The organism is Pseudomonas sp. Tul2A7 (assembly GCF_054790505.1).
This window is the reverse complement of record NZ_CP186499.1, coordinates 456,252-1,260,000: the sequence shown is the minus strand read 5'-3', so window position 1 is coordinate 1,260,000 and position 803,749 is coordinate 456,252. Positions and strand designations below refer to the sequence as shown.

Below are 803,749 nucleotides of genomic sequence, written 5' to 3'. Positions count from 1 at the left end.
GAAATCGAGTAGGACGGAGCACGAGAAACTTTGTCTGAATATGGGGGGACCATCCTCCAAGGCTAAATACTACTGACTGACCGATAGTGAACTAGTACCGTGAGGGAAAGGCGAAAAGAACCCCGGAGAGGGGAGTGAAATAGATCCTGAAACCGTATGCGTACAAGCAGTGGGAGCAGACTTTGTTCTGTGACTGCGTACCTTTTGTATAATGGGTCAGCGACTTATTTTCAGTGGCGAGCTTAACCGAATAGGGGAGGCGTAGCGAAAGCGAGTCTTAATAGGGCGTCTAGTCGCTGGGAATAGACCCGAAACCGGGCGATCTATCCATGGGCAGGTTGAAGGTTGGGTAACACTAACTGGAGGACCGAACCGACTACCGTTGAAAAGTTAGCGGATGACCTGTGGATCGGAGTGAAAGGCTAATCAAGCTCGGAGATAGCTGGTTCTCCTCGAAAGCTATTTAGGTAGCGCCTCATGTATCACTGTAGGGGGTAGAGCACTGTTTCGGCTAGGGGGTCATCCCGACTTACCAAACCGATGCAAACTCCGAATACCTACAAGTGCCGAGCATGGGAGACACACGGCGGGTGCTAACGTCCGTCGTGAAAAGGGAAACAACCCAGACCGTCAGCTAAGGTCCCAAAGTTATGGTTAAGTGGGAAACGATGTGGGAAGGCTTAGACAGCTAGGAGGTTGGCTTAGAAGCAGCCACCCTTTAAAGAAAGCGTAATAGCTCACTAGTCGAGTCGGCCTGCGCGGAAGATGTAACGGGGCTCAAACCATACACCGAAGCTACGGGTATCACCTTCGGGTGATGCGGTAGAGGAGCGTTCTGTAAGCCTGTGAAGGTGAGTTGAGAAGCTTGCTGGAGGTATCAGAAGTGCGAATGCTGACATGAGTAACGACAATGGGTGTGAAAAACACCCACGCCGAAAGACCAAGGTTTCCTGCGCAACGTTAATCGACGCAGGGTTAGTCGGTCCCTAAGGCGAGGCTGAAAAGCGTAGTCGATGGAAAACAGGTTAATATTCCTGTACTTCTGGTTATTGCGATGGAGGGACGGAGAAGGCTAGGCCAGCTTGGCGTTGGTTGTCCAAGTTTAAGGTGGTAGGCTGAGATCTTAGGTAAATCCGGGATCTTAAGGCCGAGAGCTGATGACGAGTTACCCTTTGGGTGACGAAGTGGTTGATGCCATGCTTCCAAGAAAAGCTTCTAAGCTTCAGGTAACCAGGAACCGTACCCCAAACCGACACAGGTGGTTGGGTAGAGAATACCAAGGCGCTTGAGAGAACTCGGGTGAAGGAACTAGGCAAAATGGCACCGTAACTTCGGGAGAAGGTGCGCCGGTGAGGGTGAAGGACTTGCTCCGTAAGCTCATGCCGGTCGAAGATACCAGGCCGCTGCGACTGTTTATTAAAAACACAGCACTCTGCAAACACGAAAGTGGACGTATAGGGTGTGACGCCTGCCCGGTGCCGGAAGGTTAATTGATGGGGTTAGCTAACGCGAAGCTCTTGATCGAAGCCCCGGTAAACGGCGGCCGTAACTATAACGGTCCTAAGGTAGCGAAATTCCTTGTCGGGTAAGTTCCGACCTGCACGAATGGCGTAACGATGGCGGCGCTGTCTCCACCCGAGACTCAGTGAAATTGAAATCGCTGTGAAGATGCAGTGTATCCGCGGCTAGACGGAAAGACCCCGTGAACCTTTACTATAGCTTTGCACTGGACTTTGAATTTGCTTGTGTAGGATAGGTGGGAGGCTTTGAAGCGTGGACGCCAGTTCGCGTGGAGCCATCCTTGAAATACCACCCTGGCAACTTTGAGGTTCTAACTCAGGTCCGTTATCCGGATCGAGGACAGTGTATGGTGGGTAGTTTGACTGGGGCGGTCTCCTCCTAAAGAGTAACGGAGGAGTACGAAGGTGCGCTCAGACCGGTCGGAAATCGGTCGTAGAGTATAAAGGCAAAAGCGCGCTTGACTGCGAGACAGACACGTCGAGCAGGTACGAAAGTAGGTCTTAGTGATCCGGTGGTTCTGTATGGAAGGGCCATCGCTCAACGGATAAAAGGTACTCCGGGGATAACAGGCTGATACCGCCCAAGAGTTCATATCGACGGCGGTGTTTGGCACCTCGATGTCGGCTCATCACATCCTGGGGCTGAAGCCGGTCCCAAGGGTATGGCTGTTCGCCATTTAAAGTGGTACGCGAGCTGGGTTTAGAACGTCGTGAGACAGTTCGGTCCCTATCTGCCGTGGACGTTTGAGATTTGAGAGGGGCTGCTCCTAGTACGAGAGGACCGGAGTGGACGAACCTCTGGTGTTCCGGTTGTCACGCCAGTGGCATTGCCGGGTAGCTATGTTCGGGAAAGATAACCGCTGAAAGCATCTAAGCGGGAAACTTGCCTCAAGATGAGATCTCACTGGAACCTTGAGTTCCCTGAAGGGCCGTCGAAGACTACGACGTTGATAGGTTGGGTGTGTAAGCGCTGTGAGGCGTTGAGCTAACCAATACTAATTGCCCGTGAGGCTTGACCATATAACACCCAAGCAATTTGCGAACTCGAGAGAGACCAGATTGCGGTGTGTGAAGACGAAACGAACCGAAAGTTCGACTGCACTTAAAAAAGCAGCACAAAACACCGAAAGCTGTCACATACCCAATTTGCTGAAGCGAGGCCATATGGCCACGACTCAGTACCCGAATTTCTTGACGACCATAGAGCGTTGGAACCACCTGATCCCATCCCGAACTCAGCAGTGAAACGATGCATCGCCGATGGTAGTGTGGGGTTTCCCCATGTGAGAGTAGGTCATCGTCAAGATTAAATTCCGAAACCCCAATTGCGAAAGCAGTTGGGGTTTTGTTTTGCCCGCAGGAAAGTTCTTACAGCATTCGCAGGCGCCGTCCGGCTGTCACAACCTGCCGACAATGCTAAGGTTCTGCCCTGGCTTTCGTACTTTCCAAGGAATCCTTTATGCCGGACGCTCAGTCCCTCAACGCTGCATTCATGGTGGTCCAGAGCAACAGCCTGGACGAACTGCGCAGCCTTGTGATCAGCATCATGCGGCGTTATCCGCTGGCTCCCCTGGAAAACGAAATAGCTCTGGTGCAGAGCAATGGCATTGCCCAATGGCTCAAATTGGCCTTGGCCGAAGATCCTGAGGAAGACGACCTTGGCGGTTGCGGTATTGCCGCAGCGATTGATGTGCAACTGCCGGGCAGTTTCATGTGGCAGTTGTACCGCATGGTACTGGGGCGAGATGAAATCCCTCCCAAATCCCTGCTCGATAAAGCCCCGCTGACCTGGCGCCTTATGCGTCTGCTACCTCAGGTCATTGATCGCCCGCATTTCGAGCCGTTGCAACGCTTCCTTACCCATGACACCGACCTGCGCAAGCGCTACCAATTGTCCGAGCGCTTGGCGGATCTATTCGACCAGTATCAGGTGTACCGGGCCGACTGGCTTGAAGACTGGGCCGAAGGTCGGCATCAGTTGCGCAATGTCAGAGGTGAAGTAAAACCATTGCCCCCGACCAGTTGCTGGCAGGCGGAACTGTGGCGTGCGCTGCTGGATGACGTTGGCGAACAGGGGATGGCACAGAGTCGTGCCGGCGTTCACCAACGGTTCATCGAACGCATCAACAATCTTGCCGAAGCTCCTGCGGGATTGCCTTCGCGAGTGATCGTTTTCGGTATTTCTTCGCTGCCAGCCCAGGTGCTTGAAGCACTGGCCGGGCTTGCGCGTTTCAGTCAGGTCCTGCTGTGTGTTCACAACCCGTGCCGCCACCACTGGGCCGATATTGTCGCCGACAAGGATTTGCTGCGGCACCAATACAAGCGGCAATCGCGCAAGACAGGAATGCCCACAGTGCTGGACCCTGATGCACTGCATCAACACGCTCATCCACTGTTGGCTGCATGGGGTAAACAAGGTCGGGACTACATCAACCTGCTCGACAGTTATGACGATCCCAATAGCTATCGGGCGGCTTTCCGCGACGGCCGCATAGACCTGTTCAGCGAAACTCAACCACACAATCTGCTCAATCAACTCCAGGACGACATTCTCGAGTTGCGCCCACTCAATGAGACTCGCGAACACTGGCCTGTAGTCGATCTGGTACAAGACGAGTCGATCCGTTTCCACATTGCCCACAGCGCTCAGCGTGAAGTCGAAATACTGCATGACCAGCTTCTGGCGCGGTTCAGTGCCAACCCGGATTTGCGTCCTCGCGATGTGATCGTAATGGTGCCTGACATCGATAGCTACGCCCCGCATATCCGCGCGGTGTTTGGTCAGCTTGACCGGCAGGACGAGCGGTTCATCCCCTTCACATTGGCGGATCAAGGGCAACGTGGTCGTGATCCACTGCTGATCGCAGTCGAACACCTGCTTAAGCTTCCCGACAGCCGTTTTCCGGTCAGTGAAATCCTCGACTTGCTTGACGTTCCTGCACTTCGCGCTCGTTTCGGTGTGGAAGAACGCGACCTGCCAACACTGCACCACTGGATCGAGGGTGCCGGCGTGCGTTGGGGCATGAATGCCGAGCAGCGAGCGGGTCTGGGTTTACCTGACGAGCTTGAGCAGAACAGCTGGCATTTCGGTCTGCGTCGCATGCTTCTGGGTTACGCCGTCGGCAGTGCCAATGCATGCGAAGGGATTGAACCCTACGATGAGATCGGCGGACTCGACGCCGCACTGATCGGGCCGTTGGTGGCTCTGCTCGATGCGCTGGAACTGGCCCACCAGCAGCTCACCCAACCCGCTCAACCCAAGGAGTGGGGGTATCGATTGCAAGCGCTGATGCAACTGTTCTTCAAAGCCAGCAACGAGCATGACGACTACTTGTTGACCCAACTCGAAGAGCTACGTGAGACCTGGCTGGAAACGTGCGATGCAGTAGGCTTGGCGGATGAGCTACCACTGACTGTGGTTCGTGAAGCCTGGCTCGCGGGTCTGGATCAGGGGCGCTTGTCTCAGCGCTTTCTGGCCGGCGCCGTGAATTTTTGTACGCTGATGCCCATGCGCGCCATTCCATTCAAACTGGTCTGCCTGCTGGGAATGAACGACGGCGATTATCCCCGCGCGCAGCCGCCGCTGGATTTCGACCTCATGGGTAGCGACTACCGCCCGGGAGATCGTTCCCGGCGCGAAGACGACCGCTATCTTTTGCTTGAAGCGCTTTTGTCTGCGCGCAACCAGCTGTACATCAGTTGGGTTGGTCGCAGCATCCGTGATAACAGTGAGCGACCGGCTTCAGTGTTGATCGGCCAATTGCGGGATCACCTCGCAAGTGGCTGGCGATTGCTCGACGAAAACCGCGATCTGTTGAGTGACATGACGCAAGAGCATCCGCTGCAACCATTCAGTGCGCGCTATTTTCATGAAGGCGATCACCTGTTCAGCTATGCCAGTGAATGGCAGGTTCTGCATCAACAGCATGAGCCTCAAAACGAAACTCAGTTACTCAGCCCTTATGTACAAGAAGAGCCGCTGAGCCTGGCTTTGTTGCAGGACTTTTTACGCAACCCGGTTCGGCACTTTTTCACCCAGCGCCTCAAGGTTTATTTCGAGGCCGCCGAAGCGCCGCTGGCCGACGAAGAACCCTTCGTGCTGGATGCATTACAGCGTTACACGCTCAGCGACAGCTTGCTCGAAGCCGCTCTCAGGCAACCCGACAATATCGATCAAGCACTGACAGCCCAGGCCCGGCGTCTGCAAAACAGTGGTCTGTTGCCTATGGCCGGGTTTGGCGAGTGCCTGCAACGTGAGCTGATCGAACCCTTGCCTGACTTGCTACAGCGTTATCGACAACTGCTGGCACTCTGGCCTACCCCTTTGAGCAGTGCGATGCCGGTCAACCTTGAATTGCAGGGCTTGCGTCTTGAAGGCTGGCTCGCGGGTTTGCACCAGCGCGCTGACGCAGGCCTGTTGTCGATCACGACCATTCCCAACAGCATCGGCTCAATCAAAAGCCGCAAATGGCATCGGCTGACCAAACCTTGGGTTAATCATTTAGTGGCCTGCGCCAGCGGACTTTCGCTGACGACAGCATTGGTCGCCAGCGACGATACATTGCTGCTTGAACCCATGGAGCCAGCACGAGCGATACGTTTCCTTGGTGACTTGCTCCTCGCTTGGCAGGCAGGCATGCGACAGCCACTGCCGATCGCGGTAAAAACCGCTTTTGCGTGGCTTTCCCAAACCGATCCGCTGAAGGCCGAAGCGGCAGCGCGTAAAGCCTATGAAGGTGACGGCCAGACCAGCGAAGGGGAGCGCCGTGAGAGCCCCGCGTTGTCCCGGCAATACGCCGACTTCGATGCATTGCTTGCAGATGAAACATTCTCCGGTTGGTGCGACGCGTTGTATCGCCCTCTGCTTGAAGCACCATGGCGTTCACTGTCCACTGAAGGGGCTCGCGCATGAGCACAAAGACACCCCTCGCACTGGCCTTTCCGCTACAGGGCAGTCAGTTGATCGAAGCCAGTGCCGGTACCGGCAAAACATTCACCATCTCAGCTTTGTATCTGCGACTTATTCTTGGGCACGGTGGCGAGTCGAGCGGCTTTGGTCGTGAATTGCTGCCACCACAGATTCTCGTCGTGACCTTCACCGATGCCGCGACCAAGGAACTGCGTGAGCGCATACGCATGCGTCTGGCTGAGGCAGCTCGATTCTTTCGTGACGAAACACCTGCCCCTGACGGACTGATTGCTGAACTGCGCGATCAATTCGAACCACAGCAGTGGCCCGGTTGTGCCAACCGCCTCGATGTCGCTGCGCAATGGATGGACGAGGCCGCTGTTTCGACCATCCACAGTTGGTGTCAGCGCATGCTCCGTGAACATGCGTTCGACAGCGGCAGCTTGTTCACCCAAACACTGGAAACCGATCACAGCGACTTGCTCGGAGAAGTGTTGCGCGATTACTGGCGGCTGTTCTGTTACCCGATGCAGGGCGATGCCTTGAGTTGGGTTCGCAGCAACTGGGGTGGGCCAGCAGCGTTGTTGCCTCGCGTGCGCGGTCTGTTCGCCAGTGAGCGCGACAGTGACGAGGGAAAGGCTCCGGCAGAGTTGATCGAGGAGTGCCTGCAAGAGCGCCGTGCGGCATTGATCGAACTGAAAATGCCCTGGCGCCAATGGGCAGACGAATTGCTCGTCATTTGCCAGCAAGGCGTTGCGAGCAAATCAGTCGACGGACGCAAGATGCAGGCACGTTACTTCGAACCGTGGTTCGAAAAGCTCAAGGCATGGGCTGAAGACGAGTCTCTGGAGCAACTGGATATCGGCACCGGTTTCACCCGACTGACCCCCGACGGCATGGCCGAAGCGTGGAAAGGTCAGGCCCCGAGCCACCCGGGTCTGGATGCCATGCCGAAACTCAAGTCGAGCCTCGATGCACTGCCCACTCCTGATGCCGCTGTGCTGCAACATGCCGCCAAATGGGTAGGCGCACGCTTTGAAGAAGAGAAGCGGCGTCGCGCCGAGATGGGCTTCGACGACATGTTGTTGCGCCTTGATGCAGCTTTGCAATCCGACGGTGGCGAACGTCTTGCGACGTTGATTCGCGAGCAGTTCCCGGTCGCGCTGATCGATGAGTTCCAGGACACCGACCCGGTGCAGTACCGAATCTTCGAGAGCATCTATCGCATCGAAGACAACAGCCCCGAGACCGGCCTGTTTCTGATCGGTGATCCTAAGCAGGCGATCTACGCCTTCCGCGGTGCAGACATCTACACCTACCTGCGCGCACGTCAGGCTACCACTGGCCGACTGCATACACTGGGCACCAACTTCCGTTCCAGCCATGGCATGGTCAACGCGGTCAATCATGTATTCGCACGTGCCGAGTCCCGAGAGCAGGGACGCGGCGCGTTTTTGTTCCGCGAGAAAAACGGCGACAACCCGGTACCGTTCCTGCCCGTGGAATCTCAGGGCCGCAACGAACGGCTGCAGGTTGCCGGGCAAGATGTCGCGGCGCTGAATATCTGGCATTTGCCTGCCGACCAGCCACTGTCCGGCGTGGTCTATCGCCAGCAATTGGCAGCCGCGTGCGCCAGCGAAATCACCGCGCTGCTCAATAGCGGGCAAAGCGCTGACGCGGGGTTCGTGCAGGATGGCAAAGACTTCAGAGGTCTGAGGCCGTCCGACATTGCGATTCTCGTGCGCGACGGCAAAGAAGCCCAGGCCGTACGCAGTGAACTCGCCGCCCGCGGCGTGCGCAGTGTTTATCTGTCGGACAAGGATTCGGTTTTCGCGGCGCAAGAGGCTCACGACCTGTTGTCCTGGCTCAAGGCCTGTGCCGAACCGGATGTCGAACGTTCCCTGAAAGCCGCGCTGGCCTGTATCACCCTGAACCTGCCATTGGCAGAGCTGGAACGTCTGAACCAGGACGAACTGGTGTGGGAAACCCGGGTCATGCAGTTCCGTGGCTATCGCGAGCTATGGCGCAAACAAGGTGTATTGCCGATGTTGCGCCGCCTGCTGCACGACTTCCACCTGCCGCAAACCCTGATGAGACGCACAGATGGTGAGCGTGTACTGACCAACCTTTTGCACCTGTCGGAATTGATGCAACAAGCGGCTGCGGAGCTGGACGGCGAACAAGCGCTGATTCGTCATCTGGCCGAGTTGCTGGCAGTGTCCGGCCAGGCTGGCGAAGAGCAGATTCTACGTCTGGAAAGCGACGAGCAACTGGTCAAAGTCGTGACCATCCACAAGTCCAAAGGTCTGGAATATCCATTGGTGTTCTTGCCGTTCATTTGTTCGGCGAAACCCGTGGATGGCAGTCGATTGCCACTGCATTATCACGACGTCGAGGGCAAGGCTCAGATTAGCCTCAAGCCGACTGCCGAGCTGATCGCGCAAGCGGACGATGAGCGCCTGGCTGAAGACCTGCGCTTGCTCTACGTGGCACTGACGCGCGCGCAGCACGCCTGCTGGTTGGGCGTGACGGATCTCAAACGCGGCAATAACAACAGCTCGGTGCTGCACCTTTCGGCGCTGGGTTATCTGCTTGGTGGCGGCGCATCGCTGGGCGAGTCCAGCGAACTGAAACGCTGGCTGCAAGATCTGCAACAGGACTGTCCGGCCATTCACATCGATGAAATGCCACAACCTACCGACGAGCATTACCAGCCGCCACGCAATGACGCCGTGCTGAGTGCGACGCTGTTGCCCAAGCGCAAGGCCAGTGAAAACTGGTGGATCGCCTCCTACAGCGCATTGCGCATCAGCGACGTATTGAGTGTCGGCAGCGATGAAGCGCCGGACAGCCCGCAAGCGCAAAAACTATTCGATGATGAGCGCCTCGATCCCGACGCCCCGCGAGAAATCATTGCCGGTGGCGCCGATATCCATCGCTTTCCTCGTGGCCCCAATCCAGGAACGTTTCTTCACGGTTTGCTGGAATGGGCCGGTGATGACGGCTTTGCCGTTACCCGCGAGGCGCTGGAAGATGCGATTGCCCGACGCTGTAACCTGCGTGGCTGGGAAGGCTGGATCACCACCCTGAGCGACTGGCTGCAGCACCTGCTCAAATCGCCACTGCCGATTGCTGGCGGGCAACTACCGGTTGTTCTTGAGCAACTGAAGCAATATCGGGTCGAGATGGAGTTCTGGTTCGCCAGCCATAAAGTCGATGTCCTCAAACTCGACGAACTGGTGCGTCAGCACACTCACAGGGGCGTGGCCCGTGTGGCGGCAGAACCGGTGCAACTCAACGGCATGTTCAAAGGCTTCATCGACCTGACCTTTGAACACAATGGCCGTTACTACGTGGCCGATTACAAGTCCAACTGGCTCGGCGTGGATGATCTGGCCTATACCGAGCAGGCCATGGAGCAGTCGATCCTCGACAACCGTTATGACCTGCAATACGTGTTGTACCTGCTGGCGTTGCATCGCCAGCTCAAGGCCCGGCTGCCTGATTATGACTACGACCGGCATGTCGGCGGGGCGTTGTATCTGTTTCTGCGCGGTACTCGCGCCGATAGTCGCGGTGTCTATTTTGTACGTCCGCCCCGTGAGCTGATCGAGCGTCTCGACCGGATGTTCCAAGGCAAACCCGAACCCAAGACCGAGCCCGCCTGGGAACAGGGAGTCCTGCTATGAGCCGCACCTTTGCCGATCTGCTCCCTACGCCGCTGGCTGCTGACAGTCTGTCGAGGTTATCGCCCCTGACCAGCGCCGACGACCTGTTGATATTGCTGACCCGGTGGGTCGAGCGCGGCTGGTTGCGTGCGCTGGACAAAGCGTTTGTCGGGTTCCTGCACGAACTTGAACGCAACACGGATCCGCTGGTGTTGCTTGCTGCTGCCCTGACCAGTCATCAACTTGGCCACGGTCATGTCTGTCTCGATCTGTATGAAACCCTGAAAGCGCCCGACTTCGCTCTTTCGCTGCCCCCCGAAGGGGACGTGCAAGGTGGTGTCTTGTTGCTACCTTCGCAATTGCTCGAGGCGCTCGACGGTGCTCACTGGTGCAAGGTTCTAGCGGGCAGCTCTCTGATCGCACTGGCGGCGGATAGCAGCGATTCAGCACAACAACGCCCGTTGGTGTTGGCGGGCAAACGCCTGTATCTGCGACGCTACTGGGCCTACGAGCGGCGCATCGATACGGCATTGCGTCAGCGTCTGCAGCAAGTCGAGCCGACGCCGGACGATCTGCCGCAGCGCTTGAACGAGCTGTTCGGATCAGCGAAAACGGGTGAGGTGATCGACTGGCAGAAACTCGCCTGCGCCCTCGCAACTCGTGGCGCTTTCAGCATCGTCACCGGTGGTCCGGGCACCGGCAAAACCACCACCGTGGTGCGTTTGCTGGCCCTGCTTCAAGCGCCTGCGGTTGCCACCGGTCATCCGCTGCGAATTCGTCTGGCGGCACCGACGGGCAAGGCCGCGGCGCGGCTGACCGAGTCCATCAGCCAGCAAGTGCAATCGTTGGAAGTCAGCGAAGCGGTGCGGGCGAAAATCCCTTGCGACGTCACCACCGTGCATCGCCTGCTGGGCAGCCGTCCCGGCACCCGCCACTTCCGTCACCACGCCGGCAATCGCTTGCCGCTGGATGTGCTGGTGGTCGACGAAGCCTCGATGATCGACCTGGAAATGATGGCCAACCTGCTGGATGCCTTGCCCACCCATGCTCGACTGGTATTGCTCGGTGACAAGGATCAATTGGCCTCTGTGGAGGCCGGCGCGGTGCTCGGGGATTTGTGCCGAGACGCCGAAGGTGGCTGGTACAACCCGCAGACCCGACGGTGGCTGGAGTCGGTCAGCGGTGAGTCGCTGCAGGACAGTGGCTTGCATGAAGACGTCGATGGCACCCACCCGCTGGCCCAGCAAGTGGTGATGTTGCGCCACTCCCGGCGCTTCGGCGAGGGCAGTGGGATTGGTCAGCTCGCGCGTCGGGTCAACCAACAGTTGCCGGATGAAGCGCGCCAGTTGCTCACGGCCGGGCACTATGACGATGTGTATTCGCTGCCGCTCAAGGGCGAGCACGATCACACGCTGGAGCGACTGTTGCTGGAGGGGCATGGCGACGGCCCACAAGGCTATCGCCATTATCTGAGCGTGCTGCGTGATCAGCGTCCACCCTCGGGCCGGCCACTCGAACATCCGGACTGGGTCATTTGGGCCCGTGAAGTCTTGCAGGCGTTCGACACCTTCCAGTTGCTGTGCGCCGTGCGCAAAGGGCCGTGGGGTGTCGAAGGTTTGAATCAACGCATCACCGCCGCGCTGCTCAAAGCACGTCTGATCGAAAACGATCAGCAATGGTACGAAGGCCGCCCGGTATTGATGACTCGCAACGACTACGGTCTGGGTTTGATGAACGGCGACATCGGCATCGCCCTCAAGCTGCCCGAGCGCGAAGGCCCTGACGCCGGCAAACCCGTGTTGCGCGTGGCGTTCCCGCGCAACGACGGTCAGGGCGGCGTGCGCTTCGTATTGCCCAGCCGCCTCAATGACGTCGAAACCGTCTATGCGATGACGGTGCACAAGTCCCAGGGCTCGGAGTTTGCCCACACGGCGCTGATTCTGCCGGATGCCTTGAACCCGGTACTGACCAAAGAACTGATCTACACCGGCATTACCCGGGCTAAACATTGGTTCACCTTGATCGAATCCCGCTCCGGCGTGTTTGAAGAAGCGGTGCAGCGCAGGGTCAAACGCCTGAGCGGGCTGATGCTGGAACTGGAGGAGGGCGCCGCGCCTCGGGGGTGAAACTCCAGACGATTGGCGGCGTTTACTGACCAACCGGTCAGAGGTCGCTGTCTCGCTGGTGTTTCACTGCTGTGCTATCGTTGCGGCATCATTTCGCTACGATAAGAGAATCCTTGCATGAAGGTGTCTGTCTGGGCGACAGGGCGCGTAGTTGTCTGCAAGCACGCGTTGCTTGTTGCTCTGCTCTGGTTGTTGACGGGTGCGGCTTTCGCGCAACCACAAGCGCCGACAGGCATGGCCGAACAGCGGGCCAAATCTGTCACGCAGGTCGTTCTTGGCATTCTCAGCTACGCGCGCTGGCCGGTTGAGCCTGCGCAATTGCGCCTGTGCATCGTCGGCCCGACCGAATACACCGACGACCTGGTCAAAGGCACCACTCAAGCCACCGGCCGGCCGGTCGCCGTACGTCGCCTGCTGGCCGATAACCCGGCGATCGTCAGCGAATGCGATGCGGTGTACATCGGCAAACTCACGCCCGATGAACGCACTCGCTTGTTCGCTTCGCTGATTGGCCATCCAGTACTGAGCATCAGTGAAGGTGGCGATCAATGCACGGTCGGTAGCCTGTTCTGTCTGCGCGTTGGCGATGAGCAAGTGTCCTTCGAGGTCAATCTCGACTCCGTTGCCCGCAGCGGCGTGCGCATTCACCCCAGCGTGCTGCAATTGTCGCGTCGCAAACCGGCGGCGCCATGAACCTGTTCAGATCGAATAGCCGCCCAACGCTGGGTTCGGTCATCGGCCGAGGGCATTTGATTGTCGCGCTGGTGGGCGTGGCGATGGCCAGCGTTTCGCTGACGTTTCTCGGCGTACTGGCATTACGGGTGTACGCCGATCACAACCTGCACTTGATCGCCCGATCGATCAGCTACACCGTGGAAGCCGCAGTGGTGTTCAACGACAAGACCGCCGCCAACGAATCGCTGGCGCTGATTGCTTCCTCCGAAGAGGTCGCTGACGCCCAGGTGCTGGACAGCCAGGGGCAACTGCTCGCGCATTGGCAACGCCCGGAAAACGGTTTGTTCTCTGAGCTGGAAATGCAGATCACCCGCGCCATCCTGGAAAAACCCATCAGCCTGCCGATCGAGCATCAGGACCGTGAAATCGGTCGTGTGCTGCTCACCGGCCATGGTGGCAGCCTGATGCGCTTTCTGCTCAGCGGTCTGGCTGGGATCATTCTCTGTACCGCGATCAGCGCCTGGGTGGCGCTCTACCTGGCGCGCCGGCAGTTACGCGCGATCACCGGTCCTCTGCGCAGTCTGGCCAATGTGGCCCACGCCGCCCGTAGCGAACGCGCACTGGACCGCCGCGTGCCGCCAGCGCAGATTGCCGAACTCGACAACCTCGGCAATGACTTCAACGCCTTGCTCGACGAACTGGAGTCGTGGCAAACCCACCTGCAAAACGAAAACGAAACCCTCGCTCACCAGGCCAGCCACGACAGCCTGACCGGTCTGCCGAACCGAGCGTTTTTCGAAGGGCGCTTGATCCGCGCGTTGCGCAATGCCAGCAAACACGATGAGCGCGTGGCGGTGTTGTTTCTCGACAGTGACCGTTTCAAAGGCATCAACGACAACTTCGGCCACGCTGCGGGTGATGCGGTGCTGGTGGCGGTGGCCAACCGCGTTCGTGCGCAATTGCGCGAAGAGGATCTGGTGGCGCGGCTGGGCGGTGACGAGTTCGCTGTTCTGCTCACGCCGCTGCACAAGGTCGAAGATGCCGAGCGCATTGCCGACAAGATCCTCGCCAGCATGGACATGCCCATCGCGCTGCCGGGCGACACCAGTGTCGTGACCTCGCTCAGTATCGGCATTGCGGTTTTTCCCGATCATGGTGTCACGCCGGGGGCCTTGCTCGATGCCGCCGATGCGGCGATGTATCAAGCCAAGCGTCTGTCGCGCGGCGCCCAATTCACGGCCGGGGCGGAGCACCTGGTCGATTCCGTTCAAACCAGGAGCTGACTCTCGTGTTCACACTGTCCATTCGATCTTTTTACGCGGTGCTGTTGATGGCCGTACTGGCCCTGACCGGTTGCCAGACCGCCCCGCAAAAAGGCCTGAGCCCGGCGCAGGTCGCCGTTCTCAAACAACAGGGTTTTGAATTGACCGACGAGGGCTGGGAATTTGGCCTGTCCGGCAAAGTGCTGTTTGGCAGCGACGTCGAAAGCCTGAACCAGCCAAGCACCGAGATCGTCGAACGCATCGGCAAGGCCCTGCTGGGTGTCGGTATCGAGCGCGTGCGGGTCGATGGCCACACCGACGCCTCGGGCAAGGAAACCTACAACCAGCAACTGTCCCTGCGCCGTGCGAAAAGTGTCGCCAACGTGCTGGGCACAGTCGGCATGAAACAAGAGAACATTCAGTTGCAGGGCCTGGGTAGCAAAGAGCCGGTGGCGTCCAACGATACGGCAGCCGGTCGCACCGAAAACCGCCGGGTTTCGATTGTGGTCAGCGCCGACTAGTCGGCGAACTGCATGTCGCGGGTCTGCCCCATTAGCAGACCCTGATTACGCTCCGTCACCTCCCGAATGTAATCCCACAACAAAGTGATCCGCTTCAACTTCCTCAGATCCTCCCGGCAGTACATCCAGAATTGCCGGGTAATATCGATTTCCTCCGGCAACACGGGCAACAGGCGCGGATCCTGCGCGGCGAGGAAGCACGGCAGTATCGCCAGTGAGCGCCCTTGCTGCGCCGCGACGAATTGCGCGATCACGCTGGTGCTGCGCAAGTTGGCGCTGGCGCCCGGCAATACGTTCGCCAGGTACAGCAGCTCCGAGCTGAACGCCAGATCATCCACATAACTGATGAATTGATGCTTGCCCAAGTCTGCCGGGCGGCGGATCGGCGGGTGCTTGTCCAGATAGTCCTGGGTCGCGTAGAGCTGCAAGCGGTAGTCGCAGAGTTTGCAGCAGACGTACGGCCCGTGCTCCGGCCGTTCCAGGGCGATGACGATATCGGCCTCGCGCTTGGACAGGCTGATGAAGTGCGGCAGCGGCAGGATGTCCACCGAGATCGCCGGGTAGGCGTCGACGAAATGGCTTAGCTGCGGGGTGATGAAAAAACTGCCGAAACCTTCGGTGCAGCCCATGCGCACGTGCCCGGAGAGTGCCACACCGGAACCTGAAACTTGCTCGCAGGCCATGTGCAATGTGCTTTCAATCGACTCGGCATAACCGAGCAAGCGCTGACCTTCGCTGGTCAGCACGAAACCGCTGGTGCGCGACTTTTCAAACAACAGCGTGCCGAGCGCCGCTTCCAGCGAACTGATCCGTCGCGATACGGTGGTGTAGTCGACAGCCAGCCGTTTGGCGGCGGTGCTGGCCTTGCGGGTGCGGGCGACTTCGAGGAAAAACTTGAGGTCGTCCCAGTTCAGCGAGCCTAGAGAGGTGATGTTTTTTTGCATGATGGACGGGCTTATATGTGCGTTCTTATTAGAAGTTTGCACATCTATACTCCAAAAACAGTCCGACAACCAATTCGTGACACACGCCTCATCTCAAGGCGAACCTTTCGCCTTGGCTCCTACGATAAAAACAAGTTTCGGAGACCAGCATGAACGCATCGCTTACGCCCAACGACACCACGCTGCAGAAGGTCAAACTGCTGATCTACGGCGAATGGGTCGAGTCGCAGTCCACCGAATGGCACGACATCGTCAACCCGGCCACCCAGCAAGTGCTGGCCAAAGTCCCGTTCGCTACCGCCGCTGAAGTAGATGCTGCCGTCAGCGCCGCCCAGCGTGCCTTCCAGACCTGGAAACTGACCCCGATCGGCGCGCGCATGCGCATCATGCTCAAGCTGCAAGCGCTGATCCGCGAACACTCCAAACGCATTGCCGTGGTGCTCAGCGCCGAGCAGGGCAAAACCATTGCCGACGCCGAGGGCGATATTTTCCGTGGCCTGGAAGTGGTCGAGCACGCTTGCTCCATCGGCAGCCTGCAAATGGGCGAGTTCGCCGAAAACGTCGCCGGCGGCGTCGATACCTACACCCTGCGTCAGCCAATCGGCGTGTGCGCCGGCATCACGCCGTTCAACTTCCCGGCGATGATTCCGCTGTGGATGTTCCCGATGGCCATCGCTTGCGGTAACACCTTCGTCTTGAAGCCTTCGGAACAGGATCCGCTGTCGACCATGCTGTTGGTGGAACTGGCGATCGAGGCCGGCGTTCCGGCGGGCGTGTTGAACGTGGTTCACGGCGGTAAAGACGTGGTTGATGGCCTGTGCACGCACAAGGACATCAAAGCGGTGTCCTTCGTCGGTTCGACCGCCGTCGGCACTCACGTTTACGACCTGGCCGGCAAACACGGCAAGCGCGTGCAATCGATGATGGGCGCGAAGAACCACGCCGTGGTGCTGGCCGATGCCAATCGCGAACAAGCGCTGAATGCGCTGGTCGGCGCCGGTTTCGGTGCGGCCGGGCAACGTTGCATGGCCACTTCGGTGGTGGTGTTGGTCGGTGCGGCGAAACAATGGCTGCCGGATCTGAAAGCGCTGGCGCAGAAACTCACCGTCAACGCCGGTAACGAGCCAGGCACTGATGTCGGCCCAGTGATCTCGAAGAAAGCCAAGGCACGAATTCTCGAGCTGATCGAAAGCGGCATCAAGGAAGGCGCCAAGCTCGAACTGGACGGTCGCGACATCAAGGTGCCGGGTTACGAGCAGGGCAACTTTGTCGGCCCGACCCTGTTCTCGGGCGTGACCACCGACATGCAGATCTACACCCAGGAAATCTTCGGCCCGGTGCTGGTGGTGCTGGAAGTCGACACCCTCGATCAGGCGATTGCGCTGGTCAACGCCAACCCGTTCGGCAATGGCACCGGCCTGTTCACCCAGAGCGGTGCGGCGGCGCGTAAATTCCAGACTGAAATCGATGTCGGCCAGGTCGGCATCAATATCCCGATTCCAGTGCCGGTGCCGTTCTTCAGCTTCACTGGTTCGCGCGGTTCGAAACTCGGCGACCTCGGCCCGTACGGCAAGCAAGTGGTGCAGTTCTACACGCAGACCAAAACGGTCACGGCGCGCTGGTTCGATGACGATAGCGTCAACGACGGCGTGAACACCACCATCAACCTGCGCTGAGGAATCGATCATGAAAATCGCATTTATCGGTCTGGGCAACATGGGCGCGCCGATGGCGCGCAACCTGATCAAGGCAGGCCACTCGCTGAATCTGGTCGATCTGAATAAAACCGTGCTGGCGGAACTGGAGCAACTGGGCGGCAGCATTCGCGCTTCGGCCCGTGAAGCCGCCGAAGACGCCGAACTGGTAATCACCATGCTGCCGGCGGCTGTGCATGTGCGCAGTGTCTGGCTCGGTGAGGACGGTGTGCTGGCTGGCATTCGCCAAGGTGTGCCAGCGGTGGATTGCAGCACCATCGATCCGCAGACGGCCCGCGATGTAGCGGCCGCTGCGGCGAAACAAGGCGTGGCCATGGCCGATGCGCCGGTGTCCGGTGGCACCGGTGGCGCGACGGCGGGGACGCTGACCTTCATGGTCGGCGCCACCCCGCGACTGTTCGCCACCCTGCAACCGGTGCTGGCGCAGATGGGCCGCAACATCGTGCATTGCGGCGAAGTCGGCACCGGGCAGATCGCCAAGATCTGCAACAACCTGCTGCTGGCGATCTCGATGGTCGGCGTCAGTGAAGCGATGGCGCTGGGTGATGCGCTGGGTATCGACACGACTGTGCTGGCCGGGATCATCAACAGCTCGACCGGGCGTTGCTGGAGTTCGGAGATGTACAACCCGTGGCCGGGCATCGTCGAAACGGCACCGGCCTCGCGTGGTTATACCGGTGGGTTCGGTGCGGAACTGATGCTCAAGGATCTGGGGCTGGCAACGGAAGCGGCGCGTCAGGCTCATCAACCGGTAGTGCTCGGCGCGGTGGCGCAGCAGTTGTATCAGGCGATGAGTCAGCGTGGGGATGGCGGGAAGGATTTCTCGGCGATCATCAACAGCTATCGTAAGCCTGCAATAGAAGGGCAGCGCTGAACAAACTGTGGGAGCGAGCCTGCTCGCGATGACGGCGGTCGCTTCAACAAGGAAGTGACTGACTGTCCGCTTTCGCGAGCAGGCTCGCTCCCACAGGGGATTTGCGTATATCAGACATTGTTTGCCGGGAAATCACGTCGGGTGATCTCCCGGCTTTTTTGCATCAGGCAAACACGAAATATTTGCGCACGGTCTCGACCACTTCCCACGTGCCCTTCATGCCCGGCTCAATCACGAAGATATCGCCAGCACGCAGATGAATCGGCGCCATGCCGTCTGGGGTAATCACGCAGTAGCCTTCCTGGAAATGGCAGTACTCCCACTTCACATAATCGACGCGCCACTTGCCCGGCGTGCAGATCCACGTGCCCATGATCTTGCTGCCGTCTTCGCTGGTGTAGGCGTTGAGGTTGACGGTGTGCGGGTCGCCTTCGAGTTTTTCCCATTTGCAGGCATCAAGTACCGGCAGCGGATGGGTGTCGCGTAGAACGGTGATAGGGGCGGTCATGTGTCGGCTCCAGACAAGGCGATCAAACGGAAGCTGCACCCTATAGCGCCGTGCCTGGGCCCAGATGTCTGTGCTCGACATGCAGATATCCATAAACGCTGCCAGGTTTTACGGATCGGGGAGTAAACCTTCCAGCAAAATCAATTAACGGCAGTATTGATCTAAAACAAAGGTTATGAAGTTATAACTATTTTACTTGTCTGGTTTTTACTTTTAGTACGTCTGTTCCGTTGCGTCCTTAGTTGCTTTCGATAGTCGGCCTGCCTGATACCGCGGGCGCCCCACCTTACCCCGTCTTTGTTAAGTAAATAAGTCGTTCACCGCACCAAGGAGGTGCGGTGTCCGTGGGGGGTTTGCAGACTTTTTTCGACTAGTAAAAAAACCTTGAATAGTTCGTTGACTCTCCCCTTAAGGGCAGAGTTTAGATTCCCGCCGCGTGAGAAGTTGCTGTGGGAAAAGTTACTTTTCATAAGTCGAATTCATGAAGTAGTCACGACATATAGGGAGATAGAAATGAACAATCCATTGGACTTGGAACATGTCGTTGCCAGCACTCGCGAAATCCTCGCACAGCTGTTGGTGATGGATGCGAATGACATCGAAGAAAACAGCAGCATTGTCGAAGACCTCGGTGCCGATTCGCTGGACATCGTCGACCTGAGCTTCCAGCTGGGCCGCCAATATGGCTGCACACTGCCGAAAACCAGCGTGCTCGACCATGCGGTGGCGGTTTGCGGTGATGCCAGCGAGTTTCTCGCCAACGGTCGCATTACTGAAAGCGGCAAAAGCCTGCTTGAGCAAAGCCTGAGCGCCTACACCCCGGATCAACTGAAGGCGGGCATGCAACCGGCTCAGGTGTTCGCCGCGACTACGGTGCGTAACTGGGCCAACCAGTGCCGCAATCTCTTCAACTATCTGCCGGCAACCTGCCCGGATTGCAACGCCCACCAAGCGATTCTGAACGAGCGCCAACAAGTGGTCTGCGGCGCGTGCAGTGCGCGTCTGGTGCCGGCGGATGGCGATGAAGTGTCGCGTCAATTGGTTGAGCAGTTTGTCGCCACTCACGCCAAAGAAGCGGTGTAGGAGTTCTCATGCGGGCACGAGAAGTCTATGTGAGCGGGTTCGGTCTGGTGGCGCCCATGGCGCTGGACGCTGCCACGTTGTTCGAGCGGATTTGCCGGAAGCAATCCTGTGTCCGCGAACATCCCCGGTTCAAGGCGCTGGGATTCAGCAACAGCGCTGCCGGGTTTATTGATGACGCGCAGTGGCAGCAGATCGGTGCCGGTTTCGGCGGCAATGCGGCGCTGCACCCGCGACAAAGTGTGCTGGCCGAGTACGTTGCCCGGCAGGCGCTGGAGCACGCCGGCCTGACGCCGGCAGACTTTGCCCACAGTCGCAGCGGTCTGTTTCTGGGGGCCAACAAGTACTGTGCCGACAGCCACGATCTGCAGCGGCTCAGCCGTTGCATGGATAAGGCCGGCCGCGTCGACCTCGACCGTCTGCTGGACAGTCCGGCACCTTCCAGCGCGACCTTCACCCGGCGGGTCGATCAACAGACGCAACACCTGGCCGATCGGCTCGGCATTCGCGATCACATCTCGACCCATTCCGATGCCTGTGCCGCCGGCACCATGGCCATCGGCAGTGCTTACCGGGCCATCGAGCGCGGAGAGATCGATCTGGCTATTTGCGGCGCCGTCGAACTGATGGCCAACGAACTGCCTTATTACATGTTCAACAGCCTCGGCGCGCTCTGTCAGGCCGACTTGCCGGCGAGCGAACAAAGCCGCCCGTTCATGCCTGACCGTAGCGGTTTTGTCCTCAGCGAAGGCTCGGCGATGGTCATTCTCGAATCCGCTGAACACGCGCAGCGGCGCAAGGCTGCGCCATTGGGCCGGGTGTTGGGTTACGCGAATGTCTGCGAGGCGCAGAAAATGACCTCCAGCAGCCGCGATGGCAGTAAATATGAGGAATGCATGGAAGCAGCAATCGAAGACGCCGGGCTGCTGCGCAGCGCCGTGCAACACGTCAACACCCACGGCACCTCCACACAGGCCAATGACAGTTGTGAAGCGTTGGCGCTGCAGCGGTTGTTTGGCGGCTGCCAGGACTTCATGACATTCACCGCCAACAAGTCCGCCATCGGTCATTCGCTGGCAGGCAGTGGCGCGATCGAAGCAGTGCTGTCGCTGATAAGCCTGCGTGACGGTGTGCTGTTGCCCACCCTGAATTACGACGCCGAGCGTGCCGAATACCCTTCGCTGAAGTTCTTGAGCGAGCCGGTGCGCCAGTCGATCAACGTGGTGATGTCCAACTCGTTCGGCTTTGGCGGCATCAACAGCTCGCTGGTTCTGGGGAGGGCATGACATGAACCGAGCCATCTATCTCAATGCCGCTGCGGTGCTGAATGTGGCGGGCAGTGAATGTGCTGACTTGCTCGGCACACCCTGTGCGGCGCAACCGCTGGCCTTTGACGCACAGCGTCAGGCGTTTGCATTACCGGCGCCGCGACTGGCCAGTGACCTGTTTGATCGCAAGATCCAGCGCAGCGTCGAACCGCAGGGCTTGCGCCTGTTGCACTGCGCCGCACGGCTGGCGCCAGCACTGGCGGCGCTGCAATTGCCGGCGTCACGCATTGCCCTGACAGCGGCCATTCCCGAAGTCGATGCGCCGAGTCCTTGCTGGGATGCGGTGCAGGCGATCATCGAACAGCCGCAAAAACAACTGGCGCAGTTATTGGCCAACACACCGCCTCTGCATGCGCTGACCCTGCTCAACAGCAGCGTCATGGCCTATGTGGCTGAAGCGCTCAATTGCCATGGGCCGATGGGCGGATTTTGTTCCCAGGACAACGCCGGGCTGGATGCGCTGATCGAAGCCTGCCAGCAGATCGGCGAGCGGCATGCCGACGCCGCGTTGGTGGTCAGCAGCAGTCCGAACCTGACCCCGGCCCTGTACCTGCGCGAGCCTGATCAGGCGAGCGAACCGATTTTCGGTGAGGGCGCCGCCGCGCTATTGCTGGCGTCGACACCTGCGCCGGGCGCGGCACACGCCGTGCGCATTGCCGGATTTGCCCGTGGTTACAGCAACGATCCGCAACGCTCTGTGGCGGTGGGTCGGCGCGTGATCGACCAGGTCCTGAGTGTCGAAAAACTGCGGGTCGGCGACGTCGAGCATATCGTCGGCAATTGCGCTGACGGGCAAGTGATGAAGTTGCTCGAAGCTTTCCCGCGCGAGATTCGCAGCACCCGCGCCATGACCGGTGAACTGGGCGCCAGCGGCTTGCTGACAGAAGTCGCACTGACACTGCACCTGAGCTGTGAAGTCGCGGCGACGCCGGGCTACACGTTGCTTGTCAGCCACACTCGCGCCGGTCACTGGGGCGCATTGTTGTTGGCCAGTGAAACCATGGAGAAGCACGCATGAGTGCGACACGGATTGTGATCACCGGCATGGGCGCCGTCACCGGTTTCGGTTTCGAATGGCAGACCCTCTGGGAAAAAATGCTCGGCGCCGAACATTGCGTGCGGCCATGGCAGCCGGACGACGTGCAAGAGGCGTCGTTCGCGGTGCGCTACGCGGCACCGGTCGATATGCGCCTGTTGCCGGAAAAACTGCAAAGCCATCCGGCCTGGACGATGCCGCTGGAAAAGCGCAGCCGCTTTGGCTGGGTGGCTGCCACGCAGGCCGTCGGTGACAGCGGCTTGCAGCCAGAACAGTTGCGGGACGCGGCGGTGCTGTGTGCCTCGGGCGCACCGCAGCACATGCTCGCCGACATGCTGCTGAGCGAAGCGCCGAATGGCGGTACCCCGAGCTGGTCATACCTGATGTCGCGGGCCGGGCAAGTGAATGCCGATGGCTCGCTACGCCAGAGCAACGACCGTCTGGCGCGGGTAATCGCCGACGACCTGGGCTGTGAAGGGCCGGTGATCAACATCAGCAGTGCCTGTGCCGGTGCTTCGCAAGCCATTGGCAATGCCTTTCAGATGATTCGTCGCGGAGAAGTCAGCGTTGCGCTGGCGGGTGGCGCCGACTCGGTGCTCAACCTCGACACCATGGCGGCGTTGTATCTGTTGGGTGCCGCTTCGGGCGAGCAACGCTGGGGCGCGGATCTGTGCCGTCCGTTCGATCGTGACCGCAGCGGTCTGATTGCCGGCGAGGGCGGTGGTTTCGTTGTGCTGGAAAGCCTCGAACATGCCTTGGCCCGTGGCGCCACGCCGTATGCCGAGGTGTTGGGTTTCGGCAGCAGTCTGGACGCCTACAAAGTCACCGCACCGCAACCCGAAGGACGTGGCGCGGCACTGGCGATGCAGGCTGCGCTCGACGACGCCGGTTTGCGCGCGCAGCAGATCGATCTGATCAATGCCCACGGCACCTCGACACCGCTCAACGACGTTGCCGAAACCCTGGCGATCAAAAGCGTGTTCGCCGAGCACAAGCATTATCGAACCCTGGCCGTCAGCGCCAACAAATCACAGTTCGGTCACCTGATCGCCGCGGCTGGCGCACCGGAATGCATCGTCACCGCGTTGGCCTGCCTCAACGATCTGGTCACGCCAACGGTGAACCTGCATGACGCCGACGAACAGTGCGATCTGGATTACTGCGCCGGGCAAGCCGTCAGCCGCCGAGTGGATTACGCGCTGAGTAATTCCTTCGGTTTCGGTGGCCTCAATACCTCGCTGGCCCTTGGCAAATATCGGGAGCACGGACAATGACTGACACCACTGTACCTGTCGCGATCGCCGGCAGCGGCTGTGTGTTGCCCACCGGCTGGGGCGTTGAGGGTTTCTGGTCGGCGGCCCGCGAAGGGCGTAGCGCGATCTCGCCCCTGAACTCGTCGTTGTTCCACAGCGAGCGGGTCACTGCATTCGGGCACATCGCTGATCGAGATCATCAACGTAGCCGTCAGGACGTTGCGCAAAACCTCCAGCGTTACTGTCCGCCGGCGGTGATCTGGGGTGTCAGTGCGGTCCGCCAGGCGTTGGCCGAGGCCGGGCTTGAACCGGGCCGCGACAACGTGCGGTTTGGTCTCTATTGCTGCCAGGGCGGTTACACCCATCCGTCGCTCGCGTCTTACGGCGAACTGCTGCACGAATGTCAGACCGAGACCGGTGCCGACATGCAGCGTCTGGCTAAACGCGTGTTGCAGGAGCGCGCACTCGATCCGTTCCTGGTGCTCAAGAGCCTGAGCAACGGTTTGCTCGGCGTCGTCAGTCTGGCCTTGAAGCTTGAGTGCGAATGCAACGCCTACATGCAAGGCGTGGCCGGCAATCTGGCGGCGCTGCGCGAAGCCTGCGCGGCGTTGCAGAGCGGTCGGATCGATGCAGCCATTGTGGTTGGCGCCGGCAGTGAACTGGATCCGCTGGCGCTTGCCGCACTGGCCGAGGCGGGGGTGATCAGCACCGACGGTTCGCCAAGCCTGCGTGCCTTTGATCGCCAAGGCAGTGGCGGCATTGCCGGCGAAGGTGCGGCGGCGCTGGTACTGCGCCGCGCCGATGACCTGCCGGCAGGGCCGCAAACCTGCCTGACAGCACTGTTCGCACATCCGCGTCTGGACTCGCTGAACCTGCCGGACAAACAGGTGGATCTGCTGATCAGCAGCGCCACTGGCGATCCGCACAAGGATGCCGATCTGGCCCGCACGCTGGCGCGAACCGGCGCCGCGCACATCACCAGCAGCACGCCGTTGACCGGCATGCTCAGTGGTGCACCGAGCCTGGTTGACCTGATCTTTGCCCGGCAGGTCTTGCAGGCGCAAAGCATCCCGCCGGTCAGTGGCCTGGAGCAACCGCTGGATGCGCATCTGCCGTTTGTGATCGGTGGGCCGCGCGATGCCGTGCTCCACGATTGCCTGGTCATCAACCGCGACGACAACGGTTTCAGCGCCGGTTACCAACTCGAATTTCACGCGGCCGACTGACCCTCGGCACGCAACGAAACGCAGCTGATTTTTTTACTCAAGGGATAGAACTGTCATGGATTACCGCGATTACGTACGGCCGAAATTCGTTGAATTGATGCAGGCCCTGGGCCTCGAATGCCAGTTCCACAGAGCGCTGGGCAGCAAACTGTTTTACCGCGACCGCCAGGGCGACGAAGTGACCGTCACCGACTTCCTCGGTGGTTACGGCGCTGCGTTGTATGGCCACAACGATCCGCAATTTGTCGATCAACTCGTCGATCTGCTGCGTGCCGATGTACCGTTCAACGCGCAGATGTCGGTGCGCGGTGCGGCGGGGCAGTTGGGGCGTGAACTCAGTGAAGCGTTCAACCGTGAGCTGAACAACAGCGAACGCTACATTTCGACCTTCTCCAACAGTGGCGCCGAGTCGGTGGAGATCGCCGTCAAACACGCCGAATACCGTCGTCAGAAAAACCTGCAGAAGCAATTCGACGAGCGTGATTTCGCCCTCGCCAATCTGGTCGCCAGCGACAAGGCTTACGTCGAACTGGACATCGACGATCTCGATTTACCCGCCGGTCTGCTGCCGCAGAATCTGTCCTGCGTCACCGTGCGCCAAGTGGCCGAAGCGGTGCGTCAGCACAACCTGGCGCAGCTGCATGTCGAGCCGGTATTCCTCGCTGTGCGCGGCAGCTTCCACGGCAAACTGGTCAACACCGTTCAGTTGACCTATGGCAAGCAGTACCGCAAGCCGTTCGCCCGTTTCGGTCTCAACGTCGAGTTCATCGACCCGCAACAGCCACAGCAATTGCAGGAGCTGCCAGCCCGTCACGTACGTCACTGGCTGAGCCTGGAATGGAACGGCGAAACCCTGCAAGTGCGCCGCGAAGCATTCAGCGCGATCACGGCGGTATTGCTGGAGCCGATTCAGGGCGAGGGCGGGATCAACGAGTTCGCCAATGAGTTCTATCTGGGCCTGCGGCGTCTGTGCAACGAGCAGCAGTGCCCGCTGATCATCGATGAAGTGCAATCGGGTTTCGGCCGCACCGGCACTTTGCTCGGTGCCAGTCATTTCAACTTGCAGGGGGATTACTACTGCCTGTCGAAAGCACTGGGCGGTGGCTTGATGAAGATTGCCGCGACGGTGATTCGCGCCAGCCACTACGAAAACGATTTCAGCTACATCCACAGTTCGACCTTTGCCGAAGATGATGCGTCCTGCCATATCGCCCTGTCGGCCTTGCGCCGTCTGTTCGAGAACGACAGCGCGATGCTCAAGGACGTAAACAAGAAGGGCGAGTACCTCAAGGCTTCGCTGCTGGAACTCAAAACGGCCTACCCGGACGTGATCGCTGACGTGCGTGGTCGTGGCTTGCTGCTGGGCTTCGAACTGCACGACCTGACCGGCACCAGCTCACTGGTTCAGGCGTCGGCGCAGTACAACGATGCGCTGGGCTACATCATTGCCGGCTACCTGCTGCAATTCGAATCCCTGCGCGTGGCGCCGTCGGGCAGCAACGCCAATGTGATCCGTCTGGAACCGCCGGTGTGCATCACCTTCGAAGAGATCGACGGCTTGATCGGCTCCCTGCAGAAAGTCTGCGACATGCTGCGCCGCCGCGATGCTTTCCCGCTGGCCGCCGGTGTGTGCGCCGACAGCATCGCTGACGTGCCGGCGCGCGAGGTCAGCTTCAAGGAGAGCGAAACCCGCCCAAAGTCTGACGAGAACGTGCGCGTGGTGGCGCGCGTGGCGTTCATCAACCATCTGATTGATTCGGACATGCTCAGCGACGTCGATCCGTCACTGTCGACCCTGAGCGCTGAGCAGAAACGCGAGTTCATCAAGCGCATGGCGCCCGAGCGCCGAGCCGCGCCGATCGGCCCGGTGCAGATTCGCTCGAAACTCGGCACTGCCGTGGAATTCACCCTGTACCCGCTGTGCATGGATTCCGATGCCATGGCGGCGTACATCGCCAGCGGCGATCTGCAAACCATCCGCGAAGAAGTCGGCAATCGCATCAAGGATGCCCGTGCCGATGGTTACAGCGTCGCCGGGCTGGGCATGTACACCTCGATCGTCACCAACAACTGCCAGGCCTTGCAGATTCCTGACATGGCGCTGACCTCCGGTAACGCTCTGACCATCGGCATGGGTCTGGAAGCCATCGAACAGGGCTGCAAGCAGCAAGGCCTGGAACTGAGCGAGCAGACCGCTGCGGTGGTCGGTGCGGCGGGCAACATCGCCTCGACCTACGCCTCGCTGCTGTCGACCAGTGTCGAGCACCTGATCCTCATCGGCAGCGGCCGCGACGGTTCCCTGCGTCGTCTGGAAAAAACCGCGCAACTGATTTACGCCGAAGCCGCCCGCGCGATTCTCAAGGGTGTCGCCGAGCACGACCGTCTTGCCCGTCGCTTGCAGCAAATCGACGGTATTGATGGGCTGTTGCAGGCCCATGGCAGCAGTGCCGATCTGGGGCTGCGCGTGGCGAAACTGGTTGAAGAACGCTTGGGCGCAAACGCTTTCATCACCGTCAGCAACGATCTTGATGTGCTGAAACAAGCGCGCATCGTGCTCTGCGCGGCGAACGCACCGCAGCCGTTTCTCTTTGCCGAGCACTTCGCCGAAAACAGCGTGATCTGCGACATCGCCGTTCCGCTGAACGTTGACCAGAACCTCGCCAGCCAACGCTCCGACGTGCTCTACATGCACGGCGGCATTGTGCAGACGCCGCTGGGCGATGGCCTGGTGAAAAACGTACGGGCCTATCTCAAGCAAGGTCAGTTGTACGCGTGCATGGCCGAATCGGTGCTGATGGGCCTGTCCGGTATGAAACAGCACTACTCCTACGGCGACATCAGCCGCGAGCAAGTGCAGCAGATTCGCGCACTGGCGGCGACTCACGGCTTCAGCCTCGCCCAGTTCAAAACCGACAACTCGCTCTAAGGAACGGTCATGCCGAATAAAGTAGCAGTGGTGACCGGTGGCAGTCGTGGCATCGGTCGGGCGATTGTCCAGGCCCTGGCCGGGGCGGGTTATCAGATTGCGTTCAGTTACGTGCGCGATGAAGTCGCGGCAATGACCTTGCGCGATGAGGTTCAGGCGTCGGGCATCGATTGCCTGGCGTTGCAGTGCGATGTCAGCAGCGGCGACAGCATCAAGGTGTTTTTCGAGCGGGTCGATCAGCATTTTCAGCGTATCGATCTGTTGGTTAACAACGCCGGCATCACTCGCGATGGTTTGCTGGCGACGATGTCGGCGCGCGACCTGATCGACGTGATCCAGACCAACCTGATCGGCACGATGCTCTGCTGTCAGCAGGTGGTGCCGGGCATGTTGCGTCAGCGCAGCGGTTGCATCGTCAACATCAGTTCGGTGGCGGCGCAGAAGCCCGGCAAAGGCCAAAGCAACTATGCCGCTGCCAAGGGCGGGGTCGAATCCTTGACCCGTGCCTTGGCGGTGGAGCTGGCGCCGCGCAACATTCGCGTCAACGCGGTTGCCCCGGGCATCGTCAAGACCGAGATGAGTACCGCGCTGATCGGCAGTCAGGAAGAAGAAATCCAGTCGCGTCTGCTGATCAAACGCTACGCCGAACCTGAAGAAATTGCCGAAGCGGTGCTGTACTTCGCCGATCGCGGTTTGTACCTGACCGGGGAGGTCCTGTCGGTCAACGGCGGGTTGAAGATGCCATGAGCCGGACCATTCTGATTACCGGAGCGGCGAAAGGCATCGGCCGCGCGGTTGCCGAGAACTTTGCCGCCGACGCCGACAATCGTCTGATCCTGCTGGATCTCGATCTGGCCGAACTGCAACGCTGGGTCGACGAGCAACAGGAGCAGATCAAGGCGCGGGTCGAAACCCATGCGGCGAACATTGCCGACCTGCCGGCCATGCAGGCGTTGTTCAAGAAACTCGGCTCGCAAGTCGAGTACGTCGACGTGCTGGTCAACAGCGCCGGCATCTGCAACGAGAACGAACCGGAAGATCTGCACAACTGGCACAAGGTGATTTCGGTCAACCTCAACGGCACGTTCTACGTGACCTCGTTGTGTCTGGCGCTGATGCCTGACCGTGGGCGGATCATCAACATGTCGTCGATCCTCGGTCGTGCCGGCAAGGTGCGCAACACTGCGTACTGCGCCTCCAAGCACGGCATCGTCGGCATGACCAAGGCGCTGGCGCTGGATCTCGCTTCGCGGCAAATCACCGTCAATGCGATTCTGCCGGCGTGGATCGATACGCCGATGTTGCAGGGTGAACTGGCGACGCAAGCGGCGATTGCCGGGCTCACCCAGGAACAGATCGTGCGCAACGCGAAGAAGAAACTGCCGATGCGCCGTTTCATCCAGAGCGAAGAAGTGGCGGCGATGGTGCGTTACCTGGCCAGCCCCGAGGCTGGCGGGGTGACCGCGCAGAGTCTGGTGATCGATGGCGGTGTCGGGTTGGGAATGTAGCGATGCCTCGATTTCACAACAGTCATATCGCTTGTGCGGTGTGGGCGTGCATGGCTGCGCCCGGCGCGATGGCCGAATTTACCGTCGCTGATCTCAAGCCCGATTACGCCGACGGTGAAGTCGGCGTGGCCACGGCTTTGCGCCTGCACGGCGACGACCAGATCACGCAAAAAGCCGTGTATTTCAAGGCCAACCTAGAAGACAACTGGGAGGGCGGTTACTACAAGGCCAAGGGCCGCGTGCGTTACGACGCGCGCTATGACGGCAACAATCCGTACAGCGAACGGGCGCGGGACAAGTACCGTTTCGACGCCGATTGGCGGCACCTCTACGTCGGCCATTCGCTGGGTGACGGCGAAGTGACGGTGGGCTGGCAGCAAGTGGTCTGGGGCCGCGCGGATGAATTGCGCGTGCTCGATCAGATCAACCCGCTGGACTATCGCGATGGCCTGACGCCGCTGCTCGAAGACAGCCGCATCGCCGTGCCCATGGTGCGCTTTGCACAACCGGTGGGCGAGTGGGAACTGGAGGCGCTGTGGATCACCGACTTCGTGAAAAACCGGGCGCCGGTTGAGGGCAGTGAATTTGCCGCGCCACTGTTTGCTACGCCGGACCCGCAGTATTTCCTGCTCGATTCCAAACCCGGCTATGACGGCGACAAGGGCTATTCCTATGGCCTGAGCGCCAACGGCCGGATTGGCGCGGTGGACACCAGTTTTGTTGCCTTGAGCGCCCGTCAGCAAGACCCGGTGTACGCCGTCGAAGGCCTCGCCGATGACGGTCGTACGCGACTGGAACGGCAGTTTCCCCGTTACACCATGGGCGGTGCCGGGCTGGCGATCGACGCCGGGCACAGCATCGTGGTGCGCAGCGAGGTCGCGTATTTCGACAACTGGCGCGTGACCAATCCGACCCGCGCCTACGGTGCCGACAGCACGCCGATGGTCAAGTCGCTGCTGGGCGTCGACTACCTGCTGCGCGACTGGCTGATCTCGGCGCAATGGCAGGAACAAGTGCTGCTCGACTGGCAGGACGGCATGTTGCAGGACAAGCGCGAACCGCTGTTCACCCTGTCGGCCGAAGGCACCCATTGGCAGGACCGCCTCAAGAGTCGCTTGGTGGTCGCTGGCTCACCGCCGTTTCAGGACGACGCCTTGCTGCAAGGCATCTTCACCTACAAACCGGTCGACTACATCAAGCTCGGCCTGGAAGTGGATGTGTTCTTCGGCAAGCCCGAAAAGACTTTCGGCGAGTACAGCAAGCGCGATCAAGTGCGGCTGTCGGCCGGTTATCTGTTCTGACCCATCACGCCTGCCGCTCTCGCGCGCAGGTGCATTCATCCAACGAAAAGGAAGTTGTCATGTTGCCGTTTTTGAAAAGTCTGACCACCGCCGCACTGATCCTCGGTAGCGCTTGCGCCAGTGCCGCCGAGGCTGGCAATGCTGATGAGATCATCCGTCAGGTACGCGATCGCAATGACGGGAACAGCTTCATGTCCCAGGTTTCGCTGATCCTGCATGACAAGAAAGGCAATACCCGGGTTCGCGAGTTCACTTACCTGCAAAAGGATTACCCGGACAGCGACAAGTTCAGCATGTACTTTTCCGCGCCGACTGACGTGCGTGACGTGGCCTTCCACATCGAAAACCCGCACGAAACCCTCGGCCTGGAAGACAGCCAGTGGATGTACCTGCCGGTCAGCCGTCAGACCCGCCGCATCTCCACCACCGACAAGCGCGGCTCGTTCATGGGCAGTGAGTACTCGTATGCCGATCTGGACAAGATCCGCGTCAAGGACTACTCGCAGAAACTCGTCGGCGAAGAACAGATCAAGGGCCGCGACTGCTACGTGATCGAGCGCGAACCAGCCTCCCCCGAGGTGCTGGCCAAGACCGGTTACAACAAACTGAAGGTGTGGATCGACAAGCAGAATTTCCTGGTCATGCGTCAGGATTTCTTCGACGTCAAAGGTGTGCTGATCAAGCAGATGCGCACGCAGAAAGTCGCAACTATCGACTCGATCGACAGCATCGTGCTCAGTGAAACCGAGCATTTTATCGACGGCACGCGTTCGGAAATGCGCTTCAACCAGTTGCAGTACAACGTTTCTCTGGAAGACCGCCTCTTCACCCAGACCGCCATCAAACGCGGGCTGAAAACCGGTGACCTGCCGGACTTTGCCGTGTCTGCCCGCTAAGCGCCGACCCCGACCACCTGGAACCGCATGATCATGGAAAGATATCTGAATTTCGTCGAGCGCTATGCGCGGGCGATTGTTTTCCTGCTGGTGGCGATTACGGCGTATTTCACTTATACGCTGGGCGCGCTGGTGTCCGACACCAACCCTTACCTGCTCAAGGAAAGCCACCCGGCGCGCAAGACCATCATCGATTTGCAAGGTGAGTTTACCGGCACGTTCGACTCGGTGATGGTGGCGCTGAACAACCCGCAAACGGTATTCAACAAATCGACGCTCAACGCGCTGTTTTCGATGTCGCAGTCGGTGCGCAAAATGATCCTGGCCAACGATGCCGACAAGGAGCAGTTGGCGCAGATCGTCGCCCGGCATTCAGACGACAGCCGTGCGCAGTTGTTGACCCGGGACATTCTCGACGGTGGTTTTTCGCAGAACGATTACGCCAACGCCAAGGCATTGCGTGATCATGCCCAGAGTCAGAACTGGGATTCCCATGATCAGCTGTTCCTGTCCTTTCTCGCCGAGCGGATCAACCCGATCCGCGAAATGGCCTCGATGGGCGACCTGGAAAACATCGTCCTGACCGACGACGGTGAGCTGTTGATCCACAAAACCCTGAATGCCTATGACATGGACCCGGCGCTGGTCGAGTCGCAGATCATGGGCAACGAATTGATGGTCGACGGGGTGGTGTCCAAAGACAAGAAAGTCGCGATGCTGGTGGCCGAGCTCGGCACCAAGCAGGACGACGCTCAGGCGCAATTGCGCGCCTATCAGATCGTGCGCGGCATCGTCGCGCAATATCAGGCCGAGCACCCGGAGTACAAGGACGAAATCTTCATTGCCGGCATGCCGATCTTCATCGCCGCGCAGCAGGAAATCATCGATCACGACCTGGCCGTGCTGTTCCCGATCGTGTTTTTGCTGATTACCTTGCTACTGATTTTCTTCTTCCGTAAACCGCTGGGCGTGCTGCTGCCGCTGTTCAATATTCTGTTCTGCACCATCTGGACCTTGGGCCTGATGGCGCTATTGCGAGTGCCGTTCGACCTGTTGACCAGTGTGCTGCCGGTGTTCCTGTTCACCATCTGCTGCTCGGATGCGATCCATGTGATGGCTGAATATTACGAGCAGAAAAACGCCGGCAAGAGCAATCGCGAGGCCAACCGCGAAACCCAGCGCTTGATGGTGGTGCCGGTGGTGTTGACGACCGTGACGACCATCGCCACGTTCATGATTTCCACCACCAACAACATTGTCAGCATCCGTAATTTCGGCGTGTTCATGTCGATCGGTCTGACCGCGGCGCTGATTATTTCGTTGTTGCTGATTCCGGCGTGGATTTCCATCTGGGGCAAGGATCAGCCGCAGCAGGCCAAGGCTGTGGTGCACCAGGAGTCGATCATCTCGCGCTATCTGGTCGCGTTCTGTGCCTGGATGATCCGCTTTCGCAAACCGATCCTGATGGTCATGCTGCCGCTGCTGGCGCTGGCCACCGTGTTCACCTTCCGCGTCGATATCGAAGACTCCGGCATCGCCTACTTCAAGCCGGAAAGCCACATTCGCGTGTCCGATCAGTTCATCAACCACGCCAAAGTAGCTGGCACGGCCCCGGGCTGGATCGCCATCGACAGCAAGGAGCCGCGCGGCGTGCTGACCACCGAAGTGGTGCAGTTCATCGACAAGCTCGACCACTTCATCAAGCAGCAACCGAACGTCAGTTACGGCTACTCACTGGCCACCTACGTCAAGCGTATGAACCTGGTGCTCAACGACATGAACCCGGAGTATCTGCGGGTGCCGAATGCCGTGGAGAAAGTAACGTCGGTCAATGATGACGGGCAGGTCGAGCGTTTTGAAGTGCCGGGCAATTCGCTGATCGAGCAGCACGTGATGCTGTTCGAAAACGGTGGCGGTTCCGACCTGAACAACGTGCTCAACGCCGATTTCTCCAAGGCCTTGACCCTGTACACCATGACCTCGTCGGTCGCCAGCGACTATCAGGGCATGCTCGACCGCCTTGATGCCTGGCTGCTGGTGAACAAACCGGCCAACCTGGAAGTGACCCACGCGGGCACGCCGTTGATCTGGACCGGGGTGTTGCAGGAAATCACTCAGGGCCAGGTGCTGAGTTTTTCCCTGGCCTTGCTGGTCGTTACGCTGATGATGATGTACTGGCTCAAATCGGTGCGCCTCGGGGTGCTCGGCATGTTGACCTTGCTGACCACCTCGGTGACGGTCTACGGCTTCATGTTCCTGTTCGGTATCGAGCTGAACATCGGCACGACGCTGGTGACGTTCCTGGTGGTCGGGGTGGTGGATTACGCGGTGCACCTGCTGTCGCGGATCAAGTTGCTGGTGCAGCAGGGCATTGAGATCGACGCGGCCATTTTGCAGGCGATGCACAGCGTCGGTCGTTCGACGGTGATCAACGTGGTGATCTTCTCCGTGGGCTTCATGGCGCTGCTGTTTTCCGACTTCAAGCCGATTGTCGATCTCGGTGCACTGGTGGCGATGGCGCTGTTTTCCAGCGGGGTCATGACCATTGTCCTGGTGACGCTGGTGTCACCGTGGTTCTTTGCTGCGATAGCGCCGGTGCATGCGCCGGTTCAAGCGCTGCGCACAGAAGGGGAGCCGGTGCCGGGCTGATTCGCCAACGCGCGGGCGCGCCTGCCCTGAGACGGCAGGCGAGCCTGGTCATGCGGCGTAATAGGGTTTTCAGTTCAGGGTAGTGCCCGGGTTTTTTTCGCCATAACGGGCGATGCGTTCGAACTGACATTCCTGGCGGGCGTCGTTGAGGTTGTGTTCAAACGCCTCGAGGCCATCATGCAATTGCTGCAAATCGCCGATCTGGGTTACCAGTTCGGCTTTTTTTTCGGCGATGGCTCGTTGCGCCATGTCCCACGGGAATTCGTCGCCACGGTAGTTGTTGAGGATCACCTGCAGCTCTTTGAGCTTGAAGCCCAGTTGCTGGGCGCACTTGATGAACGTCAACACTTCGACACTTTGCTGGCTGTAGATGCGGTATTTGCCTTCACGCTTGGGTTCGGGCAACAGGCCGATTTCTTCGTAGTGGCGAATGCTTTTGACTGTGGTGCCCGACAGCTGGGCGGCTTTGCCGATATACATAAGGTCCGTCTCGATGATCAAACATAGCTAGCGCGATCAGGCGTCATGCCGGATCGGCGGCGATTATATGTCCAATACCATCAGAAAATTGCAACTGCGCGTAAATGACGTGCACAGGCGACGGACGGGCGCGTGAAGGGAACCCGAAGAGGCACTGACGGCGGCGGGTGCGCCGTCAGTTGAGGCGGCTGGAAAACCTTAAACGGCGGCGGTCAAGCGCGCCTTTTCCAGCCAGGCATCGCGCTGGTTTGGTTTGGAGCCAAGGATCGGCCCGAAGGTCAGCGTCTTCAGTGGCTTGATGCCGCAGAACTCCAGCGTGGTCTTGCGCATCTGATTCAACCCGGGCATGCCATAGATCCATTTGTAGTACCAGTACGGCGTGTCCATGGTCACCAGCAAATGCGCGGTGCGGCCCTTGAGCAGCTTGTCGGGGAAGGCTTTGCCTTCGCGATATTTGAAGGCGAAACCCGGCAGGAAAATCCGGTCGACAAAGCCTTTCAACAGCGCCGGAATCCCGCCCCACCAGATCGGATAGACGAATGTCAGGTGTTCGGCCCAGGTGATATCGGCCTGGGCTTGCAGCAGATCGGGCTCCAGTGGCTGCACCTTGTTGTAGCCTTCGTGCAGGACCGGGTCGAACTCCAGCGCATCCAGACGCAACAGCCGCACCTCATGCCCGGCGTCCTTGGCGGCCTGAACGTAAGTCTCACTCAATGCCCCGCAAAAGCTGTCGGTGGAGGGGTGACCCAGAATCACGAGCATTCGTTTGCTCATTGTGTGTACTCCTGAAATGAAGCTCACAGGATAGAGTCTGCCCCTAGCGGTAGAGTCAAGGCACCAGCGCATCAAACAAGGCCCGGGCGTAACCGGGCAGGTGGTCGAAGTCCCGCGCGCACAATTGCAGAGTGCGATGGGCCCAGACTTCGTCCAGCGGCCGGCACGTTATCGAGTGCACCGCCGCCCAGCGCTCGATGGCTACCTTGGGCACGATGGCCAGCCCCGCACCTCGCGCCACCATGCGCATGACGGCCTCGAAGCCATCGGCACGGATCCGGATCGACATGCGCTGGCCGATGTGCAGCGCTTGTTCCTCCAGGTGAATCGCCAGCGCGCTGTGGCTGCCAAGCGCTACATAGTCGTGCGCCAGGGTTTCACCAAACGTCAGCGACGCCTGACTCGCCAAAACATGCTCGGGGGGCAGGATCAGCACCAATGGATCATCGCGAAAGGGTCGGGTTTGCAGACCGTGGGTGTCGACCGCATCGGAGACGATCCCGAGGTCCGCCGCGCCCTGACGCAAGGCGTGGGTGATGCGCGCGCTGGGCAGTTCCTGCAAGTCGATGTCGAGATTGGGATGATCACGCAGGAAGTCCGCGAGTACTTCCGGCAGGTATTCGGTGATCGCCGTGGTGTTGCACAGCAGCCTTACCTGACCTTTGACGCCTTGGGCATAGTCGGCCAGATCCTGCTGCAGGCGTTCGGCTTGTTGCAGGAGGATGCGCGCGTGCTGGGCCAGCGCCTTTCCGGCGGCCGTCGGGGTGACGCCACGGCGGCCGCGCTCGAGAAAATCAACGCCAAGCGAGGCTTCCATGGCGCGGATTCTGGCGCTGGCGGCGGCCAGGGATAAATGGCTGCGGGCGGCGCCGGCGGTGATGTTGCCGGTGTCGAGGATGTGCAGGTAGAGGCGCAGGTCGGTGAGGTCGAAGTGCATGGTTGGCAGCCTCTGGTTTTTGTGATGTCTGGGCGGGCCCTTTCGCGAGCAGGCTCGCTCCCACAGGGGATTTGGTACGACACCCATCCAATGTGGGAGCGAGCCTGCTCGCGAATGGGCCAGAAGCCTCAATGGAAAAATCAGCCTCTTGCTAAAAGAGAGGCAGCCTCAGTATATGGCAGATTTTCAGCCAACTCCGACTGGCGCACAGTAGCGCCATGAACACACTCACAGATTTCTACCAGCACCTCGGCCTGGCCCTGTCCCTGCTGGTCATCATGACCTTCATCCTCGCCGGCCTGATCAAAGGCGTGATCGGCCTCGGCCTGCCCACCGTCGCCATGGGCTTGCTCGGTCTGGCTATGGCGCCGTCGCAGGCAGCCGCGTTGCTGATCATCCCGGCAACCCTGACCAATGTCTGGCAACTCGCCTTTGGTGGTCACCTCAAAGGACTGATCAAGCGCCTGTGGCCAATGCTGCTGATGATCTTCCTCGGCACCGCTATCGGCACGTTGTCGATCGGCATGGCGGGCGGGCATTGGGTGGTGCGCGGGTTGGGCGCGGCGCTGTTGCTTTATGCGTTGAGCGGTTTGTTTCTGCCAACGCTGAGCGTCAATTCGCGCCATGAAGGCTGGCTGGGTCCGGCGTGCGGTTTGATCACCGGGGTCATCACCTCGGCCACCGGCGTCTTCGTGATTCCAGCGGTGCCGTACCTGCAAGCGCTGGGCTTGAATCGCGATCAACTGGTGCAGGCGCTGGGCCTGTCTTTCACCGTTTCGACGTTGGCGCTGGCCGCTGGATTGCTTTGGCGTGGCGCCCTCGGTGGCGGCGAACTCAGCGCTTCGCTGCTGGCGCTGATCCCGGCCATTCTCGGCATGTTGCTTGGCCAATGGCTACGCGAACGCATCAGCGCCGTGCTGTTCAAGCGGGTGTTCTTTATTGGTATGGGCGCGCTTGGCGCCCATTTGTTGATCAGCGGTTAGCCGAGGCTTCGCTGAGCATTTCGATCTGGCGGATATCGAAATCGCGCTCCAGATAGTCCATGCGCTGTTCAAAGAATGCCGTCATGTGCGGCAAGTTCGAATGCACATCCAGATGCGCTTGCGACGCCCAGATCTCGTAGAAGATGAACAGTGTCGGATCTTCCTTGTCGCGCAGCATGTGGTACTCGATGCAGCCCGGCTCTGCGCGGCTCGGCTCTACGTAAGCACGAAACAACGCCTCAAAGGCCTCGGCTTTTTCCGGGCGGGTCTTGGCGTGCAGGATAAAACCCTGGCGTTCACTCATCGCAGCAACTCCTCAAATTCTGATGGCTGCAAATGCTATGGCAACAATCGGTATTCGATTCGTGCTTTTTGATCAAATGTATTTTGCGCAAAACCGGCTTATTTCGCGCGAGGCGGATCGTTAACCTGCCGCCATTCCAGTTTCTCTTCTCCATCCAGCCCACTGGCTGCGCCGAGGCTTTCTCATGAAAAAAGTGCTGTTGCTCAATGGCGGTAAAAAATTCGCCCACTCCGACGGTCGCTACAACACCACCCTGCACGAAGCCGCACTGAGCGTGCTTGATCGTGGCGGTGTCGATGTGAAAACCACCTTCATCGACGAAGGCTACGACGTTGCTGAAGAGGTGGCGAAATTTCTCTGGGCCGACGTGATCATTTATCAGATGCCGGGCTGGTGGATGGGCGCGCCATGGACGGTGAAAAAGTACCTCGACGAAGTCTTCACCGAAGGCCACGGCAGCCTCTACGCCAGCGATGGCCGCAGTCGTTCCGATGCTTCGCAGAAGTACGGCAGCGGTGGCCTGATTCAGGGTAAGCAATACATGCTGTCGCTGACCTGGAATGCGCCGCAGCAAGCCTTCGATGACCCGACTGATTTCTTTGAAGCCAAAGGCGTCGACGCGGTGTACTTCCCGTTTCACAAGGCCAATGAGTTTCTCGGCATGACCGGTTTGCCGACGTTCCTCTGTGTCGACGTGATGAAGCGGCCGAACATTGAAAACGACGTGGCGCGCTATGAGCAGCATCTGACCGAGGTGTTTGGTCTCAAGGCCTGAATGGTTTCGGGCTACTATCGGTGGTAACAGCAAAAGATCGCAGCCTTCGGCAGCTCCTACAGGAACCCATTTCCATGTAGGAGCTGCCGAAGGCTGCGATCTTGGCGATCTCAAAGAGGACACCCGTGAAAGCCAGATCCGATGAGTTGCAGATTTTCGTCTGCGTGATCGAATGCGGTTCGATTTCCGCCGCCGCCGAACAGGTCGGGCAAACGCCTTCGGCGGTCAGCCGCACGTTGTCGAAGCTGGAAGCCAAGCTCGACACCACGCTGATCAACCGCACCACGCGGCGCATGGACCTGACCGAGGAGGGCAAGTATTTCTTCGAGCAGGCCAAGCTGATTCTCGATCAGATGGAGCAACTCGAAGAGCGTCTGTCTTCACGCCAGCAAACCCCATCCGGGCGCTTGCGGATCAACGCCGCGTCACCGTTCATGCTCCACGCGGTGGTCCCGTACATCGACGAATTCCGCCGCCTCTATCCGGACATCCAGCTCGAACTCAACAGCAATGACCTGATCATTGACCTGCTGGAACAAAGCACCGACGTCGCCATCCGTATCGGCACCCTCGCTGACTCGACGCTGCATGCGCGCTCGCTCGGTTGCAGCCCGCTGTTGATCGTCGCAAGCCCCGCCTATCTGGAAAAACACGGTGCGCCGCTGCAAGTCGCCGATCTGAGCGAACACACCTTGCTCGGCTTCACCCAGAACGAAGGCCTCAACCAATGGCCGCTGCGCTACGTGCACGGCGACCGCTGGCCAATCACCCCGGCGATCAGCGCGTCCAGCGGCGAGACCGTGCGCCATCTGGCGCTGGAAGGGCAGGGCATCGCCTGCCTGTCGCACTTCATGACCATCGACGACATCCGTGCCGGGCGCCTGAAAGTCCTGCTCGGTGAATTCAACAGCGGTTATCGCCAGCCGATCAACGCCGTGTACTACCGTAACTCGCAACTGGCGCTGCGCATTCAGTGTTTCCTCGACTTTATCCAGAGCAAACTCGCGGCTTACGCCAGCGCCGATTTCAAGGGCTGATTCGTGACCTCTGCGCAAGAGTGAATTGGGCGGCGGCGGGTTTTTTCCCCCGGCTCACGGGCCGATACTCGTCCCATCACTTACTCACGCAGGGAATTACTCCATGAACGTATTCGTCACCGGCGCTGCCGGATTTATCGGCGGCTCGATCGCTACCGGTCTGGTTCAGGCCGGTCATAAAGTCACCGGTCTGGTGCGCAGCGCCGAACAGGCTGAAGAACTGAAAGCGCTCGGCATCACCGCGGTCATCGGCACCCTCGATGACAAAGCCCTGCTCGCCGAACAGGCCCGCGCTGCCGATGCGGTGATCAACGCCGCCAGCAGCGACCATCGCGGTGCAGTTGAAGCGTTGCTTGATGCCTTGCGCGGTTCCAACAAAGTATTCCTGCACACCAGCGGTTCGAGCATCGTCGGCGATGCCTCGGGTGGAAAATCCAGCGATGTCATCTACTACGAAGACAACCTGCCAGAGCCGACCGTCGACAAAGCCGCCCGCGTGGCCATCGACAACCTGATCCTCGCCGCGGCGCAGGACGGCGTGAATTCGGCAGTGATCTGCAACACGCTGATCTATGGCCACAGCCTGGGCGTCACTCGCGACAGCGTGCAATTGCCGCGACTGCTCAAGCAGGCACGCAAAAGCGGCGTGGTGCGCCACGTCGGTACCGGCCAGAACATCTGGTCCAACGTGCACATCGAAGACGTCGTCGCCCTCTACCTGCTGGCGCTGACCAAAAACGTCCCGGGCACGTTCTACTTCGTCGAAAGCGGTGAAGCGTCGTTCATCGACATGACCACCGCCATGGCCGAAGCGCTGAACCTGGGCCAACCACAAGACTGGCCACTGCAAGACGCCGAAGCCGAGTGGGGCTACGAAATGGCCAACTACGGCCTCGGCTCCAACAGCCGAGTGCGCGGCAAACACGCCCGCGAACTGCTGGGCTGGGTGCCGAAGCGCACGTCGGTGGTTGAATGGATTCGTAACGAAATGGTGTGAGTCGTCAACCAGCTCCCACAGGTTTTGCGCTTTTCTGTCTGGAGGAATGCGATCAAAACTGTAGGAGTGAGCCTGCTCGCGATAGCGGTCATTCAGCCAATGAAGATATTGACTGTTACGGCGCAATCGCGAGCAGGCTCACTCCTACAGGGGGCTGTGTTGGCTGTAAAAGCATGTAAATCCCACCCCGCGATTTTCATTAATCACGACAAGACATACCCATCAGCGACACGCCTTGCCTCTCCACGAAAATTACTTTCATGCGGTTTGAAATCTCGATCTCGAAATGATTTATGAGTTTCACAACCCATTCGAACGTGACCCTTTCGAGGAGTACCGCATGACGCCTTCCTTCGGCTATTGGCTGCTGGTCTATGCCGCCGTCGCCATCATCGCGCTGATCGTGTTGATCGCCCGTTACCGGCTCAATCCGTTCATCGTCATCACCCTGATTTCCATTGGTCTTGCGCTGGTCGCGGGGATGCCGCCGTCGGGTGTGGTGGGGGCGTATGAGGCCGGGGTGGGCAAGACGCTGGGTCATATTGCGCTGGTGGTGGCGCTGGGGACGATGCTTGGCAAGATGATGGCCGAGTCCGGTGGCGCCGAGCAGATGGCGCGCACGCTGATCGATAAATTCGGCGAGAAGAACGCGCACTGGGCGATGGTTTGCATCGCCTTTCTGGTCGGTTTGCCGCTGTTCTTCGAAGTCGGTTTCGTCTTGCTGGTGCCGATTGCCTTTACCGTGGCGCGCCGCGTCGGCGTGTCGATTCTGATGGTCGGTTTGCCGATGGTTGCCGGCCTGTCGGTGGTGCATGCGCTGGTGCCGCCGCACCCGGCGGCGATGCTCGCGGTGCAGGCTTATCAGGCGTCGGTCGGGCAGACCTTGCTGTATGCGATTGCCATCGGCATTCCGACCGCGATCATTGCCGGGCCGTTGTACGCCAAATTCATCGTGCCGCGCATTCAATTGCCGGCGGATAACCCGCTGGAAAAGCAATTCCTCGACCGCGAACCGCGCGACAAACTACCGGGTTTCGGCATCACCATGGCGACCATTCTGTTGCCCGTGGTGTTGATGCTGATTGGTGGTTGGGCCAATCTGATTTCCACGCCGGGCAGCGGTTTCAATCAGTTTCTGTTGTTCATCGGCAACTCGGTGATCGCGCTGCTGCTGGCGACCTTGTTGAGTTTCTGGACGCTCGGCATCGCCCAGGGTTTCAACCGCGAATCGATTCTGAAATTCACCAACGAATGTCTGGCACCTACCGCCAGTATCACCTTGCTGGTCGGTGCTGGCGGTGGCTTGAACCGCATTCTGGTCGACGCGGGCGTCACCGATCAGATCGTCGGCCTCGCTCATGAGTTTCACCTGTCGCCGCTGATCATGGGCTGGCTGTTCGCGGCGTTGATGCGCGTCGCCACCGGTTCCGCGACCGTGGCCATGACCACCGCGTCCGGCGTGGTTGCGCCGGTGGCTATTGGTCTGGGTTATCCACACCCTGAGCTGTTGGTGCTGGCGACCGGCGCGGGCTCGGTTATCTTTTCCCACGTCAACGACGGCGGCTTCTGGTTGATCAAGGAATACTTCAACATGACGGTCGCGCAGACGTTCAAGACCTGGACCGTGCTCGAGACGCTGATCTCGCTGGTTGCATTCGGTTTGACCGTCGGCCTTTCTTACCTGCTGTAACTGGAGCTCGCCGCCCATGGACATCCTCTACCAGATCCGCGCCCGCCAGGATTCCTTCAGCGCCGGCGAAGGTCGCATCGCCCGGCTGATGCTCGACGACGTCGGTTTTGCCGCCAGCGCCAGCCTCGAAGACCTCGCCCAACGCGCTGAAGTCAGCACCGCCACGCTGTCGCGTTTCGCTCGCACCGTCGGCTGTCGCGACCTGCGTGATCTGCGCCTGCAACTGGCTCAGGCCAGTGGCGTTGGCAGCCGTTTTCTCGACCCGGCGGGCACGCCTGAGCAGTCGGCGTTTTACGGGCAGATCGTCGGCGACATCGAAACCACCCTGCGCCAGCATCTGGCCGGATTTGACGAGTCACGCTTTGCCGACGCGGTGAAAATGCTCGGCCAGGCACGGATGATTCACGCCTTCGGCATGGGCGGTTGCTCGACGCTGTGCAGCGATGAATTGCAGGTTCGCCTGGTGCGCCTCGGCTACCCGATTGCCGTGTGCCATGACGCGGTGATGATGCGCGTCACCGCCGCCAGCCTGAACGCCGAACAAGTGCTCATCATCTGTTCGCTAACTGGCATCACCCCGGAATTGCTCGAGACTGTCGAGCTGGCGCGCAACTACGGCGCGCGCATTCTGGCGATCACCCGTGCCGATTCGCCGCTGGCCGAACTGGCCGACATCGTCCTGCCGCTGCAAGGCGCAGAAACCTCGTTCATCTACAAACCGACGGCGGCGCGCTACGGCATGTTGCTCGCCATCGACGTGCTGGCGACCGAGCTGGCGCTGGCCAATCCTGAAGACAATCAAGAACGTCTGCGGCGGATCAAACTGGCCCTCGACGAATACCGTGGCGGCGACGATCACCTGCCGCTGGGAGACTGACATGCTGTACGACACGCTGATTCGCAACGCCCTGATCATCGACGGCAGCAACGTGCCCGGCTACAAGGCCGACGTGGCGATTCGTGAGGGCCGCATCGAGCGTATCGGTGACTTGCACGATGCCACCGCCAGCGAGGAAATCGACGCCGCTGGCCGCGTGCTGGCGCCGGGTTTCATCGATGTGCACACCCACGACGACACCGTGGTTATCCGGCAGCCAGAGATGTTGCCCAAACTCAGTCAAGGCGTGACCACGGTGATTGTCGGCAACTGCGGGATCAGCGCTTCGCCCGTGACATTGAAGGGCAATCCGCCGGATCCGATGAACCTGCTTGGCACCGCGGCGGCGTTTGTTTATCCACGCTTCAGTGATTACCGCGCGGCGGTTGAAGCGGCCAATATCACGTTGAACGTTGCCGCGTTGGTCGGCCATACGGCGCTGCGCAGCAATCATCTGGAGGACCTGTTCCGCACCGCCACGCCAGATGAAATCGCCGCGATGCGTGAGCAGTTGCGCGAAAGCCTTGAGGCCGGTGCATTGGGTTTATCCACAGGTCTGGCGTATGCCAGCGCGTTCAACGCCTCCACCGATGAGGTGATGCAACTGACTGAAGAACTGACGGCGTTCGGCGCGGTGTACACCACGCATTTACGCAGCGAATTCGCGCCGGTTCTGGAAGCGATGGATGAAGCGTTCAGCATCGGTCGACACTCGCGTTCACCGGTGATTATTTCCCACCTCAAATGTGCCGGCGTCGGTAATTGGGGGCGCAGTCCGCAATTGCTCGCGTCGTTGGAGGAAGCAGCGAAAACCCAGCACGTAGGGTGCGACTGCTATCCCTATGCAGCGAGTTCTTCAACGCTGGATTTGAAGCAAGTCACCGACGCCCACCGCATCACCATCACCTGGTCGACGCCACACCCGGAAGTCAGCGGCCGCGACCTGATCGACATCGCCGCCGAATGGGATCTGCCGCTGCTTGATGCCGCGAAACGCCTGCAACCGGCCGGCGCGGTGTACTACGGCATGGATGAGGCCGATGTACGAAGAATCCTCGCCCATCCGTTGTCGATGGTCGGGTCTGACGGACTGCCGGAAGACCCGTTCCCGCATCCACGCCTGTGGGGCGCTTTCCCACGGGTTCTCGGACATTTCAGTCGTGACGTCGGCCTGTTTCCGCTGCACACCGCCGTGCACAAGATGACCGGGTTGTCGGCGGCGCGATTTGGTTTGAAGGAAAGGGGCGAGATTCGTGAAGGGTATTGGGCGGATCTGGTGTTGTTCGATCCGGCGACCGTGCGTGATGTGGCGGACTTCAATGATCCGCAACGGGCTGCGCATGGGATTGATGGGGTTTGGATCAACGGTGTTTTGAGCTATCGCGACGGACAGGCGAGTGGTCGCAGGGAAGGGCGGTTTCTCGCGCGACAGGGTGATCTGCGCGATAACTTTCACTGAGGTTTCGCGGACTGCGTCACGGTGGTGGCACATTGCAATTAAAGAAAGCCATCAACAAGCCGAATTGCTGACATCCACCCCGTCTACACTGTGGGGCCAATCAGTCAGGGAGCACCCCATGAGCTTCGGCAAAACCACCCCGATCCTGCGGATCTTCGATGAAGCCAAAGCTGTCGAGTTCTACGTCGATTTTCTGGGTTTCAAGATCGACTGGCAGCATCGCTTCGAGGCGAATTTTCCGTTGTATCTGCAGGTGTCGCGCGGTGAATGTGTGCTGCATTTGTCCGAGCATCATGGCGATGCGTGCCCGGGTTCGGCGCTGCGTATCGAGACCGATGAGCTGGAGACGTTTCAGCAGCAGTTGGTGGCCAAGGATTACAAGTTTTCGCACCCGGGTATTCAGGCGATGCCGTGGGGGAGTCAGGACATGACGATCGTTGATCCGTTTGGTAATCGGTTGGTGTTTACCAACGCGATTTGTCTCTGAGCTGAAAAGCCCCTCACCCTAACCCTCTCCCAGAGGGAGAGGGGACTGACCGAGGTGTCTGGCGCTATACACCGACCTGCAAGACCGAGTCGATTATGGATTCACCGCAGCACTTTCAGGTCGGTGTATTTAGCGAACATCTTACGGTATGCCCTTCACCCTCACCCTAGCCCTCTCCCGGAGGGAGAGGGGACCGATCCGGGGTTGCTTGAGAGATACACCGACCTGAACCTGCTTGGTCGAATCCATAATCGACTCGGTCACTCAGGTCGATGTCTAGCGCCAGACACCTCGGTCGGCCCCCTCTCCCTTCGGGAGAGGGCTGGGGTGAGGGGAAATGGCACACCGCAAAAAGAAGCCCGCCACCTAACCATCACAGTTGGGGTCGCGGGCTTTTTCGTTAGTCGGTCGGCACTAATCTGTCCAACACGCGATTGACGGCCATTTCCGCCACCATCACCACTTGCGCGATGCCCTGCAGGGTCTTGCGGTGCGAACCTTCGAGCACGGCGGCGAAGTCGTTGAGCATCACCGAGGCAGAACCCAGCGTTTCGCAGGCGTCGACCAGCAAGGGCTCGGTCGCGGATGCCGGGTTGGCCATGTAGAGGCGGTTGGGTTGGTAAGGCGTGGCCATGATCTGCGCGGTGGGTGGGGCGAGATAGTGGTCTAGAGCTCGCTCGGCGGCTTCGTGGAATTTCTTTGAATCGGCGGATTCGTAGGGGGAGGCCGGGTCGGTGACCGGCGGGTTTGGCGTTATCTTGAACATAGCTGTGTTCCCTTTGTTGAGCGACCACCCTTTGGCTACTAAACGAAAGGGTGGCAGCTGTACGCAGGTTAGTAGACCGGGGAACTCAGCTAAGCCGGCGCGCCGAAGCGCCCTGCGTACAGCCACCGTCAAGCTCAGGTACGCGAGTACCTGTGATGAATGTACGACCAGCAGAATTACCGCCGGGCTACTAAACCCGATCACTGGGAATCAGTGACGCAATCAAGTTACGCAGCATGCTCAGGGCGCACAAGCCGGCGGATTCTGGCGCAGGCGTAGGCAGTGGCGCAAGGATTTGTGGGCTGTTTCGCGTAACGCTGAGTGTCTTTAAACACCTGTGGTGCGGGATGTTTATTGCGCTCAAGTATCGAAGATTTACCTGTAGGAATTGGGTGCGGCAACTGGCGCATTCGCGAGCAGGCTCGCTCCCACAGTTGATCTGCGTTGTTCACAAAGTTGATGTTCACCGCCGACCCAATGTGGGAGCGAGCCTGCTCGCGAAGAGGCCGGAACATTCACCCCCGATGCATCTGCCGAAACTCCCCCGGCGGCATCCCTCGCCGACTCTTGAACGTGCGATGAAACGACCTCGGTTCGGTAAACCCCAGATACTGCGCAATGTCCTGAATCGGCAGCGTGCTGTTGAGCAAATAATGCTCAGCCAACTCTTGGCGCAGATCATCGAGAATCTGCTGATACGACGTCCCCGCCTGATGCAACTGCCGCTGCAACGTGCGCACTGAAACGGCGAGCTGCTCGGCGACCTGCTCTTTGCGCGGCAAGCCCTCCTTGAGCAACTGCCGCAGAATGTTCTTCACCTGCTGTTCCAGCGACGCATCCTCCAGCGTCGCCATCAATCCCAACGCATGTTCTTCCAGCGTGCGCAGCAATTGCGCATCGGCCTGACGCAACGGCAACTGCAAATACGCCAGCGGCACGATCAACGCCGAATACGGCTGATCAAACAACACCGGGCAACCGAAAAACGCTTCGTACTGCGCCGGTGTAGCCTCGGTCGGGCATGAATGTTCGAGCCAGACCCCGGCCGGCGACATCTGCGTATCAGCGATCCAGCGCGCGTAGTGCAGCCACGAACCGAGCACATTCTCCACCAGATGCCGACGAATCCGTGGACGCTGATAACGGCAGGTCCAGATCAGATGCACGTGGCCGTCCAGCACCTCGGCGCGACTGACACCCATGTCCCCCACCAATTTCTCGAACGGCATGATCCGGCTCATCGCATCGCCCAGCGTCGCGCAGTTCATGGTGATGTAACCGAGCACACTCCACGAATTGGGCAGGACAAAATTCGCCGCATTGAGCCCGAACAACGGATCGCCCGAGTGTTCGCAGAAATACTCCAGCAAGCGTTCATGTGCCTCACCGGGCAAACGCAGGGTGTTGTCGCTCAACTGTTGCGCCTGCAAACCCGCCGCCGCCAACGCCGGTTCAATCGCCATGCCCAGTTGTTCGGCATGGCGCAGGTATTTGAGCAGCGGCGGAACCGAGGTGAAGCCAAGCGATTGCATGATCCCATTCCTTTGATCAATGGCGGCGGAGGCGGACGAATAGCCTGAAAGGTAATTTGAAACCCCGACTAAAGTAAATGGCTGACGCTTGCGCGACGTTTGACTCAATTGGCTACACGAACTGGCCGGATGCGACCGTGACACTTTGCGGCCGCTGGCTAGTATGGGGGCCTGAAATATCACTGATCTGACGGTTAGAAGGACACACGCATGCGACGCTGGAACGGCTGGGGAGATGCAACCACGGTGGTCGAACTGCCGGCCCAGGGCGCGGAGTTTCTTCATGAGCGACTGGGCGAGGGGCGCGCGCTGCCCGATGCGACACTGGAATCCGCATTAGCCCGCGTGCCAGCCTCGCGATTGCCTGCACGCGCGTTGTACAGCGTCGATGCCCATGACCGCTTGTTGCATGCTCGAGGCCAGAGCCTGCCGGATTGGCTGGCGTTGCGCGAAGGTGCTTTGGGCAATTACCCCGATGCGGTGGCGTTTCCCGAGACTGCTGAGCACATTCGCCAATTGCTGGCGCTCGCCCATGAACAGGATTTGTGCCTGATCCCCTATGGCGGCGGCACGTCGGTGGCTGGGCACATCAATCCGCCGGAGTCGGTGCGGCCGGTGGTGACGGTGTCGCTGGCGCGGATGAATCGCCTGATCGATCTCGACGAACAGAGCCTGCTGGCGACGTTCGGCCCCGGTGCGAGTGGACCGCAGGTGGAAAGTCAGCTGCGGGCGCGGGGCTACACGCTGGGGCACTTTCCGCAGTCGTGGGAGCTGTCGACGTTGGGCGGTTGGGTCGCCAGCCGGTCCAGCGGTCAGCAATCGTTGCGCTATGGCCGGATCGAGCAATTGTTTGCGGGCGGAACCTTGGAAACCTTTGCCGGGCCTTTGGAAATTCCAACCTTCCCGGCCTCTGCCGCCGGGCCTGATCTGCGCGAGGTGGTGCTCGGTTGCGAGGGCCGTTTCGGGATCATTTCCGAGGTCAAGGTGCGGGTCAGCGCGCTGCCTGCCGATGAACGTTTTTACGGTGTGTTTCTCCCCGACTGGCCGCAGGCACTCAGCGCCATTCGCCAATTGGCCCAGGCACGCGTACCGCTGTCGATGCTGCGCCTGTCCAACGCCATGGAAACCGAAACGCAACTGGCGCTGGCCGGTCATCCACAGCAAATCGCCTGGCTGGAAAAGTATCTGAAGCTAAGGGGGGCAGCAGAGGGCAAGTGCCTGCTGACCTTCGGCGTCACCGGCAATCGCCGACAAAACGCATTGTCGCTAAAACAGGCGCGCCAACATCTGAAAGCATTCGGCGGCGTGTTCACCGGCACCCTGCTCGGCAAGAAGTGGGCGCAGAACCGCTTCCGTTTCCCCTACCTGCGCGAGAACCTGTGGAACGCCGGTTACGTGGTCGACACCCTCGAAACCGCTACCGACTGGAGCAACGTCGACAACCTGCTCAACCTCATCGAAAACAGCCTGCGCGATGCCCTGGCCGCCGAAGGCGAACGCGTGCATGTGTTCACCCACCTGTCCCACGTCTACGGCGAAGGCTCGAGCATCTACACCACCTACGTGTTTCGCCCGGCGGCGGATTACCCCGCGACGCTGGCACGCTGGAAAGCGCTCAAACACGCGGCCAGCCGGACCATCGTCGACAACCACGGCACCATCAGTCACCAGCACGGCGTCGGCAAGGATCACGCGCCGTATCTGTTGCGTGAGAAGGGCGCACTGGCGATGGACACCTTGCAGGCGCTGAGCAAACACTTCGATCCGGCCGGGCGCCTCAACCCCGGCACGCTGCTGCCGGAGTGACGGCCATGAGTCAGGATTGGAACGCCGCATGGCGCCAGCAGATTCTGCCGGCGCTGGCCGAGGAAACCTGGGATCTGATCGTCATTGGCGGCGGCATCAGCGGCGCCGGAATCCTGCGCGAAGCTGCGCGTCGAGGCTGGCGCTGCCTGTTGCTTGAGCAACGTGATTTCGCTTGGGGCACCTCAAGCCGCTCTTCGAAAATGGTTCACGGCGGTTTGCGTTACATCGCCAAAGGGCAATGGCGCCTGACCCGTGATTCGGTGCGCGAACGTCAGCGCTTGCTCGACGAAGCGCCGGGGTTGGTCGAACCGATGAGTTTCATGATGCCGCACTATCGCGGCGGCTTTCCCGGACCTCGGGTGTTGGGTGGTTTGCTGAGCGTTTATGACGCCTTGGCCGGGCGTCGCAGCCATCGTTTTCATGATGCGCAACAGCTTCGATATCTGGCGCCGGGGGTGAAGGAAATCGACTTGCTCGGCGGCACCAGTTTTGTCGATGCGCTGACCGATGATGCGCGGCTGGTGATGCGTGTGTTGAGCGAGGCACGGGCTGATGGCGCTGTCGTGGTTAACGGCGTGCGCGTTGAACATCTGTTGCGTGAAAACGGGCGAGTGTGTGGCGTTCAGGTCGAGGATTGCGAGGTCGGCTCGTCATTGCAGTTGCGCTGTGGCGTACTTGCTGTGGCCACTGGCGCGTGGGCTGAGCGCTTGCGCCCGACTGAGGCACCACGGCAATTGCGGCCGTTGCGTGGCAGTCATTTATTGCTGCCGGGTTGGCGTTTGCCGGTGGCGCAGGCGTTTACGTTTTTGCATGAACGCGACCGGCGTCCGGTGTTCGTTTTCCCGTGGGAGGGCGCGACGGTGGTGGGCACCACGGACCTCGATCATCGCGAGGATCTGGATCAGAGCGCGAGCATCAGCGCAGAAGAACTCGACTATCTGCTGGCGGCTTGCACACAACAGTTTCCCGGTGCAGAAGTGACGGCGAATGATGTGCTGTCGACCTGGTCCGGCGTGCGTCCGGTGGTGGGCAGCGCAGGTGCGCATCACGACAAACCGTCGAATGAAACCCGCGAGCATGTGCTGTGGCAGGAACCCGGTTGCGTGACTTTGGCCGGCGGCAAACTGACGACGTTTCGCCCGCAAGCCATCGAAGTGCTCAAGGCCTGCGCGGACATGCTTGAACGTCCCTTCGTCGATGACGCCGCGCCGGTGTTTGCCGCCGTACCTGCGCTGCCAGTTGCAGAATTGAGCAACCAGCAATGGCGACGACTGGCCGGAAGGCATGGCCGAAACCTGCCGAGGCTGGCGCAATTGATCAAAGAAGTCGGCCACGACACGGTTGGCATCACGGACACGTTGTGGGCGGAACTGGCCTTCGCCTGCGAAGCGGAAATGGTCTTGCACCTCGACGATCTGCTGCTGCGCCGCACGCGTCTCGGCCTGTTGCTGCCTCACGGTGGCGAAGACTATTTCACCGCCATCCGCCAACTCTGCCAGCCACGACTGGCCTGGAGCGACGAACACTGGCAGCAGGAAGAACAGCGTTATCAGGCGTTGTGGCAACGCCATCACGGTTTGCCGGATGCCACGCCTTGATGCCCCTTGAAGAGAGCTCCATGGATAACCACCCGAACAAGCGTTACCTGCTGGCCATCGACAACGGCACCCAGAGCGTACGCGCGCTGCTCTTCGATCTGCAGGGCAATCTGCTCGGCAAAGGCAAGGTTGAATTGCAGGCCTATTACTCGACGCAACCGGGCTGGGCCGAGCAGGATCCGGAGTATTACTGGGCGAAACTCGGCGAGGCATGTCAGCAGGTCTGGGCGCAGACTGGCATTGATCGCTCGCAGATTGCCGGCGTTTCCCTGACCACGCAGCGCGGCACGGTGATCAATGTCGATGCCGAGGGTAAACCGTTGCGCCCGGCAATTCTGTGGCTCGATCAACGGCAGAGCGAGGTCGAGGGCGGGATCAAAGGACCGTGGGGCTGGTTGCTCAAACTGGTCGGCGCGCAGGGTACGGTGGATTATTTTCGTGCGCAGGCTGAGGCTAACTGGATAGCAAAACACCAACCTGACGTGTGGGCGGCGACCGACAAGTTTTTGCTGCTGTCGGGGTTTCTCACCCATCGACTGTGCGGACGTTTTGTCGACTCGGTGGGTTGCTGCGTCGGCTATCTGCCGTTCGACTTCAAACGCCTGAAATGGGCCGCGCCGAGTGACTGGAAATGGCAGGCGCTGGCGGTGCGTCCCGAGCAATTGCCGAGCCTGCACAAACCCGGTGAAACCCTCGGCTACATCACCGCTGAAGCCGCTCGCCACACCGGTATTCCCGAGGGCTTGCCGCTGATTGCTGCCGGTGCCGACAAGGCTTGCGAAGTAGTCGGTGCCGGTGTGGTCGATGCGAGCACGGTGTGCCTGTCTTACGGCACCACGGCGACGATCACCAGCACCCGATCGCGCTATCTGGAAATCGTCCCGTTGATTCCGCCGTACCCGTCAGCGGTGCCCGATCAGTTCAACTGCGAGGTGATGATTTATCGCGGTTACTGGATGGTCAGCTGGTTCAAAAACGAGTTCGGTCTGCGCGAGATGCAGCAGGCCAAAGAGCAGGGCATCGAGCCGGAGCAACTGTTCGACGCGCTGGTCGATGCCGTTCCACCGGGATCGATGGGTTTGATGCTGCAACCGTACTGGTCGCCGGGGATTCGCGAGCCGGGTGTCGAGGCGAAAGGCGCGATGATCGGCTTCGGTGATGTGCATACCCGTGCGCATATTTACCGGGCAATTCTGGAAGGGCTGGCGTATGCCTTGCGCCAGGGCATGGAGAATATCGAGCGGCGTTCGAAGGTCTCGATCAAGCGGTTGCGCGTGGCGGGTGGCGGCTCGCAAAGTGATGCGGCGATGCAGCTGACAGCGAACATTTTCGGCCTGCCGGCGGAGCGTCCGCATGTGTATGAAGCGTCGGGTCTGGGCGCGGCGATTTGTTGTGCGGTGGGGTTGGGGCTGCATGCGGATTTCCCCACGGCCATCGCTTCAATGACCAGAGTAGGGGCTGTCTTCACCCCACAACCCGATGCGCAAAAAATCTACGAGCAACTGTATAAAGACGTTTACCTGCGCATGTACCGCCAGCTTAAACCGCTGTATCAAAACATCCGCAAAATCACCGGTTACCCCGCCTGAAAAAACACTGTAGATCCCTGTGGGAGCGAGCCTGCTCGCGAAAGCGGAGTGTCAGTCACCAATGATTTCACTGACCCACCGCATTCGCGAGCAGGCTCGCTCCCACAGGGGGACGGTGGTGTTTTTGATATCGGGTAATTGGCGCCATCGGAGACTTTTTCTGGTGAGATCGGACAGTGTCAGCGGCGGGGTCGGTTGTTAGGCTCATCCCCCACTGCACCGCCAATAAGAACGACAAGCAATGAAGCTGACTTTCCTCCTGTTGCTGCTTTGTGCAACGGCCCCGAGCGCCTGGGGCTGGTCGAACCATACGGTGGGCAGCTATCTGGCGTTGCAGGATCTGCCGGCGTTGCGCGATGCGCCAGCGGTTGAAGTCGAGCCGCTGGAGCAGTTTCTCAGCGAGCAATATCCGGCCGTGCTGGCGCTGTTGGAGCAACAGGAAACCTTCGCCCGTGAGCACTTTGCTCAATACCCGCCACGCCCCGAAAACCTGAAGTTGCCGGTCGTGCCAAGTGACAATCTGCGTCACGACTTCCTCACGGCGCTGCGCATCAATCCCGAGATTCATCTGGCGATGGTCATCCAGCCCTTGCCGGGTAAAGACCTGCCTGAGCGTGAGCACTTGCAGGCCAATCAGGTCATGGTCGAGCAAACCCTTTCTCCGTGGAATCGCCAACGTTTCATCGTGGTCACCGATCACGAAAAAGTCGCACCGCTGGCCGTGCTCGCCAGTGCCGCCGACGAACCGGATTACGGCCACGACATCAACCTGTTCAGCGACAATCCCGGTGACGTCGGCGCGGTCTACGGCTTCGGCGCGCAACCGTTCGGTGATGCGCGTTTCCAGTACAGCTCGCAGGCGCCGTTCCACATGGGCTTCTTCCACGAAAGCCCCGTGGTGTACGCCGCTGCCGGTTTCCTCGAGCGCAGTTGGCCGGACTGGCGCGCGTATCAATACATGGGGCTGGCGCGATTGGCGTTTGCCAGCGGTCATCCGTATTGGGGTTATCGCTTTCTTGGCTGGGGCCTGCACCACATTCAGGACCTGACCCAGCCGTATCACGCCAAGCCGTTGCCCGGCGTCGACCTTGCCAGTCTTCTGTTACTGGAAGGCAAGGCCATCGCCGGTTTTGCTGAGGACAAACAGGCCTCCATCGAGCGCGTCGCCACCCGGCACATGGAAGTGGAGAAGTACCAGTCGACCTGGCTGCGCCGCGTGCTGCGCGCCGGTCAGCCGCACCCGATGCTTGCTGCCTACGTCGATGTGGCTCAGGACAAAGGCTACCCGCCGTACTCGGTCGATTATCTGCGCGAAGTGGTCAGCGCCGAGTCGGTCAACGATTCCGCAGCGTTCGACGAGGCCATCGGCCAGTGGCTGGAAACGGCGCCGGTCAGCAGTGATTTCAGCAGCGGTAATCAGCTGCATCGAGAAGATTTCGACCATCCGGCACTCAACCAGCAACTGTTCAAGTTACTGGGGCATTTCGGCTCGCACAGCCGAATCTACGTCAGCGCGGGATTGGCGCCCTAGCCATCGCGGCAGGACAACAAAACAATAAAAACAGGGAAGGAGGAACACATGATCAACACTCGATTGCGCCTGACGGGCGCGGCGCTCCCCGGGGTCGGCCTGGCCGGGTTGCTGCAGTTGTGCGCAGTCGATGCGGCGCACGCGGTGGAATTCAGCTTCTTGGACAAACAGGTCACCGGTTCCCTCGACACGACCTTGTCTTACGGTCGTTTGTGGCGGGTGCAGGGCCGCGACAAGACTAACGATGACGTCAACACCAACGACGGCAATCGCAACTTCGACACCGGGCTGGTTTCCGAGGTGTACAAGATCACCTCCGAGCTTGAAGCCAACTATCAGAATTACGGTTTGTTTGTGCGCGGCACCGCGTTCTACGACACGCAACTGATGGACAAGCGCAACGACTACGACGAGAACAACAGCCCGTCGCAACCGAGCCAGAGCTACCCGCAGGACGATCATTTCACCAGTCAGACTCGCGACATCGCCGGCAGTCGCATCGAGATGCTCGACGCCTATGTGCATGGCAGTTGGGACGTTGCGCAGATGCCGGTGACGGCGCGCGTCGGTCGGCAGGTGTTCAACTGGGGCGAGGGGATTTTCTATCGCGGCGGGATCAACACCACCAACCCGGTGGACGCCGCCAAGTACCGCTTGCCCGGCGCCGAAGTGAAGGAAGTGCTGGTGCCGGTCGAGGCGCTGAGCTTCAACATCGGCCTCACCGATTCGCTGACCATGGAGAGTTTCTACCAGACCAACTGGAAGGAAACCCGTATCGACCCGGTCGGCACGTTTTATTCGCAAACCGACCTGTTCGCCGACGGCGGCAACACCGGGTACAACAACTTCAGCGGCACGGCGCTCGACACACCGGTGCCGGGGTTTGGCAACGTCATCGGTTTATACAGCGCGCTGGGCAACAACCCGTTGCTGAGTTCGGCCCTGCAAAGCACCGGGTTGTACGCCAACGGCGTGACCCCGGCCTACGGCAACACGCTGAAAGTGGCGAGCATCGGCAAGGACTACAACGCGCGCAACGATGGCCAGTTCGGCTTTGCCTTTCGCTACATCGCTGAGCAGCTCAACAGCACCGAGTTCGGGTTGTACATGGTCAATTACCACGCCAAGGAACCGACCATCGCGGCGGATCTCGGCGGCTACAACGGCATCGACATGGATGCGCTGACCAATCTGCTGACGGGCGTTGCCGGCAGTCAGGCCGGGGCGTTGGCCAATGGTCTGGCCACGGCGGATGTGATGGGCAATATCCAGGCGCATCGGCGTTACGCCGAAGACATCCGCATGTACGGTTTCAGCTTCAACACCACATTGGGCGAGGCGTCGGTGTTTGGTGAAATTGCTTATCGGCCGAATCTGCCGATCGGCGTTGCGGCGACCAACGATTTGATTGGCGACCTGGCCAACGGCGCGGCGGCGGCAGTGACGGGCAAGTCGATCAACGTCGGCGGGCAGATGGTCACCCTCGACAGCCAGATCAATAACGCCGAGCGCGTCGAAGCGTTCAACACCTCGCTGGGGACCATCTACAACTTCGGCCCCACGGCTTCGTTCGACTCGCTGTTCGGCATCTTCGAACTGGCCTCGGAACACCTGCGCGGCAGCAGTCTGCAATACACCGGGTATGACGGCAGCCGTCGCTACTACGCCGGCACCGGTAACTATTCCTATGTGTCGGGCGGTGATCGCGATGATCAGGTCAATCGCAATTCCTACAGCTACACGGCGATGCTCAACGGCACCTGGAACGATGTGTATGCCGGGGTCAACGTCTCGCCGTACATCGTCTACAAGGACGATTTCGAGGGCAACAGCTATCAGGCCGGCAACGCCATCGAAGGGCGCAAGGCCTACACGCTGGGGATCAAGGCCAACTACCAGAACAAGCTCGAAGCCGAACTGCAATACACCGAGTTCTACGGCGGCGGGCAGAACAACGGCATCCGCGACCGCGATAACGTCGGGTTCAACCTCAAGTATTTCCTTTAAAGGCTACACACAGCCCCTGTGGGAGCGAGCCTGCTCGCGAAGAGGCCGGCACATTCAACATTGATGTCGACTGATCCACCGCATTCGCGAGCAGGCTCGCTCCCACAGGTTTTTGTATTTTGGAGAAGATCATGGTTCACACTTCGGGATTGACCAAAGCTTCGCTAGGGTTTGTTTTAGGCCTTGCCGCTAGCAGCGTTTTCGCCGCCATCACCCCGCAACAAGCCGAACAACTGAAAACCACCCTGACCCCCATGGGCGCCGAGCGTGCGGGTAACGCCGCCGGCACCATCCCCGCGTGGACGGGCGGCATCACCCAAGCCCCGGCCGGCTACAAACCCGGCCAACACCATCCCGATCCTTACGCGACGGACACACCGCTGTTCACCATCACCAAAGCCAATCTCGACCAGTACAAAGCCCACCTCAGCCCCGGCCAGATCGCCCTGTTCAACAGCTACCCCGACACCTTCCAGATGCCGATCTACCCATCCCGGCGATCTGGCTCGGCACCGCAGTGGCTGTACGACAACACCCTGAAAAACGCCACCTCGGCCAAATTGCTCGAAGGCGGCAGCGGTTTCTCCGATGCCTACGGCGGCGTGCCGTTCCCGGTACCCAAGGATGGCGTCGAAGTGCTGTGGAACCACATCACCCGCTACCGCGGCATCTACGTCGTGCGCCGCGCCTCCGAAGCGCCAGTCCAGCGCAACGGCAGCTTCGCGCTGGTGACCTCGCAGCAGGAAGCCCTGTTCAACTACTACCGCCCGAACGGCCAGTTCGCCGACCTGAAGAACATCCTGTTCTACTACCTCGCCTTCGTGAAAAGCCCGGCACGCCTGGCCGGTGGCGCCGCCCTCGTGCACGAAACCCTCGATCAGCTCAAAGACGCACGTCAAGCCTGGATCTACGACGCCGGCCAACGCCGCGTGCGTCGCGCACCGAACCTCGCCTACGACACGCCGATCGCATCCTCCGATGGCCTGCGCACCGCCGACGACACCGACCTGTTCAACGGCTCACCGGACCGCTACGAGTGGAAGCTCAAGGGCAAACAGGAAATCTATATCCCCTACAACAACTACAAAGTCGCCAGCCCCGACGTGAAATACGCGCAATTGCTCACCCCCGGCCACCTCAATCCGCAATACACTCGCTATGAACTGCACCGGGTCTGGGTGGTGGAAGGCAACCTGAAACCGGGCTCGCGGCATATCTATTCCAAGCGTGTGCTGTTTCTCGATGAGGACAGCTGGGGCGCCGCGCTGGTCGATCAGTACGATGGGCGAGGGGAGTTGTGGCGGGTGTCGATGGCTTACCTGAAAAACTTTTATGACCTGCCGACGACGTGGAGTGCGCTGGATGTTTTCCACGATTTGCAGGCGCGGCGTTACTACGTGCAGAACCTTGATAACGAAGAAGTGGAGACGGTCGATTTCGCGCAGGCGGTGCCGGAGGATGCGTACTTTATGCCGTCGGCGTTGCGGCAGCGTGGGACGCGGTAAGTGATTACGCTGGCTGTTCTTGGGCGGATGGATGTTAGTCTCGATCAATGATTTTTGTTTGATAGCAGGAGGCATCATGGCCAGCATCACAATTCGAAATATTGATGGTCCGCTCATGGATCAGTTACGGATTAACGCGGCCCAGAACGGAAATTCCATCGAGGAAGAAGCTCGCATGATTCTGGGGCGAGCATTGATTAGAAGGGATAGCGCTGGAGGCTTGGGTAGCCGGATTCGCCAGCGCTTTTCCTCGGTCGGAGGGATCGACCTTGGTTTGCCTTCACGGCAGGAAAAAGCCAAGGTTATGGATTTTCCAGATTGCTGATGCTCGAAATGCGCACGCGCTGAAGAATACCTTTATGTAGGAGCTGCCGAAGGCTGCGATCTTTTGATCTGGCTTCTGATTTGTTCAAAAGCGAAGATCAAAAGATCGCAGCCTGCGGCAGCTCCTACATTAGGCGGAGTTTTTTCCGGGACATCGGGGTGATGGGGCGGACGCAATCGCGAGCAGGCGAAGGCCTACAGGGGATTGGCGTCGTTCACATAATCTGTGATCAACACCATTTCTTGTAGGCCTTCGCCTGCTCGCGATGCGGTTGTAGCTTCAGCGCTGAATCAGGATCAAACGCGGAAGTGGCTGACCATCTGCTGCAACTGACCACCCAAGCGCGCCAGTTCAACACTCGACGCTGCCGTCTCATCACTCGCCGCAGCGGTCTGTTCAGACACATCGCGCACGTTGATGATGCTGCGGCTGATCTCTTCCGCCACGGCGCTCTGCTGTTCTGCAGCGGCGGCGATCTGCTGGTTCATCGACTGGATGTTCGACACCGTGCGGGTGATGTTTTCCAGTGACGCGCCAGCCTTGCGCGTCAGGGCGACGCTGCTGTCGGTTAGCGCGCGGCTGTTGCTCATCACCGCGGAGACTTGCTGGGTGCCGTTCTGCAGACCGGCGACCAGGCCTTCGATTTCTTCGGTGGATTTCTGTGTGCGCTGAGCCAGGCCACGAACCTCGTCGGCGACCACGGCAAAACCACGACCGGCTTCACCGGCACGCGCGGCTTCAATTGCGGCGTTGAGCGCCAGCAGGTTGGTCTGTTCGGCCACAGCCTTGATTACGTCCATGACGCTGCCGATCTTGTCGCTTTCCTGTTGCAGCACGCTCATGGCTTCGGTGGAACGCACCACTTCGCTGGCCAGACGTTCGATCTGCGCGATGGCTTCGTTGACCACTTTGTCGCCTTCACGGGCTTCACCGTCAGCGGCGGCAGCGGCTTGCGACGCTTCTTCGGCATTGCGTGCAACTTCCTGCACGGTGGCGGTCATCTCGTGCATCGCGGTGGCGACCTGATCGGTCTCGACCTTTTGGCTGTTCACGCCGGCGCTGGTCTGCTCGGTCACGGCCGACAGTTCTTCGGCGGCGCTGGCGATCTGGGTGACGCCATCGCGGATGCCGCTGATCAAGTCACGCAGGGTCACGCCCATGCGGGCGATGCCTTGTTGCAGCACGCCGAGTTCGTCGCGGCGGGTGACGGTGACATTCTGGGTCAGGTCGCCGCTGGCGATGCGCTCGACCACGGCCAGGGTTTCTTGCAGCGGACGGGTGATCTGACGGGTGATGATCACCGCAGCAATCACGCCAACCAGCAGGGCGAGCAGGGTGCTGATCAACTGGAAGGTACGCGCCTGGGCACTTTCCGCGTCACGGCGATCGAGCTGGATCTGATACAGCTGCTCGCTCAGGGCGACGATGGTGGTGCCCTGGTCGGTCATTTCCTTACGCGCCTGCACGGCATCGGTGTTGGCGTTCTTGTACGCCATCAACGCGCCGCGATAGCTGGTCAACGCGGATTCCAATTGGCGCAAGGCATCCTGCTGAGTCGCAGCAAATTGCGCATTCAATGACTTGAGGCTGGCGATGGCCGCGTCGATCTGGCCGACGGCTTTCTGCTCGGTTTCGGCGTTGGTGGTGGCGGTGTAACCGCGAACTTCGTAGCGCGCGAGGATGAACGCTTCCTTGGCGGCGGTGATCGCCTGGAACTGTTCGAAGCGCTGTTCGCTCATGTCCATCTGCTGCACGCGTTTGCTGATCGATTCGATCTGGTTGTACGCGGTCTCGGCACTCACGCTCATGCTGTCGCGGGCGCTATTGCCGGTGCGATAGGCGTTGCGCATTTTGTTCAGCGACGTCTGGTATTCAGCGATAGTCGCGGCCTGCTCCTTGAGCAGTTTGACGTTTTCCGGGCTCTTGAAGCTGTTGATCAGCTTCTGCTGTTGTGCGGCGAAGCTTTCGAGGGTGGTCTGCACATTCTGTGCGGCGGTTTCATCGCCATTGGTCAGCATGTATTGCAGGCGCACCACGCGCAGTTTGGTCAGACCGGCATTGAGCTGGGTGATGTCGCTCATCCAGTTGCTGCGGTCGATCAGGCCACCGAGGCTGGTCCAGCCCGTCAGGGCCAGCACGCAGGTCAGGGCCAGTACCAGGCCGAAGCCCAGGCCCAGTTTCATGTTCACGCTGATGTTGCCGAACCAGCTATTCATCAAAAATCCTCCAGAAACGTTGGGTTTCTTGTCGTCAGTTAGGCTGGAAGATTGTTGTTTTTTTGAGCCAGCAAGGGTGTTAGCAGGTTTGTATCGGCCGCATTTCCCAGAGCTGAAAGGATTTTGTCCTACGGAATTTGTAACATCGGATCCCAAGACTTTTTTCACATGGGTTTCACTGGCTGCCCACGCGCGCCTCTGTACCTTCGCCGCATCGAATGAACCCGTGATGCACAATGGCGAGGCGGTTTTTGTGGAATTGAGACTGAGTCTGTTCGGCGTCAAACGCTCGATCGATCTGAGTTTTTTGGCGCGTTTTCGCAACACTTGGGTGGTGTTGGCGGCATCGGTATTGGTGATCCCGCTGACGCTGTGGTTGCTGGCACCGGCAGCGGTGCCGGACCTGGCCCACGGCAATGTGGCGGGTGCGCAAGCGCTGGCAGCCGGTTGGGCCAAGGGCGAAGTGATCGTGCTGGTGCGTCATGTTGAGCGCTGTGATCACTCAAAAGCTGCGTGCCTGAGTGGCAATGACGGCATCACCGATCGCTCACGCAGTGTCGCGGTGGCGGTCGGTGCAAGGTTCGAGCAACTGGGCCTGAACAACGCCGACATCTACAACAGCCCGTCGATGCGCACGGTGCAGACCGCCGGTTACATGTTCAACCATGCCGCCAGCGGCGACGACTGGTTGATCAACTGCCGGGGCCGCATGTTGCAGGACGCGTTGGCCCACAAGGTGCCCGGTCGCAACTTGGTACTGGTGACCCACAGCGAGTGCATGGCGCAAATCGAGAAAGATCTCAAAGTACCGACTTCGGACGTGGGTTACGGCTCGTCATTATTTGTTTCCGCTGCCAGCCCGGCGGCTCCCAAGATGCTCGGCTTTATTGAAGCCTCCGACTGGCGCACGGTGAATACCCGATGAAATCACGCTTCTACTTTTATAACTTCGGCATTCCGCTCGCCTGCGCGGTGCTGGTGTTCCTGATGTTCGACATGACCAAGATCGACATCGCCTTCAGCAACCTGCTGTTCGATCCGCTGACGCAGACCTTCCCGATCGACAAAATCCACTTCTTTGAAAAGCTCACCCACAAATGGGCGCGGATCATTCCCAACTGGACGGCGGAAATCGCGTTGATCGGCGCACTGCTGTCGCTGGTCTGGCCGTTGGTCAATCCACACAAGCGTCCGCGACTCGGTGCAATGCTGGAGCGCAGCAAAGTCGCGCCAGTGCTGCGATTTGCCGCTGAGCACCGTAGGGATTTTCTGTTTGTGGTGGTCGCGTTTGCGGTCTGCACCGGGGTGATTCATTTCCTCAAATCCCACACCAGCGTTTACTGCCCGATCGAGACCACGCTGTACGGCGGCAAAATGGCCCACATTGAGTGGTACAGCAATTTTCAGCTGTTCCACGAAGCCGGTAGTGGGCGGTGCTGGCCGGGTGGCCATGCGTCGGGTGGCTTCACCATGCTGGCGCTGTATTTCGTGGCGCGGCGCTATCAATGGCGCTTTTCCAGTGCCATTTTGTGGGGCTCGCTGCTGTTGGGGTTCGTTTATGGCACTACTCGCGTCCTGCAAGGCTGGCACTACATGTCCCACACGTTCTGGGCCGGAATCTTCGTCTGGCTGGCGTGTTTACTGACGGCGTTGGCCTTCTACGGACGCGCGCGGCTGGATGTGCCGGTGCTGAGCAAGCGCACGCAGAAAGCTTTCATTGCGCAGTCTGAGGTCTCTCTCTGAACCCGTCCGGATGAAATGAAAAAAACCGCCAATCATCGGCGGTTTTTTTATGCGGCTGCGCAGGCCTCAATAGCCGACGAAGTAATACGCCTGTCGTCCGACCATCATGGTCTTGAGTACTTTCAGTGGGGCGGCGGGTTCGCTGTCGCCGGCCATCACCACGACATGGGATGGCGAGGCCGTGAGGAAATCTCGCAACTGCGCCTCGGTATCCAGTCCTTTGAGTACTTGCTGGGTGTAGAAGACCGTGGCGCCACCGACCCGCTCGTTGGCCTGAAACAGTGCGACTTGATGCCCGGCTGTTTGCAGTGTCTGAATTTCTGCGCTCAATGGCAGGAACGATAGCTTTTTGTCGGCGTGGGGCAGGGCCCATTGCGCGGCCGCGAGGTAACTGCCGATCACCAGCGTGAGCACACCCATTGCCAATGTCTGACGGTGACGGGCGATTCGGCCTACGAATCCATTGCCTGATTCGTACTGCTTCAAGCGCTCGAACAGCACGCCCGCATACTCCGCTGCGATCACCGCTGCGGCGGGCGTCATCGACATCAGGTACACCGTGCGCTTGCTCGACGCCAACGTCAGCATCACGAACTGCGCAACGATCCACAGGCTGAAAAACAGCAAGTAACGGTTGGCCTTCAGTTGTTTGCAAAAATGCCATAGCCCCAGGTACACCAGAATGTTCCACGGTAGGAAGGCTTCCGGCAGTTTGGCGAGGTAGTAGTAGAACGGCTCATAGTGCCCGGCTTCGACGAACGAACCGCTGAAACGCCCGACGCTGTTGGTCAGCAGCACCTCTTTGACCGCTTGTGCGCCGCCGTGCTGGAAGAGGATGACGAGCCAGATCAGCAGCGGAATCAAACCGACCAGAGTCAGTAAACCGGGTCGCAACCAGTCGGCGATTTTCAGGCGCTTGTCCATCAGGTTGTCCGCCAGCAGATAGGCAAAAATCACCACCCCCGGCATGGCCAGGCCCAGCACACCTTTGCTCAAGGTAGCGATGGCGATCCCGACGACAAACAACAGTGAGTTGCCCGCGATCGACGCCCGTTGCGCCTGGAAAAAGGCCAGCAGTGCCGTGGTCACGCCGAGGGCGAGCAATGCATCTTCACCGACGCCGCGCACATTGCTCCAGTAACTGGCCATGGTCGCGAGCAGAATGCCCGCCGTCCAGGCAATCATTTTCGGCCGTTCAAAGCGCCGCAACATGCCGTACAGCAGCATCACGCTGAGCAACCCGGCAACCGCTGACGCCAGTCGCACGGCCCACGGTGAAACGCCGAACACACGCATGGCGCCAGCATCCAGCCACAGGCTCAGCGGTGGTTTTTCCAGAAACGGTTCGCCGAACAGGCGCGGCGTCACCCAGTCGTTATCAAGGTGCATCTCCATGGCGATTCCGGCGACACGGGCCTCGGTGGAGCCTTGCAATTGATGACCGCCCAACGCGAAGAAAAACAGCAGGGCGGCAAGCAGAAACAGCGAAGTGGCGGCACGCGACATGGCTTTCAGGCAACCGGAAGGGGCGGGAGCCTGAGCATACGTCGGCAATCCTGAACAAATTGTGAAGCTAGGCCAGTTGGCGCGACCAACGCTTCTCCGGCGTTTCGAACAGCGGATTGACCAGCGCCGTCAGCACATGATCCTGCCAGCGCCCGGCAATGTTCAGATACGCCTTAGCGTAACCCTCGCGCTCGAAGCCCAATCGCTCAAGCAAGCGCGCACTGCGCTCGTTGCCGGGAATGTAGTTGGCCATGATCCGATGCAGATTCTGGGTATCGAACATGTAACCGATGCCAGCCTCCAGCGCCTCCTGCATCAAGCCCTGACCCTGTTGGGCTTCGTCGATGTGATAACCCAGATAACACGCCTGAAAGGCACCACGAATAATGCCGCTGAAGTTGCACGCGCCGATCATCTGCTGGCCGTCCGGGGTCAGCAGCGCGAAATGCATGGCCAGCCCGGCCTCGAATGCGCTGGCCTGTATTTCAAGGCGTCGGCGAATCTGCTCGGTGGAAAAATATTCGGTGGTGCGGATCGGTGACCATGGCGCGAGGTGGCGCTGGTTGCGTCGGTAGAACTCGCTTTCGAGCTCGGCCTGCTCTGGAGCGAGTATTGCGAGCGTCAGGCGTTGGCAGGGCAGGGTCAACAGCGGCATCGGGCGCTCCGGGGTTTGGGGGATCTTCCGGCAGAGTCGCGCAATCATCGGGGTTACGGCAAGTCGTGGCGACGCAGGGGCTTTGTTTCAGGCAAAAAAAAGCCCGCAGGAGCGCGGGCGAACCGTAGTTTCTTGAATGAGCGAACGGACTGTACAAGGGTTGGCCGCGCAGCTGCAGTGAAGAAAAATTCATCTCGATGGGCGGCTCCAATGCAGTCCGATACGCAACCGAACGCCGGGGTTTCGCCCGTCAATGGCGGGTTTCAGGCCCGCTAGTGTTCTGCGGTTTCTGCGGATCCAGATTGTCCCGTGCCCGACAAATCAAGATCTCGGCCAGTGCGCTCAATTGCTTCATCGCCACCGCCACATGGCGTTTCGAACCGTCGAACTCATCGGCAAAGGTTGCGCTGATGGCCGCGAGGGAATCGAGGATCTCGCTGGCGTGGGTGAGCAGGGTCAGGGTGTCGACATCGTCGCGCACCCTGATGAGCTGATTGAGCGGGACGCTACGGCGCCGTTTGTGCGCTTCGCTGTGTGCGCTGGTATTCGATTGCGGTTGGGTGCTGGACGTTGGCGCATCGGACGGTGCCGAGCCAACCAGCGAAAGTTGTGGGGTCTTTTTCATGACGTAGCTCCGTGGAGTGAACATTCACTGCAGTTGCGGCTGCCAAACCGTCCGTTGGATGGCAGTGGTCGTGGAGGGTAACGCCACGGGGAACTGTCCACTAGTTCATCAAAGTCGACGCGTGTTGCAGGAATTTTCCTAGGACGTTCGGTGTGGGAAGGAGGGCTTGGCGATAAAGCGCCTTCGGGATTTATCCGCTGGCTAGAGTCCGGTGACGGAGCTCAATATTCCGCCACCTTTTTTTCGCGCAAAACCCACCCGGCTTCGCCCGCCACCAAGGTGTATTGAACCTGGCGCATCTTCCCCGTACGGCCTGCGCTTGCGTCAGTGCTGTCGTACACCGGGAAGCGCTGCACCAGCGCGTTTTCCACCACTGCAAACGAATCCTCGCCCTGATAGCCCTCGGCGATTTTCGGATTGTCGCTGACCGGCGGCAGGTAGATTTCGCTCAGGGATTTCTTGTTGTTGGCGGAATAGGCGATCACGTCGCCCGGCATGCCGCGTCCGGAAATGCGGGTGAAAACGTAGATTTCGGGCGAACCGTCGTTGTTCAGGTCTCCAATCTCGGCGCGGACGATTTCGCCCTTGAGCGGCCGGGTGATCGCGCTGTTATCGATTTCCAGGCCCTTGGGTTCAATGCGCAAAACGGATTGGCCATCGACTTGTTCACGGCTGACGTGAAAACGGATGCCCTGCAATTCCAGTGTCTGCTCGAACGGTTTTGTCTCAGCCACCGCATCGGCGCCGGCGAGCCTCAGAGACAACGCATAGTTGGCGACTTCATTGCGCCGTGCCGCATTGCGCATGAGGTACACCTGAACGGTGTACTCCCCATCGGAAGGCAGTGAGCCGGAAAAATGATTGCCCATGATCGAGCCGTTGAACAGCGCGTAATCCGCGCCCTTGGCGGTGATGTTGAAGTAGGCGGAGGGGTTGGACGGTTTGAAATCGACGGTGAGCATCTGGCCGGCCCTGGCGTTGAATCGGTACTCCGCCGTTTGGTCACCCTTGATCGACTGTTTGCGCTCGACACTGTCCGCACTGGTTGTGAAAGCGATAGGCTCGACGCGCACAGCGCCATTATCTGCTGCGTGAACAGGCAGGGAAATCAGTGCAGCCAGTGTGGCGGCGATCCAGATCTTCATTTTCAACTCCACTCATCTCGATGTTTGCAGCATAGAGGCTGCGTCGAACCACCGTCCTGGATTGCGCGGATTAAATGTTGCTGGATTTGAGTGTTTGCTTGAAGAGGGAGCCAACGTGGATGTTCGATCCATCAGGGAAAACTGTTCACACAATTCTCACCTGAGTTTTGCCATGATTGTTGCCAATCTCTCATCGGCCCGAGCGAGTGATCCCGTCATGAATGTGAGCGTTCTCTACGCTTTGGTTGCAGCAGCATTGTTTGGCGCCAGTACACCACTCGCCAAGCTGTTGGGCGTACAGATTTCACCGATTCTATTGGCCGGGTTGCTCTATCTGGGCAGTGGTCTGGGGTTGACCGTCCTGCGTTTTGCCCGCGATCGAGGTTGGCAGCGTTCCGGACTCGGACCCGGCGAATGGCCGTGGCTGGTCGGTGCCATCGGCTTTGGCGGTGTGCTGGCGCCGGTAGCATTGATGTTCGGTTTGACCAGAACGTCCGGCGCGAGCGCGTCACTGATGCTCAATCTGGAATCAGTACTCACGGCGCTGCTGGCGTGGGTAGTGTTCAAGGAAAATGCCGATCGGCGAATCGTGATCGGCATGCTCGCCATCGTGGCCGGCGGTATCGTGTTGTCCTGGCCGCAAGAGGCCGTCTCGGCGCAGGACTGGACAGGCCCGCTGGCCGTCGCCTTCGCCTGCTTTTGCTGGGCCATCGACAACAACCTGACGCGTAAGGTGTCTGCCTCGGATGCACTGTTTATCGCGGGCAGCAAAGGTCTTGTGGCGGGGTTGGTCAACTGCGGTCTGGCCTTGTTCATCGGCAAACAACTGCCCGCAGCCGACTCGCTGATGCCCATCCTGCTGGTCGGGTTTCTCGGTTATGGCGTCAGCCTGGTGATGTTCGTCCTCGCCCTGCGCGGACTGGGCAGTGCACGCACCGGCGCGTACTTTTCCACCGCACCGTTTCTGGGCGCAGCTATCTCGATTCTGCTGCTGGGCGAATCGGTATCGCTGATGTTCCTGCTCGCTGCAGCGTTGATGGCCGTGGGGGTATGGATTCACCTGATGGAAAACCATACGCATGAGCATCAGCATGAACTGCTCGAGCATGAACATCGTCATACACACGACGAGCATCACCAGCATACGCACGGGTTTGAGTGGGATGGTAGGGAGCCGCATAGTCATTCGCATGTGCATGTGCCGATGCGGCATAGGCATGCGCATTTTCCGGATGTGCATCATCGGCATGAGCATTGAGGTGTTTGGGGAGGGTTTGGTTTTTGGCGGACGGGGCTGGACGGGACGGCTAGATGCGACAAAGCCCGCACTTGGCGGGCTTTGTCGTTGAGAGTTGGTGGGCCGGGGTAATTTGAATTAGTTCAGTAAGATATTGATTTATAAAATTAATACCATTTTATACTTTTGGTTGGAATACCAATTGGAATGCCATGCGAGTTTGTACTCCACTTGACCGCCCGATTGCATTCGATCTGCCCACCGACTTCATCGGAGTTGAACAGCACGCTTCGTAACCATGATTGGCAGTGAACGGCCCATAGCTGCCGATGGCGACAGGCAGAAATCGGCCGATTCTGTTGAAAAAGCCGGCGTCGGTTTGCATAACAGAAAAGTACGAGTCCGAGATTGAAATCCGTATTTTTCGCAGAAAGCTCAGGGCTCAGATTTGACGTAGTAGCGTGCAAAAAGACGTTTTCACCACTCAATGCATGGCTAGTCAGGCCGGGTCGACTTTTTCAACACAGTCGGTCAAACGCTGTCATTGGACGTGCCTACGAAGATAGGGGGGAAGCGAGAGGTCTGCTCTGTGCTGAACGATATCTGACCCCAATTTGGCACCTATTCCAACCTGGACCGAAGAAGACACAGAGGAAGTGATGCATACACTTTGCACTGTGTGCAACGACGCGAAGAACTCGTTTGGGCAGTTGGTCGCAATGACATGATTCGAACCGCACCTGATTCCTGGGGCGTCCTAGGCGGCAGGTGCGCCATTTCATTGTAGCGCCCGCCCATCTCATCCTGCACAACTAAACCGGCCACCAACGACGCGGCAACAGCTCTCCAATTTCACTCGCCCGCTGCGTGGGCAAGTGAGTGAGAACGTCCTTGAAGTCGGCATACGGATCATGTCCGTTGAGTTTGGCTGACTGGATCAAGCTCATCAGCACCGCCGCGCGGGTCGCGGTAGGGGCGACAGGTAACTGCCGTCCCTACCGCGATCGATGCAACGCCTCAAAGTAGGCTTCGATGGCCGCCAGGTCGGTGTCGATCAGGTTGCGTTGTCGCATGGAGAATTGCGCAGTCTTTTTATTTAGGAGCTGTTTGTAGGATTCTGGGGGTGCCTAGCGCCCCCCTTTCGCAACTCTCAGTCGGATTGCCAGGCCTTAAAGACTGAATTGCCCCCTTTATCGTGCCAGAGAATACCTTCGTAACGCCGCTGCACCGTGCAAGTGTCTTTACCGTCTGGCCATACTGACCTTTCGCCGACAAAAATCCACAGGCACTGAAGTTCGTTGCGGGCCAGATATCCCTGAAAAAATGCTTGCTCACACAATGCGTAATTGTCACCCCTGAAGCGATGGCCGTTGACGAATAGCGCTTCGCCCTCAAGATCGACATAAGTGCAGTGGTCATTGCGCAGCGGTACAAGTGCCAGCTCCCTGGCCAGCCAAGGAGCGGGGGGGCGTGCATAAACGCCATGTGGGACGGAAAGATCGAGGTCATGTTCCCAGTGATAGCCGCAAGTCGGTAACGCATATTCGACCGTCTCGCCTCCAGGAAATTGATGACGCAGCCATTGCTGCTGACACCAGGTCGTACGCCACGACACTTCGCGCAGATAGGCAGTGCTGTCACGTGTTGGCGCCCTCCAGCGCGCATCATCGACAGCGCCTGACTTGCAGAAAAGCTCGACAAATTGACGGCGGTCTTTGTCTTTCACGATAACCGGAAGAATCCGTCGAAATTCCTGCTGCCGCAAACCCTGTTCAGGCGCTTCGTATTTGTCGTCTAGGTTGGAGAGTACGCGTCGCTCATACATCACCCACCACTTCTTACCATCAGGGTCAGTGCGGCACACGAGTTCTGGGAGTAATTCGGCGGGATTATCCCGCACGGGCCACTGCAACACGTCCTTTTCTTCGTCGTGGTTAAAGGCCAGTGGTGGATCGAAAGCCCAGTCATCACTACGCATGTCGCCAGCGCGATCGATGTTGAGCAAGGTTGGATCAATATCCCGTTGGAAGCCAATATCCGCTGGGGTGCGATACATCTCCGGTCCCGGCGGCATGTCCAGCTTATGGTTATCCGCCAACCGACAGAGCAATTCATTTAGGGCCAACCATTGATATTTTTCTGCGATCCGCTCAACAACGGGCCTGTCTCGTGAATATTCAAGCTCCTCAGATTCGTCAGGTGGAAATTTCTCCAGAGTCCATCCCAGGTCGTATGCCCGCTTGGCAATCCAGCGCTGGGCTGCTTTATGCTCGATCACAAGCGAATGCGAACTGTCTGCCCCCCCGGCGCTTGAATGCATCGGCGCGCTCAAGAACCGCTTGATCACAGGCACTATTTCATAGCTGCCGAAGGTTCCGAGGACGCCTGTGCAAGCCATCTCTATTTCGTTGTGACCCGCACGTGCAACGGCTCGTTCAAGCATCGTCTGCGTCACGTTCAGCTGGGGTGGTGCGGATCGATAAGGTGGCTGACATTTGGCTAGGGCGACTGACGTGGCGAGGCAAGATTGCGAGACTGCCAGCTCGACTATTCCCCGAGCGTAATCACGCAGAAGCAGTGACAAGGGAGTGTCTGCTGTATCGAATACATAAAGGTAAGCAGTGCTGGCAAAGCTTTGCAGGCGGTCTGTATTTGGGTCATTGCAACAGGCTCCATACGCCGCTGCATGCAGGCGCTCCAATACATACACATCGTCCAGCCCAGCAAATGCTTCGCATAAGTTGCGGTACAAGTCCGGTCGGGCAATTAGCAGGGAGGCTAAGGCCTTAGTGGCAATATCCCTGACCAGCCGGTTGCTTGAGGTGAGCAACCAGGTCAGAACGATACCACACAGAGACTGGACTTCAGGATCGGTATTGGCAGACTGTTCCAGCAGGCACCACTTGAAGAGCTTGTCCAGCGCGCCTCCGGCATCGGTTGAACATCTGTTGATGTGAACCGACCAACTGACGTCTCTGTCGGCAAGACTCTGACTCATCAGCTTTGTATGCAGCGCTTGTGCATTCCATGGGTGATCAGGGACCACAGCCAGTTCAATGATCACATCAAAATACTCAGGGTCACGTGTCAGCAGGCTATTGAACAGCACTCGCGTGTGTTCGCTGAAGGCCTCTTTGCTGCGCCATCTCAGGCTTTGCACAAACAGACGGCTTAGTGAACCTATTGGCCGCCACTTTCCTTGCGCGGAGGGTAAGGCATCAAGAAACTCCACGCTGAAGCGTTCTGGAATCTGGATCGAAAGTGCCTCCACCAACCCCATCCACATGGAGTTAATTCTCCGACCCTGGTGGATAAACGCAAGGTTTCCGACCTCTAATGCTTCGCGGATATCTTTGACTTCCTCAAGCAACGAGGCCGCCATCATGTGGTCTTGGAAGCGCTGGAAACTGAACCTGACAATCTCATCAAGGGGAAGATCAATATCGTCTTCCTCGGCCTCATCCAAGGAATCAGGGTCTGGATCAAGGCGCAACAACCCGTTGCGATGTAGCACCTCGAACCAGCTTTGATTGGTAGGCTGCGGAAATTCCGAAAATTGTCCTCTTACGATGTTGACGGCCTCCGCTCGCGAGACATAATCGCGCCGATTGGTAACCATTTGCCGAGCAATCAGTAACAACGATTTCCACGTTGGGCCAACCAACTCGTCACCGCCATCGCGACCAACACCCAGATGCTTAGCCACGCTGTTCAAGTAGAATTTAAAAATTTTCCAAGTGCCTTTAAGCCCCTTGGGGAACTGGGTGAGCCCTTCTCGCTTCAATGCCAAGCAAGCACTGCGCAAAAACAATGGATTCACAAATTCTGCAGCCATCCATGGGATGCTGGGCTGAGAAAGGCCCTGCCTGCTCATGTAGACCCGTGCGGCGTTTACTTGCTCCGGGTAGGTATCAAACCCACGGATCTCGAAGATTGGCACTTGCTCACGCACACTTTCGGGCACCGCGTAAGGCATGTACTCAGTTCGGCAACTGATAACCACCGCGATATTTGAAAATCTCGAAAGACGACGCAAAAACGCTGAAATTTCCCTGTGCCAAAAATGGCTGCCAACGCCTTCGTTTATCGCGTCCACCAGGAATAAGCCACGCTGTCTGGCGGCCTGCGAGGCGGCGTCAAATGCTTGAAGGAAGGCGTCAGGAGGCAGGGATCCCAACCCCAATCGATGGGTCATTTGCGACCACAGTTCTTGATCAGTCAACAGATGCCCAAGCACCAGGATTACCGGTCTGCCGTCCGCCACGGCTTTGTCAGCCATCGTTCCCAGCAGATGGGATTTTCCAACGCCTGCCCTGCCTTTCAATAATGCAACGCCTTGCTGCTCTGCCTTGAAGTGAGGGTTAGAGAGAATTTTCTGAAGGTTGCTGACGGCTTGATCCAGATGGAAGATCGCTTGGTGAAAATACTCTAAGTCGCGCTCTAGATCCTGATCAAGGTTAGTTATAAATTTACTGTAATTCCAACTCCATGTCTTCATGGACTGAAGGCACTGTAAAGCAGCGCTAAGCGTGTCCTCATAACTGCCGTCGAACCAAGGGCAAGAGGCAGGCGCACCTAGGTTTTCCGTCAATGCAGATAACGACGCCACATGGGTTTTAACGTTGGATAGGTGTATCCGAATTTCATTATCCGGTAACGCTCCCAGCGATCTCGTGAGATTGCGCGCCTGAGCAATAGCCGCCAGCGCGCTTTCGAGTTCAGCCTTGATTTCATCGTCGCGTAACATGACTTTAAACAGACGCTCGATTCGGACTTCGACGTGGTCCTGCGAGTGATACCGCTCATCTAGGGATGTAGTTGCTAGGTCGACTTGCTGTTTGAACCAGGCAGATGAGAACTCGGCTTCATTGAACCAGTAGTAACGCAAGCCTTCGGCGATGGGTTTGAGCAATTGGATATTCAGGTCAGAGGCGGACCATAAAATAAAGTCCACCGCAGGCATGCCGGCGTCGGAACGCTGCTTTTCCCATACCTGTTTGTGGTTTTCCCAGTGTTGCCGGCCGCCCTTGCGCGGGCTCTTATTCCCTGTCTCACCAACGTCAGTCAAGTCGCAGGCAATGGCAACGACGTACGTTTTCAGTTCGGGGTGGCATTTGAGAGCCTGTTCTACGGACTTATCAATCTGCGCCCATCCGATGTCCCGGGAGCGGAGAAAAAACTTGGCCTGGTAGCCTACCTTGCTGCCGTCATCTAATAGCCAATAGGCCTCGACACCGCCATCCCCCCCCGAGCCGTCAACCCGACGAAATCGCGCCGATACCTCTTGGGTATCGAGTTTTGCCAGCTGACACACAAGCTCCTCGAAGGATTGCTGCTGGCTGAACTCCTTTCCTCTGATCTTTGAATAATCCATCGTAATCCCATCATCCGAAGCTTGAGCGCAGGCAGCGCGACTCGCTAGCTGATCGTCGCCGACACTAACAGTCTATCAGGCACTCATCGAGGATTGGCCAATAGCCATGACACCTTCGCCAGCTACCAGTTCGACAAGTACTGGCGCGTTTCGGTCAACGGCAACATCTTCGACCGGATCTACTACGAGGACACTAGCGGGCGCTAACACAGCACGCCGCGTAACTAAATCCTTACCGTGCGAGGGGCTTTCTGATCACATTGGTAATGATGAGGCCTGCTAAATGGATTTCATTTGGCCGGCTTCGTCCATTTTGGGCCGAACCAACCGCTTATCCTTGGCTGGTTTCGACCATTGGTTGCCTTTCGTGACCGTCCACTGCGGATCGGTTTCTGCCTGTCGCTACCGGCCGAGATCGATCTATTACATGAAGTAGAAAGCGACCAAAAATCATGTTCAAATTATTTTGGAAAAATGAGGCGCTCCCTCCAGTAGTGCGACCGATATTGCGAAACTTTATTATTTAAATTAATTTTCGAATCATTTCATCCCATGTGCCCAGGGTTATTGTTGAATCATAAGAGTCTATTAGCATGTCAATCTTTGGCAGTCCAGCGGGGTTTAATGAGAGGCCGAGTGAAGTTTCAATTTCACTTATGATTTCTTCAACGTCATCCTTGTTGCAGATATGGTGGATTTTGCGGGCGTCTAGCTCCGCTCTTGCATAGGTGCTGTAGTTGATAAAGTACCTTGCCTCACCTCCAGTGATGACTCCACGAACTCCAAGATCGTTTTCAATTTTCCCAGCTCTGCTCTGGATCTGTCCAGTTATGCTGCTTTGAAACGCAGTGTCGTCAGATAGCGCTGCTCTTTTGCTATTGGCCTTAGCGTCAAAAACCTGATCAATTGCTGCCATAATATCAGCAAGGCTTGGGTTTGCTCCTTTTGCCACAAAAGTTCGATGTAACATTTCGGCCAGGCCTTGTTTGTTGCTAAGTATGCTCGACTCAAATGTGTACGAATCCCAGATATGGCTGGGCAAGTTGATTTGCGATTGCAATCCGGTGCCAAGAGCATCAATCTGGCTCCTGGTTATGTAATCGCAATCAAAGATAGCAACACATTTATCCCATATTGTTTGCGAACTGCTAATGCCTTCAATAAAAGTTTTATAATGCCTGATTTTCTGAAGGAATGCGTCGATTCCACCAAAGGCCCAGAAGACCATGTCGTGAGCGTCTCTGCCTGTTGATTTCTCGTATATTTTTCTAATGTAGTTGGCATCAACATCACCCTCAACAAAGATAACCTTTCTGGCCTCAATTATATCTAATAAATCTAATGAGTTTTCATTGCCAAGCATTCGAATCACACTGGAATGAAATGTCGGTTGAATGCCAGCGTGTCTCATCACGTTGCCGTTACTCACAATTGGCTTATATTCGATGCTGGCTGTTCCGTCGCCAGTACTTTCGATATGAAAAATATTTCTTGGTGACGTACTTCTAAGTAGTGACTCGTTATGAGTTGTTATAAATACCTGGGCGTTGTTTGAACGTCTTGTCAGGACTTGAATTAGTCTTTTCTGTATGTCTCTGTGGATGTGTGAGTCAGGTTCATCCAGTAAAACCAAATTCAAATCAGTTCTCGCCTCATATAGGGCAAGCATTAGTTCAATGATCTGAAGTGTGCCACTTCCAAGCAGGGATATATCTCTAGATTGGTCGTGATTTCCAAAGCAAACATTTATATCAACGCTCACATCTTTGTGTATATCTCCTTTCACTTGAAAGGTAACGGGGAGAGCACCGTCGGTTAATATTTTTGATATGTCTTTTTCAAAGTCTTCGTAATTCGCATCAGATTTTAGTCTGGAAATCCTATTCCTCAATACCATGTAGGATTGGCGAGAGACGACGCTATTAGAGATTTGCGGCAATAGTTTGAATTGCTCCCCTGCGACCAAGGAGGCAACAGGAGAAGCGTATATAGTTGAAAATGGCTGAGGTAAATGTTCGAATGCAGTATTTAGCTTTTGAAATTCAAAACTGTCATGACGATCTAGAAATATTTCGTAATTGCTTCCGTTGGCAGCCTTTATAATAATTGGAATTTCTATTTCATCATTTCCTGGGAGTCCTGTGACGGTTACTGAAATCAATATAGGTGATGAAATATTAAGGTTGAAAAAAATATCTTCGTACTTTGATGTCCTGACAGAGGTGATTTTACGATGATCTATATAGTTTCCAAGTTTGTTTCCAAGCCTATAGTCGCCTTGGCGAATGCTTAATCGAGTATCGGAGCGTTTTGCTTTTGTTATTAGTATGCGGAAGCACTCAGACCATAAAGCCACAGCCTCTAGAATTGTTGTCTTTCCTGCATTGTTTACTCCAGTAAAAACATTCAAATGCGAGTCGAGATGTATTGTTGCTTTTCTATAGTTCTTGAAATTATCTATGTGTATTTTCTTAAGGTGCATAGTCGGTAAATACTTATTAATTGTTTGGGGGCGCAATGGGCCAATACTGAAGGGTAAGGCGATTGGCGTCAAACCTGCCTGCTATGTGCAGCAAAAAAATATAGCGACAACGATTTCGCTTGCGTAAAAATCAGATGTTTAAACAGAAAATTACTTACACCGCCTACACGTGGTCTGCATCGCCAGCTATGACGCGAGTGGCCGTTTTTTTTGCCATTGCGGCGGAGTTTTTCGAGTAGGTTCATCCGCAAGAAAATATCCACGCTGAGATTGATGACGGCGGACAAGTGAGCCTGGAAGACTGCCTACCTACGATTACTCGAGCGACCGATCAGCATTTCTCGGTCGTTCCCTAATCGCTTCCAGACCAATAGGGTGGTGAGTCGATAGTAGTACTGGGTGGCGTCGGAGTGGTCTTTTAGGTGCTGTGTGAAAAACCAGCGCACATGCTTGAGCTGCCAAGTCCAGGGATTATCGCGTTGCCATCGTTGTTGAATGGCCACTTGCATGATTCGGGCTTGGCGTAGGTGGCGTTGCTGAGAGGCCTTCGAGCCGGACAGTACGCCGCTCAGGAACAGCGTCATATCAAAGATCTTGGTCACGCTCGACCTCCAATGTAGGCCGAAACCACATCGATCCGGTTATGCCCGAGCTCAACGCTGATCTGTTGCCGCGTCTGTCGATCAAGGTTGCGGTCAATGCGATAGCAGTGACCACCATTGATCGGGGCAGCGTGGCCAGTGAGCTGCTCGTAACGTTCGCAAGCGTAAGCCGCTCGCAGTTCATGAAAGCCCTTCAGCCCGTGTTCATGCAACGTTTCACGGGCGGGGAGCACGGTCTGTTGCAGGAACGCGGCGTAGCTTTCGTCTCGGGCCAGCAAGTTGCGGCTATGGGGTGGCGACGCATGACGAGCCAACTGCAGCGCCGCCTTCACCTCGTCATTAGCCACAACCCATCGCGGCGCTGAAGCGCCTGAGCGGCCACCTTTGGTGCCGTCCTGAATGTTGATGCGGCCTAAGTGTTCGGCTTCGCGGTGCAAGCGGGGCAGGTCAGCCAAGATCGCTTCGCGCAGGCGCATACCGGTTGTTCGGGCCAACAGGACAATCGCGGCCACCCGCTCGTGTTGCTGTTCGCCGAGCGCCTCGAGTACTCGCCGCACCTGTTGGTGGTCTTGGCCATCTGGCGCACGGGTGCGTACGCTCAAGCGCTGTTGTCCCAACGCCTGACTCGGGCTGGCGATCCTCACGTCCTGATCACCGCGCAGCGCCGCGAGGGTGCGGTTGACGCTGCTCAGGCGGTTCTGCGCGGTGGCGATGCGGAGTTCACCTTGCTGGATCTGCTGGCGCAGGTAAGTGGCGTAGTCTTGCAGCGTCCGTCGATCGATCTGACGCGCATCGTTGTAACCGGGGCCGTCCTCTGACCGACACCAACGCACGAACGCTTGCCAGCGATCGCTATGCGCTTTGACCGTGGCGAAGTGGCCACCGGCAAACAGGTCCTTGAGCGCTTGCGGGCCGGCGTAGCTCAGCTGGCGGCCGTAGCCGAAGTTGCGACCATCACGCCGACCGACCAAGGCCATCATCATCACCGTCTTCGTTTTTTTGCAAAAAGAGCAGTAAGGCTTTCCAATGGAGGCTGAGCCTGTCTACCTGCTGCCAGTGTGTTGGGCGGATCAGGAGGGTGTTCTCGTGGTGTTGCAGCAGTGCCCCTTCCTCACGCAGTTGCTCAATCAGCAGGACGAGGTAGGCAGGATCAAGTGGTGGTGTTGCGACAGTGGCGACAGTGGCGACAACCCGAGTCGTTTCTGGCCTGGGGCGCGGCGACAGTGTGGCGACAGAGGTGGCGACACGCCGCGATTCTGGCTGCGGTTGATGTTGCGCTTGGTAGCAGCGCACCGCGTCATTGAGCCGGAACATGGCGTACCTCGAAGGTTCTTCCATCGCGACTGCTTAGCCAGCGATGAGTGATTAGTACGACCAATAAAGAGGCGGTATGGTCAGCGCTCTTGCGGGCAAAACGAGGGCCGTTGCGATTGACGTCTCGGATGCTGAAGTGGGTCCAGCCTTTCTGCACCAGCCAGCGCAACAGCCGATCCGCCTCTTCGCGTCGGCTATTGACTGGCTCCTGTTCGGTCAGGCGCTGGATCTCGGTCAGGTAGTAATCCATCAACGTGGAGGCGCGCTGGATGTGTGCTTCATCTAACTGACTGGCCTCTTCAACCATGGCCAGCACGCCCGCGATGCGCAGCACATTCGCCGGGGCTTTGCCCGCGAAAGGCTGGACGCCGGCTAGCTCGCCGAACTCGCCAGACTGGCACTCGATGGTGTCGTGAATATCAATCCAGGCACGACGGGCACGGGCGGTCAGCTCGAGCGTGGCGGGATTGAGTGAGCCATCCTTGTGAAGCGACCAGGGCTTTTGCAGCAGGGCGGTGATCCGCTGTTGGTAGCCCTGGACTTTGGCATCTCGGGTCAGGTCTATTGCCTTGTAGAGTCGCTGGCCAGCCAGGCGCTCGGGCCAACTGATCAGGCGACGGCCGAGGATGCCTTGGCCATTGATCACCGGGTCTTTGAACAGTTGGTTGGCCAGGTAGGGCTGCAGCATCAGATGCAGACTGAGGCGGCGGTCATAGGCGCGCAGGCTTTCTCCGGCCATGGAACGCGCCCGGTCGATCGGGCTACCATCCCACAGTGTCGACAAGGTGGTGATCGCCTTGAGCAGGTTCTCTTTGCTCATGGTGCTGCTGCCCAAGAACTGGCCACCTTCATCATTGAACAAGCCCATGCTGGGCAAACCATGGCACAGGCTTTTGACCAGAGCCTCAATGGTGGGTTCGGCAATGATCAGTCTCGGCGGTACCGGCTCGGATAGCTCACTGCCTTCCGCCTCCGCGTGTTTCTTTGAAGTTTTGGGTTTGGTCATGATGCTGGTAGCGGCGCGATAGGCTTTGAGCTTCTCCGCGTACAGGGTCCACTGCTGTCGCTCCCAATCGCGCGCCGCCTTCAGTGCCAGCTGATCCACCGCGCTTTTGCGATCACCCGAGGACGCCACCGTCAGTAGGTAGAGGGACAGCGGATAGGTTCGGCCGTCGAGTTGGACATTGGCATGACCCTGACTCACCAGGGCCGCGCTGGCCAGCACCGATTGTGCAGCCATGGCGCAGGGCACGCCGATCACCTCGGCCAGTCGGTCGACCGCAGGGCCCAACAGTTCTCCGAGTGCTTCGACCGGGTAGGGCTCTGGCGCCTGCTGGACCTCCAGCAATGGTTGTGGTGGCTCGAACGCTTCGCACAGTTGCATCGCTATTCTCCTGAAATTATCGACTTCGTCCTCACTCATCCCGCCACGGTTGTTGAGTGTTATCAGGGATCAAGGCCCCTGCGACCTGTGAGGGTTGTCCACTCACGCGGGACTGACGGCTCCTTACGACCGGGAGCTTGGGCATCTCATGATCCGGCCTCCTGAACACCGATAGCGGTGGGCGGGTGGAGGCTGCACTGGCTGACAAAACCAGCGCCGCGAGATCCTGAGTCGTGTGAAGGCAGTGATTTGATGACTGGGGCATGCCTGACTGTCAGTCAGGTGCAGTCCATTCCGTGGGCTGCGGCACCGTCATCGGCATCGCTGTGGCGAGTGAGCATTCGGTGTTTGTCACGCCGATTGTCACGATGGGGAAAGCCGCAAAGACCCGTGCGAGCAGGGCTGCAGCAGTGGTAGGAGCGCCCGTCTCTTTAGGGGGCAAAGAGACGGGCAAAAACTTGGCGCAAGAAATGGCCAAGCGGATAAATTGCTGCAGAGCAGCCAGGAGGGGGCATGAGTTGCCGCAGTGGGCATTCTGGAAGAAGTGGCATCCATCACATCGCTGTGACCGTGCGAGCCGCCGGACGCTAATCGCACTTGGGGAGAACCGCCACGATGTGGCTTAGCCTCAAAGGTTCTGGCTACCTGGGTGCTGTCGAGGACAGCGCTTGTACGGTTCTGGTTTAGCGCTCGTTCTGCTAGCGGTCAACAGTATTTTGGGGGCGACTCTTGCGCCAATCGGCAGCGCTGGAAAATCTTGGAAGTCGGTGGCATTACATGGCCGGGTGGTCGTTCGTCGGTTTTTAATGTGAGCCCATGCGAGAGGGAATGCGGAGCCTTCCCGCCCGCATGGGCTTAGCCGGAAAGGCCCAAAGAGCGAGACTTGCAAAGGCGACAGTCGCCACCTCTGTCGTCATGCTACAGGCCAGGTATTACGCGGGTTGTCGCCGCTGTCGCCGCTGTCGTCAAATCAACCATTACTCCATCTGGGGAGTCATTTTCGGTTACCGGCGGCGTCCGATGAGCGCTCACCGTATTGGCACGACATTGCGGTTCCTGGCGTCATTGATGTCGGGTACCGACAAGCTGCCCGTTGCTGCTTTCTGGATGTGCTCACTCCTACCAGCCATCATCGTACGTCGGCGTTCGATGTCGTCCGCTCGGTTCTAAGCGCTTCGGACTTCGTCATTGTCGACATGCGCCAGCGCGACTTCGATCAGCTCCGGATCCCACCCATGCTCGTTCGGGATGGTGCTGGCCATGGAGTGCATGCCGCAGCTGACCAACCGGCCCTCGAAGCCCATGCGTTTCAAGGCCATGTTGGCGGTCTGGCTATTGCTGCTCTGGCGATCTACGAGTGGAACAGGTTGTCAGTCGAATGTCGGCAGCTCAACTCCGGAAGTAACTTCCCTCTGCGTGTCCTTGAACACTGCAGTAAACGGCGCGCCGCCCGGAACCAAAAGCTGGCGTGACTTCAGGCAAAAGGGCAGCACCCATAATCGCAGACCCTCTATTTTAGGGAACTCGAATACTGATAGCGGCCGGTCGAATGCGGCCGTCTTGGGGTAAATCAGCACCACATCCCCCGTTCCATTCAGGTAGCTCTGGCCGTAGGCCTGCAACTGGTAGAAGTCGCCTTGCGCGAGGCCGTACTTGCTCGTGCCATTGGCCTTCAGTCCATCCAGCAGTTTCCACTTTGCGTCCAGGACCAGCAGATCCTTGTTGGTATCCCGGATCAAAAGATCTGGCTTTAGACAAAACCAGTTCTGCTCTCGATGGCGAACCATGTGATGACTGCGTGTTTGGGTTTTCAGGACAAGCGACCGCGCCAGTTGTTTCGTGAGATGCTTGGATACAAACGCTTCGAATACTGCCTCCATCGGGAACAGCAGCGACGGAGCATTGTTACCGCCGCTGCCTGTCAGGGGGGACTGCTCGTCTAGGATCAACTTCGCCCAAGCCAACGCATCGCCGTAGTAACCCATGCCCCGATCGAGACGCACCTGCTGGAAATCGATCCGTGGCTGCGCTGAGACAGGGACCTCTGCAAACACGAACTCCAACTCACGGGCCAGTTGCTGATGAGCCTGAGACGCCGACAGCATCAGCACTCGTCGCAATGCTGCGTGCAGTAAGCGGTTCTCCGGGCGATCAATCGAAAACTCGTCGTGCTCTGTAAAGAAACGGTCCGCCCTGTACAGGTTTTTCCGCAGATGCGATGCGATCATCAGCTTGCCGCGAAGTGCAAACAGGTTGTCCTGCCGATAGGAGTAGTTGCTGCGCAACCCTCGTTTGACGATATGCCCTACTGTACGCAGAAACTCGACAATAAAAACTTCCAGCAAGGGCATTCGTGCAGCCGAGAGCTTGGCGCTGTCGGTTTGAATGTGGCGAAAGCCTTGAAGACAGCAGAGCATCTCGATTAGAAGTTGACGCGCCTCCATTGCACCGCCACCTATCGCTTTGCCGACCTTGGGAAGCACCTCGATCTGGTAACCGTCCGGCGCACGGATCACTCCGACAAAACTGGTGACCTGAACGACACGATGCCCACGCCGCTGAGTCAGGCGCAGCCATTGCGCACCACTTTCATTGGTGGCCCGCAGGCATTGGCGCTCAAGCCATCCGTATACCTGGTCCGGGATTGTGTGCAAACCCTCGGAAGACGCGTCCCCAGATGTTGCTGCTATCAGTACGTCAAATTCGTAGATCGAGATACCACTCACGCGCCCCCCCACGATTCAGGTCGACAACGTATGGTAGATGCCAATGTAGGCATCCGTATTAGAGAACGCAGCCTCCTGCACAGCGTATTGGCGCTTGGTGGAGTAGCTGTCCATGCCATGGTCGCTGCCGAACAGACGAGCCAAATCGTCCTCCTGATCTTGACCCTCTACAACAAAACGTGCGGCGGGGGATTTCTGGTTGTCCGCCAATACAAGACGGATCTTTTGCCAGTCCTCAAAAAAGTACTCTTCGAGCAGGGGCAGAATGCGGGTGCTGAAGACTTGTTGCAATGCTACAAATCGTTCGTCCCCATCAGGCACTTGCGCCAACGGTGTGAAGTACGCATGGCCGATACAATGGTCGCGGTCGTAGAGCACCTCGATGCGCTGGTTTATGGCATCAAGCATGCGAGGCACATCGACCACCTGCTCGCCCAGGCTGACCCGAAGGCCTGCGAGCGGCGCACCTGGCTCATCGCGAGCGTCCGGCATCACCGACACAAACTCGAAACGGCGACGCAGCGCGGTATCCAGCAACGCAAGGGATCGGTCTGCCGTGTTCATTGTGCCGATAATGTCGACATTGGCTGGCACCGAAAAACTTTCGCCGGAATACGGCAAAGACACAGAAACGGCGTTCATAGCTCCTTCGCGTTTATCAGATTCGATCAAGGTGATCAGCTCGCCAAAGATTTTGCTGATGTTGCCTCGGTTGATCTCGTCAATCACCATCGCGAATTTCTGATCCGGTGCCAATCGTGCCTTCCTGCACAAATCCTTGAAGGCGCCCGCGCGGATCTCGTATTGGATTTCACCGGACTCTGCATTGCCATCGAGAACTGGTCGGAGCCCCTCCACGAACTCTTCGTAACCGTAAGATTGGTGGAAGGTGACGAAACTGTAGCGTTTGATGTATTCGGCTGAGGGTGGACCGGCATCGTACTCGTCCACTAGCCTTTTCAAGTCGGCTGCTGCGTCCTCCCAATCCCCAGCAAGTATCCAGGACGAATCCGGTAGTTTGTCGAACACTGCCGGCGCCATCCGTTTGCTCATCTTGACGGTTTTAGATGATTCAATCGTGTGGTACTGCAGGGCGCCCCAAACGGTGTTTCGCACATTCTTGTTCGCACTCTTTACGGCAGCAATAGCTTTCATGAACGGGTGATCAAGCAGTGTGTCGACACTCGCTTTCCCCCCCAGATGGTAGAGAGCAGCCGCAGCTGCTTCCCACCAGGTAAGGCTCACTGTTTTTTCGCCCACAAACTGATTTTGCCACTCTTCCCTGGATACGGAAGTCATGGCCTGCTCATACTCTCGCTTAAGCAGCTTCGATAACTCGTAGGTCTTCCCCGTGCCGGGTGGACCGTAGTAGATACGATTAATCGGGAACCTTACTGCATCAGAATCGAGCGTTTCGTCTTCGTCGGAATCATCGCCGTGCTCCACTGGATCGTCACGCAGTTGATCTGGCCACAGTCCCGGTCGCTCCGTTTCAAGTACCGTCCAGTCGTCGAGTAAGCCACGATCGGCTGAAAGGGCTGCTTCAATCTTCGAGACGAGTTCCTCCGTCAACGGTTCGCGGTGGAGCTTGGGTAGCGCACCCACCTCCCGTGTCCATGAGAGCTTCCGGGTCCGAGTGCCCCGAATGACGCCAAGCACACCGACCGCGCGCTCACTTCCGGGGTTTTTGCGGCCAAAGCGCACTTGGACGCCTTTGTTCATGTGCCACCAGTCCAGACCTGCCATGTGGACAGCTCGCGCTAATCGACAGAACAGCGCCTTGTCTTGTGGCGACCACGAGGCGCGGAAAGTCTGGAATGCAGGTTTACTATCGAAGTGCTTGAGGAGATCCTCGTCACTCAGTGTCATGCCCAGGTCCAGCTTGGTTACTACCTCGTCGTAGCGCAGCTTGAAGCTGCGGATCGCTTCAATACTCCACGTAATGAGCTGGTCCAGCGATTTTCCCAGACCATCGCCTGCGGGCAGTTTGGTAACAAAGGGGGATGAGTTGTTATAGGTGCCGCGCAGCGTTAGATAGGCTCTTCGCGTCCCATCCGATTCGTCCAGTCCGACGGTATCGATCTTGACCACGAAGCCGTCGTTGGCATCGATGCCTACGGTGTAGGCCAACTCCTTCGGTGCTTCGGGCGAAGGGTAGATTTTTGCCCAATTGTAGCCAGCGAAATTATTGCCTTGGTTGGTAGGCCGTTTGCGAATCTCTACGCGGCCCACAGGAAACAACTCAGCCTTAAGCTTGTTGGCCCACTCCTCTGTTACCTCATAGGCCTTTTTCAGATCATCGTAGGCGCGGTTTTGCTCGGGGTTTGATTCGTCACGCTTTTGTCCCATCCATTTGTTCAGCAGCTTGAAGTGGTCAGTGGTGAAATAGCCCGCCATGGTTCTCAGATCCCTTCGACATCAATTCCGTGTTCAGCCAACCAAGTCTTTCGCTGCGCGAAATCAGGCATGGCGCGCTCCACACGTAACCAGAACGCGGGAGTGTGGTGCGGCTCGTGCATGTGAGCCATTTCGTGTACCACCACGTATTCAGCAATACGTGTCGGTAATAGGATCGCCTTCCAGTGGAAGTACAGCCAGTCGCCCTTGCCACAGGAACCCCACCGATAACCCAGGTCTTGCACCTTCACGCCCGCTGGCCGCACCTCCATCCGCGATTGGCAGTCGGCCACTCGGCTCGATAGCCAGACCTTCGCACGTGTGCTGTACCATTGGATGAAGTGCGCGCGCGCGGTGGGTATGGCGTCACGGCGCATACAGAAGCGACCACCCGCGAGCTTCAGCGGCACATTCTGCTCCTCTACCACCTTCAACCGGTGGCTGCGCCCGAGGTACAGGAACCCCTCGCCGCCGACGAACTCCTTGTGCGGAATCTGGCGCTGCAAACGTTCCTTCTCAGCCATCTTGGTGTAGATCCAGAAGCGCTTCTCCAAGACAAATTCGCGCAGCTGCGCTTCGCTAACCTCCGGCGGAGCAGACAGAACCAAGTTACCACTGCGTTCTACCGTAATCTCCATCGTTCTGCGACGTGCGCTGCGTCGGATGGAGAACAACAAGTCGCCCACTTGGAGTACTGGTGATCTCGTAGATACGAGCATTGGATTACACCTACACCAGCTTGTCGTGGTTGGCGCGGGCCTGCTCCATCAGCTTGTCGGCCAGCACCCCGGCTTTGTCCGCATCCACCAGAGGCGGACGAAGGCGCATTAGCTGGTCGAATAACTGGCCGTTCAGCTCGTCCTGTGCGGCGCGTTTGTGCGGACTCCAGATATTGCGGTTGCTCTGCAGTTCCTGAGCCAGAGATTCGACCAGCTCAACCGTCACATCCTTCAGGCGCAGCAACTCGGCTGCAGTTGGCGTCTGGCCAACACAAACGACATCAAGGACTGTGCGGAGGAACGGCGCGTAGTGTTCGGGCAAGTCGCTCGGCGTATCGGCACTTCCCACCTTGCCAGTGCGCAATTCGTCGATAATCTTCTGCAGTTGCGAGATCACCTCGTTCCACTTTTCACCTAGTGTTTTGAGAATGTCGTTCAAGTGCTCGGAGAGCTTGCGGTACAGCACCGGGTCTTCATCGGTGTGCTTACGGATGTGCGAGCGAATCGCGTGCTCCATCTCGGAAGCCTTGGCGCGGTCGTTTACGGCACGCGCAAGGTGTGTATCGAACTCCGCATCGGTCAGCTGAATCGGCGGGATCTTTGGGTCGATGCCCAGCGAGATCACATGGTCGTCGATCAGCTTACGAACCTTGGCACCCACATCCTTACCCAGTACCGGCGTGTCCTTGTAGCGATTGCGGGCGCGGGCATGGATGTACGCCAGGCGCTTGGCGTCTCCGGAATAAGGCAACCCCTCCGGTCGCGGCAGCACCGTGTCCAGTGACCCCAAGAAAGCCTTGAGCTTGACGACGAACTCGGCGCGCAACTTCTCGCTGCCCAATGCTTCAACGCAGGCTTCAGTGTCGTCCAGCGACTCTATACCGTGCTGGCGGAACAGGTCCACCACACGGAGGTGCCTGTCGCGCAGCACCGGCACTTCGTCCTTTAGGCTGGCCAGCGCACCGTCCACGTCCTCATCAGCGTAGGCCGCCAGCGCCTCCTTCAAATGCTGTGCCACGCCGTAGTAGTCCACCACGATGCCGCAGCGCTTGCCGAAGCCGGTACGGTTGACGCGGGCAATCGCCTGCAGCAACTCCGCCTCGCGGATCGGACGGTCGAGGTACATCACACCTTCGATCGGCGCATCAAAGCCGGTGAGCAGCATCGACTTCACGACAAGGAAGGCCAGCGGGTCGGTCTTCTCCGGCTTGCCATTGAACAGCGGCTTCTTGAAGCGCTTGGTCAGTTGCTCATGCGCCGCACCGTCTGTCCATTGCTTCCACGCAGGGTCGTCATTGTTGCTGCCCGAAATGATGGGCGCGAATTCAATGCGCGCCAGTATGTCGCGGTACCGCCAGGCCTGCACCACCGCCTGCACGCTCAAGGGGCGCTGGCACAGGGCCTCGTCATCCAGGGCCTTGTCGTTGGGCGAGAGCACCTGCGCCTCGGCCAATAACTCATCGCGGGCTGACCGTAGCGCTTCAAAATAACGAATCGCCGCCAACCGACTGTACGCCACCACCTGCGCCTTGTAGCCGTTGGGCAGGATGTTGGTCACGTAGTGACGAATGATGTCGCGGGCCTTGTCGGCGATCAGCGCCGGGGCATCAAAGATGTGGCCTTTAGTGGCGTACTTTTTCTTGATCGCCTCCAGCTCTTCCGGGGAGTGCTGGCGGAACAGGTCTTCGAACAGTTCGTCCAGGCTGGCGCCGTCCTTGATCGCTCCGTTGGCAGTGCGGCCCTCGTAGAGCACCGGGACCGTCGCGCCGTCGGCCTCGGCTTCCTTGATGGTGTAGCGGTCAATGAACTCGCCAAAGATTTCATGGGTGCGCTTCTTGTCACCCATAATGATTGGAGTCCCGGTAAAGCCGATGCGCGCGCAGTTGGGCAGGCCCGCCAGCAGGTTGGCTTGCAGGTCGCCAGCCTGGGTGCGGTGCGCCTCGTCCACCAGCACTAGGATGCTGTCGTCTTCGTTCAGTACCTCAAATTTTTCTTCAGCCTTGTATATGGCCTTGGACTCTTCCACTTTCGGTAAATCGTCCGCTGTCAGCGGCGCATCACCGGCGCTATCTGGGTCACGGTATTTCTGGATCGTGGCAAAGATCAGCCCCGGGCCCTTCCGCCGTGCCAGCGCTTTTATGCCCGCAGTGCTCTCTGCTACGTCCACCACTTCGCCGGTCAGCGTGGCGGTCGCGGATAACTGGCCCTGCAAGTCTTTGCGGTCCGTGACGACGACTACCTTGAAGCGACGTAGTCGCGCGTCCATGCGCATCTTGCGAATCAGGAACACCATTGTCAGGCTTTTACCGGAGCCCTGAGTGTGCCAAATGATACCGCCGCGCTTGTCGTGTTCGCCGTGCTGCAGCCGCGTCTGTCCGGTCTTGAGGCGGGCAATTGCCCTGTTTACTGCCCGGTACTGCTGGTAGCGGCATACCGTTTTGATGGTCTGGCCGCCTGTCTGCATGAACAACATGAAGTTCTTCACAACATCCAGTAGATGCGAAGGCGAAAGCAATCCGGCGATCAAGCGCTCTTGCTCGGATAGAGCCGCCTTGCCTAACGCCTGAGCCACCTCCATCTCGCTACCTGCGCCATCAGGGCCGACCACCGTCTTCCACTGAGCATAATGCTCAAAGGCTGCACCCACGCACCCCACGCGCGCCTCGTCATAACTGGTTGCCACCAGCAGCTGGTTGGTGGCAAATAGCGCCTCGTTGCCCTCATTGTCGTCCACCTCAAGCGCAGCTTTGCGCTGATTGGTGTAGCGCCGCAGTTGGTCCACCGCCTCGGTCAGCGGCTCAGGGATGGACGGGCTCTTGCATTCCACTACCACCAGCGGGATGCCGTTCACCAGTAGCACCAGGTCAGGAACGATGAAGGCCTTGCCACTATTGAAGCCAGGCGGGCAATCGACGCGGTATTGGTTGATCACCGTGAAGCGGTTGTTGGCGGGGGTATCCCAGTCGATGTAGCGAATCGTCTGGCCCCGTCCGCCGTCCCAGCCCGGCAACCCTTCCACAGTCAGGCCTTTGATCAGGAGCCCAGTGGCTTTCTCATTGGCCTCTATGAGCTTGTGCGTTCCCAGCCGTGTGATAGCTGCCACGACTTCCGACAGTCGCGCATCGTCCAGCCAAGGCGCATCATTCGCACCTGGGTTCAACGCGCGTAGTTGCTCGCGCAGCAATCCCTCTTGTATCACCTCAGTAAAACTGCTTCGGCCGGTGATTGCCGGATCGTCGAGACTGCTAGCCTTATAGGTCCAACCAAGTGCCTGTAACTGGGCAACGAATGGTGTTTCGACATCATCGAGCTCCCATCCCATCAGGCGTTCCCTTCATGGTTTAGGGCATCGGACAATAGTGATGTGACGCGAACTCGGCCGGTGAGAAGGTCGTCCATAAGGCCATCCTTGAGGTGTTGCAGCTTGGCAGACTCGGTCATCGCATTCTGTATGCGGTTGTCGATTTCATCCAGGCGTGTGGCAATCATATTCTGTTCGGCACGATGCGGCTTTGTCGTTACTAAACCCCGGATCGTTGGTAGGTTGAGGCCCGCTTTTGCGCCCCCATCGTTCAGCTTGCTAAGGTAGGTTTGTGCAATTGGTCCGGCCAGATAATGGCCAACGAATCGCGAATCAACAACATCGAGGTCGGGGCGTACGAGAGCAATGTGCTGGTTGATGTACGCCTCGCTCAATCCATCTGGAACGACCCCGATGATACCCAGGTCTGCCGTGATAGAAATTAGGATGTCGCCGGATTCTAGCCGTGTCCGCTGCCCGTCCGCATTTCGAGGTGGGCGTACATAGATTGTCGATTCGTAGCGGAAGTTGATGTGCTCTCGCGTCAAGTTACCAATGCGCACGAATAGCGCACCGCTGTCAGCATAGAAGCGCGCCCAATCGCGCGACCCGCTGGTGACCAGCTTGGATACCGACTCAAGCGTGACGACATCCCACTCCTTCGGAATCCACCCCAACGGCGACTCCTTGTAGAGATGCGGCGCCTCGGCGTATGGCAGGCGCAGTTCGCCGTTGGCGTCGACGCCGCGCGTCAGCAGGTCGTCCAGCAGACCCTGCTTGACGGCCTTGAGCTTGCCGATGATGGCCTCGGTTTCATGGATGGTGGTGTCGAGGGTGTCCAGGACTTGAGCAAGTTTCTCCTGTTCGATAATGGCTTCAGGGATTTCAATCTGTGCTGAAAGATATTCCTCGAATTTCAGATTGATGATTCCCGTAGTTTGCTGTTGGAAAGTCAGCAAAGCCGGTTGTTTATAGAACCAGGCAAGCTTACGCAGCAGAAAACGTGGTTCGACTTCACTACGTTTTGGGCGCAGTGTCTTGAAGAAGTTGGAACAGACTGCCACTTCATAGTGGTCGTTGGCTTTAAAGTAGGCGACTCGACCCACGGGTTTTCCGGGCCCACCGCCAGATCCTTCAAGGAGGATGTCGCCGTCTAACAGTCGCTTTGAAGTCAGCTTCCCAATGGGCAATTGACGAACCGCACCTGGACCAACTACGTGTCCATCGTCATCAATATCCGTTGCTCGAAGGACCTTTGCGTTGCCTGGCTTCGGATCGCTGCCCCACTCTCCGGCGAATGATTCAACGAGGCACTGCCGGATCGTTGTTGATTTCCAAGGTTCAGACATACCGCAACTCCTTCAAGAACCCCTGAAGCGCTTTTGTGGCTTCGTCCCGCTTGCCCTCAATTTCGGTCAGAGTCACCCGATACTTGTCCCACCAGTTTTCAAATGCGGCCACGATCTGCTTGCGCTGCGCGGCCATGTAGCGCTCGACAATGGCTTGCATGTCGTTGTGCAGGATGGTCAGCAGGAGCTCAGCGGCGGCTTCCGGCGTCAGCCCCTCAACGGCGGCGTCAATGTGCTGCTTGAAGCTGTCGTTCTTGGCTTTGAGCTGCTTCTTGACAGCAGTGAGTTCCTTTTTCCAGGCCTTGAGTTGGGCCTCGTCCACGACGTTTTCTTCGTCGGCACCGTCTTCTGCTGCCTCGACGGCTTCGCCGTCCTCGGTGTCGGCATCCTTGGGGCTTGCGGCCTTGATCTGGCTGTCCAGCTCGGCCTTCTTGGCTGCCAGCTCGGTGATAGCCCCCACGAAATCACTCATCAGAAACTTGACGAGCTTGTGCTCCAGCGGTCTCTCTTTGCTGGCTTTGTCTTCCAGCGCGGTGACGATGCTAGTGCGCCAGGCATCGGCCACGCCCTTGGCTCCGCGCGCCATCAGGGTGAGGAAGTCGTACTTGGTCTGGTACCAGAAGCCAGCAACGATGCCGCGCACCTGGAAGGGGTCGAGCAGACCGATGGCCTCCAGGCTTTGGCTGAAACTGGCCAACAGGTCGTTGCGCAAAGCTACCAGGCTGGCTGCATTGTCCATTTGCCCGGACAGTGCCGTGATGCGTTCGCTGTGGGCTTTCCACCATTCCTCAAAGGCGGTGCGGATGGCTGCTTCCTTGGCGACCAGACCGGTATTGCTTTCTATGGTCGGTTTGAGGGCCTGTCGTTTGTCGAACACAGGCGCGAAGTCGAGATACTTGGCCTCACGCTCAACCAGCAGGTCCATCGGGTTCAGGCCATGGGCGCTGAACAGTCCGGCTTTGTCGGCCACCTCGGCCTTTGGGATGCCGCCGACCAAGTGGGCGCGCACGTCATGCGGCTCGGGTGGTGGGGAGTTATCGGCATAGCGGCGAATGTTAAGGTTGTAGTCGTTCGCCTTAAGTATGGCGCCATCGACGATGGCTGAGAATCCGTCGATGGCACGAAACTCGTCGAAGGTGGTGACGATCTTTTCGATGTGCTCCGGCAGGAGGTAGTTCTGGGCCCTGCCTTCGAATAGTTCGCGGTCGGCGTTGATGAACAACACCTTGCCTCGTCGCTCGGCGGGTTTGCCGCTGACGCGGTTGGCACCTTTCTGCACCCGCTGGCGCAGTACCAGAATACAGGCCGGAATACCGGTGCCGTAGAACAGATTGGGGGCGACGCCGATGACAGCTTCGAGCAAGTCGTCCTCAATGATGCCTTTTCTGATGGTTCTTTCCTCACCACCCCGGAACAGTACGCCATGGGGCAGAACAGTGGCCACCATGCCTCCGTCGCGCGTGACGGCCAGCATGTGTTGCAGGAACATCATGTCGGCCTTCTTGGCGCCCAGCGGCACCTGGCCATAAGAGAAACGCTCGGCTTCAAACTTGGGCTTCCAGGCGGGCTTGCCGTCAGCATCCTTTTCGGTATTGCCCCAGTGGATGGAAAACGGCGGATTGGTGAGCACGCGGTCGAAGTGCTTCAACTCGCCACCCTCAACGTGCTGGGGCTCGGCTAGGGTGTCCTCGTTTTGCAGATCGGCGTTGCTGATGCCGTGCAGCAGCATGTTCATCTTGGCGATGGACCACACTGTGCCGTTGAATTCCTGGCCGAACAGGTTCGCCTTGCGGCCATCTTCGCCGTGCTCGTCGATGTATTCCTTTGCAGCGATCAGCATGCCGCCGGAACCACAGCAGGGGTCGTAAATATCGTGCTTGAGTTCGGGTTTGATGAGCCGGACCATCATCCGTACCACCGAGCGCGGCGTATAGAACTCGCCACCTTTTTTGCCCGCCGAATCGGCGAATTCGCCTATCAGGTATTCGTAAGCAGCACCCAGCAAGTCAGGGAACTCGAAGTCTTCGTTGCGCAGGCGGAACACACCAAAGTGCGTGATGAGCTGGCGCAGCTTGATGTCGGAGATCTTGCTCTGGCCGACCTTGCGTGTGAAATCGATATGTTCGAGTACGTCGTACAGGCTGGTGTTGGCTGTCTCGATACCGGTCAGCGCCTTATTCAGGAAGTCGCCGACGTTCTGATGTGCGTCGTTGAGCAAGAATTCGTAGCGTGACTGCGGAGGCACCCAGAACGAGCCCTCTATTTTGTACCAGCGCGAGATCTCGGAAGAGACCTGCGCCTGAACCTTGCTTTTACCACCTTCCATTTCAAGGCGAATCACTTCCTCGCGACGTTGCTCAAACATATCCGAGCAGCGCTTGAGGAATAGCATCCCGAAGATGTATTCCTTGAATTCTGAGGCGTCCATCTTGCCGCGCAGAATGTCAGCGGCCTTAAACAGGTGGCGCTCTAGTTGGGGTAGGGTCAAAGGCATTGGTCGATATCCAGACAGATCGTTGCTAGCCATCACACTGAGGCCATTTTCAGGTCGACAGTGTATTCGCAAAGGCGATTGCAATTCATGCCTAAACGAGAGCTTGAGAAAAGTCACCATTTTCTCTGATACGTCATTTTTCGGCCATCTGCGCGTGAGGTGAGCCCTTAGCGTATCGGCACGACGTTGGAGTCCCTGATTTGATTGATCGCAGATGCCAACAGGCTACCCGTTGCGGCCTTCTGAATATGCTCACTCCACCAGGCCATCATCGGGCGTCTTCGCTCAATGTAGTCCGCACGGTTATAGGCGCTTCGGACTTCGTCTTTGTCGACATGGGCAAGAGCGACTTCGATCAGCTCGGGATCCCAGCCATGCTCATTCAGGATGGTGCTGGCCATTGAGCGCATGCCGTGGCTGACCAAGCGGTCCTGGAAGCCCATGCGTTTCAACGCCATATTGGCGGTCTGGCTGTTAGCGTGGGTGCGCGGGTTTCTATCTGCCGGGAACACGTATTCCCTGTGACCGCTGTGGGACTTGAGTGTCTCCAGCAGCGCGAGTGCCTGGTCGGACAGCGGGATGGTGTGCGGCCGACGTTTTTTCATGCGCTCCGGCGGGATGGTCCAGATGCGCTTGTCGAAATCGATGTCTGCCCATCGGGTGGTCGCCGCTTCGGCAGGGCGGGTCATGGTGTGCAGCTGCCATTCGATCAGGCAACGGGTCGTCCGCTTGATGCTGGCATTCGCGATTTCCATCATGAGCTCCGGAAGCTCATCAGGTGGTAGCGCTGCCATGTTCTCTTTCTTGGGTTTCTTGAACACCGCTCGAATGCCGCTGAGAGGGTTGGCAAAGATCATTCCGGAATTGACCCCGTAGGTCATGATCTCGTTAAGGCGCTGGCTCACTCGCTTAACTGTCTCGAGGCTGCCTTTGGCCTCAATCGGACGAAGGAGCTTGATGACCATTGGGGCGCTGACTTCCGAGAGAGGCGTTGATTTCATGCTCGGAAAAACATGCAGTGTGAGGGAGCGCCAAATGTCTTCGGCATACGCTGGCGTGACGGAATCCTTCTTCAACTCGAACCAGGCGGTGGCCACGTTTTCGAACGTATGTTCCGTTTCTGCTCGTTTGGCTTCCTGTAGCTCATTGCGTAGAGCTTTGGGGTCGATACCCTGCGCGAGCAGCTCTCTGGCCTCAACGGTTTTCTTCCTGGCTTGTGCAAGAGAAACCTCGGGATAAGAGCCGAGCGCCATGTTGATTCGGTTCTTGGTTACGGGATGCCGGTAGTTGAAATTCCACTGCATCGAGCGATTGACCCTGACTCGCAGTTGGAGCCCGTCGCCATCGGTGAGGACGTAATCCTTGTCTTTCGGTTTGACCGCCTTGAGCTGGCGGTCGGAGAGGCGGGTGGTTTGAGCGCACATGAGAAGTACTCCATGACACCTTTTGGTATTCCCAATATTAGCGCCGGGTAGCCGGGAATACCATTGGGAATACCAAACCGCCTGGAACTCAAAAAACCTGGAAAGCATCCCGCAGCGCTGAAACCCCCCGTATTTACTGGGCTTCAGGCACAAAAAAAGACGTCCGTGGACGTCTTTAGATGTTGAAGTGGTGGAGCCGGGGGGATTTGAACCCCCGTCCGCCAGTACTCCGCTGTCGGTACTACATGCGTAGCCGTGTCTATTAAGTTAACCCTCAGCGACCCGACGGGCAGGGTGCTTTGGGCGAGTTGTGTAAGTTTTAGCCGCTTCGTCCACAACGTACTGCACGGCGATTCTGTTCTATATGACAATCATTTTGGGTTTACAGACATCCCCTGATGATTGCTGGACCCGAAGGTACCAGGAGCATTGTCAGCTGCAATTAAGCAGCGAGAGCAACACCGTATTGGTCGTCATTGGCAACTATAAGTAGTTGCAACAGTGGATTTACGACTTCTGTTACCAAGTCGGCATGCACCTAAAGTTTCGCAACCGGCGTCGAATCCTAAACGGCCCCGAACTCATTGCTCAGTACATCTTGGTGAGCAACAAGCCTGCGCAGTGTACGCCAATCGGCGGACAAGGCCAACCCGAAGGTTGGCCTGATGGTGTGTCAGTTACGGGTTGGATTGCGAATCTGCATTTTCGTGATCAAGGCCGAGGTGACCTCTACGCATTCCTTGTCATTCCCGGCTGCCTGAGCCGCCAAGGCCTTGTCCTGATCCGCCTTGATGTTGTTCATCGAATTTTCAGGAAGGGACGGCTGACTGGTCACGAAGTCTTTAATGGTTTGAAGATTCCCGGCACACAGGTCTTTGTCTGCCGCAAACACCGGCGACGTCAGCAGGGCTCCAGCGATGAACAATCCAGCAATTGCAGAATGCTTCATGGGTATCTCCTTGAGCGATGGGAGCTCGGTGCTGCCGGACGGTCTGGCGGCGATGCCGAGGTCATGGCAGGCCGCGTTTGTGTCGGGCCTGTTCAATCGACCGCGACGGCACACAAGAATTCGCTTTTTTTTACATCTGGTATGAAACGGCCTGCGCACGAAACTCCGAGCCGATGACGCCAATCTGAATGCGGGTCAGCTCATGGCTCATTTTTTTGTGTCGCCCGTACTTTTCTGGATTTCCAGAAGGGTTTGCTGGGTTTCCACGAGACATTCGTCGGTCTTGCCTTGGGCCTTGAGGGCTTGGGCTTTACTCACACTGGCTGAGACGCGCGCATTCAATTCCGGTGACGTCTGATATTGCGACTTGGCACTTTCGATTTGATTCAAATTGGCATCGCACAGGCTGCCTGGCTTATCAGCGGCAAACGAAGTCGACGCCATCACCGAGGCAGTAACGAACAGACCGAGCAGTACAGAACGTTTCATGTGTATCTCCTTACGCTGAGGGATCCAGACTTCGCTGACCCTGAGTGCCGGTCACCGAAAGAAGGAACGGCCCCGAGTGTTCGAGGCCTGTTCTGTGGACTGCGGTCTCGCGCAAGGGTTCTGATTTTCTTCAGCACGCCTTCGCCTGAGTGACTCGATCGACCAGATAAACCAGGCCGTGATAATCGATTCCGCCGTGTTGCGTCAGGCCGATTTCACACGTGCGACTGGTGGAAATCCCCTCGCTGCAATGCTGCACTGCATCCTTGAGCGTGCGCAGCGAATGGCTGTTCAACTCCGGTGTGGTGAAGCCCTTGTCGCCGGCAAATCCGCAGCAATGAATCCCTTCCGGAATCACTACGGTTTTGCTGCACTTGCGCGCCAGATCAATCAGCGCCTGGCTTTCACCAAGGTGCTGAGTGCTGCAGGTCACGTGCACGGCAATCGGTGCATCTTGCGGGGTGAAGTCGAGTCGTTCGAGAAGATGCGTACGGATGAAGCGCACCGGGTCGTACAGATTCAGACGGGTTTCTCCTACGTCCTGCACCAGGCGCAACGTGCACGGACTGGTGTCGCAATAGATCGGATCGAGTCCGCCGCGACTGGCGTGCAACAGTGCGCTGATCAGCTCTTGGCGCTTGTGCTCGGCCTGTTCGGCATAGCCCTTGGAAGCGAATGGCTGACCGCAGCAGAGATTGTCCAGATTGTCCGGGAAGACCACTTGATAACCGGCCTTTTCCAGCAGTCCACGGGTTTTGTCGTACAGCGACATTTGCTCTTTATCACCCGCCGCCGGACCCATGACTCGCGAGACACACGCTGCGAGATACACCACACGCGGACGTTCGTCTGAGACGCTGGGGCTGAAGCGAATCGTTTTTTCGGGTTGCGGCATCGCATTCGTCCACAACGGCACCTGGCCTTTGGACAGGCGCGTAATGGTTGCCGAAAGTTTCGCCAGACGCGGTGCGCCAAGCATCATTCGCGCACCGTTGGCCACATGCAAAGTGAAGCGAGCACCTTGCAGTGTCTTGGCGAAATTTCCTTCGATCCAGTCAGCGGTTTTCTGATGCGTAGCGTGTCGGCCACGCAGCTTTTTCACCAGCTCACCGGTATTAATCCCTACGGGGCAACGTTGCGCGCACAGACCAGTCGCGGCGCAGGTTTCGATACCTTGGTACTCGTAGGCTTTCTCCAGTTCGGTGGTGTCGACGCCGGCACGTTTTTTCGCCTGGATATCGCGCCAGATCACAATGCGCTGGCGCGGACTCAGGGTCAGTCCTTTAGATGGGCAGACCGGTTCGCAGAAACCGCATTCGATGCACTTATCCACAATCTCGTCGGCCGCCGGCAGCGGTTTCAAGTGTTTGAGGTGGATCTGCGGATCTTCGCTGAGCACCACGTCCGGGTTGAGAATGCCGTTCGGATCGAGCAGCCGCTTGAGTTGCCACATCAACTGATAGGCGTCGCTGCCCCATTCCAGTTCCACGAACGGCGCCATGTTGCGGCCGGTGCCGTGTTCGGCTTTCAGCGAGCCACCAAATTCCACCGCGACCAGTTGCGCGACGTCGTCCATGAACGCTTGATAGCGTGCGACTTCTTCCGGGTTGTTGAAGCCTTGGGTGAAGACGAAGTGCAGATTGCCTTCCAGCGCGTGTCCGAAAAGGATCGCCTCATCGTAGGAATGTTTGTCGAACAGCCCGATCAAGCGATTGACGCCAATGGCCAGTTGTTCGACCGGGAAGGTCACGTCTTCGATGATCACTGTGGTGCCGGTTTTACGCACGGCGCCAACGGCAGGGAAGGTGTCCTTGCGGATTGCCCAGAGCTTGGCGTTCTCGGCAGGGTCTTCGGTGAAGTCGACTTGCTTCTCCACCGGGAAGCCACTGAGCGAGGCCATGATTTGCGCCAGTTGTTCCTGCAGAAGTGCGGAAGTTGCCGCGCGGGATTCGATCAGCAATGCGCAGGCATTGTTCGACAGCTGTTGTACGAAAGCGGGCATGCCCGGTTTGTCCTGCACCGAGCGCAGACTGCGGCGATCCAGCAGCTCAACTGCAGACACCGGTTGGCTTTTCAGCACGGTAACAGCGTTGCAGCAGGTTTCCACATCTGGAAACACAATCAGCGCCGAGGCCTTGTTCGGGTGATCGATCACCGTGTCGTAAGTCACCGCGCTGATAAAGCCGAGCGTGCCTTCGGAGCCGACCAGCAAGTGGCTCAAGATATCCACAGGGTCATCGAAATCCACCAAGGCATTCAGGGACAGGCCGGTGGTATTTTTCAGACGGTATTTGTGGCGGATTCGTGCAGCCAGTTCGGCGTTGGCGCGGGTCTCGCGACCTAAAGTCGCCAAGCGTTCAAGCAGATCGCCGTGGCTTACGCGGAATGCCCTGACGCTTGCAGCGTCTTCGGTATCCAGACGTGTGCCATCGGCCAGCACCAGGCGAATCCCGGCCAGCGTGTGATAGGTGTTTTGCGCGGTGCCGCAGCACATGCCGCTGGCATTGTTGGCGACGATGCCGCCGATCTTGCAAGCGTTGATCGACGCCGGATCCGGGCCAATCTTGCGCCCGAACGGTGCCAGCCATGAGTTGGCTTGCGCACCGATCACACCCGGTTGCAGGCGGATTTGCATGCCTTGGCCGCGAATCTCCCGGGCGTTCCAGTTATCCCCAAGCACGATCAAAACGGAATCGCTGATCGCCTGACCCGACAGACTGGTGCCCGCCGCACGGAAGGTCACTGGAACATGGTCGCGCTGAGCCAGTTTCAGCAGGGCCACGACTTCGTCTTCAGACTCGACGCGGATCACTAGTTGCGGAATCAGCCGATAAAAACTGGCATCGGTGCCAAAGGCCAGAGTCGATAACGGATCGTCGAAGCGGCGTTCAGCCGGAATCAGTTGCTGCGCATCACGCAGGAAGTTCGCTGGAAGCGTCATTGGTCCTCCAGGATCAGAACCACCAGGTCTTTCGGGCCGTGGGCACCGTAAGCCAGCACTTGCTCGATGTCGGCAGTTTTCGACGGACCGGACACCAGCAATGCGTTGGTTGGCATGCCTTGCGCCCATTCGAATTCGTGTTGCACCTGATAGAAGTTGTCGCGGATTTCACTGGCCTTGAGCAGGGCAAAATGCACCGGTGGCACCAGACTCATCAAACGCGGTTCTTCGCGGGTTGGCCAGAGAATCAGGCTGCCAGTGGCAGCGATGGCTCCGAGGGTGCCGGTGAGGCTGGCCGGGGTGTCGTTGAACAGTTCGGCTTTCCATTCTTCCATCGGCCGGTCGTAGGATTTCAGTGTCGGCAGATCAGGATTGTTCGCCCAATGCTGTGTGATTTTCTGCCCGTGTGCTGTCGTCGGCGCGATCAACAGACTCGGCAACTGGCGGTCGCGCAACAATTGCGCAAGCAGTGCCGGCCATTCTGCGCCCGAGGTCAGGTGGATTTCGGTGTGCACCGCTTCCATCAATTTGCGCAGTTGCGGGATGCGTTGTTCGGCGCTGTAGGTGTAGGGCTGCGTCACCAGATCGACATCGAAGTCGTCGGCAATCGGTGTGGTTCCCGTCAGACTTTTCCGCAGTTTGCCGAGGATATTGTGCTTGGCGCTCATCAGCGGTCTCCCTGTTTGGCCAGATGCTCGCGGGCCATGTCGTGCAGTGAGCGCGCGGCGGGTTTCGGCGCGCTGTGGTTTTGTGTCCATGGGCCGACGTTGCTCGGGGTCAGCGCACGCAGGCGCGTGGCAAAGAAACCGAACAATCGATACAGCGTCGGCGAGCTATTGAGCTTGGCCCAGGCGTTCCAGATAAAGCGTTCCTTGCGCGAATACTTGCTGCCCTGACCGCGCATCACTTGATTCGGGCTGTCAGGAGCTTTGACGTTTTCTTCGCGCAGGCGCCGCAGGATCGCCGGGATAGGAATTTTTACCGGGCAGACTTCACCGCAGGCACCGCACAGTGACGAAGCACTCGGGTGATCCGGAACCTTGGCCAGACCGACCATGTGCGGGGTGATGATTTTGCCGATTGGCCCCGGATACACCTCGCCATAGGTGTGGCCGCCGACGCGGGTATAGACCGGGCAATGGTTCATGCAAGCGCCGCAGCGGATGCAATTCAGGGTCTGGCGCAATTCACTGTCGGCGAAAGCCTGGCTGCGACCGTTGTCTAGCAAAACCAGATGCACTTCCTGTGGGCCGTCGAGTTCGTGTTCCTTGCGCGGGCCGGAGATCATGTTGACGTAAGTGGTGATCGGAATGCCCAGCGCCGAACGCGTCAACAGTGACAGCAGCGGCACCACGTCACGCAGGTTTTCCACGACTTTTTCGATACCGGTGACGGCGATGTGCACCGGCGGCACGGTGGTGGTCATGCGCCCGTTGCCTTCGTTTTCCACCAGCAGCAGGGTGCCGGTCTCGGCGACGGCGAAGTTGACACCGGAGACGCCGATGTCCGCCTCGAAGAATTTCTGCCGCAGGACTCTGCGACCGATCTGAATGAGTTGGTCAACGTCCTTGGTGTATTCCACGCCAAGTTTGTCGTGGAACAAGGACGCGACCTGACCGGCATTCTTGTGGATCGCCGGCATAATGATGTGTGAAGGCTTCTCGTGGTCGAGCTGGACGATGTATTCCCCCATATCGGACTCCAGACATTCAATGTCCCGAGCCTCGAGGAAATGGTTCATCTCCATCTCTTCGCTGACCATCGATTTGCCCTTGATCACTTGCCGCGCCTCGTGAGCGCGGATGATCGATAAGACGATGCCATTGGCCTCGTCCACCGTTTCCGCCCAGTGCACTGTCACACCGTTGCGGGTCAGGTTCTGTTCCAGTTGCTCGAGCAGGTCAGGCAACTTGGACAGCGCGCGGGCTTTGATCGAATTGCCCAGTGCGCGCAAATGTTCTCTTTCGTGGGCATCACTGAAAGCGGCTGCCCGCTTGACCATCAGTGAGTCCATGGCAGTACGGAAGTTGTTCCGTAGCTGCTGATCGCCCAAGGCATTGTGTGCCCGTGTGCGGAAATCTTCTTCTACGGCGACCGTAGGAATAATCGCGGAAGTGCTCATTGCGCACCTCCGGTTCGTTGCCACAGAAAGCTGGCGAGATGTTGCCCGCGTAGCGCTTCTTTTTGTTTCTCCAATGCGCCGTTGATGTTCATCAAACAGCCACAGTCGGCGCTCAACACCTTGTGCGCCCCGGAATCCTTCAACGCTTTGGTCTTGTCAGCCACCATCGCGCCGGAAATGTCTGGCATACGGACGCTGAATGTTCCGCCGAAGCCACAGCATTCGCTTTCGTGGTCATGGTTGACCCGTTCCACGTTGCTCAACTGCGCCAACAACTCGCGGCCGTGCAGGTGGGTGTTCATTTCGCGGCGTGCTGAACACGAGGTGTGCAGCGCGACTTTGACCGGTTCGCCGCTGTCCTTGAGCTGCACCTTGCAGACGAACAGCAGGAATTCAGCCAGTTCATAGGTGCGGGCCGCGAGGGCCTGAACCTGTTTCAACGTTTCCGGCTCGTCCTTGAACAAGTCGGCGTAATGCTCGCGCAGCATGCCGGCGCAGGAACCCGACGGCACCACCACCGGATAATCCCCGGCAAACAGCGCCAGTTGCGAGCGCGCTACTGTCCGTGCCTGCTCGGTGTAACCCGAGGTGTAGGCCGGCTGGCCGCAGCAACTCTGCCCTTGCGGATACTCGACCCGGATCCCTTCGCGCTCCAGCAAGTGGATCGCGTCCATCCCGGCTTCGGGGTAGAACAGGTCGACCACGCACGTGCCGAACAGGTAGACCCGCGACGGTTTCTCGCTGGGGTATTGCCGAGGTTCGGGCAGTGGCGGTGCCACGCGGGTCGCGTTCGGCACAGCGTTATAAAAAAGCTCGCTCATCAGGCGTGTCTCCGGGTGGTCCCGGTTATCCGTCCGCTGAGGCTGCTGAATATAGAGAGCGTTGCTTTCAGCAGCCTTACAGACCGGGTTGTGAATTGCTGACGCCGGCATCACGAACCGGCGTCGGTTTTGTCTGTGTTTCTTGTAGGTTTAGTGCACCAGCATGCCGGTGAGCCAGTAGGCCTGGGTCAAGGTGATCAAGCCGACAATCGTTGCAAAGAATAGGCTGTGCTTGAGGGTGAAGCGGAACAGATCCGACTCTTTGCCCACCAGCCCGGTCGCGGCGCAGGCCACGGCGATCGATTGTGGCGAGATCATTTTGCCGGTTACGCCGCCGCTGGTGTTCGCCGCCACCAGCAGGGTGTCACTGACGCCGATCTGGTGGGCGGTGGTCGCTTGCAGCGAACTGAACAGGGCGTTGGACGAAGTATCCGAACCGGTGAGGAACACGCCGAGCCAGCCGAGGAACGGCGAGAAGAACGGGAATGCCGCTCCAGTGCCCGCGAGCACCAGGGCCATGGTCGAAGACATACCGGAGTAGTTGGTGACGAAGGCGAACGCCAACACCATGCCGATCGACAGGATAGGCCAGCGCAGTTCATAGAAGGTCTCTTTCAAAGTGGTCAGACCAGTTTTGAAATTGATCTTCAGCACCAGCATCGAGATCAGTGCCGAGAAGAAAATCGCGGTGCCGGTCGCGGAAATCGGATCAAGTTTGAACACCGCCGGGATTGCCGTTGGAGCAGCCACGATCGGTGCGGTTTTGATCACCAGCTGATCAAGGTGCGGGATCGCGAAGTTGAACACCCAGCTGTACATCGAGCCGCCAGCGGCGAACATCGCTTTGAAAGGCTTCAGTGTCCAGATGGTCACCAGCACGGTGAGGATCAGGAACGGCGACCAGGCCTTGAAAATTTCCCCGAGGCTGTAAGGCGACGCCACGGTAGTGCGCTTCTGACCGAAACCGCCGACGCTGGCGGTCACCACCGAAGCGGAAACGGCACCGGCGATGTGTTGGCCAGCGGCACGTTTTGGCTGCCAGACTTTCAGGAACAGGGTCAGTGAGATCAGGCTGGCCAGGGCCGAGGTGATGTCCGGCAGCTCCGGGCCGATGAAGTTCGAGGTGAAGTATTGGGTGATGGCGAAGCTCAGGCCCGCCACCAGTGCGGCTGGCCAGGTTTCGCGCACACCGCGCAAGCCGTCCATCATGAACACCAGCCAGAACGGCACGAACAGCGACAGCAGTGGCAGTTGACGGCCGGTCATGGCGCCGATCTTGAACGCGTCGATGCCGGTGACTTGCCCGGCAACAATGATCGGAATCCCCAGGGCACCAAACGCCACCGGTGCGGTGTTGGCGATCAGGCACAGGCCGGCGGCGTACAGCGGGTTGAAGCCCAGTCCGACCAGAAGTGCGGCAGTAATCGCCACGGGCGCGCCGAAACCGGCGGCACCTTCGAGGAATGCGCCGAAGCAGAAACCGATCAGCAGCACTTGCAGGCGCTGGTCGTCAGTAATCGATAACACCGAACTGCGGATGACCTCGAACTGACCACTTTTCACCGTCAGTTTGTAGAGGAACACCGCCGCGACAATGATCCAGGCAATCGGCCACAGACCGTAGGCAAAACCATACCCGGCGGCGGCGAAGGCCATGTCGACCGGCATCTGGAACGCGAAGATCGCCACGGCAATCGACAGGGCGAGGGTGATGCTCCCGGCCACGTGGCCTTTGAGGCGGAACACCGCCAATGCGAGGAAGAAGAACACGATGGGGATGACGGCCGCGAGTGCGGACACGCCGAGACTGCCGAGCGGGCTGTAGAGCTGTTGCCAGGTTTGCATATGGGGTGGCCCCTAATTGTTGTTGGTCAGGCACTGTCAGCGTTCTTGGATAATTGGTAATACCAATTTACAATCGCTGTTGGCTAGGGTAAAAGCCTTGATGTCGGTGTGTCAATTTGCCGCGTTAAAACTTTTGTCGAACAAGCGGTGCAGATCGCAACTGATCCGGTTTCGGCAAGTGGCGTCTGGTAGGTGTCGGCAAGGCGCCGATAGGCCAGAATAGAGAGCCCGGCGAGCGGTCGGGATCGTGGAGAAATGAGTTATGGGGTTTGATCAGATACGTCAGCGCCGTTTGTCTGACGATATTGTCGAGCGACTTGAGGGGATGATCCTTGAGGGCACGCTGAAGTCCGGTGAGCGGCTGCCGGCGGAGCGCACGCTCGCCGAACAATTTGGCGTATCACGGCCGTCGCTGCGTGAAGCGATTCAGAAACTGGCGGCCAAAGGGCTGCTGGTCAGTCGCCAGGGCGGCGGCAATTATGTGGTGGAAAGCCTCGGGTCGACGTTCAGCGATCCGCTGTTGCAACTGCTTGAAAGCAACCCCGAGGCACAACGCGATCTACTGGAATTTCGGCACACTCTGGAGGCATCGTGCGCCTATTACGCCGCATTACGCGCGACTGATGTCGATCGCGAGCGGTTGACCACAGCGTTCGAAGAACTGCAGGACTGCTATTCGCGTCACGATGAAGTCAGCCGGGCGGAGGAGGGCGCGGCGGATGCGAAATTCCATCTGGCGATTGCCGAAGCCAGCCATAACGCGGTGTTGCTGCACACTATTCGCGGGCTGTTCGATCTGCTCAAGCGCAACGTGGTCACCAACATCGGCGGCATGTACAAGCAGCGCACGGAAACGCGCGACATGCTGATCACGCAGCATCGGGAATTGTATCTGGCGATTATCGAAGGTCGTGCGGAGCAGGCGCGGGAAGTCTCCAGCCGACATATTTTGTATGTGCAGGAGGTGCTGGAAGAGGTGCGGCAGGAAGTTCAGCGCATGGCTCGGGCGGAGCGGCGCAAGGGGATGTGATCAGTTATTTCTGTGTTGATGCTGCAATAGCTTTCGCGAGCAGGCTCGCTCCCACATTTGAAATGCTTTCCAAGGTGGGATCGAGCTTGCTCGCGAATACGCTCTAAAGGCAGAAGAAGTTAGTCTTCCTTGCCCTTGTTGCGCACCGCACGCTGCAGCTCACGACCTGCGTCGCGCTCGCGCTCGGTGTCACGCTTGTCGTACTCCTTCTTGCCCTTGCCCAGAGCAATTTCGCACTTGACCATGTGCTTGCTCCAGTACCAGGAGAGGCAGACGCAGGCGTAACCCTTTTGCTGCACCATCGCTGCAAGCTTTTCCAGCTCGCGGCGGTTGAGCAGCAATTTGCGTGTGCGCACCGGGTCAGCGATGACGTGGGTACTTGCGGTCATCAGAGGCGTGATGTGGCTGCCGAGCAACCATGCTTCGCCATCCTTGAGCAGGACATAGCTGTCGACCAGCTGTAGCTTGCTTGCCCGCAGACTTTTTACTTCCCAGCCGGCCAGGACCAGACCAGCCTCGAACTTATGCTCGATGAAGTAATCGTGTCGCGCCTTTTTGTTCTGCGCGATGGTCCCTGTTGGGTGTTTCTTCTGTTTAGCCATAGGGGCGGCATTATATGGAGATAAACGGCTGTCGGCTACGGTGATGCTGCGTGCTTGAGCAGGTTGAGTGAATCCCGGACAATGCGGCCTCTTTTTCTAACGCTTGGGCGTGATAAACGATGTCGACAGACAAGGTTTCTGTCCACGGCAGTTGGGCTAGCCGCTGGGTATTCATACTCGCCGCGACCGGTTCGGCCGTGGGACTGGGTAGTATCTGGAAGTTCCCCTACATGGTCGGGGTCTACGGCGGCGGTGCCTTCGTGCTGATGTTTCTGGCGTGTATCGCGCTGATCGGCATCCCGGTCATGCTCGCTGAAACCCTGATCGGCCGGCGCGCCCGGCAAAGTCCGGCGAACGCCTTGAAGGTGCTGGCGCTGGAAGCGGGACATTCGGGCAAGTGGTCGTGGGGGGCGTTTGCCGGGATGATCACGGCCTTGCTGATCCTGTCTTTCTATAGTGTGGTCGGCGGCTGGTCGCTGGACTACATCGTCGACATGGGGCGCGGCGATTTCCAGGGCGCGACGGCCGATCAGGTCGGCGCTTATTTCGGCAATGTCATCTCCAATCCATGGCGCCTGACACTTTGGCACACGATTTTCATGCTGCTGTCAGCCTATGTGATCGCCAAAGGCGTGGTCGCCGGGCTTGAGCGCAGCTTGCGCATCATGATGCCGCTGCTGTTCGTGATGATCCTGGTCTTGCTGGGTTACAGCATGACCACCGGGCATTTCATGGAAGGCGTGCATTTCATGTTCGACTTCCACCCGGAAAAAGTCCTCGACGGCTTGCTGCCAGCGATGGGCCACGCGTTCTTCTCGCTGAGCGTCGGTGTCGGTTCGATCATGATCTACGGCGCTTACATGCCAAAGACCTCTTCGTTGTCCGGTACAGTTGTCGGCGTGGCACTGCTCGATACCTTCGTGTCGCTGGTTGCCGGCCTTGCCCTGTTCCCGATCGTGTTCGCCGGAGGCCTGAATCCAAGCGAAGGGCCTGGGCTGATGTTCGTCAGCCTGCCATTTGCCTTTGGTAATGTGGCTTTCGGTCAGTTGATGGGTGTGGTGTTCTTTGTGCTGGTGGCGATTGCAGCCTGGAGTTCGGCAATCTCCCTGCTGGAACCAATGGTTGCCTATCTGGTTGAGCGCACGAAAGTCAGCCGCGCCTGGGTTACTTTCTGGCTGGCGTTCATCTGCTGGTTCGTTGGTCTGGGAACAGTGTTCTCCTTCAATATCTGGAAGGAAGCCAAATTTTTCGTGAACGAAGGCGGGATGTTCCATCTCTACCAATGGGGTGCGCAGAGCGGTCTGGACTTCTTTGGCGTGATCGATTTCTTCACCTCGCGGATCATGTTGCCGCTCGGTGGCCTGTGTTTCGTGCTGTTTGCCGGATGGGTTATGGGGCGTGAAGCGGTACGCGACGAGTTGTCGATCCGCAACCCGGCACTGTTCGCTCTGTCTTTGTTCTTGATGCGCTACGTGGCGCCCATCGGCATTCTTGTAGTGTTTGCCGCTCAGCTCTGGAAGTAACGCTCACATGACGACACATATTCAACGATCGGCATTGCTGCCGTACCCGGCGCAATTCCTCTACGACCTGGTCAACGACGTGGCGCGTTACCCGGAATTTTTGCCGTGGTGCTCAGCCGCTGAAGTGCTGGAAAGTTCGCCGGAGCATATGCGCGCCAGCGTTGGCGTGGCCAAGGGCGGTCTCAGTCAGCATTTTGTGACGCGCAATACGCTGGTGCCGGGGCAGTCGATCGAGATGAACCTGGAAGAAGGGCCGTTCAACCAGTTGCACGGCGTCTGGGTGTTCAAGGTATTGAACGAGAAAGCCTGCAAGATCAGCCTGGATCTGTCGTTTGATTACGCCGGGCCACTGGTGCGCGCGACGTTGGGTCCACTGTTCAATCAGGCCGCCAATACGCTGGTGGACGCGTTCTGCCAGCGCGCCAAGCAGATGCATGGTTGACCCTGTGATCGAGATAGAGGTGGTATACGCGGCCGTGGATCGTCAGATATTGCGCTCGGTTAGCGTAAATGACGGCGCAACGGTGCGGGCTGCGGTGCTTGCATCGGGTATTGGTAGCGAGTTTCCTGAGCTGAATCTGGCGGAGTGTCCATTGGGCATTTTTGGCAAAGTGGTTGCTGACCCGGATTCGCGGCTGGTTCAGGCAGGGGAGCGCATCGAGATTTACCGTCCATTGCTGGCCGATCCAAAAGAGGTTCGCCGTTTGCGTGCGGCGAAAGCAGCTGAAGCCAAGGCTCGAAACGTGTAAAAAGCCAAATCGCAGACAATAAAAAACCCGGAATTTCCGGGTTTTTTATTGCCTCGCAAATTATTGCGGCGAGGTGTCCAGCGGCTCTGGTGTCGGAACCGGAACGGTTTCTACACCATCGACGTCCTTCTGGATCTGATCCAGCAAGGAACCTGGCTTCACCGGTTTTTCCGGTGTTGGCTTCTCGGCGTTTTCAGCAGGAGCGGTCACGGTGGTGCCACTGTCCTTGCCGAGAATGGCTTCGTCACGGCTTACGCCCGGCATGAAGTCACCGGACAGGCTGACAAGCTGGTCGTTTGAGTTGAAAATAACGCTGATGCGTTCCTGTTGGCGTTCACCGCCACCCGGTTGCAGGCTATACAGATAATCCCAGCGATCGGCATGGAACGTGTCGACAAGCAGAGGGTTACCCATAATAAACCGTACTTGCGGCCGGGTCATTCCCGGGCGTAACTGGTCTATCATGTCCTGCGTGACGACATTGCCCTGCTGGATGTCGATTTTGTAAACCCCGGGGAATGAACAACCGGCGAGTGCGAGCAGTCCCACAAAGGTGAAACTGGTTAGCAAGAGCTTGGTGTTTTGCATCGGTGGGCGACTTCCACTATCTTGGCTGGGACAACGTAAACGCCGATCATACCCGCATTAAGAGAAGCTGCGAAGCAGCATCGCGAGAAAGCTGACCATGGTTGAAAATAGCGAACTACGCAAAGCCGGCCTTAAAGTGACCCTGCCACGGGTCAAGATCCTGCAAATGCTCGACTCCACCGAGCAGCGTCACATGAGTGCCGAGGACGTCTATAAGGCGTTGATGGAAGCTGGCGAGGACGTCGGTCTGGCCACGGTTTACCGTGTTCTGACCCAGTTCGAAGCGGCTGGCCTCGTGGTCCGTCACAATTTCGACGGTGGCCACGCGGTATTCGAATTGGCCGATGGTGGTCACCACGATCATATGGTCAACGTGGAGTCGGGTGAAGTCATCGAATTCTTCGACGAAGAAATCGAAAAACTTCAGAAATCTATCGTCGAGAAGCATGGCTTCGAGATGGTTGATCACAACCTGGTGCTATACGTGCGCAAGAAAAAGTAAGCATGTCGCGCGAATTTCGGTTCGCGAAACGAGCGAAGGCGACCCAAGGGTCGCCTTCGTGCTTTCTGCCATCTTTAAACTTTTGCGGTGACGACCATTTTCTTGGCGTGGGCCAGGGACTCCTTGGTTAAGTCGATGCCGCCGAGCATTCGCGCCACTTCTTCTATACGGTCATTTTTGCTCAATTTTGAGACGGCTGTGTGCGTTGCCTCTTCGCCCCGAACCTTGTGTACGAATAAATGTTGATGCCCTTGCGCCGCTACTTGGGGCAGGTGAGTCACTGTCAGTACCTGGCCGCGTTCGCCGAGGCGGCGCAATAACTGGCCGACGATTTCAGCGGTCGGGCCGCCGATGCCTACGTCGACTTCGTCGAATACCAGTGTTGGCACACGAGACGTTTGCGCGGTGATGACCTGAATAGCCAGGCTTATCCGTGACAACTCGCCACCGGATGCCACTTTCGCCAGCGCCTTCAGCGGTTGGCCGGGGTTAGCGCTGACCAGCAGTTCAACCTGTTCCAGTCCATTAGGTAGCAGTTCGTCGCTGCAGTTGGCGCGCAACTCAATGGTGAAGCGCCCACCGGGCATGCCCAGTCGCTGAATCTCCTGCTCCACCGCGCTTGCGAGGCTGCCGGCAGCACGATGCCGCAAATCGCTTAGTTCCCGGGCCTTCTCTTGATAGTGGCGGGCATAGGAGGCCAGCTCTTCACCCAGACGCTCGATGGATTCGTCGTTGGCGTTGAGGGTTTCGATCTCATCCAGCAATTTCTGCTGCATTTCGCCGACTTCGGTGGGTTGAATCCGGTGTTTGCGTGCCAGGGTATAGATCGCGTCGAGGCGTTCTTCCAGATATTGCAGGCGCGCCGGATCGGCATCGAAGTTATCGAGGAAGCGATTGAGTTCGCCAACGGCTTCTTCTACCTGAATCTGTGCGCTGGTGAGCAGGCTGCTGGCTTCGCCCAGTGCGCCAACGGAATTGTTCACGCTCGACAGGCGATTAAGGCTGGCGGTCAGCGCGTTAAGCACATTGCCGGAATCGCTCTCGCTGCATTGCTCGACCACTTGCCGGCAAATGCCCAGCAGCGTCTCGGCGTTGGTCAGGTTTTTGTGTTCCTGCTCCAGTTGCTCAAGTTCGTTATCGCCGAGACCGAGGTTTTCCAGCTCTTCGAGTTGATAGCTCAGCAATTGGTGGCGCGCGCGTTGTTCGTCGCCGGAATTGGAGAGACGCTCCAGCTCCTGGCGAGTCTGGCGCCAGCGCTGGGCGGCGAGCTGAACCTGGCGGGCCAGATCGGTAGCGCCGGCGTACTCGTCCAGCAAGCGACGATGGGTATCGGTTTTCAGCAGGGACTGGTGTTCATGCTGGCTGTGGATATCGATCAACAACTCGCCCAATGATTTGAGGTCGCCGAGCGGGCAGGGAGTGCCGTTGATGTAGCCGCGTGAACGACCTTCCGAGGTGATCACCCGGCGCAGAATGCACGGGCCATCGGTCTCCAGATCGCGCTCGGTCAGCCATGCGCTGGCTTCAGGGATGTCCGCCAGATCGAAGGTCGCGAGGATGTCGGCCTTGTCGGCGCCGGGGCGCACCACGCCGCTGTCGGCACGATCACCGAGGGTCAGGCCCAGCGCATCGAGCATGATCGACTTGCCGGCGCCGGTTTCACCCGTGATCACGCTCATCCCGCGATCAAGTTCGAGATCGAGATGTTCAACGATGGCGTAGTTATGTACGGACAGGTGCACCAGCATAAAGGCCGCTCCCAAGCTAAAGGTCTGGTTATTTATACAGTGTTTTGTTTCGCGCTGACAATGCCCTCCCTTAGGTCGATTTGCTTGAACCGAAAATCTGCTTAGCGCATTGAGGAATGAAGATTCGACACTTTTTTGTAGGGTTAATGTTTGAAGGCCCTTGAAGCCTGATTTTGCGGCCCCATATATCGGGGCAGAAGCGCGAGTCAGGCTCGCGGACGAAATTGAAAGGAGAATTCTATGGCTGACGAACAGACAGTAGATACGCAAAACCCAGAAGCCAATCAGGCGCCCGAAGGTTCGGGTGATGACCTGGCGACCCGTGTGCAAGTGCTCGAAGAGCAATTGGCCGCCGCGCAGGATCAATCTCTGCGTGTTGCTGCCGATCTGCAGAACGTCCGTCGCCGTGCCGAGCAGGATGTCGAGAAGGCGCACAAGTTTGCCCTGGAAAAATTCGCTGGCGACCTGTTGCCGATCGTCGACAGCCTGGAGCGCGGCCTCGAGCTGTCGAACCCGGACGACGAAAGCATTCGTCCGATGCGTGAAGGCATCGAGCTGACGCTGAAAATGTTCCACGACACCCTCAAGCGTTATCAGCTGGAAGCGATCGACCCGCACGGCGAACCGTTCAACGCCGTTCAGCATCAGGCGATGGCCATGCAGGAAAGCGCCGACGTCGAACCGAACAGCGTTCTGAAGGTGTTTCAGAAGGGCTACCAGCTCAACGGTCGCCTGCTGCGTCCGGCCATGGTTGTGGTCAGCAAGGCGCCTGCGCCAATTTCGCCTTCGATTGACGAGAAGGCTTGAAATTAGCCGCAAGGCCCCCATTTAGAAGTCAAGCGTTTAAGTATTACCGCAGTTAGCCACCACTGCTGCGGCAAAAAAATCCAAAGTTTCGGGAGAGTTAACATGGGCAAAATTATCGGTATCGACCTGGGGACCACCAACTCCTGCGTCTCCGTGCTGGAAAACGGCAAAGCAAAAGTTATCGAAAACGCTGAAGGCGCGCGTACCACGCCGTCGATCATCGCTTACGCCAACGATGGCGAAATCCTGGTAGGTCAGTCGGCCAAGCGTCAGGCTGTAACCAACCCGCACAACACTCTGTACGCGGTAAAGCGTCTGATCGGTCGTCGTTTCGACGAAGAAGTTGTGCAGAAAGACATCCAGATGGTCCCTTACAAGATCGTCAAGGCTGACAACAACGACGCCTGGGTTGAAGTGAACGGCCAGAAAATGGCACCGCCACAAATCTCGGCTGAAATCCTGAAAAAGATGAAGAAGACCGCCGAAGACTACCTCGGCGAGACCGTGACTGAAGCGGTGATCACCGTTCCGGCCTACTTCAACGACAGCCAGCGTCAGGCGACCAAAGACGCCGGCCGCATTGCTGGTCTGGACGTAAAACGTATCATCAACGAACCAACCGCAGCCGCTCTGGCTTACGGTATGGACAAGGCCAAGGGCGATCACACCGTGATCGTTTATGACCTGGGTGGCGGTACTTTCGACGTTTCCGTGATCGAGATCGCTGAAGTTGATGGCGAGCACCAGTTCGAAGTTCTGGCCACCAACGGTGACACGTTCCTCGGCGGTGAAGACTTCGACATTCGTCTGATCGACTACCTCGTTGACGAATTCAAGAAAGAAAGCGGCATGAACCTCAAAGGTGACCCGCTGGCCATGCAGCGCCTGAAAGAAGCCGCTGAGAAAGCCAAGATCGAGCTGTCGTCCGCTCAGTCGACCGACGTCAACCTGCCGTACATCACTGCAGACGCGACCGGTCCTAAGCACCTGAACGTGAAGATCTCGCGTGCCAAGCTTGAAGCACTGGTTGAAGACCTGGTTCAGCGCACCATCGAACCTTGCCGCATCGCCATGAAAGACGCCGGTCTGGACGTTGGCGCGATCAACGACGTGATTCTGGTCGGTGGTCAGACCCGTATGCCGCTGGTGCAGAAGCTGGTGACCGATTTCTTCGGTAAAGAAGCTCGCAAAGACGTTAACCCGGACGAAGCCGTTGCCATGGGTGCTGCGATTCAGGGCGCCGTTCTGGCCGGTGACGTGAAAGACGTTCTGCTGCTCGACGTCAGCCCGCTGACCCTGGGTATCGAAACCATGGGTGGCGTGATGACCGCGCTGATCGAGAAAAACACCACGATTCCTACCAAGAAATCGCAAGTTTTCTCGACTGCCGACGACAACCAGGGCGCCGTGACAATTCACGTCCTGCAGGGTGAGCGTAAGCAAGCCACGCAGAACAAGTCCCTGGGCAAGTTCGACTTGGCCGACATTCCACCAGCTCCACGTGGCGTGCCGCAGATCGAAGTAACCTTCGACATCGACGCCAACGGCATCCTGCACGTCGGCGCGAAAGACAAGGCTACCGGCAAGACCCAGTCGATCGTGATCAAGGCCAACTCCGGTCTGTCCGACGAAGAAATCGAGCGCATGGTGCGTGACGCCGAGGCCAATGCCGAGGAAGACCGCAAGTTCGAAGAGCTGGCCGCTGCCCGCAACCAGGGCGATGCACTGGTTCACTCGACTCGCAAAATGATTGCTGACGCGGGCGACAAAGTTACCGCCGAAGAGAAGACTGCGATCGAGGCTGCTGTGGTTGCTCTGGAAGCCGCTGTTAAAGGCGACGACAAGGCTGCCATCGAAGCGAAGGTTGAAGAGCTGTCGAAAGTCTCCGCTCCGGTTGCTCAGAAGATGTACGCCGAACAGGCTCAGCCAGCTGATGGCGCAGCCCCGCAAGGCGAATCGGCTGAGAAGGCTGACGACGTTGTCGATGCAGAGTTCGAAGAAGTCAAAGACCACAAGTAAGTTGTTGGTCGGCCGGTTGACTGCCTTTAGGCAGTGACTGGTAGGATGTCGCCGCGCGGGAGCTAGCTCCCGCGTTGGCGTATCTGGAATACGCGAATTTTTACAGCATGCGACAAGGTTCGGATGTTGGCGGTATGGCCGGGAATGCTCCTGCTTTTCGTGCCGCAAGTACCGCAAGAAACAAAGACCAGGATCGTTGAATTGACGTGAGTTGGGTCCGGGCCTGTATTGGGGCTCAACGAGTTTGGCCATCCTCAGGAGGGGTTTGCCGAACGTCCTCAAGAGTGCAGAAGACTTATGGCAAAGCGTGACTATTACGAAGTGTTGGGTGTTGAGCGCGGCTCAAGCGATGCGGACCTGAAGAAGGCTTACCGTCGTCTGGCGATGAAGCACCACCCGGACCGTAATCCCGATGACAAAGCGTCGGAAGAAATGTTCAAAGAGGCCAATGAGGCCTACGAAGTGCTGTCCGACTCCAGCAAGCGCGCGGCGTACGACCAGTACGGTCATGCCGGCGTCGACCCGAGCATGGGTGGCGGTGGCGCCGGTTTCGGTGGTCAGAACTTCTCGGACATCTTCGGTGATGTCTTCAGTGATTTCTTCGGTGGCGGTCGCGGCGGTTCCCGTGGCGGCGCCCAGCGTGGCAGCGACTTGCGCTACACCCTGGAGCTGAATCTGGAAGAAGCGGTGCGTGGCACGTCGGTGAATATCCGCGTTCCGACACTGGTCAACTGCAAGCCGTGCGATGGTTCCGGCGCGAAGAAAGGCTCGTCGCCATCGACCTGCCCGACCTGCGGTGGCATCGGTCAGGTGCGCATGCAGCAGGGCTTCTTCTCGGTGCAGCAGACCTGCCCGCGTTGTCATGGCCAGGGCAAGATCATTTCCGATCCGTGCGACTCCTGCCACGGTGACGGTCGCGTCGAAGAGTACAAAACCTTGTCGGTCAAAGTGCCGGCCGGCGTCGATACTGGCGATCGCATTCGTCTGTCGGGCGAAGGCGAGGCGGGTACTCAGGGTGGTCCGACGGGCGACCTGTACGTGGTCATCAATGTCCGCGAACACGACATCTTCCAGCGTGACGGCAAGCATCTGTTCTGCGAAGTGCCGATCAGCTTCGTCGATGCAGCGCTGGGCGGCGAACTGGAAATTCCGACCCTCGACGGTCGCGTCAAACTGAAAATCCCTGAAGGCACCCAGACCGGCAAGCAGTTCCGTGTACGCGGTAAAGGCGTGGCGCCGGTGCGTGGCGGTGGTGCGGGTGACTTGATGTGCCGTGTGGCAGTCGAGACTCCGGTCAATCTGAACCGTCGTCAGCGCGAACTGCTGGAAGAATTCCGCAGCTCGCTGGCCGACGACAACAGCCATTCTCCGAAAACCACTGGTTGGTTCGACGGTGTGAAGCGCTTCTTCGGCGATTTGTAAGGAGTCGGCATGCGACGTATTGCAGTGATGGGCGCCGCCGGGCGCATGGGCAAGATTCTGGTCGAGGCCGTGCAGCAACGCGCGCCGCTGACCGGTTTGACTGCGGCCGTGGTTCGTCCCGGCAGCACGCTGATCGGCGTCGATGCGGGTGAGCTGGCGTCGCTGGGTCGTATTGGTGTGCCGCTGTCCGGTCACATCGAAGCCGTGGCTGAAGAGTTCGACGTGTTGATCGACTTCACCCTGCCGGAAGTGATGCTGAGAAACCTCGCGTTCTGCCGCAAGGCCGGCAAAGCCATGGTTATCGGCACCACCGGGCTGGACGCTGCGCAGAAGCAGTTGCTGGTCGAGGCGGGCAAGGACATTCCGATCGTCTTCGCGGCCAACTTCAGTGTCGGCGTCAATCTGTCGCTGAAGCTGCTGGATATGGCGGCGCGCGTGCTGGGCGACGATGCTGATATCGAAATTATCGAAGCGCATCACCGTCACAAGATCGATGCGCCGTCGGGTACGGCGTTGCGCATGGGTGAGGTGATTGCCAGTGCGCTGGATCGTGATCTGCAGAAAGTTGCGGTTTACGGGCGTGAGGGTCATACCGGCGCTCGTGAGCGTGAAACCATCGGCTTCGCTACCGTGCGTGGTGGTGATGTGGTGGGTGATCACACCGTGCTGTTTGCCTGTGAAGGTGAGCGTCTGGAGATCACGCACAAGGCGTCGAGCCGCATGACGTTCGCCAAGGGCGCGGTGCGTGCCGCGCTGTGGCTGGCTGGTCGCGAGCCGGGTCTGTACGACATGCAAGACGTGCTCGACCTGCGTTGATACACTGCTGAACCCGGCGCAAACGCCCTGTTTGCGCTGGTTTTTCTCCGCTTGGCGACGACCTGTCGCATTCTCCGGCCTTTTCGGCTCTTTAGCGGTGGACCAAAAAAGCCTTTTTCTGTAAGCTACAGCTTTAGTGTGTCCACTAAAAGCGCGCAGAATAATTCAGTGAAGAAGCGGGGTGACGTGTCCATACGTCACTCCGCTTTTTTACAACCTGCGATCGCCCTTTCATGCGTTATTTACGGGAGGTCTTCTTGACTAAGCCAGCCATACTTGCCCTTGCTGATGGCAGCATTTTTCGCGGCGAAGCCATTGGTGCCGACGGTCAAACCGTTGGTGAGGTGGTGTTCAACACCGCAATGACCGGCTATCAGGAAATCCTTACCGATCCTTCCTACGCCCAACAGATCGTTACCCTGACTTACCCGCACATCGGCAACACCGGCACCACGCCGGAAGATGCCGAGTCCGACCGCGTCTGGTCCGCTGGCCTGGTCATTCGTGACCTGCCGCTGGTAGCGAGCAACTGGCGTAACACGATGTCCCTGTCCGACTACCTGAAAGCCAACAATGTTGTGGCAATCGCCGGTATCGACACCCGTCGCCTGACCCGCATCCTGCGTGAAAAAGGCGCTCAGAACGGCTGCATCATGGCCGGCGACAACATCTCCGAAGAAGCGGCAATCGCCGCGGCGCAAGGTTTCCCGGGCCTGAAGGGCATGGATCTGGCGAAAGTGGTCAGCACCAAGACTCAATACGAATGGCGCTCGACTGTCTGGGACCTGAAAACCGACAGCCACGCGACCATCGAAGCCTCCGAGCTGCCATACCACGTGGTTGCCTACGACTACGGCGTCAAGGTCAACATCCTGCGCATGCTGGTTGAGCGCGGCTGCCGCGTCACTGTGGTGCCTGCCCAGACTCCAGCGGCCGACGTACTGGCACTGAAGCCGGACGGCGTGTTCCTGTCCAACGGCCCGGGTGATCCGGAGCCCTGCGACTACGCGATCAAGGCGATCAAGGAAGTGCTGGAAACCGAAATTCCGGTATTCGGCATCTGCCTCGGTCACCAACTGCTGGCTCTGGCCTCCGGCGCCAAGACCCTGAAAATGGGCCACGGCCACCACGGTGCAAACCACCCGGTGCAGGATCTGGACACTGGCGTCGTAATGATCACCAGTCAGAACCACGGCTTCGCGGTCGACGAAGAAACCCTGCCAGCCAACGTGCGTGCGATCCACAAATCGCTGTTCGACGGCACCCTGCAAGGCATCGAGCGCACCGACAAGAGCGCGTTCAGCTTCCAGGGTCACCCTGAAGCGAGCCCGGGCCCGAACGATGTTGCGCCACTGTTCGACCGCTTCATCAACGAGATGGCCAAGCGACGCTAAGCGTTCGCCTTGAGACTGTAGAGAGAAGCCCCTCGAGGGCGGCCCCGACACCGGTGGCCCCCTCGGGACTTCAGAAATCGATCAAGACGGCTTGCCGACTGACCTGCGGATTTGAGTGACAAACCCATGCCAAAACGTACAGACATTAAAAGCATCCTGATTCTCGGCGCTGGCCCGATCGTTATCGGCCAGGCCTGCGAATTCGACTACTCCGGTGCGCAGGCCTGTAAAGCCCTGCGCGAAGAGGGTTATCGCGTCATCCTGGTGAACTCCAACCCGGCCACCATCATGACCGACCCGGACATGGCCGACGCGACTTACATCGAGCCGATCAAGTGGCAGACCGTTGCCAAGATCATCGAAAAAGAGCGTCCAGACGCGGTGCTGCCAACCATGGGCGGCCAGACCGCTCTGAACTGCGCCCTGGACCTGGAACGCGAAGGTGTTCTGGAAAAGTTCGGCGTAGAAATGATCGGCGCCAACGCTGACACCATCGACAAGGCTGAAGACCGTTCGCGTTTCGACAAGGCGATGAAATCCATCGGCCTGGCGTGCCCGCGTTCCGGTATCGCGCACAGCATGGAAGAGGCCAACGCGGTTCTCGAAACCCTCGGCTTCCCGTGCATCATCCGTCCGTCCTTCACCATGGGCGGGACCGGTGGCGGTATCGCGTACAACCGTGAAGAGTTCGAAGAAATCTGCGCCCGTGGTCTGGACCTGTCGCCGACCAAAGAGCTGCTGATCGACGAATCGCTGATCGGCTGGAAAGAATATGAGATGGAAGTTGTCCGCGACAAAAAGGACAACTGCATCATCGTCTGCTCGATCGAAAACTTCGACCCGATGGGCGTGCACACCGGTGACTCGATCACCGTGGCTCCTGCGCAAACCCTGACTGACAAGGAATACCAGATCCTGCGTAACGCCTCCCTGGCGGTACTGCGCGAGATCGGCGTCGAGACTGGCGGTTCCAACGTTCAATTCGGTATCTGCCCGAACACTGGCCGCATGGTCGTGATCGAAATGAACCCGCGTGTATCGCGTTCCTCGGCACTGGCCTCGAAAGCTACCGGTTTCCCGATCGCCAAAGTCGCGGCCAAACTGGCTGTGGGCTACACCCTCGACGAACTGTCGAACGACATCACCGGCGGCAAGACCCCGGCATCCTTCGAGCCGTCGATCGACTACGTCGTCACCAAGTTGCCGCGTTTCGCCTTCGAGAAATTCGCCAAGGCTGACGCGCGCCTGACCACTCAGATGAAGTCGGTTGGTGAAGTCATGGCCATCGGCCGTACCTTCCAGGAATCCCTGCAGAAAGCCCTGCGCGGTCTGGAAGTGGGTGTTTGCGGTCTGGACGAGAAGCTCGACCTGAGCAATCCGGAAAGCATGAGCGTGCTCAAGCGCGAACTGACCGTGCCGGGCGCCGAGCGTATCTGGTACGTGGCGGACGCTTTCCGCGCTGGCCTGTCGGTCGAAGACATCTTCGGCATGAACATGATCGATCCGTGGTTCCTGGTACAGATCGAAGATCTGATCAAGGAAGAAGAGAAGGTCAAGACCCTCGGTCTGTCCGCTATCGACCGCGACCTGATGTTCAAGCTCAAGCGCAAAGGCTTCTCCGATCAGCGTCTGGCCAAACTGTTGGGCGTGACCGAGAAAAACCTGCGTACGCACCGTCAGAAGCTGGAAGTGTTCCCGGTCTACAAGCGCGTTGACACCTGCGCCGCCGAGTTCGCCACTGATACCGCTTACCTCTACTCGACGTACGAGGAAGAGTGTGAAGCCGCGCCGTCGGGCCGCGACAAGATCATGATTCTGGGTGGCGGTCCGAACCGTATCGGCCAGGGTATCGAGTTCGACTACTGCTGCGTTCACGCCGCCCTCGCTCTGCGCGAAGACGGCTACGAAACCATCATGGTCAACTGCAACCCGGAAACCGTTTCCACCGACTACGACACTTCCGACCGTCTGTACTTCGAGCCGGTAACCCTGGAAGACGTACTGGAAATCTGCCGTGTCGAGAAGCCGAAAGGCGTGATCGTCCAGTACGGCGGCCAGACTCCGCTGAAGCTGGCTCGTGCCTTGGAAGCCGCTGGCGTGCCGATCATCGGCACCAGCCCTGACGCCATCGACCGTGCCGAAGACCGTGAGCGCTTCCAGCAAATGGTTGAGCGTCTGAACCTGCGTCAGCCGCCAAACGCCACCGTGCGTAGCGAAGACGAAGCTGTTCGTGCTGCCGCGAAAATCGGTTATCCGCTGGTAGTGCGCCCGTCCTATGTACTGGGCGGCCGCGCGATGGAGATCGTTTACAAAGAAGACGAACTCAAGCGTTACCTGCGTGACGCGGTGCAAGTGTCCAACGACAGCCCAGTGCTGCTCGACCACTTCCTCAACTGCGCCATCGAAATGGACGTGGATGCGGTCTGCGACGGCAAAGACGTGGTGATCGGCGCGATCATGCAGCACATCGAACAGGCTGGCGTTCACTCCGGTGACTCCGCGTGCTCGCTGCCGCCGTACTCGCTGCCGGCGCACATCCAGGACGAGATGCGCGAACAGGTCAAGAAAATGGCCCTGGAGCTGGGTGTTGTCGGCCTGATGAACGTGCAGTTGGCGCTGCAAGGCGAAGACATCTACGTCATCGAAGTCAACCCGCGTGCTTCCCGTACCGTACCGTTCGTGTCGAAATGCATCGGTGTTTCCCTGGCCATGATCGCTGCCCGCGTGATGGCCGGTAAGACCCTGAAGGAAATCGGCTTCACCAAAGAAATCATCCCGAACTTCTACAGCGTGAAAGAGGCGGTGTTCCCGTTCGCCAAATTCCCTGGCGTTGACCCGATCCTCGGCCCAGAGATGAAGTCGACCGGTGAAGTGATGGGCGTCGGCGACACCTTCGGTGAAGCCTTCGCCAAAGCCCAGATGGGCGCGAGCGAAGTACTGCCGACTGGCGGTACTGCGTTCATCAGCGTGCGCGACGACGACAAGCCGCTGGTTGCAGGCGTGGCCCGCGATCTGATCAACTTGGGCTTCGAAGTGGTTGCCACTGCCGGCACTGCCAAGCTGATCGAAGCCGCAGGCCTGAAAGTGCGCCGTGTGAACAAGGTGACCGAGGGTCGTCCGCACGTGGTCGACATGATCAAGAATGACGAAGTCACGCTGATCATCAACACCACCGAAGGTCGTCAGTCGATCGCTGATTCGTACTCCATTCGTCGTAATGCCTTGCAGCACAAGATCTATTGCACCACCACCATTGCTGCTGGCGAAGCTATCTGTGAAGCGCTGAAGTTCGGTCCGGAAAAGACCGTGCGTCGCTTGCAGGATCTACACGCAGGATTGAAGGCATGATCAAATACCCAATGACTGTCCAGGGCGCTAAAGCCCTGGAAGAGGAACACGCTCACCTGACCAAGGTCGTCCGTCCGAAGCTCAGCCAGGACATCGGTACGGCCCGCGAGTTGGGTGACTTGAAGGAAAACGCTGAATACCATGCCGCCCGCGAACAGCAAGGCATGGTCGAGGCGCGGATTCGCGACATCGAAGGCCGGATTCAGAATCAGGTCATCATCGATGTCACGACCATCCCGCACACCGGCAAGGTGATTTTCGGCACGACCGTCGAAATCGCCAACGTCGAGACCGATGAAAGCGTCACTTACCACATCGTGGGTGAGGATGAGGCTGACTTCAAACTCGGCAAGATTTCCGTCGGCTCGCCTTTGGCCCGTGCCTTGATCGGCAAGGAAGAGGGCGATGTGGTCGCCGTGAAAACGCCGAGCGGCGTGATCGAGTACGAGATTGTCGAAGTCCGTCACATCTGAAAAAGGGCGCCCGCTGCATGCGGGCGCCATGCTTTGGCAGCTGACCCAGATGCTTTGGGTCGGCGGTCTATGGCTGATACATCTCGGTTTGCAGCCGGCGCTGGGCAGGATTGGCCTGGCGCCACTGCTGATCGATGAAGTGGCCAGTGCATTTGAAGTGCTGGTGGTGAGTTTCGCCGCCGCATGCGTGATATTTCAGGCTTTGGTGCTGGTACAGGCCGAGGGCCTTGGCAGTCTATGGCGGGATTTTCGTGGGCAGGTGCTGTTGATGGCGTTGTATGCGTGTGCGATGTATGTCGCAGTGCGTGTCGGCTGGCCGGATGCGCAGCGCTGGCAGGTGTTCAGTTATCTGGTTCTGGGGTTTTCCGGGCTGGTGCTGGTGATGCAGCCGGTGCCGGGATGGAGTGGCAGGGTGCGCGAAGCACACCCTTGACCCTTGTCATCACTTGAAGCGATGAACGTTCGACAGCTGCTTGTTGGCGCTGAAGTTCTTGCGGTAAACCAGTGCCATCTTGCCGATGACCTGTACCAGGTCCGCTTTGCCAACCTTGCACAGTTCTGCGATATGCGCCAGGCGCGACTCGCGATCGAGAATGTTGAGCTTGATTTTGATCAGCTCATGATCCGCCAAGGCGCGTTCAAGTTCGGCTAAAACACCTTCAGTCAAACCGTTGTCAGCCACCGTCAAAACCGGCTTCAGGTGGTGGCCAATGGATTTGTACTGTTTCTTCTGCTCTGGAGTGAGCGGCATAATCTGACCCTTTCGTCTGGATTCTGTAAAATGGCGGCCATTTTACCCGAGGGTTCGTGGATCCGCCCAATTAATCACGACCCTAATCATCGAGGTGCCCAATGGCGCGTTCCAAGACAAGCCTTGGTTGGCTGAAACGACATGTCAACGATCCCTATGTGAAGCAAGCGCAGAAGGATGGCTACCGCTCGCGTGCGAGTTACAAGCTTCTGGAAGTCCAGGAGAAATACAAGCTGATTCGTCCTGGCATGAGCGTTGTCGACCTGGGTGCTGCGCCCGGTGGCTGGTCGCAGGTGACTAGCCGGCTGATCGGTGGTCAGGGGCGTTTGATCGCTTCGGACATCCTTGAAATGGACAGCATCCCTGACGTCACCTTCATCCAGGGCGACTTCACCGAGGATGCGGTGCTCGCGCAGATCCTGGAAGCCGTCGGTAATTCGCAGGTAGACCTTGTGATTTCCGATATGGCCCCCAATATGAGTGGTACGCCGGAAGTGGATATGCCGAAAGCCATGTTCCTTTGCGAGCTGGCACTTGATCTGGCAGAGCGGATCCTCAAGCCGGGTGGCAATTTCGTGATCAAGATTTTTCAGGGCGAAGGCTTTGATGTTTACCTGAAGGATGCCCGCAAGAAGTTCGACAAGATCCAGATGATCAAGCCGGACTCTTCTCGTGGCAGCTCACGTGAGCAATACATGCTGGCTTGGGGTTACCGCGGTCGTAGCGAGTAAAACGAGGTTTTTTGGTGGGGTGATAGGTTTTTCGTATTTCGCTCCGCGTGCATAAGCGAATATTGTGTAGAAAGTGTTTCACAAAGGGTTACAGACGGCGCCTGCCAGAGTTGTAGGTAATGTAGTAAGTTAGGCCGGTGAATATCATGCGAAGCGCGCGCCAGTAGCGGAGCTTGCTTCAGAGGGTAGTTAATTGAACGATATGGCAAAGAATCTGATCCTGTGGTTGATCATCGCGGCTGTCCTGGTGACGGTGATGAACAACTTCTCCAGCCCTAACGAGCCGCAGACCCTCAACTATTCCGACTTCATCCAGCAGGTCAAGGATGGCAAGGTCGAGCGCGTAGCGGTTGATGGCTATGTAATCACCGGCAAGCGCAATGATGGCGACAGCTTCAAGACCATTCGTCCGGCAATTCAGGACAATGGCCTGATCGGCGATCTGGTCGACAACCACGTTGTGGTTGAAGGCAAGCAGCCTGAACAGCAAAGCATCTGGACCCAGTTGCTGGTAGCCAGCTTCCCGATCCTGGTGATCATCGCGGTGTTCATGTTCTTCATGCGCCAGATGCAGGGCGGTGCCGGTGGCAAGGGCGGGCCGATGAGCTTCGGCAAGAGCAAGGCGCGCCTGCTCTCCGAAGATCAGGTGAAAACCACATTGGCTGACGTTGCCGGTTGCGACGAAGCCAAGGAAGAAGTCGGCGAGCTGGTTGAATTCCTCCGTGATCCGGGCAAGTTCCAGCGTCTGGGCGGCCGGATCCCTCGTGGTGTGCTGATGGTCGGTCCTCCGGGCACCGGTAAAACCTTGCTGGCCAAGGCGATTGCCGGCGAAGCCAAGGTTCCGTTTTTCACCATTTCCGGTTCTGACTTCGTCGAAATGTTCGTCGGTGTCGGTGCCAGCCGTGTTCGCGACATGTTCGAGCAGGCGAAGAAACACGCGCCATGCATTATCTTTATCGACGAAATCGACGCCGTCGGTCGCCATCGTGGCGCCGGCATGGGTGGCGGTCACGACGAGCGCGAGCAGACTCTTAACCAGTTGCTGGTTGAGATGGACGGCTTCGAAATGAACGACGGCATCATTGTTATCGCTGCAACCAACCGTCCAGACGTACTCGACCCGGCGCTGCTGCGTCCGGGCCGTTTCGACCGTCAGGTCGTGGTTGGTTTGCCGGATATCCGTGGTCGCGAGCAAATCCTCAAAGTACACATGCGCAAAGTGCCAATGGGTGACGACGTTGCTCCGGCCGTTATCGCGCGTGGTACTCCGGGCTTCTCCGGTGCTGACCTGGCTAACCTGGTCAACGAAGCGTCGCTGTTCGCTGCACGCAGCGGCAAACGCATCGTTGAAATGAAAGAGTTCGAACTGGCCAAAGACAAGATCATGATGGGCGCCGAGCGCAAATCGATGGTCATGTCCGAGAAAGAGAAACAGAACACCGCTTATCACGAAGCTGGCCACGCCATCGTTGGTCGCGTCGTGCCTGAGCATGATCCGGTCTACAAAGTGTCGATCATTCCGCGCGGCCGTGCGCTGGGTGTAACCATGTTCCTGCCGGAAGAAGATCGTTACAGCCTGTCCAAACGTGCGCTGATCAGTCAGATCTGCTCGCTGTACGGTGGCCGTATTGCGGAAGAAATGACTCTGGGCTTCGACGGTGTGACTACCGGCGCCTCTAACGACATCATGCGTGCCAGCCAGATTGCGCGGAACATGGTGACCAAGTGGGGTCTGTCGGAAAAACTCGGTCCGTTGATGTATGCCGAAGAAGAGGGTGAGGTGTTCCTCGGTCGCGGCGGTGGCGGTCAGGCTGCCAGCTTCTCTGGTGAGACAGCCAAGCTGATCGACTCCGAAGTCCGCAGCATCATTGACCAGTGCTACGGCACGGCCAAGCAGATCCTCACGGATAACCGTGACAAGCTCGATGCGATGGCTGACGCTCTGATGAAATACGAGACGATCGATGCCGAGCAAATCGACGACATCATGGCAGGTCGCACGCCTCGCGAACCTCGCGACTGGTCGGGTGGCACCGGTACGCCGCCTCCACCGGTGGTGCGCGACGAGCGTCCGGAAACACCGATTGGCGGTCCGGCTGCTGACGTTTAAGGTTTGAAATGACTTCTGTACAGTCCCTGACCCGGTTGCCTTGCGGCAACCGGGTTCTTGATTTGGCCCAGACGCATGTCATGGGCATTCTCAATGTCACTCCCGACTCTTTCTCTGATGGCGGCCGCTACAGTCAACTCGACGCGGCCTTGCGCCACGCTGAATCTATGGTGGCGGCCGGTGCGACGCTGATCGATGTCGGCGGTGAGTCCACTCGACCCGGCGCGCGGGCGGTATCGCCGCTGGAAGAGCTGGAGCGTGTAGCGCCCATCGTGGAGCTGATCAATCGCGAGCTCGATGTCATTATTTCGGTCGATACCTCCACGCCAGCCGTGATGCGCGAAACTGCGCGGCTGGGGGCTGGCTTGATCAATGATGTGCGATCGTTGCAACGTGATGGCGCGCTGGATGCTGCTGCGGCGACGGGGTTGCCGGTGTGTTTGATGCATATGCTGGGTGAGCCAGGTGATATGCAGGATAATCCGCAGTATCAGGATGTCACTCTGGAGGTGGGCGAGTTTCTCACCGAGCGGATGTCGGTGTGTGCTTCGGCGGGTATTCCTGCCGAGCGAATCATTCTCGACCCTGGCTTCGGCTTCGCCAAAACCCTGCAGCACAATCTAAGCTTGTTCAAGCATATGGAAGCCCTGCATGCGTTGGGCCGGCCGTTGTTGGTCGGTGTTTCGCGAAAAAGCATGATTGGACACGCCTTGAATCGTCCGGTTGGCGAGCGCCTTTTTGGTGGGCTGGCCCTGGCAGCGCTGGCGTCGGTAAAGGGTGCGCGTATATTGCGCGTCCATGATGTAGCGGAAACGGTAGATGTGGTGCGGATGATCGCGGCCGTGGAATCAGCCGAATAAGAATGATGGAGCGCTTATGAGCAAGAAATATTTTGGTACTGACGGCATTCGTGGTCGCGTCGGTGAATACCCCATTACTCCTGACTTCATGCTCAAGCTCGGCTGGGCTGCCGGCATGGCGTTCCGCAAGATGGGCGCCTGCAAGGTGCTGGTCGGCAAGGACACGCGAATTTCCGGTTATATGTTCGAGTCGGCTCTTGAAGCCGGTCTGACATCGGCTGGTGCTGATGTAATGCTGCTTGGTCCGATGCCAACGCCGGCCATCGCTTATCTGGCGCGCACGTTTCAGGCTGAGGCCGGTATTGTGATTAGTGCATCGCACAATCCGCATGATGATAACGGCATCAAATTCTTCTCCGGCAAAGGCACCAAGCTGCCCGATGAACTGGAGTTGATGATCGAGGAGTTGCTCGATGCTCCAATGACCGTGGTCGAGTCGAGCAAGATCGGCAAAGTGTCACGAATCAACGATGCATCTGGTCGCTACATTGAATTCTGCAAGAGCAGTGTGCCCACCGGCACCAACTTCTCCGGTCTCAAGATCGTCATCGATTGTGCTCATGGCGCGACCTATAAAGTTGCCCCAAGTGTTTTCCGCGAGCTCGGTGCCGAGGTTGTCGTGCTGTCGGCCCAGCCCAATGGTCTGAATATCAACGACAACTGCGGCTCGACCCATATGGACCAGTTGCAGGCAGCTGTACTGGCTGAACACGCCGATCTGGGGATCGCTTTTGACGGCGATGGTGATCGGGTCTTGATGGTCGATCACACGGGGGCCATCGTTGATGGTGATGAACTGCTGTTCATCATTGCCCGCGATCTGCATGAACGTGGCAAATTACAGGGTGGGGTGGTGGGTACTCTGATGAGTAACCTCGGTCTGGAGTTGGCCCTTGCCGATCTTTCGATCCCATTCATTCGTGCCAATGTTGGCGACCGCTATGTGATCGCTGAGCTGCTGGAGCGCAATTGGCTGGTCGGTGGTGAAAACTCGGGGCATATCGTTTGCTTCAATCACACCACCACCGGCGATGCGATCATCGCAGCGTTGCAAGTGCTGATGGCGCTCAAGGCGCGTAATGAAGGTCTCGCACAGACCCGGCAGGCCTTGCGCAAGTGCCCTCAGGTTCTGATCAATGTGCGTTTCGGTGGTGGCGAAAGCCCGCTGGAACACCCGGCTGTCAAGGAGGCCAGTGCGCGTGTTACTCAGGCAATGGCTGGCCGCGGTCGCGTGCTTTTGCGCAAGTCCGGGACAGAGCCTCTGGTGCGCGTAATGGTCGAAGGCGAGGACGAAACCCTGGTTCGCAACTACGCCGAAGAGCTGGCAAAACTGGTAACTGAAGTTTCTGCCTGATACGGCTTGCAAGCCATGATTGTGTTGGGTAACATCTGCGCCCACTTTGACCGACGAGGTACAGCATGCGTCGCCCTATGGTAGCTGGTAACTGGAAGATGCACGGTACCCGCGCCAGCGTCGCTGAGCTGATCAACGGCCTTCGTCATCTGGCCTTGCCAAGCGGTGTTGATGTCGCGGTATTCCCGCCTTGCTTGTATATCAATCAAGTGATTGATGGCTTGAAAGGCAAGTCGATTTCGGTCGGCGCGCAGAACTCTGCGGTGGAATCCATGCAAGGTGCATTGACCGGTGAAGTTGCTCCGAGTCAGTTGGTGGATGCAGGTTGTTCCCTGGTACTTGTCGGGCACTCCGAACGCCGTCAGATAATGGGCGAGCGAGACGGAATGCTGAATCGCAAGTTCGCAGCGGCACAGGCATGTGGCTTGATTCCGGTGTTGTGTATAGGGGAAACCCTCGAGCAGCGCGAAGCCGGAAAAACTCTTGAGGTTGTCGGGCGTCAGCTGGGCAGCATCATCGAGGAGCTGGGTGTCGGTGCCTTTGCCAAGGCAGTCATTGCTTACGAGCCGGTCTGGGCTATTGGTACCGGACTGACTGCAACGCCGCAGCAAGCTCAGGATGTGCATAAAGCCATTCGCGAGCAGCTGGCGGCAGAGAATTCTGAAGTCGCACGAGGTGTGCGGCTTCTATACGGCGGCAGCGTGAAGGCGGCCAATGCGGTCGAACTGTTCGGCATGCCGGATATCGATGGGGGGCTCATTGGTGGAGCTTCCCTGAATGCAGATGAGTTCGGTGCGATTTGTCGCGCCGCGGGAAACTGAAAAAATGCTGGAAACAGTCGTAGTCGTTTTTCATCTGCTGGGTGCATTGGGCGTAGTTGCTCTGGTTTTGCTGCAGCAGGGTAAGGGTGCGGACGCTGGCGCGTCTTTCGGAGCAGGTGCTTCAAATACTGTGTTCGGAAGCCAAGGTTCCTCTACCTTTCTTAGTAAGTTTACTGCTATACTTGCCGCCGGTTTCTTCATAACCAGCTTGGGGTTAGGTTACTTTGCTAAAGAGAAGGCTCATCAGCTGACTCAGGCAGGTTTGCCAGATCCAGCAGTGTTGGAAGTGCCTAAGCAACAACAACCGGCTTCTGATGATGTCCCGGTGCTTCAAGAGCAAAAGTCGGCTACTCCAGCGACTGACGTACCTCCAGCTCAAGAGCAGAAGTAAGAAGAGTTTCAAACGTAGTTTTGCCGAGGTGGTGGAATTGGTAGACACGCAACCTTGAGGTGGTTGTGCCCATAGGGTGTAGGGGTTCGAGTCCCCTTCTCGGTACCAATTAGTCAGGAAAGCCCGCTGTTGCGGGCTTTCTTGCAGGTGGAAGGTTACATTGACCCAATAAGGGATCGGTCGTATACTTCCGCCCCAGCTTTGTCGCGGGGTGGAGCAGTCTGGTAGCTCGTCGGGCTCATAACCCGAAGGTCGTCGGTTCAAATCCGGCCCCCGCAACCAGTTTAAGGAGCCCCTTTTAAGGGGCTTTTTGTTAGCTGGACACTTTCAACGCCGCTGTTCGACGGCGTTTCAAGGATGGGCGTTAAGCCCATTTTTTTATTTTGCAAAGCATGCACATATCATGCACTAGGGGGTTCAGGTGTCGAGCAAGCTAGAAGAGTTGCAGGCCTTGCTGGCCCCGGTGGTCGTGGCCCTGGGCTATGAATGCTGGGGTATCGAGTTTTCGGCTCAGGGTCGTCACTCGATGTTGCGCGTTTATATCGATAAAGAGGGCGGCGTGCTGGTGGACGATTGCGCCATTGTCAGCCGTCAGATCAGCGGTGTGCTGGATGTTGAAGATCCAATCTCCGTTGAATACACCCTCGAAGTTTCCTCGCCTGGCATGGAGCGCCCACTGTTCACTCTTGAGCAGTTTGCAAAGTTTGCCGGTGAACAAGTGAAGATCAAGCTGCGTTCGCCTTTTGAAGGGCGCCGCAACTTTCAGGGCCTTCTGCGCGGTGTAGAAGAGCAGGATGTCGTGGTGCAGGTAGACGACCATGAGTTCCTGTTGCCGATCGATATGATCGACAAGGCCAACATTATTCCCAGTTTTGACTGAGACGCGGATCCCGCGGATCCAATGGCTTGCGAAAGGCGAGGCGTACGATGAGCAAAGAAGTACTGCTGGTTGTTGAGTCGGTATCCAATGAAAAGGGCGTACCGGCAAGCGTAATTTTTGAAGCGCTGGAGCTGGCTTTGGCCACTGCTACCAAAAAGCGTTTTGAGGACGAAGTTGACCTGCGTGTGGAAATTAACCGCCACACCGGGGCATACGAAACTTTCCGTCGCTGGACGGTCGTCGAAGAGAACGATCTTGACGATCCGGCTATCGAAACCTGGCCAAGCAAGGTTGCCGAAACGCATCCAGGTGCTCAGGTAGGTGACGTCGTCGAAGAGAAGATCGAATCCATCGAGTTCGGGCGTATTGCTGCACAGACTGCCAAGCAAGTCATCGTGCAAAAAGTACGTGAAGCCGAGCGCGCTCAAGTGGTTGACGCTTATCGCGAGCGCCTTGGTGAGATCATCTCCGGCACCGTGAAAAAAGTCACTCGCGACAACGTGATCGTCGATCTGGGTAACAACGCTGAAGCGTTGCTGGCTCGTGAAGACATCATTTCTCGCGAAACCTTCCGTGTCGGCGTGCGTCTGCGCGCGCTGCTCAAGGAAATCCGCACCGAGAATCGCGGCCCGCAGCTGATCCTGTCGCGTACCGCGCCGGAAATGCTGATCGAGCTGTTCCGCATCGAAGTGCCGGAAATTGCCGAAGGCCTGATCGAAGTAATGGCAGCGTCCCGTGATCCGGGTTCGCGCGCCAAGATCGCCGTCCGCTCCAAGGACAAACGCATCGACCCGCAGGGCGCTTGCATCGGTATGCGCGGTTCGCGCGTCCAGGCAGTGTCGGGTGAGTTGGGCGGTGAGCGTGTTGATATCGTTCTGTGGGACGACAACCCGGCCCAGTTCGTGATCAACGCCATGTCCCCGGCCGAGGTTGCGGCAATTATCGTTGACGAAGATGCCCACGCAATGGACATCGCCGTTGGCGCAGACAATCTGGCTCAGGCCATCGGTCGTGGTGGTCAGAACGTGCGTCTGGCGAGCCAGTTGACTGGCTGGACTCTGAACGTGATGACCGAATCGGACATCCAGGCTAAGCAGCAAGCAGAAACCGGCGACATCCTGCGCAACTTCATCGACGAGCTGGAAGTCGACGAAGAACTGGCTCAGGTGCTGGTAGATGAAGGCTTCACCAGCCTGGAAGAGATTGCCTACGTACCGTTGGAAGAAATGCTCAACATCGACGGCTTTGACGAGGACATCGTCAACGAGCTTCGCGCTCGTGCCAAGGATCGTTTGTTGACCAAAGCCATCGCTACTGAGGAAAAGCTGGCAGACGCCCATCCGGCCGAAGACCTGCTCTCGCTTGAGGGTATGGACAAGGATTTGGCGATGGAACTGGCGGTGCGCGGCGTAATTACCCGCGAAGACCTGGCCGAGCAGTCTATTGACGACCTGCTCGACATCGACGGCATTGACGATGATCGTGCCGGCAAGTTGATCATGGCCGCCCGAGCCCACTGGTTCGAGTAATTAGGCGCGGCCTGAGGAGAGAAGTGCATGACGCAAGTCACGGTGAAACAACTGGCCGATGAGGTCAAAACACCGGTAGAGCGCCTGTTGCAGCAGATGCGTGAGGCAGGTCTGCCGCACACCGCCGCCGAAGAAAATGTGACTGACAGTGAGAAGCAGTCCCTGCTGACTCACTTGAAAAGCAGCCACAAGGCGAAAGTGGAAGAACCACGCAAGATCACGCTGCAGCGTAAAACCACCAGCACCCTGCGTGTGGCTGGTAGCAAGAGCATCAGCGTAGAAGTTCGCAAAAAGAAAGTTTTCGTACAGCGTAGCCCGGAAGAAATCGAAGCCGAGCGCAAGCGTGAACTGGATGAGCGTCGCGCAGTAGAAAATGCTGCCCGTCAGAAGGCTGAAGAAGAAGCCAAGCAACGCGCCGAAGTAGAAGCGCGTAATCAGCCTGCTGCTGCGCAGAACGCTACCAGCGACGCCGTTGCGGCGCCGGCTGCAGCTGCCGAACCTGTTCGCGAAAGCGCGCCGGTGGTTGCCGCTGCTCCAGCTCCGTCTGCTGACGTTCGCAACAAGCAGAACGAACAGCGCCGTCCGGACAAGCCACGTGCTGACGATAACAATCGTCGCAGCGGTGGTGGTGATGGCGAGCGCAAAAACGCTCCGCATCGCGCCTCGGTCAAAGAAAAAGCGCCGGCTCCACGTGTGGCGCCACGCACTACCGACGAAGAAAGCGATGGCTTCCGTCGTGGTGGTCGCGGCAAGGCCAAGCTGAAGAAACGCAACGCCCACGGTTTCCAGAGCCCAACCGGCCCTGTCGTGCGTGATGTGCAGATCGGCGAGACCATCACTGTTGGCGATCTCGCCAATCAGATGTCGGTCAAGGCTGCTGAAATCATCAAGTTCATGTTCAAACTGGGTACTCCAGCGACCATCAACCAGGTGCTTGATCAGGAAACTGCTCAGCTGGTAGCCGAAGAGCTGGGCCACAAAGTGACCCTGGTCAGCGACACCGCCCTGGAAGATTCCCTGGCCGAGTCCCTGAAGTTTGAAGGTGAGTCGTTCTCCCGTGCTCCAGTCGTGACCGTAATGGGCCACGTTGACCACGGTAAAACTTCCCTGCTCGACTACATCCGTCGTGCCAAGGTAGCTGCTGGCGAAGCCGGTGGTATTACTCAGCACATCGGTGCATACCACGTTGAAACCGAACGCGGCATGGTCACCTTCCTCGACACCCCGGGTCACGCCGCGTTTACCGCAATGCGTGCTCGTGGTGCCAAGGCGACCGACATCGTGATCCTGGTGGTTGCAGCGGACGACGGCGTGATGCCGCAGACCATTGAAGCTGTTCAGCACGCAGTAGCGGCTGGCGTTCCACTGGTTGTAGCGGTGAACAAAATCGACAAGCCGGGCGCCGATCTCGATCGCATCCGCAGCGAACTGTCGGTTCACGGCGTGACTTCTGAAGAGTGGGGCGGTGATACGCCGTTCGTTCCGGTTTCGGCGAAAGTCGGTACTGGCGTGGACGAGCTGCTCGAAGCCGTTCTGCTGCAAGCTGAAGTTCTCGAACTGAAAGCGACTCCATCGGCTCCTGGTCGTGGTGTTGTGGTTGAATCGCGCCTCGACAAAGGTCGTGGCCCGGTGGCAACCGTTCTGGTTCAAGACGGTACCCTGCGCCAAGGCGACATGGTCCTGGTCGGTTCGAACTATGGTCGCGTTCGCGCCATGCTCGACGAGAACGGCAAGCCAATCAAAGAAGCCGGTCCTTCCATCCCTGTCGAGATCCTCGGCCTGGATGGTACCCCGGACGCTGGCGACGAGATGAGCGTGGTTGCTGACGAGAAGAAAGCCCGTGAAGTGGCTCTGTTCCGTCAAGGCAAGTTCCGCGAAGTCAAACTGGCTCGCGCTCACGCCGGCAAGCTGGAAAACATCTTCGAAAACATGGGTCAGGCCGAGAAGAAGACGCTCAACATCGTCCTCAAATCCGACGTCCGTGGTTCGCTGGAAGCGTTGAACGGTGCCTTGAATGGCCTGGGCAACGACGAAGTTCAAGTGCGCGTAGTCGGCGGCGGTGTCGGTGGTATCACCGAATCCGATGCTAACCTGGCATTGGCTTCCAACGCTGTACTGTTCGGCTTCAACGTGCGTGCCGATGCTGGCGCACGGAAGATCGTCGAGCAGGAAGGTCTGGACATGCGTTACTACAACGTGATCTACGACATCATCGAAGACGTCAAGAAAGCCCTGACCGGCATGCTCGGCAGCGATGTTCGCGAGAACATCCTGGGTGTGGCCGAAGTACGTGACGTGTTCCGTTCGCCGAAGTTTGGCGCGATCGCAGGCTGCATGGTGATCGAAGGTGTTGTGCACCGTAACCGTCCGATCCGTGTACTGCGTGAAGACATCGTTATCTTCGAAGGCGAGCTGGAATCCCTGCGCCGCTTCAAGGATGACGCTTCCGAAGTACGTGCCGGCATGGAATGCGGTATCGGCGTGAAGAGCTACAACGACGTCAAAGTCGGCGACAAGATCGAAGTCTTCGAGAAGGTTCAGGTTGCTCGCAGCCTCTAACTCGCGCACTTCAGGAGCCGTGATGGCCGGCCGCACTAAACAGTGTGGCGCATCACCCGGACTCTAAACGCAACGCCCGGTCTGGCTTTTGTCAGGCCGGGCGTTTGCCGCTTTCAGACCTGGCGGGTTTCACCGCCGGGCAGTAACAGGTAACAAAATCATGGCAAAAGAATACAGCCGTACCCAACGTATCGGCGATCAGATGCAGCGCGAGCTGGCCCAGCTGATCCGTCGTGAAGTCAAGGATCCACGCGTGGGTCTGGTCACCATTACTGCAGTGGAAGTCAGCCGTGACGTCGGTCACGCGAAGATTTTCATCACCGTGATGGGCCAGGACAACGCTGAAGACATCGCACAAAGCATCAAGGTGCTCAATTCCGCCGCAGGTTTCCTGCGCATGCAATTGGCCCGTGAAATGAAGCTGCGCAGCGTGCCGCAATTGCACTTCCACTACGACGAATCCGTCGTGCGTGGTGCGCACCTGTCGGCCCTGATCGAGCGTGCCGTGGCTGAAGACAATCAGCATCCGGTCGCTGCTGAACCTGAAGACACCAAGGAGTAATTCGGTGGCTCAGGTCAAACGTATCCGTCGTAACGTCAGCGGCATCATCCTGCTCGACAAGCCGTTGGGGTTCACCTCCAACGCCGCGTTGCAGAAGGTTCGCTGGCTGCTCAATGCCGAGAAGGCCGGTCACACCGGCAGCCTCGATCCATTGGCCACCGGTGTATTGCCGCTGTGCTTTGGTGAGGCCACCAAGTTCTCGCAATATCTGCTCGATTCTGACAAGGGTTACGAAACCCTGGCGCAGTTGGGCAAGACCACCACCACGGCAGATGCCGAAGGTGAGGTTTTGCAGGAGCGCCCGGTGACCGTTGGTCGCGCCGATGTCGAAGCGGCTCTGCCGAAATTTCGCGGGCAAATCAGTCAGATACCGCCGATGTACTCGGCGCTCAAGCGTGATGGCCAGCCGCTGTACAAGTTGGCTCGTGCAGGCGAAGTAGTGGAGCGCGAACCGCGTTCTGTTACTATTGCGCGCTTGGAATTACTGGCCTTCGAAGGTGATACTGCGCGTCTTGCGGTGGACTGCAGCAAAGGCACCTATATCCGCACCCTGGTGGAGGATATTGGTGAGCAACTCGGTTGTGGTGCGTACGTCGCTGAATTGCGCCGTACCCAGGCCGGGCCTTTCACCCTGGCGCAGACGGTTACCCTCGAAGAGCTGGAAGCGGTACATGCCGAAGGCGGCAACGAAGCGGTCGATCGCTTCCTGATGCCATCGGACAGCGGCCTGCTGGATTGGCCGTTGCTGCACTTCTCCGAAGCGAGTGCGTTCTACTGGCTCAATGGCCAGCCGGTACGTGCCCCGGATGCTCCGAAGTTCGGCATGGTACGGGTACAGGATCACAATGGTCGCTTCATCGGTATCGGTGAAGTGAGCGAAGACGGGCGCATCGCGCCACGTCGTTTGATTCGGTCAGAATGACCGGAACCGGCCTGTGTAACAGCAGGTCGGCGAGTGTGGCTGTTAACAGGCACGGTCACGACTCATTTATAGATACAGGGATTTGTCCCTGGCCTGTTGAAGCTGTTTCCCTGAAACAGTTTCCTGATAAAAGGATTGCCTCATGGCTCTCGACGTTCAAGAAAAAGCTCAAATCGTTGCTGACTACCAGCAAGCTGTTGGTGACACTGGTTCGCCAGAAGTGCAAGTTGCACTGCTGACCCACAACATCAACAAACTGCAAGGTCACTTCAAGGCCAACGGTAAAGATCACCACTCCCGTCGTGGTCTGATCCGCATGGTAAACCAGCGTCGCAAGCTGCTGGACTACCTGAAAGGCAAGGACGTGAGCCGTTACAGCGCTCTGATCGCTCGCCTGGGTCTGCGTCGCTAATCAGCGATTGCGCTATGAGGTTGGTGGTCTGTCGGACGTCAGCGGTTTACCGCCGGCGTCTTGCAGGCTCCCAGCCTCAAGTTTTATCTGGATACACGTTTTACCCCGGACAACGGTTGGGCCGATTCCCGACATTGCCCAAGAATTCGCAAGAAACCAGTTCCCCCAAGAGCCACAAAGAAGGTAGGACACCGTGAACCCGGTAATCAAAAAATTCCAGTTCGGTCAATCGACCGTTACCCTCGAGACTGGCCGTATCGCCCGTCAGGCCTCCGGCGCAGTATTGGTCACCGTTGACGACGACGTCAGCGTATTGGTGACTGTAGTCGGTGCAAAACAAGCCGATCCGGGCAAGGGCTTCTTCCCTCTGTCCGTTCACTACCAGGAAAAGACTTACGCTGCCGGTAAGATCCCTGGCGGTTTCTTCAAGCGCGAAGGCCGTCCTTCCGAGAAAGAAACCCTGACTTCCCGACTGATCGACCGTCCGATCCGTCCGCTGTTCCCAGAAGGCTTCATGAACGAAGTGCAGGTAGTCTGCACCGTCGTTTCCACCAGCAAGAAGACCGATCCGGACATCGCTGCGATGATCGGTACCTCGGCTGCCCTGGCCATCTCGGGTATCCCGTTTGACGGCCCGATCGGCGCAGCTCGCGTTGCTTTCCACGAAAGCACTGGCTACCTGCTGAACCCGACTTACGAGCAGCAAGCTGCTTCGAGCCTGGACATGGTCGTTGCCGGTACTTCCGACGCTGTATTGATGGTTGAATCGGAAGCCAAAGAGCTGACCGAAGACCAGATGCTGGGCGCGGTACTGTTTGCTCACGACGAATTCCAGGTTGTGATCAACGCTGTTAAAGAACTGGCCGCTGAAGCTGCCAAGCCAACCTGGAACTGGGCTCCGGCGCCAGAAGCCACCGAACTGCTGGGCGCTATCCGTGCCGAGTTCGGCGAAGCGATCTCCCAGGCTTACACCATCACCGTCAAGGCCGACCGTTACGCTCGCTTGGGTGAGCTGAAGGATCAGGTTGTTGCCAAGCTGTCCGGTGAAGAAGGCCAGCCTTCGTCCAGCGAAGTCAAAGCCGCTTTCGGCGAAATCGAATACCGCACCGTTCGCGAAAACATCGTAAACGGCAAGCCACGTATCGACGGTCGCGACACCAAAACCGTACGTCCGCTGAACATCGAAGTCGGCGTTCTGCCGAAGACTCACGGTTCGGCGCTGTTCACCCGTGGTGAAACCCAGGCTCTGGTCGTTGCAACACTGGGTACTGCCCGTGACGCACAACTGCTGGACACCCTGGAAGGCGAGAAAAAAGACCCGTTCATGCTGCACTACAACTTCCCTCCGTTCTCGGTGGGTGAGTGTGGTCGCATGGGTGGCGCTGGTCGTCGTGAAATCGGTCACGGCCGTCTGGCCCGTCGTTCGGTTTCGGCCATGCTGCCAGCCGCTGACGTGTTCCCGTACACCATCCGTGTGGTTTCGGAAATCACTGAATCCAACGGTTCGAGCTCGATGGCTTCCGTTTGCGGCGCTTCCCTGGCCCTGATGGACGCTGGTGTGCCGATGAAGGCGCCGGTTGCCGGTATCGCCATGGGTCTGGTTAAAGAAGGCGAGAAATTCGCCGTCCTGACCGACATCCTCGGTGACGAAGATCACCTGGGCGACATGGACTTCAAAGTAGCCGGTACCGCCAAAGGCGTTACTGCGCTGCAGATGGACATCAAGATCAAAGGCATCACCGAAGAAATCATGGAGATCGCTCTGGGCCAAGCCCTGGAAGCGCGCCTGAACATCCTCGGTCAGATGAATCAGATCATCGGCCAGTCGCGTACCGAACTGTCGGCCAACGCTCCGACCATGATCGCGATGAAGATCGACACCGACAAGATCCGTGACGTTATCGGTAAAGGTGGCGCGACCATCCGTGCGATCTGCGAAGAAACCAAGGCTTCGATCGACATCGAAGACGACGGTTCGATCAAGATCTTCGGCGAAACCAAGGAAGCCGCTGAAGCTGCACGTCAGCGCGTTCTGGGCATCACCGCTGAAGCCGAGATCGGCAAGATCTACGTCGGCAAGGTTGAGCGCATCGTCGACTTCGGCGCATTCGTCAACATCCTGCCGGGCAAGGACGGTCTGGTCCACATCTCGATGCTGAGCGACGCTCGCGTAGAGAAAGTGACCGACATCCTGAAAGAAGGCCAGGAAGTGGAAGTGCTGGTACTGGACGTGGACAACCGCGGCCGTATCAAGCTGTCCATCAAAGACGTGGCAGCGGCCAAGGCTTCGGGCGTTTAATCACCCCCAGGCTTTAACGCAATAAAAATGCCCCGCCGTGAAAACGGCGGGGCATTTTTTTGTCTGCGAAATATCGAGACATTCTGCGAAGTTGCCGGACTTCAGAACCGGTGCTAGGTTTAGCCCACCGCCCGTGTAGCTCAGCCGGTAGAGCAGCGCACTCGTAACGCGAAGGTCGCAGGTTCGATTCCTGTCTCGGGCACCATCCTCGCTTATTTCACCTTGCGGCTCAGATCCTCGACGGTACGTTTGAGCTGATCCATGGCTCGATCCTGATCGTTGATCTTCTGTTTCAGATTCGAAATCTCGCTGCTGTTCGAGTTGGAACTGGAGCCACTGTTGCGCTTGAGGTCTTCGACCTGACGACCGAGCGTGTCCAGTTCACGGTCCTGGTCTTTGACCTTGTTTCTCAGATCATCGATTTCCTTGCCGCTGGAGCTTGAACTCGAACCGCTGCTGCGTTTCAGTTCTTCGATCTGGCGCGATTGCTCGCTCATGGTATCGCGCATTTTTCTCAGGTCATCGATGCTGACATCGCTTCTGATCACCACGTCTTTGCCGTAGTCGTTGTGAATCAGCGAAACCTTGTCGCCGTAGGAAGCGCTGCTGTTACTCAATTCAACAGCCATTGCACTGGCCGGCAGAACCAAAGCGGCGATCAGAGCGGTGGCAGAAACAACAGAAGAGATTTTCGAGAAGCTGCGCATCACTGGGTATCCTTGTGAACAGCGAAGAAGTGCCGAAGTGGCACATCGCTATGACTCGAAAATCGTATTTATGTTCCGCAGGTCAGCTTTTTGTGGGACAGATGTAAAGAGCCGTGTAATTCGTCATGCAAACGTCCTATATTCGGAGCCTGCATGAGCATCGCCCAGCAGTTTTCAGATGATCCCGAATGGTTCCGAAGGCCGGACAAATCCGCGTCAGAGAGATCCTTGATGATCCAGATCCATCCTCCATTCCTAAGATCAGCGAGAACGCCATGACCGAATTAACTCAAGAGCAACGTCACGAACAAGCGCTGGAAAAGTACATTCTGGACGTACCGGACCTGAAAGAAGAGATCAAGGACCTGAGTCCTGATGATCAGAAGGACCAGATCCAGTGGGCCTTCGAAGACGAAGCCGAAGCCCAGGGCTTGCAGCCGTGGGAACTGACGCTCAAGTACACGAGCACGCCGGAGGAGTTCGAGGCGCAGCGCCTCGTTCTGCACAAAGAGGCGGCCGAAGTGCTGGGTGTCGAGTGGGACGAGTACTGCGAAATGAACAATCTTGTCGTCTAAGAGCAGCTAGGAGCTACAAGTTTCAAGCTACAAGTCAAAGCAAAAGCGCTTTGGCTTGTAGCTTGTAGCTTGTAGCTCGCATCTTGTCGCTGCTGTTTAAAGGCTGAGACGCATCGACAGGTCGACCGCTTTGACATCCTTGGTCATTGCGCCAATCGAAATGTAATCCACCCCGGTTTCGGCGATCGGCAACAGCGTGCTTTCGTTGATGCCGCCGCTGGCTTCCAGCTTCGCCTTGCCGCCGTTCAGGCGTACGGCTTCGCGCATGTCGTCCAGGCTCAGTTCGTCGAGCATGATGATGTCGGCGCCGGCAGCCAGTGCTTCTTTCAGTTCATCCAGACTTTCCACTTCGACTTCCACCGGTTTACCCGGCGCAATCTTGTGCGCGGCGGCAATGGCTTGTGGAATGCCACCGCTGGCGGCGATGTGGTTTTCCTTGATCAGGAACGCGTCGTACAAACCGATGCGATGGTTGTGGCAGCCACCGCAGGTCACCGCGTATTTCTGTGCCAGACGCAGACCCGGCAGAGTCTTGCGGGTGTCGAGCAGTTTGACCTGAGTGGTACCGACGAAATCGGCCAGGTACTGCGCGCGCGTCGCCACGCCGGAAAGCAATTGCAGAAAATTCAGCGCACTGCGTTCACCGGTCAGCAGCGAACGGGCCGGGCCTTCCAGATGAAATAACGGTTGATTGGGCTTTACCCGCTCGCCATCGACCACTTGCCAATGCACCGCGACCCGCGGATCGAGCTGACGGAACACGGCATCGACCCACGCGGTGCCGCAGATGACAGCCGCGTCGCGAGTGATGATGGTGGCTTTGGCCAGGCGTTCGGCCGGGATCAGTTGCGCGGTAATGTCGCCGCTGCCGATGTCTTCGAGCAACGCACGGCGCACGTTGGCTTCGATTTCGGCGGTCAAATCGGCGAGACGTAGATTCGGCATAACGGGCTCCACAAACAAAGTGGTTCGATTATAGGGGCATGGCGCGAGCCAACCCAAGGCGAGAACTTGCGTGCTTGCCTGCATCCGGTCGATTTTCTTTGAGCAAACCCGGCCAGACGTGGTCACTGAAAGGGGCGGTATAGGGGAAACCCTGACGGCTATGGCGCCGGGTGCAAGTTATGAAAGATAATTCGCCTTGCATTTGACGTCATAGCTTTGACGTCCTGATTGGACTTGTGGGAGCGAGCCTGCTCGCGAATGCATTCTTTCAGTGACATTGCTGCGGCTGACACACCGCTATCGCGAGCAGGCTCGCTCCCACAGGGATCCGGGTTGGCTTGACCGAACGAATCACCGTTTCAGGAGGCTTGGATGCACAACGACGGGAAAGTAGTGCCTTTGCACAAGGCTGCTACCGATCAGGCGAATCACTCGCCGCTCGCCCGCCTGCCTGTGATTCTGCTTCAGGTTCGCGACAAGGCTGCCCAGCAACTGCGCCACGGCTTGCAGGAGCTGTTCGATAACGCCGACGACACGTTGTTTGAAATGGCCGACCGGGCGCGCAACGACGTCGAGCAGAACATCTTCTTCGAAGCCATGCGCGACCTGCGTCTGAAACGCAAAAACATCGAACGCGGCTTTCTCGAGCAATTCTTTGAAGCCTTCGTCGGCCTGACTCAATACGATTCCACGCCCAACACACTGCCGCATGCCCTCATGTACGACGAGTTCGCTCCGCGTAGCGACGACATGGAACGAAGTGTGGCGGTCGAGACCATGGTCGGTCGCGTGCTCAAGCGTGACGGCTTCGCGCTCGATCAACTGACCGCGCGCCTCAACGCGCTGCTCGGCAATACCCTCAATGATCAGCACAACCCGCTCGGTCCGGCCATGCTCTGCGAGTTTTTCCTCCAGGCCGGACGTAACCTGGGCGTAGAGATCAAGGTCAAGCTGATCCTGCTCAAACTGTTCGAGCGCTATGTCTTGGCTGACACCGAACAGCTTTATGCCGAAGCCAATCAATTGTTGCTCGCCACCGGTGTGTTGCCCGAGTTAAAAGCCGCCCCTGCGCGGCGATCGATCGATCGTGCGATCGCCAGTGTGAGCAGCGAGGAAAGCGACGACACGCCACCCGTCGACGAAAGCGTGCAGGAGGTCTTCGCCGCGCTGCAGCAATTGCTCGCACACGTGCGCGGCAGTGTCGCACCGACGCTGGAGTCCAGCGCTGCGGCGCAGCCGATTTCCACTCGCGATCTGTTGCGCCTGCTCTCGCACCTGCAGCAGTACGTGCCGGCGCTGGCGGCTCAGGATGACTTCGATCTGCGCAATCAGCTCGAACAACTGCTGACCCGGGTCAGCGTCAGAAGCGGCAAATCGCGGATCGTCGGCGATGCGGACGAAGACGTGATCAACCTGATCGCCATGGTCTTCGACTGCATTCTTGAAGACCGCAATGTACCGGATTCGCTCAAGGCCTTGATCGCGCGGTTGCAGATCCCGATGCTCAAGGTCGCGGTGCTCGACAAGAGTTTCTTCAGTCGCAGCACCCATCCGGCGCGGCGCCTGCTCAACGAAATCGCCGAGGCGGCGATGGGCTGGGGCGACTGCGACGGTGAGGCGCGCGACAGCTTGTACCTGCGCATCGAGCAAGTGGTGCAGCGCCTGCTGACTGACTTTGTCGATGATCCGGCGATTTTCTCCGAGTTACTGGCTGATTTTCTCGCGTTCACCAGCGATCAGCGCCGCCGCAGCGAGCTGCTTGAACAGCGCCTGCGTGACGCCGAAGAGGGGCGAGCGAAGACCGAACTGGCAAGGCGTCGGGTCGAGCGGGCGCTGAATCAAGCACTGCTGGGCAAAACCCTGCCGCCCTCGGTGGTCACCTTCGTCCAGGACGCCTGGAGCAAAGTACTTCTGCTGACCTGCCTCAAGCATGGCGATCAGTCAGCTGAATGGCAGGCCGATGTGCACACCATGGAGCAATTGATCTGGAGTGTGCAGCGTCATGCAGACACTGAATCCAGTCTGCGCTTGCTGGCACTGGTGCCGGGTTTGCTCAAGTCTCTGCGTGATGGCCTGACCAGTTCGGCGTTCGATCCATTCGCCACCAGCGAATTTTTCAGTGAACTTGAAGCCCTGCATGTGCGGGTGCTGGAGCGTTCCGTCGAGGCGGATCCGGCCGCGCCGATGATCGAGGTGTCGCAGCAGATCGTGCTGCAAACCGCCGACGAGGGCGGCATGGCGCTGACGCCGGTACGCTTGCCCCACGACGCCGCGGGTCTGCGCCAGGTCGAGCAACTGCGCTTGGGCAGTTGGGTGGCATTTCAGGAAGACGATGAACACAGTCTGCGCTGCAAGCTCGCGGCCATCATCGAAGCCACCGGCAAATATGTATTTGTCGATCGCACCGGGATGAAGGTGCTGGAGCGCAGTCGCGTTACGCTGGCCTTGGAATTCGAGCGCGGTGCGGTGCGTGCTCTGGACGACACCTTACTGTTCGACCGTGCGCTGGAGTCGGTGCTGGGCAACCTGCGGCGACTCAATCGCGCCAAGTGATCGCGCGCCGGGGGCCGATCACGGCATACTGGGCGCCAACACAGTCGGCGTTGAAGGAATCGGTATGCAGTTGGATCCCGCTAGCGGGTGGTGTCACGGGGTGCAGGTGTGCCCATCACCCAACTTCAATGAGCGCCCTGCGGGCGAAGTTTCCCTGTTGGTCATCCACAACATCAGTCTGCCGCCGGCGCAGTTCGCCACGGGCAAGGTGCAGGAATTTTTCCAGAATCGTCTGGATGTCACCGAACATCCCTACTTTGCAGGGATCGCTGACCTACGCGTCTCGGCGCATTTTCTGATTGAACGTGACGGCAAGATCACCCAGTTTGTCTCCTGTCTTGAGCGTGCGTGGCATGCCGGCGTGTCGGTCTTCGATGGACGGGAAACCTGTAACGATTTTTCCGTGGGCATCGAGCTCGAAGGCACCGATGATCTGCCGTTCACCGACGCGCAGTATCAGGCGTTGACGGCGCTGACCCGCCAGTTGCAAACAGCATTTCCGGCCATCACCGGCGCCCGCATTTGTGGGCACAGCGACATAGCACCCGGGCGTAAGACCGATCCTGGCCCGGCATTCGACTGGGCACGTTACCGCGCAGCCCTGGCACAAGAGGAAGGACAATGAGTTTTCTGGTGTTACTGCTGGCGCTGTGGATCGAGAAGTTTTCGGCCCTGCGTCATCGGGTTCAACGCGATGGCGGATGGATCCGCGAACTGAACAAACTCGAAGCCAGCGAGCGGCTGGCTAAGCAACCCTGGCTGGTGTTGACGATTCTGGTGGTGTTTCCGCTGGCCTTGCTGGCGCTGTTGCTGGTGGTGCTGGAACCGGTGGCCTATGGCTTGCTGGCGCTGCCGGTGCATTTGCTGGTGGTGATTTACAGTCTGGGACGCGGCGACTTGCTCGGCGGTCTCGGGCCGTTTCGCGATGCCTGGCGCCGTGAGGATCTGCAAGCCGCAGCGCACGTGGCCAAGCGTGATCTGAATATCTGCGCCGACAGTGGCGAGCAATTACTCGATCGCGTGCAGGGGCATTTGTTGTGGGAGGCGTATCAAAGCTTCTTCGCGGTGATTTTCTGGTATTTCCTGCTCGGTCCGGTCGCGGCGCTGGCTTATCGATTGCTGGCGCTGGCCGAAGAGCATGGCAAGACCCCGGCAGTGGTCGAGCGCGCCGCGCAAATGCGTCATGCCTTTGATTGGGTGCCAGTGCGTCTGCTGGCGGCGAGTCTGGCGCTGGTCGGCAACTTTGTCGCGGTCAGTCGGGTGATGCTGCATGAGTTGCTCAACTGGAACATCAGTGCTGCGCACTTGATCAACCGGGTCGGTTTGGCGGCGGGGGAGATTCCACCTCCCGTGGTCGGGCCGGACGGCATCAACACCCTCGATTGCCTGTGGGAACTGCTGCTGCGCGCGGCGGTGCTGTGGTATGCCGGTTTTGCCTTGTGGACGGTTCTGGTTCACTGATTTCACTGATTTAAAGAAAGATCAAAAGATCGCAGCCTGCGGCAGCTCCTACACAGGGATTGTGTGTTTCCTGTGGAAGCTGCCGCAGGCTGCGATCTTTTTGTCGTTAACCTTAAGTTACAAAACCTCCCTTCGATTTGAGCTATACAGAGATGGCGCCCGATAGTGGCTATCTGCTGTCGCCCCGCGCCTGCCAATAAAAACAAGAAAAACCAAGGGAGACTTCCAGTGAAGAGCTTGCTCTATCCCGCCGTCTCGCTGATGAACCGTCTGAGCTTCGGCATGAAGTTCAGCCTGATCAGCGTGCTGTTCCTGGTGCCGATGCTGGTGACCAATTTCTATCTGGTGCGCGATTCCTATCGCGAATTCCAGGGCACCCGCGTCGAGCTGCAAAGCCTTGATCTGCTGGGCAGCAGCCTGGCCCTGCGCCGGGATCTGGAAACCCTCAACAATCTGGTGCAGATCAACGTCACCCTCGGCCAGTCCGGCAAGGCCGGCAATGTCGAGGCGCAGATCACCACGCTCGAACAAGCGGTTCTGGCACGCCTGCAAGGACTGACGGCGATGACTGAAGATCCTGAGCAAGTCCAGGTCTTCGACGGCAAACGCGATGAAATGATCGCCGCGTTCAAGGCCCAGCAAGCGGAAAACTCTTTGCAGAGCAAAAGCGCGTTGATCGGCAAACTGTTGGCCAGTGCGCAGATTTTCAGCCAGATCATCAGCAGTCAGGCCGGGCTCAGCCGCGACAACCAGAGCGACATCCGTCAGCTCAGCGAACTGGTCACCCTGGTCACGCCGACTGTCACGCAAACTCTCGGCGAAGGCCGGGCCATGGGTTCGTATTCATTGGGTCAGGGTTTTCTCAACAGCTCTTCAAGCACACGTTTCGACGAGTTGATGGTGCAGATCGAAAAGCTCCAGGCCGAATACGGTTTGAAACTGCAGGACGCCCTCGGCTCCAGCAAAGCCGCGCGGGACAACCTCAGCGCGGCGGCCGAGAGCAGCAAGGCCTCGCTGAAACAGGCCAGCGAACTGTTCGAAGAACAAGTGGTGATGGCCGACACGCTCGATGCGCCGTGGCAGGCGTTTTACGATCAGGTCACCGGGCTGATCGAGCGGACTTACCAGCTCAACGAAGCCGCGCTGAAATTCCTCGATACTCAATTGCAGCAGCGTCTGGCGCAGAACCGCACGCACATGGTCTTGCAGGCCGTGGCGTTGTCGGTGGTGTTCGTGTTGATTTTCTACCTCTACGGGGGCTTCTACGCCTCCACCCGCACCACGCTTAAACGCCTCGGAGCGATGATGGACAAGGTCGCGGCCGGTGACATGACGGTCAACTTCAAGGCCAGCAGTCGCGATGAATTGGGTGAATTGGGCGAGGTGTTCAACGGCACGGTGAGGAAGATTCACGACTTGATCGAGCGGGTGGGTCAGACCGTCGGCGAGGTCGAGCGTCAGGCCGGACAGGTTGAAAGCGTCTCCGCGCAGAGCAATCAGGCGGTCGCCGGGCAACGTACGCAGATCGAACAAGTGGCGACGGCGATGAATCAGATGTCGGCGACCTCACTGGAAGTGGCGCGCAGTGCCGCCGCAGCGGTGAGCAGTGCTCACAGCGTGAATGACGAGACCATCAGTGGTCGTGGCTTGGTCGAATCGCAGCAGGGCAGCATTGCCGCGCTGGCCAGCGAGATTGACCAGTCAGTGCTGGTGATCAACCAATTGGCCAGCGATAGCCAAGCGATCAGTCGTGTACTGGAAGTGATCAAGAGCATCGCCGAACAGACCAACCTGCTGGCGCTCAACGCCGCGATCGAAGCGGCTCGTGCCGGCGAACAGGGACGTGGTTTTGCGGTGGTGGCGGACGAAGTGCGCACGCTGGCCAAACGCACCCAGCAATCGACCGAAGAAATCGAACAGATGATCGCCAAGCTGCACGGCGGTGTCGGCGCGGCGGTGAAAGCCATGGGCGTCAGCCATCAGATGGCCAACGGCACGGTGGGGCAGTCGGAAAAGGTTCAGCAGGCGCTGGAAAACATCCTCGGGGCGGTCGGTATGATCGTCGATCAGAACCAGCAGATCGCCGCTGCCGTTGAACAGCAAACGGCGGTGGCCCACGATATCGACCAGAACATCGTCGAGATCAACCGCGCCGGCGAGCGCACGGCGCAGGGGGCGCACCAGACCGAAGATGCCAGCCGGGCGCTGTCAGCTCAGGTCGTTGAGCTTAAACAACTGATCAGCGCCTTCCGCGTCTGAGCCATACACAAATCCCCTGTAGGAGTGAGCCTGCTCGCGAATGCAATCTGTCAGTGACATCGCTGTCACCTGACTCACCGCTTTCGCGAGCAGGCTCGCTCCCACAAGGATTGTTTTTTACCAGCCGAAGACTTCGCAGCTGTTGGCGGTGCTGGCGGTGGCCAAATGTTCGGGGCTGATCTTCATCAACTCGGCCAGCGCCTCACAGATCGCCGGCAAGTGCGCCGGACTATTGCGCTGACCGGGAAACATGACAGGCGCCATGTCCGGTGAATCGGTTTCCAGCACGATCGACTCCAGCGGCAGTTCCGCCAGCACCCGATGCATGCGCAACGCCTGCGGCCAGGTCGGCGCGCCGCCCAGACCCAGTTTGAAACCCAGTTTGATGTACTCCCGCGCTTCTTCACGGCTGCCGGCAAAGGCATGGATGATCCCCGCGCGTTTGAGCTTGAAGCGTTTGAGCGTTGCGATGACCGCCGCATGACTACGGCGAACGTGGATTAATGCCGGTAATTGGAAATCCGCCGCCAATTGCAGCTGCGCTTCGAACAGCGCCTGTTGCCGCGCGCGGTCGAGGGTTTCGATGAAGTAATCCAGACCGATCTCGCCCACCGCACATAACTGTCGATGACCATGCAGCCGGGTTAGCCAATCACCGAGTGCCGACAAATCTTCGGGACGATGCTGATCGAGATACACCGGATGCAGACCGAATGCCGCATACAAATCGGCATCGCTCTGCACCAGATCCCAGACCCGTTGCCAGTTACCTTCATAGACACCCAACACCACCATCCGCCGCACTCCGAGGGCGCGGCATTCGGCGAGCAACGCCGAGCGATCGGCGTCGAAGTCGGGGAAATCGAGGTGGGTGTGGCTGTCGATCAGCTCCACGGCTCAGTCCTGGTGGATACGCTGCTTGAAGGTCCGCGCGATGGCCTGCACACCGGGCTTGTACTCCGACTGCTCGACGGCGGCCAGCGCCAGTTCCAGCGCCTTGTCGGCGATCAACTGGTGCTGCTGGGCCATAGCGTTGACCGGCAGCGGCAGGAAATCCAGCAACTGCGTATCGCCGAAGGTGCCGAGGCGCAGTGGCCGCGATTTCAACGGGAAGTCATGCAGCGCATCGAATACACCCTGCAACAGCACGTAGGAAGTCGTCACCAGTGCATCCGGCAAATGCCCCAGACGTTGCAGGAGTTCTTCCATCAATTGCTTGCCGCACTCACGGCTGAAAGATTCAGCATGTTCGACCAGCACTTCGCCTTTGAAGTCGACCAGCGCCTCTTTGAAACCGGCGGCACGTTCCTGGCTGATGCTCAGTTCCGGGCGCGCGCCGAGCAGTACGATCTGCTTCGGTTGCGGATCGAGCAAGCTCTGGGTCAAGTGCAGGCTGGCCTCGCGGTCGTCACTGATCACCGAGCAGAAATGCTCGGGTTCCATGACCCGGTCGATGGCGATGATCGGCAGACCTTTGGCCTGCAACTGCCGATAGCTGTCATCGCCGGCCGGCAGGCAACTGGCGACGATCAGCGCATCGCAACGGCGCGCACGGAACAGTTGCAGCAACTGCCGCTCGCTGTCCGGCGCATCGTCGGAACTGGCGATCAGCAATTGATAGCCGCGCGCCCGCGCACCTTGCTCAAGTAGCTTGGCGATCCGCGCGTAACTGGGGTTTTCCAGATCCGGCAGAATAAAGCCCAACGTGCGCGTGTGCCGACTGCGCAGCCCGGCCGCTTGAGGGTTTGGCGTGAAGCCGTGCAGATCGACCACCGCCCGCACCCGCTCGACGGTCGCGGTGCTGATGCGTTGCTGTTCGGCCTTGCCGTTGATGACGTAGCTGGCGGTGGTCACGGACACTCCGGCCAACCGCGCGATATCACTGAGTTTCAACCCGGGATTTCCTTGTTTTTTCGAGCTTGCCGCGACATTTTCGCCAATCCTACCCGATTAGGGCAGGCGACTATTGTCGCAGCGCATCCGACAAGTTGGACTTCAAGGATGGGACATTATCGAGTAACGTGCCGATCAATCTAGATTAAACGTTTCAGCAAGCGTATTTTCTACGTTTTAGACGTCTTTGGCCGGTTCTGCCGTGAAACCGCCAAAACTGCCGCTGAAAAGCAAAGCGGTAAAGCGCCTAAGCTGCAAACCATCCAAAACAATACCTGGCACTCATAAAGCGCCAAAAAGGAGATCGCATGCTCGAGCTCACTATAGAGCAGATATCCATGGGCCAATCGGCTGTGGATAAACCCGCTGCCTTGCAACTGCTCGCCAATCACCTGGTGGCCGATGGTCTGGTTGCCGACGGTTACCTCGCTGGATTGCAGGCACGGGAAGCCCAGGGCTCGACCTTTCTCGGTCAAGGTATTGCCATTCCCCACGGCACTCCGGAAACCCGCGATCAGGTGTTCGCTACTGGCGTGCGCCTGATGCAGTTCCCGGAAGGCGTGGATTGGGGCGATGGCCAGATCGTTTATCTGGCGATCGGTATCGCGGCCAAATCCGACGAACACCTGCGCCTGCTGCAACTGCTGACCCGTGCCCTCGGCGAGACCGATCTGGGCCAGGCCCTGCGTCGCGCCAGTTCACCTGAGGCGCTGCTGAAACTGCTGCAAGGCGCGCCGCAGGAACTGGCGCTGGACGCGCAGATGATTGGCCTCGGTGTCTCCGCCGATGATTTCGAAGAACTGGTCTGGCGTGGCGCACGTCTGCTGCGGCAGGCCGATTGTGTGAGCAACGGTTTTGCCGGCGTGTTGCAGCAGGTCGAAGCGCTGCCGCTGGGTGATGGTTTGTGGTGGTTGCACAGCGAGCAGACCGTGAAACGTCCGGGGCTGGCGTTCGTGACGCCGGACAAACCGATGCGCTACCTCGGTCAGCCGCTCAGCGGTCTGTTCTGCCTGGCCAGCCTCGGCGAGGCACATCAAGCGTTGCTTGAACGCCTGTGTGCGTTGCTCATCGAAGGTCGTGGCCATGAACTGGGCCGCGCTACCAGCAGTCGCAAAGTTCTCGAAGTGCTCGGCGGTGAATTGCCCGCCGACTGGCCTAGCGCGCGTATTGCCCTGGCCAACGCCCACGGTCTGCATGCGCGCCCGGCGAAGATCCTCGCGCAACTGGCGAAGAGTTTTGATGGCGAAATTCGTGTGCGCATCGTCGACGGTCAGGACAGCGCCGTGTCGGTGAAGAGTTTGAGCAAACTGCTCAGCCTTGGCGCCCGTCGTGGTCAGGTGCTGGAGTTGATCGCCGAGCCGAGCATCGCCGCTGATGCCTTGCCGGCACTCTTGGCCGCCATCGAAGAAGGCCTCGGCGAAGAAGTCGAGCCGCTGCCAGCGGTGAGTCAGCAACGCGAAGTCATTGCCGACATCGCCGAAGTGCTGATCGCTCCGGCGTCCGGCGCTCAGTTGCAGGCGATCCCGGCAGCACCCGGCATCGCCATCGGGCCTGCGCATATTCAAGTGCAGCAAACCATCGATTACCCGTTGCGCGGCGAGTCCGCCGCCGTCGAGCGCGAACGTCTCAAGCAAGCGCTCAGCGACGTGCGCGGAGACATTCAGGGCCTGATCGAACGCAGCAAAGCCAAAGCCATCCGCGAGATCTTCATCACCCATCAGGAAATGCTCGACGACCCGGAACTGACCGACGAAGTCGACACGCGCCTCAAGCAGGGCGAAAGCGCCGAGGCGGCATGGATGGCGGTGATCGAAGCGGCGGCCAAACAGCAGGAATCGTTGCAGGACGCTTTGCTCGCCGAGCGTGCGGCGGATCTGCGTGATATCGGCCGTCGCGTCCTGGCGCAACTGTGTGGCGTGCAAACCGCGAGCGAGCCTGAGCAACCGTACATTCTGGTGATGGACGAAGTCGGCCCGTCCGACGTCGCGCGGCTGGATCCGGCACGCGTAGCGGGGATTCTCACCGCACGCGGCGGCGCCACCGCGCACAGTGCAATCGTTGCGCGAGCGCTCGGAATTCCGGCGCTGGTCGGCGCTGGCGCAGCGGTGTTGTTGCTGGCGCCGGGCACGCCGTTGCTGCTCGACGGTCAACGCGGTCGCCTGCATGTCGACGCCGATGCCGCGACTCTGCAACGCGCCGCCGAAGAGCGCGACACCCGCGAACAACGTCTGAAAATTGCCGCCGAGCAACGCCATCAACCGGCACACACCACCGACGGTCATGCGGTCGAAGTGTTCGCCAACATCGGCGAAAGCGCGGGCGTGATCAGTGCAGTGGAGCAGGGCGCCGAGGGCATCGGTCTGCTGCGCACCGAACTGATTTTCATGGCCCATCCGCAAGCGCCCGACGAGGCCACGCAAGAAGCCGAATACCGCCGCGTCCTCGATGGCCTCGCCGGGCGGCCATTGGTGGTGCGCACGCTGGATGTCGGCGGCGACAAACCGCTGCCGTATTGGCCGATCGCCAAGGAAGAAAACCCGTTCCTCGGCGTGCGCGGCATTCGCCTGACCCTGCAACGTCCGCAGATCATGGAAGCGCAACTGCGCGCCTTGCTGCGTTCGGCGGACAACCGTCCGTTGCGGATCATGTTCCCGATGGTCGGCAGCGTCGAAGAGTGGCGTCAGGCCCGCGACATGACCGAACGTTTGCGTCTGGAAATCCCGGTCGCCGATCTGCAACTGGGGATCATGATCGAAGTGCCGTCCGCCGCTCTGCTTGCGCCGGTGCTGGCCAAGGAAGTCGATTTCTTCAGCGTCGGCACCAACGACCTGACGCAATACACCCTGGCCATCGACCGTGGCCATCCGACCCTGTCGGCGCAGGCGGATGGCTTGCACCCGGCGGTGCTGCAACTGATCGACATCACCGTGCGCGCGGCCCATGCCCATGGCAAATGGGTTGGCGTCTGTGGCGAATTGGCGGCGGATCCGTTGGCGGTGCCGGTGCTGGTCGGTCTCGGTGTCGATGAACTCAGTGTCTCCGGGCGCAGCATTGCTGAAGTGAAAGCGCGCATCCGCGAACTCAGCCTGACTCAGGCGCAAACCCTTGCTCAACAGGCCCTGGCCGTGGGCAGCGCGAATGAAGTGCGCGCATTAGTGGAGGCCCTGTAATGGCCAAGATTCTTACCCTGACCCTCAACCCGGCGCTCGACCTCACCGTCGAACTGCCACGGCTGGAGGCCGGTCAGGTCAATCGCAGCGACGAGATGCACACCCACGCCGCCGGCAAAGGCGTGAACGTCGCGCAGGTGCTTGCCGACCTTGGTCATCAATTGACGGTCAGCGGTTTTCTCGGCGAAGACAATCTGCAAGCGTTCGAAACCCTGTTCGCCAAGCGCGGTTTTGTCGACGCGTTTATCCGCGTGCCGGGCGAGACGCGCAGCAACATCAAGATCGCCGAACAGGATGGCCGCATCACCGACATCAACGGCCCTGGACCGGTGGTCGATGCCGCCGCGCAGCAGGCGTTGCTCGATCGACTGGTGCAGATTGCACCGGGTCACGACGCCGTGGTGGTCGCCGGCAGTTTGCCCCGTGGCGTCACGGCGCAGTGGTTGCGCGAGTTGATCGAACGGCTCAACCAGCTCGGTCTGAAAGTCGCTCTCGACTCCAGCGGCGAAGCGTTGCGCGAAGCTTTGAAAGCCAGTCCATGGCTGATCAAACCAAACACCGAAGAACTCGCCGACGCCCTCGGTTGCGACGTGGTTTCTCACGCGGCGGAAGCGCAAGCAGCGGCGCGTTTGCATGCGCAAGGCATCGAGCACGTGGTGATTTCCCACGGTGCTGATGGCGTGAACTGGTTCAGCGTCGGTTCGGCGCTGCACGCCACGCCACCAAAGGTCAGCGTTGCCAGCACGGTCGGTGCCGGTGATTCGCTGCTGGCCGGCATGCTCCACGGTTTGCTCAGCGCCGACACGCCTGAACAAACTCTGCGCACGGCCACCGCGATCGCCGCGATGGCGGTGACCCAGATCGGTTTCGGCATCAACGACGCTGCGCAACTGGCGCAGCTCGAACAGGGCGTGCGCGTTCGCCCCCTGACAGAACAATAAGAGGGTTTGTCATGAAATTAGCCATTGTTACGGCTTGCCCGAACGGCATGGTCACCAGTGTGCTGTGCGCGCGTTTGCTCGATGCGGCGGCGCAGCGTCAGGGTTGGAGCACCAGCGTGGAAGTGGTCGATGCGGCGCACCCGGAACGCGAGTTGTCGGCGGCGACCATTGCAGCGGCCGAGTGGGTTTTGCTGGTCACCACAGGTGCGGTCGACATGAGCCGCTTTGTCGGCAAACGGGTGTTCCAGATTGCCCCGGCGCAGGCGTTGCAGGATGTTGAAGCGGTGCTGCGCCGTGGCGCGGAAGAGGCAGAAGTTTACGTCGCCAGCGCGGCTGAACCGGTTGCCGATGCAGCGCGCGCGCCACGCATCGTCGCCATCACCGCGTGCCCGACCGGTGTCGCTCACACCTTCATGGCCGCCGAAGCTTTGCAGCAAACTGCCAAGCGTCTGGGCTATGAATTGCAGGTCGAAACCCAAGGCTCGGTGGGCGCGAAAACCCCGTTGAGCGCAGCGGCGATTGCCGAAGCCGACGTGGTGTTGCTGGCGGCAGATATCGAAGTTGCCACCGAGCGTTTTGCCGGCAAGAAGATCTATCGTTGCGGTACCGGGATTGCGTTGAAACAGTCCGAAGCCACGCTGAAAAAAGCGCTGGCCGAAGGTGTTGTGGAAAGTGCTGCGGGTGACGGCAAGGCACCGGCCAAGCAAGAAAAAACCGGCGTCTACAAACACCTGCTGACCGGCGTGTCGTTCATGCTGCCGATGGTGGTGGCGGGCGGTTTGATGATCGCCTTGTCATTCATGTTCGGCATCACCGCGTTCAAGGAAGAAGGCACGCTGGCTGCGGCATTGATGCAGATCGGCGGCGAGACCGCGTTCAAGTTGATGGTGCCGCTGCTGGCCGGTTACATCGCTTACTCGATTGCCGACCGTCCGGGCCTGGCGCCGGGGATGATTGGTGGCTTGCTCGCGAGCACGCTGGGCGCGGGGTTTATCGGTGGCATCGTCGCTGGTTTCATCGCCGGTTATGCGGCGAAGGCGATCAGCCGATATGTCGCCTTGCCGCAAAGTCTTGAAGCACTGAAACCGATTCTGATCATCCCGTTGTTTGCCAGCCTGATCACCGGTCTGGTGATGATTTACGTGGTCGGTAAACCGGTCGCTGGCATGCTCGGGGCGCTGACGCATTTCCTCGACAGCATGGGCACCACCAACGCGATTCTGCTCGGCGTGTTGCTCGGCAGCATGATGTGCGTTGACCTCGGCGGGCCGATCAACAAAGCCGCGTATGCGTTCTCGGTGGGTCTGCTGGCGTCGCAGAGTTATGCGCCGATGGCCGCGACCATGGCCGCCGGGATGGTGCCGCCGATTGGCCTGGGTATCGCCACGTTTATTGCACGGCGCAAGTTCGCTCAGACCGAGCGCGAGGCTGGGAAAGCGGCACTGGTGCTGGGGTTGTGCTTTATCTCCGAAGGGGCGATTCCGTTTGCCGCGAAAGACCCGTTGCGGGTGATTCCGGCGAGTATTGCCGGTGGCGCGCTGACCGGTGCGCTGTCGATGTATTTCGGCTGCAAACTAATGGCGCCGCATGGTGGCTTGTTTGTGTTGGCGATTCCGAATGCGATCAATCATGCGTTGCTGTATCTGCTGGCGATTGTCGCGGGGAGTTTGTTGACTGCTGTGGTCTATGCAACGGTCAAACGCCCGGAAGCCGTCGAGCTGGCCCTCGAACCCGCCAAGGCCTGACTGACAACACAAATCCCCTGTGGGAGCGAGCCTGCTCGCGAATGCAATCTGCCAGCGACATGTATGTTGACTGGCACACCGCTTTCGCGAGCAGGCTCGCTCCCACAATGGTTAGTGGTGTCATGGCGAGTTCATATAGGCGTGCTTAAGTTTTCCTTTTTTCAGGGAGAACACCATGAGCGATTTCAACCCCGGTCGCCGGCGTGTCATGCAAGTCGTTGGTGCCGGTCTGCTGATGCCAAGCCTGGCACCGGCGGTGATTGCCTCGGTCAAGGATCGCCCGCAGTTGACCGATGGCGTGCAGTCCGGCGACCTGCAAGGCGACCGCGCGATGATCTGGAGCCGCAGCGATCGCCCCGCGCATATGGTGGTCGAGTGGGACACCCGCAGCCAGTTTCGTCACCCGCGTCGGGTAGTCTCGGCGCTGGCCGATGCCCGCAGCGACTTTACCGCCCGCGTTGAACTGATCGGGCTGCCCGCCGATCAGGCGATTTTCTATCGCGTGTATTTCAAGGACGCCCGCACCGGCGTCGCCAGCGAACCGTGGCTCGGTCACCTGCGCAGCGCTCCGACGGCGCGGCGCAATATTCGTTTCGTCTGGAGCGGCGACACCGTCGGCCAGGGCTTTGGCATCAACACGGACATCGGCGGCATGCGCATCTACGAAGCCATGCGCCTGCGCCTGCCGGATTTTTTTATCCACAGCGGCGACACCATCTACGCCGACGGCCCGGTGCCCGCGCAGCTCACCACCGAAAATGGTCGTATCTGGCGCAACCTCACCACCGAAGCCAAGAGCAAAGTCGCGCAGACTCTCGACGACTATCGCGGCAACTACCGCTACAACCTGATGGACGAAAACATCCGTCGGTTCAACGCCGAGGTGCCGCAGATCTGGCAGTGGGACGACCATGAAGTGGTCAACAACTGGTCACCCGGCAAACAGCTCGACGAGCGCTATCAGGAGAAAGATATCCACACCCTGGTCGGGCGCGCCCGTAAGGCGTGGCTGGAATATTCGCCAATGCGTTTGCAGGCTGCCGACGGCGGCGGGCGGATTTATCGCAAGCTCAGTTATGGACCGATGCTCGATGTGTTCGTGCTCGACATGCGCAGTTATCGCGGCGCCAATGACGACAACCTCGGCGCGGCGAAACCGTTTCTGGGGCGTGAGCAACTGGACTGGCTCAAGCGTGGATTGAAGAAATCCAAAGCCCAATGGAAGGTCATCGCCGCCGACATGCCGATTGGTCTGGGCGTGCCGGATGGTGAGGTCAGTCCGGGTGTCGCGCGTTGGGAAGCGGTGGCTAACGGTGATCCGGGACCGGCGCAGGGGCGCGAGGTGGAAATCGCCGAGTTGCTCGGTTATCTGCGTAAGCAGCAGGTGCGCAATTTTGTCTTCCTCACGGCCGACGTGCACTACTGCGCGGCGCATCACTATCACCCGGATCGTGCGGCGTTTCAGGATTTCGAGCCGTTCTGGGAGTTTGTTGCCGGGCCCTTGAATGCCGGGAGCTTTGGGCCTAATCCGCTGGATAAAACTTTTGGCCCTGAGGTGGTGTTCGAGAAGGCGCCGCCGGTGCAGAACGCGTCGCCGTTTGCCGGGTTTCAGTTTTTTGGCGAGGTGAATATTGAAGGGGTAAGTGGGGAGATGAGTGTGGTGTTGCGGGATTTGAATGGGGTGGCGGTTTTCGAGAAAAAATTGCAGCCTGCTTAAAGATCAAAGGCTAACCCTCACCCCAGCCCTCTCCCGGAGGGAGAGGGGGCCGACGGAGGTGTCTAAAGAAATACGCCGACCTGGAAGACCGTGTCGATTATGGATTCGGCAGAGGACGTTCAGGTCGGCGTATTGCGTGAATCTCTCACGGTCAGTCCCCTCTCCCTTTGGGAGAGGGCTAGGGTGAGGGGCTTTTAATAGACGTCGCGACGGTAGCGGCCCTGCTCAATCAACCGCTCCACTTCGGCTGCCCCGAGAATATCGTTAAGCACCTGATCAACCCCCGAAGCCATTCCCTGCAAGCTGCCGCAGATATAAATCACCGCCCCCTCCGCCAGCCATTTCTTCAACTCATCAGCCGACTCACGCAAACGATCCTGCACATAAACCTTCTCCGCCTGATCCCGCGAAAACGCCAGATCCAGCCGCGCCAGATCACCATTGATCAACCACTCTTCCAGCTCTGCGCGGCAGAGGAAATCGTGTTCACGATTGCGCTCGCCAAACAACAACCACTGGCGCTGTTGACCATCGGCGATCCGCGCCTTGAGCAAACTGCGCAGCCCGGCCAGCCCGGTGCCGTTACCCAGCAGAATCATCGGTACGGGTTCGTTCGGCAGATGGAAACCACTGTTGCGCCGAACCCGCAAACTGATACTGCCGCCCACTGGCGCGTGTTCAGTCAGCCAGCCGGAACCGATGCCCAGGCTACCGTCCGCGTGCTGTTCCTGACGCACGATCAACTCCAGCACACCGTCGGCGGCAATCGAGGCGATCGAGTATTCGCGCATGGCCAGCGGCACCATCGCATCGACCAGCGATTGCGCATGCAAACCGACCAGATGTGCACGGTGCTCAGGCAATTGCCGCGACGCCAGCGCGACTTCCAGCGGCTCGTCGAGACCGTTGATTTTCACTGTGGTCTCGCCACGAATGCCGAGACCGTCGAGGAAGTGTTCGATGGCCCACGGGCAGTTGCGTGGCAGTACTTCGACCAGGTCGCCGGCCAGCCAACTGCTGGTATTCGGTGCGCTCAAACCCAGCAGGTAAACCGGCGCACCGCTGCTGTCCGGGTTCATCAGTTCGCGGCGGACCAGCGTCCAGTTGTCGTAACTCGGCGCCTGCCAAGTATCGATGGGGGCTTGCCCGGTGAGCAGGCCCAATTGAGTCTGCCAGTGGCGCAGGGCATACGGATCACCGCTGTCGACTTCCACCGGGGCAAACAATGTCTTGCCGCCGTGCTCAGCCAACCATTGGTGCAGGCGTTTGGCGAAACCACAGAAGTGCTGATACTGACGATCACCGAGACCGAGCACCGAGTAATTCAGGCTGTCGAGCGTTGCCGCCTTGCTCAACACCTTGCGCTCAAATCCGCGTGCGCTGTCCGGCGCTTCGCCGTCGCCAAACGTGCTCACGACAAACAAAGCATTGTTCGATTCACGCAGATCCTGCTCGCTGACATTGGCCAGTGGCTGCACCTTCACCGGCAATCCGGCGGCCTGCAATTGCCCGGCGGTCTGCCACGCCAGTTGCTCGGCAAAACCGCTCTGGCTGGCAAAACCGATCAGCCACGCCGAAGCATCGCCGGCCGGTTGAGCGAGGCCTTGGCGCGCATCCTTGATCTGCTTTTTCTTGCGGCGACGATCGAGGTACAGCAGCCATCCGGTGATGAAAAACAGCGGCATGCACACTGCCGCGAGGGTAATGATGATCCGCCCGACCAGGCCGAAGTAACTACCGACGTGCAGCGCATAAATGCTGGTCAGCAGTTGTGCCTTGAAGCTCTTGTCGGCGTAACGATCGACGCGTTTGACGATGCCGGTGGCCGGGTCGAGGGTGATCTGGTTCAGGGCGCGATCGTGCGGCGAACTGTCGAGCAGGTAGAACACGGTTGCCGGTTGGCCAGCCACCGCCGGCATGCGGATGTTGTAGGCGGCCAGCCCAGGGCCGGCGGCACTGTAGATGCTGCTCCACATCGCTGCGTAATCGGCGGTCGGCGCCGGACCTTCCGGCGCCGGGCCGCGACCGCCGCGCACGCGCTCGTTTTGCGGCGCGTCGGAGAGCAATTTGGTCAGGCCTTTGTTGTACCACTCGTACGACCACGACAACCCGGTCAACGCCAGCAGCAGATAAACCAACAGGCACCAGGTGCCCGCCACCGAATGCAGATCCCAGTTGAAGGCGCGGCCCTTTTTCTTCCAGTCCAGCGTCAGCCACACGCGCCAGCTGTTCCACTGACGTGGCCAGCGCAGGTACAGGCCGGAGAGGCAGAAGAACAGCAGGATCAGCGTGCAGGCGCCGGTGATGTTGCGCCCGGTATCGCCCATGGCGAGGAAGCGGTGCAGTTGCAGCATCAGGCCGAAGAAATCCTGGCCAACGGCATCGCCCATGAACTCGCCGGTATACGGATCGAAGTAGCGCATCTCACCGCGACGCTCGCCTTTGGGCGGGGTGAAGTAGACGCGAGCCGCGTTGCCGCTGTCGGTTTCAACCCAGAGCATCGAAACCTTTTTGCCCGACGTGGCTTCTATGCGCTCCACCAGCTCGACGGGCGGCAGCACGCCGGCGACTTGTTTTTCCACCTGCAGAACGGAGGGATTCAGCGTCCGCAGGATTTCGTCCTGAAACGAATAGGCCGCGCCGGTGATGCCCATCAACGTCAGCACCAGGCCTGCGGTGATGCCAAAAAACCAGTGCAACTGGAACAGGGTTTTCTTCAACACGTCACTCGCCGTCCATTCGGAAATTGTCTTCACGGCGCGCATTATGCCGTGGGTTATCGAGAAGCGTTCTTTATTACGCACAAAAGCCCCGTTCAATTGAATGAACGGGGCCTGACTTCCGACTTTCCCCTGTGGGAGCGAGCCTGCTCGCGAAAGCGGTGTGTCAGTCAACATTGATGGTGCTGAAAGATCGCCTTCGCGAGCAGGCTCGCTCCCACATTGATTACATCGGTCAGAAGTGGAAGTTGGTGCTCAACAATGCCGTACGGCCCGCCGCCTGATTGGCGAAGTGGGTCGAGAAGGCTTTGTCGTAATAGGTTTCGTTGGTCAGGTTCTGCACATTGAGTTGCAGGTCGACGTTCTTGGTGAGCTTGTACGCGGCCATCGCGTCGTAGCGAACATACGAGTCAACCATGGTGGTGTTAGCCACGCTGCCGTACACGTCGTCGACGTAGAACGCACCGCCGCCGATGGTCAGCTTCGGCGTGACCTGGTAAGTGGTCCACAGGCTGGCGCTGTTTTTCGGCGTGTTAGGCAGTTCGTTGCCGTCGTTGGCCTTGCCCATCGGGCCGCCGTCGACTTGTTCGCTGTCCATGAACGCGTATCCGGCGAACACTTGCCACTTGTCGGTGATCTTGCCGCTGGCCGACAGCTCGACACCTTGCACGCGGGTCTTGCCGGCGTTTTCGTACGAGGTGGTGTCGACTTGCACACGAGCGTTTTCTTTCTCGGTGCGGAAGATGTCAGCGGTCAGCGACAAGCGATCATTGAGCAGATCCCACTTGGTACCGATTTCGTAGTTCTTGGTGGTTTCCGGCTCCATGTCGCTGCTCAGCAGGTTGCCGCTGCGATCCGGCGTGCCGCCCAACGGGTTGCCTTCCTGACCTTCGCCCAGGGTGTTGCCCGGCGGCGTGGCTGAGGTGGCGTAGGAGGCGTAGATGCTGCCGTTTTCCGCAGGCTTGTAGACGACGCCGAACTGACCGGTAACGAACTCGCTGGTGTCATCGCCCTTGGACGTGGTGGTGCCAGCGGCGTTGTAGGTCTTGTAGTCGGTGTCGAAGTGGTCGTAACGAAGCCCCATGTTCACCAGCCACTGCTCGTTCAGCTCCAGCGTATCGAACACATACAGCGCGTAGGTGTTGGCCTGGGTATCGGTGCCGGCGTAGTTGCGCGAGATTGCGCCGTTCCACGGGTCGTTCGGGTTCGGGTTCGACAGCGAGGTGCAGTTGTAGTTACTCGACGCGCCGATCATCGACGGGGTGCAGTTAGTGCTGGAGTTGCCCGGTGTGCGCGGCGTGGTGTCGGTGTTGACGTTATACGAAGACTTCTGGCTTTCCTCACGGGTGTACTCGACGCCGGTGGAGAAGCTGTTCTTGAAGCCGGCGACGTAGAAATTGCCGAACAGGTCAGTCTGGTTGGTGGTGGTTTCGGTGTTGCTCACCCGCGTATTGGCACGACGCCAGAGGCTGCCATTGTTGACGTTGCCCTTGCTGTCGTCCGGCTGGGTCAGGATGTAATCCTGCATGCTGGTGCCGTGGCGCAGGGTGTTCTTGATCGTCAGCGAGTCGCTCAGGTCGTGCTCGATGGCGAAGGTCGCGGTGTCGGTGCGGCCCTTGCGGAAGTCGCGATCCAGACCGTAGAAGTTGCTGTGATCGCCACCGGCGTACGGCTTGTCCGGGTTGGACTTGGTACGTGCAGCCGAACCGCCGGCAGGAATGGTGTACGGCACGCCCGAATCCGGGGTGTCGTTGCTTTCGAGATGGTAGTAGTCGAGGTTGACGCGGGTGTCGGTACCCAGGCCAAACGCCAGAGAAGGCGCGATACCCCAGCGGTCGTAATCGACCTTGTCGCGACCGGCGACATTGCTCTCGTGGCTCATCAGGTTCAGACGGCCAGCAGCGGTGTCGCTGAACTGGTAGTTGCCGTCGAGGGTGTAACGCTGGGTCTGGTCGGAGCCCCAAGTGAAACCACCGTCGAACGAGTTGCCCAAGTGCGCTTTCTTGCTCACCAGGTTGATGCTGCCGCCCGCTGCGCCGCGACCGCCAATGGCGGAGTTCGGGCCCTTGCTGACTTCGATGTTTTCCACAGCGAAAATCTCGCGGCTCTGCGAACCGGTGTCGCGCACGCCGTCGAGGTAAGTGTCGCCCTGGGCGTCGAAACCACGAATGAACGGGCGATCGCCCTGTGGGTTGCCGCCTTCACCGGCGCCGAAGGTGATGCCCGGCACGGTGCGCAGCGCGTCCTGCATGTTCAGGGCGCCGGTGTCTTTGAGGACTTGTTGCGGAATCACGGTGACCGAGCGCGGCGTGTCGACCAGCGGCGCGGTGTACTTGGGCGAGGAGGCTTTTTCCACCTGGTAGGACGTCGAGTCCTGCGCTTCGCCAGTGATGGCGGTGGCGTCCAGGGCGATGGCATTGCCGGCGGCTTTGCTGTCGGTTTTTTCCGCAGCGAAGACCATCTGGCCAGCGGTGCCGGCGGTGATTGCCATACCGATGGCAGAGGCGAGCAGACGTGGTGAACTGACCGGTAATTGTGCGTGTTGACGTGCCATTTTTATTCCCCTCCCCAAGGATTTGAGGCGGCGGAATATAGGGTAAACAGGTATTCGTATCAATTGCGAAACATTGTTATTCGCACTGAATTTACATTCTTTACAATTTAGCCTTACGGTTTTTGCCAGTTCATTCGTCCACCGGGTTTTACACAGTCAATAAGAATCAATACCATTGCCGCCTCTTTGCCATCAGGTGACATCGCCATGCTGCTGCACATCCCCGGACTGTTCGCGAAAGACGAAGTGCAGCGTATCCGCGAGGCACTGGAGCAGGCCGATTGGGCCGATGGCAAGATCACCGCGGGCTTTCAGTCAGCCAAGGCCAAACACAATCTGCAGTTGCCCGAAGGCCATCCGCTGGCCAAGGAAATCGGCGCGGCGATGCTGGAACGGTTGTGGCAAAACCCACGGTTCATGTCCGCCGCGCTGCCGCACAAAGTCTTCCCGCCGTTGGTGAATTGTTATACGGCCGGTGGCAGTTTCGATTTTCACATCGACAACGCGGTACGCCAGCCCAAGGGCAGCATCGAGCGGGTGCGCACCGATCTGTCGGCGACGCTGTTCTTCAGCGAGCCTGAGGATTACGACGGCGGCGAACTGGAAATCCACGACACCTACGGCACGCAGCGGGTGAAGTTGCCGGCCGGCGACATGGTCTTGTACCCCGGCACCAGTTTGCACAAGGTCAACGCGGTTACGCGGGGTACTCGCTATGCATCATTCTTCTGGACGCAAAGTCTGGTGCGCGAAGACAGTCAGCGCGCGTTGTTGTTCGAGATGGACGACGCGATTCAGCAACTCACGCAGGACATGCCAGATCACCCATCGCTGATCCGCCTCACCGGCACGTATCACAACCTGCTGCGGCGATGGGTCGAGGTATGAGTTTTCAACTGCGTCGCGAGGAAATCCTCAGCGGCGAACAACTCAGTGCCATGCTCGGCGAAAGTCCGGCCCGTGCCGCGCAAGCGATTTTGCTGGCGGCGGGCGAGGGCGAAGTCGAAGCGCAGGCGTTGCTCGGGCAGATCTTGCTGGATGGCCAGGGCATCGAGCGGGATCACCCGCTGGCGCTGCGCTGGTTCGGCATCGCCGCGGGGCGCGGGCATTTGATGGCGCGCAACATGCTCGGGCGTTGTCATGAGCATGGTTGGGGCGTTACTGCGGATGCGTCGGTTGCTGCGCAGCATTATCGGATCGCAGCGGAGGCCGGGCTCGATTGGGCGATGTACAACCTCGCCAATCTGCTGGCGACCGGGCGCGGTGTGGCGACGGATCGTCTGCAGGCGCTGGCGTTGTATCGGCGCGCGGCTGAATTGGGTCATGCGAAATCGATGAATCTGCTGGGGCGGTATCTGGAAGAAGGGCAGGTGTGCCCGGCGGATCCGTTAGCGGCGCGCGATTGGTATCGGCGTTCGGCCGAGGGTGGGGATTTTCGTGGGCAGTTCAGTTTTGCTGCGGTGTTGGCGGGTGAGGGGCGGATCGAAGAAGCTCTCAATTGGTTGGGTGAAGCAATGAGCAAAGGCAACCTGGCTTTTCTTCGTGTCAGCAGTGAGTCGCTGCTTGCCTCCCCGCATCCGGATATCCGCAGCATGGCTCAGGCCTATCGTCAGAGGATGACTTTACTGGAGGCCCGGACCGTTGCCCCTCATCTGCAATGAGGGGCAACGGATGGCGATCAACCGCGTAGCCAGCGTCCCTGAAGCTTGTTCATATACCTGAGCAGTGCCTGGCTGTTTTTGAGCATGAGTTCGCCGCGTGCCAGGATGTCATCGCGAGACGTATACATGACCGTATCGAGAAAGGCATACAGCGCGTCGATCAGTTTGTTGGTTTCACTGACGTAAACCTGTCGGTGGGGAATGACTTTTTGCGTGTCATTCAATTGCCGGGTTCTGTTGTCGTTTTCACGCAACTGGCTTGTCAGAGACGACACGCGTTCCTCACGCTGCGAGATGCGGTTCTGAATGACGTCCCGGGCTTTGGTCAGGCTCTGGTATTTGATCAGCTCGTTGGCCTCGTCCAGAAATTTGTTGGCAACAATGATGCCGGCCTCCATCGCGGCGCTTTGCGGCGTTGATGCGTCTTTGCCAAGCAAAGTCTTCAATTGATCCAGCAGTGGTTTCAGGCGGTCGATAATTGTCAGCTTCTCGAACTCCTTGATCGCGTTGTTCAGCACGAGCAAATCAGCATTCATTTGGACGATGGGCGCTTGCTCGGTGATGAGTTGCTGCTCCAGAACGACTCTGGCGTCGGCAAGTTCCGCGAGCCGGAAACGATTGTTGCTGATGCTTGCGCTCTGGACGTTGTAAACGCCGTCTTCGAGTTTTTCGTGCAATTGCGAAATCTGGTCAGTGCACAGGTCAATCAGTTGGCTGGAGATTGTCGAGTAGACCTTGATGGCTTCCTTGGTCTGGGTGTCTGTTTGACGTGCCATCAACGCTGTCAGGGCTTGCAGGTTCTCGCGCAGATCATCGGTTTCCAGTGCGATGATCGCGCTGGTTATGGCGTTGGCGGCCAGTTGATCCGCGTGGCCAACGGCTGCGTTGAGGCCAAGCAACTCGTTGCCCAAAGCTTTGATGTACAAATTGGCGGAGCCCACAATCGCTTGATATCGGATGGCTTCACGACTGTCGTGAACTGTGGCTAGATCGGGGAGTTGGTAACTCGCAAGTGTCATAAGAATTTCCTTTTCGTTGTTTTTTATATGAGTCAGTTGAATGCGGCGATCAGTGCATTCGAATTGGTTTGAATGGTTTTCCAGTTTTTCAAGACAACACGCAAACTCGAAACGAAGCTTCTGAGCGTGAGGAAGTCATGCATGCCCATTACTTTGTTTTTTGAAGAGTTGATATATTCGGAAATAGACACCCAGACTGTTTCAAGTTGCGAAGTGCTCTGAATGGCGCCGTCCACATAGATTAAAAGACTGTCAAGGTCAGTGTGCAACTGCAGAAGAGTACCGGCGAGAATGTCTTTTTGTTTAACCTGCTCCACCAGTTGGTCCCGTTGCTCGCGCAACGGGGCAATATTTTTAATCTCGAATAATTCCAGCGTTTGATAAACACCCCTCGGGTATGGACTTATAAAGGCCAGAAAGTGCTCGAAGAAATTGGGTTCGGCCTCTCGGATCTTCTCATCGAGGCGCGCTTGAGCTTTATCAATGGCCAGGTTCAAATCGGTGATCTGCCGATTGATCTCGTTATTGTTCGCCAGTTTCATCTTGCTGCCGATGCCTGGAGCGACGATATTGTTGAGTTCGGCCTTGAAGTACTGCAGGCGCAGTATCACGTCTTGACTATTGAGCTTCTTCTCATCGATGGAATCGGCGATAAACACCAGCGATTCCTGAATGGAGCCAAATCGGTTTTTCTCCGTCTTGCCTATTTCCAATGGCGGCAGACTGTTTATTTCATCCTCGGTGAGCGTGCTGATGGTGCCGAGATAATTCAAGTAGCCGGGCATGGTTGTGATGGCGTCGATGATTTCCTGGCCAAAGTTTTCCAGGTCCTCCGAGAAGGCTGCCAGGCTGCCACCGACGCGCTTCATGGCGTATTCGATATCACCCCATGAATTGGCGTTGTTGATGACCTTATGGTTCAGTTCGACAATATCAAATGGTTCAAGCCCGACAATGCCGGTATTTTTTGCCTGTAACTGCTTTTCAATATCCGCGATCGAGCGCGGCAGTGATTGCGCGGTAGCGATGTAGTCCTTGATTTTCTTTATATCGTTCTTTGTGATTGATTTAGTTGAACTCGTTTGCACTTTTTAATCCTTTGCAAGTGATATTGAGTTCGTAGGTTAGAGTTGTTTTATGTGCGAGGTATATGTTTTCTATGTAACTTGTTGTTGGCGTGTAGTTGCGGTGTCAATATCTAAATAAAAAACCCGTGCCTGGGCACGGGTTTTTTGGAGTTGCCAGTTATTATACGTAATATGACTTCAAGGGCGGGAAGCCATTGAACTCAACCGCGCTATAACTGGTGGTGTAAGCACCCGTCGATAACCAGTACAACCGATCACCGATCGCCAGGTTCAGTGGCAGACCGTACTTGTAGTTCTCGTACATGATGTCGGCGCTGTCGCAAGTCGGGCCAGCGATGACGACTTCTTCCATCTCGCCTTTCTTCTCGGTCCAGATCGGGAACTTGATCGCTTCGTCCATGGTTTCGATCAGCCCGGAGAACTTGCCCACATCGGTATAAACCCAACGTTCAACAGCGGTGCGCGACTTGCGTGCAACCAGCACCACTTCGCTGACCAGAATACCGGCGTTGGCGATCAGCGAACGGCCCGGCTCGAGAATGATTTCCGGCAGCTCATCACCGAAGTCTTCCTTCAGGAAACGGATGATTTCTTCGGCGTAGGTTTCCAGGCTGTTGGTGCGGGTGATGTAGTTGGCCGGGAAGCCACCGCCCATGTTGATCAGCTTCAGGTGAATGCCGTCTTCTTCTTTCAGACGCTCGAAGATCACTTTGACCTTGGCAATCGCTGCGTCCCAGACGCTGATGTCGCGCTGTTGCGAACCGACGTGGAAGGAGATGCCGTAAGGCACCAGACCGAGGTCGCGAGCGAGGATCAGCAGGTCCATGGCCATGTCGGTCTGGCAGCCGAATTTGCGCGACAGTGGCCAGTCAGCCGTGGTCGAGCCCTCGGTGAGGATGCGCACATAGACTTTCGAACCCGGTGCAGCCTTGGCGATATTGCGCAGGTCAGCTTCGGAGTCGGTGGAGAACAGACGCACGCCCTTCTCGTAGAAGTAGCGGATGTCCTTGGATTTCTTGATGGTGTTGCCGTAGCTGATACGGTCGGCGCTGACGCCGCGATCCATCACCTTGTCCAGCTCGTAGATCGAGGCGATGTCGAAGCTCGAACCTTTCTCTTTGAGCAGGTCGATGATCTCGACGGCCGGGTTGGCCTTGACCGCGTAGTAGACCTTGGCGAATTCGAAACCGGCGCGCAGGTCATCGTAGGCCTGAGCGATCATCGCGGTGTCGATCACCACGAACGGGGTTTCCTGTTTGTCGGCGAACGCCTTCATTTTGTCGAATGTAGCGCGCGCGAAATAGTCTTCGACCTGGATCGACATGCTGGGAGCTCCTATGGGCAAACAAGTAAAAACAATGGGTGAAAATGAACGTCCTCCGTATCCCCACTTTGGTTCGCCTACTTCCCAAGGCATGTCGCCGAAAGCAAAAAGGCCATGGGAGGTGCAGCTTTCCCTTGGCCTTGCTGTCTCGTCGTCAGTACTTGAGCCGGATGGATCGTTTCCAGCATGGACGTTCGGCGCGAACTTTAGGGCGTGAGGGGCGTGAGATCAACTAAAAATGTCGCGTTTTTGCACGCTTCTGACGTGCGTCGCGTTCATTACTCTTTGTAGCCGACCGAGATGACGGGCAGATGTTCCCCGCGAATTTTTCAGTGTTAAAAATACCTGCACGTTCGCGGATTTTGTCGGCGAAGTCGTGGGTAAGTCTGATGGGCGCAACTTCGGCGACGTTGGCCGCGAGAGGAGGGGTTAGGGGGATTTTGGTTGTTTGGAAGGCTGTCCAGAGCATGCTGCCTGGTTCTCAGGTGTTGAGTTTCTTTTCCGCCTTGTGAATGACTTGGTAACACCCCCGGTCCTGTAGGAGTGAGCCTGCTCGCGATGACTTTTTTTCAGCCGACATCTTCATTGACTGATATTGCGCTATCGCGAGCAGGCTCACTCCTACAGGGTTTTGTGTTTTTACCGGTTAATCAGGCGACTACCGCTTCAGCCGGCGAGACGATACTCGTCTTCATCCCGCGCGAACGCCCCGAACTCAGATAAGCCGCAATCGACTCCTGCGTGACCTCGCCAAGGAACACCCGCTCGGCATCCATCACCGGCAGCCACGAACGATTGAACTCGTACATGCGCGACAGCAGGATGCGCAAATGCTCGTCGTACGCCGCCGTGGCATTGAACTCACGCAGGAACTGCGCGCAAGTGCCAGTCTGACGGTGCAAATCGCGACGACGCACATAGCCCAGTGCCTTGTTCTCGGCGCAGGTGACCACCACGTAGCGACGGTCATGTTCGTCCATCAACTCCAGCGCATCGGCCACCGGGGTTTCCGGGCTCACCGACGGTGCGTTGTCCGCCGCATCTTCCGCTTTGACCAACAACAGGCGCTTGAGCGTGCTGTCCTGGCCGACGAAATTGCTGACAAAGTCGTCCGCCGGGTGCGCGAGCAGCGTGTCCGGATGGTCAATCTGCAGCAGTTTGCCGGCGCGGAAGATCGCGATCTTGTCGCCGAGTTTGATCGCTTCGTCGATGTCGTGGCTGACCATGATCACGGTCTTGTTCAGCGCGCGCTGCATTTCGAAGAATTCGTTCTGAATCATCTCGCGGTTGATCGGGTCGACCGCACCGAACGGCTCATCCATCAACAACAGTGGTGCATCTGCTGCCAGTGCGCGGATCACGCCGATGCGCTGTTGCTGGCCGCCGGACAGTTCGCGCGGGTAGCGATGCAGATACTGCTTGGGCTCCAGCTTGATCATGCTCATCAATTCGCGGGCGCGGTCGTGGCATTTCTGTTTGTCCCAGCCGAGCAGTTTCGGCACGACGACGATGTTCTCTTCGATGGTCATGTTCGGGAACAGACCGATCTGCTGGATCACGTAACCGATGTTGCGACGCAGCGTTACTTCGTCGAGATCGGTGGTGTCTTCACCGTTGATGAGGATCTTGCCCGAGGTCGGTTTGATCAGGCGATTGATCATCTTCAGCGTGGTGCTTTTGCCGCAGCCCGATGGCCCGAGGAACACACAGATTTCGCCTTCATTGACGGTCAGGCTCACCGAGTCCACGGCTTTGACATCTTTGCCGTTGCTTTGGAAAGTTTTGCTGAGGTTTTGAAGTTCGATCATTTGAGCAGTCCTTTTGGAGTCAACGAGCGTTGCAGCCATTGGAGAAACAGGTCAGCGAAAATGGCCAGAAGACTGACCAGCAGTGCGCCGACGATCAGCATCGACATGTCACTGCGGCTGATGGAAGCGAGGATCAACACACCGAGGCCACCGGCGCCGATGGTCGCGGCGATGGTCATCACGCCGATGTTCATCACCACGGCGGTGCGCACGCCAGCGAGGATCACCGGCACGGCGATCGGCAGCTCGACCATGCGCAGGCGCTGGCCGAAGGTCATGCCGATACCGCGTGCGGCTTCACGGATGCCCGGTTCCACGCCGGTGAGGGCGAGGTAGGTGTTGCGCATGATCGGCAGCAATGAATAGAGAAATACTGCGGTGATCGCTGGCATCGGCCCGAGGCCCTGGCCGAACTTGGAGTAGAACGGCAGCAGCAGGCCGAACAGGGCAATCGACGGCACGGTCAGCAGCACCGTGGCGCTGGCTTGCAATGGACCGGCGAGAGTCGGAAACCGCGTCATCAGAATGCCCAACGGCACGCCAACGACAATCGCCAGGGTCACGGCGATGCCGACCAGGGTGATGTGCTGCCAGGTCAGGTGCATCACCTGCTGCCAGTCGAGGTGGGAAAAGGCGTTCAGAAATTCCATGACTTTTCCTCCTTAGTTAAGTGGGTGCTGGCGCAGGAAATCGGCGGCCACTTTCGAAGGGCTTTCGTGATCGACGTCGACTCGCGCGTTGAGCTGGCGCATGGTTTCGTCGTCGAACAGTTCGGCCAGTGGCTTGAGTTGCTCGGCCAGTTTCGGGTTGGCGTCCAGTGTTGCCTGACGCACCACCGGTGCGGCGGTGTAGTCGGGGAAGTAGTGCTTGTCGTCTTCCAGCAGTTTCAGGCCGAAGGCGTTCAAGCGACCGTCGGTGGTGTAGACCAGACCGGCAAACACCTGACCGTTGCGCAATGCCGTGTAAACCAGCCCGGCATCCATCTGGCGGATGTTCTTGCGGGTCAGGTTCATGCCGTAGAGATCGACCATGCCGATCAGACCGTCGGAGCGATTGGCGAACTCGGTGTCCAGCGCCACCAGGTGATTGGTCTTGGCCTCGGCGCGCAGCACTTCGTTCAACTGGCTGATGTTGTTGATCTGCGGATATTCCTCAGCGACCTTTTTCGGCAGCGCGAGGGCGTAGGTGTTGCTGAATTTCGACGGCGTCAGCCAGATCAGGCCTTTTTTTGCGTCGAGTTCTTTTACCCGGGCGTAGGACTGCGCGCTGTCGAGTTTTTCCGTGACATGGTTGTAGGCCACCAGTGACACGCCGGTGTATTCCCAGAGCATGTCCAGTTGCCCGCTTTCGTGTGCGCTGCGGGCGAGGTTGCTGCCCAGACCACCGGTGATCTGCGCGTCGTAGCCTTTGCTGCGCAGGTATTGCGCGGTGATTTCCGCGAGCAAGGTCTGCTCGGTAAACACCCGCGCGCCGAGGCGGATCACTGGTTTGTCGGCGGCTTGCGCGATGCCTGCGAACAGCAGGATGCAGCCTGCTATCAATCCCAAAGACGAGCTAAAACGTTTCATAAATATTCCTTCGCAAAAGCCTTAAGACGGGCGCAAACCGCGTTCCAGCCAGAGACGGCTGGCGAGGGTGACGACGCCATCGAGCAGCAAGGCCAGCAGCGCGGTGCACGCGGCGCCGAGCAGCAGTTGCGGCTGATTGTTCAGGGCGATGCCAGGGAAGATCAGGCTGCCGAGGCTGTTGGCGCCGATCAGGAAGGCCAGTGGCGCGGTGCCGACGTTGATCGCCAAAGCCACGCGCACACCACCGACGATGATCGGCACGGCGTTGGGCAGTTCGACTTTCCACAACACCTGGCGCGGGGTCATACCGATGCCGACGGCCGCTTCTTTCAGTGAGCCCTGGACATTTTTCAGGCCTTCATAGGTGTTGCGCACAATCGGCAACAGGGAGGCGAGGAATAAAGCGAAGATCGCCGGGCCACTGCCGATGCCGAGGACGCCCAGGGCGATCGCAAGCACGGCCAGCGGGGGCACGGTGTTACCGATATTGAAGATCTGCATGAAGCGTTCAGCGCGTCCGACCATGGTCGGGCGACTGAGGAAGATGCCGGCGGGGATGCCCACGACAAGGGCGGCCAGCATTGAAGCGAGGACGAGAATCAGATGAGCTTGCAGGTAAAACAACAAATCGTCGCGGTAGTGTTCGATCGTGTTGATGCCGATCCAGTGGACCAGCAGGGCCAGGAGCGCGATCACCACCGCACCTCCCATCAGCCCTTTGCCATAGCGGATAGCCACAGGCGGACTCCTTTTTTTGTAGTCGGCGAACGCCCTCCCGTGTGGCATGCCATACATGGCTGCCGGGAATAAACGTTCGCGAGAAGCAGCTCCCTCAGCACCGGCAAAAAGCGGTCTGAAAGCGAGCCATGAGCGCAGCCTCGTCAGGCTAACTTGCTGATTTTTCAGCCCCTGACGAAAATTCGTAACAGGGGATGGACGTCTCCGTGCTTTAAAAGGTTCCCATCTGCGGCAGCATTTGGCCACCCTTAATGTGCTCAACGGTTCGGTTATTGCATCGAGTTGGGCTATAATCGCGGCCCTTTTTTGAATCACCGCCAGGCGATTTCCCATGACCAACCAGGCCGCCGAAGTCGCGAAACGCCGCACTTTCGCCATTATTTCCCACCCCGATGCCGGTAAAACCACGATCACCGAAAAGCTCCTGTTGATGGGCAAGGCGATTGCAGTGGCCGGTACGGTGAAATCCCGTAAATCCGATCGCCATGCGACATCCGACTGGATGGAGATGGAGAAACAACGGGGTATTTCCATTACCACGTCGGTCATGCAGTTCCCGTATCGCGAACACATGATCAACCTGCTCGACACCCCGGGCCACGAAGACTTCTCCGAAGATACCTACCGCACTCTGACGGCGGTGGACTCGGCATTGATGGTTCTCGACGGCGGTAAAGGTGTCGAGCCGCGTACGATTGCGCTGATGGACGTCTGCCGTCTGCGTGACACGCCGATCGTCAGCTTCATCAACAAACTCGACCGTGACATCCGCGACCCGATCGAACTGCTCGACGAGATCGAAGCCGTGCTGAAGATCAAGGCTGCGCCGATCACCTGGCCGATCGGTTGCTACCGCGACTTCAAGGGCGTGTATCACCTGGCCGACGACTACATCATTGTCTACACCGCCGGTCACGGTCACGAACGCACCGAAACCAAGATCATCGAGAAGCTCGATTCCGACGAAGCCCGCGCGCATCTGGGCGACGAGTACGAGCGCTTCATCGAGCAGTTGGAACTGGTTCAAGGCGCCTGCCACGAATTCAACCAGCAGGAATTCCTCGACGGTCAACTGACCCCGGTGTTCTTCGGTACGGCACTGGGCAACTTCGGTGTTGACCACGTTCTCGATGCTGTTGTTGATTGGGCGCCGCGTCCGCTGGCCCGTGTGGCCAACGAGCGTACCGTCGAGCCGGTGGAAGAGAAGTTCTCGGGCTTCATCTTCAAGATCCAGGCGAACATGGACCCGAAGCACCGCGACCGCATTGCCTTCATGCGCATTTGCTCCGGCAAGTACGAGAAAGGCATGAAGATGCGCCACGTGCGTACCGGCAAGGACGTGCGCATCGGCGACGCCCTGACGTTCTTCTCCTCCGAGCGTGAGCAGCTTGAAGAAGCCTTTGCCGGCGACATCATCGGTCTGCACAACCACGGCACCATTCAGATCGGCGACACCTTCAGTGAAGGTGAAGCCCTGGGCTTTACCGGTATTCCGCACTTTGCCCCGGAGCTGTTCCGTCGTGTGCGTCTGCGCGATCCGCTGAAGTCCAAGCAGTTGCGTCAGGGTCTGCAACAGTTAGCCGAAGAGGGCGCGACGCAGGTGTTTTTCCCGGAGCGCAGCAACGACATCATTCTGGGCGCCGTGGGTGTACTGCAGTTCGATGTGGTCGCTAGTCGCTTGAAAGAGGAATACAAGGTTGAGTGCTCGTATGAGCCGATTACCGTGTACTCCGCGCGCTGGATCGAATGCAGCGACAAGAAGAAGCTTGAGGAGTTTTCCAACAAGGCTGTGGAGAACCTGGCGGTCGATGGCGGTGGTCACCTGACTTACCTCGCTCCGACGCGGGTTAACCTGGCGTTGATGGAAGAGCGTTGGCCGGATGTGAAATTCCGGGCGACGCGTGAGCATCACTAAGCGCTGAGCTGTTTTGTCCAAAGCCCTCGATGTGAAAGCATCGGGGGCTTTTTGCTTTGGTCTTGGCGGCCTGTGGGCCGACCAGGTTCTTGGGGTTTTGGGTGAATATCCGTTGCTACGGGTGTTGCTGCTGGCGGTTTCGCTCTTACAGCGAGTCCCTTTGGCAAACGCCCCAAAGGAACCAAAGGTCTGCGCCCTGACGTTCGGCCCACTCGCTGAGGCTCGGGGTTCCTTCGCTCCGGGATCGATCCGGGGGCATCGCTTCCGGTTTGCTTCGCTGCACCTCCTTTCGATGTGTTCGACTTCGTCGAACGGCGCTGCGCGCCTACCCCCGGATCAATCCCTCCACTCAGCCTGCCGACGGGCTCCAAGATCAAAAGCAGGCGAGCTGACACTCGGCCTATTGAGTGGTTAAGGGCCAAGCGGTGTTCGGCTATTGGTTTGTGTTGGGGCTGCCCCTCATCGGAACGCCGCCCGCCCAGCCCTCTCCCGAGGGAGAGGGAGCCGATTTGTGGGCCTTTCAAAACCTGAGTTCGGTTCGGTATTTCACGTCGGCGTACTTCTCCCAAACACTTCGGTCAGTCCCCTCTCCCTCCGGGAGAGGGTTAGGGTGAGGGGGCTTTTGATCTGATTCAGAATCTGAGTTCGGTTCGGTATTTCACGTCGGCGTACATCTCCCAAGCACCTCGGTCAGTCCCCTCTCCCTCCGGGAGAGGGCTAGGGTGAGGGGCTTTTGATCTGATTCAGAATCTGAGTTCGACTCGGTATTTTACGTCGGCGTACTTCTCCCAAACACCTAGGTCAGTCCCCTCTCCCTACGGGAGAGGGTTAGGGTGAGGGGCTTTTGATCTGATTCAGAATCTGAGTTCGACTCGGTATTTCACGTCGGCGTACTTCTCCCAAACACCTCGGTCAGTCCCCTCTCCCTCCGGGAGAGGGTTAGGGTGAGGGGCTTTTGATCTTCGGCATGGTTTTATCGCGCGCAACGGCTGTAGGACGACTCGGTTTTTCGTGATCTCGATGTTCTTGAACGCGACAACCTGCCTGCTGACCGTTAGTGTTCCAGCTCCCCGCACGTCGCTTTGAGAGGTCAATGGAATGACGAGTCGACTGACTCACCTGCTGCGCCTCGGCAGCTATTTCGGCGTAATGGCCTGGGTGCTCGCGGCGCTGTTGTTCATCAATCGCCTGAGCAGCATGGTCAAGCTGTTCATGGCGCTGTATCTGCGTCAGGAATTGGGGTTGGCGATCGAGACGGTTGGCTGGTTGCTCTCGGCCTATGGCGCGGGTTTGCTGGTCGGGTCGATGCTCGGTGGCTGGCTCAGTGATCACGTGCGCACGGCGCGTCTGACGGCGGCGTTGTTTTTTGTTTCGGTGTGGGTGCTGATCCTGCTGGGACTGGTCACGCAGGTGCCGTTGCTCGCTGGATTGTTGTTGCTTAGCGGGACGATTGATGGGGCCATCCGCACCTTGCACCAGCGGCTGATCATGGAATATTGCGAAGTCGCTCAACGTTCGCGTGCGCAGGCCTTGAGCCGGGTGGCGCGCAACCTCGGCATGGCGGCCGCTGGCGTGGCGGGCGGGGTGTTGGCGCAGACCGATTTTCGCTGGGTGTTTTTCGGCAGCGCGGCGATGACGTTGCTGGCGTTACTGTGGTTTGTTCGCACGACCTGGCAGCGGCCGGTGCTGATCAACGACGAGCCATCCACGACCGGCGCCGGCGGAGCGGGTGTGCCCTATCGCGACAAACCATTCCTCTGGTTGCTGGCGGCGACGGCCGTGCTTGGCATCGCGTTCGACACGGTCTACAGCACGCTGGGCAACTATCTGCGTGATTACTATCAATTGAGCACCGAGGCCATCGGTTGGCAGTTCGGGCTCAATGCGTTGCTGGTGATCGCCCTGCAGATTCCGCTGTCGCACTGGGGCGAGCGTTGGGGCACGCGGCGGCAAATGCTCGCGGGGAGTTTGCTGCTGGCGTGCGGACTGGGCATGTTGCCGTTCGGTTCCGGGCTGGCGTTCGTCTGTCTGTCGACGCTGATCTGGACCTTGGGTGAGGCGTTGTTCATGCCGCCGCTGAATGTGCTGGCGATGCAGTTTGCGCAGAGTGGCAAAAGCGGTCAGTACTTTGGCCTGTTCTTTATGAGCTGGAGTGCCAGCGCATTGTTGTCGCCGGTGCTCAGCGGTCAGTTGTATGGTCAGTTTGGCGGCCATAGTGTCTGGCTGGCCAGCACGGTGTTGGTGCTGATGTCGATTCCCTTGACGTGGCAAGCCACTCGCCCGCTTAGCTGATCCGGCAATAGACGTTATTCGAAACCCGTCTGTCTGCGAAGGGCATTTCTGCCCGCTCCTTAGCGTCCTATCTGGTGAACCCGATGGATCGGAACTAGATTTCACACAGCGCCAGTCAGGCACGAATGTCTCACCTGAAAAAGGATGGAGTCGGCTATGAAAAGCAGGTTGCTACGGGTTTTATTGCTGTTGAAAGTGATGGTCATGCTGTCCCTCGGCACCGCGACGGCCTGGGCCGAGTGCGAGGATCACGATTCCCAGGCGTTCAACGGGCAGATCGGGCACAGCGGCTTGATGCTGGCCAAGTCCGAATCCGAGCCGGGCGATCAGGGGCAGGGTGGCAGCGCCGATGATGACGACTCGACCACCGATGAGCCGGACTCTGATGATCCGGACGACGAAGGCGATAGCCAGACGTAGATTGCCGGTAAAATAAAAACCTTGTGCCTTGAATAAATATGCAATCGAGTTGCAAGGTTTTTATTTGATGGGTTATCAATATTGAGTAACCGCCAAGTCGAACAGGAACTGCAGATTCATTAATTTGCACGAAGCGCGCTCTCCTGCTTATGCGTTATTTGTTTGCTGGCGACGATTGATATTTCGATTTGATGTGCGCGACTGTCAGAGTTGACAGTGGTCTGCTCGTATTTTTGATGATTTAATTTTCTTTTTCTTCAATAAAACAAAGAGGGTTATATCATGGTTGTAACAGCGAGCAGCACAAAAGGTAAACTGGAATTTACAATAGATGATAGGGAAAAAGTGAATGCGAAAAGTGTCACTTGTAATATGTACGGCCCTCGATTCATTGAACTCAAAGGTGCGGTTGAAAGTGATTGGGAGCTTGAAGTGGATATTGCTCATGATGAGGATATTCGCCAGGGTGTCACTTACAAAATAGATCGTTCTACTCAGAGCAGTGCCGCTTATACAAAACAAGGGGAGCGCTGGGAGCTTCAAGGCAAACTTGAGCTTACGACGTTGAACTTGAAGGGCGGGATTGTAAATTTTGATTTTGAATTAAATACTTCAGATAATGAACACAAAAAATATGTGCGCGGGAATGGAGACTTTATCGGTATCAACCAGTTTTCCAAAAAAGATTCCGCTTCGGGCAAATTGTAGAAGAGCGGATCGCAGGCAAAAGATAACCCCTTCAGCCTCGACTGATGCGCAATCGAGGTGGAAGGGGTTTGGTTAACACTTCGCGCTGTTTGAAATGCGATCCCTTGTAGGAGCGAGCCTGCTCGCGATAGCGGTGGATCAGTCGATGAGGATGTTGACTGAAATAACGCCATCGCGAGCAGGCTCACTCCTACATTTTCTTTGTAGCCTCCAGATTTGCTTACGCCGCGCCGTCGAGGAACTGCTCGGCGTAGTGGCAAGCCACTTGCCGGCTGTCGAGCTGGCGCAGCGCCGGCTCTTCAGTGCTGCAACGCTCGGTCGCATACGGGCAGCGCTTGTGGAAAGCGCAGCCCGGTGGCGGGTTCAGCGGGTTAGGCAGCTCACCGACGATCTTGATTTTTGGCTTGTTCGGGTCCGGGTGAATGGTCGGGGTCGCCGACAGCAGCGCCTGGGTGTACGGGTGCAGTGGACGCTCGTAGATGTCGTTCTTCGGACCCAGTTCCACCGGGCGACCGAGGTACATCACCATCACGTCATCGGCCACGTGTTGCACCACCGCAAGGTTGTGCGAGATGAACACGTAGGCGGTGTTGAACTCCTGCTGCAAATCCATGAACAGGTTGAGCACCTGCGCCTGAATCGACACGTCCAGTGCCGAGGTCGGTTCATCCGCCACCAGCACTTTCGGTTGCAGCATCATGGCGCGAGCCAGGGCGATACGCTGGCGCTGACCGCCGGAGAACATGTGCGGATAGCGCTGATAGTGCTCAGGGCGCAAGCCGACCTGTTTCATCATCGCCTGGACTTTCTCGCGACGTTCGGCGGCGGAGAGGTTGGTGTTGATCAGCAGCGGTTCGCCGAGCTGGTCGCCGACTTTCTGCCGTGGGTTCAACGACGCGTATGGGCTTTGGAAGACCATCTGCACGTCTTTGCGCAGTTGCTTGCGCTGGGCCTTGTCGGCACCGGCGACTTCCTGGCCGGCAATTTTCAAGGATCCGGACGACGGATCTTCGATCAGCGTCAAAGCGCGGGCGAGGGTGGATTTGCCGCAGCCCGATTCGCCTACAACAGCGAGAGTCTTGCCGGCTTCCAGTTCGAACGACACGCCGTTGAGTGCGCGTACGGTCGCATGGCCCTTGAACAGGCCACGGGAGACTTCGTAGTGACGGGTCAGGTCGCGGGCGGTAAGTACGACGGCCATTACGCCACCTCCTGGTTCAGCGGGAAGAAGCAGCGGGCGAGGCTGTGGCTTTTCGGATCAAGGCCTGGACGCTGCGCGCGGCAGCTGTCCTGCACGTACGGGCAGCGCGGTGACAGCAGGCAACCCTGCGGACGGTCGTAGCGGCCCGGGACGATGCCCGGCAGGGTCGACAGGCGTGAGGCGCCGAGGCTGTGCTCGGGAATCGCCTTGAGCAACGCTTCGCTGTACGGGTGCGCCGGGACGTCGAACAGTTGCGGTACCTGACCGACTTCAACGGCTTGCCCTGCGTACATCACGCAGACGCGCTGGGCGGTTTCAGCCACGACCGCGAGGTCGTGAGTGATCAGCACCAGGCCCATGTTCTGTTCTTTCTGCAACGCCAGCAGCAGATCCATGATCTGCGCCTGAATCGTCACGTCCAGCGCAGTGGTCGGTTCGTCGGCGATCAGCAGTTTCGGCTCGCCGGCAATCGCCATGGCGATTGCGACGCGCTGGCTCATACCGCCGGACAGTTGGTGCGGGTAGGCGTCCATACGGCTGGCGGCGCCGGGGATTTCGACTTTTTCCAGCAGCTCGATCGCACGTTTGCGCGCTTGCTTGCCGGACATTTTCAGGTGCAGGCGCAGCACTTCTTCGATCTGGAAACCGACGGTGTAGCTCGGGTTCAGTGCAGTCATCGGGTCCTGAAAGACCATCGACAGGTCTTTGCCGACGATCTGCCGACGCTGACGGTTGCTCAGCTTGAGCATGTCTTTGCCGTCAAAGCTGAGCGCGTCGGCGGTGACGATGCCGGGGTGCTCGATCAGGCCCATCAGCGCCATCATGGTCACGGATTTACCCGAACCCGACTCGCCCACGATGGCCAGTACTTCGCCTTTGTCGACTTTCAGGTCGAGGCCGTCGACCACCGGGGTCGCGGTTTTGTCGCCGAAGCGAACGTTGAGATTCTTGATTTCTAGCAGTGACATGGGAATCTCCTCAGGCGGCGTTCTTGAGTTTCGGGTCCAGCGCATCGCGCAGACCGTCGCCCATCAAGTTGATTGCCAGCACGCTGAGCAAAATGGTCAAACCAGGCAGACTTACCACCCACCAGGCGCGTTCGATGTAGTCGCGGGCCGAGGCCAGCATGGTGCCCCACTCAGGGGTTGGCGGTTGTACGCCAAGGCCGAGGAAGCCCAGTGCGGCGGCATCGAGAATCGCCGAGGAGAAGCTCAGAGTCGCTTGAACGATCAGCGGCGCCATGCAGTTCGGCAGCACGGTGATGAACATCAGACGCGGCAGACCGGCACCGGCCAGGCGCGCGGCGGTCACGTAGTCGCGGTTCAGTTCGCCCATCACGGCGGCTCGGGTCAGACGCACGTAAGACGGCAGCGAGACGACAGCAATGGCGATCACGGTGTTGATCAGGCCAGGGCCGAGGATGGCGACGATCGCCACCGCCAGCAGCAGCGACGGCAGGGCCAGCATGATGTCCATCAGACGCATGATGGTCGGGCCGATCATCTTCGGAAAGAAGCCGGCGAACAGACCCAGCAGGATCCCCGGAATCAGCGACATCACCACCGACGACAAACCGATCAGCAGCGACAGGCGCGAACCCTGGATCAGGCGCGACAGCAGGTCGCGACCCAGTTCATCGGTGCCGAGCAGGAACTGCATCTGCCCGCCTTCCAGCCACGCCGGCGGCGTCAGCAGGAAGTCACGGTATTGCTCGCTCGGGTTATGCGGCGCGACCCACGGCGCGAACAGCGCGCAGAAAATCACCAGCAACATGAACAGCAGGCCGGCAACCGCGCCTTTGTTTTTGGAGAAGGCTTGCCAGAATTCTTTGTACGGAGACGGGTACAGCAGACTTTGATCCGCGTTTGGGGCGGACGTGGCTACTGAGGATGTTGGAGTGCTCATGGTTATTGACCTCAGCGCTGATGACGGATGCGTGGGTTGGCAAAGCCGTAGAGGATGTCCACTACGAAGTTGACCAGAATCACCAGGCAGGCGATTAACAGGATGCCGTTTTGCACAACCGGATAGTCCCGGGCGCCGATGGCTTCGATCAGCCATTTACCGATGCCGGGCCAGGAGAAAATGGTTTCGGTCAGTACCGCACCGGCCAGCAGGGTGCCGACTTGCAGGCCGACCACGGTGAGTACCGGAATCAGCGCGTTACGCAGACCGTGGACGAATACCACGCGCGACGGCGACAGGCCTTTGGCCTTGGCGGTGCGGATGTAGTCTTCGCGCAGCACTTCGAGCATCGACGAACGGGTCATCCGCGCGATCACCGCCAGCGGAATGGTGCCGAGTACGATGGCCGGCAGGATCAGGTGATGCAGAGCATCGAGGAACGCGCCCATGTCGTCGGCCAGCAGCGTGTCGATCAGCATGAAACCGGTGCGTGGCTCGATGTCGTAGAGCAGGTCGATGCGCCCGGAAACCGGGGTCCAGCCGAGGCTCACCGAGAAGAACATGATCAGGATCAGGCCCCACCAGAAGATCGGCATCGAATACCCCGCCAGGGAGATGCCCATCACCCCGTGGTCGAACAGGGATCCTCGCTTGAGTGCCGCAATCACCCCGGCCAGAAGCCCGAGAATGCCGGCGAACAGCAGGGCGGCCATGGACAGTTCCAGGGTCGCCGGGAAGAGGGAGGTGAACTCGGTCCACACGCTTTCACGAGTACGCAGGGATTCGCCGAGATCGCCGTGGGCCAGTTTGCCGATGTAGTCCAGATATTGGGCATACAGTGGCTTGTTCAGACCTAGGCGTTCCATTGCCTGAGCGTGCATTTCGGGGTCGACCCGACGTTCGCCCATCATCACTTCCACGGGGTCGCCCGGAATCATGCGAATCAACGCGAAAGTCAGCAAGGTGATGCCGAAAAACGTGGGGATCAACAACCCCAGTCGGCGGGCAATAAAACTAAACATCTTGTGTGGTACCTCATCAGCCGGTTAGGCGTGCCCGGCTTCCCTGGGGTCAGGGAGGCCGGGAGTTTCTTATCTACTTCACCTGGGTAGTGGCGAAGTTATTAGTTGTCAGGGGGCTGATGTGATAGCCCTCTACGTTGTTGCGCATTGCAGTAAACATCCGGGTGTGGGCCATGCTGATCCACGGTTGATCCTGATTAAACAGGACCTGAGCCTGCTCATAGAGTTTCGCGCGTTCGGCCGGATCTACTTTAGCCCGTGCTTCGTCGAGCAGTGCCTGGAATTTCTCGTTGCACCAGCGCGCGTAGTTTTCGCCGTTCTTGGCAGCTTCGCAACTGAGCATAGGCGTCAGGAAGTTATCCGGGTCGCCGTTGTCGCCCGCCCATCCGGCCGAGACCATGTCGTGCTCACCGGCCTTGGCGCGTTTGAGCATTTCGCCCCATTCCATCACGCGGATGTCGATCTTGATCCCGACTTTCGCCAGGTCAGCCTGCATCATTTGCGCGCCGAGCATCGGGTTGGGGTTGGTCGGGCCGCCGCCGTTGCGGGTAAACAGGGTAAACACGGTGCCTTCCGGCACGCCGGCTTCCTTGAGCAAGGCACGGGCCTTGTCCAGATCGCGTGGCGGGTTCTTCAGGTCGTGGTTGTAGCCCAGCAGCGTGTCCGGGTACGGGTTGACCGCAACGGTCGCATTGCCCGGGCCAAACAGCGCGTTGACGTAAGCCGCTTTGTCGAAGGCGATATCGATCGCCTTACGCACGCGCACGTCGCTCATGTATTTGTGCTGAGTGTTCATGGCGATGTACGAGACGGTCATCGCGTTCAGTTCTTCGACCTTGAGCTTGTCGTCTTTCTTGATGCTCGGGATGTCATCCGGTTTCGGATACAGCGCGATCTGGCACTCGTTGGCCTTGAGCTTCTGCAGGCGCACGTTGTTGTCGGTGGCGATCGCCAGAATCAACGCGTCGGCTGGTGGCTTGCCACGGAAGTAATCCGGGTTGGCCTTGAAGCGCACCTGCGCATCCTTGGCGTAGCGCTGGAAGATGAACGGGCCGGTGCCGACAGGCTTGTTGTTGAGGTCGCCGGTCTTGTTGGCCTTGAGCAACTGATCGGCGTATTCGGCGGAGTAGATGGCGGTGAACGGCATCGCGACGTCCGCCAGGAATGGCGCTTCGCGGCGGGTCAGGGTGAACTTGACCGTGTGGTCGTCGATTTTTTCGACGCTTTTGAGCAGTTCTTTGAAGCCCATGCTTTCAAAGTACGGGAAGCCTACGCTCGACAGCTTGTGCCACGGGTGATTCGGGTCCAGCTGACGCTGGAAGCTCCAGACCACGTCGTCGGCGTTCATGTCGCGGGTCGGCTTGAAGTATTCGGTGGTGTGAAACTTGACGCCTTGGCGCAGGTGGAACGTGTAGGTCAGGCCGTCTTCACTGATTTCCCAGGTGTCTGCCAGGGCCGGAACGATTTCCGTCGTGCCAGGCTTGAAGTCCACCAGACGATTGAAGATGGTTTCGGCCACAGCATCCGCCGTGACTGCAGTTGTGTACTGGACCATATCGAAGCCTTCCGGACTGGCTTCGGTGCAGACCACCAAGGGTTTGGCCGAGACGCCGATGGCGGCGCTCAACAACACGGCCGCAACGGCCGCACGTAGGGGAAGCATTTTCATCGATAACCCTCTGCAATCGGTTGAAGACAAAAAGCCGAACGGCCGACTCATCATGAGTCAGCCGTCGGCTGGCGTTTTTTACAGGATGTTGAACGGGATGGTCGTCACGAGACGGAACTCGTTGATGCTGCCGTCAGCCTGGTTTTCGCTGGCGCGGTGGGTGGTGTAGGTCGCGCGGATCGTGGTGGCCTTGAGCGGGCCGCTCTGCACGGCGTACGAAGAACCAATGCCGTATTCGTAATGGTGTTCGCCGTCCATGCTGCGCACGTCGTAAGCGGTGCCGACGTAGTGAGTACCGTCGATGCCCCAACCGCGAGCGCTGTAGGCGTTGAACTTCAGGCCCGGAATGCCGTACTCGGCCATGTTGATGCCGTAGGCGATCTGGAAGGATTTCTCGTTTGGTCCGTTGAAGTCCGACAACAGGGAGTTGGCCAGGTAGATGCCGTTGGTTTCGTGCAGGTAGTCGAAGTACTCGTTACCGTTCACTTCCTGGTACGAGAAGGTCAGGGTGTGTGCCTGGTGAGTCAGACCGAACGACAGCGAGTAGGTGTCGTTGTCGATCTCGCCCATCAACTTTTTGCCTTCGTCGACGGTCTTGTAGTAGTTCAGGCCGGTGGTCAGGCTCAGTACCGAGCTGTCGCCCAGTTCGTGAGTGGCACCGAAGTAGTACTGGTTCCAGAAGTCTTCAGCCTGGGTCGCGTAGAGGCTGGTTTTCAGGCTCTTGAGCGGCTGATAGTTCACGCCGGCGGTGTTGACGTGGTCGGTTTCAACGCCGGTGTTGCTGTATTCGGTGCGGAATTTTGACAGGCTCTGTTCGGTACGTGGCGACACGCGGTCGAAGGTCGCGAGGTCGAACGACAGATTGTCGAATTCTTCACTGTGGATCGCCACGCCTTCGAAGCTCGAAGGCAGTGGACGGTTGCCGATAACGTCGACGATCGGGCTGCTGAAGTTCATGCGGCCGGCGGTCAGGGTGGTGTTGGAGATACGCGCCTTGACGTTGGCCAGACCCAGTTTGCTCCACTGATCGACGGCGTCGCCGTTGGAGTGGGCGAGGGTACGGTTGGAACCGCCCTTGATGTCTTCGCGGCTGCGATCCAGTGCAATGGCGTTGTACGCCGCAACTTCAGTGCTGATCCCCACGGTGCCTTGGGTGAAGCCCGAGGTGTAGTTGAGGATGGTGCCCTGGACCCAGTTGATCCGGCGCGAACCGGTCAGGGTATCGCCGTGGCGTTCATAGCTGAAAGTGCCGCCGCGCTTTTTTTCTTCGTTGGCGTACCAGTTACGGGTCGAGCCCGACAGGCTCTGGCCATCGATAAAACCCTTGGCTTCGGACTGGGCGCTGGTGCTGGCCAGTTGCGTCGGCATGAAGTCCTGGCTGACGCTTTCAGCATGGGCTCCGGCGGTGATGCTGCTGATGGCGAGGGCCAGTATCGCGGTGTTGCTCAGTTTCATGGGTGAAGCTCCTTTACTTTCTTTTTATGCCGGCTTTTTTTGGTATGCCGGTTATTGGTTTAGAACTCATTCACACATCGCAAACGTTTGCCAAAAGCCGGATTGGCGAATTTCGGCAAATCGCTTGCGTGAGGGGCTAGACAGCGCCCCTCAGCGTTGCGGCTAATCGTCTGGTTTAATCGATACCGACACCCGAGAACACGTTGCGACCGAACGGGCTGACTTTGAACCCTTCGATCCTCGCGCTTAACGGCTGGTTGACCGTCGAGTGGGCGACAGGCGTGATCGGCACTTGCTGTTTAAGCAATTGCTGAGCCTGTTTGTAGAGCACGGTGCGCTGGTCGCGGTCAGTGACGACCTTGGCCTGTTTGATCAGCTTGTCGTAAGCCGGGTCGCACCACATGGAGTAGTTGTTGCCGCCGATGGCATCGCAGCTGTACAGCGTGCCGAGCCAGTTGTCCGGATCCCCGTTGTCACCGGTCCAGCCGATCAGGCTGATGTCGTGCTCGCCATTTTTGGTGCGCTTGATGTACTCGCCCCATTCGTAGCTGACGATCTTCACTTTCAGACCGATCTTGGCCCAGTCCGCCTGGAGCATTTCGGCCATCAGTTTGGCGTTCGGGTTGTATGGACGTTGCACCGGCATCGCCCACAGGGTGATCTCGGTGCCCTCCTTGACGCCGGCAGCCTTGAGCAGCTCTTTGGCTTTTTCCGGGTTGTAGGCGGCGTCTTTGATGCTGTCGTCGTAGGACCATTGGGTTGGCGGCATGGCGTTCACGGCCAGTTGGCCGGCGCCTTGATAAACAGCGTTGAGAATCCCCTGTTTATTCACCGCCATGTCCAGCGCCTGACGCACTTCGAGCTGGTCGAAGGGTTTGTGGCGCACGTTATAGGCGATGTAGCCGAGGTTGAAGCCCGGCTTGGAAATCAGTTGCAATTTCGGGTCAGCCTTCAACGCTTCAACATCGGCAGGGCGCGGATGCAGGGTGATCTGGCATTCGCCCGCCTTGAGCTTCTGTACGCGCACCGAGGCGTCGGTGTTTATGGCGAAGATCAGGTTGTCGAGTTTGACCCGGCTCGGATCCCAGTATTGTTTATTACCGGTGTAACGGATGTTCGAGTCTTTCTGATAACTCTTGAACACGAACGGCCCGGTGCCAATCGGTTTCTGGTTGATGTCGCTCGGCTTGCCTTCGGCCAGCAGTTTGTCGGCGTATTCGGCGGACAGGATGGCGGCGAAGCTCATGGCGATGTTCTGAATGAACGCGGCGTCGACGCTGTTGAGCGTGAACTCCACGGTCAGCGGCCCGGTCTTCTCGACCTTGGCGATGTTCTTGTTCAGGCTCATGCCGTTGAAATACGGGAACTCGGTCGGATAAGCCTTACGGAAAGGTTGCTGGGCATCCAGCATGCGATTAAACGTGAACAACACATCGTCGGCGTTGAAGTCACGGGTCGGTTTGAAGTACGGCGTTGTATGAAACTTCACACCTTCACGCAGGTGAAAGGTGTACTTCAGACCATCCTCGGAAATATCCCACGTGGTCGCCAGGCCAGGTACGACATTGGTCGCGCCTTTTTCGAACTCGACCAAACGGTTGTACAGCGGCTCGGCGGCGTCGTTATCGGTCGCTGTCGTGTATTGCGCGGTATCAAAACCCGCCGGGCTGCCTTCAGAGCAGAACACCAGGCTTTTGCTGGCGGCGAAACTGTTGGACGAGGCGGCCAACAGGCCGGCGCCCAGCAATGCGGAACAAATCAAGGTATGGCGCATGACGCTCCCTCTTTTTTTAGTGTTGTTCAATGCGCCGTCGTCTCATCCGGAGACGTTTTGGGCTGCATCGAGCTCAATCCAGTACGTACGGCAAACCGGTGGCCCACACAGACGCTGGTCAGTACCCGACGGTAGGGGCCGCGGTCCTGGCAGTAAATGCGTAAATGCCTTAAAGCTCGTAGGAAAAGGCGACACGTCCTATACCGCTGCGGTAATCCACAGTGGAATTGGCTGTAGGCAATTTCCTAAATTCCCGGCAGGTAAAATAGCGGCGACGTTAAAAACGTCGCCGCTGCAGTGCCTTATTTGCTGACGCTGACGCCGTAGAAGGAGTTCAAGCCAAATGGGCTGATCTTGAAATCCTGCACGTTGGCGCGCATGGGTTGGAACACCGTCGAGTGAGCGATAGGTGTGTAGGGAACAGCATCTTTAAGGACGTGTTGCGCCTGTTTGTACAGTTCGGTGCGCTTGGCCTGATCGGGGGTGCGCTTGGCATCCTTGACGAGACCGTCGTACTTCTTGTCGCACCACTTGGAGAAGTTGTTGCCGTTGAGCGAGTCGCAGCCGAACAGCACGTTCAGCCAGTTGTCCGGATCCCCATTGTCACCGCTCCAGCCAATGATCATGGCCTGGTTCTCGCCACCTTTGGAACGCTTGATGTACTCGCCCCACTCGTAGCTGGTGATCTTCACTTTCAAGCCGATCTTGGCCCAGTCGGACTGGAGCATTTCAGCCATCAGTTTAGCGTTCGGGTTGTATGGACGCTGTACCGGCATTGCCCACAGGACGATCTCGGTACCTTCCTTGACGCCGGCTTCCTTGAGCAGCTGTTTGGCTTTCTCAGGATCGTACTTGGCGTCCTTGATGGTGGTGTCGTAAGACCACTGAGTCGGCGGCATGGCATTGACGGCCAGTTGGCCGGCGCCCTGGTAAACCGAGTCGATGATCTGCGGCTTGTTCACGGCCATGTCCAGCGCCTGACGTACACGCAGGTCAGCCAGTGGGTTCGCCTCGTTGCTGCCCTTGACCTTGTCCATCACGTTGTAGGCGATGTAACCCACGTTGAAACCGGCCTGGTCAGGCATCTTCAGGGATTTGTCTTCTTTCAGCGCTTTCAGGTCAGCCGGACGTGGGAACAGGGTGACCTGGCACTCATTCTTTTTCAGCTTCTGAATACGGACCGACGGGTCGGTGGTGATGGCGAAGATCAGGTTGTCGATCTTCACGTCATCAGGCTTCCAGTACTCTTTGTTCCCGGTGAAGCGGATGTTGGAGTCTTTCTGGTAGCTCTTGAACACGAACGGACCAGTGCCGACCGGCTTCTGGTTGATATCGGCAGGCTTGCCTTCTTTCAACAGTTGCGCTGCGTATTCGGCGGACTGCACCGAGGCGAAGCTCATGGCCATGTTCTGGATGAACGCAGCGTCGACTTGTTTCAGAGTGAACTTGACGGTGTGGTCGTCGACTTTATCGATCTTGGTGATGTTGGTGTCCATCCCCATGTCGGTGAAGTACGGGAATTCGGTCGGGTACGCCTTACGGAACGGGTCATCCTTGTTAATCATGCGATTGAAGGTGAACAGCACGTCGTCGGCGTTGAACTCACGAGTCGGCTTGAAATACGGGGTGGTGTGGAACTTGACGCCTTCACGCAGGTGGAAGGTGTACGTCAGGCCATCATCGGAAATGTCCCACTTGGTCGCCAGACCAGGAATCACGGCGGTGCCGCCGCGCTCGAACTGGGTCAGACGGTTGAACATGGTTTCGGCTGAGGCGTCGAAGTCGGTTCCGGTGGTGTACTGGCCTGGGTCGAAACCGGCCGGGCTGCCTTCGGAGCAGAACACCAGGTTAGTCGCAGCGGATGCGAAAGGTGCGGAGGCTAACAAGCCTGCGCCGACTAAAAACGGAATGACCGCGTGTTTAAGCATGTTGGCCTCATGATTTGTTGTCATTTTTTAGTTGTGAGGTACGACCTCGTGAGTCGTGCCTGCGGATACTTATGCAGGGGCCATACCCAATGCAAGATCCAGAGCGGTCGGCGGCCTCAAACGGTGGCACGAACGTACCTTAATGTCGCATCTGTATAACTTTTGACGCATTTGACCGTTTGCGAGCGGTTTTAACGGTGCAAATGGAGCCCCAAAACGGTGCGCCGGTCACCTTGTGCGCGCCGCCTTGGGGCTCGGTGTTACTTATTTATACCTACGCCATAGAAGGGGGTTAGACCGAACGGGCTGATCCGGAAGTCGGTGACTTCCTTGCGCAGCGGCTGGAACACTGTGGAGTTGGCAATCGGTGTGATCGGTACTTGCTGTTTAAGGATCAGTTGCGCCTGTTGATACAGTTTTACCCGCTGTTCTTTGTCGGTGGATAACTTGGCCTGTTGCACCAGTTTGTCGTAGGCCGGATCGCACCATTTGGCGTAGTTGCTGCCTTTTACCGCCGCGCAGCTGTAGAGCACGCCAAGCCAGTTGTCCGGGTCGCCGTTGTCACCTGTCCAGCCATAGATCATGGCGTCGTGCTCGCCATTTTTCGCACGTTTGATGTACTCGCCCCATTCGTAACTGACGATGTTGGCCTTGATGCCGATTTTCTCCCAATCCTGCTGGATCATCTGTGCCGACATGCGCGCATTCGGGTTCGATGCGCGTTGCACTGTCATCGCCCAGAGGTTGATGGTTGTACCTGGCGCAACCCCTGCTTCTTTCAGTAGCACCCGGGCTTTGACCGGGTCGTAAGGGGCATCCTTGATGGTCGGGTCATACGACCATTGCGCCGGCGGTAAAGCGTTTTGCGCCAGCTGGCCGGCGCTTTGGTAGACGGCTTTGATGATTGCCGGTTTGTCGATGGCCATGTCCAGCGCCTGCCGCACTTTGAGCTGATCGAGAGGCGCGTGAGTGGTGTTGTAAGCGAGGAAGCCGAGGTTGAATCCGGCCTGTTTGAGCACGCGCAGGTTCGGGTCTTTTTCCATCACTTCGATGTCGGCCGGACGCGGGTAGCCGCTGACCTGGCATTCGCCGGCCTTGAGCTTCTGCAGGCGCACGGCGGCGTCGGGAGTGATCGAGAAAATCAGGTTATCGATTTTGACGTCTTCGGGTTTCCAGTAGGTCTTGTTGGCGGTGTAGCGGATTTGTGAATCCTTCTGGTAGCGCTTGAACACGAACGGGCCGGTGCCGATCGGCTTCTGGTTGAGGTCGGCGGCTTTGCCTTCCTTCAACAGTTGCGCGGCGTATTCGGCTGACTGCACCGAGGCGAAGCTCATGGCGAGGTTTTGCACGAAGGCGGCGTCGACGTTGTTGAGGTTGAAGCGCACGGTTTGCTCGTCGAGTTTTTCTACCGATTTGATTGTGGTGTTGAGGCCCATGTCGGTGAAGTAGGGGGATTCGGCGGGGTAGGCCTTGCGGAAGGCGTTGTCCGGGTCGAGCAGGCGCTGGAAGGTGAAGAGGACGTCATCGGCGTTGAAGTCTCGGGTGGGTTTGAAGTAGTCGGTGGTGTGGAATTTTACGTTTTGGCGCAGGTGGAAGGTGTATTGCAGGCCATCCGGGGAGATGTCCCATTTTGTTGCCAGGCCGGGTTCGATGTCGGTGCCGCCGCGTTTGAATTGGGTGAGGCGATTGAAGACGGTTTCGGCGGAGGCGTCGAAGTCGGTGCCGCTGGTGTATTGGCTGGGGTCGAAGCCTGCCGGGCTGGCTTCGGAGCAATAAACGAGTGTTGTGGCGGCGTTGGCGATCGGGGCTATGGCTGTTAGTGCGAGGGTGATTAATAGTGGTTTGAGGGTGAATCTTTCCATGGAGTCCCCGGGGAGATTGGAGGTGGTTGTGATTTCAGGGTAGCGGGGATTTGGGGGGCTTCGGAAATATCGTTTTTCTTGGGGGAGTGTCTATCTCGGTATATCCAGCGGTTGTGGGCATATCCGTTGCTGCGGTGATGGCTGCTTAGGGTTCCGCCCTTACGGCGGGTCACTTTTGACAAACGCCTCAAAAGTAACCAAAAACGCTTGCTCCTACGTGCGGCCCGCTCGCTGGGGCTCGGGGTTCCTTCGCTCCGGGATCGATCCGGGCGCAGCGTCTCCGGTTTGCTTCGCTGCACCTACTCCCGCTGTGTTTGGCTTCGCCAAACGGTCGCTGCGCTCCCACGCCCGGATCAATCCCTCCACTCAGCCTTCCGACGTCGCCCGTGGATCAAGATCAAAAGCAGGCGAGCTGACACTCGGCCTATTGAGTGGTGAAGAGCGCGGGTGTTCGGCTTTTGATTTGCGTTGTTGCTGCCCCTCACCCCAGCCCTCTCCCGAGGGAGAGGGAGCCGATGGTGGGCCTCTCAGAATCTGAGTTCAACGCGGTATCTCACGTCGGCGTAGTTCTCCCAAACACCTCGATCAGTCCCCTCTCCCTCTGGGAGAGGGCTAGGGTGAGGGTTGGCTTTTGGCTGTTTAAACCTGTGTCAGATAACCAGAACCTTCCCACAAGGTTTTCAGGTTGTCCGTCGGACGTCGGCTCTCTAGGCTCTGGGTGTCGCTGAAGACTCAGCGATCGGGAGGTGAGATTCCCGGTTATTGAATTTGGAAACCTGCACAAGCCACCCCATAATCGCCGCCAGCTCATGCTGTCAGCAGTTTTTTATGGCGGCTATGTACGGGCGGACTTTGTCCGGCCGGGTTGGTTTCCTTACCGGTAATCTCACTCCGTACATAGTTGCCACCTCATTTCTCGAGTGAGATCGGAAATGAATGGCGTCAGTTCATAAGGAAATTTTCCATGGATAAATTGATACCTGACCCACCCCTCGATACCCCACTCGAAGACGCCATCCGCGCCGACGACCAAATCAAAACCCGCGAAGCCATCAAACGCGCCCTGGATTTCTACCTCAGCCCTGACCCGGTCAAACCCCGGCAACCCAGCACGATGTTCGTGATCCAGCCGAACATCGACACCGAAAGCCTGCTGGCGCATGCCTGTGAGTCACTCGCGTCGGCGAACACGCTGACGGGTAACTTTGCCGACCAGTTGGGCCGGCCTGAGCGTAATACGGCGTTGGCGATTCAGCAGATCATCATGCTGGCCGAACTGGCGGTTAACCGGGCGCTGGATCGGGTTGATCCGCAGAACTGACGACCGCGTTATCGTTCTTCGCGAGCAGGCTCGCTCCCACAGGTGGAATGCATTTCAAACTGTGGGAGCGAGCTTGCTCGCGAAGAGGGTGGTTCATCCACAGCAAATCCCAGGCACAAAAAAACCGCCGATCATTCACCGATCGGCGGTTTTTCATTCAGCCCACATCACATCACTGCATCAACACTTCAATCGAACCATCAGCGGTCATGCTGACCTGGCTCGTACCCGCTTCAACTTCCGGTGTCACTGGCGCCGAATCCATGGCCGCGGCTTTCATCATCATCGGTGCGCGCAGGTACGGTTGTGGATAACCGTTGCTGTTGAGGTTCAGGTTGACGATTTTGTAGCCCTTGCCGCCCAGTGCATCGGTGGCCAATTGGGCTCGGGCCTTGAAGGCGGTCACGGCTTCTTTGAGCAACTGGTCTTCACTGGATTTGCGGGTCGGGTCGGCGATGGCGAAGTCCATGCCGCCCATTTTCAGGTCACCGAGCAGTTCGCCGGTGAGTTTGGACAGCGCGGCGAAGTCGGCGCTTTCCAGGCGCAGTTCGGCGCGTTCACGCCAGCCGGTGATCTTCTGGCCTTTGGTGTCGTAGATCGGGTAACTGTTGCGGCTGCCCTGGCGCAGGGTGATGTCTTTGACTTGCTTGGCCTGGGCCAGGGCCTTGTTCATGGTGGTGCTGACGTCGGCGGCGAGCTTCGCCGGGTCGGTGTTTTGCTCTTCGGTGTAGAGGGTGACGATCATCAGGTCGCGGGCGACTTCCGTGCTGACTTCGGCGCGCAGGGAAATCTGGTTGTAGTGCAGCTCATCGGCGGCCAGGGCCGGAAGGCTGGCGATGCTGCCGACGGTCAGGGCGAGAAGGGCGGCGCTGCGGCGAAATGTATGCATGAAAGCTCCTTGATGAGGGCGCAGGTGATGGTTCGGGGGCCTGCGTGAAACCATCAGACTCTAGCTTTTATGATCCGGTTCGCCCAGTTACAACTTCTATACACATCGCCGGGGCCGCTGCGCAGCCCTTCGCGAGCAGGCTCGCTCCCACAGGGGAATGCTTTTCAAAGGTGGGAGCGAGCCTGCTCGCGAAGGCGTCCTTATAGCCGCCGAAGATCTTTTTGCCATGTGGTCGTTTGCCGCACTTTCGCCTCTGGAGGCCGCGGCTTGGTTATACTCCGTGCGATCCGCCTGGAGCGCTCATCAGGAGAGCTCATGCTCGCCCCCGTACAACTGACTTCCGCCACTCGCCAGAACCTCTGGCGGCTGACTTTCATCCGCACCCTGGTGCTCGCCGCGCAGGCCGGTTCCGTGGGCCTGGCCTACTGGCTGCAACTGCTGCCGTTGCCGTGGGTGCAACTGGCGATGACGCTCGGCTGCTCGACGCTGCTCTGCGTGTTCACCGCTGTGCGTCTGCGCACTTCGTGGCCAGTGACGGAGCTCGAATATGCGCTGCAACTGGCCTGTGATCTGGTGATCCACAGTGCGCTGCTGTACTTCTCCGGCGGTTCGACCAACCCGTTTGTTTCCTATTATCTGGTGCCGCTGACCATCGCTGCGGTGACGTTGCCGTGGCGCTATTCGGTGATTCTGTCCGGCATCGCGCTGGCGCTTTACACGGTGATGCTGACGCGTTTCTATCCGCTGGAAACCTTGCCGGTCGCCCGCGAAAACCTGCAGATCTACGGCATGTGGCTGAGCTTCGCGCTGGCCGCTGCGGTGATCACCTTCTTCGCGGCACGCATGGCTGAAGAGCTGCGCCGTCAGGAAGAATTGCGCGCGATCCGTCGTGAAGAAGGTCTGCGCGATCAGCAGTTATTGGCCGTCGCCACTCAAGCTGCTGGTGCCGCCCATGAACTGGGCACACCGCTGGCGACCATGAGCGTATTGCTCAAGGAAATGCAGCAGGATCACCCCGACCCGATGCTGCAGGATGATCTGAAGGTGCTGCAGGATCAGGTCAAACTCTGCAAGGAAACCTTGCAACAACTGGTGCGTGCCGCCGAAGCCAATCGGCGTCTGGCCGTGGAGATGCAGGACGTCACCGACTGGCTCGACGAAGCGCTGAACCGCTGGCACCTGATGCGTCCTGAGGCCAGTTATCGCTTCCACCGTCTCGGCGAAGGCACCGTACCGCGCATGGCGCCGCCGCCGGATCTGACTCAGGCGCTGTTGAATCTGCTCAACAACGCCGCCGATGCCTGTCCGGAAAATCTCAAGGTGACCCTGGACTGGGACGCGGAAACCGTGACCATCAGCATTCGTGACCACGGCGCCGGTGTGCCGCTGGCCATCGCCGAGCAGATCGGCAAACCGTTTTTTACCACCAAGGGCAAAGGTTTCGGCCTGGGCCTGTTTTTGAGCAAGGCCAGCGTGACACGCGCCGGCGGCTCAGTGAAACTCTATAGTCATGAGGAAGGCGGCACGCTCACCGAGCTGCGCCTGCCCCACGGCGCCCGAGGAGACCAACATGAGTGACGAAATCCAAGTCGAAGGCGAAGAACTGCCGCATTTGCTGCTGGTCGACGACGACGCAACGTTTACCCGAGTGATGGCCCGCGCGATGGCTCGCCGTGGCTTTCGCGTCAGCACCGCTGGCTCCGCCGAAGAAGGCCTGACCATCGCCCAGGCCGATCTGCCGGACTACGCTGCGCTCGATCTGAAAATGGACGGCGATTCCGGCCTGGTGTTGCTACCCAAGTTGCTGGAACTGGACCCGGAAATGCGCGTGGTGATTCTCACCGGTTATTCGAGCATTGCCACCGCGGTCGAAGCGATCAAACGCGGCGCCTGCAACTACCTGTGCAAACCGGCCGACGCCGACGATGTGCTGGCCGCGTTGCTTTCGGAGCACGCTGACCTCGACAGTCTGGTGCCGGAAAACCCGATGTCGGTCGACCGCCTGCAGTGGGAGCACATCCAGCGCGTGCTGACCGAGCACGAAGGCAACATCTCCGCCACTGCCCGCGCCCTGGGCATGCACCGCCGCACCCTGCAGCGCAAACTGCAGAAGCGCCCGGTTCGTCGCTGAACCTGCGCTGAACGACTATCGCCAGCCCTCGCGATAAAACGCACCGATCATCTATGATCGGTGCGTGTCTGTTCTTTTCTATATTGAGCCTTATCCATGAATCAGAACGCTGAATATTCCGCGGTCAACGATGCTGTGCGCGAGCAGTTTTTCCGCAAAGTGTGGGCGATCATCACGCCTTATTGGCGCAGTGAAGAGAAGGGCAAGGCCTGGACGCTATTGATTGCGGTGATCGCCCTGTCGTTGCTCAGTGTGGGCATCTCGGTGTGGTTCAACACCTGGTACAAGGATTTTTACAACGCCCTGCAAAAGAAGGATGAAGCGGCGTTCTGGCGCTTGATTCTGTATTTCTGCGGCATTGCGGCGGTGGCCATTGTCGGTGCGGTGTATCGGCTCTACCTCACGCAGATGCTGACCATCCGCTGGCGGGCCTGGCTCACTGAAAAGCATTTCTCGCGTTGGCTTGCCGACAAGAATTACTACCAGCTGGAGCAGGGCGGTTACACCGATAACCCGGACCAGCGGATTTCCGAAGACCTGAACAACTTCACCTCCAATACCCTTGAGCTGGGGATCGGGCTGCTGCGCAATATCGTCAGTCTGGTGTCGTTCTCGATCATTTTGTGGGGCGTGTCGGGCAGTATCGAAGTCTATGGCATCACCATTCCCGGCTACATGTTCTGGTGTGTGCTGGTGTATGCGGTGGTGGGCAGTTGGCTGACGCATTTGATTGGTCGTCGCTTGATCGGTCTGAACAACCAACAACAACGCTTTGAAGCTGACCTGCGTTTTTCCATGGTGCGGATTCGCGAGAATGCCGAAAGCATCGCGTTGTACAACGGCGAACCGAATGAGAACCGCCGATTGAGCGCTCGCTTCGGGAATGTCTGGCACAACTTCTGGGACATCATGAAAGTGTCCAAGCGCCTGACCTTCTTCACCGCCGGTTACAGCCAGGCGGCCATTATCTTTCCGTTCATTGTGGCTTCGCCGCGTTACCTTTCCGGCAAGATCGAACTGGGTGAACTGATGCAGATCAGTTCGGCATTCGGCAACGTCCAGGAGAGTTTCAGCTGGTTCATCAGTGCGTACCAGAGCCTCGCGTCCTGGCGCGCCACCTGTGATCGTCTGCTGAGTTTCCGTCAGGCCATGACCGACAACGAAGAACGCACGCCAGCAATCGACGTGCAGAATCAGGGTAACGAATTGCAGGTGCACAACCTCGGTCTGGATCTGGCCGATGGTCGTCATCTGCTGACCAGTGCCGATATGACCGTCGAACCGGGTGAGCGAGTGATGCTCAGTGGGCGTTCCGGCAGCGGCAAGTCGACGCTGCTACGGGCGATGGGGCATTTGTGGCCGGAGGGGCACGGCAACATTCGTTTGCCGGCAGCGCGCTATTTATTCCTGCCGCAGAAACCGTATCTGCCGATCGGCACCCTGCGTGAAGCCTTGAGTTATCCACAACCGGGCGACACCTACGCGTCGGAACGTTATGCACAAGTGTTGGAAACCTGTCGCTTGCCGCATCTGGTTGCGCGGCTGGACGAGGCCAATCACTGGCAACGCATGCTGTCGCCGGGCGAACAGCAACGACTGGCCTTCGCTCGCGCGTTGCTGTACGCACCGCAGTGGCTGTACATGGACGAAGCCACTTCGGCGATGGATGAGGAAGACGAAGCGACGCTGTATCAGGCGTTGATTGATCAGATACCGGGGTTGAGCATTGTCAGCGTCGGCCATCGCAGCAGCTTGAAACGCTTCCACCCACGGCATGTGCGGATCGACAGCGGCCATTTGGTTGAACAGACCGTGACTGCCTGATCACCGTTAAACCCCTGTAGGAGTGAGCCTGCTCGCGATAGCGTAGGGTCAGTCACATTGATGCTGAATGTGCGGACGTCATCGCGAGCAGGCTCACTCCTACATAAAGCGATGTAAACCGGAAAGTGATCGTACAACCCGCTTGAGCTATCATGCCTCCAAGCCGAATTTTCGAGACTAGATGCACACCATGGAAAACCTGATCGAAACCCCGCGTCTCCCGCGCAAGCGCCGCAGCCTGGCCCAGGAACTGGTGACGGTGCTGAGCGAGCAGATCCGCGATGGCCTGCTCAAGCGCGGTGACAAACTGCCTACCGAGTCGGCGATCATGGAAGCCCATGGCGTCAGCCGCACCGTGGTGCGCGAGGCGATTTCCCGTTTGCAGGCTGCCGGCCAGGTTGAAACCCGCCACGGCATCGGCACTTTCGTGCTCGACACGCCAAGCCCGAGCGGTTTCCGCATCGACCCGGCCACTGTTGTCACCCTGCGCGATGTGCTGGCCATTCTCGAATTGCGCATCAGCCTCGAAGTGGAGTCTGCCGGCCTCGCCGCGCAACGTCGCAGCGCCGAACAACTGGCAACCATGCGCGCCGCCCTCGATGCGCTCAACGAAAGCGCCGCCCACGCCAGCGATGCTGTTGCTTCGGACTTCGCCTTCCACCTGGAAATCGCCCTGTCCACTGGCAACCGTTATTTCACCGACATCATGACCCACCTGGGCACCAGCATCATTCCGCGTACGCGGCTGAACTCGGCGCGACTGGCCCATGATGATCAACAGCACTACATGGGTCGCCTGAGCCGTGAGCACGAAGAAATCTACGACGCGATTGCCCGGCAGGATTCCGATGCAGCGCGTGCCGCGATGCGCCTGCATTTGACCAACAGCCGTGAAAGACTGCGCCAGGCCCATGAAGAGGCGCAGGCGCAGGGATAGGTGTTGCCTACTTTTCGAGATGCACTTTCAGAACGTTGGAGGTCTCGGGGTTCTGTCCTACTCTCTTCACGATGTAGTGCAGCTCGGCAGTGGCTTGCGGAACGAGTTTTTTCTCAAAAACATCTTTGGGAATGGCGAATGTGAGCGGCCGTCCTACCCCGGCTTCGGTCACTATGGTTTGTTCTTCAAAGCTGTTGCCGGTAGAGGTTTTTACGTGCAGCGCCACTACGTCGCCGGTAATCTGGTTTTGGTACGGTGACACCAAACCATGGGCATTTCCTTCCAGCTTGCCAACGTGGAGTACCCCGTTCACGGCTTCCTTGAGTTGTGGAGCAGCCAACGCTTTTACTTGTGCAGTCATGATTAAATTCCTTTTCACTTCAAACCGTTTAGTGAGCGCAAGTTACGGCTTTGCGCTGCCGGAGCCGGTTCGTTAACTCCTCAGCCATTAAGGCCGGGGACGGATATGGCTGGCACCTGTAAGAAATACTAGTCCCGACGAACGGTCGATTTCAGCTGAAAGGCGCGCCCGATCAACAGGCGTGTCAGGAATCAGGCTTCGATGCGCAGAACCAACGGCGCCGAACACGGCTCCATACTCGACTCATCACAAAACTTGTAGCGCAGTTCAATCTCTCTGTTCAGGTACGGACGCAGCGCTTCTTTGGGGATCTGCAACTCGATCCCCGTCAGTTTTTCCATCTCGTCTTCAGCATCGTCCCAGGTGCCAGTGTCCACTTCTTCGCCTGCCCATTCCGGTTCTTCCGGGTCGCCGCCGAGAATCGGGTAGACGCTCCAGTTCGCCGGAAAATCGCTGGAGTCCGGGACCTGCATGATCAATACATCGGGTAGCGCGGATAGCTGAAGGGTGAGGGTGTCAGACGCAGAAGAAGCGATTTGCGCGAGGGTCGGTGCAGCATAATTCACAAACATTTCGGTTTCCATCGAGGGTTCGCCACGATCCTTCGTGGCAGTCGTCGCACCTTACCCGGCGTTTCTCCAGCGCTCAGTAAACGAATTTTGACCAGACATTTCCGCGCTAGAACCCTTTAAATACGGGCTTTTACGACGAGTCCTGCCAAGTCTTAAACAGTTTTGTCCGACAAAAAAACACTCACAACGATGAAATGCAGTTGACGGTTATTATTTAAGTTGTACGATGACCTACAACTTCAGCGAAGGCTGAACGGACCAATCACAAAAAACGTTGCTACCAGGGTGTTCGAATAATGAATCCACAAGAACTGAAGTCCATCCTCTCTGCCGGCCTGCTGTCTTTCCCGGTGACCGATTTCAACGCGCAGGGCGATTTCAATCGCGCCGGCTACATCAAACGCTTGGAATGGCTGGCTCCGTATGGCGCTTCAGCCTTGTTCGCCGCCGGCGGCACCGGTGAGTTCTTCTCCCTGGCTGCCAGCGAATACTCGGAAATCATCAAGACTGCCGTCGACACCTGTGAAACCAGCGTGCCGATCCTCGCCGGTGTCGGTGGTTCGACCCGTCAGGCCATCGAATACGCTCAGGAAGCCGAGCGTCTGGGCGCCAAAGGTCTGTTGCTGCTGCCGCACTACCTGACCGAAGCCAGCCAGGACGGCGTTGCCGCTCACGTTGAAGCCGTGTGTAAATCGGTCAACATCGGCGTAGTCGTTTACAACCGCAACGTTTGCCGCCTGACCGCGCCGCTGCTGGAACGTCTGGCCGAGCGCTGCCCGAACCTGATCGGTTACAAGGACGGTCTGGGTGATATCGAGTTGATGGTGTCGATCCGTCGTCGCCTCGGTGATCGCTTCAGCTATCTGGGTGGTCTGCCGACCGCCGAAGTCTACGCCGCTGCCTACAAGGCGCTGGGCGTACCGGTTTACTCCTCGGCGGTGTTCAACTTCATCCCGAAAACCGCGATGGACTTCTACCACGCGATCGCCCGTGAAGATCACGCCACCGTCGGCAAGATCATCGACGACTTCTTCCTGCCGTACCTCGACATCCGCAACCGCAAGGCCGGTTATGCCGTGAGCATCGTCAAGGCAGGCGCGAAAATCGCTGGCTATGACGCAGGCCCGGTGCGGGCGCCGCTGACCGATCTGACTGGCGAAGAGTACGAAATGCTCGCTGCGCTGATCGACAAGCAAGGTGCGCAGTAACACCCGACAAAAACGCGGCCGCTGAGTAATCAGCGGCTTTTTGCGTAAAGGCTTTTAGTTTTGAGGGCTGCCCCTGTGACAAATGCAAAACGCTACGACAACTACATCAACGGTGAATGGGTTGCCGGTGCCGACTACTCGGCCAACATCAACCCGTCGGAACTGAGCGACACCATCGGCGATTACGCCAAGGCTGACCTGACTCAGGTTCACGCCGCCATCGACGCTGCCCGCGCGGCATTCCCGGCGTATTCGACTTCGGGTATTCAGGCCCGTCACGATTCGCTGGATAAAGTCGGAACCGAGATTCTGGCTCGTCGCGAAGAGCTCGGCACCCTGCTGGCCCGGGAAGAGGGCAAGACTTTGCCCGAGGCTATCGGCGAAGTGACTCGCGCCGGCAACATCTTCAAGTTCTTCGCCGGTGAATGCCTGCGCTTGTCCGGCGACTACGTGCCGTCGGTGCGTCCGGGCGTCAACGTCGAAGTCACCCGCGAAGCACTGGGCGTGGTCGGTCTGATCACTCCGTGGAACTTCCCGATCGCGATTCCGGCGTGGAAAATCGCGCCAGCCTTGGCCTATGGCAACTGCGTGGTGTTGAAACCGGCCGATCTGGTGCCGGGTTGCGCTTGGGCACTGGCGGAAATCATTTCCCGCGCAGGCTTCCCGGCCGGCGTGTTCAACCTGGTGATGGGCAGCGGTCGCGTGGTTGGCGATGCGCTGGTGCAGAGCCCGAAAGTCGACGGCATCAGCTTCACCGGTTCGGTGGGTGTGGGTCGTCAGATCGCGGTCAACTGCGTGTCGCGCCAGGCCAAGGTTCAGCTGGAAATGGGCGGCAAGAACCCGCAGATCATTCTTGACGACGCCGACCTCAAACAAGCGGTCGAGCTGTCGGTGCAGAGCGCGTTCTACTCCACCGGCCAACGTTGCACCGCGTCGAGTCGCTTGATCGTCACTGCCGGTATTCACGACAAGTTCGTCGAGGCCATGGCCGAGCGCATGAAGTCGATCAAGGTCGGCCACGCACTGAAATCCGGCACCGATATCGGTCCAGTGGTTTCCCAGGCGCAGCTTGAGCAGGACATGAAGTACATCGACATCGGCCAGTCCGAAGGTGCGCGTCTGGTCAGCGGCGGTGGATTGGTGACCTGCGACACCGAGGGTTACTTCCTCGCGCCAACGCTGTTTGCCGACAGTGAAGCGTCGATGCGCATCAGCCGCGAAGAGATCTTCGGCCCGGTGGCCAACATCGTTCGCGTGGCTGACTACGACGCGGCGCTGGCGATGGCCAACGACACCGAATTCGGTCTCTCGGCGGGTATTGCGACCACCTCGTTGAAGTACGCCAACCACTTCAAGCGCCATTCGCAAGCCGGGATGGTGATGGTCAATCTGCCGACCGCTGGCGTCGATTACCACGTTCCGTTCGGTGGCCGTAAAGGTTCATCCTATGGATCACGTGAGCAAGGCCGCTATGCGCAAGAGTTCTACACGGTCGTGAAGACCAGTTACATCGGTTCCTGATACACGCAATACCCCTGTAGGAGCTACCGCAGGCTGCGATCTTTTGATCTCGATCTTAAAGATCGCAGCCTTCGGCAGCTCCTACAGGGAATACCAAAGAAGATTCACCCGCGCATAAAAATAATCAGTGGGAGTACATCTACATGCAATCGTCCAAGCCGACTCACGTCCGCTATTTGATCTTGCTCATGCTGTTTCTGGTGACCACGATCAACTACGCCGACCGTGCCACGATCGCCATTGCCGGCTCCAGCCTGCAAAAAGATCTGGGCATCGACGCAGTCACCCTCGGCTACATCTTCTCCGCATTCGGTTGGGCCTACGTGGCCGGGCAAATTCCCGGTGGCTGGCTGCTCGATCGCTTCGGCTCGAAAAAAGTCTATGCCCTGAGCATCTTCACCTGGTCGCTGTTCACCGTGCTGCAAGGCTTTGTCGGTGAATTCGGCATGTCCACGGCCATCGTTGCGCTGTTCATGCTGCGCTTCCTCGTTGGCCTGGCTGAAGCGCCATCGTTCCCCGGCAACGCGCGCATCGTGGCGGCGTGGTTCCCGACCGCTGAACGCGGCACCGCCTCGGCGATCTTCAACTCGGCGCAATACTTTGCCACCGTGTTGTTCGCACCGCTGATGGGCTGGATCGTTTACTCCTTTGGCTGGGAGCACGTGTTTATCGTCATGGGGATTCTCGGAATCATCTTCTCGCTGGTCTGGCTGAAAGTGATCTACAGCCCGCGTGAACACCCGCGTATCAACGAAGCCGAGTTCAAACACATCGCTGAAAACGGCGGCATGGTCGACATGGATCAGAAGGGCAAAAAGTCCGACGGTCCGAAGTGGGATTACATCCGTCAGCTGCTGACCAACCGCATGATGCTCGGCGTGTATCTGGGCCAGTACTGCATCAACGGCATCACTTACTTCTTCCTGACCTGGTTCCCGGTGTATCTGGTGCAAGAGCGTGGCATGACCATTCTCAAGGCTGGTTTCATCGCCTCGTTGCCGGCAATCTGCGGCTTTATCGGCGGCGTGCTCGGCGGGGTGATTTCCGATTACCTGCTGCGCAAGGGGCACTCGCTGACCTTCGCCCGCAAAGCGCCGATCATTGCCGGCCTGCTGGTTTCCAGCAGTATCGTTGCCTGCAACTATGTTGAAGTGGAATGGATGGTCGTTGGCTTCATGGCCTTGGCGTTCTTCGGCAAAGGCGTTGGCGCACTGGGTTGGGCGGTGGTTTCCGACACCTCGCCAAAACAGATCGCCGGTCTGAGCGGTGGCCTGTTCAACACTTTCGGCAACATCGCTTCGATCACCACGCCGATCGTGATTGGCTACATCATCAGCTCCACCGGCTCGTTCAAATGGGCGCTGGTGTTCGTCGGTGCCAACGCACTGGTCGCGGTATTCAGCTATCTGGTCATCGTTGGCCCGATCAAACGTGTGGTACTCAAAGAGCCACCAACCAACGGCGGTGTTGAAGCCAGCGGTAAATTGTCCCAAGCGCATTCCTGAGGAGCGGCGTCATGCAGTTGATTGAACATTCCGACTCGCCGCGCCACATCCGCCTGCACGAGCGGGACAATGTGGTGGTTGTGGTCAACGACCAGGGCGCACCGGCCGGCACTGAGTTTGCCGATGGCCTGGTGACGCTGGAATTTGTGCCGCAGAGCCACAAGGTCACCCTTGAAGACATTCCTGAGGGCGGCCAGGTGATTCGCTACGGTCAGGTGATTGGCTACGCGTTGCAGCCGATTCGCCGTGGCAGTTGGGTCAAGGAAGATCAACTGCGCATGCCGACCGCGCCGCCGCTGGACAGCTTGCCGCTGTCCACCGAGGTGCCGGACGCGCAGGCACCGCTGGAAGGCTTCACGTTCGAGGGTTATCGCAACGCTGACGGTACCGTCGGCACGCGCAATATTCTTGGCATCACTACGACCGTGCAGTGCGTCACCGGCGTGCTTGATCACGCGGTTAAACGCATCAAGGAAGAACTGCTGCCGAAGTACCCGCACGTCGATGACGTGGTGGCGCTGACTCATAGCTATGGCTGCGGCGTGGCGATTACCGCCACCGACGCCTACATCCCGATCCGCACCGTGCGCAATCTGGCGCGCAACCCGAACCTCGGTGGCGAGGCGTTGGTGATCAGTCTGGGCTGCGAGAAATTGCAGGCCGGGCAGGTGATGCACGAGGACGATGCTTCGGTGGATCTGAGTGATCCGTGGCTGTATCGCTTGCAGGATTCCAGTCACGGTTTTACCGAGATGATCGAGCAGATCATGGCGCTGGCCGAAGTCCGACTGAAGAAGCTCGACCAGCGCCGCCGCGAAACCGTGCCGGCTTCCGAGCTGATCCTTGGCATGCAGTGCGGCGGCAGTGATGCGTTCTCTGGGATCACCGCCAACCCGGCGCTGGGCTACGCCTCGGACTTGTTGTTGCGCGCGGGGGCGACGGTGATGTTTTCCGAAGTCACCGAAGTGCGCGATGCGATTTATCTGCTGACTTCACGCGCCGAAAGCAAAACCGTCGCCGAGGAACTGGTGCGTGAGATGGATTGGTACGACCGTTACCTGGCCAAGGGTGAAGCGGATCGCAGCGCCAACACCACACCGGGCAACAAGAAGGGCGGGTTGTCGAACATTGTCGAGAAGTCGTTGGGTTCGATCGTCAAATCCGGCAGCAGTGCGATCAATGGCGTGCTCGGCCCGGGCGAGCGGTTCAAGCAGAAGGGTTTGATTTTCTGTGCGACGCCGGCGAGCGATTTTGTCTGCGGCACGTTGCAGTTGGCGGCGGGGATGAACCTGCATGTGTTCACCACCGGGCGTGGCACGCCTTATGGCTTGGCGATGGCGCCGGTGGTGAAGGTTTCGACGCGTACGGAGTTGGCGCAGCGCTGGCCGGATCTGATCGACATTGATGCCGGTCGGATTGCTACCGGGCGCGCGACGATCGAGGAGTTGGGTTGGGAGTTGTTTCACTACTATCTGGATGTGGCGAGCGGCAAGCAGCAGACGTGGGCGGAGAAGCACAAGCTGCATAACGACATTACGTTGTTTAATCCGGCGCCGATTACCTGATGGTTTGGGGGAAGGTCAAAAGCTGCCCTCACCCCAGCCCTCTCCCGGAGGGAGAGGGGGCCGACCGAGTTGTCTGGCGCTATACATCGACCTGAAATACCGAGTCGATTATGGATTCAGCGATGTCATTTCAGGTCGATGGATTTCTGGAATATCTCCCGATCGGTCCCCTGTCCCTCGGGGAGAGGGCTAGGGTGAGGGGCCGACCGAGTTGTCTGGCGCTATACATCGACTTGAAATACCGAGTTGATTATGGATTCAGCGATGTCATTTCAGGTCGATGGATTTCTGCAATATCCCCCGATCGGTCCCCTCTCCCTCGGGGAGAGGGTTAGGGTGAGGGGCCGACCGAGTTGTCAGGCGCTATACATCGACTTGAAATACCGAGTTGATTATGGATTCAGCGAAGTCATTTCAGGTCGGTGGATTTCTACAATATCTCCCGATCGGTTCCCTCTCCTTCGGGGAGAGGGTTAGGGTGAGGGGCTGATCGAGTTGTCTGGCGCTATACATCGACCTGAAAAATCGGGTCGATTATGGATTCAGCGATGTCATTTCAGGTCGATGGATTTCTGCAATATCCCCCGATCGGTCCCCTCTCCCTCGGGGAGAGGGTTAGGGTGAGGGGCCGACCGAGTTGTCTGGCGCTATACATCGACCTGAAATACCGAGTCGATTATGGATTCAGCGATGTCATTTCAGGTCGATGGACTTCTGCAATATCCCCCGATCGGTCCCCTCTCCCTCGGGGAGAGGGTTAGGGTGAGGGGCCGACCGAGTTGTCAGGCGCTATACATCGACTTGAAATACCGAGTCGATTATGGATTCAGCGATGTCATTTCAGGTCGATGGATTTCTGCAATATCCCCCGATCGGTTCCCTCTCCCTCCGGGAGAGGGCTAGGGTGAGGGGCTTTTGCTTTATCATTGGCGCCTAACGACGCTCACCCAAGGCTCCCGGCATGCTGGCAATTTTCCTCGAAACCCTGAACATCACCGCGCCGGTGTTTGCCATGCTGTTTCTCGGTGTGCTGCTCAAGCGCATCGACTGGATCAACGACAACTTCATCCACACCGCCTCGTCGCTGGTGTTCAACGTCACCATGCCGGCGCTGCTGTTTCTCGGCATTCTGCATGCCGATCTGCACGCCGCGTTGCAACCGTCCCTGCTGATCTACTTCTCCCTCGCCACGCTGGTGAGCTTTGCCCTGGCCTGGGGTTGGGCGATTTTCAAATGCCCGCGTGAAGATCGCGGCATCTACACCCAAGGCGCATTTCGCGGCAATAACGGCGTCATCGGCCTGGCGCTGGCAGCGAGCATGTATGGCGATTACGGGATTTCCCTCGGGGCGATTCTCGCGGCGCTGGTGATCCTGTTCTACAACACGCTGTCGACCATCGTGCTCGCAGTTTACAGCCCGGTGATCAAGTCCGATCCGTGGAGCATCTGCAAAAGCGTGTTCAGCAATCCGCTGATCATCAGCGTGATTGCGGCGGCGCCGTTTGCCTATTTCAAGATCGGTTTGCCGGGATGGCTGGAGACGTCCGGTCAGTATCTGGCGCAGACCACGTTGCCACTGGCGCTGATCTGCATCGGCGGCACGCTGTCACTGGCGGCGTTGCGCAAGAGCGGCAATATGGCGCTCAGTTCGAGCCTGGTGAAGATGGTCGGCTTGCCGGTGCTGGCAACGTTGGGGGCTTGGTTGTGGGGCTTTCGTGGGGCGGAGTTGGGGATACTGTTTTTGTATTTCGGCAGCCCGACGGCGGCGGCGAGTTTTGTCATGGCCCGCGCGGCGCAGGGCAATCATGAATTGGCGGCGGCGATTATCGTGATGACCACGTTGATGGCGGCGATTACCACCAACGTCGGGATCTTCATTTTGCAGTGGGGTGGGTGGATCTGATTTTGATGTTGTGGTGTTGCTCAGGGCCTCTTCGCGAGCAGGCTCGCTCCCACATTTGAAATGCATTCCATTGTGGGAGCGAGCCTGCTCGCGAAGGCGTCAGTTCAATCACTCAGGTTTCTGGTAGGTATCGATCACTTCCTGCGCCGCACGAAACGCATCAATCGCCGCCGGCACGCCGGCATACACCGCGCAATGCAGCAGCGCCTCACGAATCTCGTCGACCGTGCAGCCATTGTTCAACGCACCGCGCACATGGCCCTTCAGCTCTTGCGGGCACTTCAATGCGGTCAGCGCGGCAAGGGTGATCAGGCTGCGGGTTTTCAGCGGCAGACCTTCGCGATTCCACACACCGCCCCAGGCATGTTCATTGACGAAATCCTGCAGCGGCTGGGTGAACTCGGTGGCGTTGCCCAAGGCGCGATCAACAAACGCATCGCCCATTACCTGGCGGCGGACTTCAACCCCGGACTTCTTCGATTCGGTCATGGTTTATCACTCTTGTGGTGTTGGCGGCGCCAGGCGCGTATCGACGTGAAAAACAAGAACGTCAGCAGCGTTGGCAGGACATAAAACAACATCATTCGCTCAAGCTTGCCGGCCAGGGGCATGCCGGTGGTGAACGACACCACGTGCAGCCCATAGGCCAGATACAAACCGAGCAGCAACAGACCTTCGGCCCGCGTCACGCGGTAACCGGAATAGAACACCGGCAGGCACAGCGCGGCGACACCGAGCATCACCGGCAGGTCGAAATCCAGCGCGTTCGGCGACACCGACAGCGGCGTCGGTGCAATCAGTGCGGTGAGGCCCAGCACGCCGAGCAGGTTGAACAGGTTGGCACCGATCACGTTGCCCACGGCGATATCGCGTTGCCCACGCAATGCGGCGATCAACGAAGTGGCCAGTTCCGGCAGGGAGGTGCCGACAGCGACAACGGTCAGGCCAATGACGCGCTCGGAAAATCCAAGATCAGTTGCCACCACCACGGCAGCTCCGAGCAAAAGGTGCCCGGCAAATACCAGCATCGCCAAACCGACGATGATCATCAGCGAACTGCCGATCCATGACGCTTGGCTTGTTTCAACGCGGTCCGTGTGCGGCCGCGTCGAGTGCCGTGACTGGCGCAACAGTAAGCCGAGATACAGCGCCAATGCGCCGAGCAGCAGGATGCCGTCGAAGCGTTCGATCTCCTCGTTCCACGCCAATATGAACACCAGCAGACTGGCGCCGATCATCAGCGGAATGTCGAGGCGCACCAGTTGCCGCGAGACGCGCAGCGGGATGATCAGCGCCGACAGGCCGAGGGTGACGAGGATGTTGAAGATGCTGCTGCCAACCACGCTGCCGACCGCAATATCGGGGTTGTGCGCCAACGCCGCTTGCACGCTGACGGCCATTTGCGGTGCGCTGCTGCCGAGGGCGACGATGGTCAGGCCGATGATCAGCGGCCGTACATGCAGACGCGCCGCCAGACGCACTGCCGCGCGCACCATCAATTCGGCGCCAAAGATCAGCAGGCACAGACCGGCCAGCAGTTCGATCACGCTGATCAGGGGTAAGTCGGCTAATCCGAAAATGGTCAGCGCTCCATCAGTCGAGGGCCTGCACGCGAACCCGTGCGGTGCCGCTGCGCAGCATGCCGAGTTGTTCGGCGGCCTCGCGGGAGACGTCGATCAGGCGTCCACGGGTATGCGGGCCACGGTCATTGATACGGACCACGACGGATTCATCGTTTTTCAGGTTGGTGACCTTCACCCGTGTGCCGAATGGTAACTGGCGATGGGCGGCGGTCAGGGAATTCTGGTTGAACGCTTCGCCACTGGCGGTGCGTTTACCGTGGTGCCTGGCACCGTAATAAGAGGCGACGCCGGTCTGGTCGTAACCGTGCGGGTCGATGGTGTCGGTGCTGGCGCAACCGGCCAGGAGAGAGAGCAGGGCAAAAAGGCTGAGCAGACGCTTCATTCAAGGTTTCCCAAAAACAAATGTAGGAGTGAGCCTGCTCGCGATAGCGCAATGTCAGACACCGGAAAAGTGACTGTCAAATCGCTATCGCGAGCAGGCTCACTCCTACAGGGGATGGAGCCAGGCTGTTTGTCTGGCTCCATTTTCATCAGCCTTCGAGCTTGCTTTTCAGCAGTTCGTTCACTTGCTGCGGGTTGGCTTTGCCTTTCGACGCTTTCATCGCCTGGCCGACGAAGAAGCCGAACATCTTGCCGCGTTTGGCTTCATCCGCTGCACGATATTGTTCAACCTGCTCGGCGTTGGCCGCGAGCATTTCGTCCAGTACCGCCGAGATCGCACCGCTGTCGGTAACCTGCTTCAGGCCACGTTTTTCGATGATCTCGTCCGCGCTGCCTTCACCGTTGGCCATCGCTTCGAACACCACTTTGGCGATCTTGCCGGAGATGGTGTTGTCCTTGATGCGCTGCAGCATGCCGCCCAACAGTTCAGCCGAAACCGGCGACTCGTCGATGTCCAGGCCTTGCTTGTTGAGCAGGCTGCCCAACTCGACCATCACCCAGTTCGCCGCCAGTTTGGCGTCGCCGCCGATGGCCGCAACCTTCTCGAAGTAATCGGCTTGCTCACGGCTGGTGGCCAGCACGTTGGCGTCGTACGCCGACAGACCGAACTGGCTCTGGAAACGTTCGCGTTTCTGCGGTGGCAGTTCCGGCAGGGTGGCGCGCACCTCGCCGAGGAACGACTCTTCGATGACCACCGGCAGCAGGTCCGGATCGGGGAAGTAACGGTAGTCGTTGGCTTCCTCTTTCGAACGCATCGGACGGGTTTCGTCCTTGTTCGGATCGTACAGACGGGTCTGCTGGATCACTTTGCCGCCGTCTTCGATCAGCTCGATCTGACGCTGGATCTCGGAGTTGATCGCCTTCTCGATGAAGCGGAACGAGTTCACGTTCTTGATCTCGCAGCGCGTACCGAATTCGACCTGGCCTTTCGGACGGATCGACACGTTGCAGTCGCAACGCAGCGAACCTTCGGCCATGTTGCCGTCGCAGATGCCCAGATAGCGGACCAGCGCGTGGATTGCCTTGACGTAAGCAACGGCTTCCTTGGCGCTGCGCATGTCCGGCTCGGACACTATTTCCAGCAGCGGCGTGCCGGCACGGTTCAGGTCGATGCCGGTGGCACCGTTGAATTCTTCGTGCAGGCTCTTGCCGGCGTCTTCTTCCAGGTGCGCGCGGGTGATGCCGACACGTTTGACGGTGCCGTCTTCCAGGGCGATGTCCAGGTGGCCTTTGCCGACGATCGGCAATTCCATCTGGCTGATCTGATAGCCCTTCGGCAAGTCCGGGTAGAAGTAGTTTTTACGGGCGAACACGTTGTGCTGACCGATCTCGGCGTCAATCGCCAGACCGAACATCACCGCCATGCGCACCGCTTCCTGGTTCAGTACCGGCAGAACGCCGGGCATGCCCAGGTCGATCAGGCTGGCCTGAGTGTTCGGCTCGGAACCGAATGTGGTGGAACTACCGGAAAAGATTTTCGACCGGGTAGTGAGCTGAGTGTGAATCTCCAGCCCGATCACGACTTCCCATTGCATGTGTGTCTCCTCAGAAGCCGGTTGGGGTGCGGGTGTGCCAGTCAGTGTTCAACTGATACTGGTGCGCAACATTGAGCAAACGGCCTTCCTGGAAATACGGCGCGAGCAACTGCACGCCAACCGGCAGACCGTCGACAAAACCGGCCGGCATTGACAGGCCCGGCAGGCCCGCGAGATTGGCGGTGATGGTGTAGACGTCTTCCAGATAGGCAGCGACCGGGTCGCTGTTCTTGGCGCCAAGCTTCCAGGCCGGGTTCGGCGTGGTCGGGCCGAGGATGATGTCGACTTCATTAAAGGCAGCCATGAAATCGTTCTTCACCAGGCGACGGATCTTCTGCGCTTTCAGGTAGTAGGCGTCGTAGTAACCGGCGGACAGCGCGTAGGCACCAACCATAATCCGGCGCTGTACTTCCGGGCCGAAGCCTTCGCCACGCGAGCGTTTGTACAGGTCGATCAGGTCTTTCGGTTGCTCGCAGCGATGGCCGAAACGCACGCCGTCGAAGCGCGACAGGTTGGAAGACGCTTCTGCCGGCGCGATCACGTAGTACGCAGGGATCGCGTGCTGCATGTTCGGCAGGCTGATTTCCTTGATCACGGCACCGAGCTTCTGCAGCTCTTTGATGCTGTTCTGGATCAGCTCGGCGATGCGCGGGTCGAGACCGGCGCTGAAGTATTCCTTCGGTACACCGATGCGCAGGCCTTGCAGCGAGTCGCCGAGGCTGGCGGAGTAATCCGGCACCGGCTCATCGATGCTGGTGGAGTCGTTCTGATCGAAGCCAGCCATACCTTGCAACAAAATTGCGCAGTCTTCGGCCGTGCGCGCCAACGGGCCGCCCTGATCCAGGCTGGAGGCGTAAGCGATCATGCCCCAGCGCGAAACGCGACCGTAGGTCGGTTTCAGGCCGGTGAGGTTGGTGAATGCCGCCGGCTGACGAATCGAACCGCCAGTGTCGGTGGCCGTCGCCGCTGGCAGCAGACGAGCGGCAACTGCCGCCGCCGAACCGCCGGACGAACCGCCTGGTACATGTTCCAGGTTCCACGGGTTTTTCACCGCGCCGTACCAGCTCGACTCGTTGGCCGAACCCATGGCGAATTCGTCCATGTTGGTCTTGCCCAGGGTCACAGCGCCGGCAGCCGCCAGTTTCGCGACCACGGTGGCGTCGTACGGGGCTTTGAAGTTGTCGAGCATCTTCGAGCCGCAGCTGGTGCGAATGCCCTGGGTGCAGAACAGGTCCTTGTGAGCGATCGGCGCGCCGAGCAGGGCGCCGCTCTCACCGTTGGCGCGGCGGGCATCGGCGGCTTTCGCCTGCTCGAGGGCCAGCGCTTCGGTGAGGCTGATGAAACTGTTGAGCTGCGGATCGAGCTGGGTAATGCGCGCCAGCAGGACTTTGGTCAGCTCTTCGGAGGAAAACTTTTTATCGGCGAGACCGCGGGCGATCTCGGCCAGAGTCATTTGATGCATTGCAGGCTCTTTCCCTTTAGTCGATGACTTTCGGAACCAGATACAGGCCGTTTTCGACCGCTGGTGCGATGGACTGGTAGGCCTCGCGGTGATTGGTCTCGGTCACAACGTCGGCGCGCAGGCGCTGACTGGCTTCCAGCGGGTGGGCCAGAGGCTCGATTCCGTCGGTATTAACAGCCTGCATTTCGTCGACCAGACCGAGAATGCTGTTGAGAGCGGAAGTAATGTGTGGAAGATCGGCATCATTGAGGCCAAGGCAGGCCAGATGAGCGATTTTTTCCACGTCGGAGCGTTCTAGCGCCATCGGGATTCTCCTGTGGAAAACAGAACGGACGGCGTCCGTGTGTTAGATTGTCGGAACACTACCGCACTTCTACGGTCATAAGGCCGCGATTGTGGGGCTTGGTGCACAGAAAAGCGGCCAATTTAACATATTGGCGCCTTGCCCAAAATCCCTGTCGTTGTTAGAGTTTGCCGCACTTTTTTACCCACGCGTTGCCTAGGGTCCCTTTCCCATGTTCAAGAAACTGCGTGGCATGTTTTCCAGCGATCTTTCCATTGACCTGGGCACTGCCAACACCCTTATTTACGTGCGCGAGCGCGGTATCGTCCTGAATGAGCCATCGGTTGTGGCCATTCGGACACACGGTAACCAGAAAAGTGTCGTTGCTGTCGGCACCGAGGCCAAGCGCATGCTCGGCCGTACGCCGGGCAACATTGCTGCCATTCGTCCGATGAAGGACGGCGTTATCGCCGACTTCAGCGTCTGCGAAAAGATGCTGCAATACTTTATTAACAAGGTTCACGAAAACAGCTTTCTGCAGCCTAGCCCTCGTGTGCTGATCTGCGTTCCATGCAAATCCACCCAGGTTGAACGTCGTGCCATCCGTGAATCGGCCCTCGGTGCCGGTGCGCGTGAAGTGTTCCTGATCGAAGAGCCAATGGCTGCTGCGATCGGTGCCGGCCTGCCGGTCGAAGAAGCGCGCGGTTCGATGGTCGTGGATATCGGTGGTGGTACCACTGAAATCGCACTGATCTCCCTGAACGGTGTGGTCTATGCCGAATCCGTCCGCGTTGGCGGCGACCGCTTCGACGAAGCGATCATCACCTACGTGCGCCGTAACTACGGCAGCCTGATCGGTGAGTCCACCGCTGAGCGCATCAAACAGGAAATCGGTACGGCCTACCCGGGCGGCGAAGTTCGCGAAGTCGACGTTCGCGGTCGCAACCTGGCCGAAGGCGTTCCACGCGCATTCACCCTGAACTCCAACGAAGTACTGGAAGCTCTGCAAGAGTCTCTGGCGACCATCGTTCAGGCTGTGAAAAGCGCGCTGGAGCAATCGCCGCCGGAACTGGCTTCCGACATCGCCGAGCGTGGCCTGGTGCTGACCGGTGGTGGCGCATTGCTGCGTGACCTCGACAAGTTGCTGGCCCAGGAAACCGGTCTTCCAGTGATCGTTGCCGAAGATCCGCTGACCTGTGTTGCTCGCGGCGGTGGCCGTGCATTGGAAATGATGGATAAGCACACCATGGATCTGCTCTCGAGCGAATAAGTCGCCGGGTGCAATACGTGGGTGAGCGCGCAGGCAGCACTTTGCAGTGCTGCCTGTTGGCGTTTATCTTCTGTCAGTCTTCATCCAGGCCGGTTTGATGCCGTATGAATAAACAGAACATTTGCCTGGGAGGAGCGGCTTATTAAACCGCTTTTCGCCAAAGGCCCTTCGTTGGGTGTGCGCCTGTTGGTGCTGGCCGTGCTATCGGTCGCGTTGATGGTGGTCGATGCCCGCTTCGACCTGCTCAAGCCTGCACGCAAACAAGCGTCGCTGGTGCTGATGGATGCCTACTGGATCACTGACCTGCCCGGACGGCTGTGGGAAGGGATTGCCAGCCAGTTCGGCAGTCGCACCGAGCTCATCGCCGAAAACGAAAAGCTCAAGACCGAAAACCTGCTTTATCAAGGGCGTATGCAGAAATTGGCCGCCCTGACGGAGCAGAACGTTCGATTGCGCGAGTTGCTCAACTCTTCCGCGCTGGTCAATGAGAAGGTCGAAGTGGCCGAGCTGATCGGCATGGATCCCAATCCCTTCACCCATCGAATCATCATCAATAAAGGTGAGCGCGACGGCGTGGTGCTCGGTCAGCCGGTGCTCGATGCTCGCGGTCTGATGGGGCAAGTGGTCGAGTTGATGCCGTACACCTCGCGTGTATTGCTGTTGACCGACACCACCCACAGCATTCCTGTGCAGGTGAACCGTAACGGACTACGGGCGATTGCCAGCGGTACCGGCAACCCGGAGCGCCTGGAATTGCGGCATGTCGCCGACACGGCGGATATCAAGGAAGGCGATCTGCTGGTCAGCTCCGGTCTCGGACAGCGTTTCCCGGCGGGTTATCCGGTGGCGACGGTCAAGGAAGTGATCCATGACTCTGGCCAGCCATTTGCGATCGTTCGCGCGGTACCGACCGCTGCGCTGAACCGCAGTCGCTACTTGCTGCTGGTGTTCAGTGACTCACGTACGGCTGAGGAACGCGCCAACGACGCTGCGCAGGCTCAGGAAATTCTGGATGCCCATGGCGGCGGTCCGATGATGCCTGCCAACGTTTCGAAACCTCTGGTCATGCCGGTGCCTGCCGCCCCTTCGACTCCCGAACAGGCGCCAGCAACCACAGCGCCCGCCGCGACGGCGGTCAAACCGGGTGCAAGCAAACCGCCAGCGACTGTACCGGCTGCGGCGAAGCCCCCGGCCTCTTCGCCAGCCGCCGGCAAACCACCCGCCAAACCACCGGTCACGGCGCCAGTCACCACCAGGGGACGAGAATAATGGTCGGTGTGAAAGCTTCTCGGAATGGCTGGATGGTCTGGCTGACATTTTTGATCGGCCTGTTGCTCAGCGTGTCACCGTTGCCGATCTTCATGGAAATCCTTCGCCCGCTGTGGCTGGCCTTGCTACTGACGTTCTGGGCGCTGTACATGCCGCAGACGGTCGGCATGGTCACGGCGTTCTGTCTGGGGTTGGCCGAAGACGTATTGCAAGGCGATCTGTTTGGGCAAAACGCGCTCATCCTCTCGCTGATTACGTTCCTGGTGCTGTCATTGCAGCAGCGCTTGCGGATGTTCCCGATGTGGCAGCAGTGTCTGGTGATCCTGGTGATCTTTGGCCTCGCGCAACTGGTGCAATTGTGGCTCAGCGCCCTGACTGGCAACCGCCAGCCGACTCTGGCGCTGGTACTGCCGGCGCTGGTCAGCGCCTTGCTCTGGCCCTGGGTCAGCTTCGCCCTGCGTGGATTGCGCCGCCGCTACAAAATCAATTGAGCCGGTGAAGCAGGGCACTGAACAGGGAGATGTTTTGATGAAGCCGCTTTACCTCGCCTCCGGATCGCCGCGTCGCCGTGAATTGCTCACGCAGATCGGCGTTCCGTTCTCCGCCATCAGTGCGGATATCGACGAAACCCCGTTACCCGAAGAATCGCCGTCGGCCTATGTCGAGCGCCTCGCGCGTGGCAAGGCCGAGGCGGGGCGCCGTACAGTCGTGTCCGCTCAGCCGTGCTGCGTGCTGGGTGCCGACACCGCTGTGGTGCTGGACGGCAAAATTCTTGGCAAACCGGTGGACGAAGCCGATGCATGCGCCATGCTGATGATGTTGTCCGGCAAGGAACATGAAGTGCTGACCGCCATTGCCGTGCTTGAAGACGAGCGCTGCGAATCGCGGGTGGTGCGCAGCCTGGTGCGGTTCCGTCCGATCAGCGGTGCAGAAGCTGCTGCCTATTGGGCCAGCGGCGAGCCGCGGGACAAGGCCGGCGGTTATGGCATTCAGGGGCTCGGCGCGGTGTTTGTCGCCGGGCTCAACGGCAGTTACTCGGCGGTGGTCGGACTGCCAGTTTGCGAAACCGCAGAACTGTTAAGCCATTTCGGCATACCCTGTTGGCAAAACCTGAACGCGCAATAAGCGTCGTACGAATCCAGATGCGGCCATTATCGTGAACATGCCTGAACGAGATCCTGCCATGAGTGAAGAGATTCTGATCAACATCACGCCGATGGAGTCGCGCGTGGCGGTGGTCGAAAACGGTGTGCTGCAAGAAGTCCATGTTGAGCGCACGCAAAAGCGCGGGATCGTCGGCAACATCTATAAAGGCAAGATCGTCCGGGTACTGCCGGGGATGCAGGCGGCATTCGTCGACATCGGCCTGGACCGCGCCGCGTTCATTCATGCTGCCGAAATTTCTCTGCGTGAAGGCCCTGCGGTGGAAAGCATCAGCGCGCTGGTGCATGAAGGCCAAAGCCTTGTCGTGCAAGTCACCAAGGATCCGATCGGGTCGAAAGGCGCACGGTTGACCACGCAGCTGTCGATTCCGTCGCGCTATCTGGTGTACATGCCGCGCACCGCCCACGTCGGCATCTCCTTGAAAATTGAAGACGAAGCCGAGCGCGAACGCCTCAAGCAGGTGGTCAGCGATTGCGTGGCCAAAGAAGGCATCAAGGAGGCCGGCGGTTTCATTCTGCGCACCGCCGCCGAAGGCGCTGGCGCCGATGAAATCCTTATGGACATCCGTTACCTGCGACGCCTGTGGGATCAGATCAACGAGCAGATCAAAACCATCTCCGCGCCTAGCGTGATTTACGAAGACCTCGGTCTGGCGTTGCGTACGCTGCGTGATCTGGTCAACCCGAAGATCGAGAAGATCCGCATCGATTCCCGGGAAACCTTTCAGAAAACCACACAGTTCGTCGCCGAACTGATGCCGGAAATCGCCGACCGTCTGGAGCATTACCCGGGTGAACGACCGATTTTTGACCTGTACGGCGTCGAAGACGAAATCCAGAAAGCCCTCGAGCGCAAGGTACCGCTGAAATCCGGCGGTTATCTGGTGGTGGATCCGGCGGAAGCCATGACCACGATCGATGTGAATACGGGCGCGTTCGTCGGCCATCGCAACCTCGAAGAAACCATCTTCAAGACCAATCTCGAAGCGGCCACCGCGATCGCCCGGCAGATGCGCCTGCGCAACCTTGGCGGGATCATCATCATCGACTTCATCGACATGGAAGACGAAGAGCATCAGCGCCAAGTGCTGCGCACCCTGGAAAAACAACTGGAGCGCGATCACGCCAAGACCAACATCATCGGCATCACTGAGTTGGGCCTGGTGCAGATGACCCGCAAGCGTACCCGCGAAAGTCTCGAGCAAGTGCTGTGCGAACCGTGCAGCAGTTGCCAGGGCCGCGGCAAACTGAAAACCGCGGAAACCATCTGTTACGAGATTTTCCGCGAGATCCTCCGTGAAGCCCGGGCTTATCAGGCCGAGGGTTATCGGGTGCTGGCGAACCAGAAAGTGGTCGACCGCTTGCTCGATGAAGAGTCGGGTAACGTCGCCGAGCTTGAAGGTTTCATTGGTCGCACCATACGCTTCCAGGTGGAAACCATGTATTCCCAGGAACAATATGACGTGGTGTTGCTCTGATCCCCTGCATCACTTTTATTCCACCGCGGCTGGCCTCAGCTTTTCGCAGTATTTTTGCCATGGGAGCCGACTGACATGGAGCGTCTGACACGCATTTTGGCCGCACTCACCCGCTGGGGGCTGGGCCTGTGCGCGTTAGTTCTGGTGTTGATGGCGTTGTATGTCAGTCTCGGCCGCGAACTGACCCCGCTGGTGGCTGAGTACCGCGCCGACATCGAAGACAAAGCCAGTGCCGCCCTCGGCATGCCGTTGCAGATCGGCGAACTGGAAGGCAACTGGAGCGGTTTTGCCCCGATCCTGCTGGCCCACGACGTGATGGTCGGCAGTGGCGCCAATGCCTTGCGTCTGGATCGGGTGCGCGCGGTACCGGATTTGTGGGCCAGCCTGTTGGCGCGCGAAGTGCGCATTGCCCACTTGGAACTCAACGGTCTGAAAATCAGCCTCAAGGAAGCCGGGGACGGCACTTGGGCGTTGGAAGGTCTGCCGGTGCAGAATGATCAGCCGCTCGATCCGCAGCAATTGTTCAATCGCTCGCAAATGATTCAGCAACTGTCGGTACTCGACAGTCAGGTGACCTTGCAGCCCCTCGATCACGCGCCACTGACGCTCACCTATGTCGGCCTCAATCTGAAAACCGGCGCCAGCCGTCAGCGCCTCGATGCCCGTTTGACGTTGCCGGATGGCCAGCCCGTTGCACTGAGCCTGCGCACGCGGATTCGCCCCGAGCAATGGCAGGACAGTGTGGTGGACGGTTACGCCAGCCTGCCGCAAAGCGACTGGTCGAAGTGGCTGCCGGAGCGTCTTACCCAACAGTGGAATTTCTCCGAGATCAAGGCCGGCGGCGAACTCTGGGTCAATTGGGCCAAGGGCACGCTGCAAAGTGCCGCGTTACGCTTGAATGCACCACAACTGACCGGCGCCTACGCCGATCGCAAGCCGATCCAGATCAATAATCTGGCGCTTAACGCCTACTACGAGAACAGTGATGAGGGCGCGACCGTTACCCTCGATTCACTGGCGATGAATTTCGGCGAAAACCGCTGGGAGTCACATGTACAGGTGAAGCAGACGCGCGCGACCGACAAGGTCGAAGAACTCTGGCACTTGCAGGCGGATCGTCTCGATCTGACCCCGATCACTCCACTGCTCAATGCCTTGGGGCCGTTACCGCAAGGTTTCGCCACGGCCGTTGATCATCTGAAAGTCACCGGTGGCCTGCGTAACGTGCTGCTGGATTTCCGCCCCAATGCCACCGACGGCAACAAATTCAGTTTCGCCACCAATCTGGATAACGTCGGTTTCGATGCCTACCACGGCGCGCCGGCGGCTCGGAACGTCAGTGGCAGCCTCAGCGGCAACCTCGACGGTGGCGAGTTGCGCATGGACAGCAAGGATTTTGTCCTGCACCTCGACCCTATTTTCGCCAAGCCATGGCAGTACATTCAGGCCAACGCACGCCTGACCTGGAAGCTCGATAAAGACGGCTTCACCCTGATCGCTCCATACCTGAAGGTGCTTGGCGAGGAGGGCAAGATTGCCGGTGACTTCCTGATTCGCCTGCATTTCGACCATAGTCAGGAAGACTACATGGACCTGCGTGTCGGTCTGGTCGAGGGCGACGGTCGCTACACCGCCAAATACCTGCCCGAAGTCTTGAGTCCGGCGCTCGACGAGTGGCTGCGTACGGCCATCCTCAAAGGCGCAGTCGATCAGGGTTTCTTCCAGTATCAGGGCTCGCTGAGCAAGAATGCCGGTGAGGCCGACCGCAGCATCAGCCTGTTCTTCAAAGTGCACGATGCCGAACTGGCGTTCCAGCCGGGCTGGCCGCACGTGAGCAAGGTCAGTGGTGACGTGTTCATCGAAGACAGTGGCGTACGGATCTGGGCCAATAAAGGTCAGTTGCTCGACACTCAGGTCAGCGATGTCTTCGTCAATATTCCCCACGTACCGGCCGGGCAACACACGCACATGTATCTCGATGGCGCGTTTGCCGGTGGCCTCGGTGATGGCCTGAAAATCCTTCAGGACGCACCGATCGGTACCGGTGAGACCTTTGCCGGTTGGGAAGGCGCGGGTGATCTGCAAGGCAAGCTCAAGCTCGATATCCCGTTGGACAAGGGCGGCGACCAGCCGAAAATCCTCGTCGACTTCAAAACCGCCAATGCCCGGCTGAAACTGGCTGAGCCGAAACTGGAGCTGACTCAGCTCAAAGGCGATTTCCGCTTTGACAGCGCCAAAGGACTCAGCGGGCAGAACATTGCGGCGCGCGCGTTCGACAAAGCGGTGACTGCGCAGATCTTCGCCGATGGCAGCCCCGGCAAACTCAGGACTCGGGTGGCGGCATCCGGGCAGGTCGAAGTGAAGAAACTCACCGACTGGCTGGGCGTGACACAACCATTGCCGGTTTCCGGAACCATTCCCTATCAATTGCAATTGAATCTGGACGGCGCCGACAGCCAGTTGCTGGTCAGCTCAAGCATGAAAGGTGTGGCGGTGGACTTGCCCGCGCCGTTCGGCATGGCGGCGGATGTCGGGCGCGATACGGTGTTCCGCATGACCTTGCAGGGGCAGGAGCGGCGTTACTGGGTCAATTACGACCAACTGGCCAATTTCACCTTTGCCGCGCCGCCGAGCAATTTTGCCGAGGGCCGTGGCGAGTTGTTCCTCGGTGCCGGCGAAGCGGTGCTGCCGGGCGCCAAAGGCCTGCGGATTCGCGGGGTGCTCTCGGAACTGGACGTCGCGCCGTGGCAGGACCTGGCCAACAAATACGCCGGGCAGGATCCGGGCGGCAGCGCCAAGCAGTTGCTCAACAGTGCTGATTTCAAGGTTGGCAAACTCACGGCATTCGGGACCACGCTGGATCAGGCGTCGGTTCAGGTCAATCGCAAGCCCGGCGCGTGGAACCTGGCCCTCGACAGCCAGCAGGCGAAAGGGTCGGCAAGTCTTCCTGACGCCAAGGGCGTGCCGATTGCCGTCAATCTGCAATACGTGAAACTGCCGGCGCCGGACCCGACGGTACAGGCTGACGAAAATTCGCCAGACCCTTTGGTATCGGTCGACCCGACGAAAATTCCGGCACTGGATATCACCGTCAATCAGCTGTTTCTGGGGCCGGATCTGGTCGGTGGCTGGTCGTTGAAGGTTCGGCCGACTGCCAAAGGCATTGCCCTGAACAATCTCGACATGGGCCTCAAAGGCATCCTGTTGCAGGGTAACGGTGGCTGGGAAGGGCCGCCGGGCGCGACCACCAGTTGGTATAAGGGGCGCATTGGTGGCAAGAACCTCGCGGACGTCCTCAAGGGCTGGGGCTTTGCCCCGAGCGTGACCAGCGAAGAATTCCACATGGACGTCGATGGCCGCTGGCCGGGCTCACCGGCATGGCTGGCGACCAAGCGCTTCTCCGGCACCCTCGACGCATCGCTGAACAAAGGCCAGTTTGTTGAAGTGGAGGGCGGCGCGCAGGCGTTGCGAGTGTTCGGTCTGCTTAACTTCAACTCCATCGGCCGCCGTTTGCGTCTGGACTTCTCCGATCTGTTCGGCAAAGGCTTGAGCTATGACCGGGTCAAAGGTTTGCTGGTCGCTACCAACGGTGTCTACGTGACCCGCGAACCGATCCGTCTGACCGGCCCTTCGAGCAATCTTGAACTCGACGGCACGCTGGATCTGGTCGGCGACAAGGTCGACGCCAAGTTGCTGGTGACGTTGCCGGTGACCAACAACCTGCCGATTGCGGCGCTGATCGTCGGCGCACCGGCGGTTGGCGGCGCGTTGTTCCTCATCGACAAGCTGATCGGCGACCGGGTGGCGCGCTTTGCCAGTGTGAAATACACCGTCAAAGGCCCATGGAAAGAGCCGAAAATCACCTTCGACAAGCCTTTTTGAACAGTCAGCCCCTGAACCGATGGAGTAGCATGGCCGCATACCTCTTGCGGAGTTCGCCATGTCTTTAGCGGTGATTCAAATGGTCAGCCAGAGCGACGTGCTGGCCAATCTGGCTCAGGCGCGGCGCCTGCTCGAACAGGCAGCGGCCGGCGGCGCGAAGCTGGCGGTGCTGCCGGAAAACTTCGCCGCCATGGGCCGTCGCGACATCGCTGACATCGGCCGCGCCGAAGCAATGGGCGAAGGACCGATCCTGCCATGGTTGAAACAGACCGCTCGCGACCTCAAGTTATGGATAGTGGCTGGCACTTTACCGTTGCCGCCGGTTGATCAACCGACGGCCAAGGCCAATGCCTGCTCGTTGCTGGTCGATGATCAGGGCGAAACCGTTGCACGCTATGACAAGTTGCATCTGTTCGACGTAGATGTAGCGGACAATCGCGGCCGTTATCGCGAATCCGATGACTATGCTTATGGCAGTGGCGTCGTGGTTGCCGACACACCGGTGGGCAAGCTCGGTCTGACCGTGTGTTATGACTTGCGCTTTCCCGAGTTGTACAGCGAATTGCGTGCTGCCGGTGCCGAGTTGATTACCGCACCGTCGGCCTTTACTGCGGTGACCGGCGCAGCGCACTGGGATGTCTTGATCCGTGCGCGGGCCATCGAGACACAGTGTTATGTACTGGCCGCAGCGCAAGGCGGAACCCATCCGGGACCGCGGGAAACCTTTGGCCACGCGGCGATCATCGACCCGTGGGGCCGTGTGCTGGCGAGTCAGGATCAAGGCGAAGCGGTGTTGTTGGCCGAACGCGACAGTATTGAACAAGCGTCCATCAGGGCGCGAATGCCGGTGACGAGTCATCGGCGGTTTTTCTCGCAGGGCGCACAGCGGCCTGCTTCAGAACACGAATTTAAGGCGTAAACCTATGAGCGAGTTGTTGTCCTCAGTCAGTGATCACCTGTTGGCGCCCGGCGGCGTGACGATCGAGAGCCTGCAAGGCGTGCTCGGTGATCTGGCCGGTCCTGGCATCGATGCGGCCGACCTGTATTTCCAAGGGCAGATTTCCGAGTCGTGGGCGCTGGAAGACGGCATCGTCAAGGAAGGCAGCTTCAACCTCGACCAGGGTGTCGGCGTGCGGGCGCAGTCCGGTGAGAAAACCGGTTTCGCCTACAGCAACGCGATCACCCTCGAAGCGCTCGGCGCAGCGGCCCGTGCCGCGCGTTCGATCTCCCGCGCCGGGCAGAACGGCACGGTGCAGGCGTTCACCACTCAAGACGTCGCGCAACTGTATGCGCCGGACAACCCGCTGGAAGTGCTGAGCCGCGCCGAGAAAGTCGAGCTGCTCAAGCGCATTGATGTGGCTACGCGCGCGCTCGACCCGCGTATCCAGCAGGTCAGCGTGAGCATGGCCGGGGTCTGGGAGCGCATTCTGGTGGCGTCCACCGACGGCGGGCTGGCGGCGGATGTGCGCCCGCTGGTGCGCTTCAACGTCAGTGTGATCGTTGAGCAGAATGGCCGTCGCGAGCGCGGCGGTCATGGCGGCGGCGGGCGTACCGACTACCGTTATTTCCTCGCCGAAGACCGCGCCATGGGCTATGCCCGCGAGGCGCTGCGTCAGGCGCTGGTGAATCTGGAAGCGATTCCGGCACCGGCCGGTACGTTGCCGGTGGTGTTGGGTTCGGGCTGGTCCGGTGTGCTGTTGCACGAAGCTGTCGGCCACGGTCTCGAAGGCGATTTCAACCGCAAGGGCAGCTCGGCGTACAGCGGTCGTATGGGTGAAATGGTTGCCTCGAAGCTCTGCACGATTGTCGATGACGGTACCTTGAGCGGCCGTCGCGGTTCGCTCAGCGTCGACGACGAGGGCACGCCGACCGAGTGCACCACGCTGATCGAAAACGGCGTACTCAAGGGCTACATGCAAGACAAACTCAACGCGCGCCTGATGGGCGTGGCCCGTACCGGCAACGGTCGTCGTGAGTCCTACGCACACCTGCCGATGCCGCGAATGACCAACACCTACATGCTCGGCGGCGAAAGCGATCCGGCGGAAATCATTGCTTCGGTGAAGAAGGGCATCTACTGCGCCAACCTCGGCGGCGGTCAGGTCGATATCACCAGCGGCAAGTTCGTGTTCTCCACCAGCGAGGCGTACCTGATCGAAGACGGCAAGATCACTGCGCCGGTCAAAGGCGCGACGTTGATCGGCAACGGCCCCGAGGCGATGAGCCGGGTGTCGATGGTCGGTAACGATCTGGCGCTGGACAGCGGTGTGGGCACGTGCGGCAAGGATGGGCAATCGGTGCCGGTAGGCGTGGGTCAGCCGACGTTGAAGATCGATGCGATCACCGTGGGTGGCACGGGCGCATAAATAAACGTGTGTAGGAGCTGCCGCAGGCTGCGATCTTTGCTCTTAAGATCAAAAGATCGCAGCCTGCGGCAGCTCCTACAGGGTCGAATATCAACGCAGACCGCGTTGAGTCTCGTCCAGCTCACGGATGTACTTGAAGATCTTGCGGCTGGAAGCAGGAGGTTTGTTTTGCGCAACCTCGTGCTGAGCCTGACGGATCAGGGAACGCAATTGCTGGCGATCGGCGTCCGGGTACTCGACGACGAATTTTTCCAGCACGGCATCGTCGCCCGCGATCAGGCGATCACGCCAGCGTTCGAGATTGTGGAAACGCTCGTTGTACTGGCGAGTGGAGGCATCAAGTTGATCGAGCAAGGTCAGAATCGCGTCAGTGTCCTGATCGCGCATCAGTTTGCCGATGAACTGCAGGTGCCGTTTACGCGCGATGTTCGCGGTGTGCTTGGGCGCATCGGCCAAAGCCCGGCGCATGGCGTCGGTCAGTGGCAGTTTTGCGATCAAGTCAGGCTTGAGTGTTGTCAGGCGCTCGCCGAGGTCAACCAGAGCATGCAGCTCGCGTTTGACCTGAGATTTGCTTTTTTCTCCCGTATCGAGGGAGTCGTCGTAAGAATCAACCATGGTGGCAGTCCGCAAAGAAACGCCGCCATGATAACCAGTCGGGGGCCGCTTGTCCGGCCCGGTCGCTCGATGGCCCCAGCCGAAAGCAGAATTTGAGTGGAGATGAGCATGAGTGCAGTTCAAAGCGTCGGCCCGCAGGCATTGCCGGCACTGCAGGAACAGGTCGAGCAGATCATCGCCGAAGCCAAGCGTCAGGGCGCCAGCGCCTGCGAAGTAGCCGTGTCGCTGGAGCAGGGCCTGTCGACTTCGGTGCGTCAGCGCGAAGTCGAAACGGTCGAGTTCAACCGCGATCAGGGTTTTGGCATCACGTTGTATGTGGGCCAGCGCAAAGGCTCGGCCAGCACCTCTGCCACCGGACCGGACGCCATTCGCGAAACCGTCGCGGCGGCACTGGCTATCGCCAAACACACCTCCGAAGACGAGGCCTCGGGTCTGGCCGATGCGGCGTTGATGGCCAAGGAACAGCACGATTTCGATCTGTTCCACGAGTGGGACATCACGCCGGAGCAAGCCATCGAGAAGGCCTTGCTCTGTGAAGCAGCGGCATTCGACGCCGATGCGCGGATCAAGAACGCTGACGGCACCACCCTCAGCACTCATCAGGGCTGCCGTGTGTACGGCAACAGTCACGGTTTCATCGGTGGCTATGCCTCGACCCGGCACAGCTTGAGTTGCGTGATGATCGCCGAGGCCGACGGCCAGATGCAGCGCGATTACTGGTACGACGTGAGCCGTCAGGGCGAATTGCTCGCCGATCCGGTCAGCATCGGTAAGCGTGCTGCGCAACGAGCCGCGAGTCGCCTGGGTGCGCGGCCGGTGCCGACCTGCGAAGTGCCAGTGCTGTTTTCTGCCGAACTGGCCGGTGGCCTGTTCGGCAGTTTTCTTTCCGCAGTGTCCGGCGGCAGTCTGTATCGCAAATCGTCGTTCCTTGAAGGCACTCTGGGGCAAAAATTGTTCCCGGAATGGCTGACGATCGATGAGCGTCCGCACCTGATGCGCGCAATGGGCAGTGCTTCGTACGACGGTGATGGGCTGGCGACGTATGCCAAACCGTTCGTCGAAAAGGGCGAATTGGTCTCGTACATTCTCGGCACTTACTCCGGGCGCAAACTAGGCATGCCGAGCACTGCTAACGCGGGTGGCGTGCACAACCTGTTCGTCACTCATGGCGATGAGGATCAGGCCGCACTGTTGAAGCGCATGGGCCGTGGCTTGCTGGTCACCGAATTGATGGGCCACGGCTTGAACATGGTCACCGGCGACTATTCACGCGGGGCGGCGGGTTTCTGGGTCGAGAACGGCGAAATCCAGTTCGCGGTGCAGGAAGTCACCATCGCCGGCAACATGCGCGACATGTTCAAGCAGATCGTTGCCGTGGGTAATGACCTGGAACTGCGTAGCAACATTCGCACAGGTTCGGTGTTGATCGAACGGATGACCGTCGCGGGCAGCTAAACCCCATTCGTCAAAACTTAAAAGGCGCGCCACCCAATGGGGTGGCGCGCCTTTTTTATTGGCTTCCCACGAAACCCATGTGGGAGCGAGCCTGCTCGCGAAAGCGATTTTACTGCCGACCGTCATGGTGACTGACACGACGCCTTCGCGAGCAGGCTCGCTCCCACCTGAAATCTGCAGTGCTTGGCACTCTTGTTTTGGTTCTCATTATCATCTAATAATAAATCTCATTATCGGATGAGCCCCGGATCATGAGTTCTGCCTTGCACGAGCAGCCGTACCTCGAAAGCTGGCGCTGGATGAGTCGCCAGATCCGTTGCGCGATGGATCCCGACGAGCCGCGCCTGATCGAACACTATCTGGCCGAAGGCCGGTATCTGGCCTGTTGTACGGCAACTTCTCCCTGGACCATCGCTGAAACTTCCTTCCGTTTGCTGCTCGACACGGCCACCGACATCGCCTTGCCGTGGCACTGGCGCAGTCTCTGTCTCGATCAAGCCTGGCGCCCGTTGCGTGAAATGGAGCGCCTCTCTTTGTGCAAATGCCGGTTAAAGCGCTGGCAACGCTACACCTGGCAGCTCGCCACTTGCGAACTGCTTCCCTCGATTCCTCTTATTGAACTGGTGCAAGGATTTTCAGATGACCAAGACACGTATTGAGCGCGACAGCATGGGCGAACTGCAGGTGCCGGTGGACGCTCTCTACGGCGCGCAAACCCAGCGCGCAGTGGATAACTTCCCGATCAGCGGCAAACCGATGCCGACGCAATTCATCCGCGCGCTGATCTTCGCCAAAGCCGCCGCAGCCCGCGCCAACGTCGAACTCAACCAGATCACTGCCGCTCAGGGCAAAGCCATCAGCGACGCTGCACAAGGTTTGCTCGAAGGTGATTTTATGCAGCATTTCCCGGTGGACATCTTCCAGACCGGCTCCGGCACCAGCTCCAACATGAACGCCAACGAAGTGATCGCCACCCTCGCCAGTCGCCTGCTCGGTGAGCCGGTCAACGCCAACGATCACGTCAACTGTGGCCAGAGCAGCAACGACATCATCCCGACCACCATCCACGTCAGCGCTGCGCTGGCCCTGCACGAACAACTGCTGCCGGCGCTGCTGCATTTGGTGCAGGTGATCGAGCAAAAAGCCGGGCAGGTGCATCACCACGTCAAAACCGGCCGCACGCATTTGATGGACGCGATGCCGGTGCGCATGAGCCAGGTGCTCAATGGCTGGGCGCAGCAGCTCAAGGCCAACATCGGCCACCTGCAGGATTTGCTGCCGAGCCTGCAAGCGCTGGCGCAGGGCGGCACGGCGGTCGGCACCGGGATCAACGCGCATCCTGAGTTCGCCGCACGTTTCAGCCGTCAGTTGAGCCAACTGACCGAAGTGCAGTTCACCCCGGGCAAGGATCTGTTCGCGCTGATCGGCTCGCAGGACACTGCCGTCGCCGTCTCCGGCCAGCTCAAAGCCACCGCCGTGTCGCTGATGAAAATCGCCAACGACCTGCGCTGGATGAACTCCGGCCCGCTCGCCGGCCTCGGCGAAATCGAACTCGAAGCTTTGCAGCCGGGTTCGTCGATCATGCCGGGCAAAGTCAATCCGGTGATCCCCGAAGCCTCCGCCATGGTCGCTGCGCAAGTGATCGGCAACGATTCGGTGATCACCATCGCCGGCCAGTCGGGCAACTTCGAACTCAACGTGATGCTGCCGATCATCGCGCAGAACCTGTTGAGCAGCATCGAACTGCTGGCCAACTCCAGCCGCCTGCTCGGCGACAAAGCCATCGCCAGCTTCAAGGTCAACGAATCGCGCTTGAAAGAAGCGCTGTCGCGCAATCCGATTCTGGTCACCGCGCTCAACCCGATCATCGGTTACCAGAAAGCCGCCGAAATCGCCAAGCAGGCCTACAAGGAAGGTCGCGCGGTGATCGACGTCGCCCTCGAACATACCGACCTGTCGCGCAGCCAACTGGAAGAGTTGCTCAATCCCGAGAAACTCACCGCCGGCGGCGTGTAAACCCCGCAACCGCTTTGGAGGCTCACCATGGAGCACTGGAAACGCACGATCGAACGGGCCAATCGCTGCTTCATGCTCGGCGAACTGATCGACGCCCGTGAGGCTTACCTGCAGGCCCTGGCCCTGGCGCAAGTGTTGTTCGAACGCTGGGCGGATGCCGACGAAGCGGTGGCGGCCTGCGTCATCTCCCATCACAACCTGGCGGACTTGCACCTGCGCCTGAATCAGCCTGAGGAGAGCGCCGAATACCTCTGCGCCATCCATCAACGGCTGTTGCAGACCATGCAGGACGAACGTCAGCGCCTGGCATTGCGTGAAGCGGCGCTGCGCCAGAGCAGCAAGACCTACGTCGAGCTGCTGAATTTCATCAGTAAACACGGCGAATACCCGCGCACCCAGCGCCTGCTGCACCCGGATACCGGCAATGCGCGCCGCGCGCCTGCCCCACATCACCATGGAGTCCATTGAAATGGCTTTTACCTTGCCTGCCTTGCCTTACGCCTACGACGCCCTCGAACCGCATATCGATGCGCAGACCATGGAGATTCACTACACCAAGCACCACCAGACCTACATCAACAATCTCAACGCGGCGGTAGAAGGCACTGAATACGCCGAATGGCCAGTGGAAAAACTCGTCGCCAGCGTTCAGCAATTGCCGGAAAAGCTCCGTGCGGCGGTGATCAATCAGGGCGGCGGTCACGCCAACCATTCGCTGTTCTGGGAAGTCATGGTGCCCAACGGTGGCGGCAAGCCGGATGGCGCGCTGGCCAAGGCCATCGATGAACATCTGGGCGGTCTCGACAGCTTCAAGGAAGCCTTCACCAAAGCCGCGCTGACCCGCTTCGGTAGCGGCTGGGCCTGGCTCAGCGTGACCCCGGAGAAAAAACTGATCGTGGAAAGCAGCGGCAATCAGGACAGCCCGTTGATGAATGGCAACACGCCGATTCTCGGTCTCGACGTCTGGGAGCACGCCTATTACCTGCGTTATCAGAACCGTCGTCCGGAATACATCAATGCGTTCTACAACGTGATCAATTGGCCTGAAGTGGCTGCGCGCTATCAGGCCGCACTGGTTTAAGTCTTCTATAAAAACAATCCAAGGCTGACTATGGGCACTGAAACACTGGCGATCGGAAGTGGGCGTATGTTTCGTTACGCAGTGGGATCGCTGTTGCTGTTGGCGGGCATGACCTTGCTGGTCGCCCACGGGCTGGAATGGCTGAATCTCGAGCCGAGGCTGTCGCGGGCGTTGCAGGGCGGCGCGATCTGCGCCCTCGGCACGGCGCTTGGCGCTGTCCCGGTGCTGGTGATTCGGCGCATGCCCCAGGCACTCAGCGATACCTTGCTGGGTTTTGGTGCCGGGGTGATGCTGGCGGCGACGGCATTTTCGTTGATCGTGCCGGGCATTGCTGCTGCCGAAAGCCTCGGCCTGACGCCGTGGGGCGCCAGTGGCCTGATCTGTTTCGGCATCATGCTCGGTGCGTTCGGGTTGTACCTGGTCGATCGCAAGATTTCCGGCGCGTCCCCGGAAATGCTCGTCGGCACCGTCGAGCATCCGGTGATACCGCCGCGGATCTGGCTGTTCGTGTTCGCCATCATTGCCCATAACATCCCTGAAGGCATGGCCGTCGGCGTTTCTGCCGGCGGCGGCATGCCGGATGCGGACAGTCTGGCCATGGGCATCGCTTTGCAGGATGTGCCGGAAGGTCTGGTGATTGCATTGGTGCTGGCCGGGGCAGGGATGTCGCGGGTCAAAGCATTTTTGATCGGTGCGGCGTCAGGTCTGGTCGAGCCGGTGTTTGCGTTGTTATGTGCGTGGCTGGTCAGTCTGGCGCAGGTGTTGTTGCCATTAGGACTAGCGCTCGCGGCGGGGGCCATGTTGCTGGTGGTGACCCACGAAGTGATTCCCGAGTCGCGACGCAATGGTCACGACAAACTGGCCAGTCTTGGCCTGTTGATCGGGTTTTGTCTGATGATGGTGATGGATACGGCGTTGGGTTGAAGGAGTGCAAAAGATCGCAGCCTGTGGCAGTTCCTATAGGGAACGCATTCCAATGTAGGAGCTGTCGCCGGCTGCGATCTTTTGACTTTGGCTGTCAGCCGCCTTCGTCGAAGTAGTTGTTGATCAACGCCACCAGTGCATCCAGCGCTTCCTGTTCCTGATGCCCTTCAGTACTCAAATAGATCTTGGTGCCCTTGCCTGCCGCCAGCATCATCATCGCCATGATGCTTTTACCGTCAACCGTGGTCTCTGGTGTACGACCCACTCTGATCGTGCAATCCGGATACTGCCCGGCCACCCCGACAAACTTGGCCGATGCGCGGGCATGCAGGCCCAGCTTGTTGATGATTTCGATTTCCAGAGCAGGCATCGCGGTGTGAATCCTTTAAGTGAGGTCGCGGTGGCGAACCTGGACGTTCTTCAGGGTTTTCTGCAGGGCCTGACCCAGACGTTCGGTCAGGTAGACGGAGCGGTGATGCCCGCCGGTGCAGCCAATGGCAATGGTGACGTAGGCACGGTTGCTGGCGGCGAAGCGCGGCAGCCACTTGTGCAGGTAGGTGAAGATGTCCTGAAACATTTCTTCGACCTCTGGCTGTGCCGCCAGGTATTCAGCCACCGGCGCATCGAGACCCGATTGCGCGCGCAGTTCCGGCTTCCAGTACGGATTGGGCAGGCAGCGCACATCGAACACCAGATCTGCATCCACCGGCATGCCGCGCTTGAAGCCAAATGACTCGACCAGAAACGCGGTGCCCGGCTCTGGCTGATTCAGCAGACGCAGCTTGATGGAGTCGCGCAACTGGTACAGGTTGAGGTTGGTGGTGTTGATTTTCAGGTCGGCGAGGTCGGCGATCGGGCCGAGCAGGGCGGTTTCATCCTGGATCGCCTCGGCCAGCGAGCGGTTGGCGTTGCTCAGCGGGTGGCGACGGCGGGTTTCGGAGAAACGCTTGAGCAGGGTTTCTTCGTCGGCGTCCAGATACAGGACATCGCACTGAATGTGCTTGGCCCGGACATCTTCAAGCAGCTCGGGAAAACGGGTCAGATGACTCGGCAGGTTGCGCGCATCGATCGATACGGCCACCAGCGGTTGCGCCAGCTCAGTGTGAATCAGCGCCCGTTCGGCCAGTTCCGGCAGCAAGCCTGCGGGCAGGTTGTCGATGCAGTAATAGCCGTTGTCCTCAAGGACATCCAGAGCCGTACTTTTACCCGAGCCGGAACGGCCGCTGACGATGATCAAACGCATGATTAATGCCCGTTCTGCTCGCTCAGGACGACCTGATACAAGGCTTCGCTACTCGGTGCGCTACGCAGCTTTTCGCGCACTTCCTTACGATCCAGCATGCTGGCGATCTGACGTAGCAACTCCAGATGCGCATCGGTGGCGGCTTCCGGGACCAGCAAAACAAACAGCAGGTCAACCGGAGCGCCGTCAATGGCGTCGAAATCGATCGGAGCGTCAAGGTGCATCAGCGCGCTGATCGGCGCTTGGCAACCCTTGAGGCGGCAATGGGGGATGGCGATGCCGTTGCCAAAACCGGTGGAACCGAGTTTTTCACGGGCAATCAACGCCTCGAAGACATCTTGCATCTCCAGAGCCGGCACTTCGCGGGCGATCAGGTTGGCAATTTGTTCGAGGGCTTTCTTTTTACTGCCACCCGGCACGTTCACGAGGGAACGGCCGGGGGTCAGGATACTTTCAAGTCGGATCATGGAATGGGGGGTTATCGACCGGTCGCGCCCTGGAGGAGGCTTTGGGTCTTTTCCTTATGCTTTTTGAGTTGGCGATCCAGCTTGTCGGTCAGCAGGTCAATGGCGGCATACATGTCGTCATGCTCGGCATTGGCAACCACTTCTCCGCCGGGAATATGCAAGGTGGCTTCGATTTTCTGCTTCAGCTTTTCGACGCACATCGTGACTTGCACGTTGGTGATCTTGTCGAAATGGCGCTCTAATCGGTCGAGTTTTTCGTTGATGTAGGTGCGCAGAGGTTCGGTCACTTCCAGTTGGTGTCCACTGATGTTGACTTGCATACAGCTTCTCCTTCGTTGCCAGTGCATAAAGCGGCAGGCTGGATAGCCTGCCACTGGAACGCTGTAACGTGGCTTACATCAACCGCTTGCGTTCGCTCGAAGGCGCGATCCCGAGGGATTCGCGGTACTTGGCGACGGTGCGGCGAGCCACCTGAATGCCTTGTGCCTCCAGTAAACCAGCGATCTTGCTGTCACTCAACGGCTTTTTCTGATTTTCCGCGGCAACCAGTTTTTTGATGATCGCGCGAATCGCCGTGGACGAGCATTCGCCGCCTTCAGAGGTGCTGACGTGGCTGGAGAAAAAGTATTTCAGTTCATAAATACCGCGCGGGGTATGCATGAACTTCTGCGTGGTCACCCGGGAAATCGTCGATTCGTGCATGCCCACGGCTTCGGCGATGTCATGCAGCACCAGTGGCTTCATGGCTTCGTCGCCGTACTCCAGAAAACCGCGCTGATGCTCGACGATCTGGGTGGCTACTTTCATCAGGGTTTCGTTGCGGCTCTGCAGGCTCTTGATGAACCAGCGGGCTTCCTGCAACTGATTGCGCATGAACGTGTTGTCGGCGCTGGTGTCGGCGCGACGGACGAAACCGGCGTATTGGGCGTTGACGCGCAGACGCGGCACCGATTCCTGATTCAGTTCGACCAGCCAGCGCTCATTGTCCTTGCGTACGATGACGTCAGGGACGACGTATTCGGCTTCAGTGGACTCGATCTGTGAGCCCGGACGCGGATTGAGGCTTTGCACCAGCTCGATGACCTGGCGCAACTCGTCTTCCTTGAGCTTCATGCGCCGCATCAACTGGCTGTAGTCGCGGCCGCCGAGCAGGTCGATGTAATCGCTGACCAGACGCTTGGCTTCAGCCAGCCAAGGCGTCTTGGCTGGCAGCTGGCGCAATTGCAGCAGCAGGCACTCGCCGAGGTTGCGCGCGCCGATGCCGGCCGGTTCAAACTGCTGGATGCGGTGCAGGACGGCTTCGATTTCGTCCAGTTCGATGTCCAGTTCCGGGTCGAACGCCTCAAGGATCTCTTCGAGGGTTTCGTCCAGGTAGCCCTGATTGTTGATGCAGTCGATCAGGGTCACGGCGATCAGGCGATCGGTGTCGGACATCGGCGCGAGGTTCAGTTGCCACAGCAGGTGGCTTTGCAGGCTCTCGCCAGCGGAGGTGCGGGTGGTGAAGTCCCACTCGTCATCATCGCTGCTGGGCAGGCTGCTGGCGCTGGTCTGGTAAACGTCTTCCCAGGCGGTGTCGACCGGAAGCTCGTTGGGAATGCGCTCGTTCCATTCGCCGTCCTCGAGGTTGTCCACCGTCGGGGCGGTTTCCTGATAGGAGGGTTCCTGGATTTCGGTGGGTTTCTGTTCGGCGTTGTCGGCCATGGGGTCGGAATTGTCGAAGTCGTCGCCTTCTTCCTGGCGTTCGAGCATCGGATTGGATTCCAGAGCCTCCTGGATTTCCTGTTGCAGATCCAGGGTCGACAATTGGAGCAGGCGGATGGCCTGTTGCAGCTGCGGTGTCATCGTCAGCTGCTGGCCCATTCTCAAGACTAGCGATGGTTTCATGGCAGGGGCTTAACACCTTATTCGCCGGCGCTATGCGCCATCCACTACAGGGCGCCGGGGCGCCAAACTTAAGCAAATTATATGCCTGAAACTGAAGTGTTTGCCTAGAGCGCTGTAACAATTAAAGCGTATTAATTCCTGCTTGAATCGATACAGCGCCCTGGCGGCGCACCGGGCACTGTCGCGCTTACAGGCGGAACTCGTGACCCAGATACACTTCCTTGACCAGATCGTTGGCCAGGATGGTTTCTGCATCGCCTTCAGCAATGAGTTGGCCATCGTTGACGATGTAAGCGGTTTCGCAGATGTCCAGCGTCTCACGGACGTTGTGGTCGGTGATCAATACACCGATGCCCTTGGCCTTGAGGTGGTGGATGATCTGCTTGATGTCGCCGACCGAAATCGGATCGACACCGGCAAACGGTTCGTCGAGCAGGATGAATTTCGGTGCCGTTGCCAGCGCGCGAGCGATTTCCACCCGGCGGCGTTCACCACCGGACAGGCTCATGCCGAGGTTGTCGCGGATGTGGCTGATGTGGAATTCCTGCAGCAGGCTTTCCAGCTCCTTGCGGCGACCGGCCTTGTCGAGTTCCTGACGGGTCTCGAGGATGGCCATGATGTTGTCAGCCACCGACAGTTTGCGGAAGATCGACGCTTCTTGCGGCAGATAGCCGATCCCGGCCTTTGCACGGCCGTGCATCGGCTGGTGGCTGACGTCCAGATCATCGATCAGTACGCGGCCCTGATCGGCCTGCACCAGGCCGACGATCATGTAGAAGCACGTGGTCTTGCCGGCACCGTTGGGGCCGAGCAGACCTACGATCTGACCGCTGTCGATCGACAGGCTGACGTCACGCACGACCTGGCGGCTTTTATAGGCCTTGGCCAGGTGCTGAGCTTTCAGAGTTGCCATTACTGGTTTTTCTCTTCGGTTTTCTTCTTCGGCTGGATCACCATGTCGATGCGCGGACGCGATTCGGTGACTTTGCTGCCGGTAGCGCGACCGGCGCTGGCCAGTTTCTTCACGGTGTCGTAGACGATTTTCTCGCCCTGGGTGGTGTTGTTGTCTTTATCGACAACCTTGGCCTTGTCGATCAGTACGACGCGATTTTGCGCGGCGTGGTACTGAATCGTCACGCCCCAGCCCTGAACGGGTTTGGTGTCGCCGGCAGTCTGCAGTTGTTCGAAGTAGGCGAGGTTGCCGACCGACGTCACAACGTCGATATCACCGGTCGAGGTGCGGGTGATGGTCACGGTGTTGCCTTTGACGATCATCGAGCCCTGAGTGATGATCACGTCACCTTTATAGGTAGCTACGCCGTTCTTGTCGTCCAGCTGGGCATCGTCGGCCTGAATGCGGATTGGCTGCTCTTGATCGTTCGGCAGAGCCCAGGCGCTCACGCTTCCCAGTGCTGCGCCCAGACTGAGCAAAATAGGGAGGGTTTTAACGAGCCTCATACTGTCCTCTTACGTTCGATTGCAGGTGTATCCTGCTTTCCTTCAGGTACGCTTTCATTCCTACGCCAGTCGATACACCGCCAGCGCCCTCGATTCTAACGGGTTGCTCGGTCTGCGCATATTCCCGCTGCGGGAACACTGTCATGCGAGTGGAAGTGATCAGCGTGTCACGTTTCTTTTCATCGGTGCGCTTGATGCGTACCGAATCGATCAATTCGACTTCGGTGCCGCCCGAATTCACTTCGCCGCGTTCGCTGGTCACGTGCCACGGGAAATCCGTTCCGCGGTACATGTTCAGGTCGGGCTTGGTGACCAGCGTGATGTCGGTCGCCTTGACGTGCTCGGCCTTGTCGGACGTCATTTCATACTGCACTTTGCCGTCCGGCAGGTATTGCACGGTATGCGTGTTGGTCGCATACCAGTCGATAGGATTTTCCACAGACGTGGTCGGAGGCTTGTCGAGGAAGCGTTCCGGGCTGATGTTCCAGTAGCCGACCGCTGCAAATAACGCAGCGATGCAGCCGAACAGCAGGAAGTTACGAAATTTTTTGCTGAACATGGTTTGGCTCACAGGTACGCGGCGTTGGCCGCATCGAGGCGGCCCTGGGCGCGCAGGATCAATTCACAGAATTCGCGGGCAGCACCTTCGCCCCCGCGAGCCCGGGTAACGCCATGGGCGTGTTCGCGGACAAAATCGGCAGCGTTGGCCACGGCCATGCCCAGACCGACCCGGCGGATCACTGGCAGGTCAGGCAAATCGTCGCCCAGATAGGCGACTTGTTCATAGCTTAGGCCCAGTTGCTCAAGCAGACCGTCCAGAACCACCAATTTGTCTTCGCGTCCCTGAAACAGGTGCGGGATGCCGAGGTTTTTCGCCCGACGTTCGACCACTGGTGTCTTGCGACCACTGATGATGGCGGTCTGCACGCCGGCGTTCATCAGCATCTTGATGCCCTGACCGTCGAGGGTGTTGAAGGTCTTGAATTCGCTACCGTCTTCAAGAAAGTACAGGCGCCCGTCGGTAAGGACACCGTCGACGTCGAAAACCGCCAGTTTGACCGCTTTGCCGCGTTGCAGCAGATCGTTGCTCATTACATCACTCCTGCGCGCAGCAGATCGGAGAGGTTGAAGGCGCCGACCGGGCGATCATCTTCATCCACAACGACCAGTGCGTTGATTCGGTGGTCTTCCATGATTTTCAGGGCTTCGGCGGCGAGCATTTCGGGGCGGGCAGTCTTGCCGTGGGCCGTCATCACCTGGTCGATGGTGGCGCTGCGAATGTCGATGCTGCGATCCAGGGTGCGGCGCAAATCGCCGTCAGTGAAGATCCCGGCGAGTTTGCCGTCAGTTTCAAGGATGACGGTCATGCCCAGACCTTTACGGGTCATTTCCATCAGTGCGTCCTTGAGCAGCGTACCGCGTTGTACTTGCGGCAACTCCTGCCCGGCGTGCATGACGTTCTCCACTTTCAACAGCAGGCGACGGCCAAGGGCGCCACCCGGATGAGAAAAGGCGAAGTCTTCGGCAGTGAAACCGCGCGCTTCCAGCAACGCTACGGCCAGCGCATCACCCATGACCAAAGCTGCGGTGGTCGAGGAGGTCGGCGCCAGGTTCAGCGGACAGGCTTCATGCTCGACGTGAACGTTGAGATTGACCTCGGCCGCCTTGGCCAGCGGCGATAGCGGGTTGCCGGTGAGGCTGATCAACTGGATGCCCAGACGTTTGATCAGCGGCAGCAGGGTGACGATTTCGTTGGTCGAGCCGGAATTCGACAGGGCCAGAATCACGTCATCACGAGTGATCATGCCCATGTCGCCATGGCTGGCCTCGGCCGGGTGCACGAAAAAAGCCGGGGTGCCGGTGCTGGCCAGGGTCGCGGCAATCTTGTTGCCGATGTGCCCGGATTTGCCCATACCGACCACAACTACACGGCCCTTGCTGGCCAGAATCATCTCGCAAGCGCGTACGAAATCGGCGTCGATATGGGGCAACAAGCCTTGTACGGCTTCCACTTCGAGTTGGATGGTGCGTTGTGCCGATTGAATCAGGTCGCTGGATTGGCTCATGTCAGAAATCGTATAGCCCGATGAAAAGGCGGCGATTATAGCGGTTATGTGGCAAAGCCTCACGCAAGTTCGTCGTGCTTTGTCATTACTCGTTACCAAAACCCGGTAAAAGAGCCTGCGCACCTGTCATATCGCCGAACTCAGGCTGGTACAAGCCTTGGGCGCGTAGCCTTTGCAGTGATATAGTTCGCCGCCAGTTCGGCCTGCCCGGGATGTACGTACTTTTTAAGTAAAGACAGGCGTCCGAGTGAGAGGCTGCATCGCAAGGAGTTTAGATGAGTGCCGATAACGCCTACGCGGTCGAGCTGAAGGGAGTCTCCTTCAAGCGCGGTGCGCGCAGCATTTTCAATAACGTCGATATTCGCATACCGCGCGGCAAGGTCACCGGCATCATGGGGCCTTCCGGGTGTGGCAAGACCACGCTGCTGCGACTGATGGGCGCACAATTGCGTCCTGCCAGCGGCGAAGTCTGGGTCAACGGCCAGAACCTGCCTGCGCTTTCGCGCAGCGATCTGTTCGATGCGCGAAAGCACATGGGTGTGCTGTTTCAAAGCGGCGCGCTGTTCACCGATCTCGATGTGTTCGAGAACGTGGCTTTCCCCCTGCGTGTTCATACCGATTTGCCGGAAGAAATGATCCGCGACATCGTCCTGCTCAAATTGCAGGCGGTCGGTCTGCGCGGTGCCATCGAGTTGATGCCGGATGAGCTGTCCGGTGGCATGAAGCGCCGGGTCGCACTGGCGCGGGCGATTGCGCTCGATCCGCAGATCCTTATGTACGACGAACCGTTCGTCGGGCAGGACCCGATCGCCATGGGCGTGCTGGTCCGTCTGATTCGCCTGCTCAACGACGCGCTGGGGATCACCAGTATCGTGGTGTCCCACGATCTGGCCGAAACCGCGAGCATCGCCGACTACATCTATGTCGTCGGTGATGGTCAGGTACTGGGGCAGGGTACGCCGGACGAGTTGATGAACTCGGACGAGCCGCGTATCCGTCAGTTCATGACCGGTGATCCCGATGGCCCGGTGCCGTACCATTTTCCAGCGACGGATTACCGCGCAGATCTTCTGGGGAAGCGCTGATGCGCAGAATTTCATTAATAGAACGCGTGCGCCGGTTCGGCGAGGCGGCGATCGACGCCGTCGCGGTGTTCGGTCGGGCGACGCTGTTCCTGTTTCATGCCTTGCTGGGGCGTGGCGGGATCAGCGGCGGTTTCGGCCTGTTGGTCAAACAACTGCATTCGGTCGGCGTGATGTCGCTGGTGATCATCGTCGTTTCCGGGATTTTCATCGGCATGGTGCTGGCGCTGCAGGGCTTCAGCATTCTGTCGAGCTACGGTTCGGAGCAGGCGGTGGGGCAGATGGTTGCGCTGACCTTGCTGCGTGAGCTGGGTCCGGTGGTGACGGCACTGTTGTTTGCCGGTCGTGCCGGGTCGGCGCTGACCGCCGAGATCGGCAACATGAAGTCGACCGAACAGCTTTCCAGTCTGGAAATGATCGGCGTCGATCCGCTCAAGTACATCATTGCCCCGCGCCTGTGGGCCGGCTTCATTTCCCTGCCGGTGCTGGCAATGATTTTCAGCGTCGTGGGCATCTGGGGTGGTTCATGGGTGGCCGTCGACTGGCTGGGTGTGTATGAAGGCTCTTACTGGGCAAACATGCAGAACAGCGTGAACTTCACCAGTGACGTGCTCAATGGCGTGATCAAAAGCATCGTTTTCGCCTTTGTAGTGACCTGGATCGCCGTATTCCAAGGCTATGACTGTGAGCCCACTTCCGAGGGCATCAGTCGCGCCACCACCAAGACTGTAGTGTTTGCCTCGCTGGCAGTGCTCGGCCTGGACTTTATTCTGACCGCTTTGATGTTTGGAGATTTCTGATGCAAAACCGCACCCTGGAAATCGGTGTCGGCCTGTTCCTGCTGGCAGGGATCCTGGCTTTGTTGCTGCTTGCTTTGCGGGTCAGTGGTCTGTCTCCGACGTCGACCACCGACACCTATAAACTGTATGCCTACTTCGACAATATCGCCGGTTTGACGGTCAGAGCCAAAGTGACCATGGCCGGTGTGACTATCGGCAAGGTCACGGCAATCGATCTGGATCGCGACAGCTTCACCGGTCGGGTAACTCTGCAAGTGGATAAAAAGGTCGACAACCTGCCGACCGACTCCACAGCGTCTATCCTGACCGCTGGTCTGCTGGGCGAGAAGTACATTGGTATCAGCGTAGGCGGGGAAGACAAGCCGCTGAAGGATGGTGGAACCATTCACGACACGCAGTCGTCACTGGTACTGGAAGACCTTATCGGTAAATTCCTGCTCAATACCGTTAGCAAAGACGCCAAATGAGGAGCTTTTGAATGATCTCTATCTTGCGACGTAGCCTGTTGGTGTTACTGGCGGCTCTGCCGTTGATGGGTAACGCCGTGGCTGCTGCAACTTCGGCACATGATCTGGTGCAGGACACGACCAGCCGGTTGCTGGCCGATCTGGCTGCCAACAAAGAGAAATACAAGCAGGACCCGACCGACTTCTACACGGCGCTCAACAACATCGTCGGGCCGGTGGTGGATGCCGAAGGCATTTCCAAGAGCATCATGACGGTCAAGTACTCGCGCAAGGCCACGCCAGCGCAGATGCAGACCTTCCAGGAAAACTTCAAGAAAGGTTTGTTCCAGTTCTACGGCAACGCCTTGCTCGAGTACAACAACCAGGGCATTACCGTTGACCCTGCCAAGGACGAGTCGGGCGATCGCACCAGCGTCAACATGACCGTCAAGGGCAGCAGCGGCGCAATCTATCCTGTGCAGTACACGCTGGAGAAGATCAACGGCGAGTGGAAACTGCGTAACGTGATCATCAACGGCATCAATATCGGCAAACTGTTCCGTGATCAGTTCGCCGACGCGATGCAGCGCAATGGCAACGATCTGGACAAGACCATCAATGGTTGGGCCGGTGAAGTGGCCAAGGCCAAGGAAGCCACCGAAAAGAATCCAGCACAATGAGTGAGGCCGCAGTTCGTATGAGTGATGTCGACGAGCTTCTGCTCAGTGGCGTGCTGGACTATCGCACCGGTGCTGACCTGCGCAAGCAAGGCCAGACGCTGATCAAGTCCAGCAAGGCTGCTTCGCTGGTGATCGACTGCTCGGCGGTGAAGAAGTCCAGCAGCGTCGGTTTGTCGTTGCTGCTGTGCTTCATGCGCGATGCGAATGCGGCCGGCAAGGCTGTGAGCATCCGTGCGATGCCCGAAGACATGCGCGAAATCGCTCAGGTCAGTGAACTGACCGAACTGTTGGCGCACCCCTGAAACAGCATCTATAAAGAAGCCCCCCGTCAGAGTCCTGCCATGCGGGGTTCGCAGGCGCGGGGCTTTTTTGTATGATGTCCGACCCGTGCGCACAGGGCGCCGATTGAGGTTGAGCATGCAGGCCGTAGAAGTGAAGAGCTTCCTTGAAGGAAAGCTGCCCGGAACGTTGGTAGAAGTTGAGGGCGAAGGCTGCAATTTCCAGCTGAACGTGATTAGCGATGAACTGGCGGCGTTGAGCCCGGTGAAGCGTCAGCAGCAGGTCTATGCCCATTTGAACCCATGGATCACCGATGGCAGCATCCATGCGGTCACTATGAAATTTTTCAGCAGCGCGGCCTGGGCCGAGCGCACCTGAGCCTAAGGGCGTCGAGATTCTTATGGATAAATTGATTATTACCGGTGGCGCTCGTCTTGATGGCGAGATCCGCATTTCCGGGGCAAAGAACTCTGCCCTGCCGATCCTGGCTGCCACCCTGCTGTGCGATGGCCCGGTGACCGTTGGCAACCTGCCGCACCTGCACGACATCACCACCATGATCGAGCTGTTCGGTCGCATGGGCATTGAGCCGGTGATCGACGAGAAACTCAGCGTCGAAATCGACCCGCGCACCATCAAGACCCTGATCGCGCCTTACGAACTGGTGAAAACCATGCGTGCGTCGATCCTGGTACTGGGCCCGATGGTTGCCCGTTTCGGTGAAGCCGAAGTGGCACTGCCTGGCGGTTGCGCCATCGGTTCGCGTCCGGTCGACCTGCACATCCGTGGTCTCGAAGCCATGGGCGCGGTGATCGACGTCGAAGGCGGCTACATCAAGGCCAAGGCGCCGGAAGGCGGCCTGCGCGGTGCGCACTTCTTCTTCGATACCGTCAGCGTGACCGGTACCGAGAACATCATGATGGCCGCCGCTCTGGCCAAGGGCCGCAGCGTGTTGCAGAACGCCGCCCGTGAACCAGAAGTGGTTGACCTGGCGAACTTCCTCAACGCCATGGGCGCCAAGGTTTCCGGTGCTGGCACCGACACCATCACCATTGATGGCGTCGAGCGTCTGGGTTCGGCTTTCTATAAGGTCATGCCTGACCGTATCGAAACCGGCACCTACCTGGTTGCCGCTGCCGTTACCGGTGGTCGCGTCAAGGTCAAGGACACTGATCCGACCATCCTCGAAGCCGTTCTGGAAAAACTCCGTGAAGCCGGCGCAGAAATCACCTGCGGTGAAGACTGGATCGAGCTGAACATGCACGGCAAGCGTCCGAAAGCAGTCAACGTGCGCACCGCGCCGTACCCTGCATTCCCGACCGACATGCAAGCGCAGTTCATCTCGCTCAACGCCATTGCCGAAGGCACCGGTGCCGTAATCGAGACGATCTTCGAAAACCGTTTCATGCACGTGTACGAACTGCACCGCATGGGCGCCAAGATCCAGGTCGAAGGCAACACTGCCATCGTTACCGGTACCGAGGTCCTGAAGGGCGCGCCAGTGATGGCCACCGACCTGCGGGCTTCGGCCAGCCTGGTGATTTCGGCACTGGTTGCCGAAGGCGACACGCTGATCGATCGCATCTACCACATCGACCGTGGTTATGAGTGCATCGAAGAAAAACTGCAGATGCTGGGCGCCAAGATCCGTCGCGTTCCGGGCTGATTGCTGTATTGGGACACAGGGACGTGTCCACTGATTTTAAGAGTCGAGCCGGTTTCCGGCTCGATGTGTGTCCGGCGCCGATTGCGACCGGACATGAGTACCTTGATAAGGACTGACGTTTCCCATGTTGACCATCGCACTGTCCAAGGGCCGCATCCTTGACGACACCCTGCCGCTTCTCGCCGAAGCGGGCATTGTGCCGACCGAGAATCCGGACAAGAGCCGCAAGCTGATCATTCCCACGACGCAGGACGACGTTCGTCTGCTGATCGTGCGTGCCACCGATGTGCCGACTTACGTCGAGCATGGCGCGGCTGACCTCGGCGTTGCCGGTAAAGACGTGTTGATGGAATACACCGGCCAGGGCCTGTACGAGCCGCTGGATCTGCAGATCGCCCAGTGCAAGCTGATGACCGCCGGCAAGATCGGCGCGCCTGAGCCCAAGGGCCGTCTGCGCGTGGCGACCAAGTTCGTCAACGTCGCCAAGCGCTACTACGCCGAGCAGGGCCGTCAGGTCGATATCATCAAGCTCTACGGCTCGATGGAGCTGGCGCCGCTGATCGGTCTGGCCGACAAGATCATCGACGTGGTCGACACCGGCAACACCCTGCGCGCCAACGGCCTGGAACCTCAGGAACTGATCGCCACGATCAGTTCGCGCCTGGTGGTCAACAAGGCTTCGATGAAAATGCAACACGCCCGAATCCAGGCGTTGATCGATACCCTGCGCAACGCAGTGGAATCGCGACACCGCGGCTGATTTACCTGCGCGACCCCAGGTCGCGCCGTCTATCCGCCTCATAGCCAGAATTCTCAGGTGCCTAAGCGGATCGAATGATAGTTTCGGGCGCCTGAGTTTTTTGCCATTCCTATGAGGCTCTCGCTATGACCGCACCGACTGCAATTCGCCGACTCAACGCTGCTGACCCGGATTTCGCGCATCATCTGGATCATCTGCTGAGCTGGGAAAGTGTGTCTGACGACTCGGTCAATCAGCGCGTGCTGGACATCATCAAGGCTGTGCGTGAACGCGGTGACGCGGCGCTGGTCGAGTTCACCCAGAAATTCGACGGCCTCGAAGTCGCCTCGATGGCTGACCTGATCCTGCCGCGCGAACGTCTGGAACTGGCCCTGACCCGCATCACCGTGGCACAGCGCGAAGCACTGGAAAAAGCCGCCGCTCGCGTGCGTAGCTACCACGAAAAACAGAAACAGGATTCCTGGAGCTACACCGAGGCTGACGGCACCGTGCTCGGCCAGAAGGTCACGCCGCTGGATCGCGCCGGCCTGTACGTACCGGGCGGCAAGGCGTCGTACCCGTCGTCGGTGTTGATGAATGCGATTCCGGCCAAGGTCGCCGGCGTGACCGAAGTGGTCATGGTCGTGCCAACGCCGCGCGGTGAGATCAACGAACTTGTGCTGGCCGCTGCGTGCATCGCAGGCGTTGACCGGGTATTCACCATCGGCGGTGCGCAAGCCGTTGCGGCGCTGGCCTACGGCACCGAAAGCGTTCCGCAAGTCGACAAAGTCGTTGGCCCGGGCAACATCTATGTCGCCACCGCCAAGCGTCACGTGTTCGGTCAGGTCGGCATCGACATGATCGCCGGCCCTTCGGAAATCCTCGTGGTCTGCGACGGCCAGACCGATCCGGACTGGATCGCCATGGACCTGTTCTCGCAAGCCGAGCACGACGAAGATGCGCAGGCGATTCTGGTCAGCCCGGATGCCGAGTTCCTCGACAAGGTCGCCGCGAGCATCGACAAACTGCTGCCGACCATGGACCGCGCAACCATTATCGAAACCTCGATCAATGGTCGCGGTGCATTGATTCACGTGAAGGACATGGCCCAAGCCATCGAAGTCGCCAACCGCATCGCTCCGGAACACTTGGAGCTTTCGGTCGCTGACCCACAGGCCTGGCTGCCGCAGATCCGCCACGCTGGCGCGATCTTCATGGGCCGTCACACCTCCGAAGCGCTGGGCGATTACTGCGCAGGCCCGAACCACGTACTGCCGACGTCCGGCACCGCGCGGTTCTCTTCGCCGCTGGGCGTGTACGACTTCCAGAAGCGTTCGTCGATCATCTTCTGCTCCGAGGCCGGTGCTTCCGAGCTGGGTAAAACGGCATCGGTATTGGCCCGTGGCGAATCGCTGAGCGCCCACGCGCGCAGTGCCGAATACCGCATCAAAGACGAAGACTTTCTACAAGGGCAGGGGAACTGAGCGATGAGTAAATTCTGGAGCCCGTTCGTCAAGGATCTGGTGCCGTACGTGCCGGGTGAACAGCCGAAGCTGACCAAACTGGTCAAGCTCAACACCAACGAAAACCCTTACGGCCCATCGCCAAAAGCCTTGGCGGCGATGCAGACCGAACTGAATGACAACCTGCGTCTGTACCCGGACCCGAACAGCGACCTGCTGAAAACCGCAGTCGCCGAGTATTACGGCGTGCAAAGCAATCAGGTGTTCCTCGGCAACGGTTCGGACGAAGTGCTCGCGCACATTTTCCACGGTTTGCTGCAACACGATCAGCCGCTGTTGTTTCCGGACATCAGTTACAGCTTCTATCCGGTTTACTGCGGGTTGTACGGCATCAAATACGATGCGGTGCCGCTGGACGCGCAGTTCCAGATCGACCCGTCCGACTACGCCAAGCCGAACGGCGGGATCATTTTCCCTAACCCGAACGCACCCACCGGTTGCCTGCTGGCGCTGGACGCGGTTGAACAAATCCTCAAGGCCAGCCCGGATTCGGTAGTTGTGGTGGACGAGGCGTATATCGACTTCGGCGGCGAAACGGCGATCAGTCTGGTGAACCGTTATCCAAACCTGCTGGTGACGCAGACCTTGTCCAAGTCGCGTTCGCTGGCGGGTTTGCGCGTTGGTTTTGCGGTCGGTCATCCCGATCTCATCGAGGCGCTGGAGCGGATCAAGAACAGCTTCAACTCTTATCCACTCGATCGTCTGGCGATTGTCGGTGCGGCAGCGGCGTTCGAAGATCGTGAGTATTTCGACAAGACTTGCCGTCTGGTCGTCGAGAGCCGTGAGTGGGTGATTGCGCAGTTGCAGGCCAAGGGTTTTGAAGTGTTGCCGTCGGCGGCGAACTTCATTTTCGCCCGGCACCCGCAGCATGATGCGGCGGGGCTGGCGGCCAAACTGCGTGAGCAGGGCGTGATCGTGCGGCACTTCAAGCAGGAGCGGATTGCGCAATTTTTGCGGATTTCGATTGGTACGCCGGAGCAGAATCAGGCGCTTATCGATGGACTTGGCGATCTCTAAAAACAAAGACCCCTCACCCTAACCCTCTCCCAGAGGGAGAGGGGACTGATTGGGGGATATTGCAGAGTAACGCCGATGTGAAAGTGCTGTACCGAATCCATAATCGACTCGGTCTTTCAGGTCGATGTGCTTCGCAAGACAACTCGGTCGATCCCCTCTCCCAGAGGGAGAGGGGACTGACTGGGGGATATTGCAGAGTTTCGCCGACGTGAGAGTGCTGTACCGAATCCATAATCGACTCGGTCTTTCAGGTCGATGTACTTCGCAAGACAACGCGGTCGGCCCCCTCTCCCTCAGGGAGAGGGCTGGGGTGAGGGTCTGCTTTTATTCGTGATGCGGCTCGCCAAGGAAAGTCAGTGAGGTGAACAACCCACGACTATCCACATCCGCGCTGCCCTTCACCGGCACTTCAACCTGCGCCGCAATCACATTCAACCCTTCATTCCTCACCAATACCTGCGCCCGACCATCCTTGTCAGTCTCGGTGCTCAACGTGTTCGGCGCACTGCGATAATCGCCAATCAACTTCACACCCGCCGCCGGTTTGCCATCGAGCAACACCCGCACCGGCAATGACTTGCCCGGCCCAACCGTCAGCGGATCAACCTCCGGCAAAATCAGCAACTTGATCTGATCGAGCTTTGGCAACTTCGCCCCCGGCTGATAAATCGCCAGGCTGTACTTGAACGTCTCGGTGGCCTCAATGGCGCCCGGCACTTTGCTGCGACCTTGGTTGATCCATTTCTTGTCAGCCGTCTGCGACCACATGCCATTGTTCAATGCCACGGCCATCACCGCAGGCGCCTTCAAAGGTTTCAAACGAGCATGATCCGCCAGGCGCTCGACGCTCACCGGAATCATCTTGCCGGCCGCATCGTAGGCCCAGGCACCGCTGACCTTGTGGGCTTTGAACGCGTTGTCCTCAGCGCCGTGACCGTAGACCACTTCGATATTGCCGCGCCGTTGCTCCGTCCACAGGCCATGGGCCGAGACCTGGCCTGCGAACAGCGCAGCGATGAGCACAAAGGTTTTGCCGTATTGCATGGTGACGTCCTTTTACAGATTGAGTGTCAGGCTGACGGTGAAATTGCGCGGCTCACCGGGGTTGACCCAGTAGTTGCTGTAGGAGCGCTCGTAATACTTTTCGTCGAAGAGGTTGTTGAGGTTGAGGCCGACAGTGACGTTGTCGCTGGCCTTGTAGTGCGCCAGCAAGTCGACGGTCTGGTAGGCCGGCAATTCGAAGTCGCTGCCGGATTCGCCTGAGCGGTCACCGACATAGGTGAACGCTGCGCCGACGTCCGAGCCGCGTAAATGCCCATCCTGAAACTCATAAACGCCGAGCAGGCTGCCGCTACGCTTGGCCACGCCGAGGATGCGGCTGCCGGTGGCAATCACCGCGTCGCCCTTGGTCACTTCGGCGTCGATGTAGGCGAAGGCGCCGATGATCCGCACGGCTTCGGTGACTTGCCCGCTGACCTGCCAATCGAAACCGCGACTGCGCGCCTTGCCCATCGCGCGGCTGGTGTCGGTACCAGGGTCGAGGGCGAGGACGTTTTCCTTGTCGATGTGGAAGAAGGCGAGGGTGCTGCTCAGGCGCTCATCGAACAGTTCGTTCTTGATCCCGACTTCGTAGCCGACGCCTTCTTCCGGGTCGAAGGATTTGCCGGCGGCGTCGAGGCCGTTATTCGGTTTGAACGAGGTTGAGGCGTTGGCGAAGAGGCCGGTATCCGGCGTCAGTTGATAGAGCAGTCCGACACGCTGGGTCAGGGCGTCGTGGCGTTGGTTGCTTGTGGCGTTGCGGCTGTGGTCGTCGATGTGCTGATCGAAGTGCTCGAAACGCGCTCCGATCATCCCGCGCAGTTTGTCGGTGAAGATGATTTGATCCTGCAGGTTCAATGCATGGCTTTCGACCTGTTCGAAAAAGTCAGTGCCCGACCGCGCGCCGTTGGGTTTTGGCTGGCCATAGACCGGGTTATAGATGTCGATGGCGTAAGGGCCACCGGCAATCGTGGTAACGCGCTCGTTCTTGCGGAAGTTTTCGTACTCGGTGCCGATCAACAGTTCGTGCTGCCATGGGCCGAGATCAAACAGACCACGCAGTTCCAGTTGGGTGATGCTGTCGTGCCAACTTGTATCGCGTTCGCGCAAGCGACGGTTGACCGTGTGGCCGTCGGCGTTCAGCGCCCGTTGTTCCGAGGCGTCGCCCCAGAGTTTGCCTTCCTTGTAATGGCTGGCCAGGCGCAGCTTCCAGCTGTCATTGAGGTGATGTTCCAGCGTGGCCTGCAGCAGGTTGTTGTGGTTGTCGATGTTGCCGTCGTTGGGTTCGCCGAGGAAGGTCGAGCGCGACACGCCGCTCCATTTGTTGTTCGGCGCGACGATGCCTCGATCAAAGGTGGAGCTGTGGCGGACGATTTCGCTTTCCACCAGCAGCGATGTGTCCGGGTTCAATTGCCAACTGATCGAGGGCGCGACGAACACACGCTGGCTGTCGACGTGATCGCGGAAGCTGTGGTTGTCCTCGACCGCGAGGTTGATCCGTGACAGCACATCGCCTTGCTCATCGAGTGGCGTGTTGACGTCCAGCGCGGTGCGATAGCGATCCCAACTGCCGGCGCTGGTTTGCAGGGTGGTGAAGGCCTCGGGTTGCGGTTTCTTGGTGACGATGTTCACCGTGCCACCGGGATCGCCGCGGCCATACAGGCTGGCGGCGGGGCCTTTGAGCACTTCGATGCGCTCGATGTTGGCTGAATCCGGTGTGCTCGGATAGCCGCGATTGGCGCTGAAACCGTCCTTGTAGAACTCCGAGGTGGTGAAGCCGCGCACGCTGTATTCGTAAAGCGTAAGGCCGCCGAAGTTGTTTTGCTTGGATACGCCGCCGGCGAAATCCAGTGCGCGCTCGACGCTGGTGCTGCCCAGATCCTTGAGCACACTGGCCGGTACGACGCTGATGGCTTGAGGAATATCGCGGATCGCGGTGTCGGTTTTGGTCGCGCTGGATGAACGCGTGGCGCGATAGCCTTTGACCGGGCCAGTCGGCGATTCGTAGTCGGAGATGACGCTGATGGCGTCGAGTTCGAGGGGTTTTGATTCTTCGGCGAAGGTTGGATCGACCAGCAGACCAAGACTCAGGCCGAGCAGGGAAGCCTTTGTTCGAGACGACATGTTATGTTGTTCCAATTCTTAGAATTGAAACAATATAACATGCCTATTGAGAATGTCTGTTATTCGTGCGTCTGGCGCGAGAAAAGTTTTACTCTTCTTTTTCTTTCACCGGCGCCGGTGGTGGGCGCAGGCCGATTTCAGCGGTGAGCTTGATCTCTTTGCCGTTGCGCATCACCTGAATCGTCACTTTGTCGGTCGGTTTGATCCGTGCAACCTGATTCATTGAACGACGGCCATCGCCCGCAGGCTCGCCATCGATGCTCAGAATCACGTCGCCCAATTGCAAGCCAGCCTTCTGTGCCGGGCCATCGCGGAAGATCCCCGCAACGACAATCCCCGGACGCCCGGACAGACCAAACGACTCGGCCAGTTCCTGGGTCAGCGGTTGCACTTCAATGCCCAGCCAGCCGCGAATCACCTGACCGTGCTCGATGATCGACTTCATCACTTCCATCGCCAGTTTCACCGGAATGGCAAAACCAATGCCCTGCGAGCCGCCGGACTTGGAGAAGATCGCCGTGTTGATGCCGGTCAGATTGCCGTTGGCATCGACTAGCGCACCGCCGGAGTTGCCCGGGTTGATCGCCGCGTCGGTCTGGATAAAGTCTTCGTAGTTGTTCAGCCCTAATTGGTTACGCCCGGTGGCGCTGATGATGCCCATGGTCACGGTCTGGCCGACGCCGAACGGGTTGCCGATGGCCAGCGCGACGTCGCCGATGCGAATGTTGTCCGAGCGGCCGACGGTAATCGCCGGCAGGGTTTTCAGATCGATTTTCAACACCGCGAGGTCGGTTTCCGGATCGCTGCCGATGACGCGGGCGAGGGTTTCGCGGCCATCCTTCAACGCCACGACAATCTGATCAGCACCGCTGGTCACGTGGTTGTTGGTGAGGATGTAGCCTTCCGGGCTCATGATCACGCCGGAGCCGAGGCTCGATTCCATGCGTTTCTGCTTCGGCGAGTTGTCACCAAAGAAACGGCGGAACTGTGGATCCTCAAACAGCGGATGCGCCGGTTTGTTGATGACTTTGGTGGTGTAGAGGTTGACCACCGAAGGTGCGGCGATGGTCACCGCGTCCGCATAGGACACCGGCCCCTGCTGCACGCTGGTGGTTTGCGGGGCCTGTTGCAGGTTGACGTCGAGGCTCGGAAGCCCGACCCACTGCGGGTAACGCTGAATAATCAACAGAGCGATAAGCACACCGGCCAACAACGGCCAGCCGAAAAAACGCAGCGCCTTGAGCATTAAGCACGTCCTGGAAGAGTTGCAGGCGGGGTCAGACCGCCCATAATGTCGCGCATTATACGAGGCCGCGCGTGCCTCTGAACGGGATATTTAGGAGTCTTTCATGGCCGTTGCCCTCAGCACCCTCGTCGAAGAAGCCGACCGTTACCTCGGCAGTGCGAAAATTGCCGATTATTGCCCGAATGGATTGCAGGTTGAGGGCCGTCCTCAGGTGATGCGGATCGTCAGCGGCGTCACGGCCAGTCAGGCGTTGCTCGATGCAGCTGTCGAGGCCGAAGCGGATCTGGTGCTGGTGCATCACGGTTACTTCTGGAAGGGCGAAAACCCGTGCATCACTGGCATGAAGCAGCGTCGATTGAAGACGTTGCTCAAGCACGATATCAGTCTGCTTGCCTATCACTTGCCGTTGGATCTGCACCCGGACGTTGGCAACAATGTGCAACTTGCGCGTCAACTGGACATCACTGTGGAAGGCCCGCTGGACCCGGACAATCTGAAAATCGTTGGTCTGGTCGGGTCTTTGAAAGAACCGATGACCGCCCGCGATTTCGCCCGCAAGGTGCAAGAAGTGATGGGCCGCGAACCGCTGCTGATAGAAGGTAATCCGATGATCCGTCGGGTTGGCTGGTGCACCGGTGGCGGTCAGGGCTATATCGATCAGGCCGTCGCCGCAGGCGTTGATCTGTATTTGAGCGGTGAAGCCTCCGAGCAGACCTTCCACAGCGCACGTGAGAACGACATCAGCTTCATCGCCGCCGGCCACCACGCCACCGAACGCTACGGCGTACAGGCGCTAGGCGACTACCTGGCAAAACGCTTCGCCGTCGAACACATCTTCATCGACTGCCCGAATCCGATCTGAATCCACCACAAATTCCTGTGGGAGCGAGCCTGCTCGCGAAGGCGTCAGACTTTCAATACAAAGGTGCCTGACACACCGCTTTCGCGAGCAGGCTCGCTCCCACAAGGGAACTGCTCGGCCGAACTGGCAGGCATATTCATATACCCTTTCGATCTAGTTGGCGTCCTGATTAGAAGAGGCTGCTGTGCTAGGATTTCCCGCTCGAACACGGCCCGCTGGCCGTTCATAAGAAAGTTTTCGTGAGTAGCCATGGTCGACAAACTGACGCATCTGAAACAGCTGGAGGCGGAAAGCATCCACATCATCCGCGAGGTGGCCGCCGAGTTCGATAACCCGGTGATGCTGTACTCCATCGGTAAAGACTCCGCCGTGATGCTGCACCTGGCACGCAAGGCGTTCTTCCCGGGCAAGCTGCCGTTTCCGGTGATGCACGTCGACACCCGCTGGAAATTCCAGGAGATGTACAAGTTCCGCGACAAGATGGTCGAAGAACTGGGCCTGGACCTGATCACCCACATCAACCCCGATGGCGTGGCGCAGAACATCAACCCGTTCACCCACGGCAGCGCCAAGCACACCGACATCATGAAAACCGAGGGCTTGAAGCAGGCACTCGACAAGCATGGTTTCGACGCAGCGTTCGGCGGCGCCCGTCGCGATGAAGAGAAATCCCGTGCCAAAGAGCGCGTGTATTCGTTCCGCGACAGCAAGCACCGCTGGGACCCGAAAAACCAGCGCCCAGAGCTGTGGAACGTCTACAACGGCAAGGTCAACAAGGGCGAATCCATCCGCGTATTCCCTCTGTCGAACTGGACCGAACTGGACATCTGGCAGTACATCTATCTCGAAGGCATCCCGATTGTGCCGCTGTACTTCGCCGCCGAACGCGAAGTGATCGAGAAGAACGGCACGCTGATCATGATCGACGACGAGCGCATCCTCGAGCACCTGTCCGACGAAGACAAAGCGCGCATCGTCAAAAAGAAAGTGCGTTTCCGCACCCTTGGTTGCTACCCGTTGACGGGCGCGGTGGAGTCCGAGGCCGAAAGCCTGACGGACATCATCCAGGAAATGCTCCTGACGCGAACTTCCGAGCGCCAGGGCCGTGTCATCGACCACGATGGCGCCGGCTCGATGGAAGACAAAAAACGTCAGGGTTATTTCTAAGGGGTTGTCATGTCGCACGTATCTGATTTGATCAGCGAGGACATCCTCGCCTACCTGGGCCAGCACGAACGTAAAGAGCTGCTGCGCTTTTTGACTTGCGGTAACGTCGATGACGGCAAGAGCACCCTGATCGGGCGCCTGCTGCACGACTCCAAAATGATCTACGAAGATCATCTGGAAGCCATCACTCGCGACTCAAAAAAAGTCGGCACCACTGGCGATGACATCGACCTGGCATTGCTGGTCGACGGCCTGCAGGCCGAGCGTGAGCAGGGCATCACTATTGATGTCGCCTACCGCTATTTCTCCACCGCCAAACGCAAATTCATCATCGCCGACACCCCCGGCCATGAGCAGTACACCCGCAACATGGCCACCGGTGCGTCCACCTGTGACCTGGCGATCATCCTCGTCGACGCCCGTTACGGTGTGCAGACCCAGACTCGTCGCCACAGCTTCATCGCGTCCTTGCTGGGGATCAAACACATCGTCGTCGCCATCAACAAGATGGACCTGAAAGACTTCGATGAAGGTGTGTTCGAGTCGATCAAGGCTGACTACCTGAAGTTCGCCGAAGGCTTGAAGATGAAGCCGACCAGCATGCACTTCGTGCCGATGTCTGCCCTCAAGGGCGACAACGTGGTGAACAAGTCCGAGCGCTCGCCTTGGTACAAAGGCCAGTCGCTGATGGAAATCCTCGAGACCGTGGAAGTGGCGGGCGACCGTAACTTCACCGATCTGCGTTTCCCGGTGCAGTACGTCAACCGTCCGAACCTGAACTTTCGTGGTTTCGCCGGCACGCTGGCCAGCGGCATCGTGCACAAGGGTGACGAAGTCGTGGTGCTGCCGTCGGGCAAGAGCAGCCGGGTGAAATCCATCGTCACCTTTGAGGGTGAGCTGGAACACGCCGGTCCAGGTCAGGCTGTCACGCTGACCATGGAAGACGAAATCGACATCTCCCGTGGCGACCTGCTGGTGCATGCCGACAACGTGCCGCCGGTTACCGACAGCTTCGAAGCGATGCTGGTGTGGATGGCTGAAGAGCCGATGCTGCCGGGCAAGAAATACGACATCAAACGCGCCACCAGTTACGTGCCGGGCTCGATCGCCAGCATCGTCAACAAGGTCGACGTCAACACCCTCGAAGAAGGCCCGGCGAGCGCGTTGCAGCTCAACGAAATCGGCAAGGTGAAGATCGCGCTCGACGCGCCGATCGCCCTCGACGGTTACGAAAGCAACCGCACCACCGGCGCGTTCATCATCATCGACCGTTTGACCAACGGCACTGTGGGCGCCGGCATGATCGTCGCGCAACCGGTGACGCATGGTACTGCCACGCACCACGGCAAACTGGCGCACGTGGCCACGGAAGAACGTGCCCAGCGTTTCGGCCAGCAACCGGCGACCGTGCTGTTCAGCGGTCTGTCGGGCGCGGGCAAGAGCACGCTGGCTTATGCGGTTGAACGCAAGCTGTTCGACATGGGCCGTGCGGTGTTTGTGCTGGATGGTCAGAACCTGCGTCACGACCTCAACAAAGGTCTGCCACAGGATCGCGCTGGTCGTACCGAGAACTGGCGTCGTGCCGCGCACGTAGCGCGTCAGTTCAACGAAGCCGGCCTGCTGACCCTGGCTGCGTTCGTTGCTCCGAGTGCTGAAGGGCGCGAGCAGGCCAGGGACCTGATCGGCAAGGATCGTCTGCTGACGGTCTACGTGCAGGCCTCGCCGGCTGTTTGCGCCGAGCGGGATCCGCAAGGTCTGTATGCCGCCGCTGGCGACAACATCCCGGGCGAATCCTTCCCGTACGACGTGCCGCTGAATGCCGATCTGGTGATCGACACGCAGACGCTGAGCCTGGAAGAAAGCGTCAAGCAAGTGCTGGATCTGCTGCGCAAACGTGGCGCGATCTAAGCGTTAGCGACAAATAAAAAAGCCCGCCGATGAGCAATCATCGGCGGGCTTTTTTATTGGGGCCAACTCGGTCCATTGTAGGAGTGAGCCTGCTCGCGATAGCGGTAGATCAGCCACCAACAATGTTGAATGACACACCGCTATCGCGAGCAGGCTCACTCCTACAGGGGGTTAGTGTTTGCCCGGATATTTCGTGATCGTTCCCACGCTCTGCGTGGGAATGCAGCCCGGGACGCTCCGCGTCCCATCTAAAGCGGACGCAGAGCGTCCAGTGAGGCATTCCCACGCGGAGCGTGGGAACGATCATACGGAAGGATATTCGCGGTGCATCTGTTCGAGCAACGCATCCTTGTCCAGCCACAGCTGGTTGATCCAGCCCTGAAACTGCAGGCGATATTCGCCGTCCTGATCGTAGTTCTTGCCAATGAACTGCTGCGGAATCTTCAGCTCTTCAAAGTGCACCACCACATCGCGCACATTGCCGCAGAGCAAATCCCAGAACCCCGGACGCCCGGCCGGGTAGTGAATCGTCACGTTGACGATCGACTCCAGCTGTTCGCCCATCGCATCCAGTACAAAGGCAATGCCGCCCGCTTTGGGCTTGAGCAGGTATTTGAACGGCGATTGCTGCTGCGCATGCTTGCCTTCAGTGAACCGCGTGCCTTCGACGAAGTTGAAAATTCCCACCGGATTATTGCGAAACTTCGCGCAGGTTTTGCGCGTGGTTTCGAGGTCTTTGCCTTTCTTCTCCGGGTGCTTGGCCAGGTAGGCCTTGGAGTAGCGCTTCATGAATGGAAAACCGAGCGCCCACCACGCCAGACCGATCACCGGCACCCAGATCAGCTCCTGCTTGAGGAAAAACTTCAGCGGCTGAATCCGACGGTTGAGCACGTATTGCAGCACCAGAATATCCACCCAGCTCTGGTGGTTGCTGGTGATCAGGTAGGAGTGCTGATAGTCGAGCCCTTGCAGGCCGCTGATGTGCCAGCGGGTACGGCGCACCAGGTTCATCCAGCCCTTGTTATTGCTGATCCATGCTTCATGGGTGTGGCTCATCAGCCACAGTGATGCGCGTCGGGCGAGGTCGAACGGCAGCACTTTGATCAGCGCCACGCAGAACAGAAACGAGCACAGCAGAATCGTATTGAGTGCCAACAGCAGCGAGGCAATCACACCGCGCAACGGTGCAGGTAGAAAGTCCAGCATTTACACATCCATAGGTCGGTTGGCGGCTTGAATCGCGGTGAGGGCGATGGTGTAGACGATGTCATCGACTTGCGCGCCGCGCGGCAAGTCATTCACCGGTTTGCGCAGGCCTTGCAGCATCGGCCCGAGGCTGACGCAATCGGCGCTACGCTGTACGGCTTTGTGCGTGGTGTTGCCGGTGTTCAGATCCGGGAACACAAACACCGTGGCGCGACCGGCCACCTGACTGTTCGGCGCCAGTTGCCGGGCGACGTCGGCGTTGGCCGCGGCGTCGTATTGCAGCGGGCCGTCGATCAGCAGCGAGTGCTGTTGTTCGTGGGCGAGCAGGGTGGCTTCGCGCACTTTCTCGACTTCCTCTCCGGTCGCCGATTCGCCGCTGGAGTAACTGATCATCGCCACGCGCGGGGTGATGCCGAACGCGGCCGCCGAGTCGGCGCTTTGCAGGGCAATCTCGGCCAGTTCGGTGGCACTCGGATGCGGGTTCATCACGCAATCGCCATACACCAGCACTTCTTCCGGGAACAACATGAAGAACACCGACGACACCAGCGTGCAGCCCGGCGCGGTCTTGATCAATTGCAGCGCCGGGCGGATGGTGTTGGCCGTGGTGTTGATCACGCCGGAAACGAGGCCGTCGACTTCATCCAGTGCGAGCATCATGGTGCCGATCACCACGGTATCTTCCAGCTGCTGCTCGGCCATTGGCGCGTTGAGGCTTTTGGTTTTGCGCAGAGCGACCATCGGCTCGACGTAGCGCTCGCGGATCAGATCGGGATCAAGAATCTCCAGGCCCGGCGGCAACGTAATGCCTTGTGCGCGGGCCACGGCTTCGACGTCTTCCGGCTTGGCCAACAACACACAACGGGCAATCCCGCGCTCCTGACAGATCGCCGCCGCTTGCACAGTGAACGGCTCGCTGCCTTCGGGCAGGACGATGCGTTTGTTCGCCGCTTGCGCACGCTGGATCAATTGATAGCGGAACACCGCCGGCGACAGGCGCATTTCCCGTGGTGTGCCGCAACGCTGGTGCAGCCATTTGGCGTCGAGATGGCTGGCGACGAAATCGGTGATGATCTCCGCACGCTCGCGGTCGTCGATCGGGATTTCCTTGTTCAGGCCATTGAGCAGGTTGGCGGTGTCGTAGGAACCGGTGCTCACCGACAACACCGGCAAACCGGCCTGCAACGCGCCGCGGCACAGATCCATGATGCGCGGATCCGGCAGGGTGTCGCTGGTCAGCAGCAGGCCGGCCAGCGGCACGCCGTTGATCGCCGCGAGGCTGACGGCGAGGATGATGTCGTCGCGATCGCCCGGGGTCACTACCAACACGCCGGGCTTGAGCAACTCGACGGTGTTACGCATGGTCCGTGCGCAAATGATGATTTTGGTCATGCGCCGGGTTTCGTAGTCACCGGCATTGAGCACTTGCGCGCCCATCAGGTCGGCGACGTCGCGGGTACGCGGCGCGTTGAGTTCCGGCTGATAGGGAATGCAGCCGAGCAGGCGGAAATCACCGCTGCGCAGCAACGGCGAATGCTCCTTCAGACGCGCGGCGAAGGCGTCCATGCTCTCGTCGGTTTTGACCTTGTTGAGGATCACGCCGAGGACTTTCGGGTCTTTCGGGCCACCGAACAGTTGCGCCTGCAATTCGACGCGGCCGGAGAGTTCGGCGAGCACTTCGTTTTCCGGCGCGGAGACCAGAATCACTTCGGCATCGAGGCTCTTGGCCAAGTGCAGATTGACCCGCGCGGCGTAACTGGCGCTGCGGGTCGGCACCATGCCTTCGACGACCAGCACGTCTTTGCCGATGGCGGCTTGCTGATAGAGGGCGATGATTTCTTCGAGCAGCTCATCGAGCTGACCGTCGCCGAGCATCCGCTCGACGTGGGCCAGACCCAACGGTTGTGGCGGTTTCAACCCGTGGGTGCGCGACACCAGTTCGGTGGAACGCTCAGGGCCGGTGTCGCCCGGATGCGGCTGCGCGATCGGCTTGAAGAAGCCGACTTTCAGCCCGGCGCGCTCAAGCGTGCGTACCAGCCCGAGGCTGATGGAGGTCAGACCCACGCCAAAATCGGTGGGGGCGATAAAAAAAGTTTGCATGCGAATTCTCTAAGGGTGCATGGCAATGGCGATCATCTTTTACTGACAATCTGCCGAAATTCAGTCGCCAAGGTTATCGCTAACCGAGCCTTGTGCGCACCAACCGCAGGCAAAGGGTTGGCCTATTTTTTCAATACGTTGCGCCGCGTCGAGCACCCAGGCACGTGATTGCCACGGCGGCTGATGGCGCAGGTGTTGGGTGTGGCCACAGGAAAGCTCGGCCACCCAATGGCCTTCCTCGTCTTGATGGAAGCCTGCGATCGTCGAAACCCGTTTGTCCGGGTTGTGTTCGCTTTCGCGCGTTTGCTTCGCTAAACTTGGCCTTTCTATATTCTTCTGCAAAAGGTCTCGCCCCATGCTGATCGCCGCCAATAAGGCTGTCTCCATCGACTATACCCTGACCAACGACGCTGGTGAGGTCATCGACAGCTCCGCCGGCGGCGCTCCGCTGGTCTACCTGCAAGGCGCAGGCAACATCATCCCGGGCCTGGAAAAAGCTCTGGAAGGCAAAGCTGTTGGTGACGAGCTGGAAGTTTCCGTTGAACCGGAAGACGCTTACGGCGAATACGCCGCTGAGCTGGTCAGCACTCTGAGCCGCAGCATGTTCGAAGGCGTTGACGAGCTGGAAGTCGGCATGCAGTTCCACGCTTCGGCGCCGGACGGCCAGATGCAAATCGTCACCATTCGTGACCTCGACGGCGACGACGTAACAGTCGACGGCAACCACCCACTGGCCGGTCAGCGCCTGAACTTCAAAGTGAAGATCGTTGACATCCGTGACGCCAGCCAGGAAGAAGTCGCTCATGGCCACGTCCATGGCGAAGGTGGCCATCACCACTGATTTTCTGCGCTAAGCTTCGAGTACTGGAGAGGCGCCTGCGGGCGCCTTTTTAGTCCGCGGCTGTCCTTGGTGACTTCACCAAGTGGCTGTTTCGAGTAGAACACGGGAATCTTGGAGTTCGTCATGAGTGCTTTTCACGACCTTAAGTTGACAGCCCTGGATGGTCAGGAGCTACCGCTGGCGCCGTTCAAGGGCCAAGTCGTGCTGGTGGTCAACGTCGCCTCCAAATGCGGCTTGACCCCACAGTACGCGGCGCTGGAAAACCTCTATCAGCAATTCAAAGGCAAAGGCTTCAGTGTGCTGGGCCTGCCGTGCAACCAGTTTGCCGGTCAGGAACCTGGCAGCGAACAGGAAATTCAGGATTTCTGTAGCCTCAACTATGGCGTGACGTTCCCGTTGTCGAGCAAGCTCGAAGTCAATGGTCATGATCGTCATCAGCTCTACCGTCTGCTGGCGGGCGAGGGCGCGGAGTTTCCTGGTGACATCACCTGGAATTTCGAGAAGTTCCTGCTCGGCAAGGACGGCCGGGTGCTGGCCCGGTTCTCACCGCGCACGGCACCGGATGACCCGACCATTGTGCATGCGATTGAAAAAGCGCTGAGCTGAAACAGCAAGATCAAAAGATCGCAGCCTTCGGCAGCTCCTGCAGGTGACCTCAAAACCCCATGCAGGAGCTGCCGAAGGCTGCGATCTTTTGCTTTGCGTCTTTTAATCCTTAATCACCCAAATCAATAGTGCTGTTCAAAGGGTACGCGCCTCCATATTATCGCCGTCATAAAGCCTTCTCTGTGGAGCCCTTCGATGCCCGTTCAAGCCTTGTTCAAACCGTTCCACCTCGGTGCCCTCGAACTGCCGACCCGCGTGGTCATGGCACCAATGACCCGCTCGTTTTCCCCGGGCGGCGTGCCTAATTCGAAAGTCATCGAGTACTACCGTCGTCGCGCAGCAGCCGGCGTTGGCCTGATCATCACCGAAGGCACCACCGTCGGCCACATTGCCTCCAACGGCTACCCGAACGTGCCGCAGTTCTTCGGCGAAGCGCCATTGGCCGGCTGGAAGAAGGTCGTTGATGCGGTTCACGCCGAAGGCGGCAAGATCGTCCCGCAACTGTGGCACGTGGGCAGCGTGCGCCGCATCGGCACCGAGCCGGACGCCAGCGTGCCGGCTTATGGCCCGTCGGAAAAACTCAAGGACGGTCAGGTCGTGGTACACGGAATGACCAAGCAGGACATTCAGGACGTAATCGCAGCCTTCGCCCAAGCGGCTAAAGATGCACAGAGCATCGGCATGGACGGCGTGGAAATCCACGGCGCCCACGGTTACCTGATCGACCAGTTCTTCTGGGAAGGCAGCAACCAGCGCAGCGACGAATACGGCGGCAGCCTGGCCAACCGTTCGCGTTTCGCCATTGAACTGATTCAGGCTGTGCGTGCGGCGGTCGGCGAAGGCTTCCCGATCATTTTCCGTTTCTCGCAGTGGAAGCAGCAGGATTACACCGCGCGTCTGGTGCAAACCCCGGAAGCGTTGGGTGAGTTCCTCAAGCCGCTGTCCGACGCTGGCGTGGATATCTTCCACTGCTCGACGCGGCGTTTCTGGGAGCCGGAGTTCGATGGTTCCGAGCTGAACCTGGCAGGCTGGACCCGCAAACTCACCGGCAAGCCGACCATCACCGTTGGCAGCGTCGGTCTGGATGGCGAGTTCCTGCAGTTCATGGTCAACACCGACAAGGTCGCGCAACCGGCCAGTCTGGAGAACCTGCTGGAGCGTCTGAACAAAGAGGAATTCGATCTGGTCGCGGTGGGGCGCGCGCTGCTGGTCGATCCGGATTGGGCACAGAAAGTCCGCGAAGGGCGTGAGCAGGATATTCTGCCGTTCAGCCGTGAGGCGTTGATGACGCTGGTTTAAGCAGCGCTTTCACTGGCCCCTTCGCGAGCAGGCTCGCTCCCACCGGTATCTCTGGTGTTCACAAAATGTGTGTTCACCGAAGATCCCCTGTGGGAGCGAGCCTGCTCGCGAAAGCGGTTCTAAGGTCAGCAAAGATTCAAGGCAATGTCTGCGCATTCGGCACCACCTGCTCCCCCACACAAGCCCCGCGCAAATGCTTTTCAAACTGCTCGATAACCGCCGGCCACCCCTGGCGACTCGCATGCTGCCGCGCATTCAGGCGCACACAGCGCAGCCGCTCATCCTCTTCCAGTAACCATGCAGCGGCGTCGCAAAACGCCTGCTCATCTCCCGGCATCGCCAGCACGCCGTTGTAGCCATGGCGAATATGCTGCGCCGCTGCCGCTTGATCGTAAGCCACCACACCGAGGCCCGACGCCAAAGCTTCGAGCACGACATTGCCGAAGGTTTCCGTCAGGCTCGGAAACAGAAACAGATCCCCGGACGCATAGTGCGCCGCCAACGCCTCGCCGCGTTGTGCACCGCAGAAGACTGCTTCGGGCAAATCCTTTTCCAGCGCCAGCCGTTGTGGCCCGTCGCCGACGACGATCAGTTTCAGATTACGCTGTGGATAAGTGTCACGCAGTTTTTCGAAGCAACGTTTGAGCAGACCAAGGTTCTTCTCCGGCGCGAGCCGTCCTACGTGAATCACGGCAATGTCCTGCTCCGACAGGCCCCATTGCTCACGCAATGCGTTCAGCCGTTTGCTTGGATGAAACAACTGGCTGTCGACACCGCGCGACAACAGCGCCAACCGCTCGAAATGCCGCCGCTCCAGTTCCAGGCGCTGGCTGACGCTCGGCACCAAGGTCATGGCCGAACGATTGTGAAACCAGCGCAGATAATGCGTGAGCATCCGCGTCAGCAAGCCGAGGCCGTACTGACTGGTGTACTGCTGAAAATTGGTATGGAAGCCGCTGACCACCGAAATGCCCAGACGCCGCGCCGCACGCAGAGCCGATAACCCGAGCGGTCCTTCCGTGGCGATGTACAGCACATCCGGGCGCTGACGCTTCCAGCGCCGCAGCAGTTTGTGCATCGACGACTGACCCCATTGCAGCCCCGGATACCCCGGCAGCGGCCAGCCACGGCACAGCAGCAACGCGTCATCTTCACTGCGCTGCGGATCGCCGGCCTGACGCGGGCGTACCAGTTCGACACGGTGCCCACGCGCGCGCAATCCATCGCACAAGCGGCCAAGGGTATTGGCCACGCCGTTGATTTCCGGTGGAAAGGTTTCGCTGATCAGGGTGATGTGTAGAGCTGTCGTCATGGCCTCAGTGTCGGCTGAGGCCATGTCGTGCTTGTGACGTTCGGATGATGGATTTGTGACGGGCTATGGCTGGGGGGCTCAGCGCTGAGTCACCAGATTCTCGGCACCGCGCTCACGCACCCAGAACAACGTCGCCCCGGCCACCGCCGCTGGCATCATCAAAATGTTGACCACCGGAATCAGCAGCACCAGATAGACGATCCCGCCAAAACTCATGCTCTGCCAGCGCTTCTGGCGCAGCCAGGCGAGCATTTCGTTCCAGCCCAGTTTGTGGTTGTCCGCCGGGTAGTCGATGTACTGGATGGCCATCATCCACACGCCGAACAACAACCACAGCGGTGCGGCAATGATGTTCACCACCGGGATGAACGACAGGATGAAGAGACCGATGGCGCGGGGCAGGAAGTAACCGAGTTTGCGCATTTCACGAGCGAGGGTGCGCGGGATCATCGCGACCAGTTCGCCCCAGCTGAACGCCGGGAAGTCATCGGTGCCGCGCACCACCACTTCGACTTTCTCCGCGAGGAAACCGTTGAACGGTGCGGCGATCACGTTGGCGAGCATGGTAAAGGTGAAAAACACCATCAACGCCACCAGCACCACAAACAACGGCCAGAGGATGTAGCTGAGAAAGCTCAGCCATTCGGGCAGCGATGGCATCAGCGTATCGACCCACAGGCTGAACTGGTGGCCGGCCAGATAGATCAATCCGACGAACAGCACCAGGTTGATCGCCAGCGGCAACAACACGAACAGGCGCAAGCCAGGGCTGAGAACCAGTTTCAGGCCTTCGCGCAGGTATTGCGGGCCGGACAGAACAGGGGCGGGCATAAGGTGCTCCGAGCAAGGGAAAACGCGCCGACCTTACCGACTTTGCAACGGCGGCGAAAGCGCGGCAGAGTGATCGACATCCACTGTAACAAAGACGTCCATCTCGTCAGTGTGTCGGCATAGAGACCACCTATGAGCTGGATTGTTAAACCGTATTTCCTTAATCTTGCCCCCCTCGATACGCTGCACCCAACTTTTTACAGGACTGTCGAGCTCAAGCCTTCCCCAAGGTTTTCCACGGTCCTTTTTTATTCCCGCCGGCAGTCCGGCGATCCGGGCCTGTTTTTCGGCCCGGTCAACAGGAGCAGGTCATGTCTGAAGTCCGTCATTCGCGAGTGATTATTCTCGGTTCCGGCCCTGCCGGTTACAGCGCAGCGGTATACGCGGCCCGTGCCAACCTCAAGCCACTGCTGATCACCGGCATGCAGGCTGGCGGTCAACTGACCACCACCACCGAAGTCGACAACTGGCCGGGCGACGTCCACGGCCTGACTGGCCCGGTGCTGATGGAGCGTATGCGCGAGCACGCCGAGCGTTTTGAAACCGAGATCGTCTTCGACCACATCAACGCTGTGGACTTCGCTTCCAAGCCGTACTCCTTGACCGGCGATAGCGCGACCTACACCTGCGACGCCCTGATCATCGCCACTGGCGCCAGCGCCCGTTACCTGGGCCTGCCGTCGGAAGAAGCGTTCATGGGTAAAGGCGTTTCCGCCTGCGCAACCTGCGACGGTTTCTTCTACCGCAACAAGCCGGTAGCTGTAGTCGGTGGTGGCAACACTGCGGTTGAAGAGGCACTGTACCTGGCCAACATCGCCAGCACTGTGACGCTGATCCACCGTCGCGAAACCTTCCGCGCCGAAAAGATCCTGATCGACAAGCTCAACGCTCGCGTCGCTGAAGGCAAGATCATCCTCAAGTTGAACGCCAACCTCGACGAGGTGCTGGGCGACAACATGGGCGTGACCGGCGCGCGTCTGAAGAACAACGACGGCAGCTTCGACGAAATCACCGTCGACGGCGTGTTCATCGCCATCGGCCACACCCCGAACACCTCGTTGTTCGAAGGCCAGTTGGAGTTGAAGGACGGCTATCTGGTGGTGCAAGGCGGCCGTGAAGGCAATGCCACCGCGACCAATGTCGAAGGCATCTTTGCTGCCGGTGATGTAGCTGACCACGTTTACCGTCAAGCCATCACCTCGGCCGGCGCCGGCTGCATGGCCGCACTGGACACCGAGCGTTACCTGGACGGTCTGCAGAACGCTTCGTTCTAAATCGCAGATACAAAAAAACCGGCTTCGGCCGGTTTTTTTATGCCCGTTATTCCTGCTCCAACGCAATTCATTGTAGGAGTGAGCCTGCTCGCGATAGCGGTGTACCGGCCAACATATGAGTCGACTGATACACCGCTATCGCGAGCAGGCTCACTCCTACAAGGGGGCGTTGCAGCTGGAATCAGCGGCGGGTCAGGGGCTGTGCGGTGAATTTCACGCCAGCCAGACCATGCTTGATCAACGCACGAATGTTGCCGTGATCGCTGCCCTCAGGCGTTGCCACTACCGAGCGGTAATGCTCGCCGAACGCCAACAGCGCTTCTTCATCGCTCAGGCCTTCCAGCAGTGCAAGACCCAAGGTCTTGCACGAGCCTTCGTTCTGTCCGGCGGCGTTTTCCACGCCACCGTTGTTGAAGGCTTGCGGCTGGTAGTCGTAACCGGCGGCGATGAACGCCAGGGTGTCGGCGAAAGCGTGTTCGCCGCTTTTCAGGCTGCTGCGCAGGGTGTTCAGATCACTCATGGGTTTTTCCTTTGGCGAACGCGGCTTGTTGCTCGGCGTTGGCTTCTTGCTGATATTGGGCTTTCCACTCGGCGTAAGGCATGCCGTAAACCACTTCGCGGGCGTCGTCGAGGCTGACCTCGATCTGGCGCTCGTCGGCTTCGGCCTTGTACCACTTCGACAGGCAGTTGCGGCAGAACCCGGCAAGGTTCATCAAGTCGATGTTCTGCACGTCCTTGCGGCTGTCCAGGTGGGCGACCAGCCGGCGGAAGGCGGCGGCTTCGAGTTCGAGGCGTTGTTGCTCGTTCATGGAGGTCTCTTCGAGACAGCTTCAAGCGGCGAGCTTCAAGCTGCAAGTTTGGATTGTGGGTGGCGGTAGCTTAACGCTTGCAGCTCGAAGCTTGAAGCTCAGCGGCTTGCCGCGAGCGTGATCGACACCGACTCGGCAAAACGCAGCGCATGCGGCTTGTCGACTTCGACTTCGGCGTACAGCACCGAACCGTTACTCATCACCAGATCGAGCAATTCCTGAGTCAGCCGTTCGAGCAGCGCAAAGCGATTGCCCTCGACGTGCGCGATGATCGCTTTGGTGATGGTGCGGTAATTCAGCGCGTGGTCGATGTCGTTGTCACGCACCGCTTCCTGCGCGGCATACAGAATGGTCAGGTTGATCAGCACATCCTGTTTGTTGAGGATTTCGTCCTCGTTGATCCCGATAAAGGTGCGCAAGCGCAGATCCTTGACTCGGATGCGCGCCATTCCCGGTTGAAGTTGTGGCATTTACTTGCTCCGTCCAATCAATTGCAGGAACTCCTGACGGGTGTTGCTCGACTCGCGAAAGGCGCCGAGCATGACCGAGGTGTTCATGGTCGAATTCTGTTTTTCGACACCGCGCATCATCATGCACATGTGTCTGGCCTCGATGACCACCGCGACGCCGGCGGCATCGGTGACTTGTTGCACCGCATCGGCGATTTGCCGGGTGAGGTTTTCCTGAATCTGCAGGCGGCGGGCGAACATGTCCACCAGGCGCGCGATTTTCGACAGGCCCAACACCTTGCCCGTCGGAATATAAGCCACATGGGCCTTGCCGATGAAGGGCAGCAGGTGATGTTCGCACAAAGAGTACAGCTCAATGTCGGCGACAATGATCATCTCGTCGCTGTCCGAGGCAAACAGCGCGCCATTGACGATCTCGTCGACGCTCTGCTCATAGCCATGACACAGGTATTGCATGGCCTTGGCCGCGCGTACCGGGGTGTCGCGCAGTCCTTCACGGTCAGGGTCTTCACCGAGGCCGATGAGGATTTCGCGGTAGTTCTCGGGCAGTGAGCGGGTCATGGAAATCCTCGCGAATCGGCTTATTTGACGTGCCGTCCGCCGTTGACGGTCAGGGTCGTACCAGTGACATAAGGGTTGTCGAGCAGATAGCGAAGGCTCTGATAGATCACTTCGCTGCCGGGTTCGATGCCCAGCGCGGATTTGGCCAGGGCCTTGGCGCGGTACGCCGCGTCGTCGTCGGGATTGAACAATAGCAGGGCCGGGGCGATGCCGTTGACCTTGATGGCCGGCGCATAGCGGGCGGCGAAGGACAGCGTCAGGTTGTCGAGCCCGGCCTTGGTGGCGCAATAACCGATGTGCTTGCTGCTGCCTTTGCGGGTGACATCGTCGCTGATATGGATGATGTCGGCGGGCGTCGAGCGCCTCAACAATTCACCGCAGTGCAGATTGATCAGGTACGGCGCGAGCATGTGCAGATTGAACATGCGCGTGAAGGCTTCGGCCTCGCTGTCCGGGGTTTCGGCCAGCCACTCGGAAGCGTTGTGCACGATGGCGCGCAGGCTCTCGGTGTGGGTTTTCAGTGTTTCGATGAAGACGAGAATCCCGGCTTCGCTGGAGAAATCGGCGAACAGGCCGATGGCGCCCAGATCGCGCAGTGTCTGCACGCCGGGGCGTTCGCTGCGGTAGGTGAAGATGACGCGATGGCCTTCTTCGAGTAACCGCTGCGCGCAATGCAGACCGACACGCTGGCCGGCACCGGTGATGAGGATCGGGGCTGAGGAATCAGGCATGAACGGCTCGCATCGCGGTGGGAGCAAAAACTATAACAGCGACGAGCCTGAAAAGATCGCAGCCTGCGGCAGCTCCTACCCTGGTCTGTGTTCAGTCCTGTAGGAGCTGTCGAGTGCAACGAGGCTGCGATCTTTAATGTTTCTGAGGTGTCGCCGAAACGGGCAGGCGCACCGGGGTGCTGTTCAGCCAATTCGCCAGCAGGCGCGTCGACAGCGGAATAAAGAAGTAAACCATCAGCGGCGTCAGGCACGCCGTGCTGATCAATACGCGCGGCAACAAACCCATGTCGGCGAGCAACGGGCCGAGGACAAAGTTGAACAACAGTGACACCGGAAAAAACGCCAGCCAGATCGCGACAGCCTGCTTCCAGCGCGGTGGTCGCTGACCGGCCGCGCCGAACCAGCCTTCGATTCCACTGACCCGATGCTCTTTCGGGTGGGCGAAGAGATCACTGCCACGGCTCAACCACGCGGTGCGGGATGCCGAATGCTCCCATGCATGCAACGTCTGCTCATCGACAAAGCGGAAAATGATCTGGAATTCGTTATCGCCGGGTGGCGGAGCGAGCACGCCAGAACCCAGGTAACCGGGGAAATCCGTGGCCAGTTGTTCGCCTTCGCGCAGCCAAGCGATCAGATCCTGATAGCGACCATCGGCGACGCGACGCGCTACCATCAGCGTGACGGGGGAAGTAGACATTTTGTATCTCCGTATTTCGATTGCGTCGCTCCGGGTAGGAGTTTCGCCCGACGCAGAGCCGGGGTAGAGGCCTGCGTTTTTCAACAAGCAAGGATTATTCCGGTTTTTCACGATTAAACCAGCGACTTTCGTCGCATTTCATCACTTGATCGAGATCGGGGCATAAGCGTTAGAATGGGATCCAATTGAACCGACATGGAAGTTGAACGCCATATGCCTGTCATAACGGACGCAAGCCCAGCTACGCAGGCCTCTGTTGCGCTTGAACGCGCTGATCTGTTCCCGATCCGTGAGGTCGCGCGCCTCACCGGTGTAAACCCGGTGACCTTGCGCGCCTGGGAGCGACGCTATGGTTTGATTCAGCCGACACGCACCGAAAGCGGGCATCGGCTCTATTCGATGACCGATATCGAGCGGGTGCGCAGCATCGTCGACTGGATTGATCGCGGTGTCGCCGTGAGCAAAGTCGGCAAGATCCTCGCCAAGACCGAACCGATGAAAGTGCTGGCGCACATCATCCCCGATGATCTGGTGCAGGCTGATTACCTGCAGTGGCAGGAACAGATTCAGCAGGCGGTCAGCGCATTCGATGATCAGCAACTGGACCGCGTCTATGGCCAGATTTTCTCTTCTTACTCATTGCCGGTGGTGTTTCAGGACATCCTCATGCCGCTGTGGCTGCAATTGTTGCAGCGCCAGGAGGCTTTCGGGCAAACCAGCGAGTGGCTGTTCTTCGATGGATTCCTGCGGGCGCGGGTGTTGCAACGGATCGTCATGCTGCGTGGCACCCAACCGCGCCGTGTGATCGTCAGCGCGCTGGCCGGGCAATGTCGAGAGCTGGAGTTGCTGGTGGCGGCGCTGTTTCTCAGCGACAGCAATGCCGGTGTTCGCGTGCTGACGACAGGTCAGCCGTTCGATGAGCTGACGTTGGTGTGCGAAAAGATCAAACCTGATGCACTCGTCCTGTTTTCCAATCACGCGCCCAGCACCGAATTGCCTCGGCGTCTGAACCGGTTGGCGTTGAGCCTCGATTGTCAGTTGATGCTGGCGGGCGATGCTTCAGATCTGGCGCAGGACAGCCTGGCCGGATCCTCTGTTGCCTGTCTGGGCAATGAAGGGGCGAACATGCGTCAGCGCATGCTGCAGTTTCTGGCCGGCAATCTGGATACCTGAATCTCAGGTGTGAAGGGCGGGATGCGTGAGGCGATGTTGCTGCAGGATGAACTGGCGCAGACGTTCGGTTTCGTCGGTGTCGGTCTGGCTCAGTTCGTAGGCGTAGAAACCACTTTCGGTTTCCCGTTCGAAATTGCCACGCAATGAAATCCGCTCGTAACCCGAAGGGCTGAACCACAACGCGAAATGCTTGGGCGGTTTGGTCTTGTTGCGCACTTCCAGCAACACACCTTTGTGCGAAACCTCGTGGACCCACAACGTGCTCGGCTGCCCCTTGGCATTTTCCAGGGCTACTGGCTCTTCGAGAGTCAACCGCCATGGCCGCACCATCGGGCCGTCTTCATAAATGCTCGGTACGCCGAGGCGCAGATGCAGCGCGTGAAACTCGTCCTCCACCAGATGCAACGGGAAGGTCATCTGCTGATTTTCGAAGTTGGCCTGAATGGTCACTTGTTCATGAGCGGCCAGGCGCGTGAGCAAATCACGGATCTGCGAACCGCCATTAACCAGCAGACTCGACGTCGCATCCCGCACGTTCAGTTGCGGGTTGTGCTGCATGGTCTGGATGAAATCCAGCTCATCCTGAGTGAGGAGGGCGTCGCGCTGCATGGCTAACTCGAAAGATATAGATACAAAGTCATTGGTGATTGTAGTTAATGACACTTAGTTCGCGATTTTGTTTTGACCGTTTGTCGCTTTCAGTCCAGCCAATTCTGCTTTGAGGGCAGCGACTTCAGCTTCCAGTTGAACAACGCGCTGTTGCGCCTTGACCTGGACGGTGACGTCCTTTTGCACGCCAACGAAATATGTTTGCCCGTCTTCGACGTTTTTCACCGTCGAAATCGACAGTTCATTCCAGAACGGCGTACCGTCCTTGCGATAGTTGCGCAGGATTTCCCGGCACGAGCCGCCGTTATCCAGCGTTTCGCGAATCAGTTTCAGGCTGTCCTGATCTCGGTCTCCAGACTGCAGAAAGCGGCAGTCCTGATAGAGGATTTCCTCACTGGTGTAGCCGGTCAGTCGTTCAAAGGCCGGGTTCACATAGATCAGGATATCGTTCTGTTCACCTTCCTTTTCGGCGACCACGATGCCGTCGTTCGACGCGTTGATTACCATTTGCAGCAGGCTGGCGTTGATCATCTTTGAATCCTTTCAGAGTTGTCAGTGGCTCGCATTCTAGAAGAACCGTAGGCGCTGTCTACTGGCCATTACCGCCAATTGAGATCCAATCGCAGCTTTGCGCCGGAGGCTGTTACTATCGCCGCTCCTTTTTTTTCAGTTTCAGGATCAGATTGATGAAAGTCGCCATCCTCTCCGGTTCGGTCTACGGCACCGCCGAAGAAGTCGCCCGTCACGCCCAGAACCTGTTGAAAGCCGCGGGCCTTGAAACCTTCTACAACTCGCGCGCCAGCCTCGCCGACATTCAGGCGTTCGGCCCCGAAGCATTGCTTGCAGTGACCTCGACCACCGGCATGGGCGAATTGCCAGACAACCTGCAACCGCTGTATTCGGCGATTCGCGACCAGTTGCCAGCGGCATTGCTCGGTTTGCCGGGCGCAGTGATTGCCTTGGGCGACGCCAGTTATGGCGACACTTACTGCGGCGGTGGCGAGCAAATGCGGGAACTGTTTGGCGAACTGGGCGTACGTGAAGTGCAAGAGATGCTGCGCATCGACGCCAGCGAAAGCGTCACCCCGGAAACCGACGCCGAGCCTTGGCTGGCGCAGTTGATCGAAGCCCTCAAGGGCTGATTCCGCGCTCGCGCAACAGCGCCAGCCATGCCTGCGCCGCTTTCGACAGATAGGCGCCGCGACGCCAGATGAAGGCGATGTCCCACCGCAGATAGTCCGGCGCGCGCAAGCTCAGGCGTACCACGCCTGGCCGTACCAGTCCGCGTGCGACCACGCTGGGCAACAGCACCACGCCTTGCCCGGCGGCGACCAGCGCCGCAAGAAAATCGGCCTGACCGCTGCGTCCACCTTCCTTCGGCGTGAAGCCCAGTTGCTGGCATGCCTGCAGCAAGCGGTCGTTGAGCACGAAGCTGCGTTGGTAGAGTAGAAAGGGCGTCTCGGCCAATTCCTCCAGCCCGATCTCACCCCGCTCGGCCAGCGGATGATCCACCGGCAGCAAGGCGTCGAGTTGTTCATCGCAAAACGGCTGCCAGTCGAATTGCGGATCCTTTGGCAACAGACTGCCGCCCAACTCCAGTTCACCGCTCAGCACCGCCTGCTCGATGTTGCGGCTGCCGCCCTCGAGCAACTGGATACTGATATTCGGATAGCGCCGCCGGTATTCCGCAAACAGCTCGGCGAATAGCGCGTCGCTGCCGAGTAGTGGCAGGCCGAGGCGCAGCTCTCCACGTGCCATATGACTGAGGTCGTCCAGCTCCGCGAGCAGTTCGTTGCGCAAACGCAGCATGCCCTCGGCCCGTTGCAGCACGACGCTGCCCGCGGCGGTCAGACGCAATTGCGAGCCGAGCCGTTCGAGCAAGGGTGTGCCGAGACTCTGCTCCAGTTGCGCGATCTGTTTGCTGACGGCTGATTGACTGATGTGCAGGGTTTTTGCGGCCTGGGTGAAACCGCCCTGATGCATGACTTCGACAAAACTGCGCAGCTGTTTGAATTCCATTACCTGATTCCATTTTGGAATGGCTTTGAGTCTAACAATTCGCTTCGGGGATGGCAGGTCGCTTCGTAAAATAAGCCCCTGTCAGGAGCAAAATCATGAACGCGGTCACCCTCAAGCACCTTTCTCGTTTATTCGCCGAACTCGCAGTACTGCTCGGTCTTTACCTGCTCGGCTGCCAACTGGCGGCATGGTTGGCGTGGCCAATCCCCGGCGGCGTCATCGGTATGGCGTTGTTGCTGCTGGCATTTGCCTTTGGCTGGGTCAAACCGGCAGCGCTGCAATTGGGTGCGGGACTGCTGATGGCCGAGATGTTGTTGTTCTTCATTCCGGCACTGATGAGTCTGCTCGACTACGGCGCGCTGTTGCGCAATGACGGCTGGCGGATTCTGTTGGTCATCGCCGCCAGCACCTTGATGGTGATGCTGGTAACCGCCTTCACCGTCGAACTTGCGGTGCGCATGAGGCGGTCCCATGAAGCTTGAATGGATGCCCATGTTCTGGCTGGCCTTCACCCTGTTGGCGTATCTGTTCAGCCGCTGGTTGTATCGCCGCACCGGACGCTACGTCTTGTCACCGTTGATTCTGGTGCCGGCGTTGCTGCTGGCGCTCGCCGTGCCGCTGCACACTGCCTATGCCGAATATTCCAGCAACACCCACTGGCTGATGCTGGTACTCGGCCCGGTCACCGTGGCTTTTGCCGTGCCGATCTGGCAGCAACGCCGTTTGTTGATGCGGCACTGGTCGGCGCTGCTATTGGGCATGGTTGCCGGCAGTGCGGCGTCGATCGGCACCTCATTCGGATTGGCCAGGGCGCTGGCGCTCGACAGCTCGGTGACGATGTCACTGGTGCCACGTTCGATCACCACACCGTTCGCCATGCCGCTGGCGCAAAATCTCGGCGGTGTGCCGGAGTTGACCGCCGTGTTCGTGATGTTCACCGGTGTGTTCGGCGCGATGCTCGGCGGCGTGTTATTGAAGTGGTTGCCGCTACGCAGTGCCTTGGCCCGCGGTGCGCTGTTCGGGGTTGGCGCGCACGGTGCCGGGGTCAGCCGGGCCCATGAAGTGGGCGGGGAAGAAGGCTCAGTCGCCGGGCTGGTGATGGTCTTGACCGGGTTGCTCAATCTGTTTGCCGCGCCTTTGTTGGCGTCGTTGCTTTGACATGGATCCAGACTGTTTGCATCGCTGACTCGGTCAGTCATCAAGCTGGCTGCCAATGCAACTACGCGATCCTCTGCGCCTGACTAGACTGCTCGTACGTGCAGAACAATAAGAACGCAGAGGTGCATACAGTGAGCGTAGCCCCCGTCCAATCGTCCCTTAATGTCAAAGACCAGGTCAGTGCTGCGGAATGGCAGACCCGAGTCGATCTCGCCGCTTGTTATCGTCTGGTCGCGCTGCATGGCTGGGACGATCTGATCTTCACCCATATCTCGGCCAAGGTGCCGGGCACTGAAGATTTCCTGATCAACCCGTTCGGCTTGATGTTCCATGAAATCACCGCGTCGAGCCTGGTGAAAGTCGATCAGGCCGGCAACAAGCTCATGGACAGCCCTTACGAGATCAACCCTGCCGGTTACACCATCCACAGCGCCGTGCACGAAGTGCGGCACGATGTGGTTTGCGTGCTGCATACCCACACCGCCTCCGGTGTCGCGGTGTCGGCGCAAAAGCAGGGTGTGTTGCCGATCAGCCAGCAGTCGCTGTTCGTTCTCTCGAGTCTGGCCTATCACGCCTACGAGGGTGTGGCGCTGAACCACGAAGAGAAAGCGCGCCTGCAGGCCGACCTCGGCGACAACAACTTTCTGCTGCTGCACAACCACGGTCTGCTGACCTGTGGCGGCACCATCGCCGACACGTTTCTGATGATGTTCACCTTCCAGCGCGCCTGCGACATTCAGGTCATGGCGCAAACCGGTGGTGCTGAACTCATCGCCATCGAACCGCAAATTCTGGCGGGCGCTAAAGCGATGATCGCCGGCGTCACCAAAAGTGCTCAAGGCATGGGTGGTGCGCTGGCCTGGCCGGCGTTGCTGCGCAAACTCGATAAACAAGACCCCGGATATAAACTCTAATGCCTCTTGCCGAGATTCCTCTGTGTGTCTGGCGCAAACGCAGCCAGACGTTTGTCTTTCGTGGCCAGCCGATCCGTTACTGGACGGCGGGGCAGGGTGAGCCACTGCTACTGATCCACGGCTTCCCGACCGCCAGTTGGGATTGGCATTACCTCTGGCAACCACTGGCCCAGCGTTATCGGGTGATTGCCTGTGACATGCTCGGCTTTGGCGATTCGGCCAAACCGATCAATCACACCTACAGTTTGCTTGAGCAGGCGGATTTGCAGCAGGCGTTGCTCGCGCATCTGCAGATCGACCAGCCGGTGCATGTGCTCGCGCACGATTACGGTGACAGCGTTGCCCAGGAACTACTCGCCCGGCACTACGAAGACAAGATCGAGGTCGCCAGTTGCGTGTTTCTCAACGGTGGATTGTTCCCGGAAACTCATCGTCCGGTACTGATGCAGAAACTGCTGCTCAGCCCGTTGGGCTGGATGATCGGTCGGGCGTTTACTCGTGATGCTCTGGTGAAAAGCTTCCGGCAGATCTTCGGCCCGCAAACGCGGCCGAGCGAAAGTGAACTGGACGACTTCTGGAGCCTGGTCGACAGCAACCGCGGGCCACGGATCATGCACAAATTGATCAGCTACATTCCCGAACGCCGGGTGCAGCGGGATCGCTGGGTGACGGCGATGCAGCGCGGCGAGATTCCGTTGCGGGTGATCGATGGTGAAGTCGATCCGATTTCCGGGGCGCACATGGTCGAGCGCTACCGCGAATTGATCCCCGATGCAGACACAGTGCTATTGCCGGGCATCGGCCACTATCCACAGACCGAAGCGCCGGTGCAGGTGCTCAAGCATTACCTGGAGTTTCGTGAGCGGTTTGTATTGCCGCCGCGCAAAGTCGCCTGCTCCTGAAGATCAAAAGATCGCAGCCTGCGGCAGCTCCTACTCAAATCCAATGTAGGAGCTGCCGCAGGCTGCGATCTTTTGATCTTCACTATCCCCCAACCTTATCGCACACCATTCAGCCTCAGCCGTATTCATTGTGACCAAAAGCTGTCTGCCTGACACTCAGGATCAATACTGGCCTGCTGGAGTTGCTGCGATGAATGAGTCTGTGCGTTTCGAAGATAAAGTTGTCATCGTCACCGGAGCCGGTGGTGGCCTCGGACGCGCCCACGCATTGTTGTTCGCCAGACAGGGCGCCAAAGTGCTGGTCAACGATCTCGGCGGCTCGACCCAGGGCGAAGGCGCCAACGCCTCCGCCGCCGACCGCGTAGTGGCAGAGATTCGCGAAGCGGGCGGTATCGCCGAAGCCAACCACGACTCGGTCACCGACGGTGACAAACTGGTGCAGAACGCTCTCGATGCCTTCGGCCGCGTCGACGTCGTCGTCAACAACGCCGGGATCCTGCGCGACAAGACTTTTCACAAGATGGACGACGCCGACTGGGATCTGGTTTACCGCGTCCACGTCGAAGGCGCCTACAAAGTCACCCGCGCCGCGTGGCCGCACCTGCGCGAGCAAAACTACGGCCGCGTGATCTTCACCGCCTCGACTTCAGGAATCTACGGCAACTTCGGCCAGTCCAACTACGGCATGGCCAAACTGGGCCTCTACGGCCTGACCCGCACCCTGGCCATCGAAGGCCGCAAGAACAACATCCTCGTCAACGCCATCGCGCCAACCGGCGGCACGCGCATGACCGAGGGGCTGATTCCTCCGCAAGTATTCGAGCAATTGAAGCCAGAACTGGTCAGCCCACTGGTGGTGTATCTGGCCAGCGAGCAATGCCAGGAAACCTCCGGACTGTTCGAAGTCGGTGGCGGCTGGATGGGCAAGGTGCGTTGGGAGCGCAGCCTCGGTGCCGGCTTCGACCCACGCGTGGGTTTCTCGCCGGAAGACGTGGCGGCGCACTGGCAGCAGATTTGTGATTTCGAAGGGGCGGCGCATCCGAAGGACAATATCGAGGCGCTGAAGGAGATGATGGCGAATTTGCAGAAGTATTCGGTTTAAGGGACGTTTGAGCCTCGCTGCGTTCTCGATGCGGCGAGGCTCGTTCCATTATTCCTTGTACCGTTTATTAATCATGAATTCCGGGGTTCTCCAGTTTGGACCCGCAATGGCGACAGCCGCATTGCCCTCAGCCAATACACCCTCATGAAATAATTCCTCATACGTTCTCCACAATTCACCGCGCGCGATGACTTCAAATCGATAACGCCCGAACAGTGTGTCGATTGAGGGAAATGCCAAACCGATAGCCAAAACTGATAACAAGTCTCTGAGATTTTCTTGCCTGACAGCTTGTCCGAGTTTTGCAATCGAACTCTTGCATCCGCTGACGCATTCAAATGCTTCCAGCTCCTGTTTTTTCGCCGCGTCGATGGCCTCGTCGGTATAGCGTAATGACTCATCGTCGTTCAGTTTGAAGTCTTCAAGTGTGGCCGTATGGAGGTTATTCCAAAGGGACGGATTACTTTTGGGAATGTAGTCGTCGGCGAATCCCATCGCTCTGAATCGCTCCATCATTCGAAGTGAATAGGCATAGAACCGTCGATCGGTATCGGTCATCTCGAGCTTGCGCTCCAGTATGGCGTCAAGACGCTTGATCATGATGAGGTTGGCTGCAGAACCTTTTCCTTCAATTTTTGTTTCTGCGGCCTCAACAAAACTTTGCTCCAACATTCGTTTTACTCACTGCGAATTTTCGGTTTTGCGGAGCAATTAACCTACATCAGCTTTCGAACGGAAAAATCTGCATCGATCGTCAGTAATGACCTGCTTGGTTGTATGAATAATGTGGAAGGCGGTTTGATAGCTTGGCATTAGAAGATAAAAAAGGAGATTTCCTACAACAATAGGGGATTTTCCCGCTGATGCAGATGGCATGGGTAAAACGGCGCGCAAAAAAGGCCGCTGCAAACGCAGCGGCCAAGGTAAGACGTTTGATCAAGGAGCGACAAATCACCGTTAGTGCATGGCTGCGCAATAATTTATCCGAAACATTGGCAGCAGATTTGTGATTTCGAAGGGGCGGCGCATCCGAAGGGCAATATTGAGGCGCTGAAAGAGAAGATGGCGAATTTGCAGAAGTATTCGCTTTAAGGGGTGAGGCCACCAAACTCGGACTTGGCGGCCAACAAACCATTAAACGTATCGTTTTTCGGTCATGAATTTTGGAGCCTTCCAGTTGGGGCCTTTAATAGCTAAGCCTTTATCTCCGTGTGCCAGTACTCCAGACGCAATGAGTCGAGTGTAGGCACCCTCAAGGGCTCCATATTGACTGATCAAATCTCGGTTGTATTGTCTGATCATCATGTCCAGGTGCGGGTTTGGTTTGAACAGTGAAAATACGGTCACGATGTCATCCAATGTTTCATTTTTTACAATTTGTTCAATGGTATTCATTACCACATCTCCTTAAGCAACTTCTGATACTCACGCTCTTCTTGCCGCTTGGCAGCTTCCAGCGCCTCTGGCGTATATAACAACGTTGGATCATCTTTAAGCTTGTAATCCTCCAGTGTTGCAGTGTGGACGTTGTTCCATACGGAAGAGTCTTTGTCGGGCATTTCCGTGTCCCCATATCCCAAGGCTTTAAGCCTTTCGAACTCTCTGATCTCATGAGTGTAGAAGCGTTTGTCGGTATCGGTTACCTCTAGTTCTCCTCGAAAAATTCGTTCTAGGCGATCGATCATTATTTTATTCGCATCAGAATCGGGGAACTTTGAAGTGTGTAGCCTCACGATATTAATTCCGTTTTTTGCGATGATGGACGGTGCCCAGTCCGAGCTTGTAACCGGTAACCCTGTTTCTTCGGGGTTGAAATCTCGCCCGCTGTGTTCTCCGTCCTCGACACCCCCGTACGGACTGCTAAACACCACATAAAGCGGTGCAATCCCCGAGTCATCGGGAAACACGATGATGAATCGTTCCCAGCCTTCGACCAGAATCGGATTCAGGTCCAGCCGTCCTTCAATCGGAACAATCGGAGCGCCCATATACGCCGGGGAGTCGGTATCTACCATGGGCGATTCAGTCGAGCTGTCACCCGGCGAGATAGCGGGCGTCCACGTCAGAAAGTCCGTCGGCGAATCTGGCAGCGCTACTTCATAAACATCATTCAGCAAGTCATAGGCCGCATTCAGAACCAGCACACTCGAGCGGATATGGAAGTCATCGCTTGTGGCGACGAAGATTTCCGCGCCAGCCCCGAGCCGCCTTACGCCCAAGCCCACAGGCAGCTCCAGCGTGCCTTGCCGATCGGCTGTTTCACGCAGTGTCTGTGCAGACTCCGACGACAACTCGGCAAGCGGCACGCTCATGGAAAAGCGCTCGCCATTGCCCAGGCGTGAAGGCATCAGCAGCGCCGCGAAACCTACCAATACCGGACCGCTGATCAACGCAGCGGCTGCCGCTTTCACGGTCAGTAATCCACCCTCAGCGAATCAAGAATTGCCGATGCTGCCGAGGAAGGAAGACGAATGGCTGTCGAGGAGAAGGAGAGGTGCGGGCTGGTGGAAGCCACAACGCCTGAGGCAGGGTAAACCTGTTGAATTTCTGGCGGTTGACGTTGCTGCTTTAGGGCTTCCTCCTCTTGTTTGGAAACCGCTTGAAGCTCATGCAGATGTCGTTGGTTTTCGTGTTGTTGCTGGATTTTCAGCGTCGCCAGTTGCGCTTGTCTTTTGGCAACGTTAGTCGCGGTCTCGATCACCTTGCGACGAATTTCCAGGCTTTGCTCCTCTGCTAGAACCTGACTTTGAATAGCCTCGATACGCTGTTCCATTTCAGCGTTAAGACGAGCCTGTTCCGCAGCGGACGCCTGTGCAGCCGCTTCCATGTTGAATTGCGCTTCTGCCAATGCTGCTTTCAGTGTCGCGACGCGTTTTTTTTCCTGAGGTGCTATTGCCGTTGTATGGACAGCTTCGGTCAATTCCCATGGTGGAGGCTTTTGCATATTCATATCCTTTTGAATGTGCGCGATAAGTCGCCGGCAAGTCAGTGCGGCCAATAGTGACGTCCATGTCACCGGCGAGTGTTTGAGGTGTTTCAAGTTACAACAGATTTCAGGTTACAAAATCTGAGAACTTCGTAAGTAAACAGGTTTTGTTTTGGAAGAATTTTCCAGGACTTTCAATTTGTCGGTCATCGTTCTCCTGCGAACAGAGAAACGTCCGACATTGTTCTCGGAAGTTTTTCGCTGAGTGAGGCGTTTAACTTTTCATCAGGCATAAAAAAGGCCGCTGCAAACGCAGCGGCCAAGGTAAGACGTTGGATCAAGGAGCTACAAATCAACGTCAGTGAACACCGGGGCGATAAACCGAAAACTTCGATTCACCTGAAATCTGTCAGCAATGGCCTGAGTCGCTCAAAGGCCAGTGCTTGTTGCTTTGCGGCGTGTCCCGTGAAAGCGCGTTCAGAATAAGGTCTTGATCGCGTAGGAAAAATACCGATTCCGGACATGCACTGTTGCGGGGCATGCAACAGTCCCGTGATCCGATGTGCACCATGCGCTGCACTGATGATCCTCCATCCAGCCGATCCATGAGCGGCGCAAAGTCCCGTCGCGCAAGGCCATTCATTCTTTCGAGCGACAACACGAATACCTCCTTGGTGCGCTTATCGACGCGGTTGCCCGGCAGTAGGGTGGGGCCTTCTGTCACTCACCGGGGAAGACGCATGACAACAAAAACAATGCGCGCCATCTTCACACCGCAGGCGCTGGCAGCCGCGGTGGCTTTGGGTTGCTGCGCCCAGGCGCAAGCGGTTGCGTTCAACATTGGCGAGATTGAAGGTACCCTCGATTCGTCGCTGTCGATCGGTGCGAGCTGGGGCATGCGCGATGCCGACAAGTCGCTGGTCGGCACAGTCAATGGTGGTACCGGGCAATCTTCGACCGGTGATGACGGGCGTTTGAATTTCAAGAAGGGCGAGACCTTTTCGAAGATCTTCAAAGGTATTCACGACCTCGAACTCAAGTACGGCGACACCGGCGTCTTCGTGCGCGGCAAGTACTGGTACGACTTCGAACTGAAGGACGAGGACCGCGAGTTCAAACCGATCAGCGACAGTGGCCGCAAGGAAGGCGCGAAATCTTCCGGCGCACAAATCCTTGATGCGTTCGTCTACCACAATTATTCCATCGCCGATCTGCCGGGCACTGTGCGTGCGGGCAAACAGGTGGTGAGCTGGGGCGAAAGTACCTTCATCGGTAACTCGATCAACAGCATCAACCCGATCGACGTCTCGGCGTTTCGTCGCCCCGGAGCGGAGATCAAGGAAGGCCTGATTCCGGTGAACATGCTGTTTGGCTCGCAAGGCCTGACCGATCAACTGACTGTCGAAGGTTTCTATCAACTGGAATGGGACCAGACCGTTCTCGACAACTGCGGCACCTTCTTCGGCGTCGATGTGGCGGCGGACGGTTGCAACAACGGCTACACCGTCGGCAACCCGGCGATCGCACCGTTTGTGCCGCTGACCCAGGCCTTCGGCCAAGGCATCCAGGTGACTCGCGAAGGTGTGGTGATCCCGCGTGGCGGCGACCGTGATGCGCGGGATTCCGGACAGTGGGGCACGGCATTGCGCTGGCTCGGGGACGACACCGAATACGGTCTCTACTTCATGAATTACCACAGTCGTACGCCGACGGTAGGCACTACCACGGCCGGGCTTTCGACATTGGCGGCGTTGCCGGGCATGGTCGGTATCGCCAATGGTCTGGCGCCCGGCAGCGGTTCCGGTCTGGCGCAGAGCGTGATGCTCGGACGCGGCCAGTACTACCTTGAGTATCCGGAAGACATTCGCCTGTACGGCGCGAGTTTCTCCACCACATTACCGACCGGCACCGCGTGGACCGGCGAGATCAGCTACCGGCCGAATGCCCCGGTGCAGGTCAACACCAACGACCTGACGCTGGCGCTGCTCAATCCGATTGCCGGTGGCACTGCCTCACCGCTGGCCACCACGCCGGGGTCTGACAACAAGGGCTATCGGCGCAAGGAAGTCACGCAAATCCAGAGCACCCTCACGCATTTCTTCGATCAGGTCTGGGGCGCTCAGCGCTTGACCCTGGTCGGTGAAGCGGCGGTGGTGCGGGTCGGCGGTCTGGAGTCGCGCGACAAGCTGCGTTATGGCCGCGATTCGGTTTACGGGCAGTCCGGTTTCGGCGGCGACACTGATGGTTTCGTCACCTCGACCTCGTGGGGCTACCGCGCCCGGGCGATCCTCGATTACGCCAACGTGATCGGCGGGATCAACCTCAAACCCAACCTGTCGTGGTCGCACGACGTCGCCGGTTACGGGCCCAACGGTCTGTTCAACGAAGGCGCGAAAGCGATCAGCCTCGGCGTCGATGCCGACTACCGCAATACCTACACCGCGAGCCTCAGTTACACCGACTTTTTCGGTGGCGACTACAACGTCCTCGAAGACCGTGACTTCGTCGCACTGAGCTTCGGCGTGAACTTCTGATCTGCCCGAGAAGGATGAAAGCAATGCGCAAAATGATTCTGCAATGTGGTGTGCTGGCCCTGAGCTTGCTGGCGGCCAACGTAATGGCGGCGGTGTCGCCAGAAGAGGCCAACAAACTCGGCACCAGCCTGACCCCGCTCGGCGCCGAGAAGGCCGGCAACGCTGACGGTTCGATTCCGGCATGGACCGGCGGCATCCCGAAAAATGCTGCAGCGGTGGACAGCAAAGGCTTTCTCGCTGACCCGTTCGCCAACGAAAAACCGCTGTTCACCATCACCGCAGCCAACGTCGACAAGTACAAGGACAAGCTTTCCGATGGCCAAGTGGCGATGTTCAAACGCTACCCGGAGACCTACAAGATCCCGGTCTATCCGACCCACCGCACCGTCGCTGCACCGGCGGAGATCTACGAGTCGGCCAAACGCAGTGCGCTCAACGTGACCACCATCAACGACGGTAACGGCCTGGCCAATTTCACCGGCAATCGCTACTACGCCTTTCCGATACCGAAGAACGGCGTCGAGGTGTTGTGGAACCACATCACCCGTTACCACGGCGGCAACGTCAAACGCATCATTACTCAGGTGACCCCGCAGACCAACGGCAGCTACACGCCGATCCGCTTCGAAGAAGAGATCGCCGTGCCGCAACTGATCAAGGATATCGACCCGGAAAAAGCCGCCAACGTGCTGACCTTCTTCAAGCAGTCGGTGACTGCGCCAGCGCGTCTGGCCGGTAACGTATTGCTGGTACACGAGACCCTCGATCAGGTGAAGGAACCGCGCCTGGCGTGGATCTACAACGCTGGTCAGCGCCGGGTTCGCCGTGCGCCGCAAGTGGCCTATGACGGCCCGGGTACCGCTGCCGATGGCCTGCGCACTTCAGACAACTTCGACATGTTCTCCGGCGCACCGGATCGCTACGACTGGAAACTGGTCGGCAAGAAGGAAATGTACATCCCGTACAACAGCTACAAACTCGATTCGCCGAAGCTCAAGTACGACGATATCGTCAAGGCCGGGCACATCAATCAGGACCTGACGCGCTATGAGTTACACCGGGTCTGGGAAGTGATCGGCACCGTCAAACCAAATGAGCGGCATATCTACGCCAAGCGCCACATGTATATCGACGAGGACAGTTGGCAGGTTGCACTGGCCGACCACTACGATGGTCGCGGTCAACTCTGGCGCGTAGCCGAAGGCCACTCTGAATATCACTACGAGCATCAGGCACAGGCATACACACTCGAAGCGCTCTACGACATCATTGCCGGCCGCTACATTGCCTTGGGGATGAAGAACGAAGAGAAGCACAGTTACGAATTCGGCTTTGAAGCCAAGGCTGCCGACTATACGCCAGCGGCCTTGCGTGCAGAGGGTGTGCGGTAACGGTTCTGATACATCAGTGGACAAAAGGCGACCGCTCGGTCGCCTTTTTTATGGCTGCCAATCAGCGCGCTGAATACTCGTCAACAAGTCCATGGGAGAGGGCTAGGGTGAAGGCACAACGATAAAAAGGCTCACCCGATGACCGCCATGACTGCCTGTCTGGATCGCCCCGGATTTCTGCCCAGACTTTCTTCTCATCATCAGCCTCGCCCTCGCTTGAGCGAGCCACTGCTTGAGTCAGTGGCGCGGGTCAGGTTGATCTGCGCACCTGCCGGCAGTGGCAAGAGTGCGCTGCTTGCCGAGTGCCTGCTGCAAGCGCCGCCACGCTGCGAAGTAGGTTGGTTGCCGTTGGCGGGCGCGGCATTGAGTACCAGTGACTTTTGTCTGCGCCTGGCGCAGGCGTTGGGACTGGTCGAAACAACGGAGTCCGCTCTGGTCACTGCGCTGAGTCGCTGGTCGAGGCCGACCTGGCTGTTTATCGATGACTACTGCCGTTTGCCGGATCCGACGCTGGACGCGCTGCTTGATCGGTTACTGACGGTCAGCAGTCCCGCGTGTGTCTGGTGGATCGGCGCGCGTAGACGTCCGCAATGCAACTGGCCCCGTCTGCTGCTCGATGATGAACTGTACGAGTGCGAAAGCCCGACGCTGGCGCTCACCCAAACAGAAATCGCTCATGCGCTGAAGCACTTGCCCGCCGAGCAGGCGAGGGACGTGGCTGCGCGAATCTACCAGCGAACCGCTGGCTGGTGTGCCGGCGTCCGCATGGCGCTATTGCGCAAATGCGATTGGTCGCAGACAACTGAACCACAACAACGCGTCGATACGCTGCTCGATTACCTGCAACATGAACTCTTCAGTGGCCTCACGCCGGAACTCATCGAAGTCTGGCGCGTGCTTGCACAAATGCCGCGCTTCAATGCGCAACTATGCGAGCATCTGTTCGGTGCCGGGGAGGGAGCTGTACACCTGCGCACATTGCAAATGCTTGGCTGCTTTATTGAGCCTTGGAATGATTCCGGGGACTGGTTGCACATCTTCCCGCCCCTGTCTCGCGTCGTGTGCGAGAAGCAATTACCGTCGCGCTGCACATGGCATCGACGTGCCTGTCAGTGGTTCAGTGCCGCACGGGATTGGCGCTCGGCATTTGAACAGGCGTTATTGGCAGAAGAATATGAAGCGGCAGTCAGCCTGCTGCAGCACTTTGGTTTCGAGCAGTTGTTTGAAGAGCAAACGGTCGTGTTATTGGTGCGATTGCACGAGCAACAAGGTGGGGAGTTGACCCTGAGCACTCCGCAACTGGTCGAGCTGATTACCGCTGCGTTGCTCTTTGCCGGTCGTTTTGAACAGGCAGCGAAATGCATCGGGCACCTGGGGGTATTCATTCCCCAGCCTTCGCCAGCGCTTGAGCGGCAGTTGATTTCGCGTTGGCAAACGTTGCAAGGCTGGTTACTGCATCTGGAAGGGCGAATGGTGGCCGCTCATGAACACTTTTCGCAAGCGCTGGAAGTACTCGATCCCGATAAGTGGATCGCTCGGGCGATGTGTCTGTCAGGGTTGACCCAACAGGCTCTGTTGCGCGGGGAACTGGATTTGGCCCACACGCTGAATCGCCAGGCGCTGTGTCTGGCGCGGGCGCAAGGTTCGCTGGTTGTCGAAGCGCTGCTTGAACTCGATCACGGGCAACTACTCGAGCAGCGCGGCGCGGCGCCTCGGGCTGAAAGTCTGCTGGCGAGCGTGCATGATTTGCTCGCCCGGCAGTCGAACCGCCTGAGTCCTTTGCTGGGGCGAATAGCCTTGCGCCGTGGGCGCATCGCACTGAGTCAGGGCCAGGATGCCTCGGCGGCTGTGTTTTTTCAGTCGGGGCTGGAGGATTGCAAGCGCAATCAAGACAAGCGGGTGTTGTATGGCTATCTGGGATTGGCGCAGCTGGCCGCCAATGAGGCGGATTATCAAAAGGCATTCGTATGGCTGCGTGACGCGGAGCGTCTGATGCAACAAAGGTTGATTCCGGAAACAGTGTACCGGGGCGTGCTGTTGCAAGTCAGCAGCCTGTTCTGGTTACAGCAGGGACGTCCTGAGCTGGTATGCGAGGCCATGACACGTCTGCTGCGACACTACCAAGGACCGAATGCTTTGCAAGCGCCACCCGCGACACTTGAGTTGATTCCGCGGATTGAATACTTGTTGATCCTTGCGCAAGTTGGCTTGCGCAAAGCGCACAATCCGCTCGGCCGCCTCCAGCTTTTGCTGGAGGCGGCGCAACAACGCAAAATGTTGTGTCTGGAAACCGACCTTCATCTGGTGTTGGCCGAATCTGCCTACATTCAAGGCGATCTGACTTCGGCACTTCGTCACTTGCATAAGGGGTTGGAGATGTCCGGTCACCATGGTTTGCACCAGGCATTAAATGAACTGAAACTGCGTCAACCTGATTTGTTGAGTACATTTAATAACAAGCTCGTCGAATCGCCTGGTAACAAGGCCATAAGTGACAGCGGTCTGCTCAGTCTACGAGAGTTGGAAGTTTTAGGTCTGATTGCCAAGGGGTACTCAAATCAACAAATTGCGGATCAACTTTTTATTTCTCTGCATACGGTAAAGACGCACGCCAGACGCATACATGGGAAGTTAGGTGTTGCGCGACGAACTCAGGCAGTGGCGAGTGCCAAGTCAATGGGCATGGTGTTTTAGTGTTTTTTATTCGTGTTCTTTAGGGAATAAGTGGCTGCGTTTCTTGTGATGAGTTTTCTTGAGTGTAAGTGTCAGTGTCTGGTGGTCGGCGCGTTTAAGTTTCTGGAGGTGTCGGTATGGGTAAATAAGTAATTCATATTATTTGTGCGAAATGTTCAATTTTACTCGAGTACAAGATTGGAAAAGTATTCCGAGTGTCTTTTCGAGAACTTCCTGGTTTAGTTTGAATTGGCGAAGCAAATGTCATTTGGATGTTTGTAAGTTCAGACTGAAAAGGTTTTTTGCAATGGAAGTTCGTAATCTTGAGGAAGCCGGGTTCACGGGATTGGGTGAGGCACTGGCCGCACTGTCGAATCACTTGAAGGGCATGCCTGTATTTGATTTTATCTTGCGTGCTTGTCTGAAGCGTGCACTTGACGAATTCGCGCCAGGCGTAGATGAACGTCTTGTCCATATTAATGTTCGTGGCAATGTCAAACTGAAACAAATGGAGCCGGTAGGCGGCTTGTTTCAAGTTTTGAATGACTGTCTTCAGCGAGGCAGGGCGCCGACATACGATGCCCAGTATTACGCGATTTATGATCGCTCGCTTTCTACCGATGATCGAGATATCTATTCTGCGGTCTCTCTGGCGGCTGTGGAAAAGTTGCTGCTGCATCTGTTTCGAACATTGCCGGACTACTACGTTGCCGCGCTGCAAGAGTACTGGGCGGGAAAGGACGAAAGTTATGGACGGTTTTCCCTTTCGCGAAAAATGACCCTGAGCGAGCTTCAAGCCAGTCTCTTTCTGCATGAGCTTGAGGTGCTTTTTAATGAGGGCGGTATCAGCCGGGCCGAACTTCAGCGTATCCGTTATATGGTTCAGGCGGGTTCGCGTGGGGAGTGGTATGGCGTATTTATCGGCAGCCGAGGAGACGCTTATAGCGAGCAACGTTCAATGTTCGCCATCCCACTCGAAGCGCCAGTCATGAATGAACTCGTTCCGCGGGCCGATACAGCGATAGTGCTTTATTCCCCGACCCATGGAGTCGAAAAGTTCTCCTCCTCTGCTGAGTTGCATCAGACGCTGGAGCAACGCTTGATGTCAGGTGACAGTCGTGAGGTTTTCTTGCAATCACTTGCGATCAATGAGCGAGAAAATTTCCCGCCCCTACCTGAGTTCCGTTACTTGAAAGTTGAGGCCGATCTGTTTGCACGCGTCAGCGATAACGGGATTGAGAAGTCCTGTGGTGATGTTGTGAAACAGCTGGCCCGGTTCGCTGATCCGGATTCGGATTTTGCTTCGGTAGTCGCGTCGGTGACATCTGCTCAGGCTCTACCGGATATTCTTGGCCAGGCGAAGGCTCGCCAGGTAGCACTTCTGCGAAGAGCGCAAAAAAACAGGTGGCCGGCCTGGTTGAAAAATGCCGGTTCGACGAATCAGGAGATTTATGAGGCATTGCAACAGCGCCTCCTGGAAAGTGAGGTTCAATACCATGAAGTGACCAAGGGGTTCGCATCGCTCAAGGACTTTGCAAAAAATGAAGTGGAAGAATTCATTTCGCCGGGTAAGGACGTTCGGATTGACCCCGATAGCGTATTCGTCAATGTTCGACATTTATTGAAAGTAACAAACGGCCAACAGATTGAGACACGGGAGCGCAAAACGCTCACCCAGGCGTTCATGTACGGCGTACATGATCAAGAAGGTCAGTATGAGATTGCTGTGGAAAATCAGCCTTACAATCCCAAACTAACGCCTTCGAATCTGATCAATTCGATCATTTCGTTGAATGTACGGAATCGTTATAACGACGTGCGGCAAGCGGTCTATTCCAGGCGTGAAGTTTTAGAAGCGCTTCGAGATCTGGAAGGCAAGAGGACGGCGCTGTCGATATTTAGCGCGGTGCTGCAGAAACATTTGACTCCGCCTGCCAATGACATGGTCAATCGCTATAATCTTGGTGATTTGTCTTTTATGTCCGGAGAGATCAAACTCGGTCGGCAATATCAAGCATTCAAGGATCTAAGGTATTTTACAAGAAAGCTTGATCGAGAAGGTTTCATCGTGTTGTATGCGCCGGGTTTTCCATCCGGACAAGAGTGGTTTGAGTTTCTCGCTCCCAAACAATTAAGGAATAAGTTATTAGAATGGGTCCAGGATAATGAAAGTTGGGAGTATTTGAAGTCTCAGGCCGTTCTGTCTGATGTAACCAGAATGGTGGCTGAAGTCACAGGCGATAGTTGGGCTCCACGGTGGATTGGCCAGTCGAGCTTTGAGTTTCCGTTTACTACTGAAGACTACCCGCTGGAAAATGCGGTAAAAAATATCCTCAGTTGGGAAGCCAAGCAGATCGAAGCCTACACTCCTCAATGGTTCAGAGAAGCCTCGCTGGAGGAACAAGGGTTATCTGTTCGATTGCATACAGAGTTCAAAGCTATTCAGAACGTTGCAAAAGACGATTTGAAAATCGTGCCTTTCAAGGAGTTTTCTCGTGATCTGGTAATGAAGACATTCACCCGATATTGGGAGCTTAAGGGACTTAAAGTTCCTGTCTTCGATCCGAATTATGTAATGGTCAAAATTCATAATGTTCCAGAAATGACGCTCACTAATCTGTTCATTCAATGGCAGATTTGGCGTAGTGATGTCACGATTTTTGAAAAAATCGTGAGTGCCGTCGTTCCAGGCGTTTCCATAGCAATAAATGAGTTGAGAGATTATCTTCGAACTGCCACATTCAGCGGTTCCGGTGCAGTGCGGGCATTAAATGTACAGGCCATCAATGATCTTATCGATTTGAAACCCGGTGAACATTACGAGGTGTATCTTGAAAAACAATTCATCTCGAACCCACGTCGGGTTCTGAAGGAAGTTTTTTACCGAGAGTTGAAGCAGAACGAAATGCTCACCGCAGCCCTGGCCCAGAAAATCCGGCGCACGATATCCAATGAGGATTTCAATTGGCTGAAAACGCTTATTGAAGGTCTTGATAGCAGCATCCGCTGGGGCGGGTATACAAGCGTACCAAACGTGGGCGTTTATCATTTCACCTTGGAAGGCAAAAGAATTCACGGTGCTTATGTTCTTAGTCGCCAATTTAACGGGCGTCTGCAGTCTGTTGTCTATGTACCGGGGACCCATGACGGAAATGATTTCTTCCCGGTCGAACAATTGTCGGCGCGGCTTAAAAGTTCCGCCTTTAGAAGCCATGTTTTACGAATGGTCAGTCTTGAGGATCAAAAGGCGGTCAACAAACTCACATCCAAGTACGATTTCGGGGGGGCGCCCGAAGCACCACCCAGGCTGTACAACGCCTACAAGGTGGGCAACGAGTTCAAAGACGAATACGAGGCCATGATCAAGCGTTTCAGGGCTGACGTGGATTATCAAACCACCAGCACTTGGGAGGCGGTCTGGGTCGATGCCAAGATTCTGATCGGTATCGCTTTGGATGTTGTCTCGTTGTTTGTGCCTCCGGTAGGGGCGGTAGTGAGTGTGCTGCGAATCGCCTACACGATCGTTGAGGGCATTTCGGCCTCGCTGGACGGCGATAAGGCAGTAGCCAATGCTTACTTTGCCAGTGCCTGGAGGGCGGCCATCATGTTTTATATCGGCAATATTGCCGGAGTCGGGAACTCTGTCAGCGCGATCGGACTGTTGTCTCGGGTCAATGATTACGCAGGCCTGCTCTCGGCGGTAACCGGTGTCCCCGTTGGCATCAGTTATGTCAGTGCAGTTGCCGTCCCGCCTCACAGGGTGGAAAGCACCACGCGACTGATCGGTTGATCCATTAATCGAGGCGCCGGCCTACCCGTTCAGGACGCAGGCATTTCGAACCCCATCCGCCAACTCACGGCCCGCGTCGCAGCCAGTAACCGCTGCGCCGCCGGGCCGTTTTCGTCGGCGTGGAACAGCGAGGTCGGGCCAACGATGGTCAGCACCGCTGCGACCTGGCCGACGGCGTTGAATACCGGTGCGGACAACGCATCCACACCCGGCATCAGCAAACCATGCACATGATGCAGACCGCGTTCGCGGATCTGTTCACACAGCGCTGCATAGGTCGTTTCGTCCCTGAGCGGATGATCGGCGGCGGCGATTTCCTGCTCGCGCAATTCATCGGTTTCCCTATGCGGCAGGTAGGCGCTGAACACCAGACCCGTCGATGAACTGAGCAGCGGCAACACTGAACCCAATTGCGTCACCACCGTCACCGCACGCACCGCCGGTTCGATGTGCACCACAGTCGCGCCCTGATTGCCCCACACCGCCAGAAAGCAGGTTTCGTTGAGTTCGTCGCGCAGTTCGGCCAGCGGCAGGGCGGCGACTTTCAGCACGTCCATACTGTTGAGGGCGGCCAGGCCCACGCGCAACGCTTCACGGCCGAGACCGTAATGGTTGGTGGCGGCGTTCTGCTCGGCAAAACCCGAGGCAATCAACGCCTGTAGATAGCGATGCACTTTGCTCGCCGGCATCTGCACATGTTCGGCCAGCCGCGACAACGAAGTGGACGGCGACAACTCGGCCAGAGCCTTGAGGATGTCGGTGCCGACTTCGGCGGAGCGGACTTTCTGTTTGCCGTTGCTGTCGCTGGTTTTTTCCATGGTGCGGCCGGGTTCCGAAACGAATGGGCGTCTTTATAGCTTGACGCTGGATAGCGAGCAAATTACGTTATGCGTAATCGAATTACGATAATAACAACCCCGGCGTGCCGAAACCTCTGGGCCAGAGCGATGGGCCACTGCCGACTCCCTGTTCAGGAGGCTCCATGAACCTCGATTCAACCGCGCAGGCCTTGGCTTATCAGTCCGGTTTCGGCAACGAATTCAGCACTGAAGCGTTGCCCGGCGCGCTGCCCGTCGGCCAGAACTCCCCGCAAAAAGCCCCGTACGGCCTCTACACCGAATTGTTTTCCGGCACCGCGTTCACCATGACCCGCAGTGAAGCGCGGCGCACCTGGATGTACCGGATTCAGCCGTCCGCCAATCACCCGGCCTTCGTCAAACTGGAGCGGCAATTGGCCGGTGGCCCGTTGGGTGAAGTGACGCCCAATCGGCTGCGCTGGAACCCGCTGGAGATCCCGGCCGAGCCGACCGATTTCATCGATGGTCTGGTGAACATGGTGGCTAACTCCGCCGCCGAAAAGCCGTCCGGTATCAGCATTTACAACTATGCCGCCAACCGTTCGATGGAGCGGGTGTTCTTCAACGCCGACGGTGAACTGCTGCTGGTGCCGCAACTCGGGCGTCTGCGCATTGCTACCGAATTGGGTGTGCTGGAAGTGGCACCGCTGGAAATCGTCGTGCTGCCACGTGGCCTGAAATTCCGCGTTGAATTGCTCGACCCGCAAGCCCGCGGTTACGTCGCCGAGAACCACGGCGCACCGCTGCGCCTGCCGGATTTGGGGCCGATCGGCAGCAACGGTCTGGCCAACCCGCGTGACTTCCTGACCCCGGTCGCCGCCTACGAAAATCTGCAGCAACCGACCACCCTGGTGCAGAAATTCCTCGGCCAGTTGTGGGCCACCGAACTCAATCATTCGCCGCTGAACGTGGTCGCCTGGCACGGCAACAACGTGCCGTACAAATATGATCTGCGCCGTTTCAACACCATCGGCACGGTCAGTTTCGATCACCCGGACCCGTCGATCTTCACTGTGTTGACTTCGCCAACCAGCGTGCACGGTCTGGCCAACCTCGACTTCGTGATCTTCCCGCCACGCTGGATGGTTGCCGAAAACACCTTCCGGCCACCATGGTTCCACCGCAACCTGATGAACGAATTCATGGGTTTGATCCAGGGCGAATATGACGCCAAGGCCGAAGGTTTCGTGCCCGGTGGTGCTTCACTGCACAGTTGCATGAGCGCTCATGGCCCGGATGGCGAGACCTGCACCAAAGCGATCAACGCCGAACTCAAACCGGCAAAAATCGACAACACCATGGCCTTCATGTTCGAGACCAGTCAGGTGCTGCGCCCAAGCCGTTTCGCCCTCTACTGCCCGCAACTGCAATCCACTTACGACGCTTGCTGGGCCACGCTGCCCGCGACGTTCGACCCGACCCGGAGATAACCCATGACGCAGAATTCCATCACCCGCAGCTGGGTTGCATCGGCCAATGGCCACGCTGATTTCCCGCTGCAGAACCTGCCGCTCGGTGTGTTCAGCAGCAACGATGCGGCGCCGCGCGCTGGCGTGGCGATTGGCGAACACATCTTCGATCTGCAAGTGGCGCTGGAAGCCGGGCTGTTCGACGGTGTCGCGCGCAGTGCGGTCGAAGCCATGCACGGCGGCCAGTTGAACGCGTTCTTCGAACTCGGTCGCGAAGCACGTGTGGCGCTGCGCACACGCCTGCTGGAACTGTTCAGCGAAGGCAGCACTCACCGTGGCAACATCGAAGCCCAAGGCGCGAAACTGCTGCCACTGGCCGCCGATTGCCAGTTGCATCTGCCGGCGCGCATCAGCGATTACACCGACTTCTACGTCGGCATCGAGCACGCGCAGAATGTCGGCAAACTGTTCCGTCCGGATAACCCGTTGCTGCCGAACTACAAGCACGTGCCGATCGGTTATCACGGTCGCGCCTCCACCGTGCGTGCATCCGGCACCGACGTGCGTCGTCCGAAGGGCCAGACGCTGCCGGCCGGTCAGACCGAGCCGACGTTTGGCCCGTGCGCACGCCTGGACTACGAGCTGGAACTGGGCATCTGGATCGGCCAGGGCAACGAGATGGGCGATTCGATCGCCATCGGTGACGCCGCTGATCACATCGCCGGTTTCTGCCTGCTCAACGATTGGTCGGCACGCGATATCCAGGCTTGGGAATACCAGCCGCTGGGTCCGTTCCTGTCGAAAAGCTTTATCACCAGCGTCTCGCCATGGGTTGTAACTGCTGAAGCCTTGGAACCGTTCCGCACCGCGCAACCGAAGCGTCCTGAAGGTGATCCGCAGCCGCTACCGTACCTGTTCGACAAACGCGATCAGGACGGCGGTGCCTTCGACATCGAACTGGAAGTGTTGCTGCTGACTGAAGGCATGCGCGAGCAGAACCTGCCGGCCCATCGCCTGACCCTGAGCAACACCCGCTACATGTACTGGACCGTCGCGCAAATGGTCGCGCACCACAGCGTCAACGGTTGCCAGTTGCAGGCCGGTGACCTGTTCGGTTCGGGCACTTTGTCCGGCCCTGAGAGCGGTCAGTTCGGCAGCCTGCTGGAAATCACCGAGGGCGGCAAAAAGCCGATCGAACTGGCCTCTGGCGAGGTGCGGAAATTCCTTGAAGATGGCGACGAAATCATTTTGCGTGCGCGTTGTGCCCGTGACGGTTTTGCTTCGATCGGCTTCGGCGAGTGCCGTGGCAAAGTGTTGGCGGCGCGCTGACAGGAGCGGGTTATGGATCTCTATACCTATTACCGTTCCACCTCGTCGTATCGGGTGCGGATCGCGCTGGCGCTCAAAGGTTTGGACTACCAGGCGCTGCCGGTCAACCTGATCGCACCGCCGGGTGGCGAGCATCGGCAAGCGGCGTATCTGGCGATCAATCCGCAGGGGCGGGTGCCTGCGCTGCGCACTGACGAAGGCGGTTTGCTGATTCAGTCGCCGGCGATCATCGAGTATCTGGAGGAACGTTATCCACAGGTGCCGTTGCTGCCTGAGGATCTGCTCGCCCGCGCGCAGGTGCGCGGTGTGGCGGCGGTCATCGGTTGCGATGTACATCCGCTGCACAACGTCAGTGTGCTTAATCGCCTGCGCCAATTGGGGCAGGACGAGCCGCAGGTAGTCGAGTGGATCAGTCATTGGATCAGCCAAGGGCTGGCGACAGTGGAGCAGTTGATTGGCGACGAGGGTTTCTGTTTTGGTGAGTGGCCGTGCGTGGCTGATGTTTACCTGATTCCGCAGTTGTATGCGGCAGAGCGGTTCAACGTCAGCCTTGAGGCGTATCCGAAAATTCGTCGGGTCGCCGCATTGGCGGCTGAACATCCAGCGTTCATCAAGGCTCATCCCGGCAACCAGCCAGACACCCCATAACCCTGTAGGAGTGAGCCTGCTCGCGATGAGGGAGTGTCAGTCACTGATGTTCTGACTGAACCACCGCTATCGCGAGCAGGCTCACTCCTACAAGGGAATATCGCCATTCGCATAATCATAAAAACAAAACAGGTACCTTGCGATGCACAACCAGATTGCCAGCTTTCGGGCGGCACTCGACGCCCGTCCTGTGTCCCGCTATCAGTGGTTACTGTTGATCCTGCTCGCGCTGTTGCTGGTCACCGACGGCTATGACGCCCAGGTACTCGGTTATGTGGTGCCCGCGCTGGCACAGGACTGGGGGCTGGAAAAGTCGGCGTTCGGGCCGGTTTTCAGTGCCAACTTGCTTGGCCTGACCATTGGTTCATTGGCGGTGACGCCGCTGGCTGACCGCTTTGGCGTGCGGCGGATCCTGCTCGCCTGCGTACTGATCTACGCCACGCTGACCGTGCTGATGGTCTTCGCCGATTCGCTGAACACACTGATGATCGCGCGCTTCATCTGCGGCATCGGCATGGGCGGAGCGATGCCCAGTGCCATGGCGTTGATGTCGGAATACTCGCCACCGCGTTTGCGCACCTTGATGGTGACGCTGGCGGCCTGTGGCTTCTCGTTCGGCGGGGCAGCGGGTGGTTTCGTCGCCGCCGGGTTCATCGACCAATTCGGTTGGCAAGCGGTGTTCCTTGCCGGTGGCGTCACGCCGTTGCTGCTGTTTCCGTTTCTGTGGTTGATGCTGCCGGAGTCGCTGCCACGCCTGTTGCGTGATGCACCGCCGTATGTACGACTGCGCAAAGTTACCGCAAGGATGCTGCCGGATTGGCAACCGCCCGTTGCCAGTGTCGAGCAGAACGAGCGCGAGCAGGGCAGCAAACTGACCGTGGTCGAGTTGTTCCGCAACGGCTACGCGCGGCCGACCTTGCTGATCTGGGCGACTTTTTTCGTCAGCCTGATTCTGCTGTATTTCATGATCAGCTGGCTGCCGACACTGCTGCTGGAAAGTGGCCTGAAACTCAACGAAGCCAATCTGGTGACGTCGATGTTCCTGTTCGCCGGTACCCTGGGTGCGATCTGCATGGCGTGGTTCGCCGACCGCTTGAAGCGCAAGGTGCGGTTGTTGTCCGGCGTGTTGGCGGGCGCGGCGCTGTGCACGATTCTGCTGGGGCTCAATCACGACAATCCGCGTTATCTGGTGGCCTGCGTCTTCGCCGCCGGGTTCTGCATCATCGGCGGGCAACTGACGCTGAATGCGTTTGCCAGTAACTTCTACCCGGCACATGTGCGCGCGACGGGCACTGGTTGGGCGTTGGGTGTGGGGCGCTTCGGTTCGATTCTCGGGCCGCTGTTCGGCAGCCTGTTGTTGGCAATGCACATTCCGGTCGAACAGATTTTCTTCTTCTGTGCGATCCCGGCGGTGATTGCCGCGCTGCTGATCATTCAGGTGCGCTCGCCCTCCGAAGGCAGTTCGGCAGTTGGAGTGGGGATGTCTGTCAAATCCTGAAGAGTAAAAGATCGCAGCCTTCGGCAGCTCCTACAGGGAAATACATAATTCAATGTAGGAGCTGCCGAAGGCTGCGATCTTTTGCTTTTAATGGACGACTGAGTTGGGCGGCAGGTGGCCGAGTCGTTCGGTCAGGCGCAGTCGCTGGATCGGATCGTCGCTGAGCAGCAAGGCATGCTCCAGATCGAAGCGCTCGGCATTCGGGCAGTCGAGCCGCTGATACAGACTGGCGCGGGCCAGATAATCGGCGGCGCCGGCGTCACCCAGTTCGAGCACGCGTTCGGCGTCGATCAGCGCGGCGATGAAGTCATCGTGGGTCAGATGCAGTTGCCGCAGATTGCGTGACAGCCGCTGCAGCATCTGCACGGGCGTCGCCGTAGCCAAGTGCTCGGCGTTGAGCTTCATGTTCGGCCCATATTGGCGCTGCAACAGCTCACGACAATCGTTGGGGTACAAGCGTCGCCCGCCGCACGGATCAAGGAGATGATCGGCACCGGGCACCTTCAACAGGAAGTGCCCGGGGAAGTTGACGCCTACCAGCGGAATCTCCAGGCCGCGCGCCAGCTCAAGCGCAATCAACGCCAGCGCCAAAGGCTGGCCGCGATGGGTTTGCAAGACTTTATGCAACAACGCCGCCTGCGGGCGCAGCGGCAGAAAATCGTCCTGGGCAAAGCCCAATTCAATCATGCGCCGTAACAGCGGCTGTGCCAGCTCGCTCACCGGCAGCATCGGCAAACCGTAACTGACCCGCTGTTGCAGCTCCTTGAAGTCTTGCAGGAGCGCCGCCGGATCCACCTCTTTTTCGTGTTCAGCCGCCATCCACAGCGCAGCTTCCAACAGCGCAGGCGGTGAACGGTGCAGGCATTCGAAAAAACGTTGGCGCGGACTCATTGAAATCTCCGGGGAATGCCTCGTTTTAGCCCCGTCCGCGAGATTCGTCCAGTGCCCTGCAGCGCAGGTTCGGGGTTATGCCGCAAAGCCGTTGTCCCAGCAGGTGCTTATTCCGGTGCGCTCCAGCAATTTTCAGGCGCAGGCCTATACTGGCGTTCTACAAGAAGTGATTCGGGAGCCCAACGATGTTTGCGCTCATGCAAAGCACTCGCCTGGAATCGCTGCACCTTAGCGTTGACCCGGTCACCGGGTTGAAGGCGGTCATTGCCATCCATAACAGTCGCCTCGGGCCAGCCTTGGGCGGATGTCGTTATCTTGCCTATCCCAATGACGAATCTGCCGTCGAGGACGCCATTCGCCTGGCCCAAGGCATGAGTTACAAGGCCGCTTTGGCGGGGCTGCCGCAGGGCGGTGGTGTGGCAGTGATCGTGCGTCCGGTGCACGTGGAAAACCGTGGCGCGCTGTTCGAAGCCTTTGGCCGCTGCATCGATCAGCTCGACGGTCGCTATATCACCGCGATCGACAGCGGCACCTCGGTCGCCGACATGGATTGCATCGCCCAGCAGACCCAACATGTCACCAGCACCACGTCTGCCGGCGATCCGGCACCGCACGCGGCGATGGGCGTGTTCACCGGCATTCGCGCGACGGCCATGGCACGGTTGGGCAGCGATAACCTCGAAGGTTTGCGCATCGCGATTCAGGGCTTGGGCAATGTCGGTTATGCATTGGCCGAGCAACTGCACGCCGCCGGGGCTGAGCTGCTGGTCAGCGATATTGACCACGGCAAGGTGCAACTGGCGATGGAGCAACTCAACGCCCATCCAATCGCCAACGACGCGTTACTCAGCACCCCGTGCGACATTCTCGCACCGTGCGGTCTGGGCGGAGTTCTGAACAGCCACAGCGTCACGCAACTGCGGTGTTCGGCCGTGGCGGGTTCGGCGAACAATCAACTGACGCATCTGGATGTCGCCGATCAACTGGAGCGGCGCGGGATTCTGTATGCGCCAGATTATGTGATCAACGCAGGTGGGCTGATTTACGTCTCGCTGAAACATCGTGGCGAGGAATTGCCGACGATTACCGCGCATCTGTCGAAGATCAGTTCGCGGTTGACCGAGGTGTTCGGCCATGCGCAGGCGGAAAAACGTTCGCCGGCGCGGGTGGCGGATGAGTTGGCGGAGAAAGTTTTGTATCGTTGAGTTTCACAGGCATGAAAAAGGCCCTGAGCCATTCGACTCAGGGCCTATTCAATTCGGACTGGATTACTTCGCAGCCTTCGCCGCTTTGACTGGCTTGGCCGGTGCTTCAGCAGGTTCCGCCGCCTCAGCGTGTTCAACTGGTTCTGCCGGTGCATTGAGCAGTTCGGACAGTGCATCCGGCTGGCTCTTGAACGCCCGGGCGAACACATCGCGATTCTTCGCCATGTAGATCCCGGCTTCTTCCACTTGCTGTTCAGTCAGGGACGGAACGGCTTTTTGCAGGACATCGGCCAGATATTCGGCCAGTTCGAGCATTTTGTCATGACGGTCAGCTTCGGCTTTATCCATGAACAAGCGCTCCAGATCTCGGCTGCTGCGGTATACCACTTCGACGGCCATTCACCACCTCACATGCCTTCACATTAAGTTGTCTTGACGACTACTGTATCCATATACAGCGAAAAGGATAAGCGAATCCCTGCGCCATGGGTAGTGGCTTTTCAATGTAGACCGGATTTCGGGTTTGTCAGGGAGACCGTGTCGCTGCATTCGCGAGCAGGCTCGCTCCCACAAAAGCACAGCGGTGCGACCAAACGCCACGGCGCGGGTTTGGCGGCGGCTCGCCATGATGGCGTGGCCTCTTTTCTGCATGAAAACGGTTACGTGCAGAAAACCGTCACGTCCAACACGCATCATCCGCTCGCATTCGAGCTAAGGAACATCATCGTGAAAATAAACTGGGCCGAGAAACTACGGCAAAACGTGCATCAACTGGCCGAGTCCCTGGGCAACCTGTTCGTCGAGACCTTCCACTATCTGGCGCTGTTTGCCATCGGTGCGGTGACGGCATACGCGGCGGTGATGGAGTTTCTCGGGATGCTCGAGGAAGGCCACATCAAGATCGATGACATTCTGTTGCTGTTCATCTATCTCGAATTGGGAGCGATGGTCGGGATTTATTTCAAGACCAACCACATGCCGGTGCGCTTTCTGATCTATGTGGCGATCACCGCGCTGACCCGTCTGCTGATCTCCAATGTCTCGCACCACAACCCGCCGGACATGGGCATCATTTACCTGTGCGGCGGGATTCTGCTGCTGGCGCTGGCGATTTTGGTAGTGCGTTACGCTTCGTCGCAATTTCCGTCGGTGAAGATCGAAAAACCACAGCGCACGCTGGGCACGGGTTCCAGCGAACATCCTGAAGTCGAGAAGGGTGAGCTTTAAAGCCCGGCCGCCGGTCGTGGCTGACCGATGACGCGTGGCGGTGGCGGCGTCAGCCCGCTGCCGCTGGTCATGGCTTCGAGGATCGCCATGGCGCTGTGGCCCTGTTCGATGGCGATGCCGAACTGAATGCTTTGCACCAGGCGCTTGAGACGCGCGGGGTCGTTGCGCTGCTCGGCGCTGATCATGCGTTTGGCCACGATCCGGCCGCTATTGGACAGGGTCAGCATGATGCTGCCGTCCAGGCCCTGAATGCTCAGGTTGATCTGATAGTCCGGCGCGAAGGCATCGGTAATGATCTGAAAAGGATTGTCCATGATGCGTCACCGCCTGATTGAACGTGCAGTTGTTGACCGGCCGTGATCGGGTTGGTTCGCCAAACCGGATCATCGGCCATTCCGTGGTCTGTGTTGTTGCTTTGTGTAGGAGCTGCCGCAGGCTGCGATCTTTTGCTCTTCAATGTTTTGATTTCGGTCACGAAGATCAAAAGATCGCAGCCTGCGGCAGCTCCTACAGGTATGTAGCAAGGGCTGTGCCGGGAAAATTGTCGAACAATGAACACGGGCATAAAAAAGGCGAGCTACGCGGCTCGCCTTTTTTTATGGCGCGTTTTCAGGGCAGAACCGAGTAGATGATCGCTGACAGTGCAATCAGACCGATCAACACCACAAATACGTTGGACGCCTGCCCCGAATACTGGCGCAAAGCTGGCACGCGGCGGATGGCGTACATCGGCATCAAGAACAGCAGGCAGGCTATCACTGGCCCACCGAAAGCTTCGATCATCCCGAGGATGCTCGGGTTGAAGGTCGCTACGGCCCAGCAGCTGAGGATCATGAACACGGCGGTCGCGCGGTTCAGCCAGCTCGCTGACATGACCCGGCCACGGCTGCGCAGGCTTTTCACGATCATGCCTTGAAAGCCTTCGCTGGCGCCGATGTAGTGGCCGAGGAAGGATTTGGTGATCGCCACCAGCGCAATCAGCGGCGCGGCGTAAGCGATGACCGGGGTCTGGAAGTGGTTGGCCAGGTACGACAGGATCGAAATGTTCTGCGCCTTGGCCGCTGCCAGATCCGCCGGCGACAACGCCAGTACACAGCTGAAGCAGAAGAACATCACCGTGATGACCATCATGCCGTGGGCCATGGCGAGGATGCCGCTGCTCTTGCGTTCTGCCTGTGCGCCGTAGCGCTGTTTTTGATCAACGGCAAACGCGGAAATGATCGGAGAATGGTTGAACGAGAACACCATCACCGGGATTGCCAGCCACAGCGTCTTGAGAAATACGGACATTGGCATGACTTCTTGAGCGCTGGCGAAAAACGCGCCGTTCCAGTTCGGAATCAGGCTGACCGCGAGCAGCAGCAACGCGGCGACGAATGGATACACCAACACGCTCATGGCTTTGACGATCACGCTCTGACCGCAACGAACAATCGCCATCAATCCGAGGATCAGCACCAGCGAGAGAATCGCCCGTGGTGGCGGGGCGATGTGCAATTGGTGTTCGAGAAAGCTGCTCAGGGTGTTGGTCAGCGCCACGCTGTACACCAGCAGGATCGGGAAGATCGCAAAGAAATACAGCAGTGTGATCAGCTTGCCGGCACCGATGCCGAAGTGTTCTTCGACCACTTCGGTGATATCCCCGGAGCGACCGGACAGCACGAATCGGGTCAGGCCACGGTGAGCAAAAAACGTCATCGGGAAGGCCAGCACAGCGAGAATCAGCAACGGCCAGAAACCACCGACACCGGCGTTGATCGGCAGGAACAACGTCCCGGCACCGATGGCGGTGCCGTATAGGCCAAGCATCCAGGTGGTGTCGAATTTGTTCCAGCCCTTGTGGGCTGTTTCTGCATTGCGTGTGCGGTCTACCACGGGATTATCGGCAGCAGGTGTACGTACATCGGTCATCGGTATCGCCTCGTTATTATTCTTGCTCGGGCTCACGGTTGGCAGACCGTCGGATGCGGTCTGCCGGGGCGGTCAGGGAATGCGCGTCAGCATTCCACCCAGTTCACAGCCAGGCCGCCCCGTGAAGTCTCTTTGTATTTGTCATGCATGTCGGCACCGGTATCGCGCATGGTGCGGATCACCCGGTCGAGGGAAATGAAATGGTTGCCGTCGCCGCGCAGGGCCATTTGTGTGGCGTTGATGGCTTTCACGGCGGCGATGGCGTTGCGCTCGATGCACGGCACTTGCACCAGACCGCCGACCGGGTCGCAGGTCAGGCCAAGGTTGTGTTCCAGGCCGATTTCGGCGGCGTTTTCCAATTGCTCCGGGGTGGCGCCGAGCACGTCGGCCAAGCCCGCAGCCGCCATTGCGCAGGCTGAACCGACTTCGCCCTGACAGCCGACTTCGGCGCCGGAGATCGAGGCATTTTTCTTACACAGAATGCCGACGGCGGCCGCACCGAGAAAGAAAGCGACCACGTCATCGTCAGACGCGTCGGGATTGAATTTCGTGTAGTAGTGCAGCACCGCCGGGATGATCCCGGCTGCGCCGTTGGTCGGCGCGGTGACCATGCGCCCGCCAGCCGCGTTTTCTTCGTTGACGGCGAGGGCGAACAGGTTGACCCATTCCATTGCCGACAGCGTTGAACTGATCACGTTGGGCTTGCCGATTTCCAACAGGCTGCGATGCAGTTTCGCCGCGCGGCGCGGCACATTCAGGCCTCCGGGCAGGATGCCTTCGTGGCGCAGGCCCTGCTCCACACATTCACGCATCACCGACCAGATGTGCAGCAGACCTTGGCGGATTTCCACGTCGCTACGCCAGGCGCGCTCGTTGGCCATCATCAGTTCGGAGACGCGCAGGTTGTGCTGTTTGCACAATGACAACAGTTCGGCGGCGCTGGAGAAATCGTACGGCAACACCACGTCACCGGCCGGCGCCACACCGGACTCGGCTTCCGCCGCTTCGATAATGAAACCGCCGCCGACCGAGTAGTACGTCTGCTCGAACAGCTCGGCGGTTTCGCCAAAGGCTGTCAGCGACATGGCGTTGGGGTGGTAGGGCAGGCTCTCGTCGAGCAGCAGGAGATCACGCTGCCAGTCGAAGGTAATTTCTCTCTGACCGGCGAGGGACAGTTGGCCTGTCTCGCGCAGTTGCTGGATACGTGGATCGATGGTCGCCGGATCTATGCTGTCCGGCCATTCGCCCATCAGGCCCATCACCGTGGCACGGTCGGTGGCATGACCGACGCCGGTGGCTGACAGCGAGCCGTATAAACGGATTTCCACACGGCATATGTCGTTCAGCAAACACTGATCAATCAGCGCTTGAGCGAAGGTCGCTGCTGCGCGCATCGGGCCGACGGTGTGGGAACTGGACGGGCCGATGCCGACTTTGAATAGATCGAAAACACTGATAGCCATGCTAAACCCTTACAAGCAATGGAGTACGAATCGCTGCCATTTTTTGTAGGACAAGCGCAATGTCGGCGATACTGCCTACCTCGGTCCTACGTGACTAACGAAACTTCCTAAGTAAGCCTTTAGCAGGACTAAACGATGAGTCGTCAATTGCATGCCCAGACCTATGTCTGGCTGCAGGTGTTTTCCTGTGCCGCGCGGCACCTGTCGTTCACCCGTTGTGCCGAAGAACTGCACATCACTCCGGGGGCGGTCAGTCAGCAGATTCGCCAGTTGGAAGAGCGCCTGGGTTTTCGCCTGTTTCACCGGCGCGCACGGGGCGTTGAGTTGAGCGCAGAAGGGCAGCGGTTGGCGATCACCGTCAACGAGGCCTACGGCAGCATCGATGCCGAATTGCGTCGACTGGATGCCGGAATGATCAGCGGGATTTTGCGCGTACGTTCGATTCCGTCGTTTCTCAGCAAATGGCTGACTCCACGCTTGCCGCGGCTGCAACAGCGCTATCCGGACATTCAGCTTCGGCTGGTCGCCGAGGACAGTAGCGTGCCGTTGCACGAGGGTGACTTTGATCTGGCGATCGATTTGAACGACGGCAGTTACCCGGGCCTTTTATCCACAGCCTTGCTCGACGAGCAGATTTTCCCGGTGTGTGCGCCGAGCCTGTTGCGCGGGCGTCCGCCGCTGCACGGGCCGGCGGATCTGGTGCATTTTCCGTTATTGCACGACATCACCGCCTGGCGTGGCAGTTATGAATACGCGGAGTGGGAGTTCTATTTAAACGCGATCGGTTTTGAAGGCGCCGACTTACGGCGTGGGCATACCTTCAATCGCAATCACCTGACCATTGAAGCGGCGATTGCCGGCATGGGCGTGGCGATTGCCCGTCGTACATTGCTCAACGATGAGCTGGAGCGGGGGACGTTGATTGTGCCGTTTGGCTTGGCGGTACCCAATCACAAACGCTACGTGTTGCTGTATGCGCCGGGGGCATTGAGCCATCCGGGCGTGCGTGCGGTGCATGACTGGCTGGTGGAAGAAGCGGAGATTTTTCGCAGCTTGCACCCGTTGAATGACGGGCAATTGTGAACAAAAGTTGCTGGGTCGCGAGGCGACCCAACTCCCGACCTTACCAGTGCTTTGCTCGGTTGTCCGGCTTTTTTTGCGAATGAAAATTTATCTTTTTTCAGGGGTTGAAATGTTCGCCGGTCGGGCCGATTGTTGTAACCAGGAGGTCAGGAAATTCAACTCAAGGCCTCTCACGAGCTAGCTGAAATAAGGGATGAACTATGCAAATCCAAGTCAACAGCGATAACCATATTCAAAGTAGTCAACGACTGGAGGAGTGGGTACGTACAACCATTGAGAGCACGCTCGAACGTTATGAAGAAGACCTGACCCGCGTCGAAGTCCATCTGGCCGACGAGAACGGTGACAAACCAGGTCCCCATGACATGCGCTGCCAACTGGAAGCGCGGCCAAAAGGCCATCAACCGATTTCCGTGACCCACAGGGCCGATTCGCTGGAACAGGCGATCGACGGTGCAGCCGAAAAACTCGAGCACGCACTGGAGCACCTTTTCGGCAAACTGCGAGGTAAGCCACGTGCCGCTGTGGTGCCATTTAGCAAGGCGAATGACGCACTGCTGGAGGAAGAATTTCTTGAGAACGAACAGGCAGCGATCAACAGTTGATGCGCTGACTTTATAAGCCACCCAATGAGAACGGGCCTGCGGAAGCAGGCCCGTTTTTTTTTGTAGCAGAAAAGCCCCTCACCCCAACCCTCTCCCGGAGGGAGAGGGAGCCGACCGAGGTGTCTGGCGTTGTACATCGACCTGAAAGACCGAGTCGATTATGGGTTCGGTAAAGTACTTTCAGGTCAATGAATTTCTGAAGCATCCCGCAATCAGTTCCCCCTCTCTCGGGGAGAGGGCCGACCGAGGTGTCTGAAGAGGTACGTCGACCTGAAAGACCGAGTCGATTATGGATTCGGCGCAATACTTTCAGGTCGGTATATTTCTCAAGCATTCCCCGATCAGTCCCCTCTCCCTCTGGGAGAGGGTTAGGGTGAGGGCATTTTTCGATTCGCCGCAATTCTTATGATCTGCTCCAGCACATCGTCCATCTGCTGCATCACCTCAAGATTACTGAAACGCACGACTTCAATGCCCTTTTGCTTCAGATAGCGCGTCCGGCGCTGGTCATGAATCAGCCCCTGCGTTTCAGCATGCTGCCCACCGTCCAGCTCAATCGCCAATTTCAGCTCCGCACAGTAAAAATCCAGCACGTAAGGCGGACACGGAAACTGCCGGCGAAATTTCAGATTGGCGATTTGGCGAGCGCGGATTTTTTGCCAGAGCAGCTGTTCGCAATCGGTTTGGTTGACGCGTAACTGGCGGGCGAATTGGGCGAGGGTGGGGCGGGTTTGCATGCTTCACGATCCTTGTGAAGTTGGTTTGAAGTTTTACTTTAGACCATGACCCGCTGACCCGCTGACCCGCTGACCCGCTGACCCTCACCCCAGCCCTCTCCCGGAGGGAGAGGGGGCCGACCGAGGTGTCTTGCGGGGTACATCGACATGAAAGACCGAGTCGATTATGGATTCGGCACAGCACGTTCAGGTCGGCGTACCTCGCAAGCATCCCCCAATCAGTCCCCTCTCCCTCTGGGCGGTCCGACGTTTCGGGAGGGTTAGGGTGAGGGGCTTTTTAATCTTCAGAACGCCACAGAAGTCTGCACATAAACCGTACGCGGTTCCCCCACATACTTACCCTTGTTGTTGTCATCAAACGAACGCGTGAAGTACTGCGTATTGAAAATGTTCTTCACCCCCACCGCCACATTCAAGTCCGACAACTGCGGCCCGAAGTCATAGCCGGCGCGGCTGCTGAACAGCATGTAACCCGGGATCTTGCCGGTGCTGCCATCGGCACTTTCTTTCGAGGTGTTGGCGTTGTCGGCGAACTGATCACTCTGGAAGCTGCTATCCAGATTCAACTTCCAAGGGCCTTCGGTGTAACCCACGCCAATCGTGCCTTTGTGTTTCGAGGAGAATGGCACGCGATTGCCTTGGTTCGGCCCGTCTTCGCGGATGGTCGCGTCAACATAGGCGTAGCTCGCGTACACATCGAAACCGGCCAGCGCCGGACTCAAATCATCCAGCGCGTAATTGATGCTGGTCTCGATGCCCTGGTGACGGGTTTCGCCACGGGCGATCACGGAGTCGTTGGTCTGATTGCTTTCGTACTGGTTGTCGAAGTTGATCAGGAATGCGCCGATCTCCGCACGTAACGCACCGTTGTCATAGCGCGTGCCGAGTTCCCAGGTGCGCGCCTTTTCCGGTTTCACTTCGCCGCTGGTCACACGGTTGGGCATCTGGCTGTACTGCACGCTGCCGAACGAGCCTTCGGTGTTGGCGTACAGGTTCCAGCTGTCGGACAGGTGATAAAGCACGTTCAACGCAGGCAGCGCGGTGTTGTAGTCGCCCTTGTATTTGACGTTGGTCAGGTTGTTGGTCTGCTGCGATTCGATCATCTCGTAGCGCACGCCCGGGGTGATGGTCCATTTGCCGATGTCGATGCGGTCGTCAACGAAGAACGCATTGGCCTCGGTGCCGCCACGGGTGTCGCGATCATTGCGGCTGCTGGTAGTCGGGTATTCGTTGCTGCTGATCGGTGTGCGATAGCGCAGTTCGTGGCCGGCCTCGTTGATGTAGCGATAGCCGACGCCGACTTCATGACTGGTCGGGCCGAGGTCGAAGCCTTGGGCGAAACGGGTTTCCAGACCGCGCACCCAATACTCGCGCGGCGACAGCGAGAGGAACGTGCCCTGATCGAGATAACCGCTGCGCAAGGTCTTGGTGAAGAAAGTGTTGGCGGTGAATTCGCGGCGATCTTCCTGATAGCGATAGCCGAAATTGAACATCGTCCGCCGGCCCCAGAACTGGTCTTTCGGTCGTGTCGACTGGTACGGATCGGCGTCGTAGTCGGCGACGTTCAAACCGCCCGGCATATCAGCCTTGCCTTCGTAATACTGGGCCATGGCGTTGAAACTGTTGGCCTCGTCGAGCTGGTATTTGCCCTTGAGGATCAGGTCGTCGATCTCGGTGTCGCTGTGCTCACGCCAGTCACCGCCACGGGTGCCGGAGTAGAGCAACGCGCCACCGAGACCATTGGCGTTGGTGCCGCCGGCCAGCAGGTTGGCGCTGGTCTTGAAGCCGTCGTGGCTCGACGATGGGCTGGTTTCCGTCTGGAAGCCGCCCTTGACCGTCGGCTCGTCGGGAATCGCCCGGGTCACGAAGTTGACCACGCCGCCGACGTTCTGCGGGCCGTAACGCACTGCGCCGCCGCCACGCACGACGTCCACGGCATCCATGTTGCCCATGCTGATCGGCGCGAACGACAACTGTGGTTGGCCATAAGGCGCGAATGGCACCGGGATGCCGTCCATCAACACCGTCGAGCGCGCGGCCAAGCGTGGATTCAACCCACGAATGCCGAAGTTCAGCGCCATGTCGTGGCTGCCGGTGCCGTTGTTTTCCGGGGCATTGACGCCGGGGATGCGGTTGAGCACATCACGTGCCTGCGTTGCGCCTTGACGTTCGAACTCCTCGCGACGGATTACGTCACGAGCACCGGGATGTTCAAACACATTGATTTGCGCGGCGTCACCCAGCCAGTCGCCGACGACTTTCGACGTGTCCAGCTCCAGCGCAGCGTCTGCCACCGGTTGCAGGCTGAACGCATTGTTACCCTCGGCGCGCGCTTGCAGACCGGTGCCTTCGAGCAATGCATTCAAACCCTGCTCAGGTGTGTAACTGCCTTCCAGGCCACGGCTTTGCACACCGCTGGTGACTTGCGAACCAAACGAAATCAGCACGCCCGCTTCACGGCCAAACTGGTTGAGGGCATTTTCCAGCGACGACGGCGCGATGTGATAGGTCTTGGCATTGGCGGCCAGCGCGGCGGGCAGGGCACTGAAACTCAGACTGGCGCCGAGGACAAGATTGCGCAGGCTGCGGGCCAGTGGCGTGAGGCGGGTTGGGTGCATGGTGGTTGATCCTGAGAAGGTTGAATCAAGGGGGCTTTCCTTCTCTGTCACGCCAGATCTGAAAAACGGCTCATTTATTTTTGAGTTTTTTAAACCCGCGCCTCTACGGTGACCCAGTAGCGGGTAAAGCGCTTCACTTTCACCGGCAAACTGATTTCCAGCAGATCGAGAATCCGCTCGCTGTCGTCCAGCGGGTAAGTCCCGGAGATCAGCAGGTCGGCGACGTTCTTGGCGCAATTGAGTTGGCCGCGACGGTAGCGAGCCAGTTCATCGAGGAAGTCGCCCAGACGCATATGTGCCGCCACTAGCATGCCGTCGGCCCAGGCGCCGCTGTTGGCGTCCAGCGGTTTGGCTGTGCTGACGGATGTCGAGGTGAAACTCAGCTGACGTGCGACTGGCAGCAGCATCGGCGCGCGTCCGTTACCGCTCAGTTCGACCCGGCCTTCAAACAGCGCAACCTGCGTGCGATCGGCAAACTGACGCACATTGAGACGTGCGCCATGAGTTTTAAGAATGCCCTGAGCCGTGCGCACTTCGAAAGATTGCGCGGCAGTCAGGAGGATTTCGCCTTCGAGCAAGCGGATCAGTCGCGCCGAGGTGTCGACATCCGCAGCACTGGCGGTGTTGAGTTGCAACTGATCGCCGGCACCGAGTGCCACCTTGCGCCGTTGCCCGATCGGGCTGCGGTAATCGGCGAACAGCGACGGCAGCGGGGTGTGTTCGCGCATGCCCCAGGTCACCGCCGAACCGGCACCGAGAATCAGCAGCAGTTTCAGCGCCTGACGACGGCTGCCGGACTTTGGTCCGTTCAAAGCCGCGTGTGCCAGCGGCGAAGACACACCGCGCAAGCGCTGGTTGACCCGCTGAATATGCTCCCACGCTCGCCGGTGTTCGCTGTGCGCGTCCAGCCATTGTTGCCAGGCGTGTTGCTGGCGCGGGGAGAGCGTGCCTTGCTGCATTTCCATCAACCAATACACGGCCTGTTCAGCCACTTGGGAGGAGAAATCCGGGGCGCGGTTCATAGGGCGAAGTAGCAGCGCATCGCCGCTTTGTTCAAATGACGTTTGACCGTGGCCACAGAGATGTCGAGTTCAGCGGCAATTTGTGGATAAGTCAGGCCATCCACCTGCGCCAGCAAAAAGGCGCGTTTGACCTGACGCGGCAAACCGTCGAGCAACTGATCCAGCTCCATCAGGGTTTGCAGAATGATCGCCTTGTCTTCTTCCGACGGCGCGACCATGTCCGGCATCTGCGCCAAGGTGTCGAGGTAAGCACGTTCGACATCCTGACGGCGGTAATGATTGAACAGAACGCGCTTGGCCAACGTTGTCAGAAAGGCGCGCGGCTCGATGATCACCGGCGGTTCGCGGGCGGTCAGCACCTTGATAAACGTGTCCTGGGCCAGATCCGCCGCGCTGTCCGGGCAGCCGAGTTTGCGCCGCAGCCAGCCAGTCAGCCAACTGTGATGAGCCTGATAGAGCGATTCGACGGGATGGGCGGACGACAACGGTATTACTCCGGGCGCTTGATGGCGCGGTAGAGAGTATGCGTTAGAGAACAAGAACTGTTCGCATTGTAAGGGGCGAAACGCTTAACCGGCAATCAGATGCTTTTGCGTATGAGAATATTTATCATTAATATTGTTCGCCTGTAAGTTCGGCTGATCGGCCGGACGTTTTTCGTTTCAGGGTCGAAACATGAAAGGCAAACTCGCCACACTTCCCATGTCCTATCGTCTGGCCGTCACTTCTCGGGTGCTGGCGGCGGTGTTTGGCGGCTATCTGGTCGCGGCGCTGGCCAGTGTCACGCTGACGCTGTGGCTGCCGTTGAGCCGTGCCGAAGCGGTGGTGACTGGCATGACCATTTCCTTTCTGGTCTATCTGGTGGCGGTGCTCTGGTGCTTTGCCTGCCGTACGGCGTGGTCGGCCTGGGTCGGTTTGCTGGTGCCGAGCGTGATTCTGGCAACCATCTCTGGCGCGGCACGCGGATTGGGCCTGGCATGAAAGAGGGTTTTCGTCAGGCGATGGCTTGGCTGCACACGTGGGCCGGACTGCTGTTCGGCTGGCTGTTGTTCGCGATTTTTCTGACCGGGACGCTGGCGTATTTCAAGGATGAAATCAGCCACTGGATGCAGCCGGAAATCCCCGCGCGATCGGTGAGTGCCGAGACCAGCCTGACGCTGGCCCAGGATTATCTGCAACAACACGCGGCGGGCGCGTCACGCTGGCTCATCGATTTGCCCGATGCCCGTGATCCCGGCCTGACCGTGCGCTGGCAACAAGCACCGGCGAATCCCGGCGAGCGCGGCCGTTTCGAAGCGAAAACCCTCGACGCGCAAACCGGTGCCGAAGTGCAGGGCCGCGACAGCATGGGCGGCGAGTTCTTCTACCGTTTCCACTTTCAGCTGCAAATGCCTTACCCGTGGGGCCGTTGGCTGTCGACCATTGCCGCGATGGTGATGTTTGTCGCGCTGATCACCGGGATCATCACCCACAAGAAAATCTTCAAGGACTTCTTCACCTTTCGCCCGCGCAAGGGCCAGCGCTCCTGGCTCGACGGGCATAACGCGGTCGGCGTATTGGTGTTGCCGTTTCACTTGATGATCACTTACAGCAGCCTGGTGATTTTCATGTCGATGGTCATGCCGGCGAGCATCGTCGCTTCATACGGCAGTGACGTGCGCAAATTTTATGACGAAGTTTTCCCAGCCTCGAAAACCCCGGAACGCGCCGATATCGCTGCGCCATTGGCGGCGATGGCGCCGCTGTTGAGCAAGGCCAGCGAGCAATGGTCGGGCGGCCATACGGCGCGTCTGTCGGTGAGCAATCCGGGCGATGCCAGTGCCACTGTAGTGCTGTCCCGTGCCGGCGATCGCGTGGTGCATGATTTCGGCCGCGCCGTGACCTTCAACGGTGTGACCGGGCAGATGCTCGGCAGCACACCGGAACAACCGATGACGATGGCGGTGGGGGGCGCGTTCTATGGTTTGCACATGGGCCACTTCGCCGGGCCGCTCTTGCGCTGGCTGTACTTCATCTGCGGGCTGGCGGGTACGGCGATGATCGGCACCGGGCTGGTGCTCTGGCTGGGCAAGCGTCAGCTCAAACACGCCAAGAGCGGCGTGATGCCGTTCGAGCTGCGGCTGGTGGAAGTGCTGAATATCGCCAGCATGGCCGGGTTGGTTGCGGCGGTGGCTGTATTTTTCCTGGCCAATCGTCTGTTGTCAGTGAGCCTCGCCGAGCGCGCAGATTGGGAGGTGAATGCGTTCTTTATCGCTTGGGCTTTGAGTGTGTTGCACGCGCTGCTGCGTCCGGGACGAAAAGCCTGGGTTGAGCAACTCACCCTGAGCGCCGCTCTGTTTGTCGCGGTGCCGCTGGTCAATGCGCTGACCACCCCGTGGAATCTCGGAGTCACCTTGATGCAGAGGGATTGGGCATTGGCCGGTTTTGATCTGACGTGCCTCGCAACCGGTTTCTTCCTGGCTTGGGCCGCGTGGAAAATGCAGCGCGCCGGCAGCACCGTCAGCATTAAAAAGCCCCGCCGCGAACAGGCCCGGCCGATCACCCTTGAACAAGGGGCGAACTGATGCTCTTGCCCTTGTTGCTCACCTACACCGGATTCACCGCGTTGTGCCTGTCGATGCCGCGTCACTACGATGAATTGCTCGGTCACAAACCGTCCACGCGTCGCCGTCAGGGCCTGAAAGTCGGCGGATGGTTATTGCTGTGTTTGTCGCTTTGGGCGGCGGTGAAGGCCAATGGCTGGAGTTTCGGCCTGGTCGACTGGTTCGCCGTGCTGATGCTCAGCGCCTTGGCGTTGGTATTGCTGCTGCCGTATCGCCCGCGTTTCGCATTGGCACTGGCCGGTGTCAGTCTGCTGGCCAGCCCGGTCGCCGCATGGGCGCAGTGCTGAAGTGCTGATCGGTCTACCGCCGGAATCCCGCGACGACGAGCCGCGCGGGGCGCGTGCGCATTTTCTTCAGGTGTTTTTGTCCCAGCGTTCGCAAATGGAAGCGCTGGTGAGCCGGCGCGTCGGTTGCCGGGCGACGGCGGCGGACCTGGTGCAGGATCTGTTTTTGCGTTTCTGGCGGCGACCGCTGGTGCAGGTCGAAGAACTCAGCACCTATCTTTTGCGCTGCGCCGGCAACATCGCCATCGATCATCTGCGCAGTGAAGGCACGCGCACGCGTGTCAACGAAGGCTGGCAACCGGACGCGCCGGACAGCCACGGCAGCGAACCGCAAGCGGCGCTGGAAGCGGGCAATGATCTGAAGCATGTCGAAGCGGCGTTGCGTGCCTTGCCCGAGCGCACCCGGCAGATCTTTTTGCTCAATCGCATCCACGGCCGCAAGTACGCGGAAATCGCCAAAGCCATGGGCCTGTCCCAAAGTGCCGTGGAAAAACATATGATGCGCGCCCTCGAGGCCTGCAAGGCCAGCCTGCGCGAACCCGCGCCACGCCTGCCAGGGAAAGCACCGTGAAGCCATCCGATTCCACCACCCCGACGCCCGCGCAAGAGCAGGCTGCGTTTGCCTGGCTGAGCCTGTTGCATGACCGACCGAGCGCCGGCGATCAATTGACCTTCAGCCAATGGCTACGCGCTGATCCGGCGCATGCCGAAGCGTATGCGCAGGCGCAAGTGCTCTGGGAGTTGAGCGAAGGCCCGGCGCGAACGCTGGCCGATGAAGAGGCTTTGGCGTTGCAGGGCTATCTCGATGCGATGGATCGCCCGCGCCGTCCGCAGTTTTTGCGTTGGTCGGGCGCATTGGCGATTGCGGCGTGTCTGCTGCTAATGGTCAGCCTTGGCACTGGCTGGCAGCCGCAGCGCTGGATCGATGATCTGGGTGCGGATTACGTCTCGGCACCCGGTGAAATTCGCACCGTGACTCTGGCCGATCAATCGCAAGTCACGCTGGATGCTGACAGTGCGATTGCCGTGGATTTCAGTCGTGGCGAGCGGCATGTCCAGTTGCGTCGCGGTGCCGGATTTTTCACGGTTACGCACACCGGCGAGCCGTTTGTGGTCGAGGCCGAGAAAGGTCAGGCGCGAGTGCTCGGCACGCAGTTCGAAGTGCGGCTGCAACCGCATGGTGCGCAGGTGACGGTGTTGTCCGGGCGCGTTGGGGTGACGGCGGATCGTGGTGGTGAACAGCAGATTCTTACAGCCGGCCAGCAGGTTGCTTACGGTGACGGTGCGGCGGAAAAACTGCATGCCGTGGACAGCGAGGCGCAATTGGCGTGGCGTCAGGGTTGGCTGACTTACTACAAGGCGACGCTGGCCGATGTGGTGGAGGATCTGCGGCGTTATTACCCGGGGCGGATTGTATTGCTCAACGATGAGCTGGCGGCGCGCAAGGTCAGTGGCAGTTTTCCGAGCAAGGATCCGCAGGCGGTGCTCAGTTCCCTGCAAGGGGTGATGGGGTTTGAGCAGCATCAGGTGTTGGGGCATCTGATTATTTTGCGTTGAGGCGGCTAAAGCCATCGCGAGCAGGCTCACTCCTACAGGGGAACGCATTCCAAATGTAGGAGTGAGCCTGCTCGCGATGGCGCCCGATCGAACACCACAAAAAATAATTTTCAAATGTTGGTGAGGTAAACATCAGCCCCATCCGTGTAGTGACTGAAACTGCGAGTCATTCGCATCCGTTGCGGTTCTACACAGGTCATTGAGTCATGAAGTCCAGGGCAAAATCGGGTTCGGTCAAACAGTGGTTGGGCGTGTCGGCATTGAGTTTTTCGGCATTGGCATTGCTGCCGATAAGCGTGTCTCTGGCCGCTGAAACCGCCAGCAGCCAAGCGCAAAAGCAGTTCAACTTTTCCCTGGCCGCCAAACCGCTGCCGCAAGCCTTGAGCGACTTCAGCCGGGTCACCGGGCAAAGCGTGGTCTACACCGACGAAGCGCCGTACGGCCTCACCGCGCCGGCCGTCAATGGCCAGATGAGTGCCGAACAGGCCCTGCAACGCTTGCTCAGTGGCTCCGGCCTCAACTTCCGCCGCACCGATAGCCACACGCTGGCGCTGGAACCCAAACCCACCGAAGGCGCGTTGAACCTCGGCGCCACGACCATCACCTCGATGCGCGACGAGTCGATGAGTTATCAACCACCGGAAACCAGTTCGGTGATGCGTTCTTCGGCGTCGTTGCAGGAAATCCCGCAGACCGTCAACGTCATCCCGGCGCAGGTCATCCGCGATCAGGCGCCACGCAATCTTGACGACGCACTGGCCAATGTCAGCGGCATCACCCAAGGCAACACCTTGGGCAGCACGCAGGATTCGGTGATGACCCGCGGTTTCGGTGACAACCGCAACGGCTCGATCATGCGCGACGGCATGCCGATCGTGCAGGGCCGTGGCATGAACGCCACGGTTGATCGCGTCGAAGTGCTCAAAGGTCCGGCCTCTTTGCTGTACGGCATTCAAGACCCCGGTGGCGTGGTCAACCTGGTCAGCAAGAAGCCGGAACTGACGCAATACAATGCGCTGACCTTGCGCGGCTCGACCTACGGCGACGGCAAGAACGGCAGCGGCGGCACCTTCGACAGCACCGGCCCGCTGGGCGATTCCGGGCTGGCCTACCGCATGGTGCTCGATCACGAAGACGAAGATTACTGGCGCAACTTCGGCACCCACCGTGAAACCCTGATCGCCCCGTCGCTGGCCTGGTTCGGCGAGAGCACCAAGCTGTTGTTCGCCTACGAGCACCGTGAATTTCTCACGCCGTTCGACCGTGGCACGCTGATCGATCCGCGCACCAATCATCCGCTGGATATCTCGCGCAAAGAGCGTCTCGACGAGCCGTTCAACAACATGGAAGGCCGCTCGGACCTGTATCACTTTGAAGCCGACCACGACCTCAACGACGACTGGAAAGCGCACTTCGGTTACAGCTGGAATCGTGAAACCTACGACGCCAGCCAGGTCCGCGTGACCGCCATCGACACCAACAAGGGCACGCTGACCCGCAGCATGGACGGCACCCAGAACGCGATCAGCACCGACCGTTTCACCACCGCCAGTCTTGAAGGCAAGGTCAACGTGCTGGGCATGCAGCATGATCTGGTGTTCGGCGTCGATGACGAGTACCGCAAGATCTACCGCGAGGACCTGATCCGGCAGAAAAGCCTGACCACGTTCAGCTACCTCAATCCGGTGTATGGCCGCGAAGTCGCCGGTACGACCGTCAGCGCTCCCGACAGCGCGCAGACTGATGAACTGCGCAGCGATTCGGTGTTCATGCAGGACTCGATTCACCTCAACGACCAGTGGATTCTGGTCGCCGGCGGGCGCTTCCAGGAGTACGACCAGTACGCCGGCAAAGGCGTGCCGTTCAAGGCCAACACCGACAGCAACGGCCAGAAATGGGTGCCGCGCGCCGGTCTGGTGTACCGCTACACCGACGCCTTGTCGTTCTACGGCAGCTACACCGAATCGTTCAAACCCAATTCGACCATCGCCCCGCTGAGCGGCAGCAGCACCGTGCTCGACGGCAGCATCGCGCCGGAAGAAGCCAAGTCGTGGGAACTCGGCGCGCGGCTCGACCTGCCGGGGCGTGTGACCGGCAACATTGCGTTGTTCGACATCAAGAAACGCAACGTGCTGGTGGCCAACTCTGAAGGCCCGACGACGATTTACAGCGCGGCCGGCGAGGTGCGTTCGCGCGGTCTGGAAATGGACCTGACCGGTCAGTTGAGCGATCACTGGAGCATGATCGGCAGCTACGCCTACACCGATGCCGAAGTGACCGAAGACCCGGACTACAAAGGCAAGCGCCTGCAGAACGTAGCGAAGAATTCCGGCTCGTTGTCGGCGGTGTATGACTTCGGCAGCGTGATCGGCGGCGATCAATTGCGCGTGGGGGCTGGAGCGCGTTATGTCGGTGAACGTGCAGGGAACGCGGTGAATGATTTTGACCTGCCGAGCTACACCGTGGCTGATGCGTTTGCCACTTACGACACCAGGGTTGAGGGGCAGAAGGTCAAGTTTCAGCTGAATGTGAAGAACCTGTTTGATCGCACTTACTACACTTCGGCGGCGAGCCGGTTCTTTGTGTCGATGGGGGATTCGCGGCAGGTATCGCTGTCGAGCACTTTGGAGTTTTAAGGCAAGATCAGAAGCCCCTCACCCTAACCCTCTCCCGGGGGGAGAGGGGACTGACCGTGGGATATTGGAGAGCTCCGCCGACGTGATCGATCTTTACCGAATCCATAATCGACTCGATCATTCAGGTCGATGTACAACGCCAGACACCTCGGTCGGCTCCCTCTCTTTGGGGGAGAGGGACTGACCGTGGGATATTGGAGAGCTCCGCCGACGTGATCGATCTTTACCGAATCCATAATCGACTCGATCATTCAGGTCGATGTACAACGCCAGACACCTCGGTCGGCTCCCTCTCTTTGGGGGAGAGGGGACTGACCGTGGGATATTGGAGAGCTCCGCCGACGTGATCGATCTTTACCGAATCCATAATCGACCCGGTCATTCAGGTCGATGTACAACGCCAGACACCTCGGTCGGCTCCCTCTCTTTGGGGGAGAGGGGACTGACCGTGGGATATTGGAGGCTCCGCCGACGTGATCGATCTTTACCGAATCCATAATCGACCCGGTCATTCAGGTCGATGTACAACGCCAGACACCTCGGTCGGCTCCCTCTCTTTGGGGGAGAGGGGACTGACCGTGGGATATTGGAGGCTCCGCCGACGTGATCGATCTTTACCGAATCCATAATCGACCCGGTCATTCAGGTCGATGTACAACGCCAGACACCTCGGTCGGCCCCCTCTCCCTCTGGGAGAGGGCTGGGGTGAGGGGAGAAGGGCTCAACGCAAAAACGCCTGCCGATACTCCCCCGGCGTCCCGCCCAACACTTGCCTGAACCGATTAGTGAAATGACTCGCGCTGGCAAACCCGCACGCCAGCGCAATCTCACCCAACGGCAACGCCGTCCCGCGCAACAACTCCCGCGCCCGGCTCAGGCGCCGCGCCAGCACATACTGATGCGGCGGCAGGCCGAAGCTCGTACGGAACATCCGCGCAAAGTGGTATTCCGACAGCGCGCACAACCCGGCCAGTTGCCCCAGGCTGATCGGCTCGGCCAACTGAGTGTCGATGAACTCCACCAGTTGCCGACGCTGATGCGGTGCGAGCCCGCCCTTCAATCGCAAACCCTGACGCGCGCCGACCTGACTGAGCAAAGTGTGGCTGATCAACTCATGGGCGAGGCTGCTGGTCAGCAGACGCTCAGCAGGCTCGTCCCAATTCAGCGTCAACAACTGCCGGAAGCGTTGCGCCTGTTGCGGATCTTCGAGAAACGTCTGCTCGCGCAACTGCATCTCGCGGGGTTCGCGATCAAGCAGCGTGACGCAACCGAGGGCAAATTGTTCGGCGCTGAAATACAGGTGCGCCAGGCGGATATCGCCGTTGATCACCCAGCCCGATTCATGATCGGCCGGCAGGATGCAAAGCTTGTCCGGCCCGCCTTTTTGACCGGGTTGATCGCGCCGGAATGTGCCGGTGCCACCGGCAATGTAGCAGGACAGGGTGTGGTGGCTCGGCGCTTCATAATCCTGCGCATCGTGGTGGTTGGTCCACAAAGCGGCAGACAAGCCGTCGCCGAGTTCGGCGCTGTGCACAAGGCGTGCGTTGGGCGAGCTGTTTAACGCTTGAAAGACTTGCAGGGTATCGATGGCGGCCATGGTCGGTTCTCTTCAACGCTTTGCATCCTACTCCGTAGACGTCGCGCTGCCAGCCTGCCGCCAGACAAAAGCGCAAGAATCTGCAAGCGCACAGGCCAGACCCGGGCAGACACTCAAGGCCTACCGAGGAGTGTGTGCCATGAACCTGTCGTTGTATTTGTTGACCGTGCTGATTTGGGGCACCACGTGGATTGCCCTGAAATGGCAACTGGGCGTGGTGGCGATTCCGGTGTCGATCGTCTATCGCTTCGGCCTCGCCGCGTTGGTGCTGTTTGTGCTGTTGCTGCTCAGCCGGCGCCTGCAACCGATGAACCGCCGCGGGCATCTGATCTGCGTGGCGCAGGGTTTGTGTCTGTTTTGCGTCAACTTCATGTGCTTTCTGACCGCCAGTCAGTGGATCCCCAGCGGACTGGTCGCGGTGGTGTTTTCCACCGCAACCTTGTGGAACGCGCTGAATGCGCGGGTGTTCTTTGGCCAGCGCATCGCGCGCAATGTGCTGATGGGCGGTGCGCTGGGGCTGTTCGGGTTGGGCATGTTGTTCTGGCCGGAATTGGCCGGGCATCAGGCCAGCCCGCAAACCTTGCTCGGTCTCGGCCTGGCGTTGTGCGGCACCTTGTGTTTCTCGGCGGGCAACATGCTCTCGAGCCTGCAGCAGAAGGCCGGTCTCAAGCCGCTGACCACCAACGCCTGGGGCATGGCCTATGGCGCGGCGATGCTGTCGGTGTGGTGCCTGGTCAAGGGCATTGCATTCGACATGGATTGGAGTCCGCGTTATGTCGGTGCGTTGCTGTATCTGGTAATCCCGGGTTCAGTGATCGGTTTCACCGCGTATCTGACGCTGGTCGGACGCATGGGCCCGGAGCGGGCGGCTTACTGCACCGTGCTGTTCCCGGTCGTGGCGCTGAACGTCTCGGCATTTGCTGAAGGTTATCAGTGGACAGCGCCGGCGCTGGTCGGTCTGGTGTTAGTGATGCTGGGCAACGTACTGGTGTTTCGTAAACCGAAATCGGTGGTGGCGCCGGTACAGGGAAAGTTGGCTTGAAATAAACGAGCGCTGAACTTCAGCGCTCGACTTTCAGGGTGATGTAAATCATCACCGGGAAGATGAAATCAACGATATGTCGCGCCCAGTCCTTGGCATTCCATGATTGCGAAGTGTCCATGTCAAACCACTCCACTCCAACTGTTTGCAGGCAGACGTAATAAATGAAAATGGCCGCCAGTATGCCCATGATCGAAAATTTCTTCGCCTCGTGGAATATTTCTGCGGGGGCGTTGATGTTGCAATACAGCTGATAGGTGCCTATCAGGCACAACACTGTATACGTGACCTCCAGGGTGATGATGAACCAGTAGATTCGATGATGAATCATTGGCGAATCAATAGCTCGATACTTGATTGTTTCACTGGCAGTGGTGGTGTCCATGCTTAGAATATGGGCCACGTAAGTGTAGTTCGAATCATAGTCGGTGAAGTTGTGGATCATCACCAGCAGGCCAAAGAAGCTGATGTAGGCCATTAATATAACTTTGCTGTAACGGATAAGTTTGTCGGTTGTCAGGGCGTTCAAGGTTTAGCTCTCCATAGCGAGTGTCGATAATTCGGCAGCCGGGCAGAGCTTATAATGCTGATATATATTTGGCTTTGATGTTCAATTTCAAGTTGTGTATGGGGTAACTAACGGGCAAGTGCGGTTTGGCACTTGCCCGTACTTTCTTATCCGCGCCAGACTTGCGGGTTGACCAGATCCTGCGGACGTTCGCCGAGCAAGGCGCTGCGCAGATTGGCCAGCGCACGATTGGCCATGGCTTCGCGGGTTTCATTCGTCGCCGAGCCGATGTGCGGCAGGGTCACGGCGTTACTCAACTGGAACAGCGGCGACTCGGCCAGCGGTTCTTTTTCGTAAACGTCGAGGCCGGCACCACGAATGCGCTTGTTCTGCAGGGCTTCGATCAGGGCCGGTTCATCGACCACCGGGCCACGAGAGATGTTCACCAGGATGGCGTCCGGTTTCATCAGGGCCAGTTCGCGATGGCTGATCAGGTGGCGGGTCTTGTCGCTGAGCGGCACCACCAGGCAGACGAAATCGGCTTCGGCGAGCAGTTGATCGAGGCTGCGAAATTGCGCGCCGAGTTCTTGTTCCAGGTCGGTCTTGCGGCTGTTGCCGCTGTAGATGATCGGCATGTTGAAGCCGAAGCGGCCACGACGGGCGACGGCGGCGCCGATGTTGCCCATGCCGACGATGCCGAGGGTTTTGCCGTGCACGTCACAGCCGAACAGCGGGGCGCCGACGCTGGCTTGCCATTGGCCGGCCTTGGTCCAGGCGTCGAGTTCGGCGACGCGGCGGGCGCTGCTCATGATCAGGGCGAAGGCGAGGTCGGCGGTGCTTTCGGTGAGCACATCGGGGGTGTTGGTGAGCATGATCCCGCGTTGGTTGAAGTAGTCGAGGTCGTAGTTGTCGTAGCCGACGGAGACGCTGGAGACTACTTCGAGTTTTGTCGCGGTTTCGAGTTGGGCCTGGCCGAGTTTGCGGCCGACGCCGATGAGGCCGTGGGCGTAGGGCAGGGCTTCGTTGAATTGGGCGTTGATGTCGCCGGCTTTTGGGTTGGGGACGATGACGTCGAATTCTTGCTGGAGGCGTTCGATCATGGGCGGGGTGATGCGGCTGAAGGCCAGGACAGTCTTTTTCATTGGGCTTGGGCTCGGCGGGACTGGATTGCCAAGCAAGCTAACATTCTCTCTGGCGTTGGAGAAGGGGCCCGCGTTGCTGCGTGCCCCAGTTATGCAAACGGAACCGTACAAGGCAAAAAATGGATTTCATTTTTTTTCTTGGTCGTTATCTATGAGATCTTTTGCATTGATGATTACGTTAAGCTTTGGGTTAGGAAGGTGGGGTTGTAATGGATGCGCGAGCTCGACGCCGACTATGACCGCGAATAGCGTTCCGGCTATTCGATTGAAATCGATATAAATAAAGCCAGCGCCATTTTTAACTCCTCCGAATTTGACATCGCTATGTATACCTTCTGAATAAGTAACTTCTTTTATCGCTCCGTCCGCTGTGAAAGTGTGTATGCCATTCGTGATGTCGTCCGGAAACGAAAGTTCAACTATGTTTAAAGGTTCGCGAGTGGCGCTGCTAGTGCCGCCGGCTACATATACCACCCTGTCACTTACGGCGAATGCCATGATGTGTGCATTAACGATCCCAATCGGTCGATCTGTCACTATTCCTTTGAAATCCCCTCTCTCCGGACCAGCTTCATAGGTAGGTATCATAGTTCATGCTCCAGTTGTCTTGATTATAGTGTTGGGCTGGGATGGCGCTTGTTGTCTAGGATATTGTTTGCTGTTTGAGTTGTGATTTCACCTGTCAGATCTGACAGGTTTTCAGATCGATTGGCTATTGATATCGAAGTTTTGATTTCAAATCGCGTTTTACATGATCACGCCAATTGCGAATTTGATACTCGCCATTCAAAACCTGAGATCGACTCGGTATCGCACGTCGGCGTAGCTCTCCCAAACACCGCGATCAGTCCCCTCTCCCTTTGGGAGAGGGTTAGGGTGAGGGGCTTTTAGCTGTGTGCCGGGGATTGCGGGATTTCGTGGTTATCCAGCACTCGATTCACCGCCAGTTCGGCGAGCATGATGATCTGCTGAATCGCCAAGATCGTCCGTCGTTGCGGCAGGTCGATGTAGGCGGCGATGTCGCTGGTCATGAGGCTGGCCTGGGCCAGTGATTCGCAGGCGTGGACCAGCAGGCTTTCACTGTCCTGTTCCGGGGCGACCTGGAACATGGTGCTGGGTTTGTGGAAACGCAGGGTGAGTGCGTTGGGTTTGAGGTAGTGGTCGAGGGCGCGGTCGGCGGCTTCGTGGAATTTCTTTGAACCGGAGAATTCGTAGGGGGTGGTGTTCTCCGCTGCGGGCGGATTGGGTGTTGGTTTGAACATAGGAAACATACTCGTGGCAAGTTGAGTTGAAGCTGCCACTTTTCGTTTTCCAGGCGAAAGGGTGGCAACTGTGCGCGGACTGGAAAAACCGGTCAACTTAGCCAAAACCGGCAGGCCCTAGGGCCTCCCGCGCACAGCCGCCATAACATTGCGAGCTAAAAAGCGCCGCAGTATGCCATGAGCTTTGGTAGTTGAAATCGGGTTTTCCAGACCCGGTCGCTGATGCGTCAGCGACACCCAAATCCTAGCCACCGCACTTCCGACGGACAACCGTCAAAACCTGTCGGAAACATCCGCAGATTCCTGGTTTTCGTAGGAGTTGTTGTAGGTGTGGATTGCTTGATTTTTAAACAGAAAGTCCCTCGGTCGCAGGCTGTGGCTGATCTGAGCGAATATGACGTTCTGTTTAAAGTCAGCCCGATGGCCGCAGCCGAACTTACGTCCTGCCCGCTGGATGGGAAGACACGCGCTTGGCTTTTGTTTTGCGGTGAATTTACCCCTCACCCCAGCCCTCTCCCGAGGGAGAGGGAGCCGATTTTTGGGCATTTCAGAATCTGAGTTCGACTCGGTATCGCACGTCGGCGTAGCTCACCCCAAACACCTCGGTCAGTCCCCTCTCCCTCCGGGAGAGGGAGCCGATTTTTGGGCATTTCAAAATCTGAGTTCGACTCGGTATCGCACGTCGGCGTAGCTCACCCAAACACCTCGATCAGTCCCCTCTCCCTCCGGGAGAGGGAGCCGATTTTTGGGCATTTCAAAATCTGAGTTCGACTCGGTATCGCACGTCGGCGTAGCTCACCCCAAACACCTCGGTCAGTCCCCTCTCCCGAGGGAGAGGGAGCCGATTTTTGGGCATTTCAAAATCTGAGTTCGACTCGGTATCGCACGTCGGCGTAGCTCACCCAAACACCTCGATCAGTCCCCTCTCCCTCCGGGAGAGGGAGCCGATTTTTGGGCATTTCAAAATCTGAGTTCGACTCGGTATCGCACGTCGGCGTAGCTCACCCCAAACACCTCGGTCAGTCCCCTCTCCCGAGGGAGAGGGAGCCGATTTTTGGGCATTTCAAAATCTGAGTTCGACTCGGTATCGCACGTCGGCGTAGCTCACCCAAACACCTCGGTCAGTCCCCTCTCCCTCTGGGAGAGGGCTAGGGTGAGGGGCTTTTAGCTGTGTGCCGGGGATTGCGGGATTTCGTGGTTATCCAGCACTCGATTCACCGCCAGTTCAGCCAGCATGATGATCTGCTGAATCGCCAGAATCGTGCGCCGTTGCGGCAGGTCGATGTAGGCGGCGATGTCGCTGGTCATCAGGCTGGCCTGTGCCAGTGATTCGCAGGCGTGGACCAGCAGGCTCTCGCTGTCCTGTTCCGGGGCGACCTGGAACATGGTGCTGGGTTTGTGGAAGCGCAGGGTTAACGCGTTGGGTTTGAGGTAGTGGTCGAGGGCGCGTTCGGCGGCTTCGTGGAATTTCTTTGAGCCGGGGAATTCGTAGGGGGTGGTGTCGTCGGTTTCAGGTGGATTAGGCGTTGGTTTGAACATTGTGAAACTCCATTCGGGATGTGGAGTTCGTCACGTACTGCGACCAAGCAGTAGGGTGGCGAACTGTACGCGGGTTGGTCGACCAGGGAATGGAAACCCGGCAGGGCCAAAGCCCTCCCTCGCACAGTTCGCCATTAGGCAAGCTGAAAAGTGCGCCATTCTAAACCCGGACGACCAAGTCCGGTCGCTGTTTCGTCAGCGACACCCAAATCCTAGCCACCGCACTTCCGACGGACAACCGTCAAAACCTGTCGGAAACATCCGCGAAATCGTCGTTTCTGTAGGCTCTGCCGTAGGCCGCGATCTGTTGATTTTTAAACATCAAGATCAAAAGATCGCAGCCCGCGGCAGCTCCTGCAGGAGAGGCGGTTTGTTTAGGACACAGTTGGGGCGATGAAGAGAGCCGTGGGCCAAAAGCGGCAGCCAAAAGTCTGCGCAGCGAAGAGGGTCTGCTTTGACTCTTCTGCCACAGGCCAATGCAGATTCAAAGCGAAATACTATCCCGCCCTTTGATCGAGAACGTGCCATCTTTGACTTCCAGTTCCTTACCTTCAGCGCCAGCAGATTTGAACTGAAAGCTCCCCTTGTACAGCTCTTGATCATGATCAAAGCTCAAGGTGATGGAACCCATATCAGCGCTGTATGTTTCAAAACGGATATGGGTCTCCACTTGCCATATCTTCCAAAAAGTCGCACAGACCTTTTTATCTTCGAAGTTATACGTGCCGCTCGAGATCTCGGGTGGAAACACTATTTCAATGCCGCGCTCGATTTGGTTTCCATTTACATCGGTAGTGAGCTGCACCGTGTTCAAAGACAAGTGCAATTTGTTGTCGGTGGTGTAGTGGTCGTGGGCGAAGCCCAAGTTTTGGGAGGTGAAGTCCAGATCACCCGATATGCGGGCCGTCAAACGACCAATGCTGGGAGAGGTTTTGATAATGGGAAACTGATGCCTGGTGAACATGATGAACTCCTTGGCGTTGACTATTCCGTGAACCAGACAAGGTCTGGCGACGTTTTCAAGCTAGGAGTGGGGGGGAGCACTGTCAACTGTCAGAGTTGACAGTTGACAGTAGAGGGGAATTGAACGTCAGAGGGACTGCCAACGCCAATTGCACCCGTTCAGCAACGTCGGCAGAACGCTACATTCAGTTGGCGACACGCACGCCGGCAAGGCTGCCGCTTAATTCGTAAGCGGCCAGTTCCGCCTGATGCGCCGCCAATATTTCCGGCAACGACCCACGCAAATACTCAACCCACGTCTTGATCTTCGCATCCAGATATTGCCGCGAAGGGTAGATCGCATACAGGTTCAGCTCTTGCGAGCGGTAGTTCGGCATGACCCGCACCAGTGTGCCGTTACGCAAACCTTCGATCGCCGCGTACACCGGCAACACGCCGACGCCCATGCCGCTGGTGATCGCGGTTTTCATCGCGTCGGCGGAGTTCACCAGAAACGGCGAGCTGTTGATGGTGACCATTTCCTGGCCTTCCGGGCCGTCGAAGGCCCATTTCTCCAAGGGGATCACCGGGCTGACCAGGCGCAGGCAGGCGTGGTTGAGCAGGTCGCTGGGCTTTTGCGCGGCGCCGTTGGCTTTCACGTACGCGGGGGAGGCGCAGACGATGCTGTAGGTGATGCCCAGCCGTTGCGAGACGAAACCCGAGTCCGGCAATTCGCTGGCGAGCACGATGGACACGTCGTAGCCCTCGTCGAGCAGGTCCGGCACGCGGTTGGCCAGGGTCAGGTCGAAGGTCACGTCGGGGTGGGTTTTGCGGTAGCGGGCGATGGCGTCGATGACGAAGTGCTGGCCGATGCCGGTCATGGTGTGCACTTTCAATTGCCCGGCCGGGCGCGCGTGGGCGTCACTGGCTTCGGCTTCGGCCTCTTCGACGTAGGCGAGGATCTGCTCGCAGCGCAGCAGGTAGCGTTTGCCCGCTTCGGTGAGGGCGATGCGCCGCGTGGTGCGGTTGAGCAAGCGGGTTTGCAGGTGGGCTTCCAGGTTGGAGACCGCGCGCGAGACGTTGGCGGTGGTGGTGTCGAGTTGCACGGCGGCGGCGGTGAAGCTGCCGGCTTCGGCGACACAACTGAAGGCGCGCATGTTTTGCAAAGTGTCCATGGGGTGCTCTCAAGGGAGATGGCAAATTGTGACACGAAGTTTCAGGGGCGAGACCCCCGACTTAGGGATTATCTCGTTAACCGTAACAAAGATTCACAGAAATCCCAGCTTATCGCCGTACAGGGCGCCCCCTAGAATTGCGCCGATCCAATGTAGGAGCTGCCGCAGGCTGCGATCTTTTGATTTTGTTTTAAGGGAATCAAGATCAAAAGATCGCAGCCTGCGGCAGCTCCTGCACGGGTCCTCGATCTACCCCTCTCTCAGGAATTCGCAGCTGTGCCGCGTCGCATCAACAGAGCGCTTTTGCCGCTCAGTGTTCTGGCTTTTACCCTGGGTCTTGGCGGCTGCATCTCAACGGACGGAATTGCTCCACAGGGCAAGGCATTGGAGGCCAATTCACTGGCCACCGACGACGCTATCGCCCACGCCGCCCGTGACGCTAACTGGCCCACCGCGCAATGGTGGCAAGCCTACGGCGACCCGCAACTCAATCGCTGGATCGACCTCGCCGTGCAGGGCAGCCCGAGCATGGCCATGGCGGCCGCGCGTGTACGGCAGGCCAAAGCCATGGCCGGTGTCGCTGAAGCGGCCGAGTCGTTGCAGATCAATGGCGAGTCGACCCTCAAACGCCACAACTGGCCGACCGATCAGTTCTACGGCCCCGGCGATCTGGCCAACACCACGACCTGGGACAACAACGCCGCATTGGGTTTCAGCTACGCCCTCGACCTCTGGGGCCGTGAAAGCAACGCCAGCGAACGTGCGGTGGACCTTGCGCACATGAGCGCGGCCGAGGCGCGATTGGCGCAGCTGGAATTGCAGAACAACATCGTTCGCGCCTACATCGAACTGTCGCTGCATTACGCCCAGCGCGACATCGTCGCGGCGACGCTCAAGCAGCAGCAACAGATTCTCGATCTGGCACAGAAGCGTTTGAACGGCGGGATCGGCACCCACTTCGAAGTCAGCCAAGCGGAAACGCCGCTGCCGGAAACCCATCGGCAAATCGATGCGCTGGATGAGGAAATTGCCCTCAGTCGCAATCAACTTGCAGCGCTGGCGGGGAAAGGGCCGGGGGAGGGCGCGCAGTTGCAGCGTCCGACCCTGTCCCTTGGTGCTGCGTTGAAACTGCCGTCGGCATTGCCAGCCGAGCTGCTCGGTCAGCGTCCGGACGTGGTCGCCAGTCGCTGGCAAGTGGCGGCGCAGGCGCGCGGTATCGATGTGGCGCATGCCGGGTTTTATCCCAACGTCGATCTGGTCGGCAGTCTCGGTTACATGGCCACCGGCGGTGGCGCGCTGGAGTTTTTGACTGGCAAGAAACTCAACTACAACGTCGGCCCGGCGATCTCGCTGCCGATCTTTGACGGTGGCCGACTGCGCGCCGAGTTGGGTGAAGCCTCCGCCGGTTATGACATTGCCGTGGCGCATTACAACCAGACGCTGGTGAATGCGCTGAAGAATATCTCCGATCAGTTGATCCGCCGCGAGTCGATGGACAAGCAGCAAGGTTTTGCCGCCGAGTCGGTCGCCACGGCGCAGAAGACCTACGACATCGCGATGATTGCTTATCAGCGCGGCCTCACCGATTACCTCAACGTGCTCAATGCGCAGACGTTGCTGTTCAAGCAGCAGCAGGTGCAGCAGCAGGTGCAGGCGGCGCGTCTCAGTGCGCATGCCGAGTTGGTAACTGCGCTGGGTGGTGGCCTCGGTGCCGGCAACGATGTGCCGACGGCCGAGAAAACCCAAGCGCCGAAAACCCCGGTTCTCCTGCGTTGAACACAAAACCCAATGTAGGAGTGAGCCTGCTCGCGATAGCGGTGTATCAGTCAACAGAAATGTTGGATGTAAAATCGCCATCGCGAGCAGGCTCACTCCTACATGGATCGCGTCTTGCCTGAATTCTTGAGCACAATTAAATGACTCCCTTGCCCGCACCGTTGCGCTGGCTCTACTCCCTGGAATGGCGCCGCGGCTTCTTCGACTGGGCGCGCAGCGATGGCGTGACCTGGGTCTACATCTTCAAGGTGTTGATCGCCGCATTCCTCACCCTGTGGCTGGCCATGCGTCTGGAACTGCCGCAACCGCGCACGGCGATGATCACCGTGTTCATCGTCATGCAGCCGCAGAGCGGCCAGGTGTTCGCCAAGAGTTTCTATCGCTTCCTCGGGACGTTGGCCGGGTCGGCGATGATGGTCACGCTGATTGCGTTATTTGCGCAGAACACTGAGCTGTTCCTCGGCTCGCTGGCGATCTGGGTCGGCATCTGCTCGGCCGGTGCTGCGCGTTGCCGCAACTTCCGCGCTTACGGTTTTGTCCTCGCAGGCTATACCGCCGCGATGGTTGGCTTGCCGGCGCTGGCGCACCCGGACGGCGCATTCATGGCAGCGGTGTGGCGGGTGCTGGAAATCTCGCTGGGGATTCTCTGTTCGACCCTGATCAGCGCCGCGATCCTGCCGCAAACCGCCAGCGCCGCCATGCGCAATGCCTTGTATCAGCGATTCGGCGTGTTCGCGCTGTTCGTCACCGATGGCCTGCGCGGGCGCAGCAAAGCCGAGTCTTTCGAGGCAAGCAACGTGCGTTTTATCGCCGAAGCTGTGGGCCTCGAAGGCCTGCGCAGCGTCACCGTGTTTGAAGACCCGCACATGCGTCGGCGCAACGGCCGACTGAGCCGTTTGAACAGCGAATTCATGGGCATCACCACACGCTTTAACGCCTTGCATCAGTTGCTTGAACGCTTGCGTGGCAATGGCGAAGAACACGTTGTCGCCGCGATCAAACCGGGCCTGCAGGATCTCGCCGAGGTGCTCGATGGCTTCAGCGGCCGCGCCCTGACCAGCCCCGATGCCGCCCGTTTGGCGACCGCGCTGGCGAGCTACAAGGAAGGCCTGCCGGCTCGCGTGCGCAGCCTGCGCGCAATCTTTCAGGAAACCGGGCCGAGCGACGCTGAACAACTGGATTTCCACACCGCTTACGAGTTGCTCTATCGCTTCGTCGATGATTTGCACAGTTATGCACAGACTCACGCTTCGCTGGCCGATCATCGCCACGAGCGCGAGCGCTGGGATGAGCCGTTCACCCCGCAAACCAACTGGTGGGCAGCCGCTGCGTCGGGCATTCGCGCTTCGTTCATTCTCATCGTGCTGGGCAGTTACTGGGTCGCCACCGCATGGCCAAGTGGCGCGACGATGACGTTGATTGCGGCCGCCACCGTGGGCCTTTCGGCCGCCACGCCAAACCCGAAACGCATGGCCTTTCAGATGGCGTGCGGGACCTTCCTCGGCGCCCTGATCGGCTTCGTCGAGATGTTTTTCATCTTCCCGTGGATCGACGGTTTCCCGCTGCTGTGCGTGATGCTCGCGCCGGTGATCGTGCTCGGCTCGTTCCTCACGTCGCGGCCGCAATACGCCGGTGTCGGCCTCGGTTTGTTGATCTTCTTCAGCACCGGTTCGGTGCCAGACAACCTGACGATCTACAACCCTTACACCTTTATCAACGACTACATCGCCATGGTCATGGGCATGCTGGTCTGCGCCGCTGCAGGTGCGATTATTTTGCCGCCGAACAGCCGCTGGTTGTGGAAACGTCTGGAGCAGGATCTGCGCGGCCAGGTGGTCTACGCGATCAGCGGCAAACTCAAAGGCCTGGCGTCGAGTTTCGAGAGCCGTACCCGCGATCTGCTGCATCAGGCCTACGGTCTCGCGGCCGGTCAGCCGAAAGTGCAGAAGAACCTGCTGCGCTGGATGTTCGTGGTACTGGAAGTCGGCCACGCGATCATCGAGTTGCGCAAGGAACAGGCGATTTTGCCGGTGCACCCGGCCTACGCCGAATCGCAGCCGTGGCGCCAGGCGATCCGCGTGATGGGCCGCGCGCTGGTGCGGCTGTTTCTGCAACCGAACGCTAGCAATCTCGAACGTGCGCTGGTGGCGGTCGACCACGCAATCAGCCGTGTCGCGGCCACCGATGAACCGTTCGCCCCACACTTCGATACCTCGGCGTTGCGGCGGGTGAAGAGCTATCTGCACTTCATCCGCACTTCGCTGCTCGACCCGCAATCACCGCTTGCTGTCTACGCCATCGCCAAGCCCGAAGGACTTGCCCATGCCTCGTGAAATCGCCTTCCACGGCGTGTACATGCCGACCATGACCCTGATGTTTTTCATTGCTGCGGCGCTGGCCTGGGCGGTGGATCGTTTTTTGTCCGGGTTCGATCTGTACCGCTTTTTCTGGCACCCGGCGCTGCTGCGTCTGAGTCTGTTTACCTGTCTGTTCGGCGCCATGGCGCTGACTGTCTACCGTTGAGAACGTCCCGATGAAAAAGTTTTTCAGCCTGCTCGCGACCCTGCTGGTGCTGGCTCTTGCACTGTGGATCGGCCGCACGTTGTGGGAGCACTACATGAACACGCCGTGGACCCGCGACGGTCGCGTGCGTGCCGACATCATCAACGTCGCCGCCGACGTTACCGGTGAAGTGATCGATGTGCCGGTGCGTGACAACCAACTGGTGAAGAAGGGTGATTTGCTCATGCAGATCGACCCCGAGCATTACCGCATCGCAGTTAAACAGGCGCAGTCGCTGGTCGCTTCGCGCAAGTCGACGTGGGAGATGCGCAAGGTCAACGCTCATCGCCGCGCCGATCTGGACAACCTGGTGATCTCCAAGGAAAACCGCGACGACGCCAGCAACATCGCCGACGCCGCGCTGGCTGATTACCAGCACGCGCAGGCGCAACTGGAAGCGGCCGAACTCAACCTCAAACGCACCGAAGTGCGCGCGGCGGTCGACGGTTACGTGACCAACCTCAACGTGCATCGCGGTGACTACGCGCGCATCGGTGAGGCGAAAATGGCCGTGGTCGACATGAATTCGTTCTGGGTTTACGGCTTCTTCGAAGAAACCAAACTGCCCCACGTGAAAGTCGGTGACAAGGCCGATATGCAGTTGATGAGCGGCGAAGTGCTCGAGGGCCATGTGGAAAGCATTTCCCGCGGCATCTACGACCGCGACAACCCGGAAAGCCGCGAACTGATCGCCGATGTGAACCCGACCTTCAACTGGGTGCGTCTGGCCCAGCGAGTGCCGGTGCGGATTCACATTGATGAGGTGCCGGAAGGTGTTTTGTTGGCGGCGGGGATTACGTGCACGGTTGTGGTGAAGCAGAGCGCTGTGGATAACTGATGGACTGAGGCGTCTGCATCGCGAGCAGGCTCACTCCTACACTGGATCTGTGTCACACCGAAGATCCCCTGTAGGAGTGAGCCTGCTCGCGATGGCGTCGACCCGGTCTCAGAGTTTGCCGCGCAAACCGAAGCGCTTCATCAACGTCGATTCCAGCAAGCCCTTGGGCAACAACGCCGCCAGCAACGGCAACGCGCGACTGCCATTGCCGAGGCGGATCAACCGTGGTGGTTTGCTCTGCTGCACAGCCTTCAACAGCTCAGCAGCAAACTCACTGGCCGGCGTCGGCTTGTCCTGCGACGCCTTGGCCCGCGCGCGAATGCCCTCACGCAGCGGAAACCATGGAGATTGTTCATTGATCAACTGCTCGGCTTCATGCCCGGCATTTTTGGCAAAACTCGATTGAATCGCCCCCGGCTGCACTTCCATCACGCGAATACCGAACGGTGCCAGCTCCATACGCAAGGCATCGCTCAACGCATGCACTGCCGCCTTCGATGCGCAATAAGCACCAGCGAACGGCGTGACCAAAACCCCGGACACACTGCCGATATTCACCACCAGTCCCTTGGCCCGGCGCAATACAGGAAACAGTGCGCGGGTGACGCCGACGATCGAAAACACATTGGTTTCGAACTGCCGTTGCATCGCCGCAACGCCGCCATCGAGCAGCGGCCCCATGGCGCCGTACCCCGCGTTGTTGATCAGCACATCGAGGCCGCCGTGTTGCTGGTTGATCCGCTCACCCAGTTGCTCCAGCGCCGCGCTGTCATTGACATCGAGTTGCACGGCGGTGAACCCGGCCGACGCCAGCAGCGCCACGTCTTCAGCCTTGCGCGCACTGGCCCAGACTTCGTAACCGGCGGCTTTGAACGCATCGGCGAGGGCGCGGCCGATGCCGCTGGAACAACCGGTAATCAACGCAACGGGCATGGCGCATTCCTTGTGCAAATAGAGTGGGGAAGGGGATCAGTCGGAGAAACTACCCTGCAAGCGCTCGGCGCGAAACTCCAGGGTTTGCGGGCGATAACCGGGGCGTAGCGGCGGCATCGGCAGGCAGTCTTCCCAGTCCCCGCCGGCCTGCAATTCGCCGGGGCCGCGATAGCGTGGCGCGGTGTATTGGTTGTCTGCCAGATTGACCGTGTCGCCCGGTGCATAGGCGGCTATGCGCCAGCGCAGTTCGGTCAGGGGCACGTCGTTGGCGTTTTTCATTTTCAGTTGCAGCGGACGATCAGCCGGGCATTGCTCCGGGGCGTAAGCGATACGCATCTCAAGGCGCGCCAATTGCTTGATCTCGCGGTTGTCCAGCCACACCACCCACATGGCCACGAAGCCCAGGCCAATCGCCGCCGCCACCGAGACCGGCAAGGCCTTGGCCGGATAGCGCAGCAGGAGGATCAGCCAGGTGATGACCAGCAGAATGCCGATGAACATGTTGGAACGCTCCGTGAGTTCGTGGCCATCATCCTACCGAAGGGCGGCGGGAATGGACATTCGCTGAGCAAACCTTCATACCGTTGGTCGGTACTGTAATTTCTGTCAGTAGGCGTTGACTCGTGTACCTGTTTAGCTGTCCTGAAGACAGCCCTTAGGTGGGGAGCCCACTCATGGAAATGCATAGCAAAACGCCAACGCTTGCGGTGTTCGATCCTCGAGGGTTGTCGGCGCGTACCGTCGACTATTGGCGTAACGATGAACTTTGCCCTGTTCAACCCCGCAACCAACGGACTGTGCATGACGCTGCGGGGCGTGGGGTTGAGCAGTGGGACCCGCGTTTGTGGGCGCTGCAAATGACGGATCCACTCGCGTGCGCCAATGTGCTGTCTGTCTATTCACTGAGCGGACAGGTGTTGCGCTCGGACAGCGTCGATTCCGGTTGGCGTGTCAGTTTGTTGGGCGCGGGCGAACAGAGGCTGGAGCAGTGGGATGGGCGAGGCAACCGGCGGCAGATTCGGTACGACGATCAGTTGCGGCCAGTGGAGATCATCGAGAACGGGGCGTCTATCGAGCAGCTTGCCTATGGCGGCGAGACAACCCGCGACTGCAATCAACACGGGCGACTGGTTCGTCATGATGATGCGGCGGGCGTACTGCTGTTCAATGACTATGGATTGACCGGCGCAGTGCTGGTGCATGAACGATGTATCAGCGGTGAGTCGGTTCCGGGTTACATCACCCGAACACAAGTGACGCCGCTTGGTGACATGCAATCGCGGACGGACGCTTTGGCTAATGTGCAGCGCTGCAGTCATACCCTCGATGGACGTTTGCGCGCCGTGGATCTCTGTCTGAGTGGTACTGCACAATGGCTGCCGATGGTCAGCGCCATTACCTACAACGCGGCAGGGCAGGTCGAAGAAGAGGTGGCGGGTAATGGCGTAGTGACTACGCTGAAGCACGATGCTGAAGACGGACTTCTCAGACGTTTATGTTCTAGAGTCGGGCAACAGACGCCGTTGCAGGACCTGCGATACGCCTACGACCCGCTCGGCAATGTGCTGAGCATCGAAGATGCGGCGCTGCCGATTCGCTATTTCGCCAACCAGCGTATCGAGCCGATCTGCCGCTTTGCCTATGACAGTCTGTCGCAACTCATCGAAGCGACGGGATGGGAAGCGAGCCCTGTCAGACATGGCCCACTGTCTGAATCAGACGGCTTGACCAATTACTGCCAGGCCTACCGATATGATGAAGGCAACAACCTTCTTGAGTTGACCCATGTCGGTTCGCAACACCCCGGTCATCGGTTAGTGGCTGAAGCCCATAGCAATCGCTGTCTGCCCGTGCGCGATGGCGTGGAACCGGGCAAAGAAGCATTTCGCAACGGCTTCGATGCCAACGGCAATTTATTGATGCGGCAACCGGGCCAGTCCTTCTCTTGGAATCGGCAAAATCAATTATGCGAAGTTCGTCCCGTCGAACGCGACGCAGAGCCCGACGATACCGAGCGTTACTTCTACGGCGCCGACGGCATGCGTGTGCGCAAAATTCGCTCATTGCAAACCAATGCCAAAACCAATGTCATCGAAACCCTTTACTTGCCGGGCCTGGAAATCCGCACACACAGTGGTACCGGGGAAGAACTGCACGTTATTGATGTAGAGGACGGACGAGGCAGTGTGCGGTTGTTGCATTGGGCTACGCGAAAACCACGAGAGATCGCGAACAATCAACGGCGCCACGGCCTGACCGACCATCTGGGCTCAAGTACGCTGGAGCTGGATCAGGATGCCAACATTATTTCCCAGGAAAGCTATTACCCGTTCGGCGGTACAGCGTGGTCGAACGGCGAAGCCTTACAGCTCAGTTACAAAACGGTCAGGTATTCCGGCAAGGAACGGGACGCGAGTGGGCTCTATTACTACGGATTACGTTATTACCTGCCCGAATGGCAACGTTGGTTGAATCCGGATCCGGCAGGTGACGCTGACGGTTTGAATGTCTATCGGATGGTAAGAAACCAGCCGATGCGATTTCGCGATCAACAAGGACTGGCGCCGGTTCCGGTTGAAGCTATTGAGTCAGGCAAGGCCAAAGCTACCGAGGACGAAGTCCCTGCGGTGAAGGTCCCTATTATGTACAAGGTCGATTATCTGCAAGAGCGATTGTCTTTGGCGGATGCCGCATCGAATGGGGCAGCCAAGCGGGTTCAGGAGAGCTTTACGCACAAGGTGAATCCCTATATCAGGTCCGTTTACACCACACCAAAAGCGTCGCAGCTTGAAAGACCCAGTAAGTTCTTCAATATCTATTCAAGGTCGGAGTGGGAGTTCAAGGACAACTATAAATACTCCGATTCTGGAAAAGTATTCTTGAACGATATCAGTCGGCATCAAATTCGCCTGGCTGCTGATCTGAGTGTTCTTCCCGCTACAATCAGAAGATCAAAAGTCAGGAACGAAGTAACGCTTAATATGACCGAGGGGCTGGAAAGTGGCAGCGCCGAACTGCTTGAGGTTTTTTCGCGGACACCGAATGGCAAGCCTACTCAGCGACTCGCGGAAGAAGTGGGTTTGAAAATGACCTCGGTTACCAAAGAGGTGACAGGTAGCAACGTAGATTTCGTTGTGACCGTCGTACCTACCGGGTCGTACGAAGCTGTTTTTTCTGAGGAGGTAGCTGCGCCTGTACGCAGGTTTTCCAGGATGCGTCCCACAAAAGTCATGGAAAAAACGACGTAGTGCCTGGACGACGATAAAAAAGCCCCCGCCCAACCCACTGCGGATAGGGGACGCAGCGGGCTGGACGAGGGCTTCTTATTGCAGATCGATCACTGCGCGATGGTTTTCACCGACACGCCACGTTCGATCGGGGTGGAGCGACCGTAGATATCTTCGAAGCGTTCGATATCGTCTTCACCCAGGTAGCTGCCCGATTGCACTTCGATGATTTCCAGCGGGATCTTGCCCGGGTTGCGCAGGCGGTGCACCGAGGCGATCGGGATGTAGGTCGACTGGTTTTCGCAGAGCAGGAACACGTTTTCATCGCAGGTCACTTCAGCAGTGCCGCTGACCACGATCCAGTGTTCGGCGCGGTGATGGTGCATCTGCAGCGACAGGCACGCGCCCGGTTTCACCGAGATGTGCTTGACCTGGAAGCGCCCGCCCATGTCCACCGAGTCGTAGGAACCCCACGGACGATAGACTTCGCAGTGGTTCTGGGTTTCGCTGCGGCCCTGCTCATTGAGCGTGTTGACCATCTGCTTGACGCCCTGAACCTTGTCTTTGTGCGCAATCATCATCGCGTCTTTGGTTTCGACCACAACGATGTTTTCCAGGCCGATCACCGACACCAGTTTGCCGTTGCCGTGGATCATGCAGTTCTTGCTGTCCTGAATCACCACGTCGCCTTTGGTGACGTTGCCGTTGGCGTCTTTCTCGTTGACTTCCCACAGCGACGACCAGCAACCGACATCGCTCCAGCCGGCGGTCAACGGCACGACGCAGGCGCGCTGGGTTTTTTCCATGACGGAGTAGTCGATGGAGTTGTCCGGGCAGCAGGCGAAGGTCGCTTCGTCGAAGGTGATGGTGTCGGCGTCCTGCTGGCTGCGTTCGAGGGTCAGCAGACAGGTGTCGTAGATGTCCGGATCGTGCTTTTTCAGCTCTTCGAGGAAGCGGCTGGCGCGGAACAGGAACATGCCGCTGTTCCAGTAGTAGCCGCCGGATTCGACGTACTCGGTGGCACGTTTGACGTCAGGTTTTTCGACGAAGTGCGAAACGCGGCTGACGCCTTCGGGCAGCAGCGAATCCGCAGTGGATTTGATGTAGCCGTAACCGGTTTCCGGTTTGGTCGCGGGTACGCCGAACAGCACCATTTCGCCGTTTTCGGCGGCGACGGTGGCCAGGGCCAGAGCACGTTGCAGGGCTTTCTGATCTTCCAGCACGTGGTCGGCCGGCAGCACCAGCATCAGTTCGTCACGGCCTTCATTGACCAGCATCATCGCGGTCAACGCCACGGCCGGCGCGGTGTTGCGGCCGAACGGTTCCATGAGGATGCGCTGGCATTCCAGTTTGCGATTGGCCAACTGCTCGTTGACGATGAAGCGGTGATCCTTGTTGCAGACCACGATCGGGGTGTCCATGCCTTCGAACACCAGACGCTCAAGGGTCTGCTGGAAGAGGGTGTGTTCGCCGGTCAGGGCGAGGAATTGCTTAGGGAACTGCTTACGCGAAAGCGGCCAGAGACGCGAACCGCTACCACCTGACAAGATCACCGGAATCATATTGTTTACTCCATAAAATCGATTGGGTTAGAGGCACGAACGCTATGTCGTTTCACTCTTGTTTTTGTCTCGTATCCGAACTGACAACCCGGTCAAGGGTGGGAGCGAGCCTGCTCGCGAAAGCGGCGTATCAGTCGACATTGATGTTGGATGTCAGACCGTATTCGCGAGCAGGCTCGCTCCCACAGGGGGCACTGCGTCAGTTCGGAAAATTTGTTAGCGAGTCGATACCGGGCGTTTCACCCAGACTGGCGACAGGCTGCTGCCGCTGCCGGTGACGTACAGCACCGCTGCTTCACCGCGCTCCAGGGCAACCGGCTTCACGTCGCCGACTTTCTTGTCACCTTCGTACAGCGCCAGGCTGACTTTCACCGGGTTGATTTCACGTTCGCCACGGCCCTTGGCGGCCACGTTCGGCACCACGTCGGTCTTGCCGTCGGCGGTCTTCAGGGTCAGCGGCTTGTCGCTGAGGTTCTGCACGCGCACCAGGGATTTCTGCTTGTTCTTGAACGGCGGCTCTTCGATCAGTTGCGGCGCGCCGGAGGCGTTGTTGACCAGGGTGTAGTAGTGGTCGCCGGCGAGTTTTACCGGCAGGGTCTGGCTGCCGACCTTGGCGCTGTAATCACCGCCCGGCATGAAGCTGAAGTCGCTGCTGGCCAGTGGCGCAACGTCGCTCAGATTGGTGCTGCCAACGGTGGCGCTGACTTCTGCGTTGCTGGCGTTGTAGATCCGCACAAAGGTCGAGCCTTTCGGTGCGGTCGGGCCGTACAGCGCGGCGTCGCCACCGGCAAAGGCAGGGACAGAAAGCACGCTGAGGCCAGCAACCAGTGCGAAGCTTTTAGCGAGACGGCGAGGAGTAGTAGTGAAAGTCATGGTGTACCTCTCTTTCAGTTTTGCGCCCGATCGGGCGTCTCGGATTTAGTGTTGATTGCTACGTTTTGTTGGCGCGCGCCGGCTTGTTTAAGCTCTGCGACCCACTGCGGGTCGGCGTCGCCGATTTCGTTGTTCACAGGCAGATATCGTTCAGGAAACTCCCAGATCAGCACCTGTGGCGGGCTGTTCTTGAAGTCATCGCTTTTCAGGTAGCTGAGCATCGGCAGGATCGGGCCGTGGCCGTCTTCGGCGTAGCTCACCACGTCGCTGTGCAGCGCTTGTTTCAGCGCACCGACGAAGTTCCAGTTAGGGTTGGCGCTGTAGCTGGTGCCGACCAGTGCCACCGGCACTTCATTGCTGGCGAACAGCGCGTCATCACCGGCAGGCTGCTCGCCGGCCGCGACGGTGTTGCGCTTTTGCAGCGGCTCTTGCGCCGGCATCAGGTTTTCGAACAGCGGATCAAGCGGCAGGAACAAGCGCAGATCGCCCTTGTGCGTGACTTTTTCCGCTGGCGTAGTGACGAAGCGTTGCGGCTCGCCGCTCAGCGGGAACTTGTCGGCGATGGTTTTCGCCAGGGTGTTCGCGGCAATTTCGGCACCTTCCGGCGTCCAGTGCGTGTCGGTGCGCAGGAACACTTGCTGACCGTTCTGCTTGGCCTGTTGCAATGGCTTGAGCAGGTCCGGGGCGAGGATCTTGTCCGCCGCGACGCGGTGGTGGAAATCCTCATAAAGGTTTTCGTGGATGCTCGCCGGTTTCACTTCACCCAGATGCTCCGGGTAAAGACGAACCTTGGCCGGCACGATCGCCATCACCAGTTTCACGCCTTTCTCTTTGAGGGTCTGGCGCACGCCTTCGACCAGCGCGTAGTTGCCTTGCAGGTTCAGCTCTTCGTTGACGATCGGGTTGAATTCCTCATCGCTGTACAACCACTGATCGCGACCGAGCACCACGCCCGGACGACCCTCGTTGAACAGTTTGAAATCCAGCGCGGCCCAGAGATTGGTGCCCAGACGCTTGATCGGGAATTCATCGTCGTAATGGGTTTCCACAGCCTTGGTCCAGCGGCCGTTGAGCACCGTCGCGTCGGCGTTGGTGCTGAAGCCGAAGAAGCTGCGAACCGACCACAGACCGAGGACCAACAGGGTCACCAGGAACAGGGCGATGTAGAAGATGCGTAATGAGCGGGTCATGTCAGATCCCTCAGAACTGGAAGTAAAGGAACGGCGAGAAGCTTTGCGCCGAGAGTTTGAGAATCGAGGCGATGAACAGCAGCAGGATCAGGCCGCGCATCACGTAGCGGGACCAGTCCGCGCTCCAGTAGGCCGGTTGCACCTGGGCTTCGACGCCGACGGTGTAGCCAGGCTCATGGATGCTGGCCGGGTTTTCGCCGGGTGCTGCCTTGATCATTCCTGGGGTCGCGGTGGCAGGGCCGTTGGCCTCGACGTTGACTTCAGGTTTGGTTTTGGCTGGCGGTTGATTGGTGTACAGATCGCGCAGACCGAAGAACGCCAGCGTCACGTACGCAACAACCAAAGTCGCCACTTGCAGACCGGTGAGGCTGGCCTGGTTGAGTTCCGACAGCGACCAGTCACCGAAGCTGAACATTGCGCCGTACATACGGCCGGCGACATGCAGGTTCTCGGCGCGGAAGATCACCCAGCCCATGACCACGAGCAGGAAGGTCAGCGCCCAGCGGATCGGGTTGAGGCTGCGCGGCGAAGTGTTCAGGCCCAGCGCTTTCTCAATCGCCAGCCACATGCCGTGCCAGGCGCCCCAGACGATGTAGGTGATGTTCGCGCCGTGCCACAGACCACCGAGGAGCATGGTCAGGAACAGGTTGCGATAGGTCATCAGCGTGCCTTTACGGTTACCGCCGAGGGTGATGTAGAGGTAGTCACGCAGCCAGGTCGACAGGCTGATGTGCCAGCGACGCCAGAACTCAGTGATCGACTGGCTGATGTACGGCTGTTTGAAGTTTTCCATGAAACGGAAACCCATCATCAAGCCCAGACCGATGGCCATGTCGCTGTAACCGGAGAAGTCGAAATACAGCTGCGCGGTGTAGGCCAGCGCGCCGAGCCAGGCGTCACCGGTGGTCGGGTTTTGCAGGGCGAAGCAATGGTCAGCGACCACCGCGAGGGTGTCGGCGATAAAGACCTTTTTGATGAAACCCTGCATGAACCGCGTGCAGCCCTCGGAGAATTTATCGAGGGTGTGCGTGCGGTTGTTGAACTGGTCGGCGAGGTCGCGGAAACGCAGAACCGGGCCGGCAATCAAGTGCGGGAAGATCGCCACGAACGCCGCGAAGTCGATCAGGTTGCGCGTGGCCGGGGTGTCGCCGCGATACACGTCGATGATGTAGCTGATCGACTCGAAGATGTAGAACGAGATACCAATCGGCAACAGCACGTGGGTGAGGATGAACGGTTCGAGACCGACCGACGTCATCATCGCGTTGATGCTGTCGACGCCGAAGTTGGCGTACTTGAAGTAGCCGAGGATGCACAGGTCGACTGCGACACCGAGCAGCAGCCAGCGCTGCGCCGGTTTGGTTCTGACGCCGGCGGCACCGACTTTCAGGCCGATCCAGTAGTTCCACAACGTGACCGCTGCGAACAGCGCGAGGAAGTCCACACGCCACCAGGCATAGAACACGTAGCTGGCGATCAGCAGCAGCAGGTTGCGATAGCGTTGCCCGCTCAAGTAGTACAAGCCGAGAAAGATCGGCAAGAACAGAAACAGGAACACGTTGGATGAAAATACCATCCCGATCTCTCCATGTTTGAACCAACAGTCAAGGGCCAAAGCCCCCCCAAACCCCCCGTGGTAGTGGAGGGGTGAAACGGTGTTTCTGTCAGGGTTGTGCAGGGCCTTGAAAACCCGCCCTCACCCCCCGCCCTCTCCCGGAGGGAGAGGGAGCCTGATCTCCATGGTTTTCAGAAAAGGAGATCGACCCGATATTTCCGTGCAGCCTGATCTCGATTGTTTTTCAACGCCTGAGATCAACTCGGTATTTCTGTGCAGCCTGATCCCGGTTGTTTTTCAACGCCTGAGACCGACTCGGTATTTCCTTGCAGCCTGATCTCGGTTTTTTCAAAGCCTGAGATCGACTCGGTATTTCATTTCGGCGTAACTCGCACAGCCACCTCGGTCAGTCCCCTCTCCCTTTGGGAGAGGGTTAGGGTGAGGGGCTTTTGCTTTATGAGCCTTTGTTGCCCTTTTCATGCGACGGGTCGTAGACCTTGGTCAGATCCCCACCCAGGCGGAAGGTCTTGAACGGCTGCATGCCGTGCTTCTTCTCGATCACATCCGGCGGGCAGGTGTAGAGCGTGCAGAACGGTTCGAGCCAGGCGAATTTCATGTCCTCTTTCAGATCGGTCATGTCCTGCTCTTTGCCGTTCTTCTTCTCGAACTCATCCGGGTCTTTCACCCCCGACAACACCCGATCACCGAGACGTTTCAGCGCACCGTTGTTTTCCTGACGCAAATCAACACCGTTGACCTGGGCAAAACTGGCGATCATCGCCAGCGGCGGCAGGGCGTAGTTGTGATAGGCGAGGGCGCGTTGCTGGCGCTTGAGTTCGTTCGGCAGGAAGCCGTCGGCATCGACTTGATTGACGCCAACCTTGTATTCCTTCACCGCCCAGTCAAACAGGTCGCGGCGGTTGGTCGCGACCGAGGTCGCCATCACCGACCACGCTGCCCAGTAGGAGTGGTTGTTGGTTTTTTCCAGCGGCAGGTTGTCCCAGTCGCTGACCACCTGATCGGCCATTTTGCTGAACCACGCCTCGATCAACTGCGCTTCCTGCTGATGCTGGGCCAGCGGATGCGAGTCGGAGAACTTCAGGCGAATGTACGAAGAGGCCATGCTGCCCAGCGCCCATTTGCGCATCGACTTGCCGGTGTGGTTGAAGTCTTTCGACATCAACGCATCGGCCTTGGCCCACGCGGTCAGCCAGTTCAGTGTGCATTCGAGCTGTTCCGGACGACCGTCGCGCATGAACTGCATCACCCGTTTGGCGGTGCCGCGTTCCAGCGTGGTGATGTCTTTGGTGGTGTCGCGAAAGGCTTTCTCCGACTGCACGTTCAGCGTTGCGCGGGCCTTGTCCGAACCTTCGTATTTGCTGCGAAATTGCAGCGGCCCGGTGTACGGCGTCGGCATCGCGTCGCAGCCTTCGCTTTTGTCACCGGTCTTGAATTTATCCACAGGCGCGAAATAGCCCTGAGGTGGACGCAATGGCGCGGCGGCCTGCGCGGTGCCGGCGAAGATCGCCAGCCCGAGTAGCGTCGGCGCTAAAAGGGTTTTCAGTTTCGAGTTTCGCATAGCAGACCTCATTGCCCGACCTGAGCGGTTTGTTGCCCAGCGCCCGGGAATACGTTGCGTTTGCAGATTTTCGCTTCGACTTTCTGTGGCGCGGTGCCCGCTTCCGGGCCCTGGACTTCGACCGCCAGCAGGTTTTGCGAGGCCCAGTCTTCGTCCGTGCGCAACTCAAAGGCGAAACGACCGTCGGTGTCGGAGGTTTCCGGTTTCTCGATCTTGATGTCCTCGTGGCGACCGTTCATGTACCAGAGGGTGGCTTGCAGGGTTTTCACCGAAGGGTCGGCGAAGCGGATGTCGACCTGATGGCTGCTGTTCTGCAGGTTCAGGTTCTTGCTGTTGACCAGCAGTTCTTGTTTGCTGCCCGGCTTGAGCGTGGTGCTCGCGGACATTTGCGCGTCTTTGCCTTCGCAGCCGTTGTCGAGCAGGGACATCATCTGGCGATAGATGGTTTCCTGATCGAGGCGGTACAGCGGCGAGAATTCCCAGATAAGAATCTTCGGCGGCGTCTTCTGGAATTCGTCGCTGCCGAGGTACTGCAACATCGAACCTTCCAGACCACCGCCGGGGAAGGCGACGTTGAGAATGTCGGCGCCGATGGCTTCTTCGAGGAAACCGGCGAAGTTGTAGTTCTTGCCGCTGTGCGAAGTACCAACGAGGGTGATTTGCGGGTTGCCGGAATCACCGAACAGATCGCCGTCACCGGCCTCGCCCTTAGGCTCGGTGGTGAATTGATCCATGTACTGGATCGCGTAACTGGTGCCGCACAATTGCCCGGCCATGTTGTGCAAGGTGCCGGTCTTGCCCATGCGCCCAGAGCGCTTGGTTTCGAATTCACGCTTGGGCACGTCGGCGAAGGCCGGGATCTGCTTGACCTTCTCGGCGACGATTTTCGCCGTGCGCTGTGCGCCGTATGGCGTCCAGTGCTGGTCGCCGCGGAAGTAGAAATCGTGGGCGGGCAGGGTGTCCGGCAGCGATTCGTTGGTCAGCGGCGACAGGTCCGGCACCACGTAACCCATCTTGGCGAAACGGCCGAGCATGGTCTTGTAGTTGCCCAGCGCTTTCTCGTAATCGAACGCGGCTTTTTCCTGCGGGTTGAGCTTGTTGCGGTTCACCAGACCACGGGTCGGCTGGTAAACGATCACCAGTTCAACGCCTTTGGCTTTGAACGCATCGTGCAACTGTTGCAGGCGTTTGTAGCCGGCCGGGGTGGTGTTGAACTCGGTGCGCAGGTCTTCCTGCGTCCGGAACAGCCAGTCACCTTGCGCCTGCACCAGCGTGGTGAAGTTCTGCTGATAACGCGTGGTGTAGTTCTTCGCGTCATGGGCGGCCGGGCACAGGTTGCAGCATGGTTCGGCGCTGAATTTTGGCGGCGTGGCAGCGGCGCCTTCATCGGCGCGGGCGCCGTTGCTGGCCGCGAGAATGCCCACGGTCAGGGCCGACAGGCTGAGTAATCTGATCAAGTGTGGGTGCATAAAATTATCCTCAGTCCTGCATTTCGGTCTGGCGTTCGACAGGGTCGATCAGCACGGCTTTCTGCTGGCGCACCAGCAGGTCGAGAATTTCATCCTGGCGCTCGCCGAGGATGCCGTTGAAGCTGATGCCGCTGGATTTGGTCGGCGCCAGCATCGACACGCGATACAGCTCGACACTCAACGGTGAATCGATCGACAGCGGGCCGCTGCCATTGGCCGCCAGCTCACCGCCAACGACGATCAGCGACACCTGCGCATCGAACGGGTCGAGCTTGATGTCACGGTCGGTGTCGGTGAGGTCTTTGATGTGGCCGTAGACGCCGGTCAGACCATTGGCCATGGCGACGTTTTCGTAGAGGCGGATGTTCACGCTGTTACGAATGCGGATGCCGTGGCGCTTGTTGCTGATGACCTTGTTGCCCCACAGCAGGTTGTCGGCGGACTCGTAGAGGGTGATGCCGTCGGTGTGGTTCTTGTAGATCTCGTTGTAGGCAATGATGTTGTTGACGCTGTTCCGGTCGATCACCAGTCCCGAGAGGTGGTTGTCGAAGCTCTTGTTGTTGAAGATGAAGCTGTCGTTGACCTCACGGGAAATAATGATCCCGTGCTTCTTCTTCGTGCCGTGCACGGTGTTCTCGGCAATGATCAGGCCGTGGGAACGGTCGTGCGGGTCGATGCCGTAGACGATGTTGTCTTTGTAGGTGTTGCCCTTGACCACGAAGTCGCGGGTCTCGTAGCAGTAGAAGCCGTACCACATGTCGGAGAACTCGGAACCGACGATCCAGCCGGTCGGTTCAGGGCGCTTGAGGACCTTGGCCATGTTCGGCGTGTACTGGGAAATACTCACCCCGTACGACTTACTGTTGGCGTAGCCGAAGCTGGCCATCTTGCTGTTGACGATGTAGGTCTCGGTGCCACCCCAAGCGAGCAGGAACGGGCGGAATTCCTTCGGCGAACGGAAGGTTGCCGGGCCGTTTTCCTTCTCGCGCCAGCCGGTGACTTTGGTGTCACGCACGAACAGTTGGCCGTCGTTGACCATGAACGCCCCGGCCTCTTGCGACAGGCGCAATTCCTGGGTCTGGCCGTCGATTTCGAGGATGCCTTTACGGCCCACGACGATCGGCAGCTTCGACAGGTACACGCCCGGCGAGGTCTCGCTGAAATACTGCTTGGGCAGTTTCTGCGCAAGGTCCTTGAGGTTCATGTAACCGTCGTCGACGAAGATCGCCTGCGGGATACCGTGCTGACGCACCACCCATTCGGCCATCTTGTTGTCGCCGCCGATGAAGTCCTTCAGCGCGTCTTCCTGCATCATCCGGCGCACGCTGATCTTGCCCGCTTTGCTGCGGTTGATTTTCGCCGCAGCGGCTTCGGCGGTATAGCCGGAAATGTCCGGCAGTTTCGGCGCGGCCAGGTTCAGCGCTTCGGTCGGCGCGCTGCTGACGGTGTAGGTCTTGGCTTGTTGCAGCTCTTTCGCGGTGGTCACCGGCTTAACCGGCTCCACAGTCGCGAAGGCGCTGGCGCTGGCCAGCAGCATCGCGCCGGCCAGCAGGCTGAGTGAGCCTGTCCTGGTGCTGATCATGTCGGGCACTCCCTTGGCGGTTTGCATCAGAAGCGCCAGATCACGTCGATGAACGCGCGGTGCATGTACGAATCAACCTGCTTGCCGTAGGCATCGCCCGGTTTGAACACACCGCCACGGAAGCGCACGAGGGCCGAAGGCTCGTCGATCGACTGGCTCAGCGCCGCCGGCAACAGGCCTTGCTTGAAGTACTTGGTGACGACCAGGTCCATCTCCTGACCCAGATCCTTGTTGCCGTCTTCAAGCGGCAGCGAGGTGCTGGACAGGATCGCGCCGGTGACGTCGTCGGTGTTGTTTTCTACGGCGTTGATGCCGTTGCTGCCCACCGGCTTGTTGCCGTCGACGCGCCAGAATTTGTGGTAGATCAGGCTGGCGTCGTACTCGTCGTTGACCATCCACGAACCGAACAGGGTCGCGGTCTGCATGTTGTTCATTTCGCCACGGAACGCTTCGCCGAAACGGTGCACACGCGAGCGCGTACCGGTGTAGTTGGAGCGGTTGCTTTCCAGACCGGTCTGCTCGTAATCGGCACTGGCACGGGCATAGGCACCGCCGACTTGCCATTGCGGATCAAGGCGCAGACGCACACCGATGTCGGTGGCCCAGCCGTTGACGTCATCGCTGCGCTTGGCTTGCGCCGGACGCGAACCATCGCCATTCAAGGCGTTGACCGTGTCGCGGTCGCCGCTCATGCCGGTGATGCTGCCCCAATAGTTGACGGTGTTGGTGTTGCGCCAGTTGTAGGCGTCGCTGTCAGCGGTCAGGCCGATCCAGCTGATGTCGCCGTTCTCGGTCTTGTCCAGCGAGTCGCGTGGAACACCCGGCTCGGCGTAATCGAGTTTGCCGTCATCGTGGGTGTGGTGACCACGAATGCCGACCCAGTTGCCCGGCGTCCACTGATAGGCCGCATCGGCGTAGGCGTGCAGGCGATCCTTGTCTTTCGGCGCCAGCTCTTTCAAGTCGGTGCGGTATTCGCTGAAGCGTTCGGCGACACCGGCGTTGGCGCGCAACAGGGTGGTGTCGAAGGTCCAGTTCAGCGCTTCGATGTTGGTGTCGCGCCACTGGCCATCGTCATTGCGCAGACGCTGACGACCGAACTTGAGCATCTCGCCAGGGTACGGGGTGAGGCCGCTGTAGCCGACCCAGAACTCGCGCATCGCCAGGTAGTTTTTCTTGGTTTTGCGATCACCGTTGTCGGTGGCTTGTTCACCGTCGGATTGTTGCAGGGTGTCGGTTTCGATGATGTCGGTCGAGGTCACGGCCTGGCCCATGGCGTAGGCGCTCCACGCGCCGCTTTCGCCGTAGATCCACGGACGCAGGTCGAGGCCGACACCGTTGACGTCGCCGCCGCTGGCGGTGCCGAGGTCACGGTCGTCTTCGGACTGGCCGGTGACTTTCACTTCCAGGCCGAAGTTCTTGGTTTCAGTCATCGCGGCCAGTGTCGGGCAAGACCAGATCAGCGCGAACGAAAGGCCAATGCCGGCCTTCACGAATGGATTCAGCTTCATAGTTTTTCCTCGCCGTCTTCTTCTTGCAGGGCGTGCAGTTGCAGCGTGTTCGGGTTCAGAGCGCCACGGTTGGCTTGCTCTTGTTGCAGCAGACGTTGGGCTTCGGCCAGACGCTCGGGCGGCAGTTGCGCGGCGAGGGTGGTTGCCAGCTCATCGGCTTGCGGAGTGTTTTGTGCCTTGGCCAATTGGCTGAACACGTAGGCGTTGACCGGGTCGGGTTTGGTGCCCTTGCCTTGGGAGAACAGTTGGGCGATGGCGAAGTCGGCGCTGTTCTGGCCGTTGCGTGCGGCGGTCAGCAGGTGGTCGAGAGCTTTCTGCGGATAGACCTTGCCGAGGTAACCACGGCGATAGATCTGGCCGAGGTAGTAGTCGGCGGCGACTTCGCGGCCAACGGCTTTCTGGAAATGTTCTTCAGCGACTTTCGCGTCAGCCGGGACCATTTTCCCTTCGTAGTAGAGCTTGCCCAGCAACAGTTCGGCGCGCGGCTGGTCAGCGGCGCGGCCGTTGTCGAGGTACTTCATCATCTGATCGACGTCACCCAGTTCCGGGTAGTCGTAGAGCAGTTGTGCGAGGGTCACCCACGACGCCGGGTAGCCCGGAGCGATCGGCTCGAGCAGCGACTGCGCGGTTTTTTCGTCGGGCTTGCCCAGGGTCGAATCGGCCAGGACACGGGCCACGGAATCGACACGCTGCGCGGTGACGGTGCCACGGCTGTAACCGGCCTGCATCTGCTTGATCAGCTCGGCTTGTTGCTCAGGCTGGGCACGTTTCTGATAGACCGTGGCCAGTTCGACGTAGCAGATGTCGGTGGTGTTGAGCGCGGCTTTGCAGATCTTTTCCACGTCATCCAGGTGCTGGTCGTAGGTACCTTGGGTGCGATACAGCAGCACCTGCGCCAGACCCGCTTCCGGATAACCGGATTTGCGCCACTGATCGATCTGCTGCTGCGCGTTGATGTTGGGGAAGCTGTGCGGGTATTGCAGGTACAGCATCGCTAGCGGGATCAACGTATTGCCTTCGCCATTGGCGGCGGCTTTTTTCAGCAGGCTTTCGGCTTCCTGATGCTCGGCTTCGGTGGAACCCGGCTTGGCCACCAGCAAGCGGCCGAGACGCGCCTGAGCACGCGGCGAAACACTGGCGGCGGCGCGGTAAGTCGCTTCGGCCTGTTTCATTTGCGCAGGATCGCGGCTGTCGACCTGGATATCGGCGAGGCCGACTTGCGCTTCGCTGTAACCCAGATCGGCCAGTTGCTGATAATTCTGCGCGGCGGTGGCGGTGTCGCCACGCTTGAGCGCTTCGTTGGCCAGACGCTGATCGGGCAGGCCGGCGCAACCGGCCAGACTCACCGCCAATGCCAAGGCACACACCGTCCCCATGTAGGAGTGAGCCTGCTCGCGATTCAGGCGGCGCGGTACATCAGACACACCGCGCTGATCCAATCGCCGGCAGGCCAGCTCCCACAGGGATCGCGGTGTTTTCAGGATGGGTGGAGTAGTCACAGGCATGTCCTCGACTTAAAGACCGGCAGCCATGGCTTTGTCGATCAGCCAGTTCAGGTTCGGGCCACGGTCGCTGTTCACTTCCACCGGGCGACCGGCGAGGCTGCTGTCGAGCGGCTCGTCAGGCTGGATCTGCACGCGGATGTCGGAGGACAGATCGGCGCTTTTCAGGCTGGTGCTGCTGACGATCTTGCCGGTGCGGGTCTTGTCTTCGCCGGCGATCTGGAAGCTCACCGGAGTACCCGGACGCACGTCACCGAACTGGCGATAGGAGAAGCGCGCATCAACGGTGGCCTGGGTGTTGCGCGGTACCAGTTGGAAGATCACGTCGCCCTTGCTCGCGTATTGACCGTCAGCCACCAGTTGCTGGGCCACGGTGCAATCGCACGGTGAAGTCAGGGTGCCAGTCATTTGCTTGCCGAACAGTTCTTCAACCTTGGCCGGCGACAGTTGATCTTCTTCCAGGTGACCCTTGAGTACGTCGAGCATGCTGGTGCTGAACGTCGCCAGTGGCGCGCCTTTCGCCGCAACGCCGTCGGACTTGACCAGGCTCTGCACGGTGCCGTCACGCGGCATGGTGATGTTCATCCCCGGCACGCTGACCAGACCGGCCTGCGCATGGCTGACGAAATACATGCCGTAAACCGATTTGAAAATGAAACCCGCCGCGACCAGGCCGACCGCGAAGATACCGGCGCTGAACGTCACCGCTTTCAGGCGCCCGAACGGGGTCATGCCGGAACCGCCGTCCTTGACCTTGCGTGCCTTGGTGAAGTTGTCGCGCTGCAGGGTCGCCAGCACTTCGCCGATGCTGACGATGTCGCCAGCCAGGTGCGAAGTGATCAAGTGGCGCAGGGTGGAAATGTCCTGCTGCTCGAGGTTCTGGAACTGGCAGCCGACGCGACCGGTCGGGCGGTCGTAGGAACGCACTTGCAGTTCAACGTCCATGGCCAGGCCGAGGTTGTCGATGACGAATTGCAGGCGCGCCTTGTACACCTCGCCGATGGTCAGTGGCATTTGCCCGGCGTTGAACGCCAGACCACCGGCCGAGAGGTCCAGGACCCGCGCTTCGACCGGCGTCCGGTCAGGACCGAAGAAGCGCAGTTTGGCCGGGATTTTCACGCGGGCGTGTTGGCGCTGGGCTTCGGATTCATGCACTACGTTGGCGTTGACGGCGGTATTCATAGGGGCGATTTCCTTGTTAATTCAATAGGGGCGGGTCAGACCATCATCAGCAGCACGGCGACGAAAATGCTGCCGGCGGAGAAGGTCATGGTCCGAGACGACCAGGTGTTGAACCAACGTTGAAAGCTGGCGAGATCACGGGTCAGGGATGTGGGTTGGCGCGTCCAGGACTGTTGGTCGAGGCGGAAGAACACGTAGATCTTCACCAGCGCGCCAACGATCTGGTTGTAATAAAGAATCGCCGGGTAAGCCGGGCCGATGCGGTGACCGGAACACGACAACAGCAATGTCAGGATCAGGCGGGTGATGCCGATCCACAGCAGGTACACCAGGATGAACGCGGTGCCGTATTTGAAGCTGGCGATGATCGCCACGGTCAGGCCGAGCAAGGAGGTCCACATCGATACGCGTTGATCGAACAGCACCACCGAGGTGAACGCGCCGAGACGTTTCACACCCAGGCCCAGTGCTCGCGAGTTCTGGCGCAGGTTGTTGCCGTACCAGCGGAACATCAGTTTGCGGCTGGCCTTGATGAAGCTCTTTTCCGGCGGGTGTTCAACGGTGTTGATCGCCGCGTCAGGCACGTAGAAGGTGTCGTAACCGAGGCGCATCAGGCTGAACCAGCTCGACTTGTCGTCACCGGTCAAGAACTTGAAGCGGCCCAGACGCCAGTGTTGCAGCGAGTCGCTTTCAACGTCGGCGATGAATTCCGGGTTGGTCACCACGGTGGCGCGGAACACCGACATACGACCGGTCATGGTCAGTACGCGTTTGGACAGGGCCATCGAGCACATGTTGATGTGGCGCTGGGCGAAACGCAGCTTGTGCCATTCGCTCATGATGTAGCCGCCGCGCACTTCGCAGAACTCGTTGGTGGTCAGGCCGCCGACGTTGCCGAACAGCTGGAACCACGGCACGGTCTTGCGCACGGTGCCTTCGCCGAGCACGGTGTCGCCATCGATCACGGCAACCACGGCGCGGTCGTCCGGCAGGTGACGGGAGATCGCGCGGAAACCATAGGCCAGGCCATCACGTTTGCCGGTGCCGGGAATGCGCACGAAGTCGAGCTTGACGCGGTCGGGCGGATTCATCCGCGCCCACAGTGCCTTGACCAGCAGCTCATCGGACATTTCCACGATCGAGCAGACCACGGTGGTCGGCAGTTCGCAGTCGATGGCTTCACGGATCACCGAGCTGTAGACCTGCGCCGTGGTGAGCGCGTCGATACGGAAACTGGTGACCATCAGGAACACATGCGACGGGTCCGCCGCCTTACCCAGTTTGCGCACTTTGCGGCGCAGGTGCGGGTAAACGATGTAGAGAAAAATCATGCCGCGCACAAAATGCGTTGCACCCATCGAGTAGCGCCAGATACCCACGGCGCCAATCAGGAAAATGAAGTCCTTCGACTCGGAGTCGAATGTGGACGTGGGCAGCATCAAGGCCAGGCCCATCAGCAGACTGAGATAAAAAAGCCAGCCGGCTGATTGCAGAAAAAAATGTTTGAGCTTGGTCATCAACGTCATCCGAAGGTGAGAAGGCTTCAAGCCGCAAGCTTCGAGCTGCAAGCGGAACGCTTTGGCTTGCAGCTCGAGGCTTGTCGCTTAGGGCTGCTTTACCAGCAGATACCCTCGGTGCGCGTACCAGCGTCGGTGGCTTTGGCCATGAAGCCCACCAGGTCGATGACCTGTTTGCCGTGCGGCGCTTGCTGCGCCAACGGGCGGAACTTCTCGTCGCGGTTGCCGAGGATGATTACGTCGGAGTTGTCGATCACCGAATCGAAGTCCGCGTTGAGCAGGGACGAAACGTGCGGGATCTTCGACTCGATGTAGTCCTTGTTCGCGCCGTGAACACGGGCGTACTCGACGTTGCTGTCGTAGATGCTCAGGTCGTAACCCTTGCCGATCAGCATCTCGGCCAGTTCCACCAGCGGGCTTTCGCGCAGGTCGTCGGTGCCGGCCTTGAAGCTCAGACCGAGCAGGGCGACTTTGCGTTTGTCGTGGCTTTCAACGATGTCGAAGGCGTTCTGCACTTGCGATTCGTTGCTGCGCATCAGCGAGTTGAGCAGCGGCGCTTCGACGTCCAGGGAACCGGCGCGGTAGGTCAGGGCGCGCACGTCTTTTGGCAGGCACGAACCGCCGAAGGCGAAGCCCGGGCGCATGTAGTACTGGGACAGGTTGAGGGTCTTGTCCTGGCAGACCACTTCCATCACTTCACGGCCATCGACGCCGACGGCTTTGGCGATGTTGCCGATCTCGTTGGCGAAGGTCACTTTGGTCGCGTGCCAGACGTTGCAGGTGTACTTGATCATCTCGGCAACGGCGATGTCCTTGCGGATGATCGGTGCGTCGAGTTCTTCGTACAGCGATTGCAGAACGTCGCCCGAGGCCTTGTCGAACTCGCCGATGACGGTCATCGGTGGCAGGTCGTAATCGGCAATGGCGGTGGATTCACGCAGGAACTCAGGGTTGACCGCAACGCCGAAATCGACACCGGCCTTCTTGCCCGAGCAGTCTTCAAGAATCGGGATCACCACGTTGGCAACAGTGCCCGGCAGTACGGTGCTGCGCACGACGATGGTGTGGCGGGTGGTTTTTTCACGCAGAACAAAACCGATCTCGCGGCATACCGCTTCGATGTAGTTCAGCTCGAGGTCGCCGTTCTTTTTGCTCGGCGTGCCAACGCAGATCATCGACAAGTCAGTGTCACGAATCGCTTCGGCGAAGTTGGTCGTGCCACGCAGACGACCGGTCTGGATACCCTGTTGCAGAAGTTCGCCCAGGCCCGGTTCTACAATCGGCGATTTGCCGGCGTTGATCATGTCGATCTTGTCTTTGGCAACATCGACGCCAACTACGTCATGGCCCCGTGCAGACAGGCAACCGGCACATACTGCGCCAACGTAACCCAAACCAAATATGCTGATGCGCATCGCAATTACCTCTGTATATATCAGGCCTTAGAGGGCCGGAGTTAATGGTGTTCAGCGTTCATTAGTGCACTCGAAAGTGCGGCATACAGGCGCCACAATGCCGTGTGCAGGCATACTAAGTTTCGAGTGTCTAAATAAGTGCACTCAAGATGTGCGCAACCAGGCCTTGTTGTTATGACTTGCCCTGTTATGCAGCCGATCTTCTTTGGAGAAGACTCTTGTGCAATCGTCTTGCGCGCTCGATGTCAGGATTAAAGTCCCGTGAATCAAGCGGTTGGGTGCTCAGGCGAGCACGTTTATAAGGGCGCGGCCATGGCCTTTGTAGGGGATATAAATGGTGCGTATCTCCTGTCCATCGTCTGTTTTGAGACTAGTTAGTCATCTAGGCAAGTTGCTGTGACAACTTGGTTACATGGCTATCTGCTCTGCGTAAGTTATCTCGTACAAACTCGGCGAGAATCGTTACCGGTGGTATGAGCTATGCATTCGGACGAAGTTCCTGCCCGCTCATCGCGAAAACTGAAATTTCTTGAAATATTGTCATAGATGGCACTAGTCTCAATTTGATAGCACTTTCGTTTTCGACCTTTAATAACAGGCGAAAAATCACGTTAGATAGTTTTGTGCCACTACGGTGAAAAAATTTAGGTGCCACTACTGAAAAAAATGATCAGTGTCGAGTGAAACTAATCTTAGAAAAGACAGGGTGGTTTTTTTGGCGCCAGTAAAATGGCGAAATAAGGCGAGGGATTTTTGACAGCGTGCAGGCTGCACGACTCTTTATAGAAAGAGTCGTGCAATAGGCATGCTTTATTCGGGGGCGTGGTCGCGCAGAAATACCAGATTGTCGGGTTTCGACTGTTCGGCGCTGTAGCGATAACCCTGCACATCGAACTGCTTGAGCAGGGCCGGATCGTTGATCTTTTCCTGAATCACGAAACGGCTCATCAGGCCCCGCGCTTTCTTCGCGTAGAAACTGATGATCTTGTACTGGCCGTTCTTCTGATCCTTGAACTCGGTGTTGATGATCCGCGCGTTCAGAGCTGTGCGCTTGACCGCCGAGAAGTACTCGTTGGAAGCGAGGTTGAGAAGCACGTCATCGCCCTGATCGGCCAGTGCTTCGTTCAACCACTCGCTGATGCGCGTGCCCCAGAAGGCGTACAGATCTTTGCCACGGGCGTTGGCCAGTTTTGTGCCCATTTCCAGGCGATACGGCTGCATCAGGTCGAGCGGGCGCAGCAGGCCGTAGAGGCCGGAGAGCATACGCAAGTGTTTTTGCGCGTAGTCGAAGTTGGCTTCGCTGAAGGATTGCGCGTCGAGACCGGTATAGACGTCACCCTTGAACGCGAGCAGCGCCTGCTTGGCGTTTTCCGGGGTGAACGCGGGTGTCCAGCTGCCGAAACGCGCGGCGTTGAGCCCGCCGATCTTGTCGGACACATGCATCAGTTCGCTGATCTGCGCCGGCGTCAGCTCGCGCAATTGCTGGATCAGTTCCTGAGAGTGGTCGAGATATTGCGGCTGGGTGAAGCGCTGGGTCGCCGGCGGTGTTTCGTAATCGAGGGTCTTGGCTGGGGAAATCACCATCAGCATGAAGTCGTCTCCTTTAATCGTGGGGGCGATTCTAGGGGGTTGTCGGTGTTGACTCCAGCTATGGGGGTAATAGGTGTGGGGAAGCTCGGGCATTTGCGACGGCTGGTGGATTTTTCCCTCACCCCAGCCCTCTCCCGGAGGGAGAGGGAGCCGATCTTCGTTGGTTTCAAAATTTGAGTTCGACTCGGTAGTTCCGATTGGCGGATATCGAAAGCGATACTCGGTCAGCTCCCTCTCCCTCCGGGAGAGGGCTGGGGTGAGGGCGGCGTCCTTCAGCCTTGCACATCAGCTATAGTGCCGCGCGGGTTTTGTTATGGAGACATCCCTTTTGCGCATTGTTCTTTTATTCACCGCGTGGCTTTTGAGCTTCGGTGCCATCGCGGCGCCGGGTGATGTGGCGACGCTGGATCGCAGCACCTGGCCGGAGCAGCTCAGCAATCCGACGCTGTTTGATGTGGCTTCACGGGCAGAAATCCTCATGTTCGCCCGTGGCCTGCTCGGTACCGAATCGATGGACGAAGCCGCTTTGGCTCAGCGTCTGGGCCTGCGCACGATCAACATCGACGCGATCAACAGCCTGCGCCAGCGTCTCTGGCAGCGCTTGTTGGCCAACTACAACTACGCCCAGCAAAGCTGCGATCAGGACGCCTCGTTCTGTTTCCTCGTCGAAGACCTGCCGACCCTGCGTGAGCAAGCGGCCAAGTTCGTGGTCAGTGACGACAGCTATTACACCAAGTGGGCCGAGCCGAGCCGGATCTTCCATTTGCAGTATCTGGACGAACTGATGCGCAAGGCGGCGCTGTCACCGCAGACCAGCAGCGAAATCGATCGTTTCGGCGACTACGAGCGCAACGGCGACGAGATGCATGACCGGCTGTTTTTGCTGACCTTCGACAGCGCCGCCAACCTGCAACCGGACAACACTGACTGGCTTACCGAATACCTGCGCAAGTCCAACCTGAGCGGCACGTTCTTTGTGTTGGGCAAGGATATTCAGGCGCGGCTGGCCGATCGTTCAGTCAGCAGTCTGCAGGCGGGCTTTTCGAAACAGTGCGTCGGCGTGCAGGGGTGGGAGTTCCGTTCCCACAGCCACTGGCAGGACTGGCAGGATTCGGTGCGACGCAGCGCTGACCTGGTGAAGAGCAAGTTGCCGGAAAACTATGTGCCGCTGTTCCGCCCGCCGGAAGGTCAGCGGCGCAGCGACGCCCAAGGTTTCTTCAACACTCAGGGCTTGCAAGTCGCGTTATGGGACATAGACGCCCAGGACGGCGCCGGCAAACTCAAGGGCGCACCAAGCGCGCAGCGGGTGCTGACCCTGATGCTGCTGTGGCGTCACGGGGTGATCAATTTCAACATGAAACAGGACGCGGTGAAGACCTCGTTGCCGTGGCTGATCACGCAAACCGCGCAGAGCGGCATCGGTTGGGAAGATTGTCAGGACGCGTTTCGCTGAGAAACGGCAAAAGCCCGGAAACATTGGGCTTGGGGTGATTTTTTACGGGATTTCGGTGCAGGCGGACTTCCGACTTTAGCGGGGTCTGGGCAGTCCGCCAAGGGCTTTTCGTCACTCTGCAAAATAAACTTAAAAAAACCGTCAAAGTACTTTTTTATGTCATCGGTTTTGGAGTATTACGAAGACAGACCGCCGAAACCTGCAACACAGGTGGCGTCTTCCAAGACCCGTTTGTTTGCAGTCACTTGAATCTCCGCAGGTGAGATTTCGGCAGTCACTTCGAGGCGCAGCACCGCTCAGGTATTGCGTCTACTGGCTCTGACAAAGGTGACCGAGTATGGATGATCACGGACGTAGCCCTTCCTCCAACCAGCCAATCCTTTATGTACTCGATACCAACGTATTGATTCACGATCCAAACGCCCTGCTGAATTTCGAAGAACACCACGTCGCGATCCCGATGACCGTGCTTGAAGAGCTGGACAAGCTCAAGAGCGGGCATCACAGCGTGGCCGCTGAATGCCGTCAGGCCATCCGGCTGATCGACAAGACCCTGGGCGATGCTTCCCCGGAAGATGTCGAGCTGGGTGTGCCGATCCAGCGCGGCAAGGGCGGGCCGAAGGGCTTGCTGTCAATTCTGATGAGCAAGCAGGCCGAATCGAACCTGATTCTGCCAGAGCATCTGAACGACAACAAAATCATCAACCAACTGATCGACCTGCACACCCGCGACCCGAAAAAACCGGTGGTGCTGGTCACCAAAGACATCAACATGCGCCTCAAGGCGCGCGCTTGCGGTATTGCCTCCGAGGACTACAGCACCGACCAACTGGTCGATGACGTGTCCCTGCTGCCCAACGGCTACCACAACATGACCGGCTCTTTCTGGGACCGCGTGAGCAAGGTTGATACCCGTCAGGATCACGGCCGCACCTGGCATCAAGTGCAACTGATCGACAACTTGCCGGCGGTGCACATCAACGAGTTCATCATTGATGAGCAGGGCTTTGTCGGCTGGATCAAGGAGATTGACGAGGCCAAACTGCTGATCCTCGACCTGCACCAGGAACCGCTGCTGCATCAAGAAGCGTGGGGGCTCAAGCCACGCGATATCTATCAAAGCCTGGCGCTGTACGCGCTGCTGGATCCGGACATTCATCTGGTCAATCTGTCGGGTGCCGCCGGTTCCGGGAAAACCATTCTGGCACTGGCCGCAGCGATCGAGCAGACCATGGTCAGCAAGCGTTATCGCCGCATCATCGCGACCCGTAGCGTTCAGGGCCTGGATCAGGAAATCGGCTTCCTGCCCGGTACCGAAGCGGAAAAAATGGAGCCGTGGCTGGGCGCCATCACTGACAACCTCGAAGCCTTGCACATGGATGACGAAAACACTCATGGCAGCGTCGATTACATCCTCAGCAAAGTGCCGTTGCAGTTCAAATCGCTCAACTACATTCGCGGTCGCAGCTTCCAGCAGAGCCTGATCCTGATCGACGAATGCCAGAACCTCACGCCGCACCAGATGAAAACCATCATCACCCGTGCCGGCGCCGGTTCCAAAGTGGTGTGCCTGGGCAACCTCGCACAGATCGACACCCCTTACCTGTCCGCGACCAGTTCCGGGCTGACCTACCTGACCGAACGCTTCAAGGATTTCCCCAACGGTGTGCACATCACCCTGCAAGGGGTGCCACGTTCGATTCTGGCCGAATACGCCGAATCGCATCTTTAACCCTTCATCCAAAACCGGGCGGCCAAAAAAGCCGCCCGGTTTTTTTATGGATAAATGCATATCCCCTGTGGGAGCGAGCCTGCTCGCGAATGCGGTGTATCAGTCGACATCTATAGTGAATCTGAATCCGCTTTCGCGAGCAGGCTCGCTCCCACAGGGGCAACGGTGATTTCATAATCAGTGATGCAGAAATTTGACCCGCAGGTTTACAATCGACGCTCCTGATCAGGAGTAATCCCGTGCTGACTCATCTCGATTCCCAAGGTCGCGCCAACATGGTCGACGTCACCGAAAAAGCCGTGACGTTCCGTGAAGCGACGGCCCAAGCGCTGGTGCGCATGCTCCCCGCAACGTTGCAAATGATTGTCAGCGGCGGCCATCCCAAGGGTGACGTGTTCGCCGTGGCGCGCATTGCCGGCATTCAGGCGGCGAAGAAAACCAGCGATCTGATTCCCCTGTGCCATCCGTTGATGCTTACTGGCGTCAAAGTCGAACTCAGTGCCGACGGCGAAGACACCGTGCGCATCGTCGCCCGTTGCAAACTGTCCGGGCAGACCGGTGTGGAAATGGAAGCACTGACTGCCGCCAGCGTCGCCGCACTGACCATCTACGACATGTGCAAAGCCGTCGATCGCGGCATGACCATCGAAAGCGTGCGCCTGCTGGAGAAGGTCGGCGGCAAGAGCGGGCACTTCCAGGCGGAGCAGCCATGAACCTGACCGTGAAGTTTTTTGCCCGTTACCGTGAAGCGCTGGGTGTGGACTCGCTGAAGGTTGAGGGTGATTTCGCTACCGTCGACGACGTGCGAGCGCTGCTGGCGCAACGTGACGGCGCCGAGGTGCTGAGCGAACAAAACCTGATGTGTGCACGCAACGAAGACCTCTGCCAGCTCGACGAACCAGTGACCGACGGCGACGAAGTTGCGTTTTTCCCTACCGTGACCGGAGGCTGAGCCATGGCGATTCGCGTGCAGGCCACGCCGTTCGATCCGGGCGCTGAAGTCAACGCGATGCACGCGGCCAACGTCGGCGTCGGCGCGGTGGTGAGTTTTGTCGGCTACGTGCGCGACTTCAATGATGGGCTGGATGTGGCAGGGATGTTCCTTGAACACTATCCGGGCATGACCGAAAAAGCCCTCGGCAAGATCGCCATCGAAGCCGAACAGCGCTGGCCGCTGCTAAAACTGGAAGTGCTGCACCGCATCGGCGCGCTGGAACCGGGCGAACCGATCGTCTTCGTCGGCGCCGCCAGCGCCCATCGCCAGGCTGCCTTCGATGCCTGCGCCTTCGTCATGGACTACCTGAAAACCCGTGCACCGTTCTGGAAGAAAGAAAACACCAGTGACGGCCCGCGCTGGGTTGAGGGGCGGGACAGTGATCATGCCGCCGCGGATCGCTGGAAGAAATAAACCCTGAGTCGCCCTCTAGTCAGCCATCGCGAGCAGGCTCACTCCTACAATTGGAATGCGTTCCCCCTGTAGGAGTGAGCCTGCTCGCGATGACGTCATTTGCAACACCAAAAACCTCTGTCTTTGCCTGATTGACTGCCTGTACATATAAGTCCAATATGGATTTATAAGTACAAAAAAGTATCTCCCTCCGTTTCAGCTCTTTCTTGCCAAACCAACAACAACCCGCGAGAGAACGAACATGAAGAAACTCCCCCTCATCACCGGTCTGGCCCTCAGCCTGTTGGCCTCAGCCAGCGTGTTCGCCGCCGAGCAAACCCTGCGTATCGGCATCGAAGCCGCCTACCCGCCATTTGCCTCGAAAACCGACAAGGGCGAAATCGTCGGTTTCGACTACGACATCGGTAACGCTCTTTGCGCGCAGATGAAGGTCAAGTGCGTGTGGGTCGAAGGTGAGTTCGACGGCCTGATTCCCTCGCTGAAAGTGAAGAAAATCGACATGGCGCTGTCCTCGATGACCATCAACGAAGACCGCAAGAAGTCGGTGGATTTCAGCCACAAGTACTACTTCACCTCGTCGCGGCTGGTGATGAAAGAAGGCGCCAGCGTTGACGATCAATACGCCAGCCTTAAGGGCAAGAACGTCGGCGTGCAGCGCGCGACTACCACTGATCGTTATGCCACCGAGGTGTTCGAACCGAAAGGTATCAACGTCAAGCGCTACAGCAACAACGAAGAGATCTACATGGACCTGGCAGCGGGGCGGCTGGATGCGATTTTTGCTGACACCATTCCGCTGAATGACTTCCTGTCGATGCCGCGTGGCAAGGGTTATGCGTTTGTCGGGCCTGAGTTGAAGGATCCGAAGTACGTGGGCGAGGGGGCCGGGATTGCAGTGCGCAAAGGCAATGCCGAGCTGGTCAGCCAGTTGAATGGCGCGATTGATGGCATTCGCGCGAGTGGCGAGTATCAGAAGATTTCCGAGAAGTATTTCAAGTCCGACATTTACGGCGACTGATAAAAAAGATCGCAACCTTCGGCAGATCCTACAGGGGAATGAGTTCTTCTGTAGGAGCTGCCGCAGGCTGCGATCTCTTGATCTTAAGCCCTTCAGCCCTTCAGCTCTTTCAGATGTTTGTACACCGTCGCCCGCCCCATGTTTAGCACATTGGCCACATAGTTCGAGGCGCTCTTGCCTTTGAACGCGCCTTCGGCGTGCAGTGCCAGCACCAGTTCACGCTTGTGATCGCGGGTCAGCACATTCAGGCTCAGTTGCCGCTCACGCAGCCAGGCGTGGAGGAAAGTGTTGATGCGCTCCTGCCAGTCATCACGAAACAGTGAGTCCGGTTGTGGAATCAGCTTGCTCGGCGAGAGGAACAGGTCCAGCGCCGCCTTGGCATTTTCGAACAGCGAAATATTCAAGTTGATGCACAGCACCGCCAGCGGCAGGCCTTCGCTGTCGCGCAGGACGCTGCTCAGGCTGCGAATCTTCTGGCCGTCCCAATTGAGCTTCTCGTACGGGCCGATATTGCGGTCGCTGACATCCTCGCTGAGCATGTCCTCCAGTGAGGAGTCGTCGCCGATCTCGCGTTTGGACAGGTTGTTGGCGATGTAGTCGACCTTCTGCGTGCGCAGGTCGTGCAGCACCACTTCGGCGTGCGGAAAGAACAGTGTGGCGATGGCATCGGCGATGGCGCGGAAGTTATCCAGGGCCGGGTCGAATTCAGGGGCGGTCATGACAGTGGAACTCCAGGCAGCGTCAACGCCCCCGTGATCAGGAGGCGCTGCGAGTGTGCCGCAATCCGTTGGGCGCGTCATCCGGATGGACGATCAGGCGAGGCGGGCAGGGGAGAGCATGGCGCTGCTCAGGCCGAAGTCACGCAAATGCTCGGGCAAAGGCTCGCCGCGCACCAATGCCGCACTGGCCAGTCCCATGGCCGGCGAAGTCTGGATACCATAACCACCCTGCGCCGCGACCCAGAATAGCCCCGGCACCTGCTGATCGAAACCACTGAGCAAATCACTGTCGGCAACGAAACTGCGCAGCCCGGCCCAGGTGCGCGTCGGGCGGCGGATGGTCAGGGTGGTGGCTTCTTCGATCTGGTAAATGCCCATGGCGATGTCCAGCTCTTCCGGCTGCACGTCGTGGGGCTCGACCGGGTCGGCGTTGGCCGGTGAACCGAGGAACATGCCGGCGTCAGGCTTCATATAGAAGGACTCGTCGAGGCTGACCAGCACCGGCCAGTGATGAATGTCGACGCCTTCGGGGCCGGCGAAGATGAATGCGGCGCGGCGTTTCGGTTGCAGGCCCAGCGGCTTGGCACCGGCCAGTGCGCCGATCTTGTCGGCCCAGGCGCCGGCGGCGTTGATGATCACTGGTGCGCTGAAGGTCTGGCCGTTGGTTTGTACGTGCCAGAGGCCGTCGGCGTCGCGGTTCAGGCCGAGTACTTCGCAATCGGTGTGCACTTCGCCGTTATTGCGACGAATGCCACGCAGGTAGCCCTGATGCAAGGCGTCGGTGTCGATGTCGCTGGCGCTCGGGTCGTAGATCGCGCCGTGGACTTTTTCCCGGCGCAGGATTGGCAGCCTCGCACAGGCTTCGTCGGCGCTGAGCAATTGCATCTCCGGCACGGTGGCTTTGGCGCTGAGGTATTGGTTGTTCAGTTCGGCGGCATCACCGGTGAAATCCACGGTCATTTCGCCGCGTGGGCTCAACAGTGGGTGTTCGCAGAATCCGCTGGGCGGGTTTTCGAAAAACGCCCGGCTGGCCTGGGTCAGCGCGCGTACTTGTGGTGTGCCGTACGCGGCGGTGAACAGCGCGGCGGAGCGCCCGGTGGAGTGATAGGCCGGGTGGGATTCACGTTCGAGCACGATCACTTTACCGTGCGGCGACAGCCAGAAACCGCTGGAAGCGCCGGCAATTCCGCCGCCGATGATGATGAAATCTGCCTGGCTCATGGAAAAACTCCAAAATTATCGGGGTTCTCTGGGGATCTGTCATTGGCAACTCCCCAATCGGAATGCGATCCCTGTAGGAGCTGCCGAAGGCTGCGATCTTTTGATCTGGTTTTTTAAGATCAAGATCAAAAGATCGCAGCCTTTGGCAGCTCCTACAGGGGATTTGTGGTGTTAGTGGGTCAAGCGATAAATCGCATTGGCGAGGGCAATGTCTTCCAGGCCAAGGCCGATTGAACGGAAGAACACGTGACGATCGTCATCCGGGCGCTGCACTTTCTCGCTGAGCAAATCCGCCAGATCGCCAACAATCGAATCCTTGCTCCAGCCATGCTGTTCACTGGCAATCAACATCTCACCCGCCGACCCCGGCGTGGTCAGCCGATAGTCGCAGAACACCTGCATGTCGTTGAGGCTCTGCGGCGGCACTTCATGGGCGCGCGGGGCGTTGGTACTGATCGAGGTGATCAGCGCCGGCTTGCTCAGCGCGGCGGGATCGATCACCGGCCCGGCGGACGAGGTACACAGCATGATCACATCAGCCTCGGCAATGGCCGCTTCACGGCTATCGGCAATTTTCAGATTGGGCGTGATGGCTTTCAACAGTGCCTGGGTTTGCGCGTCGGCGGACAGGCTTGGCGAATACAGGCTGATGCTCTGCCAGTCACGCAGCGATTTCACGTAGTGCAGATGCGCCTGAGCAACCTTGCCGCTGCCGATGATCGCCAGTCGCGTAGCATTTAACGGCGCGAGGGCGTCGACCGCCACGGCGGTGGTCGCGGCGGTGCGCGCGGTGGTCAGTTCACCGGCATCGCAGAGCAGTAGCGGTTGACCGGTTTTCATCGACATCAACAAGGTCCATGCCGTCACCAGCGCACCCTGTTCGCGAACGATGTACGGCGAAGTCTTCACCCCGTACACACCGTCTTCAGCCAGTACGCCCAGATAATTGATGAAGTCGCCGGCACCTTGAGGAAATTCCACCAGTTGTTGCGCCGGTTGCACGGCATTACCCGCCGCAAGATCGCGAAACAGTTTGCGCAGGATCTGCGGCACGTCGATGCGCACCAGAAGCTCGCGGGCCTGATGCTGGTCGATCACGTAGGGCGTACTGGACATGTCAGGCTCCGGAGTCTGTATTTAAACTAATTTGTCCATTATGGACTTTTAGTTTTCTCCCGCAAGCACCTCATGAAACGCCGGGCGAAAAAAAAGCGCAGTCCGTTGCCGGCTGCGCTTCTTTTATTCGTATCGCTTACTGCGGACGCTTGCGCTCAACCGCACGCAACAGATGCGTCGGCGGCGTTTCGCAGCTGATCTTGCGACCAAGCTTCTCTTCGATGGACGGCAACTGGTAGGAGTCGTCCTCACCGGCGAAGCTGATCGACACGCCATCGGCACCAGCACGACCGGTCCGGCCGATGCGGTGCACGTAGTCGTCCGGGACTTCCGGCAGGGTGAAGTTGATCACGTGGCTGATGCCGTCGATGTGAATGCCACGACCGGCCACATCAGTGGCGACCAGTACGCGAATCTTGCCCTCGCGGAAACCTTCCAGGGTCTTGATGCGCTTGTGCTGCGGCACGTCGCCGGACAACTGCGCCGCATTCACACCGTCGCGCACCAGACGCTCTTCGATACGGCGGACTTCGTCCTTGCGGTTGGCGAAGACCATCACCCGCTCCCAGCCATTATCGTTGACCAGGTTGTAGAGCAATTTGTACTTGTCGGCACCGGCCACGGCGTAGATGTGTTGCTCGACGTTTTCGCTGGCGACGTTGGTGACTTCGATTTCGACGATGGACGGATCGGTCGTCCATTGCTTTGCGAGGTTCATCACGTCTTCGGTGAAGGTCGCGGAGAACAGCAGGGTCTGGCGCTCGGACTTCGGCGGCGTCTGGCGGATGATCTGGCGCACTTGCGGGATGAAGCCCATGTCGAGCATGCGGTCGGCTTCGTCCAGCACCATCACTTCGACCATGTCCAGATGCACGTCGCCGCGCTGGTTGAAGTCGAGCAGGCGGCCCGGGGTCGCGACGAGAATGTCGCAGTGACGCGCTTCGAGGTGCTTGAGCTGCTTGTCGAAGTCCATGCCGCCAACAAACGTCATGACGTTGAGGCCGGTGTACTTGGTCAGGTCAGCGGCGTCCTTGGCGATCTGCACCACCAGCTCACGGGTCGGCGCGATGATCAGCGCACGGGGTTCGCCCATGTAGCGTTCTTTCGGCGGCGGCGTTTGCAACAGTTGGGTGATGATCGAAATCAGAAACGCGGCGGTTTTACCGGTGCCGGTCTGTGCGCGACCAATGGCGTCTTTGCCGGCGAGGGTGAAACCCAGCACCTGCGCCTGGATCGGCGTGCAATACGGGAAGCCCAGATCCTGAATGGCGTGCATCAGTTCTGGCGACAGTTTGAAATCATGGAAGCGGGTTTTGCCTTCCTGTGGCTCGACGACGAAATCTTCGAGTTTCCACGGAATAACCGGTGCCTTGGGCTTCGGTTCGCGACGCGGTCTGGCCGGTTTCGGCGCTTCGCTGCGGGCAGGTTCGGCGGCGATTGACGCGGCCGGTGCAGGTTGCGGTTCTGCCTTCGGTGCCGCTACGTGAGCGGGGCGGTCGGCCTGTGGGGCATCGCTGCGATGACCGGGGGCGTGCGACGGCGCACTGGGAACTGGCGCGAGCTGCTCAGCCTCGCTTTTACCGAACATCTTCTTGAGTGCTTTGAGCACGGTCATCTCATCAATTGGTTAAGGAATGTACGCCGGCCAGTGTAATGCAAGAAACGGGCGCGGCGTAGGGGGAGGGATCAAAGGGCGATTTTAATCTCGACGCTTAGCGCAGACGTTCGCTCAACCAGACGCCGATGTCGCGAATTTCCTCGGGTAACACTTCGTGCTCCATTGGGTATTCCTGCCATGTCACGGTGACACCATGCTTCACCAAATGCTCGTAGGCACTGCGGCCCATCGAGTTCTGCACCACGCCATCGAACTGACCGTGCAGACACAGCGCGGGAATTCGCTGCTGACTGGCTGAAAGCTGCATGTCATCGCTGAACGTCGGCGCATAAGTCGACAGAGCAAGTACACCACCCAGTGCGCCTTGCCATTTCACAAAAGCGGTGTGCAAAACGACAGCGCCACCCTGGGAAAAACCGGCAAGGAAAATCCGCGAGGCGTCTATTCCGCTGGCGCGCTCGTTTTCGATCAATTCGATGATGCGATCCGCCGATGCTTCCAACTGGTCACGGTCAATCGCCCGCGCCGGGCTCATGGCTTTAATGTCGTACCAGCTCGGCATGGCATATCCGCCATTTATCGTCACTGGAAGTGTGGGCGCCTGCGGCAGCACGAAGCGTGTGCTCAGCAAGCTTTCTTGCAGCGCTTCGGCCACTGGCAAAAAGTCATAGCGATCGGCGCCGAGGCCGTGCAGCCAGATCACGCAGGCGTCTGCGGGCTTAACAGGCTGAAGAATCAAGGGCTCGGTCATGTCTGCTCCAAATATGTGCGGGCGCTCTCATTGAGTGCGTGATTCGAGTGCGCGTCCGGTTGATCCGTTAAGAAGATGTCGCAAGGTTACAAGTTTTGCTATTGACCTGTCGTCGAATCGATTCGGCGAGCGGTGTGGTACGGGCTTTGCTATGGAACGTTCTGTACGAAGCATCCTACGCGTGGCGGTAACACTATCAGTGTACGACCCGCGACGGGATGGCAAAGAATCCGGTGATGGATGTTCGCCAATGGCCGCTACGGGCTTAGCGAACGTGAAAGGGCTACAGCCCGTTCGGCCGATTGGTGAGAAGTGAGTTGTCCATGATGTGGATTTTCTCCTACTAGACTCATAGCGAAGGTCTTACGTCGGTTGACCCCAAAAAAAGCCAACACGGGTCAACAACGCCTCAAAAGGGTGCGACTGGACTCAAGCTCCGACACAACAAGAGCAAAACTGGAGGTTTGAATGAAGATGTTGAAATCCACCCTGGCCATCGTGACTGCAGCAACAGTACTCGGTGTCAGCGGGTTCGCTCAGGCGGGTGCAACCCTGGATGCAGTGCAGAAGAAAGGTTTCGTGCAGTGTGGCGTGAGCGACGGTCTGCCGGGCTTCTCGGTACCGGACGCGACCGGCAAGATCCTCGGGATCGACGCTGACGTCTGCCGCGCTGTGGCCGCTGCCGTATTCGGCGACGCGACCAAGGTCAAGTTCAGTCAGTTGAACGCCAAGGAGCGCTTCACCGCGCTGCAATCGGGCGAGATCGACATCCTGTCGCGCAACACCACCATGACCAGTTCGCGTGACGCGGGCATGGGCCTGAAATTCCCGGGCTTCATTACCTACTACGACGGCATCGGCTTCCTGGTGAACAACAAGCTGGGCGTGAAGAGTGCCAAAGAGCTGGACGGTGCAACCATCTGCATCCAGGCCGGTACCACCACCGAGCTGAACGTTTCCGACTACTTCCGCGGCAATGGTCTGAAATACACCCCGATCACTTTCGACACCTCCGATGAAAGCGCCAAGTCGCTGGAATCCGGTCGTTGCGACGTGCTGACCTCCGACAAGTCCCAGCTGTTCGCCCAGCGCAGCAAGCTGGCGTCGCCGAAGGACTACGTGGTTCTGCCGGAAACCATTTCCAAAGAACCGCTGGGCCCGGTCGTGCGTAACGGCGACGACGAGTGGCTGGCCATCGTCCGTTGGGTTGGCTACGCGCTGCTCAACACCGAAGAAGCCGGCATCACTTCGAAAAACGTCGAAGCTGAAGCCAAGTCGACCAAGAACCCGGACGTTGCTCGTATGCTCGGCGCTGACGGCGAGTACGGCAAAGACCTGAAACTGCCGAAAGACTGGGTTGTGCAGATCGTCAAACAAGTCGGCAACTACGGCGAAATTTTCGAGAAAAACCTCGGCAAGAGCACTCCGCTGGAAATCGACCGCGGCTTGAACGCCCTGTGGAACAACGGCGGCATTCAGTACGCACCACCAGTGCGCTAATGGTTCTATCACCCGGCGGGCCAACCGCCGGGTGATGTTCTTGTTCCATTTTTTCCGGGGCACTTCATGCAAAATTCAATCGGCGCACCAAAGCAGAGGCTCAGCCTCAGCGATCCACGAGTGCGTGCGTGGCTATTCCAGATCATCACCGTTGTGGCGGTGGTCTCGCTGGGCTGGTACCTGTTCGACAACACGCAAACCAACCTTCAGCACCGGGGCATTACCTCCGGTTTCGGCTTTCTGGAGCGCAGTGCCGGGTTCGGCATCGCTCAGCACCTGATCGACTACACCGAAGCGGACAGCTATGCCCGTGTGTTTGTCATCGGTCTGCTTAACACTTTGTTGGTGACCGTGATCGGCGTGGTTCTGGCGACGATCCTCGGCTTCATCATCGGTGTAGCGCGGCTGTCGCAGAACTGGATCATCAGCAAACTGGCGACCGTGTATGTGGAAGTGTTCCGCAACATTCCGCCGCTGCTGCAGATCCTGTTCTGGTACTTCGCGGTATTCCTGACCATGCCGGGGCCGCGCAACAGCCATAACTTCGGCGACACCTTTTTCGTCAGCAGCCGGGGCCTGAACATGCCGGCCGCGCTGGCGGCTGATGGTTTCTGGGCGTTCGTGATCAGCATCGTGGTGGCCATTGTCGGCATCGTGCTGATGACGCGCTGGGCCAACAAGCGCTTTGAAGAAACCGGCGTGCCGTTTCACAAGTTCTGGGTTGGCCTGGCGATTCTGCTGGTGATCCCGACCTTGTGCGCACTGATCTTCGGCGCTCCGCTGCATTGGGAAATGCCCGAGCTCAAAGGCTTCAACTTTGTTGGCGGCTGGGTGCTGATCCCGGAGCTGCTTGCCTTGACCCTGGCCCTGACCGTGTACACCGCGGCGTTCATCGCCGAGATCGTGCGTTCCGGGATCAAGTCGGTCAGCCATGGCCAGACCGAAGCGGCGCGTTCCCTCGGCCTGCGCAACGGCCCGACCCTGCGCAAGGTGATCATTCCGCAAGCCCTGCGCGTGATCATTCCGCCGCTGACCAGCCAATACCTCAACCTGGCGAAAAACTCTTCGCTGGCGGCCGGTATCGGTTACCCGGAAATGGTGTCGCTGTTCGCCGGCACGGTGCTTAACCAGACCGGTCAGGCGATCGAGGTGATTGCCATCACCATGAGCGTGTACCTGGCGATCAGTATCAGCATTTCCCTGCTGATGAACTGGTACAACAAGCGCATTGCGCTGATCGAGCGGTAAGGAAAAGCGCATGAGTACTCATACTTTCAAACCCGACATGCCCCCACCGAACAGCAGCATCGGCGTGGTGGCGTGGATGCGCGCGAACATGTTCTCCAGCTGGCTCAACACCCTGCTGACGCTGTTTGCGTTCTACCTGATTTATCTCGTGGTGCCTCCGATCCTCAGCTGGGCGATTGTCGATGCCAACTGGGTCGGCACCACCCGCGCCGACTGCACCAAGGAGGGCGCCTGCTGGGTGTTCATTCAGCAGCGTTTCGGCCAGTTCATGTACGGCTACTACCCGACGGAACTGCGCTGGCGCGTCGACCTGACCGTGTGGCTGGCGGTGATCGGCGCGGCGCCATTGTTCATCTCGCGTGTGCCGCGCAAAGCGATCTACGGGCTGAGCTTCCTGGTGTTGTACCCGATCATTGCCTTCACCCTGCTGCACGGCGGTTTCGGTCTGACCCCGGTGGCGACCAGCCAGTGGGGCGGCCTGATGCTGACTCTGGTGATCGCCACCGTCGGTATCGCCGGTGCCTTGCCGCTGGGGATTGTGCTGGCGCTGGGTCGACGTTCGAACATGCCGGCGATTCGTGTGGTCTGCGTGACCTTCATCGAGTTCTGGCGCGGCGTGCCGTTGATTACCGTGCTGTTCATGTCTTCGGTGATGCTGCCGCTGTTCCTGCCGGAAGGCATGAACTTCGACAAACTGCTGCGGGCACTGATCGGCGTGATCCTGTTCCAGTCGGCCTATGTCGCCGAAGTGGTGCGCGGCGGTCTGCAAGCGATTCCCAAAGGTCAGTACGAAGCGGCTGCGGCGATGGGGCTCGGTTACTGGCGCTCGATGGGCCTGGTGATCCTGCCGCAAGCCCTGAAGCTGGTCATTCCCGGCATCGTCAACACCTTCATTGCGCTGTTCAAGGACACCAGTCTGGTGATCATCATCGGCCTGTTTGACCTGCTCAACAGCGTCAAACAAGCCGCTGCCGATCCGAAATGGCTGGGCATGGCCACCGAAGGCTACGTGTTCGCCGCCCTGGTGTTCTGGATTTTCTGTTTTGGTATGTCGCGCTATTCCATGCATCTGGAACGCAAGCTCGACACTGGCCACAAGCGTTAGGAGTTGTGTAAATGAGTGAAGCAATCAAAAAGCCTGTAGGTCCTGAAGGCATTATTCAGATGCAGGGCGTCAACAAGTGGTACGGCCAGTTCCACGTGCTCAAAGACATCAACCTCAACGTCAAACAGGGCGAGCGTATCGTCCTGTGCGGGCCGTCGGGTTCCGGCAAATCGACGACGATTCGTTGCCTCAATCGTCTGGAAGAACACCAGCAGGGCCGCATCGTCGTCGACGGCGTGGAACTGACCAACGACCTCAAGCAGATCGAAGCGATCCGCCGCGAAGTCGGCATGGTGTTCCAGCACTTCAACCTGTTCCCGCACCTGACCATTTTGCAGAACTGCACCCTGGCGCCGATGTGGGTACGCAAGATGCCCAAGCGCAAGGCCGAGGAAATCGCCATGCATTACCTGGAGCGCGTACGCATTCCGGAGCAGGCACACAAATTCCCGGGGCAACTGTCCGGTGGTCAGCAACAGCGTGTGGCGATTGCCCGCGCCCTGTGCATGAAGCCGAAAATCATGCTGTTCGATGAACCGACTTCAGCGCTCGATCCGGAAATGGTGAAAGAGGTTCTGGACACCATGATCGGTCTGGCTGAAGACGGTATGACCATGCTCTGCGTGACCCACGAGATGGGTTTTGCCCGCACCGTGGCCAACCGCGTGATCTTCATGGACAAAGGTGAAATCGTTGAGCAGGCGGCGCCGAACGACTTCTTCGATAATCCGCAGAATGAGCGGACGAAGTTGTTCTTGAGTCAGATTTTGCATTGATGGTTTGTGTGTAGATCAAACCCGGCCTTGTGCCGGGTTTGTTTTTTGTGGCTCAGGAGGCGGTGAGAGGTTCTTGTTCTTTGTGCTCTGTGAACTTGAAAGCGCCTCTCAAATCAGCCCCTTCGGCCAAGACTCTCGCGTCGGCAAGCAAGTGTGGATAGCGATCCAGCAGACGCATGAGCAGCATCAATGCTTTCGGCGGAAGTACCTCGCCGCGTTCGTATCGTGAAAATGCGTTGTGCCCGCCCCCTGAAAGCAATTGCACCGTTTCCTTTTGCGTCAGGTGCAGTTTGCGACGGATCTTTTTCATTTCGTCACCTACCATTTTTCTACAGGCGATAACGAGTTCATCGCATGCGTCGGAATACCGCTGCCCGCACTCATCGTCCAATTCGACCTCACCGCACTTCTGGCACTCCCAGCCCGATAAATCGTCGATCCGACGCTCCATTCCCTTGGCGCTCACGGTTTCGCCTCGACCCTTGAAATGCACCATGCCTTCCGGAGCGCCGCAACTGACACACTGCTGCGTATTCATGAATCGTTCTCCTTGAAAGAGATCACGGGTGGGCGCCTGTCGTAGTGATATGACACCTTGATGTAAATCTCCAAACCATGTGATTGGATGTGATAGACGTCTTGCCAAATACGGTGATCGTCATAAGTCGTCATCGATTTGTACAACATGCTGCGCTGCAGCTTGAGAACGATTTCTTGCATCTCTTCGAGAGTGAGTTTGAGTGCAGTGCCCGTTTTTCTTGCCGTGTGCGTGAAAGCCCTCCAGCCAAGTCGCCTGACATCCGCCTTGATCACCGCCAAGTCGTAATGGGGTGTGTTCTTCTCCATAAGAAACCAAAACCCTGTCCCTGAAATTACCCTTAAAGGGTTATTTTGACCAATCGAAAATGCCGCTCCATGTGTCTCCGATTGACCCTAGGTGGTTGCCGTCCTACACGGGTCTGACTAACATGTCAGAAAATTCATCCTATGATTGGATGAAAGGGCGAATCCTATGTCAGACATTTCTCCACTCGTTAAGCGATCCCTGGTCGATCAGGCCTTGGATCAACTCCGTCAGCGCATCAACAGCGGTGCCTGGCAGGTTGGCGAGCGTTTGCCGACCGAACCCGAGCTGTGCGCCGAGCTGGGCATCAGCCGCAACACCGTGCGCGAAGCCATGCGCGTGCTGGCGTTTTCAGGGCTGATCGAGATTCGTCAGGGCGATGGCAGTTACTTGCGTGCGGTGGTCGATCCGCTCGATACGCTAAAGGCGTTGTCACGCTGCTCGCTGGAGCAGGCGCGGGAAACCCGGCACATCCTCGAAGTCGAGGCCATCGGCCTGGCGGCGTTACGTCGTACCGAAGAAGACCTCGTCGCATTGCGTGAGGCGCTCGGCACCAGCGGCAGCCACTACCACGGCGACCTCGACACCTACATCGCCTGTGATCTGGTGTTCCACCGTCGTCTGGTCGATGCCGCGCACAACCCGACCCTCAGCGAGTTGTATCGCTATTTCTCCAGCATCGTCGGCGCGCAGTTGCGCCAGACGCTGAACATCGTCCCGCGCCGTCAGGAAGTGTTCGATCTGCACATCGAGTTGCTCGATGCGGTCGAGCAACGCGACCCGGAACGGGCCAAAGCCTTGTCGAGGCAATTGATCAATGAACCTTGAAACCGAGAAATCCATGTCCCGCAACGAGATATCCACAACCCCCAAGCGCACGGCAGAACTCGAAGAACTGCTGATCGACGCCGAGGCTGACGACGAGCAAGTGCAACAAAGCCATCCACTGGTGCGCCGGCCGTGGCTGTTGCTGCTCGGCTTGATTCTGGTGGCGCTGAATTTGCGCCCGGCGCTGTCGAGCATGGCGCCGCTGCTCAGCGACGTTTCCAAAAGTCTCGGCTTGTCGGCAGCTCAGGCGGGTTTGCTGACCACCCTGCCGGTGCTCTGCCTCGGTTTGTTTGCGCCACTGGCGCCGATTCTGGCGCGGCGTTTCGGCGCTGAACGGGTTGTGCTGGGGATTCTGCTGACACTGGCTGGCGGGATCATTTTGCGCAGCAACTTTGGCGAGATCGGCTTGTTCGCCGGCAGCGTATTGGGCGGCGCCAGCATCGGTATCATCGGTGTTCTGCTGCCGGGGATCGTCAAGCGCGACTTCGCCAAACACGCCGGCACCATGACCGGCGTCTACACCATGGCGCTGTGCCTGGGCGCGGCGATGGCGGCCGGTTCCAGCGTGCCGTTGAGTGAACACTTTGGTCACAGTTGGGCGATGGGCCTGGGTTTCTGGGTGATTCCGGCACTGGTTGCGGCGGTGTTCTGGCTGCCGCAAGTCGGGCAAAAGCATGGCGCGCACAACGTCGCCTATCGCGTGCGCGGTCTGCTGCGTGATCCGCTGGCCTGGCAGGTGACCTTGTACATGGGCCTGCAATCGTCGCTGGCCTACATCGTCTTCGGCTGGTTGCCGTCGATCCTGATTGGTCGCGGCCTGACGCCAACCCAGGCCGGTCTGGTGTTGTCCGGTTCGGTGATCATTCAACTTGCCAGCTCGTTGGCCGCACCATGGCTGGCCACTCGCGGCAAGGATCAGCGTCTGGCAATCGTCGTGGTCATGGCGCTAACCCTTGGCGGTCTGTTCGGTTGCCTGTATGCGCCGATCGAAGGCCTCTGGGGCTGGGCGATTTTGCTGGGTCTGGGGCAGGGCGGTACGTTCAGTCTCGCGTTGACGTTGATTGTGCTGCGTTCGCGCGATTCCCATGTCGCGGCGAACCTGTCGAGCATGTCTCAGGGCTTCGGTTACACCCTCGCGTCCATGGGGCCGTTTGCGGTCGGCGTGGTGCATGACTGGACCGGCGGTTGGAATGCGGTGGGCTGGATCTTTGGCATCATCGGTACTGGTGCGATCATCGCCGGGCTTGGTGCCGGGCGGGCGCTGTATGTGCAAGTGCAAAGCGAGAAGATCTAAACACCGCTTATGACTGTGGGAGCGAGCCTGCTCGCGAAGGCCATTGAACATTCAACATCTGTGTTGGCTGACACTCCGCTTTCGCGAGCAGGCTCGCTCCCACATTGGTTTCGTGTGTTGCCGGTATTCGTTCTGCGAATGCCGATAGTGTTTCTGCGCATTGCGGATTATCGTGCTGGCACTCTGTACCTATTTTGGAGTTTGCCCATGAGTGAAGCCCACGCCGCGTTGATCACCCGTTTCTATCAGGCCTTCCAGCGCCTGGATGCCGAAGCCATGGCCGCCTGCTACACCGACGACGTAGTATTCAGCGATCCGGCCTTCGGTGAACTGCGCGGGCGCGATGTCGGCGACATGTGGCGCATGCTCACCACACGCGCCAAGGACTTCTCCCTGACCTTCGACAACGTCCGCGCCGACGAGCGCAGCGGCGGCGCACATTGGGTCGCGACCTACCTGTTCAGCCAGACCGGCAACATCGTCATCAACGATATCCAGGCCCGTTTTGTCTTTCGTGACGGCAAGATCTGCGAGCACCACGACCACTTCGATCTGTGGCGCTGGTCGCGTCAGGCCTTGGGCTTCAAGGGTCTGTTGCTGGGCTGGACGCCGTTGGTGCGCAACGCCGTACGCGCTCAGGCGCTGAAGGGACTGAAGGCATTCCAGGCCGGTCGCTGATAAGATCGCCGCCTGTTTCCTACACGTCTTGATCCCGAAGTGACCAGCCTTAGCGAAAAATCTGTCGATGTTGCCGAACCGGTGAGCAAATCCTGGTTCGTCTACCTCGTTCGCGCCGCCAATGGTTCGTTGTACTGCGGGATCAGCGACGATCCGGTGCGCCGTTTCGCCAAGCATCAAAGCGGCAAAGGCGCACGGTTCTTCCTCTCCAGCCCGGCGATGGCGCTGGTCTACACCGAGCTGTGCCGCGATAAAAGCGATGCGTTGCGCCAGGAACGGTTAATCAAAAAACTCAGGAAGAGCGCGAAGGAATGTCTGGTCGCGTCTTATCAATCTGACTGATTGGTTCCCATCAGGCAGATCTGTAGGCTGCTAAGCAAATGCACGCTAAGCTGCTGGCTCACTATCTGAGCGGCGGAGCCGAGCATGTCCGAGTTGATTCTCCATCATTACCCGACCTCTCCATTTGCCGAGAAGGCCCGCCTGCTGCTGGGCTTCAAAGGCTTGTCGTGGCGCTCGGTGCACATCTCGCCGGTGATGCCGAAACCGGATCTGACCGCCCTGACTGGCGGCTACCGCAAGACCCCGGTGTTGCAGATTGGCGCGGACATCTATTGCGACACATCGCTGATCGCCCGTCGTCTGGAGCAGGAAAAAGCCTTGCCGGCGTTCTTCCCCGAAGGTCAGGAATTCACCGCAGCGAGTTTTGCCACATGGGCTGATTCGGTGGTGTTTCAGCATGCGGTGAGCCTGGTGTTTCAACCGGAGTCGGTGGCGGTGCGTTTCGCCAAGCTGCCGCCGGAAGCGATCAAAGCTTTTATTGCCGACCGCGCTGGTCTGTTCTCGGGTGGCAGTGCCACACGTCTGTCCGCTGAGCAGGCCAAACATCAATGGCCGACGATCATGGCCCGTCTGGAGCAGCAGTTGCAGCGCGAGCAGGGGGACTTCCTGTTCGGCGAGCCGTCGATTGCCGACTTCGCGCTGGCGCATCCCATGTGGTTCCTGAAGGCCACGCATGTCACGGCTCCGCTGGTGGATGAGTATCCGGCTGTTTCGGCCTGGTTGGGACGAGTGCTGGGCTTTGGCCATGGCGCAGCCAGTGCGATGACGTCGGAAGAGGCGCTTGAGGTTGCACGCAACGTGACACCGGCGGCATTGCCGGATGAGCAGTTCGTAGATCCGAATGGGTTCAAGGCTGGTCAGCAGGTGGCGATTGCCGCGACCGATTACGGGGTTGATCCGGTGGTGGGGGAGTTGCTGTTTGCCGGTCGCGAAGAGTTGATCATTCGTCGTGAAGACGAACGTGGCGGTGTGGTGCATGTGCACTTCCCGCGATTTGGTTTCCGTATCGAAGCCCGCTAAAGATCCATTGTGGGAGCGAGCCTGCTCGCGAAAGCGCTGTGTCAGACAACAACAGTGTTGAATGATCAGCCGTCTTCGCGAGCAGGCTCGCTCCCACATTGGTTACTTCAGGGCGGCGAGGATTTCGTCCGGGTCGAATCCGCGAATCAACGTGCCGTTCACATCAATCAGCGGAATCCCGCGCCCACCCAATGCCTCGTACGCCTTGCGCGCTTCGGCATCCTTCTCGATATCGAACTCCTTGAACGCAATCCCCTTGCTGTCGAGAAAGCGTTTGGTCTGCTTGCAGTAGCCGCACCAGTCGGTGGCGTAGAGCACGACGTTGGCTTGCGCGCGCGTCTGCTCTGCAACCATCTGCGACGGATTGAACACCCGCTCGATCTTGCCCCAGTTCTGGTAAACCACGACCACCAGCAGAACCAGCGCAACCTTCTTCAGCACATTGCCGAGCATCAGTTGCGCCGCTTCAACTGATCAGTGAGCGACGTTGGCAAGCCCTTGATCACCAATGTGCCGGCTTCCTCGTCGTATTCGATCTTCGAGCCCAGCAGGTGCGCTTCAAAGCTGATCGACAGGCCTTCTGCGCGACCGGTGAAGCGGCGGAACTGGTTGAGCGTGCGTTTGTCCGCCGGAATCTCTGGCGACAGACCGTAGTCCTTGTTGCGGATGTGATCGTAAAAGGCTTTCGGCCGTTCTTCGTCGATCAGCTCGGACAGCTCTTCCAGGCCCATCGGTTCGCCGAGCTTGGCCTGGCTGCTGGCATAGTCCACCAACGTCTTGGTCTTCTCGCGGGCGGATTCTTCCGGCAGGTCTTCGCTTTCTACGAAGTCGCTGAAAGCCTTGAGCAGCGTGCGCGTCTCGCCCGGGCCGTCGACGCCTTCCTGGCAGCCGATGAAGTCGCGGAAGTATTCCGAAACCTTTTTGCCGTTCTTGCCCTTGATGAACGAGATGTACTGCTTGGACTGCTTGTTGTTCTGCCACTCGGAAACGTTGATGCGCGCGGCCAGGTGCAGTTGACCGAGGTCGAGGTGGCGCGACGGGGTCACGTCCAGCTCGTCGGTCACCGCCACGCCTTCGCTGTGGTGCAGCAGGGCAATTGCCAGGTAATCGGTCATGCCTTGCTGATAGTGAGCGAACAGCACGTGGCCACCCACGGACAGGTTCGATTCTTCCATCAGCTTTTGCAGGTGCTCGACCGCGACTTTGCTGAACGCGGTGAAGTCCTTGCCGCCTTCCATGTATTCCTTCAGCCAGCCGCTGAAGGGGAATGCGCCGGATTCCGGATGGAACAGACCCCAGGCTTTGCCCTGTTTGGCGTTATAGCTCTCGTTGAGGTCGGCGAGCATGTTCTCGATGGCTGCAGACTCGGCCAGTTCCGTGTCACGGGCGTGCAGAACTGCGGGTGTGCCGTCGGGTTTTTTGTCGATCAGGTGGACGATGCAATGACGGATCGGCATGGGCTTCTCGGCTGTTGGATGGGAGGAGGGCAGGCTCCCCCGAAAAAGCGCTAAGTGTACCGCAACCACTGGTTTTGGCGCGGGTTGTAGGGCGAAACCGGGGCGCACGACCGGCCTTATGCAGTTTTTTACCGATTTAGAGCAATAAAGCTGACCAAATGGGTAGCTAGAGGCGGATATTTCCCCGTCTCTGTGCTAGTTTTGCCCGGTCTTACGCGAAGTCACTGCGTTAAGCGTGCAATCAGCATTTGTCAGGTCGAACCAAACCCTGATTTCGGCATCTATAACCCGACTCGTCGTGGTTATCGCCGAGGGTGCCAGATCCAGAAGATCGGGCTCGATGGCTGACACTGCACTCTGCAATCCATATGAATTTGATAGGGAAGGAACACTACATGGCTCTTACTAAAGACCAACTGATCGCCGACATCGCTGAAGCTATCGACGCGCCGAAAACCACCGCGCGTAACGCTCTGGACCAACTGGGCCAAATCGTTGCCGATCAGCTGGAAAACGGCGGCGAAATCACCTTGCCAGGTATCGGCAAGCTGAAAGTGACCGAGCGTCCTGCCCGCACTGGCCGTAACCCTTCGACTGGCGCTGCCATCGAAATCCCTGCGAAGAAAGTGATCAAGCTGGTTGTGGCCAAAGGCCTGACCGACGCTGTGAACAAGTAAGACGCGGCAATAAAAAACCGTGCTCCGGAGTGATCCGGGCACGGTTTTTTTGTGTCTGCGATTTGGTGGCTGAATCGCAGGGCCAATGTGGGAGCGAGCCTGCTCGCGAATGTGGTGGATCAGTCGATATTGAAGCTAACTGACACGCCGCCTTCGCGAGCAGGCTCGCTCCCACAGGGGATCTTCGGTGTCTTAGCGTACCCAGCGCTCGCGGCGCCAGATCTGCTGCTCGGACTTGGTCTGGAACGTCCAGGCGACGAAACGGCTTTGCTTCTGACCTTGGGACATCTCGACGACCTGGCTTTCCAGCACGCCGGCCTTTTTCAGCGCGGTTTCGATGGCCGGCAAGTTCGAAGCTTTCGACACCAGCGTGCTGAACCACAGCACCTTATGCTGGAAGTTCGCGCTCTCGGCGATCAGTTGCGTCACGAAACGTGCTTCGCCACCTTCACACCACAGCTCGGCCGACTGTCCGCCGAAGTTCAGCACCGGCAGTTTGCGTTTCGGGTCAGCCTTGCCCAGCGCACGCCATTTGCGCTCGCTGCCCTTGGTCGCTTCATCCATCGAAGCGTGGAACGGCGGATTGCACATGGTCAGGTCAAAGCGCTCACCCGGTTCCAGCAAGCCGATCAGGATGTGCTTGCGGTTTTCCTGCTGGCGCAGCTGGATAACCTTGTTCAGATCGTTGGACTGGACGATGGCACGGGCGGCAGCCACGGCCGTCGGGTCAATCTCCGAACCAAGGAAGTGCCAGCGGTATTCGCTGTTGCCGATCAGCGGATACACGCAGTTGGCGCCCATGCCGATGTCCAGCACGTTGACGATCGCGCCGCGCGGGACCTTGCCGTCGTTCATGCTCGCAAGCAGATCCGCGAGGAAGTGCACGTAATCGGCACGGCCAGGCACTGGTGGGCAGAGGTAGTCCGCCGGGATGTCCCAATGCTGGATGCCATAAAACGACTTGAGCAGCGCCCGGTTGAACACGCGCACCGCATCGGGGCTGGCGAAGTCGATGCTTTCCTTGCCGTACGGGTTGGTGATCACGAACTTCGCCAGTTCCGGCGTGGTTTTGATCAGCGCCGGGAAGTCGTAACGACCCTGATGGCGATTGCGCGGGTGCAGGCTGGCCTTTGCACGCGGCTCGACGGTCTTGGCCGGGGTCGCGGAGTCAGGCTTCTTGCGCGCAGGTTTGGGGGTGCGGGGGGCGTTCATGGGCGTGATCGATTCGGGTATGGCTGAAAGTGGCGGGTATTGTCCCACATCTCAACGGTGCCCGAGTAAACGAGTGGAAAAGGTATAACGATCGCAACTACCGATTCCAAATCAGTCTTGGATACCTGTCATATATGACAGTAGGCGCACTTGTGGAATGCGGCTTTACTGGCAGCGTCTTCTCCAGCCGGAGATTCTTCAGGGAGTGATTGAGATGATTCAACTTAGTGAAGCGACCTTTCCAAGTGCCAACCCGTCAGGAATTATCAATTGTGGAAGTGATCCGAGTCCCGTTAAAGGCATTCTCGTTGATATCAAAATTCCTCCGGAAGTGATGGTGGGCGACATAGTTGCCCTGACATCTCAAGCCTGTTCAGCTGTCAACGGCACGGGGCCCATTGCAGGGACGAAAGCCACTTTCACCCAACCCGTAAAACAGAGCACGAAAAAACTACAATTCAACGTTGGACCTTACGAAACATTGATCAAACCAATCCTTGGCCATGCCCAGGGGAACGGGTCGCTGCTTGTGAGCTATGTCGTAACACGAGATAACTCTGTTATCGGTACCTCACCACTGTCATTCGTCATTGTCGGGCTCATGCTACCGGATGGCGAATCATGTCCGGAGTAATACACCTGTCATAAAAAAGGGAGGCCATTGTGGCCTCCCTTTTCATTGCGATTTGCCGTTACAGGCTGGCAATCCGCGCGTGCTGTTCGGCCAGTTTGCCCAGGGCTTGTTCAGCCTCGGCCAGTTTGGCACGTTCCTTCTCGATGACTTCGGCCGGGGCCTTGTCGACGAAACCGGCGTTGGACAGTTTGCCGCCAACCCGCTGGACTTCGCCCTGCAGGCGCAGGATTTCCTTGTCCAGACGTGCCAGTTCAGCGCCCTTGTCGATCAGGCCGGCCATCGGCACCAGCACTTCCATCTCGCCAACCAGTGCGGTGGCGGACAGTGGTGCTTCTTCGCCAGCCTGCAGAACAGTGATCGATTCCAGACGTGCCAGCTTCTTCAGCAGCGCTTCGTTCTCGGTCAGACGGCGCTGGTCTTCAGCGCTGACGTTCTTCAGGTAGATCGGCAATGGCTTGCCCGGGCCGATGTTCATTTCGCCACGGATGTTGCGCGTGCCGAGCATCAGTTCCTTGAGCCATTCGATGTCGTCTTCGGCAGCCGGATCAATGCGCTCTTCGTTGGCCACTGGCCACGCTTGCAGCATGATCGTCTTGCCCTGAATGCCGGCCAGCGGCGCAATGCGCTGCCAGATTTCTTCAGTGATGAACGGCATGAACGGATGCGCCAGACGCAGCGCCACTTCCAGTACGCGAACCAGCGTACGGCGAGTGCCGCGCTGACGCTCAACCGGCGCGTTCTCGTCCCACAGCACTGGCTTGGACAGTTCCAGGTACCAGTCGCAGTACTGGTTCCAGATGAACTCGTACAGCGCTTGCGCCGCCAGGTCGAAACGGAACTGATCGAGTTGACGGGTCACTTCGGCTTCGGTGCGTTGCAGCTGCGAGATGATCCAGCGATCCGCCAGCGACAGCTCGTAGGCTTCGCCGTTCTGACCGCAGTCTTCGCCCTTGTCCAGAACGTAACGCGCGGCGTTCCAGATCTTGTTGCAGAAGTTGCGATAGCCTTCAACGCGGCCCATGTCGAACTTGATGTCACGACCGGTCGAGGCCAGCGAGCAGAAGGTGAAGCGCAGGGCGTCAGTGCCATAGCTGGCGATGCCGTCGGCGAACTCGTCGCGGGTCTGCTTCTCGATCTTCTTCGCCAGTTTCGGCTGCATCATGCCGGAGGTGCGCTTCTGCACCAGGTCTTCCAGCTCGATGCCGTCGATGATGTCCAGCGGGTCCAGGACGTTGCCCTTGGACTTGGACATCTTCTGGCCCTGGCCATCACGCACCAGACCGTGCACATAAACGGTCTTGAACGGAACCTGCGGGGTGCCGTCCTCGTTCTTGATCAGGTGCATGGTCAGCATGATCATCCGGGCAACCCAGAAGAAAATGATGTCGAAGCCCGTCACCAGCACGTCGGTGGAGTGGAATTTCTTCAGGAATTCAGTCTGCTCAGGCCAGCCCAGGGTGGAGAAGGTCCACAGGCCAGAACTGAACCAGGTGTCGAGTACGTCGTTGTCCTGTTGCAGCGCAACGTCCGGGCCGAGGTTGTGCTTGGCCCGCACTTCGGCTTCGTCGCGACCGACGTAGACCTTGCCCGACTCGTCGTACCAGGCCGGAATCCGGTGGCCCCACCACAGCTGACGGCTGATGCACCAGTCCTGGATGTCGCGCATCCACGAGAAGTACATGTTTTCGTACTGCTTCGGCACGAACTGAATGCGACCGTCTTCAACGGCAGCAATCGCAGGCTCGGCCAAAGGCTTGGTCGACACGTACCACTGGTCGGTCAGCCACGGCTCGATGATGGTTCCGGAGCGGTCACCTTTCGGCACTTTCAGGCCGTGGTCGTTGACGCTGACCAACAGGCCAGCGGCATCGAATGCAGCGACGATTTGCTTGCGCGCTTCGAAACGCTCAAGACCGGCGTACTCAGCCGGAATCGCGCCATCGACGCTGTCGTTCAGCGTGCCGTCGAGGTTGAACACCTGCGCTGCCGGCAGCACGTTGGCGTTCTTGTCGAAGATGTTCAGCAGCGGCAGGTTGTGGCGCTTGCCGACTTCGTAGTCGTTGAAATCGTGGGCCGGGGTGATTTTCACGCAGCCGGTGCCGAATTCAGGATCGCAGTAATCGTCGGCGATGATCGGAATGCGGCGGCCAACCAGTGGCAGCTCGACGAATTTGCCGATCAGGGCTTGATAGCGCTCGTCGTTCGGGTTCACCGCAACGGCGGAGTCGCCGAGCATGGTTTCCGGACGGGTGGTCGCGACGATCAGGAAATCGTTGCCATCAGCGGTTTTCGCGCCGTCGGCCAGCGGGTACTTGAGGTTCCACAGGAAGCCTTTCTCGTCGTGGTTTTCCACTTCGAGGTCGGAAATCGCCGTGTGCAGTTTGGTGTCCCAGTTGACCAGACGCTTGCCGCGATAGATCAGACCGTCTTCGTGCAGGCGCACGAACGCTTCTTTAACCGCTTCCGAGAGGCCATCGTCCATGGTGAAGCGCTCGCGGCTCCAGTCAACGGACGAACCGAGGCGGCGGATCTGACGGCTGATGTTGCCGCCGGACTGATCCTTCCACTCCCAGACTTTCTCGAGGAATTTCTCGCGGCCCAGATCGTGGCGATTCTGGCCCTGGGCTTCGAGTTGACGCTCCACCAGCATCTGCGTGGCGATACCGGCGTGGTCGGTGCCCGGTTGCCACAGGGTGTTGCGACCCTGCATGCGGCGGAAACGGATCAGGGCGTCCATGATCGCGTTGTTGAAACCGTGACCCATGTGCAGGCTGCCGGTGACGTTCGGCGGCGGGATCATGATGGTGTAGGAGTCGCCCGCGCCTTGCGGGGCGAAGTAGTTCTCGGACTCCCAGGTGTTGTACCAGGAAGTTTCAATGGCGTGCGGCTGGTAGGTCTTATCCATGCGCGGCGGGACCCTATTGGCATTTATTCAGGAAAAGCCGGGAAGTATAGCGGGGCATGGGGCCGAGGGCGAGCGGGGCGGGCCGGATGGAGATCTAAATGTAGGAGCTGCCGAAGGCTGCGATCTTTTGATCTTGTCTTTAAAAAACAAAGGTCAAAAGATCGCAGCCTGCGGCAGCTCCTACACGGGGTGCGTTATTCGTACTGGCTGAGCAGCCGTTCCATGCGCGCGTCGAGACGGCGTTTGATTTCGGTTTCGATGTGCGGCGCGAAGTCGTCGATCACGTCTTGCATGATCAATTGCGCGGCGGCGCGCAGTTCGCTGTCCAGGTGGAGCAGGGCGTCCGGACCTTTATCCACAGGCGCGGCGGGTTGCGCGGCGGGTGTCGGAGCTGGCGCGGGAGGCGGTTCGACGGCAGCCGGCTCGTTGCCGACCGAATCGAACAGCATCGGAATCTGTTCCTGTTCGCCATCATCGACCGTATCGGTCAACAGAGGTGGTTGCAGGTTGTCATCGCCGAGCAACTGGCGGATCGATTCGAGATCGTCCAGCAGGTGAGTTGGCTTGTGCTGCGGTTTCGGAGTGTCCATTGGAATGCTCAGAGTCGCTGTAAACGGTGATCTTGCAGAGGATAGCCCTGTTCGCGGTAGAAACGGAAACTCTCCCGCGCGGCCGCCCGAATCGTCGGATCTTCGACCACCACTTCCGCCACGCGGGCGAATTTGCTGGCGAAGGCCGGGACTTTCAGGTCGAGATTGACCAGTAAATCCTGATGCTGACCGCAGTCTTCACCCAATCCCAGCACAATCAAACCGTCCGGTTCGCTGTCAGCCGGGCCATGCGGCACAAACGTTTCGCCCTTGAATGTCCAAAGGCGCGCATCGAGATCATCGCGCTGAGCCGCATCGCTGCAATGCAGGTAGATGCGGTGCCCCATGCGCCAGGCTTTCTCGGTGAGCTTGCAGGCAAAGTCCAGGCGAGCCGAAGGGTCGGCGCTGGGCAAAATATAAAAGTCGACTTTGGTCATTGCGGTTCCAGAGCGGCAAGCGGCATCGCCCGAGGGTGACGCCGCCGCCCGTCAGCGGGTTCAGGCTTTGGCGCGATCCAGCAGGTACTGGGTCAGCAGAGGTACTGGACGGCCGGTTGCGCCCTTGTCCTTGCCGCCGCTGGTCCACGCGGTGCCGGCGATGTCCAGGTGCGCCCAGTTGAGGTTCTTGGTGAAGCGCGACAGGAAGCATGCGGCCGTGATGGTGCCGGCTTTCGGCCCGCCAATGTTGGCGATGTCGGCGAACGGGCTGTCCAGTTGCTCCTGGTATTCGTCGAACAGCGGCAATTGCCAGGCGCGGTCGTCGGCAGTCTGGCCAGCGCTCAACAGTTGGCCGATCAGTTCGTCGTTGTTGCCCAGCAGGCCCGAGGTGTGCGCGCCCAGAGCAACGACGCAAGCGCCGGTCAGTGTGGCGATGTCGATCACCGCTTGTGGCTTGAAGCGCTCGGAGTAGGTCAGCGCGTCACACAGCACCAGACGGCCTTCGGCGTCGGTGTTGAGGATTTCCACGGTCTGGCCGCTCATGGTGGTGACGATGTCGCCCGGACGCGTTGCATTGCCGCTCGGCATGTTCTCGGCGCAGGCGAGGATGCACACCAGGTTGATCGGCAGTTTCAGTTCAAGTACGGCACGCAGAGTGCCGAACACGGAGGCAGCGCCGCCCATGTCGTATTTCATTTCGTCCATGCCGGCGCCTGGTTTCAAGCTGATGCCACCGGTGTCGAAGGTGATGCCTTTGCCGACCAGTGCGTACGGCTTCTCGGATTTCTTGCCGCCGTTGTATTGCATGACGATCAGGCGCGGCGGTTGCTCGCTGCCCTGGCCAACGGCGTAGAACGAGCCCATGCCCAGGGATTTGATCTTCTTCTCGTCGAGTACTTCGACTTTCAGATCCTTGAACTCTTTGCCCAGATTCTTCGCTTGTTCGCCGAGGAAGGTCGGGTGGCAGATGTTCGGCGGCAGGTTGCCCAGGTCGCGGGTGAACGCCATGCCGTTGGCGATTGCAGTGGCGTGGTTCACCGCGCGCTGCACTTCAGCTTGCGCTGCCTTGATGGTGAGCAGGGTGATTTTCTTCAGGGCGCGCGGTTCGGCTTTCTGGCTCTTGAACTGGTCGAAGGTGTATTCGCCATCGACCAGGGTTTCTGCCAGCAGACGGGTTTTGCCGTAGCTGTCGCGGTTTTTGACAATAACTTCATCCAGCGCCAGCACGGCGTCGCTGCCGCCCAGGCCCTTCAGGGTGTTGAGGATGCCAGCCACGATTTTACGGAACGGACGGTCGCCCAGTTCTTCATCCTTGCCCACGCCGACCAGCAGCACGCGCTCGGCTTTGAGGTTCGGCAGGCTGTGCAACAGCAGGCTTTGACCGACTTTACCAGCCAGATCGCCACGCTTGAGTACGGCGCTGATCGCGCCACCGCTCAGTTCGTCGACTTGTTTGGCGGCGACACCGAGTTTGCGGCCTTCGCCGACAGCAACCACCAGGGTGGCGGTTTTCAACGTTTCTGGGCTAACGCTTTTTACAACCAGTTCCATGTCCGGATCCCTGAATGAATGGTCAACACGCAGGCGTTCGACGGTGTCCGCCGTCGCCTGCTTATAGATAGAAGAGGCGCAGGCCAAAGCCTGCGACAAGGGCCGCAGTTTGAACCCCGCTCCCCGCACCTGACAACCCTAGGGGGCGTTCTCAATTGGTTTCCACGCCGCGTTGTCGCCTTAAAGCCAGCCAGGCAAGGCGCAGGCCGCTGGGAATGGTTGTTCCCTTTCCAAGGCCTGCAACGCAGACTGGCCGGCTTTAAGGCACAACCCGAAGGGCCGGGCCTGCTGTTGTGCAGGGCTGCGTTGCTCGAAGCTTATTTGGAATGACCAAACCACGCTTCTCGCGCCTTGCCCTGCACAACAGCAGACCCGGCGCGGTGTGAAAACTAATTGAGAACGCCCCCTAGGTTGTACGATCTGCAAAGGATTACAACGATGGATGAGTGTGCGCAGTGACAGGCGCCCTCAATCACAGGATAATGCCGCATCTTTTTTCGACGGCTCTGCGTTGCGGGCCGGTCGATGTGTTTGCTTGTTTGGCCGCCTTAGCCTGACAACCCTGGAGTGTCTGGTTTGATCGTCTTCCGTTATCTGTCCCGCGAAGTCCTGTTGACCCTCAGCGCCGTGAGTGCCGTGCTGTTGGTCATCATCATGAGCGGTCGCTTCATCAAATATCTGGCTCAGGCCGCTGCCGGCCAGCTCGATCCGGGCTCGCTGTTCCTGATCATGGGCTTTCGTCTGCCGGGTTTTCTGCAACTGATTCTGCCGCTGGGCCTGTTCCTCGGGATCCTGCTGGCGTACGGTCGGCTGTACCTGGAAAGCGAGATGACAGTGCTTTCGGCCACCGGCATGAGCCAGCAGAAGCTGTTTCGCATGACCTTGTTCCCGGCGACCCTGGTCGCGCTGGTGGTGGCGTGGCTGAGCCTGGGCCTGGCCCCGCAAGGCGCCAACCAATTCCAGTTGCTGCTGAACAAGCAGGACGCGCTGACCGAATTCGATACCCTCGAGCCGGGGCGTTTCCAGGCGCTGCGTGACGGTACTCGGGTGACCTACACCGAAACCCTGAGTGATGATCGCGTCAATCTGGGCAGCGTATTCATTTCGCAGAAAAACCTCGGTGCCGATCAAAAGGATCGCGGGATTTCCGTGCTGGTGGCCGAAAGCGGTCGCCAGGAAGTGCGTCCCGACGGCAATCGCTATCTGATCCTCGATAACGGCTATCGCTACGACGGCAGCCCGGGTCAGGCCGATTACCGTGCCATTCATTACGAAACCTACGGTGTGCTGTTGCCCAAGCCGGACGTCAGCGAAGAAGTCACCGACCGTGACGCCATGCCGACCTCGTCCCTGCTGGGCAGCGATGACATCCGCTCGAAAACCGAACTGCAATGGCGTTTGTCCCTCCCGCTGCTGGTATTTATCGTGACCCTGATGGCGGTGCCGCTGTCGCGAGTCAATCCGCGCCAAGGGCGTTTCCTCAAGCTGCTGCCGGCGATTCTTCTTTATATGGCTTACCTGACCATCCTGATTGCCGCCCGCGGCGCCCTCGAGAAGGGCAAGATCCCGCCGGCCCTCGGCCTGTGGTGGGTGCATGCGATCTTCCTGATCATCGGTCTCGGCCTGCTCTATTGGGAGCCGCTACGCCTGAAGATGGCCAGCCGTCGCTCCGCAGCGCTGGAGGTGGCCCGTGGTTAAACTCGACCGCTACATCGGCAGCAGCGTATTCATGGCGATTATTGCCGTGCTGGCAATCATTCTCGGTCTGGCGACCTTGTTTGCCTTCATCGATGAGATGGGCGACGTCAGCGACACCTACACCCTCGTCGATGTCCTCAGCTTCGTGTTGCTGACCGCGCCGCGCCGTCTCTACGAAATGTTGCCAATGGCCGCATTGATCGGCTGCCTCATCGGTCTCGGCAGTCTGGCCAGCAGCAGCGAACTGACTGTCATGCGTGCTGCTGGTGTGTCCATTGGCCGTATCGTCTGGGCCGTCATGAAGCCAATGCTGGTGCTGATGCTGGCCGGTGTGCTGATTGGCGAATACGTCGCTCCGGCGACCGAAAGCATGGCCCAGGCCAACCGCTCGCTGGCGCAGGGCAGCGGCGACGCGCAAAGCGCCAAGCACGGTATGTGGCACCGTCAGGGTGAAGAGTTCATCCACATCAACGCCGTGCAACCGAACGGCTTGCTGTATGGCGTGACTCGTTATCACTTCGACAAGGAGCGCCATCTGCTCAGTTCGAGCTTCGCCAAAAAGGCTGAGTTCGATGGCAATCATTGGCAGCTCACCGATGTGGCGACGACCAAATTCAATGAGCGCAGCACTGAAGTCGTGAATACGCCTACCGAGCGTTGGGACGTGTCCCTGAGCCCGCAACTGCTCAGCACCGTGGTCATGGCCCCGGAATCGCTGTCGATCAGCGGTCTGTGGGGCTATATCCACTATTTGTCCGAGCAGGGCTTGAGCAATGGTCGCTACTGGCTGGCATTTTGGGTCAAGGTGTTGCAACCGCTGGTCACCGCCGCGCTGGTGCTGATGGCCATATCCTTCATCTTCGGCCCGCTGCGCTCGGTGACCCTCGGCCAGCGGGTGTTCACCGGCGTGCTGGTGGGCTTCACCTTCCGTATCGTCCAGGATTTGCTCGGCCCGTCGAGCCTGGTGTTCGGTTTCTCGCCGCTGTTCGCGGTGCTGGTGCCGGCCGGTGTCTGTGCGCTGGCGGGTGTCTGGCTGCTGCGAAGAGCCGGTTGATGACAGGCGATTGACCTGTGCTTCAAACCTTGAAAACGCCTCGGTCGACAGATCGGGGCGTTTTTGCATGCAATCCGGGTGACAGGTGAGCGTGACGCTTGCGCCGTGTATCAGGTACAATTCCCGGCTATTTTTCGGCGGGCTATGCCTGCAGCCTTTTTGAGTGTTGATCCGTGAGTGATTTGAGTCATATCCGCAATTTCTCCATCATCGCCCACATTGACCATGGCAAGTCGACGCTGGCCGATCGCTTCATCCAGATGTGCGGCGGCCTGGCCGAGCGTGAAATGGAAGCCCAGGTACTGGACTCCATGGATCTGGAGCGTGAACGCGGGATCACCATCAAGGCCCACAGCGTCACCCTTTATTACACGGCCAAAGATGGCATCAAGTATCAGCTGAACTTCATTGACACCCCGGGCCACGTCGACTTCACCTACGAAGTCAGCCGTTCCCTGGCCGCGTGTGAAGGTGCCTTGCTGGTGGTCGACGCCGGTCAAGGCGTTGAAGCCCAGTCCGTGGCCAACTGCTACACCGCGATCGAGCAGGGCCTTGAGGTCATGCCGGTGCTGAACAAGATCGACCTGCCACAGGCCGATCCCGATCGCGTCAAGGACGAGATCGAGAAGATCATCGGCATCGACGCCACCGACGCCGTCACCTGCAGCGCCAAGACCGGTCTGGGTGTCGACGAGGTGCTCGAACGTCTGGTGCACACCATTCCTGCGCCGACCGGCAACATCGAAGATCCGCTGCAAGCGTTGATCATCGACTCCTGGTTCGACAACTATCTGGGCGTTGTCTCCCTGGTGCGCGTGCGTCATGGCCGCGTGAAGAAGGGCGACAAGATCCTCGTCAAGTCCACCGGCAAGATCCATCTGGTCGACAGCGTTGGCGTGTTCAACCCGAAGCACACCGCTACTTCAGATCTGAAGGCCGGCGAAGTGGGCTTCATCATCGCCAGCATCAAGGACATTCACGGTGCACCGGTCGGTGACACCCTGACCCTGGCCTCGACCCCGGACGTTGAAGTGCTGCCAGGCTTCAAACGCATCCAGCCACAGGTTTACGCCGGTCTGTTCCCGGTCAGCTCCGACGACTTCGAGGATTTCCGCGAAGCGCTGCAGAAGCTGACCCTCAACGACTCGTCGCTGCAATACACCCCGGAAAGCTCCGACGCACTGGGCTTCGGCTTCCGTTGCGGCTTCCTCGGCATGCTGCACATGGAGATCATCCAGGAGCGCCTCGAGCGCGAGTACGACCTGGACCTGATCACCACCGCGCCAACGGTAATTTTCGAACTGGTGCTGAAAACCGGTGAAACGATTTACGTCGACAACCCATCCAAGCTTCCGGATGTGTCGTCGATCGAAGACATGCGCGAGCCGATCGTGCGCGCCAACATTCTGGTGCCGCAGGAACACCTGGGCAACGTCATCACCCTGTGCATCGAGAAGCGCGGCGTTCAAGTCGACATGCTGTTCCTCGGCAATCAGGTGCAAGTCACTTACGACCTGCCGATGAACGAAGTGGTCCTGGACTTCTTCGATCGTCTCAAATCCACCAGCCGCGGCTATGCTTCGCTGGATTACCATTTCGACCGTTACCAATCGGCTAATCTGGTGAAACTGGACGTGCTGATCAACGGCGACAAGGTCGATGCCCTCGCATTGATCGTGCACCGTGACAACTCGCACTACAAAGGTCGCCAGTTGACCGAGAAGATGAAAGAACTGATTCCTCGTCAGATGTTCGACGTAGCCATTCAGGCCGCCATCGGTGGTCAGATCGTTGCCCGGACAACCGTCAAGGCGCTCAGAAAGAACGTATTGGCCAAATGCTACGGTGGTGACGTCAGCCGTAAGAAGAAACTGCTCGAGAAGCAAAAGGCCGGTAAGAAACGCATGAAGCAGGTCGGCAACGTGGAAATTCCACAAGAAGCCTTCCTTGCCGTGCTCAGGTTGGATAGTTAGGTCCTATGTCACTAAATTTCCCGCTGTTGCTGGTCATCGCCGTGTTCGTCTGCGGCCTGTTGGCGTTGCTTGATCTGTTGATCCTGGCGCCGCGTCGCCGGGCGGCCATTGCCTCTTATCAAGGCAGTGTCAGCCAGCCCGATGTCGTGGTCGTCGAGAAACTGAACAAAGAGCCGCTGCTGGTTGAATATGGCAAGTCGTTCTTCCCGGTGTTGTTCATCGTACTGGTGCTGCGTTCGTTCCTCGTGGAGCCGTTCCAGATTCCGTCTGGCTCGATGAAACCGACCCTGGACGTCGGCGACTTCATTCTGGTGAGCAAGTTTTCTTACGGGATCCGCCTGCCGGTGATCGACAAGAAAATCATCGAAGTCGGTGACCCCCAGCGTGGCGATGTAATGGTGTTCCGTTACCCGAGCGACCCGAGCGTCAACTACATCAAACGTGTAGTCGGCCTGCCGGGCGACACGGTGCGTTATACCGCTGACAAACGCCTGTTTGTGAATGGCGAATCGATTGCCGAGCAGATGGTCGGTGCAGAACCGGGCACGCTCGGCAGCGCCGAGCTGTACAAAGAGAAACTGGGCGCCGCCGAGCATCTGATCCGCAAGGAAATGAGCCGCTACCGCGCCACGCCGGACCGCTCGTGGACAGTCCCCGCCGGGCACTACTTCATGATGGGCGACAACCGCGACAACTCGAACGACAGTCGCTACTGGGATGATCCGAACATTCCCAAGGATCTGCTGGGCATGGTTCCCGACCAGAATATCGTCGGCAAGGCCTTCGCGGTCTGGATGAGCTGGCCGGAACCGAAACTCAGTCACCTGCCGAATTTTTCGCGGGTTGGCCTGATCAAGTAATCACACACGGCGCTGTTGACCACAGCGCCGAATGCATTTCTGGAGCCGGCACAATCGGCTTCGCAATCGCCAGGATTTAATTTTTGAACACAGCGTTAATTGTCCCAGGCCTGCGCCGCATCCCGGCGATGGCAGTGGAATCCAGCCACGAACTCAGCGTGGGTAAACCGTGAGCGTTTCTCTAAGCCGTCTCGAGCGCCAGCTCGGTTACACCTTCAAGGATCAGGAGCTGATGCTGCTGGCCCTGACGCACCGCAGTTTTGCCGGGCGCAACAACGAACGCCTGGAATTCCTCGGTGATGCCATCCTCAACTTCGTCGCTGGCGAGGCGCTGTTCGATCGCTTCCCGCTGGCCCGCGAAGGCCAGTTGTCGCGTTTGCGCGCACGTTTGGTAAAAGGTGAGACGCTGGCCGTACTGGCGCGCGGTTTCGACCTTGGCGATTACCTGCGACTGGGTTCCGGCGAGTTGAAAAGCGGCGGTTTCCGTCGCGAATCGATTCTGGCCGATGCCCTCGAAGCGTTGATCGGTGCGATCTATCTCGATGCCGGCATGGACATGGCGCGCGAACGCGTTCTGGCCTGGCTGGCGGGCGAGTTCGAAGGCCTGACCCTGGTCGACACCAACAAGGATCCGAAAACCCGTTTGCAGGAACACCTGCAATCGCGCGGTTGCGATCTGCCACGCTATGAAGTGGTGGATATCCAGGGCGAGCCGCACTGCCGAACCTTCTTCGTCGAGTGCGAAGTTGTCTTACTGAATGAAAAAAGCCGAGGTCAGGGTGTGAGCCGTCGTATTGCCGAACAGGTAGCGGCCGCCGCAGCACTGATTGCCCTGGGCGTGGAGAATGGCAATGACTGATACAAACGCAACTCGCTGTGGCTATGTTGCCATCGTCGGCCGTCCCAACGTCGGTAAGTCGACGTTGCTCAACCACATCCTTGGCCAGAAGCTCGCGATCACCTCGCGCAAGCCGCAGACCACTCGCCACAACATGCTTGGAATCAAGACCGAGGGTGACGTGCAGGCGATCTACGTCGACACTCCCGGCATGCACAAGGGTGGCGAAAAGGCCCTGAACCGTTACATGAACAAAACCGCTTCGGCGGCGTTGAAAGACGTCGACGTGGTGATCTTCGTGGTTGATCGCACCAAGTGGACCGACGAGGACCAGATGGTTCTGGAGCGCGTGCAGTACGTGACCGGCCCGCTGATCGTCGCGCTGAACAAGACCGACCGCATCGAAGACAAAGCCGAGCTGATGCCGCACCTCAGCTGGTTGCAGGAACAACTGCCGAACGCGCAGATCATTCCGATTTCGGCGCAACACGGCCACAACCTTGAAGCGCTGGAAAAAGTGATTGCCAACCACTTGCCGGAAAATGATCACTTCTTCCCGGAAGACCAGATCACCGACCGCAGCAGCCGTTTCCTTGCCGCCGAACTGGTGCGCGAGAAAATCATGCGTCAGATGGGCGCCGAGCTGCCGTACCAGATCACCGTCGAGATCGAAGAATTCAAGCAGCAGGGCAAAACCCTGCACATCCATGCCTTGATCCTCGTTGAACGTGACGGCCAGAAGAAGATCATCATCGGCGACAAGGGCGAGCGCATCAAACGCATCGGCACCGAAGCGCGCAAGGACATGGAGCTGCTGTTCGACTCCAAGATCATGCTCAACCTGTGGGTCAAGGTGAAGGGCGGCTGGTCCGACGACGAGCGTGCATTGCGTTCGCTGGGTTACGGCGACCTGTAATCACCGTTCCAGAGAACACCGATACCCACTGTGGGAGCGAGCCTGCTCGCGAAGAGGACGTAACATTCAGCCTTGATGTTGACTGTCACTCCGCTTTCGCGAGCAGGCTCGCTCCCACATTTGGTTTTTGGGTTGTGTGTAAAACCGCGTTTCTTCATCGAGAACTCAATGTCGCAAAACCCGCCTCCCGCCCAACCCGCCTACGTCCTGCACAGTCGCGCCTATCGCGAAACCAGCGCGTTGGTCGACTTCCTTACGCCGCAGGGTCGGCTGCGGGCGGTGTTGCGCAGTGCGCGGGGCAAGGCCGGGACATTGGCGCGGCCGTTCGTGTCGCTGGAAGTGGAGTTCCGCGGCAAGGGTGAGTTGAAGAATGTCGGGCGCATGGAGAGTTCTGGCACTTCGGCTTGGCTCAATGGTGAGGCGTTGTTCAGCGGTCTCTATCTCAATGAGTTGCTGATCCGTTTGCTGCCCGCTGAAGATCCGCACCCGGGGGTATTCGATCACTACGCCGCGACCTTGCTGGCACTGGCTGAAGGCCGTCCGCTGGAGCCGTTGCTACGTTCGTTCGAATGGCGACTGCTGGACGATCTCGGTTATGGCTTCTCGATGAACACCGATATCCACGGCGAGCCCGTCGAGGCAGATGGTCTCTATCGTCTGCAAGTGGATGCCGGTCTTGAGCGGGTCTTTCTACTGCAACCCGGCCTGTTCAACGGCGTCGAATTGCTGGCCATGGCCGAAGCCGACTGGACCGCTCCCGGCGCTCTCTCTGCTGCCAAGCGCTTGATGCGTCAGGCACTGGCTGTTCACTTGGGCGGTCGGCCTCTCGTCAGTCGCGAGCTGTTTCGCAAGCCCTGATCTCACGTATGCTGTGCGCCGAATCTTTTCCTTCAGGAGCGCGCATCCGTGACCACCAGCAATCGCATTCTTCTTGGCGTGAACATCGACCACGTCGCCACCCTGCGTCAGGCCCGTGGCACGCGCTATCCGGATCCGGTCAAGGCTGCGCTGGACGCGGAAGAGGCGGGCGCCGACGGCATCACCGTGCACCTGCGTGAAGACCGCCGGCATATTCAGGAGCGCGACGTACTGCTGCTCAAAGATGTGCTGCAAACCCGCATGAACTTCGAAATGGGCGTCACCGAAGAAATGATGGCGTTCGCCGAGCGTATCCGCCCGGCGCACATTTGTCTGGTCCCGGAAACCCGTCAGGAGCTGACCACTGAAGGTGGTCTGGACGTAGCGGGGCAGGAGGAGCGCATCAAGGCAGCGGTTGAGCGTCTGTCGAAGATCGGCAGCGAAGTGTCGCTGTTCATTGATGCCGACGAGCGTCAGATCGCTGCATCGAAGCGCGTCGGTGCGCCAGCCATCGAGCTGCACACCGGTCGTTATGCCGATGCTGAAACCCCGACCGAAGTGGCTGAAGAATTGAAGCGTGTGGCGGACGGTGTGGCGTTTGGTCTGGCCCAAGGTCTGATCGTTAACGCGGGTCACGGCTTGCACTATCACAACGTTGAAGCCGTAGCGGCGATCAAGGGGATCAACGAGCTGAACATCGGCCATGCGCTGGTGGCGCATGCGTTGTTCGTCGGCTTCAAGTCTGCGGTATCGGAAATGAAGGCGCTGATCCTGGCGGCCGCGTTGAAAGGTTGAAGATCAACGCATAACAACTGTGGGAGCGAGCCTGCTCGCGAAAGCGGTGTATCAGTCAAGGATGATGTCGACTGACACGGCGCCTTCGCGAGCAGGCTCGCTCCCACATTTATTTTTGGGGTGTTGGTTAGAGCGGGGCAGGTTCTTGAGTGGGCTTTGACTTGTCGATGCCGGGCACATGCAGATTGCCCTCAGCGACTTGATCGCCCTCAAGCTGCGGCTGCGTCACCCAGGTCAAAATGTCGTAGTAGCGACGAATGTTCGCCACAAAATGCACCGGCTCGCCGCCCCGGGCGTAGCCATAACGCGTCTTGCTGTACCACTGCTTCTGCGACAGACGCGGCAGAATCTTTTTCACGTCCAGCCATTTGTCCGGGTTCAACCCTTCCTTGGCCGTCAGTTTGCGCGCGTCATCCAGATGACCGCTGCCGACGTTGTACGCCGCCAAGGCAAACCAGGTGCGATCCGGTTCCTTGATCGAGTCGTCGAGCTGATCCTTCATATAAGCCAGGTATTTCGCCCCGCCCATGATGCTTTGCTTCGGATCGAGACGGTTGGATACGCCCATCGCTTGCGCAGTGTTCTGGGTCAGCATCATCAACCCGCGCACGCCGGTCTTCGAGGTAACCGTCGGCTGCCACAGCGATTCCTGATAACCAATGGCCGCCAGCAGGCGCCAATCGACTTTCTCTTTCTTCGCGTAGTTCTTGAAGTGCTGTTCGTATTTCGGCAGGCGCTGCTGCAAATGCTGGGCGAAGGTCGTGGCGCCCATGTAACCGAGGACATCGACGTGGCCGTAATAACGATCCTTCAAGCGTTGCAGGGTGCCGTTTTTCTGCACCTTGTCCAGATACGCGTTGATCTCGTTGAGCAGACTGTTGTCTTCGCCCGGGCCGACCGCCCAGCTCTGGCTGCGCGCATCGCCGAGGTCGAAGGCCACACGAATGTTGGTGAAGTACACCTGATTCATCGCCACTTCGTTGGAGTCGACCAAGGTCAGGTCAATCTGCCCTTCATCGACCATGCGCAGCAGGTCGACCACTTCAACCGCGTCGGACTCTTCGTATTCGATGCCGGGGAATTTCTTTTTCAGCTCCGCCAGTTGTTCAGCGTGGGTGCTGCCTTTAAGCACCATGATCTTCTTGCCGACCAGATCACCCGGATCGGTCGGCCGCGACTGGCCGTTGCGATAGATGATCTGCGGGGTGACTTCAAGGTAGGAGTGCGAGAAGCGCACCTGCTGCTTGCGCTGATCGCTGCTGACCAGACCGGCGGCGGCCAGCACCGGGCCGTTGGGTTTGCCGATCTGGTTGAAGAGGTCGTCGAGGTTGTCGGCGGTCTCGATCTTCAGCTCGACACCCAAATCGTCGGCGAAGCGCTTCACCAGCTCGTATTCGAAGCCGGTTTCACCGCTGCGATCCTGAAAGTAGGTGGCGGGGCTGTTACGGGTAATCACCCGCAGCACACCATCCTCCTTTACGCGCTCGAGTGTGTTGGGTTTATCAACACAGCCACCGAGCATCAGGAAGAGTCCGGTTGCGATCAGCCATTTGGCGTACCGCGGACGCAAAGCCGTTGGGAAAAACATCTGCGCAGTATACGCAAACGGCCACGGGCGCCATATCTCGACAGTGCAGAGGGAGTCTGCTAGCGATCACAAAACCGAGCGAAACCCCATAGAAACGGGCCTTTACGGCTTTTTGTTACAGTAAAAATAAGCGGCCTCTGAACAGCTGATTTACCTGACTCTGAAGTCGGAAACACAGATTGATACCCGAGTGCAACCGTGCGTAGCGTTTCGGGTGATGTTGAGGGCGGTTTAGGCTAGAATGCACGGCCTCAAAGCACACCCCTTCCCGAGGCTGTCCCGAAGATGTTGATCCTGCGCGGCGCTCCTGCCCTTTCTGCCTTTCGCCACAGCAAACTCCTTGAGCAACTGAGCCAGAAGGTTCCAGCTGTCAGTGGCCTGTATGCTGAATTCGCTCACTTCGCCGAAGTCACCGGCGTCCTGACCGGCGACGAACAGCAGGTGCTAGCGCGCCTTCTGAAGTACGGCCCAAGTGTTCCGGTTCAAGAGCCGACCGGCCGTCTGTTTCTGGTGTTGCCGCGTTTCGGCACCATCTCGCCATGGTCGAGCAAGGCCAGCGACATCGCTCGCAACTGCGGCCTGAGCAAGATCCAGCGTCTGGAGCGCGGTATCGCCTTCTACGTGGCCGGTCAGTTCAGCGAAGCCGAAGCCCAGCAGATTGCCGACGTGCTGCATGACCGCATGACCCAGATCGTGCTGGCCAACCTCGAGCAGGCCGCCGGTCTGTTCAGCCACGCCGAGCCGAAGCCGCTGACGGCCATCGACATCCTTGGTGGCGGTCGCGCTGCGCTGGAAAAAGCCAATACCGAGCTGGGCCTGGCCCTGGCCGAAGACGAGATCGACTATCTGGTCGACGCCTTCAACGGCTTGAAGCGCAATCCGCACGACATCGAACTGATGATGTTCGCCCAGGCCAACTCCGAGCACTGCCGTCACAAGATCTTCAACGCCAGTTGGGATATTGATGGCGAGAACCAGGAAAAAAGCCTGTTCGGCATGATCAAGAACACCTACGTGATGCACAGCGAAGGCGTTCTGTCGGCTTATAAGGACAACGCCTCGGTGATCGTCGGCAACGTCGCCGGCCGTTTCTTCCCGAACCCTGAAACCCGCCAGTACGGCGCGGTGCAGGAGCCGGTGCACATCCTGATGAAGGTTGAAACCCACAACCACCCGACGGCGATTGCCCCGTTCCCGGGCGCATCGACCGGTTCCGGTGGCGAGATCCGCGACGAAGGTGCAACCGGTCGCGGCGCCAAGCCAAAGGCTGGCCTGACCGGTTTCACCGTGTCGAACCTGCAAATCCCGGGCTTTGAACAGCCGTGGGAAGTGCCGTACGGCAAGCCTGAGCGCATCGTCACCGCGCTGGACATCATGATCGAAGGCCCGCTCGGCGGCGCCGCGTTCAACAACGAATTCGGTCGTCCGGCCCTGACCGGCTACTTCCGTACCTTCGAACAGTCGATCACCACCCCGCACGGTGACGAAGTTCGTGGTTACCACAAGCCGATCATGCTCGCTGGCGGCATGGGCAACATCCGCGAAGAGCACGTCAAGAAAGGCGAAATCGTCGTTGGCTCCAAGCTGATCGTGCTCGGCGGCCCGGCGATGCTCATCGGTCTGGGCGGCGGCGCCGCTTCCTCGATGGCCACCGGTACCAGCTCGGCGGATCTCGACTTCGCTTCCGTACAGCGTGAAAACCCTGAAATGGAGCGTCGTTGCCAGGAAGTCATCGACCGTTGCTGGCAATTGGGTGACAAGAACCCGATCAGCTTTATCCACGACGTCGGTGCGGGCGGTCTGTCCAACGCCTTCCCGGAACTGGTCAACGACGGCGACCGCGGTGGCCGTTTCGAACTGCGCAACATTCCCAACGACGAGCCGGGCATGGCCCCGCACGAAATCTGGTCCAACGAATCCCAGGAACGTTACGTTCTGGCGGTCGGCCCGGAAGACTTCGAGCGCTTCCAGGCGATCTGCGAACGCGAGCGTTGCCCGTTTGCCGTTGTCGGTGAAGCCACTGCCGAACCGCAGCTGACCGTGACCGACAGCCACTTCGGCAACAACCCGGTGGACATGCCGCTGGAAGTGTTGCTGGGCAAAGCCCCGCGCATGCACCGTTCGGTGGTTCGTGAAGCCGAGCTGGGCGATGACTTCGATCCGTCGAACCTCGACATCAGCGAATCCATCGAGCGCGTTCTGCATCACCCGGCCGTGGCCAGCAAAAGCTTCCTGATCACCATCGGCGACCGCACCATCACCGGCCTCGTAGCCCGTGACCAAATGGTCGGCCCGTGGCAGGTTCCGGTGGCCGACGTTGCCGTCACCGCGACCAGCTTCGACGTCTACACCGGTGAAGCGATGGCGATGGGCGAGCGTACTCCGCTGGCATTGCTGGACGCTCCGGCGTCGGGCCGTATGGCCATCGGCGAAACCCTGACCAACATTGCCGCGTCGCGCATCAACAAGATCTCCGACATCAAACTGTCGGCGAACTGGATGTCCGCTGCCGGCCACCCGGGCGAAGACGCGCGTCTGTATGACACCGTGAAAGCGGTCGGTATGGAACTGTGCCCTGAGCTGGGCATCACCATTCCGGTGGGCAAGGACTCGATGTCCATGGCCACCCGTTGGAGCGATAACGGCGAAGAAAAAACCGTGACCTCGCCGATGTCGCTGATCGTGACCGGTTTCGCGCCAGTGGCTGACATCCGTCAGACCCTGACCCCGGAACTGCGCATGGACAAGGGCACCACCGACCTGATCCTGATCGACCTCGGTCGCGGGCAGAACCGTATGGGTGCTTCGATCCTTGCTCAGACACACGGCAAGCTCGGCAAACACGCGCCGGACGTCGATGACGCTGAAGACCTGAAAGCCTTCTTCGCGGTGATCCAGGGCTTGAACGCCGATGGTCACCTGCTGGCTTACCACGACCGTTCCGATGGTGGTCTGCTGACCTCCGTGGTGGAAATGGCCTTTGCCGGCCACTGCGGTCTGAGCCTGAACCTCGACAGCGTTGCCGAGTCCTCGGCAGAAATCGCTGCGATCCTGTTCAACGAAGAACTGGGCGCAGTGATCCAGGTTCGTCAGGACGCCACGCCAGACATCCTCGCGCAATTCAGCGCGGCCGGTCTGGGCGACTGCGTGTCGGTGATCGGTCAGCCGATCAACAATGGCCAGATCAACATCACCTTCAACGGTGACACCGTGTTCGAAGGCCAGCGTCGTCTGCTGCAACGTACCTGGGCTGAAACCAGCTACCAGATCCAGCGTCTGCGCGACAACGCCGACTGCGCCGAACAAGAATTCGACGTGCTGCTGGAAGAAGACAACCCGGGCCTGAGCGTCAAGCTGAGCTACGACGTCAACCAGGACATCGCCGCGCCTTACATCAAGAAAGGCATCCGCCCACAGGTTGCCGTGCTGCGTGAGCAGGGCGTCAACGGTCAGGTGGAAATGGCCGCAGCGTTCGACCGCGCCGGTTTCAACGCGATCGACGTGCACATGAGCGATATTCTCGCCGGCCGTGTCGACCTGAACGAGTTCAAAGGTCTGGTGGCGTGCGGTGGTTTCTCCTACGGTGACGTGCTCGGCGCCGGTGAAGGCTGGGCCAAATCGGCCCTGTTCAACAGCCGTGCCCGCGATGCGTTCCAGGGTTTCTTCGAGCGCAACGACAGCTTCACCCTCGGCGTGTGCAACGGTTGCCAGATGATGTCCAACCTGCACGAGCTGATCCCGGGCAGCGAGTTCTGGCCGCACTTCGTGCGTAACCGCTCCGAGCAGTTCGAAGCCCGTGTGGCGATGGTTCAGGTGCAGGAGTCGAACTCGATCTTCCTGCAGGGCATGGCCGGTTCGCGTATGCCGATCGCCATTGCTCACGGTGAAGGTCACGCCGAGTTCTCCAGCGAAGAGGCACTGCTGGAAGCCGATCTGTCGGGTTGCGTGGCGATGCGTTTCGTCGACAACCATGGCAAGGTCACCGAGAAGTATCCGGCCAACCCGAACGGTTCGCCGCGCGGGATTACCGGTCTCACCAGCCGTGATGGCCGTGTGACGATCATGATGCCGCACCCGGAGCGTGTGTTCCGCGCGGTGCAGAACTCGTGGCGTTCGGAAGACTGGAACGAAGACGCACCCTGGATGCGTATGTTCCGTAATGCACGCGTCTGGGTGAACTAAGGCCTGTGTACAAGCTGGCGTTTTTTGTTCCTGACAGTCATGTCGAGGTGGTCAAAGGGGCTGTGTTCGCTGCGGGTGGTGGGCGGATCGGTGACTATGACCACTGTGCTTGGCAGGTGCTCGGTTTGGGCCAGTTTCGACCTTTGGACGGGAGTCAGCCGTTTATTGGTGAGGCGGGGCAGGTTGAGCGGGTTGAGGAATGGAAGGTTGAGCTTGTGGTGGCGGATGAGTTGATCGTTGCTGTGGTGGCGGCGCTCAGGTTGAGCCATCCCTACGAGACGCCGGCTTATGAAGTGTGGCGGCTGGAAGATTTCTGATCTTTCTTGCTGCTTAAACAGGAAACCCGCAGATGAGTGATTGTCTGCGGGTTTTTTGTTGCCTGCGATTTTTCGGGTGATGGCGTTTTTTAATGTGGGAGTGAGCCTGCTCGCGAAGGCGTCGGATCAGGCAATGATGTTCTGACTGATCGGGTACATATCCGTTGCTGCGGTAACGGCTGCTTAGGGTTCCACCCTTACGGCGGGTCACTTTTTACAAACGCCTAAAAAGTAACCAAAAACGCTTGCCCCAACGTTCGGCCCACTCGCTAAAGCTCGGGGTTCCTTCGCTCCGGGATCCATCCGGGCGCATCGCCTCCGGTTTGCTTCGCTGCACCTCCTCTCGATGTGTTTGGCTGCGCCAAACGGTCGCTGCGCGCCCACCCCCGGATAAATCCCTCCACTCAGCCTGCCGACGGGGCCGGTGGATCAAGATCAAAAGCAGCAGCCGAGCTAACGCTCATCCTGTTGAGTGGTGAAGAGCACGGAGTGTTCGGCTTTGGTTTTGTGGTGGATTCGCCCCTCAACGCCGCCCGCACAGCCCTCTCCCGAGGGAGAGGGAGAGGGAGAGGGAGTCGATTTTTGGGCTTTTCAAGATCTGAATTCGACTCGGTCTTTCACGTCGGCGTATTTCCACCAAACACCTCGGTCAGTCCCCTCTCCCTTTGGGAGAGGGCTAGGGTGAGGGTTTGCTTTTGGCTGTTTAATGATGTGTCGAATAGCCAGAACTTTCCCACGAGGTTTTCAGGTTGTCCGTCGGACGCTCGCTCTCTAGGCTTTGCCTGTCGCTGCCAATTCAGCGACCGGGCGTGAGATCCCCGGAATGCTTGCAACTAGCGCCAACACTACGATAATTGGCGCCAGCTCAATCTGCTGCCTGTTTTATGGCGGCTGTGTGCGGGCAGACTTCGGTCTGGCCGGTTGCCTGCTCCGGTGGATCTCACCCTGCACATAGCTGCCACCTCTTCGCCGCGTGAGATCCGGCGAACGATGGCATCCCCACTTGCAGTAGCAGGAGTTGAACTTTGGACAAGCTGATCCCCGACCCACCCCACGAAACCAAAACCCCACTCGAAGAAGCCCTCCGCGCCGAAGACCAGGCCCGAAACCGCGAAGCCATCAAGCGCGCCCTCGATTTCTACCTGTGCCCTGAGCCCGCAAAGCCACGCCGGCCTAGCACCATGTTCATAGTCTGTCCGCAGGTCGACATCGAAAGCCTGCTCGCACACGCTTGCGAGTCATTAGCCTCGGCAAGTACCGCGGCCGGCAACTTCGCCAATGAGCTAAACGGTTCTCAGCGCAGCACCGTATTAGGTATCCAGCAAATCGTCATGCTCGCCGAACTGGCGGTAAATCGCGCACTGGATCGGGTAGACCCGCAAACGTGATCCATACGGGGACATCGCAAACAGGCTGGCCCCATTGGGATAGGGGCAAGCCTGCTCAAGCGCATGACTTTGGAGATTGACGTTCGCGGCTCAACTCAGTGGCAGATGTGGCATTGACCGTTTATCGGAAACACCCCTTAACCTGTAATTTCTGACAGTGGCGCGATACCTCCAACTCTTGTCAGATAAGCCTTCCATCCAAAACGGGTTAGAAGGAACTTGACTATGTCTGCTGAAAAAAGTGTTGTGCCAGTCATCACCTCTGTGAGAGACGATAAGGGAGAGATTCCCAACGGTGGCGCCACCTCGGCAACTTCTGTGCAATTGAGCGGGGTTGCAGCTGCTGGAGAAAAAGTTGAAATCTTCGATGGTGCTGTTTTGAAGGGGCAAGTAGTTGTCAGTGCTGCAGGGCGCTGGGATTTTCACCTGACGAGTCTGATGCCGGGTGCTCATTCGGTTATGGCCAAAGGAAGCGCTGGTATGTCATCTAGTCGTACGTTTGCCGTTGTTGCAGCAAAGTAACTGCCGATTAAAAAAGCCGCTGAGCTTCATAGCCCGGCGGCTTTTCATGGGTTCAGTAAGGCTGTTGGACTTTGATTGCGGGTAAAACCTTCGCACTTGGCTCACTGCGATTGAGCAGAGCTTCAAGTGCTCCACTCAAACTCGCAGCTTTGTCACCCACTAACAAGTGCCAGACCCCGCCATCCAACTGGCTGACACCGTGACAACCCAGATCCTTCAACTGCGCCTCGGACAACGCCTTGCCATCCGCCAATTGCAGGCGAATCCGCGTCATCGCAATGCAATCCAGTTGCAGCACATTGTCGCCACCGCCCAACGCGTTCAGCCATTGCTGTGCCTCGGAACCGGCAACGGCAACAACTTTCGGCTCATCAGCAACAACAGCGGTTTCAACCAGAACCGCACGCCCCAGTGAAGGCATGGCGAGGCGAATCTCATCCGCAATACTGTCCGCCATCGGCCCGACAACCACCTGCAAACTTCCACCCTTGCCCGGACGCACAACCGCCATCGCACCCAACGCTTTCAAATCAGCATCGGACGCCTTGTTGCGATCAACCATCTCCAACCGCAACCGCGTGGTGCAGGCGCCGACGGTGAGCAAATTCTCCGCACCACCCAATGCCTTGATGTAAGCACTGGCCCGTTCGTTTTCAGTGAGGATCGCTTTCTCAGCAGCCACATCCTCGCGCCCCGGCGTCTTCAGATTGAAGCGACGAATACAGAAATCAAACACCGCGTAATACACCACGGCGTAAGCCAGCCCGACCGGAATCACCAGCCAGCCATTGGTCGAGCGCCCCCAACCCAGCACCATGTCGATGAAACCGCCGGAGAAGGTGAAGCCGAGGTGAATGTTCAGCGCATTGGTAATCGCCATCGACAACCCGGTCAGCAACGCATGCAGCAGATACAACAGCGGCGCCAAAAACATGAAGGCGAATTCGATCGGCTCAGTTACCCCGGTGAGGAATGACGTCAGCGCCATCGACAGAAAGATCCCGCCCATCACCTTGCGCCGCTCCGGCAGGGCATTGCGATACATCGCCAAACATGCGGCAGGCAGACCGAAGATCATCATCGGGAACATGCCGGTCATGAACTGGCCGCCCTTCGGATCACCGGCGAAGTAACGCGAGAGATCCCCTGTCACCAGAGCACCTGTTGTTGGATCGGTGAAGTTACCGAACACAAACCACGCCATGTTGTTGAGGATATGGTGCAGGCCAGTCACGATCAGCAGGCGGTTGAACACGCCAAACACGAACGCGCCGATACTGCCGCTTTCCATCATCAGCGCGCCGAAAGCGTTGATGCCGTGCTGGATCGGCGGCCAAATGTAGCCGAACACCACGCCGAGACCGACCGCCGCAAACCCGGTAACGATTGGCACAAACCGCCGGCCGCCGAAGAACGCCAGGTACTCCGGCAGCTTGATGTCCTTGAAACGGTTGTACAGCGCGCCGGCCATCAGGCCGCTGACGATCCCGGCGAGCATGCCCATGTTGATGCTCGCATCGAGCACCTTGAGTGTGGAGATCATCACCAGATAACCGATCACTCCGGCCAAACCGGCGGTGCCGTTGTTGTCCTTGGCGAAACCGACGGCGATGCCGATGGCGAAGATCATTGCCAGGTTGGCGAAGATCACTTGGCCGGCGTCGTGGATGATCGCGATGTTCAAAAGGTCAGTGTCACCCAGACGCAGCAACAGGCCGGCAATCGGCAGGATCGCGATGGGTAGCATCAGCGCGCGGCCGAGGCGTTGCAGGCCTTCGATGAAGAGTTGGTACATGGCGTTTGTCCTTTTTGTTTTTTTTAGCGCAGAGGCCAATGTTGATGACAGGCGTGACGCACGGCGGCGGCGCTGCTGAATTTGAGCAGGTCGCGGCTGAGGCGCTGGCATTCGGCTTCGTGGACCTGGCGCACGCGATCCTTGATTTCCCCGATCTGCACCGGGCTGACCGACAGTTCGGTAACGCCAAGACCAATCAACACTGGCGTCGCCAGCGGGTCGGAGGCGAGGGCGCCGCAGACGCCGACCCAACGCTTGTGCACCGCCGCGCCTTCGCAGGTCATGGCGATCAGACGCAGCAGCGCCGGGTGCAAGGCGTCGACGCGGGCTGCCAAACCTGCGTGATCGCGATCCATGGCCAGGGTGTATTGCGACAGGTCGTTGGTGCCGATCGAGAGGAAGTCGGCATGTTCGGCGAGTTGTTCGGCTTGCAGCGCGGCGGCGGGGACTTCGATCATCACGCCGATTTCCGGGCGTTGGCTGATACCGAGTTCGATGCACAGGGCATCGACGCGCTGGCGGATGTGCAGTAGCTCGTCAACTTCGGTGACCATCGGCAACAGGATCCGGCAACGGTGCAGCGGGCTGACTTGCAGCAGCGCGCGCAATTGTTGATCGAGAATTTCCGGGCGGGCCTGAGCCAGACGAATGCCGCGCAGGCCGAGCACCGGGTTGGCTTCGATTGGCAGCGGCAGGTAATCGAGTTGCTTGTCGCCGCCGACGTCGATGGTGCGGATGATTACCGACTTGTCACCCATCGCATCGATCACGGCTTGATAGGCGCTGCGTTGCTCCTCGACATCCGGCGCGGTTTGACGATCGACGAACAAAAACTCAGTGCGCAGCAAACCAACACCATCGGCACCGTTGACGAAGGCGTCCGCCGCTTCACTGCTGGAGGCGACATTGGCGACGACTTCGATGTGCACGCCATTTCGCGTTTCGGCAGGCAGATGAGCTTTAGCCTGTTGAGCATCGCGACGTTGCTTGCGATCGATTTGCGCCTGCTGAACTTCAGCCAGACGTTCAGTGTTGGGCGTCAGTTCCAGACGACCGCCATCGGCATCGAGCACCACCGATTGACCTTGCGGCTGATCAAGCAATGCCGACCCCAAGGCCACCATGCACGGCAAACCTTTGCCGCGAGCGAGAATCGCCACGTGTGAAGTCGCGCCACCCGCGGCCATGCACAACCCGGCGACACCTTGCGCGCTGAGTTGCAGCAGATCCGACGGTGTCAGTTCATGTGCAGCAACGATGGCACCGGCGGGTACATCGTAATTCCACGCCTCGCCGAGTAATGCGCGTAACACGCGTTGTTTGAGGTCGCGCAGATCATTGGCGCGTTCCGCCAACAGCGCGCTGCCGGTGTGTAGCAGCACGTCGCATTGCACATCGATCGACTGGCTCCAGGCGTGCGTCGCCGCAGTGCCTTGTTCGATGGATTGCTGCGCGGCATCGAGCAGCGCCGGATCTTCCAACAACGCCAAATGCGCGGCGAAGATTGCTTCTTCGTCGGCATTCTTGTGCTTCTTCGCTTGGCCGAGGGTGTCGTCGATTTCACTGCTGACCTGTCGCAGTGCAGCTTCAAGTACCTGCTGTTGTTTCAGCGGATCGTGATTGCCTGCGTCCACCGGCAAACTGATCGCGTTCAAACGAAACAGTGGCCCGCCAACCAATCCCGGCGCGGCGCAGACACCGTGCAACACACCTGCTTCGGCCGGACGTTTAAGAGGCGCAACATGGATCGGCGCAGCAGAGTGATGATCATCCGGCAGCGCCGTGGCCAACGCCGTTAGCAACGCCTGCAGCGCCGCTTCGGCATCCGGCCCCTGACAGCTGACCTGTACTTCATCCTGCTCGCCAACCGCCAGACCCATCAAACCGATCAGGCTGTTGCACGGCGCCGATTTGCCGGCGAAGTGCAGTTGCGACTGGCTTCTGAAACCTTGCGCAGTCTGCCGAATCAACGCAGCCGGGCGCGCATGTAAACCACCGCGATGAGCCACCAGCACATGACCATGAACCTCCGGCCCACCGACGACTTCAGCGCTCGCTGCCGAACCGTTGCGCGCAACAATGTGCAGCAACGGCTCGCCAACCTTCACCGCTTTCAACGTGATCGGCCGTACCTGGAAATCCTGGCTGTTGGTCAGGATCAACAGGCTGACCAGGCTTTTGCATTGCTGGCCGACCTTGTCGAGGTCATAGCGCAGCAACGGCTGGCCCTTGCTGACGCGCGTGCCATCCTTGACCAGCATCGAGAAGCCTTCGCCGTTCAGCTCAACGGTGTCGAGGCCCAGATGCAGAAGGATTTCCGCGCCGTTATCGGCACGTACGGTCAGCGCGTGGCCGGTGCGGGCGACGTGAATGATCACCCCGGCGCACGGCGAATATAGCGTGTCGTTGATCGGGTCGATGGCAATGCCGTCGCCCATCGCGCCGCTGGCGAACACCGCGTCCGGGACTTTGGCGAGCGTGAGCACCGGGCCGCTGAGCGGGGCGCTGAGGGTCAGCTCTTTATTGTTGTTGTGCATGGCTCGGTCTCATCGGTTAGATCTCGGTTCGATGTCCCCTGTAGGAGCTGCCGAAGGCTGCGATCTTTTGATCTTGTTTTTTGGATCAAAATCAAAAGATCGCAGCCTTCGGCAGCTCCTACAGGTTTGCTTCAATTAGTGCGTGCGGGTCACTTTGCTCAGGTGGCGCGGCTGATCCGGGTCCATGCCACGGGCCACGGCCAGACCTGCGGCCATCACGTAGAAACTCTGGATCGCCAGAATCGGATCGAGCGCTGGATGTTCGGCGCGGGTCAGGGTCAGGTCGCGCTCGGTCACGTCATCCGGCGCGGCGAGCAATACGCGGGCGCCGCGTTGACGCATTTCCGCTGCAAGACTCAGCAGGCCAGCCTGTTCAGCTCCGCGCGGTGCGAAAACCAGCAACGGATAATGTTCATCGATCAGGGCCATCGGGCCGTGACGGACTTCCGCGCTGCTGAAGGCTTCGGCCTGAATCGCCGAGGTTTCCTTGAATTTCAGTGCTGCCTCCTGAGCGATGGCGAAACCGGCACCACGACCGATGACCATCAAACGCTCGCAATCGCGCAGCGCTTCGATGGCCACGCTCCAGTCCTGTTTCGCCGCTTCGCGCAGACCTTCAGGCAGGGCATTGCCGGCTTCGAGCAATTCGCTGTCCTCTTTCCAGTGCGCGATCAAACGGGCGCTGGCGCTGAGGGTGGCGATAAAACTTTTGGTTGCGGCAACGCTGCTTTCAGTCCCGGCGAGCAGCGGCACGCTGAATTCACAGGCAGCTTCCAATGGCGAATCGGCGGCGTTGACCATCGACACACTGAGCGCGCCACGTTTACGCAACAGACGCAGGCTGTTGACCAGATCCGGGCTTTGCCCCGATTGCGAAAAGGCGAACGCGACCTGACCGCTGACCTTCAACGGCGCCTGCTGCATGGTCACCACCGACATCGGCAACGACGCAACGGGCACGCCTAATTGCTGCATGGTCAAGTAGGCGAAGTAGCTCGCTGCGTGGTCGGAACTGCCGCGCGCCACAGTCATTGCCACTTGCGGCGGCTGACGGCGCAGGCGCCCGGCAATTTCGATCATTTGCGGGTCAAGCTGTTGCAGTTGGGCTTGCACGGCCTCGAACGAGGACAGCGCCTCTTCAAGCATTTTTGAAGTCAATGTCTTCTCCTTCGACCATGACGGCGGTCAGTGTGAGTGAGCGATCGAGCCGCACGCAGTCGGCCCAAGCACCCGGCTGCAGGCGCCCGCGTTCGTTGATGCCGAGGTAGTCGGCGGGGAATTGCGAAAGACGTTGTGAGGCTTCGGCGATCGGCAGACCGATCTTCACCAGATTGCGCAGGGCTTGATCCATGGTCAGCGTGCTGCCGGCCAAAGTGCCGTCCGGCAGGCGTACGCCGCCCAGGCATTTGGTCACGGTGTGGCTGCCGAGCTTGTATTCACCGTCGGGCATGCCGGCGGCAGCGGTCGAGTCGGTCACGCAATACAGGCACGGGATCGAGCGCAGAGCCACGCGAATGGCGCCGGGATGCACGTGCAGCAGATCCGGGATCAACTCGGCGAATTTGGCGTGGGCCAATGCGGCGCCGACGATGCCCGGCTCGCGGTGATGCAGCGGGCTCATGGCGTTATAGAGATGGGTGAAACTGGTCGCGCCGGCATCCAGAGCGGCGACGCCTTCCTCGTAACTACCGAGGGTGTGGCCGATCTGCATGCGCACGCCACGGCTGCTCAGCTCACGAATCAAGCCGTCGTGGCCGGCGATTTCCGGGGCGATGGTGATCACCCGGATCGGCGCCAGTGCCAGGTATTCTTCGACTTCGGCCATCAACGCGGTGTGGGCGAAGTTCGGTTGCGCGCCGAGTTTTCCCGGGTTGATGTACGGGCCTTCGAGGTGCACGCCGAGGACCCGCGCGGCACCTTTCGGACGCTGTTCGCAGAATGCTCCGACTTCCTTCAGGACGCTGGAAATCTCGGCACTCGGCGCGGTCATGGTGGTGGCCAGCAGCGAGGTGGTGCCGAAACGCACGTGGGTTCTGGTGATGGTTTCGAAAGCGCTGGCGCCTTCCATGATGTCTTTGCCGCCACCGCCGTGAACGTGCAGATCGATGAAGCCCGGCAGCAGATACGGCAGGTCATTGGTGGCCGGATCGCAAGGCACGCCTTCGATCGACACGACTTTGCCGTGTTCGTGGACCAGCCGGCCGCGAACCCAGCCGCTGGCGGTGAGGATGTTGTCTTCGGACATTTTGGTTCTCGCTTTGGGCCGTTTTAGCGGCGCAGCTCTGCAACAAAGTCGTAGTAGTCGTTGCGGCAATAGGTGTCGGTGACTTCGATCGGCGTGTTGTCTTCCAGATAGCCGACGCGGGTCATCAGCAGCATCGCGGTGCCGGGGGCGATGCCGACCAGCGCGGCGAACTCGTCCGAGGCGTTGATCGCCTGGATGTGCTGCAAGGCGCGGACGATCGGCTTGCCGATGCCGTCGAGGTATTCGTAGAGCGAATCGCCGACCAGTTGCGGCTTGGGCATGATCGAGGCGGGCAGCGTGCTCATTTCGATGGCCATCACCGTGTCATCGGCTTTGCGCAGACGCTTCATGCGCGCAACCTTGTCGTTCGGCGACAGGCTGAGGCGGATCAGTTCTTCGTGGGTCGGCAGGGTGATTTCCCGCTCCAGCCATTGCGAGCTGGGCACGAAGCCCTTGAGGCGGAGCATTTCGCTGAAGCCCGAAAGGCGCGAAAGCGGTTGTTCGAGGCGTGGGGTAATGAAGGTCCCGGAACCTTGCAAGCGGCGTATCAAGCCTTGATCGAGGAGGACTTCCAGCGCCTTGCGCGCAGTCACTCGGGAGATGCCCAGTTGCTCGCTGAGGTTGCGTTCCGAGGGCATCGCCTGCTCGGACTTCCACTGCCCGGCATGAATCGCAGCTTCCAGATTGCGTGCCAGCTGCAGGTACAGCGGCGTCGGCTGGGAGTCATCTGGGCGTAGGGCGTGGAGGTCGTTCATGTAGGGCATTTCCGTCGCGAGTATAGGATTGTTGTGGCTCGCTTGTGAGGCGGAAATTAATACCACTTGAATACCATGTCAACGCAGGCAATGGGCGGTTAATCCAATGAAACGGCGGGTTTTAGAGGGGTTGGTTTGAAGTGGTATTAAAGGTGGGCTGTAAAAAGCAAAAGATCGCAGCCTGCGGCAGCTCCTACAGTTGAGAGTGGTATCACCCTTGTAGGCGCTGCCGCAGGCTGCGATCTTTTGATTTATTTTTTTGCGGGTGACCAGCGGTCGCTGCTTAAGGGCGGATTTCGACCATCGTGCCGTCCGGCACCAGATTCCACACTTCGCGCATATCAACGTTGCGCATGGCGACGCAGCCATCAGTCCAGTCGAGGGTGTGGAACAGGTCTTCCGGGGTTTCTTCCGAATCCGGCGTGCCGTGGATCATGATCATACCGCCGGGCTCGACGCCTTCACGCCGGGCGCGGGCCGAATCGCTGATGTTCGGGTAGGAGATGTGCATCGACAGATTGAATTTGTCGCTGGTCTTGCGCCAGTCGATCCAATAGAAACCTTCCGGCGTGCGCTTATCGCCTTCAATCAGTTTCGGGCCTTTTTTCGCGCCCTTGCCCAAGGAAATGCGATAGGTCTTGAGCGGCTTGCCGTCGGCGATCAACTGCAGTTGATGAGCCGATTTGAGCACCAGGACTTTTTCAATAAGAGGTGTATTCGAAGGCGTCACGGTGGTCACGAAGGACGCTTGGGAGACGGAAACGAACGACAGGCAGAACAGGGCAAGCAACCAGCGCATTGAAACGATTCCCCAAGGAGTGAAGCAAACAGGTTTTGTGTAGGAGCTGCCGCAGGCTGCGATCTTTTGATCTTCTAACCGATAATCACCGGCTGCACCAACGGCGGAATCGATTCCGAACGCACAGGATACGTCTCGTCGCGCCTATCAGCGAAGAAGCATTCTAAGGTACGCCCCACCGTGCGGAAAGCCAGCTCGTCCCACGGGATGTCGGCTTCGTCGAATAGTTGCACTTCAAGGCTCTCGGGGCCGGCGGCAAAGTCCAGATCGACCAGCTCGGCACGGAAGAACACATGCACCTGACTGATGTGTGGCACATCGATCAATGTGTAGATGCTCAAATTGCGCACCCGGGCGCAGGCTTCTTCGGCAGTTTCGCGGACGGCGGCTTGCTCGATGGTCTCGCCGTTCTCCATGAAGCCGGCGGGCAAGGTCCAGTAACCGAGGCGCGGTTCGATGGCACGGCGACAGAGCAACACTTTTGTCCCCCAGGTCGGCACGCATCCAGCGACGATATTGGGGTTCTGATAGTGAATGGTCTGACAGCTGTCACAGACAAATCGCAGCCGCGAATCGCCTTCGGGAATGCGCTGGGTGACCGGGTTACCGCAGTGGCTGCAAAATTTCATGCTGGGCTTCCTGAATGCTGCGCCTATCTTGGCGTGCAGCGGTGCCGGTCGGCAAGTTGTCGTTTCGCGACACGACGGGTTTCGGGGGCTTGGGCGCTCGCATTGATTGGTGCATGATGCGGGGTAAGGCACTGATCGAGAACACTCATGCTGGACGAGCTACTGCATAGGGTAAGCAACCACACACCGCGCACGCTGGAGACCGACACACGTTTCCCCGAGGCTGCCGTTCTGGTGCCGATCACCCGCAGTGACGAGCCTGAACTGGTGCTGACCCTGCGCGCCAGCGGGCTCTCGACCCACGGCGGCGAAGTGGCTTTTCCTGGTGGTCGCCGCGATCCGGAAGACCCGGATCTGATCTTCACGGCGCTGCGCGAAGCCGAAGAAGAAATCGGTTTGCCACCCGGACTGGTCGAAGTCATCGGTCCGCTCAGCCCCTTGGTTTCCCTGCACGGCATCAAGGTCACACCGTATGTCGGCGTCATCCCCGACTTTGTCGAGTACCGCGCCAACGATGCCGAAATCGCAGCCGTGTTCAGTGTGCCGCTGGAGTTCTTCCGCAAAGACCCTCGCGAACACACTCACCGCATCGACTATCAGGGCCGCAGTTGGTACGTGCCGAGCTATCGGTTTGGCGAATACAAGATCTGGGGGCTGACCGCGATCATGATCGTCGAGTTGATCAATCTGCTCTATGACGCCAAGATCAGTCTGCACCAACCGCCGAAAAGCTTTATTGATACGTAAGCCATCGTTCGAATGGCCATCACCGTGAGCCCTGAGGAAAACAAGATGAAATACCGCTTGGGCGACGCCCGTGTCGAGACCCATCCACAAAGCTGGGTCGCCCCCAATGCCGTGCTGGTGGGCAAGGTCAAACTCGAAGAGGGCGCCAACGTCTGGTTCAACGCCGTGCTGCGCGGCGATAACGAACTGATCCTGATCGGCAAGAACAGCAATGTGCAGGATGGCACCGTGATGCACACCGACATGGGCTACCCGCTGACCATCGGCACCGGCGTGACCATTGGCCACAATGCCATGCTGCATGGTTGCACCGTCGGCGATTACAGCCTGATCGGCATTAATGCGGTCATTCTCAACGGCGCGAAAATCGGCAAGAACTGCATCATCGGCGCCAACTCGCTGATCGGCGAAGGCAAGGAAATTCCTGACGGTTCGCTGGTGATGGGCTCGCCGGGCAAAGTCGTGCGTGAGCTGACCGAGGCGCAGAAGAAGATGCTTGAGGCCAGTGCTGCCCACTATGTGCATAACTCCCAGCGTTATGCGCGCGATCTGGTTGAGCAGGAAGAATGAACACGCCCGAAAGACCTGTAGCCTCGCCGTGCGTGAATATTTGTGCGCTGGATGAGGCTGACATTTGTACTGGTTGCCAGCGTACGGTCGAGGAAATCACCCGCTGGGGCCGCATGACCAATGACGAGCGTCGGGTGGTGTTGGGGTTGTGTCATGAGCGGGCGAAGGCGAGTGGGTTGGTGTGGATGATCCCTTCGAAGTCGTGATCTGCTTGAGAGTGCCCTCACCCTAACCCTCTCCCAGAGGGAGAGGGGACTGACCGAGGTGTCTTTCGCTATACGCCGACCTGACATATCGAGTCGGACTCAAGATTTGAAAAGCCCCCAATAGGCTCCCTTCCCTTCGTTTGAAGGGGGAGGGAATGACCGGGTTGATTGTTCGGTCCGTACCGGCCTGCGTTCTCCAGTCGAACTCGGGATTCGATTCAACGAAGATCTGCTCCCTTTCCCCCTCGCCCCCCTTGGGGGAGAGGGCTGGGGTGAGGGGGTGGCTCTTGATCTGCGGGTCCAGTAATCTGTGCGCCAATCTGCCAGGTCGCCTCCATGATTTTCCTCATCGCCTACATCAGCAGCGTCGTGCTGATCAACTTCGCCTTCTCCACCGCGCCACACCTGGACATCATCTGGTCGGCCTGGGGCGGCTTGGTGTTCGTGTTGCGCGACATGGTGCAAACCCGTTTCGGCCACGGCGCCATCGTCGCGATGCTGGCGGCGCTGGTGCTGTCCTACGTCACCTCCGATCCCTCCATCGCGCTGGCCAGCGCCACGGCATTCGCGGTTTCCGAGTGCATCGACTGGCTGGTGTTCAGCATCACCAAACGGCCATTGCGCGACCGCTTGTGGATAAGTTCGGCACTGAGCATCCCCCTCGACACCTTCATCTTTTTCGGCATGATCGACCTGCTGACGCCACCGGTGATCATCACCGCGCTGGCATCGAAATTCGCCGGTGTCACCGCCGTCTGGCTGATCATGGCCTGGCGTGAGCGCAAACAGGCCGTCGCCGGCTGAAGCCAAACCCTCAGGTTCATGTAAAATGCCGCGCTTTCTCCCCATGGAAAGCGCGTCAGGCGTTGCTTTCCTCGATGATCCGCTTCTTTGAGGACCTGAGATGACCCGTATCGGAACTCCATTGTCGCCAACCGCGACCCGCGTATTGCTGTGTGGCTGTGGTGAGTTGGGCAAGGAAGTGGTGATCGAGCTGCAACGCCTGGGCGTTGAAGTGATCGCTGTTGACCGTTATGCCAACGCGCCGGCCATGCAAGTTGCGCATCGCAGCCACGTGATCAACATGCTCGACGGCGCCGCCCTGCGTGCCGTGATCGAAGCCGAGAAGCCGCACTTCATCGTGCCGGAAATCGAAGCGATCGCCACCGCCACGCTGGTCGAACTGGAGGCCGAAGGCTTCACCGTGATCCCGACCGCGCGCGCTGCGCAACTGACCATGAACCGCGAAGGTATCCGTCGTCTGGCCGCTGAAGAGCTGGATCTGCCGACCTCGCCGTACCACTTCGCCGACACTTTCGAGGACTACAGCAAAGCCGTTGAGGACCTCGGTTTCCCATGCGTCGTCAAACCGGTGATGAGCTCGTCGGGCAAAGGCCAGAGCCTGCTGCGCAGTACCGATGACGTGCAGAAAGCCTGGGATTACGCGCAGGAGGGCGGTCGCGCCGGCAAAGGTCGGGTGATCATCGAAGGCTTTATCGATTTCGACTACGAAATCACTCTGCTGACCGTTCGCCACATCGGCGGCACCACGTTCTGTGCGCCGGTCGGTCACCGTCAGGAGAAGGGCGACTATCAGGAATCCTGGCAGCCACAAGCCATGAGCCCGATTGCCCTGGCTGAGTCCGAGCGTGTTGCCAAAGCCGTGACCGAAGCGCTGGGCGGCCGCGGTCTGTTCGGCGTCGAGCTGTTCATCAAAGGTGATCAGGTATGGTTCAGCGAAGTCTCGCCGCGTCCGCATGACACCGGTCTGGTGACACTGATTTCGCAGGACCTGTCACAGTTCGCCCTGCACGCTCGCGCGATTCTGGGCTTGCCGGTGCCATTGATCCGTCAGTTCGGGCCATCGGCTTCGGCGGTGATTCTGGTGGAAGGGCAGTCGACTCAGACCGCATTCGCCAACCTCGGCGCTGCCCTGAGCGAGCCGGACACAGCGTTGCGACTGTTTGGTAAGCCAGAAGTGAATGGTCAGCGTCGCATGGGCGTGGCACTGGCGCGGGATGAGTCGATCGAAGCCGCTCGTGCCAAGGCGACCCGTGCTGCTCAGGCGGTTGTTGTAGAGCTGTAAACCGAGTCGCGACATTCGCGAGCAGGCTCGCTCCCACATGGGATTGGGTGAACACAGAATCTGTGACCAACCCCAAAACCCTGTGGGAGCGAGCCTGCTCGCGAAGCTTTTGATCTTCTGTCAGGCAACCCGATTCAGATCGTTATCCCGCGTTTCCTTCAGGCACAGCACGGCGATCAAACTCAGCACCGCCGCTGCCGACACATAGCCGCCGACATAACTCAAACCACCCATTGCCACCAGTTTCTGCGCAAAGAACGGCGCCGCCGAGGCTCCGACAATCCCGCCCAGGTTATACGCCGCCGAAGCACCGGTATAACGCACGTGGGTTGGAAACAGCTCAGGCAACAGCGCCCCCATCGGCGCGAACGTCACGCCCATCAAGAACAATTCGATGCACAGGAACAGTGCCACGCCCCAGGTCGAGCCCTGAGTCAGCAACGGTTCCATCAGAAAACCGGAGAGAATCGCCAGCACGCCACCGATGATCAGCACCGGTTTGCGCCCATAGCGGTCGCTGGCCCAGGCTGACAGCGGTGTCGCAGCAGCCATGAACAAAACGGCAAAGCACAGCAATCCGAGGAAGGTTTCGCGGCTATAGCCAAGTGTGGAAACCCCGTAACTCAGGGAAAACACCGTCGAGATATAGAACAGCGCATAGCAGACCACCATTGCCGCCGCGCCCAACAAGGTTGGTGCCCAATACTGGCTGAACAGCTCGACCAGCGGCACTTTTACGCGCTCCTGACGAGCGATGGCGTTGGCGAATACCGGGGTTTCATGCAGTTTCAACCGTACATACAGGCCGACCATCACCAGTGCCGCGCTGAGCAGAAACGGAATCCGCCAGCCCCAGCTGCGGAATTGCTCGTCATCGAGCGTCATGGCCAAGGTCAGAAACAAACCGTTGGCGGCGAGAAAACCAATCGAAGGGCCGAGCTGCGGGAACATGCCAAACCAGGCGCGTTTGCCTTTCGGCGCGTTTTCCGTGGCGAGCAGGGCGGCACCGCCCCATTCGCCGCCCAATCCCAGGCCCTGACCAAAACGCAGCACGCACAGCAGAATCGGCGCCCATGCGCCGATGGTGGCGTACCCCGGCAGCACGCCAATCAGCGTTGTGCACACACCCATCAATAGCAAGGATGCGACCAGCGTCGATTTGCGCCCGATACGGTCACCAAAATGGCCGAACAACGCCGAGCCCAGCGGCCGGGCGAGGAAGGCAATGCCAAAGGTCAGAAACGCCGAAAGCATCTGTGCGGTGCCGGAGGTCTGTGGAAAGAACACTGGCCCGATCACCAGAGCGGCGGCGGTGGCGTAAACGTAGAAATCGTAGAACTCGATCGCGGTGCCGATAAAACTCGCCGTCGCCACGCGGGTGGCGGAATTCGTCGGTTGGGCGGGCGCGGTGGCGCTGTAAGCGGTACTGGTCGTCATGCGGTGATCCCTGACAGTCATGAGCTCCGTTGGAGCGAATTATTATGGTCGAACACCCAGGGATGTGGGATGAGGCGCGGTCGCTGTTTCAGGTAGGAACAGTCGCCGGAGTACAGCGGAAATAGCCGAAACCTGTCGGGTGCGGGGTAAGCACGCGGTTTGGCGGGGCTTGGGTAAGCGCCTAGATTATAGGAAGGGGGCTAACGATTGAACAAGAGCAAAAAGATCGCAGCCTGCGGCAGCTCCTACATGGGAACGCATTTCAAATGTAGGAGCTGCCGCAGGCTGCGATCTTTCGATCTGCTATCGGGCAGGCACCAAAGCAGGCACAGAAGAGGTATGCCAGATCAGCACTTTGCTAACCCGGTTCTCTTCAGTCTCAAGAATCTCCAGCCGATAACGCCCGATCTTTAGGCAAACCGAACTCTCGGGAATCGTCTCCAGCGCTTCAGTCACCAGTCCATTCAGCGTTTTCGGCCCATCGCTCGGCAAATGCCAGCCCAAACACTTGTTCAATTCGCGGATCGACGCGGCACCGTCAATGACCATGCGGCCATCGCCCTGCGGATGAATATGCGGATTATCCAGGCTGTGCTCGCTTTCAAACTCGCCGACTATTTCTTCGAGAATGTCTTCCAGAGTGACGATGCCAAGCACTTCGCCGTACTCGTCGACCACCATGCCGAGGCGGCGTTGTTGCTTGTGGAAGTTCAGCAGTTGCAGTTGCAGCGGCGTGCTTTCCGGCACGAAGTACGGCTCGTAACTGGCGGCCAGCAAGGCTTCGAGCGTCAGATATCCGTTGCTCAGCAGATGGCGGATCTGCCGGGTGTTGAGCACCGCTTCAACCTGATTGATGTCGCTGTGAAAAACCGGCAGGCGCGTACGTTTGTTGTGACGCAGTTGCTCAATGATCTCTTCGAGAGAATCGTCGAGGTTGATGCCGTCGACGTCACTGCGCGGCACCAGAATGTCGTTGACCGTGATGTTGTCCAGTGCATGAATGCCTGAAACCGGGTGCGCGCGCACTGGATGCTCTGGGTCGTCGTAGCGATCGGCGGGCGAGTCATCTTCGCTTTGCTGCACGACCTGAACTTTGCGAGCAAACGGGCTCATCAGAAAACCGCTGATACGACTGAACAGCCAGGCAAACGGATAGACAATCTTCAGTGGCACCGCCAGCAAGGTGTTGCCGAACGCCAGTACGGCATCGGGATAACGCTGGGCGACGGTACGCGGGAAGTAATCGGCAAACACCAGCAGAATTGCGCCGGCACCGAGGCATGCCGCCCACGGGCCGTTTTCTTCGCAGAGAAAAATCGCCAGCAGCGTTGCAATCACCACGGCGAGCGCACGGCACAACGTATTGCAGAGAATCAGGCTGTCGAGCGGGAAGCTCAGCTTCGCCAGCGGTTTATCGCTGGCGCGCGAGGCGGTGCGTTGCGCGAGCAGGTGTTGCTGCGCGATTTCGACGGCGGTAAACAGCCCTGACCATAAAATCAGCAGGACAAATACCGCAAGCATCGGCCCTATGGGCAAAGCGTCCATTTATGCCGCCCGTCAGATGTGCAGGATGTATTCACGAACCAGTTTGCTGCCGAAGTACGCCAACATCAGCAGGCAGAAACCGGCGAGAGTCCAGCGAATCGCCTTGTGACCGCGCCAGCCGAGACGATTACGGCCCCAGAGCAGTACGCTGAAGACGATCCAGGCCAGGCACGCCAGCAGGGTCTTGTGCACCAGATGCTGAGCGAACAGGTTCTCGACGAACAGCCAGCCGGAGATCAGCGACAGCGACAGCAGTGTCCAGCCGGCCCAGAGGAAGCCGAACAGCAGGCTTTCCATGGTTTGCAGCGGCGGGAAGTTCTTGATCAGCCCGGACGGGTGCTTGTGCTTGAGCTGGTGGTCTTGCACCAGCAGCAGCAAGGCCTGGAACACCGCGATGGTGAACATGCCGTAGGCGAGGATCGACAACAGAATGTGCGCGAGAATACCCGGCTCTTCATCGATGATCTGCACCGTGCCGGTCGGCGCGAACTGCGCCAGCAGCACCGTGACCGCACCGAGCGGGAACAGCAGCACCAGCAGGTTTTCCACCGGAATGCGCGAGCAGGCGATCAGCGTCAGGGCGATCACCGCTGCGGCGATCAGGCTGGACGCACTGAAGAAGTCCAGTCCCAGACCGATCGGGGTCAGCAAGTGAGTGAGCAGGCTGGCAGCGTGGGCCACCACGGCGAAAACGCCGAGGCCAACCAGCAGGCGCTTGTTCGCCTTGGCGCCAGTGGCCAAGCGGGTGCTCTGATAAAGGGTCGCAGCGGCATATAGAAGGGCGGCGGCGAGGGTGGTCAGCAAACTGGGTGACAAGGGGAGCATAAATCCTGTTAGGCAAGCCCGAAAGGGGCTGAGTTTGGCATAGAACCGCCACGACACGAAAGACTCAGGAAGCTGACAGCGAGGTGTCCGCCAGCCGCAGTCTTCGCTATAATCCGCGACCTGCCCACGCCGCAGGCTCGCCGAGCACATGTTGATTCCGGTCTGGGCCGCCATTATCCCGGTCTACACAGGGCCTGAAAGGATCGCGCAATGTTTGAAAACTTAACCGACCGTCTCTCGCAGACGCTGCGCCATGTCACTGGCAAGGCGAAGCTGACCGAGGACAACATCAAAGACACCCTGCGTGAAGTGCGCATGGCGTTGCTCGAAGCCGACGTCGCCCTGCCGGTGGTCAAGGACTTCGTCAATTCGGTCAAGGAGCGCGCTGTCGGCACCGAGGTGTCGCGCAGCCTGACGCCGGGCCAGGCGTTCGTGAAGATTGTCCAGGCTGAACTCGAAAGCCTGATGGGCGCGGCCAACGAAGATCTGAACCTGAGCGCAGTGCCGCCCGCCGTGATTCTGATGGCCGGTCTGCAAGGTGCGGGTAAAACCACCACCGCCGGCAAACTGGCGCGCTTCCTTAAAGAGCGCAAGAAGAAGTCGGTCATGGTCGTGTCGGCGGACGTTTACCGCCCGGCCGCTATTAAACAGCTGGAAACCCTGGCCAACGACATCGGCGTGACGTTCTTTCCGTCCGACCTGAGCCAGAAACCGGTGGACATCGCCACCGCCGCTATTAAAGAAGCCAAACTGAAATTCATCGACGTGGTCATCGTCGACACCGCCGGTCGTCTGCACATCGACGAAGAGATGATGGGCGAGATCAAGGCGCTGCACGCCGCGATCAACCCGGTCGAAACCCTGTTCGTGGTCGACGCCATGACCGGTCAGGACGCGGCCAACACGGCCAAGGCCTTCGGTGATGCGCTGCCGCTGACCGGTGTGATTCTGACCAAGGTCGACGGCGACGCCCGTGGCGGTGCCGCCCTGTCGGTACGCGCGATCACCGGCAAGCCGATCAAGTTCATCGGTATGGGCGAGAAGAGCGAAGCGCTTGACCCGTTCCACCCTGAGCGTATCGCCTCGCGCATTCTCGGCATGGGCGACGTGCTCAGCCTGATCGAACAGGCCGAAGCGACCCTCGATAAAGACAAGGCCGACAAACTGGCCAAGAAGCTGAAGAAGGGCAAGGGCTTCGACCTCGAAGACTTCCGTGATCAGCTGCAGCAGATGAAGAACATGGGCGGCCTCGGCGGGCTCATGGACAAACTGCCGAGCATCGGCGGCGTCAACCTGTCGCAAATGGGCAATGCCCAGAACGCCGCAGAGAAACAATTCAAACAGATGGAAGCCATCATCAATTCCATGACCCCGGCCGAGCGCCGCGACCCTGAGCTGATCAGCGGTTCGCGCAAGCGCCGGATCGCCATGGGGTCCGGCACTCAGGTGCAGGACATCGGTCGCTTGATCAAGCAGCACAAGCAGATGCAGAAGATGATGAAGAAATTCTCCGCCAAGGGCGGTATGGCGAAAATGATGCGCGGCATGGGCGGTATGTTGCCCGGCGGCGGCATGCCAAAGATGTAAAGACTTCGCCGGTCGTCGCACCGGCGCAGACCCTGCAAGGATGCAGGATCAACAGCAAACCCGCACTCGGCGGGAGCTGACTGGCCGTTTTCATCGACGGCTCTATATGCAAATCCGCACGGCATGCCATAGGCGCCGGAAAAAGTCATTTGCAAAAGTCCGGATATTCCTTAGAATATGCGGCCTTTCGGGCACCCATGCCCGCTGTGCATTTAGATTTGCAGCACCGACTACAGGAACGATGTTCACATGCTAACAATCCGTCTTGCCCTTGGCGGCTCCAAAAAGCGCCCGTTTTACCACCTGACCGTAACCGACTCGCGTAACCCGCGTGACGGCTCCCACAAAGAACAGGTTGGTTTCTTCAACCCTGTTGCCCGTGGTCAGGAAACCCGTCTGTCCGTGAACCAAGAGCGCGTAGCCTACTGGCTGAGCGTTGGTGCACAGCCTTCTGAGCGTGTTGCTCAGTTGCTGAAGGAATCTGCAAAGGCTGCGGCCTGAGCAATATGAACGCGACGCCTGCTGTTGCCGATGATTTGATCGTTATTGGCAAAATTTATTCTGTTCATGGCGTTCGCGGCGAAGTGAAGGTTTATTCCTTTACTGATCCGACTGAAAACCTGTTGCAGTACAAAACCTGGACGCTCAAGCGCGAAGGCAATGTCAAACAGGTCGAGCTGGTCAGTGGACGCGGGAGCGACAAGTTCCTGGTCGCAAAGCTCAAGGGTCTCGATGATCGTGAAGAAGCTCGTCTTCTGGCCGGTTATGAGATCTGCGTGCCGCGCAATCTGTTCGCTGAATTGACCGACGGTGAGTACTACTGGTACCAGCTGGAAGGTCTGAAGGTCATCGACACCCTTGGGCAATTGCTCGGGAAAATCGATCATCTTCTGGAAACCGGCGCCAATGATGTAATGGTCGTCAAGCCTTGCGCTGGCAGCCTGGATGATCGCGAACGCCTGTTGCCCTATACGGAGCAATGCGTGTTGGCTGTCGACCTCGCGGCGGGCGAGATGAAGGTGGATTGGGACGCGGACTTCTAAACGTGGCTAATTTGCGCGTAGAAGTGATCAGTTTGTTTCCCGAGATGTTTTCCGCCATCGGCGACTACGGCATCACCAGTCGTGCGGTCAAACAGGGGCTCTTGCAGCTGACCTGTTGGAATCCGCGGAACTACACGACGGATCGGCATCACACTGTGGACGATCGCCCGTTTGGCGGTGGTCCGGGCATGGTGATGAAGATCAAGCCCCTGGAAGATGCTCTGGTTCAGGCCAAGGCAGCAGCCGGGGAGGCGGCGAAGGTGATTTACCTGTCCCCCCAAGGCCGTCAACTGACTCAGTCGGCGGTACGCGAGCTGGCACAATCGGATGCATTGATCCTGATTGCCGGCCGCTATGAAGGCATTGACGAGCGCTTTATTGAGGCTCATGTCGATGAAGAGTGGTCGATTGGTGACTATGTACTGTCTGGCGGCGAGCTGCCGGCGATGGTCCTGATCGATGCGGTTACACGACTGCTGCCTGGAGCTTTAGGGCATGCGGATTCCGCTGAGGAAGATTCCTTTACGGATGGTCTGCTGGATTGCCCGCACTACACCCGACCTGAGGTGTATGCGGATCAGCGTGTTCCCGACGTGTTGCTGAGTGGCAATCACGCGCATATCCGGCGTTGGCGTTTACAGCAGTCCCTTGGTAGGACCTTTGAACGACGCGCCGATCTTCTGGAAAGCCGCTCGCTTTCTGGAGAAGAGAAGAAGCTGCTCGAGGAATACATCCGCGAGCGGGACGATAGTTAACAACGTATCGATGGTAGATCGAACGATTTACCTTAGGAGCACAGCATGACCAACAAAATCATCCTTGCACTCGAAGCAGAGCAGATGACCAAAGAAATCCCTACCTTCGCCCCAGGCGACACTATTGTCGTTCAGGTGAAAGTGAAGGAAGGCGATCGTTCCCGTCTGCAAGCGTTCGAAGGCGTTGTAATCGCCAAGCGTAACCGCGGCGTGAACAGTGCGTTCACCGTTCGTAAAATCTCCAACGGTGTTGGCGTAGAACGTACTTTCCAGACCTACTCCCCGCAGATCGACAGCATGGCTGTTAAACGTCGCGGTGACGTACGTAAAGCCAAGCTGTACTACCTGCGCGACCTGTCGGGTAAAGCAGCTCGCATCAAGGAAAAACTGGCTTAAGCCCAGCTTCCGATGCAGAAAAAAGCAGCCTACGGGCTGCTTTTTTGTTGCCCGAAATTCCCCCCTTTGTAGGAGCTGCCGAAGGCTCGGGCTGCGATCAGACGATCTTTTGACCTTGCTTTCGATCCGCGATCCACTGTTTACGAGCTGTCCGACATGACCCCCCGCGACCAGGAAATCCAGCGCCGCACCGAACTCTCGGTGACCCGCGTAACCAAAGCCGTCTTCCCGCCGACCACCAACCACCACAACACCCTGTTCGGCGGCACTGCGCTGGCATGGATGGACGAAGTGTCGTTCATCACCGCGACACGCTTCTGCCGCTTGCCACTGGTGACCGTGTCCACCGACCGTATCGACTTCAACCATGCGATCCCGGCCGGGTCCATCGTTGAATTGGTCGGGAAGGTGATCAAGGTCGGCAACACCAGCCTCAAGGTCGAGGTGGAAGTGTTTGTTGAAAGCATGAGCTGTGATGGCCGCGAGAAGGCGATTCATGGCCAGTTCAGCTTCGTTGCCATTGATGATGACAAGCGGCCGGTGCCGGTGTTGCCGGGTTTTGCTGCCTGATCTGATACCGGGCCGCGTCTTTCGCGAGCAGGCTCTCTCCCACATTGGATCGCGGTCCCCTGTGGGAGCAAGCCTGCTCGCGAAGGCGTCAGCTCAGGCGCCGCTGGCCTCCGGCTGAATCAACGCCAGCAACGTCCACCCGGATCCCGGTTTCAACGCAGTCTCCGGCGTCACCACATGCACCCAGCCGCTGTCATCGCGCATGAACAACAACGTTGCACGATTCCCATGCAGCGCCCGGTAATCCTCCCAGCCAAACCCGTCAGTCAACGTCGTGCTGTACAGCTCAGCCCCCTGACCCATCTGACTGGCCAGTTTCGCGTAGGTAAACGCCTCGCTGCCCAACTGATTGCCGCGATGCTCAAGGCTGGCGCGGTGTTTGTCGCTGCGCCGGCTCTCATGTCCGCTGGCCAGACCAAACAAACGCTGATGCCCGAAGTCGTGGCGAAAACGCATCGCCGCCAAGGTATTGAGTTCACCCGACGGCGACAGCGCCAGCAAATGCCCCAGCCCGACCAGATCCAGATGCGCATCGGCATGCTGCGAAGCCGGATTGCCAAAGTATGTCGGCAACCCTTCCATGCGCGCCGCACGAATATTCTCCCAGCTCGAATCGGTCAGCAGCACGCGGCTGCCCAGTTGCTGCAGCGACTTGCCCAACTCCCGCGCAGGGCCGTTGGCACCGACGATCAGGAATCCACTAGGGGCCGGTTCGGCGACTTTCAATAGTCGTGCAAGTGGTCGTGCCGTCGCGCTTTGCAGGACAACGGTGCCGATAATCACCGCAAACGTCAGCGGCACCAGCAGTAATGCACCCTCGTGCCCGGCCTCATGCAGGCGAATCGCGAAAATCGCTGAGACCGCCGCTGCGACGATCCCGCGTGGCGCAATCCAGCACAGCAGTGCCCGCTCGCGCCAGCTCAGACTGGACCCCGCTGTACTGAGCAACACGTTCAACGGCCGGGCGATCAGTTGAATCACCAGCAGCAGAATCAGCACCAACGGGCCCAGTCCCATCAAGGCATACAAGTCCAGACGCGCCGCCAACAAAATGAACAGGCCGGAAATCAGCAGCACGCTGAGGTTTTCCTTGAAGTGCAGGATATGCCGCACATCCACGCCTTTCATGTTGGCCAGCCACATGCCCATCAGCGTTACCGCCAGCAGGCCGGACTCGTGCATCACTTCGTTGGCGGCAATGAAAATCCCCAGCACCGCCGCCAGCGACGCCAGATTATGCAGATACTCCGGCAGCCATTGCCGGCGGATCACCGTGCCGAGCAGCCAGCCTCCGACAATGCCGAACACCGCGCCGCAGAGAATCACGCCGCCAAAGGTGAACAGGCTCTGCTTAAGGCCGTGACCTTCGGCGCTGGCAATGATGAAGCTGTAAACCACCACGGCGAGGAGGGCGCCGATCGGGTCGATGACGATGCCCTCCCAGCGCAGAATATTGGCGATTGAGGCTTTCGGGCGCACCACGCGTAGCATCGGCACGATCACGGTGGGGCCGGTGACCAGTGTCAGGCTGCCGAACAGGATGGCCAGCATCCAGTCAAAACCGAGCAGGAAGTGCGTAGCGACCGCGATGACGATCCAGGTCGAGAACGCGCCGATGGTCACCAGACGATGGACGACGCTGCCGATCTCCTTCCATTCCGACAGGTGCAGGGTCAGGCTGCCTTCGAACAGAATCAGCGCCACGGCCAGCGAAACCAGCGGCATCAGCAGCGGCCCGAACATTTCCTGCGGATCGAGCCAGCCCAGCACTGGGCCGACCAGAATTCCCGTCAGCAACAAAAACAGAATCGCCGGCAGCTTCAGGCGCCAGGCCAGCCATTGGCAACCCAGCGCCGCCGCGCCAATCCCGCCAAATGCCAAGAGAATTTGCTGCTCGTTCATTGATGCTCCCTGTTCCTTGAATTAGCGGGCTATGAAAGACTAGCGCCCATTCCTACAGTTCACTCTACATTTGCGCACAGTCCATGAGGCTGTGTGTCTTGAGCGCCCATGCCTGCCATCGACCATCCGCTGATTGACCAATTCCTCGACGCTCTATGGCTGGAGAAAGGCCTGTCCGATAACACCCGCGGCGCTTATCGCAGCGATCTGGCGCTGTTCAATGGCTGGTTGCAGGAGAAGAATCTCGAGCTGATCAATGCAGGCCGTGAGCTGATCCTCGATCACTTGTCATGGCGTCTGGAGCAGAACTACAAACCACGTTCCACAGCCAGATTTCTCTCCGGTGTGCGTGGTTTTTATCGCTATCTGCTGCGGGAAAAGCTGATAAGCGTCGACCCGACCTTGCGCGTCGACATGCCGCAACTCGGTAGGCCGTTGCCCAAGTCACTGTCCGAAGCAGACGTAGAAGCCCTGCTTAAAGCACCGGATCTGAGCGAAGCGATCGGCCAGCGTGACCGCGCCATGCTTGAAGTGCTCTATGCCTGTGGCCTGCGCGTGACCGAACTGGTCAGCCTGACACTAGAGCAAGTCAACCTGCGTCAGGGTGTGTTGCGGGTGATGGGCAAGGGCAGCAAAGAGCGCCTGGTGCCGATGGGCGAGGAGGCAATCGTCTGGGTCGAGCGTTATATGCGCGACGGGCGCGGCGAACTGCTCGGAGGCCGTCCCAGCGATGTGCTGTTCCCCAGTCAGCGCGGCGAGCAGATGACCCGCCAGACGTTCTGGCACCGGATCAAGCACCAGGCCAAGGTTGCCGGGATCGGCAAGTCGCTGTCGCCGCACACCTTGCGTCACGCGTTTGCCACGCACCTGCTCAACCACGGCGCGGATTTGCGCGTGGTGCAGATGCTGCTCGGCCACAGCGACCTTTCCACCACGCAGATCTACACCCACGTCGCCCGCGCGCGCCTGCAGGACCTGCACGCCAAACACCACCCACGCGGCTGAAAAAGTCCCTGTAGGAGTGAGCCTGCTCGCGATAGCGGTATTCCTGACAACACAGTGCTGAATGAAGGACCGCTATCGCGAGCAGGCTCACTCCTACAGTTTCTTCAGTGCTCTCAAAATCTACGGGACAGGCGCATTCGGCCACCGTGACCTTATGTGTTAGGCTTTGCCGGTTTGCACGATGGACGGTTATGACCCGGTGTTCCGGCACGGGCGTTCTGATCGTTCCATTTGTCCGCCTTCAGGAGTTCTCATGCGTCTGACCCAGATTTTCGCCGCCGCAGCCATTGCGTTGGTCAGCACCTTTGCCGTCGCCGATGACGCGGCCGACAAAGCGATTCGTCAAAGCCTGGAAAAACTCGAACTCGAGGTTCCGGTAGAAAGCATCAATGCCAGCCCGCTGCCAGGCATGTACGAAGTCAAACTCAAAGGCAGCCGCGTGCTCTACGCCAGCGCCGATGGCCAGTACATCGTTCAGGGCTACCTGTTCCAGCTCAAGGACGGCAAACCGGTCAATCTGACCGAGAAGACCGAACGCCTGGGCATCTCCAAACTGGTCAATGCCATCCCGGTCGCCGAAACCGTGGTTTACCCGGCTGTGGGCGAGACCAAATCGCACATCACGGTGTTCACCGACACCACCTGCCCGTACTGCCACAAGCTGCACGCCGAAGTGCCTGAGCTGAACAAGCGCGGCATCGAGGTGCGCTACGTTGCGTTCCCGCGCCAGGGTTTGAACTCGCCGGGTGACGAGCAACTGCAAGCCGTGTGGTGCTCGAAAGACAAGAAAGCCGCCATGGACAAAATGGTCGATGGCAAGGAAATCAAGGCCGCCAAGTGCGATAACCCGGTTTCCAAGCAGTTCGCCCTCGGTCAGTCGATCGGCGTGAACGGTACACCGGCCATCGTTTTGGCTGACGGACAGGTGATTCCGGGCTACCAGCCTGCGCCACAAGTCGCCAAACTGGCGCTGGGCGCGAAGTAAATTCGCATCGTCACGGTCAGCCGTGACGATCATGGCCTGGCAGCAGCATCGCCGGGCCATTAATAGAGAGCCGCGAGCACGCGGTTGTTTTCCGGCCGACCCCGCGTCGGCCGTTTTATGGGGAGTTCACAGTGAATCCGGTCAAAGTAGGCATCTGTGGGTTAGGGACCGTCGGTGGCGGTACCTTCAACGTACTTCAGCGCAACGCCGAGGAAATCGCTCGTCGTGCCGGGCGTGGAATCGAAGTGGCACAAATTGCCATGCGCACGCCAAAGCCTCAGTTCCAGACGACCGGTATTGCGATTACCAACGATGTCTTCGAAGTGGCCACGAACCCTGAGATCGACATCGTCATAGAGCTGATGGGCGGCTACACCGTTGCCCGCGAGCTGGTACTCAAGGCCATCGAGAATGGCAAGCATGTGGTCACCGCGAACAAGGCTCTGATTGCCGTTCACGGTAATGAAATTTTCGCCAAGGCTCGCGAGAAAGGCGTGATCGTCGCATTCGAAGCAGCTGTGGCCGGTGGCATTCCGGTGATCAAGGCGATCCGTGAAGGCCTGTCCGCCAACCGCATCAACTGGGTCGCCGGGATCATCAACGGCACCGGTAACTTCATCCTCACCGAAATGCGCGAGAAGGGCCGCACCTTCGAAGACGTGCTGGCCGAAGCTCAGGCACTGGGTTACGCCGAAGCCGATCCGACCTTCGACGTTGAAGGCATCGACGCCGCGCACAAGCTGACGATCCTGGCCTCCATCGCGTTCGGCATTCCGCTGCAGTTCGACAAGGCTTACACCGAAGGCATCACCAAACTGACCACCGCTGACGTCAACTACGCCGAAGCGCTGGGCTACCGCATCAAGCACCTCGGTGTCGCTCGCAGCACCGCTGCCGGTATCGAGTTGCGCGTGCACCCAACGCTGATCCCGGCCGATCGTCTGATCGCCAACGTCAACGGCGTGATGAACGCAGTGATGGTCAACGGTGACGCCGCCGGTTCGACGCTGTTCTACGGCGCTGGCGCCGGCATGGAGCCAACCGCTTCGTCGGTGATCGCCGATCTGGTCGACGTGGTTCGCGCCATGACTTCCGATCCGGAAAACCGCGTGCCGCACCTGGCCTTCCAGCCGGACTCGCTGTCGGCCCATCCGATCCTGCCGATCGAAGCCTGCGAAAGCGCTTATTACCTGCGCATTCAGGCCAAGGACCATCCGGGCGTACTCGCCCAGGTGGCGAGCATCCTCTCGGAGCGCGGCATCAACATCGAGTCGATCATGCAGAAGGAAGTCGAGGAACACGACGGTCTGGTGCCGATGATCCTGCTGACCCACCGCGTGGTCGAGCAGCGCATCAACGATGCCATCGCCGCCCTCGAAGCGCTGGCCGGCGTCAACGGTCCGGTTGTACGGATCCGCGTCGAGCACCTGAACTAAGTCGTTGTCCTGCAGTGGCCCCGTCAGTGGGGCCGCTGTTGTGAACACTCTCCATTGGAGTCAGTCATGCGTTACATCAGTACCCGCGGCCAGGCACCGGCCCTGAATTTCGAAGACGTCCTGCTGGCTGGTCTGGCGACCGACGGCGGTCTGTACGTTCCGGAAAACCTGCCACGTTTCACCCAGGAAGAAATCGCTTCCTGGGCCGGTCTGCCGTATCACGAACTGGCCTTCCGGGTGATGCGCCCGTTCGTCACCGGCAGCATTCCGGATGCCGATTTCAAAAAGATTCTTGAAGAAACCTACGGCGTGTTCGCCCACAGCGCCGTGGCGCCGCTGCGTCAGCTGAACGGCAACGAATGGGTCATGGAGCTGTTCCACGGCCCGACCCTGGCGTTCAAGGACTTCGCCCTGCAACTGCTCGGTCGTCTGCTCGATTACGTGCTGGAAAAACGCGGTGAGCGCGTGGTGATCGTCGGTGCCACCTCCGGTGACACCGGTTCGGCCGCCATCGAAGGCTGCAAGCACTGCGAAAACGTCGACATCTTCATCCTGCACCCGCACAACCGTGTGTCCGAAGTGCAGCGGCGCCAGATGACCACGATCTTCGGCGAGAACATCCACAACATCGCCATCGAAGGCAACTTCGATGACTGCCAGGAGATGGTCAAGAACAGCTTCGCCGACCAGAGCTTCCTCAAAGGCACGCGTCTGGTCGCGGTGAACTCGATCAACTGGGCGCGGATCATGGCTCAGATCGTTTACTACTTCCACGCGGCCCTGCAGTTGGGCGGCCCGGCGCGCTCGGTGTCGTTCTCGGTACCCACCGGCAACTTCGGCGACATCTTCGCCGGTTACCTGGCGCGCAACATGGGCCTGCCGATCAACCAGTTGATCGTCGCCACCAACCGCAACGACATCCTGCACCGCTTCATGAGCGGCAATCAGTACGTCAAGGAAACCCTGCACGCCACGCTGTCGCCGTCGATGGACATCATGGTCTCGTCGAACTTCGAACGCCTGCTGTTCGACCTGCACGGTCGCAACGGTGCGGCGATTGCCGGCCTGATGGATACCTTCAAGCAAGGTGGTGGTTTCAGCGTCGAACAAGAGCGCTGGACCGAAGCGCGCAAACTGTTCGACTCGCTGGCTGTGGACGATGCGCAGACCTGCGAAACCATCGCCGAAGTCTACGAGCAAACCGGTGAAGTGCTGGATCCGCACACTGCCATCGGCGTCAAGGCCGCGCGCGAATGCCGTCGTAGCCTCGATATCCCGATGGTGATTCTCGGCACCGCGCATCCGGTGAAATTCCCGGATGCAGTGGAGAAAGCCGGTGTAGGAAAAGCGCTCGAGCTACCTGCACATCTTTCTGATTTGTTTGAGCGAAACGAGCGTTGCACCGTTTTGCCAAACGAGCTGAAAGCCGTGCAAGCCTTTGTCAGCCAGCATGGCAACCGCGGCAAGCCGCTTTAAGTCAGTCAAAACTGTCACATTTTGAAGCCCGTCTCCTGACGGGCTTTTTTGTTTCTGCTGCCACACTGCTCGGGTTTTCACCCACGAAGGACGGGTGAGTCGATCACGAAGGAAGTGGCAATGCTGTTTTATAGAGGTTTGAAACCGGCACTGGGTGGGCTGTTCTTGTTCGCATTACTGGCTTTGATGCGCAGCAGTGAGGCGGCGCAACTGGCGCTGCATGACGATGTCCTGGCTGCCAGAGTCCAGCCCATCGAACTGGCCGCACACGAGCGTCAATGGATTCGCGACAACCCCGAGGTGACGGTGACGTCGTTGCAGTACCCGTTGTATCTGTTTCAGGATGAGCACGGGCAGTGGAGTGGCTTGAACAACGATGTACTCAAGCGAGTGACGGCGATGACCGGGTTGCGGTTTGTGCATCAGGAATCGTTTTCCACCGATCACATGCTCGAACGTCTGGAGAGCGGGGCGGCGGATATCAGTACGACCCTGGCCATGAGCGAGGAGCGCAGGGCGTTTCTGGATTACAGCCACGCTTTCGGTGGCGCGGGTTGGGTTTTCGTCGGCCGCGCTGATGGGCCCCGGCTGGAATCCTTCGAGCAATTGAGTCAACGGGTACTGGTGCTGCCGGCCCGGCATGCGCTGGAAGACATGATCAGGCGTGACTTCCCCTCGATCGAGATTCGCTCGGTCAAGACTTACGCCGAGGCGCGGGCGCTGGTCGAGAGCGGCGAAGCCTACGCCACCATCGAAAACGAAATCGGCGCACAGCTTTACCCTTTGGGGTTGCTCAAGGTGGGGGGGCTGGTCGAAGGCAAATGGGAAGCCGACAACCTAGCCGTGCGCAAAGGCATGCCGGTGCTGCTGAGTATCCTCAACAAGGCCCTTGAGGCATTTCCTGCGGCGGAGTTGCGGGCGATCCGCCTGAAATGGCTGGAAGGTATTGCTCCGGCGCCCGTGCCGTCGTTCTGGCAACAGATGCTTGAATGGGGTTGTTGGGGCATGGGCGGGCTCGGTGTGTTCGGCTTGCTGTCGCTGGTGTGGAATCGGCGTTTGACGGCAGTGATCAAGCTGCGGCGCGCGGCGGAAAAGGACCTGGGCGATCAACTGGCGTTTCAGCATGCGCTGATCGACTCAATGCCTGATCCGGTGTTCGTCCGCGATCTGCAAGGACGGCTGGTCATGTGCAATCGCAGCTATGAGGAGGCGTTGTCGGTTCGGCTGGATCAGGTGCAGGGACGGTTGCTGATCGAGGTTGACTCGCTGCCCGACGTCACGGCGCTGATATTGCACGATGAGTTCATGGTGCAGTTGCGCACGCGCAAGTCGCGCTTCAGCAAACGGCGATTGCAGTTCAAGAGTGGTCCCCGTGAGGTCTATCAGTGGACGGTACCGTTTTACAGTGCAGACGGTAAATTGCGTGGGCTTTTGGGTGGCTGGACGGACATTACCCAGCGTCGTACAGAGAGCGGGTGCCGATGTCCACATTGAAGATGGGAAATGTCCTATACGACGTGACTACTTTTCCGATGGGAGGCTTAGGACGCCTGCCCTAGAGTGACAACAACTGCGGTGAGAGTCCGCGATTGTCGCTTCAGAGGTCGCTTATGCGCTCGCTTAAAGTCCTGATACTTGAACCCAATCCGTTCCAGCTGATGGCGTTGCATCAAATGCTCAATGCCATTGGCATCTATGACGTGCTGACGGCGCCGTCGCTGGCTTCGGCGCTGTCTTCCTTGAGCCATCGCGGCGTGGTCGACATCGCGATTTGCGATCCGCAACTCAAGGGCGGCGATGGCCTGGCGTTGATCCAGCATCTGGCGGTTCAGCGTGAGGCGCGTGCGCTGATCCTGCTGGGGGCGGTCGCGCCGAGCCTGCTGAACGATCTCGAACCCTTGCTGTGCGAGCACCGTTTGCGATTGCTCGGGCGCCTGCAAACCCCGGTGTCGGCGGTGTTGATGCGTGGTTTGCTCGACAGTTACCTGATCGCCGCTTCGCCGCCGCTAGAGGTTTGATGGATACGGTTATTTTTCTGTCATCTTCGCCGTGCATGCTCTGACAGACCGGTGACACTCCAGGAACGGAGCGATCGGTATGCAGAACTTTCTTCTCGGGCCAGTGGTCATTTATTGTGAACACGCCCCAGGCACACAGTTTTCGGACTATTGAGTGGAGATCGAGATGGAAAGTATCAGTCTATTGCTCGGTGAGGCTCTGAGCCCGTATCAGGTTTCGTTGTCGCCAAGCGGTACTCACGGCGAATGCCTGGTGACCTTGAAGAACAGTCACGGCGCCATTGTGGTGGAGCGCGAATTCAATCAGGCGCAACTGACCGACAAGCGCCAGTTGACCGATGTCGTCGACGGTTTGCACCGCGACGTTCTGATTGCTGAAGGACGGCTGGAGCCTTGTGTAATCGCGGCCTTGCGCAACGCTGCACTGGACAAGCGTGCGGCGCTGTAAAGATGAAATATTTTTTGTGGGAACCTTCCTGCATCCGTGTCAGTCAGACCCCATAACAGCAGGATCAAGCATTGTGCTCCGGTGCTTGTCGCTTGCTGCTACGGGTCTTTATGTAGGCCACGTTTAACCCCGAGTCGTCTCCCCACTTCTCGGGGTTTCTTTTTGCCTGCTACTTCTCATGGCGCCGCTTGTTGCTTGAAGAACGATCGGGCCTGTTCGAGGTAGTCGCTTCGCATCGCGGGGTCCAGCCAGTCAGCGTACAACTGGTTCAGTTGGTCGTGGGGGAGGGTGCGCAGCAATTGGTTTATTTCGCTGATCGCCTGACGGCCCTGGTGTGTGTCGGAGCAGCCGATGTAGCCCGACAGATATTTACCGGTGCCGCGGATCGGATAAAACAGCAACTCGTCTTCGGCGATTTGCGCCAGATGAGCCTGATAACGAATTTCTGGCCAATAGCCCAGCACCACCTGTAATCGTCCCAAGCGCTGCATCATCAGCAGACTGTTCAGGGCGTCATTGCCGTAATGAGGTGTCAGTGCGTTGCGAGGTGCCTGGCGCAGCAGGTCATCGACCATTTCACCGTAACTGCGCTCAGCCACGACACCGATTTTCTCGTTGCCATTGGCCAGGAGCGCTGCCAGATCGATTTCACCCTCCACGAGAAACGGCGCCAACACTTCGCGATCTTTCTGACGTACCACCAGCCCATTACTGACGGCGCGAAAGGCCGGGATGGAGTACGCGATCCATTGCGCCCGCTCTTTGCTCCAGATCAGCGACGGGTCGCAGGTGAAGGAGGCTTCGTGCAGCATCTGAATGCCTCGGGCTCGATTGACTCGCATCAGCTCGTGTTCGTATTGCGGCATGCCGGCGATCAGCATCGGCATGAGGTGATCAATGACGCCCTGGCCCTTTTTCGGGCCTTCGAAAATGGTCAGTGGTGGCAAGTCGCGCAATAACCAGGTCAACGTCGGTTTCGCCTGAGCCCACGCTGGCCAGGTCAGTAGAAACACCAGGCCGAACAGCCGCCACGTCCACCACTGGTGAGCGCGGTTGGCGTCCGGTGTCGGCAGGCGTTTCAGTTCAAATGGCTCCGTCTTCGCGCAACCGGGCGATCTGCTTTTCGTCGTAGCCAAGATCGTGGAGTACCTGCGCATTGTGTTCACCGAGCTGCGGCCCGACCCATTCGGAGGAGCCCGGTGTCTCTGAGAGTTTCGGCACGATCCCCGGCATCTTGAAGGGTTTGCCGTCCGGCAGTTTGGCGTGCAAGAACATCTCTCGAGCCAGGTACTGCGGATCGTTGAACATGTCCTCGGCGCTGAAGATCCGGCTGGCCGGCACCTCGGCCTGATTGAGCAGATCGAGCACAGTTTGCAGCGGCAACGAATTGACCCAGCGATCGATCACGCCGTACAACTCGTCGCGGCGACTGTCGCGCCCATCGTTGCTGGCCAGTGTCGGATCGTTGGCCAGGTCTTCGCGGCCAATGATCAGCATGAAGCGTTTGAAAATCGCGTCACCATTGGCGCCGATCTGCACGTGCTTGCCGTCGGCACTGGTGTGGATGGAGGAGGGCGTGATGCCGGGCATGATGTTGCCGGTGCGCTCGCGGATAAAACCGAACACGTCGAACTCCGGCACCATGCTTTCCATCATCGCGAAAATCGCTTCGTACAAGGCCACATCGACGACCTGACCGGTGCCACCGTTGACCTCGCGATGACGCAGCGCCATCAGTGCACCAATCACGCCCCACAGCGCGGCAATCGAGTCGCCGATGGATATCCCGGTACGCACCGGTGGGCGGTCCTCGAATCCAGTGATGTAGCGCAGACCGCCCATGGACTCGCCGACCGCGCCGAAGCCGGGCTGATCTTTCATCGGCCCGGTCTGACCGAAACCGGACAGGCGCACCATCACCAGTTTCGGGTTCAAGGCGTGCAGGGTTTCCCAGCTCAGGCCAAGTTTTTCCAGGACGCCGGGGCGGAAATTCTCGATGAGGATGTCGGCTTCGCTGAGCAGTTTTTTCAGGATCGCCAAACCGTCAGGGTGTTTGAGGTTCAGCGTCAGCGACTTTTTATTGCGCGCCTGAACGAACCACCACAGCGACGTGCCTTCGTACAGTTTTCGCCATTTGCGCAAGGGATCACCGCCGTCTGGCGACTCGATCTTGATCACTTCGGCACCGAACTCGCCGCAAATGCGCGAGGCAAACGGCCCGGCAATCAATGTACCCAATTCAATGACTTTCACACCGCTGAGCGGTTTGTTGGCGAACGGCATACTGAATCCTGTAGGACAAGGCTAAGCAGATACAGCGTTTTAACATAGCCGGCTGTCAGACGCCGCAGGTTGATCGCCATCAATTCGATGATTGCCTACCGCATCGGTTAGACTTGCCGACTTTCCTCGTATCAAGAAGCCCGTTCATGGCCCAGCCGTCCACTACCTACAAATTTGAACTGAACCTCACCGACCTCGACCGCAGTGTCTACGAGAGCGTCAAGCAGACCATCGCCCGTCACCCTTCGGAAACCGAAGAGCGCATGACCGTGCGATTGCTGGCTTACGCCCTCTGGTACAACGAGCAGTTGTCGTTTGGTCGTGGTCTGTCAGACGTGGATGAACCTGCACTGTGGGAAAAGAGCCTGGACGACCGTGTTCTGCACTGGATCGAAGTTGGCCAGCCTGATGCCGATCGCCTGACCTGGTGCTCGCGTCGCACCGAACGCACCAGCCTGCTGGCCTACGGCAGCTTGCGCGTCTGGGAAACCAAGGTGATCCCGGCGATCAAGAACCTGAAAAACGTCAACATCGCTGCGGTTCCGCAAGAGGTGCTGGAAACCCTGGCCAAGGACATGCCCCGCGTTATCAAGTGGGACGTGATGATCAGCGAAGGGACGATCTTCGTCACCGACGACCGTGGTCAGCACGAAGTCCAGTTGCAATGGCTGCAAGGTGAGCGCGGCTGATCCCGCGTCACCACCGGAATAATCCCACGTAATCAAGAGAAGTCTCCGTCACCCCATGCGTATCGAACCTCGTCAACTGCCCGAAACTCTGCCTTTTCTCGGTGATCTGCCGCCGCTCTTGACTCGCTTGTACGCGGCGCGGGGCGTGCAGTCCGAGGCTGAGCTGGACAAGAGCCTGGCGCGGTTGATCCCGTTCCAGCAACTCAAGGGCATAGACGCAGCGGTAGACCTGCTGGTGACGGCGCTGGAACAACGTCAGCGCATCCTCATCGTCGGCGATTTCGATGCGGACGGCGCCACGGCCAGCACTGTCGGCATGCTCGGTTTGCGTTTGCTCGGTGCCGCGCATGTCGATTATCTGGTGCCGAACCGCTTTGAATATGGCTACGGCCTGACCCCGGAAATCGTTGAAGTTGCGATGACCCGCGAGCCGCATTTGCTGGTCACCGTGGACAACGGCATCTCCAGCGTCGAAGGCGTGGCCGCCGCCAAACGCCACGGCCTCAAAGTGCTGATCACCGATCACCACTTGCCCGGTGATGAGCTGCCGCAGGCCGATGCGCTGGTCAACCCGAACCAGCCCGGTTGCGAGTTCCCGAGCAAGGCGTTGGCCGGCGTCGGGGTGATTTTCTATGTGTTGATGGCATTGCGCGCGCGCCTGCGCGGTCTCGGCTGGTATGAAAACAAACCGCAGCCGAACATCGGCGAACTGCTTGATCTGGTGGCGCTGGGCAGCGTCGCCGACGTGGTGCCGCTGGACGCCAACAACCGGATTCTGGTGCATCAAGGGTTGGAACGAATTCGCGCCGGTCGCGCACGGCCTGGGATCAAAGCGATCCTTGAAGTGGCCAAGCGTGACGCTGCACGTATTACCTCCACCGATCTCGGGTTCATCGTTGGCCCGCGCCTGAATGCCGCCGGACGGCTGGATGACATGAGCCTGGGCATCGAATGTCTTCTCACCGCTGACGCCAACCTGGCCCGGGAAATGGCCGCGCAACTGGACGGCATGAACCAGGATCGTAAATCCATCGAGCAGGGCATGCAGCGTGAAGCGCTGGCGCAGCTCAAGGACTTGCCGGTCGAGTCGATGCCGTTTGGTCTGTGCCTGTTCGATCCGGAATGGCACCAGGGCGTGATCGGGATTCTCGCGTCGCGGATGAAAGAGCGTTACTTCCGTCCGACCATTGCCTTTGCCGATGCGGGCGATGGTTTGCTCAAGGGCTCGGGGCGTTCGGTGCAAGGCTTCCATATTCGCGATGCCTTGAGCGTGGTCGCGGCGCAGCATCCAAACCTGATCGCCAAGTACGGTGGCCACGCAATGGCGGCCGGTCTGACCTTGCCACAGGAGAATTTTCCGCTGTTCGCCGAGGCTTTTGACGCTGAAGTGCGTAGGCAGCTTCGCGAAGAGGACCTGACCGGGCGCATGCTGACCGATGGCACGCTGGCGGTTGAGGAATTCCACCTCGAACTGGCCCGCGCCCTGCGCCACGCTGGGCCTTGGGGGCAGCACTTCCCGGAGCCGCTGTTTCATGGCGTGTTCCAGTTGGTCGAACAGCGAGTGGTCGGCGAACGGCATCTCAAAGTGGTGCTGAAGAGCGAATGTGGCTCGGTGAAGCTGGATGGCATTGCCTTTGGCGTTGATCGCGATATTTGGCCGAACCCGACGATTCAGTGGGTTGAACTGGCTTACAAGCTCGACGTTAACGAGTTTCGGGGTAATGAGACCGTTCAGTTGATGATTGCCCACATCGAACCGCGCTAAGCCCTTCGCGAGCAAGCTCGCTCCCACAGGTACGGTGTTGTCCTTGTGGGAGCGAGCCTGCTCGCGAACGCGGACTTTCACACACAGAATTACTCTGAACCCTCCCTCATCCCCGGTTGTCGACTAGGCTCTAAGCACTGCTTGATTGGCCTTGTGACGTCTTGTCGAATTTTTTGCCCGCGGGGGCGGGTGCTGCACCTTTTTCCTGTCACTCGTCGACTATTCAAACAGAACCCTGGAGCCTGCCCACTGATTTGAGAGGTGCCCCATGAGTCTGCTGCTTGAACCCTTCACCCTGCGCCAACTGACCCTGCCCAACCGCATCGCCGTGTCACCGATGTGCCAGTACTCCAGCGTCGACGGCTTGGCCAACGACTGGCATCTGGTGCACCTCGGTAGCCGCGCCGTGGGCGGCGCCGGTCTGGTATTTACCGAAGCCACAGCCGTCACGGCCGACGGGCGCATCACCGCCGAAGACCTGGGACTGTGGAACGACGAACAGATCGAACCGCTGCAGCGCATCACCCGATTCATTACGTCTCAAGGTGCAGTCGCCGGTATTCAATTGGCCCACGCCGGGCGCAAGGCCAGCACCCATCGGCCGTGGATCGGCAAGCATGGTAGCGTCAAACCCGATGATGGCGGCTGGACACCGGTCGGGCCGTCGCCGATTGCTTTTGATCCGCAGCACACGCAACCGAAACAGCTGGATGAGGGGCAGATTGCCGACGTCATTCAGGCTTTTGTCGATGCTGCCAAACGTGCTTTGACGGCTGGTTTCAGCGTGGTTGAAGTACACGCCGCGCATGGTTATCTGCTGCATCAATTTCTCTCGCCGCTGAGCAATCAGCGTCGTGATCAATACGGTGGTTCTTTTGAGAACCGCATTCGTCTGGTGCTGCAAGTTACCGAAGCGGTCAGGGCGGTCTGGCCAGAGGAGTTGCCGGTGTTTGTCCGCGTGTCGGCCACGGACTGGGTGGAGGATGGCTGGAATCCGGATGAAACCGTGGAGCTGGCGCGACGCCTGCACACCTTGGGCGCGGACCTGATCGATGTGTCGTCAGGCGGCACCGCAGCCAACGCGGAGATCCCCGTCGGGCCGGGTTATCAGACGCGCTTCGCCGAACGCGTGCGTAAGGAGTCAGGAATCGCCACAGGCACCGTGGGAATGATTACCGAGCCGGCGCAGGCTGAGCACATTCTGCGCACCTGTCAGGCCGATATCATCTTCCTCGCGCGGGAGCTGCTGCGTGATCCGTACTGGCCGTTGCATGCCGACGATGATCTGGGTGGACGCAAAGCGGTGTGGCCGGCGCAGTACCAGCGCGCGACTCATCGGGATCAGCCGATTCATGAGTCTGATTTGCGCGATTGAGTGTGTAGCGGTTAGGCAAAAAGCCCCGGTCACTGATGGCCGGGGCTTTTTTCTGGTTTTTTTGTGCTGACTGGGCGGACGCTATCGCGAGCAGGCTCACTCCTACAGGGTTATTTGTCGTTCACAAAATACGTGTTCGACACAGATCAACTGTAGGAGTGAGCCTGCTCGCGATGAGGCCCAATCAGGCGCTACATAACCTTCAAGGGTACTTACGCTTGTCCGGCGCCGGCGGGAAGTACTGATACAACCAGGTCTCGCTCAACGTGCGGTCATTGGTGCGAATAAACAACCGCAGCTCCACCGGCTCCACGCTGTCATTGGTCGGGTACCAATCGAACAGAATCCGGTAACCCTTGATGTCATCCAGCACCAGCACGCTGAAGTCCTGCACCTTGCCGTTCGAGCAGGTCACCACTGGCTCAATCCCGGTGCCCTGCGGTAAACGATCCAGACCGCCACCGGTGAAGTCCACGGCAAAACGACGCGCCCAGACTGGCGGGTAATGCTCGCCCGGTGCCCAACCTTCAACGAAACCGCCCATGCCGGAACGGGTGGCGTGTACGCGGGCCAACGGCGTACCCACTGGCGGCAGCGCGCTCCAGTAAAGCTTGTAGCCATAGTTCAGCGAATCGCCGGCAGCCACCGGTTTTTTCGGGGTCCAGAACGCCACGATGTTGTCGAGCGTCTCGCCGGTGGTAGGAATTTCCAACAGATCGATAGAGCCTTCACCCCACGCGGTGGTCGGTTCTACCCACAGGCTCGGGCGCTTGCTGTACCAGTCGACGGTGTCCTGATAGTTGGCGAACTCATGGTCGGTCTGCACCAGACCGAAACCTTTCGGATCGGTGTCGGCAAATGCATTGAATTGCAGGGTGGCCGGGTTGTTCAGCGGACGGCAGATCCACTCGCCGTTGCCGCGCCACATCGCCAGGCGATCCGAGTCATGGATCTGCGGGTGGATGGTGTCGCACATGCGGCGCTCGTGGGTGCCGCAACTGAACATACTGGTCATCGGCGAGATGCCCAATTGCTCGATCGCCGTGCGCGCATTGATGTGCGCATCGACTTCCATCACCACGCGCTCGGCCTGGCAGTCGATGTCGAAACGGTAAGCGCCAGTGGCACTCGGCGAGTCGAGCAGGGCATACACCACAAATCGGGTGGCGTTCTTGTCCGGTGTCTCGAACCAGAACTTGGTGAAGTCGGGGAATTCTTCGCGTTTTTTCGCGTACGTGTCGATCGCCAGGCCGCGCGCCGAGAGGCCATATTGGCCAGTGGCGTCTACCGCACGGAAATAGCTGGCGCCGAGGAACGACAATACATCGTGACGATCCAGCTCCGGCGCTTTGAACAGCTTGAAGCCGGCAAAACCGAGGTCACCCTTGAGCTGCTGGGTGTCGACTGAAGTGTTTTCATAGTTGAACAGTGCCGGGCGGAAATGCACTTCGCGGGCAGTGCGCGTCTTGGCGTCGACGCTGTACATGCGCACCGGCTGACGGAACCCCATGCCGACGTGGAAGAACTGCACGTCCAGTTGGCCCTTGTTTTCCTTCCATAGCGAATGCTCGCCGTCGTAGCGGATCGCGTTGAAGTTCTGCGGGGTCATGGTCGCCAGGGTCGGCGGCAGCACCTGTTTGGTGTCCTGATAGGCGCTGCCAGCCAGTTGCTTGGCCTGGCGTTTTAGCGCTTCGAAGTCGAAGGCCTGAGCCTCGCCATCGGCGGCGCCGCCATTGGCCGCCCACGCACGGCTGGCCAGCAGGCCAGTGGCCGAAAGACCGGTGTAAGCCGCAATGGCCATGGACGCTTTGAGCAAATTCCTGCGATGCATAAATACAACCTGTCGTGTGCAATCCCGCGCCGTTCCTGGCACGTGCTGGATCAGAAATAACGGTTCGGACAAGCCTTCGGCCAAACGCAACGGACTATTAACAGATGCCCGCTAGCTTAAACGGTTCGCTCGCAATGCAAAATTCGTTGATTCACCGCGCCAGTGTGTCAATGAAACAAGACATGTCGGTTAAAAATCTGACAGCGCGTTCTGATTTACACGGCATATCTGCTTTTTTCGACTAATTACTCTAAAAACCGCTTTTCAGCGCCGATTTAATTTCTATTCTATGGGCATGACCGGTGCGACCCATCTGACCGGTAGGGCACACGGCGCTGCTGTAAGGGGCAGGGCGATGTGGTGGTTTAGCAATTCTTTGAAGTATTGAAGGACATCGTCCATGGCAAAAATACAAGGTATCACCGACATGCTGGGCATCTTTCCCTGCCTGGGCAGCGGCCGCAAAAGGCGTCGGCTCAGTTCTGACGAAGTGAAACTGGTGGAGCGTTATCGGGAGCTTTCGGAGAATGACCGGATTGCGATGCGGTATCTGGTGGATGCGATGCGGAGTGTTTCGCGGTTTTGAGTGGAAATAAAAAGGGGCGGACTGAAAGGTCCGCCCCTTTTTTATTTGGATCAGCTACACGTTCCCAGGACTGGATACGGCTGCTGGCCGTGCATCAACTCCGGCACATCCCGCCATTTGACCCACGCCTGCTGTTGCCAGTGCAGCAACGGCACGGTAACGCCTGCCCAATGCATTGAGCTCAAGCTCGGGTGGTTTTCCACAGGGCTTGATTGGGTTTCGCGCAGCATCGGGATGACTTCATGGCTCAGCCATTGGCGCAGGTGTCGGTTTTCCGGGACGAAGTGATGGACGAGCAGGGCGAACAGCCCGGACTCGCTGACCATCGCGCAATCGATGATTTCGCCGTCCCGACGCAGAAGGACATGGCGACGCTGATCGGGATCTAGTTTCAGGGTGAGGCGTTCGTTCAGGGGGTAACCCATCAAGCGACCGAGATCTTGCACGTAGAACCAGGCTTCGTGGTCTTGCATGAAGGCGTGGAGGAAACGGTTGTGGCGGGTGAAGATGGTGGGGGTGAAGAAAGCGGAGGTTTCAGAAGGAATTTGTACGTGGTTAGGCATTTGTCGACTCCAATATCGAGAATAGAGCCGCCACTCAAATGAGCGCGGTTGCGCCATGTTGATTTTGTTCCGGCTTCGACACCGGGCTGCTGATGTCACAGCCGGAAAGAAGACTATCTGCCGTGTGCTCTGCGCACCAAGTCTGTTCTATCGACAATAACTGTAGGAAATGGGGCTTTCTCAGGAAGGCTGCATCTGTAGGAAATGCCTGTTTTTGCACTCGCTGCATTCCGTCTGCATCTGAAGCCTGTTTTTTCGTTTATTCATGAAAACCCAAGCAATGAACTGCAGGTTTTCTCCATGTTGATCGAATTCTCGGTATCCAATTACCGCTCATTTCGGGACAGGCAAACCCTGTCCATGGCGGCGAGCCCTCGTCTGAGCAAAACACGCAATACGTTCAAAGCCTCCACGAGCGCAGAAAAGCTTCCGGATCTGTTGAAGGTTGCAGCTATTTACGGTCCGAACGCCTCCGGAAAGTCTTCACTGATCCGCGCAATGGGCATCGTCGGACGCTTGCTAGCGACACCACGTGGTTCAAATGACGAAGCGTTGCCCGTTTCACCTTTTCGATTTGATTGCACTCTGAGCGATGCGCCCAGTGTCTTTGAGTACGACTTTATTCAGGGCGGACTGCGCTATCGGTTTGTCCTCGGGCTGACCGCGCAGAGGATTGTTCAGGAACAACTGACTGCTTACCCGAAAGGTAAGGAAACACTGCTTTATGACCGCCGGTTTGATGCTGAAGGTGAGCACTACCTGTTTGGTAAAACCCTTGATGGCGGCAAGGAAGTGCATTGCGCCTGGCGCCGATTGACCAGTCCGACGATGCTGTTTATTGCACAAGCCGTCACTCATAGCAGCGAAGAGTTGAGTCAACTGCGCACTCCATTCAGTTGGTTTCAAACCGGTCTGCTAGTCATTGAACAAAACAACATGCTTGGCTTATCCACAGCCTCGATTCGCTTCCTGCAAATGGTGAAAAATCATACGAGCAACCTGCGCGATTTTCTCAGTGCGCTGGATATTCCTGTGTCTGCGATACAACTCGACCCGGATGACGCCTGTGCAGACTTGAGCAACAGAAAACTGACCTTGAAGGAGTTCTTCGCGGCGGCTCAAAGGGACAAACTGACCCTCACGCATTCCAGCATTTCAGGCGATGCGCAGTTCGACTTCTCGGAGGAGTCTTGCGGAACCAAAAACCTGATTGGCTTCTGGTTGCCCTGGTTCATGATGAATCAGGCCGGTGGCAGTGGGATCCTCTGCGTCGACGAACTGAATAGCAGTCTTCATCCCGAAATCGTCGCTGACTTGATCGCAAAGCATCTGGACAGTGGGTTGGATACCCAACTGATTTTCACGACACACGATACCCACCTGATGAATGAAAAGATTCTGCGGCGTGACCAGTTCTGGATTACAGAACGTGATGCTCATGGCGCCACGAGCTTGTTTTCCGTACACGATTTTGGAGGCCGGGAAAGCGAGGATGTCGAGAAGCGTTACTTCGAAGGGCGTTATCGCGGGCTGCCGCTGATAAGGCGGGGGTGAGGGTCGTGAGTTCGTTCAAATCGTTTGATCGCAAGGCTTCCCGCTTCAAACCGCAGCCTAAGGTGCTGGTGTTGTGTGAAGACAGTAAGTCAGGGAAACGCTATCTGGAGGAAGCCGCGTTTTATTTTCGGGCCAAGGCCCAGGTTGAGATCGTCCACTGCGGTGTTACACATCCAAGCGGCATTGTTGAACGAGCAGTCGTAAGGCAAAAAAGCTTCGATAAGGTGTTCTGTGTTTTGGATCGAGACACCCACATGTGCTTCGAGCGAGCGTTGAATGTGGCGAAGTCTTATCCAAAAATCCAAGTCATCGCATCTTATCCGTGCTTCGAGTTTTGGCTACTACTGCACTTTGGCTACAGTCGAAAACCGTTCAGCACAGCCGGGAAGAACTCTCCGGCTGACTTGGTGACCAAGAGCCTCAGAGCAAACCCAGCATGGCTGACTATCAGAAAGGCAAAGACGTCAGCTACTTCGCTCAGCTACTCGGAAAGCCATTTCAGCAGGCAAGAGCGCTGTCCCCCAAAGTTCTTGAGGATGTCGCCCTCAGTGGCGAACACAACCCAAGCACTGAAATTTACCTATTGATGGATGAGTTCGAAGCCCTCTCAAAGCCCCAGCCGATTGACACATAAGCCCTCTCGGAGCCCCCCCATTGGCCTGGCTCAGTAGCTGAGAGGAGACGTTGCTGGCAGGCGCTGGCTGAACCAAGGCCATTCAGTCGCCATCCACTGTAGGAAACAAGATTTTTCCTTGAAGGTCGCGCCTGTAGGAAATGCCTGTTTTTGCATAGGTGCCAGCGAGCCCGCCCCTAACCAGTGTTTTTTCCGTTATTTGTTTGAATCTCGCGCATCGCTACAGATGCTCGGCCCTTGGTTTCCGGGCTCAAAGGATTGTTATGAATAACGGAGAATTCAATGAGGGTGTCTCTCAAGCAGATCAATGGCCCTTGGGATCAGGGCTGGGTGAAAATTTACGTCGCAGCGCTAACTTGGAAGTGAATTCAATGACCACTGTATTTATTGCTGGCTCTATCAACATCAAGAACCTTGATCCGAAGGTTAAAGAGCGCATCAATACTATCGTCGCGTCAGATTTTGAGGTGGTGGTTGGGGATGCAGGTGGCGCCGATACCTCCATTCAGGAGTACCTGCTGAGTCTCGAACGATCCAGAACCACGGTGTTCTGCAGTGGTTCAATGCCGAGGAACAACCTAGGGCATTGGCCCGCCAGAACAGTCGAGTCCAAACATTCGAAAGGGTCGAGAGCTTTCTTCACCGAAAAAGACGTCGTCATGGCCGAAGCAGCCGACTACGGTTTGATGATCTGGGATGCAAAGAGCACCGGCACGCTCAGCAACGTCATTGAATTGTTGTCGAGAAAGAAGAAGTCGCTTGTTTTCGTCAACAAGGAAAAGGAATTCAAAGTAGTCGGAGACGTCAGTCAGCTCGAAGAGTTGATTGCATTCATGTCCGATCACGCCAAGCAAAAAGCCAATGAAAAAATCAAACTGTTCGACCGTATTTCACTGTTGAAGCACGATCAGGCAGCGCTTTCTTTTTGATGATTTTTCTCGGCCTTCCTGAACCCCGGCACCTTGTCGGTGCCGGGATCACGCGCTCTTAGCGACTCACCTTCCACGCATCCCCAGCCGGGGCCTTGCCATGGTCATACGGCTTGCCAATCCACATATAAACCAGCCCGGCGGCGAGGGCCGGGGCGATTTTCCACGCGGCCATCATGATCGGGTAATTCCACGGCGCAATCGAGGCAACCACGCCAATCGGATCGCGGCGCACCATGCTGGTGTGGCCGGGCAGGTATTCGCCGCTGAGCTGGCCTGTCTGGCAGCGCACGGCACCGGCGACCAGACTGGTCACGCCAATGATCAACTGGCCAGCGACCTGATCGGTGCTCTGTTGCAGGCTGCGCTTGGCGTTGTCCACGGTTGCCAGAATCAGGTGCGCTTGGCGTAGGAATTGATGACCTTGATGCGTAAGAGTCATACCCTTGGCGTGGCGGCTGAACAGGCTGACGCCTATTTCCTCTTCCAGCTGCTGGATCGCCAGCGTCAGGGTCGATTGGGAAATGAACGCGGTTTGCGCGGTGGCGGAGATCGATCCGGTTTCGGCCACCGCGATGAAGTGACGGATCTGACGCAGGGTCATCATGAAAAGGGTACCCAGTGGGCGGTTTTTATAGATTGGCCTAAGTGTATATCTATTTTCATGAAGGGCCTTTGCAGATCAAGCAACATCTGGAAGCACACTGGCAGGCCGGGCAGGGGCACTTTCGAACTAGGCTGAGGGCCTTATAGATCCGGATAACCCCTGTTTGGAGGCGGAACATGAACACCCGTGGATTGCTCGATCAACTACTCAAGTCCGGCCAGGATCTGTTGCAGAACAAGGCTGGCGGTTCGCAAAACAAATCGGCTGGCGGCGGCTTGGGCGGCTTGCTCGGCGGTTCTTCAGGCTCTGGCGGCCTTGGCAGCCTGTTGTCAGGGGCGGGCGGCGGTGCGCTAGCGGCTGGCGCGATGGGCCTGCTGCTCGGTAACAAGAAAGTGCGCAAGGTCGGCGGCAAAGTCGCGATCTACGGCGGCCTCGCTGCGCTGGGCGTGCTGGCTTACAAGGCTTATGGCAACTACAACGCGCAAAAAGGCACCGTACCGCAGAGCGAACCACAAACTCTGGATCGCCTGCCGCCAGCGCAGGCCGAGCAACACAGTCAGGCCATTCTCAAAGCGCTGGTCGCCGCCGCCAAGGCCGACGGCCACATTGATGATCGTGAACGCCAACTGATCGAAGGCGAGTTCATCAAGCTCGATAACGATCAGGAACTGCAGCACTGGCTGCACGCCGAGCTCAACAAACCCCTCGACCCGACCGATGTCGCCCGCGCTGCGAGTACTCCGGAGATGGCCGCCGAGATGTACATCGCCAGCGTGATGCTGGTGGATGAGGAGAACTTCATGGAGAAGGCGTATCTGGATGAACTGGCGAAGCAGCTTAAGCTGGAGCCGGGGTTGAAAGTGGAGCTGGAGAAGCAGGTGCGGTTGGCGTTGACTTAAATTCTGACGGTCGGGCGGGTGCCGGCCATTATTAGACGTTTTTCTTTTAACATCAGGCGCAAATATATTCTCAAGATCCTGGAAATATATCTGCGCCTTTCGGGTTCTGGATTCGTTAGTTCCAGGCAATAGACAATCTGTCTGGCTGGTCGATAGGGAGGATAACTACAGTTTCGCTGGATGAGGTTGCATAAATGGAATGCCCTCTTAACTCAAGTGTCTCAAAGGGGTTCGTGCCGCTTAGCACCACAAGCCAGATTAACTGCTCGGTGTCTTTTTCGATCAGAGCGATAAAGCCATCCTCGCCGGCGGCTAAACATTCTCCGCCGATAATCTGCTCGCCAGTTGGTGTTTCGATTACCTGGAGGGTCGCTAGTCCCTCGCAGTTATCGGCGTCACTTTGTATTAGATCAAGAGCAGGTAGCCAGATCTTGTTTGTCAGTTGACTCTCATCGGGAGAGATTTCAAACAGGCAATAAAAACCATTGTTCAAAACAATCGAGTTTTGCCGCGGATAAATTTCCTCTCGCCAATAATTTTGTATTTTTTCTTTGTCTTTGCTGAACAATTTCATATGACCTACTTATTGATGGTTGGCAGCTCTTCGCGGCCTTGAGGAGGTATTGGCTGGCCATCGATCCTGTTGCGCGGGTCATTCCTTCGCTGATGGAAGGCCTTTTCCCATGTCTTTTTCGACCCCGGCATGATGTCTTCGGCCAGCACGATTTCAATCGGGATTTCGTCAAGGTTTGCCATTTGCGCAGCCCTCAATCGCCTGTTGTCATAGGAAACCAGTTGACCGTCGACTTCCATGACCCGGACAGGCCCCGACCGGTCCCAGTCCCATGTCCCATTTTTCATATGCTGTACGTAGTCGTTGTCGTTCACACCCAGTTGCGTGAAATTGATGTCTTTTGGATTTGCTCTGGCGGCGCCTGCCTTATATTTACGCTTGGTTGCATCAGGAGCTTTTGCTTCTCCGGAATTGACATGTGCGCCTGACGGATTAGCGGGATTCTCAACTGGAATCTTGCATTTTTCCGAGTCAGGACATTGCCCGCTCAAACCCAGCGGATCCACCCAACCCGTGGGATTAGGCACGTACTGGTAGCTGTTCAAGCCACCCGCAAGGTTGATCGGATCCGGTGTCAAAAACCGTCCGGTGCCCGGATTATAGTAGCGGTGCCGGTTGTAGTGCAGGCCAGACTCTGCGTCGAAATACTGTCCTTGAAAGCGCAGCGGGTTGTCGATTTCTTTGACGTCCAGTGCTGCCAGATTCCCATACGCACGGTATTTCGCTGACCACATGATCTCGCCGCTGTAGTCGGTGAGCTCCTGTGGCGTGCCAAGGTGATCGAGTTGGTAGTAGAACGGTGTGGCCTTGCGCGGGCCTTCGCCATCGAGCATAGCCAGTGGGCGGAAGCTGCCGGGCTCGTAAATGTAGCTGCGGTAGCGGTTCTCGGCGCTTTCCGCGATCAGGCGTTCACCTTGCCACAGAAACTCGGTGGTGTGGCCGTCAACGGTTTTTTCAATACGACGGCCGAAGGCGTCGTACTTATACGTTGCGATGCTGCCAGCCGGCAGACTGACGCCGATCAAACGATGCTGACAGTCGTAGCGATATTCGGTGACCAGTTTCTGGCCAGCGCCCCTGCGTTCGCGAATCAGGTTGCCGTAGGCGTCGTAGTCATAGTGGCGGTCGCCCTGCATGAGCAGGCGGTTGCTTTTGACGTTGGCGAGGTTTGCGGTGCCTTCGTTGTTTTGCCCGAGCAGGTTACCAGCGGGGTCGTGGGCGAAACTTTCCGGTGTAGCACCGCGCACGCAGATCAAGCGATCAAGTGGGTCGTAGTGGTAGCTGCGGTAACCTTTGCGGCTGTCGTCGATGCCGGCGAGGTTGCCGTTGGCGTCGTAGTCATAACGTCGCTGGAACAGGTTCTTGTCTCGTTGGCCGACAGTGTGAGCGTGCAAGCGGCCTTGCTCGTCGTACTGGTATTGGCTGAGCAGCAAGCCATGTTGGCGCTGTTGCTCGCGACCGGCGCTGAACTGGTGAGAGGTCAGGCGTGAGCCGTTGAGGTCGATGCTGCTGAGCAGACCACCGGGCAGGTGGTGGTAATCGAGTTTGCTGCCATCCGGGAGGCGGCAATGGCTTAGCTGGCCGATGCTGTCGTATTCGTAGCGCAGGGTGCCCCAGCCTTGGTGTTCTGCGATCAGACGGTCCTGCACATCGTATTCGTAAGCGAGCGGCCAGTGGCTGTCGCTGACGTTTACCAGGCGACCGAGTGCGTCGTAGCTGTAGTGAATCTCTTCGCCATCGGCGAGGCTTTTCACCAGAACTCGGCCAGCGGCATCGCGCTGGTACTCGGTGACCAGTTCACTGCCATCGTCACCGAACTCGGTTTTCTTCAGCAGTTGACCGTTGAGGTCGTACTCGTAAGCCGAGCGGCGACCATCGAAGCCGGTTTCCTGCTGGATCAGGCCATTGGCGTAATAGTCGAGGTGGTAATGCTCGCCGCGCTCGTTTTCGATTTCAGTCAGCAGCAGGCGCGAGTTGTCGTAGCGATAGCGCAGTTGGCTGCCGTCGGGATTGATGCGGCGGCTGACCAGATGCAGGTTGTCGGCGTACTCGTAGCGGGTAATGCGGCCTAGTTCATCGCGTTCGGCGGTGACTTTGCCATAGGCGTTATAGGTAAACGCCCGGGTTGCGCCGCCCGGCAGCGTGACTTGTGCAAGGCGATTGGCGGCATCCCATTGGTACTGGGTGATAGCGCCGGACTCTTCATGGCGGGTGATCTGCCGACCCAAGGCATCGTAACGATACTTGCGTTGGCCACCATCGGGCAGATGCTCTTCCAGTAACTGGCCGAGGTCGTTCCAGCCGAGCAGATGGCGGCTGCCGTCCGGGTGCCTGATCTCCAGCAGACGGCCCAGGGGGTCATAGCTATAGAACGTGGCATTGCCGTCCGGATCGATTTGCTGGGTGATATCGCCCTGACGGTTGCGTTGGTACTTCCAACTGGCTTTGCCGCGATGAACATCACTGACGAACCCGTTGACGTATTCGTACGTGGTGGCTTCGTCTTCCGGCGGGATGACGGCAGTCATCAAGCCGTTGTCGTCGTAGCGGTACTCGGTGACGGCGCCCAACGGATCCTTTTCCGCTATCAATTGGCCTTTGTCGTTATAGGCCTTGAGATGCTCGGCACCGTCCGGGTCGATCTTGCTGATCAGTCGTGCCTGATCATCGTGGGTGTACACCTCCTCGCTGCCGTCGGCATTGGTGACAGTCACGCTGCCTTTGTCATCCCAGGCGTAGTGCGCTTCCATCTGCGAGAAGTTGGCCCAGTGACGGGTACACCGAGACAGTTTGCCTTCGTTCTCCCACTCCCAGTAAAAGGCCGCGCCGCCTGCGAGTTGCCGCTCGATAATGACGTGCTGTTCGTTGTAGCGATAATGTTCGGCTTCACCTGCCGCGTTCTTCGCCTCGATCAGACGATGCTGGGTGTCATAGCTGTAGGTGACCAGCGTCTGCACCGTATTCCAGGCGTCTTCCAGATTGTCCGCGGGCAGGAACTGCTGATAGTCGACCGCGACAATGTGTTTGCGGTCGTAACGTAGAAGCAGGGCGCGACCGGCGCCGTTGTCGAGGCGTTTGATGCGACCGTGGATGTCGCGTGTGACGTGCAGTCGATTGCCATAGCTGTCGCTGATGGCGATCAGGGTGGCGCCTCTGCTGTTAAAGCGGAAGTGGTAGAACGATGGACGTTTGCCGGCTTGAGCGAGAACCAGTTCCGAAGGATCGTCACCGAGAAAAATAGCTGCGCGCGAGAGGCTGTTGGTGATGGCCGGGCGTTGTTCGGTTGGACGCGGGAAGGGTGTTGAGCGGTTTTCGTGGTCGGTCCAGATGACTTCATCGCCATTGATATCAATGCGGTGAGCCAGTGCATGGCTCCAGCCATAGCCCAGGCCACAATCGATTTCTGCGGCACTTGTCCGATAGAGGCGCGTCCACTCAAACGGCAACAGTCCGTCGAGTTGGCCATCGGTCAACGTCAACAGTTCCTCACCGGTAACCATGGAGACTGGGCATTTGTCGGTGGAGGTGCGATTGGCAGGCTCTGCATTTTTACCTGCGGGGGTCACCGCTTGTTTGGCTGCATCGTCGGCTGTTTTACCGCTTACCAGTCTCGCGTTCGACTGCCCGTCGAAGCGAAATTCGGTTGTTCCATTTCTAACCTGCTTCGCCACTCCCCTGAGCCCCACGCGGACGTATTTGGCAACATACGTCATGAATCCTTTTATGACTTCGAAGATTGATTCGATGAAACCCACTACCAGGTTGTAAAGGACTTTTCCGTACTTCCCCAACTTACTGCCTAGATAAATCAGGCCTGTTCCTTCTGCGGCGATGGTCAGTACGATCGATACAACAATATCGATGGCGATCGTTAATAAAAAACTGGTGGTCATTTTCGCCTGCTCAGCCGCCGTCTTCATCGGCGGTAAACTCGCGAGCCATATAAATGCACAGTTCATCATCAAGAACAGTGCCGCCTCATCGCTGGCCAGCACCATGGCTTGCTTCATGATGTGGGGCGACTGCCTGGCGACGTTCTCAAGCCGATCAACACTGGCGCCAAGCTCTTCGCGAAATTTTGCCGGGTCTTGCAGCATGTCCAGCACCGTTTTGATGCCTTCCCACACGCCTTTGATGGCGTCAAACCCTCCTTCGAGAATACCTTTGCCCACAGCGATGACGGTGCCCGAAAGCGAAAGGCTCGACCATTGCTGACGATACCCCGTCGGGCCTTCCCATTTCTCGCGAAGTTTTTTTTCCAGGTCACCTGCCAGTTTTGAGTAGGCTTCAAACAATTCATCAATTTGATCAGGGGATACTTCTTGATGAACACGAACCGTGTATTGCTTGCCAGGAGTGCCCCCCGCCCAGCTGGCTTTTCCTTCTGAGTCGAGTCGGATCTTGGTTATCGCGCCGCCCTCTTGCGCAATGATCTCAACTTCAATATCGCCAATTGGAATGTCGAAAACCGATTCGAATTTGCTGTGTATGAGGAGCGGACCTTGCAGTGGGCATTTGGCGACATTTGAAGCGAAATATCCGTCCTCCATGTTCACGGATTTGGATGTATTACCCACCCTTATGACTCGCTCCATACCAAGTAGCGAGGGCGTATTGGCTACTTTGCTTCCTATTTCGAAGGGCTGATTCCAGGAGCTCTTCAAGGCTTCTCTGTATTTGTTCAAACTGAGTGTGAAGGCGTTCAGTTGGCTGTCTATAAATGTTATGCGTTGCTCGGCTATCGAAATCATCCTTGCTCCCTGAATTCCGGTGACAACAGCGTTGTGGGTGGCAGCCTTGCGCAGTCCCGAGTCGCTTTACTTGACCTTGGATCCAAAAAAATAGAACAGTTTGGTGATTTTTGCGATGTGCGAGGGTGTTTGTCAGGCGGACGGCTGCAAATCAGCTCGCGCCAATCCAGGGCCAGTTGAGCAGCAGGGTTAAAAACCGTCTTATAAATGAAACACCGCCCTCGGCTATACTCCCCGCATTTCGATCAGGCACGAGGAATCACTGTGAAGAACTGGACGTTGCGCCAACGCATTTTGGCGAGCTTTGCGGTGATTATCGCCATCATGTTGTTGATGGTCGTCGTTTCGTACTCACGCCTGTTGAAGATCGAGGCCAGTGAAAACAGCGTGCGTGATGACGCGATTCCCGGCGTCTATTACAGCTCGATGATCCGTGGCGCCTGGGTCGACAGTTATCTGCAAACGCAAGAACTGCTCGGGCTCAAGGAAGGTCAGGGGATTTCCAGCGAGGACGCGGCCGACTACAAGGCTTTCGAGGCGCGTTTGCAGGAGCAGATGGCCAACTATCGCAAGACGATGGCGACCGACGAGGATCGTCTCGAGTTTGCCGCGTTCGAGAAGTACCACGACACCTACCTCCAGATTCAGGATGCCGTGCTGGACCTGCACAAGCGCAACCTGGAAGCGGACGCGGTCAGGATGTTCCACGAAAAGCTGACGCCAGCCTGGTACTCCGGGCGCATGAAGCTCAACGACATCATCGGCGAAAACAAGAGAGTCGCCGATCAGGCCATGAACAATATCGACGATGCCGTGGCGGCTGCCAAAGTCAGCATGTTCATTTCCCTGCTGGTCGCCGTGTTCGCCGCTGGCCTGTGCGGTCTGTTGTTGATGCGCGCGATCATGGCGCCGATGAACCGCATTGTGCAGATTCTCGAAACCATGCGTACCGGCGACCTCAGTTCGCGTCTCAACCTCGACCGCAAAGACGAATTCGGCGCCGTCGAAACCGGCTTCAACGACATGATGACCGAGCTGACCGCACTGGTGTCCCAGGCGCAGCGCTCCTCGGTGCAGGTGACCACCTCGGTGACCGAGATTGCTGCGACCTCCAAGCAACAGCAAGCCACCGCCACCGAAACCGCAGCGACCACCACCGAAATCGGAGCGACGTCCCGCGAGATTGCGGCAACTTCGCGCGATCTGGTGCGCACCATGACCGAAGTGTCCACCGCCGCCGATCAGGCCTCGGTGCTGGCCGGCTCCGGCCAGCAAGGTCTGGCGCGCATGGAAGACACCATGCACTCGGTGATGGGCGCAGCGGACCTGGTCAACGCCAAACTGGCGATCCTCAATGAGAAGGCCGGCAACATCAACCAGGTGGTGGTGACCATCGTCAAGGTTGCCGACCAGACCAACCTGCTGTCGCTCAACGCGGCGATCGAAGCCGAGAAGGCCGGTGAGTACGGTCGCGGTTTTGCCGTGGTCGCCACTGAAGTGCGGCGTCTGGCGGATCAGACCGCGGTCGCCACTTACGACATCGAGCAAATGGTCCGCGAGATCCAGTCGGCGGTGTCTGCCGGTGTGATGGGCATGGACAAGTTCTCTGAAGAAGTGCGCCGTGGCATGTCCGAAGTGCAGCAGGTCGGTGAGCAGCTGTCGCAGATCATCCATCAAGTGCAGGCGCTGGCGCCGCGGGTGTTGATGGTCAACGAAGGCATGCAGGCCCAGGCCACCGGTGCCGAGCAGATCAATCATGCGCTGGTGCAGTTGGGTGACGCCAGCAGCCAGACCGTCGAGTCGTTGCGTCAGGCCAGTTTCGCCATCGACGAACTGAGCCAGGTGGCCGTCGGGCTGCGCAGCGGCGTTTCGCGATTCAAAGTCTGATGAGCGACATCATCGCCAAACGCAGCGCCGCGCAGGTGGCGAAGCCGGCGTTGTTCCTGCTGTTTCGCATCGGTAGCGAACGTTACGCCCTGCGCGCCACCGAGGTCGCGGAAGTGTTGCCGCGTCTGCCGTTGAAGCCGATCGCCCGGGTACCGCAATGGGTTGCCGGGGTTTTTGCCTATCGCGGTGCGGTGGTACCGGTGATCGACCTCAGCGCATTGACCTTCGGCCATCCCGCCGAAGCGCGCACCAGTACGCGGCTCGTGCTGGTGAATTACCAGCCTGATGAGTCGCAACCGGCGCAATGGCTCGGACTGATTCTGGAACAGGCCACCGACACGCTGCGCTGCCATCCTCATGAGTTTGCGCCCTACGGCCTCGACAACCGCGAGGCGCCTTACCTCGGCCCGGTGCGTGAAGATGCCCAGGGATTGGTGCAATGGGTACGGGTCAATGACTTGCTCGATGACGCCGTGCGTACTTTGCTGTTCCCCGATCCGCCGCTGAGTCCGGCGCAGCTTGAGGCGCAGGCATGAGCAGTGATCAGCGCTTTTTCGACTTTCTCAAGGAACGCATCGGCCTTGATGTGACGTCGGTCGGCCCGGCGATCATCGAGCGCGCCGTGCGCCAGCGCACAATGTTGTCGCAAGCGGCGCATGCCGATGAATATTGGCAGTTGCTGCAAGGCTCGCGGGATGAGCAACAGGCGTTGATCGAAGCGGTGATCGTCCCGGAAACGTGGTTTTTCCGTTACCCGGAATCCTTTGCCACGCTGGGCAAGCTGGCGCGCAATCGCCTCGCCGAGCTGAACAACATGCGTGCGCTGCGCATCCTCAGCCTGCCGTGCTCCACCGGCGAAGAACCCTATTCGATTGCCATGGCCTTGCTCGATGCCGGGCTTAAACCGCATCAGTTCAAAGTCGATGGCATGGACGTCAGCCCGCTCTCGGTGGAGAAGGCGCGGCGCGCGCTGTATGGCAAAAACTCGTTTCGCGGCCAGGATCTGGACTTTCGCGACCGACATTTCACGGCTGAGCAGGACGGCCATCGGGTCAACGAGAGCGTGCGTGAGCAAGTGCGTTTGCAGGTCGGCAATGTGCTCGATCCAACGTTGTTGGTCAGTGAGCCGGCGTTCGATTTCGTGTTTTGCCGCAATCTGTTGATCTATTTCGATCAGCCGACGCAAAAGCTGGTGTTCGAGGTGCTCAAGCGCCTGACGCATTTCGATGGCGTGCTGTTTATTGGCCCGGCCGAGGGCAGTCTGCTCGGGCGTTTGGGCATGCGTTCGATCGGTATCCCGCAGTCTTTTGCGTTCAGTCGTCACAGTGAGCCGCATCCCGAGCCGCTGCCGACACCCAAACCGATCGCGGTGCCGATCAGCCAACCGCAGCGCAGCACGCCGCCAGCGCCGGTGCGCAATCGACCGTTTGCCGCCGTAACGCCGCTGCCGATCGCCAGTAAAAGCGCGAACCCGGACGCGGCGACGTTGCTGGCCAACATCGCCGCGCTGGCCAACGAGGGTAAAAGTGCCGAGGCGCGCGCCGCGTGTGAACAGTATTTGCGCAGCCACGAACCGGTGGCTCAGGTGTTTTACTGGCTCGGCTTGCTCAGCGATGTCGCTGGCCTGACCCTCGAAGCCCAAGGTTTCTATCGCAAGGCGTTATACCTCGAACCGCAACATCCCGAAGCGTTGATGCACCTGGCCGCATTGCTGCAGGCCCAGGGCGACAGCGTCGGTGCCAGACGATTGCAGGAGCGCGCCGCCCGCAGCGGGCGCACCGCCGACAGTGAGCGTAAACGATGATCCCGTCCGACACCTTGAACGTCACCCACGAAGACGCACGGGCCATCGACGATTGCTGGAACCGCATCGGCATCCATGGCGACAAGTCCTGTCCACTGCTGGACGAGCATATTCATTGCCGCAATTGCTCGGTGTATTCCGCCGCTGCCACGCGTCTGCTCGATCGATATGCGTTGCAGCAGGACGAGCGCGATCCGGTGGCGATCGCAGTAGAAAGCGATGTGAAAACCCGCTCGTTGCTGATGTTCCGTCTCGGCGAAGAATGGCTGGGGCTGGCAACGCGCAGCCTCGTTGAAGTCGCGCCACTGCAGGCGATTCACTCGTTGCCGCACCAGCGCTCGCGAGCCTTGCTCGGCGTGGCCAATGTGCGTGGCGCGCTGGTGGCGTGCCTGTCGCTGGTTGAGTTGCTTGATCTGGATGGCAACGCCGCGCCAGCCAATGGCGCGCGCATCATGCCGCGTATGCTGATCATCGCCGCCCATGGCGGGCCGGTGGTGGTGCCGGTGGATGAGGTCGACGGGATTCATGCCATCGACGAGCGCATCCTTGATGCAGCGTCGCAATCCGGGGCGCAGGCCAGCGCCAAATACACCCGTGGTGTTCTGCAATATCGCGGTCGCAGCCTGCGTTGGCTGGATGAAGAACAGCTGTTGTCCGCCGTGACCCGGAGCCTCACATGACCCCCGAGCAAATGCGCGACGCCTCGCTGATGGAGCTGTTCAGCCTCGAAGCCGAAGCGCAGACCCAAGTACTCAGCGCCGGGTTGCTGGCGCTGGAGCGCAACCCGACCCAGGCCGATCAGTTGGAATCGTGCATGCGCGCGGCGCACTCGCTTAAAGGTGCGGCGCGGATTGTCGGCATCGACAGCGGCGTCAGCGTCGCCCATGTCATGGAAGATTGCCTGGTCAGCGCGCAGGAAGGACGGTTGTTGCTGCGGCCCGAGCATATCGATGCGCTGTTGCAGGGCACCGATTTGCTGATGCGCGTTGCGACGCCGACGAATGCGCCGCAGCCAAGTGATATCGAAGCTTACGTGGCATTGATGGCGGGTTTGCTCGATCCGTCGACGCCGGCGGCAACGCTGATTGCACCGCCGATGGCCGAGTTGCAACTTCAAGCGCCGCCGGTCTTTGAACCCGCGCCAGCTCCTGTCATGGACGCGCCGGTCGAATCCTCCGAATCGGCGCCACGCAAAAACAAACGCACCACCGAAGGTGGCGAGCGGGTGCTGCGGGTCACCGCCGAACGCCTGAACAGCCTGCTCGATCTGTCGAGTAAATCGCTGGTGGAAACCCAGCGGCTCAAGCCGCATCTGGCGACCATGCAACGCCTCAAACGCATGCAGAACAACGGCCTTCGCGCGCTGGAAAACCTCAACGTGCATCTCAAGGAACACGCGCTGAGCCTTGAAGCGCTGGAAGCCCTGGAAGACGCGCGCCGTTTGCTCGCCGAATCCCAGCAACTGCTGAGCGAGAAAAACGCCGAACTCGACGAATTCGCCTGGCAGGCCAGCCAGCGCGCGCAAGTGCTCTACGACACAGCGCTGGCGTGCCGCATGCGGCCGTTTGCCGATGTGTTGACCGGTCAGGTGCGCATGGTGCGTGATCTGGGCCGCAGCCTTGGCAAACAGGTACGCCTGGAGATCGAAGGCGAGAAAACCCAGGTCGACCGCGACGTGCTGGAGAAACTCGAAGCACCGCTGACGCATTTGCTGCGCAATGCTGTCGATCACGGCATCGAAGCCCCTGAGCAGCGTCTGCTTAAAGGCAAATCAGAAGAGGGCCTGATCCGTCTGCGCGCCTCGCATCAGGCCGGTCTGCTGGTGCTGGAACTGAGCGATGACGGCAACGGCGTCGACCTGGAGAAGGTCCGCCGCAGCATTGTCGAACGGCAGTTATCCCCAGCGGAAACGGCGGCGCAGTTGAGCGAGGAAGAACTGCTGACGTTCCTGTTTCTCCCCGGTTTCAGCCTGCGCGACACGGTCACCGAAGTGTCCGGGCGGGGCGTTGGCCTCGATGCCGTTCAACACATGGTTCGCAAACTGCGCGGTGCGGTGGTGCTGGAGCAGACGGCGGGCGAGGGCAGTCGCTTTCATCTGGAAGTGCCGTTGACCTTGTCGGTGGTGCGCAGTCTGGTGGTGGAAGTTGGCGAAGAGGCTTACGCCTTCCCGCTGGCGCACATCGAACGCATGTGCGATCTGGCGCCGGAGGACATCGTGCAGGTCGAAGGCCGTCAGCATTTCTGGCACGAAGGCCAGCACGTCGGGCTGGTTGCGGCCAGCCAGTTGCTCAACCGCCCGGCCAGCCAGAACAGCGGCGAAACCCTTAAAGTCGTGGTGATCCGTGAGCGTGATGCTATTTATGGCGTTGCCGTCGAGCGTTTCATTGGCGAACGCACATTGGTGGTCTTGCCACTCGATGAGCGTCTGGGAAAAGTGCAGGATATCTCCGCTGGCGCCTTGCTCGACGACGGTTCGGTGGTGCTGATCGTCGACGTTGAAGACATGCTGCGTTCGGTGGACAAACTGCTCAATACCGGGCGCCTTGAGCGCATTGCCCGTCATGGTAACCAGGCCGCGGAAGCTGCGCGTAAACGGGTGCTGGTGGTTGATGACTCGCTGACCGTGCGCGAGTTGCAACGCAAACTGCTGCTCAATCGCGGCTACGACGTCGCCGTGGCGGTGGACGGCATGGACGGTTGGAACGCGCTGCGTTCGGAGGACTTCGATTTGCTGATCACCGACATCGACATGCCGCGCATGGACGGCATCGAGCTGGTCACGCTGCTGCGCCGCGACAATCGCCTGCAATCGCTGCCGGTGATGGTCGTGTCGTACAAGGATCGTGAAGAGGATCGCCGCCGTGGCCTTGATGCCGGGGCGGACTATTATTTAGCCAAAGCCAGTTTTCATGACGACGCCCTGCTCGACGCAGTGGTCGAGCTTATCGGAGGAGCGCGGGCATGAAGATCGCAATCGTCAACGACATGCCCATGGCGGTGGAGGCCCTGCGCCGGGCGCTGGCCTTCGAACCGGCACATCAGGTGGTCTGGGTCGCCCGCAACGGTGCCGAGGCGGTGCAACTGTGCGCCGAAAATACCCCGGACCTGATCCTGATGGACCTGATCATGCCGGTGATGGACGGCGTCGAAGCCACCCGGCGGATCATGGCCGAAACGCCGTGCGCGATCGTCATCGTCACTGTCGACCGCCAGCAGAACGTGCACCGCGTCTTCGAAGCCATGGGCCACGGCGCGCTGGACGTGGTCGATACCCCCGCCCTCGGCGCTGGCAATGCGCAGGAAGCGGCGGCGCCGTTGCTGCGCAAAATCCTCAATATTGGCTGGCTGATCGGCGAGAAACCCACGCGTTCTCGCCCGGCGCCGACGGCCCAGCGCAGTTCCGCTTCATGCCAGCGACTGGTGGCGATCGGCTCATCCGCCGGTGGGCCGGCGGCGCTGGAGGTGCTGCTCAAAGGCTTGCCCAAGGATTTCTCGGCGGCCATCGTGTTGGTGCAGCATGTCGATCAGGTCTTTGCTGCCGGCATGGCCGAATGGCTGGCCAGCGCCAGCGGCCTCGATGTGCGTCTGGCCCGCGAGGGCGAACCGCCGCAAGCCGGCGCGGTGCTGCTGGCCGGCACCAACCACCATATTCGTTTACTCAAGAACGGCACGCTGGCCTACACCGCCGAGCCGGTCAACGAGATCTACCGGCCCTCCATCGACGTGTTTTTCGAAAGTGTCGCCAGTTACTGGAATGGTGATGCGGTCGGGGTTTTATTGACCGGGATGGGACGTGACGGCGCGCAAGGGCTTAAGCTCATGCGCCAACAGGGTTATCTGACCATCGCGCAGGATCAGCAAAGCAGTGCGGTGTACGGCATGCCCAAGGCCGCTGCGGCCATTGATGCCGCCGTAGAAATACGTCCACTGGAAAGAATCGCGCCACGATTGCAGGAGATTTTCCCCAAATGATCAGGTCAATCCGCAATCCTGGCCCCCGCAGTACTCAGGTGACCGCCCATGAATGACTTACAGATCGACGACATTAAAACCGACGAAAACGCCGCCATGGTGTTGTTGGTGGATGATCAGGCGATGATCGGCGAAGCGGTGCGCCGTGGGCTGTCGAATCAGGAAAACATTGACTTCCACTTCTGCTCCGACCCGCAGCAGGCTATTGCCCAGGCGGTGCGGATCAAACCGACGGTGATCCTGCAGGACCTGGTGATGCCCGGCCTCGATGGCCTGAGCCTGGTCCGTGAATACCGCAATCATCCGGCGACCAAGGACATCCCGATCATCGTCCTGTCGACCAAGGAAGACCCGCTGATCAAGAGCGCGGCGTTCTCCGCCGGCGCCAACGATTATCTGGTGAAACTGCCGGACACCATCGAACTGGTGGCGCGCATCCGCTATCACTCACGCTCGTACATGACTCTGCTGCAACGCGATGCCGCGTACCGCGCGTTGCGCGTCAGCCAGCAGCAGTTGCTCGACACCAATCTGGTGCTGCAACGGCTGATGAACTCCGATGGCCTGACCGGGCTGTCCAATCGCCGCCACTTCGACGAGTACCTGGAACTGGAGTGGCGCCGCTCGCTGCGGGATCAGAGTCAGTTGTCGCTGTTGATGATCGACGTCGATTACTTCAAGTCCTACAACGACAGCTTCGGCCATGTTGAAGGTGATGAGGCGTTGCGCAAGGTCGCCACGGCGATCCGCGAGGCCAGCGCACGACCGTCGGATCTGCCGGCGCGTTATGGCGGTGAGGAGTTTGTGCTGGTGCTGCCGAATACCTCGCCGGGCGGCGCGCGGCTGGTGGCGGAGAAGCTACGGCAAACCGTGGCTTCGCTGAAAATTCCGCACAATACTCCGGCGGAAGGGGCGAGTCTGACGATCAGTATTGGTCTGGCGACGATGGTGCCGCAGGCGGGTAGCGATTGTCGGTTGCTGATTTCGGCGGCGGATCGTGGGTTGTATCTGGCCAAGAACAATGGGCGTAATCAGGTCGGGATCGAGTAACGGCCGGCCCTCACCCCAACCCTCTCCCGGAGGGAGAGGGGGCCGACGGAGGTGTCTGGCGCTGTACATCGACCTGATCGACCGAGTCGATTATGGATCTTCAAGCCTGACGGTTCCGGATTCGGCAAAGCCCTTTCACGTCGGCGTAACTCCCGAGTATCCCCCAATCAGTCCCCTCTACCTCTGGGAGAGGGTTAGGGTGAGGGCAAAGGCTTTAATGATCCCCACACCCGCCAGACGGGCTGCCGTCACAGCCTGATTACGTTATACTCGCCGGCTTTCAAAAGTTCGCCAACGAGTGCTGCCCGTCATGGAAATCAACCCGATCCTGAACACCATCAAGGACCTGTCCGAGCGCTCCGAAACTATTCGGGGGTATCTTTGACTACGATCAAAAGCATGAGCGTCTGACTGAGGTCAATCGCGAGCTTGAAGATCCGAGCGTCTGGAACAAACCTGAATACGCCCAGGAACTGGGCCGCGAGCGCGCTGCGCTGGCGCAGATCGTCGATACCCTCGACGAACTGAACGGCGGTCTGGCCGATTGCCGTGACCTGCTGGACATGGCCGTCGAAGAGAACGACGAAGGTGCAGTGGGCGATGTCGTCGCCGAGCTGGCCCGTCTCGAGGAAAATCTGGCCAAGCTGGAATTCCGCCGCATGTTCAGCCATGAAATGGACCCGAACAACGCCTACCTGGACATCCAGGCCGGTTCCGGCGGCACCGAAGCCCAGGACTGGGCCAACATCCTGCTGCGCATGTACCTGCGCTGGGCGGACAAACGCGGTTTCGACGCGACCATCATGGAACTGTCGGCCGGTGAAGTCGCCGGTATCAAAGGCGCGACCGTGCACATCAAGGGCGAATACGCCTTTGGCTGGCTGCGTACCGAGATCGGCGTGCACCGTCTGGTGCGCAAGAGCCCGTTCGACTCCGGCAACCGTCGTCACACCTCGTTCTCCGCGGTTTTCGTCTCGCCAGAGATCGATGACAAGGTCGAAATCGAAATCAACCCGGCAGACCTGCGGATCGACACCTATCGTTCCTCCGGTGCCGGTGGTCAGCACGTAAACACCACCGACTCGGCCGTACGTATCACTCACGTACCGACCAACACCGTGGTCAGCTGCCAGAACGAACGTTCCCAGCACGCCAACAAGGACACCGCCATGAAAATGCTGCGGGCCAAGTTGTACGAGCAGGAAATGCAGAAACGCAACGCCGCGTCGCAAGCGCTGGAAGACACCAAGTCCGACATCGGCTGGGGTCACCAGATTCGCTCGTACGTGCTCGATGCGTCGCGGATCAAGGATCTGCGCACCAACATCGAACGCAGCGACTGCGACAAGGTACTCGACGGTGATATCGACGAATACCTGGAAGCCAGCCTGAAATCCGGGCTGTAAAAGACGCAATACAGCATCGGCTGATTCAGCACGATCCCTGTAGGAGCCAGCCCTGCTGGCGATCCCCGGGCCGCAAGGTCCGGGGGCAACGAACCTGATGGAATATCTAAAGACATGAGCGACCAACAACTCGACCCGCAAGCCCTGCAACAGGAAGAAAACTCCCTGATCGCGCTGCGCAAGGAAAAGCTGGCTGCCGAGCGCGCCAAGGGCAACGCCTTCCCGAACGACTTCCGCCGCGAAAACTACTGCGATGCACTGCAGAAACAGTACGCGGACAAGACCAAGGAAGAGCTGGCAGAGGCTGCAATCCCGGTCAAGGTTGCCGGTCGCATCATGCTCAACCGTGGCTCGTTCATGGTGATCCAGGACATGACCGGTCGCATCCAGGTCTACGTCAACCGTAAAACCCTGTCGGAAGACACCCTGGCCGCGGTGAAAACCTGGGACATGGGCGACATCATTGCCGCCGAAGGCACCCTGGCGCGTTCCGGCAAGGGCGACCTGTACGTTGAAATGACCAGCGTGCGTCTGCTGACCAAATCGCTGCGTCCGCTGCCGGACAAGCACCACGGCCTGACCGACACCGAACAGCGCTACCGTCAGCGCTACGTTGACCTGATCGTCAACGAAGACGTGCGCCAGACTTTCCGCGTGCGTTCGCAAGTCATCGCGCACATCCGCAGCTTCCTGATGAAGCGCGACTTCCTCGAAGTCGAAACGCCGATGCTGCAGACCATTCCGGGCGGCGCTGCGGCCAAGCCGTTCGAAACCCACCACAACGCGCTGGACATGGAAATGTTCCTGCGTATCGCGCCAGAGCTGTATCTGAAGCGTCTGGTGGTCGGTGGTTTTGAAAAGGTCTTCGAGATCAACCGCAACTTCCGTAACGAAGGCGTCTCGACCCGTCACAACCCTGAATTCACCATGTTGGAGTTCTACCAGGCTTACGCCGATTACGAAGACAACATGGACCTGACCGAAGAACTGTTCCGTGAACTGGCGCAGTTGGTACTGGGCAGCACCGACGTGCCGTATGGCGACAAGGTGTTCCACTTCGGCGAGCCGTTCGTGCGTCTGTCGGTGTTCGACTCGATCCTCAAGTACAACCCTGAGCTGACCGCCGATGATCTGAACGACATCGACAAGGCCCGCGCCATCGCCAAGAAGGCCGGCGCCAAGGTGCTGGGCTTCGAAGGTCTGGGCAAGCTGCAGGTGATGATTTTCGAAGAGCTGGTCGAGCACAAGCTGGAACAGCCGCACTTCATTACCCAGTACCCGTTTGAAGTGTCGCCGCTGGCGCGTCGCAACGATGACAACCCGAACGTCACCGACCGTTTCGAGCTGTTCATCGGTGGCCGTGAAATCGCCAACGCCTACTCCGAGTTGAACGACGCGGAAGACCAGGCCGAGCGCTTCATGGCGCAGGTGGCCGACAAGGACGCCGGCGACGACGAAGCCATGCACTACGACGCCGACTTCGTACGCGCGCTGGAGTACGGCATGCCGCCAACGGCCGGTGAAGGTATCGGCATCGATCGTCTGGTGATGTTGCTGACCAACTCGCCGTCGATCCGCGATGTGATCCTGTTCCCGCACATGCGACCGCAAGCGTAAACGTTTCAGTTAAAAAGCCGCCTAAAACAGGCGGCTTTTTATTGCCTGTCTGGTACAAATGTATCAATTGGTTAATTTTGCAATAGCAGAGGAAGTTCTGTCGTGATGGGTGCAATAGCTCAAGAAGGTGCAGCGGGTATCGCCACTGCGGTCGCTGAAAGCGTTCAGTACCAGGGTCGCAAGGCCAGCCGACAGGGCAGTGAGCAGCGTCGACAGGACATTCTCGATGCAGCGATGCGCATTGTCGTGCGTGACGGGGTGCGTGCCGTGCGCCACCGCGCAGTGGCTGCCGAGGCCGGTGTGCCGTTGTCGGCGACCACCTATTACTTCAAGGACATCGATGACCTGCTCACCGATACCTTCGCTCAATACGTTGAACGCAGCGCGGCGTACATGGCCAAGTTGTGGATCAACAATGAAGGTCTGTTGCGTGACATGGTCGTCAGTGGCGACGGCAGTCCGGAATCGCGCTCGCAACTGGCCGATGACATTGCACGGTTGATGGCCGACTACGTGCATCGTCAATTGCTTAACCGCCGCGAGCACTTGATGGCCGAGCAGGCGTTCCGCCAGGAGGCGTTACTCAACCCGCGCCTGGCGATTCTGGTGCGCTCGCATCAGCAGATTCTGTTGCAGGGCACTTGCCAGTTGTTTCAGGTATTGGGCTCGCGTGAACCGCAACAGGATGCCAAGGTGTTGACGGCGATTATCGGACGGATGGAATATCAGGGCCTGCTCAACGACGCCGAGCCTTTGGCCGAAGAGGACATGCTCGGCATTCTGACGCGCTATATGCACCTGGTGCTCGCGTCGGTCTGACCACAAGATCGTTCCCACGCTCTGCGTGGGAATGCCGCCGGGGACGCTCCGCGTCCCTTCGTCGACATGACGCAGAGCGTCAGTGGATACATTCCCACGCAGAGCGTGGGAACGATCGATCACCATGAGGGCGGCGAATGTTCATAGGGAGTATTGAATGAAAGCCTGGCGTGGCGTGCTGATCGCCTTGTCGTTCCTGCTGCTCAGTGGCTGTCTGGTGACCTTCAAGGAGCCGCTGACCGCCAGTGACCCGGCGCCCAAGGGTCTGCTCGGCAAATGGTCGAGCACCAATGCCTGGGGCGAGCCGATGAACCTTGAGCTGACGCGGTTGGGCAACGATCGCTATCAGGCCGTTACGTACTTCAAGGCCAAACCCCACGAACGCGAAGCCTATCCGTTCACCGTGTCGCGCCACGGCAACCGCTGGTATCTGTCGGCGAAAGTCCCGGCGCAGTACGGTGGCCACTTCACCATCGCCGGTTTCGAGCTCACCGACAAACACGAACTGGTGGTTTACAACCTCGATCTCGAGCAGATCAATCAAGCGATCAAGCAAAAAGCCCTCGACGGTCAGGCTTTCCAGACCGACGATGGCGACGGCGTGCACGTCGACAGCAACCTCGACAAGGTCTTTGTTTACCTCGACGATCCGGCCAATTCCGATGTCTTTGTCGAAGCCGTGCGCTACCAGCGCCAGACCCGCACCAAATAATTCAGTGTTCTACAGGAGTTTCGGGTGGACGATTACCAGCAGTCGATACGCATATTGTCCGACCGCATTGTGCTGGCGCAGACACCGATCCGTGTGCTCGACGCGGTCAAGTGGGATGAGAATATCCGCAAGGGCTTCCTCAAGGCCAAAGGCAAGGAAATGCCGGCGGTGGATCGCGACTACTACCTCAACCGGCCGCTGAGTTTCGATTCGAGCAAGGTCAAACTGGAGTTCCAGAACATCGAGCGCGACATCACCCGCCAACTCGGCCAGTTCAACCCGGTCGGGCAGATCATGCGGCGCATGTGCAAGGAATACCGCATGGTGGTGCGCATGCTCGAAGCGCGCGGCACCGAGGATTTCGGCCTGATCTCGCAAGAACTGTACGGCGCCGCCTCCGATGCCTTCCACGCCGGTGACCCGACCCTGGCCGACCTCGGCCTGATGATGTCCGACTACCTGAACAACATCGATGGTCGTGGCGACCTTAAGGACGAGCCGAAAACCCTCACCGCCAAAGACGCCGTGCACCTGCTGCAAACGCGGCTGAACAAAGTGTTCGGCGAGGCCGAGGAAACCATTCGCGTGTTCGAGTCCGACGGCATCGTGGCCGACGCGGCAGCGGGCGCCGACTACATCAAGATCCGCACCGACGCGATGTTCAACGACCGCGACGTGCGTGCGCTGGAAGTCCACGAAGGTCTGGTCCACGTCGGTACCACGCTCAACGGTTTGAACCAGCCGATCTGCACCTTCCTGTCCAAAGGGCCGCCCTCGTCGACAGTAACTCAGGAAGGTCTGGCGATCCTGATGGAAATCATCACCTTCGCCTCGTACCCGAGCCGCCTGCGCAAACTGACCAACCGCACCCGTGCCATTCATATGGTCGAGGAGGGCGCGGACTTCCTGCAGATCTTCGAGTTCTTCCGCGAGCAGGGCTTCGAGATGGCGGAAAGTTACGGCAACGCCAGTCGGGTTTTCCGTGGATCGACGCCGACCGGTCTGCCATTCACCAAAGACTTGTCCTACCTCAAGGGCTTTATCATGGTTTACAACTACATTCAGTTGGCCGTGCGTAAGGGCAAACTTGAGCAGATTCCGTTGTTGTTTTGTGGCAAAACCACGCTGGAAGACATGCGGACCTTGCGTCAGTTGGTGGATGAAGGACTGGTGGTGGCACCGAAATACTTGCCGGATCAGTTCCGCGACTTGAATGCGTTGTCGGCGTGGATGTGCTTCTCCAACTTCCTCAATCATTTGAGCCTGGACCGGATCGAAGCGGATTACTCCAATATTCTCTGATACCACACCGATCGTTCCCATGCTCTGCGTGGGAATGCCGCCATGGACGCTCCGCGTCCACTGTGACGCAGAGTGTCACGGGATGCATTCCCACGCGGAGCGTGGTAACGATCTCTCTGTGTTCCAACCTGAATTTTTGCGAGGTTTCACCGGATGAGAATCCTCGGCATCTTCTGCCTGCTCCTGACCCTCGGCGGTTGCAGTTCGCTGTTGTTCTACCCCGAGCCGGGCCAGATCTTCACCCCGGAAAAAGCCAAGCTCGAATACCGCACCGTCACGCTGGTCACGGCGGATGGCTTGAAGCTGAATGCCTGGTGGCTGCCGGCCAAACCCGGCGTCGAGGTCAAAGGCACGGTTCTGCATTTGCACGGCAACGGCGGCAACCTGCCGATGCATTTGGGCGGGAGCTGGTGGCTACCGAAAAACGGCTATCAAGTGTTGTTGGTCGACTATCGCGGTTATGGCTTATCCGAGGGCGAGCCGAGTTTGCCGGCGATCTATCAGGACATTGATACCGCTTTTGCGTGGCTGGACAGGGCGCCGGAAGTCAAAGGCAAGCCGCTGATTCTGCTCGGTCAGAGCCTCGGCGGTTCGATGGCCGTGCATTGGCTGGCGCAGCATCCCGAGCGACAGAAACAGCTCAAGGCTTTGGTGCTCGACGGCGTGCCCGCCAGTTACCGCAGCGTCGGCCAGTATGCGCTGAGCACTTCTTGGCTGACCTGGCCGTTCCAGGTGCCGTTGTCGTGGCTGGTGCCGGACGCTGACAGCGCGATCAACTCGATGCCGCAGCTCAACGGCGTGCCGAAACTGATCTTCCACAGCATCGACGATCCGCTGGTACCACTGTCTAACGGCATCCGTCTGTATCAGGCTGCGCCGCCACCGCGCGTGCTGCAACTGACCCGTGGCGGCCATGTGCAGACCTTCGGCGATCCGGTGTGGCGCCAAGTGATGCTGCGCTATCTGGAGGATCCCGAGCATTTCAATGGCCTGCGCCGTCTCGGCGAAATCCCCAATTACCCGACACCCCCGAATTCTGAAGATGAGAGTCCGCAATGAGTGAAGAACGTAACGCCATCCCGCTGATCATCACCGGTATCTGCAGCATCCTCGGCACCGTCGGGGCGCTGTGGTACTACGGCTACCTGCACTTCGCCAAACCCGAGGATGCGTTGCTGCTCAACGAATTCACCATGCTCAAGACGGTGCCGGGTGAGGATTACAAAGTCTCTCTGGCCCCGGCGCCACAGGTCGCCCAGTGCATTGATGGGGTGCTGGTGTTGTTCGATACCGAGCAGAAAGGTCTGACAGGTGTGTTGATCAATGCGCAGAAAAAAGCCGTGCGTTGTAGGGGCGAGGAGACTCCGCAGAAGCTGCAAGAATGATTCTGCAGGTTCAGCCCTCACCCTAACCCTCTCCCCGAGGGAGAGGGGACTGACCGAGGTGTTCTTTCGCTATACGCCGACCTGAAAGATTGCGTTGATTATGGATTCGGCGAAGCACTTTCAGGTCGACGCAGCTATCGAGCATCCCCCAATCGGCTCCCTCTCCCTCGGGAGAGGGCTGGGGTGAGGGGCTGCGATTTCAGCCCGCACAAAAAAGCCCCGCCTGATCACTCAGGCGGGGCTTTCGCGTTACAGCAGGGAGCTTAGTTCGAGCTGACCGCCGAACGTGGCATCACTGGCTGGTTATCGTTGGAAATGGTCACTTCCACACGACGGTTCATCGCACGACCGGAGACGCTGCCGTTCTCGGCAACCGGGTATTCCTTGCCGTAGCCTTGGGTGACGATACGCGCTGGATCAACGCCCATTTTCACCAGTGCGGTGCGCACGGAGTTGGCGCGACGCTCGGACAGCGACTGGTTATGGCTGGCGGTCCCGGTGCTGTCGGTGTAGCCCTCGACGATCACTTTGCGATCCGGGTTTTCCTGAAGGAATTGCGCCAGTTTGTTGATGTTCACCAAACCGCTGGATTTCAGGTCAGCACGGTCGGTAGCGAACAGCACGTCACCGAAAGTCACCAGCGTACCGCGATCGGTCTGCTTGGCGTTCAGGCTGTCCTGCAGCTGTTTGATCTGCTGATCACGCGCATCCAGACGCGCCTGGGCACGTTGGGCTGCGGCGTTCTTCAGATTGTTTTCAGCGGTGCGCAGGGCGATGGTCTGCTTGGCCACTTCCACGCGCTGGTTGGTCAGGTAGGCCAGTTGGTCGACCTTGGCCGCGTCTTGCTTGTCCAGATAAGCCTTGTCGGCCTTGTCCAGGTAATCGCTGGCGTCTTTGGTTTCCAGCGCCGCGACCTTGCTCGCCTGTGGGTTGGCTTGCAGGCCGGCGTAGTTGGTGCGCGCCTGTTCCAGGTTCGGGTTAGGCGGGGTAGAGCAGGCAGCCAGAGCGACGCTTGCGGCCAGAAGAGCTGGAATCATCAGTTGCTTACGCATAATTTTCGTCCTTTCTATCGATAAAAGTTTCAGCGTTGCTATCGGGATGCGCGCTTACTGCACGGTGCGCTGACTTTCCTGACGCAGTTCCTGAACACCTTTCTGGGAATCCTTCACGGCTTGTTCAGCCTTGGCTGCCTGAGCCTTGCGTTCGGCGACGCGAGCGTCCCACTCGGCTTGCTCGGACAGGGTGCGAGCCTCGTCATACTTCTTGTCGTGCATGGCGATTTCGGCTTGCTTCAGCTTGTCCTGCGCCTGCTTCATCTCAACCGCAGCGAACTCGGTACCGCCGGCGCTGACTGCGCTGTTCACGGCCGATTGGGTCACGGCGTATTGCTCGGTCGGTGGGTTACCGGCGCAACCGGCCAGTACGAAGCTGGTGCCGATCGCCAGAGCAGCCAGTTTCAGACCGCGCAGGTGGGTAAACGAGGTTTGGTTTTTCATGGTCTTCAACTCCATTAGGCATCTCCTGAAAACATCTGAATCCATCCTGGTCGAGGAGCCGCAAGCGACGTGTGAAAGCGCGTTTTTGAAACGCTCGTTCCAGGCGTGGTTACAGGTTCCGACCGGAGTGATTTTTCAAAAGTTCAGAAAAGATGGCTAATCGCCAAAAAAAACTTTGACCGAATGGACAAGGCTCTAAAGCGGGAACTTTAGCGGGAGAGAGTGGTACGCGCGGGGTTTCAAGACGCCAAAAACACATCGATTTTCAGCTTGAAATACGATCCCTGTAGGAGTGAGCCTGCTCGCGATGACGTCGTATCAGACAACAAAAATGTTGAATGAAAAGCCGCTATCGCGAGCAGGCTCACTCCTACAGTTTGATCTAGGTTGGGTCAGTGTTTTTGCTTGCCTTCAACAGCCGAGAGGTCATGCAAATGCCGGCGCGAAAGCGCCAGAAACCGCGGCGTCGGCCCGACGTCCTCATACAACGGATCACCTTCCTCATCCGTCGCCACCACCGTCGAGCCCTTCACATACGGCAAGCTCGCTTCAAACTCTTCAAGGGCTGCGCCAATCAGTTCACCGAGCAGTTCTTCGGCATGCCGTTTGGGGTACATCTCGGCAATCGCTGCCAGACGCGCAGCAGCTTCGACGTCCAGATGAATCGTGTAGCCGGTGTCAGTCAGGCGACCCTTGGCGTTTTCTTCCCAATGCTGGGCGAGTTCACGAATTTTCATGATGACCTCATTTCGCGCCTGCTCATGGCAGGCCTGGGTGAGTGTCCGGCAGCGCCGGCGGCAAGCCGTTGTACGGCTTACTGTTGAGACTAGCTTTTGTCAGTAAGGTTTAAAGTCCCTTGGTCGGCTGCTTGTAAGAAGCGTCGTAGAGCGGCACTCTCTAGGTCATGCACTTGTTTCTAAGCCGTCCGGATTACTGCTGGGGAATTGCTGATGACCGATATTGATGCACGCTTGCGCGAAGACGTTCACCTGCTCGGAGAGCTGCTGGGCAACACCATTCGAGATCAATACGGCGAGGCCTTCCTCGACAAGATCGAGCAGATCCGCAAGGGCGCCAAGGCCGATCGGCGTGGTTCGATGGACGCCGAACTGAGCGCCAGCCTCAATCAATTGAGCGAAGACGAATTGCTCCCGGTGGCGCGGGCGTTCAACCAGTTTCTCAACCTGGCGAACATCGCCGAGCAGTACCAGTTGATCCATCGGCGCGAAGAGTCGCAGCCGGCGCCGTTCGAGTCCCGCGTGCTGCCTGAGTTGCTCGCCCGTTTGCGTAACGAAGGCCACAGCGCCGAATCGCTGGCACGTCAGCTGTCGCGACTGGAAATCGAACTGGTGCTGACCGCGCACCCGACCGAAGTCGCGCGACGCACGCTGATTCAGAAGTACGACGCGATCGCCGGGCAACTCGCTGCGCAGGATCATCGCGACCTGACCAGCGCCGAACGCGAACAGATTCAAAACACTCTGCAACGGTTGATCGCTGAAGCCTGGCACACCGAAGAAATCCGCCGCACACGACCGACGCCAGTCGACGAAGCCAAGTGGGGTTTCGCGGTGATCGAACATTCGCTGTGGCAAGCAATCCCCAACCATATGCGCAAGGCCGACAAGGCGTTGCATGAAGCGACCGGCCTGCGTCTGCCCTTGGAAGCGGCACCGATTCGCTTCGCGTCGTGGATGGGCGGCGACCGTGACGGCAACCCCAACGTCACCGCCGCGGTGACCCGCGAAGTGCTGCTGCTGGCGCGCTGGATGGCTGCCGATTTGTACCTGCGCGATGTTGATCACCTGGCGGCCGAACTGTCGATGCAGCAGGCCAGCGATGCCCTGAAGGCCAAGGCCGGTGACAGCGCCGAGCCGTATCGCGCGGTGCTCAAACAATTGCGCGAACGCCTGCGCGCGACGCGCAACTGGGCACACGCTGCGCTGACTGCGCCAACCCCGGCGCCGGCCGATGTGCTGCACAACAACCGCGATCTGCTTGATCCGCTGGAGCTGTGTTTCAACTCGCTGCACGAATGCGGCATGGGCGTGATTGCAGACGGCCCGTTGCTCGATTGCTTGCGTCGTGCGGTGACCTTCGGCCTGTTCCTCGTGCGCCTCGATGTGCGGCAGGATTCCTCGCGGCACAGTTCGGCGATGACTGAAATCACTGATTACCTCGGTCTCGGTCGCTATGAAGACTGGGATGAAGAGCAGCGCATCACCTTCCTGACCCGCGAATTGAGCAATCGTCGGCCATTGCTGCCGGCGCATTTCAAGCCTTCTGCTGATACCGCCGAAGTGCTCAACACCTGCAAGGAAATTGCCGCAGCACCGGGCGCTTCGCTCGGCTCCTACGTGATCTCCATGGCCGGCGCCGCCTCCGATGTGCTTGCCGTGCAACTGCTGCTCAAAGAGTCCGGCGTGTTGCGGCCGATGCGTGTGGTGCCGCTGTTCGAAACCCTCGCCGACCTCGACAACGCCGGGCCGGTGATGGAGCGGCTGTTACTGTTGCCGGGCTACCGCGCACGGCTGCAAGGCCCACAGGAAGTGATGATCGGTTATTCCGACTCGGCCAAGGACGCCGGCACCACGGCAGCGGCGTGGGCGCAGTATCGTGCGCAGGAACGCTTGGTGGAAATTTGCCGCGAGCAACAAGTCGAACTGCTGCTGTTCCACGGTCGTGGCGGCACCGTAGGGCGTGGCGGTGGCCCGGCGCACGCGGCGATTCTGTCGCAGCCACCGGGTTCGGTGGCCGGGCGTTTCCGCACCACCGAACAGGGCGAAATGATTCGATTCAAATTCGGCCTGCCAGACATTGCCGAGCAAAACCTTAATCTGTATCTGGCGGCGGTGCTTGAAGCGACATTGCTGCCGCCACCACCGCCGACACCGGAATGGCGTCATCTGATGGATGAATTGGCCGCTGACGGTGTCAGCGCTTATCGCCAGGTCGTGCGGGAAAATCCGCAGTTCGTCGAGTACTTCCGTCAGTCCACACCGGAGCAGGAATTGGGTCGTTTGCCGCTCGGCAGTCGCCCCGCCAAACGCCGGGCCGGCGGTATCGAAAGCCTGCGGGCGATCCCGTGGATCTTCGGCTGGACGCAAACGCGGTTGATGCTGCCAGCGTGGCTGGGTTGGGAGTCGGCGCTGAGCAAAGCGCTGGAGCGTGGCGAAGGCGAGTTGCTCGGGCAGATGCGCGAGCAGTGGCCGTTCTTCCGCACCCGTATCGACATGCTCGAAATGGTCCTGGCCAAGGCTGACGCGGATATCGCGCTGTCCTACGATCAACGTCTGGTCGAGCCGGATCTGCTGCCGTTGGGCGCGCAGTTACGCGACCTATTGTCGCAGGCGTGCGCAGTGGTGCTCGGCCTGACTGGCCAGTCGCAGCTGCTGGCACATAGCCCCGACACCCTCGAATTCATCCGTCTGCGCAACACCTACCTCGACCCGCTGCATCTATTGCAGGCCGAACTGCTGGCCCGCTCGCGGCAACAGGATGTCGAGCAGGGCAGCCCGGTGGAACAGGCGTTGCTGGTGTCTGTGGCGGGGATTGCCGCCGGTTTGCGAAATACCGGCTAATGTTTTATCCGGGCACGCGGCCCCCGGAACACTCACCGGATGCCGCGTTGCCTGACGACGGAAAGTGCCGTCAGGCGACAGTTAATGATGGGGTTGCGACTTGGGTTACCGCGTCGCAAGGTCGCGGGGGGCGTCGGTTTCTCCGACTTTTGGCGTCTTGTGTGGGCGCAGCCTGCTGTGTATCTTGATCAGCCTTTGGCCGTTTGTGCGGCCACGACCCGTATTTTCAGGATTCGTCCCAAGCGGCGAATCCTTTGTTTTGTAAAAGCTTTTTATAAAAAAATTGAGGAGCACATCTAATGCGCGTCATTCTGCTGGGAGCTCCCGGGGCCGGTAAAGGTACTCAGGCTAAGTTCATCACTGAAAAATTCGGCATTCCGCAAATCTCCACCGGCGACATGCTGCGTGCCGCGGTCAAGGCTGGCACTCCACTGGGCGTTCAAGCCAAGAGCATCATGGATGCCGGCGGCCTGGTGTCGGATGACCTGATCATCGCACTGGTTCAGGACCGTATCGCTCAGCCTGACTGCGCCAATGGTTTCCTGTTCGACGGCTTCCCGCGCACCATTCCGCAGGCTGAAGCGTTGGTAACTGCCGGCGTCGAGCTGGATGCAGTGGTTGAAATCGCTGTTGAAGACGAAGAAATCGTTCAACGCATCGCCGGCCGTCGTGTTCACGAAGCCAGCGGCCGCGTTTACCACATCGTCTACAACCCGCCGAAAATCGCGGGCAAAGACGACATCACTGGCGAAGAGCTGGTACAGCGCAAGGACGACACCGAAGAAACCGTGCGTCATCGCCTGTCGGTCTACCACTCGCAGACCAAGCCGCTGGTGGAGTTCTATCAGAGCCTGTCCGCCAAAAACGCTGGCAAGCCGAAGTACAGCCACATCCCGGGCGTTGGTTCGGTCGATGCGATCACCGCCAAGGTGCTGGCCGCGCTGAGCTGAAAAGTCTGAACCGCAGCATCATCCACGGCCCGCTTGCGGGCCGTAGTTGTTTATACTGACGCACTTTTTCCCACCCTTGTTTTGGAAACATCGATGAGCACCTTGCTGGCCCTGGACACCGCGACTGAAGCTTGCTCCGTTGCCTTGCTGCATGACGGCAAGGTCACGAGCCATTACGAGGTGATCCCACGCCTGCACGCGCAGAAGCTGTTGCCGATGATCCAGCAATTGTTGGCCGACGCCGGCACCACGTTGCAAGCGGTCGATGCGATTGCTTTCGGTCGCGGGCCGGGTGCGTTTACCGGTGTGCGGATCGCCATTGGTGTGGTCCAGGGTCTGGCGTTCGCGCTGGATCGCCCGGTGTTGCCGGTGTCCAACCTCGCAGTGCTGGCGCAGCGAGCGTTGCGTGAGCACGGTGTGAGCCAGGTCGCGGCGGCCATCGATGCGCGGATGGATGAAGTGTATTGGGGCTGCTACCGCGAGACGGCGGGGGAGATGCGTCTGGTTGGTGCCGAAGCGGTGTTGCCGCCGGAAGTCGCAGCGCTGCCGGCCGATGCCAGTGGCGACTGGTTCGGTGCTGGCACCGGTTGGGGTTATGGCGAGCGTATCGCGGTCAATCTGAGCGGCTCCGACGCCGGCATGCTGCCCCACGCCGAAGACCTGCTGACGCTGGCGCGTTTTGCCTGGGAACGCGGCGAGTCGATCCCGGCGGATGACGCGCAACCGGTTTACCTGCGCGATAAAGTCGCCACCCCGAAAGCCCGCTGATTCACTCGATACCGAATTGCCCCTTTCGCGAGCAGGCTCGCTCCCACAGGTACAGCGCCGTCCTTGTGGGAGCGAGCCTGCTCGCGAATAGCTTTCTGCCGACGACACCAATCGTCAGTTTCTAACCCCGCGTTTAAAACCTTTTGCGCTTTATGTGTTCTAGTTATCACTCGGCGGTTTGCTAAGTCGGTCAAGTGCCGCTAAATTGCCATCATCGATACCGAGCATGAATTTATGCGTATAGACGGCCTTTCCTCTCAGTCCTACCCCATCAAGCGCAAGCCTCGTAAAGGCAATGTGACTGTGGATGAGTCCGTCGACGATATCGACGGTGAGATCGAATTTCCGACTGAAGAGCAACTGGCTGCCCGTGCTGCCGCCAAAGCTGCCGCGCAACGCCTGAGCAATCTGCCCGCCCGCCAACAAGACATGATCTACCACCGTGCGATGAAAAAAAGCGTAGCGATGGCCTTGGCCAGCTACCTGAGTACCGCCGGTTTTGTCGATTGGGATGCAGACGTGCTGGGCCTCGATCTGTACATCTGATGGTTCTGCCTTACTACCTCGGCTGCCCGTCCTGGAGCGAAAACGCCTGGCGCGAGTATCTGTACCCGGTAGACGCAAAAACTTCTGACTTCCTCAGTCTCTATTCGCAAGTGTTCAACGCCGTTGAAGGCAACACGACCTTTTATGCCAGCCCATCGCCCGCCACGGTGCAGCGTTGGGCCGAGGTCATGCCCGAACACTTTCGCTTCACCGCCAAATTCCCCGGCGACATCAGCCACAGCGGTGACTTGCGCGAGCAACTGATCGCCGCCGAAACCTTCCTGCAATTACTCAAACCGCTCGGTGAGCGCGTCTCGCCAATGTGGCTGCAATTGTCGAAGAGCTTCACGCCACACCGATTGCCGGAACTGGCGGCATTCATCGATGCGCTGGATTGCCCGTTGGCAGTGGAAGTGCGTCATGAACAGTTCTTCGCCAAGGGCGAGAGCGAACGCTTGCTCAATCGCCTGTTGCTGGATCGTGGCGTTGAACGCATCTGTCTCGACCCGCGTGCGCTGTTCAGCTGCCTGTCGACCGAGTCCTCGGTGATCCACGCACAATCGAAAAAGCCACGCGTGCCGACGCGCCCGGCGGCGTTCACCCAGTTCCCGCAGGTGCGCTTTATCGGTCACCCCGAGCTGGAAGCCAACGACTCGTTCCTGGTGCCGTGGGTGGCGAAAATCGCCGAATGGATCGAAGAGGGCCGCGCGCCGTATATCTTTCTGCACACCGCCGACAACCTCCTTGCGGCGAAGCTGGCGCAACGTTTTCATGCACAACTGATGCAACGTTTGCCTGGCCTGCCAGCGCTGCCTGAGCTATACAGAGAACCCGCCGCGGAGCAACTTGGCCTGCTCTGAAGCGGATTTTTATCCTGCCCAGGAGCCTGCCGATGGATGCCCAAGCCGTTAAAGCACACGCCTTCAAAGCCCTGCATGAACGTCCGGGGATTTTCGTCATTCCCAATCCGTGGGATGCAGGCTCGGCGAAAATGCTCGCCAGTCTCGGCTATCAGGCCTTGGCAACCACCAGCGCCGGTTATGCGTTTTCCCAAGGCAAGGCCGATGGTGCGTTAAGCCTCGACGAGACGCTGGCCAATGTCCGCGCGATTGTCGCCGCGACTGATTTACCCGTGGCGGTGGATCTGGAAAACGGCTTTGCCGATGACCCGGCGGAGTGTGCCAAGAGCCTGCTGCGCGCAGCCGAGGCGGGCGCGGTCGGCGGTTCGATCGAAGACGCGACGGGCCGCGTGGATGCGCCGATCTATTGCTTCGAACACGCTGTGGCACGTATCGAAGCCGCCGTCGCAGCCGTGCGCACGCTGCCATTCCCCTTCATCCTGACTGCACGCGCGGAAAATTATCTGCACGGTAATCCCGACATCAACGACACCATTTGCCGCTTGCAGGCCTTCGCCGAGGCCGGTGCTGACGTGTTGTACGCGCCAGGTTTGCGCAGTGCCGAAGAAGTGCTGGCAGTGGTGCGCGCGGTGGCGCCGAAACCGGTCAATGTGTTGATGTCCGGCGGTTTGAAACTGACCGTGCAGGAACTGCAGGAAATGGGTGTGCGGCGGATCAGCACCGGCTCGGCATTGGCGTTGGCAGCATTCGGCGAGTTCTTTCGTGCCGCTGAAGAGATCCAGCAATCCGGCACGTTCGGCTTTACCTCGCAGTCGATGCCGTACGCCAAAGCCAACCAGTTTTTCAAAGGCTGAACATGGGGCGGTGGATATTCTGGTTGGTGCTGCTGATGATTGGCGGCGCTGCGGTCAGTGTCTGGCGCGGTTGGCTAAACGTGCCGCCGCCATGGAATCCATGGGCGCCACTGGACGTCAAAGCTGCGCCCAACTGGCTGACCGGCTACAAGCTGATGCGCTTGCGCAGTGACCCTGAACTCTGCGCCCAAGCCTTGAGCAGCTCTGATCTGAGCGTCACGCGGCAATCCGACAGCCCCGACGCCAAGTGTCCACTGATCGGCGTGTTGCGCGTACAGGGCGGTGAGGTGGCGCTGAGCAGCAGCTTCCTCGCCAGTTGTCCGCTGGCGGTCGCCTACGCGATGTTTGAACACCACACCCTGCAACCCGCCGCGCAGTCTGTTTACGGGCAGAAGGTTGTGCGCCTCGATCACCTCGGCAGCTTCGCCTGCCGCAATGTCTACAATCGCGAAAGTGGTGCGCTAAGCCGCCACGCCAGTGCTGATGCGCTGGACATTGCCGGGTTTCGCCTGACCGATGGCCGCACGGTCAGCGTGCTCAAGGACTGGCCCAAGCAAAATCAGCACGCGCAGTTTCTGCGTCAGCTGCGCGATGGTGCCTGCGAGGCGTTCAGTGTGGTGTTGAGTCCGGATTACAACGCCGCCCACCGCAATCACTTTCATGTCGATGTCGGGCGCTGGAGCGTGTGTCGCTGAGGTTTAAGCGGCGAGGCGCAGGTTCTGCAGAACGATCGGGCGCGCCCAGCCGTTATCGAAGTCCAGCGCTTTCTGTTGCTCGACGATTTCTTCCGGCGGGAACGGCGGATAAGGCTTTTGCAGCAGATCCAGGTCGAACTCGGCAATCGGCAGGTACAGCGGTTTCTTCTGCGGGGCCGGGCCAGGCTCTGGAACGGGCTGACCATTGTTGATCACCACCGGGCGCACCCAGCTGCTGTCGAAATCCTGTTGCTCTTGCTGAGCTTTCAGTTCTTCTGGCGGGAACGGCGGGAATGGTTTGTCCAGCAAGTCCATTTCGAATTCGGCGATCGGCAGGAACAGCGGCTCTGGCGGACGCACTTCGGTTTCCACTACATCGCATTCGCGCTGGCTGATGATGTGCGCGTGCAGCTCGCTGCCGATGGTCGGTTCTTCAGGGCTGTTCAGGTCAACCGGCGGAAACGTGCCGCAGGCAGGCACCACTTCACTCGTCTGTTCGGCCATCGCTTGGGCAAAGAAATCCTGCCACAGGTGACTGACGCCGCTCAGTGCTTGAGTGTTGTGACGGCTAAAGTCGCCGTGGGGCGAGATGTAGCCAATCGATGTGGGAAGAATGCCTGACATTTTTTTCGGTTGACGCTCAGCTCTGGCAAAATGCGCGTTGAATGAGTTATCGGCGGTTTTTGCCGCTCCTTGAATTTTTGAGCGTGTTTTCCATGATCGAGCAACCTGCGGCCTGCCGCATCCATGTCGAACCCCTCGGCGCGACGTTTGAAGCGCAAGCTGCGCAGTGGGCCGAGCGTCTCGGTCTGCCGCGCGAGGTGGCAGACGGTGAGTTCGCCTTGCAGGTTGGCGAACAGGGTTTGCAACTGCAACAGCTCGGCCCGGATGCACCGGGGCCGGTGCGGGTCGACTTCGTTGAAGGCGGCGCGGCGCATCGTCGGCTATACGGCGGCGGCAGCGGGCAGATGATCGCCAAGGCTGTCGGCATCGCCCAAGGCGTGCGTCCGCGCGTGCTGGATGCCACGGCGGGGCTGGGTAAGGATGCTTTTGTGCTGGCCAGCCTCGGTTGCGAAATGAGCCTGATCGAGCGCCAGCCATTGATTGGTGCGCTGCTGGAAGATGGTCTGGCGCGTGCTGCGGAAGATTTCGATGTGGCGCCGATTGTGGCGCGGATGAAGTTGCTCAAGGGCAATTCCATCGAGGTGATGCAGAATTGGGAAGGGGAGCCGCCGCAGGTGATCTACCTTGATCCGATGTTTCCGCATCGTGAGAAGACCGCGCTGGTGAAGAAGGAAATGCGTCTGTTCCGGCCGTTGGTGGGCGATGATCCGGATGCGCCTGCGCTGTTGCAGGCTGCTTTGGCATTAGCGACGCACCGGGTGGTAGTCAAGCGGCCGCGCAAGGCACCGTGCATTGCGGGGCCGAAGCCGAGTCATGCGCTGGATGGCAAATCGAGCCGCTATGACATCTACCCCAAGAAAGCGCTAAAACCCTAAGACCGAGTCGCTGCTATTCGCGAGCAGGCTCGCTCCCACCTTGGAATGCATTTCAACTGTGGGAGCGAGCCTGCTCGCGAAAGCGCCCGCCCAGACACCGCAAAGCTGTCAGGGCCGATAGGCACGCATAAACAAAGCCACCACTTCCTCAATATGGCTCTCCGCAGCCTCTTCGCTCAACGGCTCCCCACAGCCATACAACAAACGAAAATTCCCCGCACCCTTGATCAGGCAGAAGAAATGCTCGGCGGCATTGCGCGGCAGATCGATGCTCAGCGCGCCGGTTTCGTGAATGCGCGTCAACAACCGCTCCATCCCTTGCACCATGCGCTGCGGACCCGCCTCGAAGAAGATCAGCGACAGCTTCGGATCCTGACTGCCCAGCGCCATGATCAAACGGTGCAAGTTCACCGACTCATCACTGTTGATCAGGTGATGAAAGCCTCGCGCAATGTTCAGCAACACATTTTCCACAGCGATGCCTTCGGGCAATTCGAAGAACAATGGCGGTAATTGCTCCTCGCATTTGGCAACCACGGCAGCGGAGAACAGCGTCTCCTTGTCGTTGAAATGGCTGTAGACCGTCAGCTTCGACACGCCGGCTTCGCTGGCGACCGCGTCCATGCTGGTGTTGGCGTAGCCATGACTCAGAAACAGAATTTTCGCCGCGTCGAGGATTGCCTGGCGCTTGGCCAGATCCTTGGGGCGGCCCGGACCGTTTGGAGCTGAAAGATTGTTCGACATTCTTCGCTTTTAATACTGGACTGGTGAGTTTGCTATTAATAACATACCCGCCAGTATAATTATTCCAAGCACCATTAGCGAAAGGTCCGTCACCATGTTCCGCCATGCGTTGTCCCTCGCGTTGCCAGTGAGTCTGGCGTTCCTTTTGTCAGCGTGTGGTCAGGAAGAGGCGACGCAAGTCACCGTGCGACCGGCCATGGTGGTGCAGCCAGAGCCTTCGGCGCAGGCGATGGAAAGTTATCCGGGCGAGGTGCGCGCCCGCTATGAACCCGATCTGGCCTTCCGCATTGGCGGCAAAGTCAGCCGACGACTGGTCGATGAAGGTCAGCGCGTGAAGGCTGATCAGCCACTCGCCGAACTCGATCCGCAGGACGTGCGCCTGCAACTGGAAGCCACCCGCGCCCAAGTGGCTGCCGCCGAAGCCAATCTCAATCTGGTCCGCGCCGAACGTGATCGCTACAAGACCCTGATGGATCGGCAGATGGTCAGCCGCTCGGCTTACGACAATGCCGAAAACCTTTACCGTTCCGGTGAAGCCCGCCTTAAACAAATCAAAGCCGAATTCAACGTATCGACCAATCAGGCCAGTTACGCCGTGTTGCGTGCGCCGCAGGATGGCGTGGTGGCCAAGCGTTCGGTCGAGGTGGGCCAGGTGGTCGCCGCCGGGCAAACCGTGTTTACCCTCGCCACCGATGGCGAACGCGAAGTGCTGATCAGCCTGCCGGAGCAGAGCTTCGGGCGCTTCAAGGTTGGCCAGCCTGTGACCGTCGAACTGTGGACCCAACAGAACCAGCGCTTCGCCGGACAGATCCGCGAACTGTCGCCCGCCGCCGATCCACGCTCACGCACCTTTGCTGCACGTATTTCCTTCACCAGCGGCAAAGTCCCGGCTGAACTTGGCCAGAGCGCCCGGGTGTTTGTGCAGTCGGCCGATGCCGTGTCACTGTCGGTGCCGCTCTCGGCACTCACTGCCGAAAACGGCGCGACCTACGTCTGGGTCGTCAACGGCAACAACACCTTGAAGAAAACCCCGGTGCGCATCGGCCCGTTCGGCGAAAAAAGCGTGCCGGTGCTCGAAGGCTTGAACGCCAGCGACTGGGTGGTGGCTGCTGGCGTGCATGTGTTGCTCGAAGGGCAGCAAGTGCGTCCGGTGGATCGCTCCAACCGTGTGGTCAATCTGGCGGACAAGGAGTAAGCCCCGATGCGCTTCAACCTTTCCGAATGGGCGCTGCGTAATCGCCAGATCGTACTGTTCCTGATGCTTTTGCTGGCGATCGTCGGTGCGCTGTCCTACACCAAACTCGGCCAGAGTGAAGACCCGCCGTTCACTTTCAAGGCCATGGTCATCCAGACCCGCTGGCCGGGGGCGACCGCACAGGAAGTCTCGCGTCAGGTCACCGAACGCATTGAAAAGAAACTGATGGAAACCGGCGAATACGAGCGCATCGTGTCGTTCTCGCGCCCAGGTGAATCGCAAGTCACGTTCATTGCCCGCGACTCGATGCATTCAAAGCAAATCCCCGACCTCTGGTATCAGGTGCGCAAGAAGGTCAGCGATATTCGCCAGACCTTGCCGCCCGACATTCAGGGGCCATTTTTCAACGATGAGTTCGGCACCACGTTCGGCAATATCTATGCGCTGACCGGCGACGGTTTCGATTACGCGGTGCTCAAGGATTACGCCGATCGCATCCAGATCCAGCTGCAACGGGTCAAGGATGTCGGCAAGGTCGACCTGCTCGGTTTGCAGGACGAGAAAATCTGGGTCGAGCTGTCCAACGTCAAGCTGGCGACCCTTGGCTTGCCGCTGGCGGCAGTGCAACAAGCGCTGCAAGAGCAGAACGCGGTGTCGACCGCCGGGTTCTTTGAAACCGGTAGCGAGCGCTTGCAGCTTCGGGTCTCGGGGAATTTTCAGACGGTCGAGGAGATAAAAAACTTCCCGATCCGCGTCGGCGATCGTACGTTCCGCATCTCCGATGTGGCCGACGTTCGTCGCGGTTTCAACGATCCACCGGCGCCGCGCATGCGCTTCATGGGCGAAGATGCGATTGGTCTGGCGGTGGCGATGAAGGATGGCGGCGACATTCTGGTGCTCGGCAAAGCGCTGGAAGGCGAGTTCTCGCGTATCCAGAAAAACCTCCCGGCCGGCATGCAACTGCGCAAGGTTTCCGATCAACCGGCGGCGGTGAAAACCGGGGTCGGCGAGTTTGTTCAGGTACTGGTCGAAGCGTTGGCGATTGTCTTGCTGGTGAGCTTCTTCTCCCTCGGCGTGCGTACCGGCATGGTCGTGGCGCTGACCATTCCGCTGGTGCTGGCGATGACCTTCGCCTGCATGTATTACCTCGGCATCGGCCTGCACAAGATCTCTCTTGGCGCGTTGGTGCTGGCGTTGGGTTTGCTGGTGGACGACGCGATCATTGCTGTGGAAATGATGGCGATCAAAATGGAGCAGGGCTTTGATCGCATCCGCGCGGCGAGTTATGCCTGGACCAGCACCGCATTCCCAATGCTCACCGGTACGTTGATCACTGCCGCCGGGTTCTTGCCGATTGCCACGGCGCAGTCCGGCACCGGCGAATACACCCGGTCGATCTTTCAGGTAGTGACCATCGCGTTGCTCGCGTCCTGGGTGGCAGCGGTGGTGTTTGTGCCATATCTGGGGGAAAAACTCCTGCCGGATCTGGCGAAAATTCATGCGGCCAAACACGGTACCGCCGATGGTCAGGCTGATCCGTATGGCACGCCGTTTTATCAGCGCGTTCGGCGCTTGGTGGAGTGGTGTGTGGCGCACCGCAAGACCGTGATCGTGCTGACAGTCGGGCTGTTTATTGCCTCGGTGATGTTGTTCCGCTTCGTTCCGCAGCAGTTTTTCCCGGCCTCGAATCGACTGGAGTTGATGGTCGATCTGAAGCTGGCTGAAGGCGCGTCGCTGGCCAATACCACTGGTGAGGTGAAACGGCTTGAGGCGCTGCTCAAGGATCACGCCGGTATTGATAATTACGTGGCTTATGTTGGCACCGGATCGCCGCGTTTCTATCTGCCGCTCGATCAGCAGTTACCGGCGGCGAGCTTCGCGCAGTTTGTGGTGTTGGCGAAAACCATCGAAGAGCGTGAGGCGCTGCGCAGCTGGTTGATTGAAACGCTTAACGAGCAGTTCCCGGCATTGCGTTCGCGGGTTACGCGCTTGGAAAACGGCCCGCCGGTTGGCTATCCGGTGCAGTTCCGCGTCACTGGTGAACACATCGAGGAAGTCCGCGCGTTGGCGCGCAAGGTGGCGGCCAAGGTTCGCGAGAATCCGCATGTGGTCAATGTGCATCTGGATTGGGAAGAGCCGAGCAAGGTCGTGTACCTGAACATTGATCAGGATCGTGCCCGGGCGTTGGGTGTGAGCACCGCCAATCTGGCGAAATTCCTGCAGAGTTCGTTGACCGGTTCGAGTGTCAGCCAGTACCGCGAAGACAATGAATTGATCGAGATCCTGCTGCGCGGCACGGTGCATGAGCGTACCGAGTTGTCGTTGTTGCCGAGTCTGGCGGTGCCGACGGATAACGGCCGCAGTGTGGCGTTGTCGCAAATTGCCACGCTGGAATATGGCTTTGAGGAGGGGATTATCTGGCATCGCAATCGGCTGCCGAACGTGACCGTGCGCGCCGATATTTATGGCAAGGAGCAGCCGGCGACGTTAGTGAAGCAGATCATGCCGACGCTGGATTCGATTCGTGCCGAGTTGCCCGATGGTTATCTGTTGGATGTCGGCGGCACGGTGGAGGATTCCGAGCGTGGGCAGAAGTCGGTGAATGCCGGGGTGCCGATGTTCATTGTCGTGGTGCTGACGCTGTTGATGGTGCAGTTGCGCAGTTTTTCGCGTACGGCGATGGTGTTTCTGACGGCGCCGTTGGGGTTGATCGGGGTGGTGCTGTTTTTGATGGTGTTCCGTCAGCCGTTCGGGTTTGTGGCGATGTTGGGGACGATTGCGTTGTCCGGGATGATCATGCGTAATTCGGTGATTCTGGTGGATCAGATTGAGCAGGATATTGCTTCGGGGCTTAGGCCTTGGCAGGCGATTATCGAGGCTACGGTTCGACGCTTCAGGCCGATTGTGTTGACGGCTTTGGCGGCGGTATTGGCGATGATTCCGTTGTCGCGGAGTGTGTTTTTCGGGCCGATGGCGGTGGCGATCATGGGTGGGTTGATTGTTGCGACTGCGTTGACGCTGTTGTTTTTGCCGGCGTTGTATGCGGCTTGGTTCCGGGTGCGTAGGGACGCTTGATTGTTTTGTGACGTGGCGGCCTTCGGGCCGACCATGTTCTTGGGGTTTTGGGTGTATATCCGTTTTTGTGGGTGCTGCCGCTGGCGGTTTCGCTCTTACAGCGAGTCCCTTTGGCAAACGCCCCAAAGGAACCAAAGGTCTTTGCCCTGACGTTCGGCCCGCTCGCTGGGGCTCGGGGTTCCTTCGCTCCGGGATCGATCCGGGGGCATCGCCTACGGTTTGCTTCGCTGCACCTCCTCTCGATGTGTTCGACTTCGTCGAACGGTCGCTGCGCTCCCACCCCCGGATCAATCCCTCCACTCAGCCTGCCGACGGGCTCTAAGATCAAAAGCTGCAGCCGAGCTAACGCTCATCCTGTTGAGTGGTGAGGAGCGGGTGGTAGGCATGGCTTTGCTTTGCTCTTCTGTGGGAGCGAGCCTGCTCGCGAAGGCGGCCTGACAGCCGACCTGTTTTCTGCAGGTGTACTCAATTTAACTGTGGGAGCGAGCCTGCTCGCGAAGGCGGCCTGACAGCCGACCTGTTTTCTGCAGGTGTACTCAATTTAACTGTGGGAGCGAGCCTGCTCGCGAAGGCGGCCTGACAGCCGACCTGTTTTTTGCAGGTGTACTCAGTTCAACTGTAGGAGCGAGCCTGCTCGCGAAGGCGGCCTGACAGCCGACCTGTTTTCTGCAGGTGTACTCAATTTAACTGTGGGAGCGAGCCTGCTCGCGAAGGCGGCCTGACAGCTGACCTGTTTTTTGCAGGTGTACTCAGTTCAACTGTAGGAGTGAGCCTGCTCGCGATGGCGGCCTGACAGCCGACCTGTTTTCTGCAGGTGTACTCAGTTCAACTGTGGGAGCGAGCCTGCTCGCGAAGGCGGCCTGACAGCCGACCTGTTTTTTGCAGGTGTACTCAGTTCAACTGTAGGAGTGAGCCTGCTCGCGAAGGCGGCCTGACAGCCGACCTGTTTTTTGCAGGTGTACTCAGTTCAACTGTAGGAGCGAGCCTGCTCGCGAAGGCGGCCTGACAGCCGACCTGTTTTTTGCAGGTGTACTCAGTTCAACTGTGTGCGAACCTGATCGCCGACCAGTCTCTAGCTGACGACCCATAGCCCGCTTTACCTGCGCCACTTCCTACATCTTTTTCAGAAGCCTCTGATCTTGAGCCAGATTGCCTCGGATGTTGTACTCCAGCCTCTGCTTTACAGCTTTCCTGAGTTTGTCTTGATGAAAAAGCCGCCAGCATTGAAAGGCCGATCCGACCAGGTGTTCGATTTGTTGGCGCGCCCGCCCCATCGGCAGCGTCTGGCTGACTATCTTGCGCTGCTCAAGCCGCTCGATGATCAAGGTCGTTATCTGCCATTTGAAGCGTTGCGTTATCGCTGGGCGCCAGGGCTGGATGCCAAGCTCTGTTGGGCCTTGGTCAAGAAGGCACGGGCTGCCCAGCACATTAACCTTCTGCCACTGGGCGAGCCTGTGCAGTGGGGCAAGTATCTGTTGACGCCGTTGGCACAGAAAACCATCTCCATCGTGGATCGACAGGCCAGTACTGCGGCGCTGGAATATATGACCAGCCAGATCGGCGAGCGGGCGCATTTCAGTTATCTGCTTAACGATTTGATCGAAGATGAAGCCATCGCCAGCAGTCAGCTGGAAGGCGCTGCGACGACTACGCGCGTAGCCAAGGACATGCTCAAGCAGCAGCGCCAGCCCCGCACTCCGGATGAACGCATGGTGATGGGTAATTACCGGATGATGAATTTCGCCTGGGAGAGGCGTTACGAACCCATGAGCGTGGAGTTGATTGCGGCGATTCATCGGGTGGGGGTCGAGGGTATCGATGACGAGCAGTATTCCCCTGGGGTGTTCAGGGCCAATGACGAGGTGGTCGTTCAGGACGGGGCGGGCGACACGGTGCACCGGCCGCCACCTGCAGCAGGATTGGTGTCGCGGCTTGAGCGACTGTCGCACTGGATCAATCTGCCCGAAGGCTCACCGCAAGAGACGAGCTACCTGCATCCACTGATCAAGGCGATCACGCTGCATTTTGCCTTGGGCTACGAACATCCCTTCCGCGACGGTAACGGGCGGGTCGCCAGGGCGTTGTTTTACTGGTTCATGTTCAAGAACGAGTTTGCGGCGTTTCGCTACATAGCGATCAGTTTGTTACTGCGTAATGCACCGGTGAAATATGGACGTTCATACCTGCATACCGAGGCGGATGAGTTGGATCTGACGTACTTCATCGAATTCCAGTGTTCGGTGATCCAGCGAGCGGTGCTCGGGTTTACCGATGTTTACCGCAAGAGTGTGGGGTGCACCGAAGAGTTCGAGCGCAGGCTGAAGAATTGCGGCTTCTTTGATCAACTCACGGAAAAACAACGCGAGTTGTACGAGGTGGCCAAAAACGGAGTGGCGAAGGAGTTCACCGCGAGCAATGTGGCTGAGAATTTTGCTTGCTCTTATAGCGAGGCGGCGTCGGCACTAGACGGATTAGATGAGTTACGAGTTTTTGAACGGAGGAAGATGGGGCGGGAGTGGGTGTTCTTTTTCCGTAATCCTGTAGGTGGATGGAAGCACGGGAGCGAATTCCTTCGCCCCCATGTTGTGACAGCTTAGAGCGTGCCGAACACCTTCTTCGCCAGACTGGTCGCCGCAGCGGCCGGGTTCTGGCGGATGGTTTCTTCCTGTTTGCCGATCATCTCGAACAAGCCATTGAGCGCTTGCTCGGTCACGTAGTTTTCAACGTTGGCGCTCTTCGCATCGACAACACCAAACGCAGCAGCCTGGCCCGCGAACGAGTTGTACTTCTGCGCTACGCCAACCTTGTCGGTCGCTTGCTTGACGATTGGCAGGAACTTGGCGCGGATCTGTTCGCGGCTGGATTTGTCGAGGTATTGCGTGGCCGAGTCCTTGCCGCCGCTGAGGATGCCTTTGGCGTCTTCCACGCTCATTTTTTTCACGGCGTCGACGAGGATTGGCTGGGCTTGAGTTACAGCGCTTTCCGCCGCTTTGTTCATCGCGGTTTCCAGTTCTTCAACCTGAGCGCCCATGCCGAAGGCTTTCATTTTGCTCGCGGCTTTGCCGAGTTTGCCCGGCAGTTCGATCTTCACGTCCGGGTTGTTGCTGAAGCCGCCGGGGGTGCCCAGTTGTTTGACGGCAATTTGGGCGCCCTGGGTCAGGGCATCCTTGAGGCCGCCGGTCGCGTCTTTTTGTGACAGGTCACTGAGCGACAGGGCCAGCGCGCTGGCGGAGATCATCAGGCCTGCACAGAGGCCGGCGAAGCGGAGGGTAGGGCGGAGCATGGCGGCTTCCTTGTTGCGGAAAAGGGCTGCGGAAAATGAATTAACGAACGGCGTCGACGCGGATTTTCAGCGGCTGCGGGTCGTTGCCGTCGAGTTGCACTGCGTGGTTCTCGGTGGTGATGAACATCAGTTCGCCGTTGACTTCAATGCGCGCGCTGACCGAGTAACGATGGCCGGGTTTGACCTGCGTCGGATCGTAGCTCAAGTGGAAGGGCAGCGGCACCTGGCCTTTGATCGGGCCTTTCTGCTCGTCCAGCACCACGGCTGGCGCATCGGCCAGCGAAACGTCCTGCAGGCTGACGCTGAGGGTTGCGCTCGGTGGCAGGGCGATGCGCTGCAGGTAGAACACTTCACCGTCGAGGCCGACCTTGCCGGCAGGAGTGGTCGATTGGCAGGCGCTGAGCAGTGTGGCGGCGGCGAGCAGGGTGAGTTTTTTCATCGGGAATTCTCCTATCAGTGTGGGAGCGAGCCTGCTCGCGAAGGCGGTATTTCAGTCACTGAGATGTCGACTGACACTCCGCCTTCGCGAGCAAGCTCACTCCCATCAGGTTTGCATCAGGTCTCGGGTTGGGCGATGACCTGATCTGCAGCATCTTCACTGCGATGCAGCGCGACCTGGCGGATCGACAAACGAATCTCCGCCGGCAACACGCGCTTGGCCGCACCTTCGGCGAGTTCGCCAAGCAGCTCGTGATAACTCAGTTTGCCGGCCTCATCGCGGCGCAGCACGTCGAGGTCGAGCATCGTCTGGATGAAGTGACGGAACAGGCTCTTGTCGAAGAACTCCGGGGCGTTGAGGCCGTGGAGGATCGACAGGCGCTGGGCCATGACGGTGCAGAGGTCTTCCAGCTCTTCGGCGCTGACGGTGTTCTGGCCGCTGTTGAGCAGCAAGGACACGGTCATGTAGAAGCGCTGCAAGGTCTGGGCGATGCTCTTCGACAGCAGCGTCAGCAGGACGAAATGCCGCGAACTTGGCGCCGGACGCAGGTACACATCCTTCTCGAAACGCAGCAGGCCTTGTTCGACGAATGCGTCGAGCCACTGATCGACCACACCGTCCAGTTCGTCCAGCGTCCAGCGAATGAACAGTTCCGATTGCAGGTACGGATACAGCGCGCGGGTGTAGCGCAGGATCTGTTCGCGGCTCATGCGCGAGGCGCTCTGGAAGAAGCTCGCCAGCAGTGCCGGCAGGGCGAAGATGTGCAACACGTTGTTGCGGTAGTAGGTCATCAGGACGGCATTCTGCTCATCCAGATAGAGAATCTTGCCCAATGCATCGTTCTGCTCGGCGAGCAGATCCATGTCCTTCACATGCTCGATCAGCGCACGGCCATCGCCTTCCGGCAAGGTGGTGTGCGGCGAGTACGGGACTTTGCGCAGCAGCGCCAGGTATAGATCCAGCACCCGCGCCATGGCGCGATCGTCCAGCGCCAGACGTGTAGTCGACAGCAGCGCCAGCGCCACCAAGTTGACCGGGTTGATCGCCGCCGCTTCGTTGAGATGCTGCGCAACTTTTTCGCCAAGGCGATTGGTGGTTTCGTTAAGCCATGCCGGTTTGTACTGCGGGCCGAGTTCCTGCTGACGCCAGTCCGGTTGCTCGGCGTCGAGGAATTCTGCGAGTTTGATCGGCTCGCCGAAGTTCACCGCGACCTGACCGAAACGCTGCTTGAGCGCACCGATGACTTTGAAAATGTCGAAGATCGATTCTTTCTTCTTGCTCGCACCGCGCAGCTCGCCAAGGTAGGTGCGACCTTCCAGCACGCGCTCGTAGCCGATGTACACCGGCACAAACACGATCGGCATGCGCGACGAACGCAGGAAGCTGCGCATCGTAATCGCGAGCATTCCGGTCTTCGGTTGCAACATGCGCCCGGTACGCGAGCGGCCGCCCTCGACGAAGTACTCGACCGGGAAGCCTTTGGTGAACAGGGTGTGCAGGTATTCGTTGAACACCGAGGTGTACAGCGGATTGCCCTTGAACGTGCGACGCATGAAGAATGCGCCGCCACGGCGCAGCAGGCTGCCGATCACCGGCATGTTCAGGTTGATCCCGGCGGCAATGTGCGGCGGGGTCAGGCCGTTGCGGAACAGCAGATACGACAGCAGCAGGTAGTCGATGTGGCTGCGGTGACACGGCACATAGATCACTTCGTGACCCTGGGCGACTTTCTGCACGCCTTCGATGTGGTTGACCTTGATGCCGTCGTAAATCTTGTTCCAGAACCAGCTCAGCACCACTTCGAGGAAGCGGATCGCGGTGTAGGTGTAGTCCGAGGCGATTTCGTTGCCGTAGCGCAGGGCCTGCGCCTTGGCTTTTTCCGCGGAGATGTTTTCGCGCTCGGCTTCGTCGAGGATCGCTTGCTTGACCAACGGCTGGTTGAGCAGACCTTTGACCAGGTTGCGGCGGTGGGAAATGTCCGGGCCGATGACGGCTGCTTTCAGATTTCGGAAGTGTACGCGCAGGATGCGCTGGGCCATGCGCACGGTGCGTTCGTGGCCCTTGTTGTGTTCGATCAATTCGCGCAGATGGATCGGCGCGGAGAACTGCACGCGGGTTTTACGGCCGAGGACGATGATGCTCAGCAGCCGACGCAGGCGCCCGGTAACGGCCCAGCTGTCAGCAAACAGCAGTTTCCACGGACTGTTTTCGCTGTCCGGCGACTGGCCCCAGAACACGCTGACCGGAATGATCTGCGCGTCTTCGGCAGCGTTCTGCGTCAGCGCACTGACCAGTCGGGTCAGGGTCGGCGGTGCACCGCGTTTGTCCTGGCGGCCGAGCCAGTCTGGATCCGGCGTCAGGTAGAAGAACGCCGCCGGTTCGATCAGCGAACCCACCGATACCGGCAGCACCGGACGCGGCAGGCCGGCCTTGGTGCACTCGGTGTCGAGCACGGCCAGATCAGTCAGCGAAGGGTTTTGCAGGACGTAGAACACCGGACGACTGCGGTCGAGGTTGAGGGTGAACGACGACTGGTTGATCGTCTCCGAGCGAACCCAGAGGTACAACAGTCGGCGCAGGGTGCCAAACACAAGACGGCGGAACGGGGAACGGGTCATACGGCTTCTGCGTGAGTGAATAAAACCGAGCGGTTGCTCGGGAGGTCGACAGTTTGCCGTATTCACCGAAAATCGGCAAAAAAGCGGCGAAGTAATCTCCTGTTGAGAGTTTTCGCACCTGTCATATACTCGGCGGTCTGTCGCCGGGGCCCTTTTATGGACGTCGGACGCAGGCTGACGTTCCTCTAAGGCTTTCCTGCGAAAAGCCTGTTCAATAATAAAAAAGGAGTATGAACAGATGGCAACACGTGAAACCGGCAACGTGAAGTGGTTCAACGACGCCAAAGGCTACGGCTTTATTCAGCGCGAAGACGGGGTGGACGTGTTCGTGCACTACCGCGCGATTCGCGGCGAGGGGCATCGGTCGCTGACTGAAGGCCAGCAGGTTGAGTACGCGGTGATTACTGGCGAGAAGGGTTTGCAGGCGGAAGACGTTGTAGGCCTGTAAGTCGCTGAAAACCACTGTGGGAGCGAGCCTGCTCGCGAATGCGTAGTGTCAGTCGATATGAATGGTGACTGATACACCACATTCGCGAGCAGGCTCGCTCCCACATGGGATCTATGTTGCCTGTTTTTACGCGGTTTTCCAGGTGATTTCTTCTTCACCGTCTTCGCTGATGCGCATCCAGCGATCCGCTGTTTCCTCGCCTTCTTCTTCAACCCACGTGCCCGGCGCGCAACGCACTTCCACGTTCAGCGCAGCGAATGCGGCGCGGGCGCAGGCGATGTCGTCGTCCCATGGGGTCTGGTCGCTTTCCAGGTACAGGCTGTTCCATTTGCCCACGGCTTTCGGCAGCCAGGTCACCGGCACGTTGCCGGCCTTGCACTTGTAGGTCTGGCCTTTTTGTACCCAGTCGCTGCACGGGCCAAGCGCGGCGCCCAGCCAGGCCGAAATGGCCTTGTGGTCGACGTCGGCGTCTTTCAGGTAAATCTCGATGTCCGGTTGGCGCATGGATGTCCTCACTGCGGGTCTGAAAAATCCATTCGCGGATTTAGCCGGCCCCGGGCACTCGCCCGAGACCAAAAGTTATTGAAGAACGAAATAATCGTAGCGCATCGATACGGTGGTCTCGAACGGCTCGGCCTGCTCGATCACCGCCGCACGACGCTCGGCACTGGCGCGCCAGCCGTGGGGTGTCATCGCCAACAGGTTGGCGCGATCCTCGGGTTTGTCCAGCGTCAGCTTGAATTCCAGGGTTTCACTGTGCGCCAGCGCCATGCCTTGCGGCACCAGGGCCAGATGCTTGTCGTCGGTGTATTCGCGCACTTCGTCGTACAGGCGTTCGCGTAATTCCATCAGGTGGCCGCTGGTCGGGCCGACTTTCATCAGACCGCCGCCGACGCTGAGCAGACGCTTGGCTTCTTCCCAGTCCAACGGACTGAAAACACTGGCGAGAAACCGGCAACTGCCCGATGCCAACGGCACACGGGCCATGCTGGCGATCAACCAGGTGATCGCCGGATTACGTTTGCAGGCGCGTTTGACCGCTTCACGGGAAATATCCAGCGCGTAGCCATCGGCGTTCGGCAAGGCCTCGGCGATTTGCGCGGTGTAATAACCCTCGCCACAGCCGATGTCGACCCAGCGATCCGGCGCGTAACTCGCCGCCAGCTCGGCCAGACGCTTGGCCACCGGCGCGTAATGGCCAGCGTTCAAGAAATCACGGCGCGCTTCGACCATGGCCTGGTTATCGCCAGGGTCGCGGCTGTTCTTGTGCTGCACCGGCAGCAGGTTCAGGTAACCCTGGCGCGCGCGGTCGAAGCGGTGGCCGGCGGGGCAGACCACGCCGTTGTCCACCGCATTCAGCGGTTCATTGCAGATGGGGCAAGCAAGCATCAGGCGAGCAACTTGATCATTGTCTGGTAGTAGATCTCGGTCAGTACGTCGAGATCCGCCGCCAGCACGCGTTCGTTGACCTGGTGAATGGTCGCGTTGACCGGGCCCAGTTCAACCACTTGCGTGCCCATGGTTGCGATAAAGCGGCCATCGGAGGTGCCGCCGCTGGTCGACGCCTTGGTCTCGCGACCGGTGATGTCCTTGATGCTCGCCGACACCGCGTCGAGCAGTGCGCCCGGTTCGGTGAGGAACGGCAGGCCGGACAGCGCCCAGTCGATGTGCCAGTCCAGATCGTGCTTGTCGAGAATGTCAGCCACGCGTTTCTGCAGGCCTTCAACGGTCGATTCGGTAGAGAAGCGGAAGTTGAACACCGCCACCAGATCGCCCGGAATCACGTTGGTCGCGCCGGTGCCGGAGTTGACGTTGGAAATCTGGAAACTGGTCGGCGGGAAGAAATCGTTGCCGTGATCCCAGTGTTCGGCGGCCAGTTCGGCCAGCGCCGGAGCAGCGAGGTGGATAGGATTCTTCGCCAGATGGGGGTAAGCGACGTGGCCCTGAATGCCTTTGACCGTGAGCTTGGCGCCCAGCGAGCCGCGACGGCCGTTTTTCACCACGTCGCCGACCAATGTGGTGCTCGACGGTTCGCCGACGATGCACCAGTCCAGACGCTCGTTACGCGCGGCCAAGCGCTCGACCACAGCCTTGGTGCCGTGGTGCGCCGGGCCTTCTTCGTCGCTGGTGATCAGGAACGCGACCTTGCCCTTGTGGTTCGGATAGTCGGCGACGAAGCGCTCAGCGGCGACGGTCATCGACGCCAGGCTGCCTTTCATGTCCGCCGCGCCACGGCCGCAGAGCATGCCGTGTTCATCGATCAGCGCGTTGAACGGGTCGATCTGCCACGCCGTCACAGGGCCGGTCGGCACCACGTCGGTGTGGCCGGCGAAGCACAGCACCGGGCCATCGTTGTTGCCGTGGGTGGCCCAGAAGTTATCCACATCTTCGATGCGCATCGGCTCGAGAGTGAAACCGGCATCGCCCAGGCGCTGCATCATCTGCTTCTGGCAATCGGCGTCGACCGGCGTCACGGACGGACGGCGGATCAGGTCGATGGCGAGTTGGAGGGTCGGCGAAAGGTCGGCGTGGGCCGTCATGGAAAACTCCGAAGATCATGAATGTGGGCGCGGACTAACTGTAGGAGTGAGCCTGCTCGCGATAGCGGTGTGTCAGTCAACGTAACTTTTGATTGTTACACCGCTATCGCGAGCAGGCTCACTCCTACAGGAATTGGGTTTGGCCAATGAGCCGAACGCCGCCAAGCCCCGCAAAATGGCGGTTATCTTAAAGCAAAACGGCGACCATTGGCCGCCGTTTAGTGCATCGATGAGGATTTAGACGACCGGCGCAGGCTCCGGTGCAGCCGCAGGTTTGGGCAGCGACGACAGGAACGCCATGATCAGCGCCGCCAGATACGGCAGCGACTGCACCAGCAACATCACCACCCAGAAGCGCATGTCGTTGCTCGGCATGCCGTTGACCAGGAAGATCCCCAGCGCCGCGCCCCACAACAGCAGCATGATGAACAGCTCTTCCCGCGCTTCGGAAATCGCCACCCAGAAGCCGTGGTTGTCAGCGTTTTTCGGCGTGCGGAAGAACGGAATGCTGCTGGTGAAGAAGCCGTACAGCACCGCTTTGGCGATGGTGTGCGACAACGCCAGCCCGGCCAGTGCCGCGCAGAAGGCATCTTTCAGGTTCACGCCAACGGCGCGACGGTAGAGGAAGATGATCTTGCCGACCTTGAACACGAACAACGCCAGAGGCGGGATTGCGAAGATCAGCAGCGGCGGATCGACCCGTTGCGGCACGATGATCATTGCCGCCGACCACAACAGCGCGCCGACGGTGAAGAAGATGTTCATGCCGTCCGCCACCCACGGCAACCAGCCCGCGAGGAAGTGGTAACGCTGGCCGCGTGTCAGTTCGGTGTCCTTGCCGCGCAGCAGGCTGCCGGTGTGACGTTTGATGATCTGGATCGCGCCGTAAGCCCAGCGGAAACGCTGTTTCTTGAAGTCGATAAACGTATCCGGCATCAGACCCTTGCCGTAGCTGTCGTGGTAATACGCCGCCGACAGGCCTTTTTCGAACACGCGCAGACCGAGTTCGGCGTCTTCACAGATGCACCAGTCAGCCCAACCCAACTCTTCCAGCACCGAGCGACGGGTCATGGTCATGGTGCCGTGCTGGATGATCGCGTCACGGTCGTTACGGGTAACCATGCCGATGTGGAAGAAGCCTTTGTATTCGGCGTAGCAGAGCTTCTTGAAGGTGCTTTCGTTCTGATCGCGGTAATCCTGCGGCGACTGCACCACAGCGATTTTCGGGTCGGCGAAGTGCGGCACCATGTGCTTGAGCCAGTTCGGGTGCACGCAGTAATCGGAGTCGATCACGGCGATCACTTCGGCATCCTTGGCGGTGTGCGGAATCAGGTAGTTCAGCGCGCCGCCCTTGAAACCGGCCAGGGGCGAGACGTGGAAGAACTTGAAGCGCGGGCCGAGGGTTGCGCAGTAGTCGCGCACCGGTTCCCACACCGCCGGGTCCTTGGTGTTGTTGTCGATGATCAGGACTTCGTAGTCCGGATAATCGAGGGCGGCGAGGGCGTCGAGGGTCTGTTTGACCATCTCCGGCGGCTCGTTGTAGCACGGCACGTGGATCGACACTTTCGGGCGATAGCTGGAGTCGCCCTCGACCGGCAGGAACTCACGTCGACGCTTGTGAATCCATACCGCTTCGGCCAGTTCATGCGCCTCGGTCAGCAAGACGATAAACACCCCAAGCGCACCCAGCGCCAAGAGGAAGCCGACGGTCAAACTGAACCATGTGCTGTATTGCAGGCTGTAGTCGTAACCGATCCATACCAGCACCGAACCGCAAAGGAACGCGATGAAGGTCAGGAAGATCCGCCCACGCTGGCGCAACGCCGAGCCGTCGATCATCAGCAGGGTCAGCGACAGCAACGCCAACACCACCGAACCGACGGCCAGCACACGCCATTGCGGAATCGCCACCACCGGGCCTTCGAAGTTGAATTTCTGCTGGCGCGCGGCGTTGAACACGCCCCAATAGGCGCCGACCGAACCTTCGTCACTGGCCTTCCACGGCTGGTCGAACGCTTCGATCACGAAGTAGTTGAAACCTTGGCGGTTGAGTTTGTTGACCAGGGTGCGCAGGTAGATCGCCTGATCCGCCGGCGATGCATCGGCGCCACCGCGCATGCGACCGTTGCTCGGCCAGCCGACTTCGGAGAGCAGCAATGGTTTTTTCGGGAAGAGCTTTTTCAGGTCGCGGGCGCGGTCGAAAACGAACTGCCCGGCCTTTTCGACCGGAATGAACTCCCAGTACGGCAGAACGTGGGCGGCGATCAGGTCAACGTGCTTGGCCAGTTCCGGGTGTTCTTCCCAGACGTGCCATTGCTCGGACGTGGTCACCGGCACTTTCACCGCCGCGCGCACGCGATCGAGCAATACGCTCAGCTCTTGGGCGGTGATTTCCTTACGGAAGATCGCTTCGTTACCGACCACCACGCGCACCACGCTGCGTGAAGTGTTGGCCAGTTCGATGGCGCGGGTGATTTCCCGTTCGTTGCGTTCCTGGTCGGGGCTGATCCAGATCCCCAGCGTCACGCGCAGGCCGAATTCTTCGGCCAGTTTCGGGATGTCTTGCAACGAGCCGTCGACCGAGTAGATGCGGATGTTGTCCGTCAGCTTGCTCATGATCTCCAGGTCGCGGCGCATCTCTTCGTCAGACGGATATTGATCCTTCTGTGGGTATTGGCCCTGCTGGAATGGCGAATAGGAGAAACCGGAGATCTGCTCCGGCCAGTTCGGCGCGGAAACCGGGCGATTGATCAGCGCCCAGAAACCGGTGAACAGGGCGGCGATTGCCAGAACCACCACCAGGTTGAGTCCAAATTTACGCGATGACATAGCTATTTCGGGTTCCAAAGGCTGTGGAACGAAGGATCGGTCGGCTAGACGCCCGAGGGGCGCGCATCCTACACCGGCAGTTCACAAGTCGTACATCAGACAGGGAAATGCCCGACATTGGGCAGCCGACTTTGACTTAAGTTCTTACACTTGTAGCTGATGTTTAGAACTTGTCGCCGCATAGCCCTATAATGCGCGCCGGTTTTTGGGGTAATGGTCATGAGTACAGAAGATCCGCGGTTTGCAGGCATCGCCCGTTTGTATGGCATTGAAGGCCTGGAGCGCCTGCGCGCGGCCCATGTGGCGATCGTCGGCGTCGGTGGCGTCGGTTCCTGGGCGGCGGAAGCCATGGCCCGCTGTGGCGTCGGCGAGATTTCGCTGTTCGACCTCGATGACGTCTGCGTCAGCAACGCCAACCGCCAGTTGCATGCGCTGGACAGCACCGTCGGCAAACCCAAGGTCGAAGTGATGGCCGAGCGTCTGCGCGGGATCAACCCGGATTGCACCGTGCACGCCGTGGCGGATTTCGTCACCCGCGACACCATGGCTGAATACATCACGCCGAACATCGACTGCGTGATCGACTGCATCGACGCGGTCAACGCCAAGGCTGCGCTGATCGCCTGGTGCAAGCGCCGCAAGATCCAGATCATCACCACTGGCGGTGCGGGCGGGCAGATTGATCCGACGCTGATTCAGGTGTGCGATCTCAACCGCACCTTCAACGATCCGTTGGCCTCGAAAGTGCGCTCGACGTTGCGTCGCGATTATGGCTTCTCGCGCACCGTGACCCGTCATTACAGCGTGCCGTGCGTGTTTTCCACGGAGCAACTGCGCTACCCGAAACCGGATGGCAGCATCTGTTTGCAGAAGAGTTTTGTCGGCGATGGCGTGAAACTGGACTGCGCGGGTGGGTTTGGCGCAGTGATGATGGTCACGGCGACGTTCGGCATGGTCGCGGCGACCAAGGCTGTGGACAAGATTGTCGCGGGTGTGCGGCGTCCGGCTGACCGAGTCAAATCTGACGCCTGACCGGTTGATCGTTCCCACGCTCCGCGTGGGAATGCAGCCCGGGACGCTCCGCGTCCCATCCAGAGCCGAACGCGGAGCGTCCGTTGAGGCATTCCCACGCAGAGCGTGGGAACGATCAGTCAGCGAGCCAACTCATTCATTCGCTGGAGCACGGCATTCAGGCCATTGCTGCGCGAGGGCGATAGCTGGCGGGACAGGCCGAGCTGATTAAACCAATCCGGCAAATCGATTTGTTTTAAATCAGCCGCCGACAAGCCGTTAACCCGTAATAGCAACAACGCCACCAACCCGCGAATCATCCGCGCATCGCTGCTGGCGCTGAACTGCCAGTGACCGTCGTGCAGCTCGCCAACCAGCCACACCTGACTCTCACAGCCATGCACCCGGTTGGCTTCGCACTTGTCCGTGTCATCCAACGGCGGCAGACGATCACCAAACTGCATTAACAATCGCGCCCGCTGTTCCCAGCCCGCCGCGCTCTGAAAAGTCTGCAACGCCTCTGCCGCTTCGACCGGCAAGCTCATCGCAACAACTCCAGCGCCTGATCCAGCGCTTCAAAGAACCGCTCCAGATCTTCCGAATCGTTGTACAGCGCCAGTGACACCCGAATCGCCCCGGCCAGCTCAAAGCTTTTCAGCAGCGGCATTGCGCAGTGATGCCCGGCGCGCACGGCGATACCTTGCTCGGTCAAAAGATGCGCGAGATCGGCGTTATGCACACCGTCGACGACAAAACTCGCCAGCGCCAATTGCGGCTTGCCGAGCAGACGAATGCCGTTACGCGCCGCGAGTCCATGCAGCAAATAGTCATGCAGCGCGGCTTCATGAGCAGACACCGCGTCCTGATCCAGACCCGCCAGATAATCCAGCGTAGCGCCAAGACCGATGACACTGGCAATCGGCGGCGTACCGGCCTCGAAACCCAGCGGAGCAGGGCGAAAGCGCGAGTCGTGATAGTTGGCTTCCAGCACCATTTCGCCGCCGAACTGCCAAGGCTTCAGCTGTTCAAGCGCAACATTGCGCCCAAACAGCACGCCGAGGCCATCGGGGCCATACAGTTTGTGGCTGGAAAACACATAAAAGTCGCAACCCAGCGCCTGCACGTCATGCCGACCATGCACCACGCCTTGCGCGCCATCGACCACGGTCAGCGCGTTCTGCGCCTTGGCCATGCCCAGCAGCGCCGACAATGGCTGCCAGGCGCCGAGCACGTTGGACAACTGGCTGACCGCCAGCAAGCGCGTGCGCGGGCCGATCAGATGCACGGCGGCCGCAAGGTCGATCAAACCGTGGGCATCCAGCGGCAGAATCACCAGCTTCAGATTGCGCCGTTGCGCCAGTTGCTGCCATGGCAGCAGGTTGGCGTGATGCTCCAGGGCGCTGATGACAATTTCATCGCCCGGTTGGAATAGATGTTCCAGGCCATAAGCCAGGAGATTCAGCGCACTGGTGGCGCCGTGGCTAAAGATGATCTGCCCGCTGTCACCGGCATTCAGCCACTGGGCAACCTTCAGCCGACTGTCCTCGAACGCCTGCGTGGCATGGGCGCCCGGCAGGTGTTGCGCACGATGCACATTGGCTGCGCCATTGGCGTAGTAATGCGTCAGTGCGTCGAGCAGGGCTTGGGGTTTTTGCGTGGTAGCGGCGTTGTCCAGATAGGTCTGGTCTTGCCGTTGCAGAGCGGCGATGGCCGGAAAATCGGCACGCCAGGGGGAGGGAATCATCATCTGTTCAGCCCTGTGAACTTGGGCGGGTGTACACAAGACACTGTGGGAGCGAGCCTGCTCGCGAAGGCGTTCTTGAATACGCCAAAAGCTTCGCGAGCAAGCTCGCTCCCACAGGAGGTCGATGTGCTGCTTAGTTGTGAGCGTGCAGCGCTTCGTTCAGTTCGATTGCCGATTTGTGGGTTTTGCATTCCACAGCACCGGTTTCCGAATTGCGACGGAACAGCAGGTCAGTCTGACCGGCCAGCTCACGCGCCTTCACAACCTTGACCAGGTTGTTGTTCTCGTCGAGCAGCGCCACCTTGGTACCAGCGGTCACGTACAGACCCGACTCAACGGTGTTGCGGTCGCCCAACGGGATACCGATACCGGCGTTGGCGCCGATCAGGCAGCCTTCGCCAACCTTGATCACGATGTTGCCGCCGCCCGACAGGGTACCCATGGTCGAGCAGCCGCCACCCAGGTCCGAACCCTTGCCGACGAATACGCCAGCGGAAACGCGGCCTTCGATCATGCCCGGGCCTTCGGTGCCGGCGTTGAAGTTGATGAAACCTTCGTGCATCACGGTGGTGCCTTCACCGACGTAAGCGCCCAGACGCAGACGTGCCGCGTCGGCGATACGCACGCCAGCCGGTACCACGTAGTCGGTCATTTTCGGGAACTTGTCCACCGAGAACACTTCCAGCAGCTCGCCGCGCAGACGGGCTTCCAGTTGCATTTCGGTCAGTTCGCTCAGATCGATGGCGCCCTGGCTGGTCCACGCTACGTTCGGCAGCAGCGGGAAGATCCCGGCCAGGCTCACGCCGTGTGGCTTGACCAGGCGGTGCGACAGCAGGTGCAGCTTGAGGTAGGCCTCAGGCGTCGAGGTCAGCTGTGCATCTTCGGCCAGCAGAGTGGCGACCAGCGGCTTGTGGCTTTCGGCCAGACGGGTCAGCAGTTTGCCTTGCACGGCGTCGATGCCTTTCACGGCTTCAGCCAGTTGCGCAGCCTGAGCGGTGGTGAAGGTGATGGCCTGGTTGCCTTCGGTGTAACCGAGGATCGGCGCAACGGCAGCGACCAGTTCGGCCGAAGGATTGAGCAGTGGCTGTGCGTAGAACACTTCCAGCCATGCGCCTTGACGGTTCTGAGTGCCGACACCAAAGGCGATGCTGAACAGGGAATTGGACATGTAAATACACCTCTACAAAGAGTGACGGGCTGCTTACTTCAGAGCGGCCGCGTAGATATCTGGCTTGAAGCCAATCAGGGTTCGGTCACCGAGATCGAGCACCGGGCGCTTGATCATCGAGGGTTGAGCGAGCATCAGTTCGATGGCTTTCGATTGGTCGAGATCGGCTTTGCGTTCGTCGTCGAGTTTGCGAAAGGTCGTGCCTGCGCGGTTCAACACCGTTTGCCAGCCATGTTCGTCACACCATTGGGTCAGGTGTTCACGGTCGATGCCGGCGCTTTTGTAATCGTGAAAGTCGTAGCTGACAGCGTGCTCATCAAGCCAGGTGCGCGCCTTCTTCATGGTGTCGCAGGCTTTGATGCCGAAAAGGTGCAACGTTTTACTTGAAACGGTCAAGGAATTGCCCCCTTTACAGGTGCTGGAGAAAAATGGTGTCGGATTATGCCATGACCCTTCGGTGAATACGCAAAACCCTGTAGGAGCTGTCGAGTGAAACGAGGCTGCGATCTTTTGATTGTGTCTTTAAAGATCAAAAGATCGCAGCGTGCCGCAGCTCCTACACATTGGTGTGCGGACATCAATTGGGGCAGTGCGACATAGGTGCAACGGTCAGACGCATCCTAAGCGGCTAATATGGCAGTTCAACGCTGTCGATTGTCTGAGATTTCCGCTTTATGCAAACCGCTTACACCGTCCTGATCCTGCTGATGCTGGTCAGCGTTTCGAGGCTAGTCGGACGGGTCATCCCGTTGCCACTGCCGCTGGTACAAATCGCCGCCGGCGCATTGCTCGCCTGGCCGACCTTGGGTTTGCACGTGGCGCTCGATCCCGAGTTGTTCCTGTTTCTATTCCTGCCGCCCCTGCTGTTTTCCGATGGCTGGCGCATGCCCAAGCGTGAGCTCTGGCACCTGCGCGGCCCGATCCTGACCTTGGCGGTGGGGCTGGTGTTGTTCACCGTGGTCGGCGCCGGTTACTTCATTCATTGGTTGTTGCCATCAATTCCGTTGCCGGTGGCTTTCGCCCTGGCGGCAGTGTTGTCGCCGACGGACGCCGTGGCGGTGTCGGCTATTTCGCAAAACCGTTTGCCGACCCCGCTGATGCATATATTGCAGGGCGAGGCGCTGATGAACGATGCCTCCGGTCTGGTGACCTTCAAGTTCGCCCTGGTGGCGGCTATCACAGGGGTGTTCTCACTGACCAACGCCAGCCTCACCTTTGTCGTGGTGGCGCTCGGTGGGTTGGCGGTCGGCGTGGCATTGAGCTGGCTGGTCGGGCGCTTGCGGGCGTGGATGATCGCTCGAGGTTGGGACGATCCCGCGACGCACGTTGTGTTCATGTTACTGCTGCCGTTCGCCGCTTATGTGCTGGCGGAACGTCTTGGCGTCTCGGGCATTCTCTCAGCCGTGGCGGCAGGGATGATGCAGAGCTGGCTCGATCTGTTGCCTCGTCAGACCAGCACCCGCTTGCTCAATCGCAGTGTCTGGTCGCTGCTGGAGTTCGCCTTCAACGGTTTGATCTTCCTGCTGCTGGGCCTGCAATTGCCGGACATCATCAAAGCTGTGGTCAGCCATGAACCGACATTGTGGCCGACGCTGTTCTATCGCTGTCTGGATGTCGTGGCAATTTTTCTGGCGCTGGTATTGCTGCGGTTTATCTGGGTGCAGAGCATCTGGCGCTTGTCGGTGCTGCTGCGCCGCTTGCGCGGCAAGGGCGAGCTGACGCAGGTACCGACCGCGCGCTCCTGCTGGCTGCTGACCGTCGGCGGGGTGCGTGGAGCGGTGACGCTGGCCGGTGTGATGTCGGTGCCGATGTTGATGGGGGCCGATGCTTTTCCCGAGCGTGATCTGCTGATTTTCATTGCCGCCGGGGTGATCCTGTTGTCGCTGGTGTCGGCTTGCATCGCCTTGCCGCTGTTGTTGCGCGGAATTGAAAAGAGCCCGGATGACAAACGTCGCCAGGAAGTGCGCGATGCTTGGCGCAAGACCGCCGAAGCGGCGATTCATGCCCTGGAAACTGAGGAGGTCGCCCCGCAGGACGCCGCTCAAGCCGCTCTCTCGGCGGAACTCAAGGCGCGGATCATGTCCGAGTATCGCCATCAACTGGAAGTTTTCAACGATTCGGCAGAAGCCCAGGCGCTAGCGTTCCAGATGGATCTGCTGGAACGCCGTTTGCGTTTGAAGGCGCTGCGGGCACAACGCCTTGAACTTTACAGCTTGAGTCGCCAACACGAGATTGGTGATGACGTCCTGCGAGAAGTGTTGGCAGATCTTGATTTAAGCGAAGCAAACCTGGGGCAGGTCAAATAACCATGCACTGGCGGATAAAGTCATTCGCTTGCTTGCGGTGGATAGGGGTAGGCCTTTGCCATGAAGGCTTTGTCGTGTTCACTGAGTTCCAGATTAGGAAAGATCTGGAAGTCACCTTCAGTCCAGGTCTGCTGGATGACGTAGTGCATGATCGATTTACGGTCATACGTTGAATAAAGACTTTCGCTCGGGTCGGCACGGTCAAGGTACAACTGGTTCAGTTTATTGCGTGTTACTCCGGCCTGATAGTCATCTTCCTCGGAGTTGTCGGTGATTCCATGACTCTCATAAAGGGCTGTTCTATTCCAGGGGATGTTGGCTGTCGGATTGGTTTGTTCGTGTTCTGCGCCGAGCATATGGCCAAACTCATGCATGACGTTCGCTGCGAAATAACGTGCATGATTACTCGAGTGTGGCCAGAGCCGCATGGTGGGTTCATCGGTGTCGAGCAATGCATCGGTGCCAATCTGCGACCAGAACGTGCCATTTTCGCTGAGTATGCGGATATCACCTTCTGCCCCCTCGACGAAGTTGAACTTCAAATTTATGTGTGCCAGCCAGTTACTGGCGGCGGAACGGACGGCTTGTTTGAATTCAGGCGTGCCATTAAGGAAGGCGATACGCAACGTCTGGCCAGGAGTCCACAGTTTGGAGGGATTGTTTCGGGCCCACATTATTGTTGTACTCCGCTTCCGGTTTGAATGGTTGCGAGCATTATGCTGAAGCCGATATTAGTGGTCGGGTTCATGATTGAACTTCCTTGTTTTGATATTTGATATTAGTTAACAGTTAAAACTGCGCAGCGTGATACGCAGCTCGATAGTAAGCTGTTAAATGGACTAAGGCGGGATACAAGTTTATTGAGTTGTGTCTTTGCAGGGGGAAGTTACCGTGCCAGTTTTACTGGCACGGTAATGTTGCTTAGCGTTGGCGAGTCATGAACGCGCGAATCCGTTCCGCGGCTTCCACGCATTCAGCCAGCGGCGCCACGAGTGCCATGCGTACACGGCCGGCCCCTGGGTTGACGCCGTCGACATCGCGCGAAAGATAGGATCCCGGCACCACGGTCACGTGCTCTTCGGCGAACAAATCACGGCAGAACGCCGCGTCATCGCCGTTCACATTCGGCCACAAATAGAAACTGCCATCCGGACGCTGAACATCCATCACCGGGCTGAGGATCTCCAGCACCGCATCGAACTTTTCGCGGTACAGCGCGCGATTGGCGCGCACATGCACTTCGTCATTCCACGCAGCCACGCTGGCCAGTTGCGTTTGCACCGGCATCGCGCAGCCGTGGTAGGTGCGATACAGCAGGAAACCTTTGAGGATATCGGCGTCGCCCGCCACAAAACCGGAGCGCAGGCCCGGCAGATTGGAGCGCTTGGAGAGGCTGTGAAACACCACGCAGCGCTTGAAATCCTTGCGGCCCAGTTCGACGCAGGCAGTGAGCAGGCCTGGCGGTGGCGTCTGTTCGTCGAAGTACAGTTCGCTATAGCACTCGTCGGCGGCGATCACGAAGTCGTATTCGTCGGCCAGGGCGATCAGTTTCTTCAGGGTGTCGACCGGGATCAGCGCGCCGGTCGGGTTACCCGGCGAGCAGAGGAACAGGATCTGGCAGCGTTTCCAGATGTCTGGCGAAACGTCATCGAAATCCGGGTTGAAGCCGTTTTCGTCAAGGCACGGCAGGTAATGCGGCTTGGCCCCGGCGAGGAACGCAGCGCCCTCGTAGATCTGGTAGAACGGGTTCGGGCTGACTACCAGCGCGTCGTCGCCACGGTTGACCACGGTCTGGGTGAACGCGAACAACGCTTCACGCGTGCCATTGACCGGCAACACGTTGCGCGCCGGATCGATCCAGCCGCCTGGTACGCCGAAACGACGCTCGCACCAGCCGGCGATGGCTTCACGCAGCGCCGGGATGCCGAGGGTGGTCGGGTACACCGCCATCTGATCCAGACTGTTGGCCAGCGTTTCGGCGACAAAGCTTGGCGAGCGATGCTTCGGCTCGCCAATCGACAGCGCGATCGGACGTTTATCCGGGTTCGGGGTCACGGTGCCGAGCAGGGCGCGGAGCTTTTCGAACGGATAGGGCTGGAGCTGGTTCAGAGCGTTGTTCATTGGGGCTGGGTCTCGTGCAAAGCCATTTGAATCCGGGGGCGCGATCAAATACTGATGCGCGACAATTTGATATCGGGTTCCTGATTGACGCTCAGTTGCTCAACGATCGCATCCTGCAAACGGCTGCACAGCAACGGGTCGGACAAGGGTTGATTGTGGGCGTCGGTGATAAAGAACACGTCTTCCACACGCTCGCCCAGGGTCGCAATCTTGGCGTTCTGCAGCGACAGGTCGAACTCGAGGAAAATCCCGCCGATCCGCGCCAGCAGGCCCGGGCGATCGGGTGCGGTCAATTCCAGCACGGTCACCGGTCGCTGAGCATCGTTGTGAATCGTCACCTGCGGCGCAAAGGCGAAGTGCTTGAGCTGGCGCGGCACGCGGCGCTGGATGATCGTCGGGTAATCGTCCGGGTTGCGCAGGGCTTCGGTCAGACCTTCGCGGATCTGCTTGACCCGTGCCGGGTTGTCGCCGATCGATTCGCCCTCGTTGTCGAGCACGATGTAGGTGTCGAGGGTGAACTGGCTACTGGACGTGATGACACGGGCGTCGTGAATGTTCAGGTTGAGCTGATCCATCGCCGCCACGGTCACGGCGAAGAAGTCGTGCTGATCCGGTGCATAAATGAAAATCTGCGTACCGCCCTCGAACTCGCGCTGGGTGGTTTCCTTGATCAGCACCAGCGGCCCGCCATTGACGGGCTGCTGAAGAATGGCGTCGCTATGCCAGGCCACATCGCCGGCGGTGTGGCGCAGGAAATAGTCATCGCCCAGTTGCGCCCACAATTGCTCGACATCGTCCGGGTCAGTGCCGCCACGTACCAGAATGTCCAGTGCAGCGCTTTGGGTCTGGCGGATCTGCTCTTCGCGATCCACAGGGTTTTCCAGGCCACGGCGCAAGGCGCGTTTGGTCTCGGTGTAGAGCTGACGCAACAGGCTGGCGCGCCACGAGTTCCACAGCGTCGGGTTGGTCGCGTTGATGTCGGCCACGGTCAGCACGTAGAGATAGTCGAGGCGGGTTTCATCGCCAACTGCCTGAGCGAAATCGTGGATCACCTGCGGATCGGACAAGTCCTTGCGCTGGGCGGTGGTCGACATCACCAAGTGGTTTTGCACCAGCCATACAATCAGACGGCTGTCCCACACCGGCAATTGATGGCGCTGGCAGAACGCTTCGGCGTCGACCGCGCCGATTTCCGAGTGATCGCCATGGCGGCCTTTGCCGATGTCGTGATACAGCCCCGCCATATAGATCAGTTCGGGCTTGGGCAGCTTTGCCATGAGCTTGGCCGCCAGCGGAAACTTCTCCGAGACTTGGGTGTACTGCAATTTGCGCAGGTGCTTGATCAGGTTCAGCGTGTGCGCATCGACCGTATAGATGTGGAACAGGTCGTGCTGCATTTGCCCGACGATAAAACCGAACTCCGGCAAATAACGGCCGAGGATGCCGTAGCGGTTCATCCGCCGCAGATTGCGATGGATGCCGATCTTGCACTTGAACAGTTCGATGAACAGGCTGGTGTTACGGATATCGTTGCGGAAGTTGTCGTCGATCAGGTGACGATTCTCGCGCAGCAAGCGGATGGTGTCGGCGCGCACGCCTTTGATTTCCGGTTGCTGCGCCATCAGCACGAAAATTTCCAGCATGGCGAACGGTGTGCGGCGGAACACGTTGTCGTTACGTGCCTCGATGTAGCCGTCATGCAACTGGAAGCGCGAGTTGATCGGCTGCGGCGGCGCTTCGTCTTCCGGCGCGAGGATGACTTCTTCGAAGTGCTGGATGATCAGGTCGCTGAGCTGGGCAATGCTCATCACCACGCGGAAATACTGTTGCATGAAGTTTTCGACAGCCTGCTTGGCGTCGTCACCTTCAAATCCTAGCAGGCCGGCGATGGTGCGTTGATGATCGAACAGCAAGCGGTCTTCTGAGCGACCGGCGAGCATGTGCAGGGCGTAGCGCACTTTCCAGAGGAATTCCTGAGATGAGGCGAGCAGGGCGTTTTCGCTTTCGACCAGGAAGCCTTCGCCGGCGAGGGCGCGCAGGTTCAGGGTGCCGTACTGACGTCGGGCCACCCAGAGAATCGTCTGGATATCCCGCAGGCCCCCGGGCGAGCCTTTGACGTTGGGTTCCAGGTTGTATTCGGTGTCGTTGTACTTGTGGTGGCGGGCCTTTTGCTCGGCCCGTTTGGCCAGGAAAAACTCTTTGGCCGGCCACATGTGGGCGGTGCTGGTGACGTCGAGCATGCGCTGGCGCAGACGCTCGGGACCGCAGATGGTGCGGCTTTCCATCAGGTTGGTGACAACAGTGAGATCAGCGCGGGCTTCTTCGGCGCATTCATCGACCGAGCGCACGCTCTGACCGACTTCCAGGCCGATGTCCCACAACAGCGTCAGAAAACGCTCGATGGAATCGCGGAAAACTTCGTGATCGGCGCTGTCCAGCAGGATCAGCAAGTCGATGTCGGAATAGGGGTGCAGCTCGCCACGGCCATAGCCGCCGACCGCGACCAGCGCGATATCGGCGTCTTCGCTCCAGTTGAACTGCTCCCAAGCCTTTTGCAGGATGTTGTCGACGAACCAGGCGCGGTCTTCGATCAGGCGGCGGATGTCACGGCCACTGCGAAAACGCGCATCAAGGACGTCGCGAGCCTGGCGGATCGCCTTCTTGAACGCTGCGATAGGACTCGCTTTCAGGGCCAGTTCAGCCTGGAACTGGCCGCGGTCGAAGAGTTCGGGATCCACCTGCGGCATCGATTGGCTTTCCTTCTATACAAGGCTGGGAGCGTTATGTGAATCAGGCCGAGATGCGTGGGATGGTGTCATCGGCGCGCAGGGTGAAGATCTCGTAGCCGGTGTCGGTGACCAGCAAAGTATGTTCCCACTGGGCCGAGAGCTTGCGGTCCTTGGTGATTGCGGTCCAGCCATCGCCCAATACCTTGGTGTCGGCCTTGCCCTGGTTGATCATCGGCTCAATGGTGAAGGTCATGCCGGCCTTCAGTTCCATGCCGGTGCCGGCGCGGCCGTAGTGGAGGATCTGCGGCTCTTCGTGGAAGACCTTGCCGATACCGTGGCCGCAGAACTCGCGAACCACCGAGAAACCGTTCTTTTCCGCATGTTTCTGGATCACTTCGCCGATGTCGCCGAGGCGGCAGCCGGGTTTGACGATCTCGATCGCCTTGTACATGCATTCCTGAGTGATCTGCGACAGACGCTCGGCCCAGACCGGCACTTCGCCGACATGGAACATGCGGCTGGTGTCGCCGTGGTAGCCGTCTTTGATGACGGTGACGTCGATGTTCAGGGTGTCGCCGTTTTTCAGCGGCTTGTCATTCGGGATGCCATGGCAGACCACGTGGTTGATCGAGGTGCAGATCGACTTCGGGTAGCCCTTGTAGTTGAGCGGGGCAGGGATGGCTTGCTGCACATTGACGATGTAATCGTGGCAGATCTGGTTCAGCTCATCGGTGGTGACGCCCGGTTTGACATGTTCGGCAATCATTTCCAGCACATCGGCGGCCAGTTTGCCGGCGACGCGCATGCCAGCGATGTCCTCGGGGGTTTTGAGGTTGACGGTCATACAGGCTCTCTCTGCGCTCGGCGGCGCTTGCTGATACAAATAGGGTGGCAGGTGTTCGATCGGCGACCCTGAAAAACGCGATTCTAACAGACGCACGGCGCAATTCAGCGCCCGCGTGCATCGCTTCTCTCTATACAATGGTGCGTTCGGGGCCGATTCCAAGGGGGCTGCGCCCATGTCCTTGGTGCGAATACAGATTCCGGGTTCCGTTTCTGCGCACCCTGTGGTATAAAATGCGCCGCTTTCCGGGGATACCCCGAAAAGCTTAAATCCACACACGTGTCGACACGATGACCTGGGTGCTTTTGGCTTTATGCCACTGGTTGGTCATTGGGATACGTGGAGGCCAAACCCGACTTATTAAGGAACTATCATGTCCCAAGTCAATATGCGCGATATGCTGAAGGCCGGTGTGCACTTCGGTCACCAAACCCGTTACTGGAATCCGAAAATGGGTAAGTACATTTTCGGCGCGCGTAACAAGATTCACATCATCAACCTTGAAAAAACCCTGCCAATGTTCAACGAAGCTCTGACTTTCGTAGAGCGTCTGGCCCAGGGCAAAAACAAGATTCTGTTCGTCGGCACCAAGCGTTCCGCTGGCAAGATCGTTGCTGAAGAAGCAGCACGTTGCGGTTCGCCGTACGTCGATCACCGCTGGTTGGGCGGCATGCTGACCAACTTCAAAACCATTCGTGCTTCCATCAAGCGTCTGCGTGACCTTGAAGTTCAAGCCGAAGACGGTACTTTCGCCAAGCTGACCAAGAAAGAAGCGCTGATGCGCTCCCGTGATCTTGAGAAGCTGGATCGTTCGCTGGGCGGCATCAAGGACATGGGCGGTCTGCCAGACGCACTGTTCGTGATCGACGTTGACCACGAGCGCATCGCGATCACCGAAGCCAACAAGCTGGGCATCCCGGTAATCGGCGTTGTCGACACCAACAGCAGCCCGGAAGGCGTTGACTACATCATCCCAGGCAACGATGACGCCATTCGCGCTATCCAGCTGTACATGGGTTCGATGGCTGACGCAGTGATCCGTGGTCGCAACAATGTTGCTGGCGGCACTGTAGAATTCGCAGCTGAAGAAACTCAGGCTGCAGCTGAGTAATTAACGCCCTGGCGTTGACTCAGTAAGCAAAAAGGGGGCTTGGCCCCCTTTTTGCCACCTCGAAAACCATTTGTCGGCAGCGCAGCTACAGCATCTGTAACGTGCAGCGGCTACAAGGTGGGGTTCGGGACGAATTGAACGCCCGTTCGATCGGGTGGAATGGTTGAAAACCTATCCAAGAGGAATTTGAAAATGGCAGCAATTACTGCAGCGTTGGTTAAAGAACTGCGCGAGCGTACCGGCGAAGGCATGATGGACTGCAAGAAGGCCCTGGAAAAGGCTGACGGCGACATCGAAAAAGCCATTGATGACATGCGTGCTTCGGGCGCGATCAAGGCTGCGAAAAAGGCTGGCAACGTTGCCGCTGAAGGCGCAATCGCAATCAAGGACGACGGTAAAGCTGCCGTTATCCTGGAAGTGAACTCGCAGACCGACTTCCTGGCTCTGCAAGACGACTTCAAGAACTTCGTTGCTGCCAGCGTTGAAAAAGCTTTCGCTGACAAGCTGACCGACGCTGCTCCGCTGATCGCTTCGCAAGAAGCTGCTCGTGAAGCGCTGGTTGCCAAAGTAGGCGAAAACGTCAACATCCGTCGTCTGGCCCGTATCGAAGCTGACGTTGTAGGTTCGTACCTGCACGGCAACAAGATCGGTGTTGTTGTGGCTCTGAAAGGCGGTGACGTCGAGCTGGCCAAAGACATCGCGATGCACGTTGCTGCAAGCAACCCTGAGTTCCTGCTGCCTTCGCAAGTTTCGGCTGAAGCGATCGAGCGTGAAAAAGCTGTGTTCCTGCAGCTGAACGAAGAGAAGATCAAAGGCAAGCCAGAAAACATTGTTGAGAACATGGTCAAAGGCCGTATCAGCAAGTTCCTGGCAGAAGCAAGCCTGGTTGAGCAAGCGTTCGTCAAGAACCCTGAAATCAAGGTTGGCGAGCTGGCCAAGAAAGGCGGCGCAGAAATCGTTTCCTTTACCTACTACAAAGTGGGCGACGGCATCGAGAAGCCAGTAGACAACTTCGCTGAAGAAGTTGCTGCCCAGCTGGCTGCCGCCAAGCAGTAAGACGGTTTTTCAACTGTCGCCGAAAGAGGCTGCCCGCTAACGCGCGCAGCCTCTTTTCAGATGGGGTTGCCAATTTTTTATTGGTTTCCACTTGGAACTGACTTACAAAGCCATGTTCCGATGGCGCTGAAGCAGCGCCAAGCTAGAGTGAACGCCAGCTGTAAACAGCTCGCAAAGAATTTTAAATACGCCGCAGGAGAGATTCGCAATGGCTCAGCAGGGCAGTGGTTATCAGGCTCGCTATAAACGCATTCTACTCAAGCTTAGCGGCGAGGCCCTGATGGGCTCGGAAGAGTTCGGGATCGATCCAAAAGTGCTGGATCGGATGGCGCTGGAAGTCGGCCAGCTGGTCGGCATCGGCGTACAGGTCGGTCTGGTGATCGGCGGTGGCAACCTGTTCCGCGGCGAAGCTTTGAGCAAAGCCGGTATGGATCGGGTCACAGGCGACCACATGGGCATGCTGGCCACTGTGATGAACGCCCTGGCCATGCGCGATGCGCTGGAACGTGCCAATATCTCGGCCATCGTGATGTCGGCCATTTCCATGGTGGGTGTGACCGATCACTACGATCGCCGCAAAGCCATGCGTCACCTGAACTCCAAAGACGTCGTGATCTTCGCTGCCGGTACCGGCAACCCGTTCTTCACCACGGATTCGGCAGCCTGCCTGCGCGCAATCGAAATCGATGCCGACGTCGTGCTGAAAGCGACCAAGGTCGATGGCGTCTACACCGCTGACCCGTTCAAAGACCCGCATGCCGAGAAGTTCGATCATCTGACTTATGATGAAGTACTGGATCGCAAGCTGGGCGTGATGGATCTGACCGCTATTTGCCTGTGCCGCGACCACAAGATGCCGCTGCGCGTATTCAACATGAACAAGCCCGGTGCCCTGCTGAACATCGTCCATGGCGGCGCTGAAGGCACCCTGATCGAGGAAGGTCAACAATGATCAACGAAATCAAGAAAGACGCTCAAGAGCGCATGCAGAAATCCCTGGACTCTCTGGCCCACGCATTTGGTCAGATTCGTACCGGCAAGGCTCACCCAAGCATTCTGGGCAGCGTGATGGTGCCGTACTACGGCGCAGACACCTCCATCACCCAAGTGGCGAACATCACCGTTAAGGACTCGCGCACCCTGCAGGTCGTTGCGTTCGAGCGCAACATGCTCGCCGCAGTCGACAAAGCAATCCAGAGCGCTGGTCTGAACCTCAACCCGACCAACCTGGGTGAGTTGCTGCTGATCTCCATGCCTGCCCTGACCGAAGAAACCCGCAAGGGCTTCACCAAGCAGGCGCGCAGTGCTGCTGAAGACGCTCGTGTTGCCGTGCGCAACATCCGTCGTGACGCCTTGGGCGAGCTGAAGAAACTGGTCAAGGACAAAGAAATCAGCGAAGACGAAGAGCGTCGTGCCGCTGCCGATATTCAGAAGCTCACCGACAAGGCCGAGGCTGATATCGACACGGCTACCAAGCAAAAAGAAGCGGATCTGATGGCCGTATAAGGTTCGAGCTTTTAATGGACAAGACCAAGCAGACTGCGCCGTCCGCGGTGCCGCGCCATGTCGCGATCATCATGGATGGCAACAATCGCTGGGCGAAAAAACGCTTTATGCCGGGTGTCGCCGGGCATAAGGCGGGCGTGGATGCTGTGCGGGCGGTGATTGAGGTGTGCGCTGAGGCCAAGGTCGAAGTGCTCACCCTGTTCGCATTTTCCAGTGAGAACTGGCAGCGCCCGGCCGATGAAGTCAGTGCCTTGATGGACCTGTTCTTCAAGGCGCTGCGTCGCGAAGCCAAGCGCCTCAACGACAACAACATCAGCCTGCGCATCATTGGCGATCGTTCACGCTTTCATCCGGAGCTTCAGGCAGCAATGCGTGAAGCTGAAGCGATGACGGCGGGTGCCAATCGTTTCATCCTGCAGATCGCCGCCAATTATGGTGGTCAGTGGGATATTGCACAGGCGGCCCAGCGTCTGGCGCGTGAAGTCCAGGCTGGGCACCTGCGCCCGGAAGACATCACTCCGGATCTGTTGCAAACCTGTCTTGCAACCGGTGATCTGCCGTTGCCGGATCTGTGCATCCGCACGGGTGGCGAGCACCGCATCAGCAACTTTCTGCTGTGGCAGCTGGCTTACGCCGAGCTGTACTTCTCCGACCTGTTCTGGCCGGACTTCAAACACGATGCCATGCGCAATGCGCTGGCCGATTTCGCTTCGCGCCAGCGTCGTTTCGGTAAAACGAGCGAACAGGTTGAAGCTGGAGCCCGGGTTTAATGCTTAAACAACGAATCATCACTGCGCTGATCCTGCTGCCGATCGCCTTGTGCGGGTTTTTCCTGCTCGAAGGTTCCGGTTTTGCGCTGTTCATCGGGCTGGTTGTCAGTCTGGGGGCGTGGGAGTGGGCGCGGCTTGCCGGCTTCACCGGTCAGGCGTTCCGGGTCGGTTATGCCGCCGTGGTCGCCCTGATGCTGTTCGTCATGTACATCCTGCCCGGCCTGGCGCCATGGGTGTTGGGTGCTTCGGTGTTGTGGTGGGCGGTGGCGACGTATCTGGTGCTGACTTATCCGCGCTCGAGCGAGCACTGGTCGAGTGCCGCGACCAAACTGGTGATCGGTCTGTTGATCCTGTTGCCGGCGTGGCAAGGTCTGGTACAGATCAAGCAGTACCCGTTGGGTAACTGGTTGATCATGGCTGTGATGGTGCTGGTCTGGGGTGCCGATATCGGTGCCTATTTCTCGGGCCGTGCATTCGGCAAGCGCAAGCTTGCACCGCAGGTCAGTCCGGGGAAAAGCTGGGAAGGTGTTTACGGCGGTCTGGCGCTGAGTCTGGTGATCACTGTGATTGTCGGGCTGGTGCGCGACTGGACGGTTGCCGAACTGATCAAAGGCTTGATTGGCGCTGCGCTGATCGTCTTCATTTCCGTCGTCGGCGATCTCACTGAAAGCATGTTCAAGCGCCAGTCCGGTATCAAGGACAGCAGTAATCTGCTGCCGGGGCATGGTGGCATTCTTGATCGTATCGACAGTTTGACGGCGGCGATTCCAGTATTTGCAGTGTTGTTGTGGATGGCTGCACCGTGAGTCGTCCACAGCAGATTACTGTCCTCGGGGCGACCGGCTCGATCGGTCTGAGCACGCTTGATGTCATTGCTCGTCACCCGGAGCGATATCAGGTTTTCGCCTTGAGCGGCTTCACTCGCCTGAGTGAGCTGCTGGCTCTGTGCGTACGCCATGTGCCGCAATTTGCCGTGGTGCCGGAAGTTGCTGCGGCGCGCGGCTTGCAGGACGATTTGCGCGCGGCCGGTTTGCCAACCCGCGTTCTGGTAGGGGAGGAGGGGCTGTGTCAGGTTGCCTCCGCTCCGGAAGTCGACGCGGTGATGGCGGCTATCGTTGGTGCAGCAGGGCTGCGGCCGACCTTGGCAGCCGTCGAGGCAGGCAAAAAGATTCTCCTGGCCAATAAAGAGGCGCTGGTGATGTCCGGCGTCTTGTTCATGCAGGCAGTGCGTAAAAGCGGTTCGGTGCTGCTGCCGATCGACAGCGAGCACAACGCAATTTTCCAGTGCATGCCGCAGGATTTCGCCCGGGGCTTGAGCTCGGTGGGCGTACGGCGGATTTTGCTTACAGCCTCCGGTGGTCCATTCCGGCAGACACCGATGGCTGAATTGGCGCATGTTTCACCTGACCAGGCGTGTGCGCACCCGAACTGGTCCATGGGGCGCAAAATTTCTGTGGATTCGGCCAGCATGATGAACAAGGGGCTCGAGTTGATCGAAGCCTGCTGGTTGTTCGATGCCAAGCCTGCGCAGGTCGAGGTAGTGATCCATCCGCAAAGCGTGATCCATTCGCTGGTCGACTACGTCGACGGTTCGGTGCTGGCGCAATTGGGCAATCCTGATATGCGCACGCCTATTGCCAATGCGCTGGCCTGGCCTGAGCGCATCGACTCGGGTGTGGCGCCGCTGGATCTGTTCGCCATTGCGCGTCTGGACTTCGAAGCGCCGGATGAGGAGCGTTTCCCGTGCCTGCGTTTGGCCCGTCAAGCGGCCGAAGCGGGTGATAGCGCGCCGGCAATGCTCAATGCGGCCAACGAAGTGGCTGTGGCAGCGTTTCTCGACGGACGGGTTCGCTACCTGGAAATCGCGAGTATCATCGAGGAGGTTTTGAACCTCGAACCGGTGGTCGCGCTGGATGATCTCGATGCGGTGTTCACCGCCGACGCCAAGGCACGAGTTTTGGCTGAACAATGGTTGAGTCGTCACCGCCGATAAGTTTTGCAACACAATGGCTTCATGCGGCACTGAACGGGATTGCGGAGAAAGTAGATGAGCGCGCTCTATATGATTGCCGGCACCCTGATCGCCTTGGGTGTGCTGGTCACCTTTCACGAATTCGGCCACTTCTGGGTCGCACGTCGCTGTGGCGTCAAGGTTCTGCGTTTTTCCGTAGGCTTTGGCATGCCGTTGCTGCGCTGGCACGACAAGCAGGGCACCGAGTTTGTGGTGGCCGCGATTCCGCTCGGTGGTTACGTCAAGATGCTCGATGAGCGTGAGGGCGAAGTGCCGGTCGATCAGCTGGATCAGTCGTTCAATCGCAAATCCGTGCGTCAGCGTATCGCCATTGTTGCCGCTGGCCCCATTGCCAACTTTCTGTTGGCGCTGGTGTTTTTCTGGGTGTTGGCCATGCTCGGCAGCGAGCAGGTGCGCCCGGTCATTGGTGCTGTCGAGTCCGGCAGCATCGCTGCTAAGGCCGGTTTGAATGCGGGCCAGGAAATCGTCGCTATCGATGGTGAGCCGACTTCCGGTTGGGCAGCTGTCAATTTACAACTGGTGCGGCGCCTGGGCGAAAGCGGTTCTCTGCAGTTGCTGGTCCGTGAGCAAGGCTCAAGCGTAGATATCCCGCGTGAGCTGGCGCTGGATAACTGGCTCAAAGGCGCTGATGAGCCGGACCCGATTCGCTCTCTGGGTATTCGTCCATGGCGTCCGGCCTTGCCGCCGGTGCTTGCCGAACTTGATCCGAAAGGCCCGGCCCAGGCTGCCGGTCTGAAAACCGGTGATCGCCTGTTGGCCCTTGATGGTCAGGCGCTGAATGACTGGCAGCAAGTGGTCGATACCGTTCGTACGCGTCCTGATACCAAAATCATGCTGCGCATCGAGCGCGACAGTGCTCAAATCGATGTCCCTGTGACCTTGGCTGCGCGTGGTGAAAGCAAATCGCCGAGCGGATATCTGGGCGCAGGCGTGAAAGCTGTCGACTGGCCACCGGAAATGATCCGTGAGGTCAGTTATGGGCCGTTGGCCGCGATTGGCGAGGGTGCCCGACGCACTTGGACCATGAGCATTCTGACGCTGGATTCACTCAAGAAAATGCTGTTCGGCGAGCTCTCGGTAAAAAACTTGAGTGGACCGATAACCATTGCTAAAGTGGCGGGCGCTTCTGCCCAGTCGGGCGTCGCTGATTTCCTGAATTTCCTTGCTTATCTGAGTATTAGCCTGGGGGTTCTGAATTTGCTGCCCATTCCTGTACTGGATGGGGGGCATTTGTTGTTTTATCTGATCGAGTGGGCGCGTGGTCGTCCCTTGTCGGATCGGGTGCAAGGTTGGGGGATACAGATCGGTATCAGTTTGGTGGTCGGGGTGATGTTGCTTGCTCTGGTCAACGATCTGGGTCGACTGTAACGCTTCGCTGAATTGCGAATCTGCCGCATTTTGCGGCAGTTTGTTTATTGCCAGTTGGAATAAGAAAGGACTTCATGAAACGTCTGCTGCTAACTGCGGTTCTCACCGTATTGATGATCGCCGAAGTTCACGCCGAGTCCTTCACTATCTCTGATATTCGCGTCAATGGCCTCCAGCGGGTCTCCGCGGGTAGCGTCTTTGGTGCCTTGCCGTTGAACGTCGGTGAGCAGGCGGATGATCGTCGCCTGGTGGAATCCACTCGTGCGTTGTTCAAAACCGGTTTCTTTCAAGATATCCAGCTGGGCCGCGAAGGCAACGTTCTGGTAATCACTGTCGTCGAGCGTCCGTCGGTCGCCAGTATCGAAATCGAAGGCAACAAGGCGATCTCGACTGAAGACCTGATGAAAGGTCTCAAGCAATCCGGTCTGGCCGAAGGCGAGATCTTCCAGCGCGCCACCCTTGAAGGTGTGCGTAACGAGCTGCAGCGTCAGTACGTCGCGCAAGGTCGCTACTCGGCTACGGTCGATACCGAAGTGGTATCGCAACCGCGTAACCGCGTCGGCCTGAAAGTGAAGATCAACGAAGGTACCGTTGCGGCGATTCAGCACATCAACGTGGTGGGCAACACGGTTTTCCCTGAGGAAGACCTGACCGACCTGTTCGAACTGAAGACCACCAACTGGCTGTCGTTCTTCAAGAACGATGACAAGTACGCCCGTGAAAAACTGTCCGGTGACCTGGAGCGTCTGCGTTCCTACTACCTGGATCGTGGCTATATCAACATGGATATCGCTTCGACTCAGGTGTCGATCACCCCGGACAAGAAGCACGTCTACATCACTGTCAACGTCACCGAAGGCGAGAAGTACACCGTTCGTGACGTCAAACTCAGTGGTGATCTGAAAGTCCCTGAAGATCAGGTCAAGTCCCTGCTGCTGGTGCAGAAGGGTCAGGTGTTCTCGCGCAAACTGATGACCACCACCTCCGAACTGATCACCCGTCGTCTGGGTAACGAGGGTTACACCTTCGCCAACGTCAACGGCGTACCTCAGCCGCACGATGAAGATCACACCGTTGATATCCTGTTCGCTGTTGATCCGGGCAAGCGCGCCTACGTCAACCGCATCAACTTCCGTGGCAACACCAAGTCCGAAGACGAAGTGCTGCGTCGTGAAATGCGTCAGATGGAAGGCGGCTGGGCTTCGACCTACCTGATCGACCAGTCCAAGACCCGTCTTGAGCGTCTGGGCTTCTTTAAAGAAGTCAACGTTGAAACTCCGGCTGTTCCGGGTGTCGACGACCAGGTTGACGTGAACTACGCCGTTGAAGAACAGGCTTCCGGTTCGATTACCGCCAGTGTCGGTTTCGCCCAGAGTGCCGGTCTGATCCTCGGTGGTTCGATCACCCAGAACAACTTCCTTGGTACCGGTAACCGCGTCAGCATCGGCCTGACACGCAGCGAATACCAGAGCCGCTACAACTTCGGTTACGTTGACCCGTACTGGACCGCCGATGGTGTGAGCCTGGGTTACAACGCGTTCTATCGCACCACTGACTACAAAGACCTCGACGTCGACGTAGCGAGCTATGCGGTAGACAGCCTGGGTGCCGGCGTGAACGTTGGCTACCCGATCAGCGAGACTTCGCGTCTTACCTTTGGCCTGTCGGTTCAACAGGACGAGATCAAGACCGGTACCTATACCGTTGACGAGATTTTCGACTTCGTTAACAAGGAAGGCGACAAGTACCTGAACTTCAAGGCTTCGGCCGGCTGGTCCGAGTCGACTCTGAACAAAGGCGTGCTGCCGACCCGTGGTCGTTCCCAGAGTCTGACCCTGGAAACCACAGTGCCGGGCAGCGACCTGTCGTTCTACAAACTTGATTACCGCGGTCAGCTGTTCCAGCCAATCAGCGAGAACTACACCCTGCGTCTGCACACCGAGCTGGGTTATGGCGACGGATACGGCGGAACCGATGGCTTGCCATTCTATGAAAACTACTATGCTGGTGGTTTCAACTCGGTTCGTGGCTTCAAGGACAGCACTCTCGGCCCACGCAGTACGCCGAGCCGTGGTACCAACCCGGGCACGCTGGCTGACCCGGACCAGGATCCGCTGCCGTTCGGTGGTAACGTCCTGATCCAGGGTGGTGTCGAGGTTCTGTTCCCGCTGCCGTTCGTGAAAGATCAGCGTTCCCTGCGCACTTCTGTTTTCTGGGATGTGGGTAACGTATTTGACTCGCAGTGCAAGGACACTACCAATGCGAATGGCTCGACGTCGAACACCAAGTGCAACGACATCAGCCTGAGCAACATGGCCAGTTCCGTCGGTGTGGGTGTGACCTGGGTCACCGCACTGGGTCCTCTGAGCTTCGCGTTGGCCATGCCGATCAAGAAGCCGGATGAGGCTGAAACTCAAGTGTTCCAATTCTCCCTCGGCCAGACGTTCTAAGCGTCTGACCCAAGATAACGACAATGGATTTTGTAGGAGTGCATCGTGCGTAAGTTGACTCAATTGGTTCTCCTGGCCTCCTTGATGGTGGCAGGCCCGGCATTTGCCGACATGAAAATTGCCGTTCTGAACTATCAGATGGCTTTGCTGGAATCCGACGCGGCGAAGAAATACGCCGTGGATGCCGAGAAGAAGTTCGGTCCGCAACTGACCAAACTGAAGACGCTGGAAAGCAGTGCCAAAGGCATTCAGGACCGTCTGATGGCCGGTGGCGACAAAATGCAGCAAGGTGAGCGTGAGCGTCTGGAGCTGGAATTCAAGCAAAAGGCTCGCGACTTCCAGTTCCAGTCCAAGGAGCTGAACGAAGCGAAAGCCGTTGCCGACCGCGAAATGCTCAAGCAACTGAAGCCGAAACTGGATAGCGCAGTGGAAGAAGTCATCAAGAAAGGTGGTTTTGACCTGGTGTTCGAGCGTGGCGCCGTGATCGATGTCAAACCTCAGTACGACATCACGCGCCAGGTTATCGAGCGCATGAATCAGCTGAAGTAACCCATGACCGTGACTATCAAACTCGGCCAGTTGGCCGAGTTCCTCGGCGCCACCCTGCGTGGCGACCCTGAGACGAAAATTACTGGGCTAGCCACTTTGCAAGAGGCTGGCCCAGCTCAGTTGAGCTTTCTGGCAAACCCTCAATATCGCAAATACCTGGCGGGCTCGCAGGCAGCTGCATTGCTGCTCAAAGAAGCTGATGTCGAAGGATTTGCCGGTAATGCGTTGGTCGTGCCTGATCCTTACCTGGCTTATGCGCGTATCTCTCATTTGTTCGATCCCAAGCCAAAAGCTGCGGCTGGTATTCACCCATCTGCAGTGATTGCGGCGGACGCGGTGGTTGATCCAAGCGCCAGCATCGGCCCTTTTGTGGTGATCGAAGCCGGCGCACGCGTTGGTGCGCAAGTGACACTGGGTGCGCATTGCGTCGTCGGTGCGCGTAGCGAAATCGGCGAAGGCGGCTGGCTCGCGCCGCGCGTGACGCTGTATCACGACGTGCGCATCGGCAAGCGTGTGGTGATCCAGTCCGGTGCCGTGCTCGGCGGTGAAGGTTTTGGTTTCGCCAACGAAAAAGGTATCTGGCAGAAGATCGCGCAAATCGGTGGCGTGACCATCGGCGACGATGTCGAGATTGGCGTGAATACCGCCATCGACCGCGGCGCTCTGGCTGATACCGTGATCGGCAACGGCGTGAAGCTAGACAATCAGATCCAGATCGCCCACAACGTTCAGGTCGGTGATCACACTGCCATGGCCGCATGTGTCGGGATCTCCGGCAGCACCAAGATTGGCAAGCATTGCATGCTCGCCGGTGGTGTTGGTCTGGTCGGCCACATTGATATTTGCGACAACGTTTTCCTGACCGGGATGACCATGGTGACCCACTCGATTACCGAGCCGGGTGCCTATTCTTCCGGCACAGCCATGCAACCGGCGGCCGAATGGCGCAAAAGCGCGGCCCGTATCCGTCAGCTCGATGACATCGCGCGACGTTTGAAACAGCTGGAAAAGCGCGTAGGGGAAGTGACCCCTGACGGCAATGCTTCATCAGATGGCTGATACCATTTCCATATCAAGTGTGCACAGCCTCTAGACTGCCTCCTTGATTTGCTAGAGGAGTGCGCGTCAGTCGCGCTCCCAATCTTTACATAGGCTTCCCCCCGAAATGATGGACATCAACGAGATTCGCGAATACCTGCCTCACCGTTACCCGTTCCTGCTGGTGGACCGGGTGGTGGAACTGGACACTGAAGGCAAGCGCATTCGCGCCTACAAGAATGTCAGCATCAATGAACCGTTCTTCAATGGTCACTTCCCTGCGCATCCAATCATGCCGGGCGTGCTGATCATCGAAGCGATGGCTCAGGCTGCCGGGATCCTCGGTTTCAAAATGCTTGATGTGAAGCCTGCCGACGGCACGCTTTACTACTTCGTCGGTTCCGACAAGCTGCGCTTCCGCCAGCCTGTGCTGCCGGGCGATCAGTTGATCCTCGAAGCCAAGTTCATCAGCTGCAAGCGCCAGATCTGGAAATTCGAATGCCAGGCTTCGGTCGACGGCAAACCAGTCTGCTCCGCTGAAATCATCTGTGCGGAACGCAAGCTATGAGTTTGATTGACCCTCGCGCAATCATCGATCCGTCGGCCGTTCTGGCTGATGACGTCGAGGTCGGCCCGTGGTCGATCATCGGCGCAGGTGTGGAAATCGGCGAGGGTACCGTGATCGGGCCGCATGTGATCCTCAAAGGCCCGACCCGCATCGGCAAGCACAATCGCATCTACCAGTTTTCCTCGGTAGGCGAAGACACGCCTGATCTGAAGTACAAGGGTGAAGAAACCCGTCTGGTGATCGGTGACCACAACGTCATCCGCGAAGGCGTGACGATTCACCGTGGCACCGTGCAGGACCGTTCGGAAACCACGCTGGGCGATCACAACCTGATCATGGCCTATGCGCACATCGGTCACGACAGCGTCATCGGCAACCACTGCATTCTGGTCAACAACACCGCGTTGGCTGGCCATGTGCACGTGGATGACTGGGCGATCCTCTCCGGGTTTACTCTGGTTCATCAGTATTGCCACATTGGCGCTCACAGCTTTTCCGGCATGGGCACCGCCATCGGCAAGGACGTTCCGGCGTTCGTCACCGTGTTCGGCAACCCGGCCGAAGCACGCAGCATGAACTTCGAAGGCATGCGCCGTCGCGGTTTCAGTGAGGACGCGATCCACACCCTGCGTCGCGCTTACAAAACTGTTTATCGCCAAGGCCTCACGGTTGAACAGGCATTGGCCGAGTTGGCCGAGCCTGCTGCGCAGTTCCCGGAAGTTGCGATATTCCGTGACTCCATTCAGTCGTCGACTCGCGGCATCACTCGCTGATCATGGCCAATCTGCGTATTGCGCTGGTGGCGGGTGAAGCTTCCGGTGACATTCTCGGCGCCGGTCTCATGCGCGCGCTCAAGGCTCAGCATCCGGCAGTCGAGTTCATCGGCGTCGGTGGTCCGTTAATGCAGGCCGAAGGCCTGACGTCCTACTTTCCCATGGAACGCTTGTCGGTCATGGGCCTGGTGGAAGTCCTCGGCCGGCTGCGCGAATTGCTCAAGCGCCGCAAAGACCTGATCGCCACGCTGATCGCCGCGAAGCCGGACGTATTCATCGGTATTGATGCACCGGACTTCAATCTCAACATTGAATTGAAGCTGCGTCAGGCCGGGATCAAAACCGTGCATTACGTCAGCCCTTCGGTGTGGGCATGGCGCCAGAAACGTGTACTGAAGATCCGCGAAGGCTGCGATCTGATGCTGACGCTGCTGCCGTTCGAAGCAAAATTTTACGAAGAGAAGGGCGTGCCAGTGCGGTTCGTCGGTCACACCCTGGCCGATACCATTCCATTGGAGGCCGATCGTGCTGCGGCCCGTGCCGAGCTGGGCTTGCCCGATGGCCCGCTGGTGGCGTTGATGCCCGGCAGCCGGGGCGGCGAAGTCTCTCGTCTGGGTGCACTGTTCCTCGACACCGCCGAACGCCTGCGCGCCATGCGCCCGGGTTTGCGCTTTGTCATTCCTTGCGCCAATCCGGAACGCCGCGCGCAACTTGAAGAGCTACTCGCCGGACGTGATCTGCCGGTGACCCTGCTCGATGGCAAATCCCATCTGGCTCTGGCCGCGTGCAACGCCGTGTTGATCGCCTCCGGCACCGCCACCCTTGAAGCGCTGTTGTACAAGCGACCGATGGTGGTGGCGTACCGCTTGGCACCGCTGACGTTCTGGATTCTGAAACGCATGGTCAAGAGCCCGTACGTGTCCCTGCCGAACCTGCTGGCCCAGCGTCTGCTGGTCCCGGAGTTGTTGCAGGATGATGCGACGGTCGAAGCACTGGCGCAGACTCTGTCGCCATTGATCGAAGGTGGCGAAGAACAGACGCGCGGCTTTGATGAGATTCACCGCACATTGCGGCTGGACGCCTCCAATCAGGCGGCGGACGCCGTCCTCAACCTGATCGGTCAGACACGATGAGCAAGACAAGCATACAGATGGGCCTGGATTTTACCCTGGTCGCCGAAGTTGAAGAACTGGTGGCCGGCGTCGATGAAGTCGGTCGTGGCCCGTTGTGCGGGGCGGTGGTGACAGCGGCGGTGATTCTCGATCCGAACCGGCCGATCCTCGGCCTCAACGACTCGAAGAAACTCACCGAAGCCAAACGCGAAAAGCTCTACGACGAAATCATCGAGAAGTCCCTGAGCTGGTGCATTGCCCGCGCCGAAGTCGAGGAAATCGACGAGCTGAACATCCTCCACGCAACCATGCTGGCCATGCAGCGCGCGGTCGCCGGGCTGCACATCCAGCCGAAACTGGCGATGATCGATGGCAACCGCTGCCCGCAATTGCCGATGCGTGCCGAAGCGGTGGTGCAGGGCGACGGCAAGGTGCCGGCTATCGCTGCGGCGTCGATTCTGGCCAAGGTCAGCCGCGACCGTGAAATGGCCGCGTTTGAATTGATCTACCCGGGTTACGGCATCGGCGGCCATAAAGGCTACCCGACGCCCGTTCATCTGGAAGCGTTGGTGCGTCTTGGCCCGACGCCGATTCACCGGCGCTCGTTCGCCCCGGTGCGTCAGGCTTATGAAGCGCTGGAAGGTCTGACGCAGGTTTAGTCGCAAGGCTGATGTTTTGTTCGAGGCCCGGTACAATCCGGGCCTTGTTGTCTCTATGTAACTGGACAGGATCACTATGCCGGCTTCATTCGTTCATCTACGCCTGCACACTGAATACTCCCTGGTCGACGGGCTGGTGCGGATCAAGCCGCTGGTCAAGGCGCTGACGGCCATGAACATGCCGGCGGTCGCGGTCACCGACCAGAACAACATGTGTTCTCTGGTCAAATTCTATAAAAACACCATGGGCGCGGGCATCAAGCCGATCTGCGGCGCCGACCTGTGGCTGTCGAACAAGGACCCGGACGCACCGCTGAGCCGGCTCAGCCTGTTGGTGATGAACGCCAAGGGTTATCGCAATCTCACCGAGTTGATCTCGCGCGGCTTCATCGAAGGCCAGCGTAACGGCATGATCATTGTCGAGCGCGAGTGGGTCGCTGAGGCCAACGAAGGCCTGATCATGCTGTCCGCCGCCAAAGAAGGCGAGATCGGCATGGCCATGATCGGCGGCAACCCGGCCGAAGCCGAAGCGCTCGCGCGTGAATGGATGGCGGTGTTCCCGGATCGTTTCTATCTGGAAATCCAGCGCACCAACCGTCCCAACGATGAAGAACAATTGCACGGCGCCGTGGCCCTCGCCGACAAGCTGGGCGCGCCGCTGGTGGCGACCAACGATGTGCGCTTCATCAAGCAGGAAGATTTCGCCGCCCACGAAACCCGCGTGTGCATCGGTGAGGGCCGTGCCCTCGACGATCCGCGGCGCTCGAAGAATTACAGCGATCAGCAATACCTGAAAAGCGCCGAGGAGATGATCGAGCTGTTCAGCGATATTCCCGACGCCATCGAAAACACCGTCGAAATCGCCAAGCGCTGCAACATCGAAGTGAAGCTGGGCACGCACTTTTTGCCCAACTTCCCGATTCCCGATGGCATGACCATCGACGAATATTTCCGCAAAGTCTCCTTCGACGGTCTCGAAGAACGCTTGTCGGTGCTGCTGCCCAAAGACACTACCGAAGACTACGAAGCCAAGCGTCAGGTCTACGTCGACCGGCTGAATTTCGAGCTGGATATCATCATCCAGATGGGCTTCCCCGGATACTTCCTGATCGTGATGGACTTTATCCAGTGGGCCAAGAACAACGGCGTGCCGGTAGGTCCGGGCCGTGGGTCGGGTGCCGGTTCGTTGGTGGCTTATGTACAGAAGATCACCGACCTCGATCCGCTGGAATACGACCTGCTGTTCGAACGTTTCCTTAACCCGGAACGGGTATCGATGCCCGACTTCGACGTCGACTTCTGCATGGACGGTCGTGACCGGGTGATCGACTACGTGGCCGAGAAATACGGCCGCAACGCGGTTAGCCAGATCATCACCTTCGGTTCCATGGCCGCCAAGGCTGTGGTGCGCGATGTGGCGCGGGTACAGGGCAAGTCCTATGGCCTGGCGGATCGTCTGTCGAAGATGATTCCGTTCGAAGTCGGCATGACCTTGGAAAAAGCCTACGAGCAGGAAGAAATCCTCCGTGACTTCATCAAGGTCGATGAAGAGGCTGCGGAAATCTGGGAGATGGCGCGCAAGCTCGAAGGCGTCGTGCGTAACGTCGGTAAACACGCCGGTGGTGTGGTAATCGCGCCGACCAAGCTGACTGACTTCTCGCCGATCTATTGCGATGAGGCCGGTGACGGTCTGGTAACCCAGTTCGACAAGGACGACGTTGAGGCGGCCGGTCTGGTGAAGTTCGACTTCCTTGGTCTGCGGACCCTGACGATCATCGACTGGGCACTGAAAACCATCAACCGCGACCGCGCCAAGGTCAACGAGCCGCCGCTGGATATTGCGTTTATCCCGCTGGACGACAAGCCGACCTACACGCTGTTGCAGAAAGCCGAAACCACTGCGGTGTTCCAGCTTGAATCCCGCGGCATGAAAGAGCTGATCAAAAAGCTCAAGCCCGACTGCCTGGAAGACTTGATCGCACTGGTGGCCCTGTTCCGTCCGGGCCCGCTGCAGTCCGGCATGGTGGATGACTTCATCAACCGTAAGCATGGTCGCGCCGAATTGGCGTACCCGCACTCGGATTACCAGTACGAAGGGTTAAAGCCTGTTCTGGCGCCGACTTACGGCATCATCCTGTATCAGGAACAGGTGATGCAGATTGCTCAGGTCATGGCCGGTTACACCCTCGGCGGTGCTGACATGCTCCGTCGCGCCATGGGTAAGAAGAAACCCGAGGAAATGGCCAAGCAGCGCGGCGGTTTCATTGAAGGTTGCGCGACCAACAATATCGACGCCGACCTCGCCGGTAACATTTTCGACCTGGTAGAAAAATTCGCCGGTTACGGCTTCAACAAATCCCACTCCGCCGCCTACGGCCTGGTCTCGTACCAGACGGCGTGGCTGAAAGCTCACTACCCGGCGCCGTTCATGGCTGCGGTACTTTCTGCGGATATGCACAACACCGACAAGGTCGTGACCTTGATCGAGGAAGTGCGCACGATGAAGCTGCGCCTCGACGCGCCGGACGTGAACACTTCGGAGTTCAAGTTCACGGTGAACGACGATGGCCGCATCGTCTACGGCCTGGGCGCGATCAAAGGTGTTGGTGAAGGCCCGGTTGAGGCCATTACCGAAGCGCGTCAGGCCGGTCCGTTCAAGGATCTGTTCGACTTCTGTGCCCGTGTCGACCTCAAGCGCATCAACAAACGTACGCTCGACGGTTTGATCCGCAGCGGTGCGCTGGATCGCCTGGGGCCGTATTTCCACGACGAACAAAAAGCCTATCAGGCCAACATCGATCGCAACCGCGCGGTGCTGCTGGCCGCGATGGAGGAAGCGATCAAATCCGCCGAACAGACTGCCCGCACCCACGACAGCGGTCACGCCGACCTGTTTGGCGGTTTGTTTGTCGAGGAGGACGCCGACGTTTACGCGGTGCATCGCAAGGCCAAGGAGTTGACCCTCAAGGAGCGCCTCAAAGGTGAGAAAGACACCTTGGGCCTGTATCTGACCGGTCACCCGATCGACGAATACGAAGGCGAGATTCGCCGTTTCGCCCGTCAGCGCATCATCGACCTGAAACCGGCCCGGGATACGCAAACCGTGGCGGGGATGATCATTGCCCTGCGCGTGATGAAGAACAAGAAGGGCGACAAGATGGGCTTCATCACCCTCGACGACCGCTCTGGTCGGATCGAGGCATCGTTGTTTGCCGATGCGTTCCATTCTGCGCAATCGCTGTTGCAGACCGATGCGATGGTGGTGGTCGAAGGCGAAGTCAGCAATGACGATTTCTCCGGTGGCCTGCGCCTGCGGGTCAAACGCGTGATGAGCATGGAAGATGCGCGCACCAACCTCGCCGAGAGCCTGCGCCTGAAACTGCAAACTCAGGACCTGAAAGGCGATCAACTACGCTGGTTGGGTGATTTGCTCAAGCGTCATCGCGGCGCTTGTCCGATCACCATGGAGTACACCAGCCCGGATGCGAAGACCTTGCTGCAGTTCGGCGAGACGTGGCGAATTGATCCGGCGGATGCCTTGATTCAGGCTCTGCGTGACCAGTTCGGGCGAGACAACGTCTTCCTCCAATACCGTTGACCGGCAAGTGCCATCATTGCGCTTGCCCGCAACCTGAATTTTTAATCTCGACCTCAGCGCGCCTCTCCCTTAAGGTAGGGCGCGAATAGACAACCGGCCGGCCCAAGCTCATTTGGGACACGACCCAAGACGGACGCCTATGAACCCGAATTTTCTAGATTTCGAACAGCCGATCGCCGACCTGCAAGCCAAGATCGAAGAGTTGCGCTTGGTCGGTAATGACAATTCGCTGAATATCGGCGATGAGATCTCCCGCCTGCAGGACAAGAGCAAAACGCTGACCGAAGACATCTTCGGCAAGCTGACCAGCTGGCAGATCGCACGCTTGGCGCGTCACCCGAAACGCCCGTACACCCTCGACTACATCGAACACATCTTCACCGAGTTCGACGAGCTGCACGGCGACCGTCACTTCTCTGATGACGCTGCCATCGTTGGCGGCATCGCCCGTCTGGAAGATCAGCCGGTGATGATCATCGGCCACCAGAAGGGCCGTGAAGTGCGCGAGAAGGTACGCCGCAACTTCGGCATGCCGCGTCCGGAAGGCTACCGCAAGGCTTGCCGCCTGATGGAAATGGCCGAGCGTTTCAAAATGCCGATCCTGACCTTCATCGACACCCCGGGCGCTTACCCTGGGATCGACGCTGAAGAGCGCAACCAGAGCGAAGCGATTGCCTGGAACCTGCGTGTGATGTCGCGCCTGAAAACCCCGATCATCGCTACCGTTATCGGTGAGGGTGGTTCCGGTGGTGCGCTGGCCATCGGCGTCTGCGATCAGTTGAACATGCTGCAATATTCGACCTACGCGGTGATCTCGCCGGAAGGTTGTGCTTCGATTCTGTGGAAAACCGCAGAAAAAGCGCCGGATGCTGCTGAGGCGATGGGCATTACCGCTGAGCGTCTGAAAGGCCTCGGCATCGTCGATAAAGTTATCGGCGAGCCTCTGGGTGGTGCGCACCGTGATCCAGCCGCTGCTGCGGCGTCGATCCGTGCCGAGCTGAGCTCGCAACTGGCGATGCTGAAGAAGTTCGATAACGAAGCGCTGTTGAAGCGCCGTTATGATCGACTGATGAGCTACGGTCTCTAAAGCCGAGCGCTACCCCCCTGTAGGAGTGAGCCTGCTCGCGATAGCGATGTAACATTCAACCCATGTGTTGGCTGTCACACCGCTATCGCGAGCAGGCTCACTCCTGCATTTGTTTTGGGGCAAAGAGTTAGATATGGGTCAGTCCATGATTGATTTGCCTTCCCGGCTTTTGCGCAACCTTGAGCCTTGGCGCAACGCCGCTCATTGGCGCATCGCGTTTTCCGGCGGCCTCGACTCCTCTGTCCTGCTGCATCTGCTTGCCTCTCTCGCCAAAACCGAATCCTTTCCCCCGTTAAGCGCTATCCATATCCATCACGGCCTTCAGGCTGCGGCCGATGCGTGGCCGCAACATTGCCAGTCTGTCTGCGACGCGCTGGGCGTGCCGCTGCTGATCGAGCGCGTGACAGTGCAACCGGGTGCAAGTCTGGAGCGGGCGGCGCGGGATGCGCGTTACGCGGTGTTCAGTTCGCTGACGCAAGCCAATGACGTGTTGCTCACTGGCCAGCATCGTGATGATCAAGCGGAAACGCTGTTGTTTCGATTCATGCGTGGTGCGGGTGTGCGCGGATTGGCAGGGATGCCCAAGCAGCGACCAGTCGGGCAGGGCACACTGATTCGTCCGTTACTGGATGTCTCTCGTTCCGAGCTGGAAGCGTATGCGCAGGCTCACCAATTAGTCTGGATCGAAGACCCATCGAATCAGGATCGGCAGTTCTCGCGCAACTACTTGCGCCATCAAGTCATGCCGCGGCTGACTGAGCGCTGGCCGCAAGCGCAGGCGAGCATGGCCCGCAGCGCTGCGCATTTGCGTGAAGCCCAGGGACTGCTCGATGAGCTGGCGCAGATTGATCTGGCTGACGCCGCCACCGCGCATGAATTCGAATGGCTGGGATTGCCGTCATTGGAACTGGCACCCCTGGCTGCATTGTCTGTCGCTCGTCAACGAAATGCCCTTAGCCACTGGCTGGAACCACTGACCCGACTACCCGACACCGACCATTGGTCGGGTTGGGCGAATCTGTGCGACGCCGCCCATGACGCAGCGCCAATCTGGCGTCTGGCCGATGGCGAACTGCACCGCAGCGCCGGCCGTCTGTGGTGGCTCAGGGGTGACTGGCTGCGTACGCCAGTGATCGGCTGCGAGTGGCAGAGCCCGTCTTCAGCACTACGCTTGGCCGATAACGGACATGTCACGTTCAGCGGGCAGACTCCCGTCGGGCCTTTGCGCATTGCCTATCGTCAGGGCGGTGAAGTCATGCATCTGGGTGATCGCGGCCATCGTGATCTCAAGCGCCTGCTCAATGAGCGCGCGGTGCCGGGCTTCGTGCGTGGCAGATTGCCGCTGCTGTTTCGCGACGATGAATTGCTCGCGGTGGCGAACCTGCCGGGACTTGATGGCGATATGCACGAGGGCTGGAAATTGCATTGGCTGCCAACAGACGAAGATCAAGGTTTGAGCTGAAAGGAGCATTCCGGTAGACTACGCTCCCTTCTTGATACAACTTCTGTGGATTCGCCTGAATTGCAGGAGTTGCCGATTACCAAGCAGTCTTTGCTGGGCGATTCCAAAAAATGTGTAGCGAGCAACGTACCGGTGTTTCACCTGCCGGTCTGTCCCAACGCGGCGGTTTTTTTGAAAGGTGCACTGTGATTAATGCAGGTGATCGGGGGCTTCGGCCTTCCTTCGCTTTCCCCGGCGGCTCGTACCGCTTTAACGCAGACTTCTAGGGTTTTTCATGACGCGCTACATATTCGTCACGGGCGGTGTTGTTTCTTCATTGGGGAAAGGCATTGCATCGGCTTCATTGGCGGCCATCCTGGAGGCGCGGGGACTTAAGGTCACCATGCTGAAGCTGGACCCGTACATCAACGTCGACCCGGGCACCATGAGCCCGTTCCAGCACGGTGAAGTGTTCGTCACCCACGACGGCGCCGAGACCGACCTGGACCTGGGTCACTACGAGCGGTTCATCCGCACGACCATGACCCAGAACAACAACTTCACCACTGGCCGTGTCTACGAGCACGTGCTGCGCAAAGAGCGCCGTGGTGACTACCTGGGTGCGACCATCCAGGTAATCCCGCACATCACCGACGAAATCAAGCGCCGCATCATCAAGGGTGCCGGTGACGCTGACGTGGCGATGGTTGAAATCGGTGGCACCGTCGGTGACATCGAGTCGCAACCGTTCCTCGAAGCCATCCGTCAACTGCGTTTCGAAGTCGGCGCCAAGCGCGCGATGCTGATGCACCTGACGCTGGTGCCGTACATCGCCACCGCTGGCGAAACCAAGACCAAACCAACTCAGCACTCGGTAAAAGAGCTGCGTTCGATCGGCCTGCAGCCTGACGTGCTGGTGTGCCGTTCCGATCACCCGATCGATATCTCGTCGCGTCGCAAGATCGCTCAGTTCACCAACGTTGAAGAACGTGCGGTGATCGCGCTGGAAGACGCCGACACCATCTACAAGATCCCGGGCATCCTGCACTCGCAGGGTCTGGACGATTTCGTCGTTGAGCGTTTCGGTCTGCAATGCGGCAGCGCTGACCTGTCCGAGTGGGAAGCGGTGGTTGACGCCAAGCTGAACCCGGAACACGAAGTGACCATCGCCATGGTCGGCAAGTACATGGAGCTGCTCGACGCTTACAAGTCGTTGATCGAAGCGATGAGTCACGCCGGCATCAGCAACCGCACCAAGGTCAATCTGCGTTACATCGATTCCGAAGACATCGAAAACCAGGGCACTGCGCTGCTCGAAGGTGTTGATGCGATTCTCGTACCGGGCGGCTTCGGTCTGCGCGGCGTGGAAGGCAAGATCACTGCCGTTCAGTACGCTCGTGAGAACAAGGTTCCGTACCTGGGTATCTGCCTGGGCATGCAAGTGGCGGTCATCGAGTTCGCCCGTAACGTGATGGGCTGGAAAGACGCCAACTCCACCGAGTTCGACCGCGCCAGCGGCCACCCGGTTGTGGGTCTGATCACCGAATGGGAAGACGCGACCGGCGCCGTTGAAGTGCGTACCGAAGCGTCCGATCTGGGCGGCACGATGCGCCTCGGCGCTCAGGAATGCCTGCTTGAAGCCGGCTCCAAGGTGCACGACTGCTACGCCAAGGATGTGATTGTCGAGCGTCACCGTCACCGTTACGAAGTGAACAACAAGCTGCTGCCACAACTGATCGAAGCCGGCCTGAAAATCTCCGGTCGCTCGGCTGACGCAGCGCTGGTTGAAGTGGTTGAAGCAGCGGATCATCCATGGTTCGTCGCTTGCCAGTTCCACCCAGAGTTCACCTCGACACCACGTGATGGCCATCCGCTGTTCAGCGGTTTTGTCAAAGCAGCATTGGCTCAACACCAGAAGAAGGCGTAACCCCGATGGCACAGAAGATCATCCGCGTCGGCGACATCGAGATTGCCAACGACAAACCCATGGTGCTGTTCGGTGGCATGAACGTGCTGGAAAGCCGCGACATGGCCATGCAGGTTTGCGAGGAGTATGTGAAGGTCACCGAGAAACTCGGTATCCCTTACGTGTTCAAGGCCAGTTTCGACAAGGCCAACCGTTCTTCTGTGACCTCCTATCGTGGTCCTGGCCTGGAAGAGGGCATGCGCATCTTCCAGGACATCAAACAAGCCTTCGGCGTGCCGATCATCACCGACGTCCACGAGCCTGACCAGGCCGCGGTCGTCGCTGAGGTCTGCGACATCATCCAGCTGCCGGCCTTCCTGTCGCGCCAGACCGATCTGGTTGTCGCGATGGCCAAGACCAATGCAGTGATCAACATCAAGAAAGCCCAGTTCCTCGCGCCTCAGGAAATGAAACACATCCTGAACAAGTGCGTGGAAGCGGGTAACGATCAGTTGATCCTCTGCGAGCGTGGTTCGAGCTTCGGCTACAACAACCTCGTGGTCGATATGCTCGGCTTCGGCATCATGAAACAGTTCGAGTACCCGGTTTTCTTCGACGTGACCCACGCGCTGCAAATGCCGGGTGGTCGTGCCGACTCCGCCGGCGGTCGCCGCGCACAGGTTCTGGATCTGGCCAAGGCCGGCATGAGCCAGTCGCTGGCGGGTCTGTTCCTTGAAGCACATCCGGATCCGGACAACGCCAAATGCGACGGCCCTTGCGCCTTGCGTCTGGACAAACTGGAGCCATTCCTGGCCCAGCTCAAAGCTCTGGACGAACTGGTGAAGAGTTTTCCGACGGTAGAAACCGCGTAACACTCAATTCTCCGGTAAAGTACCGCACGATTTGTCGCTCATGCCCTCGGGCATGAGCGTTATCGTCTGCAAGTCTGCCCGCTGCACACCCCTTGCCGACGGTAAAAAGATTTCCTCTAGCTGCGTCGTTTTCGTCAACTTTGGAGTGTTTACAACAATGGCAAAAATCGTCGACATCAAAGGTCGTGAAGTTCTCGACTCCCGTGGCAATCCCACCGTGGAAGCGGACGTGCTTCTCGACAACGGCATCATCGGCAGCGCTTGCGCGCCGTCCGGTGCATCCACTGGCTCGCGTGAAGCGCTCGAGCTGCGTGATGGCGACAAGAGCCGTTACCTGGGCAAGGGCGTGCTCAAAGCGGTAGCCAACATCAACGGTCCGATCCGCGATCTGCTGCTGGGCACCGACCCAAGCGACCAGAAAGCCCTGGATCACGCGATGATCAAGCTCGACGGTACCGAAAACAAAGCGACCCTGGGCGCCAACGCCATCCTCGCTGTGTCTCTGGCTGCGGCCAAGGCTGCTGCGCAGGACCAGGACCTGCCGCTGTACGCACACATCGCCAACCTCAACGGCACGCCGGGTGTTTACTCGATGCCGGTACCGATGATGAACATCATCAACGGTGGCGAGCACGCCGATAACAACGTCGATATTCAGGAATTCATGGTGCAGCCGGTTGGCGCCAAGTCGTTCTCGGAAGGTCTGCGCATGGGCACCGAGATTTTCCATCACTTGAAAGCTGTGCTGAAGGCCCGTGGCCTGAGCACTGCCGTTGGCGACGAAGGCGGTTTCGCACCTAACCTGGCGTCCAACGAAGACGCGCTGAAAGTGATCTCGGAAGCGGTGGCCAACGCCGGTTACAAGCTGGGCACCGACGTGACCCTGGCGCTGGACTGCGCGGCCAGCGAATTCTACGAAGACGGCAAGTACAACCTGTCCGGCGAAGGTCAGGTGTTCACCGCTGAAGGTTTCGCTGATTACCTGAAAGGTCTGACCGAACGTTATCCGATCATCTCGATCGAAGACGGTCTGGACGAGTCCGACTGGGCTGGCTGGAAGATCCTCACCGACAAGATCGGCGAGAAGGTTCAACTGGTGGGCGACGACCTGTTCGTCACCAACACCAAGATCCTGAAAGAGGGCATCGATAAAAACATCGCCAACTCGATCCTGATCAAGTTCAACCAGATCGGCACCCTGACCGAAACCCTGGAAGCCATCCAGATGGCCAAGGCTGCCGGTTACACCGCAGTGATCTCGCACCGTTCGGGCGAAACCGAAGATTCGACCATTGCCGACCTGGCCGTGGGCACCTCGGCTGGCCAGATCAAGACCGGTTCGCTGTGCCGTTCCGACCGCGTTTCCAAGTACAACCAACTGCTGCGTATCGAAGAGCAGTTGAATGGCAAGGCCAAGTACAACGGTCGCAGCGAATTCCGCGGCTAAGTACAAATCGATGGAAGGACACCGGATTGTGTCGAAAAAGTCGTGACAGCGATGGATTTGCCACTAATCTGATGCCTTAACAGCACAAGCCTGGGTCTTCCAGGCTTCGTGCTATCAGATGCTTCAAAGTTTTGGCGTGGCTGTCTTTTTTCACTGGATACCTGATATTCGATGCGCAGTCCTTACTGGTTGTTTCTCGTTTTGCTCTTGCTACTGGCCGGTCTGCAGTACCGCCTGTGGGTGGGCAATGGCAGTCTGGCGCAAGTCGCCGAGCTGAATCAGCAGATTGCTGATCAACACGCCGAGAACGAAGGTTTGCTGGAGCGCAACCGAGTGATGGACGCTGAAGTCAGCGAGTTGAAAAAGGGCATGGAGACCGTTGAAGAACGGGCTCGTCACGAACTGGGCATGGTCAAGGACGGCGAAACCCTTTACCAGTTGGCCCAATGATCAATTCCCTGCCGGCCTTCTGGGCCGTGATTCCTGCCGCGGGCGTCGGTGCCCGAATGGCCGCGGACCGTCCCAAGCAATACTTGCAACTGGGCGGGCGCACAATTCTCGAACACAGCCTCGGTTGTTTCCTTGATCACCCAAGCCTTAAAGGGCTGGTGGTCAGTCTTGCGGTTGATGATCCTTACTGGCCGAACCTGGCGTGCGTCAACGATCCGCGCATTCAGCGGGTTGACGGCGGGGCCGAGCGTTCCGGTTCGGTGCTCAATGCCTTGCTGCACTTGCACGCGCAGGGTGCCGATGATGAGGATTGGGTGCTGGTGCACGATGCGGCACGACCGAATCTGAGTCGCGAAGATCTCGACAAGTTACTCGATGAACTGGCGGATGATCCGGTCGGCGGTTTGCTCGCCGTCCCTGCGCGCGACACGTTGAAGCGCGTCGATAAGCATGGGCGCGTTGTGGAAACCGTGGATCGTAGTGTGATCTGGCAAGCCTATACGCCGCAGATGTTTCGCCTCGGTGCGTTGCATCGGGCGTTGGCGGACAGTCTGGTGGCGGATGCGCTGATTACTGATGAAGCTTCAGCGATGGAGTGGGCGGGGCTGAAGCCGCGTCTGATTGAAGGGCGGGCGGATAACCTCAAGGTCACCCGGCCTGAAGATCTCGAATGGTTGCGTCAGCGTTGGGCTAACCGCCGCTGAGTGCAGTGGCGCTTTTCAGAATGCCTTCGCGAGCAGGCTCGCTCCCACATTTGATTTGTGCCAGCCACACGTTTCGCATCCACTGAAAATCCCCTGTGGGAGCGAGCCTGCTCGCGAAAGCGATAGTTCAGGCAACCCATCGCTCAACTCCGATATTCGGGCCGCTCAGCCAACCCTTCCTTGAGAAAATCCACCAGCTTGCGCACCTTCGGCGACAGGTGCCGCTGCTGCGGATACAACGCCCACACCGCCGTATTCGGCGGCTGATGCGCCTCCAGCAACGAAATCAGTGCACCGCTGTGCAGATGCTCCAGCACGTAATAATCCGGCAACTGACACAACCCCACTCCCTGCAACGCCGCATCCAGCACCGCTTGCCCACTGTTGCAGCGCCAGTTGCCCTGCACGCGCTGGGAAAACTCGCGCCCGTTTTGCTCAAGCTGCCAGATGTCCGAGCTGCCGATCAGGCAATTGTGCCGACTCAATTCCGACAGGCTGTGTGGGCGGCCGTACCGCTCAACGTAGGAGGGTGACGCGCAGAGATACATGCGCCGTGGCGCCAAGCGTGTCGCGACCAACCGCGAGTCCTGCAAACGTCCCAGACGAATCGCCAGATCCAGCCCTTCATGCACCAGATCGAGCTGGCGATTGCTCACTTCGATATCGATGCGCAGTTGCGGATACAGCCCCATGAACCGCGTGACCAGCGGCACGATAAAGCGCTCGCCGTACGCGACGGCACAGGTCATGCGCAACATGCCTTTCGGTTCGCTGGTCAGATCGCCGACTGCACGCAAGGCTTCTTCGCGACCGTCCTGCAAGCGTTGGCAATGTTGCAGAAAGGTCTGCCCGGCCTCGGTCAGCGTCACCCGGCGGGTGCTGCGATAGAGCAGGCGCGTCTGAAGTCTTTCTTCCAGGCGTACGATTTGTCGACTGATGTGCGAGGACGAAACCCCAAGACGTTCGGCAGCGGCAGTGAACTGGCTGCACTCAGCAACGGCGACGAACTCGTCGATGCCTTCCCAGCGGTTTTCGGACATCAGGATTATCCCTGTATGGCAATAATGTTTTGCTTTTGTCCTGATTATTCATCGTAAAGCTGTGTATTACACTCCTTGTCTGGTTTTTTATTCATTGGATTCACTGGAGAGTCAGCATGATCAAGTCGCGCGCCGCCGTTGCCTTCGAGGCCAAAAAGCCGCTGGAAATCGTAGAAGTCGATGTCGCCATGCCCAAGGCCGGTGAAGTCCTGCTGCGCGTAGTCGCTTCCGGGGTTTGCCACACGGATGCCTACACCCTGTCCGGTGCTGATCCGGAAGGCATCTTTCCGTCGATCCTCGGTCACGAGGGCGGCGCCATCGTTGAAGCCATCGGCGAGGGCGTGACTTCGGTTGCCGTAGGCGATCACGTCATTCCGCTGTACACCCCGGAATGCGGCCAGTGCAAATTCTGCAAGTCGGGCAAGACCAACCTGTGTCAGGCAATTCGCGCGACTCAGGGCAAAGGCTTGATGCCGGACGGCACTTCGCGCTTTTCCTACAAGGGCGAAACGATTTTCCACTACATGGGTACGTCGACGTTCTCGGAATACACCGTGTTGCCGGAAATCTCCGTGGCCAAGATCTCCAAGGATGCGCCACTGGAAAAGGTCTGCCTGCTCGGTTGCGGCGTCACCACCGGTATCGGTGCCGTGCTTAACACCGCCAAGGTCAAACCGGGTGACACCGTGGCCATCTTCGGTCTGGGTGGCATCGGTCTGTCGGCAGTGATCGGAGCGGTGAAAGCCAAGGCTGCGCGCATCATCGCCATCGACATCAACCCGGCCAAGTTCGAGATCGCCAAGCAACTGGGTGCAACCGACTGCGTGAACCCGAAAGATTTCGATCGTCCGATCCAGGAAGTGATCGTCGACATGACCGATGGCGGCGTCGACTTCTCCTTCGAATGCATCGGCAACGTGCAACTGATGCGCGCAGCGCTTGAGTGCTGCCACAAGGGTTGGGGCGAGTCGGTGATTATCGGCGTTGCCGGTGCCGGTCAGGAAATCTCCACCCGTCCATTCCAGTTGGTCACCGGTCGCGTCTGGCGCGGTTCGGCATTCGGCGGCGTGCGCGGTCGTACCGAGTTGCCAAGCTACGTCGACATGGCGCAAAGCGGCGAGATCCCGCTGGATACTTTCATCACCCACACCATGGGCCTGGAAGACATCAACAAGGCCTTCGACCTGATGCACGAAGGCAAGAGCATCCGTACCGTCATTCATTTCTAAACGCAGCCCCAAGTTACGAGCTTCAAGCTGCAAGTCAGGCCGCTTTTGCCTTTGCCTGCAGCTCGAAGCTTGCCGCTTGCAGCTGGGAGAACCCCCATGAGTCTGGAAAACATCTCCTGTCAGAAAAGTTTCGGCGGTTGGCACAAGCGCTATCGCCATCGTTCCGATGTGCTCGGCTGTGACATGGTGTTTGCCGTGTACCTGCCGCCGCAGGCGGAGCAGGGTGGCAAGCTGCCGGTGCTCTACTGGCTGTCAGGCCTGACCTGCACCGACGAGAACTTTATGCAGAAGGCCGGCGCGATGCGCATGGCTGCCGAACTGGGTCTGATCATCGTTGCGCCGGACACCAGTCCGCGTGGTCCGGATGTGCCGGGCGATCCGGATGGTGCATGGGATTTTGGTCTCGGCGCCGGGTTCTATCTGAATGCCACGCAAGAACCTTGGTCGCGCCACTATCGGATGCATGACTATGTCGTGCAGGAATTGCCGTCACTGGTTGAAGCGCATTTCCCAGCGTCAGACAAACGCAGCATCAGCGGACACTCCATGGGTGGCCACGGTGCGTTGGTCTGCGCGTTGCGCAATCCTGGGCGTTACCAATCGGTGTCGGCTTTTTCGCCGATCAACAACCCGATGGATTGCCCGTGGGGCCAAAAGGCGTTCTCCCGCTACCTGGGCGAAGACCGTTCGAAGTGGAAAGAGTGGGATGCCTGCGCGCTGATCGCCGAAGCGGATGAAAAATTGCCGCTGCTGGTTGATCAAGGTGATCGCGACGACTTCCTCGAAAATCAGCTCAAACCCGAAGCCCTGCAACAAGCGGCAAAACAAGCGGGCCATCCGCTGACGTTGCGCCTGCAACCGGGCTACGACCACAGCTATTTCTTCATCTCAAGCTTTATAGACGACCACTTGCAGCATCACGCACGCGCCCTGCGCGGTTAATGCAGGTAGAATCACGCCCTGACAAAAATCGGGGCGTTTTTTTTATGCGTATTGGCCACGGCTATGATGTGCACCGTTTCGCTGAAGGCGATTTCATTACTCTGGGCGGCGTGCGTATCGCACACAGCTTCGGGCTGCTCGCTCATTCCGACGGTGACGTCCTGCTGCACGCCTTGAGCGATGCCTTGCTCGGCGCTGCGGCGCTGGGTGATATCGGCAAACACTTCCCGGACACCGACCCGCAATTCAAGGGCGCCGACAGCCGTGCGCTGCTGCGTCATGTGGTCGCGTTGATCCATGCCAAAGGCTGGAAAGTCGGCAACGTCGATAACACCATCGTTGCCCAGGCGCCGAAAATGGCCCCGCATATCGAATCGATGCGCGCGTTGATCGCGGCGGATCTACAAGTTGAGTTGGATCAAGTGAACGTGAAAGCTACCACCACCGAAAAGCTCGGCTTTGTCGGTCGCGAAGAAGGCATTGCCGTGCACTCCGTTGCCTTGTTGCTGCGCGCATGAATGAACTGCAATTGCTCGGCCCGCGGGCCTATGGCGAACCTCTCGGCACTGCGGTACTGAAAGCCATCGCTGAAGATTTTCAGGTGGATGAAGTCCTCGATATCCCGTTCAGCGGCGACGGCGAGCACCTGTGGATCTGGGTGGAAAAACGCGGCCTCAACACTGAAGAGGCCGCACGGCGTATCGCCAAGGCAGCCGGGGTGCCGTTGCGCACCGTCAGCTATGCCGGTCTCAAGGATCGTCAGGCGCTGACCCGCCAGTGGTTCAGCGTGCAATTGCCGGGCAAGGCAGATCCGGATCTGTCGGCGGCGGAAAACGACACGCTGAAGATTCTCAAGACCACCCGCCATAAACGCAAACTGCAACGCGGCGCGCATTCGGCCAACGGTTTCACGCTGCGCCTGACCCAATTCGCCGGCGACAAAGCTGCAATCGAAGAGCGTCTGCAACTGATCGCCAAACAAGGCATCCCCAATTATTTCGGCGCCCAGCGTTTCGGTCATGACGGCGGCAACGTCGTTGATGCGCGTGCGTGGGCCGCACGCAAAGCTTTGCCCGAGCAACGCAATGTGCGTTCGCGCCTGCTCTCGACCGCGCGCAGTTTTCTGTTCAATCAAGTGCTCGCCGCGCGGGTTGCTGATGGCACTTGGCAAAAAGCCCAGATCGGCGATCTGCTGGCGTTCACCGACAGCCGCAGTTTTTTCCCGGCCGGTGAGGCTGAGTGCAGCGACCCGCGTCTGGCGATTCTTGACCTGCATCCGACCGGTCCGCAGTGGGGCGAAGGTGACTCGCCGACCGCAGGCGCTGTCCATGATCTGGAGCAGGGGATCGCCGCACGCGAGGCGGAGCTGCGCGATTGGTTGGTTCATGCCGGCATGAGCCACGAACGTCGCATCCTGCGGCTGCCCATTGGCGGGTTGACGTGGCATTATCCCCAGCCTGACATTCTGCAACTGGAATTCGTCCTCCCGGCCGGATGCTTCGCCACCGTATTGGTGCGCGAACTCGTTGATCTGGTGCCGGTGGGGCAGACGGACAGCCCATGCGTATTCTGATTTCTAACGACGATGGGGTAACCGCACCCGGTCTCGCCGCGCTTTATGCTGCGCTGGCGGATTACACCGAATGCGTGGTTATCGCCCCGGAGCAGGACAAGAGCGGCGCCAGCAGTTCGCTGACGCTCGACCGTCCGCTGCACCCGCAATACCTGGCCAACGGCTTTATCAGCCTCAATGGCACGCCGACCGATTGCGTTCATCTGGGCCTCAACGGCTTGCTGGAGCGCGAGGCGGACATGGTGGTGTCCGGGATCAACCTCGGTGCCAACCTTGGCGATGATGTGCTGTATTCCGGGACAGTGGCGGCCGCCCTCGAGGGACGCTTCCTTGAACGTCCGTCGTTCGCCTTCTCGCTGGTCTCGCGTCAGGTGGATAATCTGCCGACAGCGGCATACTTTGCGCGCAAACTGGTCGAGGCCCACGCCGGGCTGGATCTGCCGCCGCGCACGGTGCTCAACGTGAACATTCCCAATCTGCCGATCGACCATATTCGCGGTATTCAGTTGACCCGCCTCGGCCACCGCGCCAGAGCGGCAGCGCCGATGAAAGTGGTCGATCCGCGTGGCAAGGCCGGTTACTGGATTGCTGCAGCCGGCGACGCCGAAGACGGCGGCCCGGGCACGGACTTCCACGCGGTGATGCAGGGCTACGTTTCCATCACCCCGTTGCAGCTCGATCGCACCTTTAACGATGCGTTCAGAAGCCTCGACGGCTGGCTGGAGGGATTGCGCTGATGGCCCGTGAACACGAAGACCGCCTGCGCAGCGGTATCGGCATGACCTCTCAGCGCACCCGTGAGCGTCTGATCCAGCGCCTCTACGAAGAAGGCGTGTCCAACGCCAAGGTGCTGGAAGTGATTCGGCGCACGCCGCGTCACCTGTTCGTCGATGAAGCGCTTGCCCATCGCGCCTATGAAGACACGGCGCTGCCGATCGGCAATAACCAGACGATTTCCCAGCCTTATATGGTGGCACGCATGAGCGAGCTGCTGTTGGAGGCGGGGCCACTTGATAAGGTATTGGAGATCGGTACCGGTTCGGGTTACCAGACAGCCGTGTTGTCGCAACTGGTCGAGCGAGTGTTCTCGGTTGAGCGCATCAAGGTGCTGCAGGATCGCGCCAAGGAACGCCTGGTCGAGCTGAATCTGCGCAACGTCGTGTTCCGCTGGGGCGATGGCTGGGAAGGCTGGCCGGCGCTGGCACCCTACAACGGCATTATCGTGACCGCCGTGGCCACTGATGTACCGCAAGCCTTGCTTGATCAGTTGGCTCCGGGCGGGCGCATGGTGATTCCGGTCGGCTCTGGAGAGGTGCAGCAATTGATGCTGATCGTGCGTGAAGAAAACGGCTTCTCCCGCCATGTTTTGGGTGCAGTGCGTTTCGTGCCTTTGCTCAACGGGCCGCTGGCCTGAGCATTTGTTCAAGGGTGCTGAATTCCTTTCGTTCGCTTGTGTCTTACATCGGCGGTGATGGTTTAAACGCAGCAGACTGTCCACTTGCAAACGTGTGCGCGAAGCGATTTCGCTTCATTAAAGGTAAAGCCGATCCGGCCCGTTATACTGGCGACACCTCATGCCGGAATTCGGCATTTCACATTTTTCAGCCACCACAAAGGGAGCGGCGGGTGAGTCTCACAGTCATTGCGCAGCGTATGGGTAACACGAGCTTTCAGCGCCTGGTGACTGGCCTTGTCTTGAGCACCTTGCTGGTCGGTTGCTCCAGCACCAAATCGAGCAATGTCCGGGTAGTTGATCGCAACAACGCGGTGGCCCAGCGTCCTACCGTGACAACCGGACAATATGTAGTCCGTCCCGGCGATACGATGTTTTCGATCGCGTTTCGCTATGGTTGGGACTACAAAGCCCTCGCGGCCCGGAACAATATTCCTACGCCGTATACGATCCATCCAGGTCAGACAATTCGCTTCGATGGCCGTACCGGTTCAACGCCGACGGCGCTGGTGAGCAACAGCAGTTCTTCGCCTTCTTCGTCGAGCAAAACCACGGTAATCCGGCGCCAGGCAAATGGCACGACCACCACCACAACCACCGGTTCTACGGGGGCTGTACCGTCCGTCGCGAACAAACCGGCACCTGCGCCACTGCCTCCGGCAGGCCCGGCCCCGACCGGCTGGGGGTGGCCATCTAATGGCATTCTGATTGGAAAATTCTCTTCAAACGGTAGTTTGAATAAAGGAATTGATATCGCCGGGGATTTGGGACAGCCTGTTTTAGCTGCGTCTGATGGGACGGTGGTATACGCCGGGAGTGGCTTAAGGGGCTACGGCGAATTAGTCATCATCAAACACAGCGAAACCTACGTCAGTGCCTACGGCCATAACCGCAGGCTGTTGGTTCGGGAGGGACAGCAGGTCAAGGTCGGACAGACAATTGCCGAAATGGGGTCAACGGGTACGGACCGGGTGAAACTGCATTTTGAGATTCGCCGACAAGGTAAACCTATAGATCCGCTGCAGTTCCTGCCAAGACGTTGATTTGTAAGCCAGCCTGTTCCGTCGCGTAGAGGGGACAGGCTCCAGCGCTGCCAAGGATAAAGGCGTCGCTTGAGCTTGGGGTCGAACTCACCAAAGGACTATAACAATGGCTCTCAGTAAAGAAGTGCCGGAGTTTGACATCGACGATGAGGTTCTCCTTATGGAGACCGGCATCGATTCGGAATCTTCGATGTCGAATGATGAAGGGGCTGCTCCACCTTCCGTTCGTTCCAAATCCAAACACTCCGCTTCACTTAAACAACATAAGTACATCGACTACACGCGGGCACTCGATGCCACGCAGTTGTATCTCAACGAAATCGGCTTTTCCCCATTGCTCTCCCCGGAGGAAGAAGTTCATTTTGCGCGACTGTCGCAAAGTGGCGATCCCGCCGGACGCAAGCGCATGATTGAAAGTAACCTGCGGCTGGTGGTCAAAATCGCCCGGCGTTACGTCAATCGGGGGCTGTCGCTGCTGGATCTGATCGAAGAGGGCAACCTCGGGCTGATCCGCGCGGTGGAAAAGTTCGATCCCGAGCGCGGCTTCCGCTTCTCGACCTACGCGACCTGGTGGATTCGTCAGACCATCGAGCGCGCGATCATGAATCAGACCCGGACCATCCGGTTGCCGATCCATGTGGTCAAGGAACTCAACGTGTACCTGCGGGCTGCACGGGAGCTGACGCAAAAGCTCGACCACGAACCTTCACCCGAAGAAATTGCCAACCTGCTGGAAAAACCGGTGGGTGAGGTCAAGCGCATGCTGGGCCTGAACGAACGGGTTTCTTCGGTCGACGTCTCGCTGGGTCCGGATTCGGATAAAACCCTGCTGGACACCCTCACCGATGATCGTCCGACCGATCCGTGTGAACTGCTGCAGGATGACGACCTGTCGCAGAGCATCGATCAATGGCTGTCGGAGCTGACCGACAAGCAGCGCGAGGTGGTTGTGCGTCGCTTCGGCCTGCGCGGTCACGAGAGCAGCACGCTGGAAGACGTAGGCCTGGAGATCGGTCTGACCCGGGAACGGGTACGGCAGATCCAGGTAGAAGGCCTCAAACGCCTTCGTGAAATCCTCGAGAAGAATGGCCTGTCGAGCGAGTCGCTGTTTCAGTAAGCGCCTCACACGCCCGCCCGCAAAAAGCCCCGACTGGTTCGGGGCTTTTTGTTGACCCGGATTTGTTGGCTATCCCACATCCCTGTTTATTGCCGGACGTACGGTTGGCAATTCCATCGTTTGTAGTCTCGCGGTGTAAGCCTTGGCTTACTCTTTCGTAGGTGTTCACTATTTTTACAAGACGGCAGACGTCGATTGTCCTCGGAGTGATTATTTAACTTATTGATTTATATGTTTATTTTTTAATGTGAAGTGCTTATTACAGCGCTTTTGCGGTATCAGGGCCGATTGCTCTCGCCGGGGAATTCTCTAGTATCCGTGTTGTGTCGACGGACAGACACGCCCTTCAAGGATGAGGGGAATGGACATCGCAGGACGCGATTCATCAGGACGATGAAAAGGAATACAGGGAATAGGGAAAAAATGTGGGCGGGTCATACCGCCCCTTTTTTTGCCTGCAAAAAAGCACAGCGCTGAAAAGCAAAAAGGCCCGCGAGGGGCCTTTTCATTCGAGCGCGGGGCAGATCAGCGTTCGAGGTCTTTGATCTTGCCTTTGACGCCATCCCACTCTTCGGCATCCGGCAGCGATTCTTTCTTCTCGGTGATGTTTGGCCAGATTTCAGCCAGCTCAACGTTGAGTTGAATGAACTCCTGCATCTCTTCCGGAACCTCGTCCTCGGAGAAAATGGCTACGGCCGGGCATTCCGGCTCGCACAGGGCGCAGTCGATGCACTCATCCGGGTGAATCACCAGGAAGTTCGGGCCTTCGTAAAAGCAGTCCACCGGACAGACTTCTACGCAGTCGGTGTACTTGCACTTGATGCAGTTGTCGGTGACGACGAAGGTCATTTCTAATTTTCTCCTCAGGCGGCGGCAGCGTAGCCCCTTCACGGTTGGGGTCGCCAGGTTCGGGAGCGATACCTGCTGGCCAGGCTATTAGCCAGCAGCATCCCAAACCGCGCGAGATTCTAACAGCTTGAAGCCATTTGCGTTATATCCGCTTCTTCAGTGCTTATATCCGGTTCTTCAATGCATAGAGCATTTCGAGCGCACGACGCGGGGTCAGGTCATCCAGATCCAGTTTAGCCAGCTCATCGAGTACCGGATGCGGCAGGCTGGCGAACATGTCGCTTTGCTGTGGCGTCGCCGGTTTGCCCTTGGCCGCAGGTTTTGGCGCTTCATGCGGCAAAGCGGTTTCTTCCAGTCGGCTCAGGTGCTCGCGGGCACGCACGATCACTTCGCTCGGCACACCGGCCAATTGCGCCACTGCCAGGCCATAGCTCTGGCTGGCCGGGCCGGGCAGCACGTGGTGCAGGAACACGATGCGTTCGTTGTGCTCGGTGGCGTTCAAGTGGACGTTGGCCACCAATGGCTCGGCTTCCGGCAACACGGTCAGTTCGAAGTAGTGCGTAGCGAACAGCGTATAGGCGCGCAAATGAGCCAGACGCTCGGCTGCAGCCCAGGCCAGCGACAGCCCGTCAAAGGTGCTGGTGCCGCGACCGACTTCGTCCATCAGCACCAGGCTGCGCTCGGTGGCGTTGTGCAGGATGTTGGCGGTTTCGCTCATTTCGACCATAAAGGTCGAACGGCCACCCGCGAGGTCGTCGCTGGAGCCAATGCGGGTGAAGATACGGTCCACAAGCGACAGTTCGCAACTGGCCGCCGGTACGAAGCTGCCTATATGCGCCAGCAGCACGATCAATGCGGTTTGGCGCATGTAGGTGGATTTACCGCCCATGTTCGGGCCGGTGATCACCAGCATGCGCGTGTTGTCATCAAGGCTCAGGTCGTTGGCCACGAACGGCGTGGTCAGCACTTGCTCGACCACCGGGTGACGACCCTGGGTGATACGCATGCACGGCTCGCTGACGAAGCGCGGGCAGTTCAGGTCGAGGTTCAGCGCACGCTCGGCGAGGTTGCTCAGCACGTCCAGTTCAGCCAGCGCGGCGGCGGTGTCCTGCAGCGGTGGCAACTGGCTGATCAGGTCTTCCAGCAGCGCTTCGTAAAGCATCTTCTCGCGCGCCAGGGCTCGGCTCTTGGCAGAGAGGGCCTTGTCTTCGAACTCTTTCAGCTCAGGCGTGATGAAGCGCTCGGCGCCTTTCAGCGTCTGGCGGCGGATGTAATCCGCCGGCGCCGATTCGGCCTGCTTGCTCGGCAGCTCGATGAAGTAGCCGTGAATGCGGTTGTAGCCAACTTTCAGATGGCTAAGACCGGTGCGGGCTTTCTCGCGGGCTTCGAGATCGATGAGGAACTGGCCGGCGTTCTCGCTCAGCGATTGCAGCTCGTCGAGTTCGCTGTCGTAACCGGTTTTCAGCACGCCGCCGTCACGGATCACCGCCGGCGGGTTGTCGATGATGGCTTTTTCCAGCAGTGCCGCCAGCTCCGGGTAGGTGCTGGTGATGGTCGCCAGACCTTGCAAGTGCGGCGCTTCCAGATCGTTCATTGCCACTTGCAATTCAGGCAGTGCGCCAAGGGCGTCGCGCAGGCGGGCAAGGTCACGAGGACGCGCGTTGCGCAGGCCGATGCGCGCAAGAATCCGCTCGATGTCGCCGATTTCCTTGAGCTGCGGTTGCAGCTTTTCGAAACGGTAGCGATCGAGCAGGCAAGTGATCGAGGTCTGGCGCGCCAGCAATACCGTCAGATCGCGCAACGGGCGATTCAGCCAGCGAGTCAGCAAACGGCTGCCCATGGCGGTCTGGCAGCGATCGACCACCGATTGCAGGGTGTTGTCGCGACCACCGGCGAGGTTGGTGTCCAGTTCAAGATTGCGGCGGCTGGCACCGTCCAGCACCACAGTGTCATCCAGGCGTTCGTGGCGCAGGCTGCGCAGGTGGGGCAGGGCAGTACGCTGGGTTTCCTTGGCGTAGGCCAGCAGGCATCCGGCAGCGCCGATGGCCAGGGTCAGGTTCTCGCAGCCAAAGCCCTTCAGGTCTTGGGTGGAGAACTGCTGGCAAAGGCTTTTCAGTGCTGAATCACGCTCGAAATCCCACGGCGCACGACGACTGACGCCACGGCGTTTTTCCGCTGGCAGATCCCTTGGCCAGTCATCCGGGATCAGCAATTCAACCGGATTGATCCGCTCCAGTTCCGCCAGCAGGTTCTCCCAGCCTTTGATTTCCGACACGCTGAAACTGCCGCTGGTGATGTCCAGCACGGCCAGACCGAACAGACGCTCATCACCCAGCAGCGCAGCGATCAAGTTGTCGCGGCGCTCGTCCAGCAGCGCCTCATCACTGACCGTACCCGGCGTGAGGATGCGCACGACCTGACGCTCAACCGGGCCTTTGCTGGTCGCCGGGTCACCAACCTGCTCGCAGATCACCACCGATTCGCCTAGCTTGACCAGTTTCGCCAGATAGCCTTCCGCCGCGTGGTAAGGAATGCCACACATCGGAATCGCCTGCCCAGCCGACTGTCCACGCGCGGTCAGGGTAATGTCGAGCAATTTGGCCGCCTTCTTCGCGTCTTCGTAGAAGATCTCGTAGAAGTCGCCCATGCGGTAGAACATCAACTGGTCCGGGTGCTGATTCTTCAGGCGCCAGTACTGCTGCATCATTGGAGTGTGGTTTGAAAGATCGGTCATACGTGGGATTCAGCTCTGCCTGTATATTTGACAACTCACATCTGCCTAATACTACAGGGATTTTTTCGGCATTGTTGGCAGCAGGCCAATGCTGACTTTGGGCCGACGGAGTTTAAATCGTGTCATTGTGGCGTCAGGATGCTTGCAGAGCTTCTGCGCGTTGTAACCAGCGGCTCGTTTGTAGTCCTTGCTGTAAACGCACGATATCTACTTACGGGCAGAATACAGGGTGCAAGCATGTCGATGAGGCACACCAATACAGCATATGTCGCGTTGATACCTTCGAGTGGTAGATTTTAAACTCATGCTTAGGTATTTCAGCTACCTGCGAAAGAGGTGGTTTTCGTATTAATTGGTGGTGTTCAAATCGCCGGGATCCGGATGTTTCAAGGAAGCGTGAATGTATTTGCTGAAAGGCTTGGCACCTTTCAGCAGTAGAGTGATTTGCTGGATATATGAATCGTGCAATGCTCTGTCTTCAATTGGTTGAAGAGAGCGTTATATTTTTGATCTTTTATTGAGAAAGTCAGATATCGACTTAGGCTCGCTGTATCTGAAGCCAAGAAGTTTTTTTTCTTCTTCCGACAGCTGGTCTGGATCAACATTGTCAGGTAAGTTTATTTGCTGCTTGAAAAAAGGAATTGTGTATACGTGGTTGACGCCTCGTCGTGCGACATTTGTTGAGTTGAAGCCTCCGGCATGAAAAAGCATGCAGTCCAAAACAATCAAATCGCCAGCATTTGCTTCCACTTGTATCGCATTTTTCTTTATGTAGTCCAGTGAAGGAAATTTACTGGATTTGTGCGATGCCGGTAGAACAAATGTCGCTCCGTTGGCCTTTGTAAAGTTGTCAACACAAAATATTGCATTGATTGCAATCGGACTGCTTGATGTGAAGTGTTGATAAGGCAGATCTCTGTGCCATGCACCTTGGTTATAGTTTTTTTGTGGTGGATTTATAATGCTGTTTTGCTGGTTTAATATGACTTGGCCAAGTATTAGTTTTCCCACGAGAGACAGAAGTTTCTCGTTTGTTGCAATCTGCATGAACGACTTTGGGCCGTGAGTTAACGGTGCGCGCACGGTGTTTAACTCGTCGATAGATGCTAACGTGTCCAAACCATATTTTTCGATGTACTGAGTGTGATTCGAGTCAAAGTCCATTTGGAAACTGGTGAGTGCGTCAGCACTAATCCCTGAAGGGATAACGGCATACCCCAAAGAGCGCACTTGTTCCGCAGCCAAGTCAAGAAAGTTGTCTGCGGATTCTTTAAGCAGGATCCCATAGCTTTGCGTGGGTATGTGGCTATGCATTTTCGGTCCCTGATTTGTGAATGGACTTTATGATGGTATAAGGCCGCTGCTTTATCTCCGTGAATATTTTTGATATGTAGATTCCCTGAATGCCAAGAAAGAAGATAATAAAACCGGAGAAAAGCCAGATCGAGGCAACTATTGAAGTGTAACCACTGGGAACTGTCGAGTGTGTCAGGTACTGGAGTGTTAATAAAAGTATGAACGCCAGCGCTGTCATCGAGATGATGAGTCCTGAGTAAAAAGTGAATACCAGAGGGGCACTGCTGAATGCAGTCACGGCGTTAACCAAATGACTGATTTTTCTTCGAAGTGAATAGGTTGTGGGGCTTGTGGCGTGTTTTGTTATTTCAATCGGCGATTGTTTGAATCCGGTAATCACCCAGATTCCACCAATATTCAGTTCGCGTTCTTTATGCATAAGCAGCGCATCGACATATCGACGTGACATTAGGCGTGCTGTAACTATATTGTCTGGCTGATCTATGCCTGTGAGCGCTCTGAACAATCGATAGAATAGGTTGCCAGAAATTTTTTCAACTAGACCGCCTTTTCGGTTGCCTTGTGTTCCGTAAACGACGTCCAGGTCACTGTCGCTGTGAATGGCTTCAGCAAATGTGCTGAGCCATTCAGGCTCCTCTTCCAAGTCGCTGTCAACTAAAAATACATGTTCACCACTTGAGTGTGCTAGACCCGTCATCATTGCTTTGTGGTGTCCGAAGTTTCGCGATAAATCGATTACGGTGACGTGCTTGTCTATTTTTGCTATTTCTATAGCAATTTTTACGCTGTCATCAGGGGAGCCATCATTTACAAAGATTATTTCGTAACTGGTTCCAGCGTACTTCTCCGCCGTTATCTTTGATCTTCGGTAAAACTCATCAATGTATTCTTCTGATTGATACAAAGTTGATACTATTGAGAGCTTCATTTTGTGGAATACTCGAAATGGAAAAAATCTTGGGCACGGAGCATTCTCGAAGTATACCGGCGTAGCTTGGGTGGGCCATAGCTTGATTAAGATTTTGCCCGATTGAGCCAATGACTCCACCACTCCATCTGGACGAGGTGTGCGAGTGGTGAGAAGCTTGGCATCCGCACTGGAGACCCTCATGGACGTTTTACCACCCGGCTCGATTCTGCAATTGATGTACCTCAAAGAACGGTTATCTGGGTTGAAGCCAGGAAAATTCATTGAGATTGGCGCAGGCGCAGGCCATGTCTCTCATCTACTTCTGTCACTTGGGTGGCACGGCAGAGCTTATGACTTGTCCACGACAACGGCAGAGACGTTGCGTAGACGTTTCGCTGACCAAATTGCCGGTGGCAGTTACGATGTTGTCGTGGGTGATTGGTTGATGGCACCGATCGAGCCATGTGACCTCGTGATTTCATGCATGGTCATGGAGCACTTCGATGATGAGGGACAGCGTTCTTTTATATGCCACGGTCGTAATTGTCTCACTGCGGATGGGACACTGATTGCTATCGTTCCGGGTTCTCCTGCCCATTGGGGGATTGAGGACGAAATAGCTGGTCACTACCGACGATACAGTCGGGAGGCGGCGGTTAGCGTCTTCGGTAAAGAAGGCATGGATGTTGTTCACATTGCCGGGCTAACGTATCCGGTCTCTAATATTTTGTTTCCCCTGTCAAACTTCATTGTGAAACGCAGTGAATCCAGAAAGCTCTCGCTGAGCATGGTTGATCGGACCAAACAGTCTGGTATCCGTGGTGTTCCCATGAAAACCACCTTTCCCAAGTTCCTCGGCTTGCTTTTGAATGAAAAGGTAATGTACCCGCTGCACATTATTCAAAAAGCCTTCGGGCAATCTGAAAGGGCAATGGTCTTGTATTGCGAGACTAAGCGCTCACGGGTCTAACACGAGCCTGCCCCGTGTTTTCGTGCTTCGAGGTGGTGACGCACTGACCACCGCAGGCCCCTGCATAGCGGTGGATAAACGCCATGTGCAATAAATATGTGATTTATGCACGATTTATGCAATTCAGCATTTGTCTTCGTTAAAAACTTCAAGCACTATGCGCGTTATGCAAAAACGCAACGTAGCCTCCGTCTTAAGAGCACTGCTCGACCAGCACGGGATCTCCCCCACGGAGCTCCACCGTCGCACCGGCGTGCCTCAATCCACTCTCTCGCGGATTCTCAGCGGGAAGATCGTCGATCCCTCGGATAAACATATCTCGAAGATCGCCGAGTACTTCGCCGTGAGCACCGATCAATTGCGCGGGCGCGCGGATGTCGCGTCGTCGGCCGGTGCCGTGCGTGATGACGTGCACGCGGAACTCAAGGACATAATGCTGTGGGACGACGATACGCCTGTCGATGATGACGAAGTATCGGTGCCGTTCCTTCGCGAGGTTGAATTGGCTGCTGGATCAGGAAGATTCGTCATCGAAGAGAGCGAGCGCTCTAGCCTGCGCTTCGGCAAGCGCAGCCTGCGTCATAACGGTGTGCAGTTCGACCAGGCCAAATGCGTGACGGTGCGCGGCAACAGCATGTTGCCGGTGTTGCGTGATGGCGCCACCGTCGGCGTCAACGCCGGCAAGTGCGGCATCGGCGACATCATTGATGGCGACCTGTACGCAATCAATCACAATGGCCAGTTGCGTGTGAAGCAACTCTACCGCTTGCCTACCGGCATTCGTCTGCGCAGCTTCAATCGCGATGAACACCCGGACGAGGACTACAGCTTCCAGGAAATCCAGGAAGAGCAGATCGTCATTCTCGGTCACGTCTTCTGGTGGGGCATGTACGCCCGCTAACCCGACCCTTTTCAGATAAACCCGTCCATTGGCGGGTTTTTTTTCGCCTTGATGAAACCGCCAAACCCTTGCGCTGCGGGGCTTTCATGCATCCGTGCATTTCTCATGCATAAATAAATGCGTTTGCGCATTGACTGGATATGCATACATGCATATCCTTGCCACCAAGCCGCTCGACAAAGCGGCTGGCAAGAAAGCTCTTTAGTTCCACAAGAACAGGCAGCGATGAACCGGCCTCAACGGTTCAGAGGGTTGGCAACTGACCCGGGTGTGCAGCGTAAAGCACCAGAAGCAGTTATCCGGCGGGCAGGGACCGCGGTCGGAAAAACAATTTGAATGGACTCGTACCGCGCCAGTAGCGCCGAAAAGTCAGCTTCCTTCTTGAACACAGGATTGGAAGGAAGGCGAAGGAGCGCATTACTGAAAAGCCCGGGGTGCAAGCGCCGGGCTTTTTGGAATGCCTGCCCGATCAAACACGACATGCATTGAAAAACACACATCAAGGAATGCACATGAATCTTTATGCACTGGTTGAATACAACAGAGTGGTTCAACTGAAAGAGAGCGAAATCGCTCCTGAAGCACCGGCTTCGCCAGCCTCCGTCTGGGTTGATGTCACCGGCTCGGATGTTCGAGTGGGGTGGGGAGCCACATTCAACGGAATCTGGACCTTTTCTCCGCCGACTGAGGAAGAGCTGCGAAATCAGGCCGAGCAGCAGAAATGGCAACTGCTGAATGCGGCCGCCAACTGGCTGTTGATGAACTCGTTGCAGTTCAAGGTTGATCTGGCCATGGCCACGGCAGAAGAGCAGGCCCGGCTGCTGGCTCACAAACAGTACTGCATCGCTCTCAGCGACATCGATAAACAGTCGGGTTACCCGGCAAACATCATGTGGCCGGTCGCTCCTTACTGAGGCATCAAGTCTGCCGTGAAAGCAGACCCATCGTGCAGCCTGGTTCCTTGAGCCAGAAGACCCAAACCAATTCCGAAATTTATCAGGGATGAAAAACAAACCATGTTGAACAATAAAATCGCTGCGCTGTTCACGACTTTCGTACTGCTCGGCACAGGTACAAACGCACTGGCTGCCAATCTGTTGGTGAACGGCAGTTTCGAGCAATCAACCTGCGGCGCAGGCTGCATTCTGGACACTCCCGCAAAAGCCAACGCCATCACAGGCTGGACGACATTTCTGTCTGGTGCCGAATATTTCAATATGCCCAATGCGATTGGCGGCTCTGTTGCAGCAGATGGCGTGATGATCGTTGACTTGGCCAACTACGTGTACGGCAACGGCGGTGGAATACAGCAGAACTTCGCCACGACCGTGGGCGCCAAATACCGGGTGACCTTCAGTGCGGGCAATTCGCGGTTTGCCAGTCGCTCGGGCGACGGCATCATCCAGATGAAAGTGGCAGGACAAACCGCGACCTTCAACACGCCGACCGCCAAAGGCGTTGCAGTTGAATGGGCCACCCTGACCTACGATTTCACCGCAACCACGCCGCAGACAACGCTGGCGTTTTCCAACGAGCAGAACCCGTACGCCAACTTTGCCTTCATTGATGACGTCATTGTCGAGCGTTTGTAACGCCTGTAGACGGGGAGCGCTGGTTTTACTCAAACGTGCGAGAGATGACCTCGATGCATCGGGTCTGCTCACAATTTCTTGTTTCCTCAACGCTACCCCGGAGGCGTGACATGACAAATGAGCAACAAGCCCTGGCCGACATGCCGATCTGGCTGGTCATCCTCCTTGCCGTCGTTGGCGGGGTGTCCGGCGAAATGTGGCGCGCCGACAAGGAGGGCGCTCGCGGCTGGTCATTGCTGCGGCGCCTGGCCCTGCGCTCGGGCGCCTGCATGATCTGCGGCGTGTCGGCGATCATGCTGCTGTATGCCGCTGGGATGTCGATCTGGGCCGCCGGCGCGTTCGGTTGCCTGACCGCGATGGCCGGCGCCGACGTCGCCATCGGGTTGTACGAACGCTGGGCCGCCAAGCGCATCGGCGTCTGCGACATCCCGCCTCGCGACCACCCTTAACCTCAGTACTTCTCCGTGCCGCCATTTTGGCGGCAGGGCTGCGCGTGGACGATTGAAAAGGAGGTCATGTATGCCCACACCGATCCAGCAGCCGTCGCAACTGTTTACAGCCATCGCGACGACACTGCGCAACACTACCGGACTCAACCTCAGCGTCGGCAATCATGATGATTTCACTGCACCGGGCGATCAGGCCTGGGTGCTGATCGACTTCGACCGCAATGGACCGGGAGTGCGCGCCGCTGACGGGCGAATTGCTCATGTCATGACGGTTTCCCTGCAAGTCATCCCGGCCCTTGCCGCCAGCGCATTTTCAGCATGCGATCTGATCGCGGTGCTGAAAAACCTGATTACTGACAACCGCTGGAACCTGCCCGGCGATCAATGCGATCTGCCGATGAATATTGATGGCCTGCCGTCGTTGCTGGTCCGCGCTGACCAGCCATACAAGACCTGGACCCTGACGTTCGATCAGACCCTCTACCTCGGCCCGACCTTGCTCGACGACCCGCTGGGTACGCCGAAATTCGCTCGCACCTGGGAAGTCAGCAATATCGACGACCCCGACCAATACACCGCGCTGGAGGCCTGAAATGTTCGACGCATTACTGCGCATGCAGCTGGGTCCGATCATCGAACGCCTGGCCGAAATGGAAGCGGAAATCGACGACCTGCACCGCCGTGCCGAAAGCTTCTGCCGTATCGGCATTTGCCAGGCAGTCGACGCTGCGAGCAACACCTGTCAGGTCAGTCACGGTGGCTTGCTCACGCCAGCCATCAAGTTCTTCAACCCCAGCGCTGGCGCGCAGAGTGAGTCGCGGATTCCGACGGTGGGCGAGCAGTGTCTGCTGTTCAACTACGGCAGCGGCGAAAGTGGTGCACAGAGCGTGGCGTTGTTCGGTTTGAACAGTGACCGCTTTCCGCCAGCCTCTACGATCCCGACGCTGACCCGTCGCGTGCATGAGGACGGTAGCGAAAGCGGCTATGACGACGCCACCCACACCCTGCACTGGGAAAACGGCCCGGCAGCTTTCAGCGGTTCACGCGAATCGCTGGAGCTGAGCATCGGCCCGGCCCGGTTAGCGATGACACCACAACTGATCACCCTGCAACTCGGTGCCGTCGGCCTGACTATCGACGCTTCCGGCGTGCATTTCAGCGGCCCATTGGTCGATCACCAGGGCCGTGTCATCAGCCCCTGATTCAAGAGCTTCCCATGATCGGAATCGATAGAGACAGCGGGGTCACGGTCGACGACTGGCTGCAGTTTGTGCAGCGCGCGACCCGGGCCCTGACTACGCCGCTGGGTACCCGGCAAAAAAGGCCCTTGTACGGATCGCTGATCCCCTCGTTGTTGGGGCAGAACCTTGGTGACGACGTTCTGCTTCTGGCCCAGAGCCACGCCGCGCAAGCGTTCTACAACAAGCAAAACGGCATCGACGATTTTCAGCCACAAGTGATCGTCGCCAGCCGTCAGGGCGCCGGTCTGCTGCTGCGTTTCGCCGGCACCTGGAAAAACCGTCAACAAACCTTCGAGGTCGTGACATGAGCATGTTGATCCCCGGCCAGAACCAATTGGCCGAACCCGCGCTGATCACCGTTGAAGCCTTCGAAGACTTGCTCGCTGAGTTCAAGACTTTCGTCGTCGAATACGTCGGGGCGCGTTCGCCGGACAGTGCTGCGAAACTCAGGACCAGTCTCGAGAACGAAAGCGAACTGCTAACCCTCGCGCTTGAAGCTTTCTGCGTGCGGTTGCAAACCCACGAGCGCAAATACAACGCTCGCATCAAACAGATGCTGGCGTGGTGGGCGACGGGCAGCAACCTTGATGCACGGCTGGCGGACATGGGCCTTGAGCGGCAGTTGCTCGATCCCGGCGATCCGGCGGCATTCCCGCCGGTGCCGGCGATTTATGAAAGCGACGATGACGCCCGTTTGCGTTATTACCTGGCGCCCCATGCGCCGGCAGCCGGTTCGCGGATGCAGTATCGCCGCGAAGTCTTCACCCTCGGCGAGCGCCCAACGGTGCAGGTCGAATCCACCGAGGCAGGTGTGGTGAATGTCACTTACACCTTCAACCCGGACGGCCTCGCCGCGCAAGTCAAGGATGGCAATGCTCGGCGAACGGCACCGGGCGAAGTGCAGGTCACTGTCCTGTCCCGCGACGGTGATGGCACGCCCCCCGCGATATTGCTTGACGGCGTTCGTCAGCACTTCGCGCGGCCTGATGTGCGACCGGAAACCGACCTGGTTACGGTCAAGGCTGCCGACATTCAGCGCTACAGGATCCGCGTGGTCGCCAAAATCAATTCCGGCCCGGATTCGGGCCTGACCAAAGTCGCCGCGCAACAACAATTACAGGCCTACGCCGACAGTTGCCATCGCCTCGAAGGCCGGGTCGATCCGAGCTGGATCGACTACACGCTGCACAGCGCCGGTGCCGTGCAACTGCAGATTCTCGAACCGCTGGCGCCGATCGTGACCACGGCGTTTCAAGCGCCGTATTGCACGGCGGTCGAGGTTGAGGTGCTGACGCTATGAGTGAAAAAACTCAGCGCCCCACACTGCTGCCGGCCAACAGTTCGGCACTGGAACGAGGTCTGGATCTGGGCTTTGGCGCCTTGCTTGATCGCATCGCACCGCCGTTCCCGGAACTGATGAACCCCGCAGAAACCCCGGTTGCCTTTCTGCCGTATCTGGCGGCGGATCGCGGTGTTGCCGAATGGAGCAGCGCCGCACCGGAGGCGGAAAAACGCCTGACCGTCGAACTGGCCTGGCCCACCGCGCGTCAGGCCGGCACTCGCAAGGCGCTGGAAAACGCCGCCAAGGGTTTGCAACTACGCCCGGAAATCCGCGCTTGGTACGAACAGACACCGCCCGGCGCGCCGTACAGTTTTTCCGTTCGCGCCTTCAGCGACCAACCCTACAGCGAAGAAATCGATGCCCGTCTCGACCGACGCCTGGCGGATGCCAAGAGCGAACGCGATGTGCTGACGGTCTCGGTCGGCTTGAGCGCTTTCGGCAATCACGTCATCGGCGCCGCGACGTTCTGCGGCGAGCTGACCACGGTTTATCCAGTGTTCATCGAAGGGCTCGAAACCTCGGGAGAGGCATTCATGGCCGCCGGCATGTACACCGTCGAAACATCCACTATTTATCCTCAGGGGGCCTGAATGGCTGACTATTACACCCTGCTCACCAACGCAGGGATTGCCTACGAAACGGCGTGTAAAGCCGCGGGCACGCCGATCAAGTTGACGCAGATTTCCGTCGGTGACGGCGGCGAGGGCGGGGTCTACAACCCTGCCGCAACCGCCACCGCGCTGAAACGCGAAGTCTGGCGCGGGCCGCTCAATGCGCTGTTCCAGGACGAGAAGAACCCGAGCTGGCTGCTCGCCGAAGTGACCATTCCGCCGGATGTCGGCGGCTGGTATGTGCGAGAGGCGGGGCTTTGGACTGATACCGGGATTCTCTACGCCATCGTCAAATACCCGGAGTCGTTCAAACCGGTTCTGGCGACGTCGGGCTCGGGCAAAGAGTTCTACATTCGCTCGATTTTCGAGACCAGCAATGCATCGCTGGTGACGTTGTTGATTGATGACACGGTGGTTAAGGCCACTCGGGCATGGGTGGCTGGTTACGTGGCAGATGAACTGGCTAAGCTCGACAAAAAACAGTCGGTACGGGTCGCAACCAAAGCAAATATTGTATTGAGCGGCGCACAAATGATTGACGCGGTTGCTGTCATTTCAGGCGATCGCGTGCTCGTTAAAAACCAGACGCAAGCAAAGGACAACGGAATTTACATTGCGGCAAATGGTGCCTGGATTCGGGCGAAAGATGCCGATACCAGTGCGAAGGTAACGCCTAATCTAGAGGTTACGGTGGAAGCAGGGGCAACCCTCGCCGATACGATCTGGCAGCTGATTACAGATGGTCCGATAGTACTTGATACAACCCCATTGACGTTCCAGGACGTGACGGCGGGTTTTGCCCGTTTGATGTCGCCCGTGTTTGAGGGGGTGCCGACTTGTCCGACACCGGCGCAATTCGATGGTAGTCAGTTGCTGGTCAACGCGGAGTTTGTGCGGCGCCATGGATTGCAATACTCGTCGTTCAAGTCGGTTGGTAACAGTTATGTCGTGACGCTGGCTGACATTGGTGGACTAGTCAGTCTTTCGAATGCCGGACCGATCACTTGCACCCTCCCGCCGACCTCGTCGGTTCCCGCTACGGCAACTGCGATCATCACAATAGTCAGCGCTGGTACCGGGGCTGTAACGATTTCCGCAAACGCTGGTGGAGACACCCTGAATACGTCGACCGGGGTTGTTGGGCCAATTGTTCTTGGTCTGGGGGATACGGCAGAGTTTCTCAGGTTAAATGGACAATGGCGTTTGATAGGTGGAAGCGTCGTCATCCGCTACTCAAGTGTTATAAGCGCACCTGTATTCACCACTCAGCCACAGTTCGACACGAGCAAGGCATTTGCTACCACTGAGTTCGTTCAGCGTGCGGCAGGAAATTTCAGCGGTCAGACGAATATCGTGACTTTGCCAGCTTCGCTGGTTCCGGCCATGGCCGGGCGCAGAATCGTTATCACTGGGCCGGGCGCCGTGACACTGCCTCCGCTGGTCGCCAGCCCCGTTGGGTCCAAGTTCTACATCCTCAACATCGGAACAGCTGACGTGACACTGAATCGTCAGGGCAATGACACCATAGTAGCGCTCTCTAAAACGCTTACCAGTGTTACGGTTCAGAGCAATTCGAATCTTGTCGTTACTTGCGGCGATAACAATTATGTCGTTGAGGAAGGCGCTTCTTCGCTTAAGTATTCCAATGAATTTTCGGCGTCGTTGTCGTCGAACGGCTACCAGCAGCTCCCGAGTGGATTGATTATTCAATGGGGCACCACCACTACCACGGCAACCGCAGACCTGGCTGTCCTGTTCCCGATGACATTTCCGACGAGGTTGGTATCCCTCAATGGGACCGCTTATATCGGTGGCGGCGGTACTAGAGATACAAATGTCATGCTTCGGACTGATGGGCCGGGTAAGGCAGGTTTTAGTGCGGGTGCTTTCCTTTCCGGAACGCGAGTGGCAGAAGCGTTCTATTGGGTCGCTATTGGCTGGTAAGCCTGAGGATTTATTGTGAGCGTAAAACTGGTTGTATTTGATGAACAGCAAAACCTCTCGGGTCGTTACGACTCCGGAATACATGGAAAAAATGTTCCTGAAGGTGCAGTTGAGATCAGCGATGAGCTCTTCCTGAGAACGATCAACGAGACAGACGGTGTGTGGCGGTTGGTCGACGGCGAAGTGGTCAAGTCGCCTTTTCCGAAGATTGAGCCGAATTATCCAGCACTGTTTGCTGCCGAACGTTTTCGACACGAAACGTCAGCGATCTTCGTTGAAGCTTTGAATATCGAAACAACCCGCGACAGCCAGGCTCTGATCGCCAGCACCGGCCTATCAGCCATACTTGATCCTGATTACCGCTGTAACTTCAAGACCCTCGACGGCTTCGTCGAGATCGGCGCCGAACAAATCATTGCCATCGCCAAGGCTGTCCGGTCACACGTTCAGGCCTGCTTTGATCGCGAACTTGATCTGCTCCAGGCTTTTGAGGCTGGAACCTATAAAAATGAAATGCTCGCTGTAGGTTGGCCGGCCTAGGCACTGCCCGCACTGATCACTGCGCTTCAATAAACGCCCCACACCGTGGGGCGTTTTCATATCTGACCACTCGCGAGGGTGGTTTTAGAGTCGTCGTTAATCAAACAAGGAAGAACCTATGTTTTATGCACCCTCCACGGGCGGTTTTTACGATCCCGCCATCCATACAGAAATTCCAAGCGATGCTGTTGAAATCTCGCGTGAGTACTGGCGCGAGTTATTGAACGGGCTGTCTACCGGCAAGATGATTGTCATGAATGAAAATAACTATCCGGTACTGGTTGATCTGCCGGGGCCAACACCTGCGGAACTTGAGAGCATTGAACGCTACTGGCGCAAACAGCAGATCGCGCTCACTGATCCCGTAGTCAACCGTCACCGTGACGAGGTGGACCGTTGGCCAACCCAACTGACCCCGGCGCAATACATCGAGTTGCAAACGTACCGCCATGTGCTTCGTCTGTGGCCGGAGGGCGGTGAGTTGCCCTTGAGCGAACACCGCCCGGCAGCGCCGGAATGGCTCGCTAGCCTGCCTGAATAAAAACGCCCCGCACTGACGGGGCGTTTTCTTATCCGCTGATCAGCAACTGATAGCCCCTTGTTGAAACCAAGGGGCTTTTTCGTCTTTGGAGAAACCCGAATGGCAACCCGCCAAACCTACACCGTGCTCGTCCCATTCCCCACCGGCGGTGGGCACTGGTCGAGCATCGGTCAAGACCTTGATCTGCTCGACGTCGAGGCCAGTGCCTTGCACAGCGCCGGTCGACTGGAACTGAAAACCCCAACCACCCAGGCCAAAAAGGCCGCTGCCAAGAAGGCTGACTGACTATGGCTGAGGTTCTGAACTTCGAGCACAACGGCATTACCGTCAATGCCACCGAATCCCCCGAGGCCATGGGTGGCCTGGGTGACAACGTCATCGGTCTGGTTGGCACCGCGCCGAAAGCCGATCCGCTGATTCCGCGCAACGCACCGTTCCGCATCAACAGCTTCACCACCCACGCGCTACTCGATCCGACCGGTTCCGAAGAAGGCACCCTGTATCACGCGGTTTACCAGATCCTCAAAGTGGTCAAGGTGCCGGTCTACGTGGTCATCGTCGAAGCGGGCGCGACCCCGGCCGACACCGTTAACGCAGTGATCGGCGGTGTTGATCCACTGACCGGCCGCAAGCTCGGTCTGGCGGCGCTGGGCAGTGTTCCGGAAGACCTGACCATCATTGGCGCACCGGGCTTCACCGGCACCAAAGCGGTGGCCAGCGAGTTCGCCTCGTTCGGCAAGCGCATCAAGGCCCGTGTGGTGCTGGACGGCAAGGACGCCTCGGTCGCCGATCAAGTGCTGTACAGCCAGGAACTGGGCGGCGCCGATCTCGGTTTCGACCGCTGCCTGGTGGTGCACAACATGCCTGCGGTGTACTCGAAAGCGGCGAAGAAAAACGTTTTCCTGTCGCCTTCCAGTCTGGCGATTGCTGCGCTGGCCAAGGTCAAGCAGTGGGAGAGCCCGGGCAACCAGGTGACCTACGCCGAAGACGTTTCGCGGGTCGTTGAATACAACATTCTCGACACCTCCACCGAAGGCGATCTGCTTAACCGTTACGGCGTCAGCTACTACGCCCGCACCGTGCTCGGCGGCTTCTCGCTGCTGGGTAACCGCTCGATCACCGGCAAGTTCATCAGCTACGTCGGCCTCGAAGATGCGATCAGCCGCAAGCTGGTCAAGGCCGGCCAGAAAGCCATGGCCAAGAACCTCACCAAGTCGTTCATGGATCAAGAGGTCAAGCGCATCAACGACTGGCTGCAAACCCTGGTCGCCGACGAAACCATCCCTGGCGGCAGCGTGTATCTGCACCCGGAACTCAACAGCGTCGAGAAGTACAAGAACGGCACCTGGTACGTGGTTATCGACTACGGCCGCTACGCGCCGAACGAACACATGGTTTATCAACTCAACGCCCGCGATGAAATCATCGAGCAGTTCCTGGAGGACGTTCTCTAATGTTTACCAACCGCGTAAGACAGGCCATCGCGGCCACCCTGCAAGGCCTGCCGCTGTCGGCGACCGTTGAAGAATTCACCCCGCCGAAGATCGAATTCGATGTGGAAGAGATGCGTGGCGGCCGCTTCATCGTCGAAGAAATGGCCAAGGGCGGCAAAGCGCTCAACGCCAAGCTGACCCTGCAAGGCCTCGGCGCTGAAGTCATGCTCGCGCTGGGTGTGAAGCTGGGCGACGACATCCTGCTGAACGTGCGTGAAGCCGGTCAGGATCAGGATGGCAACACCTGGTTCACCTATCACACCGTCGGCGGCAAGCTGAAATCCCTCGAAGAAACCGCAGTGAAAATGGGTGAAAAACCCAAGACCAATCTGGAGCTGTCCTGCCGCACCTACAACCGCCTGGAAAACGGCGTACCGGTGATCGACATCGACGTGCGCACCCAGAAGTTCGTGCTCAACGGCGTCGACATCCTTGGTGATGCCCGGCGTGCGGTGCTGATGCCGTAACCCGTTACACCGCAAAACCTGTGGGAGCGAGCCTGCTCGCGAAGAGGCCATCACATTCGCTACCGATGTGACTGTAAGACCGCTTTCGCGAGCAGGCTCGCTCCCACATTGGGCCAGGTTGACTGGCCCCTTTGCGCAACACCCCCCAAGAATCACCAAGGAATTCATACATGTCGTGGATGCCACCCCAGCATGACCTGTTGTCGCCGATCACCGGCGACGACGGTTCGCAGATCAACCAGATCCAGCTCAAGCCGCTGTTCTACGCCGCGCAAAAAGAAGCGCTGGAGCGCGCCGGCGATGATGAAGACGATCAGTTCTTCGAACTGGCGCTGCTCGCTACTGGCCTGTCGGTCAAGGAACTCGACCAGCTCAAGCGCCCGGACTACGTAAGCATCGCCCAGTACGTGCACGAGATGTCGACACGCCCTGCGTCGTACTTTCTGGAGCAGGTCGAAGATGCGGAAAAATCCGCCGATCCCGACCAGGTGCAATTGCTGCAACCGCTCGCCGTGACCGGCCGCACCGTGACCTCGCTGTCGCTGGAAATGCCTGCACTGCGCGCCACCAAAGTGATGAAGAAACTGAAAACGGCCAAGGAACGCGCCGAGTTCATCACTGCCCATTGCACCGGTCTGATGATCCCCGATCTGGCCCTGATGACCGTCCCGGACTGGACGCAATTGCAGGTGCGCATCGACGATTTTTTAAACCAGCCGGCGGCCTACTTTCGGAACGCGACATCGAAGTAATCCTCGATATCGTCCCGCTCATTTACCCGGTAAGTGAAGCGGAAATTCTCGAATGGGACGCCGAAAAGGCGTTGCGCCGCTACGACATAGCGATCACTCGCCTTGGCGTGAAACAGGAGTAGAGCGGCAATGGCAGAGAACAGATATGCGCTCACATACGCCGGTGAGAGCGGCAATACAACGGGCGGATTAACACTGCCCGACAACCTCGGAAAACCGCTGCAGGATTTGAACCTGACACTGGCCTTGGCAAGCGTGGATATCCGTTTGCTGACCCAAGAGCAGATCAAGCTGCGCGAACTGTTGGTCAGCCAGCGATCGCTATTCAAGGTTGTGGCGGCAGCCCCTGCTGCCAATAGTGAGCCGAAGTCAAAGCTCAAGGCAGAGGTCGAGCAGCGCTCACCCCCCAAAGCCATGCAAGCGACGATGGCACAGCAGACCTCTTTGTCTGAACTCAATCGAGTGCTGAAACTGGACAAGGATCAACTTCAGGCGCTTTCACAAGAAACCCTGAGGATGGCCAGCGAGAAACAGGTTGCTCCCAGTGGCGCCACCGGCGTGGATCTGCTGCAGGTACAACTGGCTGCGGCCAAGTCGGGGGTAGGTGAAGGCCTTCAACCCGAGCTTAAAGTTGCCGCCTTGACCGACTTCGCTCGTGACGCGGCGATCAACGCTTCGGCGTTCGGCGTTGATGTGAAAACAGCCAGCGAGATGATGCTGGCCTGGCAATCCGCGATGAACCTTGATCGTGGCAAGAGCCAAAGCCTGGCCGATGCGACCAATTATCTGGGGCACAGCACGCTGGACGCGACATCGGCGGACATCGGCTCAGTTGTACAGAGTGTTGGTGAAAAAGCCGTCGCCGGCGGACTCACGCCGGAGCAGGTCGCGGCACTGGCCGCAGCGTTTTTGAACAGCGGTGTCGACAAGTCCGCAGCGGGAGCCGGGCTCAACAGTCTGATGACGGTGCTTGCCAAGGCCGACACGGCCACGGATGAGCAGCGCACTGCCTGGGCTTCGCTGGGCAATGGACTGGGGCCGGAGGCAGTCGCCACTGGCATGAAGACCGATGCGTCGGCGACCATCATCAAGGTCATGGAAGCCCTCAAGGACAAGAAGCCCGAAGAGAAGGAGGCTTTGACCAAGACCCTCTTCAGTGGCAACGACGCCATTCTCAAGTTGCTGAAAAAGCCTGAGGACGTGACCAAGGCGTTCAGTCTGCTGACTGTGCCGAATCCCGAAGCCCCGTCGAAGCTCGATTACGCCGGGTCAGTTGCCAAAGACGCTGAGCAATTGGGGGGCACCTCGCAAGGACGCGTCAATGCGCTGGACGCCAGTGTCACGCGGTTGTCTACGGCCGCTGGCGGCGCACTGACCAATGCGTTCGATGTTGTGGTGGTCTCTCTGGATGCTGTCGCCAGTGGCATGGCCCGTTTTGCCGAGGAGCAACCCAGGGCGACGGCGGCGCTGCTAATGCTGGGCGGCGTTATTGCCGTGTCCCGGGGCGCGCAAATCAAAGCCGCCACGACCTCGATCATTCGCGGTGCGGCGACAAAATTGCTGACGACGGCAGGCGCCGGTCCTCTTATTGATGTTCTGGATCAGCCTGCCAGCGCTGGCGACACCGGCAAGCCCGACAAGTCCGCCAAACCCGACAAGCCTGAAAAAACTGACAAACCCGAAAAAAACGGCAAGCCCAAAAAGCGCCGAAACCCGGCCAAACCCAAAGCCTCCGTCAACCTCCCATCTGTCGAGCCGCTAGCACCTGAGCAACCACGTCCGACATTGCGCAGCCGTTTCACCGACGCCAAATCCCTGGCCAAGGGATTCAGCAAAACCAATGCACTGCTGACCGTGGCCGCTGCGGCTCCCGATGTGTTGAAGGGGCTGGAGGAAGGCGATAACAAACTGGTCGGCGGTGCGCTGGGTTCAGCCGGCGGCAGTCTGGCCGGTGGTTATGCCGGTGCGGTTGCCGGCGCGATGATCGGCAGTTTCATTCCCGTCATCGGCACGGCCATCGGTGGCGTGGTGGGCGGCATCGTCGGCAGTACGATGGGCAGCATGGGCGGTTCTTGGCTCGGTGAAAAACTGGCACCGGCCTCCGACAAACTCGCCCCGCCGGCAGACGTCGCCAAAGAACTGCCGAGCGCGCAGACGCAAAATCAGCAGGTGAGCTTTTCACCGTTGATCCAGGTCACCTGTCCGGCTCCGGACACGGCTGAACAAATCCGCACAATCATCGGGCAGCAACTGAGTGGACAATTCCACGGCCAGTTCCTGCCGTTGTTGACCAACAACCCACTCGCCACCCGCCGTGACGCAGCCCTGACCGATGGAGCCGCCTGATGAAACAACAAATGGCATTAGGCAGTTTCATCTTCGGCCTCTCGCGCCAATTTGCGTACCACACGTTGTTGCGCAAGTCCGATGGTGGCTGGACAGAAATACAGATTCTCACCAGCAAACCCAAATCCAGCCAGACCGGACAGAAGCCGGAAACCCTGACCATCACCGGCAAGTCGATGTACGCCGTGGCCATGGACCGGCTGGATGAACTGCGCGCCTTGCAGGCGCTGCGTATTCCGCTGCCGCTGATCGATGGCATCGGTCGCAACTGGGGGCTGTGGCGGATCAACAACGTTCAGGAAACCCAGACCCAGATCATCGATGACGGCACGGCGATGGTGGTCGATTGGGTCATCGAATTGGCGGAGTTCAACAATGCGTAAGGTTCGAAGCGTGGCCGGTGATTCGGTGAATCTGCTGCTCTACCGCGAAACCGGGCGCAGCGACGATGCCGCTGAAGAAGCCCTGTGGAAGCTCAACCCGACCCTGGCCGAGCACGGCCCGGTTCTGCCCGCTGGCATCTGGGTCGTGCTGCCTGAACTCGACAGCAAACCTGCTGCGATCAAAGCGCTCACGGCCTGGGATTAAGGAGGTTGTATGGCATTGGGTTTTACCCCGGTCGTGCAGATTTATGGCGCAAACGCGGATCTGCTCAACCAGCGTCTTATCAGTTGGGAGCACATTGATGCCGCCGGTATCGAGTCGGATCAACTGACCCTGACCATTGATCTGGAAGGTCTCGAAGGGCTGCCAAATCTGGGCGGGAAAATCGGCCTGCTGGTGGGTTACCTGGAAATGGAAGAGATGGTCGACAAGGGCCAGTTCAAAGTCACTCGCCTGACACCGACGCTGTTTCCGTTTCGCCTGACCCTGGTGGCCACTGCCGCGCCGTTCAGCAAGGATGACGAGACCGGCTTCAAGCAGCGCCGCACTGCCAGTCATGGACCGACGACGCTTGGTCAATTGTTTAGCCAACTGGTGTCGCAGCACGGCTTTTCATCGCGTGTCGCTGCGGACGTGTCGATGATCAAGATCACCCACGTCGACCAGTCCAATGAAACTGACATGGGCTTTCTGACGCGGCTGGCAAAGAAGTACAACCTGGTCGCCAAACCTTATGGCGATGCGTATGTGCTGGCGCGGCCCGGGCAGATCAAATCAATCTCGGGGCAGAAACTGCAGGATGTGACGTTGTCGGTCACCCACGACAATCGTCCCGGTGATCACGCCTTCATCAGCGCCACGCTGGAAGAGGCCGCCCGCGAACAGGCCAAGGGCTGCAAGACCTGTTTTGTCGATGCGGTTACAGGCGTTTTGCACTGGGTCGAAACGGGACTTGCGCCGTTCAAGACCATCCGCCAGAAGCAACCCAACGAAGCGGATGCCATCGCCGTCGGCGAGGGCGAAGTGCGCAAAATGCTCCGGCAAAAGTACAAGGTGAAGATCACCTGCCCCGGCGATCCGCGACTGGCCGCTGAAGGCCTGGTACTGCTTGATGACACCTGGCCGGACTTCATGCGCGGGCGCTGGTCGATCGACAAGGTCACCGCCAGCGGCAATCGCGAGAACAGCTATCGCTGCCTGATCGATGCGTCGTGCCTCGACCCGAAAGCCGAAGCCAAAGACTGATCTCACAGCCCACGAGTCCCCTGTAGGAGTGAGCCTGCTCGCGATAGCGGTGTGTCAGGCACATTGATTTTGAATGTGGCACCGCCATCGCGAGCAGGCTCACTCCTACAGGGGCCTGCGGTAACTCCCACTATTCTGGAACACCCCCATGAAGATCACCCCGATCCTCACGCAACTGCGTGGGCAATGCCCTGGCCTTGCCAATCACATTTCGGTGGGTGTCGATCTGGCGCTGCTACAAGGCAACCCGGATCTGCCGACACCCTCGGCCCATGTGCTGCCACTGGCCGACTTGGCGAGTGAAAGCACCAGCCAAAACCTCACTACTCAACCGATCCGCGACCGCTTCGAAATCGTCCTGGCGCTTGACGCCAGCGACGCTACAAAAGCGCTGGATCTGTTGCACGACCTGCGCGCCGAACTGTGGCGTGCGCTGGTGGGGTTCAAGCCCGATTCCGACTACAGCGCCATCGTTTACGACGGCGGCGAAATGGTCTCGATCAACAGCAGCCGCGTGTTCTACCGGCTGCGCTTTTTTGCCGAGTTCCAGCTTGGCCGCAATCTGCCGAGTCAGCCTGCGGAGAGTTGGCACGAACGCGAACTGGACGGTTTGTCGTCCTTTACCGGGGCCACCGTGCGGGTCGATGCGATCGACCCGGCCGACCCCAACCTGAAACGCCCGGGCCCCGATGGGCGCGTGGAAATGACTTTCTCTGGAGACGTAACCCCATGAGCAATCGCATCACCGTACTGCCGGCCGCCGGCCGCGTCGTACCTGACCCGGAGGCGGGCGATCTGCTGCCGGTCGAAGGCCGTGAAGTGCTGGACAGCGCCTGGTGGCGCCGACGTCTGGCCGACGGCGACATCACCCTCAAAACCGCACCAGCCAAACAAAAGGGAGCCAAATAATGGCGATCGGATTCAGCAACATCCCCGCGGACATTCGTGTACCGCTGTTCTATGCCGAAATGGACAACTCGGCCGCCAATAGCGCGAGCTCGACCCTGCGTCGTTTGATCGTCGCTCAGGTCAACGACAACATCGCCCCGACCGAAGTCGGCAAACTGGTGTTGGTCTCCAGCGTTGCGCTGGCCAAGAGCATCGGCGGCCAAGGCTCGATGCTCGCCGCGATGTACGAGACCTTCCGCAAGGCTGACCCGATCGGTGAGATCTGGTGCCTGCCGCTGCACAACACCGAAGGCGCGATCGCCAAAGGTGTGCTGACCCTTACTGGCACCGCGACTCAGGCTGGTGTGTTGAATCTGTATGTCGGCGGCGTGCGTGTGCAAGCCACCGTGGTCAACGGTGCCAGCGCTGCGCAAGCGGCCACCGCCCTGGCGCAGAAAATCAACGCCACTGCCGATCTGCCGGTGAGCGCTGCGGCTGCCGAAGGTGTGGTCACCCTGAGCGCCAAATGGACTGGCGACAGCGGTAACGACATCAGCCTGCAATTCAATCGCCTGGGCAAGAGCAACGGCGAAGACACCCCGGCCGGCCTGACCACTGCGATCACTGCCATGACTGGCGGCGCCGGTGTGCCGGATCAAGTGGAAGCCATCGCCGCACTGGGTGACGAGCCGTTCGAGTTCATCGCACTGCCATGGTCGGATCTTTCGACGCTCAATACCTGGCAAGCGGTCATGGATGACAGCACCGGTCGCTGGTCGTGGGCCAAGCAACTGTTTGGTCACGTCTACAGCGCCAAGCGCGGCACTGTCGGCACTCTGGTTGCTGCCGGCCAGGCACGCAACGACCAGCACATGACCATTCAGGCGCTGGAGCCGGGCGTTCCGCAACCGTTCTGGGTACAAGCCGCTGCACTGGCTGCACGCACCGCGGTGTTCATCTCTGCCGACGCTAGCCGTCCGACGCAAAGCGGCAGTCTGCCGGGTGTTGATCCGGCACCGGCCAGCGAACGCTTCACCCTGACCGAGCGTCAGTCGCTGCTCAACTACGGCATCGCCACCGCGTATTACGAAGGCGGTTACGTGCGCATCCAGCGCTCGATCACCACCTACCAGAAAAACGCTTACGGTCAGGCCGACAACTCCTACCTGGACAGCGAAACCATGCACCAGTCGGCGTTCATCGTGCGCCGTCTGCAAAGCGTGATCACCAGCAAGTACGGCCGGCACAAACTGGCTTCCGACGGCACCCGTTTCGGCGCCGGCCAGCCAATCGTGACGCCAGCGACCATTCGCGGTGAGCTGATCGCCCAGTACGCCAAGCTCGAACTGGAAGGCCACGTCGAGAACGCCGAGCTGTTCGCCGAGCACCTGATCGTCGAGCGCGACGTGCAGGACCCGAGCCGCGTGAACGTGCTGTTCCCGCCGGATTACATCAACGGTCTGCGTGTGTTCGCGCTGCTCAACCAATTCCGTCTGCAGTACGACGACGCGGCTTGATCCGCGCGTTTGACGGCAAGTTTTCAGCCCACCTCGCGTGGGCTTTTTCATTCAAGGGAGTAACACCATGGGTCAACTGATTGCAGGCACCTGCTACGTCAAAGTCGACGGCGCACAACTGACCATCAATGGCGGCTGCGAAGCCCCGCTGATGGCGGTCAAACGCGAAACCGTCGTACCCGGCTTCTACAAGGAAACCGACATCGCGCCGTCGTTCAAAGTGACCGCGCTGCACACCGCCGACTTCCCGCTGAAGAAGCTGATCGAAGGCACCGATATCACCGTCACTTGCGAATTCAGCAACGGCAAAGTCTACGTGCTGGCCGGCGCTTATCTGGTTGAAGAGCCAGTTTCCAAGGGCGATGACGCGACCATCGAACTGAAATTCGAAGGTATCAAGGGGACCTGGCAATGAGCGGCGCCGTGAAGCTTCAGGTTGCGATCGAAGCTCACGGCGAGCCCCTGACCGAACTCGTCCTGCGCCGTCCGACGGTGCAGGAAGTGCGAGCGATCAAGGCGCTGCCGTACAAGATCGACAAGAGCGAAGAAGTCAGCCTCGACATGGACGTGGCGGCCAAATACATCGCCGTGTGCGCCGGCATTCCGCCGTCGTCGGTCAACCAGCTGGATCTGGCTGATCTCAATGCGCTGAGCTGGGCCGTTGCGAGTTTTTTCATGAGTGCGGCGTCGGCGCCATCACCGACCTGATCGCCGTCGCCTATGACCTGGCCTGGTTCTGGAAGGTTGACCCCGAACAGATGATGGCCAGGCCACTGGATGTGCTCCGCGAATCGCTGGAGCACGCGCAACGGATCAATGCGATGCAGCAGGTGCAGTGATGGCAGACGAAGAAACGAAAGTAAAAACTCCGGTGCTGATCACGGGCATCGATGAGCTATCGCCCAAGCTCGGCGCCCTGCGAGTCAAGGTCGAGAGCTTCAAGAACAACCTCGAACAGACCGGCCTCGGCAAGCTGGACATCAGTGGTCTGTTCAAGGGCGGCAGCGTGATCACGCCGTTCGTGGACGGGATCAAATCGGCGGCGGCGTTTCAGGGCAAATTGACTGAAGTCAGCGACACGGCAAAAACCGTCGACCTGCCCGCCACACCGAAAGTCGCTGCGCAAAACATGAACGTGTTCAGTGCGTCGATGGAAAAGGTTTCCGCAGCCGTGGACGCGGCACTGGTGCCGGCGGTGGGGGCGTTGGTGGTCGGGCTGGAACCGATGCTGACCCAGGTCGGCAGCCTGCTCGCCGACAACCCGAAACTGGTCGAAGGCCTGGCGGCGGGGGCGATTGCCTTCTCCGCCATGCAAACCGCCGTCACCGGCATGACCCAGGTGATGGACGTGATGAGCATGGTGCTCAAGACCAATCCGATCATGTTGATCGCGATGGGCATCGCGCTGGCGGCCGGTTTGATTTATGCCAACTGGACGCCGATCAGCGCTTTCTTCAAGGGCATGTGGGAGGGCGTGAAAAACATCGGTGTGAGTGCGATGGCGACGTTGCGCTCGATCCTTGACTGGCGACCGCTGGATGCACTGGCGGCGCTGTGGTTACCGATCGCGGAATTCTTCTCGGGCATCTGGGCCAAGGTCAAAACCGTCACCGCGCCAGTGATCGACTTTTTCAAATCGGTGTTCTCGTGGACGCCCGCCGGCATGATCCTGGAAAACTGGGCGCCGCTGACCGGTCTGTTTTCGGCGATCTGGGACTTGCTCAAGGCCTTGAGTGTGCCGGTGATGGCGTTCCTCAAAGGTCTGTTCGACTGGACGCCGTTGGGGATGATCATCAACAACTGGGGGGCGATTACCGGGTTCTTTGCCTCGATCTGGACGGCGCTGCAACCGGCGGCACAAGCCATCAAGGACTTCTTCGGCACGTTGTTCGACTATTCCCCACTGGGCATGATCGTCAACAACTGGGGCAGCATCGTCACGTTCTTCGAACCGATCTGGGCCGCGCTGCAAGCGTCGGCGCAGCAGATCAAAGGCTTCTTCCAGAGCTTGTTCGAATGGTCGCCGCTGGAACAGATCGCGATGTACTGGCAACCGATCAGCGAAGTGTTTTCGGCGCTGTGGGACGTGGTGCAAGCGTTGGCCGCACCGGTACTCGAGTTTTTGCACAACATGTTCGAATGGACGCCGTTGGGGCAGATCATCAAGAACTGGGGGCCGATCACCGAGTGGTTCGGCGAGTTGTGGCAAAAGCTGCAAACCGTGATTGCGCCGATCAAGGAGCTGTTCGACGGTGGCTTTGCCGGACTCATCGCCAAGGTCACCGGCAAGGTTGAAACGTTCACCGAAGCGCAACGCCAGACCAATGCCGAAGGCAAAGGTGAGTTGGCGCCGGCGTTCTTCGGAGCAACGCCGCAAGCAGCGGGTAACGGTGCACTGCAGAGCGGCTCACTGCCGCAAAGCTCCGGCGCACTGATTCAACAAAGTGCAATCAACAACCGCACACAACTCGAAGGCGGCCTGACCGTGCGCTTCGAAAATGCGCCGGCCGGATTGCGCACCGATCAACCGCAAAGCAATCAACCGGGCCTGGCGCTGTCTTCGCGCATCGGCTATCGCTCGTTGTCGGCAGGAGGTTCCAATGAACTGGCGTGACCGTTTGTTGCCGGCATCCTTTCGCGGTGTCGGCTTCTGGATCGATCAGGCGAAAATCCCGGTCGGTCGCAAAGGTCAGTTGCATGAATATCCGCAACGCGATCTGCCGTATTTCGAAGATCTCGGCCAGCAGGCCAGGATTCACGACGTCACCGCATTCATCATCGGCGCCGATTGCCTGGAGCAGCGCGACAAGCTGCTCAAGGCGTTAGAGGCGGGCAGTGGTGAACTGGTGCATCCGTGGCTCGGACGCCTGCAAGTCAAGGTCGGTGAATGCGACATGACCCACACCCGCCAGGACGGCGGGTTGGTGACCTTTACCCTGAAGTTTTATCCCGATAAGCCGTTGCCGTTTCCGACCGCTACCGTCAGCACACAGAAAGTGTTGCTGGCCAAGGCCGACACGCTGTTGGGTTCGGCGGTGGCACGCTTCGAACAGGCGATGACGCTGATCAAGGCTGCGCGGATCGGCATTGCCAATCTGCGCAACAGCCTGACCGGGGTTTATGAGGTGATCAAGGAACAGCTCAAGCCGTTGATCGAGCAGTACCGGCAGATCACCGAACTGGTCAAAGCGGTCAAGGAATTGCCCAAGGAAGTGGCGGCCGAGTTCAAAGGTTTGCTCGGCGATATCAAGGAACTCAAGGAATTCGCGAAGGAAGGCTACCGTGGCGTGATTGCCGACGTCTCCCAGCAACTTGAAGCCATCCGCAAGGCTGATGCGCCGAAGATCACCACCGGCAAGGACACCAATGCTGCGGCGCAAGCCATGGCCGATCTGGTGCAGGACACGATGCTGGTCAAAGTCGCGCAATGGGTGGCGTCGATGCCAGTGGCGAGCCCCGCAGTGAAACTGTCGTCGACACCTTCGGTGGCGCAGCAGGCGGATCAACCGGTGACCCGTCCGGAAGTACCGGTGACCGATGAAATGAAAGCGCTGCAGAAAGCTGTCGGGGTGGCCATTGATCCGATGCTGGACAAGGCCGATCCCAAACACCACCAGGCCATCAACGATGTCAAGGAAGCGCTGCTGGCGCATCTCAAGGCAGTGGCGTCATCCGGTGTGCGCCAGGTCACCAAATCGTTCCAGGAAAGCCTGCCGGCGCTGGTTGTGGCCTACAAGCAATTTGCCGATGCGACACGGGTGACCCAAGTGACTCAGAGCAACGCGATGAACCATCCGGGTTTTTCACCCAACGACGTGAAAGTGTCCAGGGAGTGAGCCATGAGCGAGATGGATAACCGCGTCACGTTGACCGTCAACAACATGGAATACGGCGGCTGGAAAAGCGTGGAAATCACCGCTGATCTGGAGCGCCAGTTCCGCACCTTCAAACTTGACATCACCTGGCAGTGGCCGGGGCAGACGGTGGGCCAGCGGATCAAGCCGGGTGACCCCTGCGAAGTGAAAATCGGCCAGGACCTGGTGCTCACCGGCTACGTGTTCAAGGCTCCGGTCAGCTATGACGGACGCCAGATCAGCCTGAGCATCGAGGGCAGTTCCAAGACTCAGGATCTGGTCGATTGCGCCGCCAGAAACCAGCCGAACCAGTGGCAGGAACAACCGCTGTTGAGCATCGTGCAGGCACTGGCGATGGAGTACGGGCTGATGGTGGTCAATGAAATTCCCGAGACTGCGCGGCTGACCAAGCACACCATCGTGCCGGGTGAAACCGTGTTCCAGTCGATCGACCGTTTGCTCTCGTTGCTGCGGGTGTTTTCCACCGATGACGAGCAGGGCCGGCTGGTGCTGGCCAAGCCTGGCAGCGGTGGGCGGGCCAGTGATGCGCTGGAGCTGGGCAAGAATATCCTGTCGGCCAACGCCCCCATGGATCAGAGCCAGGTGTTCTCCGAATACCGGGTGATCGGCCAGCAGAAAGGTTCGGACAAGAAGAGCGGGGCGGCGGTCAGCGAGGTTGAATCCAGCGCGACCGATCTGAGCTTCAAACGTCGACGCACCACTATCATCAACGAGGGCACCGCGCTGACGTTCGAACTGGCCCAGCAACGCGCCCAGTGGGAGTGCGCCACCCGTATGGGGCGGGCGCAGACCACCACGTACCGGGTGCAGGGCTGGCGCCAGGTCAACGGTGATCTTTGGCGGCACAACACGCTGGTCAAAGTCACGGATCCGGTGCTTGGGTTCGATGGCGACATGCTGATCTCCAAGGTCACTTATTCGCTGTCGGCACAAGGCTCGGTGACCACGCTGCAAGTGGCGCCGCCGCATACCTTCGATCCTGATCCAACACCCCCGAAAAAAACCTGAGCCTGACTCCGAACCCTGTGGGAGCGAGCCTGCTCGCGAAAGCGCTGGCAGCTTCAACATCACATTGCCTGACCCAGCGCATTCGCGAGCAGGCTCGCTCCCACAGTGGATCGCGTGATGCCTACCTTTGAGGACAATTCATGAGCCTACTGACACGCCTGCTGGCGCGCGGCACTGTCGTGCTCGCCAACTCGGCATCCAAGCTGCAATCGCTGCAAATGCGCCTCACCGCCGGTGAAGTGAACGACGACATGGAACATTTCGAACCCTACGGCTTCACCAGCCATCCGCTGGCCGGCGCCGAGGGCGTCGTCACCTTCATCGGCGGCGACCGTTCCCACGCCATCGCTCTGGTCATCGCCGACCGCCGCTATCGCCTGCAAGCGCTGGCCGCTGGTGAAGTGGCGATCTACACCGACGAGGGCGACAGGATTCACTTCAAGCGTGGACGGATCATCGACATCGAAACCGCCACGCTGAACATCCGCGCCAGCAGCGCGGTGAACTTCGATACGCCGGTGATCAATCAGACTGGCAAGATCGTGTCCACCGGCGATCAACTCGCCGGTGGCATCAGCCAGATTAAACACGTGCATGTCGGCGTGCAGGCCGGCAGCGGCCAGACCGGCGCGCCGGCAGGAGGCAAGTGATGCTGATCAGCCAAAACCTCCACGCCGCGCTGACCCGCGCCGTGCTCATCAGCCTGTTCACCTGGCGCCGCGCCGCCGATGACGACGCCCTCGACGACGACGAACGTTTCGGCTGGTGGGGCGACACGTTTCCCACCGTTGCCGACGATCGCATCGGCTCGCGGCTATGGCTGCTGCGCCGGGTGAAACTGACCCGACAAACGCAGATGGACGCCGAGTTCTATGCCCGCGAAGCCTTGCAGTGGCTGATCGACGACGGCCACTGCAGCGCCATCGACATCATCAGCGAACGCCTCGACGCCCAGCGCCTGAACCTGCGCACGGTCCTGACCCTGGCCGACGGCGAACGTCTGGACATCAACCCCGATAACAGTTGGCAGGTGATCTATGCCGTTTGAAACCCCTTCGCTGCCGGTGCTGATCAAGCGCACCCAAAGCGACCTGGCCGGCGATTCGCTGCGCCAGTCCGATGCGCAAGTGCTGGCCCGTACCCTCGGTGGCGCGGCTTATGGTCTGTACGGTTATCTCGACTGGATTGCCGAGCAGATCCTGCCCGATAAAGCCGATGAATCGACCCTGGAACGCATTGCCGCTCTACGTCTGAACCAACCGCGCAAACCCGCGCAAGTCGCCACCGGCAGCGTCAGTTTTACCGCGACCGCCGGCGCTGTGCTCGACGTCGACACGCTGCTGCAAACCAATGACGGCCGCACCTACAAAGTCACCGCCGCACGCACCACGGCCAATGGCAGTAATACCACCACCATCGCCGCGCTGGATGCCGGCAGTCTGGGCAATGCCGACGCCGGGCTGGCACTGACACCGGTGCAGCCGATTGCCGGTGTGGTCGGCAACAGTTTTGTGGTGCTGGCGCCGGGACTCAGTGGCGGTGTTGCGCGGGAAAGCCTGGAGTCGCTACGTTCGCGGGTGATTCGTTCCTACCGCGTGATTCCCCATGGCGGCTCGGCCAGCGACTACGAAACCTGGGCACTGGAAGTGCCGGGTGTGACCCGCGCCTGGTGCCGTGGTGGCTTGCTCGGGCCGGGCACGGTGACGGTATTCATCATGCGTGACGAAGACCCGCAACCGGTGCCGAACGATGAGCAATTGGCGGAAGTTCAGGACTACATCGAACCGCTGCGTCCAGTGACGGCGGAAGTGCACGTGCAGCGGCCGATTCAGGTGCCGGTGGTGTATCGCTTCAAGAGCGTCAACCCGGACACCACCGCTGTGCGTGCCGCCGTTGAGGCGCAGTTGCGCGACCTGCACAACCGCGAAGCCGATCTGGGTGTGCCGTTGCTGATCAGCCACATTCGCGAAGCCATCAGCAGCGCCGGTGGCGAATACGATCACACGCTCACCGCGCCGGCCGCTGACGTACCTGCGGGACAAAGTGAACTACTCACTTTCGGAGGTTGCGTATGGGGGGCATAAGAACCGCCGCGCAATATCAGGCGCAGTTGCGTGCCTTGCTGCCGAGCGGCCCGGCATGGGACCCGGAGCGCGTGCCGGAACTGGAGGAAGTGCTGCAAGGTGTCGCCGTCGAACTGGCGCGCCTCGATGCCCGCGCCGCCGACCTGCTCAACGAGATGGACCCGGCCGGCGTCAGCGAACTGGTGCCGGACTGGGAACAGGTGATGAACCTGCCCGACCCGTGCCTGGGCGCCACGCCGCTGTTCGACGACCGCCGCCTCGCCGTACGCCGACGCTTGCTGGCGGTCGGCAGCCAGGCCGTCGGTTACTACCTCGAAATCGCCAAAAGCCAGGGTTACCCCAACGCCACCATCACCGAACTTGAAGCCCCGCGCATGGGCCGTTCGCGTTTCGGCTCGGCGCATTGGGGCACCTGGGAAGCGCAGTTCATGTGGACGCTCAACACCGGCGGGCGGTTGTTGCTGGGTCGGCGATTCGGTGCGAGCTACTGGGGCGAGCGTTTCGGCGTCAACCCGGGCTCGGCGCTGGAATGCCTGATTCACCGCAGTGCGCCGGCGCATACCAAGGTGCACATCAATTATGACTAGGGAGGGATGAGCCATGGATTATCCGAACAGTGTGCCCAGCGCCGGCTTGGTGAATGGGAAGTTTGTCGATGAGAACCCAATGACCGGAACCCCGGGATCGCTGATTCCGGCAGATTGGGGTAACGGAGTTACCCAGGAAATCATCAACGTGATCAATGCCGGGGGGTTGACCCCGGACGAGAAAAAATACGATCAGTTGTTGCAGGCGATTCAGAGCGTGTCGGCCAAGGGCTGGAACCTGGATTCGGCGTTGCCGATCAGCTCTTTGCCGACCGCGACGGTGGCGACGCCGGACGGTCGTCTGGCGATCACTCCAGCAGCGGTTTCCACGGGTGGCGGGCGGGTATCGATACCCGCCGGTGTGCTGATCAGTCTTGGTCAGGAGGTGGTGACCGGGCAGTTGGGGCGTACGCGTACGTTCACCACTCAGGTGTGGAGCAGCCCCGATCTGCTGCCAAGCTCCGGTTACTTTTTGCGGGCCCAAGTCATGGGTGGCGTGCTGACTTTTTACATGCAGCGCGGCACGGTCTATGACGCTACCCCGGAAGGATTGAAGGGCTCGGTCAATGGTGCGGCGGGTGGCGGCTTCCAGTCGACGCCACTGGACCTTTGCCTGGCTTGGGTAGTCACGGCCGGGCCGGGTTCGATACCCACTGTCAGAGCCATCTACAACCGCAGCCGGTTGTCGTGGACGCAAACGGTCAATGGCAATGGCGTGGTTTATCTGCCACTTGATCCGCATGCCCGTGCGGCGCGGCTGGTGGTGGGTAACCCGACGCCACACCCGACCGGGATTACCAGTGTGAACTTTGCGCCGACCGGATGGCTGGGGGGTAACTATTGCTACCTGAACCCGACCGTCGGTACGTCCAACAACTGGGATGGCTGGGCAACCCCCGGCGGCGCGGCGCTGATTTTTTCCAGCAACGTGGTTAGCGATACGACGGTTTCGACATTGACCGCCAGCTTCGATCACAACGAATTGCGCTCGTTGTGGCAGGCCTATCAGGCCGAACACACATGGGGCGCAGGCACTGCCGCCAGTGACGAATTGCTGTTCAGTATGGGGCTCAAAAGTGTCGGCCCGGCCGATTACGCCAATGGCATCGCGGTCAACTTCGCTGCTGCGGTAAACGTGAACTTTTCCTGGGAGTTGATCAGATGATCATCATTCAAGAGCTGCATCAGTTCGAGGAAGGCCTACGTCCGGCCCAGCCGTCCAGTGCCCATGATTGGGATGGAGAAAAATGGCAGTTGAATGCTTCCAGAGTTGCCGAGCTGGAACTGCAGGAGGCCGAGCAGCTGTGTTCCAAAGTCGACGCGGCGGCTGACAGTGCTCGCACCGTTTTGGCCGGTGACCCGCTCAAAGCCATGGAATACGCCCAGGCCGCCGCCGACGCACAGGCCTATCAGGACGCCGGTTACCCGAAAAAGGAAGTGCCGCTGTCGGTCGCAGCGTGGGTGGTCAAAGGACGCACTGGCAAACAAGCCGCCGAGCAGATTCTGAGCAAGGCCGATCAACTGACCGACCATCTGCTGGCGCTGCGTACGCTGCGCCTGAAGGCCAAAGCGCAGATTCGCGCGCAGGCTGCCAAGGGCAACATGGATATGGCGCGCAGCGCTGGTGACGAAGCTTTGGTCGCCATTCGCGAATTGGCCAGCGGCCTTTCCAACTAAGCCGAAAGCCTTCGTTCAGCGTCACCCAAGCCCACTTCAATGTGGGCTTTTTATTTTCAGAAAACAGACCGCGGGCAGGCACCTGAAAGGCGCCGTGTCGACGCCGGTCATTTGTCATTTCAAAGGAACGAACAACCTATGGATTATCCAAAAAGCGTCCCCAGCGTCGGCCTGGTCGATGGCCGCTTCGTCGATGAAAACCCGGTGGCGGGTACGCCGGGGTCGTTGATTCCGGCGGTGTGGGGAAATGCCGTCACCGAGGAAATACTCAACGTTGTCACCGGAGCGGGACTGGCGCCTGCTGAAGGTGATAACCGACAACTGCTCAAAGCCTTGCAGGCGCTGTTGGCGTTGGCCAGCCCGATGGCAACTTTAGTGACCAGTGTGTCGGCCTCCAAAGCGTTGGCGGCAAATGAGCTCGGGCTGGTGCTGATCAATGCGAGCAGTGGTGCGACCACCATCAGCCTGCCGCCGGCGGACCTTGCGTTAGGGGTTCGCGACGTCATAGTCCGTCGGGTCGACAACTCGACATCGCGCCTGGCAGTGCGCGCGTCGGGCACCGACAAAATCAGATTTCATACCCATCTTGTCGCAGCCGGTTATCCCTTTTTTGTACTGATGGGCTCGGGGGACTGGTGGCATCTACGCAGTGATGGCGCAGGCAACTGGTGGCCGATCGGACGCTTCGATGGCACACCGTTGGGCCGGGCTGTCTTCGAGACCACGGCACTGCTTAACCCCGGAGGATACGGTCAGCTTAACGGCGCGGTATTCAGCCGCAGCGACTGGCCGTGGTTGTGGGATCACGCGCAGCAGTCCGGCGCCCTGACCACCGAAGCCGCGAGGGTCGGCGCAGAGGGGGGCTGGACCAGCGGAGACGGCACGTTGACCTTTCGCGGGCCGGAGGGTCGAGGTGAATTCATCAGAGTGTTCGATGAGGGGCGCGGGGCTGATGCCGGTCGCTCCATTGGAAGTTGGCAGGTCGACATGTTCCGCGCTCATCGACACGAACTCAAAAGCGACATGCTGGGCGTTCCGCTGGTGTCGGCACCGAACGCGGCGCCTGACGCCTTGTTTAATCAGGCCAACATCAGTCTTGGGTTTACCGAAAACACCGGTGGTGTCGAAACCCGTCCGCGCAACATGGCCTATCCCGGCAGGATCAAACTCATCTGACGCCGCTGCTCTGCGGCATTTCTCAGCCACAAAAGGAAGTGAACAATGACTTATTACTATGTTGTAAACGAAGCGACCAAAGAAATGACCGGGCCTATCGAGTTGCCGATTACTCCCGGAATAGGTATTCAGGTTCCCGGCAATGTGATCGAGTTGGCGGAACAATTGCCACCTGCTGACCCTGGTTATGCCTGGGTATGGCGCAACGGAATCGCCTCCCAACTGATCGACTTGCGCAACACGATTGTCTATTACAAAGACACCGGCATGGCTTCCTATTGGTCGGAGTTAGGTCCCTTGCCTGACTATCTGACCTCCAAGGCACGTCCCGGTGAGTACTACGTCTGGAAGAACAATGACTGGGAACTGGATCTGGAGGCGCAGCGCGCTGCCTTCGTTGCACAGGCGGAGATCGAGCGCGACAAGCGCCTGCAAGAAGTAGTCATTCGTGTCGCCCCTCTGCAATACGCTTATGAGTTGGGTGAGGCATCCAGTGATCAATTGACTGTACTGCAGGTTTGGAAACGCTATGCACTGAAGTTGGCAAATATTGAACTGCAACCTGACTATCCATTGTCCATTGACTGGCCGGTTGCCCCTGCAAAGCTGGTTGTATCCCCCGCCGTCTGACTGAACCTGCCCACTAACTGCGTTACAGGTGGCCTCGTGCTGCCGGCTCTCGGCTGCCTGTAAAAAACTGGAGACTCTGAAGTGGACTATCCAAAAACCGTTGCTGGTGTTGGCTTGGTCAACGGCGGCTTCGTCGATGAAAACCCCCTCGTCGGAACACCGGGATCGTTGATTCCCGCTGCGTGGGGTAACAGCGTCACGCAAGAAATTCTCAACGCGATCAAGGCTGCCGGATTGACCCCGGATGAAGCCAAAACCGATCAACTGGCCACAGCTATTGGCGCGCTGGTCGACTTCAAGAAACTGAAAAATACCCCGACGACTTTGAGTGGCTACGGCATCACCGATGCGGTGGGACGACTATTGGCAGTCCGGCAGATCGAGACGGTCGGGATCACGGTTTACAAGCCTGACCCTCAGGCCAAACGTATTCGTGTTCGACTGGTGGGGGCCGGTGGATCTGGCGGCGGTTGTGCATCTGTCGCCTCCGGGAATCTACGTCTCGGTGGCGGCGGCGGATCGGGGGCCTATGCGGAGAGCCTGTTTGACGTGACGCCCCAGATGCTTGCCGGCGTGCCCGTTTCTTTGGGTGCCGGTGGAGCTGCCAGCACTACGATGGGCCTGGCAGGCGGTGGGGCGTCCTTCGGCTCCTACATGAGCGTTGCAGGAGGCAGCGGCGCGCAGGTCCTGAACATCGATACGACAACCTCATCCTCGGGGTACGTTCAGGGTGGCACTGGAGGTCAAGACGCCGTGGGCGGCAACCTGGCCAATGCTCGGGGTCACACCGGTGGCTACGCAATGTTCAACGGCAATTGGGGAATGCTCTCCGGAGGCGGAGCAGCGAGCCCGTTTGACGGTGGCGGCCCCTACAGGGGCGTAAACAATCCGGGTTACGCAGGCGTCCGAGGCTCGGGTGGCAGTGGTTCTTGTTCAACCAATGCATCCGCCTCTGTCCTTAGCGGTGTCGGCGGCAACGCCTTCTGTGAAATCTGGGAGTACGAGTAATGGCCGTTTATGCACGGATCGAGAACGGCGTAGTCGTCGAGCGGATCGACACCGGTGACTACGCAATCAGCCAACTGTTCGCGCCGTCTTTTGTCGAGTCGATGGTGCGAGTGCCGGATGGTCAGGCGGTCGAAATCGGCGCGCCGATCAGTGAGTTGCCGACAGCTGCCGACCCACTGCCCGCGCAGCAAAGTGCGGTGATCCTCGAGGCGCCGGTTGCTGCAGATCAAACGCCTGCGGCAGCGGAACGTAGCTGGCGTCAGGCATCCCTTTCAGCGACCGAATGGCTGGTCACTCGCCATCGCGATGAGCAGGAACTGGGACGTGGAACCTTGCTCAAGGCTGCGCAATATCTGGAGCTGCTCGAGTACCGACAAGCGCTGCGCGACTGGCCTGATTCCAGCCATTTTCCGGGAGTGGTTTCCCGTCCGGCTGCACCGGGATGGATGGTCAGCGTTTCTGGCTGAAACTGTAATTGATGCTTTGAGAATGGAGAAGACTGATGGATTACCCAAAAAACATTCCCAGCGCCGGTTTGGTGAATGGCAGGTTTGTTGATGAAAACCCTCTTACCGGAACGCCAGGTTCCTTGATTCCGGCGAGTTGGGGCAATGCTGTTACGCAGGAAGTTCTGGAAGTCATCAAAGGCTCAGGAGCGGCCGCTGATGAAAGTGATAACACTCAACTAAAAGCGGCCATTGATACGCTTATAGCGAGGAAGCAAAGCGAGAGTCTTGCCAGTCAGGACGAAGCCGAATCCGGCGCCAGCACTACCCGGTTGATGACGCCGTTAAGAGTCTTTCAAGCCATTGCGAAAAAAGTGCAACAAGCCACAGAGGCCCTCGTAGGAACTGCAAAAATCGCCTCTCAGGCAGAGGTCAACGCCGGTGTCAGCGACACATCTATCGTGACCCCTAAAAAGCTCAGACTCGGCTTCATGGTGAGGTTAGGGGTATCGGGATATGTTGTTTTTCCTTCGTGGATGGGTGGGGTGATCATCCAATGGATCAGTGGCAGTGCCAGCCAGGCAGGCAATAATAATTATGGCGATGTCAATCTTTGGCCATTGGTTTTTCCCAACGCGCTTTCTCTTGCAGTCGCTACTCACGAGGGCACTTCATCAGCAACTTTACTGGTCTGGAATAACGCGACGATCAGTCGGCTGGCGGGCATCAATGTTCGCTGTCCTGATTATCCGACAGGCTCCATTGCTGCTCGAGTAATCGGAATAGGGTACTGAACATGTATTATTTTTCTCCGCAAACTTCTGGCTTTTATCATTCAGATCTACACGGTGCGAACATCCCTGCTGACGCGTTTGCGTTGAGCGAGGGCGAGTATTGCGCGCTGGTCTCTAATGCTCCCGCAGGGACAGTTCTTTCACTGAACGCTAAAGGGCGTCCAGAGCGGGTGGTATTGGCTGGACAAACCACCGATGTCACAGAAAAGTTCTGGCGCGACAAGGTTCTGGATCGTACTCAATGGCTGGTCCTTCGCGATGCCGAAGAACTGGAGATGGGCGAGGGCACAACCTTGCGTACCGAGGAGTTCAAAGAGCTCCTGGTCTATCGGCAAGCACTGCGCGACTGGCCCAATCAGCCGGACTTCCCCGATGCCCGCTCGCGCCCGGTCGAACCTGACTGGCTTGAAGATTTGCTGCGGACCCATGGCTGAGCGGTTCGCCCTTCCATCAAGGATAGATATACATGGATTACCCAAAAAACGTCTCAGGCTCAGGCTTGGTCGACGGCAAGTTTGTCGATGAAGATGCCATCGCGGGAACACCGGGATCGTTGATCCCTGCGAGTTGGGGCAACAGTGTTACCCAAGAGATTCTCAGCGCGATTACCGCAGCGGGTCTGAAACCCGATGAAAACCAGACCGATCAACTGGCACAGGCGATCCGTCAATTGTCCAGGCCTGATCCGCTACAGCAGTTTCCTGTGCAGGTGTATCGCAGGAATGTACTGATCAATGGCGGGTTCGATATCTGGCAGCGCGGCACGACCAACCAAGGCGCGAATATCGGTGGCTATGTAGCCGATCGTTTTCGCTGCGACTGGAATGGCAATGCTGCCGTGACCATCTCTCGTCAGGACTTTGCTCCGGGCCAGACAGAAGTGGCAGGCGAGCCGGGTTATTTTTTACGCTGGCAGCAAACCTCAGCGGGCGTCGGCGCTACCGAGCACAAGATTTCCCAAAGCGTTGAGTCAGTCAGGACTCTGGCCGGACGAACCGCCACCGTGACCTTTTGGGCGCGCTCCGATGCCACACGCTCATTGAAAGTGACGATCGGCCAGTACTTTGGCAATGGTGGTTCGGAAGCCGTCGTCAAAGTAGTCGATGTTTTTCCATTGAGCACTGCATGGGGCAAGTACAGCGCAACCTTCCAGGTGCCATCGATCTCGGGGAAAATGCTCGGTGCCAATGATTATTTGCGCTTGGCTTTTGATTTGCCGCTCAACGTTTTGCAAACCGTCGACCTGACTCAGGTGCAATTGGAAGAGGGACCGGTTTCCACTCCATTCGAATACCGTCTTTCTGGCGAAGAATTGACGTTGTGTCAGCGTTATTTCGAAAAGTCTTTTGCCAACCGTTTACCAATTCGTGCAAACAACGGCACGGGCACCTGCATCGTCTCGTTTACTCAGGCTGCGCCTGGAAATACCGGGCAATACGGGATGGTCGTAGACATGCAGACTCAGAAAAGAGTGCAGCCTACTGTTGTCCTGTATTGCCCTGGAAATACAAGTAATCAGATTTGGAACTATTCGCAGGGAGTGCCTTGCACAGGCACCATTGTGCAAAGTGTGACACAGCGCAGTTTCGCGATCGGCACTGTGACGCCGGTAAACAGTCAGCCCGGTAACGGATTGCAGATTGAATGGACAGCGGACGCTGAGATCTAGGAGTGAACCCATGACCTATCAACTGACCACTTGCGGAGTACTGCGCACGGAGGACTCTTCGTTTATCCCGCAGGATCCAACCAATCGCGACTGGCTTGATTATCAGGCCTGGCTGTTATCTGGCGGCCAAGTCCTGCCATTGAATGAAACCATCGAAAACGCTGCCCCGGCCAGCTCAGTGACAAGTCTGGCAAAAAAATGGCTGGGGGCTGTCGTCCGTCAACCGTGATTCAATCGGGGCAATATCCAGGGAGGATCAAGCATTATGCAAATAACTGAAAACAACCTTATCGACATCATGCCCAACGCCCGCAGCCAAGCGGGCGTTTTTGTTTCTATGCTCAACAGCGCCATGGCGCGCCGTCATATTGACTCGCCCAAACGCGTCGCGGCGTTCCTCGCGCAGGTCGGCCATGAGTCGGGGCAGTTGCGCTACGTGCGCGAACTGGGCAACAACCAATACCTGAGCAAGTACGACACGGGTACGTTGGCCTTGCGTCTGGGCAACACGCCGGAGGCTGACGGCGACGGGCAAAAATACCGAGGGCGCGGGTTGATCCAGATTACCGGCCGCTCGAATTACCGCCAGTGCAGCCTCGGCCTGTTCGGCGATGAGCGTCTGCTGTCGTTGCCCGAGCTGCTCGAACAACCGCAATGGGCCGCTGAGTCTGCCGCTTGGTTCTGGGAGCAGAACGGCTTGAATGAACTGGCCGACCGAGACCAGTTCAACACCATCACCCGCCGCATCAACGGCGGGTTGAACGGCTTGCAGGATCGCCTGGACATCTGGGCGCGGGCGAGGGCGGTGCTATGCCAATCCCCTGGCGAGTGATCGGCGTCCTGTTGCTGGCTGCGGGTGCGTTTGCAGCGGCCTGGCAGTTGCAGGAGTGGCGCTACGGTCGGCAACTGGCCGAGCAGGCGCGGTTAAACGGCGAAACCCTCAATCAACTGACCCAGACTGCCGCCGCCGTGCAACAGGCTGAGCAGGATAAACGCCTGGCGCTGGAGCAACGGCTCGCGACCAGTGAACAAACCCACTATCGAGCGCTGAGCGATGCCCAACGTGATCAGGATCGCCTGCGCGATCGTCTTGCCACTGCTGATGTGCGCCTGTCAGTCCTTCTCGACGCCGGCGACATTGCCCCAGGCTGCAACGTGCCAGCCACCGCCGGCGCCGGCAGCATGGATCATGCAGCCGTACGCGCCCGACTTGACCCGGCGCATGCTCAACGAATTGTCGCCATCACCGACACCGGCGACCGCGGACTGATTGCCTTGCAGGCGTGTCAGGCGTATGTCAGAGCGCTCGCGCCCGAACATTTTGAATGAGTCTGTGTATTGAAAGCGCAACCGGCTCGTGTACGGTGGAGGCATTCCACACGATCCGGAGCATGCCGTGAAAGAGATCACTCAACTGGCCGCCGACCTTGGCCGACGTCTGCAAGTGCTCAATGCCCATGTGACCACCGCCGAGTCCTGTACCGGCGGCGGCATCGCAGAAGCGATCACGCGGATCCCGGGCAGTTCAGCGTGGTTCGAGGCGGGCTATGTGACGTACTCCAACCGGCAGAAAACCCAGCAGTTGAATGTGCCAGCCGAGTTGTTCGAGACGGTGGGTGCGGTCAGCCGCGAAGTGGTTGAGGCGATGGTGCGTGGCGCGCAGGACAAAAGCCTGGCGCGATTTGCCGTGGCGGTCAGCGGCGTAGCGGGGCCGGACGGCGGCTCGCCGAACAAACCGGTGGGCACAGTGTGGCTGGCCTGGGGTGTTGGCGAGACAGTTACCACTGAGGTTCAGCACTTCCCCGGCAACCGTGATGAAGTCCGCCGACAAACGGTGAAGGCCGCGCTAGAGGGGCTCCTGCGACTAGCGGCACGAGAAATCGAAAATCAGGGGTAGGCGATCCGCGAACGCTGTGGAATAATACTGGCTACTTATACAGGTGTTGGCCGTCAGGCCTTATTGATTACGTGAGGACTTTAATGGACGACAACAAGAAGAAAGCCTTGGCTGCGGCCCTGGGTCAGATCGAACGTCAATTCGGCAAGGGTGCCGTGATGCGTATGGGCGATCAAGACCGTCAGGCGATCCCGGCTATCTCCACTGGCTCTCTGGGTCTGGACATCGCGCTCGGCATTGGCGGCCTGCCAAAAGGCCGTATCGTTGAAATCTACGGTCCTGAATCCTCCGGTAAAACCACACTGACCTTGTCCGTGATCGCCCAGGCTCAAAAAGCCGGCGCGACCTGCGCATTCGTCGACGCCGAACATGCCCTCGACCCTGAGTACGCCGGCAAGCTGGGCGTCAACGTCGACGACCTGCTGGTGTCGCAGCCGGATACCGGTGAACAGGCGCTGGAAATCACCGACATGCTGGTGCGCTCCAACGCCGTTGACGTAATCATCGTCGACTCCGTGGCTGCACTGGTACCGAAGGCTGAAATCGAAGGCGAAATGGGTGACATGCACGTGGGCCTGCAAGCCCGTCTGATGTCCCAGGCGCTGCGTAAAATCACCGGTAACATCAAGAACGCCAACTGCCTGGTGATCTTCATCAACCAGATCCGCATGAAGATCGGCGTGATGTTCGGCAGCCCGGAAACCACCACCGGTGGTAACGCGCTGAAGTTCTACGCCTCGGTTCGTCTCGACATCCGCCGTACCGGCGCGGTGAAGGAAGGCGACGAAGTGGTCGGCAGCGAAACCCGCGTCAAGGTTGTGAAGAACAAGGTCGCTTCGCCGTTCCGTCAGGCCGAGTTCCAGATTCTTTACGGCAAAGGTATCTACCTCAACGGCGAGATGATCGACCTGGGCGTGCTGCACGGTTTCGTCGAGAAATCCGGCGCCTGGTATGCCTACGAAGGCACCAAGATCGGTCAGGGCAAGGCCAACTCGGCCAAGTTCCTGGCAGACAACCCGGAAATCGCCGCGAAGCTCGAGAAGCAACTGCGTGACAAACTGCTGACTCCTGCAGTGATCGACTCCAAGGCCTCTGCAGTCAAAGAGACTGAAGACGACCTGGCCGACGCTGACATCTGATTGCAGCGATGACCACCGCCGTACTCGATACCCTCGTCGCCGTGCGGCGAACCGCCATGGACCTGCTCGCACGCCGCGAGCACGGTCGAGTCGAGCTGACGCGCAAACTGCGTCAGCGCGGCGCTGAAGCGGAGATGATCGAAACAGCCCTCGACCGTTTGACGGAAGAGGGGCTGCTTTCCGAAGCCCGTTACCTTGAAAGCTTTGTTTCCTACCGCGCCCGCTCCGGTTATGGCCCTCTGCGGATTCGCGAGGAACTGAGCCAGCGAGGGTTGCAACGCGCCGATATCGAACTCGCCCTGCGCGAAAGCGGTATCAGTTGGCAGGAACAACTTCAGGAAACGTGGCGTCGCAAGTTCTCCGGGCATTTACCGATTGATGCCAAAGAGCGGGCCAAGCAAGGTCGGTTCCTCGCGTATCGGGGTTTTTCGATGGAGATGATCAACCGCTTGTTCAGCGGTCGAGGCATGGACGATTAAACCGATTCAATAAAAACGGCCCGCTATGAAAATAGCGGGCCGTTTTTTTTTTTGCCCTCAAATTACCTTTGACGGTTCGCGGCTGCGTTGCGCTGTTTGCGGTTTTGAATCGGCCCAGTTTTCCGGCAGGTTGATGTAGTCAATCAACTCCCTCAGACGCCCGTGAGTGCGCGCGTTGAAGGCGAAGGCCAGTCGCGCCAGATGGCTGAACTGCGCTTCATCGTGCTCCTCCCCGGCATAGGCGTGTTGGTGGAACTGGTCGCTCAGGCACAGATCGGCGAATGCTTCCTGCATGTGCGCCAGCGCCTGATCGCTGAGCTTGTGATGCATGCGGATCACAAACTGGCGCTTGAGCCAGCGGCTGGAGTGGAAGTTGCGGTAGAACTGGTTGATCTGCTCCACTGCCTCTTCGACGCTGTAGACCAGTCGCATCAGTTTCATGTCGGTCGGCAGAATGTAGCGGTTGCTCTCCAGTTGCTGGCGGATGAAGTCCATCGCGCCTTGCCAGAATGTGCCGCCCGGCGCATCCAGCAGCACCACCGGCACCAATGGACTTTTGCCGGTCTGGATCAAAGTCAGCACTTCCAGTGCTTCATCCAGCGTGCCGAAACCGCCAGGGCATAAAACCAGTGCGTCAGCCTCTTTGACAAAGAACAGCTTGCGTGTGAAGAAAAAATGGAAAGGCAGCAGATTGCCGGTGCCATCGACGGTCGGATTGGCATGCTGTTCGAAGGGCAGGGTGATGTTGAAGCCGAGGCTATGATCGCGGCCGGCACCTTCATGCGCGGCAGCCATGATGCCGCCCCCGGCACCGGTGATGACCATCATCTCCGAGCGCGTCAACGCCGCGCCGAGCTCTCGGGCCATGACATACAAAGGATGTTCAACCGGCGTGCGCGCCGAGCCGAACACCGTGACTTTGCGTCGCCCCTTGAATTGTTCCAGCACCCGGAACGCCTGCTCCAGTTCGCGCAGGGCTTGCAGGGTGATCTTGGCGTTCCAGCGGTTGTGGTCTTCCTGAGCCATGCGCAGCACGGTCAGGATCATGTCGCGGTAGATCGGAATGTTCGGGCTGTTAGGGGAAACACGGTTGAGTTGTTCTTCGACCTGGCTGATGAGGTCGGGGCCGCTTTCCTGAAAATGACGGCTCAAGAGGTCATTCGGTTGGTAAGGCATTCAACGTCTCCTTCTGCACAGAGCGGATGGCCCTGACGAGCGGCGTCAGTGCCGCGCTGCAAAAAAACACACGATCGGCAGTTCCTTGTCTGCCGTTGAAAAATGGCCGGGAATACTCTGAATCTAGACCCTTGCGCGCAATCGCGCTGACTTGATCATTGCGCCGCAACGTTTTGCCTGGCAACCGTTTATTGATTTTCCGCCGGTTCCTTCACCGCTCGTCCGAACGTGCGCCGAACGGCAAAGCCTCTGATTAACTAACTTACAGGCGCCGTAAGACAGCTTTGCGTTACGGTGCACGCGATTCAAGGATTTGCGGGTGGCAAGGAGGCGGGACACATGGCCAGAGTGATTCTGGAGATCGATACGCAGCTGTATCGAATGTTGAAGGCATCAGCCGAGACCAATCATCTCAGTCTCGAAGAAGAGTGCTGCCGGCGCTTGGCCGGCGGCGAGCGCCGTTCGCACTATTTACAGGCCTTGCTGGCCGAATTGCGCGCCGAGGATGAACAGCGGCGCGCCAACTCGCGATGATTACTTCTTCTTCGCCGGACCGGCTTTCGGGCAATCCGATTCCTGGTAGCTGGCGGAGCCGATCGCTTTGTTGGTTTTCACTTCCGTGAAGTCGTAACGCATGATCGCGCCCTTGGCCATCAGCTTGCGAAACGACGGGTTGTTGCACACCGAGGCGCCCAGCTGGAAATACACGGCTTTAGGGTCAGCGCGCATTTTGTCGGCGTGGCTCTTCTGCACGCTCAGGTGGTTGATCAACTGCGTGCCTTCAACGGTAAAGCCCTGATCAAGAATGTCTTCGCTAATGGCGCGGGGCGTGCCGACGCTGCTCTGGGCGGCGACGTTGCGCAGCTCGCGGTTCAGATTCTGCTCACTCAGGGATGCAGCCTGAGCGGTGAAGGACGACGCCAGCAGAATGGCAGCGGTGGGAACGATAAGGCGCAGCATGAAACTCTCCTGGTTCAGTGACTGGTGGTTCGACCAGCCACGTGACTGTGCGTTCAGTGGCGGCGAATTATAGGGGAGCCGGTCGGGAGGGTACAGGCTTGTGCCCGTCGCTCTGGTAAACTGCCGGCCTTTATTGCCCTGCCGAGTGTTGTTCGTGTCGAGTTTTCCTGCTTTTCGGCGTTATCCGCGATGAACCATGCCCCCAACGCCGTCGCTCGTCTGCGTGACCAGCGCGAAGATGAAGGCATCAAGCCGATTCAGGCCCGAGGCTTTCGCTCCGAGCGTTGCCGCGACTGCCGGGTGATCATCAGCCATTGCCTGTGCGCGTGGCGGCCGAGCGTCGACACGCGTTCTGGCGTTTGCCTGATCATGACCGGCAAGGAAGTGTTCAAACCGAGCAACACCGGTTGGCTGATTGCCGATGTGGTGCGCGATAACCACGCATTCATCTGGTCGCGCACCGAGCCCGATCCGCAGATGCTGGCGCTGCTCAACGACCCGCAGTGGCAGCCGTATCTGGTGTTTCCTGGCGAATACGTTGAACCGTCGCGAGTGACCAACACCGTCGCGATCGATAGCAGCAAGCGGCCGCTGTTCATTCTGCTGGATGCAACGTGGACCGAAGCGCGGAAGATTTTCCGCAAGAGCCCGTATTTCGATCGTTTGCCGATCTTGAGTCTGCTGCCCGACAAACTCTCGCGCTACCGCTTGCGTCGTTCAACCCGCAGCGAGCATCTGTGCACCGCTGAAGTGGCGGCACTCTGTCTTGAGCTGGCCGGTGACAGCGATGCCGCCTCCGCACTGGACGCCTATTTCGACGTGTTCAGCCAGCATTACCTCGGTGCCAAGCAGCAGTTGGACATGAATGAATCCACCCCGGCCCACGCCGAGTTGCTGCGCTATATACGAAAGCCGCAGCCAGAGTTGGCGCAATAGTGGCCCATACTGTACAAGCCAGCGGCCGTGCTGCTTGACCACCCCGTCTTCGCTGGGCATGCTTGGCGCCGTTTAGGGTGCGGCCAAGGTTTGAAACGCCGTGTTTGCTGTTGATTGGCGTTGAACGTGCCCCTGTGGATATCGCTTGAAAGCGGCATCTTGAGTTGCTTTGGCCAGACCGGAATGCTCCGGGTCTGCCATCAAAAACAGGATCATTTGAAAAATGGCCACATACGACATCCTGATTGCCGATGATCACCCTTTGTTTCGTAGCGCCCTGCATCAAGCGGTGACGCTGGGCCTTGGCCCGGAAGTACGTCTGGTAGAAGTGGCGAGCATCGCCGAACTGGAAGCGCGCCTGACTGAAAAAGCCGACTGGGATCTGGTCCTGCTGGACCTGAACATGCCCGGCGCTTTCGGGTTTTCCGGATTGGTCATGCTACGCGGCCAATATCCGCAGATTCCGGTGGTGATGGTTTCGGCCCAGGAAGAAGCGTCGGTGATGGTCAAATCCCGTGAGTTCGGCGCCAGTGGCTTCATTCCGAAGTCCAGCGACCTCAGCGTGATTCAGGAAGCGGTGCGCAAAGTGCTCGATGGCGACGTGTTCTGGCCGCCACAGGCGTTCGAAGCGGTGAGCGTTTCCGACGAAGCCAAGGCCGCCAGCGATGGTCTGGCCAGCCTGACCCCGCAGCAGTTCCGCGTGTTGACCATGGTCTGCGAAGGCCTGCTGAACAAGCAGATTGCCTATGAGCTGAGCGTGTCGGAAGCGACCATCAAAGCCCACGTCACGGCGATCTTTCGCAAGCTGAATGTGCGCACTCGCACGCAAGCGGCTTTACTGCTGCAACAACTTGAGTCAATTCCGAGCCAATAATGGCTGGCGTCTTCACGCTTTTTTGACTTTTGTTGATCTAGCTTTCCCACTCCTTTTTGGTTGGTTTCTACTTTATGTCACCTTTCAAGGGCCAGACCGGCCTGAAACGCATCCTCAACGCCTCCGGTTACTCGCTGGACGGTCTGCGCGCAGCCTTCACCGGTGAGGCGGCATTCCGTCAACTGGTGCTGCTCAATGTCGTGCTGATTCCGCTGACGTTCTTCCTGAATGTCAGCCGCGTTGAACAAGCACTGTTGATCGCCGTGTGCCTGTTGGCGCTGATCGTCGAGTTGCTGAATTCGGCGGTGGAAGCGGCCATCGACCGCATTTCGCTGGAACTGCACCCGCTGTCGAAGAACGCCAAGGACATGGGCAGCGCCGCGCAATTCGTGGCTCTGAGCATGATCGCGCTGGTGTGGGCAGTGATTCTGCTTTAAGCGATTGTCGGCAAAACGATCTCGTCGCTGCGCTGCACCCCGGCGGTGAAAGCGCGGCATAGCTCGAGAAATTCGCGCATGGCAGAAGTCTGGTACTTCTGCTTGTGCCAGATGAAGTAGAACTGTCGCGCCAGGTCCAGATCCGGCGTCTCCACCGGCACCAGACTGCCACGGCGGAACGCATCACGCAGCGCCAGCCGTGAGATGCAGCCAATCCCCAGCCCCGATTCCACCGCGCGTTTGATCGCTTCGGTGTGTTCCAGCTCCAGACGGATATTCAGCGCACTGCGATGGTGGCGCATGGCCTGATCGAAGGTCAGCCGCGTGCCGGAACCCTGTTCGCGGAGAATCCACGCTTCGTGAGTCAGCTCTTCCATGCTTGCACTGCCGCGTTGGGCCAGCGGATGCTGCGGCGCGCAGAACACCACCAGCTCATCCTCGACCCAGCTCTGCACTTCGATGTCCGGGTGGCTGCAATCGCCTTCGATTAGACCCAGATCAATTTCGTAGTGGGCGACTTGTTGCACGATATTGGCAGTGTTCTGCACGTGCAGCTTCACCTGGCTTTCCGGGTGGCGCTGCATGAAGCTGCCGATCAGCAAAGTCGCCAGATAATTGCCGATGGTCAGCGTCGCGCCCACCGACAGTGAGCCGAAACCGGATTTGCCGTTGAGCAGGTCTTCGATTTCCTTGGCCTGATCGAGCAGGGCCACCGCCTGCGGCAACAGCTGTTTGCCGAGGGCGTTGAGGCTCAGCCGTTTGCCGGCGCGATCGAACAGCTGGCAGCTGGATTGGCGCTCGAGCTCGGTGATCGAGGTGCTGGCGGCCGACTGCGAGAGGTTGAGCAGACCCGCAGCACGGGATACGCTTTCCTGCTGGGCGACGGCAACGAAGACTTGCAGTTGACGGAGAGTAAATCGCATATCGATATAACCGATAACCCTTATCTTAATAATCCAGTTAACAGATATTGTCGTCGCTATTAGAATGCGATGCAATTGCGCACCGTCGCCTTCAAAAGCCAGCGCAGACCCAATCTCCAGGAGTCAAACGTACATGAGCAACATGAACCACGAGCGTGTCCTCAGTGTTCATCACTGGAACGACACTCTGTTCAGCTTCAAGTGCACCCGCGATCCGGGCCTGCGCTTCGAGAACGGTCAGTTCGTGATGATCGGCCTGCAACAGCCTAACGGCCGCCCGCTTATGCGCGCTTACTCGATCGCCAGCCCGAACTGGGAAGAGCATCTGGAGTTCTTCAGCATCAAGGTGCAGGACGGCCCGCTGACCTCGCAGCTGCAGCACTTGAAGGAAGGCGACGAGATCATCATCTCGAAGAAGCCTACCGGCACCCTGGTTCTCGACGACCTGAACCCGGGCAAGCACCTGTATCTGCTGAGCACCGGTACTGGCCTGGCGCCGTTCATGAGCGTGATCCAGGACCCGGAAACCTACGAGCGCTTTGAAAAAGTGATCCTGGTGCACGGCGTGCGTTACGTCAACGAAGTCGCCTACCGCGAATTCATCACCGAGCACCTGCCGCAGAACGAGTTCTTCGGCGAAGCGCTGCGTGACAAGCTGATCTACTACCCGACCGTGACTCGCGAGCCTTTCGAGAATCAGGGCCGTCTGACCGACCTGATGCGCAGCGGCAAGCTGTTCAGCGACATCGGCCTGCCACCGATCAACCCGCAGGACGACCGCGCGATGATCTGCGGCAGCCCGAGCATGCTCGACGAGACCAGCGAAGTGCTCGACAGCTTCGGCCTGAAGATCTCGGCGCGGATGCGCGAGCCGGGTGATTACCTGATCGAGCGAGCGTTCGTCGAGAAATAAGCGTTTTGCCGGTGACGCGGAGCGTCACTGGATGCATTCCCACGCGGAGCGTGGGAACGATCAGCCCGCGTTGCCTGTGAAGGCAGCGCGGGCTTTTTCGTTTCCGGGGATTACGCCTCGGCGGGAATGACTTCGAGCACGCGAATCTGCTCGGACGCCGGGTAATGCCAGCGCACGTCCAGATCCCAGAATTGCGCGCCATATTCGCGCTCCGGTGCCGGGGTTTGATACGCCGGACGCGGATCCTGAGCCAGACACTGTTCAATCAGCTCAACCAGCGGCTCGTCGAGGCGCTGAGCGTGTGTATGCGCTTGTTTCAACGCCGAGTCCGTCCACTGCACGTCGATCAACTGCGGCGCAGCGCTGGCGATGCTGTTGGCGGCGTCGGCGATGATGTCGGCGTAAGGCACGTAGGGTTTGATGTCGAGGATCGGCGTGCCGTCGAGCAAGTCGATGCCGGAGATGAACAGGCGATTGGCTTCGACTTTGTCCAGTTTCACCACGGACTGGCCGATGCCATTAGGACGGTGTGTGGCGCGGGTGGCGAACACGCCCATGGACTTGTTGCCGCCCAGCCGCGGTGGACGCACCTTCAGCCGTGGTTTGTCTTCGAGTGCCTGATGGAACAGGAAAAGCAGCCACACATGACTGACCTGTTCCAGGCCTTGCACGGCGTCACCCTGATCGAACGGTGCCACCAGTTCCAGCACGCCACGGGCGGCCGGGGCCAGTTGCGGTTGGCGGGGGATGGCGAATTTCTCCTTGAAGCAGGAGCGCACGAAGCCGATGGGGGAGACGCTGTAAGTCATGGTTTGCATTCGAAGCGGGGGAGGGTGGGCATGATAACCCGCCAGCCCTTATGGCAGGTGGTGACTGGGCTGACGCCATCGCGAGCAGGCTCACTCCTACAGGGTCATGGTTGTACACAAAATCTGTGTTCGCTGAAAATCCCTGTAGGAGTGAGCCTGCTCGCGATAGCTTCACCGCCGACCTAGAGGCTGAAACCACCATCCAGCGGAATAATATTCCCGGTCATATAAGCCCCAGCCGTACTCGCCAGACTGATCGCCAACGCCGCCATCTCCTCCTCGCGTCCCCAGCGCTTCATCGGAATCAGCGCCGTATCCTCAGCCAACGCCTGCTGATCATTACCAATATGCTGCGTCATCTTGCTCGGAAAGCGCCCCGGCGCGATCACGTTGACATTGATGTGCTGGCTCACCAGCTCCCGCGCCAAAATCCGCGATAACTGATGCAGCGCAGCCTTGCTTGGCCCGTAGGCATACGCCTGCTCGCCAAACGAAGAAATCCCCGCCACCGAACCAATGTTGATAATCCGCGCCGGATTCGCCGCCGACCCGGCCTTGCGCAACAACGGCAGAAATTGCTGGATACAACTGAACACCGACGTCACGTTGAGCTGCATGACCTTCTCCCAGCCCTTGACCGGATAACTCTCCAGCGGCGCGCCCCAAGTAGTGCCGGCATTGTTCACCAGAATATCCAGATGCGTGATCTGCTCGCCCAGGCGCGCAGCCAGCTCCTGTACGCCTTCTTCCGTCGCCAGGTTAGCGGCGATGCCATGACATTTGCCTAGGGCACCGAGTTCTTCAGCCGTTTGATGACAGGCTTCGGCATCGCGCGAGCAGACATAGACGCGGGCGCCAGCCTCGACAAAGGCCTTGGCGATCATTTTGCCGATACCACGGGTGCCGCCGGTCACCAGAGCGGTGCGGCCTTGCAGGGAGAAATACGGGTGCATGGCGAGTCCTGAGGATTAGGGATCAGTACACCCTAGTCGTCAGCCGCGAAAAGCGGAGCCACTATTTTCGGAGGGAATGAATGGTCATGCGTTGCGGTGGCGACCATTGATCGCCACCGCAGAGAGGATCAGGCCGGGCGAACGCGCAGGGTCAGACCCTTGAGGAAGTTGCGCAGCAACTGGTCGCCACACGGGCGGTAGTTGGTGTGGCCGACCTTGCGGAACAGTGCGCTCAGCTCAGGCTTGGACACCGGGAACTCGGCGGCCTTGAGGATCGCGTGCATGTCGTCCTCTTTCAGTTCGAAGGCCACGCGCAGCTTTTTCAGGATGATGTTGTTGGTCACCGGCACTTCGATCGGCTGCGGCGGACGGCTTTCGTCCTTGCCACGCTTGAAGATCACCAGACCGTCGAGGAAGTGCGCGATGACTTCGTCCGGGCAGCGCACGAAACCTTCTTCGTCTTCTTCTTTCTTGTCGAGCCAGGTCACTACGTCGGCGAGTGCGACTTCCATGCCGCCGAGCTTGATGATCTCGACTACCTTCTTGTCGCTGATGTCGAGCATGTAGCGCACGCTGCGCAATACGTCGTTATGAATCATGTGAGTAATCCTGATAAGCGTTGTGGGCAGCACGCAGGCGCGCTGCCGGAATGTGTGGCGGCAGTGGAAGTCTTAGAACTTCTCTTTGCCGGACAGGTAGCGCCATTGGCCGACCGGGACTTTGCCGATCGAGACGCCGCCGATACGGATGCGGCGGATGCCGATGACTTTCAGGCCGACCGCTTCGCAGAACTGGGCGATGATGCCGGGCTGCGGGTTTTTCATGGCGAAGCGCAGACGGTTTTCGTTCTGCCAGCTGGCCTTGACCGGCGGCAGCTCCTTGCCCTTGTGGGTCAGGCCGTGCTGCAGGCGGTTGAGGCCGTGGGCGACCATGTCACCTTCGACTTCAACCACGTATTCCTGCTCGATCTTTGCCGCATCGGCGGTGAGCTTGCGCAGAATTTTCCAGTCCTGAGTGAACACCAGCAGGCCGCTGGCCTTGGCTTGCAGATCGGCGCTGGCGGTCAGGCGCAGGAAGTGCCCGCGCAACGGGCGCTTGCTGAAGCGGTGTTCTTCGCTGAGGGTTTCGGCGCTGAGCGACTGCATCGCAGTCTCGACGTCCATGCCGGCCGGCGCGTTGAGCAGGATGGTCACCGGCTCCGGCGCAGTGGCTTTGGCGTCCTTGTCGAGCTCCACCTTCTGGTCGCCGACCTTGAATTGCGGCTCGTCAATCACTTCGCCGTCCACGGTGACCCAGCCGCCCTCAATGAACAGCTCGGCCTCCCGGCGGGAGCAACCGACCAGTTCGATGAGGCGTTTGGAGAGGCGAATCGGGTCAGTCATGACAGGGCCGTAACAAAAAAGGGGTGGGCATTGTACCTGTGTGGCGCCGGTTAAGCCCGGTTCCATTTCGGTAATGCTTTTTGTAGGAGTGAGCCTGCTCGCGATAGCCATCTGACATTCGACATTGATGGTGGCTGATCTGGCGCTATCGCGAGCAGGCTCACTCCTACATTGGGTTGTGTTGTGTCAGCCGTTGCTGGAGCGCTGCTGATTCTGGCGCAGGCGCATGTGCAGCAACGGATACGGCTGGCCCATGCCATCCACCTCCGAGCGGCCGATCACCTCGAAACCTTGCTTGAAGTAGAACCCCAAGGCTTGCGGGTTCTGCTCGTTGACGTCCAATTCATCGGCATTCAGATGCTGCATGGCATAGTTGAGCAGTTTCTTGCCCAAGCCCTGACCGCGATGATCGGGATCGATGAACAGCATTTCAATCTTGCCCGCCGCGACTCCGGCAAACCCGGTGATGCGCTGGTTGGCGTCCTTGGTGCAGATCAGCATCACCGCATCGAGATAGCGGGTCAGCACCAGATTACGCAACAGGTCGATATAGCTGTCCGGCAGAAAATCATGGGTTGCGCGAACCGAGGCCTCCCAGACCCGGGTCAGTTCCTGATAATCGCTGAGTTTCGGCGTGTGGATGACCGAATGGTGACGCATGCCCGTCTGCCTCTTGTCCGTTTCAAGGGAGTCCGTCCCCCGCTAAACGATAGCCGTAAAAAAGCCCCGCATCTTGTAAAAAGAGCGGGGCTTTCTGTATTTGTTGCGGTGTCTGGCTGGCTATTTCTGTCGCCAGCAAGATCTCTCCCCCTCACCCCAACCCTCTCCCCCAAGGGGGCGAGGGGGAAGGGAGCTGAACTTCGTGCTTTTCAAACCTGAGTTCGACCGGATAGCTCAGGTCGATGTACCTCGAAAGAACAACACGGTCAGCTCCCTCTCCCTCTGGGAGAGGGCTGGGGTGAGGGGCTTCAGATCAGATCAGATCAGATCAGATCAGATCAGATCAGATCAGATCAGATCAGATCAGATCAGATCAGATCTGCTCAGCCCACAGATCATATTCGTCAGCATCAGTAACCTTGCACCAGACCTTGTCACCCGGCTTCAGATTGCTGCCGTTATCAATAAACACGTTGCCATCGATTTCCGGGGCATCGAAGAAGCAGCGGCCAACCGCGCCTTGCTCGTCAACTTCGTCGACCAGCACTTCAATCTCACGGCCGATGCGCATTTGCAGGCGGGCCGAGCTGATCGCCTGCTGGTGCGCCATAAAGCGCTCCCAACGATCTTGCTTGACCTCGTCCGGCACCACTTCCAGATCCAGATCATTCGCCGGCGCACCATCCACCGGCGAGTACTGGAAGCAGCCGACGCGGTCGAGCTGCGCTTCGGTCAGCCAGTTCAGCAGGTACTGGAAGTCTTCTTCGGTTTCGCCCGGGAAGCCAACGATGAAGGTCGAACGGATGATCAGGTCCGGGCAGATTTCGCGCCAGTTCTTGATGCGCGCCAGGGTCTTGTCTTCGAACGCCGGGCGTTTCATCGACTTCAACACTTTCGGGCTGGCGTGCTGGAACGGGATGTCCAGGTAAGGCAGGATCTTGCCGGCGGCCATCAACGGGATCAGCTCGTCAACGTGCGGGTACGGGTAAACGTAGTGCAGACGGACCCAGACGCCGAGGGTGCTCAGCGCTTCGCAGAGTTCGGTCATGCGGGTTTTCACCGGCGCGCCGTTCCAGAAACCGGTGCGGTATTTCACGTCGACGCCGTAGGCGCTGGTGTCTTGCGAAATGACCAGCAACTCTTTAACGCCGGATTTGACCAGACGCTGAGCTTCGTCGAGCACATCACCGACCGGACGGCTGACCAGTTTGCCGCGCATCGACGGGATGATGCAGAACGAGCAGCTGTGGTTGCAGCCTTCGGAAATCTTCAGGTAGGCGTAGTGGCGTGGGGTCAGTTTGATGCCTTGCGGCGGCACCAGGTCGATCAGCGGGTTGTGATCCTTACGCGGTGGCACCACTTCGTGGACGGCGTTGACCACTTGCTCGTACTGCTGCGGACCGGTCACGGCGAGCACGCTCGGGTGCACGTTGCGGATATTGCCTTCTTCCACGCCCATGCAACCGGTAACAATCACCTTGCCGTTTTCCTTGATCGCTTCACCGATCACTTCCAGCGACTCAGCCTTGGCCGAATCGATGAAACCGCAGGTGTTGACGACTACAACGTCGGCGTCCTGATAGGTGGACACCACGTCATAGCCTTCCATGCGCAGCTGGGTCAGGATGCGCTCGGAGTCGACCAGTGCTTTCGGGCAACCCAGAGATACAAAGCCAACCTTTGGATTGGCCGGCGCAGGAGTGGTGGACATGTCTAACCTCGGTATTTTGTGACATCGCTTTCTTGGTGCGAAAGCCGACGGACGGGCGCTTAGGGCGCGCCTCTGATCAAAAAGTGCGCAATTCTAGCGGCGGGCAACGCACTTGACCAGCTTTATGCAGGGAAATACGACGAGTGCTGCGCTATGCTTCGCGCCGTTGAGCTTTACCAATTTTTTACAGTCAACAAAACGTCTGTAACAACAGGTAAAACAGCGCATGCTGCACCACAAAGCATAGTGCTTCATTCAAGAAGCCGGTTCTGAGAAGTAGGAGTGTTGGATGGGTCAGGCAAGTAGTCATGCGGCAGGCGCCGAGGGTTCGGCCACCAAGCCGCTGAGCATGCTGGTCGCGGCGGTCGGGGTAGTTTACGGCGACATCGGCACGAGCCCGCTGTACACCCTCAAAGAAGTGTTTTCCGGCGCTTACGGCGTATCGGTCAATCACGATGGCGTGCTAGGCATTCTGTCGTTGATCTTCTGGTCGCTGATCTGGGTCGTGTCGATCAAATACATGATGTTCGTGCTGCGCGCCGACAACCAGGGCGAGGGCGGCATCATGGCGCTCACCGCGCTGGCGCGTCGTGCGGCAGGGCATCGCAAGAAGCTGCGGTCGTTGCTGGTGGTGTGCGGGCTGATCGGCGCGGCGCTGTTTTATGGCGACAGTATGATCACCCCGGCGATTTCCGTACTGTCGGCGATTGAAGGTCTGGGGCTGGCATTCGATGGCATCGACCATTGGGTGGTGCCGCTGTCGCTGGTGGTGTTGGTGGCGCTGTTTCTGATTCAGAAACACGGTACGGCGCGGATCGGCATTCTGTTCGGGCCGATCATGGTTACCTGGTTCCTCGTCCTCGGCGCCCTCGGTGTGTATGGCATCAGCCATGCGCCGGAGGTGTTGCATGCGATGAACCCGATCTGGGCGGTGAATTTCTTCGTCGTCCATCCGGGCATGGGCGTGGCGATCCTCGGCGCCGTGGTGCTGGCGCTGACCGGTGCAGAAGCGCTGTACGCCGACATGGGCCACTTTGGTCGCAAGCCGATTGCCCGGGCGTGGTTCATCCTGGTGTTGCCGGCGCTGGTGCTCAATTACTTCGGGCAGGGCGCTTTGTTGCTGGAAAACCCGGAAGCGGCGCGTAACCCGTTCTATCTGCTGGCGCCGAGCTGGGCGTTGATTCCACTGGTCGGTCTGTCGACCCTGGCCACGGTGATTGCCTCGCAAGCGGTGATTTCCGGCGCGTTCTCCCTGACCCGTCAGGCGATTCAGCTCGGTTACATCCCGCGCATGTACATCCAGCACACCTCCAGCGACGAGCAGGGCCAGATCTATATTGGTGCGGTGAACTGGGCGCTGATGGTCGGCGTGGTGTTGTTGGTGCTCGGCTTCGAATCGTCCGGCGCGCTGGCTTCTGCCTATGGTGTGGCGGTGACCGGCACCATGCTGATGACCACCATTCTGGTGTCGGCAGTGATGCTGCTGCTGTGGAAATGGCCACCGATCCTCGCGGTGCCGGTGCTGATCGGCTTCCTGCTGGTGGACGGTCTGTACTTCGCCGCCAACGTGCCGAAGATCGTGCAGGGCGGTGCCTTCCCGGTGATCGCCGGTATCGCGCTGTTTGTGCTGATGACCACCTGGAAACGCGGTAAGCAGTTGCTCGTCGATCGCCTCGACGAAGGCGCACTGCCGCTGCCGATCTTTATCAGCAGCATCCGCGTGCAGCCACCGCATCGCGTGCAGGGCACCGCCGTGTTCCTCACCGCACGCTCCGATGCCGTGCCGCATGCGTTGTTGCACAACCTGCTGCATAACCAGGTGCTGCATGAGCAAGTGGTGTTGCTGACGGTGGTCTACGAAGACATCCCGCGCGTACCGCCATCGCGACGCTTCGAAGTGGAAGCGCACGGGGAGGGCTTCTTCCGGGTGATCCTGCACTTCGGTTTCACCGACGAGCCGGACGTGCCGCAGGCGCTGAAGCTGTGTCATCTGGATGATCTGGATTTCAGCCCGATGCGTACCACTTACTTCCTCAGCCGCGAAACGGTGATTGCCTCGAAACTTGAAGGGATGGCGCGTTGGCGTGAGGCGTTGTTTGCGTTCATGTTGAAGAATGCCAATGGGAACTTGAGGTTCTTTAATTTGCCGTTGAACCGGGTGATTGAGCTTGGCACGCAGGTAGAAATGTAAGCCTGGCCTCAACTGAAAAGCCCCCGTCAGCCTTGTGGCTGGCGGGGGCTTTTTTGTTGGCGGCAACTTCAGATCAAAAGATCGCAGCCTTCGGCAGCTCCTACAGGTTTCGCATTCCATGTAGGAGCTGCCGAAGGCTGCGATCTTTTGATCTTCAAACCTTTACAAGCCTTCAGGTATCTCTGCTTCAGACTCGGTCTTCGTCCGCGCAGGTCGTGGCATCAACGCCTGAATCACATCATCAATCAAGGCTTTGCCCATCACCGTCAGGTAATGCGCAGCCCAGGCATGGCGGTCGGTGTCTCTGATGAAAGCAGCATCCTCGGCGAAGGATTTTGCGAGGCATAGCAGGTCGGAGGATTGGGACAAGGCATCGATGATCGGGATGCCGGCACGGACATTGAAGAACGCTTGATCCGAGTTGTAGAGGAAAGGGGTGAAGCCGATGGTTTTAGCGTTTGCGAGTCCGTGCAGATCAGTTTCGGTCATCGTGTTACTCCTTAGTTCGAAGTGCCGCGACTTTCGTTACCACGCGAAAGGGAGGCAACTGTACGCAGGGTGGTAAACCGGGAACCAAGGAAACCGGCACGCCCGAAAGCGTCCCACGCACAGCCGCCATAACTTGAGGAGCGCGCTGTTGCGATGGTTTCTCCGGGTTACCACACCCGATCGCTGAATGGGTCAGCGACGTCCGGAGAGTATCCCGTCAAAAAACAGCGCAATAGAGCGGCACAGCGCCCAGATACGAGTTTCAGAGTTTGCCTACAAGGTCTGTGGGCGTCATCTGATATTGCGAGACCAGACGTAAACGAAACTAAACGTTGCTGGCGGTTTTGCTGGATTTGTTCGGCAGATGAATGAGTGTGGAGTTGACGATTCGATAATGCCAATCAAGCAGGTGTCCACGTTTTATGGAATGTGGACACTTGGCGTTTTTAGCCTCCTGAAGAGTCAAGAAATTTACGAGCTTCGGCGCAAAACCGCTGATCCAGCGCAATTCCCCTGTGGGAGCGAGCCTGCTCGCGAAGGCGTAGTGTCAGTCGACGAATCTGTAAACTGACCCACCGCTTTCGCGAGCAGGCTCGCTCCCACAGGGGATTTCCCACAGGGGATTTTCGTGGCTGCTGGAATGTAAAAAGCCCCCGAAACTGTGAAGTTGCGGGGGCTTTTTGTGGGCGCGGCTCAGATCACTCTTCGGCGACCGAGTCCTTGCTCTGACGTTTCTCGATCAAGTCCACCAAGCGCTTGGCCAGCGCCGGGTAGTTCTCGTCGAAGTGGTGGCCGCCAGGCAGTTTCACCGCCTCGCCAACCGCAGTCTTGTCCGTGCAGCCGCTTTCATCGGTCTCTTCTTCACCGTAGATGCACACAACCTTGGCCGGTGGCAGCTTGGCCATTTCCGGGCCGGTGGCGGCTTCTTTGCCGGCGTTACCCAACCAGCCTTCGACTTCGATTTCGAAGCTGCCGGTGCGGGCGAAGGCCAGCAGGATGATCGCGTCGACGCGTTGCTGCTCGGTTTCTGGCAAGCGGTTGTAGATTGCTGGCAACACGTCAGCACCGAAAGAGTAACCGGTGAGGATGAAGCGTTTGGTGCCCCATTTCTGCCGGTAGTGCTGCATCAGTTCGGTCAGGTCCAGTGCGCTTTGCTCCGGGCTCTTGTGCTGCCAGTAGTAGCGCAAGGTATCGATGCCGACCACCGGATAGCCAATCTTGGCCATTTCGCCCGCGACGTCGCGGTCGAGGTCGCGCCAGCCGCCGTCACCGGAAAGGAACAGGGTCACGGTGTCCTTGGCTTGACCGGCCGGCACTTCAACCACCGGGATCGCCAGACCGCCGTTGGCCTTGTCGCCGCCGACGAGGATTTTGCGCAGTTCGTTGTTCAGCACTTGCGGCAGGTTGATGTCGTAGTCGCTGATGCTGGTTTCGGCGTTGGGCTGATCGCGTACGAAACCTGCGCTGGCGTCGTCCGGGTTATCGTTCCACGCCACCAGCCAGTGGCCGTGGGCGGCGGATTTCGGCAGCAGGTGGGTGCAGCCGGGTTTTTCCAGCGCCAGGTCCACGGAAATCGCTTGGGCCTTGTCGTCCTTTTGCTCGGACAACCAACGCCAGGCCAGTACCGCGCCGGGGCCGATACCGCTGACCAGCGTAGCCGGGCCGTTCAGTTCGCGCAGACCGGTTTGCAGGGCGCGGCTTTGCAGTAGGCAGTCCTTGGGCAGAATCACTTGAACGATCTGCGCCGAAGCGCTACGGCTAAGGGTGGTCAGTTGTTTTTCAGAGAGTTTCTGGTCGTCGTTGACCGCGACCAGCACCTGCGCCTTGGGTTTGGTGCCGGGGATGACGCGGGTCAAAACGGTGCCGTCTGCCGCCGTAACGGGTTCGAGCGTCGGTTCCGGTGCCGGGCGTTTGAGGTACCAGAAACCGCCGCCGGCAATCACGGCCAGCACGATCAGTGCGGCCAGGATGTACTTCAGGGAGCGTTGAATCATCAGCGTTTCACCAATCCAGTCAAGCCGCCCGCGATCAGGGCAGCAGTGTCGGCCAGCGCCACCAGCGGATCGAGTCCGGCGGGCACGGCCATATAACGGGGTTCCCAGTCAGGCTGGAACTTGTCTTTGAAGCGGCGCAAGCCTTGGAAGTTGTACAGCTGCTCACCACGGCGGAAAACCATCGAGCCCAGACGCTGGGTCAGCGGTGCACCACGCCGGGGTTGCAACCCCGACAATGGCACCATGCCCAGGCTGAAGCGCGCGTATCCGTGACTCTTATAGTGTTGAATCAGGCCGACCATCATGAATTCCATGGTCAGCTTGGGGGCGTCCGGGTGCGCGCGCATCAGGTCGAGACTGGCCAGGTCGTGGCTGTAAGTCTCGAGCAGGTTGGCGAATGCCACCGGGCGACCTTCGAAGCGAATCACCGCGATGCGGAAATGCTTCAGGTATTCGTCGCTGAAACGGCCGAGGGAGAAGCCTTTCTCACGCACGTTCTTGCCGGTCAGCCACGCATCGGAAATCACTTTCAGCTCGTCCATCGGCGCCTGACCCGGCTCGTGAATCTCCAGCGACAACCCGTCGCGGGTGCCACGGTTCCAGGTGTAGCGCAGATCCTTCATCTCTTTGCCCTTGGCTTCCAGGTCAAAGCGGTGCAGGTCGACTCGGGCTTCTTCGCCCAATTTGATCGCGGTCAGGCCGATGTCCATGTAGTACGGCAGGTTCTCCGCGCGCACCTGATAGAACACCGGGCGGGCATGGTGAATGTCGCAGAGGTCGCGGAACTGCCAGATCATCTCGGCGCGTTGCTGGCCGGGGCCGATCGGGTCGTACAGCGCCACCAGACTGCGGCCACGGCGCGCGTACATCAGGAACGCTTCGTCGTTCTGGTGAAACAGCAGCGCCTTGTCACCGGTCAGCGCCAGGCCACCGTCGGGTTGTGACGAGGCCATGAGGATCTTTGCTGCGCGATCGAGTTCGTCAGGCGTCGGCAGGTGAATGACCGGGCGCGCGGTGCGCAGCAGCCAGGTGAGGGCGATTACCAGCAGCAGCACGGCAGCGCCGAGCAGCGAACGCAAGCCACGTGGCGCGTCAGCATCCAGGGTGAACTGCCACCACAGTTGATGGCTGTAAGGCACGTCTTGATAGGCGAACAGCAGCAGCCACGTCGAGGCACCGAGCACGCACAGGCTGGCTACCAGGTACAGCGGCGAGAAGGGCAGCTCGGTCAGGCGGCTCGGGCGATAGAACGAGCGACGGAACACACCGAGCAACGCTGCGGTGAGGGTCATCAGCGTCGCTTCTTCCCAGTCGAAGCCTTTAAGCAGCGAGAGCAGGGCGCCAACCAGCAACAGAATGGTGGTGAGCATCCACGCGGCGGACAAGCGACGGCGCAGGCCCTGGGCGAGCATCAGGCAGAGCACGCCGATCAGGCTGGCGCCAAAGTGCGAAGCGTCGACCAGACGATGCGGGATCAGAAAACCAATGTGCTCAAGACGTGTGTCGATCTCGGGAGTGGCGCCGGAAAACAGCAGCACCACACCGGACAGGAACACCAGCACCGCCAGAATCGGCGCGGCCAGACCAGACGCGGCGCGCATGGTCTGGGTCTGGAACAGGCGTTGACCTTCGTTGATCAGCAGGAATACGCAGGCCACCAGCAGCGGCAGCACCACATAGATCAGGCGATACAGCAGCAGGGCGGCGGCCAGTGGCGCGGCACCGAGTTTGTCGGCGAAAGCGGCCAGCAGAATCGCTTCGAACACACCGACGCCGCCGGGTACATGGCTAAGTACGCCGGCAGCCAGTGCCAGCAGGTACACCAACAGGAACGCACCAAACGGTGGCGCTTCCGGCAGCAACAGATAAAGGACCGTGGCGGCAGCCGCAACGTCGAGGGCGGTAATGATCAGTTGCAGGAAGGTCAGGCGACGCCCCGGCAAGCGCAGCGTGCGGCGGCCAACCCTGACCAGCAGGTTGTCGCGCAACGGTTGTTCCGGCAGGCGCCGACGGTAGATGCCGATAGCCAGTACTGCGCCAAGCAACAGCACGACAGCGGCAACTGTGCCGAGCAGTCCTTCGGACAACCCCAGCGCCTGAGAGGCAGCAGGCAGGTCACTCAGCGTTGCCAATGCAGCCAGCGGCGGCAAGGCGCAGCCGAGCGACAAACTGGCGAACAAGGTCATGTGCGCGACTTCCGACGCCCCCAGACCCAGTCGCGCATATAAACGGTAGCGAACCGAACCACCGGACAGCAGCGACAGGCCGATCGCATTGCCGATCGCAAACGCGGTGAAGCCGCCCAGCGCCAATGTGCGCGGCGGCAATTTCACGCCGGCATAGCGGCTGGCTGACCATTCATAGCCAAGCAGAATAATGAAGCCGACCACGGTCGCACCGAAGGCGCCGATCAGCGCGGGTTTCGGTACGTCGAGAATCGAGTCGTGCAGCGCATCGAGATCGAGTTCGGCAAGCAGATGGCGACAGGCAATCAGCGCAATGGCGAACAGCAGCAAAGTCACCGCCAGACCAATCGGTTGTCGGTATTTGCTCAACCGATCCAGCAAGCGCAAACGCTCGGGTTTGATCGGATGTTCCGCTGTGACGGTCTCTTGTGGATCAGACGAGTTGGCGCGCATCAATCACCTCTTGGATTGTGCGCGACAGGATGGAGGTATCCAGCCAAGTTACCAATCCCTGTAGAAAAAAATAATCACAAAATACTACGCCTCTCACCGGGTATCGGCGAGGGCAGTTCCTGGATTGCAGAGGCCTTGCCTGCGACTCAAGCATAGTCGCAAGTGAGTACTTCTGAAGATCCCAAGCGGTTCACTGCACAGTGACAGATCATTGTTGCGAAAGGACTTTTTCAACAGATACAAAAAAGGCCACTCTTTCGAGTAGCCTTTTTTGATGTTTGGTTGCGGGAGCCGGATTTGAACCGACGACCTTCGGGTTATGAGCCCGACGAGCTACCAGACTGCTCCATCCCGCGTCTGTGTGGCGGCATTCTACAGACGAACGACGGAGTGTCAACCGCTAATCCCGCAAAGGGTCAAATAAGTGTGAAATCGCGTCAAACGGTCGCAGGTGGCGCGTTAAGCTTCGGAAATGCAAAGAATTCCTGTTTGGCGATCCTTCTCTATAAGAGGAGGAAATCGACAAAACAGACGCGCACAAAAAAGGCCACTCTTTCGAGTAGCCTTTTTTGATGTTTGGTTGCGGGAGCCGGATTTGAACCGACGACCTTCGGGTTATGAGCCCGACGAGCTACCAGACTGCTCCATCCCGCGTCTGTGTGTCGGCATTCTACAGAGGAACGCTGAGGTGTCAACCTTCAATCCGGATAAAATCTGTTGAGGTTCAATCGGTTAGCGCTTTTTATCGGGTGTTTTTCCGGGCGCAGGGCAGGCGGGGCAAGGCTTTCAGCTCTATTGGAGGTCGTTTGTCGATTGAGAAAATAAATTCAAAGGACATTTCCTACCGCCTGGAAAGAACATTCATACCACTGGTGCTATATACAGGTGTCAGTGAGATACTGCCGATCCGGTTCGCCACGTTTCCTTTTCTGACATGACTCAGCGAAAAATCATCCACATTGACTGCGACTGTTTCTACGCCGCCATCGAGATGCGCGATGACCCGCGCCTGGCCGGCAAGCCGTTGGCAGTGGGCGGTTCGGCGGATCGGCGCGGGGTGATCGCCACCTGCAACTATGAAGCGCGCGCGTATGGCGTGCGTTCGGCAATGGCTTCGGGACATGCACTGAAGTTGTGTCCGGACCTGACCATCGTCAAGCCGCGAATGGATGCCTATCGCGAAGCCTCGAAGGAAATTCACACGATCTTTGCCGATTACACCGACCTCATCGAGCCGCTATCGCTGGATGAGGCCTATCTGGATGTCTCCGACAGCGCGCATTTTGGCGGCAGTGCCACGCGCATCGCCCAGGACATTCGTCGGCGGGTCTCCAATCAATTGCACATCACCGTCTCTGCTGGCGTAGCACCGAACAAGTTTCTGGCGAAGATCGCCAGTGACTGGAAGAAGCCCAACGGGCTGTTCGTTATTACCCCGGATCAGGTCGAAGACTTTGTCAGCGATTTACCGGTCAGCAAACTGCATGGAGTCGGCAAGGTCACCGCCGACAAACTGGGCAGGCTCGGTATCGTCGACTGCCTGCAGTTGCGCGAGTGGAACAAGCTGGCGCTGGTACGCGAATTCGGCAGTTTTGGCGAGCGACTGTGGAGTCTGGCTCGTGGGATCGATGACCGGTTGGTGCATAACGACAGTCGGCGTCAGTCGATCAGCGTGGAAAATACCTACGACGTTGATCTGCCGGATCTGCGCAGTTGCCTCGACAAACTGCCAGAGCTGCTGGAAACCCTGAAAACCCGTATGGCGCGGATCGACAGCAGTTATCGGCCGGGCAAGCCGTTCGTCAAAGTGAAGTTTCATGATTTTACTCAGACCACGCTGGAGCAGGCCGGGGCAGGGCGGGATCTGGGCAGTTATCAGTTGATGCTGACGCAGGCGTTCAATCGCGGCGGGAAACCGGTGCGGTTGCTGGGGGTTGGGGTGAGGCTGGAGGATTTGCGCGGCGGGTTTGAGCAGATGGAGTTGTTTGAGCGGTAGATTGGCGGTGCCTGTCGCGGCCTCTTCGCGAGCAGGCTCGCTCCCACATTGGATTTGTGTCGTTCACGAATCCCCTGTGGGAGCGAGCCTGCTCGCGAAGCTTTTAGCTTTTAGTTAGGCCCCGGATCAGCCACCAGGCGCCCGGCATCCTTGGTCAAAGACTTGAGAAACTCAGTCTGCAACTCAGGATCGTTACGCGTCAGTTCGATCAGGCTTTGTTCCAGTTCGCTGGCTTCTTCTTCCAGACCCAGTTCCGACAGACGTTTGACCCGGTGTACCCACTGGCTCACTTCGTCGTCTTCCAGGTCGTCGTAAATCAGCCCGTGCGCTTCCAGCAACTTGCCACGCAGATGACTGCTGATCATCAGCGATGAATCAGAATGCACGTCATCCTTGGCGTCCTCGACGCTGATCTGCAGCTTGCCGACATGATTGAGGTCATTTTCGGCAAACGGACTGTCGAGCAGGTTCAAGCGCAGAACACCGTTGCGATCGGTGGTCATGTCGAAGGTCTGCTTGCCAGCCTTGACCTGCACCGGACGCTCGCTCCACGGCAGGCTCGAATACTCCGTGCGCTTGTCGCGCTGGACTTCATCGATGCCGGCCAGATTCTGCTGCGCACGACCGTTGGACTGCACGTTCATGAACGGGTTGAGCCCGGCGAAACCGTAACTCAGCCAGTCCTTGGTCACGCTGTCCGGCAGGTTGCCGAGGGCAAACACGTTGACCACGTTGGCGCCGACGCCACCGACTACGGCCACCGCGCCCAGCGGGATCTCGTAGACCTCCCGCCAAGGCTGATAGGGCGTGTAGCGATCGTAGCGACGCGTCACTTCGAACTCGGTGACTTCGAAAGTCTTCTGTTCGTTGATCTTCACGCGTCGCTGCGGCAGCTCAAGCTCCTTGGGCTCACCGACATCAATCTGCAGGCTATGGTCGAGCAACTTTCGCTCGACCCGCTCTTCGTGCTCGCTGCGTTGTGACATGTGATTGGCACAGCCGCTGACCAGCAGGGCACCGCACAGGGCAGTGCCTCCGAGGCCTAAGGTGTTTCGCTTGAACATGACGTCTCTATCTGGATTCAGCGGCGGATACGAGCCTGCAGGAAGGACAATACGTCAGCCACTGGCAATGCTTGCGCTTCGCCTTCGGTACGGCTCTTGTATTCCAGGTTGCCTTCGGCGAGGCCGCGGTCGCTGACCACGATCCGGTGAGGAATGCCGATCAGCTCCATGTCCGCGAATTTGATGCCCGGGCTGGTTTTCTTGTCGCGATCGTCCAGCAGCACTTCGAAGCCGGCCGCCGTCAGTTCGGCGTACAGCTTGTCGGTGGCTTCGCGCACCTGCTCGGTTTCATAGCGCAGCGGTACCAGAGCAATCTGGAACGGCGCCAGGGTGTCGCTCCAGATGATGCCGTTTTCGTCGTTGTTCTGTTCGATGGCAGCTGCCACCACGCGGGACACGCCGATACCGTAGCAGCCCATTTCCAGGGTCACTGGCTTGCCGTTCTCGCCCAGCACTTCGCACTTCATCGCCTTGCTGTACTTGTTGCCCAGCTGGAAGATGTGCCCGACTTCGATGCCGCGTTTGATTTCCAGCGTGCCTTTGCCGTCCGGGCTTGGGTCACCGGCAACCACGTTACGCAGGTCTGCGACGGTCGGAACCGGCAGATCACGCTCCCAGTTCACGCCGAAGTAGTGCTTGTCGTCGATGTTCGCGCCGATACCGAAGTCGCTCATCAGCTCGACCGAACGGTCGATGATGATTGGCAGCGGCAAGTTCAGCGGGCCGAGCGAACCGGCGCCGGCGCCAATGGCGTCACGCAGTTCGGCGTCGGTGGCCATGACCAGCGGGCTGGCCACGCCAGGTTGCTGGGCAGCCTTGATTTCGTTGAGTTCGTGGTCGCCACGGATCACCAGCGCGATCAGCTTGCCTTCTTCGTCGGCACGCACGATCAGGGTTTTGATGGTCTTTTCAATCGGCAGATTGAATTTTTCCACCAGCGCCGCGATGGTTTTGGTGTCTGGGGTATCGACCAGGCGCAGCTCTTCGGTCGCAGCAGCGCGCGAAGTTTCGCGTGGCACGGCTTCGGCTTTTTCGATGTTCGCTGCGTAGTCGGAACCGTTGCTGAAGACAATATCGTCTTCGCCGGACTCGGCCAGTACGTGGAATTCGTGCGAGCCAGCGCCACCGATCGAACCGTTGTCGGCTTCAACCGGACGGAATTTCAGGCCCAGACGGCTGAACACGTTGCAGTAGGCCTGGTGCATACGGTCATAAGTGATCTGCAGCGACGCCTGATCAGCGTGGAACGAGTACGCGTCCTTCATGATGAATTCGCGACCGCGCATCAAACCGAAGCGTGGGCGGATTTCGTCACGGAATTTGGTCTGGATCTGGTACAGGTTGATTGGCAGCTGTTTGTAGCTGCTCAACTCGTTGCGCATCAGATCGGTGATCACTTCTTCATGGGTCGGGCCCGCGCAGAAGTCGCGACCGTGGCGGTCTTTGATGCGCAGCAGCTCAGGGCCGTATTCTTCCCAGCGCCCCGATTCCTGCCACAGCTCGGCCGGTTGGGTGCTCGGCATCAACACTTCGAGAGAGCCGGCAGCGTTCATCTCTTCGCGAACGATGGCTTCAACCTTGCGCATGACCCGCAGGCCCATCGGCAGCCAGGTGTACAGGCCCGAGGCGAGTTTGCGGATCATGCCGGCGCGCAGCATCAGCTGATGGCTGATCACGACCGCGTCGGAAGGCGTTTCTTTCTGTGTGGCGAGCAAAAATTGACTGGTGCGCATGGTTGGCCGTTGTCGGTTGCTATGACTGGAAATGACTCCGCAGTGTACCGGCGAGTTTTGCCGACGTACAGGCGTGAGGTCAGTGGGGAGGCACGACGGCGGGATTCCTCCCGCCGTTGCCGAAACGTCTTACGATTCTTCTGCGACCGGCGTCGGCACAGGCTCGGGCGTTGGCGTCGGGCCTTCGCGGCGGCTTTCCTGGAACCAGTGCAACGCGATCAGAATCAGCGTCGGCACGCCGAGCAGTGCGGTGATCAGGAAGAAGCTGTGATAGCCGAACTTTTCCACCAAAACCCCGGAATACCCGCCCATCAGGCGCGGCAGCAGCAGCATGATCGAGCTGAGCAGGGCGTATTGCGTGGCGGAGAACTTCAGGTTGGTCAGGCTCGACAGATAGGCAACAAACGCCGACGTCGCCAGGCCCGAGCTGAAGTTGTCGAGGGAAATGGTCACCATCAGCATCTGCAGGTTCGGGCCCATGTCCGCGAGCATGACGAACAGCAGGTTGGTGGCTGCCGAGGCCGCGCCGCCGATGAACAGGATCGGCAGAATGCCGAAGCGCACGATCAGCAGGCCACCCATGCCGGCGCCAACCAGCGTCATGATCAGGCCGAAGATCTTGCTGACGCTGGCAATCTGATCCTTGGTGAAACCCTGATCGATATAGAACACGTTGGCCATGACGCCCATGACCGTGTCCGACATCCGATAGGTGGCGATCAGGCCGAGCAGCAGCAGCGCCTGCCAGCGATAGCGCAGAATGAAGTCGTTGACCGGTGTCAGCACCGGTGCGAGGCCGCGACGGCCCATGGTCGACAGACACAGGCCGGTGAGCAGCGTATAGAGAATCGCGCGCAGGAAGGCGCGGTCTTCCAGCAGCAGGTCAAGCGGACTCATGTCACCGAACAGCACGCTGGCGAAATCAGTGTTGTAGAGCTGGGTGAACATTGCCGGCACGGAGACCAACAGAACGATCAGCACAAAAACGGACATCAACTGATGCATGAAGGTGTAGCGCCCGGCCTGCAACTGCGTGCGCAGCGGAACCGGTGGCTCGCGCATCAACAGCGTGGTCAGCAGCGCGGGAATCATCAGCGCACCGAACAGCGCGTAAGTGCCGGCCCAGGCTGAATGCTGATAATTGAAGCCGGTAGAGCCGAAGCCTTCGGCGAAGAACAAGGCGCCGGCCGTCGCCAGCAGTGCAGCGACACGGTAGCCGGACATATAACTGGCGGCGAGGGCGGCCTGACGGTTGTCTTCGGCGATTTCCAGGCGATAGGCATCCACCGCGATATCTTGAGTGGCGGAGGCGAAAGCGACGACGACTGCAATGGCGATCAGCCAGGACAGATGCTTCTGCGGATCGCAGAAACCCATGCCGATCAGGCCGAGAATCACCAGGGCTTGTGAGAGCACCAGCCACGAACGGCGACGGCCAAGCTTGCCCAGCAACGGCAGACGCCATTGGTCGAGCAAAGGTGACCAGACCCATTTGAACGCATAGGCCAGACCGATCAGGCTGGCATAGCCGATGGTTTCACGGGCCACACCGGCCTCACGAAGCCAGACGGAAAGCGTTGAAAACACCAGCATGTACGGCAGGCCGGCGGCGAAACCGAGCAACAACAGCACGAGCGTCGAAGGACTGGCATAAGCGGCTAGCGCGGCGCGCCAGGTTTTACGGGGCATGGGCTGAAGTCTGCCTCAAGATTGCGAAAACAAAGCGCGCACTCTAACCGCTGTGCTCTACCGGACGCCAGCCATGGCGCTGAATATCCACACGATTGTTCAGGACGGTGATGCCTTCCATGCGCAATCGGGCCCGTTGTTCATCGCCGGACGGGCTGCCCACCGGCAGGCTGATCCGACCGCCGGCGCCCAGTACGCGGTGCCAGGGCAGTTTTGTATCGCCGGGCAACTGACTCAAGGTGCGGCCGACCCAGCGGGCGGCGCGCCCCAACCCGGCAAGTTCAGCTAACTGACCATAGCTGACGACTTTGCCTTCGGGCACTTGAGCAAGGGTGGAGTAGAGCGCCGTGCGTCGGATTTGCGCTTCACTGTCACGGTCGTGGGGCTGCTCTGTCACGGGCGCGGTTCCTGAACATTGGCGGATTTGAAGCTTCAAGGGTAATCCGTCGGTGCGTAGTTGAGAAATGAACTCATTGGAAATCGTCCGGTCAGTCCTTGTCAGGGTCTTATTCCTACGGATAATGCCGACCTTTCGCAAACTTGAGCCATAGATTCGCTTATGTTTTCCAGATCCTTGCTGTGCCTTGCTGTTTTCAGCGCGTCCACGCCCCTGCTTGCCGACACCGTCTGGTTGAAGAACGGTGACAAGTTGAGCGGCACTATTACCGTGTTCGATGGCGGCAAGCTGTTGATCCAGACCAAATATGCCGGTGCGGTCACGATTGACTGGAAAGAGGTCAAAACCCTGGACAGCGATCAGCACTTGCTGGTCAAGCAGGATGCCTACACCGGTGAAGTGTCCAAGTCGCTGACCGCCGCCGAAGATGGCAAGGTCACCCTGGCCAACGGAGAGGCGCCGAAAACCGTCGAACTGGCGAGCATTCAGCAGATTCTCAAACCAAAACCGGTGGTCGAGGATCTGGTGTGGAAGGGCAATGTCGACCTGGCGCTGGACTATCAGCGCGCTGAGAAGGATACCGACGACTACGATGTCGGCTTCAAGACCACGGCGCGCCATGGTCGCTGGCGTCATACCGCCGAAGGTGAGTACAACCGCGAAGTGCAGGACGACGAAACCACTACCAACAACTGGCGCGCCGAATATGCACTGGACCGCTTTTTCACCGATCAATGGTTCTGGCAGGGTCGCCTGAACTACAAGCGCGATCACATCGAAGAGCTGGCGCGCCAGCGCGTGGTCGGTACCGGTCCCGGCTACCAGTTCTGGGATGATGAGTTGGGTGCATTCTCGCTGGGCTCGCTGCTCAACCGCACCGATTACGAGTATCGCGATGGCAGCAAGGACAATTTCTATTCCGTCGCGATGAAGTGGGATTACAACCGTTACCTGATTGGCAAGAAAGTCGAGTTCTTCACCAACGGTGAAGTGGGCAAGCCGCTGTCCGGTGTCGCCGATTACGCGCTGGATGCTGAATTGGGGCTGCGCTACAAGGTCACCGACTGGGCATCGCTCAACCTCAAGGCTGAGCGTGACATCATCAGTGGCACCAACGATGCCGATCTGAACAAGACCCGTTACACCGCCGGGTTTGGCGTGGCCTGGTAGGGCACAAGCAAAAGATCGCAGCCTTCGGCAGCTCCTACAGAGGATTGATGTACATCCTGTAGGAACTGTCGAAGGCTGCGATCTTTTTTTGCGCCCGGAAAACAGACGCTCACAAAAAAGCCCCGCTTTTAAGGGCGGGGCTCTTTTCTAAAGAAGCTACAAGTTAGATAACTTGTACTTCTTCAGCTTGCATGCCTTTCTGACCGCGGGTAGCGATGAAAGAAACCTGTTGGCCTTCTTTCAGGCTTTTGAAGCCGTCGGATTGGATAGCTTTGAAGTGAACGAACAGGTCGTCACCGGATTGTGGAGTGATGAAGCCGAAGCCTTTTTCATCGTTGAACCACTTAACGGTACCGGTTTGGCGATTAGACATGGTGTAACTCCTTGAACAAAGATAACTGCGACTCAGGAAGAACCCTGGCCGAGACTGAGTGCAAAGAGCAGGAAAAATTCTTGTAGATGGTTGGATCGAAATTCAACATATCGTGTAGAGATTCTCAGTGACACAAGCAACACAGTGACGCCACCTTAACCCAGTTTCCGAGAAGTGCCAATGCTTCTTGCGAAGGTTTCTCTGTTTTCGGGATCGGCGGTGTGACGGTTCGTCGCCAAAGCCCGTATTTCATGGGTGTTCGGCGAGAATTGCACCGCGCACTTTGAACCCGGCGGCGCGCCCGGTAAGATGCGGGACAGAATTTTTCCACCTCGCTATTCAGGACACCCCCGCCATGAGCATCAAATCGGACAAGTGGATTCGCCGCATGGCGCAGGAACACGGCATGATCGAACCGTTCGTCGAGCGCCAGATGCGCGGCAGCGATGACAGCCGAGTGATTTCCTACGGTGTGTCGAGCTACGGCTACGACGTGCGCTGCACCAATCACTTCAAGGTGTTCACCAACATCAACTCGTCCATCGTCGACCCGAAAAACTTCGATCCGGGCAGCTTCGTCGACGTCCACAGCGATGTCTGCATCATCCCGCCGAACTCCTTCGCCCTGGCCAGCACCGTCGAATATTTCCGTATTCCACGTAATGTGCTGACCATCTGCCTGGGTAAAAGCACCTACGCGCGCTGCGGCATCATCGTTAACGTCACGCCGCTCGAGCCTGAGTGGGAAGGTCACGTGACGCTGGAATTCTCCAACACCACCAATCTGCCGGCGAAAATTTACGCCAACGAAGGCGTGGCGCAGATGCTCTTCCTTGAATCCGACGAGGAATGCGAAGTTTCCTACAAGGATCGCGGCGGCAAGTACCAGGGTCAGCGCGGCGTCACTCTGCCGCGCACCTGATCGGTCCATCCGACAGATCGCGGGAATTCTTTGGCGGGCAGACACTCTATGGGGTGTACTGCCCGTTTTGCTTTCGGCGAAACGGGCCTTCGCCGAGGAGTGCCCTATGAAGATCGATCCGCAAATCACTGCCGAACTGGCAAGGCTCGAGCCCAATCAGATTGGCGTATTGGCCTGGTCATTGCTGGCGCATCCGGCGCTGAGCATGGCCGGCGGAATTCCCGGACAGCCCGATCCCGATACCCCTAACGAACAACCCACTGAACCTGGCGAACCGACCCTTCCGGACGAGCCGCCACCGGCTCCGGTTGCCTGATATGCATTGAAAATGAATGGCCAGTCAGATGAGGTCTGCAGAGACTTCAACTGACTGGCCATATTTCGTTATCACCGATGACGAAAATCCTGCAGCTTTCATCCCTCTCGACTGCATATCCCCCAGTAAAGGCGCCAAATGCCGGCAGCAGACTGATATGTTCACCGAGCCTGAAACACGCCAGACGCAAACTCTGCCGCCCCTTGCCGTGCAGCCGGTAGACCGGGTGTACGTGACCGGCCAGCACATGCCTTTCGGGATGTGGGTCCGGCTCATGCTGCAAGGCGAATGGCCCGAGCAGCAGCGGTTCCGGCACCACCCGGATATTCAGCGATTCAGGTGGATCACCTGCGCGTTTGTCATGATTGCCGCGAATCAGTGTCATTGGCAGATCAGCGTGGCGCGCACGCCATTGCGCCAGCGCGTCCAGCGTGCCCGGGGCATGAGAGCCGGGCCCGTGGAGGAAATCGCCGAGAAAGATCAATAAGCGGCAGGGCAGCTTTGTCAGCAGCTGATCAATCACGGCGATATTGCTCGCCGTGGTGCCATGCGGGACCGGTTGACCAAGACTGCGGTAAGCCGCGGCTTTGCCGAAATGCACATCGGCAATCAGCAGGACCTGTTGCGCGGGCCAATACATGGCTTTCTCCGGCAAGAGCCAAAGCTCTTCGCCGGCCAGACGTACCGGGTAGCCTGAACTCATGGGGATTTATCCTTGTCGGCGCTGTTCTCCAGATCACCGACCAGCCGTCGGATCCGGTCAGCGAGTTTTTCCGAACTCATGCTTTCGCGCATGCGCTCCACCAGCAACGGAAACCCTAGCGGTGTAGGACGTTTGAGCTGATGCACATCCAGTTTCATCCCGTTGATCCGCTCCAATGTCTGTTCCAGGCGACGAATATCCAGTTCTTCCCGTAGGACTTCTTCCCCGGCCTGCGCCAGTAACAGATTTTCGGCGTCGTATTGTTTGAACACTTCGAAAAACAAACCGCTGGACGCCTGCACCTGTCGGGTACTTTTCGGCGCACCGGGGTAACCGGCGAAGACCAGCCCGGCAATCCGCGCGATTTCACGAAAACGCCGCAATGCCAGTTCACCGGCGTTCAGGCTGGCCAGAACGTCCGCTAATAAATCATCGGCATTGAAGAGATCGGCATTCAAGTACTCGGCCCAATCGATCGGCGTAGCGCTGAGCAATTCCAGACCGTAATCGTTCACCGCGATGGAAAATGTCACGGGCTGCCGTTGACTGACGCGCCATGCCAACAGGCTCGCCAGGCCCAGATGCACTTGGCGTCCGGCAAACGGATAGAGGAAAAGATGCCAGCCTTCGCGGGACTTCAAAACTTCGGCCAACAGGTTGTCTGTCGTGGGCAACCCCGACCAGCGCATCTGGGTTTCCAGCAATGGTCGCAAGGCCTGCATTTCCGGGCCGACGAACTCACCCTGTGCCGCCGTACTGAAGCGCCTGACCACAGCTTCGGCCAATTCGTTGGAAAGTGGCATCCGCCCGCCATTCCAGCGTGGTACGGCGGCTTTCTTCGCGGTGCTGCGTTTGACGTAAGCGGTCATGTTTTCCACCCGCACCAGCTCCAGCAAACGTCCGGCAAACAGAAAGCCATCACCCGGTTTAAGTCGCGCGATGAAGCCTTCCTCGACACTGCCCAACTGCTTGCCACCGCCGCCCTTGCTCCAGAATTTCAGATGGATGCTCGCGTCGCTGACAATAGTGCCGATGCTCATGCGATGGCGCCGCGCCAATCGCGCATCCGGAACGCGCCAGACGCCGTGCTCGTCCGGCTCGACCCGGCGGTAATCCGGATAGGCTGTCAGAGACATCCCGCCATGGCGTACGAAAGCCAGCGCCCACGCCCAATCGGCGGCTGTCAGGTCACGATAAGCCCAGGCGCCGCGGACTTCTTCGTACAACTCATCGGGTAAAAATCCTCCACCCAACGCCATGCTGACCAAATGCTGCACCAGCACATCCAGCGGTTTGTACGGTGACAGGCGCGGTTCGATGCGTCGTTGCTCGACGGCATCGCGGGCGGCGGCGGCTTCGATCAACTCAAGGCTGTGGGTCGGCACCAATGTCACTCGCGACGTGCGTCCTGGTGCGTGGCCTGAGCGACCGGCGCGTTGCATCAGGCGCGCAACACCTTTGGCCGAGCCGATTTGCAGCACGCGCTCGACTGGCAGGAAATCCACCCCCAGGTCCAGGCTTGAGGTGCAGACCACGGCTTTCAGTTGGCCGTCCTTCAAGGCTTGTTCTACCCAGTCACGGGTATCGCGAGACAGTGAGCTGTGATGCAAGGCGATCAACCCGGCCCAGTCCGGCCGTGCCTCCAGCAGTGCCTGATACCAGATTTCCGATTGCGCCCGCGTATTGGTGAAGACCAAGGTGCTGGCGCAGGCATCCAGTTCGGCAACGACCTGCGGCAACATTTTCAGACCGATGTGCCCGGCCCAGGGAAAACGCTCGATGGCCGGCGGGAGGAGGGTGTCAACCTTCAACGATTTTTCGCTTTGTCCCTGAATGCTGATGCCGCCGCCCTGTGGGATCAGCACTTGTTCGGCGTGGGATTGATTACCGAGGGTGGCGGACACGCCCCAGACGATCAGCTCAGGTTGCCAATGCCGCAGGCGGGCGAGGGCCAGCTGCAGTTGCACGCCGCGTTTGTTGCCCAGCAGTTCGTGCCATTCATCGACGACGATCATGCGCAGACTCGCCAGCGCCACCTGCGCATCGGCACGAGCGAGCAGCAGGGTCAGGCTTTCCGGGGTGGTGATCAGCGTGGTCGGCAGGCGCCGGCTCTGGCGGGCGCGTTCGCTGCTGCTGGTGTCACCGGTGCGCAGGCCGATGCTCCACGGGATCTGCAAATCATCGACCGGCGCCTGCAAGGCGCGCGCGGTGTCGGCGGCGAGGGCGCGCATGGGCGTGATCCACAGGACGGTCAGCGGTTCGGCGGGTTGTTTGCGTTTGCGCGGGGCTTCGACAGGAGGTTGCGAGCGCGCGAAGCGATTGAGTGCCGCGAACCACACGGCATAGGTTTTACCGGCACCGGTGCTGGCGTGGAGCAGACCGGATTCGCCGTTTTTCACCGCCGTCCACACCTGTTTCTGAAAGGCGAACGGCTTCCAGTCACGGGCGCTGAACCAGATTTTTGCCAGGTCGGGGGATTTCGCCATGCGGGCTGCGCGCGCTCTGGAGGTGTTCTTCCAGTGACCGCACGGCAGGTCGACAAGTTTGATTTTTGTCGGCGATGAAAAACGAATGTGGGAGCGAGCCTGCTCGCGATACGGTGTGTCAGCCAACGATTTGTAAACTGACACACCGCATTCGCGAGCAGGCTCGCTCCCACAGGGGGATTGTGTACGGCGTTATTTGAGATTGCCGCTGAGGAATTGCTTCAGGCGTTCGCTTTTCGGGTTGCCGAGCACTTCTTCGGGCGCACCTTCTTCTTCCACCAGACCTTGGTGCAGAAACAGCACCTGGCTGGAAACCTTACGAGCGAAACTCATCTCATGGGTCACCATGATCATCGTCCGGCCTTCCTCGGCCAGCCCTTGAATCACCTTCAACACTTCCCCCACCAACTCCGGATCGAGCGCCGAAGTCGGTTCATCGAACAACATCACCTCCGGCTCCATCGCCAACGCCCGGGCAATCGCCACACGCTGTTGCTGGCCGCCAGAGAGAAACGCCGGATATTGATCCGCCACCCGCGCCGGCAAGCCGACCTTGTCCAGATAACGCCGCGCACGGTCGTCGGCTTCCTGTTTGCTGCAGCCCAGCACCCGGCGCGGGGCCATGGTGATGTTTTCCAGCACGGTCATGTGGCTCCACAGGTTGAAGTGCTGGAACACCATCGCCAGCCGCGTGCGCAAACGTTGCAGTTCATCGGCGTCGGCGACGTGCATGCCGTGGCGGTCGGTGACCATGCGGATCGCCTGGCCATCGAGGCTCATGGCGCCGTCGTTGGGTTGTTCGAGAAAGTTGATGCAGCGCAAAAAAGTACTTTTGCCCGAGCCACTGGCGCCGATCAGGCTGATCACGTCGCCGGTCTTGGCCTTGAGCGACACGCCTTTGAGCACCTGATGGTCGCCATAGCTTTTGTGCAGGCCTTCAACGGTCAGTTTGTACATGGGACAGACATCCTCAAGGCGAAAGTAGGTAGCCGCTGCGATAGGCTTCAGCGCCCGCAACATGGGCGATGACCATGCCGGCCGTGGCCATGCGTCGCAGCGAGCGGGCGTACATCACGCCGGCGCTGGTGCAATGAACAGGGGTGATCCGGTCGTTGATCGGGTCGATGATTTCGGCGATCTGCTGTCCGGCCTCCAGCACTTGCCCCGCCGTGGCGGTGTACACCAGCAGGCCGCCGACCGGGGTGGTCACCGGTTCCACACCGGCCAGCGGCGTGGCGGGGAACGGCAACGGCGGTTGCGGTTTGGTCTCGCCGACAATCGCATCGGACTGGATCAGGTAGTCGATCAGCGCCTGGCAGTCGCGGCTGGCCAGCGGATGGGTGACGTCACCCTGGCCGCGCAACTCAACGGTCACCGAGAAGCTGCCGAGTGGAATCTCGAATTTTTCGCCAAAGCGTTCCTTCAATTGCCACCACAGCAGCGTGAAGCATTCGTCGAACGACTGGCCTCCGGAGTCGGTGGCCAGCAGGCTCGCCTGAGCTTCGATGTAGCGCGCCAGCGGTTCGACCTGCGGCCACGCTTCGGGCGTGGTGTAGAGGTGCACCACAGATTCGAAGTCGCAGTGCAAGTCGAGCACCATGTCCGCATCGCAGGCCAGCCGTTGCAAGGTCAGACGCTGGGATTGCAGTTGCGTGCTGGCAGTCTGGCGGGCGAGGGCGTTGCGCAGATGCGTGCGGATCAGTTCGAGGTTGTGCTGCGGATCGTTATTCAGCTTGCCCTCGATGGCGTTGCCGATTTCTTCGCTGAGGTCGACGAACCAGCGGTTGAAGTTTTGCCCGCTCTCCAGTTCGTAGCGGCCCAGTGGCACGTCCATCAGCACTTGTTCGAGGCCGACCGGGTTGGCCACCGGCACCAGCACGATTTCGCTGCGCAGGCGGCCGGCGGCTTCCAGCTCGGCCAGACGTTGCTTGAGGTGCCAGGCGACGAGCATGCCCGGCAGTTCGTCGGCATGCAGCGAAGACTGAATGTAAACCTTGCCCTTGGCCTGCTCCGGGCCGAAGTGGAAGCTGTGGATCTGTCGTGCGGTCCCCGGCAGTGGGGCCAGCAAGTCATGGATCAGGTGGCGCATTTGCAAAGTTGTCCTAGTGAGTCGGGCCGAGGAAGGCCAGCCATCGGCGTTCGGCAAGGCGGAACAGGCCGACCAGCGCAAAGGTAATGGTCAGGTAGATCAGCGCGGCGATGCCGAACGACTGAAAGGTCAGGAAGGTCGCCGAGTTGGCGTCCCGCGCAACTTTCAGGATGTCGGGAATGGTCGCGGTGAAGGCCACGGTGGTCGAGTGCAGCATCAGGATCACTTCGTTGCTGTAATACGGCAACGAACGGCGCAGCGCCGACGGCATGATCACGTAGGCATACAGCTTCCAGCCGGTCAGCCCGTAAGCCTTGGCCGCTTCGACTTCGCCATGGTTCATGCTGCGAATCGCCCCGGCGAAAATCTCCGTGGTGTAGGCGCAGGTGTTGAGGGCGAAGGCGAGGATTGTGCAGTTCATCGCATCGCGAAAGAAACTGTCGAGCAGCGGCTGAGCTCGCACGGCGGCCAAGCTGTAAATGCCGGTGTAGCAAATCAGCAACTGGATATACAGCGGCGTGCCACGGAACAGGTAGGTGTAGAACTGCACCGGCCAGCGAATGTAGAAGTGCGGCGAAACCCGCGCGATCGACAGCGGAATCGACACCAGGAAACCGATGAAGATCGAAGCGCTGAGCAGCCACAGCGTCATCGCCAGCCCGGTGATGTTCTGGCCGTCGGTATAAAGGAAGGCGCGCCAGTATTCCTGCAGAAGTTCGATCATCGTACGGCCTCCCGGGCACCGGCGGCGTAGCGGCGTTCGAGCCAGCGCAGGATGAAATTCGAGGCACTGGTGATCAGCAGATAGATCAACGCGGCGAGAACCAGGAAGTAGAACAGTTGATAAGTGCTTTTACCGGCGTCCTGCGCGGCTTTGACCAGATCGGCCAAACCGATGATCGACACCAGCGCAGTGGCCTTGAGCATCACCATCCAGTTGTTGCCGATACCCGGCAGGGCAAAGCGCATCATTTGCGGGAACACCACAAAGCGAAAGCGCTGACCGCGTTTGAGACCGTATGCGGTGGCGGCTTCAACCTGACCGCGCGGCACGGCGAGGATCGCGCCACGGAAGGTTTCGGTGAAATACGCGCCATAGATAAAACCCAGGGTCAGCACCCCGGCGCTGAACGGGTCGATTTCGATGTATTCCCATTCCAGGTAATCGGTCAGGGACGTCAGCCAGGTTTGCAGGCTGTAGAAAATCAGCAGCATCAGCACCAGATCCGGCACACCGCGAATCAGCGTGGTGTAGAGCTGGGCGGGCAGGCGCACCAGTTTGACTTTTGACAGCTTGGCGCTGGCGCCGAGCAGGCCGAGCAACACGGCCACCAGCAGCGACAATGCCGATAATTTGATGGTCATCCAGGTGCCTTCCAACAGCAAAGGGCCAAAACCCTTGAGGCTGAAGGCAGAGAGCCCCAGATTTTGTAAGAGGTTTTCAAACATAAATCAGCAACCTGAGCGGATGGAAAAGGCGCCCATCGAGGATGGGCGCCGGGGCATTATTTGCCGCTGTACAGATTCAGATCGCCAAAGTGTTTCTTTTGAATCTCGGCGTATTTGCCGTCATCGTGTAACGCTTTGATACCTTTATCTAAAAGCGCTTTCAGCTCAGTGTTACCTTTCTTAATACCGACAGCGGTTTTGGCTGGCAGCAATTCGCTGTCGACTGGCTTGCTGACGTCATAGTCGGCGCCCTGAGGCGACTTCAAAAAGCCCAGTTCGGCTTGCAGCATGTCCTGAATGCCCGCGTCGAGACGGCCGGAGGTCAGGTCGGAATACACCTGATCCTGGTTCTGATAGGCCTGGGTTTTCACGCCGGCCTTGTCCAGCACGGCTTTGGCGTAGGCTTCTTGAATGGTGCCCTGCTCGTAGCCGACGGTTTTGCCCTTGAGGGACGCGACGTCTGCGGTGATACCGGAACCTTTCTTGAACACATAAGCGGTCGGGCCGGAGAACAGCTCGCTGGAGAAATCGATGACTTTTTCGCGGGCCGGGGTCACGGTCATCGACGAGATCACACCGTCGAATTTGTTGGCCTTGAGGCCCGGAATCATGCCGTCGAAGTCACTTTCGACCCACTTGCACTTGACCTTCAGTTCGGCGCAGATCGCGTTGCCCAGGTCGATGTCGAAGCCCACCAGGCTGCCGTCGGCCGCTTTCGACTCAAACGGTGCGTACGAAGGGTCAACGCCAAAGCGCAGCTCTTTGTATTCCTTGGCCAGCGCGGAGCCAGCGGCCATGCACAACGCCAGTGCAGAAAGGGTCAGCAATGCTTTTTTCATTATTCAATCCCTAAGAACCAATATGAGCGCTTGTGGCGCAGAATTATTGTTACTGGAACGCGTACGACCTATAGAAAGTAGCAATTTCCGAACCAGAGTCCCGAACAAGTGTTTTAAAAGGTTGGCGCAGCGATTGGATGAGCGAGTCAGTGCCCGCAAACGGGCACTGAAAATAGCTTGCACTGATTCAGGGCTGATCGTTCCCACGCTCTGCGTGGGAATGCAGCCCGGGACGCTCCGCGTCCCATGCAGAGCCGAACGCGGAGCGTCCGTTGAGGCATTCCCACGCGGAGCGTAGGAACGATCTTCGCGTCATGTTGAACTCAGGCGAGAAGATCCTGCAATGTGGCTAGACTATCCGCCTCATCCACGGTTTTATCTTGTCGCCAGCGCAGCATCCGTGGAAAACGTACGGCAATCCCGCTCTTGTGCCGCCGCGACAGGGCGATGCCTTCGAAACCCAGCTCAAACACCAGACTCGGCTTCACACTGCTCACCGGGCCGAATTTCTCCACGGTGGTCTTGCGTACGATGCTGTCGACCTGGCGCATTTCCGCATCGGTCAGCCCCGAATAGGCTTTGGCAAACGGCACCAGCGCGCGTTGGCTGGACTCGGGCGGGCCGTCCCACACAGCAAAGGTGTAATCGCTGTACAGACTGGCCCGCCGACCATGGCCGCGCTGCGCGTAAATCAGCACCGCATCGACACTGAACGGATCGACTTTCCACTTCCACCACACGCCCATGTCCTTGGTGCGGCCAACCCCGTACAGCGAATCCCGCGCCTTGAGCATCATGCCTTCGACACCCAGTCGCCGTGAGGCTTCGCGCTGGCGGGCGAGGTCGAACCAGTCGCTGCCGGTCAGCACCGGTGAGGCCAGCAGCACCGGGCTGTTGCAACGGGCGATGACCTCTTCCAGTTGCGCGCGGCGTTTGGCTTGCGGCTGGTTGCGCCAGTCTTCGCCCTGCCATTCGAGCAGGTCGTAAGCGAGCACCACCACCGGCACCTCTTCGAGGATTTTCTTGTCGAGGGTTTTGCGTCCGATGCGTTGTTGCAGCAAGGCGAAGGGTTGCACCGCCGGTGGTTCGGTCGATTGCGGATCAAAGGCGTCTTCAGTGCGCGGATGGGTGCTTTTCCACACGACGATTTCGCCGTCGATGACCGTGCCATCGGGCAGGCCGTGTACCAACACATCCAGTTCGGGAAAACGCTCGGTGACCAGTTCCTCGCCCCGCGACCAGATCCACAGCCGCCCCTCACGCTTGACCACTTGTGCGCGGATGCCATCCCATTTCCATTCAATCTGCCAGTCGCTGGCCGGTCCGATCAGTGCTTCGAATTCTTCCACCGGTTGCGACAACGCATGGGCGAGGAAAAACGGGTAGGGCTGGCCACCGCGCTGGGCATGTTCATCGCTGGATTCAGGGGCGATCAGCTTCAAGTAGCTGGCGGCGCTTGGCCGATTGGACAGGTCGGTGTAGCCAACCAGACGCTGCGCCACGCGTTTGCTGTCCAGCCCGGCCATCGATGCCAGAGCCCGGGTGACCAGCAGTTTCGATACGCCGACGCGGAAACTGCCGGTGATCAATTTGATGCACAGCATCAGGCTCGATCGATCCAGTTGCGCCCACAGGGCGGGCAGTTGTCGGCTGAGGTATTCCGGAGTTTCACCGCGTAGCGGCAGAAGTTTATCTTCGATCCACTCGGCGAGGCCGGCGTCGGAACTGTGCGGGTTTTCCGCGAGCACCAGCGAAATGGTTTCCGCCAGGTCACCGACCGCTTGATAGCTTTCTTCGAACAGCCACGGTTCCAGGCCTGAAATCTCGACAGCCAGTTCGCGCAGGATTCTTACTGGGACCAGTTGCCGGGGCCGGCCACCGGAGAGAAAGTACACCGCCCACGCGGCGTCATGCGGTTCGGCCTGGGCGAAGTACGTCTGCATCGCCGCCAGTTTGGCGTTGCTCGACGTGGTCGCGTCGAGTTCGGCGTACAACTCGGCGAATGCTTTCATGCTGGCATCTCGGCGATGGTCGGTTCGGTGGCGATGTTTTCTTCTTCGTCATCGCCGTATTCGGTGTTGAAACCCTGAGCATCCAAACCCTGTTCGCGCAGATGCCGCACGAGCACGCCGATCGAACCGTGGGTGACCATCACCCGTTCTGCGCCGGTTTGCTCAATGGCCCAGAGCAGGCCGGGCCAGTCGGCGTGATCGGAGAGCACGAAACCGCGATCCACACCGCGCCGCCGTCGGGTGCCGCGCAAGCGCATCCAGCCACTGGCAAACGCGTCGCTGAACTCGCCGAAGCGGCGCATCCAGGTGCTGCCTCCGGCTGAGGGCGGGGCGATGACCAAGGCCTGGCGCATGATCGGGTCGCTTTTCTTCACGTCTCCGGCGTAGATCGTCGGCGGCAGGTACACGCCAGCCTCGCGATAGACCCGGTTCAGCGGCTCGACCGCACCGTGGCTGAGGATCGGGCCGAGGCTTTCGTCGATGCCGTGGAGAATTCGCTGGGCCTTGCCGAACGAGTAGCAGAACAACACGCTGGCCTTGCCGGCCGCGATGTTCGCCGCCCACCACTGATTGATCTCGCTGAACACCTGCGCCTGTGGCTGCCAGCGGTAGATCGGCAGGCCGAAGGTCGATTCGGTGATGAAGGTGTGGCAGCGCACCGGTTCGAACGGGGCGCAGGTGCCGTCGGGTTCGATCTTGTAATCGCCGGACGCGACCCAGACTTCGCCACCGTATTCCAGGCGTACTTGTGCCGAGCCGAGAACGTGCCCGGCAGGGTGAAAGCTCAAAGTGACACCGTGGTGTGTCAGGCGCTGGCCGTAGGCGAGGGTTTGCAGATTGATGTCTTGCCCCAGCCGCGCGCGCAAAATCCCTTCGCTGGCGCTGCTGGCGAGGTAATGCTGGTTGCCGGTGCGGGCGTGATCGCCGTGGGCATGGGTAATGACCGAACGCTCGACGGGGCGCCACGGGTCGATGTAGAAATCTCCCGCAGGGCAATAAAGACCTTCGGGACGGGCGATAACAAGGTCCATGTCATTACCAGAATGGAGGGCTTGTTAGCTATGAGGCTGGCGCGTGTCCGGAAGTTCTATCGACTTTGAAGGGCGACCCTCACCCCAGCCCTCTCCCGGAGGGAGAGGGGGCCGACCGAGGTGTCTGGAAGAGCTACGCCGACCTGAAAAACCGAGGCAAACACAGATTCTGAACCAGATCAAAAGCCCCTCACCCCAGCCCTCTCCCGGAGGGAGAGGGGGCTGACCGAGGTGTCTGGGAGAGCTACGCCGACGTGAAATACCGAGTCGAGCACAGATTCTGGACCAGATCAAAAGCCCCTCACCCCAGCCCTCTCCCGGAGGGAGAGGGGGCCGACCGAGGTGTCTGGAAGAGCTACGCTGACCTGAAAAACCGAGGCAAACACAGATTCTGAACCAGATCAAAAGCCCCTCACCCCAGCCCTCTCCCGGAGGGAGAGGGGGCTGACCGAGGTGTCTGGGAGAGCTACGCCGACGTGAAATACCGAGTCGAGCACAGATTCTGGACCAGATCAAAAGCCCCTCACCCCAGCCCTCTCCCCGAGGGAGAGGGGGCCGACCGAGGTGTCTGGCGCGCTACATCGACCTGAAAAACCGGGTTGATTATGGATTCGGCAAGGCACGAACCGAGTTGATTCTGGATTCGGCAGTGCACGTTAAGGTCGGCGTATGTCCCAAGCATCCCCCAATCAGTCCCCTCTCCCTTCGGGAGAGGGTTAGGGTGAGGGGCTTTTGACCTTTGCCTTATTTGCCGGGAGTAAGAGTCAGGCGAGTCTTGCCATACACCCGGTCAAAGTTCTGCGGCTGCATCGGCAAACCGATGTACTGCCCCTTCAGCCACGCATCGATGCCATTGAGGTAATTCGGACTCACCGGATTCCCCGATTGCCCCGTACCGTTCTGCCCCATCAGCGGTTCAGCCTGACCGAAGTCGACGATAAAACGCATCGACGGCGCACGCGTGGTGGTGAAATCCTGACCCCAGGTGAACGCCGAAGTGTTCAGCGTCGTGTGATCGCCACCCGCCGCCAGCGGCCCGCGAACGGTCTGGCCATTGCTGTTCTTCCACGCATAGCTGTGCAATTTGCCCCACTGCCAGGCCCGGTGATCGCCACCCAACTGACTCTCGCCAGCGCTGATCGCTGCGGCAAAGCTGCGGGCAAGAATCACCGTTTTATCCTCTTTCTGCGGCGTGCGAATGTCATCCCAGAACGGACTGTCTTCACGCCCCAACAGATGATCGGCCTGCGCCGCATAAGACAAATCACCATTGGCAATAAACGCTTTCCACGCCGGGCTCGATTCCGGGCCGAGTTCGTCAAGGAAGATCTGCTTCATGCTTTCCTGCAGGAACAACTCATAGATCGCCGCATCCGCCGAGGTCGGGCTGAGCTTGCCGTCGAATGCCATCAACCGCGTAAAAGCTTCACGGGCCTTGCTGCGATCCGCTTCCGGCAGGGTATCGATCGCCTGTTTCAGCGGTTGTTTCATTCCCGGCGCTTCGAAGACTTTCTTCAGCTTGGCGGCGAAGGTGGTGGTCTGGTCGTATTGCATGGCGATCACGCTGCGGCTGTCCTGCTTGCCGCTGCCGGCCAGTTCCGCCAGACGTTCGCCACGCTCCGGTGCGGCCCACGAGTTCGACAATTGCATGCCGTAACCGTGCGGGATCACACGCTGGTTGGCGGTGCCGAGCCAGCCTTGCGCCGGGTCCTGATCGTACGGGTGCAGCATCGGGTCGGCGTAACCGTCCCAGTCGTAACGACCTTCCCAGCCTGGCGATGGCAGCAGGCCTTCGCCTTCGCGACGGTTAGGAAAACGCCCGGTGACCTGCCAGCCAATATTGCTCGCATCGGCGAACACCAGATTCAAGGCGATGGCGCGAATTTCACGGCTGGCATCCGAGGCACGTTCGACGGTTTGTGCGCGGGTCAGATCAAAAAACGCATCCAGCGACTTGTCGTCGGTGAAGCTCGGCGTCTGCAAGGCCAGACCGAAACCATTGCCCTGCGCCGCTGCCTGAGCACTGTTGAGCAGCGCACCGTGACGGGTTTCGTACACCACTTCACGAATCGACCGCTGGCCTTTGACGAAGTAGGTTTCGTTACGCACGCCCAGCGGTTGCCATTTGCCGTTGACCTCGTAGGTCAGGCTGTTGCCCTGGCGACGGATTTTTTCCAGGAACAGATCCTGATTGTCGCCGAGCACGCTGGTCATGCTCCACGCCACTTTGCCGTTGAAACCACCGAGGACCAGCGGCACACCGGCCACGGTAACGCCGGCGGCTTGATATTTCGGTGCGCGAATCTGCACGAAGCTCCACAGCGACGGCGCGGCTAGCGGCCCATGGGCGTCGCTGGCCAGCAGGCTCTTGCCGCTGCGGCTGCGTTGCGGGGCGATTGCCCAGTTGTTCGAAGACGTGGTGCCCAGCAGGTTCAGTGCCGACAGTTGCTGGCTGGCGCTGCTCAGTTCGGTCAGCCCCGGGATCTGCCCGTTGAGCCTGAGGCCTTGCAGCTTGTCGGCTTCAGCCAGCGGCAAGTTTTCGTCGGGCGCGGACGGCGTCAGCCAGGCGAGTTTGTCGCTGGTCACGGTTTGCGCGAGCACCAGCGAGGAAATCTCTTCCGGCAGGTTGGCCGACTGGCTGAAGTTCAGCAGGGCGAAGATCAGCGCCGAATCTTCCGGCTTCCAGTATTCAGGCTTGTAGCCGCTGGAGGCGAGATCGCCCGGCAACTTGTCGGCGTAGCGGAACAGGTAGGCGTTGACACCCCGCGCATAGACTTCGAAGAAACGCTTGAGGCGTGGTGACGAAGCCTTGTACAGCTCACCGGCGCTTTTCTTCAGATTGACCGCGCGCATGTAGCGGTCGGCATCGAGCATCGAGGCGCCGGACATTTCCGCCAGACGGCCCTGAGCGAGCAGGCGCAGGGTGACCATCTGGTTGATGCGGTCGCTGGCATGGACGTAGCCGAGGCTGAACAGCGCGTCGTGGAAGGTGTTGCTCTCGATCAACGGCATGCCCATGGCATTGCGTCGCACCGAAACATTCTGCGCCAGGCCCTTGAGCGGTTGCACGCCGGAAGTTGGCGGGAGGGTGTCCTGAGCGTTCCAGGTCTGGCACCCGGACAGGCCCAAAACACCGGCCACTGCTGCGGCAACGCCGAACCGGGGAAGAAAATGAGTAAGGGCTGGCGAGGCCATGGCAAAGCTCCTGCGGGGGGTAGCGTCAGTAAAGGCGCTACGTTAGTGAGCAGGAGGTGGCCGCGCAAGCGGGGCGAGCGCTTATTTCTTCCCGCTGATCGACCTGTGCACATTGGATATGCCTTGCAGGGTTGGAGGGGAGAATGCTGAACTGCGCAAAACTCAATGACCCCCGTATCGAGAAAAACCGCCATGGAGCTTCAGGCCAACGCTGCACTGATCGTCATCGACCAGCAAAAAGGCATCCTGCAGCCGCGTTTGGGGCGAAGGAATAATCCTCAGGCTGAACAGCGAATCCTTGAGCTGCTGGGGTTATGGCGGCGTACTGCAAGGCCGGTGATTCATGTACAGCACCTGTCGCGCGAGCCGGGTTCGGTGTTTTGGCCTGAGCAGGAAGGGGTGGAGTTTCAGGAGCGGTTTTTGCCACAGGATGGCGAGTGGCTGATTCAGAAGCAGGTGCCGGATGCGTTTTGTGCCACCGGCCTGGAGGCGCGCTTGCGTCAGGCGGCAATCGGGCAGTTGGTCATCGTCGGTGTGGCGACCAACAACTCGGTGGAGTCGACAGCGCGCACGGCGGGCAATCTGGGGTTTGATGCGTGGGTGGCGGAGGATGCGTGCTTCACGTTCGACAAGGCCGACTATTTCGGCACCTTGCGCACAGCTGAAGAGGTGCACGGGATGTCGCTGGGGAATTTGCACGGCGAGTATGCGACGGTGGTCAGTGCTGCAAAGATTCTGGTGGCTAGCTGAAAAACTTCGCCGTATGTGCCGGCCCCTTCGCGAGCAGGCTCGCTCCCACAATGGACCACATTCCAACTGAAGAAACCCGCTCACCTGTAGGAGTGAGCCTGCTCGCGATAGCGGTTTATCAGGCGACAACGATGTTGCATGTGCCGGCCTCATCGCGAGCAGGCTCACTCCTACAGGAAATGCATTCCAACTGGAGGAACTCGATTGACTGTGGGAGCGAGCCTGCTCGCGAAAGCGGTCTGTCAGGCGAAACGACTGTCCGCCCCGGACATCAAGCGCCGTGGCACTTCTTGAATTTCTTGCCGTTGCCGCATGGGCACGGGTCGTTGCGGCCCACGTCTTTCAGGGCGTTGCGCACCGGTTCCTGGTGGGCGTGGCCGCAGTTCGGGCCGTGAACATGGCCGTGGTCATGGTCGTGATGATGGTCATGATCGTGGTTGCAGTCAGGGCCATGGACATGAGGTTGCTGGGTCATCGGTGTTGCTCCGGAATTAAATCGGCGGGGATTATCACGCCATTGCGCTCAAGGTGCACGTAGTGGGCGATGAATAAACCGGTTTCCATCTCGCCCTGCAAACGATAGGGGATCTGCTGGTTGGGACTTTTCAGCATTTTCACCACGTCTTTTACCCGAGGCCACAGGTTGGTGCGGATCGGCACTTTGAAGTACGCACTGCGTTTCGGCCCGACGGTGAACCAGTGTTCATGCTCGCCTTCGGCCAACAGCATATCTGCCAGGTGAATGCGGTATTCCAGCCCCCGCACGGTCAGGTCGCTGTCGTTGGGATTGTCGATGCGAAAGTGCAGGATGAACTTCTGTTCGAGCAGTTTGGCGCGCACCACTTCGACTTTCACCAGATGCACGGCGGGGTCGACGCTGTCATCGCTGAACCACGACGCGCAACCGCCGAGATTGAGGATCAGCATCAAAAACAGAAAATGTAATGTGCGCTGGCAACCGAGCATGATTTAACTCCCTTTGGTGCCAGTCTAGACGCTAAAAGATCGCAGCCTTCGGCAGCTCCTACAGAGAAACGCATTCCATGCAGGAGCTGCCGAAGGCTGCGACATTTTGATCTTAAGCGCCGAAATACCCCGCACAGCATTTCTTGAATTTCTGCCCGCTGGCGCACGGGCAACTGTCGTTGCGCCCCAGCTTCAACTGCACCGTCGGGTCAATGAAGTACCAGCGCCCGGCGTTCTGCACGAACGATGAGCGCTCGCGATGGCTGTGCTCACCCTGATCATCGTGCCAGCGCGCGGTGAAAGTGACGAAGGCGTGTTCTGGCTGACCGCCGAGCACTTCCGAACTCTCGACCTCAAGACCAAGCCAGGTGCTCTGCGCACTCCAGTCGCTGATCGACTGACGATTCAGTCCCGCTTGCTGAGCCGGCAGGGTCGTCGTCACCAGATAATCGATCAACCCCAGTACATAGGCGCTGTAGCGCGAACGCATCAACGCTTCAGCGCAGGGCGCCGGGTGGCCATCGTGATAATGACCGCAGCAGGCATCCAGCAGATTACCGCTGCCGCAAGGGCAAATGGCTGTACTCATTGCATTACCACCAGTATTTCCCGAAGTTTTCCGGATTGGCCCAGAAACGTGAGTTGAGCCAGTCGGGGACTTGTTTGTAGTCAAGCAGATCGTAGGTGAACAGGGTCAGCACTTGATCGTCGCGCTGGAAGCGTTCACTGGCTTGCAGTGCCAACGAATAGAAATCGGTTTCCTGCCAGCCGCTGGCTGCCAGGTCTGACAGCACAGCGATGCGGCTGGCGTTGAGATTGCGAATTCCGCCCAACAGGTTCAGGCCGTCGCGCTTGGGCAAATGTTCCAGACAATCGACCACCAGCGCCAGATCGAAACGCTGTGCAGCGAGTTCAGCAGGCAGTGCGCCCGGTGCTGCATGCGCGACGGCGGTGTCCGGATGCGCCTCTTTAAAGGCACTCAATGCCGGAAACTCGCTGGCGCCGATCAGCAGTAAGCGTGCCGGGGCATAACGATCCAGTAAAGCGGCCAACGCCTGTTGCGGCGTGCGGGAAGAAATGGCGACGTTCATCAAAGCTCCTCAATCAGACCGCCAAGACTAGCCTGCCTGAAGGTGGCGGCAAAGAGACCTGTTTCGCCCGTTTGCGGCAAAAGCGCCAAAGTCCTGTGAACACGGTCGCAAACAGCAGTGGCCTATTGCTGGCGGAGATTAAAACTCCGGTCTTTACTCCCTGAATCGGTTTTAAGCCGATCCCTCAGGAGAAAACTAGATGAGCATAGTTCGGACAGCATTACCCTTGGTTCTGCTAACCAGTGTGTTGACTGGTTGCGCAGGTTTGCAGAAAACCGACTGGCCGACCTGTGCGGCGGTCGGCGGTGTCGTTGGTGCCGGTCTCGGCGCCACCGAGAGTTCGGCGTGGGCGGGCTACGGCGCGCTGATCGTCGGTGGTACGGCAGCGGCGTATTGCTGGGTCCACGGTGATGGCGACGAAGATGGCGATGGTGTGCCGGACAGTCGTGACAAGTGCCCGGGCACGCCTAAAGGCGTACAGGTCGACGCTGACGGTTGCCCTCCACCCGCTCCTGCACCAGTGGTGGAAGAGGCTGTCGTGGTCAAGGAAGAAACCATCGTCATTCGCGATGTTCACTTCCAGTTCGACAAAGCCACACTGACCGGCCCTGACAAGCAAGTGCTCGACAAGGTCGCCACACGCCTGAAGCAGGAGTCCTCGACGGCGCAACTGACCGTGAGCGGTCATACCGACAGCGTGGGCAGCGATGCCTACAACAAAAAACTGTCGGATCGTCGCGCTCACTCGGTGGTGGATTACCTGATCCAGCAAGGTGTGCCGCGCGCCAGCTTCGTTTCGGTGTCCGGTCTGGGTGAAAGCCAGCCAGTGGCCGACAACAAAACTGCGGACGGTCGCGCGCAAAACCGTCGTACCGAAATCAAAATCCAGCGTTAAGCCCCTCTCGCATCCGCGGCTTGTGCAGTCGCGGATGCGGGTCTTTACTCCTGTGTAACCGGTATGGGCCGGTGACACAGGAGCTTTCACAATGACTGTTTTCTCAAGGTCCGTCTTGCCGGTGCTGCTGCTAGGCAGCTTGCTCACCGGTTGCGCCACGCACAGCGATGGCACTGCACCCCTCAATCAACGTACGTGGCCGATCTGCAGCCTTATCGGCGGGCTGGTCGGTGGCGGTCTCGGCGCCATTGAAAGTGGCGGCTGGGCCGGCGGCGGCGCAGCGCTGGGGATCCTCACCGGCGGACTGATCTGTTATGCCCAGGACGGCGATGAAGACGGCGATGGCGTGTTCGACCGCCGCGACCGTTGCCCGGACACCCCGGAAAACACCCCGGTCGATCACCGTGGTTGCCCGCTGCCGCAGTATCCGGTCACGGAAAAAGTGCCGGAGCCTGTACCGCAAACCGAGGTCATCACCCTCAGCGATGCCGGCAACGTGCTGTTCGACTTCGACAAGTCCGATCTCACGCCGGCGGCGAAAGCCCAGCTCGATACGCTGATGGACAAACTGCGCAATGCTGACGTTGTGAGCATCAAAGTCATCGGTCACACCGACAGCAAAGGGTCGGATGCCTACAATCAGGCATTGTCGGAACGGCGTGCGAGCAGTGTCGCGGCGTATCTGCTGAGTCAGGGGCTGGCGCCGAACAAGCTCACCAGCGAAGGGCGCGGAGAAAGTGAACCGGTGGCCGATAACGCAACCGATGAAGGGCGCGCGCAGAATCGTCGCGTGGAGTTGCATATCAATCGCTAGGACGCCTCTGTAGGGCGCAGGCTAGAGCTGCCGGACGATTTTCAAAGTCGTTGCGGCAGCCATTTGGCGGCGCAGCGAAGTTTTTTCATTTGTGCCTCTGGCTTATCCCCCGCAGAAGCCGTTACTGTGCGCCCAAAGAATAATTCGCAACACGGGGGAGCGTATGAAAGTGTTCTGGGGGCTGGGGCGGTTGTTGACCCTGCTGTTCTGCTGCGTGGTGCTGGTCAATCAGCTGGTGCCGTTCGTACATCCGCTGCATCTGCTGGTCAATCTGGCTGGCGGTCTGTTGTTGCTGATCCATGTGCTCGAAGTGCTGCTGTGCAACCGCAGCCTCAAAGGTCGTCCGCACCCTTGGCGTGACCGTGGCCGCATCCTGCTGTTCGGCGTTTTCCACCTGCAAACCATCCCGGCCCCGGCCGCTCCGGAGGCTTCTTCCCATGCGTAAACTTTGCTTGCTCGCTGCATTTATCAGTCCGTTGGCCTGTGCCCAGGTTGTCAGTGTTGAAACCAACTCGCTGATGCGTTTGCCCAATACCACCAGCACGTTGCAGCTCGAGCGTCTGGATGTCGCGGATTACGGCACCTTGCTGATTCCGGCCAACGTGACCGAGCTGACCGTGGGCGAGTTGCGTTTGGGTCATGAAGCGCGCATTGCCATCGTTCCGGCCGAACAGGCGCTGGAATTGAAAGTGGCCCGCGCCGAACTGAGTGAAGGTAGCCAGATCACCGCGCGCGGGGCGCCGGGGACTTATGAAAAAGCTGCCCGTGCAGGGCGTAATCTGAATCTGCAATTCAAGGCGTTGAACGCCTCGCAACTGTTGGTTGATGCTCGTGGCGGCACCGGCGCGCCGGGTTTTGTTGGCCTGGATGGCGGTAACGGTGAAGACCCGGGCTGCACCTATGGCGCGGCTGGGCACGGTTTTGATGGCAGTAACGGCAGCGACGGCCAACCGGGCGCACCGGGTGCGCTGGTACGCCTTGAAGTGCCGCGCGAGTTTCCGGCTGAGCTGATCAAGGTCAATGTGGCTGGCGGTGCCGGTGGCCCGGCGGGCGTTGGCGGCAAAGCAGGGAAGGGTGGCAAGTCCAAGGGCTGCCTGGTGTATCGCGCGGATGGCGGCAAGAACGGCAAGGCCGGGGCTGATGGACAGCCTGGGCCGGTGGGGGCGGCGGGGGCTGTGACTGTGCAGCGCCTCTGAACGTTTTACCCTCACCCCAGCCCTCTCCCGGAGGGAGAGGGAGCCGACGGAGATGTCTGGCGTTATACATCGACCTGAAAGATCGGGTCGATTATGGATTCAAAGCCGGTCTCTCAAGTCGGCGTATCCCTCAAATATCCCCCATTCGGTCCCCTCTCCCCCCGGGAGAGGGCTAGGGTGAGGGGCTTTCCGAGGTGACTCAGGCTATCCATCGACCTGAAAAAAACCGTGTCGATTTTGGATTCAAAGCTAATCCTTCAGGTCGGCGTAACTCTTCAATATCCCCCATTCAGTCCCCTCTCCCCCCGGGAGAGGGCTAGGGTGAGGGGCTTTTGATTTCAGAACATCGGTCTTGCCGCGGCAATTGCCACCAGCACCACGCCGACTATCAAGTTAATCCCCACCACCCGGCGAATCCGCCCCAGCGCCGCCGCACCTGTCGGCCAGTCCTTCACTTCCACCGCTTTACGCAGCTCCGGCAGCATCAAGCCCTGAATGCGGATAAACAGTGCCGTCATCACCACATACAAGCCCATCATCACCTGCACATATTTCGGCGCGGTCTCAAAGCCGACCTGCTGCAAATGCAACATGCCCACGCCGCTGATCGGCAACAGGATCACCGCAACCCAGACCCAACGGAAAAAACCTTGAAACACTTCCACCCACAAGGTCAGTCGGGCTGGGCCGTCGAGGGCCTTCACAGCCGCCGGGCGCAGGACCATCCAGGCGAAAAACATGCCGCCGACCCAGACCAGGGCGGACAGCACATGCAGGGGATAAACGAGGCTAAAAAGTGTCATTGGGTTACTCCGTTCTGCGCAGGATCGATTCGCGGGGTATGATAGCCGCCGATCCAAACCACTGAAAATTTATCCAGCGTTTTTTGCGCCCGACACTCAATGATCAGCACTGAACTCAAAACCACGATCCAGGGCGCCTACTCGCGTTTTCTAGAGGCCAAGAGCCTCAAGCCGCGTTATGGCCAGCGCCTGATGATCGCTGAAATCGCCAAAGTCCTCGGGGATATCGACACCGACGACGAAGGCCGGCGCAGTGGCGACCCCGCGATTGTCGCAGTGGAAGCCGGCACCGGTACCGGCAAGACAGTGGCCTACAGCCTGGCAGCGATCCCTACTGCAAAACTGGCCGGCAAACGCTTGGTCATCGCCACCGCGACCGTGGCCCTGCAAGAACAGATCGTCTACAAGGATTTGCCCGACCTGATGCGCAACAGCGGGCTGAATTTCAGCTTCGCCCTGGCCAAGGGCCGTGGCCGCTACATGTGCCTGTCCAAACTCGACATGCTGTTGCAGGAAGGCCACGCGCAAACCGCCACTGCTCAGCTTTTCGAAGAAGAAGGCTTCAAGATCGAGGTCGATGAGGCCAGTCAGAAGCTGTTCACCAGCATGATCGAGAAACTCGCCGGCAATAAGTGGGACGGTGACCGTGACAGCTGGCCGAATGCGCTGGAAGACGCCGATTGGGCGCGCTTGACCACCGATCACAGCCAGTGCACCAATCGTCATTGCCCGAACTTCGGCCAGTGCGCCTTCTACAAGGCCCGCGAAGGCATGGGCAAGGTTGACGTGATCGTCACCAACCACGACATGGTCCTGGCTGACCTGGCGCTGGGCGGCGGTGCGGTGCTCCCCGATCCGCGTGACACCATTTACGTGTTCGACGAAGGTCATCACCTGCCGGACAAAGCCATCGGCCACTTCGCCCATTACACACGCCTGCGCTCCACCGCCGACTGGCTGGAAACCACCGCGAAGAACCTGACCAAATTACTGGCCCAGCATCCGCTGCCGGGCGATCTCGGCAAGCTGATCGAACAAGTGCCGGAGCTGGCGCGCGAGATCAAAGCCCAGCAACAGTTCATGTTCAGCGCCTGCGAACAGGTCGCCGACTTCAAACCTGGCGAAGACGTCGAGGGCCGTGAGCGCCCCCGCCATCGTTTCGTCGCCGGGGTGATTCCCGAGCACATGCGCGAAATGGGCATCGAGTTGAAGAAGGGCTTTTCGCGTCTCAACGATCTGTTCACCCGTCTGACCGACCTGCTCAAGGAAGGCATGGACGGTGAGGTCAACATCGGCATCGCCAGCAATCAGGCTGAAGAGTGGTATCCGCTGTTCGGCAGCCTGCTGTCCCGCGCTTCGGGCAACTGGGAACTGTGGACGGCGTTTACCGCCGAAGACCCGGAAGACAGTCCGCCGATGGCGCGTTGGCTGACCCTGGCCGAGAGCGGTTCGCTGTTCGACATCGAGGTCAATGCCAGCCCGATTCTGGCGGCGGAAACCTTGCGCCGTAGCCTGTGGAATGTCGCTTACGGTTGTCTCGTTACATCGGCAACATTGACTGCTTTGGGCACCTTTGACCGCTTCCGCATGCGCGCCGGCCTGCCGAAAAAAGCCGTCACCGCCGTGGTGCCGAGCCCGTTCCATCACGCCGACGCGGGCGTGCTGCGAGTGCCGGATCTGAAGGCCGACCCGCGTGATGCTGCTGCTCATACGGCGGCGATCATCCGTGAATTGCCCGATCTGGTCGAAGGCTCGCGCGGCACCCTGGTGCTGTTTTCCTCGCGCAAACAGATGCAGGACGTGTTCGACGGTCTCGACCGCGACTGGCGCAAGCAGGTGTTCATTCAAGGCAACCTGTCGAAACAGGAAACCCTGAACAAGCACAAGGCGCGGGTCGATGGTGGTGACTCCAGCGTGCTGTTCGGTCTCGCCAGTTTTGCCGAAGGTGTCGACTTGCCGGGTGCGTACTGCGAGCACGTGGTGATTGCCAAGATCCCGTTCTCGGTGCCGGACGACCCGGTCGAAGCGGCGTTGTCGGAATGGATCGAAGCCCGTGGCGGCAATCCGTTCATGGAAATCTCCGTGCCCGATGCTTCTCTGAAGCTGGTGCAGGCCTGCGGGCGTCTGCTGCGCACCGAAGAGGACCGCGGCACCATCACTTTGCTCGATCGGCGTCTGGTCACCCAGCGCTATGGCAAGGCGATCCTCAATGCGTTGCCTCCTTTCCGTCGTGAAATATCCTGAGACAACGGTGGGCAGTTTTGCCCGCCGTGTTGTCTATCTCTCTGCCATCGCTTTTCCATTGGCCATTGTTGGTCGTTAGGGAGAACTCCGTTCTTATGATCCGCCGTTCGTTGCCCGCCATATTTGCCTTGATCTTCGCCACGCCGCTGTTTGCGGCGCCTGCGGGTCAGCAGACCCTGTTCAACTTCGTTCGCCCCGCCGACGTGGTCAAAGTCGCGACCGAAAATGCCGATCTGCCGCAGGCCAACGCCGAGCAAACGCCTGAGGGCGAGGTGCTGCGGCGGGTGACGTTCAATCCGGTGGCTCGCCCGACCTTACGTCTTACGCCACAAACCGGCGCGTGGGACTGGTCGCAGTCGGGCATGATGACTCTGCGCTTGCAGAGTGCGATGAACTGGGCCGTGACGGTTTACGTGCAGATCCAGAGCAATGACGGCCGCACGCTGGTCAGCCGCGTCGACCTGCCGGCCGGCCCTGCGCAAACCCTGTTGGTACCGCTGGTGGCGTCTAGCCCGCTGAGCCAAGGCATGAAAGCCGGGCCGCCAATGCCGATGACAGTCGATGGTCAGCGGATCCTCTTGGCCAGCAGCAGCGGCGAAATCGATCGCAGCCAAGTGGTCTCGGTGAGCCTGTCGATGGATCAGCCGAAAGTTGCCCAGAGTTTGCTGCTCGAACGCTTTGGCGTGCAGGACGGCGACTCGGTCACCCAAGCCGTTTACGGCAATCTGGTCGACGCCTACGGGCAATCGACCCGCAGCAAATGGCCGGAAAAGATCAGCAATGACGAACAACTGAAATCCGCCGCCGCCAAGGAACAGCAGCAGCTGAAAACCTGGCTGGCCGAGCGTGAAAAGTCTTCGCTGGACAAGTTCGGTGGCTGGAACAAAGGCCCCGCCTTCAAGGCCAGCGGGTTCTTCCGCACCGAAAAGCGTGATGGCCGCTGGTATCTGGTCACGCCTGAAGGTCACCCGTTTTACTCGCTGGGTGTGAACACTGTCAGCCCGCAGGTCAACCAGACCTACGTGGCCGGCCGTGAGTACATGTTCGAATCCTTGCCTAAACCTGGTGAGCCCTTGGCCAGACATTTTGGCGAAGGCGACAACCGTGGCGGCAATGGTGTTGATCAGGGCCGGGGTTATGGCAACGGGCGCTGGTACGACTTCTACGGCGCCAACCTGCAGCGCGTGTACGGTGAACCGTGCAAAGCCGACAGTGAAAGCAAGTCCGGGGTAGCGGAAGCGGCCAAGTCTGCAGCCGCTGAAACGGCCGCCGTCCAAGCCGCCGAGCCTGCCCCTGTACCTGCCGAGCCGAAGTCCGGCGTCGCTGAAGCGGCCAAGACTGAAACCGTACAAGCGACGACAGAACAGGCTGCCGAACCGTGCAAGGCCACCATCGATGAGCAACAGTGGGCCAGCCACACGCTCGATCGCCTGCAAGCCTGGGGCTTCAACACGGTCGGCAACTGGAGTGCCGATTCGCTGACTGAAGCCGAGCGCGTACCGTACACCTTGCCGCTGTCGATCGTCGGCGACTACACCAGCATCAGTACCGGCAGCGACTGGTGGGGCGGTATGCCCGATCCGTTCGATCCGCGTTTCGCCATGGCCACCGAGCGCGCCGTGGCTATCGCCGCCCGCGATCACCGCGATGATCCGTGGCTGATCGGCTATTACGCCGACAACGAACTGGCGTGGGCCGGTCCCGGCGATGATCCGAAATCCCGCTACGCGTTGGCTTATGGCACGCTGAAAATGACCACCGACGTCCCGGCCAAACGCGCATTCCTCAAGCAATTGCGCGACAAGTACCGCAATCAGGCGGGGCTGTCGAAGGCGTGGGGCATCGATCTGCCGGCGTGGGAGTTGATGGAAGATCCGGGTTTCGTGCCACCGCTGCCGAATCCCGAACATCCGGAAATCGAGGCGGACTTCAAATATTTCCAGAAAGTCTTCGCTGACACCTACTTCAAAACCATTTCCGACTCGCTGAAATGGCACGCGCCGAACCAGTTGCTGCTCGGCGGCCGGTTTGCCATCAGCACGCCAGAAGCCGTGGCCTCCTGCGCGCAGTACTGCGATGTGCTGAGCTTCAACATGTACACGCTGAAACCACAGGAAGGCTATGACTTTGCCGCGCTGGGCGCTTTGGACAAACCGGTACTGATCACCGAATTCAACTTTGGCTCAACGGATCGTGGCCCGTTCTGGGGCGGCGTCACGCAAGTGGCCAGAGAAGAAGATCGCGGACCGGCGTACGCCAACTTCCTCAAGCAAGCGTTGAGTGAGCCATCAATTGTCGGCGTGCATTGGTTCCAGTATCTGGATCAACCGGTGACCGGGCGTCTGCTCGATGGCGAGAATGGTCACTTTGGTCTGGTGGGCGTGACGGATCTGCCGTACCAGGGGTTTGTCGAGACAGTGCGCAAGAGCAACTTGCAGGCGATTGATCAGCTTGGCAAAGAGGCTCAGAAAGCGGCCGCCGCAGCGGGACATGAGGCTGAGGGCGGGCGCGAAGGCGAGGCCGGTAAAGGGCCGGGGGCAGGGCATGCCGGTGGGCATTCCGGCAATGGTCACTAACCTGTGATGCTCTAAAAAGATCGCAGCCTGCGGCAGCTCCTACATGGGAACGCGTTTCTCTGTAGGAGCTGCCGCAGGCTGCGATCTTTTGACTTGGCGTTTAACCGTCTGGCCCGCAGCTGTTCCCAAATCCCTCAAGGGCTGGAACAATGCGGGCCACTTTGTAGAGCGTTTTCGCGGGGGAGTTGCGGGTGCAGATTCAGGGACATTACGAGCTTCACTTCGAAGCGGTGCGCGAAGCTTTCGCCGCACTGTTCGACGATCCCCAGGAACGCGGCGCAGCCCTGTGCATCAAGGTCGGTGGAGAAACCGTCCTCGACCTCTGGTCCGGTACTGCCGACAAGGATGGCGCCGAAGCCTGGCACAGCGACACCATCGCCAACCTGTTCTCCTGCACCAAAACCTTTACAGCTGTCACCGCCCTGCAACTGGTCGGCGAAGGCAAGCTGCAACTGGATGTTCCGGTCGCCCGCTACTGGCCGGAATTCGCCGCCGCTGGCAAAGAATCCGTGACCCTGCGCCAATTGCTCTGCCACCAGGCCGGTTTGCCGGCGCTGCGTGAATTGCTGGCGCCGGAAGCGTTGTATGACTGGCAAACCATGGTCGACGCCCTCGCCGCCGAAGCTCCGTGGTGGACGCCGGGCACCGGTCACGGTTATGCCGCGATCACTTACGGCTGGCTGATCGGCGAGTTACTGCGCCGTGCTGACGGTCGCGGGCCGGGCGAATCCATCGTTGCTCGTGTCGCTAAACCTTTGGGTCTGGATTTTCACGTCGGTCTGGCTGACGAAGAGTTCCACCGTGTGGCGCACATTGCCCGCGGCAAAGGCAACGCTGGCGATGCCGCCGCGCAACGTCTGCTGCAGGTGACCATGCGCGAACCCACCGCGATGACCACCCGCGCTTTTACCAACCCACCTTCAGTGCTCACCAGCACCAACAAACCGGAATGGCGGCGCATGCAGCAACCGGCGGCCAACGGCCACGGCAATGCGCGCAGTCTGGCCGGTTTCTACGCGGGCCTGCTCGACGGCAGCCTGCTCGAAAGCGACATGCTCGAAGAGCTGACCCGCGAACACAGCCTCGGCGAAGACAAGACTTTGTTGACCCGGACCCGTTTCGGTCTGGGCTGCATGCTTGATCAACCGGATGTGCCCAACGCCACTTACGGTCTCGGCCCTCGTGCATTCGGTCATCCGGGTGCGGGCGGTTCCATCGGTTTCGCTGATCCTGAGCATGATGTTGCCTTCGGTTTTGTGACAAATACCCTTGGGCCGTACGTCTTGATGGATCCGCGCGCGCAGAAGCTCGCGCGGGTGCTTGCCACTTGTCTGTAAAGTTGCATCCGAGGTCCCAGGGCCGGAACCTCAAGCGGTTTTTCGTTTCAAAACGGCTGTTTATCCGGGCGAAAGTGCTCTGATTTTTCATTACTTCATTTTGTGGATTTTCAATGTCAGCTAAAAAGACTCTCGCCCTGGCCCTGTGTGTAGCGATCACCGGTTGTGCACAGACCCCGAAAAACGATGCGGACGGCGGTAGCTGGTGGCCGTTCGGCTCTTCCGACAAAGTCGCAGCCAAGGAATCGGCTCCGGCCCCAGCGCCGCTGAAACCTGCGGCCACTGCACCCGTGGCGAAGACTGAAAGCAGCAGCCCGTGGTACTGGCCGTTCGGTTCCGATGATGAAGCGGTCAAAGCGGACATGAAGGCTGAAGTCGCCCCGGAAGCGAAAAAACCGGCAACCGTGGCCAAAGCTGAAGCCGATGCGGGTGGCAAATGGTGGTGGCCGTTTGGCGGCAAGGATCAGCCAACCACCAAAGCCGTGCCGATGCCGGATCCGAAAGTCACCCAGGCCTGGCTCGACGACTATGAGCCGCGTCTGCGTGAAGCGGTCAAGGACAGCAATCTGCAACTCGAACGCCGTGAAAACGTGCTGGTCGTGACGGCGCCGGTCGAAGGCTCGTTCAACCCTGATCGTCCAGCCATGCTGCTGCCGGTCACCCTCGGTCCGTTCACCCGAGTGGCGAAAATCCTTGAAGCCGACCCGAAAACTGCCGTGCTGGTTCTTGGCCACAGCGATTCCAGTGGTGCCGCGCCTGCCAACATCAAACTGAGCCAGGAACGTGCCCAGTCCATTGCGGCGATCTTCCGTCTCAGCGGCTTGCAGCGCGATCGCCTGATGCTGCGCGGCATGGGTTCCGAAGCGCCGCGTGCGGCCAACGACAGTGTTGAAGGGCGTGCCCTGAACCGTCGTGTCGAACTGCTGGTGACCCCGCAGAACACCATGGTTGCGCTGCTGAGCAAGTACAACATGCCGGCACCGAAGCCAGTGACCATGGTTGCTGCGCAGGACGCCAAGCCTACCGCCAAACCGGTAACCCCGGCTCCTGCGGCGAAAAAAGCCGCTGTTCCGGCAACCAAAAAGGCTCCGGCCAAGAAAGCCGCTGCCAAGGCTCCAGCGAAAAAAGCTCCAGCCAAGGCCCCAGCGAAGAAAACTGCACCAGCCAAAGCCGCCGCGACCGACAAGAAAGTCGCCGCGACCGATGCCACCAAAAAGTGATCCGCTAACGAAAAGGAATGCGCCATGACCCAGGCTCTGGCAGATATGCGTCGTGATTACACCCGGGATGGTCTGACCGAGGCGCAAGCCCCGGCCGAGCCGTTTGCGTTGTTCCACCAGTGGTTCGCTGACGCGGTGAAAACCGAACAGGCACCGGTGGAAGCCAACGCCATGACCCTGGCCACGGTCGACCAGGATGGGCGACCGCACTGTCGCATTCTGCTGCTCAAGGGCCTGGACGAGCAGGGCTTCACCTTCTTCACCAACTACGACAGCGCCAAGGGCCAGCACCTGGCGGCCAATCCATTTGCCGCCATGACCTTTTTCTGGCCCACCCTCGAACGCCAAGTGCGCATCGAAGGGCGGGTGGTCAAGGTCACTCCCGCGGAGTCCGATGCGTATTATCAGGTGCGCCCACTGGGCAGCCGCCTCGGTGCCTGGGCATCACCGCAGAGCCGGGTGATCAACGGGCGCGGTGAACTGGAAGATTTGCTCAAGGCCACCGAGCAGCGTTTCTCCGATACTCAGCCCGACTGCCCGGAACACTGGGGCGGTTACCGCTTGCTGCCTGAGCGCATCGAATTCTGGCAGGGCCGTCCGAGCCGTCTGCACGATCGCCTCAACTACCGTGTGCAGGGCGCCGACTGGATTCTTGAACGTCTGGCACCCTGAGCAGTCTACCGAGCGGGATAGCCTGCCGCAGCGGCCTCCAGCCACTTCGGCAGATCCCGGCGCTTGATCCTTTGCGCCTGAGCGTTCGCCAACTGTTCGAGCATGAAGGCGCGTTTGCCTTCATCCTTGCCCGCCAGCGACAACGCCAGATCGCGATCCATCCAGCGCTTGATCCGCACGTACAACCACCAGTGGAAGTACAAACCGGCGGCCGTGGTGACGACGATGATGAAGTAATCCATGAAAATCCTTGGTCTCCGTGGCGCAGATTTGGCAATTTGGCGCTACTGTAGGGGCTACATCAGGGAGAGAGTGTGCAGGTGTCTGTACCGCGCCTGAATGAAAGCCAATTTATCCGGGCGGTGTCGTGACAGGCGTCAAGCCACGGAGTTTAATGACTATATGTTTTTTTGGAGTTGATGCTATGCGTAAGTCTGTTCTGCTGGTTGCTTCCTTTTCCACGATGGCGATGTTGCTTACCGGCTGCCAATCGAGCCTGACCGGTGACTCCTACTCCCGTGACGAAGCGCGTCGCGTGCAGACGATTCGCATGGGCACCATCGAATCCCTGCGCCCGGTGAAAATCGAAGGCACCAAGACCCCGATCGGCGGTATCGCCGGTGCAGCGGTCGGCGGCGTCGGCGGCAGCGCCATCGGCGGCGGCAAGGGCAGCATCGTTGCTGCGGTCATCGGTGCGGTGGCGGGCGGTCTGATCGGTTCGGCAACCGAAGAAGGTCTGACCCGTACCCAGGGTGTGGAAATCACCGTGCGTGAAGACGACGGCAGCATGCGCGCCTATGTGCAGCAGGTTCAGGAGAATGAAGTGTTCCGCGTTGGCGAGCGCGTGCGCATCTCCACCGTTGGCGGGACCAGCCGCGTTTCGCACTAAGCGGGATGTAGGGTAAAGAAAACCCCGATCAGGTGACTGGTCGGGTTTTTTGTTTTTTGCTACCAATTCGGTAAGTCAGTAATCAGCACAGGTGCCCATGAAGAACTCCAAGCCTTTCGGGAGGCTAACCTTCAGGAGAGTTTCCAGCGCAGCTACTTGCTTTGTGGTCAATAACAACTCCCCAGGTTCCAGTTCACTCAGGGGGCTGGACTCTATGAGCTGTGCAACTTTTTCGTTCATCTCGCTATCTTTGATATACAACTCGAATTGCAAAGAGTCATCTTGAGCATCATCAGGGTAAAAGCCGGTTATCGAAAGGTAGCGCATTAAGTTTCAATAGCCTGTTTGCGGTATTAACTGTAGTCAAACGAAATTTGATAGTCGTTGGCACTCAGAATGATTTGATGTTGAAAGTACGGCTGAATGGTCGCAATCCACTTCTCGACGACGTTGAAGCTGCCATTATTGATGTTGCCCTCCACCGGAATGCCTAAGGCATTCAGTACTGATTCATCATCCCCCAGATCTTTTGACGACTCCTCGCCCTGCAATTGCAGGGTTGCTGTGTCGTACCATTCCAGTCTCAGTTCTAGTCCCATCTCTTCCTCACAGATATCTTTTTTTGATGCTTCTTTCTTTTATAGGCCCTTCACGTTGTTCACCGGTGTAGGGATCGAATGCTCCTAGATGAGCTCCATCGCTTCGGTACATTTCTAATTCTCCGTGCCTTGAATCCCATTCGTAAATTCTCTTTCCTTTGGCATCTGTCCAGCGCTTACGAAGTCCACCTCCGCCCTGAACTGGATTCTTGTCCTTAACCTTTTTCAAGTCTGGAAATGCGGTGATTTGTTCTGTAGTCGGCGGTTTATGGTAGCTGTGGCCAGCAGGTGCCAAGCCTTTTCGTGTTGTATTCAGTACAACGTATAACGGTTTTACCCCCGAATGCGCCGGAAAAACCAGAATAAAATCCCGATACTCCGGCGGATAAACCGGATTCACCAAAATCCCATCCGCCGCTTTCGTCGGCGGATAAACCCAGATGTGCGGTGCCTGCGGTGCAGCCTCCAGCGCGGGAATACCGAGGATGTCCGAGCCATCTACAGCAGGCGTCCAGATCAGTTCTACACCTTCGCCCAAGTCAGCAATGAACTGGCTGCCACGCAACTTGAACTGCACGACATCAACCATTTCCCAATCGCGATTCGTGCCGGTGTAGAAGCCGTAGCCCTTCAGGCTGCCGTCGGCCTGCTGTTCGACCCTCAACCGAACACGCGTTCGCGCCTGTTCAAGTCCACGCAACTGCTCGTCGGTATAGAGCGCACTGTCGCCAAGACTCGATGGCATGAACAGCGCAACCAAACCAACTAAAGGCGCAACAGCCGCACTAGATACAGCAGCGGGCAGTGCTTCAAACACCGATCCCGCCAAAGCCAGACTGCCAAATCCGGCCGGAACAGCAGTTGCGCCGATTTTCTTGAGAGGAACTGCGCCGCTTTCATCGGCTTCACGCGCGCCTAGCAGGATCAGGTCGCCGTAGTCCTTCAGGCTGTCCGTCGGCACCATCCCCGAAGGACTGGCGTAATCGATAATCGCATCCGGCAATTTGCAGGACTTGGCGAATACGCAGCCAGCGCGCACGGGATCGGCTTTTTTGACCGCCACCTCACGGCTGCGCTCGAAAGCCTCCTGCCGCGCCAGCATGGCGTCGTAAGCGTTTTGTCTGGCCTCGCGCTCGGCCAATTCCGTGGCCGTCATGTAGCGGTAGTTGACGTGATGTCCGTCGCCTTGCGGTGGGTTTTGAGCCCGGGGAATGTCCTTATTGCCAGCCACTGATCGTCCTTTCGCTCATCCATCGACAGCCCTTCGCAAAGGGTTGCGCAACGTTAACGAAGCAGGAAAATGGTGGCTGTAGGACGCGTCGCTAAAGACGTGGGGATTGTTCGACGGATGCTGATTTGTAGATTGGCTATTGTTCGAGACTCAGAGGACTGAGCCCGCAGGAAAAATTTGTTCAGCGCACTACAGTAATTTGTCGAGCACGAACTCTTTGAACCAAGGTGGCTGAGTATCTGATTTGATCTCAATCAGATCGCCATCGGTGATTTCCGCAATCTGCGTGAGACCTTCGCTACCTTCATCCGAGTTGTCGAAAATGTAGGCTCTGTTGGAGGTCAGGATGGCATCAGACAGAAGCTCCAAAGATCTCCAGTACCGTGCCTCTATCTTTTCAGGAGGAACGCTGTGCCCACCTTGTTTGACACGATACGCAACCCTGGCAATGTTGATCTGAGGGTCGGCGGTAGCGACGTAGTAAACATAAACCCGGTAACCGGAAGCATGAGCTTCGGCGAGCAGTTTGACCTTGTCAGAGGACGACATGACAGTTTCAAACGTAAAGCTGATTCGCTCTTTGATCAAAGATCTTCGTATGAAGTCGGAAAGGGCTGATGCGACGTAGGAGTCGATTACAGTATTTGCGAAGCTAAGCCTTTCACCGTCGATTTTCAGGGAATCCAGCTTTGCCAATGAGTGAGGGGATTTCTTGAGTAGAGCGTGCTCACGAAAGAATTCAAAGATGTCTTCTTTGTGAGCTTCGATGCGATAGGAGGTGAAGTCAAAATACCCTGTATCTTTGATTGAGCGTTCTATGTCATCAGGATTTATGTAATTTCCCAGCAAATGCGCTGGAACCAGTCGATTGAAGGTGCTTTTTCCTGACCCGTTCGGGCCTGCGAATATCCGTATTCTCGGTGTGCTCAAGAAATAACCTGTTTCGAGGATTTGTTGATGTGCAGGCGAGTGCCGCTTTTCAGATTTCCGTAGGTGCCTATTGTGCGCAAAGCAACAGAACTCTTCTCTGTCACTTCAAATAGCTGACCATCTTTAGCAACGAGCACTGCAGCACCATTGGCGAGCGCCATTCTGTAGGCGTTGCTGAATGCCTTCAGAGCGATGTCCGGAATCCGAGACTCCTGTATGGAAATCTGATCGTCCGTCATTGGGCGTTTTTCTGCTTTACGTGACATGGATGACTCCAGAATCGGTGCTGAGAAGGTGCGGCTGTCGACCAAAGATATAGCACACTTGCGAGGTTCAGAGCCAAGCCCCTCTGGATAGAAGGGCCTCGACTTTTGTAGAAAAATGCGTCTCAAGCGTTTTTCAGAGTATTCCGACGACTCGCCGCCGCCGTCACCGCATAACCAATCAACGCCGCCAGAATCGACCCGGTCAAAATCCCCATCCGGTCCATGCCAGCGTAATCACTCACACCAGGCTCAAACGCCAGCGAGCCGACAAACAGGCTCATGGTGAAGCCGATTCCGCAGAGGATCGCCACGCCCAGTACCTGACCCCAGTTGGCGCCTTGGGGCAGGGCGGCGATGCCGGTTTTCACCGCGAGCCAGGTCAGACCGAACACGCCGACGGTCTTGCCCAACAGCAGGCCTACCGCGATGCCCATCGGCACATGATGGGTGAAGCTTTCCACGGTGACGCCGCTCAGCGACAGGCCGGCGTTGGCGAAGGCGAACAGCGGCAGAATGCCGTAGGCCACCCACGGGTGCAGCGCATGTTCGAGAGTCAGCAACGGCGACGGTTCGGCGTTTTTCGTGCGCAGCGGGATGCAGAAGGCCAACGTCACGCCGGCCAGCGTGGCGTGGACACCGCTTTTGAGGACGCAGACCCAGAGGATCAAACCGATGATCATGTACGGCCCGAGCTTGACCACCCCGAGCCGGTTCATCGCCACCAGCGCTGCAATGCACGCTGCCGCCAGACCCAGCGACAGAGTCGACAGTTCGCCGGAGTAGAAGATCGCAATGATCACGATGGCGCCGAGGTCATCGATGATTGCCAGGGTCATCAGGAACAGCTTCAGCGATACCGGTACGCGCTTGCCGAGCAGAGCCAGCACGCCGAGGGCGAAGGCGATGTCTGTCGCGGTCGGGATCGCCCAGCCGTCGAGGGCTGCCGGATTGTCGCGATTGAGGAACCAGTAGATCAGCGCCGGTACCAGCATGCCGCCGATCGCGGCTGCACCGGGCAGGACGATCTGCGACGGTTTCGACAGCTGGCCTTCGAGGACTTCGCGTTTCACTTCCAGGCCGATAAGCAGGAAGAACATCGCCATCAGACCGTCGTTGATCCACAGCAGCAGGGGTTTAGCGATTTTCAACGCACCGATCTGCGCCACCACCGGCGTGTCGAGCAGGCCGGTGTAGAGCCACGACAATGGCGAGTTGTTGATAATCAGGGCCAGGATGGCTGCGGCGATCAATAACAGACCGCTGGCAGCTTCCAACTGAAAGAAACGCGTGAAAGTGCTACGCAGAGGCAAGGTCGCTCTCCATCGATAAAGTCAAAAGGTGGGACACCCTAACCCGTACTGTTAGTTGTTAAAACAAAAGTTATATTCTTTTTTGTTATATGGCGTTACAAGGTGTCTGGCTCAAGCCACGCTGAGCCTAGCAGTTGCCTGACATATTGAGACTCAGCTGTATCTGTGCGCGCTATAGGATTTTTCCTAAGCTGATGAGTGAGCCTTTTGTACACATTCATCTCCTGCCCGATTCAACGAGAACCATCACCATGAGCGACAACCGACAGTGGGCCCGCGAAGCGATCCGCATCATCGAAGCGGATTTTCAGCGCAGCGCCGACACCCATCTGATCCCTTTGCCGCTGCCGGGTTTTGCGGGCATCGAGTTGTATTTCAAGGATGAGTCCAGCCATCCGACCGGCAGCCTCAAGCATCGTCTGGCTCGTTCGCTGTTTCTCTATGCGTTGTGTAATGGCTGGCTGAAACCCGGCGCGCCGGTGATCGAGGCGTCCAGCGGTTCGACGGCGATTTCCGAAGCGTACTTCGCGCGGATGCTCGGTCTGCCGTTTATTGCGGTGATGCCCGCGACCACGTCCAAAGAGAAGATCGCGCAGATCGCGTTCTACGGTGGCCAAAGTCATCTGGTGAAAGATCCGACGCAAATCTACGCCGAATCCGAGCGTTTGGCCCGCGAGCATGGCGGCCACTTTATCGACCAGTTCACCTACGCCGAGCGCGCGACCGACTGGCGGGCTAACAACAACATTGCCGAATCGATCTTCCAGCAGATGCGCTACGAGAAACACCCTGAACCGAGCTGGCTGATTTCCAGCCCCGGCACCGGCGGCACCACCGCAACGCTCGGTCGTTACGTGCGCTATCGCCAGCACTGCACCCGCGTGTTGTGCGCGGATGCCGAGCGTTCGGTGTTCTTCGATTACTACCAGACCGGCGATGCGAGTTTGCGTCTGGACTGCGGGTCGCGCATTGAAGGGATTGGCCGGCCGCGCGTTGAAGCGTCGTTTCTGCCCAAGGTGATCGATGCGATGGTCAAGGTGCCTGACGCCTTGTCACTGGCGGCGATGCATTATCTGGCGAAACGTCTGGGGCGGCATGTCGGCGGGTCGAGCGGGACCAATCTGATCGGCGCCTTGATGGCGGCGCAGCAGATGAAAGCAGCGGGGGAGTCGGGGTCGATCGTGGCGATTCTGTGCGATGGCGGCGAGCGGTATGCCGACACCTATTACGATCAGGATTGGTTGAAGGCGCAGGGGTATGAATTGGCTGGGTTGATCGACGCGGTGGCGGCGAGTGCCGAGCGTGGGGAGCCACTGCCTGAGTCAGTCCTGCGCGCCAATATCTAAAGCCGAATGCAAAAACCAATGTGGGAGCGAGCCTGCTCGCGAAGGCAGTGTGTCAGGCAACTTGGTTGTTGAATGACACTCCGCTTTCGCGAGCAGGCTCGCTCCCACAGGGATTTTTGTTGCTTCAGACGATTAGTCAGTCAGGCCGAGGATGTCGCGCGCCACGGCTTCTGCAATGCGAATCCCGTCAACACCCGCCGACAGAATCCCGCCCGCATAACCCGCGCCTTCACCGGCCGGGAACAGGCCCTTCACGTTCATGCTCTGCAGCATCTCGTTACGAGTGATGCGCAGCGGTGACGAAGTACGCGTCTCGATCCCGGTCAACACTGCATCGTGCAGCGAGTAACCACGAATCTGCTTCTCGAACGCCGGCAACGCTTCGCGGATTGCCTCGATGGCAAAATCCGGCAAGGCCAAGGCCAGGTCACCCAGCGCCACGCCCGGCTTGTACGACGGCTCGACTTCGCCCAGCTCGGTCGAAGGAATGTCGTTGATGAAGTCGCCAACCAGTTGCGCCGGCGCCTTGTAATCGCTGCCACCCAGAATGAACGCGTGGGATTCCAGACGTTCCTGCAACTCGATGCCAGCGAGCGGGCCGCCCGGGTAATCGACTTCCGGGGTGATGCCGACAACGATGCCGGAGTTGGCGTTGCGTTCGTTACGCGAGTACTGGCTCATGCCGTTGGTGACGACGCGATTCGGCTCGGACGTCGCCGCGACCACGGTGCCGCCCGGGCACATGCAGAAGCTGTAGACCGAACGACCGTTCTTGGCGTGGTGCACCAGTTTGTAGTCGGCGGCACCGAGTTTCGGGTGACCGGCATATTTGCCCAGACGCGCACGGTCGATCAGCGATTGCGGGTGTTCGATGCGAAAGCCCACCGAGAACGGCTTGGCTTCCATGAACACGCCACGGCTGTGGAGCATGCGGAAGGTGTCGCGGGCGCTGTGACCGAGGGCCAGAACCACGTGTTTGGAATGCAGGGTTTCGCCGCTGGCCAGTTGCACGCCGAGCAGTTGGCCGTCTTCGATCAGCACGTCGGTGACGCGTTCCTGGAAGCGCACTTCGCCGCCCAGTTCGCGGATCTGCTCGCGCATGTTTTCAACCATGCCGGTCAGACGGAACGTACCAATGTGCGGTTTGCTGACGTAGAGAATTTCTTCCGGCGCGCCGGCCTTGACGAACTCGTGCAGGACTTTGCGCCCGAGGAACTTCGGATCCTTGATCTGGCTGTATAGCTTGCCGTCAGAGAACGTGCCCGCGCCGCCTTCGCCGAACTGCACGTTGGACTCGGGGTTGAGCACGCTTTTACGCCACAGGCCCCAGGTGTCTTTGGTGCGCTGGCGAACTTCGGTGCCGCGTTCGAGGACGATCGGCTTGAAGCCCATTTGTGCCAGCAGCAGGCCGGCAAAGATCCCGCACGGGCCGAAACCGACAACGATCGGACGCTGGCTCAGGTCGCTTGGCGCTTCGCCGACGAATTTGTAGCTGACATCCGGCGCCACGTTGACGTTACGGTCGTCGGCGAACTTGCCCAACACTTTGGCCTCGTCGCGCACTTGGAGGTCGATGGTGTAGATGAAGCACAGTTCGGAGGACTTTTTGCGCGCATCGTAGCTGCGCTTGAACAAGGTGAAATCGAGCAGATCATCGCTGGCGATGCCCAGGCGCTGCACGATGGCAGGGCGCAGGTCTTCATCGGGATGGTCGATTGGCAGCTTGAGTTCAGTGATTCGTAACATGGCGAGGATCCGGGTTCGCGGGGCGCACAACTGCGCCAGGGCGTTTGAAGGCCGCGATTATAAGCCGCAAAGGCCGGATCCGGTGAGGCTAAAACGCTCAGTCGTTGCGCGATCCGCCGAAATACCCGCAACCACGCTGCACCTGGCCGTCGATGCGCAACTCGGCGCTCATGTGCTGCACGCTACCGGTGCTGCTGTCGACGCAGCGCTGCGGCGCGACCCACAATTCGATGCGCTGGTTGTTGACTTCGCTGCTCAGATTGAAGCGGCCATCGCCCAATTGATCTTCAATATACGGCACGGCAAGTGGCGGCTGACCTTCGCGGTCGATGACCATGCCTTTGCCGCTGACTTTGACGTTCCACTCCGGGCCATGACCGGCGGCGCGCAGGATCAGCAGTTTGAAGTTGGGGTCATCGCAGGCGGTGCCGGAGCGTTCGACGCGGTACAACTGAGTCAGGTCGAGTCGATCGCCGGCCACCTTGCCGCGCACATCGGCGAACAGCTTGCCCTGTTCATCGGCGAGGGTGGCAGCCTCTTGCAGGATGCTGGTGCCGCCGACGTCATTGACCACCAGTTGGCGCTGCTCCTGGCACGGCTGAAACACCAGTTTGCCGTCAGCGGCGGTCAGTTGCCCCTGCATCCGTGTCTGCCCGACGTGCGAGGCACTTTCTCGCTGGCCATCGAGCAACTGGCAGGCGGCAAACAACGGCAGCAGGGCAACAAGGACTAACGAACGGGCAACACGCATCTTCGGCTCTCCAGACAAGTGTCGCCACGTTACGCAGCCTGACCGTTCATCACAAGGGTTTAGCCCACGTGAAACGTCTGACCTGTCTGCAGGCCTTCGACACTTTTCGCGTAGGCCAATGCCACATCCGCTGCAGGAACCGGCTTGTAGCCACGGAAATACGGGGCGTAGCTACCCATGGCTTCGAGCAGTACGGTCGGGCTGATCGAGTTCACTCGCAGGCCGCGTGGCAGTTCGATGGCGGCGGCGCGGACGAAGCTGTCGAGGGCGCCGTTGACCAGCGCTGCCGAGGCGCCGCTGCGGATCGGATCATGGCTGAGCACGCCGGTGGTGAAGGTGAACGAGGCGCCGTCGTTGGCGAATTCGCGGCCGATCAGCAGCAGATTGACCTGGCCCATCAGCTTGTCTTTGAGGCCGAGGGCAAAACTGTCTTCAGTCATCTCACCCAGCGGTGCAAAGGTGACGTTGCCGGCGGCGCAGACCAGTGCATCGAACTTGCCGGTTTTTTCGAACAGCTTGCGGATTGACGCGCTGTCGCTGATATCCACCTGCAAATCACCGCTGCTACGGCCGATACGGATGACTTCGTGGCGTTGCGAGAGTTCTTTATCCACCGCCGAACCAATAGTGCCGCCAGCGCCTATCAACAGAATCTTCATCGAGCTTGTACCTCAAGTGGTTGAACGAGGTTTCAGTCTAGAGTGGTTTTTTCTGTGGATAAGCGCACTAATAGGCAACCTTTGGTTTTCAAATGGAAACAATCCATGAGCGAAATGGATGATCTGGCGGCGTTCGCGGTGTTGATTGAAGCGGGCAGTTTCACCTTGGCAGCGCAGCAATTGGGCTGCAGCAAGGGCCAGCTGTCCAAACGCATCAGCCAGCTCGAAGCGCAGTTTTCCGTGGTGTTGCTGCAACGCACCACCCGGCGTTTGAGCCTGACCGCGGCGGGCGCGGCATTGTTGCCGCAGGCTCAGGCGCTGGTCGTCCAGGTGGAAAGGGCGCGTCAGGCCTTGGCGCGGTTGAAGGATGATATGGCCGGTCCGGTGCGTATGACGGTGCCGGTTTCGCTGGGGGAAACCTTTTTCGATGGTCTGCTGCTGGAGTTTTCGCAGAAGTATCCCGAAGTGCAGATCGAACTGGAGCTGAACAATAGCTATCGCGATCTCTCGCGGGACGGCTTTGATCTGGCGATCCGCAGTGAGGTGGCCAATGACGAGCGTCTGGTGGCCAAACCGCTACTGGCCTGGCAGGAAATGACCTGCGCCAGTCCGTCCTATCTCGAACGCTTCGGTGAACCGCTGACACCGCAAGCACTGGTCGAACATCGCTGTTTGCTCAACAGCCACTACAGCGGGCGCGAAGAGTGGCTGTATCACCAGCAGCATGAATTGTTGCGGGTACGCGTGTCAGGACCGTTTGCCAGCAACCATTACAACCTGCTCAAGAAAGCCGCGCTCAGCGGCGCTGGTATCGCGCGATTGCCTTCCTACTTGCTGCAGGCGGAATTGGCTGACGGCCGATTGCGCTGGCTCCTGCGTGACTTTCAGACCCGGCGTATGCCGATGTACCTGGTGCACCCGTATCAGGGCGGATTACCAAAACGCACGCAGGTACTCGCTGACTATCTGATCGGCTGGTTCAAGCGCAGCGGTGAAGCGTTGGATCGACTTCAGCGCTGATCATATGAACATAAACCCCACTACAGGTCGGCGTTCAGTTGGCGAAACGGCGGGCAATCAGGTGATCAATCGACAACTTGCCCGGCCCTGTTGCCATCAGGTACAGCAACACCGCCGCCCAGGTGCCGTGAGTCGGATAGGCATCGGGGTACACAAACAGTTGAATGACCAATGTCATACCCAACAACGCCAACGCCGAAAACCGTGTAGCGAAGCCAATCAGGATCAGCAGCGGGAAGAAGTGTTCGGCGAACGCCGCCATGTGCGCGGCAATCTCTGGCGACAGCAGTGGCACGTGGTATTCACTCTTGAACAACGGAATGGTCGAATCGGCCAGACGTGGCCAGCCGAATTGAAAGGTGCCGTCGGTCAGGTCAATGGCCAAACCTTCAACCTTGGTCTGCCCTGACTTCCAGAACACCGCGGCTATCGAGAAACGCGCAATAAAGGCGATCAGGCTGTGAGGGATTTTTTCCAGCAGCGCGATGGCGCGGGTGATGAGGCGGCTCATGGCGATTCCTTGTTGTTCATTTGGGTGATCGCGTTGTGTGCGATCAGCAGGCCGAGGGTTTGCGCGAGGTCGAATTCAGGGCTGTGTTCAGCCGCTGCCAGGAGAGGCTGTCCATCGATCAGATTGCGGATAAACACGCTGGCGCCGGGTTCGAGGGCGAACACTTCGACGTCCAGGCCGTTGCGTAAAACCAGAGCGTGTTGCCGACGATCGATCTCGATGCCTTCGAGCAACGCGTCCTGTTGATGTGCCGCCCAGATCGTAACCACGGCATAGGCGCAATCGAGCAAGTGCAGGGACGGATGAAACACCAGGCACAATTCGCTCAAGGCTTGTGGGGCGGCTAGCGCCGCAGTGATGTGTTCGTGCCGAACCGGCTCCGCGTCGGCCGCGTGATAGGCCAGCGTGCGCAGATGTTCGAGCCGCGCGACATCGGCCAGATAGGGCACGCTCCAGGCGGGTTCGAATGTCTGGATGAAGGCGGCGAACGCTTCGCCATAGCGATTCATCAACGGACTTTGCGGCGGCTGCTGTTGGACGAAAACGGCCGCCATGGCGCGAAAGAATTCATCGCCGACCAATTGCGCTACCACCGGGTAACTGTCGCTCAACGCATTGATCAGCGAACCCTGTACGTTGTTGCGATACACCGCAAAACGGCTTGCCGGATCGGCACCGTTGGCGCTGCACAGCCCTTCGGGGCAGGGTAGCCGTGTGTCGAGGAGCGCGGCAGCGAAATCGCGTTGCGCGGTCATGTGCGTGCTCCAGCATCCAGCAAAAGCGCATCAGCTTGCTGAGCTTCCGCCAGCAGCACCGCAAACGCCGGCACTTGATTGTCGCGCTCGATCAACGTTGCCACCGGGCCGATGCGTTGCAGCACTTGCCGGTACAAACCCCAGACGGCTTGATCAATCGGCGCGCCGTGATCATCGATCAGCAAGCGATCGCCAAGGCTGTCGCTATCTTCGGCGAACCCGGCCAGATGAATTTCACCCACCGTGTGTAATGGCAGCGCATCGAGATACGCCAGTGGATCACGCTGATGGTTCACGCAAGAAACGTAGACATTGTTGACGTCCAGCAGCAGGCCACAGCCGCTGCGGCGGATGACCTCGGCGATGAAATCTGCCTCATCGAGGGTTGAGCGTTGAAACGCCAGATAGGTTGCCGGATTCTCCAGCAGCATGGGCCGTTTGAGCGTGTTCTGCACTTGATCGATATGCTCGCAGACGCGATTCAACGTCGGCGTGTCATAAGCCAGCGGCAGTAGATCATTGAGGAACACCGGGCCGTGGCTAGACCAGGCCAGGTGTTCGGAAAAGGCTTGCGGTTGATAGCGCCGAATCAGCTCGGCAAGGCGCTGAAGATGGTGTTTATCCAGCGGCCCTTCAGCACCGATGGACAAGCCGACACCGTGCAACGACAGCGGATACTGCTCGCGGATCAAACCGAGAAAATGATGAAACGGACCGCCGTCGACCATGTAGTTTTCGGCGTGGACTTCGAAGAAGCCGATGTCCGGTTGTGAGCCGAGCACTTCACGAAAGTGCCCGGTCTTGAGTCCCAGCCCGGCACGGGCCGGAAGCCCGGTGCGGGCTGCCTGAGTGCGGGATTGGGCATGGTCATTGATCGTGAGCATGATCGTCACTCAGGCAGGCCAACGATCAGGACTTGGCTTTGAAGGCTTGCATCTGACCGAAACCGGTCGGCGAAGTCTTGCTCTCAGTGGTAGCGCAGGTGCCCTTTGGAACGAGTTTCCAGGCGTTGGCCTGGTAGTCCATTTTCGCCGTACCGGCACAGGTAGTGCCTGCACCTGCGGCGCAATCGTTGTGACCTTTCATGGCCACGCCGAAGCATTTTTCCATGTCGGCGTCAGCGGCGTGGACGGTCGATACAGCGGTCATGCTCAGGGCAGAACCGAGGGCCAGAACCAGGGCAGTAGCGGACAGGGTGCGGGTGGTAGCAGTCATGATGTTTCTCCAGTCTTGTTCAGGGTTTTTACAAGCGCGATTGCGCTTGCTTGTCCCTCTAGAGAAAGCTCATGGCGATGCGTTACAGCCGAGCCGAAATTTTTCAGAAAAAATGCAAAACCCTGGGGGAATCCACCTCACCGGTTTTTTCCACCCTGTCATGCGTGTTCTATAGTCAACTCGAAGGCCCTCTTTGCCCGGGTCGATTTACCAGGACGGTATCTCATGAAAAAGGATCGCTCGGATTCACCTGTGCTATCGCGCCGGTTTTCATTTTTTGTTCTGGCTTGCGCATTCCCCTTGTGGTTCAGTTCGGCGTCTGCCCAGACAGTTTCCGATCCGCAGGACACCCTCAAACGCATCAACCTCAACTACAACACCCTCAAGGACGCCTGCCAGGAACCCGACACGGGTGCTGCACGCGGCCTCTACTATTGCAGCGGTGTGACCTTGCGCATGGTCAACGACGGGCCCTTCAATCCCTGGGATTACAGCCCTTACGCGATCAAGATCGGCGCGACTTCCTACTCGTGGATCCGCAAGGATCTGAGCACGCGAATTCTTATTCACCCGGCCGGTTTCATTCTGCGCACGCCCACCGATGCGGCGGCTCTGAAGCTGCCGGTCAAGGAGCAGGGATTCACCTGCATCTACGCATTCGACGGCGGCACCGGGCCTGAGCGCAAGTGGTATGGCTGCGGCTTTTTCGACAGCCGTGAGCCGCCACGCGCCGCTCAAGGCGCGATGAACAATCGCAATGCCGCACTGGCCTATGGCACCTGCGCTGAAGCCGGAGTCAGCACCGCCGAGCAGTGGACGCAGAAATACACCGGGTTGATGAAGGGCCCGATCCAATATGGTCAGTGTTCATGGAACGCGGAAAAACCCAGCGACTGGAAAGCGATGATCCGGGTTCACGAGTCACGGCCGAACACCACCAACAAGGACCCTTTTGCCTTCAGTGCCCAAGTCAATGAATTCATGTTGAAGAACGCCACGACGACCAACGATGGCAGTGTAAACATGAAGTACATCGATGCTTTTATCTACAACGTCAACAGCACGCAGAACTTCGCCACGCGCGGTGATCAGGCGCCACCGAAACCGGAAAATGGCCTCAACAGCGCGCGCAACTTTCAGAAGAAACTCCACGCCCAAGGCTACAGCGTGCCGATCCTGCGGCTGGATTTCACCAAGCCGCCCGAGCAGCGCTTCAGTTATGTCGCCGCTGATCAGGCGATCGAGCCGATAGTGGTTGGCGGCGTGCAGCCGAGCCCCGCTGCGCCTGCGCCCGACTACATCGCCTCGGCCAATTGGATCAAGCGTTACGACCCGGGCACGCGCAAGGATGAGTGGAGCTTGAGTGTGGTGCCCACAGCGGCAGGCCGTGCCTTGCCCAACGAGCAACTCGGGGTTTTGTACGACCAGTTGTTCGCCCTCAAAGGGGCCGATAGCAACTGGCGCGATAACGAAAGATCCGTTGGCAGCATGCGTCAGCAATTGGGCTGTGTCCTGGTCAATTACCGCGCCAAGACGCCGTGGAATCTCGAGCCGTTTCGCCCGGCGTTGTCGGACAGCGAGACTCGGGCAGCGGGGTGCAATCCGGTCCCGCGTTGAAGATGTGTTTGGCTAATCAAGGAGATGCAAGCCATGAAAAAATGTTTGAACAGGATCACGCCATTTTTGATGTTGCCACTGCTGGTTCAGGCGACCTGGGCCAGTGCCGAGTCATGCGACGAGACGCTGAAAAAGGTTGAAACGTTGTACAACAAGACCGTCGACAGTTGCGGGCAGGACCCCGCGTCAGACTGTTCCGGGTTGCTGGTGCGCGGCACGCATCGGGCGGACCCGGCGAAGGGGCAAAAATGGGATGTGTGGAATCCCAGCCCGAAAGCTGTGGAGCTGGGAACGTTTGCCGCCTCGTATATGCGCGCCGATGGCATCAGCTATGAAGACCCCGGCATGAGCACGCAGAATGGCTACCTCATTACGCCAAGGGATCTGATTCGCGACCCCGAGACGCCGGTGCACGTGTACTGCGCCTTTCCCAATGACGCCTGGACCGACTATCGCAATGACCGGGGGTGCGGCGACAACAAAAACACCACGGCTTCAGAAGCGGTTTGCCAAGCCATGAAACCGCCGATCAGCAATCCGAATGCCTGGGTCGCGCACTTCACCCAGTACAACAACAATCGGCAACAGGACCAGTTGCAGTGCGGCTTCAATATGCGCAATCCGATGAGCAGCAAGGAGCGGGTCGACGCCTTTCGCAACTTCATGGGCGCGCGCAAAGTCATCAACAGTCGCGAGTTTCAAACCCAGACCGAACTGCGTCTAGGCAACCCGAAGACCGACGAGCTGCCAGTTCTGGCGTTTTTCTACAGCGATCAGCGCGGCTTGAACGACGCCTTGGCCAATCAGCGCGACTACAAGGCCAAGACCGGCAAGGACCGCAATATCATCAAGATCGATTTCCCGCGAACCCCGACCGCCAAGGCCACGTTCTCGTGCGTGCAAAGCGCACCGGCGCCAACGCAGTTCTGTGAGAAGTACATCGAGTCGAGCACCTGGGTACAACGGCCCGATCCGAAACTGGGGCCGAACACCTGGTCGCTCTCGGTGGTGCCGACTGCATGCGGCCGCGCGATCAAGGACGACCAGACCGACCGGATGTTTGCCGAGTTGTACAACAAGCACAAAGACGATCAGCAGTGGCGGCAGTACAGCATCAATGGTGGGTCGTTGCGTCGGCAGATGGTCTGCCATCTGGCGGCCACCTACGAGGGCAAACCTGTCAGGAACAAGCCTGAGTGGAACCTTGAGCCGGCACGGCCTTATGTCGATCAGGCTACAGCGGTAGCCCAACACTGCAATCCGTACTAAGCGGTTGCTACAACTCTTCCCTGTGGGAGCAAGCCTGCTCGCGAAAGCGGTGTGTCATTCAGTAAATGTGCTGACTGATACCCCCTCCTCGCGAGCAGGCTCGCTCCCACAGGGGATTTGTGTTGAATTCAGGATTGGCAGAGGAAAAAAAACGGCCCGAAGGCCGTTTTTCTGTTGGGCGACATGTATCAACCGCCGAGATACGCCTCGCGTACTTTCGGGTCGGTCAGCAGTGCTTCACCAGTGCCTTGCATGACCACGCGGCCGTTCTCCAGAACGTAGGCGCGGTCAGCGATTTTCAGCGCCTGGTTGGCGTTCTGCTCGACCAGGAACACGGTCACACCGTCCTTGCGCAGCATTTCGATGATGTCGAAAATCTGCTGGATGATGATCGGTGCCAGGCCCAGCGACGGCTCGTCGAGCAGCAGCAGTTTCGGCTTGCTCATCAACGCCCGGCCGATGGCGAGCATTTGCTGTTCGCCGCCGGACATGGTGCCGCCGCGCTGGTTGAAGCGTTCTTTCAGGCGCGGGAACAGGCCGAGGACCTTGTCCATTTGCTCCTGATAGTCGCCCTTGTCGGTGAAGAAGCCGCCCATGGAGAGGTTTTCTTCAACGGTCAGACGGGCAAACACCCGACGACCTTCCGGCACCACCGCGATGCTCTTGCGCATGATCTGCGACGAGTCCTGGCCGACCAGTTCCTCACCCATGTAGCGGATGCTGCCGCTGTGCGCTTGCGGCGAACCGCAAAGCGTCATCAGCAGCGTCGACTTGCCGGCACCGTTGGCACCGATCAGGGTCACGATCTCGCCCTGACGGACTTCGACGTTGACGCTGTGCAGGGCCTGGATCTTGCCGTAGAAGGTGGAAACGTTTTCGAACTGCAGCATTTACGCTTCCCCCAGGTAGGCTTTGATCACTTCAGGATTGTCGCGGATCTGTTCCGGCGTGCCGTCAGCCAGAGGCGTGCCCTGGTTGATCACGACGATGTGGTCGGAAATGCTCATGACCAGTTTCATGTCGTGTTCGATCAGCAGCACGGTGACGTTGTGCTCTTCACGCAGCACGCTGATCAGCGCCTTGAGGTCTTCGGTTTCTTTCGGGTTCAGACCGGCCGCCGGTTCGTCGAGCATGAGGATCCGCGGACGGGTCATCATGCAGCGGGCGATTTCCAGACGCCGTTGCTGACCGTAGGCCAAGGTGCCGGCGGTACGGTTGGCGAACTCTTTGAGGTTGACCTTTTCCAGCCAGTACTCGGCGAACTCCATGGCCTCGCGCTCGCTTTTGCGAAACGCCGGGGTCTTGAACAGACCGGACAGGAAGTTGGTGTTCAAGTGACGGTGCTGGGCGATCAACAGGTTCTCGACCGCCGTCATGTCCTTGAACAGGCGCACGTTCTGGAAGGTACGCACCACGCCTTTGAGGGCGATCTTGTGGCCCGGCAGGCCCTGAATCGGCTCGCCGTCCAGCAGGATGCTGCCGCCAGATGGCTTGTAGAAACCGGTCAGGCAGTTGAACACGGTGGTCTTGCCCGCGCCGTTCGGCCCGATCAATGCAACCACCTGTTTCTCTTTGACGGTCAGGGCCACACCGTTGACCGCGAGCAAACCGCCGAAGCGCATGCTCAGGTTCTCAACTTTCAAGATCTCGCGGCTCATTTTCGCAACTCCATGTGTGGGCGTTGCATCGGCAGCAGACCTTGTGGACGCCAGATCATCATCAACACCATCAGGGCACCGAACATCAACATGCGGTACTCGCTGAACTCACGCATCATTTCCGGCAACAGGATCATTACCACGGCGGCCAGAATCACACCCAACTGCGAGCCCATGCCACCCAACACAACGATGGCGAGGATGATCGCCGACTCGATGAAGGTGAACGACTCCGGCGTCACCAGACCCTGACGCGCAGCGAAGAAGCTACCGGCGAAACCGGCGAATGCAGCGCCGAGAGTGAACGCGGAGAGCTTGATGATCGTTGGATTCAGACCCAGTGCACGGCAAGCGATTTCATCTTCACGCAGCGCTTCCCACGCACGGCCGATCGGCATGCGCAGCAGGCGGTTGATAACGAACAGTGCCGCCAGCGCCAGCAACAGGGCCACCAGGTAGAGGAAAATCACCTTGTTGATCGAGTTGTATTGCAGGCCGAAATACTCGTGGAAGGTTTGCATGCCTTCCGCGGCTTTACGTTCGAAGGTCAGACCGAAGAACGTCGGTTTCTCGATGTTGCTGATGCCGTTCGGGCCACCGGTGATGTCGGTCAGGTTACGCAGGAACAGACGGATGATCTCACCGAAACCAAGGGTCACGATCGCCAGATAGTCACCGCGCAAACGCAGCACCGGGAAGCCCAGCAGGAAGCCGAACGTCGCCGCCATCAGGCCGGCAATCGGCAGGCAGATCCAGAAGCTCAGGCCGTAGTAGTGCGACAGCAGCGCGTAGCTGTAGGCGCCGACGGCGTAGAAACCGACGTAACCGAGGTCGAGCAGACCGGCCAGACCGACGACGATGTTCAGACCGAGGCCGAGCATCACGTAGATCAGGATCAGCGTCGCGATATCCACCGCGCCACGGGAGCCGAAGAACGGCCACACCAGCGCCACCAGGATCAGCGCAATGATGAAATAGCGCTGAGTGGTCGGCAGGGTGAGGAAGTTGCTCGCCTTGGCCGGAATCAGCGGCAGGCCCGGCGACGAGCGCCAGGCTTTGCTGATCTGCTGATTGAACAGCACGCGCAGGAACATCAGCACCGAGCAGATGGCGATGGTCGCCAGCACGGCCGGGCTGGTGTTGTGCACTTCCAGGTTGATGCCGACGATGGTCAGTTTCAAACCGAGTACCGGGTAGGCCACGGCCCACACCAGCAAGGCACTGAACAGTGCCTGTTTAAGATTCCTAGTCATACTTTCTCAACCTCCGGACGGCCCAGAATGCCGGTCGGACGGAACAACAGCACCAGAACCAACAAGCCGAAAGCCACGACATCCTTGTACTGGTCGCCGAAGATATCGGCACCAAAGGCTTCCGCCACCCCAAGCACCAGCCCGCCGAGCATGGCGCCGGGGATGCTGCCGATGCCGCCGAGTACTGCTGCGGTGAAGGCTTTGAGGCCGACGAGGAAACCGGCGTTCGGGTTGATCACCCCGTATTGCATGCTCAACAGCACAGCCGCAACGGCTGCCAGCGCGGCACCAATGACGAAGGTCAGGGCGATGATGTTGTTGGTGTTGATGCCGAGCAGGTTGGCCATCTTGATGTCTTCGGCGCAGGCGCGGCAGGCGCGACCCAGGCGAGAGCGGGAGATGAACAGCGTCAGGCCGAGCATGGCGATCAGGGTCACCACGAACACCACGATTTGCATGTAGGAAATCAGCACTTCTTGTGCGCCACCTGGACCGAAGGCAATGTTGCCCGGAATCAGGTTGGGGATAGCTTTGTCCTTGGAGTCTTGCGCCAGCAGAACCGTGTTCTGCAGGAAGATCGACATACCGATCGCGGAAATCAGCGGGATCAGACGGTTGCTGCCGCGCAGGGGGCGGTAGGCAATGCGTTCGATGCTGTAACCGTAGGAACTGGTGACGACGATGCTGGCGATGAACGCCGCCGTCATCAACAGCGGGACACTGTCGAGTCCCATCATGGTCAACCCGGCGATGGCGATGAACGCCACGTAAGAGCCGATCATGTACACCTCGCCGTGGGCGAAGTTGATCATTCCAATGATGCCGTAGACCATCGTGTAGCCGATGGCGATCAAGGCATACATGCTGCCAACGTTCAGGCCGTTAACCAGCTGTTGGAAGAAGTGATAGATGTCAGGCATTACAGCGCTCCTAAAAACCTGATACGCATTTCACTGGTGGAGTCATTTTCCCGCCCGGCCCCGTGGATCTTTATCCACTTCGAATCCGGGTTTTGCCAGCGAACCGCTGATGACGGTTTTGAGATTTTCAGGTGGGGAGACTGGCGGATCACGCCAGCGCGGCCCAATACATTCGTAAAACAAAGCCCACGGCACGCCGTGGGCTTTATTGGCAGTCAGTCAGGCAGCGCCTTACTGAGGCGAAACTTCAGTTTTAGGTTTGCCGTTGTGCCACTCGTAAACCACGAATTTGAAGTCTTTCAGGTCGCCCTTGGCGTCGAAGCTCAGGTCGCCAGTCGGGGTCTTGAAGGTACCGGCGTGAATGGCTTCAGCCACTTTGCTCGCGTCTTCGGACTTGGCTGCCTTGATGCCTTCGGCAATCACTTCAACCGCCGAGTAGGACGGGAACACGAACGGACCGCTCGGATCTTCTTTCTTCGCCTTGAATGCATCGGCCAGGGCGATGTTGGCTGGATCCTGGTCGAAGGATTTCGGCAGGGTCACCAGCAGGCCTTCGGCTGCGTCCTTGGCGATCTGAGTGATCGAGTCGTTACCCACGCCTTCCGGACCCATGAACTTGGCTTTCAGGCCTTTTTCCTGTGCCTGACGCAGGATCAGACCCAGCTCCGGGTGGTAGCCGCCGTAGTAAACGAAGTCGACGTTGGCTTGTTTGAGTTTGGCGATGATCGCCGAGAAGTCTTTATCGCCGGCGTTGACGCCTTCGAACACGGCAACCTTGGTGCCTTTCTTCTCGAGAGTCGATTTCACCGCGGTGGCGATGCCTTCACCGTACTGCTGTTTGTCGTGCAGTACGCCGACGATTTTCGGTTTGACGTGATCGGCAATGTAGTTACCGGCGGCAGGGCCCTGGGCGCTGTCGAGACCAATAGTACGGAAGATCATTTTGTAACCACGGGCGGTGATGTCCGGGCTGGTGGCAGCCGGGGTGATCATGATCACGCCTTCGTCTTCGTAGATGTCCGAAGCCGGTTGAGTGGAGCTGGAGCACAGGTGACCGACCACGAACTTGACGCCGTCGTTGACGACTTTGTTCGCAACGGCTACGGCTTGTTTTGGATCGCAGGCATCGTCGTATTCAACGGCTTCGAGTTTCTTGCCGTCGACGCCGCCCTTGGCGTTGATTTGCTCAATGGCCATTTTTGCGCCGCTGAACTGCATGTCGCCGTACTGGGCTACTGGACCGGTCTTAGGACCGGCGATACCGATTTTGATGGTGTCAGCTGCGAACGAATGGCTGGCAACCCCGGCCAGAACCATAGCGGCAAACAGTTTGGAAATCTGCTTAGTAGCCTTAGTCATAGTGCTCCACTCTTACTGTTGTAATTTTTTTGAGTTCTGGCGCCGTAGCAGCAGAACCGGGTCAGATATCTTTGCGATACCCTCCGGAAATGCCCCCGGCAACTGTACCGGTACAGTGTAGAGCGCCGGTTGTCAGCCTGGGAAGCGGGCGCCGAGGGGCAAAACCTGGGGGTGTCGCATTTTTGAATGAAAAAGACAGAATCGCGGCGGGGCGTTCGTGGGCATATAGCCCAATCATCAGCATTCCTTGGCGTTCCTGCTCTTTTCGTTCGGTGCAGCCTTTTGCAACCGGGTTTTTCTGGCGGACCACCGACGTTATCATTCGCGTCAATTTCTTTTCCGGACAGCACCCATGAATCAAGAACCTAGCACCCTCTATGCCAAGCTGCTTGGTGAAACCGCATCTATTACCTGGAAAGAGTTGGAGCCGTTCTTTGCCAAGGGTGCCCTATTGTGGGTCGACCCTGCGCTCGATTTGATCGCCGCTGCCGAGGCCGTGGCGTCCGATGACGGCGAGAAAGTGGCTGCCTGGCTGGCCGAAGACAAACTCGCCAAGCTGTCTGAAACGCGGGCGCTGGATCTTTTTGAACGCGATCCCGAGATGTGGGCAGTGGTCGTTCGTCCGTGGATTCTGGTTCAGGAAAGGGCAGTCGCTGCCGGCGTTGCACCTTGATGGTGCGGCCGGTCATCAGCGAAAAGTGTGTAGCGGAGTAGCGTGATGGCACGTTGCCGTAGAGAAACACCACAAGCGATGGTGGCCTCACGGTGACGTAAACGTAACGGGAACAGTTTAGTAAGCAGCCTAACGGCTGCTTAATTGTTTCTGGATATGATCGTTCCCACGCGGAGCGTGGGAACGATCGTGGGAGCGAGCCTGCTCGCGAATGGGGCGACTCGGTTGCGGATCAGACCGAAAACGACTTGCCGGTATGGTTGTTCAGCGAAATAACCTTGGTCTTGCCAATCCGGTGACGATAAATCTCGCGCAAGTACTTGATCGACTTCTTCACACAATCGCGCGACAAACGAATGTCATTGATCGAGACAAACTTCTCTTTGTCGTTGATCAGCTCGCGGTACTTCTTCTCGTACATCGGTTTGATCGCGTACCAGTTGGTGTCGAGGATCTTCGCCGGGTTCTCGAACTCGTTGAGCAGGTCGTCGATACGGTCTTCGTCGAACTCCTCGTTAATAATGAAATCAAGGATCGAGTTGTCCAGGGTCTCGTCAAAACGGTACGGGTTCTTCGCGAAGCAGCGCTTGATGAACGCGACGATCAGGGTCAGGAAGTCGTCCGACAGGCACGGGCTCTTCGCAATCAGCGTGGTCAGCGACAGGTTGGCCGAGGCGCCGATTACCAGTGCGTAACGCTTGAGCGTGGTGTTGGGGAACAGGCTGTTGAGGTGGGTCTTCAACCGGTTCAGGTCCATGTACGACAGTTTGTAGTCTTTCGGCAGCGAAACGATCGAAACCACCGACGAGCAGTTCTTGAAGAAGTGCAGGTCGTGCAGCGCGGCGGCGTCGTAACCGGAATTCTTGTACTGCTCCAGCGATGCGCGATAACGCTTGGATTCGATCGGCAACAGGCTGATGCCTTCGATGGCCTGCGTGACCTTGTTGAAGTGCGGCAGGTCGATCGAGCGGAAGAACAGATCGTCGATGTTCAGGCGCTGCGGCTCTTTATCGAACACCTTGAATTTGTCGCTGCTCGGCGGCGGCGTTTCCGGCACCACCGACTCGGCGTAGGCGATCGCCACCGGGCCGGCCAGGCTCATGAACAAGTCGTTGGCGTCGAGGCGAATGGTTTCGCCGATGTCGATGCCGGCGCGGCGGAAGTAGTTCTGGTCGTAGTCGGTGGTGACTGCCTGCGCCGTCAGAATGTTGAAGATCTGCTGCGAGATGTACTGGTTGGCGTGCTTCTCCATCGCATTGACATCAATGTTCTGGATGTTGCCGTCATCGCTTTCTTCGGCGTAACGCATGATGTCGTTGGAGATCAGCATCATCGCGTTCCATGGGCGGATACGGCCCATGACGCTGGCTTCGCTGCTGTCTTCATTGGCGAAGTTGTAGGAGAAATCCCATTCTTCCGAGAGGTATTTGCACAGCAGGCGACCGGCGTTGATGTGCAGCGCCTCGGACATTTCGCTGCGGTGGTCGGAAATGTTCGGCAGCACGCAGATGCCGCTGGTGAAGATCGGTTCGAACACGAACGAATGACCGCTCTTGCCGTCATGCTCGTCCATCGGCTTGGTGTCGAACGTCTTGTTCATGTACGAGTGCTGCTGGGCCAGACCGAATTCCGAAGCCATGCCGGAACCGGTACCGCCGCCGGCACTGAAGATCGAGAAGTACAGGCGCGACTGGTTGGCCTTGATGCCGCAGCTGTCGATCAGGTACGAATGGATCATTTTCCAGTCAGGGCTGGAGAAGCGCTGGGTGTCCTTGTTGAGGATGATCTTCGCCAGGTACTGGCCGAGGATCGGCGCGTTACCGGCGCCACCGGCGTGGACTTCGGACAAGTCCATGATCTTCATTTTGCTGTAGTCGCGCAGGAAGCCGCTTTTCTCGCCTTTGCGCGAGAAACGGATACGCCCGGCGATGTCCTTGTCGAGGTCGCCGAGCATCACCAGCGGTTCGACCAGAAACACCGGTTTGGTCGATTTGTTCGGGCCGATGCGCAGGTTGTTCTTGATCCACTGCGCCGGGCTGTAGCCCTTGTCGGCCAGTCGGCGATCCGCCGCGCGGTCTTCGTTGTTGAATTCGTTGAGGTAGAACTTGCGCGCGTTGTACACCAGCTCCGCGACATCGAGCGCGATGTTTGAGCCGCAGCGACCGAGGCCGATCAGGCACACCGAGGGGAATTCCTGGTCGTTGTGCTGTTCGTTGTCACCTTCCAGGTGCGGTGGGCGCGGGAACACCAGATCACGCAGGCCGTCGAGGTTGTCGAGGATGCGGTCGGTATTGGTTTCGGTGAAGTACAGGTATTGCTGAGTCGACAGCGGGCGCGACGGGACCAATGGCTTTGACGATGACGGGCTGTTGGCGGCGGGGCTCAAAGTCAGATCGGCTACCGCAGTGGCGGGATTATTTTTAGAAGTCATTGTGCGCCATATACCTGGACTGGTTGGCTCGCTGGCCAATGCCGGCGAACCTCACGGAATAAGATCTCGCGTCTTTTATTTGCGCGAATTGAGCCCGAGCATCAGGTTTTTGGCCTGACTGTCGCTGGGGGGAATCCTTTCCTGATCGTTGATGAATCGGCCATTATTCGGCGATCTTTAATGGAAAAGAGGCAAAATGATGTCAACGCTACCTTCGTTGGGGTTCGCCGGAATCGGTCTGATGGGCCTGCCCATGTGCCGCCGTTTGTTGGCCGCGGGTTACCCGCTGACCGTGTGGAATCGCAACCCGGCCAAGTGCGCGCCACTGGTCGAGGCCGGTGCCCGGCAGGTGGCGACCGCTGCTGAATTGTGCGAATACGCCGACGTGGTGATGTTGTGTCTGGCCGATACGGCGGTGGTTCGCGAGGTGGTGTTTGGCGCGGGCGGTATCGCCGAAGGGGCGAAAAGCGGCCAGTTGCTGGTGGATTTTTCCAGCCTTGAACCGACGGCCACTCGCGAAATGGCGGCGACTCTTGCGGAGAAAACCGGCATGGCCTGGCTGGACTCACCGGTGTCCGGCGGCGTGGTCGGTGCCGAGGCGGGCAGTCTGGCGATCATGGTCGGCGGCGAAGCGGCAGATCTTCAGCGTGTACGTGCGGTGCTGCTCAACCTCGGTCAACGCGTCACGCACATGGGCGGCATAGGCGCGGGGCAAGTCACCAAGGCCTGCAACCAGATGATTGTCGCCTGCAACGCGCTGGTGATTGCCGAAGTGGTGGCGCTGGCGGAGCAGGCCGGGGTCGATGCGAGCCTGATCGCCGAGGCGCTGGCCGGCGGTTTTGCCGATTCGAAACCATTGCAGATCCTCGCCCCGCAAATGGCCGAAAGCCGTTTCGAACCGATCAAATGGCACGTGCGCACGCTGCTCAAGGATCTCGACACCGCCGTCAAATTCTCCCGCGAACAGGGCTCGGCGACACCGATCAGCGGATTGGCCGCACAACTGATGCGCCTGCATGGGGCGCAGGGCTTTTTGGCGCAGGATCCAGCGACACTGGTGCAAATGTACCGCGCGCCAGAATCAACGGATTGACCGCGTGTGAATGTTTGCGCTGATTGATTTCTTCCAGCACCGGACGCAATTCGTCCAGCGGCACCGGACGGCTGAGCAGGTAACCCTGAATGAAATCGCAGCCCGAGCGTTCAAGGAATTCGTACTGCTCCAGGCTTTCCACGCCTTCGGTCACCACTTGCAAATGCAGGGTGTGGGCCATGACGATGATCGCCTGGACGATCTCCATGTCGGCGGTTGCCGTGGGAATGTCGAGGATGAACGAGCGGTCGATCTTCAGGGTGTTGAGCGGCAGGCGCTTGAGGTAGGCCAGCGACGAGTAGCCGGTGCCGAAGTCGTCGATCGACAGCGACACACCGAGCGCACGAATCTGTCGCAGCAGCACCAGGGTGTTGGCAATGTTGCCCATCAGCGCATTTTCGGTGACTTCCAGTTCCAGCCGTTCCGGCGCCACCCCGGCGCTGCGCAATGCCTGTTCGATTTCGTTGGCCAGTTCATCTCGGGTGAGGTTGAGTGGCGAGCAGTTCCAGGCGATTTTCAGTTCTTCGCAGCCATGCCGCGACAATTCGCCCAGATCCTTGCAGGCGCGGCGCAGCACCCAGTTGTCCAGTTCGGCAATCAGGCCGTTGTTTTCGGCGATGGAGATAAAGCGATCCGGGGTCAGCAAACCGTGCAGCGGATGTTGCCAGCGGATCAGCGCTTCGAGCTTGGTGACGCGACCGGTCTTCAGTTCGAAGATCGGTTGGTAATAGAGCGTCAGGCCGTTTTCTTCGCGCAAGGCGTGGCGCAATTCTTCTTCCAGTTGCAGCTCGAAACTTGCGCGGGTCTTGAGGTTGGAACTGAAAAAGTGCAGGCCGTTGCGCCCCGCGCCTTTGGATTGATACAGCGCCAGATCGGCGTGTTTGAGCAGCTCCTCGCAGGTGGTGCCGTCCTCCGGAAACAGACTGATGCCGATGCTGGTGGTCATCACCATGCGACGTCCGGCCAGTTCGATCGGCTCCTTCATCTTGAGCATGATGCGCTGCGCCATATTGCGGGCTTCTTCGCGCTCACGCAGGTTGATGAGGATGCAGAACTCGTCGCCGCCGAAACGCGCGACCACGTCTTCATGGCTGCGCACCGAGCCTTTGATGTGCTGGGCGATCACCTTGAGCAGTTCGTCACCAGCGTCGTGACCGAGGCTGTCGTTGATCCGCTTGAAGTGGTCGATGTCGAGAAACATCACCGCGAGCATGCCACCCTCGGCGGCTTTCTGGCAGAGTTTCTCGGCGAAGATCTGGTTGAACCCGCGCCGGTTGATCAGGTTGGTCAGGGCGTCGTAGTTGGCCGCTTGTTGCAGCGACATGCGCGCCTGATCGAGTTGGCTGAGCAGGGCGTTGACGCGGCGCAGGTCTTCTTCCTTGTTCTGCAGTTTTTTATCGGCCAGCGCCGCACTGATCGCACTGCCAAGGATCAGCAGGATGATCAGCGCCACGGTCAGGCCCAGTTGCAGATGCCCGTTATCGCCGCCGCTCGCTGTCAGGCCTCCCTCGGGAAGAACCAGATCCAGCGCAGCCATGCCGGTGAAATGCATGCTGATGATGCCGGCGCCGAGAATCAGCGCAGCGCTGTACTTGAGCAACTGATGCGCCACGCCGCTGCCTGCGCTGAGATAGCGGGCCACCCACAGCGCTGCGAAACTGGCGCCGATGGCGATCGCCACAGACACCGCGAACAGTCCTGGATGATAGTAGGCGGTGGCGCTCGACTTCATCGCCGCCATGCCAACGTAATGCATGCCGGCGATGCCCAGGCCGATGACAAACGCGGTTTTCAAGCAATGCAATGCACTCGGCTGCGCTTCGCTAAGGGTTTGCATGGCCAGCCAAGAGGCGAGCAGGGCGATCAGCAACGAGAAAAGGGTGATGCCAAGGTCGTACTGAATGTCGATCGGTGTCTGGAAAGCCAGCATGCCGATGAAATGCATGGCCCAGATGCCGCCGGCCAGGCAGGTCGCGCCGATCCAGCGCCAGATCCGCCGCGACCCCGGATCTTCGGCATTTACAACGCGCTCAGCCATATCCAGAGTGGCGAAACTGGCTGCGCAGGCGACCAGATACGCAACCATCACCAGAAGAGGGTTGTGACTGCAATTGAGGATGACCTGCCCGCTCTCCGGCAGCTCGGTAACAAACTGCAAACCAAGCCACTCCATAGCATGCCCCGTCTCTGAAGTCGTCCCGAGTGCGCGTTGAACGCAGTTGAATGTCAGGAGTATAGAGGCCGATTTCGGGGTGCAAGCGGTAGTGGCACATTGGCGCTAATGATTTCGGCATTAGCGTCATAGCGATTGGCGCTAAAGGCTCAAGCGATCTGTTCGAAAGGGATTTGCGCCCAGTCCGGTTGCAGCGGCGGCAAGCCGAAACGCGCGCGGGCCTTATCGCAATCGACATTCTGTTCGCCGTTTTCCCAGGACGATTCGAATTCACGGCAGGGGCTGGAGCGCAATTCATAAATCGAGCACTTCACCTCGCTGCCCACTTCGCCGACCAACGCTGTGCAGCGCGGCGATTTGCAGTCGGTGCCGTTCATCGCCACGCGGCTGGGACTGATCTGTGTGACCAGTTCATCAGGCACCGTGCCGCCGGAAGATGAGCACTCACCCCAAAAGAAAGACACGCGAAAATGGGAACAGCAGGCACCGCAATTCAGACACGGACTGACTTCAGACATGGGCGAGGGTATCAAAGGGATTGATCGGGAGATCCGGACGGATCCGGCGGCCATTCTAGGCTTTGCCGCAGACTTGGGAAGGGGGGCGCGAAACTATTTTTTTGTGGCAAGGTTTTGCCGCAAAAGCCCCGGTTTTCGGGGGATTGCAGGCTTATCAAGGGCTTACGTTTCGTTACAGTGCCATGGGCCGATATCAGGCAGACGAATGATCACAGACAGCCTCGGCGCGGCTGACTAGATTGCAGGTTCCGGGCTCGGATGCGTTGGCAGTGAAGCCCTATAACAATAAAGAGACGGACCCATGCAGAACTCGACCCAAGCGGCGAATGCCTGGCGCATTCTGTTCCTGCTGTTCCTCGCCAACCTGTTCAACTTCTTCGACCGCACCATTCCGGCGATCATCATCGAACCAATCCGTATGGAATGGCACCTCAGTGACTTTCAATTGGGGATTGTCGGCACCGCATTCACCATCGTTTATGCCATTGCCGGCCTGCCCTTGGGGCGCATGGCCGATACCGGTTCGCGCAGCAAACTGATGGGCTGGGGCCTGGCAACGTGGAGCGCGCTGACGGCGGTCAACGGTCTGGTCGGCAGTTTCTGGAGCTTTCTGATCGTGCGCATGGGCATCGGTATCGGCGAAGCCAGTTATGCGCCGGCGGCCAACTCATTGATCGGTGACTTGTTTCCGGCGCATCGTCGGGCGCGGGCGATGGGCATTTTCATGCTCGGTCTGCCGCTGGGCCTGTTGCTGGCTTTCTTCACCATCGGCTGGATGGTCAAGGCTTTCGACAGCTGGCGTGCGCCGTTCTTTATTGCAGCGGTGCCGGGTCTGCTTCTGGCGATTTTCATGTTTTTTATCAAAGAGCCGAAGCGCGGCGCAGCGGAAACCGTGCAGGTCTCGCAAGAGAAAGTCGACAAGCCGATCCGCCGGATTCTGGCGGTGCCGACCTTTCTCTGGCTGGTGATGGCCGGGTTGTGTTTCAACTTCGCGACGTACGCCTGCAACTCGTTTCTGGTGCCGATGCTGCAACGCTACTTCCTGATGCCGTTGCAGGAAGCGGCGGTGGCCACCGGGGTTATTGTTGGCGTGACCGGGTTGGTCGGCTTGACCCTGGGTGGCTGGATTGCTGACAAGATTCACCAGCGCGTGGCCAACGGGCGGCTGTTGTTCGCCGCGTTCAGTCTGATTATTTCGACGCTGTGCACGGCGTGGGCGTTGCATTCGGGGCGGATCGAGATTGGTGTGTTTGTCGCGGTGTTCAGTGTTGGTTGGCTGTTTGCCTACAACTTTTACACCTGTGTTTATACGGCGATTCAGGATGTGGTCGAACCACGTTTGCGGGCGACGGCGATGGCGTTGTTTTTTGCCGGTTTGTATTTGCTCGGTGGTGGTTTGGGGCCGGTGGTGGTGGGGGGCTTGTCGGATCATTTTGCGCATACCGCGATGGCGGCGGCGGGGGCTGAGCAGATGACCGAAGCGTTCAAGGCCGTTGGGCTGCATGACGCGATGTATTTGATTCCGGTGGCGCTGTTTTTGACCATGGTCTTTCTGTTTCTGGCGGCGCGGTGTTTTGTGCGGGATGCGCAGCGGATGAAGGAGGGGCTGGTTGCGGTGGTTGAGCCAGAAGTGGCTGCGGCGACGGCATGATGATCGTTCCCACGCTCTGCGTGGGAACGCAGCCCGGGACGCTCTGCGTCCCTTTCCGGAGCTGGAACGCGGAGCGTCCCCTGAGGCATTCCCACGCAGAGCGTGGGAACGATCTAAATCACAGGCAACAAAAAAGGCCCGCATCGCTGCGGGCCTTCTTGTTTTCAGCGGTGGAGCAGGGCGGTTTAGCCCGCTACCAACACCCGAATCGCTTCCAGACGCAACGCCGCTTTATCCAGCATGGCCAGACCCTGCTCACGCTGCTGGCGCAGCGCATCCAGTTCACTGTCACGCACGGTCGGGTTGACCGCTTGCAACGCGGTCAGGCGCGCCAGTTCTTCGTCGGTGTCGGCTGCCAGACGGCGACGGGCCTCGGCCACGCGCTCGGCGTGACGCGGGGCGATCTTGTCTTCACCGGCGTTGATCCGTGGCGTCAGCTGATCGCGCTGGGCCTGGATGAACTTGTTGGCGCTGGCACGCGGCACGCTTTCCAGCTGATCGTTCAGCGTTTCAAACGATACCCGTGGCGACAGATCGTTGCCGTTGGCGTCGAGCAGGCAGCGCAGGGCGGCTGGCGGCAGGTAACGGCCCAGTTGCAGCGAGCGCGGCGCCACCACTTCGCTGACATACAGCAATTCCAGCAGTACGGTGCCCGGTTTCAACGCCTTGTTCTTGATCAGCGCGACGGCGGTGTTGCCCATCGAACCGGACAGCACCAGATCCATGCCGCCCTGCACCATCGGGTGTTCCCAGGTGATGAACTGCATGTCTTCGCGCGACAGCGCCTGATTGCGGTCGTAGGTGATGGTCACGCCTTCGTCGTCGCCCAGCGGGAAGCTGGCGTCGAGCATCTTCTCGCTCGGCTTGAGGATCAGGGCGTTTTCCGAATGGTCTTCGCTGTCGATGCCGAACGCGTCGAACAGGGTTTCCATGTAGATCGGCAGGGCGAACTGATCGTCTTGCTCAAGGATGTCCTCGACCAGCGCTTCACCTTCGCCAGCGCCGCCGGAGTTGAGCTCCAGCAAACGGTCACGGCCGGTGTGCAGCTCGGCTTCGAGACGCTCGCGCTCGCTGCGCGCTTCGTCGATCAGCGCTTGCCACTCGCTGTCGTCGGCTTCTTCGAGCAGCGGCAGCAGGCGCGGGCCGAACTGGTGCTGCAAGGCGTTGCCGGTCGGGCAGGTGTTGAGGAACGCGTTCAGCGCTTCGTGGTACCACTGGAACAGGCGTTCTTGCGGGCTGGTTTCCAGGTACGGCACGTGCAGTTCGATGATGTGTTTCTGGCCGATCCGGTCGAGACGACCGATCCGCTGCTCGAGCAGGTCCGGGTGCGACGGCAGATCGAACAGCACCAAGTGGTGAGCGAACTGGAAGTTGCGACCTTCACTGCCGATTTCCGAGCAGATCAGCACTTGTGCGCCGAATTCTTCGTCGGCGAAGTACGCGGCGGCGCGGTCACGCTCAAGGATGTTCATGCCTTCGTGGAACACCGTGGCCGGAATGCCGGAACGCACGCGCAGGGCGTCTTCCAGGTCCATCGCGGTTTCGGCGTGCGCACAGATCACCAGCACTTTGGTGCGCTTGAGCATTTTCAGTTGATCGATCAGCCACTCGACGCGTGGGTCGAATTTCCACCAGCGCTCTTCTTCACTGGCGTCCGGTTGCGCCTGGAAGCTGACTTCCGGGTACAGCTCGGCGTGTTCGCCCAGCGGCAGTTCGAGGTATTCGTCCGGGCACGGCAGCGGGTATGGGTGCAGTTTGCGCTCCGGGAAACCCTGCACGGCGGCGCGGGTGTTACGGAACAGCACGCGGCCGGTGCCGTGGCGATCGAGCAGTTCACGCACGAGGCGGGCGCTGGCTTCAGTGTCGCCATCGTTGACCGCGGTCAGCAGCGCTTCGCCTTCGTTGCCGAGGAAACCCTGAATGGTTTTGTGCGCTTTGGCCGAGAGACGGCCCTTGTCGAGCAGTTCCTGAACGGCTTCGGCCACCGGGCGATAGTTGTCGCTCTCGGCGCGGAAGGCGGCCAGGTCATGGAAACGGTTCGGATCGAGCAGGCGCAGGCGGGCGAAGTGGCTGTCCTGACCGAGTTGTTCCGGGGTGGCGGTAAGCAGCAGCACGCCCGGAATGACTTCGGCGAGTTGCTCGACCAGCGAGTATTCGGCGCTGGCTTTTTCTTCGTGCCAGACCAGGTGATGTGCTTCGTCGACCACCAGCAGATCCCAGCCGGCAGCGAACAGTGCGTCTTGCGCCTTCTCGTCGTCGACCAGCCACTCCAGCGCGACCAGCGCCAGTTGAGTGTCTTCGAACGGGTTGGCGGCATCGCTTTCGATGAAGCGTTCTTCGTCGAACAGCGCGACTTGCAGGTTGAAGCGGCGACGCATCTCCACCAGCCACTGGTGCTGAAGGTTTTCCGGGACGAGGATCAGCACGCGGTTGGCGCGGCCCGAGAGCAGTTGGCGATGGATCACCAGACCGGCTTCGATGGTTTTACCCAGACCCACTTCGTCCGCCAGCAATACGCGCGGCGCAATGCGGTCGGCAACTTCACGGGCGATGTGCAATTGGTGCGCGATCGGTTGCGCACGCACGCCACCCAGGCCCCAGAGCGATGATTGCAGCTGGCGGCTGGTGTGTTCGAGGGTGTTGTAACGCAGTGAGAACCACGCCAGCGGGTCGATTTGCCCGGCGAACAGACGGTCGCTGGCCAGACGGAACTGAATGAAGTTCGACAGCTGGGTTTCCGGCAGGGTGACGGCTTCGTTCTGCCCATTGAGACCGTGATAGACCATCAGCCCGTCGACGTCGTCGACTTGCTGCACGGTCATCTTCCAGCCTTCGAAGTGGGTGATGCTGTCGCCCGGCGAGAATCGCACGCGGGTCAGGGGCGCATTCCGTAGCGCGTACTGGCGGGTTTCGCCAGTGGCCGGGTAAAGCACGGTCAACAAGCGGCCGTCCTGTGCCAGAACGGTGCCTAAACCAAGCTCTGCTTCGCTGTCACTGATCCAGCGTTGCCCCGGTTGATACTGCTGCGCCATGCTGCCTGACTCCCACCTTGAAAAAGCGGGCTATCTTAACGGAATGAGGGCTTCAGGGCCAAAGATTACTGGGTAGAAGCTGCCGAAGGCTGCGATCTTTTGATCTTTGAGAACCCTTGAGGTTTGAGCTGTCTGATAAAGATCGCAGCCTGCGGCAGCTCCTACACGTGCCAAGTGCGTCACAGATTTACGACGGATGGCTCAAGGCGCCTTTGCCGCAGCCGATAGCCTGCTGACAGGAGACCCCTTATATGTTGCCACCGATGCTCCCCCTGAGCGCTGTGCCGATCACTTCCCAGCAGGATCCGATCCGCCAGCGGCCGGACATTCCTCCGGTGGTGCCGGTGCAGGAAAGCTCCAACGAAAGCACGATCGATCTGCAAAAGCGCGATCCGGAAGAGGATCGATTGCTGGCGCGCGAAGAACAGCGCCGTCAGCAAGAACGTGATCGCCGTCGCCGCGAAGCCGATGAAGATCCCGAAGAGCATCTGGCCGTGCCTGGCACCGAACTGAATGCCGACAACACCGTGCCGGTGGTTCCGCTGATGGAAGATCAGCCGCGTCAGGGCTTGTGGGTCGATATCGAGATCTGAGTCGTTGTACCGCGTGGGACTCGCCGGCTGGTCAGCGCGCGGCTGAGGCTGCATTATTGGCGCAGTCCTGCCGGTGATGTGGCAGTTGTGATTCTTTCAAGTGATGCTGACGCCATGAGCCAAGACGACAAACTGATCGACCTCAGCACTGAACGCGCCAAGCGCGTGCACGATATTAAAGAGAAGCGCCTGAACGAAGTGCGCCAGGCTTTCGAGCAGGCGATGCCGTTGGGAAAAGCCAGGAAAAAGTCGAAAAACAAGCCGAAAAAGCGTTGATCTTCCCCTGCATCCGTTGATGCAGGTCAGTTATTTTCCCTCCTTTACTCTCCTTCGTTGCTGGTATTGATCCCGGTCAATTTGTGCGCCTGTGTGTTTGGTAACTTAGTTCCATCGCAGCAGAGCAGGGGCCAGGAGGCCAGTCATGTTTTTCGATAACGTGGTGTTTGCCGGGGTCCTGACTGTAGGGCTGATGGTTCTGTTTTTTGCAGGGTTTGGATTTTTTATCTGGAAGGATGCGAATAAGCGCAAGAAGTGATTCTTCTGGATTGATGAGCACGCAAGGCATTTTGGGGCGACTTCGGTTGCCCCTTTTTTTTTGTGTCTTGGCGGCCTTTGGGCCGACCATGTTGTGGGTGGGCTTTGTGAATATCCGTTGCTGCGGTAACGGCGGCTTAGGGTTCCGCCCTTACGGCGGGTCACTTTTTCCAGACGCCGAAAAAGTAACCAAAAAGGCTTGCTCCTGCGTGCGGCCCGCTCGCTGGGGCTCGGGGTTCCTTCGCTCCGGGATCGATCCGGGCGCAGCGTCTCCGGTTTGCTTCGCTGCACCTGCTCCCGCTGTGTTTGGCTGCGCCAAACGGTCGCTGCGCTCCCACGCCCGGATCAATCCCTCCACTCAGCCTTCCGACGTCGCCTTACAGATCAAGATCAAGATCAAGAGCAGGCGAGCTGACACTCGGCCTATTGAGTGGTGAAGAGCGGGTGTTCGGCTTTGGTTTTGTGGTGGATTTGCCCCTCACCCCAGCCCTCTCCCGGAGGGAGAGGGAGCCGATTTGTGGGCTTTTCAAGATCTGAGTTCAACGCGGTATCGCACGTCGGCGTACCTTCCCTAAACACCACGGTCAGTCCCCTCTCCCTCTGGGAGAGGGCTAGGGTGAGGGGGCTTTTGATCTGTTTCACAATCTGAGTTCGGCTCGGTATTTCACGTCGGCGTACCTCCCCCAAACACCTCGGTCAGTCCCCTCTCCCTCTGGGAGAGGGTTAGGGTGAGGGGCTGTTGATCTGGCTTTTGATCTTGCTTCGGCTTTTGATCTTTTGCCCCACCGTAGCGAGGGAACACTGAGCCTCAGCGAAGTGCCGTACGCCAGGGGCAAAGCCTTTTGGTTCCTTTTTGACGTTTGAAAAAGGGACTCGCTGTAAGAGCGAAACCGCCAGCGGCAACACCCGCAGCAACGGATATGCCCCCAATCCAATCCCAATCCCCAATCCCCCAAACACAAAAAAAGGCGCGATCCTCTCGAATCGCGCCTTTCTCATGTCCCGCTATCTATCAGCTACCCAGCGCCTTCGACGCCAGCCAGAACAACCCGGCCGACAGCGCAACCGTCGCCGGCAAGGTCAAGACCCAAGCCAACAGAATGGTGCGAACCGTGCCACCCTGCAGGCCGCTCTTGTTAGCAACCATGGTGCCCGCCACGCCCGAGGACAGAACGTGCGTGGTCGACACCGGCAGGCTGAAGATGTTAGCCATACCGATCAAACTGGCCGTGGTGATCTGCGCCGACATGCCCTGGGAATAGGTCATGCCCTGCTTGCCGATCTTCTCGCCAATGGTCAATACCACGCGTTTCCAGCCAACCATGGTGCCCAGGCCCAGAGCCAGCGCGACCGCCAGAATCACCCAGAACGGCGCGTATTCAGTGGTGGTGGTCAGGTCTTTGCGCAGCTTGTCGAGGTCAGCCTTTTCACGGGCTTCCAGGCCAGGCAGCTTGCCAACCTTTTTCGCAGTGTCGTCCAGGCACAGCAGGTAGCGACGAACCTCCACACGGCTCTCCGAAGACAGCGAGTGGTAGTCCGCTACGCCTTTAAGCGTGTGCAGCAGGGCAGTGATGGTCGGTTCGGTCTGCTGCGGGTTGCAGCGGAATTTCTCCGGCAGGTCGCCTTCAACGCTCTTGCCCAGGGCCAGGAATTCACCCAGCGAATCGGCATTGCGTTGGTAGAACTGGCTCAGGTGCAGGGTCGCATCGCGAGTGCGTTCGATCTGGTAGGTGGTGCTGTTCAGATCGAGAACGAACTGCGCCGGGACGATACCAATCAACACCAGCATGATCAGGCCGATGCCTTTCTGGCCATCGTTGGAGCCGTGCACGAAGCTCACGGCCATGGCCGAGATCACCAGTACCAGACGGTTCCAGAACGGTGGGTGCTTCTTGTCGTCGATCTTGCGGCGCTGTTCCGGCGTCTTGTGCATCTTCGACAGCGGGCGCCACCATTTCAGGCCGATCAACACCAGCGCGGCGATCAGGAAGCCGGCCATCGGCGAGAACACCAGCGAGGCGCCGATGTCGATCGCTTTCTGCCAGTTCACGCCGTCAGCCAACGGGATATCGTTGATCAGGGCATTGGCCAGGCCGACACCGAGGATCGAGCCGATCAGGGTGTGCGAGCTGGACGCCGGGATACCGAAGTACCAGGTGCCGAGGTTCCAGGTGATTGCCGCGGCGAGCAACGAGAACACCATCGCCAGGCCATGGCCGGTGTTCACGTTGATCAGCAGTTCCACCGGCAGCAAGTGGACAATGGCATACGCCACGCCAACGCCACCCAGCAGCACGCCGAGGAAATTGAACACACCGGAAAAGAACACTGCCAGATGAGGCGGCATGGCTTTGGTGTAGATAACAGTGGCTACCGCGTTAGCGGTGTCATGAAATCCATTGATGAACTCGAAGGCGAGGACAAACGTCAGGGCGAGCAAGAGGCTCACAAGCACCCAAGCATCCAGTCCGCTGAATAAATCGATCATGAAGGTTTTCTGACCCGGTCGTAAGGGGGCGCGATTATGCCAGAAAAGACTGGAAATCGATGCCCTACCTGCTCATCGGTTACGCACTTCTTCGATTTAATTTGTTGCAGCGCATGAAAACCAAGCGTTGCGCAGGGTTTTCCAATCTATTGATTTTATTGGAAAAAGCCTGATTTTTCGGGTGCTTTCACCCGTGCAAGGTGGTCTCAAACGCTTGTCTGAAATATCTGTGAAACGTGTAGGACGCCCGTCCTCAACCCGCCAGACCGGTTGATGGCCGCTGCCCGCGGGTAGCGGGCGCGCAAGGCATCGTCCTTCCACCGCGCTCGTAGCCGGTATGGACGCAAACCTTCAAAAGAAACGAACACCGTAGCTCAAGGCTCTTCGGCTTTGAGTTCCTTTTCGATCTTTTCGATTTCTTGCTTGAAGACCTGATCCTGAACGGTCGGGCGTTTACGCCACGCTTTGCGTTCCGGTTCGGGCTGAGCGGCGTAGGTGGTGACTTCCCCGCCGTAAACTTCCTTGTACCGTTGTTCCTGGCGCTCAAGTTCCGCGCGCAGTTCGTCTTTCGTCACAGTGCTACCTGTATGAGTTGAGTTAAGTGTCTGGTGAAACGCACTGCAACGAATCGATTGAACGAAGCCACCGAGCATCCAACACCCGGACAGGCATTGGTGTAATCGGTGGGGCGATCAAGACTTCCGTGTTACAGGCGGCTACGGCACCAGATAAAAACTGACGCAGCATCAGTTTCCTGTTTCAGCGAGCGCAGGCGTTGCATGAGTGATGCGCGTCAGGCGCTGGCCGGGCTGTTGGCGATGGACATCGCCGCAGCGAGTGAAAACCTCGACGATTAAAAAACGAGGTGCCACTGAGGTGCATTATAGCGGTCGATTCGGGAATGACTATCTTTGCCAAGTTAAAAACGGTTCCGGATGTGTGATTGTTTTGTGACTCGCAACTTTTGTCGCTAGTTGCAGTGCACGCTGGCCCTTATTTGCCGCGCGATCAGTTTTTGGCGTCATTTAGTCGAACAACTTAGGCGGTGATTCAAATAACGGCCGAAGTTGCGCGAACCCCGGAAAGGGTTTGAGGCGACCTGCACAGCTGATTGCGATTATCGGTCGACGGTTCGATAATCGCCCAATCTTGCAGGCCCGACGCTTGTGCATTGGTCGGCAAGCCGTTTGTATAGCCCATTGATCCGTGCCGTATAGAAGGACAAGAAATGAACGATCAAATGCGCAACTCTTTCACCTCCGTGGCGCCGCCGATCGTCGCCTCACCGGCCAAACGCATCCAGGCGCTGACCGGTGATCCGGACTTCATGACCTCACTGGCCCGTGGTCTGGCGGTGGTGCAGGCGTTCCAGGAGCGCAAACGCCATCTGACCATCGCCCAAATCAGTCACCGCACGGAAATTCCCCGCGCCGCCGTGCGCCGTTGCCTGCATACCTTGATCAAACTCGGTTACGCCACCACGGACGGTCGCACCTACTCATTGCTGCCCAAAGTACTGACCCTCGGCCACGCTTATCTGTCGTCGACGCCGTTGGCGGTGTCGGCCCAGCCGTACCTCGACCGCATGAGCGAGCAACTGCACGAAGCCTGCAACATGGCCACGCTCGAAGGCGACGACATTCTCTACATCGCCCGCTCGGCAACCACGCAGCGGCTGATTTCGGTGGACCTGTCGGTGGGCGGCCGTCTGCCGGCGTATTGCACATCAATGGGCCGGATTCTGCTGGCAGCCCTTGATGACACCTCGCTGCGTGAATACCTCGATCACGCCGAACTGGTCGCCAAGACCAGCCGCACGATTCACACGCCCGATGCTTTGCTCGAATGCCTGCAGGAAGTGCGACAGCAAGGCTGGTGCATCGTCGATCAGGAACTGGAACAAGGTCTGCGTTCGATTGCCGTGCCGGTCTACGACGCCTCGGGTCAGGTGGTCGCGGCGCTCAACGTCAGCACTCACGCCGGTCGCGTCAGTCGCACCGAGCTGGAGCAGCGCTTTCTGCCGGGCCTGCTAAGTGCCAGCCGCGACCTCAGTGCGCAGCTGTTCGCCTGATGAAGCTGTTCGATAAACGCACAGTGTTGCGTTTATCGAATTGACGCTAAAACCCCCGGATCATTAATGTCGCGGCAGCGTCATCCGGCGCTGATGTGAATGAGCCCGCCGGACTGTCGACTCCCATAATAATGACAAGAGGCAACTCACCATGCGCACGCTCCCCGACTGTCTCCGCTCCACCCGCTGTTGCCGGGTTTCCCGCAACGCCTGATCCAGACCTCCTATTCTTGTGACCGTGCCGCGTTTTGGCCGGCCGCCGTTCGACTGCGTTTTCTGCGTGGAATAAAAATAATGAACCAGCCTCAGTCCGCTGTGGGTAACTGCCTCGACGTGCAGACCTTCATCAATGCCCAACCGATCTCGCGCTACCAGTGGCGGGTGGTGATTCTGTGTTTCCTGATTGTCTTCCTCGACGGCCTCGACACTGCGGCGATGGGCTTCATTGCCCCGGCGTTGTCGCAGGACTGGGGTATCGACCGCGCCAGCCTCGGCCCGGTGATGAGTGCTGCGTTGATCGGCATGGTCTTTGGCGCACTGGGTTCCGGCCCTCTGGCTGACCGCTTCGGGCGAAAAGTCGTACTCGTCGGCGCAGTGGTTCTGTTCGGTGCTTTCAGCTTGGCGTCGGCGTACAGCACCAACGTTGAACAATTGCTGGTGCTGCGCTTTCTGACCGGTCTGGGTCTTGGTGCCGGGATGCCCAACGCCACCACACTGCTCTCGGAATACACCCCGGAGCGCAAGAAGTCGCTGTTGGTGACCAGCATGTTCTGCGGCTTCAACCTCGGAATGGCTGGAGGCGGGTTCATTTCCGCCAAGCTGATTCCGGCGTTCGGCTGGCACAGTCTGTTGCTGATTGGCGGGGTTCTGCCGTTGATCCTTGCCGTGGTGCTGTTGTTCTGGCTGCCTGAGTCGGCGCGTTATCTGGTGGTACGCAATCGTGGCACTGACAAAGTGCGCAAGACCCTGGCACCGATCGATCCGGTCACCGTCGCTCAAGCCTCCAGTTTCAGCGTGCCGGAACAGAAAACCGTCAAGGCACGCAACGTGTTCGCGGTGATTTTCTCCGGTACTTACAGCACGGGCACCTTGTTGCTGTGGCTGACCTATTTCATGGGCCTGGTGATTGTCTATCTGCTGACCAGTTGGCTGCCGACGCTGATGCGTGACAGCGGCGCGAGCATGGAGCAAGCCGCGTTTATCGGTGCGCTGTTCCAGTTCGGCGGGGTATTGAGCGCGGTCGCTGTGGGATGGGCGATGGACCGCTTCAATCCGCACAAGGTCATCGGCATTTTCTACCTGTTGGCCGGGGTGTTTGCCTACGCGGTCGGGCAGAGCCTGGGCAACATCACCTTGTTGGCGACTTTGGTACTGGTGGCCGGCATGTGCGTGAACGGTGCGCAATCGGCGATGCCGTCGCTGGCGGCGCGGTTTTATCCGACGCAGGGGCGGGCGACTGGCGTGTCGTGGATGCTGGGAATTGGCCGCTTTGGCGCGATTCTCGGGGCGTGGATGGGCGCTACGTTGCTGGGGCTGGGCTGGAATTTCGAGCAGGTGTTGACGGCGTTGGTGATTCCGGCGGCGTTGGCCACCACGGCGGTGGTGATCAAAGGCATGGTCAGTCATGCGGATGCGACTTGAGTATCAGCGCATGATCGTTCCCACGCTCTGCGTGGGAACGCCTCAATAGACGCTTTGCGTCTGCTTTGGGACGCGGAGCGTCCCGGGCTGCATTCCCACGCGGAGCGTGGGAACGATCAAAACACGAACCGATAGGCTGACAACAATCTGTTCGATAAACGAACACTCAGTCGATTATCGGATTGTTTGGCGAATTTCCCAGGCTTAATCTGCAGTGACTCCGGCGCTGAACCTCGCGCCTTTTTATTACTGGCGATTCATTACAAAAACAGGAGCCCGCTCCATGGCTGAGATCCTTTCGCTGCACGACGCGGTGAAGCAATTCGTCAACGACGGTGACACCGTCGCACTCGAAGGCTTCACTCACCTGATCCCTACAGCAGCGGGTCATGAAATCATTCGTCAGGGCAAGAAAGATCTGACGCTGGTGCGGATGACGCCTGACCTGATCTACGACCAACTGATCGGTGCCGGTTGCGCACGCAAACTGATTTTCTCCTGGGGCGGCAACCCGGGTGTGGGTTCGCTGCACCGCCTGCGTGACGCGGTCGAGAAGCAATGGCCGCATGCGCTGGAAATCGAAGAGCACAGCCACGCCGACCTGGCCAACGCCTACGTCGCCGGCGCATCCGGCCTACCGTTCGCGGTGCTGCGTGCCTACGCCGGTTCCGACCTGCCGAAGGTCAATCCGCTGATCAAAACCGTGACCTGCCCGTTCACCGGTGAAGTGTTGGCGGCAGTGCCGTCGGTGCGCCCGGACGTGACCGTGATCCACGCACAAAAAGCCGACCGCCAAGGCAACGTGCTGCTGTGGGGCATTCTCGGTGTGCAGAAAGAAGCTGCTTTGGCCGCCAAACGCTGCATCGTCACTGTTGAAGAAATCGTCGATGACCTCAACGCGCCGATGAACGCCTGCGTCCTGCCAACCTGGGCCTTGAGCGCGGTCTGCCACGTGCCCGGCGGTGCGCATCCGTCCTACGCCCACGGTTACACCGAGCGCGACAATCGTTTCTATCAGGCGTGGGATCCGATCGCCCGCGACCGTGAGACGTTTACCGCGTGGATCAACGAATACATCCATGGCTGCGCTGACTTCAGCGCGTTCCAGGCCAAGTTGGCCGCTGCTTCGGAGGCCAAGTAATGACTTACACCACCAATGAAATGATGACCGTCGCGGCGGCCCGTCGCCTGAAGAACGGCTCGGTGTGCTTCGTCGGGATCGGCCTGCCGTCGAAAGCCGCCAACCTTGCGCGCCTGACCTCCTCGCCAGACGTGGTGCTGATCTATGAGTCGGGCCCGATTGGCGCCAAGCCAAGCGTGCTGCCGCTGTCGATCGGTGACGGCGAGCTGGCGGAAACCGCTGACACCGTTGTACCGACCGGTGAGATCTTTCGCTATTGGCTGCAGGGCGGGCGCATCGACGTCGGTTTTCTCGGCGCCGCGCAGGTCGACCGTTTCGGCAACATCAACACCACCGTGGTCGGCGATTACTTCTCGCCGAAAGTGCGTCTGCCAGGTGCCGGCGGCGCGCCGGAAATTGCCGGTTCGGCGAAAAGCGTGTTGATCATCCTTAAACAGTCGGCGCGTTCGTTCGTCGACAAACTCGATTTCATCACCTCGGTCGGTCACGGCGAGGGCGGTGATTCGCGCAAACGTCTGGGCCTGCCGGGCGCTGGCCCGGTCGGCATCATCACCGACCTGTGCATCATGGAGCCGGAGGAGGGCACCCACGAATTCGTGGTCACCGCACTGCATCCGGGCGTGACCCGCGAGCAGGTGGTCGCGGCCACAGGTTGGGCGATTCGTTTTGCTGACAACGTCGAGAGCACTGCGCAACCGACCGAAGTCGAACTGACCGCGCTGCGCGACCTCGAAGCGCGCACCGCCGCCGCCCACGGCCAGGCACCGGGAGAAGCATGATGCGTGACGTTTATATCTGCGACGCGATTCGCACCCCGATCGGCCGTTTCGGCGGCGGTTTGTCCGCCGTGCGCGCCGATGACCTGGCCGCGGTGCCGATCAAGGCCCTGATGGAACGCAATCCCTCGGTGGACTGGAACGCCATCGATGAAGTATTCCTCGGCTGCGCCAACCAGGCCGGCGAAGACAACCGCAACGTTGCGCGCATGGCGCTGCTGTTGGCAGGCCTGCCGGACAGCGTGCCGGGCGTGACCCTCAATCGTCTTTGCGCTTCGGGCATGGATGCGATCGGCACGGCGTTCCGAGCGATTGCCAGCGGTGAGATGGAACTGGCGATTGCCGGTGGCGTCGAGTCGATGTCCCGCGCACCGTTTGTGATGGGCAAGGCTGACGCAGCGTTTTCGCGCAACATGAAGCTGGAAGACACCACCATCGGCTGGCGTTTCATCAACCCGCTGATGAAAGCGCAGTACGGCGTCGATGCGATGCCGCAGACTGCCGACAACGTCGCCGACGACTATAAAGTCTCGCGCGCCGATCAGGACGCTTTCGCCCTGCGCAGTCAGCAACGTACCGCCGCTGCACAGGCTGCCGGCTACTTCGCTGAAGAAATCGTCGAAGTGCGGATTGCCCACAAGAAGGGTGAAACCGTGGTCAGCCAGGACGAACATCCGCGTGCTGACACGACAATAGAAGCGCTGACTAAACTGAAACCGGTCAACGGCCCGGACAAAACCGTCACCGCCGGCAATGCCTCCGGCGTCAACGACGGTGCTGCGGCGCTGATTCTGGCTTCCGCCGAAGCGGTGAAAAAACATGGCCTGACCGCCCGCGCCAAAGTGCTCGGCATGGCCAGCGCCGGTGTCGCGCCGCGGGTGATGGGCATCGGCCCGGTGCCGGCGGTGCGCAAATTGATCGAACGCCTCGGCGTAGCGGTCAGCGATTTCGACGTGATCGAACTCAACGAAGCGTTTGCCAGCCAAGGCTTGGCGGTGCTGCGTGAACTGGGTCTGGCGGATGACGCCGCGCAGGTCAACCCGAACGGTGGCGCGATTGCCCTCGGTCACCCGTTGGGCATGAGCGGTGCGCGTCTGGTATTGACCGCGCTGCATCAGTTGGAAAAGACCGGTGGCAAGAAAGGTCTGGCGACCATGTGCGTCGGTGTCGGCCAAGGTCTGGCCCTGGCCATCGAACGCGTCTGACGCAAGCCGTGACGAAAAAGAACAGAGGAAAGCGACATGTCTGACAAGCCTGGTTACCGTCGTCCGCAGGAAGGCACGCAGCCTGAATACCTGCACCCGACGTATCAATCCACCAACCTGCGCTCGCCGTCGAAGCCGTTGGTGTTTCTGCCGCACTCGCTGTCGGAAATCACCGGCCCGACCATCGGCGCCGAGCGTGTGGGCGACACCGATAACGACCTGACCGCCCAGCATGAAGGCGAGCCGCAGGGCGAACGCATCATCATTCACGGCCGCGTGCTCGACGAAAATGGTCTGCCGGTACCGGGAATTCTGGTGGAGATCTGGCAGGCCAACGCCGCCGGCCGCTACAACCACAAACGCGACTTGCACGATGCGCCGCTGGACCCGAACTTCACCGGCACCGGCCGCACCGTCACCGACGCCGACGGCTGGTATCAGTTCCAGACCATCAAGCCCGGCGCCTACCCGTGGGGCAACCACCACAACGCCTGGCGTCCGGCGCACATCCACTTTTCGCTGTTCGGGCCGAGCATCCTCACCCGGCTGGTCACGCAGATGTACTTCCCGGGCGATCCGCTGCTGGCCTACGACCCGATCTACAACTGTGTGCCGGACACCTCGGCCAAGGAACGCCTGATCGCCAGTTTCGACCTGGAAAAAACCATTCCGTCCTACGCCCTCGGTTATCGCTGGGACATCGTGCTGCGCGGGCGTGAAGCCACGCCGATGGAGAAATAAGATGACGCTGACTGCGACCACGTCCCACACCGTCGGGCCGTATTACCACATCGGCCTGACCTGGTTGAACCGCGAAGACCTCACCGTCGAGCAAACCCTTGGCGAGCGCGTGGCGATCACCGGGCAGGTGCTGGATGGCAACGGCGATGTCGTCAACGACGCCATGCTTGAAGTCTGGCAGGCCAACGCTGCCGGCAAATACGACCATCCGGAAGACGAGCAGGACAAACCGCTCGATCCGCACTTTGAAGGTTTTGGCCGAGTGCCGGTGGATGCGGAAGGGCGCTTCCGTTTCACCACGATCAAACCGGGTACGGTTGAGGGCCTGAAAGGTTCGACCCAGGCGCCGCATCTGGTGGTGCTGGTGTTTGCCCGTGGCTTGGTGAAGCATTTGCTGACGCGGATCTACTTTGAAGGCGAGCCGGCGAACGTTGATGATCCGTTGCTTGAGTGCGTGCCGGCTGAGCGTCGCAGTACGTTGCTGGCGAAGCAGGATGAATCGGGTGTTTACCAGTGGAATGTGATTCTGCAGGGCACTGATGCCGAGACGGTGTTCTTCGATTACTGAAGAACACCCCAATCCCTGTAGGAGTGAGCCTGCTCGCGATGGCGGTGTGTCAGATTTAAATGGTCTGAATGACACACCGCCATCGCGAGCAGGCTCACTCCTACAAGGGAACTGTGTTGCAGATGGAACTGTGGAACGGGACTGTTGCAAAGTATGTCTAGACTCTCACTGTCCCTATCGAGTGCAAAACAATGACAACCACCACCTCCCATTACACCGGCGAAGAGCGCAGCAAGCGCATCTTTGCCATTGTCGGCGCCTCGTCCGGCAACCTTGTCGAATGGTTCGACTTCTACGTCTACGCCTTCTGCGCGATTTATTTCGCCCCGGCGTTTTTCCCCTCCGACAACCCGACGGTGCAACTGGTCAACACCGCTGGCGTGTTCGCTGCCGGCTTCCTGATGCGCCCGATTGGCGGCTGGATTTTTGGCCGGGTTGCAGACAAGCACGGGCGCAAGAATTCGATGCTCATCTCGATTCTGATGATGTGCTTCGGCTCGTTGCTGATCGCCTGTTTGCCGACCTATAAAGACATCGGCGTCTGGGCACCGGTCCTGCTGTTGTTCGCACGCTTGCTGCAAGGCCTGTCGGTCGGCGGCGAGTACGGCACCACCGCGACCTACATGAGCGAAGTCGCCCTCAAGGGCCAGCGCGGATTTTTCGCCTCGTTCCAGTACGTGACGCTGATCGGCGGGCAACTGCTGGCGGTGTCGCTGGTGGTGGTCCTGCAGCAATTCCTCACCGAAGAAGACCTGCGCGCCTACGGCTGGCGGATTCCGTTTGTGGTCGGTGCGGTGGCGGCGCTGATTTCGCTGTTCCTGCGTCGCAGCCTGAAAGAAACCACCAACAAGGAAACCCGCGAACACAAAGACGCTGGCAGCATCGCCGCGCTGTTCCGCGATCACAAAGCCGCCTTCATCACCGTGCTCGGTTACACCGCCGGTGGTTCGCTGATTTTCTACACCTTCACCACCTACATGCAGAAATATCTGGTGAACACTGCGGGCATGCACGCCAAGACCGCCAGCTACATCATGACCGGCGCGCTGTTCCTTTATATGTGCATGCAGCCGCTGTTCGGCATGCTCGCCGACAAGATTGGCCGACGTAATTCGATGCTCTGGTTCGGCGCGCTCGGCACGCTGTTTACCGTGCCGATTCTGCTCAGCCTGAAAAGCGTCAGCAGCCCGTTCCTCGCATTTGTGTTGATCACTGTGGCATTGGCGATTGTCAGTTTCTACACCTCGATCAGCGGCCTGGTGAAAGCCGAGATGTTCCCGCCGGAAGTCCGCGCCCTCGGCGTCGGTCTGGCTTATGCGGTGGCGAACGCGATCTTCGGCGGTTCGGCGGAATTCGTCGCCCTGAGCCTGAAGAATATCGGCATGGAAAACTCCTTCTACTGGTACGTGACGGCGATGATGGCGATCGCCTTCCTGTTCAGTCTGCGTTTGCCGAAACAGGCGGCGTATTTGCACCACGATCTCTAACCCGCAGCGCGCGGGCCGTGATGGCCCGCGCCGGCAAGGACTGTTTATGACTCAGCGACCGGGCAATCAATTGTTCGATGCCTACTTCACTGCCCGCGATATGCGTGAGGTGTTCTGCGATCAGGGCCGCGTGCAGGCGATGCTCGACTTTGAAGCCGCGCTGGCCCGGGCCGAGGCGCGGGTCGGGTTGATTCCTTCTGCGGCTGTCGCACCGATTGCTGCGGCGTGTAACGCGGGGTTGTATGACTTTGCGGCGCTGGGCGAGGCGATTGCCACGGCCGGCAATTCGGCGATTCCGCTGGTCAAGGCGTTGGGCAAGCAGATTGCTGCCCGCGACGCTGAAGCCGAACGTTATGTGCATTTAGGCGCGACCAGTCAGGACGTGATGGATACCGGGCTGGTGCTGCAATTGCGCCAGGCGCTGGAGTTGATTGAAAGCGATCTGGCGCAACTGGCTGACTCTCTCGCTGTTCAAGCACAACGCCATGCTGCAACGCCGCTGGCCGGACGCACCTGGCTGCAACACGCGACGCCAGTTACCCTCGGCATGAAAATCGCCGGATGGTTGGGCGCTATCACTCGCAGTCGTCAGCGTCTGCGTGAACTCAAGCCGCGTTTACTGGTGCTGCAATTTGGCGGTGCATCGGGGACGCTTGCCGCGTTGGGCGAACAGGCGATGCCGATTGCCCAAGCGTTGTCCGAAGAGCTGCAACTGACCTTGCCGGAACAACCGTGGCACACCCAGCGTGATCGCGTGGTGGAGTTTGGCGCGGTACTCGGTTTGATCGCCGGCAGCCTCGGCAAATTCGGCCGTGACATCAGCCTGTTGATGCAGACCGAAGCCGCAGAAGTGTTCGAGCCGTCGGCGCCGGGCAAGGGCGGATCGTCGACCATGCCGCACAAACGCAATCCGGTCGGCGCGGCGGTGCTGCTCGGCGCGGCGACGCGGGTGCCGGGTCTGGTCTCGACGCTGTTCAGCGCCATGCCGCAGGAGCATGAACGCAGCCTCGGTTTGTGGCATGCCGAATGGGAAACCTTGCCGGAGATTTGCTGCCTCGTTTCCGGTTCGTTGCAACAGGCACGCTTGCTGGCTGACGGCCTGGAAGTCGATGCCGAGCGCATGGCCCGCAACCTCGAATTGACTCAGGGGCTGGTGCTGGCCGAAGCCGTCAGCATCGTCCTCGCCCAGCGTGTCGGCCGCGACGCCGCGCATCACCTGCTCGAACAGTGCTGCAAACGCGCAGTGGCCGAGCAGCGCCATTTGCGCGCCGTACTCGGTGATGAGCCGCAAGTCACTGCTGAGCTGAGCGACGCTGAACTCGATCAACTTTTGAACCCCGCTCATTACCTCGGCCAGGCGAAAACCTGGGTCGAGCGCGCGGTGGCCGAACACAACGCATTGTCTGTCTGAAAGGAGAGGGCTGTGGCTTTCGTTCAACTCGCCGATGGCGAACTGCACTATCAAATTGAAGGTCCGGTCGATGCGCCGGTGCTGGTGCTGTCCAACTCGCTGGGCACTGATCTGCACATGTGGGACGCGCAGATGACAGCGTTCACCGAGCACTTTCGCGTGCTGCGTTTCGATACCCGTGGCCATGGCCAATCACTGGTGACGGCGGGCCCGTACAGCATCGAGCAACTCGGTCACGACGTGCTCGGTCTGCTGGATGCGCTGCACATCGAGCGCGCGCATTTTTGCGGACTGTCGATGGGCGGCCTGATCGGTCAGTGGCTGGGCATCAATGCCGGGCATCGTCTGCACAAGCTGATCGTCTGCAACACCGCAGCAAAAATCGGCGATCCGTCGGTGTGGAATCCACGCATCGAAACCGTGTTGCGTGATGGCGCAGCGGCGATGGTAGCCCTGCGTGATGCTTCGATTGCCCGCTGGTTTACCCCGGACTTTTCCGCTGCACATCCGGCAGCGGCCAAGCAGATTACCGACATGCTCGCAGCGACTTCGCCTGAAGGTTACGCGGCCAATTGTGCGGCGGTGCGTGATGCCGATTTCCGCGAGCAACTGGCTTCGATCAACGTGCCGTTGCTGGTGATTGCCGGCACTGAAGATGCGGTGACGCCGCCGTCCGGTGGGCACTTTATTCAGGAACATGTACGCGGCGCCGAATACGCCGAGTTCTATGCGGCGCACCTGTCCAACGTGCAGGCTGGCGCGGATTTCAGTGATCGCGTGTTGGCGTTTTTGCAGGCTAAGTGAGGAAGTTTTTGTGGACGAGAAACAACGTTACGACGACGGTATGCAAGTGCGCCGCGCGGTGCTCGGTGATGCGCATGTCGATCGCAGCCTGACCACGTTGACCGAGTTCAACTCGGAGTTTCAGGAGATGATCACCCGCCACGCCTGGGGTGATATCTGGACGCGTCCGGGTTTGCCTCGGCACACGCGCAGTTTGATCACCATCGCGATGTTGATCGGCATGAACCGCGAAGGCGAGCTGAAGCTGCATTTGCGCGCCGCGGCCAATAATGGCGTGAGCCGGGGCGAGATCAAGGAAGTGATCATGCAGAGCGCGATCTACTGCGGGATTCCGGCAGCGAATGCGACGTTTCATCTGGCGGAATCGGTGTGGGATGAACTGGGTGTTGAATCCCGAGAATAGTCGTTGGCCGGGCTGACGCCATCGCGAGCAGGCTCACTCCTACATTTGGAATGCGTTCCCCTGTAGGAGTGAGCCTGCTCGCGATAGCGATAGTGGCCGCGACAAATCAGACGGTGGCGACAATAAATATCCGCTTGAACGCAAACAACGTACGCCCATCCCCCTCCTGCGGATAATGCTCATGCACCCGCATCAGGTAGTGATAAATAAACCGCGTCTGTTCCTCTGGACTCAGCGCCTGCATCACCGGCCGTAGCGCCGAGACTTTCACCCAGTCATATACCGGTGATTTGCCGTCGACTACCTGCAATTGCTCGGTCTCCCAGATATCCAGCGACGAGGTCAGCGGCGCGAGCAAGCGGTAGTAATCCTCCAGTGCCAACAACGGCCGCGCGGCCATGCGCTGCCGCAGCTCAGGTGTGCCTATCGGCGTGCCATCGGGACCGCCGTTTTCGAGGGTGTCGAGCATCAGCCGATACCACAACGCATCGCGCCAGTCCGGCATATGCGCCGCCAGACAACCGCCAGGATTCAGATAACCGAGCAGGTGCGGCAGCAACGTTTCATGGCCCCCGATAAAGTGCAGCACGGCGGCGGCGAGCAGCAGGTCCGCCGGCTGCTCCGGTTGCCATTCGAGCAGATCGCAGTGTTTCCACGATGCCCTGAGCGGCAGACAACGCGCTTCAGCGAGCATCTGTGCCGAGCTGTCGACGCCCTGCAACTGCGCGCGCGGCCAGCGTTCGGCCAGCAACTGCGTGGCAATGCCGGTGCCGCAGCCCAGATCGTAAATGCGTTGCGGGTTTTGCAAGTCGACACGGTCGAGCAATTCATTGACCGGGCGTTGCCTGAGACGGGAAAACTGCTGGTACGCCTTGGCGTCCCAGTCGGGTGTTGCGAGACGAGAGATCATTGAGGTGGTCCTCCGGTGATCGTTGGTGTCTTCCGATGACAACCTGGCTCCCAGCTTGAGGACCGACTACGACGACGGAAGCGGAAAGGTGAAGCACCTGATTCCTTCAGGTTTTGTCACTTTACCTGCCGGCCGGCAAAGTGCCACTTCTCCTGACCAATGGCGATAACTGCCTGTAGGAGATCAAATGTGGGAGCGAGCCTGCTCGCGAAGGCGGTGTATCAGTCAACATCTCTGTTGAATGTTAAGCCCTCTTCGCGAGCAGGCTCGCTCCTACAGGGAATATCAGTGTTTAGAGGAGACTGATCGGGTAGCTGACGATAAGGCGGTTCTCGTCGAACTCGTTGTTGCTGAAATCCCGGCGCATGGTCGAGTTGCGCCACCGGACGTTCAGATTCTTGAGGGCGCCGCTCTGTACCGTGTAGCCCAGTTCCGATTCGCGACCCCATTCCTTGCCGTCGGTGATCGTCCCGGTGTGCACGTTGTCGCCGCTGATGTAGCGGTTCATCAGGGTCAGGCCGGGGATGCCCATGGCGGCGAAGTTGTAGTCGTGACGAAGTTGCCAGGAGCGTTCCTGCGCATTGTCATAACTGGCGTTGTAGCTGTCGTTGGCCAGCGTCCCGCCGCTGGTGCCGTTGACGCGCATCCAGGCGCTGTCGCCGGTGAGTTTCTGCAGGCCGACGTAGAAGGTGTTGCCGCCGTACTTCGCGGAAAACATACCCGACCAGGTTTTGTTGTCGAGGTCTCCAGCACGGGCGCTACCATCGTCCTTGCCATAGAAGAAACCGAGGTTGGCGCCCAGCGTCCAGTCGCCGAGCGGCTGGCTGTGTATCAGGTTGACGTATTGCTGGCTGTAGATGTCTTTGAGTTCGGCATTCCACAGGCCGATCTGTGTGCGTTTTTCGTTGAAAACGTACTCACCGCCCTGAAAATTAAAGCGATCAGAAGTGAACGCCGCTTTGCCGGTCATCGACATGTCGCTCATGCTGCTGTCGTCGCGCGGGCTGTTGGCGCGGAACTGGCCGCCGTAGAGGGTCAGGCCGTCGATTTCCTTCGAAGTGATCTGCCCGCCGCGGAAAGTTTGTGGCAGCGAGCGGCCGTCGTCCGAACGCAGGATCGGCAGTACCGGCATCCACTCGCCGACCTTCACTTCGGTCTGCGAGAGTTTGGCTTTGAAGGCGACGTTGGTGCGGCCGAAGTTGTCCGCTGGGCGACCGTCGTGATCCAGCGGCAGCAACGCCGTGCCGCCGGTGCCTTTACCGCCATCAAGCTTTACCGAATACAGGCCGAGCACGTCCATGCCGAAGCCGACGGTGCCCTGGGTGAAGCCGGATTTGGCGTCGAGGATGAAGCTCTGCGTCCACTCTTCGGCCTTGCCCTGAGCTTTGGTCGGGTTGGTGAAATTGCGGTTGATGTAGAAGTTGCGCAGGTTCAGGTTGACCTTGGCCCCTTCGATAAAACCGGCTTCTTCAGCCATAGCGGGCAGCGCCGTGCCGGCCAGGGCCAGGGCGATCAGGCCGGGAATTGCGTAAGGCGCGGGGGAGGTTGTCATGGACTCGGGTCTCTCTTGTTTTTTTAAGGCGAACGGGTGCGCTGCGGCCGTTTTTTACGGTGCAGAAATGCGATGAATTCAGGGGGTGAAGCGACGGCGATCAGCCGGTCGGAGCAGGGCGCGGGAGCATGGTGTCGAACCTGTTGTTATTGGTTTTGTTGATCGAATGGTGCGGGGGGCGGATGTTCTGATTCAATTGGGTAAAGCGGGTTTTGGGCGATTATCGAACGCAACATTGAGTCAGGTGTTTTGGGTGAAAGTGAGTGCCTCTTCGCGAGCAGGCTCGCTCCCACATTTGGAATGCGATCCCCTGTGGGAGCGAGCCTGCTCGCGAAGGGCGCAGCCCAGACACCACAACTTTCATACAGGCAACAAAAAGCCCACCAATCGGTGGGCTTCTTGTATTCAGCAGATGATCAGAACAACTTCATCTTCGGTGCTTCTTCTTTCAGCGGTTCGTTCTGCGCAGTTTGCGCATTCCAGCCACCGCCCAAGGCCTTGTACAAGTTGACCGCACTGGTCAGCTGCGCGAGGCGGTCGGTGATCAGCGCTTGTTGTGCGCTGAACAGCTGACGCTGGGCATCGAGGAAGGTCAGGTTGCTGTCGACGCCGATGCGGTAGCGACGTTCGGCCAGGCGGTAGTAATCCTGGTTGGCCTGAACGAAGTCACGTTGCGCTTGCAACTGCTCGGTGTAGGTCTGGCGTGCGGCGAGGCCGTCGGCGACTTCCTGGAAGGCCGTTTGAATGGACTTCTCGTAGTTCGCCACGCCGATGTCCTTCTGGATCTTGGCGTAGTCGAGGCTGGCGCGCAGGCTGCCGGCGTTGAAGATCGGCAGGTTGATCTGCGGCTGGAACAGCCACGTCCCCGAACCACCCTTGAACAGGCCGGACAGATCCGGGCTCAGGCTGCCCGCGTTGGCGGTCAGGCTGATGCTCGGGAAGAACGCTGCACGGGCCGCGCCGATGTTGGCGTTGGCCGCTTTCAGGTTGTATTCCGCTTGCAGGATGTCAGGACGACGCTGCAGCAGATCCGAAGGCAGACCCGGCGGTACGTCGCTGAGCAGGTCATCCGCCAGCGGTTTGGCCGCTTGCAGGTTGGCCGGAATACCGGTGCCGAGCAGCAGGGTCAGGCTGTTTTCGTCCTGCGCGACCTGACGGGTGTAACGCGCCAGTTGGGCACGGGCGTTTTCCACCGAGGTGCGCGACTGCGCCAGATCCAGTGCCGAGGCGACCCCTACTTCGTTGCTGCGGCTGGTCAGCTTGTAGCTTTCTTCGAAGGCACCGAGGGTGTCCTGGGTCAGCTTGAGCAGTTCCTTGTCCGCTTGCCATGTCAGGTAAGCATTGGCGACGCTGGCGACCAGACTGATCTGGGTGCTGCGACGTGCTTCTTCAGTGGCGAAGTATTGTTGCAGCGCTTGCTCGCTCAGGCTGCGAACGCGACCGAACAGGTCGAGTTCGTAAGCGCTGATGCCGACGGTGGCGGAGTAGGAGCTGGTGATGCTCGACTCGCCGGTCTGCGAGGCACGGGCCGGAACCCGCTGACGGCTGCCGTTGGCATTGGCCGAAACCGCCGGGAACAGGTCGGCACGCTGGATGCGGTATTGAGCCGCGTAAGCGTCGATGTTCAGCGCCGCGACACGCAGGTCGCGGTTGTTTTCCAGGGACACCTGGATCAGCTGTTGCAGCGCCGGGTCATGGAAAAACTGCTTCCAGCCTTGCTCGGCAGCGGCCTGCGCCGGTGCCTGGGCCGGCGAATACGCCGGCCCCTGCGGGTACTGGCCTGCGACCGGAGCCTCAGGCTGCTGATAATCAGGTATCAGCGAGCAACCGCTCAGCACGAAGGCGGCGACTGCGATGGAGAGTAGCGACTTGCTCATTGGCCAGCCTCTTTAGGAGTTTCAGTCGTTTCATCCTCGTCAGCGATCTTACGCTGGCCGATGGACGAAACCGTAACGAAGAACAGTGGGACCCAGAAGATCGCCAGGATCGTGGCCGTGAGCATACCGCCAATCACGCCGGTACCGATCGCATGTTGACTGCCCGAGCCGGCGCCAGTGGAGATCGCCAACGGTACAACACCGAGAACGAAGGCCAGCGAGGTCATGATGATCGGGCGCAGACGCATGCGGCAGGCTTCGATCGCCGCATCACGCAGGCTGCGTCCCTGTTCATGCAGTTCCTTGGCGAATTCGACGATCAGAATGGCGTTTTTAGCCGCCAGACCGATGGTCGTCAACAGGCCCACCTGGAAGTAAACGTCGTTGGACAGACCGCGCAGGCTGGTAGCGAGCAGCGCACCGATGATCCCCAGTGGTACCACGAGCATAACCGCGATCGGAATCGACCAGCTCTCGTACAACGCCGCGAGACACAGGAACACCATCAGCAGCGATAGAGCGTACAGCGCTGGCGCTTGCGAACCCGACAGACGTTCCTCATAGGACAGACCGGTCCAGGAGATACCGACACCGGCCGGCAGCTTCTTGGCAATCGCTTCGACTTCGGCCATCGCTTCACCGGTGGAATAACCCGGCGCCGGAGAGCCGAGCACTTCCATCGCTTCTACGCCGTTGTAACGGGCCAGCTTCGGCGAACCGTAGATCCACTCGCCTTTGGCGAACGCGGAGAACGGCACCATGGTCCCGGCGTTGTTGCGCACGTACCATTTCTTCAAGTCTTCAGGGCTCATGCGAGCACCGGCCTGACCTTGCACGTAAACCTTCTTCACACGACCACGGTCGATGAAGTCATTGACGTAGCTACTACCGAAGGAGATCGACAGCGTGCTGTTGATGTCGGTGAGGCTCAAGCCAAGGGCCTGGGCTTTCTCGTCGTCGATTTCCAGGTGGTATTGCGGTTCATCGTTCAGGCCGTTCGGACGCACCTGATAGAGCACCTTGCTCTGAGCGGCGAGGCCGAGGAACTGGTTACGCGCTTCCATCAGCTTTTCGTGCCCGATACCGGCGCGGTCTTGCAGGAACACGTCGAAACCGGTGGCGTTACCCAACTCCAGTACCGCAGGCGGGGCGAAAGCGAACACCATGGCATCGCGGAAACTGAAGAAGTGTTGCTGGGCACGTTGGGCCAGGGCAAACACGCTGTTGTCCGCGTTACGCTCGTCCCACGGCTTGAGCATGATGAACGCCAGACCAGAGCTCTGACCGCGACCGGCGAAGTTGAAGCCGTTCACGGTGAACACCGAGGACACCGCGCCTGCTTCTTTATCCAGCAGGTAGCTGCGCATTTCGTCGATCACCACCTGAGTACGCTCGGCACTCGAACCGGCCGGGGTCTGGACTTGGGCGAACAGTACGCCTTGGTCTTCTTCCGGCAGGAACGCGGTTGGAATGCGGGTAAACAGCCAGATCATGCCGACCACGATCAGCAGATAGGCCAGCAGGTACGGCGCTTTGCGCGACAGCATGTTGCCGACACCGCGCTCGTAGCTCTGCACACCACGGTCGAAATTGCGGTTGAACCAGCCAAAGAAACCCTTCTTCGGCGTGCCATGCTCGCCTTTCGGAATCGCCTTGAGCATGGTGGCGCACAACGCCGGGGTGAAGATCAGTGCAACCAGAACCGACAGGGCCATGGCCGAAACGATGGTGATCGAGAACTGCTTGTAGATCACACCGGTGGAACCGCTGAAGAACGCCATCGGCAACAGTACCGCCGACAGCACCAGCGCAATACCGACCAGTGCGCCCTGGATCTGGCCCATGGACTTCTTGGTCGCTTCCTTCGGTGACAAGCCTTCTTCGCTCATCACCCGCTCGACGTTTTCCACCACAACGATGGCGTCGTCCACCAGCAAACCGATGGCCAGCACCATGCCGAACATGGTCAGGGTGTTGATGCTGAAACCGAACGCCGCGAGGATGCCGAATGTACCCAGCAATACCACCGGCACAGTCATCGTGGTGATGACGGTGGCGCGGAAGTTCTGCAGGAACAGGAACATCACCAGGAACACCAGCACGATCGCTTCGACCAGGGTTTCAACCACACCTTTGATCGATTCGGTCACCACCGGAGTGGTGTCGTACGGGAACACCACTTCCATGCCTTGCGGGAAGAACGGCTTGAGGTCGTCAATCGTCTTGCGCAGTGCCTTGGCGGTGTCGAGGGCGTTGGCACCGTTGGCCAGTTTTACCGCCAGACCAGAAGCCGGGCTGCCGTTGAACTGCGCGGAAATGCTCGAGTTCTCACCGCCCAGACCGACGTCAGCGACGTCGCCGACACGCACTTGCGAGCCGTCCTGGTTAACCTTCAGCAGAATCGCCTTGAACTGCTCGGCAGTCTGCAGACGGGTCTTGCCGATGATCGTCGCGTTCAGTTGCTGGCCCGGCAACGCCGGCAAACCGCCGAGCTGACCGGAAGACACCTGGACGTTCTGTGCCGAGATCGCGGTGCTGACATCGCCCGGGGTCAGGTTGTACTTGTTCAACTTGGCCGGGTCGAGCCAGATGCGCATCGCGTACTGGGCACCGAAGACCTGGAAGTCACCGACACCGGCGGTCCGCGAGATCGGATCCTGCATGTTCGACACGATGTAGTTGGACAAGTCGTCCTTGGTCATGCTGCCGTCACGCGATACCACGCCGATGACCAAGAGGAAGTTTTTCACTGCCTTGGTCACGCGGATACCTTGTTGCTGCACTTCCTGCGGCAGCAGCGGGGTAGCCAGGTTCAGCTTGTTCTGAACCTGCACCTGCGCGGTGTCGGAGTTGGTGCCTTGCTCGAAGGTCGCGGTAATGGTCATGCTGCCGTCGGAGTTACTTTCCGAGGACACATAACGCAGGTTGTCGATACCGTTGAGCTGCTGCTCGATCACCTGGACCACGGTGTCCTGCACGGTTTGCGCCGAAGCGCCCGGATAGGTCACGGAGATCGCAATGGCCGGCGGCGCAATGCTTGGGTATTGGTTGATCGGCAATTTCAGGATCGAAAGTGCCCCGACCAGCATGATCACCAGGGCAATTACCCAGGCGAAAATCGGACGGTCGATGAAGAATTTTGACATGGATTACTCCCCTTTGCCGCCGGCGGCTTTGTCAGCTGCCTGAGCGGGGGCCGGGTTCTTGGTGCCGACATTGGTGGCTTCGGACGGGTTGACCTGAACACCCGGGCGCACGTACTGCAGCCCTTCGGTGATCAAGCGATCGCCCGCTTTCAAGCCGTCTTCGATCAGCCACTGGCTGCCAACGGTGCGGCTGGCCTTGAGCTGACGCAGTTCGACCTTGTTGTCGGCGCCGACGACCAGTGCGGTCGGGGTGCCTTTGAGGTCGCGGGTCACGCCTTGTTGCGGCGCCAGAATGGCCGCAGCGTTGACGCCGGCCTGCAACTGGGCGCGGACGAACATGCCCGGCAGCAGGGTGTGATCCGGGTTCGGGAACACCGCGCGCAGGGTTACGGAACCGGTAGTTGGGTCGACCGTGACTTCGGAGAATTCCAGCTTACCGTCGAGCTTGTACTGGCTGCCATCTTCCAGGGTCAGTTTGACTGCTGCCGAGTTTTCACCGGATTTTTGCAGACGACCGCTTTCCAGCTCGCGGCGCAATTCCAGCAGCTCAACCGAAGACTGGGTGACGTCGACGTAGATCGGATCGAGTTGCTGGATCGTCGCCATCGCGTCGGTCTGGCCGTTGCTGACCAATGCACCTTCGGTGACCGAAGAACGGCCGATGCGCCCGGAGATCGGCGCGTAAACCTTGGTGTAACGCACGTTGATCTGCGCGCTCTGCAACGACGCTTCCGATTCCATGCGATTTGACACGGCGGTGTCGTATTCCTGACGGCTCACGGCCTGCTCGTCGACCAGTTGCTTGTAGCGGTCAGAGATCGACTTGGTCGAACGCAGGTTGGCTTCGGCGCTTTTCAGGGTCGCTTCATAGACCGACGGATCGATCTGATACAGCTGCTGGCCGGCTTTGACATCGCCGCCTTCCTTGAACAGACGCTTGAGAATGATGCCGTTGACCTGCGGTCGAACTTCCGCAACACGGAACGCACTGGTGCGACCTGGCAGCTCGGAGGTGAGGGTAAACGCTTGTGGTTGCAGGGTGACGACGCCGACCTGAGGCGGTGGAGCGGCCGGTGCCGCTTCTTCCTTTTTACATCCGCTGAGCAGCGATGCCAGGGCGACGGCAGTGACCAGAGCGGTAACAGCTGGCTTGAATTGCATGAAGATCCTCGGGTCAGGCGCGCAAATAGCGCACAAGAAGTGTGTAAGGGTAAAAAAAGGATACCGGGTGGATAAGTAGCTTGCTAAGGAATATACTTACGTTCATGGTTGTTTGTAAATACCTTGGCGTCGTATCCACCCTGTTACAAAACACGTCGCAAGGTTTGAAATTGTAGGCCGGGGAGCTGATCCGTGAGAGATCGCCCCCTCTTTATTCAGCGGATATTCAGCCATCCCTGAAACATCCTGTTTGAGGTTTTACTGTCATGGTCCGTCGTACCAAAGAGGAAGCTCAAGAAACCCGTAGCCAGATTCTGGAAGCGGCGGAGAAGGCCTTTTATGAAAGGGGCGTCGCTCGTACAACGCTGGCTGACATCGCGACAATGGCCGGCGTCACCCGCGGCGCTATTTACTGGCATTTCAGCAACAAGGCCGATCTGGTCCAAGCCATGCTGGATTCGCTGCGTGAACCGCTGGATGAATTGGCCAGGGCCAGCGAAAGTGAAGATGAACTCGATCCGCTGGGCTGCATGCGCCAACTGCTGATTCATTTGTTTCATCAAGTTGCGCTGGACCCGAAAACCCGGCGTATCAACGAAATTCTGTTTCATAAGTGCGAGTTCACCGATGAAATGTGCGATTTGCGCCAGCAGCGCCGGGACGTCAGTCTCGATTGCAATGAGCGCATCGCTCTGACGTTGCGTAATGCGGTCAATCGCGGCCAGTTGCCGGAAGATCTCGACACTGCCCGCGCGGCCATCAGCATTCACAGCTATATCGATGGCCTTCTGTATGGATGGCTGCTGGCGCCGGACAGCTTTGAGTTGCATGCCGAGGCTGAGCGTTGGGTCGATACAGGGTTGGATATGCTGCGCCTGAGCCCCAGCCTGCGCAAATGAAACAAATGCGTAATTGGCACAGGTTATGTCAGTTGGCCTGCCTTTAAATAGCTTCGCAGCGGGGGGAGTTTAAACGTAGCGAGCTAGGCATTTTGTAGGGAATTTGTGTCTGCTGTGTGAATGAGTGTGAGCCGCTTGCCCTCACCCTAGCCCTCTCCCAGAGGGAGAGGGGACTGACCGAGGTGTTCTTGCGAATTACACCGACCTGAAAAATCCAGTCGAACTCCGAATTTGAAAACTACACAAATCGGCTCCCTCTCCTTTGGGAGAGGGCTGGGGTGAGGGGCTGCGTACTCAGCCGCGCAATCAATCTCCCGGCGAACACAAAAAAGCCCCCGACTCTCACAAGTCGGGGGCTTTCGCGTTTCTGCGTGTTGCGTATTACAGCGTCGGATAGTCGATATAACCCACCGGCCCTTTAGCGTAAAACAACTCCGGCCGCGCCTCATTCAACGGCGCATCCGCCTTCAAACGAGCCGGCAGATCCGGGTTGGCAATGAACGGCACACCAAACGCGACCGCGTCAGCCTTGCCACTGGCCAGCCATTCGTTGGCGCTGTCCTTGGTGAAGCGCTCGTTGGCGATGTACGGACCGCCGAAGGCTTCTTTCAGTTGCGGGCCGAGGCTGTCGGCACCTTCTTTCTCACGGGAGCAGATGAACGCGATGCCGCGTTTGCCCAGTTCACGTGCGACGTAGGTGAAGGTTTCCGCCAGGTTGTCATCGCCCATGTCGTGGGAATCGGCGCGCGGTGCCAGGTGCACACCGACACGGCCGGCGCCCCAGACTTCGATCGCCGCGTCAGTCACTTCCAGCAGCAGGCGCGCACGGTTTTCCAGCGAGCCGCCGTAGTTGTCAGTGCGCTGGTTGGTGCTGCTTTGCAGGAACTGGTCGAGCAGGTAACCGTTGGCGCCGTGGATTTCCACGCCGTCGAAACCGGCGGCTTTGGCGTTTTCGGCACCGGTGCGGTAGGCGTCGACGATGTCGGCGATTTCAGCGGTTTCCAGTGCGCGTGGGGTTGGGTAGTCGGCCATTGGACGAACCAGGCTGACGTGACCTTTCGGCTGGATGGCGCTTGGTGCAACCGGCGCTTCACCGTTGAGGTACGACGGGTGGGAAACCCGGCCGACGTGCCACAGTTGCAGGAAGATCTTGCCGCCAGCGCCGTGAATGGCTTTGGTGACGTTGGCCCAGCCGCGCACTTGATCGTTGGACCAGATGCCCGGGGTGTCAGGATAGCCAACGCCCATTGGCGTCACCGAAGTGGCTTCGCTGAGGATCAGGCCAGCGGACGCGCGTTGTACGTAGTATTCCGCCATCAGCGCGTTCGGCACGCGGCCTTCGTCGGCGCGGCAGCGGGTCAGCGGAGCCATGATGATGCGGTTGGCCAGTTCGATGTCGCCCAGTTTGATCGGATCAAAAATAGTTGCCATGTCTACAACCCTCATAAGTAAAAGTTAATCAGTTAGTTGCCGGGGCCAGATCGGCATTGCCGTTCTGACGGAAAGTAATCAGGGTCACCAGCAGGGCGAGCACGGCCAGTGCGGCGGCTGCGAGCGGCACGCTGGTCAGGCCGTAACCGTGGGCGATGACGCTGCCGCCGACCCAGGCGCCAAGAGCGTTACCGACGTTGAACGCGCCGATGTTCAGGGTCGACACCAGGTTCGGTGCGGCTTTGCCGAAGGTCACCACGTTGACTTGCAGCGCCGGCACGGCGGCGAAACACGCGGTAGCCCAGAGGAACAGGGTGATTTCGGTCGGGATCAGCGCGACGCTGGTCCAGGTCAGCACGGTGGAGACCACGGCCATGGCGATGAACACGCCGATCAGCGTGGCGGCCATGCCTTTGTCAGCGAGTTTGCCGCCGATGATGTTGCCGACGGTCAGACCCAGGCCGATCAGCATCAGCGTCCAGGTCACGCCACGCGGCGACACGCCAGTGACTTCGCCGAGCAGCGGCGCGACGTAGGTGAACAGGGTGAAGACGGACGCGGCGAACAGCGCGGTCATGCTCAGCGACAGCCAGATCCCGGCACCCTTGAGGGCGGCGAGTTCGGCGCGCATGTCGAGTTTTTCTTCGTCACGCTTGGCCGGCAGGAAGCGGATCAGGCCGATCAGCGCGATCACACCAATGACCGTCACCGCCCAGAAGGTCGAGCGCCAGCCGTATTGCTGACCCAGCGCAGTGCCCAGCGGCACACCGAGGACGTTGGCCAGGGTCAGGCCGGTGAACATCAAAGCCACTGCCGAAGCGCGTTTATTCGCTGGCACCAGATTGGCTGCCACCACCGAACCGATGCCGAAGAACGCACCGTGGCACAGCGCAGTGATCACCCGGGCGAACATCAGCACGTTGTAATCACTGGCAATGGCGCAGAGCAGGTTGCCGACAATAAAGATGCCCATCAATGCGACCAGTGCCGCTTTACGCGGCAGTTTGGCCGTGGCCATGGCCATGAATGGCGCACCGATGGCCACGCCGAGGGCGTAACCGGTCACCAGCCAACCGGCGCCGGGAATCGACACACCGAGGTCGGCCGCCACATCGGGCAGCAGGCCCATGATGACGAACTCGGTGGTGCCGATGGCGAAGGCGCTCAAGGCGAGGATGAGGAGCGAGAGGGGCATGCAGGTTTCCTTGTCGGCTGGCTGACGTTAAGGGTCAGAGCTCTTTACTGAGGGTGCTGAGGAACGCCTGGATCACGTCCTCGTTACGTTTGAAAAAGTGCCATTGACCGGCCTTCTGGCTGCTGATCAGACCGGCGCGTTGCAATGTCGCGAGATGCGCAGATACGGTCGACTGCGACAGGCCACAGCGTTGATCGATCTGCCCGGCGCAAATGCCGTACTCGTGGTTGTGCAACTGTTCCGGAAATTCGTTCTTCGGGTCTTTCAGCCAGTTGAGGATGTCTCGCCGTACTGGGTGCGCCAGGGCTTTTATTATTTCGTCGAGGTCGAGGTTCATGGCAGGGTGCTCACAATGTGTACAACGCTATATCGCGATGTGGCGAAATATAAATCGTTGGATCGCGATACACCAATATGATTTTGATCTGACGTCAGCATAAATTGGTATATCGCGTTATAACGATACGTGGGTGTATGGCTTATGGGCCGCAGTGCTAAGCTGCGCCCATGAACTATCTCGCACATTTACACCTCGGTGGCCAGCGCCCCGGGCAACTGCTCGGCAGTCTGTATGGCGATTTCGTCAAAGGCCGGCTGCAAGGGCAGTTTGCGCCGGAGGTGGAGGCGGCCATTCAACTGCATCGACGGATTGACGTGTTCACGGATCGCCATCCGCTGGTGGACATCGCCCTGGGGCGGTTTTCCGACACGCGCCGGCGTTACGCCGGGATCGTGCTCGATGTGTTTTTCGACCACTGCCTGGCGCGGGACTGGCGGCTGTATGCCGAGCAGCCGCTGGAGGTTTTCACCGCTGATGTTTATCGGGTGCTGACCCGCGAACGGCAACTGCCCGAGCGACTGGCGAAGATTGCCCCGCACATGGTTGCCAATGACTGGTTGGGGTCGTATCAGGAATTTGAAGTGCTGGAACAGGTGTTGCGCGGGATCTCGCGGCGCTTGACCCGGCCGGAAGAACTGGCGGGGGCGATGCAGGAATTGCGGCGGTTGTATGAGCCGTTGAGTGAGGATTTCGCTTTGTTCTACCCACAACTCCAGGACTTCGCCCAATCCCCCCAGACACCGCAGATCTAATGTAGGAGTGAGCCTGCTCGCGATAGCGGTACATCAGGCAACATCAATGTGACTGACACACCGCTATCGCGAGCAGGCTCACTCCTACAGGGGGGTTGTGTTTCAGGCGGCAATCAATTCGCCGGCACGACGTGGTTCGACCGGTTTCGCCACTTCGCCAAACAACGCCTTCTGCACCGCCTGCTGCGCTTCAAACGCCAATGCCGCACGCTCACGCCCCTGACAGGCCATCGGCTTGAGCAGGTGAACTTCGACATCGCCGCAATCATTGCTGAACAGGCGCATCAGGTGCGAGAGCAGATCATCGTCGCCAATGAACGGCGCCAGCGCATCGATTTCGCCATCGCGCAGATAACGGATCGCCACCGGTTGCAGCATCACCTCGGAATCAATCGCCGCCGCCAGCAAGCGACCATGAAAGGTGCGCAGCGAACGGCCATCGGTGGTGGTGCCTTCCGGGAACATCAGCAAGGCGTGCTCGGTTTGCAGGTGACGGGTCATCTGTTTGCGGATCAACTGGCTGTCGCCCGAACCGCGACGGATGAACAGGCTGCCAGCCTTCGCCGCGAGCCAGCCGGCCACCGGCCAGGTGCGCACTTCAGCCTTGGACAGAAACGACAGCGGCGTGAGCATCCCCAGCAGCGGAATATCAGTCCACGACACATGATTGCTGACCCACAGCATCGGCTGTTGTGGCAATTCACCGTGCACCGTCACGCGAAAGGGCAGGGCATTGCTCAAACGCGCCATGAAGAAGCGCGACCAGCGCTGACGCCGTTCCATCGAATGCGCCAGGCCAATCCGCTCAAACACGCCGAAGACGCTGGCCATGGTCAAACCCAGCGACACCACCAACAGCACTCGCGCGATCCGCGCGTACACCCGCAACCGGCTCATTACACAGCCGCCTTGAAGTGCTTGGCGTAGCGCGGGCAGAGTTCGTCGCGCTTGAGCAGGATGAACACGTCGGCGACCTGGAAGTCTTCGTCCCAGCACGGCTCGCCGCAGATCTTCGCGCCCAAGCGCATGTAGGCTTTGAGCAGCGGCGGCATTTCGGCGATCACGTTGGACGGAATATCCAGGGTTGGCAGCGGATTTTTCGGCTCGGCGCGCAGGTGTTCGGTGCACAGATAACGTTCGCGCAGGCGCTGCATGATCGCGTGGGCCTGGATGCCGCCGTCCTGCATCGGGATGCTCGCGCAGCCCATCAAATAACTGTAGCCACCCTGATTCAAGACTTCGGCCAACTCGCCCCACAACACCGCAATGGTGCCGCCGTTGCGGTACGCCGGGTCGACGCAGGTGCGGCCGATTTCGAGGATCGGGCCTTGCAGGTGCGCGAGGCCATGCAGGCTGAATTCTTCTTCACTGTAGAACTTGCCGAGGCTGCTGGCGGCGGTGTGATCGAGCAGACGCGTGGTCGCGACCAAACGGCCGGTGTTCAGATCACGCACGCCGATGTGGCTGCAGTGAACATCATAATCATCCATGTCCAGACCCAGTTCCGCGCCTTTCAGTTTGGCGTTGAACTCGCCGCTGAAGACGTTGAAGCGCAGGGCCTGGGCTTGCTGCAAGGCCTCGGCGCCGATCAGGCGTTCGGCTTGCAGGCGGCGTTCATTGCCGGTGTCGCTGATGCGGGCGATCTGAGTCATGTGAATCTCCGTACGGGCCTTTAACCCGTCGTGGGTTGCAGCCGATCGACTTTCTTTATGCAGCCGTGTTGTGCAAAGTCAGGCTATGTAGCCCCGGTGTCATCGCCATGAAAGTTTGGTGATGCTTATATGACAGCCCACAAGGAGCCTCCTATGCCCTGGCCAGATCTGCTGCACAGCCGTGAACGATTGCCCGCCGTTGCCGACCTGGCCGAGGGTTTTGCGACGTTGTTGCAGCAACTGGGCAACGTCACGCCGTTCGAATTGGCGGTCGCGGGCGGGCGGCGGATGGCGACGCCGGGGCTGGCGTTTCTGCTCGGTTACCAAGCGGCATTGCGTATGCTGTGGCCGAGCGCGCCGCTGAGTCTCGGTGCGTTGTGTGCGACCGAACAGCGCAGTTTGCGTCCGGCGGATATGCAGACGCGGCTGAGCGATTTGCGCCTGAGTGGACGCAAGGATTTCGTCACCGCCGGCGATGCGGCGGACTGGCTTTTGATTGCTGCGCGCAGTGAGGAACCCGGCGAAACCCCACGCCTGAGTCTGGCGGTTGTGTACCCCGGCGAGCCCGGCGTAACCGTAGAGAAACTGCCGGCGCTGCCGTTGATGCCGGACATCAGTCATGGCCGGTTGCTGCTGGATGGCGCGTTGTGTGAGTTGCTGGCGGGGGATGGCTGGGATGCTTATGTGAAGCCGTTTCGCACCCTGGAAGATGTCTATGTGTTGAGCGCGATGACCGCGTGGTTGTATGGCGTCGGCCAGGACAGTGACTGGCCGCAAGCGCTGCAACTTCGGTTGCTGGCGTTGTTGGCCGGGTGCGCCGAGGCGAGTCGGCAACCGCCGAACAATCCGGTCGGGCATGTGTTGCTCGGTGGGTTGTTTGCGCAGTTTGCGGCGCTGGAGGGGGAGGTGAGTCAGGCGTTGGCTGACGGGCCGGCAGAATGGGCGCAGATGTGGCAGCGCGATCGGGGGGTGATGCAGTTGGCGGCGGGGGCTCGGGCCAAGCGGTTGGCCAAGGCTTTGGCGGGGGGCTGAAGGGCCTCATCGCGAGCAGGCTCACTCCTACAGTTGATCGAGTTTCGTCAGTTGAAATGCGTTCAACTGTAGGAGTGAGCCTGCTCGCGATAGCAATCCCAAGAACACCACACATCTGTCATCAACCCCGACTAGTCTCAGCAGGTTCATTCCCAGAGCCCTCCCCATGTGCAAAGGCCTGTCGCTGTTTCTGCTGCTGATCAGCTTCACCGTTCACGCCGAACAATGGCCGGGTGAAGAATGGCCAACCGGCCCGAAGGTCACCGATACAGAGGCGCTGGAAAACTACGCCTTCCCACCCCGCGACGACGCCAACCGCCAAGGCATCCGCACCGACGCCTTGCTGATCATCCGTGACGGCCAGATCATCTACGAACGCTACGCCGGCCCGACCACTGCACAAACCCCGCATCTGACCTGGTCGATCAGCAAAAGCCTGATGGTCACGGTCCTTGGTGTGGCGTATGGCGAAGGCCTGTTCAAACTCGAAGACCCCGCCGCGAAGTTCTATCCGCCACTCGCTAAACACCCGCAGATAAAAATCGCCGACCTGTTGCACTGGGCCTCCGGCATCGACTGGCAGGAAGACTACGAATACGCCCCGCTGAAATCCTCGGTGGTGGCGATGCTCTATACCCGTGGCCACCGCGACATGGCCGCGTTTACCGCCGATCACGATGCCTACGCCGAACCGGGGCAGGCCTTCCGCTATTCCAGTGGCGACAGCAATCTGCTCGCGGCGGCGTTGAAAACCATCGTCGGGTCGCAGCGTTATGCGGATTATCCGTGGACGGCTTTGTTCGAGCCGTTGGGCATCCGTCACGCCGTGTGGGAAACCGATGCCAGCGGCACGTTTGTCGCGTCGTCTTACGCTTATCTGACAGCCCGGGATCTGGCGCGCGTCGGTCTGCTGATGGCCCGCGATGGGCGATGGAGTGATCGCCAATTGCTGCCCAAGGACTGGGTCGCGTTCAACTTGAAACCCTTCAGTGGCTATAAGGCCCATCAGGACGAAGCCGTGCCCGGCGGCCAATGGTGGCTCAATCGCCCGGCGGATAGCGCCGCATCACCGTGGCCCGACGCACCGCCGGACACCTTCGCCGCCCTTGGTCATTGGGGCCAGGCGCTGTACGTGATCCCCAGCGAGAAACTGGTGATCGTGCGATATGGCGATGATCGCGATGGCAGCTATCGACATAACGAGCTGCTTAAGCGTGTACTGATGGCGGTGCGGCCATGAAGCGCTTCTTGCTGTTAGCGCTGGTCCTGCTGCTCGGCTGGATCGTCTACGAACGAGAAAACCTGTGGGCCTTCCCGGACATCATCAGTGCCTACACGGCGAAGGAATATTGTTCCTGCCGGTACGTGATGAACAACGACGCCGAATATTGCCGTGGCTACGTGAAACAGTGGCTGCCGACCAGCGCCTTCACCGATGACGGCGTCAGCAAAACCATCACCGTCAGCGGCATGAGCCGCAGCAACCGCGCTCAGTGGTTGAGCGAACGCCAGGGCTGCCGCCTCAATCCCTGAAAACACCCGATGGTTTTTTGTGGGAGCGAGCCTGCTCGCGAATGCAATAGCAGGCGCACCTTCTCTGTTGAGGCAGATGACGTTTTCGCGAGCAGGCTCGCTCCCACCGGGTGTGATCTTCAGTTTGCAATAACGGCGTGGGCGGTTAAGGTTCGTGCAGGTTTATCGGCCCCACGAGTGTTCAATGTTCAACCGCCCCCTCTGTGCAACCCTGTCGAGCCTGTTGCTCGCCGCCGTCGCGCTACCGGCGCAGGCCAATTGGTATCTGGACGGCGAGTCGTCGCGGCTGTCGTTCGTCAGCACGAAAAACGCCAATGTCTCCGAAGTGCAGCGCTTTCTGGTGCTGCACGGTAAGGTCGATCCCAATGGTCGCGCCGAAGTCGAAGTCGAGCTGGACTCGATCAACAGCGGCATCCCGCTGCGCGATGAGCGCATGCGCAAGGAGCTGTTCCAGATCGAGCAATTTCCCGAAGCGACCATCACCACGCAGATTGATTTGCGCCCGATCAACGATCTGGCCCCCGGTGCGCAGCTGGAATTGCGTCTGCCGCTGACAGTCAACCTGCACGGCAAGCAGCACGAATACCCCGCCGAACTGCTGGCGACGCGTCTCGATGACCGACGCTTTCAAGTGGTCACCCTGGAACCGCTGGTGCTCAACGCTGAAGATTTCGATCTGCTGCCAGGGCTGGAAAGCCTGCGCAGACTCGCCAATCTGTCGGCCATCAGTCTGTCGGTGCCGGTGGGTGCGGTGCTGATCTTCACGGCGCGCTGACATGCGCGGCGCGGTGTTTCCGTGGCGCGATGGCAACCGCTTCGAGCTGTTGATCGACGGCCCGCAATTCTTTCCGCGCATGCTTGAGCAGATTGCCGGCGCGCAGGAGCAGATCGAACTCGAACTGTATCTGGTTGAGGCCGGCGCTTGTGCCGAAACCATCGTGCAGGCGCTGGTGCTGGCGGCCGAACGTGGCGTGCGTGTGCGGTGCCTGTTTGATGATTACGGCAGCCTGGCGTTTACGCTCAATCTGCGTCAGCGCCTGACACACGCTGGAGTCGAACTGCGTTTCTACAATCGCCTGAGCTGGCGGCGCTGGATCGGCAACTTCTATCGGGATCACCGTAAATTGCTGCTGGTCGATCAGCGTCTGGCCGTGGTCGGAGGCACCGGAGTCACTGACGAGTTCTGGACGCCGGGGCACGACACCAGCGAATGGCACGAAGTGATGGTCGAGATCAGCGGCCCGCTGGTGATCGACTGGCAATTGCTGTTTGACCGCCAGTGGATTGCCAACCGCTATCGCCGCGCCTGGCGCCCGGCTGCACATTTCGGTCTGCCACGGTTACCGCGCGTGCCGGACAAGGGCGAGGGCATGGGTCGTGTGGCGTATGCCGATGCCCGCCAGCATCGTGACATTCTGCAATCGCTGTTCCGCGCTTTGAACAGTGGGCAAAAACGCATCTGGATGGCCACACCGTACTTCCTGCCGACCTGGAAAATCCGCCGCTCCCTGCGCAAGGCTGCCGCGCGTGGTGTCGATGTGCGTTTGCTGCTGACCGGGCCGCGCACCGATCACCCGTCGGTGCGCTACGCCGGGCATCGCTACTACCCGCGACTGCTCAAGGCCGGGGTGCAGATCTTCGAATACCAGCCGTGCTTTCTGCATTTGAAAATGGTGCTGGTCGACGATTGGGTGAGCATCGGTTCGTGCAACTTTGATCACTGGAACCTGCGCTTCAATCTGGAGGCGAATCTGGAGGCGCTGGACCCGTCGTTGACGGCAGCGGTAGAGGCGAGTTTTGTGAAGGACTTCGGGCTGAGTCAGCAGGTGAGTCTGGAGGAGTGGCAACGCCGGCCGTTGTGGCGGCGGGTCAAGCAGCGGGTGTGGGGCTGGGTGGATCGGGTGGTGGTCAACATCCTCGACCGCCGCGGATAAACCCGATTCTGAATTGATCGTTCCCACGCTCTGCGTGGGAATGCAGCCCGTGACGCTCCGCGTCACTGGACGCGGAGCGTCCCTTGAGGCATTCCCACGCGGAGCGTGGGAACGATCAGTCGAGCAAAAACCGGTTACAGCAATTCAAAGCTCTGCTGCGTCACGTCCTGGGAATCCAGGCCGATCTGCACGTTGAACTTGCCAGGCTCCGCCGCGTATTTGAGCTGGGCGTTGTAGAACTTCAGGTCATCCTCGGTGATGGTGAAGTGCACGACTTTCTGTTCGCCGGCCTTGAGCATGATTTTCTGGAAGTTCTTCAGTTCTTTCACCGGGCGGATCATCGAGCCGGTGACGTCCTGGATGTACAACTGCACCACGGTTTCGCCGTCACGCTTGCCGGTGTTTTTCAGCATGACGCTGGCGTCGAGCTTGCCAGTGGCGTTGAGGGTGGTCGACGACAGCGCCATGTCGCTCAGGGCGAATTGGGTGTAGCTCAGGCCATACCCGAACGGGAACAGCGGCCCCGTGGTGTCATCGAAATACTGCGAGGTGTAGTTGCCCGGTTTGCCCGGCGTGAACGGCCGACCAATGCTCAGGTGGTTGTAGTAAGTCGGGATCTGGCCCACGGAACGCGGGAAGGTCACTGGCAGTTTGCCCGACGGGTTGTAGTCGCCGAACAGCACGTCGGCGATGGCGTTGCCGCCCTCGGTGCCGCTGAACCAGGTTTCCAGAATCGCGTCAGCCGACTGGTTCTCTTCGAGAATGGTCAGTGGGCGGCCGTTCATCAGCACCAATACCAGCGGTTTGCCGGTGGCTTTCAGGGCGCGGATCAGCTCGCGCTGGGTTTCCGGGATGTTCAGGTCGGTGCGGCTGGAGGATTCGTGGGACATGCCACGGGATTCACCTACCGCTGCCACGATCACGTCAGCGTCTTTTGCAGCTTTCACTGCTTCGTCGATCAGCACGTTGGCCGGGCGCGGGTCATCGACCACTTCCGGCGCATCGAAGTTGAGGAAGTTCAGGTAGTCCAACACCTTCTTGTCGCTGGTGATGTTGGCGCCACGGGCGTAGATCAGGTTCGACTTGTTGCCGATCACCGAACTCATGCCATCGAACAGCGTGACCGATTGCGCAGGGCGCCCGGCGGCGGCCCAACTGCCCATCATGTCGATCGGCGCTTTGGCCAGCGGGCCGACCAGCGCGACTTTCGCGTCTTTCTTCAGCGGCAGGGTTTCGTTCTGGTTCTTCAGCAGTACCAGACTGCGACGCGCCACTTCACGGGCCTCGGCACGGTGCAGACGGCTCTCGGCGTAGGTGTCGGCCGGATCATCTTCAGCCTTGCCGATACGCAGGTAAGGGTCCTTGAACAGGCCCATGTCGTACTTGGCCGCGAGCACTTCACGCACTGCGTTGTCGATGTCTTTCTGTTCGATCTCGCCGGACTTGAGCAGCCCCGGCAGCTCTTTGCCATACAGTGTGTCGTTCATGCTCATGTCGATGCCGGCCTTGATCGCCAGCTTCGCCGCTTCACGACCGTCGCGGGCCACGCCGTGCTTGATCAGTTCGAAGATCGCGCCGTGGTCGCTGACCGCCAGGCCTTTGAAACCCCAGTCGCGGCGCAGCAGATCGTTCATCAGCCAGGTGTTGGCCGTGGCCGGAATGCCGTTGATCGAGTTCAACGCGACCATCACACCACCGGCGCCGGCATCGATCGCGGCGCGGTACGGTGGCAGGTAATCCTGGTACATCTTCACCGGACTCATGTCGACGGTGTTGTAGTCGCGACCACCCTCGACCGCGCCGTACAGGGCGAAGTGCTTGACGCTGGCCATGATGCTGTCAGCCGCGCTCGGGGTGGCGCCCTGATAGGCGCGAACCATGACGCCGGCGATGCGCGAGGTCAGGTAGGTGTCTTCACCGAAGCCTTCGGAGCTGCGGCCCCAGCGCGGGTCGCGGGAGATGTCGACCATCGGCGCGAAGGTGATGTCGAGGCTGTCGGCAGCGGCTTCTTTGGCGGCAACGCGCCCGGACTGGCCGATGGCGTCCATGTCCCAACTCGAGGCGAGGGCTAGCGGAATCGGGAAAATCGTACGGTGACCGTGGATCACGTCGTACGCGAAAAACATCGGAATCTTCAGGCGGCTGCGCATGGCCGCGTCCTGCATCGGCCGGTTTTCCGGGCGGGTGATCGAGTTGAACGTGCCGCCGATGTTGCCGGCAGCGATCTCTTTGCGGATCAGCTCACGTGGCATTTCCGGGCCGATGCTGATCAGGCGCAACTGGCCGATCTTTTCATCGAGGGTCATTTGGCTCATCAGATTCGTGATGAACGCGTCCTTGTTTTCCAGGGGTACCGGGGTCGTGGCGGCCAATACTTGATGACTGGCCAGGCTGACGAACAGACCCAGCAAACACAGCTTCTTCATGAATATTTTTCTCAAGGGCCCAAGCGGCATTGCAACGCCGGCCAGCCAAAATTTAGGGAGCGACTATTGTTGTTCGGGTACAGGCTCAAAGAAACAGAGCCAAAAACGGCAGCCGACACTTGGCAGCATGATCACGCAGGGCACTTTTTAGCCCATTGCCCCGTCGTAATCCAGCGACGCGGCCGATTATGCCCCAAGAGCCCGCTGAGAATGTTTCGCGCTCGGTTTTTATAATGATATGTGCCAAGGAGCATCACTGCGATGAATGTAAGCCCAACCAATCGCTCGCGTTTGCAGGTCGCCACGCTGCTGGTGCTGGCCACGCTGTTGACCGCGTGCGGCATCAACAATATCCCGACCCTCGACGAACAGGCCAAAGCCGCATGGGGCCAGGTGCAGAACCAGTACCAGCGCCGCGCCGACCTGATCCCCAATCTGGTGGAAACGGTGAAAGGTTATGCGGCTCACGAGCAGGAAACGCTGACCGCAGTGATCGAGGCGCGGGCGAAAGCCACGTCGATCCAGGTCGACGCCAGCACCCTCGACAACCCGGAAAAACTCAAGCAGTTCCAGCAGGCGCAGGATCAACTGACCGGTGCGTTGAGCCGCTTGATGGTGGTGTCCGAGCGCTATCCGGATCTTAAGGCCAACCAGAACTTCCTCGCCCTGCAATCGCAACTTGAGGGCACGGAAAACCGCATCGCCGTGGCACGGCGCGATTTCATTCTGGCGGTGCAGAAATACAACACCGAAATCCGCACCTTCCCCGGTCGCCTCTGGCACAGCGTGATGTACAGCGACCTGCCGATCCGCGAAACCTTCGAAGCCACCACGCCCGGCGCGGAAAAGGCCCCGGAAGTGAAATTCTGATTCGAGGTTGTCCATGCGTGTGTTGAAAATGGGTCTGGTGCTGATGCTGTGGTTGTTCGCCGTCAGCGCCCGGGCCGAGTTGACGTTCCCGGCGCTGAGCGGGCGGGTGGTGGACGAAGCGCAGATGCTTGAGCCGTCGGTGCGCGCGCAACTGAGCCAGCAATTGCAGGCCCACGAACAGGCCACCGGCGAGCAACTGGTCGTGGTCACGCTGCCGGATCTGCAAGGCACGACCATCGAAGACTTCGGCGTTCAGCTCGGCCGGCACTGGGGCATCGGCCAGAAGGACAAGAACAACGGCGCACTGCTGATCGTTGCCCGTGACGAGCGCAAACTGCGCATCGAAGTCGGTTATGGCCTCGAAGACCGGCTGACCGACGCGCAGACTTCAGTGATCATTCATCAAGTCATCACTCCAGCATTCAAGAGCGGCAATTTCAGCAAAGGCATCAGCGACGGCGTGGCGGCGATGCTGGTGGTGCTCGGTGGTAATCCGCTGGATGAGCCATCGACGGTGTATGAGTCCAGTGGTGATCCGTCCGATGATTTCATCTCGCGGCATCCGGGATTGTTCGTGTTTTTGGTGATGTTGTTCATCCTGACGGTGTTTGTCTGCCAGATGCTCGGTATCCTGCCTGCCGGCCGGGGTGGCTCCGGAGGAGGGGGCGGCTTCGGCGGTGGTGGCGGGTTTGGCGGCGGCGGTGGAGGCGGCGGCTTCAGCGGCGGCGGGGGCAGTTTCGGCGGCGGTGGTTCGTCCGGCGGCTGGTGATATCAGAAGAATAATGAGCAGGCACTTTTCAACATGGCACTACTGACCGAACACGAACAACGCAAAGTCGCCGAGGCGATCGCCCGGGTCGAGCGCGACACCGACGCCGAACTGGTGACGGTGCTCGCAGCGCGCGCCGATGACTACGCGTACATCCCGTTGTTGTGGGCCAGCCTGTTGGCGCTGATGGTGCCGGGCATCGTCCACTACCTGACCGGCTGGCTGACCCTGCGCAGTCTGCTGCTGGTGCAGTGGGGCGCGTTTATCGTGCTGTGCCTGCTGTTTCGTCTGCCGAAAATCACCACTCATTTGATACCGCGTCGCGTGCGGCATTGGCGTGCGTCAAACCTGGCGCGGCGGCAGTTTCTCGAGCAGAACCTGCACCACACGGTGGGCAGCACGGGAATGCTGATTTTTGTTTGCGAGGCTGAGCGGTATGTGGAGATTCTGGTGGATGAGGGGATTTCCAAGCGGCTGGATAATAAATCCTGGGATGCGATTGTTGCTGCGTTTACTGAGCAGGTGCGCCAGGGGCGCACGCTGGAAGGGTTTGTCACGTGTATTGAGGCGTGTGGGGAATTGCTGAAGGTGCATGTGCCGGTGACGCAGGTGAGGAATGAGTTGCCGAATCGGTTGATTGTGCTGGGGTAAGACAAACCCTCACCCCAGCCCTCTCCCAGAGGGAGAGGGAGCCGACCGAGGTGTCTTGCGCTCGACATCGACCTGAAAATCCGAGTCGATTATGGATTTAAAGCAAAACTTTCAAACCTGAGTTCGACTCGGTATTTCAAGTCGGCGTAACTCGTGAAAACACCTCACCCTAGCCCTCTACCTCTGGGAGAGGGCTAGGGTGAGGGCAGCTTTAACCAACCGTTCGGCAAATAAGAGCGTGTCCCCAACCCCCATCCCCCCTAAAATAACCGCCATTCCCGATTTCGCCCGTCCGAGGCCGCTTTTTCATGTCCGTTACTGCTCCTGCCACCAAACCCGCGCCCGATCACCACGCCCAGTTCATCGAGCTGCTGCAAACCAGCCTCGAACAGAACGGCTTCATCAAACTGGTGCTGGCCAAGTACGTCGGTGACGAAGCGGATCTGCAACGGGTCATCATCAAAGCGGTGACGGTCAAGGCGCAGCCGAATCTGTCGTTCGTCTATCGCTATAAAACCCGCGACATCACCAAAAACCTGCCGCTGAACGAAGGCGTGGCGACGATTGCCGCGCTACTGCCAGCCGCGTTCAAAAATGCCCATTTACTCGCGGTAACTGATGAAGCCCAGCTCGAATACAGCAAAAAGGGCAAGAGTTCGCTGTTCAAAAGCAAACCTCAGCAATTGCGCGAAGCGCCGTCCGCTGAGCACAATCGCGAGAAAAACCGCTTTCTTGAGTTGAGCCGACCGTTCCTCAAGGATCTTGGCGTGACCAATGCGCAACATGAGCTGATCCCGGCGATGTCGCGCAAATGGAAGCAGATCAACAAGTTCATCGAAGTGTTCAGCCACGCCCTGACCTCGTCGCCGCTGGCCCTGGACAAACCGGTGCGCGTGGCGGATTTCGGTTCGGGCAAGGGTTACCTGACGTTCGCGATTCACGATTACCTGCGCAACACCTTGAACGCCGAGGGCGAAGTCACGGGTGTCGAGTTGCGTGAGGAAATGGTCAACCTGTGCAACGCTGCGGCGGCGAAGCTCGATCATCCGGGCCTGGTGTTCAAGTGCGGTGACGTGCGCAGCGTGGCGCCGAGCGAGCTGGATGTGATGATCGCCCTGCATGCCTGCGACATCGCTACCGACTACGCGATCCACACCGGCATCCGCTCCGGCGCATCGATCATCATGTGCTCGCCGTGCTGCCACAAACAGATCCGCCTGCAGATCCAGAGCCCGGCGCTGCTCAAACCGATGCTGCAATACGGTTTGCACCTCGGTCAGCAAGCGGAAATGGTCACCGATAGCTTGCGTGCGCTGTTCCTGGAAGCCTGCGGTTACGAAACCAAGGTCTTCGAATTCATCTCGCTGGATCACACCAACAAGAACAAGATGATTCTCGCGGTAAAACGCGCCGAGCCGGTCGATCCGGCTCAGCTGTTGGTGAAGATCGAAGAGTTGAAGGCGTTCTACAACATCAGCGAGCACTGCCTGGAAACCCTGCTGCGCGCCGACGGCTACCTGGCCTGACACAAAACCCTGTGGGAGCGACGGTGCGACGATTCGACCTGCTCGCGAAAGCGGACTGACAGTCAACGATGATGTTGGCTGTTACGGACCCTTCGCGAGCAGGCTCGCTCCCACATGGGGTTTGATCGCGGTCTTGCGGCCGAGCATCACGGTGGCAATCACACCGCAGGCAAACACCCAGGTAATCGGTTCGACATGTTCACCAAAGAACAGCGCCGAAAACGCGATGGTGAAGAAAATCTGCAACAACTGGATCTGACTGACCCGGGCAATCCCGCCCATGGCCAGCCCGGCGTACCAGGCGAAGAAGCCGAGAAACTGCGAAAACAGCGCCACGTAACCAAACGCCCACCAGGTCTTGGCCGACACCGCACCCTGATGTTGCAGCGCCAGATACAGCACCGGCCCGATCAACAGCGGCGTCGACAGCACCAGCGCCCAGCAGATCACCTGCCAGCCGCCCATCTCCTTGGCCAAGCGGCCGCCTTCGGCATAACCCAGTCCACCGACGGCAATCGCGCCGAGCATCAACAGATCACCCGCCTGAATACTGCCGGCCCCGGTGTACAACGCATAACCGAGCACCAACGCACTGCCCAGCGCCGCGCAGGCCCAGAAGGCTTTTGACGGGCGCTCATGGGACAACCACGCGGCATACAGCGCCACACATAGCGGTTGTAGCCCGTTGACCAGCGCACCGTGGGACGCCGGCAAGGTTTGCATGGCCCACGCCGACAACACTGGAAAACCCAGAATCACCCCGGCGATCACCAGGCTCAGGCCTTTGACCTGCTGCCAGGTTGGCCACTTCTCGCGACGCCACAACAACAGCAGCGCTGCCGGAATCGCTGCGAACAATGCGCGGCCCAAACCGTTGAGCAATGGATGCATTTCCTCCACCACGATGCGGGTGAAGGGCAGGGTGAGGCTGAAAATCACCACGCCGAGCAGGCCTAGGGCCATGCCGGTGTTTTCGCGCGAGGACATGATGGGGACCGAAATTGAAGGTGGCAGGGAATGACCTTCATAAAGCCATAAACCGAGTGGTTCGGGCTGTTACAGCTAGGCACAGACTTAGGCGTACAGTTTGCGGACGCTATCGCGAGCAGGCTCACTCCTACAGTTGAAATGCGTTCCCCTGTAGGAGTGAGCCTGCTCGCGATGGCATCAACTCGGTAGTAGCCCGTTGTTACCCGTCACTGTCGAATAGGTCTACCTTGAACACTCCCAAGCATTCTCCAGAGGAGTCCTCCCCATGGCCGCGAAAAAGATCCTGATGCTGGTCGGCGATTACGTCGAAGATTACGAAGTGATGGTGCCATTCCAGGCCCTGCAAATGGTCGGTCACACCGTCCACGCTGTGTGCCCGGACAAGGCCGCCGGCAAGACCGTGCGCACCGCGATCCATGACTTCGAAGGCGATCAGACTTACAGCGAAAAACCCGGTCACCTGTTCGCGCTTAACTTCGATTTCGCCAAGGTCAGCGAGGCCGATTACGACGCGCTGTTGATCCCCGGTGGTCGTGCGCCGGAATACCTGCGTCTCAATGAAAAAGTCCTCGACTTGGTGCGCGCCTTCGACAAGGCCGGCAAACCGATTGCCGCGGTCTGCCACGGCGCGCAATTGCTGGCAGCGGCGGGCGTGCTTGAAGGTCGCGAATGCAGTGCCTACCCGGCCTGCGCGCCGGAAGTGCGACTGGCGGGTGGTACGTACATCGATATCCCGGTGACGGACGGCCACGTTCAAGGCAATCTGGCCACAGCCCCGGCATGGCCGGCGCATCCGAACTGGCTGGCCGGGTTCCTCGGTTTGCTCGGCACCAAAATCACCCTGTAACGAGGATTCGCCGATGTGCGAGCTCTACGTCAAGGCCGACCCGATTCTCTACGAATCACGCTCGCGCTCGCTGCGCATCTGCGGCGTGGTGACGACGTTGCGCCTAGAGAATCAGTTCTGGGACATCCTCAGCGAAATCGCCGAGGTCGACGGCATGACCACCAACCAGCTGATCGCCAAGCTGTATGAAGAGGTGATGGATTATCGCGGTGAGGTGGTGAATTTTGCCTCGTTCCTGCGGGTGAGTTGTACGCGCTACCTGAGCCAGCGGCGGGTGAGTGCGCCGGAGTTGTCGGTGGTGCGGTCGGTGGTGAAATAGCCAGCATCGCAGTGACCCTTTCGCGAGCAAGCTCGCTCCCACTTGCGACCGCGTTCTCCAACTGGAATGCGCTCAAATGTGGGAGCGAGCTTGCTCGCGAAGGGGCCGGTACAGGCGACAGATATTCAGGACTGGTCTTTACTCTGAAGCGCGAAATCTCTCAATCGCCAAGGAGCAACGAGTATGTCCGGATGGTACGAACTCAGTAAAAGCAGCAACGGCCAGTTCAGGTTCGTGTTGAAAGCGGCGAACGCCGAAACGATTCTGACCAGCGAGCTGTACACCACTCGCGCAGCGGCCGACGGCGGCATCGCGGCGGTGCAGACCAACAGCCCGCTGGATGAGCGCTACGAGAAGAAGTCGACGAAGGACGGCCATCCGTATTTCAATCTGAAAGCGGCCAATCATCAGGTCATCGGCAGCAGCGAGGCGTATTCATCGGATGCGGCGTGCGATAAAGGCATTGCCAGCGTCAAGGCGAACGGTCCGAGCAAGGTGATCAAGGACAAGACTTTGCCTGTCCTCTGACCTCACTTTCAAATCCACCAAAAAATCCCCTGTGGGAGCGAGCCTGCTCGCGAAAGCGGTGTATCAGTCAACATCATCATCGACTGATACACCGCTTTCGCGAGCAGGCTCGCTCCCACATTGGGTTTTGCGTTTTACCGGGAGATCAGCGCAGGATCTTGAGGATCGCTTGCAGCTGGGTCTGGCCCGCTTCACTCAACGGGAAAACCGGCAAGCGCGGATCGCCCACCTCCAGACCGGTCTGACGCAACCCGGCCTTGATCGTCGCCGGCAAGCCACCCTTCAAGATGAAATCCAGTAGCGGCAACTGGCGATAGAACAGATCCCGCGCCCGATCCAGATCGCCGGCCATGGCCGCGTCATAAAGATCCAGGTTCAACTGCGGAATAAGGTTCGGCGCCGCTGTGCACCAGCCTTTCGCCCCGGCGGCGAACGCTTCCAGTGCCAGTGGATTGCAGCCGTTGTAGAACGGCACCTGGCCTTCGCCGAGCAATTGCAGCTTGTGCATGCGCTGAATATCGCCGGTGCTCTCCTTGACCATGGTCACGTTTTCCACGCCATTGACGATGCGTAGAATCAAATCCACCGACATGTCGGTGCCGCTGGTGGCCGGGTTGTTGTAGAGCATGATTGGCACGCCGATGCTCTCGCCGATGGCACGGTAGTGGGCGAGGATTTCTGCCTCGGTGAGTTTCCAGTACGAAGCCGGCAGCACCATCACCACGTCGGCACCATGGGCTTCGGCGAAACGCGCGCGGCGTACGGCTTTGGCGGTGGTCAGGTCGGACACGCTGACGATGGTCGGCACGCGTTTGGCGACGTGCTTGATGCTGAACTCGGCGACCTGATCCCACTCCGCATCGCTCAGGTAAGCGCCTTCGCCGGTGCTGCCCAATGGCGCGATGGCGTGGACACCGCTGTCGATCAGGCGATCGATCGATTGCCCGAGCGCTGGCAAATCCAGCCCTTCGCCATTGGCGCCGAATGGGGTGATGGTGTAGCCGATGATGCCGTGAATAGTGGACATGGGAGTCTCTCCGTAAATAGGTTCAGTTCAGGCAATCGGCGTGTTGACGCAGGTTCTGCCGGGCGTAGTAGTTGAAGGCAGCGGCGTGGCGTTTCGGCTTGGCGATCCAGTCGTGCGCCTCGCGGCCCAGCTCGGGGATGATCGGTTTGATCGTGCCGGCGGCCATCGCCAGCAGTTGCAGCTTGGCCGCACGTTCGATCAATTGGGCGATGACACAGGCTTCTTCAATGGTCGTGCCGGTCGACAGCTGACCGTGGTGCGAAAGCACAATCGCGCGTTTGTCGCCCAGCGCACCGGCAATCAGCTCACCTTCTTCGTTGCCCACCGGCACCCCCGGCCAGCCTTCGAGAAACGCGCAGTCGTCGTACAGTGGGCACAGATCCATGTGGGAAATCTGCAGCGGCACCTCCAGCATCGACAGCGCCGCGACGTGGGTCGGGTGGGTGTGAATGATGCAGTTCACATCCGGACGAGCGCGGTACACCCAGCTGTGAAAACGGTTGGCCGGGTTGGCCATGCCGTGACCTTCGAGGACTTCCAGGTCCTCGTTGACCAGCAGCAGATTGCTCGCGGTGATTTCGTCGAAACCCAGGCCCAGTTGCTGAGTGTAATAGGTGCCGGGCTGCGGCCCACGGGCGGTGATTTGTCCGGCCAGACCGGAGTCGTGACCGTTCTCGAATAGAATCCGGCAGGTCAGGGCCAGCTTTTGCCGGTCCGTCCACGTATTATCCGCCAGGGTTTTTTGCATCTGGGTCAGCGCTTGCTTGACCAGTTGGTCTTTGGGTAGTGCTAATGTCTTGGCCATGTCTGTGTCCTTTGGGTGATTGCAAATGACACGAAAGAGGCTATATGACACAAAGTGTCATTAGCAAGCACAAATCGTCGCTTCCTTGCTGGAATAACCGCCGCGCATGTCTATCCGTTTGAAATTATTGAGAAAAAAACTTGGCGTAACCCTTGAGGCGCTGGCCGAAAAATCCGGCATGACCAAGAGTTATCTGTCCAAAGTCGAGCGCGGGCTGAACACCCCGTCGATTGCTGCCGCGTTGAAACTGGCGAAGGCGTTGAACGTGAAAGTCGAGGAATTGTTTTCCGAAGACAACGTCAGCCTCGACAGCTACAGCCTGGTGCGCAGCCACGAGCGCCAGTCACTCGCGGCCAATGATCAGAGTCCGGGATATGCGGTGCTGGCCCATCAGGTCAGCGAGCGCAATCTGCTGCCCTTCATTATCTATCCGCCGAGCGAGTTCACCGACAAGACCTTCAAGGAGCATCTGGGCGAAGAGTTTCTGTTCGTCCACGAAGGGCAGGTCGAAGTGGATTTCATGAACGAGAAGGTATTGTTGGAACGCGGTGATGCGCTGCACTTCAATGCGCAGAAACCGCACCGGATCCGATCGGTGGGGGATGTGCAGGCGCAGTTGCTGGTGGTGGTGCACAGCGCTGAAGATTGAGGCGCCCCCAAAAGCTTCGCGAGCAGGCTCGCTCCCACAGGTTGAATGCATTCCAAATGTGGGAGCGAGCCTGCTCGCGAAGGCGTCAGACCGGTTTACATCAAACCTCGACGGGCACCGACAACTTAGGGCTGCCGAGCGCATGGCTCTTGGCATCAAAAAACCGCAACTCAACCCCCGTGCCCTCAAACACCTGCGCGTAATGCCGCTTCTGATGCTGAACAAACGCCGCACTGCGCGGATAAATCGAGATCGCCACCGTCGCAGGCTTCGCCAAACGCAGCGCCCGAACAATGTGCGCATCCTGCTCGCCCAAGGCATGGCCAAAAATGCACAAACTGCCGCCATGCCCCAACAACTGCGCATAACAGAACGACAGGTAATCCGAACTGCGAATGGTCTTGAGCTTGTCCGCACTCGGCCCTTCGGTGACGAACAGCGGCACGTCATCCAGTGTCTTGATCGTGTTGTTGATGGCGAAACTGCCGAGCAGCGTGCCTTCGGTTGAGGTCAATTTGCGCGCGGTGCCGTCCTGATTGCGCACCAGATGCAGGCCACCGTGCAGGTACAACAAGCGCGGTTTGTCGGTGGCAGTTTCGCTCAGATCGAAACTCGCGTTGGCACCGTTGAACAGATCATCGATGGCGTCGCTTTGATGTTGCAGCGCCCAGTAATTAAGCAAGTCGTAATTGGTGGTGAACACCGTGCGATAGCGCGCCAGTTCTTCGTTCAACGTCGCCAGCGTCGAAGGCTTCACCAGTCGCCACGGAATGTGCACGGCGTGCACGGTGTTGATCAGCGCTTCCTTGATCGCGTAGTAGCGATTGCGCGGTGCCGCTGAGCTGACGGCCAACGCTTTGTTGACCCGGCTGGTGGTTTTCAGCGCGCCGAGTACCTGCTCGAAGCTGCGCGTTTGCATGGCGTCGAACACCGCCAGTTCCGACGGGCTCAGCGGTTTCTCCTCGACGGTTCGGGCATTTTCGAACAGCGAGTCATAGCCGAAGTCATCCCACACCGCACGACTGGCGCCATTGCCCACCAGCAAGCCGCTGAAGTCGGTCGCGGCGCGCAGGGTGTTCCAGTCTTCGAGGCTGGCGTCGACATCGAGAAAATCGGTCATTGCGTAGGCGGTCTCAAAACATAGGGGCTGATGGACGGCAACTTTATCACGAGCGGGCATTGAGCCAGATCAACATCACTCGTGACCGATCGGTCGATGCTGTGTCTATCCGCCGAACCGGAGCAGTCGATTCGGCCCCCTGTCAGGAGATGCGCGCATGACCAGCACCTTTTTCATTCCGGCGGTAAACATCATGGGCAACGGCTGCCTCGACGAAGCCATGGTCGCCATTCGCAACTACGGTTTTCGCAAAGCGTTGATCGTCACTGACGCGGGGCTGGCCAAGGCTGGCGTGGCGACGATGGTCGCCGAGAAACTGGCGATGCAGGACATCGATTCGGTGATTTTTGACGGCGCCAAACCCAACCCGAGCATCGCCAACGTCGAATCGGGTCTGGGTCTGCTCAAGGAAAGTCGCTGCGATTTCGTCGTGTCGCTGGGCGGCGGCTCGCCGCACGACTGCGCCAAAGGCATTGCTCTGTGCGCGACCAATGGCGGGCAGATCCGTGATTACGAAGGCATTGATCAATCGAGCAAGCCGCAACTGCCACTGATCGCGATCAACACCACTGCCGGCACCGCCAGCGAGATGACTCGTTTTTGCATCATCACCGACGAATCACGCCACGTGAAAATGGCCATCGTCGACCGCAATGTCACGCCACTGCTGTCGGTCAACGACCCGGAGTTGATGGTCGCCATGCCCAAAGGCCTGACCGCCGCCACCGGCATGGATGCGTTGACCCACGCCATCGAAGCCTATGTCTCGACCGCTGCCAACCCGATCACCGATGCCTGCGCGTTGAAGGCGATGACCCTGATCAGCAACAACCTGCGCCTGGCCGTGCGTGACGGCAGCGACCTCGCCGCGCGGGAAAACATGGCGTACGCGCAGTTCCTCGCCGGCATGGCGTTCAACAATGCCTCGCTCGGGTACGTGCATGCGATGGCGCATCAGTTGGGCGGGTTTTATGACTTGCCCCATGGCGTGTGCAATGCCGTGCTGCTGCCCCACGTGCAGACGTTCAATGCGCTGGTCTGTGCCGAGCGGCTAACCGATGTGGCCCACGCGATGGGCGCCGACATTCGTGGTTGCAGTCCGGAAGAAGGCGCGCAAGCGGCCATCACCGCTATCCGTTGTCTGGCCAAAGACGTTGAGATTCCCGGTGGCTTACGTGAACTCGGCGCCAAGCTCAGCGACATCCCGTTACTCGCCAGCAATGCCCTGAAGGACGCCTGCGGTCTGACCAATCCTCGGGCGGCGGATCAACGCCAGATCGAGGAGATCTTCCGCAACGCGTTCTGAGACGGGTACAGCGATGGCGAACGGCGTTATGCTCAAGGCCCGTTCGCGCCACCATCGCCGAGTCTCGCATGCTGCAAAAAAGCCTGATCCGCCGCCTCGACCTGATCACCCTGCAACTGTTTGTCGCTGTCCACGAAGAGGGCACGCTGACCCGCGCCGCCTCGCGCGAAGCCATCGCGGTTTCGGCGGCGAGCAAACGGCTGATGGAGCTGGAAGAGGCGCTCGGGATCAGCCTGTTCGTGCGTCAGGCCAAGGGCATGACGCTGACCCCGGCCGGGGAAACGTTGTTGCACCATGCCCGGCAGATGCTGTTCAACGTCGAGAAAATGGGCCTGGAGCTCGGCGAACACAGTCACGGTGTGCGCGGCTATGTGCGCATGCTGGCGAACCTCTCGGCGATCATTCAGTTTCTTCCCGAAGATTTACGCGACTTCTCCGCACAGCATCCGCAGGTCAAGACCGACCTGGAAGAACGGCCCAGCGCCGGGGTGATTCAAGGCGTGCTCGATGGCGTCGCAGATCTCGGTATCTGCTCCAACGACAGCGACATCAAAGGCCTGCACAGCGTGTTGTACCGTCAGGACAAACTGGTTGTCGTGATGTTGCCGGAACATCCGTTGGCGGCGCGTGCGTCCGTGGCTTTTGCCGAAACCCTCGACAGCGACTACGTCGGTTTGCACGCCGCCAGTTCGATCAACATGCGCACCCACGCGGCGGCTCGTCAGGCCGGTAAAGTCCTGCGTATTCGTATTCATGTGCCGGGGTTCGATGCGGTGTGCCGGATGGTCCAGGCGAACATGGGCATCGGCATTTTGCCGCAGCGTGCTTATGAATTGTTTGGTCAGGCACTGGGGTTGCACGCGGTGCCGTTGACGGACGACTGGTCGGATCGTGCGTTGATTGTGGTGGTGCGCGATGAGGCGCGGTTGTCGCCGGTGAGTCGATTGTTGTTTGAGCATTTGCGTAGGTAGGGCGCATAGATCTCCAGTGAATGTTCCGGCCTCTTCGCGAGCAGGCTCGCTCCCACAGTGGATATGTGTTGAACCAGAATCTGCAGCCGCCACGAAACCCTGTGGGAGCGAGCCTGCTCGCGAAGACTGATTTGAATTCACCACATCACTCCCGAGCGTTCGCATTTCGCGAACGCCCATTGCCGAGAGACGGCTGGATTGCCCGATCATCGTTCCTCTAGCCTTGGCCACATATTCCAAGAACAAGAGGTACCCCGCGATGACTGCCCCTTTGAGTGCGATCAAAGTGATCGAGATCGGCACCTTGATCGCCGCGCCGTTTGCCGCGCGTATGCTCGCCGAATTCGGCGCCGAGGTGATCAAGATCGAAGCCATGGGTCAGGGCGACCCGTTGCGCAAATGGCGCAAGCTGCACGAAGGCACGTCGCTGTGGTGGTACCTGCAATCACGCAACAAGAAATCGCTGGCACTCAATCTGAAATCTGCCGAAGGCATCGAACTGGTCAAGCAACTGGCCAGCGACGCTGACGTGATCATCGAAAACCTGCGCCCCGGCGCATTGGAAAAACTTGGCCTCGGTTGGGACGTGCTCCACGCGCTCAACCCCAATCTCACCCTCGTACGCATCTCCGGTTACGGCCAGACCGGCCCTTACCGCGACCGTCCGGGCTTTGGCGCGATCGGCGAAGCGATGGGCGGCATTCGCTACACCACCGGCACCCCCGGTTCGCCACCGGCGCGGGTCGGCGTCAGCCTCGGTGATTCGCTGGCCTCGCTGCACGCGGTGATCGGCGCGCTGATGTCGTTGTTGCGGGTCAAGACCGGGCAGGGCGGCGGGCAGATCGTCGACGTGTCGCTGGCCGAAAGCGTGTTCAACGTCATGGAAAGTCTGGTGCCGGAGTACGACATGCAGGGCCATGTCCGCGAACGCAGCGGCGGCGCCTTGCCGGGTATCGCACCGTCCAACACTTACCTGACGGCTGACGGGGCCTATGTGGTGATTGCCGGCAACAGCGACCCGATCTACAAGCGTCTGATGCACACCATTGGCCGCGAAGACCTGGCTGACGCAGAGGAATTCGCCCACAACGACGGTCGCGCCGCCAAGAGCGGTTTGCTCGACGCCGCCATCACTCATTGGACCAGCAGCCTGCCGATTGACGAGGTGCTCGCGGCGCTGGAAGCGGCTGAAGTGCCGGCCGGGCGCATTTATTCAGTGGCCGACATTGTGGCCGATCCGCACTATCAGGCGCGGGACATGCTGCTCAATGCAGAACTGCCTGGCGGCGCGACGGTGAAGATGCCCGGCATCGTCCCGAAACTTTCGGAAACCCCCGGCGGCGTGAACTGGTCGGGGCCAAAACTCGGCCAGCACACCGACGGTATTCTTGCCGGCCTTGGCCTGACTGAACTCGACATCGAACGCCTGAAAAGCCAAGGGGTGGTGCAATGATCACGGACTATTCGCAAACCCTGATCGTCCAGGAAGTCTCGCCGCGCGACGGTTTGCAGATCGAGCCGACCTGGGTAGAAACCGCTGACAAGATCGCCCTGATCAATCAGCTGTCACTGGCCGGTTTCAGCCGTATCGAGGCCGGCTCGTTCGTGTCGCCGAAAGCGATTCCGGCGCTGCGTGATGGCGAGCAGGTTTTCACTGGCATTGAGCGACAGCCTGGGGTGATTTACGTCGCGCTGATTCCCAACCTCAAAGGTGCGCAGCGTGCACTGGAGGCGGGCGCCGATGAACTGAATCTGGTGATGTCCGCCAGCCAGACGCACAACATGGCCAACATGCGCATGCGCTGTGACGACTCGATGGCGGCGTTCGGTGACATCGTTTCGTTCGCCAGCGGTTCCGGTGTGCGCCTCAATGGTAGCGTTGCTACCACGTTCGGTTGCCCGTTCGAAGGTCAGATTGACGAGGATCGCGTGCTGCAAATCGTCGACGCTTATCAGGAACTCGGCATCGCGGGTATTACCCTCGCCGACACCACTGGCATGGCCAATCCGCGACAGGTGGATCGCTTGGTGCGGCGGGTGTTGCAGCGGGTTTCGCCGGCCGATCTGACTTTGCATTTCCACAACACTCGGGGTCTGGGGCTGTGCAATGTGCTGGCGGCTTACGAGGCGGGCGCTCGGCGTTTCGACGCGGCGCTCGGCGGTCTCGGTGGCTGTCCGTTTGCGCCGGGTGCGTCGGGCAATATCTGCACTGAAGACCTGGTGAACCTGTGCGATGAGATCGGTATTCACACCGGTATCGACTTGCCGCTGCTGCTGAAACTCTCGCGCGGCTTGCCGGATCTGCTGGGCCACGAAGTCCCCGGCCAACTGGCCAAGGCCGGACGCAACTGCGACCTGCACCCGATCCCCACCTGACAACACCAATCAACTGTGGGAGCGAGCCTGCTCGCGAATGCGTCGCGTCAGTCGACATCAAAGGTGAATGACACATCGCCTTCGCAAGCAGGCTCGCTCCCACAGAAAAGCGCTCCACAGTGAGTGTGAAAACCAGACAACAAAAACAATCGGACGCCCACCGGCAGTCCGCCTGGAGAAAAGCTATGAGCCTCAATGTAATGGAGGCGGGCGCGAGTCCGTCCGTCGATCACGACGCCGAAAAAGCCTTGGTCAGCAAAGTCGCCTGGCGTCTGATGCCGCTGATCATGGTCTGCTACCTGTTCGCTTTTTTCGACCGCATCAACATCAGCTTCGCCAAGTTCCAGTTGCAGACCGATTTGAGCCTGAGCGACACCGCGTACGGCCTCGGCGCCGGGCTGTTCGTCGTCGGTTATGTGCTGTTCGAAGTGCCGAGCAACATGATGCTCTACAAGGTCGGCGCACGGCGCTGGATCGCGCGGATCATGATGTCCTGGGGCGTGGCGACGGCAGCGATGGTGTTCGTTAACAGCGAGTGGCAGTTCTACGCGCTGCGCTTTGTGATCGGTGCGATGGAAGCCGGATTTGCCCCGGGCGTGCTGTATTACCTGACGCTGTGGTTCCCCCAGCACTTCCGTGGCCGCATCACCTCGATGCTGTTTCTCGCTTCGGCGTTTGCCGGTCTGGTCGGCGCGCCGTTCTCCGGGCTGGTACTGGAGCACCTCGACGGCGTGCTGCAAATGCGTGGCTGGCACTGGCTGTTCCTGCTCGGCGGCGTACCGTGCATCGGCCTCGGTTTTCTGGTGCTGACGCAGCTCAAGGATCGCATCGAGGATGCACACTGGCTGACTGCGGACGAAAAGAAGTTGCTGTCCAGTCGCATCGCCCAGCATGAGCCGCACAAGAGTGGTGGTTCGTTGCTTGCAGCGTTGAAGATTCCCGGTTTTCTGACCTTGGGGCTGATCTACTTTCTGATTCAGGTGGCGTCTTACGGTTTGAATTTCTGGGCGCCGCAATTGATCCGCAGCGCCGGCACCGAGAGCCCGGTGATGATCGGTCTGCTGACGGCCATTCCGTACATTTGCGGGGCGATCAGTATGGTGGTGATCGGGCGTTTGTCGGATGCCACCGGGGAGCGGCGCAAGTTTGTTGCCGGGTTGGTGATCGTGGGGGCGATCGGCTTTTTCAGTGCAGGGATTTTCGCCAGCCACACCACCTTCCTGATCGTCGCCCTGGGCTTGCTGGGCGCCGGGATTATCGCTTCGATTCCGAGCTTCTGGACCTTGCCACCGAAGTTGCTCGCCGGTGCTGGCGCTGGTGCGGCGGGCGGGATTGCGGTGATCAATACGCTGGGACAATTCGGCGGAATCGTCAGCCCGGTGATGGTCGGGCGGATCAAGGACCTGACCGGTAGCACCACGCCGGCGCTATACGTGATTGGCGTAGCGGCGCTGATTGCGGCGGCGTTGCTGTTGTGGGGCTTGCCGCAGAAATTGCGCACGCTTGATAAGTTCTGAGATTTGCGGCGCCTTTTCTGACGCCATCGCGAGCAGGCTCGCTCCCACATTTGATCGCATTTCAACTGAAGAAACGCGATCCCTGTGGGAGCGAGCCTGCTCGCGAAGACTGACTTCCAGACACTGATAAATCACGGATTGGTTCCATCAGTTAACAGCCACCCCATTTTTCTCAAACACACGAATCAACACCACCCTGGCAATAGCCAACATCGCCCCAACGCCCGCAACGCCGTCAACGACTTCTCGCTACCAAGCGGGAAATGCACTTTGGTTTACTGATGATTCGGTTGAAAGGGCCGATACAGCAGGGGATAGTGCGCGGCTGAAAAGTGCTCAAGGAGCGGGAAGTGACAGTGAAGTCTGGCTGGATCGGGTGTGCGGCATTGTGCGGGTGGTTGCTGGCGGGGCAGGCATTGGCCGATTGCACGCCGGCGCCCACGGCGCATGAGATGGATTTTTCCCTCTGCAAGGACTGGCCGGCGTATCCCGGGCTGACGCTCACCGCTGCCGCCAATTTCTCGCCCGATCCGGTGTATGGCGAGTCAGGGACTGTGGGTCTTTACGATCTGCGTTTGGCTTTGGTGGCGAGCGCAGATTCGCAGCCGTTAGCGAGCTTTTATCAGCCCTCCGCATTCTCCGTGGATGCCATCGCGCTTGATGAACTGAAATTCGATACTGCCCGCTATAAACTCTCACCTCAGTTGCAGGCTTTTGGTGTGCGAGTGCGGTTTAAAGGCTCTTCGCGTGTGAATCCTGTGGATGAAACCCTGTTGTCGCTCTATGTGAAAGACGGCAACGCATTGCGTCCTGTCATGAGTCGGCTGGTGGTTTATGAATATGGCGGGGAGTGGGATGGCAATTGTGCGGGAGAGCGCTATGAAACTACGCGAACCGTGGCTCTGGCCAAGACCAGCAGCCGTGGCTATGCCGACCTGATTATCAAAACGATCCGTAGCTCGACTGTTGGCGAGGGCGAAGGCGAGGCGTGTGTATCCAATACCGTCACGCAAAAACCGGTCTTGACGACACTTCGCTATGACGGCAAAAACTACGTAATGCCTGAAGATTTCAAAGGCCTCTAAGACCGATGTCTTTTACTCAAGGAAGAATAATGTTCTCGCGTACTACAGTGCTGGGCTCTTTCATCGCGATGGGCCTTTTTACAATGGCCGCTCAAGCCCAGGCCGCCTGCGAAGTGAAGAAGTTCGACGGCCATTCCCTTTCGCGCTGCAAAGCGTGGCCGGCGTACAACGACCAGTCGATTGCGGCGAAATCTTCATTTCTCTCCGATTCCGGCGACGATGAAATGGGGGTGTTCGATCTGGAACTGGCGCTCGTCAGTTCGACAAGCGGCAAGAGCCTCGCTACTTATGCAAAGCCGGGCGCCTACAATTCCGATGCCATCAGTTTCGACGATCTGACAATCGATACGGCCCGCTACCGATTGGCAGCAGATGTCCGTGCATTCGGATTGCGTTCGAAATTCGCCAGTCACGGCTCCAGAGCCAATCCTTACGCAAAAACCGATTTGGCGTTATATGTGCGCGAAGGCAACAAGTTGCGCCCGGTGCTGGAAGGCTTGGTGATTCGCAAGGAGTTCGGCGAAGGGACGGATGAGTGTGCCACCGAAGACACGCAAATCCGCAGGACAGTTGATCTCGGCGCGACGAGCCACCATGGTTTTGCCGATCTGATCGTCAGCTCGAGTGGTTCAGTTTACAAATCCTTCCTGTCGGGCAAGGAGTGCATCTCGAAAACGATCGATATGAAGAAAACTCGCGTCGTCCTGACCTACGACGGCCAGCAATACATCGTCCCCGAAGACCTCAGAGGTTACTGACCGCATGCTCACCGGCCTCAACCACTTGACCCTCGCCGTCGGCGATTTGCAGCGCAGTCTGGCGTTCTATCGCGATGTGTTGCAACTGCGCGTCGAAGCCACGTGGGACGCCGGCGCTTACCTGTCGCTGCCGGGGCTGTGGTTGTGTCTGTCGCTTGATCCGCTGCGTTCAAGCGAACCGTGCGCCGATTACACCCATTACGCTTTCAGCCTCAATGCAGCCGATTTCTCAACGTTCGTAGCAAGGCTAAAAGCGGCGAATGTGCAGGAATGGCGCGATAACCGCAGCGAAGGTGCGTCGTTCTACTTTCTCGATCCCGACGGCCACAAGCTGGAAATTCACGTCGGCGATCTCGCTTCGCGACTGGGGGCGTGTCGGCAAAAACCGTACGCCGGCATGCGTTTTTACGACGAGTCATGATCAGACACATTTGTCTGTTATAGACTGGCCGCCACGTGTTCTGGCGCTTGCAGGTTTTCCATGACTCCATCGTTGCTAATGGCCGTGCTGGCCTCGGGTTTCATTTATGGCATAACGCCCGGGCCGGGTGTGCTGGCGGTGTTCGGCATCGGCGCAGCCCATGGGCGGCGGGCCGGGGCGGGGTTTCTTTGCGGGCATCTGCTCGGCGATGTGGTCTGGTGCAGCACGGCGCTGATCGCGATTGTCGGTGCCCGGGAAATCGGCAGCACCGCGTTTGATGTGCTCGGGGTGCTCAGCGGCGTGTACCTGTTCTGGCTCGGCTGGCGCGCGGTGCGGGCCCAGCGTCGCAACGGTGACGAGCCGCAGGGCGCGGCGCGCAAGCCGTTCTGGCACGGCATTCTGTTCGGGCTAACCAATCCCAAGGCCTACCCGGTCGCCGTTGCGACCTTCACTGCGTTGCTGTCGAGCCGCGCCGAACTGCTCAACTGGTCGATGCTCCCGGCGCTGATTGCCCTGAGCTTCCTCGGTGGCCTGCTGGCCTACGCTATTCTGATTGGCGTGGTCGGCGCGCAACGGGTACGCACGCTGTATCAGCGTCATGAGTTGCTTATCACCCGCTTGTGCGGCGTGATGTTCATCGGTTTTGCCATCAACGCGCTGATGCATGCGCTGCCGGGGCTGATGCCGAACAAGGCTTGAAAGTGTGTGCAGGGATGCACAATCAAGCGCTCAGGAAGGGTAGGTAAAGCGGCGCCGTTCGTCGCGACAACTGCAACTTTTCTAAACCTTTGCCGGCCAGAAAATTCTCAATCTAGGCGGGCACCTGCTCGCCACGATCATTACCAAGAGGTAGAGAATCATGCCTAATTCAAGAAACTCGAACTCGGGAAACTTCGCCAACGATCGAACCAAGGCCTCTGAAGCAGGTCGCAAAGGTGGGAAAACCACCACAACGACCGTCGACAAAGAGCCAAAACCAGATATGGGCCGCAAGCCCGCTCAGAAATCGAAGTAGTCGGTGAAGGTAGTTTTGATTGAGAGGCGGGGGCGTAAGCTCCCGCTTGAATTTCGCAAGTAAGGAGGGCGCGACCATGAGCCGAATGGCCACCCGTATACGTACCGTGAGTTTTGCATCGCTGTTGGGTCTGTGTGCCTGCAGTGCTTTTGCCCAGTCGCCCGCCGATTTCATCAACGATGCCTCGGCCAAAGGCATGGCCGATATCGAGGCCAGTCGTCTGGCGCACAGCAAGGCCGAATCGAAAGAGGTCAAGGACTACACCATCGTCGTCATCAACGACCGCACCACGGCCAACCAGCATTTGGCGAAAATCGCCAAGAAGCTCGACCTGCCCGTCGCGCCCCGTGAAGAACTGGCCGACAAGGCTAAAGAATTGATGCCGCCAGTGGCCGACGGCGCCTCGTTCGATCAGGCCTACGCCGCCAGTCAGGTCAAAGCCACTGAAGAGGCCATCGAGCAGATTCAGCAGCAAGCGCAGACCACCGACGTGCCGGAGATTAAAGCGTTTGCCGACGAGACATTGCCGAAACTGCAAAGCCATCTGGAGAAGGCTCGCGCCTTACAGGCTAGCCGCTAATCAAGGTTAAAAGATCGCAGCCTCCGGCAGCTCCTACACCTGTTTATGTAGGAGCTGCCGAAGGCTGCGATCTTTTGATTTTAAACCCTCAGCACTCATTCAAATCCTGCTTCGACTTGCTCTTCTCGCCCAGCCCCTCAAGGTTAAATACCTCACCCTCGCCCAACGAGCGGTAGTGCCTGCGCAACGCCTCCAACTGTTTCAGATCCAGCGCCTCCAGCCCAAGCATCGCGTTCTGCGCCTCTTTGGTCACCAACAGCAATTCATCGATCTTCAAATGGAGAATATCGGTATCGCGGTTCTGCGTGTTCTGGATCAGGAACACCATCAGGAAGGTGATGATCGTGGTCGAGGTATTGATGATCAGTTGCCAGGTGTCGTTGTAGTCAAAGATCGGCCCGCTCAGTCCCCACAACCCGATCAGGATCAATGCGCCCATGAAGGTTTTTGGGCTGCCCGCCCACAGCGCGAGCTTCTGGGAGATTTTTGCGAATTTCATAGCGGTGTTCCTTATTGGGGGAGTGCTTGAAATTCAGACATTGGGGGCGTAATGAAAATTCTACTTACATCCATGCCCTTTCGATAAAAACACAGTCGCGCAAAGTCCGCCTGATGGCGAAACTTTCATTGTGTGGGTTTGTGGCTAGTATCAAGTGGAGATCAAATTGCCAGTAGCCCATTACACGGACAGACATCACGCAAGAGGCCACTCATGGAATTCTTCGAAAAGTTAGCCAGCCTAGCCGCCAAAGTGCGGTTGCAGAGCGCCGCAATCCAGACGGAAGAGGCAACGAAAAATGCGTTCGTCATGCCATTTATCAGCACGGTGTTGGGCTACGACGTCTTTGACCCGACTGAGGTGACGCCAGAGTTTGTCTGTGACATCGGTACGAAGAAGGGCGAGAAAATTGATTACGCCATCATGAAGGAGGGCGAAGTACAGATTTTGATTGAGTGCAAAAAGATCGGTGAGCCTCTACATATCAATCACGCCTCCCAGTTGTTTCGGTACTTTCACGTCACCAGCGCTCGAATTTCCATCCTCACCAACGGTCAGGTCTACAAGTTTTTTACCGACCTGGATGCGCCGAACAAGATGGATGAAAAGCCCTTTCTGGAACTGGATCTTCTCGATATCGATGAATACTCAGTCCCCGAACTGATCAAACTGACGAAGTCGGCTTTTGATGTGGACTCGATCATCAATGCTGCCGGCGAACTGAAATATGTCAGTCAAATCAAAAAGGTTATCGCGGCTCAGGTCAGCAAGCCGGATGATGACTTTGTGAAGGTATTCGCCTCCCGTGTTTACGACGGCGTGATCACTCAAAAAGTACGTGAGCAGTTTCATGAACTGACGAGAAAAGCCGTTGTGCAGTTCTTGAATGACCAGATCAATGATCGCCTCAAATCGGCAATGAGTGGTGCTATTCAACCAGCGTTGGCATCTTTGCCGTCCGCCTCTACCGGGACAGATCCAGTCGATCCACGGGATGAATCAGACGACAAGGTTTTGACCACTCTGGAAGAACTTGAGGGTTACCACATCGTTCGTGCTCTGGTTAGGTCGGTGGTTGATGCCAAGCGAATCGTTCAGCGTGATACGCAGAGTTATTTCGGGATTCTGCTGGATGACAACAATCGCAAACCTATCTGCCGGCTGCATTTCAATCGGTCACAGAAGTACATCGGTATCTTTGATGAGGAAAAAAATGAGACCCGCCATCCGATCAGCTCTGTCGATGACATCTATGAGTATTCGGATCATCTGAAGAAAACGGTTGGCTATTACGATTGATAAAAGAACCGGCCTTGAGGGCCGGTTTTTTTATGAGCATGCAGACACCCTTTGCAACGTCTCGCTCTGGAACTGCTCGCGGCGCTGCCTGTATCGTGTCGAACCGCTGAAATGTCCCGACAGGAGAACGCAATGAGTTGGTCCGCCAAACAATACGTCGCTTTCGAAGATGAACGCACCCGCCCGGCCCGCGATCTGCTGGCGGCGATTCCCACGCCTGAAGCGCGAACAGTGGTCGATATCGGTTGCGGTCCCGGCAACTCGACGGAGCTGCTGGTGCAGCGTTTTCCGGGGGCGAAGGTCAGCGGGCTGGATAGCTCGGCAGACATGATCGACGCGGCCCGCAAGCGCTTGCCGGATCTGCGCTTCGCTGTCGCCGAGATTGATAAGTGGGCCGATGCAGGGCCGTTTGATGTGATCTTCGCTAATGCCGTATTGCAGTGGGTGCCGGATCACGCGACGTTGTTGCCGACTTTGGCCAGCAAGCTGTCGGCGGGTGGCAGCCTGGCGATCCAGATGCCGGACAACCTCAATGAACCCTCCCACCGTTTGATGCGTGAAGTCGCCGCGAATGGTCCGTGGGCGAGCAAGCTTTCCGGCGCTGCGGGGCAACGTACCGACATGGCGAGCGCCTGTGATTATTTTTCGATGCTGCGACCACACTGTGCGCGGGTCGATGTGTGGCGCACCACCTATCACCATCAGCTAACTGGCGGGGCAGCGGGGGTGGTGGAGTGGTTCAAGGGGAGCGGGTTGATTCCGTTTTTGAGTCCGCTGACCGAGGCGGAAAAGGCACAGTACCTGGAGCAGTATCTGATGGAGGTTGGGAAGACTTATCCGGCGTTGGCGGATGGCTCGGTGTTGTTGCCATTTCCACGGTTATTTATCGTTGCGACGCGCTGAAATAAATTGGGTCTGTTGTTCGGCTTGAGATTTTTGGTGCGCTTTCGGACGGCCCCCTCACCCCAGCCCTCTCCCAAGGGAGAGGGAGCCGATGCGTGTCGCTTCCAAAACCTGAGTTCGCCTCGATTTTGCACGTCGGCGTAGCTCGTACTGGCACTGCAGTCAGTCCCCTCTCCCAAGGGAGAGGGAGCCGATTGGTGTTTTTTCCATAACCTGAGTTCGGCTGGATTTTGCACGTCGGCGTAGATCGTACTGGCACCGCGGTCAGTCCCCTCTCCCTCTGGGAGAGGGTTAGGGTGAGGGTTCAGCGCTGCACCGCCACCAACATCATCATCGGCCGCTCCCGCTCTTCCGCCAGCGCCGGTTGCGCCGCCACTTCAGCATCGCTCGGCCCCCATTCATTGACACGTCGAATCGAGAACCCCGCATCGATCAGCGAATTGAGCAATGTCCCGACCGTACGATGCTGCTTGATCACGCCTTCAGCCAGCCAGTTCGTCACCCGCTCACCCTCCAACTGATAACTGTCCAGCGGCCAACGCTTGTTACCTTCACTATCCACAAGCCAACCCGGATTACGCGGTGCCATAAAGATCGGATGCTCAATGGAAAACACAAAGTGCGAACCCGGTTTGAGCGCCGCATACAGGTGCGCAAACAGCCCCGGCAGATCCTTGATGTAGTGCAGCGCCAGTGAGCTGTAAGCCAGATCAAAACTGCAGGCGGGCAGGTCGAGCTGTTCCAGATCGGCGCGCTCATAGCGAATATTCGCCGCCGTCGTGGTCTCCCGCGCCCGCTCCAGCATCTTCTCCGAGACATCAAGCCCCAAGACACTGGCCGCGCCATTCTCGATGGCCCAGCGACTGAACCAGCCATAACCGCAGCCCAGATCCACCACATTCAAACCGTGCATGGATGGCAACAGCGCCTTGAGCGCCGGCCACTCCGGCGCCGCGTCGAGGCCGCCGATGGAGCGGTTCATCTGGCTGTAGCCCTGAAAAAACTCGGGATCGTCGTAAATGTTTTGCGTCATGGTGAAGTGCTCTTTTGAGTTCGATCGTCAGCGGCAACGTGGCCGCGATTGGAATCCCTCGAAAGTGATGGCGCGTATTCGTTGATGGCCGCGCAGGGGGAGGGTGGTGGTCGATGAGGAAATGCTAGTCGGTTGGGCGAGAGGTGAAAACCGGTGGAGTGTTGTGGGTCTGTAATGTCGGGGAAAACGCTATGTTTTATCGCCGCGTAAACATCTTCCGAGCGAAGTGTTTAAAGGCGTGCGGTGTTACGTCCTGAAGCCTACAAATCCTTGCGCCGTTGCCTACCGCTACGCCAGAATCCGCCGGCTTGTGCGCTTTAGGGGCGGTCGGTAACTTGGTTCGCGTCACTGATTTCCAGTGATCGGGTTTAGTAGCCCGGTATCCTCAATCTAAATAGCTGCATGAGTACCACTCAGTCAGGCGAATGCCTGCACCTGATGGTGGCTGTGCGCATGGCGCCCTCGGGTGCGCCGGATTTGGATTGGGGTCCGGTCTACTAACTTGCGCACAGCTGCCACCCATCCGTTTAGTAGCGAGATCGGTTGCGGCCTTACTAAAAGGTCTCAATCCAATGTTCAAAGTTACGCCCAATCCGCCGGAAACCGATCCGGCATCCCCCTACGAATCACCCAATTCCAAGAAATTCCACGAAGCCGCCGAACGCGCGCTCGACCACTACCTCAGCCCCACGGCCAGAATCATGGGTTCAACCCACGAACCCGAACCGATGTATCTCGCCAACCCTAAATACGACACCGAATCCCTGCTGGCCAACGCCAGCGAAACACTCGGCTCGGCCACCACCATGCTCAACAACTTCGCCGCGTTGCTGGATACCTCACACCGCAAGACAGCGCTCGGCATTGCACAGGTGGTTATGTTGGGCGAATTGGCGGTGAATCAGGCACTGGATCAGGTTGTGCCGGAAGGTTAACCCTAACGCTTTAAGAAGCCAAAGAAACCGGCCAATTAGCGCCGGTTTCTCGAGACTGCTAACTGGCAGCAAGAATTCAGGCAAGTAGCCCGATGTTTTGGTCGATGCGTTGTTGAATGGTGCGCAAGGTTTCCTGGGTGATCACACCCGGATACAAACTTTCAGCCATGGCTGAGACAAAAGCGGCCATTCCCTCAGACAGGCTGAAATAACGAGTGTCAGGAGTCTGGATACCGCACAAGCGTAAACATTCGGCATAGACCATTTCGATGGCGCACACCTCGGGATGTTCTTGCTGAGCCGGAAACTTCACCAACCAGGCTTCGAAACCGGGAGTGGCAGCCGTAGTGAAGGCGTCAGTGTGCGGATCGCGATACACCAGCGCTTTGGGTCGGGCGCCCTGTGGAGAGCCTCCGATCAGTAGCAGCTTCTGGAGAAGCTCTCCACCTTTACCTTTGAGTACCTCCTGCACTTCGGACGCGAGCAACTCGATGGGAACATGCATTTACGGTTCCAGCGCCTCGGGTGCAACAGGTTCAAACGACATGGTCCCCATGGCATTGTTGCCAATGTAGGCTAGCCGCTCCAAGGGGCCTACGCGCGCGGGGTTGAGGCCTCGACGTTTGAACAATCGGTCCATCAGTAACATGCCCCAGCCATCCGGCAGCGAGTCATAAACCGGCCCAGGCAGTCCCAACTGATGTGACGGGAAATCCCGGTTTAACCTGGCTCCCTGTAATGGAAGCTTCAAGGAGGAGAGTTCCAGTCCTCTGTTTTTTGCCTCATCGCTGTACTCAAACATGACCTGCGGGCGACCGCTCAGGGCTTTCGTCGTAGCAAGTGTGCCCCACCGCCAACGTTCACCCCAGCCCGCGTAGTAGACGTCAACTTGTTCAAGCATTGTCGGCTTTCCTTTTAATGCGATGACGCTTGGCCGTCTTTTCGTAGCGAATCATATCGTCAAGAGTTTCGAGCCTTGGCAGAAACAACCCTTCGAGCTCCTTTTCGCGTCCGAGAACCATCGCCACTCGCACCATGTTGTCGAAACTCACATTACGACCGGCTTCAAGGTTTGACACCGTATTCGTCGCAATGCCTGCGCGAGCGGCCACGTCTGCTTGTGTCATCTCCAAGGCCAATCGCTCTGTGCGCAGGCGTTGGCAAATCCGTTTGACGATCTCGCTCGCGGTAGTGAGGCTTAAATCCAGCATGTCGTGTGTACCGTCGGCGTTCAGTTTTGATTATCAGTACACAATATAATGTGGATTAAACCGAAAAATATCATTTAACTCACAAGAAAATGTAATTAGGTTTAATGGGTAGGATAGGCCAGCACGGGTTGACGCGCCAAGGTTCAACCCTGCTGCAAAACTTTCAGAGCCGCCGACGCCAGAAAGCCCGAGCGGCTTTTTTCTTCCGGGTGATGCAACACATACTCGTCAATGCGGTTGAGCAAGTGCCCCGGCAGGGTGATGTTGAGCTTTTGGGCTTTGCCCAAATACTTGAGCACATCGATATCCACCACGGCCCATGCACAACCGGCGTATTTCGGGTTGGCTACGTGCAGGCTCAGTTTGCTGGCCGCTGGAATGGGGGCGTCGTCGTCCGCGAGAATCTCGAAATGACCTTCGATGGCTTCGCGAGCCATGGCGACGGCATCGTCCAGATCCTCTCCGGCGGAAAAGCATCCAGGAATGTCCGGGACTTCTACACCCCAGGCGTGTTGGTCATCGCCAAATGAAATCGCAATCGGGTAGAGCATATTCGTTGTCCTCCATGGCGCAACTGACTCAGAGGGTCAAAGCAGCGCCTGCTGCAAAATACTGATGGCCGTTTTCTTCAGCAGATCCTTTTTCGGATGTGGCACGGTGACCAGTCCTGGTTTGGTCGGATGCTTGAAGTGGTGGTGACTTCCTTTGATCCGTACCAGATACCAACCGTCTGCGACGAGTTGGCCGATTAAAAAACGGCTATTCACAACACCTCCCTGTGGTGTGCTTGGTGGGTACTATACCCATTGAATTAATATGATCAACACTATAACCACCGGTCGGTCGTCTTCCGCTGACGGGCGGGGTCGCTTACCGCAGTCTAGGTAAGGCAGACGCGATGGTGAGGTGGGTGTGTTACCGGGTTTTGCTCATGTTCATGTGGCGATCTTTCGCTGCAAAATAATGGAACACATCTTTTTCTGACGTCACTCTCGGGCTGCTAACGTTGAACTCTAATGGGCGAAGGTCATGGACATTCAACGAGCCTGTTGAAAGGAAATCACCTCTCGATAAAGCCGGCGTAGTAATGCATGGAATTTGGCCATGTGATCGTCAGAAGGGAGTGAAACGGATGTCGACTCTAAAATTCAGCTATAGAGATGCAAAGGGCGATTTAAGTCAGCGAGAGTTGATTCAATGGTCAGAAAATTCGGCTTACATTCAAGGACGATCTGCCAGCGATACCTTTCCTAAAACCTATCGAAAGGATCGCATCATCGAAGTATTGCTTGGGGCTGAGCTGCTCTTGAACGAGGCCGCTCCTCCTTCTCCGAGGCTTCAGCACGACCGAAAGCCACCGGCGCTCGTTGCTTTAGAAGCCGCTTCGCAAACGCCTCATCCGAAAATGTCACCGGGTAGGATCAATCAAATTCTTTTCACTGGGTTCGCAGCTGCACAACGGGCTGAGCTTGAGCAAAAAGCAGTGGAATATGGGTTGAAGGTCATGAGTACGGCAGGCAAGACGCTGACGTTTCTTTGTTATGGCGAAAATGCGGGGCCAACCAAAGTTTCCAAGGCGCTTGAGGCTGGAGCTTTCATCATCAACTCAGAGCAATTCTTGAATCTGATCACAACGGGAGAAATCCCCTGAAGTCATCACGTCGCTCAGCCTGCGCATTGAACTGCGCCAACCGACGAATGCTTGTTACATGCAGCCAGCATCACCTCATTCTGCTTCTTGGTAGCTGCGGTCAGCACTTCACGGTAAACGCGCTTTTTTTCGTGGGATTTCGCATTACGGATGAAGTCTGCGAATAGGCTTGCGTACTCCCCTTTGAATCCGATTGTCATGGAATTGCTCCGTCATTGATCCCAGGCATGGGCATCATTTCGTGCCTCGCATACTTCTCAAGGATTGTCGTTAGAGAGAACAAAAGCGTACAGGTGGTGGGTGCAGCTTCAACCAGCGGAGTGTTTCTGAATCGTTCCACGCTTCCCAAATGACCAACCTCAAATCCCAGCCACAAAAAAACCGGCCCTATAGGCCGGTTTTTGCTGTTCCTGCATCCCCCGTCAAAAAAACCAACGTGAGACAAAAATTGAGTGGAGCGGGTAGAGGGAATCGAACCCTCGTCGGAAGCTTGGGAAGCTACTGTTCTACCATTAAACTATACCCGCTCAGAGCGGCTGACTTTGTACCAGACTCGGCCACGGATTTGAAGTTTTTCTTTTACTCATGAACGCTTTAAATCACTGAAAACGGTCAATCGCGGGCGAGCACTGCGGTGAGAAAAGCAAAATCTCAGCCCGGCAGCCTCGCTCGCGACGACACCCTTTCAAATAGCCAATGCATGTTGATCCTGAACAAACGAGTAACGCGTTCGGCTGGTCTGCTGCGCCGGTTTCAGAAAACCGAGCAAGGCGTTCTGGCTGTCGCGGCATGCCGCTTTGTGTTCCATATCGAGAAAGTGCCCGGTGGCTTGCAGCGTGGTGAACGTGCTCTGCGCCACGTGGTTGCCGAACAGGCGTGCGTCTTCGGCGGCGGTGTACTCGTCCCATTCGCCGTTTAAAAACAGCACTGGCACGTTGATCTTTTTCGCTGCGTTCAGATAGCACTGCCGATCGCTGTGCAGTACGTCGCTGATGTGGAAGTGCATCTGCCCGTATTCGTGCTCGGCGAGGCTGCTGACGTGGCGATAGTTGAAGCGTTTGAACAGTGACGGCAGGTGTTTGCCGATGGTGTTGTTGACCAGATGGCCGACGCGGTCGCCGTCGCGCTGGCCGAGGTAGTCGACGCCGCGTTCGAGGTAATCGAGCATGTGCGCGTTGATCACCGGCGAGAACGAGCTGATCACCGCCCGTTCGATGCGCCGTGGCTGCTGGGCGAGGGCGACCAGGGTCGCGGCGCCGCCCCAGGAGAACGACAGCACGTGTTCGGCGGCGAAGTGGTCGATCAGTTCGAGCAGAATCTGCCCTTCGACGTCCTTCGTCAGATGTTTCTCGTGACGGTTGTGGGCTTTTGACCGGCCCGCGTAGGGCTGGTCGTAGCAGACCACGTTGAATTGCGGGTGCAGGTTTTTCACAGTCTGTGCAAACGACGCAGTCGTGGCCATCGAGCCGTTGACCAGGATGATGGTCTTTTCTGCGGCGTCTGCGCGATAGAACTCCGTGTAAACCCGATACTGACCCTGTATATCCAGCACAGCGATTTCTGGCCTCATGTCATAAGACTCCTGGCAAGCAAGCGGGTATGCGCGCAAATAGAGATTGCACGAGCTTTGTGACAGGTAGGCATACGCCTGGAATTTGCTTGGCCCATGTCGATCCATGACTGCGGTCGACGGGTGTTGTTATTGGCGGGCAGTCTGCCGGCTGAGGCGGAGCCTTGAAGGCTCTCTACCGGCAAAAAGTTTCTTGGATGTATGTCGTGACTCATCGGTCACAATCTGGCCGACGTCCTGATTCAAGCAGGGGAGTCGGGATCGCGCAAGTGCCGTTGGTAAATTGTTCGACAACTTCTGCTGAGCGGTCGCCGGCTTAGAACAAATGGATCTCTTCGGTGCGCAAAGCGCGGTACTCGCCCGGTTTTAGCGCGTTATCGAGGTGCAGAAGACCCATGGATTCGCGGTGCAGGCGCAGGACTTTGTTGTTGAAGAAACCAAACATGCGCTTCACCTGATGGTAACGCCCCTCGACGATGCTCAACCGCGCCGAGCGTGGCCCGAGCAGTTCCAGTTGCGCCGGTTGCGTGGTCAGGTCCTCGAAGGCGAAGTAGATGCCCTCGGCAAAGGTGATCGCATATTCCGCGCCAATCTCCTGTTCGGTCTCGACGTAATAAACCTTCGGCAGTTTGGTCTGCGGCTGGGTCAGGCGGCGCGACCACGCGCCGTCGTTGGTGATCAGCATCAGGCCGGTGGTGTTGAAGTCCAGGCGTCCGGCGATGTGCAGATCGTCCTTGTCCGGCTCATCGATCAGGTCGAGCACGGTCGGATGTTGCGGATCGCTGGTGGCGCTGACGCAGCCCGGCGGCTTGTGCAGCATGAAATAGCGCGCCGCTTTGCCGACTTGTAGCACTTCGTCATCGACTTCGACGCGGCTGAACTCCAGCACTTCACTGTGCGGATCGCTGACGACTTTTCCGTCAAGCCGCACGCGCTTTTCCACCAGCAACAGGCGAACCTGCTGACGGTTGTAGCGGGGCAGGTTGCTGAGGAAACGGTCAACGCGCATGTTCAGTGTTCGATGAATGAAGGGCCGCGCATCTTACGGGATCGGCCGCTTGGCCGCTTGCAGTTGCGCCTCGACCTGCGCGCAACGCGGGCACAGGCAGGATTGGTCGCGCAGTTCTGACGGCAGCGCTTCAAGCACGGCCGGGTCGATGCTCACGCCATAGCACCAGCATTCGCGGTCGGCGGTGCGCGGGTCGGCGAGGCTGCAGTCGTTGCGGGCGCCGCAGGCCGGGCAATGGTCGGGTTTAACGTCGGAATCAGGCATAAGTCGAGTGAGGCATTTCCACGCAGGTGCGGTTACGGCCGGTGTGTTTGGCCCGATACATCGCATGATCGGCCCGCGACAGCAGGCTGTGCAAGGTGTCATCGCGTTGCAGGGTGGTGGCGCCGATGCTTACCGTCAGATTGAGACGGTGGCCGTCGTAGGCATATTCGTGCTGTTCGACGTGTTGGCGGATCTTCTCGGCAATTTTCTGACCAGTGTCGCCGTCGGTGTCCTTCAGCAAAACGATAAATTCCTCACCGCCCCAGCGACAGACAATGTCGGCATGGCGCAGGCAGCTTTGCAGGTCGCGGGCAAAACCGATCAACACTTGATCGCCGGCCATGTGCCCGTAGGTGTCGTTCAATACTTTGAAGTGATCGAGGTCGAGCAGCAACGCCGTCAGTGGTTTGGTCTCGCGTTGCGCTTCGTGCAGGGCTTGCGCGGCGAGAATGTCGAAACCACGGCGATTGGGCAGTTCGGTGAGGCTGTCGAGGGTGGCCTGCGCCTGAATTTTGCTTTGATAGCGTTTGATCACGCGGTTGAGCAGCGCCAGCACAATCAGCGTGACCAGCAGGCAAATCAGCAGATTCAGGTACAGCGACTGACGGATTTCACTCAGCGCGCCATCCTCACGTTTATCAACAAACAGATACCAGTTCAGCTCCGGAATAAACCGCACGTTGAGGAAATGCCCCTGACCGTGGGCGGAATATTCGTAGCTGCCGCTGTGCGGTTTCGGCAACTGGCTGACCAGACTCTTCATGCTCTCCAGTTCACTCAGGCTCTGGCCAATGTGCGCGCCTTCCGGGCCACCGTCGGCGCCGGTCAACACCAGTCGGCCGAAGGTGTCGACGAAGTACACGCTGCGTTGATAGCGCTGTTGATACTTGTCGATCAACTTGATCACCGCGTCCACGGTCAGACCGACCCCGGCCGCACCGATGAAGCGGTTGTGGTAGTCGTAAACCTTGTAGTTGATGAAGAAGGTCAGGTTGTCTTTGTTGGCCAGATCCGGGTCGACGTTGATCTCGTACGGATCCTTCATGTCGCGCACGCGGAAGTACCAGGCGTCGCGCGGTTCGTCGACCTTGACCTGCTTGAGCACGCCTTTGGCGTGGTAGTAGGTGAGGGTGCTGTTGGAGACGAAGAACGCCGTGTAGGCGCCGTAATGGGTCATGACTTCGTCGAGGTAGCGGGTCATCTGCTCGGGATTTTGCTCACCGTTGACCACCCAGTCGCGCATGAAGGTGTCGCGGGACATCATCGAGGAAATCAGGATCGGCCTGACGAGGTCTTTCTGGATTTCCGAGTAGACCGTGTCGGAGGTCAGCGGCAGTTCGGTGTTGACGATGTTGTCGCGGATCGACGCGCGAGAGGCGTAGTAGCTGAGCAACGACGTGGCGAGAAACGCGGCGCCGAGCAGGGCGATCAGCGTCAGGACCAGTGAGCGTTGCGAGTACAGGGGAGAACGAAGCGGCATGGCAGATCCGTTAGCAGTGGCCCGATGGCATGCATTCTAGTGGGATGGCCGGGAAAAGACTGCGGGATTTATGCCTGAAATGGCGGGGGATATGACGTAGAGGGTGTGTCAGCAGGATCGCTCCCTCACCCCAGCCCTCTCCTGGAGGGAGAGAGGGCTAGATTGTGGTGATTTCAAAAATTGTCTTCGGCTCAGTATCACCGAATGGCAACTATCTTAAAGACACCCCGGTCAGCCCCTTCTCCCTCCGGGAGAGGAGTCTAAATTGTGGTGATTTCAAAACCTGAGTTCGCCTCGGTTTCACCGAATGACAACCACCTGACAAACACCTCGGTCAGTTCCCTCTCCCTCCGGGAGAGGGCTAGGGTGAGGGCTGGTTTCCGGATCAGCTCCGAGTTTCCAGATACGCCCGCCAGCCCCCCAAATGGCTGATGTCCAGCGCCCCTTCCAGACCATACGGCTCACAAATAAACCCGCTCTCCCAACGTCCATCCGCCAGTTGCACCTTGCCCAACCCAAGCGGTGCCGGAATCCCGCTGAGGAACGAGCCCAACTCACTGCTCGGCAATTCCCACACCTCCACCGCAATCGCCACACCGCCATCCTTGACCCGCACCATCCCCGGCCGCAATGGCGGGCCGCCGGCCAACGCATACAGTTGATAATCCGGTGAGCTCAACGTCGTCTCCAGCAAACGCCCACCCCGCTGGGTCAGTTGCCAGTTCAGTGCTAACCCCTGCAGATGCGCGCCACACACCACGATGCGTGCACGATCATGGCGCGCTGCGTTCATAGGCGTGGGCAATGCCGAGTCCTGCTGACGCTGCAGCGCATCGGCCACACTCAGCAAATATTGATCGGTGAACGCCCGGCCAAACAGCGTCACGCCCCACGGCAATCCATTTGCCATAAACCCGCTCGGCACGGCGACGGCGGCGTAGTCGAGCAGGTTCATGAAGTTGGTGTAGTAACCCAGTTCGGAGTTGCGCAGCACCGGTTCGGCGTGCAATTCGGCCAGCGTCACTGGGCGGCCAATGGTCGGGGTCAGCACGCAGTCGAGGCCTTCGAGGGCCTGATCGCACAGGGCTTTCAGGGCTTGCAGCCGATACTGCGCACGGAAAGTCTGTACGCCGGTCACCGCCGGAGCTTTGGCCAGCACGGCGCGAATCACCGGCAAAACGGCCTCGGGATTTTTCTCCATCAACTCGCCCGCCACGCTATAGCGCTCGGCAACCCACGGCCCTTCGTAAAGCAGGCGCGCGGCTTCAAGGAATGGCGACAGATCCAGCTCGACCGCTTCGCCACCCAAGGCCTTGAGTTGATCGATGGCGTCGCCGAACAACAGCGGCCCTTCGACGCAACCGAAAAACTCCAGATCCTGCGCGCGTGGCACACCGAAACGAAATGCCCGTGGCGCACCAAACGCCGAGCCGTCATTCCACGATGGATTGCGACGGCTGTATTCGTCGCGCGGATCAAGCTTTGCCGTCAATGCCAGCAACTGACTGGCCTCACGCGCCGTCGCGGTAAACGTGGTCACGCAATCCAGCGTGCGACACGCCGGCAGCACGCCGGCGGTGGAGATCAGCCCTTTGCTCGCTTTCAATCCAACCAGATTATTCAGCGCCGCCGGCACCCGACCGGAGCCTGCGGTATCGGTGCCCAAAGCAAAACTCGCCACACCCAACGCCACCGCCAGCGACGAACCGGCGCTGGAGCCACCGGACGGATATTCCGTCAGCACGCTGTTCGGACACGCGCCATACGGCGAGCGGCTGCCGTTAAGCCCCGTGGCAAATTGATCAAGATTGGTCTTGCCCAGCGGTATCGCCCCCAAGGCGATCAACTGCTCGACGATGGTCGCCGAGCGCTCCGGCACATAAGCAAAGTCCGGGCACGCGGCGGTGGTGGCAATACCCGCCAGATCAATGTTGTCCTTGATCGCAAACGGCACGCCATACAGCGGCAGACTGTCGAGGTCGCGGCCGTCGAGGGCGGCAAGGTAGGGCTCCAGTTCAACGACGCTGAGCAGATGAATGAACAGGTGATAATCCGGGTTCAGCGCGGCAGCTTTCTCGCGCAGTTTCGCCAGCAGTTGACGTGGTGTGGTGTCGCCATTGCGATAGGCCTGGCGCAGAACATCGAGTTGCAGATTCATGAGTTGATCCTTATCCAATTGGCTTCAGTCGAGTTCCAGCACCACGACCCGTTGTCCGGCGCGCACCGCCGAACCGGGCTGCACGCGGATCTCGCGCACCACCCCGGCCATCGGCGCGAGTACCGGGATTTCCATCTTCATCGACTCGAGAATCACCAGCACGTCACCCGCCGCGACACGGCTGCCGGCCTCGACCTGCACCTGCCAGAGATTGCCGGCAATGTGGCTGTCGACGCTGTGTTCACCGTCGGCTAGTGGCGCGTCTTCGCTGGACTCCGGCATGGCTTCTTCGCTGTCGAAATGCGTCTGACCGCTGGCGATCCAGCGTTCACGCTCGGCATTGAAGGCGCCCTGTTGCTGGGCACGAAAGGCGTTGATGCCCTCGGCTTCGCGATTGAGAAAAGCCTGATAATCGGCGAGGTTGAGCTGGCTGTGTTCGATGTTGAGATCAAAGCGCCCGAGTGGAAAATCACGGCGGATGCGTAGCAGTTCTTCGGCGCTGACCGGATAGAAACGAATCTGATCGAAGAAGCGCAGCAGCCACGGTTTACCGTCGAACGCGGCGACTTCGCGGTAGCGGTTCCACATCTGCAACGTGCGCCCGACAAACTGATAACCGCCCGGGCCTTCCATGCCGTACACGCACATGTAGGCGCCGCCGATGCCTACCGAGTTTTCGGCCGTCCAGGTGCGCGCCGGGTTGTATTTGGTCGTGACCAGGCGATGGCGCGGATCGAGCGGAGTGGCCACTGGCGCTCCGAGGTAAACGTCGCCAAGGCCCATCACCAGATAGCTCGCATCGAACACCGTGCGCTGCACTTCGTCGAGGTTAGGCAGGTCGTTGATACGGCGGATGAACTCCAGATTGCTCGGGCACCACGGCGCGTCCTTGCGCACAGTGGTCATGTATTTCTCGATGGCCAACTGGCAGGCCGGGTCGTCCCACGACAACGGCAAATGCACGATGCGTGACGGCACTTGCAGGTCGTTGGCAGCGCACACTGCGTCCCATTCGCCGGCGACGATGCCGAGCAGATCGACCAGCTGCAGTTGCTCGGGCTGGTAGTGGATCTGCAGCGAGCGAATACCGGGGGTGAGGTCGATCACGCCGTGCAGGGTTTTGCTTTCCAGTGCCTGCATGAGGGCATGGGCGCGGAAGCGCAGGACGAGATTGAGTTCAGGCTCGCCGATTTCCAGCAGTAAATGAGTGTCGCCAGAAACCCGCGCAACAAGCCGCCTATCCCCCTGACCCAACGCCAGCACCACAGGCGACAAAAGCCCCTGTAGGAGTGAGCCTGCTCGCGATGAAGTTGATGCGGTGTCTGATCTGGCCTCATCGCGAGCAGGCTCACTCCTACATTGATCCCATTTCAGGGCGAGATCGCGGGCGGTTTTGAGGTCGACGGGAATGAACTGGATCTTGTCGCCCGCCTTGAGCTGCCCCAGTTGCCACAAATCCGCCTCGATCACCGTCACCGGACAGACAAACCCGCCGAGGCTCGGGCCATCCGGGCCGAGGATCACCGGCATGTCACCGGTGAAATCCACCGCGCCGATGGCATACGGATTGTCGTGAATATTCGAAGGATGCAACCCGGCCTCGCCACCGTCGGCCCGCACCCATTCCGGCTTCGGCCCGATCAGGCGGACACCGGTGCGGCTGGAGTTGAAATGCACTTCCCACTGGGTTTCAAAGAATGTGTTGATGTAGTTTTCGGTGAAGTATTCCGGCGCAGCGTGCGGGCCGTAGATCACCCGGATCTGCCGCACCGCCGGCAACTCGCAAATGTGCTGGAGTGCCAGTTGTTGACCGCTGCTACGGTCGGCCAGCGCAGGCATATGCAACACATCCCCGGCGCGCAACGCCCGGCCACCATGCCCACCAAACTGACCCAACGTGAAGGTGCTTTTGCTGCCCAGATAATCCGGCACCTGCAAACCACCGCGCAGGCACAGATAACTGCGTGCCCCGGCGCCACTGATGCTGCCCAGATGCAACGTTGCGCCCGCCGGGATCAGCAGCGCGGTGTTCATCGGCACGCTTGTGCCTTCAAGCGTCAAGGCAATCGGCGCCCCCGTCACCGCGACCACTGCTGTGCAATTGAAGCGCAGCAACGGCCCGCTCATGGTGATTTCCAGCGCCGCCGCGCCTTCAGCATTGCCGAGCAAGCGATTGCCCAGACGCAATGCGCGGCTGTCCATCGGCCCCGACGGCGGTACACCGACCGCCCAGTAACCGAGGCGACCGGGATAATCCTGCACGCTGGTTTGCGTGCCTGCGCTGAGCACTTCAAAAGTGTTGGCGCGATAGATCAGACCTTCCAGACAACGGGTCCACGGCTCACCGCTGGCGAACGGCGCGTCGAGGAGAATCTGCCGCAGGTAGTCGCGGTTGGTTTCCACGCCGTACAACAGACTGTCGCCTAACGCTTGATGCAACTCGGCACGCGCCTGTTCGCGGGTCGGCGCCCAGGTGATGACCTTGGCAATCATCGGATCGAAATACGGCGGAATCTCGCAACCGGCCTCGACCCAGGTATCGATGCGCAACTGAATACCGTTGGCCGGCGGAAATTCCACCGCCGTCAGCAAGCCCGGGCTCGGCTGGAAGTCGCGCCCCGGATCCTCCGCGTACAGCCGCGCCTGAATTGCATGACCCTCAGGTTTCAACTGGCGAGACAACTCGCTCAGCGGCGGCAGATCACCGGCGGCCAGCTCAACCATCCAGCGCACCAGATCAACGCCCCAGACCTGTTCAGTAACACCGTGCTCCACCTGCAGCCGCGTGTTCACTTCGAGAAAATAAAAACGCTGCGCCTCGCTGTCGAAGACGAATTCCACCGTGCCGGCGCTGCGATAACTCACCGCTTTCGCCAGTTTGATTGCCGCCGCGCACAGCTCCTCGGCCATGCCGTGCGGCAGGTTCGGCGCCGGGGTTTCTTCGAGGACTTTCTGATTGCGCCGCTGCACCGAGCAGTCGCGCACGCCGAGGGCGATGACTTCACCGCGACCGTCGCCGAACACCTGCACTTCCAGATGCCGGGCACGCTGGATGTACTTCTCGATAAACACACCGGCGTCGCTGAAGTTGTTCTGACCGAGGCGCTTCACCGCTTCGAACGATTCGCTCAGTTCGCTGGCGCTACCGCACACGCGCATGCCGATGCCGCCACCGCCGGCGGTGCTTTTCAGCATCACCGGATAGCCGACCTGTTCACCGGCAATCAGCGCGGCATCGAGGCTGTCGAGCAGTTCGGTGCCTTCGAGCATGGGCACGCCGTGCTGTTTGGCCAGCGCGCGGGCGGTGTGTTTGAGGCCGAACAAACGAAGTTGCTCGGGCGTCGGGCCGATGAAAGCGATGTTGTGCGCTGCGCAGGCTTCGGCGAACGCGGCGTTTTCCGAGAGAAATCCGTAGCCGGGATGGATCGCCGTGGCGCCGCTTTGCTTGGCGATGGCAAGGATTTTGTCGACCGCCAGATAGGTGCCGGCGGCGGCGCCTTCACCGAGGCTGTGCGCTTCATCGGCGTGCAGGATGTGCAGGCTGGCGGCGTCGGCTTCGGAATACACCGCTACACCTTTGACCTGCAGTGCTGCGAGGGTGCGCAGGATGCGGCAGGCGATGGCGCCACGGTTGGCGATGAGGATTTTTTCGAACATGGCATAACCCCTGAAGGGGAAGCGGGCCGTCCCGCCGTTTTTCGACAGACATCCGGGCCGTCCCGGATGAAAAAAACAGGTCTTCCAAACCACTTCAGATCCCTTGTGGGAGCGAGCCTGCTCGCGAAGGCGGTGGATCAGCCACATCAGTGCTGAATGACACACCGCATTCGCGAGCAGGCTCGCTCCCACAGGGCTTAGGGGTGTTTGGGCGATTTCAGGCACTGCCCGGAGCGCGCCTGGCACAGTGCGAAAAGCCAACGGCGCAGTCGATTTAAATTCAGTTCCATACCAGCAGCTCCGCAGGTGTCGGGTTGTAGGCGTTGCACGGGTTGTTCAATTGCGGACAGTTGGAAATCAGCACAATCACATCCATCTCCGCGCGCAAGTCGACGTACTTGCCCGGCGCCGAAATCCCGTCCTCGAACGTCAGCCCGCCATCCGCCGTGACCGGCACATTCATGAAGAAATTGATGTTCGGCCCGATGTCGCCTTTACCCAGTCGGCCGTCATGGGCGCAGGCGCGCAGGTAGTTGTCGCGGCAGCTGTGCATGTAACGTTTCTCCAAGGCGTAACGCACGGTGTTGCTCTCTTGCGCGCAGGCGCCGCCGAGAGTGTCGTGGCGTCCGCAGGTGTCGGCGACGATGGTCAGCATCGCGTGGCCAAGGTTGGAATAGAGCACGCTGCCGGTGCTCAGGTAGACGCTGTTCTGCCGGCGCAAAGTGCGCTGCACGTCATAGCGTTCCTTGGGATTGGCGAGGCTGTAGAACAACGTATCGACGGCCTGATTGCCTTCCAGGTCGAGTATCCGCAGGGTCTGGCCGGCCTTGACCTCCATCAGCCACGGTTCACCGGCGGGGATTGTGGCGCGGTACACCGCAGCGTCGGGTTGGTTTTGCGAAGTGGCGATAGCAACTGACATGGCAGCGATCCTCAGGCGAACAAACGGTCGGTGTTGATAAAGCCGCGCTCATTTTCCGGGCGCGATGTGCGGCAGTGTTCGGCGACGCTGGCGTCGGCGTTCATCCAGCTCAGCTTCAGTGGTTTCGGTGCGTATTCGGGGGATGGGTCCATTGGATGTTGCAGGGCGGTGAGCACCACCAGCGTGTCCATTGGCGCGTACAGTTCGATGTAGTCGCCGGCCTTGGAGTTGCCTTCGACGAAGTGGAAACGCCCGGCCTCATCGACATTCACGCGGCTGAACAGATTGAGCGTCATCAGCAGGTCGGACAGGCCCAGCCCCCACTTGCCGAGTTCCACCAGCAGGTTTTCGGTGCCGTTGCGGAAGAAGCCGTTGCGCAGTTCCTGATAGCGGCCCTGACCGTACTTTTCTGCGACCTCTTCAGCGCAGAGCACGCCGCCGAGGCTGTCGCTCCAACCGCAGGTGTCGGCGGTGATTGCGGCGAGTACGCGGCCCATGTCCGAGTACAAGCAGTGGCCCGTGGTGAGCTTGGCGGTGTGTTGGCATTTGAGGCTGTCGGGCAGGTTCAGCCGCTCGGTTTTTTCATTAGCGTTGAGCAGGGTCAGGCTGACGTTGGCGCCGCCGCGCAGATCGGTCAGGCGCAGCAATTGGCCGCGCTTCAACACGAAGGAACGGTGGCCGCCGCCGGGGAGCATTTCTTCGGCGAATGGTGGGAACAGTTGGGTTGAATCAGTCATCGGCTTATTCATCGGAGCAGTCCTCTCAAGCGGTGCGAAGGGCGCCTGCCAGTGGTAACGGCAGGGCGGCGACGGCGGCGCGTTGGGCGCGGCGGTCGCTGTTCAAAGGGATGTCGTAGGTGATGCGTGCGCCATAGGCGCCGGGGGCGTGCGGGTCGAGGCGCACCTTGTCGAACACCAACAACCGCGTGCCGAGGCTGAAGCCTTCGGACAGGTCATGGGTGACCATGAACACCGTCAGTTTGGTTTCGCGCCACAGCTCCAGCAGCAAGGCGTGCATGTCTTTGCGGATGCCCGGATCGAGCGCGCCGAACGGTTCGTCGAGCAGCAATACCCGTGGTTTCATGATCAGCGCCTGGGCAATCGCCAGCCTTTGCTGCATGCCGCCGGACAACTGCGCCGGGTACTTGTCCAGCGCATGGCCGAGGCCGACTTTGTCCAGCAATGCCGCAGCCTGTTCGCGCGCTTCGCGTTTGCCGCTGCCGAACAACCGACCGAGCAACGGCGCACGCGGCAATTCAAGGCCGAGAGCGACGTTGTCGAGCACGCTCAAATGCGGGAATACCGAGTAGCGCTGGAACACCACGCCACGGCTGGCATCCGGCTCGCTGGCCAGTGGCTGACCATCGAGCAGAATCTCGCCGCGACTTGCCGTTTCCTGGCCGAGCAGCAGGCGCAGAAACGTCGATTTGCCGCAACCGGATGCGCCGACCAAGGTGCAAAACTCACCTTCGTTGACGTTCAGGTTCAAGCCTTCCAGCACCACTTGATCGGCGTATTGCTGCCAGACGTTTTTTACCGTGATGAAGCTCATTTGGCCGCCCCCTCATACCAAGGGAAGGCCCGGCGGGTCAGGTATTTCAGGCCCCAATCCATCAGCCAGGCGAGGAGGGTGATCCACACCACGTACGGCAGAATCACGTCCATCGCCAGATAACGCCGCACCAGAAAGATCCGGTAGCCGAGGCCGTCGGTGGAGGCGATCGCTTCGGCGGCAATCAGGAACAGCCACGCCGAACCGAGCATCAGCCGCAACGAGATCAGCAAGCGTGGCAGCAGTTGCGGCAGCACCACGCGCAGCATCAGCGTCCAGGTCGAGGCGCCGAGGGTCTGCGCCTTGATCAGCAGTTCGACGGGAATTTCCCGGGCGCGTTGTTCGAGATCGCGAGCAAGCGCCGGGGTAATGCCGATGACAATCAGCATGACTTTCGACAACTCGCCCAGACCGAAAACGATGAACAGAATCGGCAGGATCGCCAGCGGCGGCACCATCGACAACACCGTCAGCAGTGGCGACAACGGTGCGCCGAACAGCGGCAGCGTGCCGGCGGCGATGCCCAGGCACAGCCCGGCCAATGCAGCGATGCCAAGGCCGATGGCCAGACGCCGCAGACTCGACGCGGTGTCCTGCCACAACAGGTAGTCACCGGTGCGGCTGTCGGCATTCAAGGCCAAGCGTTTGACCGCGTCGGTCATCTGCACGGCGCTGGGCAGCAGTTTGTCGTTGGGGTTGTCCGCCAGGCGCTCGGCCGAGCCCATGAAATAGGCGAACAGCAGCAGAGCGAACGGCAGGATCACCAACAACAGGCGACTGGGGCGATCCGGGTGGCGATTGATCAGGCGCATGGCCAAATCCTCCGTGGCTTACAGCTTGGCGTCGGCGGCCATCTGCACGTAAGTCGGATCGAAACGCAGCTTGAGGTTGCCGGTGTCGCCGCTGGTCACGCCGTTGGCGAAGGCCATGCCCACCGCGCTGCTGTCTTTCGCGCCTTCGCCGAGCAAGCCGTGCTGGAAGGAGAATTCGGCGACCTTGCGCATGGTTTCCGGCAGCTGTTTGCTGGTGGCGAAACTCAGCGCTTCGCTCGGTGTGGCGAACAGTCTGGTGGTGTCGAGTTGCGCCTGGAATCCGGCCAGATCAGTGCCCGAGGCCTTGGCCATGTGCTCCAGCGCAGCTTTGCTCGCGGCGTTCTTGGCGTTCATCAACTCGACCACTTCGAACCACGCACCGGTCAGTGCTTTGCCCAGCGCCGGGTTGTCTTTGAGGGTGGCGCTGTTGACCACCATCATGTCCATGATCTCGCCGGGAATCTGGCTGGAATTGAACACTTCGGTCACGCCCGGCTTGGCCTTGATGTCCGAGAGCATCGGGTTCCAGGTGGTCACGGCGTTGACCTGTTCGGTGTTGAACGCGGCGGAGATATCGGCGTCGGAGGTGTTGACCACTTTCAGGTCTTTTTCGGTCAGGTCGACCGAGTCCAGCGCGCGGGCCAGCAGGTAGTGCGAGACCGACAGCTCGACCAGGTTGACGTCCATGCCCTTGAGGTCGGCGACTTTCTTGCCGTCGCCCTTGAGGACGATGCCGTCGTTGCCGTTGGAGAAATCGCTGACGATCAGCGCGGTGCTGTCGACGCCGCCCGCCGCTGGAATGGTCAGTGCATCCATGTTGGTCATGGTGCAGCCGTCGAACTGGCCGGCGGTGTACTGGTTGATCGATTCGACGTAGTCGTTGAGCTGTACGACGTCGATCTTGATCCCGTACTTCTTCGCCCATTTGTCGACGATGCCCTGGCTGCCGGCGTATTCCCATGGCATCCAGCCGGCGTAAATCGTCCAGCAGACGCTGAAGTGATCTTTCTGGGCGGCGGGGGCTTGGCTGCTGATGAGCGCGGTGAAGGCGGCGGCGAGCAGGGCGGGCAAACGTAGTCGGGTCATGGTGGATTCTCCAGTTGATCAAGGGCGGACAGGAAGGCAACGCGGCACCGCGAACGGTGGCTTGTCTCCCGGGCTTTTGTCCCGCCGTGTAACCTCAACTGGAGGTCGCCAACTCTCGGACCAGCCACTCGCGAATGCGAGCCGGAACCCTAGTCAGCCATTGCAAATTGTGGTGCCGCGAACCTGTGATGACTCCTGCACGGGTTTGCTAAAGCGAGAGGCGTGCCAAGTTGCGTCGGGCGCTCTGGCACGGGCGCGCGGGTTGCTTAGGGTTGGCGGCGAGGGCGCTGAGGCGCTTTGTGTTGGTGCGCGGCTGCACCGTGATGCAGCGCGTTTGCCGCTGATCCGATGGTGTGCGCCGTTGTCATCGAGGCGGTTACGGACGGGGTTATCACGGCGGCGGATATCACGGTGGGCACCACTAATCAGCGGCTGAATGACGGCGTTTTTGCGGATGAACAAGGTTTCATAGATCACTTGTTTCAACTTGTTGCAGGAACGCACCAGATGCCGAAAACGCTGTCTGATTTTTCGACAGTCACCGATTAAATGACTGTCGCCTGCCAGCGTCGCTGGTGTGGCCAACCCGCGGTCCAGGAGGCCGCCATGTATAGACGAATTCTTCTGCTTGCTGCGTTGATGTTTTCCGTTGCCGGTTGCGTCCCGTACTCCTACGCGGACTCGTATTACAGCTCAGAGGTCTACACCTCACCCGCACCGGCCTACTACAACACGGGTGGCACGTATTACAACGGTGGCAGCAGGTATTACGCGCAGCCACGCTATTACCAACCAGCCCCGCGGTATTACCAGCAACCGCGCTATTACCAATCGGCGCCGCGTTACTATCAACCGGCCCCGCGCCACTATGAAAGCCGTCGCTGGCACGGCAATGATCGCGGGCGCTGGGATGGCCACCGTCGCGGCGGTTGGGATAACGATCACCGCGGTCGTGGCAACTATGATCGCCACAGCGGGCGTGGTGACCACAATGGACGTGGCAACCGCTGGTAAATTCACGCAAATGAAAGCGGCGCAATTAGCGCCGCTTTTTTATGCCCGTCGAAAAGTCGTCCCGTTAGCCATCTCCTAGGGCATTCCCAGACGCTTCCTACAGTTTCATTTCCTTGCATTTGTTAGCGTTTGTTCGTGCCGAACGACGTGAGCAAAACTCAGTTCAATAGCGGCGAATAAAAGGACGATGCCGCTATGAAGCTTCTTGTGATTCACCAAAACTTTCCGGGTCAGTTCCGTCACGTGGTGCTGGCGGCGATTGACAGACGTTATGAGGTTTTGGCGATAGGTCGGGATACAGCGCCGGGTATCGCAGAGGTGGAAATATATCGATACCGCGCTGCCAGTCGAGCATCGGGCGATATTCACCCCTATCTGACCCGCTACGAACAAGCGGTGACTGATGGACAGAAGGTTTTTGAAATTCTGAGCAGGCTGAAACAGTCGGGTTATCGGCCAGACGTGATTCTCGCTCATCCCGGATGGGGGGAAACGCTCTTCGTCAAGGATGTCTATCCTGACACGCCGCTTGTTCACTATTGCGAATATTACTATCGAGCGCAGGGCGCGGATTCCGGGTTCGACCCTGAATTCCCGCGAGCCTCAAGGGAGTCATCAAGGCTGCGAATACTCAATTCGCTGCATCTTTTGAATCTTGAACAATGTGACATTGCCATCGCGCCTACGCGGTGGCAGCGCAGCCTGTTTCCTGCAGCTTATCGGTCGGCCATTCGGGTTGTTCACGAGGGCGTCATTCAAAGTTCTTACCTGGCGAAAGCTGGGGCAGTCATGTTGCCCAATGGCGTCGAGCTGAGATCCGGGCAGCCGATCGTTACTTATGTCGCGAGGAATCTTGAGCCTTATCGCGGGTTTCATAGTTTTATGCGAGCGATCCCGCATATTCAGGCTGAGTGTCCCGATGTGCAGATAATCATAGTGGGCGGTGATGACGTCAGTTATGGATGTAAGCCGGTTGGCTATGCAAATTGGCGCAGCAGGATGGAGGCAGAGGTAAGTTTCGATGACTCCAGGGTGCATTTCACAGGGAAGCTTCCTTACCAGACTTACCGGGCAGTTCTGCAATGTTCGAAAGTCCATGTTTATTTGACGTATCCGTTTGTTTTGTCGTGGTCGTTACTGGAGGCGATGACGGCAGGGTGTGTGGTAGTAGCGTCGGATACGGCTCCGGTAAGGGAGGTGATCGTTGATGGTCACAATGGAATGCTGGTGGATTTCTTCGATCATCACGGTATCGCCAAACGTATTGCCAGGGTTCTTGGTTCCGTTGATGAGTACGACTGCCTTCGCAGCGCGGCGAAGTTGACTGCGAGCAGATTTGATGTGGAGTGCGGCACGAAACAATACTTTGAGGTATTTGAGAACGCGACATCCGGGCATCTCAAAAAACAGCCTGTTCCTCAGTTTGACAGGGAGATTTGAAATGCTCCGGATGTCGCGCAAGCAATGGGTTAAATGGTTTAAGAAGTTGTTGAAATGCGGCTTATTTATTTATGCCTGTTATTGCGTGGTGGATTTTTATATCCGTAAAGAAGAAGTCGCCGCGGCGATGGCAATCTATTACGCGGATCAGGAGGCCTGCCAAAAGAAGCTGGCGAGCATGAAGCAGGTGCCCATACTGGGCGGTAGCTATGTGGATAAGACTCTGGTCCCGGAGTTTTATGTTGGCATGCCTGAATTGGCGAACAAGAAAGCGTGTCTGGCCAATACGCTCAAGGGGCATTTCTGGTGGACCGGGACGGATATACGGTCGTACCACGATCAGAGTATAAAGCCGACTCCTGAAAGTTGGCGTCTTTATAAAGTGAGCGTCGGGCTTTATACAAGAAAAGAGACTACTGAGCCCCATGAGCGGGGCTATCGACACGTCAACTGGCCGGATGAGTTGATTGTGAAGTTGAAAAATTATCCTGGACTGGAACTTTGGCTTAATGCACCTCCGCCGCATTTCAAGAATGAGGCTTCCGTTCGAAAATTTGTCATTGCTGACTGGCCGCGGCGTGATGGCACCCCTCGATTGATAAGCTGTAACGGCTTGATTCGCCCGGCTGCAGAGGAGGAATTGACTGACGAGAAACTGTCAAAGTTCAGCAGAACTGAATTGGAAAATCTGGATTTTGGTAGGCTGAACTTTTTTTGCACTGTGGAGTTGCACAGTTTTGACTTTGCCGGGGGTCACGGTCGGGTAAGTCTTGGACTGTCGTCATTACGCGAAGCACCTGAGATGCTCAAGTTTCTCAGTGAGTATCTTTCACGCTCTGTTATTACAAGGAAGTAACGATGAGTTATGTTTTTAGCGATCTGGAAAAGTCAGAGATTTTAAATGCAGCAAATGTTTGCAAGGGACTGATGTTCGATTCTGAAGATACCGAATATCTTGCGCTGAAATTAACAGGGGCTAGCTGCGCTCCCCTGTATCAAAAGCTGTTCGATATTATCGGCAGAAGAGTTTCTGAGGTTACCGCTGTCGATCAAGAAGCGGGAAAAATTCTGAAAAGCGCCAGGCTCTGGCTTGCCGTGGCCATTGATGCCAACGGTGGAAACGGTGCCTACTCCGCCCTGATTCGCGGCTACACCTCGCGCCAAGGCGAATTGAGACTGAATAAAATCTTCTGTGAAGGCCTGATGCAGCTGTCATCGAATCAGGTCGCCGCCAATTTCATCAATACCCTGATCGACGGATCCCTCGCGGGTCGACTGGCACCCTGGACGGTTCCGTCCATCAGCCAGATTGCTGAGATTGATGCCAGTGCGATCGGCAAGGCACTGTTTAGTGAGGCCTGCGGAGAGAGGGATACAGCCGTGAGCCATAACGCCGGTTGGTCCGGGACCGTCGGATTCAGCCTGTTGGGTGGAGCGCCGCCCTATGAAACCTGGAGATTGATCTCCGCTGGTGATTCGCAAGGGGAAGATGGCGGCCCGCCGACTCAGGCAAAAGCCAACAGGCTCGATGACTATAAAAATATTCTGTTCGCCATCGATTCATACAGTGTCGGCCTGCGAGCGGCGATCAGTAATTTCGGCGTCAACCCACTGCAAAGTCTGCTTTCCGTCGTGCCAGAGCAAATCAATATCGCGCTCGCCAGTGGCAGCCTCAATCCGCTGATTCAGCATGTCGTTCAAGGCACGCCGGTTTCCGTCGTGGTCGACCTGATATTGCGCTACGGCCAGAACGAATTCCTCGACATGTTCAAGCGCACCTACGACGGCGATTCAGCAGCGTTACCTACCACCGATGAAACCTTCGCCACCAACGCCTACGCATTCTTCTCGGCATTTTCACCGGAGCAGTCCCAAAGCATCGTCACCCGATCAATAGGCGAATACGGAAACGCGAATTCATGGGCAAAACTGGCTGGCGAGTCGACACCCATCGGCCTGGCGCTGCGCAATTCCCTGAAGCAACTCAGTGAAATCGTCATTGAGCGAGCTGACGGTTACCCCGGACGCGGACTGGAGCTCTACGATCCGCTGACCGGCGAAGGTTTCATCACCGCGCAATGGCTTGCCGATCGTGCGCAGATGTTGGCCCGGTTGATTGCCCGAACCCAGGGCTCGTTTGGAGAACAATCGCTGCAGAAGTTTTCCTACTCCGATCTCGCCTCAGCCAAACAGGCGCCGATGACCACCGGTGTGTTGAATCCGCTGGTCATGTTCGGCGATGACGGTGCACGGTCTTTCGCAGGTGGTGCGAACACAGATCATCTGTATGGCGGCGCGGGCAATGACACGATCAACGGACTGGCAGGTCACGATGTCATCGAGGGTGGGCGCGGCAACGACTTGCTTGCTGGAGGCGACGGCAATGATGCGCTGTACGCAATGGCCGGTGATGATGTTCTGGTCGGAGGAAAGGGTAACGACTCTTTGATCGGCGGCGCAGGCAGCGACCGCTATGAGTTTTCCAGCGGTGATGGCATCGATGAGATCTTCGACGCCAACGCCAATGGGCAGCTATGGATCAACGGCGCGCCGATTCCTTCACTCAAACGTCGGGCCCCTTTGAGCGATGTCTGGTCGACCGAGGATCAGGCCATCACCCTGACTCTCATCGAAGAACTCAGCGAACCCACGCTCAACATAAAATATGGCCTGAACGATCTCGTCGTTATCAAGAACTTCCGCCCCGGGATGCTGGGCATCCGACTTCCCGAACACCAAGACCATACGTTCTCTGCTCCCGATCTGGTTCTCCAGGGCGACTGGAAAGCGAAAGATATCGACCCCAATGTTCCCGGGGATCAGTTCTCATACGATGAATTGGGCAACGCCTTGCTATTGGCCAATGTAAAACAGAGAAACAAAGCCGATGTGCTTTACGGCTCTGCAAAAGACGACGTCATTCTCGGACTTGGTGGAGCAGACCGATTATTCGGCAAGGACGGAAACGATCAGGTGTTTGGGGACAAACAGACGACGCTCGAAAAAGCCATGGCCGCTGGCGACGTTAAAGGGAAAAGAGCTCGAGGCGATTGGCTTGATGGCGGTGCTGGTCACGATTTGCTCATCGGTACAGCATCCCAGGACGTGCTTTTGGGCGGTAACGATCGGGATACGCTGATTGGAGGTGCGGGAGATGACGTTTTATCAGGGGATGCAACGACCGGCGCGCTGGAGCAGAAATGGGGATTCAAACGTGTCGACGTTCTTATAGACGGCGGTGTCACCAGTCACCGAACTGTCTTTTCAAAGGCCTCCTTTAATAGTTCGACGGAGGGTGATAACGACGTTCTCTACGGTCAGGGCGGTCGCGATGTTCTCAATGGTGAATGGGGCGACGATCTGCTTGATGGCGGAACTGAAGATGATCTTCTTGGAGGGGATGGGGGGGATGACACGCTAGCCGGAGGAAGCGGTAACGACACAATGATGGGAGACAACCTCGATTGGGGCGGTGGCCTGCAAAGCAAACACCATGGCAACGATGTATTGGACGGTGGCAGTGGCGATGATCGGCTCGCTGGTAACGGTGGAAACGACGCGATTTATGGTGGTCCAGGCAATGACACTCTCAAGGGCGATGACGATGTGCTGAACGGCGTTGCCGGGGACGCCGCCCACTTTTTTGGAAATGACCTGCTGGACGGTGGCGCGGGAGACGACACACTCTGGGGCGGTGGGGCGGATGATCTGCTGTTCGGAGGTGAAGGTAACGACGCGCTGGCCGGGGATTACGCTGAGCATCCGGTTCGTTATCACGGTAATGATTTACTTGATGGTGGAGCGGGCGATGACACACTTCAGGGAATGGGGGGCTCCGATACCCTGATCGGTGGGGCAGGAGCTGACGCAATGGATGGCGATGTGTCCAACCTGCAGTCAGGTGGAATCAACAATGATTACCTTCAAGGCGATGAAGGAAACGATACCCTTTTGGGCGGCTTGGGCGCCGACACACTTTATGGCGGCGCTGATGATGACATTTTATCCGGCGACTACGAGCAGACAGTCGAGGCTGAACACGGCGCAGATTATCTGGACGGTGGTTCAGGCAACGATACCCTGCTGGGCGGTGGTGGCAACGACACATTAGTGGGCGGGGAAGGTGTAGACCACCTTCGTGGAGATTCAGGCAATAACGTTTTTGATGGCGGGGCCGGTAACGACGTGATGGAGGGCCATGACGGCGCTGATGTTTACTATTTCGGGGTGGGTGATGGTCTGGATATTGTTACCGATACCGGCGGCCGCAACATCATCAGGTTCGGCGCAGGGTTTGGCGCGCAAAGCCTGAAAGCCGACATCCTTGAAGTTGCCGCAGGCACAGTATTGCGGCTGGCCAACGGCGCGGGCGACGCGATACTCATCAAGAATCACGAGAAGTGGAAGGATTCCACGTTCAGCTTCAGCGATGGCGTTGTACTTGGTTATGAGGATGTCCTGCGCAAAACATTGCCGCCGATAAAGGTGCCCGAGTCATCTGTACCGGAAGTTGTAACCGCCTCAGGAATCCAGCAAAGCAAAGTTGAAGATCCGGTTCATCCAGACACCATCGCGGTGCAACGCCCTGTGGCATCTGATCACCCCGTTGACTGGACTGAAAAATTCCTCGCGCAAATCAAATCCAGGCGCTACGCCCGCAAACACGCCACAGGTTTCACCTTGAGTGATCAAGGCGTCTGGGTTCGCAGTCATATCACGACTAGCGACACCGGTTACATCACTCACACCGAGCTGAGCGATGACGGCGTCGAAGCGGGAACACTGTCTGAAACGCCGCCATGGATGAAGGTTGATGCAGGGCAAGCCGTGGTCAGTGAAAGGCAGTCGAAAACCACAACCCGTGTCGAACATAAACAGGTGAAAGCCGGTGGGGCGATAGCCTCTTCAAGTCAGGCGCCTCGCTATTATCGATCCGGCTCGGCCAACGGCTTTTCATTCAATACGGGAGATGTATTGGTTGAAGACCGTAAGGAATCCGGCGCGCTTGAGGGCTGGTACATCTATCCGGCAGCAAGCTTCGGTTCGGGGGAAACGGTGCCCAAGGCGTTTCGCTGGGATGTCACAACTGAAACGATCAAACGCAAAATCGTCCCTGGCGACGATGCCGGCGGGCGAGTCAACGTCGAAGTGGAAAACGTTTTCCACGGCGGCGCGGGAGACGATCTGATTGTCGGTTATGCAGGCTCCCCACTTGACTACGGCACTGTCGGCGGCAGAACACCGGGCGCGTTTTTATCCGCAGGTGCAGGTGACGACACCTTGCTGGGCTCCGAGGGTGCCGACTATCTGGTCAGCGGGGCAGGGAATGATTGGCTTTACGGTGAAGACGGTGCCGACACCTACATCGTGCAAGCGCACGCCGGAGCAACTACCACGATTGCGGATGTGCCGAACCCTGTTTTCCACCGAGCAGAAGTTGGCGCAGCGGGGTGGAAAGACGAGTACGGGTTGATCGATCAGGACACGGTCGTCCTTCCAGCAGATGCGCAGCGCGATGCACTGCAATTGAGCTGGGGTGCTGCGCTGATAGAAACCACACATGTCGAGCTGGAACCCAACCCAGCTCGCGGGGCACACCGCAATCCGCCAAGAGCGAAAATGCTCCATCCGACACTCGATATCAATTGGGGCGGGATGCAGAAAGTTCGCATCGTCTTGCCCCTCAACGGTGAACTTGAGGGGGCCGGGATTGAGCTCTTGAATTTCGCCGATGGGTCGGTCGTGAGTTTGAAACAACTCTTGGAGTCAAGTCAGCTGGGCCCTGCGCCCGAGACTTTTCATACGGGTGTAACCGTTAACAATTCAACGCGTTTTACGTCTCTGCGAGACGGACGGGCGCTGCCGTTAGTCGGTGGTCGAGGCAACGACACGATAAGCGGCGCGGGGGAAATCCGAGGCATGGAAGGGGATGACGTGCTCACGGGCAGCCCCGGTGATGATCTGCTGTTAGGTGGGCCGGGCAATGACACGCTAACCGGCGGCGCCGGAAATGATATCTACCGATACGATGGCCTCGGCAGGGACGTGATCATCAATCGGGGAGACGGCCTTGACGGGATCGACTTTTCCGAACGCAGGCTGATGATCGATAACTTGAAGTTTCACCGTGAGCGCGATGATCTGGTGATCGTGGTGGATTACGGCATGTCACCGAAAATCCGGGTTTCCAATCATTTTGCCGCAGGCGAAAGCGCTATCGGCTTCATAAGAGTCAGCGAAGGAACAGCGACTCAAGACTACAGCGCGATGCAGATTGCTGAACGTCTGCATCCTCTTCCGCCATTGAGGGATGTCGAAGACATTTTGATAAAGGGCGACGAAGAAGCGCAGCGGGCGATGACGGAGATTATTCAGTTTTACGAGCTGAATGTCTGAGTCGTATGGCGACCGATTGAGCCAGCTCGCGATGGGAATCCAGTCGTCATCGCGAGCATCGCGTCAGTTCAATACTGCGTCAAATCCGCCAACGGATGCCGCCCCTCCCAAACCTTGTGAAAATGCGCCTCGACCACCGCATCCGGCACGCTGCTGACGTCCGGCCAGTGCCAGTGCGGCTTCTGATCCTTGTCGATCAACCGCGCGCGAACCCCTTCGCTGAACTCCGGATGCCGGCAGCAATTGAGGCTCAGGGTGTATTCCATCTGAAAGACTTCGGCCAGCGACATGTGCCGGGCGCGGATGATCTGTTCCCAGACCAGATGCGCGGTCAGCGGCGAGCCTTCGCTCATGGTTTTCGCTGCCCGGACGATCAACGGATCAGTGCTGTCGCGTTGCAGGCTGATGGCCTTCCAGGCGCAGGCCACGTCGCTGACGTCGAGCAGTTCGTCGATCTGCTGGCGACGCGGCAGCCACTGCGCTTCGGGCATCTGCGCCACGGCTTCCTGTTGCAGGGCCTTGAGCAGACTGTTGAGTTGCATGTCGGTCTGTTCCTGCCAATTGAGCTGTAGCAGGCCTTCGATCAATTGCGGCTGCTGTTCGTCAAGCAGGAAGCGGTCAGCCAGATCCAGATCGATCGCATCACGAGCGTTCATGTGTGCGCCGGTCAGGCCGAGGAACAAACCGAGCTTGCCCGGCAGCCGCGCGAGAAACCAACTGGCGCCGACGTCGGGATACAGACCGATGGTGATTTCTGGCATGGCCAAACGGCTGCTCGGCGTGACAATCCGCGTACTGGCGCCTTGCAACAGGCCCATACCGCCACCGAGCACGTAACCATGGCCCCAGCAGATCAACGGTTTCGGATAGATGTGCAGGCTGTAATCCAGACGATATTCCGCGCTGAAAAATTGCGCGGCCAGCGGTGGTACTTCGCCGGGATGGGCGCGACAGGCCTCAACCAGGCTGCGCACCTCGCCGCCGGCGCAGAAGGCCTTGGCGCCGTTGCCGCGCAGCAACACACAGACGATTTGTGGATCCTTGGCCCAGGCGTTCAGCTTGTCGCTGAGGGCGTTGATCATCGGCAGGGACAGCGCATTCAGCGACTTTTCAGCATCCAGGCTGGCGATACCGATGCGGGCGCCGTCGGTGCCGGTGAGTTCTTCGAAGTGCAGATTCATCGTGACCTCGATCGGGAATTTGAACGATCAGTATGATCGTTGTGTGGGAAAGTGCCGGATCTGCATCAGATCAATTGACAAGCGTGGTCGGCTTTCCTAGGGTTCGCCCCATTGTTTTTGCCGGGTATGACCATGACTGCTGACGACCGTATCAAACTCGAACCGAGCTGGAAGGAGGCACTGCGTGCTGAGTTCGACCAGCCTTATATGGCAGAGTTGCGCCAGTTTCTGCAGCGGGAGCGGGCGGCCGGCAAGGAAATCTATCCGCCGGGGCCGATGATTTTCAATGCCTTGAATTCAACACCGCTGGATAAAGTGAAGGTGGTGATCCTCGGCCAGGACCCGTATCACGGCCCGGGCCAGGCCCACGGTTTGTGCTTCTCGGTGCAACCGGGCGTGCCGGCACCGCCGTCGCTGGTCAACATCTATAAAGAGTTGAAACGCGACCTCAACATCGACATTCCCAATCACGGCTATTTGCAGAGCTGGGCCGATCAGGGCGTGTTGATGATCAACACCACCATGACCGTCGAGCGCGCCAACGCCAATGCGCACAAGGACAAGGGCTGGCAGTTCTTTACTGATCGGATCATTGAACTGGTCAGCGAGCGCCAGCCGCATCTGGTGTTCATGCTTTGGGGCGCCCATGCGCAGAGCAAGCAGAAGCTGATTGATGCGACCAAGCATCTGGTGCTGACGTCGGTGCATCCGTCGCCGTTGTCGGCGTATCGCGGGTTTTTGGGTTGTGGGCATTTCAGCCGGACCAACAAGTTTCTCGAGCAGAATGGCGAGACGCCGATCGAGTGGCGTTTGCCGCCCATCGCGTAATCTCGTTCCCACGCTCTGCGTGGGAATGCCTCAACGGACGCTCCGCGTTCGGCTCTGAAAGGGACGCAGAGCGTCCCGGGCTGCATTCCCACGCAGAGCGTCCGGGCTGCATTCCCACGCAGAGCGTGGGAACGCTCAGCTTCCAGACTTACTCCGGATTACGGTTCCAGTACTTGAACAACGGCTCCGCCAGAAACAGCACAAACAACAATCGCATCACCTGCATCGCTGTCACCAACGGCACCGACAATTGCAGCGTCTCCGCCGTCAGACTCATCTCGGCGATCCCGCCGGGCATCATGCCCAGCGTCAGCGAACGCAGATCCAGATGGGTCAACGCACTCAGCCCCAACGCCGCCAGTGTCGCGATCAACATGGTCAACGCCGTGCCGATCAACGTCCGCCCCATGAATGAAGGCGCGCGGCGGAAGAACTGCCGGTTGAAGTGACAACCCAAACCACTGCCAATCAACCACTGACCAATCTGACTGCCGCCATTGGGCAAACCGATGTGCAGATCCCAGCCAATGCTCACCGCCGCACTCACCAGCAACGGCCCGAACAGCCACGGATTGGGTTGGCGCAAACGCTGCCAGAGCCAAGCAAGCAAACCGCCCGCCGGAAACAGAATCGCCAGCCAGCGCCAATCGACGCTGCCAGCGTGGGAAATCGGTGTACCGTCGCCGAGCAAATATTTGAACGCCGCCGGCACGCACAAGACCACCACCAGCACCCGCAAACTTTGCCCCGCCGCGACATGGCTGAGCATCGCGCCGTTACGCGCGCCAAGGTTGACCATCTCACCGGAACCGCCGGGCATGCTGGAGAAAAACGCTGTCGCGCGATCTTCACCGGTACGGCGCATCAACCATACGCCGACCACCGCCGAGACACTGGTGACCAGCGCCCCAAAGAAGATCAAACCGAAATGACTGAGTACCTGCTCCATCACTACCGGGGTGAAGTGCAGGCCGATGCCGATGCCGACGATCCACTGGCCGCACTTGCGGCCGCCAGGGATTTCCGTGAGTTGCCACGGGGTCAGGCAGCGCACGAGGATGATCGCCAGCAACGAGCCGACCATCCACGGCAGTGGCCAGCCGATCTGGCTGGCGAGGTAACCGCCGAGCAGACCGACCAGCGGGGTTCCCCACCAGGATTTCAGTGAGGCGCGATCAAACATCGGCAATGGCGCGACGCGCGACCGAACGTTTGCGCCAGATGCGCAGCAGCGGCATCAGCAGCATGATCGCGGTCAGCACCCAGACACCGAAGGTGATCGGGCTCGACCAGAGGATCTCCAGCGCACCGTTGGAAATCGACAGCGCCCGACGCAGGTTCTGCTCCATCAGCCCGCCGAGGATGAAGCCCAGCAACACCGGCGACAACGGGAAGTCGAGCTTGCGCAGGATGTAACCGAAGATGCCGATACCGACCATCAGGAACAGGTCGAACGTGGTGGCGTGCACCGCGTAGACGCCGATCCCGGTGATGATCGCGATCACCGGCACCAGTGCCCAGTTCGGCACCGCGAGGATGCGGGTGAAGATGCGGATCATCGGGATGTTGAGGATCACCAGCATGATGTTGGCGATGAACAACGAGGCGATCAGGCCCCAGACGATGTCCGGTTGTTGCTGGAACAGCAGCGGGCCCGGGGTGATGTTGTACAGCGACAGGGCGCCGATCATCACCGCTGTGGTGCCCGAACCTGGCACGCCCAGCGTCAGCATCGGCACCAGCGCGCCACAGGCCGAAGCACCGATGGCGGTTTCCGGGGCGGCGAGGCCACGGGCGTCACCCTGACCGAATTTGCCACTGGCACCGGCGATGCGTTTTTCGGTCATGTAAGCCACGGCGCTGGCCAGCGTCGCGCCGGCACCCGGCAATACGCCCATGATGAAACCGAGCAGACCGCAACGGATGTTCACCACGAACACCGACGAGGCTTCCTTGAAGTTGAACATCATCCGCCCGGTGGCTTTCACCGCTTCCTGGCCGCGATGGGTTTTCTCCAGCAGCAACAGAATCTCGCTGACAGAGAACAGACCCAGCACCAGCACGACGAATTGAATGCCGTCAGTCAGGTGAATGTTGTCGCCGGTAAAGCGGTAAACACCGCTGTTGGCGTCGATGCCGACGCTCGACAGGAACAGGCCGATCAATGCCGCGATAAAGGTTTTCAACGGTCGATCCCCGGCCATACCGCCGAGACAGACAATCGCAAACACCATCAGCACGAAATATTCTGCCGGGCCAAAGGCAATCGCCCATTTCGCCAGCAACGGGGCGAACAGGACCATGCCGCAGGTGGCGATAAACGCGCCGATAAACGAGCTCCACGCCGACAGCGACAGCGCCACACCGGCAAGGCCTTTACGGGCCATCGGGTAACCGTCAAGGGTGGTCATCACGGTCGATGCTTCGCCCGGAATGTTCAGCAGGATCGAACTGATCCGGCCGCCGTATTCGCAACCCAGATACACCGCTGCCAGCAGGATCAACGCCGACTCCGGCGGCAGGCCGAGCGCAAATGCGATCGGGATCAGCAGTGCCACGCCATTGATCGGGCCAAGGCCCGGCAGCAGGCCGACGACGGTGCCGATCAGTGTGCCAGTCAGGGCCGTGACCAGGTTGTACGGGCTCAGCGCGACGCCGAAGCCTTGACCCAAATAACCGAGGGTATCCATATCAGTTCTCCAGCACGTCGAGCAGGCCAAGGGGCAGCGGAACGTCCATCACACGGTCGAACAGCAGGTACAGACCGATGGCCATCAGCGTGGTCACCACGATGCTCGGCATCCAGCGACCGCCATACAGGCGCGCCATCGGAATGCCGATGAGGATGCTGCTGAGGATGAAACCCAGCGGTTCGAACAGACCGGCGAACACCAACAACAGTGCGACGCAAATGGCGATCTTGGTCAGGGTTTCGCGATCCAGTGGCGGCTCGTCTTCACTGTGTTTGATCGGCGCCGGACGGAACACCATGTACAGCAGCGCCGCGCCCATCAGGCCGAGCATCAGCAGGGGGAAGGCGCGCGGGCCCACCGGTTCGTAGGAAAAGGCCGCTTGGTACGGCCACGCCATCAATGCCAGGCCGGCGCAAACCAGCAACAGCACGGAGGCGAAAATGCGTTGAATAAGCATGGGAGCTCCTGTGCCGCGTCCCCGCAACCGGGAACGCAGCCGCTAGACAGAGGCGATCACTGGATCAGGCCGAACTCTTTGGCCAGCACTTTGTAGTCCGCGACTTGCTTCTTCACGTAGGTGTCGAGTTCCGGGCCGGTCATGGCGAACGGGAACAGTTCACGCTGGTCGCGCAGCGTGGCGAACTCATCGGAGGCCAGCAATTTGTCGAACGAGTCTTTCCACCAGGCGTAGTCTTCGTCGCTGACTTTTGGCCCGAGGTAGAAGCCGCGCACCACCGGCCAGACGATGTCGTAGCCTTGCTCGCGAGCAGTCGGAATGTCTTTCATTTCCGGCTCGTCGAGACGCTTGTCGGCAAACACCGCGAGCAAGCGCATGTCGCCACTCTGGATGTGCGGCATGGAGTCGGAAATGTCGGTACTGCCGACCTGAATGTGGCCGCCGAGCAGGGCCGTGGCGATTTCGCCGCCACCTTCAAGCGCCACGTAACGCAGGTCGCGCGGGTTGATCCCGGCAGCCTTGGCGATCAGTGCGGTTTGCATCCAGTCCTGGCTGCCAACGGTGCCGCCGGAACCGATCACCACCGAGCTTGGATCTTTCTTCAGTGCCTGAACGAGATCGTCGAGGGTCTTGTAGGGCGAATCGCTTTTCACCGCGATAGCGCCGTAGCTGGTACCGACGGCTGCGAGCCAGCGCACGTTGGTCTCATCGAAGCGACCGAACTTGCCTTGGGCCAGGTTCAACAGCGAACCGCTCGACCACGCCACCAGCGTGCCGGCATCCGCCGGACGTTGCGCGACCACGGCGTTGTAGGCCACCGCGCCGACACCGCCGGGCATGTAGGTCACACGCATCGGTTTGCTCAGCAGTTTCTGGTTGACCAGTGCGCTCTGCACCAGTTTGCAGGTCAGGTCGAAACCACCGCCGGGGGAGGCCGGGGCGATACATTCCGGACGTTTCGGTTCGGCCATCAGTTGACCGGCAAACAGGATGCAACTGGCGGCCAGTGCAACTTTACGCAGTGACAGGTTCATTCGATTCTCCAAGGGCATTGTTGTTATTCGACGTGTTTTTCACTTACGGGCATTTACCAAAGTGCAACGCTGTAGCTCACCAGCAAACGCACTTCGTCTGCATCGCGAGCCGAGTAGTTGGAGCGGTAAGTGGCATTACGCAAACGCACGGCGACATCCTTCAAGGCGCCGCTTTGTACTACATATTTGATCTCGGTGTTGCGCTCCCACTCTTTGCCTTCTTCACCGCTCTTGAGCTTGATGTTGTCACCGCTCAGGTAGCGGCTCATGAAGCTCAGGCCAGGGATGCCGAGTTTGGCGAAGTCGAAGTCGTAGCGAGCCTGCCAGGAGCGCTCTTCGGCGCCGGCGAAATCGTTGATCTGGACGAAGTTGACCAGATACGGGTCGCTGCCATCGACGTAAGGGAAAGCGCTGTCGCCAGACATGTGCTGATAACCGGCGCTGAACTTGTGACCGCTCAGCGCGTAGCTGACCAGACCGTTGAGCGAGCGGTTGTCGATCTCGCCGCCACGGGCTGCGCCTTGGTCATCACTGACGGCAAAACGCAGGTCGGTGGCAAAAGTACCTGGACCCATCGGACGCGAGGCGACCAGACCGAAGAAGTGCTGGTTGTAGACTTCGTCGAGTTGGGCGAAGTGGTAACTGCCGGTGATCTTGTCGGTGAACTTGTAGTCCACGCCGCCAAAATCGAAATGCTTGCCGGCAGCGGTGCCAGCAAAACGGCTGTTCTTGTTATTGAGGGCGATGTCCTCGAAATCGGTGCTGTCGCGATCCTTGGCTTTCTCCAAACGGCCGCCGGTGAAGGTCAGGTTCTTGATCTCTTTGGAGGTCAGCAAGCCACCTTCAAAGGTCTGCGGCAGGATGCGCCCGTCGTTCGGTTTGAGAATTGGCAGTTCAGGAATCAGGCTGCCGATTTTAAGTTCGGTGGCAGAGATTTTTACTTTGCCGGTCAGACCGACCTTGGAGTACTCATCTGCCGCGCGTCCGTCATCGTGGGTCGGCAGCAGGCCGGTGCCGGTGCGGTCCGGGCTTGAATCGAGTTTGACGCCGAGCATGCCTAAAGCATCGACACCGAATCCCACGGTGCCGTCGGTGTAACCCGATTGCAGATTGAGCATGAAACCCTGGGCCCATTCGTCACGCTTGGATTGCTGGGCGCTGGTGCCATCGCGAAAGTCGCGGTTGAAATACATGTTGCGGGTTTCGAAGGTGGCGCTGCTGTCTTCAATGAAGTCGGCAAAACTCAACGGCGAAAAACCGGCAAGGGCGGCGGCACTGACGAGGGCGGTGTGGCTGAAACGGGAAGGGCGAACAGGCGTGGACGCCTGAGGCTGCATGGACGGCATGCGGGTGTACTCCGTTTATTGTTCTTATTGGTCGAAAACGCTTCGAGGCGTTTTTCGTTGCGCTGTGTGGCATCAGCGACGGCAGTCGGAACTGTCCGTGGGCCGACTGTAACCAGCTAACCTTTCGCTAACCTTTCAGCAGACTTTCAAGGTTTTCGGGCTTCACAGCGGCGGTTGCGGCTGTAAACTCCGCGGCAAAGCGTGGCGTTGGCCATCCCTGAACGAGGTAAAAATCCATGCGTGTCCTGCTCGTCGAAGACCATCTGCAACTGGCCGAAAGTGTCGCTCAGGCGCTCAAAAGCACCGGTCTGACCGTGGATGTGTTGCACGATGGCGTGGCCGCCGATCTGGCGCTGGGCAGTGAGGAATACGCCGTGGCGATCCTCGATGTCGGCCTACCGCGCATGGACGGTTTCGAGGTGCTCGCGCGTTTGCGCGCTCGCGGCAAGAATCTGCCGGTGCTGATGCTCACCGCGCGCAGCGATGTGAAGGATCGGGTCCATGGCCTCAATCTGGGTGCCGACGATTACCTCGCCAAACCGTTCGAACTGACTGAACTGGAAGCTCGGGTGAAAGCTCTGCTGCGGCGCAGTGTGCTCGGCGGCGAACGCCAGCAGCGTTGTGGCGTACTGGCCTATGACCTCGACACCCGGCGCTTCACCCTCGGCGAAGATTTGCTGACCCTGACGTCGCGAGAACAAGCGGTGCTGGAAGCACTGATCGCCCGGCCGGGGCGGGTGATGAGCAAGGAACAATTGGCGTCCCAAGTGTTCGGTCTCGACGAAGAAGCCAGCCCCGACGCGATCGAAATCTACGTGCATCGCTTACGCAAGAAACTCGACGGCCAACCGGTGGCGATCGTGACCTTCCGCGGCCTCGGTTACCTGCTGGAAAGCCGCGATGCATAAGCCCAGCAGCCTGCGCTGGCGCTTGCTGTGGAACCTCGCATTGCTGCTGGTGGTGCTGATGCTCGCCAGTGGCTTGAGCGCTTACTGGAACGGTCGCGAAGCCGCCGACACCGCGTACGACCGTACGTTGCTGGCCTCGGCGCGGACCATCGCGGCGGGTCTTTCGCAACGTGACGGCACACTGAGCGCCGATGTGCCTTACGTCGCACTCGATACCTTCGCTTATGACAGCGCGGGGCGGATTTACTATCAGGTCAATGACATCCATCAGAAGCTGATTTCCGGCTACGAAAACCTTCCCGGGCCACCGCCGGGTACGCCGCGCACGGACAGCTATCCCGCGTTGGCGCGCTTCTACAACGCCACCTACAAAGGGCAAAACGTGCGCGTGGTCAGTCTGCTCAAGGCTGTGACCGAACCGAACATGAACGGCATGGCGGAAATTCGCGTCGCCGAAACCGATGAAGCACGGGTGAGCATGGCGCGCAGTCTGGCGGCGGATACGTTGCTGCGTTTGGGTATGTTGGCGATCGGCGCGTTGTTGCTGGTGTGGTTTGCGGTCAGTGCCGCATTGCGCCCGCTGGAGCGGTTGCGCACGGCGGTGGAAGAGCGTCAGCCCGATGACTTGCGGCCGCTGCCCTTGGTTGAAGTGCAGCATGAACTGTGGCCGTTGGTCCGTGGACTCAATCATTTCACCGAGCGCTTGCGCGGGCAGTTCGAACGGCAGGCGCAGTTCATTGCCGATGCGGCCCATGAGTTGCGTACGCCTTTGGCAGCGCTGAAGGCGCGGCTTGAGTTGGGCCTGCGTTCGAACGAGCCCGAGACGTGGCGCACGACATTGGAGTCCTCTGCGCAAAGCACTGATCGCCTGACCCATCTGGCCAATCAGTTGCTGTCGCTGGCGCGCGTCGAAAACGGTGCCCGGGCGATTGCCGAGGGCGGCGCACAGTTGCTCGATCTGAGCCAGTTGGCGCGAGAATTGGGCATGGCCATGGCGCCGTTGGCGCACAAGCGCGGGGTGGCGCTGGCGCTGGAGGCGGATGAGCCAGTGTGGTTGCGCGGTGAACCGACGTTGCTCAACGAGTTGCTGAGCAATCTGGTGGACAACGCTTTGGCGCATACGCCACCGGGCGGTAACGTCATTTTGCGCGTGACCGCTCCGGCGGTGCTTGAGGTAGAAGATGATGGGCCGGGGATTCCGCTGGAAGAGCGCGATCGGGTGTTCGAGCGGTTCTACCGGCGTAATCAGCAGGTGGCAGGTTCAGGGTTGGGGCTGGCGATTGTTGGCGAGATCTGCCGGGCGCATTTGGCCCAGATCACTTTGCATGATGGCGAGCAGGCGGGGTTGAAGGTGCGGGTCAGTTTTATCGCCGGGTGACTTGCAGTGTTTTTGTTGGCCTCATCGCGAGCAGGCTCACTCCTACACTGGAACGCGTTCTCCTGTAGGAGTGAGCCTGCTCGCGATGGCCACAATAAGGTCTCGGATCAGTAAAACATCGTCCGCGACTCTTCCAGATCCGCGCACAGTTCCTTGTTCTCCTGGTCGATCCCAAGCTTCCTGAACGCCGGAACGGTCATTGGATCAATCCGCGCAAACGGATGATCCGTGTCCTTGTGGCAATACAGGCTCGCCACCTGCACCAGATCGACGTAATCGATGGCCGTCGAATCGCGCTTGAAGTCCTGATAGCGCCCCGGCAATTCCACCAGTCGCTCCGGGAACTCCCAGACGCGCAACAACTTGTCGCCCAGCAACGGATGAATGTGATCGATCACATGGTTGAGGCTGACCGGATCCGACAGCAGCTCATAGTGATCTTCGGCGTAGGTCAGAATCGGCAACACGCCGATCTGGTGTACCAGGCCGCCGAGGGCTGCCTGATCGGGTTTGAGCTGAGTGTAGCGGCGACACAGCGCATAACTGACCCCGGCAATTTCCAGGCTCTTGCGCCAGACTTCGCGCATCTTCTGCTCGACCACTTCGGAGCGGGCGTGGAAGATCTGCTCCATCACCAGACCGATCGCCAGGTTGCTGCTGTAGTTGATGCCCAGCCGGGTGATGGCTGTGTGCAGGTCGGTGACTTCCTGTGCGGCGCGCAGCAGCGGGCTGTTGACCACTTTGATCAGGCGCGCCGACAGCGCCGTGTCCCGGCCGATCACTTTGCTCAGGTCGCTGACGCTGATTTCCGGGTCTTCAGCGGCCTTGCGAATCTGCAGGGCCACTTCCGGCAACGTGGGCAGAACCAGGTCATCGTTATCGATGGCCTCAACCAAATCCTGTTGGACTTTTTCCGCCAGTTCGCTCATTTAAACTCTCTAGGGTGTTGCAACAAATGCTGCGATCAGCGCTGGATTTCGCGGTCGCGATCCAGTTCGTAAGGCAGGTCGAGCAGATGCAGCGCGGGACCTTCGAGGGTGCCCAGATGCAAATCACCGGCTTCGGCAGCTTCGGCCTGCAGCACCGCCAGGAGTTCAATGTTTTGCCCGGCCTTGGCGGCCAGCACCACTTCGCCGATGGCGCTGTTGTGGCTCGGCGCAAACAGCTGTGTGCCAGGCTCTGGCAAATCAGCGGCGTCCAGGCTCAGGCGATACAAACGACGCTTGAGTTTGCCCAGGTACTGCATGCGCGCAACGATTTCCTGGCCGGTGTAGCAGCCTTTCTTGAAACTCACGCCGCCGACCGCTTGCAGGTTGAGCATTTGCGGAATGAACAGCTCGCGGGTGCTCGGCATGACCTGGCCGATACCGGCGCGGATCTGGCCCAGCAGCCACTGATTCAGCTCGGCTTCAGGCAGGGTGGCGGACAATTTGGCTTTGATCGCGTCAGCCTGATCGACCGGTGCCCAGAGTTCGGCGCGATCCGGCGAGACGCGAATCGCGATCAGGCTTTCATTACGCACGAGGCTGTCGGTTTCTGCCGGCAGGTCCAGACCGAGACTGGTCAAGGCGTTATCGCCATGCTCCAGGCCAAAACGTACCCAAGCGGTACTTTCGTCGGTCAGTTTTGATTTGGAGAACACCGCGTACTTTTTCAGATCCGCCAGTTGCGGCTCGAGCAGTTCGCTGGCCATCGCCAGGACCACGCCGTCACCTTCGAGCAGAATGCGGAAGCTCGACTGCATCCGGCCCTTCTGCGTGCAGCGGGCGCCGAGGCTGGCGCGGCTGTCGCTCAGGTAGTTGAGGTTGCAGGTCAACTGGCCTTGCAGGAATTTTCCGGCATCCGCGCCGCGAACCGCGAGAACGCCTTCATGAGACAGGGTGCAGAAAAAAGCAGAATCGGCCATGGGTCTTCGCAGGGTAAATAGACTGGGGCACATCATAAGGGCGCGTTGGTGAAATGGGTAGTTGATAAAGGATCGATGGTGCCCGACCAAAGCCGACTGTGCGACCCGTCTCGGGGCTGTATACTTGCCGGCAAATTTGAGGAGGGCTCCATGGTCGAACAAGTTGAACTGAATCGCCTGTTTTGGCACAGCCGTCGCGGCATGCTTGAGCTTGACGTGTTGCTGGTGCCGTTCGTGCAGGAGGTTTACGCGACGTTGAACCAGGTGGATCGCGATCTGTATGTGCGTTTGCTGACGTGCGAGGATCAGGACATGTTCGGCTGGTTCATGGAGCGCAGCGAGTCTGAAGATCCGGAACTGCAGCGCATGGTTCGCATGATCCTGGATCGTGTCCAGCCCAAGTAACACGTTCGAATGCCGCTGGCATGCCTCGCGGCAGTTGCTGGCGGCGTATCTGTTGGCCCAGGCGTTCGCACTGGGTGCTTTGTTTCTGCTGTCGATTCCACTCTGGGCCAGTCTGCTCGGGGCTTTCGCTTGCCTGCTTCACGGGATTTGGGTGCTACCTAGGCAGATTCTGCTGAATCACCGTCGAGCCTTTCGCGGTTTGCGCCGGGACGCCGATGGCTGGCAGTTGTGGAATCAGGCGGACGGCTGGCAGGCGGTACAGCTGCGCCCGGACAGTCTCGCGCTACCGCTGATTGTGGTGCTGAGGTTCAGATTGCGCGGCGAATGGCGGGTCAGATCGGTCTGCGTGCCACGGGACTCGCAAACGGCGGATATGCACCGACGTCTGCGAGTACGGCTCAAGTTCAGCCGGCGTAGGTGGGCGGCACCAGAATAGTGTCGAGCGCCTCGGGCAGCATGTCCGGGTAGTCGAGGGTGTAATGCAGGCCGCGACTTTCCTTGCGCTCCATGGCTGAGCAGATCATCAGTTCGGCGACTTGCGCCAGGTTGCGCAACTCGATCAGATCGCGGCTGACTTTATAGTTGCTGTAGAACTCGTCGATCTCATCCAGCAGCAGGCGCACGCGGTGTTGCGCCCGTTGCAGGCGCTTGTTGGTGCGCACGATGCCGACGTAGTCCCACATGAATCGCCGCAGTTCATCCCAGTTGTGCGCGATGATCACGTCCTCGTCGGAGTCGGTGACCTGGCTGGCGTCCCAGGCGGGCAGGGCGCTTGGCGCGGCGACATCGTCCAGTTGCGCGAGGATGTCGGCTGCTGCCGAACGGGCATAGACAAAGCATTCCAGCAACGAGTTGCTGGCCATGCGGTTGGCGCCGTGCAGGCCGGTGAAGCTGGTTTCGCCAATCGCGTACAAGCCCGGCACGTCGGTGCGACCTTGTTGATCGACCATCACGCCACCGCAGGTGTAGTGCGCGGCGGGTACGACCGGGATGGGCTGTTTGGTGATGTCGATGCCGAATCCCAGGCAGCGCTCATAAACAGTCGGGAAGTGATTTTTGATGAACGTTTCGGGTTTGTGGCTGATGTCGAGATAGACGCAGTCGACACCCAGACGCTTCATTTCATGGTCGATGGCCCGGGCGACGATGTCGCGTGGTGCCAGTTCGGCGCGCTTGTCGAAGCGATACATGAAGCGTTCGCCATTGGGCAGCTTCAAATGCGCGCCTTCGCCGCGCAGGGCTTCGGTAATCAGAAAACTCTTGGCCAGCGGGTGATACAGGCAGGTCGGGTGGAACTGGTTGAATTCCAGGTTTGCCACCCGGCAGCCCGAGCGCCAGGCCATGGCGATGCCGTCACCGCAGGCGCCGTCGGGGTTGCTGGTATAGAGGTAGACCTTGGCGGCACCTCCGGAGGCCAGAATCACGAAACGTGCCCCGTAGGTGTCGACTTCGCCGGTTTTGCGGTTGAGTACGTAGGCGCCGAGGCAGCGCTCGCCTTCCATGCCTAAACGGCGTTCGGTAATCAGATCAACGGCAACCCGCTGCTCCAGCAATTCGATGTTCGAACGCTCTTTGGCTTGGGCCAGCAAGGTTTTGAAGATTGCCGCACCCGTTGCATCGGCCGCATGGATGATGCGCCGGTGGCTGTGACCGCCTTCACGGGTCAAATGGAATTCGAACCCGCCGTCTTCAGTGACTGACTGATCGTCGCGGGTGAAGGGTACGCCTTGGTCGATCAGCCACTGTATGGCTTCACGGCTGTGCTCCACGGTGAAACGCACGGCGTCTTCATGGCACAGCCCGCCACCGGCGTTCAGGGTGTCCTCTACATGGGATTCGACAGTATCAGTGTCATCGAGCACGGCGGCGACGCCACCCTGGGCCCAAAAAGTAGAGCCGTTGGCCAGATCGCCTTTGCTCAATACCGCAATGCGCAAATGACCGGGCAGGGTCAGCGCGAGACTCAAACCGGCAGCACCGCTGCCAATGACCAGAACATCGTGTTGGAATTGTTGGCTCATTACAGGATTCCGCTCAAAGCGACCCGGGTCGGGGGTGGAGCAAGACAGCTGGATCGGCGAGTCAAGACAGCCACACAGCCCACTAGTATATAGAGGGGGGGGACGGCACAATAGCCGCGCCTATATGGCATTGTGAAACTACTGTGACGGGAAAAACGGGTGCTTCGTCGGAAGTTTTTTTCCCATGTTGGGGGAAAAGGCGACTGTATCGGCGCTGAAACAGACTTTTTCTGCACAGGGTTGCCCAATGTCGGGTGGCGACGGCTATAAATAATTGGAACTTTTGCCAAAGGCCCAAGATCAATAGTCGGTGCCAGAGATAAGGGACAGTGTCGGCTTCAGTGCGGAATCTGTGGTTGGATTCCTGCCGGCGAAACCGATGACAAGATTATTCGCGCAGCCGGTTTATCCCGAGCTGCGTTTTTCGTGCGTGCCAAATCAGAGCCCGCAGGAAACTTGCCTGGAGGGGGAGAACTTTTGCGAAAAGCCCGAGTCTATGTTTGCAAGTCTGGTCGTTTAGTTATGCAAGTCTCCTTCGGGCTTATCGAGGAGTGTTCATGCTAACCCAGGAAGAGGATCAGCAGCTGGTCGAGCGCGTTCAACGCGGCGACAAGCGAGCTTTCGATCTGTTGGTGCTGAAGTATCAGCACAAGATTCTCGGGTTGATCGTGCGTTTTGTGCACGACACCCATGAAGCCCAGGACGTGGCTCAGGAAGCCTTTATCAAGGCATATCGAGCACTTGGAAACTTTCGCGGCGACAGTGCGTTTTATACGTGGCTGTACCGTATTGCCATCAACACGGCAAAGAATTACCTGGTTTCACGCGGCCGCCGGCCGCCGGATAGCGATGTAAGTTCCGAGGATGCAGAGTTCTATGATGGCGATCACGGCCTCAAGGATCTCGAGTCACCAGAACGTGCACTGCTGCGGGATGAGATCGAAGGCACCGTCCATCGAACCATCCAGCAACTGCCAGAGGATTTGCGTACGGCTTTAACTTTACGTGAATTCGATGGTCTGAGTTACGAGGACATTGCGAGCGTCATGCAATGTCCGGTGGGTACCGTGCGCTCCCGGATTTTCCGCGCTCGGGAGGCCATCGATAAAGCCCTGCAGCCGTTGTTGCAGGAAAACTGAGACAGCGGCGACAGCCAAGAGAGGAACGCCATGAGTCGTGAAGCCCTGCAGGAATCGCTGTCCGCAGTGATGGATAACGAAGCGGACGAACTGGAATTGCGTCGGGTGCTCAATGCACTGGACGACGTAGAAACCCGTGAGACCTGGGCTCGTTACCAGATCGCTCGGGCAGCCATGCACAAGGATTTGCTGCTGCCACGTCTGGATATCGCTGCGGCAGTGTCTGCTGCACTGGAAGACGAAACGGCTCCGGCCAAAGTATCTCGCAGCCCATGGCGCAACCTCGGCCGTCTGGCTGTTGCAGCCTCGGTAACTGTTGCCGTGCTGGCCGGTGTTCGCCTGTACAACCAGGACGAAATCGCTGGTGTCGAACTGGCTCAGCAATCCAATCAGCCAACCCTGGCGACCCCACAGGTCAAGGGTCCGGCTGTTCTGGCAGGCTATAGTGAGAGTTCGGAAGCCACTGGCCCAATGGCCAATGGCGTATTGCAAGGTCAACCAGGCTGGCATGATCAGCGTCTGCCAGGTTACCTGCGACAGCACGCTCAACAGGCTGCACTGAAAGGCACTGAAAGCGCACTGCCATACGCACGTGCAGCAAGTCTGGAAAACCGATAAGGAGGATCATGCGCGCCATACCTCTACTTTCGCTTCTGCTCAGTGGCTGGTTCGTTGTTCCAGCCCATGCTGATGAGGCCCAGGACTGGTTGACCCGTCTGGGCCGGGCCGAGCAGCAGCAAAGCTTTCACGGCACATTCGTTTACGAGCGTAACGGTAGCTTTTCTACCCATAACATCTGGCATCGCGTCCAGAATGGCCAGGTTCGCGAGCGTTTACTCCAGCTCGACGGTTCGGCGCAGGAAGTCGTGCGCATTGATGGACACACTCAATGCGTCAGCGGCACCCTGATTGCCGGTCTGGGGGATTCTCCCAACTCAGCCGCTCGTCCTCTCGATCCGCAAAAGCTGAAAAACTGGTATGACCTTGCCGTCATTGGCAAATCGCGCGTGGCCGGGCGAGACGCGGTGATCGTATCGCTGACGCCTCGCGATCAGCATCGTTACGGTTTTGAGTTGCATCTGGACAGGAAAACGGGTTTGCCGCTGAAGTCGTTACTGCTGAACGACAAGGGGCAACTGCTCGAACGTTTCCAGTTCACCAGTCTTGATACTGATGAAGTCCCTTCGGACAAAGACTTGCAGGCCGACGCCGACTGTAAAGCGATTACGCTCGACAGCGACAAGGCTTCGGCCGTCAAGACCGCTCAGGTCTGGCACTCTGAATGGCTGCCGCCGGGATTTGAATTGACCAGCAGCACCTCGCACAAAGATCCGGAAACCAAGACCCAGGTCAACAGCTTGCTGTATGACGATGGTCTGGCGCGTTTCTCGGTGTTCCTTGAGCCGTTGAACGGTGCAACAGTGACCGATACCCGGACTCAACTTGGCCCGACTGTCGCCGTTTCTCGTCGCCTGACTACCCCCGAGGGCGAAATGATGGTCACGGTGGTTGGCGAGATTCCGATTGGCACCGCCGAACGAATTGCTCTGTCGATGCGTAATACCGATGGCGCTGCGACCAGCAAGCAGTGAGCTGATTTCAGTCATTACCACCTCTTCGTCGAGACGTAGATGAAATGTTTGCTGAGCATTTTCATTTGCAAATACCCCGAAAATTTTTTATAGGTCAGAGCCTCACGGCTCGGGCCTTGTTTGTTGTTCCTGGAACAAAAATGCCGGTCGGTGGTTTCCGGTGTTCCTTGCTCCATATCGCTTAACCCTGCTCGTCGTAACGGGAGCTGTATGTCGATACCAAGTTTGAAATCTTATCTCTCCATTTTCGCCACCGTGCTGTTGCTCGGTCAGGCGGTGCCTGCTGCGCAAGCGGCCGATCTGCCTGACTTCACCCAATTGGTCGAACAAGCTTCGCCAGCCGTGGTGAACATCAGTACCACGCAGAAGCTGCCGGATCGAAAAGTGAACCAGCAGATGCCTGACCTCGAAGGTCTGCCGCCGATGCTGCGCGAGTTCTTCGAGCGTGGCATGCCGCCTCAGCAGCGTTCGCCGGGCGGCGGTGGTCGTCAGCGTGAAGCGCAGTCGCTGGGCTCGGGCTTCATCATCTCTTCCGATGGCTACATCCTCACCAACAATCACGTGATTGCCGATGCCGACGAAATCCTCGTCCGCCTCGCCGACCGCAGTGAAATGAAAGCCAAGCTGATCGGCACCGACCCGCGGTCCGACGTGGCGCTGCTGAAAATCGAAGGCAAGGATCTGCCGGTGCTTAAGCTCGGCAAGTCCCAGGACCTGAAAGCCGGTCAGTGGGTCGTGGCAATCGGTTCGCCATTCGGTTTTGACCATACCGTGACTCAGGGCATTGTCAGTGCTGTCGGCCGCAGTCTGCCAAATGAAAATTACGTGCCGTTCATCCAGACTGACGTGCCGATCAACCCGGGCAACTCTGGTGGTCCGCTGTTTAACCTGAACGGTGAAGTGGTTGGCATCAACTCGCAGATCTACACCCGCTCCGGCGGCTTCATGGGTGTGTCTTTTGCGATTCCTATCGATGTCGCGATGGATGTTTCCAATCAACTGAAGAGCGGTGGCAAAGTCAGCCGAGGCTGGCTGGGTGTAGTCATCCAGGAAGTGAACAAGGATCTGGCCGAGTCGTTCGGCCTGGATAAGCCGGCCGGCGCGCTGGTTGCACAGATTCAGGATGACGGCCCGGCAGCGAAGGGCGGCCTGCAAGTCGGCGACGTGATCTTGAGCATGAACGGCCAACCGATCGTCATGTCTGCTGACCTGCCACATTTGGTCGGCGCACTGAAGGCTGGCGCGAAAGCCAATCTGGAAGTGATTCGTGAAGGCAAGCGCAAGAACGTCGAACTGACGGTTGGCGCGATCCCTGATGAAGACAAGGAGCTGGATGCGCTGCCGAAGTCCGGTGCTGAAACCAACAGCAACCGCCTCGGTGTATCGGTGGGCGAACTGACTGCCGAGCAAAAGAAAACCTACGACCTTAAAGGTGGTGTGGTGATCAAGGAAGTGCAGGACGGTCCTGCAGCGCTGATCGGTTTGCAACCAGGCGATGTCATTACTCACCTGAACAACCAGGCCATCGGCTCCAGCAAGGAATTCGCCGAAATCGCGAAAGCACTGCCGAAGAATCGTTCGGTGTCGATGCGCGTGCTGCGACAAGGTCGTGCGAGCTTCATCACCTTCAAACTGGCTGAATGATCAGGTTTGACAGGTAAATAAAAACCGCCTCGAAAGAGGCGGTTTTTTTATGCCTGAAGCTTTTGTCGTGGCGGGTAACGATCAGCCCATCATGTCCTTGATCATCCGCTCCTGCTCCATCAGCTCACGCTGGCGGGCATCGATGCGTGAGGACAGCGGGAAGTTGCTGCCAGCCTTGCGCTTGGCAAAATCGAGCTGCTGGATCGCCTGGCGGTAATCGCCAACCAGTGCGAAGTACTCGGCACGAGCCTGGTGCAGGCCGATGATGTTGCCCGACAAGCCACGGGTTTCGGCAACCTGATACCAGACGTCCGGATCATCCGGGCGTGACTTGAGTAGACCTTCGAGTGCCTTCTCGGCATCGGCAGCGCGATTCTGTTTCAGCAGCAGATCAACGCGCACCTGATTGAGCGGATAGTTGCCCGGATACTGCGTAAGCATCCGGTCTACCCGCGACTGTGCGTCAGGCAGGCGATTGTTGGTGATGTCCAGATCGACTTGAGCGAGGTTGTAGATGATCTCGTTGGGTGACTTGGCCAAAAGCTGTTTGAGGTTCTCCCGCGCTTCATTCAATTGGCCGCCCTTGATCTGGGCGATGGCCAGCCCGTAACGAGCCACATCGTTCTGCGGGTTCTCGTCCAACTGCGCACGGAAGCGCTTGCCGCCCAGCCCCGGAGTTTCTTCGTAGATCAATTGCACGCGCGCGCGGATCAACTGATAGCGCTTGGAGTCTTCAATGCCGCCCGGTTTGGCCTGTTCGGCACGGTTGCGGGTGTCGGCGATACGCGATTCGGTCACCGGGTGAGTCAGCAGGAATTCCGGTGGCTTGGCGTCGAAACGATATTGACGCATCAAGCGTTCGAACATGGTCGGCATCGAACGCGGGTCGTACCCGGCTTTTTCCAGATTGAGAATGCCGATGCGGTCAGCTTCCTGTTCGTTCTGCCGGGAGAAAGTGCGTTGCGATTGGATTGCCGCCGCTTGAGTGCCGGCAATGGTCGCGATCCCGGCGTCACCGCCGCCGGCTGCCGCAATGACAATCCCGGCCAGCAGCGCGGCCATCATCGGCACCTGCATCCGCTGCGAGGCCTCGACGCCACGAGCAAAGTGGCGTTGCGACAAGTGAGCCAGTTCGTGCGCCAGTACCGAGGCGTATTCGCCTTCGGTCTGCGCATTGAGAAACAGCCCCCCGTTGACCCCGACCACACCCCCCGGCGCCGCGAAGGCGTTCAGTTGCGGGCTGTTGATCAGGATGAATTCGAGGCGCCGGTCAGTGACCTGGCTGGTCTCTACCAGCTTATAGACGCTGGATTCGACGTAGTCCTTGAGCTGTGGGTCGTTGAGTTGTGAAACCTGGCTGCGCAACATGGCCAGCCAGGCACGACCGAGCTGATATTCCTGTTGCGGCGAGACAATGGCAGAACTGGCGTCACCGAGTGACGGCAGATCGTCGGCAAAGCCTGGTGAGGCGAGCAGGCAAGCGAGCGTCAGCAGGGTAGGGCGCAGAAAAGTCATGCACAAAGCCTTAGAAGACAAAGACCTTACTGTAGCCGGACACCGGAGCTGCGACCAGATATTCTAGGCAGCTCGACGACCCGAACCGGAGTGACGCAATGACTGACGCTGTAGCCCATGACGTGGAACTGGACGCCAGTGGCCTGAATTGTCCGTTGCCGTTGCTCAAGGCAAAAATGGAACTCAACAAACTCCAAAGTGGCGCCGTCCTCAAGGTGATCGCCACGGATGCTGGCTCGCAGCGCGACTTTCGCACCTTCGCCAAATTGGCCGGTCATACGCTGCTGCGCGAAGAAGACGAAGCAGGCGTTTACCGTTACTGGTTGAAAAAGGCCTGAAACCGACAGCGTAAAAGACCTAAGGATTATTGATGTTCAAAGTGTTACGCGACTGGATTCAGCGCTACTTCTCCGATGAAGAAGCCGTGGTGCTGGCGGTGCTGCTGTTTCTCGCCTTCACCGCGGTTCTCACCCTTGGCGGCATGCTCGCGCCTGTGCTGGCGGGGATGGTGCTGGCGTATCTGATGCAGGGCCTGGTGGTCACGCTGGAACGCCTGCGCGTGCCGGGTGGTGTGGCGGTGGGGCTGGTGTTCGCTCTGTTCATGGGCGTGTTGATGCTGTTTATCGTCGTGGTGCTGCCGCTGCTTTGGCATCAGTTGATTACTCTGTTCAATGAGCTGCCGGGCATGCTTGCCAAGTGGCAATCGCTGCTGCTGTTGCTGCCGGAGCGTTATCCGCATCTGGTTTCCGATGAACAAGTCTTGCAAGCCATCGAAGCGGCACGTGGCGAGATTGGCAAGTTCGGCCAGTGGGCGCTGACATTCTCGCTGTCGAGTCTGCCGCTGCTGGTTAACATCATGATCTATCTGGTGCTGGTGCCGATTCTGGTGTTTTTCTTCCTTAAAGATCGGGCAATGATCGGCGAGTGGGTGCGAGGCTACTTGCCACGCGAGCGCGCGCTGATCACCCGGGTCGCGCAGGAGATGAACCGGCAGATCGCCAATTACATTCGCGGCAAGGTCATCGAGATCGTGATTTGCGGCGGCGTGACCTATATCGCTTTCGTCGCGCTCGGTCTCAACTACGCGGCACTGCTGGCGTTGCTGGTCGGTGTGTCGGTGGTGGTGCCGTATGTCGGCGCTGTGGTCGTGACCGTGCCGGTGCTGTTGATCGCATTATTCCAGTGGGGCTGGAGTGATCAGTTCATCTATCTGATGGCGGTCTACGGAATCATCCAGACCCTGGATGGCAACGTGCTGGTGCCGTTGCTGTTCTCGGAGGCGGTCAACCTGCACCCGGTGGCAATTATCTGCGCGGTGCTGTTGTTTGGCGGATTGTGGGGATTCTGGGGCGTGTTCTTTGCGATCCCGCTGGCGACGCTGTTCAAGGCTGTGCTGGATGCCTGGCCGCGCAAGGAGCCGGTAGTGGCGCCACTGCTGTAGCGGTTGATCCAGATTTTGCAGGAAGGCTATTCGCGAGCAGGCTCGCTCCCACATTTGATCGATTCGCCCATGCGAACACGGTTTAATGTGGGAGCGAGCCTGCTCGCGAAAGCGTCAGTAAAAATGACGCAAAACCATCAGGCCTTGTTCAAATCCTGAGCAGCGGCCAGAACGGCATCCACGTGCCCCGGCACTTTCACACCGCGCCATTCCTGACGCAGAACACCGTCCTTATCAATCAGGAACGTGCTGCGATCAACGCCCAGGTATTCCTTGCCGTACAGCTTCTTCAACTTGATCACGTCGAACAACTGGCAAACGGCCTCGTCCTTGTCGCTGATCAACTCAAAGGGAAATTCCTGCTTGCACTTGAAGTTCTCGTGGGACTTCAGGCTGTCGCGAGAGATACCGAAAATCTCCGTGTTGGCAGCCTTGAACGCGGCGTACTGGTCACGAAAGCCCTGGCCTTCGGTGGTGCAACCCGGGGTGCTGTCCTTCGGGTAAAAGTAGATCACCACTTGTTTGCCCTTCAGGGCGGACAGGCTGACGGTCTGCCCGCTGGTGGCAGGTGCTTCGAAATCGGCAACCGGTTGGTCGATGACAACGGCCATGAAAGCTTCCTTACATTGGGTTCTGTGGGCGCCAAGGCTCGATCAGTGCATCCAGGTTCATCGCGTCGGAGAAGTCGAGGAACTGGTCGCGCAGCCAGCTGATCTGGGTGCCGGCCGGCAGCGTCACGGTGAACGTGGCGTTGAGCATGGTGCCGCCGGTTTGCGGTGCCTGATACGTATCGCAGGTCAGGTTTTCCAGCTCGACGTTGTGATCCATGAAGAACTGGCACAGCTCATTGATGATGTCCGGACGATACGCCGAGCTGACATAGGCCACGTACGGCAGCGCCTGCGGACGATTTTCCAGCGGCGCGCTGCGCACCACGTTAGCCGTGAAGGCATGTTTCTTGGCCAGGCCCGGGAGGCTGCCCTCCAGGCGGGCGAGGGCGTCCCAACTGCCGGAGATCTCGAGGATCAGCGCACTGCACTCGCCGTGGCGAGTCAGTCGGGAGGTGACCACGGCGCAGCGATTTTCATGGCTGGCGCGGCACAGGACGTTAGTCAGCTCCATGGGGTTGGCGCCGAGGGCACTGATGACAAGGAATTGTTCGCGAACTGTGGGGGTGGACATGCAGCATTCCTAAAGCGATGAGCGGTCGGTAGGTTTACGCGCGTTGGCTGCCGGGCAGTGCCTGTTCTGGCGGTCCGTACAAAGAGGCCCGGCAAGCTCGCGGCTCGCTCCACTATAGCGGGAGCGCGCCGATGCGACGCAGGAACGGGGTCTGGGAGGCCGAAAAGGGAGGCTGGAACCCGGCGTACAAGCTGATCAGTACCGATCAAAGTCTGAAGGGTAGCGAAAAGCGGCGCCAAGGGGAATGGCGGCAGCGCAGTACTTCGCTTGTGCAAGCATCTTGGCGCCAGTACCATTACCGCTCTCTTTTTCCGGCAGGAGCGGTTTCATGATTGCGGGCAGTATGGTGGCACTGGTCACTCCCATGGATGCACAAGGGCGTCTTGACTGGGACAGCCTCAGCAAACTCGTGGACTTCCATCTCAAGAACGGCACCCATGCCATTGTCGCGGTCGGCACTACCGGCGAGTCGGCAACTCTTGATGTAGAAGAGCACATCGCCGTCATCAAGGCCGTGGTCAAACAGGTTGCCGGGCGCATTCCGGTCATCGCCGGCACTGGCGCCAACTCGACCCGCGAAGCCGTCGAGCTGACCCGCAACGCCAAGGAAGCCGGCGCCGATGCCTGCCTGCTGGTTGTTCCGTACTACAACAAGCCGACTCAGGAAGGCTTGTATCAGCACTTCAAACACATTGCTGAATCGGTCGACATTCCACAGATTCTCTACAACGTTCCGGGCCGCACGTCGTGCGACATGCAGGCCGAAACCGTGATCCGCCTGTCCACCGTGCCGAACATCATCGGTATCAAGGAAGCCACTGGCGACCTGAAACGTGCCAAAGCGATCATCGATGGTGTGAGCAAGGACTTCATCGTGCTGTCCGGCGATGATCCGACCGCAGTCGAACTGATCCTGCTGGGTGGCAAAGGCAACATCTCCGTGACTGCCAACGTTGCGCCACGCGAAATGGCTGATCTGTGCGAGGCCGCGCTCAAGGGCGACGCCGACACCGCACGGGCGATCAACGAAAAACTGATGCCGCTGCACAAAGACCTGTTCATCGAAGCCAACCCGATTCCGGTGAAGTGGGCTCTGGTTGAAATGGGCCTGATGCACGAAGGCATCCGCCTGCCACTGACCTGGCTGAGCACACCTTGTCATGAAACGCTGCGCTCGGCCCTGCGCCAGTGCAGCGTCCTGGTTTAATTGAGGAAGTACAACGCATGAAGCGAATGGCCGGACTTTCCGCACTTGCCTTGATTATCTCCAGCACCAGTGGCTGCGGATGGGTCTGGGGCCCGGAAGGTTATTTCCGTGACCGTGGTAGCGATTACCTGGAAGCGCAACAGACTGCACCGATGCAACTGCCACCGGATGTCAGCACCTCCAAGCGTCTGGATCCGCTGCTGCCGATCCCGCGCAACGTCGCTGATGACACCGCCAAGGGCGAATACATTGTGCCGCGTCCTCAGCCGCTGTCAGCCGTTGCCGATGCCAGCGATTACTCGCTGCAGAAGAGCGGTGATTCGCGTTGGGTCGTGGCCCAGCACCCACCGGCCGAAGTCTGGCCAGTGGCTGTGCAGTTCTTCCAGGACAACGGCTTCCGTCTGGATGAACAGCGCCCGCAAACCGGCGAATTCACCACCACCTGGCAGCATTCCGATGAACTGTCCGCCGCCATGGCCAAGCGTCTGAGCGCAGCCGGTATCGCCAGCGATAGCGAAACCCGCGTGCGTGTGCGTATCGAGCCGGGCGTGCAGCGCAACACCAGTGAAATCTACGTGGTCAGCGCCGAGCGTCCTGCCGGTAGCACTGCCGATGTGGCCTTCACCAATCGTTCGGTCAATACTGGCCTGGATGCTGCCCTGGTCGACGACATGCTCGCAAGCATGAGCCGTATCTCCGAAAAGGGTGGTTCGGTGTCGATGCTGGCTTCGCGTGATTTCGATACGCCGAGCCGTGTCAGCCTCAGCGAAGACGGCAGCGGCAACCCGGTGTTGAACGTCGGTACCGATCTGGACCGTGCCTGGTCGAGCGTTGGCCGTGCACTGGAACAAGGCGAATGGCGCGTTGAAGACATCAACCGCAGCCTTGGCCTGTACTACATCAACCTGGCCGAAAAAGCCGAGAAGAAAGACGACAAGCCTGGTTTCTTCAGCAGCCTGTTCGGCAGTGCGCCGACCAAGGAAGAAGTTGAATCCCGTGCCGAGCGTTATCAGGTTCGCCTGAGCAAGGTTGGCGAGAACATCCAGGTGACCGTCGAGAAAAACATCAACACCGTCGCGCCAGCTGAAGTGGCACGCAAAGTGTTGAGCGTGATTCAGGACAACCTGGGCTGATCAATCATGCGTTTTGCCGTTCTCGGCAGCGGTAGCCAAGGGAACGGCACGCTGATCGCCAGTGCTGATACGTATGTGCTGGTAGATTGTGGTTTTTCCCTGCGGGAAACCGAAAAACGCCTGTTGCGTCTGGGTGTGAACCCGGCGCAACTGAGCGCGATACTCGTAACCCACGAACATGCCGACCACGTGCATGGCGTGGGTTTGCTGTCTCGGCGCTACAATCTACCGGTCTACCTCAGTCGCGGCACATTGCGCGGGATGCGCAAACCGATTGAACCCGCAGGCTTCCTCGCTGGCGGCGAGCAACTGCAGATCGGTGCACTGAACATCGGGGTCATTGCCGTGGCTCATGATGCGCAGGAACCGACCCAGTATGTCTTCAGTGATCACGAGCAGCGGCGCTTCGGCCTGCTGACCGATCTGGGTTCCTACTGCGAGCGGGTGCTGGACGGTTATCGGGATCTCGATGCGTTGATGATCGAGTCCAACCATTGTCGCGACATGCTGGCCCGTGGTCACTACCCGTACTTTCTAAAGCAGCGGGTGGGCGGCGAGCTGGGACATTTGAACAACCATCAGGCGGCATTCCTGGTGTCCGAGTTGGGTTGGCAGGGTTTGCAACACCTGGTCCTGGCCCATCTGAGCAGCAAGAACAACCTGCCGCAGCTGGCCCGGCAATGTTTTGTCGACACCCTCGGGTGCGACCCGGACTGGCTGCAACTGGCCGATCAAGATTCAGGGCTCGACTGGCGCCACATCGCCTAGCCCACCTACTTAGCAAGCGGAGCCCATCATGGAAAAACGTGAAGAACTCTACCGCGGCAAAGCCAAATCGGTTTACAAGACCGACGACGCTGACCGCTTGATCCTGCTGTTTCGCAACGACACCTCGGCGTTCGACGGCAAGCGCATCGAGCAGCTCGACCGCAAAGGCATGGTCAACAACAAGTTCAACGCCTTCATCATGCAGAAACTCGAAGCGGCCGGCGTACCGACCCAATTCGACAAACTGCTGGCCGACAACGAAGTGCTGGTCAAGAAGCTCGACATGATCCCGGTCGAGTGCGTCGTGCGTAACTACGCCGCTGGCAGCCTGGTCAAGCGTCTGGGCGTTGAAGAAGGCCTGAAGCTCAACCCGTACACCTTCGAACTGTTCCTGAAGGACGACGCCAAGGGCGACCCGTTCATCAACGAATCCCACGTCGTGGCATTCGGCTGGGGCACCGCCGAGCAACTGGTTCGCATGAAAGAACTGTCGCTCAAGGTCAACGAAGTGCTGACTAAGCTGTTCGACGACGCCGGCCTGCTGCTGGTCGACTTCAAGCTTGAATTCGGCGTGTTCAGCGACGGCTCCATCGTCCTCGGTGACGAGTTCAGCCCGGACGGCTGCCGTCTGTGGGACAAGGACACCAAGAAGAAGATGGACAAGGACCGCTTCCGTCAGGGCCTCGGTGACGTTATCGAAGCCTACGAAGAAGTCGCCAATCGTCTGGGCGTACCGCTTTAATCGACGCAAGCATCTGATAGCACGAAGAAATTTTCGAAAGAGGGTTTGCTTTCGGTAAAAGTGTTGTTATGATGCGCGCCGTTGGAGAGATGCCAGAGTGGCCGAATGGGACGGATTCGAAATCCGTTGTACCTTCACCGGTACCTAGGGTTCGAATCCCTATCTCTCCGCCATTACATAGAAAAAGCCCCGTAGATGAAAATCTACGGGGCTTTTTCGTTTCTGCGAATCCGGTATTCGTGGCGATAGCGGAGGCGCTGAAGCGGGTCTTGCGCGGTGAGGTCGTTGGGCGCGAGGCAATTTAAGTAAATACAGCCTCTGCCGACATTAGAGATACGACGCTCACAGGACTCGCCGGCCCATTTAAAGCAGCGTTCTCAGAGTAGAGGCTGTCATTATTGGCGAGCGATCAGCCGCCAGATCACACCTGTCATCGTTTATCCTCTGCCCAGCCATCAGGCCAGCGCTCTCACTAAAGTGGATACTTGCTCACCTCGCCGTGAAAGGCGCATCCAGCGAGTTCCAGCCTCGCTCCCTATTTGAATTGGTTTGAATATGATAATTCCACCATCAGCCCAAGGTGCTCACCGCGTATCTGAACTTCAGTCCGTCAAGTCAGCCAGCGGCGCCGTTTCCCAGGTCGAAGAGTGCGAAGTGCTGGTTGCGCAGTTGCCAGCATTCGAGGATGGCGAGCCGCCAGTCGGCGTGGTCATCCATGCGTTTTACCCCGAAGTGCTGAAAGATATTCTGCGCCGTTTGATTAAACTTTCTGAACGCCTGCATCTCTACGTGACCTGCGTAGCCGGGTGTGAAGATGAGATCTGTGCTCAGCTGACGGCCAGCACATTGAGTTTTTCGCTATACCGGGTGCCGAACCACGGCAGGGACGTTTTGCCGTTTCTGCGGGTGTTGCCATTCTTGCGTGCCGATAACATCCGCACCCTGGTCAAGCTGCACACCAAGCGTTCGCTGCACTTGGGCGGGGAGATCGATTGGGGTGTTGAACTATTCGATGATCTGCTGGGCCCGGTACGATTCAGTCGAGCGCTGGAACACCTTGCCGACCCGGTGCACGTTCCAATGCTGGGTCCTCAGCGATACCTGGTGCCAGTCACCCGATTCCTCAGCGAAAGCAACCGTGCGTTGCTTGTCACCTTGGCCGAGCGTGGCGGCATTGATCCGCAAGGCATCAATGAAGCGGATTATTTTGCCGGCACCATGTTCTTTGCGCGCATTGAAGTGTTTACGCCTCTGGAGCGGATTCAACTGACGGGCAGCGATTTCGAAGTTGAATGTGGCCAGCTCGACGGTACCCTGGCACACACGTTAGAGCGGTACTTCGGCGTTCTGGCGAATGTTGGCCGTCAGCAGCGCAATATCGACCTTTATCAGCGCTGGCTGGCGAGTCGGCAACTGGCTGCCGTCGAGGTCGAAGGTTTGCCCGCGCGACTGGCGAGCTGGCCGCGGCAACCGGATGTGTTGTTGGTGTTGACCGACACGACGGGTGATATCGGACTATTGCGTTCCAGCCTGGCAAGCATCGACCGCCAGCTTTATCGGGCGGCGGCCATCGTGGTGCTGTCCAATGCCGAACCTGTAGGCGTGACGCCAGCCGATAATCTGGTCTGGCTGCCGTTGGCCGAATCCTGGCCGAGCCAGCTCAATGAACTGTTGCAGGAGATCGACGTTGACTGGTGGTATCTGTTGCGCGGAGGAGACGAACTGGATCCCCATGCGCTGCTTTTGCTCGCCGAAGGCATCGCCCTCAATCCCGGTGTCAGCGCTTGCTACAGCGATGAAGATTCACTGACCGCTGAAGGCTGCCAGAGTCCGGTATTCAAGCCGGATTTGAATCTGGATATGTTGCGCAGTTATCCGTATGTCGGCCGCGCACTGGCTTTCAGTCGCGAGGCCGCGCTGTCTGCTGACGGCTTTGATCCCGCCTTCAGCGAACTGGCGCCCCATGATTTGCTTTTCCGGCTGATTGAAAATCACGGTCTGGGCACTGTCGGGCATCTCGCGGATGTGCTGGTGCACCAGGCCATCAATTTCCCCCAGTGGCTCGGTGAACCCCAAGTCATCGCGAACTCGGCTGCCATCGTCGGGGCGCACTTGCAGCGCCTGGGCGTGGCTCATGAGCTGCTGGCCGGACCTTTGCCAATGGCCAACCGTGTGGTCTACCAACATGCGGAACAACCGCTGGTCTCGATCCTGATTCCCACCAAGGACTGCCTGCCGATGCTGCTGCGCTGCATCGAAAGCATCATGGAGAAAACCAGCTATACGAATTACGAACTGATCATCGTCGACAACAACAGCGAAACCGACGAAGCCCGGGACTGGTTCAACGGTATGGCGCTGTTGAACAATCCCAAGGTGCGCATCCTGCGTTATCCGCATCCGTTCAACTATTCGGCGATCAATAATTTTGCCGTCAGCCATGCCCGCGGCGATTACCTGGTGCTGCTCAACAATGACACGGTGGTCATTGATGGCGACTGGCTTGGTGCGATGCTCCATCACGCCCAGCGGCCAGAAGTGGGGATAGTCGGCGCCAAGCTGTTATTCCTCGACGGGACTGTTCAGCATGCAGGCGTGGTACTCGGGTTGCGTGGCGTTGCAGACCACCCGTTTATCGGCGATTCAATGCAGTCCAACGGCTACCTTCACCGCTTGCATCTTGATCAAAACTACAGCGCGGTCACCGCCGCCTGCCTGATGATCAGCACCGAGTTGTACCAGCAAGTGGGTGGAATGGACGAGGTCGACCTGGCCGTTTCCTATAACGATGTGGATCTGTGCCTGAAAGTAGGCCAGGCCGGGCGGTTGATTGTCTGGACGCCTTATGCGCTGCTCGTTCACGAAGCCAGTGTGAGCCAGAACAACGTCGACACGACCAAGGAAGAAGCCAAGCGTAAAAGGTTCAAGGGTGAACAGTCGGTGATGTACCAGCGCTGGCTTGGGCAAATCGCCAACGATCCGGCCTACAACCGCAACCTGACCCTGGAGGGCAGCGGCTTCTCCTCCAAATACCGCACCGATACCGACTGGCACCCGTTTGTCAGTCGTGAGTTGCCTCACGTGCTGTGTCATCCCGTCGACTCTTTCGGCAGTGGGCACTACCGCGTGCGTCAGCCTTTCGCTGCCCTGAAAGCCGCGCAGCTGATCGGCGGAGCGGTGAGCGACGAGGGGCTGCAACCGACAGAACTGGAGCGTATTGCGCCGGACACGATTATTTTCCAGGGGCAGCACACAACGCCTCATCTGGAGTACATGCAGGACACCAAGGCATTCTCCAGGGCGTTCAAGGTTTACGAGCTGGATGACTATATTCTTGACGTGCCCGCTGGCAACCTGAACCACGAATTGCTTCCCAAAGACATCACCAAACGCTTGAAGAAAGCCGTAGGGCTGTGCGATCGGTTGGTGGTGTCGACCGAGCCGCTGGCCAATGCGCTAAAGGGTTTCAACGCCGACATCCGGGTGATGGAAAACCGTCTGCCGAGCCATTGGTGGAGCGACCTGACCAGCCAGCGCCAGCAAGGTCGCAAGCCTCGGGTCGGCTGGGCCGGCGGCTCGAGTCACAGCGCCGATCTGCAAGTCCTTGCCGAAGTGGTTCGTGCGCTGGAAGGAGAAGTTGAATGGGTATTCATGGGGATGTGCCCACCGGCACTGCGGCCTTATGTCCATGAGTTCCATAGGGGGGTGAGTATTGAAAAGTACCCGCAAAGACTGGCCGGCCTGAACCTGGACCTGGCTTTGGCACCTCTGAAAGACAACTTTTTCAACGCCTGCAAAAGCAATTTGCGCTTGTTGGAATATGGCGCCTGTGGTTTCCCCGTGATCTGCTCGGACATCCCTTGTTATCGTGGTGATTTCCCGGTGACGAGAGTCAGGAACCGTTCGCAAGACTGGATTGCCGCGATTCGCGAACATCTGGCTGAGCCCGATGCCAGCGCCAAGGCTGGAGACGCGCTGCGCAGCGTTGTACTCGATCACTGGATGCTCAAGGACGAACATTTGTTGGCGTGGCGAAACGCCTGGCTGGCGGACTGAACAAGAGGCCAGCGTTGCGCGCTGCTTCTTCAATGTCTTTCGATACCGGCCCGAAAAAAAGCCTCACAGCCTTGAAACTGTGGGGCTTTTTCATATCTGCAGGATCGTGCTGAGCGGTTAGATCTCCTTGATCGGAGTCTCCCCCTGCACAGCCTTGATCAACCCGATCACGTGCAAACAATCCGCCTTGTTCACATACGACTCGCCGCTGGCGATGGTCTCGTGGTTACCCGCCCGCAATCTCCAGCGCCATTGCCCTTTGCCGGTGCTCGGGGTGCCTCTGGATTGCCTGTAAATCTCGAAATACATTCGTTTCGCTCCATGCGATTCATTTGTGCGACAGCCTGTGTGGCGCATGGTCGCAAGCCTAGCGCAGACGGTTTTTTTGGCTATCGGACATTTGTTTCCAATCGTTCGCGGATGTTTCTGAAGGGCGCGGGCTAGAGCGCAGCAATAGGCCTGTGGATTGGCCAAAATGACGCCGTCTGCGCCTTGCAACACCGTCGACGCTGCTGCTTAATACGGGACGGCTCATGGCGTCGAATATCGTTCGACGACCGACAAACACTATAAAAAGAGCATTCCTTTTGACTGAGCACGGAACGCAACAGCACAGGCAGGTGACGTTATCGCTGGTGGTCCCCGTTTTTAACGAGGAGGACAGCCTCGACACGTTTTTGCGGCGCATCAATGAAGTCTTCAAGACGCAGACGTTGATCGATCTTGAGTGGGTGTTCGTCAACGACGGCAGCACCGATGCCACGCTCGAACGCCTGCTCGAACATCAGCGACACGATGCACGCCTGCGCATCGTCGACCTGAGCCGCAACTTCGGCAAGGAAGCGGCGTTGTCCGCTGGTTTGCAGACCGCGACCGGGCAGATCGTGGTCCCGATCGATGCTGACCTGCAGGACCCGCCCGAAGTCATTCTGCAGATGATCGAGCGCTGGCGAGAAGGCTTTGAGGTGGTGCTCGGTCATCGCATCAGTCGTCGCAGCGACACCTGGGCCAAGCAGACGTCGGCCCACTGGTTCTATCGCTTGCACAACAAAATTGCCGAACAACCTTTACCTGAAAACGTCGGCGATTTTCGTCTGATGGATCGCTGCGTCGTCGATGCGTTGCTGACGCTGCCCGAATCCCGGCGCTTTATGAAAGGCTTGTTCGCCTGGGTCGGGTTTCGCACCACCCACGTCGATTACGAACGCCCGGAGCGCGTGGCGGGGCAGAGCAAGTTCAACGGCTGGCGCCTGTGGAATTTTGCGTTGGAAGGCATCACCAGCTTCAGCACCGAGCCGCTGCGGATCTGGACGTATGTCGGCGCGCTGGTGTCGCTGGTGTCTTTTGCTTTCGCCATGTTCATTGTGGTGCGCACGCTGATTCACGGTGTCGACATGCCCGGTTATGCCTCGCTGATGGTGGCCGTGACCTTTCTCGGCGGGTTGCAATTGATCGGCATCGGGGTGCTCGGTGAGTACCTGGGCCGCACGTATATCGAATCCAAACGCCGACCGGTTTTTCTGGTGCGTCGCGTCTACGACTCCAAGGACTGATTCATGGATCTCAAGGAAACCGACATCCTCGGCGACAGCATCAACGAGCATTGGTATTACTGCTCGAAAGCCGCGGCCACCCGGCGTTTGCTGGGAGATGCAGCCATCGGCCGAATCCTCGATGTCGGCGCCGGCTCGGGGTTTTTCTCCCACCACTTGCTGACGCATACCGATGCACGCGAAGCGTGGTGCGTGGATATCAGCTATAGCGCCGACTCCAGCGCGACCACCGCCGGCAAACCCGTGCATTACCGTCGCGGGATTGAAACCATCGATGCCGATCTGGTGCTGTTGATGGACGTGCTGGAGCATGTCGATGACGACCTCGGTCTGCTCAAGATGTATGTCGACAAGGTGCCATCGGGCAGCCGCTTTCTGATGACCGTGCCGGCGTTCCAGTTCTTGTGGAGCGGGCACGATGATTTTCTCGAACACAAGCGCCGCTACACCCTGGCGCAGTTCGAAACACTGGCGCGCGCTGCCGGTTTGTCGGTGCAGCGCGGTGCGTATTATTTCGGCGCGGTGTTTCCGATTGCGGCGGCGTTGCGCTTGTTGCCGCAAGGCGCACAAACCCAGCCACCGCGTTCGCAACTCAAGCGTCATCATCCGCTGGTGAACACGTTGCTCAAGACACTTTGCAGCCTTGAATTGCCGTTGATGGGTATGAACCGTCTGGCAGGTTTGAGCGTTTTTGTGCTGGCGCAAAAGCCGTGACCTCAGCTGAAAAGTCAGCGTTGATCCAGCGGGGTTTGCGTTTTGCCGTGACCGGTGTGTTTGTCACCGCGTTGCATGCGTTGGTCGCGGTGTTGTTCATCCACTTCATCAGTGCGCCGCCGCCTCTCGCCAACGGTGGGGCCTTCGCCGTGGCGACAGTGGTGTCATATGTGATCAATACCACCTGGAGCTTCTCGGCCCGATTGCATGGGCGGACCCTGGTGCGGTTTCTGCTGGTTTCGGTCGGTGGTTTTTTTCTGGCGATGTTCGTCGCCTGGACTGCGCAAATGGCCGGCCTCCACTATTTGCTGGGCATCGGCGCGGTGGCGCTGACGATCCCGGCATTCACCTTCGTACTGCACAACTTCTGGACGTACCGATGAGGGCATTGAACAAGCATCCGGCCCTCGCGCTGCTGCCATTGTTGCTCGGTGTGCTGGCGTTTTTTCTGGTGATCGGCCCGCGCGCCCTGGATCCGCAGAACATCGCTTGGCTGAAGGACGGTGACCCGGCGACGCACTACTTGGGCTGGGTGTATTTCCGGCACTCGCCCTGGACGTTTCCGCTCGGGCTCAACCCGTCTTATGGACTGGAGTTGGGCAGTGCGATCATTTTTTCTGACTCCAATCCACTGCTGGCACTGTTGTTCAAACCGTTCAATGGCTGGTTACCGGAAACGTTCCAGTATTTCGGCTTTTGGTTGCTGGCCTGTTTTGTCCTGCAAGCGTGGTTTGCCTGGAAGCTGCTCGGACTCATCAGCGACAACCCCGTGCTGCGCCTGTTGGGCACCGGTTTGCTGGTGTTTTCGCCGCCGATGTTTGTGCGTACCGGTGGGCATCTTTCTCTGGCCGGCCACTTTCTGATCCTGGCTGCTTTGTATCTGGCCCTGCATCCGGCGCTGACGCGACGGCGACTGGCATGGGGTGCCTTGCTTGCAGCCACCGCGCTGGTGCATGCCTACCTGTTGGTCATGGTGGCTTTGATCTGGATAGCCGATCTGTTTGGCAAAGTCATGCTCGGCACTCTGACTCGTCGGCAGGGGCTGATAGAGTTCGGCAGTCTGTTTGCCCTGGTCAGCGTATGTTGCTGGCAGGCGGGTTATTTCAGCATCGTCGACGGCGCCGGTGGTGGCGGTTTCGGTTGGTATCGGATGAATCTGATATCCCTGTTCGACGCTGAGGGGTGGTCATACGTACTGCCAAGCTTCGCGACGGGCGGCGGCGACTACGAGGGCTTCAACTATTTGGGCCTTGGGGTGCTGCTGCTGGTACCCGCCGCGGGTTTTGCCATGCTGCGCAGCAATATTCGCGTCAAGGCGTTGCTGAGCCGTTGGCCATGGCTAATGTTGGCGATGCTCGGGCTGACGGTATTTGCCTTGTCCAATCAAATTGGCGTGGGCGCTCACACGTTCAGTTATCCGCTGCCGAAAACCGTTGAGGGGCTGGCGAGTATCTTCCGTGCCTCGGGCCGGATGTTCTGGCCGGTGTTCTATGCCATCGTTTTACTGGTTACGTTTCTGGTGGTGCGTGGCTATCGACCGGCGTTCGCCATGGGGCTGCTGGCGCTGGCGCTGACGACACAGATCGTCGACACGCGAATTGCCTGGGCGGGGTTGAGAGCGACAAAAATGGTCCCGCAAACTTCGGCCTGGGCCAGCCCGATGCACGATCCGTTCTGGAACAGTGCGGCCGCTCACTACAAGAATATCCGTGCGTTGACCCCTAAAAACCAGTCGGATCAGTGGCAGGTCCTTGCCGATTTTGCCGCGGCTCATGGTTTGAAGACCGATGCAGTTTATATGGGGCGCATGAGCCCCAAGGCGCTCGAAGAGGCTCAGCGTGACGCGCAACGCCGGCTGAGTGCCGGCCAATACGAAGCCGATTCGCTGTACATCCTCGACGATGATTCGCTGGACCTGGCCATCCAGAATGTTCATAGCGATACCGATCTGCTGACCCGGGTCGATGACTTTGTCGTACTGGCCCCAGGCTGGAAGCGCTGTGATCAATGTGTGGCGATGGTCGATGAGGGGCGCTCGATGTCAGCTGTTCCGTTGAGCCAGCCCGGGCTGGTGCAAACGTTCAATCGCAAGAGCCGGCAGTTGGTCAAAGGCTGGGCCGCTCCGGAAACGTGGGGCACCTGGAGTGAAGGGCAAGACGCCGAAATCGCGCTGCGTGTGGCGCCAGATACCCGCTCGATTGTCATCGACGTGCTGGCTTTCGTCATGCCGCCCAAACTGACTCAACGGGTCATCGTCAGTGTCAATGGCGTTGAACTCTTGTCGACTCGCCTGACGCAGGTTCAGGGCAATCTGCTGGAAATTCCGCTCAACCCGGCTGTCCGCGAAACGCTGGTCGATGGCCGGGTCGTGACGATCCAGGTGCATTTGCCCGATGCCACCAGTCCACGCAATCTGGGGTTGAACGATGATGCTCGGGTGATGGGGCTGGGGCTGAAATCGCTGACCGTTCGCTGAGGCTCGGCCGGCCGTGCAAAGGTTGATGGACGCCGGGCCCAAGGCCTTTCTACACTGCCCGTATTCCGGGGAGCAGGGGGCAATGGATGAACCGCAATGAACTACGCAAAGCCGACATCAACCTGATGGTGGTGTTCGAAACCTTGATGCTAGAACGCAATGTGACCCGGGCGGCCGAGAAGCTGTTTCTCGGCCAGCCGACCATCAGCTCGGCGCTCAACCGCTTGCGGACGATGCTCAACGATCCGCTGTTCATCCGCGTCGGCCATCGCATGGAACCTACGGCCCGTGCCGAAGATATCTTTCGCCATCTCAAGCCGGCGCTGGATTCGCTATCAGTGGCGCTGAGCCTGACCCGCGATTTCGATCCAGCGGTCAGTACCATGACTTTCCGTATCGGCCTGTCCGATGACGTCGAGTTCGGCCTGTTGCCGCCGCTATTGCGTGCACTGCGTCAGGAGGCACCGAACGTGGTGTTCGTGGTGCAACACGTCGATTACTGGCGGATTCCCGATCTGCTCGCCGCTGGCGACATTACTGTCGGCATCAGCCAGACCCGAGGTCTGCCGGCCAATGCCAAGCGCAAACTGCTGCGGCATATTCAGCCGAGCATCCTGCGTGCCGACGCCAGCGATACGCCGCTGACGCTGGATGAATATTGCGCACGTCCGCATGTGCTGGTTTCGCACACGGCCAACGTCAGTGGTTTCGCCGATGAGTGGCTGGCCGAGCTCGGTCGTACTCGCCAGGTGGTGCTGTCAGTGCCGCAATACAGCGCGTTGCCGGCGCTGTTGGCGGGTACGGACCTGATCGCCAGTCTGCCGGATTACACTGCGGCGGCCATGGCCACTTCCGGATTACTGTTCAAGGAACCGTTTCCGTTCAAGACGCCAACGCTGGATTTGTCGATGGTCTGGCTCAGTCATGTGGACAGCGATCCGGCTGAGCGCTGGTTGCGTTCGCGGCTGGAGCAATTCATGAGTGAACGGCCATTGACCGCAGCCTGAGCCACAACACCGTGTAGGAGCTGCGGCACGCTGCGATCTTTTGATCTTCAAATCTCACGATCAAAAGATCGCAGCCTCGTTTCACTCGACAGCTCCTACAGGGATTGGTGATGAGCCGCATGTGCTATATGTACGACCTTTCTGCCAACTTACCGGGGATCTGCAATGCCACACCTGCACATGGAATACACCGCCAACCTGCCGCAGTTGAACGCCGACGTCGCGTTGATCCGCCTCAACAACACGTTGGTGGGCTCCGGTCAGTTCGCGGCGGAGTTCGATATCAAAAGTCGTGCGGTCAAAGTCGAGACCTTCAAGATCGGCACCGCCATGGCCGAACGCGCCTTCGTCTATGTGAAGCTGGCGCTGCTCAGCGGGCGTTCGCCGCAGGTCAAGAAGCAGTTGTCAGAAAGCCTGTTGGCAGTCTTGCAGGAGCTGTGCGAATGGCCGGCCGGCGTCGAAGTGCAGCTGTGCGTTGAGCTGGTCGACATGGATCGCGAGTCCTACAGCAAAACCGCGATTGGTGTGTAGGACTCAGGCCGCTTCAAGTTCGCTGCACACCTTGACCACCTGCTCGCGCAACCACAGGTTGGCGCTGTCCTGATCCACGCTCTGGCTCCACTGCATGTCGAGGGTGAAGCCTGGCAAGCCGTTTGGCGCCTCACAGTGATTGAACACCGCCTCGTTGGTCAGCAAGCGCTGGATACGGCGGGGCAGGGTGAGGATGAAGTCGGTCCCGGTGATCATTTTCAATGCTGCGCTGTAGCTGTTCGAGCGCGCGACGATCTGGCGCTTCTGCGCCTGCCGCGCCAGCCAGCCATCGACCATGTTGGTGGTCGACGTCCACGGCGTCGGGAAGACGTGTCGACGTTCGGTAAAGGCCTGCAGACTCAGGCGCGGCTCCAGTGGCGTGGCGCGTTTGTCGAAGACGCAGACCAGATCATCCTCCAGCAACATCCGTGATTTCAGGTCGGTGTGATGGCGGTGGAAGTTGGGGCCGAAGCTGATCACCAGATCGAGGCTGCCGTCGCGCAACTCATCCGCCGGGACGTCGGTCTCGAACTTGTGCATGTTGACCATCACCGGCAAATCATCGAAATCGAAACGCTTGAGCAGGCGCGGCAGGATCAGTTGCTCGAAGTATTCCGGGGCGCAGATGTTGAAGGTGACGGCTTGCCGGGTCGGGTCGAACGTGGGGGCGCCGGCGTGGCACAGGTTGATGCTTTCGAGGATCTTCTGCACATGGCCGTACATGGTGCTGGCCTTGTAGGTCGGACGCATGCCGGTGCGGGTATTGATAAACAGTTCGTCTTCGAAACTGGTGCGCAGTTTTTTCAAACAGTAACTGACGGTGGACTGGCTGACGAACAGGGTTTCTGACACGTCGGTAACGCTGCTTTGCTCATAAACAGCGATAAACACCATGAGATCCTGCATGTCGAGCTTTCGTAGCAAGTTACTGTTCAGCATCCGTTCCGTCTCGCTGTGCTCCTTGCGCTGAATCCGCGCAAACGTGTGCGAATGATCCTAACGGAACGATGGTGCCAGGACAAAGCCCTGTAGGACGTTTCACGGTCAGTTGTGGGACAGAAAGTTTTAGTAACACGACGTCGCCGACAAAACCGCTGTAAGGTGGCCAGAAGCCTTTATCTCGACGAGGGAAAGTGTCGGGCGTAATGCCTGGGATCGAAGCGCCACACCATCAACAGCATCACCCCCATCACAGCGGTCAGCGACCACCAGGCCCATTCGAAGCTGCCGAGTCGGTCGCGGATCACTCCAGCCATTAGCGGCGAGAGGCCAGCGATCAGGTAGCCGATGCCCTGCACGAAGGCGGTCAGGCCACCGGCGCGTTGCGGGTTGTCGAGATGATCGAGCGAGACGATCAGGCTCATCGGAAACAAACCGCCAATGCCCAGCCCCAGCAGGCACGGCCACAGCAGGCTGAGCTGTTGTGGACTGAGGATCAGGCCGCAAAACCCGGCGATGATCAGCATCAGTAACGCCATCAGAATCACGCGGCGATCCCGGCTGCGATTGGCGATAGCGGGAACCACCAGGCCGGAAATCACCTCCATGGCCGTCAGAAAACCTAACAGCAGTCCGGCGTTTTGTTCGCTCCAGCCTTTTTCCACGTAGTACGGGGCGAGCCAGGCCAGCACACAGGTGTAGGACGCTGTCCCCAAACCGAAGAAGATTGCCAGTAACCACGCGCGGGAATTGGCGAAGAACGAGTCTTTTCTGGCTACCGCCATTTCCGTGGAGGGTTGCTGGCGGCGTTGGAACCACCAGAACACAATCGCGAGTAAAGTCAGAATCGCCCAGAAGGCCAGACCGCTGCGCCAGCTTCCGGTTTGCACCATCACCAGTGGCGCCAGCGAGGCGGCAAGCGCGGCGCCACCCATGATCGACGTGACGTACAAGCCCATGCACAGCGCGACGTTGTCAGCGAAGCGCGATTTGATCAGCGCCGGCATCAACGCCTGAATCAGTGCAATGCCGATGCCGGCCAGCACGGCGCTGGCGATCAGTTCGGCTGCCGATTCGATAAACAGCCGCGACAGCGTCGCCAGGCCAATGATCAGCAACGACAGCAACACCGTCCGTTGCTCACCCAGCCGTTGACTGATGCCAATGCCGAAAAACATCGCCAGCCCCATGGCCATCACCGGCAGCATGGTCAGCAAAGAAGCGACACTGAAGCTCAGCGGGATGTCGCCGCGAATGGCTGACAGTAGGGGGCCGACCGCCGCCATCGACGGACGCAAATTGAGCCCGACGAGAATGATGGCGAACATCAACCAGACAGCGGGGCGGGCGGTGGCGCGGGGGGTTTCCATCATCAGACCTTTGAGCGGGGCCAACGATTAGGCGCGGAACCGCTTGTGCCGGGCAAACCAGAAAATCCACGGCAGTATTTAAAAATTCGATAACCCCATTACCCCGGTGGGAGCGAGCCTGCTCGCGAAGGCGGTTTATCGGTCATCGAAATATTGCTTGTGCCGGCCTTTTCGCGAGCAGGCTCGCTCCCACAATAGACAGCAGTGTTATTTTTCTGAATAAAACCTGAACCATTCTCAAATACTTCACAAGTTTCAGCGTAAAGGTAAAAGCCAACTAATCATTGGCGTCTTTTTCACAAAAAATTGATGGTTGCCTGCTTAAAGTTTGTCATGCCTTAGTTAATGAAATTTTCACAATTGAATTTTCCATCATTGACCGAGGCTCGTCTTTTCAGGAATGACCCCTTCTATGTTTAAGTTAAAAGCCGTGCGCCCGGAATGGCTGACGTTGATTGCCAGTGCCTTTCTTTTACTGGGCTGCAATGTTGTGCTCTGGCAGCACCTGTTCGAGATCACCGCTGCCGATGGCAATGGCCTCGCCATGCGCTTGGCGTTCGGGGTGATGATCCTCGCCGCGTTCAACATCGTGCTGACGGTTCTGGCTTTTCGTCCAGTGCTCAAACCGCTCTTGACGCTGATATTTCTGATCAGCGCCGGTGTGGCTTATTTCATGAGCCAATATGGCGTCATGATCGATGCCGGCATGTTTCGTAACTTTGCCGAAACCAATGCCACGGAAGTGCGTGACCTGCTCTCGTTGAAGTTGTTTGCTTATATTCTGTTGCTCGGTGTTTTACCGTCCTTGTTACTGTGGAAAGTGCCAGTCAACTATCGTCGCTGGCACCGCGAGTTGATCAGCAAAGTTATTGTCAGTGTCGTTTCGGTCGCGGTGATTGGCGCGGTGGCGTTGGTCAACTATCAGGGCCTGTCCTCGCTGTTTCGCAATCACCACGAAATTCGTTTGATGCTGGTGCCCAGCAACTACATCGGCGCTTCGGCCGGTTACCTGCGTGAGCAAGTGGTCTCGGCACAGCAACCGTTCATCAAGATCGGCGAAGACGCCCGGCGCAATCCCGAAGTGCAGCTTCAGCCGCGTAGATCCCTGACCGTGCTGGTCGTGGGCGAAAGCGCCCGAGCGGAGAACTTCGGCATCCTCGGTTATGACCGCGACACCACCCCGCAACTGGACAAGGAAGCCGGGTTGATCGCCTTTACCGATGTGCACTCCTGCGGTACGGAAACGGCTGTTTCGGTGCCGTGCATGTTCTCCAATATGGGCCGCAAGGATTACGACGCGAGCAAGGCGAAAAATGAAGAGGGCCTGCTCGACGTGCTCAAGCGTGCCGGCATCGATGTGATCTGGCGCGACAATCAGTCGGGCTGCAAAGGCACTTGCGATCGGGTCACGCTGCAAGATGTGAGCAACCTGAAAGATCCGGCACTGTGCGCCAACAGCGAGTGCCGTGATGAAATCCTCCTGCAAGGTCTGCAAAGTTTTATCGACCATCTGGACAAGGACACCGTGCTGGTTTTGCACCAGATGGGCAGCCATGGCCCGGAATACTTCAAGCGTTATCCGAAGGAATACGAGCACTTCACGCCTGTTTGTGAAAGTAACGCGCTGAACAATTGCAGCCGTGAAAGTATCGTCAACGGTTACGACAACACGCTGGTGTACACCGACCATGTGCTATCGAGCCTGATCGATGTATTGCGCAGCAATCAGGACAAAGTCGATACGGCCATGTTGTATCTGTCGGACCACGGCGAGTCGCTGGGCGAATACAACTTGTTCCTGCACGGTACGCCTTACATGCTGGCGCCTGAGCAACAAAAGCATGTAGCGATGCTGGCGTGGTTCAGCGACAGCTATCAAAAGGCCTATTCGGTCGATACCCATTGCCTGCAAATGAGCCGCGACAAACCGCTGAGCCAGGACAACCTGTTCCACTCGATGCTTGGCCTGCTCGAGGTCAAGAGCAAGGTCTATCAGCCGGGTCTGGACATGTTTGCCGGTTGCCGTGGTGCGGTGATCGACGGCGTACTCGCCAAGGACTGAGTCCAATCGGCTCCGTCGTTCTGATACGACGGGGCTTTCTGCTTCTTCTGTCAGACTATTCTTGCTCTCTGGCAGGACATTTCGTTACAGCTCTTGCCCTTCGCAGGCGCGTAAATCGCCGGTGGCGATATATACTGCGCGCCATTCTTCAAGGGAGAGCCGTGTGGCCATCGATATTCACTGGATTCGCGACAACGAAAGCCTCGCGCAGTTTTGCGCCGAGTGGCAGCAGCTGCCGTTCGTTGCCCTCGACACCGAATTCATGCGGGTCGACACCTTCTACCCGATTGCCGGCCTGTTGCAGGTCGGCGACGGCAAACGCGCCTACCTGATCGACCCGTTGACCATCAACGCCTGGCAACCGCTGGCCGCCTTGCTGGAAAACCCGGCGGTGCTCAAAGTCCTGCACGCCTGCAGCGAAGACCTCGAAGTGCTGTTGCGTCTGACCGGCAGCCTGCCGGCGCCGATGTTCGACACGCAACTGGCTGCCGCTTACCTGAACCTCGGTTTCTCGATGGGCTATTCGCGGCTGGTGCAGGAAGTGCTTGGCATCGAACTGCCGAAGGGCGAGACCCGTTCCGACTGGTTGCAGCGCCCGTTGTCCGAGACGCAAATCAGCTACGCCGCCGAAGATGCCGTGCATCTGGCGGAGGTTTTCGTACAGCTGCGGCCGAAACTGTCTGACGACAAATTTGCCTGGGTATTGGAGGACGGTGCCGAACTGGTCGCCAACCTGCGCCGCGAAACCGATCCTTACGAGGTCTATCGCGAGGCCAAACTGGCGTGGAAACTGTCCCGTGCGCAGCTGGCCGTTCTGCGTGAGTTGTGCGCCTGGCGTGAAAAAGAGGCCCGCGCCCGCGATCTGCCGCGCAACCGCATCGTCCGTGAGCATTCGCTGTGGCCGCTGGCCCGCACGCAACCGGACAACCTTGCAGCGCTGGGCAAGATCGAAGACATGCACCCGCGTACCGTGCGTCAGGACGGCCAATTTCTGCTTGATCTGATCAAGCGCTCTGGCAGTGTGGGGCCTGATCAATGGCCGCCAGCGGTGCCGGAGCCATTGCCGATCGAAGCCGCTGCGTTGATCAAACAACTGCGCGCATTGGGTCAGGCTGAGGCCGAGCGTCTGGGTATCGCCCCGGAACTGATGCTGCGCAAGAAAACCCTCGAAGCCCTGGTCAAAAGCGGTTATCCCGAGGGTCCTTACCAATTGCCTGAGTCGTTGCGTGGCTGGCGCCGCGAACTCATGGGCCAGAAGCTGCTCGACAGCCTGGCCACCGCCGGAGAACAGCCTTGAAACGTATTTGTTCCATCTACCAAAGCTCCAAGCGCAGCGGCATGTACCTTTATGTGCTCAAAAGTGATGCGCTGGAGCGTGTGCCGGAAGCGCTGATGCTGGCGTTCGGCAAGCCGAAGCATTCCTTCGATCTGGTGCTGTCGCCCGAGCGCAAACTGGCCAGCGAGGACATCGTCGTGGTTCTGGAAAACCTCGACAAGCAGGGCTACCACCTGCAAATGCCACCGGCCGAGGACGAGTACATCGAGCACTTGCCCGAAGAGTTGCTGCGACGCAACGACCCGGTCTGATCTGCGCGGCTCTGTTCTGAGTCTCGGTTTACCCTGGAACTGTTTTTACCGCGATGGCCGTCCGAATCCGGCGGCCATCTGCACGGTTTGCGAAAGGTTTGAAGATGCGCGTTCTGATTGCCGAACACGACCACGCGATATACGCCCGGCTGCTGCGTCAGGCAGCGCCCGAGGTTGAAGTACTGACCAGCGGCGACTCCGCCGAGCTGGCCCGTCAGGCCGCCGATTGCCCGGTGTGGCTCGGCCAGCCGGATCTGCTTGCGACCCTGCTGCGCCAGGGCCACCAGCCACAATGGCTGCAATCGACCTGGGCCGGCATCACGCCGCTGCTCGCGGACGGTTTGCGCCGTGACTACCGCTTGACCCGTGCAGTGGGGATTTTCGGGCAGGTGATGGCTGAATACGTGCTGACCTACATCCTCGGCCATGAGCGCGAAGTGCTCGCACGACTGGTCAGCCAGGTCGAACGCAAGTGGGACAACCGCAGCGGCCAGAGCCTGGCCGGGCGCAAGGTGTTGATCGTTGGCACCGGTGATATTGGCCAGAGCGTGGCGCAGTTCCTGCTGCCATTTGGCATTGAGTTGTACGGCATCGCCAGCAGCGCCCGCGAGCAGGCGCCGTTTGTCGAAGTCGGTTCGATGGCCGATCTGCCACGGCTGGTGGGCGAAGTGGATTACGTGGTCAATCTGTTGCCGAACACCGAGCACACCCACGATATCTACGATGCGGCGCTGTTCAAGCAATTCAAACCGACCGGGTTGTTTATCAACGCCGGACGGGGTGTCGCGGTGGTTGATGCCGATCTGGTGGACGCGTTGAAGGAAGGCCATCTGGCGGGGGCGGTGATCGACGTTTGCCGTCAGGAACCACTGCCGCAACGCCATCCATTCTGGACCGCGTGGGGTTTGCTGCTGACCGGGCACAGCTCGGCACCGACGTCACCGGCGTTGATGGTGCAGTTGTTTGTCGAGAACCTGAAGGCGTATCAGGCGGGTGAGGGGTTGCGCGGGGAAGTGGATTTCAATCGCGGATATTGATCTCCTTGCTTCAGATCGTTCCCACGCTCCGCGTGGGAATGCAGCCGGGGACGCTCTGCGTCCCATTGGAACGCGGAGCGTCCCTTGAGTCATTCCCACGCGGAGCGTGGGAACGATCATTTGCGGTGTGGCTTAGAGGCTGAAGTCGCCTTCTGCCGCCAGTTCGTTCAGCGGGCGGCGCGGGCTCGGCTCTTCACGGGCCTGCAGGTATTCAGCCAGCGTTGCCTTGTCACCGAGTTTGCCCACGGCCACCGCCGCGTGCAGCGCATAACCTTCAGGAATATTCAGCTCCTTGCGCGTCAGCTCCTGATCGAACCCGGCCATGCCATGGGTGTGCCAGCCGCTGATGCTTGCTTGCAACGCCAAATGGCCCCACGCCGAGCCGGTGTCGAAGGTATGCCACAGCGCCGGGGTTTCTTCAGTGGCGCCTGGTGCAGTGAAGGTGGTTTTCGAAATCACGATGACCAGCGCCGACGCATGCTGCGCCCAGCTACGGTTGAATTCATTGAGCAGACCCAGATAACGCTCCCAGTTCGGCGTATCGCGACGCGCATAAAGGAAACGCCAAGGCTGCGAGTTGTAAGCCGAGGGTGCCCAGCGTGCCGCTTCGAAGAAGCTCAGCAGGGTTTCTTCCGGGATCGCTTCGCCGGTGAAGGCACGCGGCGACCAGCGTTCGGTGAATTGCGGGTGAATGGCGTAATCGGCAACGCGAGGGTTGGCACTCATGGAGAGATTCCTTGCTACGGTTGAGTCAGGGATTTGAATGAAAACCCGGCGGGATCAGTTGCGCTGAACGATGGGGTTTTCCGAGCCTGAGGGTTCACCACAATGCAACGCGGTCGAGCGTTAATGGCTTGCGGGCAAGGCTCCTTGCGACTGGCAAAGCTACGCGCCGCCACAAAAACTGACAAGTCCCGCACAACCGGCAGTCGCCAACGCTTGGCCCGCAAGGCCTTGAGCACTAGACTGGCGGCCTTTTCACCACCTGATGTTGATGCTTGAGCCATGGCCGCCGAAGTCGAACCGTTCTGGAAACGCAAAACCCTCGATCAGCTGAATCACCAGGAATGGGAATCGCTGTGCGACGGCTGTGGTCTGTGCTGCCTGCAAAAGCTCGAGGATGAAGAAGACAACAGCGTTTATTACACGCGCATCGCCTGCAAACTGCTGGACCTGAAAACCTGCCAGTGCAGTGATTACCCGAACCGCATCCAGTTTGTCCCGGACTGTATCCAGCTCACCCCGGGCCAGGCCGAAGAGTTCAAATGGCTGCCGCCGACCTGCGGTTATCGACTGGTCAGCGAAGGCAAGGATCTGCCGTTGTGGCACCACCTGGTTTGCGGCGATCGCGACGCGGTGCACCACGAGCGCATTTCCCAGTCCGGGCGCATGCTTGCCGAAGGCAGCGTGCCGGAAGATGACTGGGAAGATCACCTGATTTTCCGCGCGGGCTGAATACCTGCGGATTCAAGCTTTACCAAGGAGTGCGTATGGCTGTCGGATTGTCGCGAGCGTTGATGATTGCGCTGCTGGCGCTGAACGCGCCGGCATGGGCGGCGAAGAAAGTCGATCTGGATTATCACGTGCGCCTGTTGCCACAGAGCGATCAGGCCGAAGTACGCCTGACCCTGGCCAAGGGTGAAGCGGTGCGCAGTCTTGATTTCGATCTTGGCGACGGCAGTCATTACAGCGACTTCAAGGCTGACGGTCAGTGGCTGCTGAGCCCAGGCAAAAACGCACGGGGCGTCTGGCGCCCGAACAGTGACAAGTCCAGCCTGACCTACCGCGTACGCGTCAGCCACGGTCGCAAGAACGGCAGCTTCGACACGCGCATGACCCCAAGCTGGGCGTTGATGCGCGGCGATGAACTGGTGCCGCCAGCCAAACTCGATCAGCAGGACGGCACCGAACTGGTCGCGCGTCTGCAATTCGAATTGCCCGACGGTTGGAAGAGCATCGAAACCGCGTGGCCGCGAATCGGCAAAAACAAGTTCCGCATCGACAATCCTTCGCGCCTGTTCGACCGCCCGACCGGGTGGATGCTCGCCGGCCACCTCGGCAGCCGCCGCACTCGCTTGGGTGAAACCGAGGTCACCGTGGCCTCACCGCAAGGGCAGGGCATGCGTCGAATGGACGTGCTGACATTGCTCACGTTCGTCTGGCCGCAGGTGCAGGCGGTTTATCCACGACATCCGAGCAAGCTGTTGATTGTCGGCGCCAACGACCCGATGTGGCGCGGCAGCCTCGGTGCGCATGAATCCATTTACTTAAATACACGATTGCCGCTGGTCAGTGAAAGCGGCAGCAGCGCGCTGGTGCGTGAGCTGGCACAGGTGTTCGGGCGCATTAACGACGAGCAGCGCAGCGACTGGATCAGCGAAGGTTTTGCCGAGTATTACGCCATTGAACTGGTGCGCCGCGCGGGCGGCATGAGCGATGAGCGTTATCAGAGTTTGCAGGCGAAACTGGCCAGGGACAGCCAGAAAGTCACGACGCTACGCGGCGAGCAGATCAGCCCGGCGCAGGTGGCGAAAGCGGTGGTGCTGTTGCAGGAACTGGATGGCGAGATTCGTTTGAAAACGCGCAACAAGCGTTCGCTGGATGATGTCTTGCGTGGGGCGATGCATCTGGGGACGGTGAGTACCAAGGAGTTTGTGCAGCTGGCCGAGAGCGTGCTCGGCGAGTCTTCCAAAGTGCTTGATACCGGGTTACTTCAGTAATAGCGCTTTCGCGAGCAGGCTCGCTCCCACAGGGGAATGCATTTCAAAAGGTGGGAGCGAGCCTGCTCGCGAAGGGGTCATTAGCCCCACCGCAAATTTCGGATCAAACCCCGGCTTTCGGTGACTTCACCGAATCATTGCCGGTCACGGTGGCGGTGCTGGTCGCCGCCTCGGCATTGGCTTTGAGCTTGCTCAACTCTTCTCCGGCCCGCTCGATCTTCGCCCGCACGTTGTTCATGTCCTGACGACTTTTCTCAAACAGGCTCTTCACCGAACTGTGCCCGGTAATCCCGCGCGCCATGGCCACGCCGCCAATCGCCACCTGAATCAAGCCGAACACACCGCCACGGCGCAGGCCCTTACCGACCATGATCACGCCGCCCGCGAGCGAGCCGATACGCTCCCAACCTTCGACGTTCTGCTCGGAACGGCTCTGGAACGGGGTGGATTCGATACGTTCGACACGTTTGAGCTCGGTCATGATCTTTCTCCAGGCAATAAGTAATGGATAAACAAGCTGACTGCCGGAGCGGTCAGCTTGTTCCATCGGATGTGCGACGCTTCAGCGGAATTTTGGCCCGGAGCGGGTGTTCAGGCCTTTGGCCATGCGGTCGTAGAGCACGACGTTGACCGTGGCGGCGAGGTTCATGCAGCCGGTGGTCGGGATGTACACGACGTCTTCGCACCAGTCGCGGATCTCTTTATCCAGCGAGCCGTCTTCCGGGCCGAAGATGTACAGGGCGCGATCCGGGTGGGTGTATTCCGGCAGCGGGCGGGCGCCCTCGACCAGTTCCACGGCGACCGGTACGCAATTGAGCGGGAGGATCTTTTTCAGATCGTCGATGCCGATCAGCGGGATGTCGTAGTGGACGCGCTTGGTGTCGGTGACGAAGTCGGCGGCGCGTTCATAACGCTTACCGGTGTAGAACACCGACGCCACGCCATAGCAGCCTGCGGCGCGCATCACCGAACCGACGTTCTCTGGTGATTTGGGGTTATACAAACCAATGCAGCTGTACCGTTTGTCTGCCACGAGCGGGGTGCCTTCGGGAAAAAGAGCGCGATTATACGGGGATTGGGGGAGGGCGGCACCGCTCGTTCCCACACTCTGCGTGGGAACGTCTCTTCGGACGCTCTGCGTTCGGCTTTGCAAGGGACGCGGAGCGTCCCGGGCTGCATTCCCACGCAGAGCGTGGGAGCGATCATGACTGGCTTATTCTTCTTTCTTCATCAACCCGGCCAATGCGGCAAACGGGTTATGCGTTGCCTTGGCGATCTTCGGCGTGCTCAGCGAGCCTTCGCTGAAATACTGCTGATCGGTATAGCGCGAGTGTTCGTTGTCGTGGCAATACAGGCACAACAATTCCCAGTTCGAGCCGTCCTGCGGGTTGTTGTCGTGGTTGTGGTCGCGGTGGTGCACGGTCAGTTCGCTCAGGCGCTTGCCGGAAAACTCACGGGTGCAGCGGCCACAGACGTGCGGGTACATCTTCAGGGCCTTGTCGCGGTAGCCCATTTCCTTGTCGCGCTGGTTGTCGGCGAGGATGCGATCCAGCTTCGACGTGTTGGTTGGGGTGGACGAACTCATGGGTTCACCTTTGTAAAAGACTAATGACGGTTATGCGCAGAGTTTAGCTCAGCCCTTGAGCTTCTCGGCAATCCAGATCGTGTGGCGCGTGCCCTTGTTGCCATGGGCGAAGACCTGGACTTCTTCGGCCTTGAAGCCGGCCTTCTTCAATTTGTCGGAAAACAGCCGGTCGGCGCTGGCCGACCATACCGCCAGCACGCCTTTGGGGCGCAGGGCCTTGGCGCAAGCATTCAGACCGGCGGCCGAATACAACCAGCTATTGGCCTTCTGGGTCAGGCCTTCGGGGCCGTTGTCGACGTCGAGCATGATCGCGTCGAAACCGTTCGGCTCGCTTTGCAGGACCTTGGCCACGTCTTCCTGACGGATCACCGTGCGCGGATCCAGCAGCGGCCGGCCGGACTTCTCGCCGAGCGGGCCACGGTTCCACTCGACCACGCCGGGCACCAGCTCCGCGACGACCACTTCGGCAGTCTTGCCCAGATGCTTGAGCGCGGAGGCGAGGGTGAAACCCATGCCCAGACCGCCGATCAGCACCCGCGAATCCGGCCGCCCAGCGACCTTGCGGCACGGGATTTCGGCCAGTGCATCTTCGGAACCGTGCATGCGCGTGTTCATCAATTGCCCGCCGTCGCCGCCCTGGATCTTGATGACGAAATCCTCGCCATACTCGAACAGGCACAGGGCACCGCCGCTTTCAGGGATCGGGGTGGTGTCGAGCAGAACGAAACGTTTCATGGAAATCTCTACAAGGGGGAAGGCAAGCAGGCCCGTTGGGAGTAGCCTGAGCGCAGACTAGAGGCCAAACGGAGCCCTTGATGAAGCGCACCATTCTAACGGTCATTGCCCTGGCCGCGCTCTCGATTACTGCAGTGCAGGCGCAACAGGCGATTCCGCTCAGCCCGGCGCCGCAACCGGGCTCGCCCGGCACCGCGACACCGACGCCATATCCGCAGATCACGCCGATCAACATTCCCAAGTCCGGTGCCGGCAGTGGCAGTCCACCGCTGGTGCCGATCGAAATGCCCAGTCCACCGAGCAAGGATCAACCGGTGCCGGGCATTGAACCGACCGGCACCAAGGCAAAATCCCCCGGGGGTTAAACCTGTTGCGCGGCCAGTTGGCCATCGGCCATGCGCAAGCGTTTCGACAGGGAGACGGCGAGGGCGCGGATGATCTTCGCGGCGATCTTCGGCGCGTCGTTGAGCATTTTTTCCAGCGAATCCTTGCCGAGGTTCAGAAGTTGGCAGTTGCTCGCAGCGATGCAGGTGGCCGAGCGGCGCTCGCCATCAAGCACGGCCATTTCACCGAACGCCCTACCGCTGCGCAGGGTGGCCATAGTGATGACCTGGCCATCGGGCCCGGTTTTCTGCACGGCGACCTGGCCGGTGTGGAGGATGCACATGAAGCTGCCGGCATCGCCCTCACGGAAAATCGCCTCGCCTTCAGCCACGGTGCTGATGCTGAAATAGCCGGAAGCGGCCGCAAAGTCGGCCAGCTGCAATTGATCGAACAGGCCGCAGTCCATCAGCCAGTCGCGGATTTCGTTGTTCAGTAAGGTCGGTTCTGACATGTCGTCACGGTCTTTTTGTTTTCACATTTTCAAGGCTGTACACCGCCCCTGTGGGAGCGAGCCTGCTCGCGAAAGCGTAGTGTCAGTCACCGACGATGTAGATGACAGGTCGCATTCGCGAGCAGGCTCGCTCCCACAAAGGGATCTTGGGCGTATCGGCCTCTTGGGTCTGGAATTAAGACCCAAGTGACCGACGGAGTTCCTCAGGCCAGACCCAAAACCTTGAAAACAAATGCGTATTCGAGCGCTACGTCACGTAATCCCTGATAACGCCCGCTCATCCCGCCATGCCCGGCGCCCAGTTCAGTCTTGAGCAGCAGCACGTTGTCGTCGGTTTTGGTCGCGCGCAATTTTGCCACCCACTTGGCCGCCTCCCAGTACTGCACGCGGCTGTCGTTGTAGCCGGCGATTACCAGCGTTGCAGGATAGTCCTGCGCGCTGACGTTTTCGTAGGGCGCGTAAGCCTTGATCCGCTCGTAAACCTCCGGCTCCTCGGGATTGCCCCATTCGTCATATTCGGTGACGGTCAGCGGCAGCTCCGGGTCGAGCATGGTGTTGAGCACGTCGACGAACGGCACTTCGGCAATCGCCACGCCGAACAGATCCGGGCGCTGGTTGAGCACGGCACCAATCAGCAGACCGCCGGCGCTGCCGCCACTGATCGCCAGTTTTTCGGCAGTAGTGATGCCGTTGAGGATCAGGAATTCGGCGCAGGCGATAAAATCGCTGAAGGTGTTGTGCTTGTGTTCCTGCTTGCCGGCGCGATACCAGGCCTCGCCCAATTCACCGCCGCCGCGCACGTGAGCAATGGCGAAGG

Annotated in this window: 718 protein-coding genes, 7 tRNA genes, 2 rRNA genes, 1 other RNA gene, 7 pseudogenes and 1 riboswitch (2 of these 736 only partly in view); of the genes and pseudogenes, 424 read left to right on the top strand and 311 right to left on the bottom strand. The window is 58.9% G+C overall.

The genetic code is table 11. The annotated features are described in order from the left end of the window. The 8 genes from ACOYXJ_RS05800 to ACOYXJ_RS05765 form a co-directional block, all read left to right on the top strand. A 23S ribosomal RNA gene (locus tag ACOYXJ_RS05800) occupies positions 1 to 2,540 on the top strand; it begins 354 nt to the left of the window's first position. A gap of 170 nt (positions 2,541 to 2,710) precedes the next feature. Further along, positions 2,711 to 2,826: ribosomal RNA gene (gene rrf, locus ACOYXJ_RS05795) — 5S ribosomal RNA — on the top strand. Between the two features lie 153 nt (positions 2,827 to 2,979). Continuing rightward, complete coding sequence (recC, locus tag ACOYXJ_RS05790; protein ID WP_460368390.1) at positions 2,980 to 6,432, top strand: exodeoxyribonuclease V subunit gamma; 3,453 nt, start codon at positions 2,980 to 2,982, stop codon at positions 6,430 to 6,432. Then, the gene (recB, locus tag ACOYXJ_RS05785; RefSeq protein WP_460368388.1) at positions 6,429 to 10,118 is read left to right on the top strand and encodes an exodeoxyribonuclease V subunit beta; all 3,690 of its coding nucleotides are present in this window, start codon (positions 6,429 to 6,431) and stop codon (positions 10,116 to 10,118) included. The genes recC and recB overlap by 4 nt, the downstream gene beginning before the upstream one ends. After that, positions 10,115 to 12,223 carry an exodeoxyribonuclease V subunit alpha gene (gene recD / locus ACOYXJ_RS05780; RefSeq protein ID WP_460368386.1) on the top strand — a complete coding sequence of 703 codons (2,109 nt, stop codon included), beginning with the start codon at positions 10,115 to 10,117 and terminating at the stop codon, positions 12,221 to 12,223. The genes recB and recD overlap by 4 nt, the downstream gene beginning before the upstream one ends. Before the next feature lie 117 nt (positions 12,224 to 12,340). Then, positions 12,341 to 12,916, top strand: a complete 576-nt coding sequence (locus ACOYXJ_RS05775; RefSeq protein ID WP_460368383.1) for a YfiR family protein — start codon at positions 12,341 to 12,343, stop codon at positions 12,914 to 12,916. Then, the gene (locus ACOYXJ_RS05770; RefSeq protein ID WP_460368381.1) at positions 12,913 to 14,181 is read left to right on the top strand and encodes a diguanylate cyclase domain-containing protein; all 1,269 of its coding nucleotides are present in this window, start codon (positions 12,913 to 12,915) and stop codon (positions 14,179 to 14,181) included. The genes ACOYXJ_RS05775 and ACOYXJ_RS05770 overlap by 4 nt, the downstream gene beginning before the upstream one ends. A gap of 47 nt (positions 14,182 to 14,228) precedes the next feature. After that, positions 14,229 to 14,681: an OmpA family protein gene (locus ACOYXJ_RS05765; protein ID WP_412071106.1), complete on the top strand. Its 453-nt coding sequence runs from the start codon at positions 14,229 to 14,231 to the stop codon at positions 14,679 to 14,681. On the opposite strand, the gene ACOYXJ_RS05760 is transcribed toward ACOYXJ_RS05765, so the two are convergent. Continuing rightward, entirely contained in the window at positions 14,678 to 15,625 is a 948-nt protein-coding gene (locus ACOYXJ_RS05760; RefSeq protein ID WP_460373090.1) for a LysR family transcriptional regulator, read from the bottom strand. The two genes, ACOYXJ_RS05765 and ACOYXJ_RS05760, sit on opposite strands and share 4 nt — an antisense overlap. 149 nt (positions 15,626 to 15,774) lie before the next feature. Between ACOYXJ_RS05760 and ACOYXJ_RS05755 the strand changes: the two genes are divergently transcribed. Beyond that, the gene (locus tag ACOYXJ_RS05755; protein ID WP_460368379.1) at positions 15,775 to 17,301 is read left to right on the top strand and encodes a CoA-acylating methylmalonate-semialdehyde dehydrogenase; all 1,527 of its coding nucleotides are present in this window, start codon (positions 15,775 to 15,777) and stop codon (positions 17,299 to 17,301) included. A gap of 10 nt (positions 17,302 to 17,311) precedes the next feature. Continuing rightward, positions 17,312 to 18,214: a 3-hydroxyisobutyrate dehydrogenase gene (gene mmsB, locus ACOYXJ_RS05750; protein WP_460368377.1), complete on the top strand. Its 903-nt coding sequence runs from the start codon at positions 17,312 to 17,314 to the stop codon at positions 18,212 to 18,214. A 163-nt stretch (positions 18,215 to 18,377) separates the two neighbouring features. Here mmsB and ACOYXJ_RS05745 read toward each other — a convergent pair whose 3' ends face one another. Next, positions 18,378 to 18,722: a cupin domain-containing protein gene (locus ACOYXJ_RS05745; RefSeq protein WP_460368375.1), complete on the bottom strand. Its 345-nt coding sequence runs from the start codon at positions 18,720 to 18,722 to the stop codon at positions 18,378 to 18,380. A 513-nt stretch (positions 18,723 to 19,235) separates the two neighbouring features. Between ACOYXJ_RS05745 and ACOYXJ_RS05740 the strand changes: the two genes are divergently transcribed. The 11 genes from ACOYXJ_RS05740 to ACOYXJ_RS05690 are packed head-to-tail and all read left to right on the top strand — an operon-like array spanning position 19,236 to position 33,925. Next, positions 19,236 to 19,805 carry an acyl carrier protein gene (locus ACOYXJ_RS05740; RefSeq protein ID WP_095119586.1) on the top strand — a complete coding sequence of 190 codons (570 nt, stop codon included), beginning with the start codon at positions 19,236 to 19,238 and terminating at the stop codon, positions 19,803 to 19,805. Between the two features lie 8 nt (positions 19,806 to 19,813). Beyond that, positions 19,814 to 21,088 (top strand): beta-ketoacyl-[acyl-carrier-protein] synthase family protein, encoded by a 1,275-nt coding sequence (locus tag ACOYXJ_RS05735; protein WP_460368373.1) that lies wholly within the window; start codon positions 19,814 to 19,816, stop codon positions 21,086 to 21,088. A gap of 1 nt (position 21,089) precedes the next feature. Next, positions 21,090 to 22,148: a beta-ketoacyl synthase gene (locus tag ACOYXJ_RS05730; RefSeq protein WP_460368371.1), complete on the top strand. Its 1,059-nt coding sequence runs from the start codon at positions 21,090 to 21,092 to the stop codon at positions 22,146 to 22,148. Continuing rightward, positions 22,145 to 23,440, top strand: coding sequence for a beta-ketoacyl-[acyl-carrier-protein] synthase family protein (locus tag ACOYXJ_RS05725; RefSeq protein WP_460368369.1), 1,296 nt, complete (start codon positions 22,145 to 22,147; stop codon positions 23,438 to 23,440). The genes ACOYXJ_RS05730 and ACOYXJ_RS05725 overlap by 4 nt, the downstream gene beginning before the upstream one ends. Then, positions 23,437 to 24,645, top strand: coding sequence for a beta-ketoacyl synthase N-terminal-like domain-containing protein (locus tag ACOYXJ_RS05720; RefSeq protein ID WP_460368367.1), 1,209 nt, complete (start codon positions 23,437 to 23,439; stop codon positions 24,643 to 24,645). The genes ACOYXJ_RS05725 and ACOYXJ_RS05720 overlap by 4 nt, the downstream gene beginning before the upstream one ends. A 55-nt stretch (positions 24,646 to 24,700) precedes the next feature. Next, positions 24,701 to 27,571 carry an aminotransferase class III-fold pyridoxal phosphate-dependent enzyme gene (locus ACOYXJ_RS05715; RefSeq protein WP_460368365.1) on the top strand — a complete coding sequence of 957 codons (2,871 nt, stop codon included), beginning with the start codon at positions 24,701 to 24,703 and terminating at the stop codon, positions 27,569 to 27,571. A gap of 9 nt (positions 27,572 to 27,580) precedes the next feature. Then, positions 27,581 to 28,318: a 3-oxoacyl-ACP reductase family protein gene (locus ACOYXJ_RS05710; RefSeq protein WP_460368363.1), complete on the top strand. Its 738-nt coding sequence runs from the start codon at positions 27,581 to 27,583 to the stop codon at positions 28,316 to 28,318. Further along, positions 28,315 to 29,079, top strand: a complete 765-nt coding sequence (locus ACOYXJ_RS05705; RefSeq protein ID WP_460368361.1) for an SDR family NAD(P)-dependent oxidoreductase — start codon at positions 28,315 to 28,317, stop codon at positions 29,077 to 29,079. The genes ACOYXJ_RS05710 and ACOYXJ_RS05705 overlap by 4 nt, the downstream gene beginning before the upstream one ends. Before the next feature lie 2 nt (positions 29,080 to 29,081). Further along, positions 29,082 to 30,380, top strand: coding sequence for a DUF1302 family protein (locus tag ACOYXJ_RS05700; protein ID WP_460368359.1), 1,299 nt, complete (start codon positions 29,082 to 29,084; stop codon positions 30,378 to 30,380). Between the two features lie 59 nt (positions 30,381 to 30,439). Next, on the top strand, positions 30,440 to 31,276 hold the full coding sequence (locus tag ACOYXJ_RS05695) for an outer membrane lipoprotein-sorting protein (protein WP_093442334.1): 837 nt from the start codon (positions 30,440 to 30,442) through the stop codon (positions 31,274 to 31,276). Between the two features lie 33 nt (positions 31,277 to 31,309). Continuing rightward, positions 31,310 to 33,925, top strand: a complete 2,616-nt coding sequence (locus ACOYXJ_RS05690) for an efflux RND transporter permease subunit (RefSeq protein ID WP_460368356.1) — start codon at positions 31,310 to 31,312, stop codon at positions 33,923 to 33,925. Positions 33,926 to 33,994: 69 nt separating this feature from the next. Here the strand turns inward: ACOYXJ_RS05690 and ACOYXJ_RS05685 are convergent, their stop codons facing one another. The 3 genes from ACOYXJ_RS05685 to ACOYXJ_RS05675 all read right to left on the bottom strand — a co-directional run bounded on the left by ACOYXJ_RS05685 (position 33,995) and on the right by ACOYXJ_RS05675 (position 36,116). After that, positions 33,995 to 34,405: a MerR family transcriptional regulator gene (locus tag ACOYXJ_RS05685; RefSeq protein WP_095119576.1), complete on the bottom strand. Its 411-nt coding sequence runs from the start codon at positions 34,403 to 34,405 to the stop codon at positions 33,995 to 33,997. 198 nt (positions 34,406 to 34,603) lie between these two features. Further along, positions 34,604 to 35,179, bottom strand: coding sequence for an NAD(P)H-dependent oxidoreductase (locus ACOYXJ_RS05680; RefSeq protein WP_150792266.1), 576 nt, complete (start codon positions 35,177 to 35,179; stop codon positions 34,604 to 34,606). Positions 35,180 to 35,234: 55 nt separating this feature from the next. Beyond that, on the bottom strand, positions 35,235 to 36,116 hold the full coding sequence (locus ACOYXJ_RS05675; protein WP_016984259.1) for a LysR substrate-binding domain-containing protein: 882 nt from the start codon (positions 36,114 to 36,116) through the stop codon (positions 35,235 to 35,237). 218 nt (positions 36,117 to 36,334) lie between these two features. Here ACOYXJ_RS05675 and ACOYXJ_RS05670 point away from each other — a divergent pair, with 218 nt between their 5' ends. After that, positions 36,335 to 37,099: a sulfite exporter TauE/SafE family protein gene (locus ACOYXJ_RS05670; protein ID WP_460368353.1), complete on the top strand. Its 765-nt coding sequence runs from the start codon at positions 36,335 to 36,337 to the stop codon at positions 37,097 to 37,099. On the opposite strand, the gene ACOYXJ_RS05665 is transcribed toward ACOYXJ_RS05670, so the two are convergent. Then, the gene (locus tag ACOYXJ_RS05665; RefSeq protein WP_460368351.1) at positions 37,089 to 37,403 is read right to left on the bottom strand and encodes a putative quinol monooxygenase; all 315 of its coding nucleotides are present in this window, start codon (positions 37,401 to 37,403) and stop codon (positions 37,089 to 37,091) included. The genes ACOYXJ_RS05670 and ACOYXJ_RS05665 overlap by 11 nt on opposite strands. 184 nt (positions 37,404 to 37,587) lie before the next feature. Here ACOYXJ_RS05665 and ACOYXJ_RS05660 point away from each other — a divergent pair, with 184 nt between their 5' ends. The 7 genes from ACOYXJ_RS05660 to ACOYXJ_RS05630 all read left to right on the top strand — a co-directional run bounded on the left by ACOYXJ_RS05660 (position 37,588) and on the right by ACOYXJ_RS05630 (position 44,725). Then, entirely contained in the window at positions 37,588 to 38,178 is a 591-nt protein-coding gene (locus ACOYXJ_RS05660) for an NAD(P)H-dependent oxidoreductase (RefSeq protein WP_460368349.1), read from the top strand. A gap of 125 nt (positions 38,179 to 38,303) precedes the next feature. After that, positions 38,304 to 39,215, top strand: coding sequence for a LysR family transcriptional regulator (locus ACOYXJ_RS05655; RefSeq protein WP_150792270.1), 912 nt, complete (start codon positions 38,304 to 38,306; stop codon positions 39,213 to 39,215). A gap of 103 nt (positions 39,216 to 39,318) precedes the next feature. After that, positions 39,319 to 40,212 (top strand): NAD-dependent epimerase/dehydratase family protein, encoded by an 894-nt coding sequence (locus ACOYXJ_RS05650; protein ID WP_460368346.1) that lies wholly within the window; start codon positions 39,319 to 39,321, stop codon positions 40,210 to 40,212. Between the two features lie 340 nt (positions 40,213 to 40,552). Further along, complete coding sequence (locus tag ACOYXJ_RS05645) at positions 40,553 to 41,902, top strand: GntP family permease (RefSeq protein ID WP_095051052.1); 1,350 nt, start codon at positions 40,553 to 40,555, stop codon at positions 41,900 to 41,902. Between the two features lie 16 nt (positions 41,903 to 41,918). Further along, the gene (locus tag ACOYXJ_RS05640) at positions 41,919 to 42,779 is read left to right on the top strand and encodes a MurR/RpiR family transcriptional regulator (RefSeq protein ID WP_460368344.1); all 861 of its coding nucleotides are present in this window, start codon (positions 41,919 to 41,921) and stop codon (positions 42,777 to 42,779) included. A gap of 1 nt (position 42,780) precedes the next feature. Then, the gene (locus tag ACOYXJ_RS05635; protein ID WP_460368342.1) at positions 42,781 to 44,238 is read left to right on the top strand and encodes an N-acyl-D-amino-acid deacylase family protein; all 1,458 of its coding nucleotides are present in this window, start codon (positions 42,781 to 42,783) and stop codon (positions 44,236 to 44,238) included. Between the two features lie 118 nt (positions 44,239 to 44,356). Next, positions 44,357 to 44,725 (top strand): glyoxalase superfamily protein, encoded by a 369-nt coding sequence (locus tag ACOYXJ_RS05630; protein WP_150792276.1) that lies wholly within the window; start codon positions 44,357 to 44,359, stop codon positions 44,723 to 44,725. Between the two features lie 400 nt (positions 44,726 to 45,125). Here ACOYXJ_RS05630 and ACOYXJ_RS05625 read toward each other — a convergent pair whose 3' ends face one another. Together ACOYXJ_RS05625 and gliR are read right to left on the bottom strand one after the other, a co-directional pair. Continuing rightward, entirely contained in the window at positions 45,126 to 45,491 is a 366-nt protein-coding gene (locus ACOYXJ_RS05625; RefSeq protein ID WP_460368340.1) for a DUF6124 family protein, read from the bottom strand. Positions 45,492 to 46,006: 515 nt separating this feature from the next. Then, complete coding sequence (gene gliR, locus ACOYXJ_RS05620; protein WP_460368338.1) at positions 46,007 to 47,023, bottom strand: AraC family transcriptional regulator GliR; 1,017 nt, start codon at positions 47,021 to 47,023, stop codon at positions 46,007 to 46,009. 210 nt (positions 47,024 to 47,233) lie between these two features. On the opposite strand from gliR, the gene ACOYXJ_RS05615 reads away from it, so the two are divergent. The 7 genes from ACOYXJ_RS05615 (at position 47,234) to ACOYXJ_RS05585 (ending at position 57,384) form a co-directional block, all read left to right on the top strand. Continuing rightward, the gene (locus tag ACOYXJ_RS05615; RefSeq protein ID WP_460368336.1) at positions 47,234 to 48,829 is read left to right on the top strand and encodes an FAD-binding oxidoreductase; all 1,596 of its coding nucleotides are present in this window, start codon (positions 47,234 to 47,236) and stop codon (positions 48,827 to 48,829) included. A 5-nt stretch (positions 48,830 to 48,834) separates the two neighbouring features. Continuing rightward, positions 48,835 to 50,427, top strand: a complete 1,593-nt coding sequence (locus ACOYXJ_RS05610; protein ID WP_460368334.1) for a glycerol-3-phosphate dehydrogenase/oxidase — start codon at positions 48,835 to 48,837, stop codon at positions 50,425 to 50,427. Between the two features lie 20 nt (positions 50,428 to 50,447). Continuing rightward, positions 50,448 to 52,016, top strand: coding sequence for an FGGY-family carbohydrate kinase (locus tag ACOYXJ_RS05605; RefSeq protein ID WP_460368332.1), 1,569 nt, complete (start codon positions 50,448 to 50,450; stop codon positions 52,014 to 52,016). 241 nt (positions 52,017 to 52,257) lie between these two features. Then, on the top strand, positions 52,258 to 53,547 hold the full coding sequence (locus ACOYXJ_RS05600) for a phospholipase (RefSeq protein ID WP_460368330.1): 1,290 nt from the start codon (positions 52,258 to 52,260) through the stop codon (positions 53,545 to 53,547). A gap of 48 nt (positions 53,548 to 53,595) precedes the next feature. Further along, a complete protein-coding gene (locus tag ACOYXJ_RS05595) occupies positions 53,596 to 55,554 on the top strand; it encodes a DUF1302 domain-containing protein (RefSeq protein WP_460368328.1) in 1,959 nt (652 codons plus the stop codon). 131 nt (positions 55,555 to 55,685) lie between these two features. Beyond that, positions 55,686 to 57,059: a DUF1329 domain-containing protein gene (locus ACOYXJ_RS05590; protein WP_460368326.1), complete on the top strand. Its 1,374-nt coding sequence runs from the start codon at positions 55,686 to 55,688 to the stop codon at positions 57,057 to 57,059. Between the two features lie 76 nt (positions 57,060 to 57,135). Further along, a complete protein-coding gene (locus tag ACOYXJ_RS05585; protein WP_150792286.1) occupies positions 57,136 to 57,384 on the top strand; it encodes a FitA-like ribbon-helix-helix domain-containing protein in 249 nt (82 codons plus the stop codon). A 296-nt stretch (positions 57,385 to 57,680) separates the two neighbouring features. Here the strand turns inward: ACOYXJ_RS05585 and ACOYXJ_RS05580 are convergent, their stop codons facing one another. Both ACOYXJ_RS05580 and ACOYXJ_RS05575 read right to left on the bottom strand, forming a co-directional pair. After that, positions 57,681 to 58,385, bottom strand: a complete 705-nt coding sequence (locus tag ACOYXJ_RS05580) for a methyl-accepting chemotaxis protein (RefSeq protein ID WP_371919303.1) — start codon at positions 58,383 to 58,385, stop codon at positions 57,681 to 57,683. 201 nt (positions 58,386 to 58,586) lie between these two features. Beyond that, a pseudogene (locus ACOYXJ_RS05575) lies at positions 58,587 to 59,465 on the bottom strand (methyl-accepting chemotaxis protein); the annotation flags it as partial. 388 nt (positions 59,466 to 59,853) lie between these two features. Here ACOYXJ_RS05575 and pmrG point away from each other — a divergent pair. Further along, entirely contained in the window at positions 59,854 to 60,525 is a 672-nt protein-coding gene (gene pmrG / locus ACOYXJ_RS05570) for a lipopolysaccharide core heptose(II)-phosphate phosphatase PmrG (RefSeq protein WP_460368324.1), read from the top strand. Next, the gene (locus ACOYXJ_RS05565) at positions 60,522 to 61,343 is read left to right on the top strand and encodes a phosphatase PAP2 family protein (protein ID WP_150792288.1); all 822 of its coding nucleotides are present in this window, start codon (positions 60,522 to 60,524) and stop codon (positions 61,341 to 61,343) included. Before pmrG ends, ACOYXJ_RS05565 begins: the two co-directional genes overlap by 4 nt. Before the next feature lie 66 nt (positions 61,344 to 61,409). Here ACOYXJ_RS05565 and ACOYXJ_RS05560 read toward each other — a convergent pair whose 3' ends face one another. The 4 genes from ACOYXJ_RS05560 to ACOYXJ_RS05545 all read right to left on the bottom strand — a co-directional run bounded on the left by ACOYXJ_RS05560 (position 61,410) and on the right by ACOYXJ_RS05545 (position 65,274). After that, positions 61,410 to 62,849 (bottom strand): ArnT family glycosyltransferase, encoded by a 1,440-nt coding sequence (locus ACOYXJ_RS05560; RefSeq protein ID WP_460368322.1) that lies wholly within the window; start codon positions 62,847 to 62,849, stop codon positions 61,410 to 61,412. Between the two features lie 67 nt (positions 62,850 to 62,916). Further along, the gene (gene rimJ, locus ACOYXJ_RS05555) at positions 62,917 to 63,504 is read right to left on the bottom strand and encodes a ribosomal protein S5-alanine N-acetyltransferase (protein ID WP_460368320.1); all 588 of its coding nucleotides are present in this window, start codon (positions 63,502 to 63,504) and stop codon (positions 62,917 to 62,919) included. Between the two features lie 250 nt (positions 63,505 to 63,754). Further along, positions 63,755 to 64,129 (bottom strand): DUF6124 family protein, encoded by a 375-nt coding sequence (locus tag ACOYXJ_RS05550; RefSeq protein WP_460368318.1) that lies wholly within the window; start codon positions 64,127 to 64,129, stop codon positions 63,755 to 63,757. Positions 64,130 to 64,350: 221 nt separating this feature from the next. Next, positions 64,351 to 65,274 carry a hypothetical protein gene (locus ACOYXJ_RS05545; RefSeq protein ID WP_460368316.1) on the bottom strand — a complete coding sequence of 308 codons (924 nt, stop codon included), beginning with the start codon at positions 65,272 to 65,274 and terminating at the stop codon, positions 64,351 to 64,353. 217 nt (positions 65,275 to 65,491) lie between these two features. Between ACOYXJ_RS05545 and ACOYXJ_RS05540 the strand changes: the two genes are divergently transcribed. Further along, complete coding sequence (locus ACOYXJ_RS05540; protein WP_460368314.1) at positions 65,492 to 66,532, top strand: DMT family transporter; 1,041 nt, start codon at positions 65,492 to 65,494, stop codon at positions 66,530 to 66,532. A gap of 791 nt (positions 66,533 to 67,323) precedes the next feature. Here ACOYXJ_RS05540 and ACOYXJ_RS05535 read toward each other — a convergent pair. The 23 genes and pseudogenes from ACOYXJ_RS05535 to ACOYXJ_RS05425 form a co-directional block, all read right to left on the bottom strand. Then, positions 67,324 to 67,473: pseudogene (locus tag ACOYXJ_RS05535) on the bottom strand (transposase domain-containing protein); the annotation flags it as partial. Between the two features lie 188 nt (positions 67,474 to 67,661). After that, positions 67,662 to 71,885: an NACHT domain-containing protein gene (locus ACOYXJ_RS05530; protein ID WP_460368312.1), complete on the bottom strand. Its 4,224-nt coding sequence runs from the start codon at positions 71,883 to 71,885 to the stop codon at positions 67,662 to 67,664. A 523-nt stretch (positions 71,886 to 72,408) separates the two neighbouring features. Next, positions 72,409 to 74,439, bottom strand: a complete 2,031-nt coding sequence (locus ACOYXJ_RS05525) for an ATP-dependent nuclease (protein ID WP_460368310.1) — start codon at positions 74,437 to 74,439, stop codon at positions 72,409 to 72,411. A 233-nt stretch (positions 74,440 to 74,672) separates the two neighbouring features. Continuing rightward, the gene (locus tag ACOYXJ_RS05520; RefSeq protein ID WP_460368308.1) at positions 74,673 to 74,969 is read right to left on the bottom strand and encodes a hypothetical protein; all 297 of its coding nucleotides are present in this window, start codon (positions 74,967 to 74,969) and stop codon (positions 74,673 to 74,675) included. Further along, positions 74,966 to 75,946 carry an integrase domain-containing protein gene (locus ACOYXJ_RS05515; protein WP_460373088.1) on the bottom strand — a complete coding sequence of 327 codons (981 nt, stop codon included), beginning with the start codon at positions 75,944 to 75,946 and terminating at the stop codon, positions 74,966 to 74,968. The genes ACOYXJ_RS05520 and ACOYXJ_RS05515 overlap by 4 nt, the downstream gene beginning before the upstream one ends. Then, positions 75,924 to 76,283 (bottom strand): hypothetical protein, encoded by a 360-nt coding sequence (locus ACOYXJ_RS05510; protein ID WP_460368306.1) that lies wholly within the window; start codon positions 76,281 to 76,283, stop codon positions 75,924 to 75,926. Before ACOYXJ_RS05510 ends, ACOYXJ_RS05515 begins: the two co-directional genes overlap by 23 nt. Beyond that, the gene (locus ACOYXJ_RS05505; RefSeq protein WP_460368304.1) at positions 76,267 to 77,667 is read right to left on the bottom strand and encodes a YfjI family protein; all 1,401 of its coding nucleotides are present in this window, start codon (positions 77,665 to 77,667) and stop codon (positions 76,267 to 76,269) included. Before ACOYXJ_RS05505 ends, ACOYXJ_RS05510 begins: the two co-directional genes overlap by 17 nt. A gap of 1,028 nt (positions 77,668 to 78,695) precedes the next feature. Beyond that, positions 78,696 to 79,016: pseudogene (locus ACOYXJ_RS05500) on the bottom strand (integrase); the annotation flags it as partial. Positions 79,017 to 79,037: 21 nt separating this feature from the next. Continuing rightward, on the bottom strand, positions 79,038 to 80,393 hold the full coding sequence (locus ACOYXJ_RS05495) for an McrC family protein (RefSeq protein WP_330510299.1): 1,356 nt from the start codon (positions 80,391 to 80,393) through the stop codon (positions 79,038 to 79,040). Between the two features lie 15 nt (positions 80,394 to 80,408). Beyond that, positions 80,409 to 82,790 (bottom strand): McrB family protein, encoded by a 2,382-nt coding sequence (locus tag ACOYXJ_RS05490; RefSeq protein ID WP_460368300.1) that lies wholly within the window; start codon positions 82,788 to 82,790, stop codon positions 80,409 to 80,411. Between the two features lie 5 nt (positions 82,791 to 82,795). Next, a complete protein-coding gene (locus ACOYXJ_RS05485; RefSeq protein ID WP_460368298.1) occupies positions 82,796 to 83,509 on the bottom strand; it encodes a M48 family metallopeptidase in 714 nt (237 codons plus the stop codon). A 10-nt stretch (positions 83,510 to 83,519) separates the two neighbouring features. After that, a complete protein-coding gene (locus ACOYXJ_RS05480) occupies positions 83,520 to 86,831 on the bottom strand; it encodes a type I restriction endonuclease subunit R (protein ID WP_460368296.1) in 3,312 nt (1,103 codons plus the stop codon). Then, positions 86,831 to 88,159, bottom strand: coding sequence for a restriction endonuclease subunit S (locus ACOYXJ_RS05475; protein ID WP_460368294.1), 1,329 nt, complete (start codon positions 88,157 to 88,159; stop codon positions 86,831 to 86,833). The genes ACOYXJ_RS05480 and ACOYXJ_RS05475 overlap by 1 nt, the downstream gene beginning before the upstream one ends. Further along, on the bottom strand, positions 88,152 to 90,653 hold the full coding sequence (locus ACOYXJ_RS05470; RefSeq protein ID WP_460368292.1) for an N-6 DNA methylase: 2,502 nt from the start codon (positions 90,651 to 90,653) through the stop codon (positions 88,152 to 88,154). Before ACOYXJ_RS05470 ends, ACOYXJ_RS05475 begins: the two co-directional genes overlap by 8 nt. 167 nt (positions 90,654 to 90,820) lie before the next feature. Next, on the bottom strand, positions 90,821 to 92,077 hold the full coding sequence (locus ACOYXJ_RS05465) for an integrase domain-containing protein (RefSeq protein ID WP_460368290.1): 1,257 nt from the start codon (positions 92,075 to 92,077) through the stop codon (positions 90,821 to 90,823). A gap of 188 nt (positions 92,078 to 92,265) precedes the next feature. Then, positions 92,266 to 92,654: a transfer-messenger RNA gene (ssrA, locus tag ACOYXJ_RS05460) on the bottom strand. A 96-nt stretch (positions 92,655 to 92,750) separates the two neighbouring features. After that, a complete protein-coding gene (locus tag ACOYXJ_RS05455) occupies positions 92,751 to 93,026 on the bottom strand; it encodes a hypothetical protein (RefSeq protein WP_150792300.1) in 276 nt (91 codons plus the stop codon). Between the two features lie 207 nt (positions 93,027 to 93,233). Beyond that, positions 93,234 to 93,515 carry a BAR domain-containing protein gene (locus ACOYXJ_RS05450; RefSeq protein WP_016986518.1) on the bottom strand — a complete coding sequence of 94 codons (282 nt, stop codon included), beginning with the start codon at positions 93,513 to 93,515 and terminating at the stop codon, positions 93,234 to 93,236. Between the two features lie 130 nt (positions 93,516 to 93,645). After that, positions 93,646 to 96,456 (bottom strand): FAD-binding and (Fe-S)-binding domain-containing protein, encoded by a 2,811-nt coding sequence (locus tag ACOYXJ_RS05445; protein WP_460368288.1) that lies wholly within the window; start codon positions 96,454 to 96,456, stop codon positions 93,646 to 93,648. Beyond that, a complete protein-coding gene (locus ACOYXJ_RS05440; RefSeq protein WP_460368286.1) occupies positions 96,453 to 97,124 on the bottom strand; it encodes a LutC/YkgG family protein in 672 nt (223 codons plus the stop codon). The genes ACOYXJ_RS05445 and ACOYXJ_RS05440 overlap by 4 nt, the downstream gene beginning before the upstream one ends. After that, positions 97,124 to 98,578: a LutB/LldF family L-lactate oxidation iron-sulfur protein gene (locus ACOYXJ_RS05435; protein WP_093435718.1), complete on the bottom strand. Its 1,455-nt coding sequence runs from the start codon at positions 98,576 to 98,578 to the stop codon at positions 97,124 to 97,126. Before ACOYXJ_RS05435 ends, ACOYXJ_RS05440 begins: the two co-directional genes overlap by 1 nt. Beyond that, on the bottom strand, positions 98,575 to 99,399 hold the full coding sequence (locus ACOYXJ_RS05430; RefSeq protein ID WP_007915202.1) for a (Fe-S)-binding protein: 825 nt from the start codon (positions 99,397 to 99,399) through the stop codon (positions 98,575 to 98,577). Before ACOYXJ_RS05430 ends, ACOYXJ_RS05435 begins: the two co-directional genes overlap by 4 nt. 150 nt (positions 99,400 to 99,549) lie before the next feature. After that, positions 99,550 to 101,244 (bottom strand): lactate permease LctP family transporter, encoded by a 1,695-nt coding sequence (locus ACOYXJ_RS05425; protein ID WP_460368283.1) that lies wholly within the window; start codon positions 101,242 to 101,244, stop codon positions 99,550 to 99,552. Between the two features lie 262 nt (positions 101,245 to 101,506). On the opposite strand from ACOYXJ_RS05425, the gene ACOYXJ_RS05420 reads away from it, so the two are divergent. Further along, positions 101,507 to 102,274, top strand: coding sequence for an FCD domain-containing protein (locus tag ACOYXJ_RS05420; RefSeq protein ID WP_150792304.1), 768 nt, complete (start codon positions 101,507 to 101,509; stop codon positions 102,272 to 102,274). A 119-nt stretch (positions 102,275 to 102,393) separates the two neighbouring features. On the opposite strand, the gene smpB is transcribed toward ACOYXJ_RS05420, so the two are convergent. After that, complete coding sequence (smpB, locus tag ACOYXJ_RS05415) at positions 102,394 to 102,876, bottom strand: SsrA-binding protein SmpB (RefSeq protein ID WP_008088297.1); 483 nt, start codon at positions 102,874 to 102,876, stop codon at positions 102,394 to 102,396. A 119-nt stretch (positions 102,877 to 102,995) separates the two neighbouring features. On the opposite strand from smpB, the gene ACOYXJ_RS05410 reads away from it, so the two are divergent. The 3 genes from ACOYXJ_RS05410 to ACOYXJ_RS05400 are packed head-to-tail and all read left to right on the top strand — an operon-like array spanning position 102,996 to position 105,148. Continuing rightward, positions 102,996 to 104,399: a sodium-dependent transporter gene (locus tag ACOYXJ_RS05410; protein WP_110718996.1), complete on the top strand. Its 1,404-nt coding sequence runs from the start codon at positions 102,996 to 102,998 to the stop codon at positions 104,397 to 104,399. A 7-nt stretch (positions 104,400 to 104,406) separates the two neighbouring features. Next, entirely contained in the window at positions 104,407 to 104,841 is a 435-nt protein-coding gene (locus tag ACOYXJ_RS05405; protein ID WP_008088301.1) for a type II toxin-antitoxin system RatA family toxin, read from the top strand. Further along, positions 104,834 to 105,148: an RnfH family protein gene (locus ACOYXJ_RS05400; protein WP_460368280.1), complete on the top strand. Its 315-nt coding sequence runs from the start codon at positions 104,834 to 104,836 to the stop codon at positions 105,146 to 105,148. The genes ACOYXJ_RS05405 and ACOYXJ_RS05400 overlap by 8 nt, the downstream gene beginning before the upstream one ends. A gap of 60 nt (positions 105,149 to 105,208) precedes the next feature. Here the strand turns inward: ACOYXJ_RS05400 and ACOYXJ_RS05395 are convergent, their stop codons facing one another. Continuing rightward, positions 105,209 to 105,736, bottom strand: a complete 528-nt coding sequence (locus ACOYXJ_RS05395) for an outer membrane protein assembly factor BamE (protein ID WP_007915215.1) — start codon at positions 105,734 to 105,736, stop codon at positions 105,209 to 105,211. Between the two features lie 97 nt (positions 105,737 to 105,833). Between ACOYXJ_RS05395 and fur the strand changes: the two genes are divergently transcribed. Next, complete coding sequence (fur, locus tag ACOYXJ_RS05390) at positions 105,834 to 106,238, top strand: ferric iron uptake transcriptional regulator (RefSeq protein WP_016771770.1); 405 nt, start codon at positions 105,834 to 105,836, stop codon at positions 106,236 to 106,238. Between the two features lie 74 nt (positions 106,239 to 106,312). Here the strand turns inward: fur and recN are convergent, their stop codons facing one another. Next, positions 106,313 to 107,986 carry a DNA repair protein RecN gene (gene recN / locus ACOYXJ_RS05385; RefSeq protein ID WP_150792306.1) on the bottom strand — a complete coding sequence of 558 codons (1,674 nt, stop codon included), beginning with the start codon at positions 107,984 to 107,986 and terminating at the stop codon, positions 106,313 to 106,315. Between the two features lie 240 nt (positions 107,987 to 108,226). Between recN and grpE the strand changes: the two genes are divergently transcribed. The 8 genes from grpE (at position 108,227) to ACOYXJ_RS05345 (ending at position 118,698) form a co-directional block, all read left to right on the top strand. Further along, positions 108,227 to 108,793, top strand: a complete 567-nt coding sequence (gene grpE / locus ACOYXJ_RS05380) for a nucleotide exchange factor GrpE (protein WP_007915219.1) — start codon at positions 108,227 to 108,229, stop codon at positions 108,791 to 108,793. Positions 108,794 to 108,895: 102 nt separating this feature from the next. Continuing rightward, on the top strand, positions 108,896 to 110,812 hold the full coding sequence (dnaK, locus tag ACOYXJ_RS05375; RefSeq protein WP_007915221.1) for a molecular chaperone DnaK: 1,917 nt from the start codon (positions 108,896 to 108,898) through the stop codon (positions 110,810 to 110,812). Positions 110,813 to 111,109: 297 nt separating this feature from the next. Next, positions 111,110 to 112,234 (top strand): molecular chaperone DnaJ, encoded by a 1,125-nt coding sequence (gene dnaJ, locus ACOYXJ_RS05370; protein WP_016986506.1) that lies wholly within the window; start codon positions 111,110 to 111,112, stop codon positions 112,232 to 112,234. Positions 112,235 to 112,243: 9 nt separating this feature from the next. After that, positions 112,244 to 113,050 carry a 4-hydroxy-tetrahydrodipicolinate reductase gene (gene dapB / locus ACOYXJ_RS05365; protein WP_460368275.1) on the top strand — a complete coding sequence of 269 codons (807 nt, stop codon included), beginning with the start codon at positions 112,244 to 112,246 and terminating at the stop codon, positions 113,048 to 113,050. A 257-nt stretch (positions 113,051 to 113,307) separates the two neighbouring features. Continuing rightward, positions 113,308 to 114,444, top strand: coding sequence for a glutamine-hydrolyzing carbamoyl-phosphate synthase small subunit (gene carA / locus ACOYXJ_RS05360; protein WP_007953761.1), 1,137 nt, complete (start codon positions 113,308 to 113,310; stop codon positions 114,442 to 114,444). Positions 114,445 to 114,570: 126 nt separating this feature from the next. Then, complete coding sequence (gene carB, locus ACOYXJ_RS05355; protein ID WP_007915231.1) at positions 114,571 to 117,792, top strand: carbamoyl-phosphate synthase large subunit; 3,222 nt, start codon at positions 114,571 to 114,573, stop codon at positions 117,790 to 117,792. Further along, entirely contained in the window at positions 117,789 to 118,265 is a 477-nt protein-coding gene (gene greA, locus ACOYXJ_RS05350) for a transcription elongation factor GreA (RefSeq protein WP_003221530.1), read from the top strand. The genes carB and greA overlap by 4 nt, the downstream gene beginning before the upstream one ends. 28 nt (positions 118,266 to 118,293) lie before the next feature. Continuing rightward, positions 118,294 to 118,698 (top strand): MFS transporter, encoded by a 405-nt coding sequence (locus tag ACOYXJ_RS05345; protein ID WP_110719000.1) that lies wholly within the window; start codon positions 118,294 to 118,296, stop codon positions 118,696 to 118,698. 9 nt (positions 118,699 to 118,707) lie between these two features. On the opposite strand, the gene ACOYXJ_RS05340 is transcribed toward ACOYXJ_RS05345, so the two are convergent. After that, positions 118,708 to 119,016 carry a YhbY family RNA-binding protein gene (locus ACOYXJ_RS05340; RefSeq protein ID WP_016771761.1) on the bottom strand — a complete coding sequence of 103 codons (309 nt, stop codon included), beginning with the start codon at positions 119,014 to 119,016 and terminating at the stop codon, positions 118,708 to 118,710. Positions 119,017 to 119,117: 101 nt separating this feature from the next. Here ACOYXJ_RS05340 and rlmE point away from each other — a divergent pair, with 101 nt between their 5' ends. From rlmE to ACOYXJ_RS05260, 16 genes are all read left to right on the top strand, one after another. Continuing rightward, positions 119,118 to 119,747 carry a 23S rRNA (uridine(2552)-2'-O)-methyltransferase RlmE gene (gene rlmE / locus ACOYXJ_RS05335; RefSeq protein ID WP_008088328.1) on the top strand — a complete coding sequence of 210 codons (630 nt, stop codon included), beginning with the start codon at positions 119,118 to 119,120 and terminating at the stop codon, positions 119,745 to 119,747. A 202-nt stretch (positions 119,748 to 119,949) separates the two neighbouring features. Continuing rightward, positions 119,950 to 121,857: an ATP-dependent zinc metalloprotease FtsH gene (ftsH, locus tag ACOYXJ_RS05330; RefSeq protein WP_016986501.1), complete on the top strand. Its 1,908-nt coding sequence runs from the start codon at positions 119,950 to 119,952 to the stop codon at positions 121,855 to 121,857. Positions 121,858 to 121,865: 8 nt separating this feature from the next. Then, entirely contained in the window at positions 121,866 to 122,717 is an 852-nt protein-coding gene (gene folP / locus ACOYXJ_RS05325; protein WP_016986500.1) for a dihydropteroate synthase, read from the top strand. Positions 122,718 to 122,733: 16 nt separating this feature from the next. Beyond that, positions 122,734 to 124,071 (top strand): phosphoglucosamine mutase, encoded by a 1,338-nt coding sequence (gene glmM / locus ACOYXJ_RS05320; RefSeq protein ID WP_460368271.1) that lies wholly within the window; start codon positions 122,734 to 122,736, stop codon positions 124,069 to 124,071. 65 nt (positions 124,072 to 124,136) lie between these two features. Next, the gene (gene tpiA, locus ACOYXJ_RS05315; RefSeq protein WP_095119528.1) at positions 124,137 to 124,892 is read left to right on the top strand and encodes a triose-phosphate isomerase; all 756 of its coding nucleotides are present in this window, start codon (positions 124,137 to 124,139) and stop codon (positions 124,890 to 124,892) included. A 4-nt stretch (positions 124,893 to 124,896) separates the two neighbouring features. Then, a complete protein-coding gene (gene secG / locus ACOYXJ_RS05310) occupies positions 124,897 to 125,283 on the top strand; it encodes a preprotein translocase subunit SecG (protein WP_027610782.1) in 387 nt (128 codons plus the stop codon). A gap of 22 nt (positions 125,284 to 125,305) precedes the next feature. Further along, positions 125,306 to 125,391: transfer RNA gene (locus ACOYXJ_RS05305), tRNA-Leu, on the top strand. A gap of 97 nt (positions 125,392 to 125,488) precedes the next feature. Then, positions 125,489 to 125,565 (top strand) — tRNA-Met (locus ACOYXJ_RS05300). A 139-nt stretch (positions 125,566 to 125,704) separates the two neighbouring features. Beyond that, complete coding sequence (gene rimP / locus ACOYXJ_RS05295; protein WP_007915250.1) at positions 125,705 to 126,163, top strand: ribosome maturation factor RimP; 459 nt, start codon at positions 125,705 to 125,707, stop codon at positions 126,161 to 126,163. Positions 126,164 to 126,210: 47 nt separating this feature from the next. After that, on the top strand, positions 126,211 to 127,692 hold the full coding sequence (gene nusA / locus ACOYXJ_RS05290) for a transcription termination factor NusA (protein ID WP_095119527.1): 1,482 nt from the start codon (positions 126,211 to 126,213) through the stop codon (positions 127,690 to 127,692). A 27-nt stretch (positions 127,693 to 127,719) separates the two neighbouring features. After that, a complete protein-coding gene (infB, locus tag ACOYXJ_RS05285) occupies positions 127,720 to 130,251 on the top strand; it encodes a translation initiation factor IF-2 (RefSeq protein ID WP_110719002.1) in 2,532 nt (843 codons plus the stop codon). A 160-nt stretch (positions 130,252 to 130,411) separates the two neighbouring features. Further along, complete coding sequence (gene rbfA, locus ACOYXJ_RS05280; protein ID WP_008088344.1) at positions 130,412 to 130,813, top strand: 30S ribosome-binding factor RbfA; 402 nt, start codon at positions 130,412 to 130,414, stop codon at positions 130,811 to 130,813. Between the two features lie 4 nt (positions 130,814 to 130,817). After that, a complete protein-coding gene (gene truB, locus ACOYXJ_RS05275) occupies positions 130,818 to 131,735 on the top strand; it encodes a tRNA pseudouridine(55) synthase TruB (protein WP_034154423.1) in 918 nt (305 codons plus the stop codon). Positions 131,736 to 131,877: 142 nt separating this feature from the next. Continuing rightward, positions 131,878 to 132,147, top strand: a complete 270-nt coding sequence (gene rpsO, locus ACOYXJ_RS05270; RefSeq protein WP_003197723.1) for a 30S ribosomal protein S15 — start codon at positions 131,878 to 131,880, stop codon at positions 132,145 to 132,147. 193 nt (positions 132,148 to 132,340) lie between these two features. Continuing rightward, positions 132,341 to 134,446, top strand: coding sequence for a polyribonucleotide nucleotidyltransferase (gene pnp, locus ACOYXJ_RS05265; RefSeq protein ID WP_186615915.1), 2,106 nt, complete (start codon positions 132,341 to 132,343; stop codon positions 134,444 to 134,446). A 129-nt stretch (positions 134,447 to 134,575) separates the two neighbouring features. Then, positions 134,576 to 134,651 (top strand) — tRNA-Thr (locus ACOYXJ_RS05260). Between the two features lie 7 nt (positions 134,652 to 134,658). Here ACOYXJ_RS05260 and ACOYXJ_RS05255 read toward each other — a convergent pair. Then, positions 134,659 to 135,153 carry a hypothetical protein gene (locus tag ACOYXJ_RS05255; RefSeq protein WP_150705911.1) on the bottom strand — a complete coding sequence of 165 codons (495 nt, stop codon included), beginning with the start codon at positions 135,151 to 135,153 and terminating at the stop codon, positions 134,659 to 134,661. 275 nt (positions 135,154 to 135,428) lie between these two features. Here ACOYXJ_RS05255 and ACOYXJ_RS05250 point away from each other — a divergent pair, with 275 nt between their 5' ends. Next, positions 135,429 to 135,728: a DUF6388 family protein gene (locus ACOYXJ_RS05250; protein WP_034154593.1), complete on the top strand. Its 300-nt coding sequence runs from the start codon at positions 135,429 to 135,431 to the stop codon at positions 135,726 to 135,728. 96 nt (positions 135,729 to 135,824) lie between these two features. Here ACOYXJ_RS05250 and nadC read toward each other — a convergent pair whose 3' ends face one another. After that, positions 135,825 to 136,673: a carboxylating nicotinate-nucleotide diphosphorylase gene (gene nadC / locus ACOYXJ_RS05245; protein ID WP_016986492.1), complete on the bottom strand. Its 849-nt coding sequence runs from the start codon at positions 136,671 to 136,673 to the stop codon at positions 135,825 to 135,827. Between the two features lie 372 nt (positions 136,674 to 137,045). Between nadC and ACOYXJ_RS05240 the strand changes: the two genes are divergently transcribed. The 4 genes from ACOYXJ_RS05240 (at position 137,046) to ACOYXJ_RS05225 (ending at position 142,946) form a co-directional block, all read left to right on the top strand. After that, a complete protein-coding gene (locus tag ACOYXJ_RS05240) occupies positions 137,046 to 139,226 on the top strand; it encodes a DUF1631 domain-containing protein (protein WP_460368266.1) in 2,181 nt (726 codons plus the stop codon). A gap of 64 nt (positions 139,227 to 139,290) precedes the next feature. Continuing rightward, positions 139,291 to 139,851, top strand: a complete 561-nt coding sequence (gene ampD / locus ACOYXJ_RS05235) for a 1,6-anhydro-N-acetylmuramyl-L-alanine amidase AmpD (protein WP_102900723.1) — start codon at positions 139,291 to 139,293, stop codon at positions 139,849 to 139,851. Beyond that, positions 139,848 to 140,687 (top strand): regulatory signaling modulator protein AmpE, encoded by an 840-nt coding sequence (gene ampE / locus ACOYXJ_RS05230; RefSeq protein ID WP_460368264.1) that lies wholly within the window; start codon positions 139,848 to 139,850, stop codon positions 140,685 to 140,687. The genes ampD and ampE overlap by 4 nt, the downstream gene beginning before the upstream one ends. 228 nt (positions 140,688 to 140,915) lie before the next feature. Next, entirely contained in the window at positions 140,916 to 142,946 is a 2,031-nt protein-coding gene (locus ACOYXJ_RS05225) for a methyl-accepting chemotaxis protein (RefSeq protein WP_460368262.1), read from the top strand. 117 nt (positions 142,947 to 143,063) lie between these two features. Here ACOYXJ_RS05225 and ACOYXJ_RS05220 read toward each other — a convergent pair whose 3' ends face one another. Then, complete coding sequence (locus tag ACOYXJ_RS05220; RefSeq protein ID WP_460368260.1) at positions 143,064 to 143,840, bottom strand: TatD family hydrolase; 777 nt, start codon at positions 143,838 to 143,840, stop codon at positions 143,064 to 143,066. A gap of 3 nt (positions 143,841 to 143,843) precedes the next feature. After that, entirely contained in the window at positions 143,844 to 144,839 is a 996-nt protein-coding gene (gene cra / locus ACOYXJ_RS05215; RefSeq protein ID WP_095119519.1) for a catabolite repressor/activator, read from the bottom strand. Between the two features lie 308 nt (positions 144,840 to 145,147). On the opposite strand from cra, the gene ptsP (ACOYXJ_RS05210) reads away from it, so the two are divergent. The 4 genes from ptsP (ACOYXJ_RS05210) to ACOYXJ_RS05195 all read left to right on the top strand — a co-directional run bounded on the left by ptsP (ACOYXJ_RS05210) (position 145,148) and on the right by ACOYXJ_RS05195 (position 152,412). Next, on the top strand, positions 145,148 to 148,009 hold the full coding sequence (gene ptsP / locus ACOYXJ_RS05210; RefSeq protein ID WP_460368258.1) for a phosphoenolpyruvate--protein phosphotransferase: 2,862 nt from the start codon (positions 145,148 to 145,150) through the stop codon (positions 148,007 to 148,009). After that, a complete protein-coding gene (gene pfkB / locus ACOYXJ_RS05205) occupies positions 148,009 to 148,950 on the top strand; it encodes a 1-phosphofructokinase (protein ID WP_460368256.1) in 942 nt (313 codons plus the stop codon). The genes ptsP (ACOYXJ_RS05210) and pfkB overlap by 1 nt, the downstream gene beginning before the upstream one ends. A gap of 11 nt (positions 148,951 to 148,961) precedes the next feature. Beyond that, a complete protein-coding gene (locus tag ACOYXJ_RS05200) occupies positions 148,962 to 150,695 on the top strand; it encodes a PTS fructose-like transporter subunit IIB (RefSeq protein WP_460368253.1) in 1,734 nt (577 codons plus the stop codon). A 175-nt stretch (positions 150,696 to 150,870) separates the two neighbouring features. After that, positions 150,871 to 152,412 (top strand): alkaline phosphatase D family protein, encoded by a 1,542-nt coding sequence (locus tag ACOYXJ_RS05195; RefSeq protein ID WP_460368251.1) that lies wholly within the window; start codon positions 150,871 to 150,873, stop codon positions 152,410 to 152,412. Positions 152,413 to 152,606: 194 nt separating this feature from the next. Here ACOYXJ_RS05195 and ACOYXJ_RS05190 read toward each other — a convergent pair whose 3' ends face one another. Beyond that, complete coding sequence (locus tag ACOYXJ_RS05190) at positions 152,607 to 155,135, bottom strand: PepSY domain-containing protein (RefSeq protein ID WP_460373086.1); 2,529 nt, start codon at positions 155,133 to 155,135, stop codon at positions 152,607 to 152,609. 232 nt (positions 155,136 to 155,367) lie between these two features. Continuing rightward, on the bottom strand, positions 155,368 to 157,686 hold the full coding sequence (locus ACOYXJ_RS05185) for a TonB-dependent receptor (protein WP_460368249.1): 2,319 nt from the start codon (positions 157,684 to 157,686) through the stop codon (positions 155,368 to 155,370). A gap of 207 nt (positions 157,687 to 157,893) precedes the next feature. Here ACOYXJ_RS05185 and ACOYXJ_RS05180 point away from each other — a divergent pair, with 207 nt between their 5' ends. Both ACOYXJ_RS05180 and ACOYXJ_RS05175 read left to right on the top strand, forming a co-directional pair. Beyond that, positions 157,894 to 158,574, top strand: a complete 681-nt coding sequence (locus ACOYXJ_RS05180) for a Fe2+-dependent dioxygenase (RefSeq protein WP_460368247.1) — start codon at positions 157,894 to 157,896, stop codon at positions 158,572 to 158,574. Further along, positions 158,571 to 159,347 (top strand): tetratricopeptide repeat protein, encoded by a 777-nt coding sequence (locus tag ACOYXJ_RS05175; RefSeq protein ID WP_460368245.1) that lies wholly within the window; start codon positions 158,571 to 158,573, stop codon positions 159,345 to 159,347. Before ACOYXJ_RS05180 ends, ACOYXJ_RS05175 begins: the two co-directional genes overlap by 4 nt. A 17-nt stretch (positions 159,348 to 159,364) precedes the next feature. On the opposite strand, the gene ACOYXJ_RS05170 is transcribed toward ACOYXJ_RS05175, so the two are convergent. From ACOYXJ_RS05170 to ACOYXJ_RS05140, 7 genes are all read right to left on the bottom strand, one after another. Then, complete coding sequence (locus ACOYXJ_RS05170; protein WP_460368243.1) at positions 159,365 to 160,366, bottom strand: alpha-xenorhabdolysin family binary toxin subunit B; 1,002 nt, start codon at positions 160,364 to 160,366, stop codon at positions 159,365 to 159,367. Between the two features lie 32 nt (positions 160,367 to 160,398). Further along, positions 160,399 to 161,454, bottom strand: coding sequence for an alpha-xenorhabdolysin family binary toxin subunit A (locus ACOYXJ_RS05165; protein WP_460368241.1), 1,056 nt, complete (start codon positions 161,452 to 161,454; stop codon positions 160,399 to 160,401). A gap of 160 nt (positions 161,455 to 161,614) precedes the next feature. Beyond that, positions 161,615 to 162,778, bottom strand: coding sequence for a type III PLP-dependent enzyme (locus ACOYXJ_RS05160; RefSeq protein ID WP_460368239.1), 1,164 nt, complete (start codon positions 162,776 to 162,778; stop codon positions 161,615 to 161,617). 650 nt (positions 162,779 to 163,428) lie between these two features. Then, complete coding sequence (locus ACOYXJ_RS05155) at positions 163,429 to 164,586, bottom strand: osmoprotectant ABC transporter ATP-binding protein OsmV (protein WP_034154441.1); 1,158 nt, start codon at positions 164,584 to 164,586, stop codon at positions 163,429 to 163,431. Beyond that, a complete protein-coding gene (locus ACOYXJ_RS05150; protein ID WP_007915307.1) occupies positions 164,583 to 165,236 on the bottom strand; it encodes an ABC transporter permease in 654 nt (217 codons plus the stop codon). The genes ACOYXJ_RS05155 and ACOYXJ_RS05150 overlap by 4 nt, the downstream gene beginning before the upstream one ends. A gap of 12 nt (positions 165,237 to 165,248) precedes the next feature. Further along, entirely contained in the window at positions 165,249 to 166,154 is a 906-nt protein-coding gene (locus ACOYXJ_RS05145; RefSeq protein ID WP_460368236.1) for a glycine betaine ABC transporter substrate-binding protein, read from the bottom strand. A gap of 21 nt (positions 166,155 to 166,175) precedes the next feature. Further along, on the bottom strand, positions 166,176 to 166,865 hold the full coding sequence (locus tag ACOYXJ_RS05140; protein ID WP_169844036.1) for an ABC transporter permease: 690 nt from the start codon (positions 166,863 to 166,865) through the stop codon (positions 166,176 to 166,178). Between the two features lie 358 nt (positions 166,866 to 167,223). Here ACOYXJ_RS05140 and ACOYXJ_RS05135 point away from each other — a divergent pair, with 358 nt between their 5' ends. From ACOYXJ_RS05135 to ACOYXJ_RS05120, 4 genes are all read left to right on the top strand, one after another. After that, a complete protein-coding gene (locus ACOYXJ_RS05135) occupies positions 167,224 to 168,807 on the top strand; it encodes a peptide chain release factor 3 (RefSeq protein WP_077571077.1) in 1,584 nt (527 codons plus the stop codon). Positions 168,808 to 169,905: 1,098 nt separating this feature from the next. Next, positions 169,906 to 171,099 carry an MFS transporter gene (locus ACOYXJ_RS05130; RefSeq protein ID WP_460368234.1) on the top strand — a complete coding sequence of 398 codons (1,194 nt, stop codon included), beginning with the start codon at positions 169,906 to 169,908 and terminating at the stop codon, positions 171,097 to 171,099. Positions 171,100 to 171,255: 156 nt separating this feature from the next. Further along, complete coding sequence (locus ACOYXJ_RS05125) at positions 171,256 to 171,519, top strand: hypothetical protein (RefSeq protein WP_397483832.1); 264 nt, start codon at positions 171,256 to 171,258, stop codon at positions 171,517 to 171,519. Positions 171,520 to 171,801: 282 nt separating this feature from the next. Then, positions 171,802 to 172,227, top strand: coding sequence for a hypothetical protein (locus ACOYXJ_RS05120; RefSeq protein WP_460368232.1), 426 nt, complete (start codon positions 171,802 to 171,804; stop codon positions 172,225 to 172,227). A 220-nt stretch (positions 172,228 to 172,447) separates the two neighbouring features. On the opposite strand, the gene ACOYXJ_RS05115 is transcribed toward ACOYXJ_RS05120, so the two are convergent. The 9 genes from ACOYXJ_RS05115 to ACOYXJ_RS05075 form a co-directional block, all read right to left on the bottom strand. Then, positions 172,448 to 173,428 carry a peptide ABC transporter ATP-binding protein gene (locus tag ACOYXJ_RS05115; protein ID WP_007917625.1) on the bottom strand — a complete coding sequence of 327 codons (981 nt, stop codon included), beginning with the start codon at positions 173,426 to 173,428 and terminating at the stop codon, positions 172,448 to 172,450. After that, entirely contained in the window at positions 173,428 to 174,396 is a 969-nt protein-coding gene (locus ACOYXJ_RS05110) for an ABC transporter ATP-binding protein (protein ID WP_460368230.1), read from the bottom strand. Before ACOYXJ_RS05110 ends, ACOYXJ_RS05115 begins: the two co-directional genes overlap by 1 nt. Positions 174,397 to 174,406: 10 nt before the next feature. Next, a complete protein-coding gene (locus ACOYXJ_RS05105) occupies positions 174,407 to 175,333 on the bottom strand; it encodes an ABC transporter permease subunit (protein WP_102900706.1) in 927 nt (308 codons plus the stop codon). A gap of 11 nt (positions 175,334 to 175,344) precedes the next feature. Then, positions 175,345 to 176,355, bottom strand: a complete 1,011-nt coding sequence (locus tag ACOYXJ_RS05100) for an ABC transporter permease subunit (RefSeq protein WP_007953665.1) — start codon at positions 176,353 to 176,355, stop codon at positions 175,345 to 175,347. Between the two features lie 73 nt (positions 176,356 to 176,428). Continuing rightward, positions 176,429 to 178,024: an ABC transporter substrate-binding protein gene (locus tag ACOYXJ_RS05095; protein ID WP_150792327.1), complete on the bottom strand. Its 1,596-nt coding sequence runs from the start codon at positions 178,022 to 178,024 to the stop codon at positions 176,429 to 176,431. A 78-nt stretch (positions 178,025 to 178,102) separates the two neighbouring features. After that, positions 178,103 to 179,479, bottom strand: coding sequence for an OprD family porin (locus tag ACOYXJ_RS05090; protein ID WP_460368227.1), 1,377 nt, complete (start codon positions 179,477 to 179,479; stop codon positions 178,103 to 178,105). Positions 179,480 to 179,654: 175 nt separating this feature from the next. After that, positions 179,655 to 181,253, bottom strand: coding sequence for an ABC transporter substrate-binding protein (locus ACOYXJ_RS05085; RefSeq protein WP_460368225.1), 1,599 nt, complete (start codon positions 181,251 to 181,253; stop codon positions 179,655 to 179,657). Between the two features lie 302 nt (positions 181,254 to 181,555). Beyond that, positions 181,556 to 183,181: an ABC transporter substrate-binding protein gene (locus ACOYXJ_RS05080; protein ID WP_150792328.1), complete on the bottom strand. Its 1,626-nt coding sequence runs from the start codon at positions 183,179 to 183,181 to the stop codon at positions 181,556 to 181,558. Between the two features lie 260 nt (positions 183,182 to 183,441). After that, positions 183,442 to 185,043: an ABC transporter substrate-binding protein gene (locus ACOYXJ_RS05075; RefSeq protein WP_460368222.1), complete on the bottom strand. Its 1,602-nt coding sequence runs from the start codon at positions 185,041 to 185,043 to the stop codon at positions 183,442 to 183,444. Positions 185,044 to 186,007: 964 nt separating this feature from the next. Here ACOYXJ_RS05075 and ACOYXJ_RS05070 point away from each other — a divergent pair. After that, positions 186,008 to 186,364 carry a DUF6124 family protein gene (locus ACOYXJ_RS05070; protein WP_460368220.1) on the top strand — a complete coding sequence of 119 codons (357 nt, stop codon included), beginning with the start codon at positions 186,008 to 186,010 and terminating at the stop codon, positions 186,362 to 186,364. A 172-nt stretch (positions 186,365 to 186,536) separates the two neighbouring features. Here the strand turns inward: ACOYXJ_RS05070 and ACOYXJ_RS05065 are convergent, their stop codons facing one another. After that, entirely contained in the window at positions 186,537 to 187,253 is a 717-nt protein-coding gene (locus tag ACOYXJ_RS05065; protein WP_016984326.1) for an SIMPL domain-containing protein, read from the bottom strand. A 315-nt stretch (positions 187,254 to 187,568) separates the two neighbouring features. Here ACOYXJ_RS05065 and ACOYXJ_RS05060 point away from each other — a divergent pair, with 315 nt between their 5' ends. From ACOYXJ_RS05060 to ACOYXJ_RS05045, 4 genes are all read left to right on the top strand, one after another. Continuing rightward, on the top strand, positions 187,569 to 188,831 hold the full coding sequence (locus ACOYXJ_RS05060) for an ATP-binding protein (RefSeq protein WP_460368217.1): 1,263 nt from the start codon (positions 187,569 to 187,571) through the stop codon (positions 188,829 to 188,831). After that, the gene (locus tag ACOYXJ_RS05055; protein ID WP_003221630.1) at positions 188,824 to 189,384 is read left to right on the top strand and encodes a response regulator transcription factor; all 561 of its coding nucleotides are present in this window, start codon (positions 188,824 to 188,826) and stop codon (positions 189,382 to 189,384) included. Before ACOYXJ_RS05060 ends, ACOYXJ_RS05055 begins: the two co-directional genes overlap by 8 nt. 96 nt (positions 189,385 to 189,480) lie before the next feature. Beyond that, on the top strand, positions 189,481 to 191,208 hold the full coding sequence (locus ACOYXJ_RS05050) for an ABC transporter ATP-binding protein/permease (protein WP_460368215.1): 1,728 nt from the start codon (positions 189,481 to 189,483) through the stop codon (positions 191,206 to 191,208). Between the two features lie 190 nt (positions 191,209 to 191,398). Next, the gene (locus ACOYXJ_RS05045) at positions 191,399 to 192,145 is read left to right on the top strand and encodes a FadR/GntR family transcriptional regulator (protein ID WP_180988119.1); all 747 of its coding nucleotides are present in this window, start codon (positions 191,399 to 191,401) and stop codon (positions 192,143 to 192,145) included. A gap of 7 nt (positions 192,146 to 192,152) precedes the next feature. Here the strand turns inward: ACOYXJ_RS05045 and ACOYXJ_RS05040 are convergent, their stop codons facing one another. After that, positions 192,153 to 192,506, bottom strand: coding sequence for a hypothetical protein (locus ACOYXJ_RS05040; RefSeq protein ID WP_460368213.1), 354 nt, complete (start codon positions 192,504 to 192,506; stop codon positions 192,153 to 192,155). 191 nt (positions 192,507 to 192,697) lie between these two features. Continuing rightward, positions 192,698 to 193,078 carry a hypothetical protein gene (locus tag ACOYXJ_RS05035; protein ID WP_460368211.1) on the bottom strand — a complete coding sequence of 127 codons (381 nt, stop codon included), beginning with the start codon at positions 193,076 to 193,078 and terminating at the stop codon, positions 192,698 to 192,700. 296 nt (positions 193,079 to 193,374) lie between these two features. On the opposite strand from ACOYXJ_RS05035, the gene kdgD reads away from it, so the two are divergent. From kdgD to ACOYXJ_RS05010, 5 genes are all read left to right on the top strand, one after another. Next, positions 193,375 to 194,286 carry a 5-dehydro-4-deoxyglucarate dehydratase gene (gene kdgD / locus ACOYXJ_RS05030; RefSeq protein WP_016984321.1) on the top strand — a complete coding sequence of 304 codons (912 nt, stop codon included), beginning with the start codon at positions 193,375 to 193,377 and terminating at the stop codon, positions 194,284 to 194,286. A 75-nt stretch (positions 194,287 to 194,361) separates the two neighbouring features. Beyond that, complete coding sequence (locus tag ACOYXJ_RS05025) at positions 194,362 to 195,807, top strand: aldehyde dehydrogenase family protein (protein ID WP_034154458.1); 1,446 nt, start codon at positions 194,362 to 194,364, stop codon at positions 195,805 to 195,807. Positions 195,808 to 195,950: 143 nt separating this feature from the next. Then, entirely contained in the window at positions 195,951 to 197,312 is a 1,362-nt protein-coding gene (locus ACOYXJ_RS05020) for an MFS transporter (RefSeq protein WP_007915342.1), read from the top strand. 11 nt (positions 197,313 to 197,323) lie between these two features. After that, positions 197,324 to 198,877 carry a galactarate dehydratase gene (garD, locus tag ACOYXJ_RS05015; RefSeq protein ID WP_034154460.1) on the top strand — a complete coding sequence of 518 codons (1,554 nt, stop codon included), beginning with the start codon at positions 197,324 to 197,326 and terminating at the stop codon, positions 198,875 to 198,877. 961 nt (positions 198,878 to 199,838) lie between these two features. Further along, a complete protein-coding gene (locus ACOYXJ_RS05010) occupies positions 199,839 to 200,780 on the top strand; it encodes an AEC family transporter (protein ID WP_460368208.1) in 942 nt (313 codons plus the stop codon). 108 nt (positions 200,781 to 200,888) lie between these two features. Here ACOYXJ_RS05010 and ACOYXJ_RS05005 read toward each other — a convergent pair whose 3' ends face one another. The 6 genes from ACOYXJ_RS05005 to gatC form a co-directional block, all read right to left on the bottom strand. Further along, complete coding sequence (locus tag ACOYXJ_RS05005; protein ID WP_016984177.1) at positions 200,889 to 201,269, bottom strand: carboxymuconolactone decarboxylase family protein; 381 nt, start codon at positions 201,267 to 201,269, stop codon at positions 200,889 to 200,891. Continuing rightward, the gene (locus tag ACOYXJ_RS05000; RefSeq protein WP_460368206.1) at positions 201,266 to 202,327 is read right to left on the bottom strand and encodes a calcium/sodium antiporter; all 1,062 of its coding nucleotides are present in this window, start codon (positions 202,325 to 202,327) and stop codon (positions 201,266 to 201,268) included. The genes ACOYXJ_RS05005 and ACOYXJ_RS05000 overlap by 4 nt, the downstream gene beginning before the upstream one ends. A gap of 46 nt (positions 202,328 to 202,373) precedes the next feature. After that, positions 202,374 to 202,745, bottom strand: a complete 372-nt coding sequence (locus ACOYXJ_RS04995) for a septal ring lytic transglycosylase RlpA family protein (protein WP_150792335.1) — start codon at positions 202,743 to 202,745, stop codon at positions 202,374 to 202,376. 148 nt (positions 202,746 to 202,893) lie between these two features. Continuing rightward, on the bottom strand, positions 202,894 to 204,339 hold the full coding sequence (gatB, locus tag ACOYXJ_RS04990) for an Asp-tRNA(Asn)/Glu-tRNA(Gln) amidotransferase subunit GatB (protein WP_007915352.1): 1,446 nt from the start codon (positions 204,337 to 204,339) through the stop codon (positions 202,894 to 202,896). A 10-nt stretch (positions 204,340 to 204,349) separates the two neighbouring features. Beyond that, the gene (gene gatA, locus ACOYXJ_RS04985; protein WP_102900695.1) at positions 204,350 to 205,801 is read right to left on the bottom strand and encodes an Asp-tRNA(Asn)/Glu-tRNA(Gln) amidotransferase subunit GatA; all 1,452 of its coding nucleotides are present in this window, start codon (positions 205,799 to 205,801) and stop codon (positions 204,350 to 204,352) included. Positions 205,802 to 205,817: 16 nt separating this feature from the next. Beyond that, on the bottom strand, positions 205,818 to 206,105 hold the full coding sequence (gene gatC, locus ACOYXJ_RS04980; RefSeq protein ID WP_007901429.1) for an Asp-tRNA(Asn)/Glu-tRNA(Gln) amidotransferase subunit GatC: 288 nt from the start codon (positions 206,103 to 206,105) through the stop codon (positions 205,818 to 205,820). Between the two features lie 211 nt (positions 206,106 to 206,316). Between gatC and mreB the strand changes: the two genes are divergently transcribed. The 8 genes from mreB to tldD all read left to right on the top strand — a co-directional run bounded on the left by mreB (position 206,317) and on the right by tldD (position 217,512). After that, complete coding sequence (mreB, locus tag ACOYXJ_RS04975; protein WP_002555108.1) at positions 206,317 to 207,354, top strand: rod shape-determining protein MreB; 1,038 nt, start codon at positions 206,317 to 206,319, stop codon at positions 207,352 to 207,354. Between the two features lie 177 nt (positions 207,355 to 207,531). Then, on the top strand, positions 207,532 to 208,623 hold the full coding sequence (gene mreC / locus ACOYXJ_RS04970; protein WP_460380877.1) for a rod shape-determining protein MreC: 1,092 nt from the start codon (positions 207,532 to 207,534) through the stop codon (positions 208,621 to 208,623). Next, entirely contained in the window at positions 208,623 to 209,114 is a 492-nt protein-coding gene (gene mreD, locus ACOYXJ_RS04965; RefSeq protein WP_016984171.1) for a rod shape-determining protein MreD, read from the top strand. Before mreC ends, mreD begins: the two co-directional genes overlap by 1 nt. 37 nt (positions 209,115 to 209,151) lie before the next feature. Further along, positions 209,152 to 209,748, top strand: coding sequence for a Maf family protein (locus ACOYXJ_RS04960; RefSeq protein ID WP_150792337.1), 597 nt, complete (start codon positions 209,152 to 209,154; stop codon positions 209,746 to 209,748). Between the two features lie 58 nt (positions 209,749 to 209,806). Further along, a complete protein-coding gene (gene rng / locus ACOYXJ_RS04955) occupies positions 209,807 to 211,264 on the top strand; it encodes a ribonuclease G (protein ID WP_034154470.1) in 1,458 nt (485 codons plus the stop codon). 75 nt (positions 211,265 to 211,339) lie between these two features. Beyond that, on the top strand, positions 211,340 to 215,146 hold the full coding sequence (locus ACOYXJ_RS04950) for a YhdP family protein (RefSeq protein WP_460368200.1): 3,807 nt from the start codon (positions 211,340 to 211,342) through the stop codon (positions 215,144 to 215,146). Positions 215,147 to 215,204: 58 nt separating this feature from the next. Then, the gene (locus ACOYXJ_RS04945) at positions 215,205 to 216,065 is read left to right on the top strand and encodes a carbon-nitrogen hydrolase family protein (RefSeq protein ID WP_460368198.1); all 861 of its coding nucleotides are present in this window, start codon (positions 215,205 to 215,207) and stop codon (positions 216,063 to 216,065) included. A 4-nt stretch (positions 216,066 to 216,069) separates the two neighbouring features. Further along, positions 216,070 to 217,512, top strand: coding sequence for a metalloprotease TldD (gene tldD / locus ACOYXJ_RS04940; protein ID WP_034154473.1), 1,443 nt, complete (start codon positions 216,070 to 216,072; stop codon positions 217,510 to 217,512). A 90-nt stretch (positions 217,513 to 217,602) separates the two neighbouring features. Here the strand turns inward: tldD and yjgA are convergent, their stop codons facing one another. Continuing rightward, positions 217,603 to 218,127: a ribosome biogenesis factor YjgA gene (yjgA, locus tag ACOYXJ_RS04935; protein WP_007915377.1), complete on the bottom strand. Its 525-nt coding sequence runs from the start codon at positions 218,125 to 218,127 to the stop codon at positions 217,603 to 217,605. Between the two features lie 108 nt (positions 218,128 to 218,235). On the opposite strand from yjgA, the gene pmbA reads away from it, so the two are divergent. From pmbA to ACOYXJ_RS04905, 6 genes are all read left to right on the top strand, one after another. Then, entirely contained in the window at positions 218,236 to 219,582 is a 1,347-nt protein-coding gene (pmbA, locus tag ACOYXJ_RS04930) for a metalloprotease PmbA (protein WP_102900689.1), read from the top strand. 251 nt (positions 219,583 to 219,833) lie between these two features. Then, a complete protein-coding gene (locus tag ACOYXJ_RS04925) occupies positions 219,834 to 220,241 on the top strand; it encodes a FagA protein (protein WP_150792341.1) in 408 nt (135 codons plus the stop codon). Beyond that, a complete protein-coding gene (locus tag ACOYXJ_RS04920) occupies positions 220,222 to 221,598 on the top strand; it encodes a class II fumarate hydratase (protein WP_460368195.1) in 1,377 nt (458 codons plus the stop codon). Before ACOYXJ_RS04925 ends, ACOYXJ_RS04920 begins: the two co-directional genes overlap by 20 nt. Before the next feature lie 27 nt (positions 221,599 to 221,625). After that, positions 221,626 to 222,066 carry a hypothetical protein gene (locus ACOYXJ_RS04915; RefSeq protein WP_460368193.1) on the top strand — a complete coding sequence of 147 codons (441 nt, stop codon included), beginning with the start codon at positions 221,626 to 221,628 and terminating at the stop codon, positions 222,064 to 222,066. A gap of 1 nt (position 222,067) precedes the next feature. Next, positions 222,068 to 222,679, top strand: coding sequence for a superoxide dismutase (locus tag ACOYXJ_RS04910; RefSeq protein WP_150705943.1), 612 nt, complete (start codon positions 222,068 to 222,070; stop codon positions 222,677 to 222,679). Positions 222,680 to 222,709: 30 nt separating this feature from the next. Beyond that, positions 222,710 to 223,603: a ZIP family metal transporter gene (locus tag ACOYXJ_RS04905; protein WP_095119479.1), complete on the top strand. Its 894-nt coding sequence runs from the start codon at positions 222,710 to 222,712 to the stop codon at positions 223,601 to 223,603. 94 nt (positions 223,604 to 223,697) lie between these two features. On the opposite strand, the gene ACOYXJ_RS04900 is transcribed toward ACOYXJ_RS04905, so the two are convergent. The 10 genes from ACOYXJ_RS04900 to ACOYXJ_RS04855 form a co-directional block, all read right to left on the bottom strand. Next, positions 223,698 to 223,973, bottom strand: a complete 276-nt coding sequence (locus ACOYXJ_RS04900; RefSeq protein WP_008085079.1) for an HPr family phosphocarrier protein — start codon at positions 223,971 to 223,973, stop codon at positions 223,698 to 223,700. Between the two features lie 15 nt (positions 223,974 to 223,988). Beyond that, a complete protein-coding gene (gene rapZ, locus ACOYXJ_RS04895; RefSeq protein WP_038357533.1) occupies positions 223,989 to 224,846 on the bottom strand; it encodes an RNase adapter RapZ in 858 nt (285 codons plus the stop codon). 2 nt (positions 224,847 to 224,848) lie between these two features. Continuing rightward, positions 224,849 to 225,313, bottom strand: coding sequence for a PTS IIA-like nitrogen regulatory protein PtsN (ptsN, locus tag ACOYXJ_RS04890; RefSeq protein WP_150792344.1), 465 nt, complete (start codon positions 225,311 to 225,313; stop codon positions 224,849 to 224,851). An 11-nt stretch (positions 225,314 to 225,324) separates the two neighbouring features. Next, positions 225,325 to 225,633 (bottom strand): ribosome hibernation-promoting factor, HPF/YfiA family, encoded by a 309-nt coding sequence (gene hpf, locus ACOYXJ_RS04885; protein WP_093435973.1) that lies wholly within the window; start codon positions 225,631 to 225,633, stop codon positions 225,325 to 225,327. A gap of 73 nt (positions 225,634 to 225,706) precedes the next feature. Continuing rightward, positions 225,707 to 227,197 (bottom strand): RNA polymerase factor sigma-54, encoded by a 1,491-nt coding sequence (locus ACOYXJ_RS04880; RefSeq protein WP_016984155.1) that lies wholly within the window; start codon positions 227,195 to 227,197, stop codon positions 225,707 to 225,709. Positions 227,198 to 227,384: 187 nt separating this feature from the next. Further along, positions 227,385 to 228,110 carry an LPS export ABC transporter ATP-binding protein gene (gene lptB / locus ACOYXJ_RS04875; RefSeq protein WP_008085069.1) on the bottom strand — a complete coding sequence of 242 codons (726 nt, stop codon included), beginning with the start codon at positions 228,108 to 228,110 and terminating at the stop codon, positions 227,385 to 227,387. After that, positions 228,110 to 228,655 (bottom strand): lipopolysaccharide transport periplasmic protein LptA, encoded by a 546-nt coding sequence (lptA, locus tag ACOYXJ_RS04870; RefSeq protein WP_150792345.1) that lies wholly within the window; start codon positions 228,653 to 228,655, stop codon positions 228,110 to 228,112. Before lptA ends, lptB begins: the two co-directional genes overlap by 1 nt. Next, positions 228,642 to 229,214 carry an LPS export ABC transporter periplasmic protein LptC gene (gene lptC, locus ACOYXJ_RS04865; protein WP_150604409.1) on the bottom strand — a complete coding sequence of 191 codons (573 nt, stop codon included), beginning with the start codon at positions 229,212 to 229,214 and terminating at the stop codon, positions 228,642 to 228,644. The genes lptA and lptC overlap by 14 nt, the downstream gene beginning before the upstream one ends. 8 nt (positions 229,215 to 229,222) lie before the next feature. After that, complete coding sequence (locus ACOYXJ_RS04860) at positions 229,223 to 229,747, bottom strand: KdsC family phosphatase (protein ID WP_038357538.1); 525 nt, start codon at positions 229,745 to 229,747, stop codon at positions 229,223 to 229,225. Further along, complete coding sequence (locus tag ACOYXJ_RS04855; protein WP_150792346.1) at positions 229,747 to 230,721, bottom strand: KpsF/GutQ family sugar-phosphate isomerase; 975 nt, start codon at positions 230,719 to 230,721, stop codon at positions 229,747 to 229,749. The genes ACOYXJ_RS04860 and ACOYXJ_RS04855 overlap by 1 nt, the downstream gene beginning before the upstream one ends. A gap of 275 nt (positions 230,722 to 230,996) precedes the next feature. Between ACOYXJ_RS04855 and ACOYXJ_RS04850 the strand changes: the two genes are divergently transcribed. The 10 genes from ACOYXJ_RS04850 to hisC all read left to right on the top strand — a co-directional run bounded on the left by ACOYXJ_RS04850 (position 230,997) and on the right by hisC (position 238,953). Then, a complete protein-coding gene (locus tag ACOYXJ_RS04850) occupies positions 230,997 to 231,806 on the top strand; it encodes an ATP-binding cassette domain-containing protein (RefSeq protein ID WP_007912403.1) in 810 nt (269 codons plus the stop codon). After that, on the top strand, positions 231,806 to 232,603 hold the full coding sequence (gene mlaE / locus ACOYXJ_RS04845; protein ID WP_003221704.1) for a lipid asymmetry maintenance ABC transporter permease subunit MlaE: 798 nt from the start codon (positions 231,806 to 231,808) through the stop codon (positions 232,601 to 232,603). Before ACOYXJ_RS04850 ends, mlaE begins: the two co-directional genes overlap by 1 nt. Beyond that, positions 232,603 to 233,070, top strand: a complete 468-nt coding sequence (gene mlaD, locus ACOYXJ_RS04840; protein ID WP_007912400.1) for an outer membrane lipid asymmetry maintenance protein MlaD — start codon at positions 232,603 to 232,605, stop codon at positions 233,068 to 233,070. Before mlaE ends, mlaD begins: the two co-directional genes overlap by 1 nt. 11 nt (positions 233,071 to 233,081) lie before the next feature. Further along, positions 233,082 to 233,729, top strand: coding sequence for an MlaC/ttg2D family ABC transporter substrate-binding protein (locus ACOYXJ_RS04835; protein ID WP_095119475.1), 648 nt, complete (start codon positions 233,082 to 233,084; stop codon positions 233,727 to 233,729). Further along, entirely contained in the window at positions 233,726 to 234,031 is a 306-nt protein-coding gene (locus ACOYXJ_RS04830; protein ID WP_150792348.1) for an STAS domain-containing protein, read from the top strand. Before ACOYXJ_RS04835 ends, ACOYXJ_RS04830 begins: the two co-directional genes overlap by 4 nt. 115 nt (positions 234,032 to 234,146) lie before the next feature. Beyond that, positions 234,147 to 234,386, top strand: a complete 240-nt coding sequence (locus tag ACOYXJ_RS04825) for a BolA family protein (RefSeq protein WP_008085051.1) — start codon at positions 234,147 to 234,149, stop codon at positions 234,384 to 234,386. 22 nt (positions 234,387 to 234,408) lie between these two features. Then, positions 234,409 to 235,674 carry a UDP-N-acetylglucosamine 1-carboxyvinyltransferase gene (murA, locus tag ACOYXJ_RS04820; protein ID WP_007912385.1) on the top strand — a complete coding sequence of 422 codons (1,266 nt, stop codon included), beginning with the start codon at positions 234,409 to 234,411 and terminating at the stop codon, positions 235,672 to 235,674. Positions 235,675 to 235,798: 124 nt separating this feature from the next. Continuing rightward, the gene (gene hisG, locus ACOYXJ_RS04815; RefSeq protein WP_007912384.1) at positions 235,799 to 236,434 is read left to right on the top strand and encodes an ATP phosphoribosyltransferase; all 636 of its coding nucleotides are present in this window, start codon (positions 235,799 to 235,801) and stop codon (positions 236,432 to 236,434) included. A 125-nt stretch (positions 236,435 to 236,559) separates the two neighbouring features. Beyond that, a complete protein-coding gene (gene hisD / locus ACOYXJ_RS04810; protein ID WP_150691866.1) occupies positions 236,560 to 237,897 on the top strand; it encodes a histidinol dehydrogenase in 1,338 nt (445 codons plus the stop codon). A gap of 3 nt (positions 237,898 to 237,900) precedes the next feature. Beyond that, positions 237,901 to 238,953, top strand: coding sequence for a histidinol-phosphate transaminase (hisC, locus tag ACOYXJ_RS04805; protein WP_460368184.1), 1,053 nt, complete (start codon positions 237,901 to 237,903; stop codon positions 238,951 to 238,953). A gap of 324 nt (positions 238,954 to 239,277) precedes the next feature. Here hisC and ACOYXJ_RS04800 read toward each other — a convergent pair whose 3' ends face one another. From ACOYXJ_RS04800 to algW, 3 genes are all read right to left on the bottom strand, one after another. Further along, on the bottom strand, positions 239,278 to 239,997 hold the full coding sequence (locus tag ACOYXJ_RS04800; RefSeq protein ID WP_460368182.1) for a DUF4198 domain-containing protein: 720 nt from the start codon (positions 239,995 to 239,997) through the stop codon (positions 239,278 to 239,280). Positions 239,998 to 240,009: 12 nt separating this feature from the next. Continuing rightward, positions 240,010 to 242,115 (bottom strand): TonB-dependent siderophore receptor, encoded by a 2,106-nt coding sequence (locus ACOYXJ_RS04795; protein WP_460368180.1) that lies wholly within the window; start codon positions 242,113 to 242,115, stop codon positions 240,010 to 240,012. Positions 242,116 to 242,203: 88 nt separating this feature from the next. Then, positions 242,204 to 243,361 (bottom strand): Do family serine endopeptidase AlgW, encoded by a 1,158-nt coding sequence (algW, locus tag ACOYXJ_RS04790; protein ID WP_122597950.1) that lies wholly within the window; start codon positions 243,359 to 243,361, stop codon positions 242,204 to 242,206. Positions 243,362 to 243,464: 103 nt separating this feature from the next. On the opposite strand from algW, the gene ACOYXJ_RS04785 reads away from it, so the two are divergent. The 3 genes from ACOYXJ_RS04785 to cysN all read left to right on the top strand — a co-directional run bounded on the left by ACOYXJ_RS04785 (position 243,465) and on the right by cysN (position 247,298). Further along, on the top strand, positions 243,465 to 244,223 hold the full coding sequence (locus tag ACOYXJ_RS04785) for a Nif3-like dinuclear metal center hexameric protein (RefSeq protein WP_038357546.1): 759 nt from the start codon (positions 243,465 to 243,467) through the stop codon (positions 244,221 to 244,223). 249 nt (positions 244,224 to 244,472) lie between these two features. Then, positions 244,473 to 245,390: a sulfate adenylyltransferase subunit CysD gene (gene cysD, locus ACOYXJ_RS04780; protein ID WP_007912374.1), complete on the top strand. Its 918-nt coding sequence runs from the start codon at positions 244,473 to 244,475 to the stop codon at positions 245,388 to 245,390. A 9-nt stretch (positions 245,391 to 245,399) separates the two neighbouring features. Next, complete coding sequence (cysN, locus tag ACOYXJ_RS04775; RefSeq protein ID WP_460368177.1) at positions 245,400 to 247,298, top strand: sulfate adenylyltransferase subunit CysN; 1,899 nt, start codon at positions 245,400 to 245,402, stop codon at positions 247,296 to 247,298. Positions 247,299 to 247,601: 303 nt separating this feature from the next. On the opposite strand, the gene ACOYXJ_RS04770 is transcribed toward cysN, so the two are convergent. The 3 genes from ACOYXJ_RS04770 to ACOYXJ_RS04760 are packed head-to-tail and all read right to left on the bottom strand — an operon-like array spanning position 247,602 to position 250,991. Continuing rightward, on the bottom strand, positions 247,602 to 248,504 hold the full coding sequence (locus ACOYXJ_RS04770) for an acyltransferase (protein WP_034154496.1): 903 nt from the start codon (positions 248,502 to 248,504) through the stop codon (positions 247,602 to 247,604). Continuing rightward, positions 248,505 to 250,604, bottom strand: a complete 2,100-nt coding sequence (gene pta / locus ACOYXJ_RS04765) for a phosphate acetyltransferase (protein WP_150792354.1) — start codon at positions 250,602 to 250,604, stop codon at positions 248,505 to 248,507. A 60-nt stretch (positions 250,605 to 250,664) separates the two neighbouring features. Next, on the bottom strand, positions 250,665 to 250,991 hold the full coding sequence (locus tag ACOYXJ_RS04760; protein WP_150792355.1) for a DUF3565 domain-containing protein: 327 nt from the start codon (positions 250,989 to 250,991) through the stop codon (positions 250,665 to 250,667). On the opposite strand from ACOYXJ_RS04760, the gene ACOYXJ_RS04755 reads away from it, so the two are divergent. From ACOYXJ_RS04755 to ACOYXJ_RS04745, 3 genes are all read left to right on the top strand, one after another. Next, on the top strand, positions 250,960 to 251,445 hold the full coding sequence (locus tag ACOYXJ_RS04755) for an FKBP-type peptidyl-prolyl cis-trans isomerase (RefSeq protein WP_095119463.1): 486 nt from the start codon (positions 250,960 to 250,962) through the stop codon (positions 251,443 to 251,445). The two genes, ACOYXJ_RS04760 and ACOYXJ_RS04755, sit on opposite strands and share 32 nt — an antisense overlap. Before the next feature lie 123 nt (positions 251,446 to 251,568). Then, positions 251,569 to 252,051 carry a glutathione peroxidase gene (locus tag ACOYXJ_RS04750; protein ID WP_095119462.1) on the top strand — a complete coding sequence of 161 codons (483 nt, stop codon included), beginning with the start codon at positions 251,569 to 251,571 and terminating at the stop codon, positions 252,049 to 252,051. Between the two features lie 195 nt (positions 252,052 to 252,246). Continuing rightward, positions 252,247 to 253,350, top strand: coding sequence for an NADH:flavin oxidoreductase (locus ACOYXJ_RS04745; RefSeq protein ID WP_150792356.1), 1,104 nt, complete (start codon positions 252,247 to 252,249; stop codon positions 253,348 to 253,350). Positions 253,351 to 253,486: 136 nt separating this feature from the next. On the opposite strand, the gene ACOYXJ_RS04740 is transcribed toward ACOYXJ_RS04745, so the two are convergent. Further along, on the bottom strand, positions 253,487 to 254,686 hold the full coding sequence (locus tag ACOYXJ_RS04740) for a glycosyltransferase family 4 protein (RefSeq protein ID WP_150792357.1): 1,200 nt from the start codon (positions 254,684 to 254,686) through the stop codon (positions 253,487 to 253,489). Positions 254,687 to 254,740: 54 nt separating this feature from the next. Continuing rightward, complete coding sequence (gene cysZ, locus ACOYXJ_RS04735; RefSeq protein ID WP_150792358.1) at positions 254,741 to 255,493, bottom strand: sulfate transporter CysZ; 753 nt, start codon at positions 255,491 to 255,493, stop codon at positions 254,741 to 254,743. Between the two features lie 311 nt (positions 255,494 to 255,804). Between cysZ and trxB the strand changes: the two genes are divergently transcribed. After that, entirely contained in the window at positions 255,805 to 256,767 is a 963-nt protein-coding gene (gene trxB, locus ACOYXJ_RS04730; protein WP_460368172.1) for a thioredoxin-disulfide reductase, read from the top strand. Positions 256,768 to 256,948: 181 nt separating this feature from the next. On the opposite strand, the gene ACOYXJ_RS04725 is transcribed toward trxB, so the two are convergent. The 6 genes from ACOYXJ_RS04725 to ACOYXJ_RS04700 form a co-directional block, all read right to left on the bottom strand. Further along, a complete protein-coding gene (locus ACOYXJ_RS04725; protein ID WP_460368171.1) occupies positions 256,949 to 257,287 on the bottom strand; it encodes a HopJ type III effector protein in 339 nt (112 codons plus the stop codon). Then, positions 257,280 to 257,576 carry a DUF1244 domain-containing protein gene (locus ACOYXJ_RS04720; protein ID WP_201235263.1) on the bottom strand — a complete coding sequence of 99 codons (297 nt, stop codon included), beginning with the start codon at positions 257,574 to 257,576 and terminating at the stop codon, positions 257,280 to 257,282. Before ACOYXJ_RS04720 ends, ACOYXJ_RS04725 begins: the two co-directional genes overlap by 8 nt. Before the next feature lie 98 nt (positions 257,577 to 257,674). Continuing rightward, positions 257,675 to 258,046, bottom strand: coding sequence for a dihydroneopterin triphosphate 2'-epimerase (gene folX, locus ACOYXJ_RS04715; RefSeq protein WP_007914273.1), 372 nt, complete (start codon positions 258,044 to 258,046; stop codon positions 257,675 to 257,677). Beyond that, positions 258,047 to 258,607, bottom strand: coding sequence for a GTP cyclohydrolase I FolE (gene folE / locus ACOYXJ_RS04710; RefSeq protein ID WP_150705957.1), 561 nt, complete (start codon positions 258,605 to 258,607; stop codon positions 258,047 to 258,049). Positions 258,608 to 258,627: 20 nt separating this feature from the next. Next, positions 258,628 to 259,338, bottom strand: coding sequence for a dihydromonapterin reductase (folM, locus tag ACOYXJ_RS04705; protein WP_095119442.1), 711 nt, complete (start codon positions 259,336 to 259,338; stop codon positions 258,628 to 258,630). A 133-nt stretch (positions 259,339 to 259,471) separates the two neighbouring features. Further along, entirely contained in the window at positions 259,472 to 260,038 is a 567-nt protein-coding gene (locus tag ACOYXJ_RS04700; protein WP_102900669.1) for an antibiotic biosynthesis monooxygenase, read from the bottom strand. 213 nt (positions 260,039 to 260,251) lie between these two features. Between ACOYXJ_RS04700 and ACOYXJ_RS04695 the strand changes: the two genes are divergently transcribed. After that, positions 260,252 to 261,211 (top strand): MerR family transcriptional regulator, encoded by a 960-nt coding sequence (locus tag ACOYXJ_RS04695; RefSeq protein WP_460368167.1) that lies wholly within the window; start codon positions 260,252 to 260,254, stop codon positions 261,209 to 261,211. A 3-nt stretch (positions 261,212 to 261,214) separates the two neighbouring features. On the opposite strand, the gene ACOYXJ_RS04690 is transcribed toward ACOYXJ_RS04695, so the two are convergent. Together ACOYXJ_RS04690 and ACOYXJ_RS04685 are read right to left on the bottom strand one after the other, a co-directional pair. Beyond that, a complete protein-coding gene (locus tag ACOYXJ_RS04690; RefSeq protein ID WP_460368165.1) occupies positions 261,215 to 261,820 on the bottom strand; it encodes a hypothetical protein in 606 nt (201 codons plus the stop codon). A gap of 54 nt (positions 261,821 to 261,874) precedes the next feature. Continuing rightward, positions 261,875 to 262,351, bottom strand: a complete 477-nt coding sequence (locus ACOYXJ_RS04685; protein WP_150792361.1) for a PAS domain-containing protein — start codon at positions 262,349 to 262,351, stop codon at positions 261,875 to 261,877. 155 nt (positions 262,352 to 262,506) lie between these two features. Between ACOYXJ_RS04685 and ACOYXJ_RS04680 the strand changes: the two genes are divergently transcribed. Continuing rightward, complete coding sequence (locus ACOYXJ_RS04680; protein WP_460368162.1) at positions 262,507 to 262,962, top strand: flavodoxin; 456 nt, start codon at positions 262,507 to 262,509, stop codon at positions 262,960 to 262,962. Here the strand turns inward: ACOYXJ_RS04680 and ACOYXJ_RS04675 are convergent. Then, on the bottom strand, positions 262,952 to 263,839 hold the full coding sequence (locus ACOYXJ_RS04675; RefSeq protein WP_457465627.1) for a LysR family transcriptional regulator: 888 nt from the start codon (positions 263,837 to 263,839) through the stop codon (positions 262,952 to 262,954). The two genes, ACOYXJ_RS04680 and ACOYXJ_RS04675, sit on opposite strands and share 11 nt — an antisense overlap. A gap of 95 nt (positions 263,840 to 263,934) precedes the next feature. On the opposite strand from ACOYXJ_RS04675, the gene ACOYXJ_RS04670 reads away from it, so the two are divergent. The 5 genes from ACOYXJ_RS04670 to ACOYXJ_RS04650 all read left to right on the top strand — a co-directional run bounded on the left by ACOYXJ_RS04670 (position 263,935) and on the right by ACOYXJ_RS04650 (position 267,915). Further along, the gene (locus tag ACOYXJ_RS04670) at positions 263,935 to 264,321 is read left to right on the top strand and encodes a CidA/LrgA family protein (RefSeq protein WP_401044665.1); all 387 of its coding nucleotides are present in this window, start codon (positions 263,935 to 263,937) and stop codon (positions 264,319 to 264,321) included. Then, positions 264,311 to 264,997 carry an LrgB family protein gene (locus ACOYXJ_RS04665; protein WP_007914240.1) on the top strand — a complete coding sequence of 229 codons (687 nt, stop codon included), beginning with the start codon at positions 264,311 to 264,313 and terminating at the stop codon, positions 264,995 to 264,997. The genes ACOYXJ_RS04670 and ACOYXJ_RS04665 overlap by 11 nt, the downstream gene beginning before the upstream one ends. Positions 264,998 to 265,128: 131 nt before the next feature. Beyond that, positions 265,129 to 265,911 (top strand): class II aldolase/adducin family protein, encoded by a 783-nt coding sequence (locus ACOYXJ_RS04660; RefSeq protein WP_460368159.1) that lies wholly within the window; start codon positions 265,129 to 265,131, stop codon positions 265,909 to 265,911. Next, a complete protein-coding gene (locus ACOYXJ_RS04655; RefSeq protein ID WP_150792365.1) occupies positions 265,911 to 266,813 on the top strand; it encodes an alpha/beta fold hydrolase in 903 nt (300 codons plus the stop codon). The genes ACOYXJ_RS04660 and ACOYXJ_RS04655 overlap by 1 nt, the downstream gene beginning before the upstream one ends. Before the next feature lie 190 nt (positions 266,814 to 267,003). Next, the gene (locus ACOYXJ_RS04650) at positions 267,004 to 267,915 is read left to right on the top strand and encodes an SDR family oxidoreductase (RefSeq protein WP_175555321.1); all 912 of its coding nucleotides are present in this window, start codon (positions 267,004 to 267,006) and stop codon (positions 267,913 to 267,915) included. 48 nt (positions 267,916 to 267,963) lie between these two features. Here ACOYXJ_RS04650 and ACOYXJ_RS04645 read toward each other — a convergent pair whose 3' ends face one another. After that, on the bottom strand, positions 267,964 to 268,587 hold the full coding sequence (locus ACOYXJ_RS04645; protein ID WP_460368157.1) for a hypothetical protein: 624 nt from the start codon (positions 268,585 to 268,587) through the stop codon (positions 267,964 to 267,966). 318 nt (positions 268,588 to 268,905) lie between these two features. Between ACOYXJ_RS04645 and ACOYXJ_RS04640 the strand changes: the two are divergent. Next, a pseudogene (locus ACOYXJ_RS04640) lies at positions 268,906 to 269,007 on the top strand (serine/threonine protein kinase); the annotation flags it as partial. A gap of 42 nt (positions 269,008 to 269,049) precedes the next feature. On the opposite strand, the gene ACOYXJ_RS04635 reads toward ACOYXJ_RS04640, so the two are convergent. Genes ACOYXJ_RS04635 through ACOYXJ_RS04625 form a run of 3 tightly spaced genes read right to left on the bottom strand, consistent with a single transcriptional unit; the run spans position 269,050 to position 270,859 of the window. Beyond that, positions 269,050 to 269,310 carry a hypothetical protein gene (locus ACOYXJ_RS04635; protein ID WP_460368154.1) on the bottom strand — a complete coding sequence of 87 codons (261 nt, stop codon included), beginning with the start codon at positions 269,308 to 269,310 and terminating at the stop codon, positions 269,050 to 269,052. Then, the gene (locus tag ACOYXJ_RS04630) at positions 269,310 to 270,326 is read right to left on the bottom strand and encodes an S-type pyocin domain-containing protein (RefSeq protein ID WP_460368152.1); all 1,017 of its coding nucleotides are present in this window, start codon (positions 270,324 to 270,326) and stop codon (positions 269,310 to 269,312) included. Before ACOYXJ_RS04630 ends, ACOYXJ_RS04635 begins: the two co-directional genes overlap by 1 nt. A gap of 2 nt (positions 270,327 to 270,328) precedes the next feature. Beyond that, entirely contained in the window at positions 270,329 to 270,859 is a 531-nt protein-coding gene (locus tag ACOYXJ_RS04625) for a hypothetical protein (protein ID WP_460368150.1), read from the bottom strand. A 722-nt stretch (positions 270,860 to 271,581) separates the two neighbouring features. Between ACOYXJ_RS04625 and ACOYXJ_RS04620 the strand changes: the two genes are divergently transcribed. From ACOYXJ_RS04620 to ACOYXJ_RS04605, 4 genes are all read left to right on the top strand, one after another. Further along, positions 271,582 to 273,375, top strand: coding sequence for a DUF1302 domain-containing protein (locus ACOYXJ_RS04620; RefSeq protein WP_460368147.1), 1,794 nt, complete (start codon positions 271,582 to 271,584; stop codon positions 273,373 to 273,375). Between the two features lie 23 nt (positions 273,376 to 273,398). Next, positions 273,399 to 274,766, top strand: coding sequence for a DUF1329 domain-containing protein (locus tag ACOYXJ_RS04615; protein WP_150792369.1), 1,368 nt, complete (start codon positions 273,399 to 273,401; stop codon positions 274,764 to 274,766). 138 nt (positions 274,767 to 274,904) lie between these two features. Then, positions 274,905 to 277,460, top strand: a complete 2,556-nt coding sequence (locus tag ACOYXJ_RS04610; protein ID WP_460368145.1) for a LuxR C-terminal-related transcriptional regulator — start codon at positions 274,905 to 274,907, stop codon at positions 277,458 to 277,460. A 286-nt stretch (positions 277,461 to 277,746) separates the two neighbouring features. Beyond that, entirely contained in the window at positions 277,747 to 281,229 is a 3,483-nt protein-coding gene (locus ACOYXJ_RS04605; RefSeq protein ID WP_460368143.1) for a dermonecrotic toxin domain-containing protein, read from the top strand. A gap of 29 nt (positions 281,230 to 281,258) precedes the next feature. Here the strand turns inward: ACOYXJ_RS04605 and ACOYXJ_RS04600 are convergent, their stop codons facing one another. Next, positions 281,259 to 282,047: an IclR family transcriptional regulator gene (locus tag ACOYXJ_RS04600; protein WP_460368141.1), complete on the bottom strand. Its 789-nt coding sequence runs from the start codon at positions 282,045 to 282,047 to the stop codon at positions 281,259 to 281,261. 164 nt (positions 282,048 to 282,211) lie between these two features. On the opposite strand from ACOYXJ_RS04600, the gene hmgA reads away from it, so the two are divergent. The 4 genes from hmgA (at position 282,212) to ACOYXJ_RS04580 (ending at position 286,970) form a co-directional block, all read left to right on the top strand. Then, the gene (hmgA, locus tag ACOYXJ_RS04595; RefSeq protein WP_460368139.1) at positions 282,212 to 283,516 is read left to right on the top strand and encodes a homogentisate 1,2-dioxygenase; all 1,305 of its coding nucleotides are present in this window, start codon (positions 282,212 to 282,214) and stop codon (positions 283,514 to 283,516) included. Between the two features lie 3 nt (positions 283,517 to 283,519). Beyond that, positions 283,520 to 284,824: a fumarylacetoacetase gene (gene fahA / locus ACOYXJ_RS04590; protein ID WP_460368137.1), complete on the top strand. Its 1,305-nt coding sequence runs from the start codon at positions 283,520 to 283,522 to the stop codon at positions 284,822 to 284,824. Between the two features lie 12 nt (positions 284,825 to 284,836). Further along, positions 284,837 to 285,472, top strand: a complete 636-nt coding sequence (gene maiA / locus ACOYXJ_RS04585) for a maleylacetoacetate isomerase (RefSeq protein WP_150792375.1) — start codon at positions 284,837 to 284,839, stop codon at positions 285,470 to 285,472. Positions 285,473 to 285,614: 142 nt separating this feature from the next. Beyond that, complete coding sequence (locus tag ACOYXJ_RS04580) at positions 285,615 to 286,970, top strand: MFS transporter (protein WP_460368134.1); 1,356 nt, start codon at positions 285,615 to 285,617, stop codon at positions 286,968 to 286,970. Between the two features lie 87 nt (positions 286,971 to 287,057). Here ACOYXJ_RS04580 and ACOYXJ_RS04575 read toward each other — a convergent pair whose 3' ends face one another. Then, on the bottom strand, positions 287,058 to 287,861 hold the full coding sequence (locus ACOYXJ_RS04575; RefSeq protein WP_223025192.1) for a SirB1 family protein: 804 nt from the start codon (positions 287,859 to 287,861) through the stop codon (positions 287,058 to 287,060). 185 nt (positions 287,862 to 288,046) lie between these two features. Between ACOYXJ_RS04575 and ACOYXJ_RS04570 the strand changes: the two genes are divergently transcribed. Further along, positions 288,047 to 289,066: a Leu/Phe/Val dehydrogenase gene (locus ACOYXJ_RS04570; RefSeq protein ID WP_102900652.1), complete on the top strand. Its 1,020-nt coding sequence runs from the start codon at positions 288,047 to 288,049 to the stop codon at positions 289,064 to 289,066. Positions 289,067 to 289,210: 144 nt separating this feature from the next. Here ACOYXJ_RS04570 and ACOYXJ_RS04565 read toward each other — a convergent pair. Next, a pseudogene (locus ACOYXJ_RS04565) lies at positions 289,211 to 289,465 on the bottom strand (YebG family protein); the annotation flags it as partial. Between the two features lie 327 nt (positions 289,466 to 289,792). On the opposite strand from ACOYXJ_RS04565, the gene ACOYXJ_RS04560 reads away from it, so the two are divergent. After that, a complete protein-coding gene (locus ACOYXJ_RS04560) occupies positions 289,793 to 290,293 on the top strand; it encodes a phosphate-starvation-inducible protein PsiE (RefSeq protein WP_053117232.1) in 501 nt (166 codons plus the stop codon). On the opposite strand, the gene ACOYXJ_RS04555 is transcribed toward ACOYXJ_RS04560, so the two are convergent. The 3 genes from ACOYXJ_RS04555 to ACOYXJ_RS04545 all read right to left on the bottom strand — a co-directional run bounded on the left by ACOYXJ_RS04555 (position 290,290) and on the right by ACOYXJ_RS04545 (position 293,667). Next, positions 290,290 to 290,607, bottom strand: a complete 318-nt coding sequence (locus ACOYXJ_RS04555) for a DUF3509 domain-containing protein (protein WP_095119421.1) — start codon at positions 290,605 to 290,607, stop codon at positions 290,290 to 290,292. The two genes, ACOYXJ_RS04560 and ACOYXJ_RS04555, sit on opposite strands and share 4 nt — an antisense overlap. A gap of 295 nt (positions 290,608 to 290,902) precedes the next feature. Then, positions 290,903 to 292,204 (bottom strand): serine/threonine transporter, encoded by a 1,302-nt coding sequence (locus ACOYXJ_RS04550; RefSeq protein ID WP_460368131.1) that lies wholly within the window; start codon positions 292,202 to 292,204, stop codon positions 290,903 to 290,905. An 86-nt stretch (positions 292,205 to 292,290) separates the two neighbouring features. Further along, positions 292,291 to 293,667, bottom strand: coding sequence for an L-serine ammonia-lyase (locus ACOYXJ_RS04545; RefSeq protein ID WP_460368129.1), 1,377 nt, complete (start codon positions 293,665 to 293,667; stop codon positions 292,291 to 292,293). Between the two features lie 135 nt (positions 293,668 to 293,802). On the opposite strand from ACOYXJ_RS04545, the gene ACOYXJ_RS04540 reads away from it, so the two are divergent. Together ACOYXJ_RS04540 and ACOYXJ_RS04535 are read left to right on the top strand one after the other, a co-directional pair. Continuing rightward, the gene (locus tag ACOYXJ_RS04540) at positions 293,803 to 294,750 is read left to right on the top strand and encodes a LysR substrate-binding domain-containing protein (RefSeq protein ID WP_460368127.1); all 948 of its coding nucleotides are present in this window, start codon (positions 293,803 to 293,805) and stop codon (positions 294,748 to 294,750) included. A gap of 200 nt (positions 294,751 to 294,950) precedes the next feature. Next, positions 294,951 to 295,355: an HPF/RaiA family ribosome-associated protein gene (locus tag ACOYXJ_RS04535; RefSeq protein ID WP_150792382.1), complete on the top strand. Its 405-nt coding sequence runs from the start codon at positions 294,951 to 294,953 to the stop codon at positions 295,353 to 295,355. Positions 295,356 to 295,723: 368 nt separating this feature from the next. On the opposite strand, the gene ACOYXJ_RS04530 is transcribed toward ACOYXJ_RS04535, so the two are convergent. The 4 genes from ACOYXJ_RS04530 to ACOYXJ_RS04515 all read right to left on the bottom strand — a co-directional run bounded on the left by ACOYXJ_RS04530 (position 295,724) and on the right by ACOYXJ_RS04515 (position 300,217). Further along, positions 295,724 to 296,092: an endonuclease domain-containing protein gene (locus ACOYXJ_RS04530; protein ID WP_460368125.1), complete on the bottom strand. Its 369-nt coding sequence runs from the start codon at positions 296,090 to 296,092 to the stop codon at positions 295,724 to 295,726. A 284-nt stretch (positions 296,093 to 296,376) separates the two neighbouring features. Beyond that, complete coding sequence (gene fecA / locus ACOYXJ_RS04525; RefSeq protein WP_460368123.1) at positions 296,377 to 298,710, bottom strand: TonB-dependent Fe(3+) dicitrate receptor FecA; 2,334 nt, start codon at positions 298,708 to 298,710, stop codon at positions 296,377 to 296,379. An 89-nt stretch (positions 298,711 to 298,799) separates the two neighbouring features. After that, the gene (locus ACOYXJ_RS04520; RefSeq protein ID WP_460368121.1) at positions 298,800 to 299,732 is read right to left on the bottom strand and encodes a DUF4880 domain-containing protein; all 933 of its coding nucleotides are present in this window, start codon (positions 299,730 to 299,732) and stop codon (positions 298,800 to 298,802) included. Beyond that, a complete protein-coding gene (locus ACOYXJ_RS04515; RefSeq protein ID WP_102900646.1) occupies positions 299,729 to 300,217 on the bottom strand; it encodes a sigma-70 family RNA polymerase sigma factor in 489 nt (162 codons plus the stop codon). Before ACOYXJ_RS04515 ends, ACOYXJ_RS04520 begins: the two co-directional genes overlap by 4 nt. Before the next feature lie 190 nt (positions 300,218 to 300,407). Here ACOYXJ_RS04515 and ACOYXJ_RS04510 point away from each other — a divergent pair, with 190 nt between their 5' ends. The 6 genes from ACOYXJ_RS04510 to ACOYXJ_RS04485 all read left to right on the top strand — a co-directional run bounded on the left by ACOYXJ_RS04510 (position 300,408) and on the right by ACOYXJ_RS04485 (position 306,812). Continuing rightward, positions 300,408 to 300,713, top strand: a complete 306-nt coding sequence (locus ACOYXJ_RS04510; RefSeq protein WP_016986986.1) for a DUF3649 domain-containing protein — start codon at positions 300,408 to 300,410, stop codon at positions 300,711 to 300,713. Then, positions 300,710 to 302,296, top strand: a complete 1,587-nt coding sequence (locus ACOYXJ_RS04505) for a PepSY-associated TM helix domain-containing protein (RefSeq protein WP_460368118.1) — start codon at positions 300,710 to 300,712, stop codon at positions 302,294 to 302,296. The genes ACOYXJ_RS04510 and ACOYXJ_RS04505 overlap by 4 nt, the downstream gene beginning before the upstream one ends. Continuing rightward, positions 302,296 to 302,622 (top strand): DUF3325 domain-containing protein, encoded by a 327-nt coding sequence (locus ACOYXJ_RS04500; protein ID WP_150792389.1) that lies wholly within the window; start codon positions 302,296 to 302,298, stop codon positions 302,620 to 302,622. The genes ACOYXJ_RS04505 and ACOYXJ_RS04500 overlap by 1 nt, the downstream gene beginning before the upstream one ends. Position 302,623: 1 nt before the next feature. Next, on the top strand, positions 302,624 to 303,190 hold the full coding sequence (locus ACOYXJ_RS04495) for an RNA polymerase sigma factor (RefSeq protein WP_110719067.1): 567 nt from the start codon (positions 302,624 to 302,626) through the stop codon (positions 303,188 to 303,190). Then, positions 303,187 to 304,176 carry a FecR family protein gene (locus ACOYXJ_RS04490; RefSeq protein WP_460368115.1) on the top strand — a complete coding sequence of 330 codons (990 nt, stop codon included), beginning with the start codon at positions 303,187 to 303,189 and terminating at the stop codon, positions 304,174 to 304,176. Before ACOYXJ_RS04495 ends, ACOYXJ_RS04490 begins: the two co-directional genes overlap by 4 nt. Positions 304,177 to 304,382: 206 nt before the next feature. Continuing rightward, on the top strand, positions 304,383 to 306,812 hold the full coding sequence (locus ACOYXJ_RS04485) for a TonB-dependent siderophore receptor (RefSeq protein WP_460368113.1): 2,430 nt from the start codon (positions 304,383 to 304,385) through the stop codon (positions 306,810 to 306,812). A 721-nt stretch (positions 306,813 to 307,533) separates the two neighbouring features. Here the strand turns inward: ACOYXJ_RS04485 and ACOYXJ_RS04480 are convergent. Next, on the bottom strand, positions 307,534 to 308,409 hold the full coding sequence (locus ACOYXJ_RS04480; RefSeq protein WP_460368111.1) for a helix-turn-helix domain-containing protein: 876 nt from the start codon (positions 308,407 to 308,409) through the stop codon (positions 307,534 to 307,536). 139 nt (positions 308,410 to 308,548) lie between these two features. On the opposite strand from ACOYXJ_RS04480, the gene ACOYXJ_RS04475 reads away from it, so the two are divergent. Then, on the top strand, positions 308,549 to 309,451 hold the full coding sequence (locus ACOYXJ_RS04475; protein ID WP_460368109.1) for a DMT family transporter: 903 nt from the start codon (positions 308,549 to 308,551) through the stop codon (positions 309,449 to 309,451). Between the two features lie 19 nt (positions 309,452 to 309,470). Here the strand turns inward: ACOYXJ_RS04475 and ACOYXJ_RS04470 are convergent, their stop codons facing one another. From ACOYXJ_RS04470 to ACOYXJ_RS04440, 7 genes are all read right to left on the bottom strand, one after another. Then, the gene (locus ACOYXJ_RS04470; RefSeq protein WP_150792395.1) at positions 309,471 to 309,980 is read right to left on the bottom strand and encodes a DUF2165 family protein; all 510 of its coding nucleotides are present in this window, start codon (positions 309,978 to 309,980) and stop codon (positions 309,471 to 309,473) included. A gap of 146 nt (positions 309,981 to 310,126) precedes the next feature. Beyond that, positions 310,127 to 311,101 carry a 2-hydroxyacid dehydrogenase gene (locus ACOYXJ_RS04465; RefSeq protein WP_460368107.1) on the bottom strand — a complete coding sequence of 325 codons (975 nt, stop codon included), beginning with the start codon at positions 311,099 to 311,101 and terminating at the stop codon, positions 310,127 to 310,129. Between the two features lie 126 nt (positions 311,102 to 311,227). Further along, entirely contained in the window at positions 311,228 to 311,689 is a 462-nt protein-coding gene (locus ACOYXJ_RS04460; RefSeq protein WP_460368105.1) for a hypothetical protein, read from the bottom strand. Positions 311,690 to 311,988: 299 nt separating this feature from the next. After that, positions 311,989 to 312,363, bottom strand: a complete 375-nt coding sequence (locus ACOYXJ_RS04455; protein ID WP_460368103.1) for a DUF6124 family protein — start codon at positions 312,361 to 312,363, stop codon at positions 311,989 to 311,991. A 1,164-nt stretch (positions 312,364 to 313,527) separates the two neighbouring features. Next, positions 313,528 to 313,902 (bottom strand): DUF6124 family protein, encoded by a 375-nt coding sequence (locus tag ACOYXJ_RS04450; protein WP_150792399.1) that lies wholly within the window; start codon positions 313,900 to 313,902, stop codon positions 313,528 to 313,530. Positions 313,903 to 314,386: 484 nt separating this feature from the next. Beyond that, positions 314,387 to 314,866 carry a hypothetical protein gene (locus tag ACOYXJ_RS04445; protein WP_150792400.1) on the bottom strand — a complete coding sequence of 160 codons (480 nt, stop codon included), beginning with the start codon at positions 314,864 to 314,866 and terminating at the stop codon, positions 314,387 to 314,389. Positions 314,867 to 315,050: 184 nt separating this feature from the next. Further along, positions 315,051 to 316,019 carry a LysR family transcriptional regulator gene (locus ACOYXJ_RS04440; protein WP_102900633.1) on the bottom strand — a complete coding sequence of 323 codons (969 nt, stop codon included), beginning with the start codon at positions 316,017 to 316,019 and terminating at the stop codon, positions 315,051 to 315,053. A gap of 276 nt (positions 316,020 to 316,295) precedes the next feature. Between ACOYXJ_RS04440 and ACOYXJ_RS04435 the strand changes: the two genes are divergently transcribed. The 4 genes from ACOYXJ_RS04435 to ACOYXJ_RS04420 all read left to right on the top strand — a co-directional run bounded on the left by ACOYXJ_RS04435 (position 316,296) and on the right by ACOYXJ_RS04420 (position 321,195). Next, positions 316,296 to 317,795, top strand: a complete 1,500-nt coding sequence (locus tag ACOYXJ_RS04435; RefSeq protein ID WP_460368100.1) for an efflux transporter outer membrane subunit — start codon at positions 316,296 to 316,298, stop codon at positions 317,793 to 317,795. Positions 317,796 to 317,935: 140 nt separating this feature from the next. Beyond that, positions 317,936 to 320,128, top strand: coding sequence for an FUSC family protein (locus ACOYXJ_RS04430; protein ID WP_460368098.1), 2,193 nt, complete (start codon positions 317,936 to 317,938; stop codon positions 320,126 to 320,128). Then, a complete protein-coding gene (locus ACOYXJ_RS04425; RefSeq protein ID WP_007914106.1) occupies positions 320,118 to 320,318 on the top strand; it encodes a DUF1656 domain-containing protein in 201 nt (66 codons plus the stop codon). The genes ACOYXJ_RS04430 and ACOYXJ_RS04425 overlap by 11 nt, the downstream gene beginning before the upstream one ends. A 10-nt stretch (positions 320,319 to 320,328) precedes the next feature. Next, positions 320,329 to 321,195, top strand: a complete 867-nt coding sequence (locus tag ACOYXJ_RS04420) for an efflux RND transporter periplasmic adaptor subunit (RefSeq protein ID WP_460368095.1) — start codon at positions 320,329 to 320,331, stop codon at positions 321,193 to 321,195. Positions 321,196 to 321,303: 108 nt separating this feature from the next. On the opposite strand, the gene ACOYXJ_RS04415 is transcribed toward ACOYXJ_RS04420, so the two are convergent. After that, the gene (locus tag ACOYXJ_RS04415) at positions 321,304 to 322,128 is read right to left on the bottom strand and encodes an SDR family oxidoreductase (protein WP_150792403.1); all 825 of its coding nucleotides are present in this window, start codon (positions 322,126 to 322,128) and stop codon (positions 321,304 to 321,306) included. Between the two features lie 36 nt (positions 322,129 to 322,164). Continuing rightward, a complete protein-coding gene (locus ACOYXJ_RS04410) occupies positions 322,165 to 322,629 on the bottom strand; it encodes a hypothetical protein (RefSeq protein WP_007914096.1) in 465 nt (154 codons plus the stop codon). A 173-nt stretch (positions 322,630 to 322,802) separates the two neighbouring features. Here ACOYXJ_RS04410 and ACOYXJ_RS04405 point away from each other — a divergent pair, with 173 nt between their 5' ends. Then, positions 322,803 to 325,376 carry an RHS repeat domain-containing protein gene (locus ACOYXJ_RS04405; protein ID WP_460368092.1) on the top strand — a complete coding sequence of 858 codons (2,574 nt, stop codon included), beginning with the start codon at positions 322,803 to 322,805 and terminating at the stop codon, positions 325,374 to 325,376. 89 nt (positions 325,377 to 325,465) lie between these two features. On the opposite strand, the gene ACOYXJ_RS04400 is transcribed toward ACOYXJ_RS04405, so the two are convergent. The 13 genes from ACOYXJ_RS04400 to yaaA form a co-directional block, all read right to left on the bottom strand. Then, positions 325,466 to 326,917, bottom strand: a complete 1,452-nt coding sequence (locus ACOYXJ_RS04400) for a mannose-1-phosphate guanylyltransferase/mannose-6-phosphate isomerase (RefSeq protein ID WP_150792404.1) — start codon at positions 326,915 to 326,917, stop codon at positions 325,466 to 325,468. A 216-nt stretch (positions 326,918 to 327,133) separates the two neighbouring features. Next, a complete protein-coding gene (locus tag ACOYXJ_RS04395; protein WP_038357614.1) occupies positions 327,134 to 327,790 on the bottom strand; it encodes an alginate O-acetyltransferase AlgF in 657 nt (218 codons plus the stop codon). Positions 327,791 to 327,804: 14 nt separating this feature from the next. Beyond that, on the bottom strand, positions 327,805 to 328,980 hold the full coding sequence (locus tag ACOYXJ_RS04390) for an alginate O-acetyltransferase (RefSeq protein WP_123451840.1): 1,176 nt from the start codon (positions 328,978 to 328,980) through the stop codon (positions 327,805 to 327,807). 10 nt (positions 328,981 to 328,990) lie between these two features. Beyond that, entirely contained in the window at positions 328,991 to 330,556 is a 1,566-nt protein-coding gene (locus tag ACOYXJ_RS04385; RefSeq protein ID WP_064118394.1) for an MBOAT family O-acyltransferase, read from the bottom strand. Positions 330,557 to 330,989: 433 nt separating this feature from the next. Then, a complete protein-coding gene (locus tag ACOYXJ_RS04380; protein WP_150792406.1) occupies positions 330,990 to 332,114 on the bottom strand; it encodes a mannuronate-specific alginate lyase in 1,125 nt (374 codons plus the stop codon). Between the two features lie 8 nt (positions 332,115 to 332,122). Beyond that, positions 332,123 to 333,583, bottom strand: a complete 1,461-nt coding sequence (locus tag ACOYXJ_RS04375; protein ID WP_077571213.1) for an alginate O-acetyltransferase — start codon at positions 333,581 to 333,583, stop codon at positions 332,123 to 332,125. 10 nt (positions 333,584 to 333,593) lie between these two features. Beyond that, entirely contained in the window at positions 333,594 to 335,165 is a 1,572-nt protein-coding gene (gene algG / locus ACOYXJ_RS04370; protein WP_460368087.1) for a mannuronan 5-epimerase AlgG, read from the bottom strand. A gap of 26 nt (positions 335,166 to 335,191) precedes the next feature. Further along, entirely contained in the window at positions 335,192 to 336,673 is a 1,482-nt protein-coding gene (locus ACOYXJ_RS04365; protein ID WP_460368085.1) for an alginate export family protein, read from the bottom strand. After that, positions 336,670 to 338,178 carry an alginate biosynthesis TPR repeat lipoprotein AlgK gene (gene algK / locus ACOYXJ_RS04360; RefSeq protein ID WP_460368083.1) on the bottom strand — a complete coding sequence of 503 codons (1,509 nt, stop codon included), beginning with the start codon at positions 338,176 to 338,178 and terminating at the stop codon, positions 336,670 to 336,672. Before algK ends, ACOYXJ_RS04365 begins: the two co-directional genes overlap by 4 nt. Before the next feature lie 9 nt (positions 338,179 to 338,187). Continuing rightward, complete coding sequence (locus tag ACOYXJ_RS04355) at positions 338,188 to 339,357, bottom strand: alginate biosynthesis protein Alg44 (protein ID WP_095119392.1); 1,170 nt, start codon at positions 339,355 to 339,357, stop codon at positions 338,188 to 338,190. Between the two features lie 35 nt (positions 339,358 to 339,392). Continuing rightward, positions 339,393 to 340,874 carry a mannuronan synthase gene (gene alg8, locus ACOYXJ_RS04350; protein ID WP_163004737.1) on the bottom strand — a complete coding sequence of 494 codons (1,482 nt, stop codon included), beginning with the start codon at positions 340,872 to 340,874 and terminating at the stop codon, positions 339,393 to 339,395. Between the two features lie 98 nt (positions 340,875 to 340,972). Then, the gene (locus ACOYXJ_RS04345; protein ID WP_007914305.1) at positions 340,973 to 342,289 is read right to left on the bottom strand and encodes a nucleotide sugar dehydrogenase; all 1,317 of its coding nucleotides are present in this window, start codon (positions 342,287 to 342,289) and stop codon (positions 340,973 to 340,975) included. A gap of 810 nt (positions 342,290 to 343,099) precedes the next feature. After that, complete coding sequence (gene yaaA / locus ACOYXJ_RS04340; RefSeq protein WP_150650157.1) at positions 343,100 to 343,879, bottom strand: peroxide stress protein YaaA; 780 nt, start codon at positions 343,877 to 343,879, stop codon at positions 343,100 to 343,102. A gap of 328 nt (positions 343,880 to 344,207) precedes the next feature. Between yaaA and ACOYXJ_RS04335 the strand changes: the two genes are divergently transcribed. From ACOYXJ_RS04335 to ACOYXJ_RS04310, 6 genes are all read left to right on the top strand, one after another. After that, positions 344,208 to 345,332: a polysaccharide deacetylase family protein gene (locus ACOYXJ_RS04335; RefSeq protein ID WP_460368080.1), complete on the top strand. Its 1,125-nt coding sequence runs from the start codon at positions 344,208 to 344,210 to the stop codon at positions 345,330 to 345,332. Between the two features lie 337 nt (positions 345,333 to 345,669). Then, positions 345,670 to 347,064, top strand: a complete 1,395-nt coding sequence (locus ACOYXJ_RS04330; protein WP_122598021.1) for a PhoH family protein — start codon at positions 345,670 to 345,672, stop codon at positions 347,062 to 347,064. A 239-nt stretch (positions 347,065 to 347,303) separates the two neighbouring features. Continuing rightward, positions 347,304 to 347,777 carry a cyclic pyranopterin monophosphate synthase MoaC gene (gene moaC, locus ACOYXJ_RS04325; protein ID WP_007914310.1) on the top strand — a complete coding sequence of 158 codons (474 nt, stop codon included), beginning with the start codon at positions 347,304 to 347,306 and terminating at the stop codon, positions 347,775 to 347,777. Then, positions 347,774 to 348,016 carry a molybdopterin converting factor subunit 1 gene (gene moaD, locus ACOYXJ_RS04320; protein ID WP_150792412.1) on the top strand — a complete coding sequence of 81 codons (243 nt, stop codon included), beginning with the start codon at positions 347,774 to 347,776 and terminating at the stop codon, positions 348,014 to 348,016. Before moaC ends, moaD begins: the two co-directional genes overlap by 4 nt. Positions 348,017 to 348,019: 3 nt before the next feature. Continuing rightward, entirely contained in the window at positions 348,020 to 348,472 is a 453-nt protein-coding gene (gene moaE, locus ACOYXJ_RS04315; protein WP_038357637.1) for a molybdopterin synthase catalytic subunit MoaE, read from the top strand. 241 nt (positions 348,473 to 348,713) lie between these two features. Continuing rightward, positions 348,714 to 349,490 carry an ABC transporter substrate-binding protein gene (locus ACOYXJ_RS04310; RefSeq protein WP_095119386.1) on the top strand — a complete coding sequence of 259 codons (777 nt, stop codon included), beginning with the start codon at positions 348,714 to 348,716 and terminating at the stop codon, positions 349,488 to 349,490. Between the two features lie 92 nt (positions 349,491 to 349,582). Here ACOYXJ_RS04310 and ACOYXJ_RS04305 read toward each other — a convergent pair whose 3' ends face one another. The 5 genes from ACOYXJ_RS04305 to ACOYXJ_RS04285 all read right to left on the bottom strand — a co-directional run bounded on the left by ACOYXJ_RS04305 (position 349,583) and on the right by ACOYXJ_RS04285 (position 354,915). After that, on the bottom strand, positions 349,583 to 350,209 hold the full coding sequence (locus ACOYXJ_RS04305) for a helix-turn-helix transcriptional regulator (protein WP_007914317.1): 627 nt from the start codon (positions 350,207 to 350,209) through the stop codon (positions 349,583 to 349,585). A 93-nt stretch (positions 350,210 to 350,302) separates the two neighbouring features. Then, complete coding sequence (locus tag ACOYXJ_RS04300) at positions 350,303 to 351,430, bottom strand: NAD(P)/FAD-dependent oxidoreductase (RefSeq protein ID WP_460368076.1); 1,128 nt, start codon at positions 351,428 to 351,430, stop codon at positions 350,303 to 350,305. Between the two features lie 171 nt (positions 351,431 to 351,601). After that, entirely contained in the window at positions 351,602 to 352,546 is a 945-nt protein-coding gene (locus tag ACOYXJ_RS04295; RefSeq protein ID WP_460368074.1) for an ornithine cyclodeaminase family protein, read from the bottom strand. 136 nt (positions 352,547 to 352,682) lie between these two features. Continuing rightward, on the bottom strand, positions 352,683 to 354,161 hold the full coding sequence (gene rhlB, locus ACOYXJ_RS04290; protein ID WP_095119383.1) for an ATP-dependent RNA helicase RhlB: 1,479 nt from the start codon (positions 354,159 to 354,161) through the stop codon (positions 352,683 to 352,685). Positions 354,162 to 354,258: 97 nt separating this feature from the next. Beyond that, a complete protein-coding gene (locus ACOYXJ_RS04285) occupies positions 354,259 to 354,915 on the bottom strand; it encodes an alpha/beta hydrolase (RefSeq protein ID WP_095119382.1) in 657 nt (218 codons plus the stop codon). A gap of 468 nt (positions 354,916 to 355,383) precedes the next feature. On the opposite strand from ACOYXJ_RS04285, the gene ACOYXJ_RS04280 reads away from it, so the two are divergent. The 4 genes from ACOYXJ_RS04280 (at position 355,384) to ACOYXJ_RS04265 (ending at position 359,544) form a co-directional block, all read left to right on the top strand. Continuing rightward, a complete protein-coding gene (locus tag ACOYXJ_RS04280) occupies positions 355,384 to 356,415 on the top strand; it encodes an amino acid ABC transporter substrate-binding protein (protein ID WP_007914328.1) in 1,032 nt (343 codons plus the stop codon). 66 nt (positions 356,416 to 356,481) lie between these two features. Further along, positions 356,482 to 357,663 carry an amino acid ABC transporter permease gene (locus ACOYXJ_RS04275; RefSeq protein WP_007914329.1) on the top strand — a complete coding sequence of 394 codons (1,182 nt, stop codon included), beginning with the start codon at positions 356,482 to 356,484 and terminating at the stop codon, positions 357,661 to 357,663. A 10-nt stretch (positions 357,664 to 357,673) separates the two neighbouring features. Then, entirely contained in the window at positions 357,674 to 358,768 is a 1,095-nt protein-coding gene (locus ACOYXJ_RS04270) for an amino acid ABC transporter permease (RefSeq protein WP_007949911.1), read from the top strand. Between the two features lie 11 nt (positions 358,769 to 358,779). Then, complete coding sequence (locus ACOYXJ_RS04265) at positions 358,780 to 359,544, top strand: amino acid ABC transporter ATP-binding protein (protein ID WP_008080191.1); 765 nt, start codon at positions 358,780 to 358,782, stop codon at positions 359,542 to 359,544. 52 nt (positions 359,545 to 359,596) lie between these two features. Here the strand turns inward: ACOYXJ_RS04265 and ACOYXJ_RS04260 are convergent, their stop codons facing one another. After that, positions 359,597 to 360,082, bottom strand: a complete 486-nt coding sequence (locus ACOYXJ_RS04260) for a type II TA system antitoxin MqsA family protein (protein WP_134174754.1) — start codon at positions 360,080 to 360,082, stop codon at positions 359,597 to 359,599. Beyond that, positions 360,079 to 360,390, bottom strand: coding sequence for a type II toxin-antitoxin system MqsR family toxin (locus tag ACOYXJ_RS04255; protein ID WP_150792420.1), 312 nt, complete (start codon positions 360,388 to 360,390; stop codon positions 360,079 to 360,081). Before ACOYXJ_RS04255 ends, ACOYXJ_RS04260 begins: the two co-directional genes overlap by 4 nt. 166 nt (positions 360,391 to 360,556) lie before the next feature. On the opposite strand from ACOYXJ_RS04255, the gene ACOYXJ_RS04250 reads away from it, so the two are divergent. From ACOYXJ_RS04250 to ACOYXJ_RS04230, 5 genes are all read left to right on the top strand, one after another. Further along, entirely contained in the window at positions 360,557 to 361,216 is a 660-nt protein-coding gene (locus ACOYXJ_RS04250) for a FadR/GntR family transcriptional regulator (protein ID WP_460368069.1), read from the top strand. Further along, positions 361,206 to 362,510, top strand: a complete 1,305-nt coding sequence (locus ACOYXJ_RS04245; RefSeq protein WP_460368067.1) for a CynX/NimT family MFS transporter — start codon at positions 361,206 to 361,208, stop codon at positions 362,508 to 362,510. Before ACOYXJ_RS04250 ends, ACOYXJ_RS04245 begins: the two co-directional genes overlap by 11 nt. Positions 362,511 to 362,717: 207 nt before the next feature. Further along, the gene (locus ACOYXJ_RS04240) at positions 362,718 to 363,188 is read left to right on the top strand and encodes a nuclear transport factor 2 family protein (RefSeq protein WP_460368065.1); all 471 of its coding nucleotides are present in this window, start codon (positions 362,718 to 362,720) and stop codon (positions 363,186 to 363,188) included. Positions 363,189 to 363,227: 39 nt separating this feature from the next. Beyond that, the gene (locus tag ACOYXJ_RS04235; RefSeq protein ID WP_008083651.1) at positions 363,228 to 363,530 is read left to right on the top strand and encodes a GIY-YIG nuclease family protein; all 303 of its coding nucleotides are present in this window, start codon (positions 363,228 to 363,230) and stop codon (positions 363,528 to 363,530) included. A gap of 84 nt (positions 363,531 to 363,614) precedes the next feature. Next, positions 363,615 to 364,550, top strand: a complete 936-nt coding sequence (locus tag ACOYXJ_RS04230) for a glutathione S-transferase family protein (RefSeq protein ID WP_460368062.1) — start codon at positions 363,615 to 363,617, stop codon at positions 364,548 to 364,550. A gap of 102 nt (positions 364,551 to 364,652) precedes the next feature. On the opposite strand, the gene ACOYXJ_RS04225 is transcribed toward ACOYXJ_RS04230, so the two are convergent. Both ACOYXJ_RS04225 and yejK read right to left on the bottom strand, forming a co-directional pair. Then, positions 364,653 to 365,003, bottom strand: coding sequence for a glutaredoxin family protein (locus tag ACOYXJ_RS04225; RefSeq protein ID WP_008083649.1), 351 nt, complete (start codon positions 365,001 to 365,003; stop codon positions 364,653 to 364,655). Then, the gene (gene yejK / locus ACOYXJ_RS04220; protein ID WP_007909053.1) at positions 365,003 to 366,007 is read right to left on the bottom strand and encodes a nucleoid-associated protein YejK; all 1,005 of its coding nucleotides are present in this window, start codon (positions 366,005 to 366,007) and stop codon (positions 365,003 to 365,005) included. The genes ACOYXJ_RS04225 and yejK overlap by 1 nt, the downstream gene beginning before the upstream one ends. 395 nt (positions 366,008 to 366,402) lie before the next feature. On the opposite strand from yejK, the gene ACOYXJ_RS04215 reads away from it, so the two are divergent. Next, positions 366,403 to 366,684: an HU family DNA-binding protein gene (locus ACOYXJ_RS04215; RefSeq protein WP_003221909.1), complete on the top strand. Its 282-nt coding sequence runs from the start codon at positions 366,403 to 366,405 to the stop codon at positions 366,682 to 366,684. Between the two features lie 192 nt (positions 366,685 to 366,876). Here ACOYXJ_RS04215 and rlmF read toward each other — a convergent pair whose 3' ends face one another. After that, positions 366,877 to 367,896, bottom strand: a complete 1,020-nt coding sequence (rlmF, locus tag ACOYXJ_RS04210) for a 23S rRNA (adenine(1618)-N(6))-methyltransferase RlmF (RefSeq protein ID WP_460368059.1) — start codon at positions 367,894 to 367,896, stop codon at positions 366,877 to 366,879. A 214-nt stretch (positions 367,897 to 368,110) separates the two neighbouring features. On the opposite strand from rlmF, the gene ACOYXJ_RS04205 reads away from it, so the two are divergent. After that, on the top strand, positions 368,111 to 368,530 hold the full coding sequence (locus tag ACOYXJ_RS04205; protein ID WP_460368057.1) for a hypothetical protein: 420 nt from the start codon (positions 368,111 to 368,113) through the stop codon (positions 368,528 to 368,530). A gap of 58 nt (positions 368,531 to 368,588) precedes the next feature. Here ACOYXJ_RS04205 and ACOYXJ_RS04200 read toward each other — a convergent pair whose 3' ends face one another. From ACOYXJ_RS04200 to ACOYXJ_RS04185, 4 genes are all read right to left on the bottom strand, one after another. Continuing rightward, positions 368,589 to 371,435: a valine--tRNA ligase gene (locus ACOYXJ_RS04200; protein ID WP_460368055.1), complete on the bottom strand. Its 2,847-nt coding sequence runs from the start codon at positions 371,433 to 371,435 to the stop codon at positions 368,589 to 368,591. Positions 371,436 to 371,629: 194 nt separating this feature from the next. Further along, the gene (locus ACOYXJ_RS04195; protein WP_150792426.1) at positions 371,630 to 372,025 is read right to left on the bottom strand and encodes a DNA polymerase III subunit chi; all 396 of its coding nucleotides are present in this window, start codon (positions 372,023 to 372,025) and stop codon (positions 371,630 to 371,632) included. An 8-nt stretch (positions 372,026 to 372,033) separates the two neighbouring features. Beyond that, positions 372,034 to 372,462 carry a DNA polymerase III subunit chi gene (locus ACOYXJ_RS04190; RefSeq protein WP_460368052.1) on the bottom strand — a complete coding sequence of 143 codons (429 nt, stop codon included), beginning with the start codon at positions 372,460 to 372,462 and terminating at the stop codon, positions 372,034 to 372,036. Between the two features lie 60 nt (positions 372,463 to 372,522). Beyond that, complete coding sequence (locus ACOYXJ_RS04185; RefSeq protein WP_150729526.1) at positions 372,523 to 374,013, bottom strand: leucyl aminopeptidase; 1,491 nt, start codon at positions 374,011 to 374,013, stop codon at positions 372,523 to 372,525. A gap of 576 nt (positions 374,014 to 374,589) precedes the next feature. Between ACOYXJ_RS04185 and lptF the strand changes: the two genes are divergently transcribed. From lptF to pdxJ, 8 genes are all read left to right on the top strand, one after another. Continuing rightward, positions 374,590 to 375,711 (top strand): LPS export ABC transporter permease LptF, encoded by a 1,122-nt coding sequence (gene lptF / locus ACOYXJ_RS04180; protein ID WP_064393278.1) that lies wholly within the window; start codon positions 374,590 to 374,592, stop codon positions 375,709 to 375,711. Beyond that, positions 375,704 to 376,765 (top strand): LPS export ABC transporter permease LptG, encoded by a 1,062-nt coding sequence (lptG, locus tag ACOYXJ_RS04175; RefSeq protein WP_102900609.1) that lies wholly within the window; start codon positions 375,704 to 375,706, stop codon positions 376,763 to 376,765. The genes lptF and lptG overlap by 8 nt, the downstream gene beginning before the upstream one ends. 173 nt (positions 376,766 to 376,938) lie before the next feature. Further along, positions 376,939 to 378,738, top strand: coding sequence for a translation elongation factor 4 (gene lepA / locus ACOYXJ_RS04170; protein ID WP_460368049.1), 1,800 nt, complete (start codon positions 376,939 to 376,941; stop codon positions 378,736 to 378,738). A 5-nt stretch (positions 378,739 to 378,743) separates the two neighbouring features. Further along, entirely contained in the window at positions 378,744 to 379,598 is an 855-nt protein-coding gene (gene lepB / locus ACOYXJ_RS04165) for a signal peptidase I (RefSeq protein ID WP_095119368.1), read from the top strand. Positions 379,599 to 379,767: 169 nt separating this feature from the next. Next, complete coding sequence (gene rnc / locus ACOYXJ_RS04160; protein WP_016986099.1) at positions 379,768 to 380,457, top strand: ribonuclease III; 690 nt, start codon at positions 379,768 to 379,770, stop codon at positions 380,455 to 380,457. Beyond that, positions 380,450 to 381,352, top strand: coding sequence for a GTPase Era (era, locus tag ACOYXJ_RS04155; protein WP_042557789.1), 903 nt, complete (start codon positions 380,450 to 380,452; stop codon positions 381,350 to 381,352). The genes rnc and era overlap by 8 nt, the downstream gene beginning before the upstream one ends. A 168-nt stretch (positions 381,353 to 381,520) precedes the next feature. Further along, positions 381,521 to 382,210: a DNA repair protein RecO gene (gene recO, locus ACOYXJ_RS04150; RefSeq protein WP_460368046.1), complete on the top strand. Its 690-nt coding sequence runs from the start codon at positions 381,521 to 381,523 to the stop codon at positions 382,208 to 382,210. A 48-nt stretch (positions 382,211 to 382,258) separates the two neighbouring features. Beyond that, on the top strand, positions 382,259 to 383,005 hold the full coding sequence (gene pdxJ / locus ACOYXJ_RS04145) for a pyridoxine 5'-phosphate synthase (protein WP_047292711.1): 747 nt from the start codon (positions 382,259 to 382,261) through the stop codon (positions 383,003 to 383,005). Between the two features lie 127 nt (positions 383,006 to 383,132). On the opposite strand, the gene mltF is transcribed toward pdxJ, so the two are convergent. Further along, positions 383,133 to 384,593 carry a membrane-bound lytic murein transglycosylase MltF gene (mltF, locus tag ACOYXJ_RS04140; protein ID WP_102900605.1) on the bottom strand — a complete coding sequence of 487 codons (1,461 nt, stop codon included), beginning with the start codon at positions 384,591 to 384,593 and terminating at the stop codon, positions 383,133 to 383,135. Positions 384,594 to 384,878: 285 nt separating this feature from the next. Between mltF and purL the strand changes: the two genes are divergently transcribed. The 4 genes from purL (at position 384,879) to ACOYXJ_RS04120 (ending at position 391,002) form a co-directional block, all read left to right on the top strand. Further along, positions 384,879 to 388,775, top strand: a complete 3,897-nt coding sequence (purL, locus tag ACOYXJ_RS04135; protein WP_460368043.1) for a phosphoribosylformylglycinamidine synthase — start codon at positions 384,879 to 384,881, stop codon at positions 388,773 to 388,775. Positions 388,776 to 388,780: 5 nt separating this feature from the next. After that, positions 388,781 to 389,092 (top strand): NGG1p interacting factor NIF3, encoded by a 312-nt coding sequence (locus ACOYXJ_RS04130; RefSeq protein WP_460368041.1) that lies wholly within the window; start codon positions 388,781 to 388,783, stop codon positions 389,090 to 389,092. 1,025 nt (positions 389,093 to 390,117) lie between these two features. After that, a complete protein-coding gene (locus ACOYXJ_RS04125) occupies positions 390,118 to 390,480 on the top strand; it encodes a DUF6124 family protein (RefSeq protein WP_460368039.1) in 363 nt (120 codons plus the stop codon). A gap of 225 nt (positions 390,481 to 390,705) precedes the next feature. Further along, entirely contained in the window at positions 390,706 to 391,002 is a 297-nt protein-coding gene (locus tag ACOYXJ_RS04120) for a hypothetical protein (RefSeq protein ID WP_460368037.1), read from the top strand. 52 nt (positions 391,003 to 391,054) lie between these two features. Here the strand turns inward: ACOYXJ_RS04120 and nagE are convergent, their stop codons facing one another. From nagE to ACOYXJ_RS04085, 7 genes are all read right to left on the bottom strand, one after another. Beyond that, a complete protein-coding gene (gene nagE, locus ACOYXJ_RS04115; RefSeq protein ID WP_460368035.1) occupies positions 391,055 to 392,797 on the bottom strand; it encodes an N-acetylglucosamine-specific PTS transporter subunit IIBC in 1,743 nt (580 codons plus the stop codon). Positions 392,798 to 392,820: 23 nt separating this feature from the next. Continuing rightward, positions 392,821 to 395,334, bottom strand: a complete 2,514-nt coding sequence (gene ptsP, locus ACOYXJ_RS04110) for a phosphoenolpyruvate--protein phosphotransferase (RefSeq protein ID WP_460368033.1) — start codon at positions 395,332 to 395,334, stop codon at positions 392,821 to 392,823. Positions 395,335 to 395,469: 135 nt separating this feature from the next. Next, positions 395,470 to 396,492: an SIS domain-containing protein gene (locus ACOYXJ_RS04105; protein ID WP_122609585.1), complete on the bottom strand. Its 1,023-nt coding sequence runs from the start codon at positions 396,490 to 396,492 to the stop codon at positions 395,470 to 395,472. Then, positions 396,473 to 397,579: an N-acetylglucosamine-6-phosphate deacetylase gene (nagA, locus tag ACOYXJ_RS04100; RefSeq protein ID WP_460368030.1), complete on the bottom strand. Its 1,107-nt coding sequence runs from the start codon at positions 397,577 to 397,579 to the stop codon at positions 396,473 to 396,475. Before nagA ends, ACOYXJ_RS04105 begins: the two co-directional genes overlap by 20 nt. Before the next feature lie 23 nt (positions 397,580 to 397,602). Next, complete coding sequence (locus tag ACOYXJ_RS04095) at positions 397,603 to 398,334, bottom strand: GntR family transcriptional regulator (RefSeq protein WP_102900597.1); 732 nt, start codon at positions 398,332 to 398,334, stop codon at positions 397,603 to 397,605. Between the two features lie 283 nt (positions 398,335 to 398,617). Beyond that, positions 398,618 to 399,133 (bottom strand): L,D-transpeptidase family protein, encoded by a 516-nt coding sequence (locus ACOYXJ_RS04090; protein ID WP_460368028.1) that lies wholly within the window; start codon positions 399,131 to 399,133, stop codon positions 398,618 to 398,620. A 74-nt stretch (positions 399,134 to 399,207) separates the two neighbouring features. Further along, positions 399,208 to 399,762, bottom strand: coding sequence for an NUDIX hydrolase (locus ACOYXJ_RS04085; RefSeq protein WP_460368026.1), 555 nt, complete (start codon positions 399,760 to 399,762; stop codon positions 399,208 to 399,210). A 147-nt stretch (positions 399,763 to 399,909) separates the two neighbouring features. On the opposite strand from ACOYXJ_RS04085, the gene ACOYXJ_RS04080 reads away from it, so the two are divergent. From ACOYXJ_RS04080 to purT, 5 genes are all read left to right on the top strand, one after another. Then, complete coding sequence (locus ACOYXJ_RS04080; protein WP_460368024.1) at positions 399,910 to 400,509, top strand: CoA pyrophosphatase; 600 nt, start codon at positions 399,910 to 399,912, stop codon at positions 400,507 to 400,509. A 45-nt stretch (positions 400,510 to 400,554) separates the two neighbouring features. Further along, positions 400,555 to 401,079 carry a gamma carbonic anhydrase family protein gene (locus tag ACOYXJ_RS04075; protein WP_095138284.1) on the top strand — a complete coding sequence of 175 codons (525 nt, stop codon included), beginning with the start codon at positions 400,555 to 400,557 and terminating at the stop codon, positions 401,077 to 401,079. Next, on the top strand, positions 401,076 to 401,285 hold the full coding sequence (locus ACOYXJ_RS04070; RefSeq protein WP_007908996.1) for a DUF1289 domain-containing protein: 210 nt from the start codon (positions 401,076 to 401,078) through the stop codon (positions 401,283 to 401,285). Before ACOYXJ_RS04075 ends, ACOYXJ_RS04070 begins: the two co-directional genes overlap by 4 nt. A 336-nt stretch (positions 401,286 to 401,621) precedes the next feature. Next, positions 401,622 to 402,089 carry a VUT family protein gene (locus tag ACOYXJ_RS04065; protein ID WP_016986366.1) on the top strand — a complete coding sequence of 156 codons (468 nt, stop codon included), beginning with the start codon at positions 401,622 to 401,624 and terminating at the stop codon, positions 402,087 to 402,089. Positions 402,090 to 402,189: 100 nt separating this feature from the next. Next, complete coding sequence (purT, locus tag ACOYXJ_RS04060; RefSeq protein WP_007908992.1) at positions 402,190 to 403,371, top strand: formate-dependent phosphoribosylglycinamide formyltransferase; 1,182 nt, start codon at positions 402,190 to 402,192, stop codon at positions 403,369 to 403,371. Positions 403,372 to 403,491: 120 nt separating this feature from the next. Here the strand turns inward: purT and ACOYXJ_RS04055 are convergent, their stop codons facing one another. From ACOYXJ_RS04055 to ACOYXJ_RS04045, 3 genes are all read right to left on the bottom strand, one after another. Next, positions 403,492 to 404,808 (bottom strand): MFS transporter, encoded by a 1,317-nt coding sequence (locus ACOYXJ_RS04055; protein ID WP_150706033.1) that lies wholly within the window; start codon positions 404,806 to 404,808, stop codon positions 403,492 to 403,494. A gap of 303 nt (positions 404,809 to 405,111) precedes the next feature. After that, the gene (locus tag ACOYXJ_RS04050) at positions 405,112 to 406,353 is read right to left on the bottom strand and encodes a transporter associated domain-containing protein (RefSeq protein ID WP_460368020.1); all 1,242 of its coding nucleotides are present in this window, start codon (positions 406,351 to 406,353) and stop codon (positions 405,112 to 405,114) included. 12 nt (positions 406,354 to 406,365) lie between these two features. Beyond that, positions 406,366 to 407,178, bottom strand: coding sequence for a cytochrome C assembly family protein (locus ACOYXJ_RS04045; protein ID WP_102900593.1), 813 nt, complete (start codon positions 407,176 to 407,178; stop codon positions 406,366 to 406,368). A 210-nt stretch (positions 407,179 to 407,388) separates the two neighbouring features. Here ACOYXJ_RS04045 and ffh point away from each other — a divergent pair, with 210 nt between their 5' ends. The 6 genes from ffh to ACOYXJ_RS04015 all read left to right on the top strand — a co-directional run bounded on the left by ffh (position 407,389) and on the right by ACOYXJ_RS04015 (position 411,529). Beyond that, positions 407,389 to 408,765: a signal recognition particle protein gene (gene ffh / locus ACOYXJ_RS04040; RefSeq protein WP_007908988.1), complete on the top strand. Its 1,377-nt coding sequence runs from the start codon at positions 407,389 to 407,391 to the stop codon at positions 408,763 to 408,765. 249 nt (positions 408,766 to 409,014) lie between these two features. Next, positions 409,015 to 409,266 (top strand): 30S ribosomal protein S16, encoded by a 252-nt coding sequence (rpsP, locus tag ACOYXJ_RS04035; protein ID WP_016986371.1) that lies wholly within the window; start codon positions 409,015 to 409,017, stop codon positions 409,264 to 409,266. 5 nt (positions 409,267 to 409,271) lie between these two features. Further along, complete coding sequence (rimM, locus tag ACOYXJ_RS04030) at positions 409,272 to 409,808, top strand: ribosome maturation factor RimM (protein WP_034154824.1); 537 nt, start codon at positions 409,272 to 409,274, stop codon at positions 409,806 to 409,808. Between the two features lie 44 nt (positions 409,809 to 409,852). Further along, the gene (gene trmD, locus ACOYXJ_RS04025) at positions 409,853 to 410,563 is read left to right on the top strand and encodes a tRNA (guanosine(37)-N1)-methyltransferase TrmD (RefSeq protein WP_240049829.1); all 711 of its coding nucleotides are present in this window, start codon (positions 409,853 to 409,855) and stop codon (positions 410,561 to 410,563) included. Positions 410,564 to 410,608: 45 nt separating this feature from the next. Further along, positions 410,609 to 410,959: a 50S ribosomal protein L19 gene (rplS, locus tag ACOYXJ_RS04020; protein ID WP_003175895.1), complete on the top strand. Its 351-nt coding sequence runs from the start codon at positions 410,609 to 410,611 to the stop codon at positions 410,957 to 410,959. Between the two features lie 156 nt (positions 410,960 to 411,115). Then, positions 411,116 to 411,529, top strand: coding sequence for an acyl-CoA thioesterase (locus ACOYXJ_RS04015; protein WP_093436815.1), 414 nt, complete (start codon positions 411,116 to 411,118; stop codon positions 411,527 to 411,529). 93 nt (positions 411,530 to 411,622) lie between these two features. On the opposite strand, the gene ACOYXJ_RS04010 is transcribed toward ACOYXJ_RS04015, so the two are convergent. Continuing rightward, positions 411,623 to 413,431: a cation:proton antiporter gene (locus tag ACOYXJ_RS04010; protein WP_460368016.1), complete on the bottom strand. Its 1,809-nt coding sequence runs from the start codon at positions 413,429 to 413,431 to the stop codon at positions 411,623 to 411,625. A 108-nt stretch (positions 413,432 to 413,539) separates the two neighbouring features. On the opposite strand from ACOYXJ_RS04010, the gene xerD reads away from it, so the two are divergent. The 7 genes from xerD to ACOYXJ_RS03975 all read left to right on the top strand — a co-directional run bounded on the left by xerD (position 413,540) and on the right by ACOYXJ_RS03975 (position 420,799). Continuing rightward, complete coding sequence (gene xerD / locus ACOYXJ_RS04005; protein ID WP_102900589.1) at positions 413,540 to 414,436, top strand: site-specific tyrosine recombinase XerD; 897 nt, start codon at positions 413,540 to 413,542, stop codon at positions 414,434 to 414,436. A 253-nt stretch (positions 414,437 to 414,689) separates the two neighbouring features. After that, positions 414,690 to 415,421, top strand: a complete 732-nt coding sequence (gene dsbC, locus ACOYXJ_RS04000; protein WP_102900588.1) for a bifunctional protein-disulfide isomerase/oxidoreductase DsbC — start codon at positions 414,690 to 414,692, stop codon at positions 415,419 to 415,421. 131 nt (positions 415,422 to 415,552) lie between these two features. Continuing rightward, complete coding sequence (locus ACOYXJ_RS03995; protein ID WP_007908972.1) at positions 415,553 to 416,857, top strand: homoserine dehydrogenase; 1,305 nt, start codon at positions 415,553 to 415,555, stop codon at positions 416,855 to 416,857. Positions 416,858 to 416,923: 66 nt separating this feature from the next. Continuing rightward, positions 416,924 to 418,333: a threonine synthase gene (gene thrC, locus ACOYXJ_RS03990; RefSeq protein ID WP_150792443.1), complete on the top strand. Its 1,410-nt coding sequence runs from the start codon at positions 416,924 to 416,926 to the stop codon at positions 418,331 to 418,333. 120 nt (positions 418,334 to 418,453) lie between these two features. Then, entirely contained in the window at positions 418,454 to 419,827 is a 1,374-nt protein-coding gene (locus ACOYXJ_RS03985) for a transporter substrate-binding domain-containing protein (protein WP_460368013.1), read from the top strand. 116 nt (positions 419,828 to 419,943) lie between these two features. Further along, a complete protein-coding gene (locus ACOYXJ_RS03980; RefSeq protein WP_150792445.1) occupies positions 419,944 to 420,351 on the top strand; it encodes a response regulator in 408 nt (135 codons plus the stop codon). Positions 420,352 to 420,517: 166 nt separating this feature from the next. Continuing rightward, entirely contained in the window at positions 420,518 to 420,799 is a 282-nt protein-coding gene (locus ACOYXJ_RS03975) for a DUF3509 domain-containing protein (RefSeq protein ID WP_137219478.1), read from the top strand. A 176-nt stretch (positions 420,800 to 420,975) separates the two neighbouring features. Here ACOYXJ_RS03975 and ACOYXJ_RS03970 read toward each other — a convergent pair whose 3' ends face one another. Both ACOYXJ_RS03970 and ACOYXJ_RS03965 read right to left on the bottom strand, forming a co-directional pair. After that, on the bottom strand, positions 420,976 to 421,956 hold the full coding sequence (locus ACOYXJ_RS03970) for a TIGR02285 family protein (RefSeq protein ID WP_460368010.1): 981 nt from the start codon (positions 421,954 to 421,956) through the stop codon (positions 420,976 to 420,978). Next, positions 421,883 to 423,082 (bottom strand): CaiB/BaiF CoA transferase family protein, encoded by a 1,200-nt coding sequence (locus tag ACOYXJ_RS03965; RefSeq protein ID WP_460368008.1) that lies wholly within the window; start codon positions 423,080 to 423,082, stop codon positions 421,883 to 421,885. Before ACOYXJ_RS03965 ends, ACOYXJ_RS03970 begins: the two co-directional genes overlap by 74 nt. 146 nt (positions 423,083 to 423,228) lie before the next feature. Here ACOYXJ_RS03965 and ACOYXJ_RS03960 point away from each other — a divergent pair, with 146 nt between their 5' ends. The 3 genes from ACOYXJ_RS03960 to ACOYXJ_RS03950 all read left to right on the top strand — a co-directional run bounded on the left by ACOYXJ_RS03960 (position 423,229) and on the right by ACOYXJ_RS03950 (position 426,911). Then, positions 423,229 to 423,771, top strand: a complete 543-nt coding sequence (locus ACOYXJ_RS03960) for a YaeQ family protein (protein ID WP_007908961.1) — start codon at positions 423,229 to 423,231, stop codon at positions 423,769 to 423,771. 55 nt (positions 423,772 to 423,826) lie between these two features. Then, the gene (gene recJ, locus ACOYXJ_RS03955) at positions 423,827 to 425,536 is read left to right on the top strand and encodes a single-stranded-DNA-specific exonuclease RecJ (RefSeq protein ID WP_460368006.1); all 1,710 of its coding nucleotides are present in this window, start codon (positions 423,827 to 423,829) and stop codon (positions 425,534 to 425,536) included. 268 nt (positions 425,537 to 425,804) lie between these two features. Further along, on the top strand, positions 425,805 to 426,911 hold the full coding sequence (locus tag ACOYXJ_RS03950) for an NADH:flavin oxidoreductase/NADH oxidase (RefSeq protein WP_150792447.1): 1,107 nt from the start codon (positions 425,805 to 425,807) through the stop codon (positions 426,909 to 426,911). A gap of 202 nt (positions 426,912 to 427,113) precedes the next feature. On the opposite strand, the gene ACOYXJ_RS03945 is transcribed toward ACOYXJ_RS03950, so the two are convergent. Beyond that, on the bottom strand, positions 427,114 to 428,742 hold the full coding sequence (locus ACOYXJ_RS03945; RefSeq protein WP_034154835.1) for a glucan biosynthesis protein D: 1,629 nt from the start codon (positions 428,740 to 428,742) through the stop codon (positions 427,114 to 427,116). Between the two features lie 400 nt (positions 428,743 to 429,142). Between ACOYXJ_RS03945 and ACOYXJ_RS03940 the strand changes: the two genes are divergently transcribed. Continuing rightward, entirely contained in the window at positions 429,143 to 429,328 is a 186-nt protein-coding gene (locus ACOYXJ_RS03940) for a hypothetical protein (protein WP_007908956.1), read from the top strand. Positions 429,329 to 429,378: 50 nt separating this feature from the next. Here the strand turns inward: ACOYXJ_RS03940 and ACOYXJ_RS03935 are convergent, their stop codons facing one another. After that, entirely contained in the window at positions 429,379 to 429,891 is a 513-nt protein-coding gene (locus ACOYXJ_RS03935; protein ID WP_460368003.1) for a BRO-N domain-containing protein, read from the bottom strand. Between the two features lie 300 nt (positions 429,892 to 430,191). On the opposite strand from ACOYXJ_RS03935, the gene ACOYXJ_RS03930 reads away from it, so the two are divergent. From ACOYXJ_RS03930 to ACOYXJ_RS03920, 3 genes and pseudogenes are all read left to right on the top strand, one after another. Then, complete coding sequence (locus ACOYXJ_RS03930; RefSeq protein WP_460373084.1) at positions 430,192 to 431,445, top strand: AAA family ATPase; 1,254 nt, start codon at positions 430,192 to 430,194, stop codon at positions 431,443 to 431,445. Next, positions 431,442 to 432,079 (top strand): annotated as a pseudogene (locus ACOYXJ_RS03925) (RloB family protein). The gene ACOYXJ_RS03930 and the pseudogene ACOYXJ_RS03925 overlap by 4 nt, the downstream one beginning before the upstream one ends. Before the next feature lie 263 nt (positions 432,080 to 432,342). Further along, a complete protein-coding gene (locus ACOYXJ_RS03920; protein ID WP_460368001.1) occupies positions 432,343 to 433,008 on the top strand; it encodes a hypothetical protein in 666 nt (221 codons plus the stop codon). Positions 433,009 to 433,066: 58 nt separating this feature from the next. On the opposite strand, the gene ACOYXJ_RS03915 is transcribed toward ACOYXJ_RS03920, so the two are convergent. After that, positions 433,067 to 433,615: a LysR family transcriptional regulator gene (locus tag ACOYXJ_RS03915; protein ID WP_460367998.1), complete on the bottom strand. Its 549-nt coding sequence runs from the start codon at positions 433,613 to 433,615 to the stop codon at positions 433,067 to 433,069. A 176-nt stretch (positions 433,616 to 433,791) separates the two neighbouring features. Here ACOYXJ_RS03915 and ACOYXJ_RS03910 point away from each other — a divergent pair, with 176 nt between their 5' ends. After that, the gene (locus tag ACOYXJ_RS03910) at positions 433,792 to 434,514 is read left to right on the top strand and encodes a tellurite resistance TerB family protein (RefSeq protein WP_460367996.1); all 723 of its coding nucleotides are present in this window, start codon (positions 433,792 to 433,794) and stop codon (positions 434,512 to 434,514) included. A 115-nt stretch (positions 434,515 to 434,629) separates the two neighbouring features. Here ACOYXJ_RS03910 and ACOYXJ_RS03905 read toward each other — a convergent pair whose 3' ends face one another. Beyond that, positions 434,630 to 435,088: a hypothetical protein gene (locus ACOYXJ_RS03905; RefSeq protein WP_460367994.1), complete on the bottom strand. Its 459-nt coding sequence runs from the start codon at positions 435,086 to 435,088 to the stop codon at positions 434,630 to 434,632. A 5-nt stretch (positions 435,089 to 435,093) separates the two neighbouring features. Next, the gene (locus ACOYXJ_RS03900; RefSeq protein ID WP_460367992.1) at positions 435,094 to 439,839 is read right to left on the bottom strand and encodes an RHS repeat-associated core domain-containing protein; all 4,746 of its coding nucleotides are present in this window, start codon (positions 439,837 to 439,839) and stop codon (positions 435,094 to 435,096) included. 264 nt (positions 439,840 to 440,103) lie between these two features. Here ACOYXJ_RS03900 and ACOYXJ_RS03895 point away from each other — a divergent pair, with 264 nt between their 5' ends. The 14 genes from ACOYXJ_RS03895 to ACOYXJ_RS03830 all read left to right on the top strand — a co-directional run bounded on the left by ACOYXJ_RS03895 (position 440,104) and on the right by ACOYXJ_RS03830 (position 455,793). Further along, a complete protein-coding gene (locus ACOYXJ_RS03895; RefSeq protein WP_460367990.1) occupies positions 440,104 to 441,726 on the top strand; it encodes a methyl-accepting chemotaxis protein in 1,623 nt (540 codons plus the stop codon). Next, the gene (locus ACOYXJ_RS03890; RefSeq protein ID WP_460367988.1) at positions 441,726 to 442,262 is read left to right on the top strand and encodes a chemotaxis protein CheW; all 537 of its coding nucleotides are present in this window, start codon (positions 441,726 to 441,728) and stop codon (positions 442,260 to 442,262) included. The genes ACOYXJ_RS03895 and ACOYXJ_RS03890 overlap by 1 nt, the downstream gene beginning before the upstream one ends. Then, complete coding sequence (locus tag ACOYXJ_RS03885; RefSeq protein WP_460367986.1) at positions 442,259 to 443,530, top strand: CheR family methyltransferase; 1,272 nt, start codon at positions 442,259 to 442,261, stop codon at positions 443,528 to 443,530. The genes ACOYXJ_RS03890 and ACOYXJ_RS03885 overlap by 4 nt, the downstream gene beginning before the upstream one ends. Further along, the gene (locus tag ACOYXJ_RS03880; RefSeq protein ID WP_150792457.1) at positions 443,527 to 444,210 is read left to right on the top strand and encodes a chemotaxis protein CheW; all 684 of its coding nucleotides are present in this window, start codon (positions 443,527 to 443,529) and stop codon (positions 444,208 to 444,210) included. The genes ACOYXJ_RS03885 and ACOYXJ_RS03880 overlap by 4 nt, the downstream gene beginning before the upstream one ends. Continuing rightward, positions 444,207 to 446,495 (top strand): response regulator, encoded by a 2,289-nt coding sequence (locus tag ACOYXJ_RS03875; RefSeq protein WP_460367984.1) that lies wholly within the window; start codon positions 444,207 to 444,209, stop codon positions 446,493 to 446,495. Before ACOYXJ_RS03880 ends, ACOYXJ_RS03875 begins: the two co-directional genes overlap by 4 nt. Beyond that, positions 446,492 to 447,502 (top strand): chemotaxis response regulator protein-glutamate methylesterase, encoded by a 1,011-nt coding sequence (gene cheB / locus ACOYXJ_RS03870; protein ID WP_150792459.1) that lies wholly within the window; start codon positions 446,492 to 446,494, stop codon positions 447,500 to 447,502. Before ACOYXJ_RS03875 ends, cheB begins: the two co-directional genes overlap by 4 nt. Positions 447,503 to 447,550: 48 nt before the next feature. Beyond that, positions 447,551 to 448,552: a response regulator gene (locus ACOYXJ_RS03865; RefSeq protein ID WP_077571285.1), complete on the top strand. Its 1,002-nt coding sequence runs from the start codon at positions 447,551 to 447,553 to the stop codon at positions 448,550 to 448,552. Positions 448,553 to 448,862: 310 nt separating this feature from the next. Beyond that, positions 448,863 to 449,958 (top strand): peptide chain release factor 2 gene (gene prfB, locus ACOYXJ_RS03860; RefSeq protein ID WP_099758102.1). Its coding sequence is split into 2 segments (ribosomal slippage): positions 448,863 to 448,934 and positions 448,936 to 449,958, totalling 1,095 coding nucleotides; the frame shifts between segments, so codons are not numbered across the junction. Positions 449,959 to 450,072: 114 nt separating this feature from the next. Continuing rightward, the gene (lysS, locus tag ACOYXJ_RS03855; RefSeq protein WP_038357812.1) at positions 450,073 to 451,575 is read left to right on the top strand and encodes a lysine--tRNA ligase; all 1,503 of its coding nucleotides are present in this window, start codon (positions 450,073 to 450,075) and stop codon (positions 451,573 to 451,575) included. 105 nt (positions 451,576 to 451,680) lie between these two features. Continuing rightward, positions 451,681 to 452,394: a TetR/AcrR family transcriptional regulator gene (locus ACOYXJ_RS03850; RefSeq protein ID WP_095119323.1), complete on the top strand. Its 714-nt coding sequence runs from the start codon at positions 451,681 to 451,683 to the stop codon at positions 452,392 to 452,394. A gap of 157 nt (positions 452,395 to 452,551) precedes the next feature. After that, positions 452,552 to 453,106 (top strand): hypothetical protein, encoded by a 555-nt coding sequence (locus ACOYXJ_RS03845; RefSeq protein WP_150792460.1) that lies wholly within the window; start codon positions 452,552 to 452,554, stop codon positions 453,104 to 453,106. A 24-nt stretch (positions 453,107 to 453,130) separates the two neighbouring features. Next, positions 453,131 to 454,408: a flavohemoglobin expression-modulating QEGLA motif protein gene (locus ACOYXJ_RS03840; RefSeq protein WP_150706056.1), complete on the top strand. Its 1,278-nt coding sequence runs from the start codon at positions 453,131 to 453,133 to the stop codon at positions 454,406 to 454,408. Positions 454,409 to 454,561: 153 nt separating this feature from the next. Further along, a complete protein-coding gene (locus ACOYXJ_RS03835; RefSeq protein ID WP_460367980.1) occupies positions 454,562 to 455,467 on the top strand; it encodes an alpha/beta hydrolase in 906 nt (301 codons plus the stop codon). Continuing rightward, entirely contained in the window at positions 455,464 to 455,793 is a 330-nt protein-coding gene (locus tag ACOYXJ_RS03830; RefSeq protein ID WP_460367978.1) for a hypothetical protein, read from the top strand. The genes ACOYXJ_RS03835 and ACOYXJ_RS03830 overlap by 4 nt, the downstream gene beginning before the upstream one ends. A 263-nt stretch (positions 455,794 to 456,056) precedes the next feature. Here ACOYXJ_RS03830 and ACOYXJ_RS03825 read toward each other — a convergent pair whose 3' ends face one another. From ACOYXJ_RS03825 to ACOYXJ_RS03815, 3 genes are all read right to left on the bottom strand, one after another. After that, positions 456,057 to 456,845, bottom strand: coding sequence for an OmpA family protein (locus ACOYXJ_RS03825; RefSeq protein ID WP_038357819.1), 789 nt, complete (start codon positions 456,843 to 456,845; stop codon positions 456,057 to 456,059). A 54-nt stretch (positions 456,846 to 456,899) separates the two neighbouring features. Further along, the gene (locus ACOYXJ_RS03820) at positions 456,900 to 457,304 is read right to left on the bottom strand and encodes a DUF4398 domain-containing protein (protein WP_034154861.1); all 405 of its coding nucleotides are present in this window, start codon (positions 457,302 to 457,304) and stop codon (positions 456,900 to 456,902) included. A gap of 377 nt (positions 457,305 to 457,681) precedes the next feature. Continuing rightward, positions 457,682 to 458,026 carry a hypothetical protein gene (locus ACOYXJ_RS03815; RefSeq protein ID WP_016983304.1) on the bottom strand — a complete coding sequence of 115 codons (345 nt, stop codon included), beginning with the start codon at positions 458,024 to 458,026 and terminating at the stop codon, positions 457,682 to 457,684. Between the two features lie 213 nt (positions 458,027 to 458,239). Here ACOYXJ_RS03815 and ppc point away from each other — a divergent pair, with 213 nt between their 5' ends. The 7 genes from ppc (at position 458,240) to ACOYXJ_RS03780 (ending at position 465,543) form a co-directional block, all read left to right on the top strand. Beyond that, a complete protein-coding gene (gene ppc / locus ACOYXJ_RS03810) occupies positions 458,240 to 460,870 on the top strand; it encodes a phosphoenolpyruvate carboxylase (RefSeq protein WP_460367975.1) in 2,631 nt (876 codons plus the stop codon). 299 nt (positions 460,871 to 461,169) lie between these two features. Continuing rightward, positions 461,170 to 461,820: an adenylate kinase gene (adk, locus tag ACOYXJ_RS03805; protein ID WP_008078383.1), complete on the top strand. Its 651-nt coding sequence runs from the start codon at positions 461,170 to 461,172 to the stop codon at positions 461,818 to 461,820. Positions 461,821 to 461,913: 93 nt separating this feature from the next. After that, positions 461,914 to 462,588 carry a tRNA (adenosine(37)-N6)-threonylcarbamoyltransferase complex dimerization subunit type 1 TsaB gene (gene tsaB / locus ACOYXJ_RS03800; RefSeq protein WP_038357838.1) on the top strand — a complete coding sequence of 225 codons (675 nt, stop codon included), beginning with the start codon at positions 461,914 to 461,916 and terminating at the stop codon, positions 462,586 to 462,588. 234 nt (positions 462,589 to 462,822) lie between these two features. Beyond that, positions 462,823 to 463,134, top strand: coding sequence for a hypothetical protein (locus ACOYXJ_RS03795; RefSeq protein WP_460367973.1), 312 nt, complete (start codon positions 462,823 to 462,825; stop codon positions 463,132 to 463,134). Continuing rightward, complete coding sequence (locus ACOYXJ_RS03790; RefSeq protein ID WP_460367971.1) at positions 463,134 to 463,994, top strand: DUF72 domain-containing protein; 861 nt, start codon at positions 463,134 to 463,136, stop codon at positions 463,992 to 463,994. The genes ACOYXJ_RS03795 and ACOYXJ_RS03790 overlap by 1 nt, the downstream gene beginning before the upstream one ends. Before the next feature lie 32 nt (positions 463,995 to 464,026). Further along, complete coding sequence (locus ACOYXJ_RS03785; protein WP_460367969.1) at positions 464,027 to 464,848, top strand: isocitrate lyase/PEP mutase family protein; 822 nt, start codon at positions 464,027 to 464,029, stop codon at positions 464,846 to 464,848. A gap of 2 nt (positions 464,849 to 464,850) precedes the next feature. Next, the gene (locus ACOYXJ_RS03780) at positions 464,851 to 465,543 is read left to right on the top strand and encodes an extensin-like domain-containing protein (RefSeq protein WP_460367967.1); all 693 of its coding nucleotides are present in this window, start codon (positions 464,851 to 464,853) and stop codon (positions 465,541 to 465,543) included. Between the two features lie 3 nt (positions 465,544 to 465,546). Here the strand turns inward: ACOYXJ_RS03780 and ACOYXJ_RS03775 are convergent, their stop codons facing one another. After that, on the bottom strand, positions 465,547 to 466,167 hold the full coding sequence (locus ACOYXJ_RS03775) for an energy transducer TonB (RefSeq protein WP_460367965.1): 621 nt from the start codon (positions 466,165 to 466,167) through the stop codon (positions 465,547 to 465,549). A 92-nt stretch (positions 466,168 to 466,259) separates the two neighbouring features. Here ACOYXJ_RS03775 and ACOYXJ_RS03770 point away from each other — a divergent pair, with 92 nt between their 5' ends. After that, the gene (locus ACOYXJ_RS03770; RefSeq protein ID WP_460367963.1) at positions 466,260 to 467,042 is read left to right on the top strand and encodes a class I SAM-dependent methyltransferase; all 783 of its coding nucleotides are present in this window, start codon (positions 466,260 to 466,262) and stop codon (positions 467,040 to 467,042) included. Positions 467,043 to 467,150: 108 nt separating this feature from the next. Here the strand turns inward: ACOYXJ_RS03770 and ACOYXJ_RS03765 are convergent, their stop codons facing one another. Further along, positions 467,151 to 467,786: a TetR/AcrR family transcriptional regulator gene (locus tag ACOYXJ_RS03765; RefSeq protein WP_150792468.1), complete on the bottom strand. Its 636-nt coding sequence runs from the start codon at positions 467,784 to 467,786 to the stop codon at positions 467,151 to 467,153. 94 nt (positions 467,787 to 467,880) lie between these two features. Between ACOYXJ_RS03765 and ACOYXJ_RS03760 the strand changes: the two genes are divergently transcribed. The 3 genes from ACOYXJ_RS03760 to ACOYXJ_RS03750 all read left to right on the top strand — a co-directional run bounded on the left by ACOYXJ_RS03760 (position 467,881) and on the right by ACOYXJ_RS03750 (position 474,653). Then, on the top strand, positions 467,881 to 468,981 hold the full coding sequence (locus ACOYXJ_RS03760) for an efflux RND transporter periplasmic adaptor subunit (protein WP_460367960.1): 1,101 nt from the start codon (positions 467,881 to 467,883) through the stop codon (positions 468,979 to 468,981). A gap of 6 nt (positions 468,982 to 468,987) precedes the next feature. After that, positions 468,988 to 472,056 carry an efflux RND transporter permease subunit gene (locus ACOYXJ_RS03755; protein WP_460367958.1) on the top strand — a complete coding sequence of 1,023 codons (3,069 nt, stop codon included), beginning with the start codon at positions 468,988 to 468,990 and terminating at the stop codon, positions 472,054 to 472,056. Between the two features lie 1,205 nt (positions 472,057 to 473,261). After that, positions 473,262 to 474,653: a Fic family protein gene (locus ACOYXJ_RS03750; protein WP_460373082.1), complete on the top strand. Its 1,392-nt coding sequence runs from the start codon at positions 473,262 to 473,264 to the stop codon at positions 474,651 to 474,653. On the opposite strand, the gene ACOYXJ_RS03745 is transcribed toward ACOYXJ_RS03750, so the two are convergent. The 3 genes from ACOYXJ_RS03745 to plsB all read right to left on the bottom strand — a co-directional run bounded on the left by ACOYXJ_RS03745 (position 474,650) and on the right by plsB (position 478,396). After that, entirely contained in the window at positions 474,650 to 475,339 is a 690-nt protein-coding gene (locus ACOYXJ_RS03745; protein ID WP_016985113.1) for a DUF4197 domain-containing protein, read from the bottom strand. The genes ACOYXJ_RS03750 and ACOYXJ_RS03745 overlap by 4 nt on opposite strands. Positions 475,340 to 475,379: 40 nt before the next feature. Further along, on the bottom strand, positions 475,380 to 475,778 hold the full coding sequence (locus ACOYXJ_RS03740; RefSeq protein WP_150792471.1) for a YbaY family lipoprotein: 399 nt from the start codon (positions 475,776 to 475,778) through the stop codon (positions 475,380 to 475,382). Positions 475,779 to 475,894: 116 nt separating this feature from the next. Next, positions 475,895 to 478,396: a glycerol-3-phosphate 1-O-acyltransferase PlsB gene (gene plsB / locus ACOYXJ_RS03735; protein ID WP_150792472.1), complete on the bottom strand. Its 2,502-nt coding sequence runs from the start codon at positions 478,394 to 478,396 to the stop codon at positions 475,895 to 475,897. 238 nt (positions 478,397 to 478,634) lie between these two features. Here plsB and ACOYXJ_RS03730 point away from each other — a divergent pair, with 238 nt between their 5' ends. Next, positions 478,635 to 478,844 (top strand): cold-shock protein, encoded by a 210-nt coding sequence (locus ACOYXJ_RS03730; protein WP_007908870.1) that lies wholly within the window; start codon positions 478,635 to 478,637, stop codon positions 478,842 to 478,844. A 126-nt stretch (positions 478,845 to 478,970) separates the two neighbouring features. On the opposite strand, the gene ACOYXJ_RS03725 is transcribed toward ACOYXJ_RS03730, so the two are convergent. From ACOYXJ_RS03725 to ACOYXJ_RS03710, 4 genes are all read right to left on the bottom strand, one after another. After that, positions 478,971 to 479,348, bottom strand: a complete 378-nt coding sequence (locus ACOYXJ_RS03725) for a hypothetical protein (protein WP_016985110.1) — start codon at positions 479,346 to 479,348, stop codon at positions 478,971 to 478,973. A 75-nt stretch (positions 479,349 to 479,423) separates the two neighbouring features. Beyond that, positions 479,424 to 480,233: a putative RNA methyltransferase gene (locus ACOYXJ_RS03720; protein ID WP_460367954.1), complete on the bottom strand. Its 810-nt coding sequence runs from the start codon at positions 480,231 to 480,233 to the stop codon at positions 479,424 to 479,426. Beyond that, on the bottom strand, positions 480,233 to 481,384 hold the full coding sequence (dapE, locus tag ACOYXJ_RS03715; RefSeq protein ID WP_110720122.1) for a succinyl-diaminopimelate desuccinylase: 1,152 nt from the start codon (positions 481,382 to 481,384) through the stop codon (positions 480,233 to 480,235). Before dapE ends, ACOYXJ_RS03720 begins: the two co-directional genes overlap by 1 nt. Before the next feature lie 237 nt (positions 481,385 to 481,621). Further along, positions 481,622 to 484,213: a glycosyltransferase gene (locus tag ACOYXJ_RS03710; protein ID WP_460367952.1), complete on the bottom strand. Its 2,592-nt coding sequence runs from the start codon at positions 484,211 to 484,213 to the stop codon at positions 481,622 to 481,624. Between the two features lie 213 nt (positions 484,214 to 484,426). On the opposite strand from ACOYXJ_RS03710, the gene tcdA reads away from it, so the two are divergent. Beyond that, complete coding sequence (gene tcdA, locus ACOYXJ_RS03705) at positions 484,427 to 485,245, top strand: tRNA cyclic N6-threonylcarbamoyladenosine(37) synthase TcdA (RefSeq protein WP_150749450.1); 819 nt, start codon at positions 484,427 to 484,429, stop codon at positions 485,243 to 485,245. A gap of 119 nt (positions 485,246 to 485,364) precedes the next feature. On the opposite strand, the gene ACOYXJ_RS03700 is transcribed toward tcdA, so the two are convergent. From ACOYXJ_RS03700 to ACOYXJ_RS03685, 4 genes are all read right to left on the bottom strand, one after another. After that, on the bottom strand, positions 485,365 to 485,769 hold the full coding sequence (locus ACOYXJ_RS03700; protein ID WP_150792475.1) for a SufE family protein: 405 nt from the start codon (positions 485,767 to 485,769) through the stop codon (positions 485,365 to 485,367). After that, a complete protein-coding gene (locus ACOYXJ_RS03695; RefSeq protein ID WP_460367950.1) occupies positions 485,766 to 486,971 on the bottom strand; it encodes an aminotransferase class V-fold PLP-dependent enzyme in 1,206 nt (401 codons plus the stop codon). Before ACOYXJ_RS03695 ends, ACOYXJ_RS03700 begins: the two co-directional genes overlap by 4 nt. 130 nt (positions 486,972 to 487,101) lie before the next feature. Beyond that, positions 487,102 to 488,136 carry a 2,3,4,5-tetrahydropyridine-2,6-dicarboxylate N-succinyltransferase gene (gene dapD, locus ACOYXJ_RS03690; RefSeq protein ID WP_141128834.1) on the bottom strand — a complete coding sequence of 345 codons (1,035 nt, stop codon included), beginning with the start codon at positions 488,134 to 488,136 and terminating at the stop codon, positions 487,102 to 487,104. Positions 488,137 to 488,169: 33 nt separating this feature from the next. Beyond that, positions 488,170 to 488,532, bottom strand: coding sequence for an ArsC family reductase (locus ACOYXJ_RS03685; protein WP_016985102.1), 363 nt, complete (start codon positions 488,530 to 488,532; stop codon positions 488,170 to 488,172). A 278-nt stretch (positions 488,533 to 488,810) separates the two neighbouring features. Between ACOYXJ_RS03685 and ACOYXJ_RS03680 the strand changes: the two genes are divergently transcribed. Then, positions 488,811 to 490,442 (top strand): Na+/H+ antiporter, encoded by a 1,632-nt coding sequence (locus tag ACOYXJ_RS03680; protein WP_150792477.1) that lies wholly within the window; start codon positions 488,811 to 488,813, stop codon positions 490,440 to 490,442. Between the two features lie 20 nt (positions 490,443 to 490,462). Here the strand turns inward: ACOYXJ_RS03680 and ACOYXJ_RS03675 are convergent, their stop codons facing one another. The 4 genes from ACOYXJ_RS03675 to map form a co-directional block, all read right to left on the bottom strand. After that, entirely contained in the window at positions 490,463 to 491,116 is a 654-nt protein-coding gene (locus ACOYXJ_RS03675) for a zinc metalloprotease (protein ID WP_460367947.1), read from the bottom strand. Between the two features lie 247 nt (positions 491,117 to 491,363). Then, positions 491,364 to 492,563: a succinyldiaminopimelate transaminase gene (gene dapC / locus ACOYXJ_RS03670; protein ID WP_150706076.1), complete on the bottom strand. Its 1,200-nt coding sequence runs from the start codon at positions 492,561 to 492,563 to the stop codon at positions 491,364 to 491,366. Between the two features lie 44 nt (positions 492,564 to 492,607). Then, positions 492,608 to 495,310, bottom strand: a complete 2,703-nt coding sequence (locus tag ACOYXJ_RS03665; RefSeq protein WP_150729658.1) for a [protein-PII] uridylyltransferase — start codon at positions 495,308 to 495,310, stop codon at positions 492,608 to 492,610. Between the two features lie 43 nt (positions 495,311 to 495,353). After that, positions 495,354 to 496,136, bottom strand: coding sequence for a type I methionyl aminopeptidase (gene map, locus ACOYXJ_RS03660; protein WP_016985097.1), 783 nt, complete (start codon positions 496,134 to 496,136; stop codon positions 495,354 to 495,356). 373 nt (positions 496,137 to 496,509) lie between these two features. Between map and rpsB the strand changes: the two genes are divergently transcribed. The 23 genes from rpsB (at position 496,510) to ispD (ending at position 522,633) form a co-directional block, all read left to right on the top strand. Then, the gene (gene rpsB / locus ACOYXJ_RS03655) at positions 496,510 to 497,247 is read left to right on the top strand and encodes a 30S ribosomal protein S2 (RefSeq protein WP_003222119.1); all 738 of its coding nucleotides are present in this window, start codon (positions 496,510 to 496,512) and stop codon (positions 497,245 to 497,247) included. A 192-nt stretch (positions 497,248 to 497,439) separates the two neighbouring features. Next, entirely contained in the window at positions 497,440 to 498,303 is an 864-nt protein-coding gene (gene tsf, locus ACOYXJ_RS03650) for a translation elongation factor Ts (protein WP_095119292.1), read from the top strand. A 208-nt stretch (positions 498,304 to 498,511) separates the two neighbouring features. Further along, positions 498,512 to 499,255 (top strand): UMP kinase, encoded by a 744-nt coding sequence (pyrH, locus tag ACOYXJ_RS03645; protein ID WP_003222124.1) that lies wholly within the window; start codon positions 498,512 to 498,514, stop codon positions 499,253 to 499,255. Next, positions 499,252 to 499,809, top strand: a complete 558-nt coding sequence (gene frr / locus ACOYXJ_RS03640) for a ribosome recycling factor (protein WP_007908855.1) — start codon at positions 499,252 to 499,254, stop codon at positions 499,807 to 499,809. The genes pyrH and frr overlap by 4 nt, the downstream gene beginning before the upstream one ends. A gap of 14 nt (positions 499,810 to 499,823) precedes the next feature. Next, complete coding sequence (uppS, locus tag ACOYXJ_RS03635) at positions 499,824 to 500,579, top strand: polyprenyl diphosphate synthase (RefSeq protein ID WP_007908854.1); 756 nt, start codon at positions 499,824 to 499,826, stop codon at positions 500,577 to 500,579. Beyond that, positions 500,579 to 501,385, top strand: a complete 807-nt coding sequence (locus tag ACOYXJ_RS03630; protein ID WP_150792478.1) for a phosphatidate cytidylyltransferase — start codon at positions 500,579 to 500,581, stop codon at positions 501,383 to 501,385. The genes uppS and ACOYXJ_RS03630 overlap by 1 nt, the downstream gene beginning before the upstream one ends. Continuing rightward, the gene (gene ispC / locus ACOYXJ_RS03625) at positions 501,382 to 502,572 is read left to right on the top strand and encodes a 1-deoxy-D-xylulose-5-phosphate reductoisomerase (RefSeq protein ID WP_460367943.1); all 1,191 of its coding nucleotides are present in this window, start codon (positions 501,382 to 501,384) and stop codon (positions 502,570 to 502,572) included. The genes ACOYXJ_RS03630 and ispC overlap by 4 nt, the downstream gene beginning before the upstream one ends. Positions 502,573 to 502,626: 54 nt before the next feature. Beyond that, complete coding sequence (gene rseP / locus ACOYXJ_RS03620; protein WP_460367941.1) at positions 502,627 to 503,979, top strand: sigma E protease regulator RseP; 1,353 nt, start codon at positions 502,627 to 502,629, stop codon at positions 503,977 to 503,979. 74 nt (positions 503,980 to 504,053) lie between these two features. Further along, the gene (gene bamA, locus ACOYXJ_RS03615; RefSeq protein WP_038357906.1) at positions 504,054 to 506,429 is read left to right on the top strand and encodes an outer membrane protein assembly factor BamA; all 2,376 of its coding nucleotides are present in this window, start codon (positions 504,054 to 504,056) and stop codon (positions 506,427 to 506,429) included. Positions 506,430 to 506,474: 45 nt separating this feature from the next. After that, positions 506,475 to 506,978, top strand: a complete 504-nt coding sequence (locus ACOYXJ_RS03610; RefSeq protein ID WP_007908849.1) for an OmpH/Skp family outer membrane protein — start codon at positions 506,475 to 506,477, stop codon at positions 506,976 to 506,978. Between the two features lie 3 nt (positions 506,979 to 506,981). Next, on the top strand, positions 506,982 to 508,037 hold the full coding sequence (gene lpxD, locus ACOYXJ_RS03605; protein ID WP_460367938.1) for a UDP-3-O-(3-hydroxymyristoyl)glucosamine N-acyltransferase: 1,056 nt from the start codon (positions 506,982 to 506,984) through the stop codon (positions 508,035 to 508,037). 106 nt (positions 508,038 to 508,143) lie between these two features. Continuing rightward, positions 508,144 to 508,584 carry a 3-hydroxyacyl-ACP dehydratase FabZ gene (gene fabZ / locus ACOYXJ_RS03600; RefSeq protein WP_003222142.1) on the top strand — a complete coding sequence of 147 codons (441 nt, stop codon included), beginning with the start codon at positions 508,144 to 508,146 and terminating at the stop codon, positions 508,582 to 508,584. After that, positions 508,581 to 509,357: an acyl-ACP--UDP-N-acetylglucosamine O-acyltransferase gene (lpxA, locus tag ACOYXJ_RS03595; RefSeq protein WP_150792482.1), complete on the top strand. Its 777-nt coding sequence runs from the start codon at positions 508,581 to 508,583 to the stop codon at positions 509,355 to 509,357. Before fabZ ends, lpxA begins: the two co-directional genes overlap by 4 nt. Positions 509,358 to 509,359: 2 nt before the next feature. Further along, entirely contained in the window at positions 509,360 to 510,490 is a 1,131-nt protein-coding gene (lpxB, locus tag ACOYXJ_RS03590; RefSeq protein WP_150792483.1) for a lipid-A-disaccharide synthase, read from the top strand. Between the two features lie 11 nt (positions 510,491 to 510,501). After that, positions 510,502 to 511,128 (top strand): ribonuclease HII, encoded by a 627-nt coding sequence (gene rnhB, locus ACOYXJ_RS03585; RefSeq protein WP_007908845.1) that lies wholly within the window; start codon positions 510,502 to 510,504, stop codon positions 511,126 to 511,128. Positions 511,129 to 511,204: 76 nt separating this feature from the next. Then, positions 511,205 to 514,726 carry a DNA polymerase III subunit alpha gene (dnaE, locus tag ACOYXJ_RS03580; protein ID WP_102902613.1) on the top strand — a complete coding sequence of 1,174 codons (3,522 nt, stop codon included), beginning with the start codon at positions 511,205 to 511,207 and terminating at the stop codon, positions 514,724 to 514,726. 139 nt (positions 514,727 to 514,865) lie between these two features. Then, a complete protein-coding gene (locus tag ACOYXJ_RS03575) occupies positions 514,866 to 515,813 on the top strand; it encodes an acetyl-CoA carboxylase carboxyltransferase subunit alpha (RefSeq protein ID WP_038357918.1) in 948 nt (315 codons plus the stop codon). 133 nt (positions 515,814 to 515,946) lie between these two features. After that, entirely contained in the window at positions 515,947 to 517,275 is a 1,329-nt protein-coding gene (tilS, locus tag ACOYXJ_RS03570; protein WP_460367935.1) for a tRNA lysidine(34) synthetase TilS, read from the top strand. Between the two features lie 274 nt (positions 517,276 to 517,549). Next, complete coding sequence (locus ACOYXJ_RS03565; RefSeq protein WP_053117648.1) at positions 517,550 to 519,181, top strand: CTP synthase; 1,632 nt, start codon at positions 517,550 to 517,552, stop codon at positions 519,179 to 519,181. 5 nt (positions 519,182 to 519,186) lie between these two features. Beyond that, positions 519,187 to 520,032 (top strand): 3-deoxy-8-phosphooctulonate synthase, encoded by an 846-nt coding sequence (gene kdsA / locus ACOYXJ_RS03560; RefSeq protein WP_016985082.1) that lies wholly within the window; start codon positions 519,187 to 519,189, stop codon positions 520,030 to 520,032. Between the two features lie 157 nt (positions 520,033 to 520,189). Further along, on the top strand, positions 520,190 to 521,479 hold the full coding sequence (eno, locus tag ACOYXJ_RS03555; RefSeq protein WP_007908839.1) for a phosphopyruvate hydratase: 1,290 nt from the start codon (positions 520,190 to 520,192) through the stop codon (positions 521,477 to 521,479). 171 nt (positions 521,480 to 521,650) lie between these two features. Further along, positions 521,651 to 521,929 (top strand): cell division protein FtsB, encoded by a 279-nt coding sequence (gene ftsB / locus ACOYXJ_RS03550; RefSeq protein WP_007908838.1) that lies wholly within the window; start codon positions 521,651 to 521,653, stop codon positions 521,927 to 521,929. After that, on the top strand, positions 521,926 to 522,633 hold the full coding sequence (gene ispD / locus ACOYXJ_RS03545) for a 2-C-methyl-D-erythritol 4-phosphate cytidylyltransferase (protein ID WP_150792486.1): 708 nt from the start codon (positions 521,926 to 521,928) through the stop codon (positions 522,631 to 522,633). The genes ftsB and ispD overlap by 4 nt, the downstream gene beginning before the upstream one ends. Positions 522,634 to 522,776: 143 nt before the next feature. Here the strand turns inward: ispD and ACOYXJ_RS03540 are convergent, their stop codons facing one another. Further along, the gene (locus ACOYXJ_RS03540) at positions 522,777 to 523,673 is read right to left on the bottom strand and encodes a LysR family transcriptional regulator (RefSeq protein WP_460367931.1); all 897 of its coding nucleotides are present in this window, start codon (positions 523,671 to 523,673) and stop codon (positions 522,777 to 522,779) included. A gap of 116 nt (positions 523,674 to 523,789) precedes the next feature. On the opposite strand from ACOYXJ_RS03540, the gene ACOYXJ_RS03535 reads away from it, so the two are divergent. From ACOYXJ_RS03535 to rpoS, 8 genes are all read left to right on the top strand, one after another. Then, positions 523,790 to 524,902 (top strand): S-(hydroxymethyl)glutathione dehydrogenase/class III alcohol dehydrogenase, encoded by a 1,113-nt coding sequence (locus ACOYXJ_RS03535; RefSeq protein WP_008081726.1) that lies wholly within the window; start codon positions 523,790 to 523,792, stop codon positions 524,900 to 524,902. A 96-nt stretch (positions 524,903 to 524,998) separates the two neighbouring features. Then, the gene (gene fghA, locus ACOYXJ_RS03530) at positions 524,999 to 525,844 is read left to right on the top strand and encodes an S-formylglutathione hydrolase (protein WP_110720135.1); all 846 of its coding nucleotides are present in this window, start codon (positions 524,999 to 525,001) and stop codon (positions 525,842 to 525,844) included. Between the two features lie 44 nt (positions 525,845 to 525,888). After that, positions 525,889 to 526,362, top strand: coding sequence for a 2-C-methyl-D-erythritol 2,4-cyclodiphosphate synthase (gene ispF / locus ACOYXJ_RS03525; RefSeq protein ID WP_034149878.1), 474 nt, complete (start codon positions 525,889 to 525,891; stop codon positions 526,360 to 526,362). Further along, positions 526,359 to 527,417 carry a tRNA pseudouridine(13) synthase TruD gene (truD, locus tag ACOYXJ_RS03520; protein WP_460367928.1) on the top strand — a complete coding sequence of 353 codons (1,059 nt, stop codon included), beginning with the start codon at positions 526,359 to 526,361 and terminating at the stop codon, positions 527,415 to 527,417. The genes ispF and truD overlap by 4 nt, the downstream gene beginning before the upstream one ends. Continuing rightward, entirely contained in the window at positions 527,405 to 528,154 is a 750-nt protein-coding gene (gene surE / locus ACOYXJ_RS03515; RefSeq protein ID WP_007908831.1) for a 5'/3'-nucleotidase SurE, read from the top strand. The genes truD and surE overlap by 13 nt, the downstream gene beginning before the upstream one ends. A 41-nt stretch (positions 528,155 to 528,195) precedes the next feature. Beyond that, positions 528,196 to 528,831, top strand: coding sequence for a protein-L-isoaspartate(D-aspartate) O-methyltransferase (locus tag ACOYXJ_RS03510; protein ID WP_172828219.1), 636 nt, complete (start codon positions 528,196 to 528,198; stop codon positions 528,829 to 528,831). Between the two features lie 212 nt (positions 528,832 to 529,043). Further along, positions 529,044 to 529,913, top strand: a complete 870-nt coding sequence (locus ACOYXJ_RS03505; protein WP_460367926.1) for a peptidoglycan DD-metalloendopeptidase family protein — start codon at positions 529,044 to 529,046, stop codon at positions 529,911 to 529,913. Positions 529,914 to 530,019: 106 nt separating this feature from the next. Further along, the gene (rpoS, locus tag ACOYXJ_RS03500) at positions 530,020 to 531,030 is read left to right on the top strand and encodes an RNA polymerase sigma factor RpoS (RefSeq protein WP_038357938.1); all 1,011 of its coding nucleotides are present in this window, start codon (positions 530,020 to 530,022) and stop codon (positions 531,028 to 531,030) included. Positions 531,031 to 531,555: 525 nt separating this feature from the next. Here the strand turns inward: rpoS and fdxA are convergent. The 4 genes from fdxA to ACOYXJ_RS03480 all read right to left on the bottom strand — a co-directional run bounded on the left by fdxA (position 531,556) and on the right by ACOYXJ_RS03480 (position 537,041). After that, positions 531,556 to 531,879: a ferredoxin FdxA gene (gene fdxA / locus ACOYXJ_RS03495; protein ID WP_007908827.1), complete on the bottom strand. Its 324-nt coding sequence runs from the start codon at positions 531,877 to 531,879 to the stop codon at positions 531,556 to 531,558. Positions 531,880 to 532,042: 163 nt separating this feature from the next. After that, positions 532,043 to 534,613, bottom strand: coding sequence for a DNA mismatch repair protein MutS (mutS, locus tag ACOYXJ_RS03490; protein WP_460367923.1), 2,571 nt, complete (start codon positions 534,611 to 534,613; stop codon positions 532,043 to 532,045). Between the two features lie 498 nt (positions 534,614 to 535,111). Next, a complete protein-coding gene (locus tag ACOYXJ_RS03485; protein ID WP_460367921.1) occupies positions 535,112 to 535,927 on the bottom strand; it encodes a phytanoyl-CoA dioxygenase family protein in 816 nt (271 codons plus the stop codon). After that, on the bottom strand, positions 535,920 to 537,041 hold the full coding sequence (locus ACOYXJ_RS03480) for a glycosyltransferase family 2 protein (RefSeq protein WP_460367919.1): 1,122 nt from the start codon (positions 537,039 to 537,041) through the stop codon (positions 535,920 to 535,922). The genes ACOYXJ_RS03485 and ACOYXJ_RS03480 overlap by 8 nt, the downstream gene beginning before the upstream one ends. Between ACOYXJ_RS03480 and ACOYXJ_RS03475 the strand changes: the two genes are divergently transcribed. From ACOYXJ_RS03475 to recX, 48 genes are all read left to right on the top strand, one after another. Continuing rightward, entirely contained in the window at positions 537,040 to 537,810 is a 771-nt protein-coding gene (locus ACOYXJ_RS03475; RefSeq protein WP_460367917.1) for a class I SAM-dependent methyltransferase, read from the top strand. The genes ACOYXJ_RS03480 and ACOYXJ_RS03475 overlap by 2 nt on opposite strands. 166 nt (positions 537,811 to 537,976) lie before the next feature. Further along, positions 537,977 to 538,711 (top strand): XRE family transcriptional regulator, encoded by a 735-nt coding sequence (locus tag ACOYXJ_RS03470; RefSeq protein ID WP_095119276.1) that lies wholly within the window; start codon positions 537,977 to 537,979, stop codon positions 538,709 to 538,711. Positions 538,712 to 539,223: 512 nt separating this feature from the next. Next, positions 539,224 to 539,625, top strand: coding sequence for a tail fiber assembly protein (locus ACOYXJ_RS03465; protein ID WP_460367915.1), 402 nt, complete (start codon positions 539,224 to 539,226; stop codon positions 539,623 to 539,625). A gap of 102 nt (positions 539,626 to 539,727) precedes the next feature. Further along, a complete protein-coding gene (locus ACOYXJ_RS03460) occupies positions 539,728 to 540,303 on the top strand; it encodes a DUF642 domain-containing protein (RefSeq protein WP_102902623.1) in 576 nt (191 codons plus the stop codon). A 110-nt stretch (positions 540,304 to 540,413) separates the two neighbouring features. Continuing rightward, a complete protein-coding gene (locus ACOYXJ_RS03455; protein WP_102902624.1) occupies positions 540,414 to 540,752 on the top strand; it encodes a phage holin family protein in 339 nt (112 codons plus the stop codon). A 70-nt stretch (positions 540,753 to 540,822) separates the two neighbouring features. Next, positions 540,823 to 541,344 carry a hypothetical protein gene (locus ACOYXJ_RS03450; RefSeq protein WP_102902625.1) on the top strand — a complete coding sequence of 174 codons (522 nt, stop codon included), beginning with the start codon at positions 540,823 to 540,825 and terminating at the stop codon, positions 541,342 to 541,344. Between the two features lies 1 nt (position 541,345). Then, entirely contained in the window at positions 541,346 to 541,954 is a 609-nt protein-coding gene (locus tag ACOYXJ_RS03445; protein WP_460367912.1) for a phage baseplate assembly protein V, read from the top strand. A 14-nt stretch (positions 541,955 to 541,968) separates the two neighbouring features. Continuing rightward, a complete protein-coding gene (locus ACOYXJ_RS03440) occupies positions 541,969 to 542,301 on the top strand; it encodes a phage baseplate protein (RefSeq protein WP_150792494.1) in 333 nt (110 codons plus the stop codon). Continuing rightward, positions 542,298 to 543,293 carry a baseplate J/gp47 family protein gene (locus ACOYXJ_RS03435; protein WP_460367910.1) on the top strand — a complete coding sequence of 332 codons (996 nt, stop codon included), beginning with the start codon at positions 542,298 to 542,300 and terminating at the stop codon, positions 543,291 to 543,293. The genes ACOYXJ_RS03440 and ACOYXJ_RS03435 overlap by 4 nt, the downstream gene beginning before the upstream one ends. Continuing rightward, positions 543,290 to 543,925: a phage tail protein I gene (locus ACOYXJ_RS03430; RefSeq protein WP_460367907.1), complete on the top strand. Its 636-nt coding sequence runs from the start codon at positions 543,290 to 543,292 to the stop codon at positions 543,923 to 543,925. Before ACOYXJ_RS03435 ends, ACOYXJ_RS03430 begins: the two co-directional genes overlap by 4 nt. After that, positions 543,926 to 545,890 carry a phage tail protein gene (locus ACOYXJ_RS03425; RefSeq protein ID WP_224796875.1) on the top strand — a complete coding sequence of 655 codons (1,965 nt, stop codon included), beginning with the start codon at positions 543,926 to 543,928 and terminating at the stop codon, positions 545,888 to 545,890. It begins immediately after the preceding gene. A gap of 15 nt (positions 545,891 to 545,905) precedes the next feature. Further along, positions 545,906 to 546,430, top strand: coding sequence for a DUF4376 domain-containing protein (locus ACOYXJ_RS03420; protein WP_224796876.1), 525 nt, complete (start codon positions 545,906 to 545,908; stop codon positions 546,428 to 546,430). Positions 546,431 to 546,548: 118 nt separating this feature from the next. Continuing rightward, positions 546,549 to 546,971, top strand: coding sequence for a phage tail protein (locus ACOYXJ_RS03415; RefSeq protein ID WP_150706093.1), 423 nt, complete (start codon positions 546,549 to 546,551; stop codon positions 546,969 to 546,971). A 99-nt stretch (positions 546,972 to 547,070) separates the two neighbouring features. Beyond that, a complete protein-coding gene (locus tag ACOYXJ_RS03410; protein ID WP_460367903.1) occupies positions 547,071 to 547,256 on the top strand; it encodes a hypothetical protein in 186 nt (61 codons plus the stop codon). A 2-nt stretch (positions 547,257 to 547,258) separates the two neighbouring features. Further along, positions 547,259 to 548,425 carry a phage tail sheath protein gene (locus ACOYXJ_RS03405; protein WP_064120771.1) on the top strand — a complete coding sequence of 389 codons (1,167 nt, stop codon included), beginning with the start codon at positions 547,259 to 547,261 and terminating at the stop codon, positions 548,423 to 548,425. Then, positions 548,425 to 548,931 carry a phage major tail tube protein gene (locus ACOYXJ_RS03400; protein ID WP_016985055.1) on the top strand — a complete coding sequence of 169 codons (507 nt, stop codon included), beginning with the start codon at positions 548,425 to 548,427 and terminating at the stop codon, positions 548,929 to 548,931. Before ACOYXJ_RS03405 ends, ACOYXJ_RS03400 begins: the two co-directional genes overlap by 1 nt. Before the next feature lie 170 nt (positions 548,932 to 549,101). Continuing rightward, the gene (locus ACOYXJ_RS03395; RefSeq protein ID WP_150792499.1) at positions 549,102 to 549,683 is read left to right on the top strand and encodes a phage tail assembly protein; all 582 of its coding nucleotides are present in this window, start codon (positions 549,102 to 549,104) and stop codon (positions 549,681 to 549,683) included. A gap of 129 nt (positions 549,684 to 549,812) precedes the next feature. Then, positions 549,813 to 552,029, top strand: a complete 2,217-nt coding sequence (locus ACOYXJ_RS03390) for a phage tail tape measure protein (protein WP_460367900.1) — start codon at positions 549,813 to 549,815, stop codon at positions 552,027 to 552,029. Beyond that, positions 552,029 to 552,412, top strand: coding sequence for a phage tail protein (locus ACOYXJ_RS03385; protein WP_102902635.1), 384 nt, complete (start codon positions 552,029 to 552,031; stop codon positions 552,410 to 552,412). Before ACOYXJ_RS03390 ends, ACOYXJ_RS03385 begins: the two co-directional genes overlap by 1 nt. After that, a complete protein-coding gene (locus ACOYXJ_RS03380) occupies positions 552,405 to 552,617 on the top strand; it encodes a tail protein X (RefSeq protein ID WP_064393145.1) in 213 nt (70 codons plus the stop codon). Before ACOYXJ_RS03385 ends, ACOYXJ_RS03380 begins: the two co-directional genes overlap by 8 nt. A gap of 9 nt (positions 552,618 to 552,626) precedes the next feature. Next, positions 552,627 to 553,658 carry a phage late control D family protein gene (locus ACOYXJ_RS03375; protein ID WP_460367898.1) on the top strand — a complete coding sequence of 344 codons (1,032 nt, stop codon included), beginning with the start codon at positions 552,627 to 552,629 and terminating at the stop codon, positions 553,656 to 553,658. Positions 553,659 to 553,806: 148 nt separating this feature from the next. Next, positions 553,807 to 554,391, top strand: a complete 585-nt coding sequence (locus ACOYXJ_RS03370) for a phage tail terminator protein (RefSeq protein WP_460367896.1) — start codon at positions 553,807 to 553,809, stop codon at positions 554,389 to 554,391. Continuing rightward, the gene (locus ACOYXJ_RS03365; RefSeq protein ID WP_102902639.1) at positions 554,388 to 554,567 is read left to right on the top strand and encodes a DUF2635 domain-containing protein; all 180 of its coding nucleotides are present in this window, start codon (positions 554,388 to 554,390) and stop codon (positions 554,565 to 554,567) included. Before ACOYXJ_RS03370 ends, ACOYXJ_RS03365 begins: the two co-directional genes overlap by 4 nt. After that, entirely contained in the window at positions 554,567 to 556,063 is a 1,497-nt protein-coding gene (locus tag ACOYXJ_RS03360) for a phage tail sheath subtilisin-like domain-containing protein (protein ID WP_460367894.1), read from the top strand. Before ACOYXJ_RS03365 ends, ACOYXJ_RS03360 begins: the two co-directional genes overlap by 1 nt. 67 nt (positions 556,064 to 556,130) lie before the next feature. Then, positions 556,131 to 556,478 carry a phage tail tube protein gene (locus ACOYXJ_RS03355; RefSeq protein WP_007908779.1) on the top strand — a complete coding sequence of 116 codons (348 nt, stop codon included), beginning with the start codon at positions 556,131 to 556,133 and terminating at the stop codon, positions 556,476 to 556,478. Further along, entirely contained in the window at positions 556,475 to 556,771 is a 297-nt protein-coding gene (locus ACOYXJ_RS03350) for a phage tail assembly protein (protein ID WP_007908778.1), read from the top strand. The genes ACOYXJ_RS03355 and ACOYXJ_RS03350 overlap by 4 nt, the downstream gene beginning before the upstream one ends. A 130-nt stretch (positions 556,772 to 556,901) precedes the next feature. Further along, complete coding sequence (locus tag ACOYXJ_RS03345; RefSeq protein WP_460367892.1) at positions 556,902 to 558,677, top strand: phage tail tape measure protein; 1,776 nt, start codon at positions 556,902 to 556,904, stop codon at positions 558,675 to 558,677. After that, a complete protein-coding gene (locus ACOYXJ_RS03340) occupies positions 558,664 to 559,899 on the top strand; it encodes a DNA circularization protein (protein ID WP_460367890.1) in 1,236 nt (411 codons plus the stop codon). The genes ACOYXJ_RS03345 and ACOYXJ_RS03340 overlap by 14 nt, the downstream gene beginning before the upstream one ends. 3 nt (positions 559,900 to 559,902) lie before the next feature. Beyond that, entirely contained in the window at positions 559,903 to 560,946 is a 1,044-nt protein-coding gene (locus ACOYXJ_RS03335; RefSeq protein WP_460367888.1) for a phage baseplate assembly protein, read from the top strand. Between the two features lie 140 nt (positions 560,947 to 561,086). Further along, positions 561,087 to 561,596 (top strand): phage baseplate assembly protein V, encoded by a 510-nt coding sequence (locus tag ACOYXJ_RS03330; protein ID WP_150792507.1) that lies wholly within the window; start codon positions 561,087 to 561,089, stop codon positions 561,594 to 561,596. Further along, positions 561,596 to 561,994: a phage GP46 family protein gene (locus ACOYXJ_RS03325; RefSeq protein ID WP_123594860.1), complete on the top strand. Its 399-nt coding sequence runs from the start codon at positions 561,596 to 561,598 to the stop codon at positions 561,992 to 561,994. The genes ACOYXJ_RS03330 and ACOYXJ_RS03325 overlap by 1 nt, the downstream gene beginning before the upstream one ends. Then, positions 561,984 to 563,030 (top strand): baseplate J/gp47 family protein, encoded by a 1,047-nt coding sequence (locus tag ACOYXJ_RS03320; protein ID WP_122600810.1) that lies wholly within the window; start codon positions 561,984 to 561,986, stop codon positions 563,028 to 563,030. Before ACOYXJ_RS03325 ends, ACOYXJ_RS03320 begins: the two co-directional genes overlap by 11 nt. Beyond that, positions 563,018 to 563,617: a YmfQ family protein gene (locus ACOYXJ_RS03315; protein WP_110720166.1), complete on the top strand. Its 600-nt coding sequence runs from the start codon at positions 563,018 to 563,020 to the stop codon at positions 563,615 to 563,617. Before ACOYXJ_RS03320 ends, ACOYXJ_RS03315 begins: the two co-directional genes overlap by 13 nt. Before the next feature lie 13 nt (positions 563,618 to 563,630). Further along, positions 563,631 to 564,782, top strand: a complete 1,152-nt coding sequence (locus ACOYXJ_RS03310; protein ID WP_110720167.1) for a phage tail protein — start codon at positions 563,631 to 563,633, stop codon at positions 564,780 to 564,782. Beyond that, positions 564,779 to 565,294 (top strand): phage tail protein, encoded by a 516-nt coding sequence (locus ACOYXJ_RS03305; RefSeq protein ID WP_150792509.1) that lies wholly within the window; start codon positions 564,779 to 564,781, stop codon positions 565,292 to 565,294. Before ACOYXJ_RS03310 ends, ACOYXJ_RS03305 begins: the two co-directional genes overlap by 4 nt. A gap of 138 nt (positions 565,295 to 565,432) precedes the next feature. Further along, on the top strand, positions 565,433 to 566,470 hold the full coding sequence (locus ACOYXJ_RS03300) for a phage tail protein (RefSeq protein WP_150706108.1): 1,038 nt from the start codon (positions 565,433 to 565,435) through the stop codon (positions 566,468 to 566,470). Between the two features lie 45 nt (positions 566,471 to 566,515). After that, on the top strand, positions 566,516 to 567,100 hold the full coding sequence (locus tag ACOYXJ_RS03295) for a tail fiber assembly protein (RefSeq protein ID WP_460367883.1): 585 nt from the start codon (positions 566,516 to 566,518) through the stop codon (positions 567,098 to 567,100). 81 nt (positions 567,101 to 567,181) lie between these two features. Next, positions 567,182 to 568,108, top strand: a complete 927-nt coding sequence (locus ACOYXJ_RS03290; RefSeq protein WP_460367881.1) for a glycine-rich domain-containing protein — start codon at positions 567,182 to 567,184, stop codon at positions 568,106 to 568,108. Beyond that, complete coding sequence (locus ACOYXJ_RS03285) at positions 568,108 to 568,575, top strand: phage tail assembly chaperone (protein WP_460367879.1); 468 nt, start codon at positions 568,108 to 568,110, stop codon at positions 568,573 to 568,575. The genes ACOYXJ_RS03290 and ACOYXJ_RS03285 overlap by 1 nt, the downstream gene beginning before the upstream one ends. 35 nt (positions 568,576 to 568,610) lie before the next feature. Next, complete coding sequence (locus tag ACOYXJ_RS03280; protein ID WP_150792513.1) at positions 568,611 to 569,348, top strand: gp53-like domain-containing protein; 738 nt, start codon at positions 568,611 to 568,613, stop codon at positions 569,346 to 569,348. Positions 569,349 to 569,350: 2 nt separating this feature from the next. Further along, a complete protein-coding gene (locus ACOYXJ_RS03275; protein WP_460367877.1) occupies positions 569,351 to 569,782 on the top strand; it encodes a phage tail assembly chaperone in 432 nt (143 codons plus the stop codon). A gap of 32 nt (positions 569,783 to 569,814) precedes the next feature. Further along, a complete protein-coding gene (locus ACOYXJ_RS03270; RefSeq protein WP_460367875.1) occupies positions 569,815 to 571,017 on the top strand; it encodes a carbohydrate binding domain-containing protein in 1,203 nt (400 codons plus the stop codon). A gap of 10 nt (positions 571,018 to 571,027) precedes the next feature. Next, positions 571,028 to 571,246, top strand: a complete 219-nt coding sequence (locus ACOYXJ_RS03265; RefSeq protein WP_460367873.1) for a hypothetical protein — start codon at positions 571,028 to 571,030, stop codon at positions 571,244 to 571,246. Between the two features lie 36 nt (positions 571,247 to 571,282). Next, on the top strand, positions 571,283 to 571,849 hold the full coding sequence (locus ACOYXJ_RS03260) for a glycoside hydrolase family 19 protein (RefSeq protein WP_460367871.1): 567 nt from the start codon (positions 571,283 to 571,285) through the stop codon (positions 571,847 to 571,849). Continuing rightward, positions 571,828 to 572,346 (top strand): lysis system i-spanin subunit Rz, encoded by a 519-nt coding sequence (locus ACOYXJ_RS03255; RefSeq protein WP_460367869.1) that lies wholly within the window; start codon positions 571,828 to 571,830, stop codon positions 572,344 to 572,346. Before ACOYXJ_RS03260 ends, ACOYXJ_RS03255 begins: the two co-directional genes overlap by 22 nt. Positions 572,347 to 572,413: 67 nt before the next feature. Beyond that, complete coding sequence (locus ACOYXJ_RS03250; protein WP_460367867.1) at positions 572,414 to 572,914, top strand: CinA family protein; 501 nt, start codon at positions 572,414 to 572,416, stop codon at positions 572,912 to 572,914. Positions 572,915 to 572,997: 83 nt separating this feature from the next. After that, on the top strand, positions 572,998 to 574,053 hold the full coding sequence (gene recA / locus ACOYXJ_RS03245) for a recombinase RecA (protein ID WP_007908746.1): 1,056 nt from the start codon (positions 572,998 to 573,000) through the stop codon (positions 574,051 to 574,053). A gap of 8 nt (positions 574,054 to 574,061) precedes the next feature. Further along, positions 574,062 to 574,532, top strand: a complete 471-nt coding sequence (gene recX, locus ACOYXJ_RS03240) for a recombination regulator RecX (protein ID WP_095112456.1) — start codon at positions 574,062 to 574,064, stop codon at positions 574,530 to 574,532. 57 nt (positions 574,533 to 574,589) lie between these two features. Here the strand turns inward: recX and ACOYXJ_RS03235 are convergent, their stop codons facing one another. Continuing rightward, a complete protein-coding gene (locus tag ACOYXJ_RS03235) occupies positions 574,590 to 575,708 on the bottom strand; it encodes an LOG family protein (RefSeq protein WP_460367864.1) in 1,119 nt (372 codons plus the stop codon). Positions 575,709 to 576,047: 339 nt separating this feature from the next. Here ACOYXJ_RS03235 and ACOYXJ_RS03230 point away from each other — a divergent pair, with 339 nt between their 5' ends. Beyond that, entirely contained in the window at positions 576,048 to 576,242 is a 195-nt protein-coding gene (locus tag ACOYXJ_RS03230) for a hypothetical protein (protein WP_034154934.1), read from the top strand. On the opposite strand, the gene ACOYXJ_RS03225 is transcribed toward ACOYXJ_RS03230, so the two are convergent. Then, positions 576,243 to 576,668, bottom strand: a complete 426-nt coding sequence (locus ACOYXJ_RS03225; protein WP_008077172.1) for a PA3611 family quorum-sensing-regulated virulence factor — start codon at positions 576,666 to 576,668, stop codon at positions 576,243 to 576,245. It lies immediately after the preceding gene. 189 nt (positions 576,669 to 576,857) lie between these two features. Between ACOYXJ_RS03225 and ACOYXJ_RS03220 the strand changes: the two genes are divergently transcribed. Beyond that, on the top strand, positions 576,858 to 577,604 hold the full coding sequence (locus ACOYXJ_RS03220; protein ID WP_460367861.1) for a tRNA-uridine aminocarboxypropyltransferase: 747 nt from the start codon (positions 576,858 to 576,860) through the stop codon (positions 577,602 to 577,604). Between the two features lie 72 nt (positions 577,605 to 577,676). On the opposite strand, the gene ACOYXJ_RS03215 is transcribed toward ACOYXJ_RS03220, so the two are convergent. After that, a complete protein-coding gene (locus tag ACOYXJ_RS03215; protein WP_157786312.1) occupies positions 577,677 to 577,835 on the bottom strand; it encodes a hypothetical protein in 159 nt (52 codons plus the stop codon). On the opposite strand from ACOYXJ_RS03215, the gene erdR reads away from it, so the two are divergent. Continuing rightward, positions 577,828 to 578,478, top strand: a complete 651-nt coding sequence (gene erdR / locus ACOYXJ_RS03210; RefSeq protein WP_460367859.1) for a response regulator transcription factor ErdR — start codon at positions 577,828 to 577,830, stop codon at positions 578,476 to 578,478. The two genes, ACOYXJ_RS03215 and erdR, sit on opposite strands and share 8 nt — an antisense overlap. Before the next feature lie 74 nt (positions 578,479 to 578,552). Next, positions 578,553 to 578,915 (top strand): diacylglycerol kinase, encoded by a 363-nt coding sequence (locus ACOYXJ_RS03205; protein WP_003222276.1) that lies wholly within the window; start codon positions 578,553 to 578,555, stop codon positions 578,913 to 578,915. Here the strand turns inward: ACOYXJ_RS03205 and ACOYXJ_RS03200 are convergent. Continuing rightward, complete coding sequence (locus ACOYXJ_RS03200; protein ID WP_093104099.1) at positions 578,912 to 579,838, bottom strand: LysR family transcriptional regulator; 927 nt, start codon at positions 579,836 to 579,838, stop codon at positions 578,912 to 578,914. The genes ACOYXJ_RS03205 and ACOYXJ_RS03200 overlap by 4 nt on opposite strands. Positions 579,839 to 579,971: 133 nt before the next feature. On the opposite strand from ACOYXJ_RS03200, the gene fpr reads away from it, so the two are divergent. Further along, positions 579,972 to 580,751 (top strand): ferredoxin-NADP reductase, encoded by a 780-nt coding sequence (fpr, locus tag ACOYXJ_RS03195; RefSeq protein ID WP_007908723.1) that lies wholly within the window; start codon positions 579,972 to 579,974, stop codon positions 580,749 to 580,751. Between the two features lie 110 nt (positions 580,752 to 580,861). Here the strand turns inward: fpr and tsaA are convergent, their stop codons facing one another. The 6 genes from tsaA to rimO all read right to left on the bottom strand — a co-directional run bounded on the left by tsaA (position 580,862) and on the right by rimO (position 586,266). Next, positions 580,862 to 581,560 (bottom strand): tRNA (N6-threonylcarbamoyladenosine(37)-N6)-methyltransferase TrmO, encoded by a 699-nt coding sequence (tsaA, locus tag ACOYXJ_RS03190; protein ID WP_460367856.1) that lies wholly within the window; start codon positions 581,558 to 581,560, stop codon positions 580,862 to 580,864. A 182-nt stretch (positions 581,561 to 581,742) separates the two neighbouring features. Further along, positions 581,743 to 582,513 (bottom strand): SDR family oxidoreductase, encoded by a 771-nt coding sequence (locus ACOYXJ_RS03185; protein WP_150792522.1) that lies wholly within the window; start codon positions 582,511 to 582,513, stop codon positions 581,743 to 581,745. Positions 582,514 to 582,641: 128 nt separating this feature from the next. Continuing rightward, on the bottom strand, positions 582,642 to 583,112 hold the full coding sequence (locus tag ACOYXJ_RS03180) for a YehS family protein (protein WP_007908719.1): 471 nt from the start codon (positions 583,110 to 583,112) through the stop codon (positions 582,642 to 582,644). A gap of 72 nt (positions 583,113 to 583,184) precedes the next feature. After that, positions 583,185 to 583,895 carry an rRNA pseudouridine synthase gene (locus tag ACOYXJ_RS03175; protein WP_042704893.1) on the bottom strand — a complete coding sequence of 237 codons (711 nt, stop codon included), beginning with the start codon at positions 583,893 to 583,895 and terminating at the stop codon, positions 583,185 to 583,187. A 186-nt stretch (positions 583,896 to 584,081) separates the two neighbouring features. Next, positions 584,082 to 584,555 carry a GNAT family N-acetyltransferase gene (locus ACOYXJ_RS03170; RefSeq protein ID WP_460367853.1) on the bottom strand — a complete coding sequence of 158 codons (474 nt, stop codon included), beginning with the start codon at positions 584,553 to 584,555 and terminating at the stop codon, positions 584,082 to 584,084. 373 nt (positions 584,556 to 584,928) lie between these two features. Beyond that, positions 584,929 to 586,266 (bottom strand): 30S ribosomal protein S12 methylthiotransferase RimO, encoded by a 1,338-nt coding sequence (gene rimO, locus ACOYXJ_RS03165; RefSeq protein WP_460367851.1) that lies wholly within the window; start codon positions 586,264 to 586,266, stop codon positions 584,929 to 584,931. A gap of 349 nt (positions 586,267 to 586,615) precedes the next feature. Between rimO and ACOYXJ_RS03160 the strand changes: the two genes are divergently transcribed. Further along, on the top strand, positions 586,616 to 588,457 hold the full coding sequence (locus tag ACOYXJ_RS03160) for a potassium transporter Kup (protein WP_371857960.1): 1,842 nt from the start codon (positions 586,616 to 586,618) through the stop codon (positions 588,455 to 588,457). A 162-nt stretch (positions 588,458 to 588,619) separates the two neighbouring features. On the opposite strand, the gene ACOYXJ_RS03155 is transcribed toward ACOYXJ_RS03160, so the two are convergent. The 5 genes from ACOYXJ_RS03155 to ACOYXJ_RS03135 all read right to left on the bottom strand — a co-directional run bounded on the left by ACOYXJ_RS03155 (position 588,620) and on the right by ACOYXJ_RS03135 (position 594,233). Then, entirely contained in the window at positions 588,620 to 588,946 is a 327-nt protein-coding gene (locus ACOYXJ_RS03155; protein ID WP_460367849.1) for a DUF3077 domain-containing protein, read from the bottom strand. Positions 588,947 to 589,644: 698 nt separating this feature from the next. Continuing rightward, entirely contained in the window at positions 589,645 to 590,940 is a 1,296-nt protein-coding gene (locus ACOYXJ_RS03150; RefSeq protein WP_007918639.1) for a virulence factor family protein, read from the bottom strand. After that, entirely contained in the window at positions 590,940 to 593,579 is a 2,640-nt protein-coding gene (gene mprF, locus ACOYXJ_RS03145) for a bifunctional lysylphosphatidylglycerol flippase/synthetase MprF (protein WP_460367847.1), read from the bottom strand. Before mprF ends, ACOYXJ_RS03150 begins: the two co-directional genes overlap by 1 nt. Before the next feature lie 279 nt (positions 593,580 to 593,858). Beyond that, positions 593,859 to 593,935: transfer RNA gene (locus ACOYXJ_RS03140), tRNA-Met, on the bottom strand. 221 nt (positions 593,936 to 594,156) lie between these two features. After that, positions 594,157 to 594,233, bottom strand: a tRNA-Met gene (locus ACOYXJ_RS03135). Positions 594,234 to 594,513: 280 nt separating this feature from the next. Between ACOYXJ_RS03135 and dinB the strand changes: the two genes are divergently transcribed. Beyond that, positions 594,514 to 595,575, top strand: a complete 1,062-nt coding sequence (gene dinB, locus ACOYXJ_RS03130; protein ID WP_150792531.1) for a DNA polymerase IV — start codon at positions 594,514 to 594,516, stop codon at positions 595,573 to 595,575. 110 nt (positions 595,576 to 595,685) lie between these two features. Here dinB and ACOYXJ_RS03125 read toward each other — a convergent pair whose 3' ends face one another. The 4 genes from ACOYXJ_RS03125 to ACOYXJ_RS03110 all read right to left on the bottom strand — a co-directional run bounded on the left by ACOYXJ_RS03125 (position 595,686) and on the right by ACOYXJ_RS03110 (position 600,485). Then, the gene (locus ACOYXJ_RS03125) at positions 595,686 to 596,639 is read right to left on the bottom strand and encodes a hypothetical protein (protein WP_077571384.1); all 954 of its coding nucleotides are present in this window, start codon (positions 596,637 to 596,639) and stop codon (positions 595,686 to 595,688) included. Positions 596,640 to 596,656: 17 nt separating this feature from the next. Continuing rightward, on the bottom strand, positions 596,657 to 598,372 hold the full coding sequence (locus ACOYXJ_RS03120) for a proline--tRNA ligase (protein ID WP_460367844.1): 1,716 nt from the start codon (positions 598,370 to 598,372) through the stop codon (positions 596,657 to 596,659). A gap of 129 nt (positions 598,373 to 598,501) precedes the next feature. Next, the gene (locus ACOYXJ_RS03115; RefSeq protein ID WP_102902666.1) at positions 598,502 to 600,061 is read right to left on the bottom strand and encodes an AmpG family muropeptide MFS transporter; all 1,560 of its coding nucleotides are present in this window, start codon (positions 600,059 to 600,061) and stop codon (positions 598,502 to 598,504) included. Positions 600,062 to 600,104: 43 nt separating this feature from the next. After that, entirely contained in the window at positions 600,105 to 600,485 is a 381-nt protein-coding gene (locus ACOYXJ_RS03110) for an MGMT family protein (RefSeq protein ID WP_401045952.1), read from the bottom strand. A gap of 135 nt (positions 600,486 to 600,620) precedes the next feature. Here ACOYXJ_RS03110 and ACOYXJ_RS03105 point away from each other — a divergent pair, with 135 nt between their 5' ends. Beyond that, on the top strand, positions 600,621 to 601,628 hold the full coding sequence (locus ACOYXJ_RS03105; RefSeq protein ID WP_460367842.1) for a DUF481 domain-containing protein: 1,008 nt from the start codon (positions 600,621 to 600,623) through the stop codon (positions 601,626 to 601,628). 163 nt (positions 601,629 to 601,791) lie between these two features. On the opposite strand, the gene ACOYXJ_RS03100 is transcribed toward ACOYXJ_RS03105, so the two are convergent. Then, on the bottom strand, positions 601,792 to 602,001 hold the full coding sequence (locus tag ACOYXJ_RS03100; protein WP_002554837.1) for a cold-shock protein: 210 nt from the start codon (positions 601,999 to 602,001) through the stop codon (positions 601,792 to 601,794). Between the two features lie 355 nt (positions 602,002 to 602,356). On the opposite strand from ACOYXJ_RS03100, the gene dcd reads away from it, so the two are divergent. Together dcd and ACOYXJ_RS03090 are read left to right on the top strand one after the other, a co-directional pair. Beyond that, positions 602,357 to 602,923 (top strand): dCTP deaminase, encoded by a 567-nt coding sequence (gene dcd, locus ACOYXJ_RS03095; protein WP_007918616.1) that lies wholly within the window; start codon positions 602,357 to 602,359, stop codon positions 602,921 to 602,923. A gap of 106 nt (positions 602,924 to 603,029) precedes the next feature. Beyond that, entirely contained in the window at positions 603,030 to 603,239 is a 210-nt protein-coding gene (locus tag ACOYXJ_RS03090) for a hypothetical protein (RefSeq protein WP_095119221.1), read from the top strand. Between the two features lie 46 nt (positions 603,240 to 603,285). On the opposite strand, the gene pdeM is transcribed toward ACOYXJ_RS03090, so the two are convergent. The 10 genes from pdeM to ACOYXJ_RS03040 form a co-directional block, all read right to left on the bottom strand. After that, complete coding sequence (gene pdeM, locus ACOYXJ_RS03085; RefSeq protein WP_460367840.1) at positions 603,286 to 603,942, bottom strand: ligase-associated DNA damage response endonuclease PdeM; 657 nt, start codon at positions 603,940 to 603,942, stop codon at positions 603,286 to 603,288. Then, complete coding sequence (locus tag ACOYXJ_RS03080) at positions 603,939 to 606,428, bottom strand: ligase-associated DNA damage response DEXH box helicase (RefSeq protein ID WP_460367838.1); 2,490 nt, start codon at positions 606,426 to 606,428, stop codon at positions 603,939 to 603,941. Before ACOYXJ_RS03080 ends, pdeM begins: the two co-directional genes overlap by 4 nt. 192 nt (positions 606,429 to 606,620) lie before the next feature. Beyond that, complete coding sequence (locus tag ACOYXJ_RS03075) at positions 606,621 to 607,385, bottom strand: ABC transporter ATP-binding protein (protein WP_007918612.1); 765 nt, start codon at positions 607,383 to 607,385, stop codon at positions 606,621 to 606,623. 13 nt (positions 607,386 to 607,398) lie between these two features. After that, entirely contained in the window at positions 607,399 to 608,517 is a 1,119-nt protein-coding gene (locus ACOYXJ_RS03070) for a succinylglutamate desuccinylase/aspartoacylase family protein (RefSeq protein ID WP_460367836.1), read from the bottom strand. A gap of 13 nt (positions 608,518 to 608,530) precedes the next feature. Then, entirely contained in the window at positions 608,531 to 609,241 is a 711-nt protein-coding gene (locus ACOYXJ_RS03065) for an ABC transporter permease (protein WP_016986412.1), read from the bottom strand. Continuing rightward, positions 609,238 to 609,966, bottom strand: a complete 729-nt coding sequence (locus ACOYXJ_RS03060) for an ABC transporter permease (RefSeq protein ID WP_007918609.1) — start codon at positions 609,964 to 609,966, stop codon at positions 609,238 to 609,240. The genes ACOYXJ_RS03065 and ACOYXJ_RS03060 overlap by 4 nt, the downstream gene beginning before the upstream one ends. A 56-nt stretch (positions 609,967 to 610,022) precedes the next feature. Then, entirely contained in the window at positions 610,023 to 610,805 is a 783-nt protein-coding gene (locus tag ACOYXJ_RS03055; protein WP_007918608.1) for a transporter substrate-binding domain-containing protein, read from the bottom strand. Positions 610,806 to 611,128: 323 nt separating this feature from the next. Further along, entirely contained in the window at positions 611,129 to 612,817 is a 1,689-nt protein-coding gene (locus ACOYXJ_RS03050) for an ATP-dependent DNA ligase (RefSeq protein WP_460367833.1), read from the bottom strand. Then, complete coding sequence (locus ACOYXJ_RS03045; protein WP_460367831.1) at positions 612,814 to 613,848, bottom strand: ligase-associated DNA damage response exonuclease; 1,035 nt, start codon at positions 613,846 to 613,848, stop codon at positions 612,814 to 612,816. Before ACOYXJ_RS03045 ends, ACOYXJ_RS03050 begins: the two co-directional genes overlap by 4 nt. A gap of 744 nt (positions 613,849 to 614,592) precedes the next feature. Further along, positions 614,593 to 617,043 carry a penicillin acylase family protein gene (locus ACOYXJ_RS03040; RefSeq protein ID WP_460367829.1) on the bottom strand — a complete coding sequence of 817 codons (2,451 nt, stop codon included), beginning with the start codon at positions 617,041 to 617,043 and terminating at the stop codon, positions 614,593 to 614,595. A gap of 192 nt (positions 617,044 to 617,235) precedes the next feature. Between ACOYXJ_RS03040 and ACOYXJ_RS03035 the strand changes: the two genes are divergently transcribed. Then, positions 617,236 to 617,793, top strand: a complete 558-nt coding sequence (locus tag ACOYXJ_RS03035; RefSeq protein ID WP_460367827.1) for a cysteine hydrolase family protein — start codon at positions 617,236 to 617,238, stop codon at positions 617,791 to 617,793. Positions 617,794 to 618,064: 271 nt separating this feature from the next. Here ACOYXJ_RS03035 and ACOYXJ_RS03030 read toward each other — a convergent pair whose 3' ends face one another. The 4 genes from ACOYXJ_RS03030 to ACOYXJ_RS03015 form a co-directional block, all read right to left on the bottom strand. Further along, a complete protein-coding gene (locus tag ACOYXJ_RS03030) occupies positions 618,065 to 618,268 on the bottom strand; it encodes an SEC-C metal-binding domain-containing protein (protein ID WP_003198420.1) in 204 nt (67 codons plus the stop codon). Continuing rightward, on the bottom strand, positions 618,265 to 618,759 hold the full coding sequence (locus ACOYXJ_RS03025; protein ID WP_150792541.1) for an LEA/WHy family protein: 495 nt from the start codon (positions 618,757 to 618,759) through the stop codon (positions 618,265 to 618,267). The genes ACOYXJ_RS03030 and ACOYXJ_RS03025 overlap by 4 nt, the downstream gene beginning before the upstream one ends. Before the next feature lie 112 nt (positions 618,760 to 618,871). Continuing rightward, complete coding sequence (locus ACOYXJ_RS03020; protein ID WP_460367825.1) at positions 618,872 to 619,348, bottom strand: YchJ family protein; 477 nt, start codon at positions 619,346 to 619,348, stop codon at positions 618,872 to 618,874. A gap of 4 nt (positions 619,349 to 619,352) precedes the next feature. Further along, positions 619,353 to 619,850 carry a DUF6231 family protein gene (locus tag ACOYXJ_RS03015; RefSeq protein WP_095119210.1) on the bottom strand — a complete coding sequence of 166 codons (498 nt, stop codon included), beginning with the start codon at positions 619,848 to 619,850 and terminating at the stop codon, positions 619,353 to 619,355. A gap of 199 nt (positions 619,851 to 620,049) precedes the next feature. Here ACOYXJ_RS03015 and ACOYXJ_RS03010 point away from each other — a divergent pair, with 199 nt between their 5' ends. The 4 genes from ACOYXJ_RS03010 (at position 620,050) to ACOYXJ_RS02995 (ending at position 622,755) form a co-directional block, all read left to right on the top strand. After that, a complete protein-coding gene (locus tag ACOYXJ_RS03010; RefSeq protein WP_102902677.1) occupies positions 620,050 to 620,745 on the top strand; it encodes an OmpA family protein in 696 nt (231 codons plus the stop codon). A gap of 91 nt (positions 620,746 to 620,836) precedes the next feature. After that, complete coding sequence (locus ACOYXJ_RS03005) at positions 620,837 to 621,559, top strand: OmpA family protein (RefSeq protein ID WP_141129689.1); 723 nt, start codon at positions 620,837 to 620,839, stop codon at positions 621,557 to 621,559. Between the two features lie 163 nt (positions 621,560 to 621,722). Continuing rightward, the gene (locus ACOYXJ_RS03000; RefSeq protein WP_460367823.1) at positions 621,723 to 622,004 is read left to right on the top strand and encodes a DUF1145 domain-containing protein; all 282 of its coding nucleotides are present in this window, start codon (positions 621,723 to 621,725) and stop codon (positions 622,002 to 622,004) included. Next, positions 621,997 to 622,755 (top strand): collagen-like protein, encoded by a 759-nt coding sequence (locus ACOYXJ_RS02995; protein WP_460367821.1) that lies wholly within the window; start codon positions 621,997 to 621,999, stop codon positions 622,753 to 622,755. Before ACOYXJ_RS03000 ends, ACOYXJ_RS02995 begins: the two co-directional genes overlap by 8 nt. 338 nt (positions 622,756 to 623,093) lie before the next feature. Here the strand turns inward: ACOYXJ_RS02995 and ACOYXJ_RS02990 are convergent, their stop codons facing one another. After that, positions 623,094 to 623,558, bottom strand: a complete 465-nt coding sequence (locus ACOYXJ_RS02990) for a CopD family protein (protein WP_460367819.1) — start codon at positions 623,556 to 623,558, stop codon at positions 623,094 to 623,096. A gap of 99 nt (positions 623,559 to 623,657) precedes the next feature. Here ACOYXJ_RS02990 and dinG point away from each other — a divergent pair, with 99 nt between their 5' ends. The 5 genes from dinG (at position 623,658) to pdxH (ending at position 631,607) form a co-directional block, all read left to right on the top strand. Further along, positions 623,658 to 625,802, top strand: a complete 2,145-nt coding sequence (gene dinG / locus ACOYXJ_RS02985) for an ATP-dependent DNA helicase DinG (RefSeq protein ID WP_038358136.1) — start codon at positions 623,658 to 623,660, stop codon at positions 625,800 to 625,802. A 95-nt stretch (positions 625,803 to 625,897) separates the two neighbouring features. Then, entirely contained in the window at positions 625,898 to 628,378 is a 2,481-nt protein-coding gene (locus ACOYXJ_RS02980) for a beta-galactosidase (RefSeq protein WP_460367817.1), read from the top strand. 191 nt (positions 628,379 to 628,569) lie between these two features. Further along, the gene (locus tag ACOYXJ_RS02975) at positions 628,570 to 629,715 is read left to right on the top strand and encodes a serine hydrolase domain-containing protein (RefSeq protein ID WP_460367815.1); all 1,146 of its coding nucleotides are present in this window, start codon (positions 628,570 to 628,572) and stop codon (positions 629,713 to 629,715) included. A gap of 113 nt (positions 629,716 to 629,828) precedes the next feature. Beyond that, positions 629,829 to 630,935: an OmpA family protein gene (locus tag ACOYXJ_RS02970; RefSeq protein ID WP_460367813.1), complete on the top strand. Its 1,107-nt coding sequence runs from the start codon at positions 629,829 to 629,831 to the stop codon at positions 630,933 to 630,935. A gap of 24 nt (positions 630,936 to 630,959) precedes the next feature. Continuing rightward, on the top strand, positions 630,960 to 631,607 hold the full coding sequence (gene pdxH / locus ACOYXJ_RS02965) for a pyridoxamine 5'-phosphate oxidase (RefSeq protein WP_016986574.1): 648 nt from the start codon (positions 630,960 to 630,962) through the stop codon (positions 631,605 to 631,607). 5 nt (positions 631,608 to 631,612) lie between these two features. Here pdxH and ACOYXJ_RS02960 read toward each other — a convergent pair whose 3' ends face one another. Continuing rightward, positions 631,613 to 631,849, bottom strand: a complete 237-nt coding sequence (locus ACOYXJ_RS02960) for a hypothetical protein (RefSeq protein WP_435035234.1) — start codon at positions 631,847 to 631,849, stop codon at positions 631,613 to 631,615. 182 nt (positions 631,850 to 632,031) lie between these two features. Between ACOYXJ_RS02960 and ACOYXJ_RS02955 the strand changes: the two genes are divergently transcribed. Continuing rightward, complete coding sequence (locus tag ACOYXJ_RS02955) at positions 632,032 to 632,496, top strand: outer membrane lipoprotein (RefSeq protein ID WP_008086349.1); 465 nt, start codon at positions 632,032 to 632,034, stop codon at positions 632,494 to 632,496. A 75-nt stretch (positions 632,497 to 632,571) separates the two neighbouring features. On the opposite strand, the gene ACOYXJ_RS02950 is transcribed toward ACOYXJ_RS02955, so the two are convergent. The 6 genes from ACOYXJ_RS02950 to nhaA form a co-directional block, all read right to left on the bottom strand. Then, positions 632,572 to 632,823 carry a pyocin S6 family toxin immunity protein gene (locus tag ACOYXJ_RS02950; RefSeq protein WP_460367810.1) on the bottom strand — a complete coding sequence of 84 codons (252 nt, stop codon included), beginning with the start codon at positions 632,821 to 632,823 and terminating at the stop codon, positions 632,572 to 632,574. A 26-nt stretch (positions 632,824 to 632,849) separates the two neighbouring features. Then, positions 632,850 to 633,095, bottom strand: coding sequence for a colicin E3-like toxin immunity protein (locus tag ACOYXJ_RS02945; protein WP_460367808.1), 246 nt, complete (start codon positions 633,093 to 633,095; stop codon positions 632,850 to 632,852). Between the two features lie 7 nt (positions 633,096 to 633,102). Next, positions 633,103 to 634,326: a colicin E3/pyocin S6 family cytotoxin gene (locus ACOYXJ_RS02940; RefSeq protein ID WP_460367806.1), complete on the bottom strand. Its 1,224-nt coding sequence runs from the start codon at positions 634,324 to 634,326 to the stop codon at positions 633,103 to 633,105. Between the two features lie 189 nt (positions 634,327 to 634,515). After that, on the bottom strand, positions 634,516 to 635,256 hold the full coding sequence (locus ACOYXJ_RS02935) for a zeta toxin family protein (RefSeq protein ID WP_038358152.1): 741 nt from the start codon (positions 635,254 to 635,256) through the stop codon (positions 634,516 to 634,518). Beyond that, positions 635,253 to 635,522 (bottom strand): hypothetical protein, encoded by a 270-nt coding sequence (locus tag ACOYXJ_RS02930; protein ID WP_034154984.1) that lies wholly within the window; start codon positions 635,520 to 635,522, stop codon positions 635,253 to 635,255. Before ACOYXJ_RS02930 ends, ACOYXJ_RS02935 begins: the two co-directional genes overlap by 4 nt. A gap of 122 nt (positions 635,523 to 635,644) precedes the next feature. Then, positions 635,645 to 636,832, bottom strand: coding sequence for a Na+/H+ antiporter NhaA (nhaA, locus tag ACOYXJ_RS02925; RefSeq protein WP_460367804.1), 1,188 nt, complete (start codon positions 636,830 to 636,832; stop codon positions 635,645 to 635,647). Positions 636,833 to 637,083: 251 nt separating this feature from the next. On the opposite strand from nhaA, the gene ACOYXJ_RS02920 reads away from it, so the two are divergent. Continuing rightward, a complete protein-coding gene (locus ACOYXJ_RS02920) occupies positions 637,084 to 638,178 on the top strand; it encodes a PLP-dependent cysteine synthase family protein (protein WP_460367802.1) in 1,095 nt (364 codons plus the stop codon). 132 nt (positions 638,179 to 638,310) lie between these two features. On the opposite strand, the gene ACOYXJ_RS02915 is transcribed toward ACOYXJ_RS02920, so the two are convergent. The 3 genes from ACOYXJ_RS02915 to ACOYXJ_RS02905 form a co-directional block, all read right to left on the bottom strand. After that, positions 638,311 to 639,924: an NAD(P)/FAD-dependent oxidoreductase gene (locus ACOYXJ_RS02915; RefSeq protein ID WP_460367800.1), complete on the bottom strand. Its 1,614-nt coding sequence runs from the start codon at positions 639,922 to 639,924 to the stop codon at positions 638,311 to 638,313. Between the two features lie 97 nt (positions 639,925 to 640,021). Further along, positions 640,022 to 640,675: a COG3650 family protein gene (locus tag ACOYXJ_RS02910; protein WP_460367798.1), complete on the bottom strand. Its 654-nt coding sequence runs from the start codon at positions 640,673 to 640,675 to the stop codon at positions 640,022 to 640,024. 59 nt (positions 640,676 to 640,734) lie between these two features. Continuing rightward, positions 640,735 to 641,334 carry a short chain dehydrogenase gene (locus tag ACOYXJ_RS02905; RefSeq protein ID WP_122600752.1) on the bottom strand — a complete coding sequence of 200 codons (600 nt, stop codon included), beginning with the start codon at positions 641,332 to 641,334 and terminating at the stop codon, positions 640,735 to 640,737. 105 nt (positions 641,335 to 641,439) lie between these two features. On the opposite strand from ACOYXJ_RS02905, the gene ACOYXJ_RS02900 reads away from it, so the two are divergent. After that, a complete protein-coding gene (locus ACOYXJ_RS02900) occupies positions 641,440 to 642,354 on the top strand; it encodes a LysR family transcriptional regulator (RefSeq protein WP_460367796.1) in 915 nt (304 codons plus the stop codon). 34 nt (positions 642,355 to 642,388) lie between these two features. On the opposite strand, the gene ACOYXJ_RS02895 is transcribed toward ACOYXJ_RS02900, so the two are convergent. Genes ACOYXJ_RS02895 through ACOYXJ_RS02880 form a run of 4 tightly spaced genes read right to left on the bottom strand, consistent with a single transcriptional unit; the run spans position 642,389 to position 644,835 of the window. Further along, positions 642,389 to 642,865, bottom strand: a complete 477-nt coding sequence (locus tag ACOYXJ_RS02895; RefSeq protein WP_460367794.1) for a DoxX family protein — start codon at positions 642,863 to 642,865, stop codon at positions 642,389 to 642,391. Further along, the gene (locus ACOYXJ_RS02890) at positions 642,862 to 643,620 is read right to left on the bottom strand and encodes an HvfC/BufC N-terminal domain-containing protein (protein WP_460367791.1); all 759 of its coding nucleotides are present in this window, start codon (positions 643,618 to 643,620) and stop codon (positions 642,862 to 642,864) included. The genes ACOYXJ_RS02895 and ACOYXJ_RS02890 overlap by 4 nt, the downstream gene beginning before the upstream one ends. Continuing rightward, complete coding sequence (gene bufB, locus ACOYXJ_RS02885; RefSeq protein ID WP_460367789.1) at positions 643,617 to 644,504, bottom strand: MNIO family bufferin maturase; 888 nt, start codon at positions 644,502 to 644,504, stop codon at positions 643,617 to 643,619. Before bufB ends, ACOYXJ_RS02890 begins: the two co-directional genes overlap by 4 nt. A gap of 25 nt (positions 644,505 to 644,529) precedes the next feature. Beyond that, positions 644,530 to 644,835, bottom strand: a complete 306-nt coding sequence (locus ACOYXJ_RS02880; RefSeq protein ID WP_095119190.1) for a BufA1 family periplasmic bufferin-type metallophore — start codon at positions 644,833 to 644,835, stop codon at positions 644,530 to 644,532. 225 nt (positions 644,836 to 645,060) lie between these two features. Here ACOYXJ_RS02880 and ACOYXJ_RS02875 point away from each other — a divergent pair, with 225 nt between their 5' ends. Together ACOYXJ_RS02875 and ACOYXJ_RS02870 are read left to right on the top strand one after the other, a co-directional pair. Beyond that, on the top strand, positions 645,061 to 646,452 hold the full coding sequence (locus ACOYXJ_RS02875; protein WP_460367787.1) for a DUF2599 domain-containing protein: 1,392 nt from the start codon (positions 645,061 to 645,063) through the stop codon (positions 646,450 to 646,452). Positions 646,453 to 646,485: 33 nt separating this feature from the next. Beyond that, a complete protein-coding gene (locus tag ACOYXJ_RS02870; RefSeq protein WP_110720210.1) occupies positions 646,486 to 647,721 on the top strand; it encodes a DUF2599 domain-containing protein in 1,236 nt (411 codons plus the stop codon). Between the two features lie 188 nt (positions 647,722 to 647,909). On the opposite strand, the gene ACOYXJ_RS02865 is transcribed toward ACOYXJ_RS02870, so the two are convergent. The 5 genes from ACOYXJ_RS02865 to ACOYXJ_RS02845 form a co-directional block, all read right to left on the bottom strand. Further along, a complete protein-coding gene (locus ACOYXJ_RS02865) occupies positions 647,910 to 648,611 on the bottom strand; it encodes an ABC transporter ATP-binding protein (protein WP_008082262.1) in 702 nt (233 codons plus the stop codon). Further along, complete coding sequence (livG, locus tag ACOYXJ_RS02860) at positions 648,612 to 649,379, bottom strand: high-affinity branched-chain amino acid ABC transporter ATP-binding protein LivG (RefSeq protein ID WP_027621149.1); 768 nt, start codon at positions 649,377 to 649,379, stop codon at positions 648,612 to 648,614. It lies immediately after the preceding gene. Further along, on the bottom strand, positions 649,376 to 650,632 hold the full coding sequence (locus tag ACOYXJ_RS02855; protein WP_093438700.1) for a high-affinity branched-chain amino acid ABC transporter permease LivM: 1,257 nt from the start codon (positions 650,630 to 650,632) through the stop codon (positions 649,376 to 649,378). The genes livG and ACOYXJ_RS02855 overlap by 4 nt, the downstream gene beginning before the upstream one ends. Continuing rightward, positions 650,629 to 651,552 (bottom strand): high-affinity branched-chain amino acid ABC transporter permease LivH, encoded by a 924-nt coding sequence (livH, locus tag ACOYXJ_RS02850; RefSeq protein ID WP_007918526.1) that lies wholly within the window; start codon positions 651,550 to 651,552, stop codon positions 650,629 to 650,631. Before livH ends, ACOYXJ_RS02855 begins: the two co-directional genes overlap by 4 nt. A 231-nt stretch (positions 651,553 to 651,783) precedes the next feature. Further along, positions 651,784 to 652,911: a branched-chain amino acid ABC transporter substrate-binding protein gene (locus ACOYXJ_RS02845; protein ID WP_127926115.1), complete on the bottom strand. Its 1,128-nt coding sequence runs from the start codon at positions 652,909 to 652,911 to the stop codon at positions 651,784 to 651,786. A 352-nt stretch (positions 652,912 to 653,263) separates the two neighbouring features. Here ACOYXJ_RS02845 and ACOYXJ_RS02840 point away from each other — a divergent pair, with 352 nt between their 5' ends. After that, positions 653,264 to 653,584, top strand: a complete 321-nt coding sequence (locus ACOYXJ_RS02840; RefSeq protein WP_150730966.1) for a DUF2288 domain-containing protein — start codon at positions 653,264 to 653,266, stop codon at positions 653,582 to 653,584. Between the two features lie 232 nt (positions 653,585 to 653,816). Here ACOYXJ_RS02840 and ACOYXJ_RS02835 read toward each other — a convergent pair whose 3' ends face one another. After that, positions 653,817 to 656,015 carry a hypothetical protein gene (locus ACOYXJ_RS02835; RefSeq protein WP_150792563.1) on the bottom strand — a complete coding sequence of 733 codons (2,199 nt, stop codon included), beginning with the start codon at positions 656,013 to 656,015 and terminating at the stop codon, positions 653,817 to 653,819. A gap of 196 nt (positions 656,016 to 656,211) precedes the next feature. On the opposite strand from ACOYXJ_RS02835, the gene ACOYXJ_RS02830 reads away from it, so the two are divergent. Continuing rightward, the gene (locus ACOYXJ_RS02830; protein ID WP_177413851.1) at positions 656,212 to 657,108 is read left to right on the top strand and encodes an NAD(P)-dependent oxidoreductase; all 897 of its coding nucleotides are present in this window, start codon (positions 656,212 to 656,214) and stop codon (positions 657,106 to 657,108) included. Here ACOYXJ_RS02830 and ACOYXJ_RS02825 read toward each other — a convergent pair. Together ACOYXJ_RS02825 and ACOYXJ_RS02820 are read right to left on the bottom strand one after the other, a co-directional pair. Continuing rightward, on the bottom strand, positions 656,999 to 659,281 hold the full coding sequence (locus tag ACOYXJ_RS02825; RefSeq protein WP_460367783.1) for a putative bifunctional diguanylate cyclase/phosphodiesterase: 2,283 nt from the start codon (positions 659,279 to 659,281) through the stop codon (positions 656,999 to 657,001). The two genes, ACOYXJ_RS02830 and ACOYXJ_RS02825, sit on opposite strands and share 110 nt — an antisense overlap. Positions 659,282 to 659,430: 149 nt before the next feature. Beyond that, on the bottom strand, positions 659,431 to 659,799 hold the full coding sequence (locus ACOYXJ_RS02820) for a YkgJ family cysteine cluster protein (protein WP_007918504.1): 369 nt from the start codon (positions 659,797 to 659,799) through the stop codon (positions 659,431 to 659,433). A 301-nt stretch (positions 659,800 to 660,100) separates the two neighbouring features. On the opposite strand from ACOYXJ_RS02820, the gene ACOYXJ_RS02815 reads away from it, so the two are divergent. Beyond that, positions 660,101 to 661,450 (top strand): spinster family MFS transporter, encoded by a 1,350-nt coding sequence (locus tag ACOYXJ_RS02815; RefSeq protein ID WP_460367781.1) that lies wholly within the window; start codon positions 660,101 to 660,103, stop codon positions 661,448 to 661,450. Positions 661,451 to 661,635: 185 nt separating this feature from the next. On the opposite strand, the gene rapA is transcribed toward ACOYXJ_RS02815, so the two are convergent. Further along, a complete protein-coding gene (gene rapA / locus ACOYXJ_RS02810) occupies positions 661,636 to 664,482 on the bottom strand; it encodes an RNA polymerase-associated protein RapA (protein WP_095119185.1) in 2,847 nt (948 codons plus the stop codon). Positions 664,483 to 664,733: 251 nt separating this feature from the next. On the opposite strand from rapA, the gene ACOYXJ_RS02805 reads away from it, so the two are divergent. The 3 genes from ACOYXJ_RS02805 to ccoM all read left to right on the top strand — a co-directional run bounded on the left by ACOYXJ_RS02805 (position 664,734) and on the right by ccoM (position 665,610). Continuing rightward, positions 664,734 to 665,075, top strand: coding sequence for a hypothetical protein (locus tag ACOYXJ_RS02805; protein WP_003222394.1), 342 nt, complete (start codon positions 664,734 to 664,736; stop codon positions 665,073 to 665,075). Positions 665,076 to 665,189: 114 nt separating this feature from the next. Continuing rightward, positions 665,190 to 665,351: a hypothetical protein gene (locus tag ACOYXJ_RS02800; protein WP_095119184.1), complete on the top strand. Its 162-nt coding sequence runs from the start codon at positions 665,190 to 665,192 to the stop codon at positions 665,349 to 665,351. A gap of 145 nt (positions 665,352 to 665,496) precedes the next feature. After that, a complete protein-coding gene (gene ccoM, locus ACOYXJ_RS02795) occupies positions 665,497 to 665,610 on the top strand; it encodes a cytochrome c oxidase subunit CcoM (protein WP_003222396.1) in 114 nt (37 codons plus the stop codon). A gap of 1,011 nt (positions 665,611 to 666,621) precedes the next feature. On the opposite strand, the gene ACOYXJ_RS02790 is transcribed toward ccoM, so the two are convergent. Together ACOYXJ_RS02790 and ACOYXJ_RS02785 are read right to left on the bottom strand one after the other, a co-directional pair. Then, positions 666,622 to 668,097: an inorganic phosphate transporter gene (locus ACOYXJ_RS02790; RefSeq protein WP_016982821.1), complete on the bottom strand. Its 1,476-nt coding sequence runs from the start codon at positions 668,095 to 668,097 to the stop codon at positions 666,622 to 666,624. A 374-nt stretch (positions 668,098 to 668,471) separates the two neighbouring features. Then, positions 668,472 to 668,672 carry a hypothetical protein gene (locus tag ACOYXJ_RS02785; protein WP_008080067.1) on the bottom strand — a complete coding sequence of 67 codons (201 nt, stop codon included), beginning with the start codon at positions 668,670 to 668,672 and terminating at the stop codon, positions 668,472 to 668,474. 653 nt (positions 668,673 to 669,325) lie between these two features. On the opposite strand from ACOYXJ_RS02785, the gene pcaR reads away from it, so the two are divergent. The 11 genes from pcaR to pcaC all read left to right on the top strand — a co-directional run bounded on the left by pcaR (position 669,326) and on the right by pcaC (position 680,345). Continuing rightward, entirely contained in the window at positions 669,326 to 670,168 is an 843-nt protein-coding gene (gene pcaR / locus ACOYXJ_RS02780) for a pca regulon transcriptional regulator PcaR (RefSeq protein ID WP_007917109.1), read from the top strand. Between the two features lie 294 nt (positions 670,169 to 670,462). Next, positions 670,463 to 671,809, top strand: a complete 1,347-nt coding sequence (locus tag ACOYXJ_RS02775) for a 4-hydroxybenzoate transporter PcaK (protein WP_095119182.1) — start codon at positions 670,463 to 670,465, stop codon at positions 671,807 to 671,809. A 283-nt stretch (positions 671,810 to 672,092) separates the two neighbouring features. Continuing rightward, a complete protein-coding gene (locus ACOYXJ_RS02770; protein WP_099758203.1) occupies positions 672,093 to 672,950 on the top strand; it encodes a CoA transferase subunit A in 858 nt (285 codons plus the stop codon). Further along, positions 672,950 to 673,729, top strand: coding sequence for a CoA-transferase subunit beta (locus ACOYXJ_RS02765; RefSeq protein WP_095049151.1), 780 nt, complete (start codon positions 672,950 to 672,952; stop codon positions 673,727 to 673,729). Before ACOYXJ_RS02770 ends, ACOYXJ_RS02765 begins: the two co-directional genes overlap by 1 nt. Further along, positions 673,726 to 674,931 carry a 3-oxoadipyl-CoA thiolase gene (gene pcaF / locus ACOYXJ_RS02760; protein WP_174244436.1) on the top strand — a complete coding sequence of 402 codons (1,206 nt, stop codon included), beginning with the start codon at positions 673,726 to 673,728 and terminating at the stop codon, positions 674,929 to 674,931. The genes ACOYXJ_RS02765 and pcaF overlap by 4 nt, the downstream gene beginning before the upstream one ends. A gap of 36 nt (positions 674,932 to 674,967) precedes the next feature. Continuing rightward, complete coding sequence (pcaH, locus tag ACOYXJ_RS02755; RefSeq protein ID WP_008080089.1) at positions 674,968 to 675,672, top strand: protocatechuate 3,4-dioxygenase subunit beta; 705 nt, start codon at positions 674,968 to 674,970, stop codon at positions 675,670 to 675,672. Between the two features lies 1 nt (position 675,673). Further along, the gene (pcaG, locus tag ACOYXJ_RS02750; protein WP_460367776.1) at positions 675,674 to 676,240 is read left to right on the top strand and encodes a protocatechuate 3,4-dioxygenase subunit alpha; all 567 of its coding nucleotides are present in this window, start codon (positions 675,674 to 675,676) and stop codon (positions 676,238 to 676,240) included. Positions 676,241 to 676,431: 191 nt separating this feature from the next. Beyond that, complete coding sequence (locus ACOYXJ_RS02745) at positions 676,432 to 677,727, top strand: MFS family transporter (protein WP_007917096.1); 1,296 nt, start codon at positions 676,432 to 676,434, stop codon at positions 677,725 to 677,727. 46 nt (positions 677,728 to 677,773) lie between these two features. Continuing rightward, entirely contained in the window at positions 677,774 to 679,138 is a 1,365-nt protein-coding gene (locus ACOYXJ_RS02740; protein ID WP_460367774.1) for a 3-carboxy-cis,cis-muconate cycloisomerase, read from the top strand. 12 nt (positions 679,139 to 679,150) lie between these two features. Then, on the top strand, positions 679,151 to 679,942 hold the full coding sequence (pcaD, locus tag ACOYXJ_RS02735; protein WP_460367772.1) for a 3-oxoadipate enol-lactonase: 792 nt from the start codon (positions 679,151 to 679,153) through the stop codon (positions 679,940 to 679,942). 10 nt (positions 679,943 to 679,952) lie between these two features. Next, positions 679,953 to 680,345: a 4-carboxymuconolactone decarboxylase gene (pcaC, locus tag ACOYXJ_RS02730; RefSeq protein WP_025110738.1), complete on the top strand. Its 393-nt coding sequence runs from the start codon at positions 679,953 to 679,955 to the stop codon at positions 680,343 to 680,345. A 106-nt stretch (positions 680,346 to 680,451) separates the two neighbouring features. Here pcaC and ACOYXJ_RS02725 read toward each other — a convergent pair whose 3' ends face one another. The 5 genes from ACOYXJ_RS02725 to ACOYXJ_RS02705 all read right to left on the bottom strand — a co-directional run bounded on the left by ACOYXJ_RS02725 (position 680,452) and on the right by ACOYXJ_RS02705 (position 688,991). Continuing rightward, complete coding sequence (locus ACOYXJ_RS02725; protein ID WP_460367770.1) at positions 680,452 to 681,255, bottom strand: methyltransferase domain-containing protein; 804 nt, start codon at positions 681,253 to 681,255, stop codon at positions 680,452 to 680,454. Between the two features lie 292 nt (positions 681,256 to 681,547). Next, a complete protein-coding gene (locus tag ACOYXJ_RS02720; RefSeq protein WP_460367768.1) occupies positions 681,548 to 682,807 on the bottom strand; it encodes an OprD family porin in 1,260 nt (419 codons plus the stop codon). Between the two features lie 416 nt (positions 682,808 to 683,223). Next, complete coding sequence (gene emhC, locus ACOYXJ_RS02715; RefSeq protein WP_150730686.1) at positions 683,224 to 684,684, bottom strand: efflux RND transporter outer membrane subunit EmhC; 1,461 nt, start codon at positions 684,682 to 684,684, stop codon at positions 683,224 to 683,226. Continuing rightward, positions 684,681 to 687,830: an efflux RND transporter permease subunit EmhB gene (gene emhB / locus ACOYXJ_RS02710; RefSeq protein ID WP_460367766.1), complete on the bottom strand. Its 3,150-nt coding sequence runs from the start codon at positions 687,828 to 687,830 to the stop codon at positions 684,681 to 684,683. Before emhB ends, emhC begins: the two co-directional genes overlap by 4 nt. A gap of 3 nt (positions 687,831 to 687,833) precedes the next feature. Beyond that, positions 687,834 to 688,991: an efflux RND transporter periplasmic adaptor subunit gene (locus tag ACOYXJ_RS02705; protein WP_460367764.1), complete on the bottom strand. Its 1,158-nt coding sequence runs from the start codon at positions 688,989 to 688,991 to the stop codon at positions 687,834 to 687,836. A gap of 266 nt (positions 688,992 to 689,257) precedes the next feature. Here ACOYXJ_RS02705 and emhR point away from each other — a divergent pair, with 266 nt between their 5' ends. After that, complete coding sequence (gene emhR / locus ACOYXJ_RS02700; protein ID WP_016982806.1) at positions 689,258 to 689,890, top strand: efflux system transcriptional repressor EmhR; 633 nt, start codon at positions 689,258 to 689,260, stop codon at positions 689,888 to 689,890. A 381-nt stretch (positions 689,891 to 690,271) separates the two neighbouring features. Here the strand turns inward: emhR and ACOYXJ_RS02695 are convergent, their stop codons facing one another. The 3 genes from ACOYXJ_RS02695 to ACOYXJ_RS02685 are packed head-to-tail and all read right to left on the bottom strand — an operon-like array spanning position 690,272 to position 692,853. Then, the gene (locus tag ACOYXJ_RS02695; RefSeq protein ID WP_460367762.1) at positions 690,272 to 691,321 is read right to left on the bottom strand and encodes an alkene reductase; all 1,050 of its coding nucleotides are present in this window, start codon (positions 691,319 to 691,321) and stop codon (positions 690,272 to 690,274) included. 28 nt (positions 691,322 to 691,349) lie between these two features. After that, positions 691,350 to 692,516: an MFS transporter gene (locus ACOYXJ_RS02690; RefSeq protein ID WP_034153084.1), complete on the bottom strand. Its 1,167-nt coding sequence runs from the start codon at positions 692,514 to 692,516 to the stop codon at positions 691,350 to 691,352. 34 nt (positions 692,517 to 692,550) lie between these two features. Beyond that, positions 692,551 to 692,853, bottom strand: a complete 303-nt coding sequence (locus ACOYXJ_RS02685) for an ArsR/SmtB family transcription factor (RefSeq protein WP_007917068.1) — start codon at positions 692,851 to 692,853, stop codon at positions 692,551 to 692,553. A gap of 170 nt (positions 692,854 to 693,023) precedes the next feature. Between ACOYXJ_RS02685 and ACOYXJ_RS02680 the strand changes: the two genes are divergently transcribed. Beyond that, a complete protein-coding gene (locus ACOYXJ_RS02680; RefSeq protein WP_460367759.1) occupies positions 693,024 to 693,608 on the top strand; it encodes an acyl carrier protein phosphodiesterase in 585 nt (194 codons plus the stop codon). Between the two features lie 102 nt (positions 693,609 to 693,710). On the opposite strand, the gene ACOYXJ_RS02675 is transcribed toward ACOYXJ_RS02680, so the two are convergent. Further along, complete coding sequence (locus ACOYXJ_RS02675) at positions 693,711 to 694,505, bottom strand: lysophospholipid acyltransferase family protein (RefSeq protein ID WP_460367757.1); 795 nt, start codon at positions 694,503 to 694,505, stop codon at positions 693,711 to 693,713. Further along, positions 694,505 to 695,260, bottom strand: a complete 756-nt coding sequence (gene olsB, locus ACOYXJ_RS02670; protein WP_007916280.1) for an L-ornithine N(alpha)-acyltransferase — start codon at positions 695,258 to 695,260, stop codon at positions 694,505 to 694,507. Before olsB ends, ACOYXJ_RS02675 begins: the two co-directional genes overlap by 1 nt. A gap of 153 nt (positions 695,261 to 695,413) precedes the next feature. Between olsB and ACOYXJ_RS02665 the strand changes: the two genes are divergently transcribed. The 5 genes from ACOYXJ_RS02665 (at position 695,414) to ACOYXJ_RS02645 (ending at position 699,759) form a co-directional block, all read left to right on the top strand. Continuing rightward, the gene (locus ACOYXJ_RS02665; protein WP_150792579.1) at positions 695,414 to 696,292 is read left to right on the top strand and encodes an acyl-CoA dehydrogenase middle domain-containing protein; all 879 of its coding nucleotides are present in this window, start codon (positions 695,414 to 695,416) and stop codon (positions 696,290 to 696,292) included. 166 nt (positions 696,293 to 696,458) lie between these two features. Further along, a complete protein-coding gene (locus tag ACOYXJ_RS02660; RefSeq protein WP_150792580.1) occupies positions 696,459 to 697,532 on the top strand; it encodes a serine hydrolase domain-containing protein in 1,074 nt (357 codons plus the stop codon). Beyond that, the gene (locus ACOYXJ_RS02655) at positions 697,529 to 697,825 is read left to right on the top strand and encodes an amidase (protein ID WP_460367754.1); all 297 of its coding nucleotides are present in this window, start codon (positions 697,529 to 697,531) and stop codon (positions 697,823 to 697,825) included. The genes ACOYXJ_RS02660 and ACOYXJ_RS02655 overlap by 4 nt, the downstream gene beginning before the upstream one ends. Before the next feature lie 184 nt (positions 697,826 to 698,009). Then, complete coding sequence (locus ACOYXJ_RS02650; RefSeq protein ID WP_460367752.1) at positions 698,010 to 698,600, top strand: YceI family protein; 591 nt, start codon at positions 698,010 to 698,012, stop codon at positions 698,598 to 698,600. Between the two features lies 1 nt (position 698,601). Then, complete coding sequence (locus ACOYXJ_RS02645) at positions 698,602 to 699,759, top strand: phospholipase D-like domain-containing protein (protein WP_134178077.1); 1,158 nt, start codon at positions 698,602 to 698,604, stop codon at positions 699,757 to 699,759. 134 nt (positions 699,760 to 699,893) lie between these two features. Here ACOYXJ_RS02645 and bglX read toward each other — a convergent pair whose 3' ends face one another. Then, on the bottom strand, positions 699,894 to 702,185 hold the full coding sequence (bglX, locus tag ACOYXJ_RS02640) for a beta-glucosidase BglX (RefSeq protein WP_460367750.1): 2,292 nt from the start codon (positions 702,183 to 702,185) through the stop codon (positions 699,894 to 699,896). A 261-nt stretch (positions 702,186 to 702,446) separates the two neighbouring features. Between bglX and ACOYXJ_RS02635 the strand changes: the two genes are divergently transcribed. From ACOYXJ_RS02635 to ACOYXJ_RS02620, 4 genes are all read left to right on the top strand, one after another. Then, positions 702,447 to 703,055 carry a LemA family protein gene (locus tag ACOYXJ_RS02635; RefSeq protein ID WP_095119162.1) on the top strand — a complete coding sequence of 203 codons (609 nt, stop codon included), beginning with the start codon at positions 702,447 to 702,449 and terminating at the stop codon, positions 703,053 to 703,055. 13 nt (positions 703,056 to 703,068) lie between these two features. After that, on the top strand, positions 703,069 to 703,824 hold the full coding sequence (locus tag ACOYXJ_RS02630) for a TPM domain-containing protein (RefSeq protein WP_460367747.1): 756 nt from the start codon (positions 703,069 to 703,071) through the stop codon (positions 703,822 to 703,824). A 33-nt stretch (positions 703,825 to 703,857) separates the two neighbouring features. Then, positions 703,858 to 704,475, top strand: coding sequence for a TPM domain-containing protein (locus tag ACOYXJ_RS02625; protein ID WP_150792583.1), 618 nt, complete (start codon positions 703,858 to 703,860; stop codon positions 704,473 to 704,475). 308 nt (positions 704,476 to 704,783) lie between these two features. Then, on the top strand, positions 704,784 to 706,001 hold the full coding sequence (locus ACOYXJ_RS02620) for a class I SAM-dependent methyltransferase (protein WP_460367745.1): 1,218 nt from the start codon (positions 704,784 to 704,786) through the stop codon (positions 705,999 to 706,001). Positions 706,002 to 706,082: 81 nt separating this feature from the next. Here ACOYXJ_RS02620 and ACOYXJ_RS02615 read toward each other — a convergent pair whose 3' ends face one another. Continuing rightward, positions 706,083 to 706,988: a DMT family transporter gene (locus tag ACOYXJ_RS02615; RefSeq protein ID WP_460367743.1), complete on the bottom strand. Its 906-nt coding sequence runs from the start codon at positions 706,986 to 706,988 to the stop codon at positions 706,083 to 706,085. A gap of 268 nt (positions 706,989 to 707,256) precedes the next feature. On the opposite strand from ACOYXJ_RS02615, the gene ACOYXJ_RS02610 reads away from it, so the two are divergent. The 3 genes from ACOYXJ_RS02610 to ACOYXJ_RS02600 all read left to right on the top strand — a co-directional run bounded on the left by ACOYXJ_RS02610 (position 707,257) and on the right by ACOYXJ_RS02600 (position 708,685). Next, positions 707,257 to 707,838 carry a DJ-1/PfpI family protein gene (locus ACOYXJ_RS02610; protein ID WP_095049176.1) on the top strand — a complete coding sequence of 194 codons (582 nt, stop codon included), beginning with the start codon at positions 707,257 to 707,259 and terminating at the stop codon, positions 707,836 to 707,838. A gap of 13 nt (positions 707,839 to 707,851) precedes the next feature. Beyond that, positions 707,852 to 708,157, top strand: a complete 306-nt coding sequence (locus ACOYXJ_RS02605; RefSeq protein WP_460367741.1) for a ribbon-helix-helix domain-containing protein — start codon at positions 707,852 to 707,854, stop codon at positions 708,155 to 708,157. Positions 708,158 to 708,340: 183 nt separating this feature from the next. After that, positions 708,341 to 708,685 (top strand): YegP family protein, encoded by a 345-nt coding sequence (locus tag ACOYXJ_RS02600; RefSeq protein ID WP_116028834.1) that lies wholly within the window; start codon positions 708,341 to 708,343, stop codon positions 708,683 to 708,685. A gap of 145 nt (positions 708,686 to 708,830) precedes the next feature. On the opposite strand, the gene ACOYXJ_RS02595 is transcribed toward ACOYXJ_RS02600, so the two are convergent. Both ACOYXJ_RS02595 and ACOYXJ_RS02590 read right to left on the bottom strand, forming a co-directional pair. Then, positions 708,831 to 709,712: a dihydrodipicolinate synthase family protein gene (locus ACOYXJ_RS02595; RefSeq protein ID WP_150795500.1), complete on the bottom strand. Its 882-nt coding sequence runs from the start codon at positions 709,710 to 709,712 to the stop codon at positions 708,831 to 708,833. 22 nt (positions 709,713 to 709,734) lie between these two features. Continuing rightward, the gene (locus ACOYXJ_RS02590) at positions 709,735 to 710,517 is read right to left on the bottom strand and encodes an aldolase (protein WP_150795501.1); all 783 of its coding nucleotides are present in this window, start codon (positions 710,515 to 710,517) and stop codon (positions 709,735 to 709,737) included. Between the two features lie 106 nt (positions 710,518 to 710,623). Between ACOYXJ_RS02590 and ACOYXJ_RS02585 the strand changes: the two genes are divergently transcribed. Beyond that, positions 710,624 to 711,166: a helix-turn-helix domain-containing protein gene (locus tag ACOYXJ_RS02585; RefSeq protein ID WP_460367738.1), complete on the top strand. Its 543-nt coding sequence runs from the start codon at positions 710,624 to 710,626 to the stop codon at positions 711,164 to 711,166. A gap of 100 nt (positions 711,167 to 711,266) precedes the next feature. On the opposite strand, the gene ACOYXJ_RS02580 is transcribed toward ACOYXJ_RS02585, so the two are convergent. Next, the gene (locus ACOYXJ_RS02580) at positions 711,267 to 712,286 is read right to left on the bottom strand and encodes a DUF4917 family protein (protein WP_460367736.1); all 1,020 of its coding nucleotides are present in this window, start codon (positions 712,284 to 712,286) and stop codon (positions 711,267 to 711,269) included. Positions 712,287 to 712,443: 157 nt separating this feature from the next. Between ACOYXJ_RS02580 and yiaY the strand changes: the two genes are divergently transcribed. The 11 genes from yiaY (at position 712,444) to ACOYXJ_RS02525 (ending at position 722,315) form a co-directional block, all read left to right on the top strand. Then, entirely contained in the window at positions 712,444 to 713,592 is a 1,149-nt protein-coding gene (yiaY, locus tag ACOYXJ_RS02575; RefSeq protein ID WP_460367733.1) for an L-threonine dehydrogenase, read from the top strand. Positions 713,593 to 713,660: 68 nt separating this feature from the next. After that, entirely contained in the window at positions 713,661 to 714,563 is a 903-nt protein-coding gene (locus ACOYXJ_RS02570; RefSeq protein WP_460367731.1) for a LysR family transcriptional regulator, read from the top strand. 259 nt (positions 714,564 to 714,822) lie between these two features. Further along, positions 714,823 to 716,016 (top strand): CaiB/BaiF CoA transferase family protein, encoded by a 1,194-nt coding sequence (locus ACOYXJ_RS02565; RefSeq protein WP_150795506.1) that lies wholly within the window; start codon positions 714,823 to 714,825, stop codon positions 716,014 to 716,016. Next, positions 716,013 to 716,939 (top strand): hydroxymethylglutaryl-CoA lyase, encoded by a 927-nt coding sequence (locus tag ACOYXJ_RS02560; RefSeq protein ID WP_460367729.1) that lies wholly within the window; start codon positions 716,013 to 716,015, stop codon positions 716,937 to 716,939. The genes ACOYXJ_RS02565 and ACOYXJ_RS02560 overlap by 4 nt, the downstream gene beginning before the upstream one ends. Positions 716,940 to 717,124: 185 nt before the next feature. After that, a complete protein-coding gene (locus tag ACOYXJ_RS02555) occupies positions 717,125 to 718,456 on the top strand; it encodes an MFS transporter (RefSeq protein WP_110721316.1) in 1,332 nt (443 codons plus the stop codon). A 350-nt stretch (positions 718,457 to 718,806) separates the two neighbouring features. Next, positions 718,807 to 719,541 (top strand): PA3715 family protein, encoded by a 735-nt coding sequence (locus tag ACOYXJ_RS02550; RefSeq protein ID WP_460367727.1) that lies wholly within the window; start codon positions 718,807 to 718,809, stop codon positions 719,539 to 719,541. 29 nt (positions 719,542 to 719,570) lie between these two features. After that, positions 719,571 to 720,299, top strand: coding sequence for a PA3715 family protein (locus ACOYXJ_RS02545; RefSeq protein WP_150795509.1), 729 nt, complete (start codon positions 719,571 to 719,573; stop codon positions 720,297 to 720,299). Positions 720,300 to 720,303: 4 nt separating this feature from the next. Beyond that, a complete protein-coding gene (gene fos, locus ACOYXJ_RS02540; protein ID WP_095113811.1) occupies positions 720,304 to 720,720 on the top strand; it encodes a fosfomycin resistance glutathione transferase in 417 nt (138 codons plus the stop codon). A 60-nt stretch (positions 720,721 to 720,780) separates the two neighbouring features. Further along, positions 720,781 to 721,419 carry a LysE family translocator gene (locus ACOYXJ_RS02535; RefSeq protein WP_194933782.1) on the top strand — a complete coding sequence of 213 codons (639 nt, stop codon included), beginning with the start codon at positions 720,781 to 720,783 and terminating at the stop codon, positions 721,417 to 721,419. Between the two features lie 160 nt (positions 721,420 to 721,579). Further along, a complete protein-coding gene (locus ACOYXJ_RS02530) occupies positions 721,580 to 721,735 on the top strand; it encodes a KGG domain-containing protein (protein ID WP_007911485.1) in 156 nt (51 codons plus the stop codon). Between the two features lie 76 nt (positions 721,736 to 721,811). Then, positions 721,812 to 722,315, top strand: coding sequence for a DUF4142 domain-containing protein (locus ACOYXJ_RS02525; RefSeq protein ID WP_460367724.1), 504 nt, complete (start codon positions 721,812 to 721,814; stop codon positions 722,313 to 722,315). Positions 722,316 to 722,403: 88 nt separating this feature from the next. Here ACOYXJ_RS02525 and ACOYXJ_RS02520 read toward each other — a convergent pair whose 3' ends face one another. After that, a complete protein-coding gene (locus tag ACOYXJ_RS02520; protein WP_038358294.1) occupies positions 722,404 to 722,814 on the bottom strand; it encodes a low affinity iron permease family protein in 411 nt (136 codons plus the stop codon). Positions 722,815 to 723,027: 213 nt separating this feature from the next. On the opposite strand from ACOYXJ_RS02520, the gene ACOYXJ_RS02515 reads away from it, so the two are divergent. Together ACOYXJ_RS02515 and tam are read left to right on the top strand one after the other, a co-directional pair. Then, entirely contained in the window at positions 723,028 to 724,113 is a 1,086-nt protein-coding gene (locus ACOYXJ_RS02515; RefSeq protein ID WP_150795513.1) for a type I restriction endonuclease, read from the top strand. Positions 724,114 to 724,245: 132 nt separating this feature from the next. After that, positions 724,246 to 725,016 carry a trans-aconitate 2-methyltransferase gene (tam, locus tag ACOYXJ_RS02510; RefSeq protein WP_460367721.1) on the top strand — a complete coding sequence of 257 codons (771 nt, stop codon included), beginning with the start codon at positions 724,246 to 724,248 and terminating at the stop codon, positions 725,014 to 725,016. A gap of 304 nt (positions 725,017 to 725,320) precedes the next feature. Here tam and ACOYXJ_RS02505 read toward each other — a convergent pair whose 3' ends face one another. Further along, positions 725,321 to 726,049: a class I SAM-dependent methyltransferase gene (locus ACOYXJ_RS02505; protein WP_186612654.1), complete on the bottom strand. Its 729-nt coding sequence runs from the start codon at positions 726,047 to 726,049 to the stop codon at positions 725,321 to 725,323. A gap of 572 nt (positions 726,050 to 726,621) precedes the next feature. Between ACOYXJ_RS02505 and ACOYXJ_RS02500 the strand changes: the two genes are divergently transcribed. Beyond that, on the top strand, positions 726,622 to 726,984 hold the full coding sequence (locus ACOYXJ_RS02500) for a DUF6124 family protein (protein ID WP_460367719.1): 363 nt from the start codon (positions 726,622 to 726,624) through the stop codon (positions 726,982 to 726,984). Between the two features lie 172 nt (positions 726,985 to 727,156). Here the strand turns inward: ACOYXJ_RS02500 and ACOYXJ_RS02495 are convergent. From ACOYXJ_RS02495 to ACOYXJ_RS02480, 4 genes and pseudogenes are all read right to left on the bottom strand, one after another. Continuing rightward, positions 727,157 to 727,885, bottom strand: a pseudogene (locus ACOYXJ_RS02495) (type II toxin-antitoxin system HipA family toxin); the annotation flags it as partial. Beyond that, positions 727,878 to 728,195, bottom strand: a complete 318-nt coding sequence (locus tag ACOYXJ_RS02490; RefSeq protein ID WP_102900239.1) for a helix-turn-helix domain-containing protein — start codon at positions 728,193 to 728,195, stop codon at positions 727,878 to 727,880. The pseudogene ACOYXJ_RS02495 and the gene ACOYXJ_RS02490, both read right to left, overlap by 8 nt. Before the next feature lie 143 nt (positions 728,196 to 728,338). Beyond that, on the bottom strand, positions 728,339 to 728,746 hold the full coding sequence (locus tag ACOYXJ_RS02485) for a type II toxin-antitoxin system HicB family antitoxin (protein WP_150795517.1): 408 nt from the start codon (positions 728,744 to 728,746) through the stop codon (positions 728,339 to 728,341). Positions 728,747 to 728,782: 36 nt separating this feature from the next. Beyond that, complete coding sequence (locus ACOYXJ_RS02480; protein WP_095049193.1) at positions 728,783 to 728,962, bottom strand: type II toxin-antitoxin system HicA family toxin; 180 nt, start codon at positions 728,960 to 728,962, stop codon at positions 728,783 to 728,785. A gap of 365 nt (positions 728,963 to 729,327) precedes the next feature. Here ACOYXJ_RS02480 and ACOYXJ_RS02475 point away from each other — a divergent pair, with 365 nt between their 5' ends. Beyond that, positions 729,328 to 729,846, top strand: coding sequence for a BRCT domain-containing protein (locus ACOYXJ_RS02475; protein ID WP_150795518.1), 519 nt, complete (start codon positions 729,328 to 729,330; stop codon positions 729,844 to 729,846). A 14-nt stretch (positions 729,847 to 729,860) separates the two neighbouring features. Here ACOYXJ_RS02475 and ACOYXJ_RS02470 read toward each other — a convergent pair whose 3' ends face one another. The 13 genes from ACOYXJ_RS02470 to ACOYXJ_RS02410 form a co-directional block, all read right to left on the bottom strand. Beyond that, positions 729,861 to 730,046, bottom strand: a complete 186-nt coding sequence (locus ACOYXJ_RS02470) for a hypothetical protein (protein ID WP_150795519.1) — start codon at positions 730,044 to 730,046, stop codon at positions 729,861 to 729,863. A gap of 253 nt (positions 730,047 to 730,299) precedes the next feature. Next, positions 730,300 to 730,373: transfer RNA gene (locus ACOYXJ_RS02465), tRNA-Gly, on the bottom strand. 158 nt (positions 730,374 to 730,531) lie between these two features. Continuing rightward, entirely contained in the window at positions 730,532 to 731,416 is an 885-nt protein-coding gene (locus tag ACOYXJ_RS02460) for an alpha/beta fold hydrolase (RefSeq protein WP_077571505.1), read from the bottom strand. A 316-nt stretch (positions 731,417 to 731,732) separates the two neighbouring features. Continuing rightward, positions 731,733 to 732,425, bottom strand: a complete 693-nt coding sequence (locus ACOYXJ_RS02455) for a pseudouridine synthase (RefSeq protein ID WP_460367715.1) — start codon at positions 732,423 to 732,425, stop codon at positions 731,733 to 731,735. A 33-nt stretch (positions 732,426 to 732,458) separates the two neighbouring features. Then, entirely contained in the window at positions 732,459 to 732,689 is a 231-nt protein-coding gene (locus ACOYXJ_RS02450; RefSeq protein WP_150795521.1) for a cysteine-rich CWC family protein, read from the bottom strand. After that, positions 732,682 to 734,169, bottom strand: coding sequence for a sensor domain-containing diguanylate cyclase (locus ACOYXJ_RS02445; protein ID WP_460367712.1), 1,488 nt, complete (start codon positions 734,167 to 734,169; stop codon positions 732,682 to 732,684). Before ACOYXJ_RS02445 ends, ACOYXJ_RS02450 begins: the two co-directional genes overlap by 8 nt. Before the next feature lie 385 nt (positions 734,170 to 734,554). After that, the gene (gene atzF, locus ACOYXJ_RS02440; protein WP_460367710.1) at positions 734,555 to 736,327 is read right to left on the bottom strand and encodes an allophanate hydrolase; all 1,773 of its coding nucleotides are present in this window, start codon (positions 736,325 to 736,327) and stop codon (positions 734,555 to 734,557) included. Between the two features lie 24 nt (positions 736,328 to 736,351). Then, complete coding sequence (gene uca / locus ACOYXJ_RS02435) at positions 736,352 to 739,984, bottom strand: urea carboxylase (RefSeq protein WP_460367708.1); 3,633 nt, start codon at positions 739,982 to 739,984, stop codon at positions 736,352 to 736,354. 280 nt (positions 739,985 to 740,264) lie between these two features. Further along, positions 740,265 to 740,906, bottom strand: a complete 642-nt coding sequence (locus ACOYXJ_RS02430) for an urea amidolyase associated protein UAAP2 (RefSeq protein WP_460367706.1) — start codon at positions 740,904 to 740,906, stop codon at positions 740,265 to 740,267. 11 nt (positions 740,907 to 740,917) lie between these two features. Then, positions 740,918 to 741,643 carry an urea amidolyase associated protein UAAP1 gene (locus tag ACOYXJ_RS02425; protein WP_460367704.1) on the bottom strand — a complete coding sequence of 242 codons (726 nt, stop codon included), beginning with the start codon at positions 741,641 to 741,643 and terminating at the stop codon, positions 740,918 to 740,920. A gap of 25 nt (positions 741,644 to 741,668) precedes the next feature. Then, positions 741,669 to 742,457 carry an ABC transporter ATP-binding protein gene (locus ACOYXJ_RS02420; protein ID WP_457464732.1) on the bottom strand — a complete coding sequence of 263 codons (789 nt, stop codon included), beginning with the start codon at positions 742,455 to 742,457 and terminating at the stop codon, positions 741,669 to 741,671. Then, positions 742,454 to 743,269, bottom strand: a complete 816-nt coding sequence (locus tag ACOYXJ_RS02415) for an ABC transporter permease (RefSeq protein ID WP_150795527.1) — start codon at positions 743,267 to 743,269, stop codon at positions 742,454 to 742,456. Before ACOYXJ_RS02415 ends, ACOYXJ_RS02420 begins: the two co-directional genes overlap by 4 nt. A gap of 18 nt (positions 743,270 to 743,287) precedes the next feature. Next, positions 743,288 to 744,355 (bottom strand): putative urea ABC transporter substrate-binding protein, encoded by a 1,068-nt coding sequence (locus tag ACOYXJ_RS02410; protein ID WP_460367700.1) that lies wholly within the window; start codon positions 744,353 to 744,355, stop codon positions 743,288 to 743,290. 63 nt (positions 744,356 to 744,418) lie between these two features. Further along, positions 744,419 to 744,519, bottom strand: a riboswitch (guanidine-I (ykkC/yxkD leader). Positions 744,520 to 744,961: 442 nt separating this feature from the next. Here ACOYXJ_RS02410 and ACOYXJ_RS02405 point away from each other — a divergent pair. The 4 genes from ACOYXJ_RS02405 to ACOYXJ_RS02390 all read left to right on the top strand — a co-directional run bounded on the left by ACOYXJ_RS02405 (position 744,962) and on the right by ACOYXJ_RS02390 (position 753,205). Beyond that, positions 744,962 to 745,369 (top strand): hypothetical protein, encoded by a 408-nt coding sequence (locus tag ACOYXJ_RS02405; protein WP_064388490.1) that lies wholly within the window; start codon positions 744,962 to 744,964, stop codon positions 745,367 to 745,369. 195 nt (positions 745,370 to 745,564) lie between these two features. Next, positions 745,565 to 746,809, top strand: a complete 1,245-nt coding sequence (locus ACOYXJ_RS02400) for a glycosyltransferase family 4 protein (protein ID WP_460367698.1) — start codon at positions 745,565 to 745,567, stop codon at positions 746,807 to 746,809. A 1-nt stretch (position 746,810) separates the two neighbouring features. Continuing rightward, positions 746,811 to 747,665: a hypothetical protein gene (locus ACOYXJ_RS02395; protein WP_460367696.1), complete on the top strand. Its 855-nt coding sequence runs from the start codon at positions 746,811 to 746,813 to the stop codon at positions 747,663 to 747,665. A 2-nt stretch (positions 747,666 to 747,667) separates the two neighbouring features. Continuing rightward, positions 747,668 to 753,205, top strand: a complete 5,538-nt coding sequence (locus tag ACOYXJ_RS02390) for a calcium-binding protein (protein ID WP_460367694.1) — start codon at positions 747,668 to 747,670, stop codon at positions 753,203 to 753,205. A gap of 68 nt (positions 753,206 to 753,273) precedes the next feature. Here ACOYXJ_RS02390 and ACOYXJ_RS02385 read toward each other — a convergent pair whose 3' ends face one another. Next, complete coding sequence (locus ACOYXJ_RS02385) at positions 753,274 to 754,386, bottom strand: enoyl-CoA hydratase/isomerase family protein (protein WP_460367692.1); 1,113 nt, start codon at positions 754,384 to 754,386, stop codon at positions 753,274 to 753,276. A gap of 132 nt (positions 754,387 to 754,518) precedes the next feature. Between ACOYXJ_RS02385 and ung the strand changes: the two genes are divergently transcribed. Continuing rightward, on the top strand, positions 754,519 to 755,214 hold the full coding sequence (gene ung, locus ACOYXJ_RS02380; RefSeq protein WP_460367690.1) for a uracil-DNA glycosylase: 696 nt from the start codon (positions 754,519 to 754,521) through the stop codon (positions 755,212 to 755,214). A 148-nt stretch (positions 755,215 to 755,362) separates the two neighbouring features. Here the strand turns inward: ung and ACOYXJ_RS02375 are convergent, their stop codons facing one another. The 5 genes from ACOYXJ_RS02375 to ACOYXJ_RS02355 are packed head-to-tail and all read right to left on the bottom strand — an operon-like array spanning position 755,363 to position 760,744. Next, positions 755,363 to 756,397, bottom strand: coding sequence for an AbrB family transcriptional regulator (locus ACOYXJ_RS02375; protein ID WP_038358335.1), 1,035 nt, complete (start codon positions 756,395 to 756,397; stop codon positions 755,363 to 755,365). Beyond that, complete coding sequence (locus ACOYXJ_RS02370) at positions 756,390 to 757,904, bottom strand: tripartite tricarboxylate transporter permease (protein WP_007911435.1); 1,515 nt, start codon at positions 757,902 to 757,904, stop codon at positions 756,390 to 756,392. The genes ACOYXJ_RS02375 and ACOYXJ_RS02370 overlap by 8 nt, the downstream gene beginning before the upstream one ends. Before the next feature lies 1 nt (position 757,905). Then, positions 757,906 to 758,364, bottom strand: coding sequence for a tripartite tricarboxylate transporter TctB family protein (locus tag ACOYXJ_RS02365; RefSeq protein WP_007911434.1), 459 nt, complete (start codon positions 758,362 to 758,364; stop codon positions 757,906 to 757,908). Between the two features lie 56 nt (positions 758,365 to 758,420). Beyond that, on the bottom strand, positions 758,421 to 759,398 hold the full coding sequence (locus tag ACOYXJ_RS02360; RefSeq protein ID WP_095119118.1) for a Bug family tripartite tricarboxylate transporter substrate binding protein: 978 nt from the start codon (positions 759,396 to 759,398) through the stop codon (positions 758,421 to 758,423). A gap of 53 nt (positions 759,399 to 759,451) precedes the next feature. Further along, complete coding sequence (locus ACOYXJ_RS02355; protein WP_460367686.1) at positions 759,452 to 760,744, bottom strand: OprD family porin; 1,293 nt, start codon at positions 760,742 to 760,744, stop codon at positions 759,452 to 759,454. A gap of 236 nt (positions 760,745 to 760,980) precedes the next feature. On the opposite strand from ACOYXJ_RS02355, the gene ACOYXJ_RS02350 reads away from it, so the two are divergent. Together ACOYXJ_RS02350 and ACOYXJ_RS02345 are read left to right on the top strand one after the other, a co-directional pair. After that, entirely contained in the window at positions 760,981 to 761,652 is a 672-nt protein-coding gene (locus tag ACOYXJ_RS02350; protein ID WP_150692096.1) for a response regulator, read from the top strand. Then, the gene (locus tag ACOYXJ_RS02345) at positions 761,645 to 763,030 is read left to right on the top strand and encodes a sensor histidine kinase (RefSeq protein WP_095119116.1); all 1,386 of its coding nucleotides are present in this window, start codon (positions 761,645 to 761,647) and stop codon (positions 763,028 to 763,030) included. The genes ACOYXJ_RS02350 and ACOYXJ_RS02345 overlap by 8 nt, the downstream gene beginning before the upstream one ends. A 107-nt stretch (positions 763,031 to 763,137) precedes the next feature. On the opposite strand, the gene ACOYXJ_RS02340 is transcribed toward ACOYXJ_RS02345, so the two are convergent. Together ACOYXJ_RS02340 and ygfZ are read right to left on the bottom strand one after the other, a co-directional pair. Then, the gene (locus ACOYXJ_RS02340) at positions 763,138 to 763,959 is read right to left on the bottom strand and encodes an HDOD domain-containing protein (protein WP_007911420.1); all 822 of its coding nucleotides are present in this window, start codon (positions 763,957 to 763,959) and stop codon (positions 763,138 to 763,140) included. Positions 763,960 to 763,994: 35 nt separating this feature from the next. Continuing rightward, positions 763,995 to 764,936, bottom strand: coding sequence for a CAF17-like 4Fe-4S cluster assembly/insertion protein YgfZ (gene ygfZ / locus ACOYXJ_RS02335; RefSeq protein ID WP_460367683.1), 942 nt, complete (start codon positions 764,934 to 764,936; stop codon positions 763,995 to 763,997). Between the two features lie 150 nt (positions 764,937 to 765,086). Here ygfZ and ACOYXJ_RS02330 point away from each other — a divergent pair, with 150 nt between their 5' ends. Both ACOYXJ_RS02330 and ACOYXJ_RS02325 read left to right on the top strand, forming a co-directional pair. Further along, a complete protein-coding gene (locus ACOYXJ_RS02330; RefSeq protein WP_007911418.1) occupies positions 765,087 to 765,341 on the top strand; it encodes an FAD assembly factor SdhE in 255 nt (84 codons plus the stop codon). After that, entirely contained in the window at positions 765,325 to 765,777 is a 453-nt protein-coding gene (locus ACOYXJ_RS02325; RefSeq protein ID WP_150730346.1) for a protein YgfX, read from the top strand. The genes ACOYXJ_RS02330 and ACOYXJ_RS02325 overlap by 17 nt, the downstream gene beginning before the upstream one ends. Here ACOYXJ_RS02325 and nadB read toward each other — a convergent pair. Further along, positions 765,746 to 767,362, bottom strand: coding sequence for an L-aspartate oxidase (gene nadB / locus ACOYXJ_RS02320; protein ID WP_460367680.1), 1,617 nt, complete (start codon positions 767,360 to 767,362; stop codon positions 765,746 to 765,748). The two genes, ACOYXJ_RS02325 and nadB, sit on opposite strands and share 32 nt — an antisense overlap. Before the next feature lie 557 nt (positions 767,363 to 767,919). Here nadB and rpoE point away from each other — a divergent pair. From rpoE to ACOYXJ_RS02300, 4 genes are all read left to right on the top strand, one after another. Further along, positions 767,920 to 768,501, top strand: coding sequence for an RNA polymerase sigma factor RpoE (gene rpoE / locus ACOYXJ_RS02315; RefSeq protein ID WP_003172477.1), 582 nt, complete (start codon positions 767,920 to 767,922; stop codon positions 768,499 to 768,501). Between the two features lie 30 nt (positions 768,502 to 768,531). Further along, on the top strand, positions 768,532 to 769,119 hold the full coding sequence (locus tag ACOYXJ_RS02310; RefSeq protein ID WP_007911408.1) for a sigma-E factor negative regulatory protein: 588 nt from the start codon (positions 768,532 to 768,534) through the stop codon (positions 769,117 to 769,119). An 8-nt stretch (positions 769,120 to 769,127) separates the two neighbouring features. Beyond that, a complete protein-coding gene (locus ACOYXJ_RS02305) occupies positions 769,128 to 770,093 on the top strand; it encodes a MucB/RseB C-terminal domain-containing protein (protein WP_150795537.1) in 966 nt (321 codons plus the stop codon). Between the two features lie 210 nt (positions 770,094 to 770,303). Then, the gene (locus ACOYXJ_RS02300; RefSeq protein ID WP_102900260.1) at positions 770,304 to 771,737 is read left to right on the top strand and encodes a DegQ family serine endoprotease; all 1,434 of its coding nucleotides are present in this window, start codon (positions 770,304 to 770,306) and stop codon (positions 771,735 to 771,737) included. A gap of 81 nt (positions 771,738 to 771,818) precedes the next feature. On the opposite strand, the gene ACOYXJ_RS02295 is transcribed toward ACOYXJ_RS02300, so the two are convergent. Then, positions 771,819 to 773,252, bottom strand: coding sequence for a M48 family metalloprotease (locus tag ACOYXJ_RS02295; RefSeq protein ID WP_102900261.1), 1,434 nt, complete (start codon positions 773,250 to 773,252; stop codon positions 771,819 to 771,821). Positions 773,253 to 773,350: 98 nt separating this feature from the next. Between ACOYXJ_RS02295 and ACOYXJ_RS02290 the strand changes: the two genes are divergently transcribed. Both ACOYXJ_RS02290 and ACOYXJ_RS02285 read left to right on the top strand, forming a co-directional pair. Beyond that, positions 773,351 to 773,590, top strand: coding sequence for a sulfurtransferase TusA family protein (locus tag ACOYXJ_RS02290; RefSeq protein WP_007911399.1), 240 nt, complete (start codon positions 773,351 to 773,353; stop codon positions 773,588 to 773,590). A 32-nt stretch (positions 773,591 to 773,622) separates the two neighbouring features. Then, positions 773,623 to 774,693: an AI-2E family transporter gene (locus ACOYXJ_RS02285; protein WP_095119108.1), complete on the top strand. Its 1,071-nt coding sequence runs from the start codon at positions 773,623 to 773,625 to the stop codon at positions 774,691 to 774,693. A 137-nt stretch (positions 774,694 to 774,830) separates the two neighbouring features. Here the strand turns inward: ACOYXJ_RS02285 and ACOYXJ_RS02280 are convergent, their stop codons facing one another. Continuing rightward, on the bottom strand, positions 774,831 to 775,304 hold the full coding sequence (locus ACOYXJ_RS02280; protein ID WP_095119107.1) for a peroxiredoxin: 474 nt from the start codon (positions 775,302 to 775,304) through the stop codon (positions 774,831 to 774,833). Positions 775,305 to 775,314: 10 nt separating this feature from the next. Continuing rightward, positions 775,315 to 775,875, bottom strand: a complete 561-nt coding sequence (locus tag ACOYXJ_RS02275) for a glycine cleavage system transcriptional repressor (protein WP_038358363.1) — start codon at positions 775,873 to 775,875, stop codon at positions 775,315 to 775,317. Between the two features lie 328 nt (positions 775,876 to 776,203). Between ACOYXJ_RS02275 and dapA the strand changes: the two genes are divergently transcribed. From dapA to ACOYXJ_RS02245, 6 genes are all read left to right on the top strand, one after another. Next, positions 776,204 to 777,082 carry a 4-hydroxy-tetrahydrodipicolinate synthase gene (gene dapA, locus ACOYXJ_RS02270; protein WP_007911392.1) on the top strand — a complete coding sequence of 293 codons (879 nt, stop codon included), beginning with the start codon at positions 776,204 to 776,206 and terminating at the stop codon, positions 777,080 to 777,082. A gap of 17 nt (positions 777,083 to 777,099) precedes the next feature. After that, positions 777,100 to 778,215 (top strand): outer membrane protein assembly factor BamC, encoded by a 1,116-nt coding sequence (gene bamC, locus ACOYXJ_RS02265; RefSeq protein ID WP_095119105.1) that lies wholly within the window; start codon positions 777,100 to 777,102, stop codon positions 778,213 to 778,215. A 6-nt stretch (positions 778,216 to 778,221) separates the two neighbouring features. Then, complete coding sequence (locus ACOYXJ_RS02260; protein WP_007911390.1) at positions 778,222 to 778,983, top strand: MBL fold metallo-hydrolase; 762 nt, start codon at positions 778,222 to 778,224, stop codon at positions 778,981 to 778,983. 28 nt (positions 778,984 to 779,011) lie between these two features. Further along, positions 779,012 to 779,725 carry a phosphoribosylaminoimidazolesuccinocarboxamide synthase gene (gene purC / locus ACOYXJ_RS02255; RefSeq protein WP_007911389.1) on the top strand — a complete coding sequence of 238 codons (714 nt, stop codon included), beginning with the start codon at positions 779,012 to 779,014 and terminating at the stop codon, positions 779,723 to 779,725. A gap of 83 nt (positions 779,726 to 779,808) precedes the next feature. Next, a tRNA-Ser gene (locus tag ACOYXJ_RS02250) sits at positions 779,809 to 779,898 on the top strand. 382 nt (positions 779,899 to 780,280) lie between these two features. After that, positions 780,281 to 783,781, top strand: a complete 3,501-nt coding sequence (locus tag ACOYXJ_RS02245) for a glycosyltransferase (RefSeq protein ID WP_460367674.1) — start codon at positions 780,281 to 780,283, stop codon at positions 783,779 to 783,781. A gap of 117 nt (positions 783,782 to 783,898) precedes the next feature. Here the strand turns inward: ACOYXJ_RS02245 and ACOYXJ_RS02240 are convergent, their stop codons facing one another. Next, positions 783,899 to 784,090: a YegP family protein gene (locus ACOYXJ_RS02240; protein WP_095119102.1), complete on the bottom strand. Its 192-nt coding sequence runs from the start codon at positions 784,088 to 784,090 to the stop codon at positions 783,899 to 783,901. A gap of 278 nt (positions 784,091 to 784,368) precedes the next feature. On the opposite strand from ACOYXJ_RS02240, the gene ACOYXJ_RS02235 reads away from it, so the two are divergent. From ACOYXJ_RS02235 to ACOYXJ_RS02210, 6 genes are all read left to right on the top strand, one after another. Continuing rightward, positions 784,369 to 785,334 (top strand): glycosyltransferase family 2 protein, encoded by a 966-nt coding sequence (locus ACOYXJ_RS02235; RefSeq protein ID WP_150708163.1) that lies wholly within the window; start codon positions 784,369 to 784,371, stop codon positions 785,332 to 785,334. Positions 785,335 to 785,337: 3 nt separating this feature from the next. After that, entirely contained in the window at positions 785,338 to 786,048 is a 711-nt protein-coding gene (locus ACOYXJ_RS02230) for a class I SAM-dependent methyltransferase (protein WP_102900267.1), read from the top strand. Next, positions 786,045 to 786,431 carry a GtrA family protein gene (locus ACOYXJ_RS02225; RefSeq protein ID WP_460367670.1) on the top strand — a complete coding sequence of 129 codons (387 nt, stop codon included), beginning with the start codon at positions 786,045 to 786,047 and terminating at the stop codon, positions 786,429 to 786,431. Before ACOYXJ_RS02230 ends, ACOYXJ_RS02225 begins: the two co-directional genes overlap by 4 nt. Continuing rightward, positions 786,428 to 788,524, top strand: a complete 2,097-nt coding sequence (locus ACOYXJ_RS02220) for a DUF6311 domain-containing protein (RefSeq protein WP_460367668.1) — start codon at positions 786,428 to 786,430, stop codon at positions 788,522 to 788,524. Before ACOYXJ_RS02225 ends, ACOYXJ_RS02220 begins: the two co-directional genes overlap by 4 nt. 86 nt (positions 788,525 to 788,610) lie before the next feature. Continuing rightward, a complete protein-coding gene (locus ACOYXJ_RS02215; protein ID WP_077571542.1) occupies positions 788,611 to 789,531 on the top strand; it encodes a LysR substrate-binding domain-containing protein in 921 nt (306 codons plus the stop codon). 165 nt (positions 789,532 to 789,696) lie between these two features. Continuing rightward, entirely contained in the window at positions 789,697 to 790,062 is a 366-nt protein-coding gene (locus ACOYXJ_RS02210; protein ID WP_150795545.1) for a 5-carboxymethyl-2-hydroxymuconate Delta-isomerase, read from the top strand. Between the two features lie 3 nt (positions 790,063 to 790,065). Here the strand turns inward: ACOYXJ_RS02210 and ACOYXJ_RS02205 are convergent, their stop codons facing one another. Further along, positions 790,066 to 791,001: a LysR family transcriptional regulator gene (locus tag ACOYXJ_RS02205; RefSeq protein ID WP_007911368.1), complete on the bottom strand. Its 936-nt coding sequence runs from the start codon at positions 790,999 to 791,001 to the stop codon at positions 790,066 to 790,068. Between the two features lie 176 nt (positions 791,002 to 791,177). After that, positions 791,178 to 792,371 (bottom strand): cyanate transporter, encoded by a 1,194-nt coding sequence (locus tag ACOYXJ_RS02200; RefSeq protein WP_460367665.1) that lies wholly within the window; start codon positions 792,369 to 792,371, stop codon positions 791,178 to 791,180. Between the two features lie 412 nt (positions 792,372 to 792,783). Here ACOYXJ_RS02200 and ACOYXJ_RS02195 point away from each other — a divergent pair, with 412 nt between their 5' ends. From ACOYXJ_RS02195 to ACOYXJ_RS02180, 4 genes are all read left to right on the top strand, one after another. Next, the gene (locus ACOYXJ_RS02195; RefSeq protein ID WP_460367663.1) at positions 792,784 to 794,433 is read left to right on the top strand and encodes a phosphoethanolamine transferase; all 1,650 of its coding nucleotides are present in this window, start codon (positions 792,784 to 792,786) and stop codon (positions 794,431 to 794,433) included. 163 nt (positions 794,434 to 794,596) lie between these two features. Next, positions 794,597 to 795,730: a ribonuclease D gene (gene rnd / locus ACOYXJ_RS02190; protein ID WP_102900272.1), complete on the top strand. Its 1,134-nt coding sequence runs from the start codon at positions 794,597 to 794,599 to the stop codon at positions 795,728 to 795,730. After that, positions 795,727 to 796,020, top strand: a complete 294-nt coding sequence (locus ACOYXJ_RS02185; protein WP_007911350.1) for a YcgL domain-containing protein — start codon at positions 795,727 to 795,729, stop codon at positions 796,018 to 796,020. The genes rnd and ACOYXJ_RS02185 overlap by 4 nt, the downstream gene beginning before the upstream one ends. 104 nt (positions 796,021 to 796,124) lie before the next feature. Next, positions 796,125 to 797,057, top strand: a complete 933-nt coding sequence (locus tag ACOYXJ_RS02180) for a D-2-hydroxyacid dehydrogenase (protein WP_460367660.1) — start codon at positions 796,125 to 796,127, stop codon at positions 797,055 to 797,057. A 132-nt stretch (positions 797,058 to 797,189) separates the two neighbouring features. On the opposite strand, the gene ACOYXJ_RS02175 is transcribed toward ACOYXJ_RS02180, so the two are convergent. Further along, on the bottom strand, positions 797,190 to 797,783 hold the full coding sequence (locus ACOYXJ_RS02175) for a nitroreductase family protein (RefSeq protein ID WP_150795549.1): 594 nt from the start codon (positions 797,781 to 797,783) through the stop codon (positions 797,190 to 797,192). A 279-nt stretch (positions 797,784 to 798,062) separates the two neighbouring features. Here ACOYXJ_RS02175 and ACOYXJ_RS02170 point away from each other — a divergent pair, with 279 nt between their 5' ends. Beyond that, on the top strand, positions 798,063 to 798,512 hold the full coding sequence (locus tag ACOYXJ_RS02170; protein WP_150795550.1) for a YcgN family cysteine cluster protein: 450 nt from the start codon (positions 798,063 to 798,065) through the stop codon (positions 798,510 to 798,512). A gap of 35 nt (positions 798,513 to 798,547) precedes the next feature. Further along, positions 798,548 to 799,777, top strand: a complete 1,230-nt coding sequence (locus ACOYXJ_RS02165; RefSeq protein ID WP_150795551.1) for a hypothetical protein — start codon at positions 798,548 to 798,550, stop codon at positions 799,775 to 799,777. A 103-nt stretch (positions 799,778 to 799,880) separates the two neighbouring features. Here the strand turns inward: ACOYXJ_RS02165 and ACOYXJ_RS02160 are convergent, their stop codons facing one another. From ACOYXJ_RS02160 to ACOYXJ_RS02145, 4 genes are all read right to left on the bottom strand, one after another. Continuing rightward, positions 799,881 to 800,258 (bottom strand): YgaP family membrane protein, encoded by a 378-nt coding sequence (locus tag ACOYXJ_RS02160; protein ID WP_095049253.1) that lies wholly within the window; start codon positions 800,256 to 800,258, stop codon positions 799,881 to 799,883. An 81-nt stretch (positions 800,259 to 800,339) separates the two neighbouring features. Continuing rightward, positions 800,340 to 800,810: an RNA methyltransferase gene (locus tag ACOYXJ_RS02155; RefSeq protein WP_007911337.1), complete on the bottom strand. Its 471-nt coding sequence runs from the start codon at positions 800,808 to 800,810 to the stop codon at positions 800,340 to 800,342. Between the two features lie 180 nt (positions 800,811 to 800,990). Next, positions 800,991 to 801,362 (bottom strand): YajD family HNH nuclease, encoded by a 372-nt coding sequence (locus ACOYXJ_RS02150; protein ID WP_095049254.1) that lies wholly within the window; start codon positions 801,360 to 801,362, stop codon positions 800,991 to 800,993. A gap of 48 nt (positions 801,363 to 801,410) precedes the next feature. Continuing rightward, complete coding sequence (locus ACOYXJ_RS02145; RefSeq protein WP_007911335.1) at positions 801,411 to 802,097, bottom strand: spermidine synthase; 687 nt, start codon at positions 802,095 to 802,097, stop codon at positions 801,411 to 801,413. Positions 802,098 to 802,177: 80 nt separating this feature from the next. Here ACOYXJ_RS02145 and ACOYXJ_RS02140 point away from each other — a divergent pair, with 80 nt between their 5' ends. After that, entirely contained in the window at positions 802,178 to 802,462 is a 285-nt protein-coding gene (locus ACOYXJ_RS02140) for a hypothetical protein (RefSeq protein WP_150795732.1), read from the top strand. Here the strand turns inward: ACOYXJ_RS02140 and ACOYXJ_RS02135 are convergent. Together ACOYXJ_RS02135 and ACOYXJ_RS02130 are read right to left on the bottom strand one after the other, a co-directional pair. After that, positions 802,459 to 802,932, bottom strand: coding sequence for a cyclic nucleotide-binding domain-containing protein (locus tag ACOYXJ_RS02135; RefSeq protein ID WP_007969596.1), 474 nt, complete (start codon positions 802,930 to 802,932; stop codon positions 802,459 to 802,461). The two genes, ACOYXJ_RS02140 and ACOYXJ_RS02135, sit on opposite strands and share 4 nt — an antisense overlap. A gap of 203 nt (positions 802,933 to 803,135) precedes the next feature. Continuing rightward, positions 803,136 to 803,749 carry the end of a S9 family peptidase gene (locus tag ACOYXJ_RS02130; RefSeq protein WP_460367656.1) on the bottom strand. Its footprint extends 1,441 nt past the window's final position, so 614 of the gene's 2,055 nt are visible here — the last part of the coding sequence; its start codon lies beyond the right edge, outside the window; its stop codon occupies positions 803,136 to 803,138.

What these genes read in the sequence shown, in the direction of transcription:
- recC (WP_460368390.1), top strand. Translation starts at nt 2,980, where the DNA reads ATGCCGGACGCTCAGTCCCTCAACGCTGCATTCATGGTGGTCCAGAGC.
- recB (WP_460368388.1), top strand. Translation starts at nt 6,429, where the DNA reads ATGAGCACAAAGACACCCCTCGCACTGGCCTTTCCGCTACAGGGCAGT.
- recD (WP_460368386.1), top strand. Translation starts at nt 10,115, where the DNA reads ATGAGCCGCACCTTTGCCGATCTGCTCCCTACGCCGCTGGCTGCTGAC.
- ACOYXJ_RS05775 (WP_460368383.1), top strand. Translation starts at nt 12,341, where the DNA reads ATGAAGGTGTCTGTCTGGGCGACAGGGCGCGTAGTTGTCTGCAAGCAC.
- ACOYXJ_RS05770 (WP_460368381.1), top strand. Translation starts at nt 12,913, where the DNA reads ATGAACCTGTTCAGATCGAATAGCCGCCCAACGCTGGGTTCGGTCATC.
- ACOYXJ_RS05765 (WP_412071106.1), top strand. Translation starts at nt 14,229, where the DNA reads ATGGCCGTACTGGCCCTGACCGGTTGCCAGACCGCCCCGCAAAAAGGC.
- ACOYXJ_RS05760 (WP_460373090.1), bottom strand. Translation starts at nt 15,625, where the DNA reads ATGCAAAAAAACATCACCTCTCTAGGCTCGCTGAACTGGGACGACCTC.
- ACOYXJ_RS05755 (WP_460368379.1), top strand. Translation starts at nt 15,775, where the DNA reads ATGAACGCATCGCTTACGCCCAACGACACCACGCTGCAGAAGGTCAAA.
- mmsB (WP_460368377.1), top strand. Translation starts at nt 17,312, where the DNA reads ATGAAAATCGCATTTATCGGTCTGGGCAACATGGGCGCGCCGATGGCG.
- ACOYXJ_RS05745 (WP_460368375.1), bottom strand. Translation starts at nt 18,722, where the DNA reads ATGACCGCCCCTATCACCGTTCTACGCGACACCCATCCGCTGCCGGTA.
- ACOYXJ_RS05740 (WP_095119586.1), top strand. Translation starts at nt 19,236, where the DNA reads ATGAACAATCCATTGGACTTGGAACATGTCGTTGCCAGCACTCGCGAA.
- ACOYXJ_RS05735 (WP_460368373.1), top strand. Translation starts at nt 19,814, where the DNA reads ATGCGGGCACGAGAAGTCTATGTGAGCGGGTTCGGTCTGGTGGCGCCC.
- ACOYXJ_RS05730 (WP_460368371.1), top strand. Translation starts at nt 21,090, where the DNA reads ATGAACCGAGCCATCTATCTCAATGCCGCTGCGGTGCTGAATGTGGCG.
- ACOYXJ_RS05725 (WP_460368369.1), top strand. Translation starts at nt 22,145, where the DNA reads ATGAGTGCGACACGGATTGTGATCACCGGCATGGGCGCCGTCACCGGT.
- ACOYXJ_RS05720 (WP_460368367.1), top strand. Translation starts at nt 23,437, where the DNA reads ATGACTGACACCACTGTACCTGTCGCGATCGCCGGCAGCGGCTGTGTG.
- ACOYXJ_RS05715 (WP_460368365.1), top strand. Translation starts at nt 24,701, where the DNA reads ATGGATTACCGCGATTACGTACGGCCGAAATTCGTTGAATTGATGCAG.
- ACOYXJ_RS05710 (WP_460368363.1), top strand. Translation starts at nt 27,581, where the DNA reads ATGCCGAATAAAGTAGCAGTGGTGACCGGTGGCAGTCGTGGCATCGGT.
- ACOYXJ_RS05705 (WP_460368361.1), top strand. Translation starts at nt 28,315, where the DNA reads ATGAGCCGGACCATTCTGATTACCGGAGCGGCGAAAGGCATCGGCCGC.
- ACOYXJ_RS05700 (WP_460368359.1), top strand. Translation starts at nt 29,082, where the DNA reads ATGCCTCGATTTCACAACAGTCATATCGCTTGTGCGGTGTGGGCGTGC.
- ACOYXJ_RS05695 (WP_093442334.1), top strand. Translation starts at nt 30,440, where the DNA reads ATGTTGCCGTTTTTGAAAAGTCTGACCACCGCCGCACTGATCCTCGGT.
- ACOYXJ_RS05690 (WP_460368356.1), top strand. Translation starts at nt 31,310, where the DNA reads ATGGAAAGATATCTGAATTTCGTCGAGCGCTATGCGCGGGCGATTGTT.
- ACOYXJ_RS05685 (WP_095119576.1), bottom strand. Translation starts at nt 34,405, where the DNA reads ATGTATATCGGCAAAGCCGCCCAGCTGTCGGGCACCACAGTCAAAAGC.
- ACOYXJ_RS05680 (WP_150792266.1), bottom strand. Translation starts at nt 35,179, where the DNA reads ATGAGCAAACGAATGCTCGTGATTCTGGGTCACCCCTCCACCGACAGC.
- ACOYXJ_RS05675 (WP_016984259.1), bottom strand. Translation starts at nt 36,116, where the DNA reads ATGCACTTCGACCTCACCGACCTGCGCCTCTACCTGCACATCCTCGAC.
- ACOYXJ_RS05670 (WP_460368353.1), top strand. Translation starts at nt 36,335, where the DNA reads ATGAACACACTCACAGATTTCTACCAGCACCTCGGCCTGGCCCTGTCC.
- ACOYXJ_RS05665 (WP_460368351.1), bottom strand. Translation starts at nt 37,403, where the DNA reads ATGAGTGAACGCCAGGGTTTTATCCTGCACGCCAAGACCCGCCCGGAA.
- ACOYXJ_RS05660 (WP_460368349.1), top strand. Translation starts at nt 37,588, where the DNA reads ATGAAAAAAGTGCTGTTGCTCAATGGCGGTAAAAAATTCGCCCACTCC.
- ACOYXJ_RS05650 (WP_460368346.1), top strand. Translation starts at nt 39,319, where the DNA reads ATGAACGTATTCGTCACCGGCGCTGCCGGATTTATCGGCGGCTCGATC.
- ACOYXJ_RS05645 (WP_095051052.1), top strand. Translation starts at nt 40,553, where the DNA reads ATGACGCCTTCCTTCGGCTATTGGCTGCTGGTCTATGCCGCCGTCGCC.
- ACOYXJ_RS05640 (WP_460368344.1), top strand. Translation starts at nt 41,919, where the DNA reads ATGGACATCCTCTACCAGATCCGCGCCCGCCAGGATTCCTTCAGCGCC.
- ACOYXJ_RS05635 (WP_460368342.1), top strand. Translation starts at nt 42,781, where the DNA reads ATGCTGTACGACACGCTGATTCGCAACGCCCTGATCATCGACGGCAGC.
- ACOYXJ_RS05630 (WP_150792276.1), top strand. Translation starts at nt 44,357, where the DNA reads ATGAGCTTCGGCAAAACCACCCCGATCCTGCGGATCTTCGATGAAGCC.
- ACOYXJ_RS05625 (WP_460368340.1), bottom strand. Translation starts at nt 45,491, where the DNA reads ATGTTCAAGATAACGCCAAACCCGCCGGTCACCGACCCGGCCTCCCCC.
- gliR (WP_460368338.1), bottom strand. Translation starts at nt 47,023, where the DNA reads ATGCAATCGCTTGGCTTCACCTCGGTTCCGCCGCTGCTCAAATACCTG.
- ACOYXJ_RS05615 (WP_460368336.1), top strand. Translation starts at nt 47,234, where the DNA reads ATGCGACGCTGGAACGGCTGGGGAGATGCAACCACGGTGGTCGAACTG.
- ACOYXJ_RS05610 (WP_460368334.1), top strand. Translation starts at nt 48,835, where the DNA reads ATGAGTCAGGATTGGAACGCCGCATGGCGCCAGCAGATTCTGCCGGCG.
- ACOYXJ_RS05605 (WP_460368332.1), top strand. Translation starts at nt 50,448, where the DNA reads ATGGATAACCACCCGAACAAGCGTTACCTGCTGGCCATCGACAACGGC.
- ACOYXJ_RS05600 (WP_460368330.1), top strand. Translation starts at nt 52,258, where the DNA reads ATGAAGCTGACTTTCCTCCTGTTGCTGCTTTGTGCAACGGCCCCGAGC.
- ACOYXJ_RS05595 (WP_460368328.1), top strand. Translation starts at nt 53,596, where the DNA reads ATGATCAACACTCGATTGCGCCTGACGGGCGCGGCGCTCCCCGGGGTC.
- ACOYXJ_RS05590 (WP_460368326.1), top strand. Translation starts at nt 55,686, where the DNA reads ATGGTTCACACTTCGGGATTGACCAAAGCTTCGCTAGGGTTTGTTTTA.
- ACOYXJ_RS05585 (WP_150792286.1), top strand. Translation starts at nt 57,136, where the DNA reads ATGGCCAGCATCACAATTCGAAATATTGATGGTCCGCTCATGGATCAG.
- ACOYXJ_RS05580 (WP_371919303.1), bottom strand. Translation starts at nt 58,385, where the DNA reads ATGACCGCCACCGTGCAGGAAGTTGCACGCAATGCCGAAGAAGCGTCG.
- ACOYXJ_RS05565 (WP_150792288.1), top strand. Translation starts at nt 60,522, where the DNA reads ATGAAATCACGCTTCTACTTTTATAACTTCGGCATTCCGCTCGCCTGC.
- ACOYXJ_RS05560 (WP_460368322.1), bottom strand. Translation starts at nt 62,849, where the DNA reads ATGTCGCGTGCCGCCACTTCGCTGTTTCTGCTTGCCGCCCTGCTGTTT.
- rimJ (WP_460368320.1), bottom strand. Translation starts at nt 63,504, where the DNA reads ATGCCGCTGTTGACCCTGCCCTGCCAACGCCTGACGCTCGCAATACTC.
- ACOYXJ_RS05550 (WP_460368318.1), bottom strand. Translation starts at nt 64,129, where the DNA reads ATGAAAAAGACCCCACAACTTTCGCTGGTTGGCTCGGCACCGTCCGAT.
- ACOYXJ_RS05545 (WP_460368316.1), bottom strand. Translation starts at nt 65,274, where the DNA reads ATGAAGATCTGGATCGCCGCCACACTGGCTGCACTGATTTCCCTGCCT.
- ACOYXJ_RS05540 (WP_460368314.1), top strand. Translation starts at nt 65,492, where the DNA reads ATGAATGTGAGCGTTCTCTACGCTTTGGTTGCAGCAGCATTGTTTGGC.
- ACOYXJ_RS05530 (WP_460368312.1), bottom strand. Translation starts at nt 71,885, where the DNA reads ATGGATTATTCAAAGATCAGAGGAAAGGAGTTCAGCCAGCAGCAATCC.
- ACOYXJ_RS05515 (WP_460373088.1), bottom strand. Translation starts at nt 75,946, where the DNA reads ATGGCCTTGGTCGGTCGGCGTGATGGTCGCAACTTCGGCTACGGCCGC.
- ACOYXJ_RS05510 (WP_460368306.1), bottom strand. Translation starts at nt 76,283, where the DNA reads ATGTTCCGGCTCAATGACGCGGTGCGCTGCTACCAAGCGCAACATCAA.
- ACOYXJ_RS05505 (WP_460368304.1), bottom strand. Translation starts at nt 77,667, where the DNA reads ATGCAACTGTGCGAAGCGTTCGAGCCACCACAACCATTGCTGGAGGTC.
- ACOYXJ_RS05490 (WP_460368300.1), bottom strand. Translation starts at nt 82,790, where the DNA reads ATGGCGGGCTATTTCACCACTGACCACTTCAAGCTGCTGAACAAATGG.
- ACOYXJ_RS05485 (WP_460368298.1), bottom strand. Translation starts at nt 83,509, where the DNA reads ATGCTCGTATCTACGAGATCACCAGTACTCCAAGTGGGCGACTTGTTG.
- ACOYXJ_RS05480 (WP_460368296.1), bottom strand. Translation starts at nt 86,831, where the DNA reads ATGGGATGGGAGCTCGATGATGTCGAAACACCATTCGTTGCCCAGTTA.
- ACOYXJ_RS05475 (WP_460368294.1), bottom strand. Translation starts at nt 88,159, where the DNA reads ATGTCTGAACCTTGGAAATCAACAACGATCCGGCAGTGCCTCGTTGAA.
- ACOYXJ_RS05470 (WP_460368292.1), bottom strand. Translation starts at nt 90,653, where the DNA reads ATGCCTTTGACCCTACCCCAACTAGAGCGCCACCTGTTTAAGGCCGCT.
- ACOYXJ_RS05465 (WP_460368290.1), bottom strand. Translation starts at nt 92,077, where the DNA reads ATGTGCGCTCAAACCACCCGCCTCTCCGACCGCCAGCTCAAGGCGGTC.
- ACOYXJ_RS05455 (WP_150792300.1), bottom strand. Translation starts at nt 93,026, where the DNA reads ATGAAGCATTCTGCAATTGCTGGATTGTTCATCGCTGGAGCCCTGCTG.
- ACOYXJ_RS05450 (WP_016986518.1), bottom strand. Translation starts at nt 93,515, where the DNA reads ATGAAACGTTCTGTACTGCTCGGTCTGTTCGTTACTGCCTCGGTGATG.
- ACOYXJ_RS05445 (WP_460368288.1), bottom strand. Translation starts at nt 96,456, where the DNA reads ATGACGCTTCCAGCGAACTTCCTGCGTGATGCGCAGCAACTGATTCCG.
- ACOYXJ_RS05440 (WP_460368286.1), bottom strand. Translation starts at nt 97,124, where the DNA reads ATGAGCGCCAAGCACAATATCCTCGGCAAACTGCGGAAAAGTCTGACG.
- ACOYXJ_RS05435 (WP_093435718.1), bottom strand. Translation starts at nt 98,578, where the DNA reads ATGAGCACTTCCGCGATTATTCCTACGGTCGCCGTAGAAGAAGATTTC.
- ACOYXJ_RS05430 (WP_007915202.1), bottom strand. Translation starts at nt 99,399, where the DNA reads ATGAGCGAGCTTTTTTATAACGCTGTGCCGAACGCGACCCGCGTGGCA.
- ACOYXJ_RS05425 (WP_460368283.1), bottom strand. Translation starts at nt 101,244, where the DNA reads ATGCAAACCTGGCAACAGCTCTACAGCCCGCTCGGCAGTCTCGGCGTG.
- ACOYXJ_RS05420 (WP_150792304.1), top strand. Translation starts at nt 101,507, where the DNA reads ATGGGGTTTGATCAGATACGTCAGCGCCGTTTGTCTGACGATATTGTC.
- smpB (WP_008088297.1), bottom strand. Translation starts at nt 102,876, where the DNA reads ATGGCTAAACAGAAGAAACACCCAACAGGGACCATCGCGCAGAACAAA.
- ACOYXJ_RS05410 (WP_110718996.1), top strand. Translation starts at nt 102,996, where the DNA reads ATGTCGACAGACAAGGTTTCTGTCCACGGCAGTTGGGCTAGCCGCTGG.
- ACOYXJ_RS05405 (WP_008088301.1), top strand. Translation starts at nt 104,407, where the DNA reads ATGACGACACATATTCAACGATCGGCATTGCTGCCGTACCCGGCGCAA.
- ACOYXJ_RS05400 (WP_460368280.1), top strand. Translation starts at nt 104,834, where the DNA reads ATGGTTGACCCTGTGATCGAGATAGAGGTGGTATACGCGGCCGTGGAT.
- ACOYXJ_RS05395 (WP_007915215.1), bottom strand. Translation starts at nt 105,736, where the DNA reads ATGCAAAACACCAAGCTCTTGCTAACCAGTTTCACCTTTGTGGGACTG.
- fur (WP_016771770.1), top strand. Translation starts at nt 105,834, where the DNA reads ATGGTTGAAAATAGCGAACTACGCAAAGCCGGCCTTAAAGTGACCCTG.
- recN (WP_150792306.1), bottom strand. Translation starts at nt 107,986, where the DNA reads ATGCTGGTGCACCTGTCCGTACATAACTACGCCATCGTTGAACATCTC.
- grpE (WP_007915219.1), top strand. Translation starts at nt 108,227, where the DNA reads ATGGCTGACGAACAGACAGTAGATACGCAAAACCCAGAAGCCAATCAG.
- dnaK (WP_007915221.1), top strand. Translation starts at nt 108,896, where the DNA reads ATGGGCAAAATTATCGGTATCGACCTGGGGACCACCAACTCCTGCGTC.
- dnaJ (WP_016986506.1), top strand. Translation starts at nt 111,110, where the DNA reads ATGGCAAAGCGTGACTATTACGAAGTGTTGGGTGTTGAGCGCGGCTCA.
- dapB (WP_460368275.1), top strand. Translation starts at nt 112,244, where the DNA reads ATGCGACGTATTGCAGTGATGGGCGCCGCCGGGCGCATGGGCAAGATT.
- carB (WP_007915231.1), top strand. Translation starts at nt 114,571, where the DNA reads ATGCCAAAACGTACAGACATTAAAAGCATCCTGATTCTCGGCGCTGGC.
- greA (WP_003221530.1), top strand. Translation starts at nt 117,789, where the DNA reads ATGATCAAATACCCAATGACTGTCCAGGGCGCTAAAGCCCTGGAAGAG.
- ACOYXJ_RS05345 (WP_110719000.1), top strand. Translation starts at nt 118,294, where the DNA reads ATGCTTTGGCAGCTGACCCAGATGCTTTGGGTCGGCGGTCTATGGCTG.
- ACOYXJ_RS05340 (WP_016771761.1), bottom strand. Translation starts at nt 119,016, where the DNA reads ATGCCGCTCACTCCAGAGCAGAAGAAACAGTACAAATCCATTGGCCAC.
- rlmE (WP_008088328.1), top strand. Translation starts at nt 119,118, where the DNA reads ATGGCGCGTTCCAAGACAAGCCTTGGTTGGCTGAAACGACATGTCAAC.
- ftsH (WP_016986501.1), top strand. Translation starts at nt 119,950, where the DNA reads ATGGCAAAGAATCTGATCCTGTGGTTGATCATCGCGGCTGTCCTGGTG.
- folP (WP_016986500.1), top strand. Translation starts at nt 121,866, where the DNA reads ATGACTTCTGTACAGTCCCTGACCCGGTTGCCTTGCGGCAACCGGGTT.
- glmM (WP_460368271.1), top strand. Translation starts at nt 122,734, where the DNA reads ATGAGCAAGAAATATTTTGGTACTGACGGCATTCGTGGTCGCGTCGGT.
- tpiA (WP_095119528.1), top strand. Translation starts at nt 124,137, where the DNA reads ATGCGTCGCCCTATGGTAGCTGGTAACTGGAAGATGCACGGTACCCGC.
- secG (WP_027610782.1), top strand. Translation starts at nt 124,897, where the DNA reads ATGCTGGAAACAGTCGTAGTCGTTTTTCATCTGCTGGGTGCATTGGGC.
- nusA (WP_095119527.1), top strand. Translation starts at nt 126,211, where the DNA reads ATGAGCAAAGAAGTACTGCTGGTTGTTGAGTCGGTATCCAATGAAAAG.
- infB (WP_110719002.1), top strand. Translation starts at nt 127,720, where the DNA reads ATGACGCAAGTCACGGTGAAACAACTGGCCGATGAGGTCAAAACACCG.
- rbfA (WP_008088344.1), top strand. Translation starts at nt 130,412, where the DNA reads ATGGCAAAAGAATACAGCCGTACCCAACGTATCGGCGATCAGATGCAG.
- rpsO (WP_003197723.1), top strand. Translation starts at nt 131,878, where the DNA reads ATGGCTCTCGACGTTCAAGAAAAAGCTCAAATCGTTGCTGACTACCAG.
- ACOYXJ_RS05255 (WP_150705911.1), bottom strand. Translation starts at nt 135,153, where the DNA reads ATGCGCAGCTTCTCGAAAATCTCTTCTGTTGTTTCTGCCACCGCTCTG.
- ACOYXJ_RS05250 (WP_034154593.1), top strand. Translation starts at nt 135,429, where the DNA reads ATGACCGAATTAACTCAAGAGCAACGTCACGAACAAGCGCTGGAAAAG.
- nadC (WP_016986492.1), bottom strand. Translation starts at nt 136,673, where the DNA reads ATGCCGAATCTACGTCTCGCCGATTTGACCGCCGAAATCGAAGCCAAC.
- ACOYXJ_RS05240 (WP_460368266.1), top strand. Translation starts at nt 137,046, where the DNA reads ATGCACAACGACGGGAAAGTAGTGCCTTTGCACAAGGCTGCTACCGAT.
- ampD (WP_102900723.1), top strand. Translation starts at nt 139,291, where the DNA reads ATGCAGTTGGATCCCGCTAGCGGGTGGTGTCACGGGGTGCAGGTGTGC.
- ampE (WP_460368264.1), top strand. Translation starts at nt 139,848, where the DNA reads ATGAGTTTTCTGGTGTTACTGCTGGCGCTGTGGATCGAGAAGTTTTCG.
- ptsP (WP_460368258.1), top strand. Translation starts at nt 145,148, where the DNA reads ATGCTCGAGCTCACTATAGAGCAGATATCCATGGGCCAATCGGCTGTG.
- pfkB (WP_460368256.1), top strand. Translation starts at nt 148,009, where the DNA reads ATGGCCAAGATTCTTACCCTGACCCTCAACCCGGCGCTCGACCTCACC.
- ACOYXJ_RS05200 (WP_460368253.1), top strand. Translation starts at nt 148,962, where the DNA reads ATGAAATTAGCCATTGTTACGGCTTGCCCGAACGGCATGGTCACCAGT.
- ACOYXJ_RS05195 (WP_460368251.1), top strand. Translation starts at nt 150,871, where the DNA reads ATGAGCGATTTCAACCCCGGTCGCCGGCGTGTCATGCAAGTCGTTGGT.
- ACOYXJ_RS05185 (WP_460368249.1), bottom strand. Translation starts at nt 157,686, where the DNA reads ATGGCACGTCAACACGCACAATTACCGGTCAGTTCACCACGTCTGCTC.
- ACOYXJ_RS05180 (WP_460368247.1), top strand. Translation starts at nt 157,894, where the DNA reads ATGCTGCTGCACATCCCCGGACTGTTCGCGAAAGACGAAGTGCAGCGT.
- ACOYXJ_RS05175 (WP_460368245.1), top strand. Translation starts at nt 158,571, where the DNA reads ATGAGTTTTCAACTGCGTCGCGAGGAAATCCTCAGCGGCGAACAACTC.
- ACOYXJ_RS05170 (WP_460368243.1), bottom strand. Translation starts at nt 160,366, where the DNA reads ATGACACTTGCGAGTTACCAACTCCCCGATCTAGCCACAGTTCACGAC.
- ACOYXJ_RS05160 (WP_460368239.1), bottom strand. Translation starts at nt 162,778, where the DNA reads ATGTCGATCCAGGTCGAAGACTATTTCGCGCGCGCTACATTCGACAAA.
- ACOYXJ_RS05155 (WP_034154441.1), bottom strand. Translation starts at nt 164,586, where the DNA reads ATGATCGAACTTCAAAACCTCAGCAAAACTTTCCAAAGCAACGGCAAA.
- ACOYXJ_RS05150 (WP_007915307.1), bottom strand. Translation starts at nt 165,236, where the DNA reads ATGGAATTTCTGAACGCCTTTTCCCACCTCGACTGGCAGCAGGTGATG.
- ACOYXJ_RS05145 (WP_460368236.1), bottom strand. Translation starts at nt 166,154, where the DNA reads ATGAAACGTTTTAGCTCGTCTTTGGGATTGATAGCAGGCTGCATCCTG.
- ACOYXJ_RS05140 (WP_169844036.1), bottom strand. Translation starts at nt 166,865, where the DNA reads ATGGGAGGTGCGGTGGTGATCGCGCTCCTGGCCCTGCTGGTCCACTGG.
- ACOYXJ_RS05135 (WP_077571077.1), top strand. Translation starts at nt 167,224, where the DNA reads ATGACCAACCAGGCCGCCGAAGTCGCGAAACGCCGCACTTTCGCCATT.
- ACOYXJ_RS05130 (WP_460368234.1), top strand. Translation starts at nt 169,906, where the DNA reads ATGACGAGTCGACTGACTCACCTGCTGCGCCTCGGCAGCTATTTCGGC.
- ACOYXJ_RS05125 (WP_397483832.1), top strand. Translation starts at nt 171,256, where the DNA reads ATGAAAAGCAGGTTGCTACGGGTTTTATTGCTGTTGAAAGTGATGGTC.
- ACOYXJ_RS05120 (WP_460368232.1), top strand. Translation starts at nt 171,802, where the DNA reads ATGGTTGTAACAGCGAGCAGCACAAAAGGTAAACTGGAATTTACAATA.
- ACOYXJ_RS05115 (WP_007917625.1), bottom strand. Translation starts at nt 173,428, where the DNA reads ATGGCCGTCGTACTTACCGCCCGCGACCTGACCCGTCACTACGAAGTC.
- ACOYXJ_RS05110 (WP_460368230.1), bottom strand. Translation starts at nt 174,396, where the DNA reads ATGTCACTGCTAGAAATCAAGAATCTCAACGTTCGCTTCGGCGACAAA.
- ACOYXJ_RS05105 (WP_102900706.1), bottom strand. Translation starts at nt 175,333, where the DNA reads ATGAGCACTCCAACATCCTCAGTAGCCACGTCCGCCCCAAACGCGGAT.
- ACOYXJ_RS05100 (WP_007953665.1), bottom strand. Translation starts at nt 176,355, where the DNA reads ATGTTTAGTTTTATTGCCCGCCGACTGGGGTTGTTGATCCCCACGTTT.
- ACOYXJ_RS05095 (WP_150792327.1), bottom strand. Translation starts at nt 178,024, where the DNA reads ATGAAAATGCTTCCCCTACGTGCGGCCGTTGCGGCCGTGTTGTTGAGC.
- ACOYXJ_RS05090 (WP_460368227.1), bottom strand. Translation starts at nt 179,479, where the DNA reads ATGAAACTGAGCAACACCGCGATACTGGCCCTCGCCATCAGCAGCATC.
- ACOYXJ_RS05085 (WP_460368225.1), bottom strand. Translation starts at nt 181,253, where the DNA reads ATGCGCCATACCTTGATTTGTTCCGCATTGCTGGGCGCCGGCCTGTTG.
- ACOYXJ_RS05080 (WP_150792328.1), bottom strand. Translation starts at nt 183,181, where the DNA reads ATGCTTAAACACGCGGTCATTCCGTTTTTAGTCGGCGCAGGCTTGTTA.
- ACOYXJ_RS05075 (WP_460368222.1), bottom strand. Translation starts at nt 185,043, where the DNA reads ATGGAAAGATTCACCCTCAAACCACTATTAATCACCCTCGCACTAACA.
- ACOYXJ_RS05070 (WP_460368220.1), top strand. Translation starts at nt 186,008, where the DNA reads ATGGATAAATTGATACCTGACCCACCCCTCGATACCCCACTCGAAGAC.
- ACOYXJ_RS05065 (WP_016984326.1), bottom strand. Translation starts at nt 187,253, where the DNA reads ATGCATACATTTCGCCGCAGCGCCGCCCTTCTCGCCCTGACCGTCGGC.
- ACOYXJ_RS05060 (WP_460368217.1), top strand. Translation starts at nt 187,569, where the DNA reads ATGCTCGCCCCCGTACAACTGACTTCCGCCACTCGCCAGAACCTCTGG.
- ACOYXJ_RS05055 (WP_003221630.1), top strand. Translation starts at nt 188,824, where the DNA reads ATGAGTGACGAAATCCAAGTCGAAGGCGAAGAACTGCCGCATTTGCTG.
- ACOYXJ_RS05050 (WP_460368215.1), top strand. Translation starts at nt 189,481, where the DNA reads ATGAATCAGAACGCTGAATATTCCGCGGTCAACGATGCTGTGCGCGAG.
- ACOYXJ_RS05045 (WP_180988119.1), top strand. Translation starts at nt 191,399, where the DNA reads ATGGAAAACCTGATCGAAACCCCGCGTCTCCCGCGCAAGCGCCGCAGC.
- ACOYXJ_RS05040 (WP_460368213.1), bottom strand. Translation starts at nt 192,506, where the DNA reads ATGACTGCACAAGTAAAAGCGTTGGCTGCTCCACAACTCAAGGAAGCC.
- ACOYXJ_RS05035 (WP_460368211.1), bottom strand. Translation starts at nt 193,078, where the DNA reads ATGTTTGTGAATTATGCTGCACCGACCCTCGCGCAAATCGCTTCTTCT.
- kdgD (WP_016984321.1), top strand. Translation starts at nt 193,375, where the DNA reads ATGAATCCACAAGAACTGAAGTCCATCCTCTCTGCCGGCCTGCTGTCT.
- ACOYXJ_RS05020 (WP_007915342.1), top strand. Translation starts at nt 195,951, where the DNA reads ATGCAATCGTCCAAGCCGACTCACGTCCGCTATTTGATCTTGCTCATG.
- garD (WP_034154460.1), top strand. Translation starts at nt 197,324, where the DNA reads ATGCAGTTGATTGAACATTCCGACTCGCCGCGCCACATCCGCCTGCAC.
- ACOYXJ_RS05010 (WP_460368208.1), top strand. Translation starts at nt 199,839, where the DNA reads ATGCTGGCAATTTTCCTCGAAACCCTGAACATCACCGCGCCGGTGTTT.
- ACOYXJ_RS05005 (WP_016984177.1), bottom strand. Translation starts at nt 201,269, where the DNA reads ATGACCGAATCGAAGAAGTCCGGGGTTGAAGTCCGCCGCCAGGTAATG.
- ACOYXJ_RS04995 (WP_150792335.1), bottom strand. Translation starts at nt 202,745, where the DNA reads ATGAAGCGTCTGCTCAGCCTTTTTGCCCTGCTCTCTCTCCTGGCCGGT.
- gatB (WP_007915352.1), bottom strand. Translation starts at nt 204,339, where the DNA reads ATGCAATGGGAAGTCGTGATCGGGCTGGAGATTCACACTCAGCTCACT.
- gatA (WP_102900695.1), bottom strand. Translation starts at nt 205,801, where the DNA reads ATGCATCAAATGACTCTGGCCGAGATCGCCCGCGGTCTCGCCGATAAA.
- gatC (WP_007901429.1), bottom strand. Translation starts at nt 206,105, where the DNA reads ATGGCGCTAGAACGCTCCGACGTGGAAAAAATCGCTCATCTGGCCTGC.
- mreB (WP_002555108.1), top strand. Translation starts at nt 206,317, where the DNA reads ATGTTCAAGAAACTGCGTGGCATGTTTTCCAGCGATCTTTCCATTGAC.
- mreD (WP_016984171.1), top strand. Translation starts at nt 208,623, where the DNA reads ATGGTCGGTGTGAAAGCTTCTCGGAATGGCTGGATGGTCTGGCTGACA.
- ACOYXJ_RS04960 (WP_150792337.1), top strand. Translation starts at nt 209,152, where the DNA reads ATGAAGCCGCTTTACCTCGCCTCCGGATCGCCGCGTCGCCGTGAATTG.
- rng (WP_034154470.1), top strand. Translation starts at nt 209,807, where the DNA reads ATGAGTGAAGAGATTCTGATCAACATCACGCCGATGGAGTCGCGCGTG.
- ACOYXJ_RS04950 (WP_460368200.1), top strand. Translation starts at nt 211,340, where the DNA reads ATGGAGCGTCTGACACGCATTTTGGCCGCACTCACCCGCTGGGGGCTG.
- ACOYXJ_RS04945 (WP_460368198.1), top strand. Translation starts at nt 215,205, where the DNA reads ATGTCTTTAGCGGTGATTCAAATGGTCAGCCAGAGCGACGTGCTGGCC.
- tldD (WP_034154473.1), top strand. Translation starts at nt 216,070, where the DNA reads ATGAGCGAGTTGTTGTCCTCAGTCAGTGATCACCTGTTGGCGCCCGGC.
- yjgA (WP_007915377.1), bottom strand. Translation starts at nt 218,127, where the DNA reads ATGGTTGATTCTTACGACGACTCCCTCGATACGGGAGAAAAAAGCAAA.
- pmbA (WP_102900689.1), top strand. Translation starts at nt 218,236, where the DNA reads ATGAGTGCAGTTCAAAGCGTCGGCCCGCAGGCATTGCCGGCACTGCAG.
- ACOYXJ_RS04925 (WP_150792341.1), top strand. Translation starts at nt 219,834, where the DNA reads ATGAGTTCTGCCTTGCACGAGCAGCCGTACCTCGAAAGCTGGCGCTGG.
- ACOYXJ_RS04920 (WP_460368195.1), top strand. Translation starts at nt 220,222, where the DNA reads ATGACCAAGACACGTATTGAGCGCGACAGCATGGGCGAACTGCAGGTG.
- ACOYXJ_RS04915 (WP_460368193.1), top strand. Translation starts at nt 221,626, where the DNA reads ATGGAGCACTGGAAACGCACGATCGAACGGGCCAATCGCTGCTTCATG.
- ACOYXJ_RS04910 (WP_150705943.1), top strand. Translation starts at nt 222,068, where the DNA reads ATGGCTTTTACCTTGCCTGCCTTGCCTTACGCCTACGACGCCCTCGAA.
- ACOYXJ_RS04905 (WP_095119479.1), top strand. Translation starts at nt 222,710, where the DNA reads ATGGGCACTGAAACACTGGCGATCGGAAGTGGGCGTATGTTTCGTTAC.
- ACOYXJ_RS04900 (WP_008085079.1), bottom strand. Translation starts at nt 223,973, where the DNA reads ATGCCTGCTCTGGAAATCGAAATCATCAACAAGCTGGGCCTGCATGCC.
- rapZ (WP_038357533.1), bottom strand. Translation starts at nt 224,846, where the DNA reads ATGCGTTTGATCATCGTCAGCGGCCGTTCCGGCTCGGGTAAAAGTACG.
- ptsN (WP_150792344.1), bottom strand. Translation starts at nt 225,313, where the DNA reads ATGATCCGACTTGAAAGTATCCTGACCCCCGGCCGTTCCCTCGTGAAC.
- hpf (WP_093435973.1), bottom strand. Translation starts at nt 225,633, where the DNA reads ATGCAAGTCAACATCAGTGGACACCAACTGGAAGTGACCGAACCTCTG.
- ACOYXJ_RS04880 (WP_016984155.1), bottom strand. Translation starts at nt 227,197, where the DNA reads ATGAAACCATCGCTAGTCTTGAGAATGGGCCAGCAGCTGACGATGACA.
- lptB (WP_008085069.1), bottom strand. Translation starts at nt 228,110, where the DNA reads ATGGCAACTCTGAAAGCTCAGCACCTGGCCAAGGCCTATAAAAGCCGC.
- lptA (WP_150792345.1), bottom strand. Translation starts at nt 228,655, where the DNA reads ATGAGGCTCGTTAAAACCCTCCCTATTTTGCTCAGTCTGGGCGCAGCA.
- lptC (WP_150604409.1), bottom strand. Translation starts at nt 229,214, where the DNA reads ATGTTCAGCAAAAAATTTCGTAACTTCCTGCTGTTCGGCTGCATCGCT.
- ACOYXJ_RS04860 (WP_038357538.1), bottom strand. Translation starts at nt 229,747, where the DNA reads ATGAGCAACGATCTGCTGCAACGCGGCAAAGCGGTCAAACTGGCGGTT.
- ACOYXJ_RS04855 (WP_150792346.1), bottom strand. Translation starts at nt 230,721, where the DNA reads ATGAGCCAATCCAGCGACCTGATTCAATCGGCACAACGCACCATCCAA.
- ACOYXJ_RS04850 (WP_007912403.1), top strand. Translation starts at nt 230,997, where the DNA reads ATGAGTGCCGATAACGCCTACGCGGTCGAGCTGAAGGGAGTCTCCTTC.
- mlaE (WP_003221704.1), top strand. Translation starts at nt 231,806, where the DNA reads ATGCGCAGAATTTCATTAATAGAACGCGTGCGCCGGTTCGGCGAGGCG.
- mlaD (WP_007912400.1), top strand. Translation starts at nt 232,603, where the DNA reads ATGCAAAACCGCACCCTGGAAATCGGTGTCGGCCTGTTCCTGCTGGCA.
- ACOYXJ_RS04835 (WP_095119475.1), top strand. Translation starts at nt 233,082, where the DNA reads ATGATCTCTATCTTGCGACGTAGCCTGTTGGTGTTACTGGCGGCTCTG.
- ACOYXJ_RS04830 (WP_150792348.1), top strand. Translation starts at nt 233,726, where the DNA reads ATGAGTGAGGCCGCAGTTCGTATGAGTGATGTCGACGAGCTTCTGCTC.
- ACOYXJ_RS04825 (WP_008085051.1), top strand. Translation starts at nt 234,147, where the DNA reads ATGCAGGCCGTAGAAGTGAAGAGCTTCCTTGAAGGAAAGCTGCCCGGA.
- murA (WP_007912385.1), top strand. Translation starts at nt 234,409, where the DNA reads ATGGATAAATTGATTATTACCGGTGGCGCTCGTCTTGATGGCGAGATC.
- hisG (WP_007912384.1), top strand. Translation starts at nt 235,799, where the DNA reads ATGTTGACCATCGCACTGTCCAAGGGCCGCATCCTTGACGACACCCTG.
- hisD (WP_150691866.1), top strand. Translation starts at nt 236,560, where the DNA reads ATGACCGCACCGACTGCAATTCGCCGACTCAACGCTGCTGACCCGGAT.
- hisC (WP_460368184.1), top strand. Translation starts at nt 237,901, where the DNA reads ATGAGTAAATTCTGGAGCCCGTTCGTCAAGGATCTGGTGCCGTACGTG.
- ACOYXJ_RS04800 (WP_460368182.1), bottom strand. Translation starts at nt 239,997, where the DNA reads ATGCAATACGGCAAAACCTTTGTGCTCATCGCTGCGCTGTTCGCAGGC.
- ACOYXJ_RS04795 (WP_460368180.1), bottom strand. Translation starts at nt 242,115, where the DNA reads ATGTCGTCTCGAACAAAGGCTTCCCTGCTCGGCCTGAGTCTTGGTCTG.
- algW (WP_122597950.1), bottom strand. Translation starts at nt 243,361, where the DNA reads ATGCTCAAGGCGCTGCGTTTTTTCGGCTGGCCGTTGTTGGCCGGTGTG.
- ACOYXJ_RS04785 (WP_038357546.1), top strand. Translation starts at nt 243,465, where the DNA reads ATGGCCGTTGCCCTCAGCACCCTCGTCGAAGAAGCCGACCGTTACCTC.
- cysD (WP_007912374.1), top strand. Translation starts at nt 244,473, where the DNA reads ATGGTCGACAAACTGACGCATCTGAAACAGCTGGAGGCGGAAAGCATC.
- cysN (WP_460368177.1), top strand. Translation starts at nt 245,400, where the DNA reads ATGTCGCACGTATCTGATTTGATCAGCGAGGACATCCTCGCCTACCTG.
- ACOYXJ_RS04770 (WP_034154496.1), bottom strand. Translation starts at nt 248,504, where the DNA reads ATGCTGGACTTTCTACCTGCACCGTTGCGCGGTGTGATTGCCTCGCTG.
- pta (WP_150792354.1), bottom strand. Translation starts at nt 250,604, where the DNA reads ATGCAAACTTTTTTTATCGCCCCCACCGATTTTGGCGTGGGTCTGACC.
- ACOYXJ_RS04755 (WP_095119463.1), top strand. Translation starts at nt 250,960, where the DNA reads ATGCTGATCGCCGCCAATAAGGCTGTCTCCATCGACTATACCCTGACC.
- ACOYXJ_RS04760 (WP_150792355.1), bottom strand. Translation starts at nt 250,991, where the DNA reads ATGGAGACAGCCTTATTGGCGGCGATCAGCATGGGGCGAGACCTTTTG.
- ACOYXJ_RS04750 (WP_095119462.1), top strand. Translation starts at nt 251,569, where the DNA reads ATGAGTGCTTTTCACGACCTTAAGTTGACAGCCCTGGATGGTCAGGAG.
- ACOYXJ_RS04745 (WP_150792356.1), top strand. Translation starts at nt 252,247, where the DNA reads ATGCCCGTTCAAGCCTTGTTCAAACCGTTCCACCTCGGTGCCCTCGAA.
- ACOYXJ_RS04740 (WP_150792357.1), bottom strand. Translation starts at nt 254,686, where the DNA reads ATGGCCTCAGCCGACACTGAGGCCATGACGACAGCTCTACACATCACC.
- cysZ (WP_150792358.1), bottom strand. Translation starts at nt 255,493, where the DNA reads ATGCCCGCCCCTGTTCTGTCCGGCCCGCAATACCTGCGCGAAGGCCTG.
- trxB (WP_460368172.1), top strand. Translation starts at nt 255,805, where the DNA reads ATGTCTGAAGTCCGTCATTCGCGAGTGATTATTCTCGGTTCCGGCCCT.
- ACOYXJ_RS04725 (WP_460368171.1), bottom strand. Translation starts at nt 257,287, where the DNA reads ATGAGTGATCTGAACACCCTGCGCAGCAGCCTGAAAAGCGGCGAACAC.
- ACOYXJ_RS04720 (WP_201235263.1), bottom strand. Translation starts at nt 257,576, where the DNA reads ATGAACGAGCAACAACGCCTCGAACTCGAAGCCGCCGCCTTCCGCCGG.
- folX (WP_007914273.1), bottom strand. Translation starts at nt 258,046, where the DNA reads ATGCCACAACTTCAACCGGGAATGGCGCGCATCCGAGTCAAGGATCTG.
- folE (WP_150705957.1), bottom strand. Translation starts at nt 258,607, where the DNA reads ATGACCCGCTCACTGCCCGAGAACTACCGCGAAATCCTCATCGGCCTC.
- folM (WP_095119442.1), bottom strand. Translation starts at nt 259,338, where the DNA reads ATGCCTGATTCCTCAGCCCCGATCCTCATCACCGGTGCCGGCCAGCGT.
- ACOYXJ_RS04700 (WP_102900669.1), bottom strand. Translation starts at nt 260,038, where the DNA reads ATGTCTACTTCCCCCGTCACGCTGATGGTAGCGCGTCGCGTCGCCGAT.
- ACOYXJ_RS04695 (WP_460368167.1), top strand. Translation starts at nt 260,252, where the DNA reads ATGCCTGTCATAACGGACGCAAGCCCAGCTACGCAGGCCTCTGTTGCG.
- ACOYXJ_RS04690 (WP_460368165.1), bottom strand. Translation starts at nt 261,820, where the DNA reads ATGCAGCGCGACGCCCTCCTCACTCAGGATGAGCTGGATTTCATCCAG.
- ACOYXJ_RS04685 (WP_150792361.1), bottom strand. Translation starts at nt 262,351, where the DNA reads ATGATCAACGCCAGCCTGCTGCAAATGGTAATCAACGCGTCGAACGAC.
- ACOYXJ_RS04680 (WP_460368162.1), top strand. Translation starts at nt 262,507, where the DNA reads ATGAAAGTCGCCATCCTCTCCGGTTCGGTCTACGGCACCGCCGAAGAA.
- ACOYXJ_RS04675 (WP_457465627.1), bottom strand. Translation starts at nt 263,839, where the DNA reads ATGGAATTCAAACAGCTGCGCAGTTTTGTCGAAGTCATGCATCAGGGC.
- ACOYXJ_RS04670 (WP_401044665.1), top strand. Translation starts at nt 263,935, where the DNA reads ATGAACGCGGTCACCCTCAAGCACCTTTCTCGTTTATTCGCCGAACTC.
- ACOYXJ_RS04665 (WP_007914240.1), top strand. Translation starts at nt 264,311, where the DNA reads ATGAAGCTTGAATGGATGCCCATGTTCTGGCTGGCCTTCACCCTGTTG.
- ACOYXJ_RS04655 (WP_150792365.1), top strand. Translation starts at nt 265,911, where the DNA reads ATGCCTCTTGCCGAGATTCCTCTGTGTGTCTGGCGCAAACGCAGCCAG.
- ACOYXJ_RS04650 (WP_175555321.1), top strand. Translation starts at nt 267,004, where the DNA reads ATGAATGAGTCTGTGCGTTTCGAAGATAAAGTTGTCATCGTCACCGGA.
- ACOYXJ_RS04645 (WP_460368157.1), bottom strand. Translation starts at nt 268,587, where the DNA reads ATGTTGGAGCAAAGTTTTGTTGAGGCCGCAGAAACAAAAATTGAAGGA.
- ACOYXJ_RS04635 (WP_460368154.1), bottom strand. Translation starts at nt 269,310, where the DNA reads ATGAATACCATTGAACAAATTGTAAAAAATGAAACATTGGATGACATC.
- ACOYXJ_RS04625 (WP_460368150.1), bottom strand. Translation starts at nt 270,859, where the DNA reads ATGCAAAAGCCTCCACCATGGGAATTGACCGAAGCTGTCCATACAACG.
- ACOYXJ_RS04620 (WP_460368147.1), top strand. Translation starts at nt 271,582, where the DNA reads ATGACAACAAAAACAATGCGCGCCATCTTCACACCGCAGGCGCTGGCA.
- ACOYXJ_RS04615 (WP_150792369.1), top strand. Translation starts at nt 273,399, where the DNA reads ATGCGCAAAATGATTCTGCAATGTGGTGTGCTGGCCCTGAGCTTGCTG.
- ACOYXJ_RS04610 (WP_460368145.1), top strand. Translation starts at nt 274,905, where the DNA reads ATGACCGCCATGACTGCCTGTCTGGATCGCCCCGGATTTCTGCCCAGA.
- ACOYXJ_RS04605 (WP_460368143.1), top strand. Translation starts at nt 277,747, where the DNA reads ATGGAAGTTCGTAATCTTGAGGAAGCCGGGTTCACGGGATTGGGTGAG.
- ACOYXJ_RS04600 (WP_460368141.1), bottom strand. Translation starts at nt 282,047, where the DNA reads ATGGAAAAAACCAGCGACAGCAACGGCAAACAGAAAGTCCGCTCCGCC.
- hmgA (WP_460368139.1), top strand. Translation starts at nt 282,212, where the DNA reads ATGAACCTCGATTCAACCGCGCAGGCCTTGGCTTATCAGTCCGGTTTC.
- fahA (WP_460368137.1), top strand. Translation starts at nt 283,520, where the DNA reads ATGACGCAGAATTCCATCACCCGCAGCTGGGTTGCATCGGCCAATGGC.
- maiA (WP_150792375.1), top strand. Translation starts at nt 284,837, where the DNA reads ATGGATCTCTATACCTATTACCGTTCCACCTCGTCGTATCGGGTGCGG.
- ACOYXJ_RS04580 (WP_460368134.1), top strand. Translation starts at nt 285,615, where the DNA reads ATGCACAACCAGATTGCCAGCTTTCGGGCGGCACTCGACGCCCGTCCT.
- ACOYXJ_RS04575 (WP_223025192.1), bottom strand. Translation starts at nt 287,861, where the DNA reads ATGAGTCCGCGCCAACGTTTTTTCGAATGCCTGCACCGTTCACCGCCT.
- ACOYXJ_RS04570 (WP_102900652.1), top strand. Translation starts at nt 288,047, where the DNA reads ATGTTTGCGCTCATGCAAAGCACTCGCCTGGAATCGCTGCACCTTAGC.
- ACOYXJ_RS04555 (WP_095119421.1), bottom strand. Translation starts at nt 290,607, where the DNA reads ATGGACAATCCTTTTCAGATCATTACCGATGCCTTCGCGCCGGACTAT.
- ACOYXJ_RS04550 (WP_460368131.1), bottom strand. Translation starts at nt 292,204, where the DNA reads ATGACCGATGTACGTACACCTGCTGCCGATAATCCCGTGGTAGACCGC.
- ACOYXJ_RS04545 (WP_460368129.1), bottom strand. Translation starts at nt 293,667, where the DNA reads ATGGCTATCAGTGTTTTCGATCTATTCAAAGTCGGCATCGGCCCGTCC.
- ACOYXJ_RS04540 (WP_460368127.1), top strand. Translation starts at nt 293,803, where the DNA reads ATGAGTCGTCAATTGCATGCCCAGACCTATGTCTGGCTGCAGGTGTTT.
- ACOYXJ_RS04535 (WP_150792382.1), top strand. Translation starts at nt 294,951, where the DNA reads ATGCAAATCCAAGTCAACAGCGATAACCATATTCAAAGTAGTCAACGA.
- ACOYXJ_RS04530 (WP_460368125.1), bottom strand. Translation starts at nt 296,092, where the DNA reads ATGCAAACCCGCCCCACCCTCGCCCAATTCGCCCGCCAGTTACGCGTC.
- fecA (WP_460368123.1), bottom strand. Translation starts at nt 298,710, where the DNA reads ATGCACCCAACCCGCCTCACGCCACTGGCCCGCAGCCTGCGCAATCTT.
- ACOYXJ_RS04520 (WP_460368121.1), bottom strand. Translation starts at nt 299,732, where the DNA reads ATGAACCGCGCCCCGGATTTCTCCTCCCAAGTGGCTGAACAGGCCGTG.
- ACOYXJ_RS04510 (WP_016986986.1), top strand. Translation starts at nt 300,408, where the DNA reads ATGAAAGGCAAACTCGCCACACTTCCCATGTCCTATCGTCTGGCCGTC.
- ACOYXJ_RS04505 (WP_460368118.1), top strand. Translation starts at nt 300,710, where the DNA reads ATGAAAGAGGGTTTTCGTCAGGCGATGGCTTGGCTGCACACGTGGGCC.
- ACOYXJ_RS04500 (WP_150792389.1), top strand. Translation starts at nt 302,296, where the DNA reads ATGCTCTTGCCCTTGTTGCTCACCTACACCGGATTCACCGCGTTGTGC.
- ACOYXJ_RS04485 (WP_460368113.1), top strand. Translation starts at nt 304,383, where the DNA reads ATGAAGTCCAGGGCAAAATCGGGTTCGGTCAAACAGTGGTTGGGCGTG.
- ACOYXJ_RS04480 (WP_460368111.1), bottom strand. Translation starts at nt 308,409, where the DNA reads ATGGCCGCCATCGATACCCTGCAAGTCTTTCAAGCGTTAAACAGCTCG.
- ACOYXJ_RS04475 (WP_460368109.1), top strand. Translation starts at nt 308,549, where the DNA reads ATGAACCTGTCGTTGTATTTGTTGACCGTGCTGATTTGGGGCACCACG.
- ACOYXJ_RS04465 (WP_460368107.1), bottom strand. Translation starts at nt 311,101, where the DNA reads ATGAAAAAGACTGTCCTGGCCTTCAGCCGCATCACCCCGCCCATGATC.
- ACOYXJ_RS04460 (WP_460368105.1), bottom strand. Translation starts at nt 311,689, where the DNA reads ATGATACCTACCTATGAAGCTGGTCCGGAGAGAGGGGATTTCAAAGGA.
- ACOYXJ_RS04455 (WP_460368103.1), bottom strand. Translation starts at nt 312,363, where the DNA reads ATGTTCAAACCAACACCCAATCCGCCCGCAGCGGAGAACACCACCCCC.
- ACOYXJ_RS04450 (WP_150792399.1), bottom strand. Translation starts at nt 313,902, where the DNA reads ATGTTCAAACCAACGCCTAATCCACCTGAAACCGACGACACCACCCCC.
- ACOYXJ_RS04445 (WP_150792400.1), bottom strand. Translation starts at nt 314,866, where the DNA reads ATGTTCACCAGGCATCAGTTTCCCATTATCAAAACCTCTCCCAGCATT.
- ACOYXJ_RS04440 (WP_102900633.1), bottom strand. Translation starts at nt 316,019, where the DNA reads ATGGACACTTTGCAAAACATGCGCGCCTTCAGTTGTGTCGCCGAAGCC.
- ACOYXJ_RS04430 (WP_460368098.1), top strand. Translation starts at nt 317,936, where the DNA reads ATGACTCCCTTGCCCGCACCGTTGCGCTGGCTCTACTCCCTGGAATGG.
- ACOYXJ_RS04425 (WP_007914106.1), top strand. Translation starts at nt 320,118, where the DNA reads ATGCCTCGTGAAATCGCCTTCCACGGCGTGTACATGCCGACCATGACC.
- ACOYXJ_RS04420 (WP_460368095.1), top strand. Translation starts at nt 320,329, where the DNA reads ATGAAAAAGTTTTTCAGCCTGCTCGCGACCCTGCTGGTGCTGGCTCTT.
- ACOYXJ_RS04415 (WP_150792403.1), bottom strand. Translation starts at nt 322,128, where the DNA reads ATGCCCGTTGCGTTGATTACCGGTTGTTCCAGCGGCATCGGCCGCGCC.
- ACOYXJ_RS04410 (WP_007914096.1), bottom strand. Translation starts at nt 322,629, where the DNA reads ATGTTCATCGGCATTCTGCTGGTCATCACCTGGCTGATCCTCCTGCTG.
- ACOYXJ_RS04405 (WP_460368092.1), top strand. Translation starts at nt 322,803, where the DNA reads ATGGAAATGCATAGCAAAACGCCAACGCTTGCGGTGTTCGATCCTCGA.
- ACOYXJ_RS04400 (WP_150792404.1), bottom strand. Translation starts at nt 326,917, where the DNA reads ATGATTCCGGTGATCTTGTCAGGTGGTAGCGGTTCGCGTCTCTGGCCG.
- ACOYXJ_RS04395 (WP_038357614.1), bottom strand. Translation starts at nt 327,790, where the DNA reads ATGACTTTCACTACTACTCCTCGCCGTCTCGCTAAAAGCTTCGCACTG.
- ACOYXJ_RS04390 (WP_123451840.1), bottom strand. Translation starts at nt 328,980, where the DNA reads ATGACCCGCTCATTACGCATCTTCTACATCGCCCTGTTCCTGGTGACC.
- ACOYXJ_RS04385 (WP_064118394.1), bottom strand. Translation starts at nt 330,556, where the DNA reads ATGGTATTTTCATCCAACGTGTTCCTGTTTCTGTTCTTGCCGATCTTT.
- ACOYXJ_RS04380 (WP_150792406.1), bottom strand. Translation starts at nt 332,114, where the DNA reads ATGCGAAACTCGAAACTGAAAACCCTTTTAGCGCCGACGCTACTCGGG.
- ACOYXJ_RS04375 (WP_077571213.1), bottom strand. Translation starts at nt 333,583, where the DNA reads ATGCACCCACACTTGATCAGATTACTCAGCCTGTCGGCCCTGACCGTG.
- algG (WP_460368087.1), bottom strand. Translation starts at nt 335,165, where the DNA reads ATGATCAGCACCAGGACAGGCTCACTCAGCCTGCTGGCCGGCGCGATG.
- ACOYXJ_RS04365 (WP_460368085.1), bottom strand. Translation starts at nt 336,673, where the DNA reads ATGAAGCTGAATCCATTCGTGAAGGCCGGCATTGGCCTTTCGTTCGCG.
- algK (WP_460368083.1), bottom strand. Translation starts at nt 338,178, where the DNA reads ATGCCTGTGACTACTCCACCCATCCTGAAAACACCGCGATCCCTGTGG.
- ACOYXJ_RS04355 (WP_095119392.1), bottom strand. Translation starts at nt 339,357, where the DNA reads ATGAATACCGCCGTCAACGCCAACGTAGTGCATGAATCCGAAGCCCAG.
- alg8 (WP_163004737.1), bottom strand. Translation starts at nt 340,874, where the DNA reads ATGACCAAGCTCAAACATTTTTTTCTGCAATCAGCCGGCTGGCTTTTT.
- ACOYXJ_RS04345 (WP_007914305.1), bottom strand. Translation starts at nt 342,289, where the DNA reads ATGCGCATCAGCATATTTGGTTTGGGTTACGTTGGCGCAGTATGTGCC.
- yaaA (WP_150650157.1), bottom strand. Translation starts at nt 343,879, where the DNA reads ATGCTGATGGTGATTTCCCCAGCCAAGACCCTCGATTACGAAACACCG.
- ACOYXJ_RS04330 (WP_122598021.1), top strand. Translation starts at nt 345,670, where the DNA reads ATGGATGATCACGGACGTAGCCCTTCCTCCAACCAGCCAATCCTTTAT.
- moaD (WP_150792412.1), top strand. Translation starts at nt 347,774, where the DNA reads ATGAACCTGACCGTGAAGTTTTTTGCCCGTTACCGTGAAGCGCTGGGT.
- moaE (WP_038357637.1), top strand. Translation starts at nt 348,020, where the DNA reads ATGGCGATTCGCGTGCAGGCCACGCCGTTCGATCCGGGCGCTGAAGTC.
- ACOYXJ_RS04310 (WP_095119386.1), top strand. Translation starts at nt 348,714, where the DNA reads ATGAAGAAACTCCCCCTCATCACCGGTCTGGCCCTCAGCCTGTTGGCC.
- ACOYXJ_RS04305 (WP_007914317.1), bottom strand. Translation starts at nt 350,209, where the DNA reads ATGACCGCCCCTGAATTCGACCCGGCCCTGGATAACTTCCGCGCCATC.
- ACOYXJ_RS04300 (WP_460368076.1), bottom strand. Translation starts at nt 351,430, where the DNA reads ATGAGCCAGGCAGATTTCATCATCATCGGCGGCGGAATTGCCGGCGCT.
- ACOYXJ_RS04295 (WP_460368074.1), bottom strand. Translation starts at nt 352,546, where the DNA reads ATGTCCAGTACGCCCTACGTGATCGACCAGCATCAGGCCCGCGAGCTT.
- rhlB (WP_095119383.1), bottom strand. Translation starts at nt 354,161, where the DNA reads ATGACCGTGCTCAAAGCACTCAAGAAGATGTTCGGTAAAAGCGAGGCT.
- ACOYXJ_RS04285 (WP_095119382.1), bottom strand. Translation starts at nt 354,915, where the DNA reads ATGACCGAGCCCTTGATTCTTCAGCCTGTTAAGCCCGCAGACGCCTGC.
- ACOYXJ_RS04280 (WP_007914328.1), top strand. Translation starts at nt 355,384, where the DNA reads ATGAAGATGTTGAAATCCACCCTGGCCATCGTGACTGCAGCAACAGTA.
- ACOYXJ_RS04275 (WP_007914329.1), top strand. Translation starts at nt 356,482, where the DNA reads ATGCAAAATTCAATCGGCGCACCAAAGCAGAGGCTCAGCCTCAGCGAT.
- ACOYXJ_RS04270 (WP_007949911.1), top strand. Translation starts at nt 357,674, where the DNA reads ATGAGTACTCATACTTTCAAACCCGACATGCCCCCACCGAACAGCAGC.
- ACOYXJ_RS04265 (WP_008080191.1), top strand. Translation starts at nt 358,780, where the DNA reads ATGAGTGAAGCAATCAAAAAGCCTGTAGGTCCTGAAGGCATTATTCAG.
- ACOYXJ_RS04260 (WP_134174754.1), bottom strand. Translation starts at nt 360,082, where the DNA reads ATGAATACGCAGCAGTGTGTCAGTTGCGGCGCTCCGGAAGGCATGGTG.
- ACOYXJ_RS04255 (WP_150792420.1), bottom strand. Translation starts at nt 360,390, where the DNA reads ATGGAGAAGAACACACCCCATTACGACTTGGCGGTGATCAAGGCGGAT.
- ACOYXJ_RS04250 (WP_460368069.1), top strand. Translation starts at nt 360,557, where the DNA reads ATGTCAGACATTTCTCCACTCGTTAAGCGATCCCTGGTCGATCAGGCC.
- ACOYXJ_RS04245 (WP_460368067.1), top strand. Translation starts at nt 361,206, where the DNA reads ATGAACCTTGAAACCGAGAAATCCATGTCCCGCAACGAGATATCCACA.
- ACOYXJ_RS04240 (WP_460368065.1), top strand. Translation starts at nt 362,718, where the DNA reads ATGAGTGAAGCCCACGCCGCGTTGATCACCCGTTTCTATCAGGCCTTC.
- ACOYXJ_RS04230 (WP_460368062.1), top strand. Translation starts at nt 363,615, where the DNA reads ATGTCCGAGTTGATTCTCCATCATTACCCGACCTCTCCATTTGCCGAG.
- ACOYXJ_RS04225 (WP_008083649.1), bottom strand. Translation starts at nt 365,003, where the DNA reads ATGCTCGGCAATGTGCTGAAGAAGGTTGCGCTGGTTCTGCTGGTGGTC.
- yejK (WP_007909053.1), bottom strand. Translation starts at nt 366,007, where the DNA reads ATGCCGATCCGTCATTGCATCGTCCACCTGATCGACAAAAAACCCGAC.
- ACOYXJ_RS04215 (WP_003221909.1), top strand. Translation starts at nt 366,403, where the DNA reads ATGGCTCTTACTAAAGACCAACTGATCGCCGACATCGCTGAAGCTATC.
- rlmF (WP_460368059.1), bottom strand. Translation starts at nt 367,896, where the DNA reads ATGAACGCCCCCCGCACCCCCAAACCTGCGCGCAAGAAGCCTGACTCC.
- ACOYXJ_RS04205 (WP_460368057.1), top strand. Translation starts at nt 368,111, where the DNA reads ATGATTCAACTTAGTGAAGCGACCTTTCCAAGTGCCAACCCGTCAGGA.
- ACOYXJ_RS04200 (WP_460368055.1), bottom strand. Translation starts at nt 371,435, where the DNA reads ATGGATAAGACCTACCAGCCGCACGCCATTGAAACTTCCTGGTACAAC.
- ACOYXJ_RS04195 (WP_150792426.1), bottom strand. Translation starts at nt 372,025, where the DNA reads ATGGACACTCCGAAACCGCAGCACAAGCCAACTCACCTGCTGGACGAT.
- ACOYXJ_RS04190 (WP_460368052.1), bottom strand. Translation starts at nt 372,462, where the DNA reads ATGACCAAAGTCGACTTTTATATTTTGCCCAGCGCCGACCCTTCGGCT.
- ACOYXJ_RS04185 (WP_150729526.1), bottom strand. Translation starts at nt 374,013, where the DNA reads ATGGAACTGGTTGTAAAAAGCGTTAGCCCAGAAACGTTGAAAACCGCC.
- lepB (WP_095119368.1), top strand. Translation starts at nt 378,744, where the DNA reads ATGTCACTAAATTTCCCGCTGTTGCTGGTCATCGCCGTGTTCGTCTGC.
- era (WP_042557789.1), top strand. Translation starts at nt 380,450, where the DNA reads ATGACTGATACAAACGCAACTCGCTGTGGCTATGTTGCCATCGTCGGC.
- recO (WP_460368046.1), top strand. Translation starts at nt 381,521, where the DNA reads ATGTCGCAAAACCCGCCTCCCGCCCAACCCGCCTACGTCCTGCACAGT.
- mltF (WP_102900605.1), bottom strand. Translation starts at nt 384,593, where the DNA reads ATGTTTTTCCCAACGGCTTTGCGTCCGCGGTACGCCAAATGGCTGATC.
- purL (WP_460368043.1), top strand. Translation starts at nt 384,879, where the DNA reads ATGTTGATCCTGCGCGGCGCTCCTGCCCTTTCTGCCTTTCGCCACAGC.
- ACOYXJ_RS04120 (WP_460368037.1), top strand. Translation starts at nt 390,706, where the DNA reads ATGTCTGCTGAAAAAAGTGTTGTGCCAGTCATCACCTCTGTGAGAGAC.
- nagE (WP_460368035.1), bottom strand. Translation starts at nt 392,797, where the DNA reads ATGTACCAACTCTTCATCGAAGGCCTGCAACGCCTCGGCCGCGCGCTG.
- ptsP (WP_460368033.1), bottom strand. Translation starts at nt 395,334, where the DNA reads ATGCACAACAACAATAAAGAGCTGACCCTCAGCGCCCCGCTCAGCGGC.
- nagA (WP_460368030.1), bottom strand. Translation starts at nt 397,579, where the DNA reads ATGTCCGAAGACAACATCCTCACCGCCAGCGGCTGGGTTCGCGGCCGG.
- ACOYXJ_RS04095 (WP_102900597.1), bottom strand. Translation starts at nt 398,334, where the DNA reads ATGAACGACCTCCACGCCCTACGCCCAGATGACTCCCAGCCGACGCCG.
- ACOYXJ_RS04090 (WP_460368028.1), bottom strand. Translation starts at nt 399,133, where the DNA reads ATGCGCTGGTTGCTTGCCCTGTTCTGCCTGTCGTTCGTTTCCGTCTCC.
- ACOYXJ_RS04085 (WP_460368026.1), bottom strand. Translation starts at nt 399,762, where the DNA reads ATGAAATTTTGCAGCCACTGCGGTAACCCGGTCACCCAGCGCATTCCC.
- ACOYXJ_RS04080 (WP_460368024.1), top strand. Translation starts at nt 399,910, where the DNA reads ATGCTGGACGAGCTACTGCATAGGGTAAGCAACCACACACCGCGCACG.
- ACOYXJ_RS04075 (WP_095138284.1), top strand. Translation starts at nt 400,555, where the DNA reads ATGAAATACCGCTTGGGCGACGCCCGTGTCGAGACCCATCCACAAAGC.
- ACOYXJ_RS04070 (WP_007908996.1), top strand. Translation starts at nt 401,076, where the DNA reads ATGAACACGCCCGAAAGACCTGTAGCCTCGCCGTGCGTGAATATTTGT.
- ACOYXJ_RS04065 (WP_016986366.1), top strand. Translation starts at nt 401,622, where the DNA reads ATGATTTTCCTCATCGCCTACATCAGCAGCGTCGTGCTGATCAACTTC.
- purT (WP_007908992.1), top strand. Translation starts at nt 402,190, where the DNA reads ATGACCCGTATCGGAACTCCATTGTCGCCAACCGCGACCCGCGTATTG.
- ACOYXJ_RS04055 (WP_150706033.1), bottom strand. Translation starts at nt 404,808, where the DNA reads ATGACGACCAGTACCGCTTACAGCGCCACCGCGCCCGCCCAACCGACG.
- ACOYXJ_RS04050 (WP_460368020.1), bottom strand. Translation starts at nt 406,353, where the DNA reads ATGGACGCTTTGCCCATAGGGCCGATGCTTGCGGTATTTGTCCTGCTG.
- ACOYXJ_RS04045 (WP_102900593.1), bottom strand. Translation starts at nt 407,178, where the DNA reads ATGCTCCCCTTGTCACCCAGTTTGCTGACCACCCTCGCCGCCGCCCTT.
- ffh (WP_007908988.1), top strand. Translation starts at nt 407,389, where the DNA reads ATGTTTGAAAACTTAACCGACCGTCTCTCGCAGACGCTGCGCCATGTC.
- rpsP (WP_016986371.1), top strand. Translation starts at nt 409,015, where the DNA reads ATGCTAACAATCCGTCTTGCCCTTGGCGGCTCCAAAAAGCGCCCGTTT.
- rimM (WP_034154824.1), top strand. Translation starts at nt 409,272, where the DNA reads ATGAACGCGACGCCTGCTGTTGCCGATGATTTGATCGTTATTGGCAAA.
- trmD (WP_240049829.1), top strand. Translation starts at nt 409,853, where the DNA reads ATGTTTTCCGCCATCGGCGACTACGGCATCACCAGTCGTGCGGTCAAA.
- rplS (WP_003175895.1), top strand. Translation starts at nt 410,609, where the DNA reads ATGACCAACAAAATCATCCTTGCACTCGAAGCAGAGCAGATGACCAAA.
- ACOYXJ_RS04015 (WP_093436815.1), top strand. Translation starts at nt 411,116, where the DNA reads ATGACCCCCCGCGACCAGGAAATCCAGCGCCGCACCGAACTCTCGGTG.
- ACOYXJ_RS04010 (WP_460368016.1), bottom strand. Translation starts at nt 413,431, where the DNA reads ATGAACGAGCAGCAAATTCTCTTGGCATTTGGCGGGATTGGCGCGGCG.
- xerD (WP_102900589.1), top strand. Translation starts at nt 413,540, where the DNA reads ATGCCTGCCATCGACCATCCGCTGATTGACCAATTCCTCGACGCTCTA.
- dsbC (WP_102900588.1), top strand. Translation starts at nt 414,690, where the DNA reads ATGCGTCTGACCCAGATTTTCGCCGCCGCAGCCATTGCGTTGGTCAGC.
- thrC (WP_150792443.1), top strand. Translation starts at nt 416,924, where the DNA reads ATGCGTTACATCAGTACCCGCGGCCAGGCACCGGCCCTGAATTTCGAA.
- ACOYXJ_RS03985 (WP_460368013.1), top strand. Translation starts at nt 418,454, where the DNA reads ATGCTGTTTTATAGAGGTTTGAAACCGGCACTGGGTGGGCTGTTCTTG.
- ACOYXJ_RS03980 (WP_150792445.1), top strand. Translation starts at nt 419,944, where the DNA reads ATGCGCTCGCTTAAAGTCCTGATACTTGAACCCAATCCGTTCCAGCTG.
- ACOYXJ_RS03975 (WP_137219478.1), top strand. Translation starts at nt 420,518, where the DNA reads ATGGAAAGTATCAGTCTATTGCTCGGTGAGGCTCTGAGCCCGTATCAG.
- ACOYXJ_RS03970 (WP_460368010.1), bottom strand. Translation starts at nt 421,956, where the DNA reads ATGCGCAGGTACTCCACGATCTTGGCTACGACGAAAAGCAGATCGCCC.
- ACOYXJ_RS03965 (WP_460368008.1), bottom strand. Translation starts at nt 423,082, where the DNA reads ATGCCGTTCGCCAACAAACCGCTCAGCGGTGTGAAAGTCATTGAATTG.
- ACOYXJ_RS03960 (WP_007908961.1), top strand. Translation starts at nt 423,229, where the DNA reads ATGGCCCAGCCGTCCACTACCTACAAATTTGAACTGAACCTCACCGAC.
- recJ (WP_460368006.1), top strand. Translation starts at nt 423,827, where the DNA reads ATGCGTATCGAACCTCGTCAACTGCCCGAAACTCTGCCTTTTCTCGGT.
- ACOYXJ_RS03950 (WP_150792447.1), top strand. Translation starts at nt 425,805, where the DNA reads ATGAGTCTGCTGCTTGAACCCTTCACCCTGCGCCAACTGACCCTGCCC.
- ACOYXJ_RS03945 (WP_034154835.1), bottom strand. Translation starts at nt 428,742, where the DNA reads ATGCATCGCAGGAATTTGCTCAAAGCGTCCATGGCCATTGCGGCTTAC.
- ACOYXJ_RS03940 (WP_007908956.1), top strand. Translation starts at nt 429,143, where the DNA reads ATGGCAAAAATACAAGGTATCACCGACATGCTGGGCATCTTTCCCTGC.
- ACOYXJ_RS03935 (WP_460368003.1), bottom strand. Translation starts at nt 429,891, where the DNA reads ATGCCTAACCACGTACAAATTCCTTCTGAAACCTCCGCTTTCTTCACC.
- ACOYXJ_RS03930 (WP_460373084.1), top strand. Translation starts at nt 430,192, where the DNA reads ATGTTGATCGAATTCTCGGTATCCAATTACCGCTCATTTCGGGACAGG.
- ACOYXJ_RS03920 (WP_460368001.1), top strand. Translation starts at nt 432,343, where the DNA reads ATGAATAACGGAGAATTCAATGAGGGTGTCTCTCAAGCAGATCAATGG.
- ACOYXJ_RS03915 (WP_460367998.1), bottom strand. Translation starts at nt 433,615, where the DNA reads ATGATGACCCTGCGTCAGATCCGTCACTTCATCGCGGTGGCCGAAACC.
- ACOYXJ_RS03910 (WP_460367996.1), top strand. Translation starts at nt 433,792, where the DNA reads ATGAACACCCGTGGATTGCTCGATCAACTACTCAAGTCCGGCCAGGAT.
- ACOYXJ_RS03905 (WP_460367994.1), bottom strand. Translation starts at nt 435,088, where the DNA reads ATGAAATTGTTCAGCAAAGACAAAGAAAAAATACAAAATTATTGGCGA.
- ACOYXJ_RS03900 (WP_460367992.1), bottom strand. Translation starts at nt 439,839, where the DNA reads ATGATTTCGATAGCCGAGCAACGCATAACATTTATAGACAGCCAACTG.
- ACOYXJ_RS03890 (WP_460367988.1), top strand. Translation starts at nt 441,726, where the DNA reads ATGAGCGACATCATCGCCAAACGCAGCGCCGCGCAGGTGGCGAAGCCG.
- ACOYXJ_RS03885 (WP_460367986.1), top strand. Translation starts at nt 442,259, where the DNA reads ATGAGCAGTGATCAGCGCTTTTTCGACTTTCTCAAGGAACGCATCGGC.
- ACOYXJ_RS03880 (WP_150792457.1), top strand. Translation starts at nt 443,527, where the DNA reads ATGATCCCGTCCGACACCTTGAACGTCACCCACGAAGACGCACGGGCC.
- ACOYXJ_RS03875 (WP_460367984.1), top strand. Translation starts at nt 444,207, where the DNA reads ATGACCCCCGAGCAAATGCGCGACGCCTCGCTGATGGAGCTGTTCAGC.
- cheB (WP_150792459.1), top strand. Translation starts at nt 446,492, where the DNA reads ATGAAGATCGCAATCGTCAACGACATGCCCATGGCGGTGGAGGCCCTG.
- ACOYXJ_RS03865 (WP_077571285.1), top strand. Translation starts at nt 447,551, where the DNA reads ATGAATGACTTACAGATCGACGACATTAAAACCGACGAAAACGCCGCC.
- lysS (WP_038357812.1), top strand. Translation starts at nt 450,073, where the DNA reads ATGAGCGACCAACAACTCGACCCGCAAGCCCTGCAACAGGAAGAAAAC.
- ACOYXJ_RS03850 (WP_095119323.1), top strand. Translation starts at nt 451,681, where the DNA reads ATGGGTGCAATAGCTCAAGAAGGTGCAGCGGGTATCGCCACTGCGGTC.
- ACOYXJ_RS03845 (WP_150792460.1), top strand. Translation starts at nt 452,552, where the DNA reads ATGAAAGCCTGGCGTGGCGTGCTGATCGCCTTGTCGTTCCTGCTGCTC.
- ACOYXJ_RS03835 (WP_460367980.1), top strand. Translation starts at nt 454,562, where the DNA reads ATGAGAATCCTCGGCATCTTCTGCCTGCTCCTGACCCTCGGCGGTTGC.
- ACOYXJ_RS03830 (WP_460367978.1), top strand. Translation starts at nt 455,464, where the DNA reads ATGAGTGAAGAACGTAACGCCATCCCGCTGATCATCACCGGTATCTGC.
- ACOYXJ_RS03825 (WP_038357819.1), bottom strand. Translation starts at nt 456,845, where the DNA reads ATGCGTAAGCAACTGATGATTCCAGCTCTTCTGGCCGCAAGCGTCGCT.
- ACOYXJ_RS03820 (WP_034154861.1), bottom strand. Translation starts at nt 457,304, where the DNA reads ATGGAGTTGAAGACCATGAAAAACCAAACCTCGTTTACCCACCTGCGC.
- ACOYXJ_RS03815 (WP_016983304.1), bottom strand. Translation starts at nt 458,026, where the DNA reads ATGAAAATTCGTGAACTCGCCCAGCATTGGGAAGAAAACGCCAAGGGT.
- ppc (WP_460367975.1), top strand. Translation starts at nt 458,240, where the DNA reads ATGACCGATATTGATGCACGCTTGCGCGAAGACGTTCACCTGCTCGGA.
- adk (WP_008078383.1), top strand. Translation starts at nt 461,170, where the DNA reads ATGCGCGTCATTCTGCTGGGAGCTCCCGGGGCCGGTAAAGGTACTCAG.
- tsaB (WP_038357838.1), top strand. Translation starts at nt 461,914, where the DNA reads ATGAGCACCTTGCTGGCCCTGGACACCGCGACTGAAGCTTGCTCCGTT.
- ACOYXJ_RS03795 (WP_460367973.1), top strand. Translation starts at nt 462,823, where the DNA reads ATGCGTATAGACGGCCTTTCCTCTCAGTCCTACCCCATCAAGCGCAAG.
- ACOYXJ_RS03790 (WP_460367971.1), top strand. Translation starts at nt 463,134, where the DNA reads ATGGTTCTGCCTTACTACCTCGGCTGCCCGTCCTGGAGCGAAAACGCC.
- ACOYXJ_RS03785 (WP_460367969.1), top strand. Translation starts at nt 464,027, where the DNA reads ATGGATGCCCAAGCCGTTAAAGCACACGCCTTCAAAGCCCTGCATGAA.
- ACOYXJ_RS03780 (WP_460367967.1), top strand. Translation starts at nt 464,851, where the DNA reads ATGGGGCGGTGGATATTCTGGTTGGTGCTGCTGATGATTGGCGGCGCT.
- ACOYXJ_RS03775 (WP_460367965.1), bottom strand. Translation starts at nt 466,167, where the DNA reads ATGTCAGGCATTCTTCCCACATCGATTGGCTACATCTCGCCCCACGGC.
- ACOYXJ_RS03770 (WP_460367963.1), top strand. Translation starts at nt 466,260, where the DNA reads ATGATCGAGCAACCTGCGGCCTGCCGCATCCATGTCGAACCCCTCGGC.
- ACOYXJ_RS03765 (WP_150792468.1), bottom strand. Translation starts at nt 467,786, where the DNA reads ATGTCGAACAATCTTTCAGCTCCAAACGGTCCGGGCCGCCCCAAGGAT.
- ACOYXJ_RS03760 (WP_460367960.1), top strand. Translation starts at nt 467,881, where the DNA reads ATGTTCCGCCATGCGTTGTCCCTCGCGTTGCCAGTGAGTCTGGCGTTC.
- ACOYXJ_RS03755 (WP_460367958.1), top strand. Translation starts at nt 468,988, where the DNA reads ATGCGCTTCAACCTTTCCGAATGGGCGCTGCGTAATCGCCAGATCGTA.
- ACOYXJ_RS03750 (WP_460373082.1), top strand. Translation starts at nt 473,262, where the DNA reads ATGAAAAAGCCGCCAGCATTGAAAGGCCGATCCGACCAGGTGTTCGAT.
- ACOYXJ_RS03745 (WP_016985113.1), bottom strand. Translation starts at nt 475,339, where the DNA reads ATGCTCCGCCCTACCCTCCGCTTCGCCGGCCTCTGTGCAGGCCTGATG.
- ACOYXJ_RS03740 (WP_150792471.1), bottom strand. Translation starts at nt 475,778, where the DNA reads ATGAAAAAACTCACCCTGCTCGCCGCCGCCACACTGCTCAGCGCCTGC.
- plsB (WP_150792472.1), bottom strand. Translation starts at nt 478,396, where the DNA reads ATGACCCGTTCCCCGTTCCGCCGTCTTGTGTTTGGCACCCTGCGCCGA.
- ACOYXJ_RS03730 (WP_007908870.1), top strand. Translation starts at nt 478,635, where the DNA reads ATGGCAACACGTGAAACCGGCAACGTGAAGTGGTTCAACGACGCCAAA.
- ACOYXJ_RS03725 (WP_016985110.1), bottom strand. Translation starts at nt 479,348, where the DNA reads ATGCGCCAACCGGACATCGAGATTTACCTGAAAGACGCCGACGTCGAC.
- ACOYXJ_RS03720 (WP_460367954.1), bottom strand. Translation starts at nt 480,233, where the DNA reads ATGCTTGCTTGCCCCATCTGCAATGAACCGCTGAATGCGGTGGACAAC.
- dapE (WP_110720122.1), bottom strand. Translation starts at nt 481,384, where the DNA reads ATGACGGCCCACGCCGACCTTTCGCCGACCCTCCAACTCGCCATCGAC.
- ACOYXJ_RS03710 (WP_460367952.1), bottom strand. Translation starts at nt 484,213, where the DNA reads ATGTCATCGCGTAAATTTGGACTCAACCTGGTGGTGGTTCTGGCAATC.
- tcdA (WP_150749450.1), top strand. Translation starts at nt 484,427, where the DNA reads ATGGTCATGAGTACAGAAGATCCGCGGTTTGCAGGCATCGCCCGTTTG.
- ACOYXJ_RS03700 (WP_150792475.1), bottom strand. Translation starts at nt 485,769, where the DNA reads ATGAGCTTGCCGGTCGAAGCGGCAGAGGCGTTGCAGACTTTTCAGAGC.
- ACOYXJ_RS03695 (WP_460367950.1), bottom strand. Translation starts at nt 486,971, where the DNA reads ATGATGATTCCCTCCCCCTGGCGTGCCGATTTTCCGGCCATCGCCGCT.
- dapD (WP_141128834.1), bottom strand. Translation starts at nt 488,136, where the DNA reads ATGTCCAATTCCCTGTTCAGCATCGCCTTTGGTGTCGGCACTCAGAAC.
- ACOYXJ_RS03680 (WP_150792477.1), top strand. Translation starts at nt 488,811, where the DNA reads ATGCAAACCGCTTACACCGTCCTGATCCTGCTGATGCTGGTCAGCGTT.
- ACOYXJ_RS03675 (WP_460367947.1), bottom strand. Translation starts at nt 491,116, where the DNA reads ATGTGGGCCCGAAACAATCCCTCCAAACTGTGGACTCCTGGCCAGACG.
- dapC (WP_150706076.1), bottom strand. Translation starts at nt 492,563, where the DNA reads ATGAACAACGCTCTGAACCAGCTCCAGCCCTATCCGTTCGAAAAGCTC.
- ACOYXJ_RS03665 (WP_150729658.1), bottom strand. Translation starts at nt 495,310, where the DNA reads ATGCCGCAGGTGGATCCCGAACTCTTCGACCGCGGCCAGTTCCAGGCT.
- map (WP_016985097.1), bottom strand. Translation starts at nt 496,136, where the DNA reads ATGACCGTCAACCTCAAAACCCCCGAGGACATCGCTGGCATGCGCGTC.
- rpsB (WP_003222119.1), top strand. Translation starts at nt 496,510, where the DNA reads ATGTCCCAAGTCAATATGCGCGATATGCTGAAGGCCGGTGTGCACTTC.
- tsf (WP_095119292.1), top strand. Translation starts at nt 497,440, where the DNA reads ATGGCAGCAATTACTGCAGCGTTGGTTAAAGAACTGCGCGAGCGTACC.
- pyrH (WP_003222124.1), top strand. Translation starts at nt 498,512, where the DNA reads ATGGCTCAGCAGGGCAGTGGTTATCAGGCTCGCTATAAACGCATTCTA.
- frr (WP_007908855.1), top strand. Translation starts at nt 499,252, where the DNA reads ATGATCAACGAAATCAAGAAAGACGCTCAAGAGCGCATGCAGAAATCC.
- uppS (WP_007908854.1), top strand. Translation starts at nt 499,824, where the DNA reads ATGGACAAGACCAAGCAGACTGCGCCGTCCGCGGTGCCGCGCCATGTC.
- ACOYXJ_RS03630 (WP_150792478.1), top strand. Translation starts at nt 500,579, where the DNA reads ATGCTTAAACAACGAATCATCACTGCGCTGATCCTGCTGCCGATCGCC.
- rseP (WP_460367941.1), top strand. Translation starts at nt 502,627, where the DNA reads ATGAGCGCGCTCTATATGATTGCCGGCACCCTGATCGCCTTGGGTGTG.
- bamA (WP_038357906.1), top strand. Translation starts at nt 504,054, where the DNA reads ATGAAACGTCTGCTGCTAACTGCGGTTCTCACCGTATTGATGATCGCC.
- lpxD (WP_460367938.1), top strand. Translation starts at nt 506,982, where the DNA reads ATGACCGTGACTATCAAACTCGGCCAGTTGGCCGAGTTCCTCGGCGCC.
- fabZ (WP_003222142.1), top strand. Translation starts at nt 508,144, where the DNA reads ATGATGGACATCAACGAGATTCGCGAATACCTGCCTCACCGTTACCCG.
- lpxA (WP_150792482.1), top strand. Translation starts at nt 508,581, where the DNA reads ATGAGTTTGATTGACCCTCGCGCAATCATCGATCCGTCGGCCGTTCTG.
- lpxB (WP_150792483.1), top strand. Translation starts at nt 509,360, where the DNA reads ATGGCCAATCTGCGTATTGCGCTGGTGGCGGGTGAAGCTTCCGGTGAC.
- dnaE (WP_102902613.1), top strand. Translation starts at nt 511,205, where the DNA reads ATGCCGGCTTCATTCGTTCATCTACGCCTGCACACTGAATACTCCCTG.
- ACOYXJ_RS03575 (WP_038357918.1), top strand. Translation starts at nt 514,866, where the DNA reads ATGAACCCGAATTTTCTAGATTTCGAACAGCCGATCGCCGACCTGCAA.
- tilS (WP_460367935.1), top strand. Translation starts at nt 515,947, where the DNA reads ATGGGTCAGTCCATGATTGATTTGCCTTCCCGGCTTTTGCGCAACCTT.
- ACOYXJ_RS03565 (WP_053117648.1), top strand. Translation starts at nt 517,550, where the DNA reads ATGACGCGCTACATATTCGTCACGGGCGGTGTTGTTTCTTCATTGGGG.
- kdsA (WP_016985082.1), top strand. Translation starts at nt 519,187, where the DNA reads ATGGCACAGAAGATCATCCGCGTCGGCGACATCGAGATTGCCAACGAC.
- eno (WP_007908839.1), top strand. Translation starts at nt 520,190, where the DNA reads ATGGCAAAAATCGTCGACATCAAAGGTCGTGAAGTTCTCGACTCCCGT.
- ftsB (WP_007908838.1), top strand. Translation starts at nt 521,651, where the DNA reads ATGCGCAGTCCTTACTGGTTGTTTCTCGTTTTGCTCTTGCTACTGGCC.
- ispD (WP_150792486.1), top strand. Translation starts at nt 521,926, where the DNA reads ATGATCAATTCCCTGCCGGCCTTCTGGGCCGTGATTCCTGCCGCGGGC.
- ACOYXJ_RS03540 (WP_460367931.1), bottom strand. Translation starts at nt 523,673, where the DNA reads ATGTCCGAAAACCGCTGGGAAGGCATCGACGAGTTCGTCGCCGTTGCT.
- ACOYXJ_RS03535 (WP_008081726.1), top strand. Translation starts at nt 523,790, where the DNA reads ATGATCAAGTCGCGCGCCGCCGTTGCCTTCGAGGCCAAAAAGCCGCTG.
- fghA (WP_110720135.1), top strand. Translation starts at nt 524,999, where the DNA reads ATGAGTCTGGAAAACATCTCCTGTCAGAAAAGTTTCGGCGGTTGGCAC.
- ispF (WP_034149878.1), top strand. Translation starts at nt 525,889, where the DNA reads ATGCGTATTGGCCACGGCTATGATGTGCACCGTTTCGCTGAAGGCGAT.
- truD (WP_460367928.1), top strand. Translation starts at nt 526,359, where the DNA reads ATGAATGAACTGCAATTGCTCGGCCCGCGGGCCTATGGCGAACCTCTC.
- surE (WP_007908831.1), top strand. Translation starts at nt 527,405, where the DNA reads ATGCGTATTCTGATTTCTAACGACGATGGGGTAACCGCACCCGGTCTC.
- ACOYXJ_RS03510 (WP_172828219.1), top strand. Translation starts at nt 528,196, where the DNA reads ATGACCTCTCAGCGCACCCGTGAGCGTCTGATCCAGCGCCTCTACGAA.
- rpoS (WP_038357938.1), top strand. Translation starts at nt 530,020, where the DNA reads ATGGCTCTCAGTAAAGAAGTGCCGGAGTTTGACATCGACGATGAGGTT.
- fdxA (WP_007908827.1), bottom strand. Translation starts at nt 531,879, where the DNA reads ATGACCTTCGTCGTCACCGACAACTGCATCAAGTGCAAGTACACCGAC.
- mutS (WP_460367923.1), bottom strand. Translation starts at nt 534,613, where the DNA reads ATGACCGATCTTTCAAACCACACTCCAATGATGCAGCAGTACTGGCGC.
- ACOYXJ_RS03485 (WP_460367921.1), bottom strand. Translation starts at nt 535,927, where the DNA reads ATGCATAGCCACATACCCACGCAAAGCTATGGGATCCTGCTTAAAGAA.
- ACOYXJ_RS03475 (WP_460367917.1), top strand. Translation starts at nt 537,040, where the DNA reads ATGGACGTTTTACCACCCGGCTCGATTCTGCAATTGATGTACCTCAAA.
- ACOYXJ_RS03480 (WP_460367919.1), bottom strand. Translation starts at nt 537,041, where the DNA reads ATGAGGGTCTCCAGTGCGGATGCCAAGCTTCTCACCACTCGCACACCT.
- ACOYXJ_RS03470 (WP_095119276.1), top strand. Translation starts at nt 537,977, where the DNA reads ATGCAAAAACGCAACGTAGCCTCCGTCTTAAGAGCACTGCTCGACCAG.
- ACOYXJ_RS03465 (WP_460367915.1), top strand. Translation starts at nt 539,224, where the DNA reads ATGAATCTTTATGCACTGGTTGAATACAACAGAGTGGTTCAACTGAAA.
- ACOYXJ_RS03460 (WP_102902623.1), top strand. Translation starts at nt 539,728, where the DNA reads ATGTTGAACAATAAAATCGCTGCGCTGTTCACGACTTTCGTACTGCTC.
- ACOYXJ_RS03455 (WP_102902624.1), top strand. Translation starts at nt 540,414, where the DNA reads ATGACAAATGAGCAACAAGCCCTGGCCGACATGCCGATCTGGCTGGTC.
- ACOYXJ_RS03450 (WP_102902625.1), top strand. Translation starts at nt 540,823, where the DNA reads ATGCCCACACCGATCCAGCAGCCGTCGCAACTGTTTACAGCCATCGCG.
- ACOYXJ_RS03445 (WP_460367912.1), top strand. Translation starts at nt 541,346, where the DNA reads ATGTTCGACGCATTACTGCGCATGCAGCTGGGTCCGATCATCGAACGC.
- ACOYXJ_RS03440 (WP_150792494.1), top strand. Translation starts at nt 541,969, where the DNA reads ATGATCGGAATCGATAGAGACAGCGGGGTCACGGTCGACGACTGGCTG.
- ACOYXJ_RS03435 (WP_460367910.1), top strand. Translation starts at nt 542,298, where the DNA reads ATGAGCATGTTGATCCCCGGCCAGAACCAATTGGCCGAACCCGCGCTG.
- ACOYXJ_RS03430 (WP_460367907.1), top strand. Translation starts at nt 543,290, where the DNA reads ATGAGTGAAAAAACTCAGCGCCCCACACTGCTGCCGGCCAACAGTTCG.
- ACOYXJ_RS03425 (WP_224796875.1), top strand. Translation starts at nt 543,926, where the DNA reads ATGGCTGACTATTACACCCTGCTCACCAACGCAGGGATTGCCTACGAA.
- ACOYXJ_RS03415 (WP_150706093.1), top strand. Translation starts at nt 546,549, where the DNA reads ATGTTTTATGCACCCTCCACGGGCGGTTTTTACGATCCCGCCATCCAT.
- ACOYXJ_RS03410 (WP_460367903.1), top strand. Translation starts at nt 547,071, where the DNA reads ATGGCAACCCGCCAAACCTACACCGTGCTCGTCCCATTCCCCACCGGC.
- ACOYXJ_RS03405 (WP_064120771.1), top strand. Translation starts at nt 547,259, where the DNA reads ATGGCTGAGGTTCTGAACTTCGAGCACAACGGCATTACCGTCAATGCC.
- ACOYXJ_RS03400 (WP_016985055.1), top strand. Translation starts at nt 548,425, where the DNA reads ATGTTTACCAACCGCGTAAGACAGGCCATCGCGGCCACCCTGCAAGGC.
- ACOYXJ_RS03395 (WP_150792499.1), top strand. Translation starts at nt 549,102, where the DNA reads ATGTCGTGGATGCCACCCCAGCATGACCTGTTGTCGCCGATCACCGGC.
- ACOYXJ_RS03390 (WP_460367900.1), top strand. Translation starts at nt 549,813, where the DNA reads ATGGCAGAGAACAGATATGCGCTCACATACGCCGGTGAGAGCGGCAAT.
- ACOYXJ_RS03385 (WP_102902635.1), top strand. Translation starts at nt 552,029, where the DNA reads ATGAAACAACAAATGGCATTAGGCAGTTTCATCTTCGGCCTCTCGCGC.
- ACOYXJ_RS03380 (WP_064393145.1), top strand. Translation starts at nt 552,405, where the DNA reads ATGCGTAAGGTTCGAAGCGTGGCCGGTGATTCGGTGAATCTGCTGCTC.
- ACOYXJ_RS03375 (WP_460367898.1), top strand. Translation starts at nt 552,627, where the DNA reads ATGGCATTGGGTTTTACCCCGGTCGTGCAGATTTATGGCGCAAACGCG.
- ACOYXJ_RS03370 (WP_460367896.1), top strand. Translation starts at nt 553,807, where the DNA reads ATGAAGATCACCCCGATCCTCACGCAACTGCGTGGGCAATGCCCTGGC.
- ACOYXJ_RS03365 (WP_102902639.1), top strand. Translation starts at nt 554,388, where the DNA reads ATGAGCAATCGCATCACCGTACTGCCGGCCGCCGGCCGCGTCGTACCT.
- ACOYXJ_RS03360 (WP_460367894.1), top strand. Translation starts at nt 554,567, where the DNA reads ATGGCGATCGGATTCAGCAACATCCCCGCGGACATTCGTGTACCGCTG.
- ACOYXJ_RS03355 (WP_007908779.1), top strand. Translation starts at nt 556,131, where the DNA reads ATGGGTCAACTGATTGCAGGCACCTGCTACGTCAAAGTCGACGGCGCA.
- ACOYXJ_RS03350 (WP_007908778.1), top strand. Translation starts at nt 556,475, where the DNA reads ATGAGCGGCGCCGTGAAGCTTCAGGTTGCGATCGAAGCTCACGGCGAG.
- ACOYXJ_RS03345 (WP_460367892.1), top strand. Translation starts at nt 556,902, where the DNA reads ATGGCAGACGAAGAAACGAAAGTAAAAACTCCGGTGCTGATCACGGGC.
- ACOYXJ_RS03340 (WP_460367890.1), top strand. Translation starts at nt 558,664, where the DNA reads ATGAACTGGCGTGACCGTTTGTTGCCGGCATCCTTTCGCGGTGTCGGC.
- ACOYXJ_RS03335 (WP_460367888.1), top strand. Translation starts at nt 559,903, where the DNA reads ATGAGCGAGATGGATAACCGCGTCACGTTGACCGTCAACAACATGGAA.
- ACOYXJ_RS03330 (WP_150792507.1), top strand. Translation starts at nt 561,087, where the DNA reads ATGAGCCTACTGACACGCCTGCTGGCGCGCGGCACTGTCGTGCTCGCC.
- ACOYXJ_RS03325 (WP_123594860.1), top strand. Translation starts at nt 561,596, where the DNA reads ATGCTGATCAGCCAAAACCTCCACGCCGCGCTGACCCGCGCCGTGCTC.
- ACOYXJ_RS03320 (WP_122600810.1), top strand. Translation starts at nt 561,984, where the DNA reads ATGCCGTTTGAAACCCCTTCGCTGCCGGTGCTGATCAAGCGCACCCAA.
- ACOYXJ_RS03315 (WP_110720166.1), top strand. Translation starts at nt 563,018, where the DNA reads ATGGGGGGCATAAGAACCGCCGCGCAATATCAGGCGCAGTTGCGTGCC.
- ACOYXJ_RS03310 (WP_110720167.1), top strand. Translation starts at nt 563,631, where the DNA reads ATGGATTATCCGAACAGTGTGCCCAGCGCCGGCTTGGTGAATGGGAAG.
- ACOYXJ_RS03305 (WP_150792509.1), top strand. Translation starts at nt 564,779, where the DNA reads ATGATCATCATTCAAGAGCTGCATCAGTTCGAGGAAGGCCTACGTCCG.
- ACOYXJ_RS03300 (WP_150706108.1), top strand. Translation starts at nt 565,433, where the DNA reads ATGGATTATCCAAAAAGCGTCCCCAGCGTCGGCCTGGTCGATGGCCGC.
- ACOYXJ_RS03295 (WP_460367883.1), top strand. Translation starts at nt 566,516, where the DNA reads ATGACTTATTACTATGTTGTAAACGAAGCGACCAAAGAAATGACCGGG.
- ACOYXJ_RS03285 (WP_460367879.1), top strand. Translation starts at nt 568,108, where the DNA reads ATGGCCGTTTATGCACGGATCGAGAACGGCGTAGTCGTCGAGCGGATC.
- ACOYXJ_RS03280 (WP_150792513.1), top strand. Translation starts at nt 568,611, where the DNA reads ATGGATTACCCAAAAAACATTCCCAGCGCCGGTTTGGTGAATGGCAGG.
- ACOYXJ_RS03275 (WP_460367877.1), top strand. Translation starts at nt 569,351, where the DNA reads ATGTATTATTTTTCTCCGCAAACTTCTGGCTTTTATCATTCAGATCTA.
- ACOYXJ_RS03270 (WP_460367875.1), top strand. Translation starts at nt 569,815, where the DNA reads ATGGATTACCCAAAAAACGTCTCAGGCTCAGGCTTGGTCGACGGCAAG.
- ACOYXJ_RS03265 (WP_460367873.1), top strand. Translation starts at nt 571,028, where the DNA reads ATGACCTATCAACTGACCACTTGCGGAGTACTGCGCACGGAGGACTCT.
- ACOYXJ_RS03260 (WP_460367871.1), top strand. Translation starts at nt 571,283, where the DNA reads ATGCAAATAACTGAAAACAACCTTATCGACATCATGCCCAACGCCCGC.
- ACOYXJ_RS03255 (WP_460367869.1), top strand. Translation starts at nt 571,828, where the DNA reads ATGCCAATCCCCTGGCGAGTGATCGGCGTCCTGTTGCTGGCTGCGGGT.
- recA (WP_007908746.1), top strand. Translation starts at nt 572,998, where the DNA reads ATGGACGACAACAAGAAGAAAGCCTTGGCTGCGGCCCTGGGTCAGATC.
- recX (WP_095112456.1), top strand. Translation starts at nt 574,062, where the DNA reads ATGACCACCGCCGTACTCGATACCCTCGTCGCCGTGCGGCGAACCGCC.
- ACOYXJ_RS03235 (WP_460367864.1), bottom strand. Translation starts at nt 575,708, where the DNA reads ATGCCTTACCAACCGAATGACCTCTTGAGCCGTCATTTTCAGGAAAGC.
- ACOYXJ_RS03230 (WP_034154934.1), top strand. Translation starts at nt 576,048, where the DNA reads ATGGCCAGAGTGATTCTGGAGATCGATACGCAGCTGTATCGAATGTTG.
- ACOYXJ_RS03225 (WP_008077172.1), bottom strand. Translation starts at nt 576,668, where the DNA reads ATGCTGCGCCTTATCGTTCCCACCGCTGCCATTCTGCTGGCGTCGTCC.
- ACOYXJ_RS03220 (WP_460367861.1), top strand. Translation starts at nt 576,858, where the DNA reads ATGAACCATGCCCCCAACGCCGTCGCTCGTCTGCGTGACCAGCGCGAA.
- erdR (WP_460367859.1), top strand. Translation starts at nt 577,828, where the DNA reads ATGGCCACATACGACATCCTGATTGCCGATGATCACCCTTTGTTTCGT.
- ACOYXJ_RS03205 (WP_003222276.1), top strand. Translation starts at nt 578,553, where the DNA reads ATGTCACCTTTCAAGGGCCAGACCGGCCTGAAACGCATCCTCAACGCC.
- ACOYXJ_RS03200 (WP_093104099.1), bottom strand. Translation starts at nt 579,838, where the DNA reads ATGCGATTTACTCTCCGTCAACTGCAAGTCTTCGTTGCCGTCGCCCAG.
- fpr (WP_007908723.1), top strand. Translation starts at nt 579,972, where the DNA reads ATGAGCAACATGAACCACGAGCGTGTCCTCAGTGTTCATCACTGGAAC.
- tsaA (WP_460367856.1), bottom strand. Translation starts at nt 581,560, where the DNA reads ATGACTTACAGCGTCTCCCCCATCGGCTTCGTGCGCTCCTGCTTCAAG.
- ACOYXJ_RS03185 (WP_150792522.1), bottom strand. Translation starts at nt 582,513, where the DNA reads ATGCACCCGTATTTCTCCCTGCAAGGCCGCACCGCTCTGGTGACCGGC.
- ACOYXJ_RS03180 (WP_007908719.1), bottom strand. Translation starts at nt 583,112, where the DNA reads ATGATTCATAACGACGTATTGCGCAGCGTGCGCTACATGCTCGACATC.
- ACOYXJ_RS03175 (WP_042704893.1), bottom strand. Translation starts at nt 583,895, where the DNA reads ATGACTGACCCGATTCGCCTCTCCAAACGCCTCATCGAACTGGTCGGT.
- ACOYXJ_RS03170 (WP_460367853.1), bottom strand. Translation starts at nt 584,555, where the DNA reads ATGCGTCACCATTCGGTCATCCACACGCCGAAACTCAGCGATTATCAG.
- rimO (WP_460367851.1), bottom strand. Translation starts at nt 586,266, where the DNA reads ATGTCCACCACTCCTGCGCCGGCCAATCCAAAGGTTGGCTTTGTATCT.
- ACOYXJ_RS03160 (WP_371857960.1), top strand. Translation starts at nt 586,616, where the DNA reads ATGCTGGTCGCGGCGGTCGGGGTAGTTTACGGCGACATCGGCACGAGC.
- ACOYXJ_RS03155 (WP_460367849.1), bottom strand. Translation starts at nt 588,946, where the DNA reads ATGACCGAAACTGATCTGCACGGACTCGCAAACGCTAAAACCATCGGC.
- ACOYXJ_RS03150 (WP_007918639.1), bottom strand. Translation starts at nt 590,940, where the DNA reads ATGATTCAACGCTCCCTGAAGTACATCCTGGCCGCACTGATCGTGCTG.
- mprF (WP_460367847.1), bottom strand. Translation starts at nt 593,579, where the DNA reads ATGCGCGCCAACTCGTCTGATCCACAAGAGACCGTCACAGCGGAACAT.
- dinB (WP_150792531.1), top strand. Translation starts at nt 594,514, where the DNA reads ATGACTCAGCGAAAAATCATCCACATTGACTGCGACTGTTTCTACGCC.
- ACOYXJ_RS03125 (WP_077571384.1), bottom strand. Translation starts at nt 596,639, where the DNA reads ATGTTCAAGCGAAACACCTTAGGCCTCGGAGGCACTGCCCTGTGCGGT.
- ACOYXJ_RS03120 (WP_460367844.1), bottom strand. Translation starts at nt 598,372, where the DNA reads ATGCGCACCAGTCAATTTTTGCTCGCCACACAGAAAGAAACGCCTTCC.
- ACOYXJ_RS03115 (WP_102902666.1), bottom strand. Translation starts at nt 600,061, where the DNA reads ATGCCCCGTAAAACCTGGCGCGCCGCGCTAGCCGCTTATGCCAGTCCT.
- ACOYXJ_RS03105 (WP_460367842.1), top strand. Translation starts at nt 600,621, where the DNA reads ATGTTTTCCAGATCCTTGCTGTGCCTTGCTGTTTTCAGCGCGTCCACG.
- ACOYXJ_RS03100 (WP_002554837.1), bottom strand. Translation starts at nt 602,001, where the DNA reads ATGTCTAATCGCCAAACCGGTACCGTTAAGTGGTTCAACGATGAAAAA.
- dcd (WP_007918616.1), top strand. Translation starts at nt 602,357, where the DNA reads ATGAGCATCAAATCGGACAAGTGGATTCGCCGCATGGCGCAGGAACAC.
- ACOYXJ_RS03090 (WP_095119221.1), top strand. Translation starts at nt 603,030, where the DNA reads ATGAAGATCGATCCGCAAATCACTGCCGAACTGGCAAGGCTCGAGCCC.
- pdeM (WP_460367840.1), bottom strand. Translation starts at nt 603,942, where the DNA reads ATGAGTTCAGGCTACCCGGTACGTCTGGCCGGCGAAGAGCTTTGGCTC.
- ACOYXJ_RS03080 (WP_460367838.1), bottom strand. Translation starts at nt 606,428, where the DNA reads ATGGCGAAATCCCCCGACCTGGCAAAAATCTGGTTCAGCGCCCGTGAC.
- ACOYXJ_RS03075 (WP_007918612.1), bottom strand. Translation starts at nt 607,385, where the DNA reads ATGTACAAACTGACCGTTGAAGGCCTGCACAAAAGCTATGGCGACCAT.
- ACOYXJ_RS03070 (WP_460367836.1), bottom strand. Translation starts at nt 608,517, where the DNA reads ATGCGCCACCTGATCCATGACTTGCTGGCCCCACTGCCGGGGACCGCA.
- ACOYXJ_RS03065 (WP_016986412.1), bottom strand. Translation starts at nt 609,241, where the DNA reads ATGATCGAACTTCTGCAGGAATACTGGCGCGCCTTCCTTTATACCGAC.
- ACOYXJ_RS03060 (WP_007918609.1), bottom strand. Translation starts at nt 609,966, where the DNA reads ATGTTTGAAAACCTCTTACAAAATCTGGGGCTCTCTGCCTTCAGCCTC.
- ACOYXJ_RS03055 (WP_007918608.1), bottom strand. Translation starts at nt 610,805, where the DNA reads ATGAAAAAAGCATTGCTGACCCTTTCTGCACTGGCGTTGTGCATGGCC.
- ACOYXJ_RS03050 (WP_460367833.1), bottom strand. Translation starts at nt 612,817, where the DNA reads ATGAAAGCATTCGCCGAGTTGTACGCCGAACTCGACGCGACCACGTCG.
- ACOYXJ_RS03045 (WP_460367831.1), bottom strand. Translation starts at nt 613,848, where the DNA reads ATGGACCTTGTTATCGCCCGTCCCGAAGGTCTTTATTGCCCTGCGGGA.
- ACOYXJ_RS03040 (WP_460367829.1), bottom strand. Translation starts at nt 617,043, where the DNA reads ATGGCCTCGCCAGCCCTTACTCATTTTCTTCCCCGGTTCGGCGTTGCC.
- ACOYXJ_RS03035 (WP_460367827.1), top strand. Translation starts at nt 617,236, where the DNA reads ATGGAGCTTCAGGCCAACGCTGCACTGATCGTCATCGACCAGCAAAAA.
- ACOYXJ_RS03030 (WP_003198420.1), bottom strand. Translation starts at nt 618,268, where the DNA reads ATGACCCAGCAACCTCATGTCCATGGCCCTGACTGCAACCACGATCAT.
- ACOYXJ_RS03025 (WP_150792541.1), bottom strand. Translation starts at nt 618,759, where the DNA reads ATGCTCGGTTGCCAGCGCACATTACATTTTCTGTTTTTGATGCTGATC.
- ACOYXJ_RS03020 (WP_460367825.1), bottom strand. Translation starts at nt 619,348, where the DNA reads ATGAGTACAGCCATTTGCCCTTGCGGCAGCGGTAATCTGCTGGATGCC.
- ACOYXJ_RS03015 (WP_095119210.1), bottom strand. Translation starts at nt 619,850, where the DNA reads ATGAACGTCGCCATTTCTTCCCGCACGCCGCAACAGGCGTTGGCCGCT.
- ACOYXJ_RS03010 (WP_102902677.1), top strand. Translation starts at nt 620,050, where the DNA reads ATGAGCATAGTTCGGACAGCATTACCCTTGGTTCTGCTAACCAGTGTG.
- ACOYXJ_RS03005 (WP_141129689.1), top strand. Translation starts at nt 620,837, where the DNA reads ATGACTGTTTTCTCAAGGTCCGTCTTGCCGGTGCTGCTGCTAGGCAGC.
- ACOYXJ_RS03000 (WP_460367823.1), top strand. Translation starts at nt 621,723, where the DNA reads ATGAAAGTGTTCTGGGGGCTGGGGCGGTTGTTGACCCTGCTGTTCTGC.
- ACOYXJ_RS02995 (WP_460367821.1), top strand. Translation starts at nt 621,997, where the DNA reads ATGCGTAAACTTTGCTTGCTCGCTGCATTTATCAGTCCGTTGGCCTGT.
- ACOYXJ_RS02990 (WP_460367819.1), bottom strand. Translation starts at nt 623,558, where the DNA reads ATGACACTTTTTAGCCTCGTTTATCCCCTGCATGTGCTGTCCGCCCTG.
- dinG (WP_038358136.1), top strand. Translation starts at nt 623,658, where the DNA reads ATGATCAGCACTGAACTCAAAACCACGATCCAGGGCGCCTACTCGCGT.
- ACOYXJ_RS02980 (WP_460367817.1), top strand. Translation starts at nt 625,898, where the DNA reads ATGATCCGCCGTTCGTTGCCCGCCATATTTGCCTTGATCTTCGCCACG.
- ACOYXJ_RS02970 (WP_460367813.1), top strand. Translation starts at nt 629,829, where the DNA reads ATGTCAGCTAAAAAGACTCTCGCCCTGGCCCTGTGTGTAGCGATCACC.
- pdxH (WP_016986574.1), top strand. Translation starts at nt 630,960, where the DNA reads ATGACCCAGGCTCTGGCAGATATGCGTCGTGATTACACCCGGGATGGT.
- ACOYXJ_RS02960 (WP_435035234.1), bottom strand. Translation starts at nt 631,849, where the DNA reads ATGGATTACTTCATCATCGTCGTCACCACGGCCGCCGGTTTGTACTTC.
- ACOYXJ_RS02955 (WP_008086349.1), top strand. Translation starts at nt 632,032, where the DNA reads ATGCGTAAGTCTGTTCTGCTGGTTGCTTCCTTTTCCACGATGGCGATG.
- ACOYXJ_RS02950 (WP_460367810.1), bottom strand. Translation starts at nt 632,823, where the DNA reads ATGCGCTACCTTTCGATAACCGGCTTTTACCCTGATGATGCTCAAGAT.
- ACOYXJ_RS02945 (WP_460367808.1), bottom strand. Translation starts at nt 633,095, where the DNA reads ATGGGACTAGAACTGAGACTGGAATGGTACGACACAGCAACCCTGCAA.
- ACOYXJ_RS02930 (WP_034154984.1), bottom strand. Translation starts at nt 635,522, where the DNA reads ATGTCACGTAAAGCAGAAAAACGCCCAATGACGGACGATCAGATTTCC.
- ACOYXJ_RS02920 (WP_460367802.1), top strand. Translation starts at nt 637,084, where the DNA reads ATGAGCGACAACCGACAGTGGGCCCGCGAAGCGATCCGCATCATCGAA.
- ACOYXJ_RS02915 (WP_460367800.1), bottom strand. Translation starts at nt 639,924, where the DNA reads ATGTTACGAATCACTGAACTCAAGCTGCCAATCGACCATCCCGATGAA.
- ACOYXJ_RS02910 (WP_460367798.1), bottom strand. Translation starts at nt 640,675, where the DNA reads ATGCGTGTTGCCCGTTCGTTAGTCCTTGTTGCCCTGCTGCCGTTGTTT.
- ACOYXJ_RS02905 (WP_122600752.1), bottom strand. Translation starts at nt 641,334, where the DNA reads ATGAAGATTCTGTTGATAGGCGCTGGCGGCACTATTGGTTCGGCGGTG.
- ACOYXJ_RS02900 (WP_460367796.1), top strand. Translation starts at nt 641,440, where the DNA reads ATGAGCGAAATGGATGATCTGGCGGCGTTCGCGGTGTTGATTGAAGCG.
- ACOYXJ_RS02895 (WP_460367794.1), bottom strand. Translation starts at nt 642,865, where the DNA reads ATGAGCCGCCTCATCACCCGCGCCATCGCGCTGCTGGAAAAAATCCCT.
- ACOYXJ_RS02890 (WP_460367791.1), bottom strand. Translation starts at nt 643,620, where the DNA reads ATGACCGCGCAACGCGATTTCGCTGCCGCGCTCCTCGACACACGGCTA.
- bufB (WP_460367789.1), bottom strand. Translation starts at nt 644,504, where the DNA reads ATGCTCACGATCAATGACCATGCCCAATCCCGCACTCAGGCAGCCCGC.
- ACOYXJ_RS02880 (WP_095119190.1), bottom strand. Translation starts at nt 644,835, where the DNA reads ATGACTGCTACCACCCGCACCCTGTCCGCTACTGCCCTGGTTCTGGCC.
- ACOYXJ_RS02875 (WP_460367787.1), top strand. Translation starts at nt 645,061, where the DNA reads ATGAAAAAGGATCGCTCGGATTCACCTGTGCTATCGCGCCGGTTTTCA.
- ACOYXJ_RS02870 (WP_110720210.1), top strand. Translation starts at nt 646,486, where the DNA reads ATGAAAAAATGTTTGAACAGGATCACGCCATTTTTGATGTTGCCACTG.
- ACOYXJ_RS02865 (WP_008082262.1), bottom strand. Translation starts at nt 648,611, where the DNA reads ATGCTGCAGTTCGAAAACGTTTCCACCTTCTACGGCAAGATCCAGGCC.
- livG (WP_027621149.1), bottom strand. Translation starts at nt 649,379, where the DNA reads ATGAGCCGCGAGATCTTGAAAGTTGAGAACCTGAGCATGCGCTTCGGC.
- ACOYXJ_RS02855 (WP_093438700.1), bottom strand. Translation starts at nt 650,632, where the DNA reads ATGACTAGGAATCTTAAACAGGCACTGTTCAGTGCCTTGCTGGTGTGG.
- livH (WP_007918526.1), bottom strand. Translation starts at nt 651,552, where the DNA reads ATGCCTGACATCTATCACTTCTTCCAACAGCTGGTTAACGGCCTGAAC.
- ACOYXJ_RS02845 (WP_127926115.1), bottom strand. Translation starts at nt 652,911, where the DNA reads ATGACTAAGGCTACTAAGCAGATTTCCAAACTGTTTGCCGCTATGGTT.
- ACOYXJ_RS02840 (WP_150730966.1), top strand. Translation starts at nt 653,264, where the DNA reads ATGAATCAAGAACCTAGCACCCTCTATGCCAAGCTGCTTGGTGAAACC.
- ACOYXJ_RS02835 (WP_150792563.1), bottom strand. Translation starts at nt 656,015, where the DNA reads ATGACTTCTAAAAATAATCCCGCCACTGCGGTAGCCGATCTGACTTTG.
- ACOYXJ_RS02830 (WP_177413851.1), top strand. Translation starts at nt 656,212, where the DNA reads ATGATGTCAACGCTACCTTCGTTGGGGTTCGCCGGAATCGGTCTGATG.
- ACOYXJ_RS02825 (WP_460367783.1), bottom strand. Translation starts at nt 659,281, where the DNA reads ATGGAGTGGCTTGGTTTGCAGTTTGTTACCGAGCTGCCGGAGAGCGGG.
- ACOYXJ_RS02820 (WP_007918504.1), bottom strand. Translation starts at nt 659,799, where the DNA reads ATGTCTGAAGTCAGTCCGTGTCTGAATTGCGGTGCCTGCTGTTCCCAT.
- ACOYXJ_RS02815 (WP_460367781.1), top strand. Translation starts at nt 660,101, where the DNA reads ATGCAGAACTCGACCCAAGCGGCGAATGCCTGGCGCATTCTGTTCCTG.
- rapA (WP_095119185.1), bottom strand. Translation starts at nt 664,482, where the DNA reads ATGGCGCAGCAGTATCAACCGGGGCAACGCTGGATCAGTGACAGCGAA.
- ACOYXJ_RS02805 (WP_003222394.1), top strand. Translation starts at nt 664,734, where the DNA reads ATGTTGCCACCGATGCTCCCCCTGAGCGCTGTGCCGATCACTTCCCAG.
- ACOYXJ_RS02800 (WP_095119184.1), top strand. Translation starts at nt 665,190, where the DNA reads ATGAGCCAAGACGACAAACTGATCGACCTCAGCACTGAACGCGCCAAG.
- ccoM (WP_003222396.1), top strand. Translation starts at nt 665,497, where the DNA reads ATGTTTTTCGATAACGTGGTGTTTGCCGGGGTCCTGACTGTAGGGCTG.
- ACOYXJ_RS02790 (WP_016982821.1), bottom strand. Translation starts at nt 668,097, where the DNA reads ATGATCGATTTATTCAGCGGACTGGATGCTTGGGTGCTTGTGAGCCTC.
- pcaR (WP_007917109.1), top strand. Translation starts at nt 669,326, where the DNA reads ATGAACGATCAAATGCGCAACTCTTTCACCTCCGTGGCGCCGCCGATC.
- ACOYXJ_RS02775 (WP_095119182.1), top strand. Translation starts at nt 670,463, where the DNA reads ATGAACCAGCCTCAGTCCGCTGTGGGTAACTGCCTCGACGTGCAGACC.
- ACOYXJ_RS02770 (WP_099758203.1), top strand. Translation starts at nt 672,093, where the DNA reads ATGGCTGAGATCCTTTCGCTGCACGACGCGGTGAAGCAATTCGTCAAC.
- ACOYXJ_RS02765 (WP_095049151.1), top strand. Translation starts at nt 672,950, where the DNA reads ATGACTTACACCACCAATGAAATGATGACCGTCGCGGCGGCCCGTCGC.
- pcaF (WP_174244436.1), top strand. Translation starts at nt 673,726, where the DNA reads ATGATGCGTGACGTTTATATCTGCGACGCGATTCGCACCCCGATCGGC.
- pcaH (WP_008080089.1), top strand. Translation starts at nt 674,968, where the DNA reads ATGTCTGACAAGCCTGGTTACCGTCGTCCGCAGGAAGGCACGCAGCCT.
- pcaG (WP_460367776.1), top strand. Translation starts at nt 675,674, where the DNA reads ATGACGCTGACTGCGACCACGTCCCACACCGTCGGGCCGTATTACCAC.
- ACOYXJ_RS02745 (WP_007917096.1), top strand. Translation starts at nt 676,432, where the DNA reads ATGACAACCACCACCTCCCATTACACCGGCGAAGAGCGCAGCAAGCGC.
- ACOYXJ_RS02740 (WP_460367774.1), top strand. Translation starts at nt 677,774, where the DNA reads ATGACTCAGCGACCGGGCAATCAATTGTTCGATGCCTACTTCACTGCC.
- ACOYXJ_RS02725 (WP_460367770.1), bottom strand. Translation starts at nt 681,255, where the DNA reads ATGATCTCTCGTCTCGCAACACCCGACTGGGACGCCAAGGCGTACCAG.
- ACOYXJ_RS02720 (WP_460367768.1), bottom strand. Translation starts at nt 682,807, where the DNA reads ATGACAACCTCCCCCGCGCCTTACGCAATTCCCGGCCTGATCGCCCTG.
- emhC (WP_150730686.1), bottom strand. Translation starts at nt 684,684, where the DNA reads ATGAGCAAGTCGCTACTCTCCATCGCAGTCGCCGCCTTCGTGCTGAGC.
- emhB (WP_460367766.1), bottom strand. Translation starts at nt 687,830, where the DNA reads ATGTCAAAATTCTTCATCGACCGTCCGATTTTCGCCTGGGTAATTGCC.
- ACOYXJ_RS02705 (WP_460367764.1), bottom strand. Translation starts at nt 688,991, where the DNA reads ATGCAATTCAAGCCAGCTGTTACCGCTCTGGTCACTGCCGTCGCCCTG.
- emhR (WP_016982806.1), top strand. Translation starts at nt 689,258, where the DNA reads ATGGTCCGTCGTACCAAAGAGGAAGCTCAAGAAACCCGTAGCCAGATT.
- ACOYXJ_RS02695 (WP_460367762.1), bottom strand. Translation starts at nt 691,321, where the DNA reads ATGGCAACTATTTTTGATCCGATCAAACTGGGCGACATCGAACTGGCC.
- ACOYXJ_RS02690 (WP_034153084.1), bottom strand. Translation starts at nt 692,516, where the DNA reads ATGCCCCTCTCGCTCCTCATCCTCGCCTTGAGCGCCTTCGCCATCGGC.
- ACOYXJ_RS02685 (WP_007917068.1), bottom strand. Translation starts at nt 692,853, where the DNA reads ATGAACCTCGACCTCGACGAAATAATAAAAGCCCTGGCGCACCCAGTA.
- ACOYXJ_RS02680 (WP_460367759.1), top strand. Translation starts at nt 693,024, where the DNA reads ATGAACTATCTCGCACATTTACACCTCGGTGGCCAGCGCCCCGGGCAA.
- ACOYXJ_RS02675 (WP_460367757.1), bottom strand. Translation starts at nt 694,505, where the DNA reads ATGAGCCGGTTGCGGGTGTACGCGCGGATCGCGCGAGTGCTGTTGGTG.
- olsB (WP_007916280.1), bottom strand. Translation starts at nt 695,260, where the DNA reads ATGACTCAGATCGCCCGCATCAGCGACACCGGCAATGAACGCCGCCTG.
- ACOYXJ_RS02665 (WP_150792579.1), top strand. Translation starts at nt 695,414, where the DNA reads ATGCCCTGGCCAGATCTGCTGCACAGCCGTGAACGATTGCCCGCCGTT.
- ACOYXJ_RS02660 (WP_150792580.1), top strand. Translation starts at nt 696,459, where the DNA reads ATGTGCAAAGGCCTGTCGCTGTTTCTGCTGCTGATCAGCTTCACCGTT.
- ACOYXJ_RS02655 (WP_460367754.1), top strand. Translation starts at nt 697,529, where the DNA reads ATGAAGCGCTTCTTGCTGTTAGCGCTGGTCCTGCTGCTCGGCTGGATC.
- ACOYXJ_RS02650 (WP_460367752.1), top strand. Translation starts at nt 698,010, where the DNA reads ATGTTCAACCGCCCCCTCTGTGCAACCCTGTCGAGCCTGTTGCTCGCC.
- ACOYXJ_RS02645 (WP_134178077.1), top strand. Translation starts at nt 698,602, where the DNA reads ATGCGCGGCGCGGTGTTTCCGTGGCGCGATGGCAACCGCTTCGAGCTG.
- bglX (WP_460367750.1), bottom strand. Translation starts at nt 702,185, where the DNA reads ATGAAGAAGCTGTGTTTGCTGGGTCTGTTCGTCAGCCTGGCCAGTCAT.
- ACOYXJ_RS02635 (WP_095119162.1), top strand. Translation starts at nt 702,447, where the DNA reads ATGAATGTAAGCCCAACCAATCGCTCGCGTTTGCAGGTCGCCACGCTG.
- ACOYXJ_RS02630 (WP_460367747.1), top strand. Translation starts at nt 703,069, where the DNA reads ATGCGTGTGTTGAAAATGGGTCTGGTGCTGATGCTGTGGTTGTTCGCC.
- ACOYXJ_RS02625 (WP_150792583.1), top strand. Translation starts at nt 703,858, where the DNA reads ATGGCACTACTGACCGAACACGAACAACGCAAAGTCGCCGAGGCGATC.
- ACOYXJ_RS02620 (WP_460367745.1), top strand. Translation starts at nt 704,784, where the DNA reads ATGTCCGTTACTGCTCCTGCCACCAAACCCGCGCCCGATCACCACGCC.
- ACOYXJ_RS02615 (WP_460367743.1), bottom strand. Translation starts at nt 706,988, where the DNA reads ATGTCCTCGCGCGAAAACACCGGCATGGCCCTAGGCCTGCTCGGCGTG.
- ACOYXJ_RS02610 (WP_095049176.1), top strand. Translation starts at nt 707,257, where the DNA reads ATGGCCGCGAAAAAGATCCTGATGCTGGTCGGCGATTACGTCGAAGAT.
- ACOYXJ_RS02605 (WP_460367741.1), top strand. Translation starts at nt 707,852, where the DNA reads ATGTGCGAGCTCTACGTCAAGGCCGACCCGATTCTCTACGAATCACGC.
- ACOYXJ_RS02600 (WP_116028834.1), top strand. Translation starts at nt 708,341, where the DNA reads ATGTCCGGATGGTACGAACTCAGTAAAAGCAGCAACGGCCAGTTCAGG.
- ACOYXJ_RS02595 (WP_150795500.1), bottom strand. Translation starts at nt 709,712, where the DNA reads ATGTCCACTATTCACGGCATCATCGGCTACACCATCACCCCATTCGGC.
- ACOYXJ_RS02590 (WP_150795501.1), bottom strand. Translation starts at nt 710,517, where the DNA reads ATGGCCAAGACATTAGCACTACCCAAAGACCAACTGGTCAAGCAAGCG.
- ACOYXJ_RS02585 (WP_460367738.1), top strand. Translation starts at nt 710,624, where the DNA reads ATGTCTATCCGTTTGAAATTATTGAGAAAAAAACTTGGCGTAACCCTT.
- ACOYXJ_RS02580 (WP_460367736.1), bottom strand. Translation starts at nt 712,286, where the DNA reads ATGACCGATTTTCTCGATGTCGACGCCAGCCTCGAAGACTGGAACACC.
- yiaY (WP_460367733.1), top strand. Translation starts at nt 712,444, where the DNA reads ATGACCAGCACCTTTTTCATTCCGGCGGTAAACATCATGGGCAACGGC.
- ACOYXJ_RS02570 (WP_460367731.1), top strand. Translation starts at nt 713,661, where the DNA reads ATGCTGCAAAAAAGCCTGATCCGCCGCCTCGACCTGATCACCCTGCAA.
- ACOYXJ_RS02565 (WP_150795506.1), top strand. Translation starts at nt 714,823, where the DNA reads ATGACTGCCCCTTTGAGTGCGATCAAAGTGATCGAGATCGGCACCTTG.
- ACOYXJ_RS02560 (WP_460367729.1), top strand. Translation starts at nt 716,013, where the DNA reads ATGATCACGGACTATTCGCAAACCCTGATCGTCCAGGAAGTCTCGCCG.
- ACOYXJ_RS02555 (WP_110721316.1), top strand. Translation starts at nt 717,125, where the DNA reads ATGAGCCTCAATGTAATGGAGGCGGGCGCGAGTCCGTCCGTCGATCAC.
- ACOYXJ_RS02545 (WP_150795509.1), top strand. Translation starts at nt 719,571, where the DNA reads ATGTTCTCGCGTACTACAGTGCTGGGCTCTTTCATCGCGATGGGCCTT.
- fos (WP_095113811.1), top strand. Translation starts at nt 720,304, where the DNA reads ATGCTCACCGGCCTCAACCACTTGACCCTCGCCGTCGGCGATTTGCAG.
- ACOYXJ_RS02535 (WP_194933782.1), top strand. Translation starts at nt 720,781, where the DNA reads ATGACTCCATCGTTGCTAATGGCCGTGCTGGCCTCGGGTTTCATTTAT.
- ACOYXJ_RS02530 (WP_007911485.1), top strand. Translation starts at nt 721,580, where the DNA reads ATGCCTAATTCAAGAAACTCGAACTCGGGAAACTTCGCCAACGATCGA.
- ACOYXJ_RS02525 (WP_460367724.1), top strand. Translation starts at nt 721,812, where the DNA reads ATGAGCCGAATGGCCACCCGTATACGTACCGTGAGTTTTGCATCGCTG.
- ACOYXJ_RS02520 (WP_038358294.1), bottom strand. Translation starts at nt 722,814, where the DNA reads ATGAAATTCGCAAAAATCTCCCAGAAGCTCGCGCTGTGGGCGGGCAGC.
- ACOYXJ_RS02515 (WP_150795513.1), top strand. Translation starts at nt 723,028, where the DNA reads ATGGAATTCTTCGAAAAGTTAGCCAGCCTAGCCGCCAAAGTGCGGTTG.
- tam (WP_460367721.1), top strand. Translation starts at nt 724,246, where the DNA reads ATGAGTTGGTCCGCCAAACAATACGTCGCTTTCGAAGATGAACGCACC.
- ACOYXJ_RS02505 (WP_186612654.1), bottom strand. Translation starts at nt 726,049, where the DNA reads ATGACGCAAAACATTTACGACGATCCCGAGTTTTTTCAGGGCTACAGC.
- ACOYXJ_RS02500 (WP_460367719.1), top strand. Translation starts at nt 726,622, where the DNA reads ATGTTCAAAGTTACGCCCAATCCGCCGGAAACCGATCCGGCATCCCCC.
- ACOYXJ_RS02490 (WP_102900239.1), bottom strand. Translation starts at nt 728,195, where the DNA reads ATGCTGGATTTAAGCCTCACTACCGCGAGCGAGATCGTCAAACGGATT.
- ACOYXJ_RS02485 (WP_150795517.1), bottom strand. Translation starts at nt 728,746, where the DNA reads ATGCTCTACCCGATTGCGATTTCATTTGGCGATGACCAACACGCCTGG.
- ACOYXJ_RS02475 (WP_150795518.1), top strand. Translation starts at nt 729,328, where the DNA reads ATGTCGACTCTAAAATTCAGCTATAGAGATGCAAAGGGCGATTTAAGT.
- ACOYXJ_RS02470 (WP_150795519.1), bottom strand. Translation starts at nt 730,046, where the DNA reads ATGACAATCGGATTCAAAGGGGAGTACGCAAGCCTATTCGCAGACTTC.
- ACOYXJ_RS02460 (WP_077571505.1), bottom strand. Translation starts at nt 731,416, where the DNA reads ATGAGGCCAGAAATCGCTGTGCTGGATATACAGGGTCAGTATCGGGTT.
- ACOYXJ_RS02455 (WP_460367715.1), bottom strand. Translation starts at nt 732,425, where the DNA reads ATGCGCGTTGACCGTTTCCTCAGCAACCTGCCCCGCTACAACCGTCAG.
- ACOYXJ_RS02450 (WP_150795521.1), bottom strand. Translation starts at nt 732,689, where the DNA reads ATGCCTGATTCCGACGTTAAACCCGACCATTGCCCGGCCTGCGGCGCC.
- ACOYXJ_RS02445 (WP_460367712.1), bottom strand. Translation starts at nt 734,169, where the DNA reads ATGCCGCTTCGTTCTCCCCTGTACTCGCAACGCTCACTGGTCCTGACG.
- atzF (WP_460367710.1), bottom strand. Translation starts at nt 736,327, where the DNA reads ATGAATCTGCAACTCGATGTTCTGCGCCAGGCCTATCGCAATGGCGAC.
- uca (WP_460367708.1), bottom strand. Translation starts at nt 739,984, where the DNA reads ATGTTCGAAAAAATCCTCATCGCCAACCGTGGCGCCATCGCCTGCCGC.
- ACOYXJ_RS02430 (WP_460367706.1), bottom strand. Translation starts at nt 740,906, where the DNA reads ATGTCAGTTGCTATCGCCACTTCGCAAAACCAACCCGACGCTGCGGTG.
- ACOYXJ_RS02425 (WP_460367704.1), bottom strand. Translation starts at nt 741,643, where the DNA reads ATGACTGATTCAACCCAACTGTTCCCACCATTCGCCGAAGAAATGCTC.
- ACOYXJ_RS02420 (WP_457464732.1), bottom strand. Translation starts at nt 742,457, where the DNA reads ATGAGCTTCATCACGGTAAAAAACGTCTGGCAGCAATACGCCGATCAA.
- ACOYXJ_RS02415 (WP_150795527.1), bottom strand. Translation starts at nt 743,269, where the DNA reads ATGCGCCTGATCAATCGCCACCCGGATCGCCCCAGTCGCCTGTTGTTG.
- ACOYXJ_RS02410 (WP_460367700.1), bottom strand. Translation starts at nt 744,355, where the DNA reads ATGACCCGACTACGTTTGCCCGCCCTGCTCGCCGCCGCCTTCACCGCG.
- ACOYXJ_RS02405 (WP_064388490.1), top strand. Translation starts at nt 744,962, where the DNA reads ATGTATAGACGAATTCTTCTGCTTGCTGCGTTGATGTTTTCCGTTGCC.
- ACOYXJ_RS02400 (WP_460367698.1), top strand. Translation starts at nt 745,565, where the DNA reads ATGAAGCTTCTTGTGATTCACCAAAACTTTCCGGGTCAGTTCCGTCAC.
- ACOYXJ_RS02395 (WP_460367696.1), top strand. Translation starts at nt 746,811, where the DNA reads ATGCTCCGGATGTCGCGCAAGCAATGGGTTAAATGGTTTAAGAAGTTG.
- ACOYXJ_RS02390 (WP_460367694.1), top strand. Translation starts at nt 747,668, where the DNA reads ATGAGTTATGTTTTTAGCGATCTGGAAAAGTCAGAGATTTTAAATGCA.
- ACOYXJ_RS02385 (WP_460367692.1), bottom strand. Translation starts at nt 754,386, where the DNA reads ATGAATCTGCACTTCGAAGAACTCACCGGCACCGACGGCGCCCGCATC.
- ung (WP_460367690.1), top strand. Translation starts at nt 754,519, where the DNA reads ATGACTGCTGACGACCGTATCAAACTCGAACCGAGCTGGAAGGAGGCA.
- ACOYXJ_RS02375 (WP_038358335.1), bottom strand. Translation starts at nt 756,397, where the DNA reads ATGTTTGATCGCGCCTCACTGAAATCCTGGTGGGGAACCCCGCTGGTC.
- ACOYXJ_RS02370 (WP_007911435.1), bottom strand. Translation starts at nt 757,904, where the DNA reads ATGGATACCCTCGGTTATTTGGGTCAAGGCTTCGGCGTCGCGCTGAGC.
- ACOYXJ_RS02365 (WP_007911434.1), bottom strand. Translation starts at nt 758,364, where the DNA reads ATGCTTATTCAACGCATTTTCGCCTCCGTGCTGTTGCTGGTTTGCGCC.
- ACOYXJ_RS02360 (WP_095119118.1), bottom strand. Translation starts at nt 759,398, where the DNA reads ATGAACCTGTCACTGCGTAAAGTTGCACTGGCCGCCAGTTGCATCCTG.
- ACOYXJ_RS02355 (WP_460367686.1), bottom strand. Translation starts at nt 760,744, where the DNA reads ATGCCGTCCATGCAGCCTCAGGCGTCCACGCCTGTTCGCCCTTCCCGT.
- ACOYXJ_RS02350 (WP_150692096.1), top strand. Translation starts at nt 760,981, where the DNA reads ATGCGTGTCCTGCTCGTCGAAGACCATCTGCAACTGGCCGAAAGTGTC.
- ACOYXJ_RS02345 (WP_095119116.1), top strand. Translation starts at nt 761,645, where the DNA reads ATGCATAAGCCCAGCAGCCTGCGCTGGCGCTTGCTGTGGAACCTCGCA.
- ACOYXJ_RS02340 (WP_007911420.1), bottom strand. Translation starts at nt 763,959, where the DNA reads ATGAGCGAACTGGCGGAAAAAGTCCAACAGGATTTGGTTGAGGCCATC.
- ygfZ (WP_460367683.1), bottom strand. Translation starts at nt 764,936, where the DNA reads ATGGCCGATTCTGCTTTTTTCTGCACCCTGTCTCATGAAGGCGTTCTC.
- ACOYXJ_RS02330 (WP_007911418.1), top strand. Translation starts at nt 765,087, where the DNA reads ATGGTCGAACAAGTTGAACTGAATCGCCTGTTTTGGCACAGCCGTCGC.
- nadB (WP_460367680.1), bottom strand. Translation starts at nt 767,362, where the DNA reads ATGAGCCAACAATTCCAACACGATGTTCTGGTCATTGGCAGCGGTGCT.
- rpoE (WP_003172477.1), top strand. Translation starts at nt 767,920, where the DNA reads ATGCTAACCCAGGAAGAGGATCAGCAGCTGGTCGAGCGCGTTCAACGC.
- ACOYXJ_RS02310 (WP_007911408.1), top strand. Translation starts at nt 768,532, where the DNA reads ATGAGTCGTGAAGCCCTGCAGGAATCGCTGTCCGCAGTGATGGATAAC.
- ACOYXJ_RS02305 (WP_150795537.1), top strand. Translation starts at nt 769,128, where the DNA reads ATGCGCGCCATACCTCTACTTTCGCTTCTGCTCAGTGGCTGGTTCGTT.
- ACOYXJ_RS02300 (WP_102900260.1), top strand. Translation starts at nt 770,304, where the DNA reads ATGTCGATACCAAGTTTGAAATCTTATCTCTCCATTTTCGCCACCGTG.
- ACOYXJ_RS02295 (WP_102900261.1), bottom strand. Translation starts at nt 773,252, where the DNA reads ATGACTTTTCTGCGCCCTACCCTGCTGACGCTCGCTTGCCTGCTCGCC.
- ACOYXJ_RS02290 (WP_007911399.1), top strand. Translation starts at nt 773,351, where the DNA reads ATGACTGACGCTGTAGCCCATGACGTGGAACTGGACGCCAGTGGCCTG.
- ACOYXJ_RS02285 (WP_095119108.1), top strand. Translation starts at nt 773,623, where the DNA reads ATGTTCAAAGTGTTACGCGACTGGATTCAGCGCTACTTCTCCGATGAA.
- ACOYXJ_RS02280 (WP_095119107.1), bottom strand. Translation starts at nt 775,304, where the DNA reads ATGGCCGTTGTCATCGACCAACCGGTTGCCGATTTCGAAGCACCTGCC.
- ACOYXJ_RS02275 (WP_038358363.1), bottom strand. Translation starts at nt 775,875, where the DNA reads ATGTCCACCCCCACAGTTCGCGAACAATTCCTTGTCATCAGTGCCCTC.
- dapA (WP_007911392.1), top strand. Translation starts at nt 776,204, where the DNA reads ATGATTGCGGGCAGTATGGTGGCACTGGTCACTCCCATGGATGCACAA.
- bamC (WP_095119105.1), top strand. Translation starts at nt 777,100, where the DNA reads ATGAAGCGAATGGCCGGACTTTCCGCACTTGCCTTGATTATCTCCAGC.
- ACOYXJ_RS02260 (WP_007911390.1), top strand. Translation starts at nt 778,222, where the DNA reads ATGCGTTTTGCCGTTCTCGGCAGCGGTAGCCAAGGGAACGGCACGCTG.
- purC (WP_007911389.1), top strand. Translation starts at nt 779,012, where the DNA reads ATGGAAAAACGTGAAGAACTCTACCGCGGCAAAGCCAAATCGGTTTAC.
- ACOYXJ_RS02245 (WP_460367674.1), top strand. Translation starts at nt 780,281, where the DNA reads ATGATAATTCCACCATCAGCCCAAGGTGCTCACCGCGTATCTGAACTT.
- ACOYXJ_RS02240 (WP_095119102.1), bottom strand. Translation starts at nt 784,090, where the DNA reads ATGTATTTCGAGATTTACAGGCAATCCAGAGGCACCCCGAGCACCGGC.
- ACOYXJ_RS02230 (WP_102900267.1), top strand. Translation starts at nt 785,338, where the DNA reads ATGGATCTCAAGGAAACCGACATCCTCGGCGACAGCATCAACGAGCAT.
- ACOYXJ_RS02220 (WP_460367668.1), top strand. Translation starts at nt 786,428, where the DNA reads ATGAGGGCATTGAACAAGCATCCGGCCCTCGCGCTGCTGCCATTGTTG.
- ACOYXJ_RS02215 (WP_077571542.1), top strand. Translation starts at nt 788,611, where the DNA reads ATGAACCGCAATGAACTACGCAAAGCCGACATCAACCTGATGGTGGTG.
- ACOYXJ_RS02210 (WP_150795545.1), top strand. Translation starts at nt 789,697, where the DNA reads ATGCCACACCTGCACATGGAATACACCGCCAACCTGCCGCAGTTGAAC.
- ACOYXJ_RS02205 (WP_007911368.1), bottom strand. Translation starts at nt 791,001, where the DNA reads ATGCTGAACAGTAACTTGCTACGAAAGCTCGACATGCAGGATCTCATG.
- ACOYXJ_RS02200 (WP_460367665.1), bottom strand. Translation starts at nt 792,371, where the DNA reads ATGGAAACCCCCCGCGCCACCGCCCGCCCCGCTGTCTGGTTGATGTTC.
- ACOYXJ_RS02195 (WP_460367663.1), top strand. Translation starts at nt 792,784, where the DNA reads ATGTTTAAGTTAAAAGCCGTGCGCCCGGAATGGCTGACGTTGATTGCC.
- ACOYXJ_RS02180 (WP_460367660.1), top strand. Translation starts at nt 796,125, where the DNA reads ATGCGCGTTCTGATTGCCGAACACGACCACGCGATATACGCCCGGCTG.
- ACOYXJ_RS02175 (WP_150795549.1), bottom strand. Translation starts at nt 797,783, where the DNA reads ATGAGTGCCAACCCTCGCGTTGCCGATTACGCCATTCACCCGCAATTC.
- ACOYXJ_RS02170 (WP_150795550.1), top strand. Translation starts at nt 798,063, where the DNA reads ATGGCCGCCGAAGTCGAACCGTTCTGGAAACGCAAAACCCTCGATCAG.
- ACOYXJ_RS02165 (WP_150795551.1), top strand. Translation starts at nt 798,548, where the DNA reads ATGGCTGTCGGATTGTCGCGAGCGTTGATGATTGCGCTGCTGGCGCTG.
- ACOYXJ_RS02160 (WP_095049253.1), bottom strand. Translation starts at nt 800,258, where the DNA reads ATGACCGAGCTCAAACGTGTCGAACGTATCGAATCCACCCCGTTCCAG.
- ACOYXJ_RS02150 (WP_095049254.1), bottom strand. Translation starts at nt 801,362, where the DNA reads ATGAGTTCGTCCACCCCAACCAACACGTCGAAGCTGGATCGCATCCTC.
- ACOYXJ_RS02145 (WP_007911335.1), bottom strand. Translation starts at nt 802,097, where the DNA reads ATGAAACGTTTCGTTCTGCTCGACACCACCCCGATCCCTGAAAGCGGC.
- ACOYXJ_RS02140 (WP_150795732.1), top strand. Translation starts at nt 802,178, where the DNA reads ATGAAGCGCACCATTCTAACGGTCATTGCCCTGGCCGCGCTCTCGATT.
- ACOYXJ_RS02135 (WP_007969596.1), bottom strand. Translation starts at nt 802,932, where the DNA reads ATGTCAGAACCGACCTTACTGAACAACGAAATCCGCGACTGGCTGATG.